At 63.6% G+C, this 908443-nt stretch carries 847 protein-coding genes, 15 tRNA genes, 1 other RNA gene and 4 pseudogenes (1 of these 867 cut by a window edge); 371 read left to right on the plus strand and 496 right to left on the minus strand.

Annotated elements, in window-relative coordinates:
- Positions 1-460: 460 nt before the first annotated feature.
- The 12 genes from AB6B38_RS02810 to AB6B38_RS02865 form a co-directional block, all read right to left on the minus strand.
- On the minus strand, positions 461-1276 hold the full coding sequence (locus tag AB6B38_RS02810; RefSeq protein WP_371394208.1) for a hypothetical protein: 816 nt from the start codon (positions 1274-1276) through the stop codon (positions 461-463).
- On the minus strand, positions 1245-3152 hold the full coding sequence (locus tag AB6B38_RS02815; protein WP_371394210.1) for a secretin N-terminal domain-containing protein: 1908 nt from the start codon (positions 3150-3152) through the stop codon (positions 1245-1247). The genes AB6B38_RS02810 and AB6B38_RS02815 overlap by 32 nt, the downstream gene beginning before the upstream one ends.
- The gene (locus tag AB6B38_RS02820; protein WP_371394211.1) at positions 3152-3592 is read right to left on the minus strand and encodes a hypothetical protein; all 441 of its coding nucleotides are present in this window, start codon (positions 3590-3592) and stop codon (positions 3152-3154) included. The genes AB6B38_RS02815 and AB6B38_RS02820 overlap by 1 nt, the downstream gene beginning before the upstream one ends.
- Complete coding sequence (locus AB6B38_RS02825; protein ID WP_371394212.1) at positions 3589-4047, minus strand: hypothetical protein; 459 nt, start codon at positions 4045-4047, stop codon at positions 3589-3591. Before AB6B38_RS02825 ends, AB6B38_RS02820 begins: the two co-directional genes overlap by 4 nt.
- Positions 4044-4802: a hypothetical protein gene (locus tag AB6B38_RS02830; protein WP_371394213.1), complete on the minus strand. Its 759-nt coding sequence runs from the start codon at positions 4800-4802 to the stop codon at positions 4044-4046. The genes AB6B38_RS02825 and AB6B38_RS02830 overlap by 4 nt, the downstream gene beginning before the upstream one ends.
- Entirely contained in the window at positions 4799-5152 is a 354-nt protein-coding gene (locus AB6B38_RS02835; RefSeq protein WP_371394216.1) for a type II secretion system protein J, read from the minus strand. Before AB6B38_RS02835 ends, AB6B38_RS02830 begins: the two co-directional genes overlap by 4 nt.
- Positions 5139-5537, minus strand: a complete 399-nt coding sequence (locus AB6B38_RS02840) for a hypothetical protein (protein WP_371394217.1) — start codon at positions 5535-5537, stop codon at positions 5139-5141. Before AB6B38_RS02840 ends, AB6B38_RS02835 begins: the two co-directional genes overlap by 14 nt.
- Positions 5537-6715 (minus strand): type II secretion system F family protein, encoded by a 1179-nt coding sequence (locus AB6B38_RS02845; RefSeq protein WP_371394219.1) that lies wholly within the window; start codon positions 6713-6715, stop codon positions 5537-5539. Before AB6B38_RS02845 ends, AB6B38_RS02840 begins: the two co-directional genes overlap by 1 nt.
- A 3-nt stretch (positions 6716-6718) precedes the next feature.
- Positions 6719-8296, minus strand: a complete 1578-nt coding sequence (locus tag AB6B38_RS02850) for a GspE/PulE family protein (RefSeq protein WP_371394221.1) — start codon at positions 8294-8296, stop codon at positions 6719-6721.
- Complete coding sequence (gene gspG, locus AB6B38_RS02855) at positions 8296-8769, minus strand: type II secretion system major pseudopilin GspG (RefSeq protein ID WP_371394223.1); 474 nt, start codon at positions 8767-8769, stop codon at positions 8296-8298. The genes AB6B38_RS02850 and gspG overlap by 1 nt, the downstream gene beginning before the upstream one ends.
- A gap of 58 nt (positions 8770-8827) precedes the next feature.
- Positions 8828-9115, minus strand: a complete 288-nt coding sequence (locus AB6B38_RS02860; RefSeq protein WP_371394224.1) for an RHS repeat domain-containing protein — start codon at positions 9113-9115, stop codon at positions 8828-8830.
- Positions 9116-9226: 111 nt separating this feature from the next.
- Positions 9227-9640: a hypothetical protein gene (locus AB6B38_RS02865; protein ID WP_371394226.1), complete on the minus strand. Its 414-nt coding sequence runs from the start codon at positions 9638-9640 to the stop codon at positions 9227-9229.
- Between the two features lie 252 nt (positions 9641-9892).
- Between AB6B38_RS02865 and AB6B38_RS02870 the strand changes: the two genes are divergently transcribed.
- From AB6B38_RS02870 to AB6B38_RS02895, 6 genes are all read left to right on the plus strand, one after another.
- Positions 9893-11070, plus strand: a protein-coding gene (locus tag AB6B38_RS02870) for an IS3 family transposase (protein ID WP_371392216.1) whose coding sequence is annotated in 2 segments (ribosomal slippage) — positions 9893-10145 and positions 10145-11070 — 1179 coding nt in all. Because the reading frame shifts where the segments join, the coding sequence is not laid out codon by codon here.
- 46 nt (positions 11071-11116) lie between these two features.
- On the plus strand, positions 11117-11398 hold the full coding sequence (locus tag AB6B38_RS02875; protein ID WP_371394227.1) for a hypothetical protein: 282 nt from the start codon (positions 11117-11119) through the stop codon (positions 11396-11398).
- Between the two features lie 1098 nt (positions 11399-12496).
- Complete coding sequence (locus AB6B38_RS02880; protein WP_371394228.1) at positions 12497-12862, plus strand: ribbon-helix-helix domain-containing protein; 366 nt, start codon at positions 12497-12499, stop codon at positions 12860-12862.
- Between the two features lie 86 nt (positions 12863-12948).
- Positions 12949-13233 carry a hypothetical protein gene (locus AB6B38_RS02885; protein WP_371394229.1) on the plus strand — a complete coding sequence of 95 codons (285 nt, stop codon included), beginning with the start codon at positions 12949-12951 and terminating at the stop codon, positions 13231-13233.
- Positions 13234-13559: 326 nt separating this feature from the next.
- The gene (locus AB6B38_RS02890; RefSeq protein WP_371394230.1) at positions 13560-13748 is read left to right on the plus strand and encodes a hypothetical protein; all 189 of its coding nucleotides are present in this window, start codon (positions 13560-13562) and stop codon (positions 13746-13748) included.
- A gap of 98 nt (positions 13749-13846) precedes the next feature.
- The gene (locus AB6B38_RS02895) at positions 13847-14008 is read left to right on the plus strand and encodes a hypothetical protein (RefSeq protein WP_371393141.1); all 162 of its coding nucleotides are present in this window, start codon (positions 13847-13849) and stop codon (positions 14006-14008) included.
- On the opposite strand, the gene AB6B38_RS02900 is transcribed toward AB6B38_RS02895, so the two are convergent.
- The 4 genes from AB6B38_RS02900 to AB6B38_RS02915 all read right to left on the minus strand — a co-directional run bounded on the left by AB6B38_RS02900 (position 13978) and on the right by AB6B38_RS02915 (position 18111).
- Entirely contained in the window at positions 13978-15243 is a 1266-nt protein-coding gene (locus AB6B38_RS02900) for a DUF6538 domain-containing protein (RefSeq protein WP_371393140.1), read from the minus strand. The genes AB6B38_RS02895 and AB6B38_RS02900 overlap by 31 nt on opposite strands.
- Before the next feature lie 128 nt (positions 15244-15371).
- A tRNA-Ser gene (locus AB6B38_RS02905) sits at positions 15372-15462 on the minus strand.
- Positions 15463-15599: 137 nt separating this feature from the next.
- Positions 15600-16283 carry a hypothetical protein gene (locus AB6B38_RS02910; protein WP_371394232.1) on the minus strand — a complete coding sequence of 228 codons (684 nt, stop codon included), beginning with the start codon at positions 16281-16283 and terminating at the stop codon, positions 15600-15602.
- 61 nt (positions 16284-16344) lie between these two features.
- Complete coding sequence (locus AB6B38_RS02915) at positions 16345-18111, minus strand: peptidoglycan-binding protein (RefSeq protein ID WP_371394233.1); 1767 nt, start codon at positions 18109-18111, stop codon at positions 16345-16347.
- Positions 18112-18310: 199 nt separating this feature from the next.
- On the opposite strand from AB6B38_RS02915, the gene AB6B38_RS02920 reads away from it, so the two are divergent.
- Entirely contained in the window at positions 18311-19390 is a 1080-nt protein-coding gene (locus AB6B38_RS02920) for an Mrp/NBP35 family ATP-binding protein (protein ID WP_371394235.1), read from the plus strand.
- Between the two features lie 3 nt (positions 19391-19393).
- Here the strand turns inward: AB6B38_RS02920 and AB6B38_RS02925 are convergent, their stop codons facing one another.
- Genes AB6B38_RS02925 through AB6B38_RS02935 form a run of 3 tightly spaced genes read right to left on the minus strand, consistent with a single transcriptional unit; the run spans position 19394 to position 21977 of the window.
- Entirely contained in the window at positions 19394-20326 is a 933-nt protein-coding gene (locus AB6B38_RS02925) for an alpha/beta fold hydrolase (RefSeq protein ID WP_371394237.1), read from the minus strand.
- A gap of 26 nt (positions 20327-20352) precedes the next feature.
- On the minus strand, positions 20353-21222 hold the full coding sequence (locus tag AB6B38_RS02930) for an alpha/beta fold hydrolase (protein ID WP_371394238.1): 870 nt from the start codon (positions 21220-21222) through the stop codon (positions 20353-20355).
- On the minus strand, positions 21219-21977 hold the full coding sequence (locus AB6B38_RS02935) for a TetR/AcrR family transcriptional regulator (protein WP_371394240.1): 759 nt from the start codon (positions 21975-21977) through the stop codon (positions 21219-21221). Before AB6B38_RS02935 ends, AB6B38_RS02930 begins: the two co-directional genes overlap by 4 nt.
- A 131-nt stretch (positions 21978-22108) precedes the next feature.
- Here AB6B38_RS02935 and AB6B38_RS02940 point away from each other — a divergent pair, with 131 nt between their 5' ends.
- Together AB6B38_RS02940 and AB6B38_RS02945 are read left to right on the plus strand one after the other, a co-directional pair.
- The gene (locus AB6B38_RS02940) at positions 22109-24382 is read left to right on the plus strand and encodes a TonB-dependent receptor (RefSeq protein ID WP_371394241.1); all 2274 of its coding nucleotides are present in this window, start codon (positions 22109-22111) and stop codon (positions 24380-24382) included.
- A 146-nt stretch (positions 24383-24528) separates the two neighbouring features.
- Positions 24529-25857 carry a spinster family MFS transporter gene (locus tag AB6B38_RS02945; RefSeq protein ID WP_371394242.1) on the plus strand — a complete coding sequence of 443 codons (1329 nt, stop codon included), beginning with the start codon at positions 24529-24531 and terminating at the stop codon, positions 25855-25857.
- Positions 25858-25935: 78 nt separating this feature from the next.
- On the opposite strand, the gene AB6B38_RS02950 is transcribed toward AB6B38_RS02945, so the two are convergent.
- The 3 genes from AB6B38_RS02950 to AB6B38_RS02960 form a co-directional block, all read right to left on the minus strand.
- Positions 25936-26490, minus strand: a complete 555-nt coding sequence (locus AB6B38_RS02950; protein WP_371394243.1) for a DJ-1/PfpI family protein — start codon at positions 26488-26490, stop codon at positions 25936-25938.
- A gap of 292 nt (positions 26491-26782) precedes the next feature.
- Positions 26783-27235 carry a hypothetical protein gene (locus AB6B38_RS02955; protein WP_371394245.1) on the minus strand — a complete coding sequence of 151 codons (453 nt, stop codon included), beginning with the start codon at positions 27233-27235 and terminating at the stop codon, positions 26783-26785.
- A 42-nt stretch (positions 27236-27277) separates the two neighbouring features.
- A complete protein-coding gene (locus tag AB6B38_RS02960; protein WP_371394246.1) occupies positions 27278-28225 on the minus strand; it encodes an isopenicillin N synthase family dioxygenase in 948 nt (315 codons plus the stop codon).
- A gap of 153 nt (positions 28226-28378) precedes the next feature.
- Between AB6B38_RS02960 and AB6B38_RS02965 the strand changes: the two genes are divergently transcribed.
- The 3 genes from AB6B38_RS02965 (at position 28379) to AB6B38_RS02975 (ending at position 31136) form a co-directional block, all read left to right on the plus strand.
- Positions 28379-29101 (plus strand): glutathione S-transferase family protein, encoded by a 723-nt coding sequence (locus tag AB6B38_RS02965; RefSeq protein WP_371394248.1) that lies wholly within the window; start codon positions 28379-28381, stop codon positions 29099-29101.
- A 292-nt stretch (positions 29102-29393) separates the two neighbouring features.
- Positions 29394-30689: a hypothetical protein gene (locus AB6B38_RS02970; protein WP_371394249.1), complete on the plus strand. Its 1296-nt coding sequence runs from the start codon at positions 29394-29396 to the stop codon at positions 30687-30689.
- A gap of 174 nt (positions 30690-30863) precedes the next feature.
- A complete protein-coding gene (locus AB6B38_RS02975) occupies positions 30864-31136 on the plus strand; it encodes a hypothetical protein (RefSeq protein ID WP_371394250.1) in 273 nt (90 codons plus the stop codon).
- Between the two features lie 13 nt (positions 31137-31149).
- Here the strand turns inward: AB6B38_RS02975 and AB6B38_RS02980 are convergent, their stop codons facing one another.
- Entirely contained in the window at positions 31150-31890 is a 741-nt protein-coding gene (locus AB6B38_RS02980; RefSeq protein WP_371394252.1) for a polysaccharide biosynthesis/export family protein, read from the minus strand.
- Between the two features lie 98 nt (positions 31891-31988).
- Between AB6B38_RS02980 and AB6B38_RS02985 the strand changes: the two genes are divergently transcribed.
- The 3 genes from AB6B38_RS02985 to AB6B38_RS02995 are packed head-to-tail and all read left to right on the plus strand — an operon-like array spanning position 31989 to position 35508.
- On the plus strand, positions 31989-33569 hold the full coding sequence (locus AB6B38_RS02985) for a GumC family protein (RefSeq protein WP_371394254.1): 1581 nt from the start codon (positions 31989-31991) through the stop codon (positions 33567-33569).
- Positions 33570-33619: 50 nt separating this feature from the next.
- Positions 33620-34255, plus strand: a complete 636-nt coding sequence (locus AB6B38_RS02990) for a hypothetical protein (protein WP_371394255.1) — start codon at positions 33620-33622, stop codon at positions 34253-34255.
- Positions 34252-35508 carry an O-antigen ligase family protein gene (locus AB6B38_RS02995; protein WP_371394256.1) on the plus strand — a complete coding sequence of 419 codons (1257 nt, stop codon included), beginning with the start codon at positions 34252-34254 and terminating at the stop codon, positions 35506-35508. The genes AB6B38_RS02990 and AB6B38_RS02995 overlap by 4 nt, the downstream gene beginning before the upstream one ends.
- Here the strand turns inward: AB6B38_RS02995 and AB6B38_RS03000 are convergent.
- Genes AB6B38_RS03000 through AB6B38_RS03015 form a run of 4 tightly spaced genes read right to left on the minus strand, consistent with a single transcriptional unit; the run spans position 35484 to position 39533 of the window.
- Positions 35484-36413 carry a glycosyltransferase family 2 protein gene (locus tag AB6B38_RS03000; protein WP_371394257.1) on the minus strand — a complete coding sequence of 310 codons (930 nt, stop codon included), beginning with the start codon at positions 36411-36413 and terminating at the stop codon, positions 35484-35486. The two genes, AB6B38_RS02995 and AB6B38_RS03000, sit on opposite strands and share 25 nt — an antisense overlap.
- Positions 36410-37192 carry a polysaccharide deacetylase family protein gene (locus AB6B38_RS03005; RefSeq protein WP_371394258.1) on the minus strand — a complete coding sequence of 261 codons (783 nt, stop codon included), beginning with the start codon at positions 37190-37192 and terminating at the stop codon, positions 36410-36412. The genes AB6B38_RS03000 and AB6B38_RS03005 overlap by 4 nt, the downstream gene beginning before the upstream one ends.
- Positions 37189-38082, minus strand: a complete 894-nt coding sequence (locus tag AB6B38_RS03010) for a glycosyltransferase family 2 protein (protein WP_371394259.1) — start codon at positions 38080-38082, stop codon at positions 37189-37191. The genes AB6B38_RS03005 and AB6B38_RS03010 overlap by 4 nt, the downstream gene beginning before the upstream one ends.
- On the minus strand, positions 38079-39533 hold the full coding sequence (locus tag AB6B38_RS03015) for a polysaccharide biosynthesis C-terminal domain-containing protein (RefSeq protein ID WP_371394260.1): 1455 nt from the start codon (positions 39531-39533) through the stop codon (positions 38079-38081). The genes AB6B38_RS03010 and AB6B38_RS03015 overlap by 4 nt, the downstream gene beginning before the upstream one ends.
- 177 nt (positions 39534-39710) lie before the next feature.
- On the opposite strand from AB6B38_RS03015, the gene AB6B38_RS03020 reads away from it, so the two are divergent.
- Complete coding sequence (locus AB6B38_RS03020) at positions 39711-40793, plus strand: GNAT family N-acetyltransferase (protein WP_371394261.1); 1083 nt, start codon at positions 39711-39713, stop codon at positions 40791-40793.
- On the plus strand, positions 40790-41890 hold the full coding sequence (locus tag AB6B38_RS03025) for a hypothetical protein (protein WP_371394262.1): 1101 nt from the start codon (positions 40790-40792) through the stop codon (positions 41888-41890). The genes AB6B38_RS03020 and AB6B38_RS03025 overlap by 4 nt, the downstream gene beginning before the upstream one ends.
- A gap of 35 nt (positions 41891-41925) precedes the next feature.
- On the opposite strand, the gene AB6B38_RS03030 is transcribed toward AB6B38_RS03025, so the two are convergent.
- Positions 41926-42420 (minus strand): hypothetical protein, encoded by a 495-nt coding sequence (locus AB6B38_RS03030; protein ID WP_371394263.1) that lies wholly within the window; start codon positions 42418-42420, stop codon positions 41926-41928.
- Positions 42421-43062: 642 nt separating this feature from the next.
- A complete protein-coding gene (locus AB6B38_RS03035) occupies positions 43063-44610 on the minus strand; it encodes an acyl-CoA carboxylase subunit beta (protein WP_371394264.1) in 1548 nt (515 codons plus the stop codon).
- 39 nt (positions 44611-44649) lie between these two features.
- On the opposite strand from AB6B38_RS03035, the gene tgt reads away from it, so the two are divergent.
- Positions 44650-45780 (plus strand): tRNA guanosine(34) transglycosylase Tgt, encoded by a 1131-nt coding sequence (gene tgt / locus AB6B38_RS03040; protein ID WP_371394265.1) that lies wholly within the window; start codon positions 44650-44652, stop codon positions 45778-45780.
- Between the two features lie 54 nt (positions 45781-45834).
- On the opposite strand, the gene AB6B38_RS03045 is transcribed toward tgt, so the two are convergent.
- The 3 genes from AB6B38_RS03045 to AB6B38_RS03055 form a co-directional block, all read right to left on the minus strand.
- Positions 45835-46389 (minus strand): hypothetical protein, encoded by a 555-nt coding sequence (locus tag AB6B38_RS03045; protein WP_371394266.1) that lies wholly within the window; start codon positions 46387-46389, stop codon positions 45835-45837.
- A gap of 97 nt (positions 46390-46486) precedes the next feature.
- Positions 46487-46879: a hypothetical protein gene (locus tag AB6B38_RS03050; protein WP_371394267.1), complete on the minus strand. Its 393-nt coding sequence runs from the start codon at positions 46877-46879 to the stop codon at positions 46487-46489.
- A gap of 139 nt (positions 46880-47018) precedes the next feature.
- Positions 47019-47636: a hypothetical protein gene (locus tag AB6B38_RS03055; protein ID WP_371394268.1), complete on the minus strand. Its 618-nt coding sequence runs from the start codon at positions 47634-47636 to the stop codon at positions 47019-47021.
- Between the two features lie 142 nt (positions 47637-47778).
- Between AB6B38_RS03055 and AB6B38_RS03060 the strand changes: the two genes are divergently transcribed.
- The 8 genes from AB6B38_RS03060 to AB6B38_RS03095 all read left to right on the plus strand — a co-directional run bounded on the left by AB6B38_RS03060 (position 47779) and on the right by AB6B38_RS03095 (position 58102).
- Positions 47779-47854: transfer RNA gene (locus tag AB6B38_RS03060), tRNA-Lys, on the plus strand.
- Positions 47855-48375: 521 nt separating this feature from the next.
- Positions 48376-50577, plus strand: a complete 2202-nt coding sequence (locus AB6B38_RS03065) for a hypothetical protein (protein ID WP_371394270.1) — start codon at positions 48376-48378, stop codon at positions 50575-50577.
- Between the two features lie 253 nt (positions 50578-50830).
- The gene (gene clpS, locus AB6B38_RS03070; protein WP_371395063.1) at positions 50831-51190 is read left to right on the plus strand and encodes an ATP-dependent Clp protease adapter ClpS; all 360 of its coding nucleotides are present in this window, start codon (positions 50831-50833) and stop codon (positions 51188-51190) included.
- Positions 51191-51194: 4 nt separating this feature from the next.
- Complete coding sequence (gene clpA, locus AB6B38_RS03075) at positions 51195-53522, plus strand: ATP-dependent Clp protease ATP-binding subunit ClpA (RefSeq protein ID WP_371394272.1); 2328 nt, start codon at positions 51195-51197, stop codon at positions 53520-53522.
- Between the two features lie 246 nt (positions 53523-53768).
- On the plus strand, positions 53769-54971 hold the full coding sequence (locus AB6B38_RS03080) for a glycine C-acetyltransferase (protein ID WP_371394273.1): 1203 nt from the start codon (positions 53769-53771) through the stop codon (positions 54969-54971).
- A 77-nt stretch (positions 54972-55048) separates the two neighbouring features.
- Complete coding sequence (locus AB6B38_RS03085) at positions 55049-56311, plus strand: hypothetical protein (RefSeq protein WP_371394274.1); 1263 nt, start codon at positions 55049-55051, stop codon at positions 56309-56311.
- Between the two features lie 79 nt (positions 56312-56390).
- Positions 56391-57428: an L-threonine 3-dehydrogenase gene (tdh, locus tag AB6B38_RS03090; protein ID WP_371394276.1), complete on the plus strand. Its 1038-nt coding sequence runs from the start codon at positions 56391-56393 to the stop codon at positions 57426-57428.
- Positions 57428-58102, plus strand: a complete 675-nt coding sequence (locus AB6B38_RS03095) for a nitroreductase family protein (protein ID WP_371394278.1) — start codon at positions 57428-57430, stop codon at positions 58100-58102. Before tdh ends, AB6B38_RS03095 begins: the two co-directional genes overlap by 1 nt.
- On the opposite strand, the gene AB6B38_RS03100 is transcribed toward AB6B38_RS03095, so the two are convergent.
- The 3 genes from AB6B38_RS03100 to AB6B38_RS03110 form a co-directional block, all read right to left on the minus strand.
- Positions 58103-58270 carry a hypothetical protein gene (locus AB6B38_RS03100; protein WP_371394279.1) on the minus strand — a complete coding sequence of 56 codons (168 nt, stop codon included), beginning with the start codon at positions 58268-58270 and terminating at the stop codon, positions 58103-58105.
- Between the two features lie 29 nt (positions 58271-58299).
- Positions 58300-59477 (minus strand): IS3 family transposase gene (locus tag AB6B38_RS03105; protein ID WP_371392238.1). Its coding sequence is split into 2 segments (ribosomal slippage): positions 58300-59225 and positions 59225-59477, totalling 1179 coding nucleotides; the frame shifts between segments, so codons are not numbered across the junction.
- Positions 59411-59992: a methyltransferase domain-containing protein gene (locus AB6B38_RS03110; protein WP_371394280.1), complete on the minus strand. Its 582-nt coding sequence runs from the start codon at positions 59990-59992 to the stop codon at positions 59411-59413. The genes AB6B38_RS03105 and AB6B38_RS03110 overlap by 67 nt, the downstream gene beginning before the upstream one ends.
- 45 nt (positions 59993-60037) lie before the next feature.
- Between AB6B38_RS03110 and AB6B38_RS03115 the strand changes: the two genes are divergently transcribed.
- The 5 genes from AB6B38_RS03115 to lon all read left to right on the plus strand — a co-directional run bounded on the left by AB6B38_RS03115 (position 60038) and on the right by lon (position 67453).
- Positions 60038-60122 (plus strand) — tRNA-Leu (locus AB6B38_RS03115).
- A gap of 599 nt (positions 60123-60721) precedes the next feature.
- A complete protein-coding gene (gene tig, locus AB6B38_RS03120) occupies positions 60722-62272 on the plus strand; it encodes a trigger factor (protein ID WP_371394281.1) in 1551 nt (516 codons plus the stop codon).
- A gap of 357 nt (positions 62273-62629) precedes the next feature.
- Positions 62630-63250 (plus strand): ATP-dependent Clp protease proteolytic subunit, encoded by a 621-nt coding sequence (locus tag AB6B38_RS03125; RefSeq protein WP_371394282.1) that lies wholly within the window; start codon positions 62630-62632, stop codon positions 63248-63250.
- Positions 63251-63488: 238 nt separating this feature from the next.
- Positions 63489-64766: an ATP-dependent Clp protease ATP-binding subunit ClpX gene (clpX, locus tag AB6B38_RS03130; protein ID WP_371394283.1), complete on the plus strand. Its 1278-nt coding sequence runs from the start codon at positions 63489-63491 to the stop codon at positions 64764-64766.
- A 290-nt stretch (positions 64767-65056) separates the two neighbouring features.
- On the plus strand, positions 65057-67453 hold the full coding sequence (lon, locus tag AB6B38_RS03135) for an endopeptidase La (RefSeq protein ID WP_371394284.1): 2397 nt from the start codon (positions 65057-65059) through the stop codon (positions 67451-67453).
- Between the two features lies 1 nt (position 67454).
- On the opposite strand, the gene AB6B38_RS03140 is transcribed toward lon, so the two are convergent.
- Complete coding sequence (locus AB6B38_RS03140) at positions 67455-68945, minus strand: phytanoyl-CoA dioxygenase family protein (protein WP_371394285.1); 1491 nt, start codon at positions 68943-68945, stop codon at positions 67455-67457.
- On the minus strand, positions 68942-69601 hold the full coding sequence (locus tag AB6B38_RS03145) for a peptidylprolyl isomerase (protein ID WP_371394286.1): 660 nt from the start codon (positions 69599-69601) through the stop codon (positions 68942-68944). Before AB6B38_RS03145 ends, AB6B38_RS03140 begins: the two co-directional genes overlap by 4 nt.
- A 279-nt stretch (positions 69602-69880) precedes the next feature.
- Between AB6B38_RS03145 and AB6B38_RS03150 the strand changes: the two genes are divergently transcribed.
- Together AB6B38_RS03150 and AB6B38_RS03155 are read left to right on the plus strand one after the other, a co-directional pair.
- The gene (locus AB6B38_RS03150) at positions 69881-71053 is read left to right on the plus strand and encodes a bifunctional chorismate mutase/prephenate dehydratase (protein WP_371394288.1); all 1173 of its coding nucleotides are present in this window, start codon (positions 69881-69883) and stop codon (positions 71051-71053) included.
- A gap of 83 nt (positions 71054-71136) precedes the next feature.
- Positions 71137-71212 (plus strand) — tRNA-Val (locus AB6B38_RS03155).
- Positions 71213-71247: 35 nt separating this feature from the next.
- Here AB6B38_RS03155 and AB6B38_RS03160 read toward each other — a convergent pair.
- From AB6B38_RS03160 to AB6B38_RS03200, 9 genes are all read right to left on the minus strand, one after another.
- On the minus strand, positions 71248-71940 hold the full coding sequence (locus tag AB6B38_RS03160; protein WP_371394289.1) for a sugar transferase: 693 nt from the start codon (positions 71938-71940) through the stop codon (positions 71248-71250).
- Between the two features lie 175 nt (positions 71941-72115).
- Complete coding sequence (locus AB6B38_RS03165; RefSeq protein WP_371394290.1) at positions 72116-73090, minus strand: polysaccharide deacetylase family protein; 975 nt, start codon at positions 73088-73090, stop codon at positions 72116-72118.
- Entirely contained in the window at positions 73005-73805 is an 801-nt protein-coding gene (locus AB6B38_RS03170) for a methionyl-tRNA formyltransferase (protein ID WP_371394291.1), read from the minus strand. The genes AB6B38_RS03165 and AB6B38_RS03170 overlap by 86 nt, the downstream gene beginning before the upstream one ends.
- Before the next feature lie 11 nt (positions 73806-73816).
- On the minus strand, positions 73817-75061 hold the full coding sequence (locus AB6B38_RS03175) for a glycosyltransferase family 4 protein (RefSeq protein ID WP_371394292.1): 1245 nt from the start codon (positions 75059-75061) through the stop codon (positions 73817-73819).
- A 12-nt stretch (positions 75062-75073) separates the two neighbouring features.
- On the minus strand, positions 75074-76783 hold the full coding sequence (locus AB6B38_RS03180; RefSeq protein ID WP_371394294.1) for a heparinase II/III family protein: 1710 nt from the start codon (positions 76781-76783) through the stop codon (positions 75074-75076).
- Positions 76780-77595 (minus strand): formyltransferase family protein, encoded by an 816-nt coding sequence (locus tag AB6B38_RS03185; protein WP_371394295.1) that lies wholly within the window; start codon positions 77593-77595, stop codon positions 76780-76782. Before AB6B38_RS03185 ends, AB6B38_RS03180 begins: the two co-directional genes overlap by 4 nt.
- The gene (locus AB6B38_RS03190; protein ID WP_371394297.1) at positions 77592-78698 is read right to left on the minus strand and encodes a hypothetical protein; all 1107 of its coding nucleotides are present in this window, start codon (positions 78696-78698) and stop codon (positions 77592-77594) included. The genes AB6B38_RS03185 and AB6B38_RS03190 overlap by 4 nt, the downstream gene beginning before the upstream one ends.
- A gap of 148 nt (positions 78699-78846) precedes the next feature.
- A complete protein-coding gene (locus AB6B38_RS03195) occupies positions 78847-79560 on the minus strand; it encodes a class I SAM-dependent methyltransferase (RefSeq protein WP_371394299.1) in 714 nt (237 codons plus the stop codon).
- A complete protein-coding gene (locus tag AB6B38_RS03200) occupies positions 79557-81683 on the minus strand; it encodes a bi-domain-containing oxidoreductase (RefSeq protein ID WP_371394301.1) in 2127 nt (708 codons plus the stop codon). Before AB6B38_RS03200 ends, AB6B38_RS03195 begins: the two co-directional genes overlap by 4 nt.
- A gap of 176 nt (positions 81684-81859) precedes the next feature.
- Here AB6B38_RS03200 and AB6B38_RS03205 point away from each other — a divergent pair, with 176 nt between their 5' ends.
- Positions 81860-83209 (plus strand): DUF2793 domain-containing protein, encoded by a 1350-nt coding sequence (locus AB6B38_RS03205; protein ID WP_371394303.1) that lies wholly within the window; start codon positions 81860-81862, stop codon positions 83207-83209.
- Here AB6B38_RS03205 and AB6B38_RS03210 read toward each other — a convergent pair.
- Together AB6B38_RS03210 and AB6B38_RS03215 are read right to left on the minus strand one after the other, a co-directional pair.
- On the minus strand, positions 83187-84530 hold the full coding sequence (locus AB6B38_RS03210) for a hypothetical protein (protein ID WP_371394305.1): 1344 nt from the start codon (positions 84528-84530) through the stop codon (positions 83187-83189). The genes AB6B38_RS03205 and AB6B38_RS03210 overlap by 23 nt on opposite strands.
- Positions 84531-84563: 33 nt before the next feature.
- Positions 84564-85025 (minus strand): glycosyltransferase, encoded by a 462-nt coding sequence (locus tag AB6B38_RS03215; protein WP_371394307.1) that lies wholly within the window; start codon positions 85023-85025, stop codon positions 84564-84566.
- On the opposite strand from AB6B38_RS03215, the gene AB6B38_RS03220 reads away from it, so the two are divergent.
- Positions 84972-86149, plus strand: a protein-coding gene (locus AB6B38_RS03220; RefSeq protein WP_371392216.1) for an IS3 family transposase whose coding sequence is annotated in 2 segments (ribosomal slippage) — positions 84972-85224 and positions 85224-86149 — 1179 coding nt in all. Because the reading frame shifts where the segments join, the coding sequence is not laid out codon by codon here. The two genes, AB6B38_RS03215 and AB6B38_RS03220, sit on opposite strands and share 54 nt — an antisense overlap.
- A 13-nt stretch (positions 86150-86162) precedes the next feature.
- On the opposite strand, the gene AB6B38_RS03225 is transcribed toward AB6B38_RS03220, so the two are convergent.
- Genes AB6B38_RS03225 through AB6B38_RS03240 form a run of 4 tightly spaced genes read right to left on the minus strand, consistent with a single transcriptional unit; the run spans position 86163 to position 90692 of the window.
- Complete coding sequence (locus tag AB6B38_RS03225; protein ID WP_371394309.1) at positions 86163-87044, minus strand: hypothetical protein; 882 nt, start codon at positions 87042-87044, stop codon at positions 86163-86165.
- A complete protein-coding gene (locus tag AB6B38_RS03230) occupies positions 87041-88297 on the minus strand; it encodes an O-antigen ligase family protein (protein WP_371394311.1) in 1257 nt (418 codons plus the stop codon). The genes AB6B38_RS03225 and AB6B38_RS03230 overlap by 4 nt, the downstream gene beginning before the upstream one ends.
- Positions 88294-89361 carry a glycosyltransferase family 4 protein gene (locus AB6B38_RS03235; protein WP_371394313.1) on the minus strand — a complete coding sequence of 356 codons (1068 nt, stop codon included), beginning with the start codon at positions 89359-89361 and terminating at the stop codon, positions 88294-88296. The genes AB6B38_RS03230 and AB6B38_RS03235 overlap by 4 nt, the downstream gene beginning before the upstream one ends.
- On the minus strand, positions 89358-90692 hold the full coding sequence (locus AB6B38_RS03240) for a lipopolysaccharide biosynthesis protein (RefSeq protein WP_371394314.1): 1335 nt from the start codon (positions 90690-90692) through the stop codon (positions 89358-89360). Before AB6B38_RS03240 ends, AB6B38_RS03235 begins: the two co-directional genes overlap by 4 nt.
- A 268-nt stretch (positions 90693-90960) precedes the next feature.
- Between AB6B38_RS03240 and AB6B38_RS03245 the strand changes: the two genes are divergently transcribed.
- From AB6B38_RS03245 to AB6B38_RS03265, 5 genes are all read left to right on the plus strand, one after another.
- Complete coding sequence (locus AB6B38_RS03245; protein ID WP_371394315.1) at positions 90961-91746, plus strand: metallophosphoesterase; 786 nt, start codon at positions 90961-90963, stop codon at positions 91744-91746.
- 76 nt (positions 91747-91822) lie between these two features.
- Positions 91823-92419 (plus strand): polysaccharide biosynthesis/export family protein, encoded by a 597-nt coding sequence (locus AB6B38_RS03250; RefSeq protein WP_371394316.1) that lies wholly within the window; start codon positions 91823-91825, stop codon positions 92417-92419.
- Positions 92420-92455: 36 nt separating this feature from the next.
- Entirely contained in the window at positions 92456-94336 is a 1881-nt protein-coding gene (locus AB6B38_RS03255; RefSeq protein ID WP_371394317.1) for an O-antigen ligase family protein, read from the plus strand.
- Between the two features lie 255 nt (positions 94337-94591).
- Positions 94592-95437 carry a transglutaminase-like cysteine peptidase gene (locus AB6B38_RS03260; protein ID WP_371394318.1) on the plus strand — a complete coding sequence of 282 codons (846 nt, stop codon included), beginning with the start codon at positions 94592-94594 and terminating at the stop codon, positions 95435-95437.
- A gap of 171 nt (positions 95438-95608) precedes the next feature.
- Entirely contained in the window at positions 95609-96076 is a 468-nt protein-coding gene (locus AB6B38_RS03265; protein WP_371394320.1) for a peptidase S1, read from the plus strand.
- 56 nt (positions 96077-96132) lie between these two features.
- Here the strand turns inward: AB6B38_RS03265 and AB6B38_RS03270 are convergent, their stop codons facing one another.
- From AB6B38_RS03270 to ppa, 3 genes are all read right to left on the minus strand, one after another.
- Entirely contained in the window at positions 96133-97107 is a 975-nt protein-coding gene (locus tag AB6B38_RS03270) for a DUF3667 domain-containing protein (protein ID WP_371394322.1), read from the minus strand.
- Between the two features lie 43 nt (positions 97108-97150).
- Positions 97151-97990 carry an LOG family protein gene (locus AB6B38_RS03275; protein WP_371394324.1) on the minus strand — a complete coding sequence of 280 codons (840 nt, stop codon included), beginning with the start codon at positions 97988-97990 and terminating at the stop codon, positions 97151-97153.
- 63 nt (positions 97991-98053) lie between these two features.
- Complete coding sequence (gene ppa, locus AB6B38_RS03280; RefSeq protein ID WP_371394325.1) at positions 98054-98581, minus strand: inorganic diphosphatase; 528 nt, start codon at positions 98579-98581, stop codon at positions 98054-98056.
- A gap of 167 nt (positions 98582-98748) precedes the next feature.
- On the opposite strand from ppa, the gene AB6B38_RS03285 reads away from it, so the two are divergent.
- From AB6B38_RS03285 to AB6B38_RS03300, 4 genes are all read left to right on the plus strand, one after another.
- Entirely contained in the window at positions 98749-99363 is a 615-nt protein-coding gene (locus AB6B38_RS03285) for a DUF192 domain-containing protein (RefSeq protein ID WP_371394326.1), read from the plus strand.
- 57 nt (positions 99364-99420) lie between these two features.
- Positions 99421-99497, plus strand: a tRNA-Pro gene (locus AB6B38_RS03290).
- 52 nt (positions 99498-99549) lie between these two features.
- Positions 99550-99855: an ETC complex I subunit gene (locus AB6B38_RS03295; protein WP_188451171.1), complete on the plus strand. Its 306-nt coding sequence runs from the start codon at positions 99550-99552 to the stop codon at positions 99853-99855.
- Between the two features lie 34 nt (positions 99856-99889).
- Positions 99890-99966, plus strand: a tRNA-Arg gene (locus AB6B38_RS03300).
- A 45-nt stretch (positions 99967-100011) separates the two neighbouring features.
- Here the strand turns inward: AB6B38_RS03300 and AB6B38_RS03305 are convergent.
- The 5 genes from AB6B38_RS03305 to AB6B38_RS03325 form a co-directional block, all read right to left on the minus strand.
- On the minus strand, positions 100012-101202 hold the full coding sequence (locus AB6B38_RS03305) for an IS481 family transposase (RefSeq protein ID WP_371395064.1): 1191 nt from the start codon (positions 101200-101202) through the stop codon (positions 100012-100014).
- A gap of 171 nt (positions 101203-101373) precedes the next feature.
- Complete coding sequence (locus tag AB6B38_RS03310; RefSeq protein WP_371394327.1) at positions 101374-101946, minus strand: hypothetical protein; 573 nt, start codon at positions 101944-101946, stop codon at positions 101374-101376.
- Positions 101947-101964: 18 nt separating this feature from the next.
- Positions 101965-102498, minus strand: a complete 534-nt coding sequence (locus AB6B38_RS03315) for a paraquat-inducible protein A (protein WP_371394328.1) — start codon at positions 102496-102498, stop codon at positions 101965-101967.
- 319 nt (positions 102499-102817) lie between these two features.
- Positions 102818-103942, minus strand: coding sequence for an acyl-CoA dehydrogenase family protein (locus AB6B38_RS03320; protein ID WP_371394330.1), 1125 nt, complete (start codon positions 103940-103942; stop codon positions 102818-102820).
- Positions 103943-103963: 21 nt separating this feature from the next.
- Complete coding sequence (locus tag AB6B38_RS03325) at positions 103964-105142, minus strand: acyl-CoA dehydrogenase family protein (RefSeq protein ID WP_371394332.1); 1179 nt, start codon at positions 105140-105142, stop codon at positions 103964-103966.
- A gap of 175 nt (positions 105143-105317) precedes the next feature.
- Here AB6B38_RS03325 and AB6B38_RS03330 point away from each other — a divergent pair, with 175 nt between their 5' ends.
- On the plus strand, positions 105318-106391 hold the full coding sequence (locus AB6B38_RS03330) for a COX15/CtaA family protein (RefSeq protein WP_371394333.1): 1074 nt from the start codon (positions 105318-105320) through the stop codon (positions 106389-106391).
- On the opposite strand, the gene AB6B38_RS03335 is transcribed toward AB6B38_RS03330, so the two are convergent.
- Together AB6B38_RS03335 and AB6B38_RS03340 are read right to left on the minus strand one after the other, a co-directional pair.
- Positions 106375-107253: a hypothetical protein gene (locus tag AB6B38_RS03335; protein ID WP_371394334.1), complete on the minus strand. Its 879-nt coding sequence runs from the start codon at positions 107251-107253 to the stop codon at positions 106375-106377. The two genes, AB6B38_RS03330 and AB6B38_RS03335, sit on opposite strands and share 17 nt — an antisense overlap.
- Before the next feature lie 95 nt (positions 107254-107348).
- The gene (locus tag AB6B38_RS03340; RefSeq protein WP_371394335.1) at positions 107349-108560 is read right to left on the minus strand and encodes an alkaline phosphatase PhoX; all 1212 of its coding nucleotides are present in this window, start codon (positions 108558-108560) and stop codon (positions 107349-107351) included.
- A 473-nt stretch (positions 108561-109033) separates the two neighbouring features.
- On the opposite strand from AB6B38_RS03340, the gene rplM reads away from it, so the two are divergent.
- Positions 109034-109501, plus strand: coding sequence for a 50S ribosomal protein L13 (gene rplM / locus AB6B38_RS03345; protein WP_371394336.1), 468 nt, complete (start codon positions 109034-109036; stop codon positions 109499-109501).
- The gene (rpsI, locus tag AB6B38_RS03350; protein ID WP_371394337.1) at positions 109501-110001 is read left to right on the plus strand and encodes a 30S ribosomal protein S9; all 501 of its coding nucleotides are present in this window, start codon (positions 109501-109503) and stop codon (positions 109999-110001) included. Before rplM ends, rpsI begins: the two co-directional genes overlap by 1 nt.
- 91 nt (positions 110002-110092) lie before the next feature.
- Here the strand turns inward: rpsI and phaC are convergent, their stop codons facing one another.
- Entirely contained in the window at positions 110093-112042 is a 1950-nt protein-coding gene (gene phaC / locus AB6B38_RS03355) for a class I poly(R)-hydroxyalkanoic acid synthase (protein WP_371394338.1), read from the minus strand.
- Between the two features lie 93 nt (positions 112043-112135).
- On the opposite strand from phaC, the gene AB6B38_RS03360 reads away from it, so the two are divergent.
- The 4 genes from AB6B38_RS03360 to AB6B38_RS03375 all read left to right on the plus strand — a co-directional run bounded on the left by AB6B38_RS03360 (position 112136) and on the right by AB6B38_RS03375 (position 115433).
- Positions 112136-112474, plus strand: a complete 339-nt coding sequence (locus tag AB6B38_RS03360) for a hypothetical protein (RefSeq protein ID WP_371394339.1) — start codon at positions 112136-112138, stop codon at positions 112472-112474.
- Positions 112475-112522: 48 nt separating this feature from the next.
- Positions 112523-113482, plus strand: a complete 960-nt coding sequence (gene glpX / locus AB6B38_RS03365; RefSeq protein WP_371394340.1) for a class II fructose-bisphosphatase — start codon at positions 112523-112525, stop codon at positions 113480-113482.
- A gap of 6 nt (positions 113483-113488) precedes the next feature.
- Positions 113489-115264, plus strand: a complete 1776-nt coding sequence (recJ, locus tag AB6B38_RS03370; protein ID WP_371394342.1) for a single-stranded-DNA-specific exonuclease RecJ — start codon at positions 113489-113491, stop codon at positions 115262-115264.
- Between the two features lie 94 nt (positions 115265-115358).
- A tRNA-Glu gene (locus AB6B38_RS03375) sits at positions 115359-115433 on the plus strand.
- A gap of 92 nt (positions 115434-115525) precedes the next feature.
- Here the strand turns inward: AB6B38_RS03375 and AB6B38_RS03380 are convergent.
- Positions 115526-115855, minus strand: coding sequence for a hypothetical protein (locus AB6B38_RS03380; protein ID WP_371394345.1), 330 nt, complete (start codon positions 115853-115855; stop codon positions 115526-115528).
- A gap of 327 nt (positions 115856-116182) precedes the next feature.
- Between AB6B38_RS03380 and AB6B38_RS03385 the strand changes: the two genes are divergently transcribed.
- The 4 genes from AB6B38_RS03385 to AB6B38_RS03400 all read left to right on the plus strand — a co-directional run bounded on the left by AB6B38_RS03385 (position 116183) and on the right by AB6B38_RS03400 (position 120500).
- Positions 116183-116545, plus strand: coding sequence for a hypothetical protein (locus AB6B38_RS03385; protein WP_371394347.1), 363 nt, complete (start codon positions 116183-116185; stop codon positions 116543-116545).
- A 97-nt stretch (positions 116546-116642) separates the two neighbouring features.
- Positions 116643-117941 carry an outer membrane beta-barrel protein gene (locus AB6B38_RS03390; protein ID WP_371394348.1) on the plus strand — a complete coding sequence of 433 codons (1299 nt, stop codon included), beginning with the start codon at positions 116643-116645 and terminating at the stop codon, positions 117939-117941.
- A gap of 125 nt (positions 117942-118066) precedes the next feature.
- Positions 118067-120307 (plus strand): GumC family protein, encoded by a 2241-nt coding sequence (locus tag AB6B38_RS03395; RefSeq protein ID WP_371394349.1) that lies wholly within the window; start codon positions 118067-118069, stop codon positions 120305-120307.
- Between the two features lie 116 nt (positions 120308-120423).
- Positions 120424-120500: transfer RNA gene (locus AB6B38_RS03400), tRNA-Asp, on the plus strand.
- 74 nt (positions 120501-120574) lie between these two features.
- On the opposite strand, the gene AB6B38_RS03405 is transcribed toward AB6B38_RS03400, so the two are convergent.
- Genes AB6B38_RS03405 through AB6B38_RS03415 form a run of 3 tightly spaced genes read right to left on the minus strand, consistent with a single transcriptional unit; the run spans position 120575 to position 123986 of the window.
- Positions 120575-121813, minus strand: a complete 1239-nt coding sequence (locus tag AB6B38_RS03405) for an ABC transporter permease (protein WP_371394350.1) — start codon at positions 121811-121813, stop codon at positions 120575-120577.
- A complete protein-coding gene (locus AB6B38_RS03410) occupies positions 121810-122499 on the minus strand; it encodes an ABC transporter ATP-binding protein (protein WP_371394352.1) in 690 nt (229 codons plus the stop codon). Before AB6B38_RS03410 ends, AB6B38_RS03405 begins: the two co-directional genes overlap by 4 nt.
- A complete protein-coding gene (locus AB6B38_RS03415) occupies positions 122499-123986 on the minus strand; it encodes an efflux RND transporter periplasmic adaptor subunit (RefSeq protein WP_371394353.1) in 1488 nt (495 codons plus the stop codon). Before AB6B38_RS03415 ends, AB6B38_RS03410 begins: the two co-directional genes overlap by 1 nt.
- Positions 123987-124321: 335 nt before the next feature.
- Here AB6B38_RS03415 and AB6B38_RS03420 point away from each other — a divergent pair, with 335 nt between their 5' ends.
- From AB6B38_RS03420 to lpxB, 40 genes are all read left to right on the plus strand, one after another.
- The gene (locus tag AB6B38_RS03420) at positions 124322-124687 is read left to right on the plus strand and encodes an NADH-quinone oxidoreductase subunit A (RefSeq protein WP_371394354.1); all 366 of its coding nucleotides are present in this window, start codon (positions 124322-124324) and stop codon (positions 124685-124687) included.
- A gap of 6 nt (positions 124688-124693) precedes the next feature.
- Positions 124694-125272 carry an NADH-quinone oxidoreductase subunit B family protein gene (locus AB6B38_RS03425; RefSeq protein ID WP_127567190.1) on the plus strand — a complete coding sequence of 193 codons (579 nt, stop codon included), beginning with the start codon at positions 124694-124696 and terminating at the stop codon, positions 125270-125272.
- A 31-nt stretch (positions 125273-125303) separates the two neighbouring features.
- The gene (locus AB6B38_RS03430; protein WP_371394355.1) at positions 125304-125909 is read left to right on the plus strand and encodes an NADH-quinone oxidoreductase subunit C; all 606 of its coding nucleotides are present in this window, start codon (positions 125304-125306) and stop codon (positions 125907-125909) included.
- A 120-nt stretch (positions 125910-126029) separates the two neighbouring features.
- Positions 126030-127232, plus strand: coding sequence for an NADH-quinone oxidoreductase subunit D (locus tag AB6B38_RS03435; RefSeq protein ID WP_371394356.1), 1203 nt, complete (start codon positions 126030-126032; stop codon positions 127230-127232).
- Positions 127232-127606 (plus strand): nuclear transport factor 2 family protein, encoded by a 375-nt coding sequence (locus AB6B38_RS03440; protein ID WP_371394357.1) that lies wholly within the window; start codon positions 127232-127234, stop codon positions 127604-127606. The genes AB6B38_RS03435 and AB6B38_RS03440 overlap by 1 nt, the downstream gene beginning before the upstream one ends.
- Positions 127607-127611: 5 nt before the next feature.
- Complete coding sequence (gene nuoE / locus AB6B38_RS03445; protein WP_371394358.1) at positions 127612-128505, plus strand: NADH-quinone oxidoreductase subunit NuoE; 894 nt, start codon at positions 127612-127614, stop codon at positions 128503-128505.
- Positions 128505-129806, plus strand: coding sequence for an NADH-quinone oxidoreductase subunit NuoF (gene nuoF, locus AB6B38_RS03450; RefSeq protein WP_371394359.1), 1302 nt, complete (start codon positions 128505-128507; stop codon positions 129804-129806). The genes nuoE and nuoF overlap by 1 nt, the downstream gene beginning before the upstream one ends.
- A 6-nt stretch (positions 129807-129812) precedes the next feature.
- Positions 129813-130109 (plus strand): YciI-like protein, encoded by a 297-nt coding sequence (locus AB6B38_RS03455; RefSeq protein ID WP_371395065.1) that lies wholly within the window; start codon positions 129813-129815, stop codon positions 130107-130109.
- 28 nt (positions 130110-130137) lie between these two features.
- Complete coding sequence (gene nuoG, locus AB6B38_RS03460; protein ID WP_371394360.1) at positions 130138-132249, plus strand: NADH-quinone oxidoreductase subunit NuoG; 2112 nt, start codon at positions 130138-130140, stop codon at positions 132247-132249.
- A 6-nt stretch (positions 132250-132255) separates the two neighbouring features.
- Positions 132256-133308, plus strand: coding sequence for an NADH-quinone oxidoreductase subunit NuoH (nuoH, locus tag AB6B38_RS03465; protein ID WP_127567170.1), 1053 nt, complete (start codon positions 132256-132258; stop codon positions 133306-133308).
- 9 nt (positions 133309-133317) lie between these two features.
- Positions 133318-133806: an NADH-quinone oxidoreductase subunit NuoI gene (gene nuoI, locus AB6B38_RS03470; protein ID WP_127567168.1), complete on the plus strand. Its 489-nt coding sequence runs from the start codon at positions 133318-133320 to the stop codon at positions 133804-133806.
- Between the two features lie 103 nt (positions 133807-133909).
- The gene (locus tag AB6B38_RS03475; protein ID WP_371394361.1) at positions 133910-134518 is read left to right on the plus strand and encodes an NADH-quinone oxidoreductase subunit J; all 609 of its coding nucleotides are present in this window, start codon (positions 133910-133912) and stop codon (positions 134516-134518) included.
- Positions 134518-134829 (plus strand): NADH-quinone oxidoreductase subunit NuoK, encoded by a 312-nt coding sequence (gene nuoK, locus AB6B38_RS03480; RefSeq protein ID WP_371394362.1) that lies wholly within the window; start codon positions 134518-134520, stop codon positions 134827-134829. The genes AB6B38_RS03475 and nuoK overlap by 1 nt, the downstream gene beginning before the upstream one ends.
- Positions 134830-134839: 10 nt before the next feature.
- Positions 134840-136813: an NADH-quinone oxidoreductase subunit L gene (gene nuoL, locus AB6B38_RS03485; protein WP_371394364.1), complete on the plus strand. Its 1974-nt coding sequence runs from the start codon at positions 134840-134842 to the stop codon at positions 136811-136813.
- A 2-nt stretch (positions 136814-136815) separates the two neighbouring features.
- Positions 136816-138330 carry an NADH-quinone oxidoreductase subunit M gene (locus AB6B38_RS03490; protein ID WP_371394365.1) on the plus strand — a complete coding sequence of 505 codons (1515 nt, stop codon included), beginning with the start codon at positions 136816-136818 and terminating at the stop codon, positions 138328-138330.
- A gap of 19 nt (positions 138331-138349) precedes the next feature.
- Complete coding sequence (nuoN, locus tag AB6B38_RS03495; protein ID WP_371394367.1) at positions 138350-139801, plus strand: NADH-quinone oxidoreductase subunit NuoN; 1452 nt, start codon at positions 138350-138352, stop codon at positions 139799-139801.
- Positions 139802-139804: 3 nt separating this feature from the next.
- Positions 139805-140539: a biotin--[acetyl-CoA-carboxylase] ligase gene (locus tag AB6B38_RS03500; RefSeq protein WP_371394368.1), complete on the plus strand. Its 735-nt coding sequence runs from the start codon at positions 139805-139807 to the stop codon at positions 140537-140539.
- A 5-nt stretch (positions 140540-140544) separates the two neighbouring features.
- Positions 140545-141327 (plus strand): type III pantothenate kinase, encoded by a 783-nt coding sequence (locus AB6B38_RS03505; RefSeq protein WP_371394369.1) that lies wholly within the window; start codon positions 140545-140547, stop codon positions 141325-141327.
- Between the two features lie 63 nt (positions 141328-141390).
- Positions 141391-143004 (plus strand): ribonuclease J, encoded by a 1614-nt coding sequence (locus AB6B38_RS03510; protein WP_371395066.1) that lies wholly within the window; start codon positions 141391-141393, stop codon positions 143002-143004.
- A gap of 13 nt (positions 143005-143017) precedes the next feature.
- Complete coding sequence (gene mce / locus AB6B38_RS03515) at positions 143018-143446, plus strand: methylmalonyl-CoA epimerase (protein WP_371394371.1); 429 nt, start codon at positions 143018-143020, stop codon at positions 143444-143446.
- Entirely contained in the window at positions 143446-143823 is a 378-nt protein-coding gene (locus AB6B38_RS03520; RefSeq protein WP_371394372.1) for a DUF1467 family protein, read from the plus strand. The genes mce and AB6B38_RS03520 overlap by 1 nt, the downstream gene beginning before the upstream one ends.
- A 310-nt stretch (positions 143824-144133) precedes the next feature.
- Positions 144134-145468 (plus strand): proline--tRNA ligase, encoded by a 1335-nt coding sequence (gene proS, locus AB6B38_RS03525; RefSeq protein ID WP_371394373.1) that lies wholly within the window; start codon positions 144134-144136, stop codon positions 145466-145468.
- Positions 145465-146790, plus strand: coding sequence for a lipoprotein-releasing ABC transporter permease subunit (locus AB6B38_RS03530; RefSeq protein ID WP_371394374.1), 1326 nt, complete (start codon positions 145465-145467; stop codon positions 146788-146790). Before proS ends, AB6B38_RS03530 begins: the two co-directional genes overlap by 4 nt.
- The gene (locus tag AB6B38_RS03535) at positions 146783-147463 is read left to right on the plus strand and encodes an ABC transporter ATP-binding protein (protein ID WP_371394375.1); all 681 of its coding nucleotides are present in this window, start codon (positions 146783-146785) and stop codon (positions 147461-147463) included. Before AB6B38_RS03530 ends, AB6B38_RS03535 begins: the two co-directional genes overlap by 8 nt.
- A 319-nt stretch (positions 147464-147782) precedes the next feature.
- Positions 147783-151241: a DNA polymerase III subunit alpha gene (dnaE, locus tag AB6B38_RS03540; protein WP_371394376.1), complete on the plus strand. Its 3459-nt coding sequence runs from the start codon at positions 147783-147785 to the stop codon at positions 151239-151241.
- 207 nt (positions 151242-151448) lie between these two features.
- Positions 151449-152294 carry a 30S ribosomal protein S2 gene (gene rpsB, locus AB6B38_RS03545; RefSeq protein WP_371394377.1) on the plus strand — a complete coding sequence of 282 codons (846 nt, stop codon included), beginning with the start codon at positions 151449-151451 and terminating at the stop codon, positions 152292-152294.
- Positions 152295-152328: 34 nt separating this feature from the next.
- Positions 152329-153270, plus strand: coding sequence for a translation elongation factor Ts (gene tsf, locus AB6B38_RS03550; RefSeq protein ID WP_371394378.1), 942 nt, complete (start codon positions 152329-152331; stop codon positions 153268-153270).
- A 78-nt stretch (positions 153271-153348) separates the two neighbouring features.
- On the plus strand, positions 153349-154104 hold the full coding sequence (gene pyrH / locus AB6B38_RS03555) for a UMP kinase (protein ID WP_371395067.1): 756 nt from the start codon (positions 153349-153351) through the stop codon (positions 154102-154104).
- Between the two features lie 7 nt (positions 154105-154111).
- On the plus strand, positions 154112-154678 hold the full coding sequence (frr, locus tag AB6B38_RS03560; RefSeq protein ID WP_371394379.1) for a ribosome recycling factor: 567 nt from the start codon (positions 154112-154114) through the stop codon (positions 154676-154678).
- A gap of 43 nt (positions 154679-154721) precedes the next feature.
- Complete coding sequence (locus tag AB6B38_RS03565; protein WP_371394380.1) at positions 154722-155444, plus strand: isoprenyl transferase; 723 nt, start codon at positions 154722-154724, stop codon at positions 155442-155444.
- Positions 155441-156268, plus strand: a complete 828-nt coding sequence (locus AB6B38_RS03570; protein WP_371394381.1) for a phosphatidate cytidylyltransferase — start codon at positions 155441-155443, stop codon at positions 156266-156268. The genes AB6B38_RS03565 and AB6B38_RS03570 overlap by 4 nt, the downstream gene beginning before the upstream one ends.
- Positions 156269-157468 (plus strand): 1-deoxy-D-xylulose-5-phosphate reductoisomerase, encoded by a 1200-nt coding sequence (dxr, locus tag AB6B38_RS03575; RefSeq protein WP_371394382.1) that lies wholly within the window; start codon positions 156269-156271, stop codon positions 157466-157468. It begins immediately after the preceding gene.
- 6 nt (positions 157469-157474) lie between these two features.
- Entirely contained in the window at positions 157475-158674 is a 1200-nt protein-coding gene (locus AB6B38_RS03580) for an RIP metalloprotease (RefSeq protein ID WP_371394383.1), read from the plus strand.
- Between the two features lie 34 nt (positions 158675-158708).
- The gene (gene bamA, locus AB6B38_RS03585; RefSeq protein WP_371394384.1) at positions 158709-161081 is read left to right on the plus strand and encodes an outer membrane protein assembly factor BamA; all 2373 of its coding nucleotides are present in this window, start codon (positions 158709-158711) and stop codon (positions 161079-161081) included.
- A 4-nt stretch (positions 161082-161085) separates the two neighbouring features.
- Positions 161086-161682, plus strand: a complete 597-nt coding sequence (locus AB6B38_RS03590) for an OmpH family outer membrane protein (protein WP_371394385.1) — start codon at positions 161086-161088, stop codon at positions 161680-161682.
- Between the two features lie 11 nt (positions 161683-161693).
- Positions 161694-162749, plus strand: a complete 1056-nt coding sequence (gene lpxD / locus AB6B38_RS03595; RefSeq protein ID WP_371394387.1) for a UDP-3-O-(3-hydroxymyristoyl)glucosamine N-acyltransferase — start codon at positions 161694-161696, stop codon at positions 162747-162749.
- A 25-nt stretch (positions 162750-162774) separates the two neighbouring features.
- On the plus strand, positions 162775-163242 hold the full coding sequence (gene fabZ / locus AB6B38_RS03600) for a 3-hydroxyacyl-ACP dehydratase FabZ (protein ID WP_371395068.1): 468 nt from the start codon (positions 162775-162777) through the stop codon (positions 163240-163242).
- Positions 163239-164030, plus strand: a complete 792-nt coding sequence (gene lpxA, locus AB6B38_RS03605; protein WP_371394389.1) for an acyl-ACP--UDP-N-acetylglucosamine O-acyltransferase — start codon at positions 163239-163241, stop codon at positions 164028-164030. Before fabZ ends, lpxA begins: the two co-directional genes overlap by 4 nt.
- Before the next feature lie 6 nt (positions 164031-164036).
- A complete protein-coding gene (locus AB6B38_RS03610) occupies positions 164037-164882 on the plus strand; it encodes an LpxI family protein (RefSeq protein ID WP_371394390.1) in 846 nt (281 codons plus the stop codon).
- Between the two features lie 14 nt (positions 164883-164896).
- Complete coding sequence (gene lpxB / locus AB6B38_RS03615; protein WP_371394391.1) at positions 164897-166066, plus strand: lipid-A-disaccharide synthase; 1170 nt, start codon at positions 164897-164899, stop codon at positions 166064-166066.
- 3 nt (positions 166067-166069) lie between these two features.
- Here lpxB and gltA read toward each other — a convergent pair whose 3' ends face one another.
- Together gltA and gltX (AB6B38_RS03625) are read right to left on the minus strand one after the other, a co-directional pair.
- Positions 166070-167374, minus strand: a complete 1305-nt coding sequence (gene gltA / locus AB6B38_RS03620) for a citrate synthase (RefSeq protein WP_371394392.1) — start codon at positions 167372-167374, stop codon at positions 166070-166072.
- Positions 167375-167406: 32 nt separating this feature from the next.
- Positions 167407-168810 (minus strand): glutamate--tRNA ligase, encoded by a 1404-nt coding sequence (gltX, locus tag AB6B38_RS03625; RefSeq protein WP_371394393.1) that lies wholly within the window; start codon positions 168808-168810, stop codon positions 167407-167409.
- Between the two features lie 165 nt (positions 168811-168975).
- Here gltX (AB6B38_RS03625) and AB6B38_RS03630 point away from each other — a divergent pair, with 165 nt between their 5' ends.
- Complete coding sequence (locus AB6B38_RS03630) at positions 168976-171066, plus strand: ComEC/Rec2 family competence protein (protein ID WP_371394394.1); 2091 nt, start codon at positions 168976-168978, stop codon at positions 171064-171066.
- Between the two features lie 30 nt (positions 171067-171096).
- On the opposite strand, the gene lexA is transcribed toward AB6B38_RS03630, so the two are convergent.
- The 4 genes from lexA to AB6B38_RS03650 all read right to left on the minus strand — a co-directional run bounded on the left by lexA (position 171097) and on the right by AB6B38_RS03650 (position 174274).
- Complete coding sequence (gene lexA, locus AB6B38_RS03635) at positions 171097-171768, minus strand: transcriptional repressor LexA (protein WP_371394395.1); 672 nt, start codon at positions 171766-171768, stop codon at positions 171097-171099.
- Between the two features lie 98 nt (positions 171769-171866).
- Positions 171867-172661 (minus strand): indole-3-glycerol phosphate synthase TrpC, encoded by a 795-nt coding sequence (gene trpC / locus AB6B38_RS03640; protein WP_371394396.1) that lies wholly within the window; start codon positions 172659-172661, stop codon positions 171867-171869.
- Between the two features lie 12 nt (positions 172662-172673).
- Complete coding sequence (trpD, locus tag AB6B38_RS03645) at positions 172674-173690, minus strand: anthranilate phosphoribosyltransferase (protein ID WP_371394397.1); 1017 nt, start codon at positions 173688-173690, stop codon at positions 172674-172676.
- Positions 173687-174274, minus strand: a complete 588-nt coding sequence (locus tag AB6B38_RS03650; protein ID WP_371394398.1) for an aminodeoxychorismate/anthranilate synthase component II — start codon at positions 174272-174274, stop codon at positions 173687-173689. Before AB6B38_RS03650 ends, trpD begins: the two co-directional genes overlap by 4 nt.
- Positions 174275-174366: 92 nt before the next feature.
- On the opposite strand from AB6B38_RS03650, the gene AB6B38_RS03655 reads away from it, so the two are divergent.
- The gene (locus tag AB6B38_RS03655; protein ID WP_371394399.1) at positions 174367-175275 is read left to right on the plus strand and encodes a divergent polysaccharide deacetylase family protein; all 909 of its coding nucleotides are present in this window, start codon (positions 174367-174369) and stop codon (positions 175273-175275) included.
- Here the strand turns inward: AB6B38_RS03655 and trpE are convergent.
- Both trpE and AB6B38_RS03665 read right to left on the minus strand, forming a co-directional pair.
- A complete protein-coding gene (gene trpE, locus AB6B38_RS03660; protein ID WP_371394400.1) occupies positions 175272-176774 on the minus strand; it encodes an anthranilate synthase component I in 1503 nt (500 codons plus the stop codon). The genes AB6B38_RS03655 and trpE overlap by 4 nt on opposite strands.
- Positions 176775-176785: 11 nt before the next feature.
- Positions 176786-178675 (minus strand): SurA N-terminal domain-containing protein, encoded by a 1890-nt coding sequence (locus tag AB6B38_RS03665; RefSeq protein ID WP_371394401.1) that lies wholly within the window; start codon positions 178673-178675, stop codon positions 176786-176788.
- A 179-nt stretch (positions 178676-178854) separates the two neighbouring features.
- Here AB6B38_RS03665 and tpiA point away from each other — a divergent pair, with 179 nt between their 5' ends.
- The 19 genes from tpiA to AB6B38_RS03760 all read left to right on the plus strand — a co-directional run bounded on the left by tpiA (position 178855) and on the right by AB6B38_RS03760 (position 196526).
- Entirely contained in the window at positions 178855-179589 is a 735-nt protein-coding gene (tpiA, locus tag AB6B38_RS03670) for a triose-phosphate isomerase (RefSeq protein WP_371394402.1), read from the plus strand.
- 71 nt (positions 179590-179660) lie between these two features.
- Positions 179661-180656 (plus strand): response regulator receiver protein, encoded by a 996-nt coding sequence (locus AB6B38_RS03675; RefSeq protein WP_371394404.1) that lies wholly within the window; start codon positions 179661-179663, stop codon positions 180654-180656.
- A 49-nt stretch (positions 180657-180705) separates the two neighbouring features.
- Entirely contained in the window at positions 180706-181137 is a 432-nt protein-coding gene (gene secG / locus AB6B38_RS03680) for a preprotein translocase subunit SecG (protein WP_371394405.1), read from the plus strand.
- Positions 181138-181144: 7 nt separating this feature from the next.
- On the plus strand, positions 181145-181579 hold the full coding sequence (locus AB6B38_RS03685; RefSeq protein WP_371394406.1) for an MAPEG family protein: 435 nt from the start codon (positions 181145-181147) through the stop codon (positions 181577-181579).
- Positions 181580-181664: 85 nt separating this feature from the next.
- Positions 181665-183293: a CTP synthase gene (locus AB6B38_RS03690; RefSeq protein WP_371394407.1), complete on the plus strand. Its 1629-nt coding sequence runs from the start codon at positions 181665-181667 to the stop codon at positions 183291-183293.
- A 279-nt stretch (positions 183294-183572) separates the two neighbouring features.
- Positions 183573-183755, plus strand: a complete 183-nt coding sequence (gene rpmF, locus AB6B38_RS03695; RefSeq protein ID WP_036513502.1) for a 50S ribosomal protein L32 — start codon at positions 183573-183575, stop codon at positions 183753-183755.
- A 167-nt stretch (positions 183756-183922) separates the two neighbouring features.
- Positions 183923-185200 (plus strand): phosphopyruvate hydratase, encoded by a 1278-nt coding sequence (gene eno, locus AB6B38_RS03700; protein WP_371394408.1) that lies wholly within the window; start codon positions 183923-183925, stop codon positions 185198-185200.
- Between the two features lie 107 nt (positions 185201-185307).
- Complete coding sequence (locus tag AB6B38_RS03705; protein WP_371394409.1) at positions 185308-185622, plus strand: septum formation initiator family protein; 315 nt, start codon at positions 185308-185310, stop codon at positions 185620-185622.
- A gap of 132 nt (positions 185623-185754) precedes the next feature.
- The gene (gene pdhA, locus AB6B38_RS03710) at positions 185755-186777 is read left to right on the plus strand and encodes a pyruvate dehydrogenase (acetyl-transferring) E1 component subunit alpha (protein WP_371394410.1); all 1023 of its coding nucleotides are present in this window, start codon (positions 185755-185757) and stop codon (positions 186775-186777) included.
- 1 nt (position 186778) lies between these two features.
- Positions 186779-187315, plus strand: coding sequence for a DUF6794 domain-containing protein (locus AB6B38_RS03715; protein ID WP_371394412.1), 537 nt, complete (start codon positions 186779-186781; stop codon positions 187313-187315).
- Positions 187316-187317: 2 nt separating this feature from the next.
- Entirely contained in the window at positions 187318-188736 is a 1419-nt protein-coding gene (locus AB6B38_RS03720; protein WP_371394414.1) for a pyruvate dehydrogenase complex E1 component subunit beta, read from the plus strand.
- 5 nt (positions 188737-188741) lie between these two features.
- Positions 188742-189002, plus strand: a complete 261-nt coding sequence (locus tag AB6B38_RS03725; RefSeq protein ID WP_371394415.1) for a DUF5076 domain-containing protein — start codon at positions 188742-188744, stop codon at positions 189000-189002.
- A 48-nt stretch (positions 189003-189050) separates the two neighbouring features.
- Entirely contained in the window at positions 189051-190415 is a 1365-nt protein-coding gene (locus AB6B38_RS03730; protein ID WP_371394417.1) for a pyruvate dehydrogenase complex dihydrolipoamide acetyltransferase, read from the plus strand.
- Positions 190416-191228, plus strand: coding sequence for an acyl-CoA thioesterase (locus AB6B38_RS03735; protein WP_371394418.1), 813 nt, complete (start codon positions 190416-190418; stop codon positions 191226-191228).
- Between the two features lie 28 nt (positions 191229-191256).
- Positions 191257-192669, plus strand: coding sequence for a dihydrolipoyl dehydrogenase (gene lpdA, locus AB6B38_RS03740; RefSeq protein ID WP_371394420.1), 1413 nt, complete (start codon positions 191257-191259; stop codon positions 192667-192669).
- A 146-nt stretch (positions 192670-192815) separates the two neighbouring features.
- Positions 192816-193664: a hypothetical protein gene (locus AB6B38_RS03745; RefSeq protein ID WP_371394422.1), complete on the plus strand. Its 849-nt coding sequence runs from the start codon at positions 192816-192818 to the stop codon at positions 193662-193664.
- Positions 193665-193713: 49 nt separating this feature from the next.
- A complete protein-coding gene (locus AB6B38_RS03750) occupies positions 193714-194970 on the plus strand; it encodes a hypothetical protein (protein ID WP_371394424.1) in 1257 nt (418 codons plus the stop codon).
- A gap of 81 nt (positions 194971-195051) precedes the next feature.
- Positions 195052-196023: a lipoyl synthase gene (gene lipA / locus AB6B38_RS03755; RefSeq protein WP_371394425.1), complete on the plus strand. Its 972-nt coding sequence runs from the start codon at positions 195052-195054 to the stop codon at positions 196021-196023.
- A gap of 14 nt (positions 196024-196037) precedes the next feature.
- Entirely contained in the window at positions 196038-196526 is a 489-nt protein-coding gene (locus AB6B38_RS03760; RefSeq protein ID WP_371394426.1) for a type II toxin-antitoxin system RatA family toxin, read from the plus strand.
- Here the strand turns inward: AB6B38_RS03760 and AB6B38_RS03765 are convergent.
- Both AB6B38_RS03765 and AB6B38_RS03770 read right to left on the minus strand, forming a co-directional pair.
- Positions 196494-196994 (minus strand): CinA family protein, encoded by a 501-nt coding sequence (locus AB6B38_RS03765; protein ID WP_371394427.1) that lies wholly within the window; start codon positions 196992-196994, stop codon positions 196494-196496. The two genes, AB6B38_RS03760 and AB6B38_RS03765, sit on opposite strands and share 33 nt — an antisense overlap.
- Positions 196991-198127 carry a bifunctional 2-C-methyl-D-erythritol 4-phosphate cytidylyltransferase/2-C-methyl-D-erythritol 2,4-cyclodiphosphate synthase gene (locus AB6B38_RS03770; RefSeq protein WP_371394428.1) on the minus strand — a complete coding sequence of 379 codons (1137 nt, stop codon included), beginning with the start codon at positions 198125-198127 and terminating at the stop codon, positions 196991-196993. The genes AB6B38_RS03765 and AB6B38_RS03770 overlap by 4 nt, the downstream gene beginning before the upstream one ends.
- Before the next feature lie 112 nt (positions 198128-198239).
- On the opposite strand from AB6B38_RS03770, the gene dusB reads away from it, so the two are divergent.
- The 10 genes from dusB to hflX all read left to right on the plus strand — a co-directional run bounded on the left by dusB (position 198240) and on the right by hflX (position 210630).
- Positions 198240-199250 carry a tRNA dihydrouridine synthase DusB gene (gene dusB, locus AB6B38_RS03775; protein WP_371394429.1) on the plus strand — a complete coding sequence of 337 codons (1011 nt, stop codon included), beginning with the start codon at positions 198240-198242 and terminating at the stop codon, positions 199248-199250.
- On the plus strand, positions 199247-200287 hold the full coding sequence (locus AB6B38_RS03780; RefSeq protein ID WP_371394430.1) for a nitrogen regulation protein NR(II): 1041 nt from the start codon (positions 199247-199249) through the stop codon (positions 200285-200287). The genes dusB and AB6B38_RS03780 overlap by 4 nt, the downstream gene beginning before the upstream one ends.
- Entirely contained in the window at positions 200284-201576 is a 1293-nt protein-coding gene (locus AB6B38_RS03785; protein WP_371394431.1) for a response regulator, read from the plus strand. Before AB6B38_RS03780 ends, AB6B38_RS03785 begins: the two co-directional genes overlap by 4 nt.
- Positions 201577-201692: 116 nt before the next feature.
- Positions 201693-203873, plus strand: a complete 2181-nt coding sequence (locus AB6B38_RS03790; protein WP_371394432.1) for an ATP-binding protein — start codon at positions 201693-201695, stop codon at positions 203871-203873.
- 3 nt (positions 203874-203876) lie between these two features.
- The gene (locus tag AB6B38_RS03795; protein WP_371394433.1) at positions 203877-205298 is read left to right on the plus strand and encodes a sigma-54-dependent transcriptional regulator; all 1422 of its coding nucleotides are present in this window, start codon (positions 203877-203879) and stop codon (positions 205296-205298) included.
- A complete protein-coding gene (trkA, locus tag AB6B38_RS03800; RefSeq protein WP_371394434.1) occupies positions 205298-206671 on the plus strand; it encodes a Trk system potassium transporter TrkA in 1374 nt (457 codons plus the stop codon). The genes AB6B38_RS03795 and trkA overlap by 1 nt, the downstream gene beginning before the upstream one ends.
- A 4-nt stretch (positions 206672-206675) precedes the next feature.
- Positions 206676-208073: a potassium transporter TrkG gene (locus AB6B38_RS03805; protein WP_371394435.1), complete on the plus strand. Its 1398-nt coding sequence runs from the start codon at positions 206676-206678 to the stop codon at positions 208071-208073.
- 6 nt (positions 208074-208079) lie between these two features.
- Positions 208080-208934 (plus strand): D-amino-acid transaminase, encoded by an 855-nt coding sequence (locus tag AB6B38_RS03810; protein WP_371394436.1) that lies wholly within the window; start codon positions 208080-208082, stop codon positions 208932-208934.
- Positions 208935-209044: 110 nt separating this feature from the next.
- Positions 209045-209305, plus strand: coding sequence for an RNA chaperone Hfq (gene hfq, locus AB6B38_RS03815; protein ID WP_127566732.1), 261 nt, complete (start codon positions 209045-209047; stop codon positions 209303-209305).
- Positions 209302-210630 (plus strand): GTPase HflX, encoded by a 1329-nt coding sequence (gene hflX, locus AB6B38_RS03820; RefSeq protein WP_371394437.1) that lies wholly within the window; start codon positions 209302-209304, stop codon positions 210628-210630. Before hfq ends, hflX begins: the two co-directional genes overlap by 4 nt.
- Before the next feature lie 3 nt (positions 210631-210633).
- Here hflX and mazG read toward each other — a convergent pair whose 3' ends face one another.
- From mazG to zwf (AB6B38_RS03875), 11 genes are all read right to left on the minus strand, one after another.
- Entirely contained in the window at positions 210634-211470 is an 837-nt protein-coding gene (mazG, locus tag AB6B38_RS03825; protein ID WP_371394438.1) for a nucleoside triphosphate pyrophosphohydrolase, read from the minus strand.
- Positions 211471-211480: 10 nt separating this feature from the next.
- Positions 211481-211948: a DUF1203 domain-containing protein gene (locus tag AB6B38_RS03830; protein ID WP_371394439.1), complete on the minus strand. Its 468-nt coding sequence runs from the start codon at positions 211946-211948 to the stop codon at positions 211481-211483.
- A gap of 103 nt (positions 211949-212051) precedes the next feature.
- Positions 212052-212459, minus strand: a complete 408-nt coding sequence (gene cueR, locus AB6B38_RS03835; protein ID WP_371394440.1) for a Cu(I)-responsive transcriptional regulator — start codon at positions 212457-212459, stop codon at positions 212052-212054.
- The gene (locus AB6B38_RS03840) at positions 212460-213203 is read right to left on the minus strand and encodes a MauE/DoxX family redox-associated membrane protein (protein ID WP_371394441.1); all 744 of its coding nucleotides are present in this window, start codon (positions 213201-213203) and stop codon (positions 212460-212462) included. It lies immediately after the preceding gene.
- Between the two features lie 94 nt (positions 213204-213297).
- Complete coding sequence (locus AB6B38_RS03845; protein WP_371394442.1) at positions 213298-213759, minus strand: isoprenylcysteine carboxylmethyltransferase family protein; 462 nt, start codon at positions 213757-213759, stop codon at positions 213298-213300.
- Between the two features lie 62 nt (positions 213760-213821).
- The gene (locus AB6B38_RS03850) at positions 213822-214052 is read right to left on the minus strand and encodes a hypothetical protein (RefSeq protein ID WP_371394443.1); all 231 of its coding nucleotides are present in this window, start codon (positions 214050-214052) and stop codon (positions 213822-213824) included.
- Positions 214053-214279: 227 nt separating this feature from the next.
- The gene (locus AB6B38_RS03855; protein ID WP_371394444.1) at positions 214280-215293 is read right to left on the minus strand and encodes a sugar kinase; all 1014 of its coding nucleotides are present in this window, start codon (positions 215291-215293) and stop codon (positions 214280-214282) included.
- 114 nt (positions 215294-215407) lie between these two features.
- On the minus strand, positions 215408-216043 hold the full coding sequence (gene eda, locus AB6B38_RS03860; protein ID WP_371394445.1) for a bifunctional 4-hydroxy-2-oxoglutarate aldolase/2-dehydro-3-deoxy-phosphogluconate aldolase: 636 nt from the start codon (positions 216041-216043) through the stop codon (positions 215408-215410).
- The gene (gene edd / locus AB6B38_RS03865) at positions 216040-217905 is read right to left on the minus strand and encodes a phosphogluconate dehydratase (protein WP_371394446.1); all 1866 of its coding nucleotides are present in this window, start codon (positions 217903-217905) and stop codon (positions 216040-216042) included. Before edd (AB6B38_RS03865) ends, eda (AB6B38_RS03860) begins: the two co-directional genes overlap by 4 nt.
- A gap of 28 nt (positions 217906-217933) precedes the next feature.
- Positions 217934-218653 carry a 6-phosphogluconolactonase gene (gene pgl / locus AB6B38_RS03870; protein ID WP_371394447.1) on the minus strand — a complete coding sequence of 240 codons (720 nt, stop codon included), beginning with the start codon at positions 218651-218653 and terminating at the stop codon, positions 217934-217936.
- The gene (gene zwf / locus AB6B38_RS03875) at positions 218637-220100 is read right to left on the minus strand and encodes a glucose-6-phosphate dehydrogenase (protein WP_371394448.1); all 1464 of its coding nucleotides are present in this window, start codon (positions 220098-220100) and stop codon (positions 218637-218639) included. The genes pgl (AB6B38_RS03870) and zwf (AB6B38_RS03875) overlap by 17 nt, the downstream gene beginning before the upstream one ends.
- A 309-nt stretch (positions 220101-220409) precedes the next feature.
- Here zwf (AB6B38_RS03875) and AB6B38_RS03880 point away from each other — a divergent pair, with 309 nt between their 5' ends.
- The 7 genes from AB6B38_RS03880 to AB6B38_RS03910 all read left to right on the plus strand — a co-directional run bounded on the left by AB6B38_RS03880 (position 220410) and on the right by AB6B38_RS03910 (position 228228).
- Positions 220410-221426, plus strand: coding sequence for a LacI family DNA-binding transcriptional regulator (locus AB6B38_RS03880; RefSeq protein WP_371394449.1), 1017 nt, complete (start codon positions 220410-220412; stop codon positions 221424-221426).
- 105 nt (positions 221427-221531) lie between these two features.
- Positions 221532-222692 (plus strand): fumarylacetoacetate hydrolase family protein, encoded by a 1161-nt coding sequence (locus AB6B38_RS03885; RefSeq protein ID WP_371394450.1) that lies wholly within the window; start codon positions 221532-221534, stop codon positions 222690-222692.
- Positions 222689-223465 carry an SDR family NAD(P)-dependent oxidoreductase gene (locus AB6B38_RS03890; protein WP_371394451.1) on the plus strand — a complete coding sequence of 259 codons (777 nt, stop codon included), beginning with the start codon at positions 222689-222691 and terminating at the stop codon, positions 223463-223465. Before AB6B38_RS03885 ends, AB6B38_RS03890 begins: the two co-directional genes overlap by 4 nt.
- Positions 223466-223520: 55 nt before the next feature.
- Positions 223521-225029 (plus strand): sugar porter family MFS transporter, encoded by a 1509-nt coding sequence (locus tag AB6B38_RS03895; protein WP_371394452.1) that lies wholly within the window; start codon positions 223521-223523, stop codon positions 225027-225029.
- Positions 225030-225049: 20 nt separating this feature from the next.
- Positions 225050-226492, plus strand: a complete 1443-nt coding sequence (locus AB6B38_RS03900) for an aldehyde dehydrogenase family protein (RefSeq protein ID WP_371394453.1) — start codon at positions 225050-225052, stop codon at positions 226490-226492.
- Positions 226493-226498: 6 nt separating this feature from the next.
- Entirely contained in the window at positions 226499-227356 is an 858-nt protein-coding gene (locus AB6B38_RS03905; protein WP_371394454.1) for an SMP-30/gluconolactonase/LRE family protein, read from the plus strand.
- A complete protein-coding gene (locus AB6B38_RS03910) occupies positions 227353-228228 on the plus strand; it encodes an aldose 1-epimerase (protein WP_371394455.1) in 876 nt (291 codons plus the stop codon). Before AB6B38_RS03905 ends, AB6B38_RS03910 begins: the two co-directional genes overlap by 4 nt.
- Here AB6B38_RS03910 and AB6B38_RS03915 read toward each other — a convergent pair.
- Both AB6B38_RS03915 and AB6B38_RS03920 read right to left on the minus strand, forming a co-directional pair.
- Positions 228222-230006 (minus strand): IlvD/Edd family dehydratase, encoded by a 1785-nt coding sequence (locus AB6B38_RS03915; protein ID WP_371394457.1) that lies wholly within the window; start codon positions 230004-230006, stop codon positions 228222-228224. The genes AB6B38_RS03910 and AB6B38_RS03915 overlap by 7 nt on opposite strands.
- Positions 230007-230202: 196 nt before the next feature.
- Complete coding sequence (locus tag AB6B38_RS03920; protein ID WP_371394458.1) at positions 230203-230961, minus strand: FadR/GntR family transcriptional regulator; 759 nt, start codon at positions 230959-230961, stop codon at positions 230203-230205.
- A gap of 241 nt (positions 230962-231202) precedes the next feature.
- Between AB6B38_RS03920 and AB6B38_RS03925 the strand changes: the two genes are divergently transcribed.
- Positions 231203-233629, plus strand: a complete 2427-nt coding sequence (locus AB6B38_RS03925) for a glycoside hydrolase family 3 N-terminal domain-containing protein (protein WP_371395069.1) — start codon at positions 231203-231205, stop codon at positions 233627-233629.
- Positions 233630-233667: 38 nt separating this feature from the next.
- Positions 233668-236562 carry a glycosyl hydrolase 115 family protein gene (locus AB6B38_RS03930; RefSeq protein WP_371394459.1) on the plus strand — a complete coding sequence of 965 codons (2895 nt, stop codon included), beginning with the start codon at positions 233668-233670 and terminating at the stop codon, positions 236560-236562.
- A gap of 189 nt (positions 236563-236751) precedes the next feature.
- On the opposite strand, the gene AB6B38_RS03935 is transcribed toward AB6B38_RS03930, so the two are convergent.
- The 5 genes from AB6B38_RS03935 to AB6B38_RS03955 form a co-directional block, all read right to left on the minus strand.
- Positions 236752-238545 carry a glycoside hydrolase family 43 protein gene (locus tag AB6B38_RS03935; protein WP_371394460.1) on the minus strand — a complete coding sequence of 598 codons (1794 nt, stop codon included), beginning with the start codon at positions 238543-238545 and terminating at the stop codon, positions 236752-236754.
- Between the two features lie 101 nt (positions 238546-238646).
- Positions 238647-240161: a tryptophan halogenase family protein gene (locus AB6B38_RS03940; protein WP_371394461.1), complete on the minus strand. Its 1515-nt coding sequence runs from the start codon at positions 240159-240161 to the stop codon at positions 238647-238649.
- A gap of 10 nt (positions 240162-240171) precedes the next feature.
- The gene (locus tag AB6B38_RS03945; RefSeq protein WP_371394462.1) at positions 240172-241689 is read right to left on the minus strand and encodes a tryptophan halogenase family protein; all 1518 of its coding nucleotides are present in this window, start codon (positions 241687-241689) and stop codon (positions 240172-240174) included.
- Positions 241686-243164 (minus strand): tryptophan 7-halogenase, encoded by a 1479-nt coding sequence (locus tag AB6B38_RS03950; protein ID WP_371394463.1) that lies wholly within the window; start codon positions 243162-243164, stop codon positions 241686-241688. Before AB6B38_RS03950 ends, AB6B38_RS03945 begins: the two co-directional genes overlap by 4 nt.
- A 3-nt stretch (positions 243165-243167) precedes the next feature.
- Positions 243168-244691 (minus strand): tryptophan halogenase family protein, encoded by a 1524-nt coding sequence (locus AB6B38_RS03955; RefSeq protein WP_371394465.1) that lies wholly within the window; start codon positions 244689-244691, stop codon positions 243168-243170.
- A 273-nt stretch (positions 244692-244964) separates the two neighbouring features.
- On the opposite strand from AB6B38_RS03955, the gene AB6B38_RS03960 reads away from it, so the two are divergent.
- The 4 genes from AB6B38_RS03960 to AB6B38_RS03975 all read left to right on the plus strand — a co-directional run bounded on the left by AB6B38_RS03960 (position 244965) and on the right by AB6B38_RS03975 (position 253354).
- On the plus strand, positions 244965-248210 hold the full coding sequence (locus tag AB6B38_RS03960; RefSeq protein WP_371394466.1) for a TonB-dependent receptor: 3246 nt from the start codon (positions 244965-244967) through the stop codon (positions 248208-248210).
- Positions 248211-248305: 95 nt separating this feature from the next.
- Positions 248306-249619, plus strand: coding sequence for a cation:proton antiporter (locus AB6B38_RS03965; protein WP_371394467.1), 1314 nt, complete (start codon positions 248306-248308; stop codon positions 249617-249619).
- 4 nt (positions 249620-249623) lie between these two features.
- Positions 249624-250766, plus strand: a complete 1143-nt coding sequence (locus AB6B38_RS03970) for an endo-1,4-beta-xylanase (protein ID WP_371394468.1) — start codon at positions 249624-249626, stop codon at positions 250764-250766.
- Positions 250767-250801: 35 nt separating this feature from the next.
- Positions 250802-253354 carry a glycoside hydrolase family 3 N-terminal domain-containing protein gene (locus AB6B38_RS03975; protein ID WP_371394470.1) on the plus strand — a complete coding sequence of 851 codons (2553 nt, stop codon included), beginning with the start codon at positions 250802-250804 and terminating at the stop codon, positions 253352-253354.
- Between the two features lie 187 nt (positions 253355-253541).
- Here AB6B38_RS03975 and AB6B38_RS03980 read toward each other — a convergent pair whose 3' ends face one another.
- On the minus strand, positions 253542-255371 hold the full coding sequence (locus tag AB6B38_RS03980; protein ID WP_371394472.1) for a glycoside hydrolase family 9 protein: 1830 nt from the start codon (positions 255369-255371) through the stop codon (positions 253542-253544).
- A gap of 169 nt (positions 255372-255540) precedes the next feature.
- Between AB6B38_RS03980 and AB6B38_RS03985 the strand changes: the two genes are divergently transcribed.
- Entirely contained in the window at positions 255541-257487 is a 1947-nt protein-coding gene (locus AB6B38_RS03985) for a sialate O-acetylesterase (protein ID WP_371394473.1), read from the plus strand.
- 557 nt (positions 257488-258044) lie between these two features.
- On the opposite strand, the gene AB6B38_RS03990 is transcribed toward AB6B38_RS03985, so the two are convergent.
- Complete coding sequence (locus tag AB6B38_RS03990) at positions 258045-258470, minus strand: DUF6326 family protein (RefSeq protein ID WP_371394475.1); 426 nt, start codon at positions 258468-258470, stop codon at positions 258045-258047.
- A gap of 147 nt (positions 258471-258617) precedes the next feature.
- Here AB6B38_RS03990 and AB6B38_RS03995 point away from each other — a divergent pair, with 147 nt between their 5' ends.
- The 16 genes and pseudogenes from AB6B38_RS03995 (at position 258618) to AB6B38_RS04070 (ending at position 268494) form a co-directional block, all read left to right on the plus strand.
- Positions 258618-259502, plus strand: a complete 885-nt coding sequence (locus AB6B38_RS03995) for a LysR family transcriptional regulator (protein WP_371394477.1) — start codon at positions 258618-258620, stop codon at positions 259500-259502.
- Between the two features lie 114 nt (positions 259503-259616).
- Positions 259617-260003 (plus strand): thioredoxin family protein, encoded by a 387-nt coding sequence (locus AB6B38_RS04000; RefSeq protein WP_371394479.1) that lies wholly within the window; start codon positions 259617-259619, stop codon positions 260001-260003.
- Positions 260004-260046: 43 nt separating this feature from the next.
- Positions 260047-260772 carry a cytochrome c biogenesis CcdA family protein gene (locus tag AB6B38_RS04005; protein WP_371394480.1) on the plus strand — a complete coding sequence of 242 codons (726 nt, stop codon included), beginning with the start codon at positions 260047-260049 and terminating at the stop codon, positions 260770-260772.
- Between the two features lie 41 nt (positions 260773-260813).
- A complete protein-coding gene (locus tag AB6B38_RS04010; RefSeq protein ID WP_371394481.1) occupies positions 260814-261473 on the plus strand; it encodes a sigma-70 family RNA polymerase sigma factor in 660 nt (219 codons plus the stop codon).
- Positions 261470-262105: an NrsF family protein gene (locus tag AB6B38_RS04015; RefSeq protein ID WP_371394482.1), complete on the plus strand. Its 636-nt coding sequence runs from the start codon at positions 261470-261472 to the stop codon at positions 262103-262105. Before AB6B38_RS04010 ends, AB6B38_RS04015 begins: the two co-directional genes overlap by 4 nt.
- Positions 262106-262143: 38 nt before the next feature.
- A complete protein-coding gene (locus tag AB6B38_RS04020; protein WP_371394483.1) occupies positions 262144-262890 on the plus strand; it encodes a flavodoxin family protein in 747 nt (248 codons plus the stop codon).
- 105 nt (positions 262891-262995) lie between these two features.
- Positions 262996-263280, plus strand: coding sequence for a DUF2282 domain-containing protein (locus AB6B38_RS04025; protein ID WP_371394484.1), 285 nt, complete (start codon positions 262996-262998; stop codon positions 263278-263280).
- 27 nt (positions 263281-263307) lie between these two features.
- Positions 263308-264186, plus strand: coding sequence for a DUF692 domain-containing protein (locus tag AB6B38_RS04030; protein ID WP_371394485.1), 879 nt, complete (start codon positions 263308-263310; stop codon positions 264184-264186).
- The gene (locus AB6B38_RS04035) at positions 264179-264940 is read left to right on the plus strand and encodes a putative DNA-binding domain-containing protein (RefSeq protein ID WP_371394487.1); all 762 of its coding nucleotides are present in this window, start codon (positions 264179-264181) and stop codon (positions 264938-264940) included. The genes AB6B38_RS04030 and AB6B38_RS04035 overlap by 8 nt, the downstream gene beginning before the upstream one ends.
- Positions 264941-264981: 41 nt before the next feature.
- Positions 264982-265527 carry a DoxX family protein gene (locus AB6B38_RS04040; RefSeq protein WP_371394488.1) on the plus strand — a complete coding sequence of 182 codons (546 nt, stop codon included), beginning with the start codon at positions 264982-264984 and terminating at the stop codon, positions 265525-265527.
- A complete protein-coding gene (locus tag AB6B38_RS04045; RefSeq protein ID WP_371394490.1) occupies positions 265524-265934 on the plus strand; it encodes a hypothetical protein in 411 nt (136 codons plus the stop codon). Before AB6B38_RS04040 ends, AB6B38_RS04045 begins: the two co-directional genes overlap by 4 nt.
- Positions 265934-266503 carry a carboxymuconolactone decarboxylase family protein gene (locus AB6B38_RS04050; protein WP_371394491.1) on the plus strand — a complete coding sequence of 190 codons (570 nt, stop codon included), beginning with the start codon at positions 265934-265936 and terminating at the stop codon, positions 266501-266503. The genes AB6B38_RS04045 and AB6B38_RS04050 overlap by 1 nt, the downstream gene beginning before the upstream one ends.
- A gap of 74 nt (positions 266504-266577) precedes the next feature.
- Positions 266578-267147, plus strand: coding sequence for a carboxymuconolactone decarboxylase family protein (locus tag AB6B38_RS04055; RefSeq protein ID WP_371394492.1), 570 nt, complete (start codon positions 266578-266580; stop codon positions 267145-267147).
- A gap of 77 nt (positions 267148-267224) precedes the next feature.
- Entirely contained in the window at positions 267225-267755 is a 531-nt protein-coding gene (locus tag AB6B38_RS04060) for a DoxX family protein (RefSeq protein WP_371394493.1), read from the plus strand.
- A pseudogene (locus AB6B38_RS04065) lies at positions 267746-267880 on the plus strand (GDCCVxC domain-containing (seleno)protein); the annotation flags it as partial. The gene AB6B38_RS04060 and the pseudogene AB6B38_RS04065, both read left to right, overlap by 10 nt.
- Before the next feature lie 134 nt (positions 267881-268014).
- Positions 268015-268494: a hypothetical protein gene (locus AB6B38_RS04070; RefSeq protein WP_371395116.1), complete on the plus strand. Its 480-nt coding sequence runs from the start codon at positions 268015-268017 to the stop codon at positions 268492-268494.
- Between the two features lie 38 nt (positions 268495-268532).
- Here the strand turns inward: AB6B38_RS04070 and AB6B38_RS04075 are convergent, their stop codons facing one another.
- Positions 268533-269198 (minus strand): DUF2306 domain-containing protein, encoded by a 666-nt coding sequence (locus AB6B38_RS04075; protein WP_371394494.1) that lies wholly within the window; start codon positions 269196-269198, stop codon positions 268533-268535.
- Between the two features lie 138 nt (positions 269199-269336).
- Here AB6B38_RS04075 and AB6B38_RS04080 point away from each other — a divergent pair, with 138 nt between their 5' ends.
- A complete protein-coding gene (locus AB6B38_RS04080; protein WP_371394496.1) occupies positions 269337-270221 on the plus strand; it encodes a LysR family transcriptional regulator in 885 nt (294 codons plus the stop codon).
- Positions 270222-270331: 110 nt separating this feature from the next.
- On the opposite strand, the gene AB6B38_RS04085 is transcribed toward AB6B38_RS04080, so the two are convergent.
- From AB6B38_RS04085 to AB6B38_RS04100, 4 genes are all read right to left on the minus strand, one after another.
- Positions 270332-271735, minus strand: a complete 1404-nt coding sequence (locus AB6B38_RS04085; protein ID WP_371394498.1) for an amidohydrolase family protein — start codon at positions 271733-271735, stop codon at positions 270332-270334.
- Between the two features lie 114 nt (positions 271736-271849).
- Entirely contained in the window at positions 271850-272956 is a 1107-nt protein-coding gene (locus AB6B38_RS04090; protein ID WP_371394500.1) for a helix-turn-helix domain-containing protein, read from the minus strand.
- Positions 272957-273062: 106 nt separating this feature from the next.
- Positions 273063-276209, minus strand: coding sequence for an efflux RND transporter permease subunit (locus tag AB6B38_RS04095; protein ID WP_371394502.1), 3147 nt, complete (start codon positions 276207-276209; stop codon positions 273063-273065).
- Between the two features lie 3 nt (positions 276210-276212).
- Positions 276213-277274 carry an efflux RND transporter periplasmic adaptor subunit gene (locus AB6B38_RS04100; protein WP_371394504.1) on the minus strand — a complete coding sequence of 354 codons (1062 nt, stop codon included), beginning with the start codon at positions 277272-277274 and terminating at the stop codon, positions 276213-276215.
- A 253-nt stretch (positions 277275-277527) separates the two neighbouring features.
- Between AB6B38_RS04100 and AB6B38_RS04105 the strand changes: the two genes are divergently transcribed.
- From AB6B38_RS04105 to AB6B38_RS04120, 4 genes are all read left to right on the plus strand, one after another.
- A complete protein-coding gene (locus AB6B38_RS04105) occupies positions 277528-278751 on the plus strand; it encodes an MFS transporter (RefSeq protein ID WP_371394505.1) in 1224 nt (407 codons plus the stop codon).
- Positions 278752-278930: 179 nt separating this feature from the next.
- Positions 278931-280436 carry a SulP family inorganic anion transporter gene (locus AB6B38_RS04110; protein WP_371394506.1) on the plus strand — a complete coding sequence of 502 codons (1506 nt, stop codon included), beginning with the start codon at positions 278931-278933 and terminating at the stop codon, positions 280434-280436.
- Between the two features lie 10 nt (positions 280437-280446).
- Positions 280447-281301, plus strand: a complete 855-nt coding sequence (locus AB6B38_RS04115) for a universal stress protein (RefSeq protein WP_371394507.1) — start codon at positions 280447-280449, stop codon at positions 281299-281301.
- An 11-nt stretch (positions 281302-281312) separates the two neighbouring features.
- The gene (locus tag AB6B38_RS04120) at positions 281313-281678 is read left to right on the plus strand and encodes a TraR/DksA family transcriptional regulator (RefSeq protein WP_371394508.1); all 366 of its coding nucleotides are present in this window, start codon (positions 281313-281315) and stop codon (positions 281676-281678) included.
- Here AB6B38_RS04120 and AB6B38_RS04125 read toward each other — a convergent pair.
- Positions 281672-282229: a 4-oxalocrotonate tautomerase family protein gene (locus tag AB6B38_RS04125; protein ID WP_371394509.1), complete on the minus strand. Its 558-nt coding sequence runs from the start codon at positions 282227-282229 to the stop codon at positions 281672-281674. The genes AB6B38_RS04120 and AB6B38_RS04125 overlap by 7 nt on opposite strands.
- A 24-nt stretch (positions 282230-282253) precedes the next feature.
- The gene (locus AB6B38_RS04130) at positions 282254-282691 is read right to left on the minus strand and encodes a 4-oxalocrotonate tautomerase family protein (protein ID WP_371394510.1); all 438 of its coding nucleotides are present in this window, start codon (positions 282689-282691) and stop codon (positions 282254-282256) included.
- Between the two features lie 86 nt (positions 282692-282777).
- Between AB6B38_RS04130 and AB6B38_RS04135 the strand changes: the two genes are divergently transcribed.
- Positions 282778-283287 (plus strand): winged helix-turn-helix transcriptional regulator, encoded by a 510-nt coding sequence (locus AB6B38_RS04135; RefSeq protein ID WP_371394511.1) that lies wholly within the window; start codon positions 282778-282780, stop codon positions 283285-283287.
- A 159-nt stretch (positions 283288-283446) separates the two neighbouring features.
- The gene (locus AB6B38_RS04140; RefSeq protein WP_371394512.1) at positions 283447-283626 is read left to right on the plus strand and encodes a TraR/DksA family transcriptional regulator; all 180 of its coding nucleotides are present in this window, start codon (positions 283447-283449) and stop codon (positions 283624-283626) included.
- A 33-nt stretch (positions 283627-283659) separates the two neighbouring features.
- Here the strand turns inward: AB6B38_RS04140 and AB6B38_RS04145 are convergent, their stop codons facing one another.
- The 9 genes from AB6B38_RS04145 to AB6B38_RS04185 all read right to left on the minus strand — a co-directional run bounded on the left by AB6B38_RS04145 (position 283660) and on the right by AB6B38_RS04185 (position 290617).
- Complete coding sequence (locus AB6B38_RS04145) at positions 283660-283881, minus strand: hypothetical protein (RefSeq protein WP_371394513.1); 222 nt, start codon at positions 283879-283881, stop codon at positions 283660-283662.
- Positions 283882-283924: 43 nt separating this feature from the next.
- Positions 283925-284692, minus strand: coding sequence for an ISNCY family transposase (locus tag AB6B38_RS04150; RefSeq protein WP_371394514.1), 768 nt, complete (start codon positions 284690-284692; stop codon positions 283925-283927).
- A gap of 159 nt (positions 284693-284851) precedes the next feature.
- Positions 284852-285712: an MBL fold metallo-hydrolase gene (locus AB6B38_RS04155; RefSeq protein ID WP_371394515.1), complete on the minus strand. Its 861-nt coding sequence runs from the start codon at positions 285710-285712 to the stop codon at positions 284852-284854.
- Positions 285709-286497, minus strand: coding sequence for a TatD family hydrolase (locus tag AB6B38_RS04160; RefSeq protein ID WP_371394516.1), 789 nt, complete (start codon positions 286495-286497; stop codon positions 285709-285711). Before AB6B38_RS04160 ends, AB6B38_RS04155 begins: the two co-directional genes overlap by 4 nt.
- Before the next feature lie 21 nt (positions 286498-286518).
- Positions 286519-287562, minus strand: a complete 1044-nt coding sequence (locus tag AB6B38_RS04165; protein WP_371394517.1) for a DNA polymerase III subunit delta' — start codon at positions 287560-287562, stop codon at positions 286519-286521.
- Positions 287559-288194 (minus strand): dTMP kinase, encoded by a 636-nt coding sequence (gene tmk / locus AB6B38_RS04170; RefSeq protein WP_371394518.1) that lies wholly within the window; start codon positions 288192-288194, stop codon positions 287559-287561. The genes AB6B38_RS04165 and tmk overlap by 4 nt, the downstream gene beginning before the upstream one ends.
- 8 nt (positions 288195-288202) lie before the next feature.
- On the minus strand, positions 288203-289348 hold the full coding sequence (locus AB6B38_RS04175; protein ID WP_371394519.1) for a D-alanyl-D-alanine carboxypeptidase family protein: 1146 nt from the start codon (positions 289346-289348) through the stop codon (positions 288203-288205).
- 92 nt (positions 289349-289440) lie between these two features.
- A complete protein-coding gene (locus AB6B38_RS04180; RefSeq protein ID WP_371394520.1) occupies positions 289441-290001 on the minus strand; it encodes a septal ring lytic transglycosylase RlpA family protein in 561 nt (186 codons plus the stop codon).
- Between the two features lie 94 nt (positions 290002-290095).
- The gene (locus AB6B38_RS04185) at positions 290096-290617 is read right to left on the minus strand and encodes a response regulator (RefSeq protein WP_371394521.1); all 522 of its coding nucleotides are present in this window, start codon (positions 290615-290617) and stop codon (positions 290096-290098) included.
- 138 nt (positions 290618-290755) lie between these two features.
- Here AB6B38_RS04185 and AB6B38_RS04190 point away from each other — a divergent pair, with 138 nt between their 5' ends.
- The 4 genes from AB6B38_RS04190 (at position 290756) to AB6B38_RS04205 (ending at position 293517) form a co-directional block, all read left to right on the plus strand.
- Positions 290756-291325 (plus strand): hypothetical protein, encoded by a 570-nt coding sequence (locus tag AB6B38_RS04190; RefSeq protein ID WP_371394522.1) that lies wholly within the window; start codon positions 290756-290758, stop codon positions 291323-291325.
- Between the two features lie 112 nt (positions 291326-291437).
- A tRNA-Ser gene (locus tag AB6B38_RS04195) sits at positions 291438-291527 on the plus strand.
- Positions 291528-291637: 110 nt separating this feature from the next.
- Complete coding sequence (locus AB6B38_RS04200) at positions 291638-292216, plus strand: hypothetical protein (RefSeq protein WP_371394523.1); 579 nt, start codon at positions 291638-291640, stop codon at positions 292214-292216.
- Positions 292217-292395: 179 nt separating this feature from the next.
- Entirely contained in the window at positions 292396-293517 is a 1122-nt protein-coding gene (locus AB6B38_RS04205; protein WP_371394524.1) for a hypothetical protein, read from the plus strand.
- Positions 293518-293566: 49 nt separating this feature from the next.
- On the opposite strand, the gene AB6B38_RS04210 is transcribed toward AB6B38_RS04205, so the two are convergent.
- Positions 293567-293866: a hypothetical protein gene (locus tag AB6B38_RS04210; RefSeq protein WP_371394525.1), complete on the minus strand. Its 300-nt coding sequence runs from the start codon at positions 293864-293866 to the stop codon at positions 293567-293569.
- A 133-nt stretch (positions 293867-293999) separates the two neighbouring features.
- Positions 294000-295343 (minus strand): META domain-containing protein, encoded by a 1344-nt coding sequence (locus AB6B38_RS04215; protein WP_371394526.1) that lies wholly within the window; start codon positions 295341-295343, stop codon positions 294000-294002.
- 168 nt (positions 295344-295511) lie between these two features.
- On the opposite strand from AB6B38_RS04215, the gene kynA reads away from it, so the two are divergent.
- The 3 genes from kynA to AB6B38_RS04230 are packed head-to-tail and all read left to right on the plus strand — an operon-like array spanning position 295512 to position 298024.
- Positions 295512-296360, plus strand: a complete 849-nt coding sequence (gene kynA / locus AB6B38_RS04220) for a tryptophan 2,3-dioxygenase (RefSeq protein WP_371394527.1) — start codon at positions 295512-295514, stop codon at positions 296358-296360.
- Positions 296361-296378: 18 nt separating this feature from the next.
- On the plus strand, positions 296379-296642 hold the full coding sequence (locus tag AB6B38_RS04225; protein WP_188451058.1) for an Lrp/AsnC ligand binding domain-containing protein: 264 nt from the start codon (positions 296379-296381) through the stop codon (positions 296640-296642).
- Complete coding sequence (locus AB6B38_RS04230) at positions 296642-298024, plus strand: L-serine ammonia-lyase (protein WP_371394528.1); 1383 nt, start codon at positions 296642-296644, stop codon at positions 298022-298024. Before AB6B38_RS04225 ends, AB6B38_RS04230 begins: the two co-directional genes overlap by 1 nt.
- A 195-nt stretch (positions 298025-298219) precedes the next feature.
- Here AB6B38_RS04230 and AB6B38_RS04235 read toward each other — a convergent pair whose 3' ends face one another.
- Entirely contained in the window at positions 298220-298624 is a 405-nt protein-coding gene (locus tag AB6B38_RS04235) for a helix-turn-helix domain-containing protein (protein ID WP_371394529.1), read from the minus strand.
- Positions 298625-298717: 93 nt separating this feature from the next.
- Here AB6B38_RS04235 and AB6B38_RS04240 point away from each other — a divergent pair, with 93 nt between their 5' ends.
- On the plus strand, positions 298718-300724 hold the full coding sequence (locus tag AB6B38_RS04240) for a TonB-dependent receptor plug domain-containing protein (protein ID WP_371394530.1): 2007 nt from the start codon (positions 298718-298720) through the stop codon (positions 300722-300724).
- Positions 300725-300741: 17 nt separating this feature from the next.
- Here AB6B38_RS04240 and AB6B38_RS04245 read toward each other — a convergent pair whose 3' ends face one another.
- The 5 genes and pseudogenes from AB6B38_RS04245 to AB6B38_RS04265 form a co-directional block, all read right to left on the minus strand.
- Complete coding sequence (locus AB6B38_RS04245) at positions 300742-301188, minus strand: hypothetical protein (RefSeq protein WP_371394531.1); 447 nt, start codon at positions 301186-301188, stop codon at positions 300742-300744.
- 79 nt (positions 301189-301267) lie between these two features.
- Complete coding sequence (locus AB6B38_RS04250; protein ID WP_371394532.1) at positions 301268-301915, minus strand: CoA transferase subunit B; 648 nt, start codon at positions 301913-301915, stop codon at positions 301268-301270.
- A gap of 14 nt (positions 301916-301929) precedes the next feature.
- Complete coding sequence (locus AB6B38_RS04255) at positions 301930-302625, minus strand: CoA transferase subunit A (RefSeq protein WP_371394533.1); 696 nt, start codon at positions 302623-302625, stop codon at positions 301930-301932.
- A 304-nt stretch (positions 302626-302929) separates the two neighbouring features.
- Complete coding sequence (locus AB6B38_RS04260; RefSeq protein ID WP_371394534.1) at positions 302930-303826, minus strand: YihY/virulence factor BrkB family protein; 897 nt, start codon at positions 303824-303826, stop codon at positions 302930-302932.
- Positions 303827-303879: 53 nt separating this feature from the next.
- Positions 303880-305033: pseudogene (locus tag AB6B38_RS04265) on the minus strand (CaiB/BaiF CoA transferase family protein).
- 104 nt (positions 305034-305137) lie between these two features.
- Between AB6B38_RS04265 and AB6B38_RS04270 the strand changes: the two are divergent.
- Entirely contained in the window at positions 305138-306415 is a 1278-nt protein-coding gene (locus AB6B38_RS04270) for a diguanylate cyclase domain-containing protein (protein ID WP_371394535.1), read from the plus strand.
- Here the strand turns inward: AB6B38_RS04270 and mfd are convergent.
- A complete protein-coding gene (gene mfd, locus AB6B38_RS04275; protein ID WP_371394536.1) occupies positions 306412-309909 on the minus strand; it encodes a transcription-repair coupling factor in 3498 nt (1165 codons plus the stop codon). The genes AB6B38_RS04270 and mfd overlap by 4 nt on opposite strands.
- A gap of 141 nt (positions 309910-310050) precedes the next feature.
- Positions 310051-310371, minus strand: a complete 321-nt coding sequence (locus AB6B38_RS04280) for a succinate dehydrogenase assembly factor 2 (RefSeq protein ID WP_371394537.1) — start codon at positions 310369-310371, stop codon at positions 310051-310053.
- Between the two features lie 97 nt (positions 310372-310468).
- Here AB6B38_RS04280 and AB6B38_RS04285 point away from each other — a divergent pair, with 97 nt between their 5' ends.
- Entirely contained in the window at positions 310469-312184 is a 1716-nt protein-coding gene (locus AB6B38_RS04285) for an ATP-dependent endonuclease (protein ID WP_371394538.1), read from the plus strand.
- Between the two features lie 39 nt (positions 312185-312223).
- On the plus strand, positions 312224-314317 hold the full coding sequence (recG, locus tag AB6B38_RS04290) for an ATP-dependent DNA helicase RecG (protein WP_371394539.1): 2094 nt from the start codon (positions 312224-312226) through the stop codon (positions 314315-314317).
- On the opposite strand, the gene AB6B38_RS04295 is transcribed toward recG, so the two are convergent.
- Positions 314314-315027 (minus strand): DUF502 domain-containing protein, encoded by a 714-nt coding sequence (locus tag AB6B38_RS04295; RefSeq protein WP_371394540.1) that lies wholly within the window; start codon positions 315025-315027, stop codon positions 314314-314316. The genes recG and AB6B38_RS04295 overlap by 4 nt on opposite strands.
- Positions 315028-315147: 120 nt before the next feature.
- Here AB6B38_RS04295 and AB6B38_RS04300 point away from each other — a divergent pair, with 120 nt between their 5' ends.
- Positions 315148-316347, plus strand: a complete 1200-nt coding sequence (locus AB6B38_RS04300) for a DUF3089 domain-containing protein (RefSeq protein WP_371394541.1) — start codon at positions 315148-315150, stop codon at positions 316345-316347.
- Here the strand turns inward: AB6B38_RS04300 and rfaE2 are convergent.
- Together rfaE2 and kdsA are read right to left on the minus strand one after the other, a co-directional pair.
- Entirely contained in the window at positions 316344-317810 is a 1467-nt protein-coding gene (gene rfaE2, locus AB6B38_RS04305) for a D-glycero-beta-D-manno-heptose 1-phosphate adenylyltransferase (RefSeq protein WP_371394542.1), read from the minus strand. The two genes, AB6B38_RS04300 and rfaE2, sit on opposite strands and share 4 nt — an antisense overlap.
- 7 nt (positions 317811-317817) lie before the next feature.
- Positions 317818-318681 carry a 3-deoxy-8-phosphooctulonate synthase gene (gene kdsA / locus AB6B38_RS04310; protein WP_371394543.1) on the minus strand — a complete coding sequence of 288 codons (864 nt, stop codon included), beginning with the start codon at positions 318679-318681 and terminating at the stop codon, positions 317818-317820.
- 122 nt (positions 318682-318803) lie between these two features.
- Here kdsA and AB6B38_RS04315 point away from each other — a divergent pair, with 122 nt between their 5' ends.
- From AB6B38_RS04315 to AB6B38_RS04330, 4 genes are read left to right on the plus strand one after another with little or no spacing between them, the layout of a single operon-like run.
- On the plus strand, positions 318804-320258 hold the full coding sequence (locus AB6B38_RS04315) for a deoxyribodipyrimidine photo-lyase (protein WP_371394544.1): 1455 nt from the start codon (positions 318804-318806) through the stop codon (positions 320256-320258).
- Positions 320255-321625 carry an NAD(P)/FAD-dependent oxidoreductase gene (locus tag AB6B38_RS04320; protein ID WP_371394545.1) on the plus strand — a complete coding sequence of 457 codons (1371 nt, stop codon included), beginning with the start codon at positions 320255-320257 and terminating at the stop codon, positions 321623-321625. Before AB6B38_RS04315 ends, AB6B38_RS04320 begins: the two co-directional genes overlap by 4 nt.
- Positions 321625-322416 (plus strand): DUF1365 domain-containing protein, encoded by a 792-nt coding sequence (locus AB6B38_RS04325; protein ID WP_371394546.1) that lies wholly within the window; start codon positions 321625-321627, stop codon positions 322414-322416. The genes AB6B38_RS04320 and AB6B38_RS04325 overlap by 1 nt, the downstream gene beginning before the upstream one ends.
- 57 nt (positions 322417-322473) lie before the next feature.
- Complete coding sequence (locus AB6B38_RS04330; RefSeq protein WP_371394547.1) at positions 322474-323724, plus strand: class I SAM-dependent methyltransferase; 1251 nt, start codon at positions 322474-322476, stop codon at positions 323722-323724.
- Here AB6B38_RS04330 and AB6B38_RS04335 read toward each other — a convergent pair.
- Genes AB6B38_RS04335 through AB6B38_RS04350 form a run of 4 tightly spaced genes read right to left on the minus strand, consistent with a single transcriptional unit; the run spans position 323721 to position 327454 of the window.
- Entirely contained in the window at positions 323721-324512 is a 792-nt protein-coding gene (locus tag AB6B38_RS04335; protein WP_371394548.1) for an SDR family NAD(P)-dependent oxidoreductase, read from the minus strand. The two genes, AB6B38_RS04330 and AB6B38_RS04335, sit on opposite strands and share 4 nt — an antisense overlap.
- Positions 324509-326059, minus strand: coding sequence for a cryptochrome/photolyase family protein (locus tag AB6B38_RS04340; protein ID WP_371394549.1), 1551 nt, complete (start codon positions 326057-326059; stop codon positions 324509-324511). Before AB6B38_RS04340 ends, AB6B38_RS04335 begins: the two co-directional genes overlap by 4 nt.
- On the minus strand, positions 326059-326739 hold the full coding sequence (locus AB6B38_RS04345) for a DUF6134 family protein (RefSeq protein ID WP_371394550.1): 681 nt from the start codon (positions 326737-326739) through the stop codon (positions 326059-326061). The genes AB6B38_RS04340 and AB6B38_RS04345 overlap by 1 nt, the downstream gene beginning before the upstream one ends.
- Positions 326740-326788: 49 nt before the next feature.
- Positions 326789-327454, minus strand: a complete 666-nt coding sequence (locus tag AB6B38_RS04350; protein ID WP_371394551.1) for a cupin domain-containing protein — start codon at positions 327452-327454, stop codon at positions 326789-326791.
- A gap of 111 nt (positions 327455-327565) precedes the next feature.
- Between AB6B38_RS04350 and AB6B38_RS04355 the strand changes: the two genes are divergently transcribed.
- Positions 327566-328579, plus strand: coding sequence for a cysteine synthase A (locus AB6B38_RS04355; RefSeq protein ID WP_371394552.1), 1014 nt, complete (start codon positions 327566-327568; stop codon positions 328577-328579).
- On the opposite strand, the gene AB6B38_RS04360 is transcribed toward AB6B38_RS04355, so the two are convergent.
- A complete protein-coding gene (locus tag AB6B38_RS04360) occupies positions 328576-329637 on the minus strand; it encodes an amino acid ABC transporter substrate-binding protein (protein WP_371394553.1) in 1062 nt (353 codons plus the stop codon). The genes AB6B38_RS04355 and AB6B38_RS04360 overlap by 4 nt on opposite strands.
- Positions 329638-329700: 63 nt before the next feature.
- Between AB6B38_RS04360 and metC the strand changes: the two genes are divergently transcribed.
- Positions 329701-330843, plus strand: coding sequence for a cystathionine beta-lyase (gene metC / locus AB6B38_RS04365; RefSeq protein ID WP_371394554.1), 1143 nt, complete (start codon positions 329701-329703; stop codon positions 330841-330843).
- Positions 330844-330856: 13 nt separating this feature from the next.
- On the opposite strand, the gene AB6B38_RS04370 is transcribed toward metC, so the two are convergent.
- The 6 genes from AB6B38_RS04370 to AB6B38_RS04395 all read right to left on the minus strand — a co-directional run bounded on the left by AB6B38_RS04370 (position 330857) and on the right by AB6B38_RS04395 (position 334533).
- Positions 330857-330933 (minus strand) — tRNA-Pro (locus tag AB6B38_RS04370).
- A gap of 94 nt (positions 330934-331027) precedes the next feature.
- Positions 331028-331444 carry a MerR family transcriptional regulator gene (locus tag AB6B38_RS04375; protein WP_371394555.1) on the minus strand — a complete coding sequence of 139 codons (417 nt, stop codon included), beginning with the start codon at positions 331442-331444 and terminating at the stop codon, positions 331028-331030.
- A 13-nt stretch (positions 331445-331457) separates the two neighbouring features.
- Positions 331458-331760, minus strand: coding sequence for an integration host factor subunit alpha (locus AB6B38_RS04380; RefSeq protein WP_371394556.1), 303 nt, complete (start codon positions 331758-331760; stop codon positions 331458-331460).
- A gap of 81 nt (positions 331761-331841) precedes the next feature.
- Positions 331842-332804, minus strand: a complete 963-nt coding sequence (locus AB6B38_RS04385) for a beta-ketoacyl-ACP synthase III (RefSeq protein WP_371394557.1) — start codon at positions 332802-332804, stop codon at positions 331842-331844.
- Positions 332801-333877, minus strand: a complete 1077-nt coding sequence (gene plsX / locus AB6B38_RS04390) for a phosphate acyltransferase PlsX (protein WP_371394558.1) — start codon at positions 333875-333877, stop codon at positions 332801-332803. Before plsX ends, AB6B38_RS04385 begins: the two co-directional genes overlap by 4 nt.
- Positions 333878-333993: 116 nt before the next feature.
- The gene (locus AB6B38_RS04395) at positions 333994-334533 is read right to left on the minus strand and encodes a ubiquinol-cytochrome C chaperone family protein (protein WP_371394559.1); all 540 of its coding nucleotides are present in this window, start codon (positions 334531-334533) and stop codon (positions 333994-333996) included.
- 121 nt (positions 334534-334654) lie between these two features.
- Here AB6B38_RS04395 and AB6B38_RS04400 point away from each other — a divergent pair, with 121 nt between their 5' ends.
- Positions 334655-335158: an outer membrane protein assembly factor BamE gene (locus AB6B38_RS04400; protein ID WP_371394560.1), complete on the plus strand. Its 504-nt coding sequence runs from the start codon at positions 334655-334657 to the stop codon at positions 335156-335158.
- A gap of 83 nt (positions 335159-335241) precedes the next feature.
- Here the strand turns inward: AB6B38_RS04400 and AB6B38_RS04405 are convergent, their stop codons facing one another.
- The 10 genes from AB6B38_RS04405 to glyA form a co-directional block, all read right to left on the minus strand.
- The gene (locus AB6B38_RS04405; protein WP_371394561.1) at positions 335242-337413 is read right to left on the minus strand and encodes a sodium-translocating pyrophosphatase; all 2172 of its coding nucleotides are present in this window, start codon (positions 337411-337413) and stop codon (positions 335242-335244) included.
- Between the two features lie 175 nt (positions 337414-337588).
- Positions 337589-338071, minus strand: a complete 483-nt coding sequence (locus AB6B38_RS04410; RefSeq protein WP_371394562.1) for a hypothetical protein — start codon at positions 338069-338071, stop codon at positions 337589-337591.
- Positions 338072-338095: 24 nt separating this feature from the next.
- The gene (gene thiL, locus AB6B38_RS04415) at positions 338096-339079 is read right to left on the minus strand and encodes a thiamine-phosphate kinase (protein WP_371394563.1); all 984 of its coding nucleotides are present in this window, start codon (positions 339077-339079) and stop codon (positions 338096-338098) included.
- Complete coding sequence (nusB, locus tag AB6B38_RS04420; protein WP_371394564.1) at positions 339079-339564, minus strand: transcription antitermination factor NusB; 486 nt, start codon at positions 339562-339564, stop codon at positions 339079-339081. Before nusB ends, thiL begins: the two co-directional genes overlap by 1 nt.
- Entirely contained in the window at positions 339565-340002 is a 438-nt protein-coding gene (locus AB6B38_RS04425; RefSeq protein ID WP_371394565.1) for a 6,7-dimethyl-8-ribityllumazine synthase, read from the minus strand.
- Positions 340003-340018: 16 nt separating this feature from the next.
- A complete protein-coding gene (gene ribB, locus AB6B38_RS04430) occupies positions 340019-341143 on the minus strand; it encodes a 3,4-dihydroxy-2-butanone-4-phosphate synthase (RefSeq protein ID WP_371394566.1) in 1125 nt (374 codons plus the stop codon).
- Entirely contained in the window at positions 341143-341760 is a 618-nt protein-coding gene (locus tag AB6B38_RS04435; RefSeq protein ID WP_371394567.1) for a riboflavin synthase, read from the minus strand. The genes ribB and AB6B38_RS04435 overlap by 1 nt, the downstream gene beginning before the upstream one ends.
- A gap of 5 nt (positions 341761-341765) precedes the next feature.
- Complete coding sequence (locus AB6B38_RS04440; protein ID WP_371394568.1) at positions 341766-342431, minus strand: RibD family protein; 666 nt, start codon at positions 342429-342431, stop codon at positions 341766-341768.
- Positions 342431-342913: a transcriptional regulator NrdR gene (nrdR, locus tag AB6B38_RS04445; RefSeq protein ID WP_371394569.1), complete on the minus strand. Its 483-nt coding sequence runs from the start codon at positions 342911-342913 to the stop codon at positions 342431-342433. Before nrdR ends, AB6B38_RS04440 begins: the two co-directional genes overlap by 1 nt.
- Before the next feature lie 11 nt (positions 342914-342924).
- Positions 342925-344229 (minus strand): serine hydroxymethyltransferase, encoded by a 1305-nt coding sequence (glyA, locus tag AB6B38_RS04450; protein ID WP_371394570.1) that lies wholly within the window; start codon positions 344227-344229, stop codon positions 342925-342927.
- 284 nt (positions 344230-344513) lie between these two features.
- Here glyA and AB6B38_RS04455 point away from each other — a divergent pair, with 284 nt between their 5' ends.
- Positions 344514-344942, plus strand: coding sequence for a MucR family transcriptional regulator (locus tag AB6B38_RS04455; protein WP_371394571.1), 429 nt, complete (start codon positions 344514-344516; stop codon positions 344940-344942).
- 18 nt (positions 344943-344960) lie between these two features.
- Here the strand turns inward: AB6B38_RS04455 and AB6B38_RS04460 are convergent, their stop codons facing one another.
- The 7 genes from AB6B38_RS04460 to AB6B38_RS04490 all read right to left on the minus strand — a co-directional run bounded on the left by AB6B38_RS04460 (position 344961) and on the right by AB6B38_RS04490 (position 350641).
- Entirely contained in the window at positions 344961-345206 is a 246-nt protein-coding gene (locus AB6B38_RS04460; protein ID WP_371394572.1) for a serine hydroxymethyltransferase, read from the minus strand.
- Positions 345206-346420, minus strand: coding sequence for a 5-aminolevulinate synthase (gene hemA / locus AB6B38_RS04465; protein ID WP_371394573.1), 1215 nt, complete (start codon positions 346418-346420; stop codon positions 345206-345208). The genes AB6B38_RS04460 and hemA overlap by 1 nt, the downstream gene beginning before the upstream one ends.
- Positions 346421-346550: 130 nt before the next feature.
- Positions 346551-347447, minus strand: coding sequence for a 3-hydroxyisobutyrate dehydrogenase (gene mmsB / locus AB6B38_RS04470; RefSeq protein WP_371394574.1), 897 nt, complete (start codon positions 347445-347447; stop codon positions 346551-346553).
- A 30-nt stretch (positions 347448-347477) separates the two neighbouring features.
- On the minus strand, positions 347478-348527 hold the full coding sequence (locus tag AB6B38_RS04475) for an enoyl-CoA hydratase/isomerase family protein (protein ID WP_371394575.1): 1050 nt from the start codon (positions 348525-348527) through the stop codon (positions 347478-347480).
- Positions 348528-348551: 24 nt separating this feature from the next.
- Positions 348552-348968 (minus strand): type II toxin-antitoxin system VapC family toxin, encoded by a 417-nt coding sequence (locus AB6B38_RS04480; RefSeq protein ID WP_371394576.1) that lies wholly within the window; start codon positions 348966-348968, stop codon positions 348552-348554.
- Entirely contained in the window at positions 348965-349240 is a 276-nt protein-coding gene (locus tag AB6B38_RS04485; protein WP_371394577.1) for a type II toxin-antitoxin system Phd/YefM family antitoxin, read from the minus strand. The genes AB6B38_RS04480 and AB6B38_RS04485 overlap by 4 nt, the downstream gene beginning before the upstream one ends.
- 264 nt (positions 349241-349504) lie before the next feature.
- Positions 349505-350641: an isobutyryl-CoA dehydrogenase gene (locus AB6B38_RS04490; RefSeq protein ID WP_371394578.1), complete on the minus strand. Its 1137-nt coding sequence runs from the start codon at positions 350639-350641 to the stop codon at positions 349505-349507.
- 51 nt (positions 350642-350692) lie between these two features.
- On the opposite strand from AB6B38_RS04490, the gene hemB reads away from it, so the two are divergent.
- Positions 350693-351676, plus strand: coding sequence for a porphobilinogen synthase (gene hemB / locus AB6B38_RS04495; protein ID WP_371394579.1), 984 nt, complete (start codon positions 350693-350695; stop codon positions 351674-351676).
- Positions 351677-351684: 8 nt separating this feature from the next.
- On the opposite strand, the gene AB6B38_RS04500 is transcribed toward hemB, so the two are convergent.
- Genes AB6B38_RS04500 through AB6B38_RS04510 form a run of 3 tightly spaced genes read right to left on the minus strand, consistent with a single transcriptional unit; the run spans position 351685 to position 353667 of the window.
- Positions 351685-352317 (minus strand): trimeric intracellular cation channel family protein, encoded by a 633-nt coding sequence (locus tag AB6B38_RS04500; RefSeq protein WP_371394580.1) that lies wholly within the window; start codon positions 352315-352317, stop codon positions 351685-351687.
- Positions 352314-353174: an NAD(P)-dependent oxidoreductase gene (locus AB6B38_RS04505; protein WP_371394581.1), complete on the minus strand. Its 861-nt coding sequence runs from the start codon at positions 353172-353174 to the stop codon at positions 352314-352316. The genes AB6B38_RS04500 and AB6B38_RS04505 overlap by 4 nt, the downstream gene beginning before the upstream one ends.
- Positions 353175-353196: 22 nt before the next feature.
- Positions 353197-353667, minus strand: a complete 471-nt coding sequence (locus AB6B38_RS04510) for a flavin reductase family protein (RefSeq protein WP_371394582.1) — start codon at positions 353665-353667, stop codon at positions 353197-353199.
- Between the two features lie 85 nt (positions 353668-353752).
- On the opposite strand from AB6B38_RS04510, the gene AB6B38_RS04515 reads away from it, so the two are divergent.
- From AB6B38_RS04515 to AB6B38_RS04540, 6 genes are all read left to right on the plus strand, one after another.
- Complete coding sequence (locus AB6B38_RS04515) at positions 353753-354649, plus strand: flagellar motor protein MotB (RefSeq protein ID WP_371394583.1); 897 nt, start codon at positions 353753-353755, stop codon at positions 354647-354649.
- A gap of 110 nt (positions 354650-354759) precedes the next feature.
- A complete protein-coding gene (locus AB6B38_RS04520; RefSeq protein WP_371394584.1) occupies positions 354760-355488 on the plus strand; it encodes an arginyltransferase in 729 nt (242 codons plus the stop codon).
- Between the two features lie 81 nt (positions 355489-355569).
- Positions 355570-356685 carry a TRAP transporter substrate-binding protein gene (locus AB6B38_RS04525; protein ID WP_371394585.1) on the plus strand — a complete coding sequence of 372 codons (1116 nt, stop codon included), beginning with the start codon at positions 355570-355572 and terminating at the stop codon, positions 356683-356685.
- 3 nt (positions 356686-356688) lie between these two features.
- Entirely contained in the window at positions 356689-357483 is a 795-nt protein-coding gene (locus AB6B38_RS04530) for a TRAP transporter small permease subunit (protein ID WP_371394586.1), read from the plus strand.
- Complete coding sequence (locus tag AB6B38_RS04535; RefSeq protein WP_371394587.1) at positions 357483-359057, plus strand: TRAP transporter large permease subunit; 1575 nt, start codon at positions 357483-357485, stop codon at positions 359055-359057. Before AB6B38_RS04530 ends, AB6B38_RS04535 begins: the two co-directional genes overlap by 1 nt.
- Positions 359050-360153, plus strand: coding sequence for an AI-2E family transporter (locus AB6B38_RS04540; protein WP_371394588.1), 1104 nt, complete (start codon positions 359050-359052; stop codon positions 360151-360153). The genes AB6B38_RS04535 and AB6B38_RS04540 overlap by 8 nt, the downstream gene beginning before the upstream one ends.
- Positions 360154-360276: 123 nt before the next feature.
- On the opposite strand, the gene AB6B38_RS04545 is transcribed toward AB6B38_RS04540, so the two are convergent.
- The 13 genes from AB6B38_RS04545 to folK form a co-directional block, all read right to left on the minus strand.
- Positions 360277-361278 carry a M48 family metallopeptidase gene (locus AB6B38_RS04545; protein WP_371394589.1) on the minus strand — a complete coding sequence of 334 codons (1002 nt, stop codon included), beginning with the start codon at positions 361276-361278 and terminating at the stop codon, positions 360277-360279.
- Positions 361279-361303: 25 nt separating this feature from the next.
- Entirely contained in the window at positions 361304-361852 is a 549-nt protein-coding gene (locus AB6B38_RS04550) for a LemA family protein (protein ID WP_371394590.1), read from the minus strand.
- A gap of 94 nt (positions 361853-361946) precedes the next feature.
- Positions 361947-362357, minus strand: coding sequence for a hypothetical protein (locus tag AB6B38_RS04555; protein ID WP_371394591.1), 411 nt, complete (start codon positions 362355-362357; stop codon positions 361947-361949).
- 44 nt (positions 362358-362401) lie between these two features.
- Positions 362402-364654, minus strand: coding sequence for a DNA topoisomerase IV subunit A (gene parC, locus AB6B38_RS04560; RefSeq protein WP_371394592.1), 2253 nt, complete (start codon positions 364652-364654; stop codon positions 362402-362404).
- A gap of 50 nt (positions 364655-364704) precedes the next feature.
- The gene (gene recO / locus AB6B38_RS04565) at positions 364705-365433 is read right to left on the minus strand and encodes a DNA repair protein RecO (RefSeq protein ID WP_371394593.1); all 729 of its coding nucleotides are present in this window, start codon (positions 365431-365433) and stop codon (positions 364705-364707) included.
- A 156-nt stretch (positions 365434-365589) separates the two neighbouring features.
- Entirely contained in the window at positions 365590-366537 is a 948-nt protein-coding gene (era, locus tag AB6B38_RS04570) for a GTPase Era (RefSeq protein ID WP_371394594.1), read from the minus strand.
- Complete coding sequence (gene rnc / locus AB6B38_RS04575) at positions 366527-367216, minus strand: ribonuclease III (protein WP_371394595.1); 690 nt, start codon at positions 367214-367216, stop codon at positions 366527-366529. Before rnc ends, era begins: the two co-directional genes overlap by 11 nt.
- Positions 367213-367626: a holo-ACP synthase gene (gene acpS / locus AB6B38_RS04580; RefSeq protein ID WP_371394596.1), complete on the minus strand. Its 414-nt coding sequence runs from the start codon at positions 367624-367626 to the stop codon at positions 367213-367215. Before acpS ends, rnc begins: the two co-directional genes overlap by 4 nt.
- The gene (locus AB6B38_RS04585) at positions 367623-368369 is read right to left on the minus strand and encodes a pyridoxine 5'-phosphate synthase (RefSeq protein ID WP_371394597.1); all 747 of its coding nucleotides are present in this window, start codon (positions 368367-368369) and stop codon (positions 367623-367625) included. Before AB6B38_RS04585 ends, acpS begins: the two co-directional genes overlap by 4 nt.
- A 5-nt stretch (positions 368370-368374) precedes the next feature.
- Positions 368375-368962 carry an orotate phosphoribosyltransferase gene (pyrE, locus tag AB6B38_RS04590; RefSeq protein ID WP_371395070.1) on the minus strand — a complete coding sequence of 196 codons (588 nt, stop codon included), beginning with the start codon at positions 368960-368962 and terminating at the stop codon, positions 368375-368377.
- Between the two features lie 29 nt (positions 368963-368991).
- Positions 368992-371211 (minus strand): bifunctional (p)ppGpp synthetase/guanosine-3',5'-bis(diphosphate) 3'-pyrophosphohydrolase, encoded by a 2220-nt coding sequence (locus tag AB6B38_RS04595; RefSeq protein ID WP_371394598.1) that lies wholly within the window; start codon positions 371209-371211, stop codon positions 368992-368994.
- Positions 371212-371214: 3 nt separating this feature from the next.
- Positions 371215-371580 (minus strand): DNA-directed RNA polymerase subunit omega, encoded by a 366-nt coding sequence (rpoZ, locus tag AB6B38_RS04600; protein ID WP_371394599.1) that lies wholly within the window; start codon positions 371578-371580, stop codon positions 371215-371217.
- Between the two features lie 108 nt (positions 371581-371688).
- The gene (gene folK, locus AB6B38_RS04605; protein ID WP_371394600.1) at positions 371689-372207 is read right to left on the minus strand and encodes a 2-amino-4-hydroxy-6-hydroxymethyldihydropteridine diphosphokinase; all 519 of its coding nucleotides are present in this window, start codon (positions 372205-372207) and stop codon (positions 371689-371691) included.
- 44 nt (positions 372208-372251) lie between these two features.
- Between folK and AB6B38_RS04610 the strand changes: the two genes are divergently transcribed.
- Both AB6B38_RS04610 and AB6B38_RS04615 read left to right on the plus strand, forming a co-directional pair.
- Complete coding sequence (locus AB6B38_RS04610; protein WP_371394601.1) at positions 372252-372833, plus strand: NYN domain-containing protein; 582 nt, start codon at positions 372252-372254, stop codon at positions 372831-372833.
- The gene (locus AB6B38_RS04615; protein WP_371394602.1) at positions 372823-373473 is read left to right on the plus strand and encodes a uracil-DNA glycosylase; all 651 of its coding nucleotides are present in this window, start codon (positions 372823-372825) and stop codon (positions 373471-373473) included. The genes AB6B38_RS04610 and AB6B38_RS04615 overlap by 11 nt, the downstream gene beginning before the upstream one ends.
- Here the strand turns inward: AB6B38_RS04615 and smpB are convergent.
- Together smpB and dapA are read right to left on the minus strand one after the other, a co-directional pair.
- Positions 373470-373940 carry an SsrA-binding protein SmpB gene (smpB, locus tag AB6B38_RS04620; protein WP_371394603.1) on the minus strand — a complete coding sequence of 157 codons (471 nt, stop codon included), beginning with the start codon at positions 373938-373940 and terminating at the stop codon, positions 373470-373472. The genes AB6B38_RS04615 and smpB overlap by 4 nt on opposite strands.
- Positions 373937-374809, minus strand: a complete 873-nt coding sequence (gene dapA, locus AB6B38_RS04625; RefSeq protein WP_371394604.1) for a 4-hydroxy-tetrahydrodipicolinate synthase — start codon at positions 374807-374809, stop codon at positions 373937-373939. The genes smpB and dapA overlap by 4 nt, the downstream gene beginning before the upstream one ends.
- Positions 374810-374963: 154 nt before the next feature.
- Here dapA and AB6B38_RS04630 point away from each other — a divergent pair, with 154 nt between their 5' ends.
- Complete coding sequence (locus AB6B38_RS04630) at positions 374964-377117, plus strand: transglycosylase SLT domain-containing protein (protein WP_371394605.1); 2154 nt, start codon at positions 374964-374966, stop codon at positions 377115-377117.
- Between the two features lie 111 nt (positions 377118-377228).
- On the opposite strand, the gene AB6B38_RS04635 is transcribed toward AB6B38_RS04630, so the two are convergent.
- Entirely contained in the window at positions 377229-378203 is a 975-nt protein-coding gene (locus AB6B38_RS04635) for a threonine/serine dehydratase (protein WP_371394606.1), read from the minus strand.
- Between the two features lie 192 nt (positions 378204-378395).
- Here AB6B38_RS04635 and AB6B38_RS04640 point away from each other — a divergent pair, with 192 nt between their 5' ends.
- A complete protein-coding gene (locus AB6B38_RS04640) occupies positions 378396-380033 on the plus strand; it encodes a long-chain-fatty-acid--CoA ligase (protein ID WP_371394607.1) in 1638 nt (545 codons plus the stop codon).
- 250 nt (positions 380034-380283) lie between these two features.
- Positions 380284-380475 carry a superinfection immunity protein gene (locus AB6B38_RS04645; RefSeq protein WP_371394608.1) on the plus strand — a complete coding sequence of 64 codons (192 nt, stop codon included), beginning with the start codon at positions 380284-380286 and terminating at the stop codon, positions 380473-380475.
- On the opposite strand, the gene AB6B38_RS04650 is transcribed toward AB6B38_RS04645, so the two are convergent.
- The 4 genes and pseudogenes from AB6B38_RS04650 to AB6B38_RS04665 form a co-directional block, all read right to left on the minus strand.
- The gene (locus AB6B38_RS04650; protein ID WP_371394609.1) at positions 380476-381099 is read right to left on the minus strand and encodes an MATE family efflux transporter; all 624 of its coding nucleotides are present in this window, start codon (positions 381097-381099) and stop codon (positions 380476-380478) included. It abuts the gene before it with no gap.
- Positions 381100-381400: 301 nt separating this feature from the next.
- Positions 381401-381895, minus strand: a pseudogene (locus tag AB6B38_RS04655) (MATE family efflux transporter); the annotation flags it as partial.
- 85 nt (positions 381896-381980) lie between these two features.
- Complete coding sequence (locus AB6B38_RS04660; protein ID WP_371394610.1) at positions 381981-384263, minus strand: NADP-dependent malic enzyme; 2283 nt, start codon at positions 384261-384263, stop codon at positions 381981-381983.
- 86 nt (positions 384264-384349) lie between these two features.
- Positions 384350-385882, minus strand: a complete 1533-nt coding sequence (locus tag AB6B38_RS04665) for an NAD(P)H-hydrate dehydratase (RefSeq protein WP_371394611.1) — start codon at positions 385880-385882, stop codon at positions 384350-384352.
- Positions 385883-385992: 110 nt separating this feature from the next.
- On the opposite strand from AB6B38_RS04665, the gene AB6B38_RS04670 reads away from it, so the two are divergent.
- From AB6B38_RS04670 to AB6B38_RS04715, 10 genes are all read left to right on the plus strand, one after another.
- A complete protein-coding gene (locus tag AB6B38_RS04670) occupies positions 385993-386331 on the plus strand; it encodes a P-II family nitrogen regulator (protein WP_371394612.1) in 339 nt (112 codons plus the stop codon).
- Between the two features lie 67 nt (positions 386332-386398).
- Positions 386399-387802: a type I glutamate--ammonia ligase gene (gene glnA, locus AB6B38_RS04675; RefSeq protein WP_371394613.1), complete on the plus strand. Its 1404-nt coding sequence runs from the start codon at positions 386399-386401 to the stop codon at positions 387800-387802.
- 205 nt (positions 387803-388007) lie between these two features.
- The gene (locus tag AB6B38_RS04680) at positions 388008-391217 is read left to right on the plus strand and encodes an autotransporter domain-containing protein (protein ID WP_371394614.1); all 3210 of its coding nucleotides are present in this window, start codon (positions 388008-388010) and stop codon (positions 391215-391217) included.
- Between the two features lie 45 nt (positions 391218-391262).
- The gene (locus AB6B38_RS04685; RefSeq protein WP_371394615.1) at positions 391263-391871 is read left to right on the plus strand and encodes a hypothetical protein; all 609 of its coding nucleotides are present in this window, start codon (positions 391263-391265) and stop codon (positions 391869-391871) included.
- A 56-nt stretch (positions 391872-391927) separates the two neighbouring features.
- The gene (parE, locus tag AB6B38_RS04690; protein WP_371394616.1) at positions 391928-394027 is read left to right on the plus strand and encodes a DNA topoisomerase IV subunit B; all 2100 of its coding nucleotides are present in this window, start codon (positions 391928-391930) and stop codon (positions 394025-394027) included.
- 151 nt (positions 394028-394178) lie between these two features.
- Positions 394179-395597, plus strand: a complete 1419-nt coding sequence (locus AB6B38_RS04695; RefSeq protein WP_371395071.1) for an amidohydrolase — start codon at positions 394179-394181, stop codon at positions 395595-395597.
- Between the two features lies 1 nt (position 395598).
- The gene (locus AB6B38_RS04700) at positions 395599-396873 is read left to right on the plus strand and encodes an amidohydrolase family protein (protein ID WP_371394617.1); all 1275 of its coding nucleotides are present in this window, start codon (positions 395599-395601) and stop codon (positions 396871-396873) included.
- Positions 396874-397064: 191 nt separating this feature from the next.
- The gene (locus AB6B38_RS04705; RefSeq protein ID WP_371394618.1) at positions 397065-398483 is read left to right on the plus strand and encodes a DEAD/DEAH box helicase; all 1419 of its coding nucleotides are present in this window, start codon (positions 397065-397067) and stop codon (positions 398481-398483) included.
- Between the two features lie 124 nt (positions 398484-398607).
- Positions 398608-399663 (plus strand): GGDEF domain-containing protein, encoded by a 1056-nt coding sequence (locus AB6B38_RS04710; protein ID WP_371394619.1) that lies wholly within the window; start codon positions 398608-398610, stop codon positions 399661-399663.
- Between the two features lie 78 nt (positions 399664-399741).
- On the plus strand, positions 399742-400458 hold the full coding sequence (locus AB6B38_RS04715) for a TMEM175 family protein (protein WP_371394620.1): 717 nt from the start codon (positions 399742-399744) through the stop codon (positions 400456-400458).
- Here the strand turns inward: AB6B38_RS04715 and AB6B38_RS04720 are convergent.
- The 10 genes from AB6B38_RS04720 to AB6B38_RS04765 all read right to left on the minus strand — a co-directional run bounded on the left by AB6B38_RS04720 (position 400455) and on the right by AB6B38_RS04765 (position 408831).
- The gene (locus tag AB6B38_RS04720; RefSeq protein ID WP_371394621.1) at positions 400455-401060 is read right to left on the minus strand and encodes a glutathione S-transferase; all 606 of its coding nucleotides are present in this window, start codon (positions 401058-401060) and stop codon (positions 400455-400457) included. The two genes, AB6B38_RS04715 and AB6B38_RS04720, sit on opposite strands and share 4 nt — an antisense overlap.
- Positions 401061-401119: 59 nt before the next feature.
- Positions 401120-401479 carry a HesB/IscA family protein gene (locus AB6B38_RS04725; protein WP_371394622.1) on the minus strand — a complete coding sequence of 120 codons (360 nt, stop codon included), beginning with the start codon at positions 401477-401479 and terminating at the stop codon, positions 401120-401122.
- Positions 401480-401490: 11 nt separating this feature from the next.
- Positions 401491-401922, minus strand: coding sequence for an SUF system Fe-S cluster assembly protein (locus AB6B38_RS04730; protein WP_371394623.1), 432 nt, complete (start codon positions 401920-401922; stop codon positions 401491-401493).
- A gap of 22 nt (positions 401923-401944) precedes the next feature.
- A complete protein-coding gene (locus AB6B38_RS04735) occupies positions 401945-403186 on the minus strand; it encodes an aminotransferase class V-fold PLP-dependent enzyme (protein WP_371394624.1) in 1242 nt (413 codons plus the stop codon).
- Complete coding sequence (locus AB6B38_RS04740) at positions 403183-404280, minus strand: SufD family Fe-S cluster assembly protein (protein ID WP_371394625.1); 1098 nt, start codon at positions 404278-404280, stop codon at positions 403183-403185. The genes AB6B38_RS04735 and AB6B38_RS04740 overlap by 4 nt, the downstream gene beginning before the upstream one ends.
- Positions 404280-405044 carry a Fe-S cluster assembly ATPase SufC gene (gene sufC, locus AB6B38_RS04745; protein ID WP_371394626.1) on the minus strand — a complete coding sequence of 255 codons (765 nt, stop codon included), beginning with the start codon at positions 405042-405044 and terminating at the stop codon, positions 404280-404282. The genes AB6B38_RS04740 and sufC overlap by 1 nt, the downstream gene beginning before the upstream one ends.
- Positions 405045-405234: 190 nt before the next feature.
- Positions 405235-405576, minus strand: coding sequence for a barstar family protein (locus AB6B38_RS04750; RefSeq protein WP_371394627.1), 342 nt, complete (start codon positions 405574-405576; stop codon positions 405235-405237).
- Complete coding sequence (gene sufB / locus AB6B38_RS04755; RefSeq protein ID WP_371394628.1) at positions 405576-407081, minus strand: Fe-S cluster assembly protein SufB; 1506 nt, start codon at positions 407079-407081, stop codon at positions 405576-405578. The genes AB6B38_RS04750 and sufB overlap by 1 nt, the downstream gene beginning before the upstream one ends.
- Before the next feature lie 131 nt (positions 407082-407212).
- Positions 407213-408352: a cysteine desulfurase family protein gene (locus tag AB6B38_RS04760; protein ID WP_371394629.1), complete on the minus strand. Its 1140-nt coding sequence runs from the start codon at positions 408350-408352 to the stop codon at positions 407213-407215.
- A gap of 8 nt (positions 408353-408360) precedes the next feature.
- Complete coding sequence (locus AB6B38_RS04765; protein WP_371394630.1) at positions 408361-408831, minus strand: Rrf2 family transcriptional regulator; 471 nt, start codon at positions 408829-408831, stop codon at positions 408361-408363.
- Between the two features lie 238 nt (positions 408832-409069).
- Between AB6B38_RS04765 and AB6B38_RS04770 the strand changes: the two genes are divergently transcribed.
- Positions 409070-409744 (plus strand): alpha/beta hydrolase, encoded by a 675-nt coding sequence (locus tag AB6B38_RS04770; protein ID WP_371394631.1) that lies wholly within the window; start codon positions 409070-409072, stop codon positions 409742-409744.
- A gap of 197 nt (positions 409745-409941) precedes the next feature.
- On the opposite strand, the gene AB6B38_RS04775 is transcribed toward AB6B38_RS04770, so the two are convergent.
- Positions 409942-411093 (minus strand): anhydro-N-acetylmuramic acid kinase, encoded by a 1152-nt coding sequence (locus AB6B38_RS04775; protein WP_371394632.1) that lies wholly within the window; start codon positions 411091-411093, stop codon positions 409942-409944.
- A 187-nt stretch (positions 411094-411280) separates the two neighbouring features.
- Between AB6B38_RS04775 and tyrS the strand changes: the two genes are divergently transcribed.
- Complete coding sequence (tyrS, locus tag AB6B38_RS04780; RefSeq protein WP_371394633.1) at positions 411281-412546, plus strand: tyrosine--tRNA ligase; 1266 nt, start codon at positions 411281-411283, stop codon at positions 412544-412546.
- Between the two features lie 90 nt (positions 412547-412636).
- Here tyrS and AB6B38_RS04785 read toward each other — a convergent pair whose 3' ends face one another.
- Entirely contained in the window at positions 412637-412813 is a 177-nt protein-coding gene (locus tag AB6B38_RS04785; protein ID WP_127566698.1) for a DUF1328 family protein, read from the minus strand.
- Positions 412814-412915: 102 nt separating this feature from the next.
- On the opposite strand from AB6B38_RS04785, the gene AB6B38_RS04790 reads away from it, so the two are divergent.
- Positions 412916-413443: a phosphoribosyltransferase gene (locus tag AB6B38_RS04790; protein WP_371394634.1), complete on the plus strand. Its 528-nt coding sequence runs from the start codon at positions 412916-412918 to the stop codon at positions 413441-413443.
- 123 nt (positions 413444-413566) lie between these two features.
- Positions 413567-414439 carry a lysostaphin resistance A-like protein gene (locus tag AB6B38_RS04795; RefSeq protein ID WP_371394635.1) on the plus strand — a complete coding sequence of 291 codons (873 nt, stop codon included), beginning with the start codon at positions 413567-413569 and terminating at the stop codon, positions 414437-414439.
- Here AB6B38_RS04795 and gltX (AB6B38_RS04800) read toward each other — a convergent pair.
- Together gltX (AB6B38_RS04800) and AB6B38_RS04805 are read right to left on the minus strand one after the other, a co-directional pair.
- A complete protein-coding gene (gene gltX, locus AB6B38_RS04800) occupies positions 414436-415782 on the minus strand; it encodes a glutamate--tRNA ligase (RefSeq protein ID WP_371394636.1) in 1347 nt (448 codons plus the stop codon). The genes AB6B38_RS04795 and gltX (AB6B38_RS04800) overlap by 4 nt on opposite strands.
- A 233-nt stretch (positions 415783-416015) precedes the next feature.
- Complete coding sequence (locus AB6B38_RS04805) at positions 416016-416960, minus strand: Gfo/Idh/MocA family protein (RefSeq protein ID WP_371394637.1); 945 nt, start codon at positions 416958-416960, stop codon at positions 416016-416018.
- Between the two features lie 140 nt (positions 416961-417100).
- On the opposite strand from AB6B38_RS04805, the gene AB6B38_RS04810 reads away from it, so the two are divergent.
- Both AB6B38_RS04810 and AB6B38_RS04815 read left to right on the plus strand, forming a co-directional pair.
- Positions 417101-418096, plus strand: a complete 996-nt coding sequence (locus AB6B38_RS04810; RefSeq protein WP_371394638.1) for an NADP-dependent oxidoreductase — start codon at positions 417101-417103, stop codon at positions 418094-418096.
- Positions 418093-418509, plus strand: coding sequence for a PaaI family thioesterase (locus AB6B38_RS04815; protein ID WP_371394639.1), 417 nt, complete (start codon positions 418093-418095; stop codon positions 418507-418509). The genes AB6B38_RS04810 and AB6B38_RS04815 overlap by 4 nt, the downstream gene beginning before the upstream one ends.
- Here the strand turns inward: AB6B38_RS04815 and AB6B38_RS04820 are convergent.
- Positions 418497-418694, minus strand: coding sequence for a hypothetical protein (locus AB6B38_RS04820; protein ID WP_371394640.1), 198 nt, complete (start codon positions 418692-418694; stop codon positions 418497-418499). The two genes, AB6B38_RS04815 and AB6B38_RS04820, sit on opposite strands and share 13 nt — an antisense overlap.
- Positions 418695-418903: 209 nt before the next feature.
- Here AB6B38_RS04820 and AB6B38_RS04825 point away from each other — a divergent pair, with 209 nt between their 5' ends.
- Complete coding sequence (locus AB6B38_RS04825) at positions 418904-419170, plus strand: HU family DNA-binding protein (protein WP_371394641.1); 267 nt, start codon at positions 418904-418906, stop codon at positions 419168-419170.
- A gap of 198 nt (positions 419171-419368) precedes the next feature.
- Here the strand turns inward: AB6B38_RS04825 and AB6B38_RS04830 are convergent, their stop codons facing one another.
- From AB6B38_RS04830 to gor, 5 genes are all read right to left on the minus strand, one after another.
- Complete coding sequence (locus tag AB6B38_RS04830; RefSeq protein ID WP_371394642.1) at positions 419369-420673, minus strand: alginate export family protein; 1305 nt, start codon at positions 420671-420673, stop codon at positions 419369-419371.
- Between the two features lie 96 nt (positions 420674-420769).
- Positions 420770-422110 (minus strand): alginate export family protein, encoded by a 1341-nt coding sequence (locus AB6B38_RS04835; protein WP_371394643.1) that lies wholly within the window; start codon positions 422108-422110, stop codon positions 420770-420772.
- A 190-nt stretch (positions 422111-422300) separates the two neighbouring features.
- On the minus strand, positions 422301-423317 hold the full coding sequence (locus AB6B38_RS04840) for a linear amide C-N hydrolase (protein WP_371395072.1): 1017 nt from the start codon (positions 423315-423317) through the stop codon (positions 422301-422303).
- Positions 423318-423475: 158 nt separating this feature from the next.
- Positions 423476-424843, minus strand: a complete 1368-nt coding sequence (locus AB6B38_RS04845) for a class II 3-deoxy-7-phosphoheptulonate synthase (protein WP_371394644.1) — start codon at positions 424841-424843, stop codon at positions 423476-423478.
- Between the two features lie 4 nt (positions 424844-424847).
- Entirely contained in the window at positions 424848-426230 is a 1383-nt protein-coding gene (gor, locus tag AB6B38_RS04850) for a glutathione-disulfide reductase (RefSeq protein ID WP_371394645.1), read from the minus strand.
- Between the two features lie 785 nt (positions 426231-427015).
- On the opposite strand from gor, the gene typA reads away from it, so the two are divergent.
- Complete coding sequence (gene typA, locus AB6B38_RS04855; RefSeq protein WP_371394646.1) at positions 427016-428842, plus strand: translational GTPase TypA; 1827 nt, start codon at positions 427016-427018, stop codon at positions 428840-428842.
- A 203-nt stretch (positions 428843-429045) separates the two neighbouring features.
- Here the strand turns inward: typA and queA are convergent, their stop codons facing one another.
- The 6 genes from queA to gyrA all read right to left on the minus strand — a co-directional run bounded on the left by queA (position 429046) and on the right by gyrA (position 436303).
- The gene (queA, locus tag AB6B38_RS04860; RefSeq protein WP_371394647.1) at positions 429046-430110 is read right to left on the minus strand and encodes a tRNA preQ1(34) S-adenosylmethionine ribosyltransferase-isomerase QueA; all 1065 of its coding nucleotides are present in this window, start codon (positions 430108-430110) and stop codon (positions 429046-429048) included.
- A gap of 153 nt (positions 430111-430263) precedes the next feature.
- Positions 430264-430710 (minus strand): peptidylprolyl isomerase, encoded by a 447-nt coding sequence (locus AB6B38_RS04865; RefSeq protein WP_371394648.1) that lies wholly within the window; start codon positions 430708-430710, stop codon positions 430264-430266.
- A gap of 61 nt (positions 430711-430771) precedes the next feature.
- The gene (locus AB6B38_RS04870) at positions 430772-431947 is read right to left on the minus strand and encodes a serine hydrolase domain-containing protein (RefSeq protein WP_371394649.1); all 1176 of its coding nucleotides are present in this window, start codon (positions 431945-431947) and stop codon (positions 430772-430774) included.
- Positions 431944-432942 (minus strand): peptidylprolyl isomerase, encoded by a 999-nt coding sequence (locus AB6B38_RS04875; RefSeq protein ID WP_371394650.1) that lies wholly within the window; start codon positions 432940-432942, stop codon positions 431944-431946. The genes AB6B38_RS04870 and AB6B38_RS04875 overlap by 4 nt, the downstream gene beginning before the upstream one ends.
- Entirely contained in the window at positions 432939-433433 is a 495-nt protein-coding gene (gene coaD / locus AB6B38_RS04880; protein ID WP_371394651.1) for a pantetheine-phosphate adenylyltransferase, read from the minus strand. The genes AB6B38_RS04875 and coaD overlap by 4 nt, the downstream gene beginning before the upstream one ends.
- Positions 433433-436303 (minus strand): DNA gyrase subunit A, encoded by a 2871-nt coding sequence (gene gyrA, locus AB6B38_RS04885; RefSeq protein WP_371394652.1) that lies wholly within the window; start codon positions 436301-436303, stop codon positions 433433-433435. The genes coaD and gyrA overlap by 1 nt, the downstream gene beginning before the upstream one ends.
- Positions 436304-436957: 654 nt before the next feature.
- On the opposite strand from gyrA, the gene AB6B38_RS04890 reads away from it, so the two are divergent.
- Complete coding sequence (locus AB6B38_RS04890; protein ID WP_371394653.1) at positions 436958-438001, plus strand: Kelch repeat-containing protein; 1044 nt, start codon at positions 436958-436960, stop codon at positions 437999-438001.
- Between the two features lie 26 nt (positions 438002-438027).
- On the opposite strand, the gene AB6B38_RS04895 is transcribed toward AB6B38_RS04890, so the two are convergent.
- Together AB6B38_RS04895 and ssb are read right to left on the minus strand one after the other, a co-directional pair.
- Positions 438028-438813, minus strand: coding sequence for a penicillin-binding transpeptidase domain-containing protein (locus tag AB6B38_RS04895; protein ID WP_371394654.1), 786 nt, complete (start codon positions 438811-438813; stop codon positions 438028-438030).
- 36 nt (positions 438814-438849) lie between these two features.
- Complete coding sequence (gene ssb, locus AB6B38_RS04900) at positions 438850-439323, minus strand: single-stranded DNA-binding protein (RefSeq protein ID WP_371394655.1); 474 nt, start codon at positions 439321-439323, stop codon at positions 438850-438852.
- A gap of 180 nt (positions 439324-439503) precedes the next feature.
- Between ssb and AB6B38_RS04905 the strand changes: the two genes are divergently transcribed.
- The gene (locus AB6B38_RS04905; protein ID WP_371394656.1) at positions 439504-439905 is read left to right on the plus strand and encodes a hypothetical protein; all 402 of its coding nucleotides are present in this window, start codon (positions 439504-439506) and stop codon (positions 439903-439905) included.
- A gap of 143 nt (positions 439906-440048) precedes the next feature.
- Here AB6B38_RS04905 and AB6B38_RS04910 read toward each other — a convergent pair whose 3' ends face one another.
- Positions 440049-440222 carry a hypothetical protein gene (locus AB6B38_RS04910; RefSeq protein ID WP_371394657.1) on the minus strand — a complete coding sequence of 58 codons (174 nt, stop codon included), beginning with the start codon at positions 440220-440222 and terminating at the stop codon, positions 440049-440051.
- A 114-nt stretch (positions 440223-440336) separates the two neighbouring features.
- Between AB6B38_RS04910 and uvrA the strand changes: the two genes are divergently transcribed.
- The gene (gene uvrA / locus AB6B38_RS04915; protein ID WP_371394658.1) at positions 440337-443228 is read left to right on the plus strand and encodes an excinuclease ABC subunit UvrA; all 2892 of its coding nucleotides are present in this window, start codon (positions 440337-440339) and stop codon (positions 443226-443228) included.
- A 216-nt stretch (positions 443229-443444) separates the two neighbouring features.
- Here uvrA and AB6B38_RS04920 read toward each other — a convergent pair whose 3' ends face one another.
- The 5 genes from AB6B38_RS04920 to AB6B38_RS04940 form a co-directional block, all read right to left on the minus strand.
- Positions 443445-444452, minus strand: coding sequence for a lysostaphin resistance A-like protein (locus tag AB6B38_RS04920; protein WP_371394659.1), 1008 nt, complete (start codon positions 444450-444452; stop codon positions 443445-443447).
- 5 nt (positions 444453-444457) lie between these two features.
- A complete protein-coding gene (locus tag AB6B38_RS04925) occupies positions 444458-445498 on the minus strand; it encodes a hypothetical protein (protein WP_371394660.1) in 1041 nt (346 codons plus the stop codon).
- A 77-nt stretch (positions 445499-445575) separates the two neighbouring features.
- Complete coding sequence (locus tag AB6B38_RS04930; protein ID WP_371394661.1) at positions 445576-446412, minus strand: hypothetical protein; 837 nt, start codon at positions 446410-446412, stop codon at positions 445576-445578.
- Positions 446413-446452: 40 nt separating this feature from the next.
- Positions 446453-447193, minus strand: coding sequence for a hypothetical protein (locus AB6B38_RS04935; protein ID WP_371394662.1), 741 nt, complete (start codon positions 447191-447193; stop codon positions 446453-446455).
- 20 nt (positions 447194-447213) lie between these two features.
- Positions 447214-448344: an energy transducer TonB gene (locus AB6B38_RS04940; protein ID WP_371394663.1), complete on the minus strand. Its 1131-nt coding sequence runs from the start codon at positions 448342-448344 to the stop codon at positions 447214-447216.
- 133 nt (positions 448345-448477) lie between these two features.
- Here AB6B38_RS04940 and trmFO point away from each other — a divergent pair, with 133 nt between their 5' ends.
- A complete protein-coding gene (gene trmFO, locus AB6B38_RS04945) occupies positions 448478-449875 on the plus strand; it encodes a methylenetetrahydrofolate--tRNA-(uracil(54)-C(5))-methyltransferase (FADH(2)-oxidizing) TrmFO (protein ID WP_371395073.1) in 1398 nt (465 codons plus the stop codon).
- 12 nt (positions 449876-449887) lie between these two features.
- Here the strand turns inward: trmFO and AB6B38_RS04950 are convergent, their stop codons facing one another.
- Both AB6B38_RS04950 and AB6B38_RS04955 read right to left on the minus strand, forming a co-directional pair.
- On the minus strand, positions 449888-451042 hold the full coding sequence (locus tag AB6B38_RS04950; protein ID WP_371394664.1) for an energy transducer TonB: 1155 nt from the start codon (positions 451040-451042) through the stop codon (positions 449888-449890).
- A gap of 156 nt (positions 451043-451198) precedes the next feature.
- Positions 451199-452050 (minus strand): squalene/phytoene synthase family protein, encoded by an 852-nt coding sequence (locus AB6B38_RS04955; protein ID WP_371394665.1) that lies wholly within the window; start codon positions 452048-452050, stop codon positions 451199-451201.
- A gap of 121 nt (positions 452051-452171) precedes the next feature.
- On the opposite strand from AB6B38_RS04955, the gene AB6B38_RS04960 reads away from it, so the two are divergent.
- Positions 452172-453482 carry a serine hydrolase domain-containing protein gene (locus AB6B38_RS04960; protein WP_371394666.1) on the plus strand — a complete coding sequence of 437 codons (1311 nt, stop codon included), beginning with the start codon at positions 452172-452174 and terminating at the stop codon, positions 453480-453482.
- 54 nt (positions 453483-453536) lie between these two features.
- Here the strand turns inward: AB6B38_RS04960 and AB6B38_RS04965 are convergent, their stop codons facing one another.
- The 10 genes from AB6B38_RS04965 to AB6B38_RS05010 all read right to left on the minus strand — a co-directional run bounded on the left by AB6B38_RS04965 (position 453537) and on the right by AB6B38_RS05010 (position 463242).
- Positions 453537-454145 carry a urate hydroxylase PuuD gene (locus tag AB6B38_RS04965; protein WP_371394667.1) on the minus strand — a complete coding sequence of 203 codons (609 nt, stop codon included), beginning with the start codon at positions 454143-454145 and terminating at the stop codon, positions 453537-453539.
- 84 nt (positions 454146-454229) lie between these two features.
- Positions 454230-455204 carry a protein translocase subunit SecF gene (gene secF, locus AB6B38_RS04970; protein ID WP_371394668.1) on the minus strand — a complete coding sequence of 325 codons (975 nt, stop codon included), beginning with the start codon at positions 455202-455204 and terminating at the stop codon, positions 454230-454232.
- 15 nt (positions 455205-455219) lie between these two features.
- Positions 455220-456851, minus strand: coding sequence for a protein translocase subunit SecD (gene secD / locus AB6B38_RS04975; RefSeq protein ID WP_371394669.1), 1632 nt, complete (start codon positions 456849-456851; stop codon positions 455220-455222).
- Positions 456852-456886: 35 nt separating this feature from the next.
- Entirely contained in the window at positions 456887-457270 is a 384-nt protein-coding gene (gene yajC, locus AB6B38_RS04980; RefSeq protein ID WP_371394670.1) for a preprotein translocase subunit YajC, read from the minus strand.
- A 94-nt stretch (positions 457271-457364) separates the two neighbouring features.
- Positions 457365-458285 (minus strand): LysM peptidoglycan-binding domain-containing protein, encoded by a 921-nt coding sequence (locus AB6B38_RS04985; RefSeq protein ID WP_371394671.1) that lies wholly within the window; start codon positions 458283-458285, stop codon positions 457365-457367.
- 90 nt (positions 458286-458375) lie between these two features.
- Complete coding sequence (locus AB6B38_RS04990) at positions 458376-458804, minus strand: DUF6491 family protein (RefSeq protein ID WP_371394672.1); 429 nt, start codon at positions 458802-458804, stop codon at positions 458376-458378.
- 93 nt (positions 458805-458897) lie between these two features.
- Positions 458898-459542 (minus strand): protein-L-isoaspartate(D-aspartate) O-methyltransferase, encoded by a 645-nt coding sequence (locus AB6B38_RS04995; protein WP_371394673.1) that lies wholly within the window; start codon positions 459540-459542, stop codon positions 458898-458900.
- A gap of 8 nt (positions 459543-459550) precedes the next feature.
- Positions 459551-460366 (minus strand): 5'/3'-nucleotidase SurE, encoded by an 816-nt coding sequence (gene surE, locus AB6B38_RS05000; protein ID WP_371394674.1) that lies wholly within the window; start codon positions 460364-460366, stop codon positions 459551-459553.
- Positions 460363-461640, minus strand: a complete 1278-nt coding sequence (gene serS / locus AB6B38_RS05005) for a serine--tRNA ligase (protein WP_371394675.1) — start codon at positions 461638-461640, stop codon at positions 460363-460365. Before serS ends, surE begins: the two co-directional genes overlap by 4 nt.
- A gap of 288 nt (positions 461641-461928) precedes the next feature.
- Positions 461929-463242 carry a class I SAM-dependent RNA methyltransferase gene (locus AB6B38_RS05010; protein WP_371394676.1) on the minus strand — a complete coding sequence of 438 codons (1314 nt, stop codon included), beginning with the start codon at positions 463240-463242 and terminating at the stop codon, positions 461929-461931.
- A 162-nt stretch (positions 463243-463404) separates the two neighbouring features.
- Here AB6B38_RS05010 and AB6B38_RS05015 point away from each other — a divergent pair, with 162 nt between their 5' ends.
- Positions 463405-464847, plus strand: coding sequence for a hypothetical protein (locus AB6B38_RS05015; RefSeq protein WP_371394677.1), 1443 nt, complete (start codon positions 463405-463407; stop codon positions 464845-464847).
- Between the two features lie 135 nt (positions 464848-464982).
- Positions 464983-465678, plus strand: a complete 696-nt coding sequence (locus AB6B38_RS05020) for a hypothetical protein (RefSeq protein WP_371394678.1) — start codon at positions 464983-464985, stop codon at positions 465676-465678.
- 325 nt (positions 465679-466003) lie between these two features.
- On the opposite strand, the gene mnhG is transcribed toward AB6B38_RS05020, so the two are convergent.
- The 8 genes from mnhG to AB6B38_RS05060 form a co-directional block, all read right to left on the minus strand.
- Complete coding sequence (gene mnhG / locus AB6B38_RS05025) at positions 466004-466447, minus strand: monovalent cation/H(+) antiporter subunit G (protein WP_371394679.1); 444 nt, start codon at positions 466445-466447, stop codon at positions 466004-466006.
- Entirely contained in the window at positions 466444-466716 is a 273-nt protein-coding gene (locus tag AB6B38_RS05030) for a monovalent cation/H+ antiporter complex subunit F (protein ID WP_371394680.1), read from the minus strand. The genes mnhG and AB6B38_RS05030 overlap by 4 nt, the downstream gene beginning before the upstream one ends.
- Before the next feature lie 9 nt (positions 466717-466725).
- Entirely contained in the window at positions 466726-467070 is a 345-nt protein-coding gene (locus tag AB6B38_RS05035) for a Na+/H+ antiporter subunit E (RefSeq protein WP_371394681.1), read from the minus strand.
- Positions 467067-468560, minus strand: coding sequence for a proton-conducting transporter membrane subunit (locus tag AB6B38_RS05040; protein WP_371394682.1), 1494 nt, complete (start codon positions 468558-468560; stop codon positions 467067-467069). Before AB6B38_RS05040 ends, AB6B38_RS05035 begins: the two co-directional genes overlap by 4 nt.
- Positions 468557-468955, minus strand: a complete 399-nt coding sequence (locus AB6B38_RS05045; RefSeq protein ID WP_371394683.1) for an NADH-quinone oxidoreductase subunit K — start codon at positions 468953-468955, stop codon at positions 468557-468559. The genes AB6B38_RS05040 and AB6B38_RS05045 overlap by 4 nt, the downstream gene beginning before the upstream one ends.
- On the minus strand, positions 468952-469386 hold the full coding sequence (locus AB6B38_RS05050) for an MnhB domain-containing protein (protein WP_371394684.1): 435 nt from the start codon (positions 469384-469386) through the stop codon (positions 468952-468954). Before AB6B38_RS05050 ends, AB6B38_RS05045 begins: the two co-directional genes overlap by 4 nt.
- A 4-nt stretch (positions 469387-469390) precedes the next feature.
- Complete coding sequence (gene mbhE / locus AB6B38_RS05055) at positions 469391-471703, minus strand: hydrogen gas-evolving membrane-bound hydrogenase subunit E (protein WP_371394685.1); 2313 nt, start codon at positions 471701-471703, stop codon at positions 469391-469393.
- A 109-nt stretch (positions 471704-471812) separates the two neighbouring features.
- The gene (locus tag AB6B38_RS05060) at positions 471813-472559 is read right to left on the minus strand and encodes a TlyA family RNA methyltransferase (RefSeq protein WP_371394686.1); all 747 of its coding nucleotides are present in this window, start codon (positions 472557-472559) and stop codon (positions 471813-471815) included.
- Between the two features lie 218 nt (positions 472560-472777).
- Between AB6B38_RS05060 and AB6B38_RS05065 the strand changes: the two genes are divergently transcribed.
- Positions 472778-472987 carry a cold-shock protein gene (locus AB6B38_RS05065; RefSeq protein WP_371394687.1) on the plus strand — a complete coding sequence of 70 codons (210 nt, stop codon included), beginning with the start codon at positions 472778-472780 and terminating at the stop codon, positions 472985-472987.
- A gap of 351 nt (positions 472988-473338) precedes the next feature.
- Here AB6B38_RS05065 and AB6B38_RS05070 read toward each other — a convergent pair whose 3' ends face one another.
- From AB6B38_RS05070 to AB6B38_RS05095, 6 genes are read right to left on the minus strand one after another with little or no spacing between them, the layout of a single operon-like run.
- Positions 473339-473794: a cupin domain-containing protein gene (locus AB6B38_RS05070; protein WP_371394688.1), complete on the minus strand. Its 456-nt coding sequence runs from the start codon at positions 473792-473794 to the stop codon at positions 473339-473341.
- Positions 473795-473832: 38 nt separating this feature from the next.
- On the minus strand, positions 473833-475737 hold the full coding sequence (gene dxs, locus AB6B38_RS05075) for a 1-deoxy-D-xylulose-5-phosphate synthase (RefSeq protein WP_371394689.1): 1905 nt from the start codon (positions 475735-475737) through the stop codon (positions 473833-473835).
- 58 nt (positions 475738-475795) lie between these two features.
- Entirely contained in the window at positions 475796-476686 is an 891-nt protein-coding gene (locus tag AB6B38_RS05080) for a polyprenyl synthetase family protein (protein ID WP_371394690.1), read from the minus strand.
- A 46-nt stretch (positions 476687-476732) separates the two neighbouring features.
- A complete protein-coding gene (locus tag AB6B38_RS05085; protein ID WP_371394691.1) occupies positions 476733-477101 on the minus strand; it encodes a tRNA-binding protein in 369 nt (122 codons plus the stop codon).
- Complete coding sequence (locus AB6B38_RS05090; RefSeq protein WP_371394692.1) at positions 477101-477352, minus strand: exodeoxyribonuclease VII small subunit; 252 nt, start codon at positions 477350-477352, stop codon at positions 477101-477103. Before AB6B38_RS05090 ends, AB6B38_RS05085 begins: the two co-directional genes overlap by 1 nt.
- 50 nt (positions 477353-477402) lie before the next feature.
- Entirely contained in the window at positions 477403-478251 is an 849-nt protein-coding gene (locus tag AB6B38_RS05095; RefSeq protein WP_371394693.1) for a helix-turn-helix domain-containing protein, read from the minus strand.
- A gap of 69 nt (positions 478252-478320) precedes the next feature.
- Between AB6B38_RS05095 and AB6B38_RS05100 the strand changes: the two genes are divergently transcribed.
- Positions 478321-479094: a type II CAAX prenyl endopeptidase Rce1 family protein gene (locus AB6B38_RS05100; RefSeq protein WP_371394694.1), complete on the plus strand. Its 774-nt coding sequence runs from the start codon at positions 478321-478323 to the stop codon at positions 479092-479094.
- Here the strand turns inward: AB6B38_RS05100 and AB6B38_RS05105 are convergent.
- From AB6B38_RS05105 to AB6B38_RS05130, 6 genes are all read right to left on the minus strand, one after another.
- Positions 479091-479684, minus strand: coding sequence for a histidine phosphatase family protein (locus AB6B38_RS05105; RefSeq protein ID WP_371394695.1), 594 nt, complete (start codon positions 479682-479684; stop codon positions 479091-479093). The two genes, AB6B38_RS05100 and AB6B38_RS05105, sit on opposite strands and share 4 nt — an antisense overlap.
- A gap of 50 nt (positions 479685-479734) precedes the next feature.
- Positions 479735-480658, minus strand: a complete 924-nt coding sequence (locus AB6B38_RS05110) for a histone deacetylase family protein (protein WP_371394696.1) — start codon at positions 480656-480658, stop codon at positions 479735-479737.
- 51 nt (positions 480659-480709) lie between these two features.
- Complete coding sequence (locus AB6B38_RS05115) at positions 480710-481144, minus strand: SET domain-containing protein (RefSeq protein WP_371394697.1); 435 nt, start codon at positions 481142-481144, stop codon at positions 480710-480712.
- 149 nt (positions 481145-481293) lie between these two features.
- Entirely contained in the window at positions 481294-481725 is a 432-nt protein-coding gene (locus AB6B38_RS05120; RefSeq protein ID WP_371394698.1) for an HIT family protein, read from the minus strand.
- Positions 481715-482293 (minus strand): hypothetical protein, encoded by a 579-nt coding sequence (locus AB6B38_RS05125; protein WP_371394699.1) that lies wholly within the window; start codon positions 482291-482293, stop codon positions 481715-481717. Before AB6B38_RS05125 ends, AB6B38_RS05120 begins: the two co-directional genes overlap by 11 nt.
- Positions 482290-483435, minus strand: a complete 1146-nt coding sequence (locus AB6B38_RS05130; RefSeq protein WP_371394700.1) for a GNAT family N-acetyltransferase — start codon at positions 483433-483435, stop codon at positions 482290-482292. The genes AB6B38_RS05125 and AB6B38_RS05130 overlap by 4 nt, the downstream gene beginning before the upstream one ends.
- Positions 483436-483530: 95 nt before the next feature.
- Here AB6B38_RS05130 and AB6B38_RS05135 point away from each other — a divergent pair, with 95 nt between their 5' ends.
- The 8 genes from AB6B38_RS05135 to dprA all read left to right on the plus strand — a co-directional run bounded on the left by AB6B38_RS05135 (position 483531) and on the right by dprA (position 490640).
- Positions 483531-484274 (plus strand): SDR family NAD(P)-dependent oxidoreductase, encoded by a 744-nt coding sequence (locus AB6B38_RS05135; RefSeq protein WP_371394701.1) that lies wholly within the window; start codon positions 483531-483533, stop codon positions 484272-484274.
- Positions 484275-484299: 25 nt separating this feature from the next.
- The gene (ruvX, locus tag AB6B38_RS05140) at positions 484300-484761 is read left to right on the plus strand and encodes a Holliday junction resolvase RuvX (protein ID WP_127566559.1); all 462 of its coding nucleotides are present in this window, start codon (positions 484300-484302) and stop codon (positions 484759-484761) included.
- A complete protein-coding gene (locus AB6B38_RS05145; RefSeq protein WP_371394702.1) occupies positions 484758-485675 on the plus strand; it encodes an AEC family transporter in 918 nt (305 codons plus the stop codon). Before ruvX ends, AB6B38_RS05145 begins: the two co-directional genes overlap by 4 nt.
- Positions 485672-486610 (plus strand): AEC family transporter, encoded by a 939-nt coding sequence (locus AB6B38_RS05150; protein ID WP_371394703.1) that lies wholly within the window; start codon positions 485672-485674, stop codon positions 486608-486610. Before AB6B38_RS05145 ends, AB6B38_RS05150 begins: the two co-directional genes overlap by 4 nt.
- Before the next feature lie 64 nt (positions 486611-486674).
- The gene (locus AB6B38_RS05155) at positions 486675-487637 is read left to right on the plus strand and encodes an aspartate carbamoyltransferase catalytic subunit (protein ID WP_371394704.1); all 963 of its coding nucleotides are present in this window, start codon (positions 486675-486677) and stop codon (positions 487635-487637) included.
- The gene (locus AB6B38_RS05160) at positions 487634-488917 is read left to right on the plus strand and encodes a dihydroorotase family protein (protein WP_371394705.1); all 1284 of its coding nucleotides are present in this window, start codon (positions 487634-487636) and stop codon (positions 488915-488917) included. Before AB6B38_RS05155 ends, AB6B38_RS05160 begins: the two co-directional genes overlap by 4 nt.
- A complete protein-coding gene (gene plsY / locus AB6B38_RS05165; RefSeq protein ID WP_371395074.1) occupies positions 488905-489522 on the plus strand; it encodes a glycerol-3-phosphate 1-O-acyltransferase PlsY in 618 nt (205 codons plus the stop codon). Before AB6B38_RS05160 ends, plsY begins: the two co-directional genes overlap by 13 nt.
- The gene (gene dprA, locus AB6B38_RS05170) at positions 489519-490640 is read left to right on the plus strand and encodes a DNA-processing protein DprA (RefSeq protein WP_371394706.1); all 1122 of its coding nucleotides are present in this window, start codon (positions 489519-489521) and stop codon (positions 490638-490640) included. Before plsY ends, dprA begins: the two co-directional genes overlap by 4 nt.
- On the opposite strand, the gene AB6B38_RS05175 is transcribed toward dprA, so the two are convergent.
- Complete coding sequence (locus AB6B38_RS05175; protein WP_371394707.1) at positions 490629-490832, minus strand: hypothetical protein; 204 nt, start codon at positions 490830-490832, stop codon at positions 490629-490631. The genes dprA and AB6B38_RS05175 overlap by 12 nt on opposite strands.
- Positions 490833-491028: 196 nt before the next feature.
- Here AB6B38_RS05175 and topA point away from each other — a divergent pair, with 196 nt between their 5' ends.
- From topA to AB6B38_RS05200, 5 genes are read left to right on the plus strand one after another with little or no spacing between them, the layout of a single operon-like run.
- Entirely contained in the window at positions 491029-493626 is a 2598-nt protein-coding gene (topA, locus tag AB6B38_RS05180) for a type I DNA topoisomerase (RefSeq protein WP_371394708.1), read from the plus strand.
- A complete protein-coding gene (rnr, locus tag AB6B38_RS05185) occupies positions 493623-495875 on the plus strand; it encodes a ribonuclease R (RefSeq protein WP_371394709.1) in 2253 nt (750 codons plus the stop codon). Before topA ends, rnr begins: the two co-directional genes overlap by 4 nt.
- Positions 495876-495889: 14 nt before the next feature.
- A complete protein-coding gene (locus tag AB6B38_RS05190; protein WP_371394710.1) occupies positions 495890-496615 on the plus strand; it encodes an NUDIX domain-containing protein in 726 nt (241 codons plus the stop codon).
- Positions 496612-497244 (plus strand): hypothetical protein, encoded by a 633-nt coding sequence (locus tag AB6B38_RS05195; protein ID WP_371394711.1) that lies wholly within the window; start codon positions 496612-496614, stop codon positions 497242-497244. The genes AB6B38_RS05190 and AB6B38_RS05195 overlap by 4 nt, the downstream gene beginning before the upstream one ends.
- 9 nt (positions 497245-497253) lie before the next feature.
- The gene (locus tag AB6B38_RS05200; protein WP_371394712.1) at positions 497254-498420 is read left to right on the plus strand and encodes an MFS transporter; all 1167 of its coding nucleotides are present in this window, start codon (positions 497254-497256) and stop codon (positions 498418-498420) included.
- 13 nt (positions 498421-498433) lie between these two features.
- Here AB6B38_RS05200 and AB6B38_RS05205 read toward each other — a convergent pair whose 3' ends face one another.
- Positions 498434-498661, minus strand: a complete 228-nt coding sequence (locus AB6B38_RS05205) for a hypothetical protein (protein WP_371394713.1) — start codon at positions 498659-498661, stop codon at positions 498434-498436.
- A 230-nt stretch (positions 498662-498891) separates the two neighbouring features.
- Here AB6B38_RS05205 and rpmG point away from each other — a divergent pair, with 230 nt between their 5' ends.
- A complete protein-coding gene (gene rpmG, locus AB6B38_RS05210; protein WP_009800672.1) occupies positions 498892-499059 on the plus strand; it encodes a 50S ribosomal protein L33 in 168 nt (55 codons plus the stop codon).
- 48 nt (positions 499060-499107) lie between these two features.
- On the opposite strand, the gene AB6B38_RS05215 is transcribed toward rpmG, so the two are convergent.
- Together AB6B38_RS05215 and AB6B38_RS05220 are read right to left on the minus strand one after the other, a co-directional pair.
- The gene (locus AB6B38_RS05215; RefSeq protein ID WP_371394714.1) at positions 499108-500469 is read right to left on the minus strand and encodes a PleD family two-component system response regulator; all 1362 of its coding nucleotides are present in this window, start codon (positions 500467-500469) and stop codon (positions 499108-499110) included.
- Positions 500470-500486: 17 nt separating this feature from the next.
- Positions 500487-500852: a response regulator gene (locus AB6B38_RS05220; RefSeq protein WP_371394715.1), complete on the minus strand. Its 366-nt coding sequence runs from the start codon at positions 500850-500852 to the stop codon at positions 500487-500489.
- A 177-nt stretch (positions 500853-501029) separates the two neighbouring features.
- Here AB6B38_RS05220 and AB6B38_RS05225 point away from each other — a divergent pair, with 177 nt between their 5' ends.
- The 6 genes from AB6B38_RS05225 (at position 501030) to AB6B38_RS05250 (ending at position 506418) form a co-directional block, all read left to right on the plus strand.
- Positions 501030-501938 carry an ROK family protein gene (locus tag AB6B38_RS05225; protein WP_371394716.1) on the plus strand — a complete coding sequence of 303 codons (909 nt, stop codon included), beginning with the start codon at positions 501030-501032 and terminating at the stop codon, positions 501936-501938.
- The gene (locus AB6B38_RS05230; protein ID WP_371394717.1) at positions 501917-503185 is read left to right on the plus strand and encodes a DNA polymerase IV; all 1269 of its coding nucleotides are present in this window, start codon (positions 501917-501919) and stop codon (positions 503183-503185) included. Before AB6B38_RS05225 ends, AB6B38_RS05230 begins: the two co-directional genes overlap by 22 nt.
- A 65-nt stretch (positions 503186-503250) precedes the next feature.
- Complete coding sequence (locus AB6B38_RS05235; protein ID WP_371394718.1) at positions 503251-503829, plus strand: DNA-3-methyladenine glycosylase I; 579 nt, start codon at positions 503251-503253, stop codon at positions 503827-503829.
- 11 nt (positions 503830-503840) lie between these two features.
- Entirely contained in the window at positions 503841-504050 is a 210-nt protein-coding gene (locus AB6B38_RS05240) for a hypothetical protein (protein WP_371394719.1), read from the plus strand.
- A gap of 157 nt (positions 504051-504207) precedes the next feature.
- Positions 504208-505353 (plus strand): beta-ketoacyl-ACP synthase III, encoded by a 1146-nt coding sequence (locus AB6B38_RS05245; protein WP_371394720.1) that lies wholly within the window; start codon positions 504208-504210, stop codon positions 505351-505353.
- Positions 505354-506418, plus strand: a complete 1065-nt coding sequence (locus AB6B38_RS05250) for a hypothetical protein (protein ID WP_371394721.1) — start codon at positions 505354-505356, stop codon at positions 506416-506418.
- 65 nt (positions 506419-506483) lie between these two features.
- Here the strand turns inward: AB6B38_RS05250 and AB6B38_RS05255 are convergent, their stop codons facing one another.
- The 6 genes from AB6B38_RS05255 to AB6B38_RS05280 all read right to left on the minus strand — a co-directional run bounded on the left by AB6B38_RS05255 (position 506484) and on the right by AB6B38_RS05280 (position 513141).
- Positions 506484-507695, minus strand: coding sequence for an ammonium transporter (locus AB6B38_RS05255; protein ID WP_371394722.1), 1212 nt, complete (start codon positions 507693-507695; stop codon positions 506484-506486).
- Between the two features lie 151 nt (positions 507696-507846).
- The gene (locus AB6B38_RS05260; RefSeq protein ID WP_371394723.1) at positions 507847-508491 is read right to left on the minus strand and encodes a phosphoribosylanthranilate isomerase; all 645 of its coding nucleotides are present in this window, start codon (positions 508489-508491) and stop codon (positions 507847-507849) included.
- A 40-nt stretch (positions 508492-508531) separates the two neighbouring features.
- Positions 508532-508948 (minus strand): large conductance mechanosensitive channel protein MscL, encoded by a 417-nt coding sequence (gene mscL, locus AB6B38_RS05265; RefSeq protein ID WP_371394724.1) that lies wholly within the window; start codon positions 508946-508948, stop codon positions 508532-508534.
- An 87-nt stretch (positions 508949-509035) separates the two neighbouring features.
- The gene (locus AB6B38_RS05270) at positions 509036-509320 is read right to left on the minus strand and encodes an integration host factor subunit beta (protein ID WP_371394725.1); all 285 of its coding nucleotides are present in this window, start codon (positions 509318-509320) and stop codon (positions 509036-509038) included.
- Positions 509321-509471: 151 nt separating this feature from the next.
- Complete coding sequence (gene rpsA, locus AB6B38_RS05275) at positions 509472-511181, minus strand: 30S ribosomal protein S1 (RefSeq protein ID WP_371394726.1); 1710 nt, start codon at positions 511179-511181, stop codon at positions 509472-509474.
- 1120 nt (positions 511182-512301) lie between these two features.
- The gene (locus AB6B38_RS05280; protein WP_371394727.1) at positions 512302-513141 is read right to left on the minus strand and encodes a universal stress protein; all 840 of its coding nucleotides are present in this window, start codon (positions 513139-513141) and stop codon (positions 512302-512304) included.
- A gap of 95 nt (positions 513142-513236) precedes the next feature.
- Here AB6B38_RS05280 and AB6B38_RS05285 point away from each other — a divergent pair, with 95 nt between their 5' ends.
- Genes AB6B38_RS05285 through AB6B38_RS05300 form a run of 4 tightly spaced genes read left to right on the plus strand, consistent with a single transcriptional unit; the run spans position 513237 to position 516324 of the window.
- Positions 513237-513884 carry an HD domain-containing protein gene (locus tag AB6B38_RS05285; RefSeq protein WP_371394728.1) on the plus strand — a complete coding sequence of 216 codons (648 nt, stop codon included), beginning with the start codon at positions 513237-513239 and terminating at the stop codon, positions 513882-513884.
- Positions 513881-514864 (plus strand): NAD regulator, encoded by a 984-nt coding sequence (locus tag AB6B38_RS05290; RefSeq protein WP_371394729.1) that lies wholly within the window; start codon positions 513881-513883, stop codon positions 514862-514864. Before AB6B38_RS05285 ends, AB6B38_RS05290 begins: the two co-directional genes overlap by 4 nt.
- A 40-nt stretch (positions 514865-514904) precedes the next feature.
- Entirely contained in the window at positions 514905-515492 is a 588-nt protein-coding gene (locus AB6B38_RS05295; protein WP_371394730.1) for a TetR/AcrR family transcriptional regulator, read from the plus strand.
- Positions 515493-515499: 7 nt separating this feature from the next.
- Positions 515500-516324 (plus strand): alpha/beta fold hydrolase, encoded by an 825-nt coding sequence (locus AB6B38_RS05300; RefSeq protein ID WP_371394731.1) that lies wholly within the window; start codon positions 515500-515502, stop codon positions 516322-516324.
- 5 nt (positions 516325-516329) lie between these two features.
- Here AB6B38_RS05300 and AB6B38_RS05305 read toward each other — a convergent pair whose 3' ends face one another.
- On the minus strand, positions 516330-518348 hold the full coding sequence (locus AB6B38_RS05305; RefSeq protein WP_371394732.1) for a PhoX family phosphatase: 2019 nt from the start codon (positions 518346-518348) through the stop codon (positions 516330-516332).
- Positions 518349-518507: 159 nt separating this feature from the next.
- On the opposite strand from AB6B38_RS05305, the gene AB6B38_RS05310 reads away from it, so the two are divergent.
- From AB6B38_RS05310 to AB6B38_RS05335, 6 genes are all read left to right on the plus strand, one after another.
- Positions 518508-519482: an L-threonylcarbamoyladenylate synthase gene (locus AB6B38_RS05310; RefSeq protein WP_371394733.1), complete on the plus strand. Its 975-nt coding sequence runs from the start codon at positions 518508-518510 to the stop codon at positions 519480-519482.
- A 30-nt stretch (positions 519483-519512) separates the two neighbouring features.
- A complete protein-coding gene (locus tag AB6B38_RS05315; protein ID WP_371394734.1) occupies positions 519513-519893 on the plus strand; it encodes a hypothetical protein in 381 nt (126 codons plus the stop codon).
- Positions 519894-519902: 9 nt separating this feature from the next.
- A complete protein-coding gene (locus tag AB6B38_RS05320; RefSeq protein ID WP_371394735.1) occupies positions 519903-521312 on the plus strand; it encodes an FAD-binding oxidoreductase in 1410 nt (469 codons plus the stop codon).
- A 91-nt stretch (positions 521313-521403) separates the two neighbouring features.
- On the plus strand, positions 521404-522186 hold the full coding sequence (yaaA, locus tag AB6B38_RS05325; RefSeq protein WP_371394736.1) for a peroxide stress protein YaaA: 783 nt from the start codon (positions 521404-521406) through the stop codon (positions 522184-522186).
- Between the two features lie 93 nt (positions 522187-522279).
- A complete protein-coding gene (locus AB6B38_RS05330) occupies positions 522280-523080 on the plus strand; it encodes a 3-hydroxybutyrate dehydrogenase (RefSeq protein WP_371394737.1) in 801 nt (266 codons plus the stop codon).
- A complete protein-coding gene (locus AB6B38_RS05335) occupies positions 523080-524087 on the plus strand; it encodes a patatin-like phospholipase family protein (protein ID WP_371394738.1) in 1008 nt (335 codons plus the stop codon). The genes AB6B38_RS05330 and AB6B38_RS05335 overlap by 1 nt, the downstream gene beginning before the upstream one ends.
- A gap of 28 nt (positions 524088-524115) precedes the next feature.
- On the opposite strand, the gene AB6B38_RS05340 is transcribed toward AB6B38_RS05335, so the two are convergent.
- A complete protein-coding gene (locus tag AB6B38_RS05340; RefSeq protein ID WP_371394740.1) occupies positions 524116-524520 on the minus strand; it encodes a gamma-glutamylcyclotransferase in 405 nt (134 codons plus the stop codon).
- Positions 524517-525725: a DUF418 domain-containing protein gene (locus AB6B38_RS05345; RefSeq protein ID WP_371394741.1), complete on the minus strand. Its 1209-nt coding sequence runs from the start codon at positions 525723-525725 to the stop codon at positions 524517-524519. Before AB6B38_RS05345 ends, AB6B38_RS05340 begins: the two co-directional genes overlap by 4 nt.
- Positions 525726-525905: 180 nt before the next feature.
- Here AB6B38_RS05345 and AB6B38_RS05350 point away from each other — a divergent pair, with 180 nt between their 5' ends.
- Together AB6B38_RS05350 and AB6B38_RS05355 are read left to right on the plus strand one after the other, a co-directional pair.
- Entirely contained in the window at positions 525906-526217 is a 312-nt protein-coding gene (locus AB6B38_RS05350; RefSeq protein ID WP_371394742.1) for a hypothetical protein, read from the plus strand.
- A gap of 83 nt (positions 526218-526300) precedes the next feature.
- Positions 526301-528277: a hypothetical protein gene (locus AB6B38_RS05355; protein ID WP_371394743.1), complete on the plus strand. Its 1977-nt coding sequence runs from the start codon at positions 526301-526303 to the stop codon at positions 528275-528277.
- On the opposite strand, the gene AB6B38_RS05360 is transcribed toward AB6B38_RS05355, so the two are convergent.
- The 5 genes from AB6B38_RS05360 to AB6B38_RS05380 form a co-directional block, all read right to left on the minus strand.
- On the minus strand, positions 528274-528924 hold the full coding sequence (locus tag AB6B38_RS05360) for an ABC-type transport auxiliary lipoprotein family protein (RefSeq protein ID WP_371394744.1): 651 nt from the start codon (positions 528922-528924) through the stop codon (positions 528274-528276). The two genes, AB6B38_RS05355 and AB6B38_RS05360, sit on opposite strands and share 4 nt — an antisense overlap.
- Positions 528921-529877, minus strand: coding sequence for an MlaD family protein (locus AB6B38_RS05365; RefSeq protein ID WP_371394745.1), 957 nt, complete (start codon positions 529875-529877; stop codon positions 528921-528923). The genes AB6B38_RS05360 and AB6B38_RS05365 overlap by 4 nt, the downstream gene beginning before the upstream one ends.
- 3 nt (positions 529878-529880) lie before the next feature.
- Positions 529881-530645, minus strand: coding sequence for an ABC transporter ATP-binding protein (locus AB6B38_RS05370; RefSeq protein ID WP_371394746.1), 765 nt, complete (start codon positions 530643-530645; stop codon positions 529881-529883).
- Positions 530642-531796, minus strand: a complete 1155-nt coding sequence (locus AB6B38_RS05375) for an MlaE family ABC transporter permease (RefSeq protein WP_371394747.1) — start codon at positions 531794-531796, stop codon at positions 530642-530644. The genes AB6B38_RS05370 and AB6B38_RS05375 overlap by 4 nt, the downstream gene beginning before the upstream one ends.
- Positions 531797-531902: 106 nt before the next feature.
- A complete protein-coding gene (locus AB6B38_RS05380; protein ID WP_371394748.1) occupies positions 531903-533114 on the minus strand; it encodes an MFS transporter in 1212 nt (403 codons plus the stop codon).
- Positions 533115-533299: 185 nt separating this feature from the next.
- On the opposite strand from AB6B38_RS05380, the gene AB6B38_RS05385 reads away from it, so the two are divergent.
- Genes AB6B38_RS05385 through AB6B38_RS05395 form a run of 3 tightly spaced genes read left to right on the plus strand, consistent with a single transcriptional unit; the run spans position 533300 to position 536396 of the window.
- The gene (locus AB6B38_RS05385; protein WP_371394749.1) at positions 533300-534580 is read left to right on the plus strand and encodes a glycosyltransferase family 4 protein; all 1281 of its coding nucleotides are present in this window, start codon (positions 533300-533302) and stop codon (positions 534578-534580) included.
- Positions 534577-535296 (plus strand): methyltransferase domain-containing protein, encoded by a 720-nt coding sequence (locus AB6B38_RS05390; protein WP_371394750.1) that lies wholly within the window; start codon positions 534577-534579, stop codon positions 535294-535296. The genes AB6B38_RS05385 and AB6B38_RS05390 overlap by 4 nt, the downstream gene beginning before the upstream one ends.
- Positions 535293-536396, plus strand: coding sequence for a hypothetical protein (locus tag AB6B38_RS05395; protein WP_371394751.1), 1104 nt, complete (start codon positions 535293-535295; stop codon positions 536394-536396). Before AB6B38_RS05390 ends, AB6B38_RS05395 begins: the two co-directional genes overlap by 4 nt.
- On the opposite strand, the gene AB6B38_RS05400 is transcribed toward AB6B38_RS05395, so the two are convergent.
- Both AB6B38_RS05400 and AB6B38_RS05405 read right to left on the minus strand, forming a co-directional pair.
- On the minus strand, positions 536365-536982 hold the full coding sequence (locus tag AB6B38_RS05400; RefSeq protein ID WP_371394752.1) for a class I SAM-dependent methyltransferase: 618 nt from the start codon (positions 536980-536982) through the stop codon (positions 536365-536367). The genes AB6B38_RS05395 and AB6B38_RS05400 overlap by 32 nt on opposite strands.
- Before the next feature lie 7 nt (positions 536983-536989).
- Positions 536990-537574, minus strand: coding sequence for a hypothetical protein (locus AB6B38_RS05405; RefSeq protein WP_371394753.1), 585 nt, complete (start codon positions 537572-537574; stop codon positions 536990-536992).
- A gap of 175 nt (positions 537575-537749) precedes the next feature.
- Here AB6B38_RS05405 and pip point away from each other — a divergent pair, with 175 nt between their 5' ends.
- Positions 537750-538721 carry a prolyl aminopeptidase gene (gene pip / locus AB6B38_RS05410; RefSeq protein WP_371394755.1) on the plus strand — a complete coding sequence of 324 codons (972 nt, stop codon included), beginning with the start codon at positions 537750-537752 and terminating at the stop codon, positions 538719-538721.
- A 98-nt stretch (positions 538722-538819) separates the two neighbouring features.
- On the opposite strand, the gene AB6B38_RS05415 is transcribed toward pip, so the two are convergent.
- The 15 genes from AB6B38_RS05415 to AB6B38_RS05485 all read right to left on the minus strand — a co-directional run bounded on the left by AB6B38_RS05415 (position 538820) and on the right by AB6B38_RS05485 (position 553959).
- Positions 538820-540175, minus strand: a complete 1356-nt coding sequence (locus tag AB6B38_RS05415) for a sodium-dependent transporter (protein WP_371394756.1) — start codon at positions 540173-540175, stop codon at positions 538820-538822.
- A gap of 86 nt (positions 540176-540261) precedes the next feature.
- Positions 540262-541407: a rod shape-determining protein RodA gene (gene rodA, locus AB6B38_RS05420; protein ID WP_371394757.1), complete on the minus strand. Its 1146-nt coding sequence runs from the start codon at positions 541405-541407 to the stop codon at positions 540262-540264.
- A 2-nt stretch (positions 541408-541409) separates the two neighbouring features.
- Positions 541410-543287 carry a penicillin-binding protein 2 gene (mrdA, locus tag AB6B38_RS05425; RefSeq protein ID WP_371394758.1) on the minus strand — a complete coding sequence of 626 codons (1878 nt, stop codon included), beginning with the start codon at positions 543285-543287 and terminating at the stop codon, positions 541410-541412.
- A 20-nt stretch (positions 543288-543307) separates the two neighbouring features.
- Positions 543308-543820 (minus strand): rod shape-determining protein MreD, encoded by a 513-nt coding sequence (gene mreD / locus AB6B38_RS05430; protein WP_371394759.1) that lies wholly within the window; start codon positions 543818-543820, stop codon positions 543308-543310.
- Positions 543821-544714, minus strand: coding sequence for a rod shape-determining protein MreC (gene mreC, locus AB6B38_RS05435; RefSeq protein ID WP_371394760.1), 894 nt, complete (start codon positions 544712-544714; stop codon positions 543821-543823).
- Positions 544715-544821: 107 nt separating this feature from the next.
- Entirely contained in the window at positions 544822-545862 is a 1041-nt protein-coding gene (locus tag AB6B38_RS05440; RefSeq protein ID WP_127566449.1) for a rod shape-determining protein, read from the minus strand.
- Positions 545863-545921: 59 nt separating this feature from the next.
- On the minus strand, positions 545922-546704 hold the full coding sequence (locus AB6B38_RS05445) for a TVP38/TMEM64 family protein (RefSeq protein ID WP_371394761.1): 783 nt from the start codon (positions 546702-546704) through the stop codon (positions 545922-545924).
- 70 nt (positions 546705-546774) lie between these two features.
- Positions 546775-547767, minus strand: a complete 993-nt coding sequence (gene ilvC / locus AB6B38_RS05450) for a ketol-acid reductoisomerase (RefSeq protein WP_371394762.1) — start codon at positions 547765-547767, stop codon at positions 546775-546777.
- The gene (gene miaA / locus AB6B38_RS05455; RefSeq protein ID WP_371394763.1) at positions 547764-548690 is read right to left on the minus strand and encodes a tRNA (adenosine(37)-N6)-dimethylallyltransferase MiaA; all 927 of its coding nucleotides are present in this window, start codon (positions 548688-548690) and stop codon (positions 547764-547766) included. Before miaA ends, ilvC begins: the two co-directional genes overlap by 4 nt.
- 19 nt (positions 548691-548709) lie before the next feature.
- Positions 548710-550110 (minus strand): Do family serine endopeptidase, encoded by a 1401-nt coding sequence (locus AB6B38_RS05460; RefSeq protein ID WP_371394764.1) that lies wholly within the window; start codon positions 550108-550110, stop codon positions 548710-548712.
- Between the two features lie 87 nt (positions 550111-550197).
- On the minus strand, positions 550198-550407 hold the full coding sequence (locus AB6B38_RS05465) for a DUF2065 domain-containing protein (protein ID WP_371394765.1): 210 nt from the start codon (positions 550405-550407) through the stop codon (positions 550198-550200).
- A gap of 4 nt (positions 550408-550411) precedes the next feature.
- Entirely contained in the window at positions 550412-551305 is an 894-nt protein-coding gene (gene hflC, locus AB6B38_RS05470) for a protease modulator HflC (RefSeq protein WP_127566439.1), read from the minus strand.
- Position 551306: 1 nt separating this feature from the next.
- Positions 551307-552491 carry an FtsH protease activity modulator HflK gene (gene hflK / locus AB6B38_RS05475; RefSeq protein WP_371394766.1) on the minus strand — a complete coding sequence of 395 codons (1185 nt, stop codon included), beginning with the start codon at positions 552489-552491 and terminating at the stop codon, positions 551307-551309.
- 106 nt (positions 552492-552597) lie between these two features.
- Complete coding sequence (locus tag AB6B38_RS05480) at positions 552598-553110, minus strand: dihydrofolate reductase (protein ID WP_371394767.1); 513 nt, start codon at positions 553108-553110, stop codon at positions 552598-552600.
- 9 nt (positions 553111-553119) lie between these two features.
- Positions 553120-553959 (minus strand): thymidylate synthase, encoded by an 840-nt coding sequence (locus AB6B38_RS05485; protein WP_371394768.1) that lies wholly within the window; start codon positions 553957-553959, stop codon positions 553120-553122.
- 174 nt (positions 553960-554133) lie between these two features.
- On the opposite strand from AB6B38_RS05485, the gene AB6B38_RS05490 reads away from it, so the two are divergent.
- Positions 554134-554514: a VOC family protein gene (locus AB6B38_RS05490; RefSeq protein ID WP_371394769.1), complete on the plus strand. Its 381-nt coding sequence runs from the start codon at positions 554134-554136 to the stop codon at positions 554512-554514.
- A 7-nt stretch (positions 554515-554521) separates the two neighbouring features.
- Here AB6B38_RS05490 and AB6B38_RS05495 read toward each other — a convergent pair whose 3' ends face one another.
- The gene (locus tag AB6B38_RS05495; protein WP_371394770.1) at positions 554522-555193 is read right to left on the minus strand and encodes a DUF2459 domain-containing protein; all 672 of its coding nucleotides are present in this window, start codon (positions 555191-555193) and stop codon (positions 554522-554524) included.
- Between AB6B38_RS05495 and ssrA the strand changes: the two genes are divergently transcribed.
- Positions 555194-555555: a transfer-messenger RNA gene (gene ssrA, locus AB6B38_RS05500) on the plus strand.
- A 20-nt stretch (positions 555556-555575) separates the two neighbouring features.
- On the opposite strand, the gene AB6B38_RS05505 is transcribed toward ssrA, so the two are convergent.
- Entirely contained in the window at positions 555576-556178 is a 603-nt protein-coding gene (locus tag AB6B38_RS05505; protein WP_371394771.1) for a hypothetical protein, read from the minus strand.
- 102 nt (positions 556179-556280) lie between these two features.
- Positions 556281-557657: a cytochrome P450 gene (locus AB6B38_RS05510; RefSeq protein WP_371394773.1), complete on the minus strand. Its 1377-nt coding sequence runs from the start codon at positions 557655-557657 to the stop codon at positions 556281-556283.
- Between the two features lie 153 nt (positions 557658-557810).
- On the opposite strand from AB6B38_RS05510, the gene AB6B38_RS05515 reads away from it, so the two are divergent.
- Positions 557811-558263: an SspB family protein gene (locus AB6B38_RS05515; protein ID WP_371395075.1), complete on the plus strand. Its 453-nt coding sequence runs from the start codon at positions 557811-557813 to the stop codon at positions 558261-558263.
- A gap of 24 nt (positions 558264-558287) precedes the next feature.
- Here the strand turns inward: AB6B38_RS05515 and AB6B38_RS05520 are convergent, their stop codons facing one another.
- Together AB6B38_RS05520 and AB6B38_RS05525 are read right to left on the minus strand one after the other, a co-directional pair.
- Positions 558288-559319, minus strand: a complete 1032-nt coding sequence (locus AB6B38_RS05520; RefSeq protein ID WP_371394774.1) for a zinc transporter ZntB — start codon at positions 559317-559319, stop codon at positions 558288-558290.
- Positions 559320-559350: 31 nt separating this feature from the next.
- Positions 559351-559758 (minus strand): RusA family crossover junction endodeoxyribonuclease, encoded by a 408-nt coding sequence (locus tag AB6B38_RS05525; RefSeq protein WP_371394775.1) that lies wholly within the window; start codon positions 559756-559758, stop codon positions 559351-559353.
- 100 nt (positions 559759-559858) lie between these two features.
- Here AB6B38_RS05525 and fumC point away from each other — a divergent pair, with 100 nt between their 5' ends.
- Positions 559859-561250, plus strand: a complete 1392-nt coding sequence (gene fumC, locus AB6B38_RS05530; protein WP_371394776.1) for a class II fumarate hydratase — start codon at positions 559859-559861, stop codon at positions 561248-561250.
- Entirely contained in the window at positions 561251-561424 is a 174-nt protein-coding gene (locus AB6B38_RS05535; protein WP_371394777.1) for a DUF4169 family protein, read from the plus strand. It begins immediately after the preceding gene.
- A gap of 142 nt (positions 561425-561566) precedes the next feature.
- Here AB6B38_RS05535 and AB6B38_RS05540 read toward each other — a convergent pair whose 3' ends face one another.
- Together AB6B38_RS05540 and AB6B38_RS05545 are read right to left on the minus strand one after the other, a co-directional pair.
- A complete protein-coding gene (locus AB6B38_RS05540) occupies positions 561567-563222 on the minus strand; it encodes a thiamine pyrophosphate-binding protein (protein WP_371394778.1) in 1656 nt (551 codons plus the stop codon).
- Positions 563223-563336: 114 nt separating this feature from the next.
- Positions 563337-565418, minus strand: a complete 2082-nt coding sequence (locus AB6B38_RS05545) for a TonB-dependent receptor (protein ID WP_371394780.1) — start codon at positions 565416-565418, stop codon at positions 563337-563339.
- Between AB6B38_RS05545 and AB6B38_RS05550 the strand changes: the two genes are divergently transcribed.
- A complete protein-coding gene (locus AB6B38_RS05550; protein ID WP_371394781.1) occupies positions 565417-568014 on the plus strand; it encodes a M14 family zinc carboxypeptidase in 2598 nt (865 codons plus the stop codon). The genes AB6B38_RS05545 and AB6B38_RS05550 overlap by 2 nt on opposite strands.
- Positions 568015-568030: 16 nt before the next feature.
- Here the strand turns inward: AB6B38_RS05550 and hisIE are convergent, their stop codons facing one another.
- From hisIE to AB6B38_RS05590, 8 genes are all read right to left on the minus strand, one after another.
- Positions 568031-568660 (minus strand): bifunctional phosphoribosyl-AMP cyclohydrolase/phosphoribosyl-ATP diphosphatase HisIE, encoded by a 630-nt coding sequence (gene hisIE, locus AB6B38_RS05555; RefSeq protein ID WP_371394782.1) that lies wholly within the window; start codon positions 568658-568660, stop codon positions 568031-568033.
- A complete protein-coding gene (gene hisF / locus AB6B38_RS05560; RefSeq protein WP_371394783.1) occupies positions 568657-569424 on the minus strand; it encodes an imidazole glycerol phosphate synthase subunit HisF in 768 nt (255 codons plus the stop codon). Before hisF ends, hisIE begins: the two co-directional genes overlap by 4 nt.
- Entirely contained in the window at positions 569418-570140 is a 723-nt protein-coding gene (gene hisA / locus AB6B38_RS05565) for a 1-(5-phosphoribosyl)-5-[(5-phosphoribosylamino)methylideneamino]imidazole-4-carboxamide isomerase (RefSeq protein WP_371394784.1), read from the minus strand. Before hisA ends, hisF begins: the two co-directional genes overlap by 7 nt.
- A 3-nt stretch (positions 570141-570143) precedes the next feature.
- Positions 570144-570752 carry an imidazole glycerol phosphate synthase subunit HisH gene (gene hisH, locus AB6B38_RS05570; protein ID WP_371394785.1) on the minus strand — a complete coding sequence of 203 codons (609 nt, stop codon included), beginning with the start codon at positions 570750-570752 and terminating at the stop codon, positions 570144-570146.
- 397 nt (positions 570753-571149) lie between these two features.
- Entirely contained in the window at positions 571150-572358 is a 1209-nt protein-coding gene (hisB, locus tag AB6B38_RS05575; RefSeq protein WP_371394786.1) for an imidazoleglycerol-phosphate dehydratase HisB, read from the minus strand.
- 1 nt (position 572359) lies between these two features.
- Positions 572360-573673 carry a histidinol dehydrogenase gene (hisD, locus tag AB6B38_RS05580; protein ID WP_371394787.1) on the minus strand — a complete coding sequence of 438 codons (1314 nt, stop codon included), beginning with the start codon at positions 573671-573673 and terminating at the stop codon, positions 572360-572362.
- A gap of 3 nt (positions 573674-573676) precedes the next feature.
- Positions 573677-574561 (minus strand): ATP phosphoribosyltransferase, encoded by an 885-nt coding sequence (hisG, locus tag AB6B38_RS05585; protein WP_371394789.1) that lies wholly within the window; start codon positions 574559-574561, stop codon positions 573677-573679.
- Positions 574558-574863, minus strand: a complete 306-nt coding sequence (locus tag AB6B38_RS05590) for a YerC/YecD family TrpR-related protein (RefSeq protein ID WP_371394790.1) — start codon at positions 574861-574863, stop codon at positions 574558-574560. Before AB6B38_RS05590 ends, hisG begins: the two co-directional genes overlap by 4 nt.
- 2752 nt (positions 574864-577615) lie before the next feature.
- On the opposite strand from AB6B38_RS05590, the gene AB6B38_RS05595 reads away from it, so the two are divergent.
- The 3 genes from AB6B38_RS05595 to AB6B38_RS05605 all read left to right on the plus strand — a co-directional run bounded on the left by AB6B38_RS05595 (position 577616) and on the right by AB6B38_RS05605 (position 580419).
- Positions 577616-578587: a hypothetical protein gene (locus tag AB6B38_RS05595; RefSeq protein ID WP_371394791.1), complete on the plus strand. Its 972-nt coding sequence runs from the start codon at positions 577616-577618 to the stop codon at positions 578585-578587.
- Positions 578588-578687: 100 nt separating this feature from the next.
- A complete protein-coding gene (locus tag AB6B38_RS05600) occupies positions 578688-579185 on the plus strand; it encodes a pentapeptide repeat-containing protein (protein ID WP_371394793.1) in 498 nt (165 codons plus the stop codon).
- Positions 579186-579246: 61 nt separating this feature from the next.
- Positions 579247-580419: a pentapeptide repeat-containing protein gene (locus AB6B38_RS05605; RefSeq protein WP_371394794.1), complete on the plus strand. Its 1173-nt coding sequence runs from the start codon at positions 579247-579249 to the stop codon at positions 580417-580419.
- On the opposite strand, the gene aspS is transcribed toward AB6B38_RS05605, so the two are convergent.
- Positions 580420-582246 carry an aspartate--tRNA ligase gene (aspS, locus tag AB6B38_RS05610; protein WP_371394795.1) on the minus strand — a complete coding sequence of 609 codons (1827 nt, stop codon included), beginning with the start codon at positions 582244-582246 and terminating at the stop codon, positions 580420-580422.
- A 268-nt stretch (positions 582247-582514) separates the two neighbouring features.
- Between aspS and AB6B38_RS05615 the strand changes: the two genes are divergently transcribed.
- Together AB6B38_RS05615 and AB6B38_RS05620 are read left to right on the plus strand one after the other, a co-directional pair.
- Entirely contained in the window at positions 582515-582754 is a 240-nt protein-coding gene (locus tag AB6B38_RS05615; protein WP_233352557.1) for a DUF2188 domain-containing protein, read from the plus strand.
- A 3-nt stretch (positions 582755-582757) separates the two neighbouring features.
- The gene (locus AB6B38_RS05620) at positions 582758-583396 is read left to right on the plus strand and encodes a hypothetical protein (RefSeq protein ID WP_371394796.1); all 639 of its coding nucleotides are present in this window, start codon (positions 582758-582760) and stop codon (positions 583394-583396) included.
- On the opposite strand, the gene AB6B38_RS05625 is transcribed toward AB6B38_RS05620, so the two are convergent.
- Positions 583388-584590, minus strand: a complete 1203-nt coding sequence (locus tag AB6B38_RS05625; protein ID WP_371394797.1) for an FAD-dependent oxidoreductase — start codon at positions 584588-584590, stop codon at positions 583388-583390. The genes AB6B38_RS05620 and AB6B38_RS05625 overlap by 9 nt on opposite strands.
- Before the next feature lie 2 nt (positions 584591-584592).
- Positions 584593-585927 carry an amidohydrolase gene (locus AB6B38_RS05630; protein ID WP_371394798.1) on the minus strand — a complete coding sequence of 445 codons (1335 nt, stop codon included), beginning with the start codon at positions 585925-585927 and terminating at the stop codon, positions 584593-584595.
- A gap of 270 nt (positions 585928-586197) precedes the next feature.
- Between AB6B38_RS05630 and AB6B38_RS05635 the strand changes: the two genes are divergently transcribed.
- Positions 586198-586875: a lysophospholipid acyltransferase family protein gene (locus AB6B38_RS05635; protein WP_371394799.1), complete on the plus strand. Its 678-nt coding sequence runs from the start codon at positions 586198-586200 to the stop codon at positions 586873-586875.
- Positions 586876-587321: 446 nt separating this feature from the next.
- Here AB6B38_RS05635 and metG read toward each other — a convergent pair whose 3' ends face one another.
- Positions 587322-589028: a methionine--tRNA ligase gene (gene metG, locus AB6B38_RS05640; RefSeq protein ID WP_371394800.1), complete on the minus strand. Its 1707-nt coding sequence runs from the start codon at positions 589026-589028 to the stop codon at positions 587322-587324.
- A gap of 107 nt (positions 589029-589135) precedes the next feature.
- On the opposite strand from metG, the gene AB6B38_RS05645 reads away from it, so the two are divergent.
- The 3 genes from AB6B38_RS05645 (at position 589136) to AB6B38_RS05655 (ending at position 590114) form a co-directional block, all read left to right on the plus strand.
- Complete coding sequence (locus AB6B38_RS05645) at positions 589136-589543, plus strand: DUF1761 domain-containing protein (RefSeq protein WP_371394801.1); 408 nt, start codon at positions 589136-589138, stop codon at positions 589541-589543.
- 12 nt (positions 589544-589555) lie between these two features.
- Positions 589556-589960, plus strand: coding sequence for a DUF1761 domain-containing protein (locus AB6B38_RS05650; protein WP_371394802.1), 405 nt, complete (start codon positions 589556-589558; stop codon positions 589958-589960).
- Positions 589961-590039: 79 nt separating this feature from the next.
- Positions 590040-590114, plus strand: a tRNA-Thr gene (locus AB6B38_RS05655).
- Between the two features lie 765 nt (positions 590115-590879).
- Here AB6B38_RS05655 and AB6B38_RS05660 read toward each other — a convergent pair.
- The gene (locus tag AB6B38_RS05660) at positions 590880-591320 is read right to left on the minus strand and encodes a phasin family protein (RefSeq protein ID WP_371394803.1); all 441 of its coding nucleotides are present in this window, start codon (positions 591318-591320) and stop codon (positions 590880-590882) included.
- A gap of 386 nt (positions 591321-591706) precedes the next feature.
- On the opposite strand from AB6B38_RS05660, the gene AB6B38_RS05665 reads away from it, so the two are divergent.
- Positions 591707-593053 (plus strand): D-alanyl-D-alanine carboxypeptidase, encoded by a 1347-nt coding sequence (locus AB6B38_RS05665; RefSeq protein ID WP_371394804.1) that lies wholly within the window; start codon positions 591707-591709, stop codon positions 593051-593053.
- Between the two features lie 167 nt (positions 593054-593220).
- Here AB6B38_RS05665 and AB6B38_RS05670 read toward each other — a convergent pair whose 3' ends face one another.
- The 3 genes from AB6B38_RS05670 to AB6B38_RS05680 form a co-directional block, all read right to left on the minus strand.
- On the minus strand, positions 593221-593688 hold the full coding sequence (locus AB6B38_RS05670; RefSeq protein ID WP_371394805.1) for a J domain-containing protein: 468 nt from the start codon (positions 593686-593688) through the stop codon (positions 593221-593223).
- Between the two features lie 10 nt (positions 593689-593698).
- Positions 593699-594589: a division plane positioning ATPase MipZ gene (locus AB6B38_RS05675; RefSeq protein WP_371394806.1), complete on the minus strand. Its 891-nt coding sequence runs from the start codon at positions 594587-594589 to the stop codon at positions 593699-593701.
- A gap of 90 nt (positions 594590-594679) precedes the next feature.
- Positions 594680-595258, minus strand: coding sequence for an SPOR domain-containing protein (locus AB6B38_RS05680; protein WP_371394807.1), 579 nt, complete (start codon positions 595256-595258; stop codon positions 594680-594682).
- An 87-nt stretch (positions 595259-595345) separates the two neighbouring features.
- Between AB6B38_RS05680 and panC the strand changes: the two genes are divergently transcribed.
- A complete protein-coding gene (panC, locus tag AB6B38_RS05685; RefSeq protein ID WP_371394808.1) occupies positions 595346-596221 on the plus strand; it encodes a pantoate--beta-alanine ligase in 876 nt (291 codons plus the stop codon).
- A gap of 287 nt (positions 596222-596508) precedes the next feature.
- On the opposite strand, the gene AB6B38_RS05690 is transcribed toward panC, so the two are convergent.
- The 11 genes from AB6B38_RS05690 to AB6B38_RS05740 all read right to left on the minus strand — a co-directional run bounded on the left by AB6B38_RS05690 (position 596509) and on the right by AB6B38_RS05740 (position 607315).
- Positions 596509-596928, minus strand: a complete 420-nt coding sequence (locus AB6B38_RS05690) for a DUF1489 family protein (protein WP_371394809.1) — start codon at positions 596926-596928, stop codon at positions 596509-596511.
- Positions 596929-596992: 64 nt separating this feature from the next.
- Entirely contained in the window at positions 596993-597925 is a 933-nt protein-coding gene (locus AB6B38_RS05695) for a hypothetical protein (RefSeq protein ID WP_371394810.1), read from the minus strand.
- Positions 597925-598899, minus strand: a complete 975-nt coding sequence (locus tag AB6B38_RS05700) for a hypothetical protein (protein WP_371394811.1) — start codon at positions 598897-598899, stop codon at positions 597925-597927. The genes AB6B38_RS05695 and AB6B38_RS05700 overlap by 1 nt, the downstream gene beginning before the upstream one ends.
- Positions 598900-599316: 417 nt before the next feature.
- Positions 599317-601293 (minus strand): biotin carboxylase N-terminal domain-containing protein, encoded by a 1977-nt coding sequence (locus AB6B38_RS05705; protein WP_371394812.1) that lies wholly within the window; start codon positions 601291-601293, stop codon positions 599317-599319.
- 49 nt (positions 601294-601342) lie between these two features.
- The gene (locus AB6B38_RS05710) at positions 601343-602212 is read right to left on the minus strand and encodes a DUF817 domain-containing protein (RefSeq protein WP_371394813.1); all 870 of its coding nucleotides are present in this window, start codon (positions 602210-602212) and stop codon (positions 601343-601345) included.
- Positions 602213-602232: 20 nt separating this feature from the next.
- Positions 602233-603027, minus strand: a complete 795-nt coding sequence (locus AB6B38_RS05715; protein WP_371394814.1) for an enoyl-CoA hydratase-related protein — start codon at positions 603025-603027, stop codon at positions 602233-602235.
- Positions 603028-603202: 175 nt separating this feature from the next.
- Positions 603203-603562 (minus strand): hypothetical protein, encoded by a 360-nt coding sequence (locus AB6B38_RS05720; RefSeq protein ID WP_371394815.1) that lies wholly within the window; start codon positions 603560-603562, stop codon positions 603203-603205.
- 137 nt (positions 603563-603699) lie between these two features.
- A complete protein-coding gene (locus tag AB6B38_RS05725) occupies positions 603700-604017 on the minus strand; it encodes a hypothetical protein (protein ID WP_371394816.1) in 318 nt (105 codons plus the stop codon).
- 95 nt (positions 604018-604112) lie between these two features.
- On the minus strand, positions 604113-604694 hold the full coding sequence (locus AB6B38_RS05730; RefSeq protein WP_371394817.1) for an NAD(P)H-dependent oxidoreductase: 582 nt from the start codon (positions 604692-604694) through the stop codon (positions 604113-604115).
- Between the two features lie 75 nt (positions 604695-604769).
- Positions 604770-605465 (minus strand): hypothetical protein, encoded by a 696-nt coding sequence (locus AB6B38_RS05735; RefSeq protein ID WP_371394818.1) that lies wholly within the window; start codon positions 605463-605465, stop codon positions 604770-604772.
- 242 nt (positions 605466-605707) lie between these two features.
- Complete coding sequence (locus AB6B38_RS05740; protein ID WP_371394819.1) at positions 605708-607315, minus strand: carboxyl transferase domain-containing protein; 1608 nt, start codon at positions 607313-607315, stop codon at positions 605708-605710.
- Between the two features lie 170 nt (positions 607316-607485).
- Between AB6B38_RS05740 and AB6B38_RS05745 the strand changes: the two genes are divergently transcribed.
- The 5 genes from AB6B38_RS05745 (at position 607486) to AB6B38_RS05765 (ending at position 613920) form a co-directional block, all read left to right on the plus strand.
- On the plus strand, positions 607486-608289 hold the full coding sequence (locus tag AB6B38_RS05745) for a DUF5694 domain-containing protein (RefSeq protein WP_371394820.1): 804 nt from the start codon (positions 607486-607488) through the stop codon (positions 608287-608289).
- A gap of 133 nt (positions 608290-608422) precedes the next feature.
- Positions 608423-608938: a hypothetical protein gene (locus AB6B38_RS05750; protein WP_371394821.1), complete on the plus strand. Its 516-nt coding sequence runs from the start codon at positions 608423-608425 to the stop codon at positions 608936-608938.
- Between the two features lie 77 nt (positions 608939-609015).
- On the plus strand, positions 609016-609855 hold the full coding sequence (locus AB6B38_RS05755) for an enoyl-CoA hydratase-related protein (protein ID WP_371394822.1): 840 nt from the start codon (positions 609016-609018) through the stop codon (positions 609853-609855).
- Positions 609856-609881: 26 nt separating this feature from the next.
- Positions 609882-611729, plus strand: coding sequence for a DUF885 family protein (locus AB6B38_RS05760; RefSeq protein ID WP_371394823.1), 1848 nt, complete (start codon positions 609882-609884; stop codon positions 611727-611729).
- A gap of 457 nt (positions 611730-612186) precedes the next feature.
- Positions 612187-613920: a patatin-like phospholipase family protein gene (locus AB6B38_RS05765; protein ID WP_371394824.1), complete on the plus strand. Its 1734-nt coding sequence runs from the start codon at positions 612187-612189 to the stop codon at positions 613918-613920.
- 3 nt (positions 613921-613923) lie between these two features.
- Here AB6B38_RS05765 and AB6B38_RS05770 read toward each other — a convergent pair whose 3' ends face one another.
- From AB6B38_RS05770 to AB6B38_RS05800, 7 genes are all read right to left on the minus strand, one after another.
- Positions 613924-614316, minus strand: coding sequence for a type II toxin-antitoxin system VapC family toxin (locus AB6B38_RS05770; RefSeq protein ID WP_371394825.1), 393 nt, complete (start codon positions 614314-614316; stop codon positions 613924-613926).
- Entirely contained in the window at positions 614303-614749 is a 447-nt protein-coding gene (locus AB6B38_RS05775) for an AbrB/MazE/SpoVT family DNA-binding domain-containing protein (RefSeq protein ID WP_371394826.1), read from the minus strand. The genes AB6B38_RS05770 and AB6B38_RS05775 overlap by 14 nt, the downstream gene beginning before the upstream one ends.
- A 527-nt stretch (positions 614750-615276) precedes the next feature.
- Entirely contained in the window at positions 615277-616449 is a 1173-nt protein-coding gene (locus AB6B38_RS05780; RefSeq protein WP_371394827.1) for an isovaleryl-CoA dehydrogenase, read from the minus strand.
- Positions 616450-616497: 48 nt separating this feature from the next.
- Complete coding sequence (locus tag AB6B38_RS05785; RefSeq protein WP_371394828.1) at positions 616498-617979, minus strand: lysozyme; 1482 nt, start codon at positions 617977-617979, stop codon at positions 616498-616500.
- A 64-nt stretch (positions 617980-618043) separates the two neighbouring features.
- The gene (locus AB6B38_RS05790) at positions 618044-619039 is read right to left on the minus strand and encodes a Kelch repeat-containing protein (protein ID WP_371394829.1); all 996 of its coding nucleotides are present in this window, start codon (positions 619037-619039) and stop codon (positions 618044-618046) included.
- Between the two features lie 193 nt (positions 619040-619232).
- Positions 619233-619317 (minus strand) — tRNA-Leu (locus tag AB6B38_RS05795).
- Positions 619318-619411: 94 nt separating this feature from the next.
- Positions 619412-619657: a FliM/FliN family flagellar motor switch protein gene (locus tag AB6B38_RS05800; RefSeq protein WP_371394830.1), complete on the minus strand. Its 246-nt coding sequence runs from the start codon at positions 619655-619657 to the stop codon at positions 619412-619414.
- A gap of 103 nt (positions 619658-619760) precedes the next feature.
- Here AB6B38_RS05800 and lipB point away from each other — a divergent pair, with 103 nt between their 5' ends.
- Positions 619761-620441 (plus strand): lipoyl(octanoyl) transferase LipB, encoded by a 681-nt coding sequence (gene lipB, locus AB6B38_RS05805; RefSeq protein WP_371394831.1) that lies wholly within the window; start codon positions 619761-619763, stop codon positions 620439-620441.
- 338 nt (positions 620442-620779) lie between these two features.
- On the opposite strand, the gene AB6B38_RS05810 is transcribed toward lipB, so the two are convergent.
- The 4 genes from AB6B38_RS05810 to AB6B38_RS05825 form a co-directional block, all read right to left on the minus strand.
- A complete protein-coding gene (locus tag AB6B38_RS05810) occupies positions 620780-621301 on the minus strand; it encodes a hypothetical protein (RefSeq protein ID WP_371394832.1) in 522 nt (173 codons plus the stop codon).
- 164 nt (positions 621302-621465) lie between these two features.
- Entirely contained in the window at positions 621466-621822 is a 357-nt protein-coding gene (locus tag AB6B38_RS05815) for a DUF805 domain-containing protein (protein ID WP_371394833.1), read from the minus strand.
- A gap of 137 nt (positions 621823-621959) precedes the next feature.
- Complete coding sequence (locus AB6B38_RS05820) at positions 621960-623984, minus strand: acetyl-CoA carboxylase biotin carboxylase subunit (RefSeq protein WP_371394835.1); 2025 nt, start codon at positions 623982-623984, stop codon at positions 621960-621962.
- Positions 623985-624065: 81 nt separating this feature from the next.
- Complete coding sequence (locus AB6B38_RS05825; RefSeq protein ID WP_371394836.1) at positions 624066-624572, minus strand: MarR family winged helix-turn-helix transcriptional regulator; 507 nt, start codon at positions 624570-624572, stop codon at positions 624066-624068.
- Positions 624573-624947: 375 nt separating this feature from the next.
- Here AB6B38_RS05825 and AB6B38_RS05830 point away from each other — a divergent pair, with 375 nt between their 5' ends.
- The 4 genes from AB6B38_RS05830 to AB6B38_RS05845 all read left to right on the plus strand — a co-directional run bounded on the left by AB6B38_RS05830 (position 624948) and on the right by AB6B38_RS05845 (position 632533).
- A complete protein-coding gene (locus AB6B38_RS05830; RefSeq protein WP_371394837.1) occupies positions 624948-627515 on the plus strand; it encodes a TonB-dependent receptor in 2568 nt (855 codons plus the stop codon).
- Between the two features lie 100 nt (positions 627516-627615).
- On the plus strand, positions 627616-629634 hold the full coding sequence (locus tag AB6B38_RS05835) for a sulfotransferase (protein ID WP_371394838.1): 2019 nt from the start codon (positions 627616-627618) through the stop codon (positions 629632-629634).
- A gap of 24 nt (positions 629635-629658) precedes the next feature.
- Positions 629659-631614 carry a BCCT family transporter gene (locus tag AB6B38_RS05840; protein ID WP_371394839.1) on the plus strand — a complete coding sequence of 652 codons (1956 nt, stop codon included), beginning with the start codon at positions 629659-629661 and terminating at the stop codon, positions 631612-631614.
- 70 nt (positions 631615-631684) lie between these two features.
- Positions 631685-632533, plus strand: a complete 849-nt coding sequence (locus tag AB6B38_RS05845; protein WP_371394840.1) for a TauD/TfdA dioxygenase family protein — start codon at positions 631685-631687, stop codon at positions 632531-632533.
- A gap of 430 nt (positions 632534-632963) precedes the next feature.
- Here the strand turns inward: AB6B38_RS05845 and AB6B38_RS05850 are convergent, their stop codons facing one another.
- Entirely contained in the window at positions 632964-633932 is a 969-nt protein-coding gene (locus AB6B38_RS05850) for a class I SAM-dependent methyltransferase (protein WP_371394841.1), read from the minus strand.
- A gap of 84 nt (positions 633933-634016) precedes the next feature.
- Positions 634017-635444, minus strand: a complete 1428-nt coding sequence (xseA, locus tag AB6B38_RS05855) for an exodeoxyribonuclease VII large subunit (protein WP_371394842.1) — start codon at positions 635442-635444, stop codon at positions 634017-634019.
- 115 nt (positions 635445-635559) lie between these two features.
- Here xseA and purD point away from each other — a divergent pair, with 115 nt between their 5' ends.
- Positions 635560-636846, plus strand: coding sequence for a phosphoribosylamine--glycine ligase (gene purD, locus AB6B38_RS05860; protein WP_371394843.1), 1287 nt, complete (start codon positions 635560-635562; stop codon positions 636844-636846).
- Between the two features lie 238 nt (positions 636847-637084).
- Here purD and tatC read toward each other — a convergent pair whose 3' ends face one another.
- The 8 genes from tatC to AB6B38_RS05900 all read right to left on the minus strand — a co-directional run bounded on the left by tatC (position 637085) and on the right by AB6B38_RS05900 (position 643481).
- Positions 637085-637900: a twin-arginine translocase subunit TatC gene (gene tatC, locus AB6B38_RS05865; RefSeq protein ID WP_371394844.1), complete on the minus strand. Its 816-nt coding sequence runs from the start codon at positions 637898-637900 to the stop codon at positions 637085-637087.
- A 3-nt stretch (positions 637901-637903) separates the two neighbouring features.
- Positions 637904-638323 carry a Sec-independent protein translocase protein TatB gene (gene tatB / locus AB6B38_RS05870; protein WP_371394845.1) on the minus strand — a complete coding sequence of 140 codons (420 nt, stop codon included), beginning with the start codon at positions 638321-638323 and terminating at the stop codon, positions 637904-637906.
- Positions 638324-638345: 22 nt separating this feature from the next.
- Positions 638346-638567, minus strand: coding sequence for a Sec-independent protein translocase TatA (locus tag AB6B38_RS05875; RefSeq protein WP_127566289.1), 222 nt, complete (start codon positions 638565-638567; stop codon positions 638346-638348).
- A 223-nt stretch (positions 638568-638790) separates the two neighbouring features.
- The gene (gene scpB / locus AB6B38_RS05880) at positions 638791-639537 is read right to left on the minus strand and encodes an SMC-Scp complex subunit ScpB (protein ID WP_371394846.1); all 747 of its coding nucleotides are present in this window, start codon (positions 639535-639537) and stop codon (positions 638791-638793) included.
- The gene (locus AB6B38_RS05885; RefSeq protein WP_371394847.1) at positions 639534-640340 is read right to left on the minus strand and encodes a ScpA family protein; all 807 of its coding nucleotides are present in this window, start codon (positions 640338-640340) and stop codon (positions 639534-639536) included. The genes scpB and AB6B38_RS05885 overlap by 4 nt, the downstream gene beginning before the upstream one ends.
- Complete coding sequence (nagZ, locus tag AB6B38_RS05890) at positions 640337-641371, minus strand: beta-N-acetylhexosaminidase (protein ID WP_371394848.1); 1035 nt, start codon at positions 641369-641371, stop codon at positions 640337-640339. The genes AB6B38_RS05885 and nagZ overlap by 4 nt, the downstream gene beginning before the upstream one ends.
- A complete protein-coding gene (locus AB6B38_RS05895; RefSeq protein ID WP_371394849.1) occupies positions 641368-642195 on the minus strand; it encodes an SPOR domain-containing protein in 828 nt (275 codons plus the stop codon). The genes nagZ and AB6B38_RS05895 overlap by 4 nt, the downstream gene beginning before the upstream one ends.
- Before the next feature lie 110 nt (positions 642196-642305).
- On the minus strand, positions 642306-643481 hold the full coding sequence (locus AB6B38_RS05900; RefSeq protein WP_371394850.1) for a deoxyguanosinetriphosphate triphosphohydrolase: 1176 nt from the start codon (positions 643479-643481) through the stop codon (positions 642306-642308).
- A 92-nt stretch (positions 643482-643573) separates the two neighbouring features.
- On the opposite strand from AB6B38_RS05900, the gene erpA reads away from it, so the two are divergent.
- Together erpA and AB6B38_RS05910 are read left to right on the plus strand one after the other, a co-directional pair.
- Positions 643574-643903: an iron-sulfur cluster insertion protein ErpA gene (gene erpA, locus AB6B38_RS05905; protein WP_371394851.1), complete on the plus strand. Its 330-nt coding sequence runs from the start codon at positions 643574-643576 to the stop codon at positions 643901-643903.
- 29 nt (positions 643904-643932) lie between these two features.
- A complete protein-coding gene (locus tag AB6B38_RS05910; protein ID WP_371394852.1) occupies positions 643933-644604 on the plus strand; it encodes a nitroreductase in 672 nt (223 codons plus the stop codon).
- A gap of 394 nt (positions 644605-644998) precedes the next feature.
- Here the strand turns inward: AB6B38_RS05910 and AB6B38_RS05915 are convergent, their stop codons facing one another.
- Positions 644999-645388, minus strand: coding sequence for a hypothetical protein (locus AB6B38_RS05915; protein ID WP_371394853.1), 390 nt, complete (start codon positions 645386-645388; stop codon positions 644999-645001).
- A gap of 52 nt (positions 645389-645440) precedes the next feature.
- Between AB6B38_RS05915 and AB6B38_RS05920 the strand changes: the two genes are divergently transcribed.
- Complete coding sequence (locus AB6B38_RS05920; RefSeq protein ID WP_371394854.1) at positions 645441-646235, plus strand: exodeoxyribonuclease III; 795 nt, start codon at positions 645441-645443, stop codon at positions 646233-646235.
- Between the two features lie 10 nt (positions 646236-646245).
- Here the strand turns inward: AB6B38_RS05920 and astB are convergent, their stop codons facing one another.
- The 14 genes from astB to AB6B38_RS05990 all read right to left on the minus strand — a co-directional run bounded on the left by astB (position 646246) and on the right by AB6B38_RS05990 (position 666948).
- Complete coding sequence (astB, locus tag AB6B38_RS05925; protein ID WP_371395076.1) at positions 646246-647589, minus strand: N-succinylarginine dihydrolase; 1344 nt, start codon at positions 647587-647589, stop codon at positions 646246-646248.
- Complete coding sequence (astD, locus tag AB6B38_RS05930; RefSeq protein ID WP_371394855.1) at positions 647586-649040, minus strand: succinylglutamate-semialdehyde dehydrogenase; 1455 nt, start codon at positions 649038-649040, stop codon at positions 647586-647588. The genes astB and astD overlap by 4 nt, the downstream gene beginning before the upstream one ends.
- A complete protein-coding gene (locus AB6B38_RS05935) occupies positions 649037-650047 on the minus strand; it encodes an arginine N-succinyltransferase (RefSeq protein ID WP_371394856.1) in 1011 nt (336 codons plus the stop codon). The genes astD and AB6B38_RS05935 overlap by 4 nt, the downstream gene beginning before the upstream one ends.
- Before the next feature lie 18 nt (positions 650048-650065).
- Positions 650066-651325, minus strand: coding sequence for a hydrolase (locus AB6B38_RS05940; RefSeq protein ID WP_371394857.1), 1260 nt, complete (start codon positions 651323-651325; stop codon positions 650066-650068).
- A gap of 33 nt (positions 651326-651358) precedes the next feature.
- Complete coding sequence (locus AB6B38_RS05945) at positions 651359-652651, minus strand: cystathionine gamma-synthase family protein (RefSeq protein WP_371394858.1); 1293 nt, start codon at positions 652649-652651, stop codon at positions 651359-651361.
- Positions 652652-652908: 257 nt separating this feature from the next.
- Positions 652909-653979, minus strand: coding sequence for an OmpA family protein (locus AB6B38_RS05950; protein ID WP_371394859.1), 1071 nt, complete (start codon positions 653977-653979; stop codon positions 652909-652911).
- Positions 653980-654134: 155 nt separating this feature from the next.
- Entirely contained in the window at positions 654135-655352 is a 1218-nt protein-coding gene (locus tag AB6B38_RS05955) for a CaiB/BaiF CoA transferase family protein (protein WP_371394860.1), read from the minus strand.
- Between the two features lie 13 nt (positions 655353-655365).
- Positions 655366-657201: an SLC13 family permease gene (locus AB6B38_RS05960; protein WP_371394861.1), complete on the minus strand. Its 1836-nt coding sequence runs from the start codon at positions 657199-657201 to the stop codon at positions 655366-655368.
- A 608-nt stretch (positions 657202-657809) separates the two neighbouring features.
- Positions 657810-660002: an alpha/beta fold hydrolase gene (locus tag AB6B38_RS05965; protein ID WP_371394862.1), complete on the minus strand. Its 2193-nt coding sequence runs from the start codon at positions 660000-660002 to the stop codon at positions 657810-657812.
- 99 nt (positions 660003-660101) lie between these two features.
- Entirely contained in the window at positions 660102-661310 is a 1209-nt protein-coding gene (locus AB6B38_RS05970) for an acetyl-CoA C-acyltransferase (RefSeq protein WP_371394863.1), read from the minus strand.
- Between the two features lie 145 nt (positions 661311-661455).
- On the minus strand, positions 661456-662688 hold the full coding sequence (locus AB6B38_RS05975) for an acetyl-CoA acetyltransferase (protein WP_371394864.1): 1233 nt from the start codon (positions 662686-662688) through the stop codon (positions 661456-661458).
- Positions 662685-664388, minus strand: a complete 1704-nt coding sequence (locus tag AB6B38_RS05980; RefSeq protein ID WP_371394865.1) for a class I adenylate-forming enzyme family protein — start codon at positions 664386-664388, stop codon at positions 662685-662687. Before AB6B38_RS05980 ends, AB6B38_RS05975 begins: the two co-directional genes overlap by 4 nt.
- A gap of 111 nt (positions 664389-664499) precedes the next feature.
- Positions 664500-665987, minus strand: a complete 1488-nt coding sequence (locus AB6B38_RS05985; RefSeq protein WP_371394866.1) for a carotenoid oxygenase family protein — start codon at positions 665985-665987, stop codon at positions 664500-664502.
- The gene (locus tag AB6B38_RS05990; RefSeq protein WP_371394867.1) at positions 665968-666948 is read right to left on the minus strand and encodes an NAD(P)H-dependent flavin oxidoreductase; all 981 of its coding nucleotides are present in this window, start codon (positions 666946-666948) and stop codon (positions 665968-665970) included. Before AB6B38_RS05990 ends, AB6B38_RS05985 begins: the two co-directional genes overlap by 20 nt.
- A gap of 159 nt (positions 666949-667107) precedes the next feature.
- Here AB6B38_RS05990 and AB6B38_RS05995 point away from each other — a divergent pair, with 159 nt between their 5' ends.
- Entirely contained in the window at positions 667108-668055 is a 948-nt protein-coding gene (locus tag AB6B38_RS05995; protein ID WP_371394868.1) for a winged helix-turn-helix transcriptional regulator, read from the plus strand.
- A 20-nt stretch (positions 668056-668075) separates the two neighbouring features.
- Positions 668076-668477 (plus strand): DUF1801 domain-containing protein, encoded by a 402-nt coding sequence (locus tag AB6B38_RS06000; RefSeq protein WP_371394869.1) that lies wholly within the window; start codon positions 668076-668078, stop codon positions 668475-668477.
- Between the two features lie 212 nt (positions 668478-668689).
- Here the strand turns inward: AB6B38_RS06000 and AB6B38_RS06005 are convergent, their stop codons facing one another.
- Together AB6B38_RS06005 and paaN are read right to left on the minus strand one after the other, a co-directional pair.
- Positions 668690-670894 carry a TonB-dependent receptor gene (locus AB6B38_RS06005; protein WP_371394870.1) on the minus strand — a complete coding sequence of 735 codons (2205 nt, stop codon included), beginning with the start codon at positions 670892-670894 and terminating at the stop codon, positions 668690-668692.
- A gap of 158 nt (positions 670895-671052) precedes the next feature.
- Positions 671053-672738, minus strand: coding sequence for a phenylacetic acid degradation protein PaaN (paaN, locus tag AB6B38_RS06010; RefSeq protein WP_371394871.1), 1686 nt, complete (start codon positions 672736-672738; stop codon positions 671053-671055).
- Between the two features lie 139 nt (positions 672739-672877).
- Between paaN and AB6B38_RS06015 the strand changes: the two genes are divergently transcribed.
- From AB6B38_RS06015 to AB6B38_RS06030, 4 genes are read left to right on the plus strand one after another with little or no spacing between them, the layout of a single operon-like run.
- Positions 672878-674101 (plus strand): thiolase family protein, encoded by a 1224-nt coding sequence (locus AB6B38_RS06015; protein ID WP_371394872.1) that lies wholly within the window; start codon positions 672878-672880, stop codon positions 674099-674101.
- Positions 674098-675624 carry a class I adenylate-forming enzyme family protein gene (locus AB6B38_RS06020; protein WP_371394873.1) on the plus strand — a complete coding sequence of 509 codons (1527 nt, stop codon included), beginning with the start codon at positions 674098-674100 and terminating at the stop codon, positions 675622-675624. The genes AB6B38_RS06015 and AB6B38_RS06020 overlap by 4 nt, the downstream gene beginning before the upstream one ends.
- Positions 675621-676082 carry a PaaI family thioesterase gene (locus AB6B38_RS06025; protein WP_371394874.1) on the plus strand — a complete coding sequence of 154 codons (462 nt, stop codon included), beginning with the start codon at positions 675621-675623 and terminating at the stop codon, positions 676080-676082. The genes AB6B38_RS06020 and AB6B38_RS06025 overlap by 4 nt, the downstream gene beginning before the upstream one ends.
- Positions 676083-676141: 59 nt before the next feature.
- Positions 676142-676633: a cytochrome c family protein gene (locus tag AB6B38_RS06030; RefSeq protein ID WP_371394875.1), complete on the plus strand. Its 492-nt coding sequence runs from the start codon at positions 676142-676144 to the stop codon at positions 676631-676633.
- Positions 676634-676636: 3 nt separating this feature from the next.
- Here the strand turns inward: AB6B38_RS06030 and AB6B38_RS06035 are convergent, their stop codons facing one another.
- From AB6B38_RS06035 to egtB, 5 genes are all read right to left on the minus strand, one after another.
- Complete coding sequence (locus AB6B38_RS06035) at positions 676637-679777, minus strand: efflux RND transporter permease subunit (RefSeq protein ID WP_371394876.1); 3141 nt, start codon at positions 679775-679777, stop codon at positions 676637-676639.
- Positions 679774-680913 (minus strand): efflux RND transporter periplasmic adaptor subunit, encoded by a 1140-nt coding sequence (locus tag AB6B38_RS06040; RefSeq protein ID WP_371394878.1) that lies wholly within the window; start codon positions 680911-680913, stop codon positions 679774-679776. The genes AB6B38_RS06035 and AB6B38_RS06040 overlap by 4 nt, the downstream gene beginning before the upstream one ends.
- A gap of 114 nt (positions 680914-681027) precedes the next feature.
- On the minus strand, positions 681028-681816 hold the full coding sequence (locus tag AB6B38_RS06045; protein ID WP_371394879.1) for a hypothetical protein: 789 nt from the start codon (positions 681814-681816) through the stop codon (positions 681028-681030).
- A 12-nt stretch (positions 681817-681828) separates the two neighbouring features.
- A complete protein-coding gene (locus tag AB6B38_RS06050) occupies positions 681829-682593 on the minus strand; it encodes a class II aldolase/adducin family protein (protein ID WP_371394880.1) in 765 nt (254 codons plus the stop codon).
- 90 nt (positions 682594-682683) lie between these two features.
- Positions 682684-683976: an ergothioneine biosynthesis protein EgtB gene (egtB, locus tag AB6B38_RS06055; RefSeq protein WP_371394881.1), complete on the minus strand. Its 1293-nt coding sequence runs from the start codon at positions 683974-683976 to the stop codon at positions 682684-682686.
- A 159-nt stretch (positions 683977-684135) separates the two neighbouring features.
- Here egtB and AB6B38_RS06060 point away from each other — a divergent pair, with 159 nt between their 5' ends.
- The 3 genes from AB6B38_RS06060 (at position 684136) to AB6B38_RS06070 (ending at position 686001) form a co-directional block, all read left to right on the plus strand.
- Positions 684136-684894 carry an NAD kinase gene (locus AB6B38_RS06060; protein ID WP_371394882.1) on the plus strand — a complete coding sequence of 253 codons (759 nt, stop codon included), beginning with the start codon at positions 684136-684138 and terminating at the stop codon, positions 684892-684894.
- Between the two features lie 78 nt (positions 684895-684972).
- On the plus strand, positions 684973-685482 hold the full coding sequence (locus AB6B38_RS06065; protein WP_371394883.1) for a response regulator: 510 nt from the start codon (positions 684973-684975) through the stop codon (positions 685480-685482).
- Between the two features lie 24 nt (positions 685483-685506).
- Positions 685507-686001, plus strand: a complete 495-nt coding sequence (locus AB6B38_RS06070; protein WP_371394884.1) for an Hpt domain-containing protein — start codon at positions 685507-685509, stop codon at positions 685999-686001.
- Positions 686002-686024: 23 nt separating this feature from the next.
- On the opposite strand, the gene AB6B38_RS06075 is transcribed toward AB6B38_RS06070, so the two are convergent.
- The 3 genes from AB6B38_RS06075 to AB6B38_RS06085 all read right to left on the minus strand — a co-directional run bounded on the left by AB6B38_RS06075 (position 686025) and on the right by AB6B38_RS06085 (position 689277).
- Entirely contained in the window at positions 686025-687191 is a 1167-nt protein-coding gene (locus tag AB6B38_RS06075) for a DUF2336 domain-containing protein (RefSeq protein ID WP_371394885.1), read from the minus strand.
- Between the two features lie 91 nt (positions 687192-687282).
- Positions 687283-688113 (minus strand): hypothetical protein, encoded by an 831-nt coding sequence (locus tag AB6B38_RS06080; RefSeq protein ID WP_371394886.1) that lies wholly within the window; start codon positions 688111-688113, stop codon positions 687283-687285.
- Positions 688114-688155: 42 nt separating this feature from the next.
- Positions 688156-689277 (minus strand): NAD(P)/FAD-dependent oxidoreductase, encoded by a 1122-nt coding sequence (locus AB6B38_RS06085; protein ID WP_371394887.1) that lies wholly within the window; start codon positions 689275-689277, stop codon positions 688156-688158.
- 69 nt (positions 689278-689346) lie between these two features.
- On the opposite strand from AB6B38_RS06085, the gene AB6B38_RS06090 reads away from it, so the two are divergent.
- Entirely contained in the window at positions 689347-689754 is a 408-nt protein-coding gene (locus AB6B38_RS06090; protein ID WP_371394888.1) for a DUF6491 family protein, read from the plus strand.
- Between the two features lie 6 nt (positions 689755-689760).
- Here the strand turns inward: AB6B38_RS06090 and AB6B38_RS06095 are convergent, their stop codons facing one another.
- From AB6B38_RS06095 to AB6B38_RS06110, 4 genes are all read right to left on the minus strand, one after another.
- A complete protein-coding gene (locus AB6B38_RS06095) occupies positions 689761-690435 on the minus strand; it encodes a hypothetical protein (RefSeq protein ID WP_371394889.1) in 675 nt (224 codons plus the stop codon).
- 167 nt (positions 690436-690602) lie between these two features.
- A complete protein-coding gene (locus AB6B38_RS06100; RefSeq protein WP_371394890.1) occupies positions 690603-692666 on the minus strand; it encodes a prolyl oligopeptidase family serine peptidase in 2064 nt (687 codons plus the stop codon).
- Positions 692667-692814: 148 nt separating this feature from the next.
- Positions 692815-692891: transfer RNA gene (locus tag AB6B38_RS06105), tRNA-His, on the minus strand.
- Between the two features lie 106 nt (positions 692892-692997).
- Positions 692998-693771, minus strand: a complete 774-nt coding sequence (locus AB6B38_RS06110; RefSeq protein ID WP_371394891.1) for a M48 family metallopeptidase — start codon at positions 693769-693771, stop codon at positions 692998-693000.
- A 203-nt stretch (positions 693772-693974) separates the two neighbouring features.
- Here AB6B38_RS06110 and AB6B38_RS06115 point away from each other — a divergent pair, with 203 nt between their 5' ends.
- The 4 genes from AB6B38_RS06115 (at position 693975) to phhA (ending at position 699891) form a co-directional block, all read left to right on the plus strand.
- On the plus strand, positions 693975-695975 hold the full coding sequence (locus AB6B38_RS06115; RefSeq protein ID WP_371394892.1) for an AsmA family protein: 2001 nt from the start codon (positions 693975-693977) through the stop codon (positions 695973-695975).
- 111 nt (positions 695976-696086) lie between these two features.
- Positions 696087-697859 (plus strand): gamma-glutamyltransferase, encoded by a 1773-nt coding sequence (ggt, locus tag AB6B38_RS06120; RefSeq protein WP_371394894.1) that lies wholly within the window; start codon positions 696087-696089, stop codon positions 697857-697859.
- Positions 697860-697953: 94 nt separating this feature from the next.
- A complete protein-coding gene (locus AB6B38_RS06125) occupies positions 697954-698910 on the plus strand; it encodes a beta/gamma crystallin-related protein (RefSeq protein WP_371394895.1) in 957 nt (318 codons plus the stop codon).
- Positions 698911-699006: 96 nt separating this feature from the next.
- On the plus strand, positions 699007-699891 hold the full coding sequence (gene phhA / locus AB6B38_RS06130) for a phenylalanine 4-monooxygenase (RefSeq protein ID WP_371394896.1): 885 nt from the start codon (positions 699007-699009) through the stop codon (positions 699889-699891).
- 6 nt (positions 699892-699897) lie between these two features.
- Here phhA and AB6B38_RS06135 read toward each other — a convergent pair whose 3' ends face one another.
- The 4 genes from AB6B38_RS06135 to AB6B38_RS06150 all read right to left on the minus strand — a co-directional run bounded on the left by AB6B38_RS06135 (position 699898) and on the right by AB6B38_RS06150 (position 703832).
- The gene (locus AB6B38_RS06135) at positions 699898-700878 is read right to left on the minus strand and encodes a DUF3137 domain-containing protein (protein ID WP_371394897.1); all 981 of its coding nucleotides are present in this window, start codon (positions 700876-700878) and stop codon (positions 699898-699900) included.
- 79 nt (positions 700879-700957) lie between these two features.
- On the minus strand, positions 700958-701608 hold the full coding sequence (locus AB6B38_RS06140; RefSeq protein WP_371394898.1) for a DUF2497 domain-containing protein: 651 nt from the start codon (positions 701606-701608) through the stop codon (positions 700958-700960).
- A 101-nt stretch (positions 701609-701709) separates the two neighbouring features.
- Positions 701710-703062, minus strand: coding sequence for a TolC family outer membrane protein (locus tag AB6B38_RS06145; RefSeq protein ID WP_371394899.1), 1353 nt, complete (start codon positions 703060-703062; stop codon positions 701710-701712).
- Between the two features lie 116 nt (positions 703063-703178).
- Positions 703179-703832 (minus strand): protein-L-isoaspartate O-methyltransferase, encoded by a 654-nt coding sequence (locus AB6B38_RS06150; protein WP_371394900.1) that lies wholly within the window; start codon positions 703830-703832, stop codon positions 703179-703181.
- 165 nt (positions 703833-703997) lie between these two features.
- On the opposite strand from AB6B38_RS06150, the gene AB6B38_RS06155 reads away from it, so the two are divergent.
- Positions 703998-704071: transfer RNA gene (locus AB6B38_RS06155), tRNA-Cys, on the plus strand.
- Positions 704072-704094: 23 nt separating this feature from the next.
- Here AB6B38_RS06155 and AB6B38_RS06160 read toward each other — a convergent pair.
- Positions 704095-704481 (minus strand): Mpo1-like protein, encoded by a 387-nt coding sequence (locus AB6B38_RS06160; RefSeq protein WP_371394901.1) that lies wholly within the window; start codon positions 704479-704481, stop codon positions 704095-704097.
- Positions 704482-704819: 338 nt separating this feature from the next.
- Here AB6B38_RS06160 and AB6B38_RS06165 point away from each other — a divergent pair.
- Positions 704820-704895, plus strand: a tRNA-Asn gene (locus AB6B38_RS06165).
- 54 nt (positions 704896-704949) lie between these two features.
- Here AB6B38_RS06165 and AB6B38_RS06170 read toward each other — a convergent pair.
- A complete protein-coding gene (locus AB6B38_RS06170; RefSeq protein ID WP_371394902.1) occupies positions 704950-706023 on the minus strand; it encodes a hypothetical protein in 1074 nt (357 codons plus the stop codon).
- A 102-nt stretch (positions 706024-706125) separates the two neighbouring features.
- On the opposite strand from AB6B38_RS06170, the gene AB6B38_RS06175 reads away from it, so the two are divergent.
- Both AB6B38_RS06175 and AB6B38_RS06180 read left to right on the plus strand, forming a co-directional pair.
- Complete coding sequence (locus AB6B38_RS06175; protein WP_371394904.1) at positions 706126-707019, plus strand: diacylglycerol kinase family protein; 894 nt, start codon at positions 706126-706128, stop codon at positions 707017-707019.
- Entirely contained in the window at positions 707016-707807 is a 792-nt protein-coding gene (locus tag AB6B38_RS06180) for a metallophosphoesterase (protein ID WP_371394905.1), read from the plus strand. Before AB6B38_RS06175 ends, AB6B38_RS06180 begins: the two co-directional genes overlap by 4 nt.
- Before the next feature lie 3 nt (positions 707808-707810).
- Here AB6B38_RS06180 and AB6B38_RS06185 read toward each other — a convergent pair whose 3' ends face one another.
- From AB6B38_RS06185 to AB6B38_RS06215, 7 genes are all read right to left on the minus strand, one after another.
- Positions 707811-708248 (minus strand): hypothetical protein, encoded by a 438-nt coding sequence (locus tag AB6B38_RS06185; protein WP_371394906.1) that lies wholly within the window; start codon positions 708246-708248, stop codon positions 707811-707813.
- Between the two features lie 78 nt (positions 708249-708326).
- On the minus strand, positions 708327-710198 hold the full coding sequence (locus tag AB6B38_RS06190; protein WP_371394908.1) for an ABC transporter ATP-binding protein/permease: 1872 nt from the start codon (positions 710196-710198) through the stop codon (positions 708327-708329).
- 62 nt (positions 710199-710260) lie between these two features.
- A complete protein-coding gene (locus AB6B38_RS06195) occupies positions 710261-711223 on the minus strand; it encodes a LysM peptidoglycan-binding domain-containing protein (protein WP_371394909.1) in 963 nt (320 codons plus the stop codon).
- A 194-nt stretch (positions 711224-711417) separates the two neighbouring features.
- The gene (locus AB6B38_RS06200; RefSeq protein WP_371394910.1) at positions 711418-711867 is read right to left on the minus strand and encodes an SRPBCC family protein; all 450 of its coding nucleotides are present in this window, start codon (positions 711865-711867) and stop codon (positions 711418-711420) included.
- 43 nt (positions 711868-711910) lie between these two features.
- The gene (locus AB6B38_RS06205) at positions 711911-712246 is read right to left on the minus strand and encodes an ArsR/SmtB family transcription factor (protein ID WP_371394911.1); all 336 of its coding nucleotides are present in this window, start codon (positions 712244-712246) and stop codon (positions 711911-711913) included.
- An 86-nt stretch (positions 712247-712332) separates the two neighbouring features.
- Positions 712333-713838 (minus strand): Asp-tRNA(Asn)/Glu-tRNA(Gln) amidotransferase subunit GatB, encoded by a 1506-nt coding sequence (gene gatB, locus AB6B38_RS06210; RefSeq protein WP_371394912.1) that lies wholly within the window; start codon positions 713836-713838, stop codon positions 712333-712335.
- Positions 713839-713942: 104 nt separating this feature from the next.
- Entirely contained in the window at positions 713943-714398 is a 456-nt protein-coding gene (locus AB6B38_RS06215; protein ID WP_371394913.1) for an Lrp/AsnC family transcriptional regulator, read from the minus strand.
- Between the two features lie 108 nt (positions 714399-714506).
- Between AB6B38_RS06215 and AB6B38_RS06220 the strand changes: the two genes are divergently transcribed.
- Positions 714507-716198, plus strand: coding sequence for an aminotransferase class V-fold PLP-dependent enzyme (locus tag AB6B38_RS06220; RefSeq protein WP_371394914.1), 1692 nt, complete (start codon positions 714507-714509; stop codon positions 716196-716198).
- Positions 716199-716384: 186 nt separating this feature from the next.
- Here AB6B38_RS06220 and nadC read toward each other — a convergent pair whose 3' ends face one another.
- From nadC to AB6B38_RS06245, 5 genes are all read right to left on the minus strand, one after another.
- Positions 716385-717218, minus strand: coding sequence for a carboxylating nicotinate-nucleotide diphosphorylase (nadC, locus tag AB6B38_RS06225; protein ID WP_371394915.1), 834 nt, complete (start codon positions 717216-717218; stop codon positions 716385-716387).
- Complete coding sequence (locus tag AB6B38_RS06230; protein ID WP_371394916.1) at positions 717215-718744, minus strand: L-aspartate oxidase; 1530 nt, start codon at positions 718742-718744, stop codon at positions 717215-717217. Before AB6B38_RS06230 ends, nadC begins: the two co-directional genes overlap by 4 nt.
- A gap of 91 nt (positions 718745-718835) precedes the next feature.
- Entirely contained in the window at positions 718836-719963 is a 1128-nt protein-coding gene (nadA, locus tag AB6B38_RS06235; RefSeq protein WP_371394917.1) for a quinolinate synthase NadA, read from the minus strand.
- A gap of 188 nt (positions 719964-720151) precedes the next feature.
- Entirely contained in the window at positions 720152-720712 is a 561-nt protein-coding gene (locus AB6B38_RS06240; protein ID WP_371394918.1) for a dihydrofolate reductase family protein, read from the minus strand.
- 11 nt (positions 720713-720723) lie between these two features.
- Positions 720724-721176, minus strand: coding sequence for an SRPBCC domain-containing protein (locus AB6B38_RS06245; RefSeq protein WP_371394919.1), 453 nt, complete (start codon positions 721174-721176; stop codon positions 720724-720726).
- Between the two features lie 96 nt (positions 721177-721272).
- On the opposite strand from AB6B38_RS06245, the gene AB6B38_RS06250 reads away from it, so the two are divergent.
- The 7 genes from AB6B38_RS06250 to AB6B38_RS06280 all read left to right on the plus strand — a co-directional run bounded on the left by AB6B38_RS06250 (position 721273) and on the right by AB6B38_RS06280 (position 729893).
- Positions 721273-721767, plus strand: coding sequence for a winged helix-turn-helix transcriptional regulator (locus AB6B38_RS06250; RefSeq protein WP_371394920.1), 495 nt, complete (start codon positions 721273-721275; stop codon positions 721765-721767).
- A gap of 83 nt (positions 721768-721850) precedes the next feature.
- The gene (locus AB6B38_RS06255) at positions 721851-722732 is read left to right on the plus strand and encodes a glycine--tRNA ligase subunit alpha (protein WP_371394921.1); all 882 of its coding nucleotides are present in this window, start codon (positions 721851-721853) and stop codon (positions 722730-722732) included.
- Positions 722732-723328, plus strand: coding sequence for a glutathione S-transferase family protein (locus AB6B38_RS06260; protein ID WP_371394922.1), 597 nt, complete (start codon positions 722732-722734; stop codon positions 723326-723328). The genes AB6B38_RS06255 and AB6B38_RS06260 overlap by 1 nt, the downstream gene beginning before the upstream one ends.
- Positions 723329-723343: 15 nt before the next feature.
- Complete coding sequence (locus AB6B38_RS06265) at positions 723344-723949, plus strand: glutathione S-transferase family protein (RefSeq protein WP_371394923.1); 606 nt, start codon at positions 723344-723346, stop codon at positions 723947-723949.
- Between the two features lie 18 nt (positions 723950-723967).
- Positions 723968-726154: a glycine--tRNA ligase subunit beta gene (glyS, locus tag AB6B38_RS06270; RefSeq protein ID WP_371394925.1), complete on the plus strand. Its 2187-nt coding sequence runs from the start codon at positions 723968-723970 to the stop codon at positions 726152-726154.
- A 68-nt stretch (positions 726155-726222) separates the two neighbouring features.
- Positions 726223-728889 carry a pyruvate, phosphate dikinase gene (ppdK, locus tag AB6B38_RS06275; RefSeq protein ID WP_371394926.1) on the plus strand — a complete coding sequence of 889 codons (2667 nt, stop codon included), beginning with the start codon at positions 726223-726225 and terminating at the stop codon, positions 728887-728889.
- A 251-nt stretch (positions 728890-729140) separates the two neighbouring features.
- On the plus strand, positions 729141-729893 hold the full coding sequence (locus AB6B38_RS06280) for a cell wall hydrolase (RefSeq protein ID WP_371394927.1): 753 nt from the start codon (positions 729141-729143) through the stop codon (positions 729891-729893).
- On the opposite strand, the gene AB6B38_RS06285 is transcribed toward AB6B38_RS06280, so the two are convergent.
- Genes AB6B38_RS06285 through AB6B38_RS06295 form a run of 3 tightly spaced genes read right to left on the minus strand, consistent with a single transcriptional unit; the run spans position 729890 to position 731021 of the window.
- Positions 729890-730033: a hypothetical protein gene (locus tag AB6B38_RS06285; protein ID WP_371394928.1), complete on the minus strand. Its 144-nt coding sequence runs from the start codon at positions 730031-730033 to the stop codon at positions 729890-729892. The two genes, AB6B38_RS06280 and AB6B38_RS06285, sit on opposite strands and share 4 nt — an antisense overlap.
- Complete coding sequence (locus tag AB6B38_RS06290) at positions 730030-730803, minus strand: tRNA1(Val) (adenine(37)-N6)-methyltransferase (RefSeq protein WP_371394929.1); 774 nt, start codon at positions 730801-730803, stop codon at positions 730030-730032. The genes AB6B38_RS06285 and AB6B38_RS06290 overlap by 4 nt, the downstream gene beginning before the upstream one ends.
- A complete protein-coding gene (locus tag AB6B38_RS06295; protein ID WP_188452051.1) occupies positions 730800-731021 on the minus strand; it encodes a DUF2007 domain-containing protein in 222 nt (73 codons plus the stop codon). Before AB6B38_RS06295 ends, AB6B38_RS06290 begins: the two co-directional genes overlap by 4 nt.
- Before the next feature lie 175 nt (positions 731022-731196).
- Between AB6B38_RS06295 and AB6B38_RS06300 the strand changes: the two genes are divergently transcribed.
- Positions 731197-732153 carry a polyprenyl synthetase family protein gene (locus AB6B38_RS06300; protein ID WP_371395077.1) on the plus strand — a complete coding sequence of 319 codons (957 nt, stop codon included), beginning with the start codon at positions 731197-731199 and terminating at the stop codon, positions 732151-732153.
- On the opposite strand, the gene AB6B38_RS06305 is transcribed toward AB6B38_RS06300, so the two are convergent.
- From AB6B38_RS06305 to AB6B38_RS06320, 4 genes are read right to left on the minus strand one after another with little or no spacing between them, the layout of a single operon-like run.
- Positions 732150-733175: a hypothetical protein gene (locus AB6B38_RS06305; protein ID WP_371394930.1), complete on the minus strand. Its 1026-nt coding sequence runs from the start codon at positions 733173-733175 to the stop codon at positions 732150-732152. The two genes, AB6B38_RS06300 and AB6B38_RS06305, sit on opposite strands and share 4 nt — an antisense overlap.
- The gene (locus tag AB6B38_RS06310) at positions 733175-734071 is read right to left on the minus strand and encodes a 4-(cytidine 5'-diphospho)-2-C-methyl-D-erythritol kinase (RefSeq protein WP_371394931.1); all 897 of its coding nucleotides are present in this window, start codon (positions 734069-734071) and stop codon (positions 733175-733177) included. Before AB6B38_RS06310 ends, AB6B38_RS06305 begins: the two co-directional genes overlap by 1 nt.
- Positions 734068-735795 (minus strand): tetratricopeptide repeat protein, encoded by a 1728-nt coding sequence (locus AB6B38_RS06315; protein WP_371394932.1) that lies wholly within the window; start codon positions 735793-735795, stop codon positions 734068-734070. The genes AB6B38_RS06310 and AB6B38_RS06315 overlap by 4 nt, the downstream gene beginning before the upstream one ends.
- Positions 735770-737437, minus strand: coding sequence for an electron transfer flavoprotein-ubiquinone oxidoreductase (locus AB6B38_RS06320; protein WP_371394934.1), 1668 nt, complete (start codon positions 737435-737437; stop codon positions 735770-735772). Before AB6B38_RS06320 ends, AB6B38_RS06315 begins: the two co-directional genes overlap by 26 nt.
- A gap of 183 nt (positions 737438-737620) precedes the next feature.
- Between AB6B38_RS06320 and AB6B38_RS06325 the strand changes: the two genes are divergently transcribed.
- Positions 737621-738415: a uracil-DNA glycosylase family protein gene (locus tag AB6B38_RS06325; protein ID WP_371394935.1), complete on the plus strand. Its 795-nt coding sequence runs from the start codon at positions 737621-737623 to the stop codon at positions 738413-738415.
- Here AB6B38_RS06325 and AB6B38_RS06330 read toward each other — a convergent pair.
- Together AB6B38_RS06330 and AB6B38_RS06335 are read right to left on the minus strand one after the other, a co-directional pair.
- Positions 738412-738981, minus strand: a complete 570-nt coding sequence (locus tag AB6B38_RS06330; protein ID WP_371394936.1) for a TIGR04282 family arsenosugar biosynthesis glycosyltransferase — start codon at positions 738979-738981, stop codon at positions 738412-738414. The genes AB6B38_RS06325 and AB6B38_RS06330 overlap by 4 nt on opposite strands.
- Positions 738978-739709 carry a TIGR04283 family arsenosugar biosynthesis glycosyltransferase gene (locus AB6B38_RS06335; protein ID WP_371394937.1) on the minus strand — a complete coding sequence of 244 codons (732 nt, stop codon included), beginning with the start codon at positions 739707-739709 and terminating at the stop codon, positions 738978-738980. Before AB6B38_RS06335 ends, AB6B38_RS06330 begins: the two co-directional genes overlap by 4 nt.
- 67 nt (positions 739710-739776) lie before the next feature.
- Here AB6B38_RS06335 and AB6B38_RS06340 point away from each other — a divergent pair, with 67 nt between their 5' ends.
- The 3 genes from AB6B38_RS06340 (at position 739777) to AB6B38_RS06350 (ending at position 742837) form a co-directional block, all read left to right on the plus strand.
- A complete protein-coding gene (locus tag AB6B38_RS06340) occupies positions 739777-740880 on the plus strand; it encodes a PA0069 family radical SAM protein (protein ID WP_371394939.1) in 1104 nt (367 codons plus the stop codon).
- 212 nt (positions 740881-741092) lie between these two features.
- Complete coding sequence (locus AB6B38_RS06345; RefSeq protein WP_371394940.1) at positions 741093-741680, plus strand: ribonuclease HII; 588 nt, start codon at positions 741093-741095, stop codon at positions 741678-741680.
- A 56-nt stretch (positions 741681-741736) separates the two neighbouring features.
- Entirely contained in the window at positions 741737-742837 is a 1101-nt protein-coding gene (locus tag AB6B38_RS06350) for a site-specific DNA-methyltransferase (protein ID WP_188452041.1), read from the plus strand.
- Between the two features lie 128 nt (positions 742838-742965).
- Here AB6B38_RS06350 and mutY read toward each other — a convergent pair whose 3' ends face one another.
- A complete protein-coding gene (gene mutY / locus AB6B38_RS06355) occupies positions 742966-744018 on the minus strand; it encodes an A/G-specific adenine glycosylase (protein WP_371394941.1) in 1053 nt (350 codons plus the stop codon).
- Between mutY and AB6B38_RS06360 the strand changes: the two genes are divergently transcribed.
- A complete protein-coding gene (locus tag AB6B38_RS06360; RefSeq protein WP_371394942.1) occupies positions 744017-744646 on the plus strand; it encodes a DciA family protein in 630 nt (209 codons plus the stop codon). The two genes, mutY and AB6B38_RS06360, sit on opposite strands and share 2 nt — an antisense overlap.
- Before the next feature lie 151 nt (positions 744647-744797).
- Here the strand turns inward: AB6B38_RS06360 and AB6B38_RS06365 are convergent, their stop codons facing one another.
- From AB6B38_RS06365 to AB6B38_RS06375, 3 genes are read right to left on the minus strand one after another with little or no spacing between them, the layout of a single operon-like run.
- Positions 744798-745343: a YceI family protein gene (locus AB6B38_RS06365; protein WP_188452038.1), complete on the minus strand. Its 546-nt coding sequence runs from the start codon at positions 745341-745343 to the stop codon at positions 744798-744800.
- Positions 745344-745378: 35 nt separating this feature from the next.
- Positions 745379-745963 carry a cytochrome b gene (locus AB6B38_RS06370; RefSeq protein WP_371394943.1) on the minus strand — a complete coding sequence of 195 codons (585 nt, stop codon included), beginning with the start codon at positions 745961-745963 and terminating at the stop codon, positions 745379-745381.
- Positions 745964-745969: 6 nt separating this feature from the next.
- Positions 745970-746566, minus strand: coding sequence for a YceI family protein (locus AB6B38_RS06375; RefSeq protein WP_188452036.1), 597 nt, complete (start codon positions 746564-746566; stop codon positions 745970-745972).
- A gap of 247 nt (positions 746567-746813) precedes the next feature.
- On the opposite strand from AB6B38_RS06375, the gene AB6B38_RS06380 reads away from it, so the two are divergent.
- A complete protein-coding gene (locus AB6B38_RS06380; protein ID WP_371394945.1) occupies positions 746814-748598 on the plus strand; it encodes an acyl-CoA dehydrogenase in 1785 nt (594 codons plus the stop codon).
- 352 nt (positions 748599-748950) lie between these two features.
- The gene (locus AB6B38_RS06385) at positions 748951-749079 is read left to right on the plus strand and encodes a hypothetical protein (protein WP_267905770.1); all 129 of its coding nucleotides are present in this window, start codon (positions 748951-748953) and stop codon (positions 749077-749079) included.
- Here AB6B38_RS06385 and AB6B38_RS06390 read toward each other — a convergent pair.
- Entirely contained in the window at positions 749076-749459 is a 384-nt protein-coding gene (locus tag AB6B38_RS06390) for a DUF4870 domain-containing protein (protein WP_217978981.1), read from the minus strand. The two genes, AB6B38_RS06385 and AB6B38_RS06390, sit on opposite strands and share 4 nt — an antisense overlap.
- 83 nt (positions 749460-749542) lie before the next feature.
- Here AB6B38_RS06390 and AB6B38_RS06395 point away from each other — a divergent pair, with 83 nt between their 5' ends.
- The 4 genes from AB6B38_RS06395 to AB6B38_RS06410 are packed head-to-tail and all read left to right on the plus strand — an operon-like array spanning position 749543 to position 751853.
- Positions 749543-749824 carry a hypothetical protein gene (locus AB6B38_RS06395; RefSeq protein WP_371394946.1) on the plus strand — a complete coding sequence of 94 codons (282 nt, stop codon included), beginning with the start codon at positions 749543-749545 and terminating at the stop codon, positions 749822-749824.
- Positions 749821-750150 carry a YbjQ family protein gene (locus AB6B38_RS06400; RefSeq protein ID WP_371394947.1) on the plus strand — a complete coding sequence of 110 codons (330 nt, stop codon included), beginning with the start codon at positions 749821-749823 and terminating at the stop codon, positions 750148-750150. Before AB6B38_RS06395 ends, AB6B38_RS06400 begins: the two co-directional genes overlap by 4 nt.
- Positions 750147-750938, plus strand: a complete 792-nt coding sequence (gene lepB / locus AB6B38_RS06405) for a signal peptidase I (RefSeq protein ID WP_233351796.1) — start codon at positions 750147-750149, stop codon at positions 750936-750938. Before AB6B38_RS06400 ends, lepB begins: the two co-directional genes overlap by 4 nt.
- Positions 750939-750980: 42 nt before the next feature.
- Positions 750981-751853, plus strand: coding sequence for an SDR family oxidoreductase (locus tag AB6B38_RS06410; RefSeq protein ID WP_371394948.1), 873 nt, complete (start codon positions 750981-750983; stop codon positions 751851-751853).
- 261 nt (positions 751854-752114) lie between these two features.
- Here AB6B38_RS06410 and AB6B38_RS06415 read toward each other — a convergent pair whose 3' ends face one another.
- From AB6B38_RS06415 to AB6B38_RS06470, 12 genes are all read right to left on the minus strand, one after another.
- Positions 752115-753329, minus strand: coding sequence for a TIGR03862 family flavoprotein (locus tag AB6B38_RS06415; RefSeq protein WP_371394949.1), 1215 nt, complete (start codon positions 753327-753329; stop codon positions 752115-752117).
- A complete protein-coding gene (locus AB6B38_RS06420) occupies positions 753326-754102 on the minus strand; it encodes a crotonase/enoyl-CoA hydratase family protein (protein ID WP_371394950.1) in 777 nt (258 codons plus the stop codon). Before AB6B38_RS06420 ends, AB6B38_RS06415 begins: the two co-directional genes overlap by 4 nt.
- A 3-nt stretch (positions 754103-754105) precedes the next feature.
- Entirely contained in the window at positions 754106-754390 is a 285-nt protein-coding gene (locus AB6B38_RS06425) for a helix-turn-helix domain-containing protein (RefSeq protein ID WP_371394951.1), read from the minus strand.
- An 18-nt stretch (positions 754391-754408) separates the two neighbouring features.
- The gene (locus tag AB6B38_RS06430) at positions 754409-755221 is read right to left on the minus strand and encodes a sulfite exporter TauE/SafE family protein (protein WP_371394952.1); all 813 of its coding nucleotides are present in this window, start codon (positions 755219-755221) and stop codon (positions 754409-754411) included.
- Positions 755221-756210, minus strand: a complete 990-nt coding sequence (dusA, locus tag AB6B38_RS06435; RefSeq protein WP_371394953.1) for a tRNA dihydrouridine(20/20a) synthase DusA — start codon at positions 756208-756210, stop codon at positions 755221-755223. The genes AB6B38_RS06430 and dusA overlap by 1 nt, the downstream gene beginning before the upstream one ends.
- A gap of 221 nt (positions 756211-756431) precedes the next feature.
- Positions 756432-756782, minus strand: a complete 351-nt coding sequence (locus tag AB6B38_RS06440; RefSeq protein ID WP_371394954.1) for a DUF3147 family protein — start codon at positions 756780-756782, stop codon at positions 756432-756434.
- Positions 756783-756801: 19 nt separating this feature from the next.
- Positions 756802-757830, minus strand: a complete 1029-nt coding sequence (locus AB6B38_RS06445; RefSeq protein WP_371394955.1) for a hypothetical protein — start codon at positions 757828-757830, stop codon at positions 756802-756804.
- 4 nt (positions 757831-757834) lie between these two features.
- Complete coding sequence (locus AB6B38_RS06450) at positions 757835-760978, minus strand: efflux RND transporter permease subunit (RefSeq protein WP_371394956.1); 3144 nt, start codon at positions 760976-760978, stop codon at positions 757835-757837.
- Between the two features lie 12 nt (positions 760979-760990).
- A complete protein-coding gene (locus tag AB6B38_RS06455; RefSeq protein WP_371394957.1) occupies positions 760991-762616 on the minus strand; it encodes an efflux RND transporter periplasmic adaptor subunit in 1626 nt (541 codons plus the stop codon).
- Positions 762613-763785: a TolC family protein gene (locus AB6B38_RS06460; RefSeq protein WP_371394958.1), complete on the minus strand. Its 1173-nt coding sequence runs from the start codon at positions 763783-763785 to the stop codon at positions 762613-762615. Before AB6B38_RS06460 ends, AB6B38_RS06455 begins: the two co-directional genes overlap by 4 nt.
- A 78-nt stretch (positions 763786-763863) precedes the next feature.
- Positions 763864-764826 carry a M56 family metallopeptidase gene (locus tag AB6B38_RS06465; RefSeq protein ID WP_371394959.1) on the minus strand — a complete coding sequence of 321 codons (963 nt, stop codon included), beginning with the start codon at positions 764824-764826 and terminating at the stop codon, positions 763864-763866.
- Positions 764823-765224, minus strand: coding sequence for a BlaI/MecI/CopY family transcriptional regulator (locus AB6B38_RS06470; protein WP_371394960.1), 402 nt, complete (start codon positions 765222-765224; stop codon positions 764823-764825). The genes AB6B38_RS06465 and AB6B38_RS06470 overlap by 4 nt, the downstream gene beginning before the upstream one ends.
- A gap of 736 nt (positions 765225-765960) precedes the next feature.
- Here AB6B38_RS06470 and zwf (AB6B38_RS06475) point away from each other — a divergent pair.
- Genes zwf (AB6B38_RS06475) through eda (AB6B38_RS06490) form a run of 4 tightly spaced genes read left to right on the plus strand, consistent with a single transcriptional unit; the run spans position 765961 to position 770657 of the window.
- On the plus strand, positions 765961-767424 hold the full coding sequence (zwf, locus tag AB6B38_RS06475) for a glucose-6-phosphate dehydrogenase (RefSeq protein ID WP_217978989.1): 1464 nt from the start codon (positions 765961-765963) through the stop codon (positions 767422-767424).
- The gene (gene pgl / locus AB6B38_RS06480) at positions 767417-768127 is read left to right on the plus strand and encodes a 6-phosphogluconolactonase (protein WP_371394961.1); all 711 of its coding nucleotides are present in this window, start codon (positions 767417-767419) and stop codon (positions 768125-768127) included. The genes zwf (AB6B38_RS06475) and pgl (AB6B38_RS06480) overlap by 8 nt, the downstream gene beginning before the upstream one ends.
- Before the next feature lie 29 nt (positions 768128-768156).
- A complete protein-coding gene (gene edd, locus AB6B38_RS06485) occupies positions 768157-770022 on the plus strand; it encodes a phosphogluconate dehydratase (RefSeq protein ID WP_371394962.1) in 1866 nt (621 codons plus the stop codon).
- The gene (gene eda, locus AB6B38_RS06490; RefSeq protein WP_188452016.1) at positions 770019-770657 is read left to right on the plus strand and encodes a bifunctional 4-hydroxy-2-oxoglutarate aldolase/2-dehydro-3-deoxy-phosphogluconate aldolase; all 639 of its coding nucleotides are present in this window, start codon (positions 770019-770021) and stop codon (positions 770655-770657) included. Before edd (AB6B38_RS06485) ends, eda (AB6B38_RS06490) begins: the two co-directional genes overlap by 4 nt.
- Positions 770658-770669: 12 nt before the next feature.
- On the opposite strand, the gene AB6B38_RS06495 is transcribed toward eda (AB6B38_RS06490), so the two are convergent.
- Positions 770670-771497, minus strand: coding sequence for a 2-keto-4-pentenoate hydratase (locus AB6B38_RS06495; protein WP_188452015.1), 828 nt, complete (start codon positions 771495-771497; stop codon positions 770670-770672).
- A gap of 273 nt (positions 771498-771770) precedes the next feature.
- Between AB6B38_RS06495 and AB6B38_RS06500 the strand changes: the two genes are divergently transcribed.
- Genes AB6B38_RS06500 through AB6B38_RS06515 form a run of 4 tightly spaced genes read left to right on the plus strand, consistent with a single transcriptional unit; the run spans position 771771 to position 776189 of the window.
- Positions 771771-773396 carry a pectate lyase gene (locus tag AB6B38_RS06500; protein ID WP_371394963.1) on the plus strand — a complete coding sequence of 542 codons (1626 nt, stop codon included), beginning with the start codon at positions 771771-771773 and terminating at the stop codon, positions 773394-773396.
- Between the two features lie 9 nt (positions 773397-773405).
- A complete protein-coding gene (locus AB6B38_RS06505; RefSeq protein ID WP_371394964.1) occupies positions 773406-774410 on the plus strand; it encodes a TRAP transporter substrate-binding protein in 1005 nt (334 codons plus the stop codon).
- Positions 774403-774906 (plus strand): TRAP transporter small permease, encoded by a 504-nt coding sequence (locus AB6B38_RS06510; protein ID WP_188452012.1) that lies wholly within the window; start codon positions 774403-774405, stop codon positions 774904-774906. The genes AB6B38_RS06505 and AB6B38_RS06510 overlap by 8 nt, the downstream gene beginning before the upstream one ends.
- On the plus strand, positions 774906-776189 hold the full coding sequence (locus tag AB6B38_RS06515; RefSeq protein ID WP_371394965.1) for a TRAP transporter large permease: 1284 nt from the start codon (positions 774906-774908) through the stop codon (positions 776187-776189). Before AB6B38_RS06510 ends, AB6B38_RS06515 begins: the two co-directional genes overlap by 1 nt.
- On the opposite strand, the gene AB6B38_RS06520 is transcribed toward AB6B38_RS06515, so the two are convergent.
- From AB6B38_RS06520 to AB6B38_RS06545, 6 genes are all read right to left on the minus strand, one after another.
- On the minus strand, positions 776186-776551 hold the full coding sequence (locus AB6B38_RS06520) for a methylglyoxal synthase (RefSeq protein ID WP_188452010.1): 366 nt from the start codon (positions 776549-776551) through the stop codon (positions 776186-776188). The two genes, AB6B38_RS06515 and AB6B38_RS06520, sit on opposite strands and share 4 nt — an antisense overlap.
- 75 nt (positions 776552-776626) lie before the next feature.
- Positions 776627-779362 carry a TonB-dependent receptor gene (locus AB6B38_RS06525; RefSeq protein WP_371394966.1) on the minus strand — a complete coding sequence of 912 codons (2736 nt, stop codon included), beginning with the start codon at positions 779360-779362 and terminating at the stop codon, positions 776627-776629.
- 230 nt (positions 779363-779592) lie between these two features.
- A complete protein-coding gene (gene kduD / locus AB6B38_RS06530) occupies positions 779593-780351 on the minus strand; it encodes a 2-dehydro-3-deoxy-D-gluconate 5-dehydrogenase KduD (RefSeq protein WP_188452009.1) in 759 nt (252 codons plus the stop codon).
- Between the two features lie 11 nt (positions 780352-780362).
- On the minus strand, positions 780363-781211 hold the full coding sequence (gene kduI, locus AB6B38_RS06535; protein WP_371394967.1) for a 5-dehydro-4-deoxy-D-glucuronate isomerase: 849 nt from the start codon (positions 781209-781211) through the stop codon (positions 780363-780365).
- Between the two features lie 25 nt (positions 781212-781236).
- A complete protein-coding gene (gene uxaC, locus AB6B38_RS06540; protein ID WP_371394968.1) occupies positions 781237-782691 on the minus strand; it encodes a glucuronate isomerase in 1455 nt (484 codons plus the stop codon).
- A gap of 106 nt (positions 782692-782797) precedes the next feature.
- Complete coding sequence (locus AB6B38_RS06545) at positions 782798-783877, minus strand: LacI family DNA-binding transcriptional regulator (protein WP_371394969.1); 1080 nt, start codon at positions 783875-783877, stop codon at positions 782798-782800.
- 169 nt (positions 783878-784046) lie between these two features.
- Between AB6B38_RS06545 and AB6B38_RS06550 the strand changes: the two genes are divergently transcribed.
- The 5 genes from AB6B38_RS06550 (at position 784047) to AB6B38_RS06570 (ending at position 790867) form a co-directional block, all read left to right on the plus strand.
- Positions 784047-785561, plus strand: a complete 1515-nt coding sequence (locus AB6B38_RS06550; RefSeq protein WP_371394970.1) for a UxaA family hydrolase — start codon at positions 784047-784049, stop codon at positions 785559-785561.
- A gap of 20 nt (positions 785562-785581) precedes the next feature.
- Complete coding sequence (locus AB6B38_RS06555; protein WP_371394971.1) at positions 785582-788041, plus strand: PfkB family carbohydrate kinase; 2460 nt, start codon at positions 785582-785584, stop codon at positions 788039-788041.
- A 77-nt stretch (positions 788042-788118) separates the two neighbouring features.
- Positions 788119-788592 (plus strand): MaoC family dehydratase, encoded by a 474-nt coding sequence (locus AB6B38_RS06560; RefSeq protein ID WP_188452003.1) that lies wholly within the window; start codon positions 788119-788121, stop codon positions 788590-788592.
- Positions 788593-788770: 178 nt separating this feature from the next.
- Entirely contained in the window at positions 788771-789625 is an 855-nt protein-coding gene (locus tag AB6B38_RS06565; protein WP_371394972.1) for a hypothetical protein, read from the plus strand.
- A 120-nt stretch (positions 789626-789745) separates the two neighbouring features.
- Positions 789746-790867, plus strand: a complete 1122-nt coding sequence (locus tag AB6B38_RS06570) for a nitrilase-related carbon-nitrogen hydrolase (protein ID WP_371394973.1) — start codon at positions 789746-789748, stop codon at positions 790865-790867.
- 132 nt (positions 790868-790999) lie between these two features.
- Here the strand turns inward: AB6B38_RS06570 and AB6B38_RS06575 are convergent, their stop codons facing one another.
- The 5 genes from AB6B38_RS06575 to AB6B38_RS06595 all read right to left on the minus strand — a co-directional run bounded on the left by AB6B38_RS06575 (position 791000) and on the right by AB6B38_RS06595 (position 795968).
- Positions 791000-792337 (minus strand): flavin monoamine oxidase family protein, encoded by a 1338-nt coding sequence (locus AB6B38_RS06575; RefSeq protein ID WP_371394974.1) that lies wholly within the window; start codon positions 792335-792337, stop codon positions 791000-791002.
- Complete coding sequence (locus AB6B38_RS06580; RefSeq protein WP_371394975.1) at positions 792330-793796, minus strand: sodium/proline symporter; 1467 nt, start codon at positions 793794-793796, stop codon at positions 792330-792332. Before AB6B38_RS06580 ends, AB6B38_RS06575 begins: the two co-directional genes overlap by 8 nt.
- Before the next feature lie 26 nt (positions 793797-793822).
- The gene (locus AB6B38_RS06585; RefSeq protein ID WP_371394976.1) at positions 793823-795118 is read right to left on the minus strand and encodes an APC family permease; all 1296 of its coding nucleotides are present in this window, start codon (positions 795116-795118) and stop codon (positions 793823-793825) included.
- 66 nt (positions 795119-795184) lie between these two features.
- On the minus strand, positions 795185-795616 hold the full coding sequence (locus AB6B38_RS06590) for a hypothetical protein (RefSeq protein WP_188451997.1): 432 nt from the start codon (positions 795614-795616) through the stop codon (positions 795185-795187).
- Positions 795617-795620: 4 nt separating this feature from the next.
- Positions 795621-795968, minus strand: a complete 348-nt coding sequence (locus AB6B38_RS06595) for a DUF883 family protein (protein ID WP_188451996.1) — start codon at positions 795966-795968, stop codon at positions 795621-795623.
- Between the two features lie 157 nt (positions 795969-796125).
- Between AB6B38_RS06595 and mgtE the strand changes: the two genes are divergently transcribed.
- Positions 796126-797430, plus strand: coding sequence for a magnesium transporter (gene mgtE / locus AB6B38_RS06600; protein ID WP_188451995.1), 1305 nt, complete (start codon positions 796126-796128; stop codon positions 797428-797430).
- Positions 797431-797522: 92 nt separating this feature from the next.
- On the opposite strand, the gene AB6B38_RS06605 is transcribed toward mgtE, so the two are convergent.
- Positions 797523-798098: an amidohydrolase family protein gene (locus AB6B38_RS06605; protein ID WP_371394977.1), complete on the minus strand. Its 576-nt coding sequence runs from the start codon at positions 798096-798098 to the stop codon at positions 797523-797525.
- 94 nt (positions 798099-798192) lie between these two features.
- The gene (locus tag AB6B38_RS06610; protein WP_371394978.1) at positions 798193-799620 is read right to left on the minus strand and encodes a hypothetical protein; all 1428 of its coding nucleotides are present in this window, start codon (positions 799618-799620) and stop codon (positions 798193-798195) included.
- Positions 799621-799819: 199 nt separating this feature from the next.
- Here AB6B38_RS06610 and AB6B38_RS06615 point away from each other — a divergent pair, with 199 nt between their 5' ends.
- Positions 799820-801016, plus strand: coding sequence for an acyl-CoA dehydrogenase (locus AB6B38_RS06615; protein WP_188451993.1), 1197 nt, complete (start codon positions 799820-799822; stop codon positions 801014-801016).
- Positions 801017-801122: 106 nt separating this feature from the next.
- Here AB6B38_RS06615 and AB6B38_RS06620 read toward each other — a convergent pair whose 3' ends face one another.
- Positions 801123-801536: a PaaI family thioesterase gene (locus AB6B38_RS06620; protein WP_188451992.1), complete on the minus strand. Its 414-nt coding sequence runs from the start codon at positions 801534-801536 to the stop codon at positions 801123-801125.
- A gap of 5 nt (positions 801537-801541) precedes the next feature.
- Positions 801542-802531, minus strand: a complete 990-nt coding sequence (locus tag AB6B38_RS06625) for a M20/M25/M40 family metallo-hydrolase (protein WP_371394979.1) — start codon at positions 802529-802531, stop codon at positions 801542-801544.
- 109 nt (positions 802532-802640) lie between these two features.
- Between AB6B38_RS06625 and AB6B38_RS06630 the strand changes: the two genes are divergently transcribed.
- Together AB6B38_RS06630 and grxD are read left to right on the plus strand one after the other, a co-directional pair.
- The gene (locus AB6B38_RS06630; protein ID WP_188451990.1) at positions 802641-802871 is read left to right on the plus strand and encodes a BolA family protein; all 231 of its coding nucleotides are present in this window, start codon (positions 802641-802643) and stop codon (positions 802869-802871) included.
- 74 nt (positions 802872-802945) lie between these two features.
- Positions 802946-803278: a Grx4 family monothiol glutaredoxin gene (gene grxD / locus AB6B38_RS06635; protein ID WP_188451989.1), complete on the plus strand. Its 333-nt coding sequence runs from the start codon at positions 802946-802948 to the stop codon at positions 803276-803278.
- Between the two features lie 236 nt (positions 803279-803514).
- Here the strand turns inward: grxD and AB6B38_RS06640 are convergent, their stop codons facing one another.
- From AB6B38_RS06640 to AB6B38_RS06650, 3 genes are all read right to left on the minus strand, one after another.
- The gene (locus AB6B38_RS06640) at positions 803515-803898 is read right to left on the minus strand and encodes a hypothetical protein (protein WP_371394980.1); all 384 of its coding nucleotides are present in this window, start codon (positions 803896-803898) and stop codon (positions 803515-803517) included.
- Positions 803899-804046: 148 nt separating this feature from the next.
- Positions 804047-804664 carry a 30S ribosomal protein S4 gene (gene rpsD / locus AB6B38_RS06645; RefSeq protein WP_127567553.1) on the minus strand — a complete coding sequence of 206 codons (618 nt, stop codon included), beginning with the start codon at positions 804662-804664 and terminating at the stop codon, positions 804047-804049.
- Positions 804665-804970: 306 nt separating this feature from the next.
- Positions 804971-805729, minus strand: coding sequence for an RNA methyltransferase (locus AB6B38_RS06650; RefSeq protein WP_371394981.1), 759 nt, complete (start codon positions 805727-805729; stop codon positions 804971-804973).
- A gap of 108 nt (positions 805730-805837) precedes the next feature.
- On the opposite strand from AB6B38_RS06650, the gene AB6B38_RS06655 reads away from it, so the two are divergent.
- Positions 805838-807055: an NADP-dependent isocitrate dehydrogenase gene (locus AB6B38_RS06655; protein ID WP_371394982.1), complete on the plus strand. Its 1218-nt coding sequence runs from the start codon at positions 805838-805840 to the stop codon at positions 807053-807055.
- Between the two features lie 233 nt (positions 807056-807288).
- Here AB6B38_RS06655 and AB6B38_RS06660 read toward each other — a convergent pair whose 3' ends face one another.
- On the minus strand, positions 807289-807603 hold the full coding sequence (locus tag AB6B38_RS06660) for a hypothetical protein (RefSeq protein WP_371394983.1): 315 nt from the start codon (positions 807601-807603) through the stop codon (positions 807289-807291).
- A 72-nt stretch (positions 807604-807675) separates the two neighbouring features.
- Entirely contained in the window at positions 807676-808026 is a 351-nt protein-coding gene (locus AB6B38_RS06665; protein WP_371394984.1) for an MmcQ/YjbR family DNA-binding protein, read from the minus strand.
- A 78-nt stretch (positions 808027-808104) separates the two neighbouring features.
- On the opposite strand from AB6B38_RS06665, the gene meaB reads away from it, so the two are divergent.
- A complete protein-coding gene (gene meaB, locus AB6B38_RS06670) occupies positions 808105-809082 on the plus strand; it encodes a methylmalonyl Co-A mutase-associated GTPase MeaB (protein WP_371394985.1) in 978 nt (325 codons plus the stop codon).
- Here the strand turns inward: meaB and AB6B38_RS06675 are convergent.
- The 5 genes from AB6B38_RS06675 to aceA form a co-directional block, all read right to left on the minus strand.
- Positions 809079-809531 (minus strand): hypothetical protein, encoded by a 453-nt coding sequence (locus tag AB6B38_RS06675; RefSeq protein WP_371394986.1) that lies wholly within the window; start codon positions 809529-809531, stop codon positions 809079-809081. The two genes, meaB and AB6B38_RS06675, sit on opposite strands and share 4 nt — an antisense overlap.
- A 13-nt stretch (positions 809532-809544) precedes the next feature.
- Positions 809545-810591 (minus strand): hypothetical protein, encoded by a 1047-nt coding sequence (locus AB6B38_RS06680; protein ID WP_371394987.1) that lies wholly within the window; start codon positions 810589-810591, stop codon positions 809545-809547.
- 258 nt (positions 810592-810849) lie between these two features.
- The gene (gene aceB / locus AB6B38_RS06685; protein ID WP_371394988.1) at positions 810850-812457 is read right to left on the minus strand and encodes a malate synthase A; all 1608 of its coding nucleotides are present in this window, start codon (positions 812455-812457) and stop codon (positions 810850-810852) included.
- A 172-nt stretch (positions 812458-812629) separates the two neighbouring features.
- On the minus strand, positions 812630-813106 hold the full coding sequence (rraA, locus tag AB6B38_RS06690; protein ID WP_188451979.1) for a ribonuclease E activity regulator RraA: 477 nt from the start codon (positions 813104-813106) through the stop codon (positions 812630-812632).
- Between the two features lie 165 nt (positions 813107-813271).
- Positions 813272-814567, minus strand: a complete 1296-nt coding sequence (aceA, locus tag AB6B38_RS06695) for an isocitrate lyase (protein WP_371394989.1) — start codon at positions 814565-814567, stop codon at positions 813272-813274.
- 151 nt (positions 814568-814718) lie between these two features.
- On the opposite strand from aceA, the gene AB6B38_RS06700 reads away from it, so the two are divergent.
- The gene (locus tag AB6B38_RS06700; protein WP_371394990.1) at positions 814719-816131 is read left to right on the plus strand and encodes a short-chain fatty acyl-CoA regulator family protein; all 1413 of its coding nucleotides are present in this window, start codon (positions 814719-814721) and stop codon (positions 816129-816131) included.
- A 63-nt stretch (positions 816132-816194) separates the two neighbouring features.
- On the opposite strand, the gene AB6B38_RS06705 is transcribed toward AB6B38_RS06700, so the two are convergent.
- From AB6B38_RS06705 to AB6B38_RS06715, 3 genes are all read right to left on the minus strand, one after another.
- The gene (locus AB6B38_RS06705; RefSeq protein WP_371394991.1) at positions 816195-818741 is read right to left on the minus strand and encodes a TonB-dependent receptor; all 2547 of its coding nucleotides are present in this window, start codon (positions 818739-818741) and stop codon (positions 816195-816197) included.
- 463 nt (positions 818742-819204) lie between these two features.
- The gene (locus AB6B38_RS06710) at positions 819205-819837 is read right to left on the minus strand and encodes a glutathione S-transferase family protein (protein WP_371394992.1); all 633 of its coding nucleotides are present in this window, start codon (positions 819835-819837) and stop codon (positions 819205-819207) included.
- Between the two features lie 23 nt (positions 819838-819860).
- Complete coding sequence (locus AB6B38_RS06715) at positions 819861-821585, minus strand: amidase (protein ID WP_371394993.1); 1725 nt, start codon at positions 821583-821585, stop codon at positions 819861-819863.
- Positions 821586-821848: 263 nt separating this feature from the next.
- On the opposite strand from AB6B38_RS06715, the gene AB6B38_RS06720 reads away from it, so the two are divergent.
- The 5 genes from AB6B38_RS06720 to scpA all read left to right on the plus strand — a co-directional run bounded on the left by AB6B38_RS06720 (position 821849) and on the right by scpA (position 828310).
- Positions 821849-822796 carry a hypothetical protein gene (locus tag AB6B38_RS06720; RefSeq protein WP_188451974.1) on the plus strand — a complete coding sequence of 316 codons (948 nt, stop codon included), beginning with the start codon at positions 821849-821851 and terminating at the stop codon, positions 822794-822796.
- 48 nt (positions 822797-822844) lie between these two features.
- Positions 822845-823639, plus strand: a complete 795-nt coding sequence (locus tag AB6B38_RS06725) for a hypothetical protein (RefSeq protein WP_217979001.1) — start codon at positions 822845-822847, stop codon at positions 823637-823639.
- Positions 823640-823988: 349 nt separating this feature from the next.
- Positions 823989-824174 carry a Flp family type IVb pilin gene (locus AB6B38_RS06730; RefSeq protein WP_371394994.1) on the plus strand — a complete coding sequence of 62 codons (186 nt, stop codon included), beginning with the start codon at positions 823989-823991 and terminating at the stop codon, positions 824172-824174.
- Positions 824175-824318: 144 nt separating this feature from the next.
- Positions 824319-826172 carry a methylmalonyl-CoA mutase family protein gene (locus AB6B38_RS06735; RefSeq protein ID WP_371394995.1) on the plus strand — a complete coding sequence of 618 codons (1854 nt, stop codon included), beginning with the start codon at positions 824319-824321 and terminating at the stop codon, positions 826170-826172.
- Positions 826169-828310 carry a methylmalonyl-CoA mutase gene (gene scpA, locus AB6B38_RS06740; RefSeq protein ID WP_371394996.1) on the plus strand — a complete coding sequence of 714 codons (2142 nt, stop codon included), beginning with the start codon at positions 826169-826171 and terminating at the stop codon, positions 828308-828310. Before AB6B38_RS06735 ends, scpA begins: the two co-directional genes overlap by 4 nt.
- A gap of 127 nt (positions 828311-828437) precedes the next feature.
- Here the strand turns inward: scpA and alaS are convergent, their stop codons facing one another.
- The 3 genes from alaS to AB6B38_RS06755 form a co-directional block, all read right to left on the minus strand.
- Complete coding sequence (gene alaS / locus AB6B38_RS06745) at positions 828438-831101, minus strand: alanine--tRNA ligase (protein WP_371394997.1); 2664 nt, start codon at positions 831099-831101, stop codon at positions 828438-828440.
- Positions 831102-831214: 113 nt separating this feature from the next.
- The gene (gene recA / locus AB6B38_RS06750) at positions 831215-832303 is read right to left on the minus strand and encodes a recombinase RecA (RefSeq protein WP_217979002.1); all 1089 of its coding nucleotides are present in this window, start codon (positions 832301-832303) and stop codon (positions 831215-831217) included.
- Positions 832304-832435: 132 nt separating this feature from the next.
- Positions 832436-835018, minus strand: a complete 2583-nt coding sequence (locus tag AB6B38_RS06755) for a response regulator (RefSeq protein ID WP_371394998.1) — start codon at positions 835016-835018, stop codon at positions 832436-832438.
- Between the two features lie 202 nt (positions 835019-835220).
- On the opposite strand from AB6B38_RS06755, the gene AB6B38_RS06760 reads away from it, so the two are divergent.
- On the plus strand, positions 835221-835655 hold the full coding sequence (locus AB6B38_RS06760; protein WP_371394999.1) for a VOC family protein: 435 nt from the start codon (positions 835221-835223) through the stop codon (positions 835653-835655).
- On the opposite strand, the gene flhB is transcribed toward AB6B38_RS06760, so the two are convergent.
- The 4 genes from flhB to AB6B38_RS06780 form a co-directional block, all read right to left on the minus strand.
- Positions 835652-836719: a flagellar biosynthesis protein FlhB gene (gene flhB, locus AB6B38_RS06765; RefSeq protein WP_217979004.1), complete on the minus strand. Its 1068-nt coding sequence runs from the start codon at positions 836717-836719 to the stop codon at positions 835652-835654. The genes AB6B38_RS06760 and flhB overlap by 4 nt on opposite strands.
- Positions 836720-836726: 7 nt before the next feature.
- Positions 836727-837485, minus strand: coding sequence for a flagellar biosynthetic protein FliR (gene fliR / locus AB6B38_RS06770; protein WP_371395000.1), 759 nt, complete (start codon positions 837483-837485; stop codon positions 836727-836729).
- 7 nt (positions 837486-837492) lie between these two features.
- Complete coding sequence (gene fliQ, locus AB6B38_RS06775; protein WP_188451964.1) at positions 837493-837756, minus strand: flagellar biosynthesis protein FliQ; 264 nt, start codon at positions 837754-837756, stop codon at positions 837493-837495.
- An 84-nt stretch (positions 837757-837840) separates the two neighbouring features.
- Positions 837841-838134, minus strand: coding sequence for an aspartate decarboxylase (locus tag AB6B38_RS06780; protein ID WP_188451963.1), 294 nt, complete (start codon positions 838132-838134; stop codon positions 837841-837843).
- Positions 838135-838339: 205 nt separating this feature from the next.
- Between AB6B38_RS06780 and AB6B38_RS06785 the strand changes: the two genes are divergently transcribed.
- The 4 genes from AB6B38_RS06785 to AB6B38_RS06800 all read left to right on the plus strand — a co-directional run bounded on the left by AB6B38_RS06785 (position 838340) and on the right by AB6B38_RS06800 (position 842919).
- Positions 838340-838606, plus strand: coding sequence for a hypothetical protein (locus AB6B38_RS06785; RefSeq protein ID WP_217979006.1), 267 nt, complete (start codon positions 838340-838342; stop codon positions 838604-838606).
- A gap of 102 nt (positions 838607-838708) precedes the next feature.
- On the plus strand, positions 838709-839635 hold the full coding sequence (locus AB6B38_RS06790; RefSeq protein WP_371395001.1) for a DUF4349 domain-containing protein: 927 nt from the start codon (positions 838709-838711) through the stop codon (positions 839633-839635).
- 134 nt (positions 839636-839769) lie between these two features.
- Entirely contained in the window at positions 839770-840324 is a 555-nt protein-coding gene (locus tag AB6B38_RS06795; protein WP_371395003.1) for a hypothetical protein, read from the plus strand.
- Between the two features lie 111 nt (positions 840325-840435).
- Complete coding sequence (locus AB6B38_RS06800) at positions 840436-842919, plus strand: ATP-binding protein (RefSeq protein ID WP_371395004.1); 2484 nt, start codon at positions 840436-840438, stop codon at positions 842917-842919.
- Position 842920: 1 nt separating this feature from the next.
- Here the strand turns inward: AB6B38_RS06800 and AB6B38_RS06805 are convergent, their stop codons facing one another.
- The 38 genes and pseudogenes from AB6B38_RS06805 to AB6B38_RS06990 form a co-directional block, all read right to left on the minus strand.
- Entirely contained in the window at positions 842921-843457 is a 537-nt protein-coding gene (locus AB6B38_RS06805; RefSeq protein WP_371395005.1) for a periplasmic heavy metal sensor, read from the minus strand.
- Positions 843457-843879 carry a hypothetical protein gene (locus AB6B38_RS06810; RefSeq protein ID WP_371395006.1) on the minus strand — a complete coding sequence of 141 codons (423 nt, stop codon included), beginning with the start codon at positions 843877-843879 and terminating at the stop codon, positions 843457-843459. Before AB6B38_RS06810 ends, AB6B38_RS06805 begins: the two co-directional genes overlap by 1 nt.
- Entirely contained in the window at positions 843876-844583 is a 708-nt protein-coding gene (locus AB6B38_RS06815; protein ID WP_371395007.1) for an RNA polymerase sigma factor, read from the minus strand. The genes AB6B38_RS06810 and AB6B38_RS06815 overlap by 4 nt, the downstream gene beginning before the upstream one ends.
- A complete protein-coding gene (locus AB6B38_RS06820; protein WP_371395008.1) occupies positions 844552-845157 on the minus strand; it encodes a hypothetical protein in 606 nt (201 codons plus the stop codon). Before AB6B38_RS06820 ends, AB6B38_RS06815 begins: the two co-directional genes overlap by 32 nt.
- A 70-nt stretch (positions 845158-845227) precedes the next feature.
- Positions 845228-848098, minus strand: coding sequence for a bifunctional [glutamine synthetase] adenylyltransferase/[glutamine synthetase]-adenylyl-L-tyrosine phosphorylase (locus AB6B38_RS06825; RefSeq protein WP_371395009.1), 2871 nt, complete (start codon positions 848096-848098; stop codon positions 845228-845230).
- 42 nt (positions 848099-848140) lie between these two features.
- Entirely contained in the window at positions 848141-849592 is a 1452-nt protein-coding gene (locus AB6B38_RS06830) for an ATP-binding protein (protein WP_371395010.1), read from the minus strand.
- Positions 849589-850260, minus strand: coding sequence for a response regulator transcription factor (locus AB6B38_RS06835; RefSeq protein WP_371395011.1), 672 nt, complete (start codon positions 850258-850260; stop codon positions 849589-849591). The genes AB6B38_RS06830 and AB6B38_RS06835 overlap by 4 nt, the downstream gene beginning before the upstream one ends.
- Before the next feature lie 35 nt (positions 850261-850295).
- Positions 850296-851777: a Do family serine endopeptidase gene (locus AB6B38_RS06840; protein ID WP_371395012.1), complete on the minus strand. Its 1482-nt coding sequence runs from the start codon at positions 851775-851777 to the stop codon at positions 850296-850298.
- Positions 851778-851915: 138 nt separating this feature from the next.
- Positions 851916-853126: pseudogene (locus AB6B38_RS06845) on the minus strand (alpha/beta fold hydrolase).
- 55 nt (positions 853127-853181) lie between these two features.
- Positions 853182-853553, minus strand: coding sequence for a cytochrome c-type biogenesis protein (locus AB6B38_RS06850; protein WP_371395013.1), 372 nt, complete (start codon positions 853551-853553; stop codon positions 853182-853184).
- Positions 853550-855478: a heme lyase CcmF/NrfE family subunit gene (locus AB6B38_RS06855; protein ID WP_371395014.1), complete on the minus strand. Its 1929-nt coding sequence runs from the start codon at positions 855476-855478 to the stop codon at positions 853550-853552. The genes AB6B38_RS06850 and AB6B38_RS06855 overlap by 4 nt, the downstream gene beginning before the upstream one ends.
- Positions 855475-855972, minus strand: a complete 498-nt coding sequence (gene ccmE / locus AB6B38_RS06860) for a cytochrome c maturation protein CcmE (RefSeq protein ID WP_371395015.1) — start codon at positions 855970-855972, stop codon at positions 855475-855477. Before ccmE ends, AB6B38_RS06855 begins: the two co-directional genes overlap by 4 nt.
- Positions 855969-856925, minus strand: a complete 957-nt coding sequence (locus AB6B38_RS06865; protein ID WP_371395016.1) for a tetratricopeptide repeat protein — start codon at positions 856923-856925, stop codon at positions 855969-855971. The genes ccmE and AB6B38_RS06865 overlap by 4 nt, the downstream gene beginning before the upstream one ends.
- Complete coding sequence (locus AB6B38_RS06870) at positions 856922-857572, minus strand: DUF938 domain-containing protein (RefSeq protein ID WP_371395017.1); 651 nt, start codon at positions 857570-857572, stop codon at positions 856922-856924. The genes AB6B38_RS06865 and AB6B38_RS06870 overlap by 4 nt, the downstream gene beginning before the upstream one ends.
- 40 nt (positions 857573-857612) lie before the next feature.
- Positions 857613-858950 (minus strand): type II toxin-antitoxin system RelE/ParE family toxin, encoded by a 1338-nt coding sequence (locus tag AB6B38_RS06875; protein WP_371395018.1) that lies wholly within the window; start codon positions 858948-858950, stop codon positions 857613-857615.
- 48 nt (positions 858951-858998) lie between these two features.
- The gene (locus AB6B38_RS06880) at positions 858999-860420 is read right to left on the minus strand and encodes an ATP-binding protein (RefSeq protein WP_371395019.1); all 1422 of its coding nucleotides are present in this window, start codon (positions 860418-860420) and stop codon (positions 858999-859001) included.
- Complete coding sequence (locus AB6B38_RS06885; protein ID WP_371395020.1) at positions 860417-861103, minus strand: response regulator transcription factor; 687 nt, start codon at positions 861101-861103, stop codon at positions 860417-860419. Before AB6B38_RS06885 ends, AB6B38_RS06880 begins: the two co-directional genes overlap by 4 nt.
- 31 nt (positions 861104-861134) lie before the next feature.
- Positions 861135-861461: a PepSY domain-containing protein gene (locus tag AB6B38_RS06890; protein ID WP_371395021.1), complete on the minus strand. Its 327-nt coding sequence runs from the start codon at positions 861459-861461 to the stop codon at positions 861135-861137.
- A 90-nt stretch (positions 861462-861551) separates the two neighbouring features.
- A complete protein-coding gene (locus AB6B38_RS06895; RefSeq protein WP_371395022.1) occupies positions 861552-862454 on the minus strand; it encodes a DnaJ C-terminal domain-containing protein in 903 nt (300 codons plus the stop codon).
- Between the two features lie 56 nt (positions 862455-862510).
- Complete coding sequence (locus AB6B38_RS06900; protein ID WP_371395023.1) at positions 862511-866344, minus strand: glycoside hydrolase TIM-barrel-like domain-containing protein; 3834 nt, start codon at positions 866342-866344, stop codon at positions 862511-862513.
- Between the two features lie 27 nt (positions 866345-866371).
- On the minus strand, positions 866372-866806 hold the full coding sequence (locus tag AB6B38_RS06905; RefSeq protein WP_371395024.1) for an NlpC/P60 family protein: 435 nt from the start codon (positions 866804-866806) through the stop codon (positions 866372-866374).
- Positions 866803-867684 (minus strand): DUF2163 domain-containing protein, encoded by an 882-nt coding sequence (locus AB6B38_RS06910; protein ID WP_371395025.1) that lies wholly within the window; start codon positions 867682-867684, stop codon positions 866803-866805. The genes AB6B38_RS06905 and AB6B38_RS06910 overlap by 4 nt, the downstream gene beginning before the upstream one ends.
- A 95-nt stretch (positions 867685-867779) precedes the next feature.
- Complete coding sequence (locus AB6B38_RS06915) at positions 867780-868397, minus strand: TIGR02217 family protein (protein WP_371395026.1); 618 nt, start codon at positions 868395-868397, stop codon at positions 867780-867782.
- Positions 868394-868894, minus strand: a complete 501-nt coding sequence (locus AB6B38_RS06920) for a phage tail tape measure protein (protein ID WP_371395027.1) — start codon at positions 868892-868894, stop codon at positions 868394-868396. Before AB6B38_RS06920 ends, AB6B38_RS06915 begins: the two co-directional genes overlap by 4 nt.
- Positions 868895-868920: 26 nt before the next feature.
- Complete coding sequence (locus AB6B38_RS06925) at positions 868921-869100, minus strand: phage tail assembly chaperone (protein WP_371395028.1); 180 nt, start codon at positions 869098-869100, stop codon at positions 868921-868923.
- The gene (locus tag AB6B38_RS06930; RefSeq protein ID WP_371395029.1) at positions 869097-869381 is read right to left on the minus strand and encodes a GTA-gp10 family protein; all 285 of its coding nucleotides are present in this window, start codon (positions 869379-869381) and stop codon (positions 869097-869099) included. Before AB6B38_RS06930 ends, AB6B38_RS06925 begins: the two co-directional genes overlap by 4 nt.
- A gap of 2 nt (positions 869382-869383) precedes the next feature.
- The gene (locus AB6B38_RS06935; RefSeq protein WP_371395031.1) at positions 869384-869800 is read right to left on the minus strand and encodes a phage major tail protein, TP901-1 family; all 417 of its coding nucleotides are present in this window, start codon (positions 869798-869800) and stop codon (positions 869384-869386) included.
- 80 nt (positions 869801-869880) lie between these two features.
- Entirely contained in the window at positions 869881-870336 is a 456-nt protein-coding gene (locus AB6B38_RS06940) for a helix-turn-helix domain-containing protein (RefSeq protein WP_371395032.1), read from the minus strand.
- Positions 870336-870662, minus strand: a complete 327-nt coding sequence (locus AB6B38_RS06945; RefSeq protein WP_371395033.1) for a DUF4258 domain-containing protein — start codon at positions 870660-870662, stop codon at positions 870336-870338. Before AB6B38_RS06945 ends, AB6B38_RS06940 begins: the two co-directional genes overlap by 1 nt.
- 121 nt (positions 870663-870783) lie before the next feature.
- A complete protein-coding gene (locus tag AB6B38_RS06950) occupies positions 870784-871194 on the minus strand; it encodes a DUF3168 domain-containing protein (RefSeq protein ID WP_371395034.1) in 411 nt (136 codons plus the stop codon).
- A complete protein-coding gene (locus AB6B38_RS06955) occupies positions 871191-871790 on the minus strand; it encodes a hypothetical protein (protein WP_371395035.1) in 600 nt (199 codons plus the stop codon). The genes AB6B38_RS06950 and AB6B38_RS06955 overlap by 4 nt, the downstream gene beginning before the upstream one ends.
- A 153-nt stretch (positions 871791-871943) precedes the next feature.
- Complete coding sequence (locus AB6B38_RS06960) at positions 871944-873152, minus strand: phage major capsid protein (protein WP_371395037.1); 1209 nt, start codon at positions 873150-873152, stop codon at positions 871944-871946.
- 45 nt (positions 873153-873197) lie between these two features.
- On the minus strand, positions 873198-873689 hold the full coding sequence (locus tag AB6B38_RS06965; RefSeq protein WP_371395038.1) for an HK97 family phage prohead protease: 492 nt from the start codon (positions 873687-873689) through the stop codon (positions 873198-873200).
- Positions 873690-873830: 141 nt separating this feature from the next.
- On the minus strand, positions 873831-874076 hold the full coding sequence (locus AB6B38_RS06970; RefSeq protein ID WP_371395039.1) for a hypothetical protein: 246 nt from the start codon (positions 874074-874076) through the stop codon (positions 873831-873833).
- Positions 874069-875232, minus strand: coding sequence for a phage portal protein (locus AB6B38_RS06975; protein WP_371395041.1), 1164 nt, complete (start codon positions 875230-875232; stop codon positions 874069-874071). The genes AB6B38_RS06970 and AB6B38_RS06975 overlap by 8 nt, the downstream gene beginning before the upstream one ends.
- Positions 875233-875649: 417 nt before the next feature.
- Entirely contained in the window at positions 875650-876912 is a 1263-nt protein-coding gene (locus AB6B38_RS06980; protein ID WP_371395078.1) for a DNA-packaging protein, read from the minus strand.
- A complete protein-coding gene (locus AB6B38_RS06985; protein WP_371395042.1) occupies positions 876890-877336 on the minus strand; it encodes a hypothetical protein in 447 nt (148 codons plus the stop codon). The genes AB6B38_RS06980 and AB6B38_RS06985 overlap by 23 nt, the downstream gene beginning before the upstream one ends.
- 466 nt (positions 877337-877802) lie before the next feature.
- A complete protein-coding gene (locus tag AB6B38_RS06990; RefSeq protein WP_371395043.1) occupies positions 877803-878246 on the minus strand; it encodes a YcgN family cysteine cluster protein in 444 nt (147 codons plus the stop codon).
- 140 nt (positions 878247-878386) lie between these two features.
- Here AB6B38_RS06990 and AB6B38_RS06995 point away from each other — a divergent pair, with 140 nt between their 5' ends.
- Positions 878387-880309, plus strand: coding sequence for a transglycosylase domain-containing protein (locus AB6B38_RS06995; protein ID WP_371395044.1), 1923 nt, complete (start codon positions 878387-878389; stop codon positions 880307-880309).
- Here AB6B38_RS06995 and AB6B38_RS07000 read toward each other — a convergent pair.
- The gene (locus AB6B38_RS07000; RefSeq protein ID WP_371395045.1) at positions 880302-881222 is read right to left on the minus strand and encodes a LysR substrate-binding domain-containing protein; all 921 of its coding nucleotides are present in this window, start codon (positions 881220-881222) and stop codon (positions 880302-880304) included. The two genes, AB6B38_RS06995 and AB6B38_RS07000, sit on opposite strands and share 8 nt — an antisense overlap.
- A gap of 96 nt (positions 881223-881318) precedes the next feature.
- On the opposite strand from AB6B38_RS07000, the gene AB6B38_RS07005 reads away from it, so the two are divergent.
- Entirely contained in the window at positions 881319-881942 is a 624-nt protein-coding gene (locus tag AB6B38_RS07005) for an FMN-dependent NADH-azoreductase (protein WP_371395047.1), read from the plus strand.
- Between the two features lie 6 nt (positions 881943-881948).
- Here AB6B38_RS07005 and AB6B38_RS07010 read toward each other — a convergent pair whose 3' ends face one another.
- Entirely contained in the window at positions 881949-882812 is an 864-nt protein-coding gene (locus tag AB6B38_RS07010; protein WP_371395048.1) for an ion transporter, read from the minus strand.
- A gap of 271 nt (positions 882813-883083) precedes the next feature.
- Between AB6B38_RS07010 and AB6B38_RS07015 the strand changes: the two genes are divergently transcribed.
- Both AB6B38_RS07015 and AB6B38_RS07020 read left to right on the plus strand, forming a co-directional pair.
- The gene (locus AB6B38_RS07015; RefSeq protein ID WP_371395049.1) at positions 883084-883497 is read left to right on the plus strand and encodes a PAN domain-containing protein; all 414 of its coding nucleotides are present in this window, start codon (positions 883084-883086) and stop codon (positions 883495-883497) included.
- Positions 883498-883609: 112 nt separating this feature from the next.
- Positions 883610-884695, plus strand: coding sequence for a DUF2336 domain-containing protein (locus tag AB6B38_RS07020; protein ID WP_371395050.1), 1086 nt, complete (start codon positions 883610-883612; stop codon positions 884693-884695).
- On the opposite strand, the gene AB6B38_RS07025 is transcribed toward AB6B38_RS07020, so the two are convergent.
- From AB6B38_RS07025 to AB6B38_RS07050, 6 genes are all read right to left on the minus strand, one after another.
- Positions 884692-884886 (minus strand): type II toxin-antitoxin system HicA family toxin, encoded by a 195-nt coding sequence (locus AB6B38_RS07025; protein ID WP_371392112.1) that lies wholly within the window; start codon positions 884884-884886, stop codon positions 884692-884694. The genes AB6B38_RS07020 and AB6B38_RS07025 overlap by 4 nt on opposite strands.
- 6 nt (positions 884887-884892) lie before the next feature.
- Positions 884893-885150, minus strand: coding sequence for a DUF1902 domain-containing protein (locus tag AB6B38_RS07030; RefSeq protein ID WP_371392114.1), 258 nt, complete (start codon positions 885148-885150; stop codon positions 884893-884895).
- Positions 885151-885389: 239 nt separating this feature from the next.
- Positions 885390-886607 carry a mechanosensitive ion channel family protein gene (locus tag AB6B38_RS07035; RefSeq protein WP_371392116.1) on the minus strand — a complete coding sequence of 406 codons (1218 nt, stop codon included), beginning with the start codon at positions 886605-886607 and terminating at the stop codon, positions 885390-885392.
- The gene (locus tag AB6B38_RS07040; protein ID WP_371392118.1) at positions 886604-888208 is read right to left on the minus strand and encodes a peptide chain release factor 3; all 1605 of its coding nucleotides are present in this window, start codon (positions 888206-888208) and stop codon (positions 886604-886606) included. The genes AB6B38_RS07035 and AB6B38_RS07040 overlap by 4 nt, the downstream gene beginning before the upstream one ends.
- A gap of 52 nt (positions 888209-888260) precedes the next feature.
- Positions 888261-888668 carry a hypothetical protein gene (locus AB6B38_RS07045; protein WP_371392120.1) on the minus strand — a complete coding sequence of 136 codons (408 nt, stop codon included), beginning with the start codon at positions 888666-888668 and terminating at the stop codon, positions 888261-888263.
- Between the two features lie 256 nt (positions 888669-888924).
- A complete protein-coding gene (locus tag AB6B38_RS07050) occupies positions 888925-889260 on the minus strand; it encodes a DUF1491 family protein (RefSeq protein ID WP_371392121.1) in 336 nt (111 codons plus the stop codon).
- A 59-nt stretch (positions 889261-889319) separates the two neighbouring features.
- Here AB6B38_RS07050 and AB6B38_RS07055 point away from each other — a divergent pair, with 59 nt between their 5' ends.
- Positions 889320-890957 (plus strand): hypothetical protein, encoded by a 1638-nt coding sequence (locus AB6B38_RS07055; RefSeq protein ID WP_371392123.1) that lies wholly within the window; start codon positions 889320-889322, stop codon positions 890955-890957.
- 11 nt (positions 890958-890968) lie between these two features.
- Positions 890969-891859 carry a hypothetical protein gene (locus AB6B38_RS07060; RefSeq protein ID WP_371392125.1) on the plus strand — a complete coding sequence of 297 codons (891 nt, stop codon included), beginning with the start codon at positions 890969-890971 and terminating at the stop codon, positions 891857-891859.
- A gap of 7 nt (positions 891860-891866) precedes the next feature.
- On the opposite strand, the gene AB6B38_RS07065 is transcribed toward AB6B38_RS07060, so the two are convergent.
- Positions 891867-893576 carry a sensor histidine kinase gene (locus AB6B38_RS07065; protein WP_371392127.1) on the minus strand — a complete coding sequence of 570 codons (1710 nt, stop codon included), beginning with the start codon at positions 893574-893576 and terminating at the stop codon, positions 891867-891869.
- Positions 893577-893747: 171 nt separating this feature from the next.
- On the opposite strand from AB6B38_RS07065, the gene AB6B38_RS07070 reads away from it, so the two are divergent.
- The 3 genes from AB6B38_RS07070 to AB6B38_RS07080 all read left to right on the plus strand — a co-directional run bounded on the left by AB6B38_RS07070 (position 893748) and on the right by AB6B38_RS07080 (position 895694).
- Positions 893748-894746 (plus strand): hypothetical protein, encoded by a 999-nt coding sequence (locus AB6B38_RS07070; protein WP_371392129.1) that lies wholly within the window; start codon positions 893748-893750, stop codon positions 894744-894746.
- 150 nt (positions 894747-894896) lie between these two features.
- The gene (locus AB6B38_RS07075; RefSeq protein ID WP_371392130.1) at positions 894897-895238 is read left to right on the plus strand and encodes a hypothetical protein; all 342 of its coding nucleotides are present in this window, start codon (positions 894897-894899) and stop codon (positions 895236-895238) included.
- 39 nt (positions 895239-895277) lie between these two features.
- The gene (locus AB6B38_RS07080) at positions 895278-895694 is read left to right on the plus strand and encodes a SufE family protein (protein WP_371392132.1); all 417 of its coding nucleotides are present in this window, start codon (positions 895278-895280) and stop codon (positions 895692-895694) included.
- On the opposite strand, the gene AB6B38_RS07085 is transcribed toward AB6B38_RS07080, so the two are convergent.
- The 4 genes from AB6B38_RS07085 to AB6B38_RS07100 form a co-directional block, all read right to left on the minus strand.
- On the minus strand, positions 895691-896467 hold the full coding sequence (locus AB6B38_RS07085) for a DUF6456 domain-containing protein (protein WP_371392134.1): 777 nt from the start codon (positions 896465-896467) through the stop codon (positions 895691-895693). The genes AB6B38_RS07080 and AB6B38_RS07085 overlap by 4 nt on opposite strands.
- Positions 896464-896898, minus strand: a complete 435-nt coding sequence (locus tag AB6B38_RS07090; protein WP_371392136.1) for a helix-turn-helix domain-containing protein — start codon at positions 896896-896898, stop codon at positions 896464-896466. Before AB6B38_RS07090 ends, AB6B38_RS07085 begins: the two co-directional genes overlap by 4 nt.
- Positions 896899-897175: 277 nt before the next feature.
- Positions 897176-897766, minus strand: coding sequence for a hypothetical protein (locus AB6B38_RS07095; RefSeq protein WP_371392138.1), 591 nt, complete (start codon positions 897764-897766; stop codon positions 897176-897178).
- Positions 897767-897940: 174 nt separating this feature from the next.
- Positions 897941-898900 (minus strand): IS1595 family transposase, encoded by a 960-nt coding sequence (locus AB6B38_RS07100; RefSeq protein WP_371392139.1) that lies wholly within the window; start codon positions 898898-898900, stop codon positions 897941-897943.
- A gap of 730 nt (positions 898901-899630) precedes the next feature.
- Between AB6B38_RS07100 and AB6B38_RS07105 the strand changes: the two genes are divergently transcribed.
- Together AB6B38_RS07105 and AB6B38_RS07110 are read left to right on the plus strand one after the other, a co-directional pair.
- Positions 899631-900110, plus strand: a complete 480-nt coding sequence (locus tag AB6B38_RS07105) for a hypothetical protein (protein WP_371392141.1) — start codon at positions 899631-899633, stop codon at positions 900108-900110.
- Positions 900111-900251: 141 nt separating this feature from the next.
- Positions 900252-900818 (plus strand): hypothetical protein, encoded by a 567-nt coding sequence (locus tag AB6B38_RS07110; protein ID WP_371392143.1) that lies wholly within the window; start codon positions 900252-900254, stop codon positions 900816-900818.
- A 157-nt stretch (positions 900819-900975) separates the two neighbouring features.
- On the opposite strand, the gene AB6B38_RS07115 is transcribed toward AB6B38_RS07110, so the two are convergent.
- On the minus strand, positions 900976-902049 hold the full coding sequence (locus tag AB6B38_RS07115) for a DUF2336 domain-containing protein (RefSeq protein ID WP_371392145.1): 1074 nt from the start codon (positions 902047-902049) through the stop codon (positions 900976-900978).
- Between the two features lie 141 nt (positions 902050-902190).
- On the opposite strand from AB6B38_RS07115, the gene AB6B38_RS07120 reads away from it, so the two are divergent.
- From AB6B38_RS07120 to AB6B38_RS07130, 3 genes are read left to right on the plus strand one after another with little or no spacing between them, the layout of a single operon-like run.
- Entirely contained in the window at positions 902191-903459 is a 1269-nt protein-coding gene (locus AB6B38_RS07120) for an MFS transporter (RefSeq protein WP_371392147.1), read from the plus strand.
- A gap of 27 nt (positions 903460-903486) precedes the next feature.
- The gene (gene msrB, locus AB6B38_RS07125; RefSeq protein WP_371392149.1) at positions 903487-903894 is read left to right on the plus strand and encodes a peptide-methionine (R)-S-oxide reductase MsrB; all 408 of its coding nucleotides are present in this window, start codon (positions 903487-903489) and stop codon (positions 903892-903894) included.
- Between the two features lie 54 nt (positions 903895-903948).
- Positions 903949-906243, plus strand: coding sequence for a S9 family peptidase (locus tag AB6B38_RS07130; RefSeq protein ID WP_371392151.1), 2295 nt, complete (start codon positions 903949-903951; stop codon positions 906241-906243).
- A gap of 158 nt (positions 906244-906401) precedes the next feature.
- Here the strand turns inward: AB6B38_RS07130 and AB6B38_RS07135 are convergent, their stop codons facing one another.
- Together AB6B38_RS07135 and AB6B38_RS07140 are read right to left on the minus strand one after the other, a co-directional pair.
- Entirely contained in the window at positions 906402-907934 is a 1533-nt protein-coding gene (locus AB6B38_RS07135; RefSeq protein ID WP_371392153.1) for a hypothetical protein, read from the minus strand.
- A 54-nt stretch (positions 907935-907988) separates the two neighbouring features.
- Positions 907989-908443: the 3' portion of an energy transducer TonB gene (locus tag AB6B38_RS07140; RefSeq protein ID WP_371392155.1), read on the minus strand. Its footprint extends 163 nt past the window's final position; the window shows 455 of its 618 coding nt (coding positions 164-618); its start codon lies beyond the right edge, outside the window; the stop codon is at positions 907989-907991.

Genomic DNA, 908443 nt, shown 5'->3' on the forward strand with positions numbered 1-908443 from the left:
CAAGTGAATTTAACAGCTTAAACTATAGAAACAAGAAGCTCACCAGCATCGATGTCAATGATAAGTGCGTAATTCTTAAATTCGATTTAGAAGAAATACATGTACCTTACGGCAACAACCCAGAGTCTATTTCCATCACATTTGAAAGCAATTATATTGTTTTGTAAATAGATTTCAATCTTTCATTTAATGTGACGATTTATATATTTGCATGTTGCAATAGCTCAATTTAAGGTATCAGCGACAATTAAGAGGTTTTTGTGGCATAATATACCGCCTTGCATTCTATACCGAACATCGTCGGCCAGACGGGGCCTTTTATCCCGCGCCCGTCCTCGGCGCTGGCGCGCTTGCAAGCGAGGCGGGCTGCACCATAGCCAACTACATCTACGCCTTTACCGGTCACACCAACCAGGATGTGACGGTGACGGTCGATGGCCTGTAGCCGATCGCCAATCACCTAATCTCCAAAACACGGCCTACTATCTGCAGATACTCTCTCCGCCCACTCGAACACCAGGGCCGGAGCTTCCGGTGCCGACGTAAGCAGGATGGTGGATCGCGCGTCGTGCGGGGCATGCTGCTCGCTCGCGGTGAAGGTCCAGCGCGCGGCGTGTGATGGATAGTCCGGGACGGATGCCCGGGCGCGCACGGCAGGATGGGCGGCGATAGCGGGGTCGGCAGAGCTGTTTGCGGACAGCAGGGTAAAATGCCCTGCGAGACATTCTGCCTCGTTGGCTGTGAGCCCGGCCACAAGCGCGAGCTCGGCCATGCTTTCGAACGGACGATTGGCACGCGGCGGCAGGCCTGCGGCTTCGTAATCGGCCAATGTGGCAGCGTTGAGCCGGGATGAACCTGCCGGTTCACGCCAGTCCGCTATCGTGTCGGCGAGCGCGGCAGCACGTGAGGGAGATGCCCCCAGCACTTCCAGGAATGCCGCCAGCGATATCGCGTCGATATGGTTGAGATCAGGCCATGCGGTCGTTGGCCGGGCTTCCACTGTGATGTCGCGGCCATTGATAGTGTAGGTGGCCGAAAACGGAACCGGCTGGGTTGGAAGGCGTCCGAGTTCGTGCACGGCCCGGATCGTGGCACCTTCCAGCGTCATGCGCTCTTCAACCTCGCTCACCAGAAGCTCGGCCCTGACCACCGCGCGCCAGGCCAGCGCCAGACTCATCGACCCGACGAGCGCGAGGGCAAGAGACAACCAGAGCGCGCTGATGAGCGCGAAGCCGGCCTCGGCCTCACTCCTCGATAAGAAGTACGTTGCGGGCATTGAGTTCCCTCAGGCGTTGTGAGAGGCGCAGCGCCTCCTCGCGCGCATCACGGGCGTCCGAAACCAGTCTCGGGGTAAGGAACGCGATGAGCTCGGTGCGCCGCGAGATATCGGCCCCGGTTTCGAACAGGCGGCCAATGAGCGGCACCCGGCGCGCGCCGGGTACGCCGCTGCGCGTCTCGCTCCGGTTCTCGCGGATAAGACCACCCAGCGCAATCGTCTCGCCAGCCCGCGCGGCCACTACGGTCTGGAAGCGGCGCTGCTGGATGGTGGGCGAGTCTATCCCTGAGCTTCGCGTTTCGGCGACATCGCTCACCTCCTGATCGATCTCCAGGATGATCGAGTTACCGCTGATGCGAGGCGTGACCTGAAGCACGACCCCTGTATCACGGAACTGGACGCTATTGACGATAGGTGCATCGGGATTGGTGACGTTTACCGCTGACTGGGTGATGACCGGCACCTGATCACCGACCTGCAAAGTGGCTGGGCGATTATTCAGCGTCACGATCTGGGGCGAGGAAAGGACGACAACGCTGCTGACGGAATCCAGCGCATTGAGGGCGGCCTGCACATAGCGGGAATCAAACCGGTAGGCGAAACCGGGAAAGCGCGACGAGACCTGCCCGGTTTCCAGCTCGGAAAAGGTGAAGCTGCCTCCATCGCGCGTGTCGAAGAACCACTGGACGCCAAAGCGCAGCTCGTCATTCAGAACGACTTCAGCAATCGTTACCTCAATCAGGATCTGCTCAGGCAGGATATCGAGCTGACGCACCAGTTCGCTCACGGCTCGCCGGTCATCCTCATTGCCCCAGACGATGAGCGTATTGCTCTGCTCGTTTGCCCGCACCCGTACCGGTGCCTCGCCTTCCCCGCGCTCGTGAAGGGTGGCGGCAATGTCCTCGGCGAGGGCCACCGCGCTGGCATTGCGAACGGGGATGGTGTGAAAACCCCGCTGGCGCTGCGGTGGCTGATCGAGCCGGGCTATCCACTCCTCAATCTGCAACAGCTGGGCCTGGCTGCGCGTGACCGCCAGAACGGCCTGAAGCCGGTTGAGGGGTACGAGTTCAAGAGACTCACCGCTGCCCTGCACCGCGGCGATCGCGGTCAGCTCCTCAACGAGACTGTCCGGATCGGTATGACGCAGCCGGATCATCGAAAAGGATAACGCCCGCATCCAATCCGTATCGAGGGCTCTTGCAGCCTCCCGGATGGCGGCAATGCGCTCTGGCGCTCCGGCAAGGGTTATGCGCCCGGCGCGGTCATCAGCCGACAGCTGGACACTGCTATCGATGAAGGGCTGAAGAGCCGTGACCATGCGGCTGGCGGGGACATGCTGGAGGGCGATCACTTCGACGCTGGGCGTGCTGGTGCGGGCGGGCGCATATCCGCCAGCTTCACGCAGCACGATGACATCACCGTCCAGAACCAGCTCGGCACCATGAGTGCTGACGGCGCGGTTCAGGATGGAGAGAGCGGTAGAGACCGGCACGGGACCGGGGGTGCGCGCTGTCAGGCGCATGGCAAGATCTGTCTCGGCGATGAAGGCAAGCCCCATCTGCCCAGCCACGATGCTTTCCAGCACCTGACCGGCTGGCGCATCGGCGAAGGCGAACTCGATCAGCTGGCCGGAGGCATGTGCCGTGCGGACGCCAGTGCCTTGCGCCACCGGGCGTCCAAGAGAGCGCAGAAGAGGTTCATCCCGCGGGGCTGCATCGGGCATTTCTGCCCGGCTCTCTTCGGCGCCTTCCTGGGGTGCTGCTTCCAATGGGGAGCGCGCCAGCTGTACGGAAAAGGGTTCGCGGGCCGCGCACCCTGCCAGCAGGGCAAAGGCTGCGACGGCGCTGACTAGCACCAGATAATCGCGTCCATGCATCAGTCTTCCCCCTCCATACCGGTTTCTGCCGGATAGACCCGCAAACGGATCATGCCCTGTGGCCCCTCAACCGTCACGCCTTCAGCATCTATGGCGCGCACGTTCCATGGACCGATACGCTCTTCCAAACCAGCGGTGACAAGCTCGCCCTCATACTCGAAGTGACTTAGCGCCCCGCGTCCCGCCGTAACGCCCACCAGACGGGGCACATCTGAAACGGAAGCGGAAGAGTGCGCGTCGGCCTGTGTGTCCACCAGTGCATTCATGCCGGCTTCTCCCGTCGCGGGAACAGGGCGGATGCGGCCGGGTGGTTCGCTGACATCTGGCAGGCTGATAGCGGAGCGTGTTCCGTTGCCGGGTTGGGCAGGCGGCATCACGCGTAGCGCCAGGCCCGCTACAACCGCAAACAGTGCCGAAGCAAAAAGGAGACGAACCATCATGGTGCCGCCTCCAGATGAGCTTCAAGCTCAACCGCGCAGTCGAAATACCCGGCTTCCCGGCTCTCGCATTGCAGATCGTGGAGCCAGAGCGGGCCGGGCCGGGCGAGATCGGCCAGCATGCGCTCCATCCCTTCTGCGTGCGTGCGAACCGCAAGATGCAGGTCGTGGACCCTACAGGGACCATCCTCGCTGGCAGCCGACGCGTGAACGACCGAGGTTTCGCCTTCCCAGCGTTCTCCAAGGAGCGCGCTCAGGGATACATCATCGAAAACACCTCCAAGGCATCGCCCCTGTACCCGCTCTTCCACCGAGGCATGGAGCACGCGCGCCGCGATGAACGCTTCGGTACTGCCAGCAAGGCGCCAGGCCGGTACAGCTACAAGAAGGCATGCCACAAGGAGGCTGCCAATCAGCACCAGGCGGTAAAGCGGGAGGCCAGCCATCGCGGCGCTCATGGCTCCTCTCCTCGCAATCCGGTCTGTTCGCGCTCAGCTCCTGATCCCTGAGCCGCACCATTCTCGAACTCAGCCGGAACCAGAACACTGCCATCCGGCAAAGTGAGCCTCACCTCGCTTCCGGAGATCGTGATCGCCGATACGGGCTCCTCCTCCTGGCGTATGATGATGTCGTGGAGCGCGGCGGCATGGTGCGAGCGGGCGTCTTCGCGTGATGACCCGGCTGAAACGGCCAGTGCACGGGCTGATGCTGTGGTAGCCGCAGCCGAGTTCTCCAGAAACACGGCCGCGCCGGCCAGCGCCCACGAGAGCGACAAGAAGAGGACTAAAACAGCCAGAAGCCTCTGAGCCTCTCCGGGTGCCAGTGATCGCCGTGGCGCAGGCAGGGTCATGGTCAGCCCCGTTGCCTCATCAACGAGACGGCGTTCACGAAGAGCACGCCCATCGGGTGAGAGAAGATCAACCCGCCGCGCTATCGCGACGCGATAACGCCAGGGCGGCAGGGCAGCCAGCTCTACCGGACCTGCAACGCCTATCACCGCCTCGCTCTCGTGTAAGGGGCACCAGGCTGCGGGATCGGCGGCCACAAGACGCCTGGCAGCCCGGAGCCGTGGTACCGGCAACCAGGCGTCAATGATGACGTACTCGCCCTTAAAGGGTTTCAGGCCCGCCAATGTGCCGGCATCATCGATCACACCGGCCGCCAGCGATGACAGGGCCTCCCGAAACGCTTTGCTGCGGGTTGCAAGGCTCATAGCGGGCGGCATTGACGGCTTACGAAGTCGAAATGGCAGTCACGGCTGGCCAACGGCGGGTGGGCCGCACGCACTTCGCCTGAATTGCCATGAACAGAAATCCAGCCAGACGCACCTATCGTGCAGGACGGCCCGCCGGACGTCGCACACGCGCGTACAGCGTTTCGGGACAGATGGACCGACTGTCTGAGTTCATCGACACTGGCGGCCGACCGCGATGCCCGGTCCGCCACCGAAACGGCATTGGCGATACTGAGCCCGGCCGCGAGAACCGCGGCCGTAAGGATGGACACGGCCACCAGGGTTTCCAGCAGGATATATCCCTCTTCACCATCTCTATTGCGCATCATTTACCCAGTGCCATGTTTCCAGACGGAGTTCGCCGGGACGCGCGCCCTCGCGCCAGCGTACCGTGACGGCAATGCGCGCCAGCCCCAGATGAAGCGGAGCCTCTGCCTGGGACAGGCATTCGGTTTCCACCCGCCATGCCAGACCGTCCCGGACGCCCGTAGCGTCTTGCGGGCAGTTTCTGCTGGCAAGACGCAGCTCGGCGACGATATCGTTTGCCACAAGGGCAGCTGCTGCGCGCTGGCTGGCGCGTTCCACGTGCCCAAGGACCGCCGCTGCACCGGCCAGAAACAGGCTGACCGCAATGGCGATGATGGTGAGCGCGATCAGGGTCTCATACAGGATGAAGCCTGCCTCGCCACCATCATGTTTGCTCTGTTCGCGCATCACAGCCCGAAGTCCGCAATGGCACCAAGTCCCAGGAAGATGGCGGCGACCACCGTTCCTATGACAAGGCCGGCAAACAATAGAAAGCCCGTCGGAGCGAGAGAGCCGACCAGTTCTGCGCGCTCCCTGGCGCGCCGGTCCAGCAGGGTGCCTGCCTCGCTCATGCAGTCAGCAAGGCGGCCGCTTTCCTCGGCCAGACGGGCAAGGCGCACTACGGCAGCGGGCATGAAGGCGATTGCCGCGAAGGCATCTGCCAGACTCTCCCCATCGCGCACGGCCGGTATGACTTCATCGATTGAGGCGCGAAAAGCCGGTGACGGGACAGCGCGCGCCGCACTGGCCAGCGCCGACGGCACGGCTATCCCCGATGACAGCATGACCGCAAACGTGCTGCAGAAGGCGCTGGCCATGCTGTCGCGCACGATGCCAAGCCCGGCAGGCCCGAGAAGCGCCCGGTCAAGTCGGTCCAGTGCGGCCGACCTCAGACGCGGCAGTACGATCAGAACGAGCGGGATCGCCAGCAGAAGCGCTACGATCAGTCCGCCCCACTCATTCATCACCCGCCCGAACGCCAGCAGCCCGGCCGTGAGTGCTGGCAGGGAAGGCGCATCGGCAAGCGCCATCTCGATGCGTGGCAAAACCAGCAGGAAGAACACACCAAGGCTGGCTGCAGTAAGCGCTAGCACGATGGCCGGATAGACCGCAGCCGAAACCAGCTTGCGGCGGAACTCCGCGCGCGAGGCATGGTAGCGGGCGGCAAGGTCGAGACAGATTGCGAGCTGGCCGGTAGCCTCCCCGGCCTCGGCCATGGCCGCAAGCACCTGGGCGCGCTCCCCGAAGCTTTCCCGGATGGCTGTGCCGATCGCGCTTCCCGCTTCGAGCCGTGCCGCCGCTGCTTCCAGTGCGGCCCGTGACTGACGCGTCCGTCCCTGCGCCAGCGTCCGCATACCGAAGGCCAAGGGAATGCCGGCACGCGAGAGGCGTGCAAGGTCTGCGGCCAGATGGGACAGCTCCTCGCCGCCAGGGCCAGTGCCACGCGTCTCGTGCAAGGGCTTTATGGAAAGGACACCCAGACCCCGCTCTGCCAGCATTTCCCGCGCCGCGTCGGGATCCTCGGCATCAAGCTCGCCCTTGCGCCGGCGCCCTGTGCTGTCGATGGCTTCATAGGCAAGACGCATGGCTCAGCTCACACTCGCGAGCGCTTCAGCCCGGTCGACAAGCCCTGCATCGGCTTTAGCCGCAGCATCGCCGGCCATGCGGCTATCGGGCTGGGCCTGGGCAGCCTTTGCCAGAGCCCCGGCATCCGCCCCGTCCATGATCGCCTGACGGACGCTCTCATCAACGCTCATCATCTCGATCAGCGCGATACGGCCCCGCCGGCCTGTTCCTCCACACATGCTGCAGCCCGTCCCGCCACAGGCAGAGCACAGACGCCGGGTCAGGCGCTGGGCAACGACACCGCGCAGCGTGCTGGCCGCCAGAAACGGCTCCACACCGAGATCAACGAGGCGCACAACGGCAGCGGGCGCGCTTTCGGCGTGGATGCTGGTCAGGACCAGATGCCCGGTAAGGGCGGCGCGCACCGCCAGCGCCGCGGTTTCCGCGTCGCGTATCTCGCCGACCATGATCACGTCCGGGTCATGGCGCAGGAAGGCGCGAAGCGCACTGGAAAAATCAACGCCTGCCGCCCGGTCAACCTGTGTCTGGGAGACGTCCTCGAACAGATACTCGACCGGGTCCTCCACGGTGAGGATGTTGCGCCCCGCGCCGCGCAGCGCATTGATCGCGGCATAGAGCGTGGTGGTCTTGCCGGCTCCGGTCGGTCCGGCCACCATGATCAGGCCCGAACGGGCGGCCAGCCAGCGGGCGATTGTGTCGGTCTGCCGGGCTGAAAAGCCCAGCCCGTCAAAGTTCAGCAAAGCCTCGCTGCGACCGAGCAGGCGTACAACCGCGCCTTCACCCCAGACATTGGGGATTGTCGACAGGCGCGCATCGACAACCGATCCATCGACGGTAAAGCTCAGGCGACCGTCCTGTGGCGCACGCCGCTCGGCAAGGTCGAGACCCGCCAGAACCTTCAGCCTGGCGGCCACCGACCCGGCAAGATGCAATGGCGCGGTGCGCAGGAGGTGCAACTCCCCGTCCACCCGCATCAGGACTTCAAAGCCGTCCTCGCGCGGCCGGAAATGGATATCACTGGCGCCTGCGCGCCGGGCTGACGCAAGTGTGTCTTCCACCAGCCTTACTGCAGGAGCCCCGCGTGAAAGATCGGCAAGGGTCTCGCTATCCCTGTCCTGTCGCTGATCCTGCACGCTGGCCGGGCCCGGCTCATCCTGGCACTGCTTCCACTCATCAAGTGACAGCACCACGAACTTCGTGAGTCCCCCAACAGCAAACCGGCAGGCCCGCAGGGCATCATCGTCGGAAGGGTCCACCACGCCCATAACAGGTCCGCGTTCATCCGCGGCCTGAAGAACCGCCATCCGTCTGCGCCGTAGCCAGGCCGGAGACATGTCTGCCGGAACCTCACCTGCCATCACATCGCCGCCGGGGCGTTCAAGCGCGTACTCGTTTGCCAGCAGCTCGGCTAGCCGTCGCGTGTCAACAAGCCCAAGCCGGGCCGCCGCGATGACGGGGCGTTCAGCGCCGGTTCCACACACTTGCCTAACGCGTTGCAGTCCGTTGGCATCCAGCCCCGCAATCGCAAGTGCCCGGCGCGCCCGCCGGTCAATAACGAGTTCTGCCTCGATTGTGGACATCACCGTTCCAGCACGATTACGATATCGCGGTCCTCGCCTGTGCCTCCAGGTTCTCCATCGCGGCCATAGCTGACCAGCTCAAATCCTCCGCCTGATGCCGGGCGGTAGATGTAGGGCCGCCCCCAGGGGTCAGCCGGAAGCTCACCTCTGCGCACATAAGGCCCCGCCCACCGCGCCTCCAGCGCAGGTGCAGGCGCAACCAGCGCCGCTAGCCCTTCTTCGGTGGTTGGATAGCGCCCGATATCAAGCCGGAACAGGTCAAGCGAGGTGGCAAGGTTCTCCAGCTGTATCTCTGCCGTGCGAGATTGCGCTGCGCCTAAGCGCCCCATCAAGGCAGGCGTGGCCAGGCCCACAATCAGCGCAATGATCACGAGAACGATCAGCACTTCGGCGAGGGTATAGCCAGCGTCGGACGGCGTTCGGCAACGTTCCGCACCCTGTCTGCTTCCGCCCTTCTTCGCGCATCCCGCCATCACGCAGCCCTCATCCGCAATCTGCCCGATTACTCTACGGGAGGATGCAGCTCTGCGCCTATAGGAAAATGACGCGGAGACGGTTCAGTCCATCGACCGTCACCGTCACATCCTGGTTGGTGTGCCCGGTAAAGGCATAGATGTCATTGGCCATGGTGCGGCTGGCGATCTGGCCGGCCGCATTATAGGTGAAGGCAAGCGTCTGGTCGTTGGCGGTACCGGCCAGATCCTGGGTGAGCTCGGAGAGGCGCCCGGCTGCGTCATAGTCGAACCCGGTCACCACCCCGTTGCCGCGCGTGAGCGACGTCACCCGGCCAAGATTATCGTAGGCGTAGGCCGCCAGCACCCCGATGCCCGATGAGGCCCCGTTCTCACGTATGTGGGTGAGGGCACCGGCCGTGTCATAGCTGTAAGTGACATAAAGCCCGTCCGGCGGCCAGCTGGTGAAGGTGTGGAACTACTCCTGCTGAACCCAGCGTATCGGTATCGAACCATCATTATAGCCCAGCGCCGGACGCCCGCGGTGCTGCCCGCAGATATACTTGGGCATCCTGACCGTATCCGCCTCCACATCATGTATTCCTGCAAGAAATCGGGAGGGAATCATGTCGACAGTATTTGCGCCATGCGATCCACTGACCAGTATCATGTAAATTCTGGAAGTGTTTGGCCCCACATGATCTTCCAGCAATCTGTTGCATATGTGAATGCGCTCCACCTCTTCCGGCAGCACAATACGCGCACCCGGGGCTATTTGAGCAGCGACATCCATATCGCCAAGCCATGCATATAGATCATCGTGCCTGCTGCGCTGATCTGCGTCCTGGGCCCATGCCCCGGAGAAGATTATCGAGACAGGCAGCAATAACATCGCGCATATCCGTATCATCTCAGCATCCTTCCCCATGTGTTGGGTGAGAAATGTTTCTGAACGTATGAGTGCGTCCACGGTAAAGCATTCTCGGAGTGCCGTCTTCGCCGATAACTAGCTGGGGGAACTGTCGCGCCGCAATCCTGTCCGTTTCGCTGAAGCTGAACGCCCCTCCGCGATTCCGGCCCTCGTGACCCAGCCCCGTGAATTCCGGCCATTGAATGGTAGAGTCCATCGAAAAGAGGATGGACCATGCGCAAGAGCCGTTATTCGGAGGAGCAGATCATCGGCATGCTCAGGGAGCACGATGCTGGTGTGAGCACGAAGGAGGTCTGCCGCAAGTACGGCATCTCCGACGCGACGTTTTACAAATACAAGGCGAAGTTCGGCGGCATGACAGTATCCGATGCCCAGCGCCTAAAGTCGCTGGAGCTGGAGAACAACCGGCTGAAGCGGCTTCTGGCCGATGCGATGCTGGACAATGCGGCCCTGAAGGACCTCGCCTCAAAAAACTTCTGACGCCCGACGTCAAGCGCCAGGCCGTGCACCACATGGTGACCAGGCACGGGCTGAGCGAGCGTCGGGCGTGTGCCCTTGCAGAACTTGATCGCTCCACGTTCCAGTATCAGAAGCGTTCTGGTGGTGATGACGCCTTGCGAGCTCGCTTGCGCGATCTGGCAGGCGAGCGCCGCCGGTTCGGCTATCGTCGGCTTGGCATCCTGCTGGAACGGGAGGGTCTTTATGCGAACCACAAGAAGGTCTACCGGCTCTACCGGGAAGAAGGGCTGGCGGTCCGTCGGCGGCGTGGCCGCAAGCGGTCGGTTGGAACCCGTCGCCCGATACTGTTGCCTGCGGCGGCGAACCATCGCTGGAGCCTCGACTTCGTCTCCGACGCTCTAATCGACGGGCGGCGCTTCCGGACGCTATGCGTGGTCGACGACTTCACGCGAGAGGCCTTAGCCGTCGTGGTCGATACCTCGCTGTCAGGCGTGCGCGTGGCCCGTGAGCTTGATCGTCTGATCGAGCGGCGAGGAAAGCCGCGCATGATCGTCAGCGACAATGGCACCGAACTGACCAGTCACGCGATCCTGCGATGGCAGAAGGACAGCGGTGTGGAGTGGCATTACATCGCACCCGGAAAGCCCACCCAGAACGCGTTCGTGGAAAGCTTCAATGGCCGGTTCAGGGACGAGTGCCTGAACGAACACCTGTTCTCCTCGCTCGGCGAAGCGCGCGACCTGATCGAGGCATGGAGGATCGACTACAACACCGAGAGACCGCACACCGCACTCGGCGGGCTCGCACCTTGTGTCTACGCCGAGCGAACACGTCACCCCCGGCCCGGTTCGCTTGAGCTACGCGCAAGCGCCGCTCACCGGGCCTTGACCAACCACATCAACCCAGAAAGAAAGGCGAACAGACTCTACTAACTCACGGCCCGGATCACGGGGCTGGGTCACAGGGGACGCCGCGCTGTTGCCGCAGAGCCGTTCGCTAGCACTGCAAAATCATTATGGCTTGCTGCTAAATGAAGTCTCTACACTGACGCTTCCGCATCATGGCTCGGATCACAATCATAATCCAAACCTGCTCGAGACGATTGGCGCGGACTTCTTCGTTGCGTCGGCGGACAGGTACTCAAACTGGCGGCATCCGGGGACGGGCGTCGTCCAAACGGTCGCTTCGATGGGGCGCTTTGTTGCCGTCGTCACGAGCGACGAGCAGTCGCGCGTGGAAGAAACAGTCGAGATCAGATGATATCAAGGGGGCTGGCTTAGTCCCATTCTTAGGCCGCTACTGCCACTGTTTGGTTTGCTGGTATGCGACGAAAATGGGAGGCCTTCTGTTCGCCGTAACTACCTATTTCAGGAGCGCTTACATGAAAAAGACCCGGACTAGCTGGCAAGTTAGACTCCGGGTCTCTCTCATCGCGTTCTAGAGAAACGGGGGTCGGGCGAAAGCTCAATCCCCACTCCCTCAGTCTATCCCATCCCCAGCCTTTTGTGAACCCGCTGTGCCTTGCCAACGCCTTCCCGGGAAGTGGCGGCGTAAGCCCACCGGCATCGACACGCACGGCCGTATGGCGCTGTGAGGCGCGCTGACCGCCCGGCGCTGGTTATTGAGCATCCGTTCTCTCCGTCAAGTCCGTTTTGGCCGAGATATTTTTCGCCCAGCTCGTGGGCCATTTGGGCTTCGTTTTTGGGCATGGTGCGCGACGGTTTTCCTTCCGCTCCCCTTACGGTCTTTCACGACGTCGGGTGACCGCGCCCACGTGGCATGAGTGCCCATTTTCGGCCCGCCGCGATCCGCGCCGAAAGAACGCTTGCGCATTCACATCCCTATGAGGGGTGTGGTCCTCTCCCGTCTTGCCGGAGAGGTTGGCCGCTATGGGCACCGATCCAGTCTTCGCGACTGGCTGAGTTGGCGACAACGGTTCTGACGATGTGGCCCCCTCCCTCTTTACGTCCGTTAGCCGATACGGGCGGCTCCGCCGCCCGCGCATCAGCGCATTGGTTTTTTATCACACAGTATGCACACCGTGCCGTCATGCTGTGCAAGACGAATTACCATCATTAAACCAATTACTTAGAGGCTGGGAGCCATCTGGACCAAGGCGGCAACGCCTTAATGTCCGAATTGGGCCATCATCAGAACATACGGAATTTCAAGGGGTTAGGGTGGTCGCGATGCAACCCTCCGAGGGTCACATCGTGACCACGCCCGGTTACATCATGACCTTTCCGATCTTTCATGCATCACGGCACTATGAACGCTATTGTGTGGCGGCGGCATTTATCCTTATCTAATTGTCTCTCGCTACCTATCGTCCTTGCCCAATCAAGCGAGGACCATCTAATGCAAAATATCACCGACCCTGATCGGGGTCCGTACCTGCGTATCCGGCTCGAAACAGAGCTGCTTCAGCAAATCGATTATACCGTTCAATCTGGCCAGGCTGGCAATCGCACCGAGCTGGTGCGTGCCGCTATTCGCGAGCATCTCAACGGTGCATCCGAACGCCGCGAAATACTCAAAACGCTGCGCTGGCTGAGCTTCGCGCTTATCGCCGCCCAGGTCGAAAACTGGCCCGATTCTCACAAGAAAGATGTGGTCGATATAGCCGTGCGAATGGCCGGCGATAACATCCTCTCGCCGCTCGAAATATGTACCGCAATCGGTGCCCTCAATCCCGAAATATGGATCGAGGGGGAGGGCGAATAATAGCCCGTCACGATACCTCCCTTGGCAGCAATGCCGCCCACTCCTCGTGGCTATGCGGCGGTCAGGTCTTCATCCACACAGCGCGCATGTCCCTCCAGATCACGCGCCTCATGGCCGTGCTCGGCGTCATCACCACGATGGGCACAGCCTTCTATTCCATCACCCAGAACGCCAACCCGATCGACCAGCAAAACTGGATGTCAGTGAACATGGCGCGGGTGAGCACCGCGCTCGGCTCAACCCGCGAATATGCCATCGCCCGCGAAGACAGAACCCGTGTGCGCATGCCAGTCGAACGCATCATGGCCGATCGATCCCTATCCCGCCAGTCGGCCGACCGCTTTGCCGCCTTCGCCAGGGGCTATATCTAGAATGCTCTGGCCATCGGTGTCGTCCCTCCCTCTCGCTGACGCTCGCCGCGCCTCTGGTCTGATGCTCCCTTCCGTAAGCCGACCGGGCCTTTCGGCAAGCGCGAAGAAGCCGCCAAGTTAACGGGGGAGAAACCATATTGACCCGCTAACCCGTTGACTTCACCTCACATTCCCTGCATTCTCCCTCCCGGCCGTATGGGCAAAAACTCGGCCGCCAGTTTTTTGTATGCGCAGCCCCATAGGGGCTGTGCTGCGCTATGACAGGCGGAAAAGAGCCCATGAGCCCGTTATTCATACGTTTTGTAGGTGGTGTAAGCGCTTGTGTTATGGCGCTTTCTCACGGCGCGGCCATGGCAGATGGCCCGCAGTTCAACTTCCCCTCACAGCGCAATCAGGATGCGGCCCAGGCCACCGTGCGCATGCCCGCCGAACGCATCGGTATCGGGCCTCAAAACTCTCCCGAACTCAGCGCGCGCCTCGCGGGACAAATGGTTGGGCCGGAGGGCGGGATATGAACCGCACTTGCGCCCCGCCAGGGGCCAAGCCTGCCCGTTCGGCGCCGCAACACTCCGGCCAGACCGGGAAGGGGCGAGGGGCTTTACCGGCGCAGGGTTTGAGCGAACTTGCCCGTGTGCGGCGCGCTCATATCGCGGCAGCAAAGCTGGTGCGCGAGGATCCGGTCTATCTGCCGATATTCCGCGCCTTTGAGCGGGATCTGGAGGAGCTGGAAGCGCTTGAGCGCGCCTACAAGGCGACACTGGAAACGACCTTGTGAAGATGCTTCAGATCAGCCCCCTTGCCATAGCGTTCGCGGTTATAGGCATGCCCGAAAAGATCACGGCGCACGCGCTCATCCACGTGCGCAGAGATCATGCGGTCCTCGAAGCTGTGACGCAGGCCGTAAAGACTGTGTGCGGGCGTTTCCAGAAGGCCATTCTCGCGCAGATATTTGTTCACGGTCGCGCTGATCTTGTCCTTGCCGCGATAAGCCGGAAATCCGTCAGGACAGGCCCGGAACGCCTCCAGCGAAATCCCGGCCAGCGGAATGACGCGTTTGCTGGTGGCGTTTTTCAGCTGACGCCCGGCCGGCTCGATCGAGATATGGGGAATATCGGTATCGAGCCGGATATGCTCGGCTAAAAGCCCCGCCGCCTCGCTTGGCCGGTAGCCGGTATTGATCATGCCCAGCACCAGGCAGCGCGCTTGGGTGTTCAGCCCATCCAGCGCACCGGGAGCCATCAGCCGCGTCCTGATCCAGCCCACCGAGAAGGGCGGGCGCGTGCGTTTCTCGCCCTCTTTCAGGGCGACATCGGTAAAGGGCAGAACCAGACCCAGCCGCTTCATCCGGTTCACGGTTTTCAGCATATCGGCCAGATGCGTGAAATCCTTGTTGGCGCTGTTGGCGGTCAGCCCTTCGGCTTCAATCCGGTCGATCCACCATTGGCGGAATTCGAGCACATCATCGGGCGTGATCTCGCTGATCGCCTTGTCGCCCACCACCTGAAGAAAATTGCGGACCGCCTTTATGCGCGGGTTCTTCCAGCGGCGCAGCTGATCCTCACTCTTTCCAAGAGTGCGGTCCCTCGCGAGCGTCCAGAACAGTTCCAGCGCGCGGCTGACCGTGATGGCAGGCTGTTCAACGCCGCCAAGAAGGGCCGATGCTTCAACCCGGTCCGGTTCGCCATCGCGCAGGACAGCTTCCATGCGTTGCAGGCGTTCCTCACGGGGCAAGGCTGCCACCTTCTGCGCTGGCAGATAATGAAAGCCGCGCATGGCCGCGAGATCGCGGGCCGCTTCATAGCGGCGCTCGGCATCATCGCTGTCTCCAGCAAGCCGCGCTTCCCAAGCAGCTTCCATCAGGCTCCAAGCGGCCGGAGCCTTGCGCTGCGCCTCGCTTTCAGAATCGGTGTGCAGGCTTATCCAGATCGTGGCGCGCTTTTCGACCCGCTGATAGCGTCTCGGTACCCGCCGGACGAGATAAAACGTGCTCCCACGCCGGGTGATATTCATCGCTCTGCCCCGCAAATTGTGCAGCAAAATGTATAGCACATCGAGGCGTCAGAGATCGAGCAGAAAAGTTAACTTCTGTAAATTACGATTATAATCAATTGCTTGAGGGTATGACGCGTTCGAAAATCTGGCGGAGAGGAAGGGATTCGAACCCTCGATACGCTTTTGGCGTATACTCCCTTAGCAGGGGAGCGCCTTCGACCACTCGGCCACCTCTCCACTGGCCGGTTTAGCCGCTATGGCAAAGGGCGATCAAGCCAATATATCCGCGCACGCTGACAAAGTGGCCATCGGGTTCTGGCGCAGATGGTCACACGGGCCGGTTTCACGCCCCAAACCCTGATCGAGTATGGACCCTAGCGCCGGCAGGCGCTGGTGGTGAACACTCCGCCGATATAATCCTCGCAATGGCGTGCGCGCCGGTAGGGCGCGTAGTGGCGCGGCGGGTAGCCATGGCCATGGCCGTAATGGCGATGGCGGGGAACGACGATGGCCGGCGGGCAGTCGGGACAGATCTGGGCCATCTGGACGCGCACATCGGCCAGCCGGTAGGACAGGTTCTGGAAGCGGTCTTGCGCGATCTGCCAGTCGGCAGCGGAGCGCTGGCAGTGCACTTCGCTATAGCGGTTCTGATACATGCACGCCGCATATGCCTGGCAGGACGAGGTCGAGGCCCGGTAGGACGCGTCCAGATCAACCTCGAAGGTGCGCACCAGATCGATCGTCGGCGTGGACGGGCCGAATGGCGGGCGGACATTCACGTTTTCATCCCGGTTGGATGACTCGCTGGAATGGCTGTCCATATAGGTCCTCGGCCAGGGCGCGAGTATCCAGTTGGACGTCCAGTGTGACGGGGTGACCACGGTGCGCACCTCATTGCGCAGGCGGTTATATTCCTGCGTCAGGCTGCCGATATTGCAGATGCGTTCGGCCGTCTCGAGCGCATGGACATCGCGGGCCGGGACCGATTGCTGCGGGGCAGCGCAGGCCGCCAGCAGCGAAAAGCCCGCAAGAGTGGCTGAAATCCGGACCAGGCTCATGGCATACATCCTTCAACTTGGGTTTGGCGCACAGGGGCTGGCAGCGCGTGCATAGTCATTGTCAGCGCCCCTGGAACCGCTCGGCGTCCAGACAGCCGGGCGGCAGAAGATCAATGTCGGGAAGGCGCACATGGCGGTCCTCCCACTCAAGATAGAACAGGCCCCCGCCCTCGATGGCCGCTGACCGGATGCGCTCGGCTATGGTTTCCCAGCGTGCGCGCGGCGAGGGCAGGCGGTTGTACTCAGGGCTGCTCCGCCAGCGCCGGGCGACCGGGTGACCGAGCCGGGCTGCCTCTGCCAGATAGGACTCGGCCCGTTCGAAATTCTCGATAATGCCGCACAGCCGGTAGCTGCCCAGCACCGCGCCGGTTCCGTAGATGATGGCGAGGTTGAAATAGGCGTCTTCATCATTGCGCCGGGCCGCCGTTTCCAGCCATTCCAGCGCCAGATCGGTATTCTGCTCCACGCCCAGCCCGGTGGCGTACATGATGCCGAGTGTGTTCTGCACGCTGGCTTCGCGCGCCGTCTGGGCCGCATGGCAGATCAATAGCGTGGTCTGGCGGGGGGTGAGGGCGCCGGTCTCGTCAAAGCCCAGCTCGCGCTGGAAACCGCGCACCGCCTCGCGTGTTTCGGGGCCGTAATAGCCGTCTACCGGCCCGGAATGGTAGCCCAGCGAGGTCAGCGCACGCTGGCGCAGGGAGAGGCGTATCACTTCGCCAACCCCGTCCGGGCCGAAGCGTGATATCCGCCGCAGGCTGGAACCGTCCGGGGAGCTCTGGCACTGCACGGTATGCGCCTGCAGCCGCCGCTGGGCCATCAGCGACGCCTGCGCGCCAAAATGGCGTCCCCAGTCCGATGCACGCCGCCAGTTTTGCATGGCAAGGTCCAGCGCGGTCTGGACAGGTTCGTAATCATTATGGCGCAGATAGGTATAGCCGTCGCGGAAACCGCCGGGGCAGAACCCGTCATACTCGCTGTCCCATACGCACTGTATGTCGGTGCGGGCGAGCTCTGCATCGCCCAGCAGCAGCCAGTAGCGCGCGCCTTCGGCATATAGCCGGGCGGCATTCTCCCGCGACATGCATTCATAATAGTCGCGGCTGACATCGACATAGAGGGCCGCGCGTGGCCGGTGAGGGTCGCCATCCTCAAAACCGCACATGTCCCAGCGCACATACCAGGGCCGGGGCGGATAGGTGCCACCCAGCGGGGTAACGGGTTCCCGGCAGCCGCCGGGGGAGGGGTTGTAAATGGCCTGCTGCACCCTGGCGGTGTCCCGCGGAGGCAGGAACTGCATCAGATTGGTCAGCGACAGGGGGCGCCGCTCCACCTCCAGCAGCCGGTAAATGATTAGCTCGGCTTCCGGTGACAGGCCGCCCCTTCCGCCGAGTGAAATAAGCTGGTCCCTCACACACGCGCAGTTGATTGTGGCCCGTTCGCGCTGGCGCAGCGAACCCACCGATCGGCCATAGGAGGGTAGCCGGCCCAGCACTTCCGGGCCTGGTGTGCGGTGGGATGCAAACCTGTTGTGCGATCCGGCATAGCGGGATGGAATCTGAATGGGATCGGCGCTGAACGCGCTGTGCTGAAGGTCGCCGAACTGCGTGAACTGACCCTCGCGCCGGCAGGCATCCTCTACCGCCGTACCGAGGAGAAAGCGGTCAATCTGGCACTGCTTGAAACTGCCGGGCCGGTCGCTGCACGGCCACATCACATAGCCCGCGATCACGACAATGACGAGCAGGACGACAACCGACAACAGCACGACCATGGGACTGACCGGGTCGTCCTGCCGCCGCGAATACCGGGAATCACCCTCCCTCGACATTGTGCTCGTTACTCCCCTCGCGGCTACCGTAGCCGACCTTTCCCCTCAGCCCGCACACGGTAATCATCTGTTAACCATAGCGGTGCGGGCCTTCATCTGAAAGTGGAAACGCACCAGGTTTGCATCTGATCCAAAAAATTAACCATAAAGCCAGCCGCTAGCGCCGGTAGATGCGAGAGGCGAGCTGGTTTATCAGCATATGATGCAGGACGATTCAGCCCACACAGCCCGCCGCGCGCTCGAAACGCAGCTTCCCGACGTGCATCGGCGGGTGTCAGCCATTGATGTGCGCAAGGGTGTAGCCACCGTGGTGCTTGCGCCGCCGGAGGATGCGGGCGGCACCGATGAAGCTGGTGTCCGCACCGCGGTCGAGGCCGCACTGCTGGGCGTTGCGGGTATTGAGCGGGTCAGGGTCATCGTTGAGAGCGAGCGTCAGTCTGCGCCTGCCGCGAGACGCAGCGAGCCTGCGCCGTTCAAGCCGCCCGCACCGGTGATTATCGCCGTCGGTTCCGGCAAGGGCGGGGTCGGCAAATCCACGATCGCGGCCAATCTGGCCGGAGCCTGCGTGCGCCAGGGACTGCGCACCGGGCTGGTGGACGCCGATGTGTTCGGACCCAGCGCGCCGCGCCTGTTCGGCCTCACGGATGCACCGGGCCTGCGCAAGACCGATGCCGGTATCGAGCCGTTGCGCGCGCATGGCGTGAAGCTGGTCTCCACCGGTTTTCTGGTCGGTGAGCGTGAGCCGGTTGTCTGGCGCGGCCCGATGGTGACGGGCGCAATCCGTCAGTTCCTGACGGAGGTGAACTGGGACGGCGGCGATGGCCCGCTGGACGTTCTCATTATCGACATGCCGCCCGGCACCGGCGATGCCCAGCTCGCCATCGCGCAAGGCGTGCCAATCAGCGGCGCGGTGATTGTATCGACCCCGCAGACCGTGGCGCTGGACGATGCGCGCAAGGCGATGGCCCTGTTTGAACGCACCGAGATTCCGGTGCTCGGCATGATCGAGAATATGAGCTTCTTCCTGTGTCCGCATTGCGGGGAGGGAAGCGAGATTTTCGGGCGCGGCGGTGCGCGCGCCGAAGCCGGGCAGATGGGCATTCCGTTTCTGGGCGAGATACCGCTTCACCCGTCCTTGCGGGTTGCCAGCGATGAAGGCCGGTTGGTGGCGCTGGAAGACGGGCCGCTGGCCGGAGCGTTCGAGCGCGCCGCCAGCGCCATGCTGGAGACGGCCCGGACGGCGAACCGCCCGGCACCGGAGATCGTGTTCGAGGATTAGCTCCTACCAGTCCAGCACCTGCAGGAACACTTGTACATCGGCAGCCGTCTCGGCCGGGTATTCCTCCATCAGCATGTGGCCTGCACCATCATAGGTGATGAGGCGGGCACCCGGCATCGCATCGACAAAGCGCGGGCCGTGGCTGGCCGGGACGACGGTGTCAGCTGTTCCCCACAATATGAGGGCTGGGGCGTCTATCGTGGCGAGCAAGGGCTCTGGATCCGGCAGGGTGAATTGCTGCAGCCGGGCAATGAGGGCTTCACCGACGCCGGGCTGGCGCATCATCTGGCCGATCTGGGCGATACGGTCCTCGGTCAGGCGTGACGGATCGCCGTATAATGTCTGCGTGGCCATGCGCACGCCGGCATCCGGCGCGAGGCGCAGGTACAGCTGCACAGGTAGCGGCACCTCCACCGGCTCATCGCCGACATTATTGATAGAATAGCCGCCAGGGCTTACCAGAACGAGGCCAGCCACGCGATCGGGGTTGGCGGCGGCATAGCGCCATGACACCAGCCCGCCCAGCGAATTGCCGCCGATGGCAAACCGGTCCAGCTCCAGCGTGTCCAGAAGTTCCGCCACTTGCGCAGCCGTATCCTCGTTGGAATAGGCGCCATCAGGATGCGGGCCGGTGACGCCGTGGCCCGGCAGGTCAAAACGGATGATCCGGTAGTCACCGGACAGCGCCTCGGCCCAGCCGTCAAAGCTCTCCAGAGAGTGCGAAAAGCCGTGGATCAGGACGATGGCAGGCGCGCCTGCAGGGCCGTCCTCGCGCACCCGCCAGTTCAGCCCTGCGGCCTCTACGGTGCGTTCGCCAGCGGCAGGCTCGGGCGGCGGGGCCGGCTCAGGGGTTCGCGTCAGCCAGACAAAGGCGGCAATGGCCACCACCGCCAGCAGGATCAGAATGCCAAGAAGTGTCAGCAGAAATCCGCGCATCGCCCTTACTCCCCTGTTTTCGTCTATCAGCTCAGCCGTGCCAGCAGGCCATCAATGGCGGCGCGTGCAGGCGGCTCGGTCAGCAGGGGCGCATGGCCCACGCGCGGTATCTCCACCCCGGTGAAGTCCGGATGGCGCGCCTTCATCTTTTCAAAGCCCTCACGTGAGAGCAGGTCGGAGATCGCGCCGCGCACCACGACCAGCGGCACAGGGGTCAGCGCATCATAAAGCGGCCACATGTCTGGCGGCAGGGCGCGGTCGGGCTGGCGGAAGGGCTCGGCAATCGCCGGATCATAGTCCAGCTCCACCCGCCCGCTTTCCAGTTCCCGGCACGTGCGCCGGGCAAAGGCCAGCCAGAAGTCTTCGCCCGTCTCGTCGGGGAAGGCATCGCCATTGACCGCGCGGATGGCGTCGGCGGCCTCGTGCCAGTTCTCAAATGCGCTGGTGGTGCGGCCGACATAGCCCGCGATGCGATCAAGCCCCGCCGGGTCCAGCTCCGGCCCGATATCGTTGATAAGGGCGCCAGCCAGCAATTCGGGGCGCTTTGCAGCGAGGATCATGGTCATGATCCCGCCCATCGAAGTGCCAAGCGAGATCACCTTGTCGATCCCTTCGCTCTTCAGAAGGCCCAGCACGTCATTGACATAGACTTCCGGGTTATAGCTGTCCGGCGGGGTGCCCCGATCAGACAGGCCCCGCCCGCGCACATCCACCGCGATCACGGTGTGACCCATCGCGGCAATGCGCGGGGAAACCTCCTCGAAATCGCGGCTATTGCGCGTCAGCCCGTGCAGGCAGAGCACGGGAAGCTTGCCGCTCTGGCCACCTTCATAACGCCGGTAGGCGGTGCGGATGCCGTCAGGCGCCGTGAAATAATGCTGTGAGAACACGCTCATGCCTTGGTCGCTCCGCCATTCTTTTGCGCCCGTGAGCGCTCCTGAAGATATAATATGCCGGCCGCGATGAAGCCGGGCATGCGCTCGTGCACGCTGGCAATATCCGAGGATTTGCATAAGCCCTTCGACAACACGTCAATCCGGCCGGTCTGGGCGAAGGTCAGGACCAGCACGCCTGACAGGAAATGATAGCTCCAGAACAGGTCTTCCTCCGTGCAGTCCGGGATTTTCGGGCGCAGCGCTTCGAGAAAGCGGATCACGATGGGATCGAAATACTTGTTCATCACCGCCGCGCCCCATTCGGGCGTGTTGGTGATCTGGCCGATCAGCGCGAAATAGCTTTTCCATCCCGGCCCGCCATTGGCGGTACGGTCCAGCAGCGGATGGGTGAAGGCATTGATGATCTCCTCCACCGTCGGGCCATCGGGGCCTGCATTGGCCTCCAGCTCTTCGAGCTCTTTCAGGCGGATGGCGTTCAGCTCGGTGGCGCGGCGCAGCAGCACCTCGTCGAAAAGCTCGCGCTTGCCGCCAAAATAATAGGTGACGAGTGCCGGGTCGGCGCCTGCCTTGCGGGCAATCTCGCGCACCGTGACGGCGTGAAAACCGGTCTCGGCGAACAGCGATTCGGCGGCGTCCAGCAGCGCGGCGCGGGTCTTCTCGCCTCGGCGGTTTTGCGGGCGGGTTTTTGTACGTGTGGCCATGGCACGACTTTTAGCCGGTTCACCGCGCGCGTCGATGGCAATCTGTTGCCGCATGGCATCACTCCTCAGCTCGTGACTCGCTTCGAGTGTGATACCAATTGACATTTCATTCAACGTTGAAAGTAATTCGACGCGAGACGCTTGGCATGGATCAGGCGCCAGATGATTCGATTGGGAGGATCACCATGAAAACGAAACTGCGCACATTTGGTGTGGCCGCTGCGCTTGCCGGCGTGTCCCCGCTTGCATTCATGACACCCGCCGCCCTGGCTCAGGAGACGGGTGCCGCACCCGGCACCGAGATCATCACGGTTACGGCCCGCCGCCGCGAGGAGTCGCTCCAGGACGTACCGGTTTCGGTTACCGCCTATTCCGGTGCCCAGCTGGAGCAAATTGGCGCACAGGACATCACCGTCATCGCCCAGACGACGCCGAACGTGACCCTGGAAGTGTCACGCGGCACCAACACCACGCTGACTGCCTTCATCCGCGGCATTGGCCAGCAGGACCCGGTGGCGGGCTTTGAAGCGGGCGTCGGCCTTTATGTCGATGATGTGTATCTGAACCGTCCGCAGGCCGCCGTGCTCGACATTTTCGATGTGGAACGCATCGAGGTGCTGCGCGGCCCGCAGGGCACGCTCTATGGCCGCAACACGGTCGGTGGCGCGGTGAAATATGTGACCCGCCGCCTGTCTGACGAGCCGACCTTCTCCGCGCGCGTCAATGTCGGCTCCTATAACCAGTTCGACACGATCCTGTCCGGCTCCGCCCCGCTGTCTGACACCTTCCGGGTGGGCGGTGCCATAGCGCGCTACACCCGTGACGGCTTCGGGACCAATCTCTTCACCGGCGCCGACAACTATAACAAGGATGTGTGGGCGGGCCGCATCTCGGCCGAGTTCGAGCCCAATGATTCCATCTTCGTGCGCCTTGCCTATGACCGGGTTGAGGACAGCTCCAACCCGCGCGGTGGTCACCGCCTGCTGCCTGGCGCGCTTTCCGGTGCTCCGGTGCTCGACAATGTGTTCGACACCCGCGCGGGCCTTGATGTGGTGCGCCAGCAGGTTGAAGGCGAAGGCGTTTCATTGTCGGCGGACTTCCGCCTGAACGATATGTGGACGTTGCGCTCGATCACGGCTTACCGCGAGGACAGCTCCACCACGCCGATCGACTTTGACTCGCTTCCCGCAGCCGACCTTGACGTGCCGGCTATCTATGAGAACGAGCAGTTCAGCCAGGAATTCCAGCTGCTCTATTCGGGCGACCGGATGGACGGGATTATCGGCTTCTACTATCTCGACGCCACTGCCTCGACGGTGTTCGACGTGCTGCTAGGCACGACTGGCACCCTTCTCAGCCTTCCCGGACTGAATGCCCAGACATTTGGCAATGTCGAGACCGATACCTGGTCGGTTTTTGCCGATTTCACCTATGACCTGACCCCGGAATGGTCACTCTCGGTTGGTGGGCGCTACACCCACGACGAGCGGTCCTCGCGCGTGCTGCGCCGGACCTATATTGGCGGCTTCTCCGAGTTCTTTGGCGGCAACCCGACGCTGATCCAGACGACCTCGGACTTTGAAGGCTCCGAGAGCTGGAGCGATTTCAGCCCGCGCGTCTCGATCGCCTACCGGCCCTCGCCGGAGCACAATTTCTACGCCAGCTTCTCGCAAGGCTTCAAAGGCGGCAGCTTTGATCCGCGCGGCCAGACCTCGGTTGCGGTAGCAGCCGGTATCGACGTGTTCGAGTTCATGCGCTTCAACCCGGAAACGGTGGACGCGTATGAGGCAGGCTGGAAATTCACCGGACCGCGCTACCGTCATGCGCTCGCTGTCTTCTATAATGATTATACCGATGTGCAGGTGCCCGGCTCTATTGGCCAGGACACGACCGGCGATGGCATTGCCGACACGTTTACCGGCGTGACCACCAATGCCGGCGCGGCCACGATCTGGGGCGTCGAGTATGAAGGCAATCTGGCTCTTGCCGAGGACGCTTTCGTGCAGGGCGACTCCTGGAACTTCAATTGGGCTGTTGGCTATATCAACGCGCAATATGACCAGTTCATCAATGCGCTTGGCGTTGATGTTTCCGATACTGCCGTCGTTCAGAATACGCCCGAATGGATGGCGTCCGGCACGCTGGCCTATAACGTGCCGCTGGCCGGTGGCGACCTGTCGGTCATCAACACGCTGGCCTATCGCGGTTCCTACAGCCAATTCGAGTTTGTTGGTCCGCTTGACCAGGATGCCTACACGCTCTGGAACGCCTCCATGGTGTGGAACTCCGGTGACGGCCGTTGGCAGGCGGGCCTGCATGGCCGCAACCTGACCGACGAGCGCTACAGAGTGTCCGGATACGACTTCGTTACGGCGACCACGCTGGGCCTCGAAGGCAACCTGACCGCCTTCTACGGCGATCCGCGTACCGTCACGGCCACTTTCGCCTATCGGTTCTAGGCCGGGGGACGGCTGAGAAGACGCCGCCGGATGCTTTGCAGCTCCGGCGGCGTTTTTCTTTTGCACCCTGAGGCCAGCGGGTCACAATGCCATCAAGAGATGCTGACGCGATCAGCACGGAACCATTACCTGCCGGGGGATATTCCATGAGTGAGACGCTGCCGGGCGCGCCGGGTGTAGCCGCTGCGACCACCGTGCCCAAGCCGCCATCCAACCTGTATCGCGGGTATGTGATGGTGATGCTGTTCCTGGTCTATGCGTTCAACTTTCTCGACCGGCAGATCATCTCCATTCTCGCCATCCCGATCCGCGAGGAGCTGGGGCTGGACGACCGCCAGCTCGGCCTTCTGGGCGGCATTGCCTTTGCGCTGCTCTACTCGGTGCTGGGCGTGCCGATAGCCTGGCTGGCCGACCGCACCAACCGGGTATGGATCATCACCATCGCGCTGGGTGTCTGGAGCGGCTTTACCGCGCTGTGCGGCATGGCCCAGAATTTCTGGCAACTCTTTGCCGCGCGTGTAGGCGTCGGCGTGGGTGAGGCAGGCGGGGTGGCCCCGTCCTACTCCCTCATCGCCGACTATTTCCCGCCGCAGGCACGCGCCCGCGCGCTCGCCTTCTATTCGCTCGGCATTCCGCTTGGCAGCGCATTTGGCGTCATCGCAGGCGCGCAGATCGCCAGCGGCAATATCGGCGAGGGGCTGGACTGGCGCTGGGCCTTCATCATTGTCGGTCTTGCCGGCATCCTGCTCGCCCCGATCTTCCGCCTGACAGTGCGCGAGCCCGCGCGCGGCCAGCTGGATACGGTCAAGCTGGACGTCAAGGCAGCCAAGCCGAGCTTCTTTGCGGTCATCCGCGTGCTTCTGAAGAAGCCCGCCTTCTGGTTCCTCACCTTCGGCGCGGCCTGCTCGTCCATGATGGGCTATGGCGTTTTCTTCTGGGTGCCGAGCTTCCTGGCGCGCTCCTATGGGCTTGATCTCGTCACCACGGGCTGGATGTTCGGCGGCTTGCTGATTATCGGCGGTGCGGCAGGGATTATTCTTGGCGGCTTCATCTCCGACTGGGTCGGCAAGAAGTCCAAAGCCTGGTACGCGCTGGTGCCGGGCATCGCCTTCCTCTTCACCATGCCGTTCTACGCGGTGGGTGTGCTGGCGCCGAACGCGACGATTGCCTTCTTCGTCTTCATCATCCCGAACGCGCTGGCACTGGCCTGGCTGGGGCCGGTCCTGTCGGCCTTCCAGAATCTCGTGCCCGCATCGATGCGCACGGTGGCGTCATCGATCTTCCTGCTGATCAATAATCTCTTGGGGATCGGGGTGGGCATCTATGTGCTTGGCGAGCTGTCCACCCTGCTGGCGCCTGCCTTTGGCGATGAATCGCTGCGCTACTCGATCCTGATCGGCTCGTGCCTCTATCTGGTCGCGGCCGGCTTCATGTTCCTGGCGGCACGCTGGCTGCCGCGCAACTGGGAAGGTTAGGGCCTTATCGCCAGTCAGGCATGAAAAAGCCCCGGTGCGTCATGCTCCGGGGCTTTTTTCTGTTTCAGGCGCGGTGCGTTACGCGGCTTCAGATGTCTGCGTCTGCAGCGACTCCGCGAACACCTTGGCGACATCGTCGCGGGCGGTTTCGCCGCTGGCGGCAAACACCTCGCCATTCAGGGCAAGGGCCGCGTCGGCATCGCCGATTTCCTTGCCGGATACTTCGGCCAGCATGGCAAGAGCCTCGCCGGCAGCGAAGATGGGCCGGCCGCTGGCAAACATGTCTTGGACAAGCCGCAGCGCCGTATTGGAATCGTTCAATGCGTCGACTGCGCGCCGGCCGCCGGGAAGCACCAGCCCCGCGCCCTCATCAGCCGCTACATCGTCAAAACTGGTATCTACGACGAAGTTCATTTCCTCGCCGGTTTCCGTGCGGCCAGATACCAGTGCGCGGGCGCTGGAGGCGACCTTCAGCTTGTAGCCGGAGCGCTCGGCGGCGCTGGCCGCGGCGTTCAGGTCAGGCACGGAGAAGCCCGGAGCGGCAAGTGCCAGAATGGTGCCGGCCTCGCCCACACGGGCAATATCGATACGCGGTTCGCGATTGTGACGGTTGGGACGTTTTGATGGGGTCATGAATCCTCCTGGCCTCGCGCGCCCTCGCGCAAGGCTGCTTGTGAACAGAGATATGTGCGTAACGCTTAAGCTAGGGAGTCGATCCGGCAGATACAACGCCGCACCGCATCAAATCCTGTGACAAAATAGTGATGCAGGCGCGTATGACCGCATAAGAAAGCGCTCCTGCCCGGGGAACAGGAGCGATCACAGTATAAGAGGTTGGTCAGTCAGAAACTGCGCCTGCCATCAACATACGGTCTGGCACGCAATCAACAAAATAAATAATACCACTAGCGGCAATCGTTGTTGTCTATTGAGATGCCGCGGCCGGGCGCAGGGCCTTGTCGTTCGCTGCCGCGCTGAGCAACGCAGTGCCTGCGACGGCAGCGATGGAAATCCGCAAGGCAATCTCGCCGGAGATGGCGGTGAACATTGTCACAGCCCCGCCTACAACCAGGCAGACCACCAGCACAGGCAAGGCTGTCCGCCCGGTGCGGATGAAAACCTGCCGCGCGATGGCATCGCCCAGAATGTCCAGCTTCCAGCGCTGGCGGGCGAAAATCACGATCCATATCCACAAAATCGCGCTGACCAGCCAGACCCCGAACCCGATGCCCGAGGCGAGATAGCCAACGCCAAGACCCGCCCCGCCAATGAGGGTGAGAGCCTCTCCGCCCTGCCAGGCGATAATGGCAATGCCGTTCAGCCGCGTCATCAGGCGGATGATCTGGATACTGTCTTCCGGACTGCGCTGCCCTGCCATGCGCTGACCTCCCCCGTTGGCGGCCAGCGCGCAAGGAAACTCTTAAGCGAGGCGAATCTCGCGCAGCCGCTCCATAAGATACTCATGGGCGGTGATGGGCTGCAAATAGCGGTCGGGATTATCCGCGCTGACGCATTGCGGCAGGGTCTTGATCTCCACGTCCGGCGCGAAGTGCAGGAAGAAGGGCGTGGAGTAGCGTGAGAAGGCCATGCGCTCCGCGCTGGGGTTCACCACGCGGTGCGTGGTTGAGGGCAGGACATGGTTGGTCAGGCGTTGCAGCATGTCGCCCACATTGACCACCAGAGCGCCCGGCGGCGGGTTGATGGCCAGCCATTCGCCGGAGCGCGTCTTCACCTGCAGGCCCGCTTCCTCAGCGCCCAGCAGCAGGGTGATGACATTGATGTCCTCATGCGCGCCTGCGCGCACGCCGTCCGGCTCGCCTCTGACGGGCGGGTAGTGCAGGAGGCGCAGAATGGAATTGCCCTCGGCGACGCGTGCCTCGAACCAGTTTTCCGGCAAGTCCAGATGGCGCGCGATGGCTTTCAGCAGGATGCGGCCCATCGCGTCCAGCGCATCAAACAGATCGCGCGTTGTCTCGTCGAAGCTGGCGGGGTCACTGACCGGCACATTGGCAGGCATCACATCTGAATAGCGGTGACCCTCGGGCAGGTCGCGCCCCCGATGCCAGAATTCCTTCAGGTCTACAGCCGCGGCGCCCTTGGCCGCTTCCACGCCGAACGGCGTATAGCCGCGCTGCCCGCCGCCGCCGGGCTGGTGGTATTGCCGCTTGGTGTCGTCTGGCAGCGCGAAGAAGGCTTTTGTGTCGGCAATGGCGCGGTCGATCACGTCCTGATCGATCGTGTGATCGCTGACCACCGCAAAGCCGAACTCGCGGAAACTGCCGCACAGCGCATCGGCAAAGCCTTGCGGGTCGCGTGCAGCCTGCGCGAAAGAAACGGGCTTTATCAGGTCTTGCAGGATGGCGCTCATGGTCGGTCTACCAGCTTGGGAAAAGGGGCAGGGCATTTAGCGCGTCTTATGGCAGAGATGAAGGGCGCTTACCCTTGACGATGCAGCGATGACGGACAACTTGCCAGTCATAATCACGCGGCCCAATGTCGCGCGCCAAGCAAAAGGTGTCCCATGTCCCAATCCCCCATCGATGTATTTTACTGGCCGACGCCTAATGGCTGGAAGGTCACCATTGCGCTGGAGGAGATGGGCCTGCCTTACGTGATCCGGCCGGTGAATATCGGCGCGGGCGAGCAGTTCAGGCCGGAATTCCTTGCCATCAGCCCCAATAACCGCATGCCCGCCATTACTGATCCGGACGGCCCGGACGGCAAGCCGATCTCGATTTTTGAAAGCGGTGCGATCCTGCAATATCTCGCCCGCAAGACGGGCAAGTTCTACGGCGCCAATCCGCGCGAGCAGGCAGAGGTGGAGCAATGGCTCTACTGGCAGATGGGCGGGCTGGGGCCGATGGCAGGTCAGGCGCACCATTTCCGCTCCTACGCGAAAAAGATCGAACCGGACGAGACCAAGCTCGAATACGGCGCGAACCGCTACACCAATGAGGTGAACCGGCTTTATGGCGTGCTCGACCGGCGGCTTGCCGACCGCGAATACCTCGCCGGGCCATACTCCATCGCCGACATGGCGGCCTGGCCGTGGATACTGCCTGAGGGGCAGGGCCAGAATCTCGATGACTTCCCGAACCTGAAAGCCTGGGTGGAGCGGCTGAAAGAGCGCCCGGCTTTGCGCCGGGGCCGCGATGCAGGCAAGGAGCTGCGTTCCAACCTCGCCGAAGACTCCGAGGAAGCCAAAAAGGCCCGCGCGATATTGTTTGGGCAGAAGGCGCTTTAGGACCTCAGTTCTTCCATGTTGTCATGGCCCGGCTTGTCCGGGCCACCCATGCCTCTGGCCTTTGAACAACGGATTACTTGCAGGCCGCGTAGCGGCCTGAAAAGCGCGAACGCGCGCCCGCGACTAACTGTGCCCGCGTAGGCGGGTATTCGCGGAACATCGCAACGCGGACGCGTTGCGCAACCAACAGAGGCATGGGTCCCCCGCATGAAGCGGGGGATGACACCTTTCTGCAATACGTTGAAGCCTCCCGCCCGCCATGCTTGGATAGGGCGTGCGTAAGGGGGAAAGCGTGGCACGACGGGGATCGAGATACAGCCTTGAGAGGGTTCAGGCGCGCGCGCGGCGCGTGCGTCACCCGCGTGAAGCCGGATTGCCGCGGCGCCTGATATGGTGGGGCTGGCAGGCACTGGCGGCTCTCGCGCGCCCTGCCGTCTTTGCTGTTCTCGTGGCCTTGGCCGGCTTCTCGGCGTTTGACGGCATGCGCCATCTGAACCCTGTAGCCGATATGCCTGACCGCGCCGGACGCGTGAACGACGCCTTTGCCTCACTGGCGCCGGACGCGGCCACAGCGGCCTCGATCTGGAGCAATGAGCTGGAAACCGCCATGCAGCCACGCGCAGGGCTGCCGCCCGACAACGCGCTTGCCGCAAGCCTGCTGGCCGCATTCGAGCCGATGGCTGGCCGGGAACGCTTCTCCAGTATGGTGTGGGCGGAATTGCATGCTCGATCATCCCCGGAGGCAGAGGCCATCCTCAGAGCATTGCCAGTCTGGGTCCGGACGCGGGAGCTGGAATCGGCGTGGAATCGCCAGATGGAGCATGCGCGAGGACATTCAGGACGCGCTGCAGCGGCAGGGCTCGCCCCCGCTGCGGTCCGCACGCGGTTAGAACGCGCCGGGCGGCTCTACGACGCAGTTCAGCCGTTTCAGGCCGCCTTCTTCGCTGGCCATGAGGACGGCGCGCTCAATCTCGCCCTGCTGCCCGGCCTGTCAGCCGGGGCAGGCGAGCTTTGGCTTCAGTCCGACCAGATGGCCGCTCTTGCTCATTGCCCCGCTGGAGAGCCACTGGAATGCGCGCTGGCGCGCATGGGCCGTGATGCCGGGGCGGGACAGGGCGCGCGCCTGCTGCGCGCCGCCCTGCTGGCCGGGCAAGTGGATGACGCCTTCCGGTCAGAACTTCAATCGGCCAATGAACAGACACTTCACGCCATTGCCAGTGAGCTGGGCGCGGTGGCGCGCTACACCTCCAACATTGATGCCATCCGGCTGACCGCCCTGCTGGAAACGCCGCAGGACGCCGCGCGCCTGCGCCGCCTGTCGCTGGAGGCGGGGCCGCGCACGCTGGCGCTGGCGCATTTTCACGGGCGCGGCGCGCTGGCGCTGGATCGCGGTGAGGGTCAGGCCAGCCCCGTCACCGCCGAAGCCTGGGAGCGATTTGTGCTGGCGGGCGTGTTTGCCGCGCTGGCTCTTGGCATTGTGCTGGCGGCGCTGACATCGGCTTTCAGCGTGCGCGTAACCGGCCGGGCCGGGCTGGGACAGCGCATCGATATCGCGATGCGTGAGTTACTTCTTGGTAGGAAAGTCTAACAAAAATAAATGCTTAAAATGCATTATTCTTAGTTTGCCTTAACCCTGTGGATACCATTCCCCGCGAATATGCCCTCACACCAACGCAAAACCTTGCGTGGGTGGTGGGGTGTCAATCACGGGTTCGAGACGAGGGCAAAGCCCCGCAGAACCCAAATGGAATGGGGAAGACAAATGGCTTTCACCGATGTGGAAACCCGTCAGGTTCACGACGCGATCAATACCGATCCGACCGGCGAGGATTTGTGCAAGCTCGGCCTGCTCTACTCAACGGGCCAGGGCGGCGTTGTCGACTATGTCGAGGCGCACAAATGGTTCAACCTGGCAGCCCTGATGGGCTCTGAGCCGGCAAAGCACTACCGCAGGGAAGTGTCCAGCGAGATGGGTACCGAAGACATCGCGGCGGCACAGCGCGCGGCGCGCGAGTGGCTCTCCACCCGTCACTAGGCTGGTCTGCCGGTCAGTTGCGCGTTGCCTCGAACAGCAGGTAGTTGAAGCCTGCATCGAGCGGCAGGATGCCGCGCACGAACTGGTCGACGAACAGATTGACCTCGGCAATGGTCGAGCGCGGCACGAACACGACATCGTGCCGGGCCAGCGGGATCATGTCGGTCGGCTGTCCGCGCAGTGCGGAGCGTACATCAACCGTGCGCATCATCGCGCCGCCATCGGGCGCACGCCGCAGGACGACGACCGAGTTGCGCCGCGCGGTGGTCTGGAAGCCGCCAGCAAACATGATGGCTTCGAGCACGCCTGTCCGGCCGTCCGGCAGCGGGTAGGGGCCCGGCGCGTTCACCTCGCCGCCGACCAGAATGCGCTGTGAGCCAAAGCTGAGGGGGCGCACCTCCACGATGGGGTCGCGAAGCACCCGTGAATACCCGTCTGCGATGGCCCGTGCAGCTTCCGGCGCTGTCTTTTGCGACACCATCACCCCGCCCACAAGCGGCAGGCTTGCGCGGCCGTCCGGGCCGATTTCCACCTCGCGCGACAATTCCGGCGCGGTGTGGACCGTCACTTCAATCGCATCGCCGGGATAGAGCCGGTAAACCGGATCGCCGCTGGTCCATGCCTGGAAGCGCGATGGCTCGAATCCGTTGGCAGTCGGACGCGCGCGCCCGCCGCAGGCGGAAAGACCAATTGCTGCACTGCCAGCCAGCAGAGCAGCGAGCGCGTTGCGCCGTGTCCAGTCAAATTCGCCCATGGGTCGCCACCTTCGAGTCACTGACATATTTGATGAAGTGTAGCCTTCAGCGAGCCGGGCTAAGAAAAAATTAAGCGCACCCCCGCCAGATGTCGCTTATGGAATCAACGCGCGGTCCCGCTTCAGGAAACGCCGCCCCGGCAGGCATGGGCCGCCGGGAGCTGGATCTGTTTGACCTGCTGGCACTGGCATGGTCGCAGAAGCTGCTGATCGTCATCGTTTTCGTGCTTCTTTTCGTGCCGATGGCGGCCGCAGCCTGGTTTGTCCTGAAGCCTGAATATGTCGCGCAGTCGCGGCTTCTGGTCCTGCTGGATCAGGAAGATCAGGCACCGGGCGCGGCAGGCTCCGGCGGCGCGTTCACGCTCGATCAGGTGTTGCAGTCGGAAGCGGAAATCCTCAACTCGGAAACTGTTCGCCGCCTCGCCATCGAGCGTCAGGGCAGCTCGCCCCAGCCTGCAGTGCTGCGCGAGATGCGCACAAGCTTCCAGGTCGAGCGCGCGCCCCATGCCAGCGTGCTGCATGCCAGCTATGCCGGGGAGACACCGCAATCGGCAGCCAATGTGCTGAACGCCATCGTGGATGCCTACCTTGCCTATCGCCGCGAAGTGCTGGTCGAAGACGGCGCCGACGCGCTGGGCCAGCGCCTGGCCGCCGCCGAAATTGCCGCGGCCGTGGCCGAGACCAATCTGCGTACTTTCCTGACCGAAAACGCCATTGTCGATTTTCAGGCAGAGCGTCTGGCGCTGGTCACGCGCATGACCGAGCTGGAAAACTCCCTTCTGGCAGCCGAGGCTGCGACGCAGTCTGCGCGTGGAGGGGCTGCGGCCCTGTCTCAGCGCTTGCGGGACATGCCGCAATCCATTGAGCTTTATGTGGAAAATGATGTGACGGGCCAGCTTCTCGCGCTGGAGGTCCGCCGCCGCGAGCTGACATCGCGCTATCAGGATGACGCGCCGCCGGTTCAGGCACTTGACCGCGAAATCCGCGCCCTGCGCGAGCTGGTGCAGTCTGGCGGGGCGGATGGTGCGGGGCAGCGGCGCACAGGCGCCAATCCGGTCTATCAGGAGCTCGACACCGCGCGCCTTCAACGCGAGTCCGAAGCCGCCGCGCAGGCGCGTCTTGCCGCCACGCTTCGCTCGCAGCTGGAGGCCGCCCGCGCTCAGGCCGACCGGCTGGCCGGGCTTTCCAGCCAGTATGACCGGCTGAGCCGGGAGGCCAGTTCGCGCGGCGAGGCTGCAGGGCGTCTGGCCTTGCAGTTTGCCGCGGCTTCTTCGCGCCGGGGCGGTGCATCCGGCATTGCGGATTCGGTGCGTATCGTCGAGCGGGCAACGCCGCCAGCGCAGGCGCGCTCCTTGCGCAATGCGGCCATAGCGGCGGCCGGGATACTGGCGCTGGGCGCTGCCGTGCTGGTTGGCCTGCTCAAAGGCTATTTCGAGGCCACACGTGACCCGCGCACCCTGCGCCGCCCGGCACAGTCAGAGCCGCACGATGAGCTGTCTGTTTCAGACATCGAGCCCGCGCCTGTACCCCACCGGCAAGCGGCCAGAACCGCACCACCACCTGCCTGCCGCCAGCACTCAGCGCCGGTGTCTGCGCAACCTGCTGCAAGGCCCCTTGCCGTGCTGGCCCGCGTGCGGGATTTTGGTCCGGGTAGTATTCAAGGGGCAGGGCGGGCATGACCGGCCCCGGACCTGCGCTACCTTCGGAACCATTAGCGGAGACAGACGGCGTGAATCCGTTCGCCACAGAGCTTGCCGATCTGGCACGCAGGCTGGCCCCTCCCGGGGCGCCGGGCAAAGCCGTGATGATGCTCGGCATCACTGCCAAGGCCGGTACGTCCAGCGTCGCCGCCGGGCTGGCGCGCGCGGCTGCGGTGGAAACCGGCGGGCCGGTCTGGCTGGTGGATCTCGATTTTGCCAATAACCCGCAGGCCAGCCGGGCGCGGCTCAATGGCTCGGCCTATTCCACCGAAATCGGCGCCGAACCGTTCTGGGCAGCAGAACCGGCCGGAACGGGGCGTCTCGTGCTGCGCAAGCTGGAAGCGGCCTATGTGCTGGTTACGCGTTTCCAGCACAAGCCCGGTGAGATGGAGCGACTCGTCTACAAGCGCGCGCCGGGCTACTGGCAGCAATTGCGCGCCATGGCTCCGCTTAGCGTAGTTGATGTGCCGCATGGCTCACCGGCCATAGCCGCTGTCGCGCCTGATCTTGATGGCGTCATCCTTGTGGCCAATGCGCGCCGCGACAAGCGGGCCGATGCCGAACGCCTCGCGGCCCATATCGAAAAGCTGGGCGCAAAAGTGCTGGGCGTGATCGTGAACCGCGCCCATGACTGGCAGGGTGAGGCGAGGGGAGCCGCGCAATGAACGCGCTCCACCGGGCGGATATCTGGCGCTCGGCCTTTCCCCGCCTGACCTTCCTGCCCTTGCTGGAAGCGGCGCTGGCGGTTCTGGCCATATTGTTGTTTTCGCAGGCCCTGCTGGGGCCATTGCTGGTTGATCCGCTAAAGCCGGATGCGGCAGAGGCGCTGCGTCTGGTCTGGCTGCCGGTTTACGGTGTGACCCTCATCCTGATCGCCATGCGCCCTCTGGCCTTTCTGGAGACGGCGCTCAGGGCCTGGCCGCTCGTGCTGCTGGCGGTATTGGCCGGACTGTCCACCTTCTGGTCGATCGATCCGGACATCACCTCGCGCCGCGCGCTGGCGCTGGCCATGACGACCCTGTTCGGCCTGTGGCTGGCATCGCGTTTCGACTGGAAGTCTCTCCTGACCATTCTGGCGGTCAGCTTTGCCATTTTGTTGATTGGCAGCGCGATAGCCGGGGCGTTGGTGCCAAGCTTTGGCGTGATGCAGGAAGTCCATCCCGGCGCGTGGCGCGGCCTGTGGTGGGAGAAGAATACGCTGGGCGCGATGATGGGCTGGGCCGTGCTGGCCTTTGTGGGCGCAGCGGCGTTCGATGCAAAGCGCCGCATGCTTTGGCTGGCCCTCGTGATCCCCGCGCTGGCTCTGGTCCTGCTCTCCACCTCGCGCACGGCGCTGCTGGCGAGCTTCATCGCGATTGCCGGGCCGGGCATGATCGCGATGGCGCGCCGGGATGCGGCCTCATCCGCGATTGCCATAATGGCAGGTGTTGTGGGGGTATCACTGGGCATTCTGGTGCTGGTGATCGGCCCCGGTGTCCTGCTCGAAGCGCTGGGCCGCGATGCGACCTTCACCGGCCGGACAGACATCTGGGAGGCGCTGTTCCGCCAGATACGTGAGCGCCCGCTGCTGGGTTTTGGCTATGGCGTTTTCTGGCAGGTGGAGCTGGGGCCGGCGCACTGGGTGCGGCTGGAAACAAGCTGGCCTGTGCCGACGGCGCATAATGGCTGGATAGAGACCGCGCTCGCCACCGGACTTGTCGGGGTGGGCATTGCCCTGATTGCTTACGCTGGCGCGCTGGGCAGCGCGGTCATGCGCCTGTTCCGGGGCAATGAGACCTATTGGGCGCTGCCCTTCCTCGTCATGTGGGGGCTGATCAGTTTTTCCGAGAGCAATCTCGCCGAGCAGAATTCGCTCATGTGGGTGATGTTCACCGCAACGGCGGCGAAACTGGCTCAGCCGCGCGAGGCCGCGCCGTAAAAGCGCGGCGCAAGGCCTTCCATCCAGAACAGCTTGCCAAAGCCCTGCACGGCCTTGTCGAGGCAGGCTGCGCCGGCCCCAGGCCCGGCGGCCAGGCGCGCAGGCAGGGCTGCTAGACCAAACACCATTGCCTGTCCCAGACCGACCGCCATCCAGCCCAGCAGGGCGGGATAATCGACTTTCGAGCCATGAATGCAGTTCTGGCTGGCACCCTGACCATAGGCGAAGCTGCGCGCCAGCATGTGCGGCCAGCGCGCGCGCTTGTCCTCCACATGCTCGATCACTTCGGCGCCCGCTGACCAGGCAAAACGCACGCCCGCATCCTGCAATGCAACGAACAGAAGATCGTCCTCGCCGCCCATCTCATTGGTGCGCACATCAAAGGGCGGATCGGGCAGAGTCGCCGCGGCCCGGTCGATCAGGGAATTGCCGCAGCCCCAGTCGCGGGTGCGCAAGGCGTCGTGGTCTGGGCCGGTGCGCGCATAGAGGCGTTCCAGAAAGGCCCGCGCGGTTGGCGCTGCATCCACTGCCAGCGGCGTGACCGGCCCGAACACGATGGGGCAATCCATGGCACTGCGTGTAGCCAGCAGGCTTTCCAGCCATTGCGGTGTAGCTGCCTCATCATCATCCAGCTGGGCGATTATGCGTCCCGTGGCCGTGGCGAACCCGGTATTGCGGGCATTCGCGACGCCGGGGCGCGGCTCGTGAACATAGCGGATCGCAACCGGCGAACCTTCTGTGAGCTGGCTGGCCATATCGCGCGCGCTTCCTGCCGGATCATTGTCCACAATCATGATTTCATCGGGCAGGCGGGTCTGCGCCAGAACGCTCGCCACCGCCCGGGCCAGCCCTTCGGCCCTGCGGAAAGTGGGGATCAGCACGCTGACGGAGGCGTCTTCGCTCATGCCGTGATCCTGGCAGGCGTGCCTGACAGCATTGAGAGGGTCTCGCCAACCGTCAGCACGGGCAGGTCCTGCGCGTCCACTTCCGCGCAGATGGTCGCCAGAAAGTCCGGCGTGCAACCCCATTCGGACGGGTTTTCGCGCACATCATGGCCATAGAAGATCAGCCAGCCCGGTTCGCGCCTTACCTCGTGAATGGCCCGCAACGCCTTGTCCAGACCGGCCTTCCCGCCATCCAGCGCCACCGCCTTTAGCAGGTTCATGTCATCGCCCTTGCGGTTGATGCCGTGGCGCACCCCGCGCAGCGCGCCATAGCGTGGCTGCAGGGCGCGCTTGATGGCCGGGCTCGCCTCTCCATAGGGAAAGGCAAAGCTGGTGCGCGGGCGCAGAATGCCCAGATCCATCAGCTCGGCGCAATTGCGCTCGCAATCGTCTGCGAAAATGTCCGCCTCGCAATGACTGGCATCGAGATGGGCGTAGGTGTGGCAGGCAATCTCGTGGCCGCGTGCGTGCAGCGCCTCGATGTCGGCCCGCTGCATCATCTCGCCCAGATGCGTGGTCGTGCCGAGAAAACCCATGGCGGTGTAGAAAGTGCCTCGCCAGCCGCGCTTTTCCAGCATGGGCGCGCCGTTGAGCGCGGCAGAGCGCGGGAAATCATCAAAGGTGAAGGAGACGATGGGCTCGTTGATGGCCACGCCGATCGGCCGCCTTACGCCTGCGCGTGCTGCCAGACGGCGCACCTTGCCAAACAGACCGCCTGCGGGCTGGTAGATATCGCTCATGGCGTCACCTCCTTCAGGGCTGCTGCCGCGCACGCTGCCTTGTAGGCTTTCAGCGCCAGTACGCGCGCGCGGGTCGGCAGGGTGCTGGCCCGCGACAGGGCCGGTGCCAGCGCCTGCACAGGACCAGACAGCCGCCACTGCGCCAGCAGGCGTGCGAGACGCGCGCCGGGCAGGCTTGCCTGATCGGGATGGCGGGCGAGGAAGCGGGCATAATTGACGCCGCCCTCGGCAAACTTGGCCAGCAGCCGGTCAACGCTCTGCAATCCGCCATGGCCCGCCGGATTGTCGATATGGGCCAGCCTGCCGGACCTGGCGGCCCGCACCGCCCAGTCCACATCCTCCCAGCCCCAGCCGCGATAGGTTTCGTCAAACGGCGTGCTGGCCATCAGGCTTGCCCGCACTGCCATGTTGGAGCCTGCGAAGGCCGATGCCCCGCGTTTGGCGCGCGCTGCGGCGTCGTCGACATCGCCGGCGCGGGCGAGGGCAGCATGAACGGCGAACTGGCCTGCCTTGGTCTCCGGCACGAGATAGCCGCCATAGGCCGCATCAAACTCCGCGCTTTCGAGCAATGCCTGCCAGCAGGAGAGAAAGCCGTCCGGCAGCTCCATATCGGCGTCCAGAAAGAGCAGCCATTCGCCCTTTGCCGCCCCGGCCAGCGCATTGCGCGCGCCGGAGCGCTGCAGGTTCGTCTCTGAGCGGAGCGCGCGCGCCTTGCCTGCCAGAACGCCGGGATGCGCGGAGAGGCGCTCGAATACATCTGCTGCGGGCGAGCCATCATCAAACAGGATGATTTCCATGTCCGGTCCGGCCTGCGCCAGCAGGGCGTCCAGCAGGGCAGACGGGTCATCCCCGTGAAAGGGGATGAGGACAGAGAGGAAGGGCGCGCTCATGCGCCCCTCCATTGGAGGCGGCGCATGGCGGGCATCACGAACACGCTGCGGCACCCGGCAACGTCCAGCGTTAGGGCCACAATCGCGTAGACCAGCACGCCTACAGGCACGTGCAGTGCCAGATGCGCGAAGGCGGCTTCCGGTACCGGCAGGGCCATCAGCGCTGCGGCCATGATGACGCTGGCCGTAGCGGCCTTCACCCAGTCATCAATGGGCAGGGAGAGCCGGAATATACCCCGGCCCATAACCACGCACGCGGCCAGCGCAATGGCGTAGGAGAGAACCGTGGCCAGCGCCGCACCGATCAGGCCCAATATCGGGATCAGGGCGAGGTTCAGCGCCAGGTTCAGCGCCGCACTGCCTGCCATCAGGCCAGCCATGACTTTCGGCTTGCGCCCGATCACGAAGCTCTCATGGAAAACATAGGTCATGAAGCCGTTCAGCATCGCGCCCAGCGCAATCAGCGGCATGATGGGCGCGGCGGCCCCGGCCAGGCTTTCGGCGATGAGAAGCCGGGCGAAGGGCTCTGACAGAAGCGCGATGCCGGTCGCAGCGGGAATCGCGATCAGACCCATCAGGCCGGCGGCCTGGCGCAGCACAGCGCGCGCGGCCTCGGCCCCTTCATGCTCGAACGCCTTGATGGCCAGCGGCCCGGCCGTCATGCCCAGCCAGATGAAGATGATGTTCAGAGAGCGGTCGGTAATGCCGTACCCGGCGGCATAGGCACCCGTCGCAGCCTCGCCCATCAGCGCCGCAATGACGAAACGGTCTCCGGTGGAGAGCAGGTGTTCAAACACCAGCGACACCGCCACAGGCGCACCATAGGCAAAGAAGCGCACCGCCCGGCGCGGTCCCGCCCGGTCGCGCTTGGCCTTGGAGAGAAGCACCGGAATGTCGATCAGTATGGCCACCACGCACGCCAGCGCCATGCCTGCGAACGGGCCTGCAGGCCCCATCCCGCCTGCCAGAATGAACACCACGCCAAGGCCGAAACCGGTGCTGAGGATGAAGCTTTCCAGCAGCGCAAAGCGCACAGCCTCGCCTTCGGCGCGGCGTGTTTCGAGTGCGATCATCATGGCTGATCGCAGCACCTGTGAGACCAGCGCGAACGCGCACACCGTCTTCATTTCGGTGCTGACGGGCGCAAACGCGATAGCCCCGCCGAAGATGACAAGGCTTGCCAGCGCCAGCGCGCCATAGATCGAGAAAGCGGTCGCGAGATGTCCGCCGAGGCGGCCTCTGGCGGTCGCGCGCGCATGGTGGCGCGCCACGGCGGCGTCCAGCCAGGTGAAGACAAGCGTCTGGATGAGCAGTGCGCCCGCCAGAACGAGCGTGTAGCGGCCATACTCCTCCGGTGACAGGACGCGGGTGAACACCACCACGCTGCCAAATCCGACAAGGATTTGCGCGGCATAGACCGGCAGATAGGTCAGCAGATGGCGGTTCAGCATTATCAGGCGTTCCGGTGCGCTACATCGTGTGTTTGCTAGCAAGCCCGATGCCGGAGCCGCAGCGGAACGCAGCATGCATAACAAGCCTTAAGAAGCGCCTTAACCGGCTGGAGCGTATAAAACCGTTCCGGAATGGGTCAGGTGCAGCATGAGCGCGCCTATCTGAGGGGACGGCGAATGATGCAAGTCGAGACATGCCGCGCCCAGTCGCTTGGCCAGACAGAGCGCGATCTCTGGCGCAGCTTTCAGGCGGCAGACGCGAGCCTTGCCAGCCCGTATTTCTCACTCGGATTTCTCGATGCCATGGCCGCCGTGCGGCGCGATACCCGCGTGCTCGTGATCCGTGAGGGCAGCGAGATCAAGGGCTTTCTTCCCTTTCACAAGGGCGCGCTGGGCCATGCCCGGCCGCTGGGCGGACCGCTGAGCGACCATCATGGCTTTATCGCCGCGCCGGGCGCCCGTTTCGACCTTGAGGCTGTCCTGAAAGCTGCCGGTCTGAAAGTGTTCGATTTCTTCGGCGCGATCGGCACTCAAGCCGCGTTCCGCGACCATGCGCAGCTGGTTGACGGTTCCTGGGTCATTGATCTGTCTGCGGGTTATGACGCGTGGGTCGAAACACGCAGCGCGGTGGAGCCAAAGGCTTTCCGCAATCTGCGTGCGCGCCGCCGCAAGCTGGAAGAGGAAACAGCCAGCTTCAAATTCCGCATTCAGGACGAGCGCCCCGAAGTCCTTGAAAAAGCGATGGAATGGAAATCACGCCAGTACCGGCGCACCAGCCATTTCGACGTGTTCTCGGTCGACTGGACCCGCAAGCTGATCGATACGCTCGTCAAGGGCGGGCTGGACAATGCGTCCGGGCTGGTATCGAGCCTTGAGGTCAACGGCGAGCTTGCCGCCGCTCATGTGGGCATGCGTTCCGGCACCGTCCTGCACTACTGGTTCCCGGTCTATGACCCGGAATTTTCAAAGCTGGGGCCGGGGCTGAACCTGCTTACCGAAATCGCCCGGACGCTGTCGGGTGAGGGCCTGAGAGAAATCCATCTTGGGCCTGGCGAGTACGACTTCAAACGCGAGCTGGCCAGCTGGCAGTTTCCGCTGGCGTCGGGCTATGTCGCCGCGCCATCACTTCTGGGTGCCGCGCGGCAGCTGGCCGGCCAAATCGAGGACGCGGCCGAGCGCCTGCCGCTGGGGCCGATCTCCACGCTTCCCGGCCGGGCTTTCCGGCGCATTGACCGGCTCACCGCGTTCAGGGTGGCATGACGACGCGGCGCAATCTGCTGGCATCTGGCGGGGCGGCGTTCAGCGCCGCGTTCGCGCCCGCGGGCCTGCGCCTTGCCTCCTACGATCCATCACCGTCTGGCCGCCTGGCCTTGTGGGACAATACAACCGGGCCGCATTTGCGCGGTGCCGTCTTTTCCCAGCGGCGCGTCTATCCTGAGCTCGATGGCACAACATTTCTGGGGCCGGGACTGCTGGGCGCGCCCGTGTCACAGGCAGCGCTGGATTCGCTGGCCGAGGCAGGCGCCAATCTGGCCGTCTGGTCTGGCGCGGGCGTGTTCGCCGAAACGGGCCGCTTTGGCGTTGACCCGGCGATTGAGGACCATATCGGGCGCTGGCTGGAGATGTGCCAGCGCGCCGGTCTCTACACGGTTATCGGCTTTCGTACCGGGCCGGGGCGCAGCGCTTTTGCCTTTCACCCCGATGATGACTGGTATCCGCGCCGCCTGCTGAACAATTCGCTCTGGCGTGATGAGGAGGCACAGGCCGCCTGGGTGGCCATGTGCCTGCATGCCGCGCGCAGCTTTGGCTCGCACCCGGCGCTGGCGGGCATTCTGGCGATGGTCGAACCCAATGGCAGCGATCTGGGCCATCCGTCTGTCTGGCCCGCCATGGCCGCCGCGATTGACCGTGGCTGGCCGCAGTCTTCGGGCGTGCCGCTCATCCTCAGCCCGGACCGCTGGGCGAGGGCAGAGGCGCTAGGTGCGATGCAGAGCGCATCTGCGCATACAATCATCAATGTGCATGACTATGCGCCGTGGGAATACACCCATCAGGGCGCGCGCGCCGGCGTCCGCCTCAATGATGATGGCCGCCATCTGGCAGAGGCGATGGCTGGCTATCCGCGCTGGGCCTGTCTGGAGTTTGGTGCGGCGCTGCACGCGCCTGATCTGGGCCGCTATTTCCAGACCCGCATCGCCGCGCTGGAAAGCGCTGGCGCGAACTGGGCGGCGTGGCGCTGGCCCAGCGGCTGGGACGCCTACGAGACGCGCGAAACCGGCATGAATGTCACGCTGTCCCGCGAGGCCATGAACGCGCTGCGCGCTGCCTTCAGCCGCAACCGGGGACGCCCGGACTGAAGGCAGCGCGCCTGCGCCGTGCGAAGAGGAGGGACTTACTCTTCTGCCGGATCGCCCATTTGATAGACCGGCTCATCACTTTCCGGCTGTGCAGCAGCCTGCTCTGCAATAGCTGCCGCCTCGGCTTCGGCGCGCAGCACGCTGTCGCACTGCCCCCCTTCATAGAGGCCCGACAGCCAGTACCAGCGCTTCTCGGCGATCTCGCGCTGGGCGGCGAGTTCGGCTTCACGCTGTTGCGCCCGCTGACGCATGAACCCGCCGACCGCGCCGATGCCGGGAATGGCCCGACCCGCTCCTGACATCAGCGCGGCCTGCTGCGCGAGGCCGGTTGCAGCCTCCGTCGCATAGGTGGAGTCGAAAACACCGCCTTCCGGCGCACCGCCCAGCACTTCGGCGGCAGCATTGGCTTCCACGATCACTTCGCGGCAGGAAAGCGCGGTATCACCGGCGCGGATCACCTGGCCCTGCTGGGCAAGGGCGGGCGTGGAAAGGGCGGCCATGGCCAGCCCGGCAAAGAGGATGCGTTTCATCTCAGGTCTCCTTCTCACTCCCCAAAGGAGCTAACGGAAGGGACCGTCTCTCAAAGCGTGCCGTGTTGCATCTGACGAAGCTGGTAAGATTTGCAAGATGTTGGAATTATTTATATCTTCTAGCTCCTCCCCATTGTCATTCTCTGGCGGCGTAGCCGTCCGGGGAACCCATGCCTCTTTAGTTCCGCAACGCATCCGCGTTGCGATATTCCGCGAAAAGTCGCGGGCGCGCAGTCGCGCTTTTCGGCGCTGCGCGCCGGGAAACCGGTATCACTCAACGCTCCCTTTTTTCTGCGTTTCCCCGACGAAAGTCGGGGTCCAGAAGGAGAACTTGGCTGGGCACCGGCTTTTGCCGGTGAAACGCGCGTGAGTAGGCATCAATCCCCGGCGGCCTGCTCATCTCCTTCGTCGTTCCCGCGCAGGCGGGAACCCAGCTTTGATATCTGGGTCCCCCGTCGAGGCGGGGGACCCCGGTGGACAGGTCAATGGCCATCCCAAAAGCTGTCATCACCCGCGCATGCGGGTGATCCATGCCTGAGAGCTTGGAGCTAGCGGGTTCGTTGCAGGCATGGGTCCCCCGGACCTCGCTGCCGCTCGGCCGGAGGATGACAGTGTTTGGAGTTTGGGGAAGCGGAACACCCCCTAAGGCCGATAACGTGGCTTTTTATCCCCCCGTTCGCGTAAAGGCGCAGAGAGCCTCGCAAACTCGGTCAGCAGGGGCCGGGTTTCGGCTGGGTCGATAATCTCCTCCACCCAGAAGCGTTCCGCCGTCTTGAAGGGTGAGGAGAAGGCGCGCATCTGGCGGGAGAGTTCCGCCTTCATCGCGGCGGGGTCTTCGGCTGTTTCCAGCGCTGCCTTGAACGCTGCCTCCACCCCGCCTTCAAGCGGCAGGGAGCCCCAGTCGCCCGACGGCCAGGCATAGCGATAACGGAAGCCGGTATGGTTCATCATGGCGGCGCCCGCGACGCCAAAGGCTTTGCGCACGATGATGGCACACATGGGCACGCTCGCCTGATAAAGCGCGGCGAGCGCCCGCGCGCCATGGCGGATGGTCCCGGCGCGTTCAGCGCGCGTGCCGATAACGAAGCCGGGTATGTCCACGAAATGGACAATCGGCAGGCGGAAGGTTTCGGCCAGATCGATGAAGCGGATCAGTTTCTGGGCGGATTCGGCGGTCCACCCGCCGCCATAGACTTTGGGGTTCGACGCGATAACGGCGACCGGCCAGCCATCCAGCCGCGCAAAGGCGGTGATGACGGACTGGCCGAAATTGCGGCCCATCTCGAAAACCGATCCCTTGTCCATCGTCGAGGCGAGGATGGCGTGCATGTCATAAGCGTAGCGCTTGTCGCGCGGGACGATTGCCGACAGCGCTGGATCGGTGCGGGCGGGATCATCTGATGGCGTGGTGCGCGCGGGCAGTTCGTGGACGGAGTTTGGCAGATAGGAGAGGAACCAGCGCGCGGCCTCCATCGCTTCGGCCTCGCTGGCAAAGGCGTCATCGACCGCGCCAGCGGCGAGCTGGATGTCCGCACCGCCCAGTTCCTCCTTGGTGACGTCCTCGCCAATGCCCGCCACCACTGGCGGCCCGGCGACGAACATCTGCGCCTGGCCGTGCACCATCACCGAATAATGGCTGGAGACGGCGCGCGCGGCACCAAGCCCCGCCACCGGTCCCAGCAGCAGCGAGACCACAGGGACGGTCTCCAGATTCTCCACCACCAGATCCCAGGCCGGATTGAAGGGCACGTAAGTGGCGCCCATGTCGAGAATGGATTTGACCGAGCCGCCGCCGCCCGTGCCTTCGATCAGGCGCACGATAGGCAGGCGTAAATCCCGCGCCATCGCCTCGGCCTGAATCTGCTTTTCAACGATGGCCGCGTCGGCCGCCCCGCCGCGCACGGTGAAATCGTCTGCCACCAGCACCACGTCGCGGCCACGCACTTTAGCGCGGCCAAAGACGCAGTTGGCAGGCATCAGGCCGGTAAGGTTTCCATCCTCATCATAGCTCGCTGTGCCTGCGATGGAGCCGATCTCGCGAAAGCTGCCCTCATCGGATAGAAGGGAGATGCGCTCGCGCACATTCAGCCGCCCTGCCGCGCGCTGGCGCTCCAGTTTTTCCGGCCCGCCCATCGCGCGTGTCAGCGCCTGACGCTTGCGCAACTCGTCAATTTCGTCTTTCCAGCTCATCCGTTCCACCTTCCCGCCGCATCAGGACATCCGACTCACATGGCCAGTTTTCCCTTTGAGATCGCCGCCGTCGATGGCCAGGCGCGCACCGGCACCCTGAAAACGTCGCGCGGGGATATCCGCACGCCCGCCTTCATGCCGGTGGGGACGGCAGCGACAGTAAAGGCGCTCTATCCCGATCAGGTAAGGCAGGCAGGCGCGGACATACTTCTGGGCAATACCTACCACCTGATGCTGCGCCCCGGTGCAGAGCGGGTAAAGCGCCTTGGCGGCCTGCATCATTTCATGCGCTGGAACGGGCCGATCCTGACTGACTCTGGCGGGTTTCAGGTCTGGTCGCTGGCGGGCCTGCGCAAGATGAGCGAGGAGGGCGTCGCCTTCAAAAGCCATATCGATGGCTCAAAGCACATGCTGACCCCTGAGCGCTCTATCGAGATTCAGGCAGACCTCCTCGGCGCCGATATCTCCATGCAGCTGGATGAATGCACGCCCTTCCCTTGCGAGCGCGATGCGGCGGCGAAATCCATGGAGCTGTCCATCCGCTGGGGGCGGCGCTCCAGGCAAGCGTTCGGGGAGCGCGCTACCCAGAACCTCTTTGGCATCGTGCAGGGCTCGGTCTATCCGGATTTACGCCAGCAATCGGCGGAAGCCCTGATGGAGACCGGCTTTGACGGCTATGCTGTCGGCGGGCTCGCGGTGGGCGAAGGCTTTGAAATGATGTGCAGCGTGCTGGACGTGACAATGCCGCACCTGCCACAGGATCGCCCGCGCTATCTGATGGGGGTGGGCCGTCCGATTGACCTCGTTGAGGCCGTGGCGCGCGGGATCGACATGTTTGACTGCGTGATGCCGACCCGCTCAGGCCGCCATGGTCAGGCCTGGTCGGACTATGGCCCGTTCAATCTGAAGAATGCGCAATATGCGGAGGATGAAAGCCCGCTCAATGAGGCGGTCGACTGCCCGGCGAGCCGCGACTACTCGAAAGCCTATCTGCATCACCTGGTGCGGGCGGGAGAATATCTCGGCTCCATGATCCTCTCCTGGCACAATGTCGCCTATTACGAGGATCTGATGGCGCGCATGCGCGCGGCTATCTCTGAAGGCCGGTTCGAGGCGTTCCGCGCCGAATTCCTTTCCCGCTGGGAAGAGGGCACGGGCAAGCGCCAATAAAAAGCGGCCTCCGCTAAAGGGAGGCCGCTGGAAGCTGGATTGCAGGCGCTATTGCTAGCGGTTGATATTCAGCTGTGAGTTCAGCTCGGCCTGCGTGGCCGCCAGAACGATGGCATTGGCGCTGGCATCAAAGGCCGCGTCGCTGGCCAGCACCGCATGCGTGCGCGTGCTGCCCTCAGGGCGGATCACCACATGATACTGCCCCGAGGACCGGCGCGTGCGGTACACATGGCCGGCATAATAGCCATCACGGGTATAGACCCGCACCGGAGCGTAGTGGACGCGGGCGCTGGCCCTTGCGCGCGGGGCGTTCGGCGTGCTGGCGCGCACATAGGCGCGCGACTCGGTTTCCAGCTGGGTGCGCAGCGCCGCATTGGCTGCCGTGCGGTCATGGCGCGGCAAGGCGCGGTCCAGCTGGCCGGTCAGGCGGGTATCGATGCCAAGCCCGGTGCGCTGGTCGATCATCGCTTCGCTGCCGAGCACGCCCAGCCGGGCGTCCGTGGTCTGGTTGACCGTACCGGTGACCTGACCGGTGACATCGGGCAATTGGGCGTGGGCAGCGCCCGCGAAGGACGCGATGACAACTGTCGTCACAAGAATGCGTTTCATCTTCATCTCTCCCTTCTGATCCGCCACGGGATTTCCGGGCGTATCAACATGAGAGAAACGGTTAACTCTGTCTGCAGGTTCCCCGCAGGGAGGGTGGTTAGCGCTCGGTCAGCCACTCAAGCGCCGCCTCGCGATCATCGAAATGGCGGAAGATGAGGGCGGGCGGATCTTCGTAGAAGAAGCTCTCCCACGCATCGAGCACGTCTCGCAGCGCGGGCCGCGCGCGCAGATAGGCCGTCTTGCGCACTTCGTTTGGCCGGTAAGGCAGGTGACGGCGCCGGACCATGGACAGCTCGATCATCGCTTCGACAGGAAAATCGATCGACCGCGTGGCGGAAAAGTCCAGCAGGGCGTTGAAGCCTTCGGGCATGACGCCTTCGTCCGCGATCGATATCAGTTTGCGGATAGCGCTGGTACCGGCGTGCTCAGGGTAGGTGATGATTATCAGCCTGCGCTCGTGAGAGAGCTCGAAGGCAATATCGTCAGCCATCAGTCTAGCCTGCTTTCAGTCGGATTTGTCTGGATCGCCGGGCGGCAAGGGCGGGGCGCTGCCGCGTTAACCATGCTGATAACGTGGGAGACCCTGTGGTGCAATGCGCCCCGCGCACCCCGATTGCAGAGCGGCAGCGCTACTGCGCTGCTGACGCATCATCAGCAAGGCCATAGCGGATGAAGGTCTGCTCCAGAATGCGCCGGTTGCAGCCATAGCCGTCAAACAGGCCGCGCAAATAGGCACGTCTTGACCACGCCATCTCGCGCTGGGCGCGCGCCTGTGCCTCGATACGCGCCGAATTCTGCACGAAGCGGGCAACGGGCCGGACCGGGTTCAGTCCCACAATGGCCGAATAATAGGCGTCTACGGCGGCGTCCTGCGCCGCGTCCGGCGCGCGTGCCAGCAGGTCCTGGCCCGAATCCCACATGGAGCGCTCGCGCGCTTCCTCCTCCGTTTCATCGGGCGCTGGGGGCTGCTCGCGGTCAGGGCCGAGCACGGCTGTCAGGCGGGCGATATCGGTGGCCACAGTGGAGCACACCCGGCGTGCGCCAGAGCCGCCATAGGGCGTGGGGACGGTGCGCTCGCCTTCCTCCACCATCACGGCTCCGGGACGCTCGCGCGGCGCGCCCAGCGCATCATAAGCCGCCGGCATGGTGCGCCCTGCCGCCTCATCGAACGTCTCGCGTGAGGTGTTGCAGGCACCCAGCCCGGAAAGGCACGCCCCGCACATGGCCGCAACAAGCGCAAATCTCATCGTCCCGGTCCTCCCTCGCGCAAACGTTGGCTTCCCATCATGGCAAAGCCATGGCAAACAGCCTGCCTGACGCGCGTGCATCACGCACCTGACTGCCTTGACCGGCGGTGCGGGCCTCTATATCTACGCGCACTCTTGATGAGAGCCGGTAGCTCAGCTGGTAGAGCAACTGACTTTTAATCAGTAGGTCCCGGGTTCGAGCCCCGGCCGGCTCACCAAGAATTTCAATCACATTAAAAAGACAAATCGGCGCTGCCTGCTGCGTAGGCGCGGCTGATTGGATATGGGAGCAGGCGGGCCGAAAGGGACGTGTATTTGGCGGATGCAGGCAAAGGCAGAAGCCCTGAGTACAGACACGTTTCGGTAGACCAAACCGGCACGCTGCAGCGTCGGAGGCCCCGCTGAGCGGGCGAATAAACAGCATGTAGAACGGGCGCATTGTCCACCCCTACTTTCCGAAAATGTTAGCTGGCGGCGAGAGAGCATTTCTGCTGTGGTGTGAATCATGCCCGGTCAGAAATCCCTCAGAGTTACTGGTAGCGTCTCACTGCGCCCGACCCGCATAGGCTTTCTCGTCAGGCCCAGTGATGCTGCTGCTCTAAGCCGCATCATGCGCTGGGCGTCGTGTCTCTGGGGTGGGCGTGCAAATCCAATAATCCCTGTAGGCCCCTATCCGCCGTGCTGGCGCGCCGAACATAAAGCGTTGAGACGGACTGCTCGCGAAGTAGCGAGGGACTACATGACCTTTTTCGAGCCCGATGTGCTTGTTGAGGCTGCGCCCGGACTCGCGGAATCGATCGGCTATGAAGAGTTTGGTGCCGACCGACATCAAAGCCAGCTAATTCACCTAGACGAATTTTTCACGAAGGAGGTTGAGCACCGCCCTGAATTGAGCTTCGGCCTTTCTGTGACAGACGCCTATCGAGATATCTACGAATCCCAGCGACGTTTCGTATTACGCGATCAGAGCCCGTCTTTAATTTTTAATGAGACATCACACAGCTCAATTGTTGAGGCTATGTTTGGTGCGTTCCCGAAAGAGGAAGGCGCCCAGGGCTTTCAATGCATTTACGAAGAGGTTTTCGAGCCGGTTGCCGTTGATGTTGGCCCTCAACACTGGTTCGAAGTCTTTGAACGCGGAGCGACAGTTCCCTTCTCTCCCACCAATCACAAAATCGAGTTGGCACCTCGAGGTTATGGTGACCTAAGCTTTTTCATCTTCGATCATACAAAGCCGGTGGACCTGATCGACTATTGGAACAAACGTCTGTTCGCTTCGCCGGTCTATCCTGTGCCGCTTTGCTGGCTCGATGAGCTTGCCGAGGCCTTGGTGGAAATGATCAGGCGAAATCATCGCCCAATTCCAAACAACCCGTCCGGTATGAAGTTCCATAGCGAGCTCTATTTTGGCCGAAGCATCAAGAAAGATGGGATTGCAGCACTTGTGAACAAGCATTTTTCGGCCTGCCCGAATGGATCATTCTACATTGGCGAGGTTCGGCATCCGAAGGTTCCTACGGAACCATTTGGCCCAACGTGCGAGCGCCATGGCTTCACAGCGGGAAGCGCAACAATCGATGCGGCGGTTACGGACGGGGGCGAAGTCAGGTTCGATACTCTCGATCCGCCATTTGCTTCCCGGTACGGAGGCGGTCGTCATCGCTGGGTTAACGTTATAAATCTCAACTGCCACGGTTCCGATGCGCTGGCGTTGACCCTGCCAACCAATCTTGAAGACCGCTCTAAGCCGCGGCTCACTCTCGGTTCGCTGGGACGAACGATGGTGACACGGGAAGGCTGGGTGCTCGGTCTAGAACACAAGGACTTACCGGCTTGGATGGTGTTACAAGACGGAACGCAGGCGATAAGCGAATGGCTGGCGCGTCGAGGGCTTCGGGCCGAGCTGTCCAGTGCCGGACGGATTGCACGCCAGATGATAGGAAGACTTGGTGGACTGTGGGCTACGCATCTAATTGCGGATGAAAATACGCTCCAATTGTTAAACAAGATGGCTATGAAAGAGGTGTCAAAAGGCACGGGCGATGACGTCGTGAAACATCAGTTTGAGGGCCGGACAGCATCATTTGAGGATTGGCAAAAGTTGATTGCCCAGAGGGGTAAAGACCGACTGCCGAGCGTATCCTTGGAGGAGTTTACAAAGCGGCGTGTTATCAAGTTGGGTCTTAGCACGAAGTGTCCCCATTGCGACCATGGCAACTGGTATGGTCTTGATGACGTCAATTATGAAGTTCATTGTGAGCGATGCCTGAAGCAATTTGATTTTCCGCAAGGGGAAACTTCTAGGAATTGGCGATACCGAGTAATCGGTCCCTTCAGTGTGCCAAATTATGCAGAAGGCTCTTATTGCGTCGCGCTAACCCTAAATATGTTCAAACAAAAACTCTTTCCGTCTTCAGACATGGAAATGACTTATTCCGCCGCCTTAAAACTATTTAGTGAAAATAGAAATTTTCCTCGTGAGATTGATTTCGCGTTTTGGATTGGCGACGAGGCGCTGTTTAGGCAGCGAGAGGAGCCTCGGTTTGTTTTCGGTGAATCGAAGAGCTTTGCCCAGATTACCTTAGACGATGTGGAGGGGCTAAAGCTGGTTGCTAGTAAGCTACCCGGATCGGTAGTGGTCGTCTCGATGCTGAAGGATACGCTTTCGGAAAAGGAAAAATGCTTGCTCATCGAACTTACTCGGTGGGGGTGGGAAAGCGTCAAAGGTAAAATGCGTGCCCAGGTCGTGATTGTTACCGGACGTGAATTGTTTGCTGATTTTTCTGTCGGGTTGGCTTGGAAGAAGGCCGGGGCGCCTTTCGATCAATTCGACGATTTCCACACCTTTAGGAATTTGGACGAATTTGCTCGCGCAACACAGAAAGTCTATCTCGGACTGGACTATTATGCGGAACAAAAAGCTCATAAAGCTGCTGGTTAGATGTCGAGGGCGTCTTAGTCTCGTTGTCGTCCGGGCGCTGACGGTCGTCGCGCGCGGACACACCGGGTTCGAGCCCCGGCGGCTCACCAAGCCCCCTTCAAAAATGCGTTGCGAGCCGCCCTCCGCCACAGCGCACTGTTAACAAGCCGCGCGAAGGGGCTTCTCACTGGCCCCCGCATGCCTATTTAATCTTGCAGACGAGCGAAGCTCTGCCGGAAGAGGCGTACCAGGTGAGGCGAAACGGCGAATGGGCATGACGGACCCGCGCAAACCATCGGGACCAAAGGGGCCGTCGGCGCCGGGACCGGGCGACACGGAGCGCCAGACGGGCATTACCGTGAAAACGCGCCCGCGTACCGAGCGCCCGTCCATGTACAAGGTCTTGCTGCTCAATGACGACTTTACGCCGATGGAATTCGTCATTCAGGTTCTGATGGTGATTTTTCACAAGGACCAGGAAGACGCGACTCGCATCATGCTGCATGTTCACCAGAATGGGGTGGGGGTTTGCGGCGTTTTTACCTACGAGGTAGCTGAGACCAAGGTGGCGCAAGTTATGGACGCGGCACGCCGGGCACAGCATCCTCTCCAGTGCACCATGGAAAAGGACTAGTCCCGTGCCATCATTTTCGCCTGCCCTTGAGCAAAGCCTGCATATCGCGCTGACGGCGGCCAATGAGCGCCGGCACGAATTCGCGACGCTGGAGCATCTGCTGCTGGCCCTCTGCGATGACGAGGATGCCGCAGCGGTGATGCGCGCCTGCGATGTCGATGTGGAGGAGCTGCGCACCACGCTCGGCGATTATGTCGATAACGAGCTGGCGAGCCTGGTCATCGATAATGATGATGACGCCAAGCCCACGGCCGGTTTCCAGCGCGTCATCCAGCGCGCCGTGATCCATGTCCAGAATTCGGGCCGTGAGGAAGTGACCGGCGCGAACGTGCTGGTCGCGCTCTTTGCCGAGCGCGAGAGCCACGCGGCCTACTTCCTGGCCGAGCGGGACATGACCCGCTATGACGCGGTCAATTTCATCTCCCACGGTATTGCCAAGAAGGCGGGCGCGGACGAGAGCCGCCGCCCCACGGGCGCTGACGAGGCCGATGAGGACGCGGCCGAGGACAAGGATGATGCGCTGGCCGCCTATTGCGTTGATCTCAACGCCAAGGCGAAAGCGGGCAGCGTTGATCCGCTGATCGGGCGCGCCGCAGAGGTGGAGCGCTGCGTGCAGATTCTCTGCCGCCGCCGCAAGAACAACCCGCTTCTGGTCGGCGATCCGGGCGTGGGCAAGACGGCCATCGCGGAAGGGCTGGCCCGCCTGATCGTGGAAGGCAATGTGCCCGAAGTGCTCGAAGAGGCGACGATCTATTCGCTCGATATGGGCGCGCTGCTGGCTGGCACGCGCTACCGGGGCGATTTCGAGGAACGCGTCAAGCAGGTGGTCAAGGCGCTCGAGGCGCGGCCCAACGCCGTGCTGTTCATCGACGAGATTCACACCGTCATCGGCGCGGGCGCGACCTCTGGCGGGGCGATGGATGCGTCGAATCTTCTCAAACCGGCCCTGCAGTCCGGATCGCTGCGCTGCATGGGGTCAACGACCTACAAGGAATATCGCCAGCATTTCGAGAAGGACCGGGCGCTCGCCCGCCGCTTCCAGAAGATTGATGTGGTGGAACCCAGCGTCGCCGACGCCATCAAGATCCTGCAGGGGCTCAAACCCTATTTCGAGGATTTCCACGATGTGCGCTTCACCAATGAGGCGCTGAAAAGCGCGGTGGAGCTGTCTGATCGCTATATCGGCGACCGCAAGCTGCCGGACAAGGCCATCGATGTGATCGACGAGGCCGGTGCCTCCATGCGCCTCGTGGCGCCGTCCAAGCGCAAAAAGACGATTGGCGTAAAGGAAGTGGAGACGGTCGTCGCCAAGATCGCGCGCATTCCGGCCAAATCGGTGTCCAAATCTGACGAGCGGGTGCTGAAAGATCTCGATGTCTCGCTCAAACGCGTCGTGTTCGGCCAGGACGAGGCTATCTCGAAACTCTCCAGCGCCATCAAGCTCGCCCGTGCGGGCCTGCGCGAGCCGAGAAAGCCGATTGGCTGCTACCTCTTCTCCGGCCCCACCGGTGTCGGCAAGACCGAAGTTGCCCGCCAGCTGGCCTCGGTACTGGGCGTGGAGCTCCTGCGCTTTGACATGAGCGAGTATATGGAGCGCCACACGGTGAGCCGCCTGCTTGGCGCGCCTCCAGGCTATGTCGGCTACGATCAGGGCGGCCAGCTCTCCGATGCGGTCGACCAGCATCCGCACTCGGTCCTCCTGATGGACGAGATCGAGAAGGCGCACCCGGATATCTTCAATATTCTCCTGCAGGTCATGGATAATGGCGAGCTGACCGATGCCAACGGCAAGAAGATCGATTTCCGCAATGTGGTCCTCATAATGACCACCAATGCGGGTGCGTCTGATGCCGCCAAGGAGGCCATCGGCTTTGGCCGGGGCAAGCGGGAGGGCGAGGACACGGCGGCGATTGAAAAGCTGTTCACGCCGGAATTCCGCAACCGGCTGGACGCCGTGATCGGCTTTGCCGGCCTGAAACAGGATGTCGTCGCCCGCGTGGTGGAGAAGTTCGTGCTGGAGCTGGAAGCCCAGCTGACAGACCGGGGCGTCACCTTCGAGCTGACCGAGCCTGCGAAGGCGTGGCTGGCGGCGCGTGGCTATGACGAGAAGTTCGGCGCGCGTCCGCTGGGCCGCGTGATCCAGGAGCACATCAAGAAGCCTCTGGCCGACGAAATCCTGTTTGGCCAGCTGCGCAAGGGCGGTGTGGTGAAGGTCGATGTTGATGCCGCCGACGAGGACCGGCTCGATTTCGAGATCATCCCCGGCGACCGCATCAAGCCGCAGGGCAAGGGCAAGTCCGGCGCGAAACGCAAGCCGGAACCGGTGCGGTAGGTCCATACCCTGAACTCCCGGCCGACCGCAGGGAGAGCCGGGGCCAGAGGCTGTCTTTGCCCTCGTCCTTCGAGCGCCACCGCGTCCGCAAGGATGAGGGCAAAAAACATCTGGCTCCCTCATGCTGAGGAGCAGGCGAAGCCTGTGTCTCGAAGCACGAGGGAGTTCAGTGCGCCTCTTCACATTGCCCTTCACGGGCGCTTGGCCTATCCCGGTTGCGAACATGCAGAACCGGAGACACCCGCCATGGCCAACAGCTTTTACGCCCACCTTGCCAGCACCTTGCAGGAGATCGAGGCCGAGGGGCTCTACAAGCGCGAGCGGGTCATCACCTCTCAGCAATTCTCCGAGATCGATGTCGCGAAGAATGGCGGCGAAAGCCATGTCATCAATTTCTGCGCCAATAACTATCTGGGCCTCGCCAACCGGCCTGAGCTGATCAGCGCCGCCAAGGACGCGCTGGACCGCTATGGATACGGCGTGGCGTCCGTGCGCTTCATCTGCGGGACGCAAAGCGTTCACCGCGAGCTGGAAAAAGCGCTGGCCGCCTTCACCGGCCATGAGGATGCGATCCTTTACGCGGCAGCGTTTGACGCCAATGGCGGTCTCTTTGAGCCGCTGCTGGACGAGAATGACGCCATCATCTCCGATGCGCTCAATCACGCCTCCATCATTGACGGTATCCGCCTGTGCAAGGCCAAGCGCTACCGCTACGCCAATTCGGACATGGACGATCTCGAAGCCAAGCTGAAAGAAGCGCGCGCGAGCGGCGCCCGCCACATCCTCATCGCCACGGACGGCGTGTTCTCCATGGATGGCTATATCGCCAAGCTGAAAGAGATCTGCGATCTGGCGGAGAAATATGACGCCATCACCATGGTCGATGACTGCCACGCCCACGGCTTCATGGGCGCGAAGGGCAGGGGCAGTGTGGAGCATTGCGGCGTGCTCGGCCGGGTCGATATTGTCACCGGCACGCTCGGCAAGGCACTTGGCGGCGCGATGGGCGGCTTCACCTGCGCCAGCCAGAACGTGATCGACATTCTGCGCCAGCGCTCGCGGCCCTATCTCTTCTCCAACTCGCTGGCCCCGGCGATTGCGGGCGCGAGCCTGAAGGCGCTGGACATGGTCGCCAAGGGCGATGATTTGCGCGCACGGCTTTTCAGCAATGCGAAACGCTTCCGCGCAGGCATGAGTGATGCCGGGTTCGAGCTTCTGCCCGGCGAACACCCGATCATCCCTGTGATGTTGGGGGACGCCAAGCTCAGCCAGGACATGGCGTCGGCGCTGATGGATGAGGGCGTCTATGTGATCGGCTTCTTCTACCCGGTGGTGCCCAAGGGCAAGGCGCGCATCCGCACGCAGATGAGCGCCGCCCACACGCCAGCCCAGATCGACCGCGCGGTGGAAGCCTTCACCAAGGTAGGCAAGAAGCTGGGGGTGGTGTGATGCGGCACGGAAAGCCTTGGCGGCAATCCGGTGTCGTGCCAGTCTGCCTCTCAACTTTTGGTGGGGGGACAAGCACCATGAATGATGACCGTATCGATCCGGCGGGGGCCGGAGAGCGCGCGCATGCTGGCGATGATGCGTCGACTGCAGATGCCAGCGCAGACCGCGCGAGAAAGCTGGACGGTCAAGGCCCGCAAGGGCCGCAGGACGAGCTCCTGCCTTTCATCAACAATTTCCACGACATTTTCACCTCGCTGGGCGTCATCATCCTGTTTGTCGGTCTCGCCGTGGGCGCAGGCCAGGCCATTGCGGCATACGCTGGCGTTCTTGGCGAGACGGGCGCGTTTTTGAGCATGATGGGGTCCGGGCTCGTGCTGGCGGTTATAGCGCTTGCCCTGTCGGCGCTGCTGGTGGGCGCGCAGCGGCGTATCCTGCCCGGCATCGTGCTCTGTCTTATCGTTGTCTACAACATCGCCGTCCTGCTGGTGATCGGCTTCGAACTGATCGTCGGGCTGGTTACCGGCAGCTCGACCGTGGACGCGATCCAGGCTGCTGGCGCGGCTGACGCAGGCGGCGAGGACGATGGCATTCAGCAATTCACGATTGAGACTATTGTCGGCTATCTGACAAGTCTTCCAGCCTATGTCCGCTTGTACCCGCTGGTGTTCGCACTCAGCTTTCTTGCGCCGGCTCTGCTCTATTACCGGCTGTTCCGCCTGCCGTTCGCGGGCGGCCTCGCCGGTGTCGGGGTGGGACTTTCCGTCATTGCGGCGCTCGTTGCGCTCTTTCCGGAGCTTGCGCTGGTGTATCTGCCAGCGCTGGGGCTGGCATTCGGCGCGTTCCTGTTCCTTGCGGGCCTGGTCTTTGACATGCGCGATCCGGGGCGGACTACGCGGCTTTCGGGCACCGGATTCTGGCTGAACCTGTTCGCTGCGCCCGCGCTTCTGACCTACTCGGTGATGATCGCCAATTCGGGCTGGACGCTGACCGAATACTTCGATCAGGCAACCGCGCAGGCCATCGGCGAGGAGTTCGACGTGACCCGCTCGGCCGTCGTGACGCTGATAGTGATGGGCGCATTCGCGCTGGTATCGCTGCTCATCAACCGGCGTGCGCTGATTGTGGCAGGGCTGATCACCACCGGCACCGCTATCGGTCTGCTGGTGAACGAATCGGGTCTGGGCGTGCCGGTCGTGATCACGTTCACGTTGGTCAGCCTCGGCGTGATTGTGGTGGTACTGGGGGCTGCCTGGGTGCCGGTGAGGCGCCTGCTGCTCCTGCCCTTCCCGAAGACGGGCTTCATGGCGCGCCTGTTCCCGCCCGTCACGATACTGGAATGAGTGCACCCATCCCCTTCGCCGTGCCTCCACAATGCGCTAGATAGCGGGCAGATAAAATCACCTGCCCGGAGGAACACCAATGAAAGCGCTTGTGAAGGCTGAGCCGCGTGAAGGTCTCTGGATGCAGGATGTGGACAAGCCCGAAATCGGCCCGGACGATGTGCTGATCCGCGTCCACATGACGGCGATCTGCGGCACCGACATCCATATCTACAATTATGATGACTGGGCGCAGAAGAACGTGCCCGTGCCCATGGTGGTCGGCCACGAGTTTGGCGGCGTCATCGAGGCGGTGGGCAGCGATGTGACGCGGGTAAAGCCCGGCATGCGCGTGTCTGGCGAGGGCCATGTGGTCGGCGAGAAGAGCCGTGCGGTACGCGCCGGGCGCTTCCATCTCGATCCTGAAACGCGCGGCATTGGTGTGAACATGCCGGGTGCTTTTGCCGAATACTTGTCGATCCCCGCCTTCAACGTGGTGCCGCTGCCCGATAATGTGCCGATGGAGATCGCCGCCTTCCTCGATCCGCTGGGCAATGCCGTGCACACCGCGACGGCCTTTGATCTCGTGGGCGAGGATGTGCTGATCACCGGCGCTGGACCTATCGGCATCATGGCGGCGGCCGTCGCGCGCCATTGCGGCGCGCGCCACATCGTACTGACCGACATCAATCCCGACCGGTTGGAGCTGGCCAGCCGCGTGGCGCCGAGCGTGCGCCCGGTCAACACGATGAAAGAAGAGCTGCGCGATGTGATGGCGGAGCTGAAAATGACCGAAGGCTTTGATGTCGGCCTGGAAATGAGCGGGGCGGAGCCCGCCTTCAAGCAGATGGTCGACCACATGGTGATGGGCGGTAATATCGCCATGCTGGGCCTGCCGGCAAAGCCGTTCAGCCTCGATATGGGCTCGCTCATCATGCGCGCCATCACCTTCAAGGGCATTTACGGACGCGAGATGTTCGAGACCTGGCACAAAATGCTGGCCATGCTGCAATCGGGCCTCGATGTCTCCAGGCTGATCACGCACCGCCTGCCGGCAAAGGAATTCCAGACCGGCTTTGACGCGATGCGGTCGGGCAAATCAGGCAAGGTCATCCTCGACTGGCGGGATGCGGCATAGTGGGTGACCACCCCACAGTCCCGCTGGACTTCACCGGACTGCCGGAAAGCGAGATGCGCGCGCGGGCGCTCAGCTTTTATGAGGCGATGAAGACGCGGCGCACGGTGCGGGATTTTTCAGACCGGGACGTGCCGCGCGAGCTCATTGAACAGGCCATCCTGACCGCTGGCACCGCGCCGAGCGGGGCCAATCACCAGCCCTGGTTCTTTTCCGTTATCGGGCGCGGGCCGTTGCGTAAGCCTTTGCGCGAAGCGGCAGAAGCCGAAGAGCGCGCCTTCTACGAAGGCAAGGCGGGCGCAGAATGGCTGGACGCGCTGGCCCCGCTTGGCACTGATGCCGACAAGCCGTTTCTGGAAACCGCGCCCTGGCTGATAGCGGTGTTCGCGCAGCGCCGGGGCGGGCCAAAGCCGGGCGAAACCCGCAAGAATTACTATGTCTCCGAGAGCGTTGGCATTGCCTGCGGCTTCCTGCTGGCGAGCCTGCACCAGGCCGGTCTTGCGACACTCACCCACACGCCCAACCCGATGGGGTTCTTAAGCGAGCTGTGCGGACGCCCGGAGAACGAAAAGCCGGTCATGCTGATCGTCACCGGTTATCCGGCGGACGGTGCACGCGTGCCGCTCTACGCGCTCGACAAGAAGCCGCTGGATCAGATTTGCGGGTTTATCGGGTAGCTAACGCCGCACCAGCGGGACGGCGAGTTCTTCCTTGGCGTTGAGGCCCGGATGCGGGAAGGCCGTTGGCTCGCCATCCGGCCATTGCCAGCGCGTATCCGGGAAAAGGGCGCGCATGGCGGGAATACCGCAGCCATAGGGCGGGCCGCCCATCTCCTCCTTCTGCATTGACCCAGCCCCGTGATCCGGGCCGTGAGTTAGTAGAGTCTGTTCGCCTTTCTTTCTGGGTTGATGTGGTTGGTCAAGGCCCGGTGAGCGGCGCTTGCGCGTAGCTCAAGCGAACCGGGCCGGGGGTGACGTGTTCGCTCGGCGTAGACACAAGGTGCGAGCCCGCCGAGTGCGGTGTGCGGTCTCTCGGTGTTGTAGTCGATCCTCCATGCCTCGATCAGGTCGCGCGCTTCGCCGAGCGAGGAGAACAGGTGTTCGTTCAGGCACTCGTCCCTGAACCGGCCATTGAAGCTTTCCACGAACGCGTTCTGGGTGGGCTTTCCGGGTGCGATGTAATGCCACTCCACACCGCTGTCCTTCTGCCATCGCAGGATCGCGTGACTGGTCAGTTCGGTGCCATTGTCGCTGACGATCATGCGCGGCTTTCCTCGCCGCTCGATCAGACGATCAAGCTCACGGGCCACGCGCACGCCTGACAGCGAGGTATCGACCACGACGGCTAAGGCCTCTCGCGTGAAGTTGTCGACCACGCATAGCGTCCGGAAGCGCCGCCCGTCGATTAGAGCGTCGGAGACGAAGTCGAGGCTCCAGCGATGGTTCGCCGCCGCAGGCAACAGTATCGGGCGACGGGTTCCAACCGACCGCTTGCGGCCACGCCGCCGACGGACCGCCAGCCCTTCTTCCCGGTAGAGCCGGTAGACCTTCTTGTGGTTCGCATAAAGACCCTCCCGTTCCAGCAGGATGCCAAGCCGACGATAGCCGAACCGGCGGCGCTCGCCTGCCAGATCGCGCAAGCGAGCTCGCAAGGCGTCATCACCACCAGAACGCTTCTGATACTGGAACGTGGAGCGATCAAGTTCTGCAAGGGCACACGCCCGACGCTCGCTCAGCCCGTGCCTGGTCACCATGTGGTGCACGGCCTGGCGCTTGACGTCGGGCGTCAGAAGTTTTTTGAGGCGAGGTCCTTCAGGGCCGCATTGTCCAGCATCGCATCGGCCAGAAGCCGCTTCAGCCGGTTGTTCTCCAGCTCCAGCGACTTTAGGCGCTGGGCATCGGATACTGTCATGCCGCCGAACTTCGCCTTGTATTTGTAAAACGTCGCGTCGGAGATGCCGTACTTGCGGCAGACCTCCTTCGTGCTCACACCAGCATCGTGCTCCCTGAGCATGCCGATGATCTGCTCCTCCGAATAACGGCTCTTGCGCATGGTCCATCCTCTTTTCGATGGACTCTACCATTCAATGGCCGGAATTCACGGGGCTGGGTCAGCATGAAGAGCGCGAGCAGCACCCCGCCGGGGCGCAGCTGGGCGTGCGCGCCTGTTTCATAAGCTTCGCGCAGCTTGGGCGGAATGGCGCAGAGGAAGGTCTGCTCCCAATAGAGATCGAACGGCGTGTCAGGGCGGTAGGCGAGGGCATCACCGGCTTCCAGATGCGCTGTCAGGCTCCCTTCGGCGAAGCGGGCGACCTGCCAGTCGATTGCCGTGGGTGAGAGGTCTATGGCCGTGACGTGCAGGCCCGCTCTTGCCAGCGCCAGCGGCTCCTCACCGCGCCCGCAGCCCGGCACATAGATGGATTTGCCGCCCTCAAGCAGACCCAGCGCCTGCCAGTGGGCGAAGGCCGGGTGCAGCCCCTTGCGCTCCCACGGCGCATCATCAGCGCGGAAACGCGCATCCCAGTCCATCGGAGCAGCGGGAGCGCCGCCAGCATCAGGCATTGTCATATCCGGTTTCCCGTCGCGATCTCTTTCGCTAGAGATAGCGCCATTGCGGGTGTGGCGGAACTGGTAGACGCGCTGGATTTAGGTTCCAGTGGAGCAATCCGTGGAGGTTCGAGTCCTCTCACCCGCACCATTTTTCCTGTCCTCCTTCACTCCGTTCAGTCGGTTCCGCGAACCCCCGCCTGCGCGGGGGCAGGCAGTCGCGGTCGGCCGGTCGGCCTTGCGGCCCCTGACGGGGCCGGACTGTCACCCCGGCGCGCAGCGCCGCAAGCCCGAACGGGCGTCCGAGCTAATGCGAGGCGCGACGCACGGATGTGCGGAGCACCACCAAGAATCCTGCGCGTTCGCGCTTTTCAGGCCGCTTTGCGGCCTGTCAGATATCCTGCTTGCCTCTCCACCGGGGTCCCCCGCCCCGACGGGGGACCCATGGAATGTCCGAGAGCTGGACAGATGGATCCCGGGTCAAGCCCGGGAACCCGGTAGACAGGCTCGGTGGTAAATGCCTTGGGTCCCCGCCTCCGAGTGGGGCCCAATCGTTTTCATCCAACGCCACCCCTCCACCCGCCCATGTGGAAATTCGCATGCAGGGACCGTTGCGCGCTCTTGCGGCGCGTGACATAACCCGCGCTCGTTTCGGTATGGGGCTTTTGCGCGCTGTTGCGCGCATTGTCCGCGCCGTACTATCCCCGGCATGGCCCCTATCGGCCCCGTCAAGACAAGGCCAGAATACGCATGAACGTCCTGGAAAAATCCGCCGAAGGTCTCTCGCGCACGTTTGAAGTGGTCGTGCCTGCGTCCGACCTGCAATCGCGCCTCTCTGCCAAGATCGAGGAAATCCGCCCGCAAGTCCGCCTGAAGGGCTTCCGCCCCGGCAAGGTGCCTGCTGCCCACATCCGCAAGATGTTCGGCGCCTCGATCATGAGCGACATTCTTCAGGAAATCGTGCCGGAGGCCACCCAGTCCACCCTCGACGAGCGCAAGCTGCGCCCGGCCAGCCAGCCGAATGTCGAAGTGAAATCCGATGCCGAGGACGTTCTGAAGAACGGCAAGGACTTCACCTTCGAGATCAATGTCGAGGTGATGCCGGAGTTCGAGACGGCAGATCCGAAAAAGCTCAAGCTGGAGCGCCCGGTCGCCAAGGTCGAGGACGCGCAGGTCAACGAGGCGCTGGAGCGTCTGGCCCAGGACAGCCGTTCTTATGAAGACAAGCCCAAAACCGCCAAGGCGGCCAAGGGCGATGTTGTCGTCGTCGATTTTGTCGGCAAGATTGATGGCGAAGTCTTCCCCGGCGGTTCGGCAACCGATTCGCGCGTTGCCCTGGGCGATGGCGCATTCATTCCGGGCTTTGAAGACCAGCTCGTCGGCGTGAAGGCCGGTGATGATGTGGAAATCAAGGTCACCTTCCCGGCCGATTACGGCGCAGAACATCTCGCCGGCAAGGACGCCGTATTCGAGACCAAGGTGAAGTCGGTCCAGGCGCCGCAGGACAGCAAGATCGATGACAGCCTGGCCGAGCGCCTTGGCCTGTCCGATCTTGAGGCCCTGAAAGATGCGCTGACCAAGCGCTTCGAGCAGGAACACAGTGAAGCCTCGCGCATGAAAATGAAGCGTCAGCTTCTTGACCAGCTGGACGAAGCCCACGGCGATATCGATCTGCCGGGCCGCATGGTCGAAGCCGAGTTCGAGAATATCTGGCGCGAAGTTCTGGCTGCCAAGGAAGCTGGCGAGCTGGAAGACGAGGACAAGGACAAGTCCGACGACGAGCTTAAGGCTGACTATCACGCCATTGCCGAGCGCCGCGTGCGTTTGGGCCTGGTGCTGGCCGAGATCGGCCGCAACGCCAATGTGGACGTGACGCAGGAAGAGCTGGCCCGCGCGGTCAACCAGGAAGCGATGAAATATCCCGGCCAGGAACGTCAGGTCGTGGAGTATTTCCAGAACAATCCAGGTGCCGTTCAGGCTCTGCGCGCGCCGATCTATGAAGAAAAGGTCGTCGACTACATTATCGAGCTGGCAGACGTGAAAGAGGTCAGCGTCGACCGCGACACGCTCTTTGCCGAAGAGGATGAGGCGCCCGCGAAGAAACCTGCCAAAAAGGCCCCGGCCAAGAAAGCGGCTGCCAAGAAGGCGGACGCCAAGCCGGCGGCGGAGAAGAAAACCCCCGCCAAGAAGGCTCCGGCGAAAAAGGAAGCCAAAGCCGCGGAGGCGCCCAAGGCCGCCGCAGCGAAGAAGGCGCCTGCCAAAAAAGCGCCGGCCAAGAAGGCCGCTGCCAAGAAGGGCTAGTGCGCAACTGCGCGCTGCTTTTCTTTTGTGCTCCGGGGGCTCCGCCCCGTCGCTCCTCGCATAGGCTCGGACGCCCGTTCGGGCTTGCGGCGGCCAGAGGCCGCCGAAAAGGGCGACCGCCCGCCCGCGACTGCCTGTGCCCGCGCAGGCGGGTATTCGCGGAACATCGCAGCCCGGATGGGCTGCGGAACTGAAAGACCGCTTAACTGCCTTTGACAGCCTGATGAACACCGGGTCCGCTTGCGGGTCCGGTGTTCGCTTGCCAAATTGAGCAAAGCCTACCAGCTTGCACTTCAAGGCGTTGCCCGTCCGGGTGTCCGCGCCAGTACCAATGCACTTTTCCGAACGGAGCCGGTGATGAGAGATCCCCAGGACGTGATGATGAACCTCGTTCCCATGGTCGTGGAACAGACCAGCCGGGGCGAGCGTGCGTTCGATATCTACTCGCGCCTCCTCAAGGAGCGCATCATCTTCGTGACCGGCCCGATCGAGGACCATATGGCCAGCCTTATGGTGGCCCAGCTGCTGTTTCTTGAGTCGGAAAACCCGAAAAAAGAGATCGCCATGTATATCAACTCGCCCGGCGGCGTGGTGACGGCCGGTCTCGCGATCTACGACACGATGCAATACATCTCCTCGCCGGTGGCGACGGCCTGTATCGGCATGGCGGCGTCCATGGGATCGCTGCTGCTGGCCGGCGGTGAAAAGGGCATGCGCTTTGCCACGCCCAATGCGCGGATAATGATGCACCAGCCCTATGGCGGCTTTCGCGGCACCACAGCCGATATCGAACGTCATGGCGAGGATCTGGTGAAGATGAAGCGGCGCATGTACGACATTTATGTGCGCCATACCGGCCAGGATCTGGCGACGGTGGAGAAAACGCTGGACCGCGATTCCTATATGAGCGCGAACGAAGCAGCCGATTTCGGCATCATCGACACGGTCTATGAGCGCCGGGCTGAATCCAAAGCCTGACAAAATTTCGCCGCCGTTCACCTGTTGTTTTGAAACCGCAGTTTACGCTGCGGGCAGCACCTCGCGCTTGATTGACATGCGCGCTGGTGATCGAATGGCGTTGAAGGGAAACCTTTCGTCAAGCTCCGGCCCTGATCTTGCAGGGTAGTTTGCCGGACTGATTCCGGTGGCAGACCGGCGCAGATGACGGATCAGGTCCCTAAGTTAAGACAAACGGGCGCTGCCGATTGGAGCGAGCATGACCAAGGCGACCACAGGCGACGGGAAGAGCACCCTTTATTGCTCCTTCTGCGGCAAGAGCCAGCATGAGGTGCGCAAGCTCATCGCCGGGCCAACCGTGTTCATCTGCGATGAATGCGTTGAGCTGTGCATGGATATCATCCGCGAGGAGAACAAGACCTCGCTGGTGAAGTCCCGCGAGGGCGTGCCCAGCCCGCAGGAAATCTACCAGGTGCTGCAGGATTATGTGATCGGTCAGGCGCACGCCAAGCGCGTGCTGTCGGTGGCCGTCCATAATCACTACAAGCGCCTGAACCACGCGGCCCAGAACGCCGATGTGGAGCTGTCCAAATCCAACATATTGCTGATCGGCCCTACGGGTTGCGGCAAGACGCTGCTGGCCCAGACGCTGGCGCGCATCCTGGATGTGCCGTTCACAATGGCCGACGCCACCACACTCACCGAAGCCGGTTATGTCGGTGAGGACGTGGAAAATATCGTCCTGAAACTGCTGCAGGCGGCGGACTATAATGTCGAGCGCGCCCAGCGCGGCATCGTCTATATCGACGAAATCGACAAGATCAGCCGCAAGTCTGACAACCCCTCCATCACGCGCGACGTGTCGGGCGAGGGCGTGCAGCAGGCGCTCCTGAAAATCATGGAAGGCACGGTGGCCTCCGTGCCGCCGCAGGGCGGGCGCAAGCATCCCCAGCAGGAATTCCTGCAGGTGGATACCACCAACATCCTCTTCATCGTGGGCGGTGCGTTCGCCGGCCTTGAGAAGATCATCTCCCAGCGTGGCAAGGGCTCTGCGGTCGGCTTTGGCGCCGATGTGCGCGATCCTGATGCGCGCCGTCAGGGCGATGTGCTGCGCGATGTGGAGCCGGACGACCTGCAGCGCTTCGGCCTGATCCCGGAATTCGTCGGCCGTCTGCCCGTCATCGCGACGCTGGAAGACCTGGATGAGGCTGCGCTCATGCAGATCCTCACCGAGCCGAAGAACGCGCTGGTCAAGCAGTATCAGCGCCTGTTCGAGATGGAAGGCGTGGGCCTCTCCTTCACCGAGGATGCGCTGATCGCCATCGCCCAGAAGGCCATTCTGCGCAAGACCGGCGCGCGCGGCCTGCGCTCGATCATGGAGGGCATTCTGCTCGACACCATGTTCGATCTGCCCAGCCTTGAGGGCGTGGAAGAGGTCGTGGTCAACGCCGAAGTGGTCAATGGCGATGCCAAGCCGCTCTACATCTACTCCAAGGCGCGCGCCAAGCTGGAAGAGGCACCCCGTCAGGGCGCTTAAGCAGCCAGTCTGACACTGACGCAAGGATTGACGCCCCGGCTTTCCGCCGGGGCGTTTTTCGTATCAGCCCCTCCCTTCAGGGGCAGGAAGGGGAGCGCTCAGATTGTCAGTTGCCGCTCTGGCAGCGCCGCGCCTTGAACCTGCGGCCTTCACCTTCCACTTGTTGTGCAAGACGAAGCGCGCGAGGCTAGGTGCGTAGCGCGCCGTTAAACCCTTTGGCGGACCCTTCCAGGAGGGTTCCGGCTGTGAAGCGGGCGATCCGACCTGCCACGGCCCACGGAGACAGACAGATGACTGAGACCAAGACACTGCCGCTGCTGCCCCTGCGCGACATCGTGGTGTTTCCCCACATGATCGTCCCGCTGTTTGTGGGACGCGAGAAGTCCGTGCGCGCGCTGGAAGAAGTGATGCGCGGCGGCAAGCAGATATTTCTGGCTACCCAGAAAAGCGCTGGTGATGATGATCCCAAGCCGGAAGCGATCTATGAGTTCGGCGTGCTGGCTTCCGTCCTCCAGCTTCTGAAGCTGCCCGATGGCACCGTGAAGGTGCTGGTTGAGGGCTCGCAGCGCGTTACCATCAAGGCGTTTACCGACAACCAGGCGTATTTCGAGGCTGAAGCCGAGCTGATCGACGAGGACACCGGCGCGCAGTCGGAAGTCGAGGCGCTGATGCGCGCGGCTGCCGACAAGTTCGATGAATATGCCAAGCTGAACAAGAAAGTGCCGCCCGAAGCCCTCTCGGTTGTCAGCGAAATCTCGGACGCGGCCAAGATGGCCGATACCATTTCAGCCCATCTGGCGGTCAAGCTGACCGAGAAGCAGGGCCTTTTGTCCAACCCGAATGTGGTGGCCCGTCTGGAGACGGTTCTCGGCCTGATGGAGGGCGAGATTTCCGTCCTGCAGGTGGAGAAGAAAATCCGCTCCCGCGTCAAGCGGCAGATGGAAAAAACCCAGCGGGAATATTACCTTAACGAGCAGATGAAGGCGATCCAGCGCGAGCTGGGCGAAGGCGATGATGGCCGCGAGGAACTGGCCGAGCTTGAGGAGCGCATCGCCAAGACCAAGCTCTCCAAGGAGGCGCGCACCAAGGCCGATGCCGAGTTCAAGAAGCTGCGCCAAATGAGCCCGATGTCAGCGGAATCCACCGTCGTGCGCAATTATCTCGACTGGCTGCTCTCCATTCCGTGGAACAAGCGCAAGCGCTCGAAGATCGACCTGACCAAGGCGCAGACCACGCTCGATAACGACCATTACGGTCTTGAGAAGGTCAAGGAGCGCATTGTCGAGCATCTGGCCGTGCAGTCACGCACGAAGAAAATCCGCGGGCCGATTCTGTGCCTTGTCGGCCCTCCGGGTGTCGGCAAGACCTCGCTTGGCCGCTCGATTGCGGAGGCCACGGGGCGCGACTTCGTGCGCGTGTCGCTGGGCGGCGTGCGCGATGAGGCGGAAATCCGGGGTCACCGGCGCACCTATATCGGCTCCATGCCGGGCCGGGTTATCCAGTCAATGAAAAAGGCCAAGCATTCCAACCCGCTCTTCCTGCTGGACGAGATCGACAAGCTGGGCGCCGATTATCGCGGCGATCCGGCCTCGGCTCTGCTGGAGGTGCTGGACCCGGAACAGAACGCGACGTTCAACGACCACTATCTGGAAGTCGATTACGACCTTTCCGACGTGATGTTCATCACCACGGCGAACACGCTGAACATGCCTCAACCGCTTCTCGACCGGATGGAGATCATCCGTATCGCGGGCTACACCGAGGATGAAAAACTGGAGATTGCCCGGCGTCACCTCATCCCGCGTCAGCTGAAGAACCACGCGCTGAAAGACGGCGAATGGTCGGTGAGGGACGATGCTCTGCGCGATGTCATCCGCTACTACACCCGCGAATCCGGCGTGCGTAATCTGGAGCGTGAAATGGCGCGCCTCGCCCGCAAGAGCGTGGTTAAGCTGGAGAAGGGCGAGACCGACAAGGTGGTCATTACGCCGGAGAGCCTGGAGGGCTTCCTGGGCGTGAGGAAATACCGTTTTGGCGAGACCGAGGAGGCAGACCGCGTCGGGCTCGTCACCGGGCTTGCCTGGACGGAGGTTGGCGGCGACCTGCTGACCATCGAGGCTGTCACCATGCCCGGCCGCGGCCAGATGAAGGTCACAGGCAATTTGCGCGATGTGATGAAGGAATCCATCTCGGCGGCGAACTCCTTCGTGCAGTCGCGTGCGCCGTCGGTGGGCATCAAGCCGACCATTTTCCGCCGCACCGACATTCACGTTCACGTGCCCGAAGGCGCAACGCCCAAGGACGGCCCGTCCGCCGGCATTGCCATGGTGACGGCCATCGTCTCTGCTCTGACCGGCAATCCGGTGCGCAAGGATGTCGCCATGACCGGCGAGGTCACGCTGCGCGGCCGCGTCCTGCCAATTGGCGGGCTGAAAGAGAAGCTGCTCGCGGCGCTGCGCGGCGGGGTGAAGACCGTTCTCATCCCTCAGGAGAACGAGAAGGACCTCACCGAAGTGCCCGATAATGTGAAGCAGGGCCTGACCATCATTCCGGTGGAAACGGTCGATCAGGTGCTCTCCATCGCGCTGGCCGAGCCTGTCGAGCCGGTGGAATGGACCGAGGCCGACGAGGCGGCTCTGGCTGCCCTGCCGTCATCTGGCGAGGCGGGCGAGGCAAGGGCGCATTAGGCTAATCAGATGGGGGCCTGTCCTTCGGAGCAGGCTTCCCGTCTGCGGCCTGACTTTGTGCGCGCCGCCCTCTCACATAAACCTGCCTTAGCGCCTCGATGGCGGTCATAAACACCATGGCCAGGGCTTCGGGGTCCCGCTTTGACGCCTCGTCGTCGGAAAGGCTGTCGAGCCGCTCGATGCGGACCATTGCGCTCTCGAACATGCGTTCGCAATAAACCGCGTCCGTGTCATCAGGACGTGCTCCGGCGGCATCGACGAGCGCCTTGTACAGTTCGGGCAGCGTTGCGGCGTCGGAGCGGGCATTGATGGAATTTGCAATCATTCCAGCCAGTTGCCGCAACGGTTTGACGGCTTCACCGGGGGCAAGCAGCCGCGCCCGTTCGCATTTCTCGAATGCCAGGTCGATGGGGCCGTTGTCAGCCGCGACCGTGGTGTAGGATACGGCTCCGGCCCCGCCATCCTGTTCCAGCTTTTGTAAGGCGACAGCGTGACGCTTCTCCAGCCAGGCAGTCGTTTGTGGCCCCAGACCGCGCCGCCGCCCCGCATATCGGTGCATCAAGGTCGTGTCGGGTGCGTTGTCGGGCAGGCTCTCTGAATAATGACGCCGCAGAACTTCCGGGTAGTTGCGTGGCACAGGAAAAATTCGTGGCGGAAAGGTAGCGAGTTCGGATGGGTAGAGCGTGAACCGGATGGTCATCAGCTGCCGGCCCGTCGTGTTCGGCCAACGCCCGTGCCAGGCGTCGTTGAGAAAGAAATACACATCGCCGGGCTTGCCGATGATCTCGGTTCGCCTCGCCTGATAGATGTCCTTCAGTGAGCTGTTCGCAGGTAGCTGTCTGGTCTTGTCGTCTGGCAGGCGCTTGTATTTCGACCGGCGTGAGTGACCGAATTCATTGGTAAAGTTGCCGGTCGGCGATAGAGCAAAATCCCATTGGGGTGCAAACGCCTCCCATTGCGTGCCCGGTATCACGGCTGTCCCGCCAGAGCCGGGCGTGGTCATGTTGTCGAAGAAAATCCCGAAATTGCAGGCACCAAGCGTGTCGCGATGCCATCCGTGCGGGATCTGGAAAGTGTCCACCTCGTCATTCTTGCCCGAGGAGATGCGTACGAGATCCTGACGAAGCTGGTAGTTGGGGCCCACAACCCGCCGTATCATTTCGGCGACCGGCTCGTTTTCAAGAATGTCTGCGATCAGCCTAGCCGTCCGCGCCGACTTTGTTGATGGAGAGCCGATCGTCCACATGAGGTCGGTCAAGGTTGAGTTGTTGGGAGGGTATTTGGGCGTGCTGTGCTCTGCCCGTTGCCTGTCCTGGAGATCAGCGTCGAACAACGCCTGAAGCTGATTGCGCGCGTTCAGCACCCGGTCTTCCGGGAAAAAGTCCCGGACAGTGACGTAGCCATCGGAGTTTACCCTCTGATAAAGGCAGTCTGCCGATGCCTCGTTTGCGGCTATTCCATAGCTGAATGCCGGTTGGTTTTCAGCGCTCATTGTTGTCCCCATGCGTCGGCGTCCACAACCCGCACGCTCTCGATCCGCACTGGCTCCACGATGAATTGCGGGTACTGGAAATCTTCCGGTGCGTCATCTAGGCCGGTTTCCTGCGCCGCGATGGCCCCCACCACCTCCATGCCGGATGTCACCTGACCAAAGACCGCATAGCCCGCCTCATCGGGGTTGCGCCGTCCGGGGCCTGAATCCAGACCCGGATAGTCATCGGCCATGATGAAGAATTCTGTGGTGGCTGTGCCCGGATCAAAGCGCGCCATGGAGATGGCACCGCGAACATGTGACAGACCGGTCTCTTCTGTCGCTTCATGGGCAATACCGGCGGCGCCCGGCAAGCCGTCAAAGCCATAACCACCCTGGATGAGATGCATGGGCTCCACGCCGGGCCGGTCATTGTCCGGCCGCACCGCGCGGTAGAAGGAGCCCCCATCATAATGCCCCGCCTGCGCATGCTCGACGAAGTTGGCGACGCTGACGGGCGCGGCATCGGGATAAAGCTCCAGGCCGATCACGCCAGCTGACGTGACGATCTCGGCATGGATCACCTGCGATTGCGGCGTGCCATACCCCTCCTGGCCATCTGGCGGCGAGCAGGCGGCCAGAGCAAATATGGCGAGCGCGAGGACGGAGCGGATCATGGCGGCGTGCTTCCTGTATCGATGGATATGACAGCAGCGTTTCACGCGCGGGCAAATAAGCCAAGCCATGTTGCCATGGCCCGTTGACCCGGCAGCAATTCCCGCCCACAGTCACCCCATGAGCACTCGCAGCATTTTTGCCACCCGCTATTATTTCGGCCTCTTTACCGGGGGCGGGTGAAATCTGCGCGCAAACAAGCAGCCAGACGGATTTCACGGCCCCCTCCATCAAACCGGACGGGGCCGTTTTTCATTTCAGGGACAAGAGGGCAGGGTGCCATGACCACAGAGAGCAACAACCGGACCGAAGAGCGCGCAAGCCTGCGCGCCGCCATCGACCAGACCGATGCAAACCTTGTGCGCACGCTGGTGGAGCGGCGCAGGCTGGCCGAGACGCTGGGCGCGCTAAAAGCCGGTGATGGCGCGCTGGTGCGCGATGTGGAGCGCGAGCGGGCGGTTCTGGACCGGGCGGTCGCTCTTGGCCGTCAGGAGGGGCTGGACGAGGGTTTTGTCGAGAAGCTGTTCCAGCTCATCATCGACGATTCCTTGCGCCGTCAGCGCGCGGGGCTGGACGCGCGCGTGCGCACCGCCACGCTGAACGAGGCCAAGGTGGCCTATCTTGGCGGGCCGGGCAGCTATAGCCAGTTTGCAGCCGACGCGCATTTCGCCGGGCGCTACTCCGCCGTGATGCCGGTTATCCAGCGCGAGTTCGCCGGTATTTTTGAAGCGGTCGAAAAGGGCGAGGCCGATTACGGCTTTGCTCCCATCGAGAACACCACGACGGGCGGCATTGTGGAGGTCTACGATCTCTTGCGCGATACCAGGCTGAAGATTGCCGGGGAGCATCATTACCGCGTGGAGCACTGCATTGTGGGTAAGGCGCACGATCTGGGCACGGTGCGCACCGTGCTGGGTCACCCCCAGGCGCTGCGCCAGTCCCAGCGCTTCTTTGCCCGTCACCCGGAGCTGAAAACCCGCGCGGTGAGCTCGTCCACCGAGGCGCTCAACGAGGCGCTGACGGGCAAGCCGGATATTGCCGCCGTGGCCGGGCGCGATGCGGCGCGCCTGTTCGGCCTGAATGTGATCGATGACAGCGCCTCCGACCACCCCGAAAACTATACGCGTTTTGTGGCACTGGCGATTGATCCGGAACCGGCCTCACCCTTGCTGTCGTGCAAGACATCGCTGGTGATCGTCACCTCCGATGCCGCCGGCTCGCTCGTCAGTGCGCTTGACGGCTTTCGCAAGGAGGGGGTCAATCTCACCAAGCTGGAGAGCCGGCCCATCGCCGGAAAGCCATGGCAGCAAATGTTCTTCCTCGATCTCGACGGGCATGAAGAACACCCCAATGTCGCGCGGGCGCTGAAAAACCTGCACAGCCATGCGGTGTCTGTCCATTCGTTCGGGTCTTACGGGTCTGACCGGTTGGAGCCTGCCGCGCGGGGCGGCTGATCGCGCCGGGCGGGAGAGCTGGTCTGATGGCAGCGCGGCGATTGCCCGCGCGCGCAAGCGGCGCTAAACAGCGGCTTCTGGAAGGGTGGTTAGCTCAGCTGGTAGAGCAACTCGTTTACACCGAGTAGGTCGGCGGTTCGACCCCGTCACCACCCACCAGGCTTCCCCATTTGCCGGGCTGGCAGCGTTGCGCGCTAAAGCACGCCCGCACGCGAGATGACGACCTTCACCGTCCGCCAGAGAATCCACATATCGAGGCTCCACGACCAGTGATCGGTGTAGAACTGGTCGTAGCGGGCCTTGCGGCGCGGCGTCAGATTATTGCGCCCGCTGATCTGGGCAAGGCCGGTAAGGCCGGGCCGGGACAGCTTGCCACTGGCAATCCGCAGGCGCTCATACACGGCCGGATCGCTAGGCAATAGCGGGCGCGGGCCGATCAGGCTCATCCTGCCAGTCAGCACCGGTATCAGCTGGGGCAGCTCGTCCAGGCTGGTCCGGCGCAGGAACTGGCCGGGCGCGGTCATGCTGGAGGCCGCATTGGCGAACTGTTCGCGCGGATGAAGCGGCGCATCGGCCCGCATGGTGCGGAATTTCGGCATCGCAAACGTGCCGCCACACCCGTTATCGCGCGCCGACCAGAAAAGGACCGGCCCCTGACTGGTCAGCCTGACGAGCAGGGCTGTTGCGCCGAGCAGGGGAAGGGTGAAGATCAGGGCCGTCCCGGCCACCAGCAGGTCAAAGACACGCTTGCCTGCGCCGCCAGTATCATAGCGGGGCCGGGCACGCGCCCGGCGGCCAGACATACCGCCAGCGGGACTCTGCTGAAGCACCAGCAGGCCGTCTGCATCCCTCCCCAGAAGAGTGCCGCGATCGTCCATTCCAGCCATGTTTCCCGCCAGTGTCCCGCGAGAAGCGTGACACTTGCTGCGCCTGCTCCGCAATCTGAATCGCCCCAGCCTGTGGATATCCCGTCCAATTCCACCACTTTAATGGAGGGATGTTGCATTTGCGTAACGTTTCGTTAACCGGTTGGCTGGGGCGGGAGGGAAGGACACGGAGGCGTTAATCCGGCAAGCAGCGAGGGTCGCCGTGAACCTCGTCCGCGACAAACACGCGGGGAGCAGCGGCCCAGTCGACATGACGATCGGCGCCGGCAAGGTCGGTAAACTGGTATCGCTCAAGAAGCCGCTCCAGCTTGGGCAGCGCCCCGCGCAGGCCAACATAGGCTTTAAACCGGCGGATCGCTGACAGCCCCTCCAGAACCGGCTGGCCGGGATCGAAATCTCTCGGATGAAAATAGGTCATCACATAGGCGGTATCGCCCACCCAGCGCTCCAGCAGGAAGCCGGGAATGAGGCGGAAATATCCGCCACCTGTGAACACAAGGCGTTGGCCTGCTATTTTGCGGGTGTTCATGGGAAAGGATTTGAGAGCACCCGATGGCGTATCAATCCAGTGCGGCGTGGCATGGTCAAAGCCGGGAAGGCCGCCATGCGCCCGTGGCGCGGGGAACACCGAACTGTCGATCTCGAACCCCTGGCTTGCCAGTATGTCAAACGCCCAGGGTGTGGCCCCGGTAATGGAAAAGCCTGGTGCGCGGTAGGCGCGCACCCGGCCCCCAATCACCTGTTCCAACAGGTCTTTGGACTCGCGCACCTCGTCGGCGAATGCTGCGGGCGTCTGGCGATAGACCAGCGAGTGAACCATCGAATGAGAGCCCACTTCATGGCCGAGTTCGGCTATTTTGCGGATTTCCTTTGGAAATTTCCTGGCGATCCATCCAAGGCAGAAGAATGTGGCGGGCTGGTCAAGCTGCTCCAGTGCTTCGAGGATCAATGCGAGATTGCGCTGAAACCGCGACTCGAACCCCGGCCATGCCGTGTGATCGGCAGTCTGGGGAAGGTCGAGGAGATGAAACCAGTCCTCAAGATCGAAGGTCAGGACCCGTATGTCAGAAGAAGCGTGCGCCCGACCGTCTGAACTGGTCGACATCCTTTCTTGTCGGGAACGAGAAGTAGGTCGCTTCTCCGTCATCATTGGGCAAGGTCTCCGTTTCTCCGGCGTGAATTTTTTCCAAGGCTTCGCAAATCGCATCCATGCCTATGATCTTGCTGTAGCGTATCAGGTCGCGTTGACTCATTTCTCCGATCTTGAAGCGTTTTTGCACCAATATTGGTCCGGTATCGATCCCTTCGTTTACAAAAAAGACCGAGACACCGGTTTCCTCTTCTTCGTGCCGAAGGACCCAGAAGCTGGGCATAAGACCTCGATATTTGGGCAGTAGCGCGCTGTGCAGGTTGATACACCCGTAAGGTGCGATATCGAGCAGAGGCTGTTTGAATATCTCGTTTCCGGCAATCGAAACCAGGACATCGGGAGAGCGGGACCGTATCGCCTCCAGCGAGTCCGGGTGGTTAATCGACCGGGACAGGCGAAGTATTTCAACGCCGTTACGGCGCATGACTGCAGCCACCGTCCAGTTGATGCGGAATTTTGATATGACAAAATGAGCGCCGTAATGAAGGCAGAACCAAAACCCAAAAACATTATAAGTTTTCTGTAGTTTTTTAAAAAAGCTTTCTTTCTTCCCAAATGGGGACACGGAAAGCAGAACGCAGCTCGTTACATTGATATTATCTGACAATTTGCTGAACAGGTACTTGAAACTATCTCCCAGGAAGAATGGATCGTCCTGAGTAATGATAACGGCGCGCAACGGCCGCGTTCGGCTTGTCTGGCTGTTTTCGGGCATACTTGTCTCCGTCAGGGTCGAGAGGCGCGTGTGTTAGCGGTTTGGCTGAGAATGGCGTACATGCGCCGGGCCAGATTCGCGCGGTCATAACGTTCGGCGGACACGAGGCATTTTTCCCGGAAAGCCTCCAGCCGTTCCGGGGCCGCTGCCAGCTCTGCTATCCTCGCGGCCAGCTCGCCAGCATCTTCAGGTGTGACGGTGAGACCGACGCCTTTGCGCCGCACGATTTCGGCCGACTCGCCCTCGACGGCGTGCAGCACCGGTATTCCCATCGCCATACATTCGAAGAGCTTGGAGGGGATAACGGTCCTGAAGAGCGGATCGCGTCTGAGGTGAATGATTGAGACGTTCAGAAGAGCCCAATAGTCAGGAACCTGGGCTTTGGGCACGCTATCGAGAAACACAACATTGGTAAGCGAACGTCTGGCGGCATTCGCTTTCAGGTCTGCTTTCCGGGCGCCGTCTCCGAGAAGGACTATCCTGACATGGTCCGCGCCCGGCACCGACTGAAGTATCTCGGCAGCATCCAGAACAGTTTCAAGCCCGTGCGTCAGGCCGTGTGTGCCCACATACCCTGCTACAAACCTGCCCTCCAGCCCGAGCGTGCGCGCCAGATCCAGCGGTTTGGGCGACGGTTTGAAATGGGCAAGATTGGCACCGTTCGTCACGACATCGATCTTGTCCGCATTGATGCCGCGGGCGGCAAGTTCTTCCTTGAACGAGTGTGTAACGGCGACGATCCGGGTGGCCCGGCGATAAAGGAACATCTCCAAGGCTTCGAGCAGGGAAAGGACGCGGCCATTCTTGATGGCCCCCACGGTCTTGATGGTTGCTGGCCACAGATCACGCAGTTCGAATATCCACGGGCGGCGCTTGGCGAGGCTGACGAGAAACGCGCTGATTGCCGTGAAGAATTGCGGCGATGTACCGATAATGACGTCCACCTTGCGCACGCCGAACGAGGCGATGAAGGAGGACAGCATGAAGCTCACATAGTCCAGCGTACGCTTGTAGAAGCCTTCATTGGCGGTGATGTAGGTCCACACGCGGATGACGCGGATTCCGTCCATGTCCTCAACGCTGCGCAGCCGGTTTTTGTATCCGTCGAACACCTTGCCTTGCGGGAAGTTGGGGGCACAGGTGATGATCGTGACCTGCGCGCCCTGCTTCACCCATTCGCGGGCATGCTCGTAGGTGCGGCTGGCGGGCGCATTCACCTCAGGCGGAAAATTGTCGGTGAGGAAGAGGATGTGCATGCGATCCGCTCCTCAGGCGCTGGCGCGACGCGGCGCGGCTTCCAGCCTGAGCTGGTAATGCCACTTTCCCGGTGCGGTGCCGTAATCGAGAACCAGTTGCCGGGTCGTGATCTCGCATCCGAAATCGGGCCACCATGGCGCGTCCTGAATGCTCACCTGCGCGGTCCGGGCATCCAGGCGCAGCGCTGCCCGGCCAGCCCTGAGGAGGAAGTGATTATCGTCCTCTTCGATGATCTCCACATCAGGGTGCAACAACAGGCGAGAGACAGCGCGCTGGCCTTTGCCGCCGGTGATCTCGTCGCACACATTGATCACCCCGTTTCTGCCTGCCGAGATCATGCGGCGATGGATGGGTGAACCGCCCAGCTTCGCATAGCCGTCGTGCCGGGCATCGACCATTAGCGTGTCATCAATTGTTGTGGCTGCATGCACCGTCACCTGCGGCCGCCGGCCCAGCCGGAATGCAGACCAGAACTCGCCCTGATCCTCGTCATCCAGTGTCAGCGTATTGTGGGCCGTTGTTGCACGCGAATGTGCGCGTCTTGGTCCGGCATTGTATTCAAACACACCGGTATCCACGATCATCCGTTGAGGCCCAAGCGTAAGCTCGTACGAAAACACGTCCCCCTGGGCATGGGCCGGCAATCCGTCGGGGCCAAGCCTGCCTGCATCATAGATCAGGAAGATGTCCGGCGTGCGCATCACGTGGTATCCCGCATCGCGATACTGGCCCGAAGCCTGCGTGTCCGGCCAGCGCCCCAGCACTGTCTCGAACGCGTCCTTCAGGGCGCCATATGAGACGGTCATGTGCAGGCCGCCATCATTGAACAGCGACACAAACCCATCAGGATGGATCACGTCCGCTGCGGCTTGCGCCATCTTTCCCAGCGTGGTTTCCAGACGCGTCCGCAGGGCGCTTGCAGGCATAAGCCGGTAGCAGTCGAGAAGGTCTGCCAGGACCTGGCAGTGATAGGCCGGTGACAGCTCAAAATGAAAGCCGTCGGGCAGGATCTGCCTGTCCAGCTCGCGCGCCAGCAGTTTTCCGGCCGTCTGTGTGGCCTTGCGGGACAAGGCGCCGTCAAAAAAGCGCCCGCACCAATAGAGCGCCCGGATATTCTTGATGAGGTGGTTGCCCCCGATATCTTCCTCCAGATTGGCGAGGAGAAAGCGGGCCTGCTCGGCGATGGAGGCGGTCAGGCGCGCTGCGAAGGCGCTGTCCAGCCGCCCCTGCCGGCGCTGGTATTCGGCCATCCACGCCACGAGCCTTATCGACATCGCATAGCTGTTCCAGCTGTCCATCCAGTATTGCGGTGTGAAGGGGCGGTTCTGCTCGATCCAGTCAGTGACCAATGCCGCGAAGTCAGCGTCGCCAAGATGATGGGCGTAGTCGAAATAATGCAGGTTGAGCTTCCACAGCCGCGTGCCGGTGTTCAGCTCTGCGTGATGCCAGTCGACAGGGAGCGTGAATTGCCGGGGCGCGTTCAGAAGGTCGAACGTGTAGCGCCCGTCTGTCACACTGACTTTGCCATGAGCCCCGACAAGAAACGGCGTGGGCAGATCGTTGGCGAGCGGCGGCACGGCCCTGTTCGGGGGCCGCTTGATGGCAGGAAACCGCGAGGCGAGCGTTGAGAGCGTGCGCCGCTTTGCCATCAGGCTGGCGCGATGCATCAGCTGGCGGATGGGTGTGTGCTGCACAGTTCGCAGGAAGCGGCCTGAAATCATCCCTGTTGCACCATTTCTTGCTGCCTGGAGATCAGTTCGGGCAGGCGCAGTTCTAGAACCTCGCGTAGTGCAGGGGCCAGAACGAAGCATTGCCGTTCCGGTTCGCCGGGGCTGGAGCAGGGCACAGCCGCCTTGCCGCATGCGGCGGCATGGATATGGCGCGTCAACGCATCAATGCCGGCGACGACGCATCGCTCGCGCAGGGCGTCGACCTTGTCACCAGCGTGCGCCTGGACCGCAATGCGTTCCAGTTCCGGGCCGGTATCAATACCCTCATCGATATGGTGCACGGTGACGGCCAGCGGATGCCCCAGCAGCAGGCTCCATTCACATGCATTCATGCCGCGTATCGCCGGTAGCGGACCGGAATGGGCGTTGAGGACATGGCGTCCTGCTGCTTCAAGGAACGGACGCCTGAGAATGCCGCCGCCGGTATAGCCCGCGACCGACGGACCAAGTTGGGAAACGATCCGCACCGCCGCCGGGGAGTTGATGTCACGCACGCTGGCGCAGCGCACATTCCAGCGGCGGGCCCAGCTCTTCAGGGAGCGCTCTTCGGCCAGCCCGGCATCACGCAGATACGCGCGCAGGGGCGATGATTGCCCCGCGGAACCTGTCCGGCCCTTGCCGGCGGCATAGCGCAATATGGCGGGCAGGCCCCGGGTGCGCAGAACGGTGCTGATACGGGCCAGTGAAAGCGGATAGGCGATGAGGATCAGGTCAGGCGGCGTGCCCAGCCGGCGAAGCTGCTCCGCGATGGCAATCGCGTGGGGTGCTTTGTCGTAACCCGCAATGAGCAGTATTGGCTTCACGGGGCGATCTCGCGTTTTAGCCGGGCTGACAGCATCATCAGCGCATCGGCATGATATTTTGCTGCCCAGTTCGGGTAGCGCATGAACATGTAACGCCCCCAGGGTGGCGATGAGCCGGCTACGGCGCCGCGCGTGCCGGCCAGACCAAAACCGGTCTGCTGGCGTGAACAGACATAATCGGTGAGCTTGGCAGCGCTGTTGACCAGGCGCAGATCGGATTTGCGTTCCTCCACCCTCAAAAGACAGAGCGCGATCTGCGCGTTACCTGTCAGGCAGGAATACCAGGAGACCGCGCTCCAGTTGTCGCGATAGGCGCCCGGCAGCCTGCCGTTCGCCAGTTCCGCCTTGCGGGCGAGCTTTTCCAGTGCCGCCATGCACGGCTCGCCATAGGCATCCCAGGCGTCCAGCACTTGCGCGCTCTCGATGAAGCCGCGCAGCGTATAGGCGATAGTATGGGTGAAGGCGGGGCGGCCTTCGTCAAACCCCCAGCCTTCGATCAGGCCGCTGGGAGCGCGCCGCCCCATGATCCGTGCCAGAACGCGGCTGGCACCATCGCGGATTTCATCGTCACCGGTCAGCGTCCATGCTTGCAACATCGGCCAGGCAACCTGGGAGTAATAGCTGGGATTGACGCCTTCGCGGTAATTGCCGATCTGCCAGCAGCCGTCATCGCCGAGTGTCTGTGTCAGCCATAACGCTCCGTGCGTGGCGGCTGCGCGCCAGCGCTCGTCTTCGGTGTTGTGCGCCAGGGCAACCATGCCGTCGAGGATCTGGGCGGTGTTGAACACGCTGGGTTGCCGGGAGCTTCGCGATGTCAGCAGCCCGCCTGGCCACCAGCCCGCCTCGTCCTGCAGCTCCAGCAGCCATTCTCCCAGTTGCAGCGCGCTCGCGCGCAGGGAGGCATCGTCAAGCGCCGATGCCGCGTCCAGCAGGGTGGGGATGATATAGCCGCTGGTTTCCGGGTAGGGCGCGGACCACCCTCGTAGAGGTGAGTAATAGGCCGATGAGCCGCCCTTGCCATGCCGGATGGAGCGGACAAGCCAGTCCAGCGTGACGCGTAGATGAGCACTATAGCGCTGAAGGGAAGGCGGCGAAGCAGGCATTGCGATCAGGTGCTTTCAGGTTTGCCAGTCGTGTGTCAGGCATGGTCGAAGTCATCGTCTGTCATTTCAAGGCGTTTGCGGCACATTCGATCGTCACGCGGCTGACTTCGATGATCCGGGCCGCAATTGGGGAGGTTACATCACCCGGTCACTCCGGCTTGCGCAGCGTGGCTATCAGCAGGATGCGAAGGTTCTTCAGAAAGCCGGCGAGATTGACGGTGCGCTCATAAGCAATCCCGGCGGCGTAGGTGACCGGCGACAGGCGCATGTATTCCGGCCGCCCCTCTACCAGTTCAAGCTGTTCCAGCTTGAACCCGGTCGCAACAGCGAGCTGGCGCACCTTTCGCGCGGAGTTCGCCCTGTAGCGCGTCGGGAAGGTGTCGGCCTCTGCGCGTCCGCGCTTTCGGTTGATCCACTGGTGGAACCCATGCGGCGTCGCCTGCGCGATCAGGGGCATGTAGTGGAAGCGGTTTGGCGTCTTGAACAGGAAGAGCCCGCCGGGCTTCAACACCCGGAAAATCTCGGCAAAAACCGTTGCCGGATCGTCGAGGTGCTCAACGACATTGTCGGAGAAGACAAGGCCGAACCGGCTGTCCTCGAACGGGATGGCGCCAGCATCGGCCACGCGCCCCTCGTCGAGATAGGGATTGGCGGCGACGCGTGGATCGAGATCAACCCCGCAGACCCGGCGGGCAATCCCCCGGAAATTCATCATCTCGATAATGCCCGCGCCTGCACCGACATCGAGAATCTCGGCATTATCGGGCATCGCGGCGAGGATGCGTTCGCGAAACAGGATGTTGTCCCAGTTGCGGGCAAAGCCGGGATAGAAGGTCCGGTCCATCCATGCGACGGCGCTCATCGGTGAATGCTCCCCGCGCATTCAATCGTCACGCGGCTGACTTCGATAATCTCTTCCCGGCCGATAGGCGCTGTTCCACCGTCGCGGATGGACTGGACGAACGCGGCGGCGCAGGCCCGCTGGCCCTTGTCCTGATTGAAGCTGGCCATCCGGGAGAAGCCCGGCCAGCCCCAGCCTTTCAGCGCGCGGAAATTATCGAGCTGAAGCACGCGCCCCGCCGTGAAGACCTCGACGCGTTCCTTGGGGAAGCTCTTATGGCCATTGGCCAGATAGTGGATCGAGGCAATTGATCCGTCGGCAAATTTGAGGGTCAGCGTCGCCCTGCCGGTACTGGCCGGACTACCGGGTTCTGCGCCGAGGCTGGCCGCATCAGCGGACACGATGGCATGGCCTGTCAGATGGCGCGCCAGATCAATGAAATGGCAGGCTTCGCCGATAATGCGCCCGCCGCCAACGGCGGTGTCCTGGATCCAGTGGCCGGCGGGAATGTCACCGGCATTGACGGTGATGATGATGGCTTTTGGCGCGCTGACCGTGTCCAGCAGCGCCTTCATCTTCACCGTGTGAGGGGCGAAGCGACGGTTGAAGCCGACCATGAGCTGCTGGCCCGGCCGGGACGATATCTCCGCTTCGATGTCGGCCAGCTCGTCCAGTGTCAGACAGAGTGGCTTCTCGCAGAAAACGTGCTTGCCTGCGCGCAAGGCGGCGAGCACCTGTCCGGCATGGGCGTCGTGGCGCGTGGCGATGACGATTGTGGAAATGTCCGGGTTTTCAAGGATTTCGGCCACATCAGTAACCGCCTGACGGAAGCCGAACTTGCGCCCGAAATGCACGGCGCTGATCCCGCCGCCGCTGGCGAGCGTGTGAAGCTCTGCTCCTGCCGCCTTGAAGGCCGGGATGAGCACCCGCCCGGCATAATTGCCGGCCCCCAGAACGCCAATAGTGGCAGCGCTGCCGGATGGCGCGCCATCTCCTGCCAGCGCCACGCGGCGGGTCATGCTTGAGGATGCGCCGTCCTCCGCCTGCGGATAGTCCAGCAATATGCCCAGCGACGGGTCGCCAGAGGCCAGAAGATCCATCGCCATGCGGCCGTTGTCGATATCGAACCGGTGGGAGATGAGCGCGGACGGGTCAAGCGTGCCGACGGCCATCATGTCCAGTACGGCCTCGAAATTGCGCTGTTCGGTCCAGCGCACGAAGCCCACGGGATAGTCCTGCCCTCCCTCTTCATAGGCTGGATCATAACGCCCCGGCCCGTAGGAGCAGGAGACCTGAAAGCTCAGCTCCTTCTCGTAGAAATCGGCGCGGCTAAGCTCCAGCCCCGTCACGCCGACCAGCACGATGCGTCCGCGCTTGCGGCACATCCGCGCCGCCTGCGAGACCGGCTCATTGCTTTTGGTAGACGCCGCAATGAGCACCGCATCCACGCCGCGCCCGCGCGAGAAGGCGTTTGCCCGGGCCAGCACGTCCTCGTCAGCGCCCGGATTGACCGTCTCTGCGCCGAACCGCCGGGCGAGGGCGAGGCGTTCGGGGTCGAAATCGATCCCCATCACGCGGCACCCTTGCGCGCGCAGCATCTGCACGGTCAACAGCCCGATCAGCCCGAGGCCCGTGACGACCACGCATTCGCCCAGCGTGGGGGCGGCCAGGCGTATGCCCTGCAGGCCGATGGCCGCGAGTACGGTGAAGGCCGCCGCGTTGTCACTCACCTCGTCAGGGATAAGCGCGCACAGGTTTTGCGGGACGGCGACTATGCCCGCGTGCTGGCCGTTGGAAACGACGCGGTTTCCGGCGGCAAAGCCCGGCGCGCGGCTCTCGATCACCGTGCCGACATTGCAATATCCCAGCGCCAGAGGCTGATCGAGCTTGGACTGGACCGCATCGAACGTTGCCAGCAGGCCATCGGTGCGGACCTTCTCCAGCACCATTTTCACCTTGTCGGGCTGCTGGCGGGCCTTGTCGATCAGGCTGGCCTTGCCGAACTCCACCAGCATGCGCTCGGTGCCTGCAGAGACAAGCGTGCGCGAAGTTGCGATCAGCACCTGGCCCTTGCCCGCACGCGGTGCAGGCACGTCGGCGACTTCGGTCGCGCCAGTCTTAAGCGATTGCAATAGCTGTTTCACACGCCCGCCCCGCCTGCTTGCCCCGCCTGCTTTCTTGCGGACAGGAAAGGCAGCTGTCCAGTGGGCGGAGGGTGAAAATCGCGCATGAGAGCGAGAAATTCGCAAAATCAATCCGGCTGGGGCGGTTTTGAGCCGAAAATGGCGGCTTGTCGAACCAGAGACAGGGCCGCCGACCCATGCAAACCTCATCCAATCTGAACCTGCCCTTCCTGATGCCTGCCCAGGCGCAAAAGCACGTCACCCACAATGAAGCGCTTCAAATGCTTGACGCTCTGGTGCAGCTGGGCGTGGCCAGCCGGCAATTGTCCACGCCCCCTGAAAGCCCGCTAGCCGGCGAGCGCCATATCGTGGCGGAGGGGGCAAGCGGAGTATGGGCCGGTGTGCCAGCCGGTCATGTGGCGGCATTCCAGGACGGGGCATGGCAGGTTTTCGCGCCGCAGACCGGCTGGATCGCCTGGATTGCCGATGAGGGTGTGGCGCACGTCTTTGATGGAGAGGGCTGGAGCCCGTTTACCGGAACCTCCATCAATCCCGCGCCCATGGTGGGCGTGAACACGGACGCGGACGAGACCAACCGGCTGGCGGTCAAATCCGATGCCGTGCTGCTCAGCCATGATGATGTCACGCCCGGCAATGGCGGTGTGCAGCTGAAACTGAACAAGGCCGCGCCCGGCGACACGGCCAGCGTGCTCTACCAGACAGGCTGGTCCGGCCGCGCCGAATTCGGCACGGCGGGCGATGATGACTTCCACATCAAGGTCAGTGCCAACGGATCGGACTGGCACGAGGCGCTGGTGATAGACCGCGCAAGCGGCGCGGTTGCCCTGCCGAACACGCCGCCAGCGGCCAATAGTTTCAACCTGCTCAAAGATGCCGGCCGCTTTGCGGGCAGCCCGGAGCCGCAAAGCGCGGTTGTTTCCGGTTTTGAAGCGCCGGCCTATATCAACCCGGTCAACGGCGCGGATATCAGCGCAGGCCCGAAATACATCTACAACAATAGTGATTACGGTGGCAGCGCAGGCACGCTGGACCCGGATATCGACGCGCTGATCTCCAAGCTGAAAAACGCCGGTTCCCGCCGCTTTGGCGTCGAGTTCTTCGCCCTGCAGATCACCGCAGGCAGCGGCACCAGCACGGCGCGCACGATAGACGGCATCACGCACTACCTGCCCTTCACCACGCCCCAGGTGCCGCTTCCGCCGGAGCTGAGCTTCAATGTTCATGTGCTGGTGAAATCGGGCAGTGTGGGATGTGCCATCCCCAGCTCTCCCAACGCGCTCTATCTGGATGGTGTGAGGTTCACAGCTCCGCAACGCATCCTGCCGGAGGATGGCTGGAAGCAGGTTACGCGCCGGATGAACTGGAGCCCGGCAAGCTTCCTCGGATACGACAATATCGCCCACCAGATTTTCACTACGCCCGGCACCGTGTTCTGGCTCGCCGCGTTTACGGCCACCCCCGGCCTCCTGCCCATGGCGCCAGAGCGCTATTACGGCGTGATCCCTAGTCTTGAGGCGTGGCGGTAGGGGGTACTTTCAGCGAGATTTTTCCTGCCTGGGTTCGAATGGCCGATGGTATGAGCTTTATCGACCAGGTGATATCGAGGTCGTCCAGATCGAATGCCCGCCGGATCTGCTCCGCTGTCTCCTGGCCGCTCTTCGGAGTGACAAGAAGAAGCGCGCTTCCCGGCTGGGATTGGGCGACCTGGATATGTTGAATTCGTTCAAAAGCCCTGTGGTGGCGTCCGAATATTATCGCCGTAAGGGAGTGACGCCGCCCGGTTCTATCAGTGATGAAGTCGCCAATCCGCCCATCAACCACTCTGAACGCAAGGCCGCTGGAGCTCGTCGAAACGGGTTCGATGATGTCGCCCGTGTCATATCGGATAAAAGGGTGGGCTAGATTGCTGTACGAGGTGCAAACGAGGCGGAACTGACCTCCGGTTGGCGCGGGTACGGCTTCAACGTAGCCATATGTAGGAAGCGAGCGGTAAACACCTTCAGCGCTCATTCCGGCGAGTGCCGCCATCTCGCTATGCCCATACCAGCTAAGGACATTTGACGACAGTACACGCCTAATCGGTTGATAGTAGACGTCTGCTGGATATTCAGATCCTAAAAGCACTCCGTGCAGGCCCGCAAGAAACTGTTCCTTCGCCGCGCCGTCGGCCTGGTCCAGGATATTTGCGAACTCCGCAACAAGGCTGGGATATCCGTGTATCCAGCGGATATGAACACGATTGAACGCCAATACGTAGTCTCGCACGTCCTCCATATCAGCATTGGCGTTTACAACCAGCTCGTTATGAACCGCATTGTACCGGACAGGTATGGAGCGATCGAAATGCTTCCCGCGAAACGTGAGCTTCAGGTGGTGCTTGCGATACCCGCGTCTGTACCAGAGGTGGTGCATATGGGCCCATTCCCGGGCAAAGGCGTTGGTCTCGACCTGAAATACAAGCGGCTCGCCGGAGGTTCCTCCGGTGTTCACGGTCATTCCTGACCGCCACGTGCGAGATTCGTTCCCGGAATTTTGAAAGTCCGCTTTGCTCACGATCGGTAGTCGCTCGAAGTCGGCGAAGCTTTCAATTGTGCCCGTGCTTGCTCCGTAGAGATTCCGGTAGAACGGCACGTTTTGCTGCGCGAGTGAGACGATCTGTGTAAGGCGGGCCAGCGTCCACCTGTCCCGCTCCGCAGTGCTGAGCTTTTCATAGCGCCGTATCGCATGTCGATGAAGGGTGTAGGAAGGACCCAGCCGCAAGGCGAAAGGCAGGTGCGCCAGCGGAGCGCCAATAGAAATCGGCACGTTCTCACCGAGAGATTTTAGCTTATGTATGATTTTGGACATTATCGGCGCACCGATGAATTTTTTTCATTTGCATTACGGTTGCTTCAGCATGCGTCTATTTTGATCAACGGCGGGAATTTGATTTGATTTATATAGATAGTATTTCGTGGCGCTAACATTTCTTTCGTGTCGAATTTCGTTGCTATCTTGAGACATGCTTTCTATGACCGCAACAAATTCGCTGGGGTGGTCCAGCGAGAGCGCCCAGCCAGCGTTGTGCTCGCCAACATCGTTCCACGGTGTTTGGTCGGAGATCAATACTGGCGTTCCTGCGCTCAGAGATTTGGCGATTGCGTGCCCAAAATTTTCTCCGCGACTGGGTAGAAAAAACGCATCATATTTCGAAATTGTGCTTATTACCAAGCTGTGTTCTATATGCCTGACCCAGCCCCGTGAATTCCGGCCATTGAATGGTAGAGTCCATCGAAAAGAGGATGGACCATGCGCAAGAGCCGTTATTCGGAGGAGCAGATCATCGGCATGCTCAGGGAGCACGATGCTGGTGTGAGCACGAAGGAGGTCTGCCGCAAGTACGGCATCTCCGACGCGACGTTTTACAAATACAAGGCGAAGTTCGGCGGCATGACAGTATCCGATGCCCAGCGCCTAAAGTCGCTGGAGCTGGAGAACAACCGGCTGAAGCGGCTTCTGGCCGATGCGATGCTGGACAATGCGGCCCTGAAGGACCTCGCCTCAAAAAACTTCTGACGCCCGACGTCAAGCGCCAGGCCGTGCACCACATGGTGACCAGGCACGGGCTGAGCGAGCGTCGGGCGTGTGCCCTTGCAGAACTTGATCGCTCCACGTTCCAGTATCAGAAGCGTTCTGGTGGTGATGACGCCTTGCGAGCTCGCTTGCGCGATCTGGCAGGCGAGCGCCGCCGGTTCGGCTATCGTCGGCTTGGCATCCTGCTGGAACGGGAGGGTCTTTATGCGAACCACAAGAAGGTCTACCGGCTCTACCGGGAAGAAGGGCTGGCGGTCCGTCGGCGGCGTGGCCGCAAGCGGTCGGTTGGAACCCGTCGCCCGATACTGTTGCCTGCGGCGGCGAACCATCGCTGGAGCCTCGACTTCGTCTCCGACGCTCTAATCGACGGGCGGCGCTTCCGGACGCTATGCGTGGTCGACGACTTCACGCGAGAGGCCTTAGCCGTCGTGGTCGATACCTCGCTGTCAGGCGTGCGCGTGGCCCGTGAGCTTGATCGTCTGATCGAGCGGCGAGGAAAGCCGCGCATGATCGTCAGCGACAATGGCACCGAACTGACCAGTCACGCGATCCTGCGATGGCAGAAGGACAGCGGTGTGGAGTGGCATTACATCGCACCCGGAAAGCCCACCCAGAACGCGTTCGTGGAAAGCTTCAATGGCCGGTTCAGGGACGAGTGCCTGAACGAACACCTGTTCTCCTCGCTCGGCGAAGCGCGCGACCTGATCGAGGCATGGAGGATCGACTACAACACCGAGAGACCGCACACCGCACTCGGCGGGCTCGCACCTTGTGTCTACGCCGAGCGAACACGTCACCCCCGGCCCGGTTCGCTTGAGCTACGCGCAAGCGCCGCTCACCGGGCCTTGACCAACCACATCAACCCAGAAAGAAAGGCGAACAGACTCTACTAACTCACGGCCCGGATCACGGGGCTGGGTCATGCCCCTTGTATCTGCATGTTATGTTGTTTGGCAAATTCCCCATTAAATTTTTGCATCTAATCCAATAAGAATTGTCATTTATGCTGCCATATATATCAAAAATAACTTTGCACTTTGTCTGCGCAAGGACGGAAATCGCAAAATCAAGGTTCTTCATTGGAGATATACGCGATAGGAAGCATAATCGAATTGGATCCCCTGTTGACCGTGTCTCCAGCTTCGTTGAAGGTGCTGTTTCTGTGAGCGGAATGTCCATTGCAACGTGAACGTCAATTTCCGATAGTTTCAACGCGCAGAGAATATCCGTCCGCTCAGATTCTGTGGAAGCCTGCCAGACCACTTTGTTGTGAAGGCCAATTGGCCGGACTAAAGCCATGAAGGCGGCCTTTTTCTTGGCTTTTAACTTTAACGCTCCCGCAGAAAATTCCCCGCGCGGCGCAAGGATGCAACGCTTCTCTGGGGCAACCCGCAAGCGGCGGGCCAGAAGAGGCAATGTTGTAAACACCGGATCGAAAAAGCTATTCAAATAGAGCGCGTTGTGCGGCGTTGTGCGTAGTATTTGAGCGATGCTCAGAAAGTCGCGTTTGCTGGGGGGCAGGTACAGAACGTGGGCTTTGCCGCGCGGAATCCATGTCGAAGGGGCGGGGAGGCCGGGGTAGGGCTTGGTATCAATGGAATCGCGATCCGACGTCACAATACGAAAGTCAAACTCGTCTCCGAGAGCTTCAACCAAATTGGCGATGCTCCGAATTGGCCCCCCTGCTTTATATCCGGGCAGATAGTGGCGAACAAAAGTAAGCACGGTCGGCCGCATGTCGTTGTTCCCTTTACGGCGCTCTGCGTTGACCGCCCGGCTTTTGGTCATTTGCGAATGGTATGCATGGCCAAGCCGACGGCTGTCCATATAGAAACTTGGTTTCCAAAAGACCCAAACATTACACCTGGCTCTACCATTGAGATCACGACAACGAACGTGATCAGTGGGCGAAACTCGTTGACTCGCAAGATCACGCGTGAAGCCCAGAGGAAAATGAAGACCGCAGGAAGAAATGCCATGAGGCCACCCTCTGACAGAAATGCGAGCCAAGCATTATGCACTGCTAGAATTTCGCCGCTTTGCCGGTAGGTCCAACTCGCCTCTACCCCACCTCCCACGACGGGATTTGCCGCGAAAGTCTCAATGCCGGTGATCCAAGTTGTAAGCCGTCCAGTGGTGGCCTGATCAACGACCACAAACCAGTCCGAGTTGGACTGAATATTGAAAAACCGCTCAGACAGAATCCCCGCCGACACCAGATAATCGGTAGCTAAAACTGGTAAAAGAACCATTCCGGGTACGAGTAAAATCCGCAAGCTGCCCAGTTGCCGCATGGTCAGCACGGCAAGGGCGAAAGCTGCCATCGCGCCAAGCGCAGCGCCCCGGCCGCCCATCGCTGCGGGAGCAAGAACGGCAAGCGTCAGAACGGCAAGGCCCAGCCATTGCCGGTTGCGGCCAATGAGAATGGTGCCGAGCAGAATCAGGGCCATACCCGATCCGGTGCCCCAACCAGTTCTGGTAAAATGGAAACCAACAGTTGACGTTGCCATCCGTTGAAATCCGGAGAGCTGGCGTTCCTGAAGCTGCAAACCTTCAGCTGGAGGGCGAAAGTCTGGGACAGCACCGAACTTCGCCAGAAAGGCATAAGCGACGGCGAGCGCTATCAGTCCGAGCGGCAGGGGCAAGTATTTGAGCAGGAGCGCTACCTGTTCGCGGCGCAAGGAGCAGATTGCCAGCACCCAGGCCATGGGCGCCAGAAAGCTCAGTGCCTGATAGGTAGCATATTCCGCAGAGCCGTTTATCTGGAAGGCGATAAAGTTCAGCGTGGCTGCCACTATGAAAGGAAAGGCGATACCAAGCTGGATGAAACGCATGCCCGACACCAGAATAGCCAGTCCCACAGCCCCGAAAAAGGCAGCATTCTTGACTGCGGCCATCACTGGAAGCGGGATGCCCGGGAGCCAGTAAATGGGCGCGGTGGCGATGAGAACGCACGCTGTGATCAGGAATAGCCGGAAAACCAGGGTCCGGCTCGCGCGGCCTTGCTGGCCGAAGACATCCCGAAGTGCGTAGGCTGTCATGGGGTGCCGTGCTCTCTATCTGCGCGTTTGTGCGGCCCATGTGACAGGGCGTAATTAATGGCTTCCAGAATCCGGTCGCGCATGGCTTCTGCCGTCAGCGTTTTCTTGTAAAGCGCCAACCCGGTCCGGCCGAGCTCCTCGGCTTTGTCGGGCTGGGTGGCCAATTCGAGCAGGATTTGCGCCAATTCGTCGATAGAGCGATAGGTGCGACCAGTATAGCCATCGATCAGGCACTCGTATTCCGGCGCCTGGCTGATGTCAGCACGGGCTACAATGGGAACCCCGTGTCCCAAGGCTTGTGGCGCGCTCAGGCCGACATGGCCGGTAACAAACGCTATGGCCTCGGCGAAAAGCTCTGCGATTGCCGCCTCATCGCGTATCTCACCGTGAAATTCGACCTTGTCTGAAAGACCAAGTTGTTGGGCGACAGGCGCGTAAGCTGCCTCCGCTCCTGGTCCAGCGAGCGTCAACCTGATGTGGTCGGGCAGTTGGTCCTTGATAAGGGCAACAGCCCTCAGAACGTCATCTACTCTTTTCAACGTACGGGGTGTGCCTAAGTTTAGAAAAGTGCGTCGCCCTCGCTGGGGCGCCCCGCCCACCTTAACCGTGTTGCCTGTAAAGAATACTTTCGCGCCTATCGCTCCTGTTCTTATAAGTTGTTGTGCATTTGCTTGTGTATAAACGAGAGTCGCAACAGCTCGATTGTGAAGCGATCGACGCAAAACGGCTGCAATTAGGCTGGCGCCATACCCTTGAGTAAAAATAATAGTTTTTTTAGGGTATAGCATTGTATAATAATAACTGTTCAGATTGCGGCCATCGAAGCCGGTGATGATGATGTCATAGTTTGCAATTTTAAGCGGAAATCTATTATAGAGGGTGGGGCCAAGTTTAACGCTACTTCCTCTAATAGTGTTAAAACGTACATTTTCGATGGTGCCAAGTTCATCAACAAATGCTACGTCTAGGTCCACATGTTCGGTCAGCAGGTTGAATACCGGCACGCGGTAAGCAGCGAGCTGGTTCATTTGTATCAGTACACGAGTGCGGCGTTCAGCCATCATATCGGTCCCATTTTCAGTTTCAGGCTGCGCTGCAGGATAAGAGAGGTTGCCACGACCCAGCCGGTCAGTGCCAGCGTGGACGCAATGGCTACGCCGGTGCTGCCAAACTGCGCGGCCAGAACCGGGCCGAGCAGGAGTAAGATCACCACACCCGCCCCCTGCATAAGGGCGACCAATGTCGTGCGGCCGGTGAGGTTGGCCAGGTTCGTCACCGAGCCGAACCAGGCATTGACGAACCGTCCGGCACACAGGATCAGCGCCAATAGCCATGCCTCGCGGCCTACCGCGCCAAAGGCAAGCTCGAACAGCCAGGGGCCGGTCAGAAGCGGCGCGAAGGCAAGCGCGTAAAACCCCAGCGCCAGCCGCGAGGAGGACCGGGCCAGCCTCTGCAGGGCGGGCAGGTCGCCGCGCTGGTGGGCAATGGCGATCTGCGGACCGTAGATCAGATTGGCGAAGATCACCCCGGTGGTCAGCAATGTCGCGTATTGCAGGGCGGCCTTGTAGGCCGGTACCGCCTCCACCGCCACAGCATGCGAAACGACGAGGATGTCGAACGTGCTGAGCGCGGTCGACACCAGGCCGTAGGCCAGCAGGGGGCCGTAAGCCTTGAAATAGGGCCGGTAGGCCGCGAGCCCGCTGCGCGTGAAGCGGGCTGCGCGCCACGGCCCCATCGCCGCCAGCACCGCGCACACCGCCAGCAGGACCGCGCCATAGGCCGCGCTGAGCGCTGGAAAAACGGCCAAACCGGCAAACCACAGCGCCAGGGCCGCAATCGCGAGCCCCGCCGGCCGGAGCACATTTTCCGGCACGATGGCCGCGATCACCTTGCCATTCACGCGCGCCAGCCCGCCAAGGAAGATCATCGCCCCGCTAAGGGCGGCCACTACGGCGAAGACCCATGCCTCGCCCAGTGCCATGCCGCTCAAGTCTGATGCCAGCGGATGAGCGAGCCACACAATGCCCGCCAGCAGGGCGATGGCCGCTGCGCCGAAGAGTATCAGCCGCCCCAGCGCCTCGCGGTCCCCGTCCGCCTTGTGAACCGAGCCAAACCGGATCGCCAGCATCAGGAGAGGCCCCAGCGCTGCACCCGCGACGAACTGGGCGGCGGCCAGGAAGACGAAGAACTCGCCGGCCGCGTCCACCGGGAAGAGGCGCACAATAGCCGCAACGGAGATCAGGCTGCCGACCGCGGCAAGCCCGCGCAATACGGTCAGTCCGGCGATTCTGGCAGCCTTGGGGCTGCGCATTGCGGTCTGCAAATACACCCACAGGACACGCAAGCGCCCGCCATTTGGCGTGTGCTGGCCTGGTGTGTTCCCGGTATCGTGCATCTATCCCCAAATGGGCGCTGCGCCCAGATAATGGCAGGCTGCAAGATGCAAACCGGCAGGGCCGGTCAGCCTGCGCCCGAGCGCGGTCCCTCGCCGGAAATCTGCCCCTTTGCCAGCGCCGGACGCCACCCCTCCTGTCTGCGGGACGATTTGCCGGAACCGGCGTAATGTCAAGGAATTGCTCGCTCCGGCCCGTCAGATTCCTGTCTCCGGCCAGACTGGCCAGGGGTGCGTTGCGGGGCTGGGGCCTGCGGCCTATACATGACCCATGTTCAGACGCCTCGCCTCTCTCTTCGGCCTGCAGGCTGGCGCCGCGGGCCGTGACGCCCTGCCAGCGGGCGTGCGCCTCTATGCGGTTGGCGATGTGCACGGTCAGGACGATCTGCTCGACATGATGCTCGGGCGTATCCGCGCAGATGTCGAGGCCGCTGGCGGCAGCGTGCAGTCCACCATTGTGATGCTGGGCGACTATATCGATCGCGGGCTGGGGTCGGCGCGCGCGCTCGAACGGCTGTCGACCCTGTCGGACATGCCCTTTGCTGTGCGCTTCCTGAAGGGCAACCATGAAGAGGCCATGCTGGACTTCCTGGCCGATGCATCTGCTGGCCCCGCCTGGGTGCAGTATGGCGGCGGCGAGACGATGGCGGGCTATGGCGTGAAGCCGCCATCGGCGCAGGCCGGCGCAAGTGCCTGGCAGGACGCGCGGGCAGCACTGATCGAGGCGATGCCGGGCCATCACCGTACATTCCTGGAGCGTCTGGAGCCTTATGTGGTGGTGGCACCCTACATATTTGTCCATGCCGGTGTGGACCCGGCAAAGCCGCTGGCGGCACAGACAGAGCGGGATTTCTACTGGATCCGGGAAAAATTCCTCAATTCCTCCCGCCGGTTTGAGTACACGGTCGTTCACGGGCACACGCCTGAGCAGGATTATTACCATGATGACCGCCGCATCGGGATCGATACCGGGGCCTATCTGACGGGCGTCCTCACGGCCGTCCGGCTGGAGGGCGGGACCGTAACTTTCTTGCAATCACGGCGCGGGGAACGCTAAATCAGAAGCCTTGCCGCTGGCATGGTGCGCAAAACCGTCATGCTGAAGGCTCCGGATGTATCGAGGGGATGCTTCTATGTACCGCCTGCTGCTTGCGCTTGCTCTTGCCGTTTCCAATGTCGCCTGCGCCACGTCCGGGTCGGCCACCAGCGTGGTGACGGCCGACGGTTCGGAGGTTTTGCTGGCCGACGCGTCGCAGGAACAGCGCGAACTGGTCGAGTACCGCCTCGGCTCGGGCGACCGGCTGCGCGTTATCGTGTTCGGCGAGGACACGCTGTCGGGCGAGTATACGGTCGATGGCAGCGGCACGGTTTCGCTTCCCCTGATTGGCGAGGTCCAGGCTGGCGGCCTGTCCTTGCGCGAGTTCCAGCGCGCGGTGGAAGCTTCCTTGCGCGATGGTTATCTCAATGATCCGCGGGTCAGCGCCGAGGTGATGAATTTCCGCCCCTTCTACATTATGGGCGAGGTGCGCGAGCCGGGTGAGTATCCGTTCACATCCGGGCTGACTGTGGTCAATGCGGTCGCCACGGCGGGCGGGTTCTCCTACCGTGCCAATACCCGCATCGTGTTCATCAAGCGCGCCGGGTCCGACCGGGAAGTCCAGTATCCGCTGACCGTCAACACGCCGGTCCAGCCCGGTGACACGATCCGGATCGGCGAGCGGTTCTTCTAGGCTCTGTCCGCGTCAGGGCCAGAACCAGGAGCCGGGATGCCGGACGCCATCGCTCAATATGTCAGGCTGATATTCCCCGCCGGGGTGTGTCTGGTGCTTCTGGGTGCATCAGCGGTCTATTTTGGCGCCGATATTCCGGCGGCCAAGGCGATTTTTTCTTCCGTGGTCATTGCCGTTGCGGGGCTGGCATTTGCCGTGAACCCGGTATTCCGGCCCATGCCGGTTCTGTGGGGTGTTCTCGCCGTCCTGCTCGGCTTTGGCGTGCACCATGTGCTCATGGGGTGGATGGATACCGCCGCGCCGGAATTTGCCGCCCTGGCTGCCGCTGGCTGCATATGGCTGATGGGCTATGGCTGCGCACGCCAGCCCGATGCCGGGAGCGCGCTCTGGCGCGCCACGCTGACGGTGGGCTCGCTGATCGCGCTATGGGCCTTTGTCAGCTTCACCTTTGAGCCACGCAGCCCGGCCACTGCGCGGCTGAGCGGGGGCTTTCTGTCTGCGAATACGGCCGCCACCTTCTTCGGTATCATCGCCCTGATGGGGCTCACCGAGCTGCTGGGGCAGATCCGCAAGAGTTTGGGCAGCAGGCCCCCCGCGTTTGCGCGCAGGGCGTTTCCACTGGCTCTGGCACTGGTTTGCGTGATGATTTCGGCAAGCTGCCTTGTGCTGACCGCCTCGCGTGCAGGCATAGCCTTTGCCGGGCTCTGCGCTGTTGCGCTGACGGGCTGGCAGGTACTCGCCTGGACGCGCCATGGCGGCGTCAGCCAGAGAAGCACCGGCCTGGGCGTTGCGGGTATTGTGGCCGTTTTCGTCATCGGCGGGCTGGTGTGGACGGTCTCCGGCGAACTGGCCGGCGTGCGCTATGAGAGCGGCCTGCGTGAGAATCCGCGCGCGGAGCTGTTTGCCGCCTACTGGGAGGCTGTGGCGCTCGCTCCTCTTGCCGGTCACGGGCTGGGCAGTTTTGTCTTTACCAATGACCTCATCACCACCAGCCAGACGATACGCTCTCTGGGCAACACCAATGCAGCCCACAATGTCTTCCTCCAATGGCTGCTGCAGGCCGGGTGGAGCGGCGCGCTGGCCATGTGGGGCGTGGTCCTGCTGCTGATCTGGCAGGTCTGGCGCGGGCTGAAACTGCGCCGCCGGCACCGGGGCTATCTGCGCGCGGTCCTGTGCATATCGGCCTTCGTCACCCTGCATGGCCTGACCGACTTTGCGCTGGAAGTGCCGGGCGTCATGTGGTGGTGGGCCTGGATTTTGGGGCTGGGGGCCGGAATTGCTGCAGCCGGACGCCGCGAGCAGACCCGTCAGGCAGGACACGGCGCGGCGCGCACCGGCAGCCCGACCGCAATCGCGTCCAGAGCCGGGTTTGTGACGGCCGCCTTTGTCCTTGCAGGGCTTGCCGGGTGGCAGGGTCAGATGCGCGTCAGCGCCAACCTGGCGGGTGAGCTTGCGCCGGAGGCCCTGGCGGCTGTGGCCCAGCGCGATGGCCTGCCGCCCTCGGCCTATCTGCGCGATGCCTACGCCGCACGGGCCATTGCAGCCGATATTGGTGATCTCGATTTCGCGCACCGGGCCACGCTGGCGGCGATAGACCGCGAGCCCCGGCTGGTTACCGCGTGGAACCGGCTGGTCTATCTCGACCTTGTCCGCAACGGATATCTGACCGGGGCAGGGCAGGAGGCGCTGGCGCAGAGCTATTACCTTATCCCCTATGGCAGCCGTGATGTCGCACGGTGGCGCCTGCAGATCGCGGCGTCTGCATGGGAGCAGCTCACAAGTCTCAACCGTAGCGGTGTACGGCTGGAGCTGAGCGCACAGGCAATCAGGGACAGGCGCTGGCTCCAGCAGTTTGCCGCCGAGGTGCCAGACGGGTTTCGCGAAGAGGTTGAAGCCGTTCTGTCGCGCGCCAACTAGGGTCTGAACCCGCTGCACGGCGCCACCGGAACTTTCATCGAATAACGGTCTGGCCCGTCCGCGCAGACCGGGTTCGCGGGTATTTATGGTAAACAGAATTCAACCTGCGCTGCTTTTGTTAAATTAAATATTATTGTTAACTCCAATTAACTATAAAAAATACTACAATAAACGACATCTTAACTATAATAAATAGCGTGAACTTAAACCCGATTATTCAATGTCGCCCTCCGACAACGAGACGGAGGGGTGGACATGAAGGGGATGGATCCCGGATTGCTGGCGCGCGCATGGCGCAGCCTGGCTATTTCATGCCTCGCAGGGTTTGCCGTCACCGCGTGCGCAACGACGCCGCAGGCTTCATCCCATATGCCCGCCGCTGGTGTGGCGATGCCCCCGGCCGGACTGATTGATATGTGCCGCCGCGCACCGGAGATATGCGGTGCGGCGCAGGGCGAGACCGCCTCTGGGCTGCTGCTGGCAAGCGCGGAAACTGCCAGCACCGAGGCGACGGGCGGGACGTCGCTGACGGTGTATGGTGACGGGGCCAAGGCACTGCGCGCCGCGCCGGATGATACGCTTCTGCAAGAGCGCAGCGCCGCGCGGGACGTGGAGGGCGGCACAGCGCCGGGCGGCGAGACTGGCGAAGAGAATGCAGTGGATGGGCCGGCACTGGATGCTGACGGGCGCCTGGTGGCGGCACCGGGGCTCTTTGCCACGCTGAACCGGGTCAATCAGAGCATAAACATGCAGATACGGCCCCGCGAAGACCAGGAACTCTATGGTGTCGAGGATCACTGGACGCTGCCGCTGACCCTTGAAGGCACGGCAGAGGGCGATTGCGAAGATTACGCGCTGGAAAAGCGCCAGGCTCTTATCGCGGCGGGTGTGCCGGACAGCGCATTGTTTCTGGCGGTTGGCTATTCGCTGGCCACGGGCCGCCACGCAGTATTGGTGGTCAGCACAGACCAGGGCGATTATGTCCTCGACAACATGACGCCCTACATCCTGCCCTGGGCCGACACGCCTTATCACTGGACCGCGCGGCAAATGCCAGGTGACCTGCTTTCATGGCGCCACATGGCCGCGCAGGTATCCTAGTTTGCGCCATAGTCTCCATCTGAACTTTCCGGTCAGGTTTGCCAGATAGTCCAGATATCGCCGGTTTTTGCCTTTACCACGTCACGGTCACGTTATAGCGTCTGCACTGCTAGAGGGACGCATTCAGGCCGGGGCGGGGAGCCAAGCCGGTCGCATCTGGAGATCACCACCATGCTTCGTACTGCTGCAACCGCCGCCATCGGCGTGGCAATGCTGGCTGCCGCCGGAATGGCGCAGGATTACCGGCTTAACCCGATCTACGGCACCGTTTCGCTTCGCGGCGGCTTTACGCCGGATCCGTATGTCATCAATCTTCAGTCTGGCGGAAACGTCAACGCGGCCCAGACCCTGGGCGGCAGCTGCGTGGGGTACGTCGCCAACGCGCCGGACTTCCGCCTGCACTTCCAGGCTGGCAGCCTGCCACTGATTATCTCGGCAAATTCCAACTCCGACACCACCCTGGTGGTCAATGGCCCGGACGGCCGGTGGTATTGCAATGATGATGGTGGTCAGGGGCTGAACCCGTCACTGCGCTGGAACAGCCCGATGTCCGGCCAGTATGACATCTGGGTCGGCACCTGGGGTTCTAACAGCAACGCCAACGCCCAGCTCCACATTTCCGAGCTCTACAGCCAGTAGGCTGGTCTGAAATCGGTTTCGAGAGCCCGGCGGGAAACCGCCGGGCTTTTCGTTTTTCAGATCAGTGCGTGTATAAGGAGGAACTGGACCGGCCGGTAGATCAGCAGGTGAATGCCCACGATTGCCAGCAAGAAAAGCACCGTGGCCGGCACCACCCACCACCATGGAGTTTGATATGTGCGCCGTAGGGCGATCGTAAAATACACGGCGAGCGCAATCATGCTCAGTGGCATGAGTATCTGGAATGCGGTCACCGACCATGGCCCGCCAATATGCCCGCCAAGAAGGCCGATTGGACCGAGAACCACTTGCAACAGCAGGAGCGCAAAGCTGAACAGGTGAAGCGCTGATACAAAATGTTCGGCGAAGAACAGGCGCTTGCGGATGAATAGCAGGGTAAGGGCCAGCGCCATGAAGGGGACATGCAGGCCGATCAGCAGCTTGCTGACCTCCAGGTTGATGGCTTCATAGGCCCGCCTGTAGTCAGCAACCGTGTAGCCTTGGCGGTCCGCGCTTGCTTCCCGTCTTGCCACGTCACGAGCCGCCACGCGTCGCTCAACGAGCCGGGCCGCTAGTGGGCTGTGAAACTGACCCTGCCAGTTCTCCAGATACTCCCGGTAGGCCGGGTTCAACGCCTCGGAGTCCGGATGAGCCTGCAATGCGAGGTGACCGGGGACCTGGAATTCGAAGGGCTGAGAAAAGTCTGTCAGCGCCGGTGACAGGAAATAGACCAGATTGACGAGGATGAAGATCGTAAACGGGGCCAGCCAGAAGGCACGCTTGCCGTCGATATAGTCCCGCGAAAGCCGGCCGGGCCGGAATAATAGCGCCAGGAATGTTCGCCAGAACCGTCCGTCCAGATTGAGCACGGTGCCGAATGCGTCGCGCAGGAGGTGACCAAAGCGGCGCTCATTTCTGTCCAGTGCGCGCTGGCCGCATACGCCGCAATAGCGGGCGTTCAATGATGCCCCGCAATTGCGGCAATGCGCGTCCTGTCCTAGCGTGTCATCAAGGTGCGCCCGCCCGGTCATCGGGGCAGTCTAGAGCTGCGGGAACGATGCCAGCAAGCTCGGCCTACATCCCCTTGCCGGGATTGGGCAGGGCGTACTGGCACAGCTGGTCGACGATGTAGGTGAAGGCATCATCCACGCTGTCAGTGCGGTAGACGAGGTCGAGGTCTTCCTGGTTGATCGCCCCAAAGTCGGCCAGCGCCTGCAGATTGAGCACCTTGTCCCAGTATTCCGAGCCGAATAGCACGACCGGAAGGCGCTTTTTCATCTTGCGCGTCTGCAGCAGGGTGAGCGTCTCGAACAGCTCATCGAGCGTGCCGAACCCGCCGGGCATCAGCACCAGCGCCTTGGCCGGGTAGAGGAACCAGAATTTGCGCGTGAAGAAATAGTGGAACTCGAAATTGAGCTCCGGGGTCACGTAGGGGTTGTTGGTCTCTTCCTTGGGCAGGGTGATGCCCAGCCCGATCGTCTCGCCACCGGCGTCGCGCGCGCCGCGATTGGCTGCTTCCATGATGCCGGGACCGGCGCCGGTGCAGATGACAAAGCGGCGCTCCTGGCAATCCTCCAGATTGAGTGACCATTCGGTGAGGCGGCGCGCCAGCTCGCGCGTATCCTCATAGTATTGCGACATGAAGACGGCCCGTTCGGCGGCCTTGATATCCGCATTGGTTTTGCGTGCCGTCTCGAGAGCCGCCTCGGCATCCTGCCTGCAGGGAATGCGCGCCGAGCCGAAAAACAGGATCGTGTCATCGACCTTGTGGGTCTCGAACTGCTTCTTCGGGTAAAGATATTCGGCCAGAATGCGCAAAGGGCGCGCATCAGGCGACCCCATGAAATCGGGGTTCGCATACGCCTCTACCGGGTCGCCGGGCAGGGTTTCACTCACAAATTCGGTCTTCTTCATCGCCATCTCACTTCTTATGGAGCGAGATACCAGCACACGCCGCGAGGCCCGCAAACCGCTTTGTCAGCCCTTTACCCGCTTCAGCGAGTCCATGATGAGTTCCTCGGCGCGGGCCCTGCCGGCCCAGCCCTGGATTTTCACCCATTTATTGGGTTCAAGATCCTTGTAGTGCTCGAAAAAGTGGGTGATGCGCATGATCTGCGCCTTGGTGACATCGGTGTATTCCACGATGTCATCATAGAGCGGAGTGAGTTTGGGGTGCGGGCAGGCGAGGATTTTCTCGTCCATGCCGCTTTCGTCTTCCATCATCAGCACGCCGATGGGCCGCGCTCGCACCACACAGCCCGGCACCAGCGTCGTCTGGCCCAGCACCATGACATCAATCGGGTCACCATCTTCGGACAGGGTGTGCGGCATGAAGCCGTAATTGCACGGATAGCGCATGGGCGTGTGCAGGAAGCGGTCGACGAAGACCGTGCCGGATGCCTTGTCCATCTCGTATTTCACCGGCTCGCCGCCGACGGGAACCTCGATGATGACATTGATGTCGGTCGGCGGATTAATACCGGCGGAAATCTGGTCGATGCGCATGACAGGGAGCCTTCGATCTTGTGTGCGCCCGTGCGGGACGGGCTGGTTTTGGCCGTGTGATAACGGCTTGAGCGCGTGAGGCAAGCCGCATTTTGCACTGCACAATAAGCGCCCGCCAGGCTGCATGAGCGATTGCGCGCCGCGCGCCGCTTGGCTAGCGTGCGGCCATGACAATACAACGCTTCATCCTTTTCGCCGCGCCGTTTCTGGCGCTCGTCCTGTTCGCTGCGGCTTATGCCCAGACCGATCCCACCGCGCCGGGCGCGGTGGTGGAATATGGCGGGCCGGACCCGGTCATCATCGAGACAGCCGAAGGTCCGGTTGAGTTTATCGCCGAGATTGCGGCCACCGATGCGGCGCGGACGCGCGGCATGATGTACCGCGAATCCATGGAGCCGAACGAGGCGATGCTGTTTGACTTCGAAGTCGTGCAGCCGGTCGCCATCTGGATGGCCAACACGCTGATCCCGCTGGACATTATCTTCATCCGCGAGGACGGCACGATTGCCAAGATCATTGCGAATGCACAGCCGCTTTCGCGCCGCTCTTTGCCGTCGGACTTCCCGGTTCTGGCCGTGCTGGAGATCGCGGGCGGGCGCTCTGCGGAGACCGGCATTGCGCCGGGTGATCTGGTGCGTCACGCCCTGTTTGGCACCGATATGGCCGATGAGCCGATGGTGGACGCCGAAGAAGTGGATGCTGGCGAGGACGCCGCAGAGGACGCCGTTGAACCGGACGCGGAAGACGCTGATGCCGGCACGGAAGAGGCCGCTGAGGAGTAGGGCGCGTCCCGGCCTTGCGCGTGCGCACGGCTTTGCCTAAACGATGCACACGAAATTCGGGGCGTAGCGCAGCCTGGTAGCGCATCTGCTTTGGGAGCAGAGGGTCGCAAGTTCGAATCTTGCCGCCCCGACCAGCATTGTTGACGGCCGGGCCTTTGGCCCGGACGAGCGAGGAAAGAGGCAGGGATGTTCGCACGTATCTATCAGCCTTCGCGAAATGCCATGCAATCGGGCCGCGCCCGGACCAAAGCCTGGGTGCTGGAGTTTGAACCCGCGCAGGCCAAGCGCCCTGATCCGCTGATGGGCTGGGCGGGCTCGGGCGATACCCGCCGTCAGGTGCATCTCTCCTTTGATACGCGCGACGAGGCGGTGGCCTATGCCAAGCGCTATGGCATACCTTTCCAGATCCGCGAGGCGCGCGAGACCACGCGGCGCATCAAATCCTACGCGTCCAACTTTGCTGCCGACCGCAAGGAGCCCTGGTCGCACTGACCTTGGCTTTGCTGGCGGCCCGGCAGGCGTGATTGACCCCGTAGCTCAGCTGGATAGAGCGCTCGCCTTCTAAGCGAATGGTCGCAGGTTCGAATCCTGCCGGGGTCGCCACCTGCTCTTTTTGTACGACCCGGAGACATAGGTAACGGATTGTACCTAAGACATGGGTGACACCCGCGTGCCGAACGGGTTGTCGATAGTCTGCAGGGTTTTCTGTTCCAGGTCGATATATCCCAGATCGTAGGTCATGAAGCTGACGAGCCAGATGCCGTCGTCGACTTCCTTGATTCCGAGTTTCTGGCCGGCGAGCACGGTTGAGATGTTGATCTTCTTGCGGTGCATGCAGATGCGCCCGCATGCGGTGACCAGAATGTCCTTGTCGTGGAGGGGGTAGTCGATCTCCTGCAGTCCCTGCCATGGCCTTGAGGCGGGCGTGTAGAGTTCGCCCGGCGTCTTCATGGCGATGGCTTCGTGCGGGCGTTCTGTATTGAACTCGCTGACGAATGCGTCGAACCGGGCCTGCTGCTGAAGGGCGTTCATGCCCGGCGGGCGGGCAGTTTCCTGCTTCAGGGTCCGGTGCATGCGCTCGTGGCGGCCGTTCTGCTGGGGATGGCCGGGCCTGATGCGCTCGATGGCGATGCCGAGCCTGAGCCAGAGCACGGACAGCCGCGACAGGTTGTAGAGCCCGTTGGGGCTGGCGAAGGGCAGGCCGTTATCGCTTCTGATGGCGGCTGGCAGGCCGCGCTCCCTGAACACGCTCACGAAGGTCTCGATGACGGGCCGCTCCTTGGTACTCTCAAGGGCTTCGCAAACCAGGATCATGCGCGAGGCCTGGTCGGTGACGGTCAGGGGGTAACAATAGCGCCCGTCGCCCAGCTTGAACTCACCCTTGAAGTCGGCGCACCACAGATCGTTGGGCTCAAAGGCCTGCGACAGCGCCGTGCCCACGGCCTTGTTGGCCGTGCGCCGCTTGCGCGACCGGCTGACCAGGCCGTGCCGGTCAAGCACCGCATGGACGGTGCTCCTGGCCGGGATGCGCACATCACCGGCCAGCTTGCGCACCAGCAACTCGCGGATCTTCCTGGCGCCCCAGTGAGGCTTCTCGCGCTTGGCTTCCACGATCAGCCGCTCGATCTGGTCAGGCAGCTGGTTGGCGTAGCGCACCGGGCGGCGCGAGCGGTCGCACAGCGCCTCCAGACCCTCTTGCCTGTAGCGGCCCCATATCTTGTAGCCGGTCTTGCGCGAGATGCCGAACTGGCGGCAGACCTCGCTCATGCTCTCGCCATCCAGAAGACGGCCGACAAACCGAACACGCTCATCCATTACCGAACACTCCTTCCACGGCATCTCCACCTCCAGCCCAAAGCCAAAAGTGTGACCCATGTGTCCGGTACGTTCCGTCACCTATCTCTCAGGTCGCTCATTTATAATGTTGATTTAATTTATATATTCGGCCCATTTACTGCCATGGGCTGTAGCGTTTACAGCGTTGCTTTCTGGTCGTGGCGACGCACAGGCTTAGCTTGGAATTCGAGGTCCGGTCGCGATGAGGCCCTGGCAGATTACCTGCAGCGCGCGAGCCTCGCTGATGGCGATCTGGACATTGAACCGACCGCCGAGCCACAGTCCATGTTCATTTATGACCGTTGAACTCGCGTCTGCGGTTACGCCCTGAATAACGTCTGACCGCTCGAACCGGCTTTGTTGGTGGCCACGGCCTTCAAAGTATTCATCCACGTGAACGGTCATATTGCGTAGCTCGCGGCCCTCAGTGAACAGGTGCGCTGCCTTCTGGAGATGGGGTTCCAATTCCGGATAGGTCGCGCAGGCCCACTTCAGGCGAACGGCTGCCTCACCAATCGTGCTGATGAAGTGAAAACGTTCGATTTCAAATGAAAGCCTCGCCTCCTCGTAGTCGGCCTCGGCTTGTGGGTCACGCCAACGTTCCATTTTAGCAGCTAGGCTTTGTTCCAGCTTGGCATTGGCATTGAGCAGGACGAGGCCGTCATTCTCAATCGCCCACGGCCATAGCTCTATGCACTGTTGGTGGAACCAGCCAATTGTTCTGGCGCGGTCGGTCGTCTCATCCATCAAAGTCTCCCGTAGACACTATTCGTAGCCGCCCGCCGCTTGCCCCACGCCCCGCTCCCTCAGATCGCGCGCCATCACGCCGGAGGCCAGCATCAGGCTGAGCGCGCTGGCGGCGAAGAACCACAGGCCGGGCTGGCTGGCGGCGGTGGAGAGTGCCTCGTTCGACCAGATCACGATAGCCAGCGCCACGACCACCACATCGGTGAAGGACCATTTGCCCAATAGCTCTATCCAGCGCATGGCCAGAGGACTGACGCGCGAGGGGGGCAGGCGGTGGATGGCGATCAGCATGGACACTTTCAACAGCGGCGTGCCGAGCGAGAAGGTCGCGATGAGCAGGGCCAGCACCGGCTCGCGCGCGCCAATGAGGGCGGCGATGGTGTCGAGGATGGAATAGCTGACCTTGAAGACGATGAGGCTCTGCGCCTCAAAGAGCGGCAGCATGATGCCCGGCGGAAACAGGATAATGCCCAGGATCAAGAGCGCGCGGGCCATCGCCCCGCCCGTGCCATGCGGGTTGTCCCTGGTGTCAGCTTGCTCCCGCCCGTCCATGGTTAACACCGTCCGGGGCGATTGTGGCGGAACGGGGGCGGGGAGCCCTTCCAGGCGTTTCCCCGACGCAAGTCGGTGCACAGAAAGCTGGACACCGGCGTTCGCCGGTGAAACGCGGAGAAGACGGCGGTGCAGGACGAAAAAAAGCTGGATCCCGGGTCAAGCCCGGGAACCCGGTTGAGAGCTTGGTGTCATATATCACCGGGGTCCCCCGCCCCGACGGGGGACCGAGAAATCATAGGGTTTCCAGATAAGCGCTGGCGCGCTTTCTGGAATGACGAAGAGGAGGAAGGGCCGTCGATCTAATACCCCTGACTATCTAATACCCCGAAAGTTTCGCCACCTGGCCTGCGCCCCAGGCATCATCGCCTAGGAACTCGCCGGCGGCCTGCGCGCGCTTGTAGTAGAGGCCGATATCGTACTCGTCGGTCATGCCGACACCGCCGAACATCTGGATGCCTTCGGAGGTGGCAAAGCGCGACACGGCGGTCGCCTTGGCCTTGGCCGCTGCCGCCCAGATCGGTGCCTGTGAGGGCGTTTCATCGAGCGTGCGCAGCGCCTTCATCACGATGGAGCGGGCCATCTCGATTTCAGACAGCAGGTGCGCGGCGCGGTGCTGCAGCCCCTGGAAGCTCGCAATCGGCACGCCGAACTGCTCGCGTTCCTTGATGTAATCGATGGTGACATCGAATGCCTGTTCGGCAACGCCAAGGCTTTCAGCCGCGATGCAGGCCCGGCCCACATCGAGAATGTGTTTCAGCGCGCCTTCAGTGTCCTCCGCGCCGTCCAGCAGGGCATCACCGTCGAGCGCCACGTCCTCGAAGGTGAAGTCGGCGGGCAGATGGCTGTCGACCGTGCGGCGGGCCTTGCGGGTCACGCCCTTCTGATTGCAGTCGACGAGTACCAGGCAGGGCGCGCCCTCCTCATTGCGGGCCACCACGATGACGGCATCAGCCGCCGCGCCATTGGCGACAAAGCGCTTGGTGCCGTTCAGCACCAGCCCATTGCCCTGCTTTTTCGCGGTCGTGTTGATGTGCTCAGGATTGTGGCGGGCGCGCTCATCCACGGCGAAGCCGATCACGGTTTCACCGGAGACGATTTTCGGCAGCCATTTGGCTTTCTGCGCGTCGCTGCCCGCTGCCCGCAGGGCCGTCGCGGCCAGCACGGCGGTGGAGAGGAAGGGGGAGGGGGTGAGCGTGCGGCCCATCTCCTGCAGGAGGAGGCCAGCGGCGAACACGCCGAAATCGGCCCCGCCATGGTCTTCCTCGACCAGAATGCCGGTCCAGCCCATCTCGGCCATGGATGACCACAGATCGCGCGAGAAGCCGTCCGGGTTGTTTTCGTCGCGCAGCTTGCGGAACGCCGTCACGGGCGCGGTTTCGGTGAGGAAGCTGCGCGCGCTGTCACGCAGCATCTGCTCTTCTTCGTTCAGGACAAAGCTCATGGATAAAATGCCTTATGAAAATCAGGTGCCGGGGAGCTCAAGCACGCGCTTGGCGACGATATTGAGCTGGATCTCGCTGGTGCCGCCCTCGATGGAATTGGCGCGGCTGCGCAGCCAGGAGCGGGCGGCATCGCCATCCTCTTCCTTCTCACCTTCCCACAAGAGGCCGTCAGAGCCGAGCGCGGACATGTTCAGCTCATGGCGGCGCTTGTTCAGCTCGGTACCGACATATTTCAGGATCGAGGCTTTGGCGCCGACGCCTTCGCCCTTGTCGGCCTCGTCCTTCACGCGGCGCAGCGTGGCTTCAAACGCCAGCGCATCGATGGTCAGGCGCGCGACATCGCCGCGCAGGATCGGATCGGCGATCTGGCCCTTTTCGTCGACTTCGCCCGCCAGATGGGCCGCGCCCACCGGGTTGAGACCGCCGGAGACAGCGTCAGAGACGATACCCGCGCGCTCGTGGCTCAGGAGGTATTTGGCGATGTCCCAGCCCTGACCCGGCTTGCCGACCACATGGCTGACCGGCGCGCGCGCATCATCAAAGAAAGTCTCGCAGAAGGGTGATTTGCCGGAGATCAGCTTGATCGGCTTGGTGGAAACGCCGGGCGTATCCATGTCGATCAGGATGAAGGAAATGCCTAAGTGCTTGGGTGCGTCAGCCTCGGTGCGCACGAGCGCGAAAATCCAGTCGGACTTGTCGGCGTAGGAGGTCCACACCTTCTGGCCGTTGATGACGTATTCATCGCCGTCCAGCACGCCCTTGGTGCGGAGGCTGGCAAGGTCCGAGCCTGCGCCCGGCTCTGAATAGCCCTGACACCAGCGGATTTCCCCGCGCGCGATTTTGGGCAGATGCTCGCGCTTCTGCTCTTCGCTGCCGTATTTGAGCAAAGCCGGTCCAAGCATCCAGATGCCGAAGCTGTCCAGCGGCGAGCGCGCCTTCATCGCCTTCATTTCGTCCTTGAGGATGAAGGCTTCTTCCTTGGACAGGCCGCCGCCGCCATACTCCTTGGGCCAGGCCGGTACGGTCCAGCCGCGCTCCGCCATGCGCTCCAGCCAGATGCGCTGGTCGTCGCTGGCAAAGGTCCAGTTGCGCCCGCCCCAGCAGATATCGGCCTCGCCCTTGGCGGGCACGCGCATGCCCGGCGGGCAGTTCGCCTCCAGCCAGTCGCGGGTCTCTTTGCGGAATGTTTCAAGGGACATTCGAGGTCTCCTCCCGTTTACGTTTACGTCAAGGTTAGGCTGAGGCTGCGCGTGACGCCAGCCCCGATTTGCGTTTCGGTGTGCGCACGCAGCGCGGCGAAAGCGCGCGCATCGCTTGCAGGACGCCGCCAACACGATAAGTAGCTGCGCAACGCTGACCGACCAGAGGCTGCCCATGTCCGCCCATACTGCACTGCCACGCCCCTTCACGCAGGAAGGCACCAGCCGCGCCATGTTCTGGTGGCTGTTGGTCATCGCCGCGCTGGTGATCGCGATGATCGTGGTCGGCGGGGCGACGCGGCTGACGGGGTCCGGCCTCTCGATCACGGAATGGCGGCCCGTCACCGGCGCCATCCCGCCCATGACCGAGCAGGGCTGGCAGGAGGAGCTGGAGAAGTACCGGCAGATTCCCCAATACCAGCTGCAGAACCGCGGGATGAGCATGGAGGAATTCCAGTTCATCTATTGGTGGGAGTGGGGCCATCGCCAGCTTGGCCGCTTCCTCGGCTTCGCGTTTGCGCTGCCCTTCGCTTTCTTCCTGTTCACGCGGCGCGTGCCGCCGCGCCTGCAGACGCGGCTATGGGTGCTGTTTGCGCTCGGCGGGCTGCAGGGCGCGATTGGCTGGTGGATGGTCGCCTCCGGGCTGACAGAGCGCGTCTCGGTCAGCCAGTACCGGCTAGCCACCCATCTCATCATGGCATTTGCGATTCTGGGCCTGACGCTGTGGACGGCGCTGGAGCTGCGCTACGGCAAGACGCCCATCCTACAGCGTGGAAAGCTGTTCACGCTCGCCAGCGTGTTCTGGGGCGCGGTGCTGTTCCAGATTGCGCTCGGCGCGCTGGTGGCGGGCACCGGGGCAGGGCGCATCTTTACCACCTGGCCGGGCTTTGACGGCCAGCTGATCCCGGAAGACTATCTCTCCGGCCTGCCCATCTGGCGCGCCGTGTTTGAAAGCCTGCCAGCGGTGCAGTTCCAGCATCGCTGGGTGGGATATGCGTTGGCCATTCTGGGGGGCGTGCTGGCCTTCCGGCTGTGGCGCACCGGCGCTGAGGACTTGCGCCGCGCAGGGACCGTGTTGCCGGTGCTGATCGCCGGGCAGGTAACGCTGGGCATCTGGACGCTGGTTTCGGCCTCGCCGCTGAACCTGTCGCTCGCCCATCAGGGCGGCGCGATTGCGCTCTTCCTGATGGCGGGCTTTACGACCTGGCTGACGGCGCGGACGGAGACCGGGGCTACTCCGGCGCGGTAACGGCCCGGCCCAGCACGTCGCGCGTCACCAGCTTGATCCGGCCATCTTCGCCATCGTGAATGGCGGCGAGGCCATTGGAAAAGCCCATGCCGCTGAAGGGCAAATCGGTGACGGTGAGCGCGCCGGGGCGATCCAGCCCGGCAATCGACATTTCGCTGCGCACTTCAATGGCCGAAATCTCTTCCAGCGTGCGTGCGTCAAACACGCCGACCACGCCTTCTGCAGCGAGCGGCACCAGCACGACAGGGCGGCCATAAAGCTCGGTATAGGCAAAGTGCAGGACCGATATGCCATCGGCATCGGCGCGTACCGAACCTTCAGAGTCGACGCGGGCCAGACCACCGGTTGAACTGCCGATGATGATGTCGCCATCCACGCCTGCGCAGCGCTCGGCGGTGAAGGGCAGGGCGATTTCGGCGGTGCGGTTGAGCGTCAGGCGTTCTCCGCCCGTATCCATCATCCGCCAGACGGTGGCGCGCCGGTTGGCGTGCAACAGGGCAAGTTCGACAAACCCGGTCCCGCGCCGGTAGAGGCAGACGCCCTCGACCGGATCGCTGACACTGGCAACATCCAGAGGCAGGGGCTCGACGGCCTGCATGCCCGGCAGAACGATGAAGCCGCGCACCAGCCGGTCGGCATCGCTGCCAAACAGCAGTGAGAGCGTGGTTCCGCGCATGTCAAACGCCGGTACGGCGGCCAGGCTGGTCAGGGCCGGGCCAGCCGTCTGGAAGACGCGCTCGCCAAAATCGTTGAAGGCGTCGAACCCGCCACCGCGCACGGCCGCGATGATAAGGCCCGCATCGCGCGCCTCTCCATTGGGCAGCAGCGCGATGTGATCGGCGGCGCTGGCCTCCTGCGTCATCCCCGTGACCGGAACCGCGCGGATATTGGCTGTCGTCCCGGCGCGCTCGCGGTCTTCGGTGGCCGGTGGCTCTTCGCAAGCGCTTAGGGTAGCCGCTAGACAGAGGCTAGCGAGCGCCGCTCCCAAGGTCCGCGTACGGCGAAAGTGCGCCCCGGCCCCTTTTGCACGTTGAAGAAAAGCGTCGTTCCGTCCGGTGAAAAGCATGGGCCTGTTATCTCGCTGTATTCGCCATCTGCATCAGGAGCCGCGTTGCGGCCGATCGTGTAGAGTTGTCCGGCGGGTGTGACCCCCCGGATGAATTGTTCCCCGTCGCCATCTTCGACAACTATGAGGTCGCCCCAGGGCGCAATTGTGATGTTGTCGCATTTCTCAAGCAGGCGCGCATCGGTGGATTCCACAAAGAGCGTCAGCTGGCCCGGTGCCTCGCGCTCGCGCGGCGTGCCTTCATGGGGGCTGGGGCGGTAGCGCCAGATCTGGCCGATCTGGGCGGGGCCGCCATCGGTACAGCAGAAATAGAGCTCGCCTTCACCAAACCAGGCACCTTCCCCGCGCGTGAAATTGGCCGCGCCCGCAGCAATGGAGCGTGCGGCAAGGTCATTCTCCGGGTTGTGGATGGCTTCCATATCCACCCAGACCACATCCAGCGTCTCGCCGACGGGAATGGGATCGGCGCTGCCTTCCCAGTTGCGGGTATCGGCGCCGGGCCGGCCTCGAATGGCCAGAGCCTGCAGCTTTCCGCCGCGCCAGAACTCTCCCCGGCGGTCGGGAATGAAGCGGGTGAACAGGCCCGGCTCGGCATCTTCTGTCTGGTAGGCAATGCCGGTGGCCGGATCGACCGCCACCGCCTCGTGGCGGAAACGGCCCATGCCACGCAGCGCTATCGGTTCAACCAGTGTTGTAGCCGATGCGGGAACCTCGAAATTCCAGCCATGGTCGAGGCGCGCCACGCTGCCCTGCTGCATCAGGGTTTCCTCGCAGCTGATCCAGCTGCCCCACGGCGTTGGCCCGCCTGCGCAGTTATTGACCGTGCCGGCGAGCGACAGGAATTCCCGCTCCACGCGGCGGCGGCGCAGATTGTAGTGGACGGTCGTGGTGCCGCCCAGATGCGGTTCACCGCCGGGCAGCGTGTCATAGAGATAGGACGGATCGATCCGGTCGAGCAGGTTGTGGTCGGCCCCGAAGGGTGATTTCTCCACCTCGCCGGGATTGAGCTCGTGGTTGCGCACAAGGATTACGCTGTCCGTATCGGGACCGGCAAAACAGGCCATGCCATCATGGTCACCGGGCACCAGCAGCCCGTCATCCATCGTCTGCCCGGTTTCAGAAAAGCTGGTGTAGGAAAAGCCGCCGGCAGGTCGAACAGTCCGCGCCCATCCCGCCGCAGCGGGCCATAGCCGCGCACCTGGTTGAGATAAGTTCCTGGTGACCTGCCATTACATCCGGTCAGCGCGGCAAGCCCTGCAAAGGCGGTTGCAGTGGCGGCGGCTGTGCCAAGGAACCGGCGGCGGGACAGGGGCATGGCTCTTCTCCAGACTGACGGGCTGATAGGCTGAGCGATGATAATCTATAGGTGATTTGTCAGGCGCATGACAGTGCGCCGCCAAACCTCTGCTGCGAGTGCGCAATAAGCTACGGTATTTATATACCGCATTGCTATCGCCCTGAATTTCAGTGTTTTTCACAGACGGTGTTGACACCAATCGTTGGCAGGCGTAACAGCCCGCATCCCATGAGAGGCCGGGCGGTTCCGGCTTCGCTGTCCAGTTTCAAGGCCCACGCGATGAAGACCTTCTCCGCCAAGCCCGCAGACGTTGAACACAAATGGGTTGTGATTGATGCCGAGGGGGCCGTTGTTGGCCGTCTTGCCGCCTATATCGCGACCCGTCTGCGCGGCAAGCACCGTCCCGACTTTACCCCGCACACCGATTGCGGCGACCACGTTGTGGTCATCAATGCCGACAAGGTGATTTTCACGGGTAACAAGTACGAAGACAAGCGCTATTACCGCCACACCGGCCACCCGGGCGGCATCAAGGAAACCAGCCCGCGCAAGCTGATCGAGGGCAAGTTCCCCGAGCGCGTTCTGGAGAACGCCGTCAAGCGCATGCTGCCGAAAGAAAGCCCGCTGGCGCGCACCCAGTTTGGAAAACTGCGCGTTTATGCTGGCCCTGAGCACAAGCACGAGGCCCAGCAGCCGGAAGTCGTCGACTTCAAGTCCCTTAACACCAAAAACGTGCGGAGCGCATAATGGCCGAACAAGCACGCTCTCTTGAAGACCTGAAATCGGCGATGAAGCAGGCCGACGCTCCGGTCGTCACCGAAACCGAAGACGCGGTCGTCGCTGAACCGAAGATCGACGAGCATGGCCGCGCCTATGCCACCGGCAAGCGCAAGAACGCCATCGCCCGCGTCTGGATCAAGCCGGGCGCCGGCAGAATTGTCGTCAATGGCCGCGAGCAGGAAGTCTATTTTGCCCGCCCGGTGCTGCGCATGATGCTGGCCCAGCCGTTCGAGACGGCTGAGCGCGTCGACCAGTATGACGTGTACGCCACGGTCACCGGTGGCGGCCTCTCCGGCCAGGCCGGTGCGGTGCGTCACGGCATCTCCAAGGCGCTGACCTATTACGAGCCGGCGCTGCGCGGTGTGCTGAAAGCTGGCGGCTTCCTGACCCGTGACAGCCGCGTGGTCGAGCGTAAGAAATACGGCAAGAAGAAAGCCCGCCGCAGCTTCCAGTTCTCGAAGCGCTAAGGCTTATTCTCCGCACTTGCGGCGGAGCCATGCCGATCATACGAACCGGGCGGTGCCAGATGGCGCCGCCCGTTTTCGTTGGGCACGCTCCCTAACTCCTCACCTTCACATATTCGCCCGGGGCCGGGCACAAGGGTTTGAGCTTGCCCCCGCCGGGTTTTCTCGCCGGAACCTGCGTGTCGTTCATTGACAAGAGCCACGCCTTCCAGTGCGGCCACCAGGAGCCGGGATGCTCCTTCGCACCTTTGAGCCAGTCCTCGCGGGTGTCGGGCAGGGTCTCATTGATCCAGTGCTGGTATTTGTTCGCGTCGGGGTGATTGACCACGCCCGCGATATGGCCCGACCCCGCCATCATGTATTGCGTCTTGCCGCCGAACAGGCGCGCGGAGCGGTAAACCGAATCCGCCGGCGCGATATGGTCTTCCTTGCTGGCCTGCATGAAGACCGGGATTTTCACCTTCTTCAGGCTCAGACGATGCCCGCCAAGCTCCAATTCCCCTTTGGAAAGAGCGTTCTGCTTGTAGAACTTCTCCAGATAGTAGAGGTGCAGCGTCTTGGGCATGCGCGTCTGGTCGGCATTCCAGTAGAGCAGGTCAAAGGCCTGCGGCGTCTTGCCGAGCAGGTAGTTGTTGATGACGAAAGACCAGACCAGATCGTTCGCGCGCAGCATGTTGAACGTGTCAGCCATGGTGCGCCCGTCCAGCACGCCGCCCTGCACATCCATCAGCCGGCCGATCTCCTTGAACCATTCATCATCGATAAAGACCAGAAGCTCGCCCGCCAGCTCGAAATCCAGCTGTGCGGCAAAGAAGGTGGCCGAGGCGATGCGGTCATCCTTCTCGGCGGCCATCAGGGCGAGCGCGCTGCCCAGCATGGTGCCGCCAATGCAATAGCCGATGGCGTCTACCTGCCGCTCGCCAGTGGCTTGCTCCACGCATTCCAGCGCCTGAAACAGGCCCTGGCGGATATAGTCCTCGAAGGTCGCATCCTTCATGGACTGATCGGGATTGACCCACGAGATCAGGAAGACGGTGAAGCCCTGCTCAGTCAGCCAGCGGATCAGCGAGCCCTGCGGGCGCATGTCCATGATGTAGAACTTGTTGATCCAGGGCGGGGCGATCAGGATCGGGCGCTGGCGCACGGTGTCGGTCGCCGGCGCATACTGGATCAGCTCCATCACGCCATTGCGGTAGATGACATCGCCCGGCGTCGCGGCGAGATCCTTGCCGACCTCGAAGCCGTCCATGTCTGTCTGGGTGAGGGCGAGGCGGCCATTGCCGCGTTCAAGGTCATTGACCAGATTCATCAGCCCGCGTGACAAATTCTCGCCCTTCGTCTCGAACGTGGCTTTGAGCACGTCCGGATTGGTCAGCGCGAAATTGGTCGGCGACATGGCGTCGATCATCTGGCGGGTGACGAAATTCACCTTGCGCCGCGTCTCTTCGTCTATGCCCCTGGCATTATTGACGAGGCTCAAAAGGAAGCGCTGGTTTAGCAGATAGGACTGGCGCATGGCGTCGAACATGGGATGCTCGGTCCACTCAGCTGCCCGCCAGCGCTTGTCGCCCTTTTCCGGCTCGATGACGGGCGGAGCGTCCTCGCCCATCATCTTTTTGGTGGCACCGGCCCACAGGTCCAGATAGCCGCGATAGAGGTCCGACTGGGCCTGCAGCAGCAATTCGGGGTCACCCAGCACATTCTCCCATGTCTTTGCCAGTTCCGGCGATGCGTGCAGCGGATCGGCCTGCGGTTTCAGCGCCGGATCGCCGTCCAGAGAGCGCCGCATCATGTCGGCCATCAGCTTCTGACTTTTCAGGGCCGACTGCATGACATTGCGCGAGATGGTTTCCAGCGTCTCCAGATCGGCCGCAGGCAGGCTGGGGAAGGGCGTCTCCGGCGTGGACGCGCTGCCAGCCGGTGCTGGCTTTACCGCGTCCTGTTCAGGCTTGCGCGCGCGTTTTGCGGCCGTTGATTTGGCCGCCGGTTTCTTATCCGATGATGCAGGTTTCTTGCGTTTGGGAGCGGTTTTCTTCTCGGCCATGACAGACAGCACTTCCGGTAGGGCGTGACACTGATGAAGCGAAGCGTATAGAAAGCGTGTGATCCGTCCAATCCCTTCGGGAGGATAACTGTTTTGCGCAACCTGACTGCCTTGCTGATGAGCGTGGCGCTTGGCGGCCCGCTTCTTTCCGGTTGCGCGCTCGTGACCGTGCCGGACACCGGGGAGGGCTGGGCCAGTGCACGCATGGCTGAAGACCCTGACCGGGAGCCGCCCGCCTTCGTGCCCGAAATTCCGCGCCCGCAAGTGGAAAGCTGGCGGATGGCATCTGCTGCGCGCGAACTGGCCGATACGCGCGACCTGGTGGTGTCGCAGGCCCAGCTGGTCCAGCTTCCCCCCATTGATCCGCTGGTGTACGGCCAGCAGGCGCGTGAGCGGGCGACACCGCCGCCTCCGCCTGCCCGCCGGGACTGAGCGCAATTGCCCGACAACTCTGCCTTTCACACAAGGAATGTCTGTTAAATGACCTCGTCGTCTCTATCCAATCTCGCCCTCGGTGCTGTTGAGGCCGCTGAACGCGCCGCTATCGCGGCTGCCCGGCTGGCCGGGCGCGGTGACAAGATCGCCGCCGATCAGGCCGCGGTCGATGCCATGCGCAAAGCCTTCAACGATATGCCCATGCGCGGGCGTATCGTGATCGGGGAAGGCGAGCGCGACGAAGCCCCGATGCTCTATATCGGCGAGGAAGTCGGTACTGGCGAAGGCCCTGAGATCGATATCGCGCTTGATCCGCTGGAAGGCACCTCGCTGACCGCTGGCGGCAAGCCCGAAGCGCTGACCCTGCTGGCGCTGGCTCCGCGTGGCGGCCTGCTGCATGCGCCTGACACCTATATGGACAAGATCGCGGTCGGGCCGGGCCTGCCCGGCGGCGTCATCAATCTGGACCGGCCGGTTGGCGAGAACGTTGCTGCGGTGGCTAAAGCCAAAGGCGTCCCGGTGTCAGAAGTTACCGTCTGCGTGCTGGAGCGGGAACGCCACCAGTCGATCATTGATGGTGTCCGCGCTGCGGGTGCGCGCGTGGTGCTGATCCCCGATGGCGATGTCGCTGCCATCATCGCAGCGGCAGACCCGGCGACGAATGTAGACATGTATGTCGGGCAGGGCGGGGCGCCGGAGGGCGTGCTCTCTGCGGCGGTATTGCGCTGTCTTGGCGGGCAGATCGAATGCCGTCTCTTCTTCCGCAATGATGACGAACGTGCGCGCGCCGCCAAGACCGGGATCAAGGATCTCGACCGCAAATATACCGGCGCGGAGATGGCGTCCAAAGACTGCCTGTTCGTGGCCAGCGGCGTGACGGGCGGCCAGTTGCTTGATGCTGTCCGGCACAGTCCCGGCACGGTGACAACACAAACGCTCCTGCTGTCTTCGGCACCGCGCTCGCGCCGCATCATCACCACACAGCGCTTCGTGGAGGGCGGCTGACCGCATATGGCTGGCCGCGAACCGCTCTTTGGCGTCACCGCATCGGTAACAGGACGCGCCTGGGCGCTCAGTGACGCACCAGATGAGGTGGTGGCAGCGATTGTGCGCGCCACAGGGTGTAATGACGCGCTGGCGCGCCTGATGGCGTCGCGGGGTATCGGCGTTGACGATGCGCCCGGCTTCCTGTCTCCACGCCTGCGTGACAGCTTTCCCGATCCGTCGAGCTTTCTGGGCATGGACGCCGCAGCGCGCGCCGTCTGGGACGCCGTGGAGGCTGGCACGCGCATCGCCATCTTTGCCGATTATGATGTCGATGGGGCGAGCTCTGGCGCGCAGCTGGTACGCTGGCTGCGGGCGGTGGGGCAGGAGGCGCTGACCTATGTGCCCGACCGCATCGAGGAAGGCTACGGCCCCTCTGCCGAAGCCTTCACCAGCCTGAAGGCGGCAGGGGCGGGGCTGGTCGTGACGGTCGATTGCGGCGCGGCGGCGCATGGCGCGCTGGAAAGCGCCGCTGGCATGGGCCTGCCGGTCGTGGTGATCGACCACCATCTGATGGACGGGCCACCGCCGCCCGCGCTGGCGCTCGTCAATCCCAACCAGCCCGGCGACATATCGGGCTGCGGGCATATGGCGGCGGCAGGCGTGACGCTGGTTTTTCTGGCGGCGTTGAACCGCGAAGGACGGGCCAGGGGCGCCTTCAAGGGTCAGGAACCCGATATCCTCGCCATGACCGATCTGGCGGCGCTGGGGACGATCTGCGATGTCGTGCCACTGACCGGACCAAACCGCGCCATCGTCACGCAGGGCCTGAAGGTGATGAGCGGCTGGCAGAAGGCCGGGCTGGCGGCGCTGGCAGACGTTTCCGGCCTGACAGGACCGGCCAGCCCCTATTATGCAGGCTTCCTGCTGGGGCCGCGCATCAATGCCGGTGGCCGCGTGGGCGTGGCGGGCCTCGGACTGGAACTGCTCGGGAGTGATGATGCCGCGCGCGTGCGCGAAATTGCGCTGGAGCTGGACCGGCTGAATGCCGAACGCAAGGCCATTGAGGACGGTGTGCTGACGGCTGCGCTGGACGAGATTGAGTCCGGGCGCATCGACGCTAGCGGCCCGGTAATCGTGCTGGCCGGGGAGGGGTGGCATCCCGGCGTGATCGGCATCGCGGCCGGGCGCATCAAGGACCAGTTCAACCGGCCGACCATCGTGATCGGCGTGGAGAACGGCATCGGCAAGGGATCAGGACGGTCCTGCCCCGGCGTGCATCTGGGCAATGCGATAATGGCGGCGCGCGACGCCGGGCTGCTGGAAAAAGGGGGCGGGCACGCCATGGCGGCGGGTCTGACGGTCGAGGCCGCCCGGATCGGCGCATTCCGGGACTTCCTCGCCGAGCGGCTCGCGCCGGAATGGGCCGCAGCCGATGAGGCCCGCACCTTGCGCCTTGATGGCGTGGTCCACCCGGCCGCGGTGGATTTTGATTTTGGCGAGTCGCTCAAGCAGGCGGCGCCCTTCGGCGTGGGCAATCCCGAACCGCGCTTTGCCCTGTCGGATCTGCATATCCGCTTCGTGAAGGAGGTGGGGACCGGCCATCTGCGCTTCACCTTCGAGGCCGATACCGGCGCGCAGGTGTCAGGCATAGCGTTCCGGGCGCTTGGAAAGCCGCTGGGCGACGCGCTGACAACCGGACGTGACCAAAGATGGCATGTCGCAGGGCGCATCAAGGCCGAAGATAATCGCTTCGGACGCAAGGCAGAGCTGCATCTGGAAGATATGGCACCGGCCGTTTGAGCGTGGCCGGAATGTGCCGGGCTGCACAAGAAACTACCCGCAGGGCTTGCGTGCGGGATTCGGCTTGGATATAGAACCGCTCTCGCGCTGATGCGGGCCCTTCGTCTATCGGTTAGGACGCCAGGTTTTCAACCTGGAAAGAGGGGTTCGATTCCCCTAGGGCCTGCCACCGCGTGAACCTCCCGAAAATTTTCTGAACTGAACATCCTGCATGCACGCCACGCATTGTGGCGCACCGGCACGGCGATGGCTGTGACGGGGCTAGCCCGCCAGTATGGCGGCGGCAAGCCACGCCAGGGCGGTCCAGGCCAGACCATTGCTGATCACGACAAACGCCAGTGTCCGGCGCATGGACCACCGCCCGGTGCCGGCCAGCAGGTCTGTATCTGTCAGCTGAAAGCTGAAGCCTGTCAGCTGGGTATCAAGATGGCGTTGAAGGTCATGGGCAGGTGAGGGGACGGGGGGCGTTGAAGCCATTGCCGCGTCCAGCAGCGGTGCCGGTTGTGTCTCAACGGCAAGGCCATCGGCATCGCCAGGCAGCGCGCGGGCATCGGCGCTGTCAGCCGTTTCGGACCGTGCATTGGCAGCCATCGCGCTAGCCCCAGTACATTTTCGACTCGTCAAATATTGTGATTCAAGCACTTAAAGAAATAATAATTGAATGGCGTACTCAGTTCGCGTTGCGGTCCCGGCACGGGCGCGCAGGGTGGCGCTGTAGTATTTCTGCATCTGGTGGACGGTATAATCGTTTCGCGGCCCGGACACGCCTTCTGGGGCGTGATTTTACTGGCCACGTCAATGCAAATTTGATAACGGTAAACAGAAGGTAAATCCGAGGGGTTCGCAATGAAAACCGCTATCAAGTTTTCTAAAGTCATTTTGGGTGCTGCAGCATTCGCGCTTGCGCCAGCAGGTGCCATGGGTGTGACGGCTCACGCTATCGCCGCCGTGCAGGAAGCGCCTACCGCGCAGGAAGTCGCTGATGCGATCGTTGCTGCCGTTGCCGCACTTGGCCCGGACGCCACGACGGCGGAAATCGAGGCGGCCATTGTGGCGGCGGTCCTCGCCAGTGGCGCTGACAGACAGACCGCTGCGGCGGCGGTTGCAATCGCGTCAGCCAGCCCGGCGATGCAGACGCCCGCCGCACAGGCTGCAACGCAAAGCGTATCCGGCCAGCTGGCCAGCTCCGGAGTTGCCGGCGTGCCAGGCGGCCCTGCCGGGAGCTCGCCCACACCGCCCCCGCCTCCGCCTCCTGGTGGCCGTGGCGGCTCTGACTACTAAGACGTACAGATCCGGCGGCGGATGGTCTGAAGCAGGCCACTCCGCCTGATGATCCGGACATCGGACACGGCGGGACGCATTCTAAGGTGGGGACGTGATGGCTGGTCTCAGCAACAAACTGTTTTCGGGCGTTGGCACATTCGCGCTGACGGTAACGGCAGGCGGCGCATTCAGCGTTGGTGCTGCCGCGGACGCGGATGCCCAATGGCTTTGGGATCGTGACCGCAATGTCAGCGTCACGCAGCGGCCCCGGCCGGAATATGATGCGCTGGGCTTGCGCTCTGGCGCCTTCATCTGGCGTCCCGCCCTGGAGCTTGGTGTCGAGTTCAACGACAATATCTTCGCCACAGCGACCAACGAAGAATCCGACACGATCTTTGTGATCGCTCCCTCGGTGACGGTGGATACGACCTGGTCGCGGCACGCCTTCAATGCGTTTGCCAATGCACGGCGCAATGAGTACGCCGATTTCGGCTCCGAGAGCACGACCGACTATTCGCTGGGCGCAGGCGGCCGGCTCGACATCCATCGCGGCACGTCGGTGGGCGCGTCTGCGTCGCACAGCCGTGGGACAGAGCCGAGAACCTCGGCCGGCGCCGCAGGTTTTGCCGCTGAGCCCATCCGCTTCGACACAACCACCTTCGCGATCGGCGCCGAGCATACCTTCAACCGCCTGCGCCTGCGCGGCGGCTATGATTTCGCCAAGTCTGACTATGACGATGCCCGTCTGATTGGTGGCGGCATTGCCAGCCAGGACTTCCGCGACCAGGACATGCATCGCTTCACCCTGCGCGGCGACCTGGCGATCAGCCCTGATACCGCGTTGTTTGCCCGCTATCGCTATAACCAGCGTGATTTCCGCCTTGCGCCGCCTGCCGTGGCGACCAACCGGGACTCCGACGGTTACACATTTGATGTGGGTGTGGAGTTTGATCTTGGCGGTCTGGCCCGCGGCGAAATCGGCGTGGGTTACATGAAACAGGAGTATGACAGCCCGGCATTCGGTACCGTCGATGGCGTAAGTATTGACGGCATGCTGGAATGGTTCCCCACCCAGCTGACCACCCTTACCTTCACCGCCAGCCGCGGCATTGAGGACTCCGGTATCGCGGCGTCGTCTGGCTATCTGGGAACGGCGGTGTCGGCTCAAGCCGACCATGAGCTGTTGCGCAACGTTATACTGACGGCCCGGCTTGATTACGCCAATGACGAGTATCAGGGCATTGACCGTGAGGACCAGCGCTGGGGCGCCACTGTCCAGGCAACCTATCTGATGAACCGCAATGTTGGCCTGTCGGCCAGCTACAGCCATCTCGATCAGAGCTCGTCAGGCACGGCAGGCCCGCGTGATTTCCGCACGAACCGCTTCGTGATCGGAGTTGTGCTGCAGTACTGATGCGCGCGCCGGAATGCGGGCGGCGCTGGCCCTGTTTTTGCTTTCCAGTTGACATTTTCTGGTGGCTAGGCACTTCGTCGGGGGTGCGTGTCCGTACGGCCGTGTAGAGACAATCCGGGGTATTCATGGCGTTCAATCAAGGCCAGCAGCAGGTTCATGCCGATCAGCCCGGTGATGACGAACTGATTGACTTGCGCCAGTTGTGGCGGATTTTCCGCCGCCGCCTGCCAGTCTTTGCCGCTGTCGCGTTTGCCGTCTTTGCGCTGACGGTGATTGTGACCATGCAGATGACGCCGCAATACACCGCGACGGCCAGCGTGATTATCGATCCGCGCCAATCGCAGGTCATCGATATCGACGCTGTTCTGACCGGCCTGGGATCTGACAGCCAGGCACTGGATACCGAAGTTCAGCTCATACAGAGCCGCTCACTGGCTACCAGTGTCGTAAACAGCCTCGATCTCGCGTCCGACCCGGAGTTCAATGTCCGTCTGCGTCAGCCCTCCGGGCTGGGGGCGGTAGCCAGCGCGGTGCGCGGGTTTTTCTCCGCCCTCGTGCCATCACAGCTGGCTCAGGGCGATGCGGATGAAGAGCAGCGTACATTGGAGGCGGTCACGTCAGCGGTGCTCGACCGGCTGTCGGCCCGCCGTACGGGGCTGACTTATGTCATCGCCATCTCATTTCGTTCGGAGAATCCGGCCAAGGCCGCCCGGATCGCCAACCAGTTCGCCGATCTTTACCTGCTGTCCCAGCTGGAAGCGAAGTTTGATGCGACCGAACGGGCCAATACCTGGCTGAACACGCGGCTGGAAGCGTTGCGCGAGGAAGTGCGCACGGCCGAGCAGGCTGTCGAAATGTACCGGGCAGAGCACGGATTGCTGGATGCGGGCGGCAGCAACCTGACAGAGCAGCAGATATCCGATCTCAACGCACAGCTTGCGATACAGCGCGCCGAGCTGTCTGCCGCCGAATCCTCCTTGCGCAGCGTGCAGGCACAGCTTCAGCGCGGTGCTTCGCTGGACACGATTGGCGAGGTGCTGCGGTCTGAAACCATCCGCGCCCTGCGCGCGCAGCAGACCGAAACCAGCCGCCGGCGTAGCGACCTCTCCTCGCGCTATGGCCCGCGACATCCGGAATTTCTGGCTGTCGAGCGTGAAGCGGCCGATCTTGAAGAGCAGATTTCCCGCGAAATTCAACGCATTGTTGCCGGGCTGGAAACCGAGGTGAATGTTGCCCGCCAGCGTGTCTTCTCCCTGCAGAACACGCTTTCCGGCTTCCGCGACGAACTGGTGACCAATAACCGGGCGCTGGTGCGCCTGCGCGAGCTGGAGCGGGAGGCAGAAGCCTCGCGCACCCTGTTTGAATCCTTCCTGAACCGCTTCCGGCAGACCAGCGAGCAGGATGACCTGGCAACAGCTGATGCGCGCATTGTTGCGCGTGCGCCGGTGCCGTACGAGCCGAGCGCGCCCAACTGGCTGCTCAACCTGGCGCTGGGCCTCATACTGGCCGGCGTGGCGGGCGCCGGTGTTGTGGCGCTGCTGGAGGTGTTCGATAACGGTCTGCGCACCGAGGCTGATGTCGAACGCGATCTGGGCGTGGGGCATATTGCGTCCATACCGATGCTCGCCCCGGCCCGCTTCGGGCGCAAGAAGTCCGGCACGGACGGCCAGCCCTATGACTATGTCCGCGAAAACCCGCTCTCCGGCATTGCGGAGTCCTTCCGGGTCATTCGCTCCGCCATACTCCTGTCGAATATCGACACGGTGCACAAGGTCGTTGCCATCACATCGGCGCTGCCAGGTGAGGGCAAGACGACCACCACCTATTCGCTGGGCCGCATATCGGCGATGTCGGGGTCGAAAACTCTCATTCTCGATTGCGATCTGCGCCGCCGGCTGCTCACCAAGGCGGCCGCCCCTGATGCCGAAAAAGGGCTGTTGGAGGTGTTGTCGGGCGATTGCACGCTGGACGACGTACTGGTGGAGGACGCCGAACAGGGGCTTCACATCCTGCCTGTGGTAGAATCCCAGTTCACGCCGCGCGATGTGTTCAGCTCCGATTCCTTCCGCTCGCTCATGTCTGCCGTGCGCGAGCGCTACGATCTGGTGCTGATAGATACCGCGCCTGTGCTGGCCGTTACCGATACACGCGTCATCGCGGCCAAGGCCGACGCCGTGGTGATGAATGTCAAATGGAAGACCACCCCGCGTGAAGCGGCGGTGAGCGCGCTGGACACGTTGCGCGACGTGAAGGCGAATGTGCTGGGCGTGGCGCTGGCGCAGGTGGATATGAACGCGCAGGCCCGCTACGGCTATGAAGGCTCGTCCTATTACTACAAGAACTATCGCAGCTATTATTCGGGCTAGGTGTGGCGGTCTGTGCATTTCGTCTTCGCGGCCTGACCGAACCGGCTTGACCGGCCAGAACACGCCGATTAAGTAACGCGTCTCCTTCGGGGCCAGCCCCGATGAAGAAGTGCCAAGCGGGTGTAGCTCAGTTGGTTAGAGTGCCGGCCTGTCACGCCGGAGGTCGCGGGTTCGAGCCCCGTCACTCGCGCCACTTCTTCAAACAGAGACATGCGAAAAAGGCCGCTCCATCCCGGAGCGGCCTTTTTCGTTGTCCATGCTGGCAGGCTATTCGTAACGCAGGGCGTCGATAGGGTTGAGCTGGCTGGCGCGGTGAGCCGGGTAGAAGCCGAACAATATGCCCACACTGGCGGCCGCGCCGATGGCAACCAGCGCTATCGTCGGCTCGATGGACACAGGAAATTGTCCGAGCGATTCCACCACCAGTGCGCCAATCGCCCCGCACGCCATACCGACCAGTCCGCCCGCAACGCACAATACTACCGCCTCGATCAGGAACTGGTTGCGGATATCGGCCTGCTTTGCACCGATGGCCAGCCGCAGCCCGATTTCGCGTGTGCGCTCTGTGACCGAGACCAGCATGATATTCATAATGCCGATACCGCCGACCACGAGCGATATGACGGCAGTGGCGGCCAGAAGCAGGCCGAGCTGGCTTTCGGTTTCATTGCGCGCGCGCAGGAATTCGGCGAAATTGACAACGGCAAAATCATCGGCGCCGCCTATGCGGATATTGCGGCGCACGCGCATCAGATCAGTGATCTCCTCGGCGGCAGCGTCCATATTGCGCGCACGGTCGATGCCCAGCCAGGCGGACTGTACGGGGTTGCGCACGCCCGCGCTGGAGAGGCCGCCCAGCCGGTCGCGCATGGTGGTCGTCGGCACGAAAATCACGTCGTCCTGATCCTGTCCCCAGCCGGACTGGCCGCGCTCGGCCAGCACGCCGACGACTTCAAGGGGAACCCCGCCGATCCGGACCGTTGCGCCTGTAGCGCCGCCCGCCGGAAACAGCTCGCTGGCGACCGTTCGGCCAATCACGGCAACGCGCGCCGCGCCCTCCAGTTCGGACACGTTGAAAGGCCGCCCCTCAACAATGCCCCAGTCACGTACGATGAAATAATCCGGGTGGGTGCCGGCCACTTCGGTGGACCAGTTCACACCGTCGACCACGGCCGTCAGCCCGCGCTGCTGGATGATGCCGGCTGCGGCAATGACATAAGGGACGCTCTCGCGTATCGCCTCCACGTCCTCATCGCTGAGCGGGGTGGCGGAGCCGGACCCGCCCCGGACACCGCCCCGGAAGGACGAGCCGGGCCGCACCTGAAGCGAGTTGGCCCCGAGCGCGCTGATCTGCGCGTCCACGGCGGCCTTTGCGCCTTGAGAGATCGAGATCATCACGATCACCGAGCCGACGCCGATAATCACGCCCAGCATGGCCAGGAAGCTGCGCAGCGCATTCACCCTCAGCGCGGTAAGCGCGACAGCAATAGCAGCGGTGAGGTTCATTGTGTGTCCTCCACGATTTTGCCGTCCCGGAACACTATCCGGCGGCGCGCGCGCGCGCCCACATCGGCCTCGTGCGTGACCAGTATCAGGGTGATGCCGGATGCGTTCAGCTGGTCAAATATGTCCATGACATCCTCGGATGTCTGGGAATCGAGCGCGCCGGTCGGCTCATCGGCAAGCAGGATGCGCGGCTCGTTGGAGAGGGCGCGGGCAATCGCCACGCGCTGTTGCTGACCACCGGAAAGCTGGGACGGGTGGTGATCCATGCGGTCGCCAAGCCCCACCATCTCCAGACAGGCTGCTGCGCGCTCGCGCCGCTCTGCGGCCGGCATGCCGCGATAGAGTAGGGGCAGGGCGACATTATCCAGCGCCGTGGTGCGTGGTAGGAGGTTGAACTGCTGGAAGACGAAACCGACCATCTCGTTGCGGAATTTGGCCAGCTCGTCGGGCGAGCGGTTCAGCAGGGACTGACCGGCTATGGTCAGCTCCCCGCTGGTAGGCGTGTCGAGCGCGCCGAGCATGTTCATAAAGGTGGACTTGCCCGAACCGGACGCGCCCATCACGGCCACATAGCCGCCTTCGGCGATGTCGCAATCGACACCGCGCAGGGCATGTACATCGCCGCCGCCCAACCGGTAGACACGCGATAGCTGCCGCGCCCGGATAAGAACTGGCGCATCAGCCATCAGCGCACCTCACGCACGCGCACGACCACGCTGTCGCCTTCGCTGACGCTTTCCCCCAGAATTTGCGTGTACTGGCCGTCTGACAGGCCCACCCGCACCGCGCGCGCTTCCAGACGTCCGTCGCTGCGGCGTATCCAGACCGTGCCGCGCTGGACTTCCTCGCGTGCGCCCCGGCCTGCGCCGCCGCGCCGTCCGCCGTCCGCCATCATCGTGTTCAGCCGCGCCATTTCTTCAGCGGTCAACACATCGCTAAGCGCGCGTTGCACCGTAGCCTGCATATTGCTGCCGCCCCGGCCGCCGCCCATGCCGCGCGGGCCGCCGCGCTGCGTGTTGGCCATGGCTGATTGCAGCGCCTGCTCGGCTTGCGCGCGCCGGTCATCCGTCAGTTCCAGCGGATCGAGCAGGCGAGTCACCATAGGATTACCGCGCCCGGCTTGCGCCGGGGTGCTTCCAGCAGAGCTTGGCGCCACTAGGCTCTCAGCCGCGCCGCGCGGCTGGAAGCGCAAGGCCGTTGCCGGAACCGTCAGCGCGCCGGCCACATCGCCGGTGATGATATTGACGTTGGCCGTCATGCCCGGCAGCAGGCGCTGGCCGGGATTATCCGCCTCGATCACCACCGTATAGGTGACAACATTCTGCTCGGTGATCGCCGCCAGGCGCACCTGGCGGACCTCGCCGGAGAACTCGCGCTCGCGATAGGCATCGACCTCGAAGCTGACCGGCTGACCGACCGCTATCTGGCCGATATCAGACTCGTCCACCCGCGCCTCGATCTGGATACGTGACAGGTCACGCGCGATGATGAACAGCACCGGCGCATTCAGGCTGGCCGCAACGGTCTGGCCGACATCGACCTGCCGGTCGATCACCACACCATCAATGGGAGAGCGGATGGTGGCGCGGTCCAGATCCACCTGCGCGCTTTCAAGGCTCGCCTGACGCTGGTCCAGCGTCGCGCGGGCATTCCTGAGATTGGCTTCGGCGACCTGAACGTTGGCGGCCGCAGAATCGCGCGCGGTCTCGGCAACATCGAACTGGACCTGTGAATAGGTGCCGCGATCGACCAGCTCGCGCGCACGCTCAAACGCCCGCTCGGCCTCGCGTGCCTCGGAGCGGGCGCGGGTGAGGTTGGCCTGACTGACAGAGACCTGCGACTGCGCGACCTCCAGGCTCGCCTGCGCCTCGCGCACACGGGTCTCGAAGGTCTGCGGGTCCAGCCGCGCGATGACCTGCCCAGCCTCCACCTCATCGTTAAAATCCGCCATCAGTTCGAGTATCTGGCCTGAGAGCTGGGAGCCGACCTCGACGGTAATCAGCGGCGCGATCGAGCCGGTGGATGCGACCTGTCTGGACAGGTCGCGCGCCTCTACCCGCGCTGTTTCCACCTGCAGCCTGCCTTCGGCGGGCGGCGCAAACATCTGCCATGCCCAGTACGCAGCCAGTGCGGCGACAAGGGCTGCAAGACCGGGGAGGAGGAATTTTTTCATATCTGCTCTGTCCGCGAGAATGAGATGTGAGATGGCTTCAGCTGGAAGGCGCCATGTGAGGTCTAACGTGATGACGGCCTATTTTCCGTCGCTTAGATGAACTGGTGCTGAGTTTCGTCCAGCTAGATGAGAATGGCTCGCAAATACAGGTGCTTGCAGCGGCAATATGCGCTTCAATTGGTGTTGCATATGGCTTGCGGGCGGCGGCGGTGCGCACTAGCTTCCGCCCGAATTGACAGGAGGGTGCTCCTTCTGTCAGGGGCTTTTGCAACGGCTGGACGCAGGCGAGCTGCGCTTCGGCCATCCGGGGCTGAACAGCTACGCCAGGGCGGACCATGGACGCGGTACTTCTGGAATACCTTCCCGTTCTGATCTTCTTTGCCATCGCATTGGCAATGGGGATCGGCTTCATCGTGGCGGCTGCCGTGCTGGCGCCGTCTGATCCGGACCCGGAGAAGGTCTCGACCTATGAGTGCGGGTTCAACGCATTCGAGGACGCGCGCATGAAGTTTGATGTGCGCTTCTACCTGGTGGCGATCCTGTTCATCATCTTCGATCTGGAAGTGGCGTTCCTGTTCCCGTGGATATTCCCGATCTTCGACGGGAACATCTTCGCTTTCTGGTCGATGATGGTGTTTCTCGGCGTTCTCACCGTCGGGTTCCTCTATGAGTGGCGCAAAGGCGCCCTGGACTGGGAGTAGGCGATCATGGCGAACCCCACCGTTCCGGCCCCCACAGTTCCGGCAATGTCTGCGGCGCGCACCGGCGTTCCCGCTTACGATCCGAAAAAGCACGACCCGTTCTTTGACGGCCTGTCCGACCAGCTGGCCGACAAGGGCTTCCTGGTGGCGCGCGCCGACGATCTCATCACCTGGGCGCGCACCGGCTCGCTGATGTGGATGACGTTCGGTCTGGCGTGCTGCGCGGTCGAAATGATGCAGGCGGCCATGCCGCGCTATGATCTCGAACGCTTTGGCGCCGCCCCGCGCGGTTCACCGCGTCAGTCCGACGTGATGATCGTCGCCGGCACGCTCACCAACAAGATGGCTCCGGCCCTGCGCAAGGTCTACGACCAGATGCCAGAGCCCCGCTACGTCATCTCCATGGGCAGCTGCGCCAATGGCGGCGGCTATTACCATTATTCCTATTCCGTGGTGCGTGGCTGTGACCGGATCGTGCCGGTAGACATCTACGTGCCGGGCTGTCCGCCGACAGCTGAGGCGCTCGTCTATGGCATCCTCCAGCTGCAGAAGAAAATCCGCCGCGAAGGCACGATAGAGCGCTAGTAAGAACCATCAGAGCAAGCGAGCCCCTCCCTTGAGCAAGCCCGATACCCTCTCAGAACTGGCCGCGCACATCTCCGACGCGCTGAACGAGGATGTGCGCGAGCACGCGATTGCCCATGGCGAGCTGACGCTGACCATTCATCGTGACCGGGTGAAAAAGGTGCTGCGCTTCCTGCGTGATGACCCGGCCTGCCGGTTCACGACGCTGATTGATATTTGCGGGGTGGACTGGCCGTCGCGGTCTGACCGGTTTGACGTGGTCTATCACCTGCTGTCCATGCACCAGAATACACGCATCCGGGTGATGCTCGCCGTGGCCGAAGACACCAGTGTCGAGAGCGTGGTGGATATCTTCCCGGCCGCCAACTGGTTCGAGCGCGAAGCGTTCGACATGTATGGCATCGTCTTTGATGGCCACCCGGATCTGCGCCGCATCCTCACCGATTACGGGTTTGAGGGCTTCCCGCTGAGGAAGGACTTCCCGCTGACCGGCTTTGTCGAGGTGCGCTATGACGCAGCGCAAAAGCGCGTGGTCTACGAGCCGGTGAACCTGATCCAGGAATACCGCGACTTCGATTTCCTCTCGCCCTGGGAAGGCGCCAAGCTCGTCATTCCCGGCGACGAGAAAGCGCAGTGAGTGGGTAGTGAAAGACATGAGCATCGCCGCCGCACGCCACTTTGAAGACCGGACGCCAGAGCGCGCCCGTTATTCGCTACTCACTACTCGCTACTCGCTCTTGCACGGAGGTGCGCCGCTGTGACCGATACGCCAGCCACCGAAGACATCCGCAATTTCACCATCAATTTCGGCCCCGTTCACCCGGCCGCGCACGGCGTGCTGCGCATGGTGCTGGAGCTGAATGGCGAGGTGGTCGAGCGCGTTGATCCCCATATCGGCCTGTTGCATCGCGGCACCGAGAAGCTGCTGGAGCACAAGACCTATCTGCAGGGCATCGGCTATTTCGACCGGTTGGACTATGTCGCGCCGATGAACCAGGAGCACGCTTTCTGCCTGGCGGTGGAGCGGCTCGCCGGCATCCCTGTCCCGAAGCGCGGCCAGTATGTGCGCGTGCTCTATTGCGAGATCGGCCGCATCCTCAATCATTTGCTGAACGTCACCACGCAGGCGATGGACGTTGGCGCGCTCACCCCGCCGCTCTGGGGCTTTGAAGAGCGCGAAAAGCTGATGATCTTCTATGAGCGCGCGTCGGGTGCGCGCCTGCACGCGCACTATTTCCGCCCCGGCGGCGTGCATCAGGACCTGCCGCAGGAACTGGTCGATGACATCGCCAGATGGTGCGAGGCTTTCCCCAAGGCGCTCAACGATATCGACGCGCTGCTGACCGACAACCGCATCTTCAAGCAACGCAATGCCGATATCGGCGTCGTGTCGAAGGAAGATGCGCTCGCATGGGGTTTCTCCGGCGTGATGGTGCGCGGTTCCGGCATGGCCTGGGACTTGCGCCGCGCGCAGCCCTACGAGGTCTATGACGAGCTCGATTTCAAGATCGCGATTGGCAAGAACGGTGATTGCTATGACCGCTATCTCGTCCGCATGGAAGAGATGCGCGAGTCCTGCAAGATCATGCAGCAATGCTGCGAGTGGCTCTCCAAGCCTGAAAATCAGGGCGAAGTGCTGCCGACCGATACCAAGTTCGCGCCGCCGCGCCGGGCCGAGATGAAGCGCTCCATGGAAGCGCTCATCCACCACTTCAAGCTCTACACCGAAGGCGTGCACGTGCCTGAGGGGCATTGCTACGCCGCCGTGGAAGCGCCCAAGGGCGAGTTTGGCGTGTATCTGGTCGCTGATGGCTCCAACAAGCCCTACCGCGTGAAAATCCGCGCGCCGGGCTTTGCCCACCTTGCGGCCATGGATCACCTCAACAAGGGCCACATGCTGGCCGATGTGTCGGCCATTCTCGGCTCGCTCGACATCGTGTTCGGGGAGGTCGACCGGTAATGCTCGCCGCCCACGCCATCGCTGACGCGGCCACTGGCCCCGCACGCCTCGCTGAAGCCCAGCTCGCCGCTTACAATGCACGCGATCTGGACGCGTTCTGCGCGTGCTTTGCCGATGACGTAGAAGTCTATGATTTCCCCGGCGTGCTGAGCCTGAAAGGCCGCGAAGCATTCCGCGCGCGCTATGTCGAGCGGTTCAAGGCCGAAGGGCTGGAAGCCATCGCCGTGCACCGCGCCGTGATCGGGTCTCGTGTGATCGACCATGAGCGCGTCTGGCTGGAAGGCCGGGGCAAGTCTGCTCCGATTGATCTTGTCGTCATCTACACCGTGCGCGATGGGCTTATCGCGCGCGTCGACTTCATAAGGGAAGGGTAGCCGGGATGAGCGTGCGCCGTCTTGCAGCCGCCGAAGTGCAACCGGAAAGCTTCGCGTTTTCAAAGGAAAGCGAGAAGAAGATCACGTTCTGGATGAACAAATATCCGGAAGACCGGAAGGCATCTGCCGTAATTCCGCTGCTCTGGCTGGCCCAGAAGCAGGAGGGCTGGGTATCCGAACCGGCCCTGCGCGAGATCGCGGCGCGCTGCGAGATGCCCTATATCCGTGTCTACGAGGTCGCGACCTTCTACACCATGTTCAACCTGGAGCCGGTGGGTGAACACTTGATCCAGGTGTGCGGCACAACGCCGTGCTGGCTGCGCGGGTCTGATGATCTCAAAGCCGTGTGCGAAAAGCGCATCGGGAAGAAGGGCCGCGGCAATGTCAGCGCCGATGGCAAGTTCTCCTGGGAAGAGGTGGAGTGCCTCGGGGCCTGCTCCAACGCACCCATGGTCCAGATCGCCAACAAGGATGGCGATTTCTACTATGAGGACCTGACGGGCGCCGCGCTGGAGCAGATCCTGGACGATCTGGCAGCGGGTAAACCTGTCGAGATGGGGCCGGTGACGGGGCGCAAATGCTCCGAGCCGACCGAGGCGGACGTCGCCGTTCTGGCTGATGCTGAGCTGTATGATGGCAGCCGGGCCAAGCCGATGCCCTATCTGCCCAATACGCCGGAGGCGAAAGCCGCCGAAGAGGGTGAGGACCCGGCACCGGTCAAGAAGGGCCGCCCGGCCCGTAAGCCTGCTGATGCCGACGAGGCTGGCGGTGCGGTGAAGAGCGCGCCGCGCAAGACGGCCAAGGCCGCGCCGAAAGCCGCTGCCAAACCGGCGGCCAAAAAGACGCCCGCAAAGAAGCCGGCTGCGAAAAAGCCCGCCACGAAGAAGGATGCTGAATAATGCTTCTTCACGATAAAGACCGGATTTTCACCAATCTCTATGGCCGCCATGACTGGCGCCTTGAGGGTGCAAAGAAGCGCGGATGCTGGAACGGCACGGCCGAAATCCTGCAGCAGGGGCGTGACTGGATCATCGACGAGATGAAGGGCTCTGGCCTGCGCGGACGCGGCGGGGCAGGCTTCCCGACGGGCCTGAAATGGTCGTTCATGCCCAAGGAAGTCGGCGCGCGCCCGCACTATCTGGTGGTCAATGCGGACGAGTCCGAGCCCGGCACCTGCAAGGACCGGGAGATCATGCGCAATGATCCCCACCATCTGATCGAAGGCTGCCTTATCGCCAGCTTCGCGATGCAGGCCCATGCCTGCTACATCTATCTGCGCGGCGAGTACGTGCATGAGCGCGAGCGCATGGAAGCCGCTGTCGCCGAGGCTTATGAAGCCAAACTCATCGGCAAGGACAATGTGAACGGCTGGGATTTCGACGTCTACATCCATCACGGCGCAGGGGCCTATATCTGCGGCGAGGAAACGGCGCTTCTTGAAAGCCTTGAGGGCAAGAAGGGCCAGCCGCGCATGAAGCCGCCATTCCCGGCTGGCGCGGGCCTCTATGGCTGCCCGACCACCGTGAACAACGTGGAATCCATTGCCGTTGCGCCGACAATCCTGCGCCGGGGCAAGGAGTGGTTCCTCCAGTTTGGCCGTCCGAACAATTCCGGCACCAAAATCTTCTCCATTTCCGGCCATGTAAACGCGCCGTGCAATGTGGAAGAGGCGATGTCGATCCCGCTTAAAAAACTGATCGACACCTATGCCGGCGGTGTGCGCGGCGGCTGGGATAATCTGAAAGCCGTGATCCCGGGCGGCTCGTCCGTGCCGCTGATCCCCAAAGAGATCTGCGACGACGTGCTGATGGATTTCGACGCGCTGCGCGATGTGAAATCGGGCTTGGGCACCGCTGCCGTCATCGTGATGGACAACTCCACTGACGTGGTGAAGGCGATTGCCCGCATCAGCTATTTCTACAAGCACGAAAGCTGTGGCCAGTGCACGCCGTGCCGTGAGGGCACGGGCTGGATGTGGCGCGTGCTGGAGCGCATGGCGCGCGGCGAGGCCGAGATCGGCGAGATCGATGATCTCTTGGACGTGGCGGGCCAGGTGGAAGGCCACACGATCTGCGCGCTCGGCGATGCAGCGGCTTGGCCGGTGCAGGGCCTGATCCGCCATTTCCGCCACGAGATCGAGGACCGGATCAATAATTACCGCGCCGGCAAGCCGGTGTTTGTCCCGGTCGCAGCGGAGTAGGGCATGATGAAACACTTCATCCTCTTCTACGAAACCGCGCCGGACTATATGGAGCGCCGGGGTGAGTTCCGTTCGGTGCACCTCAATCTCGCGCGCGAATTTCAGGCGCGCGGCGAGCTGGTGCTGGCCGGTGCGCTGGCCGACCCCGCCGATGGCGCGGTGCTGGTGTTCAAGGGTGAAGACAAGAGTGTGGCCGAGCGTTTCGCGCAGGAAGACCCGTATGTACAAAACGGGCTGATCGCGAACTGGCGCGTGCGTGAATGGACAACCGTAGTGGGCGAAGGCGCCCTGACGAAAGTTTGATGCCCGAAGGGGCCGTGGAGCAGGTTTGATGAGCGATAATACGCGCACCATCATCATTGACGGCGAAGAGATCACAGTCCCGCAGGATTACAACCTGCTGCAGGCTGCCGAGGCGGCGGGGCGCGAGATTCCGCGCTTCTGCTACCATGAGCGCCTGTCGGTGGCCGGCAATTGCCGCATGTGCCTTGTGGAGCTGGTCGGCGCGCCCAAGCCGGTGGCGTCCTGTGCCTTCCTGGTGCGTGACATGCGCGGTGGCCCCAATGGCGAGCCGCCCGCGATGCGCACGCTCTCCCCGCTGGTCAAAAAGGCGCGCGAAGGGGTGATGGAGTTCCTGCTCATCAACCACCCGCTGGATTGCCCGATCTGTGACCAGGGCGGTGAGTGCGACCTGCAGGACCAGTCGCTCATGTATGGCCGCGCCACGTCTCGCTTTGCCGAGAACAAGCGCGCGGTTGAAGAAAAATACATGGGTCCGCTCATCAAGACGGTGATGACGCGCTGCATCCAGTGTACGCGCTGTGTGCGCTTTGCCACCGAGATTGCCGGTGTGTCCGAGCTGGGCGCCATCGGGCGCGGCGAGGACATGGAGATCACGACCTATCTGGAACAGTCCATGACATCGGAGCTCGCCGGCAATGTGATCGACCTGTGCCCGGTCGGCGCGCTCACCTCGCGCCCCTATGCCTTCAATGCGCGTCCCTGGGAGCTGAACAAGACCGAGACCATCGACGTGATGGACGCGATTGGCTCCAACATCCGTGTGGATAGCCGCTCCGGCGCGGTGCTGCGCATCATGCCGCGCATCCATGAGGGCGTGAACGAGGAGTGGATCTCCGACAAGACCCGCTTTGTGTGGGACGGGCTCTCCCGCCAGCGCCTCGACAAGCCCTATGTGCGCAAGAACGGCAAGCTGACCGCCATCGGCTGGGATGAGGCACTGACCGTTGCGGCAGAAAAGCTCTCCGGCAAGCCGGAGAAGATCGGCGTAATCGCTGGCGATCTGAACGATGCCGAGGGCCTGAAAGCGGCCAAGGACCTGTTCGATGCGCTGGGCGTCAAATCGCTCGATTGCCGTCAGGACGGCTCCAGGATCGGCGCCGGCCCGCGTGAGAGCTATCTCTTCAACACGACGATTGCCGGTATCGACAAGGCCGATGCCATCCTCTTTATCGGCGCCAATCCGCGCCTTGATGCGCCGGTGCTCAACGCCCGTATCCGCCAGCGCTGGCTGAATGGCCAGCTCGATGTGGCGATGATCGGCGAGGCGGTTGATCTGACCTACCCCTATGAGCATCTGGGCAGCGGCCCGGATGCCATTGGCGCGCTCGCCAGGAAACGCTCCGGCTTCATCAAGACGCTCAAAGACGCCAAGAACCCGATCATCATTCTCGGCAGCTCTGCCACGGCCCGCGCTGATGGCGCACAGGTGCTGCGTGCGGCAGGAGAGCTGGCGAAAGCCGCTGGTGTGGTGCGCGGGGACTGGAATGGCTTTTCGGTGCTGCACACGGCGGCGAGCCGCGTGGGCGGGCTTGATCTGGGCTTCCTGCCGGGCGAGGGCGGACGCGACACTACGGCCATTCTGGACGATGCCAATGAGGGCAAGCTGGATACGGTGGTATTGCTCGGCTCGGACGAGATTGATATGGCCAAGCTCGGCAAGGCTTTCGTCATCTATGTCGGCCATCACGGCGATGCCGGTGCCATGCACGCCGATCTGATATTGCCGTCAGCGGCTTACACCGAAAAGCCGGGGCTTTACGTGAATACCGAAGGCCGTGCGCAGATTGCCGAGCGGGCTGTGTTCCCAAAAGGCGAAGCCAAAGAGGACTGGGCGATCTTCCGCGCGCTGTCGGCGCGTCTGAACAAGACGCTGCCCTATGACAGCCTGAATGCGCTGCGGGCAAAGCTGATCGAGGAGATCGAGAGCTTCGGCCAGATCGACCATGCGCCGGGCGCAGAAGGCGCGGCCAGCTTTGATCCGTCCACGCTGGGCGAGGCGGGCGATGTGTCGGCTGATCCGTTCGCAAGCCGGGTAAGCGATTTCTACCTGACGAACGCCATCGCGCGGGCGTCTAAAACGATGGCGGAGTGCTCGGCTGCGGCGAAGGCCGCGCGTGCCACGCTGCAGGCAGCGGAGTAGGGGCTGATGAACGATTTCGTCACCGAATTCGGTCCGGTCTGGGGCACGGCGCTGGCGGTTGGCCAGATCCTCGCCTTCATGGTCGTGCTGCTCCTGTCGCTGGCCTTCCTGCTGCTGATGGACCGCAAGGTCTGGGCGGCGGTGCAGATGCGCAAAGGCCCGAACGTGGTCGGCGCGTTCGGCTTGCTCCAGTCCTTCGCTGACTTCCTGAAGTTCGTGCTGAAGGAAATCGTCATTCCGGCCGGCGCGGACCGCCCGCTGTTCATTCTGGCGCCGCTGATAACCTTTACCCTCGCCTTCATAGCCTGGGCGGTGATCCCGGTTGCGCCGGGCTGGGTGATCTCCGACATTAATGTCGGCATCCTCTTCCTGTTCGCGATTTCCTCGCTTGGCGTTTACGGCATCATCATTGGCGGCTGGGCTTCCAACTCGAAATATCCCTTCCTTGGCGCGCTGCGCTCTGCCGCGCAGATGGTCTCCTACGAGGTCTCCATCGGTTTCGTGATCGTCACCATCCTCCTGATGGCCGGCACGATGAACCTCTCCGAGATCGTGATGGCGCAGGCCGGCGGCTTCTGGAACTGGCACGTATTGTCGTTTGATCTGTTGCCCTGGCCGGTCTTCGTCATCACCATTCCGATGTTCGTGATCTTCTTTATCTCGGCGCTGGCAGAAACTAACCGCCCGCCGTTTGACCTGCCGGAAGCGGAATCCGAACTGGTGGCGGGCTATCAGGTGGAATACTCCTCCACGCCCTACCTCCTCTTCATGATCGGCGAATATCTCAACATCGTGCTGATGTGCTCGCTGATGACCGTGCTGTTCCTCGGCGGCTGGCATGCGCCCTTTGATGTCGCGCCCTTCACCTGGATACCGCCGGTCTTCTGGTTCGCGCTCAAAGTGCTGTTCCTGTTCTTCATGTTCGCCATGGTGAAGGCGCTCGTACCCCGCTACCGCTATGACCAGCTGATGCGTCTGGGCTGGAAAATCTTCCTGCCGACCTCGCTCGTCGCGGTCGCGGTGATGGGCGCTGTCGTTGTCTACTCGAATGCAAGCTAGGACAATCCAATGAGCCGTATCGCCCAAACCCTGCGCGGAGCCGCCCTGATGGATTTCTGGGGCGCGTTCGGCCTTGGCATGCGCCAGCTTTTCACGCCGAAGCCGACCGTGAACTATCCGTTCGAGAAGGGCCGCCTTAGCCCGCGTTTCCGCGGCCAGCACGCGCTGCGCCGCTACGCCAATGGCGAAGAGCGCTGCATCGCGTGCAAGCTGTGCGAGGCGGTGTGCCCGGCGCAGGCCATCACCATCGAAGCCGAACCGCGCGAGGACGGCTCACGCCGCACCACGCGCTACGATATCGACATGGTCAAATGCATCTATTGCGGCTTCTGCCAGGAAGCCTGCCCGGTCGATGCCATCGTGGAAGGCCCGAACTTCGAGTACGCGACCGAAACGCGCGAAGAACTCTACTACGATAAGGACAAGCTTCTCGAGAACGGGGATCGCTGGGAACGTGAGATTGCCCGCAACCTCGAACTCGACGCCCGCTACCGGTAACGCTAGAAGGGCGCCCAACTCATATTAACCCGGCCCGGAAAGCCTTTCCGGTGCTGTTATTGACCAGACAGCCCACAGCCCGTTCGGGCCCAAGGGGGGGACCATGCTGCAGGCAGCGGCGTTTTACATTCTGGCAGGGACGGCGGTTATCTCCGCCTTCATGGTGGTGGCCGCACGCAATCCCGTGCGCGCCGTATTGTTCCTGATCCTGACCTTCTTCTCGGCGGCGGGCCTGTTCGTGATGCTGGGGGCCGAGTTCCTCGCCATGCTGCTGGTCATTGTCTATGTCGGCGCGGTGGCGGTGCTCTTCCTCTTCGTCGTGATGATGCTGGATGTGGACTTTGCCGCGCTCAAAGAGGGCTTCCTCAACTATCTGCCGCTAGGTGGCGCGGTCGCGCTGGCGCTGGTGGGCATTCTGTCCCTGACGGGCATCACCTGGGTGGTGTCGGATACGGCGGGCGCTGCGCTGCAGACGCCTGTGCCGGCGGACATGACGAATGCCGAGGCGCTCGGCTCCATCCTCTATGACCGCTACGTCTTCTTCTTCCAGCTGGCCGGCCTTGTCCTGCTGGTGGCGATGATTGGCGCCATCGTGCTCACCTTGCGTCACCGCGAGGGCGTGCGCCGCCAGAACATCGCGCGCCAGGTGCAGCGCCGCCGCGAGGAAGGCGTCGAGCTGGTCGAAGTCAAATCGGGCGAGGGGATCGGCTAATGTTCGAGATTGGTCTGGGACACTATCTGACGCTGGCCGCGATCCTGTTCACGATTGGCGTGTTCGGCATTTTCGTGAACCGCAAGAACGTCATCATTCTCCTGATGTCGATCGAGCTGATCCTGCTGGCGGTGAATGTGAACATGGTCGCGTTCTCTGCCCATCTGGGCGACATGACAGGGCAGGTCTTCGCGATGCTGATCCTCACGGTCGCAGCGGCTGAAGCCGCTGTCGGCCTTGCCATCCTCGTCGTCTTCTTCCGCAACCGCGGTGATATCGCGGTTGAGGGCGTCAACCTGATGAAGGGCTAGAGCGGCTATCATGGCTTTTATCGTCGTTTTCGGACCCCTTCTGGCAGCCATCATTGCCGGCCTGTTCCATAAACAGATCGGCACGCGCGCCAGCCAGCTCATCACCACCGGGGCCACGATTGCCGCCGCCTTGGCATCGGCATGGCTGTTTGTGGACGTGGCAATTCTCGGCAATGCGCGCACCTACGAGCTCGCGCAGTGGATGGCCGTCGGCAATTTCGACATTAGCTGGGACATCCGGCTGGACTCGCTCTCGGCGGTAATGTTGGTCGTCGTGACCAGCGTGTCCGCGCTCGTGCACGTGTATTCGTGGGGCTATATGGCCGACGACCCGCACCGCGCGCGCTTCTTTGCCTATCTGTCGCTCTTCACCTTCGCCATGCTGTCGCTGGTGACGGCTGACAACTTCCTGCAGATGTTCTTCGGCTGGGAGGGCGTCGGCCTCGCCTCATATCTGCTGATCGGCTTCTGGTACAAGAAGAAGTCGGCCAATGACGCGGCGATCAAGGCGTTCGTCACCAACCGCGTGGGCGATTTCGGTCTGGCGCTGGGCGTGATGGCGGTGTTTGCCGTGTTTGGCACGCTCGATTTCGATGCCGTGTTTGGTCAGGTCGATGACGGCACCGTCCAGACGCTCACCCTGTTCGGCCTCGAATTCATGGCGCTGGAGCTGATTGCCTTCCTGCTCTTCATCGGGGCGATGGGCAAATCGGCGCAATTCTTCCTGCATGTCTGGCTTCCCGACGCGATGGAAGGCCCGACGCCGGTCTCCGCCCTCATCCACGCCGCGACCATGGTGACGGCGGGCGTGTTCCTGGTCTGCCGCTGCTACCCGATCTACGAGCTGGCACCGAACACCTCGGCCATCATCACCTTTATCGGTGCGACGACGGCGCTGTTTGCCGCAACGGTTGGCCTTGCACAGAACGATATCAAGCGCGTGATCGCGTACTCCACCTGCTCGCAGCTGGGCTACATGTTCTTCGCGGCGGGCCTTGGCCTCTACTCGGCGGCCATGTTCCACCTGTTTACGCACGCCTTCTTCAAGGCGCTGCTCTTCCTGGGTGCCGGTTCGGTCATTCACGGCCTCCATCACGAGCAGGACATGCGCAATATGGGCGGCATCTACAAGCTGCTGCCCGTGACCTGGATCATGATGATTATCGGCACGCTAGCCCTGACGGGCGTGGGCATTCCGCTGCTTAATCTCGGCTTTGCCGGCTTCTACTCGAAAGACATGATTATCGAGGAAGCCTTCATGGCGGGCGCGGACGGCGTGGCCTTTGGTTATTTCGCCTTCATGGTGGCCATCATCGCGGCGGGCCTGACCTCCTTCTACTCCTGGCGCCTCATCTTCATGACCTTCCACGGCAAGTTCCGCGGCGACAAGCACACGCTTGACCACGCCCATGAAAGCCCGTGGATCATGATCGTTCCGCTTCTGCTGCTGGCCGTTGGCGCGGTGTTCGCTGGCGGTCTCTTCCGCAGCGATTTCGTGGCGCGCGGCGCGCTGGAATTCTGGGGTGGCAGCCTGCCTGCCGGGCCTTACGCCGAGGGCAATTACGGGGAGGGGGCCACCGGCCACCATCCGCCGACCTGGGTGCTGTTCAGCCCGATTGCGGTGACGGTGGTCGGCTTCGTGCTGGCCTACTGGTTCTACGTGGTGAAGGAAGGTCTGCCCGCGAAGATCGCTGCGCGTGGCGGTCCGCTTCACAGCTTCCTCGCCAATAAATGGTATTTCGACGAGATCTACGACTTCATCTTCGTGCGCGGCGCGCGCGGACTTGGCGACCTGTTCTGGAAGGTGGGCGACCGGCGCATCATTGACGGGCTTGGCCCGGATGGCGTTGCCGGGACCGTCATGCAGGCGGGCCGCCGCATTGTGCGCCTGCAGTCGGGCTATCTTTATCACTACGCCTTCGTGATGCTGATCGGCGTTCTGGGCCTTGCCGTCTGGCTGGTCGCGCGGGCCGGGGGACAATAGGCATGCTGGGACAACTGCCCATCCTTACTGCGCTGACCTTCCTGCCTGCGCTGGGCGCGGTGGCGATACTGGTGCTGCGTGCGCTGATGCGTTCAGAGGACCGCCCGGCGCTGGACCGCAATGCGCGCGGCGTAGCCCTGTTCGTGACGCTGTTCGTGTTCGCGCTGTCGATCCTGCTCGTGCTGGAGTTTGATACCGCCCAGCCCGGCTTCCAGTTTGTCGAGACGGCCGACTGGCTGACCGCTCTGGGTATCAATTACCGCATGGGCGTGGACGGCCTGTCTGTCCTGTTCGTCCTGCTGACCGCCTTCCTGATGCCGATCTGCATTCTGGCAAGCTGGAAGCTGGAAAAGCGCGTGGCCGACTACATGGCCGCTTTCCTGCTGCTCGAAGCGCTGGTCATCGGCATTTTCTGCGCGCTCGACCTGGTCCTCTTCTACATCTTCTTTGAAGGTTCGCTGATCCCGATGTTCCTCATCATCGGGGTGTGGGGCGGGGCCAACCGCATCTACGCGGCGTTCAAATTCTTCCTCTACACCTTCCTCGGCTCGGTGCTGATGCTGGTGGCGATGATCTACATGTTCGTTGTGTCCGGCACGACCGACATCACGGTTCTGCTGCAGCATGAATTCCTGCGCGATGCGCAGATGTGGCTATGGCTCGCCTTCTTCGCCTCGTTCGCGGTGAAGATGCCAATGTGGCCGGTTCATACCTGGCTGCCCGATGCGCACGTGGAAGCGCCCACGGCCGGCTCGGTCATCCTGGCGGGCATCCTCCTGAAGCTCGGCGGCTACGGCTTCCTGCGCTTCTCCATTCCCATGTTCCCCGACGCCAGCGCCTTCTTTGCGCCGATGGTGATGGTGCTGTCGGTCATCGCGATCATCTACACCTCGCTGGTCGCCTTCCGGCAGACCGATATCAAGAAGCTGATCGCCTATTCGTCGGTCGCCCACATGGGCTTCGTGACAATGGGTATCTTCACGATGAACGTGCTGGGTGTGCAGGGCGCGATCTTCCAGATGATCTCGCACGGCGTCATCTCCGGCGCGCTCTTCCTGTGCGTCGGCGTGATCTATGACCGCTTCCACACCCGCGACATCGCCTTCTATGGCGGGCTTGTGCACAAAATGCCGGTCTATGCCGCCTTCTTCGCCCTGTTCACCATGGCCAATGTCGGCCTGCCGGGCACTTCGGGCTTTGTCGGCGAGATCATGACCATGATGGGCGCGTTCGAGTATGACCCGCGCGTCGCTTTTGGTGCTGCCTTCGGCGTGATCGTCTCTGCCGTCTACATGCTGACCCTCTACAAGAAGGTCGTGTTTGGCGAGATGACGAACCCGAAACTGGAATCGGCCACCGATCTCGACTGGCGTGAATGGATCAATCTGGGTGTGCTGGCTTTCCTGGCCATCTGGCTTGGCTTCTTCACCACGCCGATCACCGACATCACCACCGCTTCGGTCGAAGCGCTGATCTCGCAATATCAGGGGGCGCTGGCCGCCTCCGCCAACCCGTAAGCTTCAAGGCTTGATGCCCATGACCGGATCCATGCTTCTTGCCGATCTCAGCCTCATCGTTCCTGAGCTGATCCTCGCCGTTGGCGCCATGGCGCTCCTGCTGGCGGGTGTCTTCATCAAGGGTGAGGAAACGGCCGCGCGTCTGGTCTCGCTGGCCTCGATGGGGCTTCTGGTGCTGTGCGCGGGCGTGGCGGTGTTCCTGGCCCCGCAAGGTGGCGGCACGGCCTTCTACGGCGCGTTCGTGCTCGACAGCTTCTCGCTCTACGCCAAGGCGGTCGTCTATCTCGCGGCGGCTATCGCCCTGGTTCTGGCCGGACATTATCTGCGCACCGAGCGCCTGGCGCGTTTCGAGTTCCCGGTGCTGATCCTGCTGGCGACGCTTGGCATGTCGGTCATGGTCTCCGCCGGTGATCTCATCGCGCTCTATCTCGGCCTCGAGCTGCAATCGCTGGCGCTCTATATCCTCGCTGCCTTCAACCGTGACAGCCTTCGCGCCTCGGAAGCCGGCCTGAAATACTTCGTGCTCGGCGCGCTCTCCTCCGGCCTGCTGCTCTACGGCGCGTCGCTGGTTTACGGCTTTGCTGGTTCCACCGAGTTTGGCGCGATCGCGCTGGCCGCAGAGAACCCATCTGTCGGCCTCATCTTCGGCCTGGTATTCGTGGTCTCCGGCCTCGCCTTCAAGATCTCCGCTGCGCCCTTCCACATGTGGACGCCGGACGTCTATGAGGGCGCGCCGACACCGGTTGCTGCCTTCTTCGCGACCGCGCCGAAGCTTGCCGCCATGGTGCTGCTCATCCGCGTGCTGATGGAGCCGTTTGGTGCCATGGCAGACCAGTGGCAGCAGATCACCATCATTCTGGCGATCCTTTCCATGGGCATCGGCGCGCTGGGCGCGCTGCTGCAGACCAACATCAAGCGCCTGATGGCCTATTCCTCTATCGGCAATATGGGCTATGCGCTGGTTGGCCTGTCTGCGGCCAGCGAGGCGGCGGTGTGGGCGGTGCTGCTCTACATGACGCTCTATGTGATCGGTGTGGCTGGCGCGTTCGGCGTCATCCTCTCCATGCGGCGTGCTGAGGGCATGGTGGAGCGGATCGAGGATCTGGCGGGTCTCTCCAAGTCCCGCCCCGGCCTCGCGCTCGCCTTTACCGGCCTGCTGCTGTCCATTGGCGGCATGCCCTTCCTCGTCGGCTTCTTCGGCAAGCTGTTCGTGTTCTACGCTGCCGTGCAGGCGGGCCTTGTCTGGCTGGTGGTACTGGCCGGTATCTTCTCCACCGTCTCGATCGCCTACTATCTGATGATCCTGAAGCGCGTCTGGTTTGACGAACCCACGGGCGGCGAGTTCCTCAACCCGCCCGCCAGCGTGGCCGTCATCACGCGCGTGACCGGCATTGCGACCGTGGGCCTGCTCCTGCTGGTGCCGTTCATGCTTACCCGTGTCATCGAGGCGGGCTCGGCCATTGGCGGCTAGAGCGTGCTACGCATCGACCACCACGCCGAGATTGACTCCACCAATGAAGAGGCCCGCCGCCGGGCGCTATCGGGCGAGCGCGGGCCGGTCTGGATACGCGCCGACCTGCAGGGCGCCGGGCGAGGACGGCGTGGACGGGAATGGGTCAGCAAGCCGGGTAATCTCTTCATCACCGGACTTTATGTGCTCGACACCAGCGCCGGAGATGCGGCGCGCCTCTCCTTTGCGGCAGCCTTGAGCGTTGCCGATCTGATCGAGGAGCTCAGCCCCGGCCTGAACCCGCGCCTGAAATGGCCCAATGACGTACTGATCGAGGGCCGCAAGGTGTGTGGCATATTGCTGGAATCGGGCGCAGCGCCCGGCGGCGGTCTGTGGCTCGCCGCCGGTATTGGCGTGAACCTCGCCCATCACCCGGAAGATTCCGAGCGCCCTGCAACCAGCCTTGCCGCCCATGGTGCGGCAGTTGATCCGGCGCATGCCGGAGAGCGGCTGGCCCATCATTTCGACACCTGGCTGCAGCGCTGGCAGGGGGCGGGCTTTGCGCCGATACGTGATGCCTGGCTTGCCCGCGCGCACGGGCTTGGCGAGCGGGTCGTCGCGCGGCTGGAGAATGAGACGGTGGAAGGCATATTCGCCGATCTGATGCCCGATGGCGCACTGCGGCTGGATTTGGCAGATGGCACAAGACGGCTTATCTCCGCAGGCGATGTCTTCTTTCCGGCTAACCTACAAGGCTGAACGCGATGCTGCTGGCGATTGATTGCGGCAATACCAATACGCTGTTTGCCGTCCATGACGGGCAGGACTGGCGTGCGCAATGGCGCACCGCCACCTACAGCCCGCGTACGGCAGACGAGTATGCGGTCTGGCTGGCCCAGCTGATGAGCCTGCAGGGGCTGAGCTTCGACGATCTCTCGGCCTGCGTCATTTCATCGGTGGTGCCGCAATCGCTGTTCAATCTGCGCAATCTGTCAAAGCGCTATCTGAAGACCGATCCGGTGGTGATCGGTGATACGGGCGTCAATCTCGGCATCAGCGTCAATCTGGACCGGCCGGGAGAGGCGGGCGCGGATCGTCTGGTCAATGCGCTGGGCTGCAAGGTGAAATATCCCGGCCATCTCATCATCGTGGATTCCGGCACGGCGACGACTTTCGATATCGTGTCCGCCGACGGTGTGTTTGAGGGCGGCATCATCGCGCCCGGCATCAACCTCTCCATGCAGGCTTTGCACAATGCGGCGGCGCAGCTGCCGCGTATCGCCATAGAGCGGCCAGAGCGTGTTATCGGGAAGAACACAGTAGGTGCCATGCAGTCTGGCGTGTTCTGGGGCTATATCGACCTCATAGACGGGCTGATCGGGCGTATCCGCGCCGAATACGGCCAGCCCATGAGTGTTATCGCAACCGGCGGCGTGGCGTCACTCTTTGAGGGCGCCTCGCGCGCCATCGATCATTTTGACGCGGATGTGACCATCCGCGGCCTTCTAGAAGTCTGGCGCCTCAATAGCGTCCGCAAAGGAGCCTGAGGCGTGAGTGAGAGTGAAAACACGGTCTATTTCCTGCCGCTGGGCGGTTCAGGCGAGATCGGCATGAATCTGAACCTCTACGGCTTCGGGCCGGAAGAGGACCGCAAATGGATCATCGTTGATTGCGGGGTGACATTCGGTGATCTGACGACGCCCGGCGTTGACGTCATCATGCCCGACCCGCGCTTCATCGAAGAGCGCAAGCACCAGCTTCTCGGTATCGTGCTGACCCACGCCCACGAAGACCATATGGGCGCGGTGGCCTATCTGTGGGAGCGGCTACGCTGCCCCATCTGGGCTACGCCCTTTACCGCCTATCTGATGCGTGACCGGCTGGCCGAGCGTGGCCTGTCGAATGAAGCCAAGGTGCGCGAGATTTCGCTGACCGGCCGGTTCGATATCGGCCCGTTCGACCTTGAACTCATCACGCTGACCCACTCCATCCCTGAGCCGAACGGTCTAGCCATCCGCACACCTGCGGGTCTGATCCTGCACACCGGCGACTGGAAGATCGATCCCGAACCCCTGATCGGCGCGCCAACCGATCCCGAAGCCATCAAGGCGCTGGGCCGTGAGGGCATTCTGGCCATGGTGTGTGACAGCACCAATGTGTTCACGCCAGGCGAAGCGGGCTCTGAAGCCGGCGTACGCGAAAGCCTGACCAAGGTCATCGCCGAGCAGAAGGGCAAGGTGGCGATTGCTGCCTTCGCCTCCAACGTCGCACGCCTTGAAACGGCTATCCTGGCGGCTGAGGCCAATGGCCGGCGCGTCTGCCTGGTTGGCCGCTCCATGCACCGCATGGCGGGTGCGGCGAAGTCTGTGGGGCTGTTGCAGTCCTGCGCGCCCTTCGTCGAAGAGGAAGAGGCTGGCTATTTCCCTAGCGACAAGATCGCCTTTGTCTGCACCGGATCACAAGGCGAGCCGCGAGCCGCGCTCTCGCGTATCGCTGACCGTTCGCACCGCAATGTGACCCTCACCGACGGCGATACGGTCATCTTTTCCTCGCGCGTGATCCCCGGCAATGAGCGCAGTATCTATGATCTGATGAACAGGCTGGCCCTGCGCGGCGTGAAGATCATCACCGAGCGCGACCGGCATATCCACGTCTCCGGCCATCCCTGCCGCGATGAGCTCAAGCAGATGTATGAATGGGCGAAGCCGAAAGTGGCGATCCCCGTGCATGGCGAGGCGCGCCATCTGATCGAACACGCGGCCTACGCCAAGCAGCTTGGCGTGCCCTCCGCCGTCATTCCGGCGAATGGCAGCCTGATTGCCATCAATGCGGACGGCGCGCGCATTATCGATGAGGCACCGGCAGGCCGCCTGCATCTCGATGGCAATTTCATCGTGGATGCCGAGGCGAGCTCCATGCGCGAACGGCGCAAAATGGCCTATGGCGGCGCGATCAGCGTGGCGATGGCTGTCTCCGGCAAGGGCGAGATCGTGTCCGGTCCGGACCTGCGGGCGCTGGGCGTACCCGACACGGGCGGTGATGATATGGATGAATTCCTCGACGCTCTGGCCGATGCCGCCGAGCGTGCCTTTGCCAAAATGGGTAACAAGGCGCGCCGCGACGAGGACGAGGTGGAGGAAGTGGTGAGACAGGCCGTGCGCCGCGAGGCCAACCGGCTCTGGGGCAAGAAGCCCATCGTCGAAGCCATGGTATTGATGGTCTAGGGAAGGCGTGTCCATGAAAATCGGACGATTGAACCATGTCGGCGTAGCCACGCCGGACGTGAAGGCGGCGGCGAAAACCTATGCCGATCTCTATGGCGCGACAGACGCGACCGAGGCGAAGGATTTTCCGCATCTGGGTGTGCGCGTCGTGTTCGTCTCCGTGCCGAACATGCAGATCGAGCTGATCGAACCGCTGGGCGCTGACAGCCCGATCCACAAATTCCTGGAGAAGAATCCGAAGGGTGGCCAGCACCATATGTGCTTTGAAGTCAGCGACATAGTGGCAGCACGTGATGCGATGCGTGAACGCGGCGCAACAGTGCTCGGCACCGGCGAGCCCTATATCGGCGCGCACGGCGTGCCGGTGATCTTCGTCCACCCCAAGGATACGGGCGGCGTGCTGGTCGAGCTGATGCAGGCACCGGGCGAGGGAGCGCACTGATGGCAGAGCGTTTCCCCATCACCGTCCAGCCCGCCTTTCGCTATCTCGCCATATTCCTCGCCGTGCTGGCGCCGGTGATCATGTTTGCCCAGCTATTCACCCCCTCTGGCGAGGTTGGCTTCGTTGAAGGGCTGGTGGTCTATCTCATCACCTGGTGGATCGTGATTTTCACCGTGCTGCCCTTTCGCATACAGGGACAGTACGAGACCGGCGAGATCGTCGAGGGCTCCGAACCCGGTGCGCCGGTGAATCCGCGCCTGAAGGAGAAAGCCTTCCTGACCACTGTCCTGACCAGCGTGCTCTGGCTGGTTTTCTTCGCGGTGATGGAGCTGGGGATTATCGACCTCAACACGCTCTGGGGTCCGGAGTACCGGTAGCCTGCAGTCTGGCTTGCCTGCATTGTCATCACCCGGCTTGTGCTGGTGATTCATGCTCGGAGCGTGCTGCTCTTTCCTTCCCCGTTTACGGGGGAGGTGCCTTCGAAGAAGGCGGAGGGGGGAAGTTTTCGTTTTACCCCCCCCTCGGTCCTTCGGACCACTCCCCCCGCAGGCGGGGGAAGAAACCCTGAAGGCGCGGGCCATGACACGTTTCAACCACCTTAGCCGCAATGCGTGCCTTGCGGGTGTTGACGGTGCGGTCTAATCGTTGATCCAGTTGTTCAACCCGCCCTGACGCGAGACCGTTTCCATGCGCCTTAGCCGCTTTTTCCTGCCCGTCCTGAAGGAAACGCCTGCCGATGCGCAGATCGTCTCGCACCGGCTGATGCTGCGTGCCGGGATGATCCGGCAGGAAGCCGCCGGCGTTTATTCCTGGCTGCCGCTGGGCTTCCGGGTGCTCAAGAAAATCGAACAGATCGTGCGCGAGGAACAGGACCGGGCAGGGGCGATCGAGCTGCTCATGCCGACCTTGCAGCCGGCCGATCTCTGGCGCGAGAGCGGGCGCTATGACGGCTATGGCAAGGAGATGCTGCGCATTGTCGACCGCCATGAGCGCGACCTGCTCTACGGGCCGACCAATGAGGAGATGATCACGGCGATTTTCCGCTCATACTGCCGGTCCTACAAGGACTTGCCGAAGATCCTTTATCACATCCAGTGGAAGTTCCGCGACGAGATCCGGCCCCGATTCGGCGTGATGCGCGGGCGCGAATTCCTGATGAAGGACAGCTATTCGTTCGATCTGGACGAGGCATCGGCCCGCCGCGCCTATAACCGCATGTTCGTGGCCTATCTCAACACGTTCGACCGGCTGGGCCTGAAAGCCGTGCCCATGCGCGCCGATACCGGCCCTATCGGCGGTGATCTCAGTCACGAATTCATCATCCTGGCCGAGACCGGGGAGAGCGAGGTGTTCTGCGATTCAGCCCTCGTCGATATGGGCGCGCCGGGTCTTGATGTGGACTTTGAGGGCGATCTCCAGCCGCTCGTTGATGCGCGCACCTCGCTTTATGCCGCGACCGAGGAAATGCATGAGGCGGACCGCTTTGCATCGGAAGTGCCTGAGGAGCGGCGCCTTTCGGCGCGCGGCATTGAAGTGGGCCATATCTTCTATTTCGGCACCAAGTACTCGGAGCCGCTGGGCGCGAACGTCACCCATCCTGACGGCAAGGACCGGCCGGTCCATATGGGCTCCTACGGGGTAGGCGTGTCACGGCTTCTGGGCGCGATCATCGAGGCGCACCATGACGAGGCCGGGTGTATCTGGCCGGAAAGCGTCGCGCCCTTCGGCGTGGGCATCATCAATCTCAAACCCGGTGATGCGGATACCGATGCGGCCTGCCAGAGCGCCTATGACGCGCTGGTGAAGGCTGGCAAGGACCCGCTGCTTGACGACACCAATGAGCGTCCCGGCGGCAAGTTTGCCACCATGGACCTGATCGGCGTGCCCTGGCAGCTCATTATCGGCCCGCGCGGGCTGAAAGAGGGCAAGGTGGAGATCAAGCGGCGCGCCACCGGCGAGCGCTTTGAAGCCAGCCTTGAAAGCGCACTCTCGCAGCTCACGACCGTGCAGGCGGGCAAATGAGCGCAGCGAAAGCACAGCCAGGCAATAGCAAAGGCGCAGGCGCGTTCAGCGCCTGGGAATTCCTGCTGGCTTTCCGTTATCTCAGAACCCGGCGCAAGCATGGCGGGGTGACGCTGATATCGGTGATTTCCTTCATCGGCATCACGCTGGCGGTAACCGCCCTGATTGCCGTCATGTCGATCATGAATGGCTTTCGCCACGAATTGCTGTCGCGCCTTCTGGGCGTGCAGCCGCATGTCTATGTCTACACCGCTGAAAGCGCGGCGCTGACGGGTGATCTGGTGGACCGGATCAATCAGGTGCCGGGCGTGCGCCAGGCCGGACCGATCATCGCGGCGCAGGCCCTGATCAGCTCCGAGCGTGCCGCCTCCGGCGCGCAGGTGATCGGCGTGCGTCCCTCTGATCTCAGCCAGTTCGACCTCATTGCCGGTGAAGGTGAGGCCGCTGCGGCGGGCGGCGGCATCGTGCAAGGGTCTGCCGATAATTTCGGTGTCGGCCATAATGGCGGCGACGGCATATTGATCGGTTCCGGCATCGCCGCACAGCTGGGCGTCAGCGCGGGCGACACGGTGACACTGCTGGCACCGCAGGGCGCGTCCACGCCCATGGGCACCGTGCCACGGCGCAAGAGCTATGTCGTGGAAGGCGTTGTTTCCATGGGCGTTCTCGATCTTGACCGGATCTATGTCTTCATGCCGCTGGAGCAGGCCGCCCTGTTTTTCGGACGATCGGGCGGGGCGGACTATATCGATATCCGCATCACCAATCCCGATGATCCCGAGGCGGTCGTGGCGGCGGTGCGCGAGCTGGTGCCCGCAGGCTCTGCCGTGTTCGACTGGCGCCGGCAGAACCAGTCTTGGTGGACGGCGCTGCAGGTGGAACGCATGGCGATGCGGATGATCTTGTCCATCATCGTGCTGATTGCGGCGATGAACATCATTTCGGGCCTTGTCATGCTGGTGAAGAACAAGAGCCGCGATATCGCGATCCTGCGCACGATGGGCGCGACGCAGGGCGCGGTGATGCGCGTATTCCTCATCTCCGGCGCGGCCATCGGCGTGCTGGGTACTATTACGGGCATCATTCTGGGCGTGCTGATCGCCATATTTATCGGCCCGATACAGGATTTCCTCGCCTTCGTGACGGGCGTTGATGTGTTCGATCCGTCGGTCTACATGCTCTACCGCCTGCCTGCCCGGCTGGACTGGGCTGAAGTGGCGTTCGTGGCCGTGTGGGGCTTTGCCACCGCGCTGATCGCCACGCTGCCGCCATCCTGGCGGGCAGGGCGGATCGATCCGGTGGAGGCGCTGCGCTATGAGTGATCCGGCTCTCTCCATTCGCGGCCTGGTGCGCCAGTACCAGACCGATGCCGAGCTGATCGAGGTGCTGAGCGGCGCCGATCTCGACCTGATGCCCGGCGAGCTGGTCGGCCTTGTCGGCCCCTCCGGTTCGGGAAAATCCTCGCTGCTGCACGCAGCGGCTCTGCTGGAAAAGCCCAATGCCGGGTCGGTGCGGGTTGCGGGCATTGACGGGTTGGCGCTGAACGAACGCGGACGTACCGCACTGCGCCGGCGGGAAATCGGATTTGTCTATCAATTCCACCATTTGCTGCCTGAGCTTGATGCGCTGGACAATGTTGCCCTGCCGCGCCTGATCGCGGGCGAGAGCAAGGCGAAGGCGCGTGGCAAGGCGCGCGACTGGCTGACCAAGCTCGGCCTTGGCGCCCGGCTCACACACCTGCCAGCGCAGCTTTCCGGCGGGGAGCAGCAACGCGTGGCCATCGCCCGCGCGCTGGTGGGCGAGCCGCGTGTCGTGCTGGCCGATGAGCCGACTGGCAATCTCGATCCGGCGACCTCCGATCAGGTGTTTGACGCGCTGGCGGCGGCGTGCCGCGAGGCGGGTGCGGCGGCTCTTGTCGCCACCCACAATCTCGCGCTTGCGGGGCGGATGGACAGGGTCGTCACGCTGGAGAATGGCCGCGTTGTCGCGGCCTGACGGCATCCTGATTTTCCCATGAAATCAACGCGGACGGACTTTGTGCCCGCAGCTGGGCCGATTCTGCTTGACGGCGGAACAAAAGGCGAATATTTCAAGGAGAACAAACAGCGAATATCATCGATATCAACAGGAGTTCTCACATGAAGCGCTTGATCGAAGAAGCCAGCACCGCCTTTGTTACGCTAGGGTTCGTGGCCGTTGTGCTGACATGGAGCACGGCGCTCATAGGCTAGGGCTGACATGGCAGGTCGGTGGCCCGTCCGAATCCGGCGAGAGTTGGCGGCTTGCCTAACGGGTGGGGCTACAGGAGACGGGTATGAACGATAGCGCATTCGTCCATCTACGCAGCCGCTCGCCCTATTCCCTGCTGGAAGGGGCGACGCGCATTCCGGAGCTGGCAAAGCTCTGCGGCGAGATGGATATGCCTGCGCTGGCGCTGACCGACAGCAATAATCTGTTCGGCGCGCTTGAGTTTTCCGAATATCTGTCCGGTGCAGGCGTGCAGCCGATCATCGGCTGCACACTGTCTGTGAAGCTGGAAGCGGAGAGGCCCGGGGAGAGAATTGTCCCCACTGGCACGCTCGTTCTGCTGGTCCAGAACGAGGCCGGTTACCGCAATCTCGTTTCGCTCTCCTCCTCCGCCTATCTCGATGTCGGCCCTGCTGACGAGCCTTCGGTGCCGCTCAGCGCGATACTGGAGCACAGCGAAGGTCTGATCTGTCTCACAGGCGGATATGACGGGGTGCTCAACCGTCTGGTTGTCTCCGGCAAGGCGCCGCGGGCCGAGGCAGTGCTGGACCGGCTTTGCGAGGCATTTTCGAGTCGGCTCTATATCGAGCTGCAGCGCCATGGACGGGCCGATGATGTGACAGCCGAGGACTGGCTGATCCCGGTTGCCTATGCGCGCGGCCTGCCGCTGGTGGCGACCAATGAGCCGTACTTTGCCACCGCCGAACGCCATGAAGCGCACGACGCACTGATGTGCATCGCTCAGTCGACCTATGTAATCGTCGATGACCGCCGCAAGGTGACGCCGGAGCACTACTTCAAGAGCGGCGCTGAAATGGCGGCGGTGTTCTCCGACCTGCCGGAGGCCATCGCGAATACGGTGGATATTGCGCGCCGCTGCGCCTACCGGCCGCGTACAGGCGATCCGGTGCTGCCACGCTTTCCGGGGCTTGAGGGGCGCACCGAGGCGGAAGAGCTCGCCGCGCGGGCGCAGGCCGGACTCAAGGCACGTCTGGAGGCGGTGGAACCGGCGGCGTCCGTGAAGGAATACGAGGACCGGCTGGCCTTCGAGCTGGGCGTGATCGAGCGGATGGGTTTCCCCGGCTACTTTCTCATCGTTGCCGACTTCATCCAGTGGTCCAAGGCGCAAGGCATTCCGGTCGGGCCGGGACGGGGCTCGGGTGCCGGTTCTGTCGTGGCCTGGGCGCTGACCATTACCGATCTCGATCCGCTGCGCTTTGGGCTTCTGTTCGAGCGTTTCCTGAACCCCGAACGCGTCTCCATGCCGGACTTCGATATCGATTTCTGTCAGGAACGCCGGGGCGAGGTCATCCGCTATGTGCAGGAGCGCTATGGCTCTGACCGCGTCGCGCAGATCATCACTTTTGGCACGCTGCAGGCGCGCGCAGTCGTGCGCGATGTCGGGCGTGTCCTGCAGATACCGTTTCCTGTCGTGGACCGGATTGCCAAGCTGGTCCCGAACAATCCGGCCCAGCCTGTCACGCTGGCCGAGGCGGTGGACACCGAACCCAAGCTGCAAGCGATGCGCCGCGAGGATGCGGCCGTTGACCGGTTGATGACCGTCGCGCTGCAGCTGGAAGGGCTCTACCGGAACGCCTCCACACACGCAGCCGGCATCGTGATCGGTGACAGGCCGCTGACCGAATTTGTGCCGCTCTACCGCGATCCGCGCTCTGATATCCCCGCCACCCAGTTCAACATGAAATGGGTGGAGCCCGCGGGCCTCGTGAAGTTCGACTTTCTGGGCCTCAAAACGCTGACTGTGATGGCGCGTGCGGTGGAGTATATCAAGGCGTCCACGGGCGAAGACATTGATCTGGATGCGGTGCCGCTCGATGACCCGGCGGCCTATGCGCTGATGGCATTGGGCAGCACGATCGGCGTGTTCCAGCTGGAAAGTTCCGGCATGCGCGACACGCTGAAAAAGGTGAAGCCGGACACGTTTGAAGACATTATCGCGCTGATCTCGCTCTATCGTCCCGGCCCGATGAAGAACATCGACATCTATGTCGAGCGCAAGTTCGGCCGGTCTGAACCTGACTTCCTCCATCCCGATCTGGAGCCTGTCCTGAAAGAGACCCACGGGGTCATCATCTATCAGGAACAGGTGATGCAGATCGCCCAGATACTCTCCGGCTACTCGCTCGGCGAGGCCGATCTTCTGCGCCGCGCCATGGGCAAGAAGAAGAAGGAGGAGATGGACAAGCAGCGAGAGCGCTTCCTCAAAGGCGCGGCCGAGCGCGGGGTTGGGGAGGAGAAAGCCTCTTACATTTTCGACCTCGTGGCCGAATTTGCCGGTTACGGCTTCAACAAATCCCACGCGGCGGCCTACGCGCTCATCGCCTATCGGACAGCCTGGCTCAAAGCACATCACCCGGTCGCGTTCATGGCCGCGCTGATGAGCCTCGACGCGGCCAATACCGACAAGCTTGCCGTGTTCTTCCAGGAGTGCCGCCATATGGGCGTTGCGGTGCTGGGGCCGGACATCAACCGCTCCCTGGCCGATTTTTCGGTCGAGGACGGCGCGGTGCGCTACGGTCTGGGCGCAGTGCGCAGTGCCGGCATGGGCGCCATGGAGGAGGTGGTGCGCGCGCGCAGTAATGGCGGCGCGTTTGCGGACCTTTATGATTTTGCCGCGCGCGTGGATGCGCGCAATATCAACAAGCGCCTGCTCGAAACGCTGGCAAGGGCAGGGGCTTTTGACAGTATCGAGCCGGACCGGGCGCGCGTCATGGCCGCTGCTGAAACGCTGTGCGCGATTGCGCAGGCCGCGCAGGCCGAACGCGATTCAGCACAAGTTTCCCTGTTTGGCGGAGGGGGCGGCGACAAGGTTGCGCTTGAACGGCCCGACCTGCCAGCAGCAGAGCCATGGGAGGCGTCGCGCCGCCTCGACGAAGAGCTGGCAGCCATCGGCTTCTACCTGTCCGGTCACCCGCTTGATGCGTTCAGCGAGGTGCTCGCCCGGCGCGGCGCGATCGGCTGGTCGGAACTGGTCCAGCGCGTCCAGGAGGGCGGGGTAAGGGCGGCGCGTATGGCCGGCATCGTCCGGCGCCGTCAGGAGAAAATCTCCCGCCGTTCCAATGAACGCTTTGCCTTCCTCACCCTGTCTGATCCCAGCGGAGAGTTCGAGGCGCTGGTGCCGCCAAAGGTGTTTGCCGAGGTGCGCGACCTGCTGGAGGCTGGGCAAGGCGTTCTCGCCACCTTCCGCGTCGAGGATCAGGATGAGCAGATACGCCTCATCATGGATGGCTGTGAGCCTCTGGAAGGGCTCCTGCGTGAGGCACAATTGCCCGGCCTGTGCGTGGAACTTGATGATGCGGCCGCGCTGGAGGGCATTCATGCCCGGCTGTCGCGCCTGGGCGAGGCTGGAGGCGAGGCGCGCGGGGTCGTGGTGCTCGATTTGCCGGTGGATGGACGCGCGCGGGCGCGCGTACGCCTGCCAGGCGGATACCGGCTTGATCCGGCCTTGCGCAGCGCGCTGAAAGAAGTGCCGGGCGTCAGCGCGGTCGAGGCGCTGGCTGTCTGACCGGCGGGCGCGGCGGCGTTCTGGCCGCTCACCGCACACGGGCGCTTGTCTGCAAGGCAAAGCACGCCTATAAGCGCGCCCGCAATCCCGCACGTGGGGCAACGGCAGGTTCGGTGTTCGGACCCGTCGATCCGGTGCCTGGCTTTTCCTGTTTTGCAGGGAGACCGGCTCCGCCCTGCGGAGGCCAACCGGAAAAGGAAAATCGATATGGCCCTTCCTGACTTCTCCATGCGTCAGCTCCTTGAAGCTGGTGCGCACTTCGGTCACCAGACCCACCGCTGGAACCCCAAGATGCGTCCGTTCATCTTCGGTGAGCGTTCCAACATCCACATTATTGACCTGTCACAGACGGTTCCGCTGCTCCACCAGGCATTGGTGAAGGTGCGCGAAGTTGCCGCCAATGGCGGCCGCGTCCTGTTTGTCGGCACCAAGCGTCAGGCGTCCGAGCCGGTCGCGCAGGCTGCACAGCGTTGCGCGCAGTACTACATGAATCATCGCTGGCTCGGCGGCACGCTGACCAACTGGCGCACGATCTCTATTTCGATCGCCCGCCTGCGTGAGCTGGAAGGCATTCTCGATCAGGATGGCGGCCCGCAGGGCCTCACCAAGAAAGAGATCCTGATGCTCACCCGCGAACGCGAGAAGCTTGAGCGCTCGCTGGGCGGAATCAAGGAAATGGGCGGCACGCCGGACCTCATCTTCGTGATCGACACCAACAAGGAAGCGATCGCGATCCAGGAAGCCCGCCGTCTGAACATTCCGGTCGTGGCCGTGGTTGATACCAATTGCGATCCCGATCCGATCGATTTCCCGATCCCCGGCAATGATGATGCGGCCCGCGCCATCGCGCTTTACTGCGACCTCGTCGCCGATGCGGTGCTGGACGGCATTTCTGACAGCCAGGCATCGCTGGGCGTCGATATGGGCGCTGCGGTAAACCCGGTTGTGGAGCCTGCGCTGGCCGAAGAATCCCCCGAGGCGCCGGCTGATGCGGCCCCCGCGGAAGGTGAGGCCGCTGCGGCCGAGCCTGCCAGCGAAGACGCCAAAGCCTAAGTCGAACGACACAAAAAATAACAGGAGACTCCCCATGGCCGAGATCACAGCCGCTCTCGTCAAGGACCTGCGCGAACGCACCGGCGCGGGCATGATGGACTGCAAGAAAGCGCTCGCCGAAACCAATGGTGACGTCGAAGCCGCCATTGACTGGCTTCGCAAGAAGGGCCTGTCCAAGGCTGCCAAGAAAGCTGACCGTGTTGCCGCTGACGGTCTGGTCGGCGTCGCGTCGGTTGATCGGGGCGACGGTATGGCGGCGGCTGCGGTCGAGGTGAATGCCGAGACCGATTTCGTCGCGCGTAACGAGCTGTTCCAGGCTGCTGTTTCCGAAATCACCACGCTGGGCATTGATGCAGGCGATGTTGATGCCCTGCGCCAGGCCAAGATGGCTTCTGGTGAAACCGTGGAAGCCAGTCTGACCAATCTGATCGCCAAGATCGGCGAGAACATGTCCCTGCGCCGTGTGTCGGCCCTGTCGGTCAATGCCGGTGTGGTGGCCAGCTATGTCCACAACGCTGCGGCCGACGGGCTTGGCAAGATCGGCGTGCTGGTGGCTCTGGAGTCCACCGGCGACAAGGCCGTGCTCGCAGAGCTCGGCCGCAAGGTGGCCATGCACGTTGCCGCCGGTTCGCCGGCTGTGGCGCTGGCGGTCGATGTGGACGAGCTGTCTGCTGACGTCATCGAGCGTGAGAAGGCCGTGTTTGCTGACCAGGCACGCCAGTCCGGCAAGCCCGAAGCCATTATCGAGAAGATGGTGGAAGGGCGCCTTCGCAAATTCTACGAGGAAGTCGTGCTGTTAAAGCAGGTCTTCGTCTTTGATCCGGATCTGACGGTTGAAGGCGCCATTGCGGCGGCGGCCAAGGATGCAGGCGCCCCCATCAAGCTCACCGGCTTTGTCCGCATGGTGCTCGGTGAAGGCGTCGAGCGCAAAGAAGAAGATTTCGCTGCCGAAGTGGCCGCGCTCGGCAAATCGTGATCTGAATACCTCCGGCGGCTGGATCATCCAGCCGCCGGAACTGCTTTCCAGAACGGAGCAACGATCCCCGTGAGCGAGATTCCCGCCGACGCCCGCCCGGTTCCCTCCGGACCCTATCGCAGGGTCCTTTTGAAGGTTTCGGGCGAAGCGTTGATGGGAAGCCAGTCCTACGGGATCGACATGGAAACGGCCGAACGCATCGCCGAGGAAGTCGGCGCTGCGGTGAAGGCCGGATATGAAATGTGTCTGGTGATTGGCGGCGGGAATATTTTCCGTGGCCTGCAGGCAGCCGCCAAGGGCATGGACCGCGCTGCGGCGGACTATATGGGCATGCTGGCGACGGTGATGAACGCGCTGGCCATGCAGACGGCGCTGGAGCGCCGGGGCGTACAGACACGTGTCCAGTCTGCCATCCCCATGACGACGGTGTGCGAGCCCTATATCCGCCGCCGGGCGGTCCGCCACATGGAAAAGGGCCGGGTGGTCATTTTCGCGGCTGGTACCGGCAATCCCTTCTTTACCACCGACACGGCGGCAGCGCTGCGCGCAGCAGAGATGGGCTGTGACGCGCTGTTCAAGGGTACCCAGGTTGACGGCGTGTATTCGGCTGATCCCAAGAAAGACCCGAAGGCCGAGCGCTATGACCAGCTGGATTACCTGGACGTGATCGCGCGCGACCTGAAGGTCATGGACGCATCAGCCGTCACGCTTATGCGCGACAACCAGATTCCCATCGTCGTGTTCGATATCCACCGTACAAACGGCCTGGCCGATGTGCTCGACGGACGGGGTGTATGCACCGTGGTCGGGCCCCGGCCGGCGATGAAACAGTGAGGACAGCATGAGCAAGGCTGGCGATTTTGATCTCAAGGACATTGAGCGCCGCATGGACGGCGCTGTGGAAGCACTGAAGAAGGAGTTCGCCGGGCTGCGAACCGGTCGCGCCAGCATTGCGCTGCTCGATCCGATCAAGATCGACGCCTATGGCAGCCCCACACCGATCAATCAGGTGGGGACGGTCTCTGTGCCGGAGCCGCGCATGCTGTCGGTCCAGGTCTGGGACAAGAATCTGGCACCGGCTGTCGACAAGGCGATCCGCAACTCATCGCTGGGTCTCAATCCGGTGGTGGAAGGCACGCTGATCCGCATTCCGATCCCGCCGCTCAACGAAGAACGCCGCGCCGAGCTTGCCAAGACAGCCGGAAGCTATGCCGAACAGGCCCGCGTGGCGGTGCGCAATGTCCGCCGTGATGGCATGGAAGCGCTCAAGCGCGCCGAGAAGGACAATCTGATCAGCGAGGATGAGCACAAGCGCTATTCCGATCAGGTCCAGAAGGCGACCGATAACAGCATCGGCTCGATTGACGAGCTCCTGAAAGCCAAGCAGGACGAAATCACGCAGGTCTGATGACCTGTTTGCTGTCTGACAGGTCCGGGGAGGACTGTTTGCGATGTCAGCTGAACCCGGCGGCCAGATCACCGTGCCGCGTCACGTGGCCGTCATCATGGACGGTAACGGGCGCTGGGCTGCGGCGCGCGGCCTGCCAAGGGCCATGGGGCATCGTCAGGGCGTAGAGGCGGTTCGCGCGCTTGTGCGTGGCTCTGCCGACCTAGGCGTTACTCATCTGACACTGTTCGGATTTTCTACCGAGAACTGGCGGCGGTCCACCGAAGAGGTGAGTACGCTTTTCGACCTGCTCAAGCAGTTTGTCGACGCGGATCTGGACGATCTGGCGAAAAATGGCGTGCGGGTGCGCATCCTGGGCAGCCGGGACGGCTTGTCCGCCGACATCCGCGAGATCATTGACCGGGCTGAGGCCCGCACTGCCGTCAATACGCGCTTCAATCTCAATGTGGCCTTCAACTATGGCGGCCGCGACGAAATCGTCCGGACGGTCAGAGCCTTGCTCGCGGAGTTTCAGGCCGGCGCCCTGCAGGGCGAGATTGACGAAAAAGCCTTCGCCGCCCGCCTGGATACCAGCGGGCTGCCCGATCCGGACCTGATTATCCGCACCAGCGGCGAAATGCGCATATCCAACTTCCTGCTCTGGCAGGGCGCGTATTCGGAGCTGGTCTTCATGGATGTGCTGTGGCCGGACTTTTCCATCGATCACATGAAAGAGGCGATTGGCATCTACCAGTCACGCAGTCGCCGGTTTGGCGGGCGCCCGTGAGTTTGTTGGCACGCCTTCCCGGACCGCGCGACCCGGTTTTCCTGCGCCGGCTGGCGTCCGCGCTGGTGCTGGCGCCGCTGGCGCTCGGCCTGGTGTGGTATGGCGGCTATCCGTTCGCGATTTTCGTGGCTGCCTTCGCCGCCGCCATGGCGTGGGAGTGGGTGCGCATGTCTGACCGCGATGCGCCGCCGCGCGCCTTCTCGATTGCCACCGGAACGGCCGTCGGCAGCGTCCTGCTGGCAGCCAGTGGCGAGTGGGCGTGGTGCGCCCTGTGGGTGCTGGCCGGTGCGGTATCAGCCTATCTCGACCGGCGCAGGCGGGGCAGGGCGTGGGAGGCTCCGCTGGGTGTGATCTATGTCGCCAGCGCGGCGAGTATTCTTGTCGGCTTGCGCGGTATGGATGGCGGGCTGGGCGCGGTCCTGTTCCTGCTGGCGGTGGTGTGGGCGGCTGACACGTTCGCCTATCTGGCGGGCACCTGGCTTGGCGGTCCGAAGCTTCTGCCCGCGGCCAGTCCCAACAAGACCTGGACCGGGCTGGTCGCCGGTGTCGGGTGCGGCGCGGCTGCCGGGGTGATTGTGGCAGGGCTGTGGGGGCTGGACCCGGCTTATGCCCTGGCCGCAGCTCTGCCGGCTGCTGGCACGGCTGTTGCGGGTGATCTGGTAATGTCACTCGCCAAGCGCCGGTTTGGCGTGAAGGATGCAGGCACGCTGATCCCCGGGCATGGCGGGGTGCTCGACCGGGTGGATGCCTTGATGCTTGCGACCGTTTTTGCCGGCCTGTTTGCAATGCTGGCTCCCGCTGGCTGGCCGGGCAGTGGTATCTAGATGACGCGCACGATCTCCATTCTGGGGGCTACGGGCTCTGTCGGGTTGGCGACGCTGGACCTGATCGGTGCCGCGCCGGAGGGCCGCTACGAGCTTGTAGCGCTCACGGCCAATACCCGCGCGCAGGAGCTGGCAGACATCGCCCTGCGCCTGCGTCCGCGCTTTACGGCACTTGGCGATGCGCGTCACGCACCTGTGCTGGAGGCGGCGCTGGCCGGTTCCGGTCTCAAATGGGGTGCAGGGCCGTCAGCCGTCGCTGAAGCCGCGTCCATGGAAGCCGACTGGACCATGGCGGCGATTGTCGGCGCGGCCGGGCTAGCGCCCACGCTGGCAGCCGTAAAACGCGGCCAGGTCGTCGCGCTGGCCAACAAGGAAGCGCTGGTGTGTGCCGGCCCGCTATTCATGGAGAGCGCACGCCGCTCAGGCGCGACGGTTCTGCCGGTCGATTCTGAACACAATGCGGTCTTTCAGGCGCTTGGCGGCAGCGATCCCGCCAATGTGCGCCGGATCATCCTGACCGCATCTGGCGGCCCGTTCCGCAATTCCAGCCTTGAGACCATGGCGCGCGCCAGCGTGCGCGACGCCGTCGCCCACCCGGTCTGGTCAATGGGTGCCAAGATCTCGGTGGATTCGGCGACGATGATGAATAAGGGCCTGGAGGTTATCGAGGCTTGCCATCTCTTCGCCCTGCCGCCGGAAAAGGTGGATGTGATCGTCCACCCTGAATCGATCCTGCACGGGCTGGTGGAGCATTATGATGGCGGGCTTCTGGCCCAGATGGGCACGCCGGACATGCGCACGCCGATAGCCCATGCGCTGGGCTGGCCGGACCGTATGGAGACCAGTGTTTCGCGTCTTGATCTGCCAGCCCTGGGCAGGCTGACCTTTGAAGCGCCTGATCCGGAGCGCTTTCCGGCGCTCGAACTGGCGCGCGATGCGTTCCGGCAGGGCGGTACCAGCCCGCTGGTACTGAACGCGGCCAACGAGATTGCGGTTGATGCCTTTCTGAATGGTCATGTCGGCTTCCTTGACATCGCCGCAATCGTTGCGGAGTCTCTGGAGCGGGGTGAGGGGGTAGCCAGAGGTTCATTGACCGATTTCGATACGGTATATGCGGCGGACGCTGCGGCACGCGAGCTGGCGGCATCGCTGGTGAAGGCGCGCGCGCAGCATAGCGCCAGCCGCGTACAGGGAGCATAAGGCAGCGTGACGGACTTGCTTGGATCGGGACTGCTCAGCGTCGCGGCCTTTGTGGCCGTGATCTCGTTTGTCGTGGTCATCCATGAGCTTGGTCACTATCTGGCAGGCCGGTATTTCGGCGTGCACGCGGAAGTGTTTTCAATCGGGTTCGGCCCGACCCTGGCCAGCTGGCATGACAGAAAAGGTACGCTCTGGCGTATCGCCGGCTTGCCGCTGGGTGGCTATGTCCGCTTTCTGGGTGATGCCGATGCAGCCAGTGCCCGCGATCTGGCAACGCTAGAGCGGCTGAAGGCCGCGCGCGCCGACGCAGGCAAGGTGTTTCATTTCAAACCGGTATGGCAGCGCGCGATCATCGTGCTGGCCGGTCCGGCGGCCAATTTTCTGCTCGCCATAGTCCTTTTTGCCGCGGTCGGCATGGCCCGCGGCGAGGCGACCATTGAGCCGCTCATCGGCGAGATCACGGCTGAAAGCCCCGCCGAAGCGGCAGGCTTCCAGACCGGCGATCTGCTGCTCACAATTGATGGTCAGCGCGTCCGCACCTTCACCGACCTTTCACAGGCGGTGATGACGCGGGCAGGACAGCCCATGCGCTTTACCGTGGAACGCGACGGCGAGGAGCTGACCCTGCACGCCACGCCGCGCCGGGAAATGCGTGCTGACGGGCTGGGCGGCACGCGCGCGTTCGGCTTTCTGGGTGTTGGCCTGTCTCCCGAAGCGCAAATCATGCAGCGCCGGTTCGGTCCCGTTGAGGCGGTAGGTCACGGCGTCACCCAGACGGGCCGCGTATTGGTAACAATTGTTGATTATCTGGCACGGCTGGTCACGTTCCAGGCGTCGCTCGAACACATAAATGGCCCGCTGGGCATCGCGACTACGGCTGGGCAGGTCGCCAACATTGCCGTCAGCGATCCGGGCGCGGAAGACGGCAGCGGCTATGATGTCGGCGTAGCGCTGATGCGTCTGGCTACCAATCTCATTCTGCTGGCCGGAATCCTGTCCGTGGCGATCGGATTGATGAATCTCCTGCCAATCCCGGTTCTAGACGGTGGCCACCTTGTGTATTACGCCTACGAAGCCGTGGCGAAACATCCACCCAGCCCCTCGGTTCAGTCGCTTGGCCTCAAGGCCGGCTTGGCGCTGATACTCGGGCTGATGGTGGTCGCCACATGGAATGATTTGAATTATCTGGCCGGCCTCTTCTCCTGATGGCTGGCGGAACGGGACCAGGGTGGTGCAGTCAATGAAGGTTTTCGTCTGGACGATAGCGGCCCTGGCGCTTCTGTGCTCGCCGCTCGCCCATGCCCAGCCGGCCCGCGAAGACGCCGCCGCTGCGGAATTGCCGGGTGCGCAGGGAAATCAGGAAGCTCCCCGGATCCTTCAGATATTTGTTGAGGGCAATCAGCGCGTCGAGGCGGATACCATCCTGTCCTACATGCTGGTTCGCCCTGGTGACGTGGCAGACCCGCGCCTGATTAACCTGTCTATCCAGACGCTGTTTGCGACCAATCTGTTTGCCGACGTCCGGGTCGCGATCGAAGAGGCCACACTGATCGTCTATGTGCGCGAGAATCCGGTCATCAACCGGGTCGTGCTGGAAGGTAACCGGGCGATCAATGACAGCCGGATTACAGACGAGATACAGCTCGGCCCGCGCGCCCTGTTCACGCGCACCCGCGTGCAGGCGGATGTTCAGCGCATCCTTGAGGTATATCGCCGGTCTGGACGTTTTGCCGTCCAGGTGAATCCACAGATCGTGGAGCTGCCGCAGAACCGCGTGGATCTGGTGTTCGAGATTTCCGAAGGGCCGACGACAGGCGTCCGGCGGATCAATTTTGTCGGCAACCGGGCCTATTCTGACCGGCGTTTGCGCGGAGAAGTCGTGACCAGCGAGTCGCGCTGGTGGCGGTTCTTCGATTCGAATGACAATTACGATCCCGACCGGCTCGAGTTTGACCGCGAGCAGTTGCGCGAATTCTATGCCGACCGGGGCTATGCCGACTTCCGCGTGAGTTCGGCTATCGCCGAGCTGGTGCCCGACCAGTCGGGATTCTACGTCACCTACACGGTCGACGAAGGGCAGGTTTACAGCTTTGGCGAGATCACGGTTACGACCGAGATTGAAGATCTCGACCCGGAATATCTGCAAGCCATCGTGTCGACCCGGCCTGATGCGCTGTATGTGGGCAGTCGTATTGAGGAGTTGGTAGACACGCTGACATTTGCTGCGGGTGCGGCGGGATATGCGTTCGTGGATGTGCGTCCGCGCGTGCGCACGAACCGCGAGACACAAACCGTAGACATCGAATACGTCATCAACCCGGCACCGCGCGTGTATATCGAGCGGATCGATATTGCGGGGAATACCCGTACGCTGGACCGCGTGATCCGGCGCGAGATGGAACTGGTCGAGGGCGACGCGTTCAACCAGGTGCTGGTCAATCTGTCACGCCAGCGCGTCCGCCGTCTGGGCTTCTTTGAAGACGTCGAGATTACACCCGTACAGGGAAGCAGCGCAGATCGCGCGCAGCTGCAGGTTGCCGTGACCGAGCAGCCGACGGGCGAGCTGGCGTTCGGCGTAGGCTACTCGTCGACCGACTCATTCCTTGTCGATTTTTCGGTGTCCGAGCGCAATCTGCGCGGCCGCGGCCAGTTCCTGCGCTTGCGCGTGTCTGAAAGCTCGCGCCGCCGTCAGATCGATATCCGCTTCACCGAGCCGCGTTTCCTGGATCGCAATCTGGCGGCGGGCTTCGACCTGTTCCAGGTCCGCTCCAACTTCTCGCGCGAAGCCTCGTTTGAGACAGAATCCACAGGTTTCAGCCTTCGTACCGGCTTCCCGCTTACAGCGTCGGTTGAGGCAGGGGTGAATTTCACGCTCCGTAACGATGAGGTGCGGACTTTCTCCGGCGTGTCGAGTGCGATTGCCCGCGCCGCCGGATCGCGCCTGACCTCTCTTGTCGGGTATTCGGTGGCCTGGAACCGGGTCAACGACTTCCAGATGCCGACAAACGGTTTCCGGCTGAGCCTGAACCAGGAATTGGCCGGTTTTGGCGGGGATGTGCGATATATCCGCACCGAAGGGCGCGGATCGATCTATCGTAACGTCTTCCGGCCGGATGTTGTTCTCAGCCTGACTGGCGAGTCAGGACTGATCGTCGGCTGGGGCGGCGATGACGTGCGCATCAATGACCGCTTCTTCAAGGGCGGCAATTCCTTCCGTGGCTTTGAAACTGCCGGCATAGGGCCGCGCGTGGTTCAGCGTAACGCAGACGGCCAGCTTGTCCGGGGTGATGCGCTGGGCGGCAATTTCTATGCTATCGGTGCGCTTGAGCTGGGCTTCCCGCTGGGCCTGCCTGAGCAGTATGGCGTCCGCGGCAGCGTGTTTACCGAGTTCGGGACGATGGGTGTTCTGCCTTCAGTTGACCAGATTGCTGACGCAGGTGGAACAACATCGCCCTTCACTATCGATGAGCTGGCACCGCGCGTGTCGGTTGGCGTCAGTATTTTCTGGGACTCGCCATTCGGCCCCGTGCGCTTCGATTTTGCCGAGGCCGTGGTTTATCAGGACTATGATCGCCGAGAGTTCTTCCGTTTCAGCACAAGCACAGGGTTCTAACATCATGACTTTCCAAGCCAGCCGGATTGCAAGCAAGCGCTTGCGTGCGTTTTTTGCCGGTATCGTTCTTGCTCTGGGCACGCTCGGCGTCGCTCACGCACAGAACATTCTGGTGATTAACGAAGAGACCATTCTGACCGAAAGCCAGGTCGGGCGGCATATTGCCGGCCAGCTGGAGGTGATCGGCCGTGAAATCCAGACCGAACTGGAGGCGGCAGCTCAGCCTCTCACGCAGGAGAACGAAGCCCTGCAGGCAGAAACGTCGGCTCTCAGCCAGGAAGCCATTCAGCAGCGCCCGGACCTTATCCAGCGCGCTCAGCAGCTGCAGCAGAACGCCCAGCAGCTTGAGCGTCTGCGCCGTTTGCGTCAGCAGGAGCTTGTGGCGACCGAGCGTCAGGCCCTCCAGCCTGTTCTGCAGGCGCTGGAAGCCGTCCTTCAGGAGGTCGTGAACGAGCGCAATGCGACTGTGCTCCTTGACCGTTCGCAGGTCGTTTTCGCGGCTGACAGCGTGGATGTGACGTCTACGGTGGTCGAGCGTCTGAACCAGCGTATCCAGACGACGCCGGTGACGCGTGTCCGCGCGCCCGAGAATGGTCAGTAGACGTTAGTCCAGTGGCCGTTGACTTCCGGTTTTATCACCGTGTCGGCGAGCTGAACGCGAAGGACATTGCCGGCGAGCTCGATGCCGAGCTCGCCGGCAATCCTGTTTGCAGCGCTGTTGATGTAGCCTCCGCCAGCGCTCCATCCCCCGGAGCGCTGGTATTCGTTGAGTCAACGAAAGCGCTGGAGGCAATTGCCTCCCACCCATGCGTCATCATCGCGTCCGCAGAAGCGCTGAAAGGCCAGAGTTTTCATCCCGGATCGGCGCTGATTACGGTTAAACACCCCAAGGCAGCCTTTGCTGTCATGGCACCACGGGTGATTGCCCCGCGCGGCAATGATTCCTCCAGCGCGATCCACCCCTCCGCTGTAATCGGGCAGGGCGCGGTTATCAGTCCCGGCGTCTATGTCGGTGCCGGTGCATCTATTGGCGAGAACTGCCATATCGGTCCGAACGCGGTCATCGGCACCGGCGTCGAGATCGGCGATGGCACACATGTTGGCGCGTGTGCTGTCATCGGATTTGCGGTGATCGGGCGCAATTGCCGGATCGGACCGGGCAGCGTGATCGGCGAGGCCGGTTTTGGCCTGGTGCCAGGCCCGCAAGGTCTTCTGGAACTTCCCCATTTCGGCCGCGTCGTGATCGGCGGCGATGTACGTATCGGCGCCAACTGCACCATAGATCGCGGGATGTTCGGCGACACCGTGCTGGGCGATGGGGTGAAGCTCGATAATCTGTGTCACATCGCGCACAATGTTCAGGTGGGCGCCCACACGTTGATGGCCGCGTTCGCGGGGGTTTCAGGCAGCGTGAATATCGGCCGCGGAGCCCAGTTCGGTGGCCGGGTCGGGGTCGTTGACCACGTCACCATTGGTGACGGGGTGCGGCTTGCGGCCAATGCCTCACCAGCCGGAGATGTGCCAGCGGGTGAAACCTGGGCCGGACAGCCTGCCCAGCCTATCCGAAGCTGGCTTCGCGAGCTTGCCGTGCTCAAACGCCTGGCGGCGCCGAAACGGCGCACGGTTGACGCTGGCCGCGCTGCAGGGCAGGACAAGGATGACGAGTGACCTTCTGGTGAGCAATGGGGTGCGCATGACCGACCTTGCCAGTGTTATCGGGCCGGATGAAATCCTGATGCGCCTGCCGCACCGGTTCCCGTTTCTGCTGGTGGATCGCGCGCATAGCTATGTCGAGGGCGAGTCCATAACCGGCATCAAATGCGTGTCAGCCGGAGAGCCCTATTTTCAGGGCCACTTCCCCGAAAATCCCGTCATGCCCGGCGTGCTGATGATAGAGGCGCTGGCACAGACAGGCGCCTTGCTGATGTCGAAAACACTCGACGCCGATATCTCCAACACCGTGATTCTGTTTATCGGCGTGGACAGGGCGCGGTTTCGCAAGCCGGTGCGTCCGGGCGATGTACTGGAGATGCCGGTCCGTGTGGTCGCCAACCGCAGAGGATTGTTCAGGTTTGAGGGCGACGCGCTGGTCAACGGGGTGAAAGTGGCCGATGCCGCGTTCTCCGCGACATCGGCGCAGCGCCAGGGAGAGGCATCGTGAGCACGTTTATCCACCCGTCCGCGATTGTCGAACCGGGAGCCGAGCTGGGCAAGGATGTCGAAATCGGACCGTTCTGCCAGATCGGTCCGAAAGTGAAGATCGGGGACCGTACACGTCTCGTCTCCCATGTCAGCGTGCGCAACCAGACGGAAATCGGTGCTGACTGCCTGGTGCACCCGTTTGCGGCGCTCGGCTCGCCGCCGCAGGATTTCAAATACAAGGGCGGCGATGTCAGCCTGGTGATCGGCGACCGCAACACGATGCGTGAGCACGTGACCATGCATCTGGGCACCGAGACCGCCCGCGGCACGACGCGCGTTGGCTCCGGGGGCTATTTCATGGTCGGTGCCCATGTCGGGCATGACTGCATCGTTGGCGATAATGTGGTGTTCGCCAACAATGCTACGCTCGGCGGCGAGGTAGTGATAGGCGATTACGTCATCATGGGCGGGCTATCAGCCATTCATCAGAAATGCCGCGTGGGCCGCTATGCGTTTGTAGGCGGCGGCGCGCCGGTGACGGGCGACATCATCCCTTATGGCATGGTCGACAATCACGGCTATCTGGCCGGGTTGAATCTGGTGGGTATGAAGCGGCGCGGCTTTTCACGCGACCTCATCCACGATCTGCGCGCCGCCTACCGGCTGGTATTTGCCGCAGAAGGCGCGTTTTCTGAACGGGTAGAGGATGCCAGCCGCCTGTTCGAGCAGCGCCCCGAAGTGATGGAAATCATCAATTTCGTGAAGGCGCCAGCAGCACGCCCGCTTTGCGGCCCCGAACAGGGCTAGGCGCTGATGGACACCAGCTGGACACGCCTTGGCCTGATCGCAGGTGGCGGTACATTGCCGCGCCTGGTGGCGCAGGCGTGTGAAGCTGACGGACGGCTTGGCTGTGTGATTGCGCTGTCCGGCTTTGCTGATCCGGCCGACTACACCGATCCGCTGGTGCGCACGATCGGCCAGTTCGGCCATGTGGTGGAAGATCTCAGGGTTGCAGGATGTGATGCGGTCTGTTTTGCCGGCATCGTGACGCGTCCTGATTTTCGCAGCTTCGTGCCGGACCTTGAGGGCGCGAAGCTTCTGCCAAAACTGCTCGCCGCTGCCGTGCGCGGCGACGACGCGCTGCTTCGCGTGGTGGTAAAGGCTTTCGAGGCACGCGGATTGAAGGTTGTGGGCGCAGACGAGTTGTCCTCCTCCCTATTGGCGCCCGCCGGAATGATTGGCGGCGATGTAGATGCCGGGCCTCACCAGCCTGACATCGCCAAGGCCATGCAGATGGCGGCCGCTATCGGGGCGCTGGATGCCGGGCAGGGCGCCGTCGTGTGCGACGGGCTGGTGCTGGCGCTGGAGGCGCAGGAAGGCACTGACGCCATGCTGGAACGCGTCGCCAGCCTGCCGGAGAATATTCGCGGCACGCGCCAGACCCCGCGCGGTGTTCTGGCCAAGCGTCCAAAACCGCAGCAGGAGCGCCGGATCGATCTTCCGGTCGTGGGGGTAGAAACGGTTGAGCGGGCGGCCGCAGCGGGGCTTGCAGGTATCGCTGTAGAGGCGGGTGCGGCGCTGATCCTGGGCAGTGACGCCGTTGACGACGCCGCGCGCCGCCACGGCATATTCGTTATCGGCGTTTCGCCGGACAGCTGAACGGACAAACTCCCATGGCCTCCGCTAACCGGCCTTTACGCGTATTTGTCGTGGCCGCCGAGCCCTCTGGCGACATGGTGGGCGCCGAGCTTATCCGCGCCTTGCGCGCCGCAAACCCGAACGTGGAGATTGCCGGCGTGGGCCGGGAAGCCATGGCGGCTGAAGGCGTCGCCACTGATATCGATCTGTCAGCGCTGTCGGTTCTGGGCCTCTTTGACGGCTTGCGCGTCTGGCGGCAGGTGCATGAGCGCGCGAATGCGTGTGCGCGCGCGGCGGCAGCGTTCAATGCCGATCAGGTCGTGCTGATCGATTCCTGGGGCTTCATGCTGCGCGTGGCGTGGAAAGTGCGTGAAGCCTGCCCGGGGGCGCGCATCGTCAAATATATCGGCCCGCAAGCCTTTGCGACGCGGCCCGGCCGGGCCAAGACGCTTGCGCGGGCGGTCGACAATCTTCTGGCCATTCATCCATTCGACCCGGAGTATTTTGAGCCCTACGGCCTGCCGACCATCGTGGTGGGCAATCCCGCGCTGGAACGCGATCTGACCGGGGACGGCGCAGGCTTCCGCCGCCAGCACGCAATTGCTGACGATGCGCGCGTCATGCTGGTCCTGTTTGGCAGCCGGAAGGCGGAGGTCGAAAGGCTGTTTGATGATTTTGCCGATACGGCCGAGGCGCTGGCGAAAGACCGCCCTGACCTGCGTCTGGTGACGGTAGTGGCGCCGTCGGTCGCGGAGTCTGTGCGCGACCGTCTGGCGAGCCGCGATACGCTCTCTGGAATGATCGTGGTGGGACCGGAAGAGCGCCTCGACGCCTTTGCCGCTGCCGATGCCGCCCTTGCGTGCTCCGGTACGGTAACACTGGAGCTGTCACGCATGGGCGTGCCGGGCGTGGTCGGCTACCGGCTGGGGCCTGTTGCCTGGACCATCGCCTGGAACTTCATGCTCAAGGCGCCCTATGTCAGCCTGGTCAATCTGGCAGCCGGCCGGGAGCTATTGCCCGAACGTCTGCAGAACCGCGCCGTGCCCGAATATCTGGTGCCGGAAATGGCAAGGCTGCTCGATGACGCGGAACACCGGCGCGCGGTCTCCAAGGCGCTGGTGGAAACCACGAAACGCATGGCGGGAAACGGCGAGGGCGCGAGCGTCAATGCCGCCCGCGCCCTCATTGACCTTGGCCCGAAATAAGGTCTAGCGCTTGCTGACCGGCAGGTAGGCACGCTCGGTGGCGCCAGTGAAGACCTGACGCGGGCGGCCGATCTTCTGGGTCGGGTCTTCAATCATTTCAGACCATTGCGCGATCCAGCCAACCGTGCGGGCCAAGGCGAAGAGCACCGTGAACATCTCGGTGGGGAAGCCCATCGCGCGCAGCGTGATGCCCGAATAGAAGTCGATATTCGGGTAGAGCTTCTTCTCGACAAAATACGGATCTTCCAGCGCGATACGCTCCAGTTCCAGCGCCACCTGAAGCAGCGGATCGTCCTTCACGCCCAGCTCGTCGAGCACCTCATGGCAGGTGGTGCGCATGACTTTCGCGCGCGGGTCGTAATTCTTGTAGACGCGGTGGCCAAAGCCCATCAGGCGGAACGGATCATCCTTGTCCTTGGCGCGCTTGATGAATTCAGGGATACGGTCAACCGACCCGATCTCTTCCAGCATGTTGAGCGCGGCCTCGTTGGCACCGCCATGGGCAGGGCCCCACAGCGAGGCAATGCCGGCCGCGATACAGGCGAACGGATTGGCACCGGACGAACCGGCAAGGCGCACCGTCGAGGTGGAGGCGTTCTGCTCGTGATCGGCGTGCAGGATGAAGATGCGGTCCATCGCGCGGGCCAGCGTGGGAGAAACTTCATAATCCTCGGCAGGCACGGCAAAGCACATGCGCAGGAAGTTGGAGGCGTAGTCCAGCTCGTTGCGCGGGCTGATGAAGGGCTGGCCGACCGAGTATTTGAACGCCCGCGCCGCAATCGTCGGCATTTTTGCGATCATGCGGTGGCTGGCAATGGTGCGCGCCTTGGGATCATTGATGTCGGTGGAGTCGTGGTAGAAGGCGGCCAGCGCGCCGACCGTGCCGACCATCACCGCCATCGGGTGCGCATCGCGCCGATAGCCGCGGAAGAACTGGTCGAACTGGTCGTGCAGCATGGTGTGCCGGCGGATCGTCCAGTCAAACGTCTCCAGCTCTTTGGCCGAGGGCAGCTCGCCGTGCAGCAGCAGGTAGGACACCTCGATGAAGGAGGAGTTTTCCGCCAGCTGGTCAATGGGATAGCCGCGATAGAGCAGCACGCCTTCATCGCCGTCAATATAGGTGATCTGGCTTTCACAGCTGGCTGTGGAGGTGAAGCCCGGATCGTAGGTGAACACGCCCGCATCGCGGTAGAGCGTGCGGATATCGATGACATCGGGGCCTACGGAGCCAGCCAGAACCGGCAGCTCGATCGTTTTCCCGTTAATGGTCAGCTGGGCGGAGCCCGTTTTGTCGGTCTTGTTCTTCATCGGTCCAATCCCTTCACGTAATTCAGGTCTGTTCAGTCCAGGCGGGCGTGATCGTCCAGCCTGGCAAGTGTTTCATCGCGGCCCAGCAATCCCAGCACCAGGCTCATATCGGGCGCCGGGGCGCCTCCGGTCAGTACGGCGCGCAAAGGCTGGCCAATCTTGCCAAAGCCAACGCCTTCGGATTCTGCAAATGCCTTGAGCACGGTGCCCAGGGATTCGCTGTTCCAGTCATTATGTGCGGCGAGCACACCGCGCAGGCGGGAAAGCCGCGCGAGTGCATCGGGAGACAGGTGCTTGCGCGCCGCATCATCAAGGCTGAACGGGCGTTCGCGGAGGAGAAAATAGGCTTGCGATTCCATTTCGGCGAGTGTTTTTGAACGCTCTTTCAGCATATCCATCGCAGGCGTTAACCGGGCGTTCGCCACCGCGCCGCTGACCAGCCCGTCCTGACCCTCCAGGCGTTCCATCAGCAGCGCCAGAAGCCGCGTATTGTCGGCCTGGCGGATATGATGGTGGTTCACAAACGCCATCTTGTCGAAATCGAGCCGGGCAGGGGCCTTGTTCAGCCCTTCAAGCGAGAAGGCGGCGATCAGTTCCGCATCGCTGAACAATTCCTGGTCGCCATGGCTCCAGCCAAGCCGTGCCAGATAATTGCGCAAGCCCTCCGGCAGATAGCCCATATCGCGATAGGCTTCCGCGCCCAGCGCGCCATGGCGCTTGGACAGTTTCTTGCCATCAGGCCCGTGAATGAGCGGGATATGGGCAAAGATCGGCCGATCCCAGCCCAGCGCGTCGTAAAGCTGGGCCTGGCGCCCGCCATTCACCAGATGATCGTCACCGCGGATGATGTGGGTCACGCCCATATCATGGTCATCGACCACCACGGCGAGATTATAGGTCGGGTTGCCATCGGCACGCAGCAGGATGAGGTCGTCAAACTCCTTGGAGGCCCAGCGCACTTCGCCCTGAACGGCGTCATTCAGCGTGACATCGCTGTCCGGCGCGCGAAAGCGGACCGTAAACCGGCGATCATCGGGCGGCGTGCCGCCATCGCGCCAGGGAGAGCGCAGGGCGCGGCCTTCAGCAAAGGCTTCTTCACGCAGCTTTTCCACTTCTTCGTGCGTGCAATAGCAGCGGAATGCCTTTCCTTGCACGACCAGCTCTTCGGCCACTTCGCGGTGCCGGTCGGCGCGCGCATGCTGGGACACGGCATCGCCATCCCATTCCAGGCCCAGCCAGCTCATGCCGGCCAGAATCGCATCCACGGCTTGTGTGGTGGAGCGCTCGCGGTCGGTATCTTCAATTCGCAGCTTGAATTGACCACCCGCCTGGCGCGCAAAAAGATAGTTGAACAAGGCGGTACGCGCCCCTCCGATATGGAGGAAGCCGGTGGGCGAGGGCGCAAAGCGCGTGATGATGTCTTGTCTGTTTTGCACGTGCGAGATGTTGCTGCGCTGCGAAGGAGCGGGATGATTAGCATGTTAGGCACGTAAAGAGATAGTCTCACCGCTGAAGTGACAACACAGGGTGGCTGCATGCGCCGCTACATCCACGCGGTACGGGCGTCAATCAGGCGGGAATGCAGCCCGGCGTCGGGCGGCATGGCCGCGGCACTGAGCCGTCTTTTGCAACCTGTATTGCCGTCAAGGGCCGTCCGTCCGGCCGATCTGATCTTGTGGGTGCCGCTTGCTGCAGGGCTGGGTGCGGCGGTCTATCTCTCCGTCCCTATTGAGCCCGATGCGGCGCTGATCCCTGTATTCTGGCTGTCCGCCCTGATCTGCCTTGCCGCCGGTCTGTTGCTGACGGCGCGGCCCGCTCTGCTGGCGGCGGTGGTGCTGAGTGCGTGCGCGCTGGCGGGCCATGCCCATGTTCACAGCCGGACGCTGTCCCTTGCCCCGCCCCATATCGAGATCAGCGACCGCGCCCGCACCGTGACGGGCTGGGTGGAGCGCATTGAGCGCCGGGGGCGTTCGGGGCGCGTGCTGCTGCGTGTCGACAGCCTCCAGCGCGCCGATACGGCGCCTTACCGGGTGCGCCTGCGGATCAATACCGAAACCCTGACCCCCGGCGATGGCATTCGCGTCAGCGCTGTCCTGTCGCCTCCGCGCGGACCTGCGGCGGCGGGCGGCTATGACGGTGCGCGGGCGGCCTGGTACCAGCGGGTTGCGCTCTCAGGATTTTCCATCTCCCAGCCCCAGCCGGAAGACATTGCCGGAGCCGAGAGCCAGCGGGCGTTTCTGGCGTGGCGATGGCGGCTGGCGCAGCGCATTTCCGATGCAGCCGGGCCAAACTCAGGACCGGTCATCGCCGCGCTGCTGACCGGGGAGCGCTCAGGCGTCACCGAGGCCCATGCCGAGGCGTTGCGGCTGTCCGGTCTTGGTCATCTGCTGGCCATATCAGGCATGCACATGGCGCTGCTGGCCGGCGGTATTTACTTCGCTGTGCGCTGGCTCATCGCCTCGATTGAACCCTTCGCCCGTGCGCACGATCCGCGAAAGCCCGCAGCGCTGATCGCGCTTCTCGCCGCCCTTGGCTATCTGCTGCTGTCGGGCGGCGCTATCTCCACCCAGCGCGCCTTCGTCATGGCTGCGGTCATGTTCACGGCGATACTGATAGGCCGCAGAGCGGTGTCGTTTCAGTCGCTTGCACTGGCCGCACTCATCATCATCGCGTTCAACCCGGAAAGCGTGATCGAGCCGGGTTTCCAGATGAGCTTTGCTGCCACCGCCGCCCTGATCGCCGTCTACGAAGCCTGGCAGAGGTGGCGGATCACCCGCGACATGGCCGATTATGGCTGGTTTGCGCGCGTACAGGCGGCGTTTACAGGGCTCGCCGTGACCAGCCTTGTGGCGGGCAGCGCAACCGGGCTGTTTGCCGCCTTCCATTTCCAGCGCATGGCCGCCTATGGGTTTGGCGCAAACCTTGTCGCCATGCCGGTATTCAGCTTCTGGGTGATGCCGGCCGGCGTCGTGGGGCTGCTCTTGGCCCCATTCGGGCTGGAAGGCTTGCCGTTGATGATAAGCGCTATGGGCATGGATATCGTGCTGGCCATCGCGACATGGACGTCATCGCTGCCCGGCGCCGCCTTGCCTGCGCTGGCACCGGGCGGGATCGTGCTAGGTCTCTACGCGACCGGGTTTGCACTGGCCACGCTGGGGCGCGGGCTGGTGCGGGTGGCCGGAATTCCGTTTGCTGCCGGGGCATTGTCCCTATGGGCGTTGCAGGCCCCGCCGGACATGATGATTACCTCGTCTGGCGTTCTGGTTTCGAGAAGCATTTCGAGTGAAACCGGCGAGCGTCTGGACTGGCAGGTCAGTGACCGCCGCCGTGGCCGGTTTGAGGCAGGCGTACTGTTGCAGCGTGCCGGAACCGGGCTCAGCACCGCGCCGCGCGGCGATTATGCGTGCGATCCGCTGGGCTGTCTTGTCGTCACGGCCGAGGGGCTGCGTGTAGCGGTCAGCGAGCATCCCGCCTCGCTGGAGGAAGACTGCGTACGCGCAGACCTGGTGGTCGCGCGCGGCACGGTAAGCGCCTGGCAGAAGCGCCGTTGCGCGGTGCCGGTTCTGGACGATGCGGCCCGCGCAGAGTTGGGCAGCGCCGAATTCTGGGTCCGTGACGGGCGCATCATCCGCCTTCGCGGTGCCAATGATGGCAGCGCAGCCCGCGTCTGGGGACGCGAGCGGGAGAGCTAGCTGCCTTTTCCCGCCCTCGGCTCCAAAGGGTCAGTGATAGCGGCGGATCAGCCCGACCAGGCGGCCCTGAACCTGTACCCGGTCCGGCCCGAAAATGCGGGTTTCATAGGCCGGGTTGGCGGCTTCAAGAGCAATCGACCCGCCCTTGCGGCGGATGCGTTTCAGCGTAGCTTCCTCATTATCCACGAGTGCCACGACAATCTCGCCATTATTGGCGGTATCACCGCGGCGGATGATGACAAAATCACCGTCGAGAATGCCTGCTTCGATCATGGAATCGCCTTCGACCTCCAGCGCGAAATGCTCGCCCGAAGACACCATCTGGGAGGGAACGCCAAACCGGTCGGTTTCGTGCTGGATCGCCTCGATCGGTACGCCGGCTGCGATTCTGCCCAGCAGCGGTACATCAACCGAATCTGTTTCCATTTCCCGGCGCGCGAAATTGCCGCTGACCACATTGCTGGCCGGATTGACGCGCGGCGCTGAGGCATCGGGGAGTTTGAGCACTTCGAGCGCGCGGGCGCGGTGGGCAAGACGGCGAATGAAGCCGCGCTCCTCCAGCGCGCTGACCAGACGGTGCACACCGGATTTCGACGCCAGCTGCAAAGCCTCTTTCATCTCGTCAAAAGAAGGAGAAACGCCATCCTCGGACAGGCGCTTGTGAATGAAGAGCAGAAGCTCGTGTTGTTTGCGGGTCAGCATGAGGGGGTCTGATCTCCAGTCAACAAAGGAACAAAGCCAGAAAGGCCACGGTTTGTTCTACGCCTGTTCCGCTCGCCCGTCAAGGGTTGTGCCCGCTCTCACGCGAAGTTCATCAGCGTTTTCACCGCTGCGGCAACATCGGCCTGGCGCATCAGGCTTTCACCGACCAGCAGGGCTTTTGCGCCGGACCGGCGCACGCGCTCAGCGTCATCGGCGTTGAAAATCCCGCTTTCGGCGACCAGGAAGCGGTCATCCGGCACCGAGGCGCTCAGCGCCTCGAATGTGGCCAGCGTCACGTCGAACGTGCGCAGATTGCGGTTATTGATGCCGATCAGCGGCGAGGGCAGGGCGAGCGCCCGCTCCAGCTCTGCGCGGTCATGCACCTCGATAAGGGCATCCATATTCCAGTGCGCGGCCTCCGCCACCAGATCGGCGGCAAGGGCGTCGTCCACGGCCGCCATGATGACGAGAATGCAGTCAGCCCCCAGCGCGCGCGATTCTGCCACCTGCCACGGATCGTAGAGGAAGTCCTTGCGCAATACGGGCAGGGACACGGCCGCGCGCGCCTCTACAAGATGGTGGTCGGCTCCCTGAAAGCTTTCGGTATCGGTGAGGATGGAGAGGCAGGCCGCGCCGCCCGCCTCATAGGCGCGGGCAAGGGCTGGCGGGTTGAAATCAGCGCGGATCAGGCCGCGTGAGGGGCTTGCCTTCTTGATCTCCGCGATCAGGGCCAGCCCATCTGCGGCTTGCCGGGATTGCAGGTTATCAAGAAAGCCGCGCACTGGCGGCGCAGCCTGGGCCTTTTCCGATATCTGCGCATAGCTCAGGGCCGCCTTGCGGCGCGCGGTGTCAGCGCGCTTGTAGACGCCGATGCGCTCCAGCGTGTCAGTCATGGGCGGCATTCCTCAGGTGTTGGTAATCTGGACGAGCTTTTCCAGCGTGGCGGCGGCGCGGCCATCGTCGATGGCGGCGGCTGCCAGTGCCACCCCGTCTTTGAGGCCCTCTGCCTTTCCGGCAAGCACCAGCGCGGCGCTGGCATTGAACAGCACGATATCGCGGTAAGGCCCCTTTTCGCCTTGTAGCAGGCGGTGCAGGGCTGCGGCATTCTCGGCCGGTTCCCCGCCCTTGAGATCATCGAGGCTCGCGCGGGGCAATCCTGCATCTTCAGGCGTGACGGTAAACTCGCGCACGCTGCCATCAGCCTCCAGACTCGCAATATGGGTCGCGCCGGTGGTGGTGATCTCGTCGAGGCCGTCTTCGCCATGGACGATCCAGGCCCGTTCGGCGCCCAGATCGCGCAAAGCCTGCGCCATCGGCACCAGCCAGCGCCGGTCGAACACGCCCAGCAGCTGGCGGCGCGTGCCGGCCGGATTGGATAGCGGACCCAGCAGGTTGAACACGGTGCGCACGCCCAGCGTCTTGCGTGCCGGGGCCACGTGGCGCACCGCGCCGTGATGGGCCTGCGCGAACAGGAAGGCGACGCCAGCCTCTTTCAGCGCGCGTTCGGTCTGCTCTGGTGAGGCCATCAGATTGACGCCGGACGATTCCAGCACTTCTGCCGAGCCCGACTTTGATGATGCGGCCTTGTTACCGTGCTTTGCGACAACCGCTCCGGCGCTGGCGGCGACCAGTGCGGCGGCGGTGGAGATATTCCAGGTTCCCCGTGCGTCGCCGCCAGTTCCGCACGTGTCGATGGCATCAGCAGGCGCGGTGATGGAGCGCATGCGCGCGCGCATGGCGCGTGCGCCGGTTGCCAGAACGCCCGGATTCTCGCCAATGGCGGCCAGACCAATCAGGAAGCCGCCAATCTCCGCCGGATCAGCCTCCCCGTCCATCAGCGCGTCAAAGGCCGCCTCCAGCGCGTGCGTGGATGGCAGATTCCCGCCCGCCAGGGCGGATATGGCCGGGCGCATCTGGCTCATGCGGCTTTGCCTGTCCGGCGCGGGATTTCGCCCAGAAAGTTCTTCAACAGGGTGTGGCCGTGTTCGGAGGCGATGGATTCAGGGTGGAACTGGACGCCATGCACGGGCCGGGAGCGGTGACGCAGCCCCATGATCTCGCCGTCAGCCGTGCGGGCATTGACGATCATGTCGCTGGTTTGCGGCAGCTCGACGGCCAGTGAGTGGTAGCGCGTTGCGGCGAAGGGCGAAGGCAGGCCGGCAAACACGCCCGTAGCGTCATGCGTGATCGGGCTGGTCTTGCCGTGCATGATCTCGCGCGCCTGCACCACCTTGCCGCCATAGACCTGTCCCATCGCCTGATGGCCAAGGCACACGCCAAGAATTGGCAGATCCGCCGGTGCCTCGCGCAGTACATCAAGGCACATGCCCGCGCGGTCAGGGTCGCACGGTCCGGGCGACAGGACGATAGCCTCAGCACCCAGCGCCAGCGCGTCCGCAGCGCTCATCGCATCATTGCGGATCACGCGGGTCTGCGCGCCGAGCTCCTGGAAATAGTGAACCAGGTTGAAGGTGAAGCTGTCGTAATTGTCGATGATTAGCAGCATGTCTGGGCGGTCCATATTGCGGCGCGGCAAGGCAATCTAGTCGGGCAATGCAAGGCCGCCAACGTTTGCGACTCACCTTATGCATGATTTTCATGTCCTCGCCCGCAACCAGCGTCATCCACATGGCCAGCGCCGCCGCCGCGGCGATGCTGCTGCTTGCCGGGTTGGCGTTTCAGCTGGGCAACCGGGATGCGGTGGAGCCTGCCGCGCAACCGGCAGACAGGACCGCACACGCAGAGCCTATGGTTGATCTGGCACCAGCCCTGCCGGACGCGGCTTTGCCATCTCTTTCCGGTGCCATGCCCGTAGCTGCGGGCTCCCGGCCCATGCTGGCCGTCATCATTGACGATATCGGGCCGGACCGGGCGGTGGCCGATGCGTTTATCGGCGCTGGTCTGCCCATCACGCTGTCTATCCTGCCATTTGCGCAGGCCGCGCCGGAGATTGCGCGTGCGGCGTCGCGCGAAGGTCTGGAGGTGTTCTTGCACCTGCCAATGGAGCCGGTAGGTCTGGCAGACCCCGGCCCCAATGCGCTGATCCGTGCGCATGATGCGGCGGAGATGTCCCGCAGGCTCGGCTGGGCGCTGTCGCGTGTGCCGGGCGCGGCCGGTTTCAACAACCACATGGGCAGCGCCATGACCGCAGACGCGGCGGCCATGGAGCGGGTGTTTGAATCCCTTCGCGGGTCGCAGCTGATCTTCGTCGATTCGCTCACCCATCCGCGCAGCGTGGCAGCCGGCGCAGCAGCGCGCGCGGGCCTTCCGGCGCTGCGCCGCGACATTTTTCTCGATCATGTGCGGACGCGCGAGGCAGTAGACGCGGCGATTGATCAGGCGCTGGACCGCGCGCTGGCTAACGGGTCGGCTATAGCCATCGGCCACCCCCATGCGATGACGCTGGCGGCGCTGGAAACGCTGGCAGAGCGCGCCGAACGGGCGGGTGTGGAACTGGTGACCGTCTCGCAACTCGCCGCAGCACGCGCGCAGCGCCGGTCGAGCTAGACGAAACGCCACGCCTCGTCGGCGGCGCGGAACACCGCTTTTGCTTTGTTGATCGATTCCTGACGCTCGGCTTCGGGATCGGAATCGAGCACCATGCCTGCGCCTGCCTGCACATACATCGTGCCGTCCTTGATGATGGCGGTGCGCAGGGCGATGCAGGTATCAAGGCTGCCATCGGCGCCGAAATAGCCGACCGCGCCGGAATATATCCCGCGCCGGTGGGGTTCCATCTCGTCGATGATCTCCATGGCGCGCACCTTGGGCGCACCTGAAACCGTACCGGCTGGAAAGCCGGCAAAGAGCGCCGATACCGCGTCGTGCTCAGGATCAAGCTCGCCTTCCACATTGGACACGATATGCATGACATGGCTGTAGCGCTCGATAACTTCGCGTTCTGTCACGCGCACGCTGCCGGGCTTTGCCACACGGCCCACATCATTGCGGCCGAGATCCAGCAACATCAGGTGCTCTGCCAGCTCCTTGGGATCGGCTTTCAGCTCCGCTTCGTTGGCCGCGTCCTGTTCGGGCGTTGAACCGCGCGGGCGTGTGCCTGCCAGCGGCCGCAGCGTCACCTTGCCATCGCGCACACGCACCTGGATTTCCGGGCTGGAGCCTGCAATGGCAAAGCCGTCAAAATCGAAGAAGAACAGAAATGGCGACGGGTTGGTGCGTCTGAGCGAGCGGTAGAGCGCAAAAGGCGGCAGGCTGAACGGCGCGGAAAAGCGCTGGCTTCCCACAATCTGGAAGGCGTCACCGGCGCGGATATACGCCTTTGCCTTCTCCACATTCCCCCGGAAGGCCGTTTCGGCCATATTGCTGGCAGGGGCGTCCATGGGAGCAGCCGGTGTCCCGGCCCGGTGGCCGGATGCGGGCGCATCAAGGCGCTCAAACACCGCTTCGATACGCCTGACGGCGGCCTCGACCGCCTCGCGCGCGGTTTCGCCCTTGCTGATGCGCGCCGGAGCGGCGGCGGTGATTTCCTGGGCGATGGCATCGAACACGATCATCACGCGCGGGCGCATCAGCAGCCCGTCCGGTGTGCCTAGCGGATCAGGCGCGGCCAGTGATGGCAGCCGCTCGACCTCGCGGATCATGTCATAGCCAAGATAGCCGAATAGCCCCGCAGCGATGGGTGCAAGCCCGCCGGGCATGTCCAGCGCCGATTCCTCAATCAGTGCCCTGAGTGACTCCAGCGGCGCGCCAGCCGGTTCAAACCGGTCAGGACGGCCATTGGAGCTGTCGGCGCGCGCTATGGAAGCTGCGCCGTTTTCGCTTTTCCAGATCAGGTCAGGATCAAGGCCGATGGCCGAGTAGCGCCCCCGATAGGCACCGCCCTCAACGCTCTCCAGAAGGCAGCTGTAAGGCGCTGCGCCCGACAGTTTCAGATAGGCGGACACAGGTGTTTCCAGATCATCGACGCGCTGCGCGGTTACGAGAACCCGCCCATGCGACTGACAGCGGGCAATCGCCGCGTCGATATCGGCTCGCGATAGCGCCATGGAGCCACCGCCTAGTCGATGTCTGTGCGGCCAAGGGCCGCGTCTCGCAACTGGGTATTGATACGCACATCGTAGCTGTCGAGCAGAGCCCGCTCCAGCGCGATGACGATATCGCTCTCATAGCCCTCGATCACGGCCTGGCGTGCATCGCTATCAAGCTCGGCAGAGCCGGGCGTAATGGCCGTGACAATAGCAACCGTCCGCGTGCGCTGATCGCCTGCGCGCGCTTCAAAGGGCGTGTCCGGGCGGGCGCGGAAAGCGGCGTTGACCAGGGTTTGCGTGAACGGGCCTGCGGTCTGCCCGCGCGTCAGCGTGGTTTCCTCCACACGGGTCCCGGGAATGCTGGCGGCAATAGCATCAAGGCTTTCACCGGCTTCCGCCCGCGACAGGGCCTCTGTGACGGTGTCCTGCAGCCGGTCGTCGATCTGGCGCAGACGCCAGAAAGCTTCGGCCTGTTCGCGGACATCAGCCAGCGGTGCAAGCTCGCTGGCCCGGACGGCGTCGACGCGGAGAATGAAATATCCGCCGTCACCAAAGGGGGTGAGATCGGATTCGAAACCTTCCTGCGTGGTCCGCGCGGCCTCCAGAATGGTTTCCTCGCGGATAATGCTCATCAGCGGCGCGCCAGACGAAATTTCAAACGCGTCCGGCGTCATGTAGTCGAAGCGTTCCAGCGGAATGCCTGCGCCCTCTGCGGCCTCTTCCAGCGTGGCGCCCCGCCCGCGCTGGTCCTCGAACTCGGCCAGTGCGTCAAGCACGCGGTAGTCTGCTGCGTCGCCAGCCAGCTCGGTGCGAAGTTCGTCGGCAACGGCTTCAAACGCGGGAATTTCGGGATCGGTCGCCGCTTCAACATAGACCGCGCGCCAGCCAAGACGCCCTTGAACCGCGCGCGCTTCGCCCTGTGTCATCTCGAACGCTGCCCGGCCGATGACCTGATCGGGAACGGCAAACTGTTCCACGTCTTCAAGACGCACCGGATCGCCCAGCCCGGTTGCCGCAGCGATGCTGGACGGAGATTCGCCAGCACCCAGCCGCTCGACGATGTTTTCGGCAGTCTGCTGGTCGGGCGTCACCCATTGCAGGAAAGTGCGCAGCGGCGCGTCGGCCAGCTCACCCGTCTCCAGGCGCATCTCGTAAAGTTCGCGCAGCTCGTCCTCGTCCACGGCGACGTCCGGCGCCACCAGTTGCGGATCAAGGCGTACCAGCGTGATGCGGCGCTGTTCGGGCAGGGTGAAGAATGCCGCGTTCTCGGCAATGAACGCTTCCAGCGTCTCGTCGTCCGGTGTTCCCACCTCGCCAGCCAGCGCAGGCGGGATCAGGAGGGCGCGGATCGTGCGCGTCTCGCCCTGATAGCGCGCGCGCATTTCACCGAAGATCGCGGGCGGTGTCGCACCGGCAAGAGCGGCATCGATAAACTGCTGGCGGCGCAGATCACCGCGCAATTGCGCCTCGAAAGCATTGGCGGTCCAGCCCTCCTGACGCAGCCATTCCTGATAGGCTGCCGGGTCAAAGCGGTTGGAGAACACGCTCTGGAAGGCCGGGGCGCCGTGGATCAGCTCAAAGACCTGCTCATCGGTTGCCGCAATGCCCAGTTCACGGGCCTGCGCATTGATCGCGGCCTGCGCAACCAGCAGGTTCATGACATTATCGCCCAGCCCTGCCTCATCAGCTTCCTGCTGCGTCATGCGCGGATTTTCCATCTGGATACGGCGCATTTCGCGCTGCATCGTCCGGCTTACATCCTGCAGCGTCACGCGTTCGGATCCTACCGTGGCGACCGCATTGCCGGTGCCGGTGAAGATGTCGTTGATTCCGAACAGCGCAAAGGCGGCGACCACCGGAACGATGATGACCAGAACGGCAATCGGAGAGCGGGCAAGGTTTCGGATCGATGAAAGCATGGAGCGTCAATTACACCGGTGAGAGAGGCTGTGACAGGCTTGGCTGGCCAAGGCCGCGGACCCTAACCATGGCGGGCGCTTCCGGCAAGGCTGCTGCCTGCGCGAAACCAACAGGGTTTGCTCCGCGCCGGGCGGGCTGGTATCGCTCACTCGTGCTTGCCGCAGGGGACTGACCTATCATGACAATTCGCCGCCCGTTGATCGCAGGCAACTGGAAAATGAATGGCCGCCTGGCCGATACGGCCTGGGTGGAGCGTTTTCAGGACGCCCTTGTGGCCAGTGAGGTGGACATTCTGGTCTGCCCGCCTGCCACCTTGCTGCATGCGTTTGGGGAGCTGCTCGCCAGCCGGGCCATTGCGCTGGGCGCGCAGGATTGTTCGCCTGAGCCCGACGGTGCCTATACGGGCGATATCTCCGCAGGAATGCTAAAAGATATTGGTTGCAGCTACGTCATTGTCGGCCATTCCGAACGCCGTAGCGGTCACGGCGAGAGCGATGCTCTGATACGCAGCAAGGCCGAGGCTGCGCTGCGCGAAGGGCTGACGCCGATTATCTGCATCGGTGAAAACCTCGACGAGCGCGAGGTGGGTCGGGCGATTGAAACGGTTCTGGCGCAGCTGGCGGGCAGCCTGCCTGAAGCCAGTGCAGAAAAAATCGTCATCGCCTATGAGCCTGTCTGGGCTATTGGCACCGGACGAAGCGCCGGACCGGACGAGGCGCAGGAAATGCATGCGGCAATCCGCGCGGCATGGCCCGGAGCGGACGCACAGGCGTTGCGCATCCTTTATGGCGGGTCGGTGAAACCGGACAATGCCGGTGAGTTGCTGGCCTGCCCGGATGTTGATGGTGCGCTGGTCGGCGGGGCTAGCCTTGATCCGCGAGTTTTTGCACGCCTTGTTAACCTATCTTCGTAAGGCGATTTTCAGACTTCACTGGCATCGTGCCATCAAGCGGGGGAGGCAACAGACCTCCTGTGATGGGTGGTATGATGAGGAATATCGATTATCGGCGCGCCTCAGTGCTGCTGTTCGACCCGGTAGGGGTCAATCTGCGTAATACGCGCTATGCGCTGCACGAGATCGGCTTCCGGGAGATCAGCTGCCTGAGCTCGATCAACGAGTTCAAGCGGCGCCTGGAAGACACATCCCCGGATCTGATCATTGCCGAACTCGTCAATAACGAGAACGAGCTTCTGCGCGCGGTGCGTGCCGTGCGCGCAGGCGAGCTCGGCCGCAATCCGTTTGTTGTCTTCGCGTTCACCAGCTGGGTGCGCGACGGGGTTGTGATGAAGCAGGCCATCGATTCTGGCGTTGATGACGTCATCATCCGGCCGTTCTCCACCGCCTTTGCCGAAGAGCGCATCCGCACGCTGGTCAAGGCACGCAAGCCCTTCGTTGTCACGAGTGATTATATCGGGCCGGACCGCCGCAAGGACCTCGACCGGGGTATCGGTGCGGGCAACCGGGTGGACGCGCCCAATACGCTGCAGGTGGTCACCGAAGGTGATGAGGGCGCGATTGACGAGGCCAATCGCTGGATTGCCGAAGCGCGCCGCACGGTGGAGGCCGAACGCATTCGCCGCCTGTGCATGCGCCTGACCGTCGGTGTTGAGGTCGGCCTGCGCGAGCTGGGCTCCGGAAACGTGGCAGTGCTCGACCTTGAGGATATGGCGCGCACGGCCAAGGAATTGCGGCTGCGTCTGGCGCGCCAGAGCGCAGGCGAGGCGTCCCGGATTGCGTTCGCGCTTTATCAGGTCTGCGAAGAAATGATGGGCGAGGGCGGGTTCACGATGGCCAATCTGAACCTGATAAAGGAGCTGGCAATGGGCGTGCTGACGGCCTTTGCGGGCGGGGCCTCTGTTGAATCCTCGGTCAAGGAAATCGAGATGACGGTTGAGGCCCTTCGCCGGCGGCTTGCGCCTGTGCGGCAGTTGGAGAGTGGCAAATCCAAAGAGGCTGAGCTACAACGCGCGGCAAGTTGATCCTCCGCCGGGCCTTCGCCTTGCGGAAAACAAGGCGTTTCAAGGCTCCATGACCACTATTCTGCTTATCATTCAGATTCTTGTGGCGATTGCGCTGGTCGCGGTCGTGCTGATGCAGCGTTCCGAGGGCGGTGCCCTGGGTATTGGCGGCGGCGGACCGGGCGGCATGATGTCGGGCCGGGGCGCAGCCAATCTGCTGACCCGGACCACCATGATCCTGGGCGTCGTGTTCATGGCCAACTCGATTGCCCTTGCAGCGCTGTCGAGAATGGATGTTTCCGGGCAATCGGTCATCGACCGTGTCGGCACGCAGGACGAGCGCGGACCGCTGCCCTTCAGCTTTGATGATGACGGCGAGCCAATACCGGCAGACGAGGCACCCGCCGCTGAAACCGCTGATCAGCCCGCAGACGTGCCTGCGCCGTTCGAGGGCGATACCGGCGACACACCTGCGGGCGCTGACGAAGAGCCGGGCCGCTAGGGCGGATATGGAAGGGCTTCTTGCAAACGCCGAGGCCCGGTCGATCCTGCTGCCTGCTGCGGCTCATCTCGCGCTGGTCGCCTTTCTGTACACGTGGCTTACCGCGGAGCGCCTGCTGGCCGTCAGGGCGCGCAAGCGCACCTATGCTGATTTGCAATTTGCAGGCGCAGATGTGGAGCGCGGCGCCCGTGTTGCCGCCAACCTGCGCAACCAGTTTGAAGCGCCCGTACTGTTCTACCCGCTAGTGCTGGTGCTGTGGGCCACGCAGTCCGTCACATTCGCCGCTGTTTGCCTTGCCTGGCTGTTCGTCGCCGGACGGGTGCTGCACACAGGCGTTCAGACGCTTACCGGCAATGTGCCGCTGCGCGGAGCAGTTTTCACGATCAATTTTCTCGCACTTGCCGGATTATGGCTGCTGTTCCTGTTGCGGCAGCTGAGCTGACGCGCTGCGCTTTTTTCGGTTTTATCACATGCGGTGACAGGGCGTGGCTTTCCCGCCGCGTGATTCTGCGCTAACCCGTCCTTCCATGCCGCGATACATTTTCATAACCGGCGGCGTGGTCTCCTCTCTTGGTAAGGGCCTCGCTTCAGCCGCTCTTGGTGCGCTCCTGCAGGCACGCGGATACCGCGTCCGGCTGCGCAAGCTCGATCCCTATCTCAATGTCGATCCGGGCACGATGTCGCCCTATCAGCATGGCGAGGTGTATGTCACCGAAGACGGGGCGGAGACCGATCTCGATCTTGGCCATTACGAGCGCTTTACCGGCGTATCGGCCACGCGCGGCGACAACATCACGACGGGGCGGATCTATTCCACCATTATCGAGCGCGAGCGCCGGGGCGATTATCTCGGCGCCACCGTGCAGGTGATCCCCCACGTTACCGACACCATCAAGCAATTCGTCCTCTCTGACGCAGGCGATGTCGATTTCGTACTGTGCGAAATTGGCGGCACGGTTGGCGATATCGAGGGTCTGCCCTTCTTTGAAGCCATCCGCCAGCTCGGTCAGGAGCTTGGCCGCGACCGCGCCATCTTCATCCACGTCACCTTGCTGCCCTTCATTAAGGCTGCCGGCGAGATGAAGACCAAGCCGACCCAGCACTCGGTCAAGGAGCTTCGCTCCATCGGCATCCAGCCGGACATTCTGCTGTGCCGGTGCGAGATACCGATCGAACCCTCTGACAAGCGCAAGATCGCCCTGTTCTGCAATGTGCCGGAAAACGCCGTCATCGAGGGGCGCGACGCGTCCTCGCTCTATGACGTGCCGCTGGAATACCATGCCCAGGGCTTTGACCGCGTAGTGCTGGAGCGCTTTGGCCTGACCGATGCGCCGGAGCCTGACCTGACGCAGTGGCAGGCCATTTCAAAGGCGGTGAACGAGCCTGACGGGCAGGTGACGATTGCGATTGTCGGCAAATACACCGTGCTGATCGACGCCTACAAATCGCTGATGGAAGCCCTCAATCATGGCGGCATCGCCAATGAGGTGAAGGTCAAGCTGCGCTGGCTGGATTCTGAGCAGTTCGAGCAGCCTGACGCGTTCAGCGCTCTGGAAGACGTGCACGGCATTCTGGTGCCGGGCGGGTTTGGAGAGCGCGGCGCGGAAGGCAAGATCGCGGCAGCGAAATTCGCCCGCGAGCGCAAGATTCCCTATTTCGGCATCTGCTTTGGCATGCAGATGGCCGTCATCGAGGCCGCGCGCAATCTGGCGGGCATTGATGGCGCGGGCAGCAGCGAATTTGGCGAGCCCAAAGTGCCGCTGGTCGGCCTGATGACCGAATGGGCCAAGGGCAATGAGCTGGAACGCCGCTCGAAAGCGGGCGATCTCGGCGGCACGATGCGTCTGGGGGCCTACCCGGCCCAGCTGGTTGCCGGTACCAAAGCGCGGGAAATCTACAGCGAGGAGCTTATTTCCGAGCGCCACCGCCACCGCTATGAGGTGAATATCGCCTACCGTGAGCAGCTGGAGGCCCACGGCCTCATCTTCTCCGGACTGTCACCGGACGGCCTGCTGCCGGAGATCGTCGAGCACAAGGACCATCCCTGGTTTGTCGGGGTGCAGTTCCACCCGGAATACAAATCACGCCCCTTCGATCCGCATCCGCTGTTTGCCAGCTTCATCGCGGCAGCCATGGAGCATTCAAGGCTGGTGTAGGGGGATCATAGAACCGCAGTCCGCGCCAGAGGTCCTACCGACTCATCTCAACAGTAAGTTCCGAGCCTTGATGTCGTCTGGCCTGCGGGCGGGACTGCTTGAGGGGATACTAGCGCAAAACGCGATGCGAATCACCTGTAACCCGATCACACTCGCATACACGGCGCACCAGAGCGGTTGCCTTGGTCTTTGCAAACAGGTATAGCCCGCCGCTCACTGCTTCGCGTGCAATCGCGAGGCCAGACAGATTTTTGAAAACGACAAGTTCAGGAGAGACCCATGGCGGTCCCTAAGCGCAAAACCTCCCCGTCCAAGCGTGGCATGCGCCGCGGCCACGACGCGATCGGCACCACGGCCTATGTCGAGGACAAGGACACCGGCGAGCTGCGCCGTCCGCACCATGTCGACCTGAAGACCGGCATGTATCGCGGCAAGCAGATTCTCACGCCGAAAGAAGACTAGCCCTTTCGCGCTGCGGCGCGGGCAAGTCTGACAGCTTATCAAAAGCCCTGCGCGATTCCCCGCGCGGGGCTTTTGTCTTGACCGGCCCTCGGCTATCAAGCGCGCCAGAAACCCTTTTCGGCGCGGGTGAACCCTCTCCGCGCCTTTAATGCCAAGGACAATGCCCCATGACCGCCATCACCGACATCATTGCGCGCGAGATTCTCGACAGCCGGGGCAATCCCACGATCGAGGTGGATGTCGAGCTGGAAGATGGCTCCGTCGGCCGCGCAGCCGTCCCCAGCGGTGCCTCCACGGGCGCGCACGAGGCGGTAGAGCTGCGCGATGGCGGTGACCGGTATGGCGGCAAGGGTGTCCGCAAGGCGATTGAGGCGGTCGAGGGCGAGATTTTCGATGCGCTGGCGGGCTTTGACGCCGAGGAGCAGCGCCGCATCGACCAGACGCTGATTGCGCTCGACGGCACGCCCAACAAGGCGCGTCTGGGCGCGAACGCCATGCTGGGCGTGTCGCTGGCAGCGGCCAAGGCGTCGGCCCTTTCGGTCAATATGCCTCTCTACCGCTATCTGGGCGGGGTGAATGCGCGCGTCCTGCCGACCCCGATGATGAACATCATCAATGGCGGCGCACACGCGGATAATCCCATCGATTTCCAGGAATTCATGATCATGCCGACCGGCTTTGACCGGTTTTCCGATGCGCTCCAGTGCGGCGCGGAAATCTTCCACGCCCTGCGCGCGCGCCTGAAGGCTGATGGTTTCAACACCAATGTCGGCGATGAGGGGGGCTTTGCGCCCAATCTGCGCAGCCCCGAAGAGGCGCTCGATGCCATCATGGCGGCCGTCGAGAATGCGGGCTACAAGCCGGGCGAGAACGTGGTGCTGGCGCTGGATGTCGCCTCCACCGAATTTTTCCGCGATGGCAAATATGTGCTGGAAGGCGCGGGCAAGACCTATGATGGCGTGGGCTTCACCGCCTATCTGCAGGGCCTCGTCGCTTCCTATCCCATCATCTCCGTCGAAGACGGCATGGCCGAGGATGACTGGGAGGGCTGGAACCTCCTTACCGCAGCGCTGGAAGGCGATTGCCAGCTCGTAGGCGATGATCTGTTCGTGACCAACCCTGAGCGTCTCCACCGTGGCATCCAGGAGGGTGCAGCCAACGCCATTCTGGTGAAGGTCAACCAGATCGGCACGCTCTCTGAAACGCTGGATGCGGTCGAGATGGCCCTGCGTGCCGGCTATGGCGCAGTGATGAGCCACCGCTCTGGCGAAACCGAGGACAACACGATTGCCGACCTCGCCGTCGCCACCAATTGCGGGCAGATCAAGACCGGTTCGCTGGCGCGCGCAGACCGCACGGCAAAGTACAACCAGCTTCTGCGTATCGAAGCCGAGCTGGGCGATATGGCGGTCTATGCCGGGCGCAGTTCAATCGCTGCGGAGTAGGCATTCGAATCACCCTGATTAACGATTCGCCTAACGTTTCCTTTACGCTATCGCGATAGTCTCCGGCCGTTCGATCCGCAAAAGGCGGACGGTGGATGGAGGCGGGTATGAATGCGCTAAAGCGCTTCATCCTGATAGGCGTTATGGTGGGCGTGCTGGGCTATGTCGCCCATCACGCCTTCTATTCTGACCGCGGCTTCGTGCAGCAGGCGGTCGTTTCGGCGCGCATTGCCCAGGCCGAAGCGGAACTCGCTGATGCGCGCGCCGAGCGTATGCGGCTGGAAGACCGGGTGGCCCGGCTTTCCCCCAGCTCCGGCGAACTTGATCTCGATTATGTCGAGGAGAGGGCGAGGGACGTGCTCAACTTCGCCCATCCGCACGAGATCATTGTGCGCCTGGAGCCACAACCCATCGCATACTGAATATTGCTGCGTCGCAGCACGATTATTCGCATGCGCGAAACTACCGTTTCAGGCTTTACCCGGCAGGCGTCTGTCTGATACTCCCGCGTCAGTTCTTGACAAGGGAGCGCGATATTATTTCGCGTGTGAAGTATGGCTGCTCGCCGATCTGCCTCCTCCAAATCTCCGTCCCGCGCCAAGAAGGCCGCAGGGCCCGGCGCAGACGAATATATCGGCTGGTATCGCGACATGCTGCTGATCCGCCGCTTCGAGGAGAAGGCGGGCCAGCTTTACGGCATGGGTCTGATTGCCGGTTTCTGCCATCTCTATATTGGCCAGGAAGCGGTCGTGGTCGGCGTGCAGAGCGCGTTGCGCGAGGGCGATCAGGTCATCACCGGCTACCGCGATCACGGTCACATGCTGGCAGCCGGCATGACGGCCAATGGCGTGATGGCGGAGCTGACGGGCCGGGAAGGGGGCTATTCGCGCGGCAAGGGCGGCTCCATGCACATGTTCAGCCGCGAGAAGCAGTTCTTTGGCGGGCACGGCATTGTGGGTGCGCAGGTCTCGCTGGGAACGGGCCTCGCCTTCGCCAATGCCTATCGCGAGGACGGAAAGGTGTGCGCCACCTATTTCGGTGACGGCGCCGCCAATCAGGGCCAGGTCTATGAGAGCTTCAACATGGCCAAGATCTGGAACCTGCCGGTGGTCTATGTCATCGAGAACAACCAGTACGCCATGGGCACAAGCGTAAAACGCTCCTCGTCCGAAACCCATCTGTTCAAGCGCGGCGTCTCGTTCAATATCCCCGGCGAGGAAGTCGACGGGATGGACGTGAACGCCGTCTATGAAGCCGCGAAAAAGGCCGTGGAGCACGCCCGCTCGGGCAAGGGACCGTACATTCTGGAGATGAAGACCTACCGCTATCGCGGCCACTCCATGTCCGATCCGGCCAAATACCGCACGCGTGACGAGGTCAACGAGTATCGCGAGCACAAGGACCCGATTGATCTCGCCCGCAAGCGCATCCTGGATGGCAAGTTTGCCACCGAGGACCAGCTCAAAGAGATGGAAAAAGAGATCAGGAAGATCGTCCAGGAATTGGCCGAGTTCGCCCAGTCGAGCCCCGAGCCCGATCCGTCCGAGCTCTACACCGACGTGCTGGTGGAGGGCTGATATGCTTTCGGGAATTTTCTCTATGGTGTTGGCTGCCGCGCTGCTTGTGCAGACCGAACCCTCTTGTATTCCTGAGGACTATGACGGCGCGCTGGATTGCCTCGATGAGTTGTTGACTGCGGAATCGAAGTCTCAGCTTGACGGGATGGCATATAACGAACTCCTCGGACGTACGCACTTCGGCTTGGGGATGTGGATCAGGAACAACTGGATTTATCCCGATACCCCTCTAGCACAGGAACTGCGCGACACGGGTTTTCAACACGCCGATGATATGTCCGGGGTGGTCGTGGAGGGCTATTGGGCGCGCCGCCAAGGATGCGAATTATCGATAGAAAACTGGGTCGCGTTCTATGACGCCTACTGGCAGTCGCAAGAACAACTGATTGAAAGCGAGCCCGATCCGGAAACTGGCATCGTCGAGATACAGGTCCCACCGGGAGGACTGCGCGGAATCCCTGAGCGACCACGCCCGGAATGCGACTTTCCACTCGATCAGACGCCGCCGGCGCGCGGCTCCCATGCGGAGCATAATTGACCATGACCATCGAAGTTCTCATGCCCGCTCTCTCTCCCACGATGGAGGAAGGCACGCTCGCCCGCTGGCTCGTCAAGGAAGGCGATGAGGTGAAATCCGGCGATGTGATCGCCGAGATCGAGACCGACAAGGCCACCATGGAAGTGGAAGCCGTCGAGGAAGGCATCGTTGCCAAGCTGCTGGTCGAAGAGGGCAGTGAAGGCGTGAAGGTCAACGCGCCCATCGCGATCCTGAAAGAGGAAGGCGAGAGCGATGAGGCGGTGAAATCGGCCTCTTCGCAGAAGAGCGCTCCTCAGGATGAGGAGGAAAAGGATTCGGAGGAGGCTAGCCCTCATCCTGAGGAGGATGCGAAAGCATCCGTCTCGAAGGACGAGGGCGGTGAGAAGAAGGCCAAATCCTCCTCCCTCAAGGACCCGGAAATCCCTGAAGGCACCAAGATGGTCTCCACCACGGTGCGCGACGCGCTGCGCGATGCGATGGCCGAGGAAATGCGCCGCGATGAGCGCGTCTTCGTCATGGGCGAGGAAGTGGCCGAGTATGAGGGGGCCTACAAGGTCACGCGCGGGCTGCTGGAGGAATTCGGAGCCAAACGCGTCGTTGATACCCCGATCACCGAGCACGGCTTTGCCGGTGTTGGCGTCGGGGCAGCGTTTGCGGGCCTGAAACCCGTCGTGGAGTTCATGACCTTCAACTTCGCCATGCAGGCGATTGACCACATCATCAACTCGGCCGCGAAAACGCTCTACATGTCCGGCGGGCAGATGGGCTGTCCCATCGTGTTCCGTGGGCCGAACAGCGCGGCGAGCCGCGTCGGCGCTCAGCACAGCCAGGACTATTCGGCCTGGTATGCCAATGTGCCAGGCCTGAAAGTCGTCGCGCCCTATGATGCTGCGGACGCCAAGGGCCTTCTGAAAGCCGCGATCCGTGATCCCAACCCGGTCGTGTTCCTGGAACACGAGCTCATCTATGGCGAAAGCTTTGACGTGCCGGATGTGGACGACTGGGTGCTGCCCATCGGCAAGGCGAAAATCCGCCGCGAGGGCTCTGATTGTACCATTACGGCGCATTCGCGCATGGTCGGCTTCGCCCTGCAGGCGGCCGAAAAGCTCAGCCAGGAGGGCATTGAGTGCGAGGTGATTGATCTTCGCACCCTGCGCCCGCTGGATACCGAGACGGTGGTGGAAAGCGTGAAGAAGACCAATCGCATCGTCTGCGCCGAAGAGGGCTGGGGCCGCATGGGCGTCGGCGCGGAAATCGCCGCCGTCGTCACCGCAGAGGCGTTTGACTATCTCGATGCGCCGCCCGCGCGTGTGCATCAGGAAGATGTGCCGCTGCCCTATGCCGCGAACCTTGAAAAACTCGCTTTGCCGGGTGTCGATGACATCATCAAGGCGGTCAAAGCCGTCACGTACGCGGAGTAGGTGCCATGCAGCAGGATGCTTCTCCATTCTTCGTTGCTTTTCGTGCCGATGACGGCGACGTCACCGTGCACATCGATACCGAGGTGATAGAAAGCGGCAGCCATGCGGGCATTCTGCTGGCCGACTTTTCCCGGCATATGGCGATAGCACTGGCTCAGACGGGGAAGGCCGCGAGCCCTGATGCTGCGTTAAACGAGATGCTGGGCCTGTTTCAGGCCGAGATAAACAACCCCACCGATACCCCGCGTGGCGGGATAGCGAACTGATGATCGATACCCTCGTTCCCCACGCCGTACGATCCAGCGGAGCTGACAATGCCCATTGAAGTCCTGATGCCCGCACTCTCGCCGACCATGGAGGAAGGCACGCTCTCGCGCTGGCTCGTCAAAGAGGGCGATGAGGTGAAATCCGGCGATGTCATCGCCGAGATCGAGACCGACAAGGCAACCATGGAGGTCGAGGCCGTCGATGAGGGCCGCGTCGGTAAAATTCTCGTGGAAGGCGGCACTGAAGGCGTGAAGGTCAATGCCGTCATCGCCGTGCTGCTGGAAGAAGGCGAAGATGAGAGCGCGCTTGAAAGTGCGCAGTCTTCCGCTTCGCAAAAGCCTGCTCCCAAGGATGAGGGCAAAGGCAAGGAACCGAAATCGTCTGAAACCCCGGCCGAGCGCAGCGAGAGCCGGGGCCGGGAGCAGGATAAAGACGAGGTCCCGGATCGCGCCAAAAGCGCGTCCGGGAGTTCAGCTCAAAATAACGAAGGCACCCGCCTCAAAGCCTCGCCGCTGGCAAAGCGCATGGCGCAGCTGGAAGGGCTGGATTTAAGCGATCTGGAAGGCTCCGGCCCGAATGGCCGCATCGTGAAGCGCGATGTCGAGGCTGCGCTGTCGCAAGGCGTTTCCAAGGCCGCGAAGAAAGACGCCGCGCAGGACAAGACGGGCGCGCCCGCAAAGGCCGAGCCCGGCAAGATCAGCGTGGCGAGCCTCAATCTGGAAGAGGGCACCTACGAGATCGTCCCGCTCGACGGCATGCGCAAGACCATCGCGCGCCGCATGACGGCGAGCTTCCGCGATGTGCCGCACTTCCCGCTGAGCATTGATCTGGAGCTGGATGCGCTGCTGAAACTGCGCTCCGAGCTGAACGCCAAAGCACCTGAGGGCGTGAAGGTGTCGGTCAACGACATGCTGATCCGCGCCTGCGCGCTGGCGCTGATCCGCGTTCCCGAAAGCAATGCCAGCTATACCGATGAGGGGCTGGTCATGCACAAGCACGCCGATGTGGCGGTGGCCGTCGCGATTGATGGCGGGCTTATCACGCCGGTGATCAAAAAGGCGGAGACCAAGGGGCTCGCGAAAATCTCCGAAGAGATGAAAGACCTCGCCGCCCGTGCCCGCGAGCGCAAGCTGAAACCGGAAGAGTTCCAGGGCGGCACCTTCTCCATCTCAAACCTGGGCATGATGGGCATCAAGTCCTTCGCCTCCATCATCAACGAGCCGCAAGGCATGATCCTGTCTGTCGGGGCAGGGGAGAAGCGCGCGATAGTGAAGAATGATGCGCTGGCCATCGCGACGGTGATGACGATCACGCTGACCTGCGATCACCGCGTGGTTGATGGCGCGACCGGCGCGAAATTCCTCGAAGCGCTGAAACCGCTCGTCGAAGATCCGGTGACGATGTTGCTCTAGATGGTCATCCAACCCAGCCCTGACAGTGCCATTCGCCTGTGCGATCTGGTCTTCCCGCAGCAGACCAACCACCAGGGCAGCCTGTTCGGCGGCACGGCGATGGCGCATATGGACAAGGTGGCCTTTCTGGTCGCCGCGCGTCATGCGCGCCGGCCCTTTGTGACGGCCTCTTCCGACAAGATCGAGTTTCGCGCGCCCGCGCGCCTCGGCCATCTTCTTGAGCTGACCGGCCAGGTGCGTATGGTCGGCCATCATTCGCTGAGCGTGCGTGTGCAGCTGGACGCCGAGGACATGCTCACCGGCGAGCGCCACCGGTGCACGCAAGGCGAATTCGTCATGGTCGCGGCGGACCGCAAGGAGAACCCGGAGGCCCTGCCGCCTGTGCCGCGCACGCGTCTGCCGGAGCTGGACCCCTCCAATGGCGCCAGCCGCATGGTGGAGATCATCTTCCCCGGCGACACCGATCATCTCGGCCGTCTTTATGGCGGCGGCGCGATGGAGCGCATGGGCAAGGCGGCGGTGATCGCCGCCTACCGCCACGCCCGGATGAATGTCACCATGGCAGCCTCCGACAAGATCAGCTTTGAAAAGCCCGCCCATGAAGGCGAGATGATCGATCTGCACTCTGAGGTGATTGATGTGGGACGCACCTCGATGCGGGTCGGCGTGCAGATGGACGCCGAGAACCTGATGAGCGGGGATAGGCGCACCGTGGCGCGCGCCGAGTTTGTCATCGTGGCGGTTGATGAAAACGGCAAGCCGTCGCCTGCCCCAGGGCTGGTGGCAAGACAGAGAAACGTTGCGGCCAGTTGAGCCGCACAAAAGGTGAAAGGACAGGGCCGTGGCCGATTCCCAGTTTGATCTCATCGTCATTGGCGGCGGGCCTGGCGGCTATGTCGCGGCAATACGCGCGGCGCAGCTAGGGCTTAAAACGGCCGTAGTGGAGCGCGAGCATCTGGGCGGGATCTGCCTGAACTGGGGCTGCATCCCCACCAAGGCGCTCCTGCGCACCTCCGACATCTACCATCTCTTCCAGCGCGCCGAGGAATTCGGCCTGAAGGCGGACAATGTGCGCTTTGACATCGAGGCCATCGTCAAGCGCTCGCGCAAAGTCGCCGGGCGGCTGTCGGGCGGGGTGGGCCACCTGCTAAAGAAGAACAAGGTGACCGTCATTGACGGGGAGGCGAAGCTGGAAAAGGGCTCGAAGGCCCCCAAAGTCGCCGTGAAGGGCAAGGACGGCAAGAATGCCACCTACGAGGCCAAACACGTCATCCTGGCCACAGGTGCCCGTGCGCGCACCATTCCGGCAGCGGGGCTGGAGCCGGACGGCAAGACCATCTGGACCTACAAGGAAGCCATGGTGCCGGACGCGCTGCCCAAATCCATCCTCGTCATCGGTTCCGGCGCAATCGGGATGGAGTTTGCCAGCTTCTATTCCACGCTGGGCTCCAAGGTGACCGTGGTGGAGATGGTGGACCGCATCCTGCCTGCCGAGGACGAAGAGATCAGCCAGTTCGCGAAGAAGGCGTTCGAGAAACAGGGCCTGAAAATCATCACCGAGGCGCAGGTGGAGAAGCTGGAAACAGCCAAGTCCGGCGCGAAGGCGACGATAAAAGTCGATGGCAAGTCGGAAGTGATCGAGGTCGAGAAGGTGATTCTCGCCATCGGCATTACCGGCAATGTCGAAAATCTGGGGCTGGAAGCGCTCGGCGCGAAAATCGAGCGGGGCCATATCGTCACCGACGGCTATGGCGCAACCGGCGTCTCCGGCCTCTACGCCATCGGCGATGTCACCGGCGCGCCCTGGCTCGCCCACAAGGCAAGCCATGAAGGCGTGATCTGCGTGGAGAAGATCGCAGGTCAGGACGTCCACCCGATGGACAAGTCCAACATCCCCGGCTGCACCTATTGCCATCCGCAGATCGCCTCGGTGGGGCTTACCGAAGCGAAAGCGAAGGAGGCGGGCCATGAAGTGCGCGTCGGCCGCTTCCCCTTCGTCGGTAATGGCAAGGCAATTGCGCTCGGCGAGGATCAGGGCCTCATCAAGACGGTGTTCGACAAGAAGACCGGCGAGCTTCTGGGCGCCCACATGATCGGTGCGGAAGTGACCGAGCTCATTCAGGGCTATGTCGTTGCGCGCCAGCTGGAAACGACCGAAGCCGAGCTGATGCACACCGTTTTCGCCCATCCCACGCTCTCCGAAATGATGCATGAGAGCGTGCTCGATGCGTATGGCCGCGCGCTGCATTACTAGGCAGTAACCAACCCCTCAAATCCGCAGGAGATTTCACGAGAGACGGCAAAAATTTATCGTTTTTCGAAAAAAGTGCTTCCTTATCGAGTTTCGATATGTTATCGAGTTTCGATATGGTTGGTCCCTCATCACAAGAGGTAAGAAAAATGAAAAATCGTCTCCTCCTCTCTACCGTCACCGCCACGGCGGTCATTCTGGTCGCCTGCATGCCGGCTCCTGTGTCGTCCAGCTCGTCTGCTCAGGATGGCACACGCGTCATGGGCGGTGATATCCGCCTGTCGCTGAATGATGACGGGGATGCCCGCATAACCGGCGCTGATGTACGGCTGGATGGCCGGGTCGGGCGCGAACTGCGCGTGACGGGCGCTGATATCACCTTGCAGGACATGTCCGTTGGTTCGCTCACCGCCACGGGCGCTGATGTCAGTTTTGCCGGCGCTGTCCTGGGCGATGCCCGTGTGACGGGGGCTGACATATCCATCCGGGGTAATATCGGTGGCGATCTGCGCGTTCGCGGCGCCGATTTGCGTCTGGAGGGTAATGTTGCCGGAGAGGTGGATGGCAGCTTTGCCGATGCCAGCTTCAACGGGCGGCTGGGCAGTCTTCGCGCCAACGGGGCGGATATCCGCCTGTCGTCCGGTTCGGTGGTCGACCGGGATATCCGCGTGAACGCTGCTTTCCTGGATACCGAGGCCCGGATTGACGGCACGCTTTACGCCAATGTGCGCAGTGCCCGGATTGGCGGGTCTGTTGCCGGCGAGATTGATATCAATGCTGATGAAGGCCGTCGCTGGCATCGCCGCGAAAGCGATGGCCGCGTGGAAATCAGCGGAGAGCTGGCTGGCGGAACAATCTGCGCACGGCGCGTTGTCATATCCGGCACCGTTACCGGGCCGCTGAATGTCCGCGCGCTGGAGGCCGTCACGTTTACCGGAGACGGTTCGGCGCCCCAGCTTGAATATACCCCGCGCGGCGATGCACGTTGCCGCCGCTAGGTGCCGCCAGATTCCAAATTCCTGAGCCAGCACAGAAAGGCTTGAACCGATGTTTAGCAAGTGGATAGCGCGTTTCGCCCAGACGGGCATACTGGCCGGGCTGATGCTCGCCATGTCGCCCGCCCACGCGCAGTATATTGGCGGCGACCTCAATCTCGATCTCGATCAGGACCGCTCCGCCCAGTTCCTGGCTGGCGATGTGACCCTGCGCGGCCGTGTCGGTGGCGATATCAGCGGGCTTGCGGGCAATGTGGATATCACCGCTGATGTTGGAGGCAGCGTCCAGCTGGCGGCCGGTGACATCATCATTCGTGGCACGGTAGGCCGGGATGTATCGCTGGCGGGTGCCAACATATCCATCCTCGCGGACGTTTCGGGCGGCGCTGACCTGGCGGGTGCGGATATCCGCGTTGGCGGGCGCATTGGCCGTGATCTGGCCGCAGGGGGCGCGTTGATCGCCATTGATGAAAGCGGTTCGATTGGCGGCAATATGGATCTCGCTGGCAGTGAAATCCGCATGTCCGGCACGGCTCAAGGCCGCATGAAGGGCCGTGCGCGCACCGTGATTATCGAAGGCACGGTAGCCGGTGATGTGGAACTGCACGCCGAGAACGTGGAAATCATGCCGGGCGCGCAGATCGCCGGCCAGCTGCGTGTGCGCGGTCCCAACGCGCCGGTCATCGCCGAAGGCGCGCAGATCATCGGCGAAACCAGCTATGAGGAAGCGCCGTTCAGCGACCAGCGCCGTGCCCGCGTCTACTCAGGGCCGCGCGTATCCGATTTTGGCCCGCCGGTGTGGGCGTTTGGAACGGCCATGGGCATCGCCGCCTTTGTGCTCGGCCTGCTGGCCTGCCTGATTTCGCCGCGCGCCGTATCGGGCATTGCCGATCATTTCCGGGCGCGTCCCTGGGCTTCCGGCCTGCTGGGGCTGGTGCTGGCCGCCTTCCTGCCAATCCTGCTGGTGGCGGTGTTTGTCTTCCTGGCCATCACGGTCATCGGCATACCGCTGGGCATCATCCTGCTTTTTGCTTTCCCCTTCATCATGGTGCTGGCCTACGCATTTGGCGCAGTGGTGCTCGGAGACCTGATCTTCAACCGCTCTGGCGAAGGCATCGGCCTTGGTCTGCGGGTGCTGTCATTCTTCCTGGTGCTGGCCGTTGTCGGGGCGCTGGGTGTGGTGCCGGCCCTCGGCTTCCTCATCGGGTCGATCGTCTTCTTCATCGGCCTGGGGGCCTGGACGCTGGCGCTTTTCAACCGCAATCCACGTCTCGTGGCAGCCGAGCGCAATGGCGGGGCAGCGATCTAGCCCGCCAACGCATAACTGACTTGCGCAGCGGCCCGGTTCACAGCGCTTGAACCGGGCCGCTTTGCGCGCCATGTTCCCGCCATGACAACACTCTTCGATACCCGCCAGCAGCAGCGCGCCGAGCGCCATCCCGAAAAGCAGAAGCGGCCCGACACGCCGGTGCTGCGAAAGCCGGAATGGATTCGCGTCAAGGCCCCCGCAGGCGGTGTGTTCTCCGAGACCCGCAAAGTGGTGCGAGAGAATAATCTCGTCACCGTGTGCGAGGAGGCAGGCTGCCCCAATATCGGCGAATGCTGGGCGCAAAAGCACGCCACCTTCATGATTATGGGCGACACCTGCACCCGCGCATGCAGCTTCTGCAATGTGAAGACGGGCATGCCCGCGCCGCTCGATACTGATGAGCCGCGCCGAGTTGCCGAAGCCACCGCCGCCATGGAGCTCAAACACGTCGTCATCACCTCGGTGGACCGTGATGATCTGGCCGATGGCGGGGCGGAGCATTTCGCACAGACGATCCGCGCCATCCGCCGGCTGAACCCGGACACGACGATCGAGATTCTCACCCCCGACTTCCTGAGGAAGCCCGGCGCAGCGGAGATCGTGATCGACGCGCGCCCGGATGTGTTCAACCATAATCTGGAGACCGTGCCGCGGCTCTATCTCTCCATCCGGCCCGGCGCGCGCTATTACCACTCACTGCGCCTGCTGGAGCGGGTGAAAGAGCGCGACCCTTCCCAGTTCACCAAATCTGGCATCATGGTCGGCCTTGGCGAGACCAAGGAGGAGGTGATGCAGGTGATGGACGATATGCGTTCAGCCGGTATCGATTTTCTTACCATCGGCCAGTACCTGCAGCCGACGCGCAAGCACGCGGCCGTTGACCGCTTCGTCACGCCGGACGAGTTCAAGGGCTATGAGACGATTGCGCGCGCCAAGGGCTTCCTGATGGTGTCCGCTTCGCCGCTGACCCGGTCCAGCTACCATGCGGGCGAGGACTTTGCCCGGCTGCGCGACGCGCGTGAGGCGGCGCTGAAAGCGGGCCGCAAGGTCTGAAGCGCGGCGAGCTGATGACCTCCGAACACCGCGAGAGCCTGCGCCTGCCATACCGGCCTGACGAGCTGTTCGATCTCGTCAGCGATGTACGCGCCTATCCCAGATTCATTCCGCTTATCAGCGCATTGCGCGTGATACGTGATGATGTGGATGAGGGTGTTGGTGAGCTGGATGCCGAAGCACGCGTGCAGTTCCGCTTCGTTCGCGAAAGCTTCACGACGCGCGTCCTGCTGGACCGTCCGGCCAGGACCATCAAGGTCTCTTACCTTTCCGGTCCCTTCCACGAACTGGCCAATGAATGGAGCTTTGCAGAGCTGGAGGACGGCTCGACGCAAGTCAGCTTCTGGATCCGCTACCGCTTCCGCAATCCGGTACTCAACGCCCTGATGGATGCCAGCCGTTCACGCGCCATCCGCTATCTGATCGAACGTTTCCGCGAGGAGGCGGCCCGGCGCTACACGCCGGTCGGTTCAGATGCGGGCCGCGTCGGCGAGAAGGCGTAGCGCCTCGAAGGCCGCTGCCTCGCGCACGCCATGACGGTCAAGATGGTCGAAAAAATGCCGTTCGGTGCGTGTAGCTTCTCCGCGTCGGGCCAGCCCGAACCAGACCAGTCCCACCGGCTTTTCATCGCTACCGCCACCCGGTCCGGCAATGCCGGTAATCGACACGGCAATATCGGCGTGGGAGTTGAAAAGCGCGCCTTCGGCCATCGCGCTCGCCACCTGCTCGCTCACCGCGCCGTGCTGGGCGATCATCGCAACCGGCACAGCAAGGCTCTCGGCCTTGGCTGCGTTGGAATAGGTAACAAACCCGCGCTCCAGCACGGCAGAACTGCCAGCGATTTCCGTAATGGATGCCGCGACCAGCCCGCCAGTACAGCTTTCGGCGGTGGCGAGCGTAACGCCCTTATCCGTGGCCAACGCCACCAGTTCGCGGGCCGTTTCGGCGAGAATGGCGGGCAGGGTGCTCATGTGAGAACTCCGGTGAAGGCGGCCTGCGCGGCGATCCCTTCGCCCCGGCCGGTAAAGCCCAGCTTTTCGGTAGTGGTCGCCTTGATGTTCACCCGCGCCAGCGCCAGACCGGTCAGCTCTGCCACGCGGGCGCGCATCGCATCGCGTACGGGGCCGATCTTCGGGCGCTCACAGATCAGCGTGATATCGGCGTGAACGGGGCTTATGCCCGCCTCGCGGGCAAGCTGCATGGCGTGAACGAGGAATTGCGCACTGTCGGCGCCGCGCCAGCGTTCATCGCTCGGCGGAAAATGCTGGCCGATATCGCCTGCGCCAGCAGCGCCCAGAATGGCGTCCGTCAGTGCGTGCAGGCCCACATCGGCGTCGGAATGGCCAACCAGCGCCAGATCGCACGGAACGAACACACCGCACAGATGGATGCCGTCTCCTGCCGTCAGCCGGTGAACATCAAAGCCCGTACCCATGACCGGCAGGCCGGACGGCCCGCCCAGCAGGGTTTCGGCGCGTGCAAAATCGTCCGGGTAGGTCACCTTGAACACCGCCTCATCGCCTTCAACCAGCTTAACCTGAAGCCCCGCCGCGCGGACCAGGGAAATTTCGTCGGGATAGTCTCTGCCGCGCGTCTCATCGAACGCCGAGCTCAAAGCGGCAAGGTGAAACGCTTGCGGCGTCTGGATACGCATCAGCCCATCGCGGGAAACGGCCTCGACGCCAGCCTCGCCCTCACGCGCCAGCGCATCAGCGACGGGCAGGGCAGGCGCGGCGCCGGAAGTGTCTTCCAGCGCTTGCAGCAGGCGGTCAATGAGCGGCTGGCTCAATCCCGGACGTGCCGCATCGTGAATGAAGACAAGCGGCTGGCTGGCCCTGTCGATGCAGGTCTTTACCGAGCGCGTGCGGCTGTCGCCACCCTCCACGAGGATGACATCAAGGCCTTGAAGCGCCTCGCGCGCCGTATCCATATGGGCTACGGGCACTGCGACGATGATCTCGCGGCACAGCGTATGCGCGGCGAACGCCTCGGCCGACCAGCGCAGCAGGGGCTTGCCCCCAACACGCTCGAACTGCTTGGGCACGCTGCGCCCAGCCCGCGTGCCGCTTCCTGCGGCAACGATGCATGCACTGAATGGCGTCATCAGGTCTCTTTCGTGCAGCACTCTGGCACCAAAACCGTGCAGAGCGCTGTGCGGCGTCTGGCGGTTCGCGTCCATACACTGTATCTGCAGCCTCATGACAAGGGTGTCACATATGGCCGAGGGGCCGGGTTTCAGCGTCGGCGCGGTGCGCGTGGACGTGCCGTGCATTCTCGCGCCTATGTCGGGCGTGACCGACTATGCCATCCGCAAACAGGCCAAAGCCTTCGGAGCGGGACTGGTCGTATCGGAAATGGTGGCGTGTGAAACGCTGGCGCAGGGCCGTGCTGATGTGGTGCGGCGCATGGCAGGAGATTCAGATGTTGCACCGCGTGTCATCCAGCTGGCAGGGCGTGAAGCGAAATGGATGGATATCGGCGCGCGCATCGCTGCCGATGCCGGGGCCGAAATCATCGATATCAATATGGGCTGCCCGGCGCGGCAGGTGACGCGCGGCCTCTCCGGCTCTGCCCTGATGCGAGATCTTGACCATGCGCTGGAGCTGGTCGAGGCGACGGTCAATGCCACTGACATACCTGTCACGCTGAAGATGCGGCTCGGCTGGGACCACGACACGATCAACGCGCCGCAGCTGGCACGCCGCGCTGAGGATGCCGGTATCCGTATGGTCACGGTCCACGGACGTACCCGCCAGCAATTCTACACCGGCACGGCCGACTGGGCGGCGGTGCGGCCCGTGAAGGATGCCGTATCCGTCCCCGTGGTGGTCAATGGAGACATCACCAATGCCGATGAGGCGCGCGCGGCGCTGGCACAATCGGGCGCGGACGCCGTGATGGTGGGCAGGGCCGCCACCGGGCGCCCCTGGTTGCCTGGCGCTATTGGCCGGGCATTGCTTGAGGGCGGCGATGCGCTCGACCCGCCCATGGCGGACATGATTGATGCTCTGGTGCGGGCGACAGAGGACTCCGCGGCCCTTCATGGCGAAATTCTGGGCGTGCGCTGCATGCGAAAGCACTATGCGGGCTTTGTCGATCATCTGTTTGATGATCCGGGCGAGGCGCGAAACTGGCGCGGCGTGCTGTGCAAGGCGGCCAGTGTTACAGGGGCCATTGCCGGGCTGGAGCGTCTGGCCCGCGAAGCCGGGATACGCAGCGCCGCATGAACCCGTCAGATGCCACGACCGCCCAGGCTGCCGATTATCTGCCCAGCGCGGTACTGCTCATCAATGCCGGTGGCGTCATCTCCTATGTGAACGACGCGGCCGAGGCGCTGTTCGAGCGATCCGCGCGGCGTCTGACCGGAGAGAGGCTGGACGGGCTGGGTCCGTGGGGCATGGCAGCCAGAACGGTCGCCAGCCGGGCGGTTGGCGAGGGCAGGGCGGTGTTCGCCCATGATGTGCGCGTGGAGTTTCCCGACGGCACACGCCGGGCAGCGATTGATGCCGCGCCTCACAAGGATGGTGCCTGCATCTCCATCCGCCTCTGGCCGGAGGCCGGTGCGGTCGCGCGCGGTGACCGGGCGGCCAATGCCGCAGCCGGATTTGGCCGAATGCTCTCCCACGAGCTGAAAAACCCGATGGCCGGCGCGCGCGGTGCCGCGCAGCTGATTGCCTCATCGGCAGACCCTGAAACGGCGGAGATGGCCGCTCTCATCATGGCCGAGCTGGACCGGGCGCTGCGCATTGCAGACCGCTGGAGCAAGGTCGGCGATATCGCGCCGCACCCGTTCGCGCCGTTCAGCCTGAATGAAGTGGCCAATGAGGCGCTGCGCTCCATGTCGGCGGCCAGCGGCAAGGGGCTGGCTCTGGTGGAGGATTATGATCCTTCGCTGCCCGATGCTTTCGGAGACCGTGATCTGGTGCTTCAGGCCGTGCTGAACCTGCTCGTCAACGCTGCCGAGGCACTGGCTGGCCAGGGTGATGGCGTTATCGAGATCACCACCCGCTATCGCACCGCGCGGCCCGGCGGGGTGGCGCCTGAGGCGCGCCTGCAGATTGATATCACCGATAATGGCCCCGGTGTTCCGGAGGAGCTCGGCGAGTTGATTTTCTCCCCCTTCGTCACCGGCAAGCCGGCAGGCGAGGGGCTGGGGCTGGCGCTGGTCTCGCGGGTGGCAGAGCTGCATGCCGGCGGGCTGGAATATGAAAGCCGGGCGGGACGCACCGTGTTCCGGATCTATCTGCGCGAGGAGGCGGCATGACACAGGATAGTGGCGGCGGACGGCGCATTCTCGTCCTTGAAGACGATGAGACCTTGCGCCTGGTCATCTCGCGCGCGCTCACCCGTGCAGGCTTTGACGTGCGTGCTACCGCTTCGCCCTCATCAGCCATTGAGCGCATGGCAAGGCGCGACGCTGACCTTCTGGTAGCCGACGTGCTGCTGGGCGATGAAAACTTTCTCGACCGGCTGGAAGAGCTGCAGCATGTCCGGCCCGATGCGCCGGTGCTGGTCATCAGTGCGCAGACGACGGCGGCAACGGCCATTCAGGCGGTGCGGGGCGGGGCCTATGAATACCTGCCCAAGCCGTTCGATCTGGACGATCTGGTAGATGCCGCCTGCCGCGCGCTCGATACCGGTGAGCGCGCAGGCCAGCAGCGCTCCGGTGCCAACCCCTTCCCGGATCTCGTCGGGCGGTCCCCGGCCATGCAGACAGCCTTCCGCCTGCTGGCGCGCCTGTCGCGCGTCAGCGCGCCTGTCCTCTTCACAGGGCCAGACGGGTCTGGCCGGGCGAGTGCGGCGCGCACGCTCCACCGCGCGAGCAAGCCGGGTAAAGCCTTGGTCGAAGCCGGGCCTGACCGGCTGAAACGCGAAGGCGTGCAGGTGTTTGCCGAAGCGAGCGGAGCAGGCTTGTTGCTGCGCCGCGCTGAGCGCTGGGACGACGCCGTTCAGGACATGGTCCTGGAGCAGCTTGACCAGATGGGGGACACACGCCTTTACGTCACCGCTCTGGCCGATGTGCGCACCGTTATGGCGCCGGCCTTGTTCGAGCGTCTGGCGGTCGGCCATGTCGAGCTGCCGCCTCTGCGTACGCGCGGCGAGGACCGTGTGCGCCTGTTCGAGCATTTCCTGAAAAAGCACGGACGCACCGATTTTGCGATTGCCCGCGATGCGGCAGAGTTCATCAACGCCTATCCCTGGCCCGGCGAGGTGGCCGAGCTGGAGCGCAGCGCCGCCCGCCTCGCCGTGCAGGGCGACAAGGGAACGCTGGGGCTTGCGGCCCTGCAGGAGGCGCTGGCGGCCCCTGCAGCGCCGGGTACAGGCGCAGTCCTTGAAGATGCCGTGCGCGCTTTTGTCGGCTCCCGGCTGAGCGAGCATAGCCAGGATGTGGCAAATGATGTGGCGGCTATCGTCGACAAGGCGATGATTGAAACCGTGCTGGCCCATACCGGCGGGGTGCGGCGCGACGCAGCGCGATATCTGGGACTGAACCGCAACACGCTCGCGCGCCGCCTGACGGCGCTGGGCATGGATGGCGGCGGTGAGGAATAGTTGCAACACTAGGCGTTGATATTTGGCCACACCCGGTCCAACATGCGCCGGGGCGTATCGAACATAGGCGCATCAGCTTGCCATCCTGGCTTAAAAACAGTGTCGAATCCCTGCGCATGTCGCTTTTTGCCACGGGGTTTCTCGTGGCAGCGACCGGGGTGGTCGCATGCGCGGTTCTGGCTGTATCGGAACAGGGCGCGATCGGCAGCCTGGCGCCGCTATTCTACACCCTGCTGACAATATCGGCTTTCATCATCGCGGCTCTGGCCGGCGCGGTCAGTGTGCGGGCGGCCCGCATTTTCATGGGGCGGCGCTTTGGCGCGCCCGCACCGCGCCTGCATATGCGCTTCATGGCGCTGTTTGCGCTGGCGGCGGTGGCACCCTCAATCCTGATGGCTTTGCTGCTGGCGCTGGTGCTGGGCCGGGGTGTTGAATTCTGGTTTGGTGAGCGGGTCACTACCCTTGTCGAGACCATGGCCGAGGTCGGGCGCGCGCAAGCGCCGCTGGAGCTGAATCTGGCCGAGCTGCAACTGGTCAGCATGGCGGGCGATCTGTCCTACCCAGAAGCCGTCGCGGCGATGAGCGAGAGCCGTATCGAGTACACGCAATATTTGCGCAACCAGGCCATCGGGCGCAATTTCGCCGCCGCCTATGTCATTGACAGCCAGTCGACCGTGCTGGCGCGCGCCGAGGCACCGGGCGCGCCGCCCTTCGTGGCCCCGTCACAGCTAATGTACGAGTTCGCAGGATCGCGCGATATCGGCGTGAGCGACCCGACCCAGCGCGAGGATGGGCCGGCCTATGTGCGCCTCCTGGTGAACCTGCCAGCCTATGAGGACGCATACCTCTATGTCGTCTGGTACGTCGATCTGGGCGTGCTGACCGCTGCCGAGGAGGCAACCGCCTCCTACCGCCAGGCCGTGGCGCGCGAGGAGGGGATGCGCCAGGTCTTCATCCTGGTCTATTTCGCGGCTGTGGCGCTGATCCTGGTGGGCGCGCTATGGCTCGCCTTGAGCGCGGCTACGCGCGTGGTCACGCCGGTTGCCCGCCTTGTGGGCGCGGCTGAGCGGGTCCGGCGCGGTGATCTCGATGCCCGCGTTCTGGTCCAGCGCGAGGACGACGAGATCGCCGCTCTTGGCCGCGCCTTCAACCGGATGACGCGCCAGCTGAACAGTCAGCGCCGCGCCCTGCTGGAGGCGAATGCGGAATCGGAAAGCCGGCGCAACTTCATCGAGGCGGTGCTGACCGGCGTCAGCGCGGGCGTGGTGGGTCTCGATCCGCAAAACCGCATCACGCTCGTCAACCGCTCCGCCGAAACCCTGCTGGATGTGGAGGCAGGCACGCTCACAGGCGAACCGGTGGACGCCGCGCTGGGCATGTTTGCGCCCATCGTCGAGGAGGCGCGGCGCTCGCGCGCGGTCCTTATCGAGCGCCAGATCGACATTCCGGGCAACGATGGCGCGCTGCTCAATCTGAATGTGCGCGCCTCCACCGACGATGAGGGCGAGCTGGTTATCACCTTTGACGATGTGACGCGGCTGGTCTCTGCCCAGCGTAACGCCGCATGGCGCGATGTCGCGCGCCGCATCGCGCACGAGATCAAGAACCCGCTCACCCCGATCCAGCTGTCAGCAGAGCGTATCCGGCGCAAATACCGCAGCGGGATACCGGACGATCAGGCAGAGATTTTCGACAAATGCATCGAGACCATTGTCCGTCAGGTCAGCGATATTGGCCGGATGGTCGATGAGTTCTCGGCGTTCGCGCGCATGCCCACACCCAAGATGGAGGCCGCCGATCTGGTAGGCGTGGTTGAGGGGGCGGTGTTCTCGCAGCGCGTCGCGTCACCGCGTATCAAGCTGCCGCTGGAGACGCCAGACCATCCGGTCATCGTGGAGTGCGATAGCCGCCTTACGGCGCAGGCCCTGGCCAACATCCTGAAAAACGCCGGTGAAAGCGTGCTGGCGCGGCTGGATGAGGAAGGCGCCAAGCAGGGCGGCGAGATTGCCGTGACCTTGAAGCTTGAAGACGACACGGCCGTGATCGAGGTGCGCGATAACGGGCTGGGATGGCCCTTTGCTGACCGCGCAAAGCTGACCGAACCCTATATGACGACACGCGACAAGGGGACCGGCCTGGGTCTCGCCATTGTGCGGCGGGTCATGGAAGACCATGGCGGCCGGCTGGAGCTTGATGAACGCGAGGATGGCAATCGCGGCGCGCTGGTCCGGTTGGCCTTTCCCTTGCTTGAAACAACGAACGCGGCCAATGAGTCCGCACTGTCCCGAGAGGCATAACGCATGGCACACGACATTCTGGTCGTTGATGATGAAGCCGATATCCGCGAGCTGATTGGCGGCTTGCTGGAAGACGAAGGGTATATGGCGCGCTATGCCGGCGACGCCGACGAGGCGCTGGCCGCTGTGCGCCAGCGCAAGCCCTCGCTGGCCATCCTCGATGTCTGGCTGCAGGGCAGCCGGCTGGACGGCATCGCACTGCTGGACGAAATCCGCGCGGCTGATCCCGGACTGCCCGTTATCGTCATTTCCGGACACGGCACGATCGAAACCGCCGTCGCGGCCATCCGCAAGGGCGCCTATGATTTCATCGAGAAGCCCTTCAAGTCCGACAAGCTGCTGCTGACGGTGGAGCGGGCGCTGGAAGCCAGCCAGTTGCGCCGCGAAGTGGCCGAGCTGCGCGCGCGCACCGAAATGCATAACGAGCTGATCGGCAAGTCAACTGCGGCAAATCAGCTTCGTCAGACAATTGAGAGGGTTGCGGCAGCTAATTCACGTGTTCTGATAAGCGGGCCGGCTGGCTCCGGCAAGGAGCTGATCGCCCGGCTCATCCACGCTGGCTCTCCACGGGTAGGCGGAAACTTTGTGCCTGTCAGTGCGGCCATGATGAACCCCGACCGGGTTGAAGAGGAGCTGTTCGGCGCCGAACGCACCGATGGCAGCGTTGAACGTGTCGGCCTGCTCGAGCAGGCCCATGGCGGCACGCTATTCCTCGATGAAGTCGGCGACATGCCGCTGGCGACCCAAGGCAAGCTGCTGCGCATGCTGGTGGAGCAGCGCTTCCGGCGTCTGGGCGGCGGCGTGGACGTGGAAGTGAATGTGCGGGTGCTGTCGTCCAGCTCGCGCGATTTGCGTGCGCTGATCGGGCAGGGGCGCTTTCGCGAGGATCTCTATCACCGGCTGGCGGTCGTGCCGATCGAGGTGCCGCCATTGTCGGACCGGCGCGAAGACATTCCGCTGCTGGTGAGCCACTTTCTGGAGCGTCTGACGGCCATGTCGGGCCTGACCCCGCGCAAGATCGGACCTGACGCCATGGCGGCCCTGCAGGCGCATAGCTGGCCCGGCAATGTCCGCCAGCTACGCAATAATGTGGAGCGCGTGCTCATTCTGGCTACGGGAGACCCGAACGAGGCCATCACCCTTGATGCGCTGCCTTCAGAGGTCGTGGGACGCGATAGCGGTCCTGGCGGACTGGATACAGAGCGGATGATTGCGCTGCCCCTGCGCGATGCACGCGAGAATTTCGAGCGTGAATACCTCAAGGCGCAGATCAGCCGGTTTGGCGGCAATATCTCGCGTACAGCCACGTTTATCGGCATGGAGCGCTCGGCACTCCACCGCAAGCTGAAAAGCCTTGGCGTGGGCGGAACTGATCGCGGTGACGGGGATGGCGACGACACGCCCGCCACGGGGAGTGAAGGCTGATGAAAGCCGTCGTTTGCGGAGCCGGGCGGGTAGGGTACGGTATCGCGCGCGAGCTGGCCGCCGAGGGCAATTCGGTTACGGTGGTGGACTGGTCGCAAACGCTCATCGACCGGGTGACAACGGATCTGGATGTACGCGGTGTTGTCGGCCATGGCTCGCATCCCGATACGCTGGAACGCGCCGGTATTGCCGATGCTGACCTGCTGGTCGCCGTCACCTATTCGGACGAAACGAACATGGTCGCGTGCCAGGTGGCGCATTCGATTTTCGATACGCCGCTGAAGATCGCCCGCGTGCGCGCCCAGAGTTATCTGGCAAAGTCCTGGCGAGACCTGTTTGCGCGCGGTGCGCTGCCCATCGATGTGACGATCTCGCCGGAGCTGGAGGTCAGCCGCTCCATCCTGCAGCGTCTGGAGACGCCGGGGGCGTCGGCAACGGCGCCTTTTGCCAATAACCGGCTTCAGCTTCTGGGCCTGCGCGTCGATGACGGCTCCCCCATAGCCGGTACCAATCGCGAGCATCTGCGTGAGCTGTTTCCCGATCTGGGCATGGATGTTGTCGGCGTGCGCCGCGACAGCGGCGTGTTCATTCCCGAAGACCGCGACCCGCTCAGCGTCGGTGATGACGCCTATGTGGCCGTGGCCGGGCCGCATGTGCCACGGGTGCTGGATGTTTTCGGCCATCAGGTTCAGCGCGCGCGCCGCGTGGTGATTATCGGGGCTGGTAATATCGGCGTATATGTGGCGCGGGCGCTGGAGCGCATGGCGGGGGTGCGCGTACGGATCATCGAGGCTGACAAGGCGAGGGCGGAACGCGCCGCTGACAGCCTGTCGCGCACCGTCGTTCTCCATGGCGATGGCCTTGACCGCCGCCTGCTGCGTGAAGCGGGCGTCGAGGATGCCGAACTCGCGATCTGCCTGACCAATGATGACAAGGTTAATCTGCTGTCGGCGGTCATGGCCAAGCGCGAAGGGGCGCAGCGCACGCTTTGCCTCGTCAACGAGCCGGGCCTGAAGGATGTCCGCACCGAGCTTGGGATCGACATTATGATCGATCCGCGCGGCGTCACCGTGTCCACCATCCTCCAGCACATTCGCCGGGGGCGCATCACCGGCCTGCAAACGCTGGCTGACGGTCAGGCCGAGGCGCTGGAGGGCGTGGCGCTGGCGACATCGCCGCTCGTGGGCAAGTCGCTGCGCGATCTGGAACTGCCTGAAGACGTCTCGGTCTGCGCCCTTGTGCGCGGCGAGAAGGTCTATTTCCGCCGGGATAATGTGACGATCGAGACCAATGACCGGCTGGTGGTGTTTGCCCTGAAAGCGGCTGTTCCCAAGGTGGAGCAGCTCTTCCGGGTTTCCCTCGAATATTTCTGATCCCATGCAGCCATCTCCCCGCACGATACGCGCCCTGGGCTGGAGCTGGCTTGTCATCGGTCTGTCTGCATTGCCCGTGACGCTCTATGCCACGGCTCTTGGCGAGGCATCTGCCGCGCGGGGGCTGGGCACCAGCGCCCTGATCGGGATATTCGCAGGCGGGGCGTGCCTGGCGGCCACGCTGGGGCTTGATCGCAGGGTCCGCGCGCCAGCGGCCTTGCGCCTTCTCGTGCTGGGCTGGATCACCGGCCCGCTGGTGGCAGCCCCCTCTTTCGGGACCGTATCGGACGGCTGGATAGAGGCGATTTTCGAGGCGGTGTCGGCGCTGACCACCACGGGCGCAACGCTGACAGAGCCGGACGCCATGCCGCGCAGCCTGGTGGTTTGGCGCTCCATGCTGCAATGGCTGGGCGGGCTGGCGACGCTGGTGCTGGCCGTCACGGTACTGGCAGGGCTGGATGACCGGCGTGCCGGCTTGCGCCGCTCATCACTTCTCACCATCGATAGTGGTGATCTGTTCTCCAATCTGGGACGCGCGCTTGTCCGGCTGGGCGGGGTGTATACGGGCCTGACTGTGATCGGTTTCGTGGTGCTGGCTTTTGCTGGCGCGAGCGGGTTCGAAGCCTTCAACCTGGCGCTGTCGGGCATTTCCACAGGCGGCTACGTGCCGCGCGGGGGCGAGCTGACAGAATGGCTGCCAATGCCCGCCATAGCCGTGCTGGCCGTCCTGTGCGTCCTCGGTGCCGGCAATATGGCCGTGCTTTACGAGCATGTCTCGCGCGGCCGGGTGACGCGCCGCTTCGGCGATGTGCGCTCCATGCTGATCGTTTCGGTGGTTTGCGGCGCCATGCTGGCCCTTGTGGCCAGCCCTGCGGCGGGGATTGCCGGATTCTTCGATGCGCTGTTCGCGGTCACCACGTCTGGCTATTCGGTCAGTCCGGCAGATGCGGGTCTGCCCGTGATTGCCCTCTTGATGCTGGCGCTGGCCGGTGGCGCAGCCGTTTCCACATCGGGCGGGATCAAGATGGCGCGCCTGCGCCTGCTGGTCCGGCGGGCAGGGCGCGACATCCTGCTTCTGGTCCAGCCCTCTGCCGCTGGCGGATCACGCTTTGCCGGGCGCGCCGTCAACGAGGCGGCTCTGGTATCGGTCTGGGCGTATGCGCTCGCCTATCCGGTGGTTCTGGCGCTTGGCGCTCTCGCGCTGGGGCCGTTTGCGGCTGATATGGGGCTTGCCTGGTCAGTGGCGGGCGCGGCGCTGACAAATGCCGGTCCGATTGCGGGGCAAGCCTATGGCGAAGTGGGCACTGGCGGCCTGATAATCGCCTCGATCCTGATGATTCTCGGCCGGATCGAGATATTGCCGCTGGCTGCGGTCCTGTTCCTTCTGTTCAGCGGAGACTGACGCATCATGGCCCGCATCGCCTATGTAAATGGCCGCTACCTGCCCATCGATGCGCCGGCCGTCCAGATCGAGGACCGGGGCTTTCAGTTCTCCGACGGTGTCTACGAGGTCTGGCTGGTCCGCGATGGAAACTTCCTTGACCATGCCGGGCATCTGGCACGCCTGAAACGCTCGCTCGGCGAGCTGCGCATTGATCTGCCGATGAGCGATGCGGCGCTGGATATCGCCTTGCGTGAGACGCTACGCCGCAACCGGCTGGGCGATGCGCTGGTCTATCTGCAGGTGACGCGCGGGGTTTCAAAGCGCGACCACGCCTTTCCGGTAAAGCCGGTCAGGCCCAGCATCATCATCACGATCCGGCCAGCCCCGCGCGCGCCGGTGGCAGCGCGCGCGGAAACGGGCATTGGCGTTATCACGACCGATGATATCCGCTGGAAACGCTGTGATATCAAAAGTATATCGCTACTTCCCAATGTGCTGGCCAAGCAGGCAGCGCGCGAAGCCGGCGCGTTTGAAGCCTGGCTGATCAACGCAGGCGGAGAGGTGACCGAAGGCAGCTCCAGCAATGCATGGATCGTGACGGGTGAGGGGGTGCTGGTAACGCGGCCCGCAGGCGATGACATCCTCAACGGCATTACCCGCCAGCGCATTATCCGCATCGCCGCTGCCCAAGGACTGCGCCTGGAAGAGCGGGCCTTCACGGTGGAGGAGGCGTTGAGCGCGCGCGAGGCATTCATCAGCTCGGCCACCTCCATGGTGATGCCTGTCGTCAGCATTGACGGGCGGCCGGTGGCCAATGGCGCACCCGGTTCGCTTGCCGGGGCGCTTAGGGAGTCTTACGAGGCGGGCCTCGAAGGGTGAGGGCGTGAAGCCCCGCCTCTTACCCCATTGCAGGCGCGGCCAACGCCCGCTACCTATGGCGTTCCTTGTGTGTGATGCCCTTTGTGTGGGCGGGGAAAAGGTGGATGGCCATGTCGAACGATAAAAAACAGAATCTTCAGGACGTGTTTCTCAATACAGTCCGTAAAACCAAGACGCCGCTGACGATCTTCCTGGTGAACGGGGTGAAGCTGCAGGGTATTGTCACCTGGTTTGACAATTTCTGCGTGCTCCTGCGCCGCGATGGTCAGGTCCAGCTGGTCTACAAGCATGCGATCTCGACCATCATGCCAAGCCAGCCGGTGCAGCTGTTTGACGGCGCCGAAGACGGCGCGGACGGGGATAGCGATTGACCCAAACCGCACCGGCATCGACACGCGCGCTGGTCATCCATCCATTGCCGCCGGGCACGGATGCCAGCCGGGCCGATGCGCGCCTTGAGGAAGCCTCAGGTCTCGCCATCGCGCTGGGCCTTGAGGCCGTCGACGCCATAATCGAGCCTGTGCGCAAGCTGGAAGCGGGCACGTTTTTCGGCAAGGGCAAGCTGGAAACGCTCCATGAGCGTATTCAGGCGCTTGAGGCGCAGGCCGTCATCATCGACAGCGCATTGTCCCCGGTCCAGCAGCGCAATCTGGAAAAGCGCTGGCAGGTCAAGGTGATCGACCGGACCGGCCTGATCCTTGAAATCTTCGCCGAGCGCGCCCGTACCCGTGAGGGGACGCTGCAGGTGGAGCTCGCGCGCCTGACCTATGAGCGCTCGCGCCTGGTACGCACCTGGACCCACCTTGAGCGCCAGCGCGGCGGACGCGGCTTCCTGGCCGGCCCCGGTGAAACCCAGATCGAGACCGACCGCCGGCTGCTGGCCAGCAAGATGGCCAAGCTGCGCCGCGAGCTGGAGCAGGTAAAGCGTACCCGCGCCCTGCACCGCACGCGCAGGCAGGCCGCGCCATGGCCCTCAATCGCTCTGGTCGGCTACACGAATGCGGGCAAGTCCACCCTGTTTAACCGTCTGACCGCAGCCGGAGTGCTGGCCAAGGACATGCCCTTTGCCACGCTGGACCCGACCGTGCGCGGCGTGCGCCTGCCATCGGGCCGCCGCGTGCTGGTGTCGGATACTGTGGGCTTCATCACCGATCTGCCGACCGAGCTGATCGCCGCCTTCCGCGCCACGCTGGAAGAGGTGAGGGAGGCCGACATCCTCGTCCATGTGCGTGATCTGTCAGATCCCGACCATGAAGGGCGCAAGGCCGATGTGGAAAGCGTGCTGACGGCGCTCGATTGCGGTCCGGCCCATGGCCAGCCCCTGATTGAGGCGTGGAACAAGATCGACCGGCTTGACGAGGAAGCGCGCGACGATGTGGTCTGGGCGGCACGCATCGCTGCCAGCAAGTCGCGGGTATCGGTCCACCCGGTTTCCGCCGTCACGGGCGAGGGGGTGGCTGCGCTTCTGGAAGCTGTCGACGCGGCGCTTGGCCGTAATGATGAGCGTATCGTGCTGGATTTGCCGCCCGAACAGGCCGAAATCGCCGCCTGGCTGCATGAACATGGCGAGGTTGTCAGTGACCGGCGCGACGCCAAGACCGGGCAGATACGGATCGAGGCGCGGCTCGCCGGGCCGGATGCCGGCCGTTTCCGGTCGAAATTCGCTGCCGTGCTGAATGACGGGGCGGATGCGTAGAGGCTAGCTGCTCTCGCCGCCTGCTCGCTCAGCCTGCTTTACGCGGCCCCATTCGGCTTCCATCTCGTCAAGACTGGCCGACGCAACCGGATTTCCAGCGGCGTCCATGCGCGCCTCTACGGCGCGGAATCGGCGCTCGAACTTGGCGTTGGCTTCGCGCAAGGCATCTTCCGGGTCAACATCAAGTTTTCGCGCCAGATTGGCGCAAACAAACAATAAATCGCCTATTTCTTCCTTGATGTTCGCGGTGTCTTTCGCGGCGATAGCCTCGCGCAGCTCGCGCGCTTCTTCCTCGAACTTTTCGAGCACGCGTTCCGCATCCGGCCAGTCAAACCCGACGCGGGCGGCCCGCTTGGTGAGCTTCAGCGCCCGCAGCAGCGCGGGCAGGGCGAGGGGGATGTCGGCGAGGGCAGAGCTGTCCGGGTTTCGCGCCGCGCGCTCTTCGGCCTTTTGCGCCTCCCAGGCGATTGTCTGGCCTTGTGCGTCGCGCGCATCGCCATCACCAAACACGTGCGGATGACGCCGCTCCATCTTTTCGGCGATGGCGTCAGCGACATCATCAAAGGAGAAGTGCCCGGCCTCGGATGCCATCTGGCTGTGGAAAACGACCTGAAACAGCAGATCACCCAGCTCGGATTTCAGATCTGCCATGTCACCGCGCGCGATGGCGTCGGCAACTTCGTAGGCTTCCTCGATCGTATAGGGCGCGATGGAGCCGAAATCCTGCTCCACATCCCAGGGACAGCCCGTTTGCGGGTCTCGCAGGCGCGCCATGATGGCAAGAAGGCGTTCCAGCGGCGATGGGGCTTTCCCGATTTCGGCCTGGCTGGCTTGTGGCATCCCGGCGTCCTTATCCACGGTCGATGAGCGCGGCAAAACATCCGCGTCTGGCATAATGCGCGTGGATATAGGAAACCGCCCGATTGGCAAACATGCGCGTGATGAGGCCGGGCGCTTCGCGGCCTTCCACAACATCGCCGTCCACCATCATGTGCGCCGCGTCCAACGCCCGCAGCGATAACAGGCGCGTCTGCAGGGCGGGCGGCATGATGTTCTCGTAAACTGCCGGATTGACGGCATTTTCCAGAACGAAGATGGCGTGGCTTGCCCGGTAGGGCGTATTGGCAGGCTGATGAACATGATTCACCAGCAGTGCCGTTTCGCCCGGTTCCAGATCGCGCAGCTCCACACGGTCGGGCAGTCCGGACCCGGCTTCGGCCTGAAAGCGGAACACGCCTTGAACTTCAAGTGCTTCGCCGGACTGACCGAACAGGTGTGCGAAGGGCTGAGGGTCCAGCCCCCTGACGATATAACTCATTGATACCTCCATTGCCGCGCCTGTGATGGCGATGGAGGCTTATGGAGCGGGCTTGCGGCCGGAGCAGCCCGTTTCTTGCGATGGGTGTGATTACCAGCCGTGTTCACCTGCGCTGTGAACCGGGATCATGCGCCGCAATCGCGTTGATGATCGGGCAGTCGGGCCGGTCATTGCCGTCACAGGCTCTGGCGAGGGTTTCCAGTGTCCCGATCATCGCGTTCATCTCCGCCACGCGGGCGCGCAGCGCCTTGATATGCCCGTCTGTCAGGCGTTTGACATCGGCGCTGGAGCGCGAGCGGTCCTGCCACAGGGCCAGCAGGGCCTTCACATCGGGCACCGAAAAGCCCAGCCGCCGGGCAGCGCCGATAAAGCGCAGCGTGTGGATGTCCTGCGGGGCGTAGACGCGATAGCCGTTGGCCGTGCGCCCCGGCTGGAGCAGGGCGATCTCCTCGTAATAGCGGATCATCTTGCGTGAAATGCCCGAGGCTTTCGCCGCTTCGCCAATATTCATCTAGATCACGCCATACATGCGCAGCGGCATCCAGATCGCCATGGCGATCATGATCAGGTTCTCGGTCAGCGAGATGAAGCCGAGCGGTACGCGGCTGTCGCCGCCCATGCAGGCGCATTTCAGCTCGCGCCGCTCGATATAGACCGCTTTGAAGACCGAAATGGCCCCTATGGTGCCGATGAAGAGCGCAACCGGGGAGGCGAGCCAGATAAGGCTGCCCGCCAGCATGAGAAGGCCCGCACCGGCCTCGGCAAACGGATAGATGCGCCCATAAGGCACCCAGCGCCGCGCCAGCAAATCGTAGTTCAGGAACATGGTCGAGAAGGACTCGATATTGGTCAGCTTCTGCAGGCCCAGCAACACCATGGCGATGGCAATGAAGTATTCCACCGTGTGCAGGCCCACGATCGGCATGTTCGATTGCCAGGCGACGGCGAGGGCCAGCAGGGCGGCCACCGAGAACAGGGCGATGACCGGCGTGTAGCTGGTACCTTTGCCGGTAGAGAGGCCAAAATGCTCGCGCAGCGCCTCATACCCGCCAATGCGTTTTCCATCGATGAAGGTCTGCGGAGTCGTTTTCACGCCATGCTCGGCCTTGAATGCGTCAGTTTCCTCGCGGCTGGTGAGCAGGTGGTCCTCAACCTCGTAGCCCTTGCTGCGCAGGAGGTGGCGGCTCTTCAGCCCGTAGGGGCAGGTATGGTCCGGCATATCCATGCGGTAGAGGGTAGCGGTCTTGCCAGTCATCACGGTGTCCTTTCCATCGGCATTCATGGGTGCGGCTGGCGCACACCCTGAACCTTACCATCATGGGAAGGTCAATGCGAAAGGCGAGGCAGGTTCAGATCCAGCGGCGTACGCGGGCGCGGTAGGCGGTGAACGCATCACCGAAAAGAGCCTGCAGGGCGCGTTCTTCGGGCTGTATCTGGAACCGGTCGATATAGGCGACGAAGAGGGCGGCGCCCACGAGCCCGCCTAGATGGCCCAGGATGATCGTCCAGCCGAGCAGCATGACCACCATGCCCAGATACATCGGGTTGCGGGTGTAGTTGTAGATGCCGGTGACGACGAGCGCGGTCGCGGCACCCGGATCAATCGGGCTTACCGTGGTGCGGGCCTTGCTGAAGGCGAGAATGCCGGAGGCAGCAATGGCAACGCCCAGCGCGGCCACCAGCAGGCCGAGCGCGCCCTGGCCGGGAAGGCTGATGGTCAGGCCAGGCGTCAGGGCCGTGAGACCCCAGCCCAGCGCGCCGCTCACCAGCACGACAAGAGGAGGCGGGATGCGGGTTTCGAGTGAGTTCATCGTGTTTGCGCCTTCCTTGGAGCCATTTCGGGGGGGCAGCATAGTGTGAAGCCGATTTAGAATTATTGCCCGCTCTGAGTACAGAAATATTCAACGTCTTCCCCACGCACCAGCTTTTCGTCGCGCACCGGCCTTACCAGCCCGGCGAGTGGAGCCGCCATGGACAGCGATATGCTGGGCTGGGCGACATAGGGTCCAGCCGAGCCGAGCCAGCGCCCGTCCATGCGCAGGCTGTCGAGGCTGCCATCAACGAGAAACACCGAGATCATCGCGTAGCGCAGATTCAACCGCACACGCGCCGCATCCGGGCGAAAGGCCGGTCAGGGCAATACTGGCTAGCGCCACTTGAATGAGATTGGCGAGGTTAACCGCTATCTGGACTGGTTGGCCCAACACCGCTCGCCGCGAAAGCATGCTGATCGCGCGGCGCGATCACAGCGAGCAGGGGAAGGTGTTGCCGGGCGGGGACGATCTCGTCATCTGCTTTCATTCAGCCGCAAAAAAAGGTGCGCGCGCAGCCTTAGCGTTTCAGGTCGCTACCCTCACGCCATGCGGCGATATCACTGCGCCGCACTGTACACTGATCGCCGGGAATGGAGTGTTTGACCGCTGTTACCGTTAGCGCATCGGCGAGTGCTGTCTGATGGTCTGCACCGCTTGCCAGAGCGTCTATCAGGCCGGCTGCAAATGCATCGCCGCCGCCAATGCGTTCAACGATCCCCGCCAGTGTCTCCGGACCGGCAGCGATCACGCCGTCCCGGCTGGCAAGCCGGGCTTCCAGCGTCTGTTCAAGTGTCCCGCGCGACTGGCGGAAGGTCGTGACGATGTATTCAAGGCCGGTGAAGCGGGCGAAAGCGGCCTTTGCGGCGCTGTCGAAATCGGCCACGCGATTTCCGGTCAGTTCAAGCGGCATGATGCGGGCCAGATCACCGGCGCTGGAAAAGAGCACGGTCGCTTGCGCCACCAGCTTGCCGAGTATCCCGCCGGCCTCGGCCTCGCGCCCCTGCCAGAGCATGGGCCGGAAATTGAAATCGAAAGATACCTTTGCGCCCTGCTCGCGGGCGTGCTGCGCGGCATCAAGGGCCGCTTGCGCCGGGGCCGCGCCAAGAGCAGGCGTAATGCCTGAAAGATGCAACCAGTCCACCCCGGCCAGTGCCGCGTCCCAGTTCCAGCCTTCAGCAGGCATCAGGCTGAATGCCGAATGAGCGCGGTCATAGACAATTTCGGCAGGGCGTTGCATCGCTCCGCTGGCGTGAAAGTAAAGCCCCATCCGGCCCATGCCGCGGATGACATGCGCGGTGTCGAGGCCTGACCGGCGCAGTTCGCCAAGGCAGGCATCGCCAATCGCATTGTCAGGCAGGGCAGTAATGACGCGCGCTGTGTGGCCAAGGGTGGCCAGGCCCGCTGCGACATTGGCTTCTGCGCCTCCGAAACAGGTGTCCAGCCTCGCCGAACGCAGGAGCGGTTCACGTCCCGGCGCACTCAGGCGCAGCATGACCTCGCCGAATACTGCGGCGTTGAGATGGGTCGTCATGTCGGGCGCTCCATTGGAAGGGGGCGGGGCCGCGTTTCGCCTTCCGCCGCGATTATTTCACATTAGCCGCAGAAAACTGCGTCGCGAAAGGGAGAGGTTTGCATGAGCGAACACCTAGCGCTTCATCGCCTGCGCAGCGCGGGCATTGGCGGTGATGGCGGCCCAGTTGCCGCTGGTAATGTCCTTCGTGTCCGCGATCCATGACCCGCCGACACACACCACGTTGGGCAGGGCGAGATAGTCCGGCGCTCGCTCCCGGCTGATCGAGCCGGTTGGGCAGAAGCGCACATCTGGCAGCGGCCCGGCGAGGGCTTTCAGGTAAGCGATCCCGCCTGCGGGCTCTGCGGGGAAGAATTTGAGCACCTCAAAGCCCTGCTCGCGTGCGGCCATCGCTTCGCCAGCGGTGGCAACACCCGGTAGGCAGGCAAGTCCGGTGGCCAGCATCGCGTCTCCCAGCGCAGGCGTCAAACCGGGGCTGACGAGGAAGGCCGCGCCCGCCTCTGCGGATGCGTGTGCCTGCTCAGGCGTGCGCACCGTGCCCATGCCGACCATCAGGTCCGGCGCGGCATCCTGCATCGCCTTCATCGCATCAAGGGCGATGGGCGTGCGCAAGGTCAGCTCGATCACCTTCAGCCCGCCTGCGGCTAGCGCGCGTGCCAGCGGGGCTGCGGTCTTGATATCTTCAACCGTCAGCACCGGAATGACGCTTGCCGCGTCGATGACGGCGTCCAGAGAGGGTGTGGTGCTCATGCGACAGTCTCCGTGACGGGTATGGGCGCGGCGGGCTCGCACAGGCCGGGCAGGGCCATGGCGCCTTCCTCGGCGGTGGAAACCCGGGATCGCATACCGGCAAACAATTCCCGGCCAAGTCCGGAATGGCTGGCGGTGAGGTCGCAGGCTGCGGCTTCGCGCGCGGCCAGCTCGGCAGCATCCACCCGCACATCGAGGCGGCAATTATCAGCATCGACGCGGATCACATCGCCGTCGCGCAGCCTTCCAATCATGCCGCCCGCCAGTGCTTCGGGGCTTAAGTGGATGGCGGCGGGCACCTTGCCGCTGGCACCCGACATACGCCCATCGGTCAGCAGCGCGACCTTGAAGCCCCTGTCCTGCAAGACGCCGAGCGCCGGGGTCAGCTTGTGCAGCTCGGGCATGCCATTGGCCATCGGGCCTTGGAAGCGCACCACGACGACGCAGTCGCGCTCCAGCTTTCCTTCCCTGAACGCCGCCAGCATGGCGTCCTGACTGTCAAAAACGAGGGCAGGCGCTTCGACCACACGGTGTTCGGGCTTGACGGCAGACACCTTGATCACGGCGCGGCCAAGCGGGCCGTCCAGCACGCGCAAACCGCCATCCTTTGCCACCGGATCGGAGGCAGGGCGCAGCACGTCGAGGTCAAGGCTCTCTGACGCGGCCGGGCGGAAGCCGAGTGTGTCTCCGTCAAGGAAGGGTTCGGTGGCAAAGGCAGCAAGGCTGTCTGCACCCAGGGTGAGCACATCGCCGTGCAGCAGACCTGCCTCCAGCAGTTCGCGTACCAGAAAGGCCATGCCGCCTGCCGCGTGGAAATGGTTCACGTCCGCCTTGCCGTTGGGATAGATGCGTGTCAGCAGCGGGGTGACGCGCGAGAGATCGTCAAAGTCATCCCAGTTGATGATGAGCCCGGCCGCACGCGCGATGGCGACGAGGTGCAGGGTGTGGTTGGTCGACCCACCGGTCGCGTGCAGCCCCACAATCGCGTTGACGATGGCGCGGGCATCAATCGCCTCGCCGAGCGGGCGGTAATCGCTCCCCAGCGCCGTGATCTTCGCTGCGCGCTTTGCGGTCGCCTTGACCATCGCCTCGCGCAGGGGCGTGCCGGGATTGATGAAGGCCGAGCCCGGCACATGCAGGCCCATGATCTCCATCATCATCTGGTTGGAGTTCGCCGTGCCGTAGAAGGTGCAGGTGCCGGGGCTGTGATAGCTGGCGCTTTCCGCGTCCAGTAGCTTGTCGCGCCCGATTTTGCCTTCAGCAAAGAGCTGGCGAACCTCAGCCTTCCTGTCATTGGAGAGCCCTGAAGGCATCGGCCCGGCGGGCAGGAAGAGCACGGGAAGGTGGCCAAAGCGCAGCGCGCCGATCAGCAGGCCCGGCACGATCTTGTCGCACACGCCAAGACAGATCGCGGCGTCGAACATGTTGTGGGAGAGCGAGACGGCAGTCGCCATCGCGATCACATCACGCGAGAAGAGCGACAGCTCCATGCCCGGCTGGCCTTGCGTGACACCATCACACATGGCCGGCACACCGCCTGCGACCTGCGCGGTCGCGCCCGCTTCGCGTAAAGTCTGTTTGATTAGAGCCGGATAGCTCTCCAGCGGCTGATGGGCCGACAGCATGTCGTTGAACGCGGTGACGAGGCCCACATTCGGCCAGACAAGGTCTTTGAGCGCATTCTTGTCTTCGCCCGAGGCCGCAAAGCCGTGGGCGAGATTGCCGCAGGAGAGGATTTTGCGCTGCACGCCATCGGCCTTGGCCTTGGCGATCAGGTCCAGATATGCGGCGCGAGTCTCTCTGCTGCGTGTCTCTATACGCGCAGTGACGTCTTTCAGGACGGGATGGAGCGGGGCGGACATCGGCTGCGCCTTCGGGGTTTGCGTCGCTTCAGGGCGACCAGAATATCTGTAAATCGATCAGGGGATGGTTCAGCAGGGCGCGCACCGGCATGTCTTCAACCGGGCCGGGCAGCAGCGCCTTTTCCAAGGCAGCGCGCTTGGCATCGCCCCGGATGAGGAGGGCGCAGAGCTTCAGATCCTCCAGCGCGCGCATGGTCAGGGTGATGCGTTCGGTCAGCATGCCGGTAACGACGCTTTGCCTTGCCGTGATGCTTGCCACGCGCGGACCGTCTTCGGACAGCGCATCCTGCAGCCCGTCAGCATGCGGGAACCATGACAGGGTGTGGCCGTCATCGCCCATGCCGAGCACGGCGCAGTCGGCAGGCCAGTGAAGAGCTGCGAGCCTTGCCTCGGTGGCGGGAAGGCCGTCGGCCGCTCGCGCGCCGGGGCTTTTGAGGCCCGTAAAGCGCGCCTGCGCAGCCTTGCCCGTCAGCAGCGTACGGCAGATGAAATCCGCGTTTGATCCTTCTTCGCCCGGTTCCACCCAGCGTTCGTCTGCGAGCACCACATCGATGCGGGTCCAGTCGAGGTCCGTGACCGAAAGGCGGCGGTAAACGGGTTCAGGCGTTGAGCCGCCCGACACGATCAGGCTGGCGCGTGCGCGCGTGGCCAGCGCGTGCTGCAGGGTATCGGCTAGCGCGTCAGCGAGAGCTCTTGCAGCGGCATCGCCATTCCCGAACGGGTGGAACGTCTCAGGCATGGTGGCCATCGAACCATTCGCGTCCTTCCCGGCTGAGCAGAAGCGATCCTTGCGACGGGCCGTCCGTACCGGCAGCGTAGGCGTGCAACGGGCATGCGCCATCATGCCAGGCGCGGATCACCGCATCGGTCCACCGCCACGCCACTTCAACCTCGTCGCGGCGCATGAAGAGGGCAAGATTGCCCCGCACCACCGCCATCAACAGGCGCTCATAGGCGTCCGGGTAGCCAGCCTCGAACGCGTCCGCATAGCTCAGATTCAGCGGCACATAGCGCAGACGCATCCCGCCGGGACCGGGGTCCTTCGTCATCATCATCAGCTTCACGCCCTCATCGGGCTGCAGGCGGATGACGAGACGGTTGGGCTGCAGCACGCCGGCATCGGCGCGGATGATGTCATGCGGCACCGGCTTGAACTGGACAATGATCTCCGAACGGCGCGTTGCCATGCGCTTGCCGGTGCGCAGATAGAAGGGCACGCCCGCCCAGCGCCAGTTATCAATGCTGGCCCGGATGGCAGTGAAGGTTTCGGTTTTCGTCGGCTGGCCGAGTTCATCCGCATAGCCCGGCACCTTCGCGCCATCAATCAGGCCCGCGCCATATTGCCCGCGTACAAGGCATTGGCCGGCATCTTCGGCGCGGATCAGGCGCAGCGCGTGCAACACTTTCAGCTTTTCCGTGCGTACCGCATCGCCGTCCAGGCTTACCGGCGGCTCCATGGCCACAAGACACAAAAGCTGCAGCAAATGATTCTGCACCATGTCGCGCAGGGCCCCGGCGCGGTCATAATACTCCGCACGCTCGCCTGCACCGAGCGTTTCGGCGACGGTGATCTGGACGTGGTCAATGCCGTTCGCGTTCCACACCGGCTCCAGCAGCATGTTGGCAAAGCGCAGCACCAGCAGGTTTTGGACCGTCTCCTTGCCCAGATAGTGGTCGATGCGGAAGATTGACGCCTCGTCAAACACAGCGCCAACCGCTTCATTGATGTGGCGGGCCGAGTGGAAGTCATGGCCTATCGGCTTTTCCAGCACGATGCGCGCGCGCGGCGTGACAAGGCCGTGGCTCTCGATCGCGGCGCAGACCGGGCCGTATACCGATGGCGGCAGGGCAAGATAAAACAGGCGCACCTTCGCCGGATCATCGTCCAGCGCGTCTTTTACCGTCTCCCAGCCAGAGCCGTCACCATGGGCGTCGATGGCGGTGTAGCTGACGCGATCCGAAAACGCGGCCCAGGCTTTCGCCTTCTTGTCGCCGTTCACGAACTCGCTGGCGCGCTCCAGATACTCGCCCGTGCTTATATCCTCGCGGGCCGCCGCGATAATGCGGGAATTTTCCGGTATCTGTCCGTCACACCAGCGATGGAACAGCGCAGGCAGAATCTTGCGCCGCGCCAGATCGCCGGTCGCGCCGAAAATGACCATGTCAAAGGCTTCAACCGGAACGAGTTCAGCCATGTGTCTTCGGTGTGTCCGTGTCTCTGGTGATACAAGGGGTGCGCAGCAGGCATGACGAAGGTTTCATGTCTGACAAGTTAAAGACTGCCTCGCTTCACTGCCCGGTGCAACCGCTGTCATTTCTCCCTTTCCTGGCGTGGCGCGCCACACGTGTTCCGGGCGCACAAACGGATTGGGGGCAGGACCGGTAGCTGGACCGCAATTTGATTATCCGCTATCGCAGAAAGAGGCGCCGTAAAGGCGTTACATGCAATAGCTGCCAGCGCAGGACGGGAAGTATTGGCCAGAACAAGGGATAGGCGCGGGGCAGTGACGATAGAGGACGTGGCGCGCCGTGTCGGCGTTTCGCCTATGACTGTATCGCGCGTTATCAATAATTTTGCCGGCGTGAAACAGTCGACACGCGATGCGGTTCGTCAGGCGGTGGAAGAGCTCGGCTATTCGCCCAATCCGGCAGCGAGAAGCCTGGCGCGTCATGGCGGACGCCGGGTCGGCCTGCTCTATTCCAACCCCAGTGCAGGATATCTCAGCGAGTTCCTCGTGGGGGCGCTAGATGGCGCGCAGCTTAGCGGATCGCTGCTGATGATCGAGAAGTGCGGCACCACAGCCGCCAGCGAGAAAGCCGCTATCGCGCGTCTTGTGGCAGGCGGCGTGGCCGGTGTCGTCCTTCCTTCGCCTCACGCCGAATCCGCCGACGCCCATGCCGAGTTGAAATTGCATGGTGTCGCTGCCGTGGCCGTCGGCACGGGGCTGCTGCGGCAGGAGGCCAATTCGGTCCGCATTGACGACTTTGCTGCCGCCGCAGAGATGACGCGTCACCTCCTGTCATTGGGGCATACACGCATCGGCTTCATCAAGGGCGCTGCCAACCAGACCGCCAGCGCCGAGCGTCTGAGCGGGTTTGAGGCGGAGATCAGCCGTGCACGGCCCAAGGCCACCTCACTGGTGGAGGAGGGCGACTTCACCTACCGGTCAGGACTGGAAGCGGCCAAGCGCCTGCTCTCCAGCAAGGAGCCCCCGACCGCCATTTTCGCCAGTAATGACGATATGGCCGCAGGGGTGCTGGCGGCAGCGCATCACCGCGGCTTTGCCGTGCCCGAGCAGCTTTCCGTGGCGGGCTTTGACGATACGCCCATCACCACTGCGGTCTGGCCTGAACTGACAACCATTCATCAGCCTGTGGCTGAAATGACCGAAGCGGCTGTGCGCATCATTGCCGATGGCGGGCGGGGCCAGACACCCGGTGTGACGGCCAAACCCGTTGACCGCCTGTTGCCCTACAAGCTTGTGATACGGGCTTCGACGGGGCCTGTAGGAAGAGTATAAGCGTCTGGTTCATCGTCAGCTTGACACTCATGCCTGTGAGCGGCGATGGTAGCGCTAACAAACAGTGCTCTTGCGGACAGGTCTGACAAGAGCCCGGGGGGAGAAATGACCCGTCTCATCGATTGCTTGCCGGCAGACTGGCGTTTTGCAACGCTTGTCGGCCGCATTGCCCTGCATGACGGGCCGACGCCGGTGATGATCCGCGATGGGCATCTGTACGACATGTCTGGTGTTGCACCGACCTCGGCCGACCTTCTGGCCCGCCTCGGCGGGCTGGACGCCACCAGCGGACGCGATATCGGGGCCGTCGACACCTTCACCGTCAAAACGGTCTGGGCGCGCGAAAAGCCGGGCGCGATCGAGATACTGGCTCCGGTCGATCTGCAGGCCGTCAAGGCGGCGGGGGTCACCTTCGCCACCTCTACCATCGAGCGCGTGATCGAGGAACGCGCAGGCGGCGATATCGGCCGCGCCACGGATATCCGCGAGACGCTGCAGGAGCGGATCGGCGGCGATCTCGCTTCGGTCAAGCCCGGCTCTGAAAGCGCGGCACGCCTGAAGGCGGCGCTGATCAAGGACGGGCTCTGGTCGCAATATCTTGAAGTGGCCATCGGGCCGGACGCGGAAGTTTTCACCAAATGCCCGGTGCTGGCGGCAGTCGGCTATGGTGCCCATGTCGGCGTGCGTTCGGACTCGCGCTGGAACAATCCGGAGCCGGAAGTCGTGATGGTCTGTGACCCCGCCGGCAAGGCTATCGGCGCGACGCTGGGCAATGATGTGAACCTGCGCGATTTTGAAGGCCGCTCCGCCCTGCTGCTTGGTAAGGCGAAGGACAATAACGCCTCCTGCGCGCTGGGACCGTTCATCCGCATTTTCGACAAGGAATTCACGCTCGACGATGTGCGCGCGGCCACCGTCTCGCTTCGGGTGGAGGGCGAGGACGGCTTCGTCCTCACCGGCGAAAGTTCGATGAGCCTGATCAGCCGCGACCCCCTGGATCTGATCCGTCAGGCATTCGGCCGGCACCATCAGTATCCCGACGGCATGGCGCTGATGCTGGGTACGATGTTCGCACCCATTGAGGACCGCGACGCGCCGGGCAGGGGCTTTACACACAAGGTGGGCGACATCGTGCGCCTGGCATCGGAGCGCCTCGGCGTTCTGGAAAACAAGGTAACGAGTTGTGACAAGGCGCCGCCCTGGACGTTCGGGGTTTCGGCACTGATGCGCAATCTCGCCGCCCGCGGACTTCTGGAGGAAGCATGATTGCAAAGGTGAACGGCAACGCGGCGGTATATCCGTCCCTTAAGGGCCGCGTTGTTGTAGTGACAGGCGGGGGTTCGGGCATTGGGGCAGCGCTGACGGAAGGGTTCGCCCGTCAGGGCGCGCGCGTGGCCTTTATCGACATGGCCGAGGACGCCTCGCGTGCGCTGGATCAGTCGCTTTCAGGGCTTGATCCTGCGCCGTCCTATTATCACTGCGATCTCACCGATATCGACGCACTATTGGCGGTTCTGGCCCGTATCGCGGAGGAGGTCGGCCCGGTTGATGTGCTGGTGAACAATGCCGCCAATGATGACCGCCACCGCATCGAGGAGGTCACGCCCGCCTATTGGGATAACCGGATCGCGGTCAATCTGCGCCACCAGTTTTTCGCCAGCCAGGCCGTCATCGAGGCGATGCGCGCGCGTGGCAGTGGCGTGATCGTCAATCTGGGCTCTTTGTCCTGGCATCTGGGGCTGGCAGACCTCTCCGTCTACGAGACCGCCAAGGCCGGGGTGGAGGGCATGACGCGAGCCATGGCTCGTGAGCTCGGCGCGGACGGTATCCGCGTGGTCTGCATCGTGCCCGGCAATGTGAAGACGCCGCGGCAGGCCAAATGGTACTCACCGGAACAGGAAGCGGAGATCGTGGCCCAGCAGGCATTGAAACTCCGCATAGAACCCAGCGACATAGCGGCCATCGCTATGTTTCTGGCATCAGACGACGCACGTGCCTGCACAGGACATGAATACATAGTCGACGCCGGCTGGCGATAGCTCGCCCAGCCTTGAACAACGGGCCCGCCAAAGAGGCCCATGGGGAGGAATAGACATGGCCAATCTCTCGGCTACGGGAGCGGTCGGTTCGGTAGAGGCTGAACAGACCAATATGGGCTTCATCATCACTACCGCGCTGGTTGCCACGATAGGGGGCTTCCTGTTCGGTTACGATAGCGGGGTGATAAACGGTACGGTAGACGGGCTGAGGGGCGCGTTCGGCTCCGAGGATATCGGCACCGGCTTCAATGTCGCCTCCATGTTGCTGGGCTGCGCGGTTGGTGCGGCCTTTGCGGGCCGGGCGGCCGACATTTTCGGCCGGCGCACCATGATGATCGTGGCGGCGGTCTTCTTCGTAATCAGCGCGTGGGGCTCGGGCGTTGCCAACAGTTCCGGCGAGTTTGTCTTCTTCCGCATTCTCGGCGGTCTTGCGGTGGGTGCGGCCAGCGTCATGGCGCCGGCCTACATTTCGGAAATCGCGCCGGCGCGGATGCGCGGGCGGCTGACCACGATCCAGCAGATCGCGATCATTTCCGGCCTCTTCTTCTCCTTCCTCGCCAACTATCTGCTGGCCAACATGGCCGGCGGCTCGACGGCGGAGTTCTGGCTTGGCTTCCAGACCTGGCGCTGGATGTTCTGGGTGGAGCTGATTCCGGCCATCGTGTTCTTCATCGCCCTGTTCCGTATCCCTGAAAGCCCGCGCTTCCTGGTCATCAAAGGCAAGACCGATCAGGCCAACGCGGTGCTGACCCGCCTGTTCGGCGCCGAGGCGGCCAAGCTGAAGGTGGAGGAGATCAAGTCCTCGCTCGCCTCTGACCACAAGCCCAAGCTCGCCGACCTGTTTGACCGCGAGAAGGGCGGCGTGCGCCTGATCGTCTGGGCCGGCATCGGCCTGGCTGTCTTCCAGCAACTCGTGGGCATCAATATCGTCTTCTATTACGGCGCGGTGCTCTGGCAGTCGGTGGGCCTGAGCGAAGGCGATGCGCTGATGATCAATGTGGTCTCAGGCGCGCTGTCGATCGCGGCGGTGATTGCGGGCCTTCTGGTCATCGACCGGATCGGCCGCAAGCCCATGCTGCTTTTCGGATCGCTGGGCATGGCGGTGACGCTGGGCCTTGTCGCCTATGCCTTCTCCACGGGCAATTTCCTGGCCGCAGGCACGGTGCTGGAGGCCGGTACGGTGCTGGCCAGCGGCACGGCCTATCCTGAAGGCGCGGTGCTGACCAATAGCATGCTCGACCTGCGCCCCGAAATGGGCCTGCTCGCGCTTGTGTCGGCGAATATCTATGTGATGTTCTTCAACTTCTCCTGGGGTCCCGTCATGTGGGTGATGCTCGGCGAGATGTTCCCCAACCAGATCCGTGGCTCGGGGCTGGCCGTTTCCGGCTTTGCCCAGTGGATCGCCAATTTCGGGATCACGATGAGCTTCCCGATCATGGCGGCCGGGCTCGGCCTGATGACCACCTACAGCTTCTACGCCGTGTGCGCGCTGATCTCCTTCTTCTTCGTGCTGGCGATCGTGCGTGAGACACGCGGCAAGGAGCTGGAACAGATGACCGGATAGCCAGAAAGGGACCAAATATCATGGCCACCACACTCGAACTGTCGCACTGGATCGGGGGCAAGAAGCAGGGGGGAGACCGTCCGGCCGAAAGCCTCAACCCGTCCGATACCCGCGATGTGGTGGCCAGGGTGCCTGATGGCTCGCCGGACGATGTGAACGCCGCCGTGGCGGCCGCCCGCGCTGCCTTCCCGGCCTGGTCAGCGGCTTCGCCGGAAGTGCGCTCTGACGTGCTCGACAAGGCGGGCACGCTGCTGATGCAACGTGCGCAGGAGGTCGGCGCACTGCTATCCCGCGAGGAAGGCAAGACGCTTCCCGAAGGCATTGGCGAGACGATGCGCGCGGCGCGCATACTGAAATACTTCGCCGGGGAGGCATTGCGCCTGCACGGGCAGAACCTCGCGTCCACCCGTCCGGGGGTGGAGGTGCAGACCTATCGTCAGGCGGTGGGTGTCTATGGCCTCATCACGCCGTGGAACTTCCCGATTGCCATCCCTGCCTGGAAGGCCGCGCCTGCGCTGGCCTTCGGCAATACGGTGGTGCTCAAACCCGCCGGCCATACACCGGCTACGGCAGAGGCGCTGGTGGCGATCCTGCACGAGGCGGGCCTGCCTGAGGGCGTACTGAACATGGTGATTGGCCGGGGCGGGGTGGGTCAGGCCATTGTCGACCACCCGGATGTCAACGCCATCTCGTTTACAGGCTCGCAGAAAGTGGGCGCCGGCGTGGCGGCCGGGGCTGTCGCCCGTCAGGCGCGTGTGCAGCTGGAAATGGGTGGCAAGAACCCGCTCATCGTCCTCAATGATGCTGATATCGAGCGGGCGGTGACCATCGCGCTCGACGGTGCCTTCTTCTCGACCGGCCAGCGCTGCACGGCCTCCTCCCGCCTGATCGTGGAAGACGGCATCCATGACAAATTCGTTGCCGCCCTTGCCGAACGTGTGAAGGCGCTTCGCGTTGGTGATGCGCTCGACAAGGAGACGCAAATTGGCCCTGCAGTCAGCGAGGACCAGCGCGAGACGAGCTATCGCTATATCGAGGTCGCCACGCAGGAGGGCGGCAGGATTGTCGCTGGCGGTGACCGCCCGCAGATGGAAAAGCCCGGCTGGTATGTCCAGCCGACCCTGATAACGGACACTGAAGCCGCCATGCGGATCAATAATGAGGAGGTGTTTGGCCCCGTCGCCTCTGTGATCCGCGCGAAGGATTACGAGGAAGCGCTTCACATCGCCAATGGGGTGGAATTCGGCCTGTCGGCGGGCATCGCGACCACGTCGCTGAAATATGCGCGTGACTTCCAGCGCCGCGCGAGGGCAGGGATGGTGATGGTCAATCTGCCGACGGCGGGCGTGGACTATCACGTGCCGTTTGGCGGGACCAAATCCTCCTCCTACGGCCCGCGCGAGCAGGGCTTTGCGGCGGCCGAGTTCTTCACCCAGGTGAAGACCGCCTATAGCTGGTCGTAGTCTGCGATGAGCGCGCCGGAACTCCTGTGGGATGCCAGATGCGAGCTGGGCGAAGGCCCGGTGTGGGACGCGGCGCGGCGTTGCGTCTGGTTTGTCGATATCAAGGGGCGCCGCCTGCACCGCTATGGCGTTGAGGACGGTAGCAAGGCCAGCTGGGCGACGCCGGACCAGACCGGGTTTGCCCTGCCGGCCGATGATGGCTCCCTGGTGTGCGGTGTGCGTGGCGGGCTTCACCGGTTTGATCCCGGCACGGGGGATTTCTCTGCCCTGATCGAAGTGGAGCGCGACCGCCCGCAAAACCGCATCAATGACGGGTTTGTGGCACCTGACGGCTCGCTCTGGTTCGGCACGATGGATGATAGCGAGGCGGAAAAGTCCGGCGCGCTCTATCGCTGGGCTAACGGTGTGCTGACGCTGATGGATGACGGCTACGGCGTCACCAACGGTCCCGCGCTGAGCCCCGATGGCGCCACGCTCTACCATCACGACACGCTGGACAAGACCATCTACGCCTTCGGCCATGCCGGTGGCCGCATCTCGGGAAAGCGCGTGTTTGCGCGCACCGAGGAGGGCTATTGCGACGGGCCGAGCGTGGACAGCGCCGGCACACTCCATGTCGGCCTGTTCGGCGGGTGGGGCGTGGCGAAGTTTGCTTCAGACGGGCGCTATCTCGGCAAAATCGCGTTTCCGGTCTCCGCCGTCACCAAGGCGGCTTTTGGCGGGGATGACCTCAAAACCCTCTACTGCACGACCGCCTGGCTGCACCAGAGCGCAGAGGCCCGCGCCGCGCAGCCGCTGGCGGGCGGGCTCTACAGCGTGCGCGTTGACACGCCCGGCCTGCCACAGAACCTGATCCGGCTGTGACGCTGGAGCTTGCCGCTGGTGGCTGGCGGGCCACGCTCCTGCCGGGTCTTGGCGGTGCCATCGGCTCGCTCAGCTTTAGAGGGTGCGACGTATTGCGGCCCACGCCATCCGGGACGGCGGATGTTCTGGCAACTTCCTGCTTTCCGCTCTTTCCCTATGCCAACCGTGTGGCCAATGGGCGCTTCATCTGGGCGGGAGACGCCGTGCAGTTGCCAGTTCTGCCAGGCTTTGCGCCGCACGCCATACACGGGGTGGGCTGGCAGCGCGCCTGGCAGGTCAATGGCGTGAACGATAGTGCTGCCCAGCTACGCCTTGATGCCGGCGGTGATGGCGGCTGGCCCTGGCGGTTCGTGGCTGAACAGGACATCACCCTGACGGATGCCGGGCTGCGCATCGATCTTCGCCTGACGAACTGCGATGACAATCGCGTGCCTGCGGGGCTGGGTCTGCATCCGTATTTCCCGCTGGGTGCGGGCGGGCGGCTGAGCCTGACAGCGAAAAAGGTGTGGCTGAGCGACGAGACGCTCATCCCCTCGACGCTCGCCGATGCGTCCGCCATCTACGATTTTGCGCAAGGTGAACGCCTGCCCGCCCGCACACTCATCGATCATTGCTATGAGGGCTGGGACGGGGTGGCGGAGCTGACGATAGCGGAGCGCAGTGTGACGGTGAAAGCTGATACCGGACGGGTCCATATCTACGCGCCGCAGGCAGGCGGGTTCTGCTGTGTGGAGCCGGTTACGCACCGCCCCGACGCTCTGAATGCCCGGCCGGATGAACCGGGCATGCCCGTTATCGAACCCGGCGCGCAAACGTCGCTGCGGATGGAAATCTCGGCCGTCAACACAACAGCCTCCCAACCCGCTCAGTGATTGTCGCGCGGGTTGCCGAGCGTATCGATGATCCGGTGATATTTGACCGCAGGCTCGAGCGTGGCGCCGGTATCAAGCTGGCCTGTCATGGAGCGCTGGATCTCCTGCCACGGCGTTTGTGAGGCCGGATAGGCATATCCGCCGGCCTCTTCCAGCATTTTGCGGCGTTTCGCGATGTCGTCCTCGGAAACCAGCCAGTCCACACGGGCAGTGTTGAGATCAACACGCAGCCGGTCACCGTTTTCCAGCAGGGCGATATTGCCCATGGCGGCCGCCTCCGGACTCGCGTGCAGGATGGAAGCCGAGCCGGATGTGCCAGATTGCCGCCCGTCACCCATGCAGGGCAGGGCGGTGACACCCTGTTTGATGAGGTAGGCGGGCGGGCGCATATTCACCACCTCGGCCGCTCCGGGATGACCGATCGGTCCTGATCCGCGCATGACCAGAATGGAGTTTTCCGTGATGTTTTCGGCCGGGTCGTCGATGCGGTGATGGTAGTCCTCCGGCCCGTCGAAAACGGTCACCACCCCCTCGAATACGTTGGGAGCCTGCGGATCGGACAGATAGCGTTGCCGGAATTCCGGCGAGATAACGCTGGTCTTCATCACCGCGCTGTCAAACAGATTGCCGGTCAGTACGAGAAAGCCGGCTTTCTCCATCAGCGGCGCGTCAAAGGTCCGGATGACGTCCGGCAGGATGATACGGGCGTCCTTGCAGTTCTCACCGATCATCTGTCCGTTGACCGTGAGGGCCTGCTCGCGGATCAGGCCCTGGTCCATAAGCTGGCGAACCACGGCCGGAACACCGCCTGCCTGATGGAAGTCCTCGCCCAGATAGGTGCCAGCGGGCTGCAGATTGACCAGAAGCGGAATATCATGGCCGTGTTTTTGCCAGTCGGACAGCTCCAGTTCGACCCCTGAATGACGCGCCAGTGCCATCAAGTGGACCACCGCATTGGTCGACCCACCAATGGCAGAATTGACCGCAATGGCGTTCAGGAAGGCGTCGCGGGTGAGGATGCCCGACGGCTTGAGGTCCTCATGGACCATCTCCACGATGCGCTTGCCCGTCACATAGGCCATTTGCGGGCGTTCCCGGTACGGCGCGGGAATGGCCGCGCTGCCGGGCAAACTCATGCCCAGCGCCTCGGTCAGCGAGTTCATGGTGGTGGCCGTGCCCATCGTGTTGCAATAGCCGACTGAAGGCGCGCTGGTGGCGACGAGCTCGATAAAGCCTTCATAGTCCAGCTCGCCCGCCGCCATCATCTGGCGCGCCTGCCAGATGATGGAGCCGGAGCCGACGCGCTTGCCTTCATGCCAGCCATTGAGCATGGGCCCGACAGAGAGCGCGATTGCCGGGATGTCCACGGTCGCCGCCGCCATCAGGCAGGCCGGTGTGGTCTTGTCACAGCCAATGGTCAGCACCACCCCGTCCAGCGGGTAGCCGTAAAGCAGCTCAACAAGACCCATATAGGCCAGATTGCGGTCCAGCCCGGCGGTAGGCCGCTTGCCGGTCTCCTGGATGGGGTGAACGGGAAACTCCAGCGCAATACCGCCAGCCTCACGTATGCCTTCGCGCACGCGCTGGGCGAGGGTTATGTGATGGCGGTTACACGGCGCGAGATCAGAGCCGGTCTGGGCGATGCCGATAATGGGTTTGCCCGATCGCAGCTCCTCCAATGTCAGGCCGTAATTGAGATAACGCTCGAGATAGAGCGCAGTCATGTCCGGGTTTTCAGGGTTGTCAAACCATTGCCGGGAGCGCAGCCGCTTGGACATAACTGATCTGCCTTGTTCAACAGCCTGTATACAAGCCAGTTGGGGATATCTCTGCGTACCCGATCCGGCCGTGCCAGATCATGGTTTTGGAGATGCTCGATAAGTCAGACAATTATAGCCAATTCTGCATCTTCGCAAGTGCGTGCAGTCACGCATGGTGCAGCGCGGCAGCTCGGAAAAAGCGCGGAAGGCAGGGTCAGCTTGCGGCGCTGCGCCGTTTCCGGCCGGCTGGCGTGGGCCGTTTGAGTGCGCGTGATGTGTCCTGGAGTGCGGCCCGCACGAGGATTTCCATCGCGGCTCTCGCATCGTCCGGCCCGCCCGCAGCGATGGCGTCGAACACTTTCCAGTGCTCGGGCATGGGGTCGCGGGGAAGCTCGTCCTTGCGGGCCTTGTAGACAGTGGTCCAGTGGACGCCCGCGCCAATTGTGCTGGCAAGGCAGACCAAGGGCGGGTTGCCGGTCGCTTCAAGAATGATGGCATGAAACTCGCGGTCGGCGTCGCGCCCCTCCGCCGTCATCACGGTGTGCTGCTCCATGCGCATCAGCGCTTCGCGCATCCGGGTAAGCTGGCGGGTATCACGGCGGGCTGCAGCCAGAGCGGCGGCGGCGGGCTCCACTATCAGGCGCAACTCGAAAAGGCCGTTTACCAGCTCTGGTGAAGGCTCTGCTTCGAAGAACCAGGCTAGCACGTCCGGATCGAGCAGATTCCACCTGGCCTGTTCGGTAACACGCGTGCCGGTTTTCGGGCGGCTTTCGACCAGCCCCTTCGCGGCGAGAGTGCGCACCGCTTCGCGGTAGGCGCTGCGGGAGACTTTCAGTCTTTCGCTGAACTCGATCTCGGTCGGTAATATTTCGCCAGACCGATACTTTCCCGACACGATGGCCACGCCAAGATCGTGTGCAATCGTACCGTGAATACGGGCTGCAGGTTGCCCCGGGCGGACCAGGGCGCTCATGTCAGCACGGTGCCGGGCATCCATTTGCGACTTCTCCGGATTGATGCCGCCGGACCCGACAGGGTCGGCAATCAGACATATCAACCTGCAAATGCCGTGATAGTGCGAAGCGGTGCTGCTGTCCACCTGAAGCAACTAGTCGGACAAATTCATTGACCTGAAGCGCATCTCCAAACTACGGTATGGTAACGCTAACATGGCCGGCCGCTACACGAGCCGGAACGCCGGGGAGGAAAGCATGATGATAATGGGGCAAATACGCAGACCTTTGCACGCTGTGGCCGGGGTTGTCGCAGGCGGCGCGGTGCTGTTGATGCTGGCCGGATGGACGGCTGCCTATTCGCGCGGCGGTGCCGCGCAGGACGAAACCCCTCTGTATCGCGACGCCTCCCAGCCGGTCGACGCGCGGGTCGAAGACCTGCTCTCACGCATGACGCTGGAGGAGAAGGTCGCCCAGATGATCGGCATCTGGCTGTCCAAGGGTGATTTGGAGACGCCCGAGGGCGAATTCTCCCCGGAGAACGCGTCGCAGAACTACCCCCACGGCATTGGCCAGATTTCGCGTCCCTCCGATTTCCGGGGCGCGGACCCTGAAAACGTCGCGGCGGGTGTCTCCGAAGGCGCGGTCAACCGTACCGAGCGCCAGACCGCCGAATACATCAATGCCGCCCAGCGCTGGGCGATTGAGGAAACGCGCCTTGGCATTCCGATCATGTTCCACGAGGAGGCGCTGCACGGTTATGTGGCGCGCGGTTCGACCAGCTTCCCGCAATCGATTGCGCTGGCCAGCACCTGGGACCGCGATCTCGTTGAGCGCGTCTTCAATGTCGCCTCGCGTGAGGTGCGCGCCCGCGGGGCACGTCTGGTCCTGTCGCCTGTGGTCGATGTGGCGCGCGATCCGCGCTGGGGCCGGATCGAGGAGACCTATGGCGAAGACCCCTATCTGGTCACCGAGATCGGCCTTGCCGCCATTCGCGGCTTCCAGGGCGAGACCCTGCCGCTGGAGCCGGAGCGTGTGTTTGTGACGCTCAAGCACATGACCGGCCATGGCGAGCCGGAATCGGGCATCAATATCGGCCCGGCCAATATCTCCGAGCGCACCCTGCGCGAAGTGTTCTTCCCGCCCTTCGAGGCGGCGATCACGCAGCTTCCCGTCATGTCGGTCATGGCCTCCTATAACGAGATTGACGGTCTGCCGAGCCATGCCAATCGCTGGTTGCTCAACGACGTGCTGCGCGAGGAATGGGGCTTTGATGGTGTGGTGGTCAGCGATTACTTCGCGGTTCGCGAGATCATCACCCGCCACCAGATGCTCGACGATATCGATGACGCCGTCGTGCGCGCAATTGATGCGACGGTAGATATCGAACTGCCTGATCCCGATGGCTTCCCCCACCTGGTCCGCCTGGTTCAGGAGGGACGCGTCTCGGAGGAGGCGATTGACGCTGCGGTGCGGCGCCTCCTGGCGATGAAATTCCTCGCCGGTCTCTTCGATGATCCTTACGTCGACGAGGATGCTGCCGAAGGTCTGACGGCGACACCTGATGCCATTGCGCTGGCGCGTGAAGCGGCTCAGCGGGCCATGGTGCTGCTGTCGAACAATGGCACCCTGCCGCTGGACCCCGCCCGCACCGGCACGCTTGCCGTGCTGGGCACCCATGCGGTGGACACACCGCTGGGCGGGTATAGCGATATCCCCCGCCATGTGGTCAGCGTGCTGGAAGGCATGCAGAACGCCGCCGAGGAGCACGGCAATTTCAACGTCATCTATTCTGAAGGCGTGCGCCTGACCGAAAGCCGCGAATGGGCCGCCGACGAGGTCGATCCCGTGCCTGCCGAGGTCAATGAACGCCTGATCGCGGAGGCCGTGGAGGCTGCGCGCGGGGCAGACGTGATCCTGATGGTGCTGGGCGAGAACGAGCAGCTCAGCCGCGAGGCATGGGCCTACGATCATCTGGGCGACCGTCCGACGCTGGAGCTGTTTGGCCAGCAGATGGATCTGGCGCGGGAGATTTTCGCGCTCGGCAAGCCGACCGTCGTCCTGCTGCTCAATGGCCGTCCGCTGGCGATCCAGGAATTGCTGGAAGAAGCCGATGCGGTGATCGAGGGCTGGTATCTGGGTCAGGAGACCGGCAATGCGGTCGCCGATGTGGTGTTCGGCGCGGTCAATCCGGGCGGCCGCCTGCCGGTGAGCTTTGCCCGTTCTGCCGGCCATTTGCCGGTTTTCTATAACCACAAGCCGACCGCCCGGCGTGGCTATCTGCTCGACGAAGTAAGCCCGCTCCTGCCGTTCGGCTTTGGCCTGTCCTATACGTCGTTCGAGATGTCCGCGCCGCGCTTCCAGCGCTCCACCATTCGCGTAGGCGAGACGGCGATTGTGGAGGTTGATGTGCGCAACACCGGCGACAGGGAAGGCGATGAGGTCGTCCAGCTCTATGTGCGCGACGATGTGGCATCCATCACGCGGCCGGTGCTGGAGTTGAAGGGCTTTGAACGTATCACCCTGCGTCCGGGCGAGCGGCGCACAGTACGCTTCGAGCTTGGGCCGGACGCGCTGTCGCTGTGGAATCTGCAGATGGAGCGGGTTGTCGAGCCGGGCACCTTCACCATCTCGGCGGGTCCGAACTCGGCAGAGCTGCAGTCGGCGACCCTGACTGTAGCGGAATGACGGCCATCTGACCCAACAGGAAAAGGAAGGCCAGCCCGATGAGCATTTGTCCAATCTCCCGCGGTCTCGTGCTCCCGGCGCTTCTGGCCTTGCTTTTCCTGACGGGGCCGGTGGCGGCCCAGCATCCGGTCCGCGGGGTATGCGATGGCCCTGCCGGCGTGTGTGCCGGGTCTCCGCCGGTTTCCGCCTTTCCCCTGATCGTTTCTGGCGAGCCGACTGTTGTGCGTACCGATCCCGGCGATTATCCGGGCCTGCTGCGCGCCGCGCAGGATCTGCGCGATGATCTTGACCGCGTGTCGCGCGGGGAAATCCCTGTAGAAATCACCAATCTGCGGCGTGTGGACGGCCGCGGCATGGCCGTTATCGCCGGGGTTCTGGGGCGCAATCACGATATTGACCGGCTGGTCGAAGAGGGCCGGCTGGATGTATCCGGTGTGGCCGGCGAGTGGGAGGCTTATGTCCAGCAGGTGGTCGATAACCCCGCCCCCGGCATAGACCGCGCGCTGGTGATTGCCGGCTCCGATATGCGCGGGGCCATATTCGGCATTTATGACCTCTCAGAGCGCATGGGCGTCTCGCCCTGGTACTGGTGGGCTGATGTGCCAATCGAGCGCCGCAGCGATCTCTACGTCACCGAAGGACGCCGGGCAGAGCGCCCGCACGTGCGCTACCGGGGCATCTTCCTCAATAACGAGAACCCGGCCCTGCTCGGCTGGGTCAACGAGACCTATGGCGGCTTCAATCACCGCTTCTATGGCGATGTGTTCGAGCTGATCCTGCGCTTGCGCGGCAATTATCTCTGGTCGGCCATGTGGGGGAAAGCCTTCTACGATGAAGATGCGCTCAATCCCATCACGGCAGAGGCGATGGGCGTCGTCGTCGGCACCACCCATCACGAACCCATGCTGCGCGCCCATATCGAGTGGGAGCGCTATGGCACCGGCGAGTGGAATTACCGCACCAATGCGGACAATCTCCAGCGCTTCTGGCGTGAGGGGATCACCCGGCTTGCGCGCCATCAGACGCCGGTCGTGCTCGGCATGCGCGGCGATGGCGATGAAGCCATGAGCGACGAGACCGAGGTGGAGCTGATGGAGCGTATTGTCGCTGACCAGCGCGCCATCATCGAGGAGGTGACGGGCCGCCCCGCCAGCGAGACACCGCAGATGTGGGCGCTCTACAAGGAGGTGCTCGATTATTACGACGAGGGCATGCAGATGCCCGACGACGTGATGATCCTGTTTGCCAATGACAATTGGGGCAATATCCGCCGCGTGCCGCAACCGGGCGAGGAACGCGCGGGCGGGTTCGGCATGTACTATCATTTCGACTATGTGGGCGGTCCGCGTAACTACAAATGGATCAACACCACCCAGATCGCGCGCACCTGGGAGCAGATGAATATTGCGTGGGAGTTCGGCGCCGATCAGCTCTGGCTGGTCAATGTCGGTGATCTGAAGCCCATGGAACTGCCGATCAGCCACTTCCTGACCCACGCATGGAATCCCGAGGCTATGACCCAGGACGTGATGGAAGGCTTCACGCGCGGCTGGGCCGCCCAGCAGTTTGGCGAGGATCATGCCGACGATATCGCCGCGCTGCTGACGGGCTACACGAACTACAATTCACGCCGCAAGCCGGAGATGGTCGGGCCGGATACGTACAGCCTTGTCAATTTCGATGAGGCCGAGCGCATCCTCGCCGAATGGGACGCTCTGGCAGAGCTGGCCGATGCCGTGCGGGAGCGCCTCGATCCTGAATATCACGACGCTTTCGTCCAGCTGGTCTGGTATCCGGTGATCGCGGCGGGCAATCTGAACCGGCTGCATATCGAGACCGCGCGCAACCGGCTCTATGCCGCGCAAGGGCGCGTGGCGGCCAATGCCAGCGCGGATGCGGTGCGCGAAGCGTTTGAGCGCAGCCATGAACTCGACCGCATCTACGAAGAGGACGTGGCCGATGGCCGTTGGGTCCACATGATGGCGCAGACCCGCATCTCCTATACCTACTGGCAGCAGCCTGAAGAAGATATCCTGCCGGATCTGGAAAGCGTGACACCGGCGCGCGGCGCGGTGCTGGGTATTGCCGTGGAGGGCGATGAACGGGCCTGGCCGGGTGCAGACGGCACGCCAGCTCTGCCCGTCTTCTACCGCTATGGCCGTCAGACCCGCCATATCGATCTGTTCGACAGAGGTATAAGCCCGGCCCGCTATACGCTCGCTGCCGGCGCGCCCTGGGTGCGCCTGTCGCAGACGCAGGGACGCGGCGATGGCCGGGTCGCGGTCTCCATCGACTGGGATTCGGCGCCCGAAGATGAGGCCAGCGCGGTCATCTCCGTCACGGGTCCTGACCGGAACGTTATCGAGATCGAGGTGAGGGCGGTGAACCCCGCTATCATGCCTGCTGAAGGCGCGTTCGTGGAAGCCGATGGCTTCGTCGCCATGGAGGCGGCGCATTTCGCCCGTGCGATTGATGGCGAGAGCGTGGAGTGGCGCACCGTGCCAAATCTCGGCCGGACGCTCTCATCGGTGACGCTCTTCCCGCCGACCGCAGAGGCCGTCACGCCCGGCGGCGAGTCCCCGCGGCTGGAATACGATATCCACCTGCTTGAAGCCGGTGAGGTGGAGGTGCAGGTCACGCTATCCCCGACGCTCGATTTCAGAGGGCTGGGCGGTTTGCGCTATGCCGTCTCCATCGGGGACGAAGTCCCGCAGATCATCAACATGCATCTCGATGACAGTGACGCCACATGGGAACGCAATGTCGGCAATAATTCGGTCGTCCATACCAGCCGCCACACCGTGGAGGCAGGCCCGCAAGTCTTGCGCATCTGGATGGTTGATACCGGCCCCGTCTTCCAGCGCATCGTGATCGCGCGTGGGCAGCTGCCACAGACCTATCTCGGCCCGCCGGAGAGCTGGCGGGGACGGTAGGGGGTGGGTTCGGGTGCTCACAGTTCCGCCTCCCCTCGTTTTCCCGGCGAAAGCCGGGACCCAGAAAAAACTAGGCACCTGCTTGCGCCGGTGAAACGCAAATATTTGTTATCTATATAGTTATGGGCCCGGCTCGGGGGCTGCCCCCCCGGAAGCACGCAGCGCTGTCCGGGGTTTCAGCGCCTGTTCCTATTCGCCTGAATACGCGTACGGCCCCATGGTCACGCCGACAAACCCGCCTGCAATCCGGGTGGAGAGCAGCGTGCCGTCCGCGTCTTCCAGCAAAGGCTGCCACCGGCCTTCCTCAAGCGCGTAGTGGAAGTCGTATTCGCCTGCCCGGGCGGTGATGCGCAGGTCGATCGGTGCGCCCGCCTCGCCTTCAAAGGGGACGCTGGCAAGGATTTCGCCATGCACGTCCTGCTCCGGCCCGGCGCGGCGCTCCACCCGGATCACATCGCCGTCTCCATCGCGGGCAAGCCCGATGAAGTACCAGTACTCATCGCTCTGCAGGGCCACGAGCCCGGCCCGGTCGCCCGCCGCCTGCGGCTCAAAGCGCATGCGCATGGAAGCGCTGGCATACATGTGCTGCTGGCGGCGTCCGAGATAGGACGGGTTGGCGTTCTCGCCCAGCGCCACATTGCGCGCGGTCAGCACCAGGCTGCCCGGCTCGCTGTCGAGATCATGCCAGCTTTCCTGCGGCAGGCGCAGCATCATCCAGTGCGGGGGCAGGGGGCCTGAAAAGTCCTCATGCACCTCGAACGCGCCCGCCATGGGCGGATCGGCCGGTTCCTGCGGCGGCAGGTCCGGGCGGCGATAGGCATAAGGGATGAGATCGCCGTCCCCGGTCATGCGCGGCCAGCCCTCCTCCCAGCTTACCGGCATCAGGAAGGTCTCGCGGCCCGTATTGTAGAGATCATCGCCATAGGGCCGCACGGCGAGGAAGGTGCCCCACCATTCGCCCGACGGTGTGGTGACGAAGCTGGCATGGCCGGCAGAGGTGATGGGGAAGGGCCGGTCGCGCGGCAGATCGCGCTGGGTGAGGATGGGATTACCGTCCCACGCCTCGTAGGGCCCCATCGGATTCTCACTGCGCAGGACGACCTGTGAGTGGCCTTCTGCCGTGCCGCCCTCGGCGCAGATCAGATAGTACAGCCCGTCCACCTTGTAGATGTGCGGGCCTTCGATCCAGATCGGCTGGGTAGAGAAATCCACCCCGCCATCGACCAGCACGATGCGCTCGCCGAATGTGGTGAGGGTTTCCAGATCAAACTGCTGGATCCATACCGCGCGGTGGCCGTCATATTCCGGCTCGCGGTCTGGCGGGCCATTGTTGAGGATGTAGGCGCGTCCGTCCTCGTCGACGAAGAGGGAGGGGTCGATCCCGCCCGCGAGATCAGGCAGCCAGACCGGAGCGGACCACGGCCCTGCCGGATCGGTTGCGCTGATGATGAAATTATCGCCGCAATCCACACACGTGTTGAGCATGTAAAATGTGCCGTCATGGTAGGCCATGGCTGGCGCGAAAATGCCGCGCGAGAGCCCCAGATTGCCGAAATCCACCATGTCGGTGCGGTCCAGCGCATTGCCGATCTGCGTCCAGTTCACCAGATCGCGGCTGTGAAACACCGGAAGGCCGGGAAAATAGGCGAAGGTGGAGGTGGTCAGGTAATAATCCTCGCCCACCTGCAGGATGTTGGGATCCGGATAGAAGCCGCCCAGAACCGGGTTCTGGAACTCGCCCTCGCCTGCCGGGAAGGCCTCGTGGGCTGGATCGCCGCCCTCATAATGGAACCAGTCGAGCCGGGCCAGCAGCGGGCCGTCCTCACCGGCTTGCGGTGCTTCGGCTTCGCTATCGGAATTGCCAGCGTGCGGGGGTGCAGGCGGCGCTGCGTTGTCACCTGCTTCCGGCGCTTCACAGGCTGCCAGCATAAGCGCCAGCGCGCTGGCTCCGGTCAGGAGCGCGGAGTTGCTTTTCCGGGTCATGGTGTTCCTCCCTCAGATCGGTTGCGGGGCGTTTCGCCTCCATAATTGTTAGCGCTATCATTTCAGGTGAAATCACACCGCGCAAGGAAAACCGGGATACCTCACGCCGCTTTCGCGGCGCAGTTCATGGCGATGAAGTCAGCATGGCCCGGCATCTGGTCTGCACAATTGCCGATCACCGAATGCAACTCGTTCATGCGCGCGCGCAGCGTGGCCTCGTCCATGGCCTCGACCACCGGGTCATAGCTGCGCGGCACCAGGCCCTGACCGATCATTACGGCGAACCAGCTGGTATCGTTGAACAGCTCGTCATTATCGCGGAAGATCCGCCCGTGGCTCTCGAAGATGCGGTATTTCTCTTTCAGGGTTTCCGGCACGTCCATGGAGCGGCAGTATTCCCAGAGCGGCGTGTTGTCGCGCTCGGTGAGGTGATAGTGCAGGATGATGAAGTCACGCACCTGCGCGAACTCGCGCGCGATCATGAAGTTGTAGCGCTCGATATCGGCCGGCTCGAAATCGCGGCTGGGGAAGAGGGTAAGCAGGCGCGCAATCCCGCTCTGTATGAGGTGGATAGAGGTGGATTCCAGTGGTTCGAGGAAGCCTGAAGCCAGCCCCAGTGCCACCACATTCTTCACCCACGCCTTTTTGCGTCTGCCGGTCACGAAGCGCAGCGGGCGCGGATCGGCCAGCGCCTCGCCGTCGAGATTCGCCATCAGCTTGGCCGCAGCCTCATCGTCGGAAATGAACTGGCTGGAATAGACATATCCATTGCCGATGCGATGCTGGAGCGGGATACGCCACTGCCAGCCTGCCTCGCGCGCAGTGGAGCGCGTGTAGGGCGTAAACTCGCCATCCCCGTGCGCGCACGGCACCGCCACGGCGCGGTCGCAGGGCAGCCAGTGGGTCCAGTCCTCATAACCGGCCTTTAGGGTCTGCTCGATCAGTAGGCCCCGAAAACCGGAACAGTCGATGAAGAGCTCGCCTTCGATCTTCTGTCCGCTTTCCAGCTCCACGCTCTCGATGAAGCCGTCCTCACTACGCTGGTGAACCTTTGTGATCTTGCCTTCCTGGCGCTTCACCCCGCGCGCCTGCGAATAGCGGCGCAGGAAACGCGCATAGAGCGAGGCGTCGAAATGGAAGGCATAGGCGATGCGCGAAAGGGGCGAATTGCCTGCATTCACCGGCCGCATGAAGCGGTTCTGGCTCGCCGCGACCGAGGTCAGCGAATAATCGGTCACAAGGCGCGGATCGCCGCCATGCATCATGCGCAGCCAGTAGGCATGGAAGGACACGCCGTCCATATCCACGCCGAACGGTCCGAACGGGTGGAAATAGGTGTGGTTCTTCTTGCCCCAGTCGACGAACTCGATACCCAGCTTGAATGAGCCTTGCGTCTCGCGGACGAAATCGTCCTCATCCAGCCCCAGCATGCGGTTATAGATATTGATCTGCGGGATGGTGGCCTCGCCGACACCGACAATGCCGATCTCTTCAGATTCAACGAGCGTGATGTCGGCATAGCGGGGGCCAAGGATTTTCGCGAAGGCGGCTGCCGTCATCCAGCCGGCCGTGCCGCCGCCCACGATTACGATTTTGCGTATCCGGTTCCCGTCCATCTCGTCCCCCTCAGGCGGCCTCTGGCGCGCGGCAATGCTGATTGATGAAGTCGGCGTGCAACGGCATGGAGCCAGCGGCATCGCGTACCATGGCGCGTATCTCGTCCAGCGCGCGGGCAATGTTGTCCACCGGCGCGGCATCGACCAGCGGGTCGTAGCCGTCCGGCATCACGTTCTGGCCCAGCAGGACCGCATACCAGCTGGCTTCGGCGAAGAGTTCATCCTCATAGCGGAAGAGGCGGCCCTTGCTACGGAACAGGGCGAGCTTGCGCGCCAGCGTCTCCGGCACGTCCATGTGGCGGCAGGCATCCCAGAGCGGTACGCCTTCGCGCTCATTGGCGTGATAATGCAGGATGATGAAGTCGCGGATGAACCCGATCTGCTGGTCGGTCAGCCGGTTATACTCATCAATCTCGACGTTCGAAAAACCGCTATCGGGAAATAGCGCCAGAAGCCGTGATATCCCGCTCTGGATGAGGTGGATAGAGGTGGATTCTAGCGGTTCGAGGAAGCCTGAAGCCAGCCCCAGAGCGACAACGTTCTTCACCCACGCCTTTTTGCGTCTGCCGGTCACAAAGCGTAGCGGGCGCGGATCGGCCAGCGCCTCGCCATCGAGATTGGCCATCAGCTTGGCCGCAGCCTCGTCGTCGGAAATGAACTGGCTGGAATAGACATAGCCATTGCCGATCCGGTGCTGCAGCGGGATACGCCATTGCCAGCCTGCCTCGCGTGCTGTCGAACGCGTGTAGGGCGTAAACGCGCCATCCCCGTGCGCGCACGGCACGGCGACGGCGCGGTCACAGGGCAGCCAGTGGGTCCAGTCCTCATATCCGGCCTTTAGCGTCTGCTCGATTAGCAGCCCTCTGAAGCCGGAGCAGTCGATGAAGAGCTCGCCTTCCACGCGCTGCCCGCTTTCCAGCTCCACGCTCTCGATGAAGCCGTCCTCACTACGCTGGTGAACCTTTGTGATCTTGCCTTCCTGGCGCTTCACCCCGCGTGCCTCGGAATAGCGGCGAAGGAAGCGGGCATAGAGCGAGGCGTCGAAATGATAGGCCCAGTGAAGCTGGGTCACCGGATTGCGGAATTGCGGGGAGATGCCGCCAAACCGGTTCTGATAGGCTGCAACGGCACACAGATTGTACTCGGCGAAATCGGCTGCCCGGCCTAGCCTGCGCAGTTTCAGCCAGTACTGGTGGAACTTCACCGCATTCATGTCCGCGCCGAACGGGCCGAACGGATGGATGTAGCGATGGCCGGGCCGGGTCCAGTCCACGAACTCGATACCCAGCTTGTAGCTGCCTTGTGTGGCTTTCAGGAATTCGCGCTCATCAATCCCCAGCACCTCGTTGAACTGGCGGATGGGCGGGATGGTGGCTTCGCCGACGCCGACAATGCCGATCTCCTCGGACTCAACCAGCGTGATCTGCGTGACGCCATTGCCGATAAGGCGCGAAAGCGCAGCGGCTGCCATCCAGCCGGCCGTGCCGCCGCCCACGATCACCACTTGCCTTATGGGCGGCGCGCTCATGGCCGGCTCCCATGCAGCTGGGCCAGCATGTCGCCATGGGCTGGCAGGCGCTGGGCGGTGTTGGCTACGAGCTGGCGCACCTGCTCGCAGCGCTGTTTCAGCGCCGCTTCATTCAGACCGTTGGCCAGCGGATCATGGTCACGCGGCTCCACGCGTGCAGCGATGAAGGCCGCGGCCCACATCGCCTCGTTATAAAGTCCGTCCTCGCTGCGCGGAATGCGGCCTCTGGCGTCAAAGAGCGCCCTGTGGCGGGTGAGTTCCGCAGAAGGCTCAAGCGTGCGAGCGGCCTTCCAGGGCGTCTCTTCGCGCGTTTGTGCGGTGTAGAAGAGGGCGGTGAAATCGCGGGCCGAGCTGGTCTCGGCGGCGAAGACGCGGCAGTACTCGCGCGCTTCCACCACCCCGCCACCCTCATGCGGAACAAGTTTAAGGAAGCGCAAGGCCGCACTCGCCGCGAGATGATGCTCGGCGCTTGCAAGGGGGTCTGGAATGCACGCCGCTGCGCCAATGGCGAGGCAGTTGGCGCTCCATGGTGTCCCCCGCCTGCCGGGATTGAAGGCGGATATGTTCGCATTGCCGCCCAGGCGTTTTACTGCGGCGTCATCATCCATTTCGCCGGAGGAAAAGATGATCTGGCTGGCGGTGGCTTTGTAGAGCGGCATGCTGCGCTGCCAGCCAGCGCCGATCGCTTCATTGCGGGTCAGGGGAGAAGGCGAGGCGCTGTCGTCGGCCAGGGCGCTGGCGATCTGGTCAAGCCCCGGCACCGCCCAGCTTTCCCATGCCACGCCTAGCACGCCGGATATCAGCGCCGCGCGCTCACCTGTGGCGTCGATGAAGAGGTCGGCGCTAATCTTGCGGCCATCGTCCAGTACGGCGGCGGTCAGCCTGCCATCTGCGCCGCGCTCTGCCGACACCACACAGCCCTCGACTGCTGTCGCACCAGCCTTCAAGGCTGCGTCCCGCAGGTGCCGGGCATAGCCGCCCGACTCCAGATGCAGGCCGAAATCCAGCGTGGAGAGGATCGAGGCAGGATCGGGCGAGGGCGGCGCAAACCGGCCAAGACGGGCTGCTGATCCAGCGAGCGAGAAGGCGGCGAGGTCCATATCGCGCACCCGGGTGCCGAGCCGCATCAATTGCTGATGAAAGCGCACCGGGCCGACATCCGCGCCTGTATCTCCATAGGGCAGGATGGCCGTGCCGCCGGTCGTCCAGCCAGTATAGCTCTCACCCAGCTTGAAACTGCCGCGCGCAGCGCGCAGGGCCGCGATGTCATCGATACCCAGCGCATGATGGTGGTCCTGAATGCCGGGCAGGGTGGACAGCGCCAGCGTGTGACTGCCAAGGCTCTCATCCGCCCCATCATGGGTCACACTGATCTGCGTGCCGAGGGGGAGAAGCGCGCGTGCGCTCGCCAGCGCAATCAGCCACCCGGCGACCCCGCCGCCGGCAATCAGGATATGTCGGGGTGCGCCGCTCATGGCTCAGCCTGCTGCGCTGGCTGGCGGGCGGGTCATGCCGATGGCCACGCCGTGATGGGGCAGGGTATCCGCGAGCGCCGCGATCTCGGTCTTCATGCGGGCAAAGCGCGCGCGCGCGGCGTCTTCAGGTATGGCTTCTGCCAGCGGATCGAAGCGCCTGGGCAGGATGCGCTGGCCAATATAGACCGCGATCCAGCTTGGCGGCAGGAAAACGCCGTATTCATAAGCGGTGGGCACGCCGCGCTCGCGGAACAGCTCCATCTTCCATTTGAGGGAGTCCGGAATGTCCATGGCCCGGCAATAGTCCCAGAAGGGCGTGTCGTCCCGCTCGGTCGCGTGATAGTGCAGGATCAGGAAGTCGCGCACCCGCTCGTACTCCATGCTCATGGATTGGTTGAATTCCTCGGCGTCAGCCGGATCCCACGCGCCGGTGGGGAAGAAGTCCAGCAGATACCCAAGCGCCACCTGGATAAGGTGGATGGAGGTCGATTCCAGCGGTTCCAGGAAGCCACTGGCGAGACCTATCGCGACGCAGTTCTTGCTCCATTGCTGGCGGCGTTTGCCAGTCAGGAAACGCAACCGGTTGGGTTCAGCCAGCGCCTCGTTTTCCAGCGCGTTCATCAGGATGTCTTCGGCGCGCGCATCGTCCATGAAGGCGCTGGAGTAGACATGGCCGTTACCGACGCGGTGCTGAAGCGGGATGCGCCAGCACCAGCCCGCCTCCTGCGCGGTGGCGCGGGTGAAGGGCGGCAGCTCGTGCGTGGACGCACTCGGCATGGCAATGGCGCGGTCACACGGCAGCCAGTGCGACCAGTCCTCATATCCGGCTTTTAGCGCCTGCTCGATGATGAGACCCCGGAAGCCGGAACAATCGATAAAGAGATCACTCTCAATCCTGGTGCTGTCCTCCAGCGTGATCGACGTGACAAATCCCGTCTCCCCGTCCAGCGCCACATCGACAACACGCCCTTCGGTGCGCTTCACCCCGCGCGCTTCAGAGAAACCGCGCAGGAAGCGCGCATAAAGCGCCGCGTCGAACTGGTAAGCATAGGAGAAGGTGGACAGGAGCGAGCCCATATCCGTCGTTGGGCGTGCAAAGCGCTCGCGCCGCGCCATCTGGATGGGCAGGGAGTAATCGTCGATCGGCCCCATGGCCGCTTCCCCGCCCAGCCTCTGCCAGTGATGGTGAAAGCTGACCGGGTCATCGGGATGTCCGTAATCACCGAAGGGGTGAATATAGGCATCGCCCTTGCGCGCCCAGTTGCGGAATTCGATCCCCAGCTTGATCGTGGCCTTGGTGTCTCTCAGGAATCCCGCCTCATCAATTCCCAGCGTCTGGTTGAAATGGCGGATATGAGGCAGGGTGGATTCGCCGACTCCGACGGTGCCTATCGCCTCTGATTCGACCAGTTCGATGGCCGTGCCGGTGCCTTTCAGGCCGTGCGAGAGCGCAGCGGCCGCCATCCAGCCGGCGGTGCCGCCGCCGACAATGACGACCTTTGAAATCTGCCTCCCCGGCGTGCTCATTGGCTCAGCCTGTTCTTATTTGTCAGACAAGCGGCGCTGCCATCTTGCCCTGCACATCATCCTATTCACGCTTGTGCCGGGTGGTCAACGCGGGCTGGCTGCCCCGCGTGTCGCGTTTGTGTCGGCTGTTAAAGTTTTTTGAATTGGTAGGACGGAAAGGGGTTGCGGGTGGACTGATGTTGCGCTACGGATTTATTAATCAGACATAAGCGCCAAACCAAAATGGTAGCGCTAACATAAAAATATAAACGAACATAAGGGGAGGGAAGTCTGATGTTTGTATCGTTTGAGGAGAAGTGCGTCCGCCGTCGGCTGTCCACGCACGAGCGCCTGTTGTCGGGGGCGTCGGCCATGGTGCTGGCGGCCTGTATGTTTACCGGCCCCGCTCTCGCGCAGGTCCAGGAAGAGGACGATGAGGGAGCCGAGGCTTCAAGCGCCGAGGTGATTGTTGTCACCGGTTTTCGTGCCAGCCTGCAGACTTCGCAGGATATCAAGCGCGACGCGCAGGTGTTCGTGGACTCGATCACCGCCGAGGATATAGGCGCCCTGCCGGACCGTTCGGTCACCGAGGCGCTTCAACGTGTGCCCGGCGTGTCGATTGACCGCTTCCAGGCGGGCGTAGACCCGGATCACTTCTCCATCGAAGGCAGCGGCGTTGTCGTGCGCGGCCTGACCTGGGTCCGTTCGGAACTGAACGGACGGGATACATTCAGCGCCAATAACGGCCGGATACTGAGTTTCGCCGACGTGCCGGCCGAGCTCCTCGGCGGCGTCGATGTCTTCAAGAACCAGTCAGCCGATATGATCGAGGGCGGCATTTCGGGCAGCGTGAACCTGCGCACCCGCGTGCCCTTCGACTCATCGGGGCGCATGCTTGCGGCGTCCTTCGAGGCGAGCTATGGCGACTTCTCGGAGGAGTGGAGGCCAACCGTTTCCGCGCTGTTCTCTAATCGTTGGGAGACGGCCAATTCTGGCGAGTTCGGTTTCCTGATCAATTATGTGAACTCCCAGCTCGCCGCGCGCAGCGATGGTCAGCAGATTTCCAATTTCGGCCAGCGTACGCTTTACGATAATGGCGACGTTATCAATGACGGCTCTGCCACGGCCGTCGGGCCTGTTTGGTTCCCGCGCGGTGCGGCCTTCCGGACCCAGGATTTTGAGCGCGAGCGTGAAGGTATCGGTGCGGCGGCGCAGTGGCGCAGCCCGGACCGGACCATTGAGGCCACCGCCCAGTTCCTGCGCTCGGACTCGCAGCAAGCCTGGACCGAGCATGCGATTGAAATCGCGACCGACAACGTGGCCGATCAGGGCGACTCCCGTGCCTTTCCCGGAACCACGCTTTCCTTCGGCCCGGACGGCGTGTTTACGTCCGGCCTGATTACCAGCGATTTTACGGGCTGGCGTGACGGCCAGTTCGATGGTCCGGGGTCACGCGGTGTGCGCACGCCAGGCTGGGGTCTGCAAAGCAATAATATCCGCCGGGACCAGCAACAGCAGTATGTGACGACCGATTACGGCTTCAATCTGCGCTGGGCGCCGGAAGGCCCCTGGTCGTTCAACGTCGATTACCAGCGCGTGGAATCCTCGGTGGACGTGCTCGATTTCACCTTGTGGAACTCCACCTATCAGGATGCTGAAATCCAGTTGCGTGGCAGCGATATTCCGATTGTCCGGTTCCACAATCCCGGCCGGTTTGTCACGCCAGGCAATCCGGGCGAGGCACCTGCTGGTGTTCCCTGTACGGTCACGGCCAATGACTGCCCGGACTATCCCGGTCATACCAATCTGAGTTCGCCAGCGGCCACATTCACCCGCTCGGCCATGGATCATATCGAACGTAGCGAAGGCACGCTGGACGCCTTCCGGTTCGATGCCGATTACAGCTTTGACGACTCCAGCTGGCTGCAATCGATCCGCTTCGGTGCCCGGCGTTCGGTCCGCAACCAGACAACCCGCTTCTCCACGTATAACTGGGGTGTGGTCTCCGAGCAGTGGGGCAGTGGCGGTCCGATCTGGCTGGATGGCAACGTGGCTGGCATTGGCAACCTTGCCAATTATCACAGCCCGTTCGGCTTCGATAACTTCATGCGGGGCGATGTTCCGGTGCCGACCGGCGATCAGCCGCGCCTGTTCTGGAATTCGGACACCGTTCAAAACTATCAGCGCATGATCAATTACGCGCGCGGTGTGAATGATGCGTGGCGTCCTGACACGGCCTGCGGCCAGCCGCAGAACTGGCAGCCGCTGCATCTGCGCTGCGGTGTCGGCGCGGACTCGCCCTTCCTGTTGCAGGAGATCAATCCGTCGCGGGAGCAGACCGATGCACTCTATGCCATGGCCCGCTACAATGTGGATCTTGACCGCGGCGCAAGCCTGAGCGGCAATTTCGGGGTGCGCTTCGTGCGCTTCGACAGGACGGCGAGCGGCTGGCTTTCATTCAACCAGCAGGGCTTCCTGTCGGACGCGGAATGTGCTGCACAGGCTGCCGATCCGCTTCAGACGCCGTCCACCTTCTGTCAGCTTGATCCGCAGGTCAGGGCCGACGCCCGTGTATTTGCCGATGGCTCGCTGGAGGCAAATGACGCGAGCTATACGGATGATTTCTGGTTGCCGAGTTTCAATGCCGTGCTGCGGCTTGAAAACGGCTGGCAGTTCCGTCTTGGCCTCTCGAAGGCTCTGACATGGCCGGATATCGGCCTGACCCGGAACTTCTACGATATCGAGCTGTCGACCAATGCGCAGGATATCATTGATGGCCGTCCTACGGGCCGGTTCAATGTGGGTAATCCCCTGCTGCGTCCAATCCGCTCGGATAATTTCGACCTGTCGGCCGAGTGGTATTTCGCAGATGTCGGCTCGCTTACTCTGTCGCTCTTCTACAAGCGTCTGCACGATGTCCACACGAATGGTACCGAGCGGCTGTCCTTTACCAATAACGGTGCGACCTTCGACGCGGTGGTGACGACACCGGTCAACTCCGACAGCACCGGCACGGTGCAGGGCTTCGAGATCGCCTACCAGCAGGTCTATGACATGCTGCCGGCGCCGTTCAACGGGCTCGGTGTCCAGGCGAACTACACCTATGTAGACTCCTCGGGCGTGAGCCAGTCGACCTTGTCAGCGACCGACCCGGATGTGGCTGCAGGCAACGTGGCCAATGTGGACACGTCCCGTCTGCCACTGCAGGGCCTGTCGGAGCACACGGCCAACCTCGCGGCCTTCTATGAAGGCGAGCGCTGGTCGGCGCGCCTGGCCTATGCCTGGCGGTCGGAATTCGTGGTGACGGTGCGCGACGTGATCGTGCCGTTCGCCCCGATCATCCAGGAAGACTCAGGGCAGCTTGACGGGTCGATCTTCTTCTCCGTCAACGAGAACGTGCGGATCGGGCTGCAAGGCGTGAACCTCACCAACGAAGTCACCCGTACCAGCCAGGTGCTCGACAATGACCTTCTGACCGCCCCGCGGTCGTGGTTTATGAACGACCGGCGCTTCACCTTCGTGGTCCGCGCCAGCTACTAAGAGGTCTTTCTCCTGGTGGGCGTGTGGTCAAAGGCTTGCCTTGGGCCACACGCCCTCTTCTTCTGCGCGAAGACATCAAGGAGAGGTGAGGGGTAATGAGCGTAGCAGAGCTCAGCGTAATCTTCTTCGCGCAGCTTGCTGTGATTATCGCCGCATGCCGGACGGTTGGCTGGCTGGCGCGCCGCTATCTCGGCCAGCCACAGGTCGTAGGCGAGATGATCGCCGGCATCATTCTCGGCCCCTCTCTTTTCGGTCTTTTTCTGCCTGAGTTTCAGGCCGTCATCTTCCCTGAAGAATCCCGCGGCCTTCTCTATTCCGGCGCACAACTCGGCGTCGGGCTTTACATGTTCCTTGTCGGGCTGGGCTTCCGGACCGGCGAGTTCCGCGCCAAGGCCGGCAGCGCGGCCGCTGTCTCATTATCGGGCATCGCCGCGCCGTTCCTCATCGCCGTGGTGCTCACACCTTGGCTGATGGAGGTGCCGGGGCTCTTTTCCGAGGCTGCGACCCAGCTGCAGGCCAGCCTCTTCATGGGCGCAGCCATTGCGATCACCGCCTTCCCCATGCTGGCGCGGATCATTCACGAGCGCGGGCTCTCCGGAACGCCGCTCGGTACGCTCTCGCTTTCGTCCGGGGCGATTGGTGATGCGGCGGCGTGGATCGTGCTGGCCGTTGTCGTGGCAAGTTTTGGCGGGGGTATGGGCGCGGCCTGGATCACCATTGCCGGCGCGATTGCCTTTACCGTCTTCATGGTCACGTTCGCCCCGCGCCTGCTCGCCCCTCTCGGCCGTATCGTGGAGCGTGAAGGCAAGGTCAGCCATGGCGTGCTGGCGGTCACGCTGGTACTCTTCCTGCTGGCCGCCTTTGCGATGGACGCCATCGGCATTCACGCCGTGTTCGGGGGGTTCCTCCTGGGCGCAGTGATGCCGCGCGGGGTCTTTGCCAGCGAAGTGCGCCGCATGCTGGAACCGGTCGCGGTCGTGCTCTTCCTGCCCATGTTCTTCACCTATTCGGGCCTGCATACCCAGCTGACGCTAGTGAACAGCCCGGACCTGATTATTGTTGCGATCGCTGTGCTCGCGGCGTCAGTGCTGGCGAAGTTCGGCGCTTGCTGGGCGGCGGCGCGTCTGACTGGTCAGGATAATGCGACCGCCCTTGGCATTGGCGCGCTTATGAATGCGCGCGGGCTGATGGAACTCATCATCATCAATATCGCCTTGCAAGCGGGCATAATCGGCCCGTCTCTGTTCTCCATTCTGGTCGTGATGGCTGTGGCAACCACGCTGATGGCCACACCGCTCTTCGAGTGGGTGTACGGGCGCAAGGCAAGACAGGCGGGCCGGCTCGGCGCGCTGGAAGAGGGGGGCGGTGCCGACCCGGTGCCGTCAGAGAAGAAGCAGCTTGCGGAGTGATATCATGCTGACGCGTAGACAGACCCTGGCCCTTGGTGCGGGCGGCCTGGCGGCGATGGGGGCACCGGGCCTCGTCATGGGCCGGGAGGATCGCGGACCGTCCCTGCACGAGCTGGCACAGGCCAAGGGGATGCGCTTTGGCAGCGCCATCGGGGTGAGCCCTCCGGGCACGGTTTCCGGGGCCTTCCACGATCCGCAATACCGCCAGCTTCTGATCGATGAGTGCGGCGTTCTGGTCCATGAGAACGAGCTGAAATGGTATGTCGCGCGGCCTGATGCCGAGACATTCGATTTCGAACGCGCCGACATCATCATGGATTTTGCCGAGGAAAACGGCATGGAGATGCGCGGTCATACCTTGCTGTGGCATCACACCAACTGGTTTCCTGACTGGATAAACAATCACGATTTCGGCTCGCGCCCGGCCAGTGAGGCCGAACGCATGCTGACCGAGCACGTGCGTACGCTGGTCGAGCGCTATAAGGGCCGCATCTATTCCTGGGATGTCGTCAACGAAACCATCGACGAGGCCGGGCGTTTCCGCGAGACGGCGCTATCGCGCCATCTCGGTGAGGAGGTCATCGATCTCGCCTTCCACGTCGCAAAGGAAACCGATCCGGACGCCGAGCTGCTCTATAACGACTATATGAGCTGGGAGGCTGGCTATGAGCGCCAGCAGGAGGGCGTGCTGCGCCTTCTCGAGCGTCTCAAGGCTCGCGGCGTGCCTGTCGACGGCCTTGGCGTGCAGAGCCATATCGGCTCTGGCAATTATGACTACTCCACCGGCTTTGATACCGCGCGTGAGGACACCTGGCGGCAGTTCCTCGATGCAGTGGTCGCACAGGATTTGAGCCTCTCGATCACCGAGTTTGACGTGCACGACAAGAATCTGCCCGCTGATATCGAGACGCGGGACCGGGAGGTGGCCGAGCTCGCCCGGCGCTATCTCGACCTGATGTTCTCCTATCCGCAGACCAAGGACATCCTCGTCTGGGGCATGGCCGATCAGTATTCCTGGTACCAGGAACACTGGGTGCGCGAGGACGGGGTGGCCAAGCGCCCGACGCCCTATGACGAAAACTTCCAGCCCAAGCCGCTGCGCCAGGCGATTGCCGACGCGCTGATAGCCGCTGAACCGCGGCCATAAGGCCCGTTGAGCAAGACAATATGGGGAGGAATGTCATGGACTTGAGATATGTAGCGGCGCTGGCGGCCTTGCTGGGTGTGATGGGGCTGGCGGCTTGCGAGGAGCCTGCCGCCGAGATGGCGCAACAGACCGCGCTGGACGAGGCTTCTGAAAATGCACCCGAAGCGCGCGGTGTGCTCGTGGATCTGCCGCCCGAAGCGCGCGCCAATCCGGATGTCTGGCCGCGTTCGGCGACGCCGTCTGCCATCACCGATGAGGCCGCTGAAGCCTTTATCGACTCCCTGCTGGCTGAGATGACGCTAGAGGAGAAGGTTGGCCAGACCATTCAGGCCGATATCTCTGCCATCACACCTGAAGACATGGCCAATTATCCGCTGGGATCGATCCTGGCGGGCGGTAATTCCGCCCCTGGTGGGCGCAACTGGGCGAGTGCGGAAGACTGGGTGCAGCTGGCGCGCGATTTCCGCGCGGCGGTCGACGCACGTGAAGGTGCGCGCATCCCGCTCATCTTCGGCATCGACGCCGTACACGGACATAACAATGTCATCGGCGCGACCATCTTCCCGCACAATATCGGCCTTGGCGCAGCGCGGAACCCGGAACTGGTGGGCCGTATCGCCGAAGTGACCGCGCTCGAAGTCGCCGCCACGGGCGCCGACTGGACGTTCGGCCCCACGGTGGCTGTTCCGCGCGATCTGCGCTGGGGACGCACCTATGAGGGCTATGGCGAGGATCCCGAAATCGTGGCGAGCTATGCCGGTCCGGTCACGCTTGGCCTGCAGGGCGAGCTGCGCGCGGGCGAGGTGCTGGGCGTAGGCCGCATTGCCGGGTCTGCCAAGCACTTCCTGGCCGATGGCGGCACGGTGGACGGCGTGGACCAGGGCAACGCCCCGATCTCGGAAGAAGAGCTGATCCGCGTGCACAATGCAGGCTATCCGCCGACCATTGATGCGGGCGTGCTGACCGTCATGGCCTCCTTCTCCAGCTGGAACGGGGTGAAGATCACCGGCAATCACACGCTGCTGGACGATGTGCTGCGTGGGCCGTTGGGCTTTGAGGGCTTTGTCGTCTCCGACTGGAACGCCCACGGCCAGATCCCCGGCTGCACCAATGAGAGCTGCCCGGAAGCCTTCAATGCGGGTATCGACATGTTCATGGCGCCCGATAGCTGGCGTCCGCTCTACTACAGCACGCTCGAACAGGTGCGTTCCGGCGCGATCACCATGGAACGTCTGGACGAGGCGGTGCGCCGCATATTGCGTGTGAAAATCCGTGCGGGGCTGTTCGAGACCGAACGCCCGCTGGAAGGCCGCTATGACCTTATCGGCGCGCCGGAACACCGCGCTGTCGCCCGCGATGCGGTGCGTCAGTCTCTCGTGCTGCTGAAGAATGATGGTGTCTTGCCGGTCCGCGCCAATGCGCGCGTGCTCGTCGCGGGCAGCGCGGCGGACAATATCGGCCAGCAATCAGGCGGCTGGACGCTGAGCTGGCAGGGCACCGGCACCACGAATGCCGACTTCCCCGGCGCCACCTCCATCTGGGGTGGCATCGAGGAAGCCGTGACGGCTGCCGGTGGCACCGCCGTGCTCAGCGCCGATGGCAGCTATGATGAAGCGCCGGATGTGGCAATCGTGGTGTTCGGCGAGACGCCCTATGCCGAGTTCCAGGGCGATCTCGATCATCTGGCCTTCGCCGATCCGGAGCCCTTGCGCGTGCTGCGGTCCTTGCAGGAAGCTGGCATCCCGACCGTCTCGGTGTTCATCTCGGGCCGTCCGATGTGGACCAATCCGGAGATCAACGCCTCCAACGCCTTTGTCGCGGCCTGGCTGCCGGGCAGTGAAGGCGGCGGAGTGGCCGACGTTCTGATCGGGGATGATGCGGGCGAGGCTCGGTATGACTTTACCGGCACGCTCTCCTTCTCCTGGCCGCGCCATGCGCTGCAGGCGCCGCTGAACCGGGATATGGACGATTACGACCCGCTTTTTGCCTACGGGTTTGGCCTGACCTATGCCGATGATGGCGCGCTGGACGTGCTCTCTGAAGAGTCCGGCGTGTCCGGCGATGCTGCCAATCCGGACAGGTATTTCGTCGAAGGACGCTTCATCGCGCCATGGTCGCTTCTGCTGCGTGATGAGGGCGGGGACAGCCGTCCGGGCCTTGCCCCTTCGGGTGAAAGCCCGCGCGGGGCTGTGGCCATGCGCACTGTGGATGGGTCGGCGCAGGAATCTGCCCGTTCGCTGACCTTTACGGGTCCAGCCCGGGCGCTGGCCTGGGGTACGGCGGTGGACCTGACCCGACAGGCCAATGGCGAGATGGCACTGCTGCTGCGCTACCGCGCCGACAGCACGCCGGAGGGGCGTGTGTGGCTGGGTGTGGGCGAGGCGGAAGTCGACCTCACGCCCTTCATGGCTGAAACCGGCAGCTGGCAGGAAATCAAGGTGCGCCTGTCCTGCTTCCGCGATCTTGGTACCAGCATCAGCGCCGTGGAGGAGCCTTTCTCCCTGCGCGCCGATGGCGTGGCCGCGATCAGCTTTGAAACCGCGCGTCTCGCTTCCAATGAGGGCGATGCCATCTGCCCGGCGGAGTAGGGGTTCAAGTTTTCCGGGTGTGGTTTCTCCCACCGCTTGCGGGCGGGGTGAGAAGCGAAGCTTCGAACGCGCGAAGCGGCGAGGGGGGGATAATTAAATAAAGTCCCCCCTCCGGCCTTTCAGGCCACCTCCCCCGTAAACGGGGGAGGACATCGCTGTTGCCGGAATGACGCGAGGTTTACCCACCTCACTCCGCATCCAGCCAGCCTGCGACCCAGAAGAGCGGCGCGTTCCAGTTAATCGCCACCTCGTTCATGGCGTAGGAATCGATATGGTCCGCCCAGCAGGCTTGCGGCGCGCAGGTGCCGCGCATTGTCTGCGCGATCGGGTCTGACATGTTCTGATTATTCGGCCCGCCCGACAGAATGCCCGCTGGCGGCAGCGGGAAGGCGGGGTCAGCCGCATGCGCCCAGAAGCGGTGATGCGGATTGCGCATCGGCCGCTCGCCATAGCCCGATACATAGGACTGATCGAGCGCATTGCGCCCCATGATGTAGTCCATCACATCCACGACCGCCTCGCGATAGCGCGCCTCACCGGTGATCTCGTGCGCGAGCGCGATAACGACGGCCCGGTTGAGCAGATTTGAGGTCGAGCCCCAGACATAATCGCCGGGGCCGAACGGGATGGCGTAGCCCTCGCTATTTCGCACTTCGAGATACGCGTCTGCCGCCGTGACGAGATGGGCGCGGGCCGTCTCGCGTTCGGCAGCGGTGAGGCCGGTTTCCACCATGGCAAGCGTGATGGTGCCGAGCGCGCCGACGCTCGGCCAGGCAATGCTGCCTGTGGGAGAGCCTTCAACGCCAGGCGCGCCTAGGAAATGCGGGGAGGCGCGCAAATCATCAAGATAGCGCTCTTCGCCCGTGGCGGCATAGAGTTCGGCGGCGGCCCAGTAGAACTCGTCGCTCACATCGCTGTCGCCATATCCGCCCCCGCCATCGAACGTGCCGGGGGTGTAGATATCCGGATTGGCGAGCGCGGCGTCATAGGCGCGGATAGCGGCGGCAAGTGCGCGGCTGGCGTACCCGGCGTCCACATCGGCCCAGGCCCGTGCGCCAATGGCGGCGGCAGCGGCGAGATTGAGCGTGGCGGCTGTGCTTGGCGGATAGAGATAGCGCGGTACATCATCGGTGTGCGGCGCGTAGGGCAGGGGCGTCCAAACCTCGTTATGGGTCTTGTGGTGGGCCATGCCCGAAACATCGGTGGGCGTGAAGACCAGTGGCTCACCACGCGTCAACGGACCCACCGGCATGTCCATGGTCACCCCTTCGGGGATCTGCATGGCCAGCATGAAGTCCAGATTCCAGCGGATCTCATCCAGCAGGTCGTTGACGCCATTGCCCGCCTCCGGGATGGGCAGTGTGCCATCGCCATAGGCCGTGCCAAAGCGGGTATAGGCGTCCAGCAGTGTCCACACCGTGATGCCGCTATTGACGACATACTTGCCGTGATCGCCCGCGTCATACCAGCCGCCGGTCACGTCCAGCGAATGATCGCAGCCCGCCCAGTGATTGCCGGCTGTGTCCTCGCCGGAAAAGCAGGTCAGTACCTCGTTCTCGTGTGCGGCGGGGCGGGCAAGGTCTGGCCGCTCTACATGGCGTTCCTCAATCGCGATCCCAGCCCGGTTCTGGTGGAAGAGGTTCAGCGAGTCCTGTGCGAGTTCCTGCCATGGCCGCTCTGATACCGCGAACGGGCGGCTCTCCTCGCCATTGACGATCAGGCGGTAGCCTTCGCCCGCCTCAATCGCGCCGGAGAAGCTGATCTGATGGGTGCTCTCGCCGGAGGACTCATCGGCGCCGAAGGGTGTAGTTTCCCCTGTCACCACTACCGCGCCGGAGACATCCACAAGTCGCCAGGAGAGCGGCGTGACAGCGTCGCTAACAAGGATCGCGCGCTTGTGCCCGCCCGCTTCAAACCCGATCTGGCTGAGGCGTAGCGCTCCCGGCTCATCGGCAATGGCAGAGGCCGTCATCAGCGCGGCAAGGCCCGCTCCGGCCAGCATGGAAAAGCGTGTCATGTCCCGTCCCCCTTTTTTATCGATTGGTGGTCTCGCCTGTGGCGAGAATACCCCTTACTGGCGTGCTGGCTCTTCTTGGCCTATTGGTAGCGCTACCATAAACGTTGACAGGGCAAGGGCCGGGGGTCAAGCAAACCGGCGCTGGCGAGGACGGGCGAGGGAGGGTGGCATGAGAATTTGGGTGCTTTCGCTGATCTGGCTTGGTCTCTTTTCCGGCGTGCTAGGCGCTACCGCCAGAGCCAATGAAAACCCACCGCTTCTTTCGTCGTTTTTCTCTGACGGGATGGTGATCCAGTACGGACAGCCGGTAACTCTCTGGGGGCATGCAGAGCCGCTCGCGGCGATTGACGTTTCGCTCAATACGCATCGCCAGGCCGTGACAGCCGACGCCGGGGGGCGCTGGGTTGCCACGTTTGAAGCGCTTGAGGGCGGCGATACGGTCGATCTCGCTGTACGAAGCGGAACACGCCAGGCGCGCGTCTCCGATGCCCGTGCCGGCGAAGTGTGGCTGTGCGCCGGACAGTCGAATATGGAATTTCCGGTCAGGCGGGCGCTCAACCCGGATACCGAGCTGGCATCAGCCAGTGATCGCGGGCTGCAACTGCTCTCCATTCCCCGGACCAGCCAGTTGCAGGCCATGCAAAGCCTGCCGGAAGGCACCGCATGGGTAGCATCCACGCCGGAGACGGCGGCCAGGTTTTCGGCCATCTGCTACTTCTTCGGACGCGATAGGCGCGCGCAAACCGGGCTGCCGGTCGGCCTGATCGATGCGTCCTGGGGCGGCTCCCAGATCGAGGCGTGGATGAGCGCAGAGGCCCTGTACAACGCCGGTGTGGCGCAAGAGGGGCTGGACCTGCTGGAGCTCTATGTCAGCGATCCTCGGGCGGGCATGACCCGCTATGGCGATATCTGGGAGGCATGGTGGAGGGCCGGATCTGATCCGTCATTGCCATGGGAGGATGCCCCCGGACCGTGGGCGCCGGTGCCGGACTTTGCAGACTGGCGCGGCTGGGACGATGAGGCGATGCGCGGCCATCTCGGCATGGTCTGGTACCAGACCCGGTTCGATCTTTCCGCAGAACAGGCCGCCAGCCCGGCTACGCTCTCGCTTGGCGGAATCGATGAAATTGACGCTGTCTGGATCAATGGCCGCTTTCTGGCGGGGTCGTTCGGCTGGGGCACGCCGCGCACCTACACCATTCCAGCCGATATGCTCCGTTCCGGGCAGAACACGCTGAGCGTCAACGTATACAATAGCTGGGGTGCGGGCGGCATGACCGGGCCGGCGGCTGACCTCGCTCTCAGCTTTGACGGCGCGCAAACGCTTCCGCTCGATACCGGCTGGAGCTATCAGCGCGTCGATCCCGCCCGCGGCGCGCCGCCAGCCATGCCGTGGCAGTCGATCGGCGGCCTTACCGGGCTTCACAATGGGATGATTGCACCGCTTGGTCCGGCGGGGCTCGCAGGCGTGCTCTGGTATCAGGGCGAGTCCAATACCGGCCGGCCGGAAACCTATGAAGCCTTGCTTGCGGCCCTGCTGACTGGCTGGCGCGGGCAGTTCGGGGCTGATTTGCCAGTCGCCGTAATCCAGCTGGCCAATTTTGGCCAACTGCGCGGCGAACCTGCGCCCTCTGGCTGGGCGGGCGTGCGCGACGCGCAGCGGCGCATCGCTGAAGCAGACCCGCTGACCGGGCTGGTGGTTGCCATTGATGTTGGTGACCGCTTCGACATCCATCCGCCCAACAAGCAGGCTGTGGCCCAGCGGGCCTTGCGGACGGCGCGTTTTCTGGCGGGGGAGAGGATTCCGGCGCCCTGGGGGCCTCGTCCTTTGCGCGCAACCTCACAGGGTAACGCCATCCGCGTGGAGTTCGCGGCAGATGGGGCGTTGATGCTCGCTGGCGGCAATGTGGCCACGGGGTTCGAGCTATGCGATGAGGCGCTGACGTGCCGGTTTGTACCGGGGTATCTGGCTGGTCCGTCGTCGGTTCTTTTGGAGTCCGGGGCGGAACCGCGGCCGGTCCGGGTCCGCTTTGGCTGGGCCGATGCCCCGATCCTCAATCTTTATGATGAAGCTGGCTTGCCAGCTGGACCGTTCGAGCTTGAGATGCCGCCATAGGATTCACGCCTCAAGACCAGCGGACAGGGTCGATGCGCTTGCCGCTGCTCTCTCTTTGTCAACATTGGCACAATGAGGCTGAGAGGCGGTGTTGGAGCGAAGTTCGTTCAAGAATTGTGGAAATCTTGAACATCGGGGAGGTGCATAGTGGTGGCTGCGCACCACTTTTGAAAGCACCGGCTGTGAAGCCGATTTAGAATTATTGCCCGCTCTGAGTACAGAAATATTCAACGTCTTCCCCACGCACCAGCTTTTCGTCGCGCACCGGCCTCGCCAGCCCGGCGAGCGGAGCCATCGCGTAGCTCGGCGAGCCGGGCCTTACACCCGCTTTTTCCGACCGCGCGGCGTTGTAATTGGAGGCTGACTGATCAGTGTTGGAGCGATCCCCGAAGCACGATCAGCGGCAGCGACGCTGCAACATGCTCTGACACCAAGCACCGGGATGTCCTATCCCGCGATAGAAAACGATATGTGTGGTTCAATCGATGGGCCCCTGTGGTGTGGAAATTCGCCAGCGGAGGGCTGGCGCACTCACACGAAACAGGTCCGTATAATGTTCACGATTCTGAGACTGGCCACCGCGCGGCAGTCCAGATGATGAGCAGCGTGGCGATGATTTCGACCGACACGATGAACTGGTAGAATGGCGGGGACCCGAAAAGCGTCAACGCCTGGATCGCGGTGTAAATGGCCCCCAACAGCATGTTTAACCACCGGGAGGCATGTGACGGTAACATTGAGGACAAGAAGATCATGCTGGCCGGGATGGCCATGACCACTGCGACTCCAAGCAGGGTCAGGTCTGTAGCCTCTCCAAGCGGCCCCAGCGATCCGGCCGACATCTCGTCAATCATGCCGGGCGTGAACATGACAAGATAATCATTGTAGATGTACAGCGACATCAGGGATGCCCACAATAAAGACAACCTGACTGGGGCCGGTACGCGGACTTTTTCAATGGACCGTTTGGCGTTCTTTTTCACGATTCAGCCCTCTCGTTCACTGAAGGGTGCTTCAGCGGTTGGAGGTGTATCGTATCCATTCCTCTATGTATGGAAATTGACAATTTCTGTATAAATGCCATTCATTATTGAATGGGATGGAAATCCGTCAGTTTCGACTGGAATCGCATGCGGGCCTTTCTCGTAACCGCGGAAGAGGGGTCTTTGTCAGCAGCGGCGCGCTCTCTCAATAGTTCGCAGCCCACGATTGGCAGACAGGTGTCCGCACTGGAGGATGAGCTTGGCGTGGCGTTGTTCGAACGGGTTGGCACCCGGCTGGAACTGACCGCGGCCGGGCTTGAGCTGGTGCAACATGCGCAGGCCATGAGTGATGCGGCAGCCCGCGCATCGCTGACCGCTTCGGGACAGTCGCAGGCTATCGAGGGCAGTGTGTGTATATCGGCGGGCGAGATGTTCGCCGGTCATGCGTTGCCGCCCATCATCGAGAAACTGCGCAGGCAGGAACCCGGTATAGAGATCGAAATCGTCGCATCGAACAGCACCAGTGATTTGCGGCGCCGTGAAGCGGATATCGCCTTTCGTGCTTTTCAGCCGTCACACGCGGATATACGGCTGACGCATCCTGATCTGTTCGCGGAGAAAGTGTGTGATATGGCGAGCCGCTTTTACGCCTCGTCCGACTATCTCGAGAGAGCAGGCTATCCCCAGACCAGGGAAGCGCTGTGCGGGGCTGATTTTATCGATTTTGATGATACCGGCGCGTATCGCGGATATCTCAACCAGCTCGGTTTCAACCTCGCGCCTCGCAATTTTCCGGTGCGCGCGGAAAGCCATCTTCTGCAGTGGGAGCTTGCGAAGCAGGGTGTCGGCATTGTGACGACTCTGGAAATGATCGGTGATGCCGAACCCTCCATGCAGCGGGTTCTGCCGGACTTTGCGATGGTCCGTTCAATGTGGTTGGTGATGCACCGTGACCTGAAAACCAGCCGGCGCGTCAAAATGGTATTTGATTATCTCTACAGCGAGCTGAAGGCGATCTGCCCTGGCACCTGATGCCGGGGCGAGGGGCAGCAGGCGTGTAACCGAAAGCGCGTCTTGCACGAACTGGCAGGTGCAAGCCGGTGCGCAAAGCCCGTACCGGCCGATCAACCGATTGGGAGACCTGCCATGTTCATCAAGACCCTTGCTGCCGGCACTATCGGCGCTTTTGCCCTGGCCACATCCGCGCTGGCCAACGAACCGTTCACGCAAGAGGCGTTTTCCGCGGCTCAGGCGCAGAACAAGCCGATCCTTGTCGAGGTCGCGGCCGACTGGTGCCCCACCTGCCGCCGTCAGGCCGCAGTGATTGGCTCCCTTCGAGATGAGCAGCGCTTCGACGGACTGGCTGTGTTCCGTGTGGATTACGACGATCAGCGCGATGTGGCCCGGCAGTTCCGCGCTACGACCCAGAGCACGCTGATCGTGTTCCGGGGGCAAAACGAGACCGGGCGCGCGGCCGGGATCACCAGCGAAAGCGATATCGCCGCCCTGATCGCCACGGCCTACGCCGACTAGCGCAGAAAACGCTTCATCCCACACCCTGCCGGAGGCCTCGTCCATGGGTCCTGAAAGCTATGTGTTCGGTTTCCTGGCCGGAACACTGTCCATTCTCTCGCCGTGTATATTGCCGCTGCTGCCCATCGTTCTGGGCGCAGCGGCCAGCAAGCATCGCTATGGGCCGCTGGCTCTGGCCGCAGGGTTGACCGTCTCGTTCACGGCTGTCGGCCTGTTCGTGGCCACCATCGGTTTTGCCATCGGGCTTGATGGCGAGATCGTCCGGCAGGGTAGCGGGGTATTGCTGGCGGCGGTTGGGCTGGTATTGCTGGTCCCGGTCTTTTCCGCCCGCTTTGCCACGGCGGCGGGTCCGGCCAGCAACTGGATCGAAAGCCGCCTTGGCGGTGTGGGCGATAATGAAGGCCTGGCTCCGCAATTTGCCATGGGGCTGGTACTGGGCACGGTCTGGAGCCCGTGTGTCGGGCCGACGCTGGGCGCTGCCTCGCTGCTCGCCGCGCAAGGCCAGTCGCTTGGGCAAGTGGGTCTCGTCATGCTGCTCTTCGGCCTCGGCGCTGCCCTGCCGCTGGCGATTATCGGGCTCGCCTCGCGCGAGGTTCTGATGAAATGGCGCACCCGCATGCTGGCTGCCGGTTCGATGGGCAAGATGCTGCTCGGCGGCTTCCTGCTACTGATCGGCGTTCTCGTCGCGACCGGCATGGACAAGGCGCTGGAAGCCTGGCTGGTCGAGCTGTCGCCCGAATGGCTCACCCGGCTGACCACCAGCCTGTGAGCTGCGCGCTCAACACGATGTGATCTGGAGAGTGAACGATTATGCTGGCCGTTGCCGTCCCATCGCCTAGTCTGCCACGTGTGTCGGTGGCACGCAGTGCGCGCGCCTCGGGCGCCGCCGGGCAGGCATGCGGGGAGAAGGCCGTGACGAGCGAGGCTGATGCCAAGCTGAGGGCGCTGATGGTGCTTGCCCAGGCCGGTGACAAGGCGGCCTATCGCAGCGTGCTCGACACCGCGCGGGCGCAGCTCGCAGCCTATTTCCGTTACCGCCTGAAGGAAGATCCGGCCAGCGCGGACGATCTCGTGCAGGAAACCCTGATCGCCATTCACACCAAACGCGCCACCTATGATGCGCGCCATCCCTTCATGCCCTGGCTGTACGCCATCGCGCGCTACAAGCTGATCGACCATTACCGGCGCTACCGTTTGCGGCGTACCGAACCGGAGGAGGTTGCGGGCGGCATTGCCGATGAAACCGACGATACCCGCGCGGCGATGGCCCGGCTCGATCTGGAGACACTGCTTGCCCGCCTGCCTGCCGGTCAGGCCGAGGCCATACGCCGGACGAAGCTCAACGGGCAAAGCGTCAGCGAAACCGCCAGCGCCATGAATATCAGCGAGTCCCTCGTGAAGGTGAATGTGCATCGCGGCCTGAAAGCGGCAGCATCCCTGGTGGGACTGAAACAGGTGGACCGGTCATGACGCGTCTTATCGATGAACTTGTTGATGGACTCGAACCGGCTCCTTCACGTCCGGCCATTGCCATATTCGGTCTGCCGCTGGCAGTGGCAGCGCTTTTGCCGCTGGCCGCGATCGTCTTCTATTACGGCTTGCGTCCGGATATGGGCAGCGCCCTTATGGCCATGCCCTTCTGGATCAAGCTGGCCCTGCCGGCCATTCTGGTGGCCGCGGCAGGTGTTGCGCTCGCGCACCTGTCACGCCCCGGCACACCGGCCGGACCCGGCCTGGTGATCGCGCTGGCCGCCATGGCCATCTTCGCCTTGGCGGGCCTTGCCAGTCTTGCCAGCCTGCCCGCCGAGACGCGCCTGCCTGTTCTGTTCGGTCAGTCCTGGCAGAAATGCCTGATGAGCGTGGGCGCGTTCGGACTGGCCTTCCTTGCAGGCGGGTTCTGGGCGCTGCGGCGTATGGCGCCGGTACGACCGCACCTTGCCGGATTTGCGCTGGGCCTGGTGGCCGGTGGGCTGGCTGCCGCGCTCTACTCGCTGGCCTGCAATGAGGACGCCCTGCCATTTATCGCTAGCTGGTACCAGCTAGGCATACTGGCCGTCGCAGGGATGTCCACCCTGATCGCACCGCGCATCGCGCGCTGGTAGGGCGTGTCGGCCAACTCGGGCAAGGAAAGGCAAAGCCCATGACCAATTCGCCCGATACACATCCTGCGGCTGTAGAAAATGTCTACGCGCATGCCGGGCTGAAGGCGGTTTTTATCAACTGCACACTCAAACCGCCCGCAGAGCTTTCCCATACCGGCCTTTTGATGGAGGCGTCAGCGAAAATCATGCGCAAGGCGGGCGTCAGTGTGGACCTTATCCGTCCGACTGCGCATGCCATCGCGCCGGGCGTGCAGCCCGACATGACAGAGCATGGCTGGACCCGCGATGACTGGCCGGAACTCTGGCCGCGCATCCTTGCCGCCGACATTCTGGTGATCGGCACCCCGATCTGGCTGGGTGAGGAGTTTTCTCTCTGCCGCCTGATTATCGAACGCCTCTACGCCATGTCGGGAGAGCTCAATTCCAGCGGTCAGTCCATCTATTATGGCAAGGTCGGCGGTTTGGTGGTGACCGGTAATGAGGACGGTATCAAGCACTGCGCGATGTCGGTGCTCTATGCGCTGGGCCATCTGGGCTACACCATCCCGCCCCAGGCCGATTGCGGGTGGATTGGCGAGGCCGGACCCGGGCCCAGCTATGGAGATGACGGCGCCGGGTTCGACAACGACTTCACCCGGCGCAACACCACGATAATGACGTGGAACCTCATGCACATGGCGAATCTGCTCAAACAGGCAGACGGCCTGTCGTCTATGGGCAATGACCGCCGCGCCTGGCAGCAGGGTCACCGTTTCGGTTTCGAGAACCCCGAATACCGGTCCTGACGCAAAAAATGCGGCCCGGCGTGTAACCCTTCCTCCTACCGGTGCGAACAGACAGGTGTGACCCGGTGCGGTCACATTCTGTCCAACACCGGAGGAGACACTCCCATGAAGTTTACTCACGCTCTGTTCGCGGCTGCAGCAGCTACCACGCTTGGTGCAGCAGCGGCTCACGCTGACGAAGAAATGCCAAACGAAGACGGTATGGAGCGCTGCTACGGCATCGCTCTGGCCGGCGAAAATGACTGCGCGGCCGGTCCCGGCACGACGTGCGCGGGCACTTCCACGGTCGATTTCCAGGGCAATGCCTGGACGCTGGTCCCTGAGGGCACCTGCGAGGACATCCAGACGCCGTACGGCCCGGGCTCGCTCGAAGAGATCGAGCGTCCGTAGTCCGCAGCAGCTTTCCGGATGCATCTCATGGTTCATCATCCCCCCGCGATGACCGGTCCTTATCCCCCCAGTGCCGGGATCGGTTTGAAGCCCGCCCATTACCGTGACGTCCTGTCCGTTAATGCGTCCGGTTTCTGGGTCGAGGTGCATCCGGAAAACTACATGACGCCCGGCGGGCCGCGCCATCAATGGCTGGCCGCCATCCGCGAGGCACATCCGTTATCCCTTCACGGTGTGGGCCTGTCTCTTGGTGGCCTTGACCGGCCCAGCCGGGCGCATTTGCGGGCCCTGCGCCTGCTTGCCGAGCGTTATGCGCCTTTCGAGATCTCCGAGCATCTTGCCTGGTGCGCACACGACGGCGAGCACTTCGCCGATCTTCTGCCGCTTCCCTATACACAGGCCGCGCTGAAACGCTTCTGCGAGCATGTGGACGAGACCCAGGAGGCGCTCGGGCGGCGCATACTCATCGAAAACCCGGCGCTTTATGTGGCGCTGAACGGCGAGATGGGTGAGGCCGAGTTCCTCGCCGAAACCGTGCGGCGCACCGGGTGCGGACTGCTGCTGGATGTGAACAATGTCCATGTCACCGCGCACAATACCGGCCGCGACCCTTACGCCTTCATCAATGATCTGCCCGCCGCCGCGATTGGCGAGATTCACCTCGCCGGACACGCTCCCGATACGCGCGAACCCGGCCTTTTGATCGATACGCATGGCGCGTCCATCTCCGGGGAGGTCTGGGCATTGTATGCAAAGGCACTCGACCGGTTCGGGGCCGTGCCCACGCTTATCGAGCGCGACAATGACATCCCGCCCTTCGCTGATCTCATGGCCGAGCGCAACCGCGCTGCCGGGATGATGATGGCGGTACGTGCTGCAACACACCGTGAGGCAGCTCATGTCTGACGCGGCCGATAGAGGGTTCTACAAGGCGTTCGCAGTGATGGTTGCAGGCCGTGATGCGCCGGACCTGGCTGCTTTTCTGGCAGACAGCCCGGCGCCGGGCCTTGCCGTTTACCGAAATAATGTGGCCCGCGCTGCGGTCGAAACGCTGGCCCGGGCCTACCCGGCCGTGCAGCGCCTGGTCGGTGAGCGCTTCTTCTCTGCCATGGCCGCCGCCTTTCGCGGCACCAGTCCGCCCCATAGCCCAGTATTGGCTCTATATGGCGAGGGATTTGACGGGTTCATCGAACAGTTCGAACCGGCATCCAGTCTTCCCTATCTGCCCGATATTGCACGGCTGGACCGGGCCTGGTTGCTCGCTCATCACGCGCCGGACAGACCAGCCCTCGAGATGCGGGACATCATTGCGGCAGGCGATGGCGCCCTTGCCAGCTTACGTCTCGGCCCGCATCCGGCAAGCCAGATACTCGCCTTCGACCTGCCCGCCTATTCCATCTGGCGGACCAATCGCGAAGACCGCCAGGTCAGCCGGATACGGCTTGCCGATGGCGCGGAGACGGCTCTCGTCTGGCGGCAGTCCGGAGAAGTGCGTCACCGCAAGACCAGCGCCGGGGAGCATGTGCTCCTCAATGCGCTCTTCTCCGGTGCTGCCTTTGAGGAAGCCTGCGCGGCCGCCCATGCCATCGCCCCCGGCAGCGATCCCGTTTCTGCGGCCTTCAGCCTTATCCGGGCCGGTGTTTTTGAAAGGACTCCATGATGACGAGCTCCAACCCGGTTGCGCCTTCGCAGCCTGCCCGAATGTTCGCAACCCTTCACCGCCTCCATGGCAAGGCTGCCGCCCTGGCCGAACGCATCATCGCGCACGACCTTCTTTCCCTGTTCATGCGGCTCACGATTGCGGGCGTCTTCTGGCGCTCCTTCCTGACCAAGGTGGAGACATTTGGTGTCTGGCGTTATGTCGAGGTGATCAACGATTTCGAGATCGAGAAGTTTCACATACGTCTGCCCGAGCTGCCGCTGGACATGAAGGCAACGACCCTTGCCCAGTTCCGTGGTGATTTCGCCTTGCCGCTGCTGCCTGCCGAGCTCGCGGCCTGGATGGCGACCCTTGGCGAGTTCATTCTTCCGATCCTGCTGGTTATCGGCCTGTTCACCCGGTTCGCCGCAGCCGGCTTGCTGGTGATGACACTCGTCATCCAGATTTTCGTGTTCCCGGATGCCTGGTGGGCAACCCATGCGCTTTGGGCGGCCATGCTGCTCTTCATCATTGGCCGCGGGCCAGGACGCATCTCGATGGATCATCTGGCCGCCCGCCTCGTGTCCCCGCGGGCGTCCGCATCATGAAAACGCCGGATCGGCATATCGAGCCGCTCTCCATGCGGCTGCTTCCTTCGGGCCGGTTTGGACGTGTGGCGCGCGTCGAGCTGACCGGGGAGAACGTGCCGGCGGTGAGCCTTGAGAATGCGCAGCACATCTCGGCCCATATCGGCCAGAAGAAATATCAAGGTCTGGCCATGGACTGGCGCGCCTGCGTGATGACTCACAACGTGGCCGAGCTGACCGAGGTCGCGATGGCGTTCGGGTCACATCTGCCTGCCGGTTTACGCTTTGCCGTTATTCATCGCCCTGATCAGCTGGCTCACGCCATCAAGATGACACGAGTCCTCGCATCAAGCGGGTTCACCGCGCGCGCTTTTGCCCTGGAGGCCGAAGCGCTGAAGTGGCTCGATCAGCAAGATGAGGCAATCTGATGAGCCTGTTTCCATCCCTGCCTGCCGACGCCCATCTGAGCGATGTCTTCAAGCGTTTTCCCAAAGGCTTGCGACCGCTCCTTGAGCTGCATGACGCGCTGCTACGGGACGATGGCGCGCTGACAATCGCCCAGCGCGAACTGATAGCCGCCTATGTGTCGGGTCTGAATGGCTGCGATTTCTGCTATGGGGCCCATACGCTGATGGCGCAGGCATTTGGTGTTGAGCCGACACTTCTTGAAGCGCTTGTAACCGACCTGGACGCCGCGCCCGTGGACGACAGGTTGAAGCCCCTTCTGCGCTATCTGTCTTATCTGACGCGCACGCCCTCACGGATACCCCGCCCTGCAATCGATGAGGTGCACGCTGCCGGATGGAGTGACGAGGCGCTTTATGAAGCGGTCTCTGTGTGTGCGCTCTACAACTATATGAACCGCATCGTGGAGGCAGCGGGTCTCACCCCGGGTCTGGAGTACCAGAACCCGGATGACAGTGCCCTGAAGCAAAGGCGCGGCTCGACCTATGTGCAGTGGGGAGAGCGCACCGGAATCCTCCCTCCCAGCCCCTGATTTCATCGGTGCGGGCAGCGCGCAGCCTGTCCCGCCAACTTGACCCGCTGCGTCCCCCACAAACGAGGCCTGCAATGACACACTACACCTTTCAATCGCTCAAACCGCTCCAGACCAGCGAGGCAAAATCCCCCGCCAGGGAGGTCATGGATGGGGCCCAGCAGAAAATGGGCATGGTCCCCAATATGTACCGGACCATGGCCAACCTGCCTGCGCTGCTGGGCAGCTATGCCCACGGGTATGACCTGTTCCGCCAGCAGAGCGGTTTTAATGCGCCGGAGCAGGAAGTGGTCTTCATCACAATCAGCCGGGAGAATGGCTGCAAGTATTGCGTCAGCGCCCATAGCTTCCTCGCTGATAATGCGTCGGGCCTTGCCAAAGAGGTCACCGATGCCCTGCGCGATGGCAAGTCCCTGCCAGATGCAAAACTCGACGCGCTCACCCGGTTCACCAAGGTCATGTTCGACACGCGCGGCTGGCCCGCGAGGGAAGACGTCACGGCGTTCCTGAATGCAGGATACGAGGAAAGGCACGTTCTCGGCATCGTGCTGGCCTTGAGCGTCAAGACCATCAGCAATTACGCCAACCATCTGTTCGATACGCCGCTGGACGCGCCGTTCGAAAGCCGCCGCTGGGACGGCTGAGCCGTCTAGAAAGCCAAAAAACCCCATCGTCATCCGGCGGATCGCCTGATCCGAACCCTTTTGCTCGGACTGATATCATGCATTTCGACCCGATATTGACGCTTGCCGGGCTGTCGCCCGTTCTGAACGACGCCATACACAGCTACTCCGGTATAGCGATGGGGCTCGGTGCTCCGATTGATGTGTTGAGCTTTGTCGCGCGATTTGTCGTCGGCTTCATGTTCTTCTGGGCCGGGTACACCAAGCTTTTCCGTCCTGATCGCCGCCGCATCATGCACCAGACATTGCGGGAGGCGGGCATTCCTCTGCCCTGGCTAAACACCTGGTTCGTCTCGGCCAGCGAGTTCGTGTTCGGCTTCCTCTTTCTTGTTGGTGCGTTCACGCTTCTTAGCGGTGCCGTGCTGGCGGTGATCACCTTCGTGGCCTTCATGACGGTTGGCCGGAAGCATATTGAATGGGGTGGCCCGTTCTTCTCCCTGTCCGGCCTGCTTTATAATTCGGAGATCATGATCCTGGTGTTCATCGCACTGGTAGCGCTGTTTGGCCCCGGAGCGCTCAGTGTGGATGCGGCGATCTGGCAAGATGCAGGGAGCCGTCAATGGCGCTGATCACCACCCGCTCAACCCTGACCTGCCCGCAATGCGGATATCTCGCGCGCGAGGAAATGCCCGCCAACGCGTGTCAGTACTTTTATGACTGCCGGGGGTGCGGGCGTGTGTTGAGGCCACTGCCCGCCGGTGCAGACCGGCAAGGGCGACTGCAACAACTGACGCAGATAACGTACGCGGCTGTAACCTTTCGCCCGCTCATACGAACAAGCCGGTGCCATCAATCCTGCGGGATTCCGGCGTTCGGAGGAGATACCCTATGCAGTCCTGTGCCATTACCACATACGTTTCAAATATGCTGTCACGGCAGCCGGAAGACGCCCGGATTAATTCGCTCTTGCGGACGGCCTTGCTTGCCAACGCAATCTATTCCGCTGCGAGCGGCCTCGCCGCTCTCATATTCGCGAGTGGGCTGTCGGGGGCCTTGCTGACGCTCGGCGCAATTGCCGGAATATCCACGGCGGTAGTTCTGGGAAGCATCGGCGCTGGTCTGGTTGCCTTTGCCATCTTCGTGGGCTGGGTGGCACGCAATCCGGTGAGCAGGCGGGGGCTCGTCATTCTTATAACCGTGCTCGATACCGCATGGGTCGTGCTGGCAGCAGGGCTGCTGGGTCTGACCGGTCAAGCATTCACAAACACCGGGGTGATTGTGGTGATAGCCACAGCAATTCCTGTCGGGCTATTCGCCGTCGTGCAGATGGCCGCGCTGACCAGTTGGCGTTCACCGGCGGCCAGATAGGGCAAGTGATCTACCGCGCGATAATGCGCACCCTGTCATTATGGCCGGTCTGCCCAGCGCGTGAACAACACACGGACGAACCAGAAATCCGTCAGTACAACAATGATGATGACCGGTGCGGCAAGAAGAAACGGAGTCTCGCGAACCGGCTCGGGGAACACTTGAGGCTGACCGAGAAAGAACGATGAGGCGGCGGTAAAGAGGGCGAAGCCCATTCTCCAGACATGCCGGGCGATGCGCTGGCGGCCCGCAAGACCGCCGCGCTGAATGACAGTCCAGTCAAGCACGGCACTCAACAGGGCTATGCCGCCATAAAAGAAATACGTCCCGGCCGGAATAGGTGCGCCAGCCGCATATTCCGTAAGGTCACCGCGCGCGACCATCATGCCGAAGATCAGGCAGCCTGCCGCCGCAATGATTGCGAAGGCCATCGCAGCCCATTCAGCGCGTCCGGCCTGATTCTCCCTTCGCCTGACAGTCAGCCAGGCAGTTGCGACCTGATAGGCGGTAAGTGTGCCTGCGGCGGCCGATAGAGCAGCTGGAATGTCGAGGGCAATGAGCACGCCGCTTATGGCCATAACCAGCATGGTAAGCGTGAATATGTTGCCCGCCCCTCTATGCGGACCGCTGCCCTTGCGGGCCCCTAACGCGACCAGCCCGGTCAACAGCGCAACCGAGCCGGACAAGATATGAATTACAAGCAATGGCCTTACCTCTCGCCAATGGCAGACCCGCCAGCCGTCCAGATGTCGGCTGCTGGCAGGACACTCTAGACTGAGGCGTAGCCATGCGATTTTATCGTGTAAATTGACAATTAATGCACAAGCTATATGCGTAATTGCATGGAGTGGCGATCAGTGCAGTTCGACTGGAATAGAGCCCGCGCGTTCCTCGTGGCGGCGGAAGAGGGCTCTCTGTCAGCGGCGGCGAACGCACTTGGGCTGACACAACCGACCCTTGGACGTCAGGTGAGAGCCCTTGAGCAGGAACTGGGCGTCGAGCTGTTCAAGCGTACCGGGAAAAGCCTCGAGCTTACTGCCAGCGGGTTCGAGCTGATCGAACATGTGCGGGCTATGGGGCTGGCTGCCAGCCAGATGTCGTTGGCCGCTGCAGGGCAGACCCAATCCATAGAAGGGGTGACGCGCATTTCTGCCAGTGAGGTCGCCGCCGCCCATGTTCTGCCCGATGTGCTTGGGCGAGTGCGGCGAACGGCGCCTCAGATGTCGGTCGAGGTGCTGGCAACGAACAGCACGAGCGATCTTCTCCGCCGCGAAGCGGATATTGCATTGCGGGGGTTTCGACCGGAACAACCCGACCTGATCGCAAGGCGGGTACAGGACTCCCGGGTTCGTCTTTATGCCACGCCTGAGTATCTGGCCCAGCTGGAACAGGTTGATGGCCAACCCAATCTCCTGGCGGCCGAATATATCGGGTTTGACGACACAGAGCGGCTCATTGACCTTCTGAACCAGCACGGTTTGAGCGTTAGCTACCGCAATTTCCCGCTTCTGACGCTAAACCAGCTGGTTCAATGGGAGTGGGTGAAACGCGGCCTTGGCATTGGGTTGATGCTGGAAGCGGTGGGCGATCTTGAACCGTCAGTCCAGCGGGTCTTGGCTGACCATGATCCGATACTGTTTCCAAGCTGGCTGGTTGCCCACCGCGGATTGCGTACAAGCCGCCGGGTAAGGCTGGTCTTTGACCTGCTCGTCGCGGAGCTGGGTTAGCCGTTGCAGCCGTAAACTCGCTTGGCGGCATGATTGGCGAAACTCAGGCTGGGCCGGTTCCACCAGAAATGCACTGTGGCCGCTTTCCTCTGACAGCACCCGTGGATGCCCTACCGCGCCAGTATATACATCAGAAGCCGCAGCCGTGTACGCCACACACCCGGTCGTCGCGACGCATGCCGCAGCGCCTCCAGCGCGTCCGTATCATACCAGTACCCGTTCGCCATGACGCCAAGCGGTCGGCGCAGGACCTGGAAATCTTCGCGCGGATCGGCGCCGAGCAGCACAAGATCGGCAGCGAAGCCCGGCGCGATCCGTCCGGTGCTGACCTCCGGCGTCAGGATCGCAGCCGCATTCACTGTGCCTGCACGCAAGGCAGCGTCCGGTGTCAGTCCGGCACGCACCAGCGCCTCCAGCTCCTCGATGGCCGAGACGCCATGTGGCGTGGCCATCACGCCAGCATCGCTGCCGAGAAGGAGCGGAACACCGGCATCGTGCAGCATGCCGGTGAATATCTCGTACGCCGTCTGCATGTGGAGCCGGTCGGTTGTCTCCTGGCTGGCCCAGAAGTCGTACTCACCGCGCTGGCTGTCGAGTATGACCGGGTTGAAACCTGCCATGTCGCTACGCTCAAGATGGGCGCCGCGCGTTTCCACGATACCGGCAAGATTGGCGTGCACGATCAGCGTGGGCGTCACCGTCGCGCCGCCGCGCGCGATATCTGCCGCGAGGGCGCGCATGCGTTCAGGATCAATATCGTCATTCAGGGCGTGCCAGATGATAGATTCAGCGTGCTCTATGGTCAGGAAACCGGCGGCCAGAGTGTCGTCGATGGGTATCGGGTCCGCCTCCGTGCCCTCAACCGGGTGACCCGAGACGGTCATGTCCAGCTGGCGGGCCTCGTCGAGAATGGCGGCTAAGCTCCCACGCGATACGTTGGAATAGAGTTTGAGATGGCGATAGCCCTGCCTGTATTGCCGGCGTACGGCCTGACGCGCCTCGTCAGGCCCCGAGATCAGTGTCTGAAGCGGATTGGTGTTCCGCCCACCGCGCTCATTGAGGATCGGCCCGGTCGTGAGCAGGCGCGGCCCGGCGAGACGCCCATCGGCGATGCGCTGTGCCATTGGCAGATGGAAAGGCATGCCGGCGAGATTGCGCACCGTGGTCACGCCATGCACCAGATTGGCCGCCAGATCAGCTTCGTCGAAGATGTGCACATGCATATCGATCAGGCCGGGCATCAGTACGAGCCCCGTCCCGTCGATCACGTGGGCGTCCACCGGCATGCCATGGCTTGCCAGATCGCCCACAGCCTCGATCAGTCCGCCGATGACAAGCAAGTCCTGCGGCGGGTGCAGCGTGTCCTCATCCGGATCGAGCACAGCGACATCACGAATGAGGTAGGCGGACGCCCGCTCGGGCCGGTCCAGCGCCGACGGTACGCCGCATGCGGCCAAATGCGGCAAGAGAGCAAGCCCCAAAAAAACGATCAGAACGGCTTTTAACTGGGTCATGCCCGTCTCCTTGTTGCTCAAGACGGGCAAGCCTGGAGGGGGAAAGGAGTCCGGTCGTCCGAAATCCGGATTCAGGACGTGCGGAAATTTCCGGAAAGCCCGGGCCAGACCGGATCAGTCGGCAGACGAGGCGCCGGACAGAACGCTGCGGCGGGCTGCGAGCCAGTGCGTGGGCGTCTGTCCTGTCTCGCGCTTGAAAACCGCATTGAAGACTGACTTTGAACTGAAACCGGCGGTGTAGGCGATATCCAGCACGCTGCCGTTGGACTGACCGGCGGCGGCCTCCTCCAGCATGGCGCAGACATCTTCAAGGCGTAGCGCGTTGATATAGTCGTTGAAATTACGTCCTGTAGCCTGCCGTATGGCCTGTGAAACCTGGCGGTCGGGTAGTTGCACTGCGGTGGCCAGCTCGGCCCGCGTCAGGCGCGGTTCGCTATAGAGCGCCTCTTCGCGCAATACCCTCTCAATACGCGCGAACACCGTGTGATCGGGAGCAGGAATGGCCTGTGACGGGGGCTGTAGCGCGAGCTGTTCCGGCGGCGGCGCTTCGCCGCCCAGACTGCCCGGCGCCAGACCTTCAAACAGGCTTTCGCGGCGCACAGCCAAGCCGACCAGCGCCGCCGCCATGGCCAGCGATATGCTGAGCTGGACGACATAGGCTTCGGTCGAGGCGAGCCAGGGCCAGTCACCGTGCAGCCAACGCCCATCAATGCGCAGACTGTCGAAACCACCATTCACGACAAACACGGTGATCATCGCGTAGAGCAGGTTCAGCCGCACACGCGCCGCATCCGAGCGCCGCTCCGGCAAGGCCTTGTGAAAACGGTGCACCAGCCAGGCCGAGGCGCCGGCATAGGCCAGCAAGCTCATCCGCGCGCCATGCTCGACAAGGTCAAGCTGCGAGCCGGTCAACGTTAGCCCGGCGAGGAAAGGCAGACCGTGCAGCATATCGGCCGGGCGCAGGGCCGGACCGGCGAAGATCAGACTTCGGACCAGCAGATAAAAGAGGGGCGGAAAGAGCAGGCGGAATGCTGGTGTGACAAGCCAGACCTCCCGGAATCCGGCGGCTTCCTCCAGCAGGTTGAACACCATCAACGCTGCCGTCATCGCCATCAGCGCCGCCGCTGCGTGCAGGCGCGGCAGGCCCAGGCTCAGCGCCAGGCCGGTCAGGGCAATAGTGGCTAGCGCCACTTGAATGAGATTGGCGAGGTTAACCTCCATCTGGACTGGTTAGCTCAACACCGGTCGCCGCGGAAGCATGAGGCTGACCGGGACACACACGCAAGCGGGCACGAAGAGAATGACGATGGCGCTCTCTAGAACGCAGTTATCGCCCCGTCATCAGCGATGTCAGCCTGCGAGAAGCGCCGTCCACGATCAGGTAGAGGCTGGGGATCACGAGCAGTGTGAGCACGGTCGCCACCAGAAGCCCGCCAATCACGGCGAGCGCCAGCGGCTGCATGATCTCTCCGCCCGGCCCGGCGCCGAAGGCCAGTGGCGACATGCCAAGCGCGGTCGTGGCTGTGGTCATCAGAACGGGCCGCAGGCGCGCCGTGCCTGCAGAGACCACCGCACGCGCCGGTGACAGGCCACGCTCCCGGCGTCCCTTCTCGATATATTCCACCAGCAGGATGGCATTGTTGACCACAATGCCGATCAGCAGGATCGCGCCAATCATCACCGGCGCGGACAGGGGCGTGCCGGTCAGCACCAGTGCCAGCACCACGCCGGTGATCGCCAGCGGCGCTGTCGCGAGGATAACCAGCGGATTGGAGATGCGCTCATACTGCACGGCCATCACCACGAAGACGAGGAAGAGGGCGAGCAGGACAACGGTGGTCAGCTCCCGGTTGGTTTCCTGAATGGTCTGCCACTGGCCCTCGAAGACGAGGCCGATCTCGTCTGGCAGGTCCATGTCCGCCAGCCGCCCTTCCACCTGCGCCATCACGGTGGAGACATCGGAGACGGCGGTATTGATCTCTCCGTTTACCCGCACCACGCGGTTCTGGTTATCGCGCTCGATATGGGCAGGACCGGCACCAAGGCTGATCGTGGCGACATCACCAAGGCGCACCGGCGCACCTTGCGGGCGGAAGAGGATGAGATTGGCGAGCGCCGCGCTGTCACCGGTCTGGCTGCGTGGCAGGCGCACGCGCAGCTCGTATTCCTGCGCATCGGCCATGAAGCGGGTCGGCACCGCGCCATCGACCGCAGCACGCACCGCGGCGCCGATCTCGGAGGTGCGCAGGCCCAGCGCGCTCGCCCGTTCGGTGTCCACGCTGATGCGCATGAGCGGGCTTTCATCCTCGCGGCCAACCTCCACACCTTCCAGACCGCGGATACCCTGCAGGCGCGCGCTGATCTGGCGGGCGGCCTGCCGGGAGAGGGTGAGGTCCTCGCCAACGACCGAGATGGAGAAACTGCCCTCGCCGGGGCCGAAATTGAGCCCTGAGATCGACGGCGGGCGGACCCAGATGCGCGCGCCGGGAATATCGAGGGCCTCAAGGGCCTCGCGCATATTTGCCACCCACACACCGGCTGGCATTTCAGGCCGCTCGCGCGCATCGGTCAGCTGGACACGGATATTGGACGTGCCGGGGCGCTCATTGACGATACCGCCGCCCAGATGGCCGCCAACCAGCGTGAACATGGACTGTACATAAGGGTCAGCGCCCAGAACCGCCTCGATCTGCCTGGCGGCTGCGTCGGTCTCGTGTGGTGGACTACCCGGCGGCAGAGACAAGCGCACCGAGACCTGGCCATCATCGACCTGTGGCAGAAACTCCGTGCCAAGATTAGAGCCCAGCCAGAGCGATCCGGCAAAGACAGCGAGGGCTGCGGCAATAACGGCGGCCCGCCAGCGCAGCAGGCGCGGCAGCACACGCCGGTAGCGGCGGCGCAGGAACTGCACACCGCCATCGAAGGCCCGGATCGGGCGTGATCCCGCAAGCCCGCTTTCGAACCGCGCACGGCTGACAAGCACGGCCAGCATCGGGGTGAGGGTGAGCGCGGCGGCGAGCGTGGCGATGATGGCAAAGGAGATGGTCAGCATCAGCTCGCGGAAGATGAGCGCGGCGAGGCCCGTAATCAGCAGGAAGGGCACAACGGCGGCGAGATTGGTGAGCGTGCCTGCGATGATCGCACCGGCCACTTCGCCTGCCCCGTCATGGGCCGCGCGCTCCGGATCCTTGCCCAGCTCCTGCCGGTGCCGGTGGATGTTTTCCAGCATGACGATGGAGTTATCGAGCAGGAGGCCGACACCGAGCGCCAGCCCGCCCAGCGAGATGATGTTCAAGGTCAGACCGCCCAGCCCCATCATCACGAACGTGGCCAGAAGGGCGATGGGTATGGCCAGCCCGATCACGAAGCTGCGCCGCAGGCTGCCCAGGAAAAACAGGACAAACACCATGGCCAGCACACCGCCCAGAATAGCAGCGCTCGCCACCGAGCTGACGGCGGAGCGGATGAAAAAGGCGGTGTCGCCGATCACCTCGAAGACGATATCGTCAGGGATGAAGCCGGAGCGGGAGAGCTGGCCGATGGCGTCATTGACCTCGTCGACGACCTCGACGGTGTTGGCGCCTGGCAATTTGAAAACGGAAACCTGCACCGCAGGCGTGCCATCGAGCCTGGCAAACAGGCGCTGCTCGCGATGACCGTCCCGCACCTCGGCCAGTTCTGACAATGGAATGCGCCGTCCATTCCCGCCCGGCAGGTTGATCAGCACATTGGCGACATCTTCAGCGGAGGTGAAAAGCCCGTCGGTCTTGGCCATGACATCAAAGCTGGCGGACGTTACCCAGCCTGCAGCGATATCGACATTTTCATCGGCCAGCGCGTCGATCACGTCCTGCATGGACAGGCCGTAGGAGGCCAGCCGGTCCTGATCGACCAGAACCTCCATCTCGCGCACCTGACCACCCGCCGCTTCCACGCCGGACACCCCGCCAATAGCCAGAAGCTGGGGCGCGAGACGGCGTTCCACCCATTCATTCACCTCAACCTGCGAGCGGGTGGGGGAGCTGAAACCGGCTGTCCAGACCGGGGCCTGGGACGGGTCACGCTTGTAGATGCGCGGCGGCTCGATACCCGGCGGCAGCTGGGTGCGCGCCAGTTCCAGATAGCGCGAGGCATCCTGCAGGGCGATATCGAGATTGGTGCCGTAATCGAAGTGCAGATTGACATTCGTACGGCCTTCAGACGCCCGGCTGTCTATCCGGATAAGGTTCTCGGTGGCCGCCAGATTGCTTTCCAGCACCCGCGTGATCTGCTGTTCCATCACTTCGGGAGCGGCGCCCGGATAGTTCACCGTCACGGTAATCTGCGGGTATTCGATCCGGGGCAGGAGATCGACGGGCAGGCGGGTGACAAAGAACAGGCCCAGCACCAACACGACAGACGCAATAGCCAGCGTGCCGACCGGCCTGCGTATGGCATGATGGACTATGCCGCCGCGCTGGGAAGGCTCAGCCATCGGCTAGCCCCTCCATCCGACGATCCGCACAAGCTGGCCGTCGGTAAGCTCGGACGGGTTGGTCGCCAGCACCACCTCGCCTTCTTCCAGCCCGGAGACAATCTCGACCCAGTCACCGCGTGTCACGCCGCGCTCCACCACGCGGTATTCGAGCCGGTCACCTGTAATCACGAACAGATAGTCTTGGTCATTCTCCCGCTCGAGCGCGGTCACCGGCGCAGCGATCACATCGGGCCGCGGGTCAATCGCCATACGGACCCGGCCGAGAAAGCCGGGGCGGACGCCGCGCGTCTCCGATCCTTCCGGCAGGGCGATCTCCACGGTGACAAGGCGTGTATCGGCCTCAGCCGTCGGGAAGATGCGCCGTATCGTGCCCTCGACGCTATTGCCCGGCATGGCATCAAGCAGGATTGGCGCGGACTGTCCGGGGCGAAGATGGACCACATCCAGCTCGGAGACGCCGATGCGCATGACGAGAAGGTCCATCGCGGTCAGTTCGAACAGAGTGTCCTGTGCCTGCACGCCCTCGCCGGGTTCGACATGGCGCGCCGTCACAACCGCATTCATTGGGGCGCGCACCTCTCCAAACCCGATGCGGGTAGACCAGACAGCGGCATCGCGCTCGGCCACCTGAAGCTCAAGGCGCGCCGCTTCGTAGTCCGCCGTGGCCATCGTCCCGCGCTCGCGCAGCTGCGAGGCGCGCTCATAGGCGCGGCGGGCCTGTTCCCGCTGGGCTTCGATACGGGCGAGTTCAGCGCGCTGTTCGCTCATATCGATGCGCGCCAGAAGCGCTCCGGCCTCGACACGGTCTCCCGCTTCGACGAGCACGTCATCGACGATCCCGGCCGTGCGGCTCGCCAGGCGCGAACGCGAATAGGGTTCAACGACCGCCGATGTAGCGAGCTGGCGTGACAGATCGCGCCGGATGATCTCCGACGCCGCGACGGGCTGGCGGTATTCGCCCTGTCCTCCGCCGGAGCTGTTTTCAGCCGCGCTGTCGGAGCCGCACGCGCCAAGCAGCAGCATGGCAGCAGCAAGCAGACTTATCGGGGCGGTCCTGATCATCGGCGCTCCGTCAGCGGGGTAGCCTTGTCATGGGGTAGCGCGCGGGTCAGCAAGCTACGCGAGCAGCGCCCTGCAAGCGGGCGTCAGCCCTATACTGTCGTCCTTCAGCCCTGAGTTTCAAGGTTTTGCCGGTGCTCATAACGCAAGCGTTATGTCGCCACGGGCTTTCAGGCGGAGCGAGACGGGCACCTTTCACCCCCCGGCAAGTACCGCTAAAGCTGACATCTGGAACTTACACGCAGGCGGTCCGTACATGTGGATTTTTATCCGTGCCAATGCACGCTGGCTCGGCGCGGGGGTGATCCTCACCTTCCTCTCCTCTTTCGGCCAGACCTTCTTCATCGGATTGTCGGGCAATGCGCTGCGCGAGCAGTTCGCCCTGTCAGAGGGCGGGTTCGGCCTGCTCTATATGGCCGCCACTCTGGCCAGCGCGGTCAGCCTGCCCTTCGTAGGGCGTTTGCTGGATTACATGCCTGCCTGGAAAGTGGCCGCCTTCTCCATGCCGGGGCTGGCGGCGGCGTGTCTGCTGGTCGTCATTGCGCCCCATGTGGCCGTCCTCGCCATCGCCATCTGGCTATTGCGCCTGTTCGGGCAGGGCATGATGACCCATATCGCGCTCACACAGACAGGCCGCTGGTTCGCGGCCAGCCGGGGACGGGCCGTGTCGCTGGTGGTGCCCGGTCACCAGCTGGGCGAGGCCGCCCTGCCGATCCTCTTTGTTTCGCTTGCAGCCCTGCTGGGCTGGCAGGGCGCATGGACCGCCTCGGCGCTTTTCATCCTGGTCATGCTGCCGGTGATGGTCTGGCTGCTGAGAGAGGACCGCATACCGGGAAACCCGCACGGTGAAGTCGGGCCCGGCTCGCAGCAGCGTCAATGGACACGCGCCGAGGTTTTGCGCGATCCGGTATTCTACCTGTTGCTGACCGGTGTGCTAGCCCCGCCCTTTATCGGCACCACGATCTTTTTCCATCAGGGCCATTTCATCGAATTGCGCGGCTACGATGCGCTGGTTTTTGCCAGCGCGTTTCCGCTGATGGCAGTGACGACGATTGTTTTCGGTCTGGTGTGCGGGGCGCTTATCGACCGGTTTGGCGCGGTAAGAATACTGCCCTTCTTCCTCGCACCCCTGACCATAGCCAGCCTCGCGGCAGGGCTCCTGACGCCTGTATGGGGCGTCTATCTCTTCATGTTTCTGGTCGGGGTCAGCTATGGCTTTACGGCAACCCTGCTCGGCGCGCTCTGGCCGGAAGTTTATGGCGTCACGCATCTGGGCGGGGTGCGTGCCATTATCGTTTCGGCAATGGTGCTCTCCACCGCTATCGGCCCCGGTCTGACCGGCGTGCTGATCGACCAGGGCATCAATCTGCCAACCCAGCTGATCTTCATGGCCGGGTGGTGTGTCGCCGCGAGCGTATGTCTGGCCTTCGGGTCGCGGGTGATCCGGCGGCGCCAGTCTCGCTTCCAACGCGGCGCATAGCCGCCATGCAGGCCCGTATTCCGCCTTGCAATGCGGCACTGCAGCATATAGAGCGGCGCTGAACAGCGCTCCCGCCCTCGCTGCGGCTTGGCGCGCAATCTGACAATCGGTGTCCGGCACCCATGGCTAACCTGAGCGCAGGTAGTCAGCGGCCCGGCGCGCGCCTTGCGGGACCGCCCATGACTCTTCCTTCCCTTGATTTCGAGATTCTGCGCCGTATTCGCGCTGAATGGTTTGGCAATGTGCGAGGCGACGTGCTCGCCGGGCTGGTCGTCGCGCTGGCGCTGATACCCGAAGCCATCGCGTTTTCCATTATTGCCGGTGTCGATCCGCAGGTTGGGCTCTATGCCAGCTTCTCCATTGCGGTGCTGATTGCCTTTACCGGTGGCCGTCCGGGCATGATCTCGGCGGCTTCGGCGGCCACGGCGGTGTTGATGGTGACGCTGGTGCGCGATCACGGCCTGCAATATCTGCTGGCCGCGACGGTGCTGGCAGGGCTTATCCAGATCGGTGCGGGGGTGCTGAAACTCGGCTTTGTCATGCGCTTTGTGTCGCGCTCGGTTCTGACCGGCTTCGTCAATGCGCTGGCGATCCTGATCTTCCTGGCCCAGATACCCGAACTGACCAATGTGACGTGGGTGACCTACGCCATGGTCGCAGGCGGATTGGCGATCATTTACGGCTTTCCGTATCTGACCAAAGCCATCCCCTCGCCGCTGGTCTGCATCGTGGTGCTGACAGGGCTCGCCATGTGGCTGGGTATGGATGTGCGTACCGTCTCGGACATGGGCGAGCTGCCCTCCACCCTGCCGGTCTTCTTGATCCCGGACATTCCGTTCAATCTGGAAACCCTGATGATCATCCTGCCCTATTCGGCAGCCGTCGCGATGGTGGGCCTGCTGGAATCGCTGCTGACCGCGCAGATCGTCGATGATCTGACCGACACGCCTTCGGACCGCAATCGGGAATGCATCGGGCAGGGCATTGCCAATACCGCGACCGGCTTCATTGGCGGCATGGCGGGCTGCGCCATGATCGGCCAGTCCATCATCAACATAAAATCGGGCGGGCGCGGACGGCTCTCCACGCTGATGGCGGGCCTGTTTCTGCTCTTCATGATCCTGGTGCTGGGAGAATGGGTGGGGCTGATCCCGATGCCCGCGCTGGTGGCCATCATGATCATGGTGTCTATCGGCACCTTCTCATGGCGCTCGGTGAAGAATCTGCGCGATCACCCCAAAAGCTCCAGCTTTGTGATGATCGCCACGGTGGTCACGGTCATCTTCAGCCATAACCTTGCCATTGGTGTGGGGGTGGGCGTGCTGCTCTCCGGGATTTTCTTTGCCTGGCGGGTCTCACGTAATTTCGCCGTCAGCACGCTTGCCAGCGAGGATGGCCGCGAGCGGACCTATACCGTCACCGGCCAGCTCTTTTTCGCCTCTTCGGAGGACTTCATGAAGGCGTTTGATTTCAAGGAAGTGCTGGACAAGGTGACAATAGACCTGTCCGCTGCCCACATCTGGGATCTCTCCAGCGTCGCGGCGATTGACATGGCCGTGCTGAAGTTCCGCCGCGAAGGGGCGGAGGTAGAGCTCAAGGGCATGAACACGGCCAGCCGCACCCTCGTTGACCGTCTTGGCATTCACGACAAACCCGGCGCGCTTGAACGCCTGATGGGCCATTAGGAGGCCGGACATGACCCATATCCTGGCTCTGATTGACGGCTCGATGTACGCCAGCAGCGTCTGCGATCACGCAGCGTGGGCCGCCTCGAAAACCGGCGCGAGCGTGGAGCTTCTCCATGTGCTTGGCCGCCGGGATACTGCCAGTCGGCCGGTCAATCTTTCCGGCAATCTCACCCTTGGCGCGCGCTCAGAGCTTCTGGAAAAGCTCGCGCAACATGATGCCGAACGCGCAAAGCTCGCCAAGGAGCGCGGACGGATCATTCTGGGTGCGGCAAAAGCCGAGATGGAGGCGGCAGGCGTCAACCCTGTCACCACGCGCCTGCGCCACGGCGATATCGTGGAAGCAATCCACGATGTCGAGGCGGAGGCCGACCTGATCATACTGGGCAAGCGCGGCGAGGCGGCAGACTTCGCCAAGGGCCATCTGGGTTCCAATCTGGAGCGCATCGTGCGCGCAGCGACGAAGCCCGTGCTGGCGGCGTCGCGGGCGTTCCAGCCCATGGAACGCGCCCTCATCGCCTATGATGGCGGGGCAAGCGGGGACAGGGCGGTTGCCCATCTGGCCAAAGGCCGGCTGCTGGCCGGAACGCCCATTGATATCGTGTCAGTGGGTGAGGAGACCCCTGAGCGCCGGGCAAAGCTGGACAATGCCGCCACCCTGTTGAGCGCAGGCGGGCATGACGTGACCGCCGGGATCGTCCCCGGCAAACCCGAGGAGGCGATCTCGCAGCGCATAGCGGCACGCGGCATCGGCCTGCTGGTTATGGGCGCGTATGGTCATTCGCGCATCCGCAATCTCGTCATCGGCAGCACGACGACCGAAATGCTGCGCTCCTGCCCTGTGCCGGTGATGCTGTTCCGCTAGTATCGGGATTGATGACGGAAGAGAGCCTCTCCCCCGAAGCGCTTGGCGCCCATTTCCGCCCGCTGATAGAAGCGGAGCTGGAACAGTTGCGGGCACTTACCGATGCGGGCAGCGCCGACCGCTCGCCGGTAGAGCTGGACCAGCAGAGTATCGGCCGGGTTTCGCGTATCGACTCGCTTCAGGTCCAGGCCATGGCGCAGGCCGCTGAGCGCCGCCGCACCGCCCGCCGCCGTCATCTTCAGGACGCACTGACCCGCCTGGAGGCGGGCGAGTTCGGCTGGTGCGATGAATGCGGTGAGGCCATCGCGTTGAAGCGTCTGGAAGCCGACCCGGTCGTGACGCGGTGCGTGAAGTGTGTTCCATCTGCTTCTCAATAGCGGACGATGGCACGCCCCGCAGTTTGGTCGGGAAACCCGTTCTGGTCATATAAGCGATCCTTAGCGGCAAAGTAGGCGCGGGGGAATGCCAGCAGGGGATGGTCGGCGGGAATGCCCGCGAGGCGCGCGATACCCAGCAAGCTGGATGTCCGGCCGCTGGTCGCCAGATGCCCTTCGGGCCACTCCACGATCTGGATCCAAACCGACCGCGCTGCCCCGTCGGCACTGTCGACGCCCTTCGCCTTGAGCACAGCTGCCGTGATCGCCCTATGACAGTCGGATTTGCGTGGCTGGTCCATGGAGCCTTCCGGCACATTCAGTTCGATCAGAAACTTGCCCGATGCAGATTCGTGCGTGCCGTCATTGAGGCCCCCAATGAACCAGTCAGCGCCGTCGAGCTCCTTGAAGCGAACCCAGGCAATTGAGCGGGACGCCGAATTGTCCACGCCGCCTTCAATCTGAAGAATGACGTGAGTCAGGTCTTCTGCGAGGCTGGCTTTCTGTTCGGCAGTGAGTGAGCCGGACGGGTGCTCAACAGTGATAAGAGGCATGGCATATCTCCTTCAGGAAGCCGGTCAGGCAGAAGCGCGGGGTCCCCGGACAGCCGCAATAATGTCGGCATGACGGAAAATCTTCCCGGCTACGCCCCAGTGCCCTTCGGCGATCTCGCCGAACAGAACCCAGTGGTTGAACCCGGATCCGGCTTCGCCGATCACATCGTGAACAATCGCGTTGATGGCTTCTGACAGGCCTGCACGCGAACTGTCATTCAATGCCCCTTGAGGGGTCGTGACCTCGATTTTGAAGCGCGGCGAGCTTGTCGCTTCGCCCCCGACATAGAACGTGCCGGAGGGAGCTTCCTGAAAGTAAGTCCAGGCGATTGCCTGTGCTGCGGGGTTCCCGGTCGACGCACCTTCGAACTTTAGCAGGGTGTCGCTAAGCTGCTTCATCAGGGCGTCCCGCTGACCTTGGTCTATCGCCCCCTGGGGCGCCGTCACGGTAATGGTGGGCATCGCCTGCTCTCCGTTTGGTTTCTTTACGCAACCAAATGCATAATCGAAAAGGTTGTATTACGCAACCAAAATGTCTAGGCAACAGCATGGCCAGAAAACGATTCAAGGAGATGAACTGCGCGGCTGCTCAGGCTCTGGAGCAGATAGGAGACTGGTGGACGCTGCTTCTGGTGCGCGAGGCGTTCTACGGAACCACCACTTTTTCGCAGTTCGAAGAACAGCTCGGGATCGCAAAGAATGTCCTGACGGAGCGCCTCTCGGTACTGGTGGCGCACGGCATCATGGCCCGTGAGCGCCCGAAGCCGGGCGTAGACCGCTACGCCTATCGGCTGACAAAAAAGGGTGAGGCGCTGATGCCCGTGCTCGTAGCGCTCATGCAATGGGGGGATCGGTGGGTCTTGGGAGAAGACAAGGCTCCGCTCAGAATTGTTGATAGACGCGACAAAGCTCCAATCGCGCATCTGTCAGTGACATCTGCCAGCGGCCATGTTCTGACGATTGAGGACCTGCGGTTCAGACCGGGACCCGGCGCGAACGAGGCCACGCTCGAGAGGTTCCAGAAGGCGGCCTATACGCGGCTTCCTCCAGACGACTGACCAGCTGGCTTTCCTGGCAGGCAAAGTGGCGGTCTTGTAAGGGCCGGGCTACGCCCCCACGCGCTGACCAAGGCCGCTAGTGCCGACCGCTCGCCGGTCGAGCTGGACCAGCAGAGTATTGGCCGGGTTTCGCGTATCGACTCGCTTCAGGTCCAGGCCATGGCGCAGGCCGCCGAGCGCCGCCGCACCGCCCGCCGCCGTCATCTTCAGGACGCACTGACCCGCTTGGAGGCGGGCGAGTTCGGCTGGTGCGATGAATGCGGTGAGGCCACCGCCTTGAAGCGGCTGGAAGCCGACCCTGCGGTCATACGATGCGTTGCATGCGCCTTGGGGGATTGATCCAGACCTGGGCCGTTAGTTTTCTGGCCCGTGTTATTCGCCCGTCAGCTCTCGCACTCTGGAGTAGACGAAGGAGCGCCCGTCGTCTTCCAGGACGCTGTAGGCAAAGCGGCGTTTCCAGGGGAGGGCGTGGCTCTTGTTGTAAATCTCCACGCGGCCATCGGGAAACTCGCGGATCGGCACTTTCGCCCCGATCAGCTGCTCGGGATGCGGCCATGACAACCGGTAGCGCTGGCCACGATGGTTCACCGTCATGGCGCGCGATACCTTGCGTACAGCCTCACTGGCGCGGGCGAACTCATCGGGGCCGGGCAGGGGGGTGCCCTGACCGGGATGGTGTTGCTCCCATCCCGTGTCTATCTCCGGTATGTGCGGCACGCAGGGGGGTCTGGTTGACCCCGCCGACCGAGGTTTGGTGGGTGGGCCGGAATATGCCGTGCTTGTCCGAGTAGAAGGCGCAAGGCTTGCCGTAGCGTTCCATGTAGCGTTTGGCGGCGAGGAAATGGTCGAAGGTGGTCTCACTCTGGCAAAAGCGCAGCTCCACCAGCCGGCCCGTAGCATCGTCGATAAACACGATCAGCGTGCAGGGCGGGCCGCGATCTTCCAGCCAGCGATGATGCGACCCATCAATCTGGACCAGCTCGCCGAAGCGTTCGCGCCGCGGGCGGTCCTGATGGATAAGCCGCCGCGACCCGCGCGTGCGCCACAGCCCGTCCTCGATCATCCACTTTCGTGTGGTTTCGCGCGACAGGACCAGACCGTGCCGCTCCGCCAGCATTTCAGCGGCGAGGGTGGGTCCGAAATCGGCATAATGGTCTCTGATCAGCATCAGCGTGTAGTCACGCACCCGGGCTGGCAAAGCGCGGTTTGAGGGCCGTCCGCGCTTTTTTGATCGCAGGGCCTCTATGCCGTCCTGGCGGTAGGCTCTGAACAGAATGCCCGCATGTTGGCGGGTTAATCCCATCCGCTCGGCAGCCTCGTTGGGGCTCAGGCGCCCGGCTTTCACATCGTCAAGGATTTCGGCGCGCTGCAGTTCTTTCCGCCTCACGTCAAACACATCCAGCATCGTTGGGGCCTCCTCCAAATGACCGCGCGGGAGGAGGCTAGCGTGCAAGATTTCTCTGCGGCACAGATGCAAGATTACTACTTTGCGCTTACATCGGCCCGTCGCATAATAAATATTATGAGAAATATGCGATGACGATATCCGGCCTTATGGGCGTTTCTAGACCGGATCTGCGGTGAGAATTTCGCCTGTGGCCTCAGCGATAACAAGCGTCAGCCCGTCATAGCCCGGCCGTACGCCGTCCGGACAGCGCGCCAGCAGCGCCCGGTAATCGAGATCGATATGCATGTTGGTGAGCACGGTGTGCGCCACGCCGGCGCGCCTGGCCCAGCCGAGCGTCTGATCCAGATGCGAATGGGATGGATGCGGCTTGTCACGCAAAGCATCAGCAATCCATAGGCTTATGCCGGAAATTGCATAAAAGGCGCTATCCGGCATCTCCTTGACGTCCGGCGTGTATGCCACCGGACCGATGCGCACACCGCTGCACGGCGCAGATCCGTGATCGACGGTAAAAAAGCGCCCCTCGATACGCCCGCCTGCCCCTTCAACCGAAAAGCTTGCGTCCTGCGCCAGAACCACGGGGTCCAGTATGGGCGGATAGCCGGAACCGGCTGGCGTCTCGAAGATATAGCCGAAACGCGCAAACAGCGCTTCATACGTAAAATCAGCCATATAGGCCAAAATCCTCGCGCGGCGGCGATAGACGATGGCGCGCAGATCATCAATGCCGTGGGACTGGTCGGCATGATCGTGGGTGAAGGCCACGCCATCAAGATCATGTACGCGCTCACGCAGCATCTGAAACCGGAAATCGGGTGATGTATCAATGACAAGCCGTGTTATCTGCGTGCCGTCTGCCAAGTCTGAGAGGCTTGTTGCACGCTCCACCAGCAGCGAGCAGCGGGTACGGTAATTCTTCGGCTCTTCAGGGTCGCAATCGCCCCAGTCACCGTCAATGCGTGGCACGCCGCCCGACGAACCGCACCCCAGCAGGGTAAGGCGCAAAAGCCCGCTCATGGCGTGACCGTGATACGGTCAAACAGGGCCAGGCAGTTCGCACTCGTGCGCTGCGCGGTTTCCGCCGCGCTCCAGCCGCGCAATTGCCCCAGTTTTTCAGCGACATGTGGTAGAAAGCCCGGCTCGTTTCTCTGCCCGCGATGCGGCGCAGGTGCCAGATACGGGCAGTCGGTTTCGATGATAACGCGGTTGGCCGGGATGATATCGCGGAAGATCGCGCGCACATCGTCGGCCTTCTTGAAGGTGATGATGCCGGATGCGGAGAACCACAGCCCCAGCGCGCTCGCCCGCCGGGCCAGCTCTTCGCCGCCCGTGTAGCAGTGCAGAAGCGCCTTGAAGGCCCCCTTCCCCATTTCCTCTTCCAGCAGATCAGCCATCTGCTGATCGGCTTCCCGGCAATGCAGGATGAGGGGGAGCCCGGTGCGCCGCGCGGCTTCGATATGGGCGCGCAGGCTCGCCATCTGCTGGCCGAGCGGGCTGTAATTATAGTGCAGGTCGAGCCCCGTCTCGCCAATCGCCACAAGTTTGGGATGGCCGCCAGCCATGGAGATCAGCTCTTCAGCGGTGATGTCCGGCCGGTCCTTGGCGTGATGCGGGTGCGCACCAAGCGTACACCACACATCGGGCTGCGCTTCGGCAATCGCCTTTACCTGATCGAATTCGCCCAAGCGGCAGCAGATCGCGATGATGGGCGATACGCCAACCGCGCGGGCGCGCTCCAGCACCGCATCCAGCTCGCCGTCATAGGTTTCGCCATGCAGATTGGCGTGTGAATCGATGAGCATGAGCGAAAGTCCTGTTCAGCGTCAGGCGGCAGATTGCCTTGCGGCGTCATCCAGCAGGGAAAACGCGGCCAGAAGGCTTTGCCTGGGGTCGAGATAGAGCGTTTCGGCTTCACGCGCGAGACTGGTAATGCGTCGCGACGCCTCCGCCCAGCGTCCAGCCTGCGCGGCGTCGCCCGCGCTTGCGGCTGCCCTGGCGCGCCGTGCAGACTCACCCGCCATCATGTCGAACAGGACGGCGCGGGCCTGATGGCTGTCGGTGCCGGTCGCCTTGCCGATCAGCTTCTCGATACCGCTCTGGTCCAGCCTGCCCGATGCGCTGAAAGCGCTAGCCAGATCGCGCTGCATATCGGCCAGCCCGCTTGTGTGGAAAGCGAGCGCTCTGCCCGGCGCGCCCTTGGCCAGTTTTGCCAGCAGCGCGGCCTCATCGCGCGCTATCTTGTGGGTCTCCGCCAGCCATTCCGCGCAAGGGCTTTCATCGGGCGCGCGCAGGTGCAGGCGGCGGCAGCGCGAGCGCACGGTCGTGGGCAGACGGCCCGGTGATGTGACCACCAGGATCAGGATTCCGCGTTCAGGTGGCTCCTCAAGACTCTTCAGCAAGCCATTGGCAGCGTTGCGGTTCATCTCATCCGCGCTGTCGATGATGGCCACCCGCCAGCCGCCCTCTGCCGCCCGGCGCGAGAAGAAGGACGGGATGCGCCGCGCCTCCTCAATGGTGATCTCGCCTTTCAGGCGTTTGCGCTGCTCGTCATAGGGGCGGCGCACCAGCAGCAGGTCGGGATGGGACAGCGCCTCCATGCGCTGGTTTACCGGGTCTGCGCCGGCATGCGCCAGCGGGCCGGATGGATCGGTTTTCACGCCCAGAAGCCGCCTTGCCATGCGCCAGGCCAGCGTCGCCTTGCCGACGCCCTTGGGACCGGTAATCATCCAGGCGTGGTGCATGCGGCCAGACTGTATGGCAGAGGCCGCTGCCGCCTCCGCATCGGCATGACCGAACAGTGTGTGGACATGGCGCGGATGCGGCAGGCCGGGTTCTGCATCGGCTTCTGGCAGGGCGTCATCGCTCATCGCGGCCACCCCAGGCGTTGTTCGATGCCTGCCAGCGCAGAAGCCAGCACGCCATCAGGCGGCTGCGCGGCGTCCAGCACCACACAGCGTTCCGGCTCTGCGCGCGCAATATCGAGAAAGCCCTGCCGCAGGCGTTGATGGAAGGTCAGCCCCTTGCCTTCAAAGCGCTGTTCGCCGCCCCCTCTGGAGCCGGCACGGACGAGACCGGCTTCGGGGTCAAGATCGAGTATCAGCGTGAGATCGGGCGTAAAATCACCCAGCGTCAGGCGGCGCAGCTGGGTGAGCGTTTCGCGGTCCAGACCGCCAGCGGCACCCTGATAGGCGGTGGTGGAGTCAAAAAACCGGTCGCAGATCACCCAACGCCCGGCATCGAGCGCGGGCTTGATGCGGCGTTCCACATGGTCGTGGCGGGCGGCGAAGAACAGGAGGGCCTCACTGGTGGCTGTCCAGCGGTCTCCGGCGCCTTCGACCAGCAGCTTGCGGATTTCCTCTGCGCCCGGCGTACCGCCTGGTTCGCGCGTGCGCTCCACGCTGATACTGCGCTGGCCCAGCGTTTCTTCCAGCCCGGCGGCGAGTGTTGACTTGCCCGCCCCCTCTCCTCCTTCCAGCGTGATGAAGCGTCCGCGAGCCATGGACGGCGTCAGCCAGCGACCAGATTGACCAGCGCGCTCATCGCACGCGACACCATGCCCTGGCGCGCCACATCTTCGGCCGCCTCAAGCGGGTATTCGCGCGTCCGGCCATCGGGCATGGTGATGACGAGGCGGGCCACTTCATCCCCTGCGGCAACCGGCGCAACCAGCGGGCCTTCATAGACGATCTCGGCGCGCATACGGTCACGCTCACGCCGGTGCATGGCAGCGCGGACAGGGTCTGTCGTGCGCAGGGCGACGCTGCGGCTGGTGCCCATATAGATGTCGGCGCTGCCAATCTCCGCCCCCGCCGCCGCCAGATCCACCATCACGAAATCGGAGAAGGCGGCGCGCATCAGGCGCTCGGCCTCGTTGGCGCGCTCGCGCATGGACTGGGTACCGTTGAACACGACGATGCGCCGCTCCCCGCCGCGCACGGCTGAGGAAGTCAGGCCATAGCCCGCCTCGCTGGTATAGCCGGTCTTCAGACCGTCCGCGCCATCAAAGGCACCCAGAAGCGGATTGCGGTTGGCCTGGCGGATACCGTTATAGGTGAAAGTGGTCTCGCTATAGAGGCGGTAGAAGTCCGGGTGATTGCGGATGATGTGGGCGGCCAGACGTGCCAGGTCTTCGGCGGAAATCTCATGGCCTTCGGCCGTCAGGCCGGTCGAGTTACGGAAATTCGCCGTTTCAAGACCCAGCTCGCGCGCGCGGCGCGTCATCATGTCGGCAAAGGCTTCCTCGCTGCCGCCAATCGCCTCGGCAACCACGATGCAGGCATCATTGCCGGACTGGACGATGATGCCGCGCAGCAGATCGTCCACCCGCGCGCGGCTATTCACCTCAAGGAACATGGTGGAGCCGCCGGACGCCGCCCCGCCCTCGCGCCAGGCACGCACGCTGACAGGCAGCTCATCGTCCAGCGACAGAGTGCCAGCTTCCAGCGCCTCGAACACCATCAGGGCCGTCATCAGCTTGCTCATGGAGGATGGCGGCATGGGCACATCGCCATTCTTGGAGAACAGGATTTCGCCGGTCTCATAGTCCATGATGACGGCGTGGCTGGCCGATGTCTGGAAGACAGGCTCCTGCGCGGCGGCAAGCCCGCCAAAAACAAGGAACAGACCGGCAAGTGCGGCAACAAGACGGGCCATATTGGCTCTCCAGCATCAGCGGCAAAAAGGGGCAATCCATAAAACCGTGCGCCGCGCCTCCCGTCCAGACGGGCGCACAGGTTGCAGGCAGGCTAGTTCGCTGCGCCGCGCGCGCTGGCGGCGTTCCGCCGGGGCAGGAAGCCGGATACAGCGGCGCGGTCATGCGGATCGGCGGGGCCGAACGCCTCCACCCTCACCTCGGCCAGACCATCCTCGATAAGGTTCAGAACCTGGGCTGCAGCGCGGCTGAGATCCACGATCCGCCCCTCCACAAACGGCCCCCGGTCATTGATGCGCACCACCACGCTCGCGCCGGTATCCAGCCGGGTGACGCGCGCCAGGCTGCGCAGGGGCAGGTCTGGATGCGCGGCCGTCAGCGCGTGCATGTCATACACCTCGCCGCTGGCGGTCAGGCGGCCGTGGAAGCGCTCGCCATACCAGGAGGCAAGACCCGTCTGGCTGCGGCGCGGGGCTTGCGTCAGCGGATCGGGCGCGGTGCTGCCGGCAATCGCCACCAGATGCGCAGGACTGGCGGCGGCGGGCGTTGCGGCGATGGCGGGGCGGGCTGGTTCACCGGTCTGCGAACAGGCTGCGACCATAAGGCCAGCCATTGCGGCACATACGCCTAGCCATGAAATGCGGCTTGAACTCATCGGCCATCCTTGCGCCCTGCCCGCCCGGAGATAACGTCACTAGCAGGCGCCACCAGGGCGGGCAATCGGGGATGCGCAATGTAGCCGGTGGCGGTCAGGCCGCCTGCTCTTTCGCGTGACGGCGCTCGTCGCCGGTGAACTCGACATCCTTGTGGCGGCGGCGGTCTGGTCCGGTAAAGCCTTTGGAGCGCACAAAGGGGCGCGGCGCGTTGATGACTTCGGCAATCCGGTTCCACAGATCGCGCGCGGTCACCGGCTTCACGCACACTTCGGTGACGCCCGCATCGCGCGCGGCCAACACGCGTGACCGCTCTGTAAATCCGGTAATCATGATGATCGGGACCATTTGCTGGTTATGGTCGCGCCCGGTCCTGACCAGACGGGTGAGCTCGATCCCGTCAAGGATCGGCATATTGTAGTCCAGCAGCACGAAATCGTAGGGGCGCGTACGGATCAGCTCCAGCGCCTCGACCGCGCCGCGCACCTCGTCCACATGGCGGATGCCAAAGCTGTTGAGCACCGTACGCAGAATGGACGCCATATGGGTGTTGTCGTCCACAACGAGGACGCGCAGCACCTCCAGCCGTCTTCTCTCTCCGGCAATATTGTCCGGCAAAGCCCCACACTCCACGACACTTAAGCGTCAGCTTAGTCATTGATCGCTAAACAAAGGGTTGCAGACCTTGACGCCTCCGGTTTGCGTTAGCGCGCTGAATGCGCCCATGATGGCATCTCGACATGGAAAGGACGCAATATGAGACGATTTGCCTTGCTTGCTGGCGCTGGAATGACGCTGGGGCTGGCCGCTCCGGCTGCGGCTGAGGACGGGTTCTGGGACCGGCTGAACGCGCTGTGCGGACAGGCGTTCGAGGGCGAGCTGCTGCGCGCGCCGGAGGGCGATACCAGCTTTGAGGGGCAAGCCCTGTTCATGCATGTGCGCGCCTGCGAGGAAAACCGTATCCGCATCCCGTTCGTGGTGGGTGATGATCTGTCGCGCACCTGGGTGCTGACGCGCCACGATGATGGCCGTATCGAGCTGCGCCACGATCACCGCCATGATGATGGCAGCGATGATGATGTGACCATGTATGGCGGGTTCTCGCCGAGCGAAGGCGGTCCGCACGGGCGCATCTTCCCGTCCGATGACCAGAGCAACACCGTCATCCCCGGCTCCTGGCCGAATGTGTGGATGATGGAGGTCCATCCCGGCGAGCGCTTTGTCTATTTCGTCCAGCGCCTCGGCACCGAGCGCGCCTTCCGGGTGGAGTTCGACCTGTCAGAAACGGTGGATGCGCCCCCTGCGCCGTGGGGCTGGGAGGACTAGGCATCCGCCCCTGCCCAGCCGCCCGCCGGCGGGGCAGATGCGGCGGCAGGAGCACAGCGGGCAATTGCGCTTGCGGGACGGCGCGTTAAGCGGCTAAACGATGCGCGCCGCCGGAGGGGTGGCCGAGTGGTTTAAGGCACCGGTCTTGAAAACCGGCGTGCGGGAAACCGTACCGTGGGTTCGAATCCCACCCCCTCCGCCATTTTCCGCTTTCATCGACACCAGGCCGCTAACTTAGGCACTCGTGGCTGCTTGTTGTCTTAGGTTTGGCAATTGTGTCACTTAGCCTGCTGATGAATGCGAGGAACCGAGATGCCCAGCTACTTTGCAGAACAGCTTGCCCATACTCGAGCTAAGAGCGAGCGGGAACTCACAATCCGGTTCAATCAAATTTTTGCTGAGAACTCAGCTGCTGGAAATCTATTAAGTGGCTCTACGGTGATCAGACATCGTGAGGCGGTCGCCGCAGAAATGGACGCGTTTGGCAACAATCTGATTCAAGCGCTTACAACCTTCCCACCAGACCATAGCCCAATCAAAAGGTCAGATTTCACCTTGGCCAAGGAAGCAGTCGTTGACTTTCAATGTTTTGCGGAGGATCGTTGCGCAGAATCGCTAGCAAAAATTGGGCGACTCCTCCCGACAGGGCTGATTGACGAAATGTATTTAGATGGCGCAGACGCCAGAGTTGCGGTGAGTTTGAAAATTGAAGGCTATGAGCACGAGTATAAGTCTCGTCTTTCTTTTTGGAAATGGGCTGCTGGTGATGTAAAGAAGCGGTTGTGGTCTCTCGGCTTGGTTGCTGTCGGTTGGTTCATCGGGCATGTTTTCCAGACGATATGGAATCATACGGCCAGCTTCTTTCCTGTCGCTGTTTGGTGGTCGAGCTGATCTCGCCCCAACCACGAAAAGGCCTGCGCGTCGCTGTGTAGGCCTTTTCCCGTCCAGCACCTCGCCCCGCGGCGTTTTGTCAGCGCGTAAGTCTCTTTACCCCGCCTTGCGGCGCGGTGACGCGCTATACACATGGGTGAAGACCATTCCCCCGCGAACCAGTTCAAGGAAAATGCTGAATGTTCCACGTCGATATCCCCACCCGCGCCGACATCGCCAGGCTCAACGCCGTTCGCAGTGATGCCTGCGTGTCGATCTATCTTGAGACCACACCGCTGACGCAGGATAGCGGCGCGTCGCTCATCACGCTGGGCAATCTGGCGAAGAAGGCGCGCGAGCAGCTGGAGGCAGCCGGGTTCGACAAGCGGCGTCTGGCGGCTTTGATGGAGCAGCTCGAGGCGGTGGCGGCCGATGAGGAGTTCTGGCGCCTGCAGGCCAACAGCCTTGCCATTCTGGCCACGCCCGACCAGGTGCAGACCTTCCGCCTGGCCAACCAGCTGACCTCCATGGTCGAGGTGTCTGACCGGTTTCATCTCAAACCGCTGCTGCGCGCGGTCTCCTTCCCGCACTCGGCTTATATTCTCGCCCTGTCGGAGAATGCCGTGCGGCTGGTGGAGGTGCATGCCGATTTGCCGCCCGCAACGATCAAAATCGACAATCTGCCCAAGGACGCGGCGAGCTCTGCTGGCAAGTCCACGCTCAATGACCGCTCGGCCAGCGGACGCATTCATGGCTCTGAAGGCCAGAATGTCCGCTTCCAGCAATATGCCCGCAAGGTGGACGCCGCGCTGCGGCCCTTCCTCTCGGGGCGTGAAACGCCGCTAATCCTGGCCGCGACCGGGCGGCTGGCGTCGGTATTCCGGTCTGTCTGCAGCTATCCCCACCTGCTGCCCGACGGCATCGAGGACAGCCCTGACCGCATCAGTGATGGCGAGCTTTCCCAGTCGGCGCGCAGCGTTCTCGACGCCGAGTACGCGCGCAATATCAAGGATATCAAGGCGCTTTATGACAAGCGCGCCGGGGAAGGCCGGGCGACGGCAGATGTGTCGGACGCGGCCCGCGCGGCGACGTTCGGCGCTGTCGATACGCTGCTGGTCGATATCGATTCCGTCATTGCCGGCACCGTTGATGACGAGACCGGCGCGGTGAGCTTTGCCAGGGAGGCAAGCACGCAGACCTACGGCGTTGTTGACGAGATTGCCGGCCGGGCACTGGCCAGCGGTGCACGGGTTCTGGGGGTGCGCAGGAGCGATCTGCCGGGCGGCGGCGACATGGCCGCGATCTTACGCTTCGCCGTCTAGCGCCGGATTGGCGGCAGCAGCGCTGGCTGACGCCGCCCGTCGTTCGCCCCTATAGCGGATCGGACTGGTCGGCGAGCGTCCATATGGGGCGGCGGCTGTCCCGTTGCTGACGAAGTTGCCAGCGTGCCGGGCCGCCACGGTGCCGGATACCCGCGCGCACCGTGTTGTTCATGTCCCGAACCTCGTAATAGCCCGCTTCGAGATCGCGTATGGCAATCTCTCCGCGTGGGCCTGTAGTGCCCCGGAAAGTCTCGCTGCCCGGCGGAATTTTTTCTACAACCACATCAATATGCGGGATCGGGTCGGTGGCCTGTGCCTGACGCGCGTACGCCTGGCTGGATAAGGTCAAGCCTGCAATGGCCGCACCTAGCGCCGAGCAGATAAATATTCGTCTGGACTGTTCCAAGATGTCCTCCCTGTCCATGAATGTAGCAGGTTGCGCCGTGCAACATGACGGGAAGATGAACGGGCGGTGGATTGCTCTACTCCCTGACCGCCAGTATCCGCCCCTCGCCAAGGCGGAGCGTGCCGTCAGCGTCGATGCTGGCCGGCAGCGAGCCCTGGATGATGCCGAGGAATGTGGCTTCCAGCTGCATCAGATCGCCTGCGCAGGCCATGCGTGTGGAAACGCCCTGCCCCAGCACAACGCCTTCGCCGGTCATCTGGTAGCTGGCCGAATAGCGGTTGCATGGCGCCTGGCCTGACAGGCGGCCCTCGCCATCAAACTCCAGCGTGACCGCGCGCGGCCCGGGCACTTCCTCGCCCGCGATATGTGTGACCCGCCATACCTCTCCAACCAGCAGGCTTTCGGCATCGCCGCCGCAGCCTGAATAGCTCTCCATATCGCCCAGCGTTATCGTCACCGTGTCGGGATAGGACAGGCCGGCCATGGTGTCCTGACAGATCGTATGGGTGATCTGGACGGTGAAGCTTTCCCCGTTATCACCTGAAATGGTGAGCACATTGGTCTCTTCGTTCAGCGCGCCGCGCTCGGTCACCCGTCCCGAAATGCGCGTTTCGCCGTACTGGCCCAGATATTCGGCGTCATTGCCCGACAGGCGCAATATCCAGCCGGGCTCGTTCCCGCGCGCGGTATATACCGCCGGGCCGGGTTCAGGCTCGGCCGTTTCAGCTTCCTCGGCGGCGGGCAGATAGGTGCTCGATTCGCATCCCACCCACTCGCCATCCTCTTCGAAGCGCACCAGCGCGCCTTCACCCCGGCTCCAGAAGGCACGCGGCCCCTCTTCGCTGCTGGCCTCGAACCGTGCGCCGGAGGCGGCTGGCGCAGGCGTCAGCGTATAGGTGCTGTCGCCCATGGTGAGGGTGATGTCTGGCGCGTCATAGTGCACGCTGAACGCCTGCCCGTCATCGCACAGATAGGCCGTGTCATTCGATGCAGCATGGTTGCTGCGCACCAGCATGATGACGCCAAGATCGGCGTCCGGGTTTCCGGCCGGAAACCGTGCGTCCTCAGGCGTGATCCACACCTGGGCGCTGTCCGGGTCAAGGATACGGCCGCTAACCGCCAGCTCGCGGTCGGTTGCCACCGCGTCCGGATCGTAGGTCAGCGTCAGATCAATCGGAACCTGACGCCCTTCAAATTGCTCGCGCGCCTCGGCGACCAGCTCAGGCCGGTCACTGCCCGGCTCGAAAGCGAGAAGCTGTGCCTCAACAATGGCGTTCTCGCCCAGCGCAATGCGTTCCCGGTAGGCGACGGCAAATGTCACGCTGGCGCCGCTGGCCGCATCGGCGGTCTGGTTGTCCTGCGCCGTCTGACCATCGGGGCTGCAACCCGCTGCCAGCAGAATGGCACCGGCGGCGGTCATCGGCAGAAATGCGGTTCTCGTTCTCACAAAGAGGCGCAAGGGGGTTACTCCCTGTTGTGTCAGCATGGATGATTACACTGCGCCACCCGGCACGGAAAGCAGAACCGCACGCGGCGGTGTCCAGCAGAACGCCTTGCCGCCCCTGCTGACCGCCTGTAGACCGGACATATGAGCGAACATTTTCCCACGTCTGTGAATCTTGATGGCGAGCAGATCCACTGGACCCCGGAAGGGGGGCTCAGCTATGGCCGCTATCTCGACCTTGACCGCATTCTGGGCGCACAATCACCTCTGACAGCCGAACATGACGAGATGATGTTCATCATCATCCATCAGGCCAGCGAGCTATGGCTGAAGCTGTGCCTGCACGAGCTGGATGCGGCCATTGCCCATGTGCAGGCCGGCGAGGTGCGCCCGGCGATGAAAATGCTGGCGCGTATTGCCCGCATCCAGGAACAGCTTACCCAGTCCTGGGCCGTGCTCTCCACGATGACGCCGTCGGACTATCTCAAATTCCGCGATGCGCTGGGCCAGAGCTCCGGATTCCAGTCGGCGCAGTACCGCATGCTGGAATACCGTCTTGGCAACAAGAATGCTGCGCTGGCCAAGGTGCATGAGGCCGACCCGGCGGCATATAAGCTGGTTCTGGAAGCACTAGATAAGCCAAGCCTTTATGACGAAACATTGAAGTTCGCTGCGAGGTCGGGGCTTGCCGTGCCGCAGGCCGCGCTGAATCGCGACTGGTCGCAGCCCTATCAGCCTGATGACGATGTGGAGGCGATGTGGCGCGAGGTATATCTCGATACCGCCAAATGGTGGGAAGTGTATGAGTTTGCAGAGAAACTTGTCGATCTGGAGCAGAAGTTCCAGCAATGGCGTTTCAACCATATGAAAACGGTGGAGCGTATTATCGGTTTCCGGCGCGGCACGGGCGGGTCTGGCGGTGTATCTTATCTCGTCAAGGCCCTGAATTTGCGGCTATTCCCGGAACTCTGGACCGTGCGCACCACACTCTAGTCAGGCAGGAAGCTCCCGATGCGGCAGTTTTACATCTTCATCAAGTGCGAGCTGGGCAAGACCTATGACGTCGCCTCGGCGCTGGTCGATACGCTGGAAGAGACCCGGCAGGTCCATTCGGTCTCAGGCGCATTCGATCTGCTTGCCCAGTTTGCGGTGGAATCCGAAGCGGATATCGGCCGCTTTGTGAACCAGAAAGTTCAAACGATTTCAGGGGTAAAGGACACGCAGACAATCATCTGCTTTAATGCCTTCACCCGTGATCGCGGCCTTGGTGACTGATGCATTTCGGCGTTTTCGACCTTTTCAAGATCGGTATCGGCCCGTCCAGCTCCCACACCGTCGGCCCGATGAAGGCATCGCGCCTGTTTCTGGAGCGCGTTGATGCCGAGCACGGGCTGAGTGCCATCGCCCGCGTCAAGGCTGAAGCCTATGGCTCGCTGGCGCTGACGGGTTCGGGCCACGCCACCGACAAGGCGCTGATCTGGGGGCTGGCGGGCGAACATCCCGAAACGGCAGACCCCGACGCCCTGCCCGGCATTATCGAAGAGGTGGAAAACTCCGGCGCGATCCGGCTGCTGGGCCGCCACCAGATAGGCTTTGACCGCGATACAGACCTGGTGCTCGACGGCAAGGTGCGCCTGCCCTTCCATTCCAACGCCATGAAGTTCACCGCCTTCGATGCGAACGGGGAAATCCTGTCCGAACAGCTCTGGTACTCCATTGGCGGTGGATTCGTGATTGATGAGGCCGAAGCGGGGCGCAACTCCGCCGCGGAAGCCCCTGAAGGCGAGCCCTACCCGTTCGACAGCTGTAACGAGCTTCTGGAGATCGCCGACCGCGAAAACCTCTCCATCCCTGAGATCATGCTGGCCAACGAGACCGCCTTCCGCAGCGAGGTTGAGGTCCGGGAGCGCATCGCCGTCATCTGGCAGGCCATGGAAGACTGCATAGACCGCGGCGTGGCGGGCGACGGTGTGCTGCCCGGAGGGCTGAAGGTGAAGCGCCGCGCACCGGCCATGCAGCGCCGCCTGGAGGAAGACCCGGAGCGCGCGAGCCGCGATCCGCTATCGGCCATGGAGTGGGTCAATCTGTGGGCGATGGCAGTGAATGAAGAAAACGCTGCCGGGGGCCGCGTTGTCACCGCGCCGACCAATGGCGCGGCGGGCATCATCCCGGCTGTTGCGCGCTATTTCGACCGGCATTGCAAGAAGCCCGGTGATGAAGACGCGATGGTGCGTTTCTTCCTCACCGCTTCGGCTATTGGCGCGCTCTACAAGCTCAACGCCTCGATTTCGGGCGCTGAGGCTGGCTGTCAGGGCGAGGTGGGCGTGGCCTGCTCCATGGCCGCTGGCGGGCTGGCAGCCGCGCTTGGCGGTTCAAACCGGCAGATCGAGAACGCCGCCGAGATCGGCATGGAGCATAATCTGGGCCTCACCTGTGATCCCGTCGGCGGGCTGGTGCAGATCCCCTGCATCGAGCGCAACGCCATCGGCGCGATCAAGGCGATCAATGCCGCCCGCCTCGCCATGCTGGGCAATGCCGAATACAAGGTGCGCCTCGATCAGGTGATCGAGACCATGCGCCAGACCGGGCTCGACATGGCCGACAAGTACAAGGAAACCTCCGAAGGCGGCCTCGCGGTCAACGTGCCGGTGTGTTGAGGTAGCGCCCTCGTCCGGGCAGTTGAAACCCCGGACGCGATGCGTTTTCCTCCCCCGTTCACGGGGGAGGTGTCAGCGCAGCTGACGGAGGGGGGAACTTTTCTTTTCGCCCCCCCTCGGTCCTTCGGACCACTCCCCCCGTAAACGGGGGGAGAAAAGGACCGGCGCTCCTGTATTCGGATATTCCAGTGCAAATCACCCCGCAGACACCAGCGCCTCGGCGACCGCGCATTCGGCGCGCGTCTCGTGCCGGCATTGGGCGAGCGAGGTTTCAAGCTGCGTCTCTATGGCGCGAAGGTCTGCGATCTTGGCCCGCACCTCGTGCAAATGCTGCTCGGCCAACGCATCGATATCGCTGCAGGTCGCATCCCGGTCTTCGAGAAGGTCCAGCAGGCCGGAGATGGCTGCCAGCGGAAAGCCGAGGCTGCGTCCGCGCTTGATGAAGTCCAGCCGGCGCAGATGGGCGGGCGTGTAGGCACGGTGACCGCCAGCTGTCCGGGCCGGTTCGGGCAGCAAGCCCACCTGTTCGTAATAACGGATGGTGACGACCTGGCAGCCAGTGCGGCGGGCCAGTTCTCCGATGGCATATGTTTCCTGCATGACGGGCTTGAACCTATAGCGACTATAGCTCGCAGCATGCATGCCGATGTGATTCCGGCAAGTCCGGGATCAGTCCGAAAAAGGATAACCGGCATGGCAGTCTCTTCCCCTTCTTCTCTCCCGCTGAAGCGCCTTTTTGGCCTTTCGGCCAGCCTGATGGCACTGGCGCTGGGGGCAGGTATCGGCCCTGTGCCAATGGCCGCTCACGCCGCCGCCGATGAGCCCGAAACCATCATCGTCACCGCCACCCGCACCCGCAGGCGCGTACAGGACGAGCCGATCCGGGTGGAGCTGATCGACCGCGAGGAGATCGAGGAAAAGATCATCATGTCGCCTGGCAATATCTCGATTTTGCTGGCCGAGACCGGCGGGCTGTGGGTGCAGGCAAGCTCCGCCGCGCTGGGGTCTGCCGGTATCCGCGTGCAAGGCATGAGCGAGCGTTACACCCTGCTGCTGGCGGACGGATTGCCGCTCTATGGCGGTCAGGCGGGCTCGATCGGCCTGTTGCAGATACCGCCAACCGATCTGGGGCGGGTGGAAGTGATTAAAGGCGCGGCGTCCTCGCTCTATGGGGCTTCGGCGCTGGGCGGGATGATCAATCTGGTCTCGCGGCGGCCCTCGGACGAATTTGAGGGCGAAGCGCTTGCCAACATCACCAGCCAGAGCGGACAGGATGTGACGGGCTACGCATCCGGGCCGTTAAGCGAGACATGGAGCTATTCACTCACCGGCGGCGGGCACTGGCAGGAGCGGCGCGATCTGGATGGCACTGGATGGGCCGATATTCCCGCCTATCAGCGCTACACGCTGCGCCCGCGCCTGTTCTGGCAGGGTGCATCGGGGGCAGAGGCGCTGGTGACATTCGGTGCCATGACCGAGCGCCGCCGGGGTGGCGCTCTGCCGGGCCGCACCGTGCCGGACGGGTCCGCCTTCGCTCAGGGCCTCGATACGCAGCGCTTCGATGCGGGCCTCAATCTCGACATGCCGCTGGATGCCGGGCTGACGCTCGGCATACGCGCATCGGCCATGCGCACAGACCACGATCATCTGTTCGGCGGCGAGACCGGCAGCGACCGCCACCAGACGGGCTTTGCCGAAGTCTCCCTCACCCGCAGCGCGGGCCGTCACACGCTGGTCGGCGGGGCCGCCGTGGAGATCAATGACTACGCGTCGGACGATTTTGCGGCCTTCAACTATCGCTACACCGTGCCTGGCGTGTTCGCCCAGTACGATATCGAGCTGACACCGGACCTCACGCTCTCCGCCAGCGCGCGGGCCGATTCCCACAGCGAGTATGGTGAGTTCATCAGCCCGCGCGTCGCCGCGCTCTACCGCCCCGGCGCGTGGACGGTGCGCGCTTCCGCCGCGCAGGGCTATTTCGCGCCGACGCCTTTTGTAGACGCGATAGAGGAAACCGGGCTGTCCCGGCTGGAGCCGCTCGCCGGGCGTCAGGCCGAACGCGCCGACACGCTGTCATTTGATGTGGGGCGGCGTTTCGGCCCGGTGGAAGCCAATGTGATCCTCTTCCAGTCGCGCGTGCGCCACGAGACGGCGCTGGTGCCAACGGGTGTCTCGCTGCCCGACGGCACCGGCCAGATGCAGATCATCAACGCACCGGGAACCGCGCAGACACAAGGCGCAGAATGGCTCCTTCGTTACCGCTATGACCACATCACGGTAACGGCGAGCTATATGTTCACCGACGCGGTGTCGTCCGATCCGGTGACCGGCATGCGGCGCACCACGCCACTCACCCCGCGCCACTCGGCCGGCTTTGTGGCGATGTGGGAGGACCATGACCGTGGGCGTGTGGGCTTTGAAGCCTATTATACTGGCTCGCAGGAACTCGACGACAATCCCTACCGCACCCGCTCAAAGCCGTTTGTGATGATGGGCATTCTCGGCGAGATCAATCTGGGGCGGGTCAGCCTCTTCCTCAATGCCGAAAACCTGCTGGACATCCGCCAGAGCCGGTATGATCCGCTGGTGCGCCCTGCCCGCGCGGGCGATGGCCGCTGGAGCGTCGATGCCTGGACACATACCGACGGCTTCGTTGTCAATGGCGGGGTGCGGATGCGCTTTGGCGGCGGGCATCATTAGCGGGTACCCGTTACCAGCTAGTCTGGTTCGACATCGCCTCGCGGCGCGGCCAATACCTGGTCGCCATCGACACGGGATCGAGCCTGGATACGCCGTCTCGCGAGCTGTATCAGTGCGGCGATTGCGCCGCCCAACACCGCAATTAGCGCGACGATGAGTCCGCTCTGGATGAGCCAGTCGACTGCCTCCGAATTCGGTCCGTCCTGATCGAACCATTCACCGAGCGCTATCGCTGCGTGGTGCGTGATGTTGAGAAGAAGTATCAAGCAGACGGCGGAGGAAGCCAGCTGCGGCGCCAACGTCCAGAACCGGCCGATTTTTGCTGCTTCTAATAATACGGCCGCAGCGGCGAACAGCGTGGTTATCACGAGCCCGAAGACTGGCAAGAGAGTTGCCAGCAGGAGGTGATTGCGGGCGGTGTCACTCGCTGCGTGCGGTAGAAGCGCTCCCAGCAAAGCCACCATGGAGACGGCCGCCGCGCCGGCTCCGATGACACAAGCGATCCCAAGCCCGTATCGTCCGCCAAACCCCATTCCGGCGCACCTAGGCCGCCAGCTTGGCGGCCACGCGGTATTTCGCCTCGGTTGATTTGGCGATGTCGTCCAGCGTGATGCCGTCGGCCAGCTCGATCAGCTCAAGGCCATCTTCCACCACATCGAACACGCCATAGGTGGTGATGACGCGGTCAACACAGCCCTTGCCGGTCAGCGGCAAAGCGCATTCTTTCAACAGCTTGGGCGAGCCGTCCTTGGCGGTGTGCTCCATGATGACCACAACACGCTGCACGCCCGCGACGAGATCCATCGCCCCGCCCATGCCCTTGACCATCTTGCCAGGGATCATCCAGTTGGCGATATCGCCCTTTTCAGAGACTTCCATCGCGCCAAGGATCGACAGATTTATATGCCCGCCGCGGATCATGCCGAAGCTGTCTGCCGAGCTGAAATAGCTGGTGCGGCGCAGCTCGGTAATCGTCTGCTTGCCGGCATTGATGAGGTCAGGATCGACCTGGTCCTCGGTCGGGAACGGACCCATGCCCAGCATGCCGTTCTCTGACTGCAGGGTGACGTCCATATCCTCGGGGATGTAATTGGCCACCAGCGTCGGGATGCCGATGCCCAGATTGACGTAGAAGCCGTCTTCGAGCTCTTTCGCAGCGCGTTCGGCGAGTTGGTCGCGGGTCCATGCCATGATCTGTCTCTCCCTTAAGCCGCGCGCACGGTGCGCTGTTCGATGCGCTTCTCGTGGCTACCCTTGATGATGCGCTGAACAAAGATGCCCGGCGTGTGGATATTGTCGGGGTCGAGGCTGCCGACCGGCACAATCTCTTCCACTTCGGCGACGGTCACCTGGCCGGCGGTTGCCATCATCGGGTTGAAATTGCGCGCGGTTTTCCGATAGACGAGATTGCCTTCGCTATCGCCTTTCCACGCCTTGACGATTGCGAGATCGGCCTTCAGGCCGGTTTCCATCACATAGGTCTCGCCATCGAAATCGCGATGGTCCTTGCCTTCGGCGACCAGCGTGCCAACGCCGGTCTTGGTGAAGAAGGCGGGAATGCCTGCGCCCCCTGCCCGGATACGTTCGGCCAGCGTGCCTTGCGGATTGAATTCCAGCTCCAGCTCGCCGGAGAGGTATTGCTTCTCGAAGGTCTTGTTCTCGCCGACATAGGACGAGACCATTTTCCTGATCTGGCGCGTGTGCAGCAGCAGGCCCAGCCCGAAATCATCCACACCGGCATTGTTGGAAATGACGGTGAGATCCTTCGCGCCGCTATCGCGCAGGGCCAGGATCAGGTTTTCAGGAATGCCGCACAGTCCGAAACCGCCGGCCATCACGGTCATGCCGTCAAAGGTCAGGCCCTCGAGAGCAGAAACCGCATCCGCATAGACTTTTTTCACCTTGGGCGTCCTCCGGATAAAAATTCAACGCGCGTTGTATAGTTCGCAGGCGGGCATCCGCCAAGCGGGAGTTGCGCATTTTGATGCTGCGCACGGGATAACCGATTGGCCGGGCCGGGTCCATGGCGGCCGGATGAAAGCCGCAGACGCGAAAACGCCGGACTGGAGGTTGGCCTCCAGTCCGGCGCTGGTTGAGGAAACACTTGCCTCACGAAGCCCGGATCCGGCGAGGGACTGGGAACACATGGCCCGGACTTCGAGGCCGAGAAAAGCAAACCCTAGCTGAACCGTTCCTGAACAGTGCCTATCCGCCATTCCTGCGGAAATATTCCTTGTCGGTTTCCACCGCGATGGCACCGCCGAAGAACAGCACATAGGCCGCCCAGTATATCCAGATCAGGAATACGATCACCGCGCCCAGCGAGCCATAGATCGAGGCATTCACGAAGGCCGAAACATAACCCGCGAAGCCTGCCGACAGCGTCATCCAGAGGACGGTGGAGGTCGCAGCACCGATCAGGCACGCCGCCCAGCTGGTTTCGCCGGTGCGCTGCATCACATAGCGGTAGAGCAATGCCAGAACCAGGAACATGCCGCCAACCGAGAGTGTCACCGGATTGATGAGCAGGCCGACCTCTTCGCCATCCAGACCAAGCACCTCGAGCGCCGGGCTGAGGACCGCCGGGACGAAAATAATGGTCAGATTGGCCGCGATCAGCAGGCCGATACCGACCAGCACGGCCATCATGGCCACGAAATTATAGCGCACCAGCGAACGCAGCCCTTCGCGCCCGGCAATGGAGTTGAGCCCGGTAATGACCGCCTTGGTGCCGCGCGAGGCGGCAAACAGCGCGATCACCAGCGCGATGGCGCCCTGCAGGGTCAGCGCCGTGGAGGAGGTGGTGGCCAGTAGCGAGAGCTGGTTCATCAGGAAGCGGCCCACATCGGGCGGCAGCATCTCTGCCATGCGGCTTACCTGCTCATAGGCTTCCGCCTCGTCATGGATCAACCCGTAAATCGATGCCAGCACTGCGAAAGCGGGAAATAGCCCAAGCAGCGCAAAGAAGGACGCCCCGCCCGCAAACAGCATCACCTCGCGCTGGATGATCCGGTGGAAAGCGCGCACGGGGACGGCCACCGGGCCGATGCGCATGACGGCCTCGGCCAGGGGCTTGAGACGGTCCAGTTGTGTTTTGAGCACCTAGCTTGCCTTCCTGATGGCTGGTGTCCGTTCTACGGCGAAGACCGGTGCAGTTAAACAGGCTCGCTGCGACGCCCGAACGCGCCCTTGCTTTCAAGGTCTGCAATTTCTGCGGCCCCAAAGCCCCAGTCGGCCAGCACGCTCTGCGTATCGGCTCCGGGCGCAGGCGCTGGTCCCTGAATGGCACCGGGCGTTTTCGAAAAGCGCGGCGCGGGCGCTGCCTGACGCACGCCAGCTACATCGGTGAACACGCCGCGTTCGGCCATGTGCGGGTGGCTGGCCGCCTCCTCGGTCGTCAGCACCGGCGCAAAGCAGGCATCGCTGCCCTCCAGCTCGGCGCACCATTCATCGCGTGTCCTTGAGGCGAAAGCCGCTTCCAGCTTGGCGCGCTGCGCCCCCCACTGGCTGGCATCATAGGGGTTTGCCATCACTGGATCGCCGGTCAGAGCGAGTTTTTCCAGCAGCAAGGCGTAGAACTCCGGCTCCAGCGGGCCGATGGAGACATGCTTGCCGTCGGCGCATTTATAGGTGCCGTAGAAGGCCGCGCCGCCATCGAGCAGGTTCTCGCCCCTGCCCCGGTTCCAGACGCCCATGGCCTGCAACTGGTGTATCGCACCCATCAGCGAGGCCGCGCCGTCGACAATGGCGGCGTCCACCACCTGCCCCTCGCCCGTCGCGCGGGCATGGGTGAGCGCGGCCAGCACCCCGAAAGCGAGATACAGCGAGCCGCCACCGAAATCGCCAACCAGATTGAGCGGAATGGCCGGACTGTCCGGCGTGCCCATCGCGTCCAGCGCGCCCGTCAGCGAGATATAATTGATGTCATGCCCGGCCGCGTGCGCCAGCGGGCCATGCTGGCCCCAACCCGTCATCCGTCCGTAAACCAGCGCCTTGTTGCGCTGGTGGGCGATGTCCGGACCGAGGCCCAGCCGCTCCATCACGCCGGGGCGATAGCCTTCCAGCAGGATGTCGGCGCGGCTGATAAGCTCCAGGCACGCCTCGACTGCGGCCGGGTTTTTCAGATCGAACGCAGCAGAGCGCCGTCCGCGCGCCAGAATCTCGCCGCGCCGCCGCCGTGTGCGCCCGGCCGGTCAATACGCACCACGTCCGCACCCAGATCCGACAAAAGCATCGCTGCAAAAGGTGCAGGCCCCAGCCCAACAAATTCAATCACTTTAACGCCACGCAAAGGGCCTTGTGCGTTCATGGAGCTGCTCCGGGTAGCGAAATAATGGTGCGTTTGAAGGAATTCGGGTTGTGACACTGAAATTACATCGACACAATGCCAGCTCTGTCAGGTTCGGGGGACCGATGGGGCGTGCTGTCACACTACTTGTTTGCGGAAACGCAGAAGCCGCGGGGGAACTCGCCGCAGAGCTATGTGACCTGGGCTTTGCCGCACGTCCGGTGAGCGCGCAGGCTGCCCATGCCGCCCTGCAATCAGAACCCGTTGATGCCATCGTCGCGCTAGAGCCGCTTGATTGCGCGGCAGACCTGCCGGCGCGGGCGGTGATTTCCCTTGCTGGCGCTTTTGAGGGCGCACACGCCGCCATCGTGCCGCCCGCTCACCCGATCCAGATCGCCGCGCGGGTGCGTTCGCTCCTGCGCCTGGGCGTGCTGGAAGAAACCGCGCGTCAAAGGCTGGCTGATCTCGGCGATGCCGGACATTTGCTGCACAAGTCCGAGCCGAAGGGCGGGCCTATCTCCGTGCTGTATGCCGGGCCGCCTGACCCGGCCTATCTCAGGCTGGAGCACGCGCTGGAACAGGCAAATGCCCAGACGGTGGCGGCATTTTCCACCTTCAACGCCTTTGACTATCTCCATGAACGTGCGTTTGACGCGGTCGTTCTCAACACCCGGCCAAAGCCGGACGTGGCCCACACGGTCTGTTCGGCGATGCGCCGCAATACACGCCTTTACCACACCCCGACCGTGCTTCTGAGCCATGACGAGGTGTATCGCGCCGCCGACGAGGCGTTTGCGCGCGGGGCGTCGGATATTCTGCCTGCATCGCTGGATGCTGATGATCTGGCTGCCCGCATTCTGGCGCTGGCTCAGGAACGCCGGCGCCGGCGCCTTTCGAAGGGGCTGCTGGAATCGTGCCGGGTGTCGGCAGTGCTCGATAGCGAAACAGACCTCTTCAACGACACGTTCGGCCGCCGCCATTTGTCCAGCCTGATCGATGTTGCGCAGACCCAGGGCCTGCCGCTTTCGCTGATCGGGCTGAGAGCGTCCATTCCCGGCGCGGCGGGGCCGTCCGATGGACGTCACGCCTCCGGCGCGCTCAACCAGTTTGCCTCCATGCTGCGTCACTGTGTGCGGGCCGAGGATCTGGCCGTACGCCTGTCGGCCAACACCTTCTATCTCGCCTTGCCCGGCACCAGCACCGTCGATGCTCAGGTTGTTGCCGCGCGCGTTGCCGCGATTGCCGAGTGCACGGCCTATGAGGGTGAAGACCCCCAAACGCCCTTCCGCATCGTGCTGCGCCATGAAGTGGCCGATGCGGGCTCTGGCGACAAGGCGCAGACCCTTATCGCACGGGCCTTCAATGCCCTGCATCCGGAGCGCGCTGCGGTAGCGGCCGTTTAGGCAGCCGCTTTCCCGCGGGATGCAGCATCGGCAATCGGAGCGATCAGGCGCTGTACGCCTTTAAGGCGCTCGCCCACATCCGGGAAATCGCCGCGCAGCACCATCGAATTATCGGGCCGCAGCTTGTAGTCGGCGGGCCGCTTGTTCATCAGATCGATCAGCGCCATCGGATCCTTGAAGGCGTGATCGCGGAAGGTTGCCACCGCGCCCTTCGGCCCGGCATCGAGCTTGGCGATACCGGCGCGCTTGCACAGCGCCTTGATGGCGACGACTTGCATCAGGCTTTCCACTTCATCAGGCAGCGGGCCGAACCGGTCGATCAGTTCGGCGGCAAACGCCTCGCGCTCCTGCTTCGTGTCGAGCTTTGATAAACGCCGGTAAAGCCCCATACGCACATCAAGATCGGGAACGTAATGGTCCGGGATCAGCACCGCTGCGCCGGTATTGATCTGCGGTGACCAGTCGCCCTCATCCAGCGCCGGGCCATCGGTTTTCAGCGAGGCAACGGCTTCTTCCAGCATGGCCTGATAGAGCTCCACGCCAACATCGCGGATATGCCCCGACTGCTCCTCACCCAGCAGATTGCCGCCGCCGCGCAAATCAAGATCGTGGCTAGCCAGCGTGAAACCTGCCCCCAGGCTATCGAGCGACTGCAGCACTTTCAGCCGCTTCTCCGCGCCTTCGGTGATCTTCTCGCGCGCAGGCGTGGTGAGATAGGCGTAGGCGCGCGCCTTGGAGCGCCCTACCCGTCCGCGCAGCTGGTAAAGCTGGGCCAGCCCGAACCGGTCGGCGCGGTGAACCACCAGCGTATTGGCCGTCGGCACGTCGATGCCGGATTCCACGATCGTGGTGGATAGGAGCACATCGAACCGGCCTTCATAGAAGGCGGTCATAATGTCTTCCAGCGCGGTGGCGGCCATCTGGCCATGGGCAATCTCGAAGCTGATTTCCGGCACCGCTTCGCGCAGGAATTCGGCCGTGTCCTCAAGATCGGAAATACGCGGCACCACGAAGAAGCTCTGCCCACCCCGGTATTTCTCGCGCAGCAGCGCCTCGCGCGCGGTAACCGGATCGAACGGCGCGACATAGGTGCGCACGGCCAGACGATCCACGGGCGGCGTAGCGATGATGGAGAGATCGCGTATCCCGCTCATCGCCAGTTGCAGCGTGCGGGGGATGGGCGTTGCGGTCAGGGTCAGCACGTGGACATCGGTGCGCAGCTCTTTCAGGCGCTCCTTATGCTTCACCCCGAAATGCTGCTCCTCGTCGATCACCAGCAGGCCAAGATCGGAGAAGGTGATCGTCTTGGCCAGCAGGGCGTGGGTGCCGACGACGATCTCGCAGCGCCCCTCCGCCAGCTCAATGCGCGTTTCGGCCGCTTCCTTCGCGCCGACCAGCCGCGAGAGGTGGCGCACCTTGACCGGCCAGCCCTTGAAGCGCTCCACGAACGTGTTGAAGTGCTGGCGGGCGAGCAGCGTTGTCGGCGCCACCACCGCCACCTGCTTGCCGCTCATCGCGGTGATGAAGGCCGCGCGCAGCGCGACTTCGGTCTTGCCAAAGCCCACATCGCCGCAGATCAGCCGGTCCATCGGCCAGCCGCGCGCCAGATCCTCGAACACATCCTCAATGGCCGAAAGCTGGTCGTCGGTCTCGGCAAACGGGAAGCGCGCGGCAAACTCGTCGTAAATGCCCGCTGGCGGTTCGATCACCGTGCCTTCGCGGGCATTGCGCTCTGCCGCGATGCGGATCAGCTCGTCGGCCATGTCGCGCAGGCGCTTTTTCGCCTTCGCCTTGCGCGCCTGCCAGGCAACACCACCCAGTCTGTCCAGCTGCGCGGTCTCGCTGTCATTGCCGTAGCGCGAGAGCAGCTCGATATTCTCTACCGGCAGGAAGAGCTTGGCCGCGCCGGCATATTCCAGCTCCAGACAATCGTGCGGCGCGTCCTGCACGGTCAGCGTTTTGAGGCCCAGATAGCGCCCCAGCCCGTGATCGGAATGGACCACCAGATCACCGGCCGAAAGGCTGCCCGCCTCCGTGATGAAGTCGGCATTCTTGCGCTTGCGCACCCGGCGGGCCAGCCGGTCGCCCAGAATGTCCTGCTCGGCGACGACCGCCAGCGTGTCGGTCTCGAACCCCTGCTCGAGCGGCAGGACGACGCGCGCAATCGCGCTTTTGGGCAGGCCCTGAACCGCATTCCAGTCACGCGCGATGGCTATTGGAGCAAGCCCATGCTCGCCCAGCACGCTCGCCAGCCGGTCTGACGCGCCTTCGGTCCAGCCTGCGACCATCACCCGCTTGCCGGACTGGCGAAGCTGGACGATATGCTGGCGCGCGGCGTCAAACACGTTGTGGCCGGCCTGACGTTCAGCCGCAAAGCTGCGCCCGATCCGACCCGGCAGGGTGACGACATGCTCGCCCGGCTCGTGCAGGGCTGTGAAGCGGCGCGTGGCGCGCGTGCTCAGCATCGCCTCCCACTCATCGCCGGTGAGATAGAGCGCTTCAGGCTCCAGCGCGCGGTAGACCGGCGCGGAGAACGCACCCTTGCCGGTGCTGGCCTGCGCGGCATCCTGGCGGGCCTGATAATAGTCCGCGATCTGTTCGAGGCGCTCGGCGACCGCATCGCTGCTCAGCGGATCGAGCGCGGTAATGCCGCTGTCTCCCAGGTAATCGAACACCGTCTCCATGCGCTCATGGAAAAGCGGCAGCCAGTGCTCGGCCCCTTGCGGGCGCGCGCCTGCGCTGACCGAATCGTAGACCGGATCACCCGACACCGCGCCGCCAAAGCGTTTCAGGAAGCCCGAACGGAAGCGCGAGATCGCCGCCTCGTCGATCAGCACTTCGCTGACCGGCGTGAACTCCACGCCTTTGAGCTGGCGGGTGGTGCGCTGCGTCTCGACATCAAAGGCGCGCACCGATTCCAGCGTATCGCCGAAGAAATCGAGCCGTACCGGCTCCTCCGCGCTGGCCGGGAACACATCGATCACGCCGCCGCGCACGGCATAGTCGCCGCGCTCCGACACTGTGGCGGTACGCGTATAGCCATTGGCGGCGAAATAGGCGGTCAGGCGCTCCACCTCGACCATGCCGCCCTGCTGGGCGCTGATACCGGCTGTCTGCATGACGCTGCGCGGGGCAACGCGCTGCAGCACGCCGTTCACCGTGGCGATGACGATCAGAGTGCCATCCTTGCTGGCATCCCAGTTGGCGAGGCGATGCAAAGCCCCTGCGCGGCGCGCCGCCGTGCGCGGGCTGGGGCTGATCCGGTCATAGGGCTGGCAGTCCCAGGCCGGCAGGCGCAGGCGGGCAATGTCCGGGCAGAAAAAGGCACAAGCCTCAGCAAACGCCAGCGCGCGCGCCTCGTCCGACGCGATGAAGAGATTGATCCCGCCGCGAAGGCGCGCCGCATCGCAGAAAACCAGCGCGTCATACCCTTCCGGCACACCGCTAATGGTGAGGCTTATCTGCGCGGTGGCAATGCGATTCAGATCGGTCATCTCTTCACGTCCATCAATGCGGTATCGCCCGCATGGGCGTTTTGGCCCCATGCGGGTTGTTCGGTTTCCTCAGCGTTTTCCCGGCGAACGCCGGGATCCAGAAAGAAGACTGGGCACCGGCTTTCGCCGGTGAAACGCGTGTTAGTTGCCGCCCGGACCGTCGCTCACTATCGCCTCATGGCGGAAGCCTTTAAGCGCATCGAGCACCGGACCGTCATAATTGGCCGGCGTGTCCGCCCGGCCCGTGATCCACGCATAGACTTCCGTGTCCGGCGCGTCGAGCAGGCGCTCAAACTCGTCCAGCTCGGCCGGGCTAAGGCCCTCAAGGCGCGCCTCGGCAAACCGGCCCATGATCAGGTCGGCCTCCTTGAAGCCGCGCCGCCAGGCCCGGAAGGTCAGGCGCTTCTTGCGGTCGGTCTCGTTGATGGACGGATTGGGATCGGAAAACGGGTCATCACTCATGGCGCGGGATATAGCGGGCGGGAGGGATGAGGCAAAGGGGGCTATTGATCTCCCTCACAGGCAAGGGCTAACTGCGACAGCAACCGAAAGGTCCCTAATGCCGGTATTGTATGACTTTGAAGCCGTATTAATTGAAAACTTCCGGGGCATTCCTGAGCTCGAACTTGAGCTGTTCCCCAATACGCCAACCCACATTATTGGCCCTAATAATGCTGGAAAATCGACCGTATTATCTTCAATTGCCCTTGCGCTTCGATCTGCGGAATATTTTAAGTATGAAGTTAGCCCATACGATTTTCATTATGAAGCTAGCGGCACCCCTAGACAAAGCTTCGAAGTTTCGGTCCGACTGAACTCTGAATCTGACGATCAGCTACCTCATGTCCAGGGCGTCGGGAGCCCGCAGCCAGTTAAGCATCTAACCTGTCGCGGAAGAGTGGAGAGGGGAGATCGCCTGTCGCACCGCCATTTGCTCCGCGGGCTTGATGGCAAGGACCTACTAATTGGTGGTCGCACTGGCCTATCGAAAGCCGACAAATCTCGGTTTGATGGCCATACCAACTTGGGATTTGAGCGGCGATATGCACGCCACGACGACATTCGGGACTCGTTGCCCGAGGTCATGCACTTGACACCAAATAATATTAGTAAATCTTTATATTTTTGGAAAACTGGCCCTATTAACCGCCTTACAAATATAATTACTGATCGATTCTTGAGTGATGAGTGGGCATTAAGGGGCCGACAGATGCCCGACGCTATTCTTTCCGCTCATAAATTCTTCCAGGAATCTGTAGAGGAATTTCCATTTTGGAAGAACGAGGTTGAGCCGATATTATCGGAACAATTGTCTAAATATGTTGGAACAGAAGCGTCTATTGGCATGAGCCCTACTTTGCAGGCAATTAGAGAATGGATTCAGCAGTCTTTATTGCTCTCCTTCGCCAGATCAGATGGCACACCCCCAATTCCTTTGGCTCACCAAGGCGATGGCTGGCAGAGCCTCGTGCGTTTAGCGGCATTGGAAACTCTCGATCAGCTTGATGCTGTGAAAAAGAATGGGACCGTACTGTTATTTGAGGAGCCTGAAAGCTATTTGCATCCTCATCTTAGACGCCACCTTGCTAGCTTGTTACGCAAGCTCGCTTCGAACGGCTGGCTCGTGGTAACTGCAACCCACGCGCCCGAGTTTGTTGATCTCCAGAAGGCAGATAATGTCGTGCGGCTGGAGCGACCCAAAGGGAAATTCCATCACAGAGTTCTGAATCGCGATTCAATAGATGACGCAATTAAAATACAAAGCTCGCTTGATGAAGGTGGGTCCAATGAGATTTTATTTGCTGAGCGGGTTATTCTTTGCGAAGGAAAAGATGATAAGGCAGCATTGGCCAATCTACTTAACCTCTTCGAGATCGACATACATTCCCGAAATGTCAGCTTAATTTCTGCTGGTGGCGGAGAAACAGTGACTAAATTTGTCGAGCTCCTCAACGCATGGGGAACGCCTTGGTTTGCGATAGTAGACCAAGATCACCCTGACGGCTTTGACCAAGACCCAAAAAGCGCAGCTCGTATATCGAAGTTGGAAGCGCTTAAGCGAGACACAGATCAAATTCAAATGTGGGAAGGCGATTTGGAGCAGTGCTTTCTTATTAAGCGCGTGACTGGATCAAGAAAAGCCGAGCACAAAGCTGACCCGATATGGCAGTATTCCGTTTTCTCATCTAGATCAACAGACGATATCAAAAAAGAATTTCCCCAACTCTATAACGTGGTCTCGTTCATGGAGACATGGCTGGCGAAACGCGCCTGAGACCTTCCCTCAGCCCGTCCCCCGCGCGAAACTGCCCCCATGCGCCCTGAGTCCCTCTTTCCCCTGTTTGCGGATCTGACGAGCCTTGCCGGTGTCGGGCCGAAGCTGGCTGCGCTTCTCGAGAAGGTGTTTGGCGGAGGGCGGGTGAAGGATGCCGTCTTCACGCTTCCCACCGGGATTATCGACCGCTCGCGGCGGGTGACGATTGCCGAGTGTGGTCAGGGCGGCGCAGCAGGACTGGTGACGCTGGAAGTCACCATCGAAGCACATGTGCCGCCGCCGAGCCTGAAAACGCCCTACAAGGTGCGCGCGAGTGACGAGAGCGGCTTCCTCCATCTCGTCTTCTTCCACGCCCGCAAGGACTATCTGATGCGCACCCTGCCGCCCGGCGAGAAGCGCATCGTGTCGGGCAAGGCGGAGCGGTTCGGCTCTGAAATCCAGATCGTCCATCCGGACCTGGTAGCGAAGCCCGGCGAGATCAGCGCCGATGATCTGATCCAGCCCGTCTACCCGCTGACCGCAGGGCTGACCGCCAACACCGCCAGAAAGGCCGTCAGGGCCGCGCTGGGGCGCATTCCTGATCTGCCGGAGTGGTTGAGCGCCGACATGCCTGAAGCGGCCTCCTGGCCGGTCTGGAGGGCCGCTGTGGAGGCGGTGCATGCGCCGCGCTCTGCTGCGGATCTGGAACCGGGCAATGCCGCGCGCACCCGCCTCGCTTTTGACGAGCTCTTGGCCCATCAGCTGGCCCTCAAACTCGCCCGCGCCAGCCGCAAGGCGCGCAAGGGCCGGGAGCTCACCGGATCGGGAGCGAAGGTGCAAGCCGTCATCGCCGCTGCGCCCTTCACGCCGACCGGTGCGCAGATGCGGGCCTTCGAGGCCGCGAAGTCCGACATGGAAGCCGCCACGCGGATGATGCGCCTGGTCCACGGTGATGTGGGCTCGGGCAAGACCTTCGTTGCGACCCTTTGCGCTGCCCATGCGGCAGAGGCGGGCGTGCAGACGGCGTTGATGGCACCGACCGAGATTCTGGCCCGACAGCATGCCGCCGTGCTGACGCCCCTGCTGGCGGCTGCGGGCATTCGCGTGGTCACGCTGACCGGACGCGACAAGGGCCGCGCGCGGGAAGATCTCACCGCCGCCATCGCCAATGGCGAGGCGCATGTCGTGTGCGGCACCCATGCCCTTTTTCAGGACGCGGTGGAGTTTAATGATCTGGGCCTTGTCATCATTGATGAGCAGCACCGCTTTGGCGTGTCGGACCGCAAGCGCCTGACCTCCAAGGGTTCCATGCCCGATACGCTGGTGATGAGCGCAACGCCCATTCCGCGCACGCTGACCCTGGCCGTTTACGGCGATCTGGATGTCTCGCGCCTCGATGAAAAGCCTGCAGGGCGCATCCCGCCGACCACGCGGGTCATTCCGGGCGAACGGCTGGATGATGTGATCGAAGGGCTGGGGCGGGCCGTGGCGAAGGGTGAGCGCGCCTACTGGGTCTGCCCGCTGGTGGAGGAGAGCGATATCTCCGACCTCGCGGCGGCAGAGGAGCGCCATCTCCTGCTCTCCAACGCCCTGCGCGCCCGCGTCGGCCTCCTGCATGGCCGCATGCCCGGCAAGGAGAAGGAGCGCATCGCGCGTGCTTTTCGTGACGGGGAGATCGATATTCTGGTCGCCACCACCGTGATAGAGGTGGGCGTTGATGCCCCGGACGCGACCATCATGGTGATTGAACATGCAGAGCGCTTCGGCCTCGCCCAGCTGCACCAGCTGCGCGGCCGCGTGGGGCGCGGCGACAAGCCCTCCTCCTGCCTGCTGGTCTATCACGGCAAGCTTGGCGAGACCGCGCAGCGGCGCCTGGAAATCATGCGCGAGAGCGATGACGGCTTCTTCATCGCCGAGGAAGACTGGAAGCTGCGCGGCTCCGGCGATCCGCTGGGCCTGCGCCAGTCCGGCCTGCCGGATTATCGCTTTGCAGACCTTGCGGCTCATGCGTCGCTGCTGCCGATTGCCAGTGATTACGCCAAGCTGGAAGCCTCGCGCGAGGAGCCGCTAAAGGGTCCGCGCGGCGAGGCACTGCGCACGCTTCTGTATCTGTTTGAGCGCGATGAAGGCGTGAAGCTGATGCGGTCTGCCTAATCGTTCTGCCTTGGCGGCTCGCCCGCAGCCTCGCGCGCCTTGGCCTCGGCCTCGGTATGATCGAGCGTCTCGCCGGCGGGCAGCGCGCCTTCGGGCAGGCGGTCAGGGGTCACCAGGCCAAACGAGATGATCAGCTTGGCCGCTTCCTCGATACTGATATCGAGCGGTATGGCTTTCGAGCGCGGAATGAAGAGCAGGAATCCGGAGGTCGGGTTGGGCGTGGTCGGCACGAACACGCCAATCACCTCCTCCTTGCCCTTGCCGACATGGTGGCGGATCGCGCCCTTGCCGTGCGAGGCCACGAACGCCACCGCATAGCTGCCTGACATGGGATATTCGACCAGCACCACTTCCTTGAAGGCATTGTTCTGCGCGCCCAGCACGGTCTCCACCAACTGCTTGAGCGCGCCATAGATATTGCGGATCAGCGGCACGGTGTTGACGATACGCTCGCCAATCGCCAGCAGGGTGCGCCCGAAGAAGTTCGCCGCCAGCGCGCCCAGCAGGGTCAGCGCCAGCACGGCAATGATCACGCCCATGCCCGGCAGGGCGAAGGGCAGATAGGTCTCCGGGTTATAGCGCTCCGGGATCAGCGGCTTGATGGTGGAATCGACAAAGCTGATGAAGATATAGATCAGCCAGATGGTGACGGTCACAGGTGTGGCGACCACAATGCCGGTAAGAAAACTGTTGCGAAGCCAGCGCAGCACTAGATCCGTCTCCTGTCACAAGGGGGGTTACCCAGCCCGGCGCGATGATGGCAAACTTGTAACGCGACTGCCAGCGCGCCTGGCGGTAAGTACACGCAAAATGAGGGGACAGACCGATCCATGCCGAAGCTGAGCGCGCCTGCCCGCCCCTTTACCGTGTTACTCGCGATTGCCGCTACAGGGCTGGCTGCGCTTCTGATCGCGGCAAGCTGGATCATGCGCGACCAGATCTACCAGACCTTTCTTGATCCGGGCGTCCCCTTCCAGACCTATGAACCGCCTGCGGCGGCAGATTACACGGACCCCGATACCTGGGCCGTGCGCCCCGTTCTGGCGGCGCTGGATGAAGATGAGCCGGCGGTGTTTTTCGTCCATCCGACGCTGCACACGGGCGGCGATCACTGGAATGCCGCACTGGACCGCAATAGCCACCGGGAGCGGCTGGAGCGGCTCTACCTGCCCAATTATGCCGGACCCTTCGCACAGGCCGGGGCGGTGTTCGCGCCGCGCTACCGTCATGCCGCGCTCTATGCCTACATGAATAACCGCGAGGACTCCCTGCAGGCCCGTCTTCTGGCCTATGAGGATGTGCGCGCGGCATTCCGCCAGTTCCTTGCCGATATCGGTGAGGATCGCCCGGTCGTTCTGGTTGGTATCGGACAGGGCGGCGAACATGTGACCGGCCTGCTGCTGGACGAGGTTTCGCCCGATGAAAGCCTGATCGCCCGGCTGGTGGCCGCCTACATCATCGAGGCCCCGGTGGCAGCAGACCTGTTTGACGGCGCGTTGCAGGACTTGCCGCTATGTGACGCGCCGGAGGCTTTCCGCTGTGTCGTCACATACTCGGCCATCCAGGCCGACGAGACCGCGCGGATCGAGGCCATTACAGAGCGCAGCACGTTGTGGATCGACCGCGGCCGTCTGGGCCAGACGCCGGGCCGCGAGCTGGCCTGCGTGAACCCGCTATTGTGGAACCTCTCTGAGGACTATGCGCCTACCCGCCTGCATCGCGGCGGTGCAGCCGCCGAAGGGCTGGAGCTGGGCGAACGCCCCTCGCCGCTGGCCAGCCAGACGAGCGCACAGTGCCAGAACGGGCTTTTATTCGTCGATCAGCCGCGCTCACGCACGCTGCGCAGACCGTCGCGGCTGGCCGAAATCCGCCGCGTACCGCCCTTCAACCTGTTTTATGCTGATCTGGAAGCGGATGTGACGCGCCGGGCAGCATTGCTGGCTGAAACCCTCGCCGAGGAACGCCGCTGGGCGCCAGACCTGCCGGAGGCCGAGGAAGTCGTCGTGGTGCCGGTGCGTCCGGTCGACTAGGCGCTGTGCGCCTTCATCTTTTCCACCAGCGCGGTGGTGGAAAATCCGGGCTGTAGGGGCGCAATCACGATCTCGCCGCCGCGAGACTTGATAAAGTCCGCGCCCGGCAGGTCTTCGGGCTTGTAGTCAGCGCCCTTCACCAGGACATCGGGAGCTATCGCGCGGATCAGTTCCTCGGGCGTGTCTTCTTCAAAGACCACCACCCGGTCCACGCTCTCCAGCGCGGCCAGCATGGCCGCGCGGTGGGCAGCAGGGTTCACTGGCCGTCCCTCGCCCTTGAGGCGCGTTACCGACGCATCGCTATTGAGCCCCACCACCAGCCGGTCACAGACCGATCGGGCATGGCGCAGAGAGGCGAGATGCCCGGGATGAAGAATGTCAAAGCAGCCATTGGTGAAGCCGACCTTCAGCCCGTCACGGTGCCAGGAGCTGACGGTGCTGGCGGCCTGCTCGCGCCCCAGAACCCGCCAGTCCACATCGCCTGCGCCGGGAATGGCGCTATCGAGCAATTCTTCGGGCGACACGGTGGCGGTGCCGGTCTTGCCGACCGCGGTACCAGCAGCGAGGTCAGCCAGTGCCATCGTATCGACAAGCGGAAGACCGGCCGCCACGCCGAGCGAAAGCGCGGCCAGCGCCGTGTCGCCAGCGCCGGACACATCATAGACAGAGCGCGGACGGGCGCGGTGATGGTGGACCTGGCCATTCTCGATCAGGCTCATCCCCTTGCCGCCACGCGTGACCACCAGCGCAGGGGTAGTGGACAGGCGCGACTTCAGGGCCGCAAGAGCCGCTTCCGTTTCCACATCCGTCCCAACCGGCAGGCCCACCTCGTCGGCAAGCTCCTGCGCGTTCGGCTTGATGAGCGTTGCGCCGCCATAACGTGAATAGTCCGCGCCGCGCGGGTCAACGCAGACCGGCTTGCCGGCGGCGCGCGCCAGCGAAATTACCTGCCGGCAAACATCGGGTGTCAGCATCCCCCTGCCGTAGTCAGACAGGATGATAACATCTGCGCTGGCCAGCGCGGCGCTCACCGCTTCGATGACCGCGCGTTCGCTATCATGGCTGATCGCGGTGCCGGGATCGCAGTCCACACAGAACATTTGCTGGCTGCCGGAGACATAGCGTGTCTTGGTCGGCGTGCTCCGGCCGGGCTGGCGGATAAGGTTGCAGCCATCTGTGCCGCAGTCGGTCAGAAGCGCTTCAACCGCGTCGCCCTGCGGATCATTTCCGGCGACACTGATCACGCTGGCGCCGCCGCCCAGACTGATCAGATTGCGTACCAGATTGCCCGCCCCGCCCAGCATCATTTCCCGGCGGTTCTCCGACAGGATCGGCACCGGCGCCTCACGCGAAATGCGCTTCACCTCGCCATAGACGAAGGAATCCAGCAGCACGTCGCCGACCACAAGCGCGCGCTTGCCAGCGATTGCACCGAGCAGGATGGAGGCTTCCTGGCGCTGCATACCGGACCTAAAGCGCCATTACGGGGCTTGCCTTGGCCATGCGGTCAAACTCCAGCAAATCAGCTGCAATCGCCTCAAAATGCTTCAGCGGGATCATGTTCGGCCCGTCAGACGGTGCATTGTCCGGATCGGGGTGGGTTTCCATGAACACCGCCGCGACGCCAAGGGAGACCGCCGCGCGGGCCAGATACGGCACGAACTCGCGCTGGCCGCCGGACGAAGCACCCTGCCCGCCGGGTTGTTGCACCGAATGCGTCGCATCGAAAACAACAGGGCAGCCGATACTGGCCATGATCGGCAGCGCGCGCATGTCGGAGACCAGCGTGTTATAGCCAAAGCTCGCGCCGCGTTCGCAGGCAAACACATTCGGATTGCCCGCGCCGGTGATCTTGGCGACGACATTCTTCATGTCCCACGGCGCGAGGAACTGGCCCTTCTTCACATTGATCGCCTTGCCGGTTTGCGCCGCAGCGACCAGCAGGTCGGTCTGACGGGACAGGAAGGCGGGTATCTGCAGCACATCGACCGCCTGGGCGGCGATGGCGCACTGTTCGGCGGTGTGGATATCGGTGAGGACCGGAAGGCCCGTGGTCTCGCGGATTTCTGCAAAGATCGGCAGCGAGTCTTCAAGGCCGATGCCGCGCTGGGCGCTGGCGCTGGTGCGGTTCGCCTTGTCAAACGAGGTCTTGTAGATGATCTGGCAACCCAGACGCTCGCCGATCTCCTTGAGCATGGCAGACACTTCCAGCCCGTGCTGGCGGCTTTCCAGCTGGCAAGGCCCGGCGATGAAGGTGAGCGGGCGGGTATTGCCGATCTCGAACGCGGGATGCGTGCCGCGAGCCAGCGTCACAACGGAATTGGGAGCGGTCATGGGCGGTCTGTCTTTCCTTGTCAGGTGCAGCGCGATCAGATTTCGCTGATCCGCGCCCCGGTTGGCCTCGTAATAGCTGACATAGGTATTCCCGTCATCCTTGCACTGCGGCTTTCATTATCGTGTCCACCTCAACTCATTCTGCTGGTTCTCCCGTCATCTGCTGGTTCCGCCAGGACTTGCGACGGGCCGACAATCCGGCCCTGCTGGCGGCGGCGAACTCCGGCGCGCCGGTGATCTGCCTTTACGTGCTCGATGACCAGACGCCCGGCAAATGGGCCAGAGGCGGTGCGTCGCGCTGGTGGCTGCACCACAGCCTTGCCGCGCTTGATACCAGCCTGCAACGCCTTGGAGCACGCCTGATCCTGCGCCGGGGCGATGCCTATGAGGTGGTGACGGGCCTGGCTAAAGAGCTGAACGCGCAAGCCGTGTTCTGGAACCGGTGCTACGAGCCCTTTGCCCGCCAGCGCGATGCCCGGATCAAGAACGATCTGAAAGACAGCGGCACTGCGGTGGAGACGTTCAACGCCTCCCTGCTTGTTGAGCCGTGGCATGTAACGACAAAGGATGGCGGGCCCTACCGCGTCTACTCGCCCTATTTCCGGGCGCTGGCCCCGCATTGTGACGATATCGCCCCCCTGCCTGCGCCTAGCTCCGTCACCGACGGTTCGCAGGGCGTGCATTCCGACGCCCTTTCCAGCTGGTCTTTGTTGCCGTCCTCACCAGATTGGGCGACAGGGTTCAGCCCCGTCTGGACACCCGGCGAGGACGGCGCGCGGGCGAGGCTCGAAACCTTCTGCGAGGATGCGGCGCGCGACTATGCCGACACGCGCAACCTGCCGGGCACAGAAGGCACGTCGCGCCTGTCACCGCATTTGCATTTCGGTGAAATCTCCCCCCGACAGATCTGGCATCATGCTGTCAGCCACGTCCCGGCCGGAAAAGGCCGTGAGACCTTTCTGAAGGAGATCGGCTGGCGGGAGTTCTCCTACAATCTACTCTATCACTTCGATGACCTGCCTGAATCCAATTACCAGACTAAGTTCAATGACTTTCCGTGGAATTGTGATGAAGCGGTTTTCCAAAAGTGGACGCGCGGACAGACTGGCTATCCGATCGTAGATGCGGGCATGCGCCAGCTCTGGCAGACGGGCTGGATGCACAACCGGGTCCGCATGATCGTCGCCTCCTTTCTGACCAAACATCTCCTGATCGACTGGCGCCGGGGCGAGGAATGGTTCTGGGACACTCTGGTGGACGCAGACCTCGCCAATAACGCCGCCAGCTGGCAGTGGGTCGCCGGATCAGGCGCGGACGCCGCGCCCTATTTCCGCATCTTCAATCCTGTCACGCAGGGCGAAAAGTTTGACGAATCCGGCAGCTATGTCCGCGAATGGGTGCCGGAGCTGGCGAAGCTGCCAGACAAATATATCCACACGCCATGGACGGCTCCGGCCGATATTCTGGGGCGCGCCGGAATAACGCTTGGCCGTGACTACCCCAGACCGATAGTGGACCACACCATGGCGCGCGAACGCGCACTGGCCGCCTTCTCCAGCCTCAAGGATGCCGCATGAGCTCAATCGACCCGATATTGAACCGGCCTGCACGCATTGCGGTGATTGGTGGCGGTGTGGCTGGTCTGGGTGCGGCCTGGGCGCTGCGCGGCCTGCATCAGGTCGTGCTCTACGAGAAGGATAGCCGTCTTGGCGGCCACGCCAACACCGTGCATGTCGATCACGCCGGACAGGAAACGCCGGTCGATACCGGCTTCATCGTGTTCAACCGGCTCAACTACCCCAATCTGACCGCGCTGTTTGCCCATCTGGGCATTGAAACACACCGCACCGACATGAGCTTCGGGTTCAGCCTGGGCGGACGGTGTGAATGGTCCTCCAACGGGCTTGGCGGCCTCTTCGCCCAGCCCTCCAACCTGCTGCGCCCCTCCTTCATCGGCATGCTGCGCGATGTCTTGCGCTTCAACGCGCAGGCCGTGCGTGACCTTGAAGGCGGTGTGCTCACGGGGCTGTCTCTCGGCCAGTATCTCGATCTGTACGAGTTCGGTACCGCCTTCCGGGAACAATACCTCCTGCCCATGGGCGCGGCGATCTGGTCGGCCAGTGAAAGCGACATGGCCGCCTACCCGGCCGAAGCCTTTGTGCGGTTTTTCAGGAACCACCGTCTGGTCAACGCGAAACGTCCCAAATGGGAAACCGTCGCCGGGGGCAGCCAGACCTATGTCAACGCGCTGTGGCGCGACATGGAGGCGTCCGGCGTGCAGCGCCGCTCCGGCGCGGTCAGCGTCACCCGGCTGCGTACCGGCGGGGTCCGGATTGTGGACGCGGATGGCCATGCAGAACGCTACGACGAGGTGATCCTGGCCTGCCACTCCAATGAAGCGCTGGCGCTACTCACCGATGCGGACGCTGACGAACGCGAAATGCTGGGCGCGATCCCCTACGCGCCCAACGTGGCGGTGCTCCACCGCGATGAGAGTTTTCTGCCCCGCCGCAAGGGCGCGCGGGCGGCTTGGTGCTATATGCGCGATGATAATACCGGCGCTGCTGCAGTAACTTACGACATGAACCGTCTGCAACACATCAATCCGGAACAGCCCATGCTGGTGACGCTGAACCCGTCGCGTGAGCCCGACCCGGCCAAAGTGCTGGGGCGCTATCACTACGACCACCCGCAATTCACACCCGCCGGTCTGGCGGCGCAGCGCATCTTCAATCGGGTGCAGGGCGTGCGCCATACCTGGTTTGCCGGCGCGTGGCTGGGCTATGGCTTTCACGAGGACGGGCTGCGCTCCGGCCTGCGCGTGGCCTTGCGCCTTGGCGGCGCGATTCCGTGGGCATTTGCCGATGGCGACGTAAATGGCGGAGAATGGGGTGAGCGGCCGGGCATCGCCCTGCCAGATGTTCACGCCCTGCCCGCGGAGTGATGATGACGCCGCCTGCCCGGCTTTTCCTCGGACATACCGTACACGAACGCACCCAGCCTTTCGTGCATCGCTTCCGCTATGCCATCGCCATGATGATGCTGGACCTCGACCAGCTGGAGGCAGCGGGCCGCCAGTCACGCCTGTTCTCGGTCGAACGCTTCAACCTGTTCAGCTTCCGCCAGCGCGACCACGGCCCACGGGACGGCACATCGCTCAAAGAGTGGGCGCTGGCCCGGCTTGCTGCGGCGGGCGTCGATACTGCCGTGTCGCGCGTCCGGCTATTATGCTCGCCGCGCGTGCTGGGCTATGTCTTCAACCCGATTTCGCTCTATCTGGCTGACGATGCGGACGGAAACACGCTCGCGGTGATCTATCAGGTCCACAACACGTTCGGCGACGCCCACGCCTATGTCGCGCCCCTGGCGGGCAGCTGGCCGGCGAAACACAGCGCGCAGAAGCGTTTCCACGTTTCGCCCTTCTTCCCGGTATCAGGGCGCTATGACTTCACCTTGCGCGATGGCGATGACCAGCTTTCGCTCGTGATCCACAAGGCCGGGGACGCAGGCAAGGATTTCCTCGCAACCATGCAGCTACAGGCGCGAACCGTGTCCTCGCGAAGCTTGCTCAAGCTCTTCGTATTGCAGCCTTTTTCGACCTTGAAGACCATCTCCGCCATCCACTGGGAGGCGGTGCGGCTTTTCCTCAAGGGCGCGCGCTATCACCGCCGTCCCCAGCCTCCGGCCGACGATACGATTATCGAGCAGCCGGATGCATCCAGGCGGACAGTTTGAGCGTAATCACTAAAAGGCGTAGAATTGGACCGGCAGTCAGCCGGAAGGTATCTCCGAATGACCGATGCAACACTTTCCAGTTTTGACCCTTCGCGTCCGCTTCAGGCTTGCCGGGACACGATTGCCCGCCTGCAGGGCGTGCCGCGCCTGTTCAAGGCGGGCCTTACCCTGCTTTTGAAGTTTGGCACTGGATCCCTGACCGTCGTGCTGCCTGATGGCCGTAGCCTGCGCTTTCAGGGCAAGGAGCCGGGCGCCGATGCGGTGATGGAGGTGCGCGATTACGCCATGGTCCGCCGCGTGTTCGCAGGCGGTGATGTCGGCTTTGCCGAATCCTACATGGCGGGCCAGTGGACAACACCCAATCTTGCAGCAGTGCTGGAAGTATTTTCCGCAAACCTCGATAAAATCAACAATATCGAGAAGGGTGGCCCCCTCACCCGTATGGCGCACTGGGTCTGGCACCGCCTGCGTGCCAACACCAAGGCGCAGGCCCGCAAGAATATCGAGGCACACTACGATCTCGGCAATGCCTTCTATGAGCTGTGGCTCGACCCGTCCATGACCTATTCGGCTGCGCGCTTTACCGCGCCGGATCTCGGGCTGGAGGCCGCACAGAAGGAAAAATACGCCAGCCTTGCCCGGCTGATCGGGTTGAAGCCCGGCATGCACGTGCTGGAGATTGGCTGCGGCTGGGGCGGGTTCGCCGAATACGCGGCTGGCGAAATCGGCGCGACGGTTACATGCCTTACCCTGTCGCCTTCCCAGCGCGAATATGCCCTTGAACGCATGGAGCGCGCGGGTCTGTCAGACAGGGTGGAGATCAAGCTGCAGGACTATCGAGACGAGACCGGCAGCTATGATGCCGTCGCCTCCATCGAGATGTTCGAGGCCGTGGGCGAGGAATACTGGCCGTCCTACTTCGCCAAGGTGCGCGAGTGCCTGAAACCCGGTGGCAAGGCCGGCCTGCAGATCATCACGATCCGCGATGATCTGTTTGACAGCTATCGCAAGCGCGCGGACTTCATCCAGCGCTACATCTTCCCCGGCGGCATATTGCCAAGCGTGGAACGGCTGAATGGCGAGTTCGCCAAGGCCGAGTTGACTTCCGTTACGACCGAGATGTTCGGCGTGGACTATGCCGACACGCTGGCCCACTGGATGGAACGCTTTCAGGCTGCCTGGCCGCAGATCGAGCCGATGGGCTTTGATTTGCGCTTCCGGCGCATGTGGGAGTTTTATCTGGCCTATTGCGAGGCGGGCTTCCGCACCGGCCGCATCGATGTCGGCCAGTTCGTGCTGGAGCGCTAATTCGCCGGCTTGTCCCAGCCGGTCTGTTTTCTTACTAGTCCCAGCGACCAGCCATAGGGCAGCGCGTAGATGGCTTTCAGCGCCCAGGTGAAGCGGCGCGGGAAGGTGATCTCGAACCGCTTGCTCCTCAGGCCCGATGCGATGCGCTTTGCCGCCGTCTCCGCACTGACCATGAAGGGTTTGGGGAAGGCATTGTCGTCCTGCGCGGGCGTCTCGACAAAGCCCGGCGTGATGACCTGACACAGCACGCCATAGCGGTGCAGCTCGATGCGCAGGCACGCCGCCATGTTCACCAGGGCCGCCTTGCTGGCTCCATAGGCCGACGAGGTCGGCATGCCGCCGAAGGATGTCGCCGAGGACACAATCGCGATCTGACCCGTCCTGCGCGCGCTCATGCGCGGGGTCAGCGCGCACAGGCACGCCGCCGTGCCCGACAAATTCACGTCAAATGTCTTCTTGTAGTCTTCAAAGGACGGGTTTTCGGCATTGATCGAGAGGTAGATGCCCGCATTCAGGACAGCGAGCCCAATCGGCCCGTGCGCTGCTTCAATGGCCTTCACAGCGTCTTCCACGCCCTTGGCATCGGTCAGATCGACCGCGTGCGCGATGATATGGCCCTTGCCGGAATGCCCCGCAGCGATCGTCTCCAGCTTGTCCGCGCTTCTGGCGGAAATCACGACCGTCCAGCCCTGGCCAGCCAGACGCTTCGCCAGCGCCGCCCCAATGCCTGAACTGCCGCCTGTTACCCAGGCAACACCGTCTGACGGTTTCATGGCGCGCGGTGTCATGAGGCTTTCCTTTGTGTCCGGGCGATGCCGATGGATTCAAAAAAGCGGTTGGCGTCGCCGCGTATTGCCTCGCGGCGAGCGTCGCTGAACCGATTGAGGTTTGAAAGGATGGGTCCGAGGCGGCGATTGCCCTTCAGCCTCGCCTCATTCTCCAGCATGAAGTTCCAGTAGAGATAGTTGAACGGGCAGGCTTTTTCGCCGGACTTGGCTTTCACGTCATAGCGGCACTTGCTGCAATGATCGCTCATCCGGTCGATATAGGCGCCGCTCGCCGCATAGGGCTTGGTCGCCATGACGCCGCCATCGGCATAGAGCGCCATGCCGTGCGTGTTGGGCGCTTCCACCCACTCATAGGCATCGGCATAGACGGCCAGATACCATTCATTGACGGCCCTGGGATCAATACCGGCCAGAAGCGCGAAATTACCGGTCACCATAAGGCGCTGGATATGGTGGGCGTAGGCGTGCTTGCGCGTGGTGTTCACCACATCGGCGATGCAGGCCATGTCCGTTTCGGCGGTCCAGTAAAACTCCGGCAAGGGCCGGTGCGCGTTCAGCGCATTGCGCTCCAGATATTCCGGCATTAAGTGCCAGTAGATGCCGCGCACATATTCGCGCCAGCCAATTATCTGCCGGATGAAACCCTCAACCGCGTTCAGCGGCGCCTTGCCGTCCTGCCAGGCCCTCTCCGCCTTGCGGCAGACTTCCATCGGGTCCAGCAGGCCGCAATTGAGGTAGAGCGACAGGACGGAGTGGAAGAGGAACGTTTCGCCGTCTTTGAGCGCGTCCTGATAATCACCGAAATCCGGCAAGGCGTTCTCGATGAACCAGCCCAGCTGTTCCAGCGCGCCTTCGCGCGTTTCCGCATAGCCAAAGGGCTCGATATCGCCGAACCCGTCCGGGAAACGCTCTTCGACCAGCGCCATGACATCCCGCGTTATCGCATCAGGTTCGACCCATGCGCGGCGCGGCAGTCTGATGTCCGCCGGCAGTGCCTTGCGGTTCTCCGCATCATAATTCCACTGGCCGCCTTCAGGCTCGTCCCCATCCATCAGCAGGCCGGTCTCCCGGCGCATCTCGCGGTAGAAATACTCCATGGTCAGGCGTTGCTTGCCGCTGGCCCAGCGGGCGAAGCGCTCATGCGAGCAGATGAAGCGGTCGTCGGCGCGCATCTCGACAGGCACATCGAACCTGTCCGGCCATTCGCGCATGATCTCCATCAGCCGGTACTCACCCGGCTCAGTGTGCACGATACGCTGCAGGCCCGCCTCATCGGCCAGGGCGCGCGCCACCTCGCCTTCAAGGCTGTGGGCGTTGCCGGGATCATCGAGGCGCACATAGCGCACCCTCAGCCCCTCCTCTCGAAGGCTGTGCGCGAAATGGCGCATGGCGGAGAACAGGAAGGCGATTTTCTTGCGATGATGCGGGATGTATGACGCCTCGTCATTGACCTCGGCCATCAGGATCAGGTCGTCAGGCTGGACGCCCCGCAAGGCAGACAGCTCGCGCGTCAGCTGATCGCCAAGGACAAGCCGCAGGGTGCGCATCAGGCAGCCGGATTGGCCTGCCGGACATAGCGGATGCGTTGGCCGCGCGCCTCGAACTCGCACCCCGCCCAGAAGCCGTTCTCATCATACCAGAGATCGACGGTGAGCGTGCCTTCCAGCCGGATGCGGCGGGCCTGAATGGTGCCGCCATCGGCCTCGATCTGCTCCATTCCCATATCGGTGATGGTTACCTCCATCGCATCGCCATGCTCGGTATTGAGAATCCGGCGCAGATCTTCTTCATATCCACGCCAGTGCGAGGACGGGATGATGTCGCGCGGCAGTTCCTCGGTATGGCGTTCGCCCTCGGGAAGGACACCTTCGCTCACGATGCCGGAGCCATTGCGCGCCGCTGCAACCGGGAAGCGGTCGCCATCTTTAAGGGTCTCGCCCTCCAGCGTCACCAACTGCCCGCCCCGCCAGCGCTCTACCGAGTCGTGCTCGTAGCGGAACACGGTCAGCGGGCCGACACCGGCGCGTAGACGCACTGAAATTTCGGCGGTCAGCTCCTCGCCGCTACGCGAGAACCGGACCTCGTGCGTACCGAAACTGGAATTACCGCGATAAACATTGAACTGGATCGTCTCACCGCCCCGCGGATCGGCGGGAATGGCGCCATGCGCCAAAGGCGCTGCGACGGCCAGCACCATGACACTGGCAAGAATGGCTAGCGGTTTCATCAGGCATACTCCCGGATTCTGAAAAAGCGCACGTCCACGGCCCGGCCGATCAGTTCAGGCGGCGCAAGGGGCGTACAATCCGGTCTATCAAGCCATAGAGCGGATTGACCGGCTTCCATTCTCCCATGCTCACTGTCAGGCATATGCAGGCCACATTGCCCTGCACGGCTGGACGGTGGCGCATGCCAGGTGCCGCGCTGCAAAGATCACCTGCCCGGTACAACGCGTGACCATCGTGAAAAGCTCCCGTCAGAACGAGGGTCAGCTCCTCGCCGCCATGATCGTGAGGCGGGATGCCGCCACCAGGCTTGAGAAGGACCAGGCTGGCTTCGGCCGTCTCGTCACTGACGGCGTCCAGGACAATTTCCTGCACGCCCCCAAGGCGGCGCGACCAGTTCAGCCCGCCACTGGCCGAGCGTTCGATATAGGGGCTCAAGGCCCGTGGAAGGCCGGTGGAGGGATCAAGGGCCTGATCGTCGTCCGGTGCAGCCAACACCGGCTCTTCAGCGCGCGTCAGCACCGCGTCGAGGGCATTGGCAGGCATGGACGCAGGATGAAGGCTGGCCAGCAGTCCGCCAAAGCCCGTTTCCGCGGCGCGGACATAAGTGCTGGCTTGAGGGTTCAGCTCCGCCTGACATTCCGCCAGAAGGCGTATGGCGGCGGGGCCTGTACCAGCGGCATAATCGAACAGATGCGCGTCTTCTCTGGCAGGCACGGGGCAAAGCTCCATCTGGTGTTTCGGAAATCTATACGCGGTGGACCCTTGACCGGATCAGCCAGACCGCTAGCCAGAACGCAGACATCTGATTTTCAAAGAGGCCAAGCCATGACAGCCCGCCACCCTGCCCGCTCTGTTATCGACCTGATCGGCAACACACCGCTGGTCCGCCTGAACGCTGCCAGTGATGCGACGGGCTGCGAAATCCTTGGCAAGGCCGAATTTCTCAATCCCGGCGGCTCGGTGAAGGATCGCGCGGCGCTCGGCATTGTGCGGGCTGCCGAAAAAAGCGGGGCGCTCAAACCCGGCGGCACCATCGTGGAAGGCACGGCCGGCAATACCGGTATCGGGCTGGCCATGGTCGCCTCGGCGCTGGGATACCGCACAGTGATCGTGTTTCCGCGCACCCAGTCGAAGGAAAAGCGCGACGCGATCCTGCTGGCGGGGGCAGAGTTGATCGAGGTGGATGCCGTCCCCTACGCCAATCCCAATCACTATGCGCGCTATTCCGGTGCGCTCGCCGAGGAGCTGAACGCCAGCGAGCCCAACGGCGCCATCTGGGCCAACCAGTTCGACAACGTGGCCAACCGGCAGGCCCATTTCGACACGACGGGACCGGAAATCTGGGAGCAGACAGGCGGCAAGATTGACGGCTTCGTGGCCGCCGTCGGCTCTGGCGGCACGCTGGCCGGGGTCGGCATGTATCTCAAATCAAAGAGCCAGAACGTGCAGATTGCGCTCGCCGATCCGGGCGGGGCCGCGCTTTACGGCTATTACGCGCATGGCGAGCTGAAAGCCGAAGGCAATTCCATCACCGAAGGCATCGGTCAGAGCCGGATCACGGCCAATCTGGAAGGCGCGCCGGTCGATCACGCCTTCCGCATCCCCGATGAGGAAGCGCTGGAAATCCTCTACGCGCTGATCCAGCACGAGGGGCTGTGTCTTGGCGGGTCGGCGGGGATCAATATCGCCGGTGCTATCCGCCTTGCCCGCAAGATGGGGCCCGGCCACACCATCGTGACCATTCTGTGCGATCACGGCGCGCGCTATCAATCCAAGCTCTACAACCCGGAATTTCTCAAGGAGAAGGGCCTGCGCGTCCCGCCCTGGGTGAAGAATTAGCGGAAAGGCGGCGAATACATCAGCCCGCCTTCATTCCACTGGCTGTTCAGGCCCCGGCGCAGGTTCAGGCCGGAAGCGGTGCCCAGATTGCGTTCAAACAACTCGCCATAATTGCCGCCTGCTTCAATCGCGCGCAGAGCGAACTCCGCGTCCAAGAACAGGCCCTCGGCGAGCGGCCCTTCAGCGCCGAGAAGGCGGCGGATTTCCGCATTGCTGCCATTTTCGGCCATCTCGGCCGCATTGGCAGAGGTGATGCCGTATTCCTCCGCTGCGATCAGCGCATGAAGCACCCAGCGCACCGCATCGGCAAACTTCTGGTCGCGTGAGGCGACGACGGCGCTCAGAGGCTCCTTCGAGATCACATCGGGCAGGATCAGGTGCGCGTCCGGTTCGGACAATGTCATGCGCATGCCGGCAAGACCCGACAGATCATTGCTCAGCGCATCGCACTGGCCCCGCCCATAGGCGGTGATCCCGGCGCGCACCGTTGCCACCTCGACAAGCTGGAAGGTCAGATCATGGATTTGCGCATAGTCGGAGAGGTTAAGCGCCGTTGTGGTATCGCGCTGGACGCAGATACGCGCACCGTCCAGCTCGCGCGCGCTGGTGATGGCCAGATCGCGCGGCACCAGGAAACCCTGCCCGTCATAATAGTAGATGCCCGCAAACGAGAAATTCTCCTGCGCATCGCGCGTCAGGGTCCAGGTCGTATTGCGCAGCAGGATGTCCACCTCGCCCTCGCCGAGCGCGTCCAGGCGCGCCTGCGTTGTCAGCGGCACCAGCTGAACCCGGTCAGGACTGCCAAGGAAAGCGGCCGCATAGGCCCGGCACAGATCAACCTCGAACCCGCTCCACTCACCCTCTTCATCCTGCCTGGCAAAGCCCTGAAGGCCCGTATCAACGCCGCATCGCAGCGTGCCGCGCTCCCTTAGCTCATACATCTGCGTGCCAAGTTCGGCGGTCTGGCTTTGCGATACGGTGAAGCCGAGCGCAAACGCCGTTGCAGCGCGCGCGAGGCGGCGCGGCATGAGAAAGTCGAAGAAAGCTGTTGGCGTCATGGTGCGGTCCGCCCTAAAGGCTGACAGACTATGGGTTTAGCGAAGAGGAGCGTCGGCGTCGATATGAAACGCGATACGCGCATCATCCATTCTGGGCGCAGCGATGAGGGTGATGGCCTCGTCAATCCGGCAATCAAGCGCGCCTCCACCGTGCTGGCTCCTTCCACGTCAGAGCTCTATGAACCCACAGGCTCGCGGCGGCATTATGGCCGTGGCGGCATCGCTCCCAACAAGGAGCTTCGTGACGCGATTCGCGGTCTTTATGATGCGGACCACTGCGCGCTGGCCCCGTCCGGTCTGGCCTCTGTCGTGCTGGCCATCCGCACAGCCCTCAAAGGTCCGGGCGTTGCGCTCATCAGTGATGGCGTGTACGGGCCGGTGCGCCGCTTCTGCGATGAAGAACTGCCCCGCCTGGGCGTGAAGCCGGTCTATTACGATCCGCGTATCGGCGCTGGCATTACTTCGCTCATTACATCAGATACCGCCCTTATTGCGCTGGAATCGCCGAGCTCTCTGACTCTCGAAATACAGGATGCCCCCGCCATCGCCAGCGCCGCCAGGGCTGCGGGCGTGCCGACCGTGATTGATGACACGTGGACGGCGGGCGTGCTGATGAACCCGCTGGAGATGGGGGTCGACTATGCCGCGCAGGCCCTGACCAAATATGTCGGCGGGCATTCCGATTTCCTGATGGGATCGGTAGCGGCGCGCGGCGAGGCCGCTAAACGTCTTGCCGACCGCGAGAAGCTTTATGGCCTGCATGTCTCGCCCGACGATGCCTTTTTGGCACTGCGGGGACTGCGCACCCTGCCCTTGCGGCTGGAACGCGCGGAGGCGGCGTCGCTGGAAATCGCCCGGCGGCTGGAGGCGCACCCGAAGGTCAGCCGTGTCCTGCACCCGGCTTTGCCCTCACACCCGGATCACGCGCTTTACGCCCGTGATTTCTCCGGCGCAGCCGGATGCTTCTCCTTCGTGCTGAAAGGCGTCAGCGCGCGCGAGGGCGAAGCCATCGTGGACAGCCTCAAGCTTTTCGGCATCGGGTTTTCCTGGGGCGGGTATGAAAGCCTTGCCCTGTCTTGCGACCGCCAGATCAGGCGCACCGCCTTGCCTTGGAAGGCGGAAGGCGCGCTGTTGCGCCTGTCGATCGGGCTGGAGGATGTGGAAGACCTCTGGGCCGACCTGGAGCAGGCGCTGGCGCGTATCTGACCGTACGGAAAAATGGTCGGAGCGGCGGGATTCGAACCCACGACCCCTTGTCCCCCAGACAAGTGCGCTACCGGGCTGCGCTACGCTCCAACTCTTCCGTCTTCCTTCGCAAGGGGTGTGGAGCGAAGGAGCGGTCTTATAGGCTGGCGATTACGGCGTTGGCAACACGGCTTTCCAGCCCTGCCTAGCCGCGTGCAGCAAGCGCGGAATCGAGACGGGATTTGGCCCGCTCCACCTTCGCAAGGACGCGCTGGAGGGCCGGGACCGATCCGGCGGCCGGCACCGCGGCGCCTTCGCCAGCGTTGTCTGGCAACGGAACGGCCACTTCACCGCCATCAGACAGCGCGGCCACCTCGGCCACGCCGTGATCGCGCAGATATTTCTGCACGCCCTTGATGGTATAGCCTTCGGCGTAAAGCAGGCGGCGCAAGCCCTTGAGCAGCGCGATATCCTGCGGCCGGTAGAGCCTGCGCCCGCCCTTGTGCTTGACGGGTTTGAGCTGGGCAAACTTGGTTTCCCAGAACCGCAACACGTGGGTCGGCAGGTCTACCTCGGCGGCAGCCTCCGAGATGGTGCGGTATGCGTCTGCGGACTTGGCCATGCTTGCGCTTGTCCTATTTCGACAGCGCGGTGTCGATGCGCTCTTTGAGCACCTGGGACGGTTTGAATACCAGCACGCGGCGCGGATCGATCGGCACTTCCTCACCGGTCTTGGGGTTGCGCCCTACCCGGCCATTCTTGTCGCGCAGCTGGAACGAGCCAAAGGATGACAGCTTGACCGTCTCTCCCTTGACCAGCGTGTCGGAAATCATGTCGAGCACCGCCTCTACCAGCTGCGCCAATTCCTGGCGCGAGACGCCAACGTCCCGGTGGATCGCATCAGCCAGATCTGCGCGGGTAAGTGTCTTGCCCGTCATTGGAAACTCCCCCGATTAAAATCGATAACAAACGTTATGCCCTAGCGGGCGCGGCGGTCAACGTTAACCATACGTTTACGGTCAATATCTTGCTAAGGCCGCACCCCAGGTGAAGCCGCCACCCAGCGCCTCCATCAGCACCAGATCGCCGCGCTTGATCCGGCCATCCTTCACCGCCGTGTCAAAGGCCAGCGGAATGGAGGCTGCAGACGTGTTGCCATGCTGCCCGACCGTGGAGATGACTTTCTCCACCGGGATGGACAGGCGCTTGGCCACGCCTTCCAGAATCCGCTGGTTGGCCTGGTGGGGCACGAACCAGTCAATCTCGCTGATCGGGATACCTGCCAGCTCCGACAGCTCCTCCATCGAGCCGGCAATCTTGCCGACCGCGTGGCGGAAAACCTGATTGCCCTGCATGCGCAGATGGCCAACGGTCTTGGTGCGTGACGGCCCGCCATCGACATAGAGCAGATCGCAGAACTGCCCGTCAGAGCGCAGATGGGTTTTTATCAGCCCTTCGCCCTCGCCGGCCGATGACAGTACCATCGCCCCTGCCCCGTCGCCGAAGAGCACGCATGTGGTCCGGTCGGTCCAGTCGAGGATGCGCGAGAAGGTCTCGGCCCCGATGACCAGCGCGTTCTTCGCCTGCCCGGCCTTGATGAAATTGTCGGCCGTGGCCAGCGCGTAGAGGAAGCCTGAACATACCGCCTGAACATCGAACGCGGCGCCGTGGCGTATGCCCAGCTTCTCCTGCACCATGGTCGCGGTTGCCGGAAAGGTCAGGTCCGGCGTCGCGGTCGCCAGCACGATCAGGTCGATCTCACTGGCGTCCATGCCCGCATGGGCGAGCGCTGCCCGCGATGCGTGAGTGGCCAGATCGGAGGTGAACTCTCCCTCGGCGGCAATATGGCGCTGGCTGATGCCGGTGCGTTCGCGAATCCACTCATCGCTCGTGTCCACGAAACTCGACATCTCGGCATTGAGCATAACCCGCTCTGGCAGGTAGGTGCCGATACCGGCGATACGGGATCTGATTGCGGTCACGCGCTCTCCTGCTGCCCTTCGGGCGTTTGCGCCACTGCGAGACGGAGCTGCGCCGCCTCAAGCAATGCCAGGTTCTGCTCTATCTCATTCAAGAAGGCGCTGTCGGCCATTTCCAGCGCGATACGCAGTGCAGTGGCAAACCCGGCTGCATTTGTGCCGCCATGGCTTTTGACCACCACGCCATTGAGGCCCAGAAACACGCCGCCATTGACATTGTTCGGGTCCATTCGCGCCCGTAGCTGGTCCAGCGCCCCCAGCTGGAGGAGGCTGGCAGCGACTTTGGCGATGATGGAGCTGGTCAGCGCCTCGCGCATCCAGCCGGCTACCAGCCGGGCCGTGCCTTCGGCAGTCTTCAGGGCGACATTGCCGGTAAACCCGTCCGTCACCACGACATCGGTTGTACCAAGCGAGATGTCGTCGCCCTCGACATAGCCACGATAATTCATGTCCAGCCCAGCGGCGCGGATCAGGGCGTCGGCATCGCGTACGACGTCATTACCCTTGAGCTCTTCCTGACCGACATTGAGCAGGCCCACGCTCGGACGGGCTTCACGGTGCACGGCGCGGTGAAACGCCTCGCCCATGATCGCAAATTCCACCAGCTGGGCGGGCGTGCATTCCACATTCGCGCCAACATCAAGAACCGTGGAGAAGCCTTTGGGCACCGGCCAGCTTGCCGCAATCGCCGGGCGATGCACGCCCGCCTTCATGCGCAGGCACACCTTCGAGATCGCCATCAGGGCGCCGGTATTGCCCGCCGAAACGGCCACTTGCGCATCGCCATCGCGCACGGCCTGGACCGCGTTCCACATCGACGAGCCGCGCGAGCGGCGAACCGCTTCAGATGGCTTGGCCGACATATCAACCTGGCTATCGCTATGGCGTATCTCGGCGGCCGCAGCGACCTCAGGGTGCGCGTCGATCAGCGGCCGCAATTGGGCTTCATCGCCATGGAACAGGAGGCGCACTTTCCTGCGCCGCCCTTTCAGGAAGACTGCCGCGCCGTCAACGACTATGCCCGGCGCGTGATCGCCGCCCATGGCATCAAGAGAAAGTACCAGCTCTGAATTCATAAAGGGATCCGGAAACGTAAATCCTGTCCCACCCCGGTTCCGCGAACGGTCCCAGCCGGAGCGAAGGCCCGCAACTTACCGATTGACCGGGCTGATGCAACATCCCGGCTCGGCTGCTAGGCCGCTGTGAGTGTCCCCAGCCGCCCCTCAAGCAGCTCATCGGCAGGCATGGCCCTGATCTGCCGGTCGGCGTTGAAAGCATGCTGTGCCAGCGCTGCGGCGGCATCCGCGTGATCTGGCGCATCATCGAAGAGATTGCGCAGCAGCGCGGCGCACATCTGCGCCTCATCTCCGGCTTTCAGTGCCGCATCATAGGCCGCGGCCCGCCCGTAGAACGCCTCGGCCATGACCTTGATCTTCTTGCCGACGCTCATGTCACCAATGCCCATTTCACGCAAGGCGGCGTCCATATCGTCAAACAGCCGGCCAAACAGTGCCTGTGACAGCTCCCGCCCCTGCTCGCCCTCCTCACGCAGCCTGCGCATCACCAGCGCGGCGTGCAGGACGAGCATGTCAAACCGGCCGTCTACCGTGTCGGGTACCCCGTGCTGCGCGTAGAGATGGGGGCGGCGCGCCTCGGCCAGAACGGCGTCATATAGCTGCCTGGCACGTACCTTCACCGGGTCGGGGCGGAACAGATTCAGTGGAAATCGCATTTGGCACTCCCTGAAGGCGGCACTAGACGCTAGGATGCGCGACAGGTAGGTCAAAAGGATCACGCGCGCCAGTAGGCGTGTGGACGCACCTGCAGGTGAGGCGACGGAGGCCAGAACGCGAATGAACCGCAAATCCATGCAAATGCTGACTGTCGCCGGCGTGACGCTCGGCGCGATGGTCCTCACGGCCTGCAATCCGACACTGCGCACGCATGGCTATCGCTATACCGATGGCGAGGTGCCGGAGATTCTGGTTGGTGAGGATAGTGAGGCGACGCTGCTGGCGACGCTGGGCAGTCCGTCAGTGCGCGGCACGTTTGAAGAGAACACCTGGTATTACATCACCGATACGCGCGAATATCTCGCCTATCTGCGTCCGAACACGCTGGCCCGCCGCATCATTGCCGTGCGCTTTGATGATGATGGTGTGGTCGCCGAGGTGAATGAGTATGACGCGTCCAATTCCCGGCAGGTGAACTATGTGTCGCGGACCACGCCGACGCGCGGACGCGAGCTTACCCTGCTCGAACAGGTGCTCGGCAATGTGGGCCGTCTGCCCACCGACCAGATTGCCGGTCAGGACAATTTGCCCGGCGGCGCCGGCGGTCCGCGGCGCAACGACTAACGCTTCTTCTCAACAGGACGCGCGAGACAAAAAAAGCCCCGGCATCGCTGCCGGGGCTTTTGCGTGTTGGCACCTGTTACCGGTCAGGCAGCACTCGCCAGAACGGCGAGCAGCAGCAGCGCCACGATATTGGTGATCTTGATCATCGGGTTCACGGCAGGCCCTGCCGTGTCCTTGTAGGGATCACCCACCGTATCGCCGGTCACGGCAGCCTTGTGGGCTTCAGAGCCCTTGCCGCCATGATTCCCGTCTTCGATATACTTCTTGGCATTGTCCCAGGCACCGCCGCCCGAGGTCATCGAGATGGCGACGAACAGGCCGGTCACGATCACGCCCAGAAGCATGGCACCGACAGCCGCCAGCGCATGCGCCTTGCCCGCTTCATTAAAGCCAAGCTCAGCCCCGCCGACGAACCAGATCACGAAGAACAGCACGATCGGCGACAGTACCGGAAGCAGTGACGGCACAATCATCTCGCGGATCGCGGCCTTGGTGAGCATATCCACCGCACGACCGTAATCGGGCTTGGTTTCGAAGGTCATAATGCCCGGATTTTCGCGGAACTGGCGGCGCACCTCGGCCACCACCGCTTCAGCAGCCCGGCCAACAGCCATCATCGACATGCCGCCAAACAGGAAGGGCAGAAGACCGCCGAAGAAGAGACCCACCACCACGTACGGGTTGGACAGGGCAAAATCGACCGCCACACCGGCGAAGAACGGATACTCGGCCGGGTTCTGCGCAAAGTAGCTCAGATCCTCTGTGAACGCGGCAAACAGCACCAGCGCGCCAAGACCCGCCGAACCGATAGCATAGCCCTTGGTGACGGCCTTGGTGGTGTTACCCACGGCGTCCAGCGTATCGGTGGTTTCACGCACTGAAGCGTCCAGATCGGCCATCTCGGCGATACCGCCCGCATTGTCGGTCACCGGACCGAACGCATCGAGCGCCACCACCATGCCAGCCAGCGCCAGCATCGTCGTCACCGCGATGGCGATGCCAAACAGACCCGCCAGATTGAAGGTGACCAGAATGCCGACAATGATCGTCAGCGCGGGCAGAGCGGTGGACTCAAGCGACACCGCCAGGCCCTGAATCACGTTCGTGCCATGGCCGGATTCAGACGCCTTGGCGACCGACTTCACCGGGCGGAAATCCACGCCGGTATAGTATTCGGTGATCCACACGATTGCGCCGGTGACCAGAAGGCCCGCCACGCCGCACAGGAAAAGATCCAGCCCGTTGAAGGTGACACCGCCTGCCGTCGTGATGTCGGTCTCAAAGCCGATCATCGACCATGTCACGGCGCCTACGCCGACAAGGGCGAGAACCGCCGAGGCGATGAAGCCCTTGTAGAGCGCGCCCATCACATTGCGCGAGCCTTTGGACAGGCGCACGAAATACGTGGCGATGATGGAGGCAATGATGCACACGCCGCCAATGGCAAGCGGGTAGATCATCATCGTGTCGACACCGATATCGCCTGTCAGACCGCGGAAGAAGATCGAGGCGAGCACCATCGTCGCCACAACCGTCACCGCATAGGTCTCGAACAGGTCGGCAGCCATGCCGGCGCAGTCACCGACATTGTCGCCGACATTGTCCGCGATGGTGGCGGCGTTGCGGGGATCATCTTCCGGAATGCCTGCTTCCACCTTGCCGACCATGTCACCGCCGACATCGGCGCCTTTGGTGAAGATACCGCCGCCAAGACGGGCGAAGATCGAAATCAGGGAGGCACCAAAGCCGAGCGCGACGAGGGAATCGATCACTGTGCGGCTGACCGGCTCAAAGCCCATCAGGCCGGTCAGCAGGAAATAGTAGACCACCACTGACAGCAGGGCGAGGCCCGCCACGAGCATGCCTGTTACCGCCCCGGACTTGAACGCCATGTCGAGGCCGGCGGCCAACCCCGTGCGCGACGCCTCTGTCGTGCGCACGTTGGCGCGCACCGAAACCAGCATGCCGATAAAGCCGGCAGCACCCGACAGGATTGCCCCGATCAGGAAACCGACCGCAACCTGCCAGCCCAGCAGGAAGAAGACGGCAACGAATACGACGGCACCGACCATCGCAATCGTGGTGTATTGGCGCTTCAGATAGGCGTTTGCGCCTTCCTGGATCGCCTTGGCGATTTCCTGCATGCGTTCATTGCCCGCACTGGCGGACAGGATGGAGCGGACGGTCACCGCGCCATAGATCAGGGCCAGTATACCGGCCCCGATGACCAGCCATAGCCACAGCTCAATGCTCATAATTGGTTTCCCCGTTGAGTTTCTTGTTTTTAAGGGGAATGGCCGCGTAACCGGCAGGCGCAACGAATCGCGCTGCCTGCAGCCCCTCCCATTGACGGGCGGACTATGCCCAATGGGGTGGAGCGGCGCAATCGGTGTTAGGGTTCAAACCCTGATCGGGTACGGCGCCTGTGGATCAGCGATAGCGCCGCAGTAGCCGTACGCCCCCCGCCAGAGGCTCAAGCCCGGTCACTACACCGGGGCCGAGGCGGGCTGTAAGGGCGCGGTCCCAGTGGGCGTAGGTGTCACCGGTCGTGAAATCATCGCGTGACACCAGCGTGAACGGGTGTGCATGCGCCAGAGCCACCATATCATGCACCATAAAGTGGAGCTGCGCGCGGATTTCCGGGATGCGGGCCTCATCATCCAGATGCAGACGGGCATTCAGGAAGGCATATCCGGCAAGACGTCCGTTCTCCACCAGCGGGACCGTGATGGACGGCAGATCCAGATGCGGGGTGTCGGGCGGTGCGAGCCGCTCGCCAGCCTGAATGACCAGATCGCGCAGATCGTTCGGCACCACAAGCGCGGACGTGTTGTCCGGCGCAGACGGCGGCGCGGCTAGCGCGCACGGCGCCAGCAGCGCGAATGATAGGAGTGCAGCAGCGAAGCGTTTCATGCGGCAAACTTATCTGCCGACCTGTCAAAAATGGGTGAATCCGCCCGCCCCGTACTCCACCGGCGCACCGCCCGAAAAGACCTGCACCTTATCACCGGGGGCAAACACCCCCACGACCGTTGCGCCAAGACCGGCCTTGCGGAGCTCTGCCACAAATGTGTCGACCCGCGCCGGGGGAACCGCACAAGCCAGCTCGTAATCATCACCAAAGCTGGCGAGCGCCAGGCGCGCGGCCTGCGTGTCGTCCTGATCGCCCAGCCAGCGGCGCGCGGCGTCCGACAGTGGCAGCGCATCAAGATCAATCTCGAGTGAAAGCCCGCTTGCCACTGCCAGATGGCGACTGTCGGCAATCAGGCCGTCACTGATATCGATGGCCGCACCCGCATGGGCGTGAAGGGCATCGGCCAGTGCGAGGCGCGGAACCGGCAGTTCCAGCCGTTCGAGCAGGTAGGCCCGGTCCTCCGCTGAAGGGCTGAATTCCTTCTTCGCGATTCTCAGCCCCAGATACGCATCGCCAATCGTGCCGGACACCACCAGACAATCACCCGGTTTCGCGCCTGAGCGGGTCATGGCCTTGCCCGCAGGCACCTCGCCAAACGCGGTGACAGAGATCACCCACGGACCATCCGCCGAGGTCGTGTCGCCGCCGATAAGGGCGATATCGAAGATTTCCTGATCGGACGCCAGCCCGTCAGCGAACCCGTTGCGCAGCGTGTCGGTAGCGCTGCTCGGCCAGACCACACTCGTCATGTAGCCGACTGGCCTTGCGCCCATCGCGGCCAGATCAGACAGATTCACGCGCAGGGCCTTGCGTGCCACCAATGCCGGGTCCGTGCCTTCAGGGAAGTGGCGCCCTTCCACCAGCGTATCGGCGGTAATGACCAGCTCGCGGCCCGCACGGACGGTCAGAACGGCAGCATCATCTGCCAGTCCAAGCGCCCCCTTGAAGCCCGCGGCCAGAGGGGCGAGGCGGTTCCTGATAAACCCGAACTCGCCCTTCCCGCTCATCAGCTTTCCGGCGCGGCGTCTGCGGCCGGGCGGGCGGCTCTGGCAAAAGCGTCCAGCGACGCATTGATAAAGGCCGGCTCCGGGCCTTCAAAGAAGGCATGAGCGATGTCGACATATTCGTTGATGACCACGCGGGTCGGCACATCGGTCCGGCGCAGCAGCTCATAGCCCCCTGCCCGCAGGATCGCCCGCACCGTGGCGTCGAGGCGTGAGAGCTTCCAGCCTTCCTTCAGCGTGGAGGCCGTCATCTTGTCCACCTCATCCTGCGCCTGCACGACGCCGGAGAGCAGGTCTTCAAAGAAGTCTTCATCCGCCTCGATATACTCGCCCGGCTCGCCATCATGGCCAAAGCGATGATCGCGGAACTGCCTGACCACGGTGCGCGCGCCGGTGCCGGACAGCTCCATCTGGTAGAGCGCCTGCACGGCCGACAGGCGCGCGGAGCGGCGAAGGCGTGCACGCTGGTCTGATGGCGTCTCGCTCATCTAGCGCGACCCGAAGCGCTGTGCGGTCGCGATCATGGCAAGGGCCGCCTCGGCGGCGTCCTTGCCCTTGTTCTTCTCGCTGACATGCGCGCGCACACGCGCCTGGCGGATGTTCTCGACGGTGAGGATGCCATAGCCGAGCGGTACGCCCTTCAGCGACAGATCCATCAGACCGCGCGCCAACTCGCCGCACACATAGTCATAATGGCTGGTCTCGCCGCGGATCACGCAGCCCAGCGCCACATAGCCGTCATAGGGCTGCTTGCCCGCTTCGGCCATGGCGATCACGCCGGGGATTTCGAATGCGCCGGGCACTTCGATGATCTCGAAGCCTGCACCCGCTTCGGTCAGGGCGGCTGTCGCCCCTTCGACGAGCTGTTCGGTGATGTCCTCATAGAAGGGAGCAGCAATGATGAGCAGTTTCGGTTTTGCAGCCATGCTGGCTTCCTTCTCGTTATTCTGATCTGGTCAGCGCCTGCTGACCGGCAATTTCCAGCCCGTACCCGTCCAGCGCCACAATGGTCTGCGGCGCGGTGGTGAGCAATTCCATGCGGCGTATACCCAGATCAATCAGGATCTGCGCACCCAGCCCGTATTCGCGCAAACGCCGCGCCTCGCGCTTATCAGGCGGGTCAGACGGGCTCGCACCAAAGCGTTCGGTGATCGCCGAGGGGTTGGTTTCGCGAATGAATACCATCACGGCGGCTCCCTCATGGGCCGCAAGACCGCCAATCGCTTCTTCGACCAGCCCTGCCCGGCCGCCCAGCGCGCCCAGCACGTCGTCCGCAAAGCTGACCTTGTGCATGCGCACCAGCGGCACATCGCCGGACCGGATATCGCCCTTCACCAGCGCGACGTGCTCAACCGCGTCCACCAGCGAGCGGTAGACGATCAATTTGAACGGCCCGCCATGGCGGGTTTCCACACTTGTTTCCAGCCGCCGCTCGATAAAGCGGTCATGCTGGCGGCGATAGGCGATCAGGTCAGCAATCGTGCCGATCTTGAGATTATGCGCGGCGGCAAATTCGACCAGCTCCGGCAGCCGGGCCATCGTCCCGTCCTCATTCATGATCTCGCAGATCACGCCGGACGGGTTGGCACCGGCAAGACGGGCGACATCTACCGCAGCCTCAGTATGGCCAGCGCGCACCAGTACACCGCCATCGCGCGCCGTGATCGGAAAGATATGGCCCGGACTGACGATATCTTCCGGCCCGGTCGCCGGATCAATGGCCACCGCAACCGTGCGCGCGCGGTCATGGGCGGAGATTCCGGTGGTGATCCCTTCGCGCGCCTCGATGGACACGGTGAAAGCTGTCGTGTGCCGCGAGCGGTTGCGCGGCGTCATCGGCTGGAGGTGAAGTGCCTCCGCGCGCTCGCGGGTCAGGGTCAGGCAGATCAGGCCACGCCCGTGCTTGGTCATGAAGTTGATGGCATCAGGGGTGGCGAACTGCGCGGGGATCACCAGATCGCCTTCGTTTTCGCGGTCCTCGGCATCGACAAGAATGAACATCCGCCCATTGCGGGCTTCCTCGATAATCTCCTCGGCGGAGGCGAGATTGAAACCGTTCGATGACATCAGTGCGCGTCCTTCGGACCGGCTGCGGCGGCAAGGCGCGCGGCGTAGCGCGCCATGATGTCCACCTCAAGGTTTACCCGCATGCCCGGCTTCAGGCGCGAGAGCGTGGTGACGGCCGCTGTATGGGGAATAATCATCAGGTCGAAGGCGTTACCGGTGACGCCATTGACCGTCAGCGACACACCATCAACCGCAATAGAGCCCTTCTGTGCGATGAAGGGGGCCAGGTCTGCGGGCGCCTCTATTCTCAGCGCCATCCAGCCATCAGTGTCGGTGCGGGTCTTCACGGTGCCGACACCATCGACATGACCCTGGACAATATGTCCGCCCAGCTCGTCACCCACTTTAAGCGGCCGTTCCAGATTAATGGCGGTACCTGGCTTCCAGTCACCCAGCGTCGTGCGGGCAAGCGTTTCGGGCGAGACCTCAAGCTGATAGCGCGCGCCAGCCCCGTCCGGCTCGATATGAGTGACGGTCAGGCAGACCCCGTCATGGGCGATGGACGCCCCCAGCACCAGATCATCAGCCGGCCACGGCCCGCGCACCGTAAAACGGCGCACCGGCCCGTCCTCGAGAGCAGCCAGCTCCCCGACGGCGGTGACGATCCCGGTGAACATCGCGGCTAGTTACCTTCGCGCTCGTAGCTTTCGTGCAGATCGCGTCCGATAACGCGAACCGATGTGCGCCGGAATTGGGGTGCGCTGGCCAGATTGCCAAGGCCGAGCGCTGCAAACACGTCCATTCCGTCGCCGCCAATAATCATCGGCGCGCGGAACCATTCCAGCCGGTGCACCAGCCCTGCTTTCACGGCAGCGCCCGCCAGCCGTCCGCCGGCCTCTATTAGCACACGTGAATGACCGGCCGAGCTGAGATACTGCAAGGCGGCCCGCAGGCTGACATGCCCGTCTGCGCCTTTTTCAACGCGCACCAGACGTGCGCCCCTGGCGCTAAGGGCCTTGGCGCGGGCTTCATCATCACTGGCATGGAAGATGATGGCAGGCCCTTCCTCGAACAGTTTCGCGCCCGGCAGGATGCGCAGGCTGGTATCCAGCACCGCCCGCTCCGGCTGCTCTGCCGCCTTCACCCCGCCCGGCCGCACGGTCAGCCTCGGATCGTCCGCCAGCACGGTACCGATCCCGGTCAGGATGACATCATAGCGCGCCCGCAGGGCGTGAACGGCGTCGCGCGCCTCGGCTCCGGTAATCCATTGCGACTGGCCGGTAGAGGTGGCGATCTTGCCGTCCAGTGACGTCGCGAGCTTCAGCGTTACGTGAACAAACCGCGTCATTATGTGTCGTCCTCGCCATCCCCAAGCTCGTCGCCGAGCTTCTCGCCGCGAATAAACTCTGAAAAGTCGGCCACTTCGCGGAAATCACGATAGACCGACGCGTAGCGCACATAGGCAACCGGATCGAGATTGCGTAAGCCCTCCATCACCAGCTCGCCGATCCGGCGTGACGGGATATCCGGCTCGCCGCTGCTTTCCAGCCGCCGCACGATACCTGAGATCATCTGCTCGGTGCGTTCGCGGTCAATCGAGCTTTTGCGGGCGGCCAGCAGAACCGAGCGCATCAGCTTGTCGCGCTCGAACGGCACGCGCTTGCCGTCCGACTTGATGACCTGCAGGTCACGCAGCTGGACGCGCTCGAATGTCGTGAAGCGCGCGCCGCATGAAGGGCATTGCCGGCGGCGGCGGATAGCCTGCCCGTCTTCCGAAGGCCGGGAGTCCTTTACCTGGGTATCAGGATGGGAGCAGAACGGACAGCGCAAGAACCGGACTCCTAGCCAAGCTCGGGATAGATCGGGAAGCGCTTGCACATGGCGATAACTTCCTCGCGTACGCGCGCTTCGACCTGCGCGTCGCCGTCACGATTATCGGCCAGCGCATCCAGCACGTCAGCCATCATCTCACCGACGCGGCGGAATTCAGCCACGCCAAAGCCGCGTGTGGTTCCTGCCGGCGCGCCAATACGCAGGCCCGAAGTGACGGTCGGCTTTTCCGGATCAAACGGCACCCCGTTCTTGTTGCAGGTCATGTGGGCGCGTTCCAGCGCCGCCTCGGAAATGTCTCCGGTCAGCTTTTTCGGGCGCAGATCGATCAGGGCCAGATGGCTGTCGGTCCCGCCGGACACCACCGCGTAGCCGGCATCAGACAGGGCGCCCGCCATGGCCCGGCAGTTCTCCACCACATTGGCGGCATACTGCTTGAACTCAGGGCGCAACGCCTCGCCGAACGCAACGGCCTTGCCGGCAATGACGTGCATCAGCGGGCCGCCCTGCAGGCCGGGGAACACAGCCGAATTGATCTTCTTGCCGATATCCACATCGCGCGAAAGCACCATGCCGCCGCGCGGGCCGCGCAGCGTCTTGTGCGTCGTGGTTGTCACCACATCGGCATGCGGCACCGGGTTGGGATAGACGCCTGCTGCCGCCAGCCCGGCGAAATGGGCCATATCGACCAGAAGCAGCGCGCCAGCCTCATCGGCGATTGCGCGGAATTTCTTGAAGTCGATCTCGCGCGGATAGGCCGAACCACCGGCAATAATCATTTGCGGGCGCAGTTCCAGCGCCTGCTCGCGCAGCTTGTCATAATCAATCAGCGCATCGCTCTCGCGCACACCATAATGATGCGCCTCGAACCATTTGCCGGACATGTTTGGCCGCGCACCATGGGTCAGGTGACCGCCGGCCGAAAGGTCGAGGCCGAGGATACGGTCGCCAGGTTTCAGCAGAGCCAGAAACACAGCCTGATTGGCCTGGCTGCCAGAATTGGGCTGAACGTTCGCATAGGCCGCGTCGAACAGCTTCTTCGCGCGCTCAATCGCCAGCTCTTCGGCGATGTCGACAAACTCGCAGCCGCCATAATATCGCTTGCCGGGATAGCCTTCGGCATACTTGTTGGTCAGCGGCGAGCCCTGCGCCTCCAGAACAGCACGGCTGACAATATTTTCCGAGGCTATCAGCTCGATCTGATCCTGTTGCCGGCCAATCTCCTTTGCGATGGCGCTGGCAATTTCGGGGTCCCGGCTGGCGAGCGTTTCGGTGAAAAACCCGTTGCTGGCGGTTTCCTGGGCTGCATCCGGCATCGGCGACTCCCTCTTGGCGATTTGTCGGTTGACCCTGAAATACGCCCTGGCGAAGCGCTTCACAACCACACACAACCGCACATGTTGAAAAGACGCACCATTCGCGGGGCGCAGACTTTGCGTTCTCCTGGCCGCAGCCGGAAAACCGGGTTTCGATCCGGCGCGGTTTCTTCTGCATAAACTTACTGGTATTGGCAGACGCTATACTTGTTTGCTCAACCAAAGCAGTTTACACAAAGTGCATATTGGGTCCTATCAACAAAAGCGAATGTCAGGTGATGAATATGACCGAAGACAACACTCCCCCGATCGATCAGGAAGAAGTACTGCGGATGACCACCGATATCGTGGCATCCTACGTCGCCAACAATACCATTTCCGCCGACGGGGTTCCGGAAATCATCCGTCAGGTGCATGGCGCCCTGCGTGAACTGACGGGCGTTGAAGCAAAGCCCGAAGCCAAGGCCAAGCCTGCGGTTCCGGTGTCCCGGTCTGTCACCGACGACTACATCATCTGCCTGGAAGACGGCAAAAAGCTCAAAATGCTCAAGCGCTATCTGCGCTCGCAATACGACATGTCGCCGGACGATTATCGCCGCAAATGGGGCCTGCCGTCGGACTATCCGATGGTGGCACCGGCCTATTCGCGCCGCCGGTCTGATTTCGCCAAGGAAATCGGCCTTGGCCGCGGTGGCCGCAAGTCACGCAAATAGTATCTGGCTCTTTACGGGTCAGACGATGACGCCCCGGCCTTTTGGCCGGGGCGTTTTTTGTTTGCCATCAGCATTCAGGCCCAGACGGCGCGCCAGCTTGCGCAGGGCCACCCGTTCCAGATCATGCCGGGCCGTGCGCGCAGGGCCGAACACGATCACCTCGGTTCCTGTCGCGGCATCGATGGCCGCCAGCCGGACCGAATCAGCCAGCCCCTGATATTCAAAGATGATCTCCCGGCCGGGCAGTCCGCCGCGGCCAGACATCAGGCGACCTTCGCGTTCGCGTATTTCGCATAGACCACCTGCAGCGCATCAATCAGCTGATCGAACATCTCGTCGGTGTGCAGCGGTGACGGGGTGAAGCGCATGCGCTCGGTGCCTTTTGGCACAGTCGGGTAGTTGATCGGCTGCACATATATCCCGTGCTCGTCCAGCAGCGCGTCGGTGATCCGCTTGCACAGCACAGGATCGCCGATATGCACCGGAACGATATGCGTCTCGGACTCCATCACCGGCAGCCCCGCCGCCTTCATGCGGGCTTTAAGCGTGGCGGCGCGCTCCTGATGCGCATCACGCAGATGGGAGGCGGATTTGAGATACTCCACGCTGGCGCGCGCACCCGCGGCCAGCACAGGCGCCAGCGAGGTCGTGAAGATGAAGCCGGGCGCCCGTGAGCGGATGGCATCGCAGATCACCGAGTCTGCCGCGATATAGCCGCCCATGACGCCAAACGCCTTGCCGAGCGTGCCTTCGATAATGTCGAAACGGTGCATCAGCCCGTCACGCTCTGCCACCCCTGCCCCGCGCATACCGTAAAGGCCGACCGCGTGAACCTCATCGAGATAGGTCATGGCATTATACTTGTCGGCAAGATCGCACACCGCTTCGAGCGGGCCGATATCGCCATCCATGGAATAGACCGACTCAAGCGCAATGAGCTTGGGCGCATCCAGCGGCGCGGCTTTGAGCAGCTCTTCAAGATGGGCCACATCATTGTGCCGCCAGACATGCTTCTCGCAGCCCGCCTGGCGCACGCCCTCGATCATTGAGGCGTGATTGAGTGCATCGGAATAGATGATGAGGCCGGGCAGGATCTTGCCGAGTGTCGCCAGCGTCGCCTGATTGGCGATGTAGCCGGACGTGAAAAGGAGCGCGGCTTCCTTCTGGTGAAGGTCTGCCAGCGAGCGCTCCAGCTCGACATGATAATGAGTCGTGCCGGAGATATTGCGCGTGCCGCCAGAGCCGGCACCGACATCGTCAATCGCCTGCTTCATCGCGCCGGTTACGCACGCGCTCTGGCCCATGCCCAGATAGTCATTGGAGCACCAGACGGTGACTTCACGCATGCTGCCATCGCCAGCGCGGTAGCGCGCCTTGGGAAACTCGCCCTTCTTGCGCAGCAGATCGGCGAACACGCGGTAGCGGCCTTCCGCGCGGACGCGGGCGACCGAAGCCTTGAACGCTGCTGCGTAATCCATGTCGTGTTCTCCTGACCGCTCTGATGGCGGCTATCGGCGCGGGCTATTGCGCATCGTATATGGACTGGTTTCATGCATACCGGAAGGCGGACCGATTGTCGCGCCTTCTAGTTGAAACTGTTTCGCAATTTCATTCCGTCCTGTTGGCGGCGATCATTTCGATGATCCCTGAGAAATCTTTCTCATTCCCGCCGGATTCGGTGAACAGGGTGTAGAGCCTCTCGGCATGGGCACCGAGCGGAATGGCGGCGTCCGCCGATTGCGCGGTTTCGAGCGCAAGGCGCAAATCTTTCAGCATCATGGGCGCGGCGAACCCCGGCTTGTAGCCCCGGTTCGAAGGCGCGGCTGGCACCGGCCCCGGAACCGGGCAATAGCTGGTCATCGACCAGTTCTGCCCCGACGCCTTGGACGAAATATCGAAGAAGCGCTGCGGATCCAGGCCCAGCTTCTGTGCCAGCGCAAACGCCTCGCAGGTGCCGATCATGTGGATGCCCAGCAGCATATTGTTGCAGATCTTGGCGGCCTGCCCCGCCCCGGCATCACCGGCCCGGATAACGGCCTTGCCCATCTTCTCAAGATAGGGTCTTGCCGCCTCGAACGCGCTTTCCGGTCCGCCCACCATGAAGGTCAGCGTGCCACCCTCGGCGGCGGCGACACCGCCAGATACCGGCGCATCGACGAATTTGATCCCGGCCGTGGCCGCCGCTTCACCAACAGCGCGGGCCGAATCCACGTCGATGGTCGAGCAATCCATCAATATCGCGTCAGGCTTCACATGGGCGATGATCCCCTCCTCGCCCTCATAAATGCCCCGGACATGCTTGCCGGCGGGCAGCATGGTCACGACCGCGTCAACGCCAGAGACGGCCTCCAGCACGCTTGATGCAGCCTTGCCGCCCTGGCCGGAAAACACCGCGACCGCGTCCTGATTGAGGTCAAACCCGCGCACTTCATGGCCGGCCTTGACCAGATTCACGGCCATGCCCGAACCCATATTGCCCAGTCCGATAAAGGCGATGACGGCCATGATATTTCCTCCGGCGATTACGGTTATTGTCTAGTCGAGAAAGCTCTGTTCGCGGTCCGCTTCCAGCGGAACAAACATCGCCTCCACGTCTTCGGGGCGCATTTGCGGACCCCATTTGGGTGCATTGTCCTTGTCGATGATCACCGCGCGCACCCCTTCGTAGAAGTCCGAACCCTCCACCAGCAGGCGCATGGACACGCGCAAATCCTGCTGCATCACGGTGCGGAAATCAGCCTGTGCGCCCTTGCGCAGCGCCGCCAGCGTTATCGCGCAGGAGGTGGGCGATTTCGAGTTGAGGATGGAAAGCTGCTTGGCCGACCATGCATCACCAGCCGCTTCGACGCGCGCTTTCATCGCGGCCAGCTCATCACCGGCGAACGCCGCATCGATGAGCCCGCCCAGATGCGCCAGATCAGACTCGCCCGGATCACCCGCGTGCGCCTCCAGAATATCTTCCAGCGCCTCGCCATCATTGTCGAGTTCTGCGCTTTCCAGCGCCGCGATGAGGGCTTCTTGCCGGTCTGAGGGCACATAATGGGTCGCTACACCCGCAGCGAGGCTGTCAGCGGCTTTCAGGCGCGCGCCGGTCAGCCCCATCCACATGCCGGTTTCGCCCTTCAGGCGCGGCAGGAAATACGCGCCGCCAACATCCGGGTGGAAGCCGATGCCCGTCTCCGGCATGGCAAACATGGTCCGGTCGCCCGCCACGCGGTGCGAACCGTGGACCGAAATACCGACCCCGCCGCCCATGGTGATGCCGTCAATCAGCGCGATATAGGGTTTGGGATATTCAAAGATCAGCGTGTTGAGCTGGTATTCGTCGCGCCAGAATGTCCAGGCTTCGTCGCCGCCTGCCTTGCCGCTTTCCGCCAGCATGCGGATATCGCCGCCCGCGCAGAAACCCTTCTCACCTGCCCCGTCGACGACCACCGCTTTCACCGCGTCATCCTCGCGCCAGTCGAGCAGCGCCTTGATGAGACCATCCACCATCTCCTGATTGAGCGCGTTCAGCGCCTCAGGCCGGTTCAGCGTGATCCGGCCAACGGAGCCGGTTTTGCGGGCGTTTATGAGGGAGGTCATCGGGCCGGAAATCCTTATATGCGTCTAGCGGAGGTCGATGAAGGGCGCGCCAAGCGCCTCGCAGGCTGCTAACAGCCCGGCATCCCGGCTGGCAAGGGCCGCGTCCAGCGTCACCGCCAGCGACAGGTAGGCATAGTCGAACAGGGAGAGGTTTGCATCGAAGGCAGGCGTTACCGATGCCTGAACCTGTTCAACTGCGGGCGCCTCCTGCAGAAATATCTCGAGCGCGTCGATCGCGCGCAGGTCCGCCTCCAGACTGCGGCCGGAGCGCTGCGCGTAGCGCATGAGGACATTGGTCGTTTCCCACGCGAAAATGTAGGGCGCGGTCAACGTGTATGCATCCAGCCTGTCGAAGAGAGCAGCGGTGCGGGTGGTCGCATGTGACGGGATCACAAAGGCAATCGCCGCCGAAGCGTCGAGCACGATCAGTTCGTCATTCACGAGCGGCCAAGCTCTTTAAGCTCTTCCCAGCTCACCGCATCCAGCTCCGGATCAGTTGGCTGGGTCTCGTGCAGCTTGCCAAAAACCTTTTTCAGTTCCGCCTGCGAGAGCCGCCGCCGGGACGGTTCCGGCCGGACGGCGCCGGGCGAGCGCAGAACCGTCGCCAGCGGCTTGCCGTGGCGGGTAATGGTGATGGGCTCGCCGGTCTTCTCCAGCTCATCGAGCAGGCGGGAGAGATGGGTTTTCGCCTCAAGCACGCCGACATATTTCATCGTGGCACCCGTCAATTCTGACCAGAAGTCTGACCATAATAGCGCAAATTCTGGTCAGAATCCATTGTGGGCTGGCAATGCCGCTCTTCATCGCTTCCCGGCGCAAATTAGCCCAGCCCATTTCTCGATCGCGGCAGGTGCGCGGAAGCCCAGAAGCTCCAACCTCGTCACCCCCACGAAGGTGGGGGTCCATAGATCATGGAGCGAAGGCAGTTGTCGTCAGCTCTGGGTTCCCGCCTGCGCGGGAACGACGAAGATGAAACCCTACCTGAGCACATCCTTCGCGATGATGACGCGCATGATCTCGTTAGTGCCTTCAAGGATCTGGTGGACACGCAAATCGCGCACGATCCGCTCGATTGGGTAGTCCTTCAGATAGCCATAGCCACCATGCAGCTGCAGGGCGTCATTGGCGATTTTGAAGCCAAGATCGGTCGCGAACCGCTTCGCCATCGCGCAGTATTTCGGCGCGGACGGATCGTTTGCGTCCAGCGCTGCGGCCGCGCGGTAGAGCATGAGGCGCGAGGCTTCCAGCTCGGTGGCCATATCGGCCAGCTTGAATTCATTAGCCTGAAACGCGGAGATCGGCTTGCCGAACTGCTTGCGCTCTCTGGTGTAGGCCACGGCCAGATCGAAGGCTTCTGACGCACCGCCGAGCGAGCACGCGCCGATATTGATGCGCCCGCCATTGAGGCCCTTCATGGCGAGGGTAAAGCCCATGCCCTCTTCTGCCAGGCGGTTTTCCACCGGCACGCGGCAGTCCTCGAACGTGACGACGGCTGTGGGCTGCGAGTTCCAGCCCATCTTCTTCTCGTTGGCGCCGAACGAGAGCCCCGGCGTACCCTTCTCCACCACGATTGTGGAAATCCCCTTTGGCCCGTCCTCGCCCGTGCGGCACATGACGACATAAAGGTCCGACACCCCGCCGCCGGAGATGAAGGCTTTCGCGCCGTTAAGCACATAATGGTCGCCATCGCGCACAGCCTTGGTGCGCAGGCTGGCGGCGTCCGAACCCGCTCCGGGCTCGGTCAGGCAGTAGGAGCCGATAATGTCCATGGCCGTCAGGCGCGGCAGCCAGCGCTGGCGCTGCTCTTCGCTGCCCCAGCTATCGATCATCCAGCTGACCATGTTGTGAATGGAGATGAAGGCAGCCGTGGAGACGCATCCGCGCGAGAGTTGTTCAAAGATCAGCGCGGCATCGAGGCGGCTCATGCCAGAGCCACCCACATCGTCGCGCGTGTAAATGCCGGCAAAGCCCATTTCAGCGGCTTCTTTCAGGACATCGACCGGGAAATGCTTTTCCTCGTCCCAGCGCGCGGCATTGGGCTTTAAACGGTCATCAGAGAATTTGCGTGCGGCGTCCTGAATCAGCGCCTGCTCTTCCGTCAGCTCGAAATTCACGGCAAACCTCCTGACAAGCTCTAATGGTCTTTGGCACGCGAGATAGACGATATGGCCCTGTTTCCCAATACCCGCCTGCGCCGCACGCGCAGCCAGCCCTGGATACGCGATCTGGTTCGCGAGACCCATCTGACCCCGCACGATCTTATCTGGACCATTGTCGTATCAGACAGCGCCGACCCTATCGAGCCGGTCGAGGCCATGCCCGGCACGGTGCGCATGAGCGTTGCCGAAGCCGCCAAGGCCGCAAAGCGCGCACGCGATCTCGGCATCCCCGCCATTGCCGTCTTCCCGCATATCGATCCATCGCTGAAGGATAATTCCGGTACCGAAGCGCTAAATCCTGATGGCCTCGTCATGCGGGCGGTGAAAGCCATGAAGGACGCCGCGCCGGAGGTTGGGATCATCTGCGATGTCGCGCTCGATCCCTTCACCGATCATGGCCATGACGGCGTGATGGAAGGCGGCGTGATCCTCAATGATGCGACCGTCGACCTCCTCATCGCGCAGAGCCTTGCCCAGGTTGAGGCAGGCTGCGATGTGCTGGCCCCGTCCGACATGATGGATGGCCGCATCGGCGCGATCCGTAACGCGCTGGAGGAGGCCGGCCATACCGATACGCTGATCCTCTCCTATGCCGCGAAATACGCATCAGGCTTCTACGGGCCCTACCGCTCCGCCATCGGCTCGGCGGCACTGCAGGGCGACAAGAAGACCTATCAGATGGACCCGGCCAACACCGATGAGGCGCTGCGCGAGGTGGCCATGGATATCGAGGAAGGCGCCGACATGGTGATGGTCAAGCCGGGCCTTCCCTATCTCGATATCGTCACCCGTGTGAAGGAAGCGTTCGGCGTGCCGACCTATGCCTTCCAGGTTTCCGGCGAGTACGCGATGATCATGGCGGCGGCGCAAAACGGCTGGATTGATGGCGAACGGGTGATGATGGAGACCCTTACCTGCTTCAAGCGCTCGGGCGCGGACGGCATCCTCACCTATTTCGCGCCCACGGCTGCGGAGATTCTGGGGGAGTAGAGCCCCTCCTAATCAATCTTCCCGATCGGCGGCAGGGACCAGCCAAAGAGGATGGCCGCGCCCCGTATGACGAAAGCGAGCGCAGCGGCTCCGAGCGCGGCGACACTCGTCATCACGCCCATCTGCACCGCGATGATATAGGCCGAAGCCCCCGCCAATGCGGCGAGCGCATAGATTTCGGCGCGCAGGATGAGCGGCACCTCGTTGACGATGATGTCTCGCAACAGTCCGCCAAACGCCGCGCTCATCACGCCGGTCAGCGCGGCGATGGACCAGTGCGCCCCGGCGGCAAGACCGGCCTGCGCGCCGATAACGCAAAAGACGCTAAGGCCCGCCGCATCGGCCCAGACCAGAGCTTTCAGCCGGATACCCTTGCCGGACGTGACCAGCGCCGAGGCATAATAACCCGCCACACCGCCGATCAGCGCCAGGGCGAGATATTCCGGCGCATTGACCCAATAGACAGGCAGGCTGCCCAGGATCATGTCACGCAGCGTGCCGCCGCCCATACCCGTCACGGCGCCAAGGATCGCCGCCCCGAACGGATCCAGCCGGTTGCGCGCGGCAATGATGCCGCCCGAAACGGCGAACAGGAACACGCCGGCATGATCGAGAATGGAAAAGAGAAGCTCGACGCTCATTCGCGGTTCAGCCGGGCGATGACGCTGGACGTATCCCAGCGCTTGCCGCCCATGGCTTCCACTTCGGCGTAGAACTGGTCGACCAGCGCGGTTACGGGCAATTTGGCGCCATTGGCGCGCGCCTCTTCAAGCGCGATACGCAGATCCTTGCGCATCCATTCGACAGCAAAGCCGAAATCGAACTTGCCCTGATCCATGGTCTGCCAGCGGTTTTCCATCTGCCAGCTCTGTGCCGCGCCCTTTGAGACCGCGCTGATGACAGTTTCCACATCCAGCCCGGCGGCTTGTGCGAAGTGAATACCTTCAGACAGCCCCTGCACCAGCCCCGCAATGCAGATCTGGTTGACCATCTTGGTCAGCTGACCTGCACCGGCGGGGCCCGCATGCACGATGGCCTTGGCATAAGACTGCATGACGGGTTCAGCCTTGGCGAATGTGTCCTTGTCGCCCCCGCACATGATGGAAAGCTGGCCGTTCTCCGCCCCCGCCTGCCCGCCTGACACCGGCGCATCGACAAAACCGATACCCCTTGCGCTGGCCGCCTCATGGAGTTCGCGCGCCAGCTTGGCGGAGGCGGTCGTGTGGTCCACGAGCACCGAGCCCGGCTTCATGTGTTCGAGCAACGGAAGGGCGACGGCGCGTACATCAGGATCATCGCCAAGGCACATGAAAACGATATCGGCGCCGCTGGCGGCCTCTTCAGGCGTGCTGGCTGCAACGCCTGCATGCTGGTCCGCCCACGCCTTCGCCTTGGCGCCGGTACGGTTCCAGACCCGCACCTCATGGCCCGCAGCCTTGAGATGTCCGGCCATCGGAAAGCCCATTACGCCCAGTCCCAGGAAGGCAGCAATCGTCATGGATAGTCTCTCCTGAAGCGCTTCAGTGCGCCGCTGCAAATACCGAACGGTGGAATACCAGCGCCGGGGCAGTGCGTGGCCGGTCAAAGGCCGCTACCCGCCCGACTATGATGATGTGGTCGCCGCCCTCGTGCACGGCGTCCAGCGTGCATTCGAACCGGGCAATGGCGTCTCTTACCAGCGGCACGCCGGTTGTGCCCTCGGTCCACTGCCCGCCTGCCCGTCCCAGATCATCGTCGCGCGCGCAGGCCAGCGCCAGCGCTTCCTGATCCGCCCCCAGCACATTGATGGCAAAGCGCGGCGCAGAAGCGAACTGGTCATAGCGCAGGCTGGCCCGGTCCAGCGACCACAGCACCAGGGGCGGCTCCAGCGAAACGGACGCAAAGGAATTGATGGTGAGAGCGCGGGCGCGCCCCTCCTCCAGCACCGTGACCAGAGCCACGCCGGTAGGGTAACAGCCAAGAGCGTCGCGAAAGGTGCGCGCAGTTTCCAAAATTTGCCTCCGTCCGGGCCTTCAACCCGCCCTTAACCCTGTTCGTATAGCTTGACGATAGAACAACAAGAAATGCGGGTGTGAGATGACTGCCGGTCGACCGATCATCATCAAAAAAATCAGGAAAGCCGCACATGGTCATCATGGCGGCGCGTGGAAAGTGGCATATGCCGATTTCGTCACCGCGATGATGGCCTTTTTCCTGCTGATGTGGCTGATTAATTCGGTCGATCAGGAGCAGCTGCGCGGCGTGGCCGACTACTTCTCCCCCTCTACCGTCAGCACGGATAATTCCGGGTCTGCGCCCTTGCGGCTGATGCCGCCGCGCGGCGATCAGGGCATCTCCAGCCCGGATATGGCGTTTCTGGAGCGCAATCCAACCTCCCATGCCCCCGGTTCGGGATCGGACGATACGCCCGATGATGGCCGGGGCAGCCCGCGCGACGTCGCGCAGGACGCGCTGACCAGCGCTCTGGCACGCCGCGAGCAGGCCGAGTTTGAAAGCGCCGAAATGTCACTGCGTCAGGCGCTGGAAGAAATGCCGGAGCTGGCCGAGTTGTCGCGTCACCTGATTATCGATCAGACACCCGAAGGGCTGCGTATTCAGCTGATCGACGAAGAAGGCCGCCCGATGTTCAATGCGGGCGCAACCCGGCCCAATGAGCGCGCCATCGTGCTCTTGCGCGCGGTTGCCGATGTGGTGGATCGCCTGCCCAACCGCATCACGATCTCCGGTCACACCGACGCCTCCCCGGTTCCGGCCAGTGCGCCGTCGAACTGGGAGTTGTCGTCTGCCCGCGCCAATTCTGCGCTACGCGTATTGCAGGAGCGCGGCATTTCCGATGACCGGGTTTCCGATGTGCGCGGCAAGGGCTCTGCCGAGCCTCTCTTCCCCGACGATCCCTACATGGCCGGCAATCGCCGCCTGTCGATCGTGCTGCTGCGCGAAGCGCCCGTCCTGCCGCCCGGCGGCGCGCTGTAGGCTCCCGCGCCTTGTGTGAAAACTGGCTGTTCCGGTGGAACTGCGCTGAGGCTACACTGATTTCAATCCTGACGCGGATTCGCCGCCGGTATTGAGGGATCAGAATTGCCGTGACGCACCCGTTCACCACGCGCCAGTTGCCGTTTTTCCTGACGGCGCCAACGCCCTGTCCCTATCTGCCAGGGCAGCTGGAGCGCAAGGTGTTCACGCGTGTGGACCCGTCTGATGGCCCCGGCCTCAATGATGCGCTGACCCATGCCGGTTTCCGCCGCTCGCAATCCATTCTCTACCGGCCGGCCTGTGAGCGCTGCTCGGCCTGCAAGTCGGTGCGCATACCCGTTGCCGACTTCAGCTTTTCACGGTCCCAGCGGCGTATCCTGAAGCGCAATGACGATCTCAGGGCCGATATCCGCCCGGCTGATGCCACTACCGAGCAATTTGCCCTGATGAGCCGCTATCTGGAATCGCGTCACGGCGATGGTGACATGGCGGGTATGCACTTCCTCGACTATGTCGGCATGGTCGAAGATGGCATGCAGCGCACGCACATCACCGAATACCGCGATGCCTCCGGCCATCTCGCCGCCGCTGCCCTGGTTGATGAATTGCCCGACGGGCTATCACTGATCTACAGCTTTTTTGACCCCGACCGGGCCGGTCTCAGCCCCGGCAAATTCATGATTCTCGATCATGTCCGGCGCGCCAGAATGGCCAGCCTGGCGCACGTCTATCTGGGCTACTGGGTCAAGGGCAGCGCCAAGATGGACTACAAGGCGCGCTATTCCCCGCTGGAAGTCCTTGAACCTGCAGGCTGGCGGCGGTTAGAGGCTGGCGGGTAGGTTAAACCCTGCTATGGAAGGGCAAAGGCCCGTCCGTGAATCGGGCCATCGCGCCAGACAGGCGCATTCGGGGAGATAATCATGGATCGCAGGACATTCCTGAGCGGTGCCACCATCGCGACCGCCGCAGCCGCAACCGCCTGTTCACAGGAAACACCGGGGGATGTGGCCGCTCCGGCTGTAAACCGGCGGCGCACCCGCCGTCTGCGCATGGTCACCACCTGGCCTGCCAATTTTCCAGGGCTTGGCACCGCTGCGGACACGACCGCGCGCCTGATCGGTGAAATGTCCGGCGGCGAGCTGGAAGTGCAGGTCTATGGCGCGGGCGAGATAGTCGGCGCATTCGAGGTTTTCGACGCTGTCTCCAACGGCGTTGCCGACATGTATCACGCCGCCGAGTATTACTGGCAGGGCCGCTCTCCCGCCTATAATTTCTACTGCGCTGTACCGATGGGTCTGACGGCTACCGAGATCATGGCGTGGGTGGAGTTTGGTGGCGGTCAGGAATTGTGGGACGAGCTGTCGGCCCAGTTCAACATCAAGCCCTTCCAGGCTGGCAATACCGGCCACCAGATGGGCGGATGGTTCAAGCGCGAGATCAACGCGCTGTCGGATTTCAGGGGCCTGCGCGTGCGCATGCCCGGCCTAGGCGGCGATGTGATCCGGGCGCTCGGCGGCGCAGCGGTCGCGCTCTCCGGCGGTGAAATCTATCAGGCCCTCCAGTCCGGTGCGATTGACGCCACCGAATGGGTCGGCCCGTGGAACGATCTGGCCTTCGGCTTCTATCGCGAGGCGCCCTATTATTACGGCCCCGGCTTCCACGAGCCGGGTTCCGCGCTCGCCATCGGTGTCAATCTGGGCGTCTGGGAGAGCCTGCCGGCCCAGCATCAGGCCATTGTGCGCGCCGCCTGCCGCGCGGCCAACAACCAGTCGATTGCCGAGTTTACGCATCACAATGGTATCGCACTGCAAACCCTTATCGAGGATCACGGCGTCCAGCTTCGCAATTTCTCCGACGAGATATGGCGCGAGGTCGGCCGGGTCAGTGAAGAGGTTGTCGCCAACGCGGCCAATGCCGACGCCATGTCCCGGCGCGTCTATAACAGCTATGTCCAGTCGCGGCGGCGTTCGCGCGAATGGGCCAACGTATCCGAGACGCCCTATCTGCAGATGCGCGAACTCGTGCTCGGCGGCTAGACCATGACCATGAAGGCGGGAGACTGGCTGCTCATCGCGCTCATTGTGCTGACACTGGCGCTGATCGGTGCCGAGCAGATCAGCCCGGGCGCGGTGCAGGGCTGGTTCGCATCCGGGATCGTCCTGCGCGGGCAGTATCTGGACACTGCTCTGGACTGGGCGGGCTGGGCACTGACGCCGGTCCTGGCCCTGCCAGTTCTTGCGGCTGTGTGGACCATAATCGCCGCTCCGCCCGCCCTGATGACGGTGGCACTGGTCTATATCAGCCGCGTTATTGACGCCGTGAACCGGGCCATTGGCGACGCGGCGCGCTGGTTTGCGCTGGCGCTGGTGCTTGTGACCAGTCTTGTTGTCATTCAGCGTTATGTTTTCGGTGTTTCGATCACAAAGTTGCAGGAAAGCATGATCTATTTTCATGCCCTGCTCTTCCTGCTGTCGAGCGCAGTGACGCTGCTCGCAGGCGGGCATGTCCGCGTCGATATTTTCTACTCGCGCCTCTCTGCCAGGGCGAAGGCGTGGACCGATATCGCCGGCGTCTATCTGGCCCTGATCCCGATGTGCTGGCTGATCCTGGACACGTCACGCTCCTATGTGGGCGGCGCGTGGCGGGTCATGGAGCGCTCGCGCGAGAGCGACGGCCTGCCGCTTGTCTTTGCATTGAAAACCGCCATCCCGGTCTTCGCGGTGATGATGATCGCGCAAGGGGTCTCGATGGCGGCCAGAGCAGCGCTGACGCTCGGCGGCAAGGACACTCCGGAGGAGGGCCAGCGCGAGGACGTGCCGAAGGCAGCGCTGTGATGGATATTCTGTTCACCGCCCTGCCCTTCCTGATGTTCATAACGGCCGTCGTGGCGCTGCTGCGCGGCTTCCCGGTGGCCTTCACGCTCGCCGGTGTCGCCATCCTCTTTGCGCTGATCGGGCTGGCGCTGGACGCGTTTGATCCGCTGCACTTGCGCGCATTCCCCCAGCGCATCTATGGCAACATCATGGAGATGGACAAGTCCATCCTCGTGGCCGTGCCGCTCTTTGTGTTCATGGGCGTGATGCTGGAAAAGTCGCGCGTTGCCGAGGAATTGCTCGAAGCCATGGGCGCGCTCTTCGGCTCGCTGCGCGGCGGGCTGGGCATCTCGGTGGTAATCGTCGGCGCATTGCTGGCAGCATCCACCGGCATCGTAGGCGCCACGGTCGTCACGATGGGGCTTCTGTCCCTGCCGACCATGCTCCGGCGCGGCTATGACCCGGCCCTGGCCAGCGGCTCCATCGCCGCGTCCGGCACGCTGGGCCAGATCATTCCGCCGTCCATCGTGCTGATCCTGCTCGGCGACCAGCTCGGCTCCGCCTATGCGCGCGCGCAGCGTGAACAGGGCATTTTTTCGCCGGACATCCTGACCGTGGGCGATCTGTTTGCAGGCGCACTGGTACCCGGCCTGCTGCTGGTCAGCGCCTATATCATCTACCAGATCGTCATCGCGATTACCCGCCCTGCCGCCTCGCCTGCCATCCCCAAGGAGGAGCTGAACGCGGACATCTTCAAGATCGTGCGCGCACTGGTGCCGCCGCTTGGCCTGATCATCGCCGTCCTCGGCTCCATACTCTCCGGCCTTGCCACGCCAACCGAAGCCGCCGGTGTTGGCGCACTCGGCGCGACCCTGCTGGCGGGTTTCCGCAATGCCGGTGCCAGCACCAATCCGCGATCAGGACGATGGCTGGTAGCGATAGGCGCGATCAGCCTGCTGGCGCTGATCGCTGCCGCCGTCCTGTTAAATCTGCGTGCCGGAACAGACGGGTCAACGCGCCTCTTTGCGCTGGCGCTCGGCGCACTGGCAGCAATCGGCACCGCCGGCGCGATCATCCGCCTGTTCCGCACCGGGGTGTTGGACGAGGTGATGACGCAGACCGCGCGCATCTCCTCCATGGTGTTCGTGATCCTGATCGGTGCTTCCCTGTTTGCGCTGGTATTCCGCGAGCTGGGCGGCGATGGCAGCGTGCGCGCCATGCTGGAGGCGGTGCCAGGCGGGGTGTTTGGCGCGGTGCTGGTGGTAATGCTCATCATGTTCGTGCTGGGCTTCTTCCTCGACTTTATCGAGATCACCTTCGTGGTCGTGCCGATCGTTGCGCCCATCCTGTTCCTGATGGGGGTGGACCCGATCTGGCTGGGCGTATTGATGGCGTTGAACCTGCAGACCAGCTTCCTCACCCCGCCTTTCGGATTTGCGCTGTTTTACCTGCGCGGGGTTGCCCCGCCTTCCCTGCCGACCAGCGCCATCTATCGCGGGGCCATACCCTTCGTTATCATCCAGCTTTTCGCAATCGCGCTGGTGGCGGCCCTGCCCTGGCTCGCGACCGCCCTGCCCAGAATGCTCTATGGCTAGTCAGACACCCGCCAACGATCCGCACACCCCCACACCCGCCGAACGCGCGGCCCTGCAACGCGGCGTGATCGTCGTCATCGCGCTGGCATTGACCGTGCTGCTGGTCTGGATGGTGAAGGACTATCTGAGCGCGGTGTTCCTGGCGGCAGTGCTGGCCCTGATGCTGACCCCGGTCCAGAACGCCATGACCGGCAAGCTGGGCGGCCGGACGCGTTTATCAGCAAGCCTGCTGATGGTGTCTGTTGTTCTGATAGGCATGGTACCGCTTGGCATTCTGGTCGTGATTGTCGTGCGCGAAGCGATGCAGGTGGGCGAAGCCCTCACCCCCTTCGTGCAGGAACAGGTAGCCGCCTGGCGCGAGGCCGGTGGCGGCGTACCCGAATGGGTGCCCTGGCGCGAGGAAGTGATCCGCTATCAGGGCGAGATCGCCAGCCAGATCGGCAGCTTCGCCTCCACCGCGGGCCGCATCTTCATCAATGCGATGACATCGGCGGCCGGCTCGACGCTGATGGTTTTCCTGAACCTGATCGTCTTTCTCTACGCACTCTACTATTTCCTGGTGCATGGGCGCGCCATGACGGCAACGACACTCAAACTCCTGCCCCTGCGCCCGCGCGACCGCCTATTGCTGGCAGGGCGCGCCGTTTCGACCATCCGCGCCACCATCAAGGGCACGCTTGTCATCGGGCTTGTGCAAGGCACCGTCACAGGGCTGGCGCTCGCCATAGCAGGCGTACCCGGTGCGCCTTTCTGGGGCGCGCTGGCGGGGCTGCTATCGGTCATTCCGGGCATTGGCACGCCGCTGGTCTGGGGACCTGCCGCCGCCTGGCTGATCTATCAGGGCGAAATGGCCGCCGGCATAGCACTCGGCGTGTTCGGCTTTGTCGTGATTATGAATATCGACAATTTCCTGCGCCCGCGCCTGGTCGGCAGGGACGCAAAGATGAGCGATCTCATGGTCCTCATCTCCACCCTCGGCGGCCTGACCCTGTTCGGCGCCATGGGCATCATTATCGGCCCGATGATTGCCGCCCTCTTCAGCGCGGTCTGGCACGTCTATGCGCGCGCCTACGCCCCCTTGCTGGGCGTGAGGTAGAGAAGTTTCCCCTCGTCCTTCGAGACGCTTCGCTGCGCTCGCCCTCAGGATGAGGGAAAACATCCGTCGCCCTCATGCTGAGGAGCGGCTGAAAGCCGCGTCTCGAAGCGCGAGGGCGAAACCCTAGACCGCAGGCACGGCCCCGGCGCGCGGCGGTGGCCGGTTGCCGCCCGCATAGCGCTCCAGCGCGGCGATGCGCTTGTCCATCGGCGGGTGAGTGGCAAACAGCCCCGCAAACCCGCTAGAGCGGTCATGCAGGAACATCTGGCGCACCTCGGCAGGCGCGCCCTCCACATCCGGATTGCCGGACACCTTCATCAGCGCGGAGATCATCGCGTCAGGATTCTTGGTCAGCTCCACCGCGCCCGCATCGGCCATGTATTCGCGCTTGCGTGACAGGGTGAAGCGGATGGCTATCGCCAGCACCCAGGCCAGCGCCGCCATGGCCAGCGCGACAAGGATGAACACGCCCGCATTGCCGCCCGATCCGCGCCTGCCACCGCCAGCCCGGCCAATCGCACCATGCAGCATGCCGCGCACCATGATCTCCACGGTGAAGGAGATGATGCCAACAAAGATGATGGAGATAACCAGCAGGCGCACATCGCGGTTGATGATGTGGGTCAGCTCGTGGGCCAGCACCGCTTCCAGCTCATCGCGATTGAGCTTTTCCATCAGGCCGCGTGTGACGGTCACAGCCGCCTGCTTCTCGGTGAGGCCGGACGCATAGGCATTGAGCGCGGGTGTTTCGATGATCCGCAGGGCGGGCATGGTCAGCCCGCGCGAAATGCACAGATTTTCCAGCAGATTGTAGAGCTCCGGCTCATCATTGCGCGAAACCTTCTTCGCGCCGGTGCTCGCATCAATGATTTTCTGATGGAAGAGCCAGGCAATGCCAAACCAGATCACCACGCCGATCAGCACGAACGGCGTCACCATGGGCATGGCGTAGGCAGCCTCAGCGAAGGCAGCGCCGAAATCGGGCTCATAGGCTGAATAGCCAATGACCAGCACAGTCCCGGCATAGACCAGGCCCAGGATCAGGACAGGAAACCCTGCCAGCAGCAGGATGGATTTGAGATTATTGTTCCAGATATGGCTGCGAAGGCCGGTCGCTGCGAGCATGACTGGCCTCCGCGCGCGCCTGTTCCTAGAACTTCACCGACGGTGCAGCACGCTCCGACGCGGCAATCTCGAAGAACTCGCGCGACTTGAAGCCGAACGGGCCGGCCAGCACCACTGCCGGAAACTGCTCGATGGCCGTGTTGTATTCGGACACCGCGTTGTTGAAGAAGCGGCGGGCGGCGGCGATCTTGTTTTCCAGATCGGCCAGCTCGCGTTGCAGCGACAGGAAGTTCTGGTTGGCCTTCAGGTCCGGATAGGCTTCAGACAGCGCAAAGAGCTGGCGCAGAGCCCCGGTCAGCATGTTCTCGGCAGCGGCGAGATCCTTCATGCCGGTCGCATCAATCGCCTGCTGGCGCGCCTTGATGACGTTTTCCAGCGTCTCTTTCTCGTGGGTGGCATAGCCCTTCACGGTCTCGACCAGGTTCGGCACGAGATCATAGCGCTGCTTCATCTGCACATCGATATCGCCCCAAGCCTGGTTCGTCGTCTGACGCAGCGCCACAAGGCGGTTGTAGATGAGGATGATGGCCAGGCCGATAACGGCAAGGATGACGAGGATGATGACAAATTCCATGGAATTATCCTTCCCGTGAGGAGGTGGCAGGGCTTGAGCCTTTGATAATTAAACCCAACCGCCCGGCACGCCAAGCCTGTTGGGCGCTGGTGGCTTAAGTGGTGGTTTCCAGAAGACTGGCGCGGTACAAGTCCTTCTCACGTCCCATTAGTCTGAACAGACGTATCAGCTCGCTGCGGCTGGCGACCTGGACGGGCATGGCACCCGTGCCGAGGCTGATGCTTTCATGCACCTCCACCGGCCACCACTTACCCTCACGGCATACTTCCAGCCCGGCCATGATCTCGACCGGCACTTCGCCAAAGCTGGCGTTAAGGAACTGACGGGAGCGGAACAGTTGAGATGACTCGGACAGTTTTCGCGTGACATCGGCGCGCTCCAGAAGCGCTAATGCATCCCGGTCGGATACCAGCACATCAATGTCAGCCAGCGGCCCGTCTTCGATGCCGTAGAGATAGAGTCCGGCGCCGCCATAAATCGCCCATGGATCGCGGCAGGCTTTCATGGCGTCCGCCAGTGCAGTTAGCGTCCCGGCAAGGCCAGCCACCCCTAAACCTGCCCTCTCGGCGCGAAGCGCCCGGCGCGCGAAAAGCCCTTCGGTGCGAGGCGTCCGGCCTGCGCGCGCTTGCCAAGGAAGAGCTTCCAGTCTTCCACCGGGTGCTTGCGCCCTGCCCCGTCGGTCCAGGTCAGGCCCTCTTCAGCGGCAAACACCGCAACATCGCTGACCTCCCCGCCCTTGCCGCCGAGCAGGCGAACGCCCTTGCCGCGCGTCATTTCCGGGACTTCCTCCAGCGGGAAGACCAGCAGCTTGCGGTTCTCGCCAATGACGGCAGCAGAATCGCCTGTTGCTTCGGTGACCACAATCACTTCCGCGCCCTCGACGAGGTTCACAAGCTGGCGGCCTGCGCGCTTGATCGCCGGCAATTCAGCTTCCGGCACAACGAAGCCATGGCCGGAACTCGACGCGATCAGCAGCTTGCGGGCCGGATCGTGCTTCACGAGCGCCAGCGGGGCTGAACTTTCATCGAGATCGATCTGCAGGCGGACCGGCTCGCCAAAGCCGCGCCCGCCGGGCAGTTTCGAGGCATCCAGCGTGAACACCCGGCCATCGGTGGCAAAAAGGAGGAGCTTGTCGGTCGTCTCGCAGCGCACGGCAAAGGCGGTCTCGTCGCCATCCTTGTGTTTCAGCCCTGAGAGGTCGTCCACATGGCCCTTGAGCGCGCGTATCCAGCCCTTCTCGGACAGCACGACCGTCACCGGCTCGCGCACCACCAGCGCTTCTTCCACGCGGTCGGCAAGATCATCTGCTGGCGCATCGGCAAAATGGGTGCGGCGGCGGCCAATCGCGGTGCGCGGGCCGAAGCTCTCGCGCACGGCAGCGATCTCGCCATCCACCTTCGCCCATTGCTGCTCGTCGCTGGCGAGCAGGGATTTGAGCGCGCTGCGTTCGCCGGCCAGACGATCTGACTCGGCACGCAGCTCAATCTCCTCCAGCTTGCGCAAGCTACGCAGGCGCATATTGAGGATCGCCTCGGCCTGCCGCTCTGAAAGCTGGAATTCCGCCATCAGATCGGGCTTGGGCTCGTCGCTCTCGCGGATAATGGCGATCACCCGATCGAGGTTGAGGAAGCAGATGATATAGCCCGCCAGCACTTCCAGCCGGTCTTCCACCTGCGCCAGACGGCGTGTGGCGCGGCGCACCACCACTTCGCGGCGATGGTCGAGCCATATCTGCAAGACCTCTTTCAGGCTCATCACGCGCGGCGCGCCCTTGGGGTCCAGCACGTTGAGGTTCAACGGGAAGCGCACTTCCAGATCGGTCGCACGGAACATGGATTCCATCAGCACGGCCGGATCGACGGTGCGCGCGCGCGGCTCCAGCACAAGGCGCACATCCTCCGCGCTTTCATCCATCACATCGGCGAGCAGCGGCAGCTTTTTCGCTTCCATCAGGCTGGCAATGCGTTCCACCAGCCGCGCCTTCTGCACCAGATAGGGAATCTCCGTGACGACGATGCGCCAGGTGCCGCGCCCCTGATCTTCCACCTCCCATTTGGCGCGCAGGCGGAAACCGCCCCGGCCCGTCTCATAGGCTTCAAGGATGGAGGCGGCAGGCTCCACGCATATGCCGCCGGTGGGAAAGTCCGGCCCTTTGACGAATTTTGCCAGTGCGCGCACGTCTGCATCAGGCTTGGCGATCAGATGGCGCGCGGCATCGCAGATTTCAGCCGCGTTATGAGGCGGGACGCTCGTCGCCATGCCGACCGCAATACCCGTCGCGCCATTGGCCAGAAGGTTCGGGAACGCGCCCGGCAGCACGACCGGTTCTTCCTCCGACCCGTCATAGGTCTTGCGGAAATCGACCGTGTCCTCGTCCATATCCGCCAGCAGCAGGCGGGCCGCTTCGGTCAGGCGCGCTTCGGTATAGCGCATGGCCGCCGCGCTATCGCCGTCCACATTGCCGAAATTGCCCTGCCCCTCAATCAGCGGATAGCGGGCGGCAAAATCCTGCGCCAGGCGCACCAGCGCGTCATAGACGGACTGGTCGCCATGCGGGTGGTATTTACCGATCACATCGCCGACCACGCGCGCTGACTTCTTGAACGCGGCATCGGGATCAAGCTTTAGAAGGCGCATGGCGTGCAGGAGACGCCGGTGCACAGGCTTCAACCCGTCACGGGCATCGGGCAGCGCGCGCTGGGTAATGGTGGAAAGCGCATAGGCCAGATAGCGCGAGGACAACGCATCCTCGAAGCGCTCAGGGAAAATGCGTCCTGCCTCACCAACCGGTTCGTGTCCCATGCCCTGCCTCTGTCACTGATTCTGCTGGCGGCCAGTATAGGGCGTTCAGCCTAAAGTCTGCCCGCCGATTCCAGCCGCTCGATCATGCGCGTGCGCGCTTCGGGAAATACCTTGTCAGTGGGCCACAATACGCGCCGCTCCATGAAGTGAGCGGTCAGTTTGAGGCCCGCAGCTATATCGCCCGGCGAGACTTCGCCAGAGCCTGCCATGAAGCCCGGCAGGGCCAGCAGACGGTCAGCATATTCCGCGCCGGCCTCGGCACAGACCGCGCGCCCGGTGCGCGGGCTTACATATTTGAGATCATGGGTCTGGCCGGTCGCAGCGCACTTTTTCAGATCCATGCCATAGCCCAGATCAGCCAGCAGGCCCGCCTCCCAGCGGATATAGAGCGCGGGCCAGATATCGAGATCGTTCAGGGAGGACACCAGCACCTCGAACGCGCCATGCACCGCCGGATGCGCCTCACGCTCTGGCAGGGCCAGCACCGCCATCGCGCAGGCGGCATTGAGGCCCGATAGCGCCAGCGGGTCATCCATCAGCGCGCCGGCGTCCAGCGATTCCGCTTCCAGCGCGTAATTGCCCAGATGCTCGTCGAGGCGTGCCCGCCAGACCGCCCGCACGGCATTGCCCGGCTGCAGAACCGGCCGCATGGCCTTGGAGCGCCCGCCACGCACCAGACCGGGATGGCGGCCATGCTCCGGGGTCAGCAGCTCCACAATAGCGCTGGTCTCGCCATAATTGCGCACGGCGATGATGCGGCCTGTATCAGTCCATTCCATGGCAATAGTCTTGGCCGCTTTTTACGCCCGTCATCGTTCTTGGCAGAGCCCCACCCATCAACAGCGTTTTCCCGGCGGAAGCCGGGATCCAGAAAAAGTCTGGGCACCGGCTTTCGCCGGTGAAACGCCAGCCAATGGCCGAATAAGGAAGTTTCCTCACGCATCAAACTCCAGGCCGAGCGCGGAATAGCGCGCGCGCTCCTCGCTCCAGCCGGGGCGGACTTTCACGTGCAGGAAGAGGTGAACCTCGCGCTCCAGATCGGCGGAGAGCTCCTTGCGGGCGAGCTCGCCAATGGTTTTCAGCGTCTGGCCGCCCTTGCCGATGACCATCGGCTTGTGGCCTTCGCGCTCCACATAGATCGTCTGCTCGATACGCACCGAGCCGTCCTTGCGGTCCTGCCAGCTATCGGTCTCCACGGTGAGGCCATAGGGCAGCTCGTCATGCACGCGCAGGAACAGTTTTTCGCGCGTAATCTCGGCAGCCAGCAGACGCATGGGCAGATCGGCGATCTGGTCCTCATCATAGAAGAACTCGCCTTCGGGCATCAGCGCGACCAGGCGCGCGGCGAGATCCTTCACCCCGCTCCCATTGCTAGCAGAGACCATGAAGACCTCGCTATAAGCGCCTGTGTCATGGAGGCTTTGAGCGAGCGCCAGCAGCTCGTCGCGCTTGATGAGATCAATCTTGTTGAGCGCCAGAATGGCCGTCCGATTGGCGTTTTTAAGCCCTTCGATCACGCGGCGCGTATCTTCGTCGGCGCGCGCGTCCTGCCCGCCTGTACGGCCCTTCAGCACGCGCGACGCGGCAGCCGCATCGACCACGTGGACGATGGCATCGGCGTCATCCGCCCCGGCCCAGGCTGCTTTCACCATCGCCCGGTCGAGGCGGCGGCGCGGCGCGAACACGCCGGGCGTATCGACCAGCACGACCTGCGTGCGGTCTTTCATCATCACGCCGCGTATCTGGAAGCGCGTAGTCTGCACCTTGTGGGTGACGATGGAGACCTTCTGGCCGACCAGCGCGTTCACCAGGCTGGATTTGCCCGCATTGGGCGCGCCCATCACGGCGACAAAGCCTGCGCGGGTGGTGTCCTTACTGGTCATGGGCGTGTTCCCGTTTGAGCATGGCGTCTGCGGCGGCACGCTGGGCGGCCTGTTTGGTCGCGCCTTCACCCATAGCAGGTTCCAGCCCGTCTATCGTCACTTCCACCGTGAAATGCGGACGATGATCCGGCCCTTTGCGCGATACCAGCTTGTAGGCCGGCGCTGACAGGCTTTTGCGGGCGGCCCATTCCTGCAGATAGGATTTCGCATCCTTGGTCTGGCGGGTCAGCTGGGCCAGCTCCTCCTCCCACGCGGCGGCGAAAAAGGCGCGCGCGGCCGGGAGACCTCCATCCAGATAGATAGCGCCGATCAGCGCCTCGCAGGCATCGCCGAGAATGGATTCCTTCTCGCGTCCGCCCAGACGTTCTTCGCCCGGCGATAGCAGCAGCGCATCGCCCAGCCCCAGCGAGCGCGCCACGCGGGCGCACGCGCCCTTGTTGACCAGCGCATTCAGCCGGTGGGCCAGCCCGCCCTCGCTAAGCCCTTCAAACATGGCGTAGAGCTGCTCGGCCACCAGAAGCCCCAGCACGCGGTCGCCCAGAAACTCCATGCGTTCATTGGAATCGGTGCGGCGGCGACCATCACCATGGCTCGCATGCGTCAGCGCGATTTCCAGCAGGCCGGGATCGGTGAATTTGTAGCCGATGGCCTCTTCAAGCTGCTTGAGCCGGTTCGTCATGCCCCCGGCTCCGCCTTCGGGATGGCTTCCAGGATCGCGAATGCCTGCGCCCAGGGATAATCATCGGTCAGGGTCAGATGGACGGTGAAATCCATGCCTTCGGGGGTCAGCGCGCGCGCACGCTCCAGCGCCTTGCCCGACAGATTCATCGTCGGCTTGCCGCCCTTGAGATTGATGACTTCCAGATCGCGCCAGATCACGCCCCGGTATATGCCGGTGCCCAGCGCCTTGGCGGTCGCTTCCTTGGCGGCAAAGCGTTTGGCGTAAGTGTCCACCTCGCGCAGGCGGCTTTCGGCCTTGGCGCGCTCGCCTGCGCTGAAAACCCTGTTCTTGAACCGGTCGCCAAACCGCTCGATCGACCGCTCAATGCGGCGGATATCGATGATGTCTGTGCCGATGCCGATTATCACGCGACCTTCTCCGCGCGCGCTTCGTCCATCAAAGCGCGCATGCGTTTCACAGCCGTTTCCAGCCCGGTAAAGATCGCCTCGCCGATCAGGAAATGGCCGATATTCAGCTCGGCCAGCTCCGGTATGGCCGCCACAGGCTTCACATTTTCGAACGTCAGGCCGTGGCCGGCATGCGGCTCGATCCCGCGCCGGGCTGCCTCTCTGGCCGCTTCCTGCAGGCGTTCCAGCTCGCGCGCCACGCCCGCCTCATCGCCATCAAGCCAAAGCTCGGCATAGCGCCCCGTGTGGAGCTCCACCACCGGCGCGCCCAGCACTTCGGCTACCGCGATCTGTACCGGGTCCGGCTCGATGAAGAGCGAGACGCGGCACCCAGCGTCTTTCAGGCGGCGCACAATCGGCGCGATTGTGTTGTGCAGGCCCGCCACGTCCAGCCCGCCCTCGGTCGTGCGTTCCTCGCGCTTTTCCGGCACCAGGCAGGCGGCATGCGGACGGAAACGCTCGGCGATTTCGGCCATCTCGCCGGTCGCGGCCATTTCCAGATTGATCGGCAGGCGGGTGGCCGAGCGGATAGCCTCCAGATCGCTATCGCGGATATGACGCCGGTCTTCGCGCAGATGGATGGTGATGCCGTCCGCGCCCGCGCTTTGCGCTACTGCCGCTGCGCGCACGGGATCGGGATGCGCGCCGCCCCGGGCGTTCCTTATGGTCGCGACGTGATCGATATTTAGGCCCAGACGCAACATCGGCCTTACGCCTCCAGCCCCCGGCTGCCGGGCTTGATGGCCGGAATGCGCTCCAGCTCCGGCGGCAGCGCATCCTCGGCATAGGCCGGGAACGCCACCGTCGCGAGCGCGATCAGCGGCACGCCGACATCCGCACGCCCGCCGGAGCGGTCCACCAGGCAGCATTCAGCCACCACTTTCGCGCCGGTCTTCTCTATCGCGGAGATGCACTCGCGTGAGGAGAGGCCCGTTGTCACGATGTCCTCGACCACCAGCACGCGGTCGGCCGCCGTCAGCTGGAAGCCACGGCGCAGGCGGAACTCGCCATCCTCGCGCTCGACAAACAGGAAGGGCAGACCCAGCTGGCGCGCCGTTTCATAGCCTGGAATAATCCCGCCCAGCGCCGGCGAGACGATCGCGGTGATATTGTCCTGCACCTTCGCGCGCACCGCCTCTGCCATGGCTTTGCACAGCTTCTCGGTGCGAGCAGGCTCCCGGAAGACCAGCGCCTTTTGCAGAAAGACCGGGCTGCGAAGCCCAGAGGACAGGATGAAATGGCCCTCCAGCAAGGCACCCGCCTCGCGGAACTCGTCCAGCACTTCGTCTGCGGTCATCATGTCCGGCCTCCCGATAAAACGCGACGCTACTCGTAGCGGGCGCGCTCGGCACTGACTACCCGGTCACACGTCTTCAGTGCAGCGACGATATTGGACAAATGGCGCACGTCCACCACTTCGATATCGAACGCCATGTCGAAGAAATCGCGTGAACGCGACAATGTCTTGATATTGGTGATGTTGCCGCGTGCCTCGCCAACCGCGCCCGCAATCTCGGCCAGCACGCCCGGCTCATTGCGCACCGTCGCCAGCACCCGGCCCACCGAAACGGCATTCGACCGCGCTTCAGGTGTCCATTTCAGGTCGATCCAGTTGTCGCCGGAGGCCGGGTCTTCCTCTTCCAGCTCGGCCAGGCGTTCGCAGTCAATGACGTGCACTTCAACGCCGGAGCCTTCGCGCAATATGCCGACAATCCGGTCACCGGGCAGAGGCGAGCAGCACGCGGCAAAATGCAGTGACACGCCGGGCGTCAGCCCGCTGCCATGCACGTAAAGCGCGCCCTTTTCATCGTCGATCAGCTCGCGCTGGCTCGGATCGTTCGGGTTCTTCTCGCGCTGGCCGGGAAAGACGGCGTCGAAAAGCTGGGTTGAGGTGATCTGGCCGCGCCCCAGCGCCTGATAGAGCTCCGGCGCGGATTTCAGGTCGAGCCGGGCGAGCGCTTCACTGAGCATATTTTCCTTGAACGCCTTGCCCTCGCGCTGGAAGGCGTGTTCGGCAATCACCTTGCCGAGCCGCTCAAACTCCTGCAGCTGCGTCTCACGGATCAGCTTGCGGATGGCGGCCTTGGCGCGGCCCGTGACCACCAGGTCTTCCCACCCGGCGGGCGGCTGGCGCACCCCGCCCTTGATGATCTCCACCGTATCGCCATTACGCAGACGCGTTCTCAGCGGACGCTCGCGCCCGTTGATGCGCACACCCACCGCGCCTGCGCCCAGCTCGGTGTGGACCGCATAGGCAAAGTCCAGCGGCGTTGCGCCCTGCGGCAGGGCAATCAGCTCGCCCTTGGGTGTGAAGGCGTAGACCTGGTCTGTGAGCATCTCCAGCTTGGCATGCTCCAGGAACTCGTCCGGATCACCGCCCTGCTCGAGGATCTCGACAAAGGCGCGCAGCCGGCTGAGCGGATCGCCGCCCGCCTCCCGCGCTGATTTGGGATCATAGCCGTATCGCCCGGCCTTGTAGCGCCAGTGTGCGGCCACGCCGGTCTCGGCCACCGCCTCCATCGCCTCGGTGCGTATCTGCAGCTCCATGCGCACATTGTGCGGACCGACAATCGTGGTGTGCAGCGATCGGTAATTATTGGGCTTGGGTGTGGAGATATAGTCGTGGAAGCGCTCGGGCACCGAGCGCCAGTTCTGGTGGATCACGCCCAGTGTCCGGTAGCATTCATCCGGCGTGTTCACGATCACGCGGAAGGCATAGATGTCGGCGATGTTGTCAAACGAGGTGCCCTTGCGCTCCAGCTTGCGCCAGATCGAATAGGGCCGCTTCTCGCGCCCGAACACGCGGCAGTCTATGCCCGCCTCCTCCAGCCGCTGGGACAGAAGCGAGGACATGGCGGCAATGGCAGAGGCCCGCGTGGTGCGCAGCGCGGCCAGCCGGCGGGTGATCGACTCGTACGCATCGGGATTGATGTTGCGGAAAGCCAGGTCTTCCAGCTCCACGCAAATCCGGTTCACACCGATACGCCGGGCCAGCGGCGCGTAAATCTCCAGCGTTTCGCGGGCGATGCGTTCGCGCTTTTCCGGCTTGGGCATGAAATGCAGCGTGCGCATATTGTGTAGCCGGTCGCACAGCTTCACCAGCAGCACGCGGACATCATCGGTGATGGCCAGCACGAGTTTCTGGAAGTTTTCGGCTTGGCGGGTGCGCTTGTTGATCAGCTCCATCTGGCTGAGCTTGGTCTCGCCATCAACAAGCCGGGCGACATCATCGCCAAACAATTCTGTTATTTCTTCTAGGGTTGCATCCGTATCTTCAACTGTATCGTGAAGAAGGCCCGTGCAGACGGTCGCCACATCAAGATGCAGATCGGCCAGCAGCATCGCAACTGCCACCGTGTGCCCGTAATAGGGCTCACCCGAATGGCGTTTCTGGTGGGAATGCTTGTCGCGCGAATACTCATAGGCGCGCCGGATAAGGTCCGCATCCGCATTGGGATGATAGGCCCTTACCCGCGCAATGAGATCATCGGCGCTTGGGATACTTCCCGGCGCTTCGGCGGACGCGCTGAGCGCTACCCCGCCCAATGCTTACAAACGGCCGTCTGCCGGCCCGTCCCGATCGCTCTGAAGGGCGCGCAGCATGGCCGCTTCGTCCATTTCCGGAGCCGGAAGCGCGCGCGGAGCTTCAGCCGCATCATGGCGCGCATCCTCCTCGTCTTCATCGGCGGGAATGACACGCTCCAGACCGGCGACCAGGCTTTCCGACAATGCGTCGAGATCGAGCTTTTCCTCTGCAACCTCGCGCAGGGCCACCACCGGGTTCTTGTCGTTGTCCCGGTCAATCTGCAGCTGGGAACCGGCCGCGATATTGCGGGCGCGGTGCGCAGACAGAAGGACCAGCCGGAACCGGTTGGGGATTTTTTCGATGCAGTCTTCGACAGTAACGCGAGCCATGAGCGTGGACGCTCCCAATGCAAACAGGGGGGTCGGGGGTAATAGCGAACCCTCCTGATACCTTAGTGCGGCTCCCGCTTCAAGCGCGGCGCTGCGCTGCACAAAGGTTCAGCTCCCAGCGGCAAACCTGCCAAGGCGCGTCGTCGCTTCAACATCCGCGCGGGCGAGCGCCTCTGTAAGGGCGGCAATCCCCTCACCTGTCGCGGGGTGAGCCCAGCCCGGCGCGATCTCGGCAAGCGGCAACAGAACGAAGGCGCGCTGATGCGCACGCGGATGCGGCAGGAGCGGCCCCTGCCCCTCACCGGCTATAAGTCCATCAAAATCAATGATATCCAGATCAAGCGTGCGCGGCGCATTGCGCACGGCCCGCACCCGTCCGAACTGCCCCTCCACCTCATGCAGGCAGGCAAGCAACTCACGCGGCGTCAGGCGCGTTTCCACTTCGGCCACAGCATTCACATAAGCCGGGTCTGCCGGATCCGGCCAGGCAGGTGACCGCCAGAGCGAGGAGCGCGCAACAAGCCGGACACCTTTGGCCTCAAGCGCATTTCCCGCCTCGCAGAGCAACGCGGCTGGCTGTATGCTGCCAAAGGCTTGGTTTGAGCCAAAAGCGATGTAGATACTCAAAACACTGCCTATTTCAGTTCGCGATAAGCCCCTTAAGGAGCCCCATGACATTCTATCCCAATGAGCGCATCGGCCTTTTTATCGACGGTGCCAACCTCTATTCCGCAGCCCGCGCCCTCGATTTTGACATCGACTACCGCAAGCTACTCGAAGAATTCAGGAAGCGCGGCCGGCTGGTGCGGGCCAATTATTACACCGCGCTTCTGGAGAATGATGATTACACCCCAATCCGCCCCCTCGTCGACTGGCTGGATTATAACGGGTTCTCCATCGTCACGAAGGCGGCGCGCGAATATACCGACGAGCATGGCCGCCGCCGCATCAAGGGCGATATGGATGTCGAGATCGCCGTCGATATCTTTGAGGCGGCTGGCTATCTCGACCATATCCTGCTGTTCTCCGGTGATGGCGATTTCCGCAAAGTGGTCGAGGCCGTGCAGCGCAGAGGCGTGCGGGTTTCGGTCGTGTCCACGCTGAAATCCCAGCCGCCCATGATCGCCGACGATCTGCGCCGTCAGGCCGACAATTTCATCGAGCTGGCCGAGCTTGGCCGTCTTGTTGGCCGCGAGCGCCGCGCCCGCGAAGACTTCGTACCGCCAACCGCCGGCGATGACGATGAAGCATAGCGTCCCGGCCGAGCCGCAACCCGATTGCCCGCTCTGTCCGCGCCTTGTCGCCTACCGGCAGGAAAACGCCCGTCAGGAGCCGGGCTGGTTCAACGGTGCCGTACCCTCCTTCGGTGACGCCAACGCGCGCCTGCTGATCGTAGGGCTGGCGCCGGGGCGTACAGGGGCGAACCGCACCGCCCGGCCGTTCACCGGCGACTGGGCGGGCGATCTGCTCTACGCGACCATTGATGCCTATGGCTTTTCAAAAGGCACCTATAAGGCCGACCCAGCTGATGGCCTGACCCTGCACGATGCGATGATCACCAATGCCGTGCGCTGCGCGCCGCCGCAGAACAAGCCGGTGGGCAAGGAAATGGCCAATTGCCGCCCCTTCCTGGCCGCGCGCATCGCGGCCTTGCCCAGGCTGAAAGTGGTGATCGCTCTGGGGCGTATCGCGCATGAGAACACGCTGCGCGCGCTGGGCCAGCGTCCAGCGGGTTTCAAGTTTGCCCACGGGGCGGAGCATGAGGTGGAAGGCCCGCAAGGCCCCCTCACCCTGATCGATAGCTATCACTGCTCACGCTACAACACGAACACGGGCCGGCTGACAGAGCCCATGTTCCATGCTGTGTTCGAGAAGGCCAAAGCGCGGCTTTAGCCGAAATCTTTCATCAGGCGGGCCTTGGAGCGGTTCCACTCACGCTCCTTGATGGTTTCGCGCTTGTCGATGGTCTTCTTGCCCTTGGCGAGGCCAATCAGGAGCTTGGCGAGACCCCGGTCGTTGAAATAGAGCCGCAAGGGGATGATCGTGCGTCCCTCACGCTGCACCGCGCCGGCCAGCTGGGCCATCTGCTTCTTGTGGAGCAGCAGCTTGCGATGACGGCGCGGCTCGTGATTGAAGCGATTGCCGCCCTCGTAAGGGGGAAAATCGGCATTGATCAGGTAGAGCGCGCCATCGCGCTCCACGCTGACATAGGCTTCGGCAATATTCGCCCGGCCCTGACGCAGGGATTTCACCTCGGTGCCGACCAGCATCAGGCCAGCTTCCATCGTGTCCTCGATCTCGTAATCGAAGCGCGCACGCCGGTTGACGGCGATAAGCCCGTTATCGTCGCTCTTGCTCATATCAGCGACAACTCTTCCATCACCGACCTGATCCGCGCCTTCACCGCGTCCGGGCATGCCACCAGCGGCAGACGCACTTCGGCTGAGCACAGGCCCAGCAGGCTCGCGGCGTATTTCGCAGGTGACGGGCTGGAATAGGCGAACAACACCTCATGGAGCGGTTGCAGACGGTCATTAAGCGCGCGCGCCTCGTCCCAGCGCCCGTCCAGTGTTGCGTTCTGGAACGCCGCGCACAGCGCCGGTGCCACATTCGAGGACACCGAGATCACGCCCACGCCGCCATGCGCGTTATAGCCCAGAGCCGAGGCATCCTCGCCGGATAGCTGGATGAACTCGTTGCCAATGGCGCGGCGATGCTGCGTCATGCGGGCAATATCGCCCGTCGCGTCCTTGACCCCGATAATGTTCGGGTGCTTCGCGATGCGGGCCATGGTCTCGGCGGAGATATCCACGATCGACCGGCCGGGCACATTGTAGACAAAGAGCGGAATTTCCACCGCATCGGCGATGGCGAGATAGTGCGCCGCCAGCCCCTCCTGCGAAGGCTTGTTGTAATAGGGTGCCGCAACCAGCACTGCGTCCGCGCCCGCAGCCTTGGCATAGCGGGCCAGCTCGATGGCGTGGGCGGTGTTGTTGGAGCCAGCGCCCGCGATCACCGGAACCCGGCCTGCCGCCGTGGCGATGACAGTTTCAACGACACGACGGTGCTCTTCCATCGACAAGGTGACGCACTCGCCCGTGGTGCCGACCGGAACCAGCCCATGGGTTCCCGCCTTTATCTGGTGCTCGACCACGCGTTTCAGCGCGGCGGTATCGACCTGGCCGTTGCTGAAAGGGGTGATGAGTGCCGTAAAAGAGCCGCGGAACATGGTTTGCATTGCCTTGTGAGAAGAGTGCGCCTGCGCAAATGGGCGCGGACCATATCGATTGCAACACCGCGCGCCAAGACGCTGCAATCGCTGTGGACAGTGCACGCGCGTTGGACGAGTCTGTAGATCTGCCTGCCGTCAGGAGTTTGCCCCCATGCTGTTGCGTGCCGCCCTGCTCGCCCTGTCAGTGTCCATGCTGAGCGCGCCCGCGCTTGGCGATGTGCCCGTGCCGCGGCTCAAACCGCCTATGGCCAACCATTCGGCGATCCTCAACGATGCTGATTTCGACCTTTTGCGCCGGGGCCTGCGCGCCGCTGATGCGGGCGACTGGACCTTCGTGCGCGAGGCACGCTTCAACATCTCCCACCCTGTCGCGCAGAACCTCCTGCTCTGGCGCATCGCGTCGGCTGACCCGCGCGCGATCTTCTCCGAGCTGCATATGGCGCTGGAAGCGCTGGATGGCTGGCCGCGTCAGGCGGCCATACAGCGTGAGGCGGAATGGAAGCTCGCAGAAGCGGGCATGGGGCCAGACCTGACCGCAGGCTGGTTTGCCCGGCGCGATCCATTGACCGGCGAGGGCCGGATTGCCTGGGGCGAGGCGCTTATCGCCCTGGGCCGCGTTGACGAGGGCCGCGAGCAGATACGAGAAGCATGGCGGACCCAATCCCTGCGCCAGACCCATCAAAGCCGCGTGCTGCGCGAGCATGGCAGCGTTCTGACCGCCGCCGACCACGCCGAGCGCGTGGACTTCCTGCTCTGGGCCGGTCAGCGCAGCCTGGCCAGCGCCCTGCTGCCTCAACTGGCTGCCGGTGAACGCCGTCTTGCCGATGCGCGCATCCGGCTGGCCGCGCGGGGCAGCGGTGTCGACGGCGCGGTAAATGCCGTACCGTCCAGCCTGCAAAATGATCCGGGTCTGGTGTTCGAGCGCACGCGCTGGCGGCGGCGGGCGGGCAATGCCGATGGCGCGCTGCAGCTGGCACTGGAGCTGCCGGATGCCCACACCAACACCGTTGCACTGGAATCGATGTGGACCGAACGCAAGCTGATCATCCTTGATCTGATGCGCTCCAACGATCACGCAACCGCCTACCGGCTGGCAGCCTCCAACGGGATGACCGCTGGCGTGGCATTCGCCGATGCGGAGTTTCTCGCTGGCTGGCTGGCGCTGGTGCACCTGAACCAGCCGGAGGATGCTCTGGCCCATTTCAACCGGCTGGAAGCAGGCGTGACCACGCCGGTTTCCCTTGGCCGCGCAAAATACTGGCAGGGACGCGCCGCAGAGGCCGCTGGCAATGCCCTGCTCGCCCGCGAGCGCTTCATGGCCGCCGCCCAGCACGCCACCACCTATTACGGCCAGCTGGCCATTCTGGCGCTCGGCGGCGCGGCAGCCGAGCTCGACCTGCCTGCCGATCCGGTCATCAGTGAAGCTGACCGCGCCGCCTTCAATGAGCGCGATCAGGTTCTGGCCCTGCGGATGCTGGGTGAGCTGAACCAGACCTTCCTGTTCCGCACCTTTGCCGCCCATCTGGAGGGCCGCATGGAGACACCGGCAGAGCAGGCCATGCTGGCCGATATCGCGCTGGACCATTTGCGCCTGCGCGAGTCCGTGCGCGCGGCCAAGGCTGGCCGCATGCAGGGCATGATCCTGGCCGAACGCGCCTACCCGGTCATTGATGTGCCGTCCAATGCGCCGGTGATGGCCGACCCCTCCCTGACCCTTTCGGTCATCCGGCAGGAAACCGAATTTGATGCGCGCGCCGTCAGCGGCGCTGGCGCGCGCGGCATGATGCAGATGATGCCCGCCACCGCCCGCCAGACGGCACGTCAGCTCGGCCTGCCGTATGAGTTTGAGTGGCTGACCGATGACCCCGACTACAATATGCGCCTTGGCATGGCCCATCTGCAGGAGGTGGTCGACAATTATGACGGCTCACTCGTCATGGCGCTGGCCGCCTATAATGCCGGCGGCGGGCGCGTGCGCCGCTGGGTGCAGGAATATGGCGATCCGCGCTATGGCGCGATTGATCCGATCGACTGGGTGGAGAGCCTGCCGTTTGCCGAAACGCGCAATTATGTGCAGCGCGTGATCGAGAATCTGCAGGTCTACCGCGCCCGCCGGGCCGGTCACACCGCCGTGCCGCTGGAAATCGAGCGCGACATGGTGGGAGCGGGCGCGGGCCTGCGCCGCATCCTGCCGCATCTCAGCGACGAGCAGCTGGCCGAGATCGAGGCCGCCGATGCCGCCGCCCGCGAAGAGCTGGGCATGGCACCACTACCGGATGCGGACGACGAGGACGGCGGGAGTTAGCGGGGCTTTCCCTGATCCTCCGAGCGCCACTGTGCCCCAAAGGATGAGGGAAAAGCGCCACATGCCCTCATCCTGAGGGGCTTCGTCAGAAGCCGTCTCGAAGGACGAGGGCTAGCCCCCTATCGCCTTTGCAAACACCGCCGCATCCACATTGCCACCCGTGGCGACAATCACGGTCGTCTTGCCCTTCTCGTCGATCTTCCCTGAAAGCACGGCGGCCAGCGCACACGCGCCACCCGGCTCGATGACGAGCTTCAGATGTTGCCAGGCAAAGGCGACCGCTTGCATCGCTTCATCATCGCTGACGACGCCAATCCCTTTGAGGCGGGGCTGGTTGATAGAAAAGGTCATCTCGCCGGGTGCTTCCGACAGGAGCGCATCCTGCAACGATCCGGAGCTTTTCGTGTTGCGCTCACGCTGGCCTGAAACCAGCGAGCGGGCATGGTCGTCAAAGCCTTCCGGCTCCGCGCCATAAACGGCGATTTCCGGCGCACGTTCAGCGAGCGCCAGATTGATCCCGGCAATCAGCCCGCCCCCGCCGACGCAGCAGACGAGCTGGTCTGCTGTCTCACCACGCTCTTCCAGCTGCTGGACGATTTCCAGCCCGCACGTGCCCTGCCCGGCTATGACGCCAAAATGGTCAAAGGACGGGATCAGCGTGGCCCCTGTCTCCTCGCACAGCTGCCGGGAGATGGCTTCACGGTCTTCGCTGGCGCGATCATAGGTGATGACCTTTCCGCCTCGCGCGCGCACGCCCTCGGCCTTTATGGCCGGTGCGTCGGCCGGCATCACGATGGTGGCCCGAATGCCCCACATCTGCGCTGCCTCGGCCACCCCTTGCGCATGATTGCCTGAGGAGAACGCCACGACGCCGCGAACACGATCAGCCAATGTCATCAGCGCGAGCGCGTTATAGGCCCCGCGGAACTTGAACGAGCCGGTGCGCTGCAGGCACTCGGCCTTTATCAGCACACGCCCGCCCACAGCCTCATCCAGCGCCGGGCTCCACAGCAAGGGCGTCCTGACCGCCAGCCCTTTGAGGCGGGTGGCGGCGTCCATGACGTCGTTGAAGCCTGGTAGGTGCATGCTCTCTCCTCCGCGCACTGGCCGCTTGCTGCATCACGGCCATATCTCCTGCAAGCAAGTTGCGCAAAAGGTATTGCATCGCAGCGCGGGCGCGCCTTTGATAACGCCAACTTCAAACAACGGGCTAGGCAGGCGGGCAAAATGCGCTGCCCTGTGAATGGCCGGTTACATCCAAGCGGGAGGACAAACGCCATGTTGCGTGGACAGATGATGAATCGCCAGCTGATGATTTCTGGCATTCTACAGCATGCGGCCGACAATCACGGGGGCCGCGAGATCGTGAGCCGCCTGCCCGATACCGGCGAGATTCACCGCTATGGCTGGAAAGACTGCCACGCCCGCTCCAAACGCCTCGCCAACGTGCTGACAGGCCCTCTGAAAGTGAAATCCGGCGACCGGGTGTCCACCATTGCCTGGAATACGCACCGCCATCTGGAGCTTTATTACGCGGTTTCCGGCGTCGGCGCCGTCATCCATACGGTCAATCCGCGCCTTGCGCCCGACCAGATCGCCTGGATGCTCGACCACGCCAAGGCCAAGCATGTCTTCTTCGATGTGTCATTCGCGCCAATCATCGATGCCATCGCGAAAAAGTGCAAAACCGTCAAACGCTTCATCGTGATGACGGACAGCGCACACGCACCAAAAATGGCGACGAAGTGCGAGGCTTACGAAGACCTGCTGAGCAGCGCCTCGCCGGAGTATGACTGGCCGGAGTTCGACGAGAATCTCGCCGCCGGCCTGTGCTACACCTCCGGCACGACAGGCGATCCCAAGGGCGCGCTCTATTCCCACCGCTCCACCGTGCTGCACGCCATGGCGTGCCTGGGACAGGACGTGCTGGGCGTCGGCTCGCGCGGCACGATCATGCCGGTGGTCCCGATGTTCCACGTCAATGCCTGGGGTGTGCCGTATGCGACGGCCATGGGCGGCGGCAAGCTGGTCATGCCCGGCGCGCAGCTGGACGGTAAATCGCTTCAGGAACTGATCGAGGGCGAGCAGGTTACCCAGGTGCTCGGCGTGCCGACCGTCTGGCTCGGCCTGCTGCAGTATCTGCGCGAGAGCGGCAAGCGCATCGACAGCGTGGAGAACGTACTGATGGGCGGCTCTGCCATGCCTGAAGCGCTCCTGCGCGCCTATGAGGGCGAGTATGGCGTCGACATGCAGCAGGGCTGGGGCATGACCGAGATGAGCCCGCTGGGCACGGTCGGAAAGCTGCTGCCCAAGCATGATGACCTGTCTGATGACGAGAAGATCAAGATCAAGCTGAAACAGGGCCGGCTGATCTATGGCGTGGAAATGCGCGCCGTGGACGATGACGGGAATGTGCTGCCGCGCGATGGCAAGTCCTCGGGCCATATCCAGGTGCGCGGCCCCTGGATCATCGATGCCTATTTCCGCGGCGCGGGCGCTGAAGCCTTCACCGATGATGGCTGGTTCCGCACCGGCGATGTCGGCTATCTCGACGAGGATGGCTACATGACCATTACTGATCGCTCCAAGGACGTCATCAAGTCCGGCGGCGAATGGATCAGCTCCATTGATCTTGAGAATGTCGCCATGGGCCACCCCGACGTGATGATGGCAGCCGCTGTCGGCATGCCGCACCCCAAATGGCAGGAGCGCCCGCTACTGGTCATCCAGCCCAAGCCGCACACCACGCCGACCGCCGAGGCCATTCAGGAATTCCTCGCCGAACGCCTGCCCAAATGGTGGGTGCCGGACGGGATCGAGTTCATCGACGAGATGCCGCTTGGCGCGACGGGCAAAATCCTGAAAACCCGCCTGCGGGAAATCTACAAGGACTATCAATTCCCCGACGCGGGGTAGGTCTGCCCTACTCTCGTCATTCCGGGCGAGTGTTTTCCTCCCCCGTTTACGGGGGAGGTGGTCCGAAGGACCGGAGGGGGGAAATCTTTCTCAACAATCCCCCCCTCGCCGCTTCGCGGCACTCCCCCCGTTCACGGGGGGAGAAAACTCGTGGGCCCACGGCACCGCCTCAGCAATATTACCAACCTGTCACTTGCGGTCTCCGCGAAACACACTACCTTTATCGAAAATCGATAAAAGGAGCCCGCAAATGGAAATCCTCATTCTTCTACTGGTTGGTCACTTCCTGCCCACGATCATTGCCGTCGCGCGTGGTCATCACAATGGTTTCGCCATCTTCCTGACGAACCTGCTGCTCGGCTGGACGCTGATCGGCTGGGTGGTGGCGCTGATCTGGTCGACCACCGCCGTCCAGCGCCGCGCCACCATCATCAATGCATGACTACTCGGCAGGCTTGACCGGTACCCCGGCCCTCGCCGCCTGCGTTGGCGGCACTATCGGCCGGGCCTTGCTCTCAATGGCCGTCATCGGCGCATAGCGCAGCACCAGGAAAGCGGTAATGGCCCCAGCCAGCACGTTGGCCAGCGCATAGCCGCTGATCATGCCTACCGGCCCAAACTGCATCGCCCCAAGCCAGACCAGCGGCACCAATAGCGCGAAACAGCGCATCAGATTGACCCCCACCCCCAGCAGCGGACGGCCAAGCCCGTTAAATCCGGCGGCAGCGGCCATGGCGATGCCATAGCCGCCCATGGTCACCGGCGCGATCCACCAGGTCAGGCGGGCCATGGCCTGCGCTTCCTCTGACGGAAGGAACAGCCAGGATAGCGGATAGGCCAGCACCGCCAGCACCGCTGCCATCGCCACGCCCCAGCCTGCACAGAACAGGAAGGCGGAGCGGAAGGCTTCGCGCACGCGGGCCACATGACCGGCGCCGCCATTCTGGCCGGTAATGGGACCAATCGAACCGGAAAGCGCGAATAGCGGTATCAGGGCCAGCGCTTCCAGCCGCGGCCACGCCAAATCCGGCCACCACCGGCTCGCCAAACTGCGCAGCGGCGGCAAACACCATCGTCATCGCCATCGGGTTGATCATGTTGGAGCCAGCGGCGGGCGCACCGATGCGCGCGATCTCGCCCCAGTTCCAGGCGATCTCGGAAAAGCCCGGCCATGACAGATCCATGATCTTCTCGCGGAAAATCATGATCCCCATAGCCACCACGAATACGACCAGGTTGGAGATCAGCGTCGCCAGCGCCGCACCCTGAACTTCCATCGCCGGTATCGGCCCCAGACCGAAGATCAGGATCGGATCGAGGATCATGTTCAGCGCGGCCGCGATGATCATGATGATGCTGGGCAGGATCGCATCGCCAAGCGCACGCAGGATATTGCTGGCAATCATCGGGCCGACCATGAAGATGATGCCGGCAAACCAGATGACCATGTATTCGCGCACGAAGGGCATCATCGCCTCGCTCGCGCCCATCAGCCGGAAAAGCGGATCGATCAGGGCAATGCCGATGGCCGAGGTGATGGCGGTAATGACAAGCGCCAGAAGCACGGCGTCGGTCGCGACGCGTTTGGTCCGCTCGCCATCGCCGCGTCCGGCGGCGCGCGCCACCACCGATACCGCCCCCGCCCCCAGGCCGATGGCGATACTCATTACCGCCATGGAGACAGGAAACACGAACTGCACGGCGGCCTGCTGCACCGTACCCAGACGGCCGACCCAGTAGGCATCGACAATGCCGACCATCATCATGGCCACAATGCCAAAGCTCATCGGGATGACCATCCGCATGAGATGCCCGAAGACCGGGCCCTGCGTCAGGTCGCGGGCATTGCGTTTTTGAGCCATGAAGGGAGAACCGGCCTTTTAAGAATGGCTCTCACATTTAGGCGCGTCCGCCCTCTCCCGCCAGAGGCAGTTCGTGAATTCTTTTTCACGTCCTGTGGGTAAGGTCGAAACTGGCCATGCCGGCAAGGTTGACGATGTCGGATACCGGTGAGCCGAGCCGCGCGATCTGCACTGACTTTTCCAGCCCCACGAGCAGTCCTTCGATCACCGTGGCGCCGCCCGTCGCTTTCAAGAGGCGCGTGGCGATGGACGCGGAGTGAACCGCAGGCATGACCAGCACGTTGGCGGCACCCGACAGGCGCGAAAAGCTGTAGGCTTCATGGTGATCGGGGTTCAGGGCCACATCTGCGGCCATCTCGCCCTCATACTCGAAGTCCGCCCCGCGCGCGTCCAGCAGACGCACTGCGCTCTGGATCTTTTCGGTGCGGATCCCCGGCGGGTTGCCAAAGGTCGAGTAGGAGAGGAAGGCAACGCGCGGTGTCAGGCCCAGCTTGCGTGCAGCAGCAGCCGCACCGCATGCGATATCGGCCAGCTCTGGCGCTTCCGGAAACTCGGTGACATTGGTGTCGGCGATCACCAGCGTGCGGCCCCGGCTGATCGCCAGCGACAGGCCGATCAGCCGCCCGCCCGGCGCTTCATCCAGCACCAGCCGGATGTCCGACAGCGTGTTGGTAAAGTGGCGCGTCACGCCCGTCACCATGCCGTCCGCATCCCCAAAGCGCAGCATGCAGGCGGAGAAGACATTGCGGTCATTATTGACGAGACGCTGCACGTCCCGGCGCAGATAGCCCCGGCGCTGCATGCGCTCATAGAGGAAATCCACATAGTCGGGATTCTGGTCCGACAGGCGTGCGTTCCAGATTTCCAGCGAGCCGGGATCAATGCCCAGCTCCTTCATATTGGCCTCGGCAATTTTCTCGCGTGCCACCAATACCGGCGTGCCCAGCCCCTGCGCCTGGAAGGCGGCCGCCGCGCGGATCACGCTTGGCTCCTCGCCCTCTGCAAACACGATACGCTTGGGTTCGGCCTTGATGACCTCGGTAATATGCTGTTGCAGGGCAGCGGTCGGGTCCAGCCTGCGGGCCAGCCGCGCGCGATAGCCTGAACCGGCCTCCGGCATGGGCAGGCGGGCCACACCGCTATCCACCGCCGCCTTTGCCACATAAGGCGGCACAAACGAAATCAGGCGCGGATCGAAGGGCGACGGGATGATGTAGTTGCGCCCGAAACTGAGGCGGGCGGAGCGATTGGCGCGCGCCACCTCATCTGGCACATCAGTGCGGGCAAGATCGGCCAGCGCGCGGGCAGCCGCCAGCTTCATCTCCTCATTGATCGTGGTCGCGCGCACATCCAGCGCGCCACGGAATATGTAAGGAAAGCCCAGTACATTATTGACCTGATTGGGGAAATCAGATCGCCCGGTTGCGATGATGGCGTCCGAGCGCACCGCCTTGATCTCGTCGGGCATGATCTCCGGCGTCGGATTGGCCATGGCGAAAATGATCGGATCGGCGGCCATGGACTTGACCATCGCCTGACTGACAATGCCGCCTGCCGACAGGCCCAGCATCACATCAGCGTCCACCATCGCCTCGTCCAGCGTGCGCAGATCAGTCTTGCGCGCATGGGCGGCCAGACGGGGATGCAGATCGTTCCGGCCCGTATGCACCACCCCCTTCACGTCAATGATCGTGACATTGTCGTGTTGCACGCCCAGCGATTTCACCAGCTCCAGAACCGACAGGCCCGCCGCCCCTGCCCCGATCAGCACCAGCTTCACGTCTTCGAACTTGCGGTTGGTCAGGTGCAGCGCGTTCATCAGGCCAGCAGCCGCGATAATGGCGGTACCATGCTGGTCGTCATGGAACACCGGAATGGCTAGGCGCTCGCGCAATTGCGCTTCAATTTCAAAGCATTCCGGCGACTTTATGTCTTCAAGGTTTATGCCGCCAAAGCTGTCGCCGAACCCCGCCACGCAGTCGATGAATTTCTCCGGGTCCTCGTAATCAATCTCGATATCGAATGCGTCGATATCGGCAAAGCGCTTGAACAGGACCGCCTTGCCTTCCATCACCGGCTTGGAGGCTCGCGGCCCCAGATTGCCCAGCCCCAGAATGGCCGTGCCGTTGGACACGACCGCCACCATATTGCCCTTCGACGTGTAGTCATAAACCGCGTCAGGATCGGCCGCGATCGCGCGCACAGGTGCCGCCACACCGGGGCTGTAGGCCAGCGCCAGGTCGCGCTGCGTCGCCATCGGCTTGGTGGGTGCCAGCGCCAGCTTGCCGGGCGGATATTCGCGATGGAACGCTAGCGCATCCTCGTCGGTGCGCGACTGGGCCAGTTCGGCGGCGGTCTTTTCGGTCATCAGTCAGGTCCGGTGGCTGGATGCGTCGATCATGGTTACCTATCAGGCTATAGCCGCGCCAAAGGCCAAGGGCCATGGCCTATCTGTCACCGGCCCAGACGATTGAGCGTCAGCAGGCGTTCCTGCTCGCGCCCAAGGCTTTCCAGCGCAGCCGGAATTACCGCCAGCAGGTCTTCTGCCGTACCGCCCGGCGGCAGGTGATATCCCGCCTCGCCATGGAGGAAGGCGGCTGACCGCGCGGCCTGGAACGGCGCAATCCCTTGCGCCATGAGAGCGCCGATAATCCCGGCCAGCACATCACCGCTGCCTGCCGTGGCGAGGCGTCCGCTGGCGTGGATATTCACCGCCACGCGGCCATCCGGGTGCGCAATCACGGTGGCGGGGCCTTTCAGGAGTACGTTAGCTCCAGACTGTTGTGATCCGGCTCTGGCAGCCTCCAGCGGACTGGCGCTGGCGTCCAGAAGACCGGGGAAGAGCCGTTCGAACTCGCCAGTATGCGGCGTCAGCACGGCGCGATCATGCAAGGCAGCGAACAGCGCTTTCGGGTCATCAGCGAACACGCTCAGCGCATCGGCATCGAGCACGGCCTGAACGCCGGTAGAGAGGGCCGCCAGCACGCGCGCTTTGAGCGTCTCGTTGAGCCCGGCCCCCGGCCCGATCACAAGCGCACCGGGGCGGTGGAGGCTCAAGGTGTCGGCAAAGTCATCCTCGCGGATGGATTTCGTCATCACGGCGAGGCTGGCACTGGCTGCTTCCATCAGCGAAGCGGGCGGGCACAGCAGCGTGACCAGCCCTGCGCCTGCTTTAAGCCCCGCCATGGCGGAAAGGCGCGCAGCGCCGGTTGCGCCCGGCGGTCCTGCCAGCACGCACAGCCGTCCCTTGCCATGCTTGTGCACAGCGCGGTCATGCCCGGTATCCGGCAGGGTGATGCCCGGCAGCTGCACGATTTCGGGCAGAGCGCCTGCACCCTGCCGCCAACCATCCGGGATACCGATATCGACAACGATGATCTCACCGCAGGCGGCGCGCGCCGGGTGGAAGAGATGGGCGGGTTTCAGCCGGTGAAACGTGACCGTCAGATCGGCCTTTACGCAAGCCCCCTCAGAGCCGCTCTCATCGCCGTTCACGCCGCTGGGCACATCCACCGCCACAACCGCGCAATCGCGCTCAGCGAGGCTTCTGGACGCCTTTAAGGCCATGCCGTCCAGAAGCCTTGAAAGCCCCGCCCCGAACAGCGCATCAACGACCAGAGCGAAACGCTCCGTCTTGAATGAATCCAGTGACTTGACCGCACCCGTCCAGAGCCCCGCCATATGCGCGGCATCGCCCTTCAAAGCTGCGACGTCGCCGAGCGAGAAAACCGTCACCGGCCAGCCTGCGTCGCGGAGCAGGCGCGCGATGACATACCCGTCGCCGCCATTATTCCCCGGACCACATAGTATCGCCGCCGGACGCGGCGCCCACCGTGCCATGATGGCGTGCGCCACCCCTGCCCCCGCCCGCTCCATCAATGTCAGCGAGGCAACACCCTGGCGAACCGCAAACGCATCCGCCCGCGTCATCCCGGCACAGTCGAGCACTTCAGGCCCCGGCATGGTCGCTGCCATGTTTTTGAACATTCATGCCTCACTTGCGAGCAACCCTGCACCGGCCCGATCAGCCGTAACCAGATTAGCTTGAGGCGCAGCCCGCCTCGGCTATGCGTCTCTTCATCAAGGAGACCAGCTTCATGAAGAAGATCGAAGCGATCATAAAACCTTTCAAGCTCGATGATGTGAAGGAAGCCCTTCAGGAAATCGGCCTGCAGGGTCTGACCGTGACCGAGGCCAAGGGATTTGGCCGTCAGAAAGGCCATACCGAGCTCTATCGGGGCGCGGAATACGTGGTCGATTTCCTGCCGAAGATAAAGATCGAGCTGGTGATCCCCGATGGCCGCGTGGATGCCGCCGTGGAGGCCATCCAGAACGCGGCGCAGACCGGGCGGATCGGTGATGGCAAGATATTCATCATGCCCGTGGAGACCGCGATCCGCATCCGTACCGGCGAAACCGGCGACAACGCGCTCTAGGACGGGCGCTCGGCTTTTCACTCATCTCCTGGCGTTCAACCGCCCGCAACACTGAAACGAGGACGACATGTCAGACGCGATCCTGAAGAAGATCAAGGACGAGAATATCGAGTATGTGGACCTGCGCTTTACCGACACGCGCGGCAAGCTGCAGCACGTCACCTTCGACAAGTCGATGGTCGATGCCGATTTCTTCGAGGACGGCCAGATGTTCGACGGCTCGTCGATCAATGGCTGGAAGGCGATCAACGAGTCCGACATGGTGCTCAAGCCCGACACGGCGAGCGCCTATGTCGATCCGTTCTTCCAGGAGCCGACCCTGGCGGTGTTTTGCGACATCTACGATCCCATCTCCGGCGAGCCCTATAACCGCGATCCGCGTACGACGGCGAAAAAGGCCGAGACCTATATGGCCGCCGCTGGCGTAGGCGACACCGCCTATTTCGGCCCCGAAGCCGAGTTCTTCGTCTTTGACGATGTGCGCTGGAAAACCGCTCAGAACGAGACCGGCTATGTGCTGGACTCCGAGGAAGGCCCCTATAATTCCGGCACCATGATGGAAGGCGGCAATCTGGGCCACCGCCCCGGCCCGAAGGGTGGCTACTTCCCGGTTCCGCCGATCGATTCCGCGCAGGACATGCGCACCGAAATGCTTGCCGTCATGCGCGAGCTGGGCCTGGAGCCGGAAAAGCACCACCACGAAGTGGCGCCGAGTCAGCACGAGCTGGGGATGAAATTCTCCACCCTGCTGAACATGGCCGACCGCATGCAGCTCTATAAGTACATCGTCCACAACGTGGCCGCGTCCTACGGCAAGACGGCCACCTTCATGCCCAAGCCTGTCTACGCCGATAACGGCTCGGGCATGCACGTGCACCAGTCGATCTGGAAGGACGGCAAGCCGATGTTTGCCGGTGACAAATACGCCGACCTCTCCGAAATGTGCCTCTACTACATCGGCGGCATCATCAAGCACGCCCGCGCCATCAACGCCTTCGCCAACCCGACCACCAACTCCTACAAGCGTCTGGTACCGGGCTTTGAGGCACCCGTGCTGCTCGCCTATTCGGCGCGCAACCGCTCGGCCTCCATCCGTATCCCGTATGTCGGCTCGCCCAAGGGCAAGCGCATCGAAGCGCGCTTCCCGGATCCGGCCGGCAATCCCTACCTCACCTTCACGGCCCTGCTGATGGCCGGTCTTGATGGCATCGCCAACAAGATCCACCCCGGCGACGCCATGGACAAGGATCTCTACGACCTGCCGCCTGAAGAGCTCAAAGACATCCCGACCGTCAGCCGCAATCTGCGCGAGGCGCTCGAAAACCTCGATGCGGACCGCGCCTTCCTGAAAAAGGGCGGCGTCATGGATGACGATCAGATCGACGCTTATATCGACCTTAAAATGGAAGAGGTCAGCCGGATCGAGCACCACCCTCACCCGGTCGAGTTCGAGCTCTACTACAAGGTCTAGGCTATCCGCCACGAGGGTCAGGCAATCTGCCTTGCCAGCGCATCAGGCCCGCCGGTTCTCCGGCGGGCCTTTTCGTGACTGTGATCGGAAGATTACAAGCGCGCCTGGGTGGTCGACGCCGACAATTGCTTGGTCTAAGACTCTGCATGGCTTACTGCGCCGGGCGATTGCCGGGCCAGAGGGGAATGTCCGCCGGAGGGTCTTTATGCGCCGTCGTCTTCTTGCTGCTGCATCAATTGCGGCTCTGTGCTCGTCGCCTGTCTGGGCTGACGAGGAGATCAGCGACGAACGTACCAGCCCGGTACGCACGTCCACGTCCGGCGACGTTGTTATCACGTCCAGCGGGCGCGTGACGCTGACCGGCGATAGCGGTCCGGCGGTAGTCATCGACTCCGACAACTCGGTCGAAACGGCGACAGGCTCCAGAATCACGATTGCTGATCAGAGCAATGCCACAGGCATTTTTCTGGAAGGCGGACGAACCGGCAGCCTGACTCATGCCGGCTCCATTCAGCTTACAGACTCCGACGCCGTCCAGAGCAGGCCCGTGGACGAAGCGCTGGATGTGCTGACCGAGGAAACCAACAAGACCGGCGTGCTGGTCGGAACGCCAGGAGGCGCAGCGTTCAACGGTGATGTTTCGTTGTCGGGCAACATCACCGTTGTCGGGCAGAACTCCTATGGGGTTCGGGTGGCGTCAGGGATTGATGGCAATCTCAATCTCGGTGGCACGATTTCGTTAACAGGCGAAAACAGCACCACAATATCGATCGAGGGGCCGGTAAGCGGCGACGTGGTGGTTCCGACCTCCGCTAATGTCAGCTCCACTGGAGCTGGCTCTTCCGCCCTGGTAATCGACGCCGATATCGGCGGCGGCATCCGCATCTCCAGCCAGGTGCAGTCTAACGGTTACCGCATTTCCCAACGGACCTCGCGTGAGGTGTATGAGGCGCTAGCCAACAACGGTAGCCCGATCGACGAGGATCAGCGGCAATCGGGTGCAACGGTCGTCATCGCCGGTTCGGTAGTTGACGGCGTGTTCATAGCCAGCAACGCAACCGGCGTGCCCCTCGGTGTGATCCGCAATCACGGGAGCGCGCCCGCGCTCGTTATCCGGCCAGGTGATGACGCAACAAACCCGCTGACGCTGGGGGAAGTCGTCTATGAGGAGGCGGACACCAGCGAAGATGCGGACGAAGACGCCACCGTCATCCGAAATCGCGGCTTCGGTTTCGTGAATGACGGCGAAGTAAGAACCAATGGCTTGTTCGACGGCATTAATGCTACAGCCTTGCTAATTGCCGGCCGGGATGTAAACGGCACGATCCACGCGGCGATCCTGGAGGCAGGCGGATTTGAGAACACTGGAACGGTGGCTGCGGAAGCCTACGACGCACACGCCACGGCGGTCCGCCTTGGCGAAGGCGCGCAAATGGCGGGTTTCACCAATTCGGGAACCGTTCGAGCTACATCAAGCCGAGGGCATGAAGACGACGGGTTCGCCGATGGCGCATTTGGCGACGGCACCGCTAAGGGTTTGCACATAGAATCCGGCGCCACGGTGACCCGGATCGACAACACGGGTAATATTATTGCCCGATTGACGTTTGATGGCGCGGAAGCAACCGCGGTACTGGTCGAAAGCGACAGCCTTCAGACCATCACAAACACCCGCATGATCGCCGCCGACACGCTCCAGCTGGTAGATGGATCAAGCCCCGTTCTGACGGCCATTGATGCACGCTCCATGACTACGGGGCTGACGATTACGCAGGAAGCCCATGACGATGACGATGCCCCGGCGCCGGAGATCAACGGCGATATCCGCTTCGGATCGGGAGCGGACACGCTTGAGATTCTGGCCGGCCAGGTGAACGGCGATATCTATTTTGGCGATGGAGCAGACAGCCTGATCCTGCGCGATGCGGTGCTGAACGGCGCCATCAATTCCGGTGATGGCCAGCTGTCGATTGACGTTGAAGATTCAACTTTGGCGCTGGGCCTTACCAACGCGATCACCATCACTTCTGCCCGTTTCGGGGATGGGGCGGTTCTCGACCTGGTTCTGGACAGCAACACCGGGGCGGGCGCGTCCTTGTCCGCCAGCGGCGATATCACATTCGAACAGGGCTCCGAACTCGTTGTTTCCCTGTCGGAGCTTGTCGGCCAGAGCCGGTCCTATCAGGTGATTTCTGCTGGCACCCTGAATATTGCCGAAGAATCAGTGATCCTTGAGGCGGTCGATACGCCGTTCATCTATTCGGCGACGCTCGAGCGCGACGCGGGCGATCCCAATTCGATTGTGCTTAGCCTGGAACGCAAAACCGCCGAACAGATCGGTTTTGATCCCAACCGTGCCGCCGTTTACGACGCCGCTGTCGCCCTGTTCGAAGACGTTTCTTCGCTGGGTAACGCCATTGCGTCGATCCGCGATGCGGACGCGTTCTACAGCGCCTACGACCAGCTGCTGCCTGAATACGCAGCCAGCGCGATCCAGTTCGCCCTGGCCTCGCACGACGCGGCGGCAGGCGCGGTTTCCACCCGTCTGCGCAATGCCCGTCTTTCACCTTCAGAGCTTGCCGGCATGTGGATCCAGGAGTTCGGCTACTATGCGGACCGCGCGGACACCACGCTCGGCCCGGGCTATCGCGGCTACGGCGTGGGCCTTGCCGTCGGCATCGACCGGCCGCTCGGACCGTTCTACGCGGTTGGGGTCAGCTTTGCCGGCGCAGCGAGCGAAATCGAGCAGATCGGCCTCAACCATGACCCGATGACCACTTTGATGGGCCAGGTATCGGGCTATGCGGCCATTGATCTGGGCGGCATTGATGCGTCGTTCACCGCTTCAGCGGGCATCAACCGCTTTGAGACCGAGCGCCGTATTGGCATCGGCTCCTTTAGCGGCTCCACATCGGCTGACTGGAGCGGCTGGCATTACTCCCTGTCTGCCCAGGCCGGGCGCGATATCGCGCTTGGCAGCTGGATCGTGCGCCCTGAAGCGTCGCTGACCTGGCTGTCCATCTCCGAGGACGGGTTCAGCGAGATCGCGCTCGACAACACGGCGCCGGAACTGGCCCTGTTTGTCGATAGCCGCACCACGAGCGCGCTGACCGGAGGCGCGACAATCACGGTGGGCCGGATGTTCAACCGCGCCGGCAGCTGGTGGTTGCCCTATGTCCGGGCCGGTTATCGCGGAGATTTCTCGGGCAATTCCGGCACGACGACAGCCCGCTTTGGCGAGAATGGCAACCCGTTCACCCTGCGCGCTGCCGAATTGCCGTCAGCGGGCTTGTTGGCGGGTATCGGCCTCTCCGCAGGGTCGAACTACACAACCTTCACCTTCGCGTACGACGCCGATTATCGCGATGACTACGTGAACCATATGCTCCGCCTTGTCCTGCGGATGAACTTCTAGGACGGTTTAACGCTCTTTAACCATGGCGAGGGATACACTCTGGCCATGGTTTTGCGTCTGGCTCTCTTCTTTGCACTTTTGGCGGCGGCGGCCGCTATCGTGTCTGCCTGCAGCCACCGTGCCCCGCCTGCGCAGGTGCAGAACGCCTGTGCCATCTTTTCCCAGTACCCGGCCTGGCGCCGCGCGACGGAACGGGCCGAGCGCCGCTGGGGGCTTTCCCAAGGCACACAGCTCGCTTTCGTGAACCGCGAATCCAGCTTCGTTGCCAATGCCCGTCCGCCCCGCACCCGCAGGCTGATCGTCCTGCCCGGCCCGCGCGCCTCATCGGCACAAGGCTATGCGCAGGCGCTGGACGGCACCTGGGACTGGTATCGCGAGCAGACAGGTAACCGCTCCGCGCGCCGGACCAATTTCGCCGACGCGGTAGACTTCATCGGCTGGTACGCCTCGATGAGCCAGCGCCTGTCGCGCATCTCTCTGGATGATCCGCGCAATCTCTATTTTGCCTACCATGAAGGCCATACCGGCTATAATCGCGGCACCCACAACTCCAAGGCTTGGCTGCAACGCGCCGCAAGCCAGGTCGAGGCCGATGCCCGCCGCTATGACAGCCAGCTGCGCTCCTGCCAGCGCCGCAGCCGCTGGTTCCGGTAGGGGATAAGCGGCGCGACACGCTTTCCTGCACTACCCCTGATCGGGCATGGTGCAAGGTGATGACCCACGATTCGCAAAATGACCTGTTTGGCGGCGGCGCGCCTGCCCCGAAACCCGCCTCGCCCGCCCCGCGCGCAGAGCCTGAGCCCGTGAAGGCAGCAGAGCCGTCTGCGCCGTGCGCGCGCGCAGCCTCTCCTGCTCCGCCACCTCCGCCACAGCCCGGCTATAACGCTTCCTCGATCGAGGTGCTTGAAGGGCTGGAGCCGGTGCGCAAGCGGCCGGGCATGTATATCGGCGGCACCGACGAGCGCGCGCTGCACCACCTCTTCGCCGAGGTGCTGGACAATGCGATGGACGAGGCAGTGGCTGGCCATGCCGACCGCATCGAGGTGCGCCTTGATGAGGAAGGCTTTGTCACCGTTACGGATAATGGCCGCGGCATCCCCGTAGACGAGCACCCGAAATTTCCCGGCAAGTCGGCGCTGGAAATCGTGATGACCACGCTGCATTCAGGCGGCAAGTTCTCCGACAAAGCCTATCAGACGGCAGGCGGCCTGCACGGGGTCGGCATCTCGGTCGTCAACGCGCTGTCAGAACGTGTCGAGGTGGAAGTGGCGCGCGACCGCACGCTCTGGGGGCTCAATTTCTCACGCGGCACGCCGCTGGGCAGCTTGCAGAAACTCGGCGCAGCGCCCAATCGGCGCGGCACCAAAATCCGCTTTAAGCCAGACCACGAGATTTTCGGCAGCCGCGCGCATTTCAAGCCCGCGCGCCTGTTTGCCATGTCACGCTCGAAGGCATTCCTGCGCCGGGGCGTGGAGATACGCTGGTCGTGCGTGCCTGAGCTGGTCGAAGGCACGGCAACGCCGCCTGAGGCCGTGCTCTCCTTCCCCGGCGGCTTGGCCGATCATCTCGAAGAACTGGTCAAGGGCGCGGCCCTTGTTACCGAGAACTTCTCAGGCCGTGTCGAGCGCTCTGAAGGGCGCATGGGCGCTGTGGAATGGGCCGTCGGATTCTCCGCCAACGGATTTGGCGAGCATGACAGCTTTTCCAATTCCTACTGCAACACCGTGCCCACCCCGCAAGGCGGTACGCACGAGGCGGGCCTGCGCGCCGCGCTCTCCAAAAGCCTGAAAGCGCACGCCGAGCTGGCGGGCAATCGCAAGGCCGGCCTCATCACGCCGGACGATGTGATGGGCGGGGCGGGCGTGCTGGTCTCCATCTTCCTGAAAGACCCGGAGTTTCAGGGCCAGACCAAGGACCGGCTCGCCACGGCAGAGGCGCAACGCCTTGTCGAGAACGCCATCCGCGACCGGTTTGACCACTGGCTCGCCGCCCGGCCCAAGGAAGCGGCCCGCCTGATCGACTGGGCGGTTGAGCGCGCCGAGGACCGGCTGAAGAAGAAGAAGGAAAAGGAAGTCCAGCGCCAGAGCGCGACCCGCCGCCTGCGCCTTCCCGGCAAGCTGGCCGACTGCTCCACCTCCGGCGCGGACGGCACGGAAATCTTCCTCGTTGAGGGCGATTCGGCCGGCGGCTCGGCCAAGCAGGCGCGCGACCGCAAGACGCAAGCCATCCTTCCCTTGCGCGGGAAAATCCTGAACGTCGCCTCGGCAACGCCGGACAAGATCGCCGCCAATCAGGAAATTTCCGATCTGATGCTGGCGCTCGGCACACGTCCGGGCTCCAAGTTCGATCTTGAGGACCTGCGCTATGAGCGCGTCATAATCATGTGCGACGCGGACGTGGACGGGGCACATATCGCGGCGCTTCTGGCCACCTTCTTCTATCGCTTCACGCCGGGCCTGATCGAGAGCGGACGCCTGTTCATGGCACAGCCGCCCCTCTATCGCCTGACCGTCGGGGCCAAGACCCTCTACGCGCAGGACGAGGCAGAGAAGGACGCCATTATGAATGGCGAGTTCAAGGGCAAGCGCGTCGAGCTTGGCCGCTTCAAGGGGCTAGGCGAGATGACGCCGGCCCAGCTCAAAGCCACCACCATGAACCCGCAGACGCGCTCACTCGCGCGCGTGACCATTGATGACGCCTTCCGCGAGGAGGCCGATGATCTGGTGGAAACCCTGATGGGCAAGAAGGCAGAGCTGCGCTTCCAGTACATCCAGGAACATGCGCCCTTCGTGGAAGCGATTGATTTGTAGGGGTGAACCGCTCAACTCCTTGTGATGTAACACAATAACCCCCTTCCCCCGCTGGCGGATTCCGGCGAACCTGCTGGCCGCTAAGAAATCTTACGGGGAGGGTTGAACGGTGGCGATACACGGTTCACGGAACAAGGGCGCGCTATGGCCCATGATGGCGGGCGCGCTGGCAGGGCTGGCCGCCCTTGGCCTTGCGGCCTGTAATGGCGATGCAGGCGAGACCGCAAACGGCAATGGTGCCAGCACTGGCAATGGTGACGGGCTTGTCCGCTTTAACCCGGACCCCTACCCCTCCACCTACACTCCCTTCCCCTCCGAAGTGGTGCTCATTCAGGGCGCGACCGTCTTTGACGGCATTGGCGGCGAGTTTGAAAACTACGACGTGCTGATGCAGGACGGGCGCATTGCCGGTATCGGCGAAGGGCTCGAGGCTCCGGACGGCGCAACCATCGTTGACGGGCGCGGACGCTATGTAACGCCGGGCGTGATCGATATTCACTCCCATCTGGGCGTCTACCCCTCCCCCGGCGTCAGCGCCCATAGCGACGGCAATGAGATCACCAGCCCGGTGACGGCAGAGGTCTGGGCCGAGCACGGCGTCTGGCCGCAGGATCCCGGCTTTGACACTGCTCTGGCCGGCGGCGTGACTACGCTGCACGTGCTGCCGGGCTCGGCGAACCTGTTTGGCGGACGCGGCATCACGCTGCGCAACGTGCCTTCGCGCACCGTACAGGGCATGAAGTTTCCTGATGCCCCCTACACGCTGAAAATGGCCTGCGGCGAGAACCCGAAACGCGTCTATGGCGGACAGGGCCGCGCGCCCGGCTCACGCATGGGCAATATGGCCGGCTACCGCGAAGCCTGGCAGCGCGCGGTGGAATACCGCCGCGCCTGGCACCGCTATTGGGATGCCGGCGATGCGGACGCCACGCCGCCGACCCGCAATCTGGAGCTGGATACGCTGATGGGCGTGCTGGAGGGTGAAATCCTCATCCAGATGCACTGCTACCGCGCCGATGAAATGGCGCTGGTGCTCGATATGGCAGACGAGTTCGACTATCAGGTGACCACGTTCCACCACGCGGTCGAAGCCTACAAGATCGGCGACATGCTGGCCGAGCGTGATGTCTGCGCCGCTGTCTGGGCCGACTGGGGCGGGTTCAAGATGGAAGCCTACGATTCCATCAACGAAAATCTCGCCCTCGTTCACGCTGCGGGTGCATGCGCGATGATCCACTCTGATGACCAGCTAGGTATCCAGCGGCTCAATCAGGAGGTCGCCAAGGCGCTCGCCGCCGGGCGAAGGCTCGGCATAGAGGTCAGTGATGGCGAAGCCGTCGCCTGGTTCACCTCCAACCCGGCTCGCGGGCTTGGCATTTTCGACGAGACGGGATCGCTGGAAGCAGGCAAGCGCGCCGATGTCGTGCTGTGGTCTGCCCATCCCTTCTCCACCTACGCCGTCGCCGATCACGTCTATATCGACGGGGCGCTGATGTTCGACCGCGAAGACCCGGCCCGGCGCACCGTGCGTGACTTCACCCTCGGCCAGCCCGGCGAAGGAGTGCTGTAAGATGATGAAATCTCTCATATCTGCTGCGGCACTGGCCGCCATCGGCCTTGGCGCGGCATCGGCCCAGACCATCGCCGTCACCAATGGCCGCGTTGTCACCAATAGCGATGCCGGCATTGTTGAAAGCGGCTCGGTGCTTATCCGCGACGGTGTCATCGTGGCCGCTGGCGCGAATGTTTCCATCCCCGACGGGGTGGAAACTGTTGACGCCAATGGCGGCTGGATCACGCCGGGCATATTCCACCCGCATACCCAGCTTGGCCTGATCGAAGTGGCACTTGAAAGCTCCACATCGGATGCCTCAGCGCCCGGTGCGAGCTTCACCGCCGCCATCGATGTGGCCGACGGCTTCAACCCGGCAGGCGGGCATATTCCCGACAGCCGCCGGCGGGGCATCACGCGCTTTGCGGTCTTCCCGTCAACGGGAAGCGGCGTGATCGGCGGACGCGGGGCCCTGGCCAACAGCTCCGGCCAGCCGGACTCCATCTTTGATGACCGCACCTTCCTTTATGTCGACCTGTCGCAGTCCGGCGCGTCGACCGCGGGCGGTTCACGCAATGCGGCCTGGGCCTATCTGCGGGCAGCCTTTGAGGATGCGCGCTTCTATCCGGGACGCTTCATGTCCCACCATGAGGGTGATGCCATCAACCGGTTCGACGCGGCATCCCTGGTATCCGCCGTGCGCGGTGAGATCCCGATTGTCCTGCAGGTCGAGCGGGCGTCCGATATCCGCCGCGCCCTGCGCTTTGCCCAGCAGCACCCGTCAGCGCGCTTTATCCTGGCCGGTGCCGCCGAAAGCTGGATGGTCGCCGACGAAATCGCGGCCGCCGGCATTCCCGTCATCATGGACCCGCTGCGCAACCTGCCTGCCAGCTTCGACGTACTGGCCGCGCGCCTGGATGCCCCTGCCCGGCTTCACGCCGCAGGTGTGCAGACCGCCTACACCACGATCAGCGCAGACCTCTATTTCAATCCGCGCCTGATTACCCAGCATGCGGGCAATGCCGTGGCCCACGGCGCCAGCTGGGAGGACGCCTTCCGGGCCATCACCCTGACCCCGGCCGAGATATATGGTGTGGGTGACCGCTATGGCGCACTGGCCGACGGTTATGCCGGTGATGTGGTGATCTGGGACGGCGACCCGCTGGAAGTGATGAGCGCGCCGGTGGCCGTCATCATTGACGGGGTCAGCCAGTCCATGATCTCGCGCCAGTCCCGGCTCGCCGAGCGCTATGCCGAGCGCGTCCCGGACGGCCAGTACGGCTATCGTCACTAGAGATATCGCTGCTGCAGGTATGGGCGTTAAGTCACACTGCGGCAGCGATACATCACGTCTGCGCTAGGATGCGTTGACACGCAATGGCGCGCGCCTATGTTGCGCGACGCAAGCGGCTTGCGATCCGCGCAACCCGCCCGAACGTATGACAGCGCGCTCCGAGCCTTGAGGCCGGGGCGGATATGAGGCGCATGACTTTCGATGATCTGGGCTTGAGCCCGAACCTGCTGGCAGCCATCAAGGACGCTGGCTACACCAGTCCGACCCCTATCCAGGCCGGTGCCATTCCGGTGGCACTGACTGGCCGCGATGTACTTGGAATCGCGCAGACGGGGACGGGCAAGACCGCCTCTTTCACCCTGCCGCTGATTGAACGCCTGTCGCGTGGCCGTGCGCGTGCGCGTATGCCCCGTTCGCTGATCCTCTGCCCCACGCGCGAACTGGCCGACCAGGTGGCGCAGAATGTGCGCCTCTATGCGAAGAACCACAAGCTGACCATGGCGCTGCTGATTGGCGGGGTCGCCTTCCAGCCGCAAAAGGAAATTCTCGACAAGGGCGCGGACATTCTCATCGCGACGCCCGGCCGCCTGCTGGACCATTTCGAGCGCGGCGGACTGATGCTCATGGGCATCGAGATCATGGTCGTCGATGAAGCCGACCGCATGCTCGACATGGGCTTCATCCCCGATATTGAACGCATTTTCTCGCTCGTGCCGCCGCGCCGGCAGACCCTGTTCTTCTCCGCGACCATGCCCAATGAAATCGTGCGGATCGTGAACACCTTCCTTAAGGATCCCGAGCGCATCGAAGTCTCGCGCCCGGCCCAGACCGCCGAGACCATCAAGCAATACATCGTGCGTGTCGCCGATGGCTCTCCTGCAGGCAAACGTGCCGCGCTGCGTGCCGCCATCAACCGCGACAACGTCAAGAACGGCATCGTGTTCTGCAACCGCAAGCGCGATGTCGACATTGTCGCGCGCTCGCTGCAGCGCCATGGCTTCTCTGCGGCCGCGATCCACGGTGATCTGGCACAGGCCCAGCGCATGAAGACGCTGGCCGATTTCAAATCCGATCAGGTGCGCATTCTGGTGGCGTCGGACGTCGCGGCCCGTGGCCTCGATATTCCCGCAGTCAGCCATGTCTTCAATTTCGACATCCCGCGCAACGCGGATGATTATGTCCACCGCATCGGTCGTACCGGCCGCGCCGGGCTGACCGGCGAATCGATCACGCTAGTAACGGGCGATGACAAGAAATCGCTCGCCAATGTCGTCAAGCTGATCGGCGGCGAACCGGAGACACTGGCGCTGGACGGCGCGCCAACTTCAGCCCCGGCGCCTGCCAAGGCTGGCGAAGCCGAAGGTGAGGTCAAGGCAGCCCGGTCACGCCGTGGCGGCCGTGCGCGCAAGCGCGCAGCGCCCGAAAAAGCTGACAGCCAGCCCCCTGCCCAGCCAGCGGCTCCGGCAGAGGACGCAGCCCCGGCGCCTGCAAACGATGTGGAAACCGGCAAACGCCGCAAGCCACGTGGCAAGGACAAGGGTGAAAGCGTGAAAGCGGCCGGTTTCGGCGATCATGTTCCCGAATTCCTGCTGCGCTCGGCATTCGGCTAGGCGCGAAAATAATTCAAAATTCGTCTGCCGCGTTTACCCCATCTTTCCAAAGCGCCCCTAATCTCTCGCCTCAAGGGAGTCATTGGTCCGAAGAATTCGGTCTGGAAAATACGGGGAAGTTCACGTGAACGGTCGCTTGCAAACATATGAAGGCATTGATCTTGCGCGGCGCGCGCTGGACCTTATGGACGAGCACGATGTAGCTCCCACCCCGCAGAACTACGCCGTCTGGGTTGCTTACGTTTCTGATTCAATCCCCGAACTGTCCGAAACGCTCCAGCGCGCCGTCGATAAGGGCGGCCCGATCGATGATGATCTGTGCGACGAGCTCTACGAGCGCCACTTCACCTTCAAGCGCATTCAGGATGCCGTGCTGGACACTGGCGGGGCGATGAGCCGCGAGCTGGGCGCCGTCGTGAAGACGCTCGAAGCAGCAGAACGCGACACTGCCGCCTATGGCGAAGCGCTGGCTGGTGCTTCCGGACAGCTGGGCGACACCACCGATATCGCAGCCTTCAAACGCATGGTGGAGGGGCTGGTCTCCGCCACCGCGCGCATGCAGCGCCGCTCGCGCGAGCTGGAGCGCCGCCTGCAGGAAACCTCCGTGGAGGTGAACCAGCTGCGCGGTAATCTGGAAAGGGTCCGCGAAGAAGCGATGACCGACGCCCTCACCGGCCTCGCCAACCGCAAACGCTTTGATGAAGCCATGCGCAAGGCCCGCCGTGATGCGGATCTGCAAGGTGACGATTTCTGCCTGGTGCTATGCGATATCGACCATTTCAAGCGCTTCAACGACACTTGGGGGCATCAGACGGGTGACCAGATCATCCGCTTTGTCGCTGCCTGCCTGTCCCGTTTTGCCAAGGACACCCATATCGTGGCGCGTTATGGCGGTGAGGAATACGCCATCGTCATGCCCAGAACCACCATGGCTGATGCGGCAGAAATCGCCGAGAAGGTCCGCGCAACAGTCGAATCCAAGCGCCTGCTGCGCAAGTCCACCAACGAGGATCTCGGCCACATCACCGTGTCCATGGGCGTTTCCCAGCATCACGACGGCGAGTTGGTGGAACGCCTGATCGAGCGGACGGACGCTAACCTTTACAAGTCCAAGCAGACTGGCCGTAACCGCGTTACCGTTGACAGCGTCGAAGACGATACCGGCGCGGCGGCGGCGTAGCTTTCGCCACCAGACGCCTTTCCTGATCTGATATTTCGAACGAGAATGCACCTCCGGCAAACGGGGGTGCATTTCATTATGACAAGACAACATGCGGGCGATCCCGATTTTCGATGGCGTGGTGAAAATGTTTCACGCGTGGAAAACCTCTCCGATATCGTTTTCGCCCTCGTCCTGACGCTGGCAGCGCTGCAGAGCATCCCATCCTCGTTCGATGAGCTGGTGGGTCTCTGGCGTGGGGCCATTTCCATCGCGATGTGCTTTGCGCTGATCCTCCTGATCTGGCGCACCCACCACATATTCTTCCGCCGCTACGGGCTTGATGACGGCTGGGTGACCGGGTTCAACGCGCTATTGCTCTTCCTCGTACTGATCTACATCTATCCCCTGAAATTCATGACGGATTTCGTCGTGAACTATTTCACGGGCGGCTTTGAAACCGCAGCCGAGGTGACTGCCGTCCTGACCTTGTCCCAGGTGCCGGTGCTATACGCGATCTATGGCGGGTTCTTCGCGGCGGTCTACGGCGTCTTTGCCCTGCTCCACGCCCACGCCCTGCGTCACGCAGATGCGCTGGAGCTGACCGCGCAGGAGAGAAGCTGGACGCGCTTCGAGGTCGAGTTCTCGATTGGCACCGTGTTGCTGAGCCTTGCCATCATCGCCCTGGCGTTCGTGCTGCCGGACGCTATCGCCGCCTTTTCCGGAATATTGTTCGCCATGATGGGTTTGATTGCGTGGGTGTGCTCGGCACGTGCCAACGCGCGTGTCCTGCGGGCGGGGTCCGCTACAAGCTAGGCACCCGCTGGAGGCGCAGTCAGCTTCAGGCTGTCACGCTGTTCCCAGCGCTCCAGATAGGCGCCCAGTCCCGGATGAGCCGCGCGCCAGTCCAGCTCTGCGTATCTGAGATCAAGATAGGACAGCGCCACGGCAATCGAGAGCGCCCCATGATCCACAGAGCGCTCAAACTGTGCCCGTTCATGGTCCAGCTGGGCCAGCGTGCGGGCGATGCCTCTTTCCCAGCGTTCGGTCCACGCCTTGTAACGCCGGTTGGCAGGCCGGTTCATCTCGATCCGCCGGCCGATCGTCAGGTCCATCAACCCGTCCGCCACCGCCTGCTGGCGCAGGACCAGAAAACGGCTTTCGCCATTAGCGGGAATCCAGCGGTCATCATTGAGCGTGTCGATAAACTCGCAGATCAGCGGGGAATCGATCAGCGCCGGGCCGCTCTTGCGGATCAGCGCCGGCACCTTGCCCAGCGGATTGGCGGCCAGCAGCGCCTCCGGGTCATCAAGCGGCAACGCCTCGACCAGCTCGATCTTGCTTTCGAGGCTCTTCTCGATGATCAGCGCACGGCACTTGCGGGCATAAGGCGAGGTCGGCGAATAAAAAAGTTGCATGCAAGCCCCCGAAATTCAGCCACCGGGTTTAGAAACTCGCAAAGCGGGCGGCAAGTTGCCTAGCTGGCATTGGCCACCGGAATAATGGTGACGCTTTCGCCACACCCGCACGCATCGGTCTGGTTGGGATTGCGGAACACGAACTTGGCGTGCAGCGGCGTCACCTCATAGTCGATCTGGCTGCCGAGCAGGAACAGGATCGCCTTGGAATCAATGACGATCTCCACGCCCTGATCTTCCACCCGCTCGTCCAGCGGCGCGGGCGCCTCAACATAGTCCATCGTGTATTCCATGCCCGCGCAGCCGCCATTCTTCACGCCTACGCGCAAATAGCCCTTGCCCTCACGCGCCATCAGCGCGCGCACACGCTCCGCAGCGGCGTCTGTCAGGGTTACGGGCTTGGGTCTTTCACGGGCCATCTCATCGGCTCCTAGAGCATGTTCAGTTGCAGGCGGGCTTCATCGGTCATCCGGTCCGGCGTCCAGGGCGGATCAAAGGTGAGGTTCACCTCCGTGCGCTCCACCCCGTCGACCGTATTGCAGGCGTCCTGTACCCAGCCCGGCATTTCACCGGCCACCGGGCAGCCGGGCGCCGTCAGCGTCATCTCGACTTTCAGCGTGCGGTCATCTTCCAGATCGACCTTGTAGATCAGGCCCAGCTCGTAAATATCGACCGGGATTTCCGGGTCGAACACGCCCTTTAGCGCGGTGACGACATCATCGGTAATCCGGGCGATTTCCTCAGCGGGTATCGAGCCTTCGCCATCGGCGCGGGTTTCCGGCGCAACGGGGCGCGCAGGCGCGCCGCCCAGATCGATCACATCGCGCTGGCGGGCCGTTCCGGTCTGGCTGTCACTTGGCATGTCCGGTGTCATCTCCTGCCCTCTAGATGAGGAATGCGCGCGCGCGGCGCAAGGCGTCGAGGAAGGCATCGACTTCATCGGCGGTGTTGTAGACGGCAAAGCTGGCGCGCACGCTGGCGGCGACGCCAAAGCGCTTCATCAGCGGATGGGCGCAGTGATGGCCCGCGCGCACGGCGACGCCATAGCGGTCCATCAGCTGGGCGATATCATGGGCGTGGGCGTTCTCCACCACAAACGACACAATGGGCCCCTTGCCCGGCGCCTCGCCCAGAATGCGGATACCGTCCATGGCTTTCAGGCCCGCCGTGGCGGCTTCTGCCAGCGCGTGTTCGTGCGCCAGCGCCTCCGGCGTGACGTGTGCGTCCATCCAGTCCAGCGCTGCGCCAAGCGCGATCACATCGGCAATGGCCGGTGTACCGGCCTCGAACTTGTGCGGCGGGGCAGCATAGACGACGCCCTCCTCGCTCACCTCGGCGATCATCTCGCCGCCGCCCATGAAGGCGGGCAGACGTTCCAGCCAGTCACCCTTGGCATAGAGTGCGCCAGTGGCATTGGGCCCGTAAAGCTTGTGGCCGGTAATGGCGTAAAAATCACAGCCGATGGCCGACACATCGACCGGGCCATGAACAGCCGCCTGCGAACCGTCAAACAGGATCGGCACGCCGTGACGGTGCGCGATCTCGGTTAGCGCCTTCGCGTCATTCTTCGTACCGAGCACATTGGACATATGGCTGAGCGCTACCATCTTCGTGCGTGAGGTGAAGAGGGCTTCGTAAGCCGCTGTATCCAATGCGCCTTCGTCCGTCACCGGAGTCCAGCGAATAACCACGCCCTTGCGCTCGCGCAGGAAGTGCCACGGGACAATATTGGAGTGGTGCTCCATCTGGCTGAGGATGATTTCATCGCCCTCTTTCAGACCGTGCCCGATCCCGGATGCCACGAGATTGATGGCTTCGGTCGTGCCGCGCGTCAGCACGATCTCTTCACTACGCGCCGCACCGAGAAACGCGGCGAGCTTGCCGCGCGTCGCCTCGAACGCCTCTGTCGTCTCGTTGGCAAGCGTATGGAGGCCGCGGTGCACATTCGCGTAGGAGCCGCGCCAGACATCGCCCAGCGCATCGATCACCGCTTGCGGTTTCTGCGCAGAAGCGGCGCTGTCGAGATAGACCAGCGGCTTGCCGTGAACCTCGCGCGACAGGATCGGAAATTGCGCGCGGATGGCGTCCACGTCGAACCCGGAAGCGGTGTGGGCGAGCGCGCTCACGATACCGCCTCCAAAGCTGCATCAAGCTTCGCCAGCAGAGCGTCACGGACCGTCTCATCCTCAACCGCTTCCAGCGGTTCGGCCAGGAAGCTGCGTGTCAGCAGGGCACGCGCACGCGGCTCGCTAAGCCCACGCTGGCGCATGTAGAACAATGCCTCGTCATCCACTGCGCCGAGCGCGTTGCCGTGCGCGCAGACGACGTCGTCGGCGTAAATTTCCAGCTCAGGCTTGGCGTAGATTTCCGCGCCATCGGCCAGCAGCAGCCCGCGATGGTTCATCTGGGCATCGGTCTTCTGCGCGGCCTGCTCCACGTGGATCTTGCCCTGGAAGACGCCGCGCCCGCCCTTGGCGGCTGCGCCCTTGAAGAGCTCGCGTGTCGCCCCGTTCGGGCCGGTGTGGCGCACAATGCCGGTCTGATCGAGATGCAGGCCGGAGGCCACCAGATACGAGCCGCCAAGGTTCAGCTCCGCGCCCTCGCCTGCTTGTGTGATGTGGGTTTCAAGCCGGGCGAGCTTCGCGCCGAAGCCAAGCGTCGTCTGGTGCATTTTCGCGCGCGGCGCGAGATCGATCCCGCTCGTCACCACCAGCACACCATCAGGTGACGCGTCCTGCTCGACAATGCGCGTCAGGCTCGCGCCCTCGCCCAGCACGATACGCAGGGCGATATTGGCAAATCCGCCCGCCGCCACGCGGTAGCGCTCGTGCAGCGCCGCGCTGACGCCTGCAGGCACGTTCACCGCTGCGATATGGTGGGCCGCGCCCTCGCTTCCTTCAAAGTCCAGCGACAGGCTTTCGCCTTCTTTCAGCGCATAAACCGGGCAGCCATCCGTCAGGCCCGCCGCGAGGCGTGGCATGAGCAGGTCCGGCTGGTGCTCCAGCGTTGCAATCTCGTCTGCCTCGCGCGAGGCGTTGACGGCAAGCGTACCGGCCCCTGAAGGCGTCTTCGCCAGCGCGGCGCGCAGATCGGACCATTTCCACGCCTCGACGCGGCGGTGCGGCAGGCCGCCCGTTTCCAGCGCAGCGCGCAGCTCGCCCGCAGGCAGGCTGGCTGCTAGCGCCGCTTCAAACGCGGAAAGTTGCGGGACTACACCCATCAGGCTGCCGCTCCGGTGAATTTCTCATAGCCCTCGGCTTCCAGCTCCAGCGCCAGTTCCGGCCCGCCCGTTTTCACGATGCGGCCATCCGCCATCACATGCACCACGTCGGGTTTGAGGTATTCCAGAAGGCGCTGATAGTGGGTGATGACCAGCATGGAGCGCTCCGGCGAGCGCAGCGCATTCACGCCATCGGCCACCACGCGCAGCGCGTCGATGTCGAGCCCGGAATCCGTCTCATCAAGAATGAGGAATTTCGGCGAAAGCATCATCGCCTGGAAAATCTCCATGCGCTTTTTCTCACCGCCGGAGAAACCGACATTCACAGGACGCTTAAGCATTTCACTGGAAATACCCAGTTTTGCAGCATTTTCCCGCGCAAGCTTCATAAATTCCGGCGCTGAAATCTCACCCTCGCCGCGTGCTTTAAGCTGCGCGTTCGCGGCTTCCTTCAGGAAAGTCAGGGTCGGCACGCCAGGAATTTCCACCGGGTACTGGAAGGAGAGGAACAGGCCCTTGGCGGCCCGCTCTTCGGGTTCCATGTCGCCAATCTCTTCGCCGAGAAAGCTGACCGAACCGTCCGTCACCTCATAGCCTTCATGGCCCGCCAGCACGTAGGACAGCGTGGATTTCCCGCACCCGTTCGGCCCCATGACGGCGTGCACCTCGCCCGCAGGCACGGTCAGGTCGACGCCTTTCAGGATGGCTTTGCCTTCACCCTCTTCGGGGTTCACGCGGGCATGGAGGTTCTTGATCTCAAGCATTTCAGTTCGTCTTTCAGTTCGGTGTTTTCCCGGCACACGCCGGAATCCATTATTCGTTGCTGGGTCCCGGCTCGGGGACCGGGACCCCGGTGTTTCTGGCCAATGCCTCTCAACCGGGCTCCCGGGCTTGACCCGGGATCCAGAAGGGCTGGGCACCGGCTTACGCCGGTGAAACGAAGAGAGTGAGTCATCATATCCGCCCCTCCGCCCGAACCGCCACTAGAGCGATGAGCGGTGCCCCATGCTTCAAACGGAACGCATTGGCATCCGGGACAGCCCCGCAAACGAAATCAACGATTTCTCGGGCTTCGCCCGAGAAATCGTCGCGCCGGGGCAGGTTCAGCGCTATAGCCGCACACGGTGCGTCCAAGGCAAAAGGACCGTAGTCCGACCCTCTGGCGCAATCATCCCAAGCATCAAGATTCCGGCCATAGTAAGTGGGAAAGCCGAGCTTCTCCACGCAAGCCGTATGAAAACTCTCCCAGTCGGCGATGTCGTGTGCCGACAGAGCAAGCGTAACGGTTTCACCCATCACCCCACGCTCCCTTCCAGCGAGACTTTCAGGAGCGCCTGGGCCTCCACGGCAAATTCCATCGGCAATTCCTGCAACACCTCGCGGCAGAAGCCGTTGACGAGCAGGGCGACCGCCGTTTCCTCGTCCAGCCCGCGTGAGCGCGCATAGAAGAGCTGATCGTCGGAGAGCTTGGAGGTCGTCGCCTCGTGCTCCAGCGTGGCTTTGGGCGTTTTCGCCTCGATATAGGGCACGGTGTGAGCCCCGCACTGATCCCCGATCAGGAGCGAGTCGCACTGGGTGAAATTGCGCGCGCCTTCCGCCTTGGCATGAACCGAGACCAGGCCGCGATAGGTCTGGTCGGAGCGCCCGGCGGAAATGCCCTTGGCGATGATGCGCGATTTCGTATTGCGGCCCAGATGGATCATCTTGGTGCCGGTATCGGCCTGCTGGCGGCCATTGGTCACCGCGATGGAGTAGAACTCGCCTTGCGAGTTATCGCCGCGCAGCACGCAGGAGGGATATTTCCAGGTGATGGCCGAGCCAGTCTCCACTTGCGTCCAGCTGACCTTGGAATTGCGTCCCCGGCAGTCTGCGCGCTTGGTGACGAAGTTATAGACCCCGCCCTTGCCTTCGGCGTCGCCCGGCCACCAGTTCTGAACGGTGGAGTATTTGATCTCGGCGTCATCGAGCGCGACCAGCTCCACGACCGCCGCATGCAGCTGGTTCTCATCGCGCATCGGCGCGGTGCAGCCCTCCAGATAGGAGACGTAAGCGCCCTTGTCGGCGATGATCAGCGTGCGCTCGAACTGGCCAGTGCCCTGCGCATTCATGCGAAAGTAAGTGGAAAGCTCCATCGGGCAGCGCACGCCCGGCGGCACATAGACGAACGAGCCATCGGAGAAGACGGCGCTGTTGAGCGTCGCGAAATAGTTGTCCGTAACTGGCACGACGCTACCGAGATACTGGCGCACCAGATCAGGATATTCCTGCAGGGCTTCGGAGATCGGCATGAAGATCACGCCGGCCTTTTCCAGCTCCTTCTTGAAGGTCGTGGCGACGGAGACGGAATCGAACACCGCATCAACCGCCACGCGCGGCGCTTCGCGCGCTTCGGCGGCGGTGCGGTCTTCTGCGCCCTCTACGCCGAGCAGAACTTCGGCCTCGCGAAGCGGAATGCCAAGCTTCTTGTACGTTTCAAGCAGCTCAGCAGGAACTTCGTCCAGCGATTTGTATTTGGCCGCATTTTTCGGCGCGGCGTAATAGTACGCGTCCTGATAGTCGATTTTCGGGTGATGGACGTTCGCCCAAGTGGGCTCCTCCATCTGCAGCCAGCGGCGATAGGCATCGAGGCGCCAGTCGAGCATCCATTGCGGCTCGCCCTTTTTCTCGGAGATGAAGCGGACAATATCCTCGTTCAACCCTTTGGGCGCGAACTCCTGCTCGATCTCGGTCGTGAAGCCATACTTGTACTTGTCGGCTTCCAGCCGGCGTACGTCTTCAATCGTTTCCTTAACAGCAGGCATAAGCCCGGTCCTTCCTTTAGTCAGCCTCAAGCGCCAGCGCGCCCATCTGGGCGCTTGGCTACCGCGCCACGAGGCGCGGCGGCCGTTCGGCCTTGCCATTCTTGCAGGTGCAAGAATGGTCTAGTCAGTCACTACACAGCGGCCGCCAGACGGGGCCGGATGCGCGCGTATTCGCGTATCCAGGCATCCGCGAAGCGGTCCACATCCTCTTGCATACTCGTCCAGCCAAGGCTGATACGGATGGCGCTGGCGGATTCGTCCACGCTGGCACCCATCGCTTCCAGCACCCGGCTTTTCCTCACCTTGCCGGAGGAACAGGCAGAGCCTGCGCTGATGGCAAAGCCCGCCAGATCCATGGCAATAACCTGTATCTCGCTCGCCCAGCCTGTGGCCGAGAGGCAGAGCGTGTTGGGCAGACGATCCGCCCCTGCCCCCCATATGCGCACGCCCTCGACCGATTCCAGCCTTGATTGCAGCGCGTCACGCAGAGCGGCCATGCGCGCGGCCTCATCAGCCTCTACGGCTGCAAGGGCAGCGGCAAAGCCTGCAATCCCGGCGACATTCTCGGTGCCGGAGCGGCGGCCCGTCTCTTGCCCGCCGCCATGCATCTGGCGGTTAAGCGGCGCATCACACGCCAGCAGCAGCGCGCCGACGCCTTGCGGCCCGCCCGCCTTGTGCGCGGAGAGCGCGGCATAATGGGCAAGGCTGCCTGCAAAGTCGAAGGCGAGCTTGCCCGCCATCTGCACGGCATCGACGTGGAACAGGCCTTGCGCCTCGCGTACCAGCCGTCCGGCAGCTTCGACAGGCTGGACGACGCCGGTCTCGTTATTGGCCGCCATCAGCGCCACGAAGGGCACGCCGTCAGCCTCGCGGTTCCAACCGGAAAGACGGGTTTCCAGCCAGATGAGATCAGCAACACCATCGCCCGTGACAGGGAGAATTTCCACCTCAAGCCCGCTGGCGGACGCCGCATCGCGCACCGCATCATGCTCGATGGCGGAAACGATGAGGCGTTTCGCGCCCGCCGCCCTGGCCGAGGCGATCACAAGGTTATTCGCTTCGGTGCCGCCGGAGGTGAACACCACGTCTTCGGCGCGTGTCACGAAATGCTTTGCCACCGAGGTGCGAGCGGTCTCCACGATGGCCCTCGCGGCCCGTCCGGGGCCATGCACCGAAGATGGATTACCGCCTGAATCATAGGCACGCGCCATCGCTTCGCGCGCTTCGACGCGCAACGGGCTGGTTGCGTTATGATCCAGATAGACGCTCATAATTCCTGCTATTCTGCTGCTGCGGCTCTCAGGGCGGCGGCCATGCCGCGCGGACCGCTGGCAGACCCTGCCACCCGGCGGCTGACTACATCCTCAAGGCTGACCGAGCTGAGATAGAGATGGATATGGCGCGACAGCTCGTCCCACAGATCATGGGTGATGCAGCGTTGGCCGTTTTCCATACAGCCCTTCATCTGGTGCTGGCAGCGCGTGATATCGACCGGCTCGTCCACCGCCAGAATAATGTCGGAAATGCGGATATCGCCCGAAGCGCGCGCCAGCCGGTAACCCCCGCCGGGGCCGCGTATGGCCTTCACGATTCCCGCCCGGCGCATGCGCGCAAACAGCTGCTCCAGATAGGACAAGGAGATTTCCTGACGCGAGGCGATCTCGGCCAGCGGAACCGGCCGCTCGTCCACATGACTGGCAAGATCGGCCATCGCCATTACCGCATAGCGGCCCTTGGTACTCAGCTTCATTGCTGCCTCTCCTGAGCTGGAAAGCCCGGTAAATTGTTTCGCGTGCTCGCAATTGCCCGGCGCATTATGCTAAGAGCGCGCACGCCTTGCTGGCATGCTTTCGTCCCACCGGAAGTAGGTATCCCAGCTACAGAGTCAAGAATTATTGTCCGGCACCTTGCAGCATGCGCCGATTAGCCGCGCGCATACCTGACAGGGGCGCTGGAACAATCAAGTTTCAGGGAAGACCCGATAACCCATGCCTGACGTCATTATTCCCGGCCCGGCCGGCCGCATCGAAGGCAAGTACACGCCCGGAAAAGCCGAAAACGCGCCCGTCGCGCTGATCCTGCATGCCCACCCGCGCGGGGGCGGCCATATGGACACGCCCGTCTCGCTGATGATGTATGAAGTGTTCAAACAGCGCGGCTTTGCCGTGCTGCGCTTCAACTTCCGCGGCGTGGGCCGCAGCCAGGGCGTCTACGAGCAGGGCCTGGGCGAGCTGTCTGACGGCGCAACGGCGCTGGACTGGATGCAGGCGCATAACGCCAACGCGCCCTATTGCTGGGTTGCGGGTCACTCGTTTGGCGCATGGATCGGCATGCAGCTTCTGATGCGCCGCCCGGAGATTGCCGGCTTCATCTCGGTCTCCCCGCCCACCAACATGTATGACTTCACCTTCCTGGCGCCCTGCCCGGCGTCCGGCCTCGTCGCGCACGGCGAGGCGGACGTGATCGTGCCGCATGACGACATGGAAAAGGTGATGAGCAAGGTGCGCGCCCAGAAGGGTATCGACATCAAGCGCCAGATCATCCCCGGCGCGGGCCATCTGTTCTCCAACCATGTCGAGCCGCTGCAGACCGCCATCGACGATTATCTCGATATCCGCCTGGTCGAGCTGGACAATCCCAAGCCGAAAATTTCGAAGCGTTAGGGATTCTCTCTGGTGCTCCGCACATCCGTGCGTCGCTCCTCGCATAGGCTCGGGCGCGCGGTCGCGCTTGCGGCGCTGCGCGCCGAGGAGCCCATCCGGCCCCGGCAGGGGCCGCTAGGGCGAACGGCCGCCCGCGACTGCCTGTGCCCGCGCAGGCGGGTATTCGCGGAACATCGCAACGCGGATGCGTTGCGGAACTAAAAGCTCAAAACCACCTTCCCCCCGCCCATCGGTGCTGAAACGCCCGTCGTGCCGGGGAAGGTATAGGGCAGGCCGGCCATCACCCGCGCGGCGAGGAAAGCGAAGGCTTCGGCCTCAACGAGATCGCCGCGCCAGCCGAGCGCCTCTGCGGAGTAGACTTTCAGCCCCGTAGCCGCGGCGACCAGCTCGGCGAGCGTCTTGTTGCGCCGCCCGCCTCCGCAAAGCACCAGTCGCCCCGGCGCATCAGGCAGGGCAGCAACACCAAGCGCAATCGTCTTCGCGGTCAGGCCCGTCAGCGTCGCTGCGCCATCTTCGAGCGAGAGATTGCGCACCGCATCGAGGGAGAAATCCCAGCGATCGAGCGATTTTGGTCCCGGAGCAGCAAAATACGGATTGGCGAGGAACTCGGCAAAGGCCGCCTCGTGGATGCGCCCCCGCGCGGCGATTTCGCCATCCTTGTCCATGGCCTCGCCCGTGTGGACCTCAATGAAGGCGTCGATCAGCCCGTTGCCGGGGCCGGTATCGAAGGCGGTCAGCGTGCCATCAGCCGCGATATGGGTGATGTTGGCGACGCCGCCAATATTGATGACGCCCAGAGGCCGCTCCAGCCCGGACCAATCCGCCAGCGCCCGGTGATAGACCGGCACCAGAGGCGCGCCCTGCCCGCCTGCGGCCACATCCGCAGACCGGAAATCAAACACCACCCGGCAGCCGAGCCGCTCCGCCAACGCCTGCCCGTCCCCGATCTGCAGGGTGCGCCCCGCCACGCCGTCTCTGGGTGCCTGATGCAGCACGGTCTGGCCATGAAAGCCGACGCCATCCAGCTCTGACGGCGCGATGCCCGCCTTGGCACACACGGCCTCCACCGCCTCGGCATGGGTGGCGGTGAGCACGGCTTCCGCGTCCGCGAACGCGCCCGGCGCCTCGCCCTGCCAGCGCCATTGCAGCGCGGCATCGACAGCAACTTGCAGCACCTTGCGTTCTGATAATGTGTAGGCGCGCTCCAGCCCCGGCCCGAAGCGGATCAGCCTCTCGCCATCGCTTTCCAGCAGCGCCGCATCCACCCCGTCCAGCGAGGTGCCGCTCATCAATCCCACCCACTTCATCGAATGCCCTTTTTTATTGGCCTCAGTCGCCGGCGCGCCCATCCGGGCGCTTGGCTATCGCGCCACGAGGCGCGGCGGCCAGTCGGCCTTGCCGCTTTTGCCCGCGCAAAAGCGGGGATCGTCACACACCCGCAGCCTCGATCTCCCATACGATGGCCGTGCGCCTTCCATACCCGCGTACAATGCTGCTATTAGCGCGCTATTCGCATTCACAGGAAAGCATTATCCCATGGCCGCAAGCACCTACGCGTCAGAACTCGTCCACACGCTGGTGGAGCGCGGCTATCTCTATCAGGCGACCGATATCGAGGGGCTGGACAAGCGCGCCGCGAAGGAACGCTTAAGCGGCTATATCGGCTTTGACCTCACCGCGCGCTCGCTCCATGTCGGCTCGCTGGTCCAGATCATGCTGCTGCGCCGTCTGCAACAGGCTGGTCACAAGCCGATCGTCCTGATGGGCGGTGCGACCACCAAGGTGGGCGACCCCACAGGGCGTGACACCAGCCGCCCCATGCTGACGCCGGAAATCATCGCGGAAAACAAGGAAGGCATCCTCAAACCCTTCGGCGCGCTGCTCGACATGAAGGAGGCCATGGTCGTCAATAATGACGATTGGCTGGCCGAATACGGCTATCTCGATTTCCTGCGCGATTACGGCACGCATTTCACGATCAACCGCATGCTGAGCTTTGACAGCGTGAAGCTGCGGCTTGATCGCGAACAGCCCATGACCTTCCTGGAGTTCAACTACATGCTGCTCCAGGCGGTGGACTATCTGGAGCTGAACCGGCGCTTCGGCACGGCGCTGCAACTGGGCGGGGCCGACCAGTGGGGCAATATCATCAACGGGGTGGAGTTGTGCCGCCGCGTGGACGCCAAGGAAGTGTTCGGCTTCACGACGCCGCTGATTACCAGCGCGTCAGGCGCGAAGATGGGCAAGACGGCCGATGGCGCCGTCTGGCTCAATGCCGACATGAAAAGCCCCTACGAGTACTGGCAGTTCTGGCGCAACACCGAAGACGCCGATGTGGGCCGCTTCCTCAAACTCTTCACCGACATCCCGCTGGATGAGATCGCCCGGCTGGAAGCGCTGCAGGGCGCAGAGATCAACGACGCCAAGATCGCGCTTGCCAATGCCGCGACCGCCATGCTGCACGGCGACGCAGCGGCGAGCGAGGCAGAGGCAACTGCGAAGGCGGCATTTGAACAGGGCGTTGCAACGAGCAACCTTCCGACCTTTGAATTGGACTGTAGCGGTGGGTCGTGGCCCTACGGACGATCAGCGCTGAATATTGCGCTAGCTTCTCAACTCGTCCCATCAGGGGGCGAGGCGAAACGAAAGATCAAAGAGGGCGCGCTTTATATCAACGACCGAAAAGTTTCTGCCCCAGGTGATATTTTCCCTTACGCCGACAATGACGCCTCCACAGGGGCATACAAGGTTCAGCTAGGAAAGAGGATTTCCTTGGTGCGGCCGATAAACATTACCAGTTAGAAACGCCACGCACTAGTAACGCCACGCATTAGTAAGGCCGGGCTAAGGGGAAAGCCCGGCCTTACAAAAGCTCTATCCGTCAGGAGCGAACTATATCCTCGGTGAGCGTCCGCGCACCAGGCCGACAACGAGGGCGACCAGGAACAGGACCACAAAGAGGAAGAAAAGAATCTGGGCAATGCTGGCAGCGCCAGCGGCAATACCACCAAACCCAAACAAGGCTGCAATTATCGCGACGATAAAGAAGGCCAGCGCTAGACGAAGCATATTGCTATCCTTTCGCATTATGAACACGAACAGATAACGCCGCCCCGCAGATAGCGTTCCCGCACTTGCAAAAAACTTCACACACCAGCCGGAAAGTCCTTCATGGCAAAACGCTTTCTGACCGCTGACAGCCTTGTGCGCGACGGCTTCACGCTGGCTCTGGCCGTGCTGGAAAGCGGCTGGCACCCGGATCATCTTGTCGGCCTGTGGCGCGGTGGCAGCCCCATTGCCATCGCCCTGCATGAGGCGCTGGCGTTCAAGGGCGTGAAAGCCGGCCACTCTCCCCTCGCCGCGCAGTCCTATACCGGGATTGATGAGCGCAAGCGCGAGATCGCCATCTCCGGGCTGGATGCCCTGACGGCCATCCTGCCCGCTGGCAGCAGGCTGCTGGTGATCGATGATGTGCTGGACCGGGGCCATACGCTGGCGGCTGTGCTGGACGCGCTCAAGGGTCGCTATGAGGTGCGCACGGCCGTCGCCTGGTTCAAGCCGGAACGCAACGAGACGCCGCTACGGCCCGATTACCATGTCCACGAGACCGACGAGTGGCTAGTGTTTCCCCACGAACTGGAAGGGCTGACAGACGAAGAGATCCGCGCCCACAAGCCGGTGCCAGACGGGTTTTTGTGACGCGCCGCTTCAAGGTGTCCACCCGCCTACCTGTCTCCGCTTAATCCAAGGATGCAGGCTTGCCCGCGCAGGCCACACTACCTATCGTTTGATTCAATCAACTTCAGGGGGAGCATTTTCGGCATGAATACGGCAAGCAGCAAGATTCCAGTCGGTCGAGGCAGCGCACTGGTCCGGGCCATTATCATGGCCGCGGTTCTCGTAGCTATACTGTCGGGTCTGGGATGGATATCGGCCAACATACTTCAGCCCAACCTCCCCAATATGGCGGTTGCGGGGCTGAGGGCGGTGCTGACCAGCCTGCTCGTAATGGGCATCGTATGGCTCATGCACCGGCACCTCCAGAGACGGTCATGGAGTGAGCTGGGCTTCGTCCGCACCTCCTCTGCCATCATTACTTTTCTTTTTGGCGCGGCGTTCTGGATAGTGCTGGCGACAGGCGGAATAATGGCCGGCGTATATCTGGGATATATTGAGCTTGCCATCAGCCCGTTTTCTCTGACCGCACTGGGCATAGTTGCGTTCCACATACTTGTGGTTTTCTTCTACGAGGCACTCCCTGAAGAGACAGTGATCCGTGGATACATAATGAATCAGCTGGATGATGCTGCGGGCCGGTTCGTGGCAGTCATCGGCCAGGCAATACTCTTCATGCTGTTCGGTTTCGGGGTGGTAGCGCTCAGCGGACTGATGGGCTTGCCCACTGGGTGGGAGATAGGCGCTGATCGCGTCATCCTGTTCCTGAGCTTCGGGATCACCCTGGCACTTCTGCGAATTTGGACAGGCTCGTTGTGGACCGCGATGGGGTTTCACACCGCGTTCCAGACCACAATCCAGCTGATGGGCCAGAACCGCTTTATTTCGGTCAATCCAGCCGATGCGGCCAGTTTCAACGAGATCGCGATCTTCAGCTGGATGAGCGCTATAGCTCTAGGCGGGGTCATCGCGCTGATTGCGGTTCTGCTAAAACGGCGCCGGCCTGTCAGAGCGGCTTAAGCCGCCTGCCCCGCCAGCCTCGCCAGCGCCTTTTCCCGCCCGATCAGCATCAGCACCACGTCCATCTCCGGGCCGTGGTTCTGCCCCGTGAGCGCCTGACGCAGCGGCATGAACAGCTCGCGCCCCTTGCGCCCGGTCTCAGCCTTGATGGCGCTGGTCCAGACGCCCCAGCTTTCGCGGGTCAGCTCGCCATCGGGAAGCAGTGACGCTGCCTTCGCGGCATAGTCCGCATCCTCGATCACCGGCGTGACCGGGCCTTCAACCAGCTGCCACCAGTCCGCGGCGTCTTTGAGCCGGTTGAGATTGGGGCGCACGGCATTCCAGAACGCCTCACCAGCCGTGATGCCGAGGGCTTCCAGCCGGTCCCTGACCGCGAGAAAGCCTGTCTCATGGAGGAGTTTGGCGTTCAGCCGCTCCATCTCGGCAAAGTCAAAGCGCGCAGGCGTGCGCGAGACTTTCGAGAAATCGAGCTCTGATACCAGCGAGGCAAGATCGCTGCGCGCCTCGATGGCGTCAGACGTGCCGAGCTTGGCCAGCAGGGAGAGAATGGCCATCGGCTCGATGCCCTCCTCCTCGCGCAGCGCCTTCACCGACAGCCCGCCAATACGCTTGGAAAGCTTCTCGCCATCCGAGCCGACCAGCAGCGGGAAGTGCGCCAGCGCAGGCGAAGAACCCTTGCCGCCCAGCGCCTCGAAAATCTCGATCTGCGCAGCGGAGTTGGTCACATGGTCCTCGCCGCGGATCACGTGCGTGATGCCCGCGTCCAGATCGTCGACGACGCTGGGGAGCGTGTAGAGATAGCTGCCATCCTCGCGGATCAGGATGGGGTCAGAGACAGAGCTGGTGTCGATATGGCTGGGGCCGCGCACCAGATCATTCCACTCAATGCGCCCGCCCGACAGCTTGAAACGCCAGTGCGGCTTGCGGCCCTCTGCTTCGTATTTCGCCTTGTCGGCATCGGTGAGGCTCAGCGCGGCTCGGTCATAGACGGGCGGCTTGCCTTGCGCGCGTTGCAGCTTGCGTTTGCGGTCCAGCTCCTCTTCTGTCTCGTAGCACGGATAGAGAAAGCCGGTTTCGACCAGCTTTGCGCGCGCCGCCTCATAAAGATCAAAGCGCGCCGACTGGTTGAAACGCTCATCAAAATTCAGCCCCAGCCAGTGGAGGTCTTCCACGATCTGGTCCTCGAACAGCTTGGTGGAGCGTTCCAGATCCGTGTCATCGATACGCAGCACGAACACACCGCCCTCGCGGCGCGCAAACAGCCAGTTCATCAGGGCAATGCGCACATTGCCGACATGAATGAGGCCGGTCGGGCTCGGCGCGAAGCGGACTTTGACGGACATGAAACTGTTTCCAACACGGTGAGAGCAGCAGATGAAGGCGGCTGGCTTTGCCATGCCCGCCCGCAGCCGTCAAATGCGGCCTGCTTACTTTCATCCCCGTTTGCGGACCTGCTTTTCCCTCGTCCTTCGAGACGTTCGCTAACGCTCACCCTCAGGATGAGGGGAAAAGCATGAGAAACCCTCATCCTGAGGAGCCACGCAGTGGCGTCTCGAAGGACGAGGGTTTGAACCGCCTACATCCGGCTGAGGCTGCCCGCTGCGGCGTCGATGGCAAGGGCCGTCTCCAGAGCCAGCACGCCCGCGCGCGCGTCCGCCGCCGGGCTGACATGGGCAGGGTCGAGCACGCGCGATACGAAGTTCTGTACGCTGGCGCCCAGCGAATCCTTCGCCATGGGCGCATCGGCAAAATCGGGATCGAGCGCCAGCCCGGCTCCGTTCTCGAAGCGCTTGCGGATGAAATCAACGTCAAGCACCGCCCCGCCTTCAAAGCCTATGGTCATCACCCGGTCGCGCTCAGGCGCAACGCGGCTGGACTCCAGCTCCGCCACCAGCCCTCCGGGGAAGGTCAGGCGCGTCACGATATGATCGGCCAGCCCGCCGCGTTCGGCGCGCATTTCAGCCTCGACCTTCGAGGGCGCACTGCCCGCCAGCGCCAGAACCAGATCGATATCGTGGATCATCAGATCCAGCGTCACCGACACATCCAGATTGCGCGGCGATGGCGTACCCATGCGCCGCGCCGACAGCGTGTCTGCGCGCGGAATATCGCCAAACAGCCCCATGGCGGCAAAGACGAAGCGCTCCTGATGGCCAACCTGCAGGACGCGGCCATATCTCTGCGCGAGATCCAGTAGCTCGCGCCCCTCTTCCACGGTGGCGCAGATCGGCTTTTCCACCAGCACATGACGGCCTGCCGCCAGCGCGCGGTGGGCCGCGTCATGGTGGAAAAGCGCCGGACTGGCGACCGTAATGATATCGGCCTCCTCGATCATCGCATTGAGCGAAGTGAAGGCGATGGCCCCGTACTGGCGTGCAATCGCGCGTGCGCGGTCACGCACCGGATCGAACACGCCGATAAACTCCGTGCGATCATCACCGGCATATTTGCCCGCGTGATACCCGCCGAAAACACCCGCGCCGACGACCCCGGCGCGCAAGGGTTGGATAGACTGTGTCATGGGGCGGGAGATTGCACGTTGCGCAGCAGCACTCAAAGGGAGAATGCACCGGCTGGCCCTTCTGCAGGCTTGCGGGCGGTCCGTTAAGGCTTAAGGATGGAGGCCAGTATCGATCTCAAAGCCATCACAGGTGCACCGCCATGAAATCTCGTGAAATCCATCTCGTCCGTCACTTCACCGGCGAGGTGAAGCCCGAATACTTCACGTTGGCGGAAGCCGAGCTGCCAGAACCGGCCGAGGGCGAGGTGCTGGTGGCCAATGAATGGCTGTCTGTCGACCCTTACATGCGTCCGCGCATGGCGGGGCTGAAAACCTATATCGACCCCTTCATGCCCGGTAAGCCCATGGAGGGCGGCGCGGTCGGCAAGGTCATCAAGTCACGCTCCGATACCCTGAAAGAGGGCGACTATGTGATGAGCATGCTGGGCTGGCGTGAAGCCTATGTCGCGCCCGCCAAGGGCCTGACGAAGGTGGACGCCAATCTGCTGCCCGCCCACGCCTATCTGGGCATTGCGGGCCTGACCGGCCTGACCGCCTATGCCGGCCTGAAGCGCGTCATCGGCCTGAAAGAGGGCGAGACGCTGTGGATGAGCGCAGGCGCGGGCGCGGTCGGCTCTGCCGGTATCCAGTTTGCCAAGGCGATGGGCGCGCGCGTGATCGCGACCGCCGGAGGCAAGGCCAAGACCGATTTCTGTCTGGAGATCGGGGCCGATGCCGCGATCGACTACAAGGCCGTGCCCGACCTTCGCAAAGCCATCAAGGATGCGGCACCCGAAGGCATTGATGCCTATTTTGAAAATGTCGGCGGCGATCATCTCGTAGCCGCTCTCGATGTGCTCAAGCAGTTCGGGCGCATCGCCGCGTGCGGCATGATCTCGCGTTATAATGACGAGGCCCCCTCGCCCGGCCCGCACAACATGACCAATATCGTGACGAAATCCCTGATGATACGCGGCTTCATCGTCATCGAGCATTTCGACATGCAGGACGAGTTCATCAAGGACCTCTCCAGCTGGATGATGAGCGGCAAGGTGAAGAGTCGCGAGACCATCTATGAGGGCATCGAGAAAATGCCGGAGGCGTTCACCGGCCTCTTTAGCGGTGCCAATCTTGGCAAAATGCTGGTGAAGGTGTGAGCAAGGCCGATCTTCGCGCCATCAACGCCGTCAGCGAGGGCAAGCTACCCGGCCTGGTCGGCCTCGTCATCACCAATGGCGATCCGGCGCAGGTGGAAGGCTATATGGATGTGCGCGAGGATTTGCTGGCGCCCAATGGCTTCCTGCACGCTGCCAGCATCATGGCGTTGCTGGATTCCCTTTGCGGTTATGGCGCGATGGCCAACCTGCCTGAGGGGGCGATCAGCTTCACCACAGTGGAGCTGAAATCGAACTTCATGGGAACGGCCCGCGATGGCCGGGTGCGGGGCGAGGCAAAGCCGGTGCATCTCGGCCGGACAACGCAGGTCTGGGATGCCACCGCCCGGCGTGAAAGCGACGGCAAGGTGCTCGCCCTCTTCCGCTGCACGCAGATGGTGCTTTACGCGCGGTGAGCCGGTTCGCGCCGCTGGCGCAATAGCCGTCCCAGAACGAAACCGCCCACCACCGCGCCCGTCAGGGCCGACAGGGTGGGGCTGGAGAACAGGGCTTCAAACCCCGCATAGCTCAAAACAGCCACGCTGACCGCCAGGCCGGTCGCGGCGACAATGTTCAGGAATGAGGCGCGTTTGGGTTCCATGCTTTCCGTAACGCAAACACCGGGCCAGATTTCAAGCTTTTGTTTACCATATGGATCGGATCAATGGCAGATGTCTGCGTAAAACCTGCCGACTCCCCTGTATTTCCTTGCTATGCCTTATGAGAATCGCGATTGATTCATCCGTCCAATGAACGGCCAACCCTGCCGCTTGCGGCTGGCGAGGCGTCAAACAACCGGGGGGAACCCTCATGAACAAAGCAGAACTCGCCAAAGCCATCTCCGACAAAGCTGGCATAACCCGCGCCCAGGCCGGCGACGCCATCGACACATTTGTCGATTCCATCGTCGCCTCGGCCAAGAAAGGCGACACGGTTCAGCTCGCCGGTTTCGGCACTTTCCACGCCAAGCACCGCGAAGCGCGTGAAGTCCGCAATCCGCGTACGGGCGAAAAAATGACCTCCAAGGCCAAGACCTCGCTGGCGTTCCGCCCGGCGTCTGCCCTGAAGGACATCTAAGGGAATTCTTGTGTCCCGCCCTATATCGGACGGAACGCAACCCCTTCATGAAAACGCCGCCGGGCAACCGGCGGCGTTTTTGTTTGCGCGCTTCGCCGCCGGCTGTCCTTCACCCGGAGGCGCAAGCGCAAGCCCTGAAGACGAAAAAGGCCCCGTCCTGACCGAACGGGGCCTTCATGCACGTCTTGAAAAGCCAGCCTAGAACGGCGCGCTCAGCATCACATAGCCATAGACCGGGTCAGAGCTGGCAGCAGCACCGGGAGCGGTGCGGGCAAACTCACCGCGGAACAGCACCATCGTACCGGCTTCGATCTGCAACCGGTCAGGCTTCAGCCAATAGGTGCCGCGCACTTCAGCCAGCGTACCGATACGGCTGCCGGACTGGCCGACCGTATCGCGCAGGCCCGCCACACGCCAGCGGTCCGTGTCCGAGGCCAGACGCGATTCCTGTACCTGGACCACAATCGCCGCCGGACCTTCACGCAGATCAAGGCGCGGGCCGAACGCGATCAGGTTTTCGCGGAAATGGGTGAAGGACAGCCCCGTCGTGCCGAAATCGCCCCGGCGGCCGCCAAACATCGGGTTGAACCGGTTCCAGCGCGCATCTGCCGGATTGTCATCGCCAGTGGCGTAGACGAGCTGCGCGGACAGGCGCGGGCTCCAGGCCGCATCGAAGGTGTAGCCGGCGGCGGCGTGGGCCGACCAGGCGCGCACATCCAGCGTATTGCCGCCCACAGGCTGGTCGCCCGTCTGGCCCATGATCTCCAGATCGAAATCATACTGACCAGCCGCGCGCGGACGGGTCAGGCGCAGGCCCGGCGTGAGCAGATCCGCGCCATTCTCCTCGTTCAGGCCGAACAGATAGGCTTCAAGGCGCAGATTGTTTGGAAGCCCCGTGCGGGTGAGATGCACGCCCCAGAAGCGCGTGCCCCATTCAGCTTCGTCAATCTGGGCTGTGTTGTTTTCCAGCGCATTGCGGTCACCGGGGCGGATACGCACCGGCGCGGTGTAGAACACGTCGGCTGCCCAGTTTTCCGCCGGAGAGAAGCGTGCGCGCACGCCTTCAAAATTGTTCGGCGAGTTGCGGAAGCCCTGCTCGGTCGCCAGACGGCCCGAACCGGCATTCATCACGAAACGGCCGGCCTGGATCGTGCCGCCCTCCACGGGAATGCGCACATACGCCTGTAAAAGCTCGGCAGCGTTCACCGAACCGTTGGGGATGACCGAACCGCTATCGGTCAGCCAGGCGCGCGCGTCGAGGAATTCACCGCCGAAGACGACGCGCCCCGCATCATACTCACCGTGAATGCGCACGCGGCTGGAGAGCATCTGGTCAGAGCCCTCACTGCCCGCACGGAAAAGATCGCTCAGCGATTCATAGCGGATGCGGGCAGAGCCCTTGAGCGTGAAGGGCGAAACGCCTTCATCAGAGGCCGCGGCCACGGCCGGAGCGGATACAGTCATCATCAGGCCGGAAAGGCCGGCAACAAGAAAACGTTTCATGGAACACCCGGAAGAGAGGAACAAATCGGGTGCCAATACACGCCAGAAAGTTGACTTTACGCTTAACCATGTTGCGCAAGGCGCGAACAGACGGCGCTAGAACCGCGTGGAGACCGCCAGATAACCGTAAACCGGATTGGCGGCATCCGGAGCGCCGGGCGCCTCGCGCGCGAACCGGCCCTTTAGAAGCGTCGCGGCGCCAAACTCGATATCGAGCCTGCGCTCAGGCAGGGCGCGCCAGCGCACGCGTGCATCCACCACCTGCCCCACATGACGGCCAGAGGCACCTGTTTCATCGCGTAGACGCCCGCGCACCCACTGGTCGGTTGCCGAAGCCAGACGCACATCCTGCACCAGCAGATGGGCCCTCACCGGCCCCTCACGTACCTGCAGGCGCGCGCCGGTGATAATCATGTTCTGGCGCGATAGCGGGCCGAAAATGCCGGTATGGCCGAAATCGCTGCCCCGCCCGCCAAACAGCGGATTGAACCGGTTCCACTCCCCGTCCCCCGCCACATCATCGCCGCTGGCCCAGGCCGTCTGCACGGAGAGGCGCGGCGCCCAGCGTGTATCGAAGGTGTAGCCGGCTGCAATATGGGTACTCGCCGCGCGCACATCCTCGCGCACGCCGCCAGTAACGGCATGACCCGTCTGGCCGATCAGCTCTGCCTCGAAATCGGCCCGGCCCGGCGCCGCTTCACGCCACAGCCTTGCGCCCGGCGTGTAAAGCCGCGTGCCATCGGCCCGGTCCAGCACAAAGAGATAGGCTTGCGCATTGAGGTTCTCAGCCAAGCCGGTGCGGGTGAGATGCGCGCCCATGAAGCGCGTGTCCCAGTCGGCGCGGTCAAACCCTTGGGCATTGCGGCGCAGACTCGCCTGATCGGACGGGCGGCGCTCCACCGGCGCGGTGACAAAGCCCAGAAACTGCCAGTTCTCACCCGGAGAAACGTGCAGCTGCACGCCTTCAAAATTGTCCGGCACGTTGGAAAACGAGCTGGCATCGGCAAGCCGCTTCGACCCTATCGGCATGATGAAGCGCCCGGCGCGCACGCTCACCCGCTCGCCCAGCGGAAGATCAAGATAAGCCTGGTAGATATCGAGCGCGTTGACGGCGCTGGTGGCGACAATCGAGCCATCATCAGCCAACGCGCCGCGCGCATCGATCAGCTCCACCACGCCCGTTGCCTGCCCCATCCGGGCATCGGCGCGCAAGAATATCTGGCTGGACAGGAACTGGTCAGAGCCCTCCAGCCCGGCCCGGAAGGGCGCGCTGACCGTCTCGTAGCGCACCCGGACAGAGCCGGAGAAATTCACCTCGAAATCTGGTGCTTGAGCCTGCGGAGCCGATGCGTCCTCCGCCAGCGCCATGGCCTGGCCGGCAGCAATCACAAACGCGCCCGCCAGGGCGGTGAGCCATCGTCCCGGTCTGGTCTGCATGTCGCCTGTCCCGCTGCCAGACGGCCCGCGCTGTTACAAAAACATCGCAAAACCGTCACAAACGGAACCCGCACTAACGCAATCACAGACAGGGTCAAGCCCGGTGGTCAGAACACGGAAGGTTGACCCGCAGCGGCCAGGGGCAGACTGCGGGCGGTAGAAAACGTTGGCGTAAAAGGCGCGGGCCGGCTCAGTGCAGGCCGAGGAAAGTAAAGGCCGGGGCCGGTTCAAACTGTCCGGACACCTCGCCCGAGAAGGTACGGGCCTGATCGGGGCCCAGCATCAGGGCTCTCGCCCCGCTCCCTTCGGCGAAATCTATCCGCTTGAGATCTACCCAGAACACGTTCGGCGACAGGGCGGATTCAAAATAATAGAGCTGGTCCTTGTGATCGACGAGCGTGCGCCAGCGCGTGGACGAGATATTGGGCTGGTCCTCGGTTGTGATCCCGTAGGGAACCGACACATTGCGGATCACGCCAAACATGCTGGCCGTCGCATCGCGCCGGTCCTCAGTCTGCGGAATCGCGTTCACGTAGAAGCTGGCGCGGGCGAACCTGTCAGCGGTCCGGTTCGTCCCCGGCAGCATGACCGTACCGCCAATCTCGCTCCAGTACTCGGCCAGCGCCAATTGCCGGTCGAAGGTTGGCGAGTTGGTCATCACCTGATAGTCGCGGCTATGATGAATAATGAGCTCGCCGCCGACATACTCGAAAATCGCGCTATCGCCTGTGGCATCCGACATTGAAAGATGAAGCGTCGCCAGCCGGTCTTCGCCCGGCATGGCATCACTGACCACCACATATTCCCCGCGCCGCGCGTCCTCGACGGCCTCGGCCACGGTGGCAAAATTGTCGAGCATGTATTGCGCCCACAACGAGATCGCGAGACCGGGCGCGCCGGTGCCATCCCACTGCGCATATTCCGATTCAACAAGCCAGAGCAGGTTGGCCGACAGACCGGCCTCGTTAAGGCCATCCGCGCTGGCAATGTCGTAGGCAGTCGCAACGACGCTGCCATAGCGCGCGGTCCATTGCAGGGAGTTGTCGCCGGTCTCGCCATTGCGCTCCACACCGCGCGGCAGGATCCAGAGATTGCTGCCAATATCGGTGCGCCAGTCCATGGAGCGGGCCGTGATGATGCGCCCTTCAGGCCCCAGATAGACCACGCGGGTGCACGCTTCGGCCGCCGCCACACCAAAAGCCAGCATGGCCGCGCCGGCCAGTGCCTTGAGTTTCAGTTTCATGTCTTGACCCTCCGCCCCGACAGACGACCCTAAACCTAAGAGTCAAACTAGTGCTGTGGCAGGCCAAGGCAACGTGAATTCAGGGTTTGGTTACCAGAAACCGAACCTCACCAACCCCGCCTCTATTCCGCAGCCTCTCGCATCACCGCAGCGGGCTTTAGCGCATCGGCAATCTGGAACGCCATTTCAAGGGCTTGATCGGCATTCAGACGCGGATCGCAATGGGTGTGGTAGCGGCTGGAAAGGTCAGCTTCGGACAGATGCCCTGCCCCGCCCACGCACTCGGTCACGTCCTGTCCGGTCATCTCGAAATGCACGCCGCCGGGCTCCGCACCCTCGCTGCGCACCACCTCGATAAAGCTCTTGAGCTCGGAGAGGATGTGGTCGAACGCCCTTGTTTTATAACCGTTTCCTGCCTTGATCGTATTACCGTGCATCGGGTCGCAAGACCAGACAACATTGCGCCCCTCGGCCACGACCTTGCGCACCAGGGGCGGCAGGCCCTTCTCGACCTTGCCAGCGCCCATGCGGGCATAGAGCACAAGGCGGCCTGCCTCGTTACGTGGGTTAAGAATGTCAATAAGTTCAATGAGTTCGTCCGGATCGAGCGTCGGGCCGCATTTGAGCCCGATCGGGTTTTCAACCCCGCGGCAATACTCGATATGCGCCCCGTCCGGCTGGCGGGTTCTATCCCCGATCCAGATCAGGTGGGCAGACGTGCCATACCAGCGCCCGGACTGCGTCTCCATCCGGGTCATCGCCTCCTCGAACGGCAGGTGCAGCGCTTCGTGAGACGTATAAAAATCAACACCTTCCAGCGAGGGCGCAGCATCGGCTGTCACCCCGCAAGCGCGCATGAAGGACAGCGCCTCGGTGATGCGGTCGGCGTATTCCTGATAGCGCTCGCCGGCCGGACTATCCGACAGGAAGTCCAGCGTCCACTGGTGCACATTGTGCAGATCGGCATAGCCGCCAGAGGCCAGGGCGCGCAGGAGATTGAGCGTCGAAGCCGACTGGTCATAGGCGCGCACCAGCCGCGCCGGATCAGGCACGCGCCCCTCCGGTGTGAACGCCATATCATTAATGGAATCACCGCGATAGGACGGCAACTCAATGCCGTCTATCACCTCGGTATCGCTGGAGCGCGGCTTGGAGAACTGGCCGGCTATCCGCCCGACTTTGACCACCGGTTTTGCAGCTGCGAAGGTCATCACCACCGCCATCTGCAAAAGCACGCGGAATGTATCGCGCACATTTCCGGCGGAGAACTCCTTGAAACTTTCCGCGCAATCCCCGCCCTGCAGCAGGAATGCCTGGCCCGAGGCGACATTGGCCAGCTGGCGGCGCAAGCGGCGTATCTCGCCGGCAAACACCAGCGGGGGACGGCGCGACAGCTCCGCCTCGACCGCTGCCAGCGCGGCCGCGTCAGGATAGTTCGGCAGCTGCAGAGCGGTCTTCGATCTCCAGCTTGACGGGTTCCATCCACTCATGGCGCTACACTTTCAGTTCGGGCGGGGTCCATTTTTCCCGCATGGTTACAAGCTCTTCGGCGACGGTTGGATGCACCGCGCAGGTGGCATCAAACTGCGCCTTGGTCAGCCCGGCCTTTACGGCAATGCCGACAGCCTGGATGATCTCGGGCGCATCATCGCCTACAATATGCACGCCGAGAACCCTCTCCGTACCGCGCTGCACAATGATCTTCATCAGCATGCGCTCCGGGTTCGGCCCCAGCATGCCCTTCATTGGCCGGAAAACGCTTTTATAAACATCGACATCGCCAAATTCGGCGCGGGCCTCAGCCTCGCTCAAACCCACCGTGCCGACGGGCGGCTGGGTGAAGACGGCGCTGGCGATATTGGCGTGGTCATAGGCGGTTGGATTGTCACCAAAAGCGGTCTCGGCAAAGCAGATCGCCTCGCGGATGGCCACCGGCGTCAAATTCACCCGGTCGGTCACATCGCCCACCGCATAGATGTGAGGCACGTTGGTGCGCGAGTACTCATCCACTTTCACCACGCCGCGCGCGCCGGTCTCTACGCCGGCCTTCTCCAGGCCCAGCCCCTTGGTGTGCGGATCACGGCCAATCGCGAAAACCACCTCATCTACAACGACTTGGTCGCCATTCTTCAGATGTGCCGTCCTGGTACCATCGCCATTATCGGCAATCTTTTCAAACACGGTGTGGGTGATGACGCGCACGCCGGCGGCTTTCAGCCCCTCATGGACGAACTCGCGCACATCGTTGTCAAACCCGCGAAGCACCGTATCGCCGCGATAGACCAGCGTCACCTCAACGCCCATCCCGGCGAAGACTTGCGCAAACTCGCACGCGATATAGCCGCCGCCCGCGATCAGCATGGATTTGGGCAGGCGTTTCAGGTGGAAGAGCTCATCGGAGGTGATAGCGACCTCAGCCCCCTCCAGCCCCTCATGCACATTGGGTCTTCCCCCAGTTGCGATGAGGATAGTTTTTGCGCTTATCCGCCGTCCGGAGGGTTGGAGCTCCAGGGTGTGGTCATCGATGAATTCGGCGCGCTCGGAGATCAGTTCCACGCCCGCATTGGCCAAATTCTTCGCATAAATGCCGGATAGTCTGTCCACCTCCGCATTCATCGCGTCGCGGAATTTCGGCCAGTCAAATTGCGGGCGTTCAACGCTCCAGCCATACCCCTTCGCCAGCTCGAATTGCTTTTTGAAGCCAGAGGCATAGACCATGAACTTCTTCGGCACGCAGCCGCGTATCACGCAGGTGCCGCCGGGCCGGTGTTCCTCGGCGACGGCCACTTTATGCCCCTTCATGGCCACCAGGCGCGAGGCTCTTACCCCGCCTGAACCGGCCCCGATGGTGAAGAGATCATAGTCGAAATCGGCCATGGGTATGAATGCCCCGTTTTATAGGTTCGAAAGCCCCGAAAGTGGGTACGCGCACCCCCGATTTATAGGTTCGTACGGCCCATTTTCACATGTGGCAAAACCGCCACAGAATGGGGGAGCGCCAGGGGACATGATTTATCCCCGCAATCTGTCCGCGCTTTGGGGTGGAGATGAAAATACCCTCGTCATTCCAGAAGCGGCGTCAGCCGCTATCTGGAACCCAGCTTTTCGCCTGAATGTCTGGGTTCCGGGTCTCGCCTGCGGCTCGCCCGGAATGACGAGGTGAGTAGGTCCTCGCCCTTAATCTCTGGATGCCCGCCTGCGCGGGCATGACGAGTTACGGGCGTTGGCTGCTTGGCCGGGGCCATATCTGTCGCCGCAGCTTGCTGGGCTTTATGGGTCTCCCGTCGGGGCGGGAGACCCCGGTGGAGAGGTCAGTGGTCAAGCTGGCAGGTCATTCGAGAAGGCAAACTCTCCGGGGTCTCCCGCCCCGACGGGAGACCCAGAAAAAGGTTGCCGACGCTTCCGCCCTTTTCGCGTTTCACCGGCGATAAGCCGGTGCCCAGTCCTTTTCTGGATCCCGGCTTCCGCCGGGAAAACGCCGGGTGTGAGTTTGAACTTTGAAGTCTTGGGTCTCCCGTCGGGGCGGGAGACCCCGGTGGAGAGGTCTACCGGCAAAAATGCAATCCCCTCCCCCTGCATCATCACTGGCCATAAGGCCCGCCCGCCTGTATGAGGGCGCGCGAAAAGAACACTTAACTCCCCAAGACGTCAGGAACACCTCCATGACCTTCCCGGTCGAGAAACTGCGCAATATCGCCATCGTCGCCCACGTCGACCACGGCAAGACCACCCTTGTTGACAAGCTGCTGCGCCAGTCCGGCACGCTGGGCACGCGCGGCGAAGAAGTCGAAAGGGTGATGGATTCCAACGATCTGGAAAAAGAGCGCGGCATCACCATCCTGGCCAAGAACACCGCCGTCACCTGGGGCGACTGGCGCATCAACATTGTCGACACGCCCGGCCACGCCGATTTTGGCGGCGAGGTGGAGCGCGTCCTGTCCATGGTCGATTCGGTGCTGCTGCTGGTCGATGCGGTGGACGGCCCGATGCCGCAGACCACTTTCGTGACGAAAAAAGCGCTGGCGCTGGGCCTGAAACCCATCGTGGTCATCAACAAGATCGACCGGCCGAGCGCGCGCCCGGACTGGGTGGTGGACCAGACCTTCGATCTGTTTGACCGCCTCGGCGCGAATGACGAGCAGATGGACTTTCCGGTCGTCTACGCCTCCGCCCTGCAGGGCTTTGCCACGCTCGATCCGAACACCCAGACCGACAATATGGACGCGCTCTTCCAGACCATTGTGGAGCGCGTCTCACACCCGGACGTGGACCGCGACGGCCCGCTCCAGCTGCAGGTCTCGGCGCTCGATTACTCCAGCTATACCGGCGTGATCGGCATTGGCCGCATTCGGCGCGGCAAGCTGGCGCGCAACCAGCAGGTCGCGATTGCGGGCGCGGACGGCAAGACGCGCAAAGGCAAGGTGCTGCAGGTGTTCGGCTTCCACGGGCTGGAGCGCGTGGAGATGGACAGCGCCAGCGCGGGCGACATCATCACCTTCTCCGGCATTGATCCGCTCAATATTTCCGACACGCTGTGCGACCCGGAGCATGTGGAGGCGCTACCCGCCCTGGTGGTCGATGAGCCGACCATCTCGATGACCTTCCAGGTGAACGACTCTCCCTTTGCGGGCCGCGAAGGCAAGTTCGTCACCTCGCGCAACATCAAGGAGCGGCTGGACCGCGAGCTGATCCACAATGTGGCGCTGCGCGTGGTGCAGCTGGACGATGCCGATAAGTTCAAGGTGTCGGGCCGGGGCGAACTCCACCTGTCCATCCTGATCGAGACCATGCGCCGCGAAGGCTTTGAGCTGGCCGTCGGCCGCCCCGAAGTCATCACGAAAATGGTCGATGGCGTGGAGAGCGAGCCCTACGAGAACCTCACCATCGATGTGGAGGAAATCCACCAGGGCGGCGTGATGGAGCGCCTCGGCTCACGCAAGGCCGAGATGAAGAACATGGTGCCGGACGGCAATGGCCGGGTGCGCCTGGACTATATCGTTCCCACGCGCGGCCTCATTGGCTTCCGCTCTGAATTCCTGACCCTGACGCAAGGCTCCGGCCTGATGTTCCACAGCTTTGACCATTACGGGCCGAAGCAGGCGGGCGATGTCGGCCAGCGGCCCAAGGGCGCGATCATCTCCATGGAGACCGGCAAGGCACTGGCCTATGCGTTGTGGAATATCCAGGAGCGCGGCAAGCTCTTCATCGGCCACGCCACCGAAGTCTATGAGGGCATGATTATCGGTCTGAACTCCCGCGAGGAGGACATGATCGTGAACCCGCTTAAAGGAAAGAAGCTGACCAATATCCGCGCCGCCGGGGCCGACGAGGCCGTGGTCCTCGTCCCGCCCATCCGCGTGACGCTGGAATACGCGCTGGAGTTCATCAATGATGATGAGCTGGTCGAGGTGACGCCGCAATCGATCCGTATCCGCAAGAAATTGCTGCTGGAGCACGAGCGCAAAAAGGCCAGCCGCGAGAAGGCTTGATTTTTTGGGGTCGCAACGCGTCCGCGTTGCGATGTTCCGCGCACGAGCACGGGCGCGCGTTCGCGCTTGCGGCGCTGCGCGCCGAAATCCCTTTCCTCGTCATTCCGGGCGAGCGATGAGCGAGACCCGGAACCCAGTTTTTTTTGAATATGCTGGGTTCCGGATAAGCGCTTCGCGCTTTCCGGAATGACGAAGTCAGAGGGCTAACCCCGCTCGATCAGGCACGCGTCGCCATAGGAAAAGAAGCGGTAATTCTGCTCAATCGCGTGCGAATAGGCGGTGCGCATCACATCCAGCCTCGCCAGCGCGCTGACCAGCATGAAAAGGGTGGACTTTGGCAGGTGGAAATTGGTCAGCAGCGCCTCGGTTACCCGGAACGAATAGCCCGGCGTGATGAAGATAGCCGTTTCGGCGCTGCCCGCCCTCACCCGGCCCTCACGGTCGGCTGCGCTTTCCAGCGTGCGCAGCGCCGTGGTGCCGACCGGGATGATGCGCCGACCCTGATCCCGCGCGGTATTGATGGCCGTCGCGGCCTCCTCGCTGATCTCATACCATTCAGCATGCATGATATGCTCTGTGACGTTCTCCGTCTTCACCGGCAGGAAGGTGCCTGCGCCCACGTGAAGGGTCAGCTGGGTCGTCGCCACGCCCCTCGCCTCCAGCGCGGCGAACAAGCGGTCGGTGAAGTGCAATCCGGCGGTCGGCGCAGCGACAGAGCCCTTGCGGGCGGGGTCTGAGAACAATGTCTGGTAATCGGCGCGATCCTGAGCATCCGCACCGCGTTTCGAGGCGATGTAAGGGGGTAGTGGCGGGTTGCCCGCGCTTTCAAGTGCCACATCAAGCTCTGAGCCTGACACGTTGAATTGCATGGTGATATCGCCGCCATCGGACTTGGCGGTGACGATGCCAGACAGGCCGCCACTGAAATGAAGTTCATCACCCTCGCGCACGCGCTTGGCGGGCCGGGCAAAGGCGCGCCAGCTGTCCTCGCTCACGCGGGTATGCAGGTTCAGCTCGATGCGGGCCGGGCCGCCACCGCCAACCGCGCGCGCCGGCCGCTCCCCGGTCAGCGCCGCCGGGATGACGCTGGTATTGTTGAGCACCAGCAGATCGCCGGGCTGCAACAGCGCTGGCAGGTCCAGCATGGTGTGATCGCCCAGCGCCCCGCCCTGGCCCACATGTAACAGGCGCGCCGCGTCCCTCGGCCGGGCGGGCCTCAGCGCAATGCGGTCCTCTGGCAGGTGGAAATCAAAGTCGGAGAGTTTCATGGGGTGGCCGTGTCTTTTCCTCCCCCGTTTACGGGGGAGGTGTCAGCGTAGCTGACGGAGGGGGGGAGTATTTGTGCACCCCCCTCGCCCCTTTCAGGCGTTCGACGCTTCGCGTCTCACCCCGCCCGTAAACGGGGGGAGAAACCGCCATTACTACTGAACCGTCGCCTTCACGATCTTGCCCGGATTGCGGGGCGGTTCGCCCTTGGGCAGGGCGTCGACAAACTCCATGCCCTCTATCACCTCGCCCCAGACGGTGTAGCTATTGTCGAGATAGGGCACGGCATCCAGGCAGATGAAGAACTGGCTGTCGGCGGAATTGGGATCATTGGTGCGCGCCATCGACATGGTGCCGCGCACATGCGGCTCTGAATTGAACTCGGCCGGGATCTTGGTGCCAGACCCGCCCGTGCCGGTGCCGTTCGGGCAACCGCCCTGCGCGACGAAGCCATCAATCACGCGATGAAAGGTTACGCCATCATAAAAGCCGCTCTGCGCCAGTTCGGTAATGCGCGCGACATGCTTGGGGGCGAGATCGGGGCGAAAGCGGATTTTCACATCACCCCCGGTGTCGAGGGTGAAAATGAGGGTGTCGGACATGGGAGGCTCCGTTTCGGCAACAAGTGAGAGGGGCGGTTAAACCGCAAAAGAACAGGCGGGGCTAGTCCGCATGGTCATAGGGCACGTATCCCTTCCACGCCCAGGGCAGCCCCGTCTCGCCCAGCAGCGCATTGGCCAGATAGAGGAAGGTTGAATCCGCGCGCGCCCTATTGGAGAGGATGAGCAGGCAGCGCGCCGCCTCGATCAGGCAGAGCGCGTAATTATTGGTGCCGTCCTCATTGCCTTCCTTGAAGATGGCGCGGCCGTATGGGGTTTCATAAATCCCCCAGCCGAGACCATAGGAGAGGCCAATATCGGCGTTCTCATCGGTGTCTTCGGGCAGGTGAGAGGGAAACTGGCGGCTTGAGGTGATGGCGATTTGCGGCGCGGTCAGTTCGGCAAATGCCGCATCGCTGAGGCCCTCGCGCCGGGTCAGCCCGGCCAGAAAGGCGGCATAGTCATCCAGCGTGGTATCCATGGAACCCGCGACGACAACCCGGTTGCGCGGACGATACGCCACATACTCCCCATCACGCGTATAGCCATGGGCGAAATTGTCAGCGAAATCCTCGCGCCAGCTCATGGCCGTGCGCGTCATGCCAAACCGGTCAAATACCCGCGCCTGCATCTCTTCGCCGATGTCCAGCCCCAGCCCCTCCTCCAGCGCGAGCTGAAGGATTTGCAGCCCCTCGCCGGAATAGACATAGCGCTCGCCCGGCTCGAAGAAGAACACCAGACGCTGATCATCCAGGAACCAGCGCCAGTTGGGCAGGCCGGACGTGTGGGACAGCAATATGCGCGGCGTCAGCAGACGCCAACGCTCATCGCCCTCAAGATCGCCATAACGCTCATACTCCGGCAAGGGTTGGGGCAGCAGGTCGGCAATCGAGGCGTCGAGATCAACCAGCCCCTCGTCGGCAAGCTGGACTACCATGTAGCCGAACGCCGCCTTGGTCAGCGAGGCGCCATGCATCACCGTATCGGTCTGCAGCGGCAATTCATTGGCCACATCACGCCAGCCATAGGCGCGGGCGAACACCACTTCGCCATCGGCGACAAGCGCCAGCGTGAGGCCCGGCACGCCTGCGGCGTCCATATGGCGCTCGACTGTCTGGTGAATGTCAGCCGCGCTCAGCGCCGTCCCGTCAGGGCGGGTGTAGACGCCGTCGTCACCGGAAGCGGCACAGCCAGATATGGCAAAGCCTGCGGCAAGAACCGCGCAGACCGCCCGTATCAACGGGCCACCCGTACCGGCACCTCGATGTCGCAGACATCGGGCAGGCGGCCATTATTGGCGGCCTGCAGGGCTTCCAGATAAAGCGCGAAATCGGGTGTGTTGGTGTCAAACACCTCGATTGCCAGCCGGTCGTCCGCCGGCAACTCGCTGGCCATGCGCACGGACATGATGAAGTCGGGGCGGAAGCCCATCGTCTCGCCCATCGTGCCGACGCGGATGGCATTCACCGCGTCCTGACCGGCCCGGACACGTCCCCAGACCGTGTAGACCGCTTCGAGATGCGCCGGATTACCGGTGGTGATGTAGAACTGGCTGCGCGCCGAATTGGGATCATTGGTGCGTGCCATAGCCGCCGCGCCTCGGCAGTGCAGCAGCCATGACTCAACCCGGCCATCGGCGCGGATAGCCGCCTGGGCAAACGGGATGGTCGAGGCGGGGATGCCGTTCCAGAAACCGGCGCGCGCACGGGTGCTGGACTCGCGCGGATTGATCGCCCGGTCCTGCAGCTCGCTGATCGTTATATTGGTATCGAGGCCGCGGCTAATCATGAATTCTGCCTGCAGTGTGGGCCGGTCGGCAGCCAGCGCCGGATTGTCAGACGCGCCGCCGCCCTGCGCCATGAAATCACGGATCACACGGTGCCAGACCTTGCCATCGTAAAACCCCTCGCCCACCAGATCGCGGATACGCGCCACGTGATTGGGTGCAAATTCCGGTGTCAGCTCCACCCAGATATCGCCGTGCCGGGTGGAGATGACCAGCAGCCTGTCCGGATCAACGCTGCGCCATGCCGCCTCGGGCGCGTCCGCGATGATCTGGCGGGCGGCATCAGGGCCGGACGGAATACCGTCACGCGCATAACGGCTGCCATCAGCCTCCTGCGTGGCGGCCGTGTCAGCGTTGCGGGTATCGGTGGACGCATCCGCGCAGGCGGCCGCAGCCAGGGCAAAGGCGCTGACGCTCGCCGTCAGCAGGGCAGAAGCATATCGGATCATTTGGCAAATCTCTCCAGCACACGGGTCTTGATGGCGGGCGGCACGAAGGCGGTGATGTCCCCGCCCAGCCGGGCAATTTCCTTGACGAGCCGCGAGGCAATCGCCTGATGGCGCGGATCGGCCATAAGGAACACGGTCTCGATGTCAGGATTGAGGCGCTGGTTCATGCCGACCATCTGGAACTCGTACTCAAAGTCGGACACGGCGCGAAGGCCGCGGATGATCGAGCCAGCGCCCACCTCTTCGGCGAAATGCATGAGAAGGCCGGAAAACGGCTTCACCTCGATCACGGTCTCGCCGGTATATTCGCGCGTCAGGTCCAGCGCCATCTCCACGCGCTCATCGAGCGAGAAGAGCGGCTTCTTGTCCTCATTGCGGGCAATGCCGATGACCAGCTTGTCGTAGAGCTTCACCGCGCGGCGCACGATATCGATATGCCCGTTCGTCAGCGGATCGAACGTGCCAGGATACAGGGCGACGCGCTCTTTCATCAGCTTTCTCCAGATGGCCCGGTTTCCGGTGCCGTATCGGCATCGCCTGCAGCCCCGTCAGCCTCTTCCTCGCCCTCGGCTTCCTCGTTCTTGGCGATGCGCGCAACGGACACCACCTTTTCGTCATTGGCAAGACGGATCAGGCGCACGCCCTTGGTGGCGCGGCTGGCAATGCGCACGGTGCCGACCGGGAAGCGGATGAGCTGGCCACCATCGGTAACGGCCATCACGGTATCGCCTTCCTCAATCAGGAAGCAGGCCGCCAGCGGTTCGGGGAAGCGCTTGTCCTTGGTCCATACGCCCTGACCGCCCCGGCTCTGCGGGTAGTATTCATAGGAGATGACGCGCTTGCCCATGCCGGATTCCACGACATTGAGGAGTATCTCCTCATGGGCGCGAAGCTCCATATAGCGCACCTCGGAGAGGGTGATTTCCTCGCCCTCTTCCTCGTCGCCAGTCTCGATATCGGCTTCGGCCGCATCCAGCTCCTCATCGCCCTCATTGCGCATTTCGGCGCGGCGGCGCTTGAGATAGGCGCGCACTTCCGCCCGGCTGATCTCGACATGATTGAGGATAGCCATGGAGATGGCCGTGTCGCCCGTCTCCATGCGTATCCCGCGCACGCCGGTGGAATTACGGCTGGCGAACACGCGCACATCGGTGACGGGGAAGCGGATCGCCTTGCCTTTGGCTGTGGCCAGCAGCACGTCCTGCCCCTCATGACACAGGCGCACATCGAGGATCTGGCCGTCAGCCTCGTCCAGCTTCATGGCGATCTTGCCGTTGCGGTTCACCTGGACGAAATCCGACAGCTTGTTGCGCCGGACGCCGCCCGATGTGGTGGCGAACATCACATCAAACCGGCTCCATTCCGCCTCGTCCTCCGGCAGCGCCATGATGGAGGTGACGCGCGCGCCCTCGCCAAGCGTCGGCAGCAGGTTCGTCAGATATTTGCCCTTGGTGTTGGGCGCGCCCTGCGGCAGGCGCCAGGTCTTGGTCTTGTAGACCATGCCGTCGGAGGTGAAGAACAACAAAGGCGCGTGGGTGGAGGCAACAAACAGCGTGGAGACGAAATCCTCGTCCTTCATCGCCATGCCGGCACGCCCGCGCCCGCCCCGGTTCTGCGCCCGGTAGAGCGAGAGCGGGGTGCGCTTCACATAGCCGCCATGGGTAAGGGTGACGACCATCTCCTCGCGGGGGATCAGGTCTTCATCCTCGATCTCGAAATCACCCTCGACCAGCGCGGAGCGGCGCGGCACGCCGAAGCGCTCCTTGGCATCCAGCAGCTCGGCCTTGACGATCTCGCGGATGCGCACCGGGCTTTTGAGGATATCCAGCAGGTCGGCAATCTCGACCGCCAGCTTCTCCGCCTCGCCGGAAATCTCGTCACGCCCCAGCGCCGTCAGGCGGTTCAGGCGCAGTTCCAGAATGGCGCGCGCCTGCTCATCGGTCAGATGGATGGTCTGGTTGTCCAGAATTATCGAGCGCGGATCAGCCACGAGCGCCACCAGCGGGGCGATATCAGCCGCCGGCCAGGCACGCTCTTTAAGCTGCTCGCGGGCCGTCGCCGGATCGGGCGCTGCGCGGATCAGGCGGATCACCTCATCGATATTGGCCACCGCAATGCCCAGCCCGATCAGAATATGAGCGCGGTCGCGCGCCTTTTTCAGGTCGAACTTGGCCCGGCGGGCCGTCACTTCCTTGCGGAAGGCGATGAAGGTTTCGAGATAGGTCTTCAGCCCCGCCAGCTGCGGCTTGCCGCCAATCAGCGCCAGCATATTGACCCCGAACGAGGTCTGCAGCGGGCTCCAGCGGTAAAGCTGGTTCAGGATCACTTCGGCATTGGCATCGCGTTTCAGCTCGACCACCACGCGCATGCCCGAACGGTCGGACTCGTCGCGCAGGTCTGAAATGCCCTCGATGCGCTTTTCACGCACCAGCTCGGCGATCTTCTCGATCATCGAAGCCTTGTTCACCTGATAGGGAATTTCGTGAATGAGGATCGCCTGACGGTCCTTGCGGATTTCCTCGATCGACGTCTTGCCGCGCACCAGCACCGAGCCGCGCCCGGTCAAGAGGCCATTGCGCGCGCCCGTACGCCCGATGATCTCGCCGCCAGTGGGAAAATCCGGCGCCGGTACGTATTCCAGCAGATCGAGATCAGATAGTTCCGGGTCTTCCAGCAAAGCCACGGTGGCGTCCACCACCTCGCCCAGATTGTGCGGCGGGATATTGGTCGCCATGCCGACCGCGATACCGCCAGCGCCGTTTACCAGCAGGTTGGGGAAGCGGGCAGGCAGGACAATCGGCTCTTTTTCCGATGCGTCGTAGTTTTCCCGGTAATCGACCGTTTCCTTGTCGATATCGGCCAGCAGCGCCTCGGCGGGCTTGTCCATGCGCACTTCGGTGTAACGCATGGCGGCGGGCGGATCGCCATCGACCGAGCCGAAATTGCCCTGACCATCGAGGAGCTTCAGCCCCATCGAGAAGTCCTGCGCCATGCGCGCCAGCGCGTCATAGACCGCCTGGTCGCCGTGCGGGTGATATTTACCGATCACGTCACCGACAACGCGGGCCGATTTGCGGTATTGCTTGTCGTGAGTATAGCCCTGCTCGTGCATCGACCAGAGAATGCGCCGGTGAACGGGTTTCAGGCCGTCGCGCGCATCGGGGATGGCGCGGCTCACGATCACGCTCATCGCGTAATCGAGATAGGAGCGGCGCATCTCGTCCTCGATGGAGACCATGGGTCCGCCATCGGGCCGGGGCGGCTGGCCGCCCGCTGCGCCGCCATTCATGCCGTTCCCGCCAGCGCCGGATTCGTCAATATCGATATCGTCCGGGCCGGGCTCGTTCGGTGTGTCGCTCAAGCGTATCTGTCCTGTAGTCAGGCGGGCATGGAAGATGCCCCGCAAGGAATGGGTGCCAACAGCCGGAATCACGTGTCAGCAAAGCTGGAAAAGGGTTTACCAAGCCCCAGCCACAGGGGCAAACGATGAGGTGTTGTTGGGGGGCTTGCACTCAGTCCCGCAACGCACCCCCCGGTCGTAGCCGGGGGCAGGCCGCGTTGTGATGTTCCGCGAATACCCGCCTGCGCGAGCACAGGTAGTAGCGGGCGGGCGCCCTTGCGGCGCTACGCGCCGGTTAATTCCCACCAGACCACTCAACCGGGTTCCCGGGCTTGACCCGGGATCCAGCACTTTTTTCCGGACCTTCAGCCAATGTCTGGGTCCCCCGTCGGGGCGGGGGACCCCGGTTGAGAGGCTATTGAAAAACACTACCGGGACAGGACTGTCGCCCCGGCGCGCAGCGCCGAAAAGCGCGAACGCGCGCCCGAGCCTATGCGAGGAGCGACGCCTGGATGGGCGGAGCATCGAGAAAGTGTGGGTCCCTCGTCGGGGCGGGGGACCCCAGTTGAGAGGCCATTGAAAGATACTTCGACAGCTCCGCCCCCGAACCGGCAGCTATGGAACCGCCATCGCCCCGATGCTAGCCTCCGTGAAAACCGCAAGGGAGGCGATCCGATGAAACTCACACGCAGAGCCGCAACGTTTGGACTGGCCGCAGGCACCGGCCTGATAGCATCGGGCGTGAGCTTTGCGCGCCGCGATGACGACCCGCGCTGGAGCAACGCGCCGGACCTGCCCTTCCCGGTGCAGGAAATCTATCCCGCCCTGCTGGACGGCACGCTCTACGTGATTGGCGGCTTCGCGACCGGCATTTCGGAGCGTCCGCTGGACATTTCAGACCGTGTGCTGGCCCTCACCCCCGGCGTCGATGAGAGCTGGCGCGACCTGCCGCGCCTGCCCATCCCCACCCATCACCCGCAATGCGTCGGCCTTGACGGCACGCTCTACGCGATTGGAGGCTATACGACCGAGAATGCCGGGGTGTGGTCCAACACCGCTCGCGTCTGGACGCTGCGCCCCGGCGAGGACGACGAATGGCGCCAAGGCCCGGCCCTGCCCGGCCCGTGGTCGGAGAATGTGGCGGTAGCGCTGAATGGCCGCATTCATGTGTTGACCGGGCGGCGTCCGTCCGGCGTGGAAAATTCGGAATGGAACCACCAGTCGGACGTGACAGCGCATCTGGTGCTGGACCCGGCATCAGGTGAGTGGACGACGCTTGCCCCCTCGCCCAGCGCACGCAATTCAGCCGCTGCCGCCGTGATGAACGGGCTCATCCATGTGGTCGCAGGGCGCACCGTTTCTGGCGGCAATACGCCCGCACACGAGGTCTATGACCCGGCCAGCAATAGTTGGACCCTGGCCGCGCCCCTGCCCCAGCCGTCGCGCGGCCCGCGCGGCTCTGGCGGGCTGGCCGCCGCCAGCGTCGGCGACACGCTCTACGTGTTTGGCGGAGAATGGTTTGAAGAGGGTGGCGGCGTCTATGAGGAGGTGTGGGCCTGGCGTGCCGACACTGACAGCTGGGAAGCGGTCGCCACCATGCCGACGCCCCGTCACGGCCTTGGCGCCCACGCGCTGGATGGCGCGATCTACACCATTGGCGGAGCCGCCCAGCGCGGCGCGGTCGATACCAGCGCTGCGGTGGAAGTGTTCAGGCCGTAGGACGAAACGGACCCGCTGGCGCGGCGCTAGCGGGTCCAGCCGCTAACCTCGTTCAGGGCCGCTTCGGCGATGGCCGCGCGCAGGCGCACCTGGCTGGCCGGATCAGGCATGTCGATATTGAGCGCGAACAGCCAGGTCTCGCCCTCAAACTCCAGCCAGCCCACATACCAGCCAATGTCGGGTTCGCCATCGAAGCGCCAGCCCGTCTTGCCGCGCAAGGTCCACCCCTCACCGGAAGCCTGCTCCATCATCGCGATGACGGTTTCCATGTGAGCAGCGTCAAACGGCAGGGTGCGGGCCTGCAGACGGGCAAGGAAGCCCACCTGCTCACGCGCGCAGATCGCCAGCGGCCCGTCCAGCCAGAAGCGATCAACAAGGCCCGCCCCGCCGACATCACCATTGCCGTAGTCCAGCACGGCGATCTGCCCGCTCATGGCCTCATGGCCGAGCTGGCGCGTCCAGTGCTGATAGGCCCAGACGGTGGAGCGCTGGAACGCTTCGGCAAATGTCTGGTTCTGGTTCCACACCGCGAAGGCATGTTCGGTTCCGTCCCAGATCAGCGCGTCATCCACGCCAGAGACGATGCCAGATTGCAGCAGGATCAGGCTGTTGGGAATCTTGAACGTGGAGGCGGGAATGAAACGCTCGTCGAGCCGGTCCGCCCCGCCTGTCCACTCGGCACCATCAGAAACACGCTGGATGAGGATCGTACCGGTAACGCCGGCCTCATCCAGCAATTGGTCAAGCTCCTGCGCATGGGCCGGAGCCAGCAGCATCAAAATGACGGCCAGAAGGCCAAGATATCTCTTCACGCAAGCCTCCAGCGCCCGCCCGGATGGGTATGCCCCCTAGAACGGGATGTTGTCGTCCAGCGTGTCGGAAGCAAAACTTTCACGCGGGCGGTCATTGCCGCCAGAGGAACGGTCATCGGAGCGGCCATAATTGCCACCGCCCGAACCGCCGCCCTCGCCCTTGCTGTCCAGCATGGTCAGCTCGCCGCGATATTTTTGCAGAACGATCTCGGTGGAATAGCGGTCCTGCCCGTTCTGATCCTGCCATTTGCGGGTCTGCAGCGAGCCTTCAATGTAAACCTTGGCGCCTTTTTTCAGATAGTTCTCCGCCACCTTGGCGAGTGCCTCGTTGAAGATGACCACGTTGTGCCATTCGGTCTTTTCGCGGCGCTCTCCGGTGGATTTGTCGCGCCAGGTCTCAGACGTCGCGACGGGAAATTTCGCCATCCGGTCACCGGACGGCATGGCCTTGACCTCCGGGTCAGCGCCCAGATTGCCGATAATGATGACCTTGTTGATGCTGCCTGCCATATCCAAACCCCGTGCTTGCGCTTTTCTCTAAAATGTTCACATATTGTTCCGCCCGTCAACGGGCGAGTCGCCAGGTGAATTTTCGAGCGCATCTCACTCCATCACTGCCGGGGTGTCCATGCAGAGACTGACTCAAGGCCCGTGTAGCTATTGGCGCAGCCATACCTTATAATAAATTGCATGAGCGACACCCACTTCTCGTTTGAGCCGGATCCGGCGTCTCCGCACAATGCGAGGATAGCAAGTATTCTCGACCGGATGCTGGAGATGGAGCATGCACTGCAGAAAGAACAGCGGTTCGACCCGTGGCGGCTGGTTGCTCCCAACGCGGTTCTGCTTGCGGGGTTAGGCGTCCTCGCATTGATGGCGGCATTCAATTCTGGACTACCTATCGCTGAGATACAGCCGGGAAGAATGCTGCTAGGCGTTGTCATCGTCGCAGCAGGATTTGGATTCTATGGAGTTTCCACTGCACAGGCGGCCCGGCGGCGCATTCTTCAGCTCGAAGCGCTGCGTTTACAGAGGCGCGCCATGCTCGCAGCTCAAGCCATGGAACACGGCGAGGGAAGCCGCAGCGAGTGAGACCGTTTCATAATTGGCCGGCCCCCCGTATCCGCGAGGAATTTCACGTCCTGTCGCTCCGTTCCGCAACAGTTTACGGCAGGCTGGAAGGGCTCAAAGGCCATCGTACGCCCGGTATAGTCGCCATACTCGGAGGCGCGGGCCTATTCTTGGCGTCGGGTCCTGTCAGCCTGATTTTCGGCCTGATCGGCGCGTTTGGAGCCGCCGAACAGCTTCGCGTGTCCGCTCGAATCTATGCTGAAGAAATCAGATTGCGCCGTGAGCTTGCCGAGATCGGTGCCGATTTGTCTGACCTCGAAGACGAGGCGCGCCAGCAAGGCTGTAGGCTGCCTTAATGCAGCTCCTGAATAATGTTCGCTATTTGTTCTTGATGAACCTGGCGGAATAGGGCTTATATCGGCAGAACGCCGATTCCATGAAAGCTCTCCCCCATGGCCGACCCTTTGAAGCATATTTCGGTGCGCGGCGCGCGCGAGCATAATCTCAAAGACGTGTCAGTCGACCTGCCGCGCGACGAGCTGATCGTGTTCACCGGCCTGTCCGGGTCGGGCAAGTCCTCGCTGGCGTTCGACACCATCTATGCCGAGGGCCAGCGCCGCTATGTGGAGAGCCTTTCGGCCTATGCGCGCCAGTTCCTGGAGCTGATGAGCAAGCCGGATGTGGACTCCATCGAGGGTCTCTCGCCAGCGATCTCCATCGAGCAGAAGACCACCTCGAAAAACCCGCGCTCGACGGTCGGCACGGTCACCGAGATCTATGACTATATGCGCCTTCTGTGGGCGCGCGTCGGCATCCCCTACTCACCCGCCACGGGCCTGCCCATCACCTCGCAGACCGTCTCCCAGATGGTCGACCGGCTGATGGCGCTGGAGGATGGCACGCGGCTCTACCTGCTGGCGCCTATCGTGCGCGGGCGCAAGGGCGAATACCGCAAGGAGTTCGCCGAGCTGATGAAGCAGGGCTTCCAGCGGGTGAAGGTGGACGGCACCTATTACACGCTGGAAGAAGCCCCCGAACTCGACAAGAAGTTCAAGCACGACATTGACGTGGTGGTGGACCGGGTGGCCATCCGCGAGGGGCTGGAGCAGCGCCTGGCCGACAGCCTGGAGACCGCCCTGCGCCTCGCCGACGGCCTCGCCATGGCCGAATTTGCCGACAAGACCGATGACAAAGGCGCGCCGGAGCGCATCATCTTCTCGGAAAAATTCGCCTGCCCGGAGACCGGCTTCACCATCGAGGAAATCGAGCCGCGCCTGTTCTCCTTCAACAATCCGTTCGGCGCGTGCCCGGCCTGTGATGGCCTCGGCGTCAGCCTGAAGTTTGATGAGGCGATGATCGTCCCGGACCGGGAAAAGAGCCTGTATGAGGGCGCGGTTGCGCCGTGGAGCCGTGGCACCTCCAAGCTCTACCAGCAGACCTTGCAGGCGCTGGCCGACCATTATGGCGCCAACATGCACAAGCCATGGCGCACATTGCCGGAGAAGTTCCAGCGCACCGTGCTTTACGGCACCGCCGACAAGATCAAGTTCACCTATGAAGATGGCCTGCGCCAGTTCTCCACCACCAAGACGTTTGAAGGGGTAATCCCCAATCTGGAGCGGCGCTGGCGCGAGACGGACTCCGCCTGGGTGCGCGAGGAGCTGGGCCGCTTCCAGTCCAACCAGCCTTGCGAGACCTGCCACGGCAAGCGCCTGAAGCCCGAAGCGCTGGCGGTGAAGATCGGCGGCTATGACATCTCGCAGGCCGGTGAACACTCCATCCGCGAGGCGCTCAGCTGGTTTTCCAATATCGAGGAACGCCTGACCGACAAGGAACAGGAGATCGCCCGGCGTATCCTGAAAGAGATCCGTGACCGTCTGCGATTCCTGGTCGATGTGGGGCTGGATTATCTCACGCTCAGCCGAGCCTCCGGCACGCTGTCGGGCGGAGAGAGCCAGCGCATCCGCCTTGCCAGCCAGATCGGGTCGGGCCTGACCGGCGTGCTCTACGTGCTCGATGAGCCCTCTATCGGCCTGCACCAGCGCGATAACTCGCGTCTGCTGGAAAGCCTTCGGGGCCTGCGCGATCTCGGCAATACCGTGATCGTGGTGGAGCATGACGAGGAAGCTATCGAGACGGCCGATTATGTGGTCGATCTGGGGCCCGCTGCCGGAGTGCATGGCGGCGAAGTGGTGGCGCAAGGCAAGCCGGAAGACATCCGCGCCAATCCGAAAAGCCTGACCGGGCAATATCTCTCCGGCGCGCGCATGATCGAGGTGCCGGAAAAACGCCGCAAGATCGACAAGAAGCGCGTGCTGAAAGTGACAGGCGCGAGCGGCAATAACCTCAAAGACGTGACGGCGGAGTTTCCGCTGGGCGTCTTCACCTGCGTCACGGGCGTGTCGGGCGGCGGCAAGTCCACCCTGACGCTGGAAACGCTCTACAAGGCAGCCGCGCGCAAGCTAAACGGCGCAAGCGCGGTCCCTGCCCCGCACGAGACGGTGGAAGGGCTGGAATTCCTCGACAAGATCATCGATATCGACCAGTCGCCCATTGGCCGCACGCCGCGCTCCAACCCGGCGACCTATACCGGCGCGTTCACGCCCATCCGCGACTGGTTTGCCGGCCTGCCGGAGTCCAAGACGCGCGGCTACAAGCCGGGCCGCTTCTCCTTCAATGTGAAGGGCGGGCGCTGCGAGGCGTGTCAGGGCGACGGGGTGGTGAAGATCGAGATGCACTTCCTGCCCGATGTCTATGTCACCTGCGATGTGTGCCACGGCGCGCGCTTCAACCGCGAGACGCTGGAAGTGACCTTCAAGGGCAAATCCATTGCCGAGGTGCTGGACATGACGGTGGAGGAGGCCGCCGACTTCTTCCAGGCCGTGCCGTCGGTGCGCGACAAGATGGAAACCTTGAAACGTGTGGGCCTTGGCTATGTGAAGGTCGGCCAGCCCGCCACCCAGCTTTCAGGCGGCGAGGCGCAGCGGGTGAAGCTCTCCAAGGAGCTCTCCAAACGCGCCACGGGCCGCACGCTCTACATCCTTGATGAGCCGACCACAGGGCTTCATTTCGAGGACGTGAAGAAGCTGCTCGAAGTGCTCCACGAGCTGGTAGAGCAGGGCAATTCGGTGATCGTGATCGAGCATAATCTCGATGTCATCAAGACCGCTGACTGGATCATCGATCTCGGCCCGGAAGGCGGCGATGGCGGCGGCGAGATCGTCGCGGCCGGCACGCCCGAACACGTCGCAGGCGTGGAGAGAAGCTGGACCGGGCGCTATCTCAAGCCCGTGCTGGAGCGCGACATGGCCCGCCAGAAAGCGTTGAAACAGAAGGCGGGTTAGCGGGCTTCTGAACTCCCGGCCAAGCGCAGCGCCGGATGCACAATCAGCCCTCGTCCTTCGAGACGGCCTTCGGCCTCCTCAGGATGAGGGCTAGGGTTGTGCTTTTCCCTCATGCTGAGGGTGAGCGAAGCGAACGTCTCGAAGGACGAGGGAAAAGCCCCTCAAACGGAGGCCCGGATCGCTGCGCGTCCGGGGTTTCAACGCAATGGAAGCCCCCTACGCCTTCCTCGCCCGCATACGCAGGAACACGATCAGGCTAAGCGTGAGAAACACGCCCGGCTGGACCAGCAGGTGCGGGCCGACCTCCGTAGCTTCCACGCCCGCCATGCCGGTCGCCCGCTCCAGCACCTCGGCGAAGAGATCGCCCGGTGTGCGCTCCGGCTCGCTCACCTGCATCATCGCCAGCGGCATCAGGACCGCCGCCGCGTTGAACGTGCCGTGGGCAGCGGCTGCGCCCCACACCCCGCGCTCGGCATAGGCGTAGAGCGCGAAAAACAGCCCCGTCGCGGCAATCCCGAACACGGCCATCAGGCCATAGGCGACGCCGGACACCATCACATGCAGATGGAAGGCGCCAAAGATCACGCTGGAGCCGATAATGGCCGCCACCGCGCCCCAGCGCGCGGTCAGCGTGCTCATCAGCCAGCCGCGGAAGATGACCTCCTCCGCCCCGCCCTGAATGAGGAAGGTGATAATCGCAAACAGGGCAAACCCGATAAAGGCTCCGCCCGCCAGCACCGCCCAGTCGGCATCATCGGGCCCGGTCATGTCGCGCATCTCCTCCGGCACCGCGCCGGGCGCAATTGCGGTGAGCGCGGCCATCACCCCGCCCAGCAGCACGACAAGGCCCACACCGATGGCAAGACCGCGCAGATAGCGCGCCAGCCAGCGATTGGCCGTAAAGCCCATCGACGCGAAACTGCGCCGTTCAAACGCCTTCGCCCACACGATGATGAGCGCCGCCCACAGGGCGAACTGCATGAGTATGCCCGGCAGCATGACATCGCCGGAAACCGCCGCCTCGCCCTGTTCGGCCACGGCCTCCAGCCCGCCCGGCGCGCCGGCAGCGGCCACCGCCATGAGAATCACCAGGGGGATGGCGGAAATGGCGTAGGTGAGGATCAGGATAAACGGCGTTGACCAGCCATAGCTGCGCCGCGATGCGGGTGCCCACGGGGCGTAGAGCGCCTGCCAGCTCGGCGGGACGAGAGCCTGCTCAGCCATGCGTATCAGCCCTCTGACGGCGCGTTGCCGACCGACTCGGCCGGTGCGGCGAGATCGGTCTCCACCGGGCCATCGCCGCCATCATGGCGCACGGCCGCGTAGGCGCCGACGCCATGCCACAACCCTTCAAACGCGATCTGGAACACCAGCTGAGCGAAGACCATCACGCACAGGGCGATAATGGCCGCCGGGCTGGTGAGGATGCTGGCAATCATCTCGCGGACCTGCTGCGGGTCCGGGTCCACACCGCTCATCAGATCAGCCCAGAACGGCGCCATCGCCCCCATCATGCCGCCCATCACGGCAATCTGCTGGACAATGGAGAGGACCATCGAGCCGCCAATCGCGATAAGAATCAGCACGAAATAGGTCAGCACCAGCCAGCCCACTATGCGCTTCGTCGCCGCAAAGGAGTGGAACAGGCGAAAGCCCTTCTGGCGCACGGTGAGCGCCGGACCAGCGGCAAACCGCACGCAGATGATGATCGCCGCCACCACAAAACCGACCACCGCGATAAACCAGATCAGCCCGTTGAGCAGAGCCGCCCATAGCGCGCCATCGGCTGCGGAATTGATGCCCATGGTGGTGACAACAATCAGCCCGAAGAACAGCGCACCCGCGACATAGCCCGCGATCACGAACGCCACCAGGCACAGATTGACCAGCAGCAGGCGGCCCTCGTCTGCGCCCAGGCGGAAGGGAATGCCGCCCGCCACCTCGTTGCGCGTCATCAGCCGCAGCCAGGCGGCTTGCGCCATCAGCGCGACAACAAGCGAGGCGATCACGATCACCGGTGAGAGGGCCAGCAATGTCCCCGCGGCGGCAAACACATCGCTCGGATCGGGATCGTTTGTTGTGGCGGCCAGTTCCAGAATGGACTGGATGGCAGGCAGGCCGAAAACCAGCAGGGTGCCGACTATCACCCCATAGGCGATGATCTGCCACAGCGCGATCGTGAACGCGCCGCCCGGATTGCGGCCTACGCATTTGAAAAACCAGAAGGCCGCGCTGGTGAAATCGTACTTCGCGTCTGTGGTGGTGGTCATGGTGATTGTCCCTGCCCAGTGCCGATATGGCCGGAACGTATCACGCGCCCGTGAACGCGCCACCGTCTATCAGGCGTTTATGACGCAAATTTCATGTAGAGGCGGGCATGCAGGCCCATCAGGGGCGTCAGTACGAACGCCACCGAGCCGCCGACCAGCACTGCGCGCAACAGCGCAATGACGACGGGATCGAGCGTGTCAGCGCGTACGCCTTGTGCCGGGTTGTAGCCGGTTGCGCCCTCGACAAGGAAGGCAAAGGCGGCCAGCAGCGCGATGCCGGGCAGCACGGCCAGCGTGCCGGTGATGAAGCCGCCAAGCCCGCGCCCCTGCAGGATCGGCCAGGCCGCCAGAAGCTGCACCTTGCCGCGCGCCAGCGTGGCCGGAATACCAGGCAACAGACGCGAGATGAACCAGAGCGCGAACGCCCCGAACACCGCAATCAACGCCGCCGCGATCAGCCATTCAGCGGTGTTGAACAGGCTGAATATGTTCACAAAGCCTTCGGGCGGTTCGGTCAGGCCGGTGCGTTCCGCGCCCAGTATAGCCAGCGCCCCCAGCATGAATGCCAGCATGACAAACGCCGTCCCCAGCACGGTCAGCACGAGTATCACCGTCAGACCCGCCACCAGTACCAGCCGCGACACGTCGCGCGCGCGCTCCTTGATATCTCCGGCTTCCAGGCCCAGCGCCGGACGCGTGACCAGTACGGCGGCAATCACCCAGGCATGAAAGCCCAGGATGAAGAGCAGCGTGACCCCGATCAGGCCCGGCCCGGCCTCTCCGGTGAGCGAGAAGGCCAGCGCTTCGAGCGCGGCCACGCCCGCGCACAGGGCGCTGGCCGCCAGAACAGCGCGGGGATGGCGGGCGATAAGGGCAAGCCCGTCTTTCAGGGCGTCAGCATGGATGAGTGTCATGGCAGCGGGACTTAGCCCGCTCTGCCCGGTCTGCCAAGGATCACTGTGACGCAGGGGCAGGTTGATCGGCGCGGCAGATTTCTATGGTCTGGTGTCGATGAACGAGAGGGCGTGTGCACGGCGTCAACGCAATCACCCGACTCTCAAGGTACGGGCGCACCCCTCGCTGATCGCGGGGACTCATCGCCTCAAGTGCGGCTGATACGGATTCCGCTGGATATTCGAACAAAAACTGAGGCTGTGAGCGGGTATTCCAGCCGTCCGGCCCAACCCCGTCGAGCGTCCGGTCCCGCCTGGCTCGCCCGAAGATGACGATAGCAGCTGGCGCGTCCGGATCGGCAACAGCGCGCAGATCAATCTGTCCGGCCTGCAGCTCAAGACATGTTGAAGGCGCTGCCAGGAAAGGTGACCGCCGGATCTCGCGATCTGTGGCGCGCCCTTCGCCCGGTGACACACCGTGCACGTCGACAACCTGCCGGTAAGGCGGGGGAAGCTGCTGGCCGCACTCGCTCTCATGACGCGCGGCAACCCATAACCAGTATTCGGCCGCTGGCTGCGACTGCGCAACATACCGGCCAATCGCGGCAATGAACGCAATCCGGGCACCATCATTGACAAACGCTTCCTCGTCGCGCCGGGCGCGCTCCAGAAGGAGTTCGGCAGCCGTTCCGGCAGCAATCGCATCGCCACCACGCCACAGGGTATCAACCTGACGCACGCACTCATCCAGCGGCACACTCGGCTGGCACGGCTTGCCGGCCATGGCCAGGGCACCGGTCACCGCTAGTGCCGCCACAGAGATCATTGGATGGTAAACTCGAACATGGTCTGCAATCCACGTTCGGCCACCGGCTGGCCATCTTCCGTTCGCGGCGTATAGCGCCAGCGCCGGACGGCGTTTACGGCAGCCCTGCCGAAGGTCGAATAGGGCACAGAGAAGATGACCTCGATATTCTCCGGTCTGCCGGTTGCAGACACATCAAACTGGACCATGGCGGTCCCCTCCGCCCCAGCCTGCATTGCATCATAAGGATAGCTCGGCGGGCGGCGGTCCTGCGGGAGGGCGATCTGCACCTCGACACCGTCCAGCCCGTCATCTTCCGGTGGCTCTGATTCTGGATACTCAAACTCGAAATCAAACAGCGCTGACGCCATCACGCGCTCGAACAGGTCTTCACGTTCACGGTCAGTCATATTCCGGCGCAGGTACCGGAGCCATGCGTCCATGGCCTCGTGCTGACTATCTGCCCAGCCAAGTGCCTCACTGATTTCCGTGGACAGGGTAAGGTAAAACGCCATGCTTTGCGTGTCGCGCGTCAGGCTGCGGCCGACCGCAGCCAGCTTGGCCAGCGCCATGGTGCGTTGCGTCACCGACGGTCCAATCCGCTCTAGCATGTCGAGCGCCTCAACGGCCGCCGCGCCAGCCTGCCGTGTCCGCCCCGCATCCCAGAGCGACTGCGCGCGTATGTTGTGAATGGTGTAAAGATGCGCGTCCGGCCCCGCATCGCCGATCTCGGCAAGGTAGGCGTCGGCGCGCTGCCTGGCCTCTGTCATCCGGGACGCCATGAAATAGGACAATGCCGCGTTATGCATGGCAGATGAAAGGGCGTCGCCGTCGGCACCTGTGCGGCGCAGAACTTCAACCGTGGCGTCCCAGGCCGCGCCGGCACGGGCATGCTCCTCGATATCGGAATAAAGCTGCGCCCGGTTCTCCGCCAGCGCGGCCAGCGTCTCGTCATCAATGCCCGCCGCCACACCGGCCTGCCAGGCTTCCTCGGCATGCGGCGCCGCCGCTTCCAGATCATCAGCCTCGATCGCGGCCATATAGGCACGGTAAGGCTCCATCACTGATGGCGGAATGGCATGGGCCGCGCCCGGCAGCCACATGCCCGCCAGAACAAGCCCCAGAACGGGTATCAGGAATTTCAGCATGGCCCCCTCATGCATGTCTGCTCGCGCCGAGATTGCGCGCGGCCCCGTTAACCGTCAATCACAAAACCGGCCGCCTGCCTGCCAGCAGCGGGTGGCATTTGAGCCGCGCAGCCAGCAGCGCTATATGGGCGCCATGACACAGACCTCACCCATACACATTATTGGCGGCGGCATGGCCGGTTCGGAAGCGGCCTGGCAGGCGGCAGAGGCTGGCGCGCGCGTTACCTTGCACGAAATGCGCCCGGTACGCCGCACCGAAGCCCACCAGACAGATGGCCTCGCGGAGCTGGTCTGTTCCAACTCCTTCCGCTCCGACGACCATGAGACCAATGCGGTCGGCCTCTTACACGAGGAGATGCGCCGGGCGAACTCGCTCATCATGGCGACGGGCGATGTGAACCAGGTGCCCGCCGGCGGCGCGCTGGCAGTTGATCGCGAGGCGTTTTCCCGCGCCGTCACGGCGAAGCTGGAAGCGCACCCGAATATCGAGATACGCCGCGAGGAGATTGCCGGTCTGCCGCCGGAAGACTGGAACAATGTGATCGTGGCGACCGGCCCCCTCACCTCGCCTGCCCTCGCCGAAGCGGTGCATAGTCTGACCGGTGAAGGCGAGCTTGCCTTCTTTGATGCCATCGCGCCGATCATCTTTGCCGACAGCATCGATATGGGCGTGGCGTGGAAGCAGTCACGCTATGACAAGGGCGAAACGGAGGAAGACCGCGCCGCCTATATCAACTGCCCGATGGACCGCGAGCAGTATCACGCCTTCGTCGAAGCACTGCTGGCCGGCGACAAGACGGTGTTCCGGGACTGGGAGAAGGACACGCCCTATTTCGAAGCCTGCCTGCCCATCGAAGTAATGGCCGAGCGGGGCATCGAGACGCTGCGCCACGGGCCGATGAAGCCGCGCGGCCTGACCAATGCCCACAAGCCGGGCGAGAAGCCCTATGCGGTCGTCCAGCTGCGCCAGGACAATGCCCACGGCACGCTCTTCAACATGGTCGGCTTCCAGACCAAGCTGAAATACGGCGCGCAGACCGACATTTTCCGCATGATACCGGGGCTGGAGAACGCGCAGTTCGCCCGGCTGGGCGGTATTCACAGGAACACATTCCTGAACTCACCCAAGCTGCTCGACCCGGTAATGCGCCTCAAAGCCCGGCCCGCGCTTCGCTTTGCCGGCCAGATCACCGGCGTTGAGGGCTATGTGGAAAGCGCGGCCATGGGGCTGCTCGCGGGCCGGTTTGCCGCCGCAGAGCGTCTTGGCCAGCCTGTTACGCCGCCGCCACCTACGACAGCGCTCGGCGCGCTGCTGATGCACATCACCACCGGCCATGTGCCGGGCCGCAAGGGCGCGTTCCAGCCGATGAATGTCAATTTCGGCCTGTTTCCGGATATGCAGGGGCCATCGAAGGGCCCCAATGGCGAGCGCCTGCGCGGGGCCGCCAAGGCGCAAGCCAAGAAGCGGCTGATGACGGCGCGTGCGCTGGCCGATTGCGATGCGTGGATCAACCAACCCGAGGCGGCCTGAAGCGCAACCCGCTCACCCTCGTATCGAGAAGCTGAACTGGGTAACGAAGCCCCGGCACCAGACCGGCTCGCCATCAATGGTTCGCGGCGAATACCGCCACCTTTCGACCATCCTGACCGCCTCTACACCGAAATCGGAGTAAGGCAGGGAGTACAGCACCCGGATATTATCGGTCCCGCCTTCGGGATTGATGTCAAAGCGGACCACCGCAAAACCTTCGGCACCGGCAAGTCCGGCGCGGATCGGATAGCGTGGATGTCCGCCTTCCAGCAATTCCGCGTCTACGCAATTGTCTCCGCATTCCAGGCGCTGGCGCGCAAGGCGGCGCTCACGAGCCTCAGGGGGCAGAAGGTAACCGGCCTGGGACAGCTGCCGGTCCAGATCGATGAGTTCACCGCTCGAGAGCTTATTGCGCAGATACTCGGTCCACAGCTCCATGGCATCGACCGTTTCTCCTTCCATGCCGGCGGATGCGAGGAAGTAATGGGCCGCGGACAGCCAGAATGCGGCGCGGCTGTCAGACGACATGTGCGGCTGCACGCGCGACCCTGTGCGTGGCCGGCTCCGTTCGGCCTGCAGAAACTCCGCCACTCCGGCATGAAAGGCCAGCATGCCCATGGTTGCCGATGGCGGCGCAGCCGCCAGCAAGTCCGACTCCAGCCCCTCACGAGCAATCAGTCCCGCCGGCACATGCCGGCCGGCGCGCGCGCGTTCGGTGACTTCCGTCAGGATAATCTGACTTGCCTCTTCACCAACACTGCTATCGGTAAGGTCGGCGCGGCCTATCCTGTCGCGTGCATTCGCAATATAGGTGACAGCATCGCGCGTCAGCCGCCCATCTAACGCCGACAACGCCGCCAGACGCCATGTCTGCGCCCGGGTCAGCCAGTCCTCATTAAGCCCGTCCAGCAGCTCCGCTGACGCGGCATAGGCACGCGCCGCGTCCCTGTGCTGGCCCAGCGCCGCCAGCAACTCGGCATGATTATCGGTGAGCACGGCCAGCGTGAACGGGTCAATCCGGGCGGACTCGCCAGCTGACCTCGCAGCACCAGCCGCTTCAAGTGCCGCTTCCAGATCACCCGCTTCGAGGGCCTGCGTGTACGCGACATAGGGTTGCGTCACCGATTCCGGCAAATCCTGCGGCCAGGCGGCCGACACAAAAAACACCCATGGCGCCGATCAGCGCGGCGCAGATAAACCACAGTTTTTTCAAGCTATCCCCCACCTTTCAAATCAGCTTCCAGTTGAGCGGATAAGAACTGTCAACGTCAAGACAGAACTGTTCGCTCCGCCAGCAGCAGGAGCGAAAAGCCTGCTGCCCGCTCAGACCCGTCCGCTCAGCGACGCGCCCAGAAGGCGCAGCTGGCGCATGATGAGCGCGCTGTCTGGCAGGGGCGCGTAAGGGTCGCTCTGACGCTTTGCCGCCTTGAGGACCGGGCGCGCCAGCATGACATAGCCAATCGCCGGAAATATCTCTGCTGGCAGGCTCTTGCGTGATGTGTCCAGCGCAGCCGCCGCGCCTCGCGCCGCGTCCACCAGCCCCGTACGAGCCAGAAGGGCCTTCTCAGGCTCCAGACCCCGGCGCAGGGCTTCAAGGCTGGCTCCGCTGGCGGTCAGCTCCGCTTCGGCAACCGGCGGGCGGCCAGCCGCGCACAGGCGCGCAAAATCACGCAGCATGGCGCTATATCCCCACAGACGCGCTGCCGCGATCAGGGCGGCCTGCCCCTCTTCGCCCGGCTGCCAGTCCGGCGCGCAGATCGCTGCCGCGAGCTGCATTACCAGCCCCGAACTGCGGTCCACATACCGCTCGCGCTCGGCCGCATCGGGGAAGGCCCCCTCGCCCAGATCGGCGTTGCGCGCCTCGATCAACGCCACCAGGTCATCCAGGGCAGGCCCGCCACGTTGCCCGCGCAAGGCCGCCAGCGCCTCATAGACGGGGTGGCGGCGTACCCGTGGCGGCTCGGCAAAGAGGTCCGACACCGCATCGCGCGCCCAGGCGAGGCGCATTTCGCCGATCACCGGCTCGGTGACGCTGGACGGGATACGCGCGATTTCCGCATTGAACACGTAAAGCGCCCACAGCCGCGCGCGCACTGGCTCCGGCGCGAACAGGGCGGCCAGATACCGGTCGGGATCGTCGCGGCGGACGGTGTCGGTCAGGCTGTCAGCGGACACGCTAAGGGCTTTCGCGCAGGAAACGGGTGGCAATCGCACGCACATTTAGTCTTTTGGCTTGCAAATGTAGACCCGTCCGGGTGAGTTTTTGCGCCCGACAAATTTTCCGGAGATCTCCCCCATGTCCGACCCGCGCTGGCCTCTGTCATCGTCCCTTATTGGTGCTGCCCTGCTCGCCGCCAGCCTTGCCGCCTGCTCCCAGCCTGCGGTCAGCACGGCAGAAGCGGTAAGCGAAACCGTACCCGCCGCCCGCACGCTCAATGGCGCCGGACTGGCCACACTGGACGCGACGCTGGAAACCTTCGCCGCCGCGCAGGCGCGTTCCGGCTATGTCGCCCTGATCGCGCGCGACGGCGTGGTGCAACACATCTCCGAAACGGGATTTGCCGATATCGAGAGCGCACGCCCGATGACAGCCGATACGATGGTGCGCATCGCCTCGATGACCAAGCCGGTCACCGCCGCTGCCATCATGCAGCTGGCCGAGGATGGCGCGCTGAGCCTGGACCAGCCGCTCGCAGACATCATCCCGGCCTTTGCCGATACGCGCGTGGCCGTCTCTGTCAGCGCGAACGGTGAAGGCGAGATCGAGACAGTTGCCGCCGAACGCGCCATCACCATCGAGGACCTGCTCACCCACACCTCCGGCATTGGCTATGTCTTCGACTACGAGACCGATCTGGGCCGGCTCTATCTCACGCGCAATGTCTATGAAGACCGTGAGATGACGCTTGAGGAGCGCATCGACCATCTGGCCGGCCTGCCCCTCTACTTCCAGCCCGGCGAGCGCTGGTACTATAGCTGGTCGAATGACATTCTGGGCCGGGTTGTCGAGGTTGTTTCGGGTCAGGACCTCGAAAGCTACATGCAGGCGCACATCTTCCAGCCGCTGGGCATGGACAACACCACCTTCTTCCCCGGCGAGGAACACCGCGAGCAGATCGCGACGCTTTATACCCATGACGAAAACGGCGCGATCCAGCCGGTCCCGACGAGCCTTGATTATGCCTTTGGCGCCAATGTCGCCGCTGGCGGCGCGGGCCTGTTCTCGACGGCCAACGACTTTTTTCGCTTTGCCCAGGCGCTGGCCAATGGCGGCGAGCTGGACAGGACACGCATCCTGTCAGCCGACAGCGTGGCGGCCATGAGCCAAGTGCATGTTGGCGCAGACCGCATGCCCGCGAACATGAATGCCGGCAATCTCGGCTTTGGCTATTCGCTGGGGGTCGTCTACGAGGGCCAGGGTTCAAGCGCCAGCGGCTACCCGGCCGATTTCGGCTGGGGCGGGTATTTCGACACCGACTTCTTCGTCAGCCCCTCGACCGGCGTTGTGGCCCTGATCCTGGCGCAGGAACAGCCCTCCGCCACCTCTCCGCGCGAAGGCGCGCGGGCCATATTCCGTGAGCACATACAAGCCGTGATCGGCGAATAGACAAAAGCCCCCGGCAACAACCGGGGGCTTTTTTCTTCTGCCGGATAGTCCGGCTCAGCCGAGCGTCTGATACCCCGCCATCGCCACCAGCATGGGCAGGGAGAGCAGCGTATTGGTACGCGAAAACAGCATGGCGGTACGCGCAGCCTTGGGCTTGGCGTCGGCCTCTGCCTCGACAATCCCCAGCGCGATTTTCTGGTTCGGCCAGATCACGAACCAGACATTGAACGCCATCACCAGCGCCAGCCACATACCGATGCCCAGGAAGACATGGCCAGCCGTCGCCGCGCCGAGCAAGCCAAAGGACAGCGTCTCCAGCCAGTAATTATTGACCACCGCCAGAACGAGGCCCGTCAGCACGGTGAAAGCCGCCGCCCAGCGGAACCAGAACAAAGCCTGCGGCGCGATATGCTTGGAGATGGCCGGCTTCTGCTCATCCGGGATGGACGGCATGGTGGGGATCTGGACGAAGTTGAAATAGTAAAGCAGGCCAATCCACATAATGCCCACGACCACATGGGTCCAGCGCAGCGTGGCCGACCAGAAAATCTGGCTGTCCAGCCCCAGATTGGCAAAGAGCAGCGCGTAAACAAGCAGGAACGCCAGCGCCAGGGCGGCAGAAACGCCGACCGTCAGACGAAGATTGGTAAGAATAGCAGCCATGATGTCAGCCCCCTTGGCTCGAAATTGAGTCGCAAGGGGAGCATACGGCACAATGCCGCATGCTGACCATCACCGGGGCGAAAGCTAGTCGTCGCGCTCGCCGGAATCGCGCCGGACACCGGTAATGGTGAGCAGCGGAGCGGCCACGAATATCGACGAATAGGTACCGATCCCCACACCCCAGATAAGGGCGAGAGCAAAGCCTTCCAGCGCCGGGCCGCCTATCGCCGCCATGGCGATAAGGGCAACAAGCGTGGTGCCTGATGTCAGTATCGTGCGTGACAGGGTCGCGTTGATCGCCAGGTCCAGAACATCCGCCGTCGGCAGGGATTTGTATTTGCGGAACATCTCCCGGATGCGGTCATAAATGACCACGGTATCGTTCATCGAGTAGCCGACAATGGTGAGAATGGCCGCAATCGTGGGCAGGTTGAACTGGAGCTGGGTAACGGAGAAAAAGCCGATAGTGATGATGACGTCATGGGCCAGCGCCAGCACGGCGCCCACCGAGTACTGCCACTCAAAGCGCAGCCAGATATAGACCAGCATCAGGAAGAGCGAGACTAGCACCGCCGTCGCGCCAGCTATACGCAGCTCGTCAGACACCTGGGGGCTGATGACCTCCATGCGCTCGAAGCTGACATCGGGCACCGCCTCTACCAGAGCTGCGCGCACCAGCTGTTGCACGGCCTGCTGGGCCTGGGCCGCATCCAGCGCGTCAAAACCTTCCAGCGCATTGATGACCTCAGGGTCGATCTCGCCGACACGTATGAGCACGTCTTCCTCGGCACCAAAGCCCTGAACCTGCACATCACCGGGCACTGCCGCGGACACTGCTTCGCGGATCAGCGCGATATCGGCCGGACCTTGCGTGCTGATTTCAATCGCCGTGCCGCCGCGGAAATCGATGCCGAGATTAAGGCCCATGGTGAAGAAGGCCGTCACCGACCCCAGCACCATGAACAGAGAGAGGATGAAGGCGCCCACCCGCATGCGGATGAAGCCGAACTTCGTCTCCACCGGCAGGAAGCGCACAAGGGCAAAACTGGAAAGATTCATGGTTTTCTCTCCCGCCTACATCGGCAGGGCTTTGGGCTTGGCGAAACGCAGCCAGCCCGCCAGAAGAAGCCGCGAGAACACAAAGGCGGTAAAGACCGATGTGAGAATGCCTATGCCCAGCGTCACGGCAAAGCCGCGCACCGGACCTGCGCCCATCATGTAGAGCACGGCCGCCGCGATGAAGGTCGTCACGTTTGCGTCCAGAATGGCCGACAGCGCGTGCTGATAGCCGTTCTCGATGGCGTTGGTCACCGTCCGGCCCGACCGGTATTCCTCGCGGATGCGTTCAAAGATCAGCACGTTGGCGTCCACCGCCATGCCGATCGTCAGCACGATACCGGCGATACCCGGCAGGGTCAGCGTTGCCTGCAGACCGGACAGCCCGCCCATGAGCAGACAGATATTGACGATCAGCGCGAGCGTGGACGCAATGCCGAAGAACCCATAGGCCAGCAGCATGAACACGATAACGAGGCTGAACCCGATAATGATCGCGGTCTGGCCGCGCTCAATGGAATCCTGTCCCAGACCGGCGCTGACCGAACGCTGTTCAACCGGGGTCAGGCGCGCAGGCAGCGCGCCGGCATTGAGCATGTTGGCCAGATCGTTGGCGGATTGAACCGTGAAACCGCCATCAATCATGCCCGACCCGCCCATGATGGGCGAGCGGATGCGCGGCGCGGAAATAATCACATCATCGAGCACGATGGCAAAACGGCGCCCGACATTGGCCGCCGTTGCATCACCGAAGGCGCGCGCGCCGGAGGTGTTGAAGGTGAAGTTCACCGAAGGCTGACCTGCCTCGTTGAAACCCTGGCTCGCTCGCACAAGCTGCTCGCCCGTCACCAGGGCGCGGCGCTGTACGGCGAGGAAGGGCTCACTGGGCTCCTCGGTCGGCATGATGACGACGCCGGGCGGTGTACGTCCCTGCCCGTCCGGGCCAGGATCCACATTGGCCTCGACCATGTGGAAGGTCATGCGCGCGGTCGTACCGACGATTTCGATAATACGCTGCGGATCACTTTCACCGGGCACCTGCACCAGCACGCGGTCATCGCCCTGGCGCACAATCGTCGGCTCGGTCGTGCCGGTGCCATCGATACGCCGGCGGATGACCTCGACCGACTGGGTTACGGTCCGGCGCTGGATTTCTGCGAAGGCGGCTTCAGTAATGCTGACGCGGATCGTGCGCCCGTCCGGGTCTTCCTCGATAGACAGGGTCTGGTCGAGGCTGGCCTGTCCGAAGGAATTGGACACCGGCTCGTTGATGCTGCGCAGACGGCGCAGGGCCGCCTCCATGTCTTCCGGACGAGACAGACGCACCACAACGCGCCCCTCAACCACCGCAGGCGCCGCTGTCAGGATGGGCGGCTGATTGCGCAGCACCGTGCGCACATCATCTGCCAGCCGGATCAGGCGCTCGGAGCGCACCTCGTCCATATCCACCTGGAACACCAGGTGCGAGCCGCCACGCAAGTCCAGCCCCAGATTGAGCGTGTCGCTGGGCAGGACTGTCCACACGCCCTGCGGACGGCCATCCGGGCCGTAGCGCGTGCTTTCCGGCACGAAATTGGGCATCAGGAACAGCACCCCGATCAGGATGGTTCCGAGGATGAGGGCTATCTTCCAGCGGGCAAAATAAAGCATGGCGGATTGCAGATAGGGCGCAGCGGCGCTGAGCGCTAGCCGCGCGCGTCCTCGTCGCTGTCATCGGCATCATCGTCGTCACGGCGCGAGCGCGACGGCTCGGTACGTGCACGCACTTCGGAAATCGTTTGGCGCACCACTTTCACGCGCACGCCCTGCGCCAGCTCGACGGTCAGCTCGCCATCGGCCACACGCGTCACCTTGCCGATCAGACCGCCTGCGGTGACAACCTCATCGCCGCGGCGCAGTGCCTCGACCATTTCGCGGTGTTTCTTGACGCGCTGCTGCTGGGGACGGATCAGCAGGAAATAGAAGACGATGAAAATCAGGATGAACGGGAAGAGCTGGATCAGCAGCGCACCCATTCCGCCGCCGCCACCGGCAGCCGCAAGCGTCACAGAATCGAGAAATGCAGGCATGGTGTTGTATCCTTGGATGCAAGGGGGGATTTGCGCGGGACTATATCCACACGCACCGCAGGCGCAACTCGCATCCGCTTGTTGTGCTCAGTTATCAGCGGCGCGGAAGGTATTGCAGCGGATCGACCGGCGTCACACCGCGCCTGATCTCGAAATGCACCTGCACGCGGTTGGCTGACCCGGTGGAGCCCGCTTCGGCGATCACCGTACCCGCTTCCACCTGCTGCCCCACCGAGACCCGCAGGACGGAATTGTGGGCATAGGCCGTCACCCAGTCGCCATGGCGCAAAAGAACAAGCTCGCCATAACCCTGCAACTCATTGCCCGCATAGACCACTTCGCCAGCCGCCGCCGCGCGCACCGGCTCGCCGACATTGGCCGCTATCTTGATGCCGTCATTGCGCCGCCCGCCCGGTTGGGAGCCGAAATTGGCGACCACCTGACCGCCATGCGGCCAGCGGAATTGCGGCGCGCCGGCAACAGGCTGGGAAGGCTGGGCCGGCTGACTGGCAGGCGGCGGTGTTTGCGTCGGCCGCTGGCTGGGCGCAGGCGCAGGGGTGGCCGCAGCCGTCTGCACCGGGCGTGCGGTGCCGGTAAGCTGCAACTCCTGACCGGGATAGATCGTGTAGGGCGCCGGAATGCCGTTGATCGAGGCCAGCTCCTGCTGGGTCATGCCATGGCTGACCGCGATGCGGTAAAGATTGTCGCCACGCCGGACCGTATAGGTGCGCGCCCCGCCCGGCATGACCAGCACCTGGCCTTCACGCAGGGTATAGGGGGCGGAAAGATTGTTCTCGGCAGCCAGATCGAGCCAGCGTACGCCGCACCGCTCGGCGATACCGCTGAGCGTGTCGCCGCGCCGGACGGTATGGCGAGGTCCGCAGCTGGGCGCTTGCGGCGCGGCGCTGCGCGAGACGGAGGACGAATCGCGAATAGGCTCAGGACGCGATGCGCACGCGCCGAGCGCTACGCAAAGCACCGCCAGAGCCGTCCATCGAAACGTCTGCGTTATCATCGGCCGCCATTCCTGCCCGCACCGAAGGGGGGTACGGGCAGGCATCATGGCGCGGGAGCGTTAATCACGCGTTAGCTACACGCGCAAGGGTCAGCGCGACGCGCTGGTATCGCCATCGGCCGGTGAAAGACGCTCGAATTCACCCAGGCCGCAGCTGCCAACCAGCATGCTGGCCGGACCGCTATCGACAATTCTGATGACTTCACCCCGGCAGAACTGCGTGCCGGACGTGGAGTATTGCAGATAGGTGCTCGTCCGGGCCGCGCCGCTGCAACGGCCTCTCACGACATTGAGATACATGTCCCGATTGCGCATTTCGACGAGGAAATGGTGGTCGTCGAGCGGCTGGATCGAGCGCAGCTGAGACAGGCTGATGCAGGAGCGGGTCTCTCCGGTGCGCTCAAACTGGGCCAGGCGCTCTGCCGCTGCCTCGCTCATATCCTGTGCCGATACTGCCGAAGCCATGCCGAACGCCGCTGCCGCAGCGGCAAGTCCGGTCAAAAAATGACGAGGTTTCATGCGGATATCTCCCTTGGAAGGCCATCCAGTCCCTGCGCCAAGGATGAAGCGTCCCGCCGCAAGGTCAAGCTGAGGTGCGATCACGTTTGCATGTCAGAGGGAGCGCGCCACGCCCTCCACCAGCGGTACAAAGCGCACATCCAGCAGTGCCTCCTCGCTGATTTCACCGTCTTCCAGGCGGTAGCGGTAGAGGGTCTGAACGGGTCCGTTCTCCACCGGGGCCACGCACACACCGCCCTCGCGTAGCTGGGCCAGAATGGCGTCAGGACGCGATGGCGCAGCCGCCGTGATGATGATCCGGTCAAACGGTGCCTGCTCCGGCCAGCCCTTGGTGCCATCGCCAATGCGCGTCACGATATTGGTCAGGCGCAAGCCTTCAAAGCGCTTTACGGCTTCGAGAGACAGCGTGCGGTAACGTTCTATCGTGTAGACCCGGCGGCAAAGCCTTGCCAGCACGGCGGCCTGATAGCCGGAGCCGGTGCCGACTTCGAGCACCTTGCAGCGGTCGGTGACCTCCAGCGCCTGCGTCATCAGGGCGACGATGAGGGGCTGGGAAATGGTCTGGCCGCAATCAATCGGCAAGGGGCGGTTTTCAAACGCGTGATCGGCGAAGTTTTCGGGCACGAACAGATCGCGCGGCGTGCGCTCAATCGCGGCCAGCACCGCCTTGTCGCGGATACCGGCATTGCGAAGCGCCATGACCAGCTCGATAACGCGCGTGTCAAAGCCCCCGCTCATGGCCGCCTTCAGCTTTCAGCCGGCGCATCCACCGGCCCGGCCAGATGATCGGCCAGCCGGTCGCGCGTCTCGTGGTGGGTCAGATCGAGATGCAGCGGCGTGATGGAGATGCGGCCCTCATAGATGGCTCTGAGATCAGTGCCGACTGCGGGTGTGGAGGGCCGTCCCTCAAACCCGATCCAGTAATAGGCTTGCCCGCGCAAATCCTCGCGGCGCACGGTCTTGATATTGTGCTGGTCGCGCATGCCCTGCACCGTCACCTCGATCTCGTGCACATCTTCCGGCTCGCGGTCCGGGAAATTGACGTTCATCACGACATTTTCCGACCAGCGCTCTTCGAGCAGCTTTTTCAGGATGACCGGGCCGAACGCGCTGGCCGTCTGCCACTTGATCGTGTCGCGCCCCGTAAAGCCGTACGCCTGCGAAAACGCAATGGAGGGAATGCCCATCTGGCGGCCCTGCATCGCGCCGGCCACCGTGCCGGAAACCGTCACGTCCTCGGCGATGTTCTGGCCCCGATTGACGCCTGACAGCACCAGATCAGGCTCCTTGCCCTCCACGATGTCATTGATCGCCATCAGCACGCAGTCTGCCGGCGTGCCGGTGACCGCATAGCGCTTGTCGGCGACGCGGCGCGCGCGCAAGGGCGAGTTCAGCGACAGCGCCCGGCTCATGCCGGACTGTTCCTCGGCAGGCGCCACCACCCAGACATCGTCGGAAATGGCCTCCGCCATCGCCCGCAGGACTTTCAGACCCGGCGCGCGGATCCCGTCATCATTGGTGATGAGAATGCGCGGGTTATTCCCGGTGAAAAACTTGCTCACAGCTTCAAGACCTCAATCCCGCCCATATAGGGGCGCAGCGCGGCCGGTATGGTGACCGAGCCGTCTTCATTCTGATGATTCTCCAGCACGGCCAGCAGCGCGCGGCCAACCGCCACGCCTGAGCCATTGAGCGTGTGGAGATATTCCGGCTTCTTCTCGCCTTCGCGCTTGAAGCGGGCTTCCATGCGGCGGGCCTGGAAGTCACCACAGTTCGAGCAGGAGGAAATCTCGCGATAGGTGTTCTGGCTGGGCAGCCACACTTCAAGATCGTAGGTCTTGCGCGCGCCAAAGCCCATATCGCCAGCACACAGCAGCATCACCCGGTAGGGCAGCTCCAGAGCGCGCAGGACCGCTTCGGCGCAGCCGGTCATGCGCTCCAGCTCCTCCTCGCTCTCTTCGGGCTTCACAATCGAGACCAGCTCGACCTTGTAGAACTGGTGCATCCTCATAAGCCCGCGCGTATCACGCCCCGCCGCACCGGCCTCGGAGCGGAAGCACGGCGTATGCGCCGTCAGACGCATCGGGAAGGCGCTCTCGGCATGAATCGCGTCGCGTACGAGGTTGGTCAGTGAGACTTCAGCGGTGGGAATGAGCCAGCGGCCATCCGTGGTATGGAATTGATCCTCGGCGAATTTCGGCAACTGTCCGGTGCCGAACAGTGCCTCATCGCGCACCAGCAGCGGCACGCTCGTTTCCGAATAGCCATGCTCGGTCGTGTGCATGTCCAGCATGAAGGCCGCGAGCGCGCGCTCCAGCCGGGCAAGCTGGCCTTTCAGCACCGCAAAGCGCGCGCCGGACATGGCGGCAGCGGCCTCGAAATCCAGCCCGCCAAGGCCCTCCCCGATAGCCACATGGTCTTTGGGTTCAAAGCCAAGCTCTCTCGGCTCACCCCAGCCGCGCACTTCCTCATTATCGTTCTCGTCCGCACCTTCGGGCACGTCCTCGAACGGCATGTTGGGCAGCGAGGCGAGTTCAGTGCGCAGCGCCTCGTCGGCGGCTTTCTGGGCGGCGTCGGCTTCGTCCATCTGGCCTTTCAGACTATCCACTTCGGCGCGCAGCTGATTGAACAGCGCGTCATCGCCCTTGGCTTTGGCCTGCCCGATCAGCTTGGACTTCGCATTACGCTCGGTCTCGATCTCCTGCAGGCGCGCGGTCGCTTCGCGGCGCTTGCTATCGAGCTCCAGCAGGCGCGATGCCTCCGGCCCGCGCCCGCGCTTTTTCATGGCGGCGTCGAAGACGTCCGGGTTTTCGCGAATGAAACGTATGTCATGCATGGGATTTGGCCCGCCGAAAAGTTAGGCCCGCGTGATAGCCCCGCCCGCCCCACACGTCCACCGGGCTTTGGCGGTGGGGGTGAGGCTAGCTCCCTCCGCCTTCTTCGAAGACACCTCCCCCGCAAACGGAGGAGGAAACCATCATTGTGCGTTTTCCCGGCGCAAGCCGGGATCCAGAAAAATACTGGGCACCGGCTTTCGCCGGTGAAACGCGTGGTGAGTTGTACTCAAAGCCAACAGGCCGCTCTGCGGCCTGAAAAGCGCGATCCCCGATCAATAGAAAGAGGGCTACGCGCCCTTCGTGAACACGGCCGCGCATTCCACATGGGCGGTGTGGACGAACTGGTCCACGGGGGTGACCGGTCCCATGCGGTATCCGGCGCGTACCAGAATGGCGGCATCGCGCGCAAACGTCGCCGGGTTGCAGCTGATCGAAACGATCACCGGGACACCGGATCCGGCGAGTAGTTCCATCTGCTCTTTTGCGCCCGCGCGCGGCGGATCGACTACCGCCATCGCCGCCCCGGTCAGCTCGCGGATGGAGAGCGGCTCCAGCGCCAGATCGCGTTGCAATACGCTCACAGGCTTCAGGCCCGGCGTATGGCGCGCAGCGTGGTCCAGCGCCGCCAGCGGCGCAGCCTCTCCCTCTACGGCCCTTACAGGGGCAAGGGACGCCATGCGCAGCGCGAACGCGCCCGAACCCGCATAGAGGTCGATCACGCCCCTCGCCTCTTTGGGCGCAGTCTTGAGGGCGGTTTTGAGCGCGTCCATGACGATTGAAGCCAGCGCCGCCTCGCCCGCATCGGTCGCCTGCAGGAAGCCGCTGGGCGGCGGAGCTACCTTGGCGCTGCCAAAGCGCACAACGGGCGGCGTGCCTTCCGCGATGAGTTCTGACCCGATGGTCAGGCGCGCCCAGCCCTCACGCGCCAGCAGCTCCCCGCCCGTCAGCCGGTCATCCAGCGTGACCGCGCCTTTGCGCGCCACATGCACGTCGAGGCCCGGATCAGTTGCGGTGACCGAGATCGTCGCGGTGTCGAACTTTGGTGTGAGAACGGCCATGGCCAGTTCACGCAAGGCCGGGAAGGATTTGCGGATACGCGCCTCGGCTATCGGACAGTCATTCGTGTCGGCGATGGCCTGCCCTGCCCGCTCGGTGAAGCCCAAGAGCAGGCGCGTGCCCATCTTGCGCGCATGCAGGGCGACCCTGCGGCGGCCCGCACCGCCCGCCTCGACGAGCGGCAACAGCTCAGGCGTCAGCCCCTCGCGCTCCAGCGCATCGGCGATCAGATCACGCTTCCATGCGCGATAGGCATCGCCCTGCCAGTGCTGCAGCGAACAGCCTCCGCATTTTTCTGCGACGGAACAGAAAGGTTCAATGCGTTCATGGGAAGTGGTCAGGCGTTCACGTATCCTCCCGCGTTCGCCCCGCGCCACGATATCAGCGGTCTCTTCGGGCAGAAGGCCGGGTACGAATACCGATCCGCCGGTTTCCGGATCCGGGCAGATGGAATCACCGCGCGCGCCTATGGCACGGGCGGTCACGCGCAGCGCGCGTTCGGGCACGGCCCTGCCGGGCGAAGATGAACGGGAACGGCGCTTCATGGCGGTGCGTTTGCACTCCTGCAGGCCGTATCGTCAAGCGCCACGCGGTAAATCGCGCGCCGGACAAACCTGAAGCAATCGTTCATGTCCGGCTCAGCTAGCTATTGTTACCGTCTGGTTAATTGCCCGATTATGGCCTCTTGAAACCAAGGAGGAAGCCCGATGGCGACCGGAAAACTGACTGTCTCGGTAGCAGCGATTGCACTGATGACCGCCTTCGCTGCGCCCGGCGAACTGCCCTTCATTCCGTCGGCGGAAGCAGCCAATGCTGTCAGCCTTGAAACCGAAGCCCAGCAACGCGACGGCCGCCGGGGCGGTCAGGAGAGCCGCGGCGGACGCCGCGGTGGTGGTCAGGAAAGCCGTGGCGGACGCCGGGGTGGCGGCAGCGAGAGCCGTGGCCAGCGTGGTGGCGGTGGCCGCGAGAGCAGCTGGCAGGGCCGCCAGCAATCGCGCCAATCCGCGCCTCAGCAACGGCCGCAGTCCACGCCCAGCCGTCCGTCCCGGCCTGCCCCCAGCCGTCCAATAGTCTCCGAATCTGAACTGCGCCAGTCTGCACCCCGCGGACGCAATATGGCCACTGGCCAGCCTGCACCCAGCCGGACCTCGAGCACTACACAGCCTGCGCCCCGGCGTGACGCGCAGGCCAGCCGTCCGGCTAGTCGACCGGCCACACAGTCGGCTCCGCAGCGAAGCTCTGCACCCCAGCGCCCGGCTGCCCGGCAGCAGGCGCAACGCCAGCAATGGCAGGGCCGGCGCGGTGATAGCGACCGCCGCGCCCAGTTCGAGCAGCGCCGCCAGCAGGCACAGCGCGGCCAGAGCCAGCAAAGCCGCCCGCAAGGCCGCCCCGACCGCCGCGACTGGCAGGACCGCAGACAGGCCCAACGCCAAAGCCGGCCGCAAGGCCAGTGGCAAAACCGTCCGCAGGGCAGTGCACGGCCGCAAGGGCGCCCGCAAGGCCAGTGGCAAAACCGTCCGCAGCGTCACGCGCGGCCAAACTACCGCCACCGCCACTATAATGTGCGCTATTCCCGCTCGAACGCGGTGCGTGCGCCTGCGGTCTATCACAATCATTACTATGTGAACCGGTATGGCCGCCGGAATGTGCGCTGGACGCCGCCCGTGCGGATCGTCCACCACCATGTTCATTATTCCGGGTGGAACTATCATCCCCGCTATCACTCCAGCTATGGCCGCGCGAACTTCTACTACACCGATGGCGTGTGCCGCCCCAGCGGTGGCAATGTTGCCGCTGGCGCGCTGGTCGGTGCCCTGCTCGGTGCTGCGGTTTCGGACGGTGATGCCGGCGCGCTTCTGGCCGGTGGCCTGATCGGGGGCGGTCTGGGTGCGGCCCTGAGCAGCTGTGACCGTGGCCAGTATCACTACGCCACGCACTACGCCTTCTCCACGGGCAACCCGTATTACTGGCACAACCCGTATTCAGGTGTACGCGGTGTCGTCTACGCCCGCGACTTCCACACCTGGAGCAATCAGCGCTGCCGCTGGGGCGACGCGGAGATCTTCCTGCCCAATGGCGAGGTTGCCTATGACCGCGTGCGTATGTGTCAGGACCAGCACGGCTACTGGCAGGTCGCACGGGTTCAGTAACCTTCGCGATCCGGGACGACGCGTAAACCGCCTCGCCGCTCATCGGCGGGGCGGTTTTCGTTCATGTTGCGCTCATCGCCGGTCTGGCAGGGTAGGCCCATATTCAAGGACCAGGCACGAAAGGAGCCCCTTGCGATGAAACATGTTCTGAAGAGTTCGGCCATCGTTGCCGCAGCGCTTGCGGCCCCGCTGGCTCTCGCCCCTGCCGCGCAGGCACAACAGACCTACGCCGAATGCATCTCCCAGCAGCGCAATCAGCAGGTGACAGGCGCGGTTGTCGGCGGTCTTCTGGGCGCAGTGCTTGGCGCGCAGATTCATAATTCCAACGAATCGGCACGGCGCGACCGCCACTATCAGAACCAGGCCCACAATCATCGCGGCTGGCGCGGCCATCGGGGGCATCGCGGACATCGCGGCCAACAGCAGTATCAGCGCCGCTCCAATGATGGTGCCGTGATCGCCGGTGCGGGCCTTGGCGCACTGGCAGGCGGCGCGATGGGCAGTGTCGGCAGCCGGTGTGACCATCTGCCCGGCGGCCCGCGCCCGCAAGTGGGCTACCAGCAGCCCCAATATGGCCAGCAGCAATACGGTTACAGCCAGCAAAGCTATGGGCAGCAGGGCCATGACCCGTATTACGACGATTACGGCTATCAGGATAACAGCCAGCTGGCTGGCGGGCCGGGCTATGACCCCTATGCCTACCAGCCCCACGGCACCCAGCCCCACTATCCGGCCCAGCAGGTGAACCAGAATTGCCGCCAGGTGCAGATCACCGGCCGGTATGAATGGGTCTGTCAGGGCCCGGACGGGGTGTGGCGTCCGTCGAACTAGTTAGTGAAGCTCAGCCCATCTGGGCCTCGCCCCTCGCCCTTCGAGACGCCGCCTGCGGCGGCTCCTCAGGGTGAGGGGTGTCTCGGTCGCCCGTTCGGGCTTGCGGCGGCCAGAGGCCGCCGAAAAGGGCGACCGCGCGTTATTTTAGTTCCGCAACGCATCCGCGTTGCGATGTTCCGCGAAAAGTCGCGGGCGCGCGTTTGCGCTTTTCAGGCCGCAAAGCGGCCTGCAAGGCCGACCGGCCGCCGGGCACTTTTGCCCGCAGCGACGCACGGATGTGCGGAGCACAAAGCATAAAAGGCGGCTCATCAGAGCCGCCCTTTTTCTATTCCTTCGTTTCCACCCTGGCCTTTTCAGCCTTTTCCTTCTGCTTCTCCGGCGGCGGGAGAACAGGGTCGGCACTGCGCCCGGCAAGGCGCGCCTCCAGAGAGGCTTCCGCGCGCGGCAGCACGCCCTTCAGCCCGTCATTACCCTCCTTCATCACGAAGTCCGCGCCCGACACATAGGTCGCCCGGCCCAGAAGGTGCCCAGCCACAGGCAGGGTCGCCAGCAGGAAAACGATAATGACAAAGGCAGTGAGGCCCAGATTTTCGTCCGTGTAAGACACGGCCACGCCCGCTACCAGCAGGCCCGCCCCCAGCGTACCGGCCTTGGTGGAGGCGTGCAGGCGCAGGAACGGGTCCGGCAGGCGGAACACGCCGATTGCCGCCACGATCAGGAAGAACATGCCGCCCAGCATCAGGACGGCGCCGATAATCTCGCGGATCATTGATCGGTCTCCTTGCGCTCAAGGAACACGGCCAGCGCCACCGTGGCGATAAAGCCGGTAACGGCAAGGCCAAGTCCGATATCGAGAAATTCCTTGCGCCCGGTGACAAGCGTGGTCAGCGCCGTGATACCGATGGCCAGCACCGTCATCATGTCCAGCGCGACGAAGCGGTCTGCCAGCCCCGGCCCGATGACAAGGCGGATGCCGGTCAGTAACAAGCCCAGCACCAGGCCAACGAGCAGATAGGTCGAGAGAAGATCAGGTATCATGGTTATGCCCTACGCCTCCGACCGGATGAGAATGCTTTCAAACGTGGTCTTGATGCCGTTGATCGTCGCCTGCTCGTCCGCGCAGTCCAGCGCATGCACGTAGAGCGTCTTGCGGTCCTCGGAGACATGCAGGGACGTCGTGCCGGGGGTCAGCGAGACCAGATTGGCCAGCGTCGCGATATGGATGTCCGTCTTCAGATCAAGCGGCACCGCCACTATGGCCGGGTTCAGCCGGATGGACGGATTGATGACCGCCCAGGCCACGGCAAACGAAGACTTGAACAGCTCGATGAGGAAGATGACGCCGAGCTGCGCCCAAATCCCCAGTTTTGCGATCAGACGAAGCGGGTTCATTGGCCTGTCCCCATTACGGCTTCGATATAGGCGGACGGATCAGCGAGGCCTGCACCGGCGGCCTGCGTCATCTCCATCAGCGGACCGGCATAAAGCCCGATGGCCAGACTGACCAGCAACAGCGCGGTGGCGGGAACCAACATCACGCGTGGCAGGCGCGCGGTAGCGCGCATACCCTCAGGTGCAGCCTTCCAGAACGCTTCCATCCAGATCTTCGCCACACACATCAGGCTGATGAGGCCGGTACCGAGCGCAACGCCGCCAAGAATGGGCCTGCCCCCGTCAAACGCGGCGTCCGCCACCAGCACCTTGGCCCAGAAGCCGGAGAAGGGCGGCAGGCCGGCCAGCGACAGGCCCGCACCGAAGAAGATCACCGCCAGCACCGGATGGGTGCGGATCAGCCCGCCGATTTTCGTCAGGTCGGACGATCCGGCGGCAACAGCGATCACGCCTGCCAGCAGGAAAATCGCGCCTTTCAAGATGATGTCGTGAATGAGATAGAAGCTCGCCGCGCCAAGCCCTTCCGGCGTCGAGAGCGCCAGGCCCATCATCAGATAGCCCATGCCCGACACGATCAGGAAGGCCAGCATGCGGCGTATATCGGTCTGAATCAGAGCAGCAATCGCGCCGGTCACCATCGTGATCACCGCCACCCAGACGACAATCTCGCCGACCAGCCCCGTCGTGCCTTCAAACAGCAGCATGAAGACGCGCATGGCTGCGTAGATACCCACCTTGGTCAGCAGCGCGCCAAACAGCGCCGACACGACCGGCGGGGCCGTGTGATAGGCAATCGGCAGCCAGAAGAAGAGCGGGAAGGCCGCTGCCTTGACGCCAAATGCCAGCAGGAAGAGAACAAGCGCGAAAGTAAGGCCCGCTGACGGCTCCATCTCCGGCACGATGCGTGCCAGATCAGCAAAGTTCAGCGTGCCGGCCGCGCCGTAGAGGAAGGCCACGCCGGTCAGGAACAGGATCGTGCCGAACAGGTTCAGCGCGGCATATTTCACTGCCGCGTCCAGATTGACCCCGGCGCGGTGAACCACCAGCAGTCCTATGGCGCAGACCAGCAGCACCTCGAACCAGACATAGAGGTTGAAGATATCGCCGGTGAGGAAGGAGCCGTTCACGCCCACCATAAGACCGCAGAAGAGCGGGAAGAAACCGCCATGCAGCGCGTTCTGGTCCACGCCCCGGAAGGCGTAGACAGAGGCGGCAAAGGCCACCAGGCCCGCCGCCGCGACTGCCAGCGCGGACAGCGGATCTGCGACAAGGGCAATGCCGAAGGGTGCAGGCCAGTTGCCCGGCTGGGAAGACATGACGCCGCCATCACGCACTGCCAGCAGCAGGGCAATACCGGCAGCAGCCATGAGGCCCATGCCGATGACCGTGACCCAGCGCTGCCAGTCCGGGCGCAGCCAGAAGACCGCGCAGAAGCCCGCCATGGTCAGCGGCAGGACTATCGGCAGGGAGACAAGAAGATCAGTGCTCATTTGCCCGCCGCGCTCCCCTCACCGGCTTCACCCTTGAACGGATCGCCCAGATCACGCGCGGCATTCATCTCGTCAGCGTTCACCGTGCCAAGCGCGCGTGTTGCCTCGTAGGCGACGATGGCCGCCAACGCCAGCAGCGCAAAGCCGATCACGATAGCGGTCAGGACAAGCGCCTGCGGCAGCGGGTTGGCCGCGCCCTCGCCCAGCGCATAGCTGCCCGCCTGAATGATGGCCGGGTCGGTCGCGCCCAGCCGTCCGGCCAGGAACAGGATCAGGTTCACACCGGTGGCGATCAGGGCCGTGCCCAGTACGATGCGGATCACATTGCGGTCCAGCATCAGATAGATGCCGGACGCCATGACGGCGGCGACGGCAATAGCGTAGAGCAGCGTCATTCGCTCGCCTCCTCGGCGCCGGTTTCATACATGCGGAAAAGGATGGAGAGCACCCCGCCGACCACGACGAAATAGACGCCGATATCAAACAGCAAGGTGGTGCCGAGCTTCAGCTGGAGGAAGCCGATCTGGCCCTCCCACCACAAATGGTAGAGGAAGCCGCCAAAATCCCCGAGCAGGGGCGGCAGGCCGGACAGGATCGCGCAGAACAGGCCGATGCCCATCAGCACGACCGGGTGCAGGATCAGCCAGCGCTCCGCCTTGTCCGCCCCGAAGGCCAGCGTGACAATCGTATAGGCCGCCGCTGCTGCCAGCCCGCCGATAAAGCCGCCGCCCGGCTCGTCATGGCCGCGCAGGAGGATGAAGATCGAGAAGATCAGCATGGCGACGAAGAACATCCGCGCCAGAGCGTTCAGAATGACAGATTGCATAGACCTAGCCCTCCTTCTTCACGCGGCGGCGCAGCAGCGCCCAGACGCACATCGTGGCAAAGGCCACCACGGCAATCTCGCCCAGCGTATCGAGCGCCCGGAAGTCGACGAGGATCACGTTGACGACATTGCGTCCCTGCGCCTCGACATAGCTCGCCTCGCCAAAGAAATCTGACAGACGCCGGTCAAACGGCAGCACGCTCATCGCCAGCACGCCAAGCCCGCAAGCCAAGCCGAACCCGGCCGAGATCGCCAGCGCCACAGGCCGCTTGAGCAAGGAGACTTGCGGTGATGGCCGCAGGGACAGGCGAAGCAGCACCGCCAGCAGGATGACGATGGAGAGCGTTTCCACGGTGAACTGGGTGAAGGCGACGTCCGGTGCGCCATTCATCAGGAACACCACCGCCATCGTGTAGCCGACAATACCCACGCCCAGGATCGAGATCAGGACCGAGCGGGCAAAGGCAGCGACCGCGCACCCGATCAGGGTGAGAACCAGCACCACCGCCATGTAGGGACGCACTGGCTCGGCAGCGGCCGCCGTGATCATGTCACCGCTGAAACCGGCGAGCGACAGCAGGAGAGCCAGCGTGGAAACGCCGAGCGTGATGGCGATATAGGTGCGAAGCGACAGGGTCTGCAGCGCGCGCGCCGTGACCTGCCCTGCCCGGTCCAGCCAACCCATCACCGCGCTGTAGCCAAGGTCTGCAAACACCACATTGGCCTTCACATTGTCAGGATCGCGGTAGAGCCGGGTCCAGAACCAGACGAGCGCTGCGCCAGCGGCCAGCAGGCCGAGCGTGATGAGGAATTTCAGTCCCAGCGTCGGCGCCGCGTGAACTTCAAGCACGACTGTGCCGCCATAAAGCGCGCTCATCGCCGGGACGAGGATGCTGTTCCACGCCAGTGCCGGCATGACGCCAATGGCAAGCCCCAGCAGGCCAAGCGTCAGCGGCGGCAGGGCCATGCCGTAATATTCCTTGTGGTAGAGCTTCACCTCGCCATAGGGCGGCTTCAGGAAGAAGGGTTTGAGCGCGGCCAGACCGGCCACCGCCGTCATCACGGCAGAGCTCGCCAGCGCCACGAAGGTCAGCCACATGCCCCAGTTTCCGCCCTCAAAGGCGGCGGTCAGGAACAGATCCTTGGCCTTGTAGCCCAGGAAGAACGGCACGCCCGCCATCGAAATCGCCGCCAGAACGCTCGCAATCGCGGTAATCGGCAGCTTGAAGCCAAGCCCGCCGAGACGGGCCAGCTCGTACTGGTGGGTGGAGTGGATTACCTGCCCGGCGGTGAAGAAGAGCGCGGCCTTGTAGAGCGCGTGCGCGATCAGGAAGCCGACCATCGCCTTAACGCCCGCCTCGCCCGGCACACCGACCAGCAGAACCAATGTCGCCAGCGAGCATACGGTCGACCAGGCCAGCACCGCCTTGAAGCCGGTGGAGCGCATCACCGCATAGGCCGAGATCAGCATGGTGATGCCGCCAAACACCATCAGCGGGCCGTAGAAGATCAGGTACTCGCCAAACCCGGTATCAAAGCGGGCCAGCAGATAGACACCGAGCTTCACCATGGTGGCCGAGTGCAGATACGCGCTCGCCGGGGTCGGCGCGGCCATGGCGTTGGGCAGCCAGAAATGGAAGGGGAACTGGGCAGACTTCGTGAACGCGCCGATCAGCACCAGAACGATGATCGCCGGGAAGGCAGGCGAATTGGCAATCTGCGGCGCCTGCGCGGTGATCTCGGTCAGGGAGAACGTGCCAGCTGTCAGGCCCAGAATGATGATGCCGCCCAGCAGCGCCAGACCGCCGCCCGCCGTGACCACCAGCGATTGCAGCGCGGCTTTGCGGGCCTTCGCATCCTCATGCTTGAAGCCGATCAGGAAGTAGGAAACGAGGCTCGTCATTTCCCAGAAGATGAACAGCATGATGAGATCATCGGCCAGCACCGTGCCGAGCATCGCCGTCATGAACAGCAGGATGAAGCCCAGGAACCGGCCCCGGTCCTTCGCGTCATCGCTGAAATAGCTGCCCGCATAGATCACCACCAGCGTGCCGATGCCGGTAATCAGAAGCGAGAACAGCAGGGAGAAGCCGTCCAGCCGGAAGCCCAGCGACACGCCGTAAGCGGGCACCCATTCGATCGTCTGCAGAATGGCCGTGCCGACCGGAAGGTCAGGCAGCTGAAGCAGCAGCGACACAAACAGGAATGCCGGTACCAGAGCCAGCAATGGCCCGGCAAAGCGCCCGGCGATTCGGGTGACGGGCGCAGCAACGAGCGCGCTCAGCGCCGCTATGATCACAAACCAGACAGGCGACATCGGGCCTCCGGCGATTAGGGGACGGACGGTCAAGGCAGGAAGGGGTGTTAAGCAAATACCGCAGCGCAGCGTCAACGATAATTGTAAGAACCACGCGGCCCGTGGGGCTTTATGCACGCCTCGCATGGATGAGGATTTCGCGGTTGCCATCACCTCCGGCAACCGGGCTGGGCGTGACAGCCTGCGCCGGCCAGCCCCGCCCTTCCAGCCAGTCCTGAAAGGCGTTCAGCGCCGTCTGGACTGCTGCCTCGTCGCTGACGATACCGCCCTTGCCGATATGGGCGCGGCCCACCTCGAACTGCGGCTTGAACAGCGCAATCAAATCCGCGTCAGGAGATGCCAGCGACAAGGATGCGCCGAGCAGTTTGGCAAGGCCGATAAAGCTCGCATCGCACACGATGAGCGAAGGTGATTCCGGTATCACGGCCGGCGAAAGCTCGCGCGCATCCGTGCCTTCAAGGCTCGTCAGGCGCGGATGGGAGCGCAAGGACGGGTGCAGCTGGTCCCGGCCAACATCAACCGCATAAACCCGGGCTGCGCCATGCTGCAGCAGAAGTTCGCTGAAACCGCCGGTCGAACTGCCCACATCAAGACAGATGCGCCCCTGCGGGCTGACCGCGAACGCATCGAGAGCGGCCACCAGCTTCAGCGCAGCCCGGCTGACGAAAGGGTGTTCGGCCTCTGCCTCAATGTGGGCGCCGGACGGCATGGTCTGCGAGGGCTTGCTCAGCACCTCGCCATTCACCCGCACGCGCCCTGCCCGTATCGCCGCCTGCGCACGCGCGCGGCTGTCGAAATGACCAAGCGCGACCAGCTGAATGTCTGCTCTGACAGATTTCGAAGAATATTCTTTCAAAGAAAACTCCACCATCGGTGACTTGGTATTTACTGAACAGCGAAATTGCTTTGCGTTCACGTGTGAGATGCGATATAAAACCTTATCGAAATTTGGCCGACGATCAGGTTTTGCGCTTTCGTTTTTTTGGCGCCCCCTTCCCTCTACCTCTCTTCGATACCGCTGGCGCGCCTGTAATCCAGGCCGCTTTGTTATATCTTGTTACAAGGAATACTCCCATGGCTACGGGAACTGTAAAATGGTTCAACACCACCAAAGGCTACGGCTTCATCCAGCCGGATGATGGCAGCAAGGACGTGTTCGTCCACGCCACGGCTGTTGAAAGCGCGGGCATGGCCGCCCTCAATGAAGGCCAACGCATTTCCTACGAGGAAGCGCGCGACGCCAAGAGCGGCAAATTCTCCGCGACCAACCTGCAATCGGCCTGATTGACAGATTGAGATCACGCCCGCGCGGTTCGCCGCGCTGGTGCTGAGATGGAAGACCCCCCTGGCCGACGGGCCGCGGGGGTTTTTCTTTGGTGTGTAACTTTCCGTTCGTCATCCCCGCGCAGGCTGGGATCCAGAGATCGTAGGGCGAAGTCCGTGCAAAATGGCTCTTGGTTCCCGCCTGCGCGGGAACGACGAATAGAAGGGCCAAAATGAGCAAGCGCGATCCCATTTTTTCGTCATTCCGGGCGAGCGATGAGCGAGACCCGGAACCCAGACTTTTTTTTAAGCACTGGGTTCCAGATAGCCCTTCGGCTTCTGGAATGACGAAGTAAGGGATGCGTTGCGGAACTAAAACCCCGTCCCGTCCTTCCTAGCATAGCCGCCCCGTCCAGGCAGGAAAACCATGTCGATATCGGGATATTCGCCATGGTCCTCGGGGATGCGGCTGCCGACGACGAGAAACTCGGCCATTTCATCTGTGTCATTCTTCAGATGGTGGCCATCCTTCACGCCGGCAGGGAAGCCCGCGCAGTCGCCGGGCGACAGGCGCTCCTCGCCCGCATCGGTGACAAGGGTGGGGTGGCCGGAAACGACATAGACGAACTCGTCCTCCTTCGCATGCCAGTGGCGCTGGGAGGACCACACCCCCGGCTCCAGCCGTACCAGGTTGACGCCAAACTGCGTCAGGCCGAACGCATCACCCAGCGCCCGCCAGGCGCGCCGCCTTACCGGCTCATCGTGCGGGGGAGGATAGCGTGTACCGGAGACTTCCGGGATGGAGCGGGAGGGTTTGGCAAAGGGCATGAGGGCGAATCCTCGATAAATGGAACTGCCCCTTCCTATCACGCCAGCGCTTTTGCCGCCTCTTCGGACCGCCCCAGCGCATCAAGCACGGTGGCGGTGATGTGGCGGGCATTCAGGCGCGCCTCATCATACTGCTTCACCGGGCTATCATGCTCCTGGAACACGTCCGGCAGGGTCATGGTGCGGATTTTCAGCCCGGTATCGAGCACGCCCTTTTCGGCCAGCAGGTGCAGCACGAACGCGCCAAATCCGCCGCGCGCGCCTTCCTCAATGGTGATGAGGACTTCATGCTCGCGCGCGAGGCGCAGGATCAGATCCTCATCGAGCGGCTTGGCAAAGCGGGCGTCGGCCACCGTGGCCGACAGGCCATGGGCGGCAAGCTCGTCTGCGGCCTTGAGGGATTCTTCCAGACGGGTGCCGAGCGACAGGATCGCCACCGCGCTGCCCTCGCGCACGATGCGGCCCTTGCCGATCTCAAGCGCTTCAGGGTTGGCCGGAATTTCCACGCCAGTCCCCTCGCCGCGCGGATAGCGGAAGGCGCTGGGGCCGTCATCGATAAGGGCGGCCGTCTTCACCATGCGCGCCAGCTCCGCCTCGTCGGCAGCGGCCATGATGACCATGCCCGGCAGCATGCCGAGATAGCCAAGATCAAAGCTGCCCGCATGGGTGGAACCGTCCGCGCCGACCAGCCCTGCCCGGTCGATGGCAAAGCGTACGGGCAGTTTCTGGATGGCAACATCGTGGACCACGCTGTCATAGGCACGCTGCAGGAAGGTGGAATAGAGCGCGGCAAACGGCTTCATGCCCGCCGCCGCCAGCCCGGCCGCGAATGTCACCGCATGCTGCTCGGCAATGCCGACATCAAAGCAGCGATCAGGAAAGCGCGCGCCAAACTTGTCCAGCCCGGTTCCGCCGGGCATGGCCGCCGTGATGGCGACGATTGCCGGATCGGCCTCGGCCTCAGCGATCAGCGCCTCGGCAAACACGCCGGTATAGCTGGGCGCAGCCGGTTTCGACTTGGCCTGCTCGCCCGTGATGACGTTGAATTTCGACACGCCGTGATACTTGTCGGCAGCGGCCTCTGCCGGCGCATAGCCATGGCCCTTATGGGTAACGGCGTGGATCAGCACCGGCCCGTCCTGCCCGTCGCGCACATTCTTCAGAACCGCGACGAGCTGGGCCACATCATGGCCGTCAATCGGGCCGACATAGCGAAAGCCCATCTCCTCGAACATGGTGCCGCCCACAGCCATGCCGCGCATATATTCCTCGGCCCGGCGGGCAGCTTCCTCGACGCCAATCACCTTGGCGAGGCCCTTGCCGATCTTCCTCAGCGAGCGATAGCCCTTGGAAGAGACAAGGCGCGCAAAATAATGGCTCATCGCGCCGACCGGCGGGGCGATGGACATGTCGTTATCGTTCAGGATGACGATGAGATTCTTGTCGAGCGCCCCGGCATTGTTCATCGCTTCATAGGCCATGCCCGCCGACATGGAGCCATCGCCGATCACGGCGACGACATGGCGGTTTTCGCCTTTGAGATCGCTGGCAACCGAGAAGCCGAGCGCGGCGGAAATGGAGGTGGAGGCGTGAGCGGCCCCGAACGGGTCGTACTCGCTCTCGGTGCGCTTGGTGAAGCCGGAAAGCCCCCCGCCCTGGCGCAGCGTGCGGATACGGTCGCGCCGCCCGGTGAGGATTTTGTGCGGATAGCATTGATGGCCGACATCCCAGATCAGGATGTCTTTGGGTGTATCGAACACGTGATGGAGCGCCACAGTCAGCTCCACCACGCCCAGCCCTGCGCCCAGATGCCCGCCCGTTACCGATACCGCGTCAATCGTCTCCGCCCGCAGCTCGTCGGCAATCGCGCACAGCTGTGCATTGTCGAGACCTTTGAGGTCCTTCGGGGAGGCGATGCGGTCCAGATTGGGCGTCTCAGGCATAATGGCTCCAGCGTCAGTCCGGCCCTCTTGCCGGTTCCGGTGGCTCAGTGTGCGGCGATCAGGACCGCCGTTCGAGAACGAAGTCGACGCAACTCTTGAGGATATTGGCAGAACTGCCGAAGAGTGCGAGGTATTCCTTGGCCTGAGCGGCGAGATGACGCGCCCGTTCGCGCGCGCCGTCCACCCCCAGAATCGTGACAAATGTGGTTTTTCCCTGACGGGCATCCTTGTTGACCGCCTTGCCCGCAATGCTGGGCAGCCCTTCAGCGTCCAGAAGATCGTCCACGATCTGGTAGATCAGCCCCAGATCATGGGCGTAACCTTCCAGCGCGTGGCGCGCATCGCTGCTGGCTTCGGCCAGCGCCGCGCCTGCCTCCACCGAAAAACTGATCAGCGCGCCGGTCTTCATCCGGTGCAGGCGCGTCAGCACGCCGATATCATCGCCTTCGCGCGTCGGCGAGAGCATGTCGATCATCTGCCCGCCGGCCATGCCGCGCGCGCCGGAGGCCTTTGCCAGCCCCTCCACCAGCGCCAGACGGACGCTCGGGTGGGGATGGGTGTCGGCGCCGGCCATGATCTCGAAAGCCGCCGATTGCAGCGCATCACCGGCAAGGATCGCGGTTGCCTCGTCATAGGCGATGTGCACGGTCGGGCGGCCCCGGCGGACATCATCATTGTCCATGGCAGGCAGATCATCGTGGATCAGCGAATAGGCGTGAATGCATTCAATCGCGCAGCCCGCGCGCAAGAGCCCGCGCTCGTCCGCGCCCAGCATGCGCCCTGCCGCCAGCGTGAGGAAAGGCCGGATGCGCTTGCCCGGCCCCAGAGCGGCATAGCGCATGGCCGAGGCCAGGCGCGCCTCAGGCCCGTCAGCGCGCGCCAGCAGCGCATCCAGCGCCACCGTCACGCGGTCGGCAAATTCTTCAAGCTGGGCCTGAAAACTGGCCATGGTGGTCAGGTGAACTCCGGGCGCGAGGGGTCAGTGCGATGCCGGTCTAGCTGACGCCAGCGCCGTTGGCCACATCGGCGTGCTCTGGCACCTCCAGCAAGACCACATTTCCCGCACTGTCCGTCACGCCCAGCACCAGCACTTCAGAGCGCACAGGGCCGATCTGGCGCGGCGGAAAATTCACCACCGCCAGCACGCGCCGGCCCGGCAGATCTTCCACACTGTAGTGCGCGGTTATCTGCGCTGACGAGCGCTTCTCGCCTACCCCTTCGCCAAAGTCGATCCAGAGCTTGTAGGCGGGCTTTCGCGCCTCCGGGAAGGGTTCGGCGCGCGTGATCGTGCCAAGGCGGATATCAGCGGCGAAGAAATCGTCCGGGCTGATTTCACTGGCAGGCGGGTCGGAAGGACGCCGCATCAGCCGTCAAGGCCCGCAGGCTCGGTCCCCGGCTTGCCGTCCGCGCCCAGCACGATCTTGTCGACTTTCAGCTGCGCATCTTTCAGCCGCGCCTCGCAATGGGCGCGCAGCGCCGCCCCGCGCTCATACATGGCGATGGATTTCTCCAGCTCCACATCCCCGCGCTCAAGCTGCTGGACAATGTCCTCCAGCTCTTTCAGCGCAGCTTCAAAGCTCAGCTTGGCAATATCGGCAGGGGTTGAGTTGGTCATGGCGCGAGAGTGACAACTGGCGCGCCGCGCGTCCAGTGGCGAGATGAGCCTCAGCCCTGCGGCAAGGCCAGCCCGTCCACCCCGACCGAGCGCAAGGTCCGGTCAGCGCCGGTCTTCAGCCGCACATAGTCGGCGGGCGTCAGGCCGGTCAGGGCGCGAAACTCGCGGATGGCATGCGGCTGATCGGCAAAGGGGATGGGAATGTCGGGGGCGGTATCGGCCTCCCACGGCGCGGGGTGCAGCTGGCGTATCATCCGGTCCACCCGCAAGGCCCGCTGATAGCGCTTGGGCGCAACCCCGCTGAGCGCCTCAAACACGCGGCGGAACTGACGCTCGGACAGCCCCGCCGCGTCCGCCGCCTTGCGTACCGCGCCGCCCGCCTCCTCGGCGAGTATCCCGGTAACGCCGGGCCAGTCGAAGGAGACGGGCGCAGCGCCGGCAAACACTACCTCCAGCACCGGAATGATGCGCGCCATCCACTCCATGAACGGCTCGCCCTCACGCGGATCAACCGCGGCGGCAAGCGCCGGTGCCAAAGCATCAAGCCCCTCCACCCGGTTCAGCCAGCGCGTTGCAGGGCCGCGCATGACGGCGCGAAACCCGGCTGGCGTCAGTCCGAACGCAAAGCAGGTGACGTGGGCGGCAGCATATCCGTAGCCCCAGTCATGGCGCGGACCCCACAGCGCGATGCGCGGCAGGCGCTGCCACGCCTCCCCGTCGCCGCGTTCGCGTATCCAGTACGGGTCGGCCAGCATGATCTGGACGGAGGTGCGCACATCCGGCAGCAGACGCACCGCCCGGCCATCCACGCGCTCATCGCGATGGACAAAGCCCGACACGAACGGCGCAAGCCCGGTTGGCGGCGGCTGGATATCCAGCTGACCGGGCTGCGCCGTCATGGCCGATTTCTTCAAGCGCGCAGGTGCAACCGGGTTAGACTGGCGGAACATAATTTGCGGGGACCCATTGTGACCGTTCTGACCAGACTTTCTGATACACGCACCCGCGCCATCCTGCTATCGGCCGCCATAATCGCGGGCCTTGTCTTTACCGCTGTCAGCGGAGGATTCCTGCGCCCTCATCTGACGGCGGACTGGATCCTCTCAACGCCCTATATGCGCTCGGCGCTGATCTCCCTTGTAGATGCGGGTGTCCTGTTCGCGCTCGTCTGGCTGGCGGCATGGACGCATCCGGGGCGCATCGCCGCCATAACCGGCCTTGGCGCGTCGCCGATACGGCCACTGATGTGGGCAGGCGCGGTATTCCTGCCTGCACTCATCATCTGCGTGGCGCTGGTGTCGCTCTCCGACGCGTCCGGCCCGGCAGACTATGGCTGGCTGGTCATTGGCGGACCGGTGATCGAAGAGATTGTCTATCGCGGCCTTGCCGTCGGCGTGCTGGTGCGTCTGGCAGGTTGGCACTGGCTGCCTGCGGTCATCCTGCCCGGCATCGTCTTCGGGCTGGTCCATGCGGGGGCCGGCACCGATCCGATGGAAATCGCCGGTATCGTGGCCATCACCGGGCTTGGCGGATTGCTGTTCGGCTGGCTGTTCGTGCGCTGGGGCTTCAATCTGTGGCCCGCCATCCTGCTCCATGTCGGGCTGAACGGCCTGTGGACGGCCTTTGCGCTCGGCGAGAACGCCATTGGCGACCTGTTTGCCAATGGCGTGCGGGTCGGCACGGTGATTCTGGCTATAGGGCTGACCTTCGTGCTGGCACCAAAGCCCAGACGGGAAGACTAGCCGCGCCCTTTGATCTCATATCTGCGCCAGGACCAGTAATCGTCCCCACCATCGCGCACGCAGACATAGCCATGGCGTTTCAGCACCGGGCGCAGCATGCGGTTGAACCAGCCATGGGCGAACAGGGCCACATCGCCGTGCTGGGCTGCCTCGATGAGGATGGCGGCGGCTTCCTCGGCGCGGGTTTCGGCTTGCGCGCGGGTTTCCTTGCCACGCGCCATGCCAAGCCACCAGGTGCAGCGCGCATAGACGCCCCAGGTGCGCGCCTTGAACCGGCCGGGAATGGGCGGCGGCGGCAGCGGCGCTTCGATAAAGACCGAGTTCTGCGTGATCTCACGCGTACCAACGCAAGCCTGCGCGGTTTCAATCGCGCGGATCAGGGTGGAGGCATAGACCGAATGGGCTTTTCCAGCGGCCTCGCACAGCGCCTTGGGCGCGCTCTGACCTTCTTTCAGGCCCGCAAGGTCATAATCGGCCCACCATTTCTCATAGCCGCGCCAGTCCAGCACCATACGGCGGTCCGCATCGGGTTCACCGTGTCGGGCAATGATGATGGAACCGGGCAGGCGTGTGACAACGGGCTGGGTCATGGCTTTTCGGGGGATCGAAGCGGACAATATCTGTCAGGCGCTGGTCCCCGTCAGGCCGCCTGCAGCGCGCCAATAAAAGCCGCAACCGACCGTTCAAGCGCCGGGCAGTCGTATCCGCCCTCAAGCACGCAGACAAGCCGGGAGTTGGCGCTTTCCTGCGCAAGCCCGGCCAGAGCCGTGCCCGCACGGGCGAAATCGCCATCGTCCAGCGCCAGCCCGGCAAGCGGATCGTCCTTGTGCGCATCAAATCCGGCAGAGACCAGCAGCAGTTCGGGCTGGAAGGCGCGCACCGCCTCGATCAGCTCGTCCAGCGCCGGATGCCAGGTATCGCCAGCCGCGCCCGCAGGCAGCGGACGATTGGCGATATTGCCGTGCCGGCCCGTCTCATGGGCTGCGCCGGTGCCGGGATAAATCCAGCCCTGATGAACGGAGGCGAAGAACAGGCGCGGCTCGCGCTCAGCTGTGGCCTGCGTGCCATTGCCGTGATGCACATCGATATCGATGACGGCGACGCGGGAAAGCCCTCGCGCGTCCAGCGCGTGCAGCGCGCCGACAGCAATCTGGTTGAACAGGCAAAAACCCATGGCCCGGTCCGGCTCGGCATGGTGGCCGGGCGGACGGCAGCCGACGAACACCGCCTCGGCCTCACCGTCCAGCACCGCATCCACGCCGTCTATCACCGCGCCGCAGGCATGCAGCGCCGCGTTGAGTGAACCGGCGCTCATCCAGGTGTCGGCATCCAGCGAAACATGACCCTCAGCCGGACTGGCCGCGAAAACCTGATCGATATGGGCGCCATGGTGTACGCGCGAGAGCGCATCCCGGCCTGCAGCCGCACGGACCTCGCGGCGTTCAAGCCCTTCAAGGCTGGCAAGGGCGCCCGTGACGGCTTCCAGCCGGGCCACCCGTTCAGGATGGCCCTCTGGCGTGATGTGATCAGCCCCGGTGGGCGAGGTGATGGCGAGCGTTTTCATGGGGCAAGGCTATCTGGCCCTGCCCCTGCCCGGCAAGCGGCTCACGCGGCGCTAGAGATGAGCGCCGCTGCCATTGACCGCCTTCGGGGCGGCGGCGTGGGCCGATACCATGGAAGGCAGCATGTAGAAGCCCGGCTCGAACTCGGCATAGTTGCAGGTGATTTCCTCACCGGCCGCTATGTCGCGGATCGCATAGCCGAACACCGAGTCCCGGAAATCGGTATTGGGCTGAAGCGAGTGGTTCATGTGCCGGCCATTATCTGCGTCCAGCACCAGCATCCCGGCCTCTTTGGGGTGCGGATAGGTATAGCGCTCGACAAAGCGGCGGATGCTTTCGGGAAGATTGGGCAGTTCAGCCTCGCCAATCAGCCGGTCAAAACCCGGCTCAAAGCGGTAGATGAGCTGTCCCTTGCGGATCGGTTCAGCCGCAAAAACCCCAACGCCTTCAATGGCGCTGGGACCGACAAAGGTGTCGATGAGTAACATGGTGCAAGAACGCCAGAACGCGCCCGTGCGTCGACGCGGGCGGGTAAAGGGGCACGGGGAGACTCAAGCCCCGTGCAGAGTGCGACGCTCCAGCGCCTATGATGCGCGAACTGGAAAAAAATCAAGCGGGATTTTCGAGGCCGACCCGCCTACAGCGCGGCGCGGATCTTCGCCGCGAGCGCTTCCAGCTCAGCCGGAGCGGCCATTTGCGCCTTGCCATGCCCGGCAATCTCCTCGCCTTCGCGGCGCGGAATGATGTGGAAATGGATGTGGAAGACTGTCTGTCCGGCGGGTGCGCCGTTGAACTGGGCCACGAACACGCCGTCCGGCTCCAGAGCGCGCCGCACGGCTGCGGCGACCGTCTTCACCGCCAGAATGGATTTTTCCGCCGCTTCCTCGGACAGTTCGAACAGATTGCGCGCGGGCTCTTTCGGGATCACCAGCACATGGCCCGGCGCCTGCGGAAAGACATCCATGATCGCCAGCGTGTGCGCGTCCTCATGCACTTTGATGGCGGGGGCGTCACCGCGCAGGATTTTCGCGAAAATATTCTGGTTGTCATAACGGCCATCAAGGCTCATGGCGGGTCTCCTGCTTGTCTTGCATGTGCTCGTACCCGATGGAGCGGATCCTCGAAAGCGTTGACTTGAGGGAGTCCACGAAATCACCCTCGACAGGGCCATCGGGGTCGTAACCCAGCTCCTCGGGGGTGAAGGGCTCGCGCCCTCCGGGGCGCCAGACATGGCCGCAATCAACGCATTGCCGACGCTTTGACGGCACCGGAAACCCCGTCAGCGTCACCGCAAAATTCGTCAGAATTGTGAGCAGCCAGTTGGTCCGGGGATGACTTTCCCCACCGCAGACAGGGCAGTCCGGTTCAGCGTCGCGCTCCTCATCGTCAGCCGTTTGCTCAATTGTTTTCCGTTCAGTCGCCCTACGGTCGATCACCTCCAGATAAGCGCGTGCAGCCTGCAGGTCAGCCTCCGCAACATAAATGGGGAAGCCTCCCAGCGCGAAATGATAGGCAGGGTTCATCTGCGCGAGATGCTCATTGCCCATGAACGCGTAAATCCCCTGCCCGTTCAGCGCCGCAACCATGGTGGTTGCAGCATTGAAGCTCAAAGGATTGGCCAGCCGGACAAAGCTCATACCCCCGATTTAAACGGCCCCTCAGCATCAAGAGAAGCGATTTCTGCCAGCACCGCCTGCCGCTCGCGGCTCAGATAGCGGTCAATGGCGGTGGCAAGCCCCTGATGGGTGAGGAAATGGGAAGAGCCGACCGCTTGCGGGCGGTAGCCGCGCGCCAGCTTGTGATGGCCCTGCGCGCCCGCCTCCACACGGTTCAGGCCATGCGCAATCGCGTAGTCGATGGCCTGATGGTAGCAGAGTTCGAAATGCAGGCTGTCCTGGCCCTCCAGACAGCCCCAATAGCGCCCGTAGAGCGCGTCCGATCCGATGAAGTTCAGCGCCGAGGCAATCCACTGCCCGTCCCGGCGCGCCATCACCATCAGAACATGCTGCGCCATGCGCTCATGGATCAGCTGGAAGAATTCGCGGTTGAGATAGGGCGTGCCCCATTTGCGCGCGCCGGTGTCCTGGTAGCAGGCAAAGAACACGTCCCAGTGCTCTTGCGTCAGCTCCGCGCCGGAAAGCTGGACAATCTCCAGCCCGGCCTGCGCCGCCTCGCGCTCCTTCCTCAGCGCCTTGCGCTTGCGTGAGGCGAGATCGCCCAGAAAATCATCGTAAGAGCCGTAGCCGCGGTTGTTCCAGATGAACTGGATGTCGAGGCGTTCGCTAAGGCCCGATGCGGCGAGTTCCGCGCGCTCTGACGCATCAGGGAACAGCACATGCCATCCGGAAGCATTCCACTGCCCGGCGACAGACTTTGCTGCGCCTGCCAGCGCCCGGCGGATGCCTTCATCTGCCGCCAGCACGCGCCGCCCTGTCACCGGCGTGAACGGCACGGCGGTGACCAGCTTGGGATAGTATTCTCCCCCTGCCCGGTGCAGCGCATCAGCCCAGGCATGGTCGAACACGTATTCGCCATAGGAATGGGTCTTCACGTAGAGCGGCAGCACGCCAACAATTCCGCCCGCCCCATCTTCGGCGATCAGATGGCGCGGTATCCAGCCCGTCTCCTCGCTGACGCAGCCTGACGCTTCCAGCGCTTGAAGAAAATCCCAGCTCAGGAACGGATCGAACGTCTGTCCGTCAGGATTGGCGATGGCGTCCCACGCCTCGCTGTTGATCTCTGCCAGCCCTTCGCTCATGCGCACGCTGATTTCAGACATTCATGCGTCTCAATACTTGCAGTGGGAGGGCGAACGGGCTTGTCTCTCGCGCTCATATAGAGCGGCAACGCAACAAGTTGGAGGAGACATCTGTCATGGGCGCAAGGCTGTCAGGAAAAGTCGCATTTGTAACGGGTGGTTCGCGCGGGATCGGCGCAGCCATCTGTCAGGCGTTTGCCGATGAGGGCGCCACCGTGGTGCTGACCTATGGCGGATCAAAGGACAAGGCCGAGGCGGTCGCCGCCGCGATCAACGCAAAGGGCGGCAAGGCAGAGGCCGTCGGCTGCGACGCGCGCAAACAGGGCGAAACTGCCCGCGTGATGAGCGCGGCGGCGGAAAAACACGGCCGGCTCGACATTCTGGTCAACAATGCCGGCATCGCGCGCGAAGTGACCCTGCGCAAGATGAGCGATGAGGACTGGAACGATGTGATGGCGGTCAATGTCACCGCGCCGTTCGAAGCCATCCGCCTTGCCGCAAACATCATGGAGCCGGGCGGCTCGATCATCACGGTCGGGTCCATTCTGGGCGACCGCGCGCCCTCGCCCGGTCTTGGCTCCTACTGTGCGTCGAAGGCCGCCGTGCAGCTTCTCACCAAGGCTGCTGCACGCGAACTGGGCCGCAAGGGGCTTCGCGCCAATGTCATCCAGCCCGGCCCCATCGATACCGACATGAACCCGGCAGACGGCGAGACCGCCGACCTGCAGCGCATGATGGTGCCGCTGGGCCGCTATGGTAAAGCCGATGAAATCGCGAGTGTCGCGGTGTTCCTTGCCAGCGATGAGGCCAGCTTCGTCACCGGCACCACGATTGATGTCGCAGGCGGCCTGACCGCCTGAACCCAGCCGGAGCATTCCCAGCGCCATGATCTTCCTGCACCCGGCATTGCTGCCAAAAGGGCCGCTCATGGCGCTGGATCCCGGCACGCGCACGATTGGCGTGGCGGCGTGCAATTCAGACCGCACGCTGGTCAGCCCGATTGAAACGATCGAGCGCACGAAATTCTCCGAGGATGCGGCGCGCATCTTCAAGCTTTACGACGAGCGTGCCTGCAAGGGGCTGATTATCGGCCTGCCCCTGCACATGGATGGCGGGGACGGGCGGCGCGCGCAGTCTGCCCGCTCGCTTGCCACCAACCTGTTACGCCTGCGCGACCTGCCCATCGCCTATCAGGATGAGCGCCTGTCCACCTTCGAGGCGGGTGAGACCCTCTCCGAAGCGGGCATACCGATTCACCGCCACAAGGAGATGATCGACGCGGAAGCCGCCGCCGTGATCCTCGAAGACGCGCTTCTTCGCATTGCCGAAGGCGTGCCTGAAGCATGAGTCCGGTCGTCATCGCGCTCTTTCCGGTGTTTGGCGTTATCGCGCTGGGCTGGGTCTTGCGCCGGTCCGGGCTGGTGGCCGCGCCTTTGTGGGGCGGGATTAACAAGCTCTCCTATCAGGCGCTGATGCCCGCCTTCCTCTTTATCACGATCAGCCGGGCAGACTATGCATCCGTGCCTGCGGGCAGCTTCATGCTCGCGGCGGCGGGCGGGTTTCTGGCCATGGGCATCATCATGCTCGCCTTCCGCCTCCTGCCCATGCCGGGGCCGGTCTATACCAGCCTCTTTCAGGGCGGGGTGCGCTGGAACGGCTTTGTGCTGCTGGCGCTGGCACCGGCCGCCTTTGGTGAGGAAGGCGCAGCGCTTGCAGCGCTGGCCTTCGCACCGACCGTGCCGCTGGTCAATGTGATGTGCGTGGCGGTGATGACGGTGTGGGGCAAGAGCGATCACCCGCCCAACCTGAAACGCGTGGGCCTGCGCATCATCACCAACCCGATCATTATCGGCTGTCTGGCGGGCCTTGCCGCGAATGTGGCCGGTGTGTTTCAGAGCGGCCCGGTCGCCGACACGCTGGACCTGGCAGGGCGCGCCTCCCTGCCGCTCATTCTTCTGACCATCGGGGCGGGGCTGGACTTTACGTCCTTGCGCGCCCGTCCGGGCATTATCTCGCTCTCGGTCACGGCCAAGCTCCTGATTGCGCCTGCGGTCTTCTACGCGCTGGGCATTCTGCTGGGCGTAGAGGGTGTGGCGCTGGCCGTGCTGGTCGGCATTGGCGCAACGCCCGGCGCAGCCGCCGCCTATGTGCTGGCGCGTGAGATGGGCGGGGATGCGGAAATGATGGCAGGCCACGTCACCGCCACCACCCTGCTTGCCGCCATCACCATGCCCATCTGGATAGCGATTTCCGCACTATGACCCTGCACATACTCGCCGTCTTCTTTCCTGCCTTCGTGCTGGTCGCCCTGGGTTACGGCTTGCGGCGCTGGCAGATCATTCCTGACGGCCAGTGGCGCGGCATCAACCTCTTGAATTACCGGGTACTCCTGCCCTGCATATTGTTCGTCACGATAGCGCGCGCAGACCTGACGCAGGCCGGCGCCCTGCCCGTCATTGCGCTGTCAGCAGGCGGGATACTGCTGGCGCTCATCCTGTCGCTCGGCGTGGCAAAAGTGCTGAAAGCCAGCGCGCGCGAGACGGCCGCGCTGGTGGCAGTGTGCTGCGTGTGGAACGTGGTCCTGTTCTTCACCCTGGCTGACCGGCTGCAGGGCGCAGCCTCCACGCAATGGACCGGCACCATCGCAGCGCCAGCGCTGGTGCTGGCGACGATCATCATCGTCATGGCCTTTGCCGGCACGCGCGATGGCGGCATGCGAAAGGCGCTGCCTGCGCTGGTGAGAGACCCGGTCCTGATCGCCTGCCTGCTTGCCGTCGCCATCGCGCTGATCTGGCCGCTATTGCCGCCCCTGATGACGGCAGAAGCGGTGGAGACGCTCCTCTCCCCGCTGGATCTGGCCGGTTATGGCTCGCTGGCACTGGTACTCATCTGCATGGGGGCGGGGCTGGACTTTGCCGCCCTCAAAGGACGCATCCGCCTGCTGTGCAGCGCGGCGGCAATACGGTCGGTTGTGATCCCGCTTTTCGTGCTCATGGCCGCAGGCGTGCTGGGTATAAACGGCAATGCGGAAACCCTGCTGGTGCTGGCCACGGGCGGGCCGTCAGCAGCCTTTGTCTATGCGGTGGCGACCGAGTTCGAGGGCGAAACAGGGCTGACGGCAGGCATGATAACGCTCACGGTTCTGGCCAGCGCGATTGCCCTGCCCATCCTCACCGCGCTGACGCTTCTGGGCTGACGCCTATTGCCGGGCGGCCCGCACACCACTATACCGCGCAACCGCATGAGCGGCGGAGTGTTGAATGGGACAGGGTGAATACAGCTACACCTTCCCCCATCGCGGACTGATAGCGGCGTCCGCTCTCAACCGCGTTGATCTGGAACTCATTTTCGACAGCGCCCGCGCGCATCTCACCCGCAACCGGACCGAGGACAAGAAGCACCCCAGCCTTAAAGGGCTGACGGTGATCAATCTGTTCTTCGAGGCGTCCACGCGCACGCTCGCCAGTTTCGAGATCGCCGCCAAGCGCCTTGGCGCGGATGTCGTGAACTTCTCTGCTGGCAATGCCTCGCTGAAAAAGGGCGAAACGCTCGCCGACACTGCAAACACGCTGGCGGCCATGCAGCCCGACCTGCTGGTGGTGCGCCACCAGAGCCCCGGCGCGGCAGACTTCTTCCAGCGCACGACGGGCATCTCCACTATCAATGCCGGAGACGGCGCGAACGAGCATCCCACGCAAGCCCTGCTGGACCTGTTCACGTTAAGCGAGCACCTCGGAGACGTGGGCGGCAAGCGCATCGCGATTGTCGGCGATATTCTCCATTCCCGCGTCGCGCGTTCCAATGTCGCCCTGCTCTCGCTGATGAATGCCGATATCCGCCTGTGCGGCCCGGCCAGCCTGTTGCCTGCTGATGCCGACCGCTGGGGTGCATCTGTGTTTCACTCGGTCGAGGCCGCCATTGAGGGCTGTGACGCGGTAATGGTGCTGCGCCTGCAGCGCGAACGCATGAGCTCCGGCCTGATCCCGTCTGCACGCGAATACGCGGCGATCTACGGCCTCGACCATGCCCGCCTGTCGCTGGCCAATCAGGACTGCATCGTCATGCATCCCGGGCCGATGAACCGGGGCATCGAAATCACATCCGCGCTGGCCGACGACAAGGGAGTTTCCGTCATCCTCGATCAGGTGGAGGCAGGCGTCGCCGTGCGCATGGCGGTGCTGGAACTGCTCGCGGGGCGCGGCATGCAGGAGATGATGCCATGAGCGGTGGTATCTTCATCACTGGCGCGCGCCTTATCGACCCGGCATCGGGGCGCGACTTGGAAGGCGATCTGCGCGTCGAACGCGGTGTGATCGATGCTATCGGCCCCGGCCTCTCACCCGAGGCAGGCGATCAGATTATCGAGGCGGATGGTGCGGTGCTCAGCCCCGCCCTCATCGATATAGGCGCGCGCGCCAGCGAGCCCGGACGATCCGGCATTGAAAATCTCGATATCACCATCCGCGCGGCCGCCGCGGCCGGCGTGGGCACGCTGGTCCTGTCCTCATCCAGCGGGGCGGGCCTTACCCGGCCTGAAGATATTGAGTGGATCGGCTTTCGCGCCCTGCACGCGCCGGTGCGCCTCTTGGGCGCGGCGCGCACGCACACACAAGCTAGCGAGATGGCTGAAATCGGCCTGATGCTGCGCGCAGGCGCGCCGCTGGTCTCCGATGGCGGTGATCTGATCGCCGATACCCGCTTCCTGCGCAATCTTTTGAGCTATGCCAGCGCGTTTGACGCCTGGGTGGGACTGACGGCTGAGGACATGCATCTGTCTGCCGGCACGGTGGCCCATGAAAGCGCGATGGCGGTGCGCCTCGGCCTCTCCGCGCGTCCGGGCATTTCCCAGCGCCTTGGCGTGGAACGCCTCGCGGCACTCGCCGAGCTGACGGGCGCGCGTATCCTCTTTGAACGCCTGACGACCGCTGACGGCCTCGATGCGATGAAGACCGCCCGCAAGCGCGGGCTGGATGTCGCTGCCAGCGCGCCGCTCACTCATTTGCTCTTCAACGAAGTGGATATGGGCGGGCTGGACCCGGCCTACCGGCTCGACCCGCCTCTGCGCAGTGAAGCCGACCGGCAGGCGCTGCTGGCCGCCATCGCGGCCGGATTGATCGACGTGATCGTCTCTGACCACACACCCGTCGCGCTGGAAGCCAAGGCCAATCCTTTCTCGGATGCCGCGCCGGGTTCTGCCAATCTCGAAGCGCTGATCCCGGTGCTGTGCACACTCGACGCTGACGGCCAGCTACCGCTGATGGCGGGTCTCAAAGCCCTCACCAGCAATCCGGCCGAATTGCTGGGCCTGCCGCAAGGGCGGCTGGAGGAAGGCGCGCCCGCCGATCTGGTGCTGTTTGCACCGGACATGCCCAATGTTTACGGCAAGGACGGGCTGGAAAGCCCCGCGCCATCCGCCTTCTCGGGCCGCCGCCTACAGGGCCGCGTCTTGCTGAGCGTCGTTGACGGGGCCATGGTGTACGCCCGGCCCGGATTTGCGGAGTAAGCCTTTTGCCAGCCGAACTCTTTCTGATCCTCGCTGCCATTGGCGGCTATCTGCTCGGCTCCATCCCCTTTGGCCTGGTGCTGGTAAAGCTTGCTGGCCTTGGCGATATCCGCACCGTCGGCTCTGGCAATATCGGCGCGACGAACGTGCTGCGGACAGGCCGCAAGGATCTCGCGCTCGCCACTCTGGTGCTCGATAGCGGCAAGGCAGGCATCGCCGCGCTGATCTTCACCTTCGCCGTCTCGCCCACCGCGGGCCTGATCGCAGGCGGCGCGGCCTTTCTCGGCCATTGCTTCCCGGTCTGGCTGGGCTTCAAGGGCGGCAAGGGCGTGGCCACCTTCCTTGGCGTGCTGCTGGCCGTACTGTGGCCGGTCGGCCTGCTGGTCTGCGCGACATGGCTCGGCATGGCGCTGGTATTCCGGATTTCATCCTTGAGCGCGCTGACCGCCTCCGCCGTCGCGCCTGTACTGGCGCTGGCCTTCATGCGGCCTGATGTGGCGCTGCTGGCGCTGTTCCTCGCAGGCCTGCTGTGGTGGCGGCACAAGGAGAATATCGCGCGCCTCGTTCGCGGTGAAGAACCGCGCATCGGGGCGAAGAAGGCGTGAAGCGCACGCCGCTCAGCCCCGCCGGGCGCACTGCCTGGCTGAGACTGGCGCGCACGCGCGGGGTTGGCCCCGTCACCTTCAACGAGCTCATCAAGCGCTTCAAGACCGCCGAAGCGGCGCTCGATGCCCTGCCCGCGCTGGCAAAGAAGGGCGGGCGCTCGACTGCGCTCGTGCCTGCCTCGCGCGATGAGGCCGAAGCCGAGCAGGACTGGCTGGACCGGATCGGCGCGCGGCTTTCATGTGCGTGCGAGCCGGATTTTCCTGCAGGACTCGCCGTCCTCGATCCGCCGCCACCGGTCATAACCACGCTGGGTCCGCTGGACCTCACCGATCGCACCGCCTGCGCCATTGTCGGGGCGCGCAGCGCGTCGGGCGTGGGCTTGCGTTTTGCCGGTGATCTGGCACGCGGGCTAGGCGAGCACGGCGTTATTGTCGTCTCCGGCCTGGCGCGCGGCATAGACGGTGCGGCCCATGCGGCAACGATAAACACCGGCACCGTGGCCGTGCTCGCTGGCGGGCTGACCAGCATCTACCCGCCCGAACACCGCGATCTGCACGCGGCAATCGCTGAGCAGGGCCTGCTGGTCAGCGAATCTCCGCCAGGCTACTCTCCGCAGGCGCGCGACTTTCCGCGCCGCAACCGGCTCATCTCCGGGCTGTCCATGGGCGTTATCATCGTGGAGGCCGCCGAACGCTCCGGTTCGCTCATCACGGCGCGCTATGCGCTCGAACAGGGCCGCGAGGTGATGGCCGTCCCCGGTTCCCCGCTCGATCCGCGCGCCAAGGGCACCAACCGGCTCCTGCGCGAGGGCGCAGCCCTGATCGAAAGCGCCGATGATGTCATCACCATTCTCTCCGGCCTGCGCCGGGACAATGTGCAAGAGCGCGAGCGTAGCGATTACGAGGACGAACCCTTGCTGGACACAGATGACAATGGCGCCACCGACGCCGTTCGCGAACGCATTGCCGCCCTGCTTTCACCTGCGCCTATCTCGCGCGACGAGCTTGTGCGCCTGTCCGGTGCGCCTGCCCGCGTGGTAGCGGCAGCCCTGGTTGAGCTGGAACTGGCCGGACGCTGCGAGGTGGACCCCGGCGGAATGGTGCGCCTAGCCTGCTGATGCGATCCGGCCGCTCCCGCCTGCATCCTTCTCTGACAGAACGGCGTCGAGCGCGCGGTCTATTGCCAGTTTTGACTGTTCCAGTTCGGCAGCGTCAGCCAGAGCGGCCATCGACCGCAGCAGGTCAATCAGATAGTCGGCAACCAGATTTGACGAAGCACCGGCAGGCAAGTCTGTTGGGTCGTTTTTCATCGGAGGGGAACCCGCTCAATCTGCTGACCATCCAGTTAGCGGAAAATTGCTTAACGTGCAATTTATAACAAACACATCTTTAACGTGCATCTCGCAGCGGCGATATCCGGCCATGTTGACTTGCGCCGGAACCACCCCCACTTTCGCGCGCCGGGCGGCCAGCCCCACCCCTCATGCAAAGGGCATTTAGCATTCCATGACTGTCGTCGTCGTTGAGTCGCCTGCCAAGGCCAAGACCATCAACAAATATCTGGGCAAGGATTTCGTCGTCCTGGCCAGTTTCGGCCATGTGCGTGACCTGCCCGCCAAGGACGGCTCGGTGCGGCCCGATGAAGACTTCGCGATGGAGTGGGAGATCGATTCCCGGTCGGCCCCCAAGGTGAAGGCCATCGCCGACGCCCTCAAAGATCACGACACGCTGGTTCTGGCCACTGACCCGGATCGCGAGGGTGAAGCCATCTCCTGGCATTTGCTCGAAGCGCTGACCAAGCGGCGGGCGCTGAAAGACAAGACGGTCAAGCGCGTCGCCTTCAACGCCATCACCAAGAGCGCCGTGCAGGATGCCCTCGCCCATCCGCGTGATGTGGATATGGAGCTGGTGGAAGCCTATCTTGCCCGCCGCGCGCTCGACTATCTGGTCGGCTTTACGCTCTCGCCGGTGCTGTGGCGCAAGCTGCCCGGCGCGCGCTCTGCAGGCCGCGTCCAGTCGGTGGCGCTGCGCCTGATTACCGAGCGCGAAGGCGAGATCGAACGCTTCACACCGCAGGAATACTGGTCCATCGAGGCTGATGTCCGCGCCGATGGCTCCGATGCGTTCCGCGCGCGCCTCTCCCAGTTTGACGGCAAGAAGATCACGCGTCTGAGCATTGGCGATGAACAGACTGCGCGCGCCGCCGAGGCGGCGGTAAAGGCGGCGAGCTTTACGGTTGCGGCGGTCGAAGCCAAGCCCACAAAGCGCAACCCGCCCGCCCCCTTCACCACCTCCACCCTGCAGCAGGAAGCCTCGCGCAAGCTGGGCTTTGACGCCCAGCGCACCATGCGCGTCGCCCAACGCCTGTATGAAGGTATCGATATTGGCGGCGAGACCACCGGCCTCATCACCTATATGCGTACCGACGGCGTTTCGATGGATGGCAGTGCCATCCATCAGGCCCGCAAGGCCATTGGCGAGCGCTATGGCGAGGAATACGTGCCGGACGTGCCGCGCGCCTATTCCTCCAAGGCCAAGAACGCGCAGGAAGCCCACGAGGCGATCCGCCCGACCAGCTTCCTGCGTCATCCCTCCTCGCTGCGTCTGGAAGCCGATCAGGCCCGTCTCTACGAGCTGATCTGGAAGCGCGCCGTCGCCAGTCAGATGGAAAGCGCGCGGCTGGAGCGCACCACGATCGATCTGGAAGCCGACGGAGGCAAGCTGGCCCTGCGCGCCACCGGCTCTGTGGTCACGTTTGACGGCTTCTTTGCGCTCTATCGCGAGGGCCTCGACGATGATGCCGACGAGGACGGCGAAGCACGCCTGCCTGCGGTGAAACAGGGCGCCTCTGCCAAGGCCGATCAGACCTTCACCGAGCAGCACTTCACCCAGCCGCCGCCGCGCTATACCGAGGCGACGCTGGTCAAGAAAATGGAAGAGCTGGGCATTGGCCGGCCCTCCACCTACGCCTCCGTCCTCTCGGTGCTGCGCGACCGCGATTATGTGCGCATGGAAGACAAGCGCTTCGTCCCCGAAGACAAGGGCCGGGTCGTCATCGCCTTCCTGGAAAACTTCTTCACCCGATACGTCGAGTACGACTTCACGGCGGATTTGGAAGACCAGCTCGACAAGGTGTCCGCCGGCGAGATGCCCTACAAGGAGCTGCTGCGCCAGTTCTGGGAACATTTCTCGGCCAATGTCGAAGGCATTGCGGACCTACGCGTCGGTCAGGTGATCGATGCGATGAATATCGCGCTGGCCCCGCTGATCTTCCCGGCTCGCGAGGACGGCAAGGATGCGCGGCTCTGCCCGTCCTGTAATGTCGGCACGCTGTCGCTGCGGCTCGGCAAGCATGGCGCATTTGTGGGCTGCTCCAACTATCCTGACTGCCGCTTCACCCGCCCGCTGGGGGGCAATGGCGAGGGGCAATCGGCGATCGAGGGTGACGGCGAGATCGGCCTGCATCCCGAACACGGCCAGATGATCTATCTCAAAGACGGGCGCTTCGGACCCTATCTGGAGATGAAGCTGGAGGGCGAAGACAAGCCGCGCCGCTCCTCCCTGCCCAAGGGCTGGGATCCGGCTTCCATCAATCTGGAAAAGGCGGTCATGCTGATCGACCTGCCGCGCCAGGTCGGCCCGCACCCGGATGATGGCGAGATGATCGAGGCCGGGCTTGGCCGCTATGGCCCCTTCGTCAAGCACGGTAAGACCTACGCCAACCTGCCTTCCATCGATGAGGTTTTCGAGATCGGCATCAACCGCGCCGTCACTCTGATCGAGGACAAAAGGGCCAATGGCGGGCGCGGACGCGCCAGCGCCGAACCGCTAAAAGAGCTGGGTGAACACCCTGATGGCGGCCCCATACAGGTCATGGCCGGGCGCTATGGCCCGTATGTGAAATGGGCCAAAGTCAACGCCACCCTGCCCAAGGATGTGACGCCAGAGACCGTGACGCTGGAACAGGCAGTGGAACTGATCAACGCCAAGGCCGGTTCTGCCAAAAGCAAGCGCAAGGCGCCGGCGAAGAAGAAGACCGCAGCGGCCAAAAAGCCGGCCACGAAAAAGAAAACCGCCACGAAGGCGAAAGCAGGAAGCAAGTGACCCAGTCCCACGATCCTTTCAGGGATGGCGGATTTACCAGGGAAGCCGTGCTCGAAGCGATCCGGCTGGGCGAAGGCCGCTTCACCAAGCGCGAGATCGCAAGGTCTCTGGCCTTGCGCGGTGATGCGAAGATAGCCCTGAAATCCGCGCTCAAAGTGCTGGAGTCTGAAGGGGCGATCACGCGCACAGGACAGAAATCCTACACGATACGCGGCGGCCTGCCGCCGGTGACCGTGGTTGAGATCGTCGACCGGGATGTCGATGGCGAGATGCTGTGCCGGGCCGTGCGCGCCGACGGCGACAGTCCCGTCATCCGGCTGGCGCCCGGTCAGGGCAAGGGCGGCAGGCGCGAAAGCGCGCTGGGCATTGGCGACAAGTTTCTGGCGCGCCTGGAAAAGGACGGCGATGAATACTACGCCACCGTCATGCGCACGCTCGGCCAGTCTGCGCACCGCATTTTGTGCGTCTATCGAGAGACGGGGCGCGGGGGCGCGCGGCTGGTGCCGGTGGACCGGCGCACCAAGCACGAGCTGATCCCCGCAAAGGGCGAAGGCACGGGCGCGAAGGACGGCGACCTCGTTATGGTGCGTCTCGCCTCCGAACGCGCGCATGGACTTAAAACCGGGGCTATCGAGGAAGTCATCGGCAGCGCGGACAGCCCGCGCGCCGGTTCCATCATCGCGCTGGCCGAGCATGGCATTCCGCAAGGCTTTGGCGATGCTGAAGAAAAAGAAGTGCGGGCCATCAAGCCGGTCACGGCCAGGGACCGCGAAGACCTCACCGACATCCCCCTCATCACCATCGACCCGGCCGACGCCAAGGACCATGACGACGCCGTCTGGGCCGCGCCCGATGATGATCCGGCCAACAAGGACGGCTGGGTGGTGATCGTCGCCATCGCAGATGTCGCCGCCTATGTTCAGGGCGGTTCAGCGCTGGACAAGGGCGCGAGGAAGCGCGGCGTATCGGTCTATCTGCCCGACCGGGTGGTGCCGATGCTGCCTGAGCGCCTGTCCAACGATCTATGTTCGCTACGGGAGGGCGAGAACCGCCCTTGCCTTGCCGTGCGCATGGTGTTCGACAGGAAAGGCAACAAGCGCGCCCACCGCTTCCTGCGAGGCTGGATGCGCTCTGCAGCCAAGCTCTCCTATGAGGAGGCACAGGCTGCCATAGACGGCAAAGGCACGGGCAAGGCCGAGACGCTAAAAAAACACGTGCTCGAACCGCTCTGGGGTGCCTATGCAGCCTTGCAAAAGGCGCGCGCCGTGCGCGAGCCGCTGGAAATCGATGCCCCCGAACGCAAGGTGCGCATTGGCGAGGATGGCTCGGTGATCGCGGTGGAGCGGCGCGAACGCTTCGACGCCCACAAGCTGATCGAAGAAATGATGATCCAGGCCAATGTGGCTGCCGCAGAAGCACTGGAAGCCGCCCGCACGCCCCTCATCTACCGGGTCCATGACGAGCCGGGCACCGAGAAGATCGAGGCACTGGCTGACTTCCTGCCGACCGTGGGGCTTAGCTGGGCGCGCGGCGAGCGCCTGACGACGAAACGCTTCAATCAGGTGCTGGAGCGGGCAAAGGGCGGGCCGCACTACGAGACGGTCAACGAGGTGGTGCTGCGCAGCCAGTCACAGGCCATCTATGACACGCGCAATCTGGGCCATTTCGGGCTGAATCTGGAAAAATACGCGCACTTCACCTCGCCAATCCGGCGCTATGCCGATTTGACCGTCCACCGTGCCCTGATCCACGCGTTCAAGCTGGGCCGGGACGGCACAAGCGACGAGGAGCGCGCCTCCCTGCAGGTCATCGCCGAGGAAACCACCTCCAACGAGCGCCGCGCCATGGCCGCCGAGCGCGACGCGACCGACCGATTCATCGCAGGCTTCCTCGCTGACCGGGTCGGCGCGGAATTTGAAGGACGCATTACCGGCGTCACGCGCTTTGGCGCCTTCATCCGCCTGAGCGAAACAGGCGCAGACGCGCTCTGCCCGGTATCGCGTCTGGGCCGGGAATATTTCCGTCACGATCCGTCCGCGCACGCGCTGATCGGCGAGAATACCGGCGCGACCTACCGGCTGGGCATGAATGTCAATGTGCGGCTTAGCGAAGCAACACCCGTGACTGGCGGCTTGCTGGTGGACATACTGACCCCGCCAGAACCGGGCAGAAAACCGATGGGGCGCCGCAAGGGCGGACGTCCTCCGGCGGGCCGGGACCGAGGCAACAAGGCCAGACGGCGGCGGTAGAGACGACAAGAACAGTGGCAAACTCCAATCCTTTCGACCCCACACGCCATTCGGAAGGCCATGAACGCCCCGGCGTGAAGCCGCACCCCTCCGTGCGCAAGCCTGCGCTGGCAGCCTCCCTGATCCTCACCCGAGAGCGCGCCAACGGGACCACCGAAATCCTGTTCGGCCGCCGCTCTGGCGAGCATGTCTTCATGCCGCGCAAATACGTGTTTCCCGGTGGACGCGTGGACCGGACGGACGGCTACGCCCCGCTGGCCAGTGAACCGGCCGAGCCGGTGCTGGACGTGCTGACCCGCTGCATGACAGAGCGCCGCGCCCGCGCAGCAGCCGCAGCGGCCATACGCGAGACGGCAGAGGAAACCGGCCTTCTGATCGGCGAGAGCGCACCCCTCATCCGCGCACGCCCGCAATGGGAACCCTTCGCGCAAGCGGGCCTTGCCCCCGCCGCCGCACCGCTGGAGCTGGTAGCGCGCGCGATTACGCCGCCCGGCCGTCCGCGCCGGTTTGACGCCTGGTTCTTCCGCGCTCCGGAAGAGGCGGTAGCGGCTTCCGCCGATGACTTTATGGCAGCCGAGCTGGAAGATGTGCGCTGGGTCTCTCTGGAGGATACCGGCGCGCTGGATCTGCCCATCATCACCCGCTTTGTGCTCGCCGAACTGGCTGGCCACATGAAGGGCCCTGCCCCTGTTCGCTGCGCGCGCGTGACGCCGAAAGGCCCGCGCGTCGACGAGCTATGAGCGCCCCGCGCAACACAAGGCGCGCACGCCCCGCAGCCGGTATTTTCGTGGTGGACAGTGCCACAGGCCGTTTCGCCCTGCCCGCAACGCCAGACGCGCTGCCGCTGGCGTTTTCGCCAGTAAATGCGTGTGCCGTGGTCCATGCGGGCGAACGCCCCGATATAGCCCAGCGCGCGCTGGGAGTTCGCAGCCTGAGCCCCCGCGCCTTCACCGACGCGGCGTTAAGCGCGGCGCATGCGCAGCTGGGGCTGCTGTTCGCATCACCCGCCAACGCAGCCGTGACACTGCCGCCGCAGCCGGGCCTGTGGGGGCGCGCCGCCCGCCACGGGCTTGCGCCAGACCGGCAGGGCCTGACCTATCTGGGACGCAGCGTGTTCACCCGGCCCGATGGCACACGCTGGCATTTGCGCCTGTTCGCCATTGCGCAGGCGCGCGCCGTTCAGGCCCTGTTTCCAGTAGCCCCCGGCGGACGCGCCGTCTGGATCGAGGAAGAGGCGGTGGAGGCGCGTCTGGCCCAGCCGGAGCTGACCGGGTTCATTCCGCTGGCCAGGGCCGCCGCATCAGGTGTGATAATCACGCCGCTGCAGGTGAGAAAACAGGCAGGACGGCTGCGCACGACCGGGCTATAGACTGGCCGCATGGCCCTCTCATTCCTCATCAGCGACACCCATGCCCGCACCCGTTCGCTCTTCGTGGCGATAATGTGCGGCGGACTGGCCGGGTGCGGGTTCGGCCTGCTCATGCCGCTGATCTCGCTCAATCTGGAGGCGATGACGGGTTCTGGCGCGCAAGCAGGTATCAACGCCGCCGCCGCCGCGCTGGCGATGATCCTGGCAACGCCTTTCATCCCCGGCCTGTTCTCGCGGATCAGCCCGCGCGCCCTGTTGGCCGCCAGTCTGGCCGTCATCGCCCTTGGCATACTGGTCTTCCCGGCCGTGAGGGAGGTGTGGGTGTGGTTCGGCACGCGCTTCCTCATCGGCATCGCGGTCACCATCGTCTTCATTGCCAGCGAGACCTGGATCAACCAGCTGGCAAAGCCTGAACGGCGCGCATCATTGCTGGCTGTATATGCGACGGTGCTGTCAGCCGGGTTCGGTTCTGGCGGACTTCTGCTGGCGCTGCTGGGCGCGGAAGGCTGGGCGCCCTGGATAGCCGGAGCGGCGATCTACGCCGCCGGTGTGCTGCCGGTGCTGTTCCTCCGCGGTCCGGGCCTGATACCGCCCAGCCGGGATGAAGGCAGCCCGCTGGCCATGCTCACCACGGCACGTCTGGCTCCCGCAGCGATCCTTGCCGGGTTTCTGTTCGGTGCGCTGGAGAACAGCTTCTTTGCCCTGATGCCTGTCTATGGCGAACGCACCGGACTGACGACCACACTCATCGGCCTGTTGATGACGACCGGCGCACTGGGCGCGCTGTGCCTGCAGATACCGATCGGCAACTTCGCCGACCGGGCCGGACGCATGCGCACGCTGGCGCTGATTACGCTGGCAGCCGTGGCCGTACCGCTCTTCATCATTGCGTCGAGCGGGTTCGGCTTTGCCCTCTTCCCGCTCATCTTCCTCTATGTCGGCCTTGCCAGCGCCTATTACACAGTTGGCCTGTCGGTAATTGGTGAACGGGTTCAGGCGGGCCAGCTCGCCGCCGCCAATGCCGCCTTCATCTTCGCCTACGGTTCAGGGTCGCTGGTCGGGCCGCCACTGGGCGGAATGGCCATGGACTGGATCAACCCGCACGGCTTCCTGCTGGCACTGAGCGTGATCGCGGCGATCTATCTGCCCATCGCGCTGAGAAGCTGGCGGCGCTGAGAAGCACCGGCGATCAGGTTTCGGAGATTTCCAGCCGGCGTTCGATACGGTTCAAGCGCGCCTGCAGCGAAGCAAGCGCCCCCTCATGCGCGGCATCGGTAGACATGAATGCCGTCAGGTGCTGGCGCAGGCTGATAAGGCTGGTCTTCACGTCAGACATGTCGTTCTGCAGCGTTCCCACCTGGGTCCGCAATGCCTTGAGATGTTCCAGCAATAGCTCGTTTGTAACGTTGTCTGCCATATGCCTTGTCCTGAGCGCCTGACTTGCGCAAATCACGCCAATCAACAACGCCGCAAGGTGAGTATACGGTTTCATCAGCCGTTCGTCACTTTTTCGCTGCCCATCGCGCTGAGAAGCTGGCGCGCCTGAGCACACAGCGCCATTGACACCCTAGCGAACATGCGTATTTTCGCGCGCTCGCGAAGCGTCAGGTCCGGTCTGGCGCGGCAATCCAGTTTCAGGTGAGTGACATGGCCAAGCCGACAACCATCAAGATCCGCCTCAATTCGACGGCTGGCACGGGTTACTTCTACGTGACCAAGAAAAACGCGCGCACCATGACCGAGAAACTCGTGCTGAAAAAGTACGATCCGGTCGCGCGCAAGCATGTCGAGTTCAAGGAAGGCAAGATCAAGTAGATCTGCCCCTTTATCGCATTTGCCGATTTGAGGAAGGCCGCGTGATGCTCACGCGGCCTTTTTCTGTGCCACCATCACCTGATTGCGGCCCGCTGCCTTGGCCTGATAGAGCGCGGCATCGGCGCGCGCGACAAGGCGTTCTGGCGTATCGCCATGCATGATCTCGGCTACGCCCGCGCTGGTGGTCGCGTCCACGCTGACCCCGGCGCTGGAAATCCGGAAAGGCGTGCGCGCGATGGCCGCCCGCACGCGCTCTGCCGCTTCCGTGGCTTCGCGCTGGGTGGCACCGGCCAGCACCACCATGAACTCCTCGCCGCCATGACGCCCGGCAATGTCCAGCGCGCGCAGCTGGGTGTTCATCCGCTCGGTAAAGGCACGTATCACCTCATCACCGGCCTGATGGCCCCAGGTGTCGTTGATGCGCTTGAAATGGTCGATATCAAACAGGATGACCGAGACCGTTTCGGCACTCGCCTCCCATGCATCGACCGCCTGACGCAGGCGTGAGCCCATATAGCGGCGGTTATAAAGCCCGGTCAGCGGATCAATGACCGCCATCTCGAGGCTCTCTTCCAGACGCTCACGCAGCTGCTCGGCATAGCGCTTGCGCTTTAGCTGCGTGTTCAGGCGCGCCGCCAGCTCGCCCGGATCAACCGGGCGCGTCACCACATCGCTAACCCCCAGATCCAGCGCACGGACCATGTCCTGCGGCGTGTCGGGATCGACAACGCAGATGATCGGCGTGTGCCGGGTTACGGCGTCAGAGCGGATGCGCGCGCAGACCCGCAGCGCATCAAACTTTGCCGTCGCCAGATCGATCAGCACCAGCTCGGCGCCTGCCCGCGCGGCCTTCACCACGCCTGCCGGATCGCCAATCGGGCGCGGCGCAAAACCCTTGGGCAGTTTGGCAGACAGGCGCTCGGCGGCAATGTTGTCGCCAGCGGCCACGATAACAATCGCCGGGCCGTCCAGATCACCGTCCTCAACGCCATCATCGGTCAGCGTAGCCTCGTGGCGCAGGCGCAGCTCGTCGAGCACTTCCTTGAGGCGCAGCAGCGAGCGCACCCGCGCAAACAGGGCAACATCATTGACCGGCTTGGTGAGAAACTCGTCCGCGCCAGCTTCCAGCCCCTTCACCCGGTCCTCGCGCTGATCCAGCGCCGTCACCATGATGACAGGGATATGGCGGGTGGCGGCATCAGCCTTCAGGCGGCGGCAGGCTTCAAACCCGTCCATGCCCGGCATCATCACGTCCAGAAGGATCATGTCCGGCATGGTGTCGCGCGCCTTTTCCAGGCACTCGAGGCCGGAAGACGCCAGCACAACATCAAAATATTCCGCCGACAGGCGCGCTTCCAGCAAGCGCCTGTTGGTCTCGATATCATCGACAACGAGGATGCGCGCGCTCATCTCTTCCCTGCGCCTCCCTACCCGATGAATTTCCGGATTGTCTCGATAAAGCTCGTCACCGTGATGGGTTTGGACAGATAGCCCTCGCACCCGCCCTCGCGGATACGCTCCTCATCACCCTTCATCGCAAAGGCGGTGACGGCCACAACCGGGATATCGGCCAGCTCGTCATCGTTCTTCAGCCATTTGGTGACGTCCAGACCGGAGACCTCCGGCAACTGGATATCCATCAGGATAAGATCCGGGCGGTGCTCGCGCGCCATATCAATGGCCTTCAAGCCCTCCCGTGTCTGGAAGGTCTCGTAGCCGTGGGCCTCGAGCAGATCATGAAAAAGCTTCATGTTCAGCTCGTTATCTTCAACGATCAGAACTTTTTTGGACATGACCTGCAGCATGGCGACCGCGCGCTTCCCCCATTTGCCCCGCCTTTGGCGTGGACCTTTTTCCATCCACCGACGAGTAGACACCATTTTCCTTAATCAACGATGAGTCGGGCGCTAGGAACCCGGTAAGGAACAAGATAAGAACGTGGCAACATCAGGACCGGCAGGGGATTCTGCATGATCCGCATCGGCGTTGATCTGGGCGGCACGAAGACCGAAGCCATCGCGCTGGGCGCTGACGGCACCATTCTGACCCGCAAGCGCATTGCCTCTGCGTCCCGCTACGCTGATGCCGTCGAATCGATTCGCGCCCTTGTCGCCGATATACGCCAGAGCGCAGGCAGCACAACCGCGAGCATAGGGGTCGGCCATCCCGGCTCGATCAATCCGCGCACGGGGCTGGTACGCAATGCCAACTCCTCCCATCTCAATGGCCAGTCTCTGCAGCGCGACCTGGCAGACGCGCTGGGACAGGAGGTGCGCTGCGCCAATGACGCGAACTGCTTTGCCCTGTCCGAAGCCACGGACGGCGCAGGCGCGGGCGCACATTGCGTGTTTGGCGTGATCGCAGGCACGGGCGTAGGCGGCGGCATCGTCATCGGCGGACGCCTCCACGATGGCGGCGGTCTTATCGCCGGCGAGTGGGGCCACACCGCCCTGCCCCGCCCTTCAGCGGACGAGATTCCCGGACCGCAATGCGGGTGCGGGCGCCTCGGCTGCGTGGAAAGCTGGTGCTCCGGCCCGGCGCTGGCCCGCGACCACGCGCGGGTAACGGGCGAAAGCCTCACAGCAGAACAGATTGCCGCAAAGGCCGCTCAAGGCGACGTGAAAGCGATGGCCACGCTCGACCGGCACGCTGACCGGCTGGCGCGCGCGCTCTCCACCATCGTCAATGTGCTGGACCCCGACGTGATCGTGCTGGGCGGCGGGCTGTCCAACCTGCCCGGCCTGGCCGCCGATCTGGAAACCCGCCTCGCGCCCCACGTCTTCACCGACGAGTTCCGCACCCGCGTGGCGGTGAACCGGCACGGCGACTCCTCCGGCGTGCGCGGGGCGGCCTGGCTATGGCCGCTGGAAGCGCGATGAGCGGATATTGCCGCACCTGTTTTGCGCCAGCGGGCCCGCCGCGATGCGGGGCGTGCGGCTCGCGCAAGGCGTTCGCCCATGACGAGCTGGATACGCTGTCGATCGCCCATATCGATTGTGATGCGTTTTACGCCTCCATCGAGAAGCGCGATGATCCGTCCCTCGCCAACCAGCCGGTCATTATTGGCGGCGGCAAGCGCGGCGTGGTGGCCACCGCCTGCTATGTGGCAAGGTTGCACGGCGTGCGCTCGGCCATGCCCATGTTCAAGGCGCTCAAAGCCTGCCCGGATGCCGTGGTCATCCCCCCGCGCATGCAGGTCTATGCAGCCGAGGGCAAGCGCATCCGCCAGATGATGGAGGACGTAACGCCGGCGGTGGAGCCGCTGTCCATAGACGAAGCCTTTCTCGACCTGACAGGCACGCAGCGCCTGCATGGAGCTTCGCCCGCTCTCACGCTGATGAAGCTGGCCGCGCGCATCAGGGCGGACGTGGGCGTTACTGTCTCGGTGGGCCTCAGCTATAACAAGTTTCTCGCCAAGACGGCATCCGAGCTGGACAAGCCGGACGGGTTTTCCGTGATCGGCCAGTCCGAGGCGGCAGAGTTTCTGCGTCCACGCCCCGTCCAGAGCGTGTTTGGCGTCGGCCCGGCCTTTGCGGCGGCGCTGAACCGCGACGGGCTCAAAACGCTGGGCGATGTCATCGCCCGCGGTGAGGAGGCGCTGATGCGCCGCCACGGGCCGTCGGGCGCGCGCCTCTGGCGGCTGGCGCAAGGCATCGACACCCGCACGGTCGCCCGCGACGGGGAACGTAAGAGCGTATCGGCTGAAACCACCTTCTTTGATGATATCGCCAGCCATGACGAGCTGGAAAAGCGCCTCTGGCCGCTTTGCGTGAGGGCGGCCGACCGGATGAAGGCGCAAGGCATTGCGGGCCGCGTTGTCACGCTGAAGCTGAAGACGGAAGGCTTCAGATCACTGACACGCCGGCGCACCCTGTCCCAGCCTGCCCAGCTGGCCGACACACTGTTCCGGACCGGGCGCGAGCTGTTGCGCGCGGAAGCCCAAGGCCCGCGCTACCGGCTGATCGGCATAGGTTTCAGCGATCTGGAACCGGCCACGGGTGATGCGCGCGATCTTCTCGATCCGGACGGGCCCAAACGCGCCGCCGCCGAGCGCGCCATGGACAAGGCCCGCGCCCGCTTTGGCCCCTCCGCCGTCATCAAGGGGCGCTCCCTGAAGGACAATTAGCGTTTGTTCACTTGGCCGCCCGGCGCTTCGGTGCTTGGCTGGCCACCGACACAAGGATGCACGACATGATCCATCGCTGTCCCTGGCCGGGCGAAGACCCGCTCTATGTCGATTACCACGACACCGAATGGGGCGTGCCTGAGCGCGATGACGAGGCGCTGTTTGCCAAGCTGATCCTCGATGGCTTCCAGGCGGGCCTCAGCTGGATCACCATTTTGCGCAAGCGCGAGGCATTTCTGGAGGCGTTTGACGGCTTCAACCCGGAGACGCTGGCGCGCTATGGCGAGGCCGACATTGCCCGCTTGCTCGGCAATGCGGGCATCATCCGCTCGCGCGCCAAGATCGAAGCCTCGATAGGCAATGCAAAGGCGTATCTCGCCTTGCGCGAGCGCGGGCAGGGTTTCAGCGACTATCTGTGGGGCTTCGTGGATGGCGAGCCGGTGCAGAACCGTTTCTCCACGATGAAGGAAGTCCCCGCCGAAACACCGGTCAGCCAGGCGATGAGCAAGGCACTGAAGAAGGAAGGCTTCAAATTCTGCGGCCCCGTCATCGTCTATGCTTTCATGCAGGCAACAGGGCTGGTCAATGACCATCTGGTCAGCTGTCACCGCCATGAGGAAGTGAAAAACCTGTCGAGGTCATAATGAAACCTGCCTTGAAACTTGCCATTCTTGGCGTTGGCCTTCTCACACTATCCGCCTGCGCCAACCGTCCACCGGCCCACGCGCTTGACCGCACTTGCGAGATGGGCGGACGCCACGGCGCTACCGGCATTCTGGAACACCAGTGCACGGACGGAGACGGCGTCGTGCGCGAGCGTCCGCAACCCATTCACCGCGTCATCAGCGGCCGCCGTAACGGCTGAATCGCGCGAAAGGCCATCTTTTGTTGTGTGCAAGCCACATGCACGCAGAGCCATAATCGGCTATGGCCAACCACCACCCGCCTCACAATGGTCGACACCATACCAGTGTGAAGGCTAGGGTAATGAGATAGCGATCAGGAATCGTTCGGGGAAACCGATGAGTGAAGCCGTCATTCGCGCCACAGGTCTGTGGACGCCGCCCCATTCCATATCCAATGAAGAGCTGGTCGTGGCGTATAACGCCTATGCCGAGCGCTATAACGCCCAGCATTCCGGCGAGATCGAACGCGGCGAGCTGGAGGCGCTGACCCCCTCTTCTGCCGAGTTCATCGAGAAGGCATCGGGCATAAAATCACGCTATGTCGTGGAAAAAGATGGCGTACTCGACATCACCCGCATGATGCCCAACATCCCCGAACGGTCCAATGACGAATTGGCGATACTGGCCGAGATTGGCGCGAACGCCGCGCGCGATGCGCTGGAGCGGGCCGGTAAAACGCCAGACGATGTGGATGGCATCATCGTGGCCGCCTCCAACATGCAGCGCGCCTATCCGGCCGTGGCCATCGAGGTGCAGATGGCGCTGGGGATGGAACACGGCTTCGGGTTTGACATGAATGTCGCCTGCTCCTCGGCGACGTTCGGCATGCAGGCGGCCGCCGACATGATCGCGGCGGGCAATGCCCGCGCCATACTGGTCGTCAGCCCGGAGATCACGTCGGCGCACCTCAACTGGCGCGACCGCGACAGCCATTTCATCTTCGGCGATGTGGCCACAGCCGTGCTGCTGGAACGCGCGGAGCTGGGGACAAGTGGCTGGCGCATTATCGGCTCGCGCCTGAAAACGCAGTTCTCCAACAATATCCGCAATAATTTCGGCTTCCTGAACCGCACCGAGCGCGCTACGGGCGACAACCGGGCGCTGCAGAACGGCTCGCCGAAGGATGACAAGCTGTTCGTCCAGGAGGGCCGCAAAGTGTTCAAGGAGGTCGTGCCGATGGTCTCCGACATGATCCGCGAGCACATGGACGATCTGGGGCTTGAGCCGGACCAGATGAAGCGCGTCTGGCTGCACCAGGCCAATATCAACATGAATCTGATGATCGCCAAGAAGGTGTTCGGGCGCGAGGCCGGCGGCGAAGATGCCCCGACCATTCTGGATGAGTTTGCCAACACATCGTCTGCCGGCTCGATCATCGCCTTCCACCGCCATTCCGACGATCTTCAGAGCGGCGACAAGGGCGTCATCTGCTCCTTCGGCGCGGGCTATTCCGCCGGCACGGTTTTTGTGGAGAAGCTTTAGATGAACCTGGCCGGCGAGACCGATCTCGCCGCGCGGATTCTGGCCAAGACCAACGAATATCTGGACTTTCCAAGCGTCGTTGGCCACGAGACACCGTTTCTCGATCATCTCGCGCGCGATTTTGCGGGGCTCGGCTTCACGCCGGAGCGCCATGCCAATCTTTGCGTTATCAACACCGGCAAGCCCGGCCCGGTCTTCATCGCCCATATCGACCGCCATGGCGCGGTGATCGCACCCGACGGCGCGTCGGTCTATGCCGCGCACGCGGTCAAGAACGAGAAATATGGCGAGGACGCCGTCGCCAGCCAGGTGCTCGCCACCCGCGTCAATGAACGCTATGGCGGCGAGGAGGTCTTCGCCTATGACCGCAAGACAGGCGGACGGCTGGCCTATGGCGATGTCACTGGCGCGCGGCTTGATGGCGAGGGCCGGATCGTTCTGGACATTACCGGGATGCCCGCCCTGCCCGCCGGCACACCCTTGAGCTTTGCCCGCGCGCTGGATCGCAGCGCGGGTGGCCAGGTCTCCGGCCAGCTGGATAATCCCGTGTCGGTCGCCGTGCTGCGCATGGCGGCAGAGCTGGGGCTGGGCGGCGTCATTGTCTTCACCGCCGAGGAGGAAATTGGCCGCTCCGCCGCGCACTTCCTGCAATGGGCCGGTGAAGCGCTGTCCGCGCGCAAGGATATCGTCGTTCTGGATACCAGCCCGTTTGAGGATTCTGCGGCGATGCTGGCAGGCGCCGTCATCCTGCGGCGGCGCGATGCCAGTGCCAGCTTCCACGAAGCGATGGTGGAAAGGGTAGAGCGCGCAGCCGCGAGCGCAGGCGCGCCCATCATCTTCAAGGATGCCTTCATCGAGGCCGAAAATGCCGCCCGCGCGCGCCGTGGCCAGCCGCTCAAAAGCATCGGGGTTACAGAGCTTGGCAAGATCGCGGCCCAGTCAAAGGGCGAGTTCACCGGGGCCAGCCTGCAAGTGCCTACGGTGAACTACCACTCCAATCAGGAAACCACCTCGCCGCGCGCGCTGGTGGCGATGCTGAAGACCGCGCTGGCCCTGACATCCTGACAAAAAAGAACCCCGCCAGCGAACTGGCGGGGCTTTAGTCAGGGAGGACCGGTAAACCAGGGTCGTCAGGCGCTCTCGCCATGCAGCGCGATATCGACCCCGGTAACTTCGTATTCTTCCTCGATGCGCAGCTTCACCACGCGCCCGATCAGGAAGAGAATGACAAAAGTGGCAATGGCGCACCACGCGACCGCCGCAAGCGCCCCCCAGGTCTGCGTCCAGATCAGCATCCAGTTGCCCTCGATCGCGCCCGGCGTGCCGCCAATGGCTTCGACGGCAAACACGCCGGTCAGCACCGCGCCGGCAAACCCGGCAATCCCGTGCAGGCCGAACGCATCCAGGCTGTCATCGTATTTGAGTGCCGTTTTCAGGGCGGTCACCGCAAAATAGGCGGCGACTGCGCCCGCCGCACCCAGCGCAAAGGCCGCTTGCGGTCCGACAAAACCTGCTGCAGGCGTGATCGCCACCAGACCCGCCACCGCGCCGGAGGCTGCGCCCAGAACGGTCGGCTTGCCGCGCAGGATCCATTCCAGCGCACACCAGACCAGCGCCGCCATGGCGGCTGCAATCTGCGTCACGAGAGCGGCATGAGCGGCAATCTCGTCTGCGGCCAGCGCCGAGCCGCCATTAAAGCCGAACCAGCCAACCCAGAGCAGGCCCGCACCAATGACCGTGAGCACGAGATTGTGCGGCGGATGGCCTTCCTTCGGCCAGCCCCGGCGCGGACCCAGCACGAGCGCCAGAATGAGCCCGGCCACGCCCGAATTGATGTGCACGACCGCGCCACCCGCAAAGTCGATGACGCCCGCCTCATCCAGGAAGCCGCCGCCCCACACCCAGTGCGCAATCGGCGCATAGACCACCAGCAGCCAGACCGGCACGAAAATCACCCACGCCTTGAAGCTCATCCGCTCGGCTGCTGCGCCGGAAATGATCGCAACCGTGATGATCGCGAAGGTGAGTTGGAACAGGATGAAGACCGGCTCTGGCAGCCCGTCCGCATCGCTTCCCGGCTCCAGCCCGGCAAGGAACAGCCGGTCCAGCCCGCCAATGAACGCGCCCTCCCCCGTCAGCGCGAGGGAATAGCCAACCAGCATCCAGGTGACCGTGACCAGCACCGCAGCGGCCAGCGAATGCATGAGGGTAGACAGCACACTCGTCCGGCGCACCATGCCGCCATAGAAGAGCGCAAGCCCCGGAACGGTCATCATCAGCACCAGCGCCGAAGCGGTCAGAATCCAGGCGGTATCGCCTGCGGAGAAGGCAGCGTCTTCCATGTGCGGATTACCCCTTGGCAGAAAACATGCGCCAAGCGTGCGTCCGCCTGTCGAAGCTTGTCAGCGTCCGGGGTTGTATTGCGCCGCAGCAAGGCCGGGCCTGCCGCGCGTTTGGGCGCATCTGCCTGATATTCGTGCACGGCGGGGGTGGCTAGCCGGCCACGCCCCGCTTTGCGGCGTGCACGAAGGCTGCAATTTTGCCCGTGTCCTTGGTCCCCGGCTCCTGCTCCACGCCCGACACCGTATCCACCGCCATCGCGCCCGACGCGGCGATGGCATCGGTCACATTGTCTGGCGTCAGACCGCCCGCCAGGATGAAGGGCAAGGCGTCAAAACCTTTGACAAGGCTGTAATCATAGCCCTCGCCCCAGCCGCCGGGCCTGTCCGCGCCTGCAGGCGGCTTGGCATCAAACAGGACCGCATCGGCAAAGCCCGCATAGCGGCTGGCGCGCGCCACATCGGCTGCCCCGCTGACCGGTACAGCCTTCCACACGCCCTCACGCGCGTAATTGCGCACATCAAGGCAGCGCTCAGGGCTCTCCTGCCCGTGCAGCTGGATGATGTCGGGGGCAAGCACGCGCAAGACCTGACCCAGCAGCGCATCATCGGGATCAACGAGCACCGCGACCGATTTCGCGCTGCCTTTCAGCGCCGACAGGCGCGCCGCCTCGGCCAGTGACACGCCGCGCGGGCTTTTCGGGAAGATGATGAAGCCGAGCCAGTCCGCGCCCGCAGCCACGGCCGCCCTCACCGAAGCCTCGTCACTCATCCCGCAGATTTTCACAAGCACGCTCATGGGGACGGTCCTAGCCCGCCCCCGGCGGCCAGAAAAGAGACTACTTCTTCAGCAGGTCCCGGATCTCTTCGAGCAGCTCTTCATTGCGCGGCTTTGCGGGCGGCGCGGCTGGCGTCTCGTCCTTCTTCGTCTCCTGCATCCGGTTCATGCCCTTGATGAGCAGGAACAGGGCAAAGGCCACGATGATGAAGCTGACAACCGCGTTGATGAAGACGCCATAATTGATCGTCGCCGCACCGGCGTCCGCCGCCGCCGCGCGCGAGGCGTATTCCACCCCGTCCAGCGCCACGAAGAGTTCGGTGAAATCCACCCCGCCCAGAAGCAGGCCGACCGGTGGCATCAGGATATCGTTCACGAAGGACGAGACGATGGTGGAGAACGCGCCGCCCAGAATGAAGCCGACCGCAAGATCGACCACATTGCCGCGCATCGCGAATGTCTTGAATTCATTGAGCATGATAAAGCCCTCCCGGAGAATCCAGGAAGGAGCCTAGGCCGGTTCGCTGCAGGCGCATAGCCGCAACGCCGCCTCGAAACGCGCGCTTTATGCCTTGCCGTCGACGCGCTCGCGCAATTCCTTGCCCGTCTTGAAGAAGGGTACGTGCTTTTCCTTCACGGCCACACTTTCGCCGGTGCGCGGATTGCGGCCCTGGCGCGGCGGACGGTTGCGTACCGAAAAGGCACCAAAGCCCCGCAATTCTACGCGTTCCCCGCGCTCCAGCGCCTGGGTGATTTCCTCGAATATCGAATTGACGACCCGCTCGACATCACGCTGGAAAAGGTGCGGATTGGCGGCTGCCAGTTTTTCGATCAGTTCAGACTTGATCATGGTATCGCGTCCCCGGGATGACGAAGAGTGGAACCTTGGGACGGGTACCGGCCAAGGTCAATCACTTCAAGGCAAAAAGAGTGGAAGCGGCAAAAGAAAATGGCCGGACCCGTGAAAGGTCCGGCCATTGCCTTTTACGCATCGATGCGGACTATTCGTCCTTCTTGGTGTCCTGCTGTTTCAGCGCGGCACCGAGAATGTCGCCGAGCGACGCACCGGACTCAGACGAGCCGTACTGCTCGACCGCTTCCTTCTCCTCGGCCATTTCCAGGGCCTTGATGGAGACAGATACGCGCCGCGCGCCCTTGTCGATATTGGTGATGCGCGCATCAACCTTGTCACCGACCGAGAAGCGCTCGGGGCGCTGTTCGGCACGGTCACGCGACAGGTCGGACTTGCGGATGAAGGACTTCATCTGACCGCCTTCGCCGAAGCTGACTTCGATACCGCCGGTGGTGACTTCCGTCACGGTGCAGGTCACGGTCTCGCCGCGCTTGAACCCGCCGGAATCTTCCATCGGATCGCCGGCCAGCTGCTTGATGCCCAGCGAGACGCGCTCTTTCTCGACATCCACGTCCAGCACCTTGGCCTCGACCATGTCGCCCTTGTTGAAGTCGGCCAGCGCCTCTTCGCCAGAGCGGTCCCAGTCGATGTCGGACAGATGGACCATGCCATCAATGTCTTCGCCGACGCCGATGAACAGGCCAAACTCGGTGATGTTCTTCACCTCGCCCTTCACGACCGTACCGGCCGGATGGGTTTCAGCGAAGATTTCCCACGGATTGCGCTGGGTCTGCTTGATGCCAAGCGAGATGCGGCGCTTCTCTTCGTCCACATCCAGCACCATGACGGTGACTTCCTGGGAGGTGGAGACGATCTTGCCGGGGTGGATGTTCTTCTTCGTCCAGCTCATTTCAGAGACGTGGACCAGACCTTCAACGCCCGATTCCAGCTCAACGAACGCGCCGTATTCGGCGATATTCGTCACGCGGCCTTCAAAGGTCGCGCCCACCGGATACTTGGCGGCCACCGCGTCCCACGGATCGGACAGAAGCTGCTTCATGCCGAGCGAGATGCGCTGGGTGTCTTTATTGATCTTGATGATCTGGACCGTCACCGTCTGGCCGACCTCGACCACTTCGCTGGGATGGCCAACGCGGCTCCAGCTCATGTCGGTGACGTGCAGGAGGCCGTCAATACCGCCCAGATCCACGAACGCACCGTAATCGGTGATGTTCTTGACCACGCCTTCGCGGGTCTCGCCCTCGGCCAGATTGCCGACAAGCTCGGCGCGCTGCTCGGCGCGCGACTCTTCGAGCACGGCGCGGCGCGAGACAACGATATTGCCGCGCGGACGGTCCATTTTCAGGATCGCGAAGGGCTGTTCCTTGTTCATCAGCGGGCCGACATCGCGCACCGGGCGGATATCAACCTGAGAGCCCGGCAGGAAGGCCGAAGCACCGCCCAGATCAACCGTGAAGCCACCCTTGACGCGGCCGACAATGGCGCCGTTGACCGGCTCCTTGGCCTCGAACATTTTCTCCAGACGGTCCCAGGCTTCCTCGCGGCGGGCCTTGTCACGTGACAGCACCGCTTCGCCGAGCGCGTTCTCTATGCGCTCCAGATAGACTTCGACCTCGTCGCCGGGCTTGGGGGTGGTCGAGCCCGGGCCGGCAAACTCGCGCAGCGAGATGCGGCCTTCGGTTTTCAGACCCACATCGATCACGATCATGTCGTGTTCGACGGCGGTCACGGTGCCACGCACCACAGAGCCTTCTACAAGGTCACGGCCTGCAAAGCTCGCTTCGAGCATTGAGGCAAAATCGTCGCGGCTAGCCGCAGAGGAAGATGTAGCATTCATGCGAAAAGACAGTCTCCAGCTTATGCGTTTGTATTCCGGCCGGCCGGTTGTCTCCGGCGGTCTTGCTGCTTTGGGGGAACACCCCCTCGCAGCCGGAATGGTTAAAGTCTGGACACGTCCCTGCCACCGGTGCCCGGCGCTCCGGGCCCGTCGATCTCAGAGGAAAGGGGGTTGGAGGAGCCGGAGGGCCGATGACAAAATCGTGCCCGGTTAAACGCCCCGCCTGCCGAACGGGCAGAAGCGAAGCGCGCGCGTCCTTACTCCATAAGGGCTTTAAGCGCAAGCGGGAGAGGTAGAGGTTGCCCCCTGTTGTCATCGCCCGCCAGTGCGTTTCCCCGGCGTGCATGGGGGAAAGCATTTTGTGCCTCGCACTCGTCATTCCGGCGCAAGCCGGAACCCATTTTCCGAGCACTGCCACCCTGTCATCATCCGCTTTATGCGGGTGATCCATGCCTCCGGCTTTCTTTTCCAAGCCCTCGTCCTTCGAGACGGCTTCTGACGAAGCCCCTCAGGATGAGGGCTTTGGGGTTGCTTCTCCCCTCATCCTGAGGGTGAGCGTAGCGAACGTCTCGAAGGACGAGGGAAAAGCAATCTCTATGGCATGGGTGGCCCGGACCTCGCTGACGCTCGGCCGGAGGATGACAAAGGCGGAGGATAAATCCCCACTTATCCCCCTCCTGCGAACTTGCGGCATAATAGCCAGCGTTCATCTCCGGCAAGACGGCGGTCCGGAATGCGTCCCGGCCGGGAGATGAAGCGGTGACTTGAGACGGGGTGCGCCCTGGTGTCTGGCCAATGCCGGGCATCGACGCGGGGCGCATCCTCAGGTTCAGGCGGCCGACGACGCGGAAAACCGTAGCGGGCGCGGCTCGTCTCACCCTTGTGGACGGCTATACAGGTCCAGCTGGACCGGCTGACCCTTGGGAGGGCTTGCTGACGTCACGGAGGCTACGGCTATGGAGCAGCGTAAGGTATCCGCCACGGCTGAAGAAACACCTGCGTGCGGGCGGCCTTGAGAGGGCCCGTTTGAACGTTCGCGATTGGCCATCCCATGGCCGCCCGCGCCATCCGTCCCTTACCCTCACTCCGGAACCGGGTGGGGATGGGGGTGTTGGTGGCCCTAGTGCGCGACCAGCAGGGACGGCCCGTCCTTGGCCCCCAGCAGGGTGCGCGTCACACCGCCAAAGATGAACTGGGCAAGGCGTGACTGGCCATAGGCGCCAGCGACCAGCAGGTCTGCGCCAGATGCAGCCTCAAGCAGCGCATCGCCCAGACTGCCCTTGGCTTCCACGGCTTGAGACTTCGCCTTGATACCGCGCGGGGCGAGCCAGTTGGCCAGCCGGTTGGGCGCGGCCGCTGCGCGGTCAGCATAATCGAGATTTTTCGGGCTATGCAGGATCGTCACCTCCACGCCCTTGGTGAAGAAGGGTTCGGCGGCGAAGGCCGCGCGCGAGGCTTCGCGTGAGCCATCCCACGCCACGCAGATTTTCTTCGGCGGTATCGCCCCGCCGCGCGGCACGAAGAGCGGGCACGCCTCGTCAACAAGGCACGACGCCGTAAAGCCTGATAGCGGCCCCTTGCCAGCCGCCGCATCGGGGCAGGCGACCAGCATGCGCACCAGCCTTGCCTGCTGGGCGGCTTCCGACGGGCTGTCGGTGACACGGCGGAAGGAGGCATTCACGCCCCGGTCGTCCAGCGTTTCGAGATGGCGCTTCATGCGCGCCTCAGCCTCGATCGCGGCCTTGGCCGCCTCCTCGCGGACGGTTTCAATGGCGCTGGTGACAACCGAAGCGCCGGCTGCGCCCGGCCCGGTCCACAGCATGTAGCTGGCCGGGTCCGGCTCCACGAATACGGCGCGGATATCGGCCTTTATCAGCGGGGCCAGCGCCATGGCGGCCGCCAGCGGCGTGTCGTCGGCTTCATCACCTTGCAAGGCTACGAGAATGCGTTCGGGGTTCATGGCCAGCCTCCGTGTGCGTGTCCTTGTGCTTGAACTTACGCCAATTCCTTCTAGACCGGGAGAGGAGAAGCTGGCCCCGCGACATGATTACCCACATGGCTCAACGCAAGACATCCACGCCCCCGCCCAGAGCCTGGCAGCGCATGCTGTCCGGGCGGCGTCTCGATTTGCTGGACCCTTCGCCGTTCGACATCGAGATCGAGGATATTGCACAAGGTCTGGCGCGTGTGGCACGCTGGAACGGGCAGACGCTGGGCGAACACGCCTTTTCAGTCGCCGAGCACAGCCTGATCGTGGAGCGCCTGTGCGGCGAGCTTGAGCCGTCCTGGGCGGCAAAATGGCGCATGGCCGCCCTGCTGCACGATGCGCCCGAATATGTGATCGGTGACATGATCTCGCCCTTCAAGAGCGCGCTCGGCTTCGACTATCAGGCTTTCGAGGCAAAGCTGGAGCGCGCCGTGCACACCCGCTTCGGCCTGCCCGCCCAATTACCCAGATATGTGAAGACCACGATCAAGAAGGCGGACCGTTTGTGCGCCTTCTTCGAGGCGGTGCAGCTGGCCGGGTTCAGCGTGGAAGACGCACGCGAGTTTTTCGGCAAGCCGCCTTTGGGTTTGCGGGTAGACATACCCGTGCGCTCCACGGCAGAAGTTCAGGGCGATTATGTCGCGCGCTTCGAGGCGCTGCTGCTCGCCATGGACGAGGAAGACCGTCCGGCAGGGCGAAAGGCAGGGCGGCCATGAGCCCGTCGCGTCCGCCCCTTCCGGTATCCAAGGGTCTGGTGGTCGGCCTGAACGCCGTGATCTTTGCCAGCGAGAACGGCGAGCCGCGCGTGCTGGTCACGCAAGGGCTGGCGACGCCGGAAGCCGCCCTGCCCTTCGGCCCGTTCGACCCTGACGCTCACCGCACATTTGAGATCGGTCTGCGCGAATGGGTGCGCGGCCAGACCGGGTTCGAGCTCGGCTATGTCGAGCAGCTCTACACATTCGGCGACCGTGGGCGCGAAGCCCCGCTGGCGGCGCTCACGGGCGCGGCCGGTGCACGCGTGATCTCGCTGGGCTATCTCGGCCTTGCCCGTGAAGCGCGCGAGCTGTCGGGCCTTGGCGCGCGCTGGGCAAGCTGGAACGAATTCTTCCCGTGGGAAGACCATCGCCATGGCCGCCCGCCCGTGATCGATGAGCTGCTGGCGCCTGCCTTGCGCAGCTGGGCCGATGAGGCGGGCGCTCCGGGCGGCCGCGCCGCCCGGCTGGAGCGGGTACGCACCAATTTCGCCCTTGATGGCCTTGTCTGGAACGAGGAGCGCGCGCTCGACCGGTATGAGCTGCTCTACGAAGCAGGGCTGGTGGCAGAAGCCGCGCGCGATCAGGGCGAACCGGTACTCGCAGTTGCCGGAACCGGACAGATCATGGCGTCCGACCACCGGCGCATCCTGGCGACCGCCATCTCGCGCCTGCGCGGCAAGGTGAAATACCGCCCGGTCGTGTTCGAGCTGATGGGCGACACCTTCACGCTATCCGAGTTGCAGCGCATGGTGGAAGGCATAGCCGGTTTCGCCCTGCACAAGCAGAATTTCCGCCGCGCGCTCGACCGGGCAGGCTTCGTCGAAGGCACGGGCCGGTTCGAGGCGCGCACGGGCGGACGCCCGGCAGAGCTTTACCGCTTCCGCAAGGAGGCCGTCAGCGCGGGCCCGGCGCTGGGACTAGCCATACCCCGGCTGAAGTAGATCGCTTGACAATGCGAACGAACGTTCGCACATAAGCGGCATGCCACACGAAAAATCCACCCGGACCCGTATCGTCGAAACCGCGCTGGAGGAGATGTCCAACGGCGGGCTTGCCACCTTGTCCATCGGCCATCTGGCCAAGGCGTGTTCCATGTCGAAAAGCGGGCTGTTTGCCCATTTCGGCGGCCAGGAAGCGCTGCAGATCTCGGTGATCGAAGCCGCCATCGAGCAATTCCGCCAGCAGGTGGTCGAGCCTGCCCGCCAGCAGAGCGGTACGCTGGCGCGTATCGAAATGCTGGGCGCGAACTGGACAGACTGGCTCTTGCGCGACCCATCGCGCCCCTGCCCGATCCTGCAGGCCGCGTTTGAAGCCCCGGCCCTGACACCCAAAGCGGCTGAGCTGGCCCGGCAGGCACGGCGCGGCTGGACAGACTGGGTGGAGCGCCTCGCCAAGCTGGCCATCCACGAGGGCGGATTTGCCGCCACTACCGACGCCAAGCGCTTCGCCTTCCAGTTCGAGGCGATTGGTGTGGGCTGTCAGTCCTGGTCCGTGGTTCAGGGGCGCGACGAGGCCGGACGGCTGACCCGCGCCAGCTTCACCGCCCTAATTGACAGCGCACGGGCCTGATCCGGCCATGAAAGTATCGATTGCCATGGCCAACACGATGGCCGTTATCGCGCCGCGCCGCTTTCGCGATGTGGTGGCCAGCCGCTTCGTGCGACCGCGTGTGCGCCAGCAGACCGATACGGGCCGGGAGTTTCTGGCAACGCTGGAGGCAGGATGGATCGAGGGTCCGCTTGGCCGCCAGCGCATCTATACCGGCGGCACCGGCCCGTCCGTCTTCTTCCAGCACGGCTGGGAGGCCGACGCAGCCGATCTCACCAGCCAGGCAGAGCACCTGCTGGCCAGCGGCTTTCGCGTGGTGCTGCTTGACGGGCCAGCTCATGGCGCTTCGGAGGGCGAGATTGCCACCCTGCCGCTCTTTGCCGAAGGGATTGGTGCGGCCGCCGCCACGCTCGGCCAGCCCTTCGCCGTCGTTGCCCACTCCATGGGCGCTGCTGCGTCGGTGATCGCGATGAGCGAGGGAGAGCTTGTCCCGCAAGCCTTCGTGGCGCTGGCCTCGCCCTGCTCGCTTAGCGACAATATCGCGTTTCAGGCCGGATCAATGGGGCTGTCGGGGCGCGCGATCAGGCTGATGCAGGACGGTATCGAGACGCGGCTGAAAACCCCCATTTCCCGCTTTGACATCGCACGCGACGCACCGGCCATGACGGCCCGCGCGCTTTTCATCTACGGCGACAGGGATGTGATCGTCCCTGCGAGTGCAGGCGAAAAAGCCTCACAGCACTGGCCGGGTGCCAGGCTGGACATCAGGCCCGGCCTTGGCCATCGCGGCGTATTGCGTGACCCCGGCGTCCTGGCCGAAGTGGCGCGCTTTCTGGACGGGGTGCGGGGGTAAAGCCCCTACGCCCCGATAATCCCGCCATCAAGGCGCCGAATCGCCACCGTGGCCGAGCGCGGCAGCGCGTCACCGCCATCCGGCCAGTGACTGTCGAAATTGCCGCTGGCGAAGTCCTCCGGCGAGGTTGTCGCGCCGGGGTGCTGAACATTGACGAAGATGGTGCGGTGATCGGGCGTCGTGACTACGCCGGTAATCTCCTGTCCTACCGGGCCGGTCAGGAAGCGCTTGATTTCACCCGTCTCCGGATTGGCCGCCAGCATGGCGTTATTACCGAACGGGACGTGATTGCCCTGATACATCACGCCTTCGGAAATATCGGTCTGAATCCAGAGGCGCCGGTCAGCATCCATCCACAGCCCGTCGGGGCTGGAGAAGATGTTGTTGTCGTCGAGCGGATTGCCGTTCATGTCGCGGCTGTCGCTTTCAGGACCAGCGACCACGAACAGATCCCAGTTGAAGCGCGTGGCGGTCTGATCGCCATCCTCGTGCCAGCGCACGATCTGGCCAAAGGCATTCGGCGCGCGCGGATTGACGCCATCGGTCTGGTCCTCGCTGCGCCGGGTATTGTTCGTCAATGTGAAATAGACGGCGCGCGTGTCGAAATCGACCGTGCCCCACTCGGGCCGGTCCATCGGGGTCGCGCCCACAATGTCGGCGGCAGTGCGTGTGTTGATGAGGACATCGCCCTGATCGGTGAAGCCATTGCCCTCATCGAGGCCGTTCTGGCCATAGACCAGCGGCAACCACTCGCCCGTGCCGTCATCGTTGAACTTCGCGACATAGAGCGTGCCGGTATCGAGGATGTCTCCGCGCGTCACGCCGGGCTCATAAAGCCCTTCGGAAACAAACTTGTAGATGTATTCAAAGCGGGAATCGTCGCCCGAATAGCAGACCACGGGCTGGCCCGCCTCGGCAGGGGCGAAAACGACACCTTCATGGGCAAAGCGGCCAAGCGTGGTGCGCTTCACCGGCGTGGAGTCCGGATCAAACGGATCGATTTCCGTCATCCAGCCAAACATGTTGGGTTCGTTGCGGTAATCACCGGCAGCGCTGTCGGCTTTCGTTGACGCATCAAAACGCACAAACCCGTCCCCGCCATCATCGGCCAGATGCCAGTTATGACGGCCAACATCGGTGCGCACGCCGTAGCGGGCATGTTCACGCGGCAGTTCCCCATCCAGATTGACGAAATAGCCCGACCAGTTCTCTTCCGCCGCCATATAGGTGTTCCACGGGGTGACGCCGTGGGCGCAGTTGGACAGCGTGCCACGCGTGTGGGTGCCTTCCGGGCTGTAGAGCGTCGCCATCTTGGCGTGACCGCGCGCAGGCCCCGCAATCTCCATGCGGGTCAGGCCGGTGATACGCCGGTTGCGCGGATCGGGAACGATTGCCCAGTTGCCATTGCCGTCATCGCGCATGCGCACGACCGAGACGCCATGCGCGTTCAGCTCTTTGAGGACGTGGTCAGCGTCGCGCGGCCCGGCGTGATTGGGCGTTGCCCAAGTCTGCAGCTCGCTGCCCTGCGCCGAGCCATAATGCAAAAAGCGCGGCTCGATATATTCGTGGTTCAGCACCAGTAGCCCGTCGGTGGAGCTCCCCTCCCACGGATCATCGCCCTCGATCGGAAAGAAGTGCATGCCGTCATGGTGCATGCCGGCCTGATGGGCCTGATCCTCGCCGGTATTGTCCGGCCCGAAGGCGGGCATATGCCCGCTGATCGCATCGCCCCAGCGATAGATGACTTTCGCCTCATACCCTTCAGGCACGACGAAGCGGTCCGTGATGTCGACCGGAACCGGGTCAAAGCCGAGCGTCGGGCCCGCAGAGGCCGCCTCGGCCTCATTCGCCCCGCACGCTGCCAGCGGAGCGGCAAACATGCCCGCAACCGTCACGCTCAAGCCACCACGCAAAATCGCCCGTCTGGAAAGCCGTGCTTCCACAACGTCAGCAAAGGGGCGATTTCCAGACTCATTGGCTTCCGGCTCGAAATCGGGATCGAGTCGTGTGGCAAGATCAGTCATTGCAGGCTCCGGGGAGTTTCTTCGTGGGGTGCGATATGGGCCTAGCAGGCCAGTGTGACGAGGGTGTGATACAGGCAAAATCGTTTTCAGGGACGCTTTGCCGCAGTTTGCATCCGCCGCCCCTTGCCTTTGTCCGGCGCACACGCCAAGCCTTGCGCGATGAGCGATAAAGCCCCCTCACCCGTTCTGCCATCACACGATGACGTGAACCTGGACCGCGCCGCAGCGATCCTGGGTGAAGGAGGGCTGGTGGCGGTGCCGACCGAGACCGTCTACGGGCTGGCCGCCGACGCCACCAGTCCGCACGCCATTGCGGCGCTATACGCCGCCAAGGGCAGGCCGCGCTTTAACCCTCTGATCGCGCATGTGGACAGTCTGGAGCGCGCCCTGTCACTGGTAGACTTGTCCCCGGCCGCGCAGGCGCTGGCAAAAACGGTCTGGCCCGGCCCGCTGACACTGGTGGGCCGTCACCGCGATGACAGCCCGGTGTGCGATCTGGCGCGGGCCGGCCTTGATACGCTGGCCGTGCGCTGGCCGGATTCGCCCGCCATGACCGGGCTGATATCCCGCCTGAACCGTCCACTGGCCGCACCAAGCGCGAATCGTTCAGGCAGTATCAGTCCAACAACGGCGCAGCACGTGGCGGACAGCCTCGGCAGCCGCGTCAATCTCATACTCGATGGCGGGCCATGCCGGGTGGGGCTGGAAAGCACGATCCTTGCCGATACGCCGGACGGGCTCGTCATGCTGCGGGCCGGCGCGCTGGAGGCTGAGCACATAGAAGCACTCACGGGTAAAGCCTTGAAGAGAGCCGATGCCAGTGCCGCCATTGCCGCGCCCGGCATGCTCAAAAGCCATTACGCGCCGGACTGCCCCTTGCGCCTGAATGTTACCGAGCCTGCACCCGGCGAGACCTATCTGGCGTTTGGCCAATGGCGCGGAGACTTTGCCAACGCCGTGCTGGACCTCTCCTCCACCGGTGATCTGGCCGAAGCAGCCGCGCGGCTCTTTGCGCACTTGCGAAAAGCCGATGCACTGGGCAAACCCATAGCGGTCGCCCCGATCCCGCCAGAGGGGCTGGGCGAGGCCATCAATGACCGGCTTGCCCGTGCGGCAGCCCCGAAGGACAATTGAGGTCTGAACCCGTCAGCAGGCAAATTCCACATGGACACCCAGACAGCCAAACCACACTTCCCGCGCTCGCAATGGATACCTGATGGCGTCTATGTCGTGCGCTTCCGCAGCCCGCTGGACCAGTCCGGCGGTGTGGTCACCCTGCGTAATGGCCGCGCAACGGGCGGCGACAGCAGCTATTATTATGACGGCTATCTGGAAGATGGCCCCGATGGCCCGGTTGCGCGCATGCTGTTCGTGCGCCACCGGCCAGAGACCGTTTCAGTGGTCGGGGATGTGAGCCGGTTCAGGGTCGTGTTTGATGGCAGGACCGAGGGTGAACTTTACCATCTCGAAGGCCGCATGGACCGCGCACCCGGCCTGAAGCTGACCGCCGTGATGACACGCCTGCCCGTCGAACTTGAGGACTAGTTTCCTGCCATGAGCAGCCTGCCCCCTGCCCTCGCATCACTGACCGCATCGCTGGACCCCAAATCGTGGTCCATTGATCCAGCCGAGCTGGAAAGCCATGCGCGCGACTGGCGCGGGCGTTATGCGGGCGGTACGCCGCTAGTCCTCAAACCGGCCAGTACGCAGGAGGCCACGCGCATGCTCGCCGCCTGCAATGAGGCGCGCATCGCCGTGATGCCCCAGGGCGGCATTACCGGGCTGGTGGGTGCCTCCACCCCTGCCAATGAGGTCGTCATCTCGATGAAGCGGATGAATGCCATCCGCGAGATCGATACCGCCAACGAGTCCATGACCGTGGAGGCCGGCGCGGTGCTGCAGACCGTGCAGGACGCCGCCCGCGACGCAGGCAAGCTCTTTCCCTTGAGCCTCGGCGCTCAAGGCTCTGCCATGATTGGCGGGCTGATCTCCACCAATGCGGGCGGGGTGCAGGTGCTGCGCTATGGCATGATGCGCGATCTGGTGCTGGGACTGGAAGCGGTGCTGCCAGACGGGCGCGTGCTGAGTGGGCTGTCGGGCCTGCGCAAGGACAATACCGGCTATGACCTCAAACAGCTTTTCATCGGCGCGGAAGGCACGCTGGGTCTCGTCACCGCCGCCACGCTGAAGCTCTTCCCGCGCCCGGCATCGGTGAGCGTCGCCATCGCGGCAGTCAGCACCCCGGACGCGGCAGTGAGCCTGCTGGGCCATCTCAAAGACCGCACGGGCGGCGCGGTCAGCGCGTTCGAGCTGATCTCCGGCTTCGCCATGGAGCTGGTCTGCCAGCACGTTCCGGGCGCACGCTCGCCCCTGGAAGGTTCCCCCGAATGGATGGTGCTGATCGAGCTGTCGAGCGCAGAAGAGGAACGGGCCGGCATATTGATGGAAACCGCACTGGAGAGCGCGTTCGAGGCCGGGCTGGTGTCGGACGCCGCACTGGCACAATCGGACGCGCAGGCCGCCCAGTTCTGGGCCTTGCGTGAAAACGTGCCGGAAGGCGAGAAGGCACACGGCAAGGCCGCCAAGCACGACGTGTCCGTGCCGGTCTCACGCATGGCGGCGTTCATGCGCGAAGCAACCGAAAGGGCCGAAGCGCTGGTCGAGGGCTCCCGCGTGATCGCGTTCGGCCATGTCGGCGATGGCAATGTGCATTTCAACCTGGCCGCCCGCGAGCCGGGCGCCGGTGAGGATTTCATCGCCAGCGCCGCGCCCGCCACCCGGCTGATCTACGATCTTGTGGACAAGCATCACGGCTCGATCTCGGCCGAGCACGGCATCGGCATTCTCAAACAGGCCGAACTGAAAGCGCGAAAGCCCGTAGAGGTGGAGCTGATGCGGACCATCAAGGCAGTGCTCGACCCCAACAATATAATGAACCCGCGCATACTGACCGGGCTGGAGTGAGTCCCGGCGGCCCGTGCCATTGGCAATTTCGGGGAACGCCCCTATTTCGATAGACACAATCACTGGAAATTGCAGGCGAGACCCAACCTTCATGCTTATCCTTCTCTCCCCGGCCAAGCAGCTCGATTTCGAACCGGCCCGTCCGGAGCTGGAGACCAGCCGGCCCGCGCTTCTGACGCGTACCGCAGAGCTGTCAAAGACCACATCGAAGCTGTCGCGGGCCAAGCTGCGCCAGCTCATGCACATTTCCGATGATCTGGCCGCGCTCAATGTGGAGCGTTTCAAGGCGTTCAACCCTGAGAGCGAAGACGGCAAAGCCGCGGCACTGGCCTTCGCGGGCGAGGTTTATCGTGGTCTTGATGCGGCAAACCTGACCAAGGACGATCTGCAATGGGCGCAGGACCATCTGCGCATACTCTCCGGGCTCTATGGCGCCTTGCGTCCGCTCGATGCCATCCAGCCCTACCGCCTCGAAATGGGCACACGGCTGAAGACAAAGAAGGGCGCAAACCTCTATGATTTCTGGGGTGATGATATCGCGGACGAACTCACCCGCACACTGGACGGCCATCCCCATCCGGTCATCGTCAATCTGGCGTCCAACGAGTATGCGAAAGCCGCCCGCCTGACGAAGATGAAGGCGCGCGTCATCACGGTCGACTTCAAGGAAGAGAAGGACGGCCAGCTGCGCGCCCTGATGGTCTATGCCAAGAAGGCACGCGGCATGATGGCCCGCTGGATCATCGAAAACCGGGTGGAAGATCCGGCCCTGCTTTCCCGTTTCAATGTCGAGGGTTACAAGCTCGACAAGGCCGGATCAAAGCCGGACCGGCTCCTGTTCACCCGCCCGCAGCCGCCTTTAAAGAAAGGCTGAGCGCTACGGCGCAGCCTTGACAAAACCGGCGCAAACCGTCTTCTGCACCGCAACAATTCCCGACACAGGGCCGTTATGGCTAAGGAGACAGGCATGGGTGGTCTGAGGACCGACTTGAGCGGACAGGCCGCAGTGATTACCGGCTCGACCTCCGGCATCGGTCTGGCACTGGCGCGCGCGCTCGCGGCCAATGGCGCCAACGTCATGCTCAACGGCCTGGGCGATGCGGGCGAGATCGAGAAAACGCGCAAGTCCATCGAGACCGAGTTCGGCGTGAAGGCGGCCTATAACGGCGCCAACATGCTGGATTCAGGCGAGATCGAGAGCCTGATCGCGGACACGGTGAAGACCTTCGGCCGGCTCGATATCCTCATCAATAATGCCGGCATTCAGCGCGTTGCTCCAGTCGAGGAGCTCGCGCCGGAGACGTGGGACGCGATCGTTGCGATCAACCTCACCTCCTGCTTCCACACCACCCGCCACGCCGTTCCAGTCATGCGTAAAGCCGGGCGCGGGCGCATCGTGAACATCGCCTCTGCGCACGGGCTGGTCGCCTCGCCCTTCAAGTCAGCCTATGTCGCGGCCAAGCACGGCGTGATCGGCCTGACGAAAACCGTCGCACTGGAGGTCGCTGAAGCGGGCATTACCTGCAACGCCATCTGCCCCGGCTATGTGCGCACCCCGCTGGTGGAAAGCCAGATCGCCGACACGGCAAAGGCGCGCGGCATTTCCGAAGAGGAAGTGGTGCGCGACGTCATGCTGAGCGCGCAGCCGACGAAGAAGTTCGTTGAATACGATCACTTGACCGGCCTCTTGCTCTATCTGGTGTCGGATTCCGGCGCTTCGGCCAATGGCGCGGCCTACCCGGTCGAGGGCGGCTGGGTGGCTGCCTGATGGCCATGCGCGCCAGAGCGGTCTCGCTGGCCCTGCAGGGCGGCGGCTCGCATGGCGCCTACACCTGGGGCGTGCTTGACGCCCTGCTGGAAGATGGCCGCATAACCCCCGGAGCCATAACAGCTACCAGCGCTGGCGCGATGAACGCCGTTGCGCTGGCTCATGGCTGGCTGGATGGCGGCGCTGATGGCGCCCGCGAAAACCTTGAAAGCTTCTGGCGCGAGGTGTCCCGGCGCGGCGCAGCCTTCCGCCCCATGGTGCCGGGCGGGACATTCCTGAAGCTGATGCCGTTCTTCGACGCCTTCTCGCGCCTGACCAGCCCCTATGATCTCAACCCGTATAATCTCGATCCGCTAAAAGACATTCTGGACGCACAGATCGATTTTGAACGGCTGCGCGCGCAGGACCAGATTGGGCTATTCGTTACCGCGACATGCGTAACGACGGGCCGCGCCGAAGTCTTTACCGGCGACCGCATCAGCACCGATGCCGTGCTGGCCTCCGCCTGCCTGCCCTTCATCCGTCAGGCCGTGGAGATTGACGGCGAGCCCTATTGGGATGGCGGCTTTACCGGCAATCCGGCCCTGTGGCCGCTCTTTTACGCTGACACGCCGGGTGATCTGCTGATCGTACACATCAATCCGCTCAAGCGGCCCGGCACGCCGAAATCCGCCGACGACATCATGAACCGGGTCAATGAGATCACGTTCAACGCCTCGCTGATGGCCGAGCTGCGCGCGGTCGCCTTCGTCAAGCGGCTGATCGAGGACGATCTTCTCAAGGACACGCAGAAGGCGCGGCTACGCAATCTGCATATCCACGCGATCCGGGCCGATGAGGCGCTGAAAGACTATTCAGCCGCCAGCAAGTACGACACAAGCTGGCGCTTCCTGACCGGCCTGCGCGATGCCGGCCGGCAGGCGGCAAAGGACTGGCTGGAGAACTGCCATGTCCATGTCGGCAAGCGTTCCAGCGTGGATGTGCGCGCAGACTATTTGCAGGAATAGGCCAGGCTTCAGGAACAGGTCGGGGCCATCACGTCTTGCTGGCCACCCATTCCAGCCAGTCGCCGCTCTCCACGCGGGCAAATCCCGTCACTGGCCGGTTCCACACATAGACCCAGGCGTCGGCGTCTGGCGACAGGAGACGGATACGCTGGCGCAGATAGCGCGAGCGGTCAGGCGCTTGCGGATCATAATCCTCGAACGCGTCGAGCCGCGGAATGACAGACGGGTCGGCGACTTCAAACAGCTCGCCAATGACCGCGCCTTCTCCGGCCACTAGCCCCGGATAACCGCCCAGATCATGGATCACGCCGGGGATGCAGCACGGGCCGAGCGGCCTGAACGCAGCCTCCAGCCCGAACTCGGCAAAGCCGGACGCGCCCTTGCGCAGCAAGCCATAGACCGCAAAAGCGTCTCCCGCCTTTACCGCGCTCATGCCTTGGATCTGGTGATCGGTTGCAGCTTCCAGTAGGTCAGCGAGCGCCACAGCCACTCAAACGGCCCGAAGCGGAAGACCTGCAGCCACGCCATCGAAACCACGAGCTGCACCACCCAGATCGCCAGCACGATCGGAATAAGCTCCTCGCGCCCCAGCGTACCGTAAAGGCCAAGACCAATCGTGCCCGTCGACAGGATCACCAGCGTGATGGTCTGGGTAAGATAGTTGGTGAAGGCCATCCGCCCGGCGGCGGCAAACGGCGCACGCAGCAGGGCCAGACCCGGCATCTTGCAAATCAGCATCACCACGCTGGCATAACCAAAGGCGACGAGCAGGCTGGCAAGATAGTTCGTCGCCGTGTGCACCCACATGCTGCGCAGATCAAAGTCTACGGCCACCGCATGCTGTCCCCCGTACCACGCCAGCGGCAGGCCGATGGCAAGGCCGGCGACGGCACAGATAGCGTACTTGGCCACGCCCCATTGCGCGGTCAGGAAGCCGGACTTGAACAGGGCCATGCCCAGGAACATCACGCCTATGACCCGGCCGCCGAAGAAGGACAGTCCCGCCAGCTGTGCCATCACCGCCGACAGGGCATTATGGCGCCAGCGCCCGGCGCTGCCCTCCTGATAGGCGGCAATAATGTTGGCGGCGGCTTCAGGACTTTGCGCCATCCCGACAGAAGCCGGATCAATGTCGCCCGGCATCATCATGAAGGCAGCAAACAGGCCAACCATCAAAAGTCCGGTCAGCGTGATCCAGAAAAAGCCCCAGAAGACCAGCTTGCCAACACTCATCTTGCGGAACAGCACGGCGATCATGCCGAACAGCGCGTAGGCCACCAGAATATCGCCATACCACAACGCGTAGGCGTGGATCATGCCGAAGGCGAGCAGCCAGAGCATGCGCCGGTAGTGAACCTTCGTGAAGCTGTCCGGCCCGTACCCGACCATCAACAGAATGCCCGCACCGAACAGGGCGGAGAACATGGTGATGAACTTCATTTCGAAGAAGACGTGAACAAACAGCCATGCCTGCGCGCCAGCGGCGTCAAACCCCGGATCGCCCGGCGGATACTGGTAGGCTTCCGGCAGCATGAAAAAGGTCGGGATATTCACCATGAGGATACCCAGCACGGCGATGCCGCGCAGGACATCAAGGCTCTGGTGGCGGTTCTCGGCCGTGACCGGGCTGGCGCTCATAACAGTATCACTCCCCGCAAGAATCTGGGGCGCACGTTCGCCGCAAGGCGCACCGTCTGGCAAGTAAAACCAGCCCCAAGACCTCCACCTTACCAAGATTTCATCCGTCAAACGGCCAAAAAGCCTTGAGCCGCCGGGCGGGCACCGTCATAAGCGGCGTCAGGGATAGGGACCGAACCAATGCTCAGCATGGTCATCGATATACTTCACTGGATCGCGGGTGCCGTGCTTGCACTCGTGGGTATCGGCTATGACCGTGCCGAAGACTGCACGCCGGCTGTCCGCCAGCACAGCTTCGATGAGGCCCGTTTTGTGGACGATGGGGCAGCCTTCCATTTCCTCACCGCAGATGTCCGCGTGGAACAGGTCCGCACCCCCCACGGTGAGGTGATGATCGTGGTGCATACCGGCGCGGTTCAGGAAGCATCGGGCTGCGCCGCGGCGCCCACCCGCCTGCCATCGGCGCCGCCTCCACCGGTCTTGCGGCTTTAAATTTTCTTCATCTCGCCCTAGAACCAGCTATTGCGGTCAGCATTGGCGCTGACCTGCCCCACGTGCTGTGATCGAGGCGAATTATGCCTGCCGACGATAACTCTGCTGCCAAATCTGCCAAATCCGCACAGCCGGTAACGCCAGCCGTGCTCAAGGACCCTGCAGAAGGTAAGGTGCCTGCCACGCGTACGGACGCCCCGCTGACCGCGCCGCCAGCACGCCCGGCCGGCGGTGGCGGATGGATTGCCTTTGCCGGAGCGGCCTGCGCCGCGCTGTGGCTCGGTGGTTCAGGGGCCTATCTCTATGGCTATGTGATTGATGATTTCACCGCGCTGAGCCCGGCCCAGCTGGCAGGCATCGCCATCTTTGCCGGCGCGCCCGCCCTGCTCTTCCTTCTCTCCGGTCTTCTGGGCGGCACGGTAGCGCGCGCCAGTGCGCAAATACGCTCGGTGGAGACCACTATGGCCCGCCTCGCCACACCTGCAGACACCCTGCAGGGCGAAGTGCGCCAGATGGCCGATGCCGTCAGCCTGCAGGTCGGACGCATCAATACCGCAATGGACAGCGCACTGGCGCGTCTGGCGGCCATGGAAGAGGTCATCACCCACCACGCCGACAGCCTTGAGGACACCTCAAAGGCCGCGCGCGAACGGGTAGAATCGCTCATGCGCGCCCTGAAGGGCGAGCGCGAAAAGCTCGCTGAAATCGCCGACAGTCTCGACGACAAGGCCGCGCTGATCGCGGCGGCCATACAGGAACAGGGCGAGATGGTTGCCGCTGCCGCCGAACTGGCGAACGAGAAGGCCAATGAAGGCGCCCTCACCTTGCGCGCTGGCGCCGAGCGCCTGTCCGGCGCCGGAGACGAGACGGTCAAGTCTGCCGAAAAAGCCTCCGAGATACTGGCCAAGCGCGCTGGCGACATGCGCGAACTGGCCGACACGCTCAAAAGCCGCGGTGACGGGCTGGACGCGGCCTATCTCAAGCACCGCGAACGCCTTGCCGAGGCCAGCGAGGCCCTACGCAAGGAGCAGGAAAAGATCGCCTCGGCCCTCGACTTCCACAAAGCCGAACTGGCGACCCTCTCCAAAACTGCCGGAGCGGGCGCGGAAACCTTGCGCAAATCGGCTGAGGAAAGCGGCGCGGTATTCACACGCGCGGTCAATGACGCCATCACGCGTGCCTCCGCCTTGTCGAAAACGATTGAGAGTGAGACCCGCCTTGCGGCCGAAGCCAACGAGGCCATTCTCAACCGTCTGACAGAAACGGCCAGGGAAGCGCGCGAAGCGGCCACCGAGTCAGCTGAACGGTTTTCCGGGCAGGCGAGCGCCGCCGAAGCCGCGCTGGAACGCGTCAGCGAGGCCGGGTTTGAAGCAGCCCGCCGGTCCGACGAAGCTTTCCAGGCGCGCCTGCGTGAAGCTGAGCTTCTTGTCGACAAGGCCGCCAAGGCGTCCGAGGAGGCGGGTGAGACAGTCCGCAAGCAACTCGCCGACACGCTGGAAGCGGCGCGCAAGCAGGCCGACCATGTCGAGATGATGCTGCGCGACATGCGCTCGCGCTTCGACGATGCGCCAGCCGCCGCGCGCCGTGCAACGCTGGAGCTTGAACGCGCCCTGTCGGAGGGCCTCGCCAAGCTGAACCAGACCGCCGAGGACGCCTCTGAAAGCGCGCGCGAGATCGACACCATGTTCCAGGCGCGCGTACGGCATAATTACGAGTTGCTGTCGGACTTCATGTTGCGCATGGGGTCGGTCGCCGGCGGACGCAAGCCGATTGATATCGCGCCCGATGAAGTGCCTGACCCGCTGAACGCCCGGCGCCGGACCGCCCGGCCGGCACCTGCGCCCACAGACGATGAAGTGCGCCTTGAGGCGCGCGACCAGATCACCGGCGATGACGAGGACGATACGGTCGAAGACCGTCCGCGCGATGAAAGGCTGGCGACCCAGGCCCGCCCCGAAGGCGGATGGCGCTGGAAAGACCTGCTGGCCAATATGGAACCGGATGAGGACGACGAACCGCCTGCTGGCAGCCGGTCAAAACGCCCCAAACGTCCAGGCTAGCCTGCCTCGCCGGGTGTAGCACCGCCCGCCGCCTCGGCGGCACTCACCTGCTGCGACGCCCAGTCAGCCAGCTCGCTGGACATTTCCGATGCCGCGCGGCTGAACGCATCGACGATCAGAGCCTGACGATTGCCATCGGCGCGGCGCGACGTCTCGAACGTGCGTGTACTGGTAACTTCGCGATTGCCTGCGTCTATCAGGCGTGCGCGGATGGCCACATCCACACGCGGGGCCGCGTTGCTGCCCTGATCGTAGACCGCCTCGAACCGGCGCAGCTCCAGTCGCAGATCCCAGCGGCTGGCCACGCCATCATCCGGCCTTGCCGCGACGACAACGTTGGATCGCCGGTCGATCGTATCGATCACCAGCTCCTGAATGAGCACCGGCACCGCACTGATCCAGTTCGCCCCGGCCACATAGGCTATCCGCCCCTCACCGGCATCCAGCGCTATCCGGTCGCCCGAAAGGGCGCGCGGCGCGATGGGCCGGGCAATGCGCACGACGGGCAGGTCATGGCTGGCCACCTCCGTCTCCGGCACGTGGTTTGACAGACGGTAGAGCGAACTCGTCTGTGACTCCGGCAGGAGCGAGATGCACCCGGAAAGCGTCAGCGCTGCGCCTGCCAGCAACAGGTTTCTTGCGGTCATTGGGGCACCTCGACTTCCTCGCCACGCCGCCGGGTCAGAAGCCCGCCGGGATCGTTTTCAAGATCGGCTGTCAAACGTTCAAGATTTTCAACCAGCTGCCGCAAGTCATGCGACGCCGCATTGAGCTGGTAAACGCCGTCAGTGGCGAATGTTTCCAGCCCCGGGCGCAGCGCGACCAGCGCATCATAGGTCTCCATCGATGCCTGATTGACCGCGATGGATGCAGCCTCGGTCTCGGCCACCATCGGTCCCACCTCGTCGATCAGGAAGCGTTCTGCGGTCACACCGAACTGTTCGATGCTGGCCGCCGCCGTCGACATGTCGTTCGCAGCCCGCTCGATGGAGGCGATGGTATCGCGCATCTCGGCCATCATCGCGCCGTTCTCGGCCAACTGGCCTGAGACAACAGCGAGGTTCTCCAGCAGGGACGAGAACTGCTCCTGGTTTTCCTCGTTGAGCAGCCGGTTCAGCAGCACGCCCGTAGTCTGGACCGTCTCCAGCAGCGTCTCACCGCCCTGCACCAGCAGATCAAGCTGGGTCTGGCGGGCGTAGATGCGCGCCGGCCGGTCGCCAAAGCGGGTTTCCAGCAAGGGCGAACCGCTCTCACCGCTTGAAATCTGGATGTAGGACAGGCCGGTCAGCCCTTGCGGCTCCAGCTGCGCAAAGCTGTCCACCCGGATCGGCGTGGTGGCGTCGATCCTGACGCGCGCAATCACCTCGCTTGTGTCGTCCGGGTTCAGGCCCAGATCCGTGACCTCGCCGACCTGAATGCCGTTAAAGCGCACCTCCGACGATGTACGAAGCCCTCTGACGGGCCCCTCGAACACCACGTCATACTGACGGAATTCGCGGTCGAACGAGGCCTGCGACAGCCAGACAAAGAACAGTCCGCCGGCCAGCGCCAGCAGGATGACGAACAGGCCGACCAGTGCGTGATGGGCACGGGTTTCCATTGTTCAGCTCCTCAATGCTGCCCGCCCGCGCGGGCCGCCAAAATAGCTCTGTATCCAAGGGTGGGGGTGATTTGCCAGCTGCGCAATCGTATCCACCGCAATGATACGCTTCTCCGCGATCACGGCCACCCGGTCGCAAACGGCGTGCAGCGTATCAAGATCGTGCGTGACCAGCAGTATCGTCAGCCCCAGCGTCCGGGAGAGTTCGCGGATCAGCTCGTCAAACGCCGCAGCGCTGATCGGATCCAGCCCGGCCGTCGGCTCGTCAAGAAACAGGACATCAGGGTCGAGCGCCAGCGCCCGCGCCAGCCCTGCCCGCTTCTTCATCCCGCCCGACAGCTCTGAGGGATATTTGCTCGCGGCCTCAATCCCCAGCCCAGCCAGACCAAGCTTGAGATCAGCAATCTCGTCCATCAGGGCGGGCGGCAGCGATACATGCTCGCGGATCGGCACCAGAATGTTTTCCTTCACCGTCAGCGAGGAGAACAGTGCCGATCCCTGGAACAGCACGCCCCAGCGCCGCTCCAGCGCCGAACGCTCATCGGCTGACATGCGCGAGAGCGCCTTGCCATCGTAGAATATCTCGCCGCCATCGGGCTTCTTAAGGCCAAGAATGGCGTGAAGCAGGACCGACTTGCCGCTGCCCGAACCGCCGACAATGCCCATGACCTCGCCGCGCCGGACCTCAAGGTCCACACCATCATGCACGGTATGGCTGCCGAAACGGGTCACCAGCCCACGCACCTCGATGACCGGGCGCGTACTCATATGTCCGCCTCAAGATACATCAGCGCGAACAGCGCATCGATGACAATGACCATGAATATGGCCTGCACCACGGACGCGGTGGTGCGCTGGCCCAGGCTCTCCACGTCGCCGCCCACCTTCATGCCCTGACGGCAGCCGATAATGGCAATCACCAGCCCGAACACGGGCGCCTTGGACATGCCCACCATGAAGTGGGTCCAGTCGATTACGTTCTGCAGCCGGGTCAGGAAAAAGCCCGGCGATATGTCCAGCGTCACCCATGATACCAGCAGGCCACCAAACAGCCCCGCCAGCATGGCCGCCAGCGTGAGCAGCGGTGCCATGACCACACAGGCAATCACGCGCGGCACCACCAGAACCTCGTACGGGTTCAGCCCGATGACGCGCATGGCATCGATTTCCTGCTGCATCTTCATCGAGCCGATGGAGGCGGTGAAAGCCGAATCCGACCGGCCAGCCAGCATGATCGCGGTAATCAGCACGCCAAACTCACGCAAGACCGAAATGCCCACGAGATCGACCGTGAAGACCGACGCGCCGAACGTCTCCAGCAGGCTCGCCCCCATGAAGGCCACGACCGCCCCGATGAAGAAGGACAGCGCCGCGATGATCGGCAGGGCATTGATACCGACGGTCTCCATCAGATGGACGGTCGGGGTCCAGCGCAGGCGCGACGGGTTCAGCAGGGACGCGCCAAGCGTCATCAGCGTGCGCCCGAAGAAGCCGAACGTATCCCATGCCTCGTCCAGAACGTGCTCGGTGCCTGCGCCCACCCGCTCCAGCATGGTCTTCAGGCCCCAGCCCGGACCTTCTTCCGGCGGGCAATGGTCCATCCGCTTGTGGACTTCCCGGATCAGCCTGGCGGCTACCGGGTGCTCGCCGGTTATGCTGCTTTCCGGGATCGCGTCATTGCGCTGCCGGAGCGGGCGGCCAAGCAGATAGGCGCCGGAAGTGTCTATGCGGCCCAGCCCGGACACGTCGAGGCGTAACGCTTTCGCCCCGGAATCGCGTTCCAGCGCGCGGACCTGCCGGTCCATCTGACCGATGGTCTCCAGAAGCCAGTCCCCGGTGGGCTCAATGACAGCTCCGCCGTCCGTCTCGCGCAGCGCAAGGCGGGGCGGTGTCAGCGTCTGTGTCCCCGTGGCGGCCATGACCCTCCAGCCAAAAGCAGCGTGGCTGCCTGATGTTATCCGACGCTTCGCCGCCATTCCCAAGACTCAACCGGGCGGAGTTGCAACATTCTCCGCACGATGACGCTTATCGGCCACGCCGTATCAGCCAGAGCGCGCACAATCCGCCCAGTCCTGCCGGTATGGCCATCAGCGCGAAGCCGGCCGTGCCGAAGGCAGCAAACGCCAGACCAGAGACGAAGGTTGCACCGGCCAGCACCAGCCCGCCCGAAAGGGCAGAGTTCACCGCCTGCGCGGTAGCAGACAGGCGTTCAGGCGCATGGTCGGCGGCATAGCGCAGAAAGCCCAGATAGGCGGCAGCAAAGCTGAACGCGTGCAGCCCCTGCAAGGGGAAGAGCGCCCAGAGCGGCGGCGACAGGGCGAGCGCCAGCCAGCGCACCACCGCCACGCCGCCCGCCAGCGCCATCATCGCCGCCGGGCTCCAGCCTTTGAGCACGCGGCCCCAGACCGCAAAAAAGATGATCTCCGCGCCTACCCCCGTCGCCCACAGCAGGCCAATCGCCCATGCAGGCACACCATCAGCGCGCCACGCCAGAGCCGAGAATGCGTAATAGAAGCCATGTGCGCCCTGAATGAGGGCAGAGGCAGCAAAAGCCAGCGGCAAGCCCGCACCCAGCAGAACGCGCAAGCGAGGCGGCTCCTGGCGTTCTGCCCCGGCCATGGCGTCGATGCGTCCGGCTGGCAGAAAAGCGGCCGCCAGCGCCGTCAGCGCCGCGCTGGCAAGCACCCAGACCAGCACCGCTTCGCCGCCAAACGCGGAAATGAGCGCCCCTGTCCCCAGATTACCAATGACAAAGAGGGCCGAACCAAAGGCGCGCGGTACACCGAAGGCAAACCCCTCCTTGCGGGCCTGCCCCATCGCAAACGCGTCCACCAGCGGGATGACGCCGGTCATCGCGGCACCGCTCAAGCCCGCAAGCACGAGGATGACAACAGGCGGCGTGCCTGGAATATGCGCCAGAAACACGCACAGCGCTGCCAGCGAGAAAGCCAGGATCGCATCGCGCCTGCGCGCCGCCCTGTCCGACCAGTATGCCCCCAGCGGGGCGACAGCCACACGCCCCACCATGCCGGCAGCAGCGGCAATGCCTATCAGCTCTGGCGACAGGCCACGCTCGGCATACCAGACCGGCATGTAGGGCAGATACGCCCCGAAGCCGAGATAAAACGCGCCGTAAAACAGCGCAAAACGCGTATCGATGCGGGCGAAGAGTGCGGCGGGGCTGGTCACCCGCGCGGTGTAGCGCAGCGCAGGCGGCGCGGGCAATGGGGCTAGCAAGCCCTCGTCCTTCGAGACGCACTACGTGCTCCTCAGGATGAGGGCTTGGGCATTCTTTTTCCTCATCCTGAGGGTGAGCGATAGCGAACATCTAGAAGGACGAGGAAAAAGAACATCCCCCACAGTAAACACTGTTCACATTGGCACTTGGCGGAACGGCATTGCCCGTCTAGCTTCCCGCGCCAATGAAAGACCTTGCTGATTATCCCCTGTCACAGCGCCCCTTGCGGGTGCTGGTGACCAGCTATCGCTCCCACCCGCATGTCGGCGGGCAGGGCATTTATGTGCATGAGCTGACGCGTGCGCTTAAAGCTGCCGGCTGCGAGGTGAGCGTGGCGTCCGGCCCGCCCTACCCTGAGCTGGATGCCGGCATCGAGCTTATCAAGCTGCCCTCGCTTGATCTGTTTGCCGTCGATAACGCCATGCTGGCGCTGCGCTGGCGGCATCTGGGCAGCCGGGCCGACCGCGCCGAGTGGCTCGCCCACAATACCGGCGCGTTCGGCGAGATGACGGCCTTCGCGCTGCGTCTGGAGGACTTCATCGCGCGTGAGGGCCACCGCTTTGACATCATCCACGACAACCAGACACTGGCCATGCCGATGGCGCGCATCGCGCAAACCCTGCCCGTTATCACCACCCTGCACCACCCGATTGCGATTGATCGCGATTTCGCGGTGGCCGGCGCACATACCCGGCTTGGCAAGGCCCTGTCCTGGCGCTGGCATTCCTTCGTGAATGAGCAGGCAAAGGCCGCGCGTGCCCTCACCCATTTCATCGCCGTTTCCGATGCCGCGCGGCGCTCCTACGCCGAACGCACGGGCATGGACACGGGCGGCGTTCGCGTCGCCTATAACGGCATCGACCATGCCAGCTTCACGCCCGACCCGTCGGTAAAGCGCGAGACCGGCCTGATCGTCGCCAGCGCCAGCGCGGATGTGCCCATCAAGGGGCTGGACGTGCTGATCGCGGCGCTGGCCCGCCTCAAAGACAGCCATCCGGCTGCCCGCCTGACCGTCATCGGCCAGCTGCGCGAGGGACCGACAAAACGCATGCTGGGGCGTACTGGCCTGTCTGACCGGGTGAATTTCGTATCCGGTCTGACACGCGAAGAGATCGCAGACCTGCACCGGCGCGCCACCGTCTTCGTGTCGGCTTCACGCTTTGAAGGCTTTGGCTTTCCCCCTGCCGAGGCGATGGCCTGCGGCGCGCCGGTTATCGTATCGGATGGCGGCGCGCTGCCCGAAGTTGCCGGAGATGCCGGGCTGGTCACGCCGGTCGGCGATGACGAGGCGCTGGCCGCAGCGATTGCCCGCGTGCTGGACGACGAAAGCCTGCGCGCTGCCATGAGCCGGGCCGGGCTGAACCGGGTACGCACCCTCTTCCGCTGGGATCTGCATGCAGGGCTTTCCATCGGACTTTATCGCGATGTGCTGGGCCTCGCCGACGCCGGAGTGATTGCGGCATGATGACGATTGATCCTGATCGGCTGGAGCTTGCCGACGGCCAGCGCGTGCTGGACCTGGGCTGCGGGCGCGGGCGCCATCTGCACGCGCTTTACTGGCATGAACGCGCGCTGGATGTGACGGGGCTGGACCTCGACTTTGCCGATCTGGGTGCGGCGATTGACGGCTTTTTCGAGCTGCCTCCGCCGCCCGAAACCCCTCCGCGTACCGCCGTATTCACGGTCGGCGATGCAGGCCGCCTGCCTTTTGCCGATGCCAGCTTTGATGCCGTCATCTGCTCTGAGGTTCTCGAACACCTTCCCGATGTGCCACTGGCGCTGAGCGAGATCGACCGGGTTCTCAAACCCGGCGGCAAGTTTGCGCTGTCCGTGCCGCGCTACTGGCCGGAAAAGATCTGCTGGATGCTGTCTGAGGCATACCACAACACGCCGGGCGGTCATGTGCGCATCTTCAAGGATGGCGCGCTACGCAAACAGGTTGAGGCGCTCGGCTATTCCTTCCGCCACCGCCACTGGGTACACGCCCTGCACAGCCCCTACTGGTGGCTGCAATGCGCGCTGTGGGAGCGGCGCGAGCAGAGCGGCATGGTGGCCGCCTACCGCAAAATGCTCGAATGGGATTTGCTGTCTGCGCCGCGCCTGACGCGCTGGAGCGAGAAGGCCCTCAACCCGCTTCTGGGCAAATCCGTTGCCCTCTATTTCGACAAGGCCCGCCCATGAGCCCGCGATCCGTCATAACCGGGCTTGATATCCGCGCCTGCGCCGACCGCATCGAAGCGCTGCAGCAGCGCGACGGCGCTATTCCGTGGGTGGAGACCGGCGTCTGGGACCCGTGGAACCATGGCGAGAGCGCGATGGGCCTGGCGGTCGCCGGACGGGTGGAAGGCGTGCATCTCGCGCTGGACGCGCTGGCAGCCCGGCAGGAAGCCGATGGCGGCTGGACGGGCGAGCTGGGTGCGGGCATCCCCATGGACGAGGCAGGCGAGCGCATTGCGCCCCCGTCCGTGCCGGTGACCGCGCGCGACACCAATTTTGCCGGCTATGCCGCCGTGACCGTTTTGCGTTGCGCGCTGGCGCTGGACGAGCCGCGCCTCATCGCGCGCTACTTCCCCATGGTCGCACGCGCGCTGGATTTCGTGATGAATTTGCAGACCGCTCATGGCGATGTGGTCTGGCGCGCGCCCGATATCAACCAGCCCTTGGAAGACGTGGACGCGCTGCGGGCGGGCAATTCCTCCCTGTTCAAGAGCTTTGAATGCGGCCTGCGCATGGCCGAAATCCTTGAAAAGCCGCGCACCGACTGGGCGCGCAGCCGCGCTGCCATTGCCCGCGCCCTGACAGCTATGCCCGAACGCTTTGACCGCAAGGGCATCGACCGCTCTACCTACGCGATGGACTGGTACTATCCGGTACTCACCGGCGTGATGACCGGAGCAGAAGCCCGCGCACGTCTGGATGAGGGCTGGGACACATTCGTCGTCGCCGATCTGGGCTGCCGCTGCGTCACCGGCGAGCCGTGGGTGACAGCGGCTGAAACCGCCGAGCTGGCTCTGGCCTGCCTGAGTGCGGGGCGGCGCGATGCGGCGCGGACACTGGTCAATGAGCTGGCGCCGCTGGCGGCCCCCGATGGCGGCTACTGGATGGGCTGGCAGTACGAGATTGGCGATGTCTGGCCCAAGGAGCGCCCGTCATGGACCGCTGGCGCGATCATTCTCGCTGCCGACGCGCTGGACGCTCTGTCACCGGGTTCAGACCTGCTGGTGCGCCATGCCCGCGCGGACGCGTGGACTACAGACGGCGCAGAAATTCGAGCGAATTGATCCGCTCCAGCGGCTCAAACAGGCCCGACGCCACGGCCAGCTTCCAGATTTCATAGGGCGGCCTGCCACCATCGGCAGGATCGGGAAAGACATCATGGATGGCCAGTATCCCGCCGCGCGCCACCTGGCCCGCCCAGGCGCGATAATCGGCCAGCGCCGTATCCATTGCATGCCCGCCATCGATGAACACCATGGCCAGCGGCGTGGCCCAGTTCGCGCCTATGATGGCTGACGGGCCCACTAGCGCGATGACCGTCTGCTCCAGCCCTGCCAGCGCGATCGAGCGGCGAAAAGCAGGCAGCGTGTCCACCCGGCCAAGTTCACCGTCGAAATGGGCCGGATCGTGATAGCCCTCGCCCGGCTGGTGCTCCTCAGACCCGCGATGATGGTCGAGCGCGTACACAATGCGTCCGGTCTCTCTCGCGGCCTGACCCAGCCACACGCTGGACCGCCCGCACCACGACCCGATTTCCAGAACAGGCCCGGAAACGTCTAGCGCACGCACATGGCGCGCCAGCGCCTCGCCTTCTTCGCGCGCGAGAAAGCCTTGTACGGATTCAGGATCAAAGCGGGGCGGCTTGCTCAAGACTGGATCAGCCGATCAGGGCGTTGCTCGCCGCCCAGCGGCGGTCAGCCAGCGCATCGGCAGCCCCGACAAGCTCTGTGATGGCGCCGTCCAGCCGCGTGAGCGCCTCGCTCACCGTTACCCGCTGATTGGAGGTCAGGCCGGCACGCTCATCGACCGATACGGCCTGAAAGAAGGTGCGCGCGCGCCGGGCCGACGCAAGGACGGTCTCCACCGATGCAATATCCCGCACCAGCAAGTTTTCGGGCAGCGGCGTGCTGGTGCTGGCCAGCACAATGGCCGCCTGGGACACATCATCAACAAGATCACTGGCCAGAACGATGTCACCAGCCAGATAGGATGCAAGCTCATCGCCAGCCTGGCTGATATAGTCGCCTATGGCATCGCCGCGTTCAGGCGCGCCGCCGACAAGGCGGCCCAGCAGCCCGCGGGCCGAACCGTCACCGCCCAGCGTCCACCCGCCAGCTTCTTCCTGGCGCATGCGGAAGGCCGCGATAGCGGTCCGCAAATCTTCCTGGGCGCTGACGGGCATTTCAGATTGCGGGCGCGCCGCGAGGTCTACGGGCTGGCTGACGCATGCCGTCAAAAGCATCGCGCCTGCCATGGCGATCAACAATCCACCTAGCCTACGCGTTGCTGTCACAAGGCCCCCGGCCAGTAGCTGTGCTGCGATACACGGGCGTATCGCTTCCGCATTCGAATAAAACCTCATAGTGTTCCGATACTCAAAGCTAAATCGCATCCCCGACTGTTTATAGGGCCGCCCAATGGACACTTTGCGCAGACCAGAGAGGATCGGCCTGTACCCTCTGATTGAGCCCTATCGCACCGGCATGATGGATGTCGGCGAAGGCCATAGCGTCTACTATGAAGAATGCGGGCGCGCCGATGGCGTTCCAATTGTTGCGCTGCACGGCGGACCGGGCGGCGGAGCAGCGCCCTCCATGCGCCGCTTTTTTGACCCCCATGTCTATCGCATCATTATTTTCGACCAGCGCGGATGCGGGCGGTCCAGACCCTTCTCCGATACACGCACCAACGATACGCACCGGCTGGTTGCGGACATGGAAACCATCCGCACAGCGCTTGGCGTGGAGCGCTGGATCGTTTTTGGCGGTTCCTGGGGCGCTACCCTGTCACTGGCCTATGCGCGCGCCTGCCCTGAGCGCGTGATGGGCCTCATCCTGCGCGGCGTGTTCGGCTGCACCCGGGCAGAACTCGACTGGTTCTACCGCAACGGCGCCAACCAGATTTTCCCCGATGCCTGGCAGGCGCTCACCGGCCGCCTCACACCGGACGAGCGCGAGAATGTCCTTCTGTCCTATCACGCACGCCTGCAGCTTGATGATCCCGACGCCCGCCATGAAGACGCGCTGGCATGGGCCCAATGGGAGAATGCCCTCATCAGCCTGTTGCCCGAAGGCGATGGCCCAGCCCCCGACCCGCGCCGCGCCGATGCGCTGGCACGGATGGAAACCCACTATTTCGTCAATAACGGCTTTCTGGAACGCGATGGCGTGCTTCTGGACGACACGGCGCACCTGACCGGCATTCCCGGAATCATCGTTCAGGGCCGTTATGACATGGTGACGCCCGCGCGCACCGCCTGGCAGCTTCAGCGCAACTGGACATCAGCTCAGCTGCACATCATTCCCGACGCTGGCCATGCCGCAGGCGAGCCGGGCATTGTCGATGCGCTGGTGCGCGCGACCGACCGGTTCGCGGCAAAGCTGGCATAGCGGCCCTTCGCGGCACCGCCCGGCACAAACACCCGCCTGAAAGCAAAAAGCCCCGGAGCCGCGATGCGGGTCCGGGGCTTTTCAGGCATTGCGTAAAGCTAGCCTTGCAGGCCCGGCAGGCTGATGCCGAAAGCCGAGGCGATACCCGCCGCAAGGATCAGGAACACCGCGATCGGCACCAGGAAGCGGATCAGGAAGCGCCAGGTGTTGAACACCAGGTTGGATGCGCCCGCCAGTTCGTGGCGCATCAGCGATCGGGCCACGACCCAGCCGGTAAAGACCGCGATCAGCAGCCCGCCCAGCGGCAGGAACACACTGCCCGAAAGCATGTCCAGCAGATCGAAGAAACCACCGGAGAAGGCCGCACCACAACCCACCAGCCAGATGATAACGCCGAAGAAGACCGCCGAACCGGTCCTGCCGAAGTCGGTATGCTCCTCGGCAAAGGCCACCACGACCTGCAATAGCGAAATCGAGGATGTCAGCGCGGCGATGAAGGCCAGCAAGAAGAAGGCTGTACCGACATACTGGCCCGCCGGCATCTGCGCGAAGGCGCTCGGCAGAGTCTGGAAGAACAGGGCCGGGCCGGCGGCCGGGTCCAGCGCGAAGGCAAACACGAACGGGAAGATGGCCAGGCCAGCCACGATCGCCACCAGCGTGTCAGCACCGGTGATGATGACGGACGAACCTGCCAGATTGTCAGTGCGCGGCAGATAGGAACCGTAGGTAATCATGATCGCGCTGCCGACGCCGATGGAGAAGAACGCCTGGCCCAGCGCGGCAAGGAAGGTCTGCGGGCCAATCTCGGAGAAGTCCGGCGTGAACAGATATTCCAGCGCGCCGCCCATATCGGCGGTAAAGGCCGCATAGATCACCAGCGCCAGCAGCATGGTGAAGAAGAGCGGCATGAGGATGGTCACGGCGCGCTCAATGCCCTTGGTCACGCCCAGCGAGACGATGCCCACCGTGACGATCATGAAGGCGGTATGCCAGCCAATGACGGCATTGGTATCGCCGATCAGCTCCTCGAACCGGCCTGCCACAACATCAGGTGCCAGTCCCATGAACTGGCCGGTACCCATCTGGAACACATAGGCCACGACCCAACCGGCAACGACCGAATAGAAGCACAGGATGAATATGCCGCCCGCCATCGCAACCCAGCCGGCAACCGACCAGATGCCGGGAGCGCCAGCGTTGAAGGCCATTTTCTGGACCGATCCCACCGCAGAACGGCGCGCATGGCGCCCGACAGACAGTTCGGCCATCAGGATCGGCAGCGCGATGAACACTACACACACAAGGTAGATGACGATGAAGGCGGCGCCGCCATTCTCACCGGCCACATAGGGAAAGCGCCAGAAATTGCCCAGCCCTACTGATGAGCCGATAGCCGCCATCAGGAAGCCGAATCGTGTTCCCCAGGTGCTGTGCGCACCGCCGCCTATTGCCATGTGAGCTCCCCCGCTGTGCAAGCGTGTGTGTTATGGTCTGATTTGGCGGGGAGACTTCCCCACCGGGCTTGCAAGGTCAAGCGTGCTTAGCCGAAAAGACCTGCACCTCGCGGCGGCTCGGCCGCGCGATGGATGTGTGCACCAAGGATCAGCCCAAGCCCTGTCAGCACTGTGAGCATGACCGAACCGCCATAGGAAATCATCGGCAGCGGCACACCCACAACCGGCACCAGCCCCATCACCATGGCCGTGTTGATGAACACGTAGAGGGCGAACGTGGTGGTCACCCCCATCGTCACCAGACGCAGGAAGACGGAGCGGCATGCCATGGCGGTCATCAGGCAGTGTCCCAGGATGAGCGCGTAGAGCACGAGCACGGCGATGCCGCCGATAAAGCCGAATTCCTCACCCAGCATGGTGAATATGAAATCGGTCTGCTTCTCGGGCAGGAAGTTGAGATGGGCCTGCGTCCCCTGCATATAGCCCTTGCCGGTCAGTCCGCCCGAACCCAGAGCGATCTTGGACTGCATGATGTGGTAACCCGCGCCCAGCGGATCATTCTCAGGGTTCAGGAAGGTCATCACCCGCGCGCGCTGATATTCCTCCAGCCCGTAGCGGATAAAGGCGATGCCGCCGGCAACACCGGCGACCATGCCCGGCACGATGACTTTCCAGCTCAGCCCGGCCAGAAACACCATGACCACGCCCGTCGCCCCGGTCAGCACCGCTGTGCCGAGGTCCGGCTGTTTGGCGATGAGACCCACGGGAAGCGCTATCACCAGCACTGGCACGATCATCCCCCCCGGCGTTGAGACCTTCTCAGACGGCAGATCGTGATAATAGCGCGCCAGCGCGAGCACGAGCGCGATCTTCATAATCTCCGAGGGCTGCACCCGTATCGGCCCGACATCCAGCCAGCGTTGCGCACCCATGGCCGTCGCACCGAAGAGTTCCACCATGACCAGCAGAAAGAGCGCGCCGAGATAGGCCGGATAGGCCAGGCTCATCCACAGGCGCGGCGGCACCATCGCCACGACCAGCATCACCAGAAACCCTGCGCCAAAGCGGCTGGCGTGGCGCACCGCCCATGGGTCCCAGGCCCCGCCCGCAACCGAGTAGAGCATCAAGATGCCGATACACCCTGTCAGTACGACCAGCAGCACAAAGGCCCAGTTCAGCTCAAACAGCTTGGCGCGCAGATCACGCGGCACTGGCTGGGTGAATACCGGCACGGCTAGCCTCCCTGAGCCAGATTGATCGGTTCATGGCGGGCAGCAACAATCCCTGAGCGCCCTGCCGGATCGCGCAGGATCAGCTCGCGCAGAATGTCGCGCGCAGGCTGCGCGGCAGAGCGCGCACCGCCGCCGCCATGCTCGACGACCAGCGCAACCGCGTAGCGCGGTGCCTCGGCAGGCGCATAGCAGATGAAAAGGCCGTGATTGCGCAGGCGCCAGGGCAGGTCGTCCTGACTGCGCACGCCGCGCGCGCGCTCCTCCGCACTGATCGAATAGACCTGGCTTGTGCCGGTCTTGCCAGCCATGCGCACGCCCTCGACACCCAGCCCGCCAAGCGACCAGTAGGACGTGCCGCCAGGCTCATGGACCACGCCCACATGCGCATTGTGGACGGCCTCGATATGAGCATCGTCAAAATCAAGCCGGGCAAACTGAGCAGGGCCGCGCCGGGGGTAGAGCGTCGGCTCGACGGCCCGCCCCGTTGCCATGCGCGCCGTCATCACCGCCAGCTGCAGCGGGGACGCCAGCACCGCGCCCTGCCCGATACCGACATTATAGGTATCGCCCATCGACCAGCCTTGCCCGGTACGCGCGCGCTTCCATTGCGGGCTGGGAAACAGGCCGCCAGCCTGCGACAGCATGGGAATACCGACGTCGAAAAGCTGGCCAAACCCCAGCTCCAGCGCTGTCTCGCGAATACGCTCAATGCCCAGGCGCGATGCCACCTCATAAAAATACGTATCGCAGGACACCTTGATGGCATCGTGCATATTGACCGGGCCGTGCCCTTCGCGCCGCCAGCAATGGAAGCGCCTATTGCCCAGCTGCACCGAGCCCCGGCAGGTGACCCGCTCGCCCGGACGCATCACGCCGTGCCTGAGCGCAGCCAGCGAAATCACGCCCTTGACGGTCGAGGCTGGTGCGTAAAGACCGTTAATGGCCTTGTTGAACAGCGGCCGGTACGGGTTTTCATTGAGATCGCGGAACTCCCGGCTGGGAATGCCCAGAACGAACAGATTGGGATCGAAGGATGGGGTTGAGGCCATCACCACGATCTCGCCGGTCTGCACATCGAGGCCCACAACGGATGCGCTTTCCGTACCCAGCCTTTCGGTGGCAAAGCGCTGCACCTCAGAATCGATGGTCAGCGTAACGTCACGGCCGGGCTGGGCCAGCCGGGACTGGTCTGGCAGTTCACGGATCACCCGGCCGAACGCGTTCACCTCAACTTTCAGGGAGCCAGCAGAACCGCGCAATTCCGTGTCGCGCGCAATCTCCACCCCGGAGCGTCCGACGCGGAAAGCGGGATGGCGCAGAAGCGGATCATCGCCCGCAATCTCCGGCGGAGCCGACTGCACGTATCCAGCCACATGCGCAAAGGCCGCCGGCATCGGATAGGTTCGCACCTCGCCCACATCCGGCATGACACCCGGCAGTTCAGGAAGGTGCAGATTGACGCGTGAGAAGGTTTCCCAGTCAACGCCTTCAGCAATGGTCACCGGCTGAAAGCGCGGCGTGCGTGCCAGATCGCGCAATACCCGCTCCCGGCGGGCCTCGCCAATGTGCATGTACCGGGACAGCCGGTCGAGGGCGAGCGCCGGGTCCCCGGCCTGCTCGCGGATCAGATAGATGCGGTAGCTGTCGCGGTTCTCGGCGATGGTTTCGCCAAACCGGTCGAGAATGCGGCCGCGCGTTGGCAGCTGGATGCGGAAGGAGAACTGGTTGTTGTCCGAGAGAACGCGGTATTCGTCCTCCTGCAGGATCTGGAGGGTGTAGAGCTGGGCACCGATACCGGCGAACGCGCCAACACCGCCTGCCCCCACCATGAAGGTGCGCCGGTTGAACTGGGCCTGGGCTTCCTGCTTGTCGCGCCGCATGGTCGCTCTTGGTCAAACCCTCATGAGAATGTGGTGCGTTCACGCTTTCGCGCAAACAGCCAGCAAAAGGCCGGAAACACGATAAGCGTTATCACAGCTTCGGTTACAAGGCTTGTCGGGTCTGCAGGCTGTCCGATGGACAATGAGCCCGTGACCCACGCCACAAGGCTGGCAATACCGGTCATTACCGAGAAGCGCGCAATGAGCAGGATGAACTCGCGCGCCGACGGTTCGGTGGAGCGCAATCGCGCAATCGCAAACGCCAGCAGATAGGACAGCGCCCACATGCCGAGCGGCCCGCCGGTGAGCAGATCCTGAAACAGGCCGACGATGAAGATCAGCCAGGGCGGCACAAAATGCGGATGGCGCACCGACCAGACAAACAGCGCAATCAGCGGGAATAGCGGAGCCGGAAAGCCCTGCCCTTCAGGAAGGCGCAAGGGCGCGGCAACCGCCAGCAGGCTCAACGCGAAGGTCAGCGCCATTGCCGTCAGCACCGGCCAGGTGGAGTTGCGTTCCAGTGATGCGCGCATCTACTGCCCCTCCCCGTTTTCCACCGAAGGCTGGGCTGCGCTTGAAACAGCCGGTGCCGGGACGCCCTGCCCCTCAATCTCTTCGGGTTGTCCGTCAATGGTCAGGGCCGGAATGTCCTCCACAGGCGCTGCCACGGGCGTGAAGGGCCAGATCCAGATCAGATCGATCGGTGTCGCGCTGGAATACAAGACGACACGCCAGGCACCGCGCCGGTCGAGCACCGCCTCGCCGATCGGCAGGCCGCGCGGCAGGATATTGTCATCCCCGGAGGTGACGATCCGGTCCCCCTCGCGCAGGTCCGGCGCGCGGCCAAGATAGTCCAGACGCGGGAAATCGGTGTTGTCGCCAACCAGCATGGCGCGCGCATTGGACCTGTCAGCCATCACCGAGACCCGGCTGTTAAGGTCTGTCAGCAACAGGATGCGCGAGGAGCGCGCGCCCACATCAATCGTGCGCCCCACCACGCCGTAAATGTTCAGCGCCGGATAGCCCGGAGCAACGCCGTGCTCGGTGCCAACACCGACAAGACGCGTACGCACAAACGGCCCGCCAGTCTCTGTGACAGCCCACGCAGTAATGCGCTGGCGCGGCATGGGCGGATCCAGATTGAGCAATTCCTGCTGGCGGCGCATCTGTTCGGAATAGTTCAGCGCCACGTCGCGCCAGGCGCGCAGCTCCGACATTTCCTGACGCAGCTCGCGGATTTCACTGGCCAACTCCATCTGGCGGCGCCACCACGGACCGACATTGTAAAGCCCGCGCAAGGGCTGGGCGGCAACTTCCAGCAGCGGCAGGGACAGATCATTGAACGTGGCGCGGAACACCGTCACAGCCTCGACCCGGTCTTCCGACCGGTCGGCGGCCACCAGAATCGCCGACAAGGCAAGAAGCATGAGGAGAAGGGTCCGCGAAAAGCGGATCGTGTCGTCTGCCCCTTGCCGCGCTGAACGCCATTGCGCCACCGCCCGGCACCTCCTCTAGAGAATCAATCCCGCGCCGCCTAAACGGCTTCAGACAGTATGGGCCGCCAAATCTTGAGATTTTCCACCGCCTTGCCGCAGCCGAGCACGACACAGGACAATGGCTCATCAGCAAGGCTCACCGGCAGACCCGTACGGTCACGCAGTTCAGTATCCAGATTGCGCAGCAGCGCGCCACCCCCGGTCAGGACAATACCTTTGTCGACAATGTCGGCGGCCAACTCCGGCGGTGTCGCCTCAAGCGCCTGCTTGACCGCCTCGACGATCTGCTCGACCGGCTCTGACAGCGCATCGGCAATCATCGCTTCGGTGACGGCGATCTCGCGCGGCACGCCGTTCATCAGGTCGCGCCCCTTGATCTCCAGCGTCAGCCCCTCGCCCTTCGGGGGCGGGCTGGCCGAGCCGATTTCCTTCTTGATGCGCTCGGCAGACGTTTCACCGATCAGCAAGTTCGCGGAGCGGCGGATATAGTTGATGATGGCCTCGTCCATCTTGTCGCCGCCAACGCGCACCGAGCGCGAATAGACGATGCCCGACAGCGACATCACGGCCACTTCGGTGGTGCCACCGCCAATATCGACGATCATCGAACCGGTCGGCTCATCAATCGGCAGGCCAGCGCCAACGGCAGCGGCCATCGGCTCGTCGATGAGGTAGACCTTGCGCGCGCCTGCGCCCAACGCGCTTTCGTGGATGGCGCGGCGCTCCACAGCGGTCGCACCGGACGGCACGCAGATGACAACCTGCGGCGAGACGAAGCTGCGCCGGTTGTGCACCTTGCGGATGAAGTGGGCGATCATTTCCTCGGCGACGTCGAAGTCGGCGATCACGCCGTCGCGCATCGGGCGGATGGCCTCCACATTGCCGGGCGTCTTGCCGAGCATCAGCTTGGCTTCCGCGCCTACGGCCTGAACGTGCTTGCGCCCTTTTTCTATCTTGTAGGCCACGACGGACGGTTCGTTGAGAACGACGCCGCGTCCCTTCACGTAGACAAGGGTGTTGGCGGTGCCAAGGTCGATGGCGATATCTGCGGAAAGAAGCCCGAAAACGCTGGAGAACATCGGTAAAGAAACCTGTGAGCCGTTGGCCATGGGCCGCCTCGCGCGAGCGAAGCGGAGCGCTATTTACCCTTGTGCGACGCGCCGTCCGTTATTGCAAGTGACGACGTGCCGTCACTTGCGTCTGCAGCGCCTGTTCTTACACCCTCTGCAGCCTGACCGGCCGGGGTTGAGCGCAGCCATTTGCGCGCCATCAGCATGGCAACAAGCCAGCCAAAAGCGGTCAGTGCAAGGATGGCCGCCACCCACAGCCCGCTGCCCGACAGGAGCGCAATCACACCGCTGCCGGCAAACGTGACCAGCGCGATCTTGGGCACAATGCCGATCCCGGTACCCCCCATGAAGGCCAGAAACGTCATCTGCGACACGCCCGCAGCCATATTGACGACGATGAAGGGAGCCGACGGGACATTGCGGATGATCGCGCTCGCCCAGAAACCGTTCTTGCCGACGAATGCCGAGATGCGGTTGACGGTCTCCCCGCCATAGCGGCGCACGACATCGGCGCCCAGCAAGCGGCCTGTCCAGAAATTGACCCCGGCCGACACCATGGTGCCGAGCCAGCAATAGACAAATCCGGTTGTCGGCCCGAAGGCCAGCACAGCGGCGGCAAACAGCGCAAACTGCGGTGCCCCCACATAGGAGAGCACGGTGAATGCCAGGATCGTCAGCGGCAGCGCATACCAGCGTGACGACGCATCTTCGAACCAGACCTGAACATCGCCCGGCTCGATATCGAAGCCGAAGCGGCCGATCAGGAATATCGCGAGGACCAGCGCAAACAGGGCGATCGAAACGGTAATGGCACGCGCCGCACGCGCGTCCATTCCAGTCAGAAAGCTCATCAATCGGTTCATAAAACTCTCATAGCGCGTTCGTTTGCGCCTTGCCATGCAGACGATGTGCCGCGCGCTGCTACTCCAGCCCCAGCGCCTTGCGCAGATAGCGGCCCGTCTCTTCCAGCTCGTGCTGACCGGCGTTTGCGCGGGCGGCGTGCAAACCGGCCCGGTCCTTCTCGAAATCAGCGACCCAGCGGCGGGCAAAATCACCAGAAACGACATCGGCAACGATATCGTCGAACACCGGCTTCACCGCGTCTGCGATGCGGGCCTCCACCTCGTGCGCGCCGAACTCGGCCGTGTCGGAAATGGCTGCATACATGCCCGCAATGCCGCGCCTGTGGATCAGCTCGGCGATATATTTCAGCTCATGCACGGTATCGATATAGGCCATGAGCGGGCTGATACCGGCGGCCACCAGCGTTTCGTAACCTTGGCGCGCCAGCGCACACATGCCGCCGACCAGCACGGCCTGCTCGCCCAGAATATCGGCCAGCGCCTCTTCGCGGAAGCTGGTGGCGAAGATGCCAGCGCGCCCGCAGCCCAGCCCTTTGAGATACGCTTTGGCTATGGTTTCGGCCTGCCCTGACGCGTCGTGATGAACGGCCCAGAAGCCAGTCAGACCGCCACCGCGCTCAAAGCTCTCTCGCACCGCGCCGCCCGGCCCCTTGGCAGCGGCGAGGATGACATCACAGTCGGCGGGCGGATCGATCAGGTCATAATCGATGGAAAACCCGTGACAGAAGATGAGCCCCTGCCCGGCTTTGCGGTTAGGGGCGATATGGCCGGTCCAGATCGCGCCGTGCGCTTCGTCCGCCGCAAGGATCGAAACATAGTCCGCGCGACGGGCCGCCTCATCAAGGCTGACCACCTCAAACCCGTCGCCGCGCGCTTTGTCCGCCGAGGGCGAGCCATCGCGCAGCGCCACCAGAACGCCCTTCACACCACTATCGCGCAGGTTCAGTGCATGGGAGCGGCCATGATTGCCATAGCCGATAATCGCCAGCGTGACGGCCTGCAGCGGGGCCAGGTCGATATCGCGGTCATAAAGCGCGTCAGGCAAATTCATGGCGTATCCGTCTTGTCCAGATTGGCGATCATGCGGGCGAGGTTTTCGTCCGGCGTGGCGGCATCAAGCCGGGTCCAGTCGGCGTGCTGGTTGGCAAACCAGGTGAACTGGCGTTTGGCATAGCGACGGGAGTCCGTCTTGGCACGCTCCACAGCCTCCTCAAGGGTCAGCTCGCCGTCCAGATGCGCCAGCAGCGGGCGTATGCCAACCGCTTTCAGCGCCGGAAGCTGGCGGTCCAGGCCGCGCGCATGCAGGGCGCGCGCCTCGTCCAGCGCGCCTGCCTCCATCATGGCGTCAAAGCGTCGCTCTATGCGTGCGTAGAGCGCTTCGCGGTCGGGGCGCAGGGCAAAGCCCGCCCAGCTGCCCGGCGCGATCAGGGGGCGGGTATCGGCATGCAGGACGCTTAAAGGTTTTCCGGTTGTGCGCACCAGCTCGATCAGGCGCACAAGCCGCTGGCGGTCACCGGGCTTGATCCGGCCTGCGCCTTCAGCATCGAGGCGCTCCGCCTCAGCGCGTAAGGCCGCATGACCGGATTCTTCCAGCAGGCTCACCTCGGCGCGCACCTCGGGCGGAATCTCTGGCGTTGGCGCGATACCATCTATGAGGGTTTTGAAATAAAGCCCTGTGCCGCCGACGAAAATGGCGGGCACGCCGCTCTCCCTGAGCGGCTCTGCAATCGCCAGCGCCGCGCGGACCCAGCGCCCCGCCGACCAGCGGGTCGACGGGTCCGCTTCGCCAAAAAGATGATGCGGCACGCCTGCGCGCTCATCCTCGCCCGGCTGGGCGGACAACACTTCCAGCCCCCGGTAGAGCTGCATGGAATCGGCATTGATGATCTCGCCGCCCACACGCTGCGCCAGCGCCACTGCGAGGGCCGTTTTCCCCGAAGCGGTCGGGCCGCCAAGAAAGATGAAGGGCGGCACGGCCACCTCCAGCAAAGCCTTATGGTCTAAGGCTTTGCAGAACAAACTGGCCCTGCCGGTTCAGGCTGAACAGCACCGGGCGGCCAGACTCGCCCGCCGCCGTGCGAGCGATCTGGCGGGCGTCATCCACGGTGCTCACCCGCGTCCACGCGATTTCCTCGACAACATCGCCCACACGCACCTTGCCCGCGGCATCCGAGCCCGGCTCGACGGCTGTGACGACCAGCCCGCGCGCGTCCGGATGCAGGCGATGCGCGCGGCGCAACGCATCTGTGATGGGCGCAAGCGTCAGGCCGAACACGGCGCGCGATGAGGGCGCTGTACCCGGCTCATCCCCGTCTGCGCCCACCGGGCGCTGCGGAGCCGCATCGGGTTCCTCGAGACGGGCAACTTCCACCTCCAGCGTCAGGGGTTCGCCCCGGCGCAGTACATCGATACTGACGGTCGATCCGATAGCGGTATCGGCCACCATGCGCGGCAGGCGCCGGTCATCGGGCACAATCTCGCCGTTGAAGGCCAGGATAAGATCGCCGCGCTCAATACCGGCCGCATAGGCAGGCCCGTCAGGGTCCACCCGGCTGACAATGGCGCCGCGCGGGCTGGCAAGCCCCAGCGCTTCTGCCGTGTCGGCGGTCACAGCCTGCACATTGACACCCAGCCAGCCACGGCGGGTTTCGCCAAACTCTGCCAGCTGGCGCACGATGGGCGCCGCAATGTTGGAAGGGATGGAAAAGCTGATGCCGACGCTGGCCCCTGTCGGCGAGAAAATCGCCGTGTTTACGCCCACGACCTGCCCGTCCATGTTGAAGAGCGGCCCACCGGAATTGCCCCGGTTGATGGCCACATCGGTCTGCAGATAGTCGTCATAGCGCCCGCCAATCTCGCGCCCGCGCGCGGAGATCACACCAGCGGTGAGCGAGCCGCCAAGCCCGAACGGATTGCCGATGGCAATCACCCAGTCGCCCACCCGCGCCGCATCAGAATCGCCAAAGCGCACGAAGGGGAAATTGCCGCTGCCGCCGCGAATGCGCAGCACGGCCAAGTCTGTGGCCGGATCCACGCCGACAATATCGGCCGGCAGTGTGCGTCCGTCGGTGAAGACGACCTCTACGTCATCGGCTTCCTCGATAACGTGATTATTCGTCACCACCAGCCCGCGCGCATCGATGATGAAGCCGGAGCCGAGCGAGTTGGCCACGCGCGGATTGTCGCCCAGAAGATCGTTGAAGCGTTCCAGCGGAGAGCCGGGCGGGAAGGTCGGCAGATTAGCCCCGGAGCGCATGCGCTGGGCAGCCGATATGTTGACCACCGCTGGCGAGAGCTGATCGGCCAGGTCTCCAAAGCCTTCGCGTGGCTGGGCCATCGCCTGGGGCACACACAGCAGGAAGGCGGCGGCAATAACAGCCAGAACGGCACGCATGGGCGACTCCGGTAGCAGGGCAGTTTCAGGTTCAGCTTAAGCTTAACGCGTTGTCTGCCATCCAACACCCCGCGATGCAGATGGCCCCTACCCCAGCGTGCGGCCAAGCCATACCAGAATGACACCCGCAGCAACCGCGCCCACACCGGCCAGCCGCAGCGTGCCGGGTGGCACGCTGGCCGCCGCTTCGGCCATCCGCCGGGCGAGAGACGGAGCCAACGCGTAAAGAAGGCCCTCGACAACCAGCACGAGGCCGATGGCAAGAACGATCCAGCCGAGCATGGCTCCGACACTCATACCCCTAGTTCGGCGCCCCCGCCTGGTTCTGGAAGTAGCGGAAGAACTCCGAATCCGGGCTGATGATGATCGGCGTATTGTCCCGCAGGGCGAGATCATAAGCCAGCATCGAGCGGTAGAAGGCGAAGAAGTCCGGATCCTGCCCATAGGACTCCGCGAAGATCGCCGTCCGGCGGCCATCGCCCTCACCGCGGATACGTTCCGCTTCGGCGCGGGCATTGGCCAGGATCACCACCGCTTCACGATCGGCTTCAGCGCGGATCTGACGGGCGCGTTCTTCACCTTGCGCACGGATCAGGGCGGCTTCCTGCTGACGCTCGGACCGCATCCGTTCGAACACCCGGTCGGTGATCTGCTGGGGCAGGTCGGCACGCAGGATGCGCACATCAATGACCTGAATGCCGATATCCTGCGTGGCGACCTGCGCCTCGACGGCAAGCTGGATACGGTTCATCACCTGCGCACGCTGGCCGGAAATGACCTCGCTGGAGGGGATGGATGCGATCACGCCGCGCAGCGAGTCATCCATGATCGCCGACAGGCGCTGCTGCAGGCCGCGCTCATCGCGCACGGTCTGGTAGACCCGCAACGGATTGACGATGCGGTAGCGCAGGAACGCATCAACGACGAGACGTTCCTGGTCAGCAGCCAGAATTTCGGCCGGTGCCATGTTGAACTCGACATTGCGCTTGTCGAAATGCAGCACGTCATCGACGAACGGGATCTTGAAGTGCAGACCCGGCTCTTCGTCACCGGGCTCGTTGATGACGGCGACCGGATTACCCAGCCGCAGCACCAGAGCGGATTCCCGTTCGGAAACGGTGTAGGTCGCCGACAGGCCGACAATCACCGCGATGGCGAGGATGACGGCAAGGCTGATCAATACAATACGAGGCATATCAGCGCTCTCCCGTTCTGGATGCGGACCCGGTTTGCGTGCGGGCGGGACTGCGGTCGCGGCCCAGCTGGTCAAGCGGCAGGTAAGGCACTGCTCCGCTGCCGCCCTGCTGATCCAGGATGATCAGTTCAGACCGGCCCAGCACCTGCTCCATCGTTTCGAGGAAAATGCGCCGGCGGGTAACATCGGGCGCCAAACGATACTCGGTGTAGATCTGGTTGAAGCGTGAGGCCTGACCTTCAGCTTCCGCTATCACACGCTCGCGATAACCGCGCGATTCCTCCAGCAGGCGCACGGCGTCACCGCGCGCTTCCGGGATCACCTGGTTGGCGTGGGCGGTGGCCTGCAGCGCGGCACGCTCAGCATCCTGACGCGCCGCATCCACATCGCGGAACGCGTCGATAACGCTGGCCGGCGCCGACGCTTCACGCAGCTGAACCTCCAGTACCTGAATGCCGGAATCATAGCTGCCCAGCGTGTCCTGGATGATCTGGCGCGCACGCCGGGCGACTTCGGTACGGCCCGCCGTGATAATGGGCTGAAGCTCCGTCGTGCCGACAACCTCACGCATCGCGCTTTCAGCCACGGCTTTCACCGTACCTTGCGGATCACGCACGTTGAACAGGAAGTCGCGCACGCCTTCGGGATAGGTCAGATCAACGCGCCACTGCACCACGAAATCGATCTCGACGATATTTTCGTCGCGGGTCAGCATCAGGCTTTCCTGCGGCGTGGCGCCGACGGCGACCTCGTTGGTGGTCGTCACTTCAGGCAGGAGCACCGTCTCGAACGGCACCGGCAGCTTGAACTGCAGACCCGCGCCGGTGGTACGAACATACTCGCCAAAGCGCAGGACTACGCCCGCCTGCTGCGGACCAACCACGTACCAGGCCGAACCCGGCCAGGCGAGCCAGACAAAGAAGATCCCCGCCGCGATCAGGCCAAGGCCCGGACCGCCGGAGCCCTTGCCGCCACCGCCGCCGAACATGCGCCGGATACGCGCCTGCAACTGGGCAATGAACTGTTCCAGATCCGGCTCGCCGCCGCCCTGCCCGTTGCCAGAGCCACGCCGTCCGCCGCCGGGGCCTTGCCCCCACGGATTCTGGTTATTGTTATTGCCGCGCCGTCCGCCGCCGCCAGAGCCCCAAGGCCCCCCGCCGCCGCCTGCATTGTCGTTCCAGGGCATATACGTCCTCGTAACGGAATGAAAATTGATCGGTGTTGCCCCGATATGTGGACGGATCGGCCCGCCGGTTCAAGTCAAACCGGCACCGGACGCAGTGCGCGATGCGTCACACCCGCTCCAATACCCGCGCCACAAACCCCGCATCATCGCCCGGTGCCGGGTCGAAACGTTCGGCGCTGACCTCACGCCATTCGAGCGGGTTCAGCATCGCAAAATGCGCATCACCCTCCGGCTCGAGATCGACCTCTGTCAGATGGATACGGCTGACAGCGGGCAGCAGAGCCGCATAGAGCGCCGCGCCGCCAATCAGGCATACTTCCTGCGCACCGTCCTTCGCCGCGACCTTCCGCGCAGCCTCCACCGCATCGGCCGCATTGGCGAAAACTTGCGCGCCTTCCAGTGCCGAGACGCTGCGTGAGACAACGAAATTGGCCCGACCGGGCAAAGGCTTGCGCGGCAGGCTGTCCCACGTCTTGCGGCCCATGATGACCGGCTTGCCGAGCGTGACCGCCTTGAAATTCTTCAGATCAGACGGAATGCGCCAGGGCAGATCATTGCCCCGCCCGATCACGCCATTCCTGGCCACCGCAACGACGATTGAGAGGGGGATGTCACTCACACCGCCGCCCTACACCGCCACCGGCGCAGATATGCCCGGATGCGGGTCATAGCCGATAATCTCGATATCCTCGTACTCGAAGGCGAAGAGATCGGTGACGTTCGGATTGAGCTTCAGCGTCGGCAACGGACGCATATCGCGCGCCAGCTGGCGCTCCACCTGCTCGACATGGTTTGAGTAGATATGCGCATCGCCAAATGTGTGGACGAACTCGCCGGGCTTCAGCCCCGTCGCCTGCGCCATCATGGCCAGCAGCAGCGCATAGCTCGCGATGTTGAACGGCACGCCGAGGAACAAATCCGCACTGCGCTGGTAAAGCTGCAGCGAAAGACGCCCGTTCGCGACGTGGAACTGGAAGAGCGTATGGCAGGGCGGCAGCGCCATGGACGGCACATCGGCCGGATTCCAAGCCGACAGAACGAGGCGGCGCGAGGCCGGATTGGCCTTTATCTGAGCCACAAGGTCTGCCAGCTGATCGATCTCCCGCCCGTCAGGGCCAGCCCAGCGCCGCCATTGCTTGCCATAGACGGGGCCAAGCTCGCCATTTTCGTCGGCCCATTCATCCCAGATCGTGACGCCGCGCTCCTGCAGCCATTTCACATTAGTCATCCCCTTGATGAACCAGAGAAGTTCAATGGCGATGGAGCGGAAATGCACCTTTTTGGTGGTGAGAAGCGGGAAGCCGTCGGCCAGATCACAGCGTATCTGGCGGCCAAACACCGTTCGCGTGCCCACCCCTGTGCGGTCGTCTGACGGCGTGCCATTGGCCATCACATCGCGCAGCAGATCGAGATACGCCGCCTCAATGCCGGGGCGCGTGGGTGCAGGATGATGTTCGGCAAGGGCCATGGGCGGGGCTCCACTGGTCTCAGCGCGTCAATTTGCACGATTCCAATCATCAATGTCCCGGCTGGCCTGCAAGAAACTGTGAACAAGATTTAATCAACGCAGCCGATTTCCCGCTTGCCTCCCCCTCTTCTCGATGGCAGCTTGCCCGAACCGGAACAAAAAGGGAATATTTCAATGATCGGATATGTGACTGTCGGCACGAACGACCTGGAAAAGGCGTGTGCCTTCTACGACGCCATCGCGAAGGAGCTCGATACCCCGCGCATGATGGAGTTCGACACCTTCGTGGCCTGGGGCAAGCCCGGCGGAGCCGCCGGCATCGCCGCTACCAAACCGTTTGACGGCAATACGGCCAGCGTCGGCAATGGCGTGATGGTGGCGCTGGAAGCCAAGGACAAGGAGCAGGTTCACCGGCTCTATGACATCGCGCTGGCCAATGGCGGCACATGCGAGGGCAAGCCCGGCCCGCGCGGCGACAATTTCTATGCAGCCTATTTCCGCGATCCTGATGGCAACAAGCTCAACGCCTTCATTATGACCGGCCCGCTCGGCTAGAAACCGTCTAGCGGGTTTCCTCCCCGGAGGGCGGACAGCTTGACGGCGCTGTCCGCCCCAGCCGGTTCAAGAGGCTTGAGGGCAGCAAATGCCCGCCTGTCCAGCCGGTATCAAGACCCGCCTCGCGCAGGCGCGCAGCCGTCCACACATTGCAGGTCTGGAAAGCGTGATAGCTGGAGCGGCCGGCGAAGAAGGCGCTGCCGCGCGGGTCTAGCCCTTCGGCCACGAAGCCTGGCGCGCCCGCTTCGTCCAGCACAAGCTCGGTCTCCAGTGCGTCAACGATTGTGGCCAGCGCCTCGCCGGACAGGGCCACATCGCGGTATTCGCTCAAATAAGCCTCGCGCGGATCACGGCCCAGCGCCGCGACATGCACGACAGAGCGCGTTGGCCATGCAATGGCGGCAATGCTGTTGAGCGGGTTCACGCCGTCCACGTACGCGCCCTCATCGCCCCAGCCAATGGCAAACCAACGCGCATCGGGAAACGCCGCGCGCATCGGCCCGTCGCCGGGAAACGCATCGGCAGGCAGGTAGAAATTGGCGTGCCAGCCATTGGAACTGATGGCGGCCAGATGACAATCATCCGCGCTTGCCGCCGCCACCGGCGCAGGCCGCGTACAAGCCGACAGCGCAAGCATGAAGGCCGCCAGCAGACCTGCCAGGGGGTAAAGCCGTGCCATGCCCTTTCATATCACGGCCAAACGCCCTATATTCAAGGGGTCCGCCTCGGCGGTCTATGGTGATAAACGTGCGTGTAATAACCAGACCGGACCCGGGTGCGATTCCCGGCGGCTCCACCAATCTCTTTCCCGCTCGTTGGGCGGTGAGCATGGGGCCGATCAGGATCGACGGATGGGTAAAGACGTTGCTTTCACCCGCATGGGCTCCGTTATCAGCCCATTGTTAAAGTTGCCAACGACAACTTTGCTGAAGAAGTGCGTCTCGCTGCGTAAGCAGTGCGATCATTTCGCATCTTAAGTCCTCGGCTCTAGCAAGCCGCAGGCGGGGTTCGGGGGGCGCCTGGCAACAGAAGCCCCCTACTTCTCCAGATTTGCCGGCTGTCTACCGCCTGTGGGACCGTTCGCGGATCAGCACCGGCAGGAGCTGCGTCAGCGCCGTATACAGCCCCGCGCCGAACGCCCAGCTGAGCGGCACGAACAATATGCCCAGCACATCGCGCGCTTCGGGGTAATTGCCGCCAATGCCCAGCACATAACCGCCAGTGGAGAGCTGGTATATGCCAGCTGCATCCGGCGAGATGAGCCGCGCCGCGCCCGCGGCGATCACGAACAGCACCGCCGCATAAAGAAGCCCCAGCACGCTGACGATGGTGGCTGTGCCTACGCCCGACATCGCGCCATAGCGCAAAGCCTCCACCACCCGGCGCGGATTAAGGGTGCGGGCGGCGCGGCGCGCAGCCTGACTGGCGATTTCTGCCGGAAGATAGTGTCCGGGCGGCCCGACGAGATCCAGGGTGCGGGCCACCGTTTCAGCGCTGGCATTGCGTCCGCCGTTTAGGGCCTCGATCACGCGCAACTCCACGTCGCGGCGATACTGACGCGCGAGGCTGCGCGGCAACCGGCCGAGCAGGATATCGGCTTCGTGCATGTATTCGGCGGCCAGAGCGCGGGCCGGTTCGTGTTCAAGCTCAGTCAGTCGTTCCAAGACGGCCACCCCGTAATTTGCCGGTTAACCCTGACGGTAGCCGCATACTGGCGGCCACGAAAGATGCGGCGGCGCAGATTTTTCAACAATGCAAGGCGATTATCACGCCGGTTTGACATTCAGATGAAGCCCGCCAGCCGGACGCAAGGTGACCTGCATGGCTAGCTCGACCGCGCGCGCATCGGCCTGCGGCAAAAACGCCAGATCACGCACCATTGTGGCCAGCATGATAATGGCCTCCATCATCGCAAACCCCATGCCGATACAGGCACGCGGTCCGCCGCCAAAAGCCAGGAACTGGTAGCGGTCGGTGGGCCGCCGGTCGCGCAGCCAGCGATCCGGATCAAACCTGTCAGGATCATCCCAGAGCGTGGTGTGCCGGTGCAGACAGTAAAAGGCGAGCAGCGCCACATCGCCCTTGCGTACAGGCCGTCCACATATCTCGGTCGCACGCACCGCGCGCCGGGCCACCATGGGCGCGGGCGGATAGAGCCGCATCGCCTCTTCCAGCACCTGACGGGTGAAATAGAGCTGGCTGACATGCTCTGCCGATGCAGGCCCCTCGCCCAGCACGGCGCGCGCCTCTTCGCGCAGGCGGGCCTGCGCTTCAGGCTGGTTGGCCAGCAGGTAGAGCGCCCAGGTCAGGGCGATGCCGGTGGTTTCGTGGCCTGCTGCCACAAACGTCATCACGCTATCGCGGATATCGGTGTCGGACAGGCCCTCTCCCGTCTCCTCATCGCGCACCGTCAACAGCAGGCCCAGCAGGTCGGTGCCGGCATCAGAGGCGGCACGGCGCCGGGCAATCTGGCCCTCCACCGCCCGCCGGAAAACCTTGCGCGCCTTGCCTGCGCGCGCGGTCATCAGGCGCGGCGTCCACTCAGGCACCGGCGCAAGATCGGTAAGGCGCATGCGCCCGATTTCCTCCAGCAATATCTCGATCGCCAGCCTCACCTCGCCCCGGTCAAAGCCCTCCACATCAGAAAACAGGACGCGCTCGATAACGGCGAAGGTCGCATCGCTCATCACGCTCATTATTTCAGGCGTTTGCGGGTGTTTTAGCCGGGCAACAACCATCGCCGCAGCCTCGGCCATGATGGGCGCAAACGGATCGAGGCGGCGCTTGAGGAAGGCAGGCTGCAGCGTCATGCGCTGACGCCGCCAGCTTTCCCCGTGCGCGGTCAGGATGGCGTCGCCCAGTACAGGGCGCAGCATGCGCTGGATCAGGGGCGATTTGCGCCAATTCTCGAAATTGTCCTGCAGAACCGACCTCATCTCCGCCGGACCGGACAGATGATGGACCGACCGGCCGAGATATGGCCCGGTCAGAATCGTCTTGTCAAAGAGCGGAGCAGGCAGGATGGAGAGCGGATTGTCCCGCATCATCATGCCGGTTTTGAGAAGATTCGTGGGCCGGTCGAGCGGCGTCACCCGGGCAGGCTGAAAGCCGTCCGTCATACCGGTGTCACCCTTGGCTGGCATGGGTTTTTCCATGCGGCGATGTTTAGCGCAGCAAGGCCGCTCCGGCTATTGGCGAATGTGCCAACAGTGTTGACCGATTGACGCAAGGAACGCGTCGGCTAGGCTCGGTTAAGGAAGCTCAAGGCAGGGGGAGACGCGGTGAGCAAGGACCTGATGCGGTATGACCGGCTTGCGCAGGACGCGTTGCGCGGCGTGATCCGTCAGGCGCTCAACAAGGCCGGGAGCCCGGAAGGTCTGCCCGGTGCCCACCATTTCTACATCTCCTTCAAGACCTCTGATCCGGGCTGCGACATCGACCCCAGCCTGGCGGAAGCCTATCCCGACGAGATGACGGTCGTACTGGAACACCAGTTCTGGGATCTGGCGGCGGAAGAAGAATATTTCGAGGTGACGCTGAAATTCGGCGGCGTACCGAAATACCTCAAAGTCCCCTACCGGGCGGTAACGCGCTTCCACGATCCGGCCGTCGGCTTCCACCTGCATTTTGACTATGAGGCGCCCGACGCAGCCAACGGCGCGGCGCCAAGCGTAGCGGCCAGTGGTGGCGGCGCTGACAGCGAAGAAGGCACCGTGGTCAGCCTGGACGCCTTCCGCAAGAAGGACTGAGGTCAAAAGGGTCCGCGCTGCCCGTCAGAGCAGCTTCATCTTCCTGAAGACATAGGTGAGGATCACAGCCACCAGCACGATAAGCCCGGTAACGGCCGCAAACGCCCATTCCTCCTCGGCGAACGGGATGCCTTCGACATTGATGCCGAGCAGACCAGTGAAAAGAGTGAGCGGCAGGAAAATCGCCGCCAGCGCCGACAGCAGCACCATATAGCGGTCCATTTTCGCGCCGCGCGCCTCGACGATCTGGTCCTGGATCAGCGCGGCGCGTTCGCGCACCGCTTCCAGCTCTTCGAGCACGCGGGTCGTCTTGTCTGCGGCCTCGCGCACCCGCGAGCGATCCCGGTCGATCAGCCAGCTCAAATCTTCGATAGAGAGCGTAGTCAGCGCATCGCGCTGCGGGCCGATATAGCGGCGCAGGCGGATCGCCCGGCGGCGAACCTTCGCCAGTGCACCGCGCTCCACCGTGCCATCATCTTCCAGCAGGGCGTCCTCGAACGTATCCAGCTCATCGTGAAGCTCGCCGACATGAGGCTCCATCCGATCGGCAAGACGCTGGGCCAGCTTGGCCACCAGCTCACCCGGACTGACCGGCGCAATCCCGCGCTCAATCGCACTGACAAGGTCCCTCACCGCATGCAGCGGGCGCACCCACACCCCGATCACCCGTGAACGGTCTACCCACAGCCGCACCGAGACCATGTCCTCCGGCTCGGCGCCCTCCATCAGGTTTACCCCGCGCAGGATGATAATGGCCCCTTCCCCGTGAACGGTGCAGCGCGGGCGGGTATCGTCGGCGAGAAGCGCTGACTGAAGGAAGCTGTCCAGCCCACTCTCTGTCTCCAGCCAGTCGCGTGTACGCGGGTCTTCGCGTTGCAAATGGACCCAGGTGAAGGGCGGGCGCCCCTTGCCCTTGCTGTCAGCCTTCGGCGTATCACCAGCCGGCACGCCCATCGCATCGAGCTCTGCCGGTGCAGCCGCACCATGCCCGTCCAGCGCAAAGCACAGGACCGGCGCAAGTTCGGAAGGCATAGTCCCGGCATCAGTGGGGGCCATTTTATACGGTCCTCCCGGTAAGCTGGAAAACTCAGGCGGCTTCCGGCACCAGCGGCACGGCGCGTACACGCACCCGCGCGCGCTCACCCAGCACTTTTTCAACGTGCAGGCGTTCAACCTGGCTATCATCATGGAAGACGACGCCGGTCAGGGCATCGAGCACCGCCTTGGCGACATTGTCGACATCGTGGACGGGCGAGTTTTCTGTACGCTCGATGATGATGGTGACTTCATAGGGGCCCCATTTGGGGCGTACCCGCTTGAACTCGGTGCGGAAAAACTCCCCGATCAGCGTCTTGAAGCGGCGCGACTGCGAAGTGAGCGCATCAACCCGCAGATGAAGCGATCCTGTTGGCGTGGCTACCTGCACCTTCCCTCTCCCGGACCATTCAAGGCCCTCATCCTGCAGCACATGGCCGTCAGCGGCTTGATCCGTCATCGCCCGATGCTACACACCCGATTCGTTATATTCACCAGTGTCCGCGCGCTTTGGCCCTCTGGCAAGCCGCACGGGCAAACCAGACCCGCTGAGGAACACCATGTCTGCCATGCGCACCGAGACCGACTCCTTTGGCCCGCTTCAGGTTCCCGCCGACAAATATTACGGCGCGCAGACCGCCCGCTCGCTGATTAACTTCAAGATTGGCGGCCAGACCATGCCGGTGCCGCTGGTGCGCGCGCTGGGCGTCGTCAAGCATTGTGCCGCCAAGGCCAATATGGCGCTCGGCAATATGGACGCCAAGGAAGGCAATGCCATTGCGGCCGCCGCGCTGGAAGTGGCAGACGGCAAGCTGGACGACCATTTCCCGCTGGTCGTCTGGCAGACGGGGTCCGGTACCCAGTCGAACATGAACGCCAATGAGGTGATCTCCAACCGCGCGATTGAGATGCTGGGCGGGGAGATGGGCTCCAAAAGCCCGGTCCACCCCAACGACCACGTGAACCGCTCCCAGTCCTCCAACGATGTGTTCCCGACGGCTACCCACATCGCCGCTGCGCGCGAGATGCACTCCACGCTGGTGCCTGCCCTGAAGACGCTGCGCGATGCGCTGAAAGCCAAGTCGGATGCCTTCAAGGACATCATCAAGATCGGCCGCACCCATTTGATGGACGCCACACCCATCACGCTGGGTCAGGAGTTCTCCGCCTATGTGGCCATGGTCGAAAACGGCATCCGCCGCGTGGAAGCGGCCCTGCCCGCCCTTTACGAGCTGGCGCAGGGCGGTACGGCGGTCGGCACCGGCCTCAACGCCAAGCCAGGCTTTGATGTAAAGTTTGCAGAAGAAGTCGCCAAGCTGACCGGCCTGCCCTTCGTCACGGCACCCAACAAGTTCGAGGCGCTCTCCACCAAGGATGCGCTGGTGGAGGCCCATGGCGCGCTGAACTCGCTTGCCGTATCGCTGTTCAAGATTGCCAATGATATCCGGCTTCTGGGCTCCGGCCCGCGCTGCGGCATTGGCGAGCTGTCCCTGCCTGAAAACGAGCCGGGCTCGTCCATCATGCCGGGCAAGGTGAACCCCACCCAGTGCGAGGCGATGACCATGGTCTGCACGCAGGTCATGGGCAATAACGCCGCCGTCACGTTCGCCGGCAGCCAGGGCCATTTCCAGCTCAACGTGTTCAAGCCGGTGATGATCTACAACGTGCTGACCTCCACGCGCCTGCTGGCCGACGCGGCGATCAGCTTCACCGAGAACTGCGTGGTCGGCATCGAGGCCAATGAGGCGCGCATTGCCGACATCATGGAGCGCTCGCTCATGCTGGTGACGGCGCTGGCCCCGAAGATCGGCTATGACAATGCGACGACGGTGGCCAAGACCGCGCACAAGAACGGCACCACGCTGCGCGAGGAAGCGATCCGGCTCGGCTTTGTCACTTCGGAAGAATTTGACGAGGTGGTGCGCCCCGAACAGATGATCGGCCCGAAATAATTGAGCGAAATCGTCAATCTGCGTACCGCGCGCAAGCGCAAGGCCAGAGCGGCGGCAGCGAAAGATGCTGCCGCCAATCGCGCCGCCTTTGGCCAGACGAAGGCTGAAAAACTGAAACGCAAGGCTGAGACCGACAAGGCCGCCCGCGATCTCGACGGCAAGAAGCGGGGGTAGGTCGCAGCCGCCTTTTCCTCGTCATTCCCGCGCAGGCGGGAATCCAGACGATCATAAAGCTCTGTCAGTTGCGAAGTGGCTCTGGGTTCCCGCCTGCGCGGGAACGACGATAGTGAGGGGCGAGAAACGAGCTTACGCCCCCCTACTTGCCCCTCAGCGCCGAAATCGTCCGGCCCGGCGCGATCTCTTCCACATCACAGATCAGGTGAAGAAGCGCTGGCTTCCCGCAATTTTTCGCCTGCTCGAAGGCGGCGGGAAAATCGTCAAACGATTCCACGCGTAGCCCCTCGCAGCCAAAGCTTCGCGCAAAGGCGGCAAAGTCCGGGTTTTTCAGCTCCGTGCCTGAAACCCGGCCCGGATACTCACGCTCCTGATGCATGCGGATCGTGCCGTACGCGCCATTATCGGCGACGATGAAGATGACGTTCGCGCCGTACTGCGCGGCAGTCGCCAGCTCCTGCCCGCACATCAGGAAGCAGCCATCGCCATTGACCGAGACGACCAACGCGTCCGGCCTGGCGATCTTCGCTGCGATGCCCGCCGGCACGCCATAGCCCATCGCGCCGGAGGTCGGCCCCAGCTGGGTGCGGCAGTGCTTGTGGCGGTAAAAGCGGTGCAGCCAGGCGGCGTAATTGCCCGCGCCATTGGTGATAATCGCGCTTTCAGGCAGATCGTCCGACAGCCAGCAGAACATTTTCGACAGGTTGAAGCCGCGCTTTACCTCGACGACCGACGAGAACGCCAGAAACTCCTCATGCGCGGCCGCGGCCTCACCGGCCCAGGCACTGGAATCCACCTTGATGTGGGCGAGCGCGTCAGCGGCAGCCGCCACCGTGGCGTTGATGGCAAGGTCAGGCTGGTAAACCCGTCCCAGCTCCTGTGCGCCGGGATGGATATGAACCAGCGTCTGACCCTCCAGAACCGGCGGTTTTAGAATGGAATAGCCCGAGGTCGTCATCTCGCCGAGACGCGGGCCGAACACGATGAGCAGGTCTGCCCCCTTCACGCGCTCCACCAGCTTGGGGTTCGGCCCAACGCCCAGATCCCCGGCATAGTTCGGACCCATATTGTTGTAATGGTCCTTCGACCGGAAGGAGCAGGCCACCGGCAGATCATTGTTTTCGGCAAAGCGGCGCGCCTTCTCCACCGTTTCGCCGCTCCACTTGGTGCCGCCATAGATCACGAACGGGCGCTTTGCCTTTGCCAGCAGGCTCTCCAGCTTGGCGATATCGCCCGGCGCGGGCGCGGCATGGGCGGTTTCCACCCGGCGGATGGCGGGCGCGTCAGCCACTTCGGTGAGCATGTCTTCGGGCAGGGACAGCACGACAGGGCCGGGCCGCCCATTCATCGCGGTGGCAAAGGCACGCGCCATGTATTCGGGCACGCGGGCGGGGTCATTGATCTCGGCCACCCATTTGCACTGATCGCGGAAAAAATGCGTGTAATCGACCTCCTGGAAGGCTTCCCGGTCCTTCATGTCGCGCGCCACCTGCCCGATGAGCAGGATCATCGGCGTGGAATCCTGAAACGCGGTGTGCACGCCAACACTCGCCTGCGTGGCGCCGGGGCCGCGCGTGACCATGCAGATGCCGGGACGGCCCGTCAGCTTGCCGTGGGCCTCGGCCATGTTGGCCGCGCCCGCCTCCTGACGGCAGGTGATGAAGCGGAAATCCTTGCCCTTCTCGTATATGGCGTCCAGCAGCGCCAGATAGCTTTCCCCCGGCACGCCGAACGCCAGATCGGCACCATTGGCAAGCAAGGCATCGGCGAGGTGCTGGGCACCGGTCTGACGGGGCATGGAGGTGTTCCTTGTTACTGGCCTGTCAGAGCTAGCCGCGACCGGCGGACGGGGCAAGTTCGGGCTGCGTTGTAGCTCACCTCGCCGCAACTCGCGAGATTGAGGACAGCCAAACTATCCCCTTATCCGCACGCCAACCGAAACGGTACGCGGTTCGCCGGGGAAATAGCGATAGCCGCCAAAGGCAAAGTCGGCGCGCTCGGCATAGCGCGTATTGGCGGCATTACGCAGGGACGCGAAGAGCTCCACGCCGCCGCGCACCTGCATCGCGCCGCGCAGATTGAGGAGGTGATGGCCAGAATAGACCGCGTCATTGGCCGCATCGGCGAAATACTCGCCCACATGCACCCATTCGGCTTCGAGGCGAACCGCGTCCACCGGTTGCCAGTTCGCCCGCAGATTCCACAGCCATTCCGGCGCGGTATCCACGCGGTTGCCGCGCTCGATCACCTCGAATGCCTGCCCCGCCGTGCGGTCGAAATCATAATTGTGAATGGCCCAAATGAGCGCGCCCGAAAGCGTAAGCCGGTCTGTGAGCGGCCACACGCCTTCAATCTCCACACCCTCATGGGTCGTGCGCCCGTCCGTGACATTGATACCGTCCGCATCACGGAAGAACACGTTGCGCTTGACCATGGTGAAGGCGGTCAGTTCCAGCGCCAGACCGTCAGGGCGCGACAGGCGCAATCCTGCCTCCAGACTGTCGAGCACTTCCGGCTCGATATTGTCGATCTCCTGACCGGGCTGCAGCCGGTAGAGCTCATCGGTCTGCGGTGCACGCACGCCGCGCGCGGCACGCGCAAACGCCCGCCAATTGTCTGCAAAGCGCCACACAAGCCCCGCATGGGGCGCAAACGTGGTGAAGCTGTCAGAACGGTCCGGCAGACGCAGGAAGCGCCCTGTCGCGCCATCATCGGTGTTGTTGGTGTAGTCGAAGCGCGTCGTCTCCAGCCGTGCGCCGCCTTCGATTTCCAGCACATCTGTGAGGGCGTGGCGGCCCATTGCGAACACCGCGCCGGTCAGCGCCTCCACGTCATAATCGTAGTGAATGCCTTGCGGGAACGCGCCGAAGCTCGGAAGGGTCTGATCCTCGATCAGATAGCCGCGCGTCCACTCGCCATCCGCGCCGATGGTCAGGCTGCCGCGCGCGGTCTGGCGGGTGAGCGCCGATTGCGCACCAATGCTGTCATGGCCAGTAAATTCCAGCGCCCGCGAGGGCAGGAAGTGGAGCCGGAACTCCATATCATTGCTGCGCGCATAGACGGCCCCTGAAAGGCTCCACAGCGCCGAGAGAGTATGATCGGCATGCAGGCTCGCCCGGAAAGCGCGCGCATCGCGGAACGCTTCAGGGTTTGAATTGCGCCGCGACAGCGCTTCATCGCGATAGGCTTCAAACCCGTTCACGAAGGTCGCGGTTTCCTGCTCCAGATGGATCATGCTGGCGCGCGCGCTCCAGCGCATCGCCCCCTGCCCCCAGTCCAGACGCGTCTGAAGGCCGGCGCGAAACAGCGAGGCATCGTCCCGCCACCCGTCTTCAGAGCGCACGGAAAGCCCGATATAGCCATCGCCAAGCCGGGTTGCGCCGCTGGCCTCCGCCGTGACGCGCGCGCGCCCATAGCTGCCCAACTCCAGCTCCGCCCGGCGGGCCGCAAGGGCCGGGTCCGGCGTGATGACATTGACCAGGCCATGCAGCGCGTTCGAGCCATAGACCGCACCGCCCGGCCCGCGGATGATCTCCACCCGTCCGGCCAGCTCGTCCACCGCCTCGAACAGGCCATTGATATTGGCAAAGGCCGGTGCACGCAGGGAAATCCCGTCTTCAAGATAGAGAAACGATCCCGCGCCCGCGCCAGCGCTCAACACCGGCGATCGGATGGCGGTGAGATGCTCTGCCCCGTTGCCGCGATGGATATGAACCCCCGGCGCGCGATTGAGCAGTTCGGCCACGTGCTGGGCACCCACGGTGCGGATCGTGTCGGCTTCAATCACCGCCACCGGCACCGCCGAGCTGTCGCGGACCTGCGCGCTGCGCGTGGCGCTGACGACAATGACCTCATCTGCCGCCCCGCCCGGCACGTCCTGCGCCATCGCGCTGCCGCTAGCCGCCGCCAGCACCAGCGCACAGGCGCGCATCGCGCTTGACGCAAAGCCTTGCCAGCCTAGGGTTACGGCGTTTCTTGCGGGGGTTGATGCCATGATGTTTTGCCGGTTCGTGCTGGTGGGAATGCTGAGCGCGTGTCTGGGGCTTTCTGCCGCCGAGGCGTATGAACCCAAGCCGTTAGTTGAGCTTATCGGCCAGGATGTCGAGTACGATCCTGCGATTCCCTTGCCCGAAGCTGTAACCGGCTTTGCCGTCGGCGAGATCATCTACACGCCCGACATGATCGCCGCCTACATGCGGGCCATAGCCACCGCATCGGACCGGGTAACGGTCGACAGTGTAGGCCGTTCCCATTTCGGCCGCCGCATCATGCGGGTCACAATCACGTCACCGGAGAACCATGCGCGGCTGGACGATATCCGCGAGGCGCAGCATGCCATCTCCGCTGCCGGCAACACTGCCGCCATCCCGGACGACCACCCGGTGGTGATCCAGTTCACGCATGGCGTGCACGGATCAGAGCCCTCGGCCTCCGACGTCATCATGCCGCTTCTCTACTTACTGGCCGCCGGTCAGGGCGCAGAAGTGGCTGATATGCTTGACCGTTCGGTCATTCACCTGATCGGCCCGATCAACCCGGACGGCGCGGAGCGCTTCGCCAGCTGGACCAATATGCACCGCGCGCGGGTGCCGGTGGCCGACCCGCAGCATCGCGAGCACTACCATGAATGGCCATGGGGCCGGACCAACCATTACTGGTTTGACCTGAACCGGCAATGGCTACCCGTGACCCAGCCCGAAGCGGTGGCGCTGGTACGCGCGACGCGTGAATGGATGCCCAATATAGCCGGTGACTTCCACGAGATGGGGCCGAACACGACCTATTTCTTCTCTCCGGGACCGCCCGACGGCCTGCACCCTCTGCTTTCGCAGGCCGGACTTGAACTTAATCAGCGCATGAACAACTTCCTCAGCGAACAGCTGGACAGCGAAGGCGCGCTCTATGTCAGCGAGGAGCTGTTCGACGATTTCTATCTCGGCTATGGCTCCAGCTATCCCGGTCTGGTCGGCTCGGTCCCGTACCTGTTCGAGCAGAGCTCGGTGCGCGGCATCGTTCAGGAAACCGAATTTGGAACATTGCGTTACGACGAGAAGGTGGGCCAGCAGGCGCGTGTCGGCCTGGCCCTGATACGGGCCGGCCTCGCCAATCGCGAGCGGCTTCTATCCTTCCAGCGCGATTTCTATCGCGAGAGCGCCCGGCTGGCGAACGCCGCGCCCAACCTTGCCTATGTTTTCAGCTCTGCTGATTCTGGAAGGCTCAATGATTTCATTGATATGCTGGATGTTCATGGCATCGAAATTCATCGCCTCAGAGAGCGCACAAGGCTCGGCAATACAGATTTCGACCCCTCAAACAGTTATGTAGTACAGGTGCGCCAGCGCGAGTTCCGCGTGGTCGAAGCTCTCTTCGAAACCCGCATCATCGACGACATGACCGAGTTCTACGATGTCTCCGGCTGGACGCAGCCTTTGGCCTACGGCCTTGATTTTGCTGCGGTTCGCCCCGGACTCTTTGCCCCGAACCTCGCCGGTGAACGCGTCACTCCGGCTGACCGGGCCGTCCCGGCGCCTGAGCGCACCGATTATGCCTATGTCATTGACTGGACTAACTTTTATGCCCCGCGCGCGCTCTACCGCTTCCTGGAGGCGGGCATCCGCGCCCGCATGGTGCCCGACGCCATCAGCGTAACCACGGCGGATGGAGAGGTCTCTGTCCCGCGCGGTTCGGTCGTCATTCAGGTGCGCCAGCAGGACGTGGACCCTGAAACTGTCCACGCCCTTGTCCAGAGGACAGCCGGAGACGGCGTGCGCGTGATCGCGGCCACCAGCGGGGCGACGCGTCAGGGCTCTGATCTGGGCGGCTTCGCGCTTAGCAATGTGCGCCGCCCGGAGATATTGCTGCTCACCGGACGCGGCCAGGATGTGGGCGCGGCCGGCGAGATCTGGCACCTGTTCGACCATGAGCTGAACATGCCGGTTTCCATGATTGATATCAGCGAGTTCGCCCGCGCTGATCTCAGCCGCTACACCCATATCATCCTGCCCAATGGCGGCTATGGCGGGCTGGGCGAGGCCGACGCCGAACGGCTGGGGCAATGGACGCGCGCAGGCGGCGTGCTGATCGGCATTCAGGGCGGGGCCGATTTTGCCATCCGCAACAGCCTCACGGCTGCCAGCTGGGCGGAGAGAAGCGGGGATAATGGGGGCAATAATGCCCTCGCCTATGACACCCTGTCCCAGTGGGATACCGAGGCGCGTATCTCCGGCGCTATCTTCGGCACAGATGTGGATCTCTCCCATCCGCTGCTCTACGGGCTCACCTCAAGCCGCCTGCCAGTGCAGCGCGAAAGCACGCGCGGCTTTGCGATGGGAGACAATCCCTTTGCGATTCCAGTGCGTTACAGCCGCAACGGGCTGCTGTCGGGCTATGCGTCAGAGGCAAACATCCAAGCCTTACAAGGGCTTGGCGCGGTGCATGCCGAGCGTAGCGGGCGCGGCGCGGTGATCCTGTTTGCAGACAATCCCTATTTCCGCGCCTATTTCCGCGGCTCCGCGCGCGTACTGACAAATGCCGTCTTCTTCGGGGACACATTCCGCAATCCGGGCCGGCGCAGGCCAACCGCTGAATAGACAAGCGTAAGCGCCATCACGTCTTTTCGTGGCGGCGCTTCAATTCCTCCGCGACATCACTGAGGGATAGTCCGCGCGCTTTTAAAAGGACAATGAGGTGGAAAATCAGGTCCGCCGCCTCGCCCGTCAGGGCGGAGTTATCCTCGCAAACGCCGGCGAGCGCCGTTTCGACGCCCTCCTCCCCCACTTTTTGCGCTACCTTGTTGATTCCCTTGGCCAATAGCCGGGCGGTATAGCTTTCCTCCGGCGAACTATCCGCCCTTCTATCCACGATCGCGGATAATTCGCCGATGAAAGCCAGCGCCGGGCCGGGATAATCACCAAAGCAGGAGCGCGTGCCGAGGTGACAGGTCGGGCCTTCGGGCAGAGCCTGCACCAGCAGCGCGTCACGGTCGCAATCAGCGGCGAGGCCAGCCAGGCGCAACACATCGCCGGACGTCTCGCCCTTGGTCCAGAGCCGGTTTTTCGAGCGCGACCAGAAGGTTACAAGGCCCTTCTCCTGCGTTGCGGCAAGCGCCTGCGCATTCATATAGCCCAGCATCAGCACCTCGCCGGTAGCGGCATGCTGGACGATGGCAGGCACCAGCCCGCCGCCCTTTTCAAAGTCGATTTGCTCCGCAGAAAGCGGGGAGAGTTCATCGCTCATGGGCGCACCTCGATGCCGGATTGTGCGAGATAGATTTTCAGATCGGGGATGGAAATGACACTCCTGTGGAAGACGCTGGCCGCTAACGCCCCGTCAACATTGGCCTTTTTGAACACGGCCTCGAAATGGTCCATCGCGCCCGCCCCGCCAGAGGCGATCAGCGGCACCGAACACACCTCACGGGCGGCAATTAGCTGTTCAATATCATAGCCTTGGCGCACGCCGTCCTGGTCCATGCAGTTCAGCACGATCTCGCCCGCCCCGCGCTCTATCACCTCTTTTATCCATGACAGCGTATCGCGTTCGCTGGTCAGGGTCCGGTCCGGGTCGCCAGTATATTGGTGGAGGCGATATATCCCCCCAATTTTGCGGCTATCCATGCCGACAACCACACACTGGCTGCCAAATTCTTCTGCCAGCGCGTTGATCAGATTGGGGTTTTCCAGCGCGGGCGTGTTGATGGATATCTTGTCTGCCCCCGCATGCAGGCGCGCACGGGCCGCCGCTACTGACCGGATGCCACCGGCCACGCAAAACGGTATGTCGATCACCTGCGCCACGCGGCCCACCCAGAGGGGCTCCACCTCGCGTCCTTCTGGGCTGGCGGAGATGTCATAGAAGACCAGCTCGTCGGCCCCCTGCTCTGCGTAAAGCCTTGCCAGTTCTACGATATCGCCGACGATCTCGTGGTCTTTAAAGCGCACGCCCTTGACCACCTTGCCGTCGCGCACATCGAGGCAGGGAATGATGCGCCGGGCTAGCATGCCAGCGCCTCTTCCAGCGTGAAACGGCCCTCAAAGAGCGCGCGGCCAATGATAATTCCGCCCATTTTCATGGCCTTGGCCTGCCGGATATCCTCCAGCGTGGCGACGCCGCCTGAAGCCTGCCAGGCGATCTCCGGCCGGGAGGCCACAAGGCTCTGATAAAGCGCGGTATTTATACCCTCCAGCATGCCGTCCCGCCCGGTATCTGTCGCCAGCGCGTGGCGCAGCCCGTGGCGTTGATAGGCTTGCAAGAGCTCCCCCAGCGTTATCCCCGCTTCCTCGGTCCAGCCCTTGACCACCGGGACGGGCCTATCCCCCTTCATGCGCACATCGAAGGCGGCGGCAATGGCCTGCGCCCCATAGCGGACAAGCCAGCCCGAAACTTTTCCCGGATCAGTGACCGCGAGCGAGCCGATCACCACCCGTGATGCGCCGGAATCCAGCAATGATTCAATATCTTCGCCGGTGCGCACCCCGCCGCCCGTCTGCACCTTGATGCCGGTCGCGGCGACGCTCTCGACGAGGGATAATTGCCGCCTCTTGCCGTCGCGCGCGCCGGAAAGATCGACCAGGTGCAGCCATTCTGCCCCCGCTTCGAGATAGCCGCGGGCCACGGCGGCGGGGTCATCCCCATAGTCGGTGACGGCGGCGAAATCCCCCTTTGCCAGGCGCACTACCCGCCCCTCGAGGACATCTATGGCTGGATAGATTTTCACGCCTTAACCCTTGATAAAATTGGACAATATACGCGCCCCGACAGCGCCGGAGCGTTCGGGGTGGAACTGGCAGCCGGCAATGTGTCCATGGCGGACCATCGCACTTATCCGCGTTCCGTAAGTGGTGGTGGCGAGAGTTGATGCGCCTTCGGGCACGTAGAAGCCGTGGACAAAATAGACATGGGCGCCCTCCTCTATCCCGGTGAGAAGCGGGTCTGAACCGGGCTGAAAGCTGAGGGTATTCCAGCCCATGTGCGGCCACGGACCCGCATCAGACGGAGCCAGACGCTCCACCCGGCCGGGGATAAGCCCCAGCAGCGAAACGGGAACACCTGCCCCGCTATCCTCGTCACTTTCCCCGAATAAAAGCTGCATACCCAGGCACACACCCAGCAGCGGACGGGTATCGGATCGCAGCGCGTCCGCCCAGCCGGAGCGTTCCAGCGCCCGCATTGCGGGGCCAGCCGCGCCCACACCCGGCAGGATAAGTTTCGTCGCGCTGGCCGCCTCTCCCGGTGTCGCCGCAAGGACAGGTTCGACGCCCAGCCGGTTCAAGGCGTAGCGCACGCTAGCGATATTGGCGGTCGAGGTATCGATGAGCGCGAGGGTCATTCCATCACCTCTGTCATCCTCCGGCCGCATAGCGGTCCGGGGGAGCCATGCCTACCAAGTGCATGTAATCCAGAGCTTTCAGGCATGGGTGGCCCGGACAAGCCGGGCCATGACAACGGTATATTGCCGTTCAAACTCCCTTGCGTTTTCCCGGCGAAAGCCGGGATCCAGCTTTTAGCTCCGCAACGCATCCGGGTTGCGATGTTCCGCGAAAAGTCGCGGGCGCGCGTTCGCGCTCTTCGGACGGCGTAACGCCGTCCGCAAGGCCGACCGGCCGCCGGGCACTTTTGCCCGAAGCGACGCACGGATGTGCGGAGCATCAGCAAACGAAACTGGGCACCGGCTTTCGCCGGTGAAACGCGCGGTGAAAGCATGGACAAACCAGCCCCGCGCCCCATCACAACACCCCCTTTGTGGAGGGGATAGAGGCGCCCTCAATCCGGATGGCCTGGCGCAGCGCGCGGCCAAACGCCTTGAAGCACGCCTCGATCATGTGGTGGGGGTTATCCCCGCTCACCTCGACATGGATGGCGGCTTTGAGCGTCTCGGAGATGGAGCGGAAAGCGTGCACGCACATATCCACCGGGTAATCCCCCACCCGCTCGCCGGGAATCTCGCCGTCGAAACGCAGGTAAGGACGCCCCGACAGATCGATCCAGACGCCCGCGCGCGTCTCGTCCATGGGCAGGGCAAAGCCGAAACGGGCAATGCCGGCCTTGTCGCCGAGCGCGACACCGATCGCCTCGCCCAGCGCCAGGCACACATCCTCGATCGTGTGGTGGGTATCGACTTCGATATCGCCCTCGCACACCACATCGAGGCGGAAGCCGCCATGGCGCGAGACCTGCTCCAGCATGTGATCGAAGAAGTGGACGCCGGTTTCAAACCGCCCGCCCTCACCGTCGAGATCGATGAAAAGCGCGATGTCGGTTTCCTTCGTGGTGCGGCGGATGGAGGCCGTGCGCGGGGCTTTGAGACCACCCAGATAGGCGGCCAATGCCTTCGCTTCGGCGAGCGACAACACCCAGGCGGTGAAGCCCTCCGGCGTTTCCTCCAGCTTCAGCCCCAAAGCGGCGAGGCGCTGCGCCAGAGCGGCCTTATCGGTGCCAGAAAGGGTGAGTTTATCCCCCTCTCTATCCACCTGCGCCCCGGTCAGCTCACCCATTCGCGCAGCGCTGACACACATTAGCGAAACATACTGATCCCACTGCGCTTTCGCCGACGCGATTCCGGCTGGCGAGAGGCGGGAGGGTATTTCAGGGCCGAAAATGGGGTATGGCAGGCCCGATTCCGGGGTGAGTTTCGCCGCCAGCGCCGGATTTCGCGTATCTATCACCACATTATCGCTGATCTCGCGGCCCAGCCGGTAGAGCGTAACGCCTTCTTTCGACGGGCTTTCCAGCGCCGCCAGCCCTTCAGGCAAACGGCTGGCGTCGAAGGGTGTATCCATTGCTGTGAGCGCTTGCTGCGCCGCAGCAGCATTCGGAGCGAGGACGAGCGCTTCAGGGTCACACCCCAGAATATCCGACAGCCGGGCAAGGAGGGCCGTGCGGGATAGTTCTGCCCTTATCCCCGCCGTTCTAGAGAGGTCTATAATGGCGCTCATGTCAGAGCCTCCCCTCTTCCGCCTTCTCGCGCCTCGCCGCCATGGCGAGCCGGTGCGCATCGAGCCCTTCAAGGGCGGCGAGCCGCTCGACCGTGGGCGCGATGGCGGCAGCGCCCCTGGCCTCGAAACGCAAAACGCTGGTCGTCTTCTGGAACATCTCGACACTGACCCCGCCATAGGCCCTCGCCGCACCGGCGGTCGGCAGGGAATGGTTCGGCCCGGCGGCGTAGTCGCCAGCAGCTTCGGGCGTCCAGGGGCCGAGGAATATGGACCCGGCATGGCGGATCTCACCGCAGAGCGCTTCCGGATCGGATGTCTGGATGATGAGGTGCTCGCCCGCATAGGCATTCGCCGCCGCCACCGCGTCCGCTTCGTTCCGTACGAGGAATGCCTTCGAGACCTGAAGAGCCGCCGCCGCAATGTCACGCCTCGGCAAACCCTCAAGGCGGGCTTTCAGCGCAGCTTCCACCAGGTCGACGAACCGCTCCGAGAAAGCGATGAGGAGAACTTGAGCGAGGCGGTCATGCTCTGCCTGGGCCAGAAGATCGAGGGCGACAAAGTCCGGGTCCGCGCTGTCATCGGCGATGATGATGACCTCGGAAGGACCGGCGGGCAGGTCCGCCGCCGCGCCGCCAGGGCTCTGCGCGAGCAGCGCCTTCGCCGCCGCGACATAGGCATTGCCGGGCCCGAAAATGCGGTCGGCGCGGGGCAGGCCCGCAATGCCGAGGCCCAGCGCGGCAACCCCGTGCGCGCCGCCAAGCGCATACACCTCATCAAGGCCAAGCAGGCCCGCCGCGCCAAGAATGGTGCGGTCCGGCCCGCCCTCCCCGACTGGCGGGGTGAGGATTGCGATCCGGCTGACGCCCGCGATTTGCGCCGGGATGGCGAGCATGAGCAAAGTTGAGACAAGCGGCGCGGTGCCGGCCGGCACGTAAAGCCCGGCCACTTCCAGCGGCGTGACGCGCCGCTCCGCCACCCCGCCGGGCCATGTTTCGAGGCAATAGGATTTATATCCTTGGCATGCGTGATAGCGGCGCACGGCATCGGCGGCGGCGAGGATGGCTTTTGCGTCCTCCGGGTCCAGCGCGTCCGCCGCGGCCTTCAATTCGCTCACCGGCACGCGGAAGTCTTCGGGCGCATAGCCATCGAGCGATTGCGCATAGCGGCGCACGGCGGTTTCGCCTTCGGCGCGCACTTCGGAGAGGATTTTCGCGGCGACCTCGAACGCATCCGAGCTATCGCTCGGCCGGGCCATCAGGCTCACGCGTTCATCGGCAGACAATTCCGCCCAGACATATCGGGTGAGATACGCCATCGCTTACGCCATCATCTTTTCGATCGGCAATACGAGGATGGAGCGCCCGCCCGCGGCCTTGATCTGCTCCAGCGTCGACCAGAACACTTCTTCGGTGCACACCGCATGGATGGCGACCACATCGTCACGGCCGACCACGGGCGCGACGGTTGGCGCATCGGCGCCGGGCAGCACGGCGCGTATCTCGTCCAGCCTGTCTTTCGGGGCATTGAGCAGGATGTATTTGGTCTGGCGCGAGGCGATCACGCCCTTGAAGCGCTCCACCAGCAGGTCCAGCGTCGCGCCCCCGCCATTGAGGGCTTCCGGGTTGGCGATCAGCACCGCCTCGCTCTCCAGCACGGTCTCGAACGCGGCCAGCCCATTGGCTTCCAGCGTAGCGCCGGTGGAAACGAGGTCACAGATCGCATCAGCAATCTTCATGCGCGGCGCGACCTCGACAGAGCCGCCCATCTCCACGATCTCTGCCATGATGCCGCGCTCTTGCAGGAATTTCGCCGTCAAAGCGGGATAGGAGGTGGCGATGGCGCGGCCCTCAAGGTCTGCCACCGACTGGACCGGCCCTTCCAGAGGCGCGGCGAGTTTCAGCGTGCATCGCGCAAAGCCCAGCCGCTGGACGATCTCGAGGCCCGCCACGCGGGGCGAGCGCGCCGCCGCCTCGGCCAGCACATTCTCGCCGACAATGCCGCACCCGCACGAGCCCGATGCGACGAAGCTCGGGATATCATCATCGCGGATCAGCATCAGATCGAGCGGGACATTCTCTGCCCGGCGCATCAGCGCGTCGCGCGCATAGGCGAGCTTCACGCCCGATTGCTTCAGGAGGTCAAACCCGCCTTCGGCGAGCCGGCCGCTCTTCTGCACGGCCAGGGTCAGGCGTCCGGCGCTCATCGGGTTTTTGCCTTCAGCCGGTCCAGCACCAGCCTGTAGCCCTGGTGCGGCTCCTGCGCGAGGAAGCGCGCGACGCGCGTGACCGTGGTGGTGGAAACGCCGGTCTCGGCGCTGATCTCCCGGTAGGAGCGCCCCGCTTCGAGCAGCTGCGCCACGCGCCAGCGCTCGGCCAGCGCGTCACGCTCGCCGGGCGTCGTCAGATCGGTGAGGAAGCGCGCCATCTCGCCTGCATCCTTAGCGGCCAGCAGCGCCTCGCACAGCGCGTTGAAATCACGGGTCCTTGTCTCCCTGTCGAGGCGCATCACGCCCTCCTTTTCATCTCTTTTTCTGCCGCCGCCATACCGGCTCCCGGCAGATTGCCCTTCCCACGCCCGGCTGGGTCTCTGCCCGGCCCGTGCCTGACCAGCCGTCCGCCGGGCGGCCCGTCTGGCCCGTCAATACCTATCCACGCCTGTCCACCCACACCGCCGCCCTGCTGAACCGCCGGGTGACACAGGGCCGGACGTCGCTGGGCCAGACGTCACTGGTACGGACGTCAGAGAGCTGGCCCACACGGAACCAGATGCCACTGGCCCGGACACCTCATCCGGCCCTGCCCCGCCGTTCCACAGCACATCGTGACACCTCTATATCGTATTAGCGCGATAACACAATGGACCCTGAGCAGTGGGCGAGAGAGGAGGTTGGGAGCGTGGCGTGTGGGTGTGGGGTGGAGGGGCGGCAGTGGAGGAGGGGCGTGAAGGCGTGGGGTGGAGGGGGGAGTGCAGCGCCCTCCACCTCAGGTCACCCGCCCGGCCTGTCCCCGTGAAAACGGGCAGCGGGAGAACCAGCTTTCTTGCTTCAGGGCATTGTTATGGATTCTTGATTCCCTGCGTGCCCTGCCAGTCAATCCATCGTGTTAATACAATGATACGACACCATAAGGCACGGAGAGATGGATGTGGAGGATCGGAGACTGCGCGCACGACATCATCAAACAAGGCGTGTGGGGGCTGTGGTGCGAGGCGGAGGGGGCGATGGGGCTGGAGGTGTGGGCGTGGAGCCTGGATGGCGATGTGGCGTGGGGTGTGGAAGTAGATGGTCGAAGAATGAAGGGTGGTGCGGGGTTGTCGAGAGCGTGGGCGTGGTGGGCGAAGGGATGCGCCCAGCCCGTGGCGAAAAGCACCGGAAGAGCAAACCTCTCTCTCGTCATTCCGGAAAGCGCGCCAGCGCTTATCCGGAACCCAGATAACCGTGTGGTGCTCTGCGCCCTGCACCTTCCAGACGCCCCGCCCGCCCGCATCTCGCCGTTACAGACGCCGCCCCGCCCTGCCCATGCCTTCCCCATTCCCGCCGCGCGGCCCCACCCACGCATCCCGGTTTCCGATACATCTCCCCTGCCTTGGCTCGCCCATCCAATTCATCGTATTAACACGATGCCACGCGCATCCGACAGATGGGGTGGAGCGAGGCGGATCAGAGACTGCGGGAGGTGAAGGATAGGCGTGGGTGGGAATGGAAGTGGGGATACGGAGCGGTGGAAGCTCCGGGTGCTCCGGGGAGCGCCCAAGCAACGGCAAAAGCTCTGCCTCTGCAAAGGCATATCCGTTCTGCCATTGGCCCAGCCACCGGGGTCCCCCGCCCCGCCTGTCCCCGTGAAAACGGGGAACGGGGGACCCATCGAACATGCAGGGGCCGGAAGCTGGACCCCGGCTCTGCGGCCGGGGACCCGGTGAGTTGAGCTCGCGAGACGTGAGAGCATGGCGCACGGCCTGTCCCCCGGCCATGACCGCGGGTGGCGCAGTGCAGAAATCCAGCCGGGTGCCGCTGCGCTCCGCCGGTTCCACACGCCCCGCCCTGCCATAGCTCCCCACCAGTTCCCGGCGCACGGCTTCACCAGCATTTCCCCCTTCCCACCCCGAACATGGCCTGCCCTATCAATTAATCGTGTTAATACATTGATATGCACTATCCGGCGAAGCTCGGTAGAACGAGGCGGATCAGAGGCTCCGCGAGGTGGCTGCGGGAGGTGAGGCGGAGTGGGCAGAAATGGCGGGCGGAGTGAGCGCCGGGGTGCGATGCGCCACAAGATGGGGGCTTCCAACTTTCGTCATTCCACAAAGCGCGTCAGCGCTTATCCGGAACCCAGTCATTCATAAAAAATCTGGGTTCCAGGTCTCGCCATCGGCTCGCCCGGAATGACGAAAAGAGAAGGCGTGTTCTCCTGCATCGTCATTCCGGCCACAGCAAAGCGGAGAGCCGGAATCCGGACCATCAGGCACCTTCCGCTGGACCTGCCGCCGCGCCCGCCCCCCGGGCGACTCACCGCGTTCCGGCGCCCTGCACTTCCCGCACCCTGCCCTTTCCAGACACGCCATCCCACCGGCATCTCCCCTTCCCCGACCCGCCCCTCAACTCATCATGTTAATACATTGCGACGCGCTATCCGGCATGTCGGGTTGAGTTCGCGGACGAGGGTCTGCGGGCGGGCCTCCGTCTGCCCCATGAAAGGCGGCTTCCATGGCGAGCTGTTCCTGAAGAACAGGATGGGTCTCCCGTCAGGGCGGGAGACCTAAGGTATTGATGCATTTTCAAAGGTTCTGCCAGTATTGCCGTGGAAATCTCTGCCTCAGCTGCCCTGCCCCGCCTGTCCCCGTTTTGACGGGCAATGGGGGCAGCCTTCCCTGTTTGCCTCCGCGCTGCCCTTCCCTGCCTCACCTAGATTGCCACCGTATTAGCACATTGATACGTCGGTCTAACGCGCAGGAATGGAATGCCGTCGCGGGCGAGGGCAGCAGTAGCCAGAAAAAGGGAGACGGGGCCCTGGGCGACCCTTCGAGCCAGCCGGACTGACGGCAAGCGGTGAAGCAATAATATGCACGAAGCCAAGCGCCTGAATCCGTTGCCTGCCCCGCTCCGGTGCCCTTAGCCTTTCCGCCCGCACTTTCGTTATCGTGTTAACACATTGATATGAATGGCATAGCGCGGGACGGGGCGCTGGCTCCACCGCGACTGGCAAGACACAGGTCGATATCCGCAATAAGCTCTCCTCAAGGGAGATTTGTGGGGCAGGCGATGACAGAAAATGTACCGGCCAGCAGCGGCGACTGGTGGAAACGCCCTTGGGTGGCTGTGACCGTCGTTTCAGCGCTTATCTGCATAGCGGCCGTGACCAGTGCGATCACGGCGTACTACGCGGAGAGCCGCCAGCAAGCTGACCGGGCAGCAGATCAATACCGGGCTTATGCGGAGCGTGTTGTCGCCTGCGACGGCATCGAGTCTCGCGCGGAGCATTACGCCTGTCTGGTAGAGGCCGTGCAAACGGAACAGCAACGCCTCTACGCGGCAACCAATCTGCGCGCCCAGCAAGACATGTCGACGTGGAGTTTCGCCACACTGTGGATCAGCCTTGGCCTTCTGATCGTTACGGGTGTGGGTGTTACTTACGTGGCGCTGACACTGGATCAAACCAGGCGCGCCACCAAGGCGGCGGTAAAAGCTGCCGAAGCAGCGGAGAATACGGTGCTGGAGACCCGGCGCATCGGAGAGGCGCAGGTGCGGGCTTATATCACTGTGAGACACACCAACTCGTTCTCGAAAATAGAATCCAATAAAAAACATGTGCTTGTGAAAGAAATTATAAATACGGGATCAACCCCTGCGTATAATGTATCATATGCTGCGTCACTATTTGTCGCAGACGACCACTTTTTTCCTGATGAAAATTTCTGGCCCGAACATGATTTCAATTTACACGGCCAAAAAGCATATATAGCCAATGGATCACCGTCATTCGTCGTAGGCGATATATTTCTCGAACACAAAATAGCCATGAACATTTATGCAGGGCACTCATCAATTTTTGCTGCATGCAAAATAGAATACTTCGACGCATTTAACCGTTGTCACACAGCAAACATAATATCAAAGCTTCTTTTTGTCCCGACTGATGAGAAAGATAGCGATGGAAATCCGGTTGTCGAACCAAGAATGGCAGCTCTTCCGGGTGCCAATACCTACAGCATAGATGTGGACAGCGGCGGCTGATATCTGCTCGTCACCATGGAGACGCCTGCGCTCACCCCCGGCCCGGCTCTTGCTTACTCCTTACCCAAAGCCCGCAAGGGCCCAAGAGGGATGTGCCGTGATGAAACAGGTTCTGGCTGCTTTCGCCATGAGTATCGCGTTTTCTGTGCCCGCACTCGCGCAGAATGCCGGCGAGATTGCGCGCGTGCAGGCGGGCGCTTCGTGCACCGGGTGCAATCTGTTCCAGGCGGATCTGGCCTATCGCAACCTGCCGGGCGTGGACCTCTCTGGCTCGCGCCTGCGCCAGAGCGATCTGTCGCTCTCCACCATGAACAATGCCCGGCTGGCGCAGACCGATCTGTCCATCGCCAATCTGTTTGGCGGCCGGTTTACAGGGGTCAGCTTTGCCGGGGCCAATCTGGAGCGCGCCACTCTGGTGGGCGGCTATTTTGGCGGCGCGGATTTTTCCGGCGCCAACCTCACCGGCGCCAATATTTCCGGCGCGGAGATGGAGCGCGCGCGGGGCCTGACGCAAAGCCAGCTGAACGCCGCCTGCGGCGATGCATCGACGCGCCTGCCTGCGGGCCTTCGTGTGCCGCCTTGCGCGTCAGGCCGCTAGACATTTCCCATTACTGCAATTTAAGTCGCTCTTGCCTGCGCCGGGGAGTAGGGAAAAGGGCATGAAATTGCGCAATCTTGCCATTGCTGCGCTTATTCCGCTGACGGCGCTGACCGCGCCGCTCGCTGCGGCGGGCGATCTGGCGGAAAACGCGCAAGCCACGCGCACCGAGCGCGACGCGGACCCGCAGCGCCGCCTGGTGATTGGCGGCGAGTGCGCCTCATGCGATTTCAGCGGCTCCAACCTGGCCGGCGCCCATCTTTATCGCGGCAATTTCGCCAACGCCGATTTTTCCGGCGCGCAATTGCTCGGCGCGCGCTTTGCCAATATGCGCCTTGATGGCGCGGATTTCGCCGATGCGTCCATGCGCGAGGTGCGCCTGTCGAACGTGACGATGAACGGCGCCAGCCTGGTAGACGCCAACATGACCGATATGCGCGCCCATCAGGTCATGCTGCAGGGCGCCAATGCCAGCGATGTGCAGATGAACGGGGCGAGCCTGGTGCAGGTCAGCCTGCAAGGGGCCAATCTGCGCGATGCCGACTTCAGCGCGGCCACGATACGCTCCGGCGATATGCGCGGCGCCAGCCTGCAGGATGCGCGCCTGACCAATGTGGTGATGCAGCACATCATCATGCACCAGGCAAATCTGCGCGGCGCCGCGATGGAAGGCGCCTTCCTCGATCATGTGGACCTGACCGGGGCGACGTTGCGCGGCGCCAATCTTACCGGCGCGCGCTTCCGCGCGGTCAACCTGACCGGCGTGGACCTGTCACGCACGCTGGGGCTGACTGCGCAATTGCTGGAAAAGGCGTGCGGTGACGAAACCACGCGCCTGCCTGAAGACATGAATATTACGCTGGCGGCGTGTGACAACGAAATCCCCGGCGCCCGTCCGGTCGATGAGCGCGCCTTTATCGCCGAGGCCGAGGCGCGCCGTCTGGCACAGCTGGAAGCCGCCCAGGAAGCCTTCGCCGATGCGCTGGCCAGCGTGCAGTCGCGCGCCATGGCCTCTGGCGGGCTTGAGCGTGAGGCGATGGAGACAGCGCGTGAAGCCTTGCGCGAAGCCGCCCGTGCGCAGGCAGAGCTGGCCCGCGCACGCGCGCATTCGGGCTGGCAGTTCGACATGCGGCGCTCCGAGCTGGGCGAGCCCATGCAGTTCTGGCTGGACGGCGCGACACCGCCCCAGCCGCCCACGCCCCCTGCCCGCGCGGACCGGCCCGACCGGCGGTAGCTACCCCTTCTTCGCCTCAGGCAGCACGGTGCGCAGGTGCAGCTCGCGCAGCTGGCGCGCTTCCGGGTAGGCCGGCGCGTTCATCATCAGATCGCGGGCCTGCTGGTCTTTGGGGAACATCACGATCTCGCGCAGGTTTTCGACGCCCGCCAGCAGCATGACGATCCGGTCCACGCCCGGCGCGATACCGCCATGTGGCGGCGCGCCATAGCGGAAGGCGTTCAGCATGCCGCCAAAGGCTTCCTCGACCACTTCAGGGCCATAGCCTGCATATTCGAAGGCCTTGAGCATCACATCGGGGCGGTGGTTACGGATCGCGCCGGAGGAGAGCTCCACCCCGTTGCAGACGATGTCATACTGCCAGGCTTTCAGGCCCAGCAGCGTGTCGGAATCGCCCTTGTCCAGCGCCATGAAGGTCTCGGCGTCCATTTGCGGCATGGAGAACGGGTTGTGGGAGAAGTCGATTTTCTTCTCGTCCTCATTCCACTCATACATCGGGAAATCGACGATCCAGCAGAATTTGAAGACATTCTTCTCGCACAGATCGAGCTCGCGCCCGACAATGTCGCGCGCGCGGCCGGCAAAGGCGTACATGTCCTTCGGGACTCCCGCGACGAAGAAGACGGCGTCACCCGCTTTCAGACCCAGCTGGTTGCGGATGGCGTCTGTGCGCTCCGGCCCGATATTCTTGGCGATGGGGCCAGCGCCTTCCAGCGCCCCGCCCTCTTCACGCCAGAAGATATAGCCAAGGCCGGGCTGGCCTTCTTTTTGCGCCCAGCTGTTCATCCGGTCGCAGAATGCGCGTGATCCACCGGTAGGCGCGGGGATGGCCCATACCTCGACGGCGGGATTCTTCTCGATCATGCCGGCAAACACCTTGAAGCCCGAACCGGCAAAGTGCTCGGTGACGGCCTGCATTTTCAGCGGGTTGCGCAGATCGGGCTTGTCGGAGCCATAGGTGCGGATCGCCTCGGCATAGGGGATGCGCGGGAATGCGTCATCGCTCACTTCGCGGCCATCGGCGAACTCACGGAAAAGGCCGGCCAGCACCGGCTCGATCACGCCGAACACGTCTTCCTGGTCCACAAAGCTCATTTCCATGTCGAGCTGGTAGAATTCGCCCGGCGCCCGGTCGGCGCGCGCATCCTCGTCGCGGAAGCAGGGCGCGATCTGGAAATACCGGTCAAAGCCGGAGACCATGATGAGCTGCTTGAACTGCTGCGGGGCCTGCGGCAGGGCGTAGAACTTGCCCGGATGGATGCGCGAGGGCACCAGATAGTCGCGCGCGCCTTCGGGGGACGAGGCGGTCAGGATCGGCGTCTGATACTCGACGAAATTCTGCTCGATCATGCGGCGGCGGATGGAGTCGATGATTTTCGAACGCAGCACGATGCGCTTGTGCAAGCTCTCGCGGCGCAGATCGATATAGCGGTGCTTCAGGCGCACTTCCTCGGCCCAGTCCGGCTCGCCGAACACGGCCAGCGGCAGCTCTTCGGCCTCGGACTGGACGGTCAGCCCCTCAACGCGCAGCTCCACCTCGCCAGTGGGCAGATTTTTGTTCACCGTGTCTTCGCTGCGCGCGACGACCTTGCCGGTCAGCGTGACAACGCTCTCCACGCGCAGACGCTCAAGGCGCGCAAAATGCTCTGAATCCGGCTCCAGCACGCACTGGGTAAGGCCGTAATGATCGCGCAGGTCGATGAAGAGCAGGCCGCCATGATCGCGCTTTCTGTGCACCCAGCCGGAGATGGTGACATCATTACCAACATGATCTTTGCGCAGCTCGCCGCAGGTATGGGTGCGCCAATGGGTCTTGGTAACGGACATGGGTCAGGGCTCTTTGAAACTGAGGTGGAAACGGGCCGGACAGGACGGAGAGAAACCCGCCCATAAATCAGGGGTCGAAATCAGCGCGGAAAAGGCATCGCCACGCCGCCAATGTCAAGGCGGGGACGCGGTTTGCAGGGTTGTGCGCGGCCAGACTCATTCGTAATCTTGGGTGGACGCCAAACTTTGGCCGGGAAAAGCTGGATCAATGCCTGCTGGCGTATTATCTTTGTTGCAGAAATCGTATTGAGAGTCGGAACGTTCAGACATGTCGAACAGAACCATCAGCCGCAAAGGCCAGCATGTTGTTCCGAGCCAGTCGGGCTGGAGCGTCAGGAAAGCTGGCGCAGCACGAGCCTCAAGTGTTCACGCGACACAGGAGGCCGCCATCGCGGCGGCCACCAAGATAGCCAAAAACCAGGGCACAGAACTCTATATCCACGGTCGCAATGGACTGATCCGGGAGCGGAATTCCTTCCGCAACGAACCGCGTCCTCCGAAGGCCTAAGGCTTGCCGGTCCCGTTCGAGCGGTCGGTTTTCCTTAATTTCCCGTTCGATGGCGATTACGCGCCGATACTCCAGTCTATCGCGTTCTGTGTAATTGATCTCGGCTTCCATGTCCGGATCGCTCCGGAGAATGCTGACGGAGCAGCCGCGCGTCTGGACCGGATTCTGGAGCTGATCAGATCGTCGAAATTCGGGATCCATGATCTGAGCCGCTGCAAATCCAGCGAAGCGGACGAATACTACCGCATGAATATGCCGTTCGAGCTTGGCATTGACCATGGATGCCGGAAATTCGGCGGTCAGGCGCTGGCGGAGAAATCGATCCTGATATTGGAAAGCAACAAGTTCGACTATCAAAAGGGCCTGTCAGACATCGCGGGCTGGGACATCCATTCCCACGGAATGGACTATGTCGAAGCGGTTCGGCATGTTCGCGACTGGCTGGTCCATCATGCAGGCGCCGACAGCATCGGGACCGAACGGGTACTGGGCGACTACGCAACGTTCCGGGGATGGCACTTTGAGCGTGAAATAACCAACGGCGCGTCCGAGCGCGACATTGAGCTATACGCCCCCATAAATGTCATCAGGGCCATGCAAGACTGGTACGCGGCCGGAAAACCCGACGAATTTTCAGCGTAACCCCAACCGCCCCAGCGGCCCTCCGACCAGCCCGCTGACCAGAGCCGCCTGTATGCCCGGTGCGGGCCAGACCTTGGAGACAGGGCCGACCAGCCGGTCGCGCAGGAAGGGGATGAAGCGGCTGTCAGACTGGTAGACCGGGGTGAAGAAGGCCGTCAGCACCTGATAGAGCCACACATGGAAGCGGCGATAGGCAATCGCACGGGCGATGGCGCCCGGAACATCCGAACCCTCGCGGAAAGCCAGCGCCAGCGCATACGCATCGAGCAGCGCCATGTTCGCCCCCTGCCCCAGCTGGGGGCTGGCCGAGTGCCAGGCATCGCCGATATGGATCAACCCCGGCTCGCCGGGTTTTTTCAGCGTGCGATGCGCATAACGGGCAAAGACGAGCTGACCCGGATCACTGATCTGCTCCAGCAGCGGCTCCACGGCGGGCCAGACGGTGCGCACTTGCGCTTTCCACGCCTCGAGGCCCGCTTCACGCCACTCAGGCACATCCGCGCCTTTGATGGACCAGAAGAGCGCCGCCTTGGCCTTTGCATCATGCGGCGCGGTGCCGATGGGCAGGACGCCCGCCATGATGGAGGCGGCGCGGTATCTCTGCTCCAGCGCGTGGGGGTTCAGCTCGGACGCATCCGGCCAGTCAAGGCTCGCCCAGAGCGCGCCGTATTCCAGCTCCTTGCCGGTGGGCGGGGCCAAAGGCGTGCGCGTGCCAAGCGCATCGACAATCAGGTCAAACGGACCCTCGCGGCGTCCATCCGCCATGACCAGCGCGCGCTGGCCGTTCGCCCCCAGCTCGCTGCCCGTAATCTCGGCGGAGGTATGGACCGGAATGGCTTCGGCCAGCACGGCATCATAAAGGATCGCAAACAGCGCCGCGCGGTGAATGCCCAGACCCACCCGCAAGGGCTTGCCAAGCGCGCGATAGCGCACGTCCAGCACTGTCGCGCCAGAGCGCACCGCCTTGCCGAGAAGCCGCTCCACGCAGGCCGCATGGGCCTTCAGTGCCGTATCGAGCCCCAGCCTTTCGAGCACGGCCAGCCCCGTCGGCTGGATCAGCAGGCCTGAACCAATCGGTCGCGGCGTCTCGAAGCGCTCATAGAGCGCCACGCGGTGGCCATCGCGGTGCAGCAGCAGCGCAGCGGCAAGCCCGGCCGGGCCACACCCTGCAATGGCAATCTCCAGTGGCCGCATAGTTACTGCGCCGCGCCCGGAACCCCGTTCTCGAACAGGTCGAGCGCGATGAGTGTCATGCCTTCGGCGGCCATCGTCACCGCGCTCTGCGCATCGGGATAGTAGAAGGGCGAATGGTTGGCGGGCGGGGTTTCGCCTGCTGCCTCAGCCGCGTCCCACACGCTTTGCGGCGAGCCGCCCACCCAGAACATGAAGATCGGCACATCATGCTCTGTGCGGCCATAGCGGGAGAAATCCTCGCCGCCGGTCACGGGGCTGGCGGTGTCCACCGCATCGCCAAAGCGCCGGGTCAGCACCGCGCCTGCCCGGTCGGACAGGGCCGGGTCGTTGTAGAGCGCGGGCGTGTAGACCTCGTCCATCTCCATCACCGGCATCAGTTCCTCAGGCAGGCCCGCCGCCATCGCCGTGCCGCGCGCAATGCGCTCAATGCCGGTGAGCAGGCGCTCGCGCACCTCGTCCGTGTAGGAACGCACGGTGATCTGCAGATGGGCTTCATCGGAGATGATGTTGTGCTTGGTGCCGGCATTGAACGCGCCGACCGTCACCACGCCGGTATCAAAGGGTGAAAGTTCGCGGCTGACCAGCGTTTGCAGCGCCAGCACGATCTGCGAGCCGATCACCACCGGATCGCGCCCCAGATGCGGCGAGGCACCATGGGCGCCAATGCCGCGAATGTGCAGGTCCACCGTGTCCACATTGGCCATGGCAAAGCCCGGCGCATAGCGTATCTGCCCGGCGGGCACATAGCCCCAGGTATGGTGGGAAATCACCGCGTCCGGCACCGGAAACCGCTCATAGAGCCCTTCCTCCAGCATGGCATAGGCGCCAAGCCCCACCTCTTCTGCCGGCTGGCCGATCAGCACCAGCGTGCCCGACCACGCCTCGCGATTGTTTGACATCCAGCGCGCCGCCCCGACCAAGGCGGTCATGTGCGTATCGTGGGCGCAGGCATGCATGACCGGAAACTCATTGCCCATCCGGTCCTCAGCGATAACGGTGGAGGCGTATTCCAGCGGCGTCTGCTCACGCACGGGCAGGCCGTCCATGTCCGCGCGCATCAGCACGACCGGGCCTTCCCCGTTCTCCATTACCGCGACAATGCCGGTACGCCCGACATTTTCCGTCACCTCATACCCGGCATCGCGCAGCTCAGCAGCGAGGCGCGCAGCGGTTTCGAACTCCATGAAGGAGAGCTCCGGATTGGCGTGGAAATGCTCATAGAGCGGGCGCAGATGCGCATCCCAGTCCGACTGCAGCGCGGACGACAATGCCTCTTGTGCCTGGACTGGCAGGGCGAGCGAGACCGCCAGGGCGGCAGCAGAAACAAGCGTGCGCATGATGCAATTCCCCTGTGCAACTATTCTGGCATCAGAACAGACTGCCACGTCCGCGCGGTCAACCCGCTCTGAAACCCCGGACGCGCAGCGATCCGGGGCCTCGTCCCGATTCTGACTGTGATCCCGGATAGCTGCTGGCGCCGCTTCCGGGATTTCAGAAACGCCCCTTGGCCGGAATCGCTGCGCGTTCCATCATAACCCCCTCACGCGGCAAGGGAGAGCGCCCTGCGAACGCATATTTTCCATTCCGGCTACTGGTTCATCTCGGTGATGATGGGCCTGCTGGTCGTGGCTCCAGCCACGCTTGTGCCCGGCCGTTGGGCCACGGTCGGCGCGATCTGGCTCTATTGCCGCGCCATGACGGGCTGGATGAGCCTGTGCGGCCTCAATCTGCTGGTGCGCCGCCTGCACGTGCTGCCCGATACCGAGCCGGCGGTAATCGCGTCGAAGCACCAGTCCTGGGGCGACGGCATCTGCCTCGTCTCGCGCCATCGCGAACTGACCTATGTGATCGGCGATCACATGCTCAAATACCCGCTTGTGGGCTGGATACTTACCCGCGCCGAGGCCGTGGTGGTCGATAATGCAGGCGGGAAACGCACCAATGGCGGCCTTGATACCGGCCTTCAGGCGCTTCAACGCTCTGGCCGCGATGTGCTGATCTATCCCGAAGGCGGATTGAGCGAGGTTGGCAGCAAGAAGCGCTACCGCCTCGGTGTCTACCGGCTGGCCAAGGATCTGAACCGGCCTGTCATTCCGGTGGCCACCAATCTGGGTGTCTTCTGGCCGCAGCAGAAATGGGAGTTCCGCCCCGGCCTCGCGATTATCGAGCTGCTGGACCCGATCCATCCCGGCGATGATCCCAAAGCCTTCATCACCGCACTGGAAACCGCCATCGAGACGCGAACAGCGGAGCTGGTAAAGGCGGGGCGGAGGGGGATGGGGTAGTCGGCACCCTCGCTCGTCATTCCAGAAGCCCGGAGGGCTATCTGGAACCCAGTCGTTTATTTGTGCTCCGCACATCCGTGCGTCGCTGCGGGCAAAAGTGCCCGGCGCGCGGTCGCGCTTTTCAGGCCGCTTAGCGGCCTGCAAGGGCAAAGCCCGCCCGAGACTTTTCGCGGAACATCGCAACGCGGATGCGTTGCGGAACTAAAAGCTGGGTTCCGGCTTTCGCCGGAATGACGAAGTGGAGAGGCGCAGCTTCGCATTCCCCAACGGCGTTTCCCCGACGAAAGTCGGGGCCCAGCAGGACTGGGCACCGGCACGCGCCGGTGAAACGCGGTAGAGAGGGCGAAGATTCCCGGGCCGCATTAGCGGCCTGAAAAGCGCGACCGCGCGCCCGAGCCTATGCGAGGAGCGACGCCCGGATGGGCGGAGCATCAAAAAAGAGGGCTCTACTCCCCGCCAAACCTTTCCCGCCACTCCTCCACCGACGCATCCTCGATCTTGGCAAAGAGCACGTCCGGCGGGGTGATGGCGTGGCCATGCGGCAGGGCGTCGAGCAGGGCCTTGTCCTGCCAGTCCGGCCAGCTGCGCCTGTCTTCAGGAACGCCGAGCGCGCCGAGAACCTTGCCCGCCGTGTCCGGGATGACCGGCTGGGCGATGATGGCAAAAACGGCTGCGAGATTGAGGCCGGTGCGCACGCCCACGGCGGCCGCGTCCACATCGCTCTTGTACTTCACCCACGGCTCGGCTCTGGTCAGGTATTCATTGCCCGCCGCCCAGATGGCGCGGGTCTCGGCCGCCGCCTTGCGGTATTCCATTGCCTCATAGTGCGCGGTCAGCGCGTTTAGCCGTTCGGACAGCTCGGCCGCGATCCAGGCTTCGGCCTCGCCGGGTGTGCCGGTGGCCGGCACCTGCCCGTCGAACTTCGCGGCGCAATATTTGGTGATCCGGTTGACGAAATTGCCCAGCACATTGGCGAGGTCGGAGTTTATCACGCCCTGAAAACTCTCCCAGGTGAACTGGGTGTCAGAGCCTTCCGGCGCATTGGCCGTCAGATACCAGCGCCAGTAATCAGACGGCAGGAGATCGAGCGCCGCGTCCATGAAGACGCCGCGTTTGCTACTGGTGGAGAACTTGCCGCCATACCAGTTGAGCCAGTTGAAGGCTTTGAGCCGGTCCACCAGCTTCCACGGCTCTTCAGAGCCGAGAATGGTCGCGGGGAAGCTGACCGTGTGGAAGGCGACATTATCCTTGCCCATGAACTGGACGTAGGAGACATCGCCCGCGCCCTTGTCGGTGCGCCACCAGCGCTCCCAGTCATTCCCCGTATCCTTCGCCCATTCGGCGGTCGCCGCGATATAGCCGATCGGCGCATCGAACCAGACATAGAAGACCTTGTCCTCAAAGCCGTCGCGGGGTGCGCCGTCCCTGGTGACCTTCACACCCCATGAGAGGTCTCGCGTGATGGTGCGGTCGCGCAGGCCCTCATCGAGCCATTTATAGGCGATGGAGCGGGCGAGCTGCGGCCAGTTCGTGGCTTCATCTACCCATTGGCGCAGGCGCGGCTCCATCTCGCTCTGTTTGAGCTGCAGATGGCGCGTATCGCGCACTTCCAGATCACGTGAGCCGGAAATGGTGGAATAGGGCTCAATGAGGTCTGTCGGTTCGAGCAGCTTGCCGCAATTATCACACTGGTCGCCGCGCGCGTTCTCATAGCCGCAATGGGGGCAAATGCCCTCCACATAACGGTCCGGCAGGAAGCGCTTGTCGGCCTTGGAATAGATCTGCTTTTCAACGATCTCGGCGATCAGTCCCTTCGCCTCCAGCACCTCGGCAAAGTGCTGGGTCAGCTCAGCATTTTCCGGAGACGAGGTGCGGCCGAAATAGTCCCATGACAGGGCAAAGCGCTCGCCAATCTCTTTCTGGAGGACATGCTGTTCGTCGCAATAGGTGCGCACATCCTGCCCCGCAGCGGCAGCCGCCAGTTCCGCCGGCGTGCCATGTTCGTCCGTGGCGCAGATATAGAGCACCTCAGCCCCGCGCATCCTCTGGAAGCGCGCATAGACATCGGCGGGCAACATGGAGCCGGCCAGATTGCCCAGATGCTTGATTCCATTGATATAAGGCAGGGCGGAGGTAATCAGTATGCGGGCCATGGCGGACGGTTTCCAATCGGCGTATGGTTAATCACTGGCGCGCTGGCGCCATCATGGACAGTTCGAGGGCGGAGCAATAGCCGCCCCGGACGGGGAGGAAAACACTCATGCCCAGAATTTTCGGTCACGACCTTCTAGCGCTCATCGCCGCTGCGGTCGCCATCTACATCATCGGTTTTCTCATATACGGCCTTCTCTTCTCCGCCTTCTGGATGGAACAGTATGGCTATACGGCAGACAGCTTTGCCGGCCATGAATGGAAAATGTTCCTGGGGCCGGTCATGCCGGTCCTGACCGTGCTGGGGCTGGCGGCCCTGTTCCAGACGGCAAACGCCAGCGGATTGAAGGCGCATTTGCGCATCGGCGTCATCGTCTGGGCGGGCTTCTCATTGAGCACGCTGCTTTACGGCTTTGCCTACGGTATCACGATGACCAAGGGCGCGCTCGCGCTCGACGCGGTGCATCTGCTGCTGGGGATACTGGCGGCCTCGGCCATTCTGGTCTGGCGCAAGTAGGAGCTTATCACAATGGATATTCTTGGTGTTTCACTGATTGGCTGGGTGCTCGCCACAATCGGCTTCATGGCCGTCGGCTTTGTCTGGTACGGGCCGCTATTCGGCAAGAAATGGATGGAGCTGAACGGCTTTACGCCGGAATCCTTTGAAGGCGCGAACATGACGCTGACCATGGTCAAGGGCGTCATCAATTCGGCCGTCATGGCCGCCTTTATCGGCTATGTGCTGGTGGCCGTGGACGCATCGGGCCTCGTGGCGCATCTCAAATGGGCCTTCCTGCTCTGGCTGGGCTTCTCGGCCACCAGTCAGGCCCTCGCCCATATCTGGGAGCGCCAGCCGCTAAAACTCACCCTCATCCACTGGAGCAATAATCTCGTCGGCTTCCTGCTGGCGGGTCTGATTTTCGCGTTGATCTAGCGGCAAAACAAAACGACAGAGCGGCGCGCTTGCCCGGCGCGCCGCTTTTGTTTTATGACGCAGCGCGCAAAGCGTATTGGCCGGCGTAGCACAGCGGTAGTGCAGCGGTTTTGTAAACCGAAGGTCGGGAGTTCGATCCTCTCCGCCGGCACCATTTTCCTCTTCAGGTTCCGCAGCCCATCCGGGCTGCGATGTTCCGCGAAAAGTCGCGGGCACTGCCTGTCCCCGGCTTGATCGGGGATTGCCCGCAGCGATACGCGGATGTGCGGAACATCAAGAAAAGCTGGGTCTCCCGTCAGTGCGGGAGACCCCGGTTGTCTTGCGGTTTGGATAATTCTGCCAGATTTGTCGTTGACCTCTCCACCGGGGTCCCCCGCCCCGCCTGTCCCCGTGAAAACGGGGAACGGGGGACCCAGAGATAAAAAGCTGGGTTCCCGCCTGCGCGGGAACGACGAGAAGATGAGCAGGCTGCCGGGATTGATGCCTCCTCACGCGCGTTTCACCGGCGAAAGCCGGTGTCCAGTCTTTTTTTTCTGGATCCCGGCGTCCGCCGGGAAAACGCGAACAGGTTGGGCCGTCCCTTCACTGCGACGCTCCTCCCTTCGTCATTCCGGCCGCAGCGAAGCGCTTATCTGGAATGACGAGATCGGACGTTGTAGCGGTTGTCATTCTCCGGCCGAGCGCCAGCGAGGTCCGGGGAACCCATGCCTGCAAAGAACAATGCAAGCTGAAATTCTCAGGCATGGATCACCCGCATGCGCGGGTGATGACAGCTATTGGAGTGGCCGATGCCCCTTAAACGGACCAGGCATCCCGAACAAAAAAATGGCCCGGCAGAGCCGGGCCAGTCAGGGAGGACTTGTCACCGGCGGCGAGGGATTGGCCCCTCGCCTGCCGGAAATCTGTACGCGCTAAAGGATTAGCGCTGGGACTGCATCAGCTCGACGGCTGCCGCGAAGCGCTCATTGAGCGGCTTCAGGGAGTCTTTCATCATCGAGGACACATGGTCGGAGACCGTGTTCACGCTGGCCAGATAGGCTTCCAGCGAGGATTTGGTGTAGTCGGACTGGATCTCGATCACTTCCTGGACCGACTTGGCAGAGGCCAGCGACTTGGCGGCAATCATGCCGTCTTCCATCGACTTCTTGGCGTAATCGGCGGCCAGAGTGTTGAGCTCTTCAAAGCCTTTCGAGGCGGTGGTCGCAGAGGCGATCACGGCTTCAACCGAGTTCTTGTGGAAGGCGCTCAGATCGTTCACAGCGGCCATCGACTTCTCGATGCCGTCTTTCACAGCGTCGTTCGACGCGGCGGTGAAGGTTTCAAACGTTTCCTTGGCGAGGTCTTTCTTGGCAGCGGCCATGACAGTGTTTCCTTTTACAGCGCCCGTATACTTGCGGGGGGCGGAGGGCTTACGGGACGCGGGTTTCTTCGGGGATGGCGCCGCTTTCTTCGCAGGTGCGGCAGCCGTTTTGGCTTTGGTTTCGGTCTTCGCAGCAGGCGTCTTGGCCTTCGGGGCGCTCGCCTCCGCCTTCGTCACAACGGGTTTTTCTTCCGTCGCGGCGGTCTCGGCATTGGTGTTTACAGCGTCGGTCGGCATGGGACTGTGTCCTGCTGGCTAGTTCGCAACTGCAGCAAATATGTGGAATCGGACCAGCGGAGTCAAGTAATTTTTGTGCAGCGCACCATTTCCCTTTTGTGTAAGGCGGTTAACGGCCCATCAACGCATTAGGGTGATCGTGCGGGCCTATGAAACTTCGTCATCTCGCCGCCTGCTTTGTGGTGTTTGCGCTCGCGCTCCTGGTGCCGGGCGCGCCTGCCTTTGCGCAGGACCGCTATGCCGCCTTCGTGGCGGACATGGATACCGGCGAGGTCCTGCATGCGCGCCGGCCCGATGCCACGCGCTACCCGGCCTCGCTGACCAAGATGATGACGCTCTACATGCTGTTCGAGGCGCTGGAGCGCGGCGAGCTGACCCTTGCCACCCAGCTGACCATGTCGGCCGAGGCCGCCTCGCGCCCGCCTTCAAAGCTGGGCGTGCCTGCTGGCGGCACGATCAGCGTGGAGACCGCCATTCGCGCCCTGACCATACGCAGCGCCAATGATGTCGCCGTGATGGTGGCCGAGCGGCTGAGCGGCAGCGAGACAAGCTTCGCCTCCGCCATGACCGACCGCGCCGTTGAGCTGGGCCTGACGGCCACCGTGTTCCGCAATGCCTCCGGCCTGCCCGATGCGCGCCAGCGCACCACCGCGCGCGACATGGCCCGGCTGGCCCACGCCCTGCACCGCGATTTTCCCCAGTATTTCCACTATTTCAACGAGCGCAGCTTTGCCCATGCGGGCCGCACCTACACTACGCACAACACGCTGGTTGGCCGGGTGCGCGGCGTGGACGGGCTGAAAACCGGCTATATCCGCGCCTCCGGCTTCAATATCGCCGTCACCGCTGAGCGCGACGGCCGCCGCCTCGTCACGGTGGTGATGGGCGGGGCAACAGGACCGGTGCGTGATGCGCACGCGACCGAGCTGGTCGAAGCGGCGTTCTCGACGCTGGATGCCCGCCGCGACGGCATGATCCTGGCCAGCCTCAACTCCCCGCGCATCAGCCCGATCCGCGAGCAGGAAATCCTCACCGCCGAGCTGTCCGGCCTGCCCGGCCCCACCGCGATGGGTTCAGCCGCTGCCGGTAATGGCGAGGCGGCCCCGCCGGTACGCATCGTGGTCGAGGATATCCCGGATCTTGCCCGTCCGGGCCGCGATGCCGGCAGTGACAGGGTGCGCTTTGACTCAACGGCTCCGGCAACGCTACCCGTAGCATCCGCCAGCCAGCCCGCCCCCAGAGCCGCCAGCGGCGGCTGGGCGGTGCAGGTGGGTGCGTTCGGCTCGCGCGCCGTGGCGCAGGCGCGGCTGGAAACGGTGCTGGGCCTTGCCCCTGCCCTGTCCGGGGCCACGCAGGTCACCGAAGAAGTCGTGCGCGATGGCCGCTCGCTGTGGCGGGCGCGTTTTGAAGCGATAGACCCGGCCACGGCCCGGCAGGTCTGTTCAGACCTTGCCCGGCTGAATGAGGCTTGCTTCGCGGTCAATCAGGGCGCGTAAGGCGCTTCTGCACCTTTCTGCTCAAATGATCTCCCGGCTTCGATGTCTCCCCCCGTTCACGGGGGGAGTGCCCCTGAAAGGGGCGAGGGGGGGTGATCGAAACAAGCTCCCCCCTCCGTCAGCTACGCTGACACCTCCCCCGTAAACGGGGGAGGAAAGAACGCAGCCTAATCCCCGATCAGAAGGTCACGCGCCATCTGCACGCGGCGGGCGAGCGCGCCGCTGCCGCCTGTGTCCGGGTGGACCTTCTTCATCATCTCGCGATAGGCGCGCTGGATATCTTCCGGGCTGGCACCGGGCTCGACGCCCAGCGTGGCGCGCGCCTCGGCAATGCTCATGCTCTCGCTTTGCGAGGCGCGTGATTGGGCGCGGCCCGTGCCATCCTGCCCGCCACGGCCAAATCCCGGACGCCCGCGCCATGTGCCGGTCAGCAGAAAGCCGATCCCGGCCAGCACCATCGGCACGCCGAGAATACCCATGCCGCGCATCGTCATCAGCACGCCGAGCAGGATAACGAAGACCGCCGCCACGCTGCGCCCGATCTTCACCACGGACGAGGGCTTGGCCCTGGCAAACAGCCAGGCCAGCAGCACCATCGCGCCCAGCGCGATCAGAACGCCAAACAGAATATTCATCCCGCCGCCATCAGAAGGGGAAAGGCTTTCCGGCCAGTGGCGGCAGTTTGAGCACGATCAGCAGATCACGCAATTCCTGGCGCGCGGCGACATGGCTCATCGTGAAGGGAATGGCCGATCCGCTCTCGGTCAGGTCCAGCAGGGTCAGGCCCACCGGGAACAGCTCGCGATAGATGACGCGCTCTGAAAAGCCGGGCGCAATGCGAAAACCGATGCGTTCAGACAGCTTGCGCAGACCATCGGCCACGCGGCGCGTATTGCGCGCATCCAGCGTGGAGACGCGGTTGCGCATCACCACCCAGTCAATGGGCTTTTTATCGCGCGCCACGCGTTGCTTGCGGCAATTCCACACCATTTCGGAATAGACGCTGGGACGGCCCACCTCGAACGTCTCCGGATCGACATCGGCCAGCAGGTCGAAATCGACAAAACTGTCATTGACCGGCGTGATGATGGTGTCAGCGGAGGAATGGGCCAGGCGCGAATAATGCGTGTCATGGCCCGGCGCGTCGATGACGATGAAGTCGCTGCGCGCCTTCAGGCTCGCCAGCTCACGCTCCCAGGCGGCGCGCTCCTCGGCCTCGGCCACATCCATGTCGCGCGACAGGCTGGGGCGCATCACCGCCTGATCGGGAATGGGCAGGTCCACGCCGCGCGTATTGGCCCAGCGCGTGCGGTTTTCCAGATGGCGGGTGAAGCTGGCCTGACGCAGATCAAGGTCAATCGCCGTCACCATATGGCCCATGCGCATCAGGGCGATGGCCACGTGAATGGCAACCGTGGACTTGCCCGCCCCGCCCTTCTCGTTTCCCACCACAATCACATGCGCCTCGCGCACGCCCGCGCGGGGCGTCTGCGGCGGCGTAGTGCGTGATATCTGCAGGCTGGCCGGTGAGTTCATGGGCGGAGTGGTTCCGAAACGACGCGTCTTCACTCAACAGATAAACCTGCCCGCGCGCCACGCAAACACATGATGCAGACAGTCAGTGAATCACTGTGAGGAGAGAATGGGCGTGCCGTCAAACGCCGTCACCGCACACCAGCTCTGTGCGGCCTGTATCACCCGGCAGGCAGACGCCGCCTCGGCCGCGCTGTCAAATGGTCCGGCCAGCAGGCGCAGATAGATGCCGCGTTCGCCCAGATCAGCCGGAACGTAACGGGCCTGCAGCCCGGAAAGCGAGGCGTGCTGGCCCTGCATCGCCCGCCAGCCCTCGGCCACATGGCGTTCCTCCCGGTAGGAGGCCAGATGTATGCCATGCAGCAGGCTTAGAAGGCCCTGCCCTTCGCCCGCATCCGGGGCCGGCACCAGCCCCAGCGACGCTTCATCGGCCTCTGCGGGCGGTTCTTCGGCTGGCGGCACACCACGCGCGAGCGCAGCTTCCAGCGCGTCCATTTCGCCGGTTACATGCGCCAGCACAGGGTCATTGACGCGCGCCGCCGCGTTCAGCGTGGCGGCCAGGCGAAGCGCCTGCTGCGCATCGGGCGAGGCATCACGCCCGGCATGGCCGCCAGTGACGCTGCATGCGCCCAGCACAAGAGCGCCGAAGATGGGAAGAGCCAGTCTGATCATGTCGCGGGCAATGTGCGCCGAGTTGGCGCCTTGCCTCCAGCATATTGCTCCGTCTAGCTTCCCGGCCCTGCCTTGCGGAGTTCCTTCATGCTGCCTGCCCTGCACTGCCCCGCCGTCCATACTGCCGAGAGTCTCGCCCGCGAGATCAGCCAGTGGCGCGCGGACGGCCACACGATCGGCTTTGTGCCGACCATGGGCGCGCTGCATGAGGGCCATATCGCGCTGGTGCTGAGAGCCATGGAGGTGTGCGACCGGGTGGTGGTGAGCATTTTCGTCAATCCCACCCAGTTTGCCGCGCATGAAGACCTTGGCACCTATCCGCGCACGCTGGAGGCCGATTCCGCCCTGCTGGCCGCCGCCGGATGCCATCTGCTCTATGCGCCCTCGGTCGAGGAGGTCTATCCGGACGGATTTGCCACTACCGTATCTGTAGAAGGCCCGGCCATCGGGCTTGAAAGCGATGCGCGCCCGCACTTCTTCGCCGGTGTGGCGAGCGTGGTGGCGCGCCTGTTCGGACAGGTCCGCCCCGACATCGCCGTGTTCGGCGAGAAGGATTATCAGCAGCTCATGGTGATCCGCCGCATGGTCAGCGATCTGGCTTTGCCGGTGACAGTGCTGGGCGTGGAGACCAAGCGCGAGGCGGACGGGCTCGCCCTCTCCTCGCGCAATGTCTATCTCTCGCCCGCCGAGCGCATGCGCGCGGGCCGCCTCAACGTGATATTGCGCGATCTCGCCCATGCACTGGAAGACGGCGAACCGGCGGCAAGGGCGCTGGAGCATGCGCGCATTCTGGCCGCATCGGTGTTTGACGCGGTCGACTATATCGAGGTGCGTGACGCGGACCGGCTGGAAATCGTCGGCGAAGGCCCGCTGAGGGTGGCGGCGCGCGTGCTGGCGGCGGTGCGCGTCGGCAAGACACGCCTCATCGACAATGTACCGGCAAACCCCGCGCGGCGGGGGTAGTTGGTTGTAGATGATCCGCTCATCTTCTCGTCGTTCCCGCGCAGGCGGGAACCCAGCTTTTTTTTATCTCTGGGTCTCCCGTTCCCCGTTTTCACGGGGACAGGCGGGGCGGGGGACCCCGGTGGATAGGTCGTTAGCCATTCGGGCCGCGTTAGCGGCCCGCAAGCGCGACAGCGCGCCCGAGCTCATGCGAGGAGCGACGCACGGATGTGCGGAGCATCAGAAAAAAGGCATGGGTCCCCCGGACCTCGCTGACGCTCGGCCGGAGGATGACAACCCAAAAACCCCTACCACGCCCCCATTTCGATCAGCTTTGCGCGCAGATCATCGGGCAGATCCTCGCCGCCGGAAGCCGGCGATGAGAGGTCAGGCGGGGCGTCGGCGGCGGTGAGATAGCGCCAGCCCTGAAACGGCTTTTTCGGGCGCGGCGCGGTGCGGACAAGTTCGCGGTCCAGCCAGATGCAGCAGCGTGAGATGCCGTCACTGCCGGTCACTTCTTCCAGCCCGATAATGCGCTGGCGCACCTGTATCACGCGCTTGATGACCCAGTAGAGCGAGCCGCCATCGAGCAGCTCCTCGCCGCGCTTCGGGCTCATGCGCGTGACGTGATGCATCGGCTTGTCGCCGGGCGCGATTTTCGCGCGCCACGCCTCGAGATCCTCGATCGTGTCGGCACCGACGCACAGCTTGATGAGATTGAGGCTCATGGCTCCAAGAGCTAGGGCGAAACCGGCCTTGCGTCAAAGCGGGGGGCTGCACCCGATACAGCGCTCAGGCCCGCTCCAGCGCCCCGGCCAGCGTCATGTCGGAAGCCGGCGGCTCTTCGCGGCGCCTACGCACGGCGCCCGCCGTCTTGGCGGCACGCGAGATGGCCAGCTTCACAGCAGCGCCCAGCCCGCGCGTATCGGCGCTTTTCGGGTTCAGCCCGGCCCGGCGCATCAGCCCGTTGGCGTGCAGCACGCCATTCTTCACCAGCGATTCCTGCGTCACCACTTCCAGCACCAGCGTCACCGACAGCTCATCGCCAAAGCGGATGCGGTGGGGCGCATGCAGCGGCCAGGCGGCAAAGCATCCGCGCTCCATGGTCAGGCGCGCAGCCTCAGCGTCCCATGACGGGTCATAGGGCAGATCCTCGCCCCCCTCGCCCAGCAGCACGCCTTCCAGCGCCCGGTCACTGACCCAGGGATCACGCGGCGGATAGACGAAAACCTGCTGCGAACCCCGCACCTGGAACATCATGGTTTCGGAAATATCCGAATGCAGGAAGACCTGCGTGCCCGGCGAGGCGATGACAACGCCGCCATAGGCGCGCAAGGGCGCCCAGCCGGGATTGAGATGGCGCAGCTGGTCCAGCATGGCGGCAAAGACGGGTTTCAGCGCGCTATCAGTATCCAGCGCATGGCGGGCATGCACCCAGAGCCGGGTCTGGTGCACGGCCTCGATCAGATGATGGCCGGGCAGATGACGGCAGACCGGCACATCGCGCCAGCTGGAGCGCTCGGCCGGATCGCGCCCCATCGTGCAGACATCCAGATTGGCCCGGTCATGCCGGTCCAGCATTGAGGCCAGCGCCTCATCGGTGAAGAGCGGCAGGCGGGCAAGCTGATGGCGGGCGCTGACCACGCCTCTGGCAAACTCGCTGCGGTGCTCCTCGCTCCAGTCGAGCAGCGGCGGAGCCACGCGGGTGCGCGTTGCCGTGGCCATCAGGCGCGCACGCCCAGCGGCGCATCCGGATCAATCTCGAAGCGGTAGCCACCCTCATGCGGCGTCTCCACCGGCACGCTGATCCCCGCCTTGCGCATAAGCGCCCCGGCGATAAAGCGCGCCGTGCGGTTCAGGCCATGGGTTTCGGCAATACGCGGCGGCTGCCAGCCAAAGCGGCGGCGCATCACGCCATTGAAATACATCGCATTGTTGAGCTGGCGCGCTTCCGGCGTCGTGTACTCGGTCGCCAGAGAGATATTGAGCGTGCCCATATTCTCCACACGGTGGGGCGTGTGCAGCGGCCAGCAGATCATCTCGCCGGGTTCCAGATCGAAACATTTCGCGTGCTTTTCCGCTTCCGGGCGATGAACCAGCTCGTCATTGAAGGCGTGCAGCAGCACTTCCTCGCGCTCTTCATCGGTGGCAACCTCATCATGGTGGGGATAGACGAAGACGCGCTTCTTCCCGCTGATATGCCACAGCATGGTGTCGGTGCGGTCCATATGAAACGGCACCTTGGCCTGCGGCGAGGATACCAGAAGCCCGCCCAGAATGCGCACCGGATGGAAGCCCGGATTTTCGTCCTGCAATTCGGCGAACATCTGGTCGAGCAGGGCGCGGTACTCATCGTGAATGCCGAACAGATTGCGCAGGTTTATCCAGAGGCGGCCCGATTTCACCGCCCGGATCAGATCCTTGCCCGACAGCTTGCCCGGATCGCCCGTCTTCCAGGAGCTGCGGCTGCCTGCCTCGTCCATTGTGGCAAAATCGGCATATTCGCGCGGGTGAATCTCGATCAGGCGCTCGATCGCCGCCTCGCTGAACAGGGGCGAGGTGTGCAGATTGTGCGTGGTGCGGGTAATGCGCTCACGAAAATCACTGCGGGTCTGATCAGTCCAGTTTGCCAGAACGTGCATGGCCGAAACCTTTTTCGCTTCTGTCCGGATCAGGGACAGCGTGAGGGGATCGGGCATGCATCATGCGAAGGACGTGCCAGTTTTAGCCCGGGCGGGCGGTCGCCCTTGCGGCGCTGCGCGCCGGTGAAGAGGCTAGAGAGCGGGTCGGCTTAAGGCCAAGAAGCCGGGGTTCCCCGCCCCGACCGGGAACCCAAGAAAATCAATGAGGCTGGCATCCCATTTGCGTTTTCCCGGCGAAAGCCGGGATCCAGACAATTACTGGGCACCGGCTTTCGCCGGTGAAACGCAAGTTTTGGGACAATGAAAGGCTATGGGGCCCGGCTCGGCGGCGGAACTGCAGAACTTCTAAATACGTCCCAACGTCGTCATTCCGGCGCAAGCCGGAACCCAGCCTTTTTACAACAACTGGGTTCCAGATAAGCGCTGACGCGCTTTCTGGAATGACGAATGAGGGGAGTGATGAGGGAAAAAACCCTACCCCTCCCCATCTTCCGCCAGCGCGACCAGCACATCGCCTTCATTAACCTGCTGGCCCTCGGCGGCGTTGACCGCATCCACCACGCCGTCGCGCGGAGCGGTGAGTGCCATTTCCATCTTCATCGCTTCCATGACGGCGAGCGTCTGGCCCTTGGTGACGGCGTCGCCCGGCTTCACAGAGAGGCTCAGCATCTTGCCCGGCATCGGTGCCTTGATGGCATCGCCGCCTGCCAGCGCATCGGCATCCACGGCGGCATCGTGATCGCGCACCAGCACGGCCTGACCCTGCAGGGTGATGAGAAGCCCGTCGCGATGATGCTCCACCCCGGCCAGCAGCGTGTCGTCCTCGTGGACGAACTCGACCACCCCGCCCTGCTCGCTCAGATAGCCCTGCACATCGGAAAGCTGGAGAGGTTCACCGTTCACACTGACGCCGCCTTCGGTCAGACGCACGGACAGGCGTTCACCGCCCGCGTCAAAGCCGTACTCCACGCGCGGCGCGCCATTCAGGCGGAAACCGGCGAGCGTGTCCCACGGATCGCTGCCGCGCTCCTCGCCAGAGAGGACCAGCGCCGCCACACCGTAATGCAGCGCAGGCAGGCCCGGCGGCACAAGCTCATCCAGATGAGCCTCGATAAAACCGGTATAGACATCGCCCGCCGCGAAGTCCGGATGGGCCAGCGCGCGGCGCAAGAAGCCTGCATTGGTGCGCACCGGCCAGACGCCGACATCGCTGTCTATGGCGTCGATAAGGCGCTCGATGGCTTCCTCCCGGTCGCCGCCATGGGCGATGATCTTGGCGATCATCGGGTCATAGAACATGGTGACTTCGCCGCCCTGCTCCACCCCTAAATCCACGCGCACGCCCTCACGGCCCTCGGGCAGATCGAGGCGTTCCAGCACGCCGGTGGAGGGCAGAAAGCCCGTCACCGGGTCTTCGGCATAAAGCCGTGCCTCGATGGCATGGCCGGAGAGCGCGATTTCGTCCTGCGCCGGCACCCGGCCACCGGCGGCGACCTCCAGCTGCAGGCGCACCAGATCAAGCCCGGTGACCATCTCGGTGACGGGGTGCTCCACCTGCAGGCGGGTATTCATTTCCATGAAGTAGAAGCCGTCCGCGCGCAGTTCGCCGGAGCCATCGACGATGAACTCCACCGTCCCCGCACCGGCATAATTGACCGCCTGCGCGGCGCGCACGGCCGCCGAACACATCGCCTCGCGCACCTCTTCGCTCATGCCGGGGGCGGGCGCTTCTTCCAGCACTTTCTGGTGGCGGCGCTGGAGGGAACAGTCCCGCTCGAACAGATGGACCACCTGGCCGTGGCTATCGCCGAACACCTGCACCTCGATATGGCGCGGGCTGGTGATGTATTTCTCGATCAGCACGTTTTCATCGCCAAAGCTGGAAGCGGCCTCACGTTTGCAGCTTTCCAGCGCGGCGGCGAAATCAGCCGATTTCTCCACCTTGCGCATGCCCTTGCCGCCGCCACCGGCCACCGCCTTGATGAGGACGGGATAGCCGATTTGGTCAGCCTGTTTCTTGAGGAAATCCGCGTCCTGATTATCGCCGTGATAGCCGGGCGTAACCGGCACCCCGGCCTCTTCCATCAGCGCCTTGGCGCGGTCTTTCAGGCCCATCGCCTCGATGGCTTCCGGGCTCGGGCCGACAAAGATGATTTTGTTCTTCGCGCAGGTCCGGGCGAAGGCGGCATTCTCCGACAGGAAGCCATAGCCGGGATGGATGGCGTCCGCGCCCGTGTCTTTCGCCGCCTTGATGATCCGCTCCGCGACCAGATAGCTCTCGCGCGCAGGCGACGGCCCGATATGCACCGCCTCATCAGCCATTTTAACGTGCGGGGCGTGCGCGTCTGCGTCCGAATAGACCGCGACCGTGGCAATGCCCATCTGGCGCGCCGAGCGGATGACGCGGCAGGCGATTTCCCCGCGATTGGCGATGAGGAGTTTGGTTATCATGGGCGCGCCCTCATTTTTCTGATCAGGTCTGTTGCGGGGTTGTGGGCGATCAGACGCGCGGACGCAAGCGCGCAGCGGAGGCGCGGTGGACCGCCGCCACCAGCACGAAGCTGATAATCATCAGCAAATACCAGGAGCCGAGCTTGGCGAGCGAAACCATGTGCCAGCCCGCCTCCTGCCCCGGATAGGCCCAGGCGCGTGCGAACGTGCCGATATTCTCGGCAAACCAGATAAAGAGCGCGGTCAGAATCGCAGCCAGCAATAGTGGCATGCAGCGATGCACCCTGTCTGGCCGGAACCAGATCACGCACGGCCCGTAGATGAGCGCGCTCGCCGCAAAGAGGCCAAGGCGAATGTCGATGGTGAAGTGGTGGGTGAAGAAGTTGACGTAAATGGCAAGAGCCAGAAGACCCTGCAGCCACAGAGGCGGGAAGCGGTCAAACCGGAAATCGAACAGCCGCCAGACCCGCGCAATATAGCTGCCGACCGCCGCATACATGAAGCCGGAGAAGAGCGGCACGCCGGCGATGACCAGCACAGCCTCGCCCGCCTCGGGATAGATCCATGACCCCATCGCGACCTTGAAAACTTCCATGACCGTGCCGACCAGATGGAAGACGGCGATGACGCGCGCCTCCTCCCAGTTCTCCAGCCCGAAGACGAGCATGCCAATCTGGATGAGAACAGCGGCAAGGGTAAGAAAATCATACCGGGCGAGCGGCGCATCGGCAGGATAGAACAGGAAGGTCGCCAGCAGCAGTGCCAGCATCAGCGCGCCAAACAGGCAGGCCCAGCCCTGCTTGATGCCAAAGGCCAGAAACTCGAAGGCATAGCCGCTCCAGCGGCCGCGCACGAGGCGGGCTCGCAAGGCTTCGCGGCGCGCATGAAACGCAGCCTCAAGCTGGCGTAAGGAAAGCATGGCGGGGCCGGTGCGGCGCGTTACTTCACCCAGCCCGGTTTGCGTTTTTCAAGGAAGGCGGCAAGGCCCTCGCGGCCCTCCTCGCTGACGCGGCGGTCGGCAATCAGCTTGGCGGTGTGCTTGCCGAGCCGGTCGTCAATCTCCTGCCCCGTCACCTCGTCCACCAGCGCCTTGGAGGCGGCAACCGCGCCCGGCGCAGCGGCAAAGACCAGCTTTGCGATCATTTCCAGCGCGTCATCGAGGTCATCGGCGCTGTCCACCACATACTGGGCAAGGCCGATTTTGTGGGCGAACTCGCCGTCAAAGCCCTCTGCCGTCGCAAACAGGGCCTTGGCCCAGCGCGGGCCAATGGCGCGCACCACAAACGGCGAGATAGTGGCGGGGGTCAGGCCGAGACGCACTTCGGAGAAGCGGAATTTGGTGTCTTTCACCGCAATGGCGACATCGCAGGCCGCCACCAGCCCGGCCCCGCCGCCCATGGCCGCGCCCTGCACCAGCGCCACGGTCAGCTGCGGCAGATCGTGCAGGCGGCGCAGCATGCGCGCCAGGCCCAGCGCGTCTTCCTCATTATCGTCATGGGTCCAGTCGGCGGCCGCCTTCATCCATTCGAGGTCCGCCCCGGCGGAGAAGCTGGGACCGGCGCCGCGCAGGACCACCATGCGCACCTCGTCGGTATTGGCGCGCAGCGTCTCGAACATGTCCGACAGGGTGGCGATTACATCGGCATTGAAGGCGTTGTGCTTCTCAGGCCGGTTCAGCGTGATAATCGCGGTACCGCCCGGCGTGACGGACAGAAGGACATCGTTCTGGCTCATGGGGGAGGCTCCCTTTACGGCGCGCGCGTAAATCGCGTGCTTTGCGCCATCATTAGGCCAGTGACGCGCCCAAAGCAAAGCGCCCCGGTCAGATGACCGGAGCGCTTTTCATGTCAGCACGGGAAAAAGGCGCCAACCCCCCGATCAGCGCCCTGCCCGTCAATTTACCAATGACCTAGCGGCGGAAGATGATGCTCTTGATAAGGAAGAGCACGATCAGGCCGACAAAATAGGCCAGCGCCAGAAAGGCGACATACTGCCAGTAGCTCATATCGGCCACCGGCGGCATCGAGAAGGCTGCGCCATCACGCACCATCGGCAGCACCTGGTCGACCACCACATGGATGATGACACCCACTACGGTGAAGATCAGGATTGCGCCAAAGCTCTGCATCATCAGCGCCATCACGACGGCAATCACGCCCATCTGGATGCCAAGCTCGGTCCAGTTGCCCGGCCCGTGAATGTCCAGCCCGACGCGCAACCACGCCCATACAGGCTCCAGATAGCCCCATACCGTATCAAGAATTTCCATTGCATTTCCCCTCAATCGCCAGCCCGAACGGGCAGTCCCGCCTTGAACCGTGCCAAATTCTTACCAAAAAGCAAACAAAAACGCACCTTGCACGGGCGGGTTGAGCGCCCGGCACACATATTGCGCCCGCAGCAATCCTACCGTCTAAGGAGCAATCGCTTCAGCAGTGCCAGCAGGCTGATGACGATCAGATACCCTGCCAGCAGTACCGCGACATACCGCCAGAACGGCATGGCCAGCACGTCCGGCAGGCGCAACGCCGCATTGTTTGCCAATACCGGCAGTAGCGCATCGACCACCAGATGAACCAGCGTAGCCCCGAAAACAAATACGATCAGCCGCCCCCAGGAGGGCAGCAGGAAAGCCGCCACCAGCGCGATGATAAGCCCCTGGACCCCGTTGACCGTGCTAAATCCCTGCCGGAAAAAATCGAGTACGGGTTGAAGTGCATCCATGAAATTTGCCCCCCGGCTTTGCTTGGATATGGTTAATCCATAAAACCGGGCCGGGACGCGATTGGCAAGGAAAAGCTGGCCGCCCGCGCCGCCGCCTATTTCCCTGCGCGGCCCAGAGCGCGCATCTTGTCCAGCATCCGCTTGCGGTTTTCAGCGCTGAAATCAATGGCACCGAAAATCGTGTGCTGGACGGGTTTGAACCCCGCCATCTGGAACACGCCGGCCTCCAGCGCTTTGAGGGAATGGGCGCGGTAGAAGATGTTGTAGGCAAAGCCCGGCATGCCCATCGTCATCACGATCCGCGCCGACTTGCCGCGCATCCGCTTGGCCGGCCACGCGCCCTTCACCTCGGTCTTCACGAGGAAATCATTGCGGGCCAGATGCTCCAGAAATGCCTTGGTGCGCGCAGGCAGCGTGCCCAGCCAGAGCGGATGGACCAGCACCATGTGATCGGCCCGCTCCAGCATGGCCTGAACAGCAGCGATATCGACCGGCGGCGGCGTGACGAAGGCTTGCGCATTCTCCAGAAACCCGAAATCCAGCGTGCCGATATCGACCCGCGCCACCGCATTGCCGCCCTCGTGCGCACCCTCCTGATAGGCATTGCACAGGGCATGGCAGAACCGCTCCTTTGAGGGGTCTGGATGTCCGTTAACCAGCAGGATGGAACGCGCCATGTTTGAAGTCTCCACAACTGAAGTGGGGACATTAGCGTGCGGCACTCACAAACGCCATGCGGCAGTTTGGAAGGTTCAGCCTGCTTCGCAGCGGCTAAAGCCTGAATAACTGGCCGAACCGGTCAGATTATGGGTCTGCAGCATGGCAATAGCGACAATAGCGTAGTGATTGTCTGCCACCACGACGGGGCCATCCGGCCAGGCGGGGCGGAAATTGACCCGTGTCTGGTAGTCGCGAATGCGCACGACCGCATTGGGCCGGAAGCTCGACGGAGCCGTAACCTCCCGGAAGGCCACCATGGCGGTCTCCGGATCAATGCCCACCTCCGCGACAACATTTTCGGCGATGTCAAAACTGAACCCGCCGCCCGCGAGCGGAACCCTGACCGGCTGGAACTGGTAGATGGCCAGCCCATCTTCCCAGCGCACAAAGCGCGGCGTGTCAGCGCTCTCCAGAAGGCGCTCCGGCGACGGCCGGATCATCTCGCGCGGATCGTCCGGCAAACGCTCGGCCAGTTCCGGCTCGACAGGCTGGGCGGCAGCATCCACCCAGCTCGCGGCCTCCGCCTCCTGCCGGTAGAGGAAGCCGCCATTCTCGTCCCAGCTGGGCGCATAGGCAAAGCCGCACACCTCGCCTGCGCGCTCATTATGGAGCTGGGCGGTGGCCAGAGCGCGCTGGAACAGGTCTGCGGGCGGCTCATCGGCCAGCGCAGGGCTGGCAGACAATAGAAGGGCGGGGAGAATCACGCAGCAGCGCAGGACATTTTTCATGGCCGCATGATTATCCCGGCGCGCGCAGCGGGAAAGCGGATTTTACTCATTCCTACCAAGATTTAATGAGGTGGAGGGATGGGGCGAGGAAGAAAGGCTGGGTCCCGGCTCGGGGGCCGGGACCGCGGTTCTAACCCAAGCGCCAGAACGTCCGGGTTCCCCGGCTTGACCGGGGATCCAGAAAAAGACTGGGCACCGGCTTACGCCGGTGAAACGCGGGGGCCAGTGAAACGCGAGAATGTCTACATCCTGAACACGCCAAACCGCGTCTTCTCAATGGGCGCGTTGAGGCAGGCAGAGAGCGCAAGGCCCACCACGTCGCGGGTCTGGGCGGGTGCGATCACGCCATCATCCCACAACCTTGCGGTGGAGTAATAGGGCGAGCCCTCGGCCTCATATTTCTCGCGGATCGGGGCCTTGAAGGCGTCTTCATCTTCCGCGCTCCATTCCTCGCCGCGTGCCTCCATCCCGTCGCGTTTTACCGTTGCGAGCACGCTGGCGGCCTGCTCCCCGCCCATCACCGAGATGCGGGCATTGGGCCACATGAAGAGGAAGCGCGGCCCATAGGCGCGCCCGCACATGCCGTAATTGCCCGCGCCGTAAGAGCCGCCAATGATGATGGTGATTTTCGGCACCCGCGCGCAGGACACAGCCGTGACGAGCTTGGCGCCGTCCTTGGCGATGCCGCCCGCCTCGTACTTGGAGCCGACCATGAAGCCGGTAATGTTCTGCAGGAAGAGGAGCGGGATGCCGCGCTGGCAGCAAAGCTCGATGAAATGCGCGCCTTTGAGCGCGCTTTCAGAGAAGATCACGCCATTATTGGCGATGATGCCGACCGGCATGCCGTGCACGCGCGCAAAACCGGTGACCAGCGTTTCCCCGTAGAGCGCCTTGAACTCGTCAAAGCGCGAGCCGTCCACCAGCCGCGCGATCACCTCGCGCACATCATAGGGCGTGCGCACGTCTGACGGGATCACCCCGTTCAGCGTTTCCGGATCGATGGCCGGGGCTTCCGGCTCGGCCAGATCCATGTCCACGCGCTTGACCGTGTTGAGCCCCGCCACGATGCGCCGCGCGGTCTGCAGGGCATGGTCATCATTGGCGGCATAGTGATCGACCACGCCGGAGCGGCGGGCGTGAACATCCGCGCCGCCAAGGTCTTCAGCCGAGATCACCTCGCCGGTTGCGGCCTTCACCAGCGGCGGACCGCCAAGGAAAATCGTCCCCTGCTTCCTCACGATGACGGTCTCATCGCTCATCGCGGGCACATAGGCGCCGCCTGCCGTGCATGAGCCCATCACGACGGCAACTTGCGCAATGCCTTCAGAGGAGAGGTTTGCCTGATTGAAGAAGATGCGGCCGAAATGCTCCCGGTCAGGGAAGACATCGGCCTGGAAGGGCAGGTTCGCGCCGCCAGAGTCCACCAGATAGACGCACGGCAGCCGGTTCTCGCGGGCAATCTCCTGCGCGCGCAGATGCTTCTTCACGGTCAGCGGGTAATACGTCCCGCCCTTCACCGTGGCGTCATTGCACACGATCATCACCTCGCGGCCCGATACCCGGCCAATGCCGGCAATCATGCCCGCGCCGTGCACATCGCCCTCATACATGCCATTGGCCGCCAGCGCGCCGATCTCCAGAAACGGCGTGCCGGGGTCCAGCAGGCGCTCCACGCGCTCGCGGGGCAGCAGCTTGCCGCGCGCCAGATGCTTCTCGCGTGCGCGCTCCGGCCCGCCCAGCGCCGCTTCAGCGGTGCGCGCCTGCAGCTCGGCTACCAGCTCGTCCATGCGTGCGGCATTGGCCTTGAAACTGTCGGAGGCGGGATCGAGCTTGGAGTTGAGCTGGGTCATGGACGGCTTCCTGATGCGGCAAATCTCACTACGCGCTGCTCTTAGCCGGTAAAGCCAGCAAAGAGCAATGTGAGGCATGCGGACAGGAAAATGCACCAGGCTTGCATCCAGCCTGATAATGCGCTGCATCATGGGCGTCAGGCACATGGCTCACCAAAAGGTCTACTCTCATGCTCAAAATCCTCACTGGCATGCTCGCTGCGCTGGTTGGCGCTACATCTGCCCTCGCCCAGCCCGCTGCATCAGGCAGCGACACGCAGGTCATGGTATTGGGCACCTTCCATTTTGACGGGGGCGGCCGCGATTATGTGAACCCGGAGGTGGACGACTTCCTCTCCCCGCAGCGCCAGCAGGAAATCGCTGACATACTGGACCGCATCGAGGCATTCCAGCCAGACCGCATCATCGTGGAGCTGGAACCGGAACACGAGGACTGGATCAACGAACGCTACCGGGCCTGGCGCGCAGGTGAAGCCGAGCTGACCGTCAATGAACGCGACCAGATCGGCCTGCGTCTGGCGGCGCGCATGGGCCATGAACAGGTATGGGCGGTGGACTATCAGAACGGAATGGACTTCCAGGCGATGATGGGCGCCGCGCAGGCCGCCGGACAAACTCACCTGCTCGAAGGCTTCCAGCAGACGATTGGCGACGTGGAAGCATTTTTCTCGCGGAACGCCGATGGCACTATCCGGGAGCGGCTGATCGACGCCAATTCGCCCGAAGCGATGGGATTTCACCAGATGTATCTGACACTGGCACAGGCCGGCACGGTCGATGATCCCGTAGGCGCACACCAGATGGCCGCTTGGTGGGGGCGCAACATGGTCATTTTCGCCCGCATCGCGCAGATCTCCCAGCCGGGCGAGCGGGTGCTCGTTGTCTATGGTTCAGGCCACAAATACCTGCTGGACCAGTATCTGGAGGGAGCGCCCGGATTTACCCTGATCGACCCGCTGGACTATCTGCAATAGCCGTCCAGCCCGACCGGCACTGATATCGCGCTGGCATGCCCGGCCTCCCCGTCAGGAGCAGGTGCCTCACCTGCCCTTGAAACCGGCCGCCCACAACCTTTAGGACAGGAGCATCACAATCCTGGAGGGAATTATGAACGTCTTACACAACAGCCTTGCCACCCTGGCCATCGCTGCGCTGACCGCAGGAGCCAGCCACGCCCAGACGGACCACCCGGCGAATGCCATTTATGACGGGCTGACGCTGGGCATCGAGATCAATACCGATGAAATGTGCGAGATCGCCGATCCCGATCCGATATTCGGCAATGTCGTTGCCTCGCTGGATGCGCACGGGCTCGGCTTTGAACGTGAATCCGAAGACACCACCTCCATGGTGCAGGTGAGCGTACGGGTATATGGCAGCGAAAATCATGGCTGCTCGGCCTTTGCTGCCGTGGAATTGCTGCAGCAGGTCGACGGCGTGGCGGTCGATTACTCGGACGAACCCTTTAGCGGGTGGGTCACGCTGGGGGCTTTCTATTCGCCCATGGTGCCTACCGGCCTGACCGGTGACGCGTTCAACACCGCCCTGGCGCAATGGCTCGGTGAGGATCTCTTCGGACTCTGGGGCATGCTGCTCGAAGACCAGGACAATGAGGACGAGTAGATCACCGCATTGACCACTGGCATGCCCGGTCTCCCGGTCTAGAGTAGGCATCTCACCTGCCGGCCGGGAGACCCTCCATGTCCTATTCCAGCTTTGCCCTGTCATCAGAGGGCGCAATCGCCCGCCTGACCCTGAACCGCCCCGACAAGCGCAACACGATGACGCCCGCCTTCTGGCGCGAACTGCCCGATGCGGTGAACACCCTGTCGGATGCGGGCGAAACGCGCGTCCTGATTCTGGACGCTGAAGGCCCGGTCTTCACTGCGGGCATGGACATATCGGTGTTCTCCGACCCGAACGCGCTGACCACCGACACGGCAGCCGCGCGCGAAGCCTTCATGGACGCTGCCATGTCCTTGCAGGATGCGTTCACGGCGTTTGAGCGTGCACGCTTTCCGGTCATCGCCGCCATGCAGGGGCCGTGCGTGGGCGGCGGGGTGGACATGGTGACGGCGTGTGATCTGCGCTATGGTACCAGCGATGCCTGGCTGCGCATCGAGGAGACCAATATCGGCATGATGGCCGATGTCGGCACGTTGCAGCGCCTGCCGCGCCTGATCCCGTCGGGCATTGCACTGGAGCTGGCCTATACGGGCGAAACACTGAGCCCCGAACGCGCGTATGCGCTGGGCCTTCTCAATGGCGTGCTGCCCGACGCAGCGGCCCTGAAAGCGCATGTAGATGCCGTGGCGGCCCGCATTGCCAGCCGCCCGCCCCTGACGATTGCGGGCATCAAGAAGTCCCATCTCTACTCGCGCGACCACTCGGTGGCCGACAGTCTCGAACATGTGATGACACTGCAGGCTTCCATCTGGAATCCGCATGATATCGTGGAGGCGATGGCTGCCCGGTCAGACAAGCGCGATGGCAATTTCACGCCGCTCGCGCCGGTCAAAAGGCTGGGTCAGGACACGTAAGTTTCAAGGAACCGGGGAGTTCAAACATGACCAATACCCTTCGCCAGCGTCTTTCAGGCGCCGCCCTGTCGGCCCTTCTTCTGGCTGCGCCGATGATGGCCGCGCCAGCCCTTGCCAGCACGGCCACGCAGGACGCAGCAGCCGAGCAGAGCGAAAGCCAACGCCTGAACGCCTGGTTTGAACAGGTCGAGCAGCAATCTCTCGACCGCAGCCCTTTGATGAAAGCCTATCGCGGCATTATCGACGAGGACTACGGGCTGTGGGGCGATTTCAGCAATGAATTCGCCGAGGAGAGCTTCCAGATCGGCGAAGGCAATCTGCGCTATATGCGCGAGAATTTCGACTTCGACGCGCTGGATCCTTCAGCCCAGCTCAGCTGGCGGCTGTTTGAATACGGCCAGGAGAACGCGCGGGCGAACAATCCCTTCCGCCGTCACGGCTATGTCTTCCACCAGATGAGCGGCATGCATGCCAACATCCCGGTATTCCTGACCACCATTCACCGCATCAACTCGCTGGAGACCGCCGAAGCCTGGGTCAGCCGCGCAGGCAGTGTGGATGAGGTGATGAACACGCTGATCGACGAGGCCGAGGCCCGCTTCGAGATGGGTATCCAGCCGCCGCGCTGGATGTATGACTACATCATCGAGACCGCGCAGAACGTGATCTCCGGCGCGCCGTTCGACGGCGAAGGCGATAATGTCGTCTGGGAAAGCTATGAGCGGAATATCAACCAGATCGATATCAGCGCGGAAGACCGCGTGCGCCTGCTCAATGAAGGCCGCGAAGCCCTTCTGGGCTGGACCGCGCCCTATGAGCGCCTGATCGGCGTTATGGCGGCCCAGCGCGAGAGCGCAGCGGCCGGTGACGGCGTATGGCGCCTGCCTGATGGCGAGGCATTCTACAATGCCCGTCTGGCCAACTTCACCACCACAGACCTGACCGCGCAGGAAATCCACGATCTGGGCGTGGAGAATGTGGCGCGCATCCATCGCGAGATGGAAGCGATCATGGAGGAAGTGGGATTTGAGGGCAGCTTGCAGGACTTCTTCGCCTTCATGCGCGAAGACCCGCAATTCTACTACCCCAACACCGATGAGGGGCGGCAGGCTTATCTCGATGAGGCAACCGCCGTCATCGAGCGTATGAATGAGCGCCTGCCCGAATACTTCATCACCCTGCCCCAGCACGAGCTGGAAGTGCGCCGGGTGGAGCCCTTCCGCGAAGCCTCTGCCGGCAAGGCATTCTATTCACGCCCGGCAGCCGACGGCTCACGCCCCGGCATCTATTACGCGAACTTGCGCGATATGGCCGATATGCCGATCTACCAGATGGAGGCGCTGGCCTATCACGAGGGCAATCCCGGCCACCATATGCAGCTCGCCATTATGACCGATCTGGAGGACGTGCCCTCCTTCCGGCGGTTTGGCGGCTATACCGCCTACACCGAAGGCTGGGGCCTCTATACCGAATATCTGCCGCTGGAAATGGGCTTCTATGAAGACCCCTACTCCAACTTTGGCCGCCTCGCGATGGAGCTGTGGCGCGCTGCCCGCCTCGTCGTCGATACCGGGCTCCACTACAAGCAATGGTCCCGCGAGCAGGCCATCGAGTATCTGGTCGAGAACACGCCCAATCCGCGTGGTGACGCCACCAACGCGATCGAGCGCTATATCGTCATGCCGGGCCAGGCGACCGCCTACATGATCGGCATGCTGGAAATCCTCGCATTGCGTGAGCGGGCCGAAACCGCGCTCGGCGATGATTTCGATATCCGCATGTTCCACGAAGTGGTCCTGCGCGATGGCGCCGTGCCGTTGGCGGTGCTCGAGGAGCTGATCGATGAATGGATCGCCGAGGTGCAGGCGGGCTAGGAACCGCGCTCTCTTCGTCCGTCCGGGATGAACGGGAGCCCGGCCCGCTCCGATGTCCTCCCCCGTTTACAGGGGAGATGCCTTCGAAGAAGGCGGAAGGGGGGAGCCTGTTTCGACTATCCCCCCCTCGGCCTTTCAGGCCACTCCCCCCGTGAACGGGGGGAGACACCCACCATCGTCATGCCCGCGCAGGCGGGCATCCAGAGTTTGACCAGCAATGCCCTGCGCCAATGGCTCTGGGTTCCCGCCTCCGCGGGAACGACGAAGTGTTGAAGGCCAGCGTTATAGCGGCAGGAACCGGTCTGGGTTCCAGATGCTTCTGGAATGACGAACGCAGAGGGTATGGTGCCGGAGAGCGCCACCCGCAAAGACGGGTGTTCGACGGCGCGGACTCATGGCGGTATCTGGACGAATGACCGGGTAGCGCGTTACGCAACCCGGCAGGGGCGCGACCACCATGGACATGAAGCTTGGCTTTCTTCCCTTCCTGAACCGGCTTGAGAAAGCCGCGCTGAAGGCTGTGGAGGCCGAGGTGGAATGGTTCTGCCTGCCTGCCGGCCAGACCCTGTTCGAGGCGGGCGAGCCGGCCGATGCCTTCTATCTGGTGCGTTCCGGCGCGCTGGCGGCCTTTCGCACCGGCGCGGACGGGCTGCCCGAACTGGTCGGCCATATCCGCGCAGGTGAGCCGATTGGCGAGATGGCACTGGTCGAGGACCGGCCCCATTCGGCCAACATCTACGCCCTCAGGGACAGCGAGCTGATCCGCCTGCCCAAGACCGCGTTCGAGAAGCTTACCCGCCGCCATGCCAGCCTGATGCGCGAGCTGGCGCGCATGATGCTGTTCCGCCTGCGCGGCGGCACGCTGCGCTCCAAGGCCGAGCCGCGCGTATTCGCGCTGGTCTCCACCTCACCGACCATTGATCTGACCTTGCGCTCGCGCCAGCTGAAAGACGCGCTTGCCGCGCTGGGGCGCAAATGCACGATCATCGGCGAGGAAGGAGAACTGGTCGCGCCGTCAAAGCTCGACGAGGCCGAACGCACCGGCGATATCGTCATTCTCACCGCGCGCCTGAATGACGTCTCCTGGGCGCGTCAGGCGATTGGCCGGGCAGACCGCGTCTGGCTCCTGGCGCGCGGCGATGCCCGGCCCTCTTTGCCCATCCTGCCCGAAGACCCCTCACCGGCTGCGAAACTGCGCCTGATCGATGTCGTGCTGCTCCATCATGGCGGCAGCCGCAGCGTCGCCACGCCGCAGGAATGGATGGACGCCGCCGAGGCCGCGCGCTGCTTCCACTGGCGCCAGTTTGAAGACGGCGATGTCGCCCATCTGGCGCGCACCATGGCGGGATGCTCGGTGGGGCTGGTCCTGTCTGGCGGCGGCAGCCGGGCCTATGCCCATATCGGGGCCATCCACGCCTTTCGTGACCATGGCATCGAGTTCGATTTCCTGGCTGGCACCTCCATGGGCGCGATCATCGCGGCGGGCGTCGCCATGGGCTGGAGCAATGACGAGATCGATACCCGCATCCGCAAGGCGTTTGTGGAATCCAGCCCGCTTGGCGACTGGACGCTGCCCGTGGTCAGCCTTGTGCGCGGCAAGGAGGTGGAAAAGCGCCTGGCCGAACATTTCGGCGATATCGACATTGCCGATCTGCAGCGCCCCTTCTTCTGCGTCTCCTCCAACCTCACCGATGGCGCGGTGCGCATCCACCGCACGGGCCGCCTGCGCGATGCCTTGCGCGCGTCTCTGGCCATTCCGGGCCTGCTGCCGCCTGTGATCGATGGCGAGAACGTGCTGGTGGACGGGGCGGTGTTCAATAACTTCCCCATCAAGGAACTCAAATCCAGCCATCGCGGCGCGAATATCGGCGTGGACGTGACCCGCAACAAGGCAATCAACCCGCAGGATTTCATCAATCCGCCGGGCTTTTTCGGCTGGGTGCTGCGCCATGGCCTCTCTGATCCCCCGCCCATCGCCTCGCTGCTGATGCGCGCGGCCACCGCCGCCACGCTGGACGAGCACGCCGAAACGCGCGAGGCCGCAGACATGCTGGTCCTGCCCGAAATCGAGATGGATCTGCGCGAATGGCGCCGATACGACAACGCCATCGTGGCGGGCTATGAAAGCACGATAGCCATGCTCAACAGCGCCGATCACCGGCTTATGGCGCGGTTGAAACCGGGGAAGTAGGGGTTAGCGCGCCTGTACGATGTCTGCAGACGTATCAACCGCCGACCACGCCGTATCACAGGTCACAACCTTGCCGCCACGCGTTTCGCCAAGGGCAAGACAGGCGCGGTCACCCAGAGACAGGCCGAGCGCGCGCGTGCGCGGCCTCAGCGACGCCGCTGCCATGGCCTGCGCCTCGTCAAAATCGATAACCACCAGCCCGATGGACGCGATGGCCGCCTCGACGGCGTCCTGCGGCGCACCCTTTTCCATCAGCTTGCCCGCCACTTCGCTCAGATTGACTGCCGAGATGACCGCGCCCGGCAAATAGCGCTCGACATGCGCGGCGCCCGGCTCGCCGAGCAGCACGGCCAGCAGGGCGGACGCATCAAGAACTGCGCCCTCACCCGTCTTCACGCGCCGCCTCCGCGCGGCGGTCCGCGATCAGTTCATCAGACAGGCTGAGGCCGGGCTCCAGAAATGGCCTTAGAAGCGCGCGTGCCTTGTCCGCTGCGCGCGAGGGCGGCAACAGCTCCAGCCCGTCTGCTCCGGCATTGAGCACCAGCTTGCTCCCCTCCTGCAGGCCGAACCATTCGCGGAACGCCGCCGGTATCAACACCCGCCCGGCACTATCAACGGAAACTGTCACACTACCGGGTTGCGTTGGCACCGCGCCGGCCTTCTCCTCATCCGCCACGAGGACATTGCGCACGTGCTGATAGCGGATATCCAGCGCGCGGGCGATATCGGCGCGCTTCAGGCCCTGCTTGGCCAGCGCACGTATCCGCGCCGACTTTGTGGGCAGATGAGCCACAGAGGCTCTCAAGTCCTGCACTGTCTGATGCACCATGACACTCTCCATCAGGTTTGCTGGAGATATTGACGCAAATAATAATTTTTGTCAATTTTATTTGATAATAGCGTAAAATATCCAATCCCGGCGTTTCACCGGGGTAAACTCCAGCCGTTACCCACCTCGCCATCCCTCTCGTCACCCCCACGAAAGCAGGAACGAAGAAAAGGGAAATGCCCATTTCCTTCGTCATTCCAGAAAGCGCTTTAGCGCTTATCTGGAACCCAGTGTTTTTCGCTCTGCAACTGCCTGCCCGCAGCGACGCATGGATAGGCTGAGCGTCATAATGAAGATGGATCCCCGGTCAAGCCGGGGAACCCGGTTGAGAGGCGAGTGGTATAAACAACCGGGGTCCCCGCCCCCGCCTGTCCTCGTGAAAACGGGGAAGCGGGGCCCCAGACTCTTCACACCTCTTCGTCACCCCAACGAAGGTGGGGGTCCAGAGATCATAGAGCGAAGACTATGCATGCGGCTCTGGGTTCCCGCCTGCGCGGGAACGACGAGAGGGGACACGAAATCGCGTCTTACGCGCTCTCGCCGAACAGTTCCCGGCCGATCAGCCAGCGGCGGATTTCGCTGGTGCCTGCCCCGATCTCATAGAGCTTGGCATCGCGCAGCAAACGCCCGGTCGGGTATTCGTTGATATAGCCATTCCCGCCGAGGATCTGGATGGCATCGAGCGCGCATTGCGTGGCGGCCTCAGCAGCAAAGAGGATCGCGCCTGCGGCGTCCTTGCGCGTCGTCTTGCCCGCATCACAGGCTTGCGCCACGGCGTACACATAGGCGCGGCTGGCGTTCATGCGCGTGTACATGTCGGCGATCTTGCCCTGCACCAGCTGGAACTCGCCAATGGATTTGCCGAACTGCTTGCGCTCATGGATGTAGGGCATGACCACATCCATGCACGCCTGCATGATGCCGACAGGGCCAGCCGACAGCACGGCGCGCTCATAGTCGAGCCCGCTCATCAGCACGCGCACACCCTGGCCCACGCCGCCAAGCACATTCTCTTCGGGCACTTCGCAATTATCGAAGACCAGCTCGCCGGTTTCAGAGCCGCGCATGCCCAGCTTGTCGAGCTTCTGGGCGACGGAGAAACCCTTCATGTCCTTCTCGATCAGGAAGGCGGTGATGCCCTTGGAGCCGCCTTCGGGATCGGTCTTGGCATAGACCACCAGTACATCGGCGCTCGGCCCGTTGGTGATCCACATTTTCGAGCCATTGAGGACGTAGCGATCGCCCTTCTTTTCAGCTTTCAGGCGCATGGAAACAACGTCAGAACCTGCGCCCGGCTCGCTCATGGCGAGCGCGCCGACATGCTCGCCGGAGACGAGTTTGGGCAGGTATTTCTCCCGCTGCGCGTCATTACCATTGAGCTTGATCTGGTTGACGCAGAGGTTTGAGTGCGCGCCGTAGGAGAGACCCACCGACGCCGAGGCGCGGGAGATTTCCTCCATCGCGATCACGTGTTCGAGATAGCCTAGGCCCGATCCGCCATATTCCTCGCCGACCGTGATGCCCAGAAGGCCCAGCTCGCCCATCCCGCGCCAGAGGTGATGCGGGAACTCGTCCTTCACATCGATCTCGGCGGCCAAAGGCGCGATATTGTCGGAAGCAAAGCTGCGCACGGTGTCGCGCAGCATCTCTGCGGTCTCCCCCAGGGGGAATTCCAGCGTCGGGTATTGGTTCGATATCATGGCAGGCGGGATACCACGCCCGCCATTACGGTCAAGCGTGGACTGCCTTTACTCGCCTTCCGGCGGAGTGGCTTCGTTCGCCGTACCGGCGCTTTCGGCGACCGCTTTGGGCTGGCGCGTGCGGGTAAGGAGTATCCAGGCCGAGGTGATCGTCAGAGCAATGCCCATCGCCGCCGCGACCGGGCCCAGAAGGCCGAAATCGACAACCTCCGGGTCGGTGCCGCGCTCGATAATCGTCCACAGGCCAAAGCCCGTCATCGCCACACCGACAGCCAGATTGGCCACAAACAGCCAGGTGCCATTGCCGGGCGCTTTGGCCGGTGCAGCCGGGCCGGGCCCGGCCTGCGGCAGTTCAGGCGCCGGAGCTGCCGTACCCATCAGCACGCCGGGGTGAATCTCGTCATTATCAACCGCCTCGTCTTCTTCGGGCATGTCGGCCGGGCGGCCCACGGCCTGCACCTCACCGGAGAAGCCGGCGCTGGGGGCGGGCGAATCGGCGCTGATGGCAGCGGGCTTTGCAGCTTCCGGCGCCGGGGGCGTGACAGGGACCGCGATATCGGTGCGGGTGATCGTCACCGAGGAGACGGCCGCATAGACCGGTACCGGGCCGACCTTGTAACGCGGCTGTTCCGGCTCGGCGGCGGGCTGGGGCGCTGGCGCAGGGGCTTCCGGCTCGGCGCGCTGCATGAAGCTGAAGCCCAGACGGGCATCGCTCGCCACAGGCGCGTCCTCGCTGGCGGCCGGTTCTGCCTCAACGGCCATGGTCTCAGCCATTTGCGCGTTCATGCGCGCAATCACGCTGCCGGTCGGGTCATCAGCCGGGCCGCTCTCAGGCGCAGGTGACGGGCTGGCAGGCTGCTCTTCCACTGGTTCGGTGGCCGCCTCAGGCTCCGGTTCCGGTTGCGGCTCGGCCTCCGGCTCCGGTGTGTCATCCTCGAGCACCATGCCGCCCGGCTCTGGCGGATCGATGAACTCCAGCTCCAGATCGACCAGCGGGCCGATGCGCGGCGCGGGGTCTGCAGCTTCGGGCGCAGGTTCGGCCACCGGTTCGGGTGCCGGGGCGGGTTCCGCCTGCTCCTGCACGCCTTTGAGATAGAGCGCCTTTTCAGCGGCGCGGCGGCGCACCAACCGTTCAGAAACGACCAGACGGCCATCTTCCTCGGCGCGCACCCAGGTTTCCAGCGCGGCAGCGGCCTCCAGATGGCGGCCATCGCGCGCAAGACGGGCCACGTCCGACACCTTGAACGCGCCCGGACCAATGGAGCAGGCAAACGATACCAGCGCATCGCGCACCGACCCTGGCAGGTCTTCGCCCACGGCCTTATCGATGGCCTGTTCGGCCTGGATCACATCATAAAGAAGCAACAGCTCGGCATCTTCACGGCTGATGCGTGCGCCTTCCTTGGCTGCTGCCGTGTGACCGTAGCCCAGCGCCCAGCGCCGCCCACGGCGCAGCGCGTCGCCCAGAAAGGGTTCATGGGTCTTGATGAGTTCGCGCGCGGCGCGGCTGGATTTCAAGCGCGGCTTCATAAGTGTCCCGTTCCGAAACGCCCGTCAGGGGCTCTTCCGGTATCGTTGCAAATTGGTTGCCGCGCTACTGGCCGCGCCCCAGCACGTCCACTGTGGCCAGCGCGGTGAAGGGCGCAAACACGCCGCCGCCGACGCCGCCGCCAATCAGGAACACAGCGCCGTCAAGAACCGAGGCGGCAGCCTCTGTGCGCGCGGCCGTCAGTGATCCGTCCTCACGCCAGCTGCGTGCACCGGGCTCTATGGCGAACACCGTGGCGTAGGTGGAGCGCAGATCATCTCCGCGTCCGCCCAGCGCCAGCAGGCGGGCACCGTCGAAGACCAGCGCATGGCCGGCGCGGGCGGCAGGCAGGTCCGGGCCACGCCGCCACTCACGCCTGTCGATATTGTAGATATCCACGCGGGCAACGGCCCGGCGGTTCACAATGCCGCCTGTCACCCAGATCTCGCCCTCCACCAGCGTGATGCCGGCATCACGGCGGCGCAGGTCGGAAGGCGCGTCCAGCGCCGCCCATTCGCGCGTCTCGATATCAAAGACGAAGATGCCGCCCGGCTCCTCAATGCCGCCGACGGCATACAGCCGGTCCTCATGGGCCACCATGGCGAAGGCTGCGCGCGCGGCCGGCATCGGCGTCTCGCTCTGCCATACGTCCATTTCCGGGTCGTAGGACCACATCTCCGCTATCGGCTCGCGGCCCGATTCCGAACTGTATCCGCCCGCCGCCCAGATGCGCCCGTCAGCGGCGGCAAATCCGAAACGCTCCAGCCCTTCCGGCAGCGGCGAGAGCGGACGCCAGCGATTGATCTCGCTGTCATAGACCTCGAAATTGTCGCGCGGCGTCACCCGCCCCGCCCCGCCTGCGGCATAGATATGCCCGTCCATCGCCACGGCGGAGAGACCGGCGCGTGCGCTCTCCAGCTCTGGCCCGCTGCGCCAGCCCGCATGCAGGACCAGCCCGCTGCTGGCCTCGTCCTGACCGTGGGCAGCAATCGGCAACGGGCTTGCTGCAACCAGTACCAGGGCAACAGCAGACAAGGTGGAAAAAGAGACAAAACGGCGCAAAGACAGCACCCTCCGCACTGCGAACGACCAGACCTTAAGCCTTCCCTCGCCGGAAGGCAGGATTATGGCCAAGAGCCTACTGTGTGCAGCCCGGCAAGGCGAGTGGTCAGATGAAGCGCGCGGGTTAAAAAGAAAGCGCCCGGTCCGCGAGAGGCGAACCGGGCGTTTTTTCATCTCTCGAGGGGAGAGAAAATGGTGCGGCCGAGAAGACTCGAACTTCCACGGGTTGCCCCACAGCGACCTCAACGCTGCGCGTCTACCAGTTCCGCCACGGCCGCAAACTGGGAGACGGGCGTTTAGCAAGACCCAAGCGGAAAGGAAAGCCCTTCACTGCGCGAGCGCGCGCGATTTTCGCGGACACCAGAGGCCGCGTCAGACCGCGAAAAAGTCGTGTACATCGGCTGCGTCGGTGATCGACACGGCGATATGATCGCCCTGGATCACGATCTCTCCGCGCGCAATGGGATGGTTATTGGCCAGAATCCACACTTCTTCATGCTCCGCGGCATCAAGGGGAATCACCGCGCCGCGCCCCATCCGCAAGAATTGCTGGATAGGCAGGCGCGAGCGGCCCAGAAGAACCGCAATTTCAATCTGCACAGCGCCAAGCTGACTCATAGTGTGATGATACCTTGTCCCGCGTTTTTCCCGCCGCACACCCTCACTTGAAAGCGGCGCGTTTACACACGATGTTCCGGGCCGGTTTCCGAGGCGTTAAGCAATGCAACAAAAACCAGCCGGATGGGCAGTTTCTGCAGCCCCGGTCGATTATGACGCCGCCGTAGCAGCGATGGAGGCGCGCGTGGCCGCCATTCATCGCGGCGAGGCGGGCGAGCTGATCTGGCTCCTGGAGCACCCTGCCCTCTACACCGCCGGCACCAGCGCGGACGCCTCGGACCTGCGCGAGCCGGAGAAGTTTCCGGTCTATCGCTCGGGCCGGGGCGGCGAATACACCTATCACGGACCGGGCCAGCGTGTGGCCTATGTGATGATGGATTTGAGGGAACGCGGCCGCGATGCGCGGCAATTCGTCAATAATCTCGAAGACTGGATCATCGGCGCGCTCGACAGCTTTAACGTGAAGGGCGAGAAGCGCTGCGACCGGATCGGGGTGTGGGTGGACCGCACACCCGTCGGCGGGCCGCCCCGCGAAGACAAGATCGCCGCTATCGGTATCCGCCTGCGCCGCTGGATCTCGTTTCACGGCATCGCGCTGAATGTGGAGCCGGACCTCTCCCATTTTGGCGGGATCGTGCCGTGCGGGATCACCAATCCGTCCTTTGGCGTCACAAGCCTGACCGATCTTGGCCTGCCCGTGACCATGGACGATGCCGACTTTGCGCTGAAATCAGCGTTCGTGGAGGTATTCGGCGCCGTAGAGGACGAGGCACCACCGGTGTAGGGGGTACTAACTTTGTCATGGCCCGGTTTATCCGGGCCAACCATGCCTGAGAGCTTGCTCTTCCCTGATCCTTCGAGACGTTCGCTTCGCTCACCCTCAGGATGAGGGAAAAGTACGCCCAAGCCCTCATCCCGAGGGGCTTCGTCAGAAGCCGTCTCGAAGGACGAGGGCTTCCTGGCCGCTTTGCGGCCTGAAACGCGCGAACGCGCGCCCGCGACTGCCTGTGCCCGCGCAGGCGGGTATTCGCGGAACATCGCAACGCATCCGCGTTGCGGAACTAAAAGAGGCATGGATCACCTGCATGAAGCGGGTGATGACAAGGATTGGGGAAAACCCCCTCACCCCCTGCGGGGCATGCGCGCGAACCAGAAGCCGATGGCAAAGACGGTCAGCCAGAAAGCGACCGCCGAGGGCCAGTCGCCCGCAGAGAAAGCGGCCAGCGTCTCGGCCTCATTCTCGATCATACGCTGCTGGAAGCCGGCGATGAGGTCTTCATCCTGACCGGCGGCCTGCACCTGGGCGGGATCGTTGATGTCGACGCCCTGCGCTTCGAGATAGTCCATGAAGCCCGGCAAGATGGCAACCGTCACCGCGATGATGGCGACAAGCGCCTTCACCCCCACGCCCGCCGCCAGAGGCACGATCACCAGCGGCCCCTGCCGCCCCGCATCGCGCAGCCGGTTGATGTGAAGCGCGGCCAGGCAGAACAGGATCACCAGCCAGCCAAACATGGCCAGGCCCCCATCCAGCAGGGTCAGGCGCAGCGCATCGGCAAAGGCGATCAGGCCAAGGCCGAGCCAGAACGTATCGGCATCAGCGCGCGTGTCAGGCAGGAATATGGCTCGAAAATTGATCGGCACGCGGGTGAGGCTCCGGGCAGGGGGAAAAGCGTATGTCGCGCCGCTTCTAGCCCAAGCCGGGAACGGGCGGAAGACAAGCGGGCGCAGGTTCATCACCCGCGCCCGTCCGCATCAAGAAAATGATGAACAGAATTATTCGCCAGACACCGCATCGGCCGCAGCGGCTACAGCACCCTTGGGTTGGGGCCGTGCTGGTTCACGCCCGGCTGGCTGTCCATGACGTAGAAGATGAGCAGCACAATGAAGCCTACAAGCGGAACCAGGCCGATCAGGATCCACCAGCCCGAACGCCCGGTGTCATGCAGACGGCGCACACCCACCGCGATAGCCGGAATCAGGCTGCCCAGCGCGAACAGACCGGCCAGCATCGGATAACCGAACACGCTCATATCGACGGCGTAAAGCACGCCATAGACAATGACGTAGAACAGGAACCACCACCAGTATTCACTGCGGCGCGCGCGGCCCTGAAAGCCGACATAGTTGGAATAGACCGATTTTACGGCGTCCATGAAATTCATGTTTTTGTCCCTCCGGGGGCTGGCCAAAACAAACCGGATCGGCGCGCGAGGGCTTGAGGGGGCCGGATACGCGATTCAATCCTTGGTCCAGCGTCGGCCCGCAGGGCAGGCGCGGTCAACAAAAAACCGGAAAAAAGTTACTCCAGCTCTACCAGCAGCTCGTCTGCGGCAACGCTGTCGCCTGCTTTCACGCTGACGGTTTTCACCATGCCGTCGCGCTCGGCGCGCAGCACGTTTTCCATCTTCATCGCTTCAACGGTGAGCAATACCTCGCCCGCCTTCACCTCGCGGCCCGGCTCCACCGCCACCGAGACGATCAGGCCCGGCATCGGGCTGATGATCTGCTTGCTGGTATCGGGTTCGGGGCGTTCGGGCAGGCGCGCAGCCAGCTCTGCAATGCGCGGGGAATACACCCGCACCAGCGCGGCAAAGCCCCGGTGGCGCAGCCAGTAGCCCTGCGTACGGTCCTCCACCGACAGGCTGAAGCTCTCCTTGCCGAGCTTCGCCTCGAACAGATGATTGCCCGGCTGCCAGCCGGTTTCCAGATTGAGCGGTTCCGCGCTGAGGCCCGGCATGTAGACGGTGGCCGCAAACCCGCCATCAAGGCTGCGCTCAAGCGTGATCTCGACGGCAAACTGCTGGTCATCGATCAGCACCGTCCAGTTCTGCGGCTTGCCATCGCCCACGCCCGGCGTGATGCGCCCGGCAATACGCGCCGCGCGCTCCACAAAGACGGTGTGGATCAGGGCCGATGCGGCCACGAAGGCGCGCCACTGGCTTTCCTTGGGCGCGGTGCCGTGAAAGCCATCAGGGAAATGTTCCTCGATATAGCCGGTATGGATCGCGCCTTTGCGGAAATCAGGTTCGTCCAGCACAGCAGCCAGGAAAGGCGCGTTCGATTGCAGGCCCGCCACGTCCAGCCGGTCGAGCGCTGCCGCGAGGGCGTCGATGGCCTTCTCGCGCGTATCGCCCTGCCCGATCACCTTGGCGATCATCGGGTCATAGAACATGGAGATTTCATCGCCCTCGCGCACACCGGAATCGATGCGCAGCGTGCCGGGTCCGCTGGGGCCTTCTGCCGGCTCCACATAGCGCACCAGACGCCCGATGGAGGGCAGGAAGCCGCGATACGGGTCTTCGGCATAGAGCCGCGCCTCAACGGCCCACCCCTTGATGGTCACATCCTTTTGCGCCAGCTCCAGCTTTTCACCGGCCGCCACGCGGATCATCTGCTCAACCAGATCAAGCCCGTGGGTCAGCTCTGTGACCGGGTGCTCCACCTGCAGACGTGTATTCATTTCAAGGAAGTAGAAGTTCTTGTTGGGATCGACGATGAACTCCACCGTGCCGGCGCTGTCATAGTCGACCGCCTTGGCGAGCGCCACGGCCTGCTCGCCCATCTTCTCGCGCGTCTTCTTGTCGAGGAAGGGCGACGGGGCCTCTTCGAGAACCTTCTGATTGCGCCGCTGGACCGAGCATTCACGCTCATTGAGGTGGATGACGTTTCCGTGCTTGTCGCCGAGCACCTGTATCTCGATATGGCGCGGCTTCTCGACGAATTTCTCGATCAGTATGCGCTCATCGCCGAAGGAGGACTTGGCTTCGGAACGCGCGGCGCGGAAGCCCTCGCGCACCTCGCTCTCATCCCACGCGATGCGCATGCCCTTGCCGCCACCGCCAGCCGACGCCTTTATCATCACCGGATAGCCGATATCACCGGCCACCTCGACGGCCTGCTGGTCATCGACGATCTCGCCCTTGAAGCCCGGCACGGTGCTGACACCGGCAGCGGCTGCGAGCTTCTTGCTCTCCAGCTTGTCGCCCATGGCCGAGATGGCATGCGGGTTCGGGCCGATCCAGCCAATACCCTCTTTTTTCAGGCGCTCGGCAAACTTGGCGTTCTCCGACAGGAAGCCGAAGCCCGGATGGACGGCCTCTGTCCCGGTTTCCTTTACCGCCGCGATGATCTTGTCCATGTCCAGATAGGACTGGGCGGGCAGCGATCCGCCCAGGAAGACGCGCTCATCGGCCATCTCGACCGCCAGGCTGTCGGCATCGGCCTCTGAATAGACGGCGACGGTCTTTATCCCCATGCGCTTGCAGGTCTTGATGACGCGAACGGCAATCTCGCCGCGATTGGCAATGAGGATTTTCTTGAACATGAAGCGTGCCAGCCGGACTGAAGGGACGGGAAAAGCGATGTCTTGCGCCCGGTTTAGCCCGCAGCGTCACGCCACCGCAAGTCAGGCATTCGGCGGGTCTTTGCCGTCTGATGCTGGCTTCACCATTTCAGAACCGCCAGTGAGGATAGGCGAGGCATCGACATCGCCAGCGTCCATGAGTTCGGCCACACGTTGCAGCGCGCCGATCAGCATATGCTGCTCCCAGTCGGGAAGCTTGCGGAAGGCTTTCAGGAAACCGACCTGCAACAGCTCCGGCGAGGTCTCGATGACGGCCAGGCCGGCCGGTGTGATCTGTGCTGGTGAGCTGCGCCGGTCGCTGGTGCTCGCGGTGCGCTCGATCAGTCCGGCGCGCTTGAGGCGATCCAGAATCGCGGTGACCGTCGGCTGACCCAGCGATATCTCACGCGACAGGGCGCTCGGCTTCATCGCCCCGTGACGGCTTAGCGCCTGCAGCACGATGAATTGCGGCGCGGTGAGCCCGGTCTCTTTTTCCAGCTTTTTCGAACGCAGATGCACAGCCCGGATTATCCGGCGCAGGGCGATCAGTATCTCGTCGTGATCCTTCACGGGGCGGTCCTGTCTGTTGACGCCATCGCGTTGTAGGGCAGTCCGGACCGGCACGCCAGCCATGCACGATTTTGCTTCGTACACGATGCATATGCATCAATGCTGACCGTCACAATGACCTACGTGCAGAATGCGTCATATATCGTTGCATTACTATCACACTTGGTATTTATACCATTTTTTCATGTGGTTGAACGCACCTGCAAACGAAAGTTCTCGAAAATGCGGCACAGATAATCCTTCTGACAGGAAGCAAATCTGGCCAGACGCCTCGCGATCCCTATAACTCCGCCACGAACCATTCAGCAAAAAAGGGGCGGACCTTTGAGATCGTTCAAGCAACGGGTGCTCACAAGCACGATACTATCTGCAACCATGATGGCCGCAGGCGCGGCCGGCAGCGCAAGCGCGCAGGTTGAAGTCATCACCGTGACGGCCACCAAGACCGAGGCCGACGCACAATCCATTCCGGTGGCGGTGAATGCACTGGATTCCAGCGCGCTCGACGAGCTGCGCGTGGACACCTTCACCGACTATCTGACCCAGCTGCCCGGCATCACCGCCGGCGGCAGCGGACCGGGTCAGAGCACCATCTATATCCGCGGCATTGCCTCGACGACGCCGAACCTGACGGTGGCCGGTGTTGCGGGCCTGTCGCCCAACGTCGCCTTCTATCTCGATGAGCAGCCGCTCGCGCAGCCGGGCCGCAATCTGGATGTCTACGCCGCCGACATGGAACGGGTGGAAGTGCTGCCCGGACCGCAAGGCACGCTTTATGGCGCCAGCTCGCAGGCCGGTACGGTGCGCCTCATCACCAACAAGCCGGTGATCGGTGAGTTCTCCGCATCTTCACTCGCCGGGGTATCCTTCACCCAGGACGGGGATATGAGCAATCAGGTGCAGGCCGTGGTGAACTTGCCGCTCGGCGACAACTTCGCCATCCGCGCGGTGGCCTATGTCGATAACCAGGGTGGTTATATCGACAATGTGGCCGGCACCCGCAACGTTTCTGAATCCGCCCGCTTCCGCCCCGAAGGTACGGTGCGCGCCAATGGCGTGCCGGTCTCTGCCCAGCGCGCTGGCTTCCAGTCCACCGCTGACCTGTCCGGGGTGAATTTCATCGACGCGGACAATGCCGGACTGGTGCAGGATAATTTCAACGACACCACCTATGCCGGTTTCCGCGTGGCGGGCCGCTATGAGTTCGACAATGACTGGCGCCTGACGATCGGTTATGCGCAGCAGCGCATTGAGTCCGACGGCGTGTTCTTCGTCGATCCAGAGCTTGATGATCTGCAGATCCAGCGCTTCGAGCAGGACCGCATCGAGGACGAATTCAAGAATGTGAACTGGACCGCCGAAGGGCGCATCGGCATGCTCGATGTGGTCTATACCGGTGCCTTCACCGACCGCTCCACCGATCAGCGCGTGGACTATTCCGACTATCTCTTCGTCGGCCAGTACCTGCCCTATTATATCTGTGACGGATCGGTGACCTATCCGGGCGCGGCAGATCCTTCCGGCACGTGTCAGGCCCCGAACCTGTTCGTGAACTCCGCCTCGCAGACCGATGTGTGGACCCACGAACTGCGCGCTACCACACCGCAAGAGCATCGCATCCGCGCCACGGTCGGCGCGTTCTATAGCGATCTGACGCTGGTCGAACGCAATGACTTCCACTATCCGGGCATGCTGGCAGCCGAGCCGTTCGGCCCGTTTGCGCCGAACTTCCCCTTTCCGGGCGCCTTCCAGTCCGATCCAGGACCGTTCCCGGCGGGTGTGATCTTCCGCAATGATGTGCGCCGCACGGACGAGCAACTGGGCGTGTTCGGCGAAGTGACGCTGGACGTCGTGCCGGACACCTTCGCCATCACGCTGGGCGCGCGCTGGTATGACATCGATGTCGGCCTTGAAGGCACGGCGAACTCGTCCTTCTGTAATTCGGGCGGCACCGACCAGAACGCGTTCGGCACCAATATCTCCGATCTTTATGACGGGTCCGGTGAGTTCACCTTCATCGGTTCGTGCAATCCGGCGCTGCGCCAGACCTTCACCATGGCCGATACGATCGCGGACATTGAGGCGATGGGATATTCCACCGCCCAGGCCACGCAGATCTTCAACTCGGTGCGCGCGCCCTCCTCGGCCCAGACCGATGGCGTAATCACCAAAGTAACGGGCACCTGGACGCCTACCCCGGAGACCTTGTTCTACCTGACCTATTCGGAAGGCTTCCGTCCGGGTCTGCTGAACCGTCCGGGCGGTGCGCCGGGACCGGGCGGCTATACCGTGCCGTTCGCGCTCGATACTGACGATGTGCGCAATTACGAGTTTGGCTGGAAGACCGAGCTCTTCGACCGCCAGCTGCGCTTCAACGGCAGCATCTTCTATGTCGAGATCGACCGTCTGCAGACCACGATCTTCGATCCGAGCATCGTGAACCTGTTCTTCTCCGATAACGCTGCGGACGCGGAAATCCGTGGCCTTGAAGGTGATGTCACCTGGGCGCCGATGACCGTTCCCGGCCTTACGGTGGCAGGTGCGTTCTCCTTCCTCGACACCGAGATCACCCGCGTCATCACGCCGACCGACGATGTGACGGCAGGCTCCGATCTCGCCTTTGCGCCGAGCTTCCAGGGTAATCTGCGCGCCCGTTATGAGTGGAATACCGCCAATGGCTGGACGGCCCACGTCATGCCGCAAGTCATCTACTCTGAAGGTTCGCGCAGCGATGTCATCGACATCAACTCGGCCGATCTTGACAGCTACACCGTGTTCTCCTTCTCGGCCGGCCTTGCCGCCGACCAGTGGCGGGTGGAGCTGTTTGCCGACAACATCACGAATGAGCGGGCCCAGCTCAGCAATAATTTCGTGTTCGACCGCGAGCGGGTAACGATCATGCGTCCGCGCACGGTCGGCGTCCGTGTCGGTGTCCAGTACTGATCTGGAACACCTGACGGTGTTGTCTCATCGGCCTCATGGCCGATAATGGAAAGCGTCCCGCCATGCGGGGCGCTTTCTCTTTTCCCTGACGGGGCACGATTTGAACGAGACTTCCAGCCCACATGATGCGGCCCTGAAGACCGCGCAGGACAAGGTGATGCAAGGCGCGTTCGCCGATGCGCTCACCGCGCTTGCGCCTGTGCTGAAGGCTGAGCCGGACCATGGCGAAGCGCTCTATATGGCCGCCGTCTGCGAGCGCTATCTGGAGCGTTTCGACGCGGCCGCCGCCACGCTGGAAAAGCTGAAAATCGTCCAGCCGGAGTTTGGCCGCGCCTGGCAGGAGGAAGGCCATCTGCTGCGTGCGTTAAGCCACAACGAACGCGCCCTCTCCGCCTATGCCCGCGCCTGCCAGTATAATCCGGCCCTGACCGCCAGCTGGGCTGCGCAAGCCGATATTCTCGCCGCCAAGGGCCGTACGCAGGACAGCGCCGCTGCCCGCGCGCAAGGCGAGCGTGTAGCGGCCCTGCCCAAGCCCCTCATCGCGGTCATGCACCATCTGTATGAGGGTCGGCTTTTGCGCGCCGAAACGCTGTGCCGCTCCTTCCTGAAAGCCAATCCGAAGCATGTCGAGGCGATGCGCCTGCTCGCCGAAATCGGTGTGCGTTTCAACGTCACCGATGACGCCGAATTCCTGCTGGAAAGCGCGCTGGAATTCGAACCGGACAATATCCAGGTGCGCCTCGATTACATTCAGGTGCTGCGCAAGCGGCAGAAGTTCGCCGCCGCTCTGGAACAGGCGCGCGCCCTTCTGGAACGCGATCCGGACAGCCCGGTCTTCCTCTCCCATTTCGCCATCGAGGCGATGCAGACCGGCGACTACGAGACCGCCCTTGCCGCCTTTGACCGGGTGCTGGAAACCCTCCCCGAGGATCCAGCCACCCTCACCTCGCGCGGCCATGCCCTCAAAACCGCTGGCGAAAGCGAAAAGGCCATCGCTTCCTATAAATCAGCCATCGCCAGCCAGCCCGCCCACGCCGATGCCTGGTATGCGCTGGCCAATCTGAAGACCTATCGCTTCTCCGACGCTGAGCTGGCCGCGATGGAGAAAAGCGAGGCAGACGGCGCCCTCTCCCACGCCCAGCGCATCCATCTCAGCTTCGCGCTCGGCAAGGCCCATGAAGACCGCAAGGACTTTGAGAGCGCCTTTGACGCCTATGCGCGCGGCAATGAGCTGAAGCGCCGTCAGACGCGCTATACCTCGGACCAGATGGAAGAAGAGCTGGAGGCGCAAAAGACGCTGTGCACGCCGGAACTGTTCGCGAAGCAGTCCGGCAAGGGCCATGACGATCCGGCCCCGATCTTCATTGTCGGCCTGCCGCGCGCCGGCTCCACCCTGCTGGAACAGATCCTCGCCTCGCACAGCCAGGTCGATGGCACGCTGGAACTGCCCAATATCCTGGCCACCGCTCACTCCCTTCGCGGGCGCGACCGGTCTGACCGCACACGCTATCCGCGTATCCTGCACGAGATGGAGGGCGATGAGCTGGCTGCGCTGGGCCAGCGCTATATCGAGGAGACGGCGATCCACCGCAAGGGCGCGCCCTTCTTCACCGACAAGATGCCTAATAATTTCCGGCATATAGCCCTTATCAAGCTGATCCTGCCGAACGCGAAGATCATTGACGCGCGCCGCCATCCAATGGCGTGCTGCTTTTCCGGCTTCAAGCAGCTCTTTGCCGAGGGTCAGGAGTTCACTTACGGGCTGGAGGAGATCGGGCGCTATTACCGCGCCTATGTCGAGCTGATGGACCACTGGGACGCGGTACTGCCCGGCGAAGTCCTGCGCGTCATCCACGAGGATGTGGTCGACAATATCGAGGCTCAGGTGCGGCGCATTCTCGATTTCTGCGGCCTGCCCTTCGAGCAGGCCTGCGTCGATTTCCACAAGACCCGGCGCGAGGTGCGCACCGCCAGCTCCGAGCAGGTACGCCAACCGCTTTACCGCTCGGGCCTGGAGCAATGGAAGGCGTTCGAGCCCTTCCTTGACCCGCTCAAATCCGCGCTAGGCCCGGCCCTGACCGACTGGCGCCGCGACCACACACAGTCCAACGCCGCCTGATAGCCGCCAGCAAAGGCAAGCCCGATGACAAAACAGATCGAACCGGCCGTCTTCATTCCTGCCGCCCTGCTCGCGATTGGCGGGGTGGCCGGCGTGCTGATCGCCGGAGAACAGGCCGCCGTGATATTTGGCGCGGCGCGCGATTTCATCACCGAGACAGCCGGCTGGGTCTATTCGGTGGGGATCGGCATTTTCCTGATCGCCGCGCTGATCGTGGCGCTGTCAGACTGGGGGCGTATCAAGCTGGGTCCCGATGACAGCGTGCCGGAATTCAGCTTCATGGCCTGGTTCTCCATGCTGTTCTCCGCCGGGATGGGCATCGGCCTCATGTTCTTCGCCGTTGCCGAGCCCATCACCCACTATCTCAGCCCGCCAGACGCCAGCCCGGAAACCCAGGCGGCGGCCCAGCAATCCATGGTGTTGACCTTTTTCCACTGGGGGATACACGCCTGGGCGGTGTATGTGATTGTGGGCCTCAGCCTTGCCTATTTTGCTTTCCGCCACGGCCTGCCGCTGACCATACGCTCCGCGCTCTACCCCCTGATCGGCGACCGGATTTACGGCCCAATCGGCCATCTGGTCGATGTCATCGCAATCCTTGGCACGCTGTTTGGCGTCGCCACCTCGCTCGGCTATGGTGTCACCCAGATCAATGCCGGTCTCAACACCGTCTTCGGTCTGGAAATTTCAGCGCCGGTGCAGGTTGTGCTCATCGCGATAATCACGCTGATGGCAACGACATCGGTCCTGGCCGGCCTCGACAAGGGGATCAGACGGCTTTCGCAGATCAATCTCTATCTCGCCATCGCGCTTCTTGCCTTTGTGCTGATTATGGGGCCGACGCTCTTTCTCATTGGCGCCTATGTCCAGAATATCGGCCATTATGTCGACCAGCTGGCCACCCTGACCTTCAATGTCGATGCCTATGGCGACGGGGAATGGGTCAGCGCGTGGACGCTGTTCTACTGGGGCTGGTGGATATCCTGGTCGCCCTTTGTCGGCATGTTCATCGCGCGTATCTCGCGCGGGCGCACCATTCGCGAATTTATCATCGGCGCGCTCTTTGGCCCGACCCTGTTCACCTTCCTGTGGATGACGATATACGGCAATTCAGCCCTGCTGGAGGTCATGGCCAATACCGCCAGCCCCATCGTGGAGGCGGTGCGCGGCGGGCAGTCGGAACTGGCCCTGTTTGCCCTTCTCGACACGCTGCCGCTGGCCTCGATCACCTCGATCATCGCCATCGTGCTGATTACCACCTTCTTCGTCACCTCGTCAGATTCCGGCTCGCTGGTGAAATCGACCCTCGCCTCTGGCGGCGCACTGACACCACCCATCTGGCAGCGCCTGTTCTGGGCGCTGCTGGAAGGACTGGTGGCAGCCGTATTGCTGATCGGGGGCGGGCTCGCTGCGCTGCAATCAGCCACCATCGCCGCCGCCCTGCCCTTCACGCTGGTAATCGGGCTGGCCTTTATCGGACTGGTGCGCGCCTGGTCCATGGAAACCGCGCGCAAGGCCGGCCAGCAGAGCGCTGCCCAGATGCCGGTGGAGGGTGTAGCGGTACCGTGGAGGGTGCGCCTGCGCCTCATGTTCTCCCGGCCCGCCCCGTCCGAAGTGGAAAGCTGGATCAACGACACCGCCACCCCGGCCTTCAACGAGCTGATCCCGGAGATGGAGAAGCTCGGCCATACCGCCAAAGTGGAACGCGAGGGCGACCGGCTCTGGCTGCGCGTCGGCCATGGGGACGAGCCGGACTTTATCTATGGCGTCGCGCTGAAGAGCTATGAGGCGAGCTCTGACGCAGAGGTCGAACGCACCGAGACGGATGACAATTCCTACGCCCGCGCTGAAGTTTTCCTGCGGGCGGGCGGACAGCATTACGATGTGTTCGGCTATTCGAAGAACCAGCTCATCCGCGACCTGCTGCGCCATTACGAGCACCATCTGCAATGGCTCCACCACATGCAGCATGTAGGGTGAGGCGCGCGCCTGCTTGACCCCGGCTCCCGCCGCCTGCAGCCTTGGCTGAAAACGGGAGGAGACCATCGCCATGACCGCTTCACGCATCAAGGTGACGCCCAGCGGCGCAAGCCTTGGCGCATCGGTAACGGGCGTGGATCTGTCAAAACCGCTTGAGACGGACGAGATTGCCGCCATCCGCGCGGCCTGGCTGGAGCATCTGGTGCTGGCCTTCCCGAACCAGCCCATGAGCCATGAGGATCTGGAGCGCTTCACGCAGTATTTTGGCCCCTTTGGCGATGATCCCTTCATCGCGCCCATCGACGGCCATCCCCACATCATCGAGGTAAAGCGCGCGGCCAACGAAAAGGCGTCCGTCTTTGCCGCCGCCTGGCACTCTGACTGGAGCTTTCAGGACACCCCGCCTGCCGGCACGATCCTGCACTCCAAGATCACGCCGCCTGTCGGCGGAGACACGCTCTTTTGCAATGGCTATGCGGCCTGGGAGGCGCTGTCAGACGAGATGAAGGCAAAGCTGGAAGGGCTGGAAGCGATCCATTCCGCTGCCCTGGCCTATGCGCCCGACGGGGTCTATGGCGAGAATGACGCCAAGGACAGGTCCATGACCATCCGCGCCGCGCCGGAGGCCCGCAACACCAAGGCCCACCCGATCGTGCGCGTGCACCCGGAGACGGGCCGCAAGGCGCTTTTCATCAATCCGGGCTATGTGAAAACGGTCAAGGGCCTGACCGACGAGGAAGCCTTCTTCCTGCTGGTGGAGCTTTATGGCGTCACCCATGATGAGCGCTTTGTCTACCGCCATGAATGGGAGCCGGACATGCTGCTGATGTGGGATAATCGCTGCACCCAGCACATGGCGACGGGCGGATATGACGGCCATGCCCGCCTGATGCACCGCACCACGGTGGCAGGGCCTTAGGGCAACCATCCGGGGGCCCGGCCCCCAACGATTGTCATCACCCGCGCATGCGGGTGACCCATGCCTGCACCGAAACCGCTAGCGTCAAGCTCTCAGGCATGGGTCCCCCGGATCGCTACGCGGCCGGAGGATGACAGCCTGAGAGGTTTCCGCTCCTCCCCGCGTTTCACCGGCGCAAGCCGGTGCCCAGAAACGGCGCGCAGCGCCCAAAAGCGCGAACGCGCGCCCGCGACTGCCTGCCCCCGCACAGGCGGGGGTTCGCGGAACATCGCAACGCGGCCTGCCCCCGGCTACGATCGGGGGATGCGTTGCGGAATTCAAAAAGTCTGGATCCCGGCGTTCGCCGGGAAAACGCAAGGGTGGGCTAGCCAAGGATCGTCACCCCCCGCAGGCGGGGGCGGGAACGACGAGAAAAGAGTGATTGCAGCCCCTACGGCTTTCTGAACCGCAGCGTCATGCGGTCGCTTTCGCCGATGGACATGCGCTCCTCGCGATCCTCATCGGTACCGGCAAGGGTAGGCAGCAGCGCCCACACACCGATCTCGTGATCGGCCGGATCATCCGGGTTGGCGTTGACCTCTGACGACGCCTCCAGAATGAAGCCGCGCGCCTCGAAGGCCGCGATGACATCGGCTTCACGCAAATACGCCCGCGAGCCATCGGCGCGCTCATCGGTTTCATCGGCTGGCGCACGGTGCTGGACCACGCCCACCGTTCCACCGGGCCTTAAAAGCGTCCAGGCATCATTCACGGCCACATCCATCTCGCCAAAGCGGGCCATGTTGTGCAGCGCGCGGACATAGAGCACCACGTCTGCCGTACCGGCTGCGCTATCGGGAATGGAGCCCAGCGTGTAGGTGCCGGCGGCCTGACCACCCCATTCAGCGGCCATGCCGGGGAAGCCCGCTTCCCAGCCTTCAAACCTGACGCGCTGCTCCTCGCTCATATTCGGGAAAATCTGCTCGAATATGCCCATGGAATAGTTCAGGCCGTAATACTCGCCTTCAGCCGCGAGCCAGGGCGCAAGGATGCGGCCATACCAGCCACTGCCTGGCAGCGCCTCGACCACGGTGTCGCCCGGCTGGACACCGAAGAACTCCAGCGTCTCGCGTGGATTGCGGTATTGGTCACGGGCGCGGTCGGCCTCGCGGCGCGGCGCAGCCAGAACCTGCTCCAGCGACGGCGCGTCCATCGCCGCCTGAACCTCGTCTTCGACCGCACCGGCAAGGTCAGAGAGCATGTCTTCGGCGTCTTCTGCAGTGCTCTCAATCGCACCGGCACCCTCATCGGCGGCTTCATCAACGGCTTCATCGGGGGCCTCGTCGATAGTCTCCGGCGCTTCGCCATTGCAGGCGGCCAGAAGAGCAAGGCTCGCAACACTGGTGAGAAATACACGCATGAAGAATCCTCCCTGAAAGCAGCCGCTAACCGGCCTTATGGGGCGAAATCTACCACGTCAGCGGTGCTTTTGCATGGAATGCCGCTAGAAAAGCGAGCCTTGCTGCGAAGAACCGGCCTTGGCGGGTCTGGATTTGCTGGCCGGTTTTTCCTTGCGTGGCGGGGCCACGCCGCCCGCAATCGCGGCCGCGCGCTCGCCATCATGCAGGCGCAAGGTGACACTATCGCCGGGCGCCAGATCACCGGCAGAACGCACCAGCGCGCCCTTCGCATCCTCGATAATGGCGTATCCGCGTTTCAGGACATTGTGATAGGAGAGCGCCTCCAGCGTGGAGGTCAGAGCGGCCAGCCTGCGGCCATCATCGCCAAGCCGTCTAAGATTGGCCGCGCGCATGCGTTCACCGGCCTGCGCGAGCCTCTGGCGGCGTTCAGCGATCTCGCGCTCCAGGCTGCGAGGACGCAATTGTACGGCCAACCGCTCCAGCGTGCCGCGCCGCCGCTCAATGCCGAGCGTCAGCCCACGCACCAGCGCTTCATGCGCATAGTCCAGCCGCTGGCGGGCATCGCCCAGCAGGCTTTCGGGCCGGGGCAGACCGCGCGAGGCGGCGCGCAGATCGGATTCTTTACGCTCCACCGTGCGCAGCAGCGCCGCTGACAATCGCCCGCGCGCGCCCTCAATGCGTTCCACCAGCTCCCGGCGCACCGGCACCGCCATTTCGGCCGCGCCCGTTGGCGTCGGCGCGCGCCGGTCGGAGGCAAAATCGATGAGCGTGGTATCGGTTTCGTGGCCGACAGCGGAGATGAGCGGTATCTGCGAGGCGGCAGCCGCGCGGACTACGATTTCCTCGTTGAAGGCCCACAAATCCTCCACCGAGCCGCCACCGCGCGCGACGATCAGCACATCCGGGCGCGGCACCGGCCCGCCGGGCGCAATCGCGTTGAACCCCTCAATGCCGGCGGCAATCTGGGCGGCTGCCCCCTCGCCCTGCACCAGCACCGGCCAGATGAGGACATGCACCGGAAACCGGTCATCCAGCCGGTGGAGAATATCGCGGATCACCGCGCCCGTGGGCGATGTCACCACCCCCACCACGCGCGGCAGGTAGGGGATGGCGGCTTTTCGCTCTGGCGCGAACAGGCCCTCGGCGGCGAGCTTTCTTTTGCGCTCTTCCAGCAGCGCCATCAGCGCGCCAGCGCCCGCAGGCTCCATGCGCTCGATGATGATCTGGTATTTGGACCGGCCGGGGAAGGTGGAGAGCCGCCCCTCGACAATCACTTCCAGCCCCTCTTCCGGGCGGAAGGAGAGCGCCGAGACCGACCCTTTCCACATCACCCCGTCAATGACGGCTTCAGCGTCCTTCAGGTCCAGATACATGTGGCCGGATTTGGGAACCGTCACCCGGCCCAGCTCGCCGCGCACGCGCACATGGCCATACTCGGTCTCCACCGTGCGTTTGAGCGCGCGGGCAAGATCGGAGACGGTATATTCCGGTGCGTTGGTAAGGTCGGTCATTTCGGCCCTTGAGTCGTTTCGGTGCCAGACTAGCCGTAATGCCGCCCGGCGGTCGACAAGAGGCGTGCAGCCCCGCTAAGAGACGGCCATAGCCAAGACGAAAACAGGGGCGGCCATGAACATCCTCATCATCGGCTCTGGCGGGCGCGAGCATGCGCTGGCCTGGAAGATCGCGCAGAGCCCCCTCGTGGACACGATCTGGTGCGCGCCCGGCAGCCCGGCCATTGATCTTCTGGGGCCGTGCTTTGATGTCGCCGCCGATGATGTGGAGGGTATCCAGAAGCTCGCCCTGCAGCTCGAACCCGACCTGATCGTGATCGGCCCGGAAGCCCCGCTCGCCAAGGGCCTTGCCGACATGCTGCGCGCGCGCGGATTTGACGTGTTCGGTCCCTCCCAGGCCGCAGCCCAGCTGGAAGCCTCCAAGGGCTTTGCCAAGGACCGCATGGCCGCCTATGGCGTGCCGACCGCGCGCTATGGCCGCTTCACCGATGTGGCGGCTGCAAAAGCCTTCCTCGATACGCTAAGCGCCCCCTTCGTGCTGAAAGCCGATGGCCTCGCCGCCGGCAAGGGCGTCGTCATTGCCGGGACGCGCGAGGAGGCCGAGGCCGAGCTTTCCGACATGCTGTCTGGCAAGTTTGGCGGCGCGTCGGCAGAGCTGGTCATCGAGGAATTCATGGAGGGCGAGGAAGCCTCCATCTTCGTCATCACCGACGGCATCAATTATCTCACCTTGCCCGCCGCGCAGGACCACAAGCGCATCGGTGATGGGGATACCGGCCCCAATACGGGCGGCATGGGCGCCTATGCGCCCGCCCCGGTGATGACGCCCGAACTGATGAAACGGGTGGAGGACGAGGTGACCGTGCCGATGCTGCGCGGCATGGCCGGTGACGGCATGCCCTATCGCGGCGTCTTGTATATCGGCGTGATGGTGACACCGGACGGCCCGAAAGTGGTCGAGTTCAACTGCCGCTTTGGCGACCCGGAATGTCAGGTGCTGATGATGCAGCTGGAGGCCGATATCGTGCCGCTTCTGCTCGCGGCATCCACCGGCGGCATGCGCGCCAGCGAGTTCGCGCAGCTTCTTCCCATGGACGCCAACCCCAAGCCCGCCGTGACGGTGGTGATGGCCGCGCCCGGCTATCCCGGAACGCCGGAAAAAGGATCGGTCATCCGCAACCTGCACCATGCCGGCCACGGGGAAGGCGTGATGATCTTCCACGCGGGCACCGCGCTCGACGCGGACGGCAATTTCATCGCCAATGGCGGCCGCGTGCTGAACGTCACGGCGACCGGCGACACCTTGCGCGAAGCCGTGGATCGGGCCTATGCGGCTATAACCGAGATCGACTGGCCCGAAGGCGTCTACCGCCGCGATATCGGGTGGCGGGCGCTCATATAAGTCTGAACTCCCGGCCCGCGAAAACGCGGAAGCTGGTCGCCCATGCCCGGCTTTTTCTGGGTCCCCGGTCGGGGCCGGGGACCCCGGTGTTTTCTGCTTTTACCTCTCAACCGGGTTCCCGGGCTTGCCTGTCCCCGTGAAAACGGGGAACCCGGGATCCAGTGATCGTAGAGCGAAGTAATTGCTAGGCGGCTCTGGGTTCCCGCCTCCGCGGGAACGACGAAGAGGTGACGTCCCCCTACCCCTCAGCCTCTTTCGGCTCGACCATCTTCACCGCAAGGATGGAAAGGCCGTAAAGGCCGAACATCGCCGCGGCGAGGAATATCTGACTGATCGGGTCTGGCGGGGTGACAAAGCCGGCAAAGACGGCAATGCCAACCACGGCAAACTTCCAGAAGCGGATGAGCTGCCCCGAATTGACGATCCCCACCTTGCCCAGCAGGGAGAGCAGGACCGGCAGCTGGAAGGAAATGCCGAACGCCAGGATCAGCGTGGTGACGAGATTGAGATATTCCGACACGCGCGGCAGGAGCTGGATCGCCGAGCGCCCCTCCTCCCCGGTCTGTTCCTGACCCAGCGCAAAGCCCATAACGAAGGGCAGGATGAAGTAATAGACAAAGGCGATGCCGGCCGCGAACAGGACCGGCGAGGCGATCAGGAAGGGCGCAAAGGCGAGCCGCTCATTCTTGTAGAGGCCGGGGCGGACAAAGGCCCAGACCTGATAGGCGATCATCGGGAAGGCCACGATGATGGCGCCAAACAAAGCGAGCTTCAGCTTGACGAAGAAAAACTCCAGCGGGCCTGTGAAGATGAGCTGGAGCTGCAAATCCTCGCCGCGCACCTGACGCGCCGCCTCTTCAAACGGCACCAGCAGGATGTTGTAGATCCACTCGGCAAAGGCAAAGCAGAGCACGAAGGCCAGCGCCACCGCGCCCAGCACCCAGATCAGCCGGGTGCGCAACTCGGTCAGATGCTCCATCAGCGGCGCGCGCGAGGATTCCACCTCGTCATCGGTCTCCGGCCCTTGCGGGGCTGCCAGCTTCTCGCCTGACATGGCCTAGGCGTCCTTACGCGTTGCAGACGGCTCGGCATCCGCCTTGCTGGTCTCACTGGCATCCGTGTCCAGCGGCAGCATCGCCTCGTCACCCAGCGCTGGCTTGGCAGGCTTTGCGGCGCGCGGATGCGGCTTGTCCAGCGCAGAGCGTTTCAGATCGGCTTCGGCTGCGCGAAGCTCTTCGGTCACTTCGGAGACCGGGTTGGCTTTCTTGAGCGCCTCAACTTCCTTTTTCAGCTCGGCCAGCTCCGCCTCGCGGCCAAGCTCGTCAAAACTGTTCTGGAAATCGCGCGCCATGGCCCGCATCTGGCCAATGAAGCGTCCGGCCTTGCGCATCATCAGCGGCAGGTCTTTGGGACCCACCACCACAAGGGCAAGGATGACGATGATGATAAGCTCGGCAGCGCCAAAGCCGGGGTTCATGGAACTCTAGCTCCTGACGGGCTTAAGAGCCTGTCCGCTCGTCTTCGCGCGTCTCGGCAGAGATGCTGGCGGCGGGGCGCTCTTCGGCGGCGTCCTCATCCTTGCTGTCATCTTTCAGCCCCTTGCGGAAGGCCGTGATGCCCTTGGCGAAATCGCCCATCATCGCGGAAATGCGCCCGCGCCCGCCAAACAGGACGAGCACGAGAATGCCAACGATGACAAAAATGCTCCAATGCGGTCCCATGTGCGCTCTCCGTGCGGGAATGCCGTTACGGCCACTGGCCTATACCCGTAAAGGATTATCGCGCAAGGGTCCAATGGCGGGTTCAGGTGGGGCGGCGCTGTTGCTTTTCCCTTGATACTTCGAGACACTCGCTTCGCTCGCCCTCAGGATGAGGGAAAAGCACTCCTGCGCCCCCATCCTGAGGAGCCCGAAGGGCGTCTCGAAGGATCAGGGCGACTACCCCCTACTCCTCACGCTCATCGTCAGCGCCTTCCAGGAAGTCGAGATGGAAATGCGCGCTGTCTTCATCGTCCAGCGGGTCCTCATTATCGGCAAGGCGCGCAGGATCGGGAATGTCGAAATTGGCCGGCAGGCGCGAGGAAAGCAGCCCCGCGGCTTTCAGATCACCCAGCCCCGGCAGATCAGTGATCGCCGCCAGGCCGAAATACTCCAGGAAGGTGTCTGTCGTGCCGAAAGTGACGGGCCGGCCGGGGCTGCGGCGGCGGCCGCGCAGGCGTATCCATTTCAGTTCGAACAGAAGATCAATCGTGCCCTTGGAGACAGCAACGCCGCGTATCTCCTCGATCTCGGCGCGCGTGACCGGCTGGTGGTAGGCGATGATGGAGAGCGTTTCCAGAGCGGCCTGGGAGAGCTTTTTCGGCTCCTCGCGGATTTCCGCCAGCAAATGGGCCAGGTCCGGCGCGGTTTCAAACCGCCAGCGTCCGCCCACCTCGCTCAACCGCACGCCCGCATCGGCATATTTGCCCTGCAGGGCGGCGATGGTGGCGGGGATGTCTGTCCCCGCAGGCAGGCGCGCGGCCAGCGTTTCAGCATCCAGCGGCTCGGACGCAGCGAACAGCAGGGCCTCAGCCATGCGTATCGCCTGCTGCGAGGGTTCGGCGAGCGTATGCGGACCAGACTGCCCGTCCCCGCCCTGCGGGCCTTGGCGCGCGCGCAGGCGGGCAATCGCTTCGGCAATCGGATCGCTCATGGACGCCCCTCCTGCCCGCGCATCCAGATCGGGCCGTAGACCGCCTCCTGACGCAAGCACGCCTCACCATCCTTGGTGATGTCCAGCGCCGCCAGCAGCGAGGACGCCATCAGCGACTGCGGCGGCGGCGCATCCGGCCCCAGCTCGTCCGCGCCCGGCAACAGGCTGTCCAGCCGTTCCCAGCCCGTCAGGCGCTTTGAGAGAAGGCTGAGGCGGGCGCGGGCCGCTTCCAGGCTGTAAACCTTCGGCTTTTCAGGCTCATAGGTGGAAAAGGCAAACTTCTCGCGCGTACCGGCATAGGCTTTCAAGAGGTCAAACAGGCTCGCCTCGTATTGCGGTGCGCGGATAGAGCGTACGCCTTCGGGCGCGCCGCGCTCGAACACATCGCGCTTTAGCAGGTGCCGGTCGTAAAGCGCTTCGCCGCCTGCGCGCATCGCATCAAGGCGCATCAGCCGGAAGGCGAGCGCGGCCGCCATCATTTCCGGCTCCGGCTCATCACTTTCCGGGCGCGGTTTCGGCAATAGCAGGCGCGACTTCAGATAGGCGAGCCACGCCGCCATGACCAGATAATCAGCCGCGATATCCAGCCGTTTCTCGCGCGCCGCCTCGATAAAGACGAGATACTGCTCGGCCAGCGCCAGGATGGAGATTTTCGCCAGATCCACCTTGTTCTTGCGCGCCAGATGCAAGAGCAGGTGCAAAGGGCCTTCCCAGCCCTCAATGTCGAGGATCAGCGCGCTGCCCGTGTCCTCGGCCTCGCCTGCCGCTTCAAAGCGGACATCTTCCTCGAACAGATCACTCACGGCGCGGGTGCCTCCAGCCCGGCCTCGGCAAAGCAGCGCGCCATGGCGTCGTGGGTGGCGGCGGCGTCCAGCCCCTGGGCCGTGCCGCGTGCCTCTTCTGCCGCCTTTGCCCGCTCCAGCGCCTTGCCGGAGAGCGTGATGGCGGCGTGTGCCACCTCCACCATCTCTGCGCGCTCGCCATTGCAGTGGAGCAGCATGTCACACCCGGCGCTGAGCGCCCGCTCGCCGCGCTGGCGCAGCGTGCCGTCGAGCGCCTTCATGGAGAGATCATCGCTCATCAGCAGGCCGTCAAAGCCCATCTCGCCGCGAATAATCTGCGCGATCACATCCTTTGACAGGGTGGCGCAGTTTTCCGCGTCAATCGCGGTGTAGGTGACATGGGCCGTCATCGCCATGGACGCAGCATCGGCCACGCCCTTGAAGGCGGCAAAATCGGTTTCGTGCAGGGTCTCATGATCTTCGCCCACGACCGGCAAGGCAAAATGGCTGTCGGCATCGGCGCGGCCATGGCCGGGTATGTGCTTGATGACACCGGCCACGCCCTGATCCTTCAGGCCCGCCAGCGCGGCGCGGGCCATCTCGGCGACGGGGCCGGGTTCGGCGTGAAAAGCACGGTCGCCAATCACCGCGTCGGCGCCGGGAATGGCAAGATCGACCACCGGCGCGCAGTCGCAATCAATGCCCAGATCACGCAGCTCCTGCGCCAGCAGGCGGTGGTTCTGGCGCACGGCTTCGAGCGCCAGTTCCGGCTCACGGTCCCACAGCTCGCCAAAGCGGGCCGCAGGCGGCGCGGCACGCCAGAGCGGAGGCTTGAGGCGCTGCACGCGCCCGCCCTCCTGATCGATGAAAATGGGCGCGTCGCGGCCCACGCAATCGCGCAGCTCGCCCATCAGCCGGATGATCTGCTTGGGCCGGTCGATATTGCGGGCAAAGACGATGAAGCCCCACGGGTCCGCATCGCGGAAGAAGGCTTTCTCCTCCGGCGTCGGGCTTTCACCCATCAGGCCATAGATCGCCGCCGTCACACTCATCTTGCCGCCACCAGACAGTCCTGCCCGCGCGAGGAAAGCGTCTGGCAATAGCGCGAGGCATCATCGCGCGTTTCAAACGCGGCAATGCGCAGGCGGTGATAAATGCCGCGCGCGCCCAGATTGGCCTCGACAATGGAGGGGTTCCGCCCGGACGCCAGATCGGGGAAGCGGGTCACGAAGGCAATCCACGCCTCTTCGGCCTCCTCGATCGTGCGGAAGGCGGCGATCTGCACCACGAAATTACCGCTGGCGCTGGCAGCCGGCGGGGCCGGACGCGGCTCTTCACGCGCAGGCTGGCGCTCCTCGGCTGGGTGTTGCTGCTCAGCAGGGCGCGTTTCCGGTTCGGGCGGCGTGTCCTCGGCAACCGGCTCACTCGGCGCAGTGGCTTCCTCGCGTGGCCCCTCCTCACGCGGCAGGGCCAGCCGGTCGGCATCTTCGGTCTCAACGGTCAGGGCCGGACGCTCTGGCTGGACCACCGGCTCTTCCGGGCCGGGCCGCACAGCCGGATCAATTTCCACCGTCTCGACAGCGCCGCGCTCGCGCAGGGCATAGGCTTCAATGTCCTGACCCGGTGTTTCAAACCCGCCCGGATCCTCCGGCGCGGTGCGCCAGGGCTGACCGTCGGCGGTCAGGATTGGCGCGGTATTGCGCTCGCGCACGCCCAGATTATACGCGCTCCAGACGACGCCGAGGAACAGCACCAGCACGATGGCGGCGGCCAGCAGCAATATCGGCCCGCGCCGCCCCTGCCCGTCATCGCGGGCATCGAACGTGTCGTAGGCGTCCGGATCGTAATCGGTCGAGTTTCGGTCCCGAGAGGGCATGGTTTTCCCGTTGACGGCGATTGGCGCGAATCAGTGCACGCGCCTCTGGTTAACAGAGTATCAATTAGTGGCCGGCCATGCGCGGCTGCGGCGCGCAGCTTCCACAGGTTTTAGCGCCAGGCTTCTACATGGAAGAGCTGGCGATGTTGATCGATCGCATAGCGGTCTGTCATCCCGGCAATGTAGTCGCACACCACACGCGCCGTCTCCGGGCTGCCGGGCGTATCGGCCTGGCGGTGGAACTCGGTCGGCAGCAAGGCGGGATCATTGAGGAAAGCCTCGAACAGCTCCCTCACGATCCGCTTGCCCTTCTCCTTGGCGCGCTTGACCTTGTATTGCAGATACATGTTTGCGTAGAGGAAGCGGCGCACCGCAGACAGCTGCACCAGCATGCTTTCAGAAAAGCTGACCACCGGATGGTCCAGCGCACGCACCGCTTCGGGACTGTCGACGCCTGAAGCCGCCAGCCGCGCGCGGGTTTCCTCCAGCACATCATTGACCATCAGCCCAATGAGGCGGCGGATCGCCTCGTGAATGGTCAGGCTGGTGCCGATATCGGGATATTGCTCACGCACGGCCCGGAACACATCGCCCACCAGCAGCAATTCCATCACCTCGTCCAGCTTCAATATCCCGGCGCGCAGCCCGTCATCAATATCGTGATTATTGTAGGCGATATCATCCGACAGGGCGGCAATCTGCGCCTCGACCGAGGAATGGGTGTGCAGCTCCAGCCCGCGCCAGTCCTCATAGGCGGTAAAGCCCCAGGGCAGCTTCGCCGGATCATCGCCCTTCTTCATCAGCGGACCGTTATGCTTGACCACGCCCTCCAGCGTCTCCCAGGCCAGATTCAGCCCGTCAAACTCCGGATAGCGCCGCTCCAGCAGGGTGATGACGCGCAGTGTCTGGGCGTTGTGGTCAAACCCGCCAAAGCCCTTCATCGCATCGGCAAGCCCGTCCTCGCCCGAATGGCCAAAGGGCGGATGACCGAGATCATGGGCGAGTGCGGCGGCTTCCGCGAGGTCCTCATCAACCTGCAGGGCGCGCGCCAGCGTGCGGGCAATCTGGGCGACTTCCAGCGAATGGGTCAGGCGGGTGCGGAAATGATCGCCCTCATGGGCGACGAAAACCTGCGTCTTCTCTTTAAGCCGCCGAAAGGCCGTGGAGTGGATGATGCGGTCCCGGTCACGCTGGAAAGCCGAGCGCGTGGCGCTCTCGGCCTGGTGATGCAGCCGCCCGCGCGTTTTCGCCGGATCGCAGGCATAGGGCGCGCGGGTGAACACCATCAACATCACTCCTTCACGGGGCCAGCCCTTCCATCGGCGGTCCTCTGCGTCCATATATCGGGTGTATTGCCAGTCGGGAACCGTAGAACGCCATGAGCGAAGCCCAGATCAGCCTGTCAGAGACAGCCGCCCGCCAGATCCTTCAGATCCTGAAAGGCCAGGACAAGCAATTCCTGCGCGTCTCGGTGATTGGCGGCGGGTGTTCCGGCTTTTCCTATCAGTTCGATCTGGAGAGCGAGCGCAGCGAAGATGACCTAGCCATCGAGCGCGACGGTGCCACCGTGCTGATTGACGAGATGAGCGTCGATTTCCTCAAAGGGTCTGAGATCGATTATGTCGACGAGTTGATCGGCGCATCCTTCCGCATCCACAATCCCAACGCCACCGCTGCCTGCGGCTGCGGGACGAGCTTTTCGATCTGATTTCTCCATAACTTTCTGGGGGCTGAACCATGGACGTTATCGACGCTCTGAAGCGCCGCATTTCCACGCGCGCCTTTCTCGATACGCCCGTCAGCGAGGCGGAAGTGCGCGAGCTGCTCGATGCCGCGCGCTGGTCAGCTTCTGGTGGCAATCTCCAGCCCTGGCAGGTGCATGTGGTGGCGGGTGTTGCCCGCCAGCGCGTGATCGACGCGGTGCAGAAAAAGCTCTCCACCGATCCCTTCACCAACGAATCCGCCTTCCCGGTCTATCCCGAAAGCCTGTGGGAGCCCTATCGCTCGCGCCGTTTTCAGGTCGGCGAGGACATGTATGAGCTTTTGGGCATACCGCGCGAGGACAAGGGCGCGCGCCTTTCGCACCTGATGGCCAATTACGAATTTTTCGGCGCGCCGGTGGGCGTGTTCTTCTCCATCGATGAGCGGATGAATCCCAATCAATGGGCGCATCTTGGCATGTTTATGATGAGCTTCTGCCTCGCCGCTGAAAGCAAAGGGCTCGCCACCTGCATGCAGGAAGCGTGGACGCTGCACGCCGGAACCGTGGCAAAGGCGCTTCGCATCGAAAAGCCGCAAATCGTCTATTGCGGGCTGGCACTCGGCCATGCGGACAAAAGCGCGAAGGTGAACCAGCTGCGCACACGGCGCGCGGACGTGGATGAATTTGCGAGCTTTGAGGGGTTTTAGTTTTCCTGCTTCCTCATTCGAGCTTTCCCGACGAAAGTCGGGATCCAGTTTCTTGATAATGCGGATGCGCTGCTGGGCAAGAAGAGGGCTGGACACCGGCTTTCGCCGGTGAAACGCGAGGTGGCGGGATGCTTGACCTGAGAATGGGTCCCCGTTCCCCGTTTTCACGGGGACAGGCGGGGCGGGGGACCCCGGTGGAGATGGTATCGGTCAAGTTGGCAGGATTTTCAGAATGGCAACACAGCCGGGGTCTCCCGCACCGACGGGAGACCCAGCTTTTTTCTGATGCTCTGCACATCACCCGCCTTCGCGAAGAATGCGTTACGCAACCAAAAGAGCTGGGTTCCGGGTCTCCGCTACGCTCCGCCCGGAATGACGAATGGATGGGATAACCTCACACCCCACACGTGAACTCCCCCGCGCAGAAGGTTGAAATCGCCCACATATAGCCGGTCAGAAGGCCCACCCAGAGAAGGGATGGCAGGAAGACCCACGCTACGCCAGCGCCGGGCCTGCGCGTCCAGAACACGATCCAGCCAATGAGAAGCCCTGCCCCGGCCACGAACGGTCCGGCCAGCAGGAAATACAAAACCACGCGCATGAGATCGCGGTCCGCACCGCTTTCCACCGCACCGGCATAGGCCATCATCGACGCGCCCCAAGTCGCCGCGCCGAACAGCGCGACCGCCGCTGCAGCCACACTTGCCAGCAACAGGGTGAGAACTGCTAGAAAGGTGATGCGCCGGCGTCGGCCGGAAATGTCGTCCACCGGGTCTGTGTTCATGTCCGGCCCCGATCAGCCTGAAATACCCAACCCTCGACCAAGGCAGTCTAGCATGACTCTCTCAATCGCCACATGGAATGTGAACTCCATCAAGGCGCGCCTGCCCAACGTGCTCGAATGGCTGGGCGAGGCAAAGCCCGACATTGCCTGCCTGCAGGAGATCAAATGCCAGGATGAGGGCTTCCCGCGCGAGGAGATCGAGCGGCTGGGCTATAATATCGAGACGGTGGGCCAGAAGAGCTATAACGGCGTCGCCCTGCTCTCGCGCTTTCCCATTGAGGAAGTGGCCGAGCGCGCCCTGCCCGGTGGCAATGGCGAGGAAGAACAGGCCCGCTATATCGAGGCGGTCATCAGCGCGTCGGGGGGCCCGGTGCGCGTGGCGAGCATCTATCTGCCCAATGGCAATCCGGCTCCGGGGCCGAAATACGATTACAAGCTGGAATGGATGGCGCGCCTGCACACGCACGCGGCCAGGCTCCTGGCCTATGAAGAACCGCTGGTTCTGGCGGGCGATTACAATGTCATTCCGCGCGACGCCGATGTGCATGATCCGGCCGCGTGGGAGGGCGATGCGCTGACCCTGCCGGCCAGCCGCGATGCCTTCTTTGCGCTGCAATGGCTGGGCTTTACCGAAGCCTTCCAGCATCTCGATGGCCGCGCGCACCAGTACACATTCTGGGACTATCAGGCCGGTGCGTGGCAGAAGAATAACGGCATCCGCATCGACCATCTCCTGTGCTCGCCGCAGGCGGCTGACCGCCTGAAATCGGTCGAGATTCACAAGGATGTGCGGGGCAAGGAAAAAGCCTCCGACCACGTGCCCGTGGTCGGGACTTTTGATCTCTAAAGCCGTCTATCTAGGCCCGCTGAAAATCGTAGAAATCGCCGCCCAGACCCATGATACGCGTTAGCGCATCCAGCGCCGCGCGGCTTTCATCCACCAGCGCGGGATCAGCCAGCTCCGTCAGGCTCAGGCTCTCGCGGTAATGGGTCTTGGCCCAGTCGGTCAGCGCGGCAAACAGCCGGTCATCCAGCATCACGCCCGGATTGACAGCCTTTAGCTCCGCCGGCGTCAGCACGACGCGCAGGCGCAGACAGGCAGGCCCGCCACCATTCCTCATGGACTGGCGCACATCGGCAAAGTCCACGCGCCCTATCGGGCCATTGCCCGCCACCATGCGCTCGCAATAGGCGCGCGTTGAGGCGGTCTCTTGCGTCTCTTTGGGGGCGAGCAGCACCATGCGGTCTTCGCCCGGCCAGTCGAGAAGCTGGGAGTTGAAGATATAGCTGGTGATGGCGTCTTCTATCGGCACTTCGTCCTGCGCCACCTCGACAAAGACCGGATCAAACAGGCCCTTGGCCGCCGCGCGGATGGCATCGAGTGTGGCTTCCGTGTCCTCAAAGGCCAGCTCGTGGAAGAAGAGAACCCGGCCATTGCCGACGCACACTACATCATTGTGGAAGGCCCCTGCCTCAATGGCGGCGCGTGACTGGCGCACGATCACGGTGCGTTCAGGATCAAGCCCGTGGCGGCGGGCAATCGCCTCACACGCCTGCTTTGTCTGGCGGGCCGGAAAGCGCGCCTGCCAGCTTTCAAATGCGTCACGGCCATAGACGAGGATTTCCACGCCCGGCGCGCCATGCTCGGCGCACAGGCGCACATGATTGGCCGCGCCCTCATCACCAAACGCAGACTGCATCGGCAGCGGGTCATGCACCGCAAACCGGCCCTCATCGGGGAAGATGGCGCGCAAGGCCCGCGCCGTCTGCGGCCCCTCGATGGAGCGGTGAAGGGTGGAGAGAAGATTGGCCGCGCTCATGTGCAGGCGGCCATCGGCTGTGTCTGCACTGGGAGAAACCGTGGCCGCATTGGCCGCCCACATCGGACTGGCCGAGGCCATGTTACGTGCCAGCACCGGCGCGCGGCGAAAGGCGCTCTCCCAGACCTGGCCGTCCGTGCCGGTAAAGCCGAGCGCGCGAAGGCCGGGGATAAAAGGGCGCTCATGCGGCGGCAGGAAACCCTGCACCAGCCCGGCATCGGCAAGGCGTTTGGCCTTGGCCAGCCCCTCCAGCACACCGGCGCGCGGGGCAGCAATATTGCCCGCATTCTTCGCGCTGGCGAGATTACCTTCGGCGAGCCCGGCATAATTATGCGTCGGGCCGACCAGCCCGTCGAAATTGGCTTCCAAGGCGCTCATCAGATGCCTTTCACCGGCAGGGGCGCAAGCTCAGGCGCAGCCTGTGTCGCGACCGGATAGGCGCAGTAATCGGCTGCGTAGTACGCGCTGGGGCGCAGATTGCCGGACTGGCCCGGCCCGCCAAACGGCATGGAGGACGCAGCTCCTGTGGTCGGCCGGTTCCAGTTGACGATACCGGCGCGCGAACCCGCCCAGAACCGCTTCCACAGGGCCGCATCATCACTGACCAGCCCCGCGGCAAGGCCGTAGGCGGTGTTGTTGGCCTCGGTGAGCGCATCCGCAAAGCTCTTCGCCCGGCGCACCTGCAATAGCGGCCCGAAGACTTCGTGATCTGGCGTTTCAAGCCCGGTTACATCGATAAGCGAGGGGCTGACAAAGGCGGGGCCAGCGTCCAGGCGCTTTGCCTCCAGCAGCACTTTGCCGCCGAGCGAAGCCAGATCAGCTTGCGCCTTGATGACCGCATCTGCGGCATGCGGCGTCACCAGCGGCCCCATGAAGGGTTCAGGATTGGTGTTCCACGCCCCGATGGTCAGGCGCCCGGCCATGTCCGCAACCGCGCTGACCACCGCATCACCGGCTGCGCCTTCCGGCACAATAAGCCTGCGCGCACACGAGCAGCGCTGACCGGCGCTGATATAGGCCGACAGGATGGCGATGCGGGCTGCTGCGTCGGAATCCTTCGCATCCCAGACCACGAGCGGGTTATTGCCGCCCATTTCCAGCGCGAGCTGGATGCCGGTGCGCCCGGCAAACTTCCTGTGGATGAAGGCGCCGGTCGTCCACGAGCCGGTGAAGAGCACGCCGTCGAGTTCCGCATCATCCAGCGCCGCCGCGCCGGTCTCGCGCGCGCCCTGTACGAGGTTCAGTACGCCCTTCGGCAGGCCCGCCTCTTGCCAGCATTCCACCATCAGCGCAGCCGTGGCGGGCGTCAGCTCGGAGGGTTTGAAGACCAGCGTATTGCCCGCCAGAAGCGCAGGCACGATATGGCCGTTCGGCAGATGGCCGGGGAAGTTGTACGGCCCCAGCACGAACAATACGCCCAGCGGCTTGTGGTCCAGCACGGCCTCGCCGAACTCCGACGCTTCCACGCGCCGCCCTGCCCGCTCCTCGCGCGCCTTGATCGAAATGGCGATCTTGCCCGCCATCGCGCCAGCCTCGCCGAGTGCTTCCCACAAGGGTTTGCCGGTCTCGCGCGAGATCAGCTCGGCGAAAGCATCTTTCCGTTCCACCAGGATTGCACCGAAGCGCTCGACAATGGCGCGCCGGGTGTCGAAATCTGTCAGCGCCCAGTCAGGAAATGCCGCGCGGGCCGCAGCAAAGGCCGCGCGTACATCGGCCGCGCTGGCGGCATTGCCGCTCCACACCGTCTCGCCACTGGCCGGATCAAGAGAGGCAAAGGCTTCGCCTGCGCCCTTGCCCCATTCGCCGTCGATAAAGAGGCTGTTGCCGCTCATGTATTCACCCATACTCTTGCTGTGTTCCCATCGCTCAGATCGAGCGCGCGCCGCACGTCATCGCCCAGCGCAACCGTGTTATCGCTGACGCGGACCTCGCATCGCACCAGGCGGAAATCATCCATCCGGTCGGTGGAGACCATCGCCTCTACCGTCTCGCTGCCTGCTTCGCCGACCGTCAGCACCCGGCTTTCGCGGAGCGTGCGGATACGCTCGACCGGGCAGTCCACCAGCGGGCCGCCATCGAAAATATCGACATAGCGGTGATATTCGAACCCTTCCCATTCCAGCAGACGCTTTGCATTCACGCCGTGCGGGTGGGTCTTGCCCATCACCTCGCGCACGCCCGGGGGCAAGTGATCGAGATAGATCGGGTGGGTGGGCATCAGGTCAAGGATGAACTGGTTGTCGGTGGAGGCGCTCATCCGGTCGGCCTCGTCAAACGTCATGCGGAAGAATGGCCGGGTAACGTGATTGTAGAAGACGGACTCGCCCGCCTCGTCGACCACGCCGCGCAATTCAGCCACCACGCGCTCGCCAAAGCGCGAGCGGTCTGCGCCGATCAGCAGATAGCGTGACTGCGCCATCAGCCGCCCTGCCCCGCGCCCGCGCGCCGCGTCCGACACGAAGAGCGAGCCGACCTCGGTGCAGCCGGCAAAATCATTGACCAGCATCATCGCTTCCATGTCGAAGCGCTGGCCCGCCTCCTTGGAGGCTTGCGCGAAGGTCATGATCTTGAAGTCGAAATACGGCTTCTTGATCCCCACTGCGGCTTTGACCGCCGCCGTGCCGAGCACCTTGCCGCTCTCGGTGTCCTCCAGCATCAGCTGATAGGCCGCGTCGGAGCGATCAGGAATTTTCCCGGCAAACGCCTGTTCGGACCGGCTAAGCTTTTCAGCCAGCGCATCGGCGCTGACCGCCAGGCTGGTAAAGCCGGTCCCGGCCGAGGCCGCCAGGGCGGTAAAGGATGAATGATCCGCGCTACGCGCCGAACGCACCATCAACATGGCCGTATATTCCTGTTCCTAAAGGGCATTGGCGAGCGCCCGCGCCTCGCGGGCATCGAACTCGCCTTGGGCAAATTTCATCAGCATGACAGCCGACAGCTTCGCCTTCTCGGTGAAACTTGAGAGCTTGGCGATCTCCCGGTCTGAATGGATATCAGCGCCGCGTACACCCAGCGTATCCACATTCGGACAGCCCGACGCCCACAGATTATTGCCCTCGCAGACGCCGCCGGTCGGGTTCCATTTCAGGTCCAGGCCGATGGTGCGACCTGCTTCACGCGTCCATTCAAACATGCGCAAGTTTGCCGGCGTCATCGGCTTGGGCGGGCGGGTGAACCCGCCATGCAGATCCGCCATGATACCGTCGCGTGTGTTGATTTCGGCTACCGCGCGCTCGATCCCCTGCCGGGCCCAGCGCGCATCGTCCTCATCACCCACGCGCACATTGAAGCGTACGACGGCCACATCCGGCACCACATTGGGCGCGCCGCCGCCATCAATGCGCGAGACATTGATCGTCACGGCCTCCCGCTGGCCATTAAGCGCATCTATCGCCTTGGCGAAGGCCGCACCGGCGACAATGGCATTACGTCCCAAATGGTGCTCTCGCCCCGCATGGGCGGCCCGGCCCTTCACCCGCAGGGAGAAATTGCCCGAGCCTTTGCGCGCGCCGGCCAGCGAGCCATCAGCGAGCGCTGGCTCATACGTCATGCCGACATGGGCCTTCGCGCCGAGTGCCGCCAGCACCGGGCCGGAACCCAGCGAGCCGATTTCCTCATCCGGGCTGATAAGCACGTCATAGCCGACATTCTTCGCCCACGGGCTGCGCTCCAGCGCCAGAAGCCCGTGCACCATGACCAGAAGCCCGCCCTTCATGTCCGCCACGCCGGGACCGTTAAGCGTATCGCTGTCCACATCACGGCAGGTCTGGAAGGGGTGATCGGCGGCGAAAACCGTGTCCGAATGACCCGTCAGCACCACACGCACCGGCGCATCGGGGCGGGCAGAGACTTTCAGCGCGGGCGTGTACTCCACCGGCCTGATCTCGCCATCGGGCGTGACGGTTTCGGACGGCGCCAGTTCGACCGTCTCCATGCGTGCGTCGAGCCGTGAGAACGCCTCCTTCAGCTCGGCCTGCATCGCCTCAAGCCCTGCCGCATTGCGGCTGCCCGAATTGATGTCTGCCCAGCGCCGGACGGTGGCGATCATGGAATCGCCTTCACCGTCTATCCAGCCGAGGACGGATTTCTCATCCGCCGATAAGGTAAGCGCGCTCATCTATGCCTGCCCGATATTCTGCTGCATGCCGTATCAGACGTGTGAAAGCGCCTGCTCGAGATCGGCAATCAGATCGTCTGGATGCTCGATACCGATGGATACCCGCACCATGCCGGGCGCGAACTTCAGCCGCTCACGCAAGGCCGGATCGACGCCGGAATGGGTGGTGGAGCCGGGATGACAGATAAGCGTCTCGGTGCCGCCAAGGCTGACCGCCAGCTTGATGACCTTGAGTGCATTGAGCATGCGGAAAGCCCCTTCCTGCCCGTCTGTCACGTCGAAGGCGAAGGTGGAGCCGTGAAACTCGCCCGACTGGCGCTGATGCACGGTATGATCGCGTGATCCCGGCTCCAGGAAGCCGAGATAGCGCACCTTCTCCACCTTCGGGTGATCTTTCAGATAGGCAGCGACCTTTGCCGCACCGTCAAACGCGGCCTGCATGCGCAAGGTTACGGTCTCCAGCGAGCGGGCCAGCATCCAGCACGTATTGGGATCGAGATTGGTGCCAATGGCCGACCGCAGCTTGCGCACCGGGGCCATCACTTCGCTCGAACCCATCGCTGCACCGCCAATAAGGTCGGAATGCCCGCCAATATATTTGGTCAGCGAGTAGATGACGAGATCGGCGCCATGGGCCAGCGGCGACTGCCCGATAGGACCGAGCACCGTGTTGTCGACCACGATGACGGGGCGATGCCCCTGACGCTTGGCGATCTCATCGGCCAGCGTCTTCATCAGCGCCAGATCAACGATCTCGTTGGTGGGGTTGGTCGGGGTCTCGGTGTAGATCATCGCCACGCGCCCGCGCTTCATCGCGGCCTCGGCCTGCGCGCGGATTTCATCGTCCGGCGCACCGGCGACAAAGTCCTCCATCGCGATACCGTAATTGGGCATGATATTGCGGATCAGCGTCTCGGTGCCGCCATAGAGCGGGGTCGATTGCAGCACCACATCGCCTGCCTTGGCGAAGGCCAGCAGGACTGTGGAAATTGCACCCATGCCGGAGGAGAAGACACACGCCTCCTCCGCGCCATCAAACAGGGTCAGCCGGTCTTCGAGCACTTCCACATTGGGATTGTTGAAGCGCGAATACATCAGGCCCGGTGCAGCCGGATCACCATCCACCGCGCGTCCGCCCATGACACGGAAAAAGGCTGCGCCCTCTTCCGCACTCGAAAACACGAAGGTCGAAGTCTGGAAGATGGGCGGCTTGATCGCGCCTTCAGAGAGCTTGGCGTCAAAGCCATAGCTCATCATCAGGGTTTCGGGCCGCAAGGGCCGGTTGCCCAGGGCGCGCTTGCGATAGGGAGTTTCGGGTTTGCTCATCTGAGGGCCTTTTTTCAAATTCGGTTGGTGTCATGTCGCGGCGCGATTGCGCACGGCGCACCGGAAAGCAGGTATCCCGCCCGGCCATGACGTCATGGCCCTGTCTTGCGCCGTGGCGGCAGGCGGGTCAACCCGGCGCGAAGGCGCTGCGCCAGCGCAGCAAAGGATTGCTGGCCAGTCTGGCCCGGGCACAAAGAAGAACGGCCCGGTGAAAACACCGGGCCGTCCATCAGGCATTCAGACTATGGAGCGTGCGACTAGCGCAGATCCATCGTCACTTCCGCACGGCGGTTGAGCGGCTCGCGCACACCGTCACGGGTTTGAACAGCCAGTTGGGTCTGACCAAACGCGTTCAGAGAGATCGAACCCGTCGGGACGCCCAGACGAACCATCTCGTCACGAACCGCGCGGGCGCGGCGCTCGGAGAGGCCCTGGTTGTAGGTGGCCGAACCAGACGTGTCGGTGTGACCGTCGATCTGGACGCTGGCCACGCCGCAGTTGCGGGCGTTGTTGACAGCGTTGTTGACCACTTGACGGGCTTGATCCGTCAGGTTGGCACGATCCCACTCGAAGTACACCACGAACTGCGCGTCTTCGCATGCCGGCGGAGGCGGCGGCGGAGGCGGCGGAGGAGGCGGAGGCGGCGGGGGCGGCGGGGGCGGAGGCGGCGGGGGCGGAGCGGCAAACAGATAACGCAGGCCGATCCAAGCCTCGTGGCCACGCAGCGAACCAACGCTACCATTGGTGTAGGAGGTGGAGCCGTAACCGAAATAGCGATACTCGGTGTCGAGCATCACGTTGTCGGAGAGCACCCAGCCGATACCGGCCAGGAGGTGATAGCCGAGAGCGCTGTCATCGCCACGGATTTCAACCGGCACAGACCCGGCCATGGCCGTACCCGTGCTGGCGCCAATGCCGGAGAACTGCGAGCGCACATAGCCGATACCGGCACCGACATACGGACGGTACCAGTCAGAACCGGCAAAGTCATAGATGGCAGACGCCATCAGCGACCAGGCGTGAACAGAGCTGTTGCTCTCTTCAAAGTTGCCCATGGCACCAGTCTGGTTGAAGCGGTGAGCCAGCTCACCCTCAAAGCGCCAGTTGTTGCCGGTCTGATAGCCAAGCGCGAGCGCTTCGCGGAAATTGCTTTCGCCGCTGATTTGACGGCTCGGAGCGGCCGTGAAACCGGGGCTAGTGACGTTGGCATCGCCAGGAGCGCCATAACCAAGAGCGCCGCGGACGTACCAGCCTTCCTGAGCTGCCGCTACGGACGGCAGAGCAAGAAAGGCACCGACAGCAGCAGCTGTAAGAAGCCTATTTTTCATAATTCCCCCTCCGGACGCGGAATACGTCCTTCGTTGAGCGTGATGTACAAAGCGCCGTTTGGACGCACGAAACAGCCGGAACCCGGCGCTTCTGCTAATGGATTAGCGGATTTCTAACGAAGATGCCAGTGCTTCGGTTCCAAAAAGAATACCGCTCACGCAAGTATTCCGCGTTCTTTCAGCCCTGCAATGTCAGTTTGTGACATCGCGAGGCGTTCTTGCAACACTTGGAGCGTGTGCTCTGCGAATCGTGGCGGGGCCTTGTCATAGCGAGGCGGCGTCGCCGCCAGGCGCATCGGATTGGCCACCAGAGTCGCCGTTCCCGACCCGGTAACATCCATGCCGAATGTCAGCTCGCGCGCCAGCGCCTGTGGCTCCGAAAACACACTGTCGAGCCCCTGAATCGGTCCGCATGGTATGCCGGCGGCGTCCAGCGCGGCCCGCCACTCATCACTGGACCGGCTGCGCATGATGCGGGCGATTTCACCGCAAAGCTCTTCGCGGTATTCAACGCGCGCCGCGTTACGCGCATAGCGCGGATCATCGGCCCATTGCGGGCATCCCAGCACGCCGGCAAAGGCGCGGAACTGCCTGTCAGCGCCGACAGCGACCGCAATGCGGCCGTCCGCAGTGGGGAAATCCTGATAGGGAACAATATTGGGGTGCCGGTTCCCCATCCGGCCCGGCACCTTGCCGCCGACAAGGAAATTGCATGCCTGATTGGCCAGCATGGCCGCCTGCACGTCAAACAGGGCCATGTCTATATATTGTCCGCCCTTGCCCTGATCGCGCGCAACCAGAGCGGCCAGTATCGCACCGGCAGCATAGACGCCTGTGAACAGATCGACGATCGGCACACCGACCTTCACCGGCGCGTCCTCGCCGGTCACGCTCATCAGCCCGCCCATCGCCTGGATCAGAAAATCATAGCCGGGCAGGTGCGCGTTCGGCCCGGTCTGGCCAAACCCCGTTACTGAGCAATACACAATAGAGGGGTTGTCAGCTTTCAGCGTTTCATAGTCCAGACCGAAGCGTTTCAGTCCTCCGGTCTTGTAGTTTTCCACCACGACATCGCTTTGCGCGGCGAGCTGGCGGACAATCGCCTGCCCCTCAGGCTCGCGCAGATTGACCGCGATGGACCGCTTGTTGCGGTTGGCGCACAGATAATAGGCGGCATCGCCCTGCCGGCCGTCTTCGCCGGGCATGAAGGGCGGCCCCCAGCCACGCGTATCATCCCCGCCATCAGGATTTTCCACCTTGATGACGTCCGCGCCCAGATCTCCGAGTATCTGGGCGCACCACGGGCCTGCCAGCACGCGCGAAAGGTCGAGCACCTTGATATGGGACAGTGCGCCGTCGCTCTTTTCGGTCATGGGTTTTCGTTTCTCACAAAGGCCACACAAGAAGGATCATGGGCACACCCACCGCCACGACGACGACTTCCAGCGGCAGGCCAAGCCGCCAGTAATCGCCAAAGCGGAACCCGCCAGGTCCCAGGATAAGCGTGTTGTTCTGGTGGCCGATCGGCGTCAGGAAGGCGCAGGACGCCCCCACGGCCACGGCCATCAGGAACGGGTCGGGACTGACGCCCATTCCGGCAGCAAGGCTGATCGCGACGGGACACATCACCGCCGCGGTCGCGGCATTGTTCATGAAATCAGACAATGTCATCGTGACGACCAGAATGATCGCCAGCACCAGAGCCGGCCCGGCCTGCCCGGTGAGGGACAGGAGCTGATCGGCGAGGAATCCGGCAGCACCGGTGGTTTCCAGCGCTCCGGCCACCGGCAGGAGCGCGCCCAGCAGCACGATGACCGGCCAGTCGACATTGTCGTAAACATTGCGCAGCGGAATGATCCGCAGCACCATCACGGCCAGCACACCGGCGGCGAACGCCATGGCGGCGGGCAGCGTTCCGGTGGCCGCCAGCGCCACCGCGCCGCCCATGATGGCGGCAGCGGCAATCGCCTTGCGGGCATCGGGCAGGCGCAAGGGCCGTTCTGCCAGCGGCACACACCCCATGTGGGAGGCAAACTCTGCCAGCGCCTCTTCGCTGCCCTGCAACAGCAGCACATCGCCCTCTTTCAGCTTCATCGTGCGCAGACGCGCACGCGAGTGCGCGGCATTGCGCGAAACCGCCAGCAGATTGACCTGAAAACGGGTACGCAGACGGATGTCACTGGCCGAGCGCCCGGCGAGCGCCGAGCCGGGCGATACCGCATACTCGGCAAGGTGAACTTCATCAGCATGGACAATGCGCCGGCGGTCGCCGGGCGCTGCCTCTTCGGGCTGGACGGTCTCGTCTGCGTCTTCCTCGTCCTCAGGGACCGTGGAGGCTTCTTCTTCGAGCTGCAGGCCCAGCGCCGACAGCGCCGATGTCAGCCCCTCCGGATCCGCCTCGATGACAAGCAGGTCTCCGGCCTTCACCTTGCGGTTGGCGTGGGGAGAGGGATAGCGGGTCTCGTCGCGGATGAGGGCCAGAACCTGCGCACTGGCTTCATCCAGCTTGGCCTGCAGCTCGCGCAGGGTCTTGCCGTTGGCCGAGCTGTCATCCAGCACGCGCGCCTCGGTAAGATAGCTGCCCGTCTCGAAACCTTCCGCTGACGGAGAATGACGGCGCGGCACCAGCAGCCATGACAGTGCGAGCACGAAGAGAATGCCAGCGCCCGCCACCGCCAACCCCACGGGCGCAAAGTCGAACATGGCGAACGGCCCCGGACCAGCCTCTGCCCGAAAGCCCGACACGATCAGGTTGGGCGGGGTGCCGATAAGCGTTGTCATGCCCCCCAGGATTGACGCGAAGGAGAGCGGCATGAGCAGGCGCCCCGGCGGCAATCCCTGCTTGCGGGCGATCTGCAGCGCAATGGGCATCAGCAGGGCCAGCGCGCCGACATTGTTCATAAACGCCGACAGGAAGGCGGCCAGCACCGACAGCGATATCAGCATCACTGCGGGAGGCGCGTTTTTCGGCAGCACGGTACGCGCGATCACATCCACCGTCCCGGCCGATTGCAACGCGCCTGACAGGATCAGCACGCACGCCACCGTAATGACGGCCGGGTGGCCGAACCCGGCAAAGGCGTCCCCTGCAGGCACGAGGCTCAGCAGGACACAGGCCACCAGCGCCGCCAGCGCCACCACATCATGGCGCAGCCTTCCCGAAAGGAAGAGCGCCATTGTGGCGGCCAGGACTATTCCCAGAAGTATGATCGGCAGGGGCATTTGGGGTTCACCCACAGGTGCGCGCTTAAGTCCATGACGTCATGGACTTAAGCGCGCCGCCCTGCAAGGGGGTGGCCAGGGTCGGTAGCTGCACAACACAAATGCACTCCCACAAACATCCGTACGGTAGCTACTGGTCTCGCATCGCACGAACATCCATCAAGTACGCATTTCGCTTGGCGTTACCCCAGAAAACCATGGGAATGACCGCAGCGGTCACTATAGCAGTGACGAACCAGCCAACATTAGCACTCACACCTAACCTTATCGTCGACCTCTCTGCGGCCCACCCCATCAGACAGCTGACGACCGATACACACAAAAAGACAATCATTAACCACTGAAATAAATGCGCGTCTCGAACGAGCTTTTCAGGATATGGCTGACGTCGTTGGTCTATAAGAACCGTTAGATGGTAAGTCGCGTCCGTAAGCACCCAAAAAAAGTAAGCGGCTGCCAAGAAAATGATAGCTGCTCCAAACAATGGCCCGCCAGCCTCAGAGCCGCTTACCAAACCAGCGCCGGGCAAAACGGCTACGACACCGACACCCGCGATTATCCGAGTGCCCTCCATTGACTTGTATTCACTAGGCGTCACCAGAGTTTCCCTAGAAAGGTGTCAGGTCGGTCACCGCCGCAAAGATGGCCAGCGAAACCGCCGCCAGCCCCGTCAGCACAATTCCGCCCAGCGTGCCGATTGCCATGCGCCCTGAAGACAGGCGCGCGCCGGCCACCAGGAACAGGGCCGCCAGACCTGCAAGTCCGCCCAGCAATATGGCCCACGCGCCTATCCGGGCCGGACCGGCAAACCCGGCAATCAGCAGGATCGGGGAAATTTCGCTGGTATGCCAGGCGGCATAGCCGAGCACGGCAAGACCGCCAACGCCCAGCGCCGCTGCAACAACGCTGGCCGCCCGCGCGCCGCCGGTATTGGCAGACGCGTTGCGGTCAATACGGCGCAGAACGAATGCCACCGGGAACACGATCAGCGCGATACCGAGCAGGAGCGCAGAGATGCCGCCCCATGCGAGGAAAGCGAAGAAGCTTTCCGGCTCTTCCTCCACGCCCACAATCGCGCGAGCTACAAAGCGCGATGTCATCGCAATGACGAAGGACGGTTCGCCATTGGCTGTTTCCACACACGAGGTATCCAGCTCGGCAGACGGATCGTCGAAAAACGCCACCATGACCTCGGCCGTACACTCGTCCGAACGGGTAGGCCCGTGCCCGGCGAACGGCACTTCGAGATACTGGCCATTGGTAAAGCCCGGCATGATCTGGCGGGCAAGATCAGGCGGCGTGACCGGATCCCACGCCCCGTTCACGATAAGTGACGGGCCGTCAAAGCTGACAGGCATATAGTCAGCCCGGTCGCGCAGCCCCATACCGTATTGCTCGCACAGGGCCTGACTGGCCGCCGCGCCCTCAACAGAACCGATAAGGCCGGCAAGCCCCGGCACCTCGCCCATGTCCTCGGCGATCACCTGCGCACTCTGCCAAGTGTACCCGTCATTGCAGGAAATGGCCGCGTTCATGCCCGGAGAGAAATCCCCGCCGGCAAGGTCTCCGCCGCCGCCCAGCGCAATGGCGGTGAACACCGTCTCGTCGCGGCGCTCGGCAGCACGCACCATAGCGTTCAGAACAGCGGCGAGCCCCGGATAGGTGCTCTGCTCGTACATCATCATAAAGGGCGCAAAGGCGATGGCCTGGCCACCAACGCTCACCTCGCCACCGGGGAAGACTTCCGTGTCGGACACGGTCACGACAACCGGATTTTCCTGCAGCGAGGCGATGGCCGCATAGGTGCGCGCCTCCAGATCCGGATAGGCGCGTGCACAAGCCGCATCGCCCTCACACGTCGTCACGATGTGCTCAAGAACGCGCGCCGCCCAGCGGTGAATGCGCATCAGGTTTTCCAGATCGTTGGGAACGATGGCATCCAGCACCAGCGCGCGAATACCCTCCGCGTCGACACGCGTCAGCATCTGGCCCAGATGGGAGCCATAGGAAATGCCCCAGACATTCCAGCTTTCATAGCCCAGCGCCTCACGCAGCGCGCGCACATCGCGGGCATTTTCCACCGTGTTGTAGGCCGACAGGTCCACGCCCTCGGCCAGCGCGCGCTCAAAGCAGCGGGCAAGGCGGCGGCGCTCGAACTCTTCCTGCTCGGCCGTGTTGCGGGCAACGTTCAGCGCAGGCTCTTCAAGAGAATAAAGCGGGCAGAAATCACCTGACTGCGTGATGCCGCGCTGCTGCAGGATGTACACATCGCGCGTCTCGGTGGCCGCATGATCGACAAAGCGCTCCACATAGCTCGGCACACCGACGCCCGGCCCGCCGGTCAGATAGATGATCGGGTCGGCCAGCGGCTCGTAAGCCTGCTCTTCGCCATCATCTGGCTCGTCACCGTCTTCATCTTCCGGCCCGCGCGCGTGGATTTTCACGTACAGAAGCTGGATGACGCGGCTGGTCTCTGCCTCGCGGTTTTCGCGCACGGCCAGCAACCCGCAGCTTATCTCGCCCGGCTCATAGCCGATGGTATCGCGGAACGGGCAGATGACGGGGACGATATCGCCCTCCGCCAGATTATGCAGGGTTGGCGCGGGCAGGCTTTCCAGCAGGGAGGACGCCGCCTCTTCAGGCGCAGACGCTTCGTCGCCCGCCTCTTCTGATCCCGCCTCCTGGCCAGCCGCTTGCGCGTCTGCGGGCGGATCAGAGTCCTCCTGCAAGGCCCAGCCAGCCGCCGATACACCAAACGCCAGTGTCAGCGCCGCCAGTGCGCCCTGCCAGTCGCGAACCATCTTATTCCCCCATCGCGTGCGCCGCGCCCTCACTGACCGGCGTTAACCACCCGCCACACTAGCGCAAGGAAGACGGCCCGCAAGCGGGCAATAAAACGGTCACACCCGCTCCACCACCATCGCGCTGCCAACGCCGGACCCGCCATGAGCGACGATGAGACCAAGGCTGCCGCCAGAACGCTCCAGCCCGCCCAGCATGGTCGCAAGCAGGATCGCGCCGGACGCGCCCATCGGGTGGCCCATGGCAAGATGCCCGCCCTCCGGGTTCACCTTGTCCATGTCGGGCTGATAATCGCGTTCAAACTTCACCGGTGTCGCCGCGAAGGCTTCCATGAACTCGATGCGGTCAAAGTCCGACAGTTTCAGGCCGGTCTTTTTGAGGAGCTGCTCCATGGCGGCAAAGCCGGCGGTGAGCTGCAGGACCGGATCACCGGTGGCTTCAACAGCCGCGCGGATGCGCGCCTTTGGCTTGATACCCACCGCCTCGCCCGCGCCCTTGGAGCCGACCAGCGCCAGCGCCGCGCCATCGCACACGGGCGGGCAGTTGGCGACCGAATGGACATGGTTGATCTCTTTGAGCTCAGGCCGGGCTTTCAGCATCACCGCGTCGAAACCCGCGGCGCCCATCTCGGCGAAAGCGGGGCCGAACCCGGCCAGCTTTTCTACGCTCATGCCTGCGCGCACGCTTTCATCATGGGTCAGTGAGACCTGCCCGTCCCCGCCCTTGATGGCGATCACCTCCGAAAGGCCGCCCTTCTCCCACGCGGCCGCCGCACGATTGTGGGAGCGGGCCGTCACGGCGTCCAGATCATCCTTGGAAAAGCCTTCCATCGTCGCCATCAGATCCGCCGACAGCGCGACCGGCGCATAGCGCAGCGCGGCGGCGGTTTTAGCGTCAGCATAATAGTGCGCCTTGTCGCCCATGAACGGCACCGCGCTCATCATCTCCACCCCGCCTGAAAGGCGAAGCCGGTCATCGCCGCTTGCATCTGCTTCGCTGGCAGCCATGCCGACCGCCGTCAGGCCGGACACACAATAATTATTGATGGTCAGCGCCCGCACCACATCGGGAAGGCCCGTATGCAGGCGGGTGACGAGCGCAATATGGCCCCCTTGCGCGCCCACCTGCCCCACACAGCCGAGCGTCAGGCTGGCCGCGCCGCGCACCGCGTCCGCGCCATTGCGCGCCGCCAGCGCGTCGATGAGCTGGCCGGTCAGGGCGTGCGGTTTCAGGGCGGCAAGCCCGCCATCTTCCTTGGCCTTGCCACGTGGCGAGCGGACAGCGTCATAAATATAGGTCTGGGTCATGGGAGATTTTTCTCTTCAAAGTTCAACTTCACTCGTCATTCCGGCCGCAGCGAAGCTGCAGAGCCGGAACCCAGATATCTTGGTAAAAACTGGGTTCCGGGTGTCGCTACGCTCCCCCGGAATGACGAAGGGAGAAGGAGGCGGCCTAAACCCCGATCACGAAAGACACGTTCGCCGTGCCGGAGCCGCCGACATTGAAGGTGGCAAAGGTTTTCGCGCCCTCCACCTGCATATCGCCTGCCCTGCCCGAGGTCTGGCGCGCAGCGTCCAGCGCCATGCGCACGCCGGTCGCGCCGACAGGATGGCCAAGCCCGATCAGCCCGCCAGACGGGTTCACCGGCAGCTTGCCATCAAACGCGATTGTCCCGTCCTCGACCGCTTTCCAGCCCTCGCCGGGCGCGGTAAGGCCAAAATGCTCGATCGCCATGTATTCGGTAACGGAGAAGCAGTCATGCGTCTCGATACCGTCAACATCATCGGGGCCTGAAATACCCGCCCGCGCATACGCATCAATGATGGCCTGGCGCGTCCATGGCAGGGCGTAGCCGCCCTCCTTGCGCGATTTTTCCAGCTTGGCATCCATCAGCAGCGGCGCAGTGGTGTGTCCCCAGCCTTTAAGGCGGGGAATGGCGGCCCGATCCAGCCCGCGCCGCTTTGCATACTCACGCGCGGCCTTCTCGCCTGCCAGCACGATAACGGCAGATCCATCGGTCACCTGCCCGCAATCAGACCGGCGCATCCAGCCTTCGATGACCGGATTGGCCTCGTCATCCTGCACAAAACTGCCCTCGCCGAACTGCCAGGCTCGCGTCTGGGCGTTGGGATTGCGCTTGGCATTGTCGAAATTGATCTTCGAGATCGCGGCCAGATGCTCGTATTTCAGCCCGTAGCGGCGGTCATATTCTTCGGCCAGATCAGAGAACATGGCAGGCCAGAGATAGCGCGCGCCCAGCGCCTCGCGCCCCGCCCACGCGGCGCTGCCCAGATGCTGCGCGGCCGTTTCGCCCGGCACATTGCGCATCATCTCCACGCCGACCACCGCGACCGTATCGTAATGACCAGCGAGGATGTCGCTCATGGCGGCGAGGATCGCCATCGAGCCGGAGGCACACGCCGCCTCGTGGCGGCTGGTGGGCTTGCCTTCAAAACCCGGATCGACATGGCCCATGAAGCCGCCCAGCAGCCCCTGCCCGCAGAACAGCTCACCGGCGAAATTGCCAACATGCACCGCGTCGATCTCTGCGGCGTCCATGTTGACATCCGCCAGCGCCGCGCGCGTGGTATCGGCGACCATGTCGAACAGCGATTTGTCATTACGCGTCCAGTTGGCAGCAAAATCGCTTTGCGCGCCGCCAAGGATGAAGACGGGCCCACTCATGCGCCCTGTTCCTTCGCGATTTCGACGAGCCGCCAGCGCAGCACCTTGTTCAGCGGATTGCGCGGCAGCGCGTCCACAAGGATCATCTGCTCGGGCAGTTTGAAATTGGCGATTTCCTTGGCCTTGAGGAACTCGACAATCTCTTCGAGCGTCACCGTCTCACCCTCTTTGGGCACGGCTGCGACCCAGATGCGCTCGCCCATCACCTCGTCCGGCATGCCGAACACAGCCGCCTCGGCGAGCTTGGGATGACCTTCCAGCAGCGTATCCAGCTCGGCGGCGGAGATATTCACCCCGCCGCGGATGATGATGTCCTTGGCGCGCCCCCGGAACACGAAGAAGCTATCGTCATCGGCAGATATCTGGAACAGATCGCCCGTGCGGAAATACCCGTCCGCATCGAACACTTCCTTCAGATCAGCCGCCGTGGACCCCCAATAGCCTTCAAAGACCGACGGTCCGCGCACCAGCAGCTCGCCATCCTCGCCGGGCGCGGTGACAGCCTTGCCGGTCTCGATGGAGACCAGCTTTGTCTCGACGCGCTCATGCATGGGGTTGGCAAAGTTCGCACTTTTGTGGCCGAAGCGCGGAAAGGCCGTTGCCCGCAAGGCAGGATCAGGCACATCCTCCGGGCCGGAGCAGAGCGAAATGCCCTCATTGGAGCCGAACAGATTGACGATCTCGACGCCGCGTTCCTGCCAGCCCTTGACCATGAACTCCGACAGCGGCGCAGAGCCCGACCCGATCACGCGCAGTTTTGACAGATCGAACTGGTCGAGCAGCCCTTCCTGCTTCAGCAACATGGTCAGCACGGCAGGCGGCGCGATGGTCGCCGTCACCTTCTCGGTGACAAGCTGCTTGAGGAAGACCGGCAGGTCGAACGGGTGATGGAGAACCAGCGTGCCTTCACTGAGGAGCCAGGAGACAAGCATGCCGCCAATCGCGGCCATATTGGTCATCGGAAACGGATTTAGAAGCACGTCATGCTGCTGGATCGCCATGCCGTGATAGGTCGCCGGACCGATGGCCAGCCAGTGATTATGAGACCGCGGCACACCCTTTGGCACGCCTGTGGTGCCGGACGTCCAGCAAATGGTGAAACAATCGTCCGCTGTGCCTTTTTCCTTCGTGGCCGAACCGCCAAGGCCAAAGGGGCCTTTGCGGGTATTGGCCCGGCTGATCTCGGCAGAAAAATCGACAAGCCCGTCCCCGCCGCCATCCATGGACAACACCTTGGCGCGGTCTCCGGCCACCGCCTTGCAGCCGCGCGCCAGCTCCCGGTCCTTGAACATTTTTGACGCGATGAACGCGCGCGGACGCACCGAGTCCATGGCGTGGCGCAATTCGTGGCCGGCATACTGGACCGGCACGGGGCTGAGGATGATGCCCAGCTTGGCGCATGCCAGATAGATCGACAGCGTGTCGGCGACATTGGGCATCTGCATGACCACCCGGTCGCCCTTGGTCAGCCCCTGCTGGTTCAGGGCAGCGGCGGTGCGCTCCACCTCGTCGGCGAGATCGGCCCATACCAGACGGCGCGGCTTGCGCCCCGTCAGCGCTTCGCGGTCAGGCGGGTCGATGACGGCCAGCGCCTGGGGACGGTTTACCGCCGCGCGCAGGAAAACGTCGTAGAAGGTATCGTCGCCCCACCAGCCAGCTTTGCGGTATTCGGCGATCTTCTTCGGCGTTGCGAGCTTCATGGCTCTGGACCTCCCCGTACTGGTTATAACAGTCATCGCAGAAGAACCCGCGCGCGCCTCGCTTGCCGGGCGCGCTTCGGGTCTTGCGTCAATCTGGTGGGCTAGGGCCTTTTACGCCCAGCCCATTTCCGTTCCCGGCACCCAGGTGGAGTGGAAGCCGGCCGGCACGCGCGAAGGCAGGATCACACGGGCCACCGGCCCTTTCGCGATGTCCTTCGCGTCAATGACATGACACTCCGACTGACCATCCACCTCATTGGTGATGAAGGTGATGAGATAGCCATCATCCTCATCGCCATTGGAGTTCAGGCGTGGCGCAAACGGGCTTTCAGACCCGTACCAGCCATCCTTGAACTTAAGGCTCTGGGACGACCCTGTCTTCGTGTCGAACTTGATAAGCCCGTCAAACACCATGGTCTCGCGATTGGTCGGAATGGAGACATGGTAGGAATAGCGCGATTTGCGGCCCGCCACGTCTGCGCTGACGGTCGGGAACTCGGCATTGCGGTCGTCCAGCCATTCCTCGCGCGTCTCACCGGTTTTCAGATTGAACTTCCAGCGGTGGAAGCGCGCTTTCAGGAGCAGGAAGGCCATCATGCGCGAATACATGCCCTGGCCGGGTTTCGATTCCGGGCACGGCTCGGTCACCCGACAGCCCTCCATCACGATCCAGTCGCCTTCCTCCCACGAATTGGTGACGTGGTAGATGTAGCAGGGCGAGGCTTCGAACCAGCGCACATCGCCCTCATGCCCGTATTTCGGGATCACACCGAAGCGTGACGGCATGTCGGGATAGAAGGTCACCTTGTGGATGCCACGCGGCAGAAGCTCGGGATCCCAGAACAGCGGCAGATCGTGCAGGATGGCGTAGTTTTCCGTCATCGCCATATCGTGCGGCAGGCGCGGACCCGGCACGTCGATAGGCACGTTGCGGATCATCTGACCTTCGCGCGAAACCACATGATAGGTCATGTAGGGCGGCTTGGTGTTGTAATCGAAAAAGAAGAGCTCGCCAGTGACCGGATCGGTCTTGGCGTGGGCTGACACCTGACGGGTCAGCGCGCCGCCCCAGGTCTGCTCGCCCAGCGTCTCGCCGGTCGCCGGATCAAGGCGCACCGGAACGCCCGCCTGATACCACAGCGCCAGCACCTCGCCATTATGCAGAATAAGGTCGGTATTGCCCGAATCCTTCAGCCAGCCGTCCGAGCCTGCGCCCGGAGGGGCATTGGGATCAGGATGGCCCATATAGCCCGGCCATTGCTCCTCGCCCTTGGCGGCATTGGCGTTGAAGTGGGCGGTGCGCACAAAGCGCGAGCGATAGCTCGCCTTGCCATCCTTGAAGGCGATGGTGTGCACCATGCCGTCACCATCAAACCAGTGATGCTTGGATTTGGGCGCATACACCTGATTGGGGCCGTTGCGCATATAGGCGCCGCACAGATCGGCCGGAATCTCGCCAATGACTTTCAGCTCATTGGCCGTGGTCTCATGGGCCACCGGCGCGTAGAGGCCGCGCAGATAGGCATTGTCGATATCGGCAAGCCAGGAGGGCGCATCGCGCTCCATACGGCCATTGGGATCATGCACCGGGGCGTTCATTATGCGCACTCCTTTCCAGACCGAGACGGGGCGCAACAGCCCCGTCCTCGTGTGATCCATATTCACGCGCGAGCCGCGCCACGATGGCGCCTAGCGGCTCGACCGCATTGACAGACCCGACCCCCTGACCGGCGGACCAGACATCCTTCCAGCCTTTCAGGATTTTCGACGGATCATCAAACTGTACCCGGCCCTTTTCGGGCAGGTTGTCCGGGTCCAGCCCGGAACGTTTCAGGCTTTCCTTCAGCCAGCTGGCCGGCACGCCCGTTACAGATGCGGACACCACAATGTCTGATGCGCCAGAACGCACCACCATGTCCTTGTAATCGGGATGGGCAAGGCTCTCCTCGGCCGGAATGAAGGCGGTTCCGATATAGGCCAGGTCCGCGCCCATCGCCTCGGCAGCGCGTATACCGCGCCCGGTGGAGATGCCGCCCGCAAGCGCGATGATGCCGTCGAAAAAGCCGCGCACGGCCTCGATGAAGGCGACGTTGGCAATCCTGCCGGTATGTCCGCCAGCGCCCGCACACACCAGCACCAGACCGTCCACGCCGGTCGCAGCGGCCTTGGCGGCAAACTCCACCGAGTTCACATCGGCAAATACCAGCCCGCCATAGGCGTGAACCGCTTCCACTACGCGCTGCGGGCCGCCAAGCGCCGTAATGACAATCGGCGGCTGATATTTCTTCACCAGCTCCAGCTCGGTATCAAAGCGCGGGTAGGAGGAATGGCAGATCATGTTGTAGGCCCAGGGCGCATCCTTATCGGTCAGCGCCTCCGAGATAGCCTTCATCCAGGCTTCGACATCTTCTATCGTGCGGCAGTTCGGCCCCGGAAACGAGCCGATCACACCAGCGCGGCACGCAGCAAGCACCATGTCCGGCCCGGACACGAGAAACATGGGCGCGGCTACCAGCGGCAGGCGCAGACGGCGTTCAATCGTGTCAGGCAAACGGCTCAAGCGGACTATCCCTGCAGTGTTGTGGCCTTCATGTGCGAGGTCACTTTGTTAGCGAAACTAACTCTAGACGGTTTTGCCGGACGCCTCAACCCCGCAAGGGCGTTTGCGTAATGAAATTCGTTGGTTTCTAGTGCTGGTATGGATTCCCGTCTCAAACAGATGATTCAGAACAATCCCGTCTCCCATGCCATGGACGTGGTGGGAGAGGCTTGGACCATGCTGATCCTGCGCGAGGCATTCCGCGGCGCGCGCCGTTTTGATGACTGGTTGGAGCGGCTGGCCATTGCCAGATCTGTGCTGGCGCGCCGGTTGAAGACCCTTACCGATGCCGGGCTGCTGGAGCGCCGACCCTATCAGCAGCGCCCGGAGCGATTCGAATATGTGCTGACCGCCATGGGACGTGATCTCTATGGCGTCGCCATCATGCTGATCTTGTGGGAGCAGGACTGGTCGCCGCGCTCTGATCCCGCCCGCGCTATCCGGCTGCTCGCCCGTGACGGGTCCGGGCCTATCGAACCCATCATGGCAGGCGAAGACCCGAAAACACCCATCCGTCCCGGCGATGTCCTGCCCCGGCCCGGGCCTGTACCCGGCAAGGCCCCTGCGCTGAAAGAAATGCGCCGGCGCAAGGTGCAACCCGCCATGCGCGCCAGCGGCAAACCCATCGAGCTGGGGATAGAGCTGTTCGGCGATTACTGGACCAATCTGGTGCTGGCGGCCTGCTTCTACCGGGTGCGGCGCTATGATGATTTCCTGAAAACGCTCGATGTCTCCACTAGCGTGCTGGCGGACCGGCTTGAGGGGCTTGTCTCGCACGGCATTCTGGCCCGCAAGCGCTACCACGCACGCCCTGAGCGGTTTGAATATGTGCTAACCGAACGCGGACGCGCGCTCTACCCCACCGTGCTGGCCTTCTTCGCCTGGGGCGCGCGCTGGCTGTGTGAACCGGGTAAGCTGCCCGTTGAACTGGTCTCGCAGGCCACGGGGCAAACCGTCCTGCCAGTCCTGCGCAATGCGGTTACGGGCGAGGAAATCGATCCGCGCAGCGTGCGCCCGGTTCCAGCCCATTCGGCCAGCCAGCGCGCGGCCATGAGCGCTGCGCAGTAACGTCTTAGACGGAGCCCTCCATGAAAGCCCCGGGATTTGAGAACATAGACGCCTACCATGCGGCCCAGGCAGAAACTGATCGCCAGATATGCGACACACTCCGGCGGGTAATTGATGACGCCCTGCCCGAGGCGGAGAGCAAGATCTGGCACGCACATCCGGTGTGGTTCCTCAATGGCAACCCGGTCGCGGGCTATAGCAAGCTGAAATCTTGCGTGCGCCTGCTGTTCTGGAGCGGGCAGTCCTTTGAAACACCCGGCCTGAAGCCCGAAGGCAGTTTCAAGGCCGCCGAGGCGCGCTTCACCGCGCCCGGTCAGATTGACGAAGACCTTCTGCGCCGCTGGCTGGTCGAAGCCCGCACCGTGCAGTGGGACTACAAGAATATCGTCAAACGCAAAGGACGGCTGGAACGGCTGGTTTAAAATGAGAAAAGGGCGGCACAGCGGTTTCTCCCCCCGTTTACGGGGGGAGTGGTCCGAAGGACCGAGGGGGGGGGATTTCACAAAAGCTCCCCCCTCCGTCAGCTGCGCTGACACCTCCCCCGTAAACGGGGGAGGAAAACGAACACCCTCCCACCAAAAAGGGCGGCACCTTGCGGCACCGCCCTTCCCGTCTTGCGTCTGTCCCCGAAAGACTATCCGCCCAGACGCATCCGGAACTGCGCCCCGAACGTGCGCGGCGGCGCGAACACCGTGAACCCGATATCGAGGTTCTTGATGATGTGGCTGGGATAGAGCTCATCGGTGAGGTTGCGGCCCCACAGCGAGATGTCCCAGTTGGCATCATCCGGTCCCCAGCTCAGCCGGGCATCGACCGTGCCGTAGGATTCCACCAGTGTTTCCGGCGCGTTGGACGGATCGAAGAAATAGTCACCCGTCCAGTTATAGTCGACGCGCGCACGCGCCGTGCCTGCCGCCACCGGAAGATCCAGCGCCACATAGACATTGTACTGGTGCTCCGGCGAACGGGTCAGCTGATTGCCGTTATAGAGCAGCACGCCGAGACCGGAGACCGCATCGGAGGTGTATTGCGCATCGAGATACGCGTAAGAGCCGCCAAACTGGAAATAATCATTGGCCTGGAGGGCAAACTCGGCCTCGACACCGCGGATTTCAGCGTCCGCGTTCGAGGTGGCCAGGTTCAGACCCAGCAGCTCATAGACCTGCAGGCTCTGATAGTCGGTGTAGAACGCCGCCAGATTGAAGATGCCCCGGCCTTCCGCGAAGGTCGACTTCATCCCGACCTCGAAATTGTCGAGAATTTCAGGGTCGAGCGGGGTCGTTGCCTGCACCGCGCTCTGCGCCTGGCTGGGATAGAGGCCGGACTTGTAGCCCCGGTCATAGGACGCATAGAGCATCACATTGTCAGACGGATGCCAGTCGAGCGCCAGACGCCAGGTCGGCTCGGTCCAGCTTTCGCTGCCCGAGGCGCCTGCCGGGTAGGCTTGCCCCGGAGGCGGACCCAGCGGAATGCCGGGGAATGGTCCGCCCGGCGTTACGTTATCAACGCCGCGGGCGAAGATTTCCTTGGAATCGTAGGTCAGCCGGCCACCCACGGTCAGGTTCAGCGTATCGGCCAGCGGCATGGTCAGCTGGGCAAACAGGGCTGCGGACTGGTTCGTGGCTTCCTGGAAGAAGGTCACGTCGCCGGACGCGATGGCAGGCAGCGGCGGGCGCGCATCCACGATGAAGCGCTCATTGCGGTCGACTTCCTCGTGGAAGAGGTAGAGGCCCGCCACCCAGAAGGCACCATTATCGAGCGTGCGCGACAGGCGGAATTCCTGCGTGAACTGCCAGGCTTCGTCTTCGTTGATGTCTTCAACGCGCAGCACATAGGGCGGTACAGGCAGACCGCCCAGATCGTCAAACCACGAGAATTCAAGACCGCGATAGGACGTCAGCGAGGTGAAATCCATATCGCCGAAATTCGTATCGGCGCGGAAGAGCACACCCCAGCTATCGCGCTCCTGGAAGGTGGACGGGTCAGAGAAACTCTGGCGCTCGTTGAGGCCCGCCCGGATCGCGCCGATCAGCGGAACAAAGGCCGGGTTCGTATTGGGTCCAAGCACCGGAACGCGCGCCTGACCGTCGGTTCTGTCACGCGCATAATCGGCCTGCGCCAGGAAGCTCCAATTGCCGGCATCCCAGCTTACCGCGCCGCGAACACCCCAGGTGCTCGCCCCGCCAAGGTCAGACCCCGAAGGCACGCTTTCCGAATAGCCGTCATGGGCCTGATAGAGGAAGGCCAGACGCCCCGCAGCGCTTTCACCCAGCGGACCGTTCAGGACGGCGCTGAACAGGCGGTCATTATAGTCGCCATAGCCGAAGGTGAACTCGCCAAAGGACTGTGTGGCATCCGGGCGGGCGGAGATGATGTTGACCGCACCGCCAGCCGCATTGCGGCCATAGAGCGTGCCTTGCGGCCCGCGCAGCACTTCCACGCGCTCGATATCAAAGAAGCTCAGCGCACCGCCGCCGGCCCGGCCGATATAAACCTCGTCGATGGATACCGCGACGGACGGGTCGCCAGCCGCAGAATCCGAGGTGGAGCCGATGCCGCGGATATAAAGCTGCGGCTCACCGATATTGAACCTCGTCATGGTGAAGCCCGGCGTGCGGTCGGCAATGCCCTCAACGCCCGCAATGGACGAATCGCGCAAATCCGCTGCGCTGAACGCGCTGACGGCTACCGGCACATCCTGAACGGACTGCTCGCGGCGCTGGGCCGTCACGGTGATGATTTCGGCAGATTGCGCAATCGCGGTGCCTGCCGAGGCCAGCGCTCCGGTCAGTGCCATGGCACCGACAGACAGGCGCAGCCACGCTTTTGATCTGTTCACTTGGAACCTCCCCTGTGTCTCTTTTGGATTCGGACATGGGGGCGGAATCGCCCGCACGGCCGTATCGCCACCACCATAACTTCAATAAACGAACTAACTCAAGGTGACTTTTTTAAAGAAACTATCATCAACGCAGCTGGTGTGACGAAAAAGCCGCCTCAGCCGGGGCGGCGCATCTGCACCACACGGAAGCGCGGAGCGACGAAGGCAAGGTCGGTCAGGCTGGCATTGCCCGCCGGATTGAGCCCGGTGACGTGATAATCTGAGTACGCGCCCATGAAGTTCATCGGCATGCCCCGGTCGATATTGATGCTGAGCGAGGCCCCGGCGGCGAGATAGTCCGGCTCGGCGGCGTCGATGAAGCTTTCATCGGTCGAATAGAGATAGGAGGCGATGGCCCCGCGCGTGCGGGCCTGCGAGGTGGCAAGGCGCACGCCCTCTGCCGCGCTGTCCACCGGAATCACGAAGCTGACCGGGCCGAAGCGCTCCTCGCCGTAGAAATCCTCGTTCTTCGCGTCGCATTCGATCAGGACCGGGCTGGCCGTCCGTGCATCCGGGTAGTCCGGGTTCGAGACCGGGCCGGAGCGGCGCAATATATTGCCCTCCGCCTCGCCCTTGCCGGTCATGGCTTCGACATTCTCGATAGTGGCGTCCGCCTGCACGGCAGCGGCGATGGCGGGCCCCAGCGTGTTGTCGCCTGCGATCTTGTCGATGGCAGAGACCAGCGTCTCCACCGCGTCGTCATAGGCAATCGTGCCATCGGGCGTCTGCACGCCCGAACGCGGAATGAAGACATTCTGCGGCGCGGTGCACATCTGGGCGGCGAACGTCACCATGGCGCGCGCGACCGTGTGGGCGACGCGGCCAAAATCATTGGCGGAATGGATGACAACCGAGTTGCAGCCCGCCGTCTCGGTGAAGACCAGCCGTCCGGGGCAGTTATTTTCGATCCAGGTGCCGAAGCTCTGCGAGCCTGTGTAATCAACAATCCGGCAATCAGCCTGCTCCAGCAGCTTTATCGTGATCTGGTCGGTGGGTTCGTCCGCCGCCAGCAGCACAAGGTTCGGGTCATAACCCGCCTTCTCCAGCACCTCGCGGCAGGTGCGCACGGCCATGGCGACCGGCAGCACGCCGGTCGGGTGCGGCTTCACGATGACGGGGTTACCGGTCATCAGATTGGCCGTCATCGCCGGGTAGGCATTCCACAAGGGGAAGGTCGCGCAGCAGATCACCACAGCCGGGCCCAGCGGCACGCGCACATAACGCTTGTTCAGCCTGACCGGTTCGGGCTCCAGAAAGCGCTTGGTCCAGCTTGCCGTCTCCGGCACGTCCTGCATCGCCTTCATGGCATAGACCAGCGCTTCCAGCCCCCGGTCGAGCGCGTTAGCGCCGGAGCCTGAGAACGCCATCACATAGCCCTGCCCGGCCGTGTGCATGGTGGCGTGCGCGTTCTCGAACGCATTCCTCTCCATCGCGAACAGCATTTCGGTGATGATACCGGAGCGTTCCTCGATACTGGCCTTCATCCACCCCGCCATGGCTTTGCGCGAGGCGGCAAACAGCGCCGCCGGATCGGACTTGGGGTAGGTGATGCCCAGGGGCTGGCGCGTATAGGGCGACACCTCCGCGCCCAGCGTGCCGATAGTGCCGGGCTGATCGAGATCGAACGCCTTGCCGAGCTGGGCGTCAAAGCGTGCCTTGCCGAGGCGCGGTGCGTCCTCACCGTGCAGTTTTGCACTGGGCGATTCCTTGAACGGGCTCCAGTGATCGCGCGTCCGCACCGCCTTCAGGGCCGTATCCAGCGTCTCGCGATGTTGCTCGTAAAGATGTGCGGTGTGCGCCATGGACCAGACCCCTATAGTGAATTTTTTCTCTTGCGAAACGATTGCATAACCGACGGTTCGCGATAACGTTGACGAAGAAAGTATCTTTATCGAAGTTACCGGGCAACCCGCCTGCGAGAGGTTTTACGGCGTGCAAGGCATGGACAGCATTTTCATCACGGGTGCCGCCATGACCGCGCTCGGCAAGCATCCCGAACGCTCGGTGAAAGACCTGACGCGCGAAGCGGTAACGGGCGCGCTTGCCGATGCCGGCCTGACGCCAGAGCGCATTGAAGCCGCCCTCTTCTCCAACACACGCCAGCCCATGCTTGAGGGTCAGAACGCGGTGCGTGGCGAGATCGCCCTTGCGCCCCTCGGTATCGAGGGCATCGCCATCGTCAATGTGGAAAACGCCTGCGCGTCCGGCTCCTCTGCCGTGGCGCTGGGCGCTGCCATGATCCGTGCGGGCGAAGCCGAGACCGTGCTGGTTGTTGGCGCGGAAAAGATGGTCTTCCCCGACCGCACCGAACAGATCATGGCCGCTTTCCGCGGCGGCACAGATATCGAACGCATCGAGGAAACCGCCAGCGCGATGGCAGCTCTGGGTGCCAGCCTGATACCGGCAGATGCCGCAGAAGCGCCCCGCAGCTTTTTCATGGACATCTATGCCGGCATCGCCCGCGCCCACATGGAAGCGTTTGGCACAACGCGCGAGCAGCTCGCCATGGCCGCCGCCAAGAACCACACCCACGCCGCCGCCAACCCGAATGCGCAATATCGCACACCCTTCACGATGGATCAGGTATTGGCGGACAAGCCGGTGATATGGCCGCTGACGCGCGCCATGTGTGCACCCGTCAGCGATGGCGCAGCGGCCCTCGTGCTGCAATCGGCGAGCGCCGCAAAAGGCAATAAGCGCGCCGTCAGGCTCGCAGGCATGGGCTGGACGACGGCCCGCGCGCGCGCCATCGATGACTGGGACGGGCATCTGGGCAAGCGCGCGGCTGATCTGGCGTACGAGGCGGCGAGCCTTGGCCCTGCCGACATGCATATCGCCGAGGTTCACGACGCGACAAGCTTTGCCGAAATCCTGCAGATCGAAAATCTGGGGCTCTGCCCGCGCGGGCAAGGCGGGCCGTTCACAGCCTCCGGCGCGACGGCGCGCGGCGGCCGCATTCCGGTCAATGCCGGGGGCGGACTGGTCGCCAAGGGTCATCCCGTCGGCGCCACAGGGATTATCCAGCTCGCGGAAATGTGTGCCCAGCTGCGAGGGGAAGCAGGCAGTATGCAGGTTGAAGGCGCGCGCGCTGGCGTTTGCGAGAATGGCGGCGGGTTTCTGGGGGTGGAGGAGGCCGTCACGCTGGTGACGGTGCTTACAGTATGAAGCTCGACACGCTGAACACCCACCCCGTCGCCCTGTTCTGGGACGCGGCACGCCGCTTTCCAGACCACGGCGCAGCGTGCGAGTACGATTCCGAGGGCCGTCTGATCGGGCGGATCGGCTTCTATGCCCTGTCTGAACGGGTGCGCAGCCTGGCCGCCCATCTGGCCAGCCGGTTCCCGCCCGGCGCGCGTATCGCCCTGTCGGCGCCCAACACGATCGACCATGTGGCGGCCTATCTGGCGATCCAATCGGCGGGTCTGGTCTGGGTCCCGCTAAACCCCAGCAATGGCCCGCAGCTTAACGCCGCCGCGCTGGAGACGGTGAAGGCCGATCTTGTGCTGGCCGGACGGGCAGAGGCGGACATCCTGCGTTCATGCGCGCCGGAGGTGGAAACCATCCCGGCTGACCTGCCGCCCGCTCCCGGCTTTGAGCCACTGGTGCGTACGCCCGAAGACACGATGGCCATCAAGTTCACCGGCGGGTCCACCGGCGAACCCAAGGGCGTGATCCAGTCCAACCGCTCGGTGATGGCCAATATCATCAATATGGAGGATCGGTTTGGCGCAGAGGGCGCGCCGGTATTCCTCGCCTGCTCTCCCCTCACCCATGGCGCATCGCACTTCGTCCTGCCGGTGCTGGCGCGCGGCGGGCGGCTGGTGCTGGTCCACAAAAGCGACCCGAACCTGCTTTTGCGCCTGCTGCATGACGAGGCGGTGACGGAAAGCTTCATGGCACCGACCCTGATCCTGCGCCTGTGCGCCCTGATGGACCGACCGGTAAACGCTCCGGCGCTAAGGCGCATCATTTACGGGGCTGCCCCGATGCCCGCCGACCAGTTGCTGCGCGCCCAGCGCACGTTCGGCCCGCGCATTGCCGGACTTTATGGCCAGACCGAAGCACCCATGACCATCGCGGCCATCACCGAGGCCGAGCTGGCAGAGCCAGGGCTTGCCAATTCCGTCGGCAAGGCGGGACGCGTGTGCGAGATCGCCATTATCGGCCATGAGGGCGAGACACTTCGCCCCGGCCAGACGGGCGAGATTACGGTCAAGGGACCGCTGCTGATGGATGGATATCTGGGCAACAGGACGCGCACCCAGGACACGCTGCGCCGGGGATGGCTGCACACGGGCGATCTGGGACATCTCGACCGTGACGGCTATCTGTTCATCACCGGACGGGCCAGCGACATGCTGATTTCCGGCGGCTACAACATCCATCCGGCAGAAATTGAGGCCGCGCTGCTGACCCTGCCCGGCATTGATGAGGCGTGTGCCTTTGCGGTGCCCGACCCGCAATGGGGAGAACGGCTGGAAGCCGCTGTCACACCCGTTCGCGGCCAGACCCTTGATGGCGCGCAGCTCATGCCGCTCGCGCGCGAGCTGCTGGGGCCGGTAAAATCGCCCAAGGCGATCCACGTCCTGGCGCGCCTGCCGCGCAATCCGGTTGGCAAGGTGACACGCTCCAGCGTACGCAGCGTCGTGTATCCCTCTTCACCGGACCAGCACGCCAGCACGACATGACCCTGCCCGACCGCCTGATGCATCATTTTGGCAGCGACGAAGCGCACAAGCGCTTCTGGGGGCTGCTGGACGCGCGCGTGCTGGAACTGGGAGACGGGCGTACACGGCTGGAAATTCCGGTCGCGAAACACTGGCTGAATCTCAATAACGCTGTCCATGGCGGGGCGAGTGCCGGCTGGCTGGATCAGGTGGCGGGCCTTGCCACCAACACGCTGTGCGGCCCCGGAGAGGTCTTCGTGACGGCAACGGCCAACCTGCAATACCGCCGCCCGTTTGCGCCAGATGACGGCCCAGCCCTTGCCAGCGCGGAAGTCACCGCCAGGACGGGCCGCAAGGCAACCACCCGCGCGCGTATCGCCAACAGGCACGGCGATGTGACGCTGGAAGGCGAGTTTCTGTTCATCCTGACGGCGCGGCGCGAAACCGTGACGCAGCCGCCTGCCCATCACGCAGATTGATAGCGGCGCTGGTCGGCGCTAGGTCTTGGGGTCGATATTCACGCAAGGGACGCCCCACCATGATCCGACCGGCAGCTTTGACCTCTCTGGCGATGGCCTTGATGCTCGCAGCCTGCGGAGACAGCGACGCCCCCGCCCCGGCACCGCAGCCCCAGACCCATGGCGGCGCACCGGAGACCACTGCAACGCCGCAGGAGGCCGCCGCCATCCTTGCAACGCTGGGCGAGCCTTACGCCTCTGCCAATCTGGATAATGGCCGGCGCCTGTTCCGGCGCTGCGCCTCCTGCCACACGCTGGGCAGTGGCGAACGCCATCTGGTTGGCCCCAACCTGCATGGCATGTTCGGGCGCGAAGCCGGCGGGGCGGAGGGCTTCCGCTTCTCGCGCGCACTGGAGCAGGCCGATTTCGTCTGGACCAAGGCCGAGCTGGACGAGTGGCTGGCCAATCCGCGCACCTATCTGCCCGGCAACCGGATGAGCTTTGCGGGCCTGCGCAATGATGCCGACCGCAACGACCTCATCGCTTTCCTCGCGGTAGAGACGCGGCGCTAGATACTACTCGGCGGGCTGCTGGATCGTGCCGGAGCCGCCAAGGCTCTGGCCGCGCTCGCGCGCTTCCTTCTCCAGCTGGCGCGACACCCAGTTCGGCGTCTTGGTGTATTTGCCAAACACCGCATAGGCGGTCGGCACCACGAACAGGGTGAACAGCGTTGCCACCAGCACGCCGGTAAAGATCACCACGCCAATGGTGATGCGGCTTTCCGAGCCCGGCCCGTAGGCCATGACCAGCGGAAACGCGCCAATGGCGGTGGAGATACCCGTCATCAGGATGGGACGGAAGCGCGTGGCCGCGGCCTCCAGCGTCGCCTCGGCAACGCTCATGCCCTCCTCGCGCATCTGGTTGGCAAATTCCACGATCAGAATGCCGTTCTTCGCCGCCAGCCCCACCAGAATGATCAATCCGATCTGTGAATAGATATTCAGCGACGATCCGGCCATGTAGAGGCCGAACAATCCGCCCGCGACGGCCAGCGGTACGGTGAGCATGATGATAAGCGGCTGGATGAAGCTTTCAAACTGCGCCGCCAGCACCAGGAACACGATCAGCAACGCCATGCCGAACGCAAACAGCATCGCATTGTTGGATTCCAGAAACTCGCGCGCGCTGCCGACATATTCGGTTGCCATGTCAGCGGGCAGTTCGGCGCGGGCATAGCTGTCCAGCCAGTCTATCGCTTCTCCGAGCGTGTAGGTGTCGCTCAAGGTCGCTGACACCGTGATGGAGCGCTGCCGGCTCAGACGGTTGCGGGCCTGTGCCTCGCCGGTCTCGCGCAAGGATACCAGGTTGGAAAGCGGGATCAGCTCACCTGCCCCCCCGCGCACATAGAGCATCTCCAGATCCGACTGGCTGGAGCGCTGCTCGCGGCGGTTCTCGGCAATGACATTGTAGGCTTCGCCCCGGTCGATGAACTGGCCCATGCGCCGCGAACCCAGATGGGTCTGCAGGGTGCGCCCGATATCGGACACCGACACGCCCAGCGCCGCCGCCCGCTCCCGGTCGATATCAACGACAAGGCGCGGCGAGGTCGGCTCATAATCCTTGCGGGCGCGCAGAAGGCCCGGATTGGTCTCCTCGATGGTCGCAATCAGCCGGTCGGCTTCCCGGTCAATCAGGTCGTAATCGGGACCTTGCAGGACGAACTGGATGTCGTCTCCACCGCCGCCACCACCGCCAAGGGTGGAACGCATCGACGCGAAGGCGCGTACACCGGTCAGCTGACCCAGGCGCTGATTGACCTCGTTGACAATCTCCATGCCCGGACGGCGTTCCCCCCAGGGTGTCATCGTGCCAATCACAATCCCGCTCGAGAACCCCGCGCCGCCACCAAACCCCGGCACGACAATCAGCACGCGCCGCAGTTCGCCCGCCTCGACATACTCCATGAGGATGTCTTCGATCAGGGCCGCCTGCTCGGCGGTATACTCGAAGCTGGCACCGTCTGCGGCACTGAACCGGCTGAAGAAATTGCCCCGGTCTTCAGGCGGTGTAAGCTCGCTGGGAAGCTGGTTGAACAGGAAGACCGACCCGCCCACGGCCGTCACAATGAACGGGATAATCAGCCAGGGCAGCGTCAGCACCACGTCGAGCGATTCCCGGTAGGCGTTGCGCAGCTTGCCGACAGCCTTGTCGACCCAGCGCGCCGGACCGCGCACATCCTGGCTCGGACGAACCAGCTTGGAGCTCATCATCGGTGACAGGGTAAGCGCGACGAAGCTGGACAGGACCACCGCGCCAGTGATCGCCACAGCCAGCTCAGTGAAGATGCGCCCGATAAGACCGGGCAGCACAACCAGCGGAACGAAGACCGCCACCAGAGTGGCCGTGGTTGCGATGACGGCAAAGAAGACCTGCCGCGCGCCCTGCAAGGAGGCCAGCTTGGGCGGTTCGCCCAGATCCACCCGGCGCTGGATATTTTCCATCACCACAATGGAATCGTCGACCACCAGTCCGATCGCCAGCACAAGCGCCAGAAGGGTGAGGATATTGATGGAGAACCCGAAGGCGGCGAGCACCGCGAACACGCCGATCAGGCAGACCGGCACCACGGCAGCCGGAATGACGGCGGCGCGGAAGCTGCCGAGAAACAGGTAGATGACCAGCACAACCAGCGTCGCGGCAACGGCCAGCGTGCGCCACACCTCGTTGATGGACTCCCGGATGAACACCGTGTCATCGGAGGCGTTGAGCAGCTCCATGCCTTCGGGCAGTTGGGGGCTGACGCGTGCCGCCTCGGCGCGGATTGCGTCGGACACGGCCACGGCGTTCGACCGGCTCTGGCGGACGAAGCCAATACCGATCATGTTCTGGCCATTGCCCCGGAACAGAGCGCGCTCCTGCTCGGCGGCAAGTTCCACATCGGCAATCTCGCCCAGCCTGATAATATGGCCATCACCGCGCGTTATCGGCAGCCGGCGGAAGCTGTCCTCGGTCGCGAACAGGCGCTCCACCCGCACCACGAGCTGGCTGGACACGGTCTCCAGCGATCCGCCCGGCAATTCGACATTCTCCGCGCGCAGCGCGCTCTCGATATCGGCGACTGTCAGCTGACGCGCCGCCATGGCTTGCGGGTCAAGCCAGATACGCATGGCATAGCGGCGCTGTCCGCCAATCTGCACACGCGCAATGCCGTCAATGACGGAAAACCGGTCAACCAGGAAACGGTCGGCATAATCGGTCAGCTCTTCAGCCGTCATCGATTCCGACATGAGATTGTACCAGAGGAAGGGCCGGGCGTCGGAGTCCTGCTTGGTGACGATCACCTCTTCCACGTCCGGGGGCAATTGCCGCCGGGCGCGCGCCACCGCTTCGCGTACATCGTTCGCAGCCGCTTCAAGGTCCCGTCCGAGGCGGAAGGTTATGGAGATGCGCGACTCGCCGTCCTCCGAGCGCGAACGGATCGTATCAATGCCTTCAATACCGCCCAGCGCGCCTTCAATGGGCTGGGTTACCTGATTTTCCATGACCTCGGCATTGGCGCCGGGAAAATCCGCGCGCACCGATACAACAGGCTGGTCCACGTCAGGCAGTTCGCGCAGCGGCAGATCGCGGATACCCAGAATGCCGAACACCACAATCATGGCGCTGGCAACAAATGCGATAACCGGACGGCGGACGGCTATGTCGGAGAGTGTCATCGCTGCGCGCTCCCGGCGGCGGCTCCCGCAGACGCAGCCGCAACGGCATTGCTCGCCGTGCGACGCCCGTCCCCATCTTCACGCGGTGAGATTCGCGCGCCATCGCGGATGCGGTGTACGCCCTGACGCACAATGACTGTTCCGTTCTCGATACCTTCGAGCACTTCCAGGAAACCCTCAGAGCGCGCGCCGACGCGGATTTCCCGCTGCACGGCATAATGACCCGCCTCGTCCTGTGACACGGTGTAAACGAACACCTGGTCGCGCAGGCGGGTGATCGCTGTTTCAGGTACGGACGGGCGGGTGCGCGGATCGCGGCGCACCTGAACGGTCATCAGCAGGCCGGGCCGCAAGCGCCCGTCAGCATTGTCGATCTCCGCCCTCACGGTTACCGCCCGCGTGGCAGGATCGATACGGCTGTCAATCTGGGTAATCAGGCCGGCAAACTCTTCTCCGGAAAAAGCCGATGTCAGCGCGACGATTTCCATGCCCGCCGAAACGGTGGCCAGAAAGCGCTCCGGCAAGGTGAAATCGAGCTTGATGACAGACGTATCATCCAGCTGCGCAATCGTGTCACCGGGACGTACCAGCTGGCCGAGGCTGACCGCGCGCAGGCCAACCACGCCATCGAAAGGCGCACGGATGAGCCGGTCATCAACGCGGGCCTCCAGCGCCGCAACGCGGGCGCGGGCACGCTCAGCGTTCGCCTGGATTTCTTCAAGCCGCGAGCGGGGCGCGACACCGCGCTCTGTCAGGTCACGGATGCGCACCAGCTCCTGCTGCGCCTCGCGAAGCGATGCACGTGCCTCCGACAGGCCGGCCACTTCCTCGGCATCGCGCAGCTCAACGAGAATGTCACCGGCGGCGACATGCTGGCCTGAATCGAAGTGGATGCGCGAAATGGTGTCGGAAATCTTCGCCGTCACCAGCACCGACTCATTGGCATTGGCCGTACCCAGCGCCTCGACTATGTCGGCAAAGCTGCGCGGTTCAACCTCATAGAGGGCGACCGGCGTTGCCATGCCGCGCATCTGACCGCCGCCGCCTGAATTCTGCGACACGGCCCGCACGACTACCGCAGCCGCCATGCCGGCGAACAGGATGGCTACGACAATCAGGAAAATGGCACGGCGCATGGTTTGCTCTCTTTTTCTTCTGCGTAGCGATATGCGTCGCGCGCTACAAAAAGCAAAATGAATTCGCTGTGATGAGCACTTGCCCGCGCGAAAAGGGGCCGCAAGCGCCCGCCTTCAGAACCGCCGCCAGAGGCGAACGAGCCCCGCAGTCTCGCGCGCCGAGTTTTCAGTCTGCAGCGTAGCAAGAATTCCTGCCGATATCGAAAACCCTGCCGGGGCATCATAAATGGCGCTGATCTGGGTACGGTGGCCGGAATAGGCTGGTATGCCCGGACGGCTGCCAGCGCTGACCGAGAACGTCTCTGCCATGACGCGCCAGCGCAGCGATACCGGTACGCCAATAGCCGTGTCCAGACGCCACTCCTCGCCGCCGCGCTCAGCCAGGGAACGCCGCGCGATCTGGACATCGACAAAGCTGTCCCTGCCGAAGCCGCGCCCGGCCAGCAGCCGCACCTCGACATCGCCGCCACCCGTGCCAAAACGCTGATTGTTCCGGTTTTCGCCGGCGGACTCGAACGTTCTTGAAAGCTGGGTGGATAGCGCCCAGGGGCCGGCCTCCAGAAGCTTGAAGCGCAGGCCCGCCTCGGTCCCGCCAATCGCGATCAACGCGCTCCGGAAGGCCGAATCCGAAACATCATCCGGGGCGGCCCGCGTCTCGTTAAGCGACTGAAGTGCCAGGCGGCCGACCAGTGTCACCCGGTCCAGCAGGCCATATTCGGCATAAAAGCTGACCTCGGACTTGCGAAGCCGCGTGCCGCCCGGTGCCACCAGCCAGTGCGTGGAATAGCCGGTCAACAGAATCCCGTCGCCGCGCTTTTGTGTCCACGCGCCAGCTTGCGCCTCACCGGCAAGGACAGCCGCCAGCAAGGGCGCACAGGCCGCTATCGCCCATGAGCCGCGCACCGGAGGATACGCTTAAGCGTCATACCCCGGCGACTGACGATCAACACGGCCACGCAGGGCCGCCCATGCGATTTCCTTGAAGAACTCGTTGGTGAAGGCCTGCTCGCCCTGGGAATAGACCCGGTCCTGCATGTCCTTGCCCCATTCAACCAGCTCTGCGCCCTGCGCCATTGTCTGCATCTTGCAGGCGCGCTCCAGCATGTACATGCGGACATAGCACGAGAAGGGATGGTCGCCCGTGGTCAGCGTGCCGTGATTATTGAGGATCATCAGGTTCTTGCCGCCAAGATCGGCCACCAGACGCTCCTTCTCATCCTCTTCCAGAGCGATGCCCTCGTAGCCGTGATAGGCGACATCCTTCATCACGGTCATGGCGCTCTGCGAAATCGGCAAGAGCCCACGCTTCTGCGCAGACACCGCCACACCCTGATCGGTGTGCAGGTGCATGATTACCTTCACGTCCGGGCGCGCATGATGAATGGCGGAGTGGATGGTAAAACCGGCCGGGTTGATCCCGTACTGGCTGGGCGGCAGGACATTGCCCTCCAGGTCAATCTTTACAAGGTTGGACGCCGTCACATCCTCAAACAGCAGGCCGAACGGGTTGAGCAGGAAATGCTCCTCCGGTCCCGGCACGCGCATGGAGATGTGGGTGAAGAACAGATCGTCCCAGCCATGCATGAAGACGAGCCGGTAAAGCGCGGCCAGATCGCAGCGCGCCTTCCATTCCTCGGCTGAAACCTGATCCTTTACCGAGATACTGGCCTGATCGTCCATGATTGCGCCTCCCGTTTCGTCCGGTGCCTTGGGGCACGCTATTGGCTGAGCATTATATCAAGGATTGCGCCCCAGCGCCTCCGCGTCAAATCAACTCGTCAAGTCCTTCGCCAGGCGCAGCCCCGTCATCTGCCATTGGGCCTGCGGGGGGAAGAAGTTGCGATAGCTGGCGCGGACATGACCCGGCGGCGTCAGGGCAGAGCCGCCTTTCAGCACGAACTGCCCGCACATGAATTTGCCATTATACTCGCCAATCGCGCCGCCCTGCGCGCGATAGCCCGGATAGGGCGCATAGGCAGAGCGCGTCCATTGCCACACCCCGCCAAACAGATTGGCCTGATCGGCAGACGCTGGATGCAGCCAGCCATCAGGCGTCATGGCGCGGGCGCTTGTCGCATCGAACTGGCGCGCCGCCAGCTCCCATTCGCGTTCCTCCGGCAGGCGATAGCCGGTCCATTCGGCAAAGGCGCTGGCCTCGAAATAATCGAGATGGCTGACAGGCGCCGACGCGTCCAGCTCCCGCTCGCCATGCAGGGTAAACTCGCGCCATTCGCGCGCGCCGCCGCGCCAGTAGAGCGGGCAGCGCCGCCCCTCTGCCTGCACCCGCGCCCAGCCGTCAGACAGCCACAACGAGGCGGTATCATATCCGCCATCGGCAATGAATTCGGCATACTGGGCATTAGTCACGCAATGGGTGGACAGCGCAAAAGGTGCCAGCCATGCCTTATGGCGCGGCCCTTCATTGTCAAACGCAAACCCGCCATCCCCGGCCCCGAATTCATCCAGCCCGCCGGCAAACTCCAGCCAGCCGGCCAGCGCGCCGGGTTGAACGGTCAGAGATGCCGGCTCGCTATAGATTTCGCCAAACGGATTGACGCTCAGCACATGCTTGATGTCGGTCAGGATCAGTTCCTGATGCTGCTCCTCATGGGCGATGCCGGTTTCAGTCAGTGCGGCGATCCGTTCCAGATCAGCCTCCCCGCAACTCTCCAGAAGGTGCTCCATCGCCTCGTCTACATGGGCGCGATAGGCCATGACATGGGCAATGCCCGGCCGGGTGATATGACCGCGCGCGGCGCGCGGCTGCCGGTCGCCCAGCGCCTCGTAATAGGAATTGAACAGATAGCCAAAGCGCGGATCAAAAGCCTCATAACCCGGCAGGTGCGGCTCCAGCAGGAAAGTCTCCCAGAACCAGCTGGTATGGGCCAGATGCCATTTGGATGGGGACACATCCTCCATGGTCTGCGCGCCCATATCCTCAGCCGACAGAGGCGATGTCAGCGCGGTAGAGCGCGAGCGGAGCGCCTGAAAGCGCCCGATCAGGTGCGCGCGCATGGCATGCCCCGGATCAGCAGGGGCCATGACAGCGGTTTCAATTGCCATTTCGAACCAGTCTCCGTGTGCTGCACTGATAACTCTGGCACACGGTCCGGGGGTTCGGAAAGGTGCACAGCGCGCGCGATCGGCGCTTTCCGCCCTTGCATGCTCTCCCCGGCGCAGCTTGAATGCGCATTACTGTTTGTCCCGATTACAGGTTTTGCCATGCGCCTGGCCTTCCACGCCGCTGACCGGCCCGACGCGCTGAGCGCACGCAACGCGCTGGTGGAGCGCTATGGCGATTGCCCGCTACTGGAAGCAGACTGCGTGATTGCGCTGGGCGGAGACGGCTGCATGCTCGATGCGCTGCATGCCGTGATGGGCCACAACATTCCCGTTTACGGGATGAATTTCGGCTCGGTCGGCTTTCTGATGAATGATCCGGTGCATGACGATCTGCCCGCGCATCTTGAGGCTGCCGAGACCGCGATCATCCATCCTTTACGGGCCAAAGGCTCCAATGTGCATGGAGAGACGTTTGAATCGCTGGCCATCAACGAGGTCTCGCTGCTGCGCCAGACCCGCCAGACCGCCAAAATCCGCATATTCATCGACGATATCGAGCGCATGGAGGAGCTGGCAGCCGACGGGGTGCTGGTCTCCACGCCAGCGGGCTCGACCGCCTACAATTTCTCGGCCCACGGCCCCATCCTGCCGATTGATGCCAGCCTCTTGGCCCTCACCCCTATCAGCGCCTTCCGTCCGCGGCGCTGGCGCGGGGCTTTGCTCAGCCATGCCAGCACCGTGAAGTTCGACGTGATAGAGCCGGTTCACCGTCCGGTTGCCGCCGTCGCAGACAATCGCGAGTTTCGCGATGTGAAGTCTGTGACCATCGCCGAATCCGATGATGTGACGCTTACCATGCTGTTTGACGCCGGCCGGGCGCTGGATGAACGCATTATCCTCGAGCAGTTCACGTCCTAGGGCCTGCTTAGCCGTATATTAAGCAAGTTGCCCTTAGGGTTTGCCTCCAACGGGGGATACGAAGAACGAGGTAGCGTTTTGGCTGGAGAACTTCCTGCCGACATGGCCTTCACCAAGCTGCGCGTGCTGCTGGTTGATGACAACGCAGCGATGCGCGGGCTGGTGCGTGCGGTGCTTGGCGCTTTTGGCTGTGACAATGTGTTTGAGGCGGCCGATGCCAAGCGTGCGCTGGGCATATTGTCGGTCGAGCAGATCGACGTGATTGTCACGGACTGGAAGATGGCACCTGTCGACGGCCTGGCGCTCGTTCGTCATCTGCGCAATCCAGAAAAGAGCGCCAACCCTTTCATCCCGATCATCATGCTGACGGCCTATGCCGAGCCTTCGCGGGTGCGCGAAGCGCGTGATGCGGGCGTTACCGAGTTTCTCGCCAAGCCATTTTCTGCCGAGCAGCTTTACAAACGCCTGCAGGTGATCGTGAACCGCCCGCGCCCTTTTGTGCGCACCAAGGTGTTTTTCGGCCCCGACAGGCGGCGTCTCAATAACGAGTATGAAGGCCCGGAACGCCGCGAAGACGCGGCACTCTAGTGTGACAGGGGAAGGGACAAGGCCATGACGCAACGCGAACGACCCATCGAGATCATCAACCCGCCCAACATGCTCAAGGTGAAGGTGGGCGGACGGATTGCGCCAGCAGATCCGGCAGCCATTGCGCGCGCCGAGGCTGCGCTGGCCGAGATGAAGGAAGAGTTCTCCGGCTGGCTCGCCGAAGAGGTCGACAAGCTGGAAGCCGCCCTCGCCAAGGTGGAGGCCGAAGGGCTGACCAGCGACGCGGGCGACGAGCTTTTCACCGTTGCACACGATTTGCGCGGCCTTGGGACCACGTATGACTTTCCGCTGGTGACACGCATGGCCGCCTCCCTGTCGCGCCTGGTGGAAACAGGTGAGAAGCGCGAGCTGGTGCCTGTGCAGCTGGTGGAGGCCCATGTCGGCGCTATCCGCGCGGCCCTGCGCCAGAACATCCGCACTGACGATCATGCCGTCGGCCGGACTCTGGCCGAGGAACTGGAAACCCGCGTGATTGATCTGGTCGGCGCGCCGGCCTGACCGCAATTGCGGTTAAAGACCGGTCAGCCTGCCTTTCGGGCTGCCGGCGGGGCGATATCGCCGGTGACGGCGCCCATATCGGCTTCAAGACGCGCCATGCAGTACTCAAGGTCGGCTTCCGGCGCGCCCTGGAACTGGGTGAAGATGCGCTGGGTCAGCGCCGCCCTGAACTTCACGATATCTTCGGGCCCCTGCCCGCCAATCTCCAGCGAATGATAGGCGCTCACCGAAGCGCGCACGGCCGGCAATATACGCCGCGGCAGACCGGAACGCTCAAACACCGCATCAAGCCCCAGCGGTCCTGCATCATGGATCAGCAGCCACGCCTTGGCGTGCGGTATCCCGGCAAGCTCGGCCATGCAGTGCTCGAAAAAGCTCATATGGCCACGAAACAGGGCGCGCAGGATCAGTGAGGGCGTCAGCCGCCCGTTCATCTGCAATTGCTGCACGAAGCGGCGCGGATCAGGGGTCAGCCCTGCCTGCTCGACCAGATCGACAGTCGCGCGCTCGCGTGTGGCTTCAGCCAGCTCGACGGCCAGTTGCGCCGGCAAGGCATGGCGCGAAACGAGGCGCTCCACAGCCGTCTCTGAAATTACGTTGATGAGCTTTTCGGTGACTTCCATCGGCAGGCTGGCGCGCTCGACGAAATTCTCCAGCATGGCAGGCTGGTCGTGATAGCGCTCAAAGGTCAGGGCGTAGGAGCCGGCATCGAAATGCGCGCCATCATTGGCGATCACCCGCTGGACGGCCGGGTCTGCGCCGCGCATGACCAGTTCGCGCACCACCTTGCCTGGCACTTCCGCACGTCCGGCAATGGCCAGCTGGCGGATAACGATCCCCGAACGGACAATCTCGGTGAGGTCTTCCTCAGTCAGGGATGGTGAGCCGGCAATAACCGGCACGGCAATGGAATCGATATCAGCGGCCAGCTTGCGCGCAACATCGCGCGGCAGGCTCGGTGAGCGCGCCAACGTGACCGACAGCGCACGCCGCACGATCTCTGCCGCGTCATTGGCAAGAACTTCCAGAATGGCATTGGCCGCGGCGCGGTCACTGTCCGACAGGCCCGGCATGGAGATGCGGGCGCATATCTTGCGCGCGGCGAGGGCACGGCCCTCATCATCCTGTGCACTGGCAAGGCGGGCAACGTCCTCACGGGTGAGACGCGCTCTTAAAGCCTTTACGCTCATGGTCCCATACTCCCAAGCAACAAGGACAACCGGCACCAGGAAGCGTGCGCCTGAAATCTTAACGGGTTATTGCTGCGCGTCAGGCAAACCGTCAGGAGCGCCGCCCCCGGCTGCGCAGCGGCATGTCCAGCGTGTTGAGAATTTCCATCACAGCCGGAGACAGAACCGCGCCCGGTGCGCCGCCTGTGGCATATCCCGAAACCCCGGCGCGAAGATTCTCGCGAACGCGTTGCAGGCTGGCACCGGCCTGTGTATCGGCCACCATGCGTGGCGTCGTAACCGTATCAGGCACATTGGCCACCGGCCGCTCGCGGGTCAGAAACGACAACAGTTCGGAAGCGCTGCGCGGGCGCGCACCGTCAAAGAATACGCGCCGGTTGGCCGAGGCCGCATCGGGAAACAGCGCATCGGCGCGCATGTCCGGATTGGTATGCGCCGTCTCGATCAGGCGTGCGGCGCGCGACGCGCCCAGGAAGTGGGCCGCATAGAGCTCACCGGTTGTGGGTTCACGCCCCGTGGCAGAGCGCAGGATCGCCGCATTCTCCGCCGTCAGCTCGCCCGCCATGAGGCTGGCCGCGCGCGGATCAAAGCGCATGTCGAGAATTTCCTGGCGGCGCGCCGGATCATCCACGACAAACCGGCTGCCATCCTGACGCACAGAGGCGGCCATATCGCCATAACCATGCCGCTCGCCATGGCGGGCAACCATGGCAAGCCAGGTCTGCTCGATAAACTGGAACATGCCCGATGCGCTGGACGTGCTGGCGCGCGCACCCGCATCGAAATTGCTTTCGCGGGCCGCCGTGCGCATCAGAAAGTCGAAATTGGCACCCGTGGCGCTGGCTGCATCTGAAATCAGCCGCGACGGCGAGAATGTGTTCTGCAGCTGGCCTGCCAGCGCGTTGCCAATGCGGTCGGGCATGAGAACGGTACGCTCCGGTAAAAGAATCGCTTCGTCCCCATCTCACCCGGCGGAGGATAAGCCTTCGTTAACCGTGTCCGGCGCGAACGGGGCAAGAAGCATATCCGCCCTGCTCTCATCGATAAGCCCGGCAAGTCCCTCAGCGATGGCGGGAGCGAGCATGACGCCATGCCGGTAGGCACCCAGCGCCACCACAAGGCCCGGCTCGGCCAGCCCGGCGCGCGGCATCAGACCCGGCAGCGCCGGACGGATACCGGCCCAGTGCGCCAGCCGGGGCATTGACGCGATGTGCGGCAGATAGCGGGCCGCGCGTTCGATCAGCGCAGTGGCCATGCCCGGCTCTGTCGCGGCATCACTCCTGCCCGGCTCTACGCTGGCACCCACCAGCAGACGCCCGCCGGGCTTGGGAGCAAGATAGACGTCGCCCGCGCGCAATAGCGGCCAGTCGGGCTGCGTACCCGCATCCAGCATCACGGCCTGCCCCTTGACCGGATAGATACCGGCCGCCGCGCTGTGCAGGTCTGCAGCCGCCCAGCCGGCCGCCAGCACCACGAAATCGGCCTCAATCATCTCTCCTGTGGCGAGCCGGACCTGCCAGACATCCCCGTGCCGCTGCAGCGTGGCCACGCGCGCATTTTCGCGCACACTCACGCCGCGCCCGGCCAGGGCGGCCATCAGTGCAGAGATCAGGTGCGGCGCTGATATCTGCGCATCGCCGGGCAGGAAAATTGCACCGTCTGGCAGGACGAGCCCCGGCATGCGGGCGCGGACGGCACCAGCATCGAGAGAAACCGCCTCGATATCTCTGCCTGCCAGCCATTGCGCCATGCCTGTCTGGCGTACCGGTATCAGCGAGCCACAGGCCCTGTAGGCCACATCCATACCCGTCTCGGCAGACAGGCGGTGCGCCCATTCCGGCCAGTGCGACGCGCTGTGCCGGGCCAGTGCAGCAAACGCCCCGGCCAGAGGAGAGGCGCTGTCTCGCGCCTCCCAGATTTCCGCTCCGGGGGCGATCATGCCGGCAGATGCCGCCAAAGCGCCATGACCTGCCTTACCAGCGTCACAAATAAGCGTATTAATTCCTCGCAAGGATAGCGCATACGCCAGTGCAAGCCCGGCTGCCCCGGCACCGATTATGCACACGCGTGGAGCGTCCTTACGCATACCAGCCTCTCTGCAGGCGCCTCCGGTTCCGGGCAGGAACACAAGAAGACAGGAAAGGTTCGCGTTACCATGGTGGCGAAACTCGAAACCATCTCTCGTATTGCCGCAGCTATAGCGGCTGCAGGCGCTGCAATCACCCTGTCAGGCACAGCCATGGCCGGTGAAAGCGTGCAATCGGACCGCTGCGTGCAGATCGGCAGCATCAGTGGCTATTCGGTCATTGACGACCGCCATCTGATCCTGCGCTCAGGTGCCAGGAACTTTTTCCTTGTCACCACGGCCACGCGGTGCTCGGGGCTGAATTTCGGTGTGGAAATCGCCACCTCGATCACCGGCAATCAGCGCATCTGCCAGCCCATGAGCGAGTTCGTCATTCCCGATGACGGATGGCGCTGCCGGATTGCGTCCATCGAGGCGGTCGACAGCGAAGATGCGGCGCGCGCCCTCGTCGAGGAGCGCCGCGAAAGCGGAAACTGACACAGATCAGCCCGGCGTCTGGCTCGCCAGACGCACCGGGCTGACGCGCTCTGCCCCTTCAGCATCCTCATCGGCCCGTTCCAGCGCAATACGGCAATCGGCCAGAAAACGTTCACCGGCATTATCGCCCTGGCGCGACCAGGGCCGTGACAGGGCGCGCGAATAGAACGCCGTAACGGCGGCGCGCCACACACTTTCCGGCCCCTCCTCATCCTCGCGTTCACCGCACGCTTCCAGAGCCATCTCGAACACGCGCTGCAGGCATTCCAGCGCCGGAGCGGCATCCTCCAGCCGGGTACGGGTTTTCCCGTCATGGCCAGCATCAAGACGGCGCTCGGCCTCGCGCAGCGCGGCAAGGTGGCGGCGCGTCAACGTCATGGTGGGGGTATCATCGCGCAGATGGGCCGCGTCGGGAACCAGACCGGCAAGCTGGCCGGTCAGGCGCAGCCCCATCTGCAAGTCCTGCCGCAGGCGGGCAATCTGGGTGCGGCGCGTCTGCAGACGCTTCTGGTCGATCAGCGCGCGCCCGCAATCCTCCAGCAGGCGCCAGAGCGCCATCTTCTGGTCCGCATCGCCAATGGCATGGCGCTCGCAGATCCGGTCGATATCGGCCTCGTCGTAAAGCTCGCCATCATCAAGGATGATAAAGCTGGTGCCGGTTGTGCTGGTCAGTCTCGCCATGCCTGCTCCCTGCCCCGGCCCCTCAACCGGCATCATATTTTTGGGCCACCCTCTGTGACAGATTAACCTATCGTTAAGCAAGCTGCGCCCTGCAAGGCGCACAACGCCAGCACTTTCCTGTGGAAAATGCTGAGCGCCGCCCGAGCCAAACAAGCCAGTCTGACAGCCTAATCCTCGTCTGTGCGGTTTGCCGGGTCGTGTTCGGCGAACCAGCGCAGGTTTTCTGCAACCACCATCAAAAGGCGGCTGGGCCGTGAAGCGGTGATCCCGTGGGGCGCGCCGGGGATGACAACCAGGCGGGTTGGTACATCCCGGATGCGCAGCGCAGTGTAGTATTGCTCGGACTCCGATACCGGCGTTCGCAAATCGTCGCCGCCGACCATCACCATGGTCGGCGTTGTCACATTGCCGACCAGAGAAAGCGGCGACCGGCGCCAGTACGCTTCGGGGTCTTCCCACGGCGGTGCATCAAACCAGAAGCGATAGAAGACGTTCGTCAGGTCGGCGTGGAGGACAAAGCTGCCCCAGTTTATCACCGGCTTGACGGTCGAGGCCGCCGCAAACCGGTCCGTATTGCCCACGATCCACGCCGTGAGCACGCCGCCGCCTGATCCGCCCGACACGAAAAGCCGGTCCTCATCGATATAGCCGCGCGCAATCAGGGCATCGACGCCGCCCATCAGGTCATCGTAATCATTGCCTGGATAGCTGCGGTCGATGAGATTGGCAAACTCCTCGCCATAGCTCGTTGATCCGCGCGGGTTTGTGTAGATCACGACATATCCCGCAGCAGCCATGAGCTGTAACTCGGCGGTGAAGGTCGGGCCGTACGCGGCAAATGGACCGCCATGGATTTCAAGAAATAGCGGGTAGGTCTGGCCGGGATTGAATCCGGGCGGGTGAAGAACCCAGCCCTGTATCTGGCGCCCGTCATGGGGCGAAGCCCACCAGATCTCTTCGGCGTCAGACACATGGCGCCGCGACAACAGCTCCTCGTTAAGCGAGGTTATGCGCCGCAGCCCGCTACGCCGGTCTCCTGCAGCCACTTCGGCCGGACGCAGCGGCGACGAAACGGCTCCGGCAAACCTGCCCGTCCGGGGCGATACCGAAAACGTGCCGCCAGCATACGGAACACCGAAACTGGAACCGCTCAGCCCTTCGCCCAGCACCTGGACATCGCCGTTCAGCGTAATCAGAGCAATCTTCACCTCGCCCTGATCGACGAAGGAGACATAGACGCCGCGCCCGTTCTGCGCCCACACCGGGTTGGCTAGGCTGCGGTCAAAATCGGCTGAGATCACACGCGAATTGCTGCCGTCAATGTCCATCACATAGAGGCGCTGGGTCTGGAAACCCAGATAGCGCTGATCGTATCCGAGATAGGCGATCCGGCGTCCGTCGGGCGACACAGCCGGAGAGCTGTCCGGTCCCCGCCTGTCAGTCAGTTGCGTGATGGTGCCGGAGGCGAGATCGATGCGGTGAAGCTCGGTGTCTGCTGGAGACGCATTGCGGCCGGGCCGGCGGTCAGCAGAGACAATCAGGGCCGATCCATCAGGTGTCCACGCAAAGTCGGCAGCAACGCCCTCGATGTCGTCTGTCACCTGAACGGGTGTCCCGCCCTCCGCGGCGATTACAAATATTTGCTGTACGCCGTGGGGCACCAGCCCCCGCCCGTCGGCGCGGAACACCATGCGCTCTTCCACCCGGGCGGGTTCGGCCCATTGCGCACCCTCGGGGCGTGACGGCAGGGAGGCTGGCGACGGACCCGAACCGGGGGAGAAGCTGGCAAAGGCCAGCCGGTTGCCATCTGGAGACCACTGCAGTCCCGCCGGCGTGCCCGGCAGGCGGCTGATCGCTGCATCACGGCTGCTGGACACCCAGTGCAGGCGCAATTCCTGGATTCCGCCCGTACTGGCGACATAGGCCAGCCTGCCACTGTCAGGCGCCCAGCGCGGGCTGGTGAAGTCTGCCGAAGCGCTGGAAGCGACAGGCATATGGTTGCGCCCGTCATAGTCCACTATCCAGATGCTGCTGCGGGCGCGATCGGTCATGATGTCGTTCGTGCGGCGCACATAGGCGATGCGCTGGCCATCCGGCGAAATCTGCACATCCGCTGCCGCTTCCATCGCGAACAGGTCCACAGGCTGTAGCGGCCCATGATCGCCGTCCTGCGCATGAGCTGTCATGCAGAGCGCGGCGGCGGACAAAACTACAAGGAAACGCAACAGCATATTATCCCTCCCCGGATTTGTGCGGGAAGGCTAGGTCGGAATGAGGGGTGTTTCCATTGGCCGTGTGCGGTTGTCACGCATATGTGACAACACCGGGACTGCCTGATGCGCGGCGGCACCAAAACCCCAGCTTGTCACGGCAGTTGAATGGTACCGCCTCCCCGGCTCGAACGGGGGACCTCTAGATCCACAATCTAGCGCTCTAACCAACTGAGCTAAGGCGGCACGCAAAACCGGCGCGAGGGCGAAGCCTCAAGGCGGCGGGAGCGCTGACATAGCGCCGCCGGACCTGCGATGCAAGACCGGCGGCCATGTGATGTAGCTCAGTGTATCAGGCGTAGCCGCTCGAGGTGATATGGCTCTGCAGAGCCTGCATGCGCTGGGCGTCTGACGGATGCGTCGACAGGAAGGCAGGCGGACCGCCCGAACCCCCGCTGCGCGCCATCATGCCGTTCCAGAAGGTGAGCGCTTCGGTGGGGCGGTAATTGGCTCTGGCCATGTAGTCGGTGCCCAGCCGGTCGGCCTCGTATTCGTGGCGGCGCGAATAGGGCAGCAGAACGCCGAAGGTCAGCCCCGCGCCCAGCACACCGGCCCACATGCCGGCATTGCTTACCCCGCCCTGGTCCAGCGCGACGGCGGCAAGTCCGGCCCCCACGCCGGCTGCCATCTGCTGGGAGGCACGCTCCTGCGCGTGACGGCCTGCCACGTGGCCGGCCTCGTGGCCGATCACGGCGGCCAGCTGGTCGTCATTGCCCGCCACGTCCAGCAAGCCCGAATAGACCGCCACCTTGCCATTGGGCAGCACCCAGGCATTGACCTGGTCATTGTCGAACACGACGAATTCCCAGTCATGCTGGGTCATGCCGGAGCTTTGCGCGATGCGCTGGCCGACCCGGTTGACCTGATTGCGCTTGCTGGCATCGCGGGTGACGCGTTCCTGTTGCAGCGATTGCTGCCATGTCTGCTGGGAGAGCTGGGCGATCTGGGCATCAGAGACGAGCATGAGCTGGCTGCGGCCCAGCGCCTCGTTATGCGCCGTGCACCCGGCAACGAACGGCACGACCGTACCAACTGCGAGCCCCATCAGCAGCTCGCGCCGGTCCATGCGCACCGGCGGCAATGCGGGATCAATTTTCAGTTCGTTATTCATCACCACTCCCCCTTCAGGACAATGACGGGCGCACCAGGATTCATTTTTCCGGCCCGCCACGATGGAAACAATTGTCCCGAGAAGTTAAACATAACCCGGACCGCTACGGAACTGTTTCCGTTGACCCCTCGCCTGCTGGTAATACCGGAGTTCACGTCATGCGCCGCCTGCTTATGATTCTTCTGGTCCTTGCGGGGATCGCTGTTGCCGCCGCCCTTCTGGTACCCGCGCTGCTCACCCCGGAGAACTGGCGCGGCGAAATCGAGCGACGGGCCAGCGAGCAGCTGGGGCGCGAGGTGAGCATTGGCGGCGATATCGGGCTGACCATATTGCCCTCCATCCAGATCAGTGCAGGCAATGTTTCCATCGGCAATGCGGAAGGGTTTGGCGAGGAGGCGTTTGCCGAACTCTCCGAGCTGCGCCTGGGCCTCGCCCTCTGGCCGCTGTTTTCCAACCGGGTGGAGGTCAGCGAGTTCGTGCTGGTCGAGCCGGTTATCCGTCTTCGCGAAAACGCGCGCGGCAATAACTGGACATTTGCCTCCGCTGAGGAAGCGCAAGCTGCGCCGCCATCCGACAGTAATGGCGGCTTCCGCCAGCCCGGCGCGCTTCCCTTCGACGGGACGTTTTCCGGCATCCGCATTGAAAACGGCGCATTGAGCTATTCCGACGGAACCGACACCTGGGACGTTTCGCAGCTCAATGTCCGGCTGCAGGCAGAGGATCTGGACCGCGAAGCGCGCATGGACGGCGACTTTGTGCTGCGCGGCGAGAGGATTGCTTTCGACACCCGGCTCGGCGGCCTGCGCCCGTTCATGGAGGGGCGTGAAACCCCTCTGACGCTGGAGGTTCGCTCCAGCCCGCTTACCGTGAGTTTCGACGGCAATGTGCTGGAAAGCAGCACGTTTGATCTGGCTGGCGACGCCAGTGTCCAGACCGATATTCCCGGTCTGGCGCGGCTTGCCGGCGAGCCCTTGCCGCCCGGCTCGGCCCTGCGCAGCGCATCAACATCCGGGCGCCTGACCAGCGTGCCCGGCGAACTTCGGTTCGAAAACGCACGGCTGCGCCTCGACGAGATCACCGCAACGGGCTCCCTGACCGTACAGACGGAGCGTGAACGCCCCATGCTGACCGGCCAGATGGTTATCCCTGTCCTGAACCTCAACCCATATATGCCCGCCGAACAGTCCGGCACGGCTGCGGGCGGTCAGACCGAATGGAGCACCGAGGAAATCGATCTGGCCGCCCTGCGACTGGTGGATGCTGACTTGCGCCTCAGCGCCGGACGGCTGATCTTCGGCGATGTCGAGGCAAGCGAGGCCGCTGTCCATGCCCGCCTGACCAATGGGCGCCTGGTGGCCGATCTGTCACGCTTCACGCTCTATGGAGGTAGCGGTTCGGGCCAGCTCGTTGTCAATGCACGCAGCACGACGCCCAGCTATTCACTGAACGCCCGGCTGCGGGGCTTGCAGACCCAGCCCTTCCTCGGTGCGGCAGCCGATTTTTCGGCACTGCGGGGCCTGGGCAATTTCACGATTGACCTGACCAGTTCGGGCGCCAGCACGGCAGCGATCATGCGGTCACTGTCGGGCAGCGGCGATCTGCGCCTGAGCGATGGCGCGATTGAAGGTTTCAACCTGGCGCGTATCCTTCGCGGCGTGCAGACAGCGATCACCACTCGCCAGCTTCCCCAGGGCTTCGGACCGGAGGAAGAAACCGATTTCAGCGAGCTGGGCGGCACGTTCAATATCCGCAATGGCGTCCTGACGAACAACGATCTGTCCATGCTCAGCCCGCTATTGCGGGTTACCGGCACAGGCGAGTTCAATCTGGTGGAACAGTCGATGGACTACCGCATTTCGCCGCGCGCCGTCGCCTCGCTGGCTGGCCAGGGCGGCACGCCGGAGCTGGGCGGGATTGCCGTGCCGGTGCGGGTGCGCGACAGCTTCGCCAACCCGTCTTTCAGCATCGACTTTGAATCGGTTGCGCGCGCACTGGCAACCGGCCAGGCGCGCGGACTACTGGACCGTATCCTGCCCGGCCAGAGCTCCGGCGAGGATGCGGAAGAGGGCGAGGAGCAGCAGGCCCAGCCAACCCCGGCCGATCTCCTGCGCGGCCTTCTGGACCGTCAGCGCCGCAGCGGGAGCGATGACGGCAACTGACGTCACACGCACGTGAACAGGCTGGGGTTTTGCTTGCACCGGCGCAAGCCGCCGCCATGATGTGGTCCAAGAAACAGCCCCAAACAAGCTGACGGGGCGAAGGGGAGCATTATGAAAACGCTGAACGCACTTCTGGCTGCAGGAGCCGTCATGGCCTTTACCCATCTGGTTCCGGCGAGCGCCGCTCAGACCTTCCACCCCGGCGACCGGGTGACCGGAGATCATTTCGCCACCCGCTCGCCCATTCAGGCGATCAATGGCGTAACCGCCTCCGCGCAGCCGCTGGCCAGCATGGTCGGCATCGACATTCTAAAGGCTGGCGGCAATGCGGTTGACGCGGCTATCGCGATGAACGCGGTGCTGGGCCTGATGGAGCCGGTCGGCAACGGAATTGGCGGCGATATTTTCGTGCTGGTCTATGACCCGGAGACACAGCAGGTCTACGGGCTGAATGGCGCAGGCCGCTCGCCCATGGGTCTCGATATCGAGACCGTGCGCGCCAATCTGACGCCGGAGGGGACAATCCCGCCTGTCGGCCCGCTGGCCGTTTCGGTGCCGGGCGCCGTTGATGGCTGGTTTGCCCTGCATGAGCGCTTTGGCCGCCTGCCGATGGAACAGGTTCTGGCGCCCGCCATCCGCTACGCGGAGGACGGCTTTCCGGTCAGCCACACCATTGCCTATTACTGGGAGCGCAATATGCGCATCTTCCAGGAGCGCTACGAGGCAGGCCAGTTCAGCGAGTTTGACAATGCCCGCGCAACCTATCTGAACGCTGACGGACGCGCGCCCGCCGAGGGCGAGATTTTCCGCAATCCGGATCTGGCCCGCACCTACCGCCTGCTCGCCGAACAGGGGCGGGATGCCTATTACGAGGGCGAGATCGCCCGCACGATAGACGCCTATATGCGCCGTATCGGCGGCTGGCTACGCTATGAGGACTTTGCTGCCCACACTTCAGAATGGGTGGACCCGGTCACGGTCAATTACCGCGGCTATGATGTCTGGCAGATACCGCCGCAGGGCCAGGGCATGAGCGTGTTGCAGATGCTGCAGATACTCGAAGGCTTCGACCTCACCTCCATGGGCTATATGAGCGCCGACACGCTGCACGTGATGATCGAGGCCAAACGCCTCGCCTTCGAGGACCGGGCGCGTTTTTACGCTGACCCGGCTTTCCAGCCTGCACCGGTGGAATGGCTCCTGTCAGATGAGTATGCCGCCGAACGGCGCGCGCTGATCTCCATGGAGCGGGCGATGGAACAGGTGGGTCCGGGTGATCCGCCCCAGATCGAGCACAATGACACGACCTATCTGAGCACCGCCGATTCCAGCGGCATGATGGTGTCGCTGATCCAGTCGAACTATCGCGGTATGGGTGCCGGTATCGTGGCCGACGGGCTGGGCTTCATGTTCCAGAACCGGGGTGAAGCCTTCTCGCTGGACGACGATCACCCGAATGTCTACGAGCCCGGCAAACGCCCCTTCCACACCATTATTCCCGGCATGGTGACCTATGAGGGCCAGGGCTATTTGAGCTTTGGCGTGATGGGCGGTGCCATGCAGCCCCAGGGCCATGTGCAGGTGCTGTCCAACATGATCGATTTCGGCCTGAACCTGCAGCAGGCAGGCGATAGTGCGCGCTGGCGCCATGAAGGCTCCACAGAGCCGACAGACGGGCTGGGAACGCCTGCGGGGCTTGGCGTGGTGCATCTGGAAAGCGGCGTGCCGCAGGATGTGCGCGAGGAGCTGGAGCGGCGCGGCCATGTGCTCGGAAGCAGCGATGGCGGATTTGGCGGTTATCAGGCAATCCGCCGTGATCCGGTGACCGGTGTGCTCACCGGCGCATCAGAAATGCGTACCGACGGCGCCGCAATGGGCTATTAGAGATGAACGAAAGCACATAAGCGCTTTCATCGGGGGTTCACGGCGCAAAGACCACTCTTTCTGCCATGAACAGGCTGGAAAGGGAGTATCGGTAATGAACCTGGCCAAGTGTATTGTTGCATTGGGAGCGGCGGCTGCCGCTTTCGTGCTTGTCCCGCTGGACGCCGAGGCCCAGCGTGGCCGCCCCGGAGGCGGCGGTGGCGCGCCGGTCATCGAATTTTTTGAAGGGCCAAACTTCACCGGGCGCTCCATTCGCCTGGACGGGGATGCGCCCGACTTTCGCCGGATGAACTTCAATGACGTGCCCAGCTCCTTCCGGATATCGAGAGGCTATTGGGAGATCTGCTTCGACATCAACTATCGCGGCCGCTGCCAGATTTTCTGGCAGGACGCCCCGCAACTGACCAGCGGCTGGAACAACCAGATAAGCTCGGCACGTCCGGTTGATTTCCGCCGGGGCGGGCGCGAGGCGCTGATGATGTTCTCCGAGCCGAATTTCGGCGGCGAGGCGCGCCTCATCATGGACAATGTGTCGAACTTCAATTCGATCCAGTTCAACGACCGTCCGCGCTCCTTGCGTGTGCTCAGCGGAGAGTGGATCGTCTGCCAGCACGCCAATTTCGGCGGCCGCTGCGAAACGCTCCGCAATGAAGCGTCCGACCTGCGCCGCATGGGCCTTGACCGCGAGATCAGCTCGGCCTCCCCGACCTCGCAATACAACCCGCCCACGCCCGCTCCCAATCCGGGCTTCAACCCCGGCCCTGGCTCCAATCTGCGTCCGGGGTCTGTGTTTGGCGGCACGCGTGGCGCGCAAAGCACCTATTTTGCCAATCCGCGCATTAGCGGGGCTCCGGTCGCGCGCTGCATGAGCAATTTCAACAACTCGGCCTGCGATCAGGTGACGGCGGACGCGCTCTGCCGGGGTGAGGGCTTCCGCGGTGCAGCCTACTACACCATCACCGACCAGGGACGCAGCAATCACTACTTTATCGGTGATGCCCGCACCGGGCAGTCCAACGGCGCCCTCGCCGACGTGCTGTGCGTCCGGTAAGCGGATAAAAACATGCGCCGTGCAGCTTGGCCCCTCGCGCAAGCGGGGGGCCTTGCTTTATCTTGCCGGAAAAGTTTATCGAATCCGGAGCGAGCCATGCCTGTGCAGGATCCCGTAATCGCCGAGCAGACCCCCGCAGCTGACCATACGATTGACCAATGCTGGGACCGCTATTCGCCGGAGGAGCACGGCGTGTGGGACACGCTCTACAAGCGCCAGATGAAGGTGTTGCAGGGCCGCGCCGCGCCGGAACATTTCAAGGGGCTGGAACTCTTGAACCTGAATGAGGGCGGCATTCCCGATTTCCGCCGCATGAACGAGAAGCTGGAAAAACTCACCGGCTGGACCGTCGTCGCCGTTCACGGCCTCATCCCCAACGATGTCTTTTTCGACCATCTGGCCAACCGCCGCTTTGTCGCCGGACGCTTCATCCGCGATGCCGACAAGCTGGACTACCTGCCCGAGCCGGACATTTTCCACGACGTGTTCGGCCATGTGCCGCTGCTGACCCAGCCGGTCTTTGCCGACTATATGCAGGCTTACGGCAAGGGCGGGGCAAAGGCTGAAAAGCACGGCATGATCGAGAATCTCACCCGGCTTTACTGGTACACGGTGGAGTTCGGCCTCATCAACACGCCTGAAGGCCAGCGCATCTATGGCGCGGGTATCGTCTCCAGCCAGTCTGAATCGGTGTTTGCCCTGGAGGGCCGCTCGCCCAACCGGGTTCATTTCGATCTGGAACGCGTGATGCGCACCGACTACCGCTACGATGACTTCCAGCAGACCTATTTTGTCATCAACTCCTATGAGGAGCTGATGGAGGCCACCGCCGGTCAGGACTTCGATCCGATCTATACCCGCCTGAAGGGCCAGAACGATTTCAAGGCCAGCGATATCGTGGACGGCGACAAGGTCTACACCCAGGGCACGCAGGAATACGCAAAGGCTGGCGGCCTGGCCAAAGGGGCCAAATGGGTGTGAGCCCGCTCACGCCATCCATTCAGGCTTTTCATCCGGTGCCAGCACCAGGGCGATGATCTCTTCGACCAGTTCAAAATCACGGTAGAGCGCCTGCACCCGCTCACGCGCGTTCAGCGGTTTGAAGAGTGATCCCGGCTCGAACAGATTGCCTGTTTCGGCGGCCAGCAACAGCTCGCCCTTGCCGAATCCCTCGGCGAGGCTTTCGTCGAACACGCCGCGTACATTCTTGCCCTTCAGCGCCGTCTCCAGCGCCAGTACGCGCTCCATGAAGGCTGGCGTCATCAGATAACGCGCCATCACCTGGTCGGTGCCATAGACCTGAAAGATGCGCTCAAATTTCGGGTCGACCAGGCCGATACGCTCCAGCCTGCGTCCATTGGCCGAACGCATCAGCCCGCTCAGCGCGTTGAATATGCCCTGATCACGCGTAATCAGGGTGACGCCTTCTATGGTCCGGGGAAAGGCGACGCGGATCAGAACGCCGCGAAACACGGTGACGTAATAGGTGCGCTTTCTGCTGCGGCGGCGCTGCTTGAGCTCCGCCTCGTAGAGCTCGAACTCTGCGCCATGGGCCTCGCCGGAAAAATGATCTTCAAACTCGCGCCGGTCGGAATTCGGGATCAGGCCGTGGCTGCGGAAACTGTCAAAGCGCGCCGGATTGGCGGGCTTTGGCGCGTAGCGCAGACCGAAGGCGCCAGCCAGCCGGGTGTTCATCCCGTGCTTGACCTCGGTTCGCAAGGCATAAAAGGGCGCAGACACGATCCCGACAACGATAGCGGCAAGCACGATGGCGGCGATTATCGCCACCCCTCCGGGCAGTCCCAGGGCCGACAGAACCAGTATCACGGCCAGCGCGCCGGGGACCACGGCGATAATCCCGGTCACCAGCCGGCGTGCTGCCGCCTTCCGGCGCGTCTCCAGACCCGCCAGCCAGGGTTCCAGCTCTGCCCAGACCGCATCAAATTCCCGCAATCTGCCTACCCCCATACGCAACAGGCGCCCGTTTTACGGGCGCCTGTTTTTCATGCCGGCCGCCTACGGCCGGTATGTAGCTGCTCTTTCCGGCCTAGCGGCGGCGGCGCGCCACACGCTCGATCTCTTCTTGCACCTTCGCCTCGACGATGGCCGGCAGGTTTTCATCCAGCCATTGCTTGAGCATCGGGCGCATCAGCTCGCGCACAATGCCTTCAAGCGTCTGACCGTTATCGCTGCTCACGCGTAAATTCTCGGTAAGCGCGGCAAATGCCCCCGCAGCAGCGCTGGCGGCCGGTTCGGCCAGCAGGCTGTCATCATCTTCAGCCGGTGCCGGGGCAGGTTCAGGTGCTTCAGCCATGACGGGTTCCGGTTCTGGCTCAGGTTCGGGTTCAGCGGCCGGCGCGGCTTCCTCTTCACGATCAAGGATCATCAGATCATCCGCGATGGCCATCGGCGAGGTGCCCTCGCCCTCTTCCTCAACCCGGTCGGTCAGCTCCAGGACATCGTCATCAACGGCGACCTCCTCCGGCTCCGGCTCAGGTTCGGGCTCAGCTGCCGTCTCAAGCACCGGTTCTGCCTCCGGTTCAGCTTGCGGCTCCGGCGCAGCTTCCGGCTCGGCTGCAGGCTCAGAAGCGGCAGGCGCAGCCTCGGCTTGCGGCTCATCATCCTCGTTGATGATACGCCGGATGGAGGCCAGGATTTCCTCCATGGTCGGTTCTTGTTCTGCGTTGCTCTGGGCCATGAAACAGGTCCTTCGGATGGTCGCGAGGGGTTGCTTGACACTTGGCCAAGCTTGGAATGCCCTCGCCGGGATGTCCAGCACTTGCGTGCGCTGAATAGACCCTAATTACCGCCCGTTAAAGGGAAGTTAGGCCAGAATCGGGGGTTTTGGCCTGCATCGGCCTCTTCATAGGGCTCCAGACCCAGCTGTGTCCCTGTCAGCCTGCCCATTGCCTGCAGCAATGCGTAGGCCGCGACCTGATAGTCGCGCTCGGCCCGGACCAGCTCCAGACGGGAATTGAGCAATTCCTGCTCGGCGTTGAGCACATCAAGCGTGGTACGCAGCCCCACAAACGCCTCCTGGCGCACGCCCTCAAAGGCAATCTCGTTGGCACGCACCGCCTGACGGCTGGAGATAATCACCGCTTCGGCCGCCAGATAGCTGTTCCAGGCATTGGAAATGCCTTCAGCCACCGCGCGGCGCACATTGAGCACCTGCAGGCGCAACTCATCGGCCACGGCCACCGCCTGACGGACCCGCGATTCGTTAAGACCGCCCGTGAAAATCGGCATGGAAACACGCGCACCGACGGTCACCGAGCCGCGCCCGCGGCCGGTGAAGTCCGATTCGCGCGATTCCGACGCCGAAGCCGACAGCGCCACATCCGGCCGCAGGGCAGAACGCGCCACGCGGATACCCGCCTGGCTTGCCTGTTCATTGAACAAGGCCGAGAGAAGCAGCGGATTGTTTTCCAGCGCCACATCGGCGGCAATCGCCAGCGATTCTGGAACATCGGGCTGGCTTTCGGGCTGCTCGACATCCAGCGGCGCGATGCCTGTCACCCGTTCATAGCCTGCCCGTGAGGCGGCCAGAGTCGCCTGCGCGGCGGAGAGCTGGGCCTGTGCGCCCGATACACGCGCCTCGGCCTGCGCCACATCGGTGCGGGTGATTTCACCCACTTCGAAACGGTCACGCGCGGCGCGCAACTGCTCGGCCAGCACGTCCACATTATTGCGGCGGATATCAACGATTGCGGTGTCCCGGACGACATCGAGATGCGCGGCAATCGCCGACAGCATGACTTCCTGCTCGGTGCCGACAACATTCCACCGGCTGGCCTCGATCCGGTTCAGGGCCTGATCCACCGAGGCATCTATGCCGCCGCCGGAATAAAGGCTCTGGCTGGCACTCAGCGAGTAGCTGACATCGCCGCCACTACCCCCGGCACCGGCTCCCGGCCCCCAGCTCTCGCCATCGGAAATGCCGGCACTGGCCGACAGGCTGGGCAAGCGCGCCGAGCGGGCCTGCACCACACCTTCACTGGCCTGACGCAAGCGCGCGCGCTCTGCGGCCAGTACAGGACTGGTCCGATAGGCAGCTTCAAGCGTTTCGTTGAGCGTCTGGGCGTTCGCACCGGCAGCCAGACCGCCCAGCCCCAGCCCGGCGGCCAGCATCAAGGTAATTGGAAATTTCATGCGTCCCTCTCACGGTTCACGACCACCCCGGCCCCGTTTACATGGGCGCTAAGCCCTGAAATTCCATCCCCGCGCAACGATTGCCAAGCAAAAAGTGAACAGTGTTCACTTTTTTATCACAGCGAGAATTCAGGCTCGCGTTCAAAGCCGGGCAGAACCGATGTCATCGAGTCGAACACAGCCCGGCTGCCAACAACCCCGTCCTTGCGCGTGTAAATCTTTGCCCGGCCAACACCGTTTTCCCGCACGATCACGGCCAGGCGGCCATTCTCTGCAAGCTGTGACAACCAGGCGTCCGGCACAATTTCAACAGCACCATTCACCAGTATAACGTCGAACGGGCCCTGTTCCGGCGCTCCTTTTTTCACATCGCCGGTCACAATCACGGCATTATCCGCGCCGACATCGCTAAGGGCACCTTCAGCCTTGGACGCAAACGATTCACTGGACTCAATGCCGATCACCGTTTCGCACAGGCGCGACAGGATAGCGGTGGAGTAGCCCCGCCCGCAGGCGAGATCGAGCACAAGATCACCGGCCTTCACGCCGGCCGCCTGCACCAGCTTGGCAAAGTCGCGCGGACGCATGAAACGCCGCCCCTCGCCCAGATCAATCTCCATGTCGGCATAGGCCGATCCGGCCATTGAACGGGGCAGGAAGCGCTCGCGCGGGATAGCCAGCATCGCGTCCTGCAGGCGTCTATCGGTCACATCTGCGGGGCGGACCTGGCTGGCAACCATTTGCCGGCGCGCTTCAGCAAGCTCACTCATGGGAAATACGTCCGCGTTAAATCCAAGGATGGCCGCTTATATCGCGGCCCGGCAACAAAGTGCAACGCGCGCACTGACCGGCAACTGCCAGCTGTATGCGGACAGCCTGCAAAGCGCGTTGCAGCGCGCGGGCCGCATCGCTATAGCTCTATCCCCACCACGAGAGGCGCCATGGCGGAGTGGTGACGCAGAGGACTGCAAATCCTTGTACCCCGGTTCGATTCCGGGTGGCGCCTCCAACTCCCCTGCCCGCCGATGAAGGTCACGCACCCTGGCGTGCGTGGGGATGACCGGTCACACCGGCCTTCTCAAGCTCGCTATCCAGCCGGCCCGTCACCCACAGCCAGAACATCTTGTAATCGCCGATCAGCGACCAGAGCGGGTAGGTAAAGGTGGCCGGCTTGTTACGCTCGATGAAGGCGTGGCTGACCCAGGCGAAGAAATACCCGCTCACCGGCACCAGCAGAAGGCCCCACCAGGTCTGGGTCACCAGCGCCCAGATCAGGACCAGTGGCGCCAGAACCGTGCCGACAAAGTGCCAGTAGCGCGTCGCCGGAATGGCGTGTTCGCGCAGATAGAAGGGGAAAAAGGCCGAAAAGCTCGTATAGCGGCCATTGACCATCCCGGCATCGTCCTGTGTCTCATTCATCGGCTGACCTCCCGAAAGTGTAGTGTTTATGGCGGGCAGGATAGCCCAGCTTGCCTGTCCCGGCGAGACGCGCGTTAAGCTCCCGGTCAGAGCGGTGAGTCATTTCTCTCACACGTCTCCCAGCGTTAGCGAGATATTAACCATCGAATCGTTAATGTGATCTCGTCTTCTTCATGAAGACACCCCACCATCCACCCATGCCTTTTCGGGAGCCTCACGGCTCCCGATTTTTTTTGTCCGTATTGCGGTGGCTGAAACTTCTGCCCCAATTAACGGCAAAAGCGCCTTGCGGGACACAACCCGTATTGCTAAAGACCCCACCTCGCTTGCGAGAGTGTTCCCCGGTAGCTCAGTTGGTAGAGCAGCGGACTGTTAATCCGCCTGTCGCTGGTTCGAGCCCGGCCCGGGGAGCCATCGCAGCGAGTGTTTCCAAAAGCCCGTCCAGCCCTGCGTGAAACGCGTATCGCGTCAGGCACCGCAGTACAGCGCGGGCGGTATCCGGAACGCGAAGAAATAATCGGCATCGCCGGGACCGGGTCTCCAGCTGGTCAGCCCCGCGTGGCGGGTTTTCGTATGGCATGGGTCATGGCTGTGCACGCGGCGCAGGTGTGGTCTCACGCCTTTCAGCACCCCCTCAGGCAGATGGGCGGGGAAGTGCAGGCGCATCCTCGACGCCCCGGCCCGCCGCGACACGCTGACCAGATGGCGCAGCAAGGCCGATTGCGCGCGCACACCATCTGCGCAGGGCGATGCGGCCCAGTCGACGACCTCCGCGTGGTCAAGGCGTCCGGGCGCAGCCTTGGTCAGCAGCAGGGCCGCAACGGCCAGCGCCCTGCCCTCCAGCCTAGCAACCACATATTCCATGCCGCCCCTGCGATCCGGGTCGGCGGCGCGGTAGCGCAAGGATACCTGGCTGATCTCGCGTGACATGTGTCCGGCAGGCGCAAGCGCGGCCAGTTCCTCATCCGAAACCGTGTCCAGCGGCTCGAACACCGCATCACCGCGCCGCCCGCTTATATCAAACGCAAAACCGGCGCCGCAGTCGAACCGCTCTGTATTCTCGCGGCCGGGCAGCGCTGCCAGCACTATCCGGTCGGGGCGGAACACCCATTCGGCCCATTCACGGCCCCTCTGCCCCAGCCACGCCTTGGCGCCCACACGGGCCAGCAAAGGCGCAGACAGCGCATTATTGTTCAGGGTCACAAACGCATCCACATCAGGCTGCGCCAGGCCGTGACGGATGAGCTTCAGACCGGCCAGCCGCCCGGTCTGCGCCCGGTCGGTTACGACCGTGTGGCCGGTTGCGATGACATAGCTTTCGGTGCCGCACCTGTATCGATTGACGAAATTGCCCAGGAATCCGCTCACGCGCCCGCCGGACTCGGCAACCCATCCCGGCGCGATATCGCCCTGCTGCGGATTGCCGAACAGGACCCAGCGCCACCCCTCAAGCGAGCGCGCAGGAAAGCCACACGAATCCACCAGCGGGACAATGGCCGGCAAGTCGGCCTCATGGACCTGTCGAATTGTCACTGCGGCCATGCGTGTCCGATCCCTTCGAAGACAGGAAATACAGCGCGTTATATGAGAAATGGTTTACACAGGCTGGGGAACCCGTTCCGCAGCGCAGCGTTATCGACCGGCATGAACCACACACAAGACACTGCAATCCGGCCAGCCACAGCCCGATCGGTCTCGCGTGCGGGCGTGGTGATAAATCCCAATGGCGGCAGCGTGCCCGCCGACGGGCGCGAGATTATTGACGCCGTTCTGTCCGGAATGGGCGTGCCGGCCCATTTTGAAATCGTCGATCACGACTGTGAAGCGGCCTGCCAACGCGTTCTGGAGCAGGATGTCGACATCATCATCGTATGGGGCGGAGATGGCACGGTGGCGTGCGCGCTGAACACGCTTAGATCCGATGATCCGCCTGTACTGCCACTGCCCGGCGGCACCATGAACATGCTGCACAAATTCGTGCACGGCGCAGATCTCGATCCTGGTACATGCCTGAAGACCGTACTGGAAAACCCCGTCGAGATGGACATCGCCGCCGGAGAGGTGCTGGAGCACCGCTTTTACGTCGGCGCCCTGCTGGGCGGGCTGACACGGCTGGCGGCCCCGCGCGAGGCGCTGCGCAATGCCGATTTGTTGCAGGCCGTAACCGAATTTGGAGAGGCCAATGCGTTTGGCCTCGACACCCCCATGCGCTGCCTGTCCGATACTGGTGCCCGCCAGGATGCGCAGGCGTTGGGCATCTTCCTGTCCGAAGACCCGGCCCGGCCCGGTTTCGATGTGCTGGCAACGGCGCCTGAGAGCCTGCTTGATCTCGCCTATACGGGCCTGACCGGCCTGCTTGCCGACTGGCGCAATGCCTGGGGCGTGGAGCGCGGATTTGCCTCAAGGGTGGACGTCGAAGCGCTTGAATCCTCAGGCATCGAGGCTACGCTGGATGGTGAACCCGTCACCCTGCCGCGGCACGCCCGTTTCACGCTCGTCAGGAAAGCAGCAAGAGTGCTGACAGCACGCGGAACATGATGCGCATCTTCCAGCTGGCCGATTTGCATTTCGGTACCGAGGACCCCGGTGCCATGACTGCGGCCGCCGAACTGATATCCGCCGCCGCGCCGGGCGCACTGATGATCTGCGGCGACCTCACACAGCGCGGCAAGCGTTCAGAGTTCGAAGCCGCAAGGGGCTGGCTTGACCAGTTCGACGTGCCGCAGCTTGTCGTGCCCGGCAATCACGACACGCCGCTCCTGAACGCGGTCTCGCGCGTCTCGCGGCCATTTTCGCGGTTTGCGCGCTATTTCTCCGACCGCAGCGCACCGCTGGATATCGGCCCCTGGCGCGCTGCCGGACTGAACTCGGCGCGCGGCTGGCAAGCCCGGTCAAACTGGGCGGAGGGGTCGATCAGCACGGCCCAGCTGAAAATCGCGCTGGGCGAGATCGGCGAGCAGCCGGGCATACTGGTATGCCACCACCCGCTCAAACCGCCCGCCACCGCACCGCTGCACACGCGGACGGCGCGCGGGATCAAGGCAAGCGCCATGATTGCGCCGAGCCCGGTACGCCTGGTCCTGTCAGGTCATGTCCACGGCGCATCGGCAGACCTGCACAGCTATTCGCAAGGCTCCTATCTCTCGCTGACGGCAGGCACACTGTCCACGCGGCTGCGCGAGGGGCAGCCTTCCTTCAGCGAGATCGTTCTGGATGGTGAAGGCGTGGAGGTGACGGCCCATCGTTTTGACGGCAAGCGCTTTGCCCCCCACACGCTCGGCCAGTTCAGGATTGGCCCTGACGGCGCGATTGCACAGGCGCGCTGAGCGCTACCCGCCGACCAGCTTCTTCAGCCAGCTGAACCGGCCCGATGATGCAGCTGCGCTCTTCGCGCCGTCCTGCCGGGCGGAGAGCAGAAAGGCATCCGCTTCCTCCACCGTACGAAACAGGCCGACATTGCGCCCTGCCCGGAGGAGTTCTTCGGTGAAGACCTCGATGAAACGGGCATCATTGCTGTGGCCCGGACGGACAATAGCCAGCGCCAGGGTAGGCGGTGTCTCGCGGGCAAACATGCGGGCCAGCTCAGGGGCTTCCGAATGCGAGATCAGTATCTCGGCCCGTCCCATATCCATAAGGACTTCGCGCGCGCCCTCATCTTCCACCAGAGCCGCGTAAAGCGCGAAGGATTCCATCGCGTCCTGCCAGTCGACACTGCCCTCACGTTCAGACGTGATCCGCCAGTTCCGGGTCTTTACAGAACGTCCCACACGCGCGCCCTCCAGCGACAATAACCGTACGCACACTAGGGACGAGGCGTTTACAGGAACTGAACCCGCCAGCGGGAACTACAGTGCACGCTCGCGCGCGGCGGTGGCTGCACGCACCTGACGCGCCGCATCCACGGCCTTGATCTGGCGGTCCCACATGGCCGCATATTTGCCGCCCAGCGCCACCAGCTCCTCATGCGTACCCTGCTCGGCGATGGTACCTGCATCCAGGACATAGATCTTGTCGGCACGGGCGATGGTGGAGAGCCGGTGCGCAACCGATATAACCGTGCGCCCCTTCATCACCTCGTCGAGCGCTTCTTGCACATCGCTTTCGGTTTCGGAATCCAGAGCCGATGTGGCCTCGTCAAGGATCAGGATGGGCGGGTCTTTCAAAATGGCACGCGCTACGCCGACACGCTGCTTCTCACCGCCGGAGAGTTTCAGCCCCCGCTCGCCCACACGCGTTTCCAGACCGTCCTGCAAATCCTCCACGAAGGCACGCAGACGCGCCCGGTCAATCGCATTCCAGAGTTGCTCCTCGGTGGCATCAGGGCGCCCGTAGAGCAGGTTCTGGCGCAGCGTATCGTTGAACAGCACCACATCCTGCGGCACCAGCCCCAGGGCGTTGCGCAGGCTCTCCTGCGTCACGTGCGCGATGTCCTGACCGTCAATCAGCACGCGGCCCTTGTCAGGGTCAAAGAAGCGCAAGAGCAGCCGCAAGGTGGTGGATTTGCCGGAACCGGACGGCCCCGCAATTCCCACGAACGTGCCGCCCGTGACATCAAAGCTCAGATTGGCAACCGACCGCGAGCGGCCCTCATGGGCAAAGGACACGTTGTCAAAGGACATCGCGCCGTCGGTCACAACCAGCTCTGCCGCGCCCGGCCTGTCCTGAACATCCGGCACCAGGGTCAGCGTCTCGAAAAGGCGTTCCAGATCAATGGCAGCCTGGCGGATCTGCCGGTAGGCAAAACCCAGAATGTTGAGCGGCTGATAGACGCTCATCAGCAGAAGGGTCAGGGCCGCGACATCGCCCGGCTGCAAGCGGCCTTCCAGCGCCAGCAGCGCTCCGACCAGCATGACAGCCAGAAGCCCGCCATTCATAATCGCCGCCTGCACGATATTGAGCGTCTGCAGGCTCTGGTCGGCCTTGGTTGCCGCCACTGCATAGCGGCCGCGCGCCTCGTCAAAGCGGGCCGATTCGCGCCTCTCGGCGGCAAAGGCTTTCACCGTCTCGAAATTGCCGAGGATATCGACCGCGCGCGCATTGACCTCGCTGTCGGCCTCATTCATCTGCCGGCGCAGCTTCACGCGCCACTCGGTCAGGAACCACGTCACCAGCGCATAGGCCGCAACCGCGCCGACAATGATGGCTGAGAATATCCACCCATAGCGCAGCGCCACGATGACGGACGCCAGAATCAGCTCGATTACCGCCGGCACGATGTTGAAAACCAGATAGCGCAGCAGGAAATCGACCGCCCCCGCGCCCCGGTCAATGATCCGGTTCACGGCGCCCGCCCGGCGTGTCTGGTGGTAGCGCAGCGACAGGGACTGCACGTGCAGGAAGCCCTTCAGCGCGACGATGCGCTGGGCATCCTGCGAGACGCGCGCAAACATCATGTCGCGCAATTGCGGTGCGGAATTGGAGGCAAATCGCGCCAGTGCATAGGCTACGAACGCGCCGCCAAACGTCCAGAACGCGACCGTCGCCCCGGCATCCACGCCATCAATGAGCGCATTCAGGCCATCGCCGAAAAGAACCGGCGCCAGAACGGCGAACATCTTGGCCACGACGGTGAGCAGGAACGCCACCACCATGCGCGTGCGCCAACGTGCCATGTCCCGTGAGGCGAGGATGCCCACAACACGTGCGATGGCTTCGCCCAGCCGCCCCTGGGGGAGCTGACCGTCGGGCGTGGTGACTACATCGCTCGGTGTTGCCATACAGCATGCATAGGCTGATTAGCCTTTGGCAACAATGCCTTTGAAGGGGCAGCGCGGCAAAACTAGCCTTCGTCGGGCGTGGCCAGAACCTGGCCCGGATAAATCAGGTCCGGATCACGAATCTGCTCGCGATTTGCCTGGTAGATGACGGTGTACTGAAAGCCGTCACCATAGAGCCGGCGCGCGATACGCCAGAGCGAATTGCCCGGCTGCACGACAACTCTCTGGCCGCCAAGAGCCAGCTGCTCCCGGCTGGCGCGCTCAAACGGCAGCACGATGACGGCGGTGACGCGGCCCTCATCGTCCAGCTGGTCAAGCTGGAGATCATAGACGCCCGGTTCAAAGCCCGTGCTGGCCGAAACGCTCCAGCGGCCAGCGGCGTCAGCCTGCGTTTCGGCAACAATCTCGCCATTGGCCAGAATGCGCACGCCCGCATTGGGCTCGGCGCGGCCAGAGAAGATGACCGAGCCATTCTCGTCATAATCCACGGTTTCAAGAACCAGCGGACCAACGCCGATACCATCTTGCGGGCCTTGCAGGACGCGGCTCGCCTCGCCCGGACGGCCCAGCACCACCAGAGGTGTTTCATCGCGGGACGCCGGCACCGAGACCACGACAACCTGATCTGAGCGCACTTCCTGACCATCCGGTGTGCGCATGAGCAGGCTCAGCTCGACCGTGCCGGTGGGCAGCGGGTTTTGCAGGATGATGACCCATTCGCCCGCTGATGTGATGGCGGTGCGGGTCAGTTCGCTCTGATTGGCCAGCAGCGCCACCTCGGCGCCCGGAGCGCCGCGTCCGGCAATCACCGCATTGCCGCGTGCATCCACGCGCACCACGTCAAAGCTGGGCGGGGTAAGGCTGGTCGCGGGCTGGCGCGGTGCTTCGCGTTCAACCTGCTCGGACGCTTCAGGCGCGGCGGGCTCCGGGTCTGCCGCAGGGCGCGTCGCGATGTAAACGCCAGCTGCCGCTATCGCGGCTACCAGCAGGACCGCAGCTATGATGAAAGACCGCGTGGCCGCCATGTGACGTCTCTCCTGAACGCGCATCCTGGTAAAGAGGATACGGGGGTCTAACCTTGTCGGCCGCAAACCTTGCAAGGTGCGGGCCGCACGGGTGCTGATCCCCCAGCCGGTCCATTACTACACAGCCGCCATGGCAAAAATAGGGAGGGACTGCAGATGAGTCCCTCCCCGGTTCATGCATCAAGCAAGGAGTATCAGGCGCGTCCGGCTTTCAGTTCGGCCACAACCTCCTGAAGCTGGGTGAGCGCCGTGCCCCACCCCTCATGGAAGCCCATATCCACATGGCGTTTGCACCCCGCCTCGTCCTTGTGCAGCGCATAGGCGGTGTAGCGCGTACCCTCGCCTTCGGGTTCGAAATAGATGAGCGCGGAGAAGAAGGCGTCAGCCGTGGGCCGCCAGTCATCGTCCAGCGCGTCGGTAAAGGCGATCAGGCGCTCGGACTGCACATCAATGAACATGCCCTTATTGTCAAATTCCTTGCCCTCAGGCGAGCGCATCACAGTATGGAAGAGCCCGCCGGGGCGCAGAACCATGTCTGCGGCCACCGTCTGCCATGGCCGGGGCGTCCACCATTTGACGAAATGCTCCGGCTTGGTCCACGCCTCCCACACCAGTGCGACCGGCGCGTCAATAAAGCGGCTCATCTCTAGATCCAGGGAAGGATTGGGCTTGGGACGTTTCATAAATTTATTCCTTGTTCTTCAGTGATATGACGTAGGCATCAAACTGGTCGAACCGGCTCTCCCAGAGGGCGCGCTGTCCGCTTAGCCAGTCCTCGGCTTCGCGCAATGTCTCCGTTCTCAACGCACAGATGCGCACCCTGCCCTCCTTGCGTGTGGTGATCAGCCGTCCAGCCTCCAGCACTTTGAGGTGTTGCAGCACGGTCGGCATGGCCATGGAGAAGGGCCGCGCGACCTCCGAAACCGATGCCGGCCCCTCCATCAGGCGCGCAATCACCGCCCGCCGCGTGGGATCGGCAAGCGCATGGAAGGTTGTGTCGAGAGCGGATGTTTGGTTAGCCATATGACTAACTATTATCATCTCGACAGGCACGTCAAGATGGTTAGGTGTTTGGCTTAGTGTTTAATGCGGGGGGAAGGAAGGGGAAATCAGATCCCCAGCTTTTTCCTCAGGATCTCGTTGACCGCCTGCGGATTGGCCTTGCCGCCGGTCGCCTTCATCGCCTGACCGACAAACCAGCCGAGCGTCTGCGGTTTGACCTTCACCTTTTCGGCCTGCTCAGGATTGGCCGCGATCAGCTCATCCACCACCTTCTCGATGGCGCCGGTATCGGTGACCTGTTTCATCCCGCGCGCTTCGACGATCTGTTCAGGGTCGCCGCCCTCGGCCCAGACGATTTCGAACACGTCCTTGGCGATCTTGCCGGAAATGACATTGGAGGTGATGAGGCTGACCAGCTTTGCCAGCTGTTGCGGGCTGACCGGGCTTTCGGTAATCCCCAAGCCTTCCTTGTTCAGCCGGCCAAAGAGCTCGTTATTGACCCAGTTGGCAGAGAGCTTGGCATCCGCGCCCGCAATCACGGCTTCGAAATAGTCCGCGCGGTCCTTGTCAGCCGTCAGCACCGAGGCGTCGTATTCGGACAGGCCCAGCACCTCGACAAAGCGCTTGCGCTTGGCTTCGGGCAATTCAGGCAGGTTGACGCGGATGTTCTCGATGAAGCTTTCTTCCAGCTCCAGCGGTAAAAGGTCCGGATCGGGGAAGTAGCGGTAATCGTGGGCTTCTTCCTTGGAGCGCATGGCCCGCGTGACGCCGGTATTGGCATCAAACAGGCGCGTCTCCTGGTCGATCTTCCCGCCTTCCTCGATAATGTCGATCTGGCGGCGGGCCTCATACTCGATCGCCTGCATGATGAAGCGCAGCGAGTTGACGTTCTTGATCTCGCAGCGCGTGCCCAGATGCTTGAAATCGCCGGTCTCGCGGAATTTCTCGTACTGGCCGGGACGGCACACAGACACGTTCACGTCCGCGCGCATCTGGCCCTTTTCCATGTCCCCCCCGCACGTATCGAGATAGCGCACAATGGTACGCAGCGTGCGCACATAGGCAGCCGCTTCCTGCGGCGAGCGCACGTGCGGCTTGGAGACGATTTCCATCAGCGCGACGCCGGAGCGGTTGAGGTCCACATAGGTCGCGTTCGGATCGAGATCGTGGATCGACTTGCCCGCATCCTGCTCCAGATGCAGCCGCTCAATGCCAACCGTGAAGCGCGAGCCATCATCGCGCTCGCACACGATCTCGCCCTCGCCCACTATGGGGAACTGGAACTGGCTGATCTGATAGCCCTGCGGCAGGTCAGGATAGAAATAATTCTTCCGGTCAAAGCGCGAGAAACGGTTGATCTGCGCATTCAGACCCAGCCCGGTCTTCACCGCCTGCTCCACACAGCGCTGATTGATAACCGGCAGCATGCCGGGCATGGCCGCATCAACGAGGCTGACATGCGTGTTCGGCGCTGCCCCGAACTCGGTGGATGCGCCGGAGAACAGCTTGGCGTGCGACTGCACCTGCGCGTGGACCTCCAGCCCGATCACGATCTCCCATTCCCCGGTCGCGCCGGGCAGGGTGTAGCGGTGGGTGGCATCATCAAGCGGCATGGCAAGTCTCATCAGGTGGAGGAAGTGGTTTCAACGCATGTAATGTCGCGCAGAAACGCATTTGGCTAGGGATTTTCCTCAGAAGCTGACGGACTGTCATCCTCTCAAACCGGCAATTCCGTCGTGTTCTTGATCGCTTCCATGGCGAAACTCGCGCTGACATCCGACAATGGCGCGATGGCGATGAGTTTCTTATAGAAGGCGTCGTAATCGGCAATCTCCGGCAGGGCGATCTTGATGAGGTAGTCCACCTCGCCGCTCATCCGGTAGAACTCGATCACTTCGGGCAGGCGCGCGACGCCCCTGGAGAAGCGCTCCAGCCAGTCGGCATCGTGGCGGCTGGTTTTCACGAAGATGAAAAGCGTGGCGCGCAAGCCCAGCCCTTCCTGATCGATCAGCGCAACACGGCCCCGGATCAGCCCCGCCTCCTCCATGCGTTTGATACGCCGGTTGACCGGCGTGGCGCTGAGGCCCACCGCATCGGCCAGCTCCTGCACGGTCTGGTCTGCATTGGCCTGCAACAGACGCAAAATCTTCCGGTCGTGGTCGTCAAGCTCCATGCTTGCAGCCTTTCATGGTGATTTTCACTATCATACGCGAGAATACGCGCTGAAATAGGTCAAAAGCACTCAGCAAGCCGTGATTTCCTGACAGCAAGAGGAGGAATCATGGCTGCAACAGACATTTCCGGCACCCGTAACGTGGACGCGCTGCGCGAAGGGCTGACCGCCCGGCATGGCATGATCCGCACGCCTTTCGGGGAGCGCCCGCTTGTCTATGCAGACTATACCGCCTCCGGCCGCCCGCACCGCGCGGTGGAAGACCAGATCAATGCGCTCCATACCCTCCTCGCCAATCCGCATACCGAAGACAGTGCCACGGGCCGGGCCTCCAATGCCTGGCTGAAAAGCGCCGAAACCATTATCAAGCGCGCGGTGAACGCCTCTGCCGATGACGCGCTCATCCCGTGCGGAGCAGGTGCCACCGCCGCCATCCACAAGCTGCAGGAAATCCTCGGGATTGCCTGCCCGCCCGCCAGCCTTGCCCGCATGAGCGATGCGGTCAGCGCCGCGCTGGGGGCAGAGGCGAAAGCCGCGCTGGAAGCCCATCTCGGCGCCACGCGTCCCGTCGTCTTTGTCGGCCCGTACGAGCACCACTCCAATGAGCTGAGCTGGCGCGAAAGCATGGCCGAAGTGGTGCGGGTGAAGCTCTGCCCCGATGGCGGGATAGACTTTGCGGCGCTGGAAACTCTGCTCAAAGCCCCGCAATGGCAGGGAAGGATGCGCATTGGCGCGTTCTCGGCAGCCTCCAACGTCACCGGCATCATCAGCGATGTGCGCCGGCTGGCGAAGCTGTTGCACGCGCATGACGCCATTCTGGCGCTCGATTGCGCGGCCAGCGCGCCCTATCTGGCCATCGACATGCACCCTGCGGATGAGCCGGACGCCTATGTGGACGCCATCTCCTTCTCGCCGCACAAATTTGTCGGCGGGCCGGGATCATGCGGCGTTCTGGTGTTCAACAAGGCCCTCTATCGCAATGACCTGCCCCCCACCTGCTGCGCGGGCGGCACGGTGCGCTATGTGTGGGATGGCGGGCATGACTTCCTGGACGACGTGGAGGCGCGCGAGAAGGCCGGCACGCCCGGCCTGCCCCAGCTGGTACGCGCCGCTTTGGCACTGGAGCTGCGCGATGCGCTGGGGCTGGAGCGCCTGCACAGAATTGAGCAGGACTATCTGGAGCGCGCTTTCGCCGCGTGGCAGAACTGTCCCGGCGTCGAGATACTGGGCCCGCAAGACCCGTCCCGGCGGCTCGCCATCGTGTCGTTCAACCTGCGTGATCCGCGCGGCGGCTGGCTGCATCCGCGCTTCGTGACGACGCTTCTGAGCGATCTGTTCGGCATTCAGGCGCGCGCGGGCTGTGCCTGCGCCGGGCCGTACGCGCACGATCTGCTGGGTCTGGGAGAAGACGAGGCGCTGGCCTATCGCGACGCCGTCCTCTCCGGTCATGCGGGCGTACGGCCGGGCTGGAGCCGGGTCAGCCTGCACTGGGCGATGGACGAGGCGGAGATCGGCTATATCGTCGACGCCATCGCCTTCCTGGCGGCTGAGGGCTGGAAATTCCTCGACCTTTACCGGTTTGATCTCTCCACCGGCGCGTGGAGCTGGCGCGGGGCGGCACGCATGGATGCGCGCGAGGCAATCTGCGGCGAATGCCCTGAGGATCGCGGCGCGCTGTTTGCCGCCCTGCTGGACGAAGCCAGGACACGCGCCTGCGCCCTCTCTCCCTGCCCGGACGCCCGCCTCCGCCTGCCTGAACCGGTGGAGCGCTTGCGCCAGTTTTCCCTGCCGACTCTCTGACACGCAGATCTCGACCGGGTTTGCGGTCCTGTGGGCCGAGATGTTGTCCTCCCCCGTTTACGGGGGAGGTGTCAGCGCAGCTGACGGAGGGGGGAACTTTTTCGGATTATCCCCCCCCCCCTCGCCGCTTCGCGGCACTCCCCCCGTGAACGGGGGGAGACAAAGTGGGGCGCAGGAGAAATCCCCCTACCCCTCATCCATGCCGAAATCGAAATTCGGGGCAGAATGGGTGAGCGCGCCGACCGAGATCACGTCCACGCCGGTTTCGGCGATGGCGCGTACGGTGTTGAGATCAACGCCGCCGGACGCCTCTAAGGTAACCTTACCCTTGGCGGCTTTCACGGCGGCCTTCATGTCATCCAGCGGAAAATTGTCGAGCAGTACGCTCTCCGCCCCCGCCGCCAGCGCCTCATCGAGCTGGTCCAGCCGGTCAATCTCGACCGCCACGCGAATCATGTGCCCGGCATGGGCTTTGGCACGACGCACCGCCTCGCCCACACTGCCCGCAACCGCCACGTGATTATCCTTGATCAGGATGGCATCATCGAGCCCGAAACGGTGGCTCGCCCCGCCGCCAGCGCGCACGGCGGCCAATTCCAGCGCGCGAAGCGTCGGCGTGGTCTTGCGGGTGTGGGCGATGGCCACGCCGGTGCCTTTGACCGCCTCCACATAGCTCTGCGTCAGCGTGGCAATGCCGCTGAGGCGCCCGAGGAAGTTCAGCGCCGTGCGCTCGGCCATCAGGATGGCGCGGACAGACCCCTCCACCGCCAGCACCACATCGCCTGCGGCCAGCGTGTCGCCGTCCTTCGCGCGCCAATAGGTCTTCAGCGTGGGGTCGCATTGGCGGAACACTTCCGCCGCCACCGCCTGCCCAGCCAGCACGCCAGTCCCCCGCGAGGCGATGACGAAGGCGGCATGGGCGTGGGCGGGGATCACCGCTTCGCTGGTTACATCGCCGCGCCCGCCCAGATCCTCGGCCAGCGCGCGGGCCACGATGTCTTGGAGATAAGCGCTGTTCATTCGGCAGGCTCCGCCAGCGGAGAAATGTGAGGATGCACAGCGCGCGCGTCGGCGAGCGTCAGGCGGGTATGGGCGGCCACTGCTGCCGTCGCGGGACAATCGCTGCGGAAATGCCCGCCCCGGCTCTCGGTGCGGGTCAACGCCCCCGCCGCCACAAAACGCGCGGCGATCAGCGCATCGGCCTCGCCATGAGCGGCTTCCAGCGTGTCGATAAGATCAATCAGGCGGGCGAGCCCCGCCGCCTCACGCTCCACGCCCGCCTGCATCGCCATGGCGGCACGCAAGCGCGCCAGAGCGTCAGCGGGCAGCGCCGGGGCCGGATCGGCCTCAACCGGCGTCAGCGCACGCTGGGAGGCGTTCTTCAGCGCCTCTGCCGCACGCCGTCCGAAGACGAGACCTTCCAGCAAGGAGTTGGAGGCCAGCCGGTTCGCGCCATGCACGCCGGTGGAGGCGCACTCACCCACGGCCCACAGGCCCGGCACGCCGGTAAAGCCATCTGTGTCCGTCGCCACACCGCCCATATGATAGTGCGCAGCAGGCGCGACCGGGATGGGCTCAAGGCGCGGATCAATGCCCGCCGCCATGCAGGCAGCAAACACGGCCGGGAAGCGATCGGGGAACTCCTCGCCCACCGCCGCACGGGCATCGAGATAGGCTCCGCGCCCGGTCTTCACCTGACGGTGGACAGCGCGGGCCACCACATCGCGCGGGGCGAGCTCTGCATCGGCGTGAACGCCGCGCATGAAGCGATGGCCTTTGGCGTCGATGAGCGTGGCCCCCTCCCCGCGCAGGGCTTCGGTGGCGAGCGGTGCCGGATCGCGGCCCACATCAATGGCGGTCGGGTGGAACTGGACAAATTCCGGGTCCTGAATGACCGCGCCGAGCCGTGCCGCCCAGGCCAGAGCCTGCCCCTGGCTGCTGGCGGGCGTGGTCGTCACGCCATAAAGCCCGCACAGGCTTCCCGTGGCCAGCACCACATCGCTGGCGAGGAGGTCATGGCGTTTGCCTGACGGATCAAACGCGATCACGCCTGCACAGCCGCCTTTTTCATCGGGGATCAGGCCGGCTGCACGCCAGCCCTCGCGGATCTCGATATGGGGCGCGGCTTGAACGGCGCGGATGAGCGCGGCGAGAATGCCCGCCCCTGCCTGATCGCCCTTCACCCGCGCCACGCGGGCACGCGAATGCGCGGCTTCGCGCGACAATGCCCAGCCGCCGTCCGCCTCGCGCTCGAACGGCGCGCCCAGCGCATAGAGCGCCTCGATCTCGGCAGGTCCGGCTTCGGCCAGAAGGCGCGCTGCCGCCTCATCGACCAGCCCGGCGCCAGCGGCAATCGTGTCGCGCGCATGCAAGGACGGGCTGTCATCGCCCCCCAGCGCTGCGGCCACCCCGCCCTGCGCCCAGCCGGTGGAGCTGCTCCTCCCCAGCCTTGCCCCCGTCAGCAGGACCACCCGGCGCGGGGCGGCATGCAGCGCGGTCCAAAGACCCGCTATGCCAGCGCCAATGATGATGAGGGGATGGTTCACGGGAAAACCTCAATTAAGCGTTTCACCGGCGCAAGCCGGTGCCCAGTTTTTCTGGGTCCCGGCGTTCGCCGGGAAAACGAGAAATGAGTGACTAAACCCTCACATAGGGGATGGAGACGGCAGGTTTGCTGGTATCGAAGGCGGGCGGCTTGCCAAGCGAGGGCAGCGCCAGCATGGCGTCTACACTGGCCTTGGCGCGCGTCGCGATTCCCGGATCGACATGGACTTCATGCTTCATGTCACGCAGCGCCTCATAGATGCCGCGCAGCGTGATGCGCTTCATGTGAGGGCAGAGATTGCAGGGCTTTACGAAGTTCACGCCCGGATTTTCCACCGCCACATTATCGCTCATCGAGCACTCGGTGATGAGGATGGCCGTTTGCGGCTGGTGGTCCTTCACATAAGCCGCCATCGCGCCGGTGGAGCCGGCAAAGTCAGCGGCTTTGAGCACGTCTGGCGGGCACTCAGGGTGCGTGATGATCATGGCTTCGGGGTGGGCGGCGCGAAGGGTCTCGATATCTTCCACCGTGAACTGCTCATGCACCTCGCAGGAGCCTTTCCAGGTGAGGATGCGGATGCCGGTCTGGCTCGCGACATTCTTGGCCAGATACTCGTCCGGAATGAGGATGACCGTGTCGGTATTCCATTCCGCCGCAATGGCTTCGACCACTTGCACCGCGTTCGACGAGGTGCAGCAAATGTCGGAATACGCCTTCACCTCGGCCGAGGTGTTCACATAGGTGACGATCGGATAATCGGGATAAGCCTCTCGGATAGCGCGCACATTCGCGCCGGTGATGGATGCGGCGAGCGAACAGCCCGCGCGCTCATCGGGGATCAGCACGGTCTTTTCCGGCGAGAGGATTTTCGCCGTCTCGGCCATGAAGTGGACGCCGGCCTGCACGATAACGCGGGCTTCGGTTTTCGCCGCTTCCTGCGCGAGTTTGAGCGAGTCACCCATGATATCGCCCACCGTGTGGAAGATGTCGGCGGTCATGTAATTATGGGCGAGGATGACGGCGCCGCGCTCGACTTTCAGGCGGTTGATCGCGTCGATCAGCGGCGCATGCAGCGGCCACTCCATCAGCGTCACCACTGATTTCACCTTCTCATAGAGGTGATCGGTGCGCGCCTTCACCCCCGCATCATAAACCAGCGTATCGGCTTCGGGCCATGCATTATCAAGGGTTTGCAGGCGGGTCGGGTCGTGCCGGTCCATCGCGTCTCATCCTCTCCCTGCCCTCTTTTGCTCATTTTGAGCATTACGAGGGGCCAGAAAATCGGCGGGCCGTTTACCGGTCTCGCCGTTATGCTCTTTATGAGCCTAAGGTGGGACGTTTCTACGCCCGCACAAGGGGGGATGCAAGACAGTTTTCTTACACCCCATCGTGAGAAGCGCGGGTACGCCTATCTCACACGCCCATAGCGCAGCAGCACGACATCCTTTTTCATGGGCCGGGCTTCCAGCAGGGAGAGTTTCCTTTGCTCCGCCCATTGCTTGAACAGCGGCACACCCTCTCCCAGCAATAGCGGCGCAATGCCGATGCGGTACTCGTCAAACAGATCCGCCTCGATCAGCGGACGGGCCAGGTCCGCACTGCCGAAAAGATAGAGGTCCTTGCCGCCTTCGGCCTTCAGCCGCGTGATCTCCGCCACCGGGTCGGTGTTGAACATTGTCACGTTGGACCAGTCGGAGCGCTCCACCGTGCGCGAGAAGACATATTTCGGCAGCGTGTTCATGAAATGGGCGACATTGGCCTCCGGCCCGTCCGCCGCTGCCGGCCAGTGGCTCGCCATCAGATCGTGGGTGCGCCGTCCGAACACCATGGCGCCCATCGCCTCGCCCTGCTGCATGGAGAGCGCCTCCATATCCTCGCTCCAGGCATCGGCCATCCACGCAATATCATGGCCGGGGCCTTCAAACCGGCCATCGAGGCCCATCAGATTCCACATGATCAGCTTGCGCATGGGCGCTGTCCTCACGCCGCGCGGGCGAGTTCGCCGGCAAGATTATCAAGCGAAGCGCCATAGCCGTGGCGATAGCCGTCGGCCATGCCGGGCACAAACTCTGTCACCTGGCAGGTCACGATCTGGCGGGTGCCCTTGCCGTCTGCAGCCAGCGAGACGCTGACCAGCGCCGCACACATCGGTTTTCCGGCCTCGCTGATGGTTTCGGCCAAGACGATCCGCTCGTTCTGGACAATATCGAGATAGAGGACTTCGGCCTGAAACCGCAGATCACCCTTCGCGCCGCAGCGGGCGAGATCACGCCCGCCAACGCGGAAATCGGATTGCTCATAGCGCAGCTCATGGTCCGGGCCGGGCACGGCCCAGCGGCTCATCGCCTCGCTATCCGCCCAGGCCGCGAACACCTGCTCCGGCGTTGCATCATAGGTGCGGTCGAACCGCACCGTGTCGTGGGAAAGGGTCATGGCTGGGCCTCCAAACCAATTGCGTTTATCAACTGGTTGCAGCATGCTTCGAACCACATCAGATATGCAAGTGGTTTTTGAGGGAAATTGCAGGCCATGGCCGATGCGCCCCGTTCGGGCTGTCCGATCAATCTGTCGGTGGAGGTGTTCGGCGATCGCTGGAGCCTGCTCATCCTGCGCGACATGATCTTTGGCGGGCGCAGGCACTTCCTCGACCTGATGAAGAACCAGGAAGGCATCTCGACCAATATTCTCGGAGACCGGCTCAAACGCCTTGTCGCGCTCGGCATGCTGACCGCTGCGCCGGACCCCACTCACCGGCAGCGCATGATCTATTCGCTGACCGAACAGGCGATCCAGCTGATCCCGATAATGGCGCACTTAGGCGCGTGGGGGCGCAGGCATCTGCCCGTCACCCCTGCCCTTTCGATCCGCGCGCAAGTGCTGGAGGAAGGCGGCCCGGCCATGTGGGAGGACTTCATGGAGGATTTGCGCGCCGAGCACCTCGGCCAGCCGCGCAAAGACCCGTCACGCCCACGGGTGCGCGACCGGCTGCAGGCGGCCTATGAAGCGATAGCGGGGGAAGGGTGACACCGCCTGATCTGCGGCTTGATTGCGGGCGCGGGCGCGCCTAGGTTCGCGCGCGATTTTCCAACCCGCCGGAAACATGTGTCATGGTCGAGCAAAAAGCCCCGTCCTTTCAGGACCTGATCCTGACGCTCCAGCACTACTGGGCGAAGCAGGGCTGCGCCATTCTCCAGCCCTATGACACCGAAGTCGGCGCCGGCACGCTGCACCCGGCCACCACGCTGCGCTCGCTGGGGCCGAAGCCGTGGCGGGCGGCCTATGTGCAGCCCTCGCGCCGTCCGGGCGACGGGCGCTATGGCGAGAACCCCAATAGGCTGCAGCATTATTACCAGTTCCAGGTGCTCCTGAAGCCCTGCCCGGCCGATATTCAGGACCTTTATCTCGGCTCTCTCGATGCGCTCGGCATCGACCGGCGCCTGCACGATGTGCGCTTTGTGGAGGATGACTGGGAGAACCCGACCGTCGGCGCGTGGGGGCTTGGCTGGGAGGTCTGGTGCGACGGGATGGAGGTCAGCCAGTTTACTTACTTTCAGCAGGTCGGCGGGCTGGATGTGGAGCTGGTCTCCGGCGAGCTGACATACGGGCTCGAACGCCTCGCCATGTATGTGCAGGGCGTGGAGAATGTCTACGATCTCGATTTCAACGGCGCGGGCCTGACCTACGGCAATGTGTTCCTTGAAAACGAGCGCCAGCACTCCGCCTTCAATTTCGAGCATGCCGATGTCGACATGCTGATCGAATGGTTCAAGGGCGCGGAAAAGCAGTGCATGGCGCTGCTCAGCCTGCCGACGCCCCTGCCCCTGCCCGCCTATGACTGGTGCCTGAAAGCCTCCCATCTCTTCAACCTCGTCGATGCGCGCGGCGCGATCTCGGTCGCTGAACGCGCCAGCTGGATCGCGCGGGTGCGTGAGCTCGCCAAGGGCTGCGCCAGCGCCTGGGTGGAACAGCAGAAAAAGGATGCTGCGTGATGAGTGTGAAGCTTTACCACAACCCGCAATCGCGCGCCGTGATGATGCACTGGCTGCTGGAGGAGATCGGCTGCCCCTACGAGCTGGTCCCCGTCCAGTATGATGACGGCTCGATGCGCTCGGATTCCTTCCTGAAGCTCAACCCGATGGGCAAGATTCCGGTGCTGGTCGACGGCGAGACGGTGGTGACCGAAACGGTCGCCATCGCGCTCTATCTCGCTGACAGGTTCAAGACCCCCAACGATCTTGCTCCTGCCATCAATGACGCCACGCGCGGCGATTATCTGCGCTGGATCGCCTTCCAGTCGGGCGCGGTGGAACCGGCCATGATGCAGGCGGGCGCCAAGTTCGAGGCCAAGCGCGAACAGGCTGGCTGGGGCTCAGCCGAGCTGGTGGTGGACGTGCTCGAACAGCGTATTTCCAGGGCGAGCCCGTGGCTGCTGGGCGACAAGTTCTCCGCAGCTGACGTGGTGCTCGGCGGATCGCTGAGCTGGGCGGTGGGGTGGAAACTCTTCCCCGCGCGCCCCGGATTTGCAGACTATCTCGAACGCCTGACCAACCGGCCCGCTTACAAGCGCGCTTTCGCCACCAGCTAGAAGGCCCCGACCCTCGTGAGTGACGCGAAAGACCTCATCGTCTGGCACGGCCCCAACACCCGCTCTACCGGCACGGTCTGGCTGGTGGAGGAGCTGGGCGTGCCTTACGAGCTGCGCAAGGTGGACGTGTTCGGCGGGGAAACGCGCGAGGCGGAGTTCCTGAAAATCAACCCCGCCGGCAAAGTTCCCGCCATCCGCCACAAGGGCAAGACGCTGACCGAGATGGCCGCGATCTCGCTCTATCTGTGCGATGAGTTTCCCCAAGCCGGGCTTGCCCCGGCCATCGGCGACCCTCTGCGCGCCGATTACCTTTACTGGAGCGTGTTCCGCCCCGGCGTGCTGGAACCAGCCATCGTGACGAAAGCGCAGAACCTTGATGTCGATCCGCGCACGGTCGGCTGGGGTGAGTGGGAGACGGTGATCGGCCTCGTCGAGGCGGCACTTGAAAACGGTCCCTACCTGCTGGGAGAGCGCTTCTCTGCCGCCGATATTCTCATTGGCGGCGCGCTCGGCTGGCTCAAACACTTCAAGCTGATGCCGGACAATCCGCGCATCGACGACTATATCACCCGCCTGCACGCGCGGCCCGCCTATGCCCGCATGCAGGCCAGCAACCAGTAAGAACCGGACGTACCGCCCTTGGCCCAGCTACTCATCGAACTCTTCTGCGAGGAAATCCCGGCCCGCATGCAGGCGCGGGCAGAGGAAGACCTTGCCCGGCTGATGGGCGAGGCGTTCAAGGCGGCGGGCCTTGGCGTGGATGCCCTCACAACCTTCTCCGGCCCGCGCCGTATCGGCCTGGTGGCCGAAGGCGTGCCTGCCCGCACGGCCGATGTGCGCGAGGAGCGCAAAGGCCCACGCGTTGGCTCGCCGGAACAGGCCGTGCAGGGCTTCCTGCGCGGGGCGGGGCTGGAAAGCCTCGACCAGTGCCGCATCGACAACACCCCCAAGGGTGATTTCTATGTCGCTGTCATCGAGAAGCCGGGCCGCGATGCCGGCGCGGTGATTGCCGAGGCGCTGGAAGCCGCGATCCGCAATTTCCCCTGGCCAAAATCGATGAAGTTTGGCGAAGGCGACAAGGCCCAGCGCTGGGTGCGGCCCCTGCACCGCATCATCTGCCTGCTGGATGGCAAGACCGTGCCGGTAAGCGTGTTCGGTATCGAAGCGTCAAACCTCACCGAAGGCCACCGCATCCACTCGAAGGGCGAACGGGTATTTGCCGTGAAGGACTATGCCGATTACGCAGCACGCTTGCGCGATAATGGCGTGGTGCTGACGCGCGCCGAGCGCTCCGCCATCATCCTAGAGGGGGCAAAGCGCGTCTGCGCGCAGGCCGGCCTTGAGCTGATCGAGGATGAGGGCCTGCTGGCCGAAGTGACGGGCCTTGCCGAATGGCCGGTCGCGGTGCTGGGCGAGATCGACCCTGCCTTCCTCGACCTGCCGGCTGAAGTCATCGCGCTCACCATGAAGGTGCACCAGAAATACTTCGCCGTGCGCGATCCGAAGACCGGCAAAATCGCCCCGAAATTTGTAAAAATCGCCAATCAGGACGCGACAGATGGCGGCAAGGCGATTGCCCACGGCGCGGCCCGCGTCGTCTCCGCGCGCCTGTCTGATGCCCGCCATTTCTGGGACCTCGACCGCAAGCGCGGCCTTGAGGCGATGGCGGGTGAGCTTTCCAAGGTCACCTTCCACGAAAAGCTCGGTACGCTGGCCGACAAGGTGGAGCGGGTCGCCGCGCTCGCGCGCGAACTTGCCCCGGCTGTGGGCGCTGACCCGGAGCTGGCATACCGCGCGGCGAAACTCGCCAAGGCCGATCTCGTCAGCCAGATGGTCTATGAATTCCCCGAGCTGCAGGGCGTGATGGGGCGCTATTATGCGCTGGCGGCGGGTGAACCGGCCGAAATCGCCGACGCCATCCGCGATCACTACAAGCCGCAAGGCCCGTCAGACGCGGTGCCGACAGCGCCGGTCAGCGCGGCGGTCGCGCTCGCCGACAAGCTCGATACGCTGGTCGGCTTCTGGGCGATCGATGAAAAACCCACCGGCTCGAAAGACCCGTTCGCCCTGCGGCGCGCGGCGCTGGGGGTGATCAGGATTCTTGAAGCGGGCGGCTATCGTCTTCCGCTCCTGCAAGCCGTAAGCGACGTGAAATCAATCGAGCAGATGTTGAAGGCGGTCCGTTCGGATCGAGGAGCTATGGTCGCTCAGATCGAGCGAGCAAGGGACCTCCTTTCCTTCTTCGCGGACCGCCTCAAAGTTCACCTCCGCGACGAAGGCATACGCCACGACGTGATCGATGCGGTGTTCGCACGCAATGATGACGACCTGGTACGGGTCACGAACAAGTCGCGGGCGCTACAGGCGTTTCTGGAGACCGAGGACGGGTCCACGCTGCTGGCTGCTTACAAACGGGTACAGAACATTCTCTCGGCCGAGGAGAAGAAGGGCTTCAATTCGGTTGCATACGCTTCTGAAATACTGAGAGAAATTCCTGACCCGGATGATAATCTTTCGTGGTCGAACGAAGCTTTGGATGCCGCCCTGCTTGCAGCCATCGCCAAGACGGCCAACACGCCGCAAGAGAACACCCTTGTAAGTGAAATCCAGACCGCCGAGGCCGATGCCGCCAAGGCCCTCGAAGCTGAAAACTTTGAAGGCGCGATGCGGGCGCTGGCCACTTTACGCGCGCCGGTTGATGCCTTCTTCGAGGCGGTTACGGTGAATGCGGACGATCCCATGTTGCGGCGCAACAGACTTGTTCTATTGTCGCGCATCCGTGCGGCCGTTCAGGCCGTGGCAGATTTTGACAGGCTGGAAGGCTAGGCAGGCGCCCGGCACATCACATGACCGCCCCGGCGCGGCGGACCTTAGGAAGAGCGAGTACACTGGCGATGACGAAATGGGTTTATGCCTTTGGTGGCGGCGCAGCCGATGCGATGACCGGCGATGCCCGCGCGCTTTTGGGGGGCAAGGGCGCAAACCTTGCCGAGATGGCGCGCCTTGGCCTGCCTGTCCCTCCGGGCTTTACCCTGACCACCGAAGTGTGCACCGCCTATTACGCCAATGACCGCGCCTATCCGGCCGAGCTGGAAGGCCAGGTGGAAGAAGCCCTCGCCAGCCTGGAAAAGAAGGTCGGCAAGGCGTTTGGCGATCCCGCCAATCCGCTGCTGGTTTCGGTGCGTTCGGGCGCCCGCGCCTCCATGCCGGGCATGATGGATACCGTGCTCAATCTCGGCCTCAATGACGACACGGCAGAGGGCCTCGCCAAACTTTCCGGCGACCGGCGCTTTGCGCTCGACAGCTACCGGCGCTTCATCACCATGTATTCGGACGTGGTCTTGGGCGTGCCGCACGCCGAGTTCGAGGAAATCCTGGAGCGCTACAAGGAAGAGCACGACTTCCAGCTCGATACCGAGATTGATGCGGCTGGCTGGGAAGAGATCATCGCCGACTACAAGGCCGCCGTGCAATCGGCGCTGGGCGAGCCCTTCCCCAGTGATCCGCGCGACCAGCTCTGGGGCGCTGTTGGAGCGGTGTTCGGTTCGTGGATGAATGACCGGGCCATCACCTACCGGCGCATGTATGACATCCCCGCCAGCTGGGGCACGGCTGTCAACGTGCAGGCCATGGTATTCGGCAATATGGGCGACAGCTCCGCCACGGGCGTGGCCTTCACCCGCGACCCCTCCACCGGCGAGCGCGGCTATTACGGCGAATTCCTGATCAATGCTCAGGGCGAAGACGTGGTGGCGGGCATCCGCACGCCACAGTGCCTGACCAAAACCATGCGCGAGAAGATGGGCGACACCCAGCCCTCCATGGAGGAGGCGCTGCCGCAAGTTTATGGCGAGCTGGCGAAGGTGTTCGACTCGCTGGAGCGCCACTATCGCGACATGCAGGACATCGAATTCACGGTGGAAATGGGCCGGCTGTGGATGCTGCAGACCCGCAACGGCAAGCGCACCGCGCGCGCGGCGCTGAAAATCGCCTGCGATATGGTCGATGACGGCCTCATCACGCAGGAAGAGGCCGTGCTGCGCGTGGACCCGTCCGCGCTCGACCAGCTGCTCCACCCGACCATCGCCGAAGACTATAAGCGCGACGTGATCGCCAAGGGCCTGCCTGCCTCTCCGGGCGCGGCGTCGGGCCGGGCGGTGTTTGATTCCGATGAAGCCGAGCACCGCGCCAGCCTTGGCGAGAAGGTTATTCTGGTGCGCGTGGAAACCTCGCCGGAAGACATTCACGGCATGCACGCCGCCCAGGCCATCGTGACGGCGCGCGGCGGCATGACCAGCCACGCGGCGGTTGTCGCGCGCGGCATGGGCCGGCCTTGCGTGTCCGGTGCGGGCGAAATCCGCATCGATGCAGGCAAGAAGCAGTTCACCGCGCGCGGGCGCACCATCACCGATGGCGATATCATCACCGTCGATGGCGCGACGGGCGAAGTGCTGTTTGGCGAAGCCAAGATGATTAAGCCGGAGCTGACCGGTGATTTTGGCAAGCTGATGGGCTGGGCAGACGCGGCGCGGCGCATGAAGGTGCGCACCAATGCCGAAACGCCCGCCGATGTGCAGACGGCCAAGGAGTTCGGGGCCGAAGGCATTGGCCTGTGCCGCACCGAGCACATGTTCTTTGACGCCGACCGCATTGCGGCGGTACGCGAGATGATCCTGTCAGAGGATCAGGACGGGCGCATCAATGCGCTGGCCAAGATCCTGCCCATGCAGCGCGATGATTTTGCGCAAATCTTCCGCATCATGGAGGAGCGCCCCTGCACGATCCGCCTGCTGGATCCGCCTCTGCACGAATTCCTCCCCCACAGCGCGGAAGACGTGAAAGCGGTCTCCGAAGCGACCGGCTTGCCCGCCGACGCGCTGATGGAGCGCGCGCGGGCGCTGGCCGAAACCAATCCGATGCTCGGCCATCGCGGCTGCCGGCTCGGCATCACCTTCCCTGAAATCTACGAGATGCAGGCGCGCGCCATCTTCGAGGCGCAGGCGCTGGTGGAGAAGGAAACCGGCTTCAAACCCGTCGCCGAAGTGATGATCCCGCTCGTTGCGACCGCCAGGGAGCTGGAAATCCTCAAAGTACGCGTGGCCGCCGTCGCCCGCGATGTGGAGCGCGAATCTGGCGTAGCGCCGGTGTATCTTATCGGCACCATGATCGAACTTCCGCGCGCGGCCCTGCGTGCGGGCGACATAGCGGAATTTGCCGAATTCTTCTCGTTCGGCACGAATGACTTGACCCAGACCACGTTCGGCCTGTCTCGCGACGATGCCGGCAAGTTTCTGGGCGCTTATCTCGAAGCACAGATTTTCGAGCGCGATCCGTTCGTATCCATCGACCAGGACGGGGTTGGCGACCTGATCCGCATTGCCGTGGAGCGCGGACGGGCCGCCCGGCCAGAGCTAAAGCTCGGAATTTGCGGAGAACATGGCGGTGATCCGGCCTCGATTCGGTTCTGCGAGTCGGTCGGGCTCGATTACGTCTCGTGTTCACCTTATCGTGTACCGATTGCCCGTCTGGCGGCGGCGCAGGCGGCTTTGAAGGCCAAGTAAGACTAGCCTGCACTTTGCCTGCACTTTCCGATTACTGAAGTTGGGCGGAATTGTGGCTATAGTTAACGCGCAATGCAGCACTGTTGACCTTGCATGCGCACTTGAGTATGCATGGCCAGATTTCGTTCACACCTTGCTAACCGAAGCAGGCACCCTATGTGTGCCATCTCTGGCGCTCGGTCTGGTGCGCGAATTGCATGGTGACATGCAGATTGCAGCACCCGAACGGCAAGGCGGAAGAAGAGGTATGCATGGCTATCGCGACGCAATTGCGTTCAGCGTTGTCAGGGTTTGCGCGTCTCTCAGGCGTTGCGGCAACCATCGGTCTGATGTCGGCCCTGCCGCTTGTCAGCGGCGAGGTTTCGGCGCGCGCCGATAACGCGCTCTGGTCGGCAATCGCCGAACGCTATCTGGACAGCGCGCTGGAAGGCAGCTGGGAAGAGGGCGAGGCCCTGTTCCAGACCGCTTCCTTCACTATTGACGCTTCAGACGGGCTTATGGTTCCGCAGGTCAATGGCCGGTCGCTGGACGATCTGCAGACATTTGATCTGGGGCATCTCTCGCTGGCCCGTGATGCGCGCCGCCAGCAGAACTGCCTGGCGGAGGCCGTCTATTACGAAGCGCGCGGCGAAAATCTCAGCGGCCAGATGGCCGTCGCCGAAGTGGTGCTGAACCGTGTGCGCCACCGCGCCTATCCGGACAGCATTTGCGGCGTAGTCTATCAAGGCTCCGAGCGCGCTACGGGGTGCCAGTTCAGCTTTTCGTGTGACGGCTCGACCGAGCGTGCGCCGCGCGGCCGCGCCTGGCGCCAGTCACAGCTGGTCGCCAAGCATGCCATGCTGGGCTTTGCCCCGCAGGTGACGCGCTCTGCCACGCACTTCCACACGGCCAGCGTCAATCCGCGCTGGTCTTCCAGCCTCGTGCAGACGCGCCGGATCGGTTACCACATCTTCTATCGCATGCCGAACCGCGCCGAGCGCGATCTGATCGACCGCGGCGTCTAGCGCCCGTCTTTTTCAAGCTGTTGCTCAACCGCTTTGCGGGCCGCTTCGGCGGCCCGTTCGCGTTTCTGGCGGGCATTGCGGCCGAATATCAGCGCGAAGATGATGGCCAGCAGGACAAGGCCGATCGTCAGCTCGATCATGGGCGTCTCCTCTCCGGCGCGCTTAGGACAAGGCGGGATTCGCCCTTCAATACGGCAGCTGCCTCTGACATGAAACGCTCTCCTTCCCCGCCATGCACGATAAGGCCGGGCAGTATGCGCAAGGGCGCGCGGCTGGCTTTCACCGCCCGCACGATGATCCGCTTGGCCGGTTCGCCTGCGCGCGGATGCACCGGCAGCACACCAATATCGCCCGCACGGCCCTGAAACTCCGCCAGAATATCGCCCAGCCGGTCCGCCCTGTGGATCAGCACGATCTGACCCCTTGGGCGCAGTGCCTTCAGGCCCGCACCTATCCAGTCTGCCAGCGGGGCATCGCTGATCCAGGCACCGCGCTTTTCCGCCGAAGGCGGACGCAAGGCGCTCTCATCATCAAAGAAGGGCGGGTTGAAGAATACCGCATCAAACCGGGCGGTTCCCGCCAGCGCCAGCGCATCGCCGGTTTCCACCTCAATCCGGTCCTCACCGCCATTCAGGACTATGTTCGCGGCGGCCAGCGCCGCCATGGCCTGATCTTTCTCGAACGCTGTGAAACGCGCATCAGGGTTCAGCCGCGCCGCGCACAGCAGCGCCGCCCCTGCCCCGCAGCCGAACTCGCACGCCTGAGCGCCGGGGCGCAGTTCCAGCGCCGCCGCCAGCAGGACAGCGTCCAGCCCGGCGCGATAGCCCTTGACGGGCTGATCCAGCATCACGCGTCCGTCGTGCAGGGTAGACCGGCTGATTTCAGCCTCGCCCGAGGCGACAGCGCTCATGCCCTGTCCGTTTTGCCCAGCGCATCGGCCAGAAGGCGGCGCGCCTTGTCCGCCTGTTCGTCAGGCACCAGCACACGCCGCTTCACCCAGGGCAGCGCGCCGCCAAACATACCGGCTGTCTCCGCGTCCAGCACCACCGCCCTGATGCCCGCATCCTTGAGCACAGCTTCAATGAAAGACAGCTTTACCGGATCGTTGGTGGTCTCTATCTCGATCACGCACTATCTCCTGATGAAACGGGTTCATTGGCCGCAGTGTCCTGCGCTTGCTGACACGTTAGCGCATTTCTATTGTGGCGGCTCGAACCCGCGCTTAGCAAGAGTACCGCCCATCGTGAACGGACTGCCCCTGACAGACACGCCGCAGGCGATAGCCGATCCTGTGTCCACGCTGATGGCGCTGGCCGGGGACGACATGCCGCGCGTGGAGGCCCTGCTGAGCGAACGCATGGCAAGCCCGGTGGAGCTGATCCCGGAACTGGCCGCCTGGCTGGTCAAGGCTGGCGGCAAGCGTATCCGCCCTCTCATCACCATCGCCAGCGCGCGTATGCTGGGCTATGAGGGCGAAGGCCATCTGGCCCTCGCTGGCGCAGTGGAGCTGATCCACACCGCCACCCTGCTGCACGACGATGTGGTCGACGAGAGCGAGCTGCGGCGCGGCAAGGCATCGGCCAACCATATCTGGGGCAACCCGCAAAGCGTGCTTGTCGGTGACTTCCTGTTTGCGCAGGCCTTCATGCTGATGGTGGATTCCGGCTCGCTGGATGCGCTGCATGTTCTCTCGCGCGCCGCCGCCATCATTGCCGAAGGCGAGGTGCGCCAGCTGGCCATGGTGGGTGATGTAGCGGTTTCCCGGCAAAGCTATATGGAAGTGATTGACGCCAAGACGGCGGCCCTGTTTGCCGCCGCCGCGCAGGTGTCGCCCATTCTGGCCGGACGCCCCAAGGCCGAGGAGGATGCGCTCCATACCTATGGGCGGGAGCTGGGCCTTGCCTTCCAGCTTGTAGACGATGCGCTGGATTATGGAGGGCTTGCTGCCCTTCTGGGCAAGAATACGGGCGATGATTTCCGTGAAGGCAAGATCACCCTGCCTGTCACGCTGGCGCTGGAAGCCGCGAGCGCCGACGAACAGGCATTCTGGGCCCGCACGCTAGGTGCCAAGAACCAGACAGACGGCGATCTGGACGAGGCCATTGCCATCCTCAAACGCCATGGCGTGCTGGACGAGACGCTGGCGCAGGCCCGCGCCCGCGCGGCCAATGCCCAGTCCGCCTTGGGTGTTTTCCCGCGCAATGAATGGACAGACGCCCTCTCGGCGCTGGCCGAATTCGTCGTCGACCGCGCCTATTAGGACGCAGCCGATGAGGCGTCGGCATAACGCCCGGCGAGCACATAGAGCGCGCTCAAAACACACGTCATCACGGCGAATGCTGCGAACGCCGCGCCTTGCGGACCCTGCAGTGCCAGAAGGCCTGCCAGCACGCACAACGCACTGGCGCCTGCATAGACCAGCGCAATCCTCCCATGGCTCCAGCCGGCTGCGATGAGGCGTTGGTAGAGGTGCTCGCGATGCGCCTCCATATCCAGCCGTCTGCCGGCGGCCCGGCGCGCCATCGTCAGCAGCACATCAGCCAGAAACGGCAGGATGAAAAGCGGAGCCAGCCACAGTGCGCCGGAAAAGCCCGATCCGGCCATTGCCAGCGCCCCGCCTGCATAGAGTGCGCCTGCGGTCAGTGACCCGCCATCGCCGGCAAACACCTTCGCGGGTGGCCGGTTAAGTATCAGGAAGCCTGCCAGACCGCCTGCCAGCGCGGCACCGGCAAAGCTGGTGTCCAGATGGCCGGTGGCCAGCCCGGCCAGCACCAGCCCTGCCCCGCCGGGCACGAGACCGGCAACCAGCATGCCGTCCGACCCGTCCATGAAATTGACGGCGTTGACCGTAACGAAAATGAACAGGCCCGCACCCGCCAGCGCCACCCAGGCCGGCAGGGCGAGATACACAGTCTCAGTGACAGCGAGATAGCCCGGCACACCGATGAACCACGCTGCGCTGAGGGCGATGACCGCCATAAGGGCGAACTTTGTGCGCGAGGACAGGCCAAAAATATCGTCCGCCGTGCCCAGCGCGCCCATTAGTGCCGTCAGTGCAAGAATGGCGAGCGCGCTCCCGCCCGGCACCGGCGCGAAGGCAAGCCACAGGAAGGCCGCGCCTGCCGCCGCCAGTGTGCCGATCCCGCCGCCGCGCGGCGTGGGCGTCTCATGCAAGGATCTGTGACCTGGCATGTCCAGCACACCGGCCCTCCAGACAAGCGCCGCGACACCGAAACTGATCAACACCGCGATCAGCGTACAAATGGCGAGCATCATTCCCATCAGGCCGCTCCGGCCAGCCGCACAGGGCGGACAATCCAGTCCGGGTGACTTTCCGACAATGCCCGCGCCACATGCGAGGCCATTGCAGCCTCATCGACCAGCGCAAAACAGCTTGCGCCTGAGCCGGTCATGCGCGCCAGACGCACTGCGTCGAACGCGTTCAATTCGGCCAGCACATCGCCGATCACCGGATTCAATATGACAGCAGGCTGTTCCAGATCATTGCGTCCCGCTGCCGCGAGCGCCAGCGCCGCAGCCGGGTCTCCCGCCACGGGCACGCGTGACAGCACGCCAAATCCTGTGCGGTCTTCGCACCGGTCGAGCGCCCGGAATACGTCCGGCGTTGATACCGGCACGCCCGGATTGACGATAACCGCGTTCAGCTCCGGCCAGGCGGGCAGAACCCTGATCTCCTCGCCAATACCTTCCATCAGCAAGGGACGCGACCAGACACAGGCCGGCACGTCAGCGCCAACCACGCTGCCAATCTCAGCCAGCGCGCGGGTCGAAAAGCCCAGCTCCCACAGATCATTGAGCACCTTGAGTGCCGCTGCCGCATCAGCCGAACCGCCCCCCATGCCCGATGCGACCGGCAAGTGCTTGTCCAGCGTCAGACGTGCGCCCAGCTGCGGCTGGTCTGCGGCAGCACGCAATGCCCAGGCGGCCTTCAGCACCAGATTATGGGTGTCCTCCGCGAGCGCCGGCGCAAACGGTCCATCCAGCTGCAGGCTGAGATCACTGGCCGGGCTGGCATGCAGCGTGTCGCCCCAATCGGCAAACACGACAAGGCTCTGCAAGGGGTGATAGCCATCAGGCCGCGGTACAGCCACGCGCAAGGTGAGATTGATTTTCGCAGGCGCAAAGACTGTCAGCCTGCCCGGGCCGGACTCGCTCATTCAACGTCCTCGGGCGCGCCGTCCAGGCCTTGCGCAAGGCGCAGCTCCAGAAGGGCCTCCTCGCGCGGGTCAGCCGTCAGGTCGAGTGCACGCTGCCACTGAAAGCCAGCCTCCAGCGTCCGCCCAGACCGCGCATAGGCGTCGCCCAGATGCCAGTGGATGGTGGCGTTGGCCGGGGAAAGCTCCACAGCGCGCTCCAGCCATTGCACCGCCTCGTCATACCGGCCGAGCTTGAAATGCCCCCAGCCGAGACTGTCGAGAATGGCCCCGTTCTCCGGCGCCAGTTCGGCGGCCCGCTCCACCAGGGCGAAACCTTCATTGACGCGCTCTCCCAGCACGATCCAGTTATAGCCCAGATGATTGAGGACCCGCGCCTCGTCAGGTTCCAGCGCGAGTGCCTGCAGGAAGCCTGCCTCCGCCCCCGCCCAGTCACCGGCAATCTGCAGGCACACGCCACGATAGAAAATGTGGCGCCAGTCCATCTCCCGGCCCTCGGCGGCCCGCTCTTCGAGCACCGCGTCGTAGAGCGCCACCGCGTCATCGCAATGTCCCGTCAGCCGGTAGATATCGGCCAGTAGCAGGCGCGGCTGTTCGGCCATCTGGCCGGAGGCCAGCGCACGCGCACGCGCCAGCGCATCAGTCTGGTCACCACGCCGGAACAGGGTCCACGCCGCATCGACACGCGCCTGCTCCAAGAAGGGCGGGCTGTCCACCGAATCGAAGGCGGCGACCGCGTCATCCTCCAGCCCCAGCCGATCGAGAATCGTCGCCAGAAGCATGGTGTTACGGTCAAATTCCGGGTCGATGCTCTGCACAATACGAAGGTAGAGCGCAGCATATTCCGCCGGCGCAGAAGCATTCAGCATGGCCGCAGGCGCAAACATGGAGCGCGCCGCGCCTTGCGCCGGCGTGAACCGCGCCGGGGGGCGCCCTCCGGCATCCAGACGCGCCAGAGCCTGTGCCACCTCGGGGTCACGTTCGCCAACGCTGCGGCTCAGATGCGTCTGGTACAGACGCCGCGCGTCATCGCGCCGCCCCTGACGTTCGAAAAATCCGCCGCGGACGATGGTGGTGTAACCCTCCATGTCGAGGCCCGAATATGCTGCGCGATAGGCTTCGTCAGCCGCCTCCATGCGCCCGGCCGCCTCCAGGATCATCCCCCTGTGAAGCATGATGTGCCCGGTCAGCCCGGCCGAGGCCGTAACGGGCCGGTCAGCAGCCTCTGATGCCCGCCCGGCCCGGACAAGCCGCCAGTCATCCAGCATGGAGGACACCATCGCGCCGAAAGGCCCGAACGGATCATCGAGCTCCACCGACGGGCCGCGTATGCGCCCGGCAAGCTCACCGCCCTTCAGATATATATGGGCCAGCTGCAGCCCGTCCGGGTGATCCCCGGCAGCACGTGCAGGGCCGTCCGCCCGTTCGAACTGGCCGGCCAGCAGCGCCGAGTAGAAGGCGCGCTCCGACAGCAGTGGCGAGCCGGGCTCATGGCTCAACGCCTCGGCATAAAAGCGCGAAGATTCAGCCGTTTCGCGCGATGAACCGGCATAGCGCGCAGCGAGAAAAGCGCCGTATGCGCTGGTCTCCTCATCCTGCACCAGGCTTTGCGGCAGCGCACACGACACCGCCAGCACGGGCAGGCACAAGGCCACGCGCATCAGACCGGCCAGCGAGGAACGCCTGCGCGGCGCGTCCGGGCTACATGTTGGGGTAGTTCGGGCCACCGGCTCCCTCTGGCGTCGTCCAGTTGATGTTCTGGTTGGGATCCTTGATGTCGCAGGTTTTGCAGTGGACGCAGTTCTGCGCGTTGATCACGAATTTGGGCTCTCCACCCTCGTCGACCCATTCATACACCGCAGCCGGGCAGTAGCGCGCTGACGGCCCGCCATAGACATCATGTTCGCTGGCTTTCTGCAGCGCCATGTCGGCGACTTTGAGGTGGATCGGCTGATCCTCCTCATGATTGGTGTTGGAGATGAATACCGATGAGAGACGGTCGAAGGTCAGTACGCCATCGGGCTTGGGATAGTGGATCGGCTTGCACTGGGCGGCGGGTTTTGTCGCCTCGTAATCGGCGCCGCCATGGCCCATCGTGCCGAAGATGGAAAAGCCGAACAGCTGGTTCGTCCACATATCCATGCCGCCCAGCGCCACGCCCACAAGCGTGCCCCATTTGGTCCAGAGCGGCTTGACGTTGCGGACCTTCTTCAGCTCCGCCTTGACCCAGGATTTGTCATATGCCGCCTCATAGGCGGTGAGCTCATCATGCTGGCGGCTCTCGCCCAGCGCGGCAAAGGCGGCCTCTGCGGCCAGCATGCCGGTCTTCATGGCGTTATGGCTGCCCTTGATGCGCGGCACGTTCACAAAGCCGGCCGAGCAGCCGATCAGCGCGCCGCCCGGGAAGACCAGCTTCGGCACGGACTGGAAGCCGCCTTCTGTAATCGCGCGCGCACCATAGGACAGGCGCTCTGCGCCCTCAAAGATCGGCGCGATATCGGGATGGGTCTTCAGGCGCTGGAACTCACCGAACGGGAACAGGTTCGGGTTCTTGTAATTGAGGTGCACCACAAAACCGATGGCGACCAGATTATCGCCGAAATGATACATGAACGAGCCGCCGCCCGTATCGTTCGAAAGCGGCCAGCCCATGGTGTGCATGGCGAGGCCCTTCTTGTGGTGCTCCGGCTTCACGCGCCAGAGCTCCTTCATGCCGAGGCCATACTTTTGCGGCTCGCGCCCCTCATCGAGATTGAAGCGCCTGATCAGCTGCTTGGAGAGATTGCCGCGCGCGCCTTCGGCAAAGAGCGTGTACTTGGCGCGCAGCTCCATGCCGGGCTGGTACATGTCCTTGTGACTGCCATCCCGGGCCACACCCATATCGCCGGTGACAACGCCCTTGATGACGCCGTCTTCCTCGATCACCGAGGCAGCAGGGAAGCCGGGATAGATCTCCACGCCCAGGCCTTCAGCCTTTTCAGCCAGCCAGCGGCACAGATTGCCCAGCGAGCCGATATAGCAGCCGTGATTATGCATGAAGCCCGGCATGGCAAAGCCGGGGAAAGTCGCAGAGCCGGACTCGCCCAGCGCCACGAACTTGTCGTCAGTGACTTCGGTATCAAAAGGCTGGTTCGGATCATCGCGCCAGTCAGGAAACAGCTCGTCGAGCGCCTTGGGATCAAACACGACACCAGAGAGGATATGGGCGCCGACCTCGGAGCCTTTCTCGATCACGGCAACAGAGACCTCGCGGCCCTCGGCCTCGGCCAGTTGCCGGATGCGGATGGCAGCCGCCAGACCGGCCGGTCCGCCGCCTGCAATCACCACATCGTATTCCATCGCGTCGCGTTCGATTCCGCCGTCAGCCATGTCGCCTCCCGTCAGTTCTTCTTCCCGCGCTGATTATGTGCGCCAGCTTGACACCAGCGTTTGCGCGAGGCCCTGTCCCGTCTTAGCTTACACCTAGCAAATGAGCTAGGGCATCAGCCCGGCTACGCCAGCAAAAAGCACAGAGCGCGGATAAATTCTCAAACCCGGATCGGACCTGATTGCGTGACGCCTGACCATCCACCCTCCCAAGCCAATGCGCTCGCCGCGCTGAAAAGCCTGGCCGGCTGGTGGGAGGATGCCGGGATCGCGGTGGATATCCCCCCTGCCCCGCCCGCAGCGCTGCGCAAGAGTGCACCGGAGCGTCAGGCCGCCCCGGCCGCGCCTGCGGTGAAATCCGCGCCTGCGGGGCCGGAAAAGCCCGCGCAGGACGCGAGCGCGATGGCGCGTGCCGCCACTGACATCGCGGCGCTGAAAGTCGCCGTGGAGAGTTTTGACGGGTGCGACCTGAAACGCACCGCCCGCAACACCGTGTTCGCGCGCGGGAACCACGAAGCGCCCCTGATGGTGATCGGCGAAGGGCCAGGGCAGGACGAGGACCGCGAGGGCCTGCCTTTCGTGGGCCGCTCTGGCCAACTCCTCGACCGCATGCTCGCCGCCATCGGCCTTGATGAAACCAGCGCCTACATCACCAATGTCGTGTTCTGGCGTCCGCCCGGAAACCGCAAGCCCTCCACAGAGGAAATCGAGATCTGCCGCCCGTTTGTGGAGCGCCATATCGCGCTGGCAAAACCGCGCCTCATCCTGCTGGCGGGCGGTATCTCCACACAGGCCATGCTGAAAACGCCCCAAGGGATCATGGCGTTGCGCGGGCGCTGGTCGCAAGTGACCGTGGAGGGCCATTCCACCCCGGCCCTGCCAATTTTCCACCCGGCCTTCCTCCTGCGCCGTCCGCAGGAAAAGGCGAAAGCCTGGGCCGATCTGCTGAGCCTGCAGGAGAAGCTGGAAGAGCTTTCCTAAGCTTCATCCACATCGGCCAGCTCGCGCAAATACGCGATGCGGGCAAGGCCGTGGGCGCGAAGGCGGATCTCAAGATCGCTGCGCGTATGGGCGCTCGACCAGCGTATGCCCTCAAACAGCCCGCGCGGGGCCGGGCCTTTAAGCGCCAGCAGCCAGTAACCGCCATCTTCCGCCGGGCCAATCACCGCGTCATGGCGTTTGAGCAGGGCGAAAGCGCGCGCGACATCGCGCCGGGTAATGTCGGGCGCATCGGTGCCGATGATTGCGATGGGGCCAGCACCGGCCAACACCCTTGCCTGCCGCGCACCGAGATCACCGCCCCCTTGCGGCCAGCGCATCAGATCATCCGGCCAGACCTTGCCGAACGCGCGGGTGATGGCGCTGTCCGGGCTGACTGCCAGCACGGTCCGCCAGCGCGCATTATCGCGCACGGCCCGAAGCGTTTTGGCCGTCATCGCCCGGTAGGCGCGCCACGCCATCACCTTGCCGATACCGGCGGCAAGGCGCGTCTTGGCTCCGCCAATCACCGGCGCGCGGGCAAAGACGATGAGGCGCGCTTTGCTCATGACCTGCGCCTTGAATAGACCCGCGCCAGCTTTTCCGGGTCCGCGCCGAGGAAATATCGCGCGAGCAGGAGAAGATTGGCCGCAGAGCGGCGCAGATACCCCTCGGAGCGGAAGCGCGCGGCGCTGGTGATAGCGCGCGCCGGAACCGGTTTCAGGCGGCGCCTGCCTATGCGCCTTACGACGTCCACATCCTCAAACAGGCGCATCAGGCGGTATCCGCCAAGCCTCTCATAAAACCGTGCCGGAACGAGCAATCCCTGATCGCCATAGGGCAGGCCGAACGCCGCGCAGCGCCAGGCCACAAACCGCTCCAGACGGCGCGCAGGCGCGCTCTCATCATCCAGCGCAAACTGGAAATATCCCGCAACCTCCCCGCCCGCATGCGCCGCCATGAAGGCTTTCACCGCCTTCGCCCAGCCCGGCTCCAGCCGTGTGTCCGCGTGCAGGAAGAGCAGCCAGTCGCCTTCGCCGGCGCCTTCAATCGCGCGGGCTGCCCCGGCGGCGAGCTGCACACCGCGCCCCGGCAGGGATTTGACCACATCAAATCCGCGCGCGCGGGCGAGCTTTACCGTGGCATCGCCCGACCCGCCATCGGCCAGCACCCAGCGCGAGACCAGCCCGCAGGCAATGGCCGGTTCCAGGCTGGCGAACGTGTCCGGCAGGGAGGGGGCCGCGTTCAGTGCGGGAATGATAACAATCACATGGCTCATGCGCGCCATAAGGCGCATGCGCGGCTCCGCTCGTCAATGTGATTTTGTTCTTGAATTGTTCCAGATTTCGAGTCAGCGTCCTGCCATGAACGCGATTACCCCCGCCCGCCAGTCAGAGGCCCTGCCCGACCCCTTCCAGCCTTCTGGAAGGGGCGCAAAGTCCAACGCTTCGGGACGGTTTGAGCGCACGACCTCGCAGCCGGTCGATGATGGCTGGCACAGCGAGGCGCCGCCGCGCCAGATCAAGACCACACTCATCCGCGATGCGGCACGCTCCATCATCACGAGTAATGACAGCCCGGATATCAGCTTTGACCAGTCGGTGAACCCCTACCGGGGCTGTGAGCATGGCTGCATCTACTGTTTTGCGCGGCCCACCCATGCCTATTGGGGCTATTCGGCAGGCCTCGACTTTGAAAGCGTGATCTTTTTCAAGCCCGGCGCGGCAGAGCTTTTACGCAAGGCGTTTTCAAAGCGCGGCTATGCTCCGCGCCCGGTCGCGCTGGGCAGCAATACCGACCCCTACCAGCCGGTGGAGCGCGATTTGCGCATTACCCGCTCCATCCTTGAAACCTGCCTGGCGTTCCGCCACCCGGTCAGCATCATCACCAAATCGGCAGGCGTGCTGCGTGATCTGGACCTACTATCGGAACTGGCCGCGCTTGGCCTTGCTCATGTGGCGATCTCGGTGACGACGCTGGATGCGAAGCTGGCCAGAACCATGGAGCCACGCGCTTCCACGCCCACGCGGCGGCTCTCGGCCATCACGGCATTGAGCGAAGCGGGCGTGCCGGTCAGCATTTTCACCTCGCCCATGATACCGGGCCTCAATGATCACGAGCTGGAAAACCTGCTCGGCGCCGGCGCGAAGGCCGGGGCAGACCATGCCAGCTATGTATTGCTCCGCCTGCCGCTGGAGGTGGAGCCTCTGTTCAGACAATGGCTCTCGGTTGAACGCCCTCTCTCCGCCAAAAAAATCATGGGACTGATCGAGAGCACGCGCGGCGGCAAGGCCTATGACAGCCGCTTCCATGCGCGGATGCGCGGCGAAGGCCCGGTGGCAGGGCTGATCCGCGCCCGCTTCGAGAGGGCCTGCCGGGCGAACGGGCTTTCGCGCAAGGTGGCGCCGCTGCGCGCGGACCTTTTTACCGTACCGGAAAAGGACAGCGATCAGCTGAGTTTGTTTTGATTTTACCTCGACAGAGAAGAATTACCGGGGTCCCGGGCTTGACCCGGGATCCAAACTTGCAGCCGCTGACAGTTCCTATGGGTCCCGGCTCGGGGGCCGGGACCCCGGTTGGGGAGGCCTGCGGGTTGTTTGCCACGCTCATCACAATGTTGAGACGAAGAGTTCGCTCCCTCACCCTTTACCCCTCCCCCGCACCGTCCTAGCAAGACGCCATGAGAGAAGCGCAGATCATCGCAGGCATAGACGAGGCCGGGCGCGGGCCGCTGGCCGGGCCAGTGGTAGCAGCCGCGGTGATCCTGCCTGCACACTTCTCTGCCCTCTCCGCACTGGCGGATTCCAAAAAGCTGACCGCTAGACGCCGCGAGGCGCTGGCCGCCATCATCCGCGCCGAGGCCATGGTCGGTGTCGGCATTGCGGAACCCGCCGAGATTGACCGGGTAAACGTGCTCGAAGCGACCATGCGGGCCATGTCGCGCGCCTGCCGGAACCTGCCCCTCGTCCCGCATAAAGTCCTGGTCGATGGCAACCGCCTGCCCCGCCTCGACTGCCCGGCAGAGGCGATTATCGGCGGCGATGGCAGCCAGCCGATGATTTCAGCCGCCTCCATCATCGCAAAAACCGTGCGCGACGCCCTGATGATCGAGGCTGCACTGCGCTGGCCCGGCTACGCGCTGGAAGGCCATAAAGGCTATGGCGCAAAGGCCCATATCGATGCCCTGCAAGGGCTGGGCGCCACACCCATCCATCGCTTTTCCTACCGCCCTGTCGCGCATGCGGCAGAAAAAAGTGCACAAGGGTGATTCGCGCTTAACCCCTCGTTAGGCGTATCATTTCAAGCCTTTTGCACCGGATAGGAATGAGGGTGGCTCTGGTGTCAACAGTTTTGCCGATAAATCAGGTCCTGCATGGGAATTGCGTGGAGATCATGCAGACCCTGCCAGACAACAGTGTGGATCTGATCTTTGCCGATCCGCCCTACAACCTTCAGCTCGGCGGTGAACTGCACCGCCCCGACAACTCCAGGGTGGATGCGGTCGATAATGACTGGGACCAGATTGGCGGGTTCGACGAGTATGATCTGTTCACTTGCGGCTGGCTGGAAGAGGCGCGGCGCGTCCTGAAGGAGGATGGCGCGCTGTGGACGATCGGCAGCTATCACAACATTTTCCGCGTGGGCACCTTCCTGCAGGATATGGGCTTCTGGGTGCTCAATGATGTCATCTGGCGCAAGTCCAACCCGATGCCGAATTTCAAGGGCACGCGCTTTACCAATGCGCACGAGACCCTGATCTGGGCCGCCAAACACAAGACCAGCAAGGTCACCTTCAACTACGCCGCCATGAAATCATTGAATGACGGCGTGCAGATGCGCTCTGACTGGACCCTGCCGATCTGCTCGGGCGGTGAGCGCCTGAAAGCGGGCGATGGCCGCAAGGCCCACCCGACGCAAAAGCCTGAAAGCCTGCTCCATCGCGTACTGCTCTCTACCACCCATCCCGGCCAGATCGTGCTCGACCCGTTCTTCGGCACCGGCACCACGGGGGCGGTAGCGAGGAAGCTCGGCCGCAAATTTATCGGCATTGAGGCCGATGCCGACTATGTGACGCTGGCCCGACAGCGCATAGAGGCGATCAGCCCCGGCGATGCCAGCGCACTGCAGGTGACCGCCTCCAAGCGGTCCTTGCCCCGCATTCCGTTCGGCAATGTGGTCGAGGCGGGCCTTATCAAGCCGGGTGATACGCTGTTCTGTGCGCAAGGCCGGCGCACAGCGCGCGTGCGCGCCGATGGCTCGGTAACGGGTGGGGGCGAGACCGGCTCCATCCACCAGGTAGGCGCTGCCGTGCAAGGTGCCCCCTCCTGCAATGGCTGGACGTTCTGGCATATCCGCCGCAATGGCACGCTGATGCCCATCGATGTGCTGCGCAGCCGCATCCGCGCAGAGATGGAGGAAGCTTAGGGGGCGCTTTTCCCAGTCCCTTTTCGCATTTTCCCGACGAAAGCCGGGCTCCGGAATAAAAAGCTGGGCACCGGCTTTCGCCGGTGAAACGCGGTGTAGAGGTTTCCCGTCGACTAGAGTTAATCCACCTACAACGCCGCCTGCACCGCCTTTTTCATCGCTGTAGGCAGCCCTGCCGCACGGATCGGGTGCACACCCACCCAGCGCGCGCCATCGGGCAGGTTTGCCTCCCCCGACAGGGGCGCGGCAAAAACCGTCAGGCGCAATTCAAAATGGGTGAAGACATGGGTGATCCGGCCCGCCTCGCGCCATCTGAGCGCCAGCGGCGCGGCTTCTGACAGGGCGGGCAACGCCCCGGCGTCCACCACCCAGTCCGTCCCCGGCACTTCCAGCATGCCGCCCAGCAGCCCCTTGTCGGGCCGTGTGCGCACCAGCACCTCGCGGCCCTCGCCCTCCCCGCGCAGGACCACGAAGGCGAGGCCATGGCGCACGGGCTTGACCTTCTTCGCGGCTTTCACCGGATAGCGTTCCTGATCGCCCGCAGCGCGCGCGGCACAGTGCGCCGCCCACGGACACGCACCGCAGGAGGGAGCGCGCGGCGTGCAGATAACCGCGCCCAGATCCATGATGGCCTGTGCGTAGTCTCCGGGCCGGGCCGGATCAGCCAGGCTGGCCGCATGTTTGCGGATGTCTGGCTTGGCAGAGGGCAGCGGCGCCTCGATACGGAAGACCCGTGTGATGACACGCTCCACATTGGCATCCACCACGCTGGCGGGCAGGTTGAAGGCGGCTGCGCGGATAGCGTGCGCGGTGTATTCGCCTATGCCAGGCAGCGCGCGAAGCCCTTCCAGATCAGACGGGAACACCCCGCCCAGCTCACGCGATACGGCTTGCGCGCAGGCATGCAGATTGCGGGCGCGGGCGTAATATCCAAGCCCCGCCCAGGCTGCCATCACATCCTCGCGCGGCGCATCGGCAAGATCATGGACCGTCGGCCAGAGCGACAGGAATTTCGCATAGTACGGCGCGGCATGGGCCACTGTCGTCTGCTGCAGCATGATCTCCGACAGCCAGACGGCGTACGCGTCTGCCACGCGGCCCGCCACGCGCTCTTCAGGCCTTATGCGCCACGGCAGGGTACGCCCCTCCCGGTCGTACCAGGCAAGAAGACGCGCGCGCATGGCGGCGATGTCACCGTCAGGCGGGCTTGCCGCATCGATCGGAAGTGCCGAAACTGTGCTCATGGATGAAAGCTGGAAACAGGACGGCCAAAAGGCAATCACGCAGCGCAGGCGCATACGCTCCAAAAGCGATGCCGTCTCGCGGGCACAGGCCGATCTGTGGGCCGTCGATCACCGGGGGAAACCGGCCATCAAGCCGCCGCCGCCCGCCGGGCGGGCGCTGGCCAATGTGATCCGTCCGCTCGCCAAGGCCTTCGGACCCGGCGCCTCTGAGCTGGAGGAGCACTGGGAGGCGATTGTCGGTGAAGCACTGGCGCGCTGGACCAGCCCTGAAAAACTGCAATCAGGCACACTGACCGTGCGGGCGCGCGGGCCTGCCGCCGCGCTGATCGAGGCGCAATCGGGCGTGATACTCGAACGCGTCGCGCAATATGCCGGCAAGGCGCCCAAGCGCCTGCGCATCGTACAGGGCTCGCTGGCTGCGCCTGCCGGGCCGGTACGCCGCGCGGCAAGCCGGGTAGTCAAACGCGCCGAACCCCTGCCCACGCCGGCCGCCGATCCGGCAGAGCGCCTGGCGGCGGCGCTAGCCGATTTTGCGGCGGCGGTGAAGGAACGCGAGGGCGGGTAGCTTCGTCCTCGCTGTCCAATGCTGTCATCCTCCGGCCGAGCGTTCGCGAGGTCCGGGGGACCCATGCCTCAATCTTTCCGCCCGATCGCTCTTTGCAGGCATGGGTTCCCCGGATGGCTGCGCCACCGGGGAATGACAAGTTGTTGGAACCCTACTCCGCATCCGCCTCGATATGCAGGCGCACGGTGACGGTGGGTGCCACTTCGGCCCAGCTGGAACCGCCCACGCCAAACTCTGCCCGCACGATCTCCAGACTGCCTTGCGCCACGGCGCGGCCATTATTGATCTCGACAGTGAAGGGCAGAACGGCGCCGCGGCTCTCGCCCTTGATGGTCAGCGTGCCACGGGCCTCATAGCCTTCATCAGTGGCCACAATCTCTTCGGACACAAAGACCGCTTCGGAATATTCGGCCACATGCAGGCCATCGCGGCTGACCAGAGCCGACTGGTATTCACGGTTCGGGATAGTGCCGGTATCGCTGGTCACGCGCGCGGAAATCTGCGCGTTTTCAAGATCTTCCGGATCGAAGCTGATCTCGGCAGAGAACTCGGCGAATGTGGCGGCCACGGCCTGCCCGAAAACACGGGTTTCGGCGGTCACTTCAGACGCAGCTGTGTCAATCACCCAGTCCTGAGCCGACAGGGGAAAAGTGCCGGTCAGGGCAAAGGCAAAAGCGGCGATGGATGCACGGATCATGGGGAGGTCTCCGTTATCGGTTGTTTTTCTGATATTTATACGCGGGGTTTGAGAAACGGGATCATGCGGGTGAGCACGTTGTCCCTGTTGATGAAATGGTGCTTAAGGGCCGCGCCCACATGCAGGGCCAGCAGCACAAAAATCACCCAGCCGCCAGCGCCATGAATCGAGCCGAGCGGTTCATAGGCCTCGTTGGGCACCGGCAGGTGCGGCAGTTCCAGCGCTGGATTATTGGCCAGATAGCTCGGGAAATTGGTCGCCGAGGCCGTCAGCCAGCCCAGCACCGGCACGGCGATCATCACCGCGTAGAAAGCGATATGCGTGGCGCGCGCGGCTATTGCTTCCCACGGCTTCATCGTGTCCGGCATGGGCGGGACCTTGTGCGTAAACCGCCAGCCGAGCCGGGCCAGCGCCAGCACGAGAAGGCTGATCCCGATCGTCTTGTGCCAGTTATAATAGGTCTGCACCTCGGCAAAGCTCAGCTCGCCCGCCAGCGCCTGATCGCGCATATCCTCCATCTGCCAGCCCATGAAGATCATGCCGACCAGCAGGGCCGCCATCAGCCAGTGGAGGAGAATAGCGACCGCCGTGTAGCGGGGTTGTTCGGTGGTGCTCGTCATCGCGCCCTAATCCCTTGCGATAAATTCCGCCTCGATAGATAGGCGCACCGTGTCACCAATGAAATTGCCTGGCAAGCGGCCAATATCGAACTGCGTCCGGTCGATCTCGAAATAGCCTCTAAATCCCAGCATGTTACGCCGGACTAGCGGATTGAAGACGCCGCCGTAAAACTCTGTTTCCATTATGACAGGACGGGTCACCCCTTTCAGGGTGAGCAGGCCGTGCACCTCGCCTGTCACCTCACTTGTTACAACTATCCTCTCGGAAACGAACACAATTTCGGGATGGTCAGCCGCATCCAGCCAGCCGGAGCCGCGCAACAGTTCGTCAAAATCAGGATCACCGGTAGAGACCGAGGCCGCGTCCACGATTGCGGTCAGTTCTGCGTCTTCCGGGCGGACAGGATCAAACTCGAGGCTTGCGCGCACGCCGTCAAAGCGCGCCGTGTACCAGGAGAGCCCCAGATGGCGCACCTGCCAGGTGACGCTCGTGTGCTCGCCGTCCAGCTCCCACGCGCCCGCAGGCAGCCGGGCAGGATCCGTCACCGGCGCGGAAACGCAGGACGCTAGCAGCAGCGTTATCGCAGCAAGCACAAGACGCATGGGACAAGCCTCCTTCAAGTCTTGACGCAAAGCTAGGGCGGATGGCGGGGATGTCATGGATCCCCCTTGTTCGTTTCACCGGCGTAAGCCGGTGCCCAGCCCTTTCTGGGTCCCGACTTTCGTCGGGAAAACCCAGCACTGGGTGGAATCAGCTCCCGCGCCCCCATGCCGCACAGCTTCGCCCTCGCGTTCGGCGCGCGCCGCGCTATGTTCCCTGTCGCAAAAACCTGAACCGGGGAGACCATCCATGAGCTATCGCGCGCCTGTCCGCGACATCCGTTTCAGCCTTGAGGAAATCGCGGCGCTGGACAGCGTGCGCGCCACCGGCGCTTTCCCGGAGTTTTCCGGTGATCTGACCGGTGCCATCCTCGAGGAAGCGGCCAGGCTCTGCAATGACGTGATCGCGCCGCTGAACTGGCCGTCAGACCAGCAGGGCTGCACGCTGAAAGACGGCGAGGTAAAAACCCCCGATGGCTTCCCGGCGGCCTATGCCAAATTCGTCGAAGGCGGCTGGCAGGGCCTGCAGTTTGGCACAGAACATGGCGGAATGGGCCTTCCACGCGCGCTGGGCTGCGCACTGATGGAGATGCTGCAGAGCGCCTCGATGAGCTTTGGCCTTGGTCCGATGCTCTCCTTTGGCGCCATTGAGGCGCTGATCGCGCATGGTTCTGACGAGCAGCGCACGCTCTATCTGCCGAAAATCATTTCCGGTGAATGGTCAGCCACGATGAACCTCACCGAGCCGCAGGCCGGATCGGATGTCGGCGCGCTGCGTACCAAGGCCGAACCCAATGGCGATGGCAGCTGGGCGGTTTCAGGACAGAAAATCTACATCACCTGGGGCGAGCATGACTGCGCAGAGAATATCATCCATCTGGTGCTGGCGCGCACGCCAGACAGCCCGGCCGGCACCAAGGGCATCTCGCTCTTCCTGGTGCCCAAATTCCTGCCCGATGAGAACGGTAATCCCGGCAAGCGCAATGGCGTGAAAGCCATTGGCCTTGAACACAAGATGGGCATTCACGGCTCTCCCACCTGCACAATGGAATATGCAGGCGCTACCGGCTGGCTGATCGGCGAGGAAAACCGCGGCATGGCCGCCATGTTCACCATGATGAACTCGGCGCGCCTGAATGTGGGCGTGCAGGGCGTCGGCATTGCCGAGCGCGCCTATCAGCAGGCGTTTGAGTTTGCAAAAGAGCGCCGTCAGGGCCGCGCACCGGGCGTCGAAGGCCCTGCCCCGCACGCGATCATCGATCATCCTGATGTGCGCCGCACGCTGGGGCTGATGAAAGCGAAGATCGAAGCGGCGCGCGCGATATGCTTCCACGCGGCGGTGGAAGGCGATCTGGCCGAGCACCACGGCGACGAGAAGGAAGCGGCCTGGTCGCGCCGGCGCGAGGAATTGCTGATCCCCGTTGCCAAGGCCTGGTCGACCGATCTCGGTGTCGAGATCGCCTCGCTTGGCGTGCAGATCCATGGCGGGATGGGCTTTATCGAGGAGACGGGCGCCGCCCAGCATTACCGCGATGCGCGCATCGCCCCGATCTATGAGGGCACGAACGGCATTCAGGCGATCGATCTGTCAGGCCGCAAGCTGTCCATGGAGGGCGGGCTCGCCTTTGCCGAGCTGATCGAGGATATCCGCCAAACGGTCGAGGATTGCGAGACCTCGTCCAACCCGGCTTTGCCCGAGCTGGCGGCGCGCCTGAAGCCCGCTGCCGATGCGCTGGAAGAGGCCACAGGCTGGATGATATCGGCCGGCATGGAAGACCGGCTGGCCGGCTCCACCGCCTTCCTGAAGCTGACCGGCGATGTGACGGGCGGCTGGCTGTTGTGCGTCGGCGCGGTGGCCGCGCAGCGCCGCCTGAAAGAGGCCGAGGGTGATGCGGCTTTCTCCGAGAACCGTATCGCGCTGGCGGGCATCTATGCCGAAACGGTGCTGGCCGCCGCGCCGGGCCTGCTGGGCGAAATCCGCATGGGCGCCGCCCCGCTTTTCGAGCCGGGTCTTGCCATGCTGGAGAGTGCGTGACCTGCTAAACTCCCAGACCCCTCCATGTCATCCCCCGCTTTATGCGGGAGACCCATGCCCCTTTGGTTGCGTTTCCCCGACGCAAGTCGGGATTCAGAAAGAATGGACCCCGGCTCGGGGGCCGGGTCCCCGGATTGGGGCGCCGTTCGGGAAAATTCTGGCAGCTTCACCATAGACCTCTCCACCGGGGTCCCGGCCCCCGAGCCGGGACCCATGGCCGTGTCTCACTGCAAGACAGGCTTGGCACTCCAGCCATCGCAGCCGGCGTGTAGGGCAGCCCGATGGCGGACTGATCTTATCCCCTCCCTCTCGCCTGCCCGTATCATGCACCTCGCCGGTCTGGTGGAAGGGCATGACCCTGATCCCGCTGGCCGTAGCGGGATGTTATGGCGTGACAGCGCTGGCCGTGTATCTCGGTACCGGACGGGCAGCGCGGCGCATAGGCCCCGCTGCCACTGCCGGCAAACTGCTAGCCGCCTAGATCCAGAAACCGCGCGGATCGGTGTGGGTGCGTCCCTCCGTCAGGCGGATCAGCCCCACTACCGCGCGCACGATGAACCAGATGGCCGTGGCCAGCATGATCAGAAGGCCAAGGCCGAGCAGCCAGATGGTCAGCACGCCGATAATCATGCCGGCAAGCCCGTACCAGAAGGTGCGTATCTGATAGACGTAGTGGTTCTTTATCCACTCCGGCGCCTCGGTCATGCGCACATAGGCCAGGATCACCGCAACGATGGCGGTCAGGCCCGTCACCACGGAGAGTATCTGCAATATGTAACAGACAAGCGCGAAGGTGCGGTCCGTGTCATTGGGGCCCGGTGCCGGTGGCGGGGCGGCTTGTGTGGTCTGCTCTTCGGTCATGGGGAGAGGCCCTTCCTTGTCATGGCGTGCGGCGCTGAAACGACACTGTTACAAATTTAATGCAGGCGCAGTGGTGTTTCGCCTTGGTTGTCACGCGCGGCGCGGCCAATATTCAGCCCATGATTGGTACGGATAATCAAGCTGGCAGCGCCCTCGCCCGATGGCTGGAGCGAGGCTTTCTCGCCGCTGGCGGGCTGGGCCTGGTGGTGCTGGGCATCGTGCGCGTGATCGCGGGCGAAGGCCTTGCCTATCCGCAATCACTGGTCTGGATGCTGCCGTGTGCCCTACTTGCAGCGGGCTGCACACTGCTCTACTGGCGTGTGGCCACACGAATGCCGCGAATGACAGGCAAGGAAGCCCCATGACCAGCCCCGCCATTATTGTAACCATGTCAGACAGCGTGCCCGGCCGCCAGTTGGGCGATGTCCTGGGCATTGCGCGCGGCAGCGTGGTGCGCGCGCGCTTTTTCGGGCGTGACTTCGTTGCCGGCCTTCGCAATCTGGTCGGCGGCGAGGTGAATGAGTATACCGAGCTCATGGCACAGGCGCGCGAGCAGGCCATGGCGCGCATGATAGCGCACGCCGCCGAGCTGGGTGCCGACGCCGTCGTCACCTTCCGCTTTTCCACTTCCACCATCACTGAAGGCGCTGCCGAGATCCTGGCCTACGGGACGGCAGTGAAGCTGACATGACCGATCATTCCGGCGACGGCGAAGTTCGCTCGCAGAACATGGTGACTGCCTTTTTCCGCCGCGTCATGTCGGAGTTTGGCGAGACGATCCGCTTCTTTGCCGGTGTGGCGGCCGTCTGGTTTGCGCTGGTGACATTCGGGTTTGCCGCCTTCCACATTCCCTCCGAGAGCATGCAGCCGGCCCTGCAGGTCGGCGACCGCGTGCTGGTCTCGAAATTCTCATACGGCTATTCGCGCCATTCCCTGCCGCTGGGCATTGGCTACGCCCTGCCGGACAGCTGGACCGGACGCCTTCTGCATTTTGGCGGGCCGGACCGGGGCGAGGTTGTCGTGGTGCGCGATCCGCGCCAGGGCATCAATATCATCAAGCGTGTGATCGGCCTGCCCGGTGACACGATAGAGGTGCGCGGCGGCCGCCTGATCATCAATGGCGATGTCGTCGAGCGCGTGGAGCAGGACGTGATCCGCTACCGCACGCGCGAGGGGCAGATTGTCGCGGTGACGGTCTATGAGGAGCTGCTGCCCAATGGCAACAGCCATATCATCTATGAACGCACCGACAGTGCGCTGCTGGACAATGCCGGACCCTTCCGCGTGCCCAGTGACAGCTATTTCCTGATGGGCGACAATCGCGACGCATCGGCAGACAGCCGCGTCGCTACCCAGCTTGGCTATGTGCACCGCGACAATATCGTGGGCCGTGCCTTCACCGTGCTCTTCACCTTTGCCAGCTGCCGCAATGAGGAAGGGCTGACCTGCCCGCCCTGGAGGGTCTTCCGCGGACTGTAATTGCGCTCTAGGCTCCCCTGCCTGAAAAGGGAGGAGAGCCAGATGAGCCTGCGCGGCAAGACCATCTTCATTACCGGAGCCAGCCGGGGCATTGGTCTGGCGATTGCGACACGCTGCGCGCGCGACGGAGCCAATATCGCCATTGCGGCCAAGACGGCTGATCCGCACCCCAAGCTGGAAGGCACGATCCACACCGCCGCCGCGGCCATAGAAGCCGCCGGTGGCAAGGCCCTCCCCATACAGTGTGATATCCGCGACGAAGACAGCGTCGAAGCCGCCGTGAAAGCGACGGCTGAGCGTTTCGGCGGCATCGACATTGTCATCAACAATGCCTCGGCCATCTTTCCGATGCCCACGAAAGACACGCCCGCCAAGCGCTGGGATCTGATGCACCAGGTCAATGCGCGCGGCACCTATATCGTCACGCGCGCCTGCCTGCCCTATCTGGAGAAGGCAGAGAACCCGCACATCCTCGCCCTCTCCCCGCCGCTGGACATGCGCGCCAAATGGTTCGGCCCGCACGTGGCTTATACCAGCGCCAAGTATGGCATGAGCCTGTGCGTTCTGGGCTGGTCGCAGGAGTTCCGGGGCAAAATTGCCGCCAATGCGATCTGGCCGCGTACCGCCATCGCCACTGCCGCCATCGCCAATGTGCTGGCGGGCGAAGAGGCGTTCAAAAACTGCCGCAAGCCGGAAATCCTCGCCGAGACCGCCTACCGGGTTCTCACCAAGCCGGCGGCGGAATTCACCGGCCATTTCCTCATCGATGACAGCTTCCTCGTCTCCGAAGGCGTCACCGATCTCGACCAGTATTCGGTCGAGCCGGGGGTGGAATTGCTGCCCGATTTCTTTGTGCCGGACGATCCGCCCGCCCCGCCGGGCGTGAAGATCATGGCGATCCCGCTGGGGCATTAGGTTTCCGGGCGCGACTTCCAACAGTTGTCATGGCCCGGTTTATCCGGGCCACCTATGCCTGGGAGATGAAGGCTAGCGGGTGCCTTGCAGGCCGTTGTGCGGCCTGAAAAGCGCGACTGCGCGCCCGCGACTGCCTGTGCCCGCGCAGGCGGGTATTCGCGGAATATCGCAACGCGGCCTGCCCCCGGCTACGACCGGGGGATGCGTTGCGGAACTAAAGAGGCATGGGTCACCCGCATAAAGCAGGTGATGACAAACCGGTCAGGCTTTCATCCCGTCGAACCACTCCGTCACACCCCTCGCCGCCGCGATTCCCGTCGCAAAGCTCGCCTGCAACAGATAGCCGCCTGTAGGTGCTTCCCAGTCGAGCATTTCGCCCGCCGCGAACACGCCGGGCATGGTCTTGAGCATGAAGTTCCCGTCAACGGCGCTGCGGGCAATGCCGCCTGCGCTGGAGATCGCCCGCTCCAGCCCCTGCATGCCGGTCAGCTTGACGGGCAAGGCCTTGATGCGCTCGGCGAGCTGTTGCGGCCCACGCGGCACTGCACCCGTCTCGCGCAGGAGCGCGGCAGAAAGCGGTGACAGGCGGGCCTGCTTTCGCAGCGTGTTGGCAAGCGACTGACCGGGCCTGGCCGAGGCGAGGCGCGCCGCCAGCGCGTCTCCGGCGATGTCCGGTGCCAGATCGAGCACCAGCTCGGCCCTTCCCTCAGCCTCGATCGCCGCGCGCAAAGACGCGCTCAGCGCGTAGATGGCCCCGCCTTCGATGCCATAGGCCGTGATCATGGCCTCGCCGCGCATCATGCGGCCCTGATGGGTGAAGTTGGCGGCTTTCAGCGGCTGCCCCGCAAAACGCGCCTTGAACACATCAGACCAGCCTGCATTGAACCCTGCATTGGCGGGCGCAAAAGGCGTGATCTCCACTCCGCGCTCAGCAAGCCAGCCTGTCCACTCGCCCCTGGACCCCAGACGCGGCCAGCTGGCCCCGCCAAGGGCGAGGATCACCGCAGCGGCCTCGATTGCCCGCTCAACGTCCTCCGGTCCGGAAACAAGAAGGCGCCCGGCATCGTCAAAACCGCGCCACTCATGGCGGGTGTGGATGGTGACGCCCAGCCCGTCCAGCCGGGCCAGCCAGGCGCGCAGAAGCGGGGAGGCTTTCATGGATTTTGGAAACACCCGCCCGCTGGACCCGGTGAACGTCTTCTGCCCCAGCCCTTCGCACCACGCGGCAAGCTCCGACGGAGGGAAAGCGCAGATCGACGGCTCCAGCCACTCCCTTGCCGCGCCATAGCGCTGCAGAAACGTGTCCAGCGGCTCGGAGTGGGTGAGGTTCAGCCCGCCCCTGCCCGCCATCAGGAATTTGCGCGCCACGCTCGGCATGCGCTCGTACACATCAACGGCGAAGCCTTCGCCTGCCAGCTTTTCAGCGGCTATCAGGCCCGCAGGCCCCGCCCCGATAATGGCAACGCGCTGGCTCATCCTTCAGGCTTGTCGAAGCGCCCGCCCCGGCCTTCACCGTCTGAAAAGCGTGTGGCGCCCTCCACCGTCTCGCCGCTCTGGAGGGTTTTCTCACCCCATGCGAACTCGGCAGCGAGGGCCTGTTCCTCGGTGAGGCTCCACTGGGTGAGCGTGCTCATCCGGTCGTTACGCAGGCAGGTTTGCGGGAAGGCGGCGATCTCGCGGGCGAGCGTAAGCGCAGCCTCCAGCGCCTCGCCGGGCTCTGCCAGCCGGTTGGCAAGACCAATTGCGTGGGCTTCCTCCGCGCCGACGGGGCGGCCTGTCAGGATCATGTCCAGGGCGCGCGACTGGCCGATCAGGCGCGGCAGGCGCACCGTCCCGCCATCGATCAGCGGCACACCGAACCGCCGGCAGAACACGCCAAAAACGGCCGTCTTCGCCGCTACGCGCATATCGCACCACAAGGCGAGCTCAAGCCCGCCCGCGACCGCATGGCCCTCCACGGCCGCGATAACGGGCTTGGAGAGCATCATGCGGCTGGGGCCCATCGGTGCGTCGCCATCCGGCTCTGTGCGGTTGGGTGTGCCGCCTGCAATGGCTCTGAGGTCCGCGCCCGCACAGAAAGTCTCACCGGCGCCGGTGAGGATGGCAATGTCCGCCCCTTCATCGGCCTCAAACCGCCGGAACGCATCGGCGAGCGCCCGCGCGGCCGCGCCGTCCACCGCATTGCGCCGCTCTGGCCGGTCGATGGTGATGATCGCGGTGCGGTCTCTGGTCTCGTAGCGGATGGTCATGGGTCAGGCGGCGCCATCCAGCGCGCGCGCGACGGCGTCCGGCATGGAGGCAATCACGCGCAGATAGTTGCGCGTGGCTGCATCGGGCTTGCGCCTGCCCTGCTCCCAATCGCGAAGGCTCGCCACCGGTACGCCATAACGCGCGGCGAATGCAGGCTGGCTAAGCCCCGTCGCCAACCGCGCCTTGCGGGCCAGCACCGCCGCGCGGCCCCGCTCGAACTCTTCATCCGAGAGCGGCGCGTCGGGATCAGGGGCGTGATTGGCAATCATCAGAGCAGTATACGGCAATGCCGCACCCCTTTCAATCTACCCCCATACGGCCGAGCGCAGCATGTTGAGGGCGACCAGCGCCAGCCCCACCGCAAATGCCTGGCGCAGGCGTGCGGCGTTGAGGCGATGCGCGAGCGCCGCCCCCAGCGGGGTTACAAACACCGCCGTGATGGCCAGCAGCGCAAAGCCCGGGAGCGAGACATAGCCTAGGGAAAACGGCGCGCGATCCGCCACGCTCCAGCCGGTAATGACAAAGCCAAGAGCTGCGGGAAAGCCTATAGCCACGCCAAAACCGGCCGCCGTCGCCACCGCGACATGGATCGACCGGCCAAAGACGCTAAGCAGCGTGACGCCGAACACGCCCCCGCCAATGCCCATCAGTGCCGACAGTATGCCGATTGTGCCCGCGAGCAGCGCCCGGAAGGGCTGACCCGGCAGATCATCGCCGAGCTTCCAGTCGGCCCGGCCGAAGAAGAATTGCAGCGATAGCACCAGAGCGGTCAGCGCAAAAATGAAGACCAGCCCGCGCGTCGGGATCGCGCCGGCTATGGCAGAGCCAGCCAGTGCACCGAGCACGATCCACGGGCACCATTTTTTCAGCACGGCGAAATCCACAGCGCCGCGCCTGGCGTGCGCCATGACGGAACGCGCAGACGTGATGACGATAACGCTCAGCGAGGTGCCCACTGCCGCGTGCATGGCGTGTTCGGGATAACCCAGGAAGACCAGCGTGTAGTACATGGCCGGGACCATCACGACCCCGCCGCCAATGCCGAACAGGCCCGCGATCAATCCGGCGAACGCGCCCACGGCCAGCAGGGTAAGCAGGTAGACTATATAGGTTTCCATCAGGCCGCCGCACGCGCCTCCCTCACGGCGCTGAGCGCCCGTTCCACCACATGCCAGCCCGCGCCGTCGCGATTGGCCTCTGTCGACAATATCTGCCGCCAGCGCCGCGCGCCCGGCATGCCTGTGAACTGGCCCAGCATGTGGCGTGTGATGGCGTGCAGGCGCACACCCTTCCCCAACTGGCTTTCGACGTAAGGCCGGTAGGCCTCGACGACCGCGAACGGGTCATCATACGGGTCCGCCTCTCCAAAGAAGACGCTGTCCACACGCGAGAGAATGAAGGGCGTGTGATACGCGGCACGGCCCAGCATCACGCCGTCCAACCCGGTCATCTCGGCTTTCGCATGCGCGATATCTGCCAGCCCGCCATTCAGGATGATTTCCAGATCGGGGCGCGCCGCTTTCAGGCGCCGCACGATCTCGTAATCCAGCGGCGGAATATCCCGGTTTTCCTTCGGCGACAGACCTTTCAGCCACGCCTTTCGGGCATGAACGATAAACGTGGTCACGCCGCTTTGCGCTACTGTCTCGACGAAGGCAAAAAGCGCCTCTTCCGGGTCCTGCTCATCCACGCCGAGCCGGTGTTTCACCGTTACCGGCACCGAGACCGCCTCGCGCATGGCGGCCAGGCAGTCAGCCACCAGTTGCGGCTCGCGCATCAGGCAGGCTCCGAACGTGCCCGACTGCACCCTGTCAGACGGGCAGCCGACATTGAGATTCACTTCCGCATAGCCGAAATCTTCCGCGATGCGCGCTGCCTGTGTCAGCAAGGCCGGATCACTGCCGCCGAGCTGTATCGCGACCGGGTGCTCTGAAGGGTCAAACCCGATGAGGCGCTTCGCATCGCCATGAATGACGGCCTGATCCACTGCCATCTCGGTATAGAGCAGCGCGCGGCGCGACATGACGCGGTGAAAGGCCCGGCAATGCCGGTCCGTCCAGTCCATCATGGGCGCAATACAGAATTTATGTGATTGATTTAATTGCACTTTCTATTTGCACTCAATGCGTTGATTAATGGCGTGTGCACTCGAGTTTACGACGTAACGCGACGCATTTCGCCAGGGTTCGATCACGCTCTGCACACAGGGAACACACGCCCTGGCTACGATCATGAGGCGACCGTCCGGCTCATGGAGAGTGCAGATACGGCGTAAGGGGCAATATGCAAGCCAAAGCTTACCGACGGCCCGTTCCACGCCTCGGCCGTTTAAAGCTGAACGCCAAACCTCGACACAATGGCAGCCGTGAGCAGGTAGAGCGACACGGTCAGGACAAGCCCGGCGCCCAATGCGGGATAAAAGTCCACACCGCGCCGGATCAGTGCCGGGACGAGAAGAAACATCGGCAGGCTCGGCAGCACGTACCAGAACGTAGCCTCGGCATGTGCGGCGATCCGCTCAGGGTCTGGTACATCGCGCCATAGCCAGATCATGCCCAGCACCGAGACAAGCGGAAGCGAGGCGAGCAAAGCCGCCATCGCAGGACTGCGCTTGGCCAGCTCAGAGACCGCAACGATGATCAATGCGGAGATGATCGCCTTGACCGCGAGATAAAGCACCCGCCTGTCCTCCTGCCTGTTACTCGCGCACCACCACTGTGAAGGACGAGAGTATCACCTCACCCTGATGACGCACCTCAACGAAAAGTCTGTGGACGCCCGGCTCGTCAAAGCCGATCTCGAAGGTAAGGTCCGGACCGGCGAAGGCCTCATCCGTCACCGGTTCGGCGCCAGACGGATGCGCATGCGCCATCTGCGAAGCGCCGGCGTTGAAGCCGACAATGTGCGCAAATGCACCCAGATGGGGCTGGAGCGTCGTGACCGGCGCGCCCTCGGCATCTGCCACTGACAGCGTCATGACGTTTGCCATGCCGGCGCGGATGGACGCTTGCGGGGCAAGCGTGAAGGAGAGGCCGCCGGCCTGAGCCGTCAGGATGTCAGCCGGAATGATGTAAGGCGCTGCCTCATCGCCCACGCGCACCCAGTCAGTGGCGCGAACAGCGCCCGCGTCATGGGCGTGCGCGTCCTCCCCGTGTCCGGCATGGTGATCGTCGGCCTGAGGGTCATGGGCATGATCATGGCCGCCGCCATGGCTATGGCCTTCGGTCGCGGCCGGTGAATCGAGCGGTTCCGACAATTGGCCATCCACCCAGACGCGGTAGATGCGCGGGTGCGCCGGTGTAAAGCCGAGTGTGGCGCGGCCCTCGGCGTCCGGTTCGATATGCAGGTGATGGAAGTCCTCGAGGCCTTCATCAACGATCAGCACGTGGACCAGCCGGCCGTGGGTCGGGGCGAAATCAGAACCGGCGACCGGTGCGCCGTCAGGGCCTGACAGCTGGAGAGTGAGAGTTGCGTCCTGACCGGCGGCCAGCTCGCCAGCGGCTTCGGCGGTCAGACGCAGACCACCGGGTTGCTGGTCGGCGTCGTCGGTGTGGGCGTGGTCGCCATGATCATGTCCGTGATCGTGTCCATGGTCGTCATGGGCGTGGCCGTGATCGTCATGCTGGTGGCCGTGATCGCCATGATCATGGCCGTGCTCCTGGGCGAACGCGGGAACGGCGAAAAGGGCCGCACTGAGCGCGGCGAGGCTGACGAGGGAAAGACGCATGGGTTCAACTCCTTGAAGGGGCGGGAACAGGCATCGCAGCAGGCTCGGCTTCACGCCGGCCGCCGCCGTGATGTCGTACCGCGCCGAAACGTAAATAGAGTGCGGGCAGCACGATCATGTTGAGCAGGGTGGAGGACACCAGACCGAACAGGATCACAACCGCCATGGGGGCTTGTATCTCGCTGCCGGGCTCGCCGCCTCGCAGTGCAAGCGGGACAAGGGCCAGGGCCGTGGCGAGCGCTGTCATCAGGATTGGCACCAGGCGCTCCATGGCACCGCGCCGCACCGCTTCCTCGAACGTTGCGGCTTCGCCGCTGAGTGTGAGGTGACGGATGTGGGACACCATCATCACGCCGTTACGCGTGGCGATGCCGAACAGGGTGATGAAGCCGATGATGGACGCCACCGACAGCACCCCTCCGGCTGCGAACACGCCAATCACCCCGCCAATCAGCGCAAAAGGCAGGTTTGCCATGACCAGCGTCGCATCCCGTGCCGAGCTGAACGCCATGTACAACAACAGGAAGACACCGACGATCACGGCAACCGAAAGCACTGACAGGCGCGCCGTGGCTTCATTCGCGCTTTCAAACTGTCCGCCATACTCGATGTAGTAACCCGGCAGGAGATCGATATTGGCAGCAATGTTGGTCTGAATGTCGCCTACAACGCTGAGCAGATCACGGCCTGCCACATTGGACATGACGACAATCTTGCGCTCTACGTTCTCACGGCTGATGGTGTTGGGACCCCGGTCACGGCGTATGTCAGCCAGCGCGCGCAGCGGAACTTCGCCGCCGCCAGGCGTGATGAAGCGCGTGTCGCGAACAGCATCAAGGTCCTGGCGGTTTTCGGCGGCGTAACGCACAACAAGACCGTAGGCCGCGCCATCTTCTAGAACCTGGCTAACCTCCACTCCCGCAAAGGCGGCTTCGACCGCTTCTGCGACATCCTGAACATGCAGCCCGTGCCGGGCTATGGCATCGCGGTCGAAATCAACTGTGAGCACCGGGACATCGGCCTGCTGCTCGACCGAGAGGTCAACTACACCTTCAACCGTTTCCATCTGCGCACGGACCTGTTCTGCGATCCTGCGTAATTCATAGAGATCAGGCCCGAACAGTTTCACAGCGATACTCGCCCGTGTGCCGGACAGCATGTGATCGATCCGGTGCGAGATCGGCTGGCCTATAGTCACATTCATCCCGGGCAGCGCGCCGAGCGACCGGCGCAGGTCTTCCAGGAAATCCTCCCTTGAGCGATCTCCCATTTCCAGCGTCACTTCAATCTCCGAGGCGCTGACCGCCTGGGCGTGCTCATCGAGCTCGGCCCGCCCGGTCCGGCGGGCGGTAGCCACGACTTCCGGCTGGTCCAGCAGTATCCGCTCCACCATGGCGCCCAACTCGTTGGACTGTTCTAGCGAAGTGCCCGGCAGCGTAACCGCACTGACCGTCAGGCTGCCCTCGTTAAAGTCGGGCAGAAAGGCACGCCCGGCTGTCGCCAGAAGGGCAAGCGACGCTGCAAGCGCGACGAGCGAAAGCCCGCCAAGAATGGCCCAGTGCGCAAGAGTGATATTGAGCACGGGGCGGTAAGCTGCGTGCACCATGCGGGCCAGCCACGGTTCGCGATCAGTGCGGATCGTGCGCGACCCCGGCATGAGGACGGCTGCCAGCGCCGGCGTCACCGTGACCGCCACCAGCAGCGATGCCGCCAGCGCGATTACATAGGCGAGCCCCAGAGGCTGAAGCAGGCGGCCCTCAACCCCGGAAAGGAAAAAGAGCGGCAGGAAGACCAGCATGATGATCAGGGTGGCAAAGACAATCGACCCTTGAATTTCCCGCGTAGCGTCTTCGACGACTTTCAATACGGGCTGCGGTGCCTGGCTTGAGCGGTTGACGCGCAAACGCCGCACCACGTTCTCGACCACGATGATCGCGTCATCGACGAGCGCGCCGAGCGCGATGGCCATGCCGCCGAGGGTCATCGTGTTGATGCTGAAACCCAGCCAGCGCAGGGTCAGGATCGCCACCACCAGCGAAAGCGGAATGGCCAGAAGCGAGATGAGCGTCGCCCGCCCGCTCATCAGGAAGGCAAACACGATCACCACGACGAGGATTGCTCCGTCCCTCAACGCATGGAGGACATTTTCAACCGCGACCTCGATAAAGTTGGCCTGCCGGAACAGATTGGTCTCGATGAACATCCCCTCGGGCAGTCCGGCCTCGACTTCCCCGATAACCCGGTCCAGCTCTTCGGTAAGTGTAAGTGTGTTCGTGTCCGGCTGCTTCTGGATGCCGATAACGACCGCCGGGTTGCCATTCTGCGAACCTGTGCCGCGCGTGATCGCCGCGCCCATACGCAACTCGGCCAGATCCCGGACCAGCACTGGTACGCCCTCAACCTGCCGGACCGCCGTTGTGGCTATGTCCTCAAGCGACCCGACCCGGCCGACACCGCGGATCAGGTATTCCTGACCGCCTTGCGAAACGAAACCGGCCGAGGAGTTGGCGTTGGTCCGGGCGACAGCGGTCATCACCTCTTCAAAGGTGATGCCGTGGGCCGCGAGACGCTCGGGGCGCACATCAACCTGGTACTGGCGCACTTCGCCGCCAATGGGGATGACCTGAGCAACGCCCGGAACCGCGAGCAGCCGCCTTCGCAACGTCCAGTCGGCCGCAGTGCGGATCTCCATCTCGCTATGCTGGTCTGATCCGAGCGCGATAAACATCACCTCGCCCATGATGGAGGACACCGGCGCCAGTACGGGCGCAGGCACGCCGGGCGGCAAGGTGTCGCGCACAAGCTGTAGTTTCTCCGCCACGATCTGCCGGGCCAGGTAGATATCCGTGCCCCACTCGAAGTCGGCCCAGATGATGGCGCTGCCGACCGATGTGGATGACCGCACGCGGCGTATGCCCGACGCGCCATTCAGGGCCGTCTCGATTGGCAGGGTAATCAGTGTTTCAACCTCTTCCGGCGCCATGCCGTGCGCTTCAGCAACGACCGTTACGGTGGGCGCCGTCAGGTCCGGGAAAACATCCACAGGCATGCGCGTCGCTTCCCAGGCGCCCCACGCCAGAAGCGCCAGACCGCCCATAAGCACAAAGGCCCGGTTCAGGAGCGAGAAGCGAATGGTCTGGTGTATCATGCTCGCTCCGGTTCAGTGCGCATGGCCGTGACCGGCTTCTGCCGGTCCACTGGCGGCCAGATGGACAAGGTAGGCGCCTTCAGTCACCACGCGCTCGCCGGGCTCGAGGCCTGACGACACGCCGACGAGATCGCCGTCCCGAACGGATATCCGTACCGGCTGGCGGCGCCAGTTCTCTCCATCGGCCATCACAAAGACGACACTCTGGCCTGCCTCGTCGACGATGGCGCTGACGGGGATAATAGCGCCCTCAGAGCGGTCAGCCGTCCGCACCCGCGCATTGACCAGTGTGCCGGCGGCAAAACCGGCCGTGTTTTCAAACTCGAAAATGACCGGCACGGTGCGGCGTACGGGGTCAACCGCACCACCAGCTGCCACCAGCCGGGCGGCGTAGTCGGCGAGATCATGGCTCCGGCTGTCTCCCGGCAGCGTGAACCACGCGCCTTGCGGTTGCCCAAGGCGTGGAGCATCGATCTCGGCGAGCTGAGCCACCAGCCGGATGCGGGAGAGGTCAACAATCCGGAAAAGCGGTTCCCCCGCCTCGACATAGCTGCCAGGACCCACATCCATGCGGGCGATGCGGCCTGAGACCGGCGCTCTGATGGCGACGCCGCTTTCGCCTCCGGTTCCATCGAGCCGGGCCTGCGCCGCATTCAGGCGAGCACGCTCTGTCTGAAGGCTGGCCTCGGCCTGCTCCACCCGGTTGCGCGCCACGGCCCCTGCCTCGAAAAGTGCGGAGACTCTCTCGTACTCGGCGCGGGCAACATTGAAAGCGGCGCGGGCGCCATCACGGTCCGCCAGCAGCCCCGGAGCGTCCCGTTCACCCGCCAGTGCCGGCGCAATCATGGCGATAACCTCGCCGCTTTCTACCAGGTCACCGATCTGGGGAAAGCCCGCACCGGAGGAGAGCACTATGCCAGCGGTTTGCGCCGTTACCCGGGCATCACCGGCTGGGGCAGGCTCCAGAGCCGCAGATGCGCGAATGGAGCGGAACAGCACGCCCTCACGCACCTCGGCGGTGGCAAAATCCACCTGCCATTGCTGTTCCTTGGAAAAGGGTATGAGATCGCCGTCTGTCTCGTCAGCAGGCAAGGAGGCGTCAGCCGCTAGCGCTGTGGTGAAGACCTCATAACGCCCAAGCTGGTGGACCGAAACCAGATCGCCCGACTGGAGGATCACGCTCACGTCGCGGATCACAGCATGGCGAGGCCGGACGACCGGACGGAAAATACCCCGGACGGGAGATGGTCCGGCGGTGAAGGTTTCTTCCGGAGCTCCACCGCCCGCCAGACGGACAGTCGCCTGCCCCTCGCCTATCGGGGTGAAATCGGCCAGCCGCGTGAAATGCGCTGCAAATGGTGAGTCACGGTCAACCGCGAACGGCGGAAACTCTACGAAAAGCTCCGTCAGTTCGGTAAAGTCGGTGACAACAACTCCACCACCATGGGCATGTTCATCGTCACCATGATCATGCTCATCTTCCCCGTGATTATGGCTATCTGCGCCGTGGTCATGGCTGTCCGTGCCGTGGGAATGCCCGCCGTCTCCATGATCATGGTCATGATCGTCCGCGCCAGAGCAGGCAGCCAGAAACCCGGCTATCAACAATGCGGTCAGTATCAGGTCAAGGCGCATCATTCGGTCTCCGCAAGCAGGGCATTAAGCGCAATCTCAGCCTGACGCGCCCGGAATTTGAGGGATATCGCCCGCGTTTCGGCATCAAAGGCCGCACGCAGGGCGTCGATGGCTTCGAGCACGCTGATTTCACCAGACTGGTAGGACACAAGAGCGATCCGCTGCATCTCGCGTGCGGACACCAGAGCATCGGCCTCGTAATCTGTTGCGGTCTGATGGAGCACCGCGGCACGGCGGCGCAAAGCGCCCGCTTCGGCCTCAATCCGGCGTTGCTCGCGCCGCAGTCGGGCCTCGGCCAGCCGGGCATCGGCGGCGCGGGCGAGGCGTTCGCCCTGGTTTCGGTCAAACAGGGGCAAAGGCAGGCTGGCGCTGACGACTACCCCGGTTTCCGCTCCCATGCCCTCTGCGTGGCGAACACCCAGGCCGAGATTGACCTCCGGTGCCAGTCGCGACGCCGCAGTCTCCCTGGCGGCAGCTGCTTCCACCCCGGCCTCGAGGACGGCGAGCCGGGCCGGGGTGTTCGCCCCGCCGAGCGTGGCCAGGCCCTCGGTGCCGGGTAACAGATCGCCCTCTATACGTGCGGACAGCGCCTGTTCCGATCCGGTCGCGATGAAAAGTTCATCGCGTGCGCCTTGCATGTTGAGCTGCGCTTCCGAGACGAAACCCGGCAAGACAAGGGTCTCCTGGCGCACGCGTTCCAGTTCAAATCGCGACGCATCCCCCGCCTCGACACGCTGCAGTGTGGCTGCCTCAAGGCTCACGAACTGCTCGCGCAGCCGTTCTGCGGCCTCCAGCTCTGCCTGAGCAGCCAGGACGCCATAGAAGGCGCCAAGCGTATCGGCCTGCAAGTCCGCCTGGGTCACAAAACCCTGCGCCCGGGCCGCCACCAGGTCTGCACGCGCTCCATCGGCATGTAATGAACGGCGGCCCGAGAAGTCGAAGGCGCGCTCCAGCGACACGGTGGTCTCTACGTGGTCTCCGCCAAATCCCCGCTCGCCTTCACGCTCGACCGAGAGCACAGGGTTGCGCCAGGTCTCCGCCGAGATAACCGCGCCTTCGGCCATTTGCGAAGGCGCATCGATAAAGACACGGTTTGGTGCGTTTTCCAGCGCCAGCCGGACGGCTTCGTCGGCCGTCAGCACTTGCGCGCCTGCGATTGCCGGCAGCGTCATTGAACAGATCAAGACCGCCAAACACCGAGCCGCTATCGGTTTTTTGGATGCAACAAAACGGAGAGAGGAAGGCATGGTCTAGCCTCCAAGCGTGAGAAACAGGGATTCAATTTTGTGGTGAAGGGGCTCCAGCGCCAAAAAGGCCGCGAAGAGCAACACTCCGCCCGATGCACTTGCCCTTGCGATTGAGCGCGCAGGGGCCTCGAAGTCCGGCTCGAGCAGAGCCCGCACGCGTAGCGTGATATCTGCATCCTGAAACTGCGCCGACAATGCACAAGCGTTGGCGTGGACACGTTCCATACGAACCAGCGTTTCCGCGATCCGGATGGGCGCATGGTGAAGCGCCACAGCCCTATCACACGCCTGCTCCTGAGCCAGCACCAGCGCCTGGCGCAAATGCGCTTTGGCTGTGTCAGGGAACAGGCTGCACAGAACCTCAAGGACAAAGCGCGCGGCAAGGTCTCCGCGCGCCAGATGAGCCCGTTCATGCGCTTCGATGATCGCACTGCCTTCCGCCCCGGCCCTGTCTGCGACTGCGTCACTCAGATAGATAGCCGGTCTTAGCACCCCGACAGCCAGTGCGAGCGGTTGATCGGAAGCGATCCTGCGCACGACGTTATCGCGCCGGATCGAAACACGCTCCAGCGTCCGCTTTAGACGCTGTGTTTCGACAATTGCTGCAATTGACGCCTGTCCGATCCGCAGCAGGAGCAAAACCGCGATCAGCACCATAGTCCAGGCACTGATGCCGGGGCCTGTGAGCGCGCCATGGCCCGCCCAGCCAGACAGGCTGTCATGGCGGTGGACAGGGGTGAGCTCCAACGCCACAGCATGCGGGAAGAACACGACCCCGAGAGCGACAAACGCCCCCAGCACATAAGGCGCCGCTGCAAGCGTCAGGACAAAGCTGGCGCGTAGAGCCGGCTGGACCCGTCTGATCGCGCGGATCAGACCCGGTGCGGCAAAAGTCAGTCCGGCTGTCGAGACCGCGAAGATACCCAGGCCGGCGGACAGCGCGATAATCGCCTCGCCTCCTGTCATGACGGGTCTCCGCCAATCCGGCGCTTGTGATGCTCGATCAACGCCTCAAGCTCATCCAGAAGGCTCGGGTCTGCCTGTGAAGCATAACCGGCAAAGGCGGCCATCAAGCCGCCCTCCTGCCCGGAACTGAACCGGCCCAGCAACTCCTCAATTAGGCGCGCCAGCACCGCTTCGCGGCTTCCCGTCGGGGTATACACAAAGGCATGGCTGACCCGCTCACGGGCCAGAAGACCTTTTCTGTGAAGCCTTTCGAGTGTGGATTGTATGGTCTGCAGTGAATTGCCGCGTACGGCACCGACGCGCGCATGGACGCCGCGTGCCTCGCCCTGGCCTGCATGCCAGATGTCTTCCAGCACCGCGATCTCCAGATCGCCCAGCTTCAGCTCCGAACACGACATGACACAACTCCCTGCACCTTTTGCTTATGCTGAAAAAGACCGACTGGCAATCGGTGTTTTGACTGGAGGCGCTCAGGTGAGCAGCGTCGCCTCATATCGTCGGCTACCTACCCCCTCAGGTCTGACCGGCATCTGCCTGTCACAATCACTCGCAGATCCAACCGGTTCGTACGCAATCAGACAAACAACAGAAGCCCAATTGCACGAGGGCGAGATAAAAGGCGCGGCACTATTGCGCGCTATATCTTTGTTTTGCTTATTTTTACCGTGCCGCGGCTGAGGTGACCGTGCCACCATGGTTCGTATCACTATGATTTCATTGAATATTTTTAGATCCACTGACGCCATCGAGCGCGTTAGTGGCCAGACGGGCTGATACGGCCCATTTCCGGCCAGCCCAATTTCGCGGGCGTGCTCATGCCAGCCATGTAGGCCAGGCGCGAAAAAGGGCAAACCGGCACGCCTTGCGCTAGCCATCGCCCTCCCTGCCCGGACATCAGATACGCCATCTGTCAGCCCGCCAGGGAGTCTGACCCGGCGCGGGTCCGCCCGCGCCTGCGGCATCAAGCGCAGGAGCGACTCTATAAAGAGGTCATTTTCCTTGTATTATTGAAAATGACACCGGTTGCATAAATTTGCGGCCCAAGGCAGTCTTCCCCAATCGGCACAGCTTGGTCCAGTATGCTGCTACAGCACAATACGAACACCGCCCCATACAGGGATTTGACGCGAATCGATGGCAGAACTCGTCCCGGTTGAAGCCTTTGACATGGTCATTTTCGGCGCGACCGGCGATCTGGCCCGGCGCAAGATTCTGCCTGCCCTTTTTCACCGCTGGTGCGACGGACAGATACCGGAAAACTCCCGCATCATCGCGGCTGCGCGCGAGGATATGAGCACGGCGGAATACCTGGTGCGGGCCGGCGAATTTGTGAACGGGGACAAGAAGGACAAGGCCTGGGCCGCATTTTCAAAGCGCGTGACCTACACCGCTATCGATGCACACGGCGAAAGCGGCGGATGGCAGGTCATCCGCGATGCGCTCAAAGGCGATGAGGCGAAAATCCGCCTTTTCTACCTCGCCCTGCCGCCTTCGGTTTACGGCCCGGTGTGTGCCGCGATTGGCAAGCACGCACTGAACACACCGGCCAGCCGCATCGTGCTGGAAAAGCCGATCGGTCATGACTTCCATTCGGCCCGCCACATCAATGAAGCGGTTGGCGCGGTGTTTGACGAGGCATCAATCTTCCGTATCGATCATTATCTCGGCAAGGAGACCGTGCAGAACCTTCTGGTGCTGCGCTTTGCCAACATGCTGCTGGAACCGGTGTGGAATGCAGGCGGTATCGACCATGTACAGATCACTGTCGCCGAGACCCTCGGCGCCGGTGAGCGCGCAGACTATTACGACCGGGCCGGCGCATTGCGCGACATGGTGCAGAACCATTTGCTGCAGCTTCTGTGCCTGGTGGCCATGGAGCCGCCGCTCAGCCTGGAGGGTGATGCGGTTCGCACCGAGAAGCTGAAAGTGCTGCGTGCCTTGCGCCTGATCCGCGCCGAAGATGCCGGCAAATGCCTCGTCCGCGGACAGTATGGCGCCGGGATGATCGATGGCTCTCCCGTACCCGGCTATACCGACGAGCTCGGTCAGCCGTCGAAAACAGAGACCTTCACCGCCATCCGGGCCAGCATTGATAACTGGCGCTGGGCGGGCGTGCCCTTCTACCTGCGTACCGGAAAGCGCATGGCCAAGCGCCGCTCGGAGATCATCGTCCAGTTCAAGCCGGTGCCGCATGACATTATCCGCGCCGATGCCGGTGTCCTGCAGCCCAATCGCCTCGTCATACGCCTGCAGCCCGATGAGGGGGTCAAGCTGATGATGATGACGAAGGATCCGGGCCCTGGCGGGATGCGCCTGCGCTATGTACCGCTCAATCTGAGCTATGCCGACGCATTTGAAGCTGACTATCCGGACGCCTATGAGCGCCTGCTGATGGCGGTGGTACGGGGCAATCTGGCCCTTTTCATGCGCCGCGACGAGGTGGAGGCGGCCTGGCGCTGGACCGATGCGGTCATCCGTGCCTGGACCGAGGGGGCAAGCCCCGTGCACAGCTATGCCGCCGGCACGGACGGTCCCTCGCAAGGCGCATTACTGCTGAGCCGGGACGAGCGCGAATGGTTCGATGGCGATCATGCCTGACCGTTTCGAACCCTTCGAAAACAGCGACGCAGCGGCCAGCGCTCTGGCAGATGCAGTAGCGCAAACATTGCGCGGCGCGCTGGCAACGCGCCGCCGGGCCAGCCTGATCGTATCGGGCGGCTCAACGCCTGAACCCGTTTACCGCCGCCTTTCGGTTACCAATCTCGACTGGGCACGTATCGATGTCGTGCTGGCCGACGAGCGCTGGGTGGCGGCGGGCGAAGAGGGATCCAATGCCGATTTCATCCGCCGCACGCTGCTGACCAGCAACGCCGCCGACGCGGCCTTCACGGAGCTCAAGAGCCCCGGAGCACGCCCCGCCGACGGCCTGCAGGCTGGTGAGGCCCGGCTGTCGGCCCTCAACTGGCCGGCCGATTGCGCGATACTCGGCATGGGTGATGATGGCCATACCCTGTCATGGTTTCCCCGCGCGGACGGGCTGGAGGATGCGCTGTCAGCGTACGGCAGTCTCTGCGCAGCCATTTCGGCCCGGCCAAGCCCGGTCACAGGTCCGCTGACCGAGCGCATCACTCTGACCCTGCGCGCACTCGAAGGGGTAAAACTCTGCGCCCTGCTCATCCGGGGCAGCGCCAAGCGCGCCGCACTGGAAAAGGCGCGCCTACCCGGCCCTGCCCGGGACATGCCGGTGCGCGCGCTGCTGAACCACCCCTCACTCGACCTGCAGATATTCTGGTCGCCCTGACGCGACGCAACGCCCGAAGGCCAAAGCCAATGCCCGCCCCGCTCCATCCTGTTATCGAGGAAGTGACCGCCCGCATCGAGGCGCGCAGCCGCAGCACGCGTGCGGCCTATCTCTCCCTCATTGCCGAGGCCCGCAAGGACGGGCCGCAACGCAAGATCCTGTCGTGTGGCAATCTTGCTCACGGATTTGCCGCATCGGGCGAGGACAAGGAAAAGCTGAAATCGCTGGTCTGGCCGAACATCGCCATCGTGACGGCCTATAACGACATGCTGTCGGCGCATCAGCCACTGGGTGCCTACCCCGACATTATCAAGGCCGCGGCGCGTGAAGCCGGTGCAACCGCCCAGATTGCCGGCGGCGTGCCGGCCATGTGCGACGGCGTTACCCAGGGCCAGGCCGGGATGGAGCTGTCGCTCTTCTCGCGCGACGTCATCGCCATGGCGACCGCTGTCTCGCTGTCTCACGACATGTTCGATGCAGCGATCTGCCTTGGCGTATGCGACAAGATCGTGCCGGGCCTGCTGATCGGCGCGCTGCGTTTTGGCCACCTGCCCGTGCTGTTTCTGCCCGCCGGGCCGATGCGCTCGGGCCTGCCCAACACCGAGAAGGCGCGCATCCGCCAGCTATACGCCGAAGGCAAGGCCGGACGCGACCAGCTGCTGGACGCTGAAAGCGCCAGCTATCACAGCCCCGGCACCTGCACTTTCTACGGCACCGCCAACTCCAACCAGATGATGATGGAGCTGATGGGACTGCACCTGCCAGGCTCTGCCTTCATCAATCCGGGCACGCCCCTGCGCGAGGCCATGGTAGAGGCCACCGCAAGGCGCGCAGCGAAAATCACCGCGCTGGGGCAGGACTACCGGCCCATCGGCGAGGCCATCGACGCGCGCGCGATCATCAACGCCATTGTGGGGCTGAACGCGACCGGGGGCTCCACCAATCACACCATACATCTCGTTGCGATCGCGCGGGCGGCGGGCCTCATCATCAACTGGGACGATTTTGAAGACATTTCCCATGTCACGCCGCTGCTGACGAAAATCTATCCGAACGGTCCAGCCGACGTGAACCATTTCCACGCGGCAGGCGGGATGGGCTTTCTGGTCCGCGAGCTTCTACAGGCTGGCCTGCTGCACGGCGATGTCATGACGCCAGGTGCTGACAGCCTTGCCGATTTCGCACGCGAGCCCTTCCTCGAGGGTGAGACGCTGGTCTGGCGCGACGCACCGGCGGAAAGCCTTGACGGCGATGTACTGCGCCCCGCCAGTGACCCGATTGCCCCCGATGGCGGGCTGCGGGTGGTGGCCGGGACGCTGGGACGGGCCGTGGTGAAGGTCTCCGCCGTCAAGCCGGAGCACCGCCGGGTCAGCGCGCCTGCTGTCGTTTTCGACACCCAGGACGATCTTCTCGCCGCCTTCAAGGCAGGCAGGCTGGAGCGCGACTTCGTCGCCGTGATCCGCTTTCAGGGACCGAAGGCCAATGGCATGCCGGAGCTGCACAAGCTGACGCCAACCCTGGGTGTCCTGCAGGACCGGGGCTTCAAGGTGGCGCTGGTTACCGACGGGCGCATGTCGGGCGCATCCGGCAAGGTGCTGGCCGCCATCCATGTCTGCCCGGAAGCGCTGGACGGCGGCCCGATAGCCCGTGTGCGCGATGGCGATGTGATTACGGTCTGTGCCGATACGGGTGTGCTGTCGGTGGATGTCCAGCCGGACGAACTTGCAGCGCGCGCGGCCGCCATTTGCGATCTGACAGCGAGCCATCGCGGACTCGGACGCGAACTGTTCGCCGGCTTCCGCCAGATCGCCAGCAGCGCCGAGGAAGGCGCATTGTCCATTCCCGGCCTGTGCGAGCCTGCCTCGCCCAGGCCCGTCACGGAGACTGTCGCATGAACACCCCGCCCTCTCTGGACGCCCTTATCGATGCGGCAAGCGTTATTCCGGTGCTGGCCGTAAAGCGGCTGGAAGACGCCGCGCCGCTGGCAATGGCTCTGGCCGCGGGCGGGCTGAAGGTCATCGAGCTGACCTTGCGCACCGATGTGGCGCTGGACGCCATGAAGGCCATGCAGGACGCGGCTCCGGAGCTGATCGTCGGCATGGGCACAATCCGCACACCGGAGCAGGCGCGGGCATCGGCCGAGGCGGGCGCGTCCTTCCTCGTCAGCCCCGGCCTGACGCCGGAGCTGGGGGAGGCGATGCTGGCGACCGGGCTCGCCTGCCTGCCGGGCGTTGCCACAGCGGGCGAGGCGATGGCCTCGCAGGCACAAGGCTTTGAGGTGCTGAAATTCTTTCCCGCAGAGCCCGCAGGCGGCATCGCGTATCTGAAGGCGCTGGAGGGTCCCCTGCCCGATATCCGCTTCTGTCCGACCGGCTCGATCAGCCGGGAGAAGGCGCCTGACTATCTGGCCCTGACGAATGTCGTGTGCGTGGGGGGGTCCTGGATCGCCAGCCCCGGCGATATTGATGCCGGCAACTGGACCGCCATCACGGCGAATGCCCGCGCCGCCGAGGCCATGAAGGGACGGTAAGGGGCTGGCAGATTACGCCGTCACCTTGGCCGGGATGGCGCCCTCGGCGGCCACCAGCCGCACCGCTATCTGGCCATGCGGGCCGAAATCGGCAATCGACGACGCGCCTATCGGCGCCTCGTGTACGCCCGTTGCAGCCCCCGTCGACACATAGTCGCCGGCCTTCAGCTCGATCCCGCGCTTGCGGCACAGATCGATCAGGAAGCACAGCGCCGCGAGCGGTCCGCCAGGGATCGCAGCCGCATTGGCAGCGCCCACGGTCTTGCCGTCAATGTCCACCCGGGCGGTCAGGCCGGCCGGGTCGCACTCGCGCCAGTTTTCAATCGCCGCGCCGACAATAAGCCCGTTATTATTCCCGAAATCGCTGATCACCGACATCGGGCCCTTGTCATTGATCCCGGCAAACGGACTCGACGCGATCTCCACCCCAACGTGCAGGCTGTCAACGATACCGGCTGCTGTATCGGGCGTCACGGGAATGCCGGCATCCAGCCCCGATGCGAGCCGGAACACGAACTCGGCCTCGACAGCGGCAAAACCGCCATCGAAGACCGGCATGTCATGAACATGCCCGTGCCGGTCCTCGACAATCTGCCGGGCGAAAATCGGACCTGCCAGCCGGTCGGCACCGGCGCCGGCCCGGAAGGCAGGCATGATGAGACCGATCTTCCATCCGCCCACCCGGTCCGGCCAGCCGGCAATTGAACGATCCTGAACCGAATAGGCTTCATCCAGCGTCTCAGGCAGCGCGCCGGGAAACGATTTCAGGGCACCACCCCGTCTGCGGGCAGCCAGGAAAGCCGCTGATATGGCTTCTATATTCGCGTTGCGAGCCGTCAATGGCACGTCCCTTTTCATTCCTGCCCCGAGCGCGCCGCATGGTTGCGAGCGCGATATCTCCTGCCGGTGCGGTTTTGCGCATTGAGGGCTTCCGTGATCGGCCAAGAGCCGCTAGGCTGTCCTCATGGTAACCGGTGTCATTGAGAGGCATACTTACGAACACCGGCGCATATGGCAAGCCCGATTTGCAAATCAGGTGATTTTGCGCCGGGCCGGAAAATAATGATGATGCTTCCAGTTCGGGATAACGGGCGGGAGCGGGAGGAGACAAAAATGCGCAAATCTTTCGCTGGCATAGCTGCCATCGCCTTTCTCGCTGCCTGCTCGCCTGAACCGGCTGGCAATAGCACCGGTGAGGCCACCTCTCCCGCGGCGGAGCGCACCGGCCCGGCACGCACATCGCCCGAACAGGCTGCTGCCGCACTGGCCGCCGCTGCCGCCCGGCCTGACCGGGTCCCGGCCGCGCCCGACATTCCCCCGCTGAGCGATGAGCCCGCCCCCTGGTTCGTGCCTCCGGGCAGCATTCCCGCCTTTCCGGGCGCGGAAGGCTTTGGCCGCTATGCTATCGGCGGGCGTGGCGGACGCGTCTTCAAGGTGACAAATCTCAATGATTCCGGTCCCGGCTCCTTGCGTGAAGCCGTGGAAGCGGACGGTCCGCGCATCGTGCTATTTGATGTCGATGGTATCATCCGGCTGGAAAGCCCGCTCATCATCAGCAATGACTTCATCACGATCGCAGGCCAGAGCGCGCCGGGCGGCGGGATCACGTTGCGCGACCATGATCTCACGGTGAACGCGAACCACGTCATCATTCGCCATATCCGCTCGCGCATGGGCAATGAGGCAGGCCATGAGGACGATTCCATCTCCATACGCGGCGGCCACCACATCATCCTCGACCACGTATCGGCCAGCTGGGCGATCGACGAGAATCTTTCCGCTTCACAGAGCTATGATCCCGAGCGCGGCGGCAATCACCTCTCCAACGTCACCGTTCAGTGGTCGATCATCTCCGAAGGGCTCTACCGGGCCGGTCATGAAAAGGGCGACCGGGGCTATGGCAGCCTGATCAGGGGCAGTCATGGCGCGCGCTATTCCTGGCTGAACAATCTGTGGGCCCACAACCATTCGCGCATGCCCCGCGTGGGCAATTACGCCACGCCCTACACCGACCCTGAAGGCGTGCTCTTCGATTTCCGCAACAATGTCTTCTACAACTGGGGGCACGGCGCGGAGACCGATTTCTGGAACTGGACGCCTGCGCGCGACACGTTCGACTACAGAGCCGCGCAAGGGCTTGTAAGCGACATGCTCTATGGGCGTGAGGGCTTCGACTACCACCACGCCGCCGGCACCGATCTCGATCCCGCCTCGGTGGCCCGCTACAACTTCGTCAACAATGCCTATGTGCAGGGCCCGGACACTCTGGGGCCGGTCATCTTCTACATGCGCAACGTGACGGGCCGCGCCTTCTTTGAAGGCAATACGGTCGATGGTCAGCTTATGCCCCAGCTCAACCTGGTACGCTCTGCCGCGCCGGACCGCACCTTCGTGGACCGGGCTTTCCCCGCCGGCGAGGTAACGACGGTTTCTGCCGGAGATGCCTATGAGCGCGTGCTGGAGCGCGCCGGCGCCTCCTTCTACCGCGATGCCATCGATGCCCGCGTGATCGAGGAGGTACGCACCCGCACCGGCATCATCCCCGATAGTGCGGCGGATGTCGGCGGCTGGGTGGACGTGCCGCAAGGCGAGCCGCGCACCGACTCCAATGGCGATGGCATTCCCGATGAATGGCTGATCGCACAAGGCATCGACCCGCAAGGACCATGCCGCGCCAACGAGACCGGCGAGGACGGCTACACGCTGATAGAGCGCTGGTTCAACAGCCTGGCCGAATAGGGGAACGTCATGGCAAGGCTTACGCGCCGCGCACTGACAGGCGGACTGATGGCAGGCAGCGCGCTTGCCGCCGCCGGTTGCGGGGAAATTTCACGCCCCCTCTTTTCCTCGGACACTCATTCCAGCGACTACCCCACCGTAGAGGCTGTGCGAATGATGGGCCGGCTGCTGGAGGAACGTTCCGGCGGGCGGCTCTCCATCCGCATCTATTCAGGCGGCCAGCTGGGCTCGGAGCGCGACACGCTGGAACTGACCGTGTTTGGCGGGCTGGACCTGAACCGGGTCAATCTGGCGCCGCTCAATGCCTTTGCTCCGGAGACGGTCATCCTGTCCCTGCCCTTCGTGTTTCAGTCCGAGGCCCATATGCGCGCCGCGCTGGATGGCGCGCCCGGTCAGGCCGTGCTGGATGCGCTCGAACCGCACGGGCTGATCGGGCTTTGCTTCTACGATTCCGGGGCGCGCAGCTTTTACAATACCCGCCGCCCCATCCGCACGCCCGGCGACATGCGCGGGCTTAAGATACGTGTCCAGAACTCCGACCTCTATGTCTCGATGGTCGAGGCACTTGGCGCCAACGCAACGCCCATGGACCTGTCGGAAGTCTATCAGGGCCTGATGCAAGGCGTGATCGACGGGGCGGAGAACAACTGGCCGTCCTACGAGTTGACACGCCATTTCGAAACCGCGCCCTTCTACAGCCTGACCGGCCATGTCATGGCACCTGAAGTGCTGGTGATGAGCGCGCACCGCTGGCGCCAGCTCAGCGCCGATGACCGCGCGCTCGTCCAGGCCTGCGCGCGCGAATCCGTGCCCTTCATGCGCCAGCTGTGGGACGCGCGCGTGGCCGCCGCGCGCGAACGCATCACCGCCGCCGGTGTCGAGGTCAACGCGGTCGATGATGTCGGCGCGTTCGCCGATCTGATGCGCCCGGTGTGGGAGCGCTTTGTGCGTACTCCAGCCCAGCAACGCCTTCTCGACGATATCCGCAACATGGCCGGAGGGGCCGATGCTTGACCGTTTCGCCACGATTACACGCTGGCTGTCCCGCCTGCTCATGTTCATCGGCGCCACCGGCATTGCCGTGATGACCGCGATCATCGGCTGGCAGGTCTTCGGCCGTTATGTGCTCAATGCCAGCCCTGCCTGGACCGAGCAGGCCGCCCTGGTCCTGATGGTCTGGTTTGTCATGTTCGGCGCGGCGGCCGGCGTGCACGAGGGCTTTCACATCCGCATCGGCGCGTTTGTGGAAGCACTGCCCGTGCGCATCCGCACTGTCTGCCGGGCTTTCGCCCTGCTGATCATCGCCGCATGCGGCGTGGCTCTTGCAATCTGGGGCACACAGCTTGTGCGCGAGGTGTGGAGCCATGTCATTCCCACGCTCGGCATCTCGCGCGGCTTTGCCTACATGCCCCTGCCCGTCAGCGGCGGGCTGATCACGCTTTTTGCCATTGAACGTCTCGCCGAGCTTGCTGCCGGGCGCGAACGCGGGCGCATGGAAGGACGTGTCTGATGGAACTCGCCATTCTTCTGGGCACCTTGCTGCTTCTTCTGGCCATCGGAGTGCCCGTCGCGTTTGCATTGCTGGGCGCGACACTGGTCGCCTTCCTCGTGCTCGACTTGCCGGCCGTCGTCGCCGTGCAGCGCATGGCATCGGGCATGAGCGTGTTTTCGCTGATGGCGATACCCTTCTTCATCTTCGCCGGTGAACTGATGCACCGGGCCGGTATCGCCGCGCGCCTTGTACGCATCGCGGAAGCGGCCTTCGGGCGTTCACGCGGCGGGCTGGGCCAGGTCGATGTCGGCGCGTCCATGCTGTTTGGCGCAGTGTCGGGCTCGGCGGTTGCCAGCGTCTCGGCACTCGGCTCCACCCTGATGCCGATGATGAAGGAAAAGGGCTATGACACCGACTATGCGGTGAACGTCACCTCAACCTCGGCCGTGGTGGGCCTGCTCATCCCGCCCTCCCACAACATGATCATCTATGCGGCGGCAGCCGGTGTCGGCGTCAGTGTCGGCGAGCTATTCATCGGCGGTATCATTCCCGGCCTTCTGACCGGCGCCCTGCTAATGTTCGTGGCCTGGCTGGTTGCGGTGAAGCGCAACTATCCGCGCGGCGAGTTTCCCGGCTGGCCGGCCTTCGTGGCCGCGTTTGCCGCCGCCCTGCCCGGCCTGATGACAGCCGTCATCATCGTAGGCGGCATTCTGGGCGGCTTCTTCACGGCCACCGAATCCTCCTCCATCGCCGTCATCTACACGCTCACGGTCGCCGTTCTTGTCTATCGCTCGCTCAGCTTCAGGGCCTTCCTGGAGGCCACGCTGGCCGCCGCGCGCACGACCGCCATGGTACTCTTCATCATCGGCGCCGCTTCCGCGTTCGGATGGGTGCTGGCGATACTCGAAACGCCCTCCCAGCTGGCCGCCCTGATCCTGTCGGTCACCGACAACCCCATCCTCATCCTGCTCATCATCAACCTCATCTTGTTGCTGCTGGGCACCTTCATGGACATGTCGCCGCTGATCGTGATCACGACCCCCATCTTCCTGCCCATCGCGGTTGGGCTGGGTATTGATCCTGTGCATTTCGGGGTGATCATGATGCTCAATCTCGGCATCGGGCTGGTCACACCGCCCGTGGGCTCTGTATTGTTCGTTGGCGCGGCCGTCGGCGGCATGCGCATGGAGGAGACCGTGAAGACCATCTGGCCCTTCTACGGCGCACTGGTCGCCGCCCTGATGGCGATCACCTACCTGCCCTTCCTGACCATGGGCCTTGTCGAGCTGATGCGCGGCTAGCCGCGGATGACCGCCTCGGCGCTGGCCCGGTTCAGGGCCAGCGGTATGTCGTACAGCACGGCCAGGCGCGTGAGCGCCTTCACATCCACATCGTGGGGCTGGGGGCTCATCGGATCGGTGAAAAAGACGAGCGCGTCCAGCCGGCCCTCGCAAATCATCGCGCCAAGCTGCTGGTCACCGCCCAGCGGACCGCTTTTCAGCGCGTTTACCGCCAGCGCGGGATAGGCCTCCATAAGTCGCCGGCCGGTCGTGCCGGTAGCAAAGAGCGTCAGCGCCGACAGGCGTTCACGATGCGCCCCCACCCAGTCCAGCAGCACCGGCTTGCAGGCGTCATGGGCGACCAGCCCCAGCGTTGTGATCACGTTTGCCACTCCACACAAAGAAAACCCCGGACCAGCGTACTGGTCCGGGGTCAAAGGGGCTACTATCGGGAGAGATCAGTAGCGATAGCGGACACCGAACAGATATTCGCGGCCGGTATGATGGTAGACTGACACGCGGTTGGCGCTGTCCACATACTGGCTGTTGAACTCGTCGGTGAGATTGATCCCGTCAAAGGTCAGCGTCACGCGGTCGGTCAGGTTGTAGCGGATGGCCGCATCCACATTGAACGTGCGCTCCTTGCCTTCCTCGTCATTGCCGTTGCGGCCCGGGAACTGGGTCAGATAGGGGTCACGCCCGTTGAAGGACACACGCGCGCTCAGGCGCTCGTCCTCGTAATAGAGCGTGGCGTTGTAGGAATTGCGCGACAGGCCCGTCAGCTGGTTCGAACCGGCCGCCCCGTAATTCACGTCGGAGTCCACCCAGGTGTAGTTCATCACTGCACCGAAACGGTCGAACGGCGCAGGCAGGAAGTTGAACGGGCGCACCCACTGGACTTCCACACCGCGGAGATCCCCGCCTTCCCCATTGATATTCCGGCTGACATCAACCAGCGGATCCAGATTCGCGGCAAGGTCACCGGCCAGCGGTGTGCCCGACGGCACGGCGCTCGCGGGAAGGCCGGTCTGGCTGAAGGGGATGGTGTCGGTCGCGCGGGCCACGAAGGATTCGATATCCTTGTAGAACAGCGCCACCGCGAACAGGGACTCATCCTCGAAATACCATTCCGCGCTGAAATCGTAATTGTTGGCGCGGAACGGATCGAGACGCGGATTGCCGTAATTCACGGTGTAGGCCGTACCCGAAACATTGCCGCCCGGCGTCAGCGCGCCCAGTGACGGGCGGGACATGACCTGGGCCGCACCGAAGCGCAGCACCATGTTGCTCGTCGGCTCAAGGGCGAGGTTGAAGCTGGGAAGCGTGTCTGTGTACTCGTTGTCCACCGTCACCTCGACGCCGGAGATGATACCGGTCGAGCTGGTCTCGGTGCGCACGACACGCACGCCGAAATCACCGCGCACCGGCATGCCGCCCCAATCGGTGCTGAAGGCCGCCTGCAGATAACCGCCCAGATTGTCTTCCTCGACATTGCGGATATTGCCCGTCTGCGGCACCAGCGGACGCTGATAGAGGCCAACCATGTCAGCCACCACGCCGACATCGGGAATGGCCCAGCTCGTCACATTGCCAGAGGGCATGCCAAGCCCGTTGCCAAAGCCGGTTACCTGGGTGGCCATGGCCGCCGTCACCGGCATCCACTGGGCCGCCGGCAGCAGCAGGTCACGCCGGCCTTCCCAGCTGTCGAACTCATAGCTCTTCCAGTTCACCCCGCCGCGCAGCGTGAATATCTCGTTGAGGTCGAACTCCGCATTGAACTGCGCCGTCGTGTAGGTGTTGTCGACATAGTTCGGACGGTCCCGATACTCGGTCAGCTGGTAATTGGTCGGGTCATTGACATCAAAGCCCCAGTCAATGGCGGGGGTCCGGCTGTTCTGGCGGTAGTCGTAGGAGAACCCGTCTGAATCGAAGTTCGTGAACAGGATGGTCGACTGGACCGGGTTGGAGAAGTTCGACTCCGAACGGCCGACGACACCATCCACGCGGAAGCGGCTGGTGAATTCGTGGGTCAGCGAGAGCGTGAACTGCGTGAACTCCGTGGTCAGCTCGTCATAGCGGTGCTCGGCGTAGATATCGTTATTGTCGAACACGCCGTAAATGAGATTGTTGTTGGCATCGATCTCATAGGCGGTAACGATCTGGGCGGGCTTACCCACCAGTTCCGGGGTGGCGCTGCCACCGCGCGAAAAGGAGAAATTCTCCAGGAACTGCTCCGAGCGCGTAGCGTCAAACCGGGAATAGAGCGCATCAAGGCTGATCTCGGTCACGCCACTGGGTCGAAATTGCACCGAGCCCGTCACGCCCAGCCGCTCCTGGTCGTGGACCAGCCGGCCATAGCGCGGGATACGCGGGTGGAACGCATTATTGACCGCAGCTTCCTCCGCCGGCGTGACGCAGGCCGTGCATCCGCCAAAGCTGTTGGCGTTCTGCCAGCGCACCGTGGAATGACCTTCCTCAAGCTGGGCGCGGTCGGAATAGGCCAGCGAAAGCAGCCAGCCGAACGTGCCATCGGCATTCTGGTCCGAGATAAGGCCTGTCAGCCGCGGATTGAACTCCTCCGAGAGGTCGTTCCAGCCGACTTGCGCACCGGCAGCTACGGTAAAGCCGTCATAGTCGAACGGGCGCGCGGTGCGCAGATCGACCGTTGCGCCAAGCGAGCCTTCATCAACCGAAGCCGACTGGGTCTTGCGGATCACGACGGACTGAAACAGCTCAGAAGCGAAGGTGTTGAAGTCGAACGAACGCGAGCGATTGCCGCCGCCGGAGGAGTCCGTCCCGCCGGTCACGCTCAGCGCTTCCATGCCGTTGATCCGCACCCGCGAGAAATCCGGGCTGAGGCCACGCACAGTGATCTGCCGGCCCTCACCGGCATCACGGTCGATGGCAACACCCGGAAGACGCTGGATCGCCTCTGCCAGATTGAGATCAGGGAAGGCGGCAATGTCATCGGCCACGATGGCATCAACAACGCCGGTCTCCTCCCGCTTTACCGCTGCTGCAGCCTGAAGGCCAGCGCGATAACCGGTCACGGTGATGGTTTCTGTCGGCTGACTGGCCGCCTCGGGCGCCTCCTGGGCCACAGCCGGTGCGGAGAACATGGCCGCAGCCAGACCGAGCACGGATGCGCTGGTCAGCAAGGAGCGCGCACGCGCCATTCCATTGGTCCTGGACATTCCTCTTCCTCCCCTTTGGCAGCTGTTTGCAGCTTGCCTTGATTTTGGTTTCGAACCCTAGCGGTCTGCGTATGACACCGGTAGCAATTTTGCGGACACGCATTGCCGCTTCACATGCTTCCCGTTGTCAGCGCGTTACGCGTCAGAATCCTGCAAACTATGACTGAAAATGACACCGGTATCAATAATGCGAGCCAATTTTCTTTGATCCGCCGATTTATCAATTTGTATCAACGGGCTAGCCAGCCGCCATCGACCGCGAGCACCGTGCCATGGACATAATCGGCCGCAGAGGAAGACAGAAAAACGGCGGCTCCGCCGAGGTCTTCAGGAGCGCCCCAGCGGCCCGCGGGAATGCGCGCCAGTATCTCTGAATTGCGCGTCTCGTCCGCACGCAACGCCTCGGTATTATTGGTCGCGAAATAGCCTGGCGCGATGGCGTTCACATTGATGCCCTTGCCCGCCCATTCGTTGGCGAGCAATTTCGTGAGGCCCGCCACACCACTCTTTGATGCCGTGTAGGAAGCGACGCGTATTCCGCCCTGAAAGGACAGCATGGAGGCAATATTGATGATCTTGCCGCCCCTGCCCGCTCCAACCATGTGACGGGCAGCCGCCTGGGACAGGAAGAACGCCGCCTTCAGGTTCACATTCATCACCGAGTCCCAGTCGTCCTCGGTGAAGTCGAGCGCGTCATTGCGCCTGATGATGCCGGCATTGTTGATGAGAATGTCGACACCGCCCAGCGCCGCGACGGCATCTGCCACCACACCGCCGGCAACAGACGTGTCGCCAAGGTCGGCCCTGATCTCTGCAAAGCGCCGCCCGGCCGCCTCCACCAGCTGGCCAGTCTCAGCAGCGCTGGAGCGCCCGGCGGCAGCAATGTCGGCTCCGGCGTGCGCCAGCGCCACGGCCATCGCCTGGCCAAGACCGGTATTGGCTCCGGTGACAAGTGCGGTCTTTCCCGCCAGTGAGAACGATGCGGCCATGCGAAAGCCCCTTATTTGAGCTGGCAGATGTCGAGGACGTTCATATCGGTATAGTCGAGATTCTCGCCCGCCATCGCCCAGATGAAGATGTAGTTGGAAACACCCGAACCCATGTGGATCGACCAGGGCGGGGAGATCACCGCCTCCTTGTCGGACACCACGATGTGGCGGGCATTGTCGGCCTCGCCCATGAAGTGGAAGACGCGGCCCTTCTCGCCCAGCCCGAAATAGAAATAGATTTCAGAACGCCGGTCATGCAGGTGCGGCGGCATGGTGTTCCACACGCTGCCGGGCTTCAGAATAGTCATCCCCATCAGCAGCTGGGCTGACTGGCACACGCCCGGCACCACGAACTGGTAGATCGTGCGCTGATTGCTCTCCTCCATCGTACCACGCTCCAGCGGGGTGGCCTCGGCGATGGAGATTTTCTTCACCTCATACGCCGCATGAGCCGGACAGGAAACAAGGTAGAACTGGGCAGGCTTGTCCGCCGATGCGCTCTCGAACACCACCTCTTTCACACCCATCGGGATGTAGAGCGCATCCTTCTCGGCCAGATCATGGCGTTTGCCGTCGACCTTAATGGCGCCGGGCCCCTCGCCCACATTGACCGCCGCCATCTCGCGGCGTTCGAGGAAGGGATGGCCCTTGGCCGATTCCGGTTCGGTCTGGACAGGCAGCGCAAGCGGCTTTCCAGCCGGCGCCGCACCGCCGATGACAAAGCGTTCATTGTGCGAGTAGACCAGAGTGACCTTGCCGGACTCGAACAATCCGTCAACGAGATAGCGATCGCGCAATGCGTCATTGCTTGCCCCATCCATCATGTCGGGATGGGTGGCTTGCAGCGTTTTGCTGAACATGGGGATTCCTCCAGATTTGCAGGGGTCAGGCCGGCCGCCGGGCCGGTGCCATCGTCTCGTTTGCATCAATTCGGTAAGCAGATCGGGCAAGCCCGCAGGCAAGGTCGGCGGCAAGCTCGGCTGCCTCGTCAATCTCCAGCCTGTGCTCGGCCACCAGGCGGGCCAGGAAGCCGCAATCCACACGCCGCGCCACATCATGGCGGGCCGGAATGGACAGGAAAGCGCGCGTGTTGTCGTTGAACCCGACCGTGTTGTAGAACCCGGCAGTTTCGGTTGTGTGTTCGCGGAAACGGCGCATGCCTTCCGGGCTGTCATGGAACCACCAGGCCGGTCCCAGCTTCAGCACAGGATAATGGCCGGCCAGCGGCGCCAGCTCGCGCGCGTAGGTGCTTTCATCGAGCGTGAAAACGATGATGCCAAGCTCACGCTCATTGCCGAACCGGTCGAGCAGCGGTTTCAGCCCCCCCACATAATCGGTCCGGGTGGGAATATCGGCACCCTTGTCGCGGCCATGACTGGCGAACAGGGCGGCATTGTGATTGCGGAACGAACCCGGATGGATCTGCATGACCAGCCCGTCTTCAAGGCTCATCCGCGCCATTTCGGTCAGCATCTGCGCCCTGAACAGCTCGGCCTCGCGCGCATCCGCACCGCCTTTCACCACCTTTCCAAACAGCGCCGCCGCATCTGCCGGCGAGAGGTCTGCCGTGGCGGCTGTCGGATGCCCGTGGTCGGTGGATGTGGCCCCCGCAGCGATGAAGTCCTCGCGGCGCACCCGGTGCGCCTCCAGATAGCCCTTCCAGCTGAAGACATCCTCGTTCGTGATCTCGCCGAACGCCTCCAGCGCGTCGGCAAATCCGGGATACTCAGGGTCAATTACGGGATCTGGACGATAGGCCGTGACAACCCGGCCACCCCAGCCGGAGGACGCAATCGCGTGATGATGGTCGAGAGAGTCGACCGGCGATTCCGTAGTCGCGAGAAATTCGATGCCGAACCGGTCAAACAGGGCCCGCGGCCGGAACGCGTCGGTCTTCAGCGCTGCATCGATGACATCGTAATAATGATCGGCCGTCCGGGCGCTCAGGCGCACATCAATGCCGAACACCTCCACGAACACGTGGTTGAGCCACATTGCCGACGGTGTGCCCCGGAAGAGGTGAAAATGGGCGGCAAATGTCCGCCATGCCTGCCTGGGATCAGTATCGGGAGGGCCGGCCCGCGACGGCACGCCGAGCGCCTCTAGCGGCACACCCTGGCTGTAGAGCATGCGGTACAGATAATGGTCGGGCGCCAGCAGTAGCTGCGAAGGATTGCCGAACGGCTCATTGTCGGAAAACCAGGACGGATCCGTGTGGCCGTGCGGGCTTATGATCGGCAGATCACACACGGCGCCATACAGCTCGCGCGCAATCGCCCGCAGCGCCGGGTCAGCGGGTAACAGCCGGTCAGGGTGTAGCGATAGCGGCCGGACGGCCATGGCTTTCCTCCCCGGTCTCGCATTCTCGTGCCGGTTTCTCCATATCTTTGGTAACCGGTGTCATAAAATATTTCAAGGTTCGCAGCGCGCACCGTCTACGGCATTATCAGCGTGGCCTGGCGGTGGATTCCCTTACTGCCAGCCCCGGCCGGACTTCCGGATGCCGCGCGCTGGTGTCGCTCTCGGCGTTCGCCAGCACGATCAGCTTTTCAGCCGCGAACCGCCCCATGTCGCGGATTGGCAGGCGCACGGAAGTCAGAGGCGGCCACAGGCGTGCCGCCATCGGACTGTCATCATAGCCGATGACCGACAGGTCGCCGGGTATGGAAACGCCAGCATCGCGCGCGGCGGTATAGACACCGGCTGCCATCTCGTCATTGCCGGTGAAAATGGCGGTTGGAGGGACATCCATCGCGAGAAGCTTGCGCGCGCAGGCAACCCCGGAATCGTATGTATACGCCCCTTCCACCACATAGCGCTCTTCAAGTTCCAGCCCCCGCTCGGCCAGCCCTTCGGCAAACCCGCGGCGGCGCTCGTGAGACGAGCGGAAGCTCGGCAGGCCGCTGATGAACGCCACGCGGCGGTGCCCCAGATCGGCAAGGTGCCTGGCGGCTTCCGCCGCGCCAGCGGCATCATGAGTGACAATCATGCGCTCGGCATCATCCAGTGATACCGAGGCAACCCGCACATAAGGGCAGTCGAGATCGCGCAGGATCGCCACCAGGTCATCATCTTCCGACACAGAAGGTGTCAGCACCACGCCAAACAGCTTCAACTGCTCCACAAAAGCCTGAACCTGATCGAGGAAGCCCGGACTGGCCCGGTTACAGGGATGAACTACCAGCTCCAGTCCTGAATCGCGCACCGCATCGAGAATGCCCTGCTGGACATTGACGACATATTGCGGGTTCGGATTGTCATAGATCATGCCGATCAGGAACGAGCGGCGGAAGGCCAGCCCGCGCGCCTGGGGGTCAGGCCGGTAGCCCAGCTCCTTGATGATCGCATTGACCTTGTCACGGGTTTCGACCTTCACGAAGGGCGAACGGTTGATGACCCGGCTCACAGTCTTTTTCGATACACCGGCCAGGCGCGCGATATCATTGATCGTGGCGCGCTTGCGCGCTGAGGGTGCGCCAAAGGCATTATCGGAACCGGGTTCGGAACGCGGGCGCCTGCTGGTCATCGGAAAATCCTGACGAATCTGGACGGGATCGTCCCCCTACGGCATAGCACGGACCGCGAGCTTTCTGCCAAACCCGCATCGTGCACCGCCCGCTGCATCGGCCGGCGGACGAGAGCTTGACCCATCATGACACCGGTTTCCATACTGGGGCTGCTGAAGGGGCGATCGAATGAACCGCACGGACACCATGACCGGGATGGACGCGTTGCGCGTCAATACCGCAGACAGCGTTGCCGTCGCCTTGCGCGACCTGTCTCCCGGAGAGAAAGTCCGCCTCGATGACAAGGTTTTGGTGCCGTCCTCGGCAATTGCCCGCGGGCACAAGATGGCGCTCTGCCCCGTGCGCGAGGGCGCACCGGTGCTGCGCTATGGCTGGCCTATCGGACTGGCCAGCAAGGACATTGCGCCGGGCGATCACGTTCACACCCATAACCTGACCACCGCCCTGCAACCCGGCGGCGCCCTCATCTACACCGCCGATACGAACATACACGCTCCGGGTTCGCGGCCGCTCGACCGGACATTTGCGGGATACCGCAGGCGGGGCGGCGCTGTTGGAACACGTAACGAGATATGGATCATCGCAACGGTTGGATGCGTCGCACAGACGGCACGCCGGATCGCGGGCAGAGCGGCGGCCCGGCACGGCGACGGCCTTGATGGCATTCACGCCATTACACACCCGTTCGGATGCTCCCAGCTTGGCGGAGATCTTGCTGACACGCGCGCCATACTCGCCGGCCTGGCCTCCCATCCCAATGCAGGCGGCGTGCTGATCGTCGGTCTGGGGTGCGAGTCCAATCAGATCGAGGCACTGCTCGCCGCAGCGCCGGGGCTCGACCCGTCCCGGGTGCGCATCTTGCGCGCGCAAAGCGCCGCGGACGAGCTGGAGGAAGGCGTGGCACTCGCCGGCGAGCTGGCAGAGATCGCCAGGCACGACAGACGCTCGCCCTGCCCGGTCAGTGATCTGGTGATCGGTGTGAAATGCGGCGGGTCAGACGGGTTTTCCGGTCTTACCGCGAACCCGCTGGCCGGACGCATGACCGATATGGTCACCGGCGCTGGCGGGACCAGCATCATCACCGAGATCCCCGAGATATTTGGCGCAGAGCACCTTCTGATGAACCGCGCGGCCGATGAAGGCGTGTTCGCCGCGGGCGCGCGGCTGGTGGAAGGGTTCAAGGCCTACTTCACCGATAATGGCCAGCCCGTTCATGAAAACCCGTCACCGGGCAATATCGCTGGCGGCATCACCACGCTGGAGGAAAAATCCCTCGGCGCGGTCCAGAAGGCCGGGCAGGCGGCACTGACCGATGTCATCGCCTATGGTCGGCGTGCAACCCGCCCGGGCCTCACACTATTGGAGGCGCCCGGCAATGATGCGGTGTCGTCAACGGCGCTGGCCTGCGCCGGTGCGCAGATCATCCTGTTCACGACCGGCCGGGGCACACCGCTGGGTTTCCCGGTCCCGACTGTAAAGATCGCATCTACTTCCAGCCTGGCGGAGCGAAAGGCGCACTGGATCGACTTTGACGCCGGACCCCTCCTGACCGGCGAGAAGATGGAGATCGTGGAGGCCCGGCTGTTCGATCTCGTTCTGGCGGCCGCGTCTGGCCAGCCCACCCGCAATGAGCATAATGACGAGCGCGAGATCGCCATCTGGAAGCGGGGCGTCACGCTGTGAGCAGGCCGCGGGGAAATATCATGCTGCACGCCCTGCCGGCCCATGTGGCGCGCCCTGCCTATGACAGGACACAGCTTCAGCCCGGCATTGTGCACATCGGACCGGGCGCGTTCCATCGCGCGCACCAAGCCGCCTTCATCGATACCCTGCTGCACGATGATCCGCGCTGGGCGATCACGGCGATTGCCCTGCGCAGCCGGGACACGACCGATACGTTACGCGCGCAAGACGGGCTGTTCACCCTGAAAACGCTGGGGCCAGCTAGCTGGACCCGCGTGATAGGCGCGATCCGTGATGCCTTCAGCGCGCAGGACGATCCGTCCGGTACGCTCACCGCTCTTGGCGCGCCAGCGACACGCCTGATCACCCTGACCATCACCGAAAAGGGATATTGCCTCGACGGGAACGGCCAGCTTGACCTTAGCCATCCCGACATCGTTCACGATATCGCGCGGCCGGACGCCCCGCGCAGCGCAATCGGCTGGCTGGTGGCCGGGCTGGCCCGGCGCAAGGCCGCCGGAACGCCGCCGCCTGTCGTCATGAGCTGCGACAACCTGACCGATAACGGCAGCCGGCTGCGCGAAGCCGTCGTCCGGCTGGCCCGGCAGTCCGACACCGGGCTTGCCGGCTGGATCGAGCGTCACACCCTCTTCCCACGGACCATGGTGGATTCCATCACACCGGCAAGCGATCCGGCTTTCCTCGACGCGCTGGAGAGCGAGCTGGGCACGCGCGACGACGCCGCCGTCTGCCGCGAGGTGTTCACATCCTGGGTCATCGAAAATCTGGATTGCGAACCCGTCGCCGCGCTGGGCCGGGCAGGCGCCGTCCTGACCAGTGATGTCCGCGGGCATGCCCTTGCCAAGCTGCGCGTGCTGAACGGGGCACACTCCGCGCTTGCCTGGATGGGACTGGCCCTTGGCTATCAGCGGGTAAGCGAGGCAATTGCAGATGACTGGCTGGGCGCCAGCATTGCAGAGATGATCGGCCAGGAAATCCTCCCCGGCCTGGCGCCTGTTCAGGGGCTTGACCCGGACGCTTACGCGCAAGGTGTGCTGGCGCGCTTTGCCAATCCCGCCATCAGCCACAAGCTGTCGCAGATTGCCTGGGACAGCTCGCAGAAACTGCCTGTGCGCCTGCTGGGCACCGTTGCTGACAACCTTCAGGCCGGGCGGCCGGTTGTGCACCTTGCCCGGGCAGCGGCAGCCTGGATGCGCTTTGTGGTGCGGGCCGCAAGGGAGGGTTGGGCTCTCACCGATCCCCTGCAGGAGACATTGCTGGTGGCCGGCGGGACTGCACCGGAGACCCCGCGGGCGACACTGCACGCTTTCTGGAGATGGAACAGGTCTTCCCGCCTGGCCTTGCGCGAAATCCGGACTTTCGCAGCGCACTGTCGCGCGGCTACGGTGACATCCTCAAGCTGGAGCGTGGGTTACGGCCCTGATCCGCGTATATGGAGTATGCAAATGAGCCGTTACCTCAACGCTGCGGCGTTCGGCGAAGTGATGTTGCGCCTGAGCGCACCAGGGCGCGAGGCATTATTGCATTCACACCGACTCGAAACCTGGTTCGGCGGCGCAGAAGCCAATGTTGCTGCCGGCCTTGCCGCGCTGGGACACCGCGCGCGTATCATTACCGCGCTGCCGGAAAACGCTATCGGGGATGCGTGCACCGGGGAGCTTCGCCGCTCTGGCCTGGACACCTCGCACATTACCCGCACCGCCGGGCGGATGGGACTCTACTTTCATACCAGCGGCGCGATGCAACGTCCCGCCGAGATCATCTATGACCGCGCCGGATCTGCCTTCAGCCAGATGCCGCCGGGCGCGTGGGACTGGAAAGCCGCGCTGGACGGGGTGGACTGGCTGCATCTTTCGGGCATCACCCCCGCCCTCGGCGCCGGGCCGGCACAGGCCGCGCTCGACGCCGCGAGAACGGCGCGCGAGCTGGGTGCCAGCGTGTCCTTCGACGTCAATTACCGGCCCATGCTCTGGGGCGGACGCGAAAAAGAGGCAAGCAGCATTCTCGCCGCCCTGGCCACCCACGTGACCGTACTGTTTGCCAGTGCCGGTGACCTCGCCCGCATCCTGCCGCTGGACCAGACCGGCGAGCCGGAAGCCGATTTTGACAACGCGGCTGCGGCCGCCTTCGCCCGGTTTGACGGCCTTCAGCATGTGGCCACCACCTTCCGTCAGTCGCGCGGCACGCTTGACCAGACCCTTCATGCCCGGCTCGCCAGCCGGAGCGGCACGGCGAGCGCCGGACCGGAAAGCCTCGCCGGTATTGTAGAGCGGATTGGTGGCGGCGATGCCTTCGCTGCAGGGCTGATTGACGGGCTCGCACATGGGCTGGACCCGCAAACGGCCCTTGCAGACGCGCTCACAGCCATGGCGGTGAAGCATTCCATGCCCGGCGACATGTGCACTGTACGCCGAAGCGACATCGCTGCCTGGCGCGAAGGGCGTGACCTGAAGCGCTAGAGCGGATTTCGCCGAACGCAAAGCAGTTTGCGGGGCAATTGAGAACCCGAACTGCCTGCAAGGTAAGGAACAACCCGATGACGACACAGGCAGGACACCCGTTTGGCCTCGAACCCGGCAGCGCGATGGGCGTGTCCGGCTGGACGCGGCTGACGCAGGAGGATTTCAACGTTTTCGGCAAGGTCACGCGCGATGAAGACCCGATGCACACCGATCCTGATTGGTGCGCGGCGCACGGTCCCTTCCCGACAACGATCAGCTTCGGCTTTTTCACCCTTTCCCTGCTGACCGGTTTCAGCCATCAGGCCAGCCCCTGGCCGGAAGGCGCCTATGCCATCAATTACGGATTTGACCGTATCCGCTTCCTCGCGCCCGTGCCGGTCAATTCGCGGGTGCGCGGGCACTTCACCTTTCTGGGCGCCGAGGCGCGCAGCGATGGCGGCTTCCTGACGCGCATGGAGGTAACCGTCGAGATCGAGGGTGTGGACAAGCCCGCGCTGGTGGCCGAATGGCTGGGCCTTGTCTACCCGCCTGACGCGCAAATTCGCTAGCCCGTCCGGAACCACCGCGCCGCACCCGGCGTTTCCCTGCTGATCATCATTCGCAGGGCGCGGTCCATCCCGCGCGAGGAGGCACCCGGACATGGGCAAGGCAATACTGATGTGGTTCCTGGGGGTGCCGATCCCCGTCATCATTCTCATCCTGATCCTGTTCTAGGAGGCGCACGACATGACCGATGCATCCATAACAGCGCCCGCAACCACCACCACGCCCGCCCGCTGGACCGGTCCGGCCATCAACTGGTCGGCCGTGTTCGCTGGCGCGTTTGCCGCTGGCGGACTCACCATCATCCTGGTCATTCTGGGGGCGGCATTCGGCTTTGGCGCCATGTCGCCCTTCGCCGGCGACGGGCTGTCCGCCACAACGATCAGCGTCGTGACAATTGTCTGGCTGATCTTCACGCAGATCTTCGCCTCGATCGCGGGCGGCTATATTGCCGGGCGCACACGGCTGCGCTGGTCCATCCACGCTGATGAAGTATTCTTCCGGGACAGCGTGCACGGCTTTCTGACCTGGGCTGTGGCCAGCGCCTTCATGTTCGCGGCCGCCGCGATCGCTGCCGGCGGCGGCGCACTGGGCGCAACGGCCGTGACTGCTGCTGCGGTGCAGGCTGAAGACGGCGTGCCCGCACCGTCCACCATCATCACCGACCGGCTGTATCGGGCGCCCGGCGCCGACCCCGAAACGCTCGCCACGGCCCGGCAGGAGGCAGACCGCTTTGTCGTGCGGGCCATCGCCGACCCGGAGTCCGTCACTGCCGAGGACCGCGCCTGGCTGGTGGAGGACGTGGCCGAGCGCACCGCCATCGGCGTCAACGAAGCCGAGGCCCGCGTCCAGGATGCGTTCGCCCGGATGGACACGGTCCGCGCCGAGGCACGTGAAGAGGTCGACAATGCCCGCGCCGCCAGCGCAACGCTCGCCATCGCCACGGCACTGGCCATGCTGATAGGCGCATTTGTCGCCAGCGCCGCAGCCGTTTTCGGCGGCCGCGAGCGTGACGGACTGGAAGACCGGCTGGTATAATCCTGACCTGTCCACCGGTCTTCACAAAGGGCGCAGCTTCCCCGGGCTGCGCCCTTTTTCTTTGTTTCGAAACCCGTCACAGTGATCGTGAGCAAGCCCGCTAAGCGCCGGAGATCCACCATGCCCCGCTGGCTGATATTCTTTGCCTGCATTGTCATTGCCGCCCTGGCGGGATGGTCGTTCTGGCGGGCCCTGCCCGCGCCGGATGCGCCGGTTGCCGATCCGATTGTGGTCAGCGAGACCGGCAGCCGCACGAATGCCAATCTCATCGCCGTTGAGCCGGTCATGCGGGTCGAGGATTACACCAGTGCGCAAGCCTTCCGGGCGCGGCTGGCCGATTATCTCGACGCGGCGCGCGAGGCGGGGGTTCTGACACCACAAACGATAGCCGTCTTCCCCGAACATATCGCTACCTGGCTGGTCGCCGCAGACGCGCCGCGCGCAGTTTACCGGGCGCGCAGCGTTGACGGGGCGATGATTGCGCTCATCGCTGCCAACCCTCTGCCCTATGCCGGTTCGCTGCTGGCGAGCGCCGAGCCTGACCGCGCCGCTGCCGCCGTGTTCCGCATGCGCAGCGCCGATATGGCGCAGGCCTATCAGGCCGCTTTCAGCGCGCTGGCCGAAGAGTACGCCATCACTATCGTCGCCGGGTCGGTGGTGTTGGCAGGCGCCCGCATCGAGGCCGGCGCAATAGTGGCGGACACGGATGGCCCTTTGGAGAATGTCGGCGCGGTGTTTGCGCCCGATGGCCGGGTCCATGGCGCGCTGGTGCGCAAGGCCTATCCCATTCCGTCCGAGGCGGGCTTCACCGCTGCCGCCACTCTGGAAGATTATCCCTTATTCGAGACGCCCGCCGGACGGCTGGGCGTGCTGATCTGCGCCGATTCCTGGCACCCGGACGTCTACGCAGCGATCGACGATGCCGAGCTGTTGGCCGTGCCCGCCTTCCTGCAGCCCGGCGATGTGTGGGATGCGCCCTGGGGCGGCTATGTGACGCCCTGGCCCGATGATGTGCCGCGCGGCGAGGCTGGCCGTCTGACCGAAGGCGAGGCCTGGCAGACGCACGCACTCGCAGGGCGCCTGCAGGACACATCGGCCCGTGCCGGCATCACCGCTTTCCTGGGCGGCTCGCTCTGGGGCATTGGATCAGACGGGGCGGCGATTGCGGTTGACCGCGAGGGCATCCACACCGCCAACCGCACGAGCGGCGGTCAGGTATTGGTGCTGTGGGTGGGGGAGTAAACCTTACCCATTTCGGCCCGCTTGGCCAACAACCGGGTTCCCGGGCTTGACCCGGGATCCACGGGTTACGCCCGGCGCCAGACTATGGGTCCCGGCTCGGGGACCGGGACCCCGGTGTTGCCCGATCATTGATCAACCCAAAGCCGCCCTTACCTCGTCTGCCGCACGCGCGCCCGCTTCCAGCGCGCCTTCGATATAGCCAAAACCCTGAACGGCGGTCTCGGTGCCCGCGACATGGATCGGGCCAATGGGATCGCGCATATTCTGGCCCAGCGTGGTCCAGACGCCGGGACCAAGGATGGAGGCGTAGCAGCCGCGCGTCCACGCATCGCTGGTCCAGTCCTTATCGGCATAGTCGATGGGCGAGCGCGCCTCGTCTCCGAAGAAACCGGCAAAGGCATCCAGCACGGCGTCACGGCGCGTCTCCGCGGAAACTTGCGACCAGCGGCGTGCCTCCTCGCCTTCGATGAAGCCCAGCAGCAGACCGGCAGACCTGCCCTGTTCTGTATTGTCGAAGGTCACGCGCACGGCGAGATCACCGCCCACCGCCTGCCCGGAAAGGCCGCTCTCCCGCCAGAAGGGCCGCGCATATTGCGCCACGCACTTGATACAGGCCCCGGCGGGCATGCGCCGCCAGAGCGCATCACGGTTTGGCGGCAGCGCCGGGTCAAAGCGTATGCCCAGCGCCTGTGAAGGCGGGAGGGCGAGGATCACGCGTCTGGCGCGCCAGCTCTGGCGGCTGGTGGTGATGGTGACGCCGTCCTTGCCCCAGCCTATTGCCTGCACGGCTTCGCCATAGCGCACCACATCACCCAGAGAAGCCGCCACAGCGGTCGCGAGCCCGCCCATACCCCCATGCACCCGGTCCTGCTGCGCGCCGCCTGAGACGGACAGGAGCGCGTCCAGCGAGCGCCCCGAGCGCGCATAGAACAGCGCATGCAGCAAGGAGAGCTCATGCGGCTCGGCGCAGAACACCGCCCCGATGCCGATGGTGAACATCTCGCGGGCGCGCTTCGTGAACGTGTGGCGTTTGAGGAAGTCTGCCACCGTGATCCGGTCCCACATCTGCGCTTGCGGGTGCGTCCAGGGTTCAGCCGGATCCAGCTGGCGCGCCATCGCCTCGAAACGCGAGAGCGCGCGGTTCAGGTCCAGCAATACAGGGATGGAAAGGCTGGGAATGGTGCCGCGATAGCGCTTCAGGCGTCCGGCGCGTACCAGATGATCCCCCTCATCCCAGAGCGGGTAGGTAATGAAGCCCATCTCGGCGATCAGGCCATAGAGCCGGTCCTGTCCGGGACCGGCCCATTGCCCGCCCAGATCGGTCTCATCGCCATTGGCAAATGTGTGAGTGAGCACGCGCCCGCCCGCGCGCTCGCGCGCTTCCATCACCACCACATCATGGTCCGGCGCCAGGCGGCGCGCCGCCTCCAGCCCGGAAAAGCCCGCACCGATGATGACGACATCATGCATGGGCAGGCCGCCTCCACGCGAACACGATCACCAGTGGCAATAGCCAGGGCACCACGCGCTCGAACGGTGAGCCGGGAAGCGCCGCCAGTCCGGCGAGGAAACCGCCCAGACCGCCCGTGCCTTCCAGTCCCACACCCCTGATGAGGAAGAAGAGCGCGCTCATGCCAAAGCCCAGCGCCATGGCCGCCAGAATGGCGCCGGTTGCCGGCTCCACGCGCGCCACACGGGCCACCACGATGGGCCCGAAAGCCGCGCCCAGCGCCGACCAGGAGAACAGCACCCGGTCGAAGATCGTCGCCGGGATGGCCAGCGCCATGACAACCGCCGCGGCGCACAGGGCCGCCATGACGATGCGCGAGATGAGCACTTCCCGGCCCGGATAGCGCTTCGAGACGCCCATATCGTGGGAAACCGCCGCCGACGTGGCGATGAGCAGGGAGTCCACTGTAGACATCACGGCAGACAGCACGGCGGCAATGATGATGCCGGCCAGCACCGGCGGCAGAAGCTCCCCGGCGAGCGTGTAGAACAGCGCCTCGCCCTCCTGCCCTGCGCCCAGCAGCGCGCGGCCCGAGAGAGCCAGCGTCACCATGCCGGCATAGACGATGACGCCCCAGCCCATCGACACGGCAAAGGCGCGCTTCCTTGCCGCCTCGCCCTTTACGGCCATCAGACGGCTCATCAGCTGCGGCTGGCCGAACGTGCCAAGGCCGATACCGGCGACACCCAGCGCAAAGCCGATAAAAATGAAGATGGCGCGGTTGCCCGTGAAGGACATATAGCCGTCGGGGGCATTGGCCTGCAGGGTGGTCCAGACCTCCGCCGGGCCTCCCGCCGCCATGAGCGCCAGAACGGGCAGCAGAATGGCGATCAGGGCCATCATCGCGCCCTGCAGCGTGTCGGTGACGCTGACCGCCCAGAAGCCGCCCAGAAGCGAATAGATGAGGATGATGCCTGCCCCGATCAGCACGCTTTCCATCCGTCCCAGCTGGAACTGGTTTTCAAAGGCGATGGCCGCCGCACCGAACTGGGCCGCGATGTAGAAGATGAAGCAGAACAGGACCAGCAGCGCCGCCGCCCATAAGATGGCCGTGCGGCCTGTGCCTTTCGCGCGCGCGGCGAGGAAATCTCCGAGCGTGACCTGATTTTCGGCAGCGCTTTCGGCGCGAATGCGCGGCCCGAACCAGACCCACATCACGACATAGCCGCCAAGAATCCCCGGCACCATCCACAGCGCGGACAGGCCAACCGCGTAGACGAAGCCGGAAAACCCCAAAAGCACCCAGGCCGACGAGGTGGAGGCCGCGTAGGAGAGGCCCGCGACCCACGGCCCCAGCCCGCGACCGCCCAAGAGAAAGTCTGTCTCGGTGCGGTTCAGGCGCGAGGCCCAAAGACCCACGCCGACCAGCACCAGCTTGTAGGTCACCAGCGTAATCAGTACGGCCAGTTCAGCGTTCATGTCCCTCCCCCGTCTTGTTCTTTCGCTCAGGCGCGGCGCGCATTCACAAACTGCATCAGCATGTAGATGACGGCCCCTGCCAGCAGAAACGCCGCCGTGATCGCCATGGAGCGCAGTGGCACCTGGCTAAGCAATACCAGCGATCCCAGCACCGCCAGCACCGGGATCGTCCAGCCCAGCGGCAGGCGCATCGGCTTTTCGGTCTCGGCAGGCAGGGCGCGCACGCGCGGCATGGCCGCGATGCAGCCCACATAAATGAGCACACGCACGAAGGCGCTCATCGCGGCGAGCGCGAAGAAATCACCCACCACGGCGAGGACCGCAGCCAGCACGGCAAAGAAAATGATGGAATTGGCCGGAACATGCGTGCGCTCATCCACCTTGCCGAACCAGGCCGGCAGGGTCTTTTCCAGCGCCAGCGCGTAGGTCAGGCGCGGTGTTGTCACGACCGTGCCGGTGATATTGCCGCCCACCGAGACGATCACGCCCAGCGTCAGGAGAAGCGCGCCTGCAGGGCCGAACAGGATCGCCCCGGCATCGACCAGCGCACGCTCCGAACTGGCAAGGTCAGGCACGACCGCCACGCACACGATCTGGATAACCACATAAAGCAGGGCCACCACGCCCAGCGCCCAGAACAGGCCGAGCGGCATGGCCTTGCCCGGTTCGCGCGTTTCGCCTGCCGGGATGACGGCTGCCTCCCAGCCGACAAAGGCGTAGATGACCAGCAGAACGGCCGCGCTCCATTGCGCGCTTGCCGGGAAGCCGAGCGAGTTATCAGGAAATATCGATGGATTGATATGGAACAGGCCCACCAGCGCAACCGCCAGCAAAGGCAGGAATTTCAGTATGGTGAGGAGCCCCATCGCGCGCATGGCGGGCTTGGCACCTGCGATATTGATACCCGCCAACACGGCGATGATCGCGATGATGACCAGAATGCGCAAAGGCCCGCTCTCAAGCGCGGGCACGAAGAAAGCGATGGAGGCCACCATCAGGTTCACGTTCGCGGCAAAGGCGGTGATGCGCGTCGCGTAGACGGCAAGCCCGGTTTCAAACCCGGCAAACTTGCCGAAGGCGGTGCGCACATAGAGCACCGGCCCGCCGGTGGAGGTGAAACGGCTGGCCAGCTCTGCATAGCAGGCAACAATAAGGCCCAGCAGGACCGCGCAGACCACATAGACCAGCGGGCTCCAAACGCCCACCAGCGCGGCCGCGCCGCCGGGTACGGCGAATATCCCGGCACCGATCATGCCATTGACGGCCAGAAGCCAGATGCCCCGCGCCGTTATTTCCCGTTGGAGTTTTTCGCCGCCAGCCATCCCGCCCCCGCATTACTGCCGGGTGCGAGACTGGTCTGCTACGCGCCGATGGGCAAGTGCGCCGCTCTAGCCGGGATCACCATCATCGCCGCCCTTGCCGCCCAGCACCACCATCAGGGCAATGGCCGCAGCACCGGCGGCAATAAGCCCACCGCTTTTGAGCATGGGAAGCGCCGAAACCAGCGCGATCTTGGCCAGGCGCTTTTCCGCCTCGCGCTGCTCGCGCTCACGGGCCTCGTGGCGTTTCTGCTCAACGGCCATCACGATCAGCACGATGAGGGCCGCAGCCACGAAGACTCCGGCCATCAGCGCGAGCGTGCTCACCAGGCCGATCGCCTCGGCCAGCATCACGCTGGCAAGCACGCAGCCGAACACCACCGCGCCAATGACGCACAGCGCCAGCAGGATTTTCAGATAAATCCGCGTCTTGAGATGACTGCCGACCAGCGAGACATGTCCGCTGGCCAGCGACATCAAGGCATTTACAGGTCCGAGCATGCGGTTAGCGGCGCGCCAGGAAACCGATCAGAAGGCCGGCTGCCGCCGCGATGCCGAGCGCCTGCCACGGTTTCTCACGTGTCTCCCGGACAATCCGGCCCTCCACCGTGTTCCACTGGTCGACCACATCTTCCACAAGCTGCTCGCCGACATCCTTGCCCTGTTTGACCGTGGTCTTGGCAGCCGTGGAAGCTTCATGCGCGCTGACCTTGCCGACCCGTCCAACCTGCTCGACCAGCTCGCGGAACTCGCGTTTCAGCTCGTCCAGCTCGGCGGCAAGGGATTCGGCATCTGCCTCGCGCTTGACGGCAGATTTCGCCTGTTTGGTGGCGCGTGCAGCAGAGGTGCTCATGTGTCTGTCCTTCCTTGTTCGTCGCGGTTTTGACGAGGCGGCACGGCCTTCCTGCCAGTCGCGCGAACATCTCACTGTTCCGCTATTGGTAAGTGCCGCCTTGCAGGTCTAGAACACAGGTAACGCAGCACCCTTCCTTTGGTTGCAAGGAGTTCCCATGGCATTCGATGAAGCCGGACTGGCGATCACCATAGATGCAGAAGACCATCCGGCTGATATCGCCCACACCCTGTCCGAGATGGATCCGGGAGAGGCCTGGAAGCTTTTGTGCGCGCTGCCGGTATCGGTGCAGGCCGACGTGTTCGGCTATATCGAACCGGAATTGCAGGCCGAAACCATCGAGCACATGACACGCCCGCAGCTGACGGCGCTCATCACCGAGATGGACGCCGATGACCGGGCCGACGTCTACAACCGGCTCTCCGAGGAGCAGCAGGAAATGATCCTGCCGGCCCTTGCCCATGTCGAACGCGAGAATATCCGCAAGCTGGCCTCCTACGAGGAAGGCACGGCCGGCGCGATCATGACCTCGGACTATGCAACGCTGAAGCCTGACATGACGGCGAAGGAAGCGATTGCGCAGCTGCGCCTGGAGGCGCCCGACAAGGAAACCATCTACCGGACCTATGTGCTCAAGGACGACCGGGAACTGATCGGCACGGTGCGCCTTGCCGACCTCATCCTCGCCCCGCCCTCACGCAAGGTCTCGGCGCTGATGGACGATGACCCGGTCTTCGTGCACGTCGATGACGATCAGGAAAGCGTGGCCCGCACGGTCGCCAAATATGACATCCTGGCCGTGCCTGTTGTCGACGCGCAGCATCATCTGCTCGGCATCGTCACACACGATGACGCCATCGACGCGCTCGAGGAAGAGGCCACGGAAGACTTCCTGCGTCTCGGCGCGCACGGCGATATTGATGAAAGCGTCCGCTCAGCCGGCATTTTCACCCTCTATCGCGCCCGCATTGTCTGGCTGGTCCTGCTGGTGTTCGGCAATCTCCTGTCCGGCTTTGGCATCGCCTATTTCGAGGACACGATTGCCGCCCATATCGCGCTGATCTTCTTCCTGCCGCTACTGATCGCCTCTGGCGGCAATGCCGGCGCGCAGGCCGCAACACTGATGGTGCGCGCGCTGGCAACCGGCGAGGTGCGCTCGCGCGACTGGGGGCGCATGCTGGGCCGCGAATTTCTCGTCGCTGCGGCGCTCGGCATCACCATGGCGCTCGCGGTTTCCGGCATTGGCGTCTTCCGGGGTGGAACCGATATCGCAATGGTGGTCGCCAGCTCGATGATCATCATCGTGCTGGTCGGCAGCCTGATCGGCATGAGCCTGCCATTCGTGCTCTCACGCCTCAATCTGGACCCTGCGACGGCCAGCGCGCCTCTCGTCACGTCGATAGCCGATGCCACCGGTGTGGTGATCTATTTCACCATCGCCAGCGTCGTGCTGTTCGGATGAGCCCTCGTCCTTCGAGACGGTCAAGAATTTGGTTCTCCCCCGTGAACGGGGGAGGCATCACCGGCAACGTCCGGGGCTTCAGACCGTAAGGACTACTCCACGGCCCGCATTTCAGGCACGCCCGTAAAGGGCCGGATACCGAATTCGGGATAGATCTCGCTCGGGAAATAGACCCGGCCGTCGGCAACAACCATTGAGATCGTCTTGATGTCCCGCAGGTCCTGCGTGGGATCCCCTGGCACCAGGAAGAAATCAGCCAGATAGCCCGGCTCGATCCGGCCCAGCTCGCCGTCTACACCGAGATATTCGGCCATGCCATGGCTGGCCCAGCCGAGGATTTCCGCAGGCTCCATGCCGATCTGCTGATAGAGCTCCAGCTCGCGGTGATAGGCGAATGAGCCGCCAAGATCGGTACCCGGCACCATCGCGATACCGCGCTCGCGCATGATCTGCAGCATCTGGCGTATCTGCTCGAATGCGCCGCGATAGGCCGCATCCTCTTCCTCGCTATTGATCGCCGACATGGCCGAGCGGGCACCGCGCTGCACGGCCACCGGCATGTGATCGACATAGTCCGCCGCACCGGCGAACACCTCGCCATTGCGCGACAGCAAGAGCTGCTCGTGAATGGCAAAGGTGGGATCGATGGCAACGCCGCGCTCAACCATGGCGTCGATGGTGGCCTGAACGTTTGGACTGTCGAGGTCCAGGACAGGAAGGCGCTGCAACGCGGTCAGGCGCAGGAGCGTGCGCGTATCCTCGTCAGAACTCCAGCACCCAGCCCAGCATGAGCTGGTTGATATGCACGATCTCGTCATACCCGGCTTCGATCATCGCATCGGCATTGGTGAACGCGGGGATATGACCGGTGACGCGAAGCCCGCGCTCGCGCGCGGCGGCGATGACAGCTGGAATCCATTCGGGACGCATGGAGTTGTAGATCTTGATCTGGTGGAACCCGCCGCGGTCGGCATAGTCATGCACCGCCTGAACGGCCTCCTCCTCGCTTTCCGCCACCACACCGTTATTGGAATTGAAGGGGCTGCGCCCTTCGATGAAGGCGCTGCGGTAAAGGCGGGGTCCGGCTACGCGCCCAGCCTCGATATTGTCGACAAGCTGGTCGAGGACCGCGTTATTATTGCCCATGTCACGGGCGCTGGTAATGCCTGCAGCGATGTTCAGGAAGGCGCTGGCCTCCCCCATATGGGCGTGCATCTCGAACAGGCCCGGCAATAGCGAGCCCCCGCCGCCGTCAATCTCCACCTCACCGGCGCGTGAAGGCACCTCCAGCGGATCGATTGCAGCGATGCGATTGCCCTCGACGACGACCGAAACCGGCTCTCCGAGCGCCTCGGCGAGTGGATCAAAGACGCGCACATTGCGCACCCTGACCGGCCCGTCGAACTCATGGGCGACGCGCGACTGAATCGCCTCGAACCGGCTGGCACCGTATTCGGCCGCCAGCGCGCGAAGCCGCTCATCCTCGCCTTCAAAGCCTTCAGCCAGCACAGCGAAGGAGGGCGAGATGACCCCGAAAAACGCCTCGCCATCCATCAGGAAATAGGTCGGGTTCAGACCGAGACCGGTGAGTGCCCAGCTGGTGATTTCGCGCGTGTCAGATCCATTGGAGACGGTCAGACGCTCAATCTCTTCGATGCGCACCTCACCGCCCGGAATGGCAGCAAGCACATTGCCGTCGGCGGCCATCAGGGCGCGGGCGGTGATCGCGAGGCTGTAGGGGCTGGAGTTCTGCGGCGCGTATATGGCGCGGCCGGTCACATCCATCCCGGTCTCGCCGGTCGTATCGCGCCAGAAGGCGCGGCCATCCTCCAGATGGAAAAGCTCGTCGACGGCATTTCCGAACGTGGTGGCACCTTCGATGGACCAGTGCACCGGCAGCCCATGCCCGTCGAGTATCACGCTCTCGTTGAAAGTGGGGCCCCGCCCGTTATTGCGGAACTCGTAAAAGATTGCGTAGCCATTTTCCTGCGGCGTCACCTGAACGGCGCCGATGGGCGTACCGCCAGTGAGCACGGTGAAGCTCGCCGCCTCATGCTCCACAGGGCCGGCCCATTGCGGTGCCTGCCCGGTTGCGCCAGCTGTTTGCGCCGGTCTGCCCACCGGCGGCTCGCATGCCGCCAGCCCCGTCACCAGCACTGCAATACCCGCCAGCCGCAATAGCGTCGCCATGGCGCGCCTCCCCTTGTCTGTTTTCACACTCTTGCGCGCACGCTAGCACGTGCCCCGTCAACGGGAAGGCTGTCTGGCATCGGGGCTGTATCAGGCTCCCGCCTCTGCGCGGGGTGAAAAAGCCTCTGCCTTTTCGGCGCCAAGGGTAGTAGCAAGGCCCTGACCGGAACGTCAGAACAATGCGAGGAGCACGAGTGTCATGGCCGCAGACGGGACCAAGAATGCCGAACTCACCTTTCGCTGGGATGATGCGCTTCATCTGGACACCCTGCTGACCGAAGAAGAGCGCATGGTCTCCAAGGCCGCGCGCGACTACTCGCGCGGAGAGCTTCTGCCCCGCGTGATCGAGGCAGCACGCGAGGAAAAGTTCGACCGCAAAATCATGTCGGAGATGGGCGAGCTGGGTCTTCTGGGCGCCACCTTGCCGGAAGTCTATGGCGGCTCTGACCTCTCCCACGTCGCCTATGGCCTGATCGCGCGCGAAGTCGAAGCCGTTGACTCCGGCTATCGCTCGGCCATGAGCGTGCAGTCTTCCCTCGTCATGTATCCGATCTTCGCGTTTGGCTCAGACGAACAGAAAAAGAAATACCTGCCCAAACTCGCCAGCGGTGAATTTGTCGGCTGCTTCGGCCTGACCGAGGCCGATGGCGGATCCGATCCGGGCGCGATGCGCACCACCGCGAAGAAGGTCGATGGCGGCTATGTCCTCAACGGCTCGAAAATGTGGATCACGAACTCGCCGATTTCTGATCTGGCGGTGGTCTGGGCCAAGCTGGACGGCGAGATACGCGGCTTCATCGTCGAGCGCGGCACGAAGGGTTTCGAGACACCCAAGATCGAAGGCAAGCTCTCGCTTCGCGCCTCCGTCACCGGCTCGATCTCGCTGGATGACGTAAAGGTCGGCGAGGACGCCATCCTGCCAAACGTGAAGGGCCTGCGCGGTCCGTTCTCCTGCCTCAACAAGGCGCGCTACGGCATATCCTGGGGCGCAATGGGCGCCGCGGAATTCTGCTTCCACGCCGCGCGCGATTATGCCCTCGAACGCGTCGTCTTCGGCAAGCCGATTGCTGCCACCCAGCTGGTCCAGAAGAAGCTGGCCGACATGCAGGCGGAAATCACGCTTGGCTTCCTCGGCGCGCTGCAGCTGGGCCGCCTGATCGACCAGGGCGCCTTCGTGCCCGAAGCCATCTCGCTGATGAAGCGCAATAATTGCGGCAAGGCGCTGGCCATCGCCCGCGAGGCGCGCGACATCCATGGCGGCAACGGCATCGCCGAGGAGTACCATATCCTGCGCCACGCGGTGAATCTGGAAACCGTCAACACCTATGAGGGCACGCACGATATCCACGCCCTCATCATGGGGCGCGCCATCACAGGCCATCAGGCGTTTGCCTGATGGCCTGAATTCCCGGAAGTTGCGCCAGCAGCTATCCGGGACGTAGTGCAGAACACGCTGAGACAGGCGCCGGATCGCTGCGCGTCCGGGGTTTCAACGTCTCCCCCTACCCCCTCGGCCACATATTGAGCTGGGTCTGGGTCGTGAGCGAGACCAGCTTGCCATCCTCCCGCTCGATGCGGGTCTGCCAGACCTGACTGGTGCTGCCCTTGTGGATAGGCGTTGCCGTGGCGATGACCTTGGTGCCCACAGGCGGGCTGGAGATCATGTTGGTCTTGCTCTCGGTCGTGGTGGTGCCCACCGCGCCTTCCGGCAGCGACACAAAGGCCCCGATCGCGCCCGCAATATCGGCCAGGCTCATCATCGCGCCGCCATGAAGCGTATCGCCGAGCGTGCAGATGTCGGCGCGCACCTCCATTTCGGCCACGACCCGCTCCGGCCCGGCTTCGACCACCACAACGCCGAGCGTGCGCGCCAGCGGGACGGCGTACTCGTTCAACTGCTCAACGGTCAGCGTCATGGCACCTATTTCTCTACCGCTTCGGGCTGGCGCGAAGGCGAGCGGGCAATCAGGTCCAGCATGGCATCGGCACGCCGGGCCACATCCACCGCCGTCTCCACCGCTCCGCCGAAGAAGGCCAGCGTCATGTTCTCATAGGTGTCGCTGATCTGGTGGTAGTGCTCATGGTCCTCGACGCCCAGATAGAGGAAGGGGATGCCCGCCGCGTGGAAGGGGCCGTGATCGGACAGCATCGTCCAGTCATTGCGCGGATCATCGCTCGGCTCGTCATAGCCGGTGCGCAGATTGACCGGCGACACCTCTGCCGCGGCCGTAACCAGATCCAGCAGGACCGGATAGTGCCAGGTGCCGACGGCATACAGATCATCGGTCTCGCTATAGGCCAGCATGTCCATGTTCAGCATGAAGCCGACGGATTCATAGCCTTCCGGCATGTTGGCCACATAATGGCGCGCGCCGCGAAGACCGCCCTCTTCGGCATCGAATGCGACGATGATAACGTCATTCTCCGGCGGGTTCTCCATGAACGCCGCGGCAACCGCCAGCAGGCCCGCCGTGCCCGACGCATTGTCGTCTGCGCCGTTGAATATATTACCGTCTTCATCCATGCCGACATGGTCGTAATGCGCGCCGACCACCATCACATGTTCGCCCGGATTGGTCCCGGCGATACGGCCCACCAGATTGATCGCAGTAATGATTTCACGCTCGGCATCAGGATCGCGGAAATCCAGCGAACGCTGGAAGGTGAAGCTCTGCTCGTAGTTTTCAAACACCGCCTCGACGCCGATCTCGCCAAGGCGCTCGACGATATAGGCGCGGGCGCGGGCATTGCCCTCGCTGCCGACGAGGCGGCCTTCCATCTCATCTGCCGAGAGGGCGCGCAGATCGGTCAGCGCCTGCGCCTCGCGCGACGGCCCGGTGTCGGTTGGCGCGCAGGATGCCAGCGCGAAAGCCAGCAGGGGAAAGACCAGAATCTTCGGGGTGAACTGCATGACGGATAAGGCTCCCTGCCCTGATAAGCTGTTAGGATGCGCGCTTGAGGATTCGCGCGAGTTACCCCAAGTCTAGCGCTGCGAAGCGCCGCGAACAGGAGGAAATTCCATGCCCATGGCCGCCGACGATATTTCACGCCTGATCCGCGAGGCCCTGCCTGATGCGCAAGTGGAGATCGAGGATCTGGCCGGCGATGGCGATCATTACCGCGCGACCGTGGTCTCACCGGCCTTTGCCGGGCTTTCCAGAGTAAAGCAGCACCAGCTGGTCTATAATGCGCTGGGCGGCCGCATGGGCGGCGAGCTGCATGCCCTCGCGCTCATCACGCGCGCGCCCTGAGTGCCCCGCTTGACCGGACGGCTGGCTCTTCCTAGCTCTCTGGCAGGATATTCCCCGCGCGAAGGAGCGCCCTCATGACCGATACCACAACGCTAGAATCCATCCGCAACACGGTGGAGAGCCACGACGTGGTGCTGTTCATGAAGGGCACGCCGCTCTTTCCCCAGTGCGGATTTTCCTCGCTCGTCTCGCGCGTGCTCCAGCATATGGGCGTGGAATATCACTCGGTGAACGTGCTCGAAGACATGGATGTGCGCGAAGGCATCAAGGTCTATTCAGACTGGCCCACCATCCCTCAGCTCTACGTGAAGGGCGAGTTCATCGGTGGCTGCGACATCGTGAAAGAGATGTTCGAGACCGGCGAGCTCAAAGCCCTGCTTGACGACAAGGGTATTGAAGCGGCCTAGCGGTTGGCCTCCCTCTCCTTCGAGCGCCACTGCATCCCAAGGCATGAGATCGAGTATCCGGGTCCCCGGCCCCCGAGCCGGGGTCCATTTTTCTTTTTTCCGATTAAAGCCGGGGTGCGGCATTGCTGGATCCCGGGTTCCCCGTTTTCACGGGGACAGGCAAGCCCGGGAACCCGGTTGAGAGGCAAGCGCTTCCAATTCCTCGGAACCTGAGCCCGCGCGCGAAGGCCGGCGTCCTACCGCCTCGGCCTTGGCGTCGGGGCCTGCGGATTGATAACCCGGACCGTCCCGCCGCGCGGCAGGCCCAGATCGTCGCGCGTCCAGACCAGCACCACCCCTTCAGGCAGATAGGCGCGGCACAGGTCCGGCTGGAGCCGCCGCAGCTCCACCGTGAAAGACCAGCGCGTGCGCGAATCCACCATCACAACCGGCTCGAAGCTCTCCTTCGTGGTACAGCCGTTGGAGCGCACCTGAACCCGGATCGTCCCGTCAGCCTGGACATACCAGTCATGAATTGTCTCGCGCTCACCGGGCAGGTCGCGCGAGGGCTGTGCGGATGATGCCGCTGCGCATGCCGCCAGCATCAGGGCCGAACCCGCCACCGCCATCCATCGTGTCATCGCCATCATCCTCATGCCTCCGGTTTTAACCGGCACAACCCATGGCAGGCCAGACATGACTGCAAGCTGAAAAGTTTGCCCAAACGCCAAACAAAAAGCCCGCCAGCAAGCTGACGGGCTTTTCGCGTATTCTATAATTCCGGGCGCCTTACGACGCGTAGAATTCGACCACCAGGTTCGGTTCCATCTTCACCGGGTACGGCACGTCGGAGAATTCCGGCACGCGCGTATAGGTGGCTTTCATCGCCTTGGCATCGAGATCGATATAGTCCGGCACGTCGCGCTCGGCACTGTCCAGCGCTTCAAGGACGAGGGCCATGTTGCGCGACTTCTGGCGCACTTCCACCACGTCACCGGGCTTTACCTGGTAGGACGAGATGTTGACGCGCTTGCCGTTCACCGTCACGTGGCCGTGATTGACGAACTGGCGGGCGGCAAACACGGTCGGCACGAATTTGGAGCGGTAGACCACCGCATCCAGACGGCTTTCCAGCAACCCGATCAGGTTTTCGGCCGTGTTGCCACGGCGGCGCTGCGCCTCTTCATAGGTGCGCGCAAACTGCTTCTCGGTGATGTTGCCGTAATAGCCTTTGAGCTTCTGCTTGGCCATGAGCTGCAGGCCAAAATCACTCATCTTGCCCTTGCGGCGCTGGCCGTGCTGGCCGGGGCCGTAGGAGCGGGTGTTCACCGGAGACTTAGGACGGCCCCAGATGTTTTCGCCCATACGGCGGTCAATTTTGTATTTCTGCGAATGACGCTTCGACATGGTTCTCTCTTCTTCGATGCGGCCCGGCCTGTGCGCCCTCACAATCGCACCGGCTACAAAACACGGCGGTTCACGCATCGTCCCGTGGGATGAATATTCAGGACTGTCACCAGCCCCAGCGTGAGGGAAGCGCGGCTTATGCTGCAGGGGCTGGGAATTGTCAATTCAAGAGGGTGAGTTGGCCCAATTCCCTCGTCCTTCGAGACGCACTTCGTGCTCCTCAGGATGAGGGAATTGGACTGCGCTTTTCCCCTCATCCTGAGGGTGAGCGAAGCGAACGTCTCGAAGGATGAAGCGAAACGCGCGTTACTCCCGCACCACGCGCGCCTTGCCGCGTCCGATGGTCAGCGCCTTGATGGCGCCGCGGAAGGTGCGCACTTCCTGCTCGGTAAGGCCTGCGCGGGCGAACATGTTGCGCAGATTCTGCGTCATCAGCGGCTTTTTCTCCGGCGGGAAGAAGAAGCCGGCCCGTTCCAGCTCGTCCTCGAAATGCTCATACATGCGGTGGAGCTGCACCGCATCGGCGGCCTCCTCCAGCGGTTTGAACTCTTCTGGCGGCGGATCGCCCGCGCGCCATTCATGGGCCAGCACACCCACCGCCATGGCAAGGTTCAGCGAGGCAAAGCCCGGATCGACAGGCAGGGTAAGGATGGAGCGCGAGCGCGCGACCAGCTCGTTGGGAAGACCGGATTTCTCTGCCCCGAAGAGGAAGCCCGGCTTCTGGCCGGCTGCGATCAGCCCCCTCGCCTCGGCCATCGCCTCGCGCGCAGTCATTACCGGTTTGACCATGCCGCGCGGGCGCGCCGTGGTGGCGTAGAGCACGGTGCACCCCTCCAGAGCGTCATCGAGATCATCGCTGACGCGGGCAGACGTGTAGAGGGGCGAGCCGGCGCTCATCGCCTCGGCGCGTTCATTCGGCCAGCCATCGCGCGGGGCATGGATGCGCAAGTCCTCAAGGCCGAAATTGGCCATCACCCGCATCGCCGCGCCGATATTCTCGCCCATTTGCGGATTGACCAGCACGAAAGCCGGGCCCGATCCGCGCGCACCGTCACTCGATGACATACCTGCCCTTCCTTAAGCGGGTGCGCGGTGCTAGATGACCGCCCGAACCAGTAAGGCCCACCTCTAGCGCGCCGATGCGCGCGCCCTCAAGAGAAGAGCACACCGCACATGGCAAAGATCAAAGTCGATACCCCCGTTGTTGAGCTTGATGGCGATGAGATGACCCGGATCATCTGGGATCTCATCAAGCAGAAGCTGATCCTGCCCTATCTCGATATTGATCTGAAATACTACGACCTCTCCATCCAGAAGCGCGACGAGACCGATGACCAGATCACGGTCGAGGCCGCCGAGGCGATCAAGCATTACGGCGTTGGCGTGAAATGCGCCACGATCACGCCCGACGAGCAGCGCGTGGAAGAGTTCGGCCTGAAGAAGATGTGGCGCTCGCCCAACGGCACGATCCGCAACATCCTCGGTGGTGTGGTGTTCCGCGAACCCATCGTCATCAAGAACGTGCCCCGCCTGGTGCCGGGCTGGACCAAACCCATCGTCATCGGCCGCCACGCGTTTGGCGATCAGTACCGCGCCACCGACATGGTGGTGAAGGGCCCTGGCAAGCTGACCATGACGTTCACGCCGGAAGACGGCAGCGCGCCGGTCACCCACGAAATCTTTGACTTCCCCGGCGGCGGTGTCGCCATGGGCATGTATAATCTGGACGCCTCGATCCGCGACTTTGCCCGCGCCTGCCTGCGCTATGGCCTGGATCGCGGCTGGCCGGTCTACCTCTCCACCAAGAACACGATCATGAAAGCCTATGACGGGCGCTTCAAGGACATCTTTGAAGAGATCTACCAGAGCGAATTCAAGGCCGATTTCGATGCCAAGAAGATTACCTATGAGCACCGCCTGATCGACGACATGGTGGCAGCCGCGATGAAATGGTCCGGCGGCTATGTCTGGGCCTGCAAGAACTATGATGGCGATGTGCAGTCCGACACCGTCGCGCAGGGCTTTGGCTCGCTGGGCCTGATGACCTCGGTGCTGATGACGCCGGATGGCAAGACCGTTGAGGCGGAAGCCGCCCACGGCACCGTCACCCGCCACTATCGCCAGCACCAGCGCGGCGAGCAGACCTCGACCAACTCCATCGCGTCGATCTACGCCTGGACGCGCGGCCTCTACCACCGCGGCAAGATGGACGGCAATCAGGCCGTTATCGACTTTGCCGAGAAGCTCGAGCTTACGGTCACCAAAACGGTCGAGAGCGGCTATATGACGAAAGACCTCGCGCTTCTGGTGGGCGACCAGCAGGGCTGGCTCTCCACCGAAGGCTTCCTCGACAAGCTGGGCGAGCGCTTCGCTGCGGCCATGAACAACTAGGGCTTATTGCCTGATCTGAATAACGAAAGCCCCGCCAGCGATGGCGGGGTTTTTTTGTTTTCCACGCACCCGCACCACTCAAACCGGGTTCCCCGCCCCCGGGCGGGGGCCCATGAGACCGCCGCACAAGGTTGGCGCTTAAAAACTGGATCCCGGGTCAAGCCCGGGAACCCGGTTGAGATATAACCCTACTTGATCCCAGCATACCGCAACGGCTGCGTAGCCGGGGAACACTACCCCCTGAACGCCTCTTCACACGGCACGAAGCGATCCTCCAGCGCCGCGACGTCGTCGGCGAGGATCAGTTCCTGATTGACCGGAAAAAGCGCATCCTGAACGGACATGATGTGCTCGCGGGTCGTGCGTCCTTCGGCGACAGCCCGGTCCAGCCACTGGGCCGTTTCCATCATCAGGTTTTCAGCCAACTGCGTATCGGCGAGATATTGTGTCATGATCCCTGCCTGCGCGTTGCAATAGATGTGCAGATCGACCTCGCTCATCTCCGGCGCGGGCGTGAAAGCAAGACTGGCAGCCAAAAGGGCAAGCATGGCGGGTCTCCTGTCATGAATATGAGACCGAGCGTGCGCTGAGCCTCTCCGCCTGCCAACTGACAATACGTGTCAGCGGGACTTCTTCGCCTTGGGCGCTATCGCCCGGTAGCTCTCATCAATCCAGCCCTTGAGCAGATCGACGGGTGCGTCCTCTCCTTGGGGGAACTCTGCTGACACCCAGCCGGACTTGCCCAGATTATACCCGGCAGGCGAGGCAAACGCGTGGACCGACAATACCGCATCGCCGGATTCCGGCAATTTCGCCGTGATGGCGCAGGCCTTGCCAGACCGCCCCCCGGACAAAAAGACAAAGCTCTTGCCCTTCACCTTGATGGCATACTCGCCCCAGGGGTGATGCTCGGTTGCGCCGGGCAGGGTCAGCGCATAGTCGACAAGGCGCTGGAGATCAGGGTGACGCATGATGGCCTCCTTCGGCCTTCACATCATATGTCGTGCCCCTGCCTTGCCAAGCCCGGTAAATGGCGTATGCGTGGGCCCATGAGCGAGATTGCAGACCGCCTTGTTTCCGGAGACCGCGCCGCGCTGGCGCGCACGATCACGCTGGTGGAATCCACCCGCGCCGACCATCAGAGCGACGCGCGCGCGCTTCTGACCGATGTCATGGAGCATACCGGCGGGGCGGTGCGCATCGGGCTGACCGGCGTGCCGGGCGTCGGCAAGTCCACTTTGATCGAGGCGTTCGGCACCTTCCTCACCCGTCAGGGCCACAAGGTGGCGGTATTGGCGGTCGACCCCTCTTCCACGCGCACCAAAGGCTCCATTCTGGGCGACAAGACGCGCATGGGCGCGCTGGCAACCGATCCCGACGCCTTCATCCGCCCTTCGCCCTCTGCCGGCACGCTGGGAGGCGTCACACGCAAGACGCGCGAGAGCCTGCTCCTGTGCGAGGCGGCGGGCTTTGATGTCGTCATTATCGAGACGGTGGGCGTCGGCCAGTCCGAGACCGAGATCGCGGGCATGGTGGATGTCTTCGTGGCCCTGATGCTGCCGGGCGCAGGCGATGAGCTGCAGGGCATCAAGAAGGGCCTTCTGGAGCACGCCGAGATATTGTTCGTGAACAAGGCCGATGGCGAGAACGAGAAACGGGCACGGCGCGCCGCGCGCGATCTGGAAGCCGCGCTGCACCTCTTCACGCCCACCAATCCGCACTGGCAACCCAAGGTGCTGACCGGCTCTGCCCTTGAAGGGCGCGGCATGGATACGCTGTGGGAGGCGATCACCGCGCATCGCCGCGCCATGCGGGCCGCGGGCGCGTTTGACGCAAGGCGCCGCGAGCAGCAGGTCGGCTGGATGCGGGCGATGGTGGAGGCAATGGTGCTGGAGCGCTTCAAGGCGAGCCCCGCCATACGCAGTGCCCTGCCGGGTCTGGAAAGCGATGTCGCGGAAGGCACCCTGCCCGCCAGCGAAGCGGCCGAGCGCCTGATCGCCCTTTGGACGAAAACGCGCTTCGACTAGCCTTTCACCAGTTCCTTCGCCTGCCCCACCCAGTCATCGCGCACGATACGCCCGCGGGCATTGAGCAGCGCGTCAAACTTCTCGACATCGGCGGCGCTCCACGCGGCAATCTGGCGGAAATGAAATACGCCCGCCTCGGTCAGCGTGCTTTCGGCTTTTGGCCCCAGCCCCTTGATACGGGTCAGATCATCCGGCCCTGCACTGGCATCCGCGCCCGTCCTGGCCGCCTCCGGCGCGGGCTTCACCGCTTCGGCTGTCGCCGGCTCTGGCGATGACATGGGCTTTGCCGGTTCAGCTACAGGCGCAGGATCGGCGGCAACGGGTGTTGCACGCGGCGGCAGGCGCAGTGTCCCTTCAGGGCGCGCGCCGCGCAGTATCCACCCTGCCAACCCGCCCAGCAGCGCAGCCAGCGCCAGCAGGACCCACATATGCCACATCAGCCACATCATAGCGTTCTTGTTCCTAGCTTGCTTCGGACAGGTCTTCACCGGTACCGCGCGCGACCACTTCCAGCGTAATGCCGGATTCCCCGGCCGGGCCACTGGCGCGGACCATCAGGCGCAGCGGGTCGGCCCCGCCCGCGATTAGCGGCGACATCAGCGCTTCGGCCATGGCCGTTCCCGAACGCACGGGCGTGGTGATGACCAGTTCGCCGCGCTGGCAACGCGAAAAGGCCGACCCGGCTTCCGCCAGAGCATCCGTGGCATCCTGGGGCACGGGCAGGCGCGCTTCGAGCGCGCTGCCATCGGGCCCAAGCGCGGCTTGGACCAGCAGGTCGCATAGCGCGACCGAGCGCAACGGCGCAGCAAATACGGCGTTGCCCGCACGTATATGCGCTGCCGCTCCGAAGGGCGGTGGAGGCGACATCATTCCGCCGGCAACGCTTTCGCCGGTCTGGGCACTGCCGGCAAACCCGGCCAGCGCAATACCCTCATCCAGCAGAAACGCGGTGCCCGCCTCCAGCCGTACCAGTTCGCCCAGCATCAGACGGACGGCCGCCTCCCAGCCGTCAGGCATCTGACCGGCCGATTCCTCCAGAAATATATCCGCATCAGCGATAAGCGTGCGCGCTATCTCCTCGACGCGCGACGCCGCACCCGGGTCGGGTGCAAAACCGCGTACCACCAGCGCGCTTCGGTCCAGGTCCGCACGCAAGGCAAGCCCTGCTTCGGGCAGCGCAAGGCGTGTCTGGTCCACTACACGGGTTATACCGCCTGCTACCGCGCCCCCTGCCCAGTCGGCCTGCCGCACGGCACGCACGGCGCGGGCGCGGGCATCCTCAGACGGGGCATAGCCGCTGACAATGGCGCGCTGGCCGCGCATCTCGACCACCGCCCAGCCCTGTTCACCAACGCGCTCCAGCGAGCTGGCAGCCGCCACCATCAGGCGGGCCTCCATCGCACGCGCCGACCAGGGCGACAGGTAAACAGCCCAGATGCCGAACAGGATGAACGCGCCTGCGGCAATCAGCAGGCCACGATGACGAATCAGGGGGGCGAAACGGTTCATGACCGTCACCCTAGCGCGAATTCACCGCGGGTTTTAGAGGGAAGGCGCGCCTTTGGCGCTCATTTTCCCAAAGTCAGGGCTAGGTCCCCCGATCATTTCCCGGTTCCCTCTCAACCGGGTTCCCGGGCTTGCCTGTCCCCGTGGAAACGGGGAACACGGGATCCATTTTTCCAGCTCTCGTGATTTCCCATGGGTCCCCGCTCGGGGGCGGGGACCCCGGTTTTGGAAGCGGATGCGTTGCAGAACTAAAGAATCCCCCTACTCGCGGATCTTCTCGTAGGCTGGCAGGGTAAGAAATTCCTCGAAAGCATCATCGAGCGCCAGGGAAGTGAGAATGTCGGCCGCCTCGCCAAACCGGCCCTCTCCCCACGCATTATCGCCGATCTCGGCGCGGATGGCTTTGGCCGCCGCGCCGATCACTTCTTTCACGTAAGGAGCATCGACGATGCGGCCTTCGGCCGTTTTCGCGCCATGGGTGCGCCACTGCCAAAGCTGGGCACGGCTGATCTCCGCCGTTGCCGCATCTTCCATCAGGTTATGGATCGGCGCAGCGCCCCGCCCCTGCAGCCAGGAGGCGATATAGCGGATCGCGACATCGGCATTACCCAGCACGCCGGCATGGGTGATCGTGCCTTCCGGCGCGGTCAGCAGAGCGGCCGCATCTTCGCGCACCTCCGGCCGCTTGGACAGCTGGTTCGCCCCGGTCATCACCGCGTTGAACGCCTCCATCGCCACCGGAACCAGAGCCGGGTGCGCCACCCAGGCCCCGTCATGGCCGATACTGGCTTCGCGCGTCTTGTCGGCCTTCACCTTGGCGATAGCAGCCTCATTGGCCGCATCATCGCCCTTTACTGGAATGAAGGCGCTCATCCCGCCCATGGCGTGCGCGCCGCGGCGGTGACAGACCGCGATCACGCGCTTGGCGTACTCGGCCATGAAGGGCACCGCCATGGTCACCTGGCCCCGGTCGGGCAGGACGGCAGCCGGATTGGTCTTCTGGCGCTTGATATAGCTGAAGATATAATCCCAGCGCCCGGCATTGAGCGCCGTGATATTTTCCCGCAGGGCATAGAGAATTTCATCGAGCTCAAACGTTGCCGGGATGGTCTCGATCAGCACCGTCACACGCACCGTGCCCACAGGCAGGCCCAGTACGGTCTCACAATGGCGGATGACGAGCGACCACAGCCGGGCCTCTTCCATCGTCTCCAGCTTGGGCAGGTAGAAATACGGCCCCGTGCCGTTTTTTTTCAGCTGGGCGTGATTGTGCAGGAGGTAGAGCGCGAAATCGGCAAAACCGCCGCTCATCGGCGCGCCGTCGACCTCGATATGGGCTTCGTCCAGATGCAGGCCGCGCGCACGCACGATCAGGACCGCATGATCCTTTTTGAGCGCATAGGACTTGCCACTGGCAGGGTCGGTATAGTCGATCTTTTTATGGACGGCGTCGCGCAGATTCATTTGCCCGTCCATCATGTTGGACCATGACGGGGTGGAGGCGTCCTCAAAATCGGCCATGAAGCATTTCGCGCCGCAATTGAGCGCATTGATGATCATCTTGCGGTCCACCGGACCGGTGATTTCCACGCGCCGGTCAGCGAGGTCTGCCGGAGCAGCCGGCACCGTCCAGTCGCCAGCCCGGATGGTTTTGGTGTCATCGCGAAAACCGAGCGTCTCAGCGCCGGAATCCAGCCGCTTCTGACGCTCCAGCCGAGCGGTCATCAAGGCTTTGCGTTCACCGTCGAAACGCCGGTGGATATCAGCCAGCAGGCCGAGCGCCTCGCCCGTCAGTATCGTCTCATAGCCGGGACGCATTGCGCCCTTGATGACAACGCCTGCTGGCGCGGTGTTGGCTTGTCCGGTCATGTGTGTTCCCTTTTTTACGCGTTTTCCCGGCGCAAGCCGGGATCTGGTCTTTTTAGTGATGCGCCGCACATCCGTGCGTCGCGCCTCGCATTAGCTCGGGCGCGCGGTCGCGCTTGCGAGCCGCTCTGCGGGCCGGGAAACCGGAGCCTGTTCGCCCCGTGAACAGGGTCACTCACCCCAATTCCCCCGCCGATACAACCACCCCGTCCCGGTCAGCATAGAGCCAGTCGCCGGGCGCGAAAGTCACACCGGCAAAGCTGACCGATATGCCGCGCGTGCCAAGGCCCCGCTTGTCGGTCTTGCGCGGGATGAGGCCAAGGGCCAGCACGCCCAGCTGTTCTGCCTCCAGCTCGTGCGCATCGCGCACCGCGCCATGGACCAGAATGCCCGCCCATGCATTTGCCGCTGCAAGTTTTGCCAGATCGCCGCCGACCATGGAGCGGCGAAGGCTCGCGCCGCCATCGATCACCAGCACCCGGCCACCACCGTCTTCCGACAGCGCTTCGCGAACCCGCGAATTGTCCTCATAGGCGAGGATCGTCTCTACGGCGCCTTGAAACACCTGCCGTCCGCCATAATGGGTAAAGAGCGGGGCGAGCACGCGCACCTTGTCCGGGTAGGCGTCGCAGAGATCTGCGGTGTGGGGCATGGGTTTAATCCGGCCTTTCATTCGTTTTCCCGGCGCAAGCCGGGACCCAGAAATTGACTGGGCACCGGCTTTCGCCGGTGAAACGCAAGAGGGGAGCGACGTCCTCCCCCCGTGACCGGGGGGAGAAACCAGCGTGCGCCCGGAATGACGCATAAGAGGTGCGAATTACTCCGCCGCCGTCGCCTTGAACTGGGCGGTTTCGGTGCTCTCGCCCATGGCGGTGGTGGAGGCATTGCCACCCGACAGGGTGAGATTCACCTTGTCGAAATAGCCGGTGCCGACCTCGCGCTGGTGGCGCGTGGCGGTGTAGCCATCCTTCTCGGCACCGAACTCGGCCTGTTGCAGCTCGGAATACGCACCCATGCCACGGTCGCGATAGCCGCGGGCCAGCTCGAACATGCCGTAATTGAGCTGGTGGAAGCCGGCCAGGGTCACGAACTGGAACTTGTAGCCCATCGCACCCAGCTCGCGCTGGTAGGTCTCGATGGTCGCCTTGTCGAGATTGGCCTCCCAGTTGAACGAGGGCGAGCAGTTATATGCCATCATCTTGCCGGGATAGGCTTTCTGGATGGCTTCGGCAAAGCGCTTGGCCTCTTCGAGGTTCGGCTTGGACGTTTCCCACCAGAGGAGGTCTGCCACCTTGGCGTAGGCGAGGCCCCGCTTGATACAATGCTCGACGCCCATGCCGCTTTTCAGGCGGAAGAAGCCTTCGGCGGTGCGGCCCGCGTCAAAATCGATGAATTCGTGGTCGCGCTCATCGATATCGGAGTTGATGAGGGTTGCGCTCTCGGCATCGGTCCGCGCCACGGTGATGGTGGGCACCCCCATGATGTCGGCGGCCAGGCGCGCGGCATTGAGGTTGCGCTCGTGCTGGCTCGTGGGGATCAGCACCTTGCCGCCCAGATGTCCGCACTTCTTCTCGGCCGCCACCTGATCCTCGAAGTGCACGCCAGCCGCGCCCGCCTCGATGAAGGCTTTCATGATCTCGAAGCAGTTCAGCGTGCCGCCAAAACCAGCTTCCGCGTCGGCCACGATCGGGGCAAACCAGTCGCGGCTCGCCTTGCCATTCTCTGCCACTTCGATCTGGTCGGCGCGCTGGAGCGTGCGGTTAATCTTCCGGGCCAGTTCCGGCGCGGAATTGGCCGGGTAGAGCGACTGGTCGGGATACATCGCGCCAGCGGTGTTGGCATCAGCCGCCACCTGCCAGCCCGACAGATAGATGGCCTTAAGCCCCGCGCGCACCATCTGCATGGCCTGATTGCCCGACAGGGCGCCCAGCGCATTGATGTAGGGCTCGGAATTGAGCAGCTGCCACAGGCGCGCTGCACCGCGCTCGGCAAGCGTATGACTGATCTGCACAGAGCCGCGCAGCTTCACCACCTCTTCAGGCGTATAATTGCGCTCGATGCCGTCAAAACGGCCGGGCGCGGCGGCGGGGACGAGATCGTAGAATGTGGTCATGGATGACCTCCTCAAGTTTGAACTTGTAGGCTTCATACACTCTACCGCCTCCAACGACACATTTTACGTCATATAAAAGGGGAATGCGTGTAGCATATTGATGCAAGGCATTTTGTATGATTGTAATATTTCATACATTGAGGGTTTGGTTATGGACAACGGACAGCAGGAGAAACTGTTTGCAGGCGCCCGCCTGCGCCGGCTACGCCGGGAGCTGGGCCTGTCGCAGGCCGAGTTTGCCGAAACGCTGGGCATATCGGCGAGCTATCTGACCCTCTTGGAGCGCAATCAGCGCCCGGTAACGGCGCGTGTCCTGCTAGCGCTGGCCGAAAGCCATGACGTGGACGTGCGTGCCTTCGCAGCCGAATCCGACCGGCAGACCTTAAGCGATCTCACCGAAGCGCTAGGCGACCCGGTGCTGAAGGGGGCCGAGCTGGACCAGCGCGACATACGCGAGCTGGCAGACGCCCATCCGCGTGCGGCCGAAGCGATGGCGCGGCTGTTCCAGGCCTATCGCGAGGCGCAAGGCAATGCGGCGGAACTGGCCTCGCGCCTGGCGGACGGTGCAGCAAGCCCCGCCCGATCCCTGCTGCCGCTGGAAACCGTGCGCGACGCACTCGACAACGCCCAGAACCACTTTCCCCAGCTGGAAGAGGCTGCAGACGCCTTGCGCGAGGCGGCGCGCCTTGACGAGCTGGGCCGGACGCAAGGCATGCATGACTATCTGCGCCGCCAGCATGGCGCGGCGGTGCGCGTCTATGATGACAGCGTGATGGGCGGCACGCTGCGCCGGTTCGACTTTCATGCCCGCAAGCTGCTGCTGTCCGAACTGCTGTCGCCTGCGGGCAAGGACTTCCAGACAGCGCTGACCATGGTGCTGCTCGATTGCGCCGATGTGCTGGACGCCGTCACGGCGCGCGCGGCGCTGCCCGATCCTGTAACCGCGCGCCTGTTGCGGGCCAGTCTGGCCGGATATACCGCTGCCGCCCTGCTCATGCCCTATGACAGCTTCCATCAGGCCGCCGAAGCCACAGGCTATGATGCCGAGGCGCTGAGCCATCGCTTTTCCGTCAGCTATGAGCAGGCGGCCCACCGCCTGACCACGCTGAACCGGCCCACCCGCCGCGGCGTGCCCTTCTTCCTCATGCGCATCGATCAGGCCGGCAATGTGACCAAGCGCTTCGGTGGCGGCGTAATCCCGTTTGCACGCTCGGGCGGCGGATGCCCGCGCTGGCCGGTCCACGATGCGTTCCGGATGCCGGAACGCACACACACACACCATGTCGAGCTGCCCGACGGCAGCGCCTATGTCTCAATGACGCGGGTCGCGGCACGCCCCTTGCCCGGCGGCGGCGCGGCACTGCAGGCCATTGTGCTGGGAAGCGAGGCAAAGCATGCCGACAGGCTGGAGCTGAAACCCTCAACAATGGCCCCTGTCGGGATAGGACTGACCTGCCGCCTGTGCGAGCGCGCGGACTGCGCTCAACGCGCCTTCCCGCCCTTGCAGCGCAGCCTGAAAATCGAGCCGCATACGCGGCCTCTAGCGCCCTTCGCATTCAGCTAGACGCAAACGAAAAGGGCCGGAGCGATGCTCCGGCCCTTCCCGTCTCGAGGTTTCCTGCGAAACCTAGAAGCGCGTACGCAGCGTGATGCCATAGGTGCGCGGAGCACCCAGGAAGGCAGCATAGCTGGCCGTGTTGCGCGGCTGCGTCCATTCCCCGCCATCAGCGCCCGCCGTACCGCGGCGGCCTTGCGCGAAGGCGTCAAACGCGACCTGGGCATAGGTCTCGTCGGTCAGGTTACGGCCCCACAGCTCGAGGAACCAGCGCTCGTCATTCGAACCGACGCCAATGCGGGCATTGAGCACGGTGAACGACTCCTGGAACTTCTCCGGATCGTTGTCAGAGCCGGTGTTGTAGCCGGACACATAACGCGTATCGAGCCCCATCCGGGTGATCAGATTGCCGCCCAGATCGCGCTCATAATTGACCGCGAGGTTGACGAAATTCTCCGGCGAGAGCGAGAAGCTCTGGCCTTCCAGCGCGGCAATCAGCGGATCGGTCGTGGTGATCGTCTGATACTCGGTATTCACGTAGGCATAGCCACCCGAGATATCGAGACCATCCACCGGGGTCAGCCAGAGGAAATCAAACTCGGCGCCGTAGGAACGGGCCTCGTCCACCGACTCCACCACGAAGGCTGTGCCGTTGAACGTGTTGAGCTGGAAGTCCTCAATGTCCTGGTAAAAGAAGTTGCCGTTAAGCTGCAGCACGTTCCCGAAAAGGGTCGACTTGAAGCCCGCTTCCCAGGCAGAGATCGTTTCCGGCGCGAACGAGGTGTCGACATTGGTGTAACCGACACCCGGCGTGACCGGGCCGTTGAACTGGCGGTCCAGATTGAAGCCGCCAGCCTTGAAGCCGCGCGAGTAGCCACCGTAGATCATCACATCATCAGAGATATCGAACTGGGCGCGCAGCGTGCCGGACACTTCCTCATCGGTGCGCGACTGGTCATAGCCGGTATTGTCCAGGCCAGACCGGGCATAGGGCAGACAGATATTGCCAATTGCCACAGCCCCGCCGGTGACTGTTGCCGCCGGCAACACGCCCGACGTGGCACCAAGCCAGCCGCCAACCGGGTTCAGACCGAATGCGCCCTCAAGAGCCGCGCAAGCCGCTGGAGAGTTGGTGGAGAAGCTGGCGGTCAGGTCTTTCTCCTCACGCGTATAGCGCAGGCCACCGGTGATCGCGAAGCGGTCGGTGAGCTGATAGGTATTGTGCGTGAAGATCGCCCAGCTGGTGGCGGTCTGGTTGTAGATATCCTGATTGACACCGGAACCGGCCGTGATGGCCGAACCCACCGGTATGTTGACCGCACCATTGGTCAGGCTGGAAATCGTCTGGCTGACGCCCGCGGGGGACGGGGTGCCGCTCGGCGCAGTCAGCAGAATGCCCAGGAAGGGTTCCCACTGCGAACCGAAACGGATGGCATCACCGAGCTCCAGCTCTTCACGCGAGTAGAAACCGCCGACGAGCCAGTCCAGATTGCCGCGCACGCCTTGCAGGCGGAATTCCTGGCTGAAGCGGTCCAGATCGGTGAAATTGCCGTCCAGACGCGACGCGATGTCGAGACCCGAATAGTCGATATCCTGAGTGCGCTCATTTTCCCAGTGACGGAAAGCCGTGATGGAAGTCAGTGTCGCCGCGTCGAAATCGACATCAAACTCCGCCGACAGGCCCCAGTCGGTCACGTCCTGCTGGTAGGGCGTGTTGGCGAAGGCCTGGCGGGCCGACGGATTGGCCGGGCTGAGCACCTGGCCACCAAGCTGGCCGACAATGCCGGCAATAGTGGGATCATAGTCCCACTGCACAGCCGAGCAGCAGAACTCGCTGCGGTCGGAGAAGTCAGCAATAATACGGCCGGTTACAGTCGCGCTCGGCGTCCAGAGCAGCTGGCCACGGATGGAGTAGTAATCCTGGTTTTCAGAATCCGTGACGGTGGTCGTCCCGCCCTGGCGCAGATTCAGGTCCGTAAAACCATCACGCTGATTGGTGACGGCGAACAGGCGGAAGGCCAGCTGGTCTTCCACGATGGGGCCTGTGATCGAGCCCGAAAGACGGCGCAGATCGTAATTGCCAACCTGAAGCTCGGCAGTGCCGCCAAACTCGAACTCAGGCTGCTGGGTGATGATGTTGAGAACGCCGGCCGAGGTGTTCTTGCCAAACAGCGTGCCTTGCGGGCCGCGCAGCACTTCGATGCGCTCCAGCTCGCCAAGATCGCCAAAGCCAACGCCATTGCGGGCACGGAACACGCCGTCGATATACACACCGACCGAGCTTTCCAGGCCGAAATTGTCACCCACCGTGCCAACGCCGCGCACACGGGCGGTCGTGATGGTTTCAGACTGGGTGGATGTGACCATCAGGCCGGGGGCGAGCACGATCAGGTCCTTGATGTCCTGGATGCCGGAATTTTCCAGCTGGGCCTGATTGAAAGCCGAAACAGCCACCGGTACGTCCTGCAGACTCTGCTCACGCTGCTGGGCCGTAACCGTGATCACTTCGACCTGGCGCTGGGCGCCGGGCTCGCCGGCGGTCTGGGCAAACGCCCCGCCTGCCAGCACCACCGGCGAAGCAGCGGCGAGAAGCGCCGCGCGTACAACCTTCATTTTCATGTGTCTCCTCCGCGAATAACGGGCTGGGAATGCCCGCGTTTTTTGTTGCGGCGCAGCATTGCGCTGCGCCTCAATTCACGGTTACGACGATGCAGGAAATGCGGTCAGATTCCACTAGAAAGGCTCATCCGCCGGCCCATTTTTTATCCGCACACTGTCTTTGAGGGTCACGTGTTGCAAAGCAACAACGAAACTCACGCTCATTTCACTTGATAGACGCGATTCCGTTGCTGCTACGCAGCAATTCCTTGCGCTGTTGCAGCAAAAACCTGTCAAGCCGTCAGTGATGATAGAACTGTAAGAATACAAGAAAGGCCAAGGCGGTGCCTTGGCCTTTCTTCCTCCCTGACGGTTCTGATGACCGCTACAGGTCTATTGTAGACGATAATAGCGATTGTAATAAATAATGCCAGCGCAAACTGATAGCTGGCTGAAACCGTGCTTGCTTTTTGAGCGCAGCAAATCATACCGACGCCGACGGTCTGGCCCGCACAGCCTCAAGCCAACCCGCAATCGCTGCATGTTCGGCGCCCGGCGCAATCTTCACCCAGCCGGCGAACTCGACAAACACAAAGGCGGCAATATCGGCTACGGAAAATGTGTCCCCCGCAAGCCAAGGTGTGTCGGCCAGACGCGCCTCCAGCACGTCCAGGAAGCGCTGCGCCCGCGCGCGGCCGCGCTCCGCCAGCTCAGGTATCTGCTCGACCGCGTGCGGGCCGGGCAAGGCCCGCCCCGCCATGGCCTTCGAGCTGTTGCGCAGCACCTCCATGATGGCCATCAGCCCCTCGAACTCCGCCCGCCAGAGCCATTCTGCCACCCGCGCCCTGTCGAGGGGGTCTACGCCCATCAGGGGCGGATCGGGGTAAACCTCCTCAAGCCAGCGCGCGATCGAGGCGTTGTCGCACAAGGCCTCTCCCCCGGGTGTGACCAGTACGGGAACGGTGCAGGCCGGATTGACCGCCCGGAACGTCTCCGAGAACTGCTCGCCATTGCGCAGATCGATCTCTACGCGCTGCACGTCGACACGCTTTTCAGCAAGGATCATGCGCGCCCGCCGCGGGCTGGGAGCGGTTGCACAGTCATAGAAGGTAATCATCGCGTTTCGCTCTCCCGGCGCTGTCAGTCCAATCCCGGCGGGCGCCGCGCTGCCGCGCCCAGACGGCTTTCGATTGCATGGCCCAGCCGGACCAGTGTGCCTTCTTCGAACAGCGGAGCCCACAGGCTGGTTGCGTAAGGCACGTCGAACAGATCGCCACCGTCACCGGCCGCCTCGCCAGAGAGGGTACGGGTGGGCTGCTGGTGGAAACCGGCACGCAAGACCAGCTGGGGATGGCCGGTAAAATTGGTGGCCAGCAACATATTGCCGGCAAAATTCGGCCCGATAACCGCATCAAGCCCGTCCATCCGCTCATGCATCATGGACATGACCTGGCGGCGGAGCCGGTCTGCGTTCACCAGATCGATGCCACTGATAAAGCGCGCCCTGCGGAATGTGTTGGGCCATGCCTCGTCATCCTGCCAGCGCAATTGCGCATCCGCGCCCGACAGGGAGAGCTCCTCGAACGCTGCCGCCGCCTCGGCTTCCAGCTGGATCAGCAGGGCCGCATAGGGCAGCTCCTCGATCTCGAAGGGCACAGGCTCGACGCCCAGCGAGCGGGCAGCATCCAGCGCCTGCCGGTCGAGCTCGTGGCCCTGCTCGAGCCATTGGGGATTGTACCCGAGACGCAGCCCGGCCAGATCGCCCGAGAAATCGCAGTCAAAGCCATGGTCGAACGAGGCCGGGTCACCGGCATCGGCGCCGTTTATCACGCCGAGCACATAGGCGGTGTCGGCGACATGACGTGTAATCGGGCCGATCTTGTCGAGCGACCAGCACAGCGCCATGGCACCGGTGCGCGCCACCCTGCCAAAACTCGGGCGCAGCCCCGCAGTGCCGCAGCGATGAGATGGCGACACGATGGACCCCAGCGTCTCGGTGCCGATGGAAAAGCTGCAAAGGCCAGCGGCAGTGGCGGACGCCGATCCGGCAGAAGATCCTGACGACCCCTCATTGGGGTTGAACGGATTGCGGCAAACGCCATCAAACCAGATATCGCCATAGGCCAGCGCGCCCACACTGGTCTTGCCGAGCAGAACCGCACCCGCCTCTTCCAGCCGCGCTGCGGCGACTGCCGTCTCCTCGCCTACACGCTCACGATAAGGCGTGGCGCCCCAGGTCGCAGGCAGGCCGGCGACATCGACAATGTCTTTCAAAGCATAGGGTATGCCGTGCAGCGGGCCACGCACCCTGCCGGCAGCGCGCTCCGCGTCGCGCGCAGCCGCTTCCCGGCGCGCACGCTCTGCTGTGATGGTGATGAAGCATTCCAGCTGGCCGGCGTACCGCGCAATCCGGTCCAGATATATTTCGGTCAGTTCAGCAGACGATAGCTCGCCGCGCGCCATCCAGGCAGCCTGCTGCCAGACCGGTGCAAAGGCAATATCGGCTGCCGCGCGGGGACAGCGGCCGGCCTCCCCCGGGACGCCCCCCAGCGCGTTGGCCTGAGTGCGGTAGGACCGGCCTGGCAGGCGCGGATCAAAGGAGAGGGCCGGCGCCAGCGTGTTTGGCCGGTGATGGGCGCGCAGTGCCTCTGCGCGCGCGGACCAGTCCTCCATCGTCCGCACCAGCTGTGCGCGTTCCTCGTCGGTATAGCTGACGGCAAACAGGGACTCGCTGCAGGCAAGGGTTTCTGCCGTAATGGCTTCCTGCACACGCGCAGCCGCAGCTCCGCCTCCCGTAAGGCCGGCTGCGCCCCCGGCCATCAACCCCAGAACAGAACGCCGTGATGTTACGATGTGGCTGGTCATGACCCTTCCGGACGATTGCTGGCGGCCAGCTTGTCGCCGCATGCAGAAAATACAAGCGCCCTGCCCCGTTTCTGCCCAGATGTGTCCAAAATGGCCTTATTCTGTCCAAGTCCTGACGCGAAGCATAATTACGGTTAATTCGGGTTGAACACTTAACGGAGGGGGGCCTCCTTATGTCATCGTATGAAATTGGAAATTCCACTGCACGCCGCCGTCCCGAATACCGCACAGCTGATACAGCCGTTTCGGGAGATGTCAGGCAGATGAACCGCATAGATCAGAAGACACATCAGATTGTAGACCGGCTAAGCGACGCGTTTTACCGCGCGTCGGGCGATTTCAACGCCTATCTGGATTTTCGCGCGACGCGCGGCCGGATGTTCGGCGGCGCCCTGCCGCCGCACCGCTGGGTGCAGCGTGCTGCGCAGTACCCTGATAGCCACATCATGCATTTCTCCATTCTGGCGGCCCTCATTCTCTTCGAGGGGCTGGCCAATGCGTATTTCTTCTCCAAGGCGTCCGATCTCGGCCTCCTTGGCGGCTGGATCCAGGCGATCACCGTGGCCTTCACGAACGTGATTGCCGCTTTCTTCCTCGTCGGATTTGTGGGGCTTCGCAGCCTGTCCAACCCGGACCGGCCCTTCTCCTTCATTGCGGCGCTGATCGGTGTCCCCGTTGCGCTGAGCTTTGTCGTCTTCCTGAACTTCTCTGCGGCACACTATCGTGACCTGCTGGAGATCAACGAGGCTGTGCTGGCAACGGGCGCACTGGCGGGCACCGGCGAGATTCTCGCCCCGGTCACCCGCGCGCTCACCTTCCAGCCCTTCGAGACGCTTGAGGCGCTGTTGCTGTTCATCCTCGGCATCACCTTTGCCGCGATTGCCGCCTTCAAGGGCGCGACCTTTGATGACCGCCTGATTGGCTATGGCGCCGTGCAACGCCGCGCCATCCGCTCCGCCGCCCATCTGGCAGCCATCATCAAGCAGGTGCCCCTGGACCGCAGCAGCGAGCCGCAAGGCGTGAGCAACACTGTCGGCAGCAGCACCTATGAGGATGCTGTACGGCTCAAGCTCGATATCGATACCTTCTTCGCCGAAGAGACCCAGCGCGCCCTCAATCGCCACCGCGAAGCGGCCGATGTCCAGGACGAGGCCGCCCGGCATGGCGGCGAGCCCCGCTCGCGCGACGACAAGCCGCCCTTTCCGGGCTAGGATCGATCTTTCCGGTGCGGGGGCGCCGGCAGAGAAGGGGCTGACACCATGAGAGGCAAGGATCTTGTAGGCCTGTTCAACATAGTGGTTGTCGCCGGCGTGCTGGGGGCGATCAGCTATGCCGCGCTGGTCCTGCAGCCAGAGGAATACGATCCCGAGACGCTCTGCCTTGTCGGAATAACGCCGGCCCATAGCGTACTGGTCATCGACAAGACCGATCTTTACACGCCCGCACAGGCCAGCCGCATTGAGGCCCTCGTATTGCAGACGCGCGACCGGCTGGAAATCGGTGAACGCTTTTCCCTGTTCGAGCTGGATGAACGCGGTGAGCTGACCCACACCAACCGCTTCTCCCTGTGCAATCCCGGCCGCGGCGAACAGATCAATCCGCTCTATCGCAACCCGAACCGGGTCGAGGCGCGCTATCAGGCACTGTTCGAGCGGCCGCTGCAACGCGCCCTCGCCGATCTGGTGCGGCCCAAGGATGCGCCCCGCAGCCCCATAATTGAGTCGCTGGCCCGCCTGACACAGGAAGCGGAGTTCGACCGCTCTGTTCAGGGCCGGCGGATCATTCTCGTTTCCGACATGCTGCAGAACTCGGCGCTATACTCTGTCTATGGGCAGGCACGTCAGGACCTGACAGACCGCCTGCCCGACCCGTCGGTAATCGCCCGGCAGGTAGAAGGCGAGTTTGGCTCCGCGCTGCGCGGGGTGGAGGTGGAAATCCACTATGTCGCCCAGCCTGGCTGGACGCCGCAGCAGCGCGCCGCGCTCCAGTTTCACTGGCAGGCCGTGTTCTCCCAGTTGGGCGTGCGTCAGAGTTGGCAGGAATTCACCGGCTAGGGGAAATGTTCCCATCGCCATTTCTGGCTTGCCATCTCACGCGTTTCCCGGTGAACGCCGGGATCCAGCAGGACTGGGCACCGGCTCCTCCCGGTGAAACGCAAAAATGTGAAACACCAAAGTTGGCTCAGCGCTGTAATGCCAGGGGCCTCGCTACTCTCCGGCCGGAGTGGCGCCCAAATTTACCCGCTCTTAACTATACTAATTATTTCAGCAGTTTACCAAAAATAAAGCACGAATTTTTACCGGACTGAAACGCTCCCCGGTGTTTACTCGCATCACGTTCAGGACGGGTCGGGATGGCTTGGCTCCTGGGCAGCCAGCGAGCTAAACAACAAGGAGTAGTGGGATGAAAAATCTGGTTTCGCGTTTCTTCAAAGACGAATCGGGCGCAACGGCCATCGAATATGGTCTGATCGCCGCCCTTATCGCCGTTGTGATCATCGGTGCTGTTACCACGCTCGGCACGAGCCTGAGCGGAACCTTCGAGACTGTCTCGGGCAGCCTCGGCGGCGGTGGTGAAGGCGGCGAATAATACAGCGCCTGACTACACGTAAATCCCGACCCAGTGTCGGCTGGATGGGCCGCCCCCGCTAGGGGCGGCCTTTTCAGTTTGGGCACGCGCCTTGTGGAAGCGGGAACTTCCCTCTCGCGCCCTGCCGGTATAGTCACTGGCACCATGACAGATCAGATCACACCGCTCGCTGACGGATTTGCGCCCGCCACGCCGGATGCGTGGGAGGTGCTCGCGCAAAAGGCACTGGCCGGAAAGTCCATCGACACGCTTGTGCGCCGCACGCGCGACGATATTGCACGCGGCCCGCTATATGCGTCCCACAACGCTGCGCAGCTCAATTCCGCCCTGCCGGGGACAACGCCCTTCACGCGCGGCCGCATCCTTGCGCGCGATACCTATCTGCCCTGGGCGATGCGCCAGGCGCACGACACCCCCGCCCCGCGCGACGCCAATACTGCAATCCTGGCCGATCTGGCCGGCGGTGCGAGCGAGATCACCCTGCTGATCGACCCGGCAGGGAAATCGGGAATCGCCGCGCGTCATGCAGACGAGCTGGAAGCTACCCTCGCCGATGTGATGCTGGACTTGGCCCCGGTGCATTTGCGCGCAGGACCATGGGACATCGAGGCGGCGGACCTGCTTCTGGCCGTGCTCAAGACCCGCGACAGTGTAGCCGGGGCCGGTCTGGGCCTGTCGGCCGCGCTGGGGCAGGAGGCTGGCAAGCGCATCGCGCTGGCCGCCCGCGCCCGCGAAATCTCGCCCGCCATCCGCGCCTTCCGGGCCGATGGCCGCGCCGTGTTCGAGGCCGGTGGCACCGAGGTGCAGGAACTTGCCTTTGCCGCTGCCAGCGCAGCCGAGGCCATCGAGGCGCTGGTCAATTCAGGCTGGGAGGCGGGCAACGCCGCCGCCACGATAGAGCTGGAGCTGGCCGCCGATACCGACATCCATCTGACGATTGCCAAGCTGCGCGCCATGCGCCTGATCTGGGCGCAAATGATGGATGCCTGGGGCGTCAGCGATGACCGCGCTGCGCTTTATCTGCATGCCACCACAGCCGAGCGGGGTCTGTCCGCGATTGACCCGTGGACCAACCTCATCCGGGCCGCCTGTGCAGGCTTCGCCGCCACGGCGGGCGGTGCGGATGCGCTGACCATTACCCCCATGACGCGCGCTTCGGGCCGTTCCACGCCGTTTTCGCGCCGTCTTGCGCGTAATCTGCACATATTGCTGGCCGAGGAGAGCCACGCCGGAAAGGTCAATGACCCGGCCGGTGGCAGCTATCTGCACGAGACGTTGAGCCACAGGCTGGCAGAGGCCGCCTGGAGCGAGATGCAGCGCATCATTGGTCTTGGAGGCGCAAGTGCAGCAATGCGCTCTGACGCCTGGAAAGCCGACATCGCCAAGGCTGCGGACAGCCTGATGAAACTGGTTTCAACCGGCAAGGAGCCGGTTATCGGCGTCACCGCCTATCCGGATCTCGATCCGCGCGTACTGAAAGCCGATGACGCGGCCTACAGCCCGCCCTCAGTCTCCGGCTCCGCCTTTGGTGATCAGCCAGTGGATTCCGTTCCCCTGCCCGCGCCCATGCGCACGGCTGAGCCGTTCGAGCAGGTCCGCGTGAAGGTGGAAGCCGCCGCGCCGGGGCCGGTATTTCTGGCGACGCTTGGCACCCTGCCCGAATTCAACGCCCGCGCAGGCTTTGCCATCAACCGGCTGGGTGTCGCGGGTCTGCGCGCAACGCCCGCCATGGCCCATGACAGCGCGCAAGCCTGTGTGGACGCCTTCAAAGACTCCGGCTCCCCCCTCGCCATAATTTGCGGCAGTGATGAGGCCTATGGCGACCATGCCGCCGAGCTGGCCTCTGCGCTGAAGGCCGCCGGAGCAAACGCGGTCTGGCTCGCCGGGCGGCGCGACAGCGCATCGGCAGACGCAGCCATAGATCACGCTATCCACATGCGCTCTGACGCGCTGGAGGATGCACGCCTCGCGGCCCGCGCCATGGGAGTGACGCCATGACCCGCCAGACCCCGCCAGATTTCACGCGCTTGCCTTTCAATCCGCCGCGCGCATCGGCCAAAAGCGCCGGGCGTCCGGCGGGGTGGAAAAGCCCTGAAGGCATCGAGATTGCGCCCGCTTATGGCCCGCAGGACGCCGCGGCGCTGGATTTCACGGGCGGCCTGCCGGGGCTTGCCCCTTTCCATCGCGGCCCCTATCCAACCATGTTCGTGCAGCGCCCGTGGACGATCCGCCAGTATGCGGGCTTCTCCACAGCCGAAGACTCCAACGCCTTCTACCGGCGCAATCTCGCGGCCGGGCAAAAAGGGCTTTCCATCGCCTTCGATCTGGCCACGCATCGCGGCTATGACAGCGATAATCCGCGCGTGATCGGCGATGTCGGCATGGCGGGCGTGGCGGTCGATTCCATTCTCGACATGCGCCAGCTTTTCGACGGTATTCCGCTCGAAAAGATGAGCGTGTCGATGACGATGAATGGCGCGGTTCTGCCCGTGCTCGCGCTCTATATCGTGGCGGCAGAGGAACAGGGGGTAAAACCGGCCCAGCTTTCAGGTACGATCCAGAATGACATCCTGAAAGAGTTCATGGTGCGCAACACCTATATCTACCCACCTGCGCCCTCCATGCGGATCATCTCCGACATCTTCGCCTTCACCTCGAGCGAGATGCCTCGCTTCAACTCCATCTCCATCTCCGGCTATCACATTCAGGAGGCTGGCGCCCCGGCGGACCTGGAGCTGGCCTACACCATCGCCGATGGCCTTGAATACATCGCGGCGGGCGTGAAGGCCGGACTGGACGTGGACACATTCGCGCCCCGCCTGTCCTTCTTCTGGGGCATTTCCATGAATTATTACATGGAGGTGGCGAAGTTGCGCGCCGCGCGCCTGATCTGGGCGAAGCTGGTGAAGGAGCGCTTTGCGCCGAAATCCGACAAGTCATTATCCTTGCGTGCGCACAGCCAGACCTCCGGCTGGTCGCTGACCGCCCAGGACGTGTTCAACAATGTCGCCCGCACCACCATCGAGGCCATGGCGGCCGTGGACGGCCATACCCAGTCGCTCCATACCAACTCGCTGGATGAGGCGTTGGCCCTGCCGACGGACTTCTCCGCGCGCATCGCGCGCAACACCCAGATCGTGCTGGAGAGCGAAGCGCACCTGACCGATGCCATCGATCCGTGGGGCGGCAGCTGGTTTGTCGAGCGCCTGACCCATGATCTCGCCGCGCGCGCACTCGCCCATATCGAGGAAATCGACAGCCTCGGCGGCATGGCCAAAGCCATCGAGGACGGCACGCCCAAACTGCGCATCGAAGAGGCGGCCGCCAAGACCCAGGCCCGCATCGATTCCGGTCAGCAGACGATTGCGGGCGTGAACAAGTTCCGCCTGACCGAGCCCGAAGACGTGCCGGTGCTGAAAGTCGACAATGCCGGCGTGCGCCGCCAGCAGCTGGAGAAGCTGAAAAAGCTGAAAGCCGGCCGGGACGGCGAGAAGGTGGAAGCGGCCCTCAACGCCCTCACCCGCGCAGCAGATGAGAAAAACGGGAATCTGCTGGCGTTGGCGGTCGATGCTGCCCGCGCCCATGCTACCGTGGGCGAAATTTCCGACGCGCTGGAAAAGGTTTATGGCCGCCACAAGGCTGCTATCCAGTCGATACAGGGGGTGTATTTGAAAGCCTCGGGCAATGACGAAAAGGTCAAACGCGCGCTGGCCGCCGCCGACGCCTTTGCAGAGGCCGAGGGGCGCCGCCCGCGCATCCTCATCGCGAAAATGGGGCAGGACGGCCATGACCGCGGCCAGAAGGTCGTGGCGTCTGCCTTTGCCGATCTGGGCTGGGACGTCGATATCGGCCCGCTCTTCCAGACGCCGGAGGAAGCCGCCCGCCAGGCCATCGAGAACGATGTCCATGTCGTTGCCGCATCCTCGCTGGCCGCTGGACACCTCACCCTGGTGCCTGCCCTGCGCGATGCGCTCAAAGACGGCGGGGGCGGTGACAAGCTGATCGTTGTTGGCGGCGTGATCCCGCCTGAAGACGTCCCCACACTGCGCCAGATGGGCGCTGCCGCCGTCTATCCGCCGGGCACCGTCATCGCCGACAGCGCGATTGAACTGATCGAGAGGCTGGGTGGGGGGTGAGTACCCTCAGCTGTCATCCTCGGGCCGCTTAGCGGTCCCGGGAACCCATGCCTGAAGCCTTGCGATTGAACGTCCGTCACAGGCGTGGCTCACCCGCATAAAGCGGGTGATGACAGCGTGAATGGAACTACCCCTTGCCCGCCAGCACCGCGCGGATAGCCTCCAGGGCCTCCTCGCCCTTGTCGGCATCCGGGCCACCAGCTTGCGCAAAATCTGGCCGTCCACCGCCGCCCTTGCCGCCAATTGCCGCTGACCCTGCGCGCACCAGCGCCACCGCGTCCGCTGCGCTGCCGGCCAGATCGTCGGTGACGCCCACGGCTATGGCCGCCTTGCCATCATTGATACCGACGAAAGCTGCGATGCCCGAGCCCATCTCGGCGCGCGCCGCGTCCACCAGGCTGCGCAATTCCTTGCCGCCGACACCTTCGACGATACGCCCGGTGAATTTCAGATTGCCGATGGTTTCCACAGCCGCAGGCGCAGCGCCACCTCCCCCGCCCATGGCGAGCTTCGTTTTGGCGTCACTGAGTTCCTTTTCCAGCTTGCGCCGTTCATCGACCAGCGCAGCCAGGCGCTTTTCCAGCTCCGAAACCGGGACTTTGAGCGTATCGGCAGCGGCTTTCGCGATACCGGCCTGCTGTTCCAGATATTCGCGCGCGGCCTCGCCGGTGAGCGCCTCGACGCGGCGCACGCCCGCCGACACGGCGCTTTCACCGACAATCTTGAACAGGGCGATATCGCCTGTACGGCGCACATGGGTACCGCCGCACAGCTCTACCGAATAGGCCTTGTCCGGCTCGCCCGGCTTCTGGCCGATGGTGAGCACGCGGACGCGGTCGCCATACTTCTCGCCAAACAGGGCGAGCGCGCCCTTGGCGATGGCCTCATCGGGCGTGGATTCGCTGGTCTCGGTCTCGTCATTCTGGCGCACGACCGCGTTCACCTCCGCCTCGATGGCGGCTATATCAGAAGGCGAAAGCGCGCGGCCGTGGGAGAAATCAAAGCGCAGCCGGTCGGGGCCCACATAGGAGCCTTTCTGCGCGACATGCGGGCCGAGCACGTTGCGCAGGGCCGAGTGCATGAGGTGGGTCGCCGAGTGGTTGGAACGCGTACGGTCACGCCGCTGCGCATCCACCAGTAGTTCAGCTTCATCGCCTGTCTTGATGGCGCCGCCTTCCAGCGCGCCGATATGGGCAAACACATCGCCCGCGCGCTTCTTCACGTCCTCAACGACGAAGCGCGCGCCGCCGGCAAAGCGGATTTCGCCGGTATCACCGACCTGGCCGCCGGATTCGGCGTAGAAGGGCGTACGGTCGAACACCAGCTCGGCGCGGGAGCCGTCAGTGAGGCTTTCCTGCATGCCGCCATCGGCCACAATCGCCTTGATCGCGCCTTTGGCCGACAGCTCGCTATAGCCAAGGAATTGCGTGGAGCCTGTGACATCGCGCACGGCAAACCACACCGCATCGCCCGCGGCATCGCCTGATCCTTGCCAGTGGGCGCGCGCCTCGGCGCGCTGGCGCTCCATGGCGGTGTTGAACCCCGCCTCGTCAACCGACAGGCCCTTGGCCCGCAGGGCATCCTGCGTGAGATCCAGCGGGAAACCATACGTGTCATAAAGCTTGAAGGCCGTTTCGCCGGGCAAAGCCGCGCCTTCAGGAAGCTGCTCGATCGCCTCTTCCAGCAGGGTAAGGCCACGGCCCAGCGTGCGCTGGAAACGCTCCTCCTCGCCGCGCAGCGTCTCCTCGATAACGGGCAGCGCGCGGTTCAGCTCCGGGAAGGCATCGCCCATCTCGGCTGCCAGCACCGGCGCCAGCGTGTAGATGACCGGCTCGGTTGCGCCCAGAATATGCGCATGACGCATGGCGCGGCGCATGATCCGGCGCAGCACATAGCCCCGCCCCTCATTGGACGGCGTCACCCCATCGGCAATCAGGAAGCTGGTAGCGCGCAAATGATCAGCAATGACGCGGTGGCTGGCCAGCGCATCGCCTTGCGCCTTCACTTTGAGCGCCTCTTCGCCGGCCGCGATCAGGTTCGCGAACAGGTCTATCTCGTAATTATTGTGCTTGCCCTGCAGCACGGCCGCCACCCGCTCCAGCCCCATGCCGGTATCGATGGACGGCTTGGGCAGCGCGCGGCGCGAGCCATCGGCCTGCTGGTCGAACTGCATGAAGACGAGATTCCAGATCTCGATGAAGCGGTCACCATCCTCGTCCGCACTACCCGGAGGGCCACCGGGGATATGTTCGCCATGGTCGAAGAATATCTCCGAGCAGGGCCCGCACGGACCGGTATCGCCCATCATCCAGAAATTGTCCGATGTGGCGATGCGGATGATCCGCTCTTCGGGGAGGCCGGCGATCTTCTTCCACAACGCTGCCGCATCATCATCATCGGCATAAACCGTGACCAGCAGCCTGTCCTTGGGCAGGGCAAAATCCTTCGTCACCAGCGTCCAGGCATGGTGGATCGCCTCTTCCTTGAAATAGTCGCCGAAGGAGAAATTCCCCAGCATTTCAAAGAAGGTGTGGTGGCGTGCCGTATAGCCGACATTATCTAGGTCATTATGCTTGCCGCCCGCACGGACGCATTTCTGCGAGGAGACCGCACGCGGATTGGCCCGCTTCTCAGCGCCCGTGAACACGTTCTTGAACTGGACCATGCCCGCATTGGTGAAAAGCAGGGTCGGGTCATCTTTCGGCACGAGCGGGCTGGAGGCCACCACTTCGTGGTCGTTCCCTTCGAAATAGCCAAGGAACTGGGCACGTATGTCGCGCAAGCGCGTCATGGCGGTCTCCGCTTATCTGAAAATATCACTTTCCGTTGCGCACATATACGAACGGGCGCCCGGCTTAGCCAAGCGCCCGCTGCAATGCAATGCGTCCAGGACTGCTGTGAAACCTATCCGGCCGCCTCCGCCGCATCGTCCAGATCGTCATCCTCGCCCGGACCGACGAGCATTTCCTCGGCGATAAGGCCCGCATTGGCGCGGATCTGGTTCTCGATCTTTTCGGATATCTCGGGATTATCGAGCAGGAATTTGCGGGCATTCTCACGGCCCTGACCGATCCGCTCGGAGTCGTGCGAGTACCATGAACCCGACTTCTCGATGATCCCGGCTTTCACGCCCAGATCAATCACCTCGCCCATGCGCGAAATGCCTTCACCATAGAGGATGTCGAACTCCACCTCGCGGAAGGGCGGTGCCACCTTGTTCTTGACCACTTTCACGCGCGTCTGGTTACCGATCACCTCGTCGCGATCCTTGATGGCGCCGATCCGGCGGATATCGAGACGGACCGAGGAGTAGAATTTCAGGGCATTGCCGCCGGTCGTCGTTTCCGGGTTGCCGAACATCACACCGATCTTCATGCGGATCTGGTTGATGAAGATGACGAGGCAATTGGACTTCGAGATAGACCCTGTCAGCTTGCGCAGCGCCTGACTCATCAGACGCGCCTGCAGGCCCGGCAGGCTGTCACCCATATCGCCTTCCAGCTCGGCACGCGGCGTGAGGGCAGCAACGGAGTCGATCACAAGCACATCAATGGCACCGGAGCGCACCAGCGTGTCGGTGATTTCCAGTGACTGCTCTCCGGTATCGGGCTGGGAGACCAGAAGCTCGCCCACGTCCACGCCAAGCTTGCGGGCATAGACCGGGTCCAGCGCATGTTCCGCGTCAACGAACGCACACACGCCGCCACGCTTTTGTGCCTCGGCAATGCAGTGCAGCGCCAGCGTGGTTTTGCCGGAGCTCTCCGGCCCGTAAATCTCCACGATACGCCCCTTGGGCAGGCCGCCCACACCCAACGCGATGTCCAGCCCCAGCGAGCCGGTGGATACCGCCTCGATATTCTGGTTCGGGCGGGCGCCGAGCTTCATCACGGAGCCCTTGCCGAACTGCCGGTCGATCTGCGTGAGTGCGGCTTCAAGAGCCTTGGACTTGTCCATATCGGTGTCTTTCACCAGTCGGATTGCGGAAGATGCCATCGGTTCGGTTCCCTTATTTCACGCATCGCCCGGATCGGCAATTGCGCTGCGTTGGGGGAATCTGTACCGGATTTGTTCACGGAACACAAGAGGAACATTTTGGCGGCCCAGTGCGGCCGCCGGTTATCCTGTTTAACGCCCCAGCTCGTCCTTCACCCTCTGGGCCAGCGCCTCGAGGCTGAAGGGCTTGGGCAGGAAGGATATATCGAGATCGGCCGAGAGCGTATGGGAGAAATGTTCTTCGGCATAGCCGGAGATGAAGATCACCCGGGCATTGCCGAGATGGTCCGCAGCGGCCTTGAGAAGTCCGGGGCCATCAAGCCCCGGCATCACGACATCAGATATGATCAGGTCGAATTCGCCCGGACGCTCTTCGAGAATTTCCAGCGCTTCCTCGCCATCCTCGGCCTGTTCCACCTCGTAGCCACGCTTTTTCAGGGTCGCAGCGGTGATGGTGCGTACCGGCGCTTCATCCTCAACCAGCAGGATGCGCCCGCGTCCGGCGAGGTCAGCAGGCTTGCGCTGAACCGGCACTTCGGCCTTGCGGGCCTCGGTCTTGGCAATTTCCTCGGCATCTGGCGTGTGGCCGGGCAGGTAGATCGAGAATGTGGTGCCCGCCCCCTGCTTTGACCGCGCGAACAGGAAACCGCCAGATTGCTTTACGATGCCATACACGGTGGCGAGGCCAAGCCCTGTGCCCTTGCCCGGCTCCTTCGTCGTGAAGAATGGCTCGAATATCTTGGCCAGCGTATCCTCATCCATGCCCGAACCTTCGTCGGTAACGTGGATTGCGGCCCAGGGGCCCTCCTTGGCGTCGGGTGCCCCGGCGGACCGGACCGCCGCGGCATCCACCGCCTCGGTAGATATGGTCAGCGTGCCCCGGCCTTTGGAGGCCATCGCATCGCGCGCATTGGTGGCAAGGTTCATCAGCGCGTTTGCCAGCTCGTCCTTGTCGATGCGCACCAGCGGCACGTCGCGGCCGTGGCGCACTTCCACGCGCATCCATTCTTCCACGCTCTGGCGCACCAGATGCACGGTGTCTGCCAGCGTTTCGGTCAGGTCCACCGTTTCGACGCGCAGGGTCTGCTTGCGGGCGAAGGCAAGCAAGTGCTTGATGCGCCCGGCAGCCTGCGCGACCACCCCATTAATGTTCTGAAGATCAGGATAGGTCGGGTCGCCGACCGGATGGCGCAGCAGGAGGTTGTCGGTATTGAGCCGGATCGCGGTCAGGAAATTGTTGAAATCGTGCGCGACGCGCGCCACCAGCTCGCCAACGGCTTTCAGCTTCTGCGCCTGTGCATACTGGCCTTCCAGCTCGCGCAGCGCGGTAATGTCCACCACATAGGCGGCCCGCTTGCCGGAGCGCGCAGGCGACAGGAAGAGGTGCACATCGCGCACGCCGCCTGAAGATTTCAGCTTGAGGGCCACCGGCTCGCTCCGCCCGGACATGGCGGTGGCAAAGGCGGCATCGGCGCTGTCGCCATGGCTCCAGTCGAACAGGGCTTCAAACGCCACGCCCGGCAGGGCCGCCCCGCCCGACAGCTGAACCAGCGCCGGATTGGCATCCTCGATGATCGAGCTGGTGGGGTCTGCCCCGTCCAGGCGGGCCACGCCGAATGGCGCGCTGGCAAACATGTCGTCGAACGTGCGGCCTGTACGCCCGCCCGTGTGCTGGGCGATCATCTGGGCGACGCCAGGCGGCGTGCCCGCAGCCGTCAGCCCGTAAACCACGGCGCGCGCCCGCGCAGGCCGCCCCTCATCCCATTCGACCGCCAGCGTGATCGGGCTTTCAACACCCTCCCGGGCGAGAAGGCGCGCATCAAGGCGCACCACGCCCTTCTCGCTACGGGTCTTCAGGAAGCCCTTGGCCATGTCACCGGCCAGGAAATCCTTCACCTTCAATGCCTGCCCTTCCGGCACGTCAAGCCAGGCGCGCAAGGTAGCATTTGCGGCCAGCACACGGCCCTCACCATCGGCCAGGAACAGTCCCACCGGCGCATGTTCGGCCCAGTCCGGCGTGCCGGCTTCAGCTTCCAGCGTGTCGCCCGCCCGCACTTCGGCAAACCGCCACAGGGCGCCGCCCTGGGGAACGGGGTCCACACATACGCTGTACACACCGCCCCCGGACTCGCCCAGCGCCGTAAGGGTTTCACGCGCCGCCTCGCCTGATGCGGCTGCGCGTGACAGACGATAGAGCGCCCCGCCCGAACTGCCCGGCCAGAGACGGTCCGGCGCCGGCAGGGCAATGCCCGCCGTCAGCGGCATCACCGTCTTTGCCAGCTTGCGGTAGGCACCATTCGCCCAGACCGCGCGGCCGCGCGCATCGGTGATGAGTATCGGCTCGCCCGCCGCGTCAATGGCGGCGCTGACCAGCGCGTCGGCTTTGGGTCTCACTGCCGGTTCGATGCGAAGCGAACGCGCAGCGCTCTCTCCGGCAGCCAGCGCAAACATCAGGATGAACGCCACAAAGGCTATGCCCGACAGCAGCACAAATCCGTGCCAGCCGGCCGTGGAGGCGGCTATCAGCGAGAAGCCCGCCGCACCCAGCGCCAGCAGGCCTGATATCCAGAACACCGTACGCGCCAGCAGCGTGATCCGGCTCTGACGCTCTTTGGGAAGCGACTGCTCACGCACCGAAACAGGCTCGCGCCGGGCTTTTTCGGCCTTCGGATTTGCCTTGGCGGCCTTGTCGGTACGGGCGGGGGCGTCAGTCATCACGGCACTCCGTGCGGGGAAAAGCGATTCGGCCTCTGGTTTGACCGATTCAGGTTAACCAGTTTTCCGCGCCCTGACGAAAACTTCTGCGGTAACGGGTGCGCTGCTTCCCGGATCCAGATTCGCTTGATCTCAACCTTGGTTGAGGTTGCACACAGATGATCCGCTTTATGCGCACTTCAGCAGAAACAAGGATCGCTCCATGAGTCCACTGCACCAGCTTTTACTGGCAGACCGCCGCCTGCCACCTGCCGCCCGTTCCAGCGAAGCCCGTGTGGAACATATCAATCTCACCGCCTCTGACCCCGAACGCACTAGCGCCATGCTGCAAGCGGTCTTTGGCTGGCGCGAACGCTGGCGCGGCCTCGAACCCGACGGCCGCATCGGCCTGCATGTCGGCGGGGAACACAGCTATGTCGCGCTCTACCCGCCACGCCCGCCGGCAAAGGCGGAGGTGTGGGCGAAAAGCCGGCCCCTCAATCATCTGGGCGTCGAGGTGCGCGACCTTGCCGCCGCCGAAAACCGGGTGAAGGCGCAGGGCCTCAAACCCTACGCACACGCCGATTACGAGCCCGGTCAGCGCTTCTATTTCGAGGACTGGGACGGGATCGAGTACGAGGTGGTGAGCTATGCCTAGCGCCGCTTTTTGAGCGAGAGCACATAGCCGATCACCTTGGCGACCGCCGCGAAGTGTTCCGGCGGGATGACCTCGTCAAGATCCACGCTGGCGTGCAGGGCGCGCGCCAGCGGCGGATCCTCCACGATAGGGACGCCATGCTCCTCGGCGATCTCGCGGATTTTCAGCGCCACCGCTTCCACACCCTTGGCCACGCAAACCGGCGCCGCCGTTATGCCCTGCTCGTATTTCAGCGCCACGGCATAGTGGGTCGGGTTTGTAATTACGACCGCAGCGTCCGGCACAGCGGCCATCATCCGCTTCCGGGCCCGCTCCTGACGTATCTGGCGCAGGCGCGCGCGCACCATGGGATCGCCCTCGGACTCCTTGAACTCGTCCCGGATCTCGCGCCGGCTCATCTTGTTGCGGTCATAGAATTGCTGGCGCTGGAAGATGTAATCGGCCAGCGCGATGATCGCGAACACAGCCAGCGCAGCCAACATGAGCTGGATGGCGATCTCGCGGAACAGGACCAGCAATTGCCCCGGCGCCACCGCTGGCAGGCCCGCCAGCAGAGACTGGCGCGGCCATAGGACGATGGTGATGGCGATAGCCACCAGTGTCATCTTGGCAAGGCCTTTCAGGAAGTTCACCCAGCCTTGCGGGCCGAGAATGCGCTTCACGCCCTCCACCGGGTTCAGCTTGCTGAGCTTGGGCTCAAGCTTCGATGTGGTGAAGATCAGCCCGTGCTGCACGAAATGGCCGGCCAGCGCCGCGGCAATGATTGCGCCAAAAGCCAGCCCCATGACCAGCAACACTTTCATCACCGCCGCCATGGTGAGTGTCAGCGCACCGGTATTGTCTAGCGACAATTCGTGGGGTTGCGACAGGAAGACCGACAGCTCGCGTGTCAGCCCCGCGCCCATGGACGGTCCGAATGCGGCCAGCACGCCAAGCCCTGCCGCCAGGATGAACCAGGCCGGGATTTCCTGAGATTTGGGGACATCACCTTTCTCGCGTGCCTTGTCCAGCTTTCGCTGGCTTGGCGGCTCGGTCTTTTCGCTCTTGTCTTCACCTTCTGCCATGTGACCCTCACATCAGCGTTGCGGTGAAGGCTTCAAAACGCTCCAGCCAGACCATGGCCATCGTGCCGAGCGCCAGCGCAAAGATCGTGAAACCGATCAGGATGTTGACCGGCATGGCGACGAAAAATATCTGCACTTGCGGCATCATTTTCGACAGTACGCCGAGCCCCAGATAGAAGATGAGCCCGAACAGGATTAACGGCGCCGCCAGCTGGATGCCGATATTGAAGGCGCTGATGAAGATATCCACGGCCCATTGCGCCGCATCGCCCCACATCGGCACCTGACCTGCCGGCATCACCATGTAGGAGCCCGCCGCCGCCTGCAGCAGCAGGTGATGCAGATTGGTCGTGAAGATCAGCACGATGAAAAGCAGGTTCAGGAAGGTGGCAGGCAGGGCGCCGGTCTGCCCCTGGGCCGGGTCGAACGCTTGCGCCATGGCAAGCCCGCTCTGATAGCCGATTACCTGGCCTGCCACCGATGCGGACGCCAGCAACATGCGCGCCACCCCGCCGATCATCAGCCCGATGACAACCTCGCCAGCAACGAAACCCGCCAGCCTGCCAAGCGTGTCTGGCTGCGCAGGCAGCATGGGCGCGACGACAGGGCCAATGGCAAAGGAAAACGCCAGCGCGAACGACAGCCTGATGCGGATGGGAATGCCAGGCTCGGCGAAACCCGGCAGCAGCATGAGGATCGCGCCCATGCGGGCGAACACCAGCGCGGCAGCAAAGACAATGGCGGGAAGATCGAAGCTGATGACCATGGCAGGGTCAGCCTGCCGCGATTCTGTCCGCGATATTGGTCATGAATGCGCCCAGTACAGCCCCCATCAGCGGCATGAAGACCACCAGCGCGAGAAAGATGGCGAATATTTTCGGCACGAAGACGAGCGTCATCTCCTGCACCTGTGTCAGCGCCTGGAAGAGCGCGATGATTATGCCAACCGCCAGCCCTACAAGCATGATCGGCGCAGCCATGGCGAGCATGGTCCAGATCGCCTCACGGCCGACATCAAGTACTTCCGCGCCCGTCATCCTGTCAGGCTCCTGCTGGCGTTTCTGCCCCTCTCCAGACGCCGTTGCGCCGGTTAAGAAAGGTTAAACGGACGTTTACATGATTCAGGCGTTATCGCGCCGCCAGCGCTCCATCGATCCCGAAATAGCAAACGTTTCCCGATACTTGGGCGAGCCCGACGGACGCGGCGGACGTTCCGATGTCAGCGCCATGATTTCGGCAAGCTTGTTATGAGCGGCACCGGCCTGCCCGGCGCCGATATAGGCGTGCAGCTCGACCAGCGCGTTGGACAACGGATCGTGGGCCCGGATCACGAAATAGGGTTCGTCGTCGGCAAGATCCGGCAGGCAGTCGAACTGCGAGGGATTGGCCTTCGAGCCAAGCGGTGCATCACTCATTGTTTCAACCTTTCCTGCCGGGACGCGCGGCCCTGTCTGCAGCCGCATCAATCCTCAACGTCTACCCGATTCCCTCGCCCGGGGCATTTGCGCACACTGCCTCTTTTCCGCCGGCACGTTCATCGCCAAATATATCGCTGCGCAGCGGACACCCGCGCGGCCCGCGCGCACCATTTTTTGAGCGTTCTTTTGTTTGGAGTTCCCCATGACGACCGAGACCGCCGCGTCACCGGCGCGGCTTACCCTGTATGCCATCGTCGCAGCTGTGACCGGCTCGCTCTTTATCTCCGTGACCGGCTTTCTCACAGTTGCCGCCGTGATCTGGGCGCTGGGCATGACCCTGCATCTGCCCATGCTGGCCATCGAGATCGGCGAAGTGCTCGCCGGCATCGGCGCAGTGGTGCTGACCGTGATCCTTATTCGCGGCGCCCTGGCTCTGGAAAGGCAGAGACTGACCGGCGAACTGGTCTGACATTCAAGGTCAACCGGGCAAGGCCGTCTTGCGCTTGCCACAATCACACATGCACATTCTTCCCGGGACTATTCAACGTCTGAAATCCGGGGAGTTCAGCTTATGTTTGTGCACAAGATTGCGGTAATTGCCGCTCTCAGCCTTCTCCTGGCTGCATGTAGTGGTGAGACCGAGTACCGGGACGGGGGCTTGCCGGCCTACGAAACGAGCGCTGACTACGCGGTGGCGGGCCGGGCAGCTTCGCCGCCCCCTCCCGCGCCACCCCCGCCCTCGGCCGTCAGTCAGGCCGGAGGCGGCAGCGCCGAGCCCGAGCAGGGCGCGCTGCTGGCCTACTCGCACAATTACGGCCTGCGCCTTCCCGCGCGTGTGCTGGCGGACGTTCACACCGCCCATCAGGACGCGTGCGCCGCAGCCGGTGGCAATGTCTGCCGGGTGATCAGCGCCACCATCAATGACCCCGAGGGCGAGCGCCCGTCGGGCTCGCTGGAAATCCGCGCCCGGCCCGACTGGATCGCAAGCTTTCGCGCAGGTCTCGCCGGAGAGGTCAGCGAGGCGGGTGGCAATATCCAGAGCGAAAACACCTCGGTAGAGGATCTCACCACCCAGATCGTCGACGGAGAAGCCCGTCTGGCCGCCCAGACGGCACTGCGCGACCGGCTGCAGGGACTGCTGGAAACGGCTGACGGTCCGATGAGCGACATTCTGGCAGTCGAACGCGAGCTTGCCCGCGTGCAGGCCGATATCGATGCCCGCGCCAGCGTCATCGCAGCCCTGCGCACACGGGTGGAAACCTCACGGCTGACGCTGCACTACCAACCCATTGTCAGCCAGACATCGCCGGTGCGCTTCAATCCGATCATGCATGCCCTGGAAGACTTTACCGACACGCTGTCGGAAGGTGTCGCAGCCGTGATCCTGTTTGTCGCCATGATCCTGCCATGGCTCATCATCCTCATACCGGCGGTCTTCCTGATCCGCTGGCTTCTGATCCGCCGCAAACGCAGGAAGGCGGCGAAACAACCGTCCTAGCCGGGAGCTCCCGACGCGCCGTTTGCATGCCCGTGCAAACGGCGCGTTAACCATGCTCCTTAACGTCACCCTAAACCGGCCGGTGTATTGTGCCTGCGATTTCGCCTGTCCGGCGAGAAACAGCGGAGCCTGTCATGGCCAAGGCCGTCTTTCACAAGCACCAGCGCGTGTTCGTCCATCCGGTCGGCACATGGGCGCTGGTGGAGAAGGTCAAGCCGCAATGGGTCCGCGATGTGGAGGAGCCGGTAAAGGTCTTCTATGATTGCGGGCTGGGGCGTGACTTCCAGGCACATGAGCTGGCGGTTGAAGACAGTGGCGGCGAGAGCACCGGCAGTAACTGGCGCATATTGCGCGCGGCCAATAAGTGGCAGACGCCCGAAGAGTGCGCCCACCACCCCTTCCCCGGCACCTATCCGGTGGTTGTTACCGACCAGCAGAACTGGGGCGGCTGGCGCACGCCGGGCGCCGAGTATGACCGCGACCCGCACCGCATCGAGGCCCAAGCGCGCCTGATCGCGCAGGCCCCGCGCCTTCTGGCACTGGCCGAAGCGATGGCGCGCGCCGTCGCCGACAATCCTGAATGCGGGCCCGAACTGGTGGGGCTTGCCCGCCAGATGTCGGAGACTGTGCGCACGGTCCGGGCGAAGCCGGGCGAGGCCGGAAGCGCGGCCAGCCAGGCCGCCGAATAATACCTTAGAGGCGCTGGACGTTTACCGGCCTGCAACCCTATTCTGGGAGCGATGATTCGAGCCCGGACAGCGCGCAATACCGACGCACGGCGTCCGCACGGACGGCCGGCCATGGACGGGCCAGCCTCCGGGCGCGCACGCCTGTCCCGTCTTGTCCTGATTTTCCTCATCGTTTTCGCAGGCGTTTTCGGCACCGTCATCTGGGCCAAGCTGCAGATGGAGTGGAGCTCGGCGCAGGCCGAGGCGGAAAACCGTCAGGCCCGCAGCGCCGCCTTCATCGCCGAGAGCGTGTCAGGGCGGCTGTCGGAAATACGCGGCACGCTCAGTTTCGCAGCCACCAGCCTGTCGCAGGCTGATACCGGCATCGACCAGCAGGCCATCGTGGAGGCGGTCACCAGCTCCTCCCATGTATCGGGCGCCGCGCTCTGGCTGCCCGGTGCCGAGCCGCTGACGGCAGGCAGCCAGCCCTCCGATCTGGCCACCGCCGCCGATGCCGCCCTTGGCAGCCCGCAATGGGTTGCCGGCATTGCGGGCGAAACGGCTCATGTCGTGCTGGCTGCGCCGGTTCCCCTGCCCGACCAGAGCGTCGGCACCCTGCTGGCATTTGCCACCCCGTCAGAGCTTGTCAGCGCTGATGGTGCGGCCCGCATCGCGGTGCTGACCGACAGTGTGGGGCGCACGCTCGCGCTTTACCCCGAAGCGCCGATTACTGGCGCGCCGCTGGCTGCCGAGCGCTTCGGACTGCAGAGCCGGGACGCGAGGGCGCTGGCCGATGCCGGTGGCGGCGCGCTGACCGGCGCGCGCCTTGGCGAGGCCGAACAGGTGCTGGGCGTCGCCCGGCTGCGCGATGCGCCCCTCTATGTCTATTCCATCGGACCGGCGGGGCTGGACGCGGCCGCGTGGAACATGACGCTGATTTTCCACGCCCTGCTGTTCTTCGGGCCGCTATTCACGGCCATCGCGTTTTACGTCGTGCTGCTGATGCAGACCGGCGCGCTGAAGAAGGCCGAAGCGCGCCTGCACGATTCTGAACGCCGCTTCCGGCTGGCCATCGAGGGCGCGCGCTGCGGGGTCTGGGACTGGGATCTGGAAACCGACGCGGTTTTCATCACCGACTCCTTTGCCCGCATGCTGGGGCTGGACGATGCGGCCAGCATGTCCGGGGCCGACTTCCTGCAATTGCTGTCAAATGAGGACCGGTCACGCCTGCGCACCGCCATTCGCGCCGCATCCAGAGCGGAGGAAGTGGATCTGGAGGTTCGCGCGCAAAACCTGGCCGTCTGGGTGCAGATGCGCGGCCGGCCACTGGCGAGCGAAGGGGCGGGTCCGGGACGGCGTCTGGTCGGTGTGGCGATCGATGTCACCGAGCGCAAAGGCGCGCAAAAGCGCGTGCTCGCCGCCGAAACCCGCCTGCGGGCAGCGCTGGAGTCCATGACGGAAAGCTTTGCCTTGTGGGATTCGCGCCGCCGCCTGGTTCTGTGGAACCGCAAATTCCGCGACTTCTTCAACCTGCCTGAAGGCTCGCTGCGCCCGGGCATGGCGTACGAGGCCGTCGAGGCTGCGGCGTCCGGCTCGATAGCCGGTGTGCACACCAGCGAAAATGATGGCGAATCCTACCAGATGGAGCTGACCGACGGGCGCTGGCTGCACTATTCGGAACGCCAGACAGCCGATGGCGGCCTGGTCAGCGTCGGCGCTGACATCACGCTGCTCAAGCAGCAGCAGGGCGAGCTGCGCGACAATCAGGAAAGGCTGCGCCAGTCCTATAACGAGCTTGAAGCCTCGTCCCAGCAGATCAGGGAGCTGGCCAAGAGCCACCATGAGGAGAAGCTGCGCGCCGAGGAAGCCAACCGGTCCAAATCCGAATTCCTGGCCAATATGAGCCATGAGCTGCGCACGCCGCTGAACGCCATTATCGGGTTCAGCGAGATGATGCAGAAGCAGATTTTCGGCCCGCTCGGCCATGACCGCTATATCGAATACGCGGGCGATATCCACAATTCCGGGGGGCTATTGCTCTCGCTCATCAACGACATCCTCGACATGTCGAAGATCGAGGCGGGCAAGATGAACCTGCAGACCGAGCCGCTCGATCCGGCAGCCGTGATCGAGCAGTGCGTGCGTCTGATTGGCGCGCGTGCGCAGGAGAAGAGCCTGCAGGTGCGCGCTGAATGCGGCGATCTGCCGGAGGTGGAGGCCGATCCGCGCGCGCTCAAGCAGATATTGCTGAACCTGATGTCGAACGCGGTGAAATTCACGCCCGAAGGCGGGCGCGTCATCGTGCGCGGGTTTGAAGCCGCTGACGGCATCGTCCTGCAGGTTGCCGACACAGGTATCGGCATTGCCGAAGAAGACCTGCCGCGCCTCGGCCGCCCGTTCGAGCAGATCGAGAACCAGCACTCCAAGAGCTATCAGGGCTCAGGACTGGGTCTGGCCCTGTCAAAATCGCTGGTCGAGCTGCATGGCGGCGAGCTGCGCATCGACTCGGTGCTGGGCAAAGGCACCACCATCTCCTTCACCATTCCCCGGCAACAGCCGGGCAGTAATGGCAGCGGAAGTGGCGAACCCGATGCGGTCACCGAGGCCGCAGAATAATCTATTCGGAACCTTCAACCTGATGATGACGGCGGCGTTCCCCATCCCGCCTTTCACCACCGCGCCTCATACCCCGGCCGCGCGGCGCATAGGCCGCCTCCAGAGCGGCACGGCGGACCTCCGGCTCAAGATCAGACACAATGCTCAGGAGCACCTCTTCGCCGGCTGCATCCAGCCGGGCGCGGATGGCACGGATATCGGCGGTAAGAGCCAGCAGCGCGGCTTCGTCAAATTCATCGGCGCGCAGCAGCGCGTTCATCTCGCGCCGCCGGTCAATCATCTCGCCAAACAGGGGGCGCAGCTCGCGCAGGCCCTCGCGCAGCTCGCGGCGCGCCGCATCTCGGCGCTCTTCGGGCAGGGCGGCAATGAAAGCGCGCGGGTTGAAGCCGCCGCTGCCAACCAGATGCCGGCCCGTTTCCTGGACAGTGCTGGCGGGCGCCAGCGCGCGCTGGGCGAGTATGCCCGCCAGCACGCCATTGGCGCCCAGCGACACGACAAGAAGCGCAATCCAGAAACGCCGTCCCTCAAACCAGCTCATCAGCGCACCTCATTCTCGATGAAGTCGACCAGCTCTTCATAGGCCGGGTCGGCAAAGCTGGAAAATGCCATCGCATAGGCCGCATCGCTCTGACTGGCACCGCCAAGGCTTGCACCGCCCCAGCCAAGCCCCAGCCCGGCGCTGAGCGCGAGCACAGCTGCCAGCCGCGCCCATTCAGGCGCAAAGCGCGCCTGCGCTTGCCCGGCGGCGAGTATGCGCCCTGCCAGACCGGCAGAGGGCGGTTCTGCCCGCGCCGCTTCCAGCAGTCCGTCCAGCTCGCCGGCCTCTGCCATCAGCCTGGTGGCCGTCTCACTATTGTTTTCCATGAAGGCCAGCGCGCCGGGACGCTCTGCCTGCGGCCAGCGTTTCGGGTCCGCCCCATAGGCGGAGAGAAGCGCGGAAAATCGTGTCTGGTCCATCATATCGGGTCCCCCCGGCTTTGATCGCCACGGCCATGAGCCAGCGTGTTTATGAGGTCGGTTGCGTTGTCTGCCAGCTGCTCGCGCAGGCTGCGCCGCGCTCGTGACAGCAGGGATTCCATCGCTTCCACACTGACCTCCATTATCTCTGCCGCCTCGATATTGCCCAGCTCCTGAAAATGGCAAAGTTCAAGCGCAAGGCGCTGGCGTTCGGGAAGGTTGGCGACAGCGGCGCGCACGGCGTCCTGACTGTCCTTGCCTGCCAGCATGCTGTCTGCATCCGCTCCGCCATCTGCCCGGTCATAGTTTTCGGGCAGGCTGGTCTCGCGGCGTTTTCTCAGGCGGTCATAACAAAGATTGACCGCAATTCTCATTACCCAGCTATCAAACCGGGCTGTGCCGGGCTTCCACCGGTCTGCATTGCGCCAGACCCGCAAATAGGTCTCCTGGGCCACGTCTTCGGCTTCGCTGCGATCACCCAGCAACCGCCAGGCAGCGCCGGTGATCTTGGGCAGGGTGCGGGCAATGAATGCCTGCATGGCCGCACTGTCACCCCGGCCGAGCGCGCGCGCCAGGGCGGCGTCGCCGTCAGGGGCGGCGCGCCTTCCAGAGCCGGTAATGACCTGCAGAACCGGCCGGATGGACGCCTCCCTGACAACGCTGCCTTCAGTCGTACTAGTCGCGGCTGCGGCGCTGGCGGCGTTCACCGCGTTCGCCGCGTTCGCCGCGCTGAGCGCGCATTTCCGCCATGCGTTCCTGCACAGCGGCGACGGTGACGGAATCATTACCTTCACCGGCCCAGCGGTCAAACATGGCATTGCCGCGCGCCTCGAATTCAGCGCGGGTGATCTCGCGGTCGGCGCGCTCACGGCGTTCGCCGCCACGTTGGCCCCATTGACGGCGGCGCTCGCCACCTTCAGCGCCACGCTCTGCACGGCGTTCAGCCCAGCGTTCACGCATCAGCTCACGGTCAGCCGCGTTGATGACGCCGTCATCATTGGCGTCCATCCGGTCGAACATGGTGTTGTGATGGGCCAGAAACTCGGCGCGGGTGATGACGCCATCGCCGTCAGCATCGATGCTGGCAAGACGCTCGGCAAAGGCTTCCGGGTTGCCGCGCGTGCCGCGATGGCCCCAGCGATGGCCGCGGCGTTCACCGCGTTCGCCAGCGGCGGATTCCTGCACGGCCGCCTCAGCAGCAACAGCGCTGACAGACATGACCGGCACAGACGTAAAGCCGAGCGCCAGAGCAGCTGCGGCAAATTTCAGGGAGGTTTTCATTGCGTCGTAACTCCGATTGCTTCGGTGAGCAGTTGTCCCTCTGCACCCTCTCAAACGAAGTAAGCGCGCCCTATCCGTCGCGCGTCGATGCTCTTTTTTCTACCACCTTGATAAATATGGCTCTTGTCTGGTCAGCAAGCGCCTCCACCCGCGCCTTTAACGCCTCGAGATTGGCACAGCCTGCCGCCTGGGCGAGGCGCCGGGCGAAGGGTTCGCTGGCATCTTGCGGATCAAATCCGCTGCCATGGGCCAGCCGGGTCAGCTGCGTCACCGCCTCATAGAGCGCATGGGCCTCCAGCAGGGTGTGAGCGTCCGCCGCCTCCAGCCAGTGCGTGCCGCCCAGCCTCTCCAGCGCCTTGCGCGTGGACGGCTCGCAGCCCAGACGCCCTGCCACCAGTCCTGCCTGCGCCACGAACTCGATATCCATGAGACCGCCCTGGCGCAGCTTGAGATCCCATGATGAGGCCGCGGGCTTGTCGCGCTCCAGCCGGGCGCGCATGTCGCTGGCGGCCTTGCACACCTCTTCCTCACTCAGCGTATGCCCATTGACCCCATCGGCGATGGCGCGGGCGATGGCACCATTGTCACCATTCGATGCGACAAGGCTCGCGCGCGTCATCGCCATGCGCTCCCACACCCAGGCCTCCTCGCGGTAATAGGTTTCAAAGCGCTGCAGCGAGACCGCTACAGGCCCGGCAGAGCCGGATGGGCGCAAGGCCAGATCAACCGGATAAAGCGCCCCTTCCTCGGTCGGCGCAGAGAGCGCTGACACAAGGCGCTGGGTGAAGCGCGTAAACCAGACCGGCGCTTCGAGCGGCTGGGCACCGTCGGACTGCTCGGCCTGCGGCTCATACACCACGATCAGATCGAGGTCGGAATCGGCAGACAACTCCCCGCCGCCCAGCTTGCCCATGCCCAGCACATGCCACCGTCCGGGCGCGGCCCCGTGGCGGCGCTCCATCTCGCGCTCGGCAGCTCCGGACATGGCCATCACGCTATGGCGGGCGAGGATGGAATAGGCGTTGGCCGCGTCGCTGGCCCCTGCCCGGCCACGCAGAAGCTGCGCGCCGATGCGCAGGCGCTCCTCGCGCACGAAGCGGCGCGCGGTGTTCATGGCATCCTCGAAGGTTTCCCCGCGCGCCAGACGCTCGGTGAGCACTTCCTGGCTGGCTGGACCGGTCTCGGACAATGGCGCAGCGAAGGCCGGCTCCAGCATGACGTCCAGAAGCGCCGGGCGCTTGCCGATCTCGTCGGCGAGGCTGGGTGCCAGCCCCAGAATGGCGATCAGCTCGTCGGCCAGCGCCGGGTGCGCGGTCAGGAGCGATAACGGCTGCACGCCCGAAGGCAGGCCCTCAAAGAAGGCCGCAAACCGGGCAAAGGCGGCATCGGCATCACCGGTCGCGCCGATGGCTTCCACCAGACGCGGTGCCAGACGGGAGAACAGCCTGCGGGCCCGCTCTGTGCGCGCGGCCCGCGCCCGGCCCGCCGCCCAGCCCGAAAGCTGGTGCCAGATACGCACCGGATCGGAAAAGCCCAGCCGGGAGAGTGTTTCGAGCGTGTCAGGCGTCGGCTCCACCCCGGTCAGTACCAGGCTGCCCTCATGGGTGGCGAGGCTCTCGCCCTCCTCGAACTGCTCGGTGAAGGCGTTGTGAACGGCGCGCAAGGTCTCCGCTACGCGCGCGTCAAACGCGTCGAGCTCGGCATAGCCGGCAAGGGCGGCAACGCGCGCCCGGTCAGCATCCTTCTGCGGAAGCGTCTGGGTCTGCTCGTCATCAAGCATCTGGATGCGGTGCTCGACATGGCGCAGGAAGGTGTAGCTCTCGGCCAGCACGCGCGCCGTATCGGCCTCAATCAGCTCTGCCTCGCGCAAGGCATTGAGGGCTGACAGCGTGCCTGCCACGCGCAATTGCGGCTTTCGCCCGCCAAAGACCAGCTGCAGCACCTGGGCGTAAAATTCCACCTCGCGTATACCGCCCAGGCCCAGCTTTACGTCATGTCCGGCAACGTTGAGCTCTGCGCGATTGCCAACGGCCTGTATCTGCTTGGCCAGTGCGCGGATGTCCTCCACGGCCGCGAAATCAAGCGTGCGCCGCCAGATGAAGGGCTCCAGATCGGCGATGAAGGCGTTGCCAGCCTCGATATCACCGGCCACCGCGCGCGCCTTGGCATAGGCGGCCCGTTCCCAGTTCTGGCCGACCGCCTCGAAATAGTGACGCGCCATGTCGCCATTGACCGCCAGCGGCGTGGAGGACGGGTCGGGGCGCAGGCGCAGATCGGTGCGGAACACATAGCCCTGAGGCGTCATTTCGCTCATCAGGCGCACTAGGCGCTGGGTGAGGCGCGTGGCCAGCTTTTGCGGCTCCTTGCCGCCTGGCGCTTGGAAGCGCTCCGCCTCCCACACCACCACCAGATCAATATCGGAGGAATAGTTGAGGCTCTGCGTGCCGAGCTTGCCGAGCGCCAGCACGCTATAGCCGTGCATCGCGCCATCATCGTCCGCCAGCCCCATCTCCCGCGCCGCAAAGCCCAGCGCGCCCTGCAGGGCGGCATCGGCAAAAGCGGAGATGGTGGCGGTAGTCTGCTCCAGCGGCCATGCGCCGGACAGATCGGCCAGCGCCGTCGCCAGATGGATGTCCATCTTGGCCTCGCGCAAGGTGCGCATAACGTCGGCTTCGGTGTCGCAAGCGCCCGCCGAGCGCGCGCTGGCAATAACCGCCTCGCATACGGCTTCAGGGCTGTCTGTGGCCAGCGCCTGCAAGGTGGCGGCGCGCCGCTCCATCAGCCGGGCCAGATAGGCCGAGGCCGACATCACCGCATCGAGAAATTCCGGCGGCCAGGCGGACAGCGCAGCCGCCGGAATACTGGCGCGCCGCTGCCGGGCCGTGTCAGCATCCCGGACAGGAAGCGCTGTAGTGATGCGTTGGGAGACAGGGGCGGTCATGGGACGCAAACTGGCCCGCGTCTGACCTTCAAGGCAAGCGCGTCACGCGCGATGGGCGGGAAACAGCAAGGCGATGCGCAGCCCTGTTCCCTCACCGCTGGACGAACCGGGGCCGTCATCGAGTTTCAGCTCGGCACCGTGCACCTCCGCGATGGCCTGGACCAGCGACAGGCCAAGGCCGACGCCGGGCAGATTGCGGCTGGCTTCAAGGCGCACGAAGCGTTCCAGCACGCGCGGCCGTTCGTCTGGCGGAATGCCGGGGCCGGTATCGGTCACGGAAATCTCCACTGCGCCTCTGGATGTGGCCCGCAGGCGCAACATGATGGCGCCGCCGGCCGGCGTGTACTTGATGGCATTGTCCAGAAGGTTGGCCACCGCCTGCGCCACCAGCTCGCGGTCTGCCAGAATGGTCAGGCCCGCACTGGCATCCAGCGCGAAATCATGGCCGGTTTCCTCGCATACCGGCTCATAAAGCTCGGCGACGTCCGCGATAATCTCCGCCGGGTCGAGCACTTCGAGCGCGCGGCGGCGCTCACCGGTCTGAAGGCGTGAGAGCGACAGCACGGCATTGAAGGTTTTGAGCAGTTCGTCGGAATCGGAGATGGCCTGCGCCAGCGCGGCCTCACGGTCTGCGATATCTCCCGCCTCCACCAGAGCTGCTTCCAGCCGCCCGCGCATACGCGTCAGCGGCAGGCGCAAATCGTGGGCAATGGAATCGCCCGCCGATCGCATGCGCTGCATGAGGTGCTCTACCCGGTCCAGCATGTCGTTGAAGTTGGATGCCAGATCATCCAGCTCATCGCCGGAGAAATTGCGTGGCGCGCGGGTTTGCAGCCGTCCGGCCATCACCTCACGCGCAGCGGCATTGATGTCATCGAGGCGACGCGAGAAGCGCCGGCTGACCACCGCGCCGGACACGATGCCCATCGCCACCGCCAGCCCGGACGCGATGAGCACAGCGTTGAGAATGTAGGTGACGAAGCGGGCCTCGTCCTCCACATCGATGCCGACGAAGAGCGTGTATCCGCCCTCAAGCGTACTGATAAGGCCGCGCGCGGCGCGGCTGGGCTCTGCTGCCGTCTGCCCGCCCGGCGGCGCGCGCTCATAGGTGAAACGCACCCGCCCCTGCGCGTCGGGCGGGGTGGATGGCAGGTTGGAGATATTGCCGGACAGGCGGCGGCCGGAGGGCTGGTTCAGGAGATAGAGAAACTCCCCGCCAGCCACCGAACTCTGGACAATATAGCGGTTGGCAGCGGCGACGCCTTCGGCCCGGAAACGCGCCTCAATGGCAATGCTTTCCTGGGCGACGGCGTTATCCGCCCGGCGCACACCCGCCGTCACGGTAGCGGCATAGACCAGCGCCAGGATCACGAAGCTGGAGAACGCAAACAGCGCCGCCGACAACAGGGTCAGGCGGAAGGCCGTCGTGCGCGCGAAGGCTGGCAGGATGAACCTGCCAGCCGGCACCGGCGATATCGGCGCTGTATCGCTCACGCCTGCAGCCGGTAACCCGCACCGCGAACGGTATGCAGCATGGTCGAGCCGAACGGCTTGTCGATCTTGGAGCGAAGCCGGGAAATGTGAACGTCGATCACATTGGTCTGGGGGTCAAAATGATAGTCCCACACCTTTTCCAGCAGCATGGTGCGCGTCACCACTTGTCCGGCATGGCGCATGAGAAATTCCAGCAGGCGGAACTCGCGCGGCTGCAGGAGGACATCCTCCCCGCCGCGCCTGACCGTGCGCGCCAGCAGATCCATTTCCAGATCACCGACCGAAAGCTGGGTCTGGACAGAACCCGGATCACGCCGCCGCGCCAGCACCTCCACGCGGGCCAGAAGCTCGGCAAAGGCGTAGGGCTTCACCAGATAGTCGTCAGCACCCGATTTCAGCCCGTCCACCCGGTCATCCACCTCGCCCAGCGCGGAGAGGATGAGGATCGGGGTGGCCATGCCTTCGGCGCGCAGGGTCTCGATCACGGACAGCCCGTCGCGGCGCGGCATCATCCGGTCAACGACCAGCACGTCGTACTGGCTGTTGCGGGCCATCTCCAGCCCGTCCTCGCCGTCATGGGCCGCGTCGCAGACATGCCCCGCCTCACGCAGGCCCCGCCCCATGAAGGCGGCCACCTGCTTGTCGTCTTCCATAATGAGAATACGCATGTCCGGAGCTCCCGATCCGATGGTTTCAACGCGCCCTATTCGGCATCAAGCCGGAGCGCGACATAGCGCACCCCGCCCTGCTGGCGGGCCACCAGCACAAGTACGGCGTTGCGATTGCTTTCACGCGCAGCCGCTACGGCCGCCCGCAGATCGTCGACCGTGCGCACATCACGTCCGCCTGCTTCCAGGATGACGTCACCATTGCGGATATCGCGGCGTGAAGCCTCGGAGTCCGAACGCACGCTGTTCACCAGAAGACCACGATTACCGCTGGCACCGACGCGCTCACGCGCGGCGTCATCAGCCGGAGTGAGATTCATGCCGAACACCTCATTGCGCGAGGGCTGAACCTCAGGGCTGGTGGAGGCGGTACCGGCATCCGGGCGCTCTGACAGGCGCACGCGGATAGTGCGCTCCCGGCCATCGCGGATAATGCGCAGTTCCACGCGCTCACCGGGCGCCACTGCGCCGATACGCTGGAACAGCTCGCGCTGTTCGTTCACCGTATGATCGTCAATGCGGATGATGACATCGCCATTTTGCAGGCCAGCGTCCGCCGCCGGGGTTCCGGCGATGACTTCGGCTACCAGCACGCCGCGCCGGTCGCGCGGCAGGCCGAGGCTTTCAGCAAGGTCTGCGGTCAGCGATTGCGGCGCGATACCCAGATAGCCGCGGCGTACTTCACCGCCATCCATCAGCTGGTCGACAACCGATGCCGCCAGATCTGAAGGGATGGCAAAGCCGATACCGACATTGCCGCCGGTGGGCGAGAAGATCGCCGAGTTCACACCGACCACATTACCATTGAGATCAAACGCCGGACCACCCGAATTGCCCCGGTTGATGGGTGCATCGATCTGCAGGAAGTTCGTGTAGAGCTGGGTATTGCCCAAGGGGCGGCCAATTGCGGAGACGATACCGGCCGTTGCCGTACCGCCAAGGCCAAACGGATTGCCGACCGCTACGACCCAGTCACCCACACGGATGGACGGGGTGCGGTCGAGGCTGACATGAGCGAACTCGCGGCCCGAACCGTCAACGCGCAGCAGGGCAATATCCGTGGCGGCATCACGTCCCACGATTTCGGCCGGAAACTCCGAGCCGTCGGCCAGCGTCACCGTGATCTCGCTGGATCCGGAAATGACGTGCTCATTGGTCACCAGCAGGCCGTCAGCGGAGATAAAGAAGCCTGAGCCTTGCGAGCGGCGCTCACGCGGCTGGGCCGGTCCGCCCTGCCCGCCAAAGCGCTCGAAAAATTCGCGAAACTGCGGCGGAATGTCGGACAGGTCCGGCACGCCGCGCGGGTCAACACTGCCCGCCGCTTCAATCGAGACAACAGCCGGGCTGACCCGCTCGATCAGGTCAGCAAAGGACATCGGCGTACCCGGCGGCATGGATTCAGCGCTTCTGGCGGTCTGGGCCGATGCGCCCGGAGCCAGCTGCGGCGGCATCAGGCAGACACTGCCCGCAAGCAGGGCGGGGATCAGAAGCGAACGGAAGGCGCGCGGTGACAACATGAGAAATCCTCTGGCGGCTGGGTGTGGTTTGACTCAGCTTGCAAGGGCGGAGCCAGATCGTCCCTGACCGCGTTCATGCCGCGGTCAGGCTCTACGCTCTATTACCAAATGGTGACGAAGCTGTAATGATAAAGGGGGTCAGGTCTCATCACCCGCATAGGCGGTGTCGATACGCGAACTGCGCTCCAGCGTGCGATGCACCGGGCATTTGCCGGCAATCTCCACCAGCTTTGCTGCCTGTTCATCATCGACGCCGCCTTCAACCGAAATCGCGCGGGTGAAGACGTCGCGGGCAGGCCGGTCATCTTCAGCATCGCTTCTGGCGTGGGTCACCTGGGTCGAGATACGCCCCAGCGCCCAGTTCTTCCGGTCTGTATACATCCGCAAGGTGATGGTGGTGCAGGCCGCCAGCGCGGTTGAGAGAAGCTGGAAGGGGCCCGGACCCGCATCAAATCCGCCAAGCTCCTCTGGCTCATCTACCAGAAAGCGCGCTTCGCCCGTGGACGCCCAGCTCAAGTAAGCGCCCTTGCCGGTCTCCTGCACAAGGGCGGAGTTATGGCCGGGCGGCGAGGCTGGGGCGGCAGGCAGCGGATCGTTCAGCGCGTAGCGCTCCGCCCAGGCCGCGATGACCTTGGCCGCATGGGCGGCGTGAGCCGCGCCGCTGAGCAGATGGTCGCCATCATCAAGGCTCAGGAAGCTCTTGGGGTGTTTCGCGGCGACAAAGAGGCGCGTGGCATTGTCAATGCCCACCGTCTCGTCGCGCGGCGCATGCGCGACCAGCAGGGCTGCTTTCAGGCTTTTGGCCGCCTCCAGCACGTTCTGCCCGGCAATGTCATCGAGGAATTGCTTGCGGATGGTGAAGGGCCGGCCAGCTGGACGCGCGCCTCGCCGGTCTGGCGTATGGTGTCCACATCATCGGCGAACTGCTTTTCGACATGGGCGGCATCAGCCGGTGCGCCGATGGTCACGACCGCCTTGATTCCGGGGATTTTTGCCGCCGCAACCAGCACCGCCGCACCGCCCAGCGAATGGCCGATCAGAATGGAGGGCGCTTCGTAGTGCTCGCGCAAATGATCGGCAGCACGCAGCAGATCTTCGATGTTGGAGGAGAAATTGGTGTTGGCAAACTCGCCGTCGGAATGGCCAAGCCCGGTAAAGTCAAAGCGCAGGACCGCAATGCCATGTCCGGCCAGTTCGCGCGCCAGCCTGGTCGCCGCCAGCGTCTCCTTGGAGCAGGAAAAGCAATGCGCAAACAGCGCATAGCCGCGCGGCGGCGCCTTGGGCCTGTCGAGCCTGGCCGCCAGCATTGCGCCCTGACTGCCTTCAAACTCCAGCTTTTCTGACCGCATCATGCCGCTCCCGTTATTGCGTTGACGCGCGGAGTGTCCGGCAAGCGGCGGGCGCTTACAAGCTGTCCTTGACGGCCTTGCGGCGCATGCTGGTGAACAGGAGCGCACCGCCCAGCGCGAGGAAAACCACCGGTGCCAGCCAGAGCGGCAGAGTGCGCACCTCCATGGGCGGGCGCATCAGCACTTCATGGCCGAACCGCGCCACCAGCGCGGTGCGCACGGCTTCGTCCTCGCGCCCGGCGGCAATCTCCTCGCGGATGAAGCGGCGCATATCGCCCGCCATGGGCGCACTGGAATCCAGCACCGACTCGCCCGCGCACACCATGCAGCGCACCTCGCGCATCAGACCTTGCGCGCGCGCCTCGTCAGCCGGTGCCAGCTCAGGCGAAGCCTGCAGGGCCAGAGCCATCAGGAGCGCGGCAATCATGGCTGCACCGTACGCTGGCGGCGAGTGAGGACTTGCGCGGTGAGCGCTGAAAACCCGCCCAGCACGATCAGGGTCGCGCCAAGGCCCAGCATCCAGACTAGCGGATGGAAGGCGGCGCGGATTTCGTAGGCCGCACTGCCATCCTCGCGCGGGCGCGCCTCGCCGATGGAGACATAGAGATCACCCCGCAGCGATGAGCCGAGCCCCACCTCACGCGTATGCTGGTCCGCGGCCCAGTAATAGCGCCGCTCCGGGCTGATCGTGCCGCCACCGGATACTGACAGGGTGGCGCGGTCGGCCAGATAGTTGGGACCATCGGCGCGGCGCACATCGGTAAGCGTCAGGGTGCGCCCGGCGATCTCGATGCTCTCTCCGCTTCCCAGCGCGCTGTTCACATCCGGCGGACGCGAGGCATCGGCGGCCGCGCCCAGTGCGATGAAGCCCACCCCGGCATGCGCCATGGCCCGCCCGGCCGTGGCAAATTTCAGCACGCGCGTCTGTGCCAGTGGCAGCGATCTGAACACGTCCATCGCGGCCCCCGCCATCACCCATACGCCCAGCGCCCCGCCAATCACGGCCAGCACCGGCGCACCAAACCAGACCAGAGCGATACCCGCCAGCGCTACCGGCAGGAGAAGGAAGGCCGCCCGCATCTGCTTCAAGGCCGGTCTGGCCCCGCCATTGGCCCAGGGCAGGAAGGGTGCAATCGGTACCAGCAGGAGGGCAAGGATCAGCAAAGGCGTTGCCGCCGCATCGAAATAGGGCGGACCGACAGAGACCGGCGCACCGCCCAGCATCTCCACAAACAGGGGATAGAGCGTGCCGACCAGCACCACGCCCGAAGCCGCCGCAAGAAGCAGGTTATTGGCCCCGATGAAGGCTTCGCGGCTGGTCGGCTCAAAGCCTTCGCCCTCACCCAGATGCCCGGCACGCAGTGCAAAAAGGCCAAAGCCCGCGACAGCCGACACGCCCAGCATGCCGAGAATCCAGACACCGCGCTCGGGATCGAGCGCGAAGGCATGCACCGACGTGATGACGCCGGAGCGGACCAGAAACGCGCCAAGGATCGAGAGGACATAAGCCAGAAGCGCGAGGAACACCGTCCAGCCGGGGAAAGCTCCGCGCTTTTCGGTGGCGATGACCGAGTGAACCAGAGCGGCCCCCAGCAGCCACGGCATGAAGCTGGCATTCTCCACCGGGTCCCAGAACCACCATCCGCCCCAGCCCAGCTCGTAATAGGCCCACCAGGCCCCCAGCGAGATACCCGCCGTCAGGCTGGTCCACGCGCCAATCGCCCAGGGGCGCAGCGCGCGGGCAATGTCGCGCCCGGATGTTTTCTGGATCAGTCCGGCCGCCGCGATGGCAAATGCCGCCGACAGGCCGACATAGCCCAGGTAGAGAAGCGGGGGGTGAAAGGCGAGCGCGGGGTCCTGCAGGATCGGATTTAGGTCACGGCCCTGCAGCGGAGCCGGATCAAGCCGGTCAAACGGGTTGGAGGCGAACACCAGAAAGGCAAAGAACAGGCTTTGCAGCAGACCCTGCAGGCTGACCGCGCGTGCGCGCAGCGCCGGGTCGGCCGGTCCCACCCGCGTCAGGCCATAGCCAAACAGCGCCAGAATGAGACACCAGAGCAGCATCGAGCCTTCATGCCCGCCCCAGGCCGCCGTGATCTTGTAGAAAAGCGGCTTGTCGACATGGGAATGCCCGGCAACATAGGCGACCGAGAAATCAGACTGGATGAAGGTGACAATCAGCAGCGCAAAGCCGAACGCCGAGGAAAGAAGCGCCGCGAGGCTGGCCGTGCGCCCGGCAGCGGCATAAGGCGAGCGCCCGCCCTGACTGGCCCCAACCCAGCTCAATACCATCTGCGCCAGTGAGACGATCAGGGCCAGCGCGATCAGAAAACGGCCAAGTTCTGCAATCATGTACGGTCTTGCCCGATCCGCGCCTGCCCCAGCGTCCAGGCATCGCGCCCTGTCGCACCGGGCAGGCTGTCTTGCGCCTCGGCGCTGGCCAGAGCCGAAGCGACCTCTGGCGGCATATAGGCTTCATCATGCTTGGCCAGCACCCGGCTGGCGACAAACAGGCCGGTTTCGGCGAACGCGCCCTCGGCAACAATGCCCTGCCCCTCGCGGAACAGATCAGGCAGTGAACCGGCGTAGCTGATGCGGATATCGGCGATGGTGTCGGTCACGGAAAAGCTGGCGCCGCCCGATGCCGGGCGCTCCACTGATCCTTCAATCACCAGACCGCCCACGCGGATGCGCTGGCCGGGCAGTGGCGGCGCTTCAGCCACCATGGCAGGCGAATGAAAAAACGTCATCGCATCACGCAAGGCAAAGCCTGCCAGCAGGCCCGCAGCCACCAGCACGCCGGCAGATGCCAGCACGACCCATAGACGTTTGCGCGCCTTTATCACTCGGTTTCCCCTTCTGCTTCAGCATCCAGGCCGCCCGCGCGCACCAGCGCGTCGAGAATAGCGCCGGTACCGGCATCCCCGCCAGAGCGGGCGCGGGCCTCGGCAATCGCGGCGCGTGCGCCATCACGGTCTTCGCGGACCGCCCGCACACGCGCCAGCACCATCCAGCGGGTTAGATCATCCGGATAAGCTTCAAGTCCAGCCTCCAGCCCTGCGACCATTCGTGCCACCATCGCATCCGGGCTTTCATCGGGGTCAAGCGCATCGGGGTCCATCATCTGCGGGCCGCCAGCCGGGCGCGACAGCAGGTCAGCGGCGCGCACCGCGATGGCCTGGCGGAAAGGATCATCTTCCGGCAGGCGGCCTACGATGCCCGCCCAATGACCGAGCGCCGCCTCACGATCACCCGCATCATAGGCAGCTGCGCCCATGAAGAAGGCGGGTTCGGGCAAGGTCTCGTCCAGCTCCATCGCCGCGGCAAACGCGCGCTCGGCCTCTGGCGTGACCGTGCCTTCATTGAGGTTCACCAGCGCCTGACCCAGATCGGAGAACACCCGCGCATCTTCGCGTACACGCGCCGAGCGCTCCAGCATGGCAATGGCTTCCAGGTGGCGTCCGTCAAACGCCAGAAAGCGGCCGAGCATGGCCAGCGCTTCGGGATTGCCCGGTTCACGCCGCACAATGGCGCGCAGGCGTTCCTCCTGCTCCTCTGCGGTCAGGTCTTCGGGCGGCAACTCTGCCAGCCGGGCTTCGGTAGCCGCATAGGGCTGACCTTCAAGGCCGGGTTGGCCGCCCACCAGATAGGCACCCAGCGCCGCTATGGCGAGCACGGCCATCACACCGAACGCCACCAGCCGGTGCATCGGACCGGCAGCGCCACGCGCCAGCGGGGAGGCAACCCACATCGCCACGCCGACGCCAAGCGCCGCAATAATCAGCGTCAGGGCGATCATGGCGCACCTTTCCGGAAAACAAGGGTGAGATTATTGGCCGGCATGGCCAGGCGCTGCGCCAGAACAAGGCCATGGCGCGCCATCAGCGCCGCGACATCATCCAGCGCCCGGACGCCCCAGCGCGGATCACGCGATTTCAGGCTGGCATCGAAAGCCAGATTTGACGGCGCGGTCGCCTCGCCTTCGAGAAACGGCCCGTACAGGATGAGATAACCGCCCTCGTCCAGCAGCGCCGCGCCGCCCTCGGCAAGCCCTTCGGCGGCCTGCCACGGCGCGATATGGATCATGTTGGCGCAGAACACCGCAGACACCGGACGCGGCACGGCCCGCCACCAGCCTGAATGCTGCGTGTCCAGATCGAGCGCGCTCGCCATTCGCCCGGCGGCTTCACTCGCCCAGTCATCAATGCTGGCGCGCGAGGCGGGATCGGGGTCGCTCGGCTGCCAGCGCAGATCAGCGCGCGCCGACAGGCAGGCCAGAGCATGCTCGCCGGTACCGCTGGCAATCTCCAGCACGGCCGCATCTTGCGGCAAAACCTGCGCCAGCGTGGCCGCGATGACCTCGCGATTGCGCGCTGCACTCGGAGAACTCAGGCGCGCGCCGGTCTGGCCGCGATTCTCAAGAGCGATGGGAGATGAGCCGGTCATGGCGTCTACATAGGCCGCCAGCCGTTCGGGATAAAGCCATTCACGCCGCGCGCGCTGCGGCGGCGCGCCGCAGGAACACAGCAGCGCTTTCCTGCTGGCCCATGGCTGTCATCAGCCGGGCAATGACCGCAGCGCGCTCTGTCAGGGCATCATCACCCTGACTGCCCCGCATCTGCGCCAGCACCGCTCCGGACGCCATATCAAGCCGCTGGTTCATCCGGTCCAGCACACCCGCATGAGCCCCGCCCACCGCCGCGCGCGAGGCATCATCGCGCGTCAGCCGCAAAAATGTGCAGAACACTTCCATCCGCGTCGCCGCCGCCTCCAGCGCATCGCCGGAGAGTATGAGCCGCGCAGGGAGCGCCTTGTGCGGGTCGGGGACGGTCTTGTCGAGCTGGGCCAGCGCTGCGCCATGAATGGCTTCCATCTGCGCAGACGCACGCTGGCGCAGTGCCATGATCTGGCGTCCCCAGCCCCCATCCTTGCGAATGCCGATTTCGCGGCTCATCCCCACGGTCACGGTGGCAAACTGGGTCAGGGCGGTGGCCATCTCCTGGGCGGCCTCAATACTGGCGGGAATCTCGGCAAAGCCGCTGACATAATAGGCCGCATCTTCCAGCAGGGCGTCACCGATCGTGGAGACGTCCGTGCGCGAGAGCAGGAAATCATCGTCGCGCCGGGCGATTTTCTCGAACACGCGCAGGATCGCCCAGGGCCGCGCAAGGCGCGCCATCACAAGATAGAGAAACCAGACGCCCGCATCAGGGTCGGCGGCGCAGGCTGCGTCATAGCGGTCGCGCAGGGTCTGGGACAGGCCCTCCTCGAGCTCGGCAATACTGGGGGGAATATCGGCCATCGCTTTGCGCAAGACAGGCCCGGCCCGCAAAATGGCCGCGAGATCACGCACTGCCCGGAAATCACTGACCCCAAGCCGGTGGCGTAGCTGCTTTGTCGCACGCGGATCGTCGCGCAGCTCTTCAATCGCGGCCAGGATGCGCTTTGAGGCATCGGCCCGCAGCGAGTCTTCTGCCTTTTCGTCCAGCGGCATGAGCGGGTTTGCACAGCGTTCCGTCATCGCTGCGGTTATGTCCGGCGCGAGCGTCTCGTCCATCCAGCTCCAGACGGTCGCGAGCATGGCAGGGGGAATGTGCGCCAGCGACGGGCGGGCATGGGCCGGGTCAAGGCTCAAAGGGGCGAGCGGCGCGAAAAACCGTTCACGTGTATAGAGTTCCGGCTTTCGTGAGCACGCATGCAGAAGCTCGCCCATCGTCTCGTCACCCGTCCTTGCCGTCTCGACAATGCGGGCAGCGAACGCCGCAGGCAGCGCGCTCATCAGAGCACGTAGCTGGGCAATCTTGGCAGGTGTGAGCGTCGTCATAAATGCGGCCGCGACGGTAAATCCGGGTTTCAGCGTCACATTTTGCGGTTAATGGCGCGTTTCCCCTGTGCGGATCACGCCTGGCAGGACCAGCCTGGCGTCCAGTCCGCCGAGCGCGCTGACCTCCAGCGCCAGTGCCCCGCCATAGGCTTTCACCAGATCGCTGACAATCGCCAGGCCAAAGCCGGTGCCGGGGGCCTGCTCGTCAAGCCGGACACCCCGGCCCAGAACCTGTTCGCGCGCCTGCGGGTCCAGCCCCGGCCCGTCATCCTCCACGCTCAGCAGAACCGCGCCCTCCGCGCCGGTGCTGGCACTTATCTGCACGCGGCTTGCCGCCCATTTGCAGGCATTGTCGACAAGATTGCCGATAAGGTCCTCAAGGTCCTGGCGTTCGCCCCGGAACACCGGATTGCCCTCGACAGTCCAGTCCAGCGTGATGTCCCGGCGGGCATAGATGCGGCGCAGGGTGCGCCCCAGATCCTCGATCACCTCGCCCACCGGTGTGCGCGCGCCAATGGCCTTGGCGTTGGCGGCGGCTCTGGCGCGCCGCAAATGGTGCTCCACCTGCCCGGTCATCGCATCGGTCTGGCGGCGGACAAGGTCGCCCAGCCGGGTGTCATCGCCGCGCGCCTCGTTGGAGAGCACGGTGATCGGCGTTTTCAGGGCGTGGGCGAGATTGCCGACATGGGTGCGCGCGCGCTCGACCACCTCTCTGGAATGATCGATAAGCGCGTTGAGTTCATTGGCCAGCGGCATCATTTCGGACGGGTACTGACCTGAAATCCTGTGCGTTTCGCCATCGCGCACGCGGGCCACGGCGCGCCGCAGTTTGAGCACTGGCGACAGGCCGACGCGCACCTGCACCACCACGCCGACCGCCAGCAGAATGGCAAACCCGGCAAGCAGGCCGGCTGCAACGAGGCCGAATGTCCAGACCCGCCGGTCGGACGGGCGCCTGTCTTCGGCAGCGATAATGATGACCGGCCCATCCAGTCCGGGCAGGACAACCGCCCGTACCGACAGGCGCAAGGGCTCACCGTCCGGCCCGTCGGCATTGCCGGCCACGGCCTGTCCGCTCGCCGCAATAGCGGCGCTACGCAATCTGTCGGATAGAACGATGGTTTCATCCCAGAGAGAGCGGGAGCGCTCAATAGGGTCCGCACCGGCAGGCGCATTGGCGTGGCTTACCTGCCAGTAGCGGCCGGAAAACACCTGGCCGAAGCGCGGATCAAGCAGATCGCGCGTCAGCACCACACCGCCATCGGGTGTCGCCTCCAGCTGGATCAGCAGAAATTCGGCGATATTGGCCTGCCGGTTATCGAGATCGGTCAGCACCGTCTGGCGGAACACCGCCGTCAGCGACACAGCGCCAACCGTCAGCAGGATCAGTCCCCAGCTGAGCGCAAGAAGGCTCAGCCGCCTGAGCAGCGACCCGCGTTCGATCAGCGTGTCACTGCTGTCAGCGCTCACCCCGCCTTGGCCCGCGTATCTGCGCCGGGCGCCACCAGCCGGTAGCCCAGCCCGCGCACCGTCTCGATGCGCTCGGTTCCGATCTTCTTGCGCAGACGGCCGACAAACACCTCGATCGTATTGGAATCACGGTCGAAATCCTGATCGTAAATGTGCTCGACCAGCTCGGTGCGCGAGATCACCCGCTCACGATGGTGGATCATGTAGGAGAGGATGCGGAACTCGTGCGAGGTCAGCTTGACCAGCTGATCGCCGACAAACACCCGCGCGCCGCGCGTATCCACCGACAGATCGCCCATCTCGATGGTGGATGTCGCGTGGCCAGCTGCGCGCCGGGTCAGGGCACGCAGGCGCGCCAGCAATTCTTCCGGGTGGAAGGGCTTGGTCAGATAATCGTCCGCGCCCGCATCAAACCCGGCCACCTTTTCGCTCCAGCGGTCGCGGGCGGTCAGGATCAGCACCGGAAAGTCGCGCCCAGCCGAGCGCCAGCGTTCCAGCACGCTCACACCATCAAGGCGCGGCAGGCCAAGATCGAGCACAACGGCGTCATAGGGTTCGGTATCGCCCATGAACCAGCCCTCCTCGCCATCGCCTGCCTCATCCACGGCATAGCCGGAATGGTCCAGCACGTCTTTGAGCTGGCGGCGCAGATCGGGATCGTCTTCAACTATCAGGGCGCGCATCAGACACACTCCGTTGAGAAAAGTACTGGCATCACATCACCCGGCCACTGGCGGCATCAACGCGCACGTCGATCCGGCGGCCCTCCTGGGTGAGTATCTTCACGATGTAAAAAGGCGAGCCGGAGCGAACCAGTTCCACATCAAGCACCTGCGCGCCCGGATAGCGGCGGCGCACATTGTCCACCGCGACGCGGGCCGGCACGACATTGCCGGACTGGCTCTGGCTGCGGGCCTCGTCTGCGGAATAGCGTGAACGCGGGTCAAACGCCTGCGCTTCAGCGGCCACCTCGGTGGCACGCGCATCTGCCGCCACCAGGGCGGTCAGGCAGATCAGGAGAAGGGCGTAGCGTTTCATCATGCCGACATGTTTCGCACCGGAGCGCTGAACCTTATCTGAACGACCGTGTCATTCTGCAGACATGCAGGCGACGGGCCAAGCACGCATACATTAGCTTTTTAAACGCCGCCTGGGATCATATCCCGTCGGCGGGCGCCAGCTTTCTGCAAATTCTTCCAGCGCGGGGTCGCCTGACGGCAGATCGATCATCAGCCGGATAAGCTGATCGCCGCGCTGGCCGCCGCTTTTGGGCGCGCCGCGTCCTTTCAGGCGCAGGACAGAGCCTGAACTGGTACCGGAGGGGATACGCACCTCCACATCGCCATCCAGCGTGGGCGCGCGCACCTGCCCGCCCAGCACCGCCTCTTTCAGCGATATGGGAAGATCAAGGCGGATATCATCCCCCTCACGGCGAAAATGGGGATGGGGGGCGACTTTTATCTCGACCAGCAGCGCGCCGGGTGGTCCACCCGATAGCGAGCCATGGCCCTGCCCTTTCAGGCGCAGCACCTGCCCGTCATTGACGCCCGCCGGGATGGTCACATCCAGCGCCCGTCCGCCGGGCAGCGACAGGCGTTTTTTCGTGCCCAGCACCGCTTCAGGCAGGGTGATGCGCACTTGTGTGCGCAGATCAGCGCCCTTTTCGGCAGCCGGGCGGCGGCGCTGCGCCCCGGCATTCTGGGCGGCGAACAGATCAGCAAAGATGTCGCCCAGATCCTCAAACCGCCCTTGCGGCCCGCGCTGGCCGGGACCGCCACCGGGGCGCGAGCGGTAATGGAAGTGCGGGCGTTCCTGGCCCTGCCCGTCCACCTCGCCCCGGTCGAAGCGCGCACGCTGTTCAGGATCGGACAAGAGCTTGAAGGCTTGCGTCACCTGCTTGAAGCGTTCCTCGGCTGCCTTGTCGCCGGGGCGCGCATCAGGGTGCAGCTCTTTGGCCAGCTTTCGGTAAGCCTTGCGGATCTCGTCCGCCGGGGCACGTTCCGAAACGCCCAGAATCGCATACGGGTTCATCATGGTGCAGATGGGATAGCAGCGCTTTGACCGCTTGGCGATGTGGCGTGCTGCAGGGCTCAGGACAAGGGGGCAGGCAGTGCGCCTTGCGCCGGGCGCCCCGGCCCGGTCCGCGCTGACATCTGTGCCACCTGCCAGTAAGCACCAGCGGGCAGTTCCAGAGCCGTTGCAGCCGGTACGAGGATTGACGGCAGCGTGCTTTCGCCCGTCCACAGCAGCGCATCAGCGCTGTCACGCACTTCGACCCCGTAGAGCTCTTCAGCCTCGCCCAGCCCCACCTCGCCAATACCCCAGGCATCGCCCTCAAGGCGGGTGCGGCGTATCCAGCTCAAGGCGAGGTCATCGCCCTGCCAGACGGCCTTCAGATGCACTGGCGAGAGCGGGCGGTATTCCACGCCGTCATAGAGGGCTTCCACCTGCCGGGCGGATACATCGTCAAGGCTGCGCCCCGGCGGCACGGCAATCAGCGTAAGCGGCGCACCCAGCGCATTGGCATCAAGGGGCAGCACCGCGCCCGCTCCATCCAGCACCACCACGCGCGCACCGGACGGCGCGCCGCTAACGGCGCTGCCGCCAAGGCCGCGTATGAGGTCACGCAATCTCCATTGTGACGGCGCGATCAGCTCTGCGCTCGCAAACTGGATGATTTCCCACCCGTCCGGACCTTCCACCGCCAGCTGATTGACACCCGACAGCGCCGATAGAGGGGCCACGCTTTCCAGCGCACCATCGAACAGGGTGATGTCGAGCACACTTGCCCGGTCCCACCGGCCCTCAAATCCGGCGGGCAGATCGGCGGCCAGATGGCCAAGGCTCGCAGGCTGCTCCAGTTCGAGCACCGGCACCACAGACGACACATCCGGCCCGGCATGGAGCGTCAGCGGGCCGGGCCAGGGCGCAGCAAAGGCCGCCACCCACAGCCCGCCCCTCTCGGAGGCTTCACCGGGCAGGACAGGCAGGTCTAAAGCCACCAGAACGGGCCGCGATGGCGGGGCCTGATCCGGCTCTCGCGATGAAGGCTGCGTCCCGGCGAGAACAGGGTCACGCCCGCTGGCAGGGACCAGAGCGGCCTGACGGGCGGCAACCCCTTCAAGGCTTGCCACCATCAACGGCGCGTCCATGCCGGTTTCACCAGACAGGATGAGCGTATCGCCAGCCTCCACCGCCATCAGGGATGGCGGCAGCATCAGATCAACGCCCAGCGCGCCCGCCTCATCACTGCGCAGCAAACCTTGCGCCCAGCCTTGCGCCTGACCGGTATCAGCAAGGATACGCAGGCCAAATTCGGCCACGCCTTCTACCGCTGCATCGAGCCCACGCGCCGACGCCATGGCCGGGCTGTAGGCGTCATCATCGGTGATATGGGCAATGCGCACCTCGCGCACCCGCCCTGCCGCCGCTTCGTGGGTAACGACCAGCGGCGGCGCATTGCCAGCGCGCACGCAATGGCTGGCATCAAGGCTTGTGACGGCCAGCGCCGAACGCGGCCACGCGGTCACGCCGTCAGCGCGGTCTACCATGTCAAAGCCATAGAGCGCGCCGAGCCGGGCGAGCACATCGCGCGCCCGCTCCCCGCCATCAATCACCAGCCCGGCGACGAGGCCGTCGAGCCGGGTTGTATCCACGCTCTCCAGACCGGCGCGCGCGGCAACGTCCTGCACGATGCGGGCAAGGCTCGCCTGCCCGGCACGCCCGGTCAGCCAGTGGCCGAGCTGCCAGTTCGCGCCGTCATCCCAGACGGCGGAGAGGGCAGGAAACTCCGGGAAGGGCCGCGCATCCCAGGTCCAGGCATGACCGAGCGAGAGGTCTATCATCAGCCCGCCATAGAGTGGCGAGACGGGATTATTGGCACCCTGCCAATAGCCCATCAGCGCCTCCATATAGCGCCGCTGGATCACGTCATCGCGTGTGCCGCGCGAGAAGTATGGCGCGAAGCTCTCCGAGCTTTTCGGATCGATGAAGACATTGGGCTGGTTTGCGCCCTTGTCGACCGCCGGGCAGCCATATTCGATGAAGGCGAAGGGTTTGGAGCGGGGAATCCACGCCGTCGGCTGGGACAGGCGCGTGCCGGATGCGTTGCGCTCGTGATGGGCCTCGCTCCACCAGCTGCGCAAATCCTTGTAGCGCCAGATCCATGGCTCGCCCTGACCATCCGTGATGGGGGTGCGAGTTTGCGCTTCGCGGTCAGCGGGGCTGGCGTAATACCAGTCAAACCCCTCCCCGCCTTCGACCTGGCCGGTCAGATAATCCGGGTCGTGGGTAGAGGAGAAACCGGCAAGCGCGTCCAGATGGGTTGCGCCGTCGCGCCAGTCAGCCAGCGGGATGTACCAGTCGAGGCCAATAAAATCGATATTGGCATCCGCCCAGAGCGGATCGAGATGGAAGCGGCGTTCGCCCCCGCCCGGCGCATGACCCCAGTATTCCGACCAGTCCGCCGCGTAGGAGAGCTTGCACCCTGCCCCCAGCAGTGCGCGCACCTCTCCGGCCAGCGTTTTAAGGTGTGCGGTCGCCGGATAGAAGCCGGATGCGGAGCGGATAGTTGTCAGCCCGCGCATCTCCGAACCGATGAGGAAGGCATCCACCCCACCCGCCGCCGCAGCCAGGGCCGCGTGGTGCAGGATGAAGCGGGAAAACCGCCATTCATTCGGGCCGGAATAACTCACCTGTCCGGATGCCGTGCTGAAATGGGATGCGCTGGCGCTACCGAAAAAGCTCGCAACCTGCGCGGCGGCAGCGGAGCTGGCATCAACGCTGCCCGGCTGGCCGGGTGCGGGGTGGCAGGTAATGCGTCCGCGCCACGGAAAGACCGCCTGCTCGGCCCCGCCATAGGGGTCTGGCAGCGCGTTGCCTTGCGGCACATCCATCAGGATGAAGGGGTAGAGGACGACCTTGTAGCCACGGCTTTTGAGAAGCTGGATTGCCTGAATGACGCTGCGGTCAGAGGGCGTGCCGCCATAGACCGGCTTTTCCGGCCCGCCGCTGATCAGGTGCGCATTGGGACGGTTCACACCGCCAGCCTGCCAGGCATGGGGCCGGGTGATCTTGTGAAAGGACTCGATACCGGGACGAATCTCGCACTCCCCGCAGCGCAGATCGGTACCGATCCAGGCGGTGACCAGCGCCACCGAGCGGCATTCGGGCAGGCGCATGGCCAGATCGTCCAGCGCGGCCTCGATATTGGTATCGGCGCGCAGGATATGAACGTTTTCCGGCGCATCGCGTCCGTCTGCGATCTCGCGCATGACCGGCTGGCTCGCATAGGCGAACTCGCCCGATGCCGGGATCAGGCACACGCCTTCGATGAGGCTTTCCAGCGAACCGGATTCGGGTGCATCACCGCCGCCCAGCACCTCGAAGCTCAACTGGGGAATGCGCAGGCCAAAATCGTCCAGCGGCAGATCCTCGAACACCACATAGGCAAGGCCCTTGTATGCGGGCGCGGCGTCTGCCCCCTCGATCATCGCGATCAGCGGGTCGGGCAGCTGGCCTTCAGTGCCGGCATGCACGCGCATGGTGATGCGGCCCGTATCCAGCGGCGCGCCATTGGCCCAGACCCGGCCCACACCCGCAATCGGCCCCTCACACAGGGCGACGGCAAAGCTGACCGAATAGGCATAGCTGCTTGTGGAGCCGCCCGTGCCCTTGCCCGGACGCTGCTCCTTCACGCGAGTCTCACGAAAGCGCGACGCCCAGACCACCTGACCGGCAAGGCGCATCCGGCCATAGACACGCGGCACAGGACTGCCCTCGGTAGAGGTCTGGATATCCAGCCCCTCAGGGCGCGCAGGCTCGCGCCCGCCAGCGGAAAACAGGCGCGCCACGCCCTGGGCGGCAAGCGTGCGCAAGGCACCGGCGGCAAGGCGCGCGCCAGCGGCAAAGGCCATCTGGGCCATGGGAGATGTCCTTGTTCGGGAGAAAAATCAGTCAGGGATGGGAAAGGCGGCCACGGCGCTGATGCGCCTCATCCAGAAGCCGTCCAGCGGCGTTTCGGCCACTGCCCGCCCCTGCCAGGCGTGAATGATGGTCTCGGGTGTAGAGAGGATGGCGCAATGGCGTGACGGCCCGCCCGCGCGAATGCGGAAGAGCAATACGTCGCCCGGCTGGCGCGCATCGATGTCACGAGGGGCAAAATGCCGGTTCAGCGCCGCCAGTAGCGTGTCTTCGCCTGACCGCTCCGCCCAGTCCGGGCTGTAGGCGGGCAGGGTTTCAGGCTCCGGGCCAACACACGCCCGCCAGACACCGCGCACCAGGCCCAGACAGTCCGTGCCAGCGCCCTTGCAGCTGGCCTGATGGCGGTAGGATGTGCCGATCCACTTACGTGCCTCCGCGATGATCGCGGCGCGCTGGGCCGTCACCGGCGGCCTCCATCACGCAGGGGTTCAGACCCGGCATGGCGGATCAGCACATCATTGCCGGGAATATGCGGACATCCCCGGAAGCGGGCAAAATTGGCAAACTTCGCCCGGCAGGTCTCCGCCCTGCCATCGCACCCGGCTATGATCTGGAATGTATCGCCTGCCGCCAACGGGAAGGCGGGCGCGCCAGCCAGAGCGATCTGCACCGCGCCGCCGCGCAGCGCGTGGGTTTCGACACGCGCCGTGGCGCCGGCATTGGCGCCGGTCAGCCAGACCAGCCTGCCATGGGCGAACCAGCCGGGCGTGAAGCCTGCAAGTCCCTCTGCCGCGAAGCTCCGCGCGCTGGCCAACTCCACAACGCTGCCTTCGCCGGTAAAGGCAGGAACAGACACATCCACGTCGCAGCGCGCATCGCCCAGCTCCGCATCGCAAGTCTTTGAAAACACGCGGCCAATGCGCCGGTTCAGACGCGCAGAAAGCCCCGCCAGCTCGACCTCGAACCCGGCGCCGGAGCGGCGTATCTCGCCAATCTCGCCGGTGAAGACACGCACGCGGGTTTCCGGCGCTGCCCAGTCCACCCGCCAGACCTCCACGCGCGCCGCATCATACAGCCCTTTGGCGATGTCGGCGGCGCTGATCCGGTCTGAACTGACCGCCCCGAACGCCGCGCCGCGCGCCGGACTGCCAGTGTCAGAGCGGATATCGCCGGGGATGAGCCCGCTGCCGGGTTCGCACGCCACACCGTCAATTTCCAGCACGCCATCATGGTCGGTAAAGCCGAGCTGCGTGCCATCGCGGCGCGTAATCAGCCAGCACCAGGCCAGCTGCGTCACGCCGCTATCCAGCGCGGCCTGCATGGCAGGAGGAAGGGAGAGCATGGGGAGAGCTTTCGTTTACGCGTTTCACCGGCGAAAGCCGGTGCTCAGCGTTTTTCTGGATCCCGACTTTCGTCGGGAAAACGAAATAAGGGGTATCAAGTCCGCACCTCAACCAGTGGCACGCTGAAGACCGCCCCGGAGCGGAACGCATCCAGCGCGATTTCCAGCCTGTCCGTGTCAAAGCGCACGGGTACATCAAAGCGGAAACCCGCGCTGACGCTGGCGCCATCAGGTGCCGGTTCGGCCAGCACGATCTCTGCGTCGTCGAGCGTGAAGCCCGCCGCCTCGCCATTGACCGCCACCAGCACACTGCCCGCGACGGGCAGGGCAATCGGGCGCGGATAGGCGCCCTGCCCCTCGCCATAGCGTTTGAGAAGCGGGAAACGGGTTCGCGTGCCGTCGCCCAGCCCCAATAGCTGATCCACGGCACTCACCTGCGCAGACGGCAGGCAGGAGGCATGGTCGGCCGGATCGCGAAAGCGAAAGGCATGCAGCCGCCCGCGCCGCGCCTCGAAAAACGCCGTCAGCAACGCCAGATCATCCGCCGAGCGAACCCCCGGCCCCGCATCCCAGCGGCGGCGCGAATGCGCCCAGGGGCTGTTGCGTTCCTCATGGCCGCTGGCGAGCTCGACAATCTCGGTGAAGCGCTCCGGCCCGCCGCGCGCGCCCAGCCCGACGCTCAAAGGGAAGAGGATATCGTGGAACGCGCTCATAGCCGCTCACTCCCGGCGCGGACCGCGCGCGCAAGGCTCGCGGCAATCTGGCCTTCGCTGCGGCGCACGGCGACAAGCGTATCGCCGCTCGCCTGAATGGAGATGTTGATGACAGGCGCCGCCCCGGTCTGCGTGACTGCGCCATTGGCCATGGGCGTGAATACTTCCGGCCCGCGCTCGCCCACCAGATAGCTCTGGCCCGCCAGCACCGGACCGCCTTCGGCGCGCTGGCCGGCAATCCCTGCGATCTGCTGACCCAGCATCTGGCCCAGCGGATTGATGATGAACCGGTCCAGCGCCAGGCGCGCCAGCGATTGCAGCGCCTCCTCCACCATGGTGTGGATGGACAGCGAGCCGGAGCGCGCCGCGCGCTCCATGGCGCGGGCAATATCATCGCCGGTGCGTTCAAACGCGCGCGAGACCGACAGGGCAGCCTCCTCGGCCTCGCGCGCGGCGCTGGTAAGAGCGCCCGCATCAAAGCGGTCAGTATCGGGCATGGCACATGCCTTTCATGGGTTGAAATTCAGTCTGGAAAGCGCGCGGCCAGCGCCCGCAAGGCCGCCGGATCGGGCAGGTCCGAAACGCCCGTGACGGGCCGGGTCAACGCCCGCCATTCGGCAAGCGACAGCGCCCAGAAGGCACGGGGCGTCAGGCCAAGGCGCAGAACCGCAAAGCTCAAACACGCCGCCCAGTGCGCGTTCATTGCGCCGCCGCCTCGAAGGTTCGGGCGATGGCCCTTGCCGCTTCAGCGGGCGTGATAGCAAGCGCGCGGGCATCTGCCGCGCTGCCGCCCGCCCGCAGGAGGATGGAGAGCAGGTCCAGCATGCCGCTGGCGCTCAAAGAGGTGAGCTTGGGTCCGATTTCGCTCATATCGCCTGCGCCGGTCAGCGCCTCGATCTCGGCGAGCGCCCCCAGCGTCAGGCAGAGCACATGGCGCTCCCCGCCCGCCTCCAGCACGACTTCACCGCGCTGCGGATTGGCCATGGTCACAGCGCCTCGAAGCTGAGCGCGCCGGCAGAGCCAAGCGAGATGGAGAAGGTCGCCTCGCCATCATGGCGACCGGCATATTCCAGCGCGCTGATGGCAAACGGGCCTTCAATGATCCCGAAGCCCGGCATCACCAGCTGGAAGTTCGGCGTCGCGCCCGCGAAGAAGGCCTGCCTGATGGCATTATCGCCCTCGCCGGAGAGGAAGATGCCGGTGCCGGTGACGGCAGCCGTTTTCACACCCGCCCCGGCGATCAGCTCGCGCCACTGGCCGGGGCTGTCTGCATGGGTGGCGTCGATTGTGCGGGCATTGAGCGAAAGCGCTTTCGCGCGCAGGCCCGCCACGCTGGCAAAGCTCTCCGGGCTCGCGCCATTGCCGAGCTTGATGAGCATGTCCCGTCCTGCCTGGGCAGTCATGGGCGTCTCCTTTTTTGGTTGAAAATCAGGCAAGAAAAAAGCCGCCCGGAGGCGGCTTTGATCAGGTGGTGGAGGGCGCTTTACGCGGCTATGGGCCGGTAATTATTCGGGTCGTGCGCGTCGATGAGGATGGCGGGCTGAACCGTGCTGTCCTTGGTCCACTCAGCCACCTGATCAACAGACGGAGTGTCCCCGTTCACATATTCGAGTGCCTTCATGCGGATGATCATTTCCAGCGCCTGCTCCGGCTCGGACTCGCCGCGCTCCCAGCGGCCAACCGACTGCGCATCGCGGCCCACCAGCTCGGCCAGCTGGCCTTGAGACATGCCCAGCTCGGCACGCAGGAAGCGGATTTCCTTCGCGTTCAGCCGTCCATGTTTGGCCGCCACCTCGTTGACCAGCAGGTGATGGAGAAGGTTGATCTTCGGGATCGTGATGACCTTCTCGCCACCGTCATCCTGCACCACCGGAAGATCTTTCAGGATCACATTATCAAGGCCGCAGGCCGTGTAGTGATAATCTGTGCTCCTCACCATTACTCATCTCTCCACATGATTGTCAGCACCTTCAACTCGGTGCGCCCGTCAGGGACAACGACTGCACGAAGCAGCCGGTTGCCGCTATTGGGGCTTTTGCCTTCGATGCAGTACTTGAAATAGCCATCTTGCGTCGAAGGTTCAGGCTTCTCGTAAACGAACCCGGTCTTGAGAACGTGCAGCAGATCGGCTGTGAGAAGATCGCGTTCTGTCAGCCTTTGCTCCGCATGCACCGTCAAGCTCAGATCCAGCAGCCGGTCTTTCGCGCACGCATTGATACGCTTGGTCGCATCTGCCGGACTCCACTCTCCAGGTGCGGCTGCCATCCAGTTCCCTTCAGGGCCAACTTTCCTGCACACCACCTATCACCGTGATATATGTGTGCCAATCAAATATGTCTAACTGGTGACTCAGTTGACGCGAAGCTGTGGCTATCGCGCCGCAGCGCTAGTCCTGCCCCACCAGCGCCCTGATCCGCACCAGACCGTGGACGGCGCGTTCGTCTGCGCCTTCGAAATGGTCGGTGTAGACGCATTGGCAGAGGACAAGGCGGTAGCCATCCGGCAGGGTGAACTGCGCATTGTGCAGCGCCGCTGCTACCGCCCCGGTGATGGATTTCACCTCCGCAAAGTCATGGCGGCGGGTCCAGACATGAAGGGTCAGGCGATGCTCGCTCAGGGCCGCGCTATCACCATCCAGCGGACGGCTCTCGCCCCGGCCCAGCGCCACATAAGGCCAGGCCGTGCCCGCCGGTGCACGGTCATGGATACGCGGCGGATTACCCAGCTGTTCCTGCACGCCCGCATCGGCGGTGAGATGCGCCAGCAGCCCCGCCTGCAGGGCTTTATCCGCGCTCATAACCGCACCTGCCGGAAGGGCCTGAGGAGGCTTTCCACCGTCTCTGGCAGGCGCGCCGGACCACGTGCCGTGGCGAGCGTCGGTTCGCTTGCCGCATAGCCTTCGGCCACCAGACGCAATACCGACTCAATGAGGGCGGGCGGCACATCGCTGGCGGTCTCACCATAGCCTGCGGTGAAATCGATCTCGATCCCCGCCGCCAGCGGCCCCGGCCTTGGAAAGGCAAAGGGCGCGCGCGCGATCAGGCGTCCGGGATCGGCGCTCGTATCGACGCGGTATTCTTCGGCGTCCCAGAGTGTTTCCTCGCCTGCGCGGTCGAATGTGCGCACGGCCTCCACGCTGACGGCAGGGGCGACCGCCAGCGCGAAGGCCGAGCCACAGCCCGACAGCCGGCGGATCGGCCAGCCATCGAGTGTCTCGCGGAAATTACGGACAAGAAGCGCCCGGCCCGTTTCGGCCTCCACCCGCGAGACCGCCGTATTGATGAGCGCGGTGATGCTTGCGTCCTCGCCTGCATGGCCGACACGCAGCCACGCCTTGGCATCAGACAGGCTGACCGGCGCTGCGGGGGCCGCCCCGAGCGTTTGAAGTCCCATGGGAGAAGCTCCTCAGAAGTTGGGGAAGCAAAGTGAAGACGTCCTTCCCCTCGTCATTCCAGAAGCGGCGTGAGCCGCTATCTGGAACCCAGTCCTCTTTCAAAGAAGTCTGGGTTCCGGCTTTCGCCGGAATGACGAAGGAAGGGAAACTTTTTAGCTCTCCGCGAACTTCAACAGCTTGATGGCGTTGAAGTCCTGCACCCCGCCGCCAACGCGCTTGGTGGTGTAGAACAGCACGTAGGGCTTGGCCGAATAGGGATCGCGCAGGATCTCGATGCCCTGGCGGTCGACCACCAGATAGCCGCGCTCGAAATCGCCAAAGGCAATGGCATAGGCATTCGCGCCGATGTCGGGCATGTCCTCGGCCTCGGTCAGCGAATAGCCCATCAGGCTCGCGTCCTGACCGGCGTTTACCGCCGGCTGCCAGACATAATTGCCGTCCTGGTCCTTCAGCTTGCGGATGCGCGACACGCTCTGGCGGTTCATCACAAAGCGCGCATTCGAGCGGTAGCCGGTAGCGGGCGCATAGATCAGATCGATCAGCGCATCGACCGGATCGGCCGCGAAATCACCCGCCGCGCCGGTGGCGACATAGCCGATCTCGCCCCAACCTTGCGGGCCTTCGGGCTCCTTGTCATAGGACAGGAAGCCGCGCGGCTGGTTGGTGCCATTACCCGAAACGAACGCCTTGCCCTCTTCGGCGGCGAACACATCGCGCACCTCTTCGGCCAGCCACTGGTCGATATCGACCAGCGCATCATCGAGGATCACCGGGGTCGCGGCCGGCATGGCGTAGAGCTCGGCGGTCGGGAACTCGACCAGCGTGATCTCGGGCGTAGCCGTCTGGTTGCGCACGCCGGTCTCGGCAGACCAGCCCGCCACCGCGCCGCCAAGGCTGACCGGCTTGCGGAAGGTGTGGCTGGTGGTCTGGCGCACACTCGAAATCGCCCGGATCGGCGAGACGCTGGCCAGCAGGCGATTAATCATCGCCTCGGTTTCCGGCGGGGCGACATAGCCGCCATCGCCGGGCGAGCCGGCAGAGAGGGCTTTCGCTTCGATCAGGGCCGAAGCATCGCCCCGGCGCACATAGGCATTCCAGCCGGGATGGGCGGCGGATTTGCGCCCGATGGAGGGCCGCGTGGCATCAACGCTCATGCGGTCCAGCGCCGCCTTCTGGCGGGTCAGGGCCGCATCAATGCGCGCCACTTTCTCCTCCAGCAGCACGTCAGCGCTCTTGCGCTTCTCGATCTCGGAAAGGCGCTGGTCATTGGCGCTCTTGAAGCGCTCGAAAGCGGAGAGAAAATCGTGCAGCGCGGCGCGGGTCTGCGCGTTGGGCGCACTCATCTTGGTTTCACGGGACATGGGGTTTCCTTCGTGTCGGTCAGGGATGTGAAAGGGGTGTGGGGATCAGGCCAGAACCGTGTCGAGAAAGGCTTCGACCGGCTCTGCGGCTGGCGGGGCGGCGGGTACGATTTCAAGGCGCGCGCCTTCAGCCATCGGGAAGGTGACGATGGAGATTTCCCAGAGGTCCACCTCCGTCAGGATGCGGCCACCGCCCGAGGGCCGGACGGTTTCCGACACCGCCCTGAAACCGATGGACAGGCCATCGACCGCGCCTTCACGGATCAGGGCGGCGGTGGCTGCGCTGCGCGCGGTTGTGCCGGTCAGATGGCCGCGCACGAACAGGCCGCGTTCATCCTCATAAATCTCGTCCCACACGCCGACGGGCTCTTCCGCGTCGTGCTGGAAAAGCATGCGGATGCCGCCCGCCCCGCGCGTGGCCAGGCTGTCGGCGAACGCGCCGCGGCGGATGATGTCGCCGGAATAGTCCTCGGTATCGAACACGCTGGCATAGCCGGCGATCTCGAGCCTCTCGCCCGAGCCGTCATCTGCTGTCATCTGACAGCCTCCTTCTTGTTGGGGGTGGTGATATTTTTCTGCGTCATTCCCGCGCAGGCGGGGATCCAGAGATCGAAGAGCTCAGCCGTGCCTAGCGGCTCTGGGTTCCCGCCTGCGCGGGAACGACGAAGGGGAGTGGGTTTACTCCCCCGCCAGGCGCCTTTCGATGCGTTCCAGGGCGAGGCGGGTATAGGCGGAGTTTTCCTCCAGCCGGGCGATGCGCTCATAGACCGGAGCGGTCGCCTCCACGCGCAATTCCAGATGGCGGATGCGTTCAGAGGTCGCGCCCGCCCAGATCAGCCCGCCTGCGGTCTGCAGGGCGAGCGTGACAAGAACACCGAGGGTTATCTGCCGGTCCACGCGCCAGTGCGCAGGGCGCTCAGTCATCATCATCCTCCGTATCGGCCAGCGGTTTCAGGCCCAGCAGCTCGCGCTTTTCGGTGTCACTCAAGAAACCCGCCTCGCCAATGCGTTTCCAGCGGGCCAGACGCTCTTCGGAAAGGGCGGGCAGCGCATCCTCATCGGGCCGGATGTCGAACCCTTCACCCAGCCAGGGGGAGAGCCAGCCATTGAGAGACGCGCACGTCTTCCTCGCCAGCGGCAGAACCGTCTGGCGGTAGAAGGCGAGGTTCGCCTCGCGGTAATTGGCGTAGGTATTGTCACCGGGCAGGCCCAGCATCATGGGCGGCACACCAAAGGCCAGCGCGATCTCGCGCGCGGCCTCCCGCCGTGCGGCGATAAAGTCCATCTCCGCTGGCGAATGCCCCATCGGCTTCCATTCGAGCCCCCCTTCCAGCAGCAAGGGCCGCCCGGCATTGGCGGGGCCGGAATGGAGCGTTTCCAGCTCGTCTTTGAGGCGCTGATATTGCTGCTCGGTCAGGCGCGCATCAGAGCCATCCTTCGATGTCACCACCAGCGCGCCGGAGGGGCGGGCGGCATTATCCAGCAGGGCCTTGGCCCACGCCCCGCCCGCATTGTGAACATCCACCGCGCGGGCAGCGGCTTCCAGCGGCGGGGTGCCATAATGATCGTCTGACGGGTTGAAGAGTTTCAGGTGCAGGACGGGGCTTTTGCCGCTGGCCCGGTCGCGCTCGATAAGGCGCCGGTCCGCGCCATTGCGGTATTCCCAGGCATCGGCCCAGCCCTTCGGCCCCGGCATGACGCGCACCCGGTCCGGGCGCAGCACGAACAGGGCGGACGGGCCATCATAGCCCTCGGCAATCTCCAGATAGGCATTGCCCGCCACCTGCAGATGACCGTGAAACAGCTCCATCAGCTCCACGCCGGTCTGGTCCGGATTGGGCTGGGTCAGCAGAGTTCGCACCGCGTCTGCCGCCCTGCCCTCGCCCCCAATGCGCAAGGGCACAGCAGCAGCGGCCTCGGCGATCAGGCGCACGCAGCGATGGGCGACGGCATTCCTGCCATAGCCCTCACGCGACAGGGCCGCGTAGTCACACGGGCTCCACGCAGGGCGGGGAGACAGCGACAGTGCCACCAGCCTGCCCGCGCTCTTGCGCTGCAGTCCAAACCATTGTCGTAGCATGGGTTTTTCTCTTTTTTCTGCGCAACGCATCCGCGTTGCGATGTTCCGCGAAAGGTCGCGGGCGCGCGTTCGCCCTTGCGGCCCCTGACGGGGCCGGACAGTCACTCCAACTGTTGAAACCCCGGACGCGAAGCGATCCGGGGCCTGGTGCCAGTTCTTCCAGAGGTCCCGGCTCTCGCTATCGCTCGGCCGGGATTTCAGGAATGGGTATCGGTCAATACCTCGTCATTCCGGCGAAAGCCGGAACCCAGCCTTTTTTGAAAGATCACTGGGTTCCAGATAGCGGCTCACGCCGCTTCTGGAATGACGATAGTGAGGGATCATCCCCCGCATAAAGCGGGGGATGACAAATTGTGGGCATTTGTGCCCACCGGCCTTTCAACCGGGGTCCCCCGCCCCGACGGGGACCCAGAAAACTCATATCCATCTCAGCCGCGGCTCCGCGCCGCTGCCTTTCAGTGCGGCGATGGCCCACACCAGCGCATCCACGCGGTCGGGGGAGCCGGTAAAGCCCGGCGCGCCAAAGGCGCACATCTGGTCTTCCAGCCCCGGCATCCGCCCCGCATGGGCCACACGGCCCATCGCATAGAGCGCGGCGACGGGTTCGGCCCGCGCGCGCTTGGCCCGGCTGGCATGAACGAGGCGGACGGGCAGCCCCGGCAGCGCAGCTGCCAGCACGGCGCGCACCATCTCCCCGCCCTGATTGCTCTCGGCGACCACGCTGTCGGCCTCGTGCGCGGTGAAGGCTTTGGCGACTTGCTTCGCCCACCCCTCCGGCCGGGCGCGCAGGGAGTAATCCGCGATCACGCTGAATATCTGCCTCGCGCCCTGCCCCGCCGCACCAGCGACAATGATCCCGCATTCATCGCCGGTTGACCCGGCGGGCGGATCAACGGCGACGACAATTCTTTCCGCTTCCACCGCCTCGCGCGCGAGTGCGGCATCGATCATCTCGCGCGTCCACAGCGCGCCTTCGGGGTCGTCGACCAGACGCCCCTCCAGCTCCTGCAGGGCCAGGCGGGAGGCACCGTAATGTTCACGCAGCGCCCTGATGAAGCCCGGCGCCAGATGGGCGGCATTCTCCTCACTCGTGGCATGGGTCACGACCGTGCCTTGCGCCGCGATCAGGCGTTTGAGCGCCGGCAGAGGCCGCGGTGTCGTCGTCACCATCAGGCGCGGATCATCTCCCAGCCGCAGACCAAAGCGCAGCATGTCCAGCACGCCTTGCGGATAGCGCCAGGCGGCAAATTCATCGGCCCAGGCGGTATCAAACTGCGGGCCTCTCAAGGCGTCCGGGTCTTCGCCCGAAAACGTGTAGGCGACCGCGCCGGACGGCCAGACAAGGCGGCGGCGGGTCGCTTCCCAGACCGGGCGCTGGCCGCGCCCGCCGAGGGAGCGAAGCCCGGACGGCCCCGCTATCATCACCTCGCGCACATCGCCATGCGTCGGGCCGACCAGGGCGATCCGTCTTGCCCCGCCCGCAATGCGCGCGCGTATCCATTCAGCGCCGGCGCGGGTCTTGCCTGCGCCGCGCCCGCCGAGGAACAGCCAGGCCTGCCAGTCTCCTTGCGGGGGTAGCTGGGCGGCGTGCGCCCAGCTTTGCCAGTCATCAAGAATACGTTCGGCCTCGCGCGCATCGATGGAGGCGATCAGCGCATCAATCCCGGCTGGCCTTCGCATCAAGGCGCGAAAGCCGCCGGCGAAGCTCTTCAAGGAGAGCCTCACGGGTGTGTGCATGGGCCTGCGCCTCGCTTGTCTCGGTTTTGCGGGCGATCTCGGCAAGCCGCGCCCAGTCATCAACGCTCATCGCGGCCTTGAGCAGCGCGCTGACCGCCCTTGCCCGCTTTTCCGCATCCGCCGTCTCGCCGCGCGCCAGCGCCTCTTCGGCGGCCTCCAGATGCGCTTCCAGGCGCACTTTCAGACTGGCCGTCTTGCTGGCGGGCAGAATGCGTTCCACCCACATCAGACCGTCTTTGAGGTAGGGCACGCCAATGCCCTCACGCAAAGCCAGCCCTTCAAGGCTCATGCCTGCGCGGCGCGCCTCACGGATTGCCAGCCAGTCACGCCGGGGCGGCGGGGCTCGTTTCTCACATGTCTCGACCATGCCTGAAGTATGCCGCAAGACCGGCCCTGCCGGAGTGATTACGGCAGATTTCGAGCAAGGGTTTGAGGGTGTTGGGGGATTGTTTTTGAGGCGTGGGGATTGGGTGGGAACTGTCCGCGTTTTGACGAGGTAGAAGACGCTGCTCTTCACTTCGTCATTCCGGGGGAGCGTAGCGACACCCGGAACCCAGAGTTTTTGTTTCTATGCTGGGTTCCGGATAACGCCTCACGGCGTTTCCGGAATGACGATAGGAGGGATGGATAGCAAAATGGGTCCCCCGTCGGGGCGGGGGACCCAGACTTTTTTGAGAACCTAGAAAATTGTCATTACCGGCGCGTGTGGGCCGTGCCATGACAACATGATGGACTTGCCAACTTTTTGCGTTTTCCCGGCGAAAGCCGGGATCCAGAAAAAGGCTGGGCACCGGCTTGCGCCGGTGAAACGCGAATAGCAGAGCGCCCCCTCCCTACCCCCTCACATAATCCTCGAAATCTTCCTCATCGATATCGCGTTCGGAGACCAGACTGCCTTTGACCGAGACGCCCGCCTCCACCACGCTTTCCGAGCGGCCCGAAATGAGGGGGTGCCAGTCAAAGAGCGGCTTGCCTTCCGCGATCAGGCGGTAGGCGCAGGTTTGTGGCATCCAGCTTAAATCGCGCACATTGCCGGGGGTGAGTTTCACACAGGACGGCACGCGTTCATGGCGGCTCGCGTAATCGGTGCAGCGCACGGTCTCAAGATCGAGCAGTTCGCAGCCAATGCAGGTGCGCAGGACCGCGCCTTCGGGATCATCCTCGTCAATGAGTGAGACCGTGCAGCACTGGCCGCAGCCATCGCACAGCGATTCCCATTCCGCCGCGCTCATCTGCGCCAGCGTCTTGGTCTTGTAAAAAGGGGCTTGGCGGGTCATCGCCCATAATTTAGCCGTGATCCTCTGGCTTTGAGAACACACCTTCCCCAGCGCCCGCCCGACCTGGAGGCCGACCCATCACCTTCCGCGCCGACCAGCCGACGAGTTTCAAGGAGCGCCTCGCCGCGTTTGGCGAAGCCTTGCGCGCGCGCAAGCTGATGGTGATGGCGGCCATTGCCTCGCTCTTCCTCGCCGCCGGTGCCATCGTGGCCCATGCCGCGTGGGAATGGGCGTTCCACGATCTACCGCCGGTGCCGGAAAGCGCCGAAGATCTCTGGCGCGTGCGCATGGAGCCGACCGTCACCTTGCTGGATTCCGAAGGCGCGGTGTTGGCCATTCGCGGGCCGCTCTACGGCATGCCGGCGAGGCTTGAGGATTTGCCGCCCCACGTGGCGCAGGCATTCCTCTCCATCGAGGATAGACGCTATTTCGAGCATGAGGGCGTGGACTGGCGCGGCACGATGCGCGCCATGCTGGCCAATATCCGCGCCGGGCGCACGGTGCAGGGCGGCTCCACCATCACCATGCAGCTGGTGAAGAATCTCATCCTGACGCCGGAGCGGACCATGCGCCGCAAGATACAGGAAATGCGCCTGGCCATCGCGCTGGAGCGGGTGCTGACCAAGGAAGAGATACTCGAGCTTTATCTCAACCGCATCTATTTTGGCGAGCAAGCCTATGGCATCGAAGCGGCCGCAAGGCGCTATTTCAACAAGTCCGCATCTGAACTGACCGTGCAGGAGGCCGCCCTGCTGGCCGCGCTTCCGGCTGCGCCCACGCGCCTTGCCCCGACAGATAATCTCGCCGAAGCGCAGGCGCGCGCCACCAATGTGCTCTCCGCCATGCGCGATGCGGGCTTCCTCACCCCGATGGATTACATCGTGGCCAACGCCACACAGGCCGAGCCGGTGGAAAGCGCCTTCCGCCCCGGCGGCATGCAGCAATATGGTCATCTTTTTGATTATGCCGTCACCGAAGCCCAGCGCCTGCTCGGCCCGGATAATGCGGTGCCTGATCTCGTCATCGAGACCACGCTCGACACCGCGCTGCAGAACGCCGCGCAGGAGGTTGTTACCAACCGGCTGGAGCGCGACGGGCCTGCCGTGCGCGCGGGCGAAGCGGCAGCGGTGATACTGGCCAGCGATGGCGCGGTGCGCGCCATGGTGGGCGGGCGCGATTATGTGTCGAGCCAGTTCAACCGGGCGATACAGGCGCGCCGCCAGCCCGGCTCGGCCTTCAAGCTGTTTGTCTATCTGGCCGCGCTGGAAGCCGATTACTCGCCCTCCAGCGTGTTCAACGACACGCCCGTTTCCTACGGCAGCTGGTCGCCGGTCAATTTCGGCGGCGGCAATCGCGGCCGGATGACGATGGAAGATGCACTCAAACGCTCGGTCAACACGATCGCCGCGCAGGTGGGCATGCTGGTCGGGATTTCCGAAGTTGCCGAGATGGCAAGGCGGCTGGGCATCACCACGCCCTTGAACGAAGTGCCCTCGCTCTCGCTCGGCTCCAGCGAGGTGCGCGTGATCGACATGGCGGCGAGCTATCTGGTGATCGCCAACGATGGCCGCAGGCTGGATCCGTATTTCGTCACCACCATCCGCACCACGCGCGGCGATGTGCTCTATGAGCGCGCCGAGGAAACCCGCACCCAGCAGGTGATCGCACGCGGCCATGCCCGTGCCATGTCGACCATGCTGCAAGGCGTCGTGCTGGACGGGACCGGGCGGCGCGCCGCCTTGCCGGGCCACCGCGTGGCGGGCAAGACCGGCACCAGCCAGAACAGCCGCGATGCGTGGTTTGTGGGCTATAGCGCGCAATACGCCGCCGCCGTCTGGACCGGCAATGATGATGACAGCGCGATGGCAAACGTCACCGGGGGCGGCCTGCCGGCTGACATATGGCGCGAGATCATGGTGGCCGCCCATGAGGGCGTTGCCGCGCAGCCCCTCTCCGCCCCGGCCCCGCGCGTGCGCACAGAACGCGAGGAGCGCCTCGTCGCCTTCTATTCGGGGCTCTCAGCCGATTTTGACCGCGTGCTCTCCGGTGGGCGGCTTAATTGACGCTGTCCTGAAACGCGCCGGGCAGCTCATCCATGAACAGGCGCACCGCCGGGATCAGCCCTCTTCGCGAGGGAAACACCACATGCGCCAGCCCCCCCGGCAACTCGTAATCAGGCAATAGTGCAACCAGCCGCCCGGCCTCTATGTCATCGCACACCAGAAGGCGCGGCAGCGCCGCTACGCCTATCCCTGCCAGCGCCGCCTGACGCAGCGCCTCCATATCGTCGGTGACAAGGCGCGGCGTATGGCGAACGGCGTGGACTTCGCCGTCCGGCGCCGTCAGCGCAATTACGTACTCGCCCGTCCGGCTGGTCTGGCTCAGCGTGTCAAACTGCGAGATATCGTCCGGCGTTTCGGGAAGACCATAACTCGCGATCAGATCAGGGCTGGCCACCAGCGCGCCGCGATGCGTGGCCAGCTGGCGCAGGATCAGCCCCGAATCTTCCAGAGGCGGCGGGCGCACCCGGATCGCCATGTCAAAGCCTTCCTCGATCACATCCACCCGGCGATTGGTGGATTCAAGGCGCACCTGCACCTTGGGATAGCGCGCCATGAAATCTGCGATCAGCGGGGCCAGCACCTTCTCCACGACCAGAACCGGGCAGCTGACCCGGATCGTGCCTTGCGGCTCGGAGCGCGTGGCGGCGATGGCATCCTCTGCCGCCTGGGCCTGCGCGATCATGGCCGCGCAGTGACGGTAGAAGAGCTGGCCGGCCTCGGTCACCGAGAAATGGCGCGTGGAGCGATGGATCAGCGTGACGCCGAGGCGCTCCTCCAGCTGCGCCACCTTGCGGCTTAGGCGCGATTTCGGCACGGCGATGGCCCGGCCCGCAGCCGCAAACCCGCCATGCTCCACCACTTGCGCAAACAGGTAGAGCTCATTGAGATCGGGCAGGTTTATTGTTCCACTCATGGAACGGACAGTGGCATTTCTCATGCCTACCGGCAAGACCGTTCCATAAATAGGTTTTCTGTCAACGCCGGATCGTCCGGCTGGACGGAGGCTGACATGACACTTCTTCACATCGACTCTTCAATCCTGGGCGAGGCATCGGCTTCGCGCCAGATTGGTGCTGACCTTGTTGCTGCACTCGCGGGCATGAACCGGGATCTGGACATCGCCTACCGCGATCTGGCCGCCGCTCCGCCCGCCCATCTGGACGGATCCGTGCTGCAGGCCGTGCGCGGTGACGTCGACGGGCTGAACGACGCCCAGCGCGCCGAGCGCGCCTATAACGATACGCTGGTCGACGAGTTTCTCGCCGCTGACATCGTGGTGATGGGCGCGCCCATGTATAATTTCTCGGTCCCGACCCAGCTGAAAGCCTGGCTCGACCGGCTGGCCGTTCCCGGCAAGACCTTCCGCTATACCGAGACCGGCCCTGTCGGGCTGGCCGGCGGCAAGACGGTCTATGTCGTCTCCTCGCGCGGCGGCAAGCTGGCGGGCAGCGCGGCCGAAGCCGCCATGGACCACCAGGAAGCGTATCTGAAAACCATGATGGGCTTTTTCGGCATCACGGATGTTCGCATCGTGCGGGCCGAGGGTCTGGGCATGGGCGAGGACGCGCGCGCCGAAGGCTTGCATGCCGCAGCCAGCGAGATTGCGAAAATCATCGGCCGCAAGGCGGCCTGAACAAGACTACCCGGCGCTCCCCGTATCTTCGCCGGGCGCTTTCCGGGCGGGCTTTGCCTGCCCGGAAAGCATCAGCGTTTTCAGCTCGGCGATCTCGCCGCGCAGGGCGGTCACTTCCTCGCGCAGCAAGGTGCGCTCGTCGGTCGCCTTGTTCTGGCGTTCGGTCTCCTCGTCGAAGTGCTTGGCCTGAAGCGAGTCCACGATGACGGCGATGAACATGTTCAGCACGGCAAAGCTGGTCAGGATGATGAAGGGTACGAAGAAGGCCCAGGCCAGCGGATGCTCGGAAATCACCGGCCGCGCCACGCCCATCGACCAGCTCTCCAGCGTCATCACCTGAAACAGGGTGAAGGCGGCCGCGCCCAGATCACCGAAGAATTCGGGATGCGTGCCGGAGAAGAGTTTCGAGCTCATCACCGCGCCGACATAGAAGATCAGGCCCAGCACCATCATTATCGAGCCCATGCCGGGAATGGCCTTGCCCAGCGCCACCACGACCCGGCGCATTTCCGGCACGACCGAGAACAGGCGGAACAGGCGCAGGACGCGCAGCGCGCGCAGGACCGCAAACGGCCCGGCCGCCGGGATCAGCGAGATCGTCACCACGATCAGGTCGAACCAGTTCCAGCCCGAGCGGAAGAAGCTCAGACGGAAGACGAAGAGCTTGAGCAGTATCTCGGCGGCGAAGGTGTAGACGATGATCTGGTCGGCAATCAGGAACACCGCCGCGACATCACCCGGCAGGGCATAGGTTTCCAGCCCCAGCAGGACCGCATTGAGAAGGATCAGCGCCGTGATCGCATTGCGGAACAGGGCGCTCTCCACAAACACTTCCAGCCGTGATCGCAGACCGGCCTTTTCGCCACTCATCGCGCGCTCTCCCTTCATGCAAGGCAAGGTGTCTGGTTAGCCTTTAGCGGGGGGCGTGCGCAATGGGGGTGGTGTTCTCTATGATCCCTCGTCCTTCCGGCGAAAGCCGGAACCCAGAATTTTTTAGTTCCGCAACGCATCCGCGTTGCGATATTCCGCGAAAAGTCGCGGGCGCGCAGTCGCGCTTGCGGCGGCCGTTGGCCGCCGGCAGGGTTTCGCGGCGCACACCACAGAAACGCTTCCTTCATCGCTTACACGCCAAATCAGCGCCATGATCGTGATGCTCCTCATTGCCAGCCTGTCCCTGCCCCATGGCGTGCCTGCGGGCGCGATCCTGCATGGCGAGGAAAGGCGCGGCGCGGTGCTGGTGCGCCTTCAAGGCGCGCCCGCCTTGAGCTGGCAGGCCTGCGCGGCGGCTTGTGGCTATCGCGAAGCCTGTCAGGCGTGGACGCATAATGCGTATCAGAACCGCTGCACGCTGCATGCAGCGCCGCTGCCCCCGCGCCCCTTTCCCGGCGCGGTAACGGGCCTCTCGCCTTCGCTTGCGGCGCGAATTGAACGCGCGATCGAGCGTGAGCCCAGCGCGCGCGAACGCGAGGCGTTGGAGGGCGGCGTGTCAGCCCCGCCAGTAGTCATCAGCCCCCTGCCTGAAAGCGCTCAAAGCCAGCTATTTCCAGAACGTTAAGCCTGATCCGAGATTAACCCTCCCCGGTGGCGGAAAAAACGGCACACAAACCGGGTGTTTACCCTCCGGGCCTAACCTGACGGGCAAACATGATCAGGGGTGGTGGGAATTCATGGATATCGAGAGCAAGCTTCACCATCTGACGGGCCTTGCGCGGGAGAAATCCTCCGAGCGCCGCCGCGCGCTTCTGCGCGAGGTCACCGATCTGTTCTTCGATGAGACGCCGCAGAACGGCACCGGCGCGCACCAGCAGTTTGACGCCGTGCTGTCCACGCTTGCCGCCCAGACCGCGCAGGATGCACGTGCCGAGCTGTCGCGCCGCTTTGCCGATGCGCCGCTGGCCCCGCGCGGCCTGGTCATGCAGCTGGCGCGTGATGCCATTGAAGTGGCCGCGCCCATTCTCGCCCAGTCCGGCGTGCTGACCGAGGACGATCTGATCGCCATCGCCACCGAGGCGGGCGAGGAGCATCGCCGCGCCATGACGGCGCGCGAGGCCGTGCCGGAGCGCGTGAGTGACGCCATCGTCGCCAATGGCGATGATGAAACACTGGCGCGCCTCGTCGCCAATGACGGCGCGCGCCTGTCGCGCGGCGCCTTCGAGACCGTGACCCGGCGCGCGGAGACCAGCCCGGTCCTGCAGGCGCCCATCGTCAACCGGGCCGATACGCCCGCCGACCTTCTGGGCGATCTGATGAGCGTGGTGGAAACCTCGCTGCGCGACCGGATTATGAAGCGTTTCGAAACACTGGACCCGGCAATTGCCGAAGCCGCCCTCGCCGCCTCGCATGCCCGGCTGGAAGCGCGCATCGCCAGTGACAAGGCGATTGCCGAGGCGCGCAAATTCGTCACCACAAGGCGTATGCGCAAGGAGCTCGATGGCTCGCTTCTGGTGCGTCTCTTGCGCGAAGGCGAGCGGGTGAAGTGCTGCGTGGCGCTGGCCGAGCTGGCCGGGGTCGATCACAGCGCCGCCCAGCGCGCGCTGGACCACAAGAGCCCGGACGGGCTGGCGCTGATCTGCAAGGCGGCCGGCTTTGACAAGGCGCTGTTCGTCACCCTGGCCATATTGCGCGGCCAGTCGCGGGGTAATCTGAGCGAGGACGCGCAGGCACTCGGCGCGCTCTATACCAGCCTGTCAAAGGAAGATGCCGAACGCGCCATGCGCTTCTGGCGCATGCGCAACGACATGCAGGCGGCCTAGAACTTCGCAGGAAGACCAGGCGATTTCATTATCGCGTTGGCGGTGTGCCGGCTTTTGGTGTTTCGCGGGACCAGCACCCATTTGCCTTGCGGCGACTCCCACTTCTCATGGCTGCCCTTGCCGCCCGCTATCTGGCGAAACCCGGCACGTTTCAGCTCGGTAACGACGTCGCGACAATAGCCTTGAACCATCGCGCTTCACGCGCAAAGCGGCTCAGGTGTTGTGGGCCGCTGCCACACAATGCCCGGAATGAGATCGGCCAGTGTCAGATTGGCCGCCCCGGTCTGATTGAGAATGTGGTTCTGCAGCGCCAGCTCGCGGGCATGCTCATGGATCAGCCGCTCGAACTCGTCGAGCGTTTCTGCCTCAATATGCAACCCTTCTATATCGCTTTCGCAGACGAAGACTTTGGCTTCCTCGTCCCATAGCGCCTTGACATAAAAGGTCTTCTGCATCGGCCTTCCCTCTGGAACAGCGCTCTTCGGCTTTGCGCCGTACTTTAGCAGGCTTCGCGGTTTCAACCTACCGCCAATTGGACGGCGTTCCCCCTACCCCTCACCATCCCTGTGCTTTGGGTGGCGCCTGTAGATCGAGCCCTTGCCCTTCTTTGCGGGCATGGCACCGGCCTTTCGCGAGCGGCGGGCGAGGCCGCGCGCGACCGGGTTGGGCTTTGGCGTGCGACCCTTTTTCGGACTCAAACGCCCTCCCCGTCCTCTCCGCGCGTGAGCATTTCCGGGGCCGCCTTCGCGTCCGGGTTGGCATCGGGATCGGCCTTGCGCCCGTGAGCGGCCACCCGCGGCGGCACGAACACCTCCACCCCGTCATCCATGTAGACGCTGGTGGACGGGAAGGCGAAGGCGGTGCCTGCGCCCTCCACAATGTCTTTCAGGGCCAGCGCCAGCTCTTCCTTGCGTTCCAGCCACTCGCCCCAATTGGTGGTGTGGGTGAAACAGTAGAGCAGATAGTCGATGGAAGACGGGCCGAAACTGTCGACCCGCATGAAGGTGGCAACTTCGGGCGGCTTGGCAAAGCCGGGATGATTGTCCAGCCATTCCAGCGTCTTGTCACGGATATACTGAAGCTGTTCCTTGGTGGTCTTGTATTCCACCCCGACCATCCAGCGAATGCGCCGATGGGTCATGCGCGAGAAGTTCGTGACCGCCTCGTCTGACAGATAGGAGTTCGGCACATAGACGGGGCTCTTGTCGAAGCGGCGCACCAAGGTGGAGCGGAAATTGATCTGCTCCACCGTACCTTCCACCACGCCATCGACATGAATCCACTCGCCCGGCAGGAAGCGCTTTTCGGTCAGCACCAGCAGGCCCGAAATCAGGTTCTTGAACAGATCCTGCGCGCCAAGGCCCACCGCCACGCCGAACAGGCCCAGACCCGCCACGATAGGGGCCACCGGAATGCCCCAGAGCTGCAGGACGGCGCCCGCGCCGACAATGATGAAGAGGATGCGCAGCGTCTTGGCCAGCCAGTCCACCAGCACCGGTCCCAGCGCGCGCTGCAGCGGCTTCAGCAGATGGGAGACCGGCGTCACCACATTGTGCAGCGCCCAGAAGATGGCAATCACGATCAGCGTGCGCACCAGATTGAGGCCCGGACCTTCGCCATCGGGCTGGTCGAGGCCGACAATCAGCACGGCGATATAGACACCGATAATGATCGGGATCATGCGGATCGGCCCGGAGAGCGCCCGCACCACTTTCTCGTCCATCTGGGTTGAGGTTTTCTGGGCATGCGCCAGCAGGAATTTCGTGATCGCCCAGCCAACCAGCCCGCGTACCGCGAAGGCCAGGGCAACAACGATCAGGCCGACCAGCGCCTGCCCGACATTCAGGCCCAGAAAGCTGGTATTCCAGACATCGACCACAATGGCCCACAGATCGGTCATGGTTTCCATCATGCACGGCGCTCCTTTGCCCGGTGGAACTCGATATCGGGCCATTTCTCCTGAATGTAGGACACTTCCCAGGCATTCTTGGCCATGAAGACCAGCGCGCCATCAATATCTTCGGCTATCGCGGATTTATGCCGGTCGATCAGGGCTTCCAGCTTGTCACGCGGCCCCGTGATCCAGCGCGCAGTGTCATAAGGGCTCGGCTCGAAGGTGACGTCCAGATTGTATTCGGCCGCCACGCGCTCGGCCATCACGTCGATCTGCAGCGCACCGACCGCGCCGACCACGAAATCGCCGCCCACCTGCAGGCGGAACAGCTGGGTCACGCCTTCCTCGGCAAGGCTTTCCAGCGCTTTTTTCAGGTGCTTGGCTTTGAGCGGATCTTTCAGCCGCGCGCGGCGCAGCAGTTCCGGCGCGAAGTTCGGGATGCCCGCGACGCGCCATTTGCCGCTTTCCGACAGCGTATCGCCCACGCGCAGCGCGCCATGGTTCGGCACCCCGATCACATCACCGGCATAGGCTTCGTCGGCCAGCTCGCGGTCCTGGGCAAAGAACATGATCGGGCTGGAGACGGTCAAGAGCTTGCCACTATCGGTTTTCAGCTTCATGCCGCGCTTGAACGTGCCAGAGCACAGGCGCATGAAGGCCACGCGGTCGCGATGGTTCGGGTCCATATTGGCCTGAACCTTGAAGACGAAGCCGGCCACCTCCTTGCCATCGGGTTTCAGCTCCGGTGCCGGGCCGCCGGTGGCCGGCTGGGCTTCGGGCCCCGGCGCCACCTGCTTTAAGGCTTCGAGCAATTCGTAGATGCCGAACTGGCGCAGGGCCGAGCCAAAATAGACCGGCGTCATATGCCCTTCGCGATAGCTTTGCGGATTGAAGGCGGGGCAGACCTCGCGCGCCAGTTCAGCGCCCTCGCGCAGCTCGGCCAGCTCGGCTTCGTTCAGGATCGAGCCGATCTCATTGCCAGAGAGGGAGACGCGCTGGCTCTTCACCGGATCGGCGTCGTCGGCAGACGGGCGGCGGTAGACGATGAACTCGTCGCGTTCGAGATCGGCCACGCCCTTGAACCGGTTGCCCGAACCGGACGGCCACTGCATGGGCGATACATCCAGGGCCAGCTTGTCCTGGATGTCGTCCAGCAGCTCGGACGGGTCCATCGCCTCACGGTCCATCTTGTTGATGAAGGTGAGGATGGGGATATCGCGCAGGCGGCACACCTCGACGAGTTTGAGCGTGCGCGGCTCCACGCCCTTGGCCGCGTCCAGCACCATGATCGCGCTGTCGGCGGCGGTAAGCGTGCGGTAGGTGTCTTCGGAGAAGTCTTCGTGGCCGGGCGTATCGAGCAGGTTGAAGATCAGCCCGCCATATTCATACGTCATCACCGAGGCGGAAACCGAAATCCCGCGCTCACGCTCGATCTTCATCCAGTCGGACTGGGTGCGCCGGTTCTCCCCGCGCGCCTTCACCTGCCCCGCCAGCCGGATTGCCCCCGCGCTAAGCAGGATGTTCTCCGTCAGCGTCGTTTTACCGGCGTCGGGATGGGAGATAATGGCAAAGGTGCGCCGGCGCGACCATTCAGGCAGCGCGCTTGAGGGGGAGGTCATGGCCGGTCCTGGCTAACGAAACAGTTTCGCGCCCGGACCTAGCAATCAGGCGCTACGCGCGCAAGCGCTGGGGCGCGTGCAGCCACACCGCATCATTGGCAGCGCGGGCGCTGAGCATATCGTGATCCTGCAAGCCCTTTAGCTGCGTCAGGACGACCAGACCGACCGACGCCACGCGAAGCTGAACGTCCTCCGGCCCGCGGGCGGCATTGGGCCTGATCGCCAGCAGCGCATTGGCCTCGTCGCTTTTCCAGCCGATCAGGGCAGCCAGAAAGCGCGCCTTCTCCGGATTGTTGCGGGCCAGAAGCGGATCTTCGTGGATCGCCTCACGCACCAGGCGGACGGCCTTGCCCAGACTCATCGTCTTTAGCGCGTATTCGCCGAGCGGGCTTCCCGCCGACAGCGCGGCCCGCTCAGGATCGCCAAGACTGAAAACAACATCGTTGAACAGAAACAGCACGCGACCTTACCCCACTCCAATATCCGGTCTGCCAGCTCCACCACGGCTGCGCTGTCTGATGCAGCGCCAACCCTGGCTGGCAGGCCGGGCAAAAATCCTCGATGGATCCAGTGTGCCGCCCGCGCGTAAAAAATGCGTCACCGGCGCGTTGGGAAATCAGCAGTGTTACCGAGCGGTTAAAGGCCATTCGTCCCTCCCCTCGTCCTTCGAAACACTTCGCTAGCGCTCGTCCTCACAGATGAGGGGATAACAGGCCCTACTCCTCAACCCGCTCCATAAGGAAGTGGCGGCCCTGCCGGTCAATGATCTCTACCGCCCAGATATCAGGATCATCATCGCGGCGGCGCGCGATATAGCTGTCGGCGCGCGCCTCCTCGACGGGAAGCGCGCCAAGGGGCTGGGACCAGAGACGCTCGCCCTCCATGTCGCGCACCGGCACAAACAGCCGTGCCAGCCGGTCAGCACCGACCAGCTTGACCAGAACAACGCCGGCATCCGCATCGCCCTTGTGCAGCACGTAAAAGGACGCGCCCTCGCGCTCCGCACGCCATTTGAGGGCGTCCACCCAGATCCATGTGCTGAGTTCAGGCATGATTCGCCCTTGCTGGCCGGACAATTGCTTAATAATGTGTAAACCGAGGGGAGCGTTTCATGACGATACAGGCACGCTGGTGGAGTGTCATGTGTATGGCCGTAGCGATTGCGGTGGCCGTACCTTGTGTGTTCAGCCCGTCTGCTGGCGCGATTCCCGATGCTGAAGCCAGTGCGGCGTCCAGCACCCCGGCTGCGCCCGGCCGTATCGCCCGCTCCGAGGAGCGCACCCTTGCCAGCCTGACACCCGACAATCAGACCGCGCACCCGCTGGATGCCAGCACGCGCGAACTGCGCATTCCCTTCACCCTGGCGCCGGGCTCCGTCCCTGAAAGCGTGGAACTGGTCCTTTCGGCCCGCCCCGTCTCTGCGCGCTCTGGCGGCCGTCTTGAAGCCCTGCTGGCCGGATCACGTACGATCGCCCTCACCCCGCGTGCCGACAGCTTTGAAGCGCGCTTCTCGCTCTATTCAGACAGTCTGCGGGCAGGCGAGAATGTTCTCGTCATCCGTTTTGATGCAGGCAATGCCGATGGCTGGCAGGTCGATCTGCGCGCCAGCCGGCTGCGCGTGACGGCCCTGCCTTCGGCCGGACACGAAACGCTCGAAGCGCTCGAAACCGCGCTGGCCGCCCATTTTGCCGCGCCGCGCCGTATATTTGTCGATGCCAGCGGGTCGGGCCGCGAGCGGCTGGCTGTCGAGGCGCTGGTCGCACAGGGCCTCGCCCTGCGCATGGGACAGGCACCGGTCCTGGTGGAGCGCGCCGAAGCGGCAGAACTGGTGGTGCGCGCCGCCATGGACCCGCTCTCGCCCAACGCCTCCATTGCCCTTGCCGATCCCTACACCGTCCGCCTGGCGGGCGCTGAGACCACCACGGTAGCAGCGGCAGCGCGCCTGTTTGCCGCGCGCAGCTTCGTGGGAACGGAGACGCGCATGACACCGGCCACGGCCCTGCCTGCGCCGCGCCTGACCCACATCGCCCCCGGCAGCCCGTCACGGCAGGACAATCTGCAGGCGCTGGCCGAATCCGGCATCCCGTTTGCGCGGGAAAATGGCGGGCGGGCCGCGATCATTCTGGCCGGAGACAGCACGGCCGACCGGCTGGGCGCGCTTAGCCTGCTGTCACGCGCCTCGCTGGTTTCCGGATCAGCCTGGCTCTACGCCTGGTATGGCAGTGATGCGGCCCAGGCCCCTGCCGACCACGACCTGTTCCTGATGGGGCCGATCGCAGCCATTGATCCGCGCCTGGTCAGCGCCGCGCCTGCCGAAGTGCGCGCGGCCACCGAAGCGGCCAACCGGCGTGTCCCGCGCGAGCGCCGCTCCTACGGGTCCACCGCCTTTGCCGACGAGGGCAGCCCGGTAGCCGGCGCCGTCACCGGGATTGGCGCGCTCTATCGGGAAGCGGACGGGCGCACCATCGTGCTTCTGACCGCGCCGGAGGGGGCAGACTTCTCGCGCGCTGCGCGCCGGCTCGCCCATTCCGATCTCTGGCGTGAACTGCAGGGGCGCGCCGTCCTGTGGGATGCCGGCTCGGTCACCGCCTTCGGCCCGACCGCGCAGGCCAGTCATGCGCTCAGCGAACAGCTGATCGAGCTATTCCGCCAACATGACAGGCTGTTTGCCCTGATTGCCTTCGCGCTGGCTGTGCTTTTGCTGTTCGCGGGCAATGCCGTAAACCGGAGATCAACCCGGAGCGCGTAGTATCCGCTCCCATGATTGTTCTCGCCCTCGCCTCCAGCCTTGCCATAACTACCCCGGGCGACGATGCGCGCGCCGAAACGGCTGCGCGTCTGGCCCGGCTGGTTGAGGTTGCCGCCATCGACGAGGCGTGCGCGCTGCTGCCCGATAGCGAGCGGGCCATTCTCGACAGGGAGATCGCGACCGCCCGCCACCAGGCAGAGGCAGGCGGCATGTCATCGGCTACCTGGTCATCGGGCGCGGAACGCATCCAGCGGCGCTGGGCCAGCCCTGACTGCGCCAGCGCGGACGCACAGCGCAGCGTTCTGCGATACCAGCAGGCGCTCAATGGCTGGCTGATGGGCGGAGAACGCAGATTTGACGGCCACCAGCGCAGCTGGACAGCGGGCCATGCCGGTGACAGCGCCAGCGGCTGGATCCTGTCGCAGAGTGCAGACCATGACGGCATATCCGCGCGCTTTGGGTCGGTTCTGATCGGCGGGGATGCAGTTGTTCTGCTGTCCTTGCGCTCCGCGCGCCAGCCCGCCAGCGCGCTGCTGGTCATGCGTGATCTGGAACTGGCCCCCCGCCCGGTCGACTTCACATCCGGTGGCCGCCGCCAGCCGCCCGGCGGAGAGCCTCTGGCCGCGCTCGGCGCCCTGTCATCGGGGCAGCGGCGCGTCTGGACTAGCGGCGTGCTGCGCGATGCAGGCCAGTTTGCGCCGGACGGAGATGGCCGCACCGCCAGCTTCACCTTTCCCGCCGATACGCTGGAACACATGATGGCGCTGGAAGCGGCAGAGGGCGCGCGCGTGGACCTTTATGATGCTTCCGGCGCACGCATCGGACGGGTCTGGATTGAGATCGGTGCCTTGCGTCAGGCCCGCGATTACGCGCTGGCCGCCAACGCCGCCCGGCTGGATTGAGTGAGGTTCAGCTGGCAGCCGCCTGCTGGACGATGGCCTCACCGGCTGCCTGTGCCCGCCTGATCTGTTCATGGATGGCGGGCGGCTCCGGCTCGCTGTGCAAAATGCCATCATCCCCGGCCTGCACCACCGGCAGCGTTACCGTCACGGTCGTGCCTTCGCCCAGACGGCTCTGCAGGCTCATCGAACCGTCATGCAAGCCGGCCAGCGCATGCACCAGCGCCAGCCCCAGGCCCGATCCGCGTTCATCGCTCTGATGGGCATTGGCGGCCTGTGCGTATGCCTGCCCCAGACGGCTCACATCTTCCTCGCTCATGCCCGGCCCGCTATCGCCGACAGCCAGCACCAGCTCAGCGCCGCTGGCGCGCAGCATGACCACCACGGCGCCGCCATCGGGAGTGAACTTGATGGCGTTGGACAGAAGATTGAGCACGATCTGGCGCAGTGCCTTGCGGTCGGCATCGACCATCACGGCGCTCTGACGCAGATCGCAGCTGAGGCGGATATTCTTGTCTTCGGCGCGCAGGCGCATCATGCGCACACAGGTTTCGACCACCTCACCGGCATCGAAGGTTTCGCGGATCAGCTCGTAGCGATCCGCCTCGATCTTCGACATGTCGAGCACATCGCCGATCAGATCGAGCAGGTGCACGCCGCTTTCATGGATGAGATCGGCATATTCGGCGTAGCGCGCAGGCATCGGCCCGAACAGGCGCTGCTTCATCAGGTCGGAAAAGCCGATAATGGCGTTCAGCGGGGTACGCAGCTCATGGCTGATCGCGGCCAGAAATTCCGATTTGGCCTTGCTGGCCGCCACTGCCTCGTCACGCTCGCGGGCCAGCCGGTCAAGAATTTTGTCCTCGCGGCGCGGCACCGACAGCGCCACGACAAATCCGCCATCCGCGCGGTGGGCGCGCGCCTCCAGCGATACCGGACGCCCGCCTGCACCGCGCATTTCGGTGACGATAGACCCGCTGGCATGGCGCAGCTGGCGCTCAAGCAGGTCACGCCCCTCATCTTCATAGGCGAGGTGGGACACAGGCAGGCCGTCAATATCGCGCGGCAGGCCGGGCAGCAGATCACGCGCAGCGCGCGACATGGCCTGCATATGGCCGTCACCGTCACACACGATCAGTGCCGAGGGCGCATTCACAAATCCCGCCGCCAGCGGCTGCAGCCGCGCATTATCCCGCTTCTCATGCGAGAGCCGGGGCAGAAGACCGGCCAGCGCGATCAGCCCGGCAAGCCCCAGATACGCGCCCAGTGCCAGCTCCATCGATACGGGCAGGCCAAAAGCGGCCAGCTCCACCGCGCCGGCATAGACCATGATGGCCAGAGAGGCCGAATTGGCCAGCAGGCTGACCAGGGCGGCACCATACTGGCGGCTGGCAGACAGGGCCGCAGCACCGGCGAGAGCAGCCAGAACGGCGAGACCCGCCATCGCGCCCGGCAGCGCGGCCAGCGTCAGCACCGGCACGGCCCAGCTCACCACGATGAAGGCACGCGCGGTATCGCTCCAGCTGCCCGCCCGCGCAAGACGCAGCCCTACCAGTCCGGGAAGGCCGGTGGCCGCGATCAGCGCGCCCGCCTCAACGCTGGAGCCCAGCAGGAGGGCGGCCAGACCGGAACCCAGCCAGAGCGTTGCCCAGAGCGCATGAATCCACCGCGCCCGCGTACGGGCGATCCAGCTGCCAAGCCTTGCTGCCAGGGTCATCATGCCGCCTTAGAGGCTCCGACTCAGTAACATTTCTGATGACTGCAAGCTCGGCTCGCGGCGTTAACAATTATTGAATCGCGCTCCGGGCGAATAATCACTGCGTGCCACCTTGGACAAGAGCAAATTTCACGGCAAAGTGGATGCTCCCAAGCCGTATGGAGCGTTCCGGGCATGATTTCACCTTTGCTGGCGATACTGTCTGTTTCCTTGCTGCATGCGGGCGTGCAGGACGCGCCCGAAACAGCGGAGGAGCACGCAAGCGGCGAACCCGTGCTGGTGCTGGAAGAGGCGCCGCAACCCTCTGCCCTGCATCTCCATGCCGATACCTATGCCGCCTACCATTCCGATGTCGACGCAGCCGGACGGCGCGAACTGACCTCGGTTCTGGCCCTCGACGAGACGATGGACTCGCTGGCCGCCTATTACACGGATGGCCGGCTGGTCGACGCCCAGATCGCCTATGCCGCCCTTGTCGCCTCGCAGCACCCCGAATTCATCGATGCCGTGCGCGCGATTGCCGATTATTACGGTGCGGGCGTGACAGCAGCCAGCCTGATGAACGACCCGGTTTTCGTGACCGGTTTCATGGGCGCGGACACGGCCTCGCAAAATGTGGTCGGCGCGCTGACCACCGACACCACCACCATGAACACGGTGGCGAGCCGCTATCGCGAGGCCGCCTACGATCTGCAGGGGCAGACCTGGGCACGCGCCCGCGCGCATGACCGGCGCACCCGGCTTGAACAGATCGAGAGCGGTTCGGTGCGGCTGCAGACACCTTTCCGCATGGCAGAGAACGGCAATGGCCGCCGTCTCGGCGCGGCGTCCGATCTCTTTGGCGCCTCTGCCAGCGCACCGCGCCCCGAAGCGCCCGCGCCCAGCCTGTCCCTGACAGTCGGCCAGTCCCAGCTTCAGCCCGATGAACGCCGGGTTGGCCGCATCCTCGCCGTGGCAGCCCTGCAGTCGATTGAATCTGGCGATATGCGCGCCATGGATGTGCTGCTGGCAGACCCGGCTGTCGGGCGCTGCATCGTGTCCGCGCGCCTTAACCTTGCCCAGTGCGTGGCCGCCGGTCACTTCAAGTATGAGGACGCCTTCTGCATCGCGGAACATGCGCTGGAAGAGGTGGCAGAGTGCCTGACCACGACGCGCGCGCCGATTAACGAGTAGTTGTCGTTAACGCCCTGAAAACCATTACTAACTGGCGTTAATCGGGCATTTACCGCGTGTCCGGCTTTCGATGGAAATAGCCGGAAACCTCGCCTAGCCTCTAGAATGCGGGTCAGAATTTCCCGTGGAGCAGAGGCCGAGGCGAGCCCCATGATGTTCATATTGCGCGCTGCATTCTGGTTGGCGGTGGTCGCGGCCTTCGTGCCGCCGGGCTTCACTGCGGCTGGCGGCCTGTTCGCCAGCGACATGGAGCGCCTGCTGGCCGAACCGGCAGCGCGGGCAAGCGAGAGCCTGCAGGCCCAGACCGCACCTGCCCCGGCCCGCAGCCAGCAGACCGGCATCTGCGCGGATTATGGCGAGCTGTGCGATATCTGGGACCACGTTACCGGATTTGGCGGCTATGTCGGCTCCGTGGCCCTGTCACAGGCCGACGCCATGATCGAGACCGCACGCGAGGCCGAAGCCACCAAGCCTGCCAGGCAGACCCGCTAGAGCCTTGCCCTTGGCGTCTCTTGCGCCTAGGTCAGGCGCATGCAGACCGGCGACCCCATTATTGAATCCCTCGTCGACGAGTTCGACTTCCTGGGCGACTGGGAAGAGCGCTACCGCTATCTGATCGACATGGGCCGCGCTCTGGAGCCGCTAGGCCCTGAAGAGCATAGCGATACCAACAAGGTGCAGGGCTGTGTCAGCCAGGTCTGGCTGGTTCTGGACAAAGATGACGCTGGCAATCTCACCATTCGCGGGGATTCCGATGCGCATATCGTCAAGGGCCTTGTTGCCCTGCTGATCCGGCTCTATTCGGGCCGTCCCCCTGCCGAAGCCGCTGCCATTGATGCGCGCGAAGTGCTGGCGCGTATCGGGCTGGGCGAGCACCTGTCTCCCCAGCGCTCCAACGGGCTTGCCTCCATGGTGGCGCGCATCCGCGCGAGCGCTGGCGCGGTCTAAACCTCAAACGGATCGGCCACACGCGCTGCCCGCTTCAGACCGTAATGCACAGCCAGTCTTTCCAGTGCGAGGCGCAGGGCGGTTGCGCCTGCCTTGTCGGGCCAGTCGAGATCGCGCAGCGCCCGCTCCATCCCTGTCTCGCGGATGACGATATTGATGAGCAGGCGGTCCAGCCCCGGCCCCAACGCGGCCAGCGCGTCCATGACGCGGGTGCGGGCATCAAGCGCACGCGCTGGCGCGCCTGCAGGATCATGCCCGCTGCGCGGGCCGGAGCGTGGCACGCCCGACCAGTCGGAGGTTACGCGCGAGCGAAGGGTGGAGGCGTCGTAATCGGCCCGCAGCCTGTCGGCCGCCGTGACATGCACCGGCTCCAGCAAAGCTGGACGTCCCGGCCGGGCAACGGCATAGCGCGCCACGGGCGAGGCGTCGGCATTGGCCAGCGCCACCGCGATCCGCCCGTCCGGATCCATCACGCTGCGGGGACGTAGCGTGCGGTGCTGGGCGGCGAAGCGGCCCTCATCATCCTCATGGCTCTGTTGCAGGCGTTTCAGCCGGGCAAGGCCCGCCTCGGTGACGCTCCAGCTTGCCCCGCCCTCATCAGCGGCCAGCGTGCCATCGCTCAAGCCCTCCGCCAGCTCGCGTGCGCTTAGCACCGCCATCGGACGGCGGCGGCGATCCGGCCCGGCGAACACGCCATAGCCACGACCGCCCGGCAAAGCCGCGATACGCCTTCCGGGGCGCGCCAGCCGGATCAGCCAGGAGGGCGCGCTCACCAGCTCATTCCTGCGGCCACTGGAGCGCCCGTGCGCGCAGGCATGCCCACGATCCGGCCCGGAGCCGGCATCGCCCGCAGCGAGGTCTCCAGATCATCCATGCGCGCGTCAAACGCGGGGTCATCGCGCATATCCTCCACCTTGTGGCAGGCATAGGCAACCGTGCTGCGGTCCCGCCCGAAGGCCAGCGCAACGCGCGCCAGCGACATCTCGAAGGCGATATGCGCCAGATACATCGCAACCTGGCGCGCCTGCGCCGCCGCCGCCGTGCCGCGGCCGCTGGCCTGCACCGCCTCGACAGGCACGCCCAGGCTAAACGCAGCGGCCTGCCGGGCCAGCTGTGCCCTCGCGCGGTCTTCACCGGCCCGGTCTTCTCCGGCTCGGTCTTCACGGGCCCGGCCCTCCCCGCCGCGTGCTTGCAAGATATCCATGTCTTCAACTCCCTGCTCCAGAACGTGTCAGCCCCTATCGTAGGCACACACGCGAGAAGCGAGGATAATTTTCCTAATTATATACTTGAGAAAGCAAACGATATGTGCAAATCATCAGATGGACAGGCCGGTACTAAAATTCATGGGGTCCACATCACTCCTGATATAATGCGCGATGCAGTTGAGTGCATACATGTGTCGCTTCCCCTTGAGGGGAATATCGAGAGTGATTTAGCGAGAGATCAAGCAGAACAAGTTGTGAAAGATATCGCCGCAATTATCCTTGCAGGGCGATCATGCGGCGCTTAAACATTGCATGGGAGAGCGATCCCAAATCAGTGTAGGCATCGCATATGGCTTTCGATATTTGTTCGAAGTCCTGCAGTTTGTATATTTGCGGGTGCCCGTATATGCGCGTGAGCAATAGAGCGTCTGGATATGATTTGCTGACGGCCCATCCATCGTGAGCAATGCTGTTTCGAGATTTGTATGCAGCCCTTATCTGTTTTTTTAATTTTAATGAAAACTGTTCATTTTCTTCAGGAGTTGCCCGCCATTTGAATAAAGCCTCAACAAGGTCTAGCCGGGCGTTAAAAGATTGAATTTTCTCAAAAACTTGGCTGGCTACAGGATGGTTGGCGGGGGTCTTCACCCAACCAGGCTCTGGCTCAGGCACGTTAAGATAGTCCCCCATCATTAGGGCGTATAAATCGAGCAGACCCGTTTCCACCAATGTCCAATTCGCAATTATGTTGCCAATTTGCGCAGCCAGCTCAGGTCGCTGTAGTATGATGTTTGGGCCATGGGTTATGACTGCACCAGCTTTGCCCGGCTTGGATGATGGACGCATAGGTTGAGGCATATTCATGACTGATCCGAAAGATGAACAAGCGAGGTTCGATGACGCCCTCACGCGAATGCTGAACACGCCTCCGACCCCGCAAAAGCCTAAGCAGAAGCGGGGCAGCAAGCGAGTCCAAAAGGGTCAGGAAAAGCCTAGCGGTGGCGCTTAGGCCACTTCACGAACTTCAAGCCGCGTATCTCAGGCGGCTTTGAGTTCACCAATCCGCCGATAGGTGAGGCGCTTGCCTTCAATGGCGCGCAGCGCGGCATTGGCGCGGGCTTCATCGTTGACGCCTAGGCCAGAGCGGTTGTTGTAGCGAAAATCAAATTCGGCCAAGTAGCGGTGCAGGTGCTTCTCAGCGCAGTGCTGATAGACGCCCTTCATGCCGCGCTTGAAGATTGAGAAGAAGCCTTCGATTGTGTTGGTATGGACCGCCCCGCGCGCATATTCCTTGGCAGAATGGCGCACGGTTTCATGGGCGGCGTATTGCTCACCAACCATCGTGTAGAGCTTGCTTTCGTCGGTGTAGATCGTGGCTTCGCGCTTGATGTTCTGGAACATGATTGCGGCAACCGAGGTCTTGTTAGCCGTCTCGACGTGGAAGGAGCGCACGTTCCCGCCGCGCTCTACCAGCGCCACGACGGCACGCTTGCCAGAGGGGCCGGCACCGCCTTTGAGATACGGACGGCCATAGCGCTGGCGTGAGGGCTTCGGGTTTTTCTTCTTGCCGAAATAGGTCTCATCAACCTCGACCGGCTGGCCATTGCCACCCACCGGTGGCGGGTTGTCATCGCGCATGGCCTCACGGATACGGTGCGCCATGAACCATGCGGTCTTATAAGTGACGCCTAGCGTGCGGTGTATCTGGTGGGCGCTCATGCCCTTCTTGCTGGACGTCATCAGGAATGTGGCGAGGAGCCACTTGTTGAGCGGCACTTTTGAGCGCTCAAACACCGTGCCGACCGTCACAGTGAATTGTTGGCGGCATTCCATGCAGTTGTGAAGACCGGGGCGGTGCGCCTTGCCCTTCATGGCCGTGATGCGCTCCTGATCCGCATTGCCACAGTGCGGGCAGATAGGGCCATGCGGCCAGCGTTGCGCTTCAAGGTGCTCGCGGGCTTTGTCAGCGTCATGGAAAATGGGGTTGTCGAGGTGCATGGCCGTATCTCCTTGATGCACAAGGTATCATCGGCGCATGCTTTGTCAAGTATATAATTAGGATAATTTTCCTACATAGATTGTAAAACTCCCTCCGCGCTCACAAAATGGCGCGAGGATAAATTATATCAACGCCTTCCCAGATCGTTGAAATCAACTATTGATTGAATCTCAAATGCGGGACAACCCACATCACCACAAAGGACGATGATAGGGATAGCGTGGGGGATAAGGGAGGCTGGCCTACGCCGCCGGGCGGGTGAGCGACGGCCACGCAAATGCCGCTCTGCGCGCGTTTTGGAGGCAAGCGCCTGGCCTGCCGGCGGATCGGTGAACTCAAAGCCGCCTGAGATACGCGGCTTGAAGTTTGTGAAGTGGCCCAAACGCCGCTAGCGTTGCGATCCCTTTTTCATTCGATGTTCACCACAAAGGAACGAATTTTGTTGACATCCGTTAACAGAGCGCGCATTTTCTGGTGCAGCAATGGCTAAGCGGCCTAGGCACCCAAACAAGGAAATTGAGGCCGCTGTAGCATACTTGGAGTCCCAAGGATGGATTTGGGAAAGCACAGGGAAAAGCGCCCATAGTTGGGGCAAACTCCTTTGCCCCCAGAACGACCAAACGGGTTGCACAATTTACGTTTGGTCAACACCAAAAAGCGCCCAAAATCATGCGAAGGGTATTCGCAGAAAAGGCGAAAAATGTGCGCACGCAAAGCAAGGAGGCGAAGATGAATGAATTCGAATTTTCCGTTATCGCTTCTGGGTTAGACCCTAGCGATGATGAAACCATTGACCGCTTTTTTAAAGCAGGCTGCGATGACGCAACTGTTGCGTTCGCAAGAGGTGTGTTCATTTTGTCCTTCATCCGCGAAGCCGCTTCGTTGCAAGAAGCTATCGACTCAGCGGTCGCAAACGTTTGCGAAGCTGGTGCCGAGGTTGAGCGTGTTGAACCAGATTGCCTAGTGAGCCTTTCGGATATTGCCGAACGGGCAGGACTCACTAGGGCAGCGACGTCACTTTATTCGCAAGGCAAAAGAGGTTCAGGCTTTCCAAAACCAGTCGCCAGGGTAACGACGAATAGCCCCCTATACGATTGGCCAGAGGTCGCCTCGTGGCTCTCTAAGCACGCTGGTCTCGATGCGGCAGTGGTAGAAGAGGCAGTTATCATAAAGTCAATCAACGACCGTATTGAGCACGCCGCCGCTTGAAGCCGCAGCGCGAACTTTAAGAGAGGCGAGCTTATTTGCTCGCCTTTTTCTTTTTGTCTTCGTGCGTCTTGGGCGGCGTATTCAGCATGCGCTTAAGCGCCTCGTCACGGCGTTGTTCATTGATTTTTTTGAGGCTTGGGCATGTCAAAAACTCACGAGACTTTGGATGAAGCCGAAAACGAAAGGCAGGCTGCCTATACGCTTGTTGGAGAAGCACTTTCCTTGTGGAACCAAATCGAAGGCTCGTTGGCCTTTCTCTTCGCCAGCTATCTCAAAACCGACGCCTCCATAGCCATGGCATCTTATCACGCAGTGATCAGCTTTGAAGCCCGACTAGCTATGGTAAATGCTGCGGCTGAAAAGAAGCTTCGATTACACCCAGAGCTTTTTGATAGATGGAAGACCCTTTCCGGGCGCATTTCAAAAAAAGCAAAAAAGCGGGCAGAAATCGCGCATTGCACCATTATGATTATGGAGCATAACGGAAGATACACGGTAGAAGCGCTACCATACTGGCATTTTTCTAAATTACTCGCTGGGGCCAAATACAGAGGGCCGGGGTTGATGCCGGTTGCTCCAAACGGATTATCTCTTTCCCTGAAACAGCTAGATGACCGCATTGCCTCTTTTAAGGATTTAAATGCGCGCATTATTGACCTCAATGGGGACGTTGAACGAGCTTCACAGCCGCCTGAAGAAGCTCCCTAACCAGAAGCGGATCATCGCAAATGGCGCAAGGATAAACCTTATCAACGCCTTCCCAGATCGTTGAAATCAACTATTGATTGAATCTCAAATGCGGGACAACCTGCGCCGCCCCAAGGGACGCTGGCCGGGGATAGCGTGGGGGATAAGGGAGGCTGGCCTACGCCGCCGGGCGGGTGAGCGACCAGTTCCAGTAGCGCAGCACTGTCTGAGCCTTGTCGACCGAGAGCGTGTCGAACACGTAGCGCGCCTGCTCAGGCGCGGGATCGCCGCGCCCGGCCGCCTGCAAAAGCGCCATCAAATGCCCGCGCGACAGACCCGTTGCCTTGGTCAGAACGGCCAGTGGTTCGCCGCCGAAATCGGCCAGCATCCGGTCCAGAAGAGAGCGCTGGATGTTTGCCAGCCTCGCCATCTCGTCAATGAGTTCGGGGGCGAGGCCCGTGCGGGCGGCCTCTTCGATAGCCCCGTCGAGTGAACCGTAGGGCGACTGGTCGGCTGCCGCACGATTACGCTGGCGCCGCTCGATATAGCTCAAGGCGCGCCCGATCAGCTCATCGCGCGGCGTTTCGCTGGCCGCCAGCGGGAACACGTCCTCGGCGGCGTCCTGCAATATCGTCCGGCCAACGGCAAAGCGCTCCAGCAAGGCCCGGCGCTCTGCATGGCCACACTCCCAGAACAGCGTCATCGCCTGCGCCGGGCGCAATTCGGCGCGCTTGATGAGAAGATGGGCGAGCGCCAGCTCGCTACCGGCCATCTGCGCCAGCCGGTCAACGGTCTGGCTTGCGAGCCTCGCCCCCGGATTGGCCAGCAGCGTCTGAATCTCAGATGTATCGCCCGCCGACACCAGCGCCGCCGAGACGACTTCGCTGACATGCTCGCGCCGGGCGATGGCGAGACGGTGGCGCCCCTCCCCCTTGGCGGCAATCTCCATCAGGTCGAAATCGGTCAGGGCGCGGGCCGATTGCAAAATGGGCTCGGCAACCTCGTATGTGTCCAGCGCCAGACGCCGCAACAGGCCCGGCGGGGCCTCGGCCTGCTCTGCGAGCCGTCTGGCAATGCGCACACGCAGATCCGGCGCGGCATGGCGCATGATCTCTTCGAGCACATCGGCCACCACCCAGCGCTCCTGCGGGCTGACCTGGCTGGAGGGCAGGCACACAATGTCGGCAAGCCTGCGCGTCAGCCGGGAACGGGCCGTCACGCTCGGCGCAGTTGCAGGATCGGCTCGGTCCATCGCGGCTTGGCTCCCTGACGCGCGAAAGGCTGGTGGCTGCCAAGCTTGCCTTCAGCGCGTTAAGGAAACGTGGCAAAGCGCGCTCAATCGGCTTAAGAGGTCTCAAACACCGCCCGCTCGAAGGACTTGCCTGTACCCGCCATGCCTGATCATCGCCCTTCACCCGCGCCCGCGCGCCGGCGGCTGTTCAGGCCCGACCCGTTCTGGGCCTATATGGCGGTGGTGGCGGCCTGGTTTGCCAGTTTCGGCCTGCAGACCACCCTGTTTCCCGGCGTTATCAATTTTACCCTCGCCGAGAGCCCAGCCCGGCTTGGCATCGCGCAGGCTGCGCTGACGGCGCCCATGCTGTTCCTGCTGCCGCTGACCGGCGTTCTGGCCGAACGCGCAGACCGGCGCACGCTATTGCTGGTCTTTCACTGTGTGGCGGGCGTGTCGGCAGGCATCATGTCCGCCCTGCTATATGCCGGCATGCTCAGCTATGAGGCGCTGGTAGTCTATGCGCTGGTCGTCGGCTCGGCGGGTGCCTTCGTCATGCCTGCGCGCGATTCCGCCGTAAACGGCGTCACGCGTGTAACCCAGCGCCTTGGCCGGCCCTTGAGCCTGCAGCGCGCCATCGTGTTTGCCTCTCTGGTGCAGTTCGGCGCGCAGATCGCCGGCATGGGGGCAGGCTTTCTGGCCAGCTATACCGGCCCGGCTCCGCTGTTTGGCGTGCAGGCCCTGATCCTCTTCGCAGGCGGGCTGATTGCCCTGTCCATGCCGCGCCTGCCGCGCCCGCGCGAACACACAGAGCCGGTGCTGACCGCGCTTGTAACGGGGCTGCGCACCGTCATCAGCTCGCCGGTGATCTGGCCGATGACGCTGATAATGATTGCTGTTGGCGCGCTGGTTGTCGGCGGCGGCTTCTTTGTCATCATCCCGGTTCTGGTGCGCGATATCTATCTGGCCGGTTATGACGTGCTGGCCGGGCTGATGGTGACGTTCTGGGTGGGCGCCTTCCTGTCCAACATCATTCTGGCGCGCCTGCCGCTTATCGAGCGGCCCGGACGCACGCTGATGGTGGTTCAGGCCGCTGCAGCGCTGGCCCTTGGCTGTATCGCCCTGCCCTTGCCGCTGCCGGTGCTGTTCGTGACCATTTTCGTCTGGGGTCTGGCGGGTGGCGTTGCCATGTCGCTCTCCCGCGCCCTGGTGCAGGAAAACGCGCCCAAGCGCCAGATCGCGCGGGTGATGAGCGTCTATCAGCTCGGCCTGTTTGGCGGCATGCCGGCCGGCGCGGTCATCATGGGCTATGTCGTCGAATGGATGGGACCGCGCGATGCAGCCCTGATCCCGGCTGGCGGGATTCTGGCCGTGCTCATTGTCATTGTGCTCACCACACCCATCTTGTCTGTCAGGCGTGCCGATCCAAGTTGACCGGCGCGCCCCAGCCAAGGAGCCATCATGCCACGCCTGTCTGACAACGCGATAAGCGCCCTGCGCGCGAAACTGACGCCCGAGCAGGAGCGTATCGCCTTCCATGAAGGCACCGAGCCGCCCGGCTGCTCGCTTCTGAACGCGGAGAAACGCGACGGCATCTATCACTGCGTGGTATGCGGCGAGGCGCTGTTCTCCTCAGCGGCCAAGTACGAGTCCCGTTCCGGCTGGCCGAGCTTTTTCGAGCCTGTCAGCCCGGACGCCGTCGGCACGAAAACCGACTTCAAGCTGCTGATGCCGCGCACCGAATTTCACTGCGCCAATTGCGGCGCTCATGGCGGCCATGTCTTTAATGACGGCCCGCCGCCGACCGGCCAGCGCTGGTGTGCAAATGGCGAAGTACTGGACTTCCGCCCGGACCGGAATGAGAGCTAGAGTGCACGCCGTACCGCCCCGCGGTGCACCCTTTCATGGTCCGGAGCTTCATGCATGTCTGCTTTCCGTTTACGCGCCAGCCTGATGGCTGGTGTTGCCGGTCTCGCCCTTGTCGGTCTGGCCGCCTGCGAACCCGCCACAACACCTGATAACTCCAGCGCCGCGAGCCAGTCTGAAATGAACGAGAATGCCCCGCAATCTGCCCTGATCGACCGGGCGCTTGCCTTCACGCCGCCGAGCGTGGAGGCCCGCCCCGAAACCATCGAGCAGCTCGGCCGCACCCGGACCGATAATTACGCCTGGCTGCGCGATGATAACTGGCAGCAGGTGATGCGTGATCCGTCCGTTCTGGATGCCGATATCCGCGCCATGCTGGAGGCAGAAAACGCCTACTACAATCAGGTGATGAGCCCGCTGGCCGAGCTGGAAGAGACCATCTTCCAGGAAATGCGCGGGCGCATAAGGGAAGATGACAGCTCTGTGCCGACCCGCGATGGCGAATGGTTCTACTATTCGCGCTATCGCGAAGGTGGCCAGTATCCCGTCTTTGCCCGCCGCCCGGCCGACGACAATGGCGAGATTTCCGGCGAGGAGCAGATCATCCTTGATGGCGACGCGGAAGCCGAAGGCGTGGAATACTTCTCTCTGGGCGCATTCGAGCACAGCCCCGACCAGCGCTATGTCGCCTGGGCGGTCGATACCAATGGCTCGGAATATTACGAAGTGCGCATCCGTGATCTGGAAACGGGTGAGGATATCGCCACCCTGACCGATGAGGGCTATGGCTCTCTGGAATGGGCCAATGACTCGCGCACCATTTACTGGGTGTGGCGCGATGAGAGCGCGCGGCCCAAGCGCGTCTACCGCCAGACCATCGACTCCACCGAGCGCGAGCTGGTCTATGAAGAGGCCGATGACGGCTTTTTCATCGGCGTCAGCCGCACCGATGGCGATAGCTGGATCAGCATCTATACGGGCGATCACACCACCAGCGAGATCCGCCTTTATGACGCCAATGACCCGGCCGCCGAAGCCCTACTGGTGTCGGAGCGTGAGCAGGGCGTGGAATACTCGCTCACCGAAACCGGCGATGGCATGTTCATCCGCACCAATCAGGACGGCGCGGTCGATTTCCAGATCATGCGCGCGCCGGTCAGTGATCCGCGCCGCGAGAACTGGCAGCCCTTCATCGAGCACCGCCCCGGCACCTATGTGAACGGGCTGATGGGCTTCGAGAACTGGCTGGTGCGCTCTGAACGCGAAAGCGCCCTGCCGCGCATCATCGTGCGCAATGTGGAGAGCGGTGACGAGTTTGCCATCGCCTTCGAGGAAGAAGCCTATGCGCTGGGCATGAGCGGGGGCTATGAATTTGCCACCGACGAGATGCGCTTCACCTATGAAAGCCCGTCCACGCCGCGCCAGACTTGGGACTTCAACATGGCCACGCGCGAGCGGACCCTGCGCAAGGAGCAGGAAATCCCCTCCGGCCATAACCCGGACGATTACACCGTGCGCCGCCTGAACATCACCGCGCGCGACGGGGTGGAGGTGCCGGTAACGATCCTGCACCGGGCCGATACGCCGATTGATGGCTCGGCCCCGCTCCTGCTCTATGGCTACGGCTCTTACGGGATTTCGATCCCGGCCACCTTCTCCATCTCCAACCTGTCGCTGGTGGACCGGGGCATGGTCTACGCCATCGCCCATATCCGCGGCGGCACGGATAACGGCTATCAATGGTATCTGGACGGCAAGCTCGACCAGAAAGTGAACACGTTCAACGACTTCGTGGATGCCGGGCGGGCGCTGGCCGCAGAAGGCTATACCAGCGAAGGCCGGATCGTGTCCTTTGGCGGCTCGGCAGGCGGCCTGCTGGTCGGCGCGGCGATGAACCAGGCGCCGGAGCTATTTGCCGGCGTGATCGGCGCCGTGCCTTTCGTGGATGTGGTCAACACGATCTCTGACCCCACCTTGCCGCTGACCCCGCCGGAGTGGAATGAGTGGGGCAATCCGATCACGGATGAAGCCGCCTATGACTACATGCTGTCCTACAGCCCGTACGATCAGGTAAGCGCGCAAGACTATCCCCACCTGCTTGCCACGGCAGGTCTGACCGACCCGCGCGTGACCTATTGGGAGCCGGCCAAATGGGTGGCACGCGTGCGCGAGCTGCGTACCGATAACGGCCTTACCCTCATGCGCACCAATATGGGTGCGGGCCATGGCGGGGCGTCGGGCCGGTTCGACTCCCTTCGCGAACGCGCGCAGGACTACGCTTTCGCGCTGATGGTGGCCGGTCTGGCTGACAGCGAAGCGGGTGCGACGGACGGCGAAGAGGCTGCCGATTAACCGGCAGACCGTTCTGCGATCCTGATGCTTCAAGCCGGGCGGCTCTGCTGCCCGGCTTTTTTCTGGCTGGAGACTTGAAGGCGGCGCGGCCAGCAATAACGAAAAAGGCCCCGGAAAACCGGGGCCTTGATCTGTCATCTGACGTGGGTTGAGCGGATCTAGCCTGCCGCTGCTTCGCGTGCAGCACGCTCCAGCGCTTCACGGCGCTCGGCAGCCTGCTCATCATCCATCCCGACTTCGCGGAACTGTTCGCCATACTGGTTGAAGTAAGCCTGACAGCGTTGCGGGATATCGATCCGGACGCGGCCATCCTCATCCGCCTCACCGATAACGGTGGCGATGCGGCGTTCGGCCTCGACCGTCAGGCGGCATTCGTCGATCTGCACCTGCTCGCGCTGACGCGCGCGGCGGGCCACACCTTCGATCTGGCCGTTGACGAACTGGATCCAGCCATTGGCCTGGTTACGCGAGGAGGCAAAGCGCGCACCTTCACGGAACGCGGCCAGCGCGCCCTGATTATCATTGAGGTTGAAGCGCGCCGTACCCAGCAGCACCCAGGCTTCGCCCGGCTGGCGCAGGCCACCCCGGTTCAACGCCGTCTGGAATGCCCGGGCAGCGGGCTCCCACTGGTTGAGCTGATAGTGTGCCTCGGCGAGCACGAGTGCGGTCTGGCCATCCTGACGCATTTCAGACAGCTGACGCAGCACCGGCAGGGCGCGTTCAAACTCGGCAGCCTGGCGCCACATATTGGCGAGCAGCTCGACATTGCGCACATTGCGCTCAATACGCCCGGCATTCATCTCACGCTCGAGAATGACCGCGCCGCGATAGGGGTTGTCGTAGTAGCTGTAATACTGAGCCAGGCGCAGCAATTCCTCGCCCTGGGTAAACAGCCCGTTGAGATACATCAGTTTGTTGGCTTCGAAAGCCTGAGCTTCCTGATCGGTGCGGGCGAGAAGGCTGACCAGATTCTGCCAGGCCGTGCGTTCCTGCGGGAAGCGGTTCACCTGCTCACGCACAACGCGAAGCTCATCTACCGGACGGTTCAGCTGCTGGTAATAGACCAGCATGATCGGATACTCGTTCAGCGTCTTGTTGGGCGTCGCCTGATACCACTGCTCGGCATAGCGCAAGCCGTCATTGTACCGTTCAGCCTGCGCATAGGCGATGGCGAGAAGACGGGCGAGCCCGGTATTGATGGTCGCCCCGGCGGCAATGGCAGCCTCAAGCTCACGAATACCGTCGCTCACACGATCAATACTGATCAGAATCTGGCCGAGATTGATCCGCAGATCGCGAATCTCTTGCGCATTGAGGCCACCTGTGTTGATGGCGGACCGGAAATCCGAAATCGTCTGATTCATGTTGTCGACCATGAAGTACAGACGGCCGCGCTGCGAATACATCACGCCGGCTTCATAGGCGCTGGGATCCATGCCGAGAGCACGCGTGTAAGTCTGGATCGCCGCCTGGTAGTTCTCCGCCTGGGTCTGCTCCTGGGCTTCCAGCACGAGCTGGCCTATGCGTGTCGAGAAGGTCCGGTTCTCGTTATTCTGTTCTTGCTCTTGCTGGCTATTGCGGCGCTGCGCCTCGGCGCCTGCGCCAATCGCGGTCAGACCGATGCTTCCGGCAACCAGCACGGCCGCAAGGACACGCCCAATTCCGGTCATGCTCTGGCTCTCGCGGTTCATCTTGTCACTCCTGTAGAACACCTTGCGGATGGCGTGCTGACACGTGCGTCCGTGTTACTGGCTCAGATTATAGTCGAACTGCGTCTGCACACCGCGCCGCCATTGCGGCACGCCGTCCTGAACGCGCGGCTCGTAGCGCCAGCGCTCAACTGCCCGGATGGTTTCCCGCTCGAAAACCGAGTTCGTGCAGCTCAAAATCCGCACATTGGTCGGGTTGCCGTCCGGCGTCACATCAAACTCGACCGAGCAGCGCCCCTCAATGCCGCGTTCAGTGGCCCGCGGAGGATAGTTCGGCGGGATGCGTACCAGCGGCTGAGCGTCACGGTCGGACACGTCAAAGCTGATATCGCCACCTGCCAGCTGCGGCCGGTCAAAGTCCGGGAGACCGCCCACAATAGTGGACATGCTCTCGGTCGGCTGATCGGCGCGTGCGCGCTCGATTGCCGGCGGCGGCGGCGGAGGCGTTACATCCTCCACCTGGTCGATGTTCGCGTCACGTTGACGGGCCT

The sequence above is a fragment of the Glycocaulis abyssi genome (genome assembly GCF_041429775.1).
In the GTDB taxonomy this organism is placed as follows: domain Bacteria; phylum Pseudomonadota; class Alphaproteobacteria; order Caulobacterales; family Maricaulaceae; genus Glycocaulis; species Glycocaulis abyssi.

Coding starts and splice junctions, on each gene's coding strand:
- AB6B38_RS02810 (WP_371394208.1), bottom strand. CDS start 1,276: ATGCCCGCAACGTACTTCTTATCGAGGAGTGAGGCCGAGGCCGGCTTC.
- AB6B38_RS02815 (WP_371394210.1), bottom strand. CDS start 3,152: ATGCATGGACGCGATTATCTGGTGCTAGTCAGCGCCGTCGCAGCCTTT.
- AB6B38_RS02820 (WP_371394211.1), bottom strand. CDS start 3,592: ATGATGGTTCGTCTCCTTTTTGCTTCGGCACTGTTTGCGGTTGTAGCG.
- AB6B38_RS02825 (WP_371394212.1), bottom strand. CDS start 4,047: ATGAGCGCCGCGATGGCTGGCCTCCCGCTTTACCGCCTGGTGCTGATT.
- AB6B38_RS02830 (WP_371394213.1), bottom strand. CDS start 4,802: ATGAGCCTTGCAACCCGCAGCAAAGCGTTTCGGGAGGCCCTGTCATCG.
- AB6B38_RS02835 (WP_371394216.1), bottom strand. CDS start 5,152: ATGATGCGCAATAGAGATGGTGAAGAGGGATATATCCTGCTGGAAACC.
- AB6B38_RS02840 (WP_371394217.1), bottom strand. CDS start 5,537: ATGCGCGAACAGAGCAAACATGATGGTGGCGAGGCAGGCTTCATCCTG.
- AB6B38_RS02845 (WP_371394219.1), bottom strand. CDS start 6,715: ATGCGTCTTGCCTATGAAGCCATCGACAGCACAGGGCGCCGGCGCAAG.
- AB6B38_RS02850 (WP_371394221.1), bottom strand. CDS start 8,296: ATGTCCACAATCGAGGCAGAACTCGTTATTGACCGGCGGGCGCGCCGG.
- gspG (WP_371394223.1), bottom strand. CDS start 8,769: ATGGCGGGATGCGCGAAGAAGGGCGGAAGCAGACAGGGTGCGGAACGT.
- AB6B38_RS02865 (WP_371394226.1), bottom strand. CDS start 9,640: ATGTTATTGCTGCCTGTCTCGATAATCTTCTCCGGGGCATGGGCCCAG.
- AB6B38_RS02880 (WP_371394228.1), top strand. CDS start 12,497: ATGCAAAATATCACCGACCCTGATCGGGGTCCGTACCTGCGTATCCGG.
- AB6B38_RS02885 (WP_371394229.1), top strand. CDS start 12,949: ATGTCCCTCCAGATCACGCGCCTCATGGCCGTGCTCGGCGTCATCACC.
- AB6B38_RS02890 (WP_371394230.1), top strand. CDS start 13,560: ATGGCGCTTTCTCACGGCGCGGCCATGGCAGATGGCCCGCAGTTCAAC.
- AB6B38_RS02900 (WP_371393140.1), bottom strand. CDS start 15,243: ATGAATATCACCCGGCGTGGGAGCACGTTTTATCTCGTCCGGCGGGTA.
- AB6B38_RS02910 (WP_371394232.1), bottom strand. CDS start 16,283: ATGAGCCTGGTCCGGATTTCAGCCACTCTTGCGGGCTTTTCGCTGCTG.
- AB6B38_RS02915 (WP_371394233.1), bottom strand. CDS start 18,111: ATGTCGAGGGAGGGTGATTCCCGGTATTCGCGGCGGCAGGACGACCCG.
- AB6B38_RS02920 (WP_371394235.1), top strand. CDS start 18,311: ATGATGCAGGACGATTCAGCCCACACAGCCCGCCGCGCGCTCGAAACG.
- AB6B38_RS02925 (WP_371394237.1), bottom strand. CDS start 20,326: ATGCGCGGATTTCTGCTGACACTTCTTGGCATTCTGATCCTGCTGGCG.
- AB6B38_RS02930 (WP_371394238.1), bottom strand. CDS start 21,222: ATGAGCGTGTTCTCACAGCATTATTTCACGGCGCCTGACGGCATCCGC.
- AB6B38_RS02935 (WP_371394240.1), bottom strand. CDS start 21,977: ATGCGGCAACAGATTGCCATCGACGCGCGCGGTGAACCGGCTAAAAGT.
- AB6B38_RS02940 (WP_371394241.1), top strand. CDS start 22,109: ATGAAAACGAAACTGCGCACATTTGGTGTGGCCGCTGCGCTTGCCGGC.
- AB6B38_RS02945 (WP_371394242.1), top strand. CDS start 24,529: ATGAGTGAGACGCTGCCGGGCGCGCCGGGTGTAGCCGCTGCGACCACC.
- AB6B38_RS02950 (WP_371394243.1), bottom strand. CDS start 26,490: ATGACCCCATCAAAACGTCCCAACCGTCACAATCGCGAACCGCGTATC.
- AB6B38_RS02955 (WP_371394245.1), bottom strand. CDS start 27,235: ATGGCAGGGCAGCGCAGTCCGGAAGACAGTATCCAGATCATCCGCCTG.
- AB6B38_RS02960 (WP_371394246.1), bottom strand. CDS start 28,225: ATGAGCGCCATCCTGCAAGACCTGATAAAGCCCGTTTCTTTCGCGCAG.
- AB6B38_RS02965 (WP_371394248.1), top strand. CDS start 28,379: ATGTCCCAATCCCCCATCGATGTATTTTACTGGCCGACGCCTAATGGC.
- AB6B38_RS02975 (WP_371394250.1), top strand. CDS start 30,864: ATGGCTTTCACCGATGTGGAAACCCGTCAGGTTCACGACGCGATCAAT.
- AB6B38_RS02980 (WP_371394252.1), bottom strand. CDS start 31,890: ATGGGCGAATTTGACTGGACACGGCGCAACGCGCTCGCTGCTCTGCTG.
- AB6B38_RS02985 (WP_371394254.1), top strand. CDS start 31,989: ATGGAATCAACGCGCGGTCCCGCTTCAGGAAACGCCGCCCCGGCAGGC.
- AB6B38_RS02995 (WP_371394256.1), top strand. CDS start 34,252: ATGAACGCGCTCCACCGGGCGGATATCTGGCGCTCGGCCTTTCCCCGC.
- AB6B38_RS03000 (WP_371394257.1), bottom strand. CDS start 36,413: ATGAGCGAAGACGCCTCCGTCAGCGTGCTGATCCCCACTTTCCGCAGG.
- AB6B38_RS03005 (WP_371394258.1), bottom strand. CDS start 37,192: ATGAGCGATATCTACCAGCCCGCAGGCGGTCTGTTTGGCAAGGTGCGC.
- AB6B38_RS03010 (WP_371394259.1), bottom strand. CDS start 38,082: ATGAGCGCGCCCTTCCTCTCTGTCCTCATCCCCTTTCACGGGGATGAC.
- AB6B38_RS03015 (WP_371394260.1), bottom strand. CDS start 39,533: ATGCTGAACCGCCATCTGCTGACCTATCTGCCGGTCTATGCCGCGCAA.
- AB6B38_RS03020 (WP_371394261.1), top strand. CDS start 39,711: ATGATGCAAGTCGAGACATGCCGCGCCCAGTCGCTTGGCCAGACAGAG.
- AB6B38_RS03025 (WP_371394262.1), top strand. CDS start 40,790: ATGACGACGCGGCGCAATCTGCTGGCATCTGGCGGGGCGGCGTTCAGC.
- AB6B38_RS03030 (WP_371394263.1), bottom strand. CDS start 42,420: ATGAAACGCATCCTCTTTGCCGGGCTGGCCATGGCCGCCCTTTCCACG.
- AB6B38_RS03035 (WP_371394264.1), bottom strand. CDS start 44,610: ATGAGCTGGAAAGACGAAATTGACGAGTTGCGCAAGCGTCAGGCGCTG.
- tgt (WP_371394265.1), top strand. CDS start 44,650: ATGGCCAGTTTTCCCTTTGAGATCGCCGCCGTCGATGGCCAGGCGCGC.
- AB6B38_RS03045 (WP_371394266.1), bottom strand. CDS start 46,389: ATGAAACGCATTCTTGTGACGACAGTTGTCATCGCGTCCTTCGCGGGC.
- AB6B38_RS03050 (WP_371394267.1), bottom strand. CDS start 46,879: ATGGCTGACGATATTGCCTTCGAGCTCTCTCACGAGCGCAGGCTGATA.
- AB6B38_RS03055 (WP_371394268.1), bottom strand. CDS start 47,636: ATGAGATTTGCGCTTGTTGCGGCCATGTGCGGGGCGTGCCTTTCCGGG.
- AB6B38_RS03065 (WP_371394270.1), top strand. CDS start 48,376: ATGACCTTTTTCGAGCCCGATGTGCTTGTTGAGGCTGCGCCCGGACTC.
- clpS (WP_371395063.1), top strand. CDS start 50,831: ATGACGGACCCGCGCAAACCATCGGGACCAAAGGGGCCGTCGGCGCCG.
- AB6B38_RS03080 (WP_371394273.1), top strand. CDS start 53,769: ATGGCCAACAGCTTTTACGCCCACCTTGCCAGCACCTTGCAGGAGATC.
- AB6B38_RS03085 (WP_371394274.1), top strand. CDS start 55,049: ATGAATGATGACCGTATCGATCCGGCGGGGGCCGGAGAGCGCGCGCAT.
- tdh (WP_371394276.1), top strand. CDS start 56,391: ATGAAAGCGCTTGTGAAGGCTGAGCCGCGTGAAGGTCTCTGGATGCAG.
- AB6B38_RS03100 (WP_371394279.1), bottom strand. CDS start 58,270: ATGCAGAAGGAGGAGATGGGCGGCCCGCCCTATGGCTGCGGTATTCCC.
- AB6B38_RS03110 (WP_371394280.1), bottom strand. CDS start 59,992: ATGACAATGCCTGATGCTGGCGGCGCTCCCGCTGCTCCGATGGACTGG.
- tig (WP_371394281.1), top strand. CDS start 60,722: ATGAACGTCCTGGAAAAATCCGCCGAAGGTCTCTCGCGCACGTTTGAA.
- AB6B38_RS03125 (WP_371394282.1), top strand. CDS start 62,630: ATGAGAGATCCCCAGGACGTGATGATGAACCTCGTTCCCATGGTCGTG.
- clpX (WP_371394283.1), top strand. CDS start 63,489: ATGACCAAGGCGACCACAGGCGACGGGAAGAGCACCCTTTATTGCTCC.
- lon (WP_371394284.1), top strand. CDS start 65,057: ATGACTGAGACCAAGACACTGCCGCTGCTGCCCCTGCGCGACATCGTG.
- AB6B38_RS03140 (WP_371394285.1), bottom strand. CDS start 68,945: ATGAGCGCTGAAAACCAACCGGCATTCAGCTATGGAATAGCCGCAAAC.
- AB6B38_RS03145 (WP_371394286.1), bottom strand. CDS start 69,601: ATGATCCGCTCCGTCCTCGCGCTCGCCATATTTGCTCTGGCCGCCTGC.
- AB6B38_RS03150 (WP_371394288.1), top strand. CDS start 69,881: ATGACCACAGAGAGCAACAACCGGACCGAAGAGCGCGCAAGCCTGCGC.
- AB6B38_RS03160 (WP_371394289.1), bottom strand. CDS start 71,940: ATGGCTGGAATGGACGATCGCGGCACTCTTCTGGGGAGGGATGCAGAC.
- AB6B38_RS03165 (WP_371394290.1), bottom strand. CDS start 73,090: ATGATGACGGAGAAGCGACCTACTTCTCGTTCCCGACAAGAAAGGATG.
- AB6B38_RS03170 (WP_371394291.1), bottom strand. CDS start 73,805: ATGCCCGAAAACAGCCAGACAAGCCGAACGCGGCCGTTGCGCGCCGTT.
- AB6B38_RS03175 (WP_371394292.1), bottom strand. CDS start 75,061: ATGCACATCCTCTTCCTCACCGACAATTTTCCGCCTGAGGTGAATGCG.
- AB6B38_RS03180 (WP_371394294.1), bottom strand. CDS start 76,783: ATGATTTCAGGCCGCTTCCTGCGAACTGTGCAGCACACACCCATCCGC.
- AB6B38_RS03190 (WP_371394297.1), bottom strand. CDS start 78,698: ATGCCTGCTTCGCCGCCTTCCCTTCAGCGCTATAGTGCTCATCTACGC.
- AB6B38_RS03195 (WP_371394299.1), bottom strand. CDS start 79,560: ATGAGCGCCGTCGCATGGATGGACCGGACCTTCTATCCCGGCTTTGCC.
- AB6B38_RS03205 (WP_371394303.1), top strand. CDS start 81,860: ATGCAAACCTCATCCAATCTGAACCTGCCCTTCCTGATGCCTGCCCAG.
- AB6B38_RS03210 (WP_371394305.1), bottom strand. CDS start 84,530: ATGTCCAAAATCATACATAAGCTAAAATCTCTCGGTGAGAACGTGCCG.
- AB6B38_RS03225 (WP_371394309.1), bottom strand. CDS start 87,044: ATGACCAAAAGCCGGGCGGTCAACGCAGAGCGCCGTAAAGGGAACAAC.
- AB6B38_RS03230 (WP_371394311.1), bottom strand. CDS start 88,297: ATGACAGCCTACGCACTTCGGGATGTCTTCGGCCAGCAAGGCCGCGCG.
- AB6B38_RS03235 (WP_371394313.1), bottom strand. CDS start 89,361: ATGATGGCTGAACGCCGCACTCGTGTACTGATACAAATGAACCAGCTC.
- AB6B38_RS03240 (WP_371394314.1), bottom strand. CDS start 90,692: ATGCACGATACCGGGAACACACCAGGCCAGCACACGCCAAATGGCGGG.
- AB6B38_RS03245 (WP_371394315.1), top strand. CDS start 90,961: ATGTTCAGACGCCTCGCCTCTCTCTTCGGCCTGCAGGCTGGCGCCGCG.
- AB6B38_RS03250 (WP_371394316.1), top strand. CDS start 91,823: ATGTACCGCCTGCTGCTTGCGCTTGCTCTTGCCGTTTCCAATGTCGCC.
- AB6B38_RS03255 (WP_371394317.1), top strand. CDS start 92,456: ATGCCGGACGCCATCGCTCAATATGTCAGGCTGATATTCCCCGCCGGG.
- AB6B38_RS03260 (WP_371394318.1), top strand. CDS start 94,592: ATGAAGGGGATGGATCCCGGATTGCTGGCGCGCGCATGGCGCAGCCTG.
- AB6B38_RS03265 (WP_371394320.1), top strand. CDS start 95,609: ATGCTTCGTACTGCTGCAACCGCCGCCATCGGCGTGGCAATGCTGGCT.
- AB6B38_RS03270 (WP_371394322.1), bottom strand. CDS start 97,107: ATGACCGGGCGGGCGCACCTTGATGACACGCTAGGACAGGACGCGCAT.
- AB6B38_RS03275 (WP_371394324.1), bottom strand. CDS start 97,990: ATGAAGAAGACCGAATTTGTGAGTGAAACCCTGCCCGGCGACCCGGTA.
- ppa (WP_371394325.1), bottom strand. CDS start 98,581: ATGCGCATCGACCAGATTTCCGCCGGTATTAATCCGCCGACCGACATC.
- AB6B38_RS03285 (WP_371394326.1), top strand. CDS start 98,749: ATGACAATACAACGCTTCATCCTTTTCGCCGCGCCGTTTCTGGCGCTC.
- AB6B38_RS03295 (WP_188451171.1), top strand. CDS start 99,550: ATGTTCGCACGTATCTATCAGCCTTCGCGAAATGCCATGCAATCGGGC.
- AB6B38_RS03305 (WP_371395064.1), bottom strand. CDS start 101,202: ATGCCGTGGAAGGAGTGTTCGGTAATGGATGAGCGTGTTCGGTTTGTC.
- AB6B38_RS03310 (WP_371394327.1), bottom strand. CDS start 101,946: ATGGATGAGACGACCGACCGCGCCAGAACAATTGGCTGGTTCCACCAA.
- AB6B38_RS03315 (WP_371394328.1), bottom strand. CDS start 102,498: ATGGACGGGCGGGAGCAAGCTGACACCAGGGACAACCCGCATGGCACG.
- AB6B38_RS03320 (WP_371394330.1), bottom strand. CDS start 103,942: ATGAGCTTTGTCCTGAACGAAGAAGAGCAGATGCTGCGTGACAGCGCG.
- AB6B38_RS03325 (WP_371394332.1), bottom strand. CDS start 105,142: ATGTCCCTTGAAACATTCCGCAAAGAGACCCGCGACTGGCTGGAGGCG.
- AB6B38_RS03330 (WP_371394333.1), top strand. CDS start 105,318: ATGTCCGCCCATACTGCACTGCCACGCCCCTTCACGCAGGAAGGCACC.
- AB6B38_RS03335 (WP_371394334.1), bottom strand. CDS start 107,253: ATGACGCAGGAGGCCAGCGCCGCCGATCACATCGCGCTGCTGCCCAAT.
- AB6B38_RS03340 (WP_371394335.1), bottom strand. CDS start 108,560: ATGGATGACGGGCTGCTGGTGCCCGGTGACCATGATGGCATGGCCTGT.
- rplM (WP_371394336.1), top strand. CDS start 109,034: ATGAAGACCTTCTCCGCCAAGCCCGCAGACGTTGAACACAAATGGGTT.
- rpsI (WP_371394337.1), top strand. CDS start 109,501: ATGGCCGAACAAGCACGCTCTCTTGAAGACCTGAAATCGGCGATGAAG.
- phaC (WP_371394338.1), bottom strand. CDS start 112,042: ATGGCCGAGAAGAAAACCGCTCCCAAACGCAAGAAACCTGCATCATCG.
- glpX (WP_371394340.1), top strand. CDS start 112,523: ATGACCTCGTCGTCTCTATCCAATCTCGCCCTCGGTGCTGTTGAGGCC.
- recJ (WP_371394342.1), top strand. CDS start 113,489: ATGGCTGGCCGCGAACCGCTCTTTGGCGTCACCGCATCGGTAACAGGA.
- AB6B38_RS03380 (WP_371394345.1), bottom strand. CDS start 115,855: ATGGCTGCCAATGCACGGTCCGAAACGGCTGACAGCGCCGATGCCCGC.
- AB6B38_RS03385 (WP_371394347.1), top strand. CDS start 116,183: ATGGGTGTGACGGCTCACGCTATCGCCGCCGTGCAGGAAGCGCCTACC.
- AB6B38_RS03390 (WP_371394348.1), top strand. CDS start 116,643: ATGGCTGGTCTCAGCAACAAACTGTTTTCGGGCGTTGGCACATTCGCG.
- AB6B38_RS03395 (WP_371394349.1), top strand. CDS start 118,067: ATGGCGTTCAATCAAGGCCAGCAGCAGGTTCATGCCGATCAGCCCGGT.
- AB6B38_RS03405 (WP_371394350.1), bottom strand. CDS start 121,813: ATGAACCTCACCGCTGCTATTGCTGTCGCGCTTACCGCGCTGAGGGTG.
- AB6B38_RS03410 (WP_371394352.1), bottom strand. CDS start 122,499: ATGGCTGATGCGCCAGTTCTTATCCGGGCGCGGCAGCTATCGCGTGTC.
- AB6B38_RS03415 (WP_371394353.1), bottom strand. CDS start 123,986: ATGAAAAAATTCCTCCTCCCCGGTCTTGCAGCCCTTGTCGCCGCACTG.
- AB6B38_RS03420 (WP_371394354.1), top strand. CDS start 124,322: ATGGACGCGGTACTTCTGGAATACCTTCCCGTTCTGATCTTCTTTGCC.
- AB6B38_RS03425 (WP_127567190.1), top strand. CDS start 124,694: ATGGCGAACCCCACCGTTCCGGCCCCCACAGTTCCGGCAATGTCTGCG.
- AB6B38_RS03440 (WP_371394357.1), top strand. CDS start 127,232: ATGCTCGCCGCCCACGCCATCGCTGACGCGGCCACTGGCCCCGCACGC.
- nuoE (WP_371394358.1), top strand. CDS start 127,612: ATGAGCGTGCGCCGTCTTGCAGCCGCCGAAGTGCAACCGGAAAGCTTC.
- nuoF (WP_371394359.1), top strand. CDS start 128,505: ATGCTTCTTCACGATAAAGACCGGATTTTCACCAATCTCTATGGCCGC.
- AB6B38_RS03455 (WP_371395065.1), top strand. CDS start 129,813: ATGAAACACTTCATCCTCTTCTACGAAACCGCGCCGGACTATATGGAG.
- nuoG (WP_371394360.1), top strand. CDS start 130,138: ATGAGCGATAATACGCGCACCATCATCATTGACGGCGAAGAGATCACA.
- nuoH (WP_127567170.1), top strand. CDS start 132,256: ATGAACGATTTCGTCACCGAATTCGGTCCGGTCTGGGGCACGGCGCTG.
- nuoI (WP_127567168.1), top strand. CDS start 133,318: ATGAGCCGTATCGCCCAAACCCTGCGCGGAGCCGCCCTGATGGATTTC.
- AB6B38_RS03475 (WP_371394361.1), top strand. CDS start 133,910: ATGCTGCAGGCAGCGGCGTTTTACATTCTGGCAGGGACGGCGGTTATC.
- nuoK (WP_371394362.1), top strand. CDS start 134,518: ATGTTCGAGATTGGTCTGGGACACTATCTGACGCTGGCCGCGATCCTG.
- nuoL (WP_371394364.1), top strand. CDS start 134,840: ATGGCTTTTATCGTCGTTTTCGGACCCCTTCTGGCAGCCATCATTGCC.
- AB6B38_RS03490 (WP_371394365.1), top strand. CDS start 136,816: ATGCTGGGACAACTGCCCATCCTTACTGCGCTGACCTTCCTGCCTGCG.
- nuoN (WP_371394367.1), top strand. CDS start 138,350: ATGACCGGATCCATGCTTCTTGCCGATCTCAGCCTCATCGTTCCTGAG.
- AB6B38_RS03505 (WP_371394369.1), top strand. CDS start 140,545: ATGCTGCTGGCGATTGATTGCGGCAATACCAATACGCTGTTTGCCGTC.
- AB6B38_RS03510 (WP_371395066.1), top strand. CDS start 141,391: ATGAATCTGAACCTCTACGGCTTCGGGCCGGAAGAGGACCGCAAATGG.
- mce (WP_371394371.1), top strand. CDS start 143,018: ATGAAAATCGGACGATTGAACCATGTCGGCGTAGCCACGCCGGACGTG.
- AB6B38_RS03520 (WP_371394372.1), top strand. CDS start 143,446: ATGGCAGAGCGTTTCCCCATCACCGTCCAGCCCGCCTTTCGCTATCTC.
- proS (WP_371394373.1), top strand. CDS start 144,134: ATGCGCCTTAGCCGCTTTTTCCTGCCCGTCCTGAAGGAAACGCCTGCC.
- AB6B38_RS03530 (WP_371394374.1), top strand. CDS start 145,465: ATGAGCGCAGCGAAAGCACAGCCAGGCAATAGCAAAGGCGCAGGCGCG.
- AB6B38_RS03535 (WP_371394375.1), top strand. CDS start 146,783: ATGAGTGATCCGGCTCTCTCCATTCGCGGCCTGGTGCGCCAGTACCAG.
- dnaE (WP_371394376.1), top strand. CDS start 147,783: ATGAACGATAGCGCATTCGTCCATCTACGCAGCCGCTCGCCCTATTCC.
- rpsB (WP_371394377.1), top strand. CDS start 151,449: ATGGCCCTTCCTGACTTCTCCATGCGTCAGCTCCTTGAAGCTGGTGCG.
- tsf (WP_371394378.1), top strand. CDS start 152,329: ATGGCCGAGATCACAGCCGCTCTCGTCAAGGACCTGCGCGAACGCACC.
- frr (WP_371394379.1), top strand. CDS start 154,112: ATGAGCAAGGCTGGCGATTTTGATCTCAAGGACATTGAGCGCCGCATG.
- AB6B38_RS03565 (WP_371394380.1), top strand. CDS start 154,722: ATGTCAGCTGAACCCGGCGGCCAGATCACCGTGCCGCGTCACGTGGCC.
- dxr (WP_371394382.1), top strand. CDS start 156,269: ATGACGCGCACGATCTCCATTCTGGGGGCTACGGGCTCTGTCGGGTTG.
- bamA (WP_371394384.1), top strand. CDS start 158,709: ATGAAGGTTTTCGTCTGGACGATAGCGGCCCTGGCGCTTCTGTGCTCG.
- AB6B38_RS03590 (WP_371394385.1), top strand. CDS start 161,086: ATGACTTTCCAAGCCAGCCGGATTGCAAGCAAGCGCTTGCGTGCGTTT.
- fabZ (WP_371395068.1), top strand. CDS start 162,775: ATGACCGACCTTGCCAGTGTTATCGGGCCGGATGAAATCCTGATGCGC.
- AB6B38_RS03610 (WP_371394390.1), top strand. CDS start 164,037: ATGGACACCAGCTGGACACGCCTTGGCCTGATCGCAGGTGGCGGTACA.
- lpxB (WP_371394391.1), top strand. CDS start 164,897: ATGGCCTCCGCTAACCGGCCTTTACGCGTATTTGTCGTGGCCGCCGAG.
- gltA (WP_371394392.1), bottom strand. CDS start 167,374: ATGAAGAACAAGACCGACAAAACGGGCTCCGCCCAGCTGACCATTAAC.
- AB6B38_RS03630 (WP_371394394.1), top strand. CDS start 168,976: ATGGCCGCGGCACTGAGCCGTCTTTTGCAACCTGTATTGCCGTCAAGG.
- lexA (WP_371394395.1), bottom strand. CDS start 171,768: ATGCTGACCCGCAAACAACACGAGCTTCTGCTCTTCATTCACAAGCGC.
- trpC (WP_371394396.1), bottom strand. CDS start 172,661: ATGACTGACACGCTGGAGCGCATCGGCGTCTACAAGCGCGCTGACACC.
- trpD (WP_371394397.1), bottom strand. CDS start 173,690: ATGAGCCAGATGCGCCCGGCCATATCCGCCCTGGCGGGCGGGAATCTG.
- AB6B38_RS03650 (WP_371394398.1), bottom strand. CDS start 174,274: ATGCTGCTAATCATCGACAATTACGACAGCTTCACCTTCAACCTGGTT.
- AB6B38_RS03655 (WP_371394399.1), top strand. CDS start 174,367: ATGTCCTCGCCCGCAACCAGCGTCATCCACATGGCCAGCGCCGCCGCC.
- trpE (WP_371394400.1), bottom strand. CDS start 176,774: ATGGCGCTATCGCGAGCCGATATCGACGCGGCGATTGCCCGCTGTCAG.
- AB6B38_RS03665 (WP_371394401.1), bottom strand. CDS start 178,675: ATGCTTTCATCGATCCGAAACCTTGCCCGCTCTCCGATTGCCGTTCTG.
- tpiA (WP_371394402.1), top strand. CDS start 178,855: ATGACAATTCGCCGCCCGTTGATCGCAGGCAACTGGAAAATGAATGGC.
- AB6B38_RS03675 (WP_371394404.1), top strand. CDS start 179,661: ATGATGAGGAATATCGATTATCGGCGCGCCTCAGTGCTGCTGTTCGAC.
- secG (WP_371394405.1), top strand. CDS start 180,706: ATGACCACTATTCTGCTTATCATTCAGATTCTTGTGGCGATTGCGCTG.
- AB6B38_RS03685 (WP_371394406.1), top strand. CDS start 181,145: ATGGAAGGGCTTCTTGCAAACGCCGAGGCCCGGTCGATCCTGCTGCCT.
- AB6B38_RS03690 (WP_371394407.1), top strand. CDS start 181,665: ATGCCGCGATACATTTTCATAACCGGCGGCGTGGTCTCCTCTCTTGGT.
- rpmF (WP_036513502.1), top strand. CDS start 183,573: ATGGCGGTCCCTAAGCGCAAAACCTCCCCGTCCAAGCGTGGCATGCGC.
- eno (WP_371394408.1), top strand. CDS start 183,923: ATGACCGCCATCACCGACATCATTGCGCGCGAGATTCTCGACAGCCGG.
- AB6B38_RS03705 (WP_371394409.1), top strand. CDS start 185,308: ATGAATGCGCTAAAGCGCTTCATCCTGATAGGCGTTATGGTGGGCGTG.
- pdhA (WP_371394410.1), top strand. CDS start 185,755: ATGGCTGCTCGCCGATCTGCCTCCTCCAAATCTCCGTCCCGCGCCAAG.
- AB6B38_RS03715 (WP_371394412.1), top strand. CDS start 186,779: ATGCTTTCGGGAATTTTCTCTATGGTGTTGGCTGCCGCGCTGCTTGTG.
- AB6B38_RS03720 (WP_371394414.1), top strand. CDS start 187,318: ATGACCATCGAAGTTCTCATGCCCGCTCTCTCTCCCACGATGGAGGAA.
- AB6B38_RS03725 (WP_371394415.1), top strand. CDS start 188,742: ATGCAGCAGGATGCTTCTCCATTCTTCGTTGCTTTTCGTGCCGATGAC.
- AB6B38_RS03730 (WP_371394417.1), top strand. CDS start 189,051: ATGCCCATTGAAGTCCTGATGCCCGCACTCTCGCCGACCATGGAGGAA.
- AB6B38_RS03735 (WP_371394418.1), top strand. CDS start 190,416: ATGGTCATCCAACCCAGCCCTGACAGTGCCATTCGCCTGTGCGATCTG.
- AB6B38_RS03745 (WP_371394422.1), top strand. CDS start 192,816: ATGAAAAATCGTCTCCTCCTCTCTACCGTCACCGCCACGGCGGTCATT.
- AB6B38_RS03750 (WP_371394424.1), top strand. CDS start 193,714: ATGTTTAGCAAGTGGATAGCGCGTTTCGCCCAGACGGGCATACTGGCC.
- lipA (WP_371394425.1), top strand. CDS start 195,052: ATGACAACACTCTTCGATACCCGCCAGCAGCAGCGCGCCGAGCGCCAT.
- AB6B38_RS03760 (WP_371394426.1), top strand. CDS start 196,038: ATGACCTCCGAACACCGCGAGAGCCTGCGCCTGCCATACCGGCCTGAC.
- AB6B38_RS03765 (WP_371394427.1), bottom strand. CDS start 196,994: ATGAGCACCCTGCCCGCCATTCTCGCCGAAACGGCCCGCGAACTGGTG.
- AB6B38_RS03770 (WP_371394428.1), bottom strand. CDS start 198,127: ATGACGCCATTCAGTGCATGCATCGTTGCCGCAGGAAGCGGCACGCGG.
- dusB (WP_371394429.1), top strand. CDS start 198,240: ATGGCCGAGGGGCCGGGTTTCAGCGTCGGCGCGGTGCGCGTGGACGTG.
- AB6B38_RS03780 (WP_371394430.1), top strand. CDS start 199,247: ATGAACCCGTCAGATGCCACGACCGCCCAGGCTGCCGATTATCTGCCC.
- AB6B38_RS03785 (WP_371394431.1), top strand. CDS start 200,284: ATGACACAGGATAGTGGCGGCGGACGGCGCATTCTCGTCCTTGAAGAC.
- AB6B38_RS03790 (WP_371394432.1), top strand. CDS start 201,693: ATGTCGCTTTTTGCCACGGGGTTTCTCGTGGCAGCGACCGGGGTGGTC.
- AB6B38_RS03795 (WP_371394433.1), top strand. CDS start 203,877: ATGGCACACGACATTCTGGTCGTTGATGATGAAGCCGATATCCGCGAG.
- trkA (WP_371394434.1), top strand. CDS start 205,298: ATGAAAGCCGTCGTTTGCGGAGCCGGGCGGGTAGGGTACGGTATCGCG.
- AB6B38_RS03805 (WP_371394435.1), top strand. CDS start 206,676: ATGCAGCCATCTCCCCGCACGATACGCGCCCTGGGCTGGAGCTGGCTT.
- AB6B38_RS03810 (WP_371394436.1), top strand. CDS start 208,080: ATGGCCCGCATCGCCTATGTAAATGGCCGCTACCTGCCCATCGATGCG.
- hfq (WP_127566732.1), top strand. CDS start 209,045: ATGTCGAACGATAAAAAACAGAATCTTCAGGACGTGTTTCTCAATACA.
- mazG (WP_371394438.1), bottom strand. CDS start 211,470: ATGCCACAAGCCAGCCAGGCCGAAATCGGGAAAGCCCCATCGCCGCTG.
- AB6B38_RS03830 (WP_371394439.1), bottom strand. CDS start 211,948: ATGAGTTATATCGTCAGGGGGCTGGACCCTCAGCCCTTCGCACACCTG.
- cueR (WP_371394440.1), bottom strand. CDS start 212,459: ATGAATATTGGCGAAGCGGCGAAAGCCTCGGGCATTTCACGCAAGATG.
- AB6B38_RS03840 (WP_371394441.1), bottom strand. CDS start 213,203: ATGACTGGCAAGACCGCTACCCTCTACCGCATGGATATGCCGGACCAT.
- AB6B38_RS03845 (WP_371394442.1), bottom strand. CDS start 213,759: ATGAACTCACTCGAAACCCGCATCCCGCCTCCTCTTGTCGTGCTGGTG.
- AB6B38_RS03855 (WP_371394444.1), bottom strand. CDS start 215,293: ATGACGACCCATCTCAACGCCGCAGTATTCGGCGAGGTCATGCTGCGC.
- eda (WP_371394445.1), bottom strand. CDS start 216,043: ATGAGCACCACACCCTCTCTGGACGCCGTCATCGACGCGGCAAGCGTC.
- edd (WP_371394446.1), bottom strand. CDS start 217,905: ATGTCCGCCCCGCTCCATCCCGTCCTGAAAGACGTCACTGCGCGTATA.
- pgl (WP_371394447.1), bottom strand. CDS start 218,653: ATGGCCACCATGCCTGAGACGTTCCACCCGTTCGGGAATGGCGATGCC.
- zwf (WP_371394448.1), bottom strand. CDS start 220,100: ATGGCTGAACTCGTTCCGGTTGAAGCCTTTGACATGGTCATTTTCGGC.
- AB6B38_RS03885 (WP_371394450.1), top strand. CDS start 221,532: ATGACCCGTCTCATCGATTGCTTGCCGGCAGACTGGCGTTTTGCAACG.
- AB6B38_RS03890 (WP_371394451.1), top strand. CDS start 222,689: ATGATTGCAAAGGTGAACGGCAACGCGGCGGTATATCCGTCCCTTAAG.
- AB6B38_RS03895 (WP_371394452.1), top strand. CDS start 223,521: ATGGCCAATCTCTCGGCTACGGGAGCGGTCGGTTCGGTAGAGGCTGAA.
- AB6B38_RS03900 (WP_371394453.1), top strand. CDS start 225,050: ATGGCCACCACACTCGAACTGTCGCACTGGATCGGGGGCAAGAAGCAG.
- AB6B38_RS03905 (WP_371394454.1), top strand. CDS start 226,499: ATGAGCGCGCCGGAACTCCTGTGGGATGCCAGATGCGAGCTGGGCGAA.
- AB6B38_RS03915 (WP_371394457.1), bottom strand. CDS start 230,006: ATGTCCAAGCGGCTGCGCTCCCGGCAATGGTTTGACAACCCTGAAAAC.
- AB6B38_RS03920 (WP_371394458.1), bottom strand. CDS start 230,961: ATGAGCGCCCTGGTCCGCCCGGGGCAACCTGCAGCCCGTATTCACGGT.
- AB6B38_RS03925 (WP_371395069.1), top strand. CDS start 231,203: ATGATAATGGGGCAAATACGCAGACCTTTGCACGCTGTGGCCGGGGTT.
- AB6B38_RS03930 (WP_371394459.1), top strand. CDS start 233,668: ATGAGCATTTGTCCAATCTCCCGCGGTCTCGTGCTCCCGGCGCTTCTG.
- AB6B38_RS03935 (WP_371394460.1), bottom strand. CDS start 238,545: ATGACCCGGAAAAGCAACTCCGCGCTCCTGACCGGAGCCAGCGCGCTG.
- AB6B38_RS03940 (WP_371394461.1), bottom strand. CDS start 240,161: ATGGACGGGAACCGGATACGCAAAATCGTAATCGTGGGCGGCGGCACG.
- AB6B38_RS03945 (WP_371394462.1), bottom strand. CDS start 241,689: ATGAGCGCGCCGCCCATAAGGCAAGTGGTGATCGTGGGCGGCGGCACG.
- AB6B38_RS03950 (WP_371394463.1), bottom strand. CDS start 243,164: ATGAGCGGCGCACCCCGACATATCCTGATTGCCGGCGGCGGGGTCGCC.
- AB6B38_RS03955 (WP_371394465.1), bottom strand. CDS start 244,691: ATGAGCACGCCGGGGAGGCAGATTTCAAAGGTCGTCATTGTCGGCGGC.
- AB6B38_RS03960 (WP_371394466.1), top strand. CDS start 244,965: ATGTTTGTATCGTTTGAGGAGAAGTGCGTCCGCCGTCGGCTGTCCACG.
- AB6B38_RS03965 (WP_371394467.1), top strand. CDS start 248,306: ATGAGCGTAGCAGAGCTCAGCGTAATCTTCTTCGCGCAGCTTGCTGTG.
- AB6B38_RS03970 (WP_371394468.1), top strand. CDS start 249,624: ATGCTGACGCGTAGACAGACCCTGGCCCTTGGTGCGGGCGGCCTGGCG.
- AB6B38_RS03975 (WP_371394470.1), top strand. CDS start 250,802: ATGGACTTGAGATATGTAGCGGCGCTGGCGGCCTTGCTGGGTGTGATG.
- AB6B38_RS03980 (WP_371394472.1), bottom strand. CDS start 255,371: ATGACACGCTTTTCCATGCTGGCCGGAGCGGGCCTTGCCGCGCTGATG.
- AB6B38_RS03985 (WP_371394473.1), top strand. CDS start 255,541: ATGAGAATTTGGGTGCTTTCGCTGATCTGGCTTGGTCTCTTTTCCGGC.
- AB6B38_RS03995 (WP_371394477.1), top strand. CDS start 258,618: ATGCGGGCCTTTCTCGTAACCGCGGAAGAGGGGTCTTTGTCAGCAGCG.
- AB6B38_RS04000 (WP_371394479.1), top strand. CDS start 259,617: ATGTTCATCAAGACCCTTGCTGCCGGCACTATCGGCGCTTTTGCCCTG.
- AB6B38_RS04005 (WP_371394480.1), top strand. CDS start 260,047: ATGGGTCCTGAAAGCTATGTGTTCGGTTTCCTGGCCGGAACACTGTCC.
- AB6B38_RS04010 (WP_371394481.1), top strand. CDS start 260,814: ATGCTGGCCGTTGCCGTCCCATCGCCTAGTCTGCCACGTGTGTCGGTG.
- AB6B38_RS04015 (WP_371394482.1), top strand. CDS start 261,470: ATGACGCGTCTTATCGATGAACTTGTTGATGGACTCGAACCGGCTCCT.
- AB6B38_RS04020 (WP_371394483.1), top strand. CDS start 262,144: ATGACCAATTCGCCCGATACACATCCTGCGGCTGTAGAAAATGTCTAC.
- AB6B38_RS04025 (WP_371394484.1), top strand. CDS start 262,996: ATGAAGTTTACTCACGCTCTGTTCGCGGCTGCAGCAGCTACCACGCTT.
- AB6B38_RS04030 (WP_371394485.1), top strand. CDS start 263,308: ATGGTTCATCATCCCCCCGCGATGACCGGTCCTTATCCCCCCAGTGCC.
- AB6B38_RS04035 (WP_371394487.1), top strand. CDS start 264,179: ATGTCTGACGCGGCCGATAGAGGGTTCTACAAGGCGTTCGCAGTGATG.
- AB6B38_RS04040 (WP_371394488.1), top strand. CDS start 264,982: ATGTTCGCAACCCTTCACCGCCTCCATGGCAAGGCTGCCGCCCTGGCC.
- AB6B38_RS04045 (WP_371394490.1), top strand. CDS start 265,524: ATGAAAACGCCGGATCGGCATATCGAGCCGCTCTCCATGCGGCTGCTT.
- AB6B38_RS04050 (WP_371394491.1), top strand. CDS start 265,934: ATGAGCCTGTTTCCATCCCTGCCTGCCGACGCCCATCTGAGCGATGTC.
- AB6B38_RS04055 (WP_371394492.1), top strand. CDS start 266,578: ATGACACACTACACCTTTCAATCGCTCAAACCGCTCCAGACCAGCGAG.
- AB6B38_RS04060 (WP_371394493.1), top strand. CDS start 267,225: ATGCATTTCGACCCGATATTGACGCTTGCCGGGCTGTCGCCCGTTCTG.
- AB6B38_RS04070 (WP_371395116.1), top strand. CDS start 268,015: ATGCAGTCCTGTGCCATTACCACATACGTTTCAAATATGCTGTCACGG.
- AB6B38_RS04080 (WP_371394496.1), top strand. CDS start 269,337: ATGGAGTGGCGATCAGTGCAGTTCGACTGGAATAGAGCCCGCGCGTTC.
- AB6B38_RS04085 (WP_371394498.1), bottom strand. CDS start 271,735: ATGACCCAGTTAAAAGCCGTTCTGATCGTTTTTTTGGGGCTTGCTCTC.
- AB6B38_RS04090 (WP_371394500.1), bottom strand. CDS start 272,956: ATGGAGGTTAACCTCGCCAATCTCATTCAAGTGGCGCTAGCCACTATT.
- AB6B38_RS04095 (WP_371394502.1), bottom strand. CDS start 276,209: ATGGCTGAGCCTTCCCAGCGCGGCGGCATAGTCCATCATGCCATACGC.
- AB6B38_RS04100 (WP_371394504.1), bottom strand. CDS start 277,274: ATGATCAGGACCGCCCCGATAAGTCTGCTTGCTGCTGCCATGCTGCTG.
- AB6B38_RS04105 (WP_371394505.1), top strand. CDS start 277,528: ATGTGGATTTTTATCCGTGCCAATGCACGCTGGCTCGGCGCGGGGGTG.
- AB6B38_RS04110 (WP_371394506.1), top strand. CDS start 278,931: ATGACTCTTCCTTCCCTTGATTTCGAGATTCTGCGCCGTATTCGCGCT.
- AB6B38_RS04115 (WP_371394507.1), top strand. CDS start 280,447: ATGACCCATATCCTGGCTCTGATTGACGGCTCGATGTACGCCAGCAGC.
- AB6B38_RS04120 (WP_371394508.1), top strand. CDS start 281,313: ATGACGGAAGAGAGCCTCTCCCCCGAAGCGCTTGGCGCCCATTTCCGC.
- AB6B38_RS04125 (WP_371394509.1), bottom strand. CDS start 282,229: ATGCCTCTTATCACTGTTGAGCACCCGTCCGGCTCACTCACTGCCGAA.
- AB6B38_RS04130 (WP_371394510.1), bottom strand. CDS start 282,691: ATGCCCACCATTACCGTGACGGCGCCCCAGGGGGCGATAGACCAAGGT.
- AB6B38_RS04135 (WP_371394511.1), top strand. CDS start 282,778: ATGGCCAGAAAACGATTCAAGGAGATGAACTGCGCGGCTGCTCAGGCT.
- AB6B38_RS04140 (WP_371394512.1), top strand. CDS start 283,447: ATGGCGCAGGCCGCCGAGCGCCGCCGCACCGCCCGCCGCCGTCATCTT.
- AB6B38_RS04145 (WP_371394513.1), bottom strand. CDS start 283,881: ATGACGGTGAACCATCGTGGCCAGCGCTACCGGTTGTCATGGCCGCAT.
- AB6B38_RS04150 (WP_371394514.1), bottom strand. CDS start 284,692: ATGCTGGATGTGTTTGACGTGAGGCGGAAAGAACTGCAGCGCGCCGAA.
- AB6B38_RS04155 (WP_371394515.1), bottom strand. CDS start 285,712: ATGAGCGGGCTTTTGCGCCTTACCCTGCTGGGGTGCGGTTCGTCGGGC.
- AB6B38_RS04160 (WP_371394516.1), bottom strand. CDS start 286,497: ATGCTCATCGATTCACACGCCAATCTGCATGGCGAAACCTATGACGGC.
- AB6B38_RS04165 (WP_371394517.1), bottom strand. CDS start 287,562: ATGAGCGATGACGCCCTGCCAGAAGCCGATGCAGAACCCGGCCTGCCG.
- tmk (WP_371394518.1), bottom strand. CDS start 288,194: ATGGCTCGCGGACGCTTCATCACGCTGGAAGGAGGAGAGGGGGCGGGC.
- AB6B38_RS04175 (WP_371394519.1), bottom strand. CDS start 289,348: ATGGCCCGTCTTGTTGCCGCACTTGCCGGTCTGTTCCTTGTTTTTGGC.
- AB6B38_RS04180 (WP_371394520.1), bottom strand. CDS start 290,001: ATGAGTTCAAGCCGCATTTCATGGCTAGGCGTATGTGCCGCAATGGCT.
- AB6B38_RS04190 (WP_371394522.1), top strand. CDS start 290,756: ATGAGACGATTTGCCTTGCTTGCTGGCGCTGGAATGACGCTGGGGCTG.
- AB6B38_RS04200 (WP_371394523.1), top strand. CDS start 291,638: ATGCCCAGCTACTTTGCAGAACAGCTTGCCCATACTCGAGCTAAGAGC.
- AB6B38_RS04205 (WP_371394524.1), top strand. CDS start 292,396: ATGTTCCACGTCGATATCCCCACCCGCGCCGACATCGCCAGGCTCAAC.
- AB6B38_RS04215 (WP_371394526.1), bottom strand. CDS start 295,343: ATGACCGCCGCCGGTGCCATTCTGCTGGCAGCGGGTTGCAGCCCCGAT.
- kynA (WP_371394527.1), top strand. CDS start 295,512: ATGAGCGAACATTTTCCCACGTCTGTGAATCTTGATGGCGAGCAGATC.
- AB6B38_RS04225 (WP_188451058.1), top strand. CDS start 296,379: ATGCGGCAGTTTTACATCTTCATCAAGTGCGAGCTGGGCAAGACCTAT.
- AB6B38_RS04230 (WP_371394528.1), top strand. CDS start 296,642: ATGCATTTCGGCGTTTTCGACCTTTTCAAGATCGGTATCGGCCCGTCC.
- AB6B38_RS04235 (WP_371394529.1), bottom strand. CDS start 298,624: ATGCAGGAAACATATGCCATCGGAGAACTGGCCCGCCGCACTGGCTGC.
- AB6B38_RS04240 (WP_371394530.1), top strand. CDS start 298,718: ATGGCAGTCTCTTCCCCTTCTTCTCTCCCGCTGAAGCGCCTTTTTGGC.
- AB6B38_RS04245 (WP_371394531.1), bottom strand. CDS start 301,188: ATGGTGGCTTTGCTGGGAGCGCTTCTACCGCACGCAGCGAGTGACACC.
- AB6B38_RS04250 (WP_371394532.1), bottom strand. CDS start 301,915: ATGGCATGGACCCGCGACCAACTCGCCGAACGCGCTGCGAAAGAGCTC.
- AB6B38_RS04270 (WP_371394535.1), top strand. CDS start 305,138: ATGGGGCGTGCTGTCACACTACTTGTTTGCGGAAACGCAGAAGCCGCG.
- mfd (WP_371394536.1), bottom strand. CDS start 309,909: ATGACCGATCTGAATCGCATTGCCACCGCGCAGATAAGCCTCACCATT.
- AB6B38_RS04280 (WP_371394537.1), bottom strand. CDS start 310,371: ATGAGTGATGACCCGTTTTCCGATCCCAATCCGTCCATCAACGAGACC.
- AB6B38_RS04285 (WP_371394538.1), top strand. CDS start 310,469: ATGCCGGTATTGTATGACTTTGAAGCCGTATTAATTGAAAACTTCCGG.
- recG (WP_371394539.1), top strand. CDS start 312,224: ATGCGCCCTGAGTCCCTCTTTCCCCTGTTTGCGGATCTGACGAGCCTT.
- AB6B38_RS04300 (WP_371394541.1), top strand. CDS start 315,148: ATGCCGAAGCTGAGCGCGCCTGCCCGCCCCTTTACCGTGTTACTCGCG.
- rfaE2 (WP_371394542.1), bottom strand. CDS start 317,810: ATGCAGCGCCAGGAAGCCTCCATCCTGCTCGGTGCAATCGCTGGCAAG.
- kdsA (WP_371394543.1), bottom strand. CDS start 318,681: ATGACCGCTCCCAATTCCGTTGTGACGCTGGCTCGCGGCACGCATCCC.
- AB6B38_RS04320 (WP_371394545.1), top strand. CDS start 320,255: ATGAGCTCAATCGACCCGATATTGAACCGGCCTGCACGCATTGCGGTG.
- AB6B38_RS04325 (WP_371394546.1), top strand. CDS start 321,625: ATGATGACGCCGCCTGCCCGGCTTTTCCTCGGACATACCGTACACGAA.
- AB6B38_RS04330 (WP_371394547.1), top strand. CDS start 322,474: ATGACCGATGCAACACTTTCCAGTTTTGACCCTTCGCGTCCGCTTCAG.
- AB6B38_RS04335 (WP_371394548.1), bottom strand. CDS start 324,512: ATGACACCGCGCGCCATGAAACCGTCAGACGGTGTTGCCTGGGTAACA.
- AB6B38_RS04340 (WP_371394549.1), bottom strand. CDS start 326,059: ATGCGCACCCTGCGGCTTGTCCTTGGCGATCAGCTGACGCGCGAGCTG.
- AB6B38_RS04345 (WP_371394550.1), bottom strand. CDS start 326,739: ATGAAACCGCTAGCCATTCTTGCCAGTGTCATGGTGCTGGCCGTCGCA.
- AB6B38_RS04355 (WP_371394552.1), top strand. CDS start 327,566: ATGACAGCCCGCCACCCTGCCCGCTCTGTTATCGACCTGATCGGCAAC.
- AB6B38_RS04360 (WP_371394553.1), bottom strand. CDS start 329,637: ATGACGCCAACAGCTTTCTTCGACTTTCTCATGCCGCGCCGCCTCGCG.
- metC (WP_371394554.1), top strand. CDS start 329,701: ATGAAACGCGATACGCGCATCATCCATTCTGGGCGCAGCGATGAGGGT.
- AB6B38_RS04375 (WP_371394555.1), bottom strand. CDS start 331,444: ATGGCCAAGTCCGCAGACGCATACCGCACCATCTCGGAGGCTGCCGCC.
- AB6B38_RS04380 (WP_371394556.1), bottom strand. CDS start 331,760: ATGACGGGCAAGACACTTACCCGCGCAGATCTGGCTGATGCGATCCAC.
- plsX (WP_371394558.1), bottom strand. CDS start 333,877: ATGAATTCAGAGCTGGTACTTTCTCTTGATGCCATGGGCGGCGATCAC.
- AB6B38_RS04395 (WP_371394559.1), bottom strand. CDS start 334,533: ATGCGATTTCCACTGAATCTGTTCCGCCCCGACCCGGTGAAGGTACGT.
- AB6B38_RS04400 (WP_371394560.1), top strand. CDS start 334,655: ATGAACCGCAAATCCATGCAAATGCTGACTGTCGCCGGCGTGACGCTC.
- AB6B38_RS04405 (WP_371394561.1), bottom strand. CDS start 337,413: ATGAGCATTGAGCTGTGGCTATGGCTGGTCATCGGGGCCGGTATACTG.
- AB6B38_RS04410 (WP_371394562.1), bottom strand. CDS start 338,071: ATGAAACGCTTCGCTGCTGCACTCCTATCATTCGCGCTGCTGGCGCCG.
- thiL (WP_371394563.1), bottom strand. CDS start 339,079: ATGAGCGGGAAGGGCGAGTTCGGGTTTATCAGGAACCGCCTCGCCCCT.
- nusB (WP_371394564.1), bottom strand. CDS start 339,564: ATGAGCGAGACGCCATCAGACCAGCGTGCACGCCTTCGCCGCTCCGCG.
- AB6B38_RS04425 (WP_371394565.1), bottom strand. CDS start 340,002: ATGGCTGCAAAACCGAAACTGCTCATCATTGCTGCTCCCTTCTATGAG.
- ribB (WP_371394566.1), bottom strand. CDS start 341,143: ATGTCATCGAACGGTTTCAATCTCGCCTCCGCCGAGGAGATTATCGAG.
- AB6B38_RS04435 (WP_371394567.1), bottom strand. CDS start 341,760: ATGTTCACCGGGATCGTCACCGCCGTCGGGGAGCTGGCTGCTCTCGAG.
- AB6B38_RS04440 (WP_371394568.1), bottom strand. CDS start 342,431: ATGACGCGGTTTGTTCACGTAACGCTGAAGCTCGCGACGTCACTGGAC.
- glyA (WP_371394570.1), bottom strand. CDS start 344,229: ATGCCGGATGCAGCCCAGGAAACCGCCAGCAACGGGTTTTTCACCGAA.
- AB6B38_RS04455 (WP_371394571.1), top strand. CDS start 344,514: ATGACCGAAGACAACACTCCCCCGATCGATCAGGAAGAAGTACTGCGG.
- AB6B38_RS04460 (WP_371394572.1), bottom strand. CDS start 345,206: ATGTCTGGCCGCGGCGGACTGCCCGGCCGGGAGATCATCTTTGAATAT.
- hemA (WP_371394573.1), bottom strand. CDS start 346,420: ATGGATTACGCAGCAGCGTTCAAGGCTTCGGTCGCCCGCGTCCGCGCG.
- mmsB (WP_371394574.1), bottom strand. CDS start 347,447: ATGGCCGTCATCGCCTTTATCGGACTGGGCAATATGGGTTCGGGCATG.
- AB6B38_RS04475 (WP_371394575.1), bottom strand. CDS start 348,527: ATGACCTCCCTCATAAACGCCCGCAAAACCGGCTCCGTTGGCCGGATC.
- AB6B38_RS04485 (WP_371394577.1), bottom strand. CDS start 349,240: ATGAAATATGTCGGCGTGCTTGAGGCGAAAACCCATCTCTCCCGCCTG.
- hemB (WP_371394579.1), top strand. CDS start 350,693: ATGGCCCTGTTTCCCAATACCCGCCTGCGCCGCACGCGCAGCCAGCCC.
- AB6B38_RS04500 (WP_371394580.1), bottom strand. CDS start 352,317: ATGAGCGTCGAGCTTCTCTTTTCCATTCTCGATCATGCCGGCGTGTTC.
- AB6B38_RS04505 (WP_371394581.1), bottom strand. CDS start 353,174: ATGACGATTGCTGCCTTCCTGGGACTGGGCGTAATGGGCTTTCCGATG.
- AB6B38_RS04515 (WP_371394583.1), top strand. CDS start 353,753: ATGACTGCCGGTCGACCGATCATCATCAAAAAAATCAGGAAAGCCGCA.
- AB6B38_RS04525 (WP_371394585.1), top strand. CDS start 355,570: ATGGATCGCAGGACATTCCTGAGCGGTGCCACCATCGCGACCGCCGCA.
- AB6B38_RS04530 (WP_371394586.1), top strand. CDS start 356,689: ATGACCATGAAGGCGGGAGACTGGCTGCTCATCGCGCTCATTGTGCTG.
- AB6B38_RS04535 (WP_371394587.1), top strand. CDS start 357,483: ATGGATATTCTGTTCACCGCCCTGCCCTTCCTGATGTTCATAACGGCC.
- AB6B38_RS04540 (WP_371394588.1), top strand. CDS start 359,050: ATGGCTAGTCAGACACCCGCCAACGATCCGCACACCCCCACACCCGCC.
- AB6B38_RS04545 (WP_371394589.1), bottom strand. CDS start 361,278: ATGCTCGCAGCGACCGGCCTTCGCAGCCATATCTGGAACAATAATCTC.
- AB6B38_RS04550 (WP_371394590.1), bottom strand. CDS start 361,852: ATGGAATTTGTCATCATCCTCGTCATCCTTGCCGTTATCGGCCTGGCC.
- AB6B38_RS04555 (WP_371394591.1), bottom strand. CDS start 362,357: ATGAAAGCCTGCCGCGATCCATGGGCGATTTATGGCGGCGCCGGACTC.
- parC (WP_371394592.1), bottom strand. CDS start 364,654: ATGGGACACGAACCGGTTGGTGAGGCAGGACGCATTTTCCCTGAGCGC.
- recO (WP_371394593.1), bottom strand. CDS start 365,433: ATGGAATGGACTGATACAGGCCGCATCATCGCCGTGCGCAATTATGGC.
- era (WP_371394594.1), bottom strand. CDS start 366,537: ATGACCAGTAAGGACACCACCCGCGCAGGCTTTGTCGCCGTGATGGGC.
- rnc (WP_371394595.1), bottom strand. CDS start 367,216: ATGACGAACCGGCTCAAGCAGCTTGAAGAGGCCATCGGCTACAAATTC.
- AB6B38_RS04585 (WP_371394597.1), bottom strand. CDS start 368,369: ATGTTGCGTCTGGGCCTAAATATCGATCACGTCGCGACCATAAGGAAC.
- pyrE (WP_371395070.1), bottom strand. CDS start 368,962: ATGACCGCAGACGAAGTGCTGGACGAGTTCCGCGAGGCGGGTGCCTTG.
- rpoZ (WP_371394599.1), bottom strand. CDS start 371,580: ATGGCTCGCGTTACTGTCGAAGACTGCATCGAAAAAATCCCCAACCGG.
- AB6B38_RS04610 (WP_371394601.1), top strand. CDS start 372,252: ATGACATTCTATCCCAATGAGCGCATCGGCCTTTTTATCGACGGTGCC.
- AB6B38_RS04615 (WP_371394602.1), top strand. CDS start 372,823: ATGAAGCATAGCGTCCCGGCCGAGCCGCAACCCGATTGCCCGCTCTGT.
- smpB (WP_371394603.1), bottom strand. CDS start 373,940: ATGAGCAAGAGCGACGATAACGGGCTTATCGCCGTCAACCGGCGTGCG.
- dapA (WP_371394604.1), bottom strand. CDS start 374,809: ATGTTCCGCGGCTCTTTTACGGCACTCATCACCCCTTTCAGCAACGGC.
- AB6B38_RS04630 (WP_371394605.1), top strand. CDS start 374,964: ATGCTGTTGCGTGCCGCCCTGCTCGCCCTGTCAGTGTCCATGCTGAGC.
- AB6B38_RS04635 (WP_371394606.1), bottom strand. CDS start 378,203: ATGCACCTACCAGGCTTCAACGACGTCATGGACGCCGCCACCCGCCTC.
- AB6B38_RS04640 (WP_371394607.1), top strand. CDS start 378,396: ATGTTGCGTGGACAGATGATGAATCGCCAGCTGATGATTTCTGGCATT.
- AB6B38_RS04645 (WP_371394608.1), top strand. CDS start 380,284: ATGGAAATCCTCATTCTTCTACTGGTTGGTCACTTCCTGCCCACGATC.
- AB6B38_RS04660 (WP_371394610.1), bottom strand. CDS start 384,263: ATGACCGAAAAGACCGCCGCCGAACTGGCCCAGTCGCGCACCGACGAG.
- AB6B38_RS04665 (WP_371394611.1), bottom strand. CDS start 385,882: ATGTTCAAAAACATGGCAGCGACCATGCCGGGGCCTGAAGTGCTCGAC.
- AB6B38_RS04670 (WP_371394612.1), top strand. CDS start 385,993: ATGAAGAAGATCGAAGCGATCATAAAACCTTTCAAGCTCGATGATGTG.
- glnA (WP_371394613.1), top strand. CDS start 386,399: ATGTCAGACGCGATCCTGAAGAAGATCAAGGACGAGAATATCGAGTAT.
- AB6B38_RS04680 (WP_371394614.1), top strand. CDS start 388,008: ATGCGCCGTCGTCTTCTTGCTGCTGCATCAATTGCGGCTCTGTGCTCG.
- AB6B38_RS04685 (WP_371394615.1), top strand. CDS start 391,263: ATGGTTTTGCGTCTGGCTCTCTTCTTTGCACTTTTGGCGGCGGCGGCC.
- AB6B38_RS04695 (WP_371395071.1), top strand. CDS start 394,179: ATGATGGCGGGCGCGCTGGCAGGGCTGGCCGCCCTTGGCCTTGCGGCC.
- AB6B38_RS04700 (WP_371394617.1), top strand. CDS start 395,599: ATGATGAAATCTCTCATATCTGCTGCGGCACTGGCCGCCATCGGCCTT.
- AB6B38_RS04705 (WP_371394618.1), top strand. CDS start 397,065: ATGACTTTCGATGATCTGGGCTTGAGCCCGAACCTGCTGGCAGCCATC.
- AB6B38_RS04715 (WP_371394620.1), top strand. CDS start 399,742: ATGACAAGACAACATGCGGGCGATCCCGATTTTCGATGGCGTGGTGAA.
- AB6B38_RS04720 (WP_371394621.1), bottom strand. CDS start 401,060: ATGCAACTTTTTTATTCGCCGACCTCGCCTTATGCCCGCAAGTGCCGT.
- AB6B38_RS04725 (WP_371394622.1), bottom strand. CDS start 401,479: ATGGCCCGTGAAAGACCCAAGCCCGTAACCCTGACAGACGCCGCTGCG.
- AB6B38_RS04730 (WP_371394623.1), bottom strand. CDS start 401,922: ATGCCAAGTGACAGCCAGACCGGAACGGCCCGCCAGCGCGATGTGATC.
- AB6B38_RS04740 (WP_371394625.1), bottom strand. CDS start 404,280: ATGGGTGTAGTCCCGCAACTTTCCGCGTTTGAAGCGGCGCTAGCAGCC.
- sufC (WP_371394626.1), bottom strand. CDS start 405,044: ATGCTTGAGATCAAGAACCTCCATGCCCGCGTGAACCCCGAAGAGGGT.
- AB6B38_RS04750 (WP_371394627.1), bottom strand. CDS start 405,576: ATGGGTGAAACCGTTACGCTTGCTCTGTCGGCACACGACATCGCCGAC.
- sufB (WP_371394628.1), bottom strand. CDS start 407,081: ATGCCTGCTGTTAAGGAAACGATTGAAGACGTACGCCGGCTGGAAGCC.
- AB6B38_RS04760 (WP_371394629.1), bottom strand. CDS start 408,352: ATGAGCGTCTATCTGGATCATAACGCAACCAGCCCGTTGCGCGTCGAA.
- AB6B38_RS04765 (WP_371394630.1), bottom strand. CDS start 408,831: ATGAAGCTGAGTACCAAGGGCCGCTATGCGGTAATGGCGATGGCCGAT.
- AB6B38_RS04770 (WP_371394631.1), top strand. CDS start 409,070: ATGCCTGACGTCATTATTCCCGGCCCGGCCGGCCGCATCGAAGGCAAG.
- AB6B38_RS04775 (WP_371394632.1), bottom strand. CDS start 411,093: ATGGGCGCGCCGGCGACTGAGGCCAATAAAAAAGGGCATTCGATGAAG.
- tyrS (WP_371394633.1), top strand. CDS start 411,281: ATGGCCGCAAGCACCTACGCGTCAGAACTCGTCCACACGCTGGTGGAG.
- AB6B38_RS04785 (WP_127566698.1), bottom strand. CDS start 412,813: ATGCTTCGTCTAGCGCTGGCCTTCTTTATCGTCGCGATAATTGCAGCC.
- AB6B38_RS04790 (WP_371394634.1), top strand. CDS start 412,916: ATGGCAAAACGCTTTCTGACCGCTGACAGCCTTGTGCGCGACGGCTTC.
- AB6B38_RS04795 (WP_371394635.1), top strand. CDS start 413,567: ATGAATACGGCAAGCAGCAAGATTCCAGTCGGTCGAGGCAGCGCACTG.
- gltX (WP_371394636.1), bottom strand. CDS start 415,782: ATGTCCGTCAAAGTCCGCTTCGCGCCGAGCCCGACCGGCCTCATTCAT.
- AB6B38_RS04805 (WP_371394637.1), bottom strand. CDS start 416,960: ATGACACAGTCTATCCAACCCTTGCGCGCCGGGGTCGTCGGCGCGGGT.
- AB6B38_RS04810 (WP_371394638.1), top strand. CDS start 417,101: ATGAAATCTCGTGAAATCCATCTCGTCCGTCACTTCACCGGCGAGGTG.
- AB6B38_RS04820 (WP_371394640.1), bottom strand. CDS start 418,694: ATGGAACCCAAACGCGCCTCATTCCTGAACATTGTCGCCGCGACCGGC.
- AB6B38_RS04825 (WP_371394641.1), top strand. CDS start 418,904: ATGAACAAAGCAGAACTCGCCAAAGCCATCTCCGACAAAGCTGGCATA.
- AB6B38_RS04830 (WP_371394642.1), bottom strand. CDS start 420,673: ATGAAACGTTTTCTTGTTGCCGGCCTTTCCGGCCTGATGATGACTGTA.
- AB6B38_RS04835 (WP_371394643.1), bottom strand. CDS start 422,110: ATGCAGACCAGACCGGGACGATGGCTCACCGCCCTGGCGGGCGCGTTT.
- AB6B38_RS04840 (WP_371395072.1), bottom strand. CDS start 423,317: ATGCTGGCTTTTGGTGTGGCGGCGGCCGAAGCGTGCACCCGCGTGGTC.
- AB6B38_RS04845 (WP_371394644.1), bottom strand. CDS start 424,843: ATGAGTGGATGGAACCCGTCAAGCTGGAGATCGAAGACCGCTCTGCAG.
- gor (WP_371394645.1), bottom strand. CDS start 426,230: ATGGCCGATTTCGACTATGATCTCTTCACCATCGGGGCCGGTTCAGGC.
- typA (WP_371394646.1), top strand. CDS start 427,016: ATGACCTTCCCGGTCGAGAAACTGCGCAATATCGCCATCGTCGCCCAC.
- queA (WP_371394647.1), bottom strand. CDS start 430,110: ATGAAACTCTCCGACTTTGATTTCCACCTGCCAGAGGACCGCATTGCG.
- AB6B38_RS04865 (WP_371394648.1), bottom strand. CDS start 430,710: ATGTCCGACACCCTCATTTTCACCCTCGACACCGGGGGTGATGTGAAA.
- AB6B38_RS04875 (WP_371394650.1), bottom strand. CDS start 432,942: ATGATCCGATATGCTTCTGCCCTGCTGACGGCGAGCGTCAGCGCCTTT.
- coaD (WP_371394651.1), bottom strand. CDS start 433,433: ATGAAAGAGCGCGTCGCCCTGTATCCTGGCACGTTCGATCCGCTGACG.
- AB6B38_RS04890 (WP_371394653.1), top strand. CDS start 436,958: ATGAAACTCACACGCAGAGCCGCAACGTTTGGACTGGCCGCAGGCACC.
- ssb (WP_371394655.1), bottom strand. CDS start 439,323: ATGGCAGGCAGCATCAACAAGGTCATCATTATCGGCAATCTGGGCGCT.
- AB6B38_RS04905 (WP_371394656.1), top strand. CDS start 439,504: ATGAGCGACACCCACTTCTCGTTTGAGCCGGATCCGGCGTCTCCGCAC.
- uvrA (WP_371394658.1), top strand. CDS start 440,337: ATGGCCGACCCTTTGAAGCATATTTCGGTGCGCGGCGCGCGCGAGCAT.
- AB6B38_RS04920 (WP_371394659.1), bottom strand. CDS start 444,452: ATGGCTGAGCAGGCTCTCGTCCCGCCGAGCTGGCAGGCGCTCTACGCC.
- AB6B38_RS04925 (WP_371394660.1), bottom strand. CDS start 445,498: ATGACCACCACCACAGACGCGAAGTACGATTTCACCAGCGCGGCCTTC.
- AB6B38_RS04930 (WP_371394661.1), bottom strand. CDS start 446,412: ATGACACTCATCCATGCTGACGCCCTGAAAGACGGGCTTGCCCTTATC.
- AB6B38_RS04940 (WP_371394663.1), bottom strand. CDS start 448,344: ATGCTGAAATTCCTGATACCCGTTCTGGGGCTTGTTCTGGCGGGCATG.
- trmFO (WP_371395073.1), top strand. CDS start 448,478: ATGACACAGACCTCACCCATACACATTATTGGCGGCGGCATGGCCGGT.
- AB6B38_RS04960 (WP_371394666.1), top strand. CDS start 452,172: ATGTCCGACCCGCGCTGGCCTCTGTCATCGTCCCTTATTGGTGCTGCC.
- AB6B38_RS04965 (WP_371394667.1), bottom strand. CDS start 454,145: ATGGCTGCTATTCTTACCAATCTTCGTCTGACGGTCGGCGTTTCTGCC.
- secF (WP_371394668.1), bottom strand. CDS start 455,204: ATGAATCTTTCCAGTTTTGCCCTTGTGCGCTTCCTGCCGGTGGAGACG.
- secD (WP_371394669.1), bottom strand. CDS start 456,851: ATGCTTTATTTTGCCCGCTGGAAGATAGCCCTCATCCTCGGAACCATC.
- yajC (WP_371394670.1), bottom strand. CDS start 457,270: ATGCCTGCATTTCTCGATTCTGTGACGCTTGCGGCTGCCGGTGGCGGC.
- AB6B38_RS04985 (WP_371394671.1), bottom strand. CDS start 458,285: ATGATAACGCAGACGTTTCGATGGACGGCTCTGGCGGTGCTTTGCGTA.
- AB6B38_RS04990 (WP_371394672.1), bottom strand. CDS start 458,804: ATGAAACCTCGTCATTTTTTGACCGGACTTGCCGCTGCGGCAGCGGCG.
- AB6B38_RS04995 (WP_371394673.1), bottom strand. CDS start 459,542: ATGAGCGGGGGCTTTGACACGCGCGTTATCGAGCTGGTCATGGCGCTT.
- serS (WP_371394675.1), bottom strand. CDS start 461,640: ATGCATGACATACGTTTCATTCGCGAAAACCCGGACGTCTTCGACGCC.
- AB6B38_RS05010 (WP_371394676.1), bottom strand. CDS start 463,242: ATGAAGCGCCGTTCCCGTTCATCTTCGCCCGGCAGGGCCGTGCCCGAA.
- AB6B38_RS05015 (WP_371394677.1), top strand. CDS start 463,405: ATGGCGACCGGAAAACTGACTGTCTCGGTAGCAGCGATTGCACTGATG.
- AB6B38_RS05020 (WP_371394678.1), top strand. CDS start 464,983: ATGAAACATGTTCTGAAGAGTTCGGCCATCGTTGCCGCAGCGCTTGCG.
- mnhG (WP_371394679.1), bottom strand. CDS start 466,447: ATGATCCGCGAGATTATCGGCGCCGTCCTGATGCTGGGCGGCATGTTC.
- AB6B38_RS05030 (WP_371394680.1), bottom strand. CDS start 466,716: ATGATACCTGATCTTCTCTCGACCTATCTGCTCGTTGGCCTGGTGCTG.
- AB6B38_RS05035 (WP_371394681.1), bottom strand. CDS start 467,070: ATGAACCCGCTTCGTCTGATCGCAAAACTGGGGATTTGGGCGCAGCTC.
- AB6B38_RS05040 (WP_371394682.1), bottom strand. CDS start 468,560: ATGAGCACTGATCTTCTTGTCTCCCTGCCGATAGTCCTGCCGCTGACC.
- AB6B38_RS05045 (WP_371394683.1), bottom strand. CDS start 468,955: ATGACGCTGCTCTACGCTATTGCCGTCGCCGCCGTCATGGCGTCCGGC.
- AB6B38_RS05050 (WP_371394684.1), bottom strand. CDS start 469,386: ATGCAATCTGTCATTCTGAACGCTCTGGCGCGGATGTTCTTCGTCGCC.
- mbhE (WP_371394685.1), bottom strand. CDS start 471,703: ATGTCGCCTGTCTGGTTTGTGATCATAGCGGCGCTGAGCGCGCTCGTT.
- AB6B38_RS05065 (WP_371394687.1), top strand. CDS start 472,778: ATGGCTACGGGAACTGTAAAATGGTTCAACACCACCAAAGGCTACGGC.
- AB6B38_RS05070 (WP_371394688.1), bottom strand. CDS start 473,794: ATGCCCTTTGCCAAACCCTCCCGCTCCATCCCGGAAGTCTCCGGTACA.
- dxs (WP_371394689.1), bottom strand. CDS start 475,737: ATGCCTGAGACGCCCAATCTGGACCGCATCGCCTCCCCGAAGGACCTC.
- AB6B38_RS05080 (WP_371394690.1), bottom strand. CDS start 476,686: ATGGCCAGTTTTCAGGCCCAGCTTGAAGAATTTGCCGACCGCGTGACG.
- AB6B38_RS05085 (WP_371394691.1), bottom strand. CDS start 477,101: ATGCGGCGTCCTTCCGACCCGCCTGCCAGTGAAATCAGCCCGGACGAT.
- AB6B38_RS05090 (WP_371394692.1), bottom strand. CDS start 477,352: ATGACCAACTCAACCCCTGCCGATATTGCCAAGCTGAGCTTTGAAGCT.
- AB6B38_RS05095 (WP_371394693.1), bottom strand. CDS start 478,251: ATGACGGCGCAGCCCGGTCAGCTGGATATCCAGCCGCCGCCAACCGGG.
- AB6B38_RS05105 (WP_371394695.1), bottom strand. CDS start 479,684: ATGACCCAGCCCGTTGTCACACGCCTGCCCGGTTCCATCATCATTGCC.
- AB6B38_RS05110 (WP_371394696.1), bottom strand. CDS start 480,658: ATGAAAACGCTCGCCATCACCTCGCCCACCGGGGCTGATCACATCACG.
- AB6B38_RS05115 (WP_371394697.1), bottom strand. CDS start 481,144: ATGTTACTCATCGACACCTTTGTCGGTCCCAGCGCCATTGAAGGCGTT.
- AB6B38_RS05120 (WP_371394698.1), bottom strand. CDS start 481,725: ATGAGCCTTGATGGCCGTTATGACAACCAGAATATTTTCGCGAAAATC.
- AB6B38_RS05125 (WP_371394699.1), bottom strand. CDS start 482,293: ATGAGCTTTGTCCGGCTGGCCAATCCTTTGAGCTTCAATGCTGCAACC.
- AB6B38_RS05130 (WP_371394700.1), bottom strand. CDS start 483,435: ATGTCTGAAATCAGCGTGCGCATGAGCGAAGGGCTGGCAGAGATCAAC.
- AB6B38_RS05135 (WP_371394701.1), top strand. CDS start 483,531: ATGGGCGCAAGGCTGTCAGGAAAAGTCGCATTTGTAACGGGTGGTTCG.
- ruvX (WP_127566559.1), top strand. CDS start 484,300: ATGATCTTCCTGCACCCGGCATTGCTGCCAAAAGGGCCGCTCATGGCG.
- AB6B38_RS05145 (WP_371394702.1), top strand. CDS start 484,758: ATGAGTCCGGTCGTCATCGCGCTCTTTCCGGTGTTTGGCGTTATCGCG.
- AB6B38_RS05150 (WP_371394703.1), top strand. CDS start 485,672: ATGACCCTGCACATACTCGCCGTCTTCTTTCCTGCCTTCGTGCTGGTC.
- AB6B38_RS05155 (WP_371394704.1), top strand. CDS start 486,675: ATGGGACAGGGTGAATACAGCTACACCTTCCCCCATCGCGGACTGATA.
- AB6B38_RS05160 (WP_371394705.1), top strand. CDS start 487,634: ATGAGCGGTGGTATCTTCATCACTGGCGCGCGCCTTATCGACCCGGCA.
- AB6B38_RS05175 (WP_371394707.1), bottom strand. CDS start 490,832: ATGAAAAACGACCCAACAGACTTGCCTGCCGGTGCTTCGTCAAATCTG.
- topA (WP_371394708.1), top strand. CDS start 491,029: ATGACTGTCGTCGTCGTTGAGTCGCCTGCCAAGGCCAAGACCATCAAC.
- AB6B38_RS05195 (WP_371394711.1), top strand. CDS start 496,612: ATGAGCGCCCCGCGCAACACAAGGCGCGCACGCCCCGCAGCCGGTATT.
- AB6B38_RS05200 (WP_371394712.1), top strand. CDS start 497,254: ATGGCCCTCTCATTCCTCATCAGCGACACCCATGCCCGCACCCGTTCG.
- AB6B38_RS05205 (WP_371394713.1), bottom strand. CDS start 498,661: ATGGCAGACAACGTTACAAACGAGCTATTGCTGGAACATCTCAAGGCA.
- rpmG (WP_009800672.1), top strand. CDS start 498,892: ATGGCCAAGCCGACAACCATCAAGATCCGCCTCAATTCGACGGCTGGC.
- AB6B38_RS05215 (WP_371394714.1), bottom strand. CDS start 500,469: ATGAGCGCGCGCATCCTCGTTGTCGATGATATCGAGACCAACAGGCGC.
- AB6B38_RS05220 (WP_371394715.1), bottom strand. CDS start 500,852: ATGTCCAAAAAAGTTCTGATCGTTGAAGATAACGAGCTGAACATGAAG.
- AB6B38_RS05225 (WP_371394716.1), top strand. CDS start 501,030: ATGATCCGCATCGGCGTTGATCTGGGCGGCACGAAGACCGAAGCCATC.
- AB6B38_RS05230 (WP_371394717.1), top strand. CDS start 501,917: ATGGCCGCTGGAAGCGCGATGAGCGGATATTGCCGCACCTGTTTTGCG.
- AB6B38_RS05235 (WP_371394718.1), top strand. CDS start 503,251: ATGATCCATCGCTGTCCCTGGCCGGGCGAAGACCCGCTCTATGTCGAT.
- AB6B38_RS05245 (WP_371394720.1), top strand. CDS start 504,208: ATGAGTGAAGCCGTCATTCGCGCCACAGGTCTGTGGACGCCGCCCCAT.
- AB6B38_RS05250 (WP_371394721.1), top strand. CDS start 505,354: ATGAACCTGGCCGGCGAGACCGATCTCGCCGCGCGGATTCTGGCCAAG.
- AB6B38_RS05255 (WP_371394722.1), bottom strand. CDS start 507,695: ATGGAAGACGCTGCCTTCTCCGCAGGCGATACCGCCTGGATTCTGACC.
- AB6B38_RS05260 (WP_371394723.1), bottom strand. CDS start 508,491: ATGAGCGTGCTTGTGAAAATCTGCGGGATGAGTGACGAGGCTTCGGTG.
- mscL (WP_371394724.1), bottom strand. CDS start 508,948: ATGCTCAATGAATTCAAGACATTCGCGATGCGCGGCAATGTGGTCGAT.
- AB6B38_RS05270 (WP_371394725.1), bottom strand. CDS start 509,320: ATGATCAAGTCTGAACTGATCGAAAAACTGGCAGCCGCCAATCCGCAC.
- rpsA (WP_371394726.1), bottom strand. CDS start 511,181: ATGAATGCTACATCTTCCTCTGCGGCTAGCCGCGACGATTTTGCCTCA.
- AB6B38_RS05280 (WP_371394727.1), bottom strand. CDS start 513,141: ATGAACCCCGAACGCATTCTCGTAGCCTTGCAAGGTGATGAAGCCGAC.
- AB6B38_RS05285 (WP_371394728.1), top strand. CDS start 513,237: ATGGCTCAACGCAAGACATCCACGCCCCCGCCCAGAGCCTGGCAGCGC.
- AB6B38_RS05290 (WP_371394729.1), top strand. CDS start 513,881: ATGAGCCCGTCGCGTCCGCCCCTTCCGGTATCCAAGGGTCTGGTGGTC.
- AB6B38_RS05295 (WP_371394730.1), top strand. CDS start 514,905: ATGCCACACGAAAAATCCACCCGGACCCGTATCGTCGAAACCGCGCTG.
- AB6B38_RS05300 (WP_371394731.1), top strand. CDS start 515,500: ATGAAAGTATCGATTGCCATGGCCAACACGATGGCCGTTATCGCGCCG.
- AB6B38_RS05305 (WP_371394732.1), bottom strand. CDS start 518,348: ATGACTGATCTTGCCACACGACTCGATCCCGATTTCGAGCCGGAAGCC.
- AB6B38_RS05310 (WP_371394733.1), top strand. CDS start 518,508: ATGAGCGATAAAGCCCCCTCACCCGTTCTGCCATCACACGATGACGTG.
- AB6B38_RS05315 (WP_371394734.1), top strand. CDS start 519,513: ATGGACACCCAGACAGCCAAACCACACTTCCCGCGCTCGCAATGGATA.
- AB6B38_RS05320 (WP_371394735.1), top strand. CDS start 519,903: ATGAGCAGCCTGCCCCCTGCCCTCGCATCACTGACCGCATCGCTGGAC.
- yaaA (WP_371394736.1), top strand. CDS start 521,404: ATGCTTATCCTTCTCTCCCCGGCCAAGCAGCTCGATTTCGAACCGGCC.
- AB6B38_RS05330 (WP_371394737.1), top strand. CDS start 522,280: ATGGGTGGTCTGAGGACCGACTTGAGCGGACAGGCCGCAGTGATTACC.
- AB6B38_RS05335 (WP_371394738.1), top strand. CDS start 523,080: ATGGCCATGCGCGCCAGAGCGGTCTCGCTGGCCCTGCAGGGCGGCGGC.
- AB6B38_RS05340 (WP_371394740.1), bottom strand. CDS start 524,520: ATGAGCGCGGTAAAGGCGGGAGACGCTTTTGCGGTCTATGGCTTGCTG.
- AB6B38_RS05345 (WP_371394741.1), bottom strand. CDS start 525,725: ATGAGCGCCAGCCCGGTCACGGCCGAGAACCGCCACCAGAGCCTTGAT.
- AB6B38_RS05350 (WP_371394742.1), top strand. CDS start 525,906: ATGCTCAGCATGGTCATCGATATACTTCACTGGATCGCGGGTGCCGTG.
- AB6B38_RS05355 (WP_371394743.1), top strand. CDS start 526,301: ATGCCTGCCGACGATAACTCTGCTGCCAAATCTGCCAAATCCGCACAG.
- AB6B38_RS05360 (WP_371394744.1), bottom strand. CDS start 528,924: ATGACCGCAAGAAACCTGTTGCTGGCAGGCGCAGCGCTGACGCTTTCC.
- AB6B38_RS05365 (WP_371394745.1), bottom strand. CDS start 529,877: ATGGAAACCCGTGCCCATCACGCACTGGTCGGCCTGTTCGTCATCCTG.
- AB6B38_RS05370 (WP_371394746.1), bottom strand. CDS start 530,645: ATGAGTACGCGCCCGGTCATCGAGGTGCGTGGGCTGGTGACCCGTTTC.
- AB6B38_RS05375 (WP_371394747.1), bottom strand. CDS start 531,796: ATGGCCGCCACGGGGACACAGACGCTGACACCGCCCCGCCTTGCGCTG.
- AB6B38_RS05385 (WP_371394749.1), top strand. CDS start 533,300: ATGAAAGACCTTGCTGATTATCCCCTGTCACAGCGCCCCTTGCGGGTG.
- AB6B38_RS05390 (WP_371394750.1), top strand. CDS start 534,577: ATGATGACGATTGATCCTGATCGGCTGGAGCTTGCCGACGGCCAGCGC.
- AB6B38_RS05395 (WP_371394751.1), top strand. CDS start 535,293: ATGAGCCCGCGATCCGTCATAACCGGGCTTGATATCCGCGCCTGCGCC.
- AB6B38_RS05405 (WP_371394753.1), bottom strand. CDS start 537,574: ATGCTTTTGACGGCATGCGTCAGCCAGCCCGTAGACCTCGCGGCGCGC.
- pip (WP_371394755.1), top strand. CDS start 537,750: ATGGACACTTTGCGCAGACCAGAGAGGATCGGCCTGTACCCTCTGATT.
- AB6B38_RS05415 (WP_371394756.1), bottom strand. CDS start 540,175: ATGGCAATAGGCGGCGGTGCGCACAGCACCTGGGGAACACGATTCGGC.
- mrdA (WP_371394758.1), bottom strand. CDS start 543,287: ATGCGGCGCGACAAGCAGGAAGCCCAGGCCCAGTTCAACCGGCGCACC.
- mreD (WP_371394759.1), bottom strand. CDS start 543,820: ATGCGCGCATCACTGGAACGCAACTCCACCTGGCCGGTGCTGACGGCA.
- mreC (WP_371394760.1), bottom strand. CDS start 544,714: ATGCTTCTTGCCTTGTCGGCGATTCTGGTGGCCGCCGACCGGTCGGAA.
- AB6B38_RS05440 (WP_127566449.1), bottom strand. CDS start 545,862: ATGTTCTCCAGCGTTTTCGGGCTTCTTTCCGCAGATATCGCCATCGAC.
- AB6B38_RS05445 (WP_371394761.1), bottom strand. CDS start 546,704: ATGAGCTTTCTGACTGGAATGGACGCGCGTGCGGCGCGTGCCATTACC.
- ilvC (WP_371394762.1), bottom strand. CDS start 547,767: ATGAATTTGCCTGACGCGCTTTATGACCGCGATATCGACCTGGCCCCG.
- AB6B38_RS05460 (WP_371394764.1), bottom strand. CDS start 550,110: ATGCGTGCCGTTCTGGCTGTTATTGCCGCCGCCTTCCTGCTGTGTGTG.
- AB6B38_RS05465 (WP_371394765.1), bottom strand. CDS start 550,407: ATGAGTGTCGGAGCCATGCTCGGCTGGATCGTTCTTGCCATCGGCCTC.
- hflC (WP_127566439.1), bottom strand. CDS start 551,305: ATGCCTCGTATTGTATTGATCAGCCTTGCCGTCATCCTCGCCATCGCG.
- hflK (WP_371394766.1), bottom strand. CDS start 552,491: ATGCCCTGGAACGACAATGCAGGCGGCGGCGGGGGGCCTTGGGGCTCT.
- AB6B38_RS05485 (WP_371394768.1), bottom strand. CDS start 553,959: ATGGCCCTTGCCGAACATCATCCTGCACCCACGCGCCCCGGCATTGAG.
- AB6B38_RS05490 (WP_371394769.1), top strand. CDS start 554,134: ATGATCGGATATGTGACTGTCGGCACGAACGACCTGGAAAAGGCGTGT.
- AB6B38_RS05495 (WP_371394770.1), bottom strand. CDS start 555,193: ATGGCACGGCTTTACCCCCTGGCAGGTCTGCTGGCGGCCTTCATGCTT.
- AB6B38_RS05510 (WP_371394773.1), bottom strand. CDS start 557,657: ATGCCAGCCAAGGGTGACACCGGTATGACGGACGGCTTTCAGCCTGCC.
- AB6B38_RS05515 (WP_371395075.1), top strand. CDS start 557,811: ATGCGGTATGACCGGCTTGCGCAGGACGCGTTGCGCGGCGTGATCCGT.
- AB6B38_RS05520 (WP_371394774.1), bottom strand. CDS start 559,319: ATGGCCCCCACTGATGCCGGGACTATGCCTTCCGAACTTGCGCCGGTC.
- AB6B38_RS05525 (WP_371394775.1), bottom strand. CDS start 559,758: ATGACGGATCAAGCCGCTGACGGCCATGTGCTGCAGGATGAGGGCCTT.
- fumC (WP_371394776.1), top strand. CDS start 559,859: ATGTCTGCCATGCGCACCGAGACCGACTCCTTTGGCCCGCTTCAGGTT.
- AB6B38_RS05540 (WP_371394778.1), bottom strand. CDS start 563,222: ATGCCCCGTCAGACCGGTGCCCAGCACCTCGCCGATGCCTTGCTTGCC.
- AB6B38_RS05550 (WP_371394781.1), top strand. CDS start 565,417: ATGATGTTTTGCCGGTTCGTGCTGGTGGGAATGCTGAGCGCGTGTCTG.
- AB6B38_RS05545 (WP_371394780.1), bottom strand. CDS start 565,418: ATGGCATCAACCCCCGCAAGAAACGCCGTAACCCTAGGCTGGCAAGGC.
- hisIE (WP_371394782.1), bottom strand. CDS start 568,660: ATGAGCGATGAACTCTCCCCGCTTTCTGCGGAGCAAATCGACTTTGAA.
- hisF (WP_371394783.1), bottom strand. CDS start 569,424: ATGCTAGCCCGGCGCATCATTCCCTGCCTCGATGTGCGCGACGGCAAG.
- hisH (WP_371394785.1), bottom strand. CDS start 570,752: ATGACCCTCGCGCTCATCGATACCTCGACCGCCAATATCGCTAGCGTG.
- hisB (WP_371394786.1), bottom strand. CDS start 572,358: ATGAGCGCCATTATAGACCTCTCTAGAACGGCGGGGATAAGGGCAGAA.
- hisD (WP_371394787.1), bottom strand. CDS start 573,673: ATGGCGTATCTCACCCGATATGTCTGGGCGGAATTGTCTGCCGATGAA.
- hisG (WP_371394789.1), bottom strand. CDS start 574,561: ATGAGCGCCGGACGCCTGACCCTGGCCGTGCAGAAGAGCGGCCGGCTC.
- AB6B38_RS05590 (WP_371394790.1), bottom strand. CDS start 574,863: ATGCGCCTCGACAGGGAGACAAGGACCCGTGATTTCAACGCGCTGTGC.
- AB6B38_RS05595 (WP_371394791.1), top strand. CDS start 577,616: ATGACAGAAAATGTACCGGCCAGCAGCGGCGACTGGTGGAAACGCCCT.
- AB6B38_RS05600 (WP_371394793.1), top strand. CDS start 578,688: ATGAAACAGGTTCTGGCTGCTTTCGCCATGAGTATCGCGTTTTCTGTG.
- AB6B38_RS05605 (WP_371394794.1), top strand. CDS start 579,247: ATGAAATTGCGCAATCTTGCCATTGCTGCGCTTATTCCGCTGACGGCG.
- aspS (WP_371394795.1), bottom strand. CDS start 582,246: ATGTCCGTTACCAAGACCCATTGGCGCACCCATACCTGCGGCGAGCTG.
- AB6B38_RS05615 (WP_233352557.1), top strand. CDS start 582,515: ATGTCGAACAGAACCATCAGCCGCAAAGGCCAGCATGTTGTTCCGAGC.
- AB6B38_RS05625 (WP_371394797.1), bottom strand. CDS start 584,590: ATGCGGCCACTGGAGATTGCCATTGCAGGGTGTGGCCCGGCCGGGCTT.
- AB6B38_RS05630 (WP_371394798.1), bottom strand. CDS start 585,927: ATGCGCACGCTTGTTTCTGCTGCCGCCCTGGCGGTCTCGCTCGCCCTG.
- AB6B38_RS05635 (WP_371394799.1), top strand. CDS start 586,198: ATGATGGGCCTGCTGGTCGTGGCTCCAGCCACGCTTGTGCCCGGCCGT.
- metG (WP_371394800.1), bottom strand. CDS start 589,028: ATGGCCCGCATACTGATTACCTCCGCCCTGCCTTATATCAATGGAATC.
- AB6B38_RS05645 (WP_371394801.1), top strand. CDS start 589,136: ATGCCCAGAATTTTCGGTCACGACCTTCTAGCGCTCATCGCCGCTGCG.
- AB6B38_RS05650 (WP_371394802.1), top strand. CDS start 589,556: ATGGATATTCTTGGTGTTTCACTGATTGGCTGGGTGCTCGCCACAATC.
- AB6B38_RS05660 (WP_371394803.1), bottom strand. CDS start 591,320: ATGGCCGCTGCCAAGAAAGACCTCGCCAAGGAAACGTTTGAAACCTTC.
- AB6B38_RS05665 (WP_371394804.1), top strand. CDS start 591,707: ATGAAACTTCGTCATCTCGCCGCCTGCTTTGTGGTGTTTGCGCTCGCG.
- AB6B38_RS05670 (WP_371394805.1), bottom strand. CDS start 593,688: ATGAATATTCTGTTTGGCGTTCTGATCGCGCTGGGCGCGATGGTGCTG.
- AB6B38_RS05675 (WP_371394806.1), bottom strand. CDS start 594,589: ATGAACTCACCGGCCAGCCTGCAGATATCACGCACTACGCCGCCGCAG.
- AB6B38_RS05680 (WP_371394807.1), bottom strand. CDS start 595,258: ATGATCAGACTGGCTCTTCCCATCTTCGGCGCTCTTGTGCTGGGCGCA.
- panC (WP_371394808.1), top strand. CDS start 595,346: ATGCTGCCTGCCCTGCACTGCCCCGCCGTCCATACTGCCGAGAGTCTC.
- AB6B38_RS05690 (WP_371394809.1), bottom strand. CDS start 596,928: ATGAGCCTCAATCTCATCAAGCTGTGCGTCGGTGCCGACACGATCGAG.
- AB6B38_RS05695 (WP_371394810.1), bottom strand. CDS start 597,925: ATGGCCACGGCAACGCGCACCCGCGTGGCTCCGCCGCTGCTCGACTGG.
- AB6B38_RS05700 (WP_371394811.1), bottom strand. CDS start 598,899: ATGCCCGATCCCCTCACGCTGTCCCTGATCCGGACAGAAGCGAAAAAG.
- AB6B38_RS05705 (WP_371394812.1), bottom strand. CDS start 601,293: ATGATAACCAAACTCCTCATCGCCAATCGCGGGGAAATCGCCTGCCGC.
- AB6B38_RS05710 (WP_371394813.1), bottom strand. CDS start 602,212: ATGCTTTCCTTACGCCAGCTTGAGGCTGCGTTTCATGCGCGCCGCGAA.
- AB6B38_RS05715 (WP_371394814.1), bottom strand. CDS start 603,027: ATGAGCCAGAACGATGTCCTTCTGTCCGTCACGCCGGGCGGTACCGCG.
- AB6B38_RS05720 (WP_371394815.1), bottom strand. CDS start 603,562: ATGGAAATTCTTGATACGGTATGGGGCTATCTGGAGCCTGTATGGGCG.
- AB6B38_RS05725 (WP_371394816.1), bottom strand. CDS start 604,017: ATGGATGCACTTCAACCCGTACTCGATTTTTTCCGGCAGGGATTTAGC.
- AB6B38_RS05730 (WP_371394817.1), bottom strand. CDS start 604,694: ATGGCGCGTTCCATCCTGCTGGTTAACGGACATCCAGACCCCTCAAAG.
- AB6B38_RS05735 (WP_371394818.1), bottom strand. CDS start 605,465: ATGAAAAATGTCCTGCGCTGCTGCGTGATTCTCCCCGCCCTTCTATTG.
- AB6B38_RS05740 (WP_371394819.1), bottom strand. CDS start 607,315: ATGACCCAGCTCAACTCCAAGCTCGATCCCGCCTCCGACAGTTTCAAG.
- AB6B38_RS05745 (WP_371394820.1), top strand. CDS start 607,486: ATGCTCAAAATCCTCACTGGCATGCTCGCTGCGCTGGTTGGCGCTACA.
- AB6B38_RS05750 (WP_371394821.1), top strand. CDS start 608,423: ATGAACGTCTTACACAACAGCCTTGCCACCCTGGCCATCGCTGCGCTG.
- AB6B38_RS05755 (WP_371394822.1), top strand. CDS start 609,016: ATGTCCTATTCCAGCTTTGCCCTGTCATCAGAGGGCGCAATCGCCCGC.
- AB6B38_RS05760 (WP_371394823.1), top strand. CDS start 609,882: ATGACCAATACCCTTCGCCAGCGTCTTTCAGGCGCCGCCCTGTCGGCC.
- AB6B38_RS05765 (WP_371394824.1), top strand. CDS start 612,187: ATGGACATGAAGCTTGGCTTTCTTCCCTTCCTGAACCGGCTTGAGAAA.
- AB6B38_RS05775 (WP_371394826.1), bottom strand. CDS start 614,749: ATGGTGCATCAGACAGTGCAGGACTTGAGAGCCTCTGTGGCTCATCTG.
- AB6B38_RS05780 (WP_371394827.1), bottom strand. CDS start 616,449: ATGATATCGAACCAATACCCGACGCTGGAATTCCCCCTGGGGGAGACC.
- AB6B38_RS05785 (WP_371394828.1), bottom strand. CDS start 617,979: ATGAAGCCGCGCTTGAAATCCAGCCGCGCCGCGCGCGAACTCATCAAG.
- AB6B38_RS05800 (WP_371394830.1), bottom strand. CDS start 619,657: ATGAGTCAGCTTGGCGCTGTGCAGATTGAAATTGCGGTTCTTCTGGGC.
- lipB (WP_371394831.1), top strand. CDS start 619,761: ATGCAACAAAAACCAGCCGGATGGGCAGTTTCTGCAGCCCCGGTCGAT.
- AB6B38_RS05815 (WP_371394833.1), bottom strand. CDS start 621,822: ATGAATTTCATGGACGCCGTAAAATCGGTCTATTCCAACTATGTCGGC.
- AB6B38_RS05820 (WP_371394835.1), bottom strand. CDS start 623,984: ATGTTCAAGAAAATCCTCATTGCCAATCGCGGCGAGATTGCCGTTCGC.
- AB6B38_RS05830 (WP_371394837.1), top strand. CDS start 624,948: ATGATGGCCGCAGGCGCGGCCGGCAGCGCAAGCGCGCAGGTTGAAGTC.
- AB6B38_RS05840 (WP_371394839.1), top strand. CDS start 629,659: ATGACAAAACAGATCGAACCGGCCGTCTTCATTCCTGCCGCCCTGCTC.
- AB6B38_RS05845 (WP_371394840.1), top strand. CDS start 631,685: ATGACCGCTTCACGCATCAAGGTGACGCCCAGCGGCGCAAGCCTTGGC.
- AB6B38_RS05850 (WP_371394841.1), bottom strand. CDS start 633,932: ATGCGTGTATTTCTCACCAGTGTTGCGAGCCTTGCTCTTCTGGCCGCC.
- xseA (WP_371394842.1), bottom strand. CDS start 635,444: ATGACCGACCTTACCAACGCACCGGAATATACCGTCTCCGATCTTGCC.
- purD (WP_371394843.1), top strand. CDS start 635,560: ATGAACATCCTCATCATCGGCTCTGGCGGGCGCGAGCATGCGCTGGCC.
- tatC (WP_371394844.1), bottom strand. CDS start 637,900: ATGTCAGGCGAGAAGCTGGCAGCCCCGCAAGGGCCGGAGACCGATGAC.
- tatB (WP_371394845.1), bottom strand. CDS start 638,323: ATGAACCCCGGCTTTGGCGCTGCCGAGCTTATCATCATCGTCATCCTT.
- AB6B38_RS05875 (WP_127566289.1), bottom strand. CDS start 638,567: ATGGGACCGCATTGGAGCATTTTTGTCATCGTTGGCATTCTCGTGCTC.
- scpB (WP_371394846.1), bottom strand. CDS start 639,537: ATGAGCGATCCGATTGCCGAAGCGATTGCCCGCCTGCGCGCGCGCCAA.
- nagZ (WP_371394848.1), bottom strand. CDS start 641,371: ATGAGTGTGACGGCGGCGATCTATGGCCTGATGGGTGAAAGCCCGACG.
- AB6B38_RS05895 (WP_371394849.1), bottom strand. CDS start 642,195: ATGCCCTCTCGGGACCGAAACTCGACCGATTACGATCCGGACGCCTAC.
- AB6B38_RS05900 (WP_371394850.1), bottom strand. CDS start 643,481: ATGGTGTTCACCCGCGCGCCCTATGCCTGCGATCCGGCGAAAACGCGC.
- erpA (WP_371394851.1), top strand. CDS start 643,574: ATGAGCGAAGCCCAGATCAGCCTGTCAGAGACAGCCGCCCGCCAGATC.
- AB6B38_RS05910 (WP_371394852.1), top strand. CDS start 643,933: ATGGACGTTATCGACGCTCTGAAGCGCCGCATTTCCACGCGCGCCTTT.
- AB6B38_RS05915 (WP_371394853.1), bottom strand. CDS start 645,388: ATGAACACAGACCCGGTGGACGACATTTCCGGCCGACGCCGGCGCATC.
- AB6B38_RS05920 (WP_371394854.1), top strand. CDS start 645,441: ATGACTCTCTCAATCGCCACATGGAATGTGAACTCCATCAAGGCGCGC.
- astD (WP_371394855.1), bottom strand. CDS start 649,040: ATGAGCGGCAACAGCCTCTTTATCGACGGCGAATGGGGCAAGGGCGCA.
- AB6B38_RS05935 (WP_371394856.1), bottom strand. CDS start 650,047: ATGTTGATGGTGCGTTCGGCGCGTAGCGCGGATCATTCATCCTTTACC.
- AB6B38_RS05940 (WP_371394857.1), bottom strand. CDS start 651,325: ATGAGCGCGCTTACCTTATCGGCGGATGAGAAATCCGTCCTCGGCTGG.
- AB6B38_RS05945 (WP_371394858.1), bottom strand. CDS start 652,651: ATGAGCAAACCCGAAACTCCCTATCGCAAGCGCGCCCTGGGCAACCGG.
- AB6B38_RS05950 (WP_371394859.1), bottom strand. CDS start 653,979: ATGAAAAATAGGCTTCTTACAGCTGCTGCTGTCGGTGCCTTTCTTGCT.
- AB6B38_RS05955 (WP_371394860.1), bottom strand. CDS start 655,352: ATGACCGAAAAGAGCGACGGCGCACTGTCCCATATCAAGGTGCTCGAC.
- AB6B38_RS05960 (WP_371394861.1), bottom strand. CDS start 657,201: ATGCCCCTGCCGATCATACTTCTGGGAATAGTCCTGGCCGCCACAATG.
- AB6B38_RS05965 (WP_371394862.1), bottom strand. CDS start 660,002: ATGGTTCGCGACTGGCAGGGCGCACTGGCGGCGCTGACACTGGCGTTT.
- AB6B38_RS05970 (WP_371394863.1), bottom strand. CDS start 661,310: ATGACCCAGACCTATATTTATGACGCTGTCCGCTCGCCACGTGGCAAG.
- AB6B38_RS05975 (WP_371394864.1), bottom strand. CDS start 662,688: ATGAGTGGGCCCGTCTTCATCCTTGGCGGCGCGCAAAGCGATTTTGCT.
- AB6B38_RS05980 (WP_371394865.1), bottom strand. CDS start 664,388: ATGAAGCTCGCAACGCCGAAGAAGATCGCCGAATACCGCAAAGCTGGC.
- AB6B38_RS05985 (WP_371394866.1), bottom strand. CDS start 665,987: ATGAACGCCCCGGTGCATGATCCCAATGGCCGTATGGAGCGCGATGCG.
- AB6B38_RS05995 (WP_371394868.1), top strand. CDS start 667,108: ATGATTCAGAACAATCCCGTCTCCCATGCCATGGACGTGGTGGGAGAG.
- AB6B38_RS06000 (WP_371394869.1), top strand. CDS start 668,076: ATGAAAGCCCCGGGATTTGAGAACATAGACGCCTACCATGCGGCCCAG.
- paaN (WP_371394871.1), bottom strand. CDS start 672,738: ATGGCGCACACCGCACATCTTTACGAGCAACATCGCGAGACGCTGGAT.
- AB6B38_RS06015 (WP_371394872.1), top strand. CDS start 672,878: ATGGACAGCATTTTCATCACGGGTGCCGCCATGACCGCGCTCGGCAAG.
- AB6B38_RS06020 (WP_371394873.1), top strand. CDS start 674,098: ATGAAGCTCGACACGCTGAACACCCACCCCGTCGCCCTGTTCTGGGAC.
- AB6B38_RS06025 (WP_371394874.1), top strand. CDS start 675,621: ATGACCCTGCCCGACCGCCTGATGCATCATTTTGGCAGCGACGAAGCG.
- AB6B38_RS06030 (WP_371394875.1), top strand. CDS start 676,142: ATGATCCGACCGGCAGCTTTGACCTCTCTGGCGATGGCCTTGATGCTC.
- AB6B38_RS06035 (WP_371394876.1), bottom strand. CDS start 679,777: ATGACACTCTCCGACATAGCCGTCCGCCGTCCGGTTATCGCATTTGTT.
- AB6B38_RS06040 (WP_371394878.1), bottom strand. CDS start 680,913: ATGCGCCGTGCCATTTTCCTGATTGTCGTAGCCATCCTGTTCGCCGGC.
- AB6B38_RS06050 (WP_371394880.1), bottom strand. CDS start 682,593: ATGGACGATCAGGCCAGTATCTCGGTAAAGGATCAGGTTTCAGCCGAG.
- egtB (WP_371394881.1), bottom strand. CDS start 683,976: ATGGCAATTGAAACCGCTGTCATGGCCCCTGCTGATCCGGGGCATGCC.
- AB6B38_RS06060 (WP_371394882.1), top strand. CDS start 684,136: ATGCGCCTGGCCTTCCACGCCGCTGACCGGCCCGACGCGCTGAGCGCA.
- AB6B38_RS06070 (WP_371394884.1), top strand. CDS start 685,507: ATGACGCAACGCGAACGACCCATCGAGATCATCAACCCGCCCAACATG.
- AB6B38_RS06075 (WP_371394885.1), bottom strand. CDS start 687,191: ATGAGCGTAAAGGCTTTAAGAGCGCGTCTCACCCGTGAGGACGTTGCC.
- AB6B38_RS06080 (WP_371394886.1), bottom strand. CDS start 688,113: ATGCCCGACCGCATTGGCAACGCGCTGGCAGGCCAGCTGCAGAACACA.
- AB6B38_RS06085 (WP_371394887.1), bottom strand. CDS start 689,277: ATGCGTAAGGACGCTCCACGCGTGTGCATAATCGGTGCCGGGGCAGCC.
- AB6B38_RS06090 (WP_371394888.1), top strand. CDS start 689,347: ATGGTGGCGAAACTCGAAACCATCTCTCGTATTGCCGCAGCTATAGCG.
- AB6B38_RS06095 (WP_371394889.1), bottom strand. CDS start 690,435: ATGGCGAGACTGACCAGCACAACCGGCACCAGCTTTATCATCCTTGAT.
- AB6B38_RS06100 (WP_371394890.1), bottom strand. CDS start 692,666: ATGCTGTTGCGTTTCCTTGTAGTTTTGTCCGCCGCCGCGCTCTGCATG.
- AB6B38_RS06110 (WP_371394891.1), bottom strand. CDS start 693,771: ATGGACCGGCGCGAGCTGCTGATGGGGCTCGCAGTTGGTACGGTCGTG.
- AB6B38_RS06115 (WP_371394892.1), top strand. CDS start 693,975: ATGCGCCGCCTGCTTATGATTCTTCTGGTCCTTGCGGGGATCGCTGTT.
- ggt (WP_371394894.1), top strand. CDS start 696,087: ATGAAAACGCTGAACGCACTTCTGGCTGCAGGAGCCGTCATGGCCTTT.
- AB6B38_RS06125 (WP_371394895.1), top strand. CDS start 697,954: ATGAACCTGGCCAAGTGTATTGTTGCATTGGGAGCGGCGGCTGCCGCT.
- phhA (WP_371394896.1), top strand. CDS start 699,007: ATGCCTGTGCAGGATCCCGTAATCGCCGAGCAGACCCCCGCAGCTGAC.
- AB6B38_RS06135 (WP_371394897.1), bottom strand. CDS start 700,878: ATGGGGGTAGGCAGATTGCGGGAATTTGATGCGGTCTGGGCAGAGCTG.
- AB6B38_RS06140 (WP_371394898.1), bottom strand. CDS start 701,608: ATGGCCCAGAGCAACGCAGAACAAGAACCGACCATGGAGGAAATCCTG.
- AB6B38_RS06145 (WP_371394899.1), bottom strand. CDS start 703,062: ATGAAATTTCCAATTACCTTGATGCTGGCCGCCGGGCTGGGGCTGGGC.
- AB6B38_RS06150 (WP_371394900.1), bottom strand. CDS start 703,832: ATGAGTGAGCTTGCTGAAGCGCGCCGGCAAATGGTTGCCAGCCAGGTC.
- AB6B38_RS06160 (WP_371394901.1), bottom strand. CDS start 704,481: ATGAATGAGACACAGGACGATGCCGGGATGGTCAATGGCCGCTATACG.
- AB6B38_RS06170 (WP_371394902.1), bottom strand. CDS start 706,023: ATGGCCGCAGTGACAATTCGACAGGTCCATGAGGCCGACTTGCCGGCC.
- AB6B38_RS06175 (WP_371394904.1), top strand. CDS start 706,126: ATGAACCACACACAAGACACTGCAATCCGGCCAGCCACAGCCCGATCG.
- AB6B38_RS06180 (WP_371394905.1), top strand. CDS start 707,016: ATGATGCGCATCTTCCAGCTGGCCGATTTGCATTTCGGTACCGAGGAC.
- AB6B38_RS06190 (WP_371394908.1), bottom strand. CDS start 710,198: ATGGCAACACCGAGCGATGTAGTCACCACGCCCGACGGTCAGCTCCCC.
- AB6B38_RS06195 (WP_371394909.1), bottom strand. CDS start 711,223: ATGGCGGCCACGCGGTCTTTCATCATAGCTGCGGTCCTGCTGGTAGCC.
- AB6B38_RS06200 (WP_371394910.1), bottom strand. CDS start 711,867: ATGAGCCGCTTTATTGACGCGCCGGTCGCACTGGTGTGGGAGGCGTGG.
- AB6B38_RS06205 (WP_371394911.1), bottom strand. CDS start 712,246: ATGGCTAACCAAACATCCGCTCTCGACACAACCTTCCATGCGCTTGCC.
- gatB (WP_371394912.1), bottom strand. CDS start 713,838: ATGCCGCTTGATGATGCCACCCACCGCTACACCCTGCCCGGCGCGACC.
- AB6B38_RS06215 (WP_371394913.1), bottom strand. CDS start 714,398: ATGGAGCTTGACGACCACGACCGGAAGATTTTGCGTCTGTTGCAGGCC.
- AB6B38_RS06220 (WP_371394914.1), top strand. CDS start 714,507: ATGGCTGCAACAGACATTTCCGGCACCCGTAACGTGGACGCGCTGCGC.
- nadC (WP_371394915.1), bottom strand. CDS start 717,218: ATGAACAGCGCTTATCTCCAAGACATCGTGGCCCGCGCGCTGGCCGAG.
- nadA (WP_371394917.1), bottom strand. CDS start 719,963: ATGGACCGGCACGACCCGACCCGCCTGCAAACCCTTGATAATGCATGG.
- AB6B38_RS06240 (WP_371394918.1), bottom strand. CDS start 720,712: ATGCGCAAGCTGATCATGTGGAATCTGATGGGCCTCGATGGCCGGTTT.
- AB6B38_RS06245 (WP_371394919.1), bottom strand. CDS start 721,176: ATGACCCTTTCCCACGACACGGTGCGGTTCGACCGCACCTATGATGCA.
- AB6B38_RS06250 (WP_371394920.1), top strand. CDS start 721,273: ATGGCCGATGCGCCCCGTTCGGGCTGTCCGATCAATCTGTCGGTGGAG.
- AB6B38_RS06255 (WP_371394921.1), top strand. CDS start 721,851: ATGGTCGAGCAAAAAGCCCCGTCCTTTCAGGACCTGATCCTGACGCTC.
- AB6B38_RS06260 (WP_371394922.1), top strand. CDS start 722,732: ATGAGTGTGAAGCTTTACCACAACCCGCAATCGCGCGCCGTGATGATG.
- ppdK (WP_371394926.1), top strand. CDS start 726,223: ATGACGAAATGGGTTTATGCCTTTGGTGGCGGCGCAGCCGATGCGATG.
- AB6B38_RS06280 (WP_371394927.1), top strand. CDS start 729,141: ATGGCTATCGCGACGCAATTGCGTTCAGCGTTGTCAGGGTTTGCGCGT.
- AB6B38_RS06285 (WP_371394928.1), bottom strand. CDS start 730,033: ATGATCGAGCTGACGATCGGCCTTGTCCTGCTGGCCATCATCTTCGCG.
- AB6B38_RS06290 (WP_371394929.1), bottom strand. CDS start 730,803: ATGAGCGCTGTCGCCTCGGGCGAGGCTGAAATCAGCCGGTCTACCCTG.
- AB6B38_RS06300 (WP_371395077.1), top strand. CDS start 731,197: ATGGCGCTGGCCGGGGACGACATGCCGCGCGTGGAGGCCCTGCTGAGC.
- AB6B38_RS06305 (WP_371394930.1), bottom strand. CDS start 733,175: ATGGGAATGATGCTCGCCATTTGTACGCTGATCGCGGTGTTGATCAGT.
- AB6B38_RS06310 (WP_371394931.1), bottom strand. CDS start 734,071: ATGAGCGAGTCCGGCCCGGGCAGGCTGACAGTCTTTGCGCCTGCGAAA.
- AB6B38_RS06320 (WP_371394934.1), bottom strand. CDS start 737,437: ATGGCTGACGGCGGAATCGAACGCGACGCGATGGAATACGATGTGGTG.
- AB6B38_RS06330 (WP_371394936.1), bottom strand. CDS start 738,981: ATGAGCAAAGCGCGCCTCATCGTCTTTGCCCGCGCGCCGGTGATTGGC.
- AB6B38_RS06335 (WP_371394937.1), bottom strand. CDS start 739,709: ATGCGCCTTATGGCGCGCATGAGCCATGTGATTGTTATCATTCCCGCA.
- AB6B38_RS06340 (WP_371394939.1), top strand. CDS start 739,777: ATGAACGCGATTACCCCCGCCCGCCAGTCAGAGGCCCTGCCCGACCCC.
- AB6B38_RS06345 (WP_371394940.1), top strand. CDS start 741,093: ATGAGAGAAGCGCAGATCATCGCAGGCATAGACGAGGCCGGGCGCGGG.
- AB6B38_RS06350 (WP_188452041.1), top strand. CDS start 741,737: ATGAGGGTGGCTCTGGTGTCAACAGTTTTGCCGATAAATCAGGTCCTG.
- AB6B38_RS06360 (WP_371394942.1), top strand. CDS start 744,017: ATGGCGGCGATGTCACCGTCAGGCGGGCTTGCCGCATCGATCGGAAGT.
- mutY (WP_371394941.1), bottom strand. CDS start 744,018: ATGCGCGCGCGTCTTCTTGCCTGGTACGACCGGGAGGGGCGTACCCTG.
- AB6B38_RS06365 (WP_188452038.1), bottom strand. CDS start 745,343: ATGATCCGTGCATCCATCGCCGCTTTTGCCTTTGCCCTGACCGGCACT.
- AB6B38_RS06370 (WP_371394943.1), bottom strand. CDS start 745,963: ATGACGAGCACCACCGAACAACCCCGCTACACGGCGGTCGCTATTCTC.
- AB6B38_RS06375 (WP_188452036.1), bottom strand. CDS start 746,566: ATGCGTCTTGTGCTTGCTGCGATAACGCTGCTGCTAGCGTCCTGCGTT.
- AB6B38_RS06380 (WP_371394945.1), top strand. CDS start 746,814: ATGAGCTATCGCGCGCCTGTCCGCGACATCCGTTTCAGCCTTGAGGAA.
- AB6B38_RS06385 (WP_267905770.1), top strand. CDS start 748,951: ATGACCCTGATCCCGCTGGCCGTAGCGGGATGTTATGGCGTGACAGCG.
- AB6B38_RS06390 (WP_217978981.1), bottom strand. CDS start 749,459: ATGACCGAAGAGCAGACCACACAAGCCGCCCCGCCACCGGCACCGGGC.
- AB6B38_RS06400 (WP_371394947.1), top strand. CDS start 749,821: ATGACCAGCCCCGCCATTATTGTAACCATGTCAGACAGCGTGCCCGGC.
- lepB (WP_233351796.1), top strand. CDS start 750,147: ATGACCGATCATTCCGGCGACGGCGAAGTTCGCTCGCAGAACATGGTG.
- AB6B38_RS06410 (WP_371394948.1), top strand. CDS start 750,981: ATGAGCCTGCGCGGCAAGACCATCTTCATTACCGGAGCCAGCCGGGGC.
- AB6B38_RS06415 (WP_371394949.1), bottom strand. CDS start 753,329: ATGAGCCAGCGCGTTGCCATTATCGGGGCGGGGCCTGCGGGCCTGATA.
- AB6B38_RS06420 (WP_371394950.1), bottom strand. CDS start 754,102: ATGACCATCCGCTACGAGACCAGAGACCGCACCGCGATCATCACCATC.
- AB6B38_RS06430 (WP_371394952.1), bottom strand. CDS start 755,221: ATGGAAACCTATATAGTCTACCTGCTTACCCTGCTGGCCGTGGGCGCG.
- AB6B38_RS06445 (WP_371394955.1), bottom strand. CDS start 757,830: ATGCGTCTTTCCCTCGTCAGCCTCGCCGCGCTCAGTGCGGCCCTTTTC.
- AB6B38_RS06450 (WP_371394956.1), bottom strand. CDS start 760,978: ATGATACACCAGACCATTCGCTTCTCGCTCCTGAACCGGGCCTTTGTG.
- AB6B38_RS06455 (WP_371394957.1), bottom strand. CDS start 762,616: ATGATGCGCCTTGACCTGATACTGACCGCATTGTTGATAGCCGGGTTT.
- AB6B38_RS06460 (WP_371394958.1), bottom strand. CDS start 763,785: ATGACGCTGCCGGCAATCGCAGGCGCGCAAGTGCTGACGGCCGACGAA.
- AB6B38_RS06465 (WP_371394959.1), bottom strand. CDS start 764,826: ATGACAGGAGGCGAGGCGATTATCGCGCTGTCCGCCGGCCTGGGTATC.
- AB6B38_RS06470 (WP_371394960.1), bottom strand. CDS start 765,224: ATGTCGTGTTCGGAGCTGAAGCTGGGCGATCTGGAGATCGCGGTGCTG.
- zwf (WP_217978989.1), top strand. CDS start 765,961: ATGGCAGAACTCGTCCCGGTTGAAGCCTTTGACATGGTCATTTTCGGC.
- pgl (WP_371394961.1), top strand. CDS start 767,417: ATGCCTGACCGTTTCGAACCCTTCGAAAACAGCGACGCAGCGGCCAGC.
- edd (WP_371394962.1), top strand. CDS start 768,157: ATGCCCGCCCCGCTCCATCCTGTTATCGAGGAAGTGACCGCCCGCATC.
- eda (WP_188452016.1), top strand. CDS start 770,019: ATGAACACCCCGCCCTCTCTGGACGCCCTTATCGATGCGGCAAGCGTT.
- AB6B38_RS06500 (WP_371394963.1), top strand. CDS start 771,771: ATGCGCAAATCTTTCGCTGGCATAGCTGCCATCGCCTTTCTCGCTGCC.
- AB6B38_RS06505 (WP_371394964.1), top strand. CDS start 773,406: ATGGCAAGGCTTACGCGCCGCGCACTGACAGGCGGACTGATGGCAGGC.
- AB6B38_RS06510 (WP_188452012.1), top strand. CDS start 774,403: ATGCTTGACCGTTTCGCCACGATTACACGCTGGCTGTCCCGCCTGCTC.
- AB6B38_RS06515 (WP_371394965.1), top strand. CDS start 774,906: ATGGAACTCGCCATTCTTCTGGGCACCTTGCTGCTTCTTCTGGCCATC.
- AB6B38_RS06525 (WP_371394966.1), bottom strand. CDS start 779,362: ATGTCCAGGACCAATGGAATGGCGCGTGCGCGCTCCTTGCTGACCAGC.
- kduD (WP_188452009.1), bottom strand. CDS start 780,351: ATGGCCGCATCGTTCTCACTGGCGGGAAAGACCGCACTTGTCACCGGA.
- kduI (WP_371394967.1), bottom strand. CDS start 781,211: ATGTTCAGCAAAACGCTGCAAGCCACCCATCCCGACATGATGGATGGG.
- uxaC (WP_371394968.1), bottom strand. CDS start 782,691: ATGGCCGTCCGGCCGCTATCGCTACACCCTGACCGGCTGTTACCCGCT.
- AB6B38_RS06545 (WP_371394969.1), bottom strand. CDS start 783,877: ATGACCAGCAGGCGCCCGCGTTCCGAACCCGGTTCCGATAATGCCTTT.
- AB6B38_RS06550 (WP_371394970.1), top strand. CDS start 784,047: ATGAACCGCACGGACACCATGACCGGGATGGACGCGTTGCGCGTCAAT.
- AB6B38_RS06555 (WP_371394971.1), top strand. CDS start 785,582: ATGCTGCACGCCCTGCCGGCCCATGTGGCGCGCCCTGCCTATGACAGG.
- AB6B38_RS06560 (WP_188452003.1), top strand. CDS start 788,119: ATGACGACACAGGCAGGACACCCGTTTGGCCTCGAACCCGGCAGCGCG.
- AB6B38_RS06565 (WP_371394972.1), top strand. CDS start 788,771: ATGACCGATGCATCCATAACAGCGCCCGCAACCACCACCACGCCCGCC.
- AB6B38_RS06570 (WP_371394973.1), top strand. CDS start 789,746: ATGCCCCGCTGGCTGATATTCTTTGCCTGCATTGTCATTGCCGCCCTG.
- AB6B38_RS06575 (WP_371394974.1), bottom strand. CDS start 792,337: ATGCATGATGTCGTCATCATCGGTGCGGGCTTTTCCGGGCTGGAGGCG.
- AB6B38_RS06580 (WP_371394975.1), bottom strand. CDS start 793,796: ATGAACGCTGAACTGGCCGTACTGATTACGCTGGTGACCTACAAGCTG.
- AB6B38_RS06585 (WP_371394976.1), bottom strand. CDS start 795,118: ATGGCTGGCGGCGAAAAACTCCAACGGGAAATAACGGCGCGGGGCATC.
- AB6B38_RS06590 (WP_188451997.1), bottom strand. CDS start 795,616: ATGCTCGGACCTGTAAATGCCTTGATGTCGCTGGCCAGCGGACATGTC.
- AB6B38_RS06595 (WP_188451996.1), bottom strand. CDS start 795,968: ATGAGCACCTCTGCTGCACGCGCCACCAAACAGGCGAAATCTGCCGTC.
- mgtE (WP_188451995.1), top strand. CDS start 796,126: ATGGCATTCGATGAAGCCGGACTGGCGATCACCATAGATGCAGAAGAC.
- AB6B38_RS06605 (WP_371394977.1), bottom strand. CDS start 798,098: ATGGTTGAGCGCGGCGTTGCCATCGATCCCACCTTTGCCATTCACGAG.
- AB6B38_RS06610 (WP_371394978.1), bottom strand. CDS start 799,620: ATGGCGACGCTATTGCGGCTGGCGGGTATTGCAGTGCTGGTGACGGGG.
- AB6B38_RS06615 (WP_188451993.1), top strand. CDS start 799,820: ATGGCCGCAGACGGGACCAAGAATGCCGAACTCACCTTTCGCTGGGAT.
- AB6B38_RS06620 (WP_188451992.1), bottom strand. CDS start 801,536: ATGACGCTGACCGTTGAGCAGTTGAACGAGTACGCCGTCCCGCTGGCG.
- AB6B38_RS06625 (WP_371394979.1), bottom strand. CDS start 802,531: ATGCAGTTCACCCCGAAGATTCTGGTCTTTCCCCTGCTGGCTTTCGCG.
- AB6B38_RS06630 (WP_188451990.1), top strand. CDS start 802,641: ATGCCCATGGCCGCCGACGATATTTCACGCCTGATCCGCGAGGCCCTG.
- grxD (WP_188451989.1), top strand. CDS start 802,946: ATGACCGATACCACAACGCTAGAATCCATCCGCAACACGGTGGAGAGC.
- AB6B38_RS06640 (WP_371394980.1), bottom strand. CDS start 803,898: ATGACACGATGGATGGCGGTGGCGGGTTCGGCCCTGATGCTGGCGGCA.
- rpsD (WP_127567553.1), bottom strand. CDS start 804,664: ATGTCGAAGCGTCATTCGCAGAAATACAAAATTGACCGCCGTATGGGC.
- AB6B38_RS06650 (WP_371394981.1), bottom strand. CDS start 805,729: ATGTCATCGAGTGACGGTGCGCGCGGATCGGGCCCGGCTTTCGTGCTG.
- AB6B38_RS06655 (WP_371394982.1), top strand. CDS start 805,838: ATGGCAAAGATCAAAGTCGATACCCCCGTTGTTGAGCTTGATGGCGAT.
- AB6B38_RS06660 (WP_371394983.1), bottom strand. CDS start 807,603: ATGCTTGCCCTTTTGGCTGCCAGTCTTGCTTTCACGCCCGCGCCGGAG.
- AB6B38_RS06665 (WP_371394984.1), bottom strand. CDS start 808,026: ATGCGTCACCCTGATCTCCAGCGCCTTGTCGACTATGCGCTGACCCTG.
- meaB (WP_371394985.1), top strand. CDS start 808,105: ATGAGCGAGATTGCAGACCGCCTTGTTTCCGGAGACCGCGCCGCGCTG.
- AB6B38_RS06675 (WP_371394986.1), bottom strand. CDS start 809,531: ATGATGTGGCTGATGTGGCATATGTGGGTCCTGCTGGCGCTGGCTGCG.
- AB6B38_RS06680 (WP_371394987.1), bottom strand. CDS start 810,591: ATGAACCGTTTCGCCCCCCTGATTCGTCATCGTGGCCTGCTGATTGCC.
- aceB (WP_371394988.1), bottom strand. CDS start 812,457: ATGACCGGACAAGCCAACACCGCGCCAGCAGGCGTTGTCATCAAGGGC.
- rraA (WP_188451979.1), bottom strand. CDS start 813,106: ATGCCCCACACCGCAGATCTCTGCGACGCCTACCCGGACAAGGTGCGC.
- aceA (WP_371394989.1), bottom strand. CDS start 814,567: ATGACCACATTCTACGATCTCGTCCCCGCCGCCGCGCCCGGCCGTTTT.
- AB6B38_RS06700 (WP_371394990.1), top strand. CDS start 814,719: ATGGACAACGGACAGCAGGAGAAACTGTTTGCAGGCGCCCGCCTGCGC.
- AB6B38_RS06705 (WP_371394991.1), bottom strand. CDS start 818,741: ATGAAAATGAAGGTTGTACGCGCGGCGCTTCTCGCCGCTGCTTCGCCG.
- AB6B38_RS06710 (WP_371394992.1), bottom strand. CDS start 819,837: ATGATTACCTTCTATGACTGTGCAACCGCTCCCAGCCCGCGGCGGGCG.
- AB6B38_RS06715 (WP_371394993.1), bottom strand. CDS start 821,585: ATGACCAGCCACATCGTAACATCACGGCGTTCTGTTCTGGGGTTGATG.
- AB6B38_RS06720 (WP_188451974.1), top strand. CDS start 821,849: ATGAACCGCATAGATCAGAAGACACATCAGATTGTAGACCGGCTAAGC.
- AB6B38_RS06725 (WP_217979001.1), top strand. CDS start 822,845: ATGAGAGGCAAGGATCTTGTAGGCCTGTTCAACATAGTGGTTGTCGCC.
- AB6B38_RS06730 (WP_371394994.1), top strand. CDS start 823,989: ATGAAAAATCTGGTTTCGCGTTTCTTCAAAGACGAATCGGGCGCAACG.
- AB6B38_RS06735 (WP_371394995.1), top strand. CDS start 824,319: ATGACAGATCAGATCACACCGCTCGCTGACGGATTTGCGCCCGCCACG.
- scpA (WP_371394996.1), top strand. CDS start 826,169: ATGACCCGCCAGACCCCGCCAGATTTCACGCGCTTGCCTTTCAATCCG.
- alaS (WP_371394997.1), bottom strand. CDS start 831,101: ATGACGCGCTTGCGCGACATACGTGCCCAGTTCCTTGGCTATTTCGAA.
- recA (WP_217979002.1), bottom strand. CDS start 832,303: ATGGCATCTTCCGCAATCCGACTGGTGAAAGACACCGATATGGACAAG.
- AB6B38_RS06755 (WP_371394998.1), bottom strand. CDS start 835,018: ATGACTGACGCCCCCGCCCGTACCGACAAGGCCGCCAAGGCAAATCCG.
- AB6B38_RS06760 (WP_371394999.1), top strand. CDS start 835,221: ATGAGTCCACTGCACCAGCTTTTACTGGCAGACCGCCGCCTGCCACCT.
- flhB (WP_217979004.1), bottom strand. CDS start 836,719: ATGGCAGAAGGTGAAGACAAGAGCGAAAAGACCGAGCCGCCAAGCCAG.
- fliR (WP_371395000.1), bottom strand. CDS start 837,485: ATGGTCATCAGCTTCGATCTTCCCGCCATTGTCTTTGCTGCCGCGCTG.
- fliQ (WP_188451964.1), bottom strand. CDS start 837,756: ATGACGGGCGCGGAAGTACTTGATGTCGGCCGTGAGGCGATCTGGACC.
- AB6B38_RS06780 (WP_188451963.1), bottom strand. CDS start 838,134: ATGAGTGATGCACCGCTTGGCTCGAAGGCCAATCCCTCGCAGTTCGAC.
- AB6B38_RS06785 (WP_217979006.1), top strand. CDS start 838,340: ATGACGACCGAGACCGCCGCGTCACCGGCGCGGCTTACCCTGTATGCC.
- AB6B38_RS06790 (WP_371395001.1), top strand. CDS start 838,709: ATGTTTGTGCACAAGATTGCGGTAATTGCCGCTCTCAGCCTTCTCCTG.
- AB6B38_RS06795 (WP_371395003.1), top strand. CDS start 839,770: ATGGCCAAGGCCGTCTTTCACAAGCACCAGCGCGTGTTCGTCCATCCG.
- AB6B38_RS06800 (WP_371395004.1), top strand. CDS start 840,436: ATGGACGGGCCAGCCTCCGGGCGCGCACGCCTGTCCCGTCTTGTCCTG.
- AB6B38_RS06805 (WP_371395005.1), bottom strand. CDS start 843,457: ATGAGCTGGTTTGAGGGACGGCGTTTCTGGATTGCGCTTCTTGTCGTG.
- AB6B38_RS06810 (WP_371395006.1), bottom strand. CDS start 843,879: ATGATGGACCAGACACGATTTTCCGCGCTTCTCTCCGCCTATGGGGCG.
- AB6B38_RS06820 (WP_371395008.1), bottom strand. CDS start 845,157: ATGAAAACCTCCCTGAAATTTGCCGCAGCTGCTCTGGCGCTCGGCTTT.
- AB6B38_RS06825 (WP_371395009.1), bottom strand. CDS start 848,098: ATGACCGCCCCTGTCTCCCAACGCATCACTACAGCGCTTCCTGTCCGG.
- AB6B38_RS06835 (WP_371395011.1), bottom strand. CDS start 850,260: ATGCGTATTCTCATTATGGAAGACGACAAGCAGGTGGCCGCCTTCATG.
- AB6B38_RS06840 (WP_371395012.1), bottom strand. CDS start 851,777: ATGTTGTCACCGCGCGCCTTCCGTTCGCTTCTGATCCCCGCCCTGCTT.
- AB6B38_RS06850 (WP_371395013.1), bottom strand. CDS start 853,553: ATGATTGCCGCGCTCCTGATGGCTCTGGCCCTGCAGGCTTCGCCTGAG.
- AB6B38_RS06855 (WP_371395014.1), bottom strand. CDS start 855,478: ATGATTGCAGAACTTGGCCGTTTTCTGATCGCGCTGGCCCTGATCGTC.
- AB6B38_RS06865 (WP_371395016.1), bottom strand. CDS start 856,925: ATGATCGCCCTGACGCTGATTATTGCGGCGCTTGGCGTCGGCGTGGCG.
- AB6B38_RS06870 (WP_371395017.1), bottom strand. CDS start 857,572: ATGACCGGCTCATCTCCCATCGCTCTTGAGAATCGCGGCCAGACCGGC.
- AB6B38_RS06875 (WP_371395018.1), bottom strand. CDS start 858,950: ATGACGACGCTCACACCTGCCAAGATTGCCCAGCTACGTGCTCTGATG.
- AB6B38_RS06885 (WP_371395020.1), bottom strand. CDS start 861,103: ATGCGCGCCCTGATAGTTGAAGACGATCCCGATCTGCGCCGCCAGCTC.
- AB6B38_RS06890 (WP_371395021.1), bottom strand. CDS start 861,461: ATGATGAAACGCTACGCCCTTCTCCTGATCTGCCTGACCGCCCTGGTG.
- AB6B38_RS06895 (WP_371395022.1), bottom strand. CDS start 862,454: ATGATGAACCCGTATGCGATTCTGGGCGTTTCGGAACGTGCCCCGGCG.
- AB6B38_RS06900 (WP_371395023.1), bottom strand. CDS start 866,344: ATGGCCCAGATGGCCTTTGCCGCTGGCGCGCGCCTTGCCGCCGGTGCC.
- AB6B38_RS06910 (WP_371395025.1), bottom strand. CDS start 867,684: ATGCTCTCCCTTCCTCCTGCCATGCAGGCCGCGCTGGATAGCGGCGTG.
- AB6B38_RS06915 (WP_371395026.1), bottom strand. CDS start 868,397: ATGAGCGCGTTCCACGATATCCTCTTCCCTTTGAGCGTCGGGCTGGGC.
- AB6B38_RS06920 (WP_371395027.1), bottom strand. CDS start 868,894: ATGCCCGATACTGACCGCTTTGATGCGGGCGCTCTTACCAGCGCCGCG.
- AB6B38_RS06925 (WP_371395028.1), bottom strand. CDS start 869,100: ATGAACGCGCACTGGGCGGCGTGTTTGAGCTTTGCGGTTCTGCGCCTT.
- AB6B38_RS06930 (WP_371395029.1), bottom strand. CDS start 869,381: ATGGCCAATCCGCAGCGCGGTGAAGTCGTGCTGGAGGCGGGCGGGGAG.
- AB6B38_RS06935 (WP_371395031.1), bottom strand. CDS start 869,800: ATGACTGCCCAGGCAGGACGGGACATGCTCATCAAGCTCGGCAATGGC.
- AB6B38_RS06940 (WP_371395032.1), bottom strand. CDS start 870,336: ATGGTGAGGAGCACAGATTATCACTACACGGCCTGCGGCCTTGATAAT.
- AB6B38_RS06945 (WP_371395033.1), bottom strand. CDS start 870,662: ATGGCAGCCGCACCTGGAGAGTGGAGTCCGGCAGATGCGACCAAGCGT.
- AB6B38_RS06950 (WP_371395034.1), bottom strand. CDS start 871,194: ATGAGCGCGGATAAAGCCCTGCAGGCGGGGCTGCTGGCGCATCTCACC.
- AB6B38_RS06955 (WP_371395035.1), bottom strand. CDS start 871,790: ATGGGACTTCAAACGCTCGGGGCGGCCCCCGCAGCGCCGGTCAGCCTG.
- AB6B38_RS06960 (WP_371395037.1), bottom strand. CDS start 873,152: ATGTCCCGTGAAACCAAGATGAGTGCGCCCAACGCGCAGACCCGCGCC.
- AB6B38_RS06965 (WP_371395038.1), bottom strand. CDS start 873,689: ATGACAGCAGATGACGGCTCGGGCGAGAGGCTCGAGATCGCCGGCTAT.
- AB6B38_RS06970 (WP_371395039.1), bottom strand. CDS start 874,076: ATGACTGAGCGCCCTGCGCACTGGCGCGTGGACCGGCAGATAACCCTC.
- AB6B38_RS06975 (WP_371395041.1), bottom strand. CDS start 875,232: ATGCTACGACAATGGTTTGGACTGCAGCGCAAGAGCGCGGGCAGGCTG.
- AB6B38_RS06980 (WP_371395078.1), bottom strand. CDS start 876,912: ATGCGAAGGCCAGCCGGGATTGATGCGCTGATCGCCTCCATCGATGCG.
- AB6B38_RS06985 (WP_371395042.1), bottom strand. CDS start 877,336: ATGGTCGAGACATGTGAGAAACGAGCCCCGCCGCCCCGGCGTGACTGG.
- AB6B38_RS06990 (WP_371395043.1), bottom strand. CDS start 878,246: ATGACCCGCCAAGCCCCTTTTTACAAGACCAAGACGCTGGCGCAGATG.
- AB6B38_RS07000 (WP_371395045.1), bottom strand. CDS start 881,222: ATGAGTGGAACAATAAACCTGCCCGATCTCAATGAGCTCTACCTGTTT.
- AB6B38_RS07005 (WP_371395047.1), top strand. CDS start 881,319: ATGACACTTCTTCACATCGACTCTTCAATCCTGGGCGAGGCATCGGCT.
- AB6B38_RS07010 (WP_371395048.1), bottom strand. CDS start 882,812: ATGAGTGGCGAAAAGGCCGGTCTGCGATCACGGCTGGAAGTGTTTGTG.
- AB6B38_RS07015 (WP_371395049.1), top strand. CDS start 883,084: ATGATCGTGATGCTCCTCATTGCCAGCCTGTCCCTGCCCCATGGCGTG.
- AB6B38_RS07020 (WP_371395050.1), top strand. CDS start 883,610: ATGGATATCGAGAGCAAGCTTCACCATCTGACGGGCCTTGCGCGGGAG.
- AB6B38_RS07025 (WP_371392112.1), bottom strand. CDS start 884,886: ATGGTTCAAGGCTATTGTCGCGACGTCGTTACCGAGCTGAAACGTGCC.
- AB6B38_RS07030 (WP_371392114.1), bottom strand. CDS start 885,150: ATGCAGAAGACCTTTTATGTCAAGGCGCTATGGGACGAGGAAGCCAAA.
- AB6B38_RS07035 (WP_371392116.1), bottom strand. CDS start 886,607: ATGATGGAAACCATGACCGATCTGTGGGCCATTGTGGTCGATGTCTGG.
- AB6B38_RS07040 (WP_371392118.1), bottom strand. CDS start 888,208: ATGACCTCCCCCTCAAGCGCGCTGCCTGAATGGTCGCGCCGGCGCACC.
- AB6B38_RS07050 (WP_371392121.1), bottom strand. CDS start 889,260: ATGCCTGAACTCAGCACATGGATCTGGGTGGACGCCCTCAAATGGCGT.
- AB6B38_RS07055 (WP_371392123.1), top strand. CDS start 889,320: ATGACGATACAGGCACGCTGGTGGAGTGTCATGTGTATGGCCGTAGCG.
- AB6B38_RS07060 (WP_371392125.1), top strand. CDS start 890,969: ATGATTGTTCTCGCCCTCGCCTCCAGCCTTGCCATAACTACCCCGGGC.
- AB6B38_RS07065 (WP_371392127.1), bottom strand. CDS start 893,576: ATGATGACCCTGGCAGCAAGGCTTGGCAGCTGGATCGCCCGTACGCGG.
- AB6B38_RS07070 (WP_371392129.1), top strand. CDS start 893,748: ATGATTTCACCTTTGCTGGCGATACTGTCTGTTTCCTTGCTGCATGCG.
- AB6B38_RS07075 (WP_371392130.1), top strand. CDS start 894,897: ATGATGTTCATATTGCGCGCTGCATTCTGGTTGGCGGTGGTCGCGGCC.
- AB6B38_RS07080 (WP_371392132.1), top strand. CDS start 895,278: ATGCAGACCGGCGACCCCATTATTGAATCCCTCGTCGACGAGTTCGAC.
- AB6B38_RS07090 (WP_371392136.1), bottom strand. CDS start 896,898: ATGGATATCTTGCAAGCACGCGGCGGGGAGGGCCGGGCCCGTGAAGAC.
- AB6B38_RS07095 (WP_371392138.1), bottom strand. CDS start 897,766: ATGAATATGCCTCAACCTATGCGTCCATCATCCAAGCCGGGCAAAGCT.
- AB6B38_RS07100 (WP_371392139.1), bottom strand. CDS start 898,900: ATGCACCTCGACAACCCCATTTTCCATGACGCTGACAAAGCCCGCGAG.
- AB6B38_RS07105 (WP_371392141.1), top strand. CDS start 899,631: ATGAATGAATTCGAATTTTCCGTTATCGCTTCTGGGTTAGACCCTAGC.
- AB6B38_RS07110 (WP_371392143.1), top strand. CDS start 900,252: ATGTCAAAAACTCACGAGACTTTGGATGAAGCCGAAAACGAAAGGCAG.
- AB6B38_RS07115 (WP_371392145.1), bottom strand. CDS start 902,049: ATGGACCGAGCCGATCCTGCAACTGCGCCGAGCGTGACGGCCCGTTCC.
- AB6B38_RS07120 (WP_371392147.1), top strand. CDS start 902,191: ATGCCTGATCATCGCCCTTCACCCGCGCCCGCGCGCCGGCGGCTGTTC.
- msrB (WP_371392149.1), top strand. CDS start 903,487: ATGCCACGCCTGTCTGACAACGCGATAAGCGCCCTGCGCGCGAAACTG.
- AB6B38_RS07130 (WP_371392151.1), top strand. CDS start 903,949: ATGTCTGCTTTCCGTTTACGCGCCAGCCTGATGGCTGGTGTTGCCGGT.
- AB6B38_RS07135 (WP_371392153.1), bottom strand. CDS start 907,934: ATGAACCGCGAGAGCCAGAGCATGACCGGAATTGGGCGTGTCCTTGCG.